The following is a 922,746-nucleotide window of genomic DNA, read 5'->3' as shown; positions in this document are numbered from 1 at the left end:
ATCAGGCTGCTCGAAACGATGTACTTTCAGATCCATCCCCTGATTCTCCAGCATCTTACGTAGTTCAGATGCTCGCTCTTCAGAAGTTGAGAGTTCGCGGAAGGACTCCTTATGCATATATGCCAGCTTGACCGCCGCTCCTGCTGCTTCTCCCTCTGCCATTCCCAGTGGGACAACTCTTGCACTACCGTGTGGGATGGTATCATAACTTGCTGCACGTCCAACGACGAGCAAACCGTCAACCTTTAGCGGTACAAGCGAGCGAAAGGGTACACCATATTGAATCGGACTCAACATAATCGTGCCGGGATTTCCAACACTCGTGCTCTGAATATCAATATCGTATGAACCGTATCCAATGGCATCCCAATGATCACGATTTTCCATGACATCAGCTAATGTTAATCGGTACTCGCCATAGATATGACGTGACTCCCTCACGTAAAGCTCGTCTGCTGTTCCAGCATATTGTAACCCTGCAAATTCATCATAATTTTTCTTCAGAAAATCAACAATTAGTGGGGCTTCTTTACGCCCGATTTCCAGACCTTTTTTCACAGATATCGGATCTAACGGATCTACCCCAAAGATCTGCATTGTATTAATCAAGATTGTATCATCATTTTGTCTTCCGATATTCAGACTGCGAATCTTAATATGTTGTGGATTGGAGGATTCATATTTTCTAGCATCACCGTACCCCCAAGCACTCATCTTATCAACCCCGGTTCCCTCTCTTTCCCTGAATTTTTGCCATACCTCATCAGTAACACCGCTTAACTTGAATACAAGCGTAGAGACCATTTTGGATTTACCATCTCCAATATCTTGTCTGCCTATGGAATATGGAACCCCTGCAGCGGCTGCAATATCCGCATCTTGCGTTGCATCAATGATGGAGCGGGTTGAGATCTGAACAGTTGTTCCATCTTCTTTAGTTATACTCATACCCGTTATTGTTGTGTGATCTCCCGTAGATTGTTCAGTAAGGGGAACTAATTCCTTAGCATTCATCAACAGGTCAATATTAGGTTCGGAACGAACCATCCGATAGAACATGTTAGCCGCTGTATTGGTATCAAATGAACTACCCTCGATCTGGTCAAACCATTCCTGGAAAATGCCTTTGTTCAAAAAGTCAGGCTGCCGCAAACTACTCAATAACTGCGGTTGTTCAGGGGAATAATTTAGATCCAGCGTATTAAGGCCTCCCTCGGTCAACAATCCTCCCAACATGTTGCGATCTCTTGCTTCCACCAGCAATACACGCATCCCATTACGAGCAGCTGATAAGGCAGCAGTAATACCTTCCGGATCCGTTCCAGCTACAATCACGTTATAGGAATCTTTCAGGTTTAGTGTAGATTGCACGTCCTCCAAAGGCTGCCATACATAATTATTATTAAATTTATAATTTTTGTTCCAGATATAGAATGCACCATATGCAGCGCCAATTAACACAATAAACACACTAGCTGTAATTGCTGTTATTTTCAATTTTCTACTAATCAAAGAAACAAACCTCCATATGTACTTTAAATTCAATAATACTAACTCGTGAACTAGTTTTCCTATGTTATACCAACAACCGACTAACCTTTTCTCCTTTCCTGCATGAGCATGCTATACATAATAAAAAACTCCCCAACACTTTAACGGTGTTAGGAAGTTTTGATAATAAGACGGAAAATTCTACTATTATGTTACCATAAATACAAACAAAATATAGGAAAGTCCCTAACTTTCCTCATTATAATGACCACTTTTTGACTCTTCGTTCATCCTGACTATAATGAATTCTCTAGCGATGGCTGACATGGCAGCACGTTCCCTGTAATATAGAGAAATAGAAATCTATCACAGGTATTAATCGATAAAGGAGCTTGTCCTATGCCATATATCATATATGATCTTGAATTCACGGTAAGCCGCAATACTCGCTATTCTTCTGAAATTATTGATATCGGTGCTGTCAAAGTTACGGAAAGTGCCGATGGATTGGTCGTAACGGATACGTTCCATACGTATGTTCGTCCTTCCAACAAGTCCGTGCTGTCCACTGACACGATTCAATTTACAGGTATCACGCAGAAAGATATTGATGCAGCCCCTCTTTTCCCGGCAGCACTGAACCAATTCATTGCCTGGATGGGAAGTGACCCCTATTACATGTGTTCCTGGGGACCCGATGACCGCAGCAAACTGATCTCTCATTGTCGTACCCATGAACTTGATGTGGCCTGGATCACCAATCATAACGATCTCCAGCAACAGTGGTCCCGCACCGTCCGCAAAGAAGGCAAATTCCGTCAACTCGGACTCGCTCAGGCTCTTGAAATCTGCGGAATCGAATTTGATGGTACCCAGCACCGTGCCTTGGATGATGCCATCAATACAGCAAAGGTATTTATGCATCAATTTGACCGATTCACGCTCGAAAACAACTGTGCAGCCGATGATGAGGGCATTACATCCAAGGTTGTCTATTCCAGCTCCACAGAAGATGAAGAGAAAGAATCACCTTTTGGCAATCTGGCAAGCCTTTTCAAAACCAAAGAGTAACTGTCCAAAGCACAGTACTTAATCGTGTTTTGCCTTAGGATGGATGGCATTCTAATCTCAACTTTTATTGTACATTTGTTGCCAATCATTCAGACGTTCTTTCATCTTGATGCGGCAGATCTCCGGTTCGAGGATTTCCGCATCAGGTCCATATTTAGATATCCATACGAGAAATTCGTCAACATCACTTAATATGGCTTCAAATAACAGGCTACCTTCCGGTTCAATGGTTAGGATCGGTCGCATAAAAAATTGCTCCTGCATCACACGCTCCACAGCATGGGGTGCAAATCGAATTTTGAACGCTGTCCACTCCGTACTTCCCTCGTATGCCCAAGGAATGCGGAAATGCGATTGTATGAGATGATCCTCTTTGCGAAACGTGCGTGGCAATATTCGTATCCTCTGCAGCCGACTTACCTGAAAGATTCGAAGTTTCTCCGACAGGTGACAATATGCTAACAGTTCAAATCTGTACTCGCGAGGGATAAGACAGTAAGGATCTATGCGTACGATCCCTTTTTTACCTTGAGACAGATATTCCCCTTCAATGGTGTTCTGTGAAATGCCAGCCTGAAGCAGGGGAATTAGAGATTGATTCTGTGGATCATTTCTCTCATTTTGCCATGCAGGCAACCCCAGTTTAAACAAACTACTAATATGCTCCGACCATTCCACTCGTTCTGTTTTGTTTTTCTGACTCGCAGCAACCACTTTCTCATAAGCGCTCTCAAAAGCAGGTTTCAGCAAAGGACGAATATTCTCCATAACTTCAGCAAGATGCATGAAAGCTTGGGCTTCTTCATCAGACCAATTTAGCGGATACATGGCAAATTGGCTGATAAACATGTACCCTTGCCCGTGTCCCATATTGGCGATCGGGATATGCATTGCACTGAGGGCCTCCATGTCGCGGTATATCGTCCTTTCCGTCGTCTCGCATCGCTCGGCAAGCTCACGTGCCAGAATACCTGGCTTGGCCTGTACCAGCGTTATAATGCGCATTAATCGGATTAGTCGGTCTGTCATTTTGCCGGACCCTCCACGATGTTGTTTCAATAAATTTGATACAACTCCATCCATTGTTTAATATGATATTGATACATACATTCGACCTTCTCCTAAACTTCACCTTCAAATATGTAGACTCACTCTAACCGTTACCATTTGAAATCAACCCTATTCCCCTAATATCTTTTTTTCACGATCATGATATCCGGTTGTAAACGTGATCTCGTAGTGATAACGTAGCTTTTCGACGATCTCGGCTTCCGCGTAATAGTCCAGATCCTGTTTCCGTGCAGCTTCAATTAACAATGCATCTGCATGACGACGCAACATATTGTTTCCCTCTTGAACCCGTCCTCTTTCGTAAGCGCGCAGGGCTTGTTTGATCAAGGGCACCGTTTCACTTAATTTGATCGTTTTCTCCACCTTGGGATCTTCGGGCTGTCGCAACATGCCCAGATGACTGGTGTACTGAATATACAACTGTTCTCTTCGTAACAATACACGTTGACTTTGTTTCAACTTCCTTGTGCTCCAATAGGCTGAACATACGGCAGCTTTTCCTGATGCACGGGGTCCCATGACGAATTCAAGCAAAATTTGCTTGCTTTCCCCCTTGTACATATCGCCAAGCCTCAGTACCCAGCCAATATCCGTTTCTTTGGAGCGACATCCATAGATACCTTTTAGCTGTACTCCATATTCCGGTTTGAGCAAAAGTTCCAAATCTCTTGATACAATTTTGGGTGCTATTTTCCTAAGTCTTTTGGCAGGGGCACCGTTACGCCACTCTACCATCATATATACGGGGTCGGCTCCCCCTGTCGGTATGGCCTCTTTATTCCACGAATAAGATACTTCAAAGACTGAGTTCACTGGTAGTCTCTCCCCCGATTTATATGTATTATCTTCTAAGTTATCAGGGTGAATGGACACTATATTGTCACGGAACACATGTTCTCATTAAATTTTTCCAATATATTAGTTTTATATCCCTAAATCCGTCTCAATACGACAATAAACGACGAAAAAGCCTGGCGCTATGCCAAGCTTTTCAATCACTTATCTATGACAAGTCCCAAATTAAACAGTAGGATGATCGATTCCCATTTTGTGTAAATACCGTGTGTTATCTGCTTCGGTTACCGGAGCATAGGTGACACTGTCAATGACCAGCTTACGGCCTACTGGCTCTCCATTAACAGTGATCATAATTGTTTTGGTTGATGTGTTCTGATCTGTTGTGTACATATCTTTCTACTCCTTCATGTTCACGATCTTATATTCAATCGGATATATTGGCATCATTCATTAAATTGCGCATTTGTGAATAGCATGCACCCGGAACTGAAGTAAAAGATCTGTAAAACGGTCCGGTGTGCTTGCCTATCGTTCTATTACCCCACAGAACTGTAAGTTAAACAGCCGTGTTCCTAAATCATTTTAAATATTTCGGGTAATAAAACGATATCATCTTGAACCCATCGTCCCGGTTTTGACGTATAATGTAAGAGCCGTATTTCAACAATAGACGACGAATTCGGCAATTGATCTATCTAACCGAAGAAAGAGGTGTTAACGATGCCAAAATCCATTCAGGGTTATTTCATTCGGGTGTTATTCACCACATGCATTCTATTTACCGTTTCGATCGCTTCGACAGTAAGTGCAGCCAGCGCCAATATTTTTACGGATATATACAGCGGATGGGAGCGAGTCTCCGAACTGCCCGGAGAAGTGAACGCTCTGCAGGAAAGTTATAAGCAAACAATGGAGCAATTAAATCAAACATCTGCTCAGTTGGGACAAGCCCAGGCCAATGTCGAAGCATTTAAGACCCAGAACGAACAACTGCTGGCTCAGAACCAGAAACTCACTGAAATGGTAAGTAAATTACAGGACGACCAGAATGCCAAAGCAGCTACCACCAAACGAATTCAGACGACGATCATCACTGTCGTTTCTCTCATATTGGGTTACTTTGTTCTGATTCGTGTGATGCGCTGGGGAATGCGTCGCCGTTCAGGCCGAGTATAAAAGAACAGGAGCAACTGCATGAACATACACCTGAACAATGCTGAAGCAGGCGGAGCAGGACAAGTCGTCACATTTTCACTGATTAAAGATGACCGCCTTCATATTTTGCATCCGCAGCAGATTGTGGCCTTTCGCGGTCCAAGTGGGAATCGCAATGATAAATTCATGAATATCACGGGCATATATCGCAAAAAAAAGCTGATTAAATCCGAAATCACCGGACCTTGCCAATTTGTGGCTGCCCTGCCTCCCGGATTCACCATGAAGGAAGTGGAGCTCACGGAGGACAGTGATCTGCTCTATGACTTCCGCCACCTGTTCTTCTACTCTGATGGTGTAACCATGCATACCAAAATTCAGAAAATCAAAAATATGCTGATCACCCGTGATGCAGTGAAAATGAAATTTTCCGGCAAAGGCAAAATCGGATTGCTCACTCAAGGTCAGGTCTGCCAACAGGAACTTCACCCAACAGCGCCGCTCTATGTGGATGCTGGCAGCATTATTGCTTATCCCGAAAATGCACATCTGGAACTCACCGTATATGGTAACAACCTTGCCAGTCAGCATATGAATTATCATTGGAAGATGACAGGACATGGATCTGTGCTCTTTCAGGCTGGACGTGAGAATCACCGCTTGGAACAGGATCTTAACGATGAGGGACTGTTCAAACGAATTCTGAAAGAAGTGATCCCTTTCGGTAATGTACTGATCAAGTAAGCTGTTATAGGATGGAACCGACCGATGAGCTGCCACTATGCTCCAGTGGGGTGGTCACCACACTGTTTCATGTTATAATGGTTCAGACAATTGAAGAAGAAAATCCATGCCTGTGGCATGGGAGAGGTTCGCGAACTCCCTCTACAAGACTTGACCATGCGATGGTCAGTATAAGTCTTGCGTACACGTTGCGGTCACCATGCAATCATGTACGTAAAAAACTAAGGACACTTACTCTTGCCTGCTTTTTTGAAGCGGTTATCGAGAAGGTGTGTTTTTTGATGGATGCCAGTTCATGAACTTCTCTGTTCTTCCGACACTCTATGCCTATGTGCATGGTTTGATCTCAAGAAGATAGAGAGGTTTTTTTATGTTGAACGAAGAAAAAGCAGTCGTTGTATTCAGCGGAGGTCAGGATAGTACCACGTGTCTGTTCTGGGCCAAACAACAGTTTGCCGAAGTCGAGGTTGTTACGTTTGATTACGGTCAACGCCACAAGCTGGAGATTGAATGTGCAGCCGAGATCGCTCGTGATCTGGGCGTACAGCAAACGGTACTTGATATGAGGCTGTTAAATCAGCTTGCACCCAACGCGCTTACTCGCACGGATGTGGAGATTACCCATGAAGAAGGCGAACTGCCGAGTACATTTGTAGATGGACGGAATCTGTTATTCCTCAGTTTTGCGGCCATTATGGCCAAGCAAAAAGGAGCTCGTCACCTGGTTACAGGTGTATGCGAGACGGATTTCAGCGGATACCCGGATTGCCGGGATTCATTTGTAAAGTCGATGAATGTGACGCTTAACCTGTCGATGGACTATCCATTTGTCATTCACACCCCGCTCATGTGGCTGGACAAAGCCCAAACGTGGAAGATGGCCGATGATCTCGGCGCCTTTGATTATGTACGCGAGCGTACCCTCACCTGTTATAACGGCGTGATCGGCGATGGCTGCGGAGAATGCCCTGCCTGCAAACTGCGCAAAGCTGGACTGGATCGCTATGTACAGCAACGTACTACTGCTGAATCGGCGGGAGTGGATGTACGATGAGAGAGCCGGGAACATTCCGTATTGTAGAGCATCTGCAACGCATCGGAGAAGATATTCTGCCCACCCAGCTGCGCTATCACCGCAAACGTGTGCTTGTAAGCAAAGAATTCACCTTTGACGCAGCACATCATCTGCATTGTTATGAAGGCAAGTGCAAGAACCTGCACGGTCATACGTATAAAGTTATTTTTGGTATCAGCGGTTATCCGGGTGAAACCGGGCTGACGGTTGATTTTGGACATATCAAAGATATATGGAAAACTCAGATTGAGGGATATCTGGATCATCAATACCTCAACGAGACACTTCCTTTAATGAATACCACGGCTGAAAATATGGTCGTTTGGCTGTTCGAACAAATGGAACATGCGCTCCAGACGGAACCATACGCCGGGCTGACCGATGGTGGGCGGACGGAGTTTGTCCGACTTTTCGAGACACCCACCAGTTACGCGGAAGCGAGACGGGAGTGGATGATCCATGAGTAGTGTGACACACCAGAAGCATACGGTGAATGAGACGGGATCTCGCAAAGAGGCTCGTATTCCCGTGATGGAGATTTTTGGACCGACGGTTCAAGGCGAAGGCATGGTCATCGGGCAAAAAACGATGTTTGTTCGCACCGCGGGCTGCGATTATCGCTGCTCCTGGTGCGACTCAGCCTTTACCTGGGACGGCAGTGGCAAGGACCAGATTCGAATGATTACGCCAGAGGACGTATGGGAAGAATTGCGCCGCGTTGGCGGCACCCGTTTCTCCCATGTCACCATCTCCGGCGGTAATCCCGCCCTGCTCGCTTCGCTGGGCGGATTGGTTGCCCTGCTGCGGGAGAACGGCATCCGCACCGCGGTGGAGACACAGGGCTCTCGCTGGCAGCCTTGGCTGGCGGACATTGACGAAGTCACCGTCTCGCCCAAGCCACCCAGCTCCGGCATGGACACCGATTGGGCCGTGCTGGATGATCTGATCGGACGGCTGGCAGCTGGTCCGGTAGAACGAAGTCACAGTCTGAAGATCGTGATCTTCGATGAGACAGACTTGGACTATGCCCGCCGTGTACATGCACGGTATCCGGGCACGGATTTATTTTTACAAACCGGGAACCCGGATGTGACTTCCGCTGAAACGCCAGATCTGGCGTCCTCACTGCTTGCTCGTTATGAGTGGCTGATCGACCAAGTCAGCGCCTCCGATGACCTGAATGATGTTCGTGTGCTTCCACAGCTTCATACGCTGGTATGGGGCAACAAACGCGGCGTGTGATGGGCAGTATGGGTGGAATGGGCGGCATGATGTAAGGATGAGGACGAAATGTCCTCAGACAAAAAAGAGAATTCAACAGGCAAAAATGCCTATTCATATATACCGCGAGGCTTCGGGCTTTGACGGAAACAAGGAGCGTTTAATAACCGATGAGACAACCTGATGAGATGCAAGATGTGACGTTGCTGGGTAACCAGAACGTAAAATATACGTTTGAATATGATCCGGGCATCCTGGAGAGCTTTGATAACAAACATCCGTACCGCGATTATTTTGTAAAATTCAACTGCCCGGAGTTCACCAGCCTGTGCCCGATTACGGGTCAGCCGGATTTTGCAACGATCTATATCAGCTACATTCCCGATGTGAAAATGGTCGAGAGTAAATCACTCAAGCTGTACCTGTTCAGCTTTCGTAACCATGGTGATTTCCACGAGGACTGTGTGAACATCATCATGAACGACCTGATCAAGCTGATGGACCCGCGTTACATCGAAGTATGGGGCAAATTCACACCGCGCGGCGGTATTTCCATTGACCCGTATACGAACTACGGTAAGCCGGGAACAAAGTACGAGCAGATGGCTGACCACCGCATGATGAATCATGATATGTATCCGGAGACGATTGATAATCGTTAAACTGGCGGGTAAATCAACTCTGCTATAACTTAAATAAATTATAGGACACAGAAAAGCCGAACTCTTCAAAACTGAAGAAGTTCGGCTTTTTCTTTGGTTAGCATACACCTGTATGAAACTTAAGTGTCTCAACGGAATGAGATCGCAGCGCATTCAAGTAGATTGATCTTCCTTTAGTGCTTTGACTTTTTTGACGTAATGTCTCAACATCAGCACACCAATTGATTGAAAAATGATAAATATGACGATGGAAGCAGATAGAGATTTCGGTGCAACATAGACAGCCAGAAACGTTATTACAGCCATATACAAAATAGTCATCACCAACTCACGTTTGGCGGATTCATAAGGTGATAAGGATTTCATATCCATCCCTCCTCTATGCTTCTTACACATAAATATGGATCTTCTTACAGTAGATGCTAAAGTAATACGTTTCTTTTGTAAATGTAATGGCTATAAAAAAACATCTATTGAATTCGTCAACGTTTTCTCTTGTTCCCCTTGTCGGTCCAATCAATCTATCCTATTATGTAACAATATGCTTACACGCATATATTACAACATCAGGCGCTGATCCCTCGTGACCGCGACCAAAGGAGAATTGTACATGTCTACACAAACCTCATTAACCAAGGACGCCACAGCACGTTCGAAAAACCCACCCGGATTGGATGCCCAAAGCACCGTATACCGGATACTCATTGCGATCAGTCTGGTTCATCTGTTCAATGATTCAATCCAGTCGGTCATTCCCGCCATTTTTCCGATTCTGAAAGACTCTATGCATCTCACGTATACTCAAATCGGATGGATCTCATTTGCTATCAACTTTACCGCTTCCATTATGCAGCCTGTCGTAGGCTGGTTTGCTGATAAAAAACCGACACCATCTATCCTGCCCATTGGCATGGGTTTTACATTTACCGGCATGTTGCTGTTGGCCTTCGCTGACAGTTATATGGCTGTCCTGATTTCCGTTATCTTTGTCGGTCTGGGTTCCGCTGCTTTCCATCCGGAAGGTTCGCGTGTATCACACATGGCTGCCGGGCAACGCCGTGGACTGGCACAGTCCATCTTCCAAGTCGGTGGTAACGCTGGGCAATCCCTTGCCCCATTGCTTACACGTTGGATCTTTATCCCGTTTGGACTGTTCGGTGCCATTGGATTTACAGGCATTGCTGCCATGGGGATTGCAGTTCAGATCTACATCGCCCGTTGGTATGGACGCATGCTGCAATCGGGAGGATACCTGCGTAGACAGGCTGCTGCTCGTCGTGCACCCAATCCTGCTTTACGCAAAAAGATTACTGCCGCCATTACGCTATTAATTTTGCTCGTCTTTGTTCGTTCCTGGTATATCGCTTCCATCGGCAGCTTCTATGCGTTTAATCTGAAAGATACCTTTGGATTGTCCACAGAGGACGCGCAGATCTATATCTTCCTGTTCCTGGCTGCCGGGGCGCTTGGTACGTTCTTCGGAGGCCCACTGGCGGATCGATTCGGCAAACGTAATCTGATCTTCCTGTCCATGGCCGGAGCTGCTCCACTTGCTCTGTTGTTACCTTATGCGAATCTGTTCTGGACAGGCGTACTGCTAACCATTATTGGTTTTATCATGTTATCCAGCTTCTCGGTTACGGTTGTATATGCACAAATGCTGATTCCGGGCAAAATCGGAACGGTTTCCGGTCTAATTACTGGTCTGGCATTTGGTATGGGCGGCCTGGGCGCACTCGTGCTGGGTAACTGGATTGACGTTTTCGGTGTATCACCGGTAATGCAGATGTGCAGCTTCCTGCCCCTGCTCGGGATCTTCACTTTCCTGCTTCCATCCGATAAATTACTGAATATCTGGGCGAAAGAAAATGGTAGTGAAGAGTAACCTACATCTGCAGTCTAAATAAATGTTTGAATCGCAAGAAAAAGGTTCCCGCCATCTCTGTATATACAGAACGGCAGGAACCTTTTTGTTATATTTGTTTTTCTCGTATTTAGCTTCAAACGTATTATTCAACGTCACACATGACAACGCTGCTACCATGAGCTGTAATCAGTTCCTTCACATCTTCTAATTCAATGAATACCGTCGCCGTATTTTCCATGGGATGAATTCCAATTTTCTGACCAACTAGATCCTTGTCAAAAACTACGGTCACGTTTTTCTGAATATTATTGAGAACCCCCATTGGATTTACATGGCCCTTTTCCAATCCGAGGAATTCCAACAAATCCTTTTCACTGGCAAAACTTAATTTGCGGCTCGGTATCTTTTCGCTTAAACTTCTCAAATCAACGGACTTCGTACCAGCAATTGTCACCAGATAATAGTTGCGCTTCTTGTCATCACGCAGAAACAGATTTTTAACGATACGTTCTGTATGTGGAATCTGACAAGAGAATATTTCCTCCATCGTGTATACTGCGGGATGTTCAAAACTTTCGTAAACGATATTATTGCGATCCAAAAGATCATAGAAACCCTGTTTGTTTAACATATCAAATTCAACTCTTTCAATATAAATGTTCTGCTCTAGTATTACTTCTTCTGTAATATTACTTTAACCGCTGAAGGATCAGCCGTTTTTTGTACAACATTTTGCCTGCTTCGGCTACATCTCGAATTGTATTTTTGTTGCTCACGGAACCAAACACCATGCCAGCAATCGGCACGAGTTGGAACAGCTTCTTCCAGCCAAAAGATTCACTGTAGGAGTTAAACACTTCCCGCCACCCCTGCATCTGCGATACTACTTCAATGGGTTTGTCGGGATCATCATAAGCGGCCAGTTCTTCAATGATCGCTTTCTTGCCTACAATATCTGCGGAAGAGAATTGCAGACATTTGACAATAAAGATGCGCTCCAGCGGTTCATCCGGATCATAACCGTAACATAGAGCCATCTCTTGCAGTACCTTCAAGGAAAGCCCCATCACCATCGGAATATCTGCTGCAATGGTTACAATGCCACCAAAGCCTGTAGCTGCTCCCTGAGCCGCGGCAAACTTCGTTCGACTGTCAGTAATGTTATCGGCCACCTGGTCCAGCACCTGAAGTGGCAGATTCTCTACACTATGAATCTTGGCTGTCCCCTCCGCTTCAGCATCCTGCTCCAGACGATAGGTCGTATCCATCATGGAATAACCGGACCTCTCGGCTTCCTCTTGCAGCAGCTTGGCTACTTTTTTCTTCTGTACGAGGAACTTGCCTCCATTCTGCACATACTGACCCACGTCGTTCAGGGAATCTCCGATTTTTTGTTTCAGCGCTTTAGGCATCACTTTATCCAACATCGCAAAGGGCAAACGCCCGAGTTTATCCCAAATAAACAAGTCTTTCTGTTGTTTCTCCCATTTCAAAATCTGTTCAAGTTCCTTGTCCAATGTCTCGCGTGAATCCATATGTGATCCTCCTAATAGGTTCTGCATCGTAATCTGTATCTTTCTCATACGCAGAAATCATCGTTGTGGTTGCTTTGTTTTTATGTCCAGACACATATGTTCAGACCGCTCTATCTTATCGTTCACATACGGAAGAGCCCTTAATCAGCATCACTCGCTAACTAAGGACTCTCGTATGAAAGGTTTCACTACCTCTTATTTTGCTTCTACTACTGCTTTTCCATCTGGAACCGGAACACCGAAATCAGGTGTGCCATCTTCACGCCAATGAATCACTTGAGCACGGGCGTGACGGTTTGGATCATACAAGGGATCACCCTCGATGTCTTTGTAATTACGCGCATGATAAATCAGAATATCGGTCTTGCCATCCGGCGACACGGTAAAGCTATTATGGCCCGGACCGTATTGGCCGTTCGCTTCACAAGTCTGGAACACCGGCTCGGGTGATTTCACCCAGCTGGCCGGATCAAGCAAGTCGGCATTTTCATCTGCGGTGAGCAGACCCATACAATAATTGTAATCGGTCGCGCTTGCCGAGTAGCCGATAAACAACCGTCCATTCCGATGCATCACGGCTGCTCCTTCATTGACTTTAAAGCCGATGATCTCCCAATCGTACTCTGGCGTAGAGATCATGACCTGTTCGCCGCGTAGCGTCCACGGGTTTTCCATTTCGGCAATGTACAGGTTCGAGTTGCCCACAATCTCAGGATCTTTCTGTGCCCAGACCAGATAGCGGATACCCTTATGTTCAAAGGTTGTTGCATCCAGCGCAAATGATTCCCACCGTGTGTGTATCTGTCCCTTTTCTACCCACTCTCCTTCGAGTGGATTCGCGGAATCGTTCTCCAGAACATACATCCGATGATCGAACAGACCTTCGTTGGTCTCACTGGTGTGAGCCGCAGCATAGTGTATGTACCATTTGCCATCGATAAAATGAATCTCCGGTGCCCAGATGTTGGCACTCATTGGCCCCGTGTCACGCTTGGTCCAAGCCGTTACCGGCTCAGCATTTCTTAACTCTTCCAACGTCTCTGCTCGCCGGATCTCAATCCGGTCAAAGGCTGGTACGGAAGCGGAGAAATAATAGTAACCGTCTGTATGGCGGTAAACCCACGGATCAGCGCGCTGCTCCAGGATGGGATTAGTAAAGGTAATGGAATCAGTCATGGGAATGCTCCCCTTTCAAATGTTGTTTGGCTCGAAGTTGGGGGATGTAACCCAATTGCGAAAAAAACGAAAACCCTTTTGGGTGGTGCACAGCGGACGTTCGGGGGTGGCAGGGCCTTGGTGCTCTCTTGTCCTCCGATTTCTTTTTCCCACCGCTCCTGGCGGTTGAAATCGGAGGACAAACTCGCTCCTGCGGCTCCTTCCTCCCCCTCACTGCTTGTGCACCATCAGAGCGGCAGCTCGCTCTTACCGCGCTCGCTGGGTTACAACCTCACTTCGAGCCTTTTTTGTTGGCTCGATCTTATGGGGTCGACCGCTTCGCAGGGTCAACTCTCCCCGTATTTAGAGCATGATTGGCCTCAGACATAGGCCAACTTTGTCATGCACAGCGGACGCTTGGGGGTGGTAGGGCCTTGGTGCTCTCTTGTCCTCCGATTTCTTTTTCCCACCGCTCCTGGCGGTTGAAATCGGATGCCAAACTCGCTCCTGCGGCTCCTTCCTCCCCTCACTGCTTGTACACCCTTGGCGCAGCAGCTCGCTCTTACCGCGCTCGCTGGGTTACAACCTCACTTCGAGCCTTTTATTGTGGCTCAGTCTTATGGGGTTGACCGCTTCGCAGGGTCAACTCTCCCCGTATTTAGAGCATGATTGGCATCAGACATAGGCCAGCACAGATGAATCTTGGGTGTCTATCTGCGTTAGCGCAGCTTAATAGGACAGCTTGGATACACAGCGGACGTTCGGGGGTGGTAGGGCCTTGGCGCTCTCTTGTCCTCCGATTTCTCTTTCAACCGCTCTTGGCGGTTGAAATCGGATGCCAAACTCGCTCCTGCGGCTCCTTCCTCCCCCTCACTAACCTTGGCGCAGCAGCTCGCTCTTTTCGCGCTCGCCGCACGCCCCTTATTCCTCCGCTGCGCTGATCTGCTTGCCCCAGACCGCGATGCCGTGGTCATTGAGGCCTGTCACCACCAGCGCGGGCTGGCTTCGCTCCCAGTCCCAGGACGGGAGCAGTCGCAACTCTTCCGTGGAAGCTCCGCCCCATGGGCTTTCTTTCCACTTCAACGTCAGTGTTTGTTTACCATCAAATGTCCAGGTTCCTGAACCCTTTTCGCTTTTAATCTTACCGTTGCTTGTTAGGGTATAAGGCACGGCTTGAATCTGCCCGTCCACGGACGGATCAAGTGCCATGCCTTCCCACTCCCCGGCAATCATGGACTTCGGAATGTCCTGTACAGTCTCACCGGCGTAACGCTCCGGTGAAACGACAGGCCAGCCGTCCTTGGTCCATAACATTTTGCGTACATGCAGATAGGGCCAGTTTTTATCCGTCTCACCCCGTGCATGATGCACGATGTAATAATCGTCTCTGTCCTTCAGAACGGAGTTATGTCCGGGCGCAACCCAGCCCTCGCCTTCTGTGAAGCGATAACCGCCGAGAATTTTGGTGCCGATCTCATATTGCGGCAGATACTCTGTATCCAGCATGTTATTGCCGTTTATGTCCGTGTACGGTCCTGTGATTGAATCAGCACGCGCAACCCGCACGTTATAGTCCTCGAATAAAGAATCATAGGAGACGAACAGATAATACTTTTTGAACTCCTGGTTATACACAATGTATGGACCTTCGACTGCACCTTCTTCGGTAGCACGATCCCGAGCAGCAATGCGAGTACCATAACCCTCGTCCTTGAATTTCCCGGTGTCGGGATCAAGTGGCGCAATGTAGATGCCGTCAAAGAATGAACCATATACCATCCACGAATTGCCCTCAGCATCCACAATAGGATTGGCATCAATGGCATTTAATTTGTCCTGTTCATTCGCAGAGGTTTTCACAACCAGTCCTTCATCTGTCCAAGGACCTTCAGGAGATGAGGATGTCTGAAGACCAATAGCCGACTGGGTGCTGCCAAAAGAAGAAGCCGAATAATACATCCGATAGGTATCACCAGCCTGAATTACATCCGGTGCCCACAGATTGACCGCACCTGTCCAGTCCAGCGCTTCTTGCGGAATCCCGGGCAGAGCTTGACCTACCCACTTCCAGTGGATCAGATCATCCGATTTGCGTACCATAACGCCGGGTTTCGCTTCTCCTGCTACACGAACGTCTGTGGAATAGACGTAGTATCCCTGATCGGTTTTGATAATGGCCGGATCATGCGCATTGTTGACCGTCCAACGGGATTCATCATCCAGTATGGAAGTGTCATACAGCTGAGTATCTTGGGGAGCTTCAGGAAAGACCGGCCGGGACACCGTTTCTTCTGCCCCTTCTCCATCACAACCCGTAGCCCCAGTAATCAACAACAGCAACATGGAAGCAACAACCCCTCTCTTCGAAAATGTCCACCCTCGGAATCTCTTCCGCTGATTCATCCCTTCACTCCCGAAATGGCAACCGATTCAATAATCTGTTTCTGGAAGATCAAGAAGATGATTAAAACCGGTAACAGAGCCACAATCGACGCTGCCATAATAAGTGGATAATCCGTCTGGATTGCATACGTGGCATTGAAGTTCGCTATAACCAGCTGCAGCGTCTGCTTCTCCGGTGAATTCAGATAGATAATCGGTGCGAGATAATCGTTCCAGATCCCCATGAACCAGAGAATTAACTGTGCAGCAACGGCAGGTTTAATCAATGGGAATGTGATACTGGAATAGAGCCGGAAATAGGAACTTCCATCAATTTTGGCTGCTTCAATAATGGCATCTGGCACACTAAGCAGATATTGCCGGAGGAAGAAGATCATAATCACATTACCGAACAACCCCGGTACAATAAGCGGCAATAATGTATCAGTCCAGCCAAGCTTAGAGAACATCATGAATTGTGGAATCATGACTGTTGGATATGGAATCATCATGGAAGCAAGCAAAGCAAGAAACAGTTTGTTTTTATGTGGAAATCTCAATTTGGCAAAAGCAAACGCAGCGATACTGGATGTAAACGTACCGACGATCGTTACACTTACCGCGATAATGAGGCTGTTTTTGATCCCGCTTAGCAACGGGCCTGCTTCCCAGATTTCCTTATACTTTCCAAATTGAAATACTTCAGGTATCCACACTGGTGGAAGCGCGAATACATCCTGCTTCTCCTTCAATGAAGTGGATAGCATCCAGATCAGTGGTGCAACCATCGCAATAGCACCGATCGCGAGTACGATAAAAATGATCGTGTTCGTTAAATTCCTTTTTTGACTGTAAGACATCTCCGATTCACTCCTTCCCTTGACAATTAATCCCCATCATAGGCTGATTTTTCGTTCATTTTGAATTGCACCAAGGTAATGACAAAAATGAAAATACCAAGAATCATAGCCATGGCTGACGCATAACCCATCTGAAGGTTACTGAAGGCTTTCTGCCAAATGTAGAAGACAATCGAAGCGGATGAATATTCAGGACCACCTGTAGGCGTCATAATGTTCATCTCGGTAAAGATCTGGGAACCGCCAATGATATTCGTAACGACGAGGAAAAAGGTAACAGGCTTCACCATCGGCCAGGTGATATTGCGGAAAATCTGGAACCCATTGGCTCCATCCAGTTCAGCCGCCTCATAATATGTACGTGATACACTTTGCAGCGCTGCCAGGTACAATAACATGGTGTACCCCAAACCTTTCCATACCGTCATAATAATCAGTGCTGGTTTGACTGTGTCTTTGTTCGCGAGCCAGTTGGGACCCTCAATGCCAAACAGGCCGAGGAACTGGTTCACCAGACCGTAATCCCCGTTATACGCCCAGTTCCACATGATGGACACCGCAGCCAGGGAGGAGATGACCGGAATATAATAAATGACACGGAAGGTCGTAGTCCCGGGAATTTTACGATTCAAACCCATAGCCAGCAACAAGGCCAGCAAAAGGCCAATCGGGATCCCGAGCATCAGGAAGAATGTATTAAACATCGCTTTGTAAAATAAGTCATCCGTTAGCAAGTCCTTGAAGTTGGCCAATCCGATAAAGTTCATCTGTCCCAGTCCATCCCAGTCGGTAAAGGAACCATAGAGGGAGTAGAGGAATGGGAACATGACAAAGATCAGCAACCCAAGAATCGGAGGTAAGATAAACAGATATCCGTACAGCATCTCTTTGCGATACAAACTCGATTTCGTAATCACGGCGTTCACCCCTGTTTCTAGTATCAGCATGTGGCATTCTTCGATTGAACCTTGCCGATCAACGAATGCCACATGCCCGTATGGAATCCAATAATACCCAATACGAATGATGCCAGCAGCATGATTGCAGGCTGCCGGCATCACCCTTTCCTATCTACTATTTCTGAGATTTCTGTTCCTGTTCAACCGCTTTGTCGAGCAGCTTCTGCATTTTGGGCTGTTGTTGCTTCACATAATCTGCGGCTGTAATCTTGCCATCCAAAACCGGCTGGATGTCTGTGAAGAAGAGGTCATACCATTCCGCATTGTACGTGTAGTTACCTGGCAAAGAACGTCCGTAATCCTCTACGATATCAATGAATTCCTGCTTGTTGGATGGTTTCGTGGATGTATCTTTGGCCCACTCGTCTGCCATATCAAGCAGATTCGGAATCTGTACCTTGGCATCTACCAGTTGCTGCATACTTTCTTTCGAAGCGGTTAGGTAGTTCACCAATGCTGCCGCTTCTTCCGGATGTTTCGATTTAGCAGATACCCCGATTCCCAGGGAACCAATCCACGTAGCCGACTTGCCAGTCGATCCCGCAGGGAAAGGTAACAAATCATACTCAAAAGGCAATTTCTCGAATGTACTCATATCCCAAGGACCTACAGGGAAGAAGGCCATTTCACCTTTCATCCAGCGTTGGTACGTATCCAATGTTTGCGCTTCCTCAATGGAAGGTGTAATGTTGTATACGTTCTGCATATCCGCGAAGAACTGCAGAGCTTCTGCGAATTTCGGATCATCAATGGTTACCTTCGTTTTGCTGTCATCCAGCCAGTCCCCGCCATTGCTCCATACAAAGGATTGCAGTGCCCACTGTACGTTAAAACCTGTACCGAATACATCCGGTTTACCGTCCCCGTTGGTATCCTTAGTCGCTTGCTGATTCACCTTAATGAACTCTTCCCATGTATATGGTTTATCCTTGTCAGGGAGTGGAATGCCTTCTTTTTCAAACAAAGTCTTGTTGTAGCCTAGTGCAAATGGCCCGAGGTCCTTCGGCATGCCGTAAAGATCACCCTGTCCTGCCATCTTGCCATCATAACGGTATAGATCCACTCCATATTTCCAGATGTTATTCAAATCAACATCCGCATTATTTTCAATGTAAGGTGTAAGATTCATGAGAACATTGCTGTTCACATAGGCCTTAATATCGCCTGGGTTAAAATAAAATACGTCAGGCAAGCTGTTGCCTGTAATTGCCGCTCTCAGCTTGGTCGCATATTGATCTGCAGCCGTTACAATAATTTTGACTTTCACACCCGGATGATCTTCTTCGAATTTCTTGACTACCGCCTGGTATGCTTTCTGCTCATCTGTGCCCCCGCGGAACATAAACGTTAACTCCTTGTCCCCACTTGCACCGTTGCTCCCTCCTCCGCAGCCCGCAAGTACCAGTGCACTTACCAGCATAAGAAGCATAAATGTGACCCAATTTTTTTTCTTTACCATCTGAACCCCTCCTGATCTGGATTTGTAACCGTATTCAATTGGATGAAATAAGATTTCTGTTGTTAATTTATCAAATCCAGATCACTTTAGTCAACACTTTTATAAAACATTTTATATTTATCTAAAACAAATCAATACTTCGGCCATCCATTAGCGTCCCACAACAAGTCATTAATCAACAATTTCGGATTGCCATTATCCTCTGCATCATAGGCGTGTCGTGCAATGACATTCCCGTTATACACGTCCTGACCACCTGGCCCTTTCCATTTCACATTGCCGGTATCGAGTACCGTTCCGCCGCCATTCAGCATATTCACTCCGTTTTTATCCACATAAGGGCCTGTAATACTGGTCGAACGTCCATAGACCATTTTGTAGGTACTGTTCACCCCTTGGCAGCAAGAATCAATGGAAGCAAACAGGTAATAATAACCACCACGATATACAATACTTGGTCCCTCAATAGCACCTCCGTTATTCGGGCGCGCAGCAATGGAAGTTATACTTCCCGTTGGTTTCATCGTATTTTTGTCCAGCTTGACAATCTTCAGACCGCTCCAGAAAGAACCAAAGGCCAGCCATGGATTACCTGAAGCATCAATGACCAGATTCGGATCAATAGCATTATAATTATTGGCGGTCGTGGTTTGAAGCACCAATCCTTCGTCCTTCCATTGCCCTGCTCCAATGCTGTTCGCAGAAGCAAGACCAATCGCAGACCGATTGGAGCCAAAGGTGGAGATCGAATAATAGAGCCATACTTTTCCGTTATACTGCTCTACATCCGGTGCCCATACATCCAATCCGCTTTGTCCCGGAACGGCAGAAGCCCACCAGGATGGCTTACTTAAGAAGATTTGTGGAACACGATACCAGGACGATCCATTATCGGATTTCAATACTTGAATGCCCGGACCCGTTGAAAAGGTGTACCACGAACTGCCCTCTTTGATAATCGACGGATCATGAACAGCGGTATCTCCGGTCAGATTCCAGAACGCCGCCAAAGCTTTTGACTGACCTGCCAGCAGTAATACCACCACAAGTAATGCCGGTAACGTCAACCGTTTCCACTTAAACCTCTTCACATTGCTTAACTTTTCCAAACCAAACTCCACCTTTCCTGATCAAATGGTTAATTAGGTTCATGAAGTAATGAATCAATTTAGGTATAATAGGATTATAAAAGCGGTTACATGACATTTCAATGGTATATTTCAAATATATGTGAACTGATTAACACTTATTTTAACCGGAATAGTGAACAAAATATAGATTATATTTTCGTATTTGCGCTATACACAAGGGTTTTGGCTTCTATTTCTCCACCCTTCCCTTCCATGAGGGAATGATTTATAATTATCTGAAATAAAACATATAAATGTGCAAATGTCTGTGTCGAAGACTTTGTTCAGAACGGGGAAAGGAAATCCACCTATGATTTATATTAAAGATCTGATGTCGGGTGTGAATATCTTCAAAGCGCTCAGTTCGGAAATCCGGATTCAGATCATCGAGCTTCTGGCCAAGAACCAAAGCCTTAATCTCAATGATCTCGCAACCAAGCTGGGATTGAGCAATGGCGCCATTACGATGCATATCAAGAAACTTGAAGAGAGCGGATTGATCGAGATCAACACCGCTGTTGGCAAACATGGAATTCAGAAGATATGTTATCTCAATGAGGAAAAATTGATGGTTGATCTGCGTTCACAGGAGATTAACAATCGTTATGAAGTGGAAATACAGGTCGGTCATTACAGCGATTATCAGGCTGCACCTACATGTGGTCTCGCTACCCGGGACAGCATTGTTGGAGAGTTCGATGATCCGCGTTACTTTGCTGATCCACTGCGAATTGATGCGGAGATGATCTGGCTGGCTGAAGGTTATCTGGAATATCGAATTCCAAACTATCTCAAACCCAATCAGTCCTTTAGCGAAATTCAATTGTCGATGGAACTGGGATCAGAGGCCCCTGGCTTTTGTGACAATTACCCTTCGGATATTTACTTCTATGTCAATGGGATTGAGATTGGCTGCTGGACAAGTCCAGGGGATTTTGGCAATACACGCGGTACCTTCAACCCGGAATGGTGGCCTCCCCACTTGAACCAGTACGGCATGCTGAAGCTGATCCGAATCACGCAGGAAGGCAGCTATATTGATGGGTGTCGTATCTCGGATGTAACGCTGGACCAGATTGGGCTGGATTACAAAAGCGATATTCACTTCCGTATTGCGGTTACCGATGGACCTCTCAACAAACGCGGTTTAACGATCTTTGGCAAAAACTTTGGTAACTATGGACAGAATCTGCTCGCTCGGGTTCTCTATAACGTGCAAGAGGAATAGAGCCTACTCTGACTAAATGCCCATAATAAAAGCTCAACAGAACTGCCAAGATACCTAAGATACCTGTTCTTCTTCACAACAATAATGTACCTTGTAAAGAGTGCGATCCAGCACTCTTTTTTGTTGCTTCATCCCAACCAATCCCTTGTTCATTCAGGCTGGGACAAAACATAGTAGATTATAATGACCCTCTGTAGTCATCCATCTTGTTCACTGTGTCGTGATATAATAATGGCCTGTAATGACAAAATGGAATAACGGGCGGGGATACCTTTTGAAATTGGAGCGCTTAATCTCAATCATATATAAACTGCTGAACCACGAAGTATTGTCTGCTTCCACCTTGGCAGAAGAGTTTCAGGTGTCCCCAAGAACGATCTATCGGGATATTGATGTGATCTGTGCCGCCGGCTTCCCGGTCGTCTCCCATCAGGGACTCAAAGGCGGCTACGGCATGATGGACGGATACAAGATGGATAAAAGCTTGCTCGGTTCTTATGATGTGAATTCCCTGATCACGGTCCTGAGCAGTCTATCCACAGTATTCGAAGATGCACGTGCACAAGGCACGATTGAACGTCTGCAAACGATTGGACCGGAGCATCAAACCTCAAGTCTGTCGGTGGATCTGGAGACTCGCCGAACAGAACCTGATGCCCTTCCTCATCTGCGTAAAGGTATTACGGATCATCAGGTTGTCCGTTTTGACTACATCAATACTAAGAATGAACATACCCCACGCCATCTGGAACCGGTAAGACTTCATTTTAAATATCGTAATTGGTATGTATATGGATTTTGCCAGACACGGCAGGATTATCGCGAGTTCCGACTGTCCCGGATGATGAATGTGCAACTGACATCGAAACACTTTCAACCCCACCTTGAGCTTCCCCAAGAGACAGTTGTGTCAGATCCGTCATGGCAAGATCAGGTAAGTGATGTGGTATTCCGGGTGAACCCGGAAGCGCTCGCGGAAGCCATGGATCATTTTCAACAGGCAGATAAGCAATTTCACGAGGATGGAAGTATGACGATGCGTATCTCGGTTCATCTGCCGTTACAAGCCAAGTGGTTATGGTCGTTTCTACTTAGTTTGGGTAGTGGCGCTGAGGTACTTGAACCGATTGAATTACGAGGCATACTGAAAGAACAACTTCGAAACGCACTTAAGCTCTATGAAGAAGTATGACACGCTGTTGTCATACTTCTTTTTTTATAATCATCTCAGTAAGTTCATCCAATCCATCGCCAAATTAAAGGAGACGATCATCAATGAATTATCCGGAACAAATGTATAACTACCACGCATGGGCCACTCAAACCATCCTGGGCAGAATCAAGGAACTTCCCTCTTCTGTCCTGAGTCATGAAGTGAACAGTTCGTTTCCAACCATCGCTCATGCACTCAGCCATATCTATGCGGTCGATAAGATGTGGTACCTGGTGTTAACCGGCACAGGTATGCCCGAGGCACTGCAAGCATGCATACCTCTCAATAGTGAAATTCACGGTTCTGTGGATGAGTACATCCAATGTTTTACCGACCTGTCGGCACAATACAGTGAGTGGTTACGAGGCCAAGCTGATCTGGAGCAAACCATTCTACTCGAGAATCCATTTGCAGGAGTTCGCGAAACCAGCTTATCGGACATGGTAATCCATGTGGTTAACCACGGAACCTATCATCGAGGCAATATTTCTACCATGCTGCGTCAATTGGGGCATGCCTCCATCATGAATGACTATTCACTCTTTTGGTATCAGGAACCGGCTCAAGTATAGTTGACAATCGAATGGAAAATGTACATTGTATCCCCGTGACGTCGAGGGATGAATTGAGAAATTGGTTGCGGACACATGGAAAAGTTGAGAAATCTTGCTGGGTCATTGTAAGCATGAAACCAACTTCTGATACCCTGCTGTACTTGGATGTGGTTGAGGAGTCGCTATGCTTCGGCTGGATCGATGGTGTCAAAAAGAAAATATCCGAGACCCAATTAGCACAGAGATTATCTCCTCGAAGCAAACGAAGCTCTTGGACTGAATTGAACAAGGAACGTGTCCGTCGTCTTGAAAAGTTGGGCCTCATGCATGACGAGGGTAGAAGGGTTCTTCCTGTGATGGACCCGACTGCTTTCATCATCGATGCCGTCATCGAACAAAGGCTGAAAGAGGACCAACAGGTGTATGCGAACTTCTTGGCCTTCCCTGCCCTGTATCAAAACGTTCGGATTGATACGATCCAAAGTGTTAAAGATCAGCCAGCATTATTCCAGAGCAGATTGGATAAATTCATAACCAACACGAAGGAAAATAAAATGTACGGTCAATGGCATGACAACGGACGCCTTCTGGATGATTAAAGTGTCCCTGAGACAGCAAACAGGACCTCCCTTTGAGGAGGCCCTGCTTTGATGTTTTCCATATTAATGAGTCTGCCTGTATGTTTTGGGAGACTCGCCAAAGGCTCTCTTAAACTGGCGGGTGAAATAATTACTGTCGTTAAACCCGCATTCATACGAAATTTCCGTAATGGACAAGTTCCCGTTTTTCAACAAATGACATGCCTTCTCCAGACGCAACTTCTGCAGATAAGAGATCGGGGTCATCTGATAATAGGATCGAAAAATCCGATTCAGATGCCTTATTGAGATATTCGACTTCCCCGCAATATCCTCCAGCGACAGTGGCTCAAGATAATGATCTTCAATAAATGAAATGGCATTTGCCAGATGCATCAGATTATTACCTTCGATTCCTTTCTCCTGTGTATCATATTGCCTCGACAAATAAACAACCATCTCCGTAAGACGTGAGATCAACATCGTCTGATACCCTTGCTGTTTACTCTGATACTCCTCAATCATGAACGATATCAGCGATTCTACATACTCCAGACTGGAAATGGATAACGCCAATTTACTCGGAAAGGAGTGAATATTACGATAAAACGGTTCCAAAACAAACAGCGCCTGGAAGCCGTTAGATTTTCTCAGATCGGGCCCAGCCGAAGCAAGCATCTCGGGACTGAACATAACGTTACAGATCCTAAAATCATGAGGGTCTTTGTACGCATGATGGGTGTCGCCATTGATCACGAACGCGTTTCCTTTTTTGATAAAAAATTCTTCGGTGTTCACCACATGAGTTGCATGACCATTCAGGACAATCACAAGTTCCGTAAAATCCATATGATTATGAAGCTCCATGTCCTCAACATGTCCACCGTACTGAATAAAAAACGGAAATTGTTGATGATCTGAAGTAAACCATCTCAAATATGCATTACTCAAAAGCATTCCCCTCCACGAACATTGTTGGGTTGAATGTCTATATCATGCTATTCCAGGACCGAAAAATCAAGGTGTAATATACTAAAAGGCGTTATAATTCGCCTTGTAGCAGGGATTTTCAATGTGTCCAGATTCATACTAAACTCTCACAATGAATAGGAGCATAACATGATAAAATATACCAATCCGGTGATTCCTGGGTTTTATCCAGATCCGAGTATCTGCCGTGTAGATGAAGACTATTATCTGGTAACCAGTACCTTTGAATATTTCCCTGGTGTGCCCATCTTCCACAGCAAAGACCTTGTGAACTGGCGACAGATCGGCCATGTCCTTACTACCCCAGAACAACTTCCTTTAGCAAATGCAGGCAGCTCTGGCGGCATTTATGCCCCAACACTCAGGTATCATGATGGTTGGTTCTATATGACAACAACCAATGTCAGTGGCGGCGGAAATTTTTATGTACGCAGCATCCAACCTGAAGGGCCATGGTCTGCTCCCATCTTCGTTGATCAAGATGGTATAGATCCCTCTTTTCTATTTGACGAAGATGGTCGTGTGTATTTCCAAACAGCCTGTATTGGAAATGAAGGCGAGGGCATCTATCAGTGTGAGATAGACATCAAGACAGGAGCCAAACTAACCAATAGCCGATTGATCTGGACCGGAACCGGAGGAGCAGCACCCGAAGCCCCCCACCTGTACAAAATAAACGACTTCTACTATTTGATGATCGCCGAAGGTGGAACCGAGTATGGTCATATGGAGACCATTGCTCGGAGTACAGATCCATACGGACCATTTGATCCGTGTCCTCATAATCCGATTCTATCCAATCGAAGCATGAAATCCAGTATCCATGCAACCGGTCATGCAGACCTTGTCCAGATCCAGGATGGAAGCTGGTGGGCCGTATGTCTGGGCCTTCGTCCAGCAGGTTACCCCATGCGGCACCATCTGGGACGCGAAACCTTCCTGGCACCTGTCACTTGGACGGAAGACGGTTGGCCAATGATCGGTGTGGACGGACATATTGAGCCGGAGATGTCCAAACCTTCGTTGCCTGAGCACCCTTGGACACCTCAGGCTATCCGGGATCATTTTGACGAACCAACATTGGACATGAACTGGATCTTCTTGCGAAACCCGGCTCCGGATAGTTGGACGCTCACAGAAAATCCCGGGCAACTCATCCTGCGGGGTAACCCGGTTTCACTTGATGATGGACAAAATCCAGCCTTTGTTGGACGTCGATTGAGCCATTTCTTATGCAATATGGCTACCGAGCTGCGTTATGAGCCAAATGCGAGCGGTGAAGAAGCCGGATTAACCTTATTTATGAATGATAAATATCATTACGATTTGGCTGTAACACAGATCGATGGGCAGAAGAAAATCGTATTGCGACGAACCGTCGGCTCTCTGCGAACCGAACAGGTGCTTGACTGTGACACGGGGCGGGTTGTATTACAAATCAAGGCTGACCGGAATAACTTCACGTTCCTCTACCAGCAAGGTTCGTCCGATGCCATCGAAGTGGGTTCAGGGGAAACACATCTGTTATCTACCGAAGTGGCAAGTGGTTTCACAGGTGTGATGATCGCCATGTACGCTTATGCTCCATCGGGGGAGTGTACGCCTGCAAGTTTCGATTTGTTTGACTATGAACCTCTGGAAGAATAATCGTTTTAACTCCTATACTCAATAATTAGAAAATATAATATATGATCAGCTCAAATATATCCCCTTAAAGTAGATACTCTTTGAAAAACCTTGTGTGGTAGCATAAGGAAATGAGTGAACTTTGAGGGGATTTTGCTATCTTTATATCTTTCTCGATAATTGCTCTGAAATTTATTAAAGTTCTCCATTGCTTTATTAGAGAAGTTCTCCTAGTATTTTTAGTAAGAACACCCCAGCAGCTCTCATCTGGCAATACCTTCACTGCCCATATGAGAGCGCTATCGCTGCAGCACGAAAGAAAACGGGAGGTTGCAGATATGAAATGGAATCACTTCAAGTCCAAGCTTCTGCTTAAGTACACACTATCCTATATCTCCATTTTCCTTATCCCTCTTGTTATTTTAACCATCATTATTTATCACAACGCTGTGAACACGCTCCGTTCAGAGATTGAACAGACCAATGTCAATCAGCTCACTCAAGCCAAAACCGTCATCGATGATCGCATGAAGGAATTACAGGACATCGCTTTTCGCATCGCGTACGATGAGCAGTTAACGCGGTATTGGACCCACCATCCGTACTATAGCCGGGAATCAATCGGTGCATTGGTCAAATACAAAGCCACCAGTTCCATTATCGATGAGTTATTCCTGTTCTTCCGCGGAGATGATAACATCTATTCTTCTCAAGGTTCTGAGAATCTGGATGTATTCACTGGCCGCTACAAATTTACTACGTGGAACAAAACAGACATGATCCGGGATTTGAATAACGTGCAGTCCCCCACGATACGTCCAGCGGAGCAGGTCGTCCAAGGAACCAGAATACCCAATTCCATGCTGGCCTATCTCGTACCGATTGCACCTAACAATACACCCGCCCATGGAACCGTCATGTACCTGATTCACGAGTCCAATCTGACAGGCTTAATTGATTCCATCCTCAGTGACTATCACGGGATGACGTATATTTTCGATAATTACGGGCAAGTACTGGCGGCCAATTACAAGGGAGAAATCATATCCGAGCAAGAAGTTAACGCTCTGTTTACTCTTGAACCCGGGACGCATAGCATCTCCTTAAATCAAGAACCACATTCGGTTGTATCTGTTAAATCGGATGCGGGTTGGACTTATGTGACCGCTATGCCCAGCAACCAATTTTTCAGCCGAATCGTTCATATTCGCACCTTTGTTGTTCTCGTTTTCTCCTTCATGGTGGTGATGGGCACGTTCCTCGCCATTATGTTGGCCCGGAGACAGTATCATCCGATTTCAGACTTAATGGAGTTCATTCGGTTGAAGAATGATCCTGATCCATCTTCCACCACCAACGAGCTGGAATGGATCAAGAAAACACTGCATGATTATAGTCAGCGTGTAGATCTTCAGGAGCCCTATGCCCGCAATCACATTTTGCTCATGTTGCTGAAGCATGGTCACACCGGAGATTTCCCCTCTGAGTTTACGGATAAGCTTGGCATACGCTTTAACCGATCCCATTATTTTGTCATGATCATGGGCTGGGAAATGCATGCTTTTCCTAACGGTGATAGCCCCGAGCAACCTACTGTCATGCAGCTGATGAACGATGTGGAGCTGCCGGAGTTGTCCGCTTATGCTTACGGCGTGGAGCAGCCACAGGCAAACCAATTGGCCCTTATCATAGGATTTGATGCCGAAATAGAGCATGAAGGTAGCCTAAATGCCCGTATGGAGCCTATCGTTGAAAAACTGCAAGGGATGGTGACGGAGCACACCGGCGTCGCGCCCGCAATCGGGATAGGTAATCGATACAGTTATCCAGAGCAACTGAATCAGTCCTACATCGAGGCATCGACCGCTCTTGAAGCATCGATGCTGCATGGACAGGGCAGCAGTACCTACTTCAACGCCCTTTCCGGCTCCAGTGCACAGGATGCTTCCTTCTGGGTCCCTAAGGATGTACTGTTGAAGCTGGTTCAGAGCTTAAAACAGGGTAGCTATGATGTGGCGGTTCAGATGGTGTCGATCGCATTAAACAACCTGAAAGCCGAAATGCCGTCCGTGCCACTGCTGCGTTGCATCTGCTTTGATATTCTGAATACCATGCTAAAAACCGCTTCGGAGCTTGGAATCCATCATGTGGTTGATCAACTTCCAAGGATCACTTCCTACGACTCGTTGGAGGACTTGGAGAAAAAGCTGACAGGCCTTGCCGCCGAAATCTGCGCCCATGTCGAGGCGAAGAGTGAGACGGAAGAAAGCTCTCTTATGGATGAAATCGTTGCTTATATCGATGCCAATTTCTCTGATTATGATCTCAGTCTGGGTACGATTTCATCAAAGTTCACGATCTCTTCATCCTATTTCAGTCGTTCTTTCAAAGAAAAGATCGGCATGAACTTTACCCAATATATCTGGCAGAAACGGATGGATGAGGTCATTCGACTACTGCTGCATACTACCGATCCGTTAAAAGATATCATCACGCGTGTCGGTTACCTGGATACACCAAACTTCATCCGCAAATTCAAAAAAGAGACGGGTTATACCCCAGGGCAATACCGTAAAATGCACCGTCCCAACGGCTCCGCCGATTCCCCTGATGATGACGACGAGGAATGTATTGGATAAAGGGAGACATCGTCTAACATGTGCCTGATTCATTAGACCGAACTAACGCAAACAAGGGGCCGTCCTATACGTCATGCTCATAACGTATAGGACGGCCCCTTCGTATGTTTTTAGTCCGTAGACATAATCTAATTCGTCGCGGCCGGCGGCCTTATCCGATTTTCCCAACCGGAAGATCCTTCAGCCCTTGATGCACTGCACCCAGCAAACGGTGAGTAGGATCACAACCGTACTCCCAGAACATGATTCCGGCCAGACCTTGTTCCTTTACGTAATCACATTTGCAATGGATCGATTCTTCATCATCATAAGATATGAGGCTGGACCCATTAAACAGAAACGGTGCACAGGCTTCCTCATCCCAATAACGGATGTATCCATTCTTGTTGATGTACTTCGCTTCCAGCTCTGCAAATGACGGACCGTAGCCGCCTGTGCTACCAGCCATTTGATGGAGCCCGTGGTTTTGGTCAGGAACCTCATTCCAGATCCGGGAATAGAACGCAGCTCCGATCACAATTTTCTCCTTCGGGACACCAGCGCGAACAAACAGGTTCACGGAAGCATCCGTACTAATTCGAAACAGATCTCCTGTTGGCGTGTACAGATTCGTATGGTGTCCGGTCAGAACCTGAAAACCGCCACGCATATCATAGGTCATCAACTGGACATAGTCCAGATACTGCTGCACGTCAGCCATCTCTGTACCGTCTACGTAGTATTGGTCAGCACCTGCCGCAATGGTGAGCAGATAATGACGGTCATCCGCTTCTCCCTTGGCACTCAGTGCCTCCCGGATTGTCTTGAGAAGTAAGGTGAAATTCCGTTTATCATCTGGGCTGGATGCGATACCAGCTTCACCGTAACAAGGATATTCCCAGTCCAGATCGATCCCATCAAAAGGATATTCCTCCAGCACCCTAACCGCTGATTCAGCCATGCTGTCCCTCCCCGCCTGGGTTGAGGCGGCTTCAGAAAAACCGCCAGCGCTCCATCCACCTACAGACAACAGCACTGTAAGATTTGGATGCTCCCGCTTGATGTTCTGGATAACGTGACCGTTTTTTAAATGCTCGGTGGTGATTGCATCATTTTTGACATGTCCGAAGGCTACGTTCAGATGTGTTAACTTCGACAGATCCTCATGTGCCATATCGGGGAGAACTGAATCAACAGCATAACCCGCAGCAATATATTTGGTCACTCTCTTCACTCCGATCCGTTCGATGATTGAGATATCGCAGCAGCAATCTGCAGGGCTTCCTTCCCGGTACCGATCTTGTACCCGGAAGCCGTATAACGGATTTGATGCTGAGTATCCAGTACAAACAAATGTGGATAACCTGCTTCGTGAGCTGTAGGCTTTGAAATGTAACCGGACAAGGAAGCATAACTGGAATCTCGTGCAAAAACCGTGCGCACAGGAAGCTTCGGATAACCAACAGGATCAAAGGAAGCGTTCCATTCTGCATCTCCGATTATGAGTACGATTGGTATACCCAGCTTATCCAGCGGCTCTGCCAGCTCGCACAGTTCACGAATCAGATGTTTGGTCGGTTCCCGCTCCGGTTCAATCCAGGCAGCAATGGCACTCTCCGATCCCAGAAGTTCCTCCAGTTCCACCTCTGAACCATCCAGACGGGTCAGAATACTTTCTGGTACCAGTTTACCCAGTACAGGAATATCAACCTCATTCTCGCGATAAGACAATACAACCTCAGTGGTATCTCCGGCGCTCACGGTAAAGTAAATAAAGCGTACTTTTGCCGTTCCATCTTTCAGACGAATGCCTGTCGTTAAGCGATAAGCGCCTGCTTCAACCTCATATGGTTCGTTATAGACATCCGTACTGCCATAAGGATAAATCAATGTCGTGTAGATGCCATCTTTCAGACGGGCAAACGAGAAGTTTTCGAAATAAGATGCTGCAGGTGTGTCCTGTGGAGCTTTTATATCCCTATGAAGTTGGAGCATTCCCCAGCTTCTGCTCTCCTGAGTTAGAGGTGAGGTGAGACTAACTACTGCATCCTCCCAGCCTCTGTCACTTAGATACTGTGGTTTCTGTGCGCTCGGATGTAATCGGGCCGGAATACCCAAACTGCGACATACAGCCACAAACAAAATATCCAGCGACTGAGAGTCTCCCTTCATTAGACTATACGTCCCTATTGGATTCCCTTTGCCTTTTAGATTGGGAAGATCTTCATAGTATTCATACTGCTGTTCCAGTATTTGGGCAATTAGCGAGGGATTCTCCCTGAAAGTTGCCGCTTCATCTGCCGAAAAGGCATTCTGGAATACACCCCGATAAGGGACCAGCATCTCATAGGAGATCCGCGGACACAGGATGTATCTCACGAACGTATCTTCCGCCCATGACCCTTGCTGCGAGAGCGCACCGATCAGATGATCGTCCAGCGTCTGACGAAAGGTATCCATTAAATCTTTTTCATTCATCGACTCCAACAACCGGAGCGGCCACTCACCATATGCATTGGAACGTTCCTCCAGAAAAGCTGCGATTTCGCGACTGTTCCCTCGTGCCTTCCGTAGAATGTCCCATACCCGTTCCGAAGGCAGTCCAGCCGAACGAGCCAAAGCAAACGCCTCTTCCTCACTCAGGAATGTACCCTCATATCCACTCCGAATCTTCGTGCCTTCCTCCAGGCGGCGGTTGTGATCCCGGATCTTCTCTTCCGGTAATGCAGTCACTACTTCTCCCTCCCCTTCCGGAGGGGGAACCATATCAAAATCCACGATCCCTGATGGCTGCTCTGACGAGTTCAACACTAGCTCAACATGATCGCTGTCCTGAGCCTTGTATAGGATTTCACTCCACTTGCCGCTGCTGACCGCACGAATCAAAAGTTCGCCATAGCCTGTCTTAAAAGCAGCTTCCCCTTGTGCGTCCGTCCTGATTTCGGCAATCGGATAGAATTCAGCGGTATTGTACAGCTCAAAACGGACACTCGCGCCGAGTACAGGCTCTCCCTGTTCATTTTTCACCTTCACATAAATGTTGCGTGTGGGCGCATAGTTCTCAAGCAAATTAATTTCCGTAAATCCCTTTTCGGAGAGCGTAATAGCCTCTGGTCCGGGATAGTCGGCATAGATCCTCGTATTAATCAGCATGGCCCTGCGGGCTGGTGGGCTGAACCACCCTTGGTTCAGACGGGCTTCAGGCTCGCATGCCCCGATGTAATACCATTGACCATCTGCCCAGGCTTCTACCCAAGCATGATTACTGTCACAGTGAGCCCAGCGCGGTGTGTAGACCTGACGGGCAGGTATACCAATGCTGCGAAGAGCGGCCACCGCCAGCGTGGACTCTTCGCCGCATCGACCGCGAGCATTCCGGATCATCGTCTGCGGCGATATCGTGCGCAGATCGCTGCCGATATAGGTCGCTTTCTCATGACACCAGTAATTGGTCTCTAGAATGGCATCCGCCATGGATAACTTCGTTGTCCGCTCGGCTAATTCGTCATATATCAAACCGCGGAAATCTTCAATATTCTCCGTATTTATGCGATAAGGCAGTACAAAATGAAGGAACAAATGATCAGGAACGCGTTCTCCCCAAGGCACACGTTTGCGGGTGTCCAAAGCCTGGCGCACATGACTCAAGAACAAGGCCCCGTTATAATCAGCCATGTCGTTTACCGGCATATAAGCATAGACATACTTCAGTGCCCATGTCTCTTCTTGCGTTAGCTCCTGCTGAAAAACATGAAACAATTCCGATTTGCGGGCCTCTGCAAAACGTACCTTCTCCTGGAACTTCTGCTCAATCCTCTCCAATGACTGTGCATCAAGGGAAAACACCAAGGTTTGGCTGGTCATTGCGTTCTCACTCCTTCCACAGCTTTCCGTCTTCCCGAATACAGATCAAGGCCGTGCCATCCGAAGACGGCGCAGTAATCTGGAACAGGCTGCGAGTCGTTTCAATTACAGGCTCACAGCTCCACGATTCCTCACCCATAAGCAGCTTCACATCCTGTGTAAATTCACCATGGGTTTCATAATAATTGCGTTCACGGTAATAGAGCTTACGAAGCTCCCATTTGATTCGTTCGTCTTCCGTCAACTCAAACGAATGATCCGTTCCGTCATCCGAGAATACAACATAACCCCACAACTCCGGGTAATGCATATTGATGATGCCCATAGGTGACCACACCCAGTTGTCCTCCGGATAAGGTTTACCCGTATCTGGATTCAACACCTTGCGGTACTCACCGTCCTGTACCTCGGTTTGCCACTCCACACGCGAGAAGTTGACACGCCAGAACTCACCCGGCGCAGGTGGACGGTTTCCTTCGGCACATTCCTTTAGACTGGCCCAGGGAATCGCAACTTCCACGCTCCATTTCCGGTTCTCTGCATCAGGTCTGTTCAGTTCCCCATCGATATATACGGCCGTCTTGAGACCGCTGATATCCCAACCGTTAACCGGAGGCCCACCATCCCGATAAGGCTTCACTAATAACAGGTCCCATACCGTATTGAGCGCATTGATCTCGAACTCATAATATTGATGGGAATCCCCGTCGGGATCGATAAAAATTTCGAAGTCATTGTCATAAAAAATAACGGAATCACGTTCAGTCAGGGTAGCCCAGATCTGATCTTCAATCAGCTCGGCAGCAAAATAGAAATAGTCGTCATCCCACAGCATTTTTACCCGTGTCTGTTTCTCTGGCTTCGGACGAAGATCCCCTTCGATATCAACGAAATCATCCGTCCAATGAGCCGCATTCCAAAATGCCTTATCCACACGACCGTCTAACACCAACGGTTCCTGCGCACGCTTGCATATATAATGTTTGGGAGCATACTCAATCCTGGGTTCTGGCACTCCACTTCTGTTCATGTCACTCTCTCCAATTCGTAAGGGAGGGCATGCATCTACCAGCACATGCCCTCCCCGTAATGGTTAGTTATGGGTGACAACAGCTCCAGAGCCGCCGTACATTTCCAGCTCCTCATCAAATTCGAGCTTAAGAACGGTCACCTGTTCATGCGTGTCCTCCGGGGTCATCTTGATCCACGTTGTCCCCGGGATATTGAACCAAGGCACGCCCCCATGAATCTCATGATTCAGCTCTTTGCCCGAATGCAGCACGGTAATTTTCTTGATCGGATTGCAGAGACCCTTGATGCACACATTCTCTTTTGGATCGTCATACACAAACAGGTACAGCGTCTTTCGATCCTCGGATACGGTGCTTCCCCCCAGATAATAGCGGGGCATAATGCCTTCGCCCGTACCAAAGACGGCCTCTTCATGGGTTCGGATCCATGCTCCCAGCCCAAGCAGAATGTCCTCCTGCCTCTGATCGATGGTGCCATCTTCACGCGGACCGATATCCAGCAACATATTACCGCCCATCGAAATGCAGTCACAGAACATTCGAATGATCTGATTTAACGATTTGTATTTATGATCGGTTGGCACATAACCCCATGATGTGTTGATCGTGGTGCAGAATTCCCAGGGTCCCTCCGGTCTTGTGATCGGAATGCCTTGCTCAGGCGTTTTGTAATCCCCATAACCCTGCAGACGGGAGTTAATGATAATATCCGGATTGAAAGATTGCAGGTAATGCTTGAACTCCGGCAGATTCCACTGCTGGGCGCTCCGTTCCCAGTCCCCATCAAACCACAGCAGATCCACCTTTCCGTAATTTGTTAAAATCTCTCCCAGTTGGTGGTTATTGAATTGCAGGAACTTCTGCCACTTTACCTGATCCTGAACGCCGTCCACAGGACTTGAATGCCGGTTGACTCTGCTGAGATCCTCGGGTACTTTTCCACCTTCATACACGCTAGGATAATCCGGGTGTGACCAATCAATCAGCGAGTAATACATCCCCAGATGAATGCCCTTTTCCCGAATCGCTTCCGCATATTCCTTCACAATGTCACGATTCGCTGGTGTCTGTTTGACAACATTGAGGTCACTATATTGCGTATCCCATAACGCAACGCCGTCATGATGCTTCGTTGTTAATACGGCATACCGGGCACCAGACTTCTCAATCAAGTCCGCCCACTTCTCCGCATTAAATTCCGATGCCGTAAAACCATCCAACTGTTTCATATATTCTTCATAGGATATCCTGCCATTATAGAAGGACCAGGATTCCGCAACCCCGTCCACCGCATAGATGCCATAGTGGATGAATATCCCCAGTTTGGCTTCTTCAAACCATTTCTGCATAGCTGTCCACACCTCTTTCGAGAGTCCTTATCTGTGAAAAATCTTTAGGTCATTCTCCAGTATTCCAGCGGTCATATGCCCCCTGATACAGTTCGATGATACGGTCACTGCCCATTTTCTTCATCTGTGCAATGTACTTATCCCAGTTCTCAAGTGGTTCCTGGCCGGTCACAAACTTCGCTTCCATCTGTTTGACGTACGTATCCAGGTCAGACAATAGAGCGGTTGCTTCGCTTTGCTCTTCATTCGTCAGATAAACGTTAGGAAATGGTGCTTTTCCGATAGGGACCAACTTCTCTTGATTTTGCTGGTCAATCCACTCATCAAATTCGGTGCGAAGACCCTTCGCTACATCCGGATCATTAATACCCGGTGTCAAGATACCAAAGTTCGGCGTGATTTTACCCCGGTATTCCTCACGATCACCGCCGCCAGGAACGGGGAGCCACTCTTTCACGTGATTTTCCTTGTCTTTGAATTTCCACAGCACACCTTCCGGACCTTGATCGAACAGGGTCGCACCTTCATAGCTGTATAAATAATCAATCCATCGCATCGTCGCCTCGGGTGACGGGTTGCTGCTTGTAATAGCAAAGGTACCGCGAGCCGACATGCCCGGATGCTTGCCGTACACCGGAGAGTCTGCAATCTCGCTTTTTACTGGCGTCATCAGCGGATGATCCGTGCTAGGTTCACCACCAAGCGTGAAGTATGGATGGTAATCGTTGAACAGTGCAAGTTTGTTGCTCTCACCTTTAGCTTTTTTCTGATCACCTGTTTGAGAGAAGGTCTCATGATCCAGCAAGTCTTCCTTCCACAAGCGGTTCATGAATGTCAGATAACCTTTGTAACCTTCTTCTTGATAAGGATAGTGAACTTTTCCGTCCTTATCGGAATAGATGCCTTCGTTGTACATTCCCCAGAAGCCGAAGAAAAACATGCGAAGATCATCCAGTTTTACAGAAGTAAGCGGTATTTCATCTTGCTGGCCATTGCCATTAGGGTCTTCTTCTTTTACACGCTTAAGATACGTATACAATTCTTCAGTAGTTTTGGGCTCTTCTACGTTAAGTGCCTTCAAGAATTCCCCGTTGTACCACATTGGGCCTCTATACCACACGGCCGCTTTATCAATGAATGGGAGTGCATACATATGCCCGTCAGGCGTTGTAAATGATTTACGAACATCCGGGTTCTCATCGAGAATCTTTTTGATATTTGGGGCGTAACCTTCGTCAATGTATTTTTCCAACGGAATCAGAATGCCCTGGCTACCATAAGTCACCTGCTCAGCTGGCTTGAGGTCCGCAGCATAGAACATATCTGGCAAGTCCCCGCTCGCGAAAACCAGATTTTTCTTCGTTTCAAAGCTGTCGATTGGTGAGAGCTGGTACTCCAGCTTGATGCCCGACAGTTTCTCCATTTCTTGCAGCACAGGCATCGTGCTCCAGTCAGCCACACCCGCATCCTGAGACATAACCTTTAACGTTAGCGTTTCGTCTACAATCGGGAAGCCTTCTTTTTTGACCCCTTCAACATTAGAGGTTGTGCTTCCGTCTTCATTGGTTGAACCACAAGCTGCAAGCAATGTTGCTAATAAGGTGAGACAGAGTGTAATGGATGAAGCCTTGCGAAGCTTTTTCATGACAACAACTCCCCTTGTTTAATGTGGTATATGGATTAAGATCATCCCTTAACGGAACCGATCATAACACCCTGCACAAAGTAACGCTGTAGGAACGGATAGACTGCAATAACCGGAAGGGTGGCAACAATAATGACGGCATATTTAACCAGCGCAGCGATCTCCGCTTTGGTATTCATCGCCGTTGCTGAAGACGTATCGATAGCGCCTCCCCCTTGAGCCGCCATTTCCTGAAGCACCAGAATCTGGCGCAGAAAGAGCTGCAGCGGGTACTTGGAGGAATCATTCAGATAGATCATGGCACTGAAGTAGCTGTTCCAGTGTCCAACTCCGTAGAAGAGTGCCATCACTGCAATGATTGGCATAGAAAGCGGAAGCACGATTTTGATGAACAACCGCGTGTTGGTACACCCATCAATATGCGCCGCTTCCTGCAGCTCCTTGGGAATGGTCGATTGGAAGAACGTCCGGCAAACGATAATATTCCAGATGGATGCAGCTCCTGGCAGTATAAGTGCCCACATGCTGTTCACCATACCAAGATCCTTAACCAGCAGGTAACTTGGGACAAGCCCTCCGCCGAAGAACATCGTTACCATAAACATCGCCATGAAGAATCCGCGTCCCACAAAGTCCGAGCGGCTGAGCGCATAGGCTGCGGGTAGTGTAACAATCAGGTTAACGATGGTGCCTACAACGGTATAGATAATCGTATTTTTGTACCCAATCCAGATGTTGGTGTTCTCAAATACCCGGGCGTAACCTTCAAACGTAATCCCTTTTGGAAGTAGCCACATCTCACCGGAGGCTACATATTTGGGATCACTGATTGAAGCACTGATGATGTATAACAGCGGATACAGCACAATGACGAGCGCTACCGTCAGATAGATGTAATTGCACAATAAGAACAATTTATCACTTCTGCTTTCTTTCACAGCGGATGACATGTGTATTCCCTCCTTTTACCACAGGCTGTTTTCACTGGTGCGGCGTGCAATCTGATTCACGGTAATAAGCAGAATCGCATTCACTACGGAGTTGAACAATCCCACCGCCGTAGAGAAACTGTACTGCGCATCGACCAGACCGGACCGATAGACAAATGTTGAGATGACATCGGACGAGCCCATGTTCAGCGGATTTTGCAGCAGCAGGATTTTCTCGAATCCGACGCCCAGAATACTGCCCATATTCAGAATTAACAAGATGGTGATCGTAGGGATGATCGCTGGAATGTTAATATGCAAAATCCGTTTAAACCGGCTCGCACCATCTACCACAGCCGCTTCATGCAGTTGCGGGTCCACACCCGATAGAGCGGCAAGGTATATAATGGTGCCCCAGCCTGCACTTTGCCAGACTCCCGACAGAACATACACTGTCTTGAACCACGCAGGGTCCGTCAGGAATTGAGGTGACTGAAATCCAAGGGCCTGTACCAAATTGACAATCATGCCTGACGATGGTGATAAAAAGGTAATGATCATCCCCGACATGACAACGACCGAAATAAAATGCGGTGCATACGTGACGGTCTGTACGGTACGTTTGAAAAAGGAGTCCTTTACTTCATTGAACGCTAACGCAAGAATGATTGGCAGCGGAAAACCTATGGCCAACTCATACAAGCTGATGCTAAGAGTATTCCATAGTAAATCCCAGAAATAATACGAATTGAAGAAACGGATGAAATGATCGAATCCGACCCATGGGCTTCCTGTGACACCAAGCGTTGGAATAAAGTTTTTGAATGCAATTTGTATGCCGTACATCGGACCGTAATGGAATATCAGAAAGTATAGAAATGCTGGCGCGATAAACAGATACAACTCCCAGTTTCGAATCATCCTTCTCCATAATTTATTTTTCTTGCTGTTCGGAATCGTGTTTACCGCTAAGTTTTGCGTCGAGGGAGACTCCCCATTTAGCTGCATCAGTTTGTTTCCTCCTTTTATAATGAAAATCCGGCCGTTTGTGAGGAAGAGCCCAGCACACCTGTTTAAATATAAGGAAGGATTTCCGAAACGTTTCCATGACGAGCAGCTCTGTTTCCCTCCCTATTTGGTAACGCTTACATACTGAGTTTATGGATCATTCTCTAATTCGTAAATATGCCATTTCCATCTTCACTCTTAAAATCACGGAATATACTGTTACAACGGGGGTTTACACTTTTGTTATCAGCTTGTCATTGTCATTTTTGGGAAGTAAAACATGTAGAATTTGACCCTTATCCCTCCTTTAGATGTCATTTGGAGTTGTATCCTACGAACTTGGAAAGATGTTGGATCTAAACGGAGGTTAGAAAACAGGCCTTAAAGTCAAAACCCACATACTTACCTGACCAGGGTGTTCATGTCTAAACGCACATACTGCAGGGAAAGCCACTTAAATGTTAAATCGAAGTGTAATATTATCTTCCATATACCTATCGCATATTACATGCCTGTAATTGCTTGCCCTTATTCTATAATTCTCCTCCCTCTTTCGTATATATGTTGTTTTTATCTTTGCCTATAGGATACATGAATGCCTGTAAACACTGGGAATATCGAGTCGTATATGTAGATTTTGCACAAGGCTTGTAAACTGGGTCCGGTGAGTTATTTGGAAAAAGACCATAATGTAAGCCGCTACGATAACACAATTTAGCTATATAACCTTAACAAATACCCATTATATATTTCATAGATTATATATTTATGTTAATAAACATAACACAAATGATTTATAAAACTTCATAAAGTGTAATTTAAATTATCATACAAAAGAAAAGTTGTCATGTAACCCGACTGAGATGTTCACTTCAACTCAAATGAAAAACCCACCTTCCATACATATATGGAAGGTGGGTTTGAGGATACATATCCGTTTAATCAGCGTTTAGTTTGTATGGTTTGCAGTGAATTTACTTACCAGAAGGTTGAGCTTCTGCCGTATATCCCGTTGGGATATCCGTTTCTGCGGTCACATTTGTGATAACCATCGGATACATCATGTCTGGATCAGGTTGAATAATGGAGTAAAGCACGATAGCGCGTCCATCCTTCTCCAATTTTACATCATCAATCTTCAATCCATAACCAGGGTGTGGCATTTCAGCACTGAGTTTAACTTTGGTTGTTTTGTCATCAACCTTCGTCGTTGTTACTTCAGGTACAATCGCTTGTTGGCCTTCACCTGGATTAGTTGGAGCTGGCTCTGCCGAGCCGCCATTGCCGTGTTTATCCACAAATTCAAGTGCATTGAAGATCATGCTTGCAGCCTCCATACGGGTAAGCGACTGATCTGGACGGAAGTTACCGTCCTTATCCAGTTCAATGATGTTCATGTTCAGCAGGTTCTGGACTGCAGATATGGCGTCCTTACCGATTTTATTTTCGTCCTTAACAAGATTATACTTCATGATGACCGGATAATTCCCGGTTGTGTTAATCCCTTCATGTAGCAAAATGACAAACAGTTCACGCGTCATCTTGCCCTGCGGGTTCACTTCAACCGGAATGGACAGTCCATTCTGAGTAGCGGCTTGAACAGCGTCAGCATACCAAGTGTCCGGACTGATTTTATTCTGAGCGGATGCTTCCGCAAATTCATTTTTCAGACCAAATGCATTCACAATCAGTTGAACACCCTGTGGCTCGGACAATGCAAGATCTGGACGGAACAGATCCGCTGTTACTCCGTTAACAATGCCTTTTGATTTCAATGAATCGACAACCGACTTCTGCCCTTCATCTTTCACATCTGAAAACGCGAGTACCGATGCACCTCCTGCTGTCAAAGAAACGCAGAGCGCAAGTGTTGCAGCCAATCCTCTTTTATGTTTCATTTCCTGGCACCTCCATATGTTTAGTAAAGCCTATTTGTTACCTCTTCATTCCTACAGACGGGGTATCCCTAGAAAATGTTTCAGTAATTTCGACATCTGGTGAATACAACACGAGAACACGGCATACAACTCTTCTCCGCTGTCACTAATCGGGGCCACCTGCTATTGCTAACTGGCTTCGTTGACATCCCATCGGATTAGCGCAAAAATAAGAATAGAGAAATCCATCGGATGACGGATAAACAACGAACTGGATCGCATACAGTAAGAGGGCACGACGCGCTAATAACAGGTGTCGGCCCTTTTCTTGACTCCACCTGCCTGAACTGACTTCACCTATAACAAAAGGAGAACAACGCTTATGTCCAAGAAAGGATTACTTCGCGGTTATGTTGTGTCGAACTGGCCTGTTTATCTGGTTGCTGTTCTTCTGATCATCGCCTCCAATGTCGGGCAAGCATCCCTGCCCCGCATACTCGGCAGCTTCACGGATCAGTTGATGCAGAACTCTCTTCAGATGCAGACGGTCGTAAGGTACAGCCTGTCCCTTCTGGCTATTGCCATCGGGTATAATCTGCTGTTCGGTACCGGGCAATTCATGATTATGAAGCTGGGTCGACGCTTCGAATTCATGACACGTGAGCGTATATTCAGTAAGTTTTCCGAACTTAGTGAGCACTATTTCTCCAAACAGGGAAACGGAAAGCTGCTCAGTTATGTCATGAATGACGTGACTTCCGTCCGTGAAGCGATATCCAATGGCGTAACGCTTATGACCAATGCTACTTTCCTGCTGTTATCCTGCATAGTCATGATGCTGCTTAGCGGGATTCCACTGACGCTCATTCTGATCAGTGTTGTGCCCTTGTTGGCGATTCCATTTCTGGTCGTGTTTTTCGGTCCGCGAATTCGCAAGCGCTCTCGTGACGTACAAGAGGCCCTTGCGACCATGACGGAGTCCGCAGAAGAACAACTGGGTGGTATTCGCGTAACCAAGACATTTGCCATCGAAGACAGTGCCCGTGAACGTTTTGGAACCACCGTCGATGCGATCAAAAGCAAACAGCTGCGGCTTGTCCGCCTGTCTTCCCTGTTTCAGGCAATGCTCCCGCTGCTGGGAGCGATCTCATTGGTTGTTTCCCTTCTTGTCGGAGGTATTATGACCATGCAGAATTCTATTACACTCGGGAGTTTTGTCGCCTTAACCTTATATCTGCGCATTATTATGGGACCGCTTCAACAGATCGGCAATGTTATTAATACCGTTCAGCGCTCAGGCGCATCACTGGAGCGGGTAAATGACCTGCTCAGCGAAGTAGCGGATGTACGTGAACTCCCTGAAGCCACAGCGCTCCAAACCGTACAAGATATCACCATGGAGAATCTAACCTTCTCCTATCCAGGCAGTTCATCTCCTGCTCTCAAAAACATTCAACTCCATATCCGTGCCGGGCGAACGGTCGGTATTGTAGGCAAGACCGGCTCAGGTAAAAGTACCCTCGTTAAGCTATTGCTGCGTACATATGAACCACCTGAAGGAACAATTCGCATCAATGGTACCGATATTCGGCAGCTGTCGCTGGAAAGTCTAAGAACGCGCATCGCCTATGTCCCTCAGGATGGATTCCTGTTTAGTACCACCATCCGGGATAACATCGCATTCAGCGACCGGGAAGTATCGCTGGATACGGTGGAACATAGTGCACGGCAAGCCATGATCTATGACAATATTGTCCGTTTTCCTGATCGCTTCGATACACTGCTTGGCGAACGTGGACTCACCTTGTCTGGTGGACAACGTCAGCGAACCAGCCTTGCAAGAGGACTGATCAAACAAGCACAGTTACTTATTCTGGATGACAGTATGAGCGCGGTTGATGCCGTCACGGAGAGTGGTATTCTGCGCAGTTTGCGCGAGATCGGCAAGGGCAAGACTACATTAATCATCTCTCACCGCATCAGCGCAGTCCGTCATGCCGACGATATTATCGTTCTGGATGAAGGGCGAGTTGCTGAACAGGGAACACATGCTCAGCTGATGGCTGCCAAGGGATTATATGCGGCCACCTACCGTTTGCAGGAGGAGGGATTACATCATGTCTAACGCTAACGCTGAACTTCACCCAGATGCAGAAGACGATCAGAGTAAACGAACTTCGTTTAAGGCGATGATGGCATACGCCAAACCGCATAAATGGGCTTTTGCCGGTATCTTCTTCTGTTCACTGCTTGGCATATCGGCAGATCTGCTGCAACCCTATCTGGTGAAGATCGCCATCGATGATCATCTGGCCGTGGGCCAGACCAGTGTGGGCTTTCTCGTTCAGCTCGCAGCCATCTTTCTCGGGCTGGCTGTCATCAGTTTTATTTTTACCTATATCCAGAATAATCTGTTGCAGCACGTAGGACAGAACATTGTATCCCGGATCAGAAAGGACCTGTTCAAGCATATCTCCAAGATGTCCATGTCCTTCTTTGACCGTTTTCATATCGGCAGTCTGGTCACAAACGTATCCAGTGATACGGAGACCATCAGCAGCTTTTTCACTCAAGTACTACTCAGTCTGATTCGAGATGGTATGATGCTGGTGCTCATTATCGTCTTTATGTTCCAACTTGATCCTGTGCTGGCGACATACTCCCTGATCGTTCTGCCTGTCATTGCGGTGGTTGCGGTATTATTCCGTAGTCGACTGCGGAAAGCTTATCAAAATGCGCGTACCCGGCTTTCCCGTCTGATCGCATTTACGGCGGAGAACTTGTCCGGCATGTTCCTGATTCAGGCTTTTCACCAGGAGGAAGAACAGAAGAAACGTTTCTCGGAACAGAATGCGCTCCATCTAAAAGCCAACATTGCGCAAGCTCGTTCCAATGTCATATTCAACCGGACGTTTGATATCCTTGGCAATGCGGCTCTGGTCATGATGGTCTGGCTTGGAGGTCGCGCCGTACTGGGTGAGTCCCTGCAAGTCGGGGTATTATATGCGTTTATCAGCTATATTCGTCAGTTCTTTCAACCGATTAACCAGATTACGATGCAATGGAATACATTCCAGTCCACGACCGTATCGATGGATCGCATCTGGAACATTCTGAATACACGGCCTGAAGTTGCCGATCCCAAACCCGGGATGGCCTCCTCGCTTGAACCACAAAATGTGATGGGCCAGATTGATTTTAATGATGTGTCGTTTGGTTATCGGGCTGACCGGCCCTTGATCCAACAGATGAACCTGCACCTCTACCCGGGTGAAATGGTAGGTATCGTGGGCACAACAGGCGCTGGCAAAAGCACACTGATCTCCCTGCTCAATCGCTTCTATGATGTAGACAAGGGCAGTATCGAGATTGATGGTACCGATATCCGGCATCTGCCGCAGGCTAAGCTTCATCGGATCGTCGGTCTGATTCAACAGGAACCCTTCCTGTTCTCCGGTTCCATTATTGATAATGTGAGGATGTTTCGTGAGGATATTACGCGAGAGCAGGCAATTGAGGCCTGCCGATTTGTCGGAGCACATGCGATGATTTCACGTTTGCCTCAAGGATATGATACGCATCTATCCGAACGCGGAAGCGGACTGTCCGCCGGGGAGCGGCAGTTGATCTCATTTGCCCGGATTGTGGTGTTCCAGCCCCGCGTGCTCATCCTGGATGAGGCAACCGCCAATCTGGACTCACACACGGAACAGCTTGTGCAGCAGGCGCTGGAATCGGTATCCCATGGACGCACCACCATTGTCATTGCTCATCGTCTGTCCACGGTGATGCATGCTGATCGAATTCTGGTGATGGAGAATGGTGAGATTGTGGAGGAAGGACCGCACCAGGAACTAATCGCAGCCAAAGGTGTATATGCAGACTTGTACACCCATGCGCGTGATGCAGGTAAAAATTCAGCTATATCAGGGTAATGAACCTGAGTTATAGTAGATAGAGAACGTTGAACATGCCGCTCTGCTTATGCAGGCGGCACGTTTGGCATATCGATCAGCATAGTTAATTAGGAGGAACATCTATGCAACAACCCGAAACACCCAAGCGTGACCATCAGCAGATTCGTTACCGACGCAGCACAGCCCTATGGAAAGGAAGTTTATGCTTCCTGTTCCTTCTCTTGTGCGTGAGCTTATTATGGATCATCGTGGACGGACAAGCCGAAAGACTGGAGACCATATACTATTCCATTGCAGCCGTGCTGGGTATGTGGTTGATCGGGCCATTGTTCTTCATGTTCCTGTCTCGACTAACCAGAACTCCCACTGTTTTGTTGTCTTGGGATGATGATGCGTTGAGCACGGGCAAACGGAAGATTCCTTGGAGCCTTATTCGTAAAGTTGAACTCGCCTCACCCGCCCGTAGTAAGTGGCTACTATCCACCTCACCCATGTTCGTCCTGTACCTGAAGGACGGCACGCGATCTCACGTTCAGACCGATCACCTGCTCAGCAAAAAAGAGCTGAATCAGGCAGTGACTTTGCTTCAGCAGGCTTTACAGGAACAGCAGCAGGATCGTTGAACATCGGGATGGATGAGGACAAGCTTCCCACACATCACTGTGATTTCTCTACACCTATGGACAGGCTGACTTTGTAATTGCCGTAAGGAAGTAATGCTTCCAGCAGTTGACCAAGCTGCTCTGTGGTGCCGGTCTGCACTCTCATCAGATAACAGCCTTCCCCGCTCACACGGTGGACTTCAACGATGTCCTCACGTTCGGCAGTAAATGCACGAAAGGCGGTATGTCTGTCGCCGGAGTTCAGAAAAACCGTGACAAAAGCCTGTAGGCCGAGGCCTATACGTGCGGGGTTCCATTTTACCGTGTACCCTTCGATTACACCCAGATCTTGCAACTTACGCACCCTTGCACCAACAGCCTGCCCTGTAAGATGCACCTCTTCACCAATTTCTTTATGAGAACGCTTGGCATCCCGGATCAGGATCTGCAGAATGCGTATATCTGTGTGATCTATCGTTTCATTCATTATTCAGCAATCCTTTCACCGTGAAATTAGTGCAACCTGTTTCCATTCATCATGTTATGTACGACGTCAAACGGGTTGTATACCATATAGGGTAATACTATTAAACAACCTGAAGGAGTGCAAATATAATGAAAATTCAATTGATTCGCCATGCTACACTGTGGCTGGAATACGGAGGGCTGAATATCCTCGTTGATCCGATGTTGATGGACGCTGAAGTCATGCCTGCATTTCCAAACACACCGAATGAGCTGCGTAACCCGAGAGTCGGTCTGCCTGAAATCGAAACGGATTATCTGAGTCCGGATCTGTTGATTGTCACACACACCCATCTGGACCACTGGGATGAAGCAGCAGCGAAGCAATTCCGCAAGGACATTCCCCTGATCTGCCAGCCTGGGGATGAGAATGTATTTCTGGGTGCCGGATTCACGGATGTAACAGCTGTAGATGAAAAACATGAGCATCACTCTGTCCGATTCGCCCGTACATCCGGGCATCATGGCACAGGTGAGATCGGTGAACGTATGGGCAAGGTGTCCGGCTTCGTACTTGAAGCAGACGGAGAACCTGTCACCTATATTGCGGGGGATACGATCTGGTGTGAAGAACCTGCTGAGGCCATCCGCCAATATACGCCTGAAGTCATTGTCGTGAATGCAGGAGGTGCACGCTTCGTGGAGGGTGATCCCATTACAATGGACGGGCCTGACGTTGTCGCCGTGAAGCGCCATGCGCCGTCTGCTCATGTCATCGCTGTGCACATGGATGCAATTAACCATTGTGTGATGTCTCGTACGGATCTTGCGACTTATCTGGCATCCGAGCAGTTGGATGGTCAGGTGCTCATCCCACGTGACGGCGAAAGTTTTGAGTTTAAAGCGTAAGTGAGACCGTAGCACGTGACGAAAAAAGCTGGATGCGATGAACTCGCACCCAGCTTTTTTGATTGAAGGAACACGCTGAACTGCTGGCTTCCTTCTCGAGCATCATGTCTCCATTGCGCTCTCACGTGTCCCGTGCCTTTATGCTATCCCTTACTGGACTTTCAAACGGATTACGTTCCATGATGCTTTTGCCAAGCTCGCCGTAATCAGGGTCTCGGATACAACTGCACCCCCGCGATTATGAGGAGCAACACGGTTTGGTTGTGCTGCCGTATTCGATGCTTTGAGATCATCACTTTCCAGCACGATGTGCTCGATCACGGTACACTTCCCGAAGCTGCGCAGGTCCACTTCGAGCGGAAGGGATTCTTCCAGATGGCGGTTGACTGCAAATACAGTCACTTCACCCTGCTCTTCGTTATGCACTGCAATAGCTTCCAGATAAGGTACATCTGTGATTTGTTTTGTATCGTATTTTGGAGACTGGATCAATGGCACCAATGCTGTTCCACGCCCGAAGAGGGACGTATGCATGAATGGATAGAAGATTGTCTGTCTCCATGAACCACCACCCGTATCTGTCATGATCGGCGCAATCACGTTAACGAGTTGTGCCAGACAGGCCATTTTAACCCGATCCGCATGTTTGAGCATACTGATCAACATACAACCAACAAGCAGTGCATCCTCATGATTGTAGATATCCTCAAGCTGTGGCGGAGCAATCTGCCATGGGTCCATCTTCGAATCATTTTCATTGGAGTGATACCATACATTCCACTCGTCAAAGGACAGATACATCGTCTTTTTGCTGCGCTTCTTCGCTTTGATATAATCACAAGTTGCCTTCACGGTATCGATAAAACGATCCATTTCAAGCGAGCGTGCCAGGAACGTTGGCGTATCTTGCTCTTGATTGCCGTAGTATTGATGCAATGACAGATACTCCACGTGATCATACGTATGATCCAGCACCGTTGCTTCCCATTCCGGGAAGGATGGCATATTCAGGTTTGAACTTCCACAGGCTACCAGTTCAATCGTCGGATCTGTCCACTTCATGACTTTTGCCGCTTCCACAGCTAACCGTCCATACTCTTCTGCCGTTTTGTGACCAATCTGCCAAGGGCCATCCATCTCGTTGCCCAGACACCATGTTTTGATCGCATGAGGCTCTTTATAACCATGCTTGATGCGAAGATCACTATAATACGAACCTTCCGGATGGTTGCTGTATTCCACAATATTACGAGCTGCATCCGTACCCCGTGTTCCCAGATTGACCGCCATCATCACTTCGGAATTGGCCTGTTTCGCCCAATCCACGAATTCGTTGAAGCCAAATTCATTGGTTTCAATCGTTCTCCAAGCCAGTTCAAGTCTGCGTTTGCGCTCAGACACAGGTCCTACTGTATCTTCCCAATTGTAACCGGATACAAAGTTACCCCCAGGATAACGTACAATCGGTACATTCAACTCCTTGACCATCTCCAGCACATCCGTGCGAAAACCCTGTTCGTTCGCAGATGGGTGTCCCGGCTCATATATTCCACCATACACGGCACGTCCCAGATGCTCAATAAATGATCCGTACAAGCGCTTATCAATTACGCCAATTGTAAAATCCTTGTCTACCGTCATTTTTGCTTTTTCCATAATGAATTTCAACTCCCTAAGATTAATATAAAAATTAATTGATATTCTATGGATCAACGTTCATATTTATATTAAAATCGATTATAGCCTTAATTTCAACCTGAATTTTGCAAAATGTTATTCTTTTCACTGAATTTATGTTTAACTTAATTCTATACAGATATAATGGAGGAACAATTGTGATCAGAGCTAATACCGATGCCGAATGGCTACCCCTATATGAAGCACTTGCCAGTGAAGTCCGTTTACAGATCATCCGCCTTGTTGCAGAGACACCCATGAATGTGAAGGACCTCGCTGCTTCACTGGGTTTGAGTAGTGCCATCGTGACCATGCATGTCCGCAAACTTCAGGATGTGGGCATTATTCAGTCCAAAATGATACGTAAAGACGGCGGCACACATAAAATGAACAGCCTTGCTGTAGACTGGATTGGCATCTCCATGCCGCAGGAAAGTGGCACAGCCCGCAAGCTGCACGAAGTTTCTGTACCTGTGGGACACTACACCCACTTTGATGTCTATCCGACATGTGGTCTGGCTACGTCCAATCATGTTATCGGACAGTATGATGATCCTCGTTATTTTCTCGACCCTGAGCGGATGCATGCCCATATTCTGTGGTTTGGCCGTGGATTTGTGGAGTACAAAATTCCAAACTATATCTTATCCGGACAGCAGATCAATGCCATTGAATTATCTCTGGAGATTGGATCAGAAGCCCCTTCGGTGAATCCGAATTGGCCCTCGGATATTACATTTATGCTTAATGGCATTCGATTGGGGGAATGGACAAGCCCTGGAGATTCAGGCAACGGACGCGGCATGTTCACCCCGGAATGGTGGAGTGACAGTATCAATCAATATGGCATGCTCAAGGTGCTGCGAATTACGAATGAAGGTACGTTTATCGATGGACAACATCTATCCGACATTACACTCGCAGATATCCCGGTCGAACGCAACCAATGGACTCTTCGTCTTTCGGTGGAGGAAGATGCTCAGCATGTAGGCGGGCTTACCTTATATGGCGAGGGATTCGGCAACTACAATCAGGATATCCTGTTCCGACTGTACTATCACGATTGAGTTCTTCAAAATAATAAACAACACCAAAACACCTCCCAGTCGCCTGTCAAAGGCAGAATGGGAGGTGTTTTGTATGCATATGAACATGCGTGGATTATTTAAGAAGGTTCTTGTTCTAACCTACAGCGCACTGCCACCAAACAGGAAGCGATACTCCCAGTGTTTGCCGGAGATATCACTAGTGGTTACACCACCGCCAGCGTTGGAATACGTATGTAATACCTTGCCATTGCCCAGATAAATCCCTGTGTGCGTAATGGTTGCGCTAGATTTATTCACGCCCGAATACGATGATGCAGAGCTGCCTTTATACGACATGAAATACATCAGATCGCCGCGTTTCAGGTTTTTCCAGTTCGTCTGAACTGTACCCTTGGCTTTTACATAGTCTCCCTGTTTGCGGGAATCCGCTGGAAGTTTGATACCAAGTGCATCGACGAATGCCTGGCGTACAAAGCTGGAACAGTCAAAAGTAGCTGTGCTGTTACGACTGGCTCCGAACTCATACGGTGTTCCCAAATATTTCATTCCCGCCGCAATCACTTTTTCCACAGATGCATTACCGGTCACCGATGTACCACTATTCGAACCTGATCCGCTTGTGCTGCCACTAATCGCTTGTGTGTATTTGGATGAAGAAGATATGTAGCCTGTCCGGTTAGCAGAATCCTTAATCTTATACCAATCCGAACCGGATTGCTGAAGCACCGTTACCGTTTCCCCTTTAGCGACCATGCGAACAATCTTCGCAGAAGAAGAAGGTGTTGTGCGTAGGTTTACGCCCCAGATTACTTTTACTTGTGAATTGTTAACAGCAGCTGCCGATACCTGTGCCGTTAGTGCTCCTGTCGTCAGACTTCCCATCAGCATCGTTGCTGTGACACTTGCCGTAACAATCGTTTTTTTCCAGTTCATGATGTCGAGTTCCCCCTGATGTTACAGAATTTTAACCTGGCTTGGTTCTCCCGGGCTTGCCCCATTGTAAACGGGCTATCCATAACGTTCATCAGTCGAAAGTCCTGTATTGATAGAGGCGAACTTGAGCACTAAGTATCAGGGTGTGTCCATGGATTGCTGGAAAAATTCACTGCTGATTCCTTCTTTTTGAAAGGTTAAATTATTGTAACTATTTGATATGCTTGATTTTTCCTCGATACAAGAGCTAGGCCGTTTCTCATTCAGTGCATATGCCATATGACCTAGATTTTAATGTTTAAAACCGCAAATATGGTAAACATTACTATGATTCATTTGCCGATTACCGTTCCCCGAATTCACATTTTTGCCTCCAACCTCAATACGGATCGATTTATCAGCAGTGTCCGTTTGATTATTTTGTATTTCATTTTTGCTTTTCCATAAAAAAAGAAAAGCCAGGGATTTCTCCCCGGCTTAACCTGTATGATGAGTAACATCACTCTACAATTGGTTGATCAACTCATTTAAGGTTCAATTCCCCATACCTTGGCGCCATCCTGATACGCTGTCACTTTAGTCCAGGCACTGAAGGCCGTATTGGTGGAATCAAAGGAATAATCGTTCGTTTGGTCAAAAGTAGTCCAGTTGTTTTTGGAGAAACGTCCCTGGATGACTCCGGTCTCGGCACCCGCAGCCAAGCTGCCAGCATCCGGTTTGAATCCAATCTCCAGATAGGTGTCTGCCGTGCCCTTGGCCGGATCTACCGAAACAAAATGTCCTTCCACATTACCGCTGCCAATCTGTGCATAATCACACCAGAAACTCAGATCAGCTGCACTATCCTTGGTGAAATAATACCGGACCTTCACTTTGCTCAAGTCCACAGCAGTTGTACCTGTATTCTTCACATTAAACTGTGGAGTAATCGCATTGACCGAAGTTCCTGAACTACCATTACGGTATTGTACTTCAAGCGTTCCCGTTGTAACTGGAGGTGCCAATGGGGTCAACACCAATACATTTGAATTCGTCTGACCACTCGTATTAATGGCTACGACTCTATAATTATACGCCGTACCATTCACCGCTGTAGCGTCGGTATACGTCAGTGCGGTCAAACCTGTTGCCAGATCAGCATATGCCCCGGTGCCTACCGAACGCTGTACCTTATAACTCGCTGCTCCAGTTGATGCGGTCCATGTCAGTACCGCCTGGGCATTGCCAGCCGTTCCAGTAAGGTTGAATACGCCGGGCACAACGGTACCTGCGAGTGGTGTTGCAGATGCCTGTGTCGACGGTGCAGACTCACCTACGGCATTCACCGCAGTGATGACATAATAATACGTTGTGCCGTTGGTCAAGCCTGTGTCCGTGAATGTTGATCCTGTGACTCCTGTCGCTACAGTCGTATAAGGGCCACCGTTCACTTCTGCACGTTTCACCGTATATGACGTTGCACCAGCGGCTGCGTTCCAGTTCAATACAACTTGCTCGCTGCCACCAGCAGCCGTTACGCCGGCAGGAGCAGCCGGGACTTCAACTTCCGGCGTATCGGTATCACCGAGCAGACGATCATACTCTCCATACGCTGTAGCCATATCCACCTGTGACCAGAACCGGTGATACGTAAAGGTAGGTGCACCGTTTTCCCACTGTTTCGTGGTTGTGTTATACGACGTTTTGTACAGGTTATCCAGGTAAGCCCATGCCGGATCTTGCTTGATGGCCGGACGCAGATCGGAGTATCCAATGTATACGCCATTGCCACCTTTCGCCGGATCGGAAGGTACACCTGCTGTACCTGGAATCGTATTGCCTTGACCAAAGGTTCCAGACCAGTTTGCCGGGATATAGATCTCTTTCGCGAAGAAGCGGAAGTAGTCTTTACGTTCTTCTTCCGTAACAATCCCCACACCATCATTGTAATCCCAAGCTGTATCCAGCAAAGCCTCAGCCAAATCCTTGGCTTCTTGGCCTTCCGCGCTAAGTGTACCATTCTCTGCCTGTGTTCCCGCTGCGAAGAAGGTCAGAGCTTTAACGTAACTTCCCAGAACTCCTGTATCCTGCACTGGATCTTTGGTCGTTACACGGAAATTCGGATTTTCCGTAAACGAACTGAATCCATTCCATTTGTCCGGTTGACCCTGCCATTCCTGACCACCCGGAATCCAGAACTCTCCCGGAGCAGGCGTTGTTGCTACCTGAACATTAGTTCCACCCAAAATGCGCTGTCCAGCCGCATTCAGATAATAGCCCTGCGCATCCGTCACCGGACGCTCACCTACAAATACATAATCCTTACTCCAGTCGATCCACTTCGTGATTACCTTCTTGGCCATCTGGAAGTTCTCAGAGGTCAAGTCCCCGCTCTCCGCAAGAATATAGTACATCTCGGCTACACGCTCCAGCGGCCATGCCTGGAATCCAAACCAGGTGTTGGAATCCGGATCACGATATACAGGTGCCTCCTGATAAGCCATGTCATAGAATGTACTTACGCCTGCCGGATAGGCTTTGTATGAACCATCCAGACTGTTGGTTGCTCCCCCGCCGATAGCTCCTTCATGGGATTGTAGCCAAGTGTAGAATTCCAACTGACGTTTCAGCGTAGCATTCCAATCTGCCTTCGCTGTTGCTGATTCCGGAATCAAGCCGCCAGCCGGATCAGACAAAGCATACGCTGCAACCGGGTTTTGATAAGCCTGATGGGTATGGCTCGCTCCAATGCGCCAAGCCCAATCCCCACCTTGACCCAAGCCACCTCCCCAAGACGTATACCAAGCCATGAGATACATGTTGGAATCCTTGCCTGTACCCGGAGTTGGTGTACCGCTCTTTGCACTCCCAATTTTCTGGAAGTATTTATCATACATACCATAGCGCAGATAGTCCCCCATCTTCTTCGCTTTATCCAGATATTCCGGATTGTTGTATCCCATCTCCTTCGCCCAATACAGCACCTGTACTGCACGTGCATCCGCATCCGTTGCGTTTGTATAACGCCATTGCGCTGACGGTACCTGAGTTTCCTTTGTGAACAAGCTCATGAAACCTTCGTTTGCCTTACCAAAAGATTTATCATCCTGGGATGGATGCGGAATGGCTTCCCACACAGACTCCTGCTCCCCACGCTGGAACGTGTTCACATAGGTAGCCGTATGTGATGGATTCAACAGGTTTCCATATCCATACCAGTCATCCACATCGACCAGCCAGTGCATGAGATAAGTCTGATTGTCACCATAGGTCGCCTTAAGTTCGGCATCAATCGGGTCTTTACCCGCTGCATATTGACCATTAAGTGGCGATGGATATTGATCAGGAAAAGGTTTTTCCGCTGCATACGTAGCAGGGCTGTTCGGATTGTACGAGCTCATCGTAGGCTGTTCTTCCTTGCCGTCACCTTCGTTGACCGGGATAATGTATTTCTCCATACTGTCCCAAGCTGCTTCCAGTTGGGACCAGTCTCCCGTGTAGTGACCATACATGGTTTCCAACCACAGCCAGTAACTGTATGCCTCTGACGTCGTCATATGACCATAATCCGGCGCCTCACTCAGCAGGGTCTCAATGGCATGATACGGTAGACCCTCTGGCGAAAAATATCCGTTCGCCGGATCTTTCAACTGATCATACAATTGCAAAAACCGGGCTTCATTAATGCCGTCTGCCTGAATCTCGATGGCCTGATCTGCGGCATGTGCCGTCTGCGGCCCTGCCCAGAGTCCGGTGTATCCGGTCAACATGACGGTTCCCGCCAGCATGGCTGTTAAACTTTTTTTCGCAGCTGATTTCAACATTAATATATACCTCCCTGGAATAGTGGAAATTGAATATAAACGCTGTTGGTCTGCCCATGCTGCTCTTCTGCTTATGATTCAGCCAGTTACGGCTCCAAGCCCCATACTTTGGTATTTCCCTGATACGCGGTTACCTTGTTCCATGCAGCAAAAGCCGTCTTGGAAGCATCATAGGAATAATCATTACTTTGATCGAAATTGCTCCAGTTATTTTTGGAAAAGCGTGCTTGAATCACGCCGGTCTCTGCTCCAGCAGCCAAACTGCCTGCTCCCGACTTGAAGCTGATCTCCAGATACGTATCTGCGGTACCCTTCGCCGGATTCGCTGCGACAAATGTACCCTCAACATTGGCCGTGCCCATCTCGGCATAATCACACCAGAAAGTCATTTGATCCGCACCATCCTTGGTGAAATAATATCGGATCTTCACGGTACTGAGATCAATCGCTTGTGTTCCGGTATTCTTCACGTTGAACTGTGGAGTCACCGCATTACTTGAATTCCCGGACCCTCCGCTGCGGTACTGCACTTCGAGTGTACCGGTCGTCACCGGAGGTGCAGAAGGAGTGAGTGTCAGGACATTGGACAGTGTCTGTCCGTTCGCATTCACGGCTGCAATCCGGTAATTGTACGTGGTGCCATTCAGCGCTGTTGTATCGGTGTAAGTCGACACGGACAATCCGGTTGCCACATCTGCATATGTCCCGCCTGCCACCGAACGTTGTACCTTATAGCTAGTCACGCCCGAGGCTGCTGTCCAAGTCAGGACTGACTGTGCATTACCAGCTGTCCCACTTAAAGTCAGTGCTCCCGGCACCGTCGAAGCTGCTTGCGGGGTAGCCGACACCTGTACAGAACCCGATGATTCCCCTGCTGAATTCACAGCAGTCACTACATAATAATAAGCTGTCCCGTTGATCAGTCCCGTGTTTGTGTAGGTCAATCCATTAACACCCGTCGCAACAGTTGTATATGGTCCTCCACTCACCTCGGAACGCTTCACCGTATACGATTCGGCCCCGGATACAGCGGCCCAAGTCAGGTTAACCCGACTGCTTCCCGCTACAGCCTGCACGCCAGCAGGTGCGCCTGGAACCGTGACTGGTGTAACACCAGGCTCCTGTCCATACACCTTCACCCCTGCATCATAGACTGGAAGGTATATACTCTTCACAGGAGTTCCTGTGGTCAGTGTCTGGAACGAATGGTCATTGCTGGCATTCCATGCACCCTGTGGGCCTGTAATGCGGAACTGTACTTCTTTACGATAATTTCCTTCCCCACCTGGATAGATCTTGGTATTACCGAAGTTTGCCGTAATGGCATAGATATGCTGGGCTGCATTCACCACAACTGGTTGGGATACCGTCGCCCCCTCCGTATAGGAGGCTGTCACTTGCACGTCCGATACCGTACGTCCGGCAGCATACACTTCACTCAAATCCAGGAAATACTTAAAGGACAGTTGATCTCCCATTCGGGCAGGCCAAGCGGAACGATTATTAAGCTGTGCTCTGATTTCCGTATAATTGGCACCTGATGATTTGATCGCAGCCTCCACATAGAACTCATCTCCCTTCACCTCAGGTGCAGGGAAGTTCGCAAGGGGCTGATGATTCTGACCAAATAGCAAATTCATCTTTGCCAGTGCGCCGGTAAAACCAGCATTGTAATCGGTTGCGACCTCATTACTCACATAATCCCCGATATCATCGGTATATCCATCCGATGCATCTGGTCCACCGACCATGGCACCATACAGAATGTGGCGATGGTTAGCCGGGATATCTTCGTTATTCAGCCATGAACCGTGAGCAGTCCGATGATGCGGATGTTGAGGTGCATTTTGCCCATATCCGACCACATAACTGCTCTGACGCGGATTTTCGCCCAGAATATAATTCATCTGTGAGACAGCAAAATCCTGATATCTTGACTTTTTCACAGGATCACTGACCCAGTCGGAGTATATAAAAGAAATAAAGGATGCATTCGCTGCATATCGGAGCGAGCCCCACTGATCCAGCCATGCCAGACCTCCTGGCGTATACTTGACTCGTGTCCCGTTGACTCCAACCGTCCAATAATCCAGATTACGCTCGGTGGACTGAATAAATCTCGTTGCCTCCGGCATGTTCAAACTGGACGTAATTCGGGCAAGCAGGATCTGGGCACCATAATGTTTACTATCCCAGCCCTGTGTCCAGGTATACGGCCAATTGGCTGAGCCGCCGCTAGAAGACCACCGGTCCGTAGCTGCAATAGCTTTGGACAAGTAAGCGCTATCATTAGTGGCTAAGTAAAGCCATGCTCCGCCCCATGCCAGCTCGTCTTCGTATCCTGTCCACGAGTTATAAAACGCTGCGGCATCCGTGATACAATCGGTGTATTCCCCCCGATATGTGTCTGCGAAGTTGTACAGCTCTTTCGCATGTTGGAGCAGTCTGGCCGAATATGCCGGATCATCATCTGCAAATACAATCGAAGACGCTGCCAGTGCTGCAGCCGTTTCTGCTGCCAGATCACTGCCCGGGCATGTAGCATCGATCTTGAACGAAGGACGGTTCATCTGCATGACTTCTGCCGGCCCCCACCAGGCATGGTCGGTATTCCCGGCTCCGACTTGTCCCCATAATTCATTAGGTTTCGTATGCGCTTTCATAAAATAGTCGGTCGCCCATCGGATATTATCCTTGATCTCCTCCAGTTGTCCGGCCTGTTCATATCCGTCCCCGTATTCCACGACAGACCAGGCGAGCATCGTTGCGGAAGCAGCCATCGGAAAGCCAAATTTCACGTGATCTCCGGCATCATACCATCCTCCGGTCAGATCAACGCCTACATCAGCCCCATCCTGCATGCCTGAATTACCACGCCATTCGACCCGATTACTCGCTGGCAACGGGCCCGAACGCTGTGCTTCATAGAAGTAAATGGCCTTTTGCAGTGCTTCAGCATAGTTCTGATCTCCAGCGGCCGCATCCGCCTTACGAATTCCTGTGCCCATCGATAAACTCCCTGCCAGTAGTCCTGCCGATAACGCGATCATAGCGACTCGTCTCCACCAGCTCCCCTTCATGTTCAACTATTCATCTCCTCTTCATCAATATTCCGTATGCATTACTCTGGACTGCAAGTTTATATCGCTCCTCCCCATGGTGTATTTCAGTGTAAGTTACACCATTAATTACCATTATAGCCGTTTGTTTCACTAGCTATATAAGCGTTGGTGACTTCTGAAATAACATTGTTGTGACCTGCTCTGCGTCATGTGACAAAAAAAGCTGTTTCTCTAACACATATGCGCGTTAGAGAAACAGCTTCTCGCCGTTGTTATCATCAACAGTACAAATCGAATGGCATTCTGACCATCAGTATGCTCCTGTACACCTTAAGAATCGGAACATCTCATTAGTTACACTTTGAACTTGTTAATTTGCTCCTGCAGTTCTTCCGCCATTTTGGATAATGAACCTGCGGATGAAGCGATCTCTTCCATGGATGCCAACTGTTGCTGAGTTGCGGCAGATACATTATGAACGCCGCCCGCTGCCTCTCCAGCAATGTTGGAGATCTGGCTTACATAGCCTACAACCTCAGTTGTACTCGCCGACATTTCTTCTGAACCTGCAGATACTTCCTGGATTTCACCCGCTACTTTGTTGACCGCATCCGAGATCTGTTCGAACGCTTGTCCTGCTGCAGTAACCATCTCGATTCCTGACTCTGTCTCACTGCTGTTCACTTTAACTGCCTGAACAGCATGATCCGTATCTTTCTGAATCAATTGAACGAGATCCGTAATTCTTTGCGCAGATGTGGAAGATTCCTCAGCGAGCTTCCGCACTTCTCCCGCAACTACGGCGAAACCACGTCCATGCTCTCCTGCTCGTGCGGCTTCAATGGCTGCATTCAGTGCAAGCAGATTGGTCTGCCGGGCAATGTTGTTGATTACCTCGGTAATGGTGCCAATCTCTGCTGAACGTTCCCCCAGCCCTGTAACCAATTCAGTCAGCGAAGCAATGGAATTTCGAACAGAACCCATCTGTTCAACCGCTTGCTGAATAATCATATTTCCTTCGGAAGACTGATTCGCCGCATCCACAGCAGATACGGATACACTCTGAGCAAGCTCGGCAATCTGCTCCGATCCAAGAGCCATCTCACTCATCGCCTGTGAAGAACGCTTCACAATATCAACTTGATCAGATGTACCTACAGCCAATTCCTCGACTGTTTGGGAGATCTGTTCCGAGGCTTGAGTATTTTGCTCTGCACTTGCAAGAAGCTCCTCCGATGAAGCGGCTACCTGTTCGGAAGTCATCGATACCGATTCAATCATGGAGCGCAAATTACCACTCATGGAATTGAAGGAAGCTGCCAGTGTTCCCAATTCGTCTTTGTTCTTAAGCACAATCGTCTCACCCGTCAGATCGCCATTGGCAATGGCCATGGCCGCTTCATTCATCTTTTTGATTGGACGTGAAATGATGCTTGCAATGAAGAAGGCAATAAATACAGCTACCAGGAATGCAAAAATCGTCACTGCCAAAATTACATTAAATGTATTTTCGGCCATCTCAACAGATTCATTCGTTGCCGCGTCCGATCCTTCATTACCCAGGGTAATTAACTTGGCGATCGAATCGTTTGCCGTGTACCACATTGGATAAGCCTCCGTGTGTAAACGACTGGACTCATCATAATTGTTGTTCAAACCAAATTCGATAAATGCTGGCATTTTCGCCACATAAGCATCATAATTCGTACTAAAATCATTGTAGAGCTTCATCGCTTCATCATTGCTCTCAATGAACGTTAGCAACTGTTTACGTTCATCTTCAATCTTCGTAAGCAGCAGCTGTAACGCTTCATTTAACTTGGCTGTTTCATCTTTGTTCTGTTCAACGATGATGGCCAGTGCCAAGCGCTCTACATCAGAAATATCACCATTCATCTGACCCAGCAGACTTACACTCGGCATCCAGGTCTGATCCACAGCGCCCGCTTTATTGGCCATATCTTGGGTCTGTACTAACGCATAGCCACTTACAATAATCAACAAAGCTACGACTATGAGAAAACCAGTCAGTAACTTGCCTCGAATCGTTAACTTCAATTTCCCCAACCTGTTTCCCCGCGTGTCTTCCATGTGTCCCACTCCTCAAATAATACATATTTATAGTATATCGTCACCTATCGTCATGAATTGTAGATGTTAGAATTCAATTTCTAGAAATTTCATGTAACTTCGTATATAACGCAAAAGAAGCCTCCCATCTTTGGCAGAACCAGAGATAAGAGACTTCTTTCATTAAACGAAACTATCACTACTTCACTAGACATCACATTCAGATGCTATCGGAAAACACGTCGGTGTATGTTAATGAAGAAGTCTGGAATCGACTTGGTATAATTGCGTGTTGTAATCAGAACCACACTAAGCAGACTTCCGAGGATGAATCCTCCCAGAATATCTCCTGGATAATGCACACCAACATATACCCGCGACACCCCTGTCAACACAGCGAGTAACAACATCCATAACCCGAAGCGACGTCCAATAAAGAATGAAGCAGCCGCTAGAGCAAATACAAAGGAAGCATGTTTACTTGGAAAAGAAGGATCAGGTACATGGGCAACCAGCTGATGCACAGTCCCTTCTACAAAAGGTCTTGGATGACCGACCGCTGGTGATATCCCCCATTTGGCCAGAACTAGCGCTACAATGGATGCCACACAGGCATAGAAAACAATTCGCTGTTTCGATGGTTCGCCGAGAAACCATACGATAACAAGCAGTGCGATCATGACCCAAACCGCATACTCGGATGATGTGATCATAAACCAGTCCAGAAACGGTATTTGGTCTGCATACTGATTAATCCAATTAAATAGTGATTGATTCATAACTAGCTTTTAATACCCCCATTACACAAAACAAGATTAGTTTTTACATAATAAATATACACTAACTATTTGTCAAACATTCCTCACATTGACCGATGTTACGAAATCAAAGAGGACTTTTTGCTTTCTTTTTGTTAAACTAGTTTGGGTTACATATCAGTTCAATCATAGAAAGGTGAAGATTATGCTTAAAAAATGGTTATGGGGTACAGCCCTGACCCTGGCACTTGCGATTACAGGTGTCGTTGTATATTACGGATATTCGATTGTTCATTTTGCCAATAGCATCTCCACGGCTTCCGGGACTTCATCCAACTCGTCCTCTTCCGGCACAGACAGCGATTCAGACACACCAACGACAACGATTCCCAGATGGGAGGGCCAGGAACGGGTGAACATTCTGCTCCTTGGTGGAGACTCAAGAGGCGACGATGCAGGACGCTCGGACTCGGTCATGGTCGCTTCCATTGATCCGGTCACCAAGAAAGCCCATCTATTCTCCGTACTGCGAGATACCTATGTCGCAATTCCCGGGCATGGCAAAAGCAGACTTAATGCAGCCTTTTCCTACGGGGGTGCGGAGTTGACCAAACAAACCGTAAGTGATCTGCTCGGTATTCCCATCCAGCATTATGTCTACACAGACTTTACAGGTTTCATGGCACTTGTTGATGCGGTAGGCGGTATTGAGATCGATGTGGAGAAAGACATGTATTACACCAGTAAAGCAGATAAACATATGTACGACATTGACTTGAAAAAAGGATTGCAGCATATGGACGGCAAGACCGCCCTGCAATATGTTCGGTTCCGGCATGATGCCACCTCGGATTTTACGCGCACCGAACGGCAGCGGATCTTCATGACCGAGCTGGCCAAGAAAATGCAGAGCACCACGTCACTTTTCAAAATCCCGGATATCCTGGAAGCGATCGCTCCCTATATTAAGACGGACCTTAGTCCAACCCAGATGTTAAAACTCGCATCACTTGGCTTCGATATCCATGTGAACGATATCGATCAGCAGCAGATTCCTCCAAATAAGCTGCTCACCAATGAACTCGTGGGCTCAGCACAGGTGCTGGGTGTCGATGTAACGAAACTCCAGTCCTACATTCAGAAACTGTTTGAAGAAGATGCCGCGTCCTCGGAGACTCCATCATCAGAGGACCTGAACTAAAAACAATCAAAAAACTGGAGCATTGATTGAACAAGATCTGCCTGAGTGATATATCGACAGAAAAGACGGCCACAGCCGTCTTTTTTAGTACCTATTTTTTCCATTTAATGCAGTCTTAATGTTTAACAGCTACCCTTATAGGATGAACTCCGGTTTCTGGAGGGAGGATTATAATGTGAAAAAACCGCGAATAGCGGAATGGACCGAACTGCGGGGCATTGCCTTTCTGGCAATCGTCATGCAGCATAGTATCGCTGAGTATATCTATCGTGCTGATATTGAACAACCGGATTCCATTATGCTGACTATGATTTATCATCTGACCCGATTTGGTACGCCAACGTTTGTATTTTTATCGGGTGTACTGTTGTTTTACCATCACCGTAACACCAAACCGGAATATCCTCGCTTCATTCGAAAGCGATTTGGCGATATCTATATGCCGTTTGTCGTATGGACACTGATCTACTGGCTTGCTGTCCGTATCTTCACTCCCGCGTTCTGGCGTGGAGGCATACCCGATTTGCGCAGTCTTGTTCGTGAACTATTTATACCACAGACGGGATATCATCTCTGGTTTGTCATTATGGTGTTTCAGTTCTATATTCTGTTCCCCCTGTTCTGGACAGGAGCAAAAGCCATTCAGAGACGTATCCAGAACACCTCACGTTTCACGCCCATGCAAGTCATTATGGGGCTAATTCTCTTTGCAGCAGCACTATATGCCCTGCTTATGCAATGGTCCTACTATAATATGGGGGGCTGGACAGAATCCATGTCTGAGCCTTGGTCAACGTTGCTGCAATATCGCTCCTATTCATGGGTGATGTACTGGTTCTACTTTTTACTGGGTGCCGTGTGTGCCTGGTCAGTGAATAGCTGGAGGAGTTGGACCACCAAGGTGCTGCCATGGACGATCTGTCTGTTCATAGGGATGTATATATGGCTTGGATACGATGTGCTGCGTGGGTCCGGGGATGTTGTTAATCTGAATATCTCGACCTATCTGAAACCAACCACATTCCTGATCATTATGGCTCAGATGTTTATGATGTATGGTTTCCTTGTAGTGATGCAGGGCAAAGATACACGGTTTCAGCGCCTGTTATCCTGGATTGGCCGCTATTCATTTGGTGGATATCTGGTTCATGCACTGGTGATCTACGCGATCGCTTATGTAACCAGACCGCTACAACTCAGTGGATGGCATCTGCCTGTAACGTTGCTATCGTTCCTTGTAACCGTTGGTATTGCTCTTGCAATCAGTTGGGCGCTATCCAAGCTTCCTGGCTCACGTTTCACCGTAGGGTTAATGTGTAAACCACGTTCTATACCTAATTCATCAGCTGCTGTGGACAAAAGAAATTCACCTGAGCGAACTCCGTCACCCGGCCCAACTCGCAGTCCGGGAACGAGTGAGCCGTTTTAAAAATAAAGAAGAGCGTCCCCTCAAGGAGACGCTCTTCTTTATTTCACTTCGCTCGAAGTTGATCGTCCAGGAACAGGTTCCTGGGGACCCGGGGCTGGATGCACGTTGCCCTTCTGATTCACAAATTTCTTCAGATCACCCGTTAATTGTTCCTTCAGCTTGTCCACCAGCTGCGTTTCACTAATGCCTTTTGCCTGAGCAATCTCAGCCAGGGACTTCCCTCCCTGAAGCTGCTCGTGCAGTTGAGCAGGCGTGACTCCAATAAACCGGGCAATTTCGCCCTTATCTACCATGGAACGTTTGCCATGGTGGGCAAATTCACGCCGCAAATCACGCAGCGGGGTATTGATGACCTTTTTCAACTTGGTATCCATGTCCGCCTTCGTGGCTGCAGCTTGTTCCTTGGTGAGACAACCTTCTTCTACGGCTTGATCCAGACGCTGTGCCAGTGTAGGCTTCAACTTCTGCAATAACTGCTCCTCACTAAGTCCCTTACGCTCTTTCGCAATCTGGGACAACGTCTTGCCAAGTTCCATCTGTTCTTTCAGATCCCGAAGTCCAATCCCAAGCAAGTCTGCTGTCTCACCAATCATAAACAGACCATGTCCTGCCTGCATGCATGGCTTCGCTGGTTTGCCGGAGGAAGAAGCTTTTGACGCATCTTCATGTTCCTCAGCCCGAACCGTTGAATCAGCGAATGCTACATGCCCTGTTGCTGCTGTTATGACTACGGCTGCCAATCCGGCTGCCATCCATGTTTTCCATTTCAAATTCATTTTTCTGCCGCCTTTCCGATGTCGAAATCCTGTGCCTTCCTAGTTTGAACCTAAAATCCACTTTTTTATGCCATAAAATACAAAAAGTCATCATTTTTCTCACAATTGATCACAAAAAATCCTATTTTTTTCAGTTTATTTCCGCTATACTATATGTAACTTCATGATCTAGTCGAACAGTCCTTAGTCATCTTATCGCAGGAAGGACGAGATGTAATAATGCGGAAAGATTGGTTAGATCCGTTTAGATCTGATCTGGAGGTCGTGTTTGCTTCAGCGGAACAACGCGTACGGGAATATCCCGAACCCTTGTCAGGACATGCATTAGAGCAGCTACGTTCGGTTAATCCGCTGTTACGAGATTCGGGACACAGCTACATCGGGTACATCATTCCACTTTGGATGCGACACTCAGATAAACTACCCCCAGAGAAAGCACACCAATTAAGTACAGCCTGTCTCATTCACATGTTATATTTTCTGAATCAGGACGACGTGATGGATGAACAACCGGAGAATGCCACATTGAAGTTATCCCTGGGTAATCTATATTACATGGATGCACTTCAATCTTACTCGGTATTATTTAATCCTTCCTCCACGTTCTGGGTCTATTTCAGACAATATGTAGTGGATTGGGCCTTGAGTGTTACGGGTGAGCATTCCATTGATTATTTCCAGCAGAATCCCTTGTTGATTGCGCAAAAGGCTGCCCCTCTCCTCATTGGAGCTACTGGTGCACTCCTTCTTCAGAATCAGTCCGACCGGATCATCCCGGTGTGTTCTGCCATCAACATCACACTCATGACTCTCCAGATGACCGATGACTTCACAGACACGCAACAAGATGCTGTGCATGGAAACTACAACAGCTACCTCTCCCACATATCCGCAGCACTGAATCACAACTATCCAGTTCATCCTCTAAGCGAACGTATACATGACAATGTATACAATACACAACTCATGAACTCTTACGTAGACATTGCTTATCACTATAATCGTATACTAACATCGTCTAACTTAGGAATATCGCATCTTGAGGCGTTTAATTCTTATTTATGCAGCACTTTAGTACAAACTGTTCAGGACATTACACAACGGAAGAAACAGCTTCTCCAAGGCGGGTTTCATCACTGGATTAGCGAGCAACAGTTGGGATTATAAACATAAGGACTAAGCTGATTCAGTTTAATTTTAAATATGAAGGGAATGTTGACGATGATGGTATCAGAGAAAACGTTGCATGAGGATATTATTGAAAAGGCTTGGACTGACGAGCACTTCAGACAACAATTGCACTCCAATCCGAAGCAGGCGCTTCGTGAAGCGTTTGGCATCGTAATTCCGGAGCACATTCAGGTACGTACTGTTGAGGAGCAGCAGAATGACTATGTGCTTGTCATACCTCCCAATCCTTCCAAAGTAAATTATGATGTGAATTGCGGACCGTGGAGAAGTTAAACCGGGTGAGTTATTGGTAATGTAAGAAATCAGGGGTAGGAACAAAAAAGCCGCTGTATCCTTCTGTGAGTTCGTCAATCGACGAACTCGGCAAAAGATACAACCGCTTCTGTTCCTACCCCTTTGGTGCTTGTAAAGCTGATCTGTCCTTGCATCGCTTCAACAATTCGGAATGTCACCATCATGCCCAGGCCTGTGCCTTTGATTTTATTGGAGAAATAAGGCTCGCCCAATCGGGAGAGTGCTTCCTCGTCCATTCCTTCTCCGTTATCCCTGACATGCACCTTAATCATTCCATCCTGCTTGTACGCCCAGATATCAATCTGGCCTTGTCCCTGCAGAGCTTCAATACTGTTCTTGATAATATTGATAAAAGCCTGCTTGAACTTCGAGGAATTGCCCCGAATATATAGATCTGGCGGAATGTCAGTGGTGATTCTACCACCTTCCAGATTAGCCATCGGTACAAGAATGCCTTCAATATGATTGAACTCATCCGAGATATTGAGCGAGATAATATGGTCAAACTCAGGTTTGGCAAAGGTAAGAAAATCCGTTATGATGCCCGAAGCCCGATCAAGTTCTTCCAGTGCAATTCGCACATACCCCTTGTTTTTGTTGTCTTCCTGTTCCGTCATAAGTTGCAGGAAGCCTCTTGTCACCTGAAGCGGATTACGTACTTCATGGGCAACGGAAGCAGCCAGTTCGCTAATAATCTCCATCTTTTCGGATCGCTGCAACTCATTGTTAAACAGCTCCAGTTCCTTGGAATACTCTAGAACTTTAGTATGTTTTTCGGCAAAACGACTTCCGAGAATGGCAATCAACGAGATCACAAATGCAACCATGGACCATTTCCACCATAACAGATGATACGTCCCACTCCGCTGATAATACCACAACAGTTCAGCCACACTGATCAAGGCAAATGTACCGAATCCCGTCGCAAGCAGCATAGCTTCCCGATTTCGTTGCAGCGCTTTGGCGATGGTACCAACCAACAGGATTGTTAGCAGAATGACCAGCACAATACCAACCACACGCTGTACGAGTAGATTGTATAGGATCTCCCATTGCCCACCTGAAGTAACATAGATAAATAAAGAGAACACAGCGATAACTGAATATATGAATAGTATTTTTCGCAGTTTGGTGAAGATTCCATGCAGTCCTGGCCCGATAATCTGTTCAAAAAAATAACATAGCGCTGGCATACCCAGCAGCATCGCCAGATCAAATACTACGGAATACAGGTCACCATATACCTGATAGAACGTATACAAAAATTGCGAGTACGTGATGATCATCGTGCCGATGGAACCCATCACGATGCATAGCGAGATCCATAATCCCTTATGGAATTTGCCAAGGAAGAACGTACAACTCAGCATCGTAATCGCTGTGAAGACAAAGGTCGCGCCCAAAATTACATCAATAAGTCCGTTATGAATATATTTCTCCTGTAAAGCGGCATAAGGTCCAACCTGAACAGTACCTTGTATCCCCAGACGGCCTTTCTCATTTTGCGACCATACATAGAGCGTGTCACCTGAATTTCCGCTGGATAAGGGCAGCAGCACAGCATTATTATCATAATTGTAATGGTAGTTCTCGTAGACCTTGCGGTCTTCCAGATAAACTACAATATGATTGCCTTTAATGTTCTCAAATCGAATGGCTGAACTTTCCTCACTCAACTCAGGAATGGTCAGGCGAGTCCATAAAGAATTCGAGCGATCCGTATTGCTATACTCTAACTTATCGCTGCCCTGCTTTTCCCATATCTCGTCTGCTCCCTTAACCTCACTGATGAACCCTTGATCGTCGACGTTCCCCCATTTTACTTCCCATCCTGTAATGGATACAGGTTGCTGAACCACTCCTGTAGTTGCAAAGACTATCCCATGTGGCATGCCTAGAATAATCAATACACTCATCCATAAGATGACGATAGCTTTGGGCACATTTTTCATTCACAGCACCTCAAAGTTCTAATTTTCCCTATCTTAGATTCTCTCATTTATCATTCGCCACCGTTTGTCACGTCACCTTCTTGAGATAAAATGAAATTTCACATTTAAGTCGATTTATAGTCTTATTTCCATTTTATTGTTAAAGTTATTCGATTATTCACGCAAGTCTTCGAACTGGTTCACGATCATTTCTCGTTCTTTCTGTTCAACTTGACTCCGAAATTCAAGCCACTGCTCTGTCTCCTCATCATCATAGATGGTCCATATGTCGGAAAAAAGGAAATCCCGTAACTGTACAACTTGCCCGGACCATATACCGCCTACCCAAAACAAACCATCCGGACGACGGATGACGGTACGGGAGAACCCGGGTGTGGACGCCTTTTGCCCGATACGAATGCGTGTGATCATATTGCCCAGTGTGAACCAGTCCACATGAAATTCCTCCCTTACATATTCAAGCTTCATCATAACATAGGCAAAACAGGAAAAGCTGTAAAAACGATGGCTGCGATTCAATCCTTTGCTCCGGGTGTAATGGTTTCTCAAAGCAAACAAACACGCTAAGGAGATGATTACAATGAATGAGCCACATCGTACGGTTGAGGTGGAACATAAGGATGTTCAGCATAAGTCGGATTCAAGTATGGTCGCTTCCACATTTATTAAATATGCCGCATATGTCATTATCTTTTTCGGATTCTTATACTTCTTGGTTAAATATGTATTCCCCAAATTCTAAGGCATTCATATCGTAGTGAACACCCGGAGATAATAACCTGTGCAAGATTACAATACTAGCGCTTTGGGTAACTACGGGGTAAGAAGCTTTGGACAACCGACAATGAAAGGAAGTGTTACTCATGTCTGACAAACCAATTAGTAACGAAGAGAGCGACCGCTATTATGACCGTTATCAGAGGTCCCGCGATATTCCCCCAGAGACGGAAGTCCCGGAAGGCGATATGGATAGCTTTGATGAAGTTTCCGGCAGACGGATTGTAACGGAAGATTCGGATCTGGCACCCGTAGCTGTAGCCGCTGTGGACGAGCCGGAATTGGATTCACGTTTGGCTGAGACACCGCTGGAATCTGTACCGGATGCAGATCTTCTGCAACCGAACAGTCCGGTTGATCCTGCTGCACCCGATCCGGATGCATTGCATGGTACCGATCTGCTTAATGGTGCTGGTGCGGACGCCAAACCCGAGAACGACATTCCACCACGCCATTAACAGCTGTTATGACATCCTGAATGAGGAGGTGCATACACGATGAAGGAAGATCGCCAAAAGCAGGTGCATGAACCGGATAATCTCGTGACCGAACGGGATATTGACCCGGACTTCGGACTGTTCACTGAGGACTCCTTCCCCGAAGCACTTGAGGATGAGGATCAACGTGATGCGGTCGAGCATGCTATTCCCAAAGAGAAGGCTTCTCGTAAGCCCTCTTCGGATGACTAACTTATATAGATCCGTAGTAGACTTAAAAAAGATGACGTCTGTAATTTCACAGCGTCATCTTTTTTGTTACCTTTCAGTCCACTTTCTGTACGCAATTCAGCGTCACCGCTTTGCAGCAACCTTACCTGTTCCAGGCAGCTTGTGATCCAATCCAGACCACTTCGCTACAATTGCAGTGATTAACAATGCAATTCCGTTAATGATAAAAATCCAGCGAATCGGCAGCCAGCCACCGAGAACACCACCAATGATCGGCCCCGCCATCGTCCCAATTTGGGCAGCGGACTGATTCAAGCTAAATGCTCTTCCCCTGAAACCCGATGCGGTAGCCTGCACAATCATGGCGTTAATCGCTGGATATACAGCTGCAAAGAATAAACCGTACACAAACCGCAATATACCGAATCCGATATACCCTGTTGTGAAGAACTGCAGAAGGTTACCTATAGCTCCGCCAACCAGTCCAATGATCAGCACTTTACCGTATCCAATCCTTGAACCAATCTTGCCCCAGCGCGGTGCCATGATGACTGTTGCTACACCTACCGCGGAGAAAATAATACCCGAGCTAAGTGAGGCACGATCAGGTTGCACACCCATCTCCATCACATAGACCGTCAATAATGGCTCCAGAATCATGACAGAGAATGTACATATGCCCATCATGCCAAGCACTGTCATAAACAGCCGATTCGCTCTCGCTTCACGAATGTCATCCATGACGTGGGAACGAGCTTTGTTCCGGTTGAAGTTCTCCTCTTTTACCCAGAAGGTTGCGATGATCGCAGAGACCAGCACTACAATGGCCGAAAACAAAAATGCATTCCGGTTACCATAATAATGACTCACTACGCCACCGATTAACGGTCCGATAATACCACCTGTTGCTCCCGCTGTAGACATAATGCCCAGTGCATACCCTGTCTTCTCTTCCGGTGTATTCGTGCCAACCAGGGCAATCGCTGCTGGAACAAACCCTGCAAGCAGACCCTGGAACAATCGAACAACAATCAGTGAATAGGGGTCCTGCACGAAGTAATTAATTAAATACAAGACGGCAAGACTATATCCCGACCGGATGAGCATGGGCTTACGCCCGTATTTGTCAGCCAGTGATCCCCAGAAAGGAGACACGAGCGCACTCGCCAGAAACGTAATACCGAAGGCCAATCCTGACCATAACTCCAGGTGATCACGAACCCCCAAGTCAGCACTTAGAAACAGGGGCAGGAATGGAATCGAGATCGAATACGCGGTGCTGCAAAAAAATACACCAATCCACAATATGACCAGATTGCGCTTCCACGAGAAGTTCATATACCCACACGCCCTTTCCGTTACTGACGCCGGGACTGCCGTGTATTGGAGCGGACGGAACAGACCCGTACGTCCCCGATGCGGAAGCATTTTCCTTATTTTACACCCATCATTCCATGAAGGCCATCCCTTGTTCACCACAAACACATGTATTACATTGCCATCCTGTCCACAAAAACGGTATGATAGTTGGGTAAATATCCAAATAGAATTTGGAGAAAATATATGATGCAGAGATGCAAGGAGGAACGTTTTCATGTCTTTAACGTGGAAAAAAAATACAGTAGTTTCGCTGGTACTCGCGATGCTGCTTATCGTCATTAGTGGTTGTGGACGCCCTTCGAGTGGCGCTACAGAAACACCAGCTCCAGTTGAACCAACGGGTCCAAATCCAGTAGCTACTATTGAAATGGCAGATGGACAGAAGATCGTCATTGAGCTATATCCCGAAATTGCACCCAATACGGTGAACAATTTTATTTCACTAGCGAATCAGGGTTTCTATGATGGCACAATCTTTCACCGTGTTATTCCAGGTTTCATGATTCAGGGCGGAGATCCAGAAGGTAATGGTCGAGGTGGCCCAGGGTATGCCATTAAGGGTGAATTTACATCCAACGGTCACAAAAACCACCTGAATCATACCCGCGGAGTCATTTCCATGGCACGCGGAGATAATTTGGATTCGGCTGGTTCTCAGTTCTTCATCATGTTAGCTGACGCGGATCATTTGGATAATGCCTATGCTTCCTTCGGTAAAGTAACCGAAGGTATGGAAGTTGTTGATAGTATTGCTGCTCAGGAAATAGGTCAAGGTGACAAACCGGTTACCGATCAAGTTATGAAAAAAGTTACGGTAGACACCCACGGTCTGGAGTATCCAGAACCGGTAAAAATGCCTTAATTAATATCCATGCCAAACGGATGATAATACTTGGGTATGACTTGTAATGAGCTCTAAACAAACAAAAGCTCTGTCCTGTGCGAATGTCGCAAGGCAGAGCTTTATTTATTGATTTTAATGATAACGGTTACATATATGACTTTATAAAAAATGACCTCTTCCGGCATCATCCTCAATACATCCATCCCATCAAACGTAACCAGCCGATAATCGCAATCCATAACGGGCAGCTGAAGGCAACGCCCCATGCAAGCCCTTTCAGTAAACCACGGTTTACTTCCACGAACAACGACTCCTTTCTCCAGGGAATAGTCGCAGTATCGGTAATAGTATATGATTTTATACCCGATTTCATTCGTCACGCAACACTCGTTTTCCTGCTTTTGTTCCGCAGATTCATGGAATGCATTACGTGAACCTGATATACTATGACTACTGTATGATAAATGGAACCTGATTCATGTTTGGAAAGGAGATTTTCCTATGGCAAAATCCAAAAAACGCACTCCTGCTCCCAAAGCAGCAGTAGCACAGGATAAACCCACAACACTGAAGGATCTGCTTAGCAGTGATGTGCTGGAGAAGCTGAAAGCTCAGGCGGATGAAGCCAAGGCTGCCGAGGCAGCAGTTAAAGAGCAGGAACGTCAGCAAGCAGAAGAAGCTCGCCAAGCGGAGCAGAAGCGCCGGGATAACGACTTCGAATATTTGCTTAATAACAGCGCTATGGACTGGAAGAAACATAAGTAAGCATCGGACATGACTTGAATGAGTTTCCCACCATTCACATGCCAAAATAAGTTAACAGCAGACAGATGATGAAGTTGATCTGTTCCAGAACAGGGCCGCGTTGCGGTCCTGTTCTTTTTGATATATACACATATGATTCATCAGTCTTGAGCCGGGTATGTAAAAGTAGAGCGTACAACGACAATCTATACCATACGGAGGGATCAGAGATGACAGAACAGCGTTTGGAAGGCAAAGTCGCAATTGTAACCGGAGGTGGATCGGGTATTGGTCAGGCTACCGCTATTCGTTTCGCCGAGCATGGAGCCAAAGTGTACATGCTGGATCGCACACCCGAAAATGCGGAGGAAACCAAGCAGACGATTGAAAAAGCTGGCGGAGAAGCGTATGTGATCGAATGTGATATCTCCAAACCGGATAATGTGCAGAAGGCGATCAATCAGGCTGCGGCTGAAGCGGGTAAACTGGATATCATATTTGCAAATGCTGGCATCAACGGAACGATGGCCCCGATCGAAACCATGGACATCGAGGACTGGGACCAAACGATGGAGATCAATATGCGCGGAACCTTCGCAACCGTCAAATATGCCATCCCCCATCTGAAAGAACATGGCGGCAGCATCATTATCACCAGTTCCATCAACGGTAACCGGGTCTTCTCAGGGATCGGTTTCTCTGCATACGCTTCCAGCAAAGCAGGACAAACTGCGTTTACGAAGATGGCCGCACTGGAGCTGGCTCGTTATAAGATCCGTGTTAACGCTGTCTGCCCAGGAGCCATCGATACCAACATTGATGATAACACCTACCCGTCGGATGATCTGAAAGAAGTGCAGATTCCTGTTGAATTCCCCGAAGGACATGAACATCCGCTCAAGGGCGAACCTGGAACGTCGAAGCAAGTGGCGAACCTCGTTCTGTTCCTCGCTTCCGATGAAGCCTCTCATGTTACAGGTACACGAATCTATGTGGATGGTGCGGAATCTCTGCTCCGTGGATAAATATAAATATAAGTTGGCCTTTTTCAGGGACAACGCCCAAACATCCCGCAAGCGATCTGATTCGTTCCATTCAGATTACTGCGGGATGTTCTATTTATATAGAGTTTATAATGCGGCGCAGGCGCAACTACAAGAATTATCCCTATACCGCGGAGCTTTTACCTTTTTTCACACGATGCTTCAACCGATCTGGAATGGCAAAGAGCAAAATGTACATCAGCGAGAACAAAACTAGCGCAAGTATCTCTTCCCCAAGGATGTACATGGGATACGGACCTAACATATCAAGCACCGAGGGTGTACTCGGCTTGTGTCTCAAAAACATATAATTCGTGTCAAGCATAATATCTACAACGTATACGATTAATGCTGCCACATTCACAAATATCATCGAACCTGCTACAGATCTCCAGCTAGGTCGCAGCTGTTCCACCCAGGTCATGTATAGTAAGGCCATAATGATACAGGCATGAGCAACGAAAAATTGAATGAATCGAAAATGAGCATAACCATAACCCAGATTAGGCGTCAGGATCGCCATAAGGGCTCCAGCAATACCTGCAAACAGCAGTGCAGAATGTAACAGTCGACTGCGTGTCAGTAGTAACAACGCCGATAATAGCAGAGACAGACTGCATAGTTCGAGCGGCAGTGACGTCTGCAGGCTCCAAATCCCTCCATACACATACCAGAGTTGCAGCACGATTTCGCAGGCAAACATGACACAGGCCAGAGCGATTCGCAGTATGCGGCGTGCCCTCTCTGACCATGATCGAAGATGGTGTCGAAGCAAAAACATTAGTACAATACATGCTGTAATTACGCTAATTGAAACGATATGTGAACGGGAGAACAGGATAAACGGCTCTGCGTCATAAGGGTCCAGCCATGGTGGATACGCCACGCATCTCTTCTCTCCTTTTCGATTATCTCACCAACATTATCTCTCTTTAATGTTAACTTTTTCATTTTGCCATTGAATGAAAATGCTGTCCAGTTGGAATTCTAAATAAGCATTGTAATTTAAATATCTTTATGTTAAGATAAATCCAGAACCAAAACAAACGAAAAGTTAGTAACTTTCTTAATAAAGAATAAATTTAAATAAACTCAAAAAATGTTCAACTGAACTTTTACACTATCCCATTTCATCTAGGAGGAATTTATTATGCAAATCAAAGGACTTCACCACGTATCAGCTCTAACAGCACATGCCGATCAGAACTATCGTTTCTACACCAACATCATGGGTTTGCGCCTCATTAAAAAAACGGTCAATCAGGACGATGTGTCCGTCTACCATCTCTTCTATGGCGATGAGAAAGGCAATCCGGGTACCGAACTTACCTTCTTCGAGATTCCGATGGCCGGACAGACTCGTGAAGGTGTGAACAGCATATCTGGCACGTCACTGCGCGTTCCAAGTGATGCGGCACTTACTTACTGGCAGCAGCGTTTTGACGAATTCGAAGTCCCACATGGAGAGATTGTTGAACGGGGTGGTCGTGCCACACTCTCGTTCACAGACTTTGAAGGACAACGTCTGATTCTGGTCTCGGATGAAAATAATACAGGTGTCGCTGGTGGTAAACCCTGGGATCAGAGCCCTGTGCCTGCCGAGTATGGCGTTGTAGGCCTTGGCCCTATCCATCTTACGGTAAAAGATGCTTCCCTTACCGCTCCGGTTCTTACCGAACTGCTCGGTTTCAGAGCTAAAGGAAGTTACCCTGCCTTTACTCCAGGTCAACCTGATGTACTCGTTTTTGAATCCGGTGAAGGTGGCAGCGGCTCCGAGGTGCATGTTGAGGAACGGAATGACCTTGCCCAAGAGCGTCCTGGACGTGGCAGCGTACACCATGTTGCGTTCCGTGTGGATAATGAGGAAGAACTGAAACAATGGGTGGAACGGGTTCGTAACTTCCAATTCCCTAACTCCGGGTTTGTAGATCGCTTCTACTTCCGCTCCCTGTATTTCCGTGAAGCAAACGGTATTCTGTTCGAACTTGCAACCGATGGTCCGGGATTTGATACAGACGAAGAATTGGAGCATCTGGGTGAATCGCTTGCTTTGCCTCCATTCCTTGAAGGTCGCCGCGCCGAGATTGAAGCCAATCTCAAACCGCTGGATACCGTCATTCGTTAAACATTAAAAACGATTATCACCATGTGTGTTATGGACTTGATCCAGCAACACCATTGTTGATAATCGTTTTTTATTACGTCTATTTTATTTAACCAAATACGATGTTGTAAGAGGTACAAATAGCGATGAACCTGGATCTTCTGAAACAATCTCAACAAACACAGCTTCAGTGCCCGATACATCCACGTCAAGGCTAACCAATCCGCTTCCCGGCGATATACTCAACTTTTTGAGAACCGTATTGTCCTGGTTGATTACCTGTATCTCCTGATTCCCTTGAAGAGCGGCCAGTTCCAGATGCAGGGAAGAATACTTTTTGCCCGTCATGATCTGGAAGTCGTCTCCTTGCTTCACGGAATCTGTATGCAGATATACATCTTTATAATCCTTGCCTTTGTAAGTAGTCTCCGCAGGATCTTTGGTATGCCATGCGGTAGATCCCAACACCGTCGTTCCCAGTGTACTTAGTGTTACTTTATCGTTGGTTACTGGCCCGGTTTCATTTTTCCCACCAATCAGGACGGATGAAGTTGCACTGTCATAAGTGATCTCTGTCCCAAGCAAGGATCCCACAGCACGTACAGGCAAATAAGTCGTTCCGTTGTAGGTGATAGGCAACACTGTTTTACCATTTGCATCTTTGGCTGTCACCGTGGCACCATTCATTTTTAGCGTAATCTTGCTGTTCAGATAGGCTTTAATCTGTTCCAGCCCTGTTGCTGCGAGTGCACCTGTTCCGATTCCAAGCGTTAATGTGCCTACCATCAAACCCAGTACAACCTTTTTCTTCATCAAAATCCCTCCTGAATGTTAAAATGATTTGTCCTTTATACATTTAAACGACTAAAGTGATAAAGTCAATTGTTTCCTGCATTTTTAGTGCACAGTGCCTATTTCCGGGCAGCACAAAACGAGGCTGTATGTCCCGATTTTTTTCAGCCTCGCCCTGTTTCCCACTGTCCGTATACGGAGTAAGGAAGATATTCTTGTCAGATGTTCACTTAACTCCACACTCGAGAACTTTCAATTCCCGTTGTATTACGATATCAACATGACACCATTAATCAAAAGTTTCATAATATTCTTCTTCATACACTTCCATACTGTACTTCAAATCTACGGCCTTCCACTCACCATCTTGATACTCATAAGTAAATGTCAGATCACCGGCATATAAAGCCGCACCGTAAGATCCTGCTGCTGATACGACAAGCTGGCCATCTTCTATACTGTAATAGGTTACTCCACCGAATCCCAACTCTTCGTTATATACGCCGCCACTCGTATCTTCCTCGATCCGTAAAGGTTCTGCTTGAACGCCATCAACGGTGACATCAACATCCACACGGTCTGATCTAACCGTAACTTTCGACTTCACATGTTGTTTCGCAATCTCATCCAGAGATTGCATCTTCATCTCTTCCAGCGTTACCGGATTAATGATACGTGCTTGTCCTAAATAAATACCTGTTCCATGACCTTCCGTGTACAGAACAATAATCTCTTTCTGGCCGTCTCCATTCAGATCCAGCTCGTGCACTTCGGGTTTGTAAGACCCACCTTCTCCCTGCCAATCCCTAAATTCTCGCGTTTTGCCGTCCACTTCCAAAATCATTCCGTTATATATATAACCTGAACCCTCAACTTTCATAGGGTATAATCTGACGTTCTTATTCTCTGGAGCTACCGAAACATATTCCTCTTTCACGGGAATGGATTCCTGTGTTGTCTTCGTTGTGTCATGCATTTTATCTATATTGGAAGCCTCGACCACTGCGGTCTGGCTGGATTGATCATCTATGTTAAGCTGTTTTTGCGATTCATTCATGGTTCTGGCAGCCGAAGTTGTACTAATCGTAGCTACCGCCAAAATAATCATCAGCAGGATACCTGTCCAAGTTTTCAATATACTGGGCTCCTTTATCTGTTGTGATAATCCTATTATATCTTCATTTATCGCTTGCAAGTTGCGAATTTGTTAATCTTTCATAAAATAATCTTTACAAATTTTCGTTTTCACGAAAGAACGTTCGGTTTTAACCAGAATAAGCAAATTCTCATGCCAAAACTGTTCTCCAAAAACAAAAAAAAATCCCGAACACAGCTTAAGGCTGCATCCGGAACGCTTTGGTTTTGTCCAATAACCGATCGGTTAATTGTCTCAGTTCTTCAGCCGAGGATGAAATCTCCTCCATGATGGCTGTCTCTTCATGTGCGGCATCCATAATTCGTCTCGCCTCATCCGAGAACGATCCGGCTTTCCCCTGGATCTTCTTCACATGACCGTGCGTTTGCTCCACGCGACCGGTCTGTTCCGCGATCTTGGAACCGATATCATGAGCACCCTTCATAAATACTTCCACTGTGCCTGTCAGCTCATGCAACGTCTGATCCACAGAGATGGTCCGCTCCGATTCATTGACCACGAGACCATGCTGCTCATGAGACAGTTGGGCTGTCTCCCTGATCCGTTGCTGCACACGACTTATCAGCTCATTAATACGATGTACCGATTCCTTACTTTCGTCTGCCAGCTTGCGGATCTGCTGCGCCACGACTGCAAAACCAGAACCCTCTTCTCCAGCTCGTGCAGCCTCAATTGAAGCATTCAGGGCAAGTAACCCTGTTTCCTCAGCAATGTTTTTGACAGAATGGGTAATTACCTCGATATCGGAGGCTTCCTTCTCCAGCAGCAGCATAATGTCACGGGAACGATTGTGCGACTCGGCCAGCTCGTCCATCCCTTTCATCAACGATGAAAAAGTCTGTTTAGTATGATCCACCGATCGTTCCATCTGACCGGAAATCTCTGTCATGTCCATGGACTGGCTATGCATACGCTGGAAATCGTTCAGCATCTCATCCGCAGTGATCAGAGATTGATGGGAAGTGACCTTCTGTTCTTCTACGCCTACCGCAATATGATCCACCGCATCCGACATCATCTCGATCTGTTCCGCGGCCTGGGTAATCGCTTCACTCAGAGACTGTGCGTTCTGTGAAGTCGTTCTTGTGCTGTCTGCAATATCATTTACAATGCTTCGAAGGTTAGAAACCATTGCGCGAAAAGCATCATATAATACGGTAAGTTCATCCTGCGTGCGTCGCTGCGGAATTTCGGTTGTCAGGTCACCCGCTGAAACCTGCTGTGCAGCCCGGGACAGGTGAACGATTGGACGAGTCAGCCAGCGTGAGGCAAACCATCCCAGAATCCCGTTCCAGCATACTCCCATGATCAGGATAATCGATATGTACACCCAATTCGGAATATCTAACGTAATCCAGTCTTTGACAAAAAATATAAAAAAGCCGCTAGTTCCGTAGGTAATAATCGAAATCAGTACCAGACCTGCGACAGTCTTTGCTCCTAAAGTCCATTTCATGTGCACACCCCGTAGTCCTTTTTTCCTATTTTACCAATCAAGTACCAAATATCATGTGATATACATCACTGAAAACGTTCTATTCCTCCCATACTTGCCGTTCATGCATGACTTCTCTACCATAAAGCGCATAATGTATAAGACAAGCTTGGCCACCCCTCCCTTTCTTAAAAATTGAATAATATTCCAATTTAATATCCCTAATTTTATTTATTATCGGCACAAGAGGACAAATGATTTAGATTGGCATCCATTTTGCTTAAATGATATACTGAGTGCGCTTCAGCAACGCTGAAGCCGAACTATTTTTATTGATGCCACTGGAGGCGAACGAGATGTCTACTATGTCCACACGGACGGAGAAAGATTTTATCGGTGAAAAAGAAATCCCGGCTTATGCTTATTACGGAATTCAGACGGTACGGGCCGTGGAAAACTTCCCGATTACCGGAGTTCCGGTACACCGGGAGCTGATCACGGCTCTGGCTGCGGTGAAGAAGGCAGCAGCGATTACCAACATGGAGTTGAAAATGCTGCCGAGCAAGATTGGCGATGTGATCGTCATGGCGGCTGAAGAAATGATGAAAGGCCATCATTTGGATCATTTTATTGTAGACTCCATTCAGGGTGGTGCAGGCACCTCCATGAATATGAATATGAACGAAATTTTGGCCAACCGCGGGCTGGAACTGTTAACGAAAAGCAAGGGAGACTACTTCCATTGCAATCCAAATAATCATGTGAACATGTCCCAGTCTACCAATGACGTGGTACCTACAGCACTGCGCATTGCGGCGTACCAACTGTCGGAGACGTTACTCGCTACCATGAGAAGACTACAGGATGCGTTCCGTAAAAAAGAACTGGAATTCAACGATGTGGTCAAGGTTGGCCGTACCCATCTTCAGGATGCCGTACCTATTCGCCTTGGACAAGAATTCGGAGCTTATGCCCGTGTAATCGGACGGGATATTGAGCGTCTTGAATTCGCCAATCGCCGCTTGCTTACCATTAACATGGGTGCAACTGCCGTAGGTACAGGACTTAATGCCAAACCCGAATACATCGTCAAGGTTACAGAGCACCTGTCTGATGTTACCGGACTTCCACTACAAACAGCTGAGGATCTCGTGGATGCAACGCAGAACACAGATGCCTATCTGGAACTTTCAGCAGCGCTGAAGGTATGTGCGGTTAGCCTTTCCAAAATCTGTAATGATATTCGCATGATGGCTTCGGGTCCGCGTGCAGGATTCAATGAATTGCGCCTGCCACCACGTCAGCCAGGTTCGTCCATTATGCCGGGCAAAGTTAACCCCGTTATGGCGGAAGTCATTAACCAGGTATCCTTCCAGGTGATGGGGAACGACCATACAATCTGTATGGCGTGTGAAGCCGGTCAATTCGAGCTGAATGTCATGGGACCAGTTATTGCGTTTAACTTGCTGCAATCGCTGAAAATTATGAATAACGGCATCGATGTTTTCACGCGTTATGCAGTTGAAGAGATGGAAGCTAACCGTGAGCGCTGTGAATTAATCATGAACCAAAGTTTCAGTGTGGTTACGGCGTTGAACCCGCATTTAGGTTATAATGTAGCAGCTTCCATCGTGAAGGAAGCGCTCAAGACTGGACTTTCCTTGCAAGAGATTATTCTGGAACGCGGATTGCTCACACCGGAAGAACTGGAAGAGATTCTTCATCCGGAACAGATGACTACACCAGGGATTGCCGGAGAACACTTCCTGCGTAATATGGAACGTTTGTAGGTAATCAAGGAAACTGGTACAGCAAACCAAACACGAATGATTAACAAGAACCCCCGCAGACCGTTCATCCGGTTTGCGGGGGTTCTTGTGTATTCAGAGATGATAAGACGCCAGTTATTCGATTAAGCCCACCGTTTACGCTCAAGGGAAGGAAGAATCTGAAGTTCCTCCCTGTACTTGGCAACCGTTCTGCGGGAGATGACAATCCCTTCCTCGGCGAGCAGTGTAGCCAAACGACTATCCGAGTATGGACGCTGAGCCTGCTCCGTGCGAATGATTTCTTTTAATCTGCGTTTTACCACTGATGCTGATGTTTTATCCCCTGACGTTGTACTGATTCCCGAGGCAAAAAAAGCCCTGAGTTCATATACCCCATGTGGGGTCTCAATGTATTTACCGTTCACCGCACGACTTACCGTTGATTCATGCATGCCAATCTTCTCTGCAATAACAGCCAGATTAAGTGGTTTTAGTGCGGATGGGCCTTTGAGCAAAAAATGCTTCTGCTCTTCCATCACTGCCGCCAGCACACGCACTAAAGTCCTGCGCCGCAAGTGTACACTCCGAATGATAGCCCTCGCCTCTGCCACGCGGGTAGACCAGATTGCGTCCGGAGCCTCTTCCCTGATCCAGTGGAAGCACGCATCATTCATCGATACACGAGGATTACCTGCTGCATGCAGGTTAAAATGGGCCTCACCGTAACGCAACCCGACAATGGCATCCGGAATAATGTAATGTGGCCGTTCTGTACATCCGATTGATCGACAGGGCTTGGGGTCCAGACGTGTAATATAGTCATAGGCAGTCTGAGCTTCCCGTGAAGTCATGCCTAATCGACTCCCTGTTCTACCTGGGTGAAAAGGAACCAGTGCTTCCAATCCGGCCTCCACCATCCGCTCCGCATTCAGCGCAGCTGATGAATCACGTCTAATCTGGAGCAACAGACATTCTTGCAGATTCCGCGCCCCTACACCAGCAGGGTCCAGCGATTGGAGAAGCTCCAGTCCAGCTGCAATCTTGCTCATCGGAAGCTCAAGTGTTGCTTGCACCTCTTCCAGTTCAACCGTCAGATAACCATCGTCATTAACGCACCCTGCCAAATATACGGCCATATTTTCCAATTCGGCTGGAATTGTCATTACTCGAATTTGCGCAATCAGCAATTGTTCCAGAGTAGGTTCGGCACCTTTGGCCTGAAGCAACGGATCATAGGAATCATACCTGCGCTGATCCATTCGCCGCGGAATCCGGGCGAGAGGCGCAGCTTGTTCTTCCAGCTCAAGTACTGGATTTTCCTCCGCCGCATCCAGCAAGTAACGGGTCAGATCCTGGCCAGACATGGTTAGCAAATGAAAGGATTGTTTCATCTCCGGCGTGATGGACAGCCGAATACGTTGTTCCTGTACCAACTGAACACCTAACATCCGTTACCCTCCTTATACGTTGCAGGGATAATAGCATACTATTCAAATGAATGTAAGAAGTTTTTAGTCGGATCATGGGTTTCTGACTAGTATTTCTCCGACACCAGCTTCGCCTGGGTAAACAACAGCAGATAGTCTCTTCCACCTGCCTTGGAATCCGTGCCTGACATGTTAAATCCGCCAAATGGATGTGTGCCCACCAGTGCTCCGGTACATTTCCGGTTGAAATACAGATTACCCGCAAAGTATTCGCGTCTTGCCTGTTCCAGATGTTCACGATTACGTGAGATCACCGCGCCGGTCAGACCATAGTCCGTATTATTAGCGATATCCAAAGCATCCTGGAAAGATTCGGCTTTGATGAACGCAAGCACAGGTCCAAAAATCTCATCCTGAGCAATTCGGGCTTTCGGGTCAACATCGGCAATGATGGTTGGTTCAATGAAATAACCTTCAACGTTCCCTGTACCGCCACCGTGCACAAGACGCCCCTCACCCTTGCCGATTTCAATATATTCCGTGATCTTCGCATAGGCCTTGTCATCGATAACGGGCCCAACCTGACTGCCAACTTCAAGTGGACTGCCCATCGTCAGTTTCTGTGTCCGTTCAATCACTTTTTGCAATACTTCATCATATACATCCTTATGAATAATGGCGCGGGAACACGCCGAACATTTCTGTCCTGAGAAACCAAATGCCGAAGCGGTAATGGACTCTGCCGCGAGTTCCAGATCACTGTCGCTGTCTACTACGATGGAATCCTTGCCGCCCATTTCTGCAATAACTCGTTTGATCCACTTCTGACCTGGAGCTGTACGTGCTGCACGTTCATTAATTCGCAGTCCTACATCTCTGGAACCGGTGAAACTGATAAACCGGGTGAGCGCATGATCCACGAGATAATCGCCCACTTCGCTGCCTGGTCCTGGTAAAAAGTTCACGACGCCATCCGGCAGGCCAACTTCTGCGAGCAGCTCCATAAACTTCGCGGCAATCACCGGAGTTGTGCTGGCCGGCTTTAATACCACCGTGTTGCCGGATACCAGTGCAGCAGAGGTCATGCCTGCCATAATTGCCAGTGGGAAGTTCCAAGGCGGAATAACAACACCCACACCCAGCGGTATATAACTCAGTTCATTATCTTCTCCTGCAATCCGCACGAGGGGCTGCGGTTCACTCAGTCGCTGCATATCCCGTGCATAGAATTCCATAAAATCAATGGCTTCCGCTGTATCCGCATCGGCTTCAGGCCAAGTCTTGCCAGCTTCATAGACCATCCATGCAGAGAACTCATGCTTGCGACGACGCATAATGGCAGCTGCTTTGTATAGATAACGAGCCCGTTCATTCGGGTCAGTATGTTTCCATGTGTGGAATGTCTCCGCCGCTGTCTGAATGGCCTTTTCGGCCAATTCCTGATCTGCCTGATGGATCGTTCCGACAACTTGATTCTTGGCTGCGGGGTTCACGGAAGTTAACGTGCGGCTGCTTGTTATTTTTTGCCCACCAATAATAATCGGGTATTCCTGCCCAAGTTCAGCTTCTACCTGACGAAGTGCGTCTTCAAATGCTTCCTGATTCGCCTGGACTGCAAAGGGTGTGAATGGTTCGTTAACAAAAGGGATATTCATCAATAATTCCTCCTTCAGGATGTGGGATTCGCTGGCTGCTCGCCTGAATTATTTTGCATGTTACTCATCACCAAATATATGTAGCAAAATCCGTGCCAACTCCGGTTGGGATTGAAATATTTTTCTCGTTAAATTTAACTAAAGAAAATTCACAAGGGTCACTCCGATGACAGAATAACCTTCCGAATTCAATTTAAATAGATAATTCTCATAAAAAATAGTAGACCATCGCTAAATCTGGCACGTTTCTTGCTTGAATTAAGGATGCACAATGCTGAAGGAGGAAACGAAAATGAGTGTGGGAACGGAAATATATCGCAAAACCTTATTAACCGTGGCAGGCAACAAAGCTGTAGAGAACCTGTCCATTAAATATGGTAAGAAGCTGGCAGGCAAGTTTATTGCAGGAAACACCTTGGAAGAAGCTCTCGCAGAGATCCGCATACTCAATAACAAAGGCATTATGGCTACGCTCGATCATCTGGGTGAAGGCATCACCCGCCTGAGCGAAGCGGCATTGTACAGGGATGAGTATGTACGCCTGGTAGAAGGCATTGCACGTGAAGGCGTAGACTCCAACGTCTCGCTAAAACCAACCCAGATGGGCCTCGCACTTGACCCGGAAGAGGGTTATCGAAATATCCGTGCCGTTGCCGCACAAGCCAAATTACATGATCTATTTGTCCGAATTGATATGGAGGATAGTCCATTTACTCAAGCAACGCTGGATATTGTGCGAAGACTGCACTCGGAAGGACTGCATAATACAGGCACAGTATTGCAGGCCTACCTGCATCGCACGGAAGAAGATACACGTGATATGATTCGGGAAGGCATTCGGCTTCGGCTGGTTAAAGGTGCTTACAAAGAACCCGGATCAGTCGCCTATCAGAGTACTTCTGAAGTCATTCATCAATTCAAAACAATGATTCGTAATCACCTCGATCAGGGTGTGTACACTGCGGTTGCCTCGCATGATGATCACATCATTAACTGGACGAAACAATACGCCAAGGATCGGGGGATCTCGCCGGATGCCTTTGAATTCCAGATGTTATATGGTCTGCGCATGAGCGAACAGGAACGTCTCGCCAAAGAAGGATATCGCATTCGCTGTTACGTCCCTTATGGCACCATGTGGTATCCGTACTATACCCGCCGTTTGGCCGAAAAACCGGCTAATCTCTGGATGGTCGTTAAGAATATGTTCCGATAGTTAGTTTCCGGCCGGATCAATATATATGAAAAAGAAAACCATGTTGTCTCTTTCTTTCTGGGCACATGGTTTTTTCTGTGCGAACACTTTACGAGAGCATCCAACTTGACGAATGGTCTAAACAAAAGTTGACAACTATATAGTTAGGTACCATACTATGTTCATGGACAATCAAAACAAATCAACAACTGATATGTACCTCATCCCTTCGTTAGTACAAACGAAGCGTCAGGTTGATCGCTATCAATTAGACGTGGATGCACAAGCCGTGCTTGTCGCATCCAGACTGATGGTAGCAGGAGCCAAACTTGGGCATGCTGCGGAAATCCATTTCTCCAGATTTGGTTTATCGACAGGGCGATATCGTCTGTTGGCAGATCTTGAAGATCACGAAGGAGAAGAACTGCCCTCCCAACTGGCGGAAAATCTGGGTGTAACCCGTGCTACCGTAACTGGTTTAATCGAGATTTTAGAACGCGACGGACTGGTTGCTCGTCGGACCAGTTCTGTTGATGGTCGTCAGAAGTCAGTCATTTTGACCGCCAAAGGTGCGAAGAAACTAACGGATATGGCTGCGGAACATTTTACCAGACTGGAAGCGATGGTCGGATTACTTACGATCGAGGAAAGGAGTGTGTTTCTCAACCTGCTGGGGCGTGTAACACAAGGTATTACTGCACTTACAGATGAGTCACACGACTTCTCCGAACCAAAATCCTAGGAGCATAACAAAGAAAGGTGAACCGGGCTAGTTCAACTAGCCCATTTTCACCCCCATATAGTTAGGCTCCTAATTATATATAGATGAAAGCAAATCAGTGATCTCTAAACAAAAAAAGGAGTAGTGATATGGTTAACCTTAATGACCCCATTCATTCTGAGGAAGCTTATCCAAACCGAGCCGCTAATCCTCCCCCAAAACCTTTTGTACTGTGGCGTGAATTAATTCCGGCCTACTTGTCTCCTGCCATCATGGCAAGCATCGGGGGAATCGTTACCGCTGATAAAGTCCTTCAGTTACGAGCTTTAACAACGATTGGAGGGGCGTCTCTGCTTATGGCTCTATGGGCCGGACTCTGGCTTCGTAACCGTAAGAACCGCACACGGTGGGTGGCGAAAGCACCCCGAATCATTGTCGTGGGCTGCTTGGCACTTGCAGGCGCAGGGTTTGGCTTTGTGGCGGCGTGGGGGATTTCTAATGTATTGCAGATCGTAAACCCGAGTTCTTCATGGGCTTGGTTGGATCATATTGGGTTCGATTTTCCATTGTCCGGTGCAATAGCTTGTACGATCATGACATGGCGCTGGCGAGCTTACATTATCAAATAAACAAGTTCATTATAAGGAGAGATTGAAACATGATTACTATTATTGGAGCAACAGGGATGATTGGAAATGCACTTTTGAGACGTTTGATGGAAAGAGGTATTCCCGTTCGGGCAGTAAGTCGAAAGCCGGATAAGCTTCGTCAACAAATGGCGGACTTGGCGTTGTCCGGGATTGAAATCTGTGCTGCCGATGCAAATGATTCCGAATCCATGCGCAGAGCTTTGGCGGGTACCAGTCAACTATTTCTAGCGTTATCCAACAACCCTAAACAAGTGGAACTAGAGACATCCATTATTCAGATGGCTGCACAAGAGGGAGTGGAGCATGTCGTCAAAATATCCAGCCCAGCATATGACGAACGTTCACCAGTAACTGTAGCAGGCTGGCATGAACAAATTGAGCAAGCTCTAGTGAAATCCGGGATGACATATACAATGCTGCGCCCCTATGCTTTTATGCAAAATCTGCTCCGACTCGCACCAACCATTACAACCCAAGATGTATTCTTCGGCTGCATTGGAGATTCCCCGTGCAACTTCATTGATTGCCGAGACATCGCAGATATTGCCACAGAAGTGCTGACTAGAGACAAACCAGTGGACCGCATCTATACGCTGACGGGTTCCGAAGCATTCACTTATGCACAGATTGCAGATAAAATGTCCACCCTGTTCAATCGACCGATCAGATTCCTCAACCTCAAACCCGAGGAGCTTCGAACGGATCTGATCGAACATGGACAGATGCCTCCTTGGCTTGCAGACCACGTGGTGGAAATTCAGACGATGTCTACCGTTGTACCAGAGAAGCCGACGGATATCGTTCAACGCTTGCTTGGCAGAGCGCCGCGCTCACTTGATGCATTCCTGAGAGAGCATCGAGATGCATTTAAACCGAGACTGTAACCAAGTTAGACAATAACGAAAAGTCATAAAGAATTATGGACAAACAACTATGAGATCTACAGGAATCATAGGCGATAATAATGTTTTTAAAGAGAACCACAATTTTAAATGTCTATTTTTCTGGACACACCCATTTATTATTCAAAAGTTAACCACTTAAATTGTAGCATTAGGATAGAGGCATTCGCATTGATCTGTGTTTCGCCTGCCAGGGTCTGCAGATCAACTGCCGATGCACTGGAATGATTCCGTAATGTCAGTACATCACTTGATGCAGCAGTGATAATGATCATTCCTGGATTGGGCAACGATGAAAAACACCGCGTAGTCCCCAGCATTACAAAAACAACATTAACCACGATTTCCGATTGCCTTATGTATGATTCATGTCAAAAAATCTATACACACTTCACTTTGAAGGCTATACTATGGATAACTATCTCACTCAAATATTTCCATCTACTCCGACCATAAGAGTTCCTTGTAACAGGTACAGTTCTGAAAGTTATGCCCAAACTGAGGTGATACCGATGAAACATTTACTTCCAGATTTAATGTCTTTATTGCGCACGGATATGGGTACTCTGGATACAGTCCCCCCCACCCCCTGTATCCCTTCATCGACATCGCTGGTAGATGCCATCTCCTTATTCGACACATCTTCTTATCTGTTCATTCAGGATGAAGGTCCTGTACTGGGATATATCGTGGTATCCGATGTCCTGCATGCCATGATGCATGCGCATCGCCTAATAGAAGCTTATTTTGAGACCACACTGGAGACAGCGGGTTCAGCTCTGACATTAATTAATGAAGATGCCAAGGTGGCCTACTGGACAACTGGCGCGGAGCATGTTTTTTCGATCAGCAAAAATGATATTATCGGACAGCCTGCGGCAGACTTTTTTCCGCCTGATCGACTTCAGTCTCTCAAGACGTTGTATACCGGCGAAACGGTCTATCGCAAACAGCATCAGCCACGGCCCGACCTGTTCGCCCTGATTAATGCTCGTCCTGTCCAACTGGATGGACATATTGTTGGTGCAGTTGCTGCCGAAGTGGATATAACAACTGAAATTCGATTACATCAGGAACTATTACATATGACATCCAAAGTCCAACATCTGGAAAAAGCCGTTGCCAGACTGCGTCCTGACACAGATCCCTTTGCTCGCATCAAAGGCAGCAGCACAGTGATTCACCAGTGTTTGGAGACCATTCGCAAGATCAGCACCACCTCAGCAACCGTACTTATTCTCGGGGAGAGTGGCACAGGCAAGGAGTTATTCGCCAAAGCCATTCATGATCTTCGTGAATTGCAGACGGCACCGTTCATCGCGATTAACTGCGGGGCAATTCCCGCTTCCTTGTTCGAAAGTGAATTATTCGGCTACGAGAAAGGCGCATTCTCCGGAGCGGATCCCAAAGGCAAAAAGGGCAAGATCGAGCTTGCCGAAGGGGGTACCCTTTTTCTGGATGAGATCGGTGAGATGCCATTGGAATTGCAAGTGAAACTGCTTCGGGTGTTGCAGGAGAAGAGTTACTTTCCTGTGGGGGGAACGCGAATGAAGCAGGCCGACTGCCGGATTATCGCAGCAACCAATCAGAATCTACGGAGTATGATTGCCCGCAATCAATTCCGAGAAGATCTCTACTATCGGCTGAATGTCATTAACCTTGTCATCCCTCCTCTGCGTGTGCGCAAGGAAGATCTATATGAATTAACCCAAACGTTCCTTCAAGAATTCTCATTGCTGTATAACCGTCATATTGAGTTGGTTCCACCCGAAGTATTCAAATTGCTATTCCAATATGATTGGCCAGGCAATGTACGTGAATTACGAAATGTGATCGAACGCCTGACCATTCTGACGACAGATGGTGAGGTGAAGCAGGAATACCTGCCTGATACCCTCACTTCCCTCACCATGCATGAACAGTCCGAAGTTCAACTGACATCCGGAATTCATTCATATGCCAACAACGAAAATCAGCAACGTCAGGATTCGGCGGGAGCAGAACCAGAACCTCGATCCATTGCAAATGTGGACGAATTAGATCCCTCGAATGATTCCGAACTTGTCTCGGGTGTTACCTACCAGCAAAAATTGGACACCTATGAGGCGCAACTTCTAATTCAATATCTGAAAGCAACAGGTGGCAACAAACGAACACTCGCCAAGCAACTTGGCATCTCCAGGGCAACACTCTATAACCGCATGAAGAGGCTTGGTCTATGACCAGCCTCTTCTTGTCGTCATTATCGGTATGATGAACGAATAGAACCCTACAAAATCCGCGCCAAGCGAGTCAGCGCTGTTCTGAGATGGCGATAGAATGTCGCCCGACTCATGGAACACGTCTGGGCTGCGGCAGTTGGATTGCCAGCATGCGTCCAGTAGGCCGCGTATAACAGCATCTGATCCTGTGGAGATAGGCCATGCACTCTGCCTTCCAACAGATCCATGACATACAGCTGTAACTGGATTCCATCCTTTACTCCTCTAACCCTGTCAGCATATTCATGCAATTCTCCCGGGGAACGAAGATCCCCCAACATCTTGCGAACATCCTGTTCAGTCCAGATAACACCATCCACTTCTGTTGTTTCCGGCTGTATACGATCTTCTGTTGATTTCGGATCAAGCAGAGACATGACCCACTCTCCGAATTGCCCGCTACGCAAATCCAAATCAAGTATGTCCGCCCGGTCCTCGAATCTGTCACAGACACGAGTGCGGATTCTTCGCATCTGGAATCCAATACTTTGCAAAAATAGTTTCAGGTGAGGATTCGTTGCAACGAGCATCGCTCTCGCACCATCACCCAGTAGAGATAGTCGATCAAGTGCCATGTATCCCACCAGTTCTTCTCGTGTATAACCAGGCACATCATCTCTTGCCGCAGCCAGCAATGCAAAGTGAGTATCACTCTGATCGGGGTCATTCTCAAGCTCCTGTAGAGTGAAGCATTCCTGCATCTCATTCGGAAAATATTTCAAAAGCAGCTCACTACTACCCCTATGTACAAGTACCGTGATAAACATGGCGATTGTCTCCCCAAGCTTGTCACGCATTAATACGATTCCTTCGGGAAAACGGTGTGCCAACTCATCCAGGAAGGGACCGTAGGACACAGCCTGCCATGGTTCCACGCTGTACTCGCACCATTGCTGTAACAAGCTGTGCAGAGCGGGCAGATCCTCTTTTCTCATCGTCTCAAGAGGGGAGAACAGGGAATCACGAGACACGTCTGCGTACTTGCGGTATTGAAGCATGGATTCCTGACAGAGCAGCAGCATCTTTCGGGCGATTTGACGACGCTCATGAGCCCCTGCGTGTTCATGTAGCGGTTTCAGCAGCTTCGCAATCTTGATACGCATTGTCTGCAACCGATGTGGCTCACGCTGTCGAAAATCCCGGAGCAGATGCACCCTGGCCATGTCATGCAGTCCAAGACCATCCGGACTGGAACGGATAAACGACATCTGTCTCAGCATGTGGTAGTCTTCTTGCGTCACAGTCATGTCCAGGACAGATGATAACAATTCCTGATTGGCTGTCTCAATCAGTGTCAGTACCTCCACCATGGGATGTAGATGGGAATTCGTCAGTTCCAATAATAATCGTGCACTGATCATGTGTGATAGCTCAGCCCATTCGGACTGTGGAAGATTCCTCCTCTGATCCGCAGCTTCTACAGCAAGGGCCAGCCCCAGCGGATGTCCATCGGTCATTCGTGTAATGGTACCTGCCATCCCCTGATCCAGAAAGCCTGCCAACGTGATATATTCCGTAATCTCATCCACTGTGAAATGTTGAAGCCTCATCTGTATAAACCTCTGATGTAATCGGGGATGTGTCCGCCAGGTGGACGCCAGTTCCGGGCGTGATGCAAGAATGACAAGTATCCCTCTTAACGGAAGTTTGGATACAAAGACTTCCATGAACCAGCTTTCTAACAGAGCAAGCTCTTCATAATTATCCACGGCCAGGACCAATCTCTTCTCGATCGATGTGTCTCTCAGCAGACTCAATGGTCGCGGGTATCCTTCACTATCCATTGTTTCCAAGCCTAATGTAGAGGACAAATAATCCATAAAAACGGAAGGAGTTGCCCCACATGATCGACCATCCATCCATATTGCCGTCGCACCTCGATCCCGAGAGACAGATAACATCTCTGAAAGCAAGGAAGATTTACCAATGCCTCCCATGCCCGTAATTGAAAATATGGTTAATGGGGCTTCCGGATGATTGAACCACCGCTCCAGTGTCGTCAGTTCCTTGGTTCGACCAATGAAACGTTTGCCATCCTCAACATATTTGTCGTATTTTGCCTCACTACTGTTTCCCATATATGTCCTCCGTACTAGATACTGGTACTTTTAATATACTTTTTTCTCTCACAAAATTGAGACTATATTGAGACGCGCAATTGCATGTGAAGTGATAGAATCTTGTTAAAAGCCAATTTAATGGAAATATTCAAAACAGCGGACATGGAAACGTATAACAAGGTATACATAAACGCCTCTGCATTATTTCTTATCATAATGGATCATTCCGCCGATCAAACTGCAATCAACATGTTACATGAGCATTTACTGATCTCGAATTCATGCTTCCCTTTCATACCCTACTACCAGCCCGATATTCCAGGAAAGGCGGATTTGTGTGAGAATAAACCTCGATATCTGTAATCTGAGCGGACAACTCGGAATCAATCCCAAACGACTTAATGAATGGCTACACCAAAGTGGCATTTCAATGGAGGACAACGACGCAGAACCGGAAGGACGCCCTGACCGGTCATCCCCCCCGTATCGGCTGGCTGCACCTTCTTCCTTATCACTGGCACCATCCTCCGGTCAAACGAAGCTATATCGGGGCCGACGCTCCACTCCTACCCTGCAACACCTTCCCGCCTCGTTACAACGGACTCGGCGGATCAGTAAAAACTGCTAGACTGTGCTCAAGGTAGTGTAAGATGGGTGCACAGTCTGTCTTACATCCCTTTCACCCCATCAAGAGGATTGCCACTGCCCATTCTCGATCATCGCGTGCGCGAGTAACGCCATCTCCAGACAGATTCTTCTCCCTTGATCCATGTAACCTGGACCCATCAGTTCTTCCAGCTTCTCCAGTCTGTTGTACAACGTTTGCCGATGAATAAATAACTGGGCAGCTGCATCCCGTTTGGAACCAAAGTTCTGCAGGTACGCATCCAACGTCTCCACCAATCGCAGGTGATGCGTTTGGTCATGTTCAATCAACATACCCAGGTGATCCTGGACAAAGGGTTGCAGGAAGGATTGGGGTAACGCTTTTAACATTTGATATATACCCATACGTTCGTAAAAGTGAACATGTTCCATCAGATCTACCGATCTTGAAACTTCGATCACCTGATAGGCCTCCTGAAGGCTCTCCGGCAGGCTGGTCAAACGGTTGCGTAACTTGCCAAATCCCACATGAATCATAACCTGTTTCAAGTTACGACTGGCAAACCGTTTCACGTCCTGGGCAATCCCCTCCAGCAATCGCAGCAGTTGATGACGTGCAGCAGCCGTTACCGCTTCCTTCGCACAGCATAGATATACCTGGTTGTTCTTCAGCATAATCAGGCTAGGCAGATTGTTCTTCTTGAGCAAGGAACGCAGCAGGACAAGAACATCCTGATGATTGGCTTCCATTCTCTCCCGGCCTATACCCTTCAATCGATGCTCAATCTCGATGACCCCTCCTGCAAACCAGTACTGTCCCTTCACCAGCAAACGAAGCCCCATTCGAGTCTGAGCCTGTTCCTCCTGATGGATGTTGCCATTCATCAGATCCTGGATCAGTTCATTCTGATTGCGGACCATCTTCTCTTCAAGAAACTGGGATCGAAGCGTGAGCGCTGCCGCCGCCTTCGCTGTATAGTCGAGCAACAACTTGAGATATTCGACTGGAGCTGCGGGATGCACAATCATGCCTACAGCCGAAAATACCTGGCCAAAACAGACGACCGGATGACACAGCAGAGCCTTCTCTTCCTCGATGTGGAACCATAATTCGGTATCTGAATCATTCAAATCCAGATGTTCTACCTCATGCTCATACCAGGTATAGATGGCCTGTTCCATCTCCGGAACAAGTTCGGGCACAAAACTGCCTGGCTCCATGGACGAAATGTACACCACCGGTTTGGTAGCATACTCATGCAGCAGGTTCAGCACAGCAGACATATCCGTACTCTGTAATGTTCGTTGCTGAAGCTGACGGGAGTATGCTTCCAGACTTTTCAGCAACTGGTGTTGATGATTAATGAGCAGAGAGTGAATATCCTGTGTAATCTCGACAAAACGGACCGGTTGTTCAAATACGATCAGCGGAAACTGGTGTCTGTTCGCCAGTTCAATCAGTTCTTCCGGGATTCCGTATATGCTGGTACCAAACTCCACACATAGCCCCGCTGCCTCACTGCCAATGAGCTGAAGCAGATACTCTTCGCGTCCTTCTTCCGATTGAAGCCACAGTCCAGTGGATAAAATAAGATCATGAGGGCTTACGAATGGAGATACATTTGTAATCTCCAATACATGAACCCAACCAACCTGACGGTTCACTCCATCCTTCCCTGCCGCTAGTCGTGCTCGGCCAAATACTGGACGTGCAAGGATATCTTTGATCGTAAACACACGGTCATTTCGCAATATCGATCCCTCTTTGTGTTATTTTTTCTTACATTATAATCTATGGACAAATGTCCTGAACAGTCTTTTTCGACAATATGTTGAGTTCGATTCCTAAAAATTAGACATGAAGTAAGGTGCAAAACGAATATTCAAGTCATAAACTTGTAGTATAATCTAACAACCAATAAATGGACGAGGTGCATGGTGATGAGAATCGGAATTCCCAAAGAAATCAAGAACAATGAGAATCGTGTAGCAATGACTCCGGCCGGGGCTGCTGATTTCATCAGAGCCGGTCACCAGGTACTGATTGAACAAGGCGCGGGGATCGGTAGTGGATTCACGGATCATGAATATCAAGCTGCGGGCGCCGAGATTCGGATTGATGCCAAGTCAGTCTGGACCGAAGCCGATATGATCATCAAGGTGAAAGAACCACTTGCCAGTGAATATGGATATTTTCGTCCGGGCCTGATTCTGTTCACATACCTGCACCTCGCAGCGGAACCGGATCTTGCCAAAGCCCTTATTAAAAGTCGGGTAACGGCTATTGCCTATGAGACGTTGGAGGTTAACAATACCCTCCCCCTGCTAACTCCTATGAGTGAAGTTGCAGGCCGCATGGCCTCCCAGATCGGAGCACAACTACTGGAGAAAACGGAAGGTGGAAAAGGCATTCTGTTGTCCGGTGTACCAGGCGTCAGTCGGGGGAAAGTGGTCATTATTGGTGGCGGTACAGTCGGAACAAATGCAGCCAAAATTGCTATTGGTCTTGGCGCCGATGTGACCATCCTTGATCTGAATCTGAATCGTCTGCGCCAGTTGGATGATATCTTCGGCAATCAGATCCACACGCTGGTATCCAGCCCATCCAACATCGCAACAGCTGTTGCGGCGGCAGATCTGTTGATCTGTGCGGTGCTGATTCCGGGCGCCAAGGCACCAACGCTTGTCAGCGAGCAAGTGGTTAAGACGATGGCACCGGGTTCGGTCATTGTGGATGTGGCGATTGATCAGGGCGGGATCGTTGAGACCATTGATCATATCACAACCCACGATGAACCGACCTATGTGAAACATGGCGTCGTGCATTACGCGGTGGCGAACATGCCAGGCGCCGTGCCGCGGACGTCCACGGTGGCGCTGACCAACGCCACCATGCCTTATGCGCTGCAGCTGGCGAACCACGGTGCAGCCGCCGCGATTCGCGGCAGTTCGTCCATTCGCAGCGCGGTTAACGTGCTGAATGGACACATCACGTATGAGGCGGTCGCCCGGGATCTCGGGCATGCCTATGTTCCTGCGGGTCAGGCGCTGGAGAATACCGCCGCTGTCCAGTGATCTTGATATGATCGTTCCATCCGGCGCCTTGTCGCCAGGCCTGTGGAACGCAATAGAAGCGCAAGTCGGGCAGATGATGTTCCCGGCTTGCGCTTCTTGATTTTTTTCACATAGGATAGCTTGTTGGTTGGTATAAGGCCTTTAGGTTGCTCCGGTTTTTGGCGCTTCAAACTGCTCGCTCACTGCACACTTCGCGGAAGTTGCAATCCCGGCAGGACCGGTGCGAAGGCATCGCTGTGAAGTAGGTGACGTCCTTGGGACGGTTATAATACTCATCCTCCACGCAGGATCGCATCTCCTCAATGTAACGACCCACGTTCTCCTCCACCTTCCGGATATCCTCTTCTGTCGCTGTAAACTCTCGGTGCTTTCCGGTTAATAAGTACTCCACTCGCAGCTCAATCTGCTCCAAGGGAACCCGGTAGTGTTCTCTCACATAGGATGCGTATAGCATTAGCTGATCCGAGAAGTCATCTTCCTTGCCCGTCTTCCAGTCCACAATGACGATATTACCGTTACTGCGCCGATACAATAAGTCCATCTTCACATACACGCGCGTATCGTGCAGCATCATGGTATCCCATTTCTCGATCTCCAAAATGTCCGTACTTGCCCGGGACAAGTCCTCCCACGTAAGCGTCTGGTACAGGTTACTGACACAGGCCGAAGCCCGTTCCTTAATCGTGGCAATCCGGTCATTCAACGTATCATCCCCGTAATAGATCTCGGACAGCATCGTGCGATTCTTGGGGTTCAGCCGCCACTGATCCGCGTCCATGGATTCCACATACGCCTGATTCAGCAGCTTGCGTACCGTCTGTTCCAGGAAGTGTTCACGCGGTTTATCTTTGCCCTCTTCCCTGCTGCGTACCGCCGACTCACACATCCGATGCGCGAGGTCCCCGAAGACAAGATACAGATTGCTGAGCTGCTTCAGACGGTACAGACGAACCTGCATCTCATCAGCAGAGTCTGTCTTCCATCCGTTATGGGCACCGTAATAATGATAATAATATTTGCGCAGGCACTCATCGAACATACTCGCCCGCGACTGCGAATAAGACCACTGCGGGTATTGTGCCATAAGTAATCTGCCTTTCTGTATGCCGGATCTGCATGAGATCCCTTAATGCTCACAGTATAAAGCCCGGGCAACCTTGTCGCAAGCGCGCTTCCGTTATTTTCTTCTGACGCAACCGTTTCCGATTCGATCCGTATCGTTTATATAGTAACATCACCAAAAGATGAAATTGCGGAGCAGAACGCTTAATATACTCTATAGAGGACAGCGAATCCGGAACCGGGAGCTAGTACGGGTCCAGCCCGGGGCCAGTGTGGGCCCGGCGCTAACGAATCTCACACACCTTATCATGTGGATCACGTGGTTTTACGGAAACTAACAAACCCCAGACACGCTAATTAGTCTTATTTCGATTGTAGAACGTGTTTATTTTATAAAAAAATTGTACAGGCATATCCTAAAAGGAGGCACTACCCATGAATCGACCGGATTGGTTCCAGGCGGAAGAAGCATTACAACAGATCCAAGTCATCGGAAGCGACCGGAATGAGCTCGTGAAGATCATCGGCGATGTAGAAGGATTGAATTGCATTGGCACAGGTACGGATGCGGCTGTATTTACGTATGACGGCTTGCCGCAGTATGCCTTCAAGATGTACTCGGATCATGCCTTGGACAAACTCGAAAATGAAAAACAGGTATACGAGCAGCTCAAAGGCCTGACATACTTCCCTACCTATTATGGCAGCGGCCGGAATGTACTCGTGATCAGTTTTGAACCTGGGGATACCTTGCTGGAATGTTTGGAAAAAGGAATCCCCGTCCCCGAGCAGGTCATGCTCGATGTGGACGCAGCGCGAGAAGCCGTTCGCAGCCGCGGGTTGAACCCTCGCGACATTCATCTGAAAAATGTAATTCTTCATAACGGACGCGGGAAAGTGATTGACGTATCCGAGTATATTCAGGACGGCAATGACAATCGCTGGGAGCATCTGGTTTGGGCTTATCACAACATCTATCCACGGATCAAAGGAACGCCCATATCCCCACGCATGCTGCAAACGATCAAATGGGGATACAATCAACTCGATCATGCCAATGTCAAAATAGACGATCTCTCCAAGAAAGCCAATCGTCTGTTCTCCAGGTTTATGAAATAAGCATGTTGTACACATAGATGATTGTCTTGATATTATTGAATCAAAACCACCCGGATAATAGCCTTGTAGAGGCCTTTATCCAGGTTATTCTTTGTATATGTGTGTATGCGTATGATTATGGTTACGGTAATCACTGCTGTGTGCTCTGCTTCTGCTTCTGCTTCTGCTTCTGCTTCTGCTTCTGCTTCTGTTTCTGTTTCTGCTCACAATTGCGACTGCGAGTTACATATTGCCACAACCTTCGTTATGGACATTTTATTCGAGACTACTGGTAAACTGGTCGTGCTCAACCTTCTTTTCTTCCACGTCCCTGCGAGGGAGTCATGCCCTTGTATTGTTTATATAACTTGGTAAAATAGTTGGCGTTGTCGCAGCCAACTCTGGCGGCGATCTCCGTAATGGTCAGACTACTGCCTTGCAGCAGCTGCTCTGCCTCACTCATCCTGCACCCGTTCACGTATTCCACAAAAGTACGTCCGGTCAGCTTTTTAAACATTTTGCAGAAGTGATACGCATTCAATCCCACATGACTTGCCGCTTCCGTAACAGACATCTTACCTGTGGGGTCCGCTTCAATCTGTGCAATCAACTGTTTGAAACGTTCGCGGTTTGGAAAATACGATCCGACCGTTTTATCCGGTAGCTGCTGCGGCATAAAGGTACGCGCAAGCAGGGTGAACAAGGCATGCAGCTTGGATTTCACCACGAGCTGATAAGCCGGGGGCTGTAACGCCATTTCCTCCACAGCTTCATTCAGCAAAGAATAATAGCCTGTGCAGGCTGTGTTTTCTTCTGTCGGTTTGACCGGAAACCTCACTCTTCCTTCCAAATACGGCGCGACATATTGCTCATGCACAGGATCATGAGTGAAATCATGGAACAGTGCACGGTTCACTACAACGGAATCATAATGCACATCCCCCTCATCCAGAGCATATCCGACATGCAGTGTACCTCCAGGAATGATGATGACCTCACCTGCTCGAACCACATAAGGTTTGCTATCAATATGAAACAGCGCACTGCCCTTGCGCATAACAATCAGTTCAAAGTGTTCATGCCAATGCAAATACAGAATACATTCTTCAGCTTTCATATCTGAACACCGATTTTGGAACAACTGAAATGGATGTGATTTATGATCAATTCGGGTATTTTCGTGAAGCGCTTTCAGATCCAGCACGACTTCTTCCCCCTCTTCACAAGATCCGACTATTATTACACAAGATTGTTTAGAGCCATCCCGTTAATCCACGGCTATAATGAGTGTGTCACGAAGTACTATAAGCCAATATTGGAGTGAAATACAACCATGAATAAATCATTACGCATCGGTACCCTTGTAGGCGGGCAGGACGCCGTCCGCGTTATCCCGCAGATCATGCAACACGGCTTCGAATCATTTAACCTGACCTTCTGGCAAACGACTGGTGATCTGGACCTGGCAGAGACAGCCAAACGTGTCCGTGAAATTGTGGACGAACAAGGCATTGTCATCTCCTCGGTGAGTGTATTTGGTAACCCGCTAACGGGAGCCGGAGACAACGCCGATACACTGGCAAGCTGGGAGCGGGTGATTGATCACGCACAGCTCTTCGGTGCAGATATCGTCTCCGGGTTCACCGGACGTCTGACCGATCAACCCATTAATGAGTCCATCCCCCGGTTCAAGGAAGTATTTGGTGAACTGGCACGCCGGGCAGCAGACCGGGGTGTACGGATTGCTTTTGAAAACTGTGATATGGGTGGAACCTGGCAGACAGGCGACTGGAACATCGCACATAACCCAACGGCCTGGGAGATGATGTTTGATGCTGTTCCGGATGAAAATGTCGGCTTGGAGTGGGAGCCTTGCCATCAAATGTCCAGCCTGATTGATCCTATTCCACAACTACGCAAATGGGCTCACAAAGTCTTCCACGTACATGGCAAAGATGCCACGATTGCCTGGGATATTGTCAAGGAATACGGTGTGCATGGCCCACGTGAATTTGTCTGGCACCGCACACCCGGCTTCGGGGATAACAACTGGGCAGACATTATCACCATTCTGCGCCAGAACGGTTATCAGGGCACGATTGATATTGAAGGCTGGCATGATCCCGTCTACAAAGACGAACTCGAAATGACCGGACAGGTGCATGCATTGCGATATTTGAAACAATGCCGCGGCGGCGATTTTGTGCCCAATCCGGTATAGGAAACCATGCGAGCTGTATAACACAATCCATGCGAAGGAGATGAGAACATGACTCATCCTTATCGGATAATTATCGCTGGCTGCGGTGCCATGGCAAACACATGGGCGGATTATGCCTTGCAAAGGTCAGATACAGAAATCGTGGGACTGGTCGATCTGTATGAACAGACAGCCCTTGCTTTTGCTACAAGACATGGCCTCACCTGCCCTACGTTCACCGATATCCGTGAAGCCATTCAAACGACTGGTGCAAATATCGTATTTGATGTCACGATTCCGGCGAGTCATTACGGCATTGCCATGACAGCGCTGAAGGAAGGATGCCATGTATTTGGCGAAAAACCACTGGCAGAGTCCTTCTCCGACTGCACAGATATTGTGCAAACCGCTCGCAGCACAGGACACATTCAAGCCGTCATGCAAAATCGCCGTTTCGATCCGCGGATTCGTGCTTACCAGCACCTCATTTCCGGCGGAGCTATAGGACAGGTAGGTTATGCCGGGGCTGACTTCTTCCTCGGGCCACACTTCGGCGGATTCCGGGATCTGATGGATAGTCCGCTGCTGCTCGATATGGCGATACATACGTTCGATCAGGCACGGTATATTCTCGGAGCCAACCCGGTATCGGTATACTGCCATGAGTTCAATCCTCCAGGTTCCTGGTATCAGGGCAATGCGATGGCGTTATGTATATTTGAGATGTCTGACGGGTCCGCATTCAACTATCGCGGGTCCTGGTGCGCAGAAGGTGTACCCACATCATGGGAAGCAAGCTGGCGCGTAATCGGTGAAAAAGGAACCGCCATCTGGGATGGTCATAACGACATCTATGCTGAGGTGGTTACTGCGCAAAGCCTGGATGCTGACGGCAAACCATCCTTTTTCCAACCAAGTGAGCGGATTGAAGCGGAACTGCCTGTCATGGACAAAACAGGTCATCACGGCTGTCTCGAAGACATGTTCGCTGCACTGGAATCCGGACGACTGCCTGAGACCGATTGCAGCGATAACCAGTTCAGCATGGCCATGGTCCTCGCATCACTTGAGAGCGCCCGCACAGGACAGAAAGTGTTCATCGCCGATCTACTGAAAAACACATAGCAAAGCGCCTGTATATTTCACCATAAGCAAAGCCCAAACTGCAAAGTTCAGCAGTTTGGGCTTTCTTGTTTTTTTACCTACTCACCTATTCTAAAAATGATATCGTTCAAAAACAGTCGCGCTCGATAGTAAAAGTAGTGCAGGGAACGAAATCGATTCTGAAGAAGCAAAGCGTTCGCCTTTATCACCGGATTTCGACTTTACAAAAGTCGATCAGGAAATCCGGGGATAACAGCGATCAAAAGAACGATTCGTAACCGGAACGGCTGCTTCGCGAGCAGTGAGTTTTTTTTGAACTTTCATCATTTTAAAGAATTCCTTTTTTCATTGCCTTGTACACCAACTGCGAGAACAGGCTGTTGGACCAAGCAAACCATGGTCTAGTGAACGTGTTGGGATCATCGGCTTGGAAACCCTCATGCATATATCCAGTACCTGCATCCGTGTTCTCCAGTAATTCAATCATCGCCAGTATTTCCTCGTCATTGTCTGCGGTCAGACCCTGCATGGATAGTGCCATGTGCCAGATGTATCCCGGAGGGGTGTGAGGGCTACCTATACCTTTGGCTACCTTCCCTTCATAGTAGAATGGATTTTCCTTACTTAAAATGAATCGCCGTGTGTTCTGATACACCCTGTCTTCAATCGAAGCATATTCCATATATGGTATAGACATCAGCCCAGGTGTGCCCGCATCATCCATCAGACAAAAGTTACCGTAACCGTCCGTCTCATAGGCATAAATCTGCCCATACTCTGGATGACGGTAAGTACCGTACAGGGCAATACCATGTCGTATTTCTTCTTCCAAACGAGCCATCCGGCTTACCAGTTGTTCATCCCTGAACACCCACTTCGCGATCTCCCCCATCTGGCGCAAGGTTACCGCAGCGAACATGTTCGCCGGAATATTATAATGAAAATCACAGGCATCATCACTCGGACGAAATCCGGACCAGATCATCCCCGTGTAATTCACAGGCATACCCAATCCTTCATTACGCAGCGTATCATGGGCTGGACAATTACGGCGCATGAACCGGTAAGGTGAACGCTCTGAGTGATGCTGTTCTGTCTCCCACAGGTGTACGATATTCTCCATCACTTTCTTGAAGCGCTCATCGAATATATCTGTAAGTTCAGTCTCCCGCCAATATGTATAAGCCAGCTTCATAGAGAAACAGAGGGAATCCAGTTCAAACTTCCGTTCCCACACCCAAGGTGACATCTCCGTCTCATCAGTGGCATCCCAATGCCATCCATTCGCCGTTTCATTGAATGCATTAGCATAGATGTCCATATCAGCATAGAACGTATGCCGTTTGATTAGGCCTCCGATAATACGCTGCAACTTCTCGTCACCCTTGGCAAGCGGAACATAATGCATGACCTGCTCTACGGAATCCCTTAACCACATCGCGGGAATATCCCCTGTAATCACAAAGGTTGTTCCATCATCCAGCAGCTTCGTGGTCGTTTCCAGTGTATTCGGAAAACAATTGCGAAACTGAGCAAGCAATCTCGGTCGATGTTGCAAACGCTCGTCCGCCTCAGTAAGAATATCCTGCACAGCTTGTGGCAATTCCAGTTGTGGCATAGGGATTTTCGGTAATCTGAACTGTTCCATGGATGTCGTCTCCTTACAACTCTATTGTTATTTTTGTTATGATAAATTATAATAACATTATTATTTGTAAGTGTACTGTGTCAGAAGATGATCGTCAAATGAAGGAGTAATGATATGTCACGCAAAGTATCCATTCAGACGCTGGCTGACCAGCTCGGATTATCCAAATATGCCGTCTCCCGCGCACTCAGTGGCAAGACGGGTGTCAGTGAAGCAACACGCGCACGAGTTCTGGAACTCGCTCGTGCTTTAGGATATCGCCAAAGTACTCCAGGTGCTAACAATATTCCTGCTGCAAACCATGCAGATCCGTCCGATCCACCGTTCGCTCTCATATGCATGAATCAGCTCAACCGCGGTGAACCCCACTACTGGCAACGTGTTCTGTCAGGCATGATCTCCGCCTGTAATGAGCGCGGTTGGCATCATGCGATTGTATCTCCCTCACTCGGAGTGACGGACGAGAACACCTCTCCCGAAAAAGCCATTGCTCCTCATTTGGACTGGGAACGATGTGCTGGGATTATTGTCATGGGGGCTTTTCCTCATACAGTTCTGCAACGGCTCTCTCAGACCGGTCGGCCTATTATTCTGGTAGATCATCAGGAACCATTGCTGAATTGTGATACAATCAGCCATGATAATCTGGAAGCTGGCATCACCGTGGCTAGATATCTAATGTCTATGAATTGCCGAAGGATCGGCCTTATCACAGATGATGGTCGTGCTGCCAGCTTCGCGCAGCGGAAGATCGGCATTGAACTGGCTCTGAACCATTTTCATGTGGACACCAGTCACACTACCAGCTTCAGGGAATGGAATATTCCTTATGAGAACGGCGAATGGGTTAACCCGTTGGCTACTACAATTCAAAATATGCCAGATGACGAGCGCCCTGATGCCTGGATCGGTGTTAATGATGATATTGCCTTGCAGTGGATGCACAAATTACAGGAGATGGGCATCTCCACGCCTAAAGATTGCCTTGTCATCGGTATCGACAATGTACATTCTGCGGTTACGTCCTCCCCGCCCCTGACCACGGTTAATCTGTGCAAAGAGGAGCTTGGGCAACGTGCGGTGGAGGCTTTACAGCGCCGGATTGAACGCCCTGGGACGCCTAAAGAGACGGTTATGTTATCGACCACGTTGATTCCAAGGGAATCGGCATAATTCGGAAAGGGTAACTGCACTTTTCTGAAGATGGATTTGTTATGTACTTGCTGTCTCCGTGAATCTGGTACATACAAAAGAGGCCCCGCATACCATTATGCAGGGCCTTTTCGTATATTAGGCTTATATCCTTATATTCCTGTACATTTACACTTAAATCTACTGATCCATCCACCCATCCTTATACATCCATTCGAAGCTTCATTTACTTTATGTCTGAGAATTGTACTACTGGTTATTTCAGCCAAGGCAGGCTATCGTACGATGGAAGATCCACTTCCCAATTCACATCACGGACCTCTCGGTTAACTGCGGTTCGTTTCAAAGTGAATTTCGTTCCATTCTCTTTTTTAAAACCATGGATAATCAACCTGAGATCATCTACGATGTATTCTTCATTGTTTTTATTAGGCTGATTCGTAGTTCCCATCACTTCAACGGGATACTCCTTTCCTTCATGATCTATAGCCACCCATTGATCTCCGTTAATATCATTTTGGAAAGTCCCTGATCCCTCCAAAACAAGAGAAGAGGTCCCTTCAAAGTTTCTTTCAGGTAGCTTTAATGATTGCTGCACTGGCCAATAATTGTATTTGGAAAATAAAACTTCATCTCCAAATTGTTCAAACTGTAGTACGTAGGTGTAGAATTCAGCATCCTTACGCATCTTTTCCAAATCCACTTCCACGGACTTCTCCTCCCACACCGGGATGGTGTAGCCATCGAGGACAAAGCGAATTTTCTTCGCATCCACCGTAACATAAGCAGGGTCCCATGTCTCAGAAAGCCTCATCTGACCATCATTATTCTCACTCAATCTACTCATATCTCGGAACCGAAATTTGGCTTGACGGGCATTGGTTCTGTTCTCGTTAAAAATTCGATACTCATTCGTTTCTGGAATTTCGATATGATACATTAAATCCATATCATCCGCCCAATTCTCTCCGACTTTGGCACGAAGTTGATCTTCCAGACTGATGTTCATGTCAAGACGGGTCCCGTTTGGCGTGCGTACAAGCTGTGTCATATCTAGTTTCAAGCCCTCAGGAGTAGTGTAGGTGTTGTTCATGGGAGCCTCAACAGCCATTAATTTGGCTTTGGTCATGTCGATGCTGAATTTAAAACTCCAATCCACCGTAACGTCTCTATCCTCATATGACTCTGTCACAAAATTATAGAACACTCCTACTTTTAAATGTCCTAATTCTCCACGCACGAACACCTGATCAGGAATATCTTTGTGAAACTGAAATACAAATTTGTCAAGAGAGCCACTGCTTATTCTGGTATCCCTTGCAAGGGTCGCAACCTCTCTTCCCGTTTCATCAGTGACATGAATTCTTCCCATTTCAGGATATAAAATTGACATTCCGGTTCCATCAGGTGCTGTTTGTTGCAGCCTCATTACAATTTGAGAACGATCCACCAGCACATCTTCAATCTTGAGCTTGTATCCTTGATCTTCAATAAGTAGATTCGGATTCACCACTAGTCCATGGGGTTTAAGACGTTTGTAATCATCAGCCAAACTGGAGTACCTCAGCGCTTCCGGCACAGGCATGTTCGGTAGCGGGGGGCGATCCACAGCGCTCACTGAGGGGGAGGGTGGCTCTGCTGTGTGATCAAAAGCATACCAGGCCCCTCCCGCAAGAATCACAACTGCCGCTGCGGCGATTCCAGTCCGGCGCATCCAATGCGTTCTCATGGATTTTTTCTCGAATGGATGCTGATCTTCTCCACTTTCCATGGACACGCCATCCAGCTTCTGCATGACCTTAAGCGTAAAATCCGCATCCGGTTCCTCACGATACAGGTGCTCCTCCCATAACCGATCTTCATCCCTTGAAATAGGCTTCATACGTAGCTAAACCTCCTTTGCGTTCCATTTGCTTCCTCAGCGTTTTTTTCCCGCGATAAAGGGCGTTGCGCACTTTGGTTGAACTCATACCCGTAATGTCTGCAATCTCTTCATAGCTCAACTCGTTTGTGTACTTCAGTAATAACACCAGGCGATACGATTCAGGTAACTGTTCGAGCTGTCGATATATTTCACGCTGCATCTCTTTATGCAGCACACGTTTTTCCGGTGTTTCATTACTGACAGGTTCGATCCCCTGATCGACCGGAGACATGACGGGTTTCTTTTCCCGTATAAAATCCCGCATCCGATTCACCGCAATGGTGTACACCCACGACGAGAAACTGCTTCCCTCCCGCCGCGACGGGAGATAGCGATAGATGCGAATAAACGTATCCTGAGCGAGATCCTGTGCATCCGGATGACTCGCGCCCATTCCGCGCATGATGCCGTAGACTTTATTTTTATATCGATCTACTAGCACAGAGAACAACTGCTTATCCCCTGCAATAATGCGCTGAATAAGCTCCTCCTCCGGTATCTGTTGAGTCATGTAATCCCCCTTCTCTACAGCTTCCATGCATGGTTCTGTACTATATAGACGGAAGTCGTTCCCGAAACCTCTCACTTTATCCAAAAAAAAGAATTCGCCCTTATCGGCGAAGCCGAATGGGTGAACTCTGAATACACATATGTTAATTCCGCAGCACGATTCACTCTATAGATGACCTTGGAGCTGCACTTGTTCTTGCCTCTTAATCTTCCCTGTTCTTCTCCCCGACAAAATCAGCAAGCTGTGAATAGATCGCCACAATCTCATCCATCGACATACGCACGAGTCCACTGGACGATGGAGCGACGAACTCCTGGATCTCCTTGACGACCGGTTCGTCCTGGAATCCCCATTGCACGTTGGCGCGCTTGCTGTACTGGGTGTATACCCCTTTCCCAACAAAACAGGCAATATCCGGTCGGTATTTCTCCAGCTTTTGCCGTAAAATCTGTCGTCCTTCTGCATACTCTTCCTTCGTAATATCCTCCATGCCTTTGGTGGGCCGGGCCACGATATTCGTAAATCCATATCCCAGCTTCAGCAGTTCGCCGTCCTCCTGTGCATCGTATAAACGCGGGGTCAATCCCGACCGTTCAAGAATGCGCCAGAAGCGATTGCCCTTGTAGGCATAGTGGTGTCCGGTTTCACCTGACGTAATGCTCGGATTAAATCCGATAAACAGAATGGATAAACCAACATCCAGATGATCTGGAATCATAATGGGAGACCCCCTTATCTTTTTAGCATTTTGATCGATATCTTGCTGATTGAAAGGCACTCTTGGGATTTATGCAAAATGCTCGTCTATAAAATGATATAATAAGCAATGTATTTTCGAAACCGGATTGAAATTTTCATGAAAAAGGAAGCTGAACTGATGATTGCAGACATCATGCTAGAAGTCGTCCTGCCTGTCTTTCTCCTGATCGCCGTCGGGTCCTGGATGCAAAAAGTGTTCAAGCTGGACTTGTACACACTCGCCAAAATCAATTTCTATTGTATTACCCCCGCAGCCGTCTTTATGAGCATGTATCACTCGGATATGTCGGGCGAACTGCTCGGGACCGTGACACTCTTTTACGCAATATATGTATTGATTCTTTATATTGTAGGTTCTGTATTTGCGCGCTCGCTTCGGATGAATAAAGGCATGAAGGCTGCCTTCAACAACAGTATCATGCTGGACAATGCAGGGAATTATGGTCTACCCATCAACGCACTGGTATTCCGCGGCGATCCACTCGCCTCATCCATTCAGGCGCTGGTCATGTCTTTACAAGCATTACTGACATTCACCTATGGCGTGTTGTCCATTCAGGGCGCGAAGCTCAAAGGTAATTACCGTGCGGTGATTATTGGATTTCTTAAAATGCCCGTTCCGTATGCACTCTTGCTGGGGATTCTGTTACACATGTGGAAGGTTCCCTTGCCTACGTTCCTGTCCATGCCGTTGACTTATGCGCAGCAAAGTATGGTTGCTGTGGCACTGTTGACACTCGGAGCACAGATTGTAAAATATCCAATTCAACTGTACCGTCTTGATGTGTATATTAGCACATTTTTGCGCCTTCTGATTGGCCCAGCCATCGGCATTTCAATTGTGCTTCTGCTTGGGTTGGAAGGTATCGCTGCACAGGCACTCATTATCGCTTCCGGTATGCCAACGGGTGTCAACGCATCCATTCTCGCGGAAGAATACGATAATGAACCCGATTTTGCAGCCCAGACGGTGCTAATCTCAACGTTGCTTAACATCATCACGATAACAGCACTGATTTCTTATGCCAAAACGTTCTGAAATGAAAAATAAGTCCATGACCCATGAGCAGGGTTGTGGACTTATTTTTGCGGTGCTGAAACTATGTTTCAAACGTCGTTCGTTCCGGGAACTTGCCGCCTTCCCTGAATAAACATCGTACCAGTCGCTGCGCAGCTCGGTTAAAGAAAAAACTCGGACTTACCCCATCCACCTGGACAGGTTCCAGTTCCTTCACACTTTCCTTGATCTTATTCATCTCAATGAGCCCCATCTTTCGCTCATTCGGTCCGAATCGATAAATAACCTTCTCATCGTCCTCCGTCTGTTTTACCAACAGAATCACGGATGCCATACAGGTTACCCCCTATCGTTACGTTATGAGATTCCATTAATTACTTGCCTACTATCATTATTACCCAGATTCTAGTGGAAGGATATAGGACTTAAGTTAGTTATACCTAAATTAAATATCCTGATATAAAGATTCTCTGGAATGAGTCGTTAGGCTCACAAACACCGTGTTTACACTATCCTAATGGATAGTCACTGTCATGAAAGTGCGTACTGCCCAAGTCGTTTTTCTCCGTTTATACTAACCTTATCTTGAATTCCCAAAGGAGAGAAATATATGTCTACAGCTCAAATATATAGCCACGGTGTCCCGTGGGAAGAGGCATTCAGTGTGGCTCAGGGATACAGTGTTAACGGTACGATCTACATTGCAGGACAATTTTCACATGATATGCAGGGGACGTTTATTGGTGTCGATGATATTGAAGCACAGGTTCGCCAGACACTCGATAACTTGGATCGTGTGCTCGCCGCATTCGATGTAACCAAGTCGAACATTGCTGAACTGGAGATTTTCTTAGTTCATCCGCAGGAGCATCTTGAGCCATGTGTTGCTGTGTACAAAGAGTATATTGGTACGCATCGTCCGGCTGTTACGATGGTTGGCACATCGGGTCTGGCCTTCCCTCATCAACTGATTGAGATTCGCGCCGTTGCTCATACCAACTGATTCGGAAAATCCCTAACGCAAGTTTATACACAAAAAAAGCAGGGTCGGATAAACAACTCCGAACCTGCTTCATCATTTATTCTTTCACTTTCACCGTCAGCGTATTACCGGATGAAGTGAGGGATACTCCAAGCCCTTCTACCAAAACTCTGAGCGGAATGTACGTCGTTCCCTTAATTTCTTTGGGTGCTGCCTGTAGGGTGACTTCTTTCCCGTTAACTTTCACCTTTTTACTGCCCAAGGTAAAGATTAGCTTGTACTTGTCTTTGGTAATGGTAATGGTTTGAGTCTTACTGTCCCAAGACGTTTTGGCTTTCAGCGCTTTGGCCATCTCACGCAGAGGTACGAGATTCGTGTTATTCATTACAATTGGAGAATCGGTAAAAATAACCTTGGAACCATTCACCTTCACCTGAATAGAAGACGTGGTATATTCTGGTTTAGGAGTGGCTTTCTTTTGGGTTGCAGTTGAAGACTTGTTACTTTTCTTGGTACTTCCTGAACTGGATGAACTTGAAGAGGAAGATTTGGAACTCGAAGAAGAACCTCCGTTGTGATAATGATATTCCCCTTGTTTCAGCCCCCATTTTGCACAGTTGGTTCGACAGGTATGTCCCCCATTTGCATCTGTTCTTCCTGGATGAGCAGACGCAACAGTAGCAAAAATCATAAAAATGGCAAGCAAACTGCTTATTACTTTGAACCGCATACGGATAACCTCCAGCAATTAGTTTTAGCCAGAGTATCATACCATAATTACCCATACAATATAGGTGAATAACAAAATTTATTTTCATATAACAGTTCACAAACGTGGGTCTACTGGCTCCGACTCCAGCGAAAGCGTCGCCAGCACACAACTTTCTTCCTCTTATTCCCCTTCGCCCCATACCTCTTGTAATGCAAAACGGAAAATCCGGTCCAATTCTTCAAATTGAATAATCTGCTCATTCTCCATCTGGCCAGCCAGTCGTTCAAAATGCTCGATCTTCTCCGCCAACAAAGCCTGTATTGCTGGCAACTGTGGCTCCAGATCCAGTTCCTCGCCCGCCTTTTTCCGGCGTAGTAACTCATGAATCTCCGTATATAGCGGTGTAGTCGCAGGTACAAGTTCTTGCACCAGCTCTTCAAATGCCATCGGTGGCATTGCATCATAACGTTCAATCCAGCCACAAGCGAGCAATGGACGAAGCACGTAGAAATACTTTTTGATCTTCACCTGCTCACCTTGTAAATAATCCCGGAAGTTCCCCTTTGCCATATTCAGATAATGATACATGCAGGACTTGGGCGAGAAGGTCAAAGGTGACAGTGCACGGATATGCTGTGCCACGTTATACTGTTCATCATACTGAATCGGGGATTGCAGCCACTCCAGTAACGGTGGATTGGATTTGCGAAACAGCTTCAAGGCCTTGCGCAGATCCCAACCATTGATGTCGAGCTGATCACTGATCGGGCGTTCGATCACATCCCTTTTATCCTCAATCGACAAGTACCATTCCAGTGGTCTTACATACAGAAAACGCACATCATAATCACTATCCTGGGAAGGAAATCCCCAAGCCCGACTGCCGGATTCACAGGCATAGATAATCCGAACTTGCTCCTCCTGTTCAATCTGCTTCAGCTGTTGTCTAATCGTATCTCTCATTTCTTCATGAACATGAGTCATGTCAGTCGCCTCCTTTTAAAAAATTACAATATGTATCATGGATTCCTATTCCCTTCTCGCATTGTTCACCAGATCGATTAAACGTGTTGCCCTTCCTCGCTCATACCCTCATTATGACCCAAGCATGATACATACGAACATGGCAGAAGTATGGCGACGAATCACTTTCATAACTCATTAAATTATCGTTTACCTTCATAAGTTTAAATGAAACCGGCCACTCTTCCTGCTACAATGAAGGGATAACAAGGAGTGAATGTTCATGGCAAGAGAGAGTTTTGACAAAGAAATTCAGTTCTTACGCATGTTATCCCTAACAAGCGGTGCATATAACCGCAAACAGTACGCCGAACGGCTTGGCATATCTGTACATACCTTTGATAAAACCAATCGCAGATTAAAAGAGATCATGCAAACCGTCGCTGACCAACGCCCAGGTGCCGAAGCAAGCCGGGAAATGGCGGATCTCGTCCGCTTCCAGTATGGAGAGTCGGCAGAGCCTATGCTGCTCTTCCTCTTCCGCGCCAAGTCGATGAAAGAGACTGAAGTTCAGCGACTTTCTGTCCTTTTGCATACCTTACAACATAAAACCCTGACCGTGATGGAACTGCTGGACGCCTGCTGTGCTGATCTGCCGGAAGATCTGGCGTTACCTGACGAGAAAACCATTCGTTCCGATCTGAAGTATCTGGAAGAGGTTGGGGTTATCCGAAAAGAGTCTGGTGGCAGACCGTATCGATATGCTTTACAACAGGATGTCCTTACCGAATTGACAGTGGAGGAACAGCTGGAGTTGTATGATTTTGTGGATATGATGGCGAATACCCAGGTTCCGTCCGTACAGGGATATTTATTGCGCGATAGTTTGAAAAAAGCCATTACGGCAAGTTTTCCGCAAGAAGAAGCTACCGAACCCTATATCTATAAGTATCACTATTATTCTCGTATCCTGGATGAAGCTCATCTCTACACACTGCTTGGTGCGATTCGTCAGCGCAAACGTGTGCATTTCCTATACTATTCACCGAAAAAACCATCCAGCTACAGTTCACAGAATACGAATCCACGCTTTGAACGGGAAGCAGATGGTCGATCCAACCGGATCGTGCCCCTTGAAGTGATCTATGACCATCAGTATGGTCGTTGGTATGTAATTGGATATCAGGGCCGCCGCGGGTTTGTGAAATTCCGCATGGAAGGCATAACCCAACTGGAGGAACAGGATTCAGTAGAAGAGCAATACATGCTTGAGTTGAAGCAGCAGTGGACCGACATTAGTCGCTACAGTTGGCTTGTGGATACGGGGAATACCGTGACGGTTCAAGCTCGCTTTTTCCACCCGGAGCGTCGTCAGCGCAACTTCATTCTGGATCGGGTTCGTCTGCAAGGTCAATGGGGCAAAATTATACCCGAAACGGATCATACCTTTCTTTACGAAATCCAGGTCAACGGTACCACAGAGATCAAACCCTGGTTACGGAGTTTTGGCTCAAGCTGTGAAGTAATCGCGCCTCAGAGACTACGCCAGGAGATGATCAAGGAATGGAAGGAGATTGGGGAATATTATGAACCTGTTCGAGAAGATGTTCAATTACCAGATGATGACGCGATTGAATGAAACCGGACTGTTCACCTGGACCTCACAGGAAAGGGCCTGGCTTCGTATGATGCTGAATCACCCTGCTGCGAGAGAAGCGCTGAGTCCTGTAACGTTGGATAAAATGCACAATATGCTTCATGATGAGCAGGACCTGAACCTTCAGGATTACCTGACCGAGAAAGCCAAAAGCGAAGAAAACAGTGTCTCTCATCCACTTCTTAGACGGTTACGATTAATCATTCTTCATCACCAGGGATTTCGACTGATCGGTCGCGTCCGCAATGGACGCACGAGTCAGGATGAATTCGGCTTCCCTTATAAACTGGAGTATTCCATGGTCAAAAAAGAATGGTATGTGCTCTGGTACGCCCCTCGCTTCGACAAACTCATGTCTACCAAGCTGCACAGCATCGTTACCGTGGAAGCCCAGCAGGTTCAGCAGGATACCGCTTCTGGCTACACTGCCCGAATTGCTGCGATAACGGAGAAGCGTAAGACGACCATCACCATCGAAGTCCTGCCCGAATTCAATCAGGAGCTGTCCCGAATCCTCTATGCCTTCTCCTGCTTCGAGAAGCAAGTCGAGTACCTGGAAGCCGAGCAGACATATCGGATCGAGCTAACCGTCCCGCGGAATGAGATGGACTATGTCTTATCCAAGATGCGTTTTCTGGGCAAACGGGTTCGAATCGCTGACCACACGGTGCTGCGGGAGCGCATGTCCGAGACAGCTGCAAAGGCACTAGCCCGTTATGCGCAAGCTGAACCTGATCAGCATTCTGAACGCACACGAGGCGTCATACCGCACCAGCATGATGAAGAACCTCTCGCGAATGCCGATGTCCATTGATTTTATGAGAGTGGGTTAAATGTCTACTTGTCAAAAGCAGCAATTTCATCTACGCAAATAAGGTCTGGATGATATTATCCAGACCTTATTCCTCTATTCCTGTAGAACTACCTAACTGCCTGTGAACCCCATGATTCTGCACTATGTTCCACCACTGCTGGCAGCCGAGTTTCGTCTTTTATTAATCGCATGTACGCCCATGACCACTGCAATTAATTCATACGTGTCCAGTTGTTCCGACTGGTTGTCTAATACAAATGCCCCGGAACTAAACCAGCCGTTGGTGCGACGGAAACTGGCCACGATCCGGCCACCACTGCCGCTTATATCATATTCCTGCGAAAATGCTGGAGCAGACACATCATACGTACCGCGTGATCCTGCGTCATATTCATACTTTTTGCTAAAGAAACTGAACCTGGCCCTAAGCACACCCAGATGTCTCCCATCTGCTGCAGTGATGTCCCAACGATTTGTTAACATGCGAAATTTGCCGCTGCAGACCAATCCCGTGTTATCCGATACATCGAGCGAAGAACCAAAGACACTTTTCAAATCCAGATGCCCTGCCTGTTCCTGATTCGGATTCATAATCTCGGTGTAACCTGCGTTAAAAAAGTTATCCCTGAAGTATAGTTCCATAACGCTTTCTCCTTTCCCTTACAGATCCTTTTGTTCTCTATAACCTAATCTCGCATCGAGCACACAATATATCTATATATACGTATAATTAATGGTAGTGGATTCAAAAAGTGGATTATTACTGGATGTAAAAAAACGAGCAACCCTGGTTGCTCGCATCACGTTCAAGTTATCCTGTTATCAGACTTCGACTTTTTTGTTGTTCAGGTAAATGGTAGCCCACACCAGGATGACCGCCACAATAACTTCAAATACAATGCTTCCCCACATGCCGTCCGACCATAATACGCCATTGGCTGTGATCGAGATCCCTGTACTTTCTTCCGTGTACCGGAACATTTCATTTGGACTAAAACGTCCTGTCGTAATGATATTTTCCAACCAGCCAAGCAGATTAACGAGGACCAAGAATGCAACGATGCCGATCCATGGCCCAGTTCTCCAACGGAAGCTGCCTGCAATCGAGATCGAAAGGAAGATGATGACGGTCATGAATACCATAACCCATGCGCTAAACAGCAACAAACTAATATAATCCGAGAGATGCAGACCCGAAAGGTCAATATTGCTAGCCATGTTCATTCTTAGCTTCATTGAGATATAGATATAGGCATGAGTCGCGAATATAATGACTAACCCCAACCCGCAAAGAGCTCCAAAGATCAAGGGAGACAACACATGTGATAGGCCCGTTATGGGTAACAGACGGCGATTATAAGAGCGTATATTGGACGTGTATGTTTTGATCATTTTCACATAAATAGCCACACCTACTCCAACATAACCCATAATGCCAAGCACAATCCCTGTGACCTCAGACACGAAAAGGGAAAGCCCCACTTGAGCGATAATCAAAATAACTAGCCCAGCCAGCAGTGTATTCCAGTTCCTTCTAAAGTCATACTTCAATAATGTCATCATTCCGCATAGACCTCCTTGAACATCTCATCCACACTTTTCCCATATTTCAGACGGAGCGTTTCCACTTCTTCCCGCATCACCAGCTCGCCCTCGCGAATAAAGACAACTTCATCAAAAATCCGTTCGATATCATTCACAAGATGCGTGGAGATGATGAGACTGCTGTCTTCATCATAGAATTTGACGATCGCATCCAGAATCTTGCCACGCGCAACCGGATCTACTCCGCCAATCGGTTCATCCAGCAAATACAGACGAGCCTTACGAGAAAGTGCCAGTGTTAGTTGTAGTCGTTCATTCATCCCTTTCGACAGATGCCGTACCCGGTCACTCTCGACGAGGTTCATGAAGTCCAGCATCTCCCGCGCCTTCTCCTCATCAAAATCAGCATAGAAATCGCGATAGTATGCAATCGCATCCCGCACTTTCATCCACTTTTCGGTTAATGGACGATCCGGCATGAACGAAACCAGTGCCTTCGTCTCCAGCCCAACAGGCTTACCTGTGACTTGAATCGTTCCGCTGCTCGGATGCAATAAACCTGCAACCAGCTTCATGAGCGTACTTTTTCCACTACCGTTGCTCCCCAGTAGACCTACGATTCGTCCCGATGCAATATCCAATGTAATATTACTTAGCGCTTTCTTATTGCCATATGTTTTATTGATCTGGTTCAGTTCAAGGATGTTACTCATGCGTTGTTCCTCCCTTTCCTTCCGCAACGGCATCGGCTACGATGGATAAGATATCCTGCTCTTCGATCCCCAGTTCCTGCATTCCGGTCAGAAAGCGTTCCAGCAATTCACCGGCCATCTCTTTTTTGATCGTCATAATCTTCCGCTCCTCACTGGTCACGTATCTGCCCAAGCCCCGTTTGGTTTCAACCACTTCTTCCCGCTCAAGCTCCTGAAATGTCCGTTGTACTGTATTGGGATTGATCTGTAGTTCGGCCGCCAATTCACGAACCGAAGGAATTTTGTCACCTGCCTGAAGTGTCCCGGTTACAATCTGTCTTTTGATGTACTGCATGATCTGCAGATAGATTGGTAAATTGTTATCAAATTCCATAGTCACAAAGCTCTCGCTCCTCTCTGTACTGGTGTGTTAGTTACATAGTACACTAGTGAAATAGTGTTGTAAAGCCCATTTGTTAAAACCTATTTTTGCTTTGGTCCTGCGGAAGCTTCGGCTATCTGTTTATTGGAGTAGGTTTGTATAGATACATGGGCACAAAAAAGAGCAGATCGGGTAGATCTGCTCCGCATGACTTATTAGTCGTATTTTCATCTATTTCACACGATATCCAAAGGTACCTTACCTTTAGGTGCAGGAAATGCCTCATCCAAACGGGCGAGTTCCTCTTGTGTCAAAACGATATTCACTGCTGCTGCATTGTCTGCCACATGATTCAGCTGTACCGCCTTGGGAATCGCCAGCACATCTCCATCGCTGATCACCCAGGCTAATGCGATCTGCGAAGTCGTAACTCCTCGATCCTGTGCAATATCCTGAATGACTGGATGCTCCAACAATTCACTTCGAAGTCTGCCACCCTGAGCCAGGGGACAATACGCCATTACAGGAACGCTACGTTCCCGCATCCAGGGAAGCAGATCATGTTCAATACCACGCGAAGCTGCATGGTAGAGCACCTGATTCACCATGCACTGAGACCCCTCCGGCAGACTCCATAACTCCTGCATATCCCTTGTATCCAGATTTGATACACCCCAGCGAAGGATTTTACCGGATTGCTTTAATTGTTCCAAAGCCTCAACCGTCTCTTCGAGCGGTACTCCCCCTCGCCAGTGAAGCAAATACAGATCCAGACGATCTGTACCAAGACGCGTGAGACTACGCTCACAGGCCGTAATCATCTGCTTGCGATCTGCATGATGGGGATATACTTTGGATACGAGAAAAACTTCATCACGATGGCCCGAGATGGCCTTTCCCGTAACAACTTCTGCCCCACCTTCTGCATACATCTCCGCCGTATCAATCACAGTCATTCCCAGTTCAATACCAGAACGCAGTGCCCGCACTTCTTCTTGCTGGCTGGATTGCTTCTCTCCCATGTTCCATGTGCCTTGTCCTATCGCAGGCAGGGCAGTTCCATCCGGAAGTAGAATCGTGCGTGTTGGATTACCATGCATCATCTATATTCCTCCATTCTGAAGACTTATGGACATTCTGACCTCTCTAACGACGATGATACGAATCATACATCATGTTATCACTCACATGTCTCCAGTGGCTCATCATCATGATATACAATTGATCCAGTGGCACTGTGAGGCTACTTTGGGCAACGCTGATGGTCGCATCGACCATATTGCTGTTGACCGTCATCAATTTGCGTTTCATCCCGTTCTGGCGATCCAGAAAGGCTTTCTCGTCCCGCAATTTTACCCCGATCATTTTCTGTCCCATTAATTCATACATAAAAATATTCTCAACGTCTTTCCAAGCCACGGCTCCTCCTGCAGTATAAGAAGATGCATCCACAAACCCATCCTCATCGATTACAAAAGAAGGTTCCTTCTTAATCATCTTTACCAGACTGTAGCAGAAACATAGCCCAAAAAACAAAATGGAAAGAAGTCCAATCACATCCGAAAGGATGGAATCATTCGTAACTGAAGAACGATCAAAAATCAAAAAAAATCCGGCTGCCACAAAGAGTGCCGCCCCTGCCGTAAGCCACGCCATTCGTTTCCGGCTTGGATATTCCACATGCTGCTCATAGGATGTGCTCAACGTGACGTTCCTCCTCCATTGTGACTGAATCATACAAGTTCTATATAAACGAATGGCTATGAACCAAATAGCTGAATGTAGAACAGGAATTGCATTGTACATTAAACCAAAATCACCAATGTTAAACATTAAAATTAGACCGTTTTTCCTCATTTCTGCGCTTATTCAACATTAGGATTCGTCATCCTTCGAGCAAATCCTTTAACACCCCTATATGAATTGAACAAAGAATATTTACACTTGCCACTCCGATGACAGAACAACCTTCCGATCACTGTTATAAATGTCTCCCCTCCCATCCTTAGTCATATTGTCCTGTCCCTAGCTTTCCGCTAATATAAATGGAAAGGTTAGGAATTAGCCAATTCTAATTCATGGTGGGAGGACAAACAATGATGAGTCAGCGCGGCATAACATCGGAAGATCTTTATCAGATTACATGGGTTAATGATCCAACTCCGTCCCCTCAAGGCGGACAACTGGTATATGTAAGCCGGAAAACGAATGAAGCACGTGACGGTTATTGTTCTCACCTGAGACTGCTGCATCTGGGGAGTGGAAAGGACAGACCCTTTACCTCTGGTGAGAAAGATCATTCCCCTGCCTGGTCGCCCGATGGGTCTCAGCTTGCCTTTTTAAGAGAGGTTGATGGGAAATCCCAAGTGTGGATTATCGCATCAGATGGCGGAGAAGCACAGCAAATCAGTCACCTGAAACATGGCGTCAGTTCCCTGCTCTGGTCACCGGATGGTCATACTTTGCTTGTGAAATCATCCGTGGATATGAGCGGAGATGAGGAATCAGAACATACAGATCCTATAGACGATGGACTTAAACTGCTGCAAGAACATGTCGTAGACCGGATTCGCATGAAATCAGATGCCAGCGGATTATGGAACGGTAGACGTTCCCACCTCTTCGCTCTCGCACCGATCGATGTGGAACCACTCCCTGTAACTACAGGTCATTATGACGTTGGAGACTACGCTTGGTCACCGGACGGAAGATCCATTGCATGGATTGCCCAGCTGCCCGAAGATGGCGAGGATCATAACGATTACACTCTAACCAATCATGTGTACCTTGCCAAGGCAGACGGATCGGATGTGCAGCAGTTGACCCCGGAAGGATATACGTTCAGCCGGCTGGCCTTTGCACCGGATGGACAATCCATTGCACTGCTCGCCAGTGACCGTTCCTATGGAAATGCCACACTTGTGAAGTTGTACACCCTTCCAATATCAGGTGGTGAACTCGTATGTCTGAGCACCGATTGGGACGTACAGTTGAATCACAGCATTGTTGGCGACATGCGATCACATCTGACAACCACGGGGCCAGTATTCAGCAGGGATGGTTCTTCAATCTTCTGTCTGGCGACTATCCATGGTAGTGTACGCATCGCCAAATTCGCTCGAGACGGCAGCAGTGCCGACTATATATGGCCTGACGAACGGGAGATTTATCAATTCGCCGAGTTGGAAAACGGGCAGATCGTTGCCGCTGTTGCCGACACACGAAATCCTGGTGATCTCTATATGTATGAACAACCGGAAGATCCCGGAGTAGACCCGATTCAACTCACCCGCAGCAATCCACAGCTTGAGGATGAGATCCATCTTAGTACACCGGAAACCTTCTGGTTTAATTCCTCGGATGGCCTGCGGCTGCAAGGATGGATCATAAAACCTCATGGCATGGTTGACGGGGTCAAAATCCCGACCATTCTGGAGATTCATGGCGGTCCACACATGATGTATGGTTTTACATTTATGCACGAGTTCCAGATTCTCGCCGCACAAGGCTACGCTGTTGTGTATATCAATCCACGCGGTGGCCTCGGATACGGGCAGCAGTTTGTAGACGCATGTCGCGGAGATTACGGCGGTGGAGATTATCGCGATCTCATGGAGAGTGTGGACTATGCCCTGTCCCAATATGAGTTTATCGATGAATCCAGATTGGGCGTAACCGGGGGCAGTTATGGTGGCTTCATGACCAACTGGATTGTTGGACACACCGATCGTTTTAAGGCCGCTGTTACCCAGCGTTCCATCTCCAACTGGCTATCCTTCTACGGTGTAAGTGACATAGGATATTTCTTCACGGAAGACCAGATTGGCGGAAATGCGTGGGATGACACGGAGAAACTGTGGAAGCACTCCCCGCTCGCTTATGTCGGCAACGTGAGTACTCCGCTGCTCATTTTGCATGGCGAACAGGATCTGCGGTGTCCAATTGAACAGGCCGAGCAATTATACATTGCGTTAAAACGGCGCAAGCAGACCACCAGGCTTGTTCGTTTCCCAGGTGCCAACCATGAGTTGTCCCGTGGAGGTCATCCTCATCTGAGGGTACGCCGTCTGGAGCATATTGCCGGATGGTTTAACGATTACCTGTAACGGACTAATGTTTAGATTATTAATTCAGAGTATATAACCAGATATGGATTCAACCCTAAAAGCCGTCCAATGAAATCTGTTATGATTTCAACGGGCGGCTTTGGCTGTTCACTTTTTTATAGAAGGAAAGATTACTCTTCGCCCCACACTACGGTGATTTCATTCAGATCCTTGTTGGTTGCAGACACCGAACCTGTGATGGTTACGGCATATTTGCCATCTTCACGACCCACGATGCTGAAGCCGTCTGCCTGGATATCCTGCGTGTTCTGGCTTAGATTTTTGGTCTGGTAGTAGTCTTTGTAGGATGTTCCAACGGTCAGCAATGATTCTTTGGTTGTGTACGTGAGCACTACTTTTTTGTTACCATCCATTATGTTCTCAATGAGACTTGTTGCCTTCGCATCCTTCGGTAATGGGAAATCTGCTGGCAGATACTTGGACTTCACGCCTGACGCCTGTGTGTTCGTGCCTGTGGATGGTGAGGTTGATCCGCTGTTGCCTGTGGATGTTGACCCACCAGAAGAGCTCGAAGAGCCGATGCTTACTTTATTGTTTTGGGAATCATACTTCACTTCGGTCTTCAACGCATCAGCAATCGAACGAACGGGGAGATATGTACTGCCTTGATATGTAATTGGCGCAAGCTTTTTGCCCTGGTCACCTGTCGGTGTAAATTTCTGTCCGTTCACTTCGATGGCGAGCCCATGGTTCAGATAAGCTTTGATTGTCTCCAGTTGTGTACCTGCATATACACCTGCCGATCCGGTTAACACCATGCCAAACACACCCGCAGCAATCAACCACTTTTTGCTTTTCATCCCTAAACGCCTCCTGAGTTCAAATGTCAGCCTTATGCATAATACGATTCAAGCGATCGCTCGATGTACGCGAAAGACTCATGTAGTTATGCTCATCATGTATGGGTACGAGCTTATTCGGATAACAGCCCGTTTTCCACCAAATGTTAGCAATATAATAGCATCTGACAAGAGGTTGTAAACGATAAATGGACAAAACAGGACCAAGGACGTACAAAAATAGTCTTTGTCGTATGCCCGTTGTTCTCTGGCTAGTTAAGTTGTTCTTATATGAATAAAGTCCCGAAATCCGGACCATACATATGAAGCTAATTATACACGCACAACAGTTGCGAAATTAACCAATGTATTAGATAATTATTTGTCGATTTGTGGTCGAAGGAACGGAACTCAAGGGGGATTAAATACGATGAATAACAATAACAGTACATTTGACCAGTCTATTAACCGGATCTCTACCGGATCAGAAAAATGGGATGCGCTTGAGGATATCTTCGGCGCTGCTGATGCGCTTCCGATGTGGGTGGCCGATATGGATTTTGCTGCTCCACCATCCGTCATTCAGGCCCTGCAAACACGGATGGAGCACGGGATTTTTGGTTATACAGTACGGACTGAGGCGTATCATGCCGCTGTTGCAGGCTGGATGGAACGGCGCCACAACTGGAAAATTAACGATGACTGGATTGTATTCACTCCAGGTATTGTGCCCGCACTCAGCATTGCTGTACAACGATTCACTCAACCGGGAGATGCAGTAGTCATCCAAACCCCGGTGTATGCGCCCTTCTATGAAGTAGTACGTGGTCAGGGCCGTGAACTGATCACCAATCCTTTGATAGAGAATAACGGTCATTACACGATGGATCTGGAACAACTGGAATCCAGCTTGCAGACCGGTCGGGTCAAAATGCTGATTCTGTGCAGTCCTCATAACCCGGTTGGGCGGGTATGGACTCGTGAGGAACTTGAAGGGATTACGTCACTGTGTCTGCAATACAACGTACTGATGGTTTCAGATGAAATCCATGCCGATCTTGTTCATCAGCGCGGAACTCACACACCACTGACCCTGATATCGGACGCCGTCTCTGATCTAAGTATCATCTGTACGGCTCCAAGCAAAACGTTCAACATTCCTGGCCTCTGCACATCCAACATCATCATCCCCAATGCCAAGTTACGAGAATCGTTTGCGCAGGGTGTAAAAACGATGGGACTTGCCAGTATCAGTACACTGGGAGCTGTGGCAACCGAAGCCGCATACAATGGGGCCGAGGAATGGCTGGATGAGTGCCTTGCCTATATCCGTGGAAATATGGAGTATGTACAACAGTATGTTACGGAACACATGCCACAGATCAAAATGCATCTCCCCGAAGCAACCTATCTGTTATGGATGGATTTCCGGGAATTGAATATTCCCCATGCACAACTATGCAACATGCTGCTTCATGAAGCAGGGCTTGCTTTCAATGACGGGAGCTTCTTTGGAACAGAGGGTACAGGGTTCATGCGTATTAATGTAGCCTGTCCACGTTCTACGGTTGAAGAGGCGATGCGCAGGTTATCTGTGTTGGTCAGCAATGTGTCGGGCAAATAAACTGTCAGTTACATCTATGTACGTTGCGAACAAAATGTGTACTGTTCGTTAAATGACGAATATTTGTCAAAAGTGAAAAGGGGTGCCCCGTAGTCAAGTCCATGACTCACATTCATGGACAATGACTTCACAAGGGGCACCCTTTTGTATTCAATCATTTTATTTATTCAAAACATAATTAAAACTACAGGGACATCGACATCGGTGTAATTCTGTCGCACAACCTGTTCAGCAAATCCCGATCATGGCTTATGATTAGTAATCCCAGATCACGCTCGCGAGTCACTTCCATCACGGTGTGCCAGATCTGTGCCTGAGTGATCGCATCCAGCATCGTTGTCATCTCATCTGCAATCACGTAACGTGTCGATGTACCGAGTGCTCGTGCCACACAGAAACGCTGCAGTTCTCCACCGGATAATTCACTCGGTCTGCGGTCCAACCAAGTCTGCTGAATCCCCAATGCTTCGAGCAACTGTTCATCCTGCACAGACGCCTCCTGAAGTACACGACGCATCCGCCAGCGTGGATTCACAGCCTTCTCCGGGTGCTGGAACACCAGCTGAACCGGACATACTCCTGTACGTGGGAGTGGTTTCCCATCCAAAAGGACTTGCCCTGCCACAGGTTCGGCATATCCTGCCAGGATGCGACCAAGGCTTGTTTTGCCACAGCCACTTGGTCCCCACAAGCCAACCACTTCTCCCTGTTGCACCTGCATGTTCATCTGTTGGAATACCCATGATTTCTGATCGTAACGATAACTTACCTCCCGTGCTTCAAGTGACATGGAAACACCTCACTTCTCCGCCCCGTACCTTACGAAGCTCTGGACGTTCATCGATACATACAGCGGTTGCTGCATTACATCGGGGAGCAAATGCACAGCCTGTGGTGATCTCTTGACCTGCCAACGGTTGGGAGCCTTGGAGTGGCTGAAATCCGTTCTGCGGCAACGCATTCCAAAGCGCTTTTGTATATGGATGACGCAGACGTTCTCCATTCCCTTTAAAATCATCCACCTGCGCCGTCTCTACATTGGCCCCCGCATAAAATACAGCGATACGATCGGCTGCCGTCAGGGCTGTCTTGACATCATGGGTAATCCACAGAATGCCTACACCTTCATTCGCAAGCTCGCGAAATTGCCTCATCGTCTCGGCCAGTACTTCGGGATGAATACCTGGTGTCGGCTCATCTGCAATGATCAGCTTGGGCTGACCTGAGGTCGCTGTCGCCATCAACACCCGCCTTGCCATACCTCCGGACAACTCAAACGGGTACTTCCCGGCTGTTCCTTGAGGAAGATGATAACGATCCGTCAGCTCCTGCTCCGTCTTTTTCAAGTGAGTTTGATTCATGAACCTACGCTTCCGTCCCAAATCCAGGGTCACCGGCTGAACTTGCCTTCCCACCTTCATCAACGGGTCCAAATAACTAACGGATTGCGGGATTAACATCAGTTCATCACCACGCAGTTGAAGCTGCCGCTCTGGAGTCAAAGGCTCGCCACTATAGCCAATACGCCCCTCCAACCTGGCATTGGCGGGCAGAATGCCCATGATGGCCTGTGCCAGCACACTTTTACCCGATCCACTCGCGCCTACAACAGCCACGATCTCGCCCTCGTTGATGGAAAGATCCAGATTCTGAATGACATACGTCTGTTCATGCCCAAACCAACCACGAGCGCGCCGAAATGACACGGACACTCCCTCAATATCAAGAAGAGCCATATTTACCTCACCTCCCTTGAACTACCCGTACCCGTTAATGTCTTCAGACTATTGCCCAATACATCAAACGCACGAACAACCAGTAACAATGCCAGTCCCGGGAAAAAGGCGAGCCACCACATGCCAGCAGATAAATATCTCATCGACTCTGACAAAATAATTCCGATGGCCGGTTGTTGCGGGGACAACCCCAGCCCCAGAAACGTAATGGCTGCCTCATGCAGAATCGCATGGGGAAAGATTAGCAGTACACCCACGAACAGCTGCGGGACCAGATGTGGCAGCATATGCTGCACCGCAATCTGTAACCGCGATTGACCCAACTTGTGTGAAATCTGAATGTATTCTGCGGATTTCAGCTGAATCATCTCCGCTCTTACAATCCGTGCCAGATTCGGCCAGTGCGTCAGCGCGATCGCTGCCGCCACTCCTGCCAGACCTCCACCGAATACAAAGGCCAGCATGACCAGCGATACCAGATGTGGCACACTCAGGAACAGGTCGATGATCCATGAGATTACCCGGTCAGCAACCTTGCTAGAAGCCGCCCCCAGACCAAGCAGTAGTGCGATCAGTCCGCCACCACAAGCTGCAAGCAAACCAACTTGAATGCTGGTTGCCAATCCTTTTAACGTGCGCATGAACATATCTCTTCCAAGCCAATCCGTGCCAAATGGATGCGCCCAGGTTGGAGCCATATTCCGATCCATTAATGAAGTCAGCGTAGAACCAGCCGGAAGAAGCCTGCCCGTCAACCACACAACAGCAATCCAGATCACCGCGAGGCTTCCCCAGATCACCGCTCTTTGGCGAGGATTTCGGAAACGTTGATTGCTGACACCCATGTACCTTCTTCTCTTTTGGCGTGTTGTTCCTGCTCCTGCTCCTGTCTCAGCTTGTAGAGACTCTCTATTAATGTTGTACCGTACCTCTTGATTCGCAGTTTTCACTTTCTGTGCTTCGGCTGTTTCTGCCGTCTGCTCGGAGGAGCGTTCTACCGTCTGCTTCATGACATCAGCTCCTCCTTCATCCGTGGATCAATCAAGCGATACAGAATGTCGGCCACCATATTACCTGTGAAAACAAAAATCGCACTGCACATCACAAGTCCAAGCAGCAGTGGAACATCTCCACGCAACCCCGCCTGTACCGTTGCCTGACCAAGGCCGGGGTATGAAAATACCTGTTCTGCAAGCACAGCCCCACCAAACAGTTCACTGAACGAAGCAAACTGCAGTGTGATGGCTGGCAAAACAACATGTCTGAACCCATGTCGACGGATCAGCTGAAATCCACGCTCACCTCGCGCTCTCGCGAACAGAATATAATCTGACTCCAGCACATCCATCAGCTTCTGCCTGGTATGCAAAGCTATCGAAGCTACCCCGGTCAAACTGAGAGTCAACGCTGGCAGAATCATATGAATAGCCCGATCTCCCCATGTGACCTGATCAGCCGACAGCCCTGCGGGTACCCCAAGACCAACTGGAAGCCATCCAAGCCACACCCCAAATACCATCAGCAGCAACAGCGCAATCCAGAATACCGGCGTGGAGGCCAGCGTATAACAATACCAGCAGATCAGGCGATCCAGCTTCGAATTCCGTCTCATGGCAGCAACTACACCAAGAGTGAAACCAATGATGCCGGATAATATCCAAGCCACAGCCATAAGTGCAACAGAATTCATGAACCGTTCCTGGATAATATCCGCTACAGGCTGTCTGTAAATCATTGATGTCCCCAGATCTCCCTGAATCAGCGCTTGTCCCCAGGTTAGTAATCGTTCCACGGGAGATTCATTCAATCCCCAACGTTCTTTGATTAAACTGCGCTGTTCGGCGCTTACCCTGATCATGTCTCCACCAATGTAGGCTTCTATCGGGTCCACAGGAGAGAATTGCATTAATATAAAAGACAACACACCGACTCCAACCAATAAAGATACAAGTCGCAACACTTTAAAACCAACAAATCTGGCCCATCCATTCCTGCCCGTCATCCAATCTCTCCCCAATTCAGGCTAAAGCTACCGGTACGTTTCCTACTTTGTACTGTTATCCCAGGACCATTCCTCCAGATTGGTTGTCACCGGCCAGCCGTGACCATGAGGATGGATCTGCTGCTCACCAATGTTCAGTCCATTCGTAACCAGATACAGATGATCTATATTTACAAGCCATGCCCATGGCGCATCCCCCTGATAACTGAAACCTGTTGTTCCATCCCATTCCGCTTTCTGCCAGAACGGCAATGCCTCTTCTTCACTTGTTGCCTGAAGGGCTTTGTCCATCCAAGAATCCACGACAGGATTACTGTACAGCCCCACATTGTAATACCCTTCTCCCTTATGAGTACTGCTATAGAGGTTATAGGTTTCCAAAGGGTCATGACTGCCCCACCCAAACAATACAGCGTTGGAGTAAGCCAGCTTTTTTGTCTCTTCACGGCTTTTGCCTTCAACATTGATTTTGATTCCCGCCTGGGCAACCATATCCGCAGTAGCTAACGCCAGAGATTGTCTTGTTAAATCACCTGCAAAATAAAGCAGATTGAATTCGGCCTTAACGCCGTTTTTCTCGACGATACCATCACCATCCTCATCTACCCAGCCACCAGCGGCCAGAATGCGCTTCGCTTCTTCGAGACTGGCATCCGTAAATACAGCTTCTGCATTGCTCCAAGGCAGATCATCACTGACGGAATACGCTGGACGACCGTACCCTTCCAGTACACCCTCAACCAAAGCCTTACGATCAATCGCGACATTCACCGCTTGGCGAATCGCCAGATCGGATGTCACATCATTCCCTGCAGGAAGACCATCGCCCGACTTGGCACCAGCAGGTTGCATGGGGAACATGATGCCCCGGTTATCTACGGTTTTCACGGCCTCTAAGCTCATGCCATTCACCTGTTGCTTGCTAAACGCTGCCGGGATAGCAGCGATATCCACCGTACCTGCCTGTGCAGCGGCGTAGGCTGCATCTTCATCCAGATAGAGGAAGGTGAGTTTGTGGAATGCAGACTTGTTACCGTAATATTCTTCATTGGCTTCAACGATAGCCTGTTGTCCTTTGTCCCACTGTACCAGCTTGTACGGTCCTGATCCGACTGGATGTTCCGCATAATCAGCGCCATAGGCGTGTTCAGGTACAATGCCAAGGGTCGTCAGCAGACTGATGAATGTAGACTGCGGCGACTTCAATGTGAATATAACCGTGCTATCGTCGGGTGCCTGCACATCAGCCATATTCGTCAAATCAATCACAGACCCACTCTGAGCAGCCGTATTAAACGTAAATTTTACATCTTCAGCCGTAAGTGGCTCCCCATCAGAGAATTTCACATCATTCCGGAGTGTAACCGTCCAGGTCAGCCCATCTTCACTAACTGAGTATGCGGTAGCCAGATCGTTAACCAGTTGTAGCTTGGCATCCCGCTTCAGCAAGGTACTCTGGAAAAGTGGTGAGCCATATTGCCCCCATCCGGTTGTTGGATCAAATCCACCTTCCGGCTCGGTGCCAACGGCCAGCACCAATTCGTCTTTGGTTAAGGCTGGAACTGACTGTCCATTCTCTGCTGATGAAGCTGTTGGCGCTGTGCTCTGTGCACAACCAGATAAACCAATGGAACATACAAGCAAAATGCCTAATCCTGTTCTACCTTTTCGTTTTCCCCATTTCCATGAAAATCTGCCCATTCTGGTCGTTCCCCCTCTAAATATGTGCTGCACTCCCTTTTTTCGTGTTACTTTTTAGAGAAATTGTAGCACAAAATACAAATCATATGTCAACAAAGTTAACTTCATAATCCATATTTTTTCATATTTCAGAATTAATAATTAAAAAGTTATATAACCGAGCATTTGTAGCGCTCTATAAAGTCAGGTATTATAACAAACAAAAAAAACAGACGTTGGCATTTAACCAATAATCTGTTTTTTTAGATTTGTTATATTTTCATAGAAATTACACTCGTATTTGTCTTACTCCGCAGATCGATGATGATGGCTGTGACCATGCTGACCCGCACTGTGATTGTGATCCAGACTTTGATCCGGATTGCCATCCTGACGACTCTGAGCATGAGCCAGTTTGTTAAGTTCATCTACATAAGTCACAGACAGCTCCGCATACAAAACACCTTTTTGTACCTGGATCTGTTGATGCAGATGACGCAATCGTCCCAGGTTACCCCGTACGGCAATAACCTCCAAGCATTGGTCATGGTTCAGGTGCACGTGCATATTGGAAATGATGTCATGATGCGCCTCATGCTGGAGCTCCATCAAACGATTAGGAAGATCACTGATATGGTGATCGTAGACCATCACAATGGTGCCAGCCACATCCTGATCAGATTGCAGTGCAGAAGGTTGCAGCAATGTTTTGCGAACAAGATCACGGAAAGCCTCAGATCGGTTTTTGTATCCCTGTTCCTCAATATAGTGGTCAAACTGCTCAATTAGAGGTGTAGGAAACGCCACCCCGAACCGGGTCAAATCTTCTTTATCTGCCATACTTCTCCTCCTGCGCCCTCATTTGCTTCGAGTGTACCACAGACTTGTCTGCTCATCGACTATACTGTTGCATGAATCGTACTGCCGAATGTATCGCATGTTGTCCAGCGTCACTCTCCAGATCAAATTGATAATCATGTCCCAGCTTCTCTGATGAGTTCGAGAAAAACAAGGTTTCCACCTCAACATCAAGGCGCTTCAATACTTGTGCCAGCTCAATCGATTGACTGGTCAACGGGTCATCATTGCCTGAGGTAATAAATGCAGGTGGATACGCTGCTGTGGCCTGAAGCACGGTCGACATTTCATGCAGACGTGGATAGTCTTCGAATGTTTTGACTCCGGTATATGACCAGAGAAATGTCCGTATAAGCGGAAATCCCGTTTCCGCTACTGTACTCAGATTGTAAGGACCACAGAATAGAAGAACTCCACGCAACTCTTCCGGCTGGGCGGCTGGTGTTATATTCATCAGTTTGGCGAGGGAAGGATTCGTCACCACTGCCGCAGTCTGACTTGCAATCTGGGCACCTGCCGAATTGCCTGCGAGAAATATTTTTTTTGGGTCACCCTGATACTCACTGACATGGTTCTTCACGTAAGTCAAAGCCTGATTCGTCTGGATCACGGAAGTGGGATATTTCGTATCCGGTGCGAGCGCATAATTCATACTGACCACAACGTAACCCTGCTTGGCTAATTGTACGGCATAATCTGCGATGTCCTCTTTGTCACCCAAGACCCATCCACCACCATGAACCCACAACACAACAGGCAAAGGTTCCGATGTTACGGAAGGATAATAGATATCCAGCGTACTGTCATTACTCCCTTCGTCTGCATAGGGTACATCCGCAACACGAGTTATCCCTTCCGAGAGCATAGTGTCCTTAGTGTCTGGATTAGCAATTTCAATCAATGATTTTAATAAAAATACTGTTATTTTGGGTGTCCATTGTGTACCAATCCCAATAAAACCTATGATCAAAATTAGTACAACGCTGGGAATCCAGTAACGTTTACGTTTATAACCTTTGGCCCCCATACGTTTCGTTTCCAACTTGGACTGCAATAGTTCCACCTCGTTCCATCATCATCGAAGCGTCTTTACACCTAAAGTTGTGTACGTTGCGGAGAGGACCGGGTTTCCTCTTATTTGGGTCTCTTGGCGATTTCCTGTCTGACTTTCACATACGTAGTGGATACTTTTTGCTCCAGTGTGTGGATATGTTGTTTTGTGCCTGCCCACTTCTCTGCTGCAGACGCCAAGGTGTTCAATGAGCTGAGTACACGTGACGGTTGGCCTTGCTTTGTGCTCTGTTTGAACTGTTGCAGGGCGTTTGCATATCGTTCTTTCGCCAGACTCGTCTGTTTTTTAGCCGTTTGAATCTGTTTCTTCGCGGAGTCGGCCCCTGCTAGCATAACTCGTAAACGTTTTATTTCAGCGCTCTTCCGTTTACGTGCTTCAGCAAGTTCCTTTTTCTTGATCCGGATATCTTCTCTGGCAAGCTTCACAACGGGTCTCAACGTCTCTGCCTGAGTACGGATTGCTGCACTCCATTCCTTATTTTTGATGGCTTTGGCTGCATCCAACTGTCGATTGACTGAACTATAGAGGGCGAATAACGGTTCATATCGGGCTTGGGTTTGCTTTACCTTTTCAGCTAAAACTGCGACCTTCGCATCATCGGTTTGTCTTATTTCTACACGTAATCGTTCCAATTCCGCGGTATTGGTGGCATGAAGTGTCTTTATTTTTTGTTCCCAAACCTGCTCTTGTGTCTTCCAGTTCCCCACTTTCTCGTACGCTTGCTTCAACGTTAACTTGGTTTGTGCATCGGCTTTGTTCAATACGGAGTCCCAGGCTTTTTGCGCGGTTACGCCAAGATCTATATCCGCTGCCTCGACTGAAGAAGCAAAGTAGATCGTGCTTGCGCTGAACAGAATCACAAGCCCTATGAGCAGGCGTGATCTGAAAATAAGATGAGCGAATGATGATAATTGACGACGCCGGACGTTACTTTGTTCCATCATGTGACTATGGCTACCTGCTATTGGAGAAGGAAATAGTATGTCACTCGTCTCCATTAAAGCTATATCTTCTGTAGCTATACCTTCGATATGCTGTCGCCCCTTCTTTTCTTCCAGCAAGCGATGATGATCTAAGAAGTCATGTTCGCTTGATCGTTCCAATAAGGAGCAACAACACTCCATTGCCTCCTGTTCATTTATCGTTTCCTTCCACGCTTCTGTTTGCATCCGTCACTACACCCTTTCTTCTAAAATATTTAGCAGAATAGCCAACGAAATCAGCGAACGACAAAAAAGCACCCGCAAGTCAGGCATTTGCCTGCTCTTACGGGTGCTTCCCTCATAAGCCGTTCCATATGAGATTCGATTGAACGAGTCACTCGAACCTCACCTTTTTCTAATATATTCCATTCGTTGTATCTGGTCAAGTAAATCTGGTTTCACTGGTTGAATAAAACTTTCGATCAACGGGAGAACCCTTCCCGCTTATAGTTAACAACTGATACAGTTCAGCTCATTGATTGACCAAAATAGCTTTCATTTCCTCGGTCAGATCCTCTTCTTTCAGCATCATATAGATGTTCTCGCCACGAGTTACATTCAACTTGATCTGATAGATGGTATCTTTCTCTGTTAGATAACCCGACCGTTGACGATTGAGTAGATCGCTAATTATTTTTTTGTTTTTGGTCGCGACCTGCTTCTTGATGCTAAGACTCCCATCGATATATTCTGACTGCGGAGTGGCCCACTGAAGCGAACCCGGACTGTTGATCTCTTGCTTCACAAACTGAGCGGAGACAATCTCGTCTGCCTGGACAAGCAACTGATCGTATAATTTGTTCTCCTTCAGCCAAGCCAACACCCGATCATAGCTAGGTTTGATCTCAAAATTCCACATCTCTTTCGGTTGAAATGGATCTTTTGAAGACGAATCCTGATTCATCTCCGCGTAGGCAAACGACTGCCACGGGGAGCGCTGTTCTTCATAGGTCTGATCCAAAATGTCCTGTTTCAACAATGCTTTGAACTCACGGACTTGCTCCGGATTGCTAATATAAACCTTCCGGTATGAACTTATGGCAGAGCGAATGCCGAAACTTAATGCATCTTCATCCAGCTTATACGTTTCAAAGGCGACTCTTTTGTAATCCTGGGACTGTTTCAGAGCCATTAATTCCTGATGGAATTCGGCTTCTGGAATGTAGTATTTACGTTTCATCACTTTGCCGTTATCCAGCTTGTAGTTAATAAATATATACTCATCATTACGCATACCTGTATTGATCGGATCATTCAGTAAAGGAAGATCGGAATCCACGATTTTTTGATGAAGAGCTATAACTGCCCCCATGTATTCCGGATCATTAGAATAGAGGTGAGCATCGCCCTTTTTCTGACTGACACCGTTACTGTAGGTATAACTCTCCCCACCAAGCTTGATGCTGTTCACCTTGCTCATTTCAGGCACTCGAGCGGCGTATCCATTCCAGTCGGCAATAGGTACGTATAGTATCAGACCAGCGATGATACCATATAGAATCAACTTGGGTAGCAGCCTGCTGCTCCAGATCAGCCATGTTTTGCGAATAATCATCTCGGCAACGATATAACCTACAATTCCTCCGAGGATATATCCGAAGATTCCCCATCCAGCTGATCCTCTTGGAGCAATCATTGTAAAGTAACCTCCGCCAATCAGAACCAATGTAAACATCAATCCAAAGCGGAATATAGGTTTTATAAGCTTAAACGTAACTGCTTGAGTAGCAGATTCAACCTGTCTCTTCGCATAAAGCACATAAGTTAGAGGAATAAACAGGATTGCAAATATCCCATAGATAATTAATTCCTGACGGATTACAGGGAGGATACTAATCGAACCCACACGCAGGACAAGTGAGAGTTTCTCCGCATTAATGCCTACTTTATCATAAGCATATCCGAGCAAATAATGTTGGAGATGAAGTGACATAATGAACCACACGACAACAGGTAACAATAGGAGCGCGTACACGGTGAGCCCCTGTAATACAGATTGCCCGATACACATACCGACCGCCACAGTTAGCATGAACATAAACAGCGAGTAGATACTCATGCTCAAGCCCCACATCCAGATCGTACTGCCATCGAACAGAAAAGCCGGTTGATCCAGTACCGCCCACACCCAGCCGGTAATCGCAGTTGTAATCCAGATTGGAATCAGGATCATGGCATATCCGGTCAACAGATTCACCGTTAACAGATGTTTACGACGTAACGGCAAACTATGGAACAGATCCGAAGGTGCACCAGACTGAATATATCGAAAAAGAAAAATACCAGCTGCTACGGGCAGTGTGATAGCGAACAGAATCTGCACTTCACCATTGGCCTGAAACAAACTTGTAATCTGCTGTGGCACATCCCTGTACTCGGTAGCGATATATAGCGGAAGTGAGAACAACAATGTGATGAGATATAAAATACCTATCCATCCATGCTGTCTGAAATTTTGGATCAGGATGCCCCGGTTACAGAACAATCGGTTGAATATCATACCCTGCGTCCTCCATTTCATAGATAAAGATTTCTTCTAGTGTAAGTGGCAAAACATCCAGCAGATACGGATCATGTATACGGAATTGATCGGTTACCTGTTGTCGGTTGCCTTTGACAATATACAGGGACACGCTTCCCCGTTTCTCTTCATGCAAAATATCAATCTGCTCCTCCATGGCTTTGGCATGGTCCGGGTGACGGAAAGCAACCTGGATTTTATGCGTATCGGCCTTCAGATCATCGAGATCCTTCTCTACAATAATTCGGCCTTTGTGCATAATCGCCACATGGTCACACAGATCTTCGATCTCACGCAAGTTGTGCGACGAGATGACAATGGTTACTTGACGCTCAGCTGCTTCCTGGAACAGCAAGTTTTTAATCTGCTGGCGCATGACGGGATCAAGGCCATCTATCGGCTCATCCATCAGCAGCACTTCAGGCATACAGCTAAGTCCCAGCCATACAGCTGCCTGACGGCGCATGCCTTTGGACATGCGATGTAACTTACGTTTTACATCCAGTTTGAACACGGTAGCCAGTTGCTTGAACCGTTCCTCATTCCAACGCGGATATACCGAACGATAAAATGCAGCCATCTGAGTTATTGAAGATTGCGGGAAAAAGTAGGGTGAATCTGCCATAAAAATTGTGCGGCCTTTGAGATCCATATTTTCATAAATCTCATTATCTTCGATACGAATAGTTCCGCTGTCCTGACGATAAATGCCAGCTATCATTTTGAGCAGCGATGTCTTGCCTGCCCCGTTGGAACCGAGCAGACCATAGATCGATCCCTTATGTATGTGCATCGTTACGCCATCCACTGCCTTCTCCTGTTCAAACGCTTTGACGACTTGATTCAGCTCAATCATGAGGCTCCTCCTTCTCTATACGGGCCATCGCTTCCTCAAACAAAAGCTTCATATCCGCTTTGGTCAAACCAGAATACGAAGCTTCTGCAATCAACTTCACCAGAGACTCTCTGATCTCATCTCTCATGGCTTCATTCGGATGTTCCACTGACGATGATACGAAGCTCCCTTTTCCCTGCAAAGAATAAATGTAACCTTCACGTTCAAGCTCACGATACGCTTTCTGAATCGTATTTGGATTCACGGTCAGCTGCGTGGATAACGCACGAACGGAAGGAAGCTGCTCGTCGGGCTTTAGAATACCGTATACGATCATTTCTTTGACTTTGTCCACAAGTTGCTCGTAGATCGCCTTACGGCTGCGTACATCTAATTCGAACATCCCGCACCTCCTTTCTGTAAATGTGTGAAATAACCCATGGGTTTTAAATGGCTGTATCTGAGGTGTATGTGCAAATATCTGGGTGTAAGAAGGCATTACCTAAGCTGTGCAGCTGTACGTATTCAAATCTTAGGTGTATTAACTGTACTACTATTATTAATACAGTTAAATCAGATTGTCAACCGTTGACTTTGACTTCTTGTTTTATTGGGAGTACGTTAATAAAGAGAGGTTATATGGTTTAAATGACATATGTATTTTTGGGAAGCAGGTTCATTCCGGCTTAGGACGCGGCATGATCAGGGTGGCGTTCACATGAAGTGAAGCAAAACGGCTATCTGAAGCGATGTGGCTAGATGTGGCTACTCGAAGTGATACGGCTACCCAAAACCTTTGCTTGACCGCTTTTGACAGAATTACATGCAAAGGTTGTTCAGGTCTTTCCCCTTCCGTTATGATGGAGATGAAATATTGTTCAATAATCACTGTATCTTGATTACTATTTTGTGCGCGTTTAATCTGATTGGTTGTTTGTTCTGTTATGCGTTAGTTGTGTTGTGTTGTGTTTGTTGTGTTATAGATCTAATGTCCCTCACAGCGATTGGACGAACATCGAGCAACTATATTAGAGTTAGCGAGACTGTCTAATTGCTTTAGTTCGGGTTTGCACAAATGAGCTACTATATAGGGATCGAGTGCAGACTCCGCCCGTTATACGTTTGGCTGGTTGGTAAAAAATCCGATGGCCCGATATATAATTAGCGTTGAATGGGTCGGGCAGACTCCAGCCTTTTCAATCGTTTATCTGTTCGTTTGGAGTGCCAACTCGTGATGTCCGTACTGAGCATACATATTGTAGATATGTCTTTCAAAGGGTGGACACAGACATGAGAAAGCACTACGAAATTGATATTCTACATATAGATAATTTTTAATTTTATATCTAAAAACATCTATATATAGTGTTTCATTTTCCTGGATGGATATAGTATCTTTTGAGAAAAAGTGTCCATTCTTTGAAAGACAAAATGAAGATAAATGTCCTTTTGTAGTGAACAAATATATCCCGAATTCCATTTATATAAGTTGAACTATACATTTACACGAAAATATAGAAGTCAGTAATAACCCGAAGAAGTTTAACTAGAAGCTTGCTGTAAGAAAAATACTATGGAGGCATATGGCACGCTTCTAATAGCTCATAAGGAGAATCCGAGATGAATGAACAAAGACAGGATGAAGATCAGAATAATAAACCAAACGCATCATTCGAAAATAGTGGACACCACGGGGATTCAACTGGGGAAATAAACACTTCAGATATAAGTCCGGTACAAGCAAATTCATCACAACGTGTGTTAATCGTAACCGCGGTTGATGCGGAAAAAGATGCGGTCCTCCGTGGTTTGGGAGATACGGCCGCGGAACGATTTGACGTCATCGCTGCGGGCGTTGGCCCAGCCTCGGCCGCAGCAGGAACAGCCACTACATTGGCATATGCCGTAGCGGCTGCAAGTACTAGGGCATTGGCGCAGGGTTCCACTACGCCAAGCCCATCCGATGTGGCACAGGCATCTGCCACATCTTCAAGGCCGGGGCCCCTTGCCGGAGCCGGATCTTCACCAGCCTACATGCTGGTGATCAGTGCCGGCATCGGCGGCGGATTCCCCGGCCGGGCAGACGTCGGCTCCCTCGTGGTAGCGGACGCCATGGTTGCCGCCGATCTGGGCTCGCAGACGCCAGACGGCTTCCTTAGTGTGGACGAGCTTGGATTCGGCTCGTCCATTGTGGCGGCGGACGCGGAGCTTGCCGCTCGCCTGCGCCATGAGCTGCAGCGGGCTGGGCTCGCTGTCAGCGGAGGCACTGCGGTCACCGTGTCCACGGCGACCGGAACAGCGGAGACGGCCGCGGAGCTATTGCGCCGCGTGCCGGATGCCGCCGCCGAAGGTATGGAAGGCTTCGGCGTGGCAACAGCTGCCCAGCAGTTCGGCGTGCCAGCACTCGAACTGCGGGCCATATCCAACGCGGTCGGTCCACGCGACCGCGACGCTTGGCGCATCAAGGATGCCCTCGATGCGCTTCAGGCTGCAAGTTCCATTTTACGGGAGGTTATTACATCATGAAAATTGCATTTTCCCCTTGTCCAAATGATACATTTATCTTTCACGCGTGGGTGCACGGTTTGATCCCGGGCGCACCTGAGCTGGATGTCCGTTATGCTGATATTGATATTACCAATGGTCTAGCGGCAAATCCCGATGGACCTGACACACCTGAAGTGATGAAAATATCTTATGCAGCACTGCCATACGTGTTGTCTGACTATGCTCTGCTTCCAGCTGGTGGTGCACTCGGCAGAGGATGTGGTCCGTTGGTTCTGACCGCAAATGGCACGACCGATCCAGCATATCTGTCTGGACGACGGGTTGCAGTGCCAAGTGAACGCTCGACAGCATATCTGTTATTCCGTCTGTGGGCAGCGCAAAATGTTCCGGGTGGTGTAGGCGAGATTGTTGTCATGCCATTCGACCAGATCATGCCTGCTGTGCGAGACGGCAAGATCGATGCCGGACTTGTCATCCATGAAGCACGCTTCACGTACCAGAATTATGACCTCAAACTAATGACGGATCTCGGGAACTGGTGGGAAAGCGACACAGGCCTTCCGATCCCGCTTGGAGCAATCATCGCACGTCGCAACATGGATGCTCACGCCCTCGCCGGATGGGCACGCGCGTCGGTTGAATATGCATGGGCTCACCCGGATGAGTCGAGAGCATACGTTATGGAACATGCCCAAGAAATGGACCCTGACGTAGCTGCACAGCACATTGGACTGTATGTTAACGAATTCAGCGCCAACCTGGGTGATGATGGTTACGGTGCAATCACTGCACTGCTTGGCCGCGCCATGAAAGAAGGACTCGTTCCTGAGTTCGACCTTGATCTGTTGCGAATCTAACATCTATATCTGTACGCTCTATAACCCAGCGCACCTTATTTAGCCGAATAACGTGGTATGAGAATTCTAAAGAATCTCAGACACCGTATTCGGCTAAAATTCGTTCATATCACCGACAAACTCGCTTCATTCCACACAATAACCCTTCTTCGATTCGTTAGAAATTGGTATGTGCGGATTTTCGGCGTATAGCGTGCGCTCGTTTCGTTAGGGTCCTGTATAGGGTGTTCATTTGATACAAACTTCTTAGTAGCCAGGGTGATGGCGATGTCCTTGCCATCTTTTATTTTTAGAGCTTAGTTACTTAGGGGTAGTAAAGGTCGTATTCAGGAGGGCACGAATCGGAGTCTGTCCTTTAACTTCCCCGTACCTGTTTTGCTGAATTCCTACTTTCCAGCAACAGTTGTATAAGCCTTACCGGGTTTCGGGTTTCGGGTTTCGGATTTGAGGTTTGCGGTTTGCGGTTCGTGGTTGCGGTTTTAGAGTCTAATCTTTAACTAGGCAAAAAACTTTCATCAAGATACTTTGCTGCAGACTAGTGACCTCACTAACCATGTTGGACTACACTACACATGACACACGAAATAGAAAGAGCTGTCCCTAACGTCAGACTTAAGACGATGGGACAGCTCTTTTTTCACTCTATGTTCAACTTCATATCTATACTCATATCCAACACTCTACTCAACCCAAGATCGAAGCAGAAAGAAACCCATGCAACTCCACGCTCTCCACTTCATCTTGAACCCTACTGTACTCCATCATCCCAACCCCCTGCTCTCCCTCTCGCAACGGCGATCTACGAATCCAACCAACCGTCACCTACGATCTGCTGCAACCGCAGCCGAAACGATCGTAACCATCCCCTAAGATTCAGCCACAACCGTACGAATCATAATCCGCAGTGCATCCAGCATCATGGGAATAGGCAGCGACGGGACGGAAGGCTGCAACACCGCCATCTCTGTGGAGGCTGGAAAGTGTACAAATCCGGTACGAATCGGAAGCTGCCCTATACGAATGTGATCCAGAACCCGGTACATCGTGTTGTTGCAGATATATGTACCTGCTGTATTGGACACGGCAGCTGGAATGCCTGCTGCGGACATGTCATCCACCATGGCACGTATGGGCAAAGTGGAGAACAAACCGTCCGGGCTGCCATCTACAATTGGCTCGTCCACAGGACGTTGTCCTTGGTTATCTGCATAGGAGCCAGGCGGAATGTCTTTGACATTAACGGCAATCCGCTCCGGTGTGATGGACGTTCTGCCCTTGGCCAGCCCACAGGCGATGACGACATCTGGCCGATAGGCTTCCATCTCTGCGATCAGCAGGTCTGCACATTCATCAAAGCGCACGGGCAACAGTACTGTTTTTAGCTCAGCACCCTCGATCACTTCGTTTGCAAGAGCATCCATTAACGCCCCCGTCGGATTCACCGCATCCCCGCCAAAAGGTTCAAACCCGGATATCAGAATCTTCACCATCACACGTCAGCTCCTGTCTGTTTACTCCGATTTGTAACGTAATCCCCACTGACCCCGAATTGTGTCCATCAGCTTCATGATTTCCAAGGATTCGTCCAGTTTAATGGTGTTGCTCTCCGTCCGACCTTCGAGGATACAACGTCCCGCTTCTTCTGCCTCAAAAGCATAACCAATACATGTTCGATCATCCGTGAACTTCTCCGGCTCGTCCTGACCATTCACATGCAGATAGGCTTCTTTACCCGCCAAGAATAAAGGAAGACGAATCTTGCCTTCCGTACCGTATATGACTGCTTCATTGCTAAGGTTCAGACGAATGGCAGCACTCAGTGATGCAGAACGTCCCTCAGAATAGGACAACAACACGGAAAACTGCTCGTCCACACCCGTCTCACCGATATTGGCCGTACTCCATACATGCTGGGGCTGTTCGCCAAAGATCATCGAAGCAAAGGAGATCGGGTACACCCCTGCATCCAGCAAAGCTCCCCCACCCAGATCCGGATTAAGCAACCTTCCTTCCGGCTCCCAGCCGACACGGAATCCAAAGTCTGCCTGAAGCAAACGTACTTCACCGATTCGTCCTTCTGCAATCCATGCTCTGGCTTGAGCGATCGGTGGCAAAAAGCGTGTCCACATCCCTTCCATCAGGAAAAGGTTACGCTCCCGTGCCGTCTCCACCAGTTGCTCCAACTGACGTGCATTCATCGTAAACGGCTTTTCACAGAGCACCGCCTTGCCTGCCTCCAGACAAGCCATTACATTCTCCTTATGCACAGGGTGAGGTGTTGCCACATAGATAATATCTACCTCAGGATCTTGCAGCATCTCATCATAAGAACCGTAAGCGCGTGCAAAACCATATTCAGCTGCAAACTTCTCCGCACTTCCCGCTGTCCGTGAACCTACTGCTGCTTTCACTGCGTTCCCCGCATGCTCCAGATCCCTTGCGAACTGGGATGCAATCCATCCCGTGCCCATAATGCCCCAGCGTACTTTGTCCCGTCCCACTACTTCTGTCATATTAAAGCCTCCCTACTGCAATTTGAGTTGAAAAGGTTCATGATTCTGATCAGGCCAACATGTTATCCCCTTTATTTTACCAAAAAGAAACACTTACGTCAGAAAACGATTTCGATTATGTGCTTTCTATAGAATTCAAGCTCATCAGGGTCTCGAACATATCTGGGTACATTTCAATTCTCCAGTAGATTTGCTAAGATTATCAGCAGACCTTGGCCAAGAATTCTTGTCCCTAAGCATACTTGCAACTAGCGACAATCTGGTTAAACTATCGATCACATAACAGGATCAGGATCATATACCCTGTGCTATTCATAAAACATCTGACTATACTGCAAACGCGCTTTTGACAAGACAGCCAGTAATGATAACATCATGCGAAACGCATCAATAGACGTTCAAGAAAGACGTTCAGGTCTGAGAAAATATAGTGCGTTCCAGATTCAATCATTACATAAACTGTTCAAAAGAAAGGAGGACGCATAACACCATGACTATCATCCCTGGTACCGCCCACAACGGCATGAAACCACACATGTTGCATCAGCAGACAAGTCCCAATGCAGAAAAAGAATCCTCAACCCGAGCAGGCCTGGATGCATTCCTGAATGATACCCTGATCGAACTTCGTCAGGCAGAACATATTATAACCCGTGGGGAATGGCGCTGGTCCACAACTGAGCTGGCTCATCATACCTTCATATACATGCACAAATTCACAGGCCAACTGATCATGAATGGGATCAAATCTCATGTGGTTCGCAAATCAGCCTGTCTGTCCCTACCAGGAACTGCAATTGAACTGATTAGTGATGATGACCATGATATTGAACTGTATATGATTCACTTTGATCTGTATCGGGCTACGGAGAAAACAAAAGCCAGACGAATCTACGAACGTGAGCTCAGTTCACCTGTTACAGGCTGGATTCAGGGCCCGTTTTACGGTATACAGCGCATTGCCGCACAGCTTACACAATTAAGCAATGAAGGTATGGAAACAGGCCTGAAGGCACAGCTCTTCCTGACGGAACTGTTACATATGCTCTGGCCCCAAGAAGACCAGACTGACGTAGGGGCTGGGCAGGATGAACCTGAACAGTGGCTCAGGTCCACCCTGCAATACATGCGCGAAAACTATATGCACGAGATCAAGCTGGAAAAGTTGGCTGAACTGGCTGACATGCACCCGTCCTATTACTCGCAGCTATTCAAGAGCCGCATGCAGAAGAATCCGATTGAATACATCACTCATCTGCGTATGAACCGGGCCAAGGAATTACTGCTCACTTCCGATCTGCGTATTCGTGATGTGGCTCGTGAAGTGGGTTACCGTGACGAATTTTATTTCAGCCGACGTTTCCGAAACCATGCCGGTTATGCGCCAACTTCCTATTCGAAGCAGGTCCACCGAAATATCGTGTCGCTCTCCTATCCATACACGGACCACCTGATGACACTTGGCATCACGCCATGCGCAGCTCAGATCCAAGGCCATCTTCCTCATATGCCCAAATCGCTGACGCTGCCCTTTCACGCCTATGAACCTTGGGAACAGGGACGTCAGGCTTTCCTGGATGTGAATCCTGAATTGGTTCTGACCAAGGACAATGCAGCTGCCAAAGCCATGGAGCATATTGGCGATGTCGCCCCCATCATCACGATTCCCTGGAACCAGACAGACGTCTTTGGTCATTTGCATCAGATTGCATCCATTGTGGATCGTACCCAAGCAGCGACAGATTGGCTGGATCGACATGAACGCAAAGCAGAGCGTGCACGTAAAAAAATCAAGGAATTGGTCGGGAACATTACCGTTGCCGTGGGCACGTTAACGCCTAAAGGTCCACGGATGTACAGCCATCGCAACTTCGGACATGTCTTTTATCGAACCTTGCAACTGGCCGCTCCTCAGCTTATTCAGACCGAACTGGCTGGCAAATCTCCCGGCGTTGGATTCAACTGGCTGCCCTTCACACCAGGAGAATGGGACGGACTGGAGGCGGATGTGCTGGTACTGGCGATTAATTCTATGCATGAAAAGGCAACACTGTTGAAAGAGATGGCTTCGAATCCACTGTGGAACAGCCATCCTGCGGTAAAAAACGGACGTGTACATCTCATCGACTGGAACTCATGGGTTGTATATGCTCCATATTCCATCAACATCCAGCTCGATGAAGCGCTCTCTATGTTGACGAACAAACCTTCACTTTTGTAATCTAAAAAATGTCCATCTCCAAAATCTTAATTTATGCCATGTACGGGCCTGAATTAAGATTTTATAATGATCACTAATTGATAATGATAATCAATAACAGTGAAATACGTTGTTGGTACCAAAGGAGTGACCCGTATTCAACATCCGGGACTGCCACATCGTCCGTCTAATTCAAGAAAATCTGCAGTGAGCGTTGGGCTGACGTTTTTGTCTGCCTTAGCCATAATGCTGCTAAGTATGTTTGTCGCGATCTCTTTAGGTGCCAAAGGGTTAACGCTGGAAACCGTATGGGCTGCCATATTTCAGTACAACCCAGCTTTGACACCACATCAGATTATCCATGAGCTGCGGTTACCTCGTGTCCTTGCCGCGGTTATTATCGGCGCTTCCTTTGCTGTTGCAGGAGCTTTAATGCAGGGCATTACACGCAATCCGCTGGCAGACACAGGCATTCTGGGCATCAATGCTGGAGCCACTTTTGTCGTAGCACTGAGCTTTGCCTTTTGGCCCGGACTGCCATACGGCTGGATTATGTTTTTATCATTCATGGGGGCTGTTCTGGGCACACTGCTTATCTTCCTGCTTGGAATGGCAGCACCTGGTGGTCTGAATTCCATTAGACTGACCGTTGCCGGAGCCGTTATTGCAGCCATGTTAACCTCGCTCAGCACAGGTGTTGCCATTTATTTTGACCTGAGTCAGGATCTGGCCTTCTGGTATGCGGGAGGTTTCGGTGGAATAGAATGGCGGCATCTCAAGCTGATTCTTCCCGTGCTGCTCGCCACACTAATACTGATTATGCCACTTGCCCGGCGTGTATCACTTATGTCACTCGGTGAAGAAGTGGCGATTAATCTCGGGATCAACCTGCGCTGGACGAGATTTCTCGCCCTTGCAGCGGTTGTTGTGCTGGCTGGTGTGTCCGTGTCGGCAGTAGGCTCCATTGGATTTGTCGGACTAGTCATCCCTCATATCTCCCGCAAACTGGTGGGTGTGGATTATCGACTCATCATTCCGATGTCTTCTCTGCTTGGAGCGATATTACTGGTGCTCGCCGATCTGGGCTCACGCATCGTGAACCCGCCCGAGGAACTCGCGGTAGGCATTATGGTCGCTTTTGTCGGTGTACCGTTCTTCCTCTATCTGGCCCGTAAAGAAAGGAGGGCCTTGTAGTGATGAATTTTAATACACCTTCACGAGGTAAACGTTCGATAGTCGTCAGTATCACGCTGCTCTGTATCGCGATTGCCGTTATTGTGATCAGCCTGAACACGGGAACCATTCGTCTCTCCCCAGCGGCTGTGTTACAGACTTTGCTTGGTAATGGCAGTTCGGATGATCAGATTGTACTGTTTGATTACCGACTGCCTCGCATCCTGGTAACTGTATTGGCTGGAGCAGGACTTGGTATTGCCGGAGCGGCCTTGCAAGGGATCACCCGCAATCCACTTGCGGACCCGGGGATTCTGGGATTACATGCGGGGGCAGCCTTTGGACTAATGGTGTTTGTTAGTCTCTCCTTTACGATGGATGGCTCTGTGGCCTTGCTGATCCCGTTGTTTGCTTTTGCAGGCAGTGTGGCCGCCGCTCTGATCATCATGCTGTTATCTTATGATCGCCATAACGGCGTATCGCCCATTAAGCTGATTCTGGTGGGAATCGCGGTAGCGGCCGGGTTCCATGCCTTGACACTCTACCTATCCCTGCGTCTGGATGAAGACACCTATTCCTTTGCCGCTCGCTGGTTGGCAGGAAGCGTCTGGGGCCGGGATTGGATTCATGTGCAAGCGTTGCTTCCTTGGGTGGTGTTATGTATCTCGTACATCTGGAGTCGATCCAAAACGCTCGATGCCTTCAATCTTGGAGATGCTGCCGCAACCAGTATCGGGACACCTGTCCGATCCCAGCGTATTATTTTGCTGCTCTGTGCCGTGGCTTTGTCTGCCGTTAGTGTATCGATGGCTGGTGGGATCGGTTTTATCGGTCTGGCAGCGCCACATCTAGCACGCAGACTTGTCGGTCCGATGCATCGGCATCTGATTCCTGCTGCCGGGCTCATCGGTATGGTTATTCTCGTGACCGCCGATACGATCGGGCGAACGATCTTTCAGCCTAATGCCATTCCGGCAGGCGTGGTGGTTGCTGCGATTGGTGCACCTTACTTTTTGTACCTGTTAGTACGAAGCAAGTGATCCTTTTTCAGAAAACAATAAAGACATCCAAGAGATGTTCAAGGAGATTGTGACTACCCATGTTAAAGAAAAATCTTATGCTTGTCATGAGTATCTGTCTGGTACTTGTGCTCGCAGCCTGTGGAACGACCAATAATTCATCATCTGCTTCTGGTGGTTCGTCTACGGATACTTCAACCAAGAATCAAGACAACAGCTCAAGTTCGGGAGAGCAACGCATTGCCTCCATGTCGATCCATCTGACCAATGATCTGCTGTCTCTCGGCATTACTCCGGTTGGTTCCGTTATTGGTGGTGAAGCTAAAGGCTTCCTGTCCCATGTTGCTGATCAACTTCAAAATACAACACCACTTGGTCCGGTTAAAGACCCGGATATGGAAGCTTTGCTTGCCCTGAAACCCGATGTGATCTATCTGGACGAAGAATTCTCCGGTGGTGACATTGCCAAATTCGAAAAAATTGCTCCGGTGCATGTATTCAATCTGGATAACGGTACATGGCGCGACCATCTGAAAGACATTGGCAAACTCGTGAATCGCGAGAAAGAAGCCGAGCAATACATTCAGGACTACGCGACCGAAACAGAAGAAGTGAAATCTCTGATTCATGACACGATTGGTGATGGTACTGTGATGGCGATCCGTGTTACTGCCAAAGAATTACGTGTATTCAGTACACGCCGTCCCATGGGTCCCATTTTATATGAGGATCTCGGTCTGACTCCTGCCAGAGGGATCACAGATATCGACTCGACTAAACCTTATCAAGTTGTCTCCCGTGAAATATTGCCAGACTACGATGCAGATGCGATCTTTGTGGTTGTGAATTCGGATGATGAAGCCCAGACCATGTTCAAGGAGCTGCAAAACAATCCGATCTGGCAAGGCCTGAAAGCAGTCAAAGCCGGCCATGTCTACCCGATTGGTGCACAACCTTGGCTGGATTACTCATCGATCGGTAATAAAATGGCCATGGATGAAGCCAAAGAAATGTTCTCCAAAAAATGATTTTCCTTACACTCCACACTTAGCGTGTCACAATACCAAAAAACCTCTCTTAGAGACCGGAACAGAGTTAGTTATCATACTCTCTTCCGTTCAAAGCAGAGGTTTTTGTTTTTTTCTTATCTATTTTACTTGTTTACTTTCCAGCCAATCGACCTGGAAATACCTTAAATCCAAAATTAACGACTTGTATTCACTTGACGATATGTCAAATCAAACTTAAGATTTATTTAGTCGACTAACTAAATGTGCGTGTTCAAAAAGTCGGGTTTTGAGTACCGAGAAGATGGAATGAAGGTAGAAATGGAGTAGATGATATGAACCCAGTCCAAAATGATCGGTTAATGGGACAGCTATCCGAACTCGTGAAACTGAAACGCTACAAGGTTCATGAGAAACTTGTGAACCACCCCGAGTTATACCCGGGGCAGCCCCCTTTGCTGTTCCAGCTTGAACGGAAAGATGGCCAATCCCAGAAAAACCTGGCCGAACAACTTCAGCGCAGTCCCGCAACGGTAACTGTCATGCTCAAGCGCATGGAATCATCCGGTTATGTGAGACGCGAAGCAGACCCGAAGGATCTGCGCAGTCTGCGGGTATACCTGACGGATCAGGGCCGATCCGCGCTACAAGAATTGAAAGAAGTGATTCAGGAGTTGGAACAGCAGGCCCAGAAAGATTTTACACCGGAAGAACTCCGGATCATGTCTGCACTTGCACAGCGTATGCTCCAAAACCTGCGTGAATCCTGAGGTGATGCAGACTCGTGACATCGTTTAAAAGAAAATAATTATGCAATGAAGATTGAGGTGATTCCCTATTGTGGACGTTAAAACGATTCTTGACCCCGTATAAGTCGGCGGCAATCGTCGCCCCGCTGCTCATGGTACTTGAGGTTACCATGGACCTGCTCCAGCCCAAGCTGATGTCCAGCATTGTGGATGATGGTGTACTTGCAGGGAACCTGCCCCATATCGTGACCACAGGTCTGATCATGTTACTTGTTGCGTTAATCGGCTGGGTTGGCGGCGCAGGCTGTACACTCTATTCAAGCAAAGCTGCCGTTGGATACGGCACAGATCTTCGCCAGGAACTGTTTGACCATATTCAAACCTTCTCCTTCCGCAATCTGGATACGTTTCAGGAAGGATCTCTGATCACTCGTCTGACCAGTGACATTACCCAGATGCAGACCTTTGTGCAGATGCTGCTGCGGATGTTTATCCGTTCGCCAATGCTGATCATCGGAAGTATCATCATGGCGTTTACGATCAGTGTGAAACTGGCTTTGATTCTTATTGCGACAGTACCGGTACTGTTTATTATTTTATTTATTCTAATAAAAGCTTCCTATCCGCTGTTCGCCAGTGTGCAGATCAAGCTTGATCAGGTCAACGCCGTGCTTCAGGAGAATCTTGCCGGCATTCGTGTCGTCAAGGCGTTTGCACGTGCACGTCTGGAGAAAAAACGGTTCAAGCAATCCAACGAAGATTACACTACAACCGCCGTCAAAGCCTGGCGTATTGTAACGCTGAACGCACCCGTACTCAGCCTGATGCTGAACGCTACCATTGTAGCGGTGCTGTGGTTTGGAGGTTCCCAGGTAGTGGGAGGCGATATTGCCGCCGGGGATCTGATTGCTTTTATCAACTATGTCACGGTTGTACTCTCTTCCCTCACGTCAATCGGCATGATGATGATGAGCTTCTCCCGTGCCAAGGTATCTGCTGCCCGGATCAACGAGGTGTTACATACAGAGCCAGATATCCAATCGGGAACCGACAACGATAACTCGGGGAATGTACAGTCATCCCCGTCTACTCGTGATCAGTCCCGAAACCAAACGTCTTCTCTTCCCTCACACACAGGCGGTCAAGTGGAGTTCAGAGACGTATCTTTTCGTTATGACGGAGACCATGCACTCACTGACATTAACCTGAGGGCTCGCCCGGGTGAGAAAGTGGCCCTGATCGGTTCAACAGGTTCAGGCAAAACCTCGCTGGTGCAGCTGATTCCCCGTCTATACGATGCTTCGCAGGGTGAAGTGCTCGTGAATGGAGTGAACGTTCGCCACTGGGATCTTCAGGATCTTCGCAGCCGTGTGTCCATTGTGCTACAGGAATCCATCCTGTTCAGCGGCAGCATCCGGGATAACATTTGTTTCGGCCGGCCAGGTGCAACAGATGCTGAATTGCGTGCTGCGGCACAAGCTGCGGCAGCGGATGATTTTATTATGAAACTGAAAGATGGGTATGACACGGAGCTGGGTCAACGCGGGGTCAATCTGTCCGGTGGACAGAAACAGCGGATATCCATTGCACGCGCCCTGCTCATGCGACCGGAAGTACTGATTCTGGATGATAGCACCAGTGCTGTGGATCTACGCACGGAAGCGAGCATTCAGAAGGCTTTGCAATCCTTGATGAAAGACAGTACCACCTTTTTGATTGCACAGCGGATCTCCTCCGTGAAGGATGCAGACTGTATATATGTCATTGATGAAGGACAGATCGTTGCCAGAGGCACACATGATGACCTTATGGCTCATTCATCACACTATCAAGCCATCTATTATTCGCAGCAACGGAAGGAGGATGTTCAATTTGGCTAAACCTGCATCTTCCTCCATACAACAAACGGTCGTGCCTCCCATCGGAAGACCCGGACCTGCGGGCAGAGGACCTGTTCCCAAAGTCAGAGCCAAAAATGCTCGCCACGCCCTAATCCGGGTATGGTCGTACATGGGACGTCATCGCAAAGGAGTTATTGCTGCATTAGTGCTGACGGCTCTTGGAACACTGCTTAACCTGGCAGGACCTTACCTTCTCGGCCGTGCCGTTAACGAACATATCGTGCCCAAAATAACAGCGGGTTTGCTGAAGGAATGTCTCCTCTTGCTGAGTGTTTATGCCCTTGGCTCACTCCTGATGTGGGCTCAATCCTATGTCATGATTGGTGTGTCCCAACTGACCGTCAAAGATCTGCGACATGCGTTGTTCTCTCGACTGCAAGAGCTGCCTATTAGCTTTTTTGATAAAAATCAAAGCGGGGACCTGATGAGCCGAGCCACTAATGATATCGATAACGTATCTACAACGCTGAATCAAAGCGTAACCCAATTGATGTCCAGTGCCATCCTGCTCGTTGGCTCCTTGTCGATCATGTTTGCACTCGATGTTCGGCTCACCCTGCTCAGTCTGGTGACTGTACCCTTGATAACCATCGCCACTCGCCTGATCGCGTCAAGAACACGCAAACACTTCACCGCCCAGCAGAAATTACTTGGTGAGCTTAATGGGTATGCTCAGGAAACCATTGCTGGACAAAAAGTCGTTGCTGCCTATAACCGTCAGGATCAGGCACATCGGCATTTTCAGAATCTGAACGAGAAACTGCGCACATCCAGCACACAGGCCCAGACCGTTTCAGGTTTAGTTGGACCCACGATGAACGTGATGAACAATATCGGGTTTGCCATACTCGCTTCTGTAGGTGGATGGATGGCTTATCATGAAATGACGTCCATTGGACTGATCGTCAGCTTTCTCGCTTACTCCCGCCAGATTGAGCGGCCACTCAACGATCTAGCCAATCAGTACAATCTCATTCAGGCTGCAATCGCAGGTGCTGAACGTGTGTTCCACATTATGGATACACCTGGCGAATACGTAGAGGAACAGAAGAAACAGCTGGATCAGATTCAAGGTAGAGTTGTATTTGAAGACGTCTCTTTTGGGTATAGCGCGGAGCGAGACATTCTCAAGAAGGTTAGTTTTACTGTAAAACCTGGTGAGATGATTGCACTTGTTGGACCTACCGGGGCAGGTAAAACGACCATTATCAACCTGTTGCCCCGTTTCTACGAGATTACAGGCGGACAGATTACCATTGATGGATGTGACATCTCGGAACTGGAGAAGGATCAACTCCGTCGGCAACTCGGCATTGTCCTTCAGGATGCCTACCTGTTCTCGGGTACCATTCGCGACAATCTTGCCTACGGCAAGTCGGACGCAACGGATGAACAGATCAGGCAAGCGGCTGAGCTGGCAAATGCACATTCGTTCATCCGCAAACTGCCACAGGGTTACGATACCCCCATCATTTCCGGGGGAAGCAACCTGAGTCAGGGACAACGACAACTGCTGACCATTGCCCGGGCAATTCTGGCTGATCCGGCCATTCTTATTCTGGATGAAGCAACCAGCAGCATTGATACGCGTACAGAGATGAAGATCCAGGAAGCGATGCGCACTTTAATGAAAGACCGCACCAGCTTTGTCATCGCCCACAGACTGAGCACGATTCGTGAAGCCGATCAGATTCTCGTCATTGATGATGGACAGATCGCTGAACAGGGCAACCATGATGAGTTGATGCAGCAACAAGGATTCTACTATCAGTTACATCAGGGACAGCTCAATAAGTCGAACTAATGATTATTTACACAGACACTACGATGACAGAATAACCTTCCAATCGCTGTTATCCCCAGATTTTATCGATTCCCTTTTCATAAGGGGAAAATCCGGGGATAAAGGCGAGGTGCATGCTTCCGAAGTAGCTTTCTTTCAGAAAGCTTTCAGCTCCGCTTTTCAGGTTTTTTCTGTCCTCTCCGTTACGTGTAAATGATTAGTTCAACCCAATATAGTCTGAAATTGAAATACTAAACGCCGCATGGGGTTCTTCAGGACCCAAGCGGCGTTTTTATATTTTTGACTAATGACTATGTTATTGCTATCTCTGGGTGGTTATACGATTTACGTCTCCATGGGCAGATGAAGCGTGAAGGTAGAGCCAACCCCCATTTCGCTATGGACGGTAATTTTACCATTGTGATCCTGAACGATTTTCTGGCAGAGTGCAAGTCCAAGCCCCGTACCTTCTTCTTTGGTTGTATAAAATGGATTAAAGATTGTGGATAGCGAATTTTCCGGAATGCCGCTTCCTGTATCTGTAATTGAAATGAGTACTGCGTCCCCGTCCTGCAACAAATCCATATGAACCTCACCAGGGTCTGTCATTGCTTCAAAAGCGTTACGAATCAGATTAATCAATACCTGCACAATTTTATCTCGATCCATGATGATCACAACTGGCTCATTAGTCATTTCAAGCGTAATTTGATGCCCTCGGGATGCCGCATCTGACTCGGTCAAAGACATCACTCGTTCAAGGCAGTGACCCAAATGTTCAGGCTTCATGTGATTGGCATGTGGTTTGGAAAACTGCAAAAATTCAGCCGTCAGATCGGTTACTCTCGTCACCTCACCCATAATCACTTCATACCATGGCGCGATATTAAACGCTTGTCCACGGGACAGCTGCAGGAATCCCCGAATTGCGGTAAGCGGGTTCCGAATTTCGTGAGCCATACCCGCAGCCAGTTCACCTACTGCCCTCAGTCTTTCGGAACGAAATACTTCTTCTTCATTTTTCAGCCATTTGCTGCGCTGTTGTTGAAGCAGCCTATCCTCGGCTACCGTCATAAAGTGCTGCAACGAATCTGACATTTCAGGGTACAGAGAGATGCTGTAGCTTACCTGGAGTCCTTGAAGCTGCACGGATAGCAGTGACGACATTCGTTCTTCCACATCCTGTATCTCTGGCAAAACGACCGCAAATCGGTCTCCTGCATACCGGGATATGCCATAGGCTTCGGTGAAATGATTGCTGATCATCTGGCCTGTACCTGTGATTACCGTACACCAAGGATCTTCTGAATCTTTTTTAAAGCCGCTAAAGTTATTGACGTTCAAAAGGACAAGCAAAAAAGACCGTTGCTCTTCTACTGTCTTATGTAACATCTCCATGTAACCTTCGTAATTCAACAGTCCGGTAAGCGGATCATGCAGGGTCAGGAACCGATTCTTTTCCCGAAGCCTGCGCTTCTCGACCTCACTGTTGATTAAGGTATGATACAAAAAAATGATAACAACCGAGGTTAACAGGTCAAATAACGAAACCAGCAAAGCATATGTATCTACAGGCACATACGAAAGCCGAATCAACGTATATTGCAGCATAAGCAGCAACGAAATCGGCAAGGTCTGTGCCAACCTTGGTTTGTCCTGGATCATTGAAATAATGAGCATATAATACAGCATGTTGCACCAGTTCAGTTCACTGAAATAGTGGAATATCCCGAGAAAAATCCACTGAAATTTTCGCAGCACAGGATATCGTCTCTCCCCATAAATACTTGCTACCAATAATGTCGCCGAAAGTGACATTATTGCCATATTAGGGGTAAGCCTGAGAACATAAGAGGACAGAATGACAAGCAGACAACCTAGCGGGAATATCACCATTTTCATCGTGTAACTAAGCAAACAGCCTCGCCCCCTTTGACATAAAACTCACATCAAACAACTTATGTACATGTATTATATCGATTATGATTAGCTGATGTTGTCGATTAGTGGAGGCTCGTCAAATTCGCACGAATGTATAAATTATGAAGGCAATAGGACATATGATGTAATTGTAATCAACAAAAGTGAAACAATTCCTCTTCGCATAAATCATTATTGTGGTACAATACATTAATGGATTAATTTAGGATAAATACTTTCTTATGGAGGATATCACATGATAACACAACGAAAACCACTGGGCCTCGGAACGCTCTCTCTACTCGTACTATTGATGGGTCTCGCCTTTAATTTCCAATGGGGCAAAACAAATTTTATGATCAGTCACTATCTTTTTAACTTAATAAACATACCGATTTATAGCAACGGAACTCAAGGACTTCATATTCCTTTTGTAGTAGCAGCCCTCTTCTGGATTCCAGCCTTCTTGCTTGCCAAAAAAAATCGTTCACATTATGGCACAAGTGTATCTTATAACGTCGCCGGATTCATGTTGCTCTTATGCATCATTGGACCAGTTATCCCCGTTATCGATTGGATGGTCAATGGTTAAACGCTTAAAGCCAGCTCTCTATATTCAGAGGGCTGGCTTCTTTGCTGCTTTTCCATATAAGATGAACAAATTGTTTACACGATAACGTAGAGGACAGAAATAACCTGAAGAAGCGGAGCGTTCGCCTAAAAGCTTTCTGAAAGAAAGCTGCATCGGAAGCATATGCTATCCCCGGATTTTCACTTCTTTTAGAAGGGAATCAAAAAAATCTGGGGATAACAGCGATCAGAAGGTTGTTCTGTCATCGGAGTGACTGGTGTAACCTCTTGAGGCTCATCTTATTTCTTCGCCATATACTTACGGATATCAAAAGCCACCGCAGCAACAATGATCAATCCTTTGATAATCAACTGCCAGTATGGGCTCACACCAATAAACGTCAGACCATAGTTAATGACCCCGAAGATCAGCACACCCGCCATAACCCCAGGAACCGTTCCAATACCTCCTGCCGTTGATACGCCGCCTACCACACATGCGGCAATCGCATCCAGCTCATACATGTTACCGTAATTGTTTGTTGCTCCACCTGTGCGTGCTGCCTCAAGTACACCGCCCAGACCATATAGTGCACCCGCAATAGCATACAGCGCAACCAGGTTGCGTGCCACATGAATCCCGGATACATGCGCTGCCTGAATGTTGCCACCAATCGCGTACATGTTTTTGCCGAGACGTGTTTTGTTAAAGACCACCCAGCAGATTAATGCCACCGCAATAGCAATCAGGACAATATACGGGATGGAATAACCTCCGCCCAGATCAATGTATCCAGAGCCAATAACGGTGAAGTCCGGTCGTAATCCTCCGATCGGCTGTGACTGGTTGGGTTCCGTATCAAAATAAATGGAGTTCAGTCCGTACACGGCAACCATCGTACCCAGCGTTGCGATAAAAGGAGGTACATGTAATTTGGCGACAATGAGTCCATTGACCAATCCCACGAATAGACCCGCGGTAATCCCGACAAGGATCGGCAGACCCACCCATAAGTGGGGCAGATCGGGGAAGAAGCGATTGGCATACTCGTCAATTTGCAGCATCGATGCCGATACAACCGCTGTCAGACCAACCACCCGTCCAGCGGACAGATCGACCCCGCCCGTGACAAGGATAAAAGCTGCACCGAGCGCAATAATGGCCCGTGTGGAGGACTGCTGCAAGATGTCCCGTAGTGTGGAGAAGGCCAGAAAATTCGGATCGGCAATCGCGATACCAATAATGAGCAGGATCAATACGATAAAGATGGCGCGTTGTGTTACATATTGTTTCACTTGATTGATCATCTGTGTGTTCATCTGTTTCCCTCCTGACTAAGCCATCCGCTGCTGCGCGGCCAGCCTCATAATATCCTGCTCTGTTGCCTCGGCTCCGTCCACGATTCCGGTGAGACGCCCTTCGCTCATCACCATAATGCGATCCGACATACCCAGCAGTTCTGGCATCTCCGAGCTAATCATGATAATGCTTTTGCCCTGACGAGCCAGTTCCGTAATAATGGTGTAAATCTCAAACTTGGCCCCTACATCAATTCCACGCGTCGGTTCATCCAGCAGGAGTATCTCCGGGTCGGTCAATAACCAACGGGCCAGCAGAACTTTCTGCTGATTACCGCCAGATAGGTTGCGAATCAGCGTGTTAACTGAAGGCGTTTTGGTTCTGAACTTCTGCGTCTGCTCACGTGCCTCTTCGCGGCCCTTTTTCTCGTCCAGCAAGCCCATTCGATTTCGGTAGCGCCCCAGACTGGCAATGATCGTGTTCTCATACACCGACAACACCGGGAAGATTCCTGTGACCCTTCGTTCTTCGGTGAGCAACGCGATGTTATGACGCTTCGCTGCTGCGGGGGAGTTAATCTTCACCTTGCGCCCATGAATCGAAATTGTACCTGAAGCGAGTCCACGCAGTCCAAACAAGGACTCAATCAGTTCTGTCCGCTGTGCTCCAACCAAGCCGCCAATGCCAAGCACTTCACCTTTTCGCAGCTCAAAGGATACATCACAAAACGATTTGGACTGGCTTGATGTCAGACCCTCGGCTTTTAATATCACTTCACCGGGTACGTTCGTCCGTTCCGGGAAACGTTCGTCCAGATCACGGCCAACCATACGCGTAATGATCAGATCTGTTGTTAAATCAGCAGCATCCCAAGTTCCTACAACGAAACCATCACGCATGATCGTCACTTCATCCGAGATCGTCAGGATCTCCTCCATCTTGTGTGAAATATAGATAATGGATACGCCGCGACTGCGCAGTTCATTAATAATGGCGAAGAGCTGATCCACTTCCTTGCCTGTCAGGGAAGAAGTTGGCTCATCCATGACGATGACTTTGGATTGAAACGAGACCGCCTTGGCGATTTCCATGGATTGAATCTTGGAGACAGACAGTGTTCCCGCCTGAGCCTTCGGATCAATATCCAGGTTCAAGTCCTTGAACAGGGCCAGCGTTTCGGTATACATCCGTTTCTCGTCCACTAGTATTCCCCTCATCGGAAAACGACCCAGCCATATATTCTCCATCACCGGACGATGCGGGACCGGATTCAGCTCCTGATGAATCATGGATATGCCTTGCTGAAGGGCCGCTTTGGAATTCGGAATATCCACATCCTTTCCTTCGATACGTATCGTTCCTTCATCCGGGTGATACATGCCGAACAGACATTTCATAAGTGTGGATTTCCCCGCTCCATTCTCTCCCATCAAGGCGTGAACCGTCCCCGGTTTCACTTTCAATGTGACCTGACTTAGTGCCTGCACACCCGGAAATGCCTTGGAAACTCCATTCATCTCCAGCAGGTAAGGTGACTCCATCTTGGTTCCTCCCTTCCATATGACCGGCAAAAAAGGGACGCTACCCGAATGTCGGACGTCCCTGTCTCGTGCTGTTATTGGGCGTCGGCGATGTTGTCTTTTGTAATCTTTTTGTATGCAATCCAGACGTATTTACCATCTGTAATGTCGTATTTGGTATTTTCCTTTGTTGGTGTCTCACCTTTGGCAAGTACGGAAGCCAGTGCCACCGTGGCTGCACCCTGATTCTTGGCATCATTAAGCACCGTGCCCAGCATTGTACCATCCTGGAGAGCCTGAATGGCTGGAGCTGTTGCATCCACACCTACAACCGGCATGGATTTGCCGTCCTTGAAGTATCCGGCTGCTTTCAATGCCTCAATGGCTCCCAAGGCCATGTCATCATTGTTTGCGAGAACGGCTTCAATCTTGTCACCATGTGAAGCCAGGAACGCCTGCATTTTCTCCTGACCTTTTACCCGATCCCACATCGCCGTGTCTTCCGCCAGCGCTTCCACTTCAATTCCGGCATCCTGGATCGCCTGAACCGAATATTTGGTCCGAAGCTCTGCATCCTGGTGACCCGGTTCCCCTTTCAGCATGACGTATTGCAGTTTGCCATCACCGTTTTTGTCCGCTTCCGGATGTGCTTTCCAGTAATCCACAATTAGCTGACCGGAGATCGTACCGGACTCCTCCGCTTTGGCTCCTACGTAGTACACTTTATCCCATTTGTTCATATCTTCCGCCACCGGCTCACGGTTGAGGAATACTACTGGAATATTCGCTGCCTTAGCCTTGTCAATGATGACACCTGCCGCCGTCCGGTCCACCGGGTTCACGGCCATTGCATTGTATTTCTTGGATACAAACAGATCCACTTTCTCATTCTGGGTCGGCTGTGCATTCTGGCTGTCCACGATATCCAGAGTCGCAACGCCTTCCGCTGCTGCGGTCATTGCATTACGTACACCCGTCATGAATGTATCATCGAATTTGTAGATGGCAACACCAATCTTTGGCGTTTCCGTCCCGGCTGCTGTCTGACCTCCTGTATCTGTTCCCGTACTTCCACCTGCACTGTCTCCGCCGCTGCTACACCCCGCCGCCACAACCATACATGCCGTAATCAACAGTGTCATCCACGTTTTCTTCATATTCTTCATATCCTAATGACCTCCCCCAAGTTCATTCGGCTTCACCGATGTCTTTATTATGAAAGGGTTTACATTAAATTCGAATACAATATCTTCACCTGTTCTATCGAAATCTTCCTCAAGTTAACAAACTCCTTAATTTCTTCATTCAGCATTCGTTCCGGCACTCTTTTATTGTACAAAAGGAAACAACAGCTTCTGGTTATCCATCCAGAACATATTGTCTGTACTAACCAGCTTGGTCTCAAGTAACACTCTCGCTTGCACCTGTTGATTGTTCAGCCGTGCAACGGCTTGATTCAATCCCAGATAACCTGCACTGTATCCATTCTGGACGATGAGATGATCAAAGACCCCTTCTTGCAATTGCTCCAGTTGCTGTTGTTCACTGCCGAATCCAACAATCCTTACTTTGCCCGCAGATTTGCGTCGATTCAGTTCATCGGCTGCTCCCAGAGAAGCAGGTTCCTGAAGAGTAATGAAGCCATCCACCTCCTGCTGGTCCAGCAATTGCTTTGCAGTCTGCCAACATCCATCCCGTGTATTACATATCGATTTGGGTTCTACTTGAATATCAGGATACTGTACCAAAGCTTCCATAACTCCCTGCTCTCTCTGAATCAGACCAGAATTAAGAGGATCGGGGCCCAATAAGGCCACAAGCCCTTTTCCTTCCAGAAGCCCCGCCATAGCCTGGCCGGCCTGTCTTCCCGCCTCAACATTATCCATCGAGATGAAACTGGTGATGCCTTTCACGGGAAATTCATCGTTAAGCACAATGACAGGAACAATGGTTCCATCAGAATTCATTGTCTGTGCCTCCTGAATGATGTCACTAAGTGCCTTCTCACTTAGGGGATCAACCAATAGAGCTGATGCCCCCTGCTTCAGAGCCGATGCGGCGGCCTCCACTTGAGCCTGCTCTCGTGCACTGCGAGACAACGTTTGGCTGTTGATATTTTCCTGTTTGACCTGCATCTGGCTTCCAGCAGAGTCCAGAATGGCAGGTGTGTACACATCACCATCGGAAGGGTATGCTTCCACGGTAATCAGTTCGGCCCCACTCTCTTTGGCAGCCGCTTCGGCGCCAAGCCGGATGGCTTCCGCAAGTTCCCCTGTCCCAGCTGGCGTAATCAGCGCAATACGTGGCGGTGCTGCCGTAGCATCGGGACTCGATAAGCCACAGGCACTGCATATGAGCAGACAGCAGCTTGCAGCTGTCTGGGTTAATAACCGACGTTTCCGGATTCCAGGGAAGCTCGCAACAACCTTTTTCCAAAATGTACGGATATTCAATCCTTTAACTCTATGAGTATCGTTCTTATTCACTTGGTTGTTTGTCATCAGGCTCACCCTCCTTCTGCTGCGATTGAATGGGAATCCGAACCCAGACCGTGGTACCTTCTTCCAACTCACTTGCAAAATCAAGGCCGAAGCCCTCCCCATAATAAAGCCGAATTCGGTCATGGACGTTGCGTACCGCTACGCCGGAGCCTGCACCGCTTTTGACCACAGGACGACCACTCAATAATCCCGACATCTGTTCTTCCGTCATGCCGACCCCATTATCTGTAATGCGAAACACCAGCTTGTTGTCCTCATGATAGACATCGACCTCAATACTTCCTTCGTCCATGTGGTACTCGATGCCATGAACAATGGCGTTCTCAATCAGGGGTTGAAGCACCAGCTTTAATGTCAGGCAATCCAGAAGCGTATCATCGGCCTTAATCGTAAAGTTGAATTTGCGCTTGAACCTCATCTGCTGAATCGTCAAATAATGCTGCGCATGCTCCAGCTCTTCCCTGACCGTGATAATCGTTTTGCCTTGACTAAGACTTATGCGGAACAGGCGCGAAAGAGATGTGATCATCGTGATCACTTCCTCATTGCGGCTCATGCCTACCATGCGCACCACAGAATTCAGCGTATTATATAGAAAATGCGGATTGATCTGAGCCTGTAAAGCCTCCAGCTCCAGACGCCGCTTCTGTTCCTGTTCATGGATGATCTCATCCATCAAGGTGCGAATTTTATTGACCATCAGGTTGAAGCGACGGGATAGTCGTTCCACCTCCAGCGGCCCTTCAATAGGCAACTCCACGTTGAAATCCCCGCGCTCCACCGCCTTCATCTTACGTTCCATTCGCCGGATCGGACGCGTCAGACTGGAGGAAAGAAACAGGGATACGAGAATGACCAGTACCAGAACAACGACCAGTACACGAATGAGATATCCATTGACCTCCTGACGCGTTGTCATAATCTCATCCAGATAAGCAACACCGACTATTTTCCACCCGATATTGGCAACGGATTTCACGGTATTCAGCCTTTTCTGTCCATCTGCTTCATCTTCGTAACTGCCGGAAGCCACCAAAGCCTGTTCAATATTCTCGCTTTTGAGCCCCATATACATCAATTGCTGCTGCGGATGGTACACGATATTGCCTGCACTTTCATCGATGATATACACGTATCCTCGTTGCCCCAGACTGACCCGACGGCTCAGTTCATCCATCTGTTTGAAATTGATATCGACCAGCAGAATAACCTGCCGATCCTGACCATTTTGCCGTATCGTTATGCCTTTGCTCATGGAAACGACCCATTTATATGGGCCTGTGTACATGTTCTGAATATGAGGCAACGAGAAACTCAGGTGATCCGGCACACGAAGCGCAGACTGAAACCACCCTTGCTGTGTCACATGGGCACTTGGTTTTAATTCAGCTGTAGGTCGGTTCTTGAGCAATTTCCCCGTGGAATCGAGCAGAGTAATTGAAATGATATCTTCACGACTGCTGAGCAGTGTGTCGAGTTGTTTGTCCACCAGTTCCCCTTCCCATGTCCCGTCACGCAGCATGTGTTCCTCAATGGCACGGTACAGATGAGACATACTGCGGACGTAATCCTCCAGGTTATAACTGACCTGATCCACAATCTGTCTCGTCGTGAGTTCCGCACTTCGCTCGGCAGCCTGCGTGAACTTGTCATGCAGAAGCATCGCCATGATGGTCAGTACCAAAACGATGAAGACGGAAAAGGACCACGTAATAATAAACCGGATACTGCTGACTCTGGACGAACGCAGACGAGAGCGTAATTGAGGTCCCGTGGACTTCACCCATCTGGACAAAAACTTCATCGGATCGAACCTTCACTTGCTGTCTGAGAAGCCTGTTTACGATATTCTTTGGGCGAGACGCCAATATGTTTTTTGAAACAAAAACTGAAGTAATTGGGTTCAGCAAAGCCAACCTGCTCTGCAATCTCAAATGACTTCAGTTCTGTCGAGCGAAGCAGTTCCCGCGCTGCCTCCATTCGGATCTGCATTAGGTATTGCAGAAAGGTAAGCTGCACTTCTTTTTTGAAAATGCCACAAAAATAACCGGAGCTGATATGCAAATGCCCACACACCTTCTGAATGGACAGGTCCGGGTCGGCATAATGCTCCTTGGTGAAGACTAACGCCTGCTCGACAATATCCTTGTATACATGCTGGCGTCCGCTGGCAATGCGATGTTGTACGAGTAGACAGACTTCCCGTACCTTCTTCTGTGCATCAGTAAGTCCCGGCAGTCGGAACAAATCCGCATACAACTGGAACCCTGCACCAAAGATGTCCTCCATTTCCTCCCCTGATGCCTGTGCTGCCTTCCATACTGTTGTTAATACTTCAATTAAATAGAGCTGAATATCACTTCGCCCGTGTTCCACTGTAATTTCCCGGAAAATGATCGCAAGTGCTTCCTCCAGCTCCGCTTGTGTACCCGCCTTCAGACAACGTGTCAGCGTCTGCTGCTTCAACTCGTCGAACCGCAGCTTTCCCGCTGTCTGTCGCTCCACGTCCGCGATGTATATAATTGAATCCGTCCCGGGCACAAGTCGATAATCCAATGCCAGCAGGGCATCTTCATAGGCATGATTCACATCCGCGAGTGTATCGACAATCTGACCAGATCCCACCGTAGCCGGGATACGTAAATAGTGGTTGATGCTGCGCATCACATTTTCCAACGCTTTCTGTTGCCGCTTCGCTCCATCTGTACCGCCCGAGCGATCCACATAGAGCAGGACAATCGTCTCCTGATGCATAAAGGCATGACCTGCCCCATGCTCCGCCCAGACTTCTGCCGCAATGTTAAGTGCAGCAAAGCGTTTCAGCTCAGCATCCTCAGATTGACGCAAGGAACCTCCGGGAACCAATATCTCAGACTGATCCGCTACCTCGGATGATGTTTTGTTATGTCGCTGTGGGGGCTCGATAAATACTCCCTCAGACTTCTCCTTCTGTACTTCTCCATCCATGTGCAGTGTCAATACGGACACCCCATAGCGCTCTCCTGTCAGGTCCAATCCGCATTGTTTGGCTTTACTATGAATATATGTCGAGGATTTCTGCCGATGGAGCAAGGTCGCCATCAGATCTGCCTGTAATAAAGGCAAACTGGTATGATAGTGCTCACGCAGCTGCTGTACATCTTCACGCTCAGCCACTTCAGCCGCCATCTGGGCGCGCAATCTTGTGAGCAGTTCGGTGAGATGCCCTGCCGAGAACGGCTTCAGCAGATATTCATCCACACTTAACGAGATGGCTTGCCTCGCATAATCAAATTCATCATATCCAGTCAAAATGACCACCTTCACGAGTGGATTACGCTTCCTCAATCTTTGTGCGAGTTCCAGACCATTCATGAATGGCATGCTGATATCCGTCACCACAATGTCCGGCTCTACCCGCTCCGCCATCTCCAATGCTTCCCGCCCATTCTCAGCCAAACCGACAATCCGCAGATCGAGCGCTTCCCAATCGACCTCTACAACAAGTCCTTCACGCACATCTTCTTCATCATCCACCAGCAGTACCCGGTACATGTTTGGATTCCTCCTTTTGATGACGGCCTTATGCCCTAGCAACGAATATATATGTAGCATTGTGAATCATTTGATTTCTTATGGCTCACCGAATTGAAGCAAAATGCAAAGGCTCATGTTGATCTGCTCCAAGGTTGCCATCATAATATACAATATTATCAGGGATATGTAATCGCTTTCTTTAATAGAGGTAAGGCAACCCTGTTGGGCAGTGCCTAAGTGAAATGTGAAGGATAGTATATGAGTGCTAAAGGCAGGTTAAAGTAATACAAACACGGGAAATTTCGAAGTACTTCTAATAAGAGGTGTTTTGATTCTAACTATAATTCAGACTTCATTCTTGTTCTTTACGATGATTTGTACTTAATGCTTTAAAATAAATCATGGTTGTATCTGGGTTGGTGTGTCCCATTATCTCGGCTAAACGGTGCAGTGGCGTATGCTCAGCCATGACGTAGCCAAAACGATGACGCAGATCGTGTGAACTCAATCCTTCCAGCCCTGCTGTTATCATTACTTTTTTAATCAGGTGCCGCAATGCTCTCTCCGTTAAACGATCGTTTGTCTTCTCTGAAGGAAAAAGGTAAGCAGGATCGGTAGCAAGATCAGATAAGTACTGATTCAACATGACAACACATTGTATATTCAAAGGGATCTTACGTTGCACGTTGCGTTTATCGGCTCTCACTGTCAGGTGACCGCTTCGTCTACCAAGTTCGATATCCTGAGGCTTGAGGTTGCATACCTCCATCGTTCGCAAGCCTGTGTGAAACATTAGGGTCAGGATTGTCTGATCACGAAGGGAATTACCGTACTCCACTGCCGCGAGGAATGCCTGCTCTTCTTCTAATGTCATTCGGCGTGGACTTACTTTGTCTTCCGGAATGAATTTTAATGGTTTGGAAGGGTCATGACTGAGCCTGGATTCCAAGACAGCCCATTTGAAAAAACGCTTCAGCGTAATCAACCTCCGGTTAATGGTGGCTGGTTTCAATAACATAACGTTGTGAGCATTTTCACGATAACTGACTAAAGTGGATGTATCCACATCTTCAATTCGCAGTGAGAACTCTTCACTAAGCATGGTGCTTTCCTTGTACCATTCGATAAAGTGTTTCAGATCACTTGTATATTCCTTCACGGTTTTGGGATGCAATTCTCCCTCATTAGCAAGCATATGTATGAATTCCTCTATCGTCGGTTCCCGCTGCACCGAAATCCCTGATGACTGATTCATTAGAAAATACCTCCAAATCTTGACTTATATTAGCGGACATGGTATTATCATATTAATCGATACATTAGCGGACATCAAGTTCGTGGTTTGAATGCACCAGGTGAGTGTCAATTTTTCAATAATACTCGTCATAATGATCGGCTAAAAACTTATTTTTTGGAGGAATCACATGCAAACAGGTACAGTGAAATGGTTCAACGCGGATAAAGGATTCGGCTTTATCGAAACTGAAGAAGGAACAGATGTATTCGTTCATTTCAGTGCAATTCAAGGTGAAGGTTACAAATCTTTGGACGAAGGTCAACGCGTTCAATTTGAAGTAACTCAAGGTAACCGTGGACCACAAGCTGAGAACGTTACTAAACTTTAATTATATGAAAGCTGCCTTATTAATAAGGCAGCTTTTTATTTACACATATGTTGCACAGTAAAGAAAAGATTTCACATCACAAGAATGAAAGCGAGGTATTCCCATGGATAAAGAACAATTGATCACAGAAGTAGCTAAGGCTGGCGGTTTCTCCAAGAAGAATGCTGAAAAAGCTGTAACCGTTGTACTGGACTCGATTCTCGAAGCTCTCAAAGAAGGTAAAGAAGTTCAACTGGTTGGATTCGGGAAATTTGAAGTGCAGAAGCGTGAGGCAAGAACAGGAAGAAGCCGGAAAACAGGCAAGGAAATTCAACTACCTGCAGGTAAAGTTCCTGTATTCACAGCAGGTTTAAGCATGAAAGAAGCTTTAAATTAAACCACGTAACAAACGTAACAACCCATTGAAAAGAGGTTTTTATTCAAACACACAATGATAATATGGATTTAAATGTCGTGTTTACTACCGTTGATGATATCATTAACTTTTATTCAGGCAAACAGACAAACTCGGATCATACAGAAGCTCATACTCATTTAAAGCCCCCATCAGTACAGTCTGATTGCAACCTACGACCACCCACCCGCTAAATTAACATTTCATCTTGGACAACAAGAGGCCCTGATCCGCTCAAAACGGTCCAGGGTCTGATTTGCTTGGAAGCCGGCTCCGTCAGGAACCAGCTATTTTGTCTTTTATGCACAATGTACAACCATCCTATTTGCTGTTCAGTAGTTCGCGCAAGATCTGGAGATCATATGTAGAGACAAGACGTTCCAAATGCGTATCCAGCCATTCCTCATCCTGATCCCACCACTTCAATTCCAGCAGCAGTCCAATCGTCTCTTCGTCAAAACGCTTTTTAATAGTCTTGGCTGGATTACCACCAACAATCGTATAGGGTTCAATGTCCTTAACAACGGTTGAATTGGAGGCAACGATTGCCCCGTCTCCAATCGTGATACCAGGCATGATCGTTACATTTTGTCCAAGCCATACATCGTTCCCCAGTACCGTGTCACCCTTATATGGAAGTTGTTCCAGTGTAGGTGTCACACGCTCCCATCCTCCACCAAAAATGTTGAACGGATAAGTGGTCATACCCTCCATCCGATGATTCGCGCCATTCATAATGAATGTCACACCTTCCGCAATTGCACAGAAATTCCCAATGACCAGGCGATCACCAATAAAGTCATAATGATGCTGTATCCGGTCATAGAATTGCTCTGGCGGATTCGTGTTATCGCTATAATAGGTATAATCACCGATGTCCACGTTGGAACGCGGCGGCAGGTTTTGAATGTAACACACCGTACGGATATTCTCGTTTGGGAAAAGTTTTGTTTTATCAGGGGCCATATTGTAGTCCCTCCTTTTCCCTATTGTAACAGATATTAAATCTTAAACGGACTAAGTGAGGTCTGGAGCTCTGTCGACACATCAGACAAAATAGCCGCAGATGCCTTGATCTGTTCTACCGACTTGAGCTGTTCATGAACAGATCTTGCAGCCTGTTGTGAATTGGTACTGGCCGTCTGCGCATGGCGAGCGATCTCATGCACAGAAGCCACGATCTGTTCCACGCCTGCGGACATCTCTTCACTCGTCGCAGCCATGTCCTCAATCTCTGTAGCAATACGCAGGTTTGTATCCCGGATCAGGCTGAAGTTTTGCTCCGTTTCCCGGGTCAAGCGCAGTCCTTCCTGTACTTCGTCCTTCACTCTCGACATGGCCGATAGCGATTGCTGCATATCTTGTTCCATGGCTTCGACCAGTTCTTCAATACGATCTGAAGAGTCTCCAGCTTGTTCAGCCAGTTTACGAACCTCGGTAGATACGACGGCAAATCCTCTGCCATGCTCCCCTGCTCTTGCCGCTTCAATGGATGCATTGAGGGCGAGTAGATTCGTTTGATTTGCAATCTCATGAATAGCGGAAACCATCTGGCTAATCTGTGCCGACTTCCCTTCCAGCATACGAATGACTTCATCCGTTGTGGTAACGGAAGATTCAATTGTAGACATCTGCTGAACGGTAAGTTGCACCGCTTCACCTCCGGTTTCTGCCTGTTTGCGTGAATACAAGGCAGAGTCCGAGATACTGGAGGCCTTGTCCGCCATACGTTGTACACCTATAGCCACTTCTTCCATGGCCTGCAGATTTTCTTCTGTACTGATCGTCTGACTATCGGCTCCGTGCGCCACTTGTTCAACGGAGGATGCAATCTGCGCCGATTCTTTGGCCGTTTGATCCGCAATCTTGAGTAGCAGTCCAGTCGAATGCTCTGCTTTCTCCGCAGCTTGAAGTCCGCCTTGAATGATGACCTGGAGATTACTTCTCATCTCATTGTATCCCGTACCCAGCATGCCAATCTCGTCTTGGATGTTGTCCACAACTGGCTGTGTGAAATCGCCCGTCCCCGCACGTTTAATCGCCACAGATACCCGCTCGATTCTTACTCTCACCCTGCGAACGTACAGCAGGATCAGGGTAATTGCGACCAACATTGCAAGCAGGAATACGATCAGGAATGTCTTGAGGAACGAGGAGATAATCACATCAATTAACGATTGAGAAGCACCCACATAGAAAATTCCAATAATGTCTCCGGATGCGTTCTTGATTGGTTCATAGGCCGTCTGATATTTCTGACCCACAACCACGGCTTCACCGAAGTATTTTTCCCCTTGCTGCAAAACGGTCTGGGCGACCTCGTCCGATACCTTCGTACCGACAGCACGCTTTCCGTCCACCATGACATTTGTTGCAACACGTTCGTCACCTCGGAAGATCGTCACCGTGTCCCCAGACGCTTGTCCAATCTCATCCACCAATTCAAAGTTGCCTTCCAGCGCGGCATCTCCCTTGAATAATTGTCCATCCTTAATGGCCCAATCTCCTGGATGCTTATATGTAATGATACTATTCGCCATCTCCAAATCTCGCTTTGCCTTCTCTGTAGCAAATGTCGTAATCCCCTGTCTCATCTCCAGGATTACACTTACCGCCACGGCTGAAGAGAAGGTGATAAATATACTGATAACGATCAAACTGATTTTGGTACCGATGCTCATGCTTCGCATGTGTGTGAGCCACCCTTTTCCCTATGTAGTTGTGGGGATATTCAAGCCAATTTCGAATCCGTTTCGAATATCACTATAGTCTTATCGGTAGGAGTGATCACAATATTTATAATATTTCAGTGACTTTTATCACAAAAACAACTTGTTGAAACCTAATATTTTACGAATTATCCGTAATCATGTAAGAATGTTCTTTAAGTGAAGCCAATCAAACACATGCCAAAAGTAAGGCCAGACATGAACGAGGCCGGATTTTGCTGGATGTTCGCTCCGTCTAACCTGACAAAGCAGAGCAAAAAGGGATTCGATCTGACCATCGAATCCCTTTTCTTATTCTCCATACAACAACGTTGCTCTTGAGAAGATATCTCTTATTTGGATGTAAGGCTTACTTGTGCAGCGGTTTGATCCCAGTCCACGGTAAGTCCCAGTCCTTCTGAGATGAAGCGTACAGGCACGAGTGTGCGACTGTTTTGAATGATCGCTGGTGCATCAATTTCGAGTGTCTCTCCATTTACGGTTGCGGTGCTGCTTCCGACCTTGAGCACAAAGGTCTGATCATTCAGAACCGCCGTTACCGTCTTAGCCGTTTTGTCCCAAGTCACTTCTGCACCCATTGCTTCGAGGATTGCGTTCACAGGTACCATTACTCGTCCATTTTGCTGCAGCGGGTCCTGATCCGGGAATGTGATCGATTTACCATCGAGTGTTACGGTAATAGTTTTGTCGGTTGTTCCGGATGAAGTATTCGAACCTGTCTCTTCCGAATTCTCAGGCAAAGGCGTTACTTCACGTCCGAGTTGCTCTTGCAGATTCGCAAGACGGTTCAGTGCAAATGTCGTCAGTGATCCGGCTGCCATGGAGCCCATGCCTCCGCCCCCGCCGCCAAAGTTACCACCAGGGCGTGTCTGCGTATTTCCTGTATTCGTTGTTGGATCTGTTGCTTCATCCGGAGGTGTCATTCCTTCGAAACCTTCAGGCGGCGTCATACCTTCCATGCCTTCAGGTGGGGTCATTCCCTCAAATCCTTCTGGTGGTGTACCGCCCATACCACCTGCCGCATCTGCATTGGCAGAATAAGCGATGTTGGATTCAAACTGTTCTGTCGTATAAAATTTCGTTGGATCTGCTTCTACATAAGGACGAATCTCATCGGCAAGGCCAGTAATACGATCTTGAATGCCTTCCATGTAGTCCGTCAGTTCGTTGACGTAACTCAAATATTTTTCCTTATACTCCGGCACAGCAAGCAGGTTATTGATCATCGGTACATTTTCCATGCTGATGCCCAATACAGGCTCGTCTACAGATACGTTCGTAGCATTGGTGTTAGTCGTGGTTGATCCGGTTGTTGTGCCACGTCCGCCTCCGCCCGAGTACCCGTTGAAGGACATGTTGAAGTCCCAAGGAACAACCGTGAACTTGCCAGCGGCATCACTGTAGAGCATGTAGTTGTGTCCTTTGTCGCCGTTATAGCTGTCATAGTTGCCAAAAACCATGTTGCCTGCAATATATTGAAGCGCCGAATCTACGTCCAGTACACTTTCAATATCACCCTTTTCTCCTTCTGGCATCTCATTTAGTGTTTGGATGAAGGTTTTGAGTTTGGTTTTGTCCTTATCCGTACCCAAGTCTTTGGTGATTGTACTGTAGTCACTGCCCTCTTCGTATTGAAGATAACTCTTCTCATCCGTATCATAGAGGTCACCTTCTTCGTAATTCTCACCGTAGTTGCGCTCCAGATAGCTATCATCCACTGCTTCAACGCCAGTATAGAAACCAACCAGCTCGCCGTTAACGTACAGATTAACATAGTTCGTCATTGGGACATCCATGCCAATACTCCGCAGTGCTTCATAGTGTAGAACTTCACGCATATACGACGGATCGGCGTAGTTATTGTTCAGCACCATTTTGTCCAGTCCAAGCAGGCTTTGTGTTTTATCGTATTTATCAAACTTCAGTCTGAAGCTGTAACGGTCCGAATCTTCCATTGAGGCTACAGCTTTCAGGGTCAGATTGCCCTTGGTGGAAAAACCGACGTTGTCCAGCTTGTTGCCGTCCACTTCCACACTCACATTCTTATAATCCTTATCCAGCGGACTTTCGAGCATGCTCTTCCAGTCTGCATCATCAATCGTTACATTCACATCTATGACGTTATCCGTCTGGAACAATGATTCATAAGCTTGCGTCACGCCTGCACTCGTGGTTGTCGCTGTACTTTCTGAAGCATATGCCGCATTCGGACTTCCGATCAGCCCAAAAGATGTCGTTACCATCGTCACGGACAATGCCGTTACTGTAACTTTTCGTAATAAAATATTCAAAATGATGAATCCTCCTTCTTGGTTTCTATTAAGCTACTGAGGCTTATGTAATCATGGTAGGGGACTAACCTTTAGTGAATCTTAAACGCGATTAAAAATGATATGTATCACTATGAAATTTTCATGGACATACAAGAAATATAATGAAAAAAAGCGCAATTATAACCTTGGAACCGGTTCATAAGTCCTATTTTATTGCAATTATCTAACATTAATATGCCTTTATAACGATATATCTGAAGAGTAGAACTTACCTGGAGTTCATATACGTGAATAGCAAAACTCTTTACAAAAAGCTTTTAGAAACAAAAGAGAATTTGAGCAGACAAGATATTTAGGGACCACATTGCATTTTTTTAAGTCAACAATTACATAGCGTGTAAACCCCCAGGATAAGTCCTTCGTCACAATCGTAGAAGGAGTGAACCATCTTGTTTAATAAGCTTCGCTGGAGTACCATGCCTTTCTTCATCAAAAATTTGGTGATTTCATTCGGCAGCATCATGTTGATCGGTGTAATCCTGATTACTGCCGCGTATCAATTGCAAAAAAATATCTTGGTTGAACAGTTGCACGACCAGGCTACCGTCATCACCCAGAAATGGTATGACGATCTCGACACTGCCAAAGTGGCAGAAGCGGCTAAGGAAAAAAGCTACTCCGGTCCTGTACAGCTGGAAATGAAAGCTTATCTCGATTCCATCCATGAATTCTATCCAAACATCGCGCAAGCGTACATTTTTGGTTCAGAACTTGAGGAAGGAAACGGAACGTCCATCATCGCGATTCCAACCAACCTGTTGGAACCATTCGAGGAGGGTAATCTGCCTGCAGGTGCCATGTACCCGCTGCCTCAGAATAACGTCGTAGTGCTGGAACAGATGAAAAAGGACGGAAAGCCTGCCTTCAGTGATTTCTACACGGATGAGTACGGAACTTGGACCACTCTGATCTATCCGATTAATAACGCAGATGGCTCCATGTACGCTGCTCTTTACTTCGATGTAGATGCAAGTGCCGTTCCAAAAGGCCTTAACAAACTGCTTACGTACGGTTTGATGTTCCTGATCGGTTTCTTGATCCTGTTCATGGTGTTGCAATTCATTTTGCTGAAAAGAACGTTGCTTCCGATCCGCAATCTGATGAAAGGTATCGAAGAAGTCAGCACGGGTAATCTGGACGTAACCATCGATACCGGGCGAGATGATCTGGGTATCATCAACGAGAAGTTTAATGCGATGATCCATCGATTCAATACAACCATCTATAAAGTACAGAATACTTCGCATCACCTCTCGGAATCTTCCAAACAACTACTGGGCATTTCCGAGAAAAATAATGTGAACATTCAATCCATTAGCACCAATATTCGGGAAATATCTACTGGACTGGTGTCACAAGACAAAGCCACTGTGGAGAACGCACGTGCCATGACTGAGATGTCAACGGTAGTGCAGACGATCGCCAGCAGCTCAGCCGATGTGGCAGATGAAGCACTCAGCATGGAGCAGCGCTCCAGCACAGGTAATGTGGTGATGCAACAAGTCATTGAGCAGATGCGCCTGATCTCCGGTGCGGTGCAAAATACGTCAAACTCGATTCAGTCTTTGGAAAATAACTCGAACCAGATTAGCAACATTGTTAACGTAATCACGGAGATTGCCGGACAAACCAACTTGCTTGCACTTAACGCTTCAATCGAGGCAGCCCGTGCAGGTGAAGAAGGAAGAGGTTTTGCGGTGGTTGCAGGTGAGGTACGTAACCTGGCAGAGCAATCGCAGGAATCAGCGAAGCAAATTCGACAGTTAATTGAAGAAATTCAACGGGATATCATGCAGTCTTCCGAAGCGATGCAGTTGGGTTCCAAGGAAGTTACCAAAGGCTTGGAAGTTACCCAAGAGACTGGTGTATTCTTCGAGAATATTCTGACTGCTACGAATAAAGTTGCAAACCAGATTCAGGATATCTCCAGTTCTACTGAAGAGATCTCGGCAAGCACACAAGAAATGTCTGCTACGGCCGATGAACTGTCTGCCAATGTCAGCAAGGCAGCAAGCAGCAGTAAACAAATTGAGCAGTCAATTGATGAGCAGGAAGCCTCCATGGCAGCCATTGTGAGTGCCTCCGATGAGCTCTCGGTTGTATCCGAACAACTGCAAGAACTGATCTCATTCTTTAAAGTACGTGCAGAATAGAATTAATAGGATATAGAGAACAAGAATACGACACAGTAAAAACCAAGGCTCATGAGTGACTACACTCAAAGCCTTGGTTTTTTTGTTGTTACCAACTTAGGTGGGTAGGTTCTATACCTTCCCGGTATCATTTAACAGACAGTGGTGTCATCAACTGATTGTTGAACCTCCAATCCACTATAATCCTGCAGCTGCTTTAATTTCTTTTCTCTGAGAAACGATTAATGATTGTATCTTTTCTGTTCCAAATGTACCTGCTGAGAAAGCATTCGCTTTCGGATAATAAACCATTCGAAAAGATGTTCCATCTTGAAGGTGCACACGTAAAAAAATCACTGTCTCATGCTTGGATTTCTTATACACCTCATCAAAGCCAACATATCGCAACAGCAAAAGCTCGTTCATGAATTCGGATGCGGCTTCCTGGGGAAAGTCACCGATTGGGCTGCCATCGTTCCCGCTTTCAAGGCTGACTTTTTCCACTTTGTCTTCAATGTCCATCAGGTCTCCCATTGTCTTAGCATTGGGATTTTCTTTTGCTTCGTAAATCTTTTTATTCGCTACTACGCGATAATGCGACTTATAACCTTTTAGTTCATATATAACAGTTCCAATTGGAAGATATGCCGCATCACCATTCTCGGTCACGTGATCCGCACACGCATGCTCGTTCAGCATGAAGCTCACTTCCCCTACCCTATCCCCAATTTGCTCTGCGGGTACCTCTTTGGTCCCCTCGTTGTTTTGAAAATATGTAATATTATTGAGCATTAGAAAATCAATCCATTCAAGGGTTCCCGGGCATCGCTTCGTTGATTCCTTTGAAACTTCTTCCGTATCCGTTTCCTGGGGTTTGGATGTTATTTCACCCTTATTCGATGTTCCACAGCCAACAATAATGACTAGAACAAAAAGTATACTCAAGCGCTGGCTCCAATATTTAAATGGTTTCATGTTCAATCACCTCAACTTATTAGACGGATTTAACTAAGACTTAGTTACGAGCTTTTTACGATCAGCTATTCAACTCAATAAACGCCTAAGAACAGGGAACAGTTATTGGGCCAATGTGCTCCTCCTTGGTGCACTTCATGCAAGCTGCATCTCTGTATCATTCAAAAAACAGGTACTCGTAGTTCTATCCGTCGTTATACAAAAAAACACAGACAGTACAACTATCTGTGTTTTTTTTACAGGTATGGGAGCTCAGTTAGATACAAAATCCATTCTCGTCCTCTTACCAAAATTTCAATCACGCACTCCATACAGAGTACGATTTAGAATACTTGTACCAGCATTATTTACTGTAATGTTACTGCTACCGCTGGTTTCAATTACCTAAACAACATTTAAAGTTGATTTGGCTTGTAATACTCGCATCCCAGCTTCTTAAAATCACTGTCCCATGTTACTACTGGCATGTTAATTGTTTTTGATTTTGCGCTAAGATAACAGTCCACAATGTCAACGTTACCCTTTTCAACAAACAGCCTTAACGCATCTTTCATGTAATCTTCCTCAAAGATAATGTTATCAATTTGCGATAGACTAAACAGGGCATTTCCTACATCAACATTAGAATGCTTGTAATGTGATCTCAGTACCCAACATGTTTCAATAATTACTGGTGATGAAACAATTATCTGAAAATCTCCGCTATCTAGCATTTCAGAAACTTTTTCAAACTGCTCCTTATCGTCTTGAGTGAACAACCGTACTAGTATGTTTGTATCAGCCAAAAAATCCATTGCTATTCCCCTTTTTTGTAACTGTTCCCCACCCAGTCAATCGCTGACTTCCTAGCTTCCTGAAGATCATGTTCTTGCCCTGTCTTTAAGATTCCTACAAGATCAGTTAACTTTTTCTGTTTCCTAACTTCTAATTTTGCTTCGCCATTTTGGATAATTACAATAATTTTGTCGCCTGTAGCTATACCTAGTTGTTTCCTTACCTCAACTGGAATTGTAACTTGTCCTTTCGAAGTTACCTTACCTGATTCATACATACTCATACACTACTACCTCCTACTCTATTACCTATATTACAATGTACTACTTTAATGTTCAAGTATTACTTTTTACATCAAGTAATATACATTCCAAGTATAGTCATTTGGAATTGAATTTCTAATGCTGAGTAATTTCAGCGTCAATATGTAAGCCCAAAGCTGTTTTACATGTTCATGTGTATTATAAACTTCAACTTCCCAGTCATAAGTAGGTATTTGCCGTTCCAATGTACTTCTTTAATGTGAGTTATTTCCCATTAACATGGTCATTAAGGACAATATTTCAATCCACGCACTCCATACGGAGTGCGACAGCGAAAAAGTACGTATTTTAACGATTTGAGCCATCCAAAACACGTTTTTTCACTATTATTCTATGACTTTCCATATCATTATTCAATCACATTATGCCTACGTGTTGCCTTAAGGTAACAATTTTGCCCATTTCGACAAATTCTGAGGTGCGAATCCCCCAGGGTTTTCATGTGAGCATCACATTCGCACCTGTCCCATCCGTTTATGACAATGATCATATCTAGCTCCCCTGTTCAAGTGCTACAGTTGTTAACGACCAACTGACCATAATAGTAAAATGGTCAATATAGGACTTACCTTACCATTATCCTTTCAACCTACAAGGAGGTGTATATGCGATGAAAACGATAGATCGAAGGCAACAGGTGATGGATTCTGCCGAGAAATCCTTTGCCCTGTTTGGCTACAAAGCCACAACGATGGAGCAGGTTGCGAGACTTGCCAATGTGGGCAAGGGAACGATCTATACTTTTTTCGAAAATAAAGAAGAACTGTTCAGCGAGATTCTGCGCTCGATCATTGCGGATATGAGACAGATTACAGAGCAGACGGTGAAAGAAGAGAATTCCTTTCTAGATAACGTGCATATGAGTATGGATTCTTTGCTGGAGTATCGTGAGGAACATGAGCTGTTGATCAAGCTCTTTCAGGAGGTTAACGAGTTCGGTACACCACAGGCCAAAGAAGGTCTGCAAAAAGTGGAGACAGCCATTCTCGAATATCTGGAGCGTCAGGTGAGCCGTGCCATGGAGTTAGAGCAGATTCGCAGGGACGATCCCAAGCTGGTTTCTTTTGTCCTGCTGAAGCTGTATGTCACCTTAACCTCAGATTGGAACAAAGCGCATCCAACGTTGCACAAAGATCAGATCAAGGATTTTGTGGGCCTCTTTCTCAAGAATGGCTTATCCCCCACCTAGAGAAAGGCATGCACTAGATTCAACACATAATAGAGATAGAACAAACGGATTAGCGTAAGGATAGGGAGAGAACATGATGAAATCATTCCACGTATTTGGGCAGGATCTGAAGTCCGCCTTTAAGAAACCAAAAGTATTTATTCCAATTCTCGTTGTACTGTTCATTCCGGTGCTGTATAGCGGCCTGTTCCTGAACGCATTCTGGGACCCCTATGGCAAAATGAATGAATTACCTGTAGCCGTGGTCAACACAGATCAGGGTGCAGTCTACAATGACAAATCCCTCGAGGTCGGTCAGAATCTGGTCGATGAATTGAAAAAAAGTGATGATTTCGACTGGCAATTCGTGACTAGTGAACAAGCAGAACAAGGTATGCAAGACAACACGTATTATATGACGATTGTGATTCCAGAGGACTTTTCCACCAAAGCAACAACCCTGATGGATGAGCACCCCGAGCCGGCCGACCTGATCTACGAACCCAATGAAGGATACAACTTCCTCGCGGGTCAGATTGGCGGCACGGCGGTCAAACAAATTCGCTCCAAAGTCGCTGCCAAAATCACAGAATCGTATACCGAAACGTTACTGGATCAGGTGGAGAAGATCTCTAGCGGTTTATCGGATGCCGGAGATGGTGCTAGCAAGATCAACGAGGGCGCAGCCAAGCTGGATAATGGTGCCTCTACTTTGAAAAAGAACCTGTCCAAACTGGCGGATGGAACCGACAAATTGGAAACAGGTATGGCACCATTAAAAGAGGGAACAGCTACCTTGGCACAAGGAATCGGTACGCTTCATGCAGGAGCCAGCTCCCTGTCGGATGGATTGTCCCAATTGGCGGCAGCAGGCACGAAACTGGGTAACGGTGCATTGCAGGCTGAAACTGGCGGCAAACAGTTACAGGCAGGTATTCAGTCCGCTCAAGAAGGCGCGGCTAAGTTGGATGCTGGACTGGAAGCTTCCGAACAAGGAAGTGCGAAGCTGGTAGCCGGATTGCAAACCTCAGTGGAAGGCAGCAGCAAAGTAAGTGAAGGTGCCAAGGCCGTTGCACAAGGGCTTGCCCAATTAGCCGAAGCAAGTCCCGATCTTGCCGCTAACCCGGCTGTTCAGCAATTACTGGCAGCAAGTCAGGCCGTTGCCGCTGGCAGCGAACAGGTCTATCAAGGTGGACAGCAATTAGTGGAAGGCAGCAAAAGCCTTCAGGCTGCGCAACAGCAACTGCATCAAGGCAGCAGTCAGCTAGTGCAGGGTGAACAGCAACTTTTACAAGGAGCAACACAATTATCAACCGGACATACGCAGCTTGCAACGGGCCTTCAACAATTTAACACCAAGTTGACCGAAGCAGCAGCCGGAGGAGCCAAACTTGCAGAAGGTTCGAGTCAGTTAAATACAGGTGCAGGCCAATTGGTTACGGGTATAAACCAGCTTTCAGACGGAATCACCACCATTACCGAAGGTTCCCGCAAGCTGGATGATGGTGCGGGAACATTAAAAGAAGGCACTACCAAATTAACCGACGGCTCTAGCGAACTTTCCACCAAGTTAAATGAAGCGGCAGCTGAAACGAGCAGTGTGAAAAAGACGGATGAACTTGTTGAAATGTATGCACAGCCCGTTCAGGTGGATGAGCATAAACATAACGAAGTGCCCAATTATGGTACTGGATTCTCGCCATACTTCCTGTCATTGGGACTTTTTGTCGGCGCATTAATTGCAACGCTAGTTGTACCCACACGCGGCAGTACGGTTACCGATGCGAGTAGCTGGAATCGTTTTGTGAGCAGAACCCTTGCTTTCACGATCATGAGTGCTGTCCAGTCCCTTCTCGCTTCCTGGCTCGTATTGTCCGTATTGGGTCTGGAGGTTCATAGCGTTCCGTTGTTCCTCTTATTCAGCTTTGTCACCAGTTTGAGCTTTATGTACATCATTCAGGCGTTGGTGACTTGGCTGGAGAACCCGGGTCGTTTCCTCGCGATTCTGATGCTGATCTTCCAGCTTACTACCAGCGCGGGCACCTTCCCGCTCGAACTAATTCCAAATTGGCTGAAAGTGTTTAGTCCGTGGCTGCCTATGACCTATTCGGTAACAGGTTATAAAGCAGTTATCTCAAGTGGACAGTTCGGTGTAACCTGGGATCAGATTGGTATTCTGTGCATCTTCGTCGTGATTGGCCTGGGAGGAACCTTAACGTATTTCCTGATGCATCGCACGTCGGAGAACGAAAACGTCAGCAGTGAAGTCGCACTTCACCTGTAAAAAGTAAAATAAAAAGCAAAGGTGTATACCTAAGCTCCATCCTCTTCTACAGGAGATGTGAGCTAAGGTACGCCTTTGCTTTTTTTAGTTTTAGATACAATCTAAGTTTGCTAACTTCATATTTCTAGTATGTAGAGTAAATTTCAGAACTTGAGATAGCGAAACTAAACAATAGCACGAGCAAAATAAGTAATACATACATCGCTGTACCGATGATTCCACAAACAAGTCCAGCAATGGCCAATCCTCTGCCTTGCTCCATGCGAACTCTGATCTCTTTGAAGGCTAAAGATGCAAATATAATTGCGACGATTCCGATTAAAATTCCCACGTAAGGAATCGTGACGGACAGAATCCCCAAAACTAGTGATACAATCGACTTACTATTGGTCTTTGGTACTACATAAGGCGGTGGTGGCAATGTGTCGTTATAATAACGATCTACATCATTTTCGCGATGTTCCAAGGTAAATCCTCCCTGTTTATTAAGTATGTTCATTATAATCGATTATTAGGAAAAACAATATCCACATTCTGTTAATTATGAATTGATATTAGATTTATTTTATTCCCATCATCCCCGGATATATACCTACATCCACAAGCTTATAAATTGTACTTCAAGGATATGAATTTAAGAACCGTTTATCCGTGTGATGATACAAATCAAGAATACCTCTAACATATAGATATTATTATGGTAGTACTTTTCTGGATTACATTGGGGGATTAACTCAGATGAAAATCGATAAAGTCATGAATATACTTATGATTTTGATGCTTGTACTTATTGCTTTTTATCAAAATAATGTAACTGTATTATGTTTTAGTATTGTTTTGTTTGGAATCATGAGTTACACCACTTATCGAATTCGAACACGTTGGAATATAGTAACTTATATCGTGTTGACCCTGGTATTGATGATCTGGAACATATACCTGTGGGCATAAGCCATTATTTCAAAAAAAGAACGCAATCCCTTATTAATCAACGGATTGCGTTCTTTCACATCATATAATTTGAGGTTTCTTCTACCTCTCCACTTCCACCCGCTGTAAAAACGTCCGGGTACGTGCGAGCTTCGGATTGCCGAAGAGCTGTTCTGGTGGACCTGCTTCTGCGATTTCCCCGTTATCCATGAAGAATACGCGATCCGCAACGTCACGGGCGAAGCCCATTTCATGCGTGACAATCATCATCGTCATGTTTTCCTGTGCAAGTTGTTTGATTACGCGTAACACTTCGCCGGTCAGCTCTGGATCAAGTGCCGACGTCGGCTCATCGAACAGGAGGATGTCCGGTTGCATCATCAGTGCCCGAGCAATGGCAACACGCTGTTTCTGTCCACCGGACAGATTGGCTGGATAGACATCAGCCTTGTCCGACAGCCCTACTTTGCCGAGTAATTCCAGACTGCGGTACCGAATGACGCTTGAGCTTTCTTTTTTCAAAGTTTTCGGTGCGAGTTCCAGATTATCTTGTACAGTCAGATGCGGGAACAAGTTGAAATGCTGGAATACCATACCCATACGATCCGTCATCTTGCGAATATCTGCGGCACCCGCGTAACGGCCCTTATCAACCAACGTCTGATCCTGAATGCGAATCGTTCCACCCGAAATATCCTCCAGATGAATCAGACTGCGCAGCATCGTACTTTTCCCCGAACCAGAAGGCCCGATCACGGCAATTACTTCGCCTGGTTCCACGTTGAAGGATACCTGTTTCAGCACATCAAGTGTGCCGAATGATTTTCTCAACTGATTTACTTCTATTATATGTGTCATATGCAGACAGTCCTTTGATTGATCAGATTTAATTTATTCAAATGAAAACCGCTTCTCAAGTGCCTTGAACAGCACGGTGAGTACAAGTGTCATGAGCAGATACATAACCGCCGCCACGAAGAAAGGTAACAGCTTTATGTCGCGATTTACCGCCGCTTGGGCGTAATACAACAGCTCAGGCACAGCCACGGCATAGAGCAGTGCCGTATCCTTGATGAGCGTAATGGACTCATTGGCCGTTGCAGGCAATACTACACGAATCATCTGAGGAATAATGACTTTGGTCATCGTCTGCCACTTCGTTAATCCAAGGACCTTGGCTGCTTCATGTTGCCCCTTATCAATGGAAAGCAGTCCGCCCCTGAAGATTTCAGCGAAGTACGCCGCATAGTTCAGGATGAACGCAATCCCCGCTGCAACAAAACGATCAAACACCAGATACTCTCCAATCACCGGAAGCAACGGTAAACCGAAGCAGAAGAATAGAATTTGGAGCAGTAGCGGTGTTCCTCGCATCACGTATACATACGTATGGGCAATCCACGCCAGCAGTTTAATCTGGCTTCTCATCGCAAGCGTGACCGCAAATCCAAGCGGTACAGATAACACGATCGCTAGCAAGAACATGAAAATGGTGGTCTGCGCACCCTCTAGCATCGGTTTTAAAATGGTCGATAAATAATCCCAACTCATTGTTTCGTCTCCTCTAATCTGTTAACCCCGCATTCCTCTGGGGCATAAATCGCTCCAGCATGGAATACGGGGTCCGTTTTGTTTCTAACTATATATCAGGTGTGTAACCTGCCTATTTCAGAACCTTATCTTCACCCAACCATTGGGCGGAGATTTTAGCCGCTGTTCCGTCTGCATTCAGCTCATCCAGCGCTTTTTGTAGCTGATTCAGAAGCTCTTCATTTCCCTTTTTGATACCAATGCCATATTGTTCCGGTGCAAGAGATTCATCCAGCAGTTTGAATGTTCCCTCTTCTTTGGACATGTAGTATCTCGCTACCACTTCATCAATGATGACCGCATCCAGACGTTTTGTCTTCAGATCCGTCAGTGCAAGCACGTTATCCTTGAATTCGGAAGCTTTCACTTTATCCTTCAGAGGACTTGCTGCCAATGCATCTGCCGCGGAGGACAGCGCCTGCAATCCCACATTTTTGCCATCGAGTTCATCCAGCTTTGTGATTGGCGAGTCTGCCAAGGTAATAGCTACTTGGCTGTTTTCCAGATACGGCTTCGTGAAGAGCACTTTCTCTTTACGCTCATCCGTAATGGTGTACCCGTTCCAGATCATATCGATCCGGCCACTGTTCAGCTCTGATTCTTTGGAAGACCAGTCGATTGGCTGGAATGTGATTTCTTTACCCATTTTCTCCGCTGCAGCTCTTGCGTAATCAATATCAAAACCAACAATTTCATTTTGCTCGTCCCGGAAGCCCATTGGAGCAAACTTGTCATCAATTCCTACAACAATCGTGTTATCGTCTTTGCTTGCGGAACTGGAACAACCAGCCACAATCAATACACATATACTAATGAATAATAGTAGAATCGCTTTTTTTCTCATCTCTCGAACCCCTCCATGTCTATAACCAAAACCCAAACGCTTTAGTTCGTTACCACGTTATCAGAGATTTATAATAACATAGCATGGGAGAAGAGTCGAGTCTCTTGCCTATTTCCTTCTATTTCATGCAGCTTAATTGTCAACAATCTGTGAAAAAGCCTTTTTCACTTGTGCCGGTTCTACCAGCTTCTCGCGTACAGTCGAATTCCATAGCTCCAGGTTCTGAAGCTCCTTTAATTCCGTACCTGTCCATTGTTGGGCAGATTCACGACGTAAGGTATGGCTGGTATTCTCAAACTGGTAGACGATCTGCTCCAGATTATCAATCATAACAAAGTTCGCAACCGCATTATATACAAGTATCCGCTCAAGTTCCTCTGCATCCATCTCACGCGTATCCAAGCTATAATTCACTTGGACCGTGAACGTCTCCGGGTACAGTTGGTAACCATTCAATCTTTCACGTAAAGGTAAAGCCTGATTCAGATGACTAAGGTTTGAATTATCACCCATGTAGGGACTGCGATATTTGGCTAAAGCGGCAAAATCATGTGTCAGCGGATTCTGCTGCTCTTCCTCGTACCGAGCCTGTTTCGCCTCGATCTTCGGATTAACGTAGCCTTCAACAATCACTAAGCCAATGATGCCCAACACAACAAGTGTTATAATCCATATGTTTCTAATTCTCATAACGCATCACTCACTTCATACTTACTAACGATCCGATACGCCCGATGCACTACCAAAGGGATAATAACGCTTAGTAACGGGATGGCAAAGGCAATGACGATCACAGCAAACTGGTAGGGTCCATCCACCTGAATGGGTCGATTAAACCAGATGTTGCTTCCGAATCGCAACGCTGCCTGCGTTCCCCATAGTACGAGTATTAATGCCGCCCACAACCACCATATCCTGCGATTCCACTGCACTAAGGCAGGGATTCGAATAACCGTGGTTTTCACGGAAGTTGCAGAATCGTTCGTCTTGTTGATCAACAGATACAATACATACATGCCACCAACAATGAGACTCACGATCATAAGCAGATTGTTTATGGCGGAGCCTTGCATCAGCACTCTCATTGGAATGGTAATGATCCAGGCTATGAGGCTATAAATCAGAGCAGACTGCAACAACGCTGTCCAGTAAGGAACACGTTGTACCCTTCGATGGTCACTCATCACTTCATCCATACCAGCGATATGCTGAATGGCGGTCTGGAACGCCTTCTCTTCACTCATACCCTGCGAGATATAATCGTCAATCCGCGCAGCGAGATTGCTGTGAATCTCTTCTTTTAATTCTCGATTGTCTAATGTATCTTGTGCGTGAGCGAACAAACGATTCACATGACGAGTGATGCGAGCTTCCAATCTCATAGGTCTTCATCTCCTTTTTCTCCAGTGACAATCATGCAATCAATCAGTGCCTTGGCTGCTTGCCAAGCATGAACCTGCTCTCTATAGGCTTCAAGGCCTTGCGTTGTAATTCGGTAATATTTGCGTCGTCCTCCCTGCGTCTCTTCCCCCCAGTAGGACTCCACATATCCACTCTTCTCCAGCCTCTTCAAACTGGAATAAAGCGTAGGTTCCTTCAATTCAAACTGCTCTCCGCTCTTACGGTAGATCTCCTTAATAATGCTGTAACCATAGTTATCTGCGGGTATAAGTACACTCAGAATGATGGGGTCAATATTGCCCCGAATCAGATCACTGTTAATCACTTGCACATCCATCTACGAGTTTCACCGACTTTCTTCCGTCCTGTGTATACTATAAGACACATTACTATGTCTGTAAAGGTAATATGTATCACATGGTAAATATGCATCGCAAGAGTAACACTAGCAACATTCCTCTCTTGCAAATAAAATTCTTCAATACGATAAGAACATTGACCACATTGTTATTTCTTTCAACTTTGCTTATATTATCCGGCTGTAATCCTACTCCAAGTCATGGTACAAACAAAACTGCCTCACCCTCAACAACCAATGCAAATCAAGCCAAAACGGAATTAAAACAAAATCAGGAACTGCCTACACCAGTGATACAGACTGAAAGTGGCACTCCTATTCCTGCTATACAGGGCAGTTATTGCTGGGAAAGTATGTGTGCAGACTATGCAGGTCATATGGAACTGCTGGAAGGTCAAGTACCTGTCTCCGTGTTGGTAGGCGAGAATATATCTATTCATCTGGGTACAAATGTACCACCTGACGAGTTAACTCTTGTCGAATATGTAAATGGAGTGGCACGTCCCATCTCTTTGCGAGAAGGTTCATTCCAGTTAGCGCAGGAAAAAGGTACTCATTATTATGGAGCCTTTGCCCGCTGGACTTCCTCTCAAAATTCGCAGGTTTCCTTGGGTGATACCTCTTTTGCCTTTGTTATCCGTGGTGTCGAAAAAAAATAGAAATAAACAGGCCCCTCCAATTTTGGAGAGGCCCTTACACATTTTTATCTAATGCTGCACTTTCTCGCGATCTTTCCCTTTATCGGATTCACCCGCGTTTTTGTTGGCAGCATCGCGATCCTGTTTCATCTCTTCCACCGTTTTCACCTTAAGACGTGCTGCACCTTCATATTCCTTTGTTGGAATAAGGTCGCCAGCAGCAAGTCTTGCTTCTGCAGCTACAATCGCATCCCCATACTGCGGCAACCACTGGGCCTGCGCAACTAGCATCTCATCGACCATCTGCCAGATCTCTTTCGGATTACACACGGCACCCACGAGCGGGTCCATCATGAACGCCTGACGAAGTAATTTGTCGTCTCCGTTCACCGCTGCTTCAACCGCAAGACGTTGCACGGAAATACTCACATTACATACCGCAGCCGGACCAAGTGGCAGATCGCCTACATGAGGCATGGAGATGCCGTTGCGGTCCACATATCCCGGTGCTTCAATAATCGCATCATCCGGCAGGTTCGAGATTACTCCATTATTAATGGTATTGAAATGTCCACGATAGACACGTCCCGTCTCCAGACCTTCGATAATATACGAACCGTGCTCCTCGCCCCGTTTTTCCGGAATGAATTGCATCGGTTCATCCTTCATCCAGTTAGGAAAATCAGTCTCAAACCAGTTGCGCCCCTCTGTACACACCCGCAGATAACCACCTGTCTCTCCGTTGATCCAATTGCCCAGGTCGATCCATTCGTTAATCTCTTCCGGACGTTTGCGGTACCACGGCACATATTCACTCAGGTGACCATTCGATTCTGTGCTGTAGTAACCGAAGCGGCGCAGCATATCGATCCGCACTTTCTCAGTGCGGCTGTACTCTGGATGTTTCTCGAAGGCTTCGAGCAGATCACCTGTAAGGTCTTTGCCCTCATGAGACGCTTGAATATACCAAGTCTGATGGTTGATGCCGGCACAGACAATATCCACTTCACTCTTTTTCAATCCAAAAGCTTCCGCAATCTGATGATGACCATGCTGTACGCCATGACACAGTCCAATCGTCCGCACACCACCATATTTGTTGCATACCCAAGTCAACATCGCCATCGGATTGGAATAGTTCAAGAGCAGCACGTCGGGTGCACTCTGTTCACGAATATCTTTACAGATGTCCAGCATCTCGGCGATTCCGCGTTGTCCATACATAATGCCGCCTGCACACAGCGTATCGCCGACACATTGATCTACCCCATACTTCAGTGGAATGTCCACATCGGTTGCAAATGCTTCCAGTCCCCCTACACGAATCGTACACAGTACATACTTCGCATCTTTTAACGCTTCTTTCCGATCTGTTGTCGGCTGAATCTGAATATTCAATCCATTCTCACGGATATCCCGCTGACACAGCTCAGTCACCATGTCCAGATTGTGTTGGTTAATATCGCAGAACGCAATTTCAATGTTGTTAAACTCTGGTACCGTGAGCAAATCCCTTAACAATCCCCGTGTAAATCCGATACTTCCTGCCCCGATAAACGCCACTTTAAACGACATCCCTATGTCCTCCCCTAATCCGAATCTTTCGCTTCGGTTAATGACTCTCTTCATGAAATCATTGTACCAACCGCAAATAGGGAAGCGTTATCAAAATCATGACCTGTTCATGATCTTGTTGTCAAAAATCCTAACTTAATCTTCTGACTCGATGAAACAGCCGTACCTCTGCTACAACTGACTGTAGCTAATGAGTTGAATACCTTGTTCTGTCACATATTCTTTCAACGCTGGATTCATCAATAAAGCAAGATCGTGCTCCCGTTCATCTACCAGAGATGAGATATTGCGTAATTCTTCATCTGCATATCCTGGATGTCCAGCAATTTCAACGATATATTCTGTATCCTTATACTGCTCCAGCACGCTGCGAAACCATGATTCCTGTAGAGAAGGCATAGCTGGATCACCACATAACCTATCTGTAGACCGAATACCTGCATCCGCCAGCTTCCCCTCAAACTGGCCAGATAAGAGGTCATCTCTTCTCATAGGAACGTTATACTCCCGAGCCAGTTCCATCACCAAATCAAGAATTTGCGTATCTTTAATACTCACCCCATGATGGGTATCCAGATGATTTAACTTCAATCCGGAAGCCAAAAACTTCTCGATTTGTGCCTTCAACTCCGTGCGCACTTCCCCAGGATCATAGGATGCAGGAATAAGCCCAGGTTTTCGATAGAAACGACCCGACTTGTCGACGATACTCTGAACTGCTGATGCTTCCAGCACCGGAGCCATGAATGTCAGATTCAAATGAACGCCCATAGCCGTGATGCCTGCTTCAAGAGCCATGACACTACTCTTCTCAAAATGTACCGAATTCACCAACGCCGAGGTATCTGTAATCAGACCCTGTTTCATCCCATGAAGGATGCCTTCGCTTACTCTCATGGTGATGCCATAATCATCTGCATTAACAATCAGCTTCATTTTGCTCCTCCCCTTCTCTGTATCCATTTATGATCGAACAGACAACAGCTCGTCTGTTGCAGCAACTGTCCCTTCTGACTGCAACGGCGTAATGACGCGGAATTGATCAGAGTTCGTTACAACAATCGGAGTCGTCAGTTTAAAGCCTTCGTTCCGGATCTGATCCAGATCAAATTCAATCAGTACCTCCCCCTTACGGATTCGGTCACCTTGCTGAACTTTCTGTGTAAAATACTTCCCTTTTAATCTCACCGTATCTATGCCGATATGCATGAGAATTTCGACGCCTTCATCCGAAGTAACCGCAATGGCATGTGCGCTTTTCATTGTTACAGAAACAACGCCGTCTACCGGGGACACCAGCTGACCTTTGGACGGAATGATCGCTACGCCTTTACCCATCGACTCTGAGGAAAACACGACATCCTCCACTTCACGAAGTGTAATAACAGTGCCTTCAAGCGGACTGGTAATCAAGCTTTCCATCGCTGCATTCGTGTGTACATCAGGAGCTTCAGTCCCCCGATCATTTTTCTTACTCTCGTAGCCAAACAGCACCACGCACAAGGCTCCGCCCGCAATGGCAGTCAATACACCAATAATGTAATACAACATCGGACTCTGAGCAGGCAGGGTGAACACATTAAGGAAGAAATTGAACACAACCAACTTCACGCCGAGATAACCCATCAGACCACCGCCAATGGCTCCAGCGGCCACCAGATAAATGAGTGTTTTGCGGTAACGCAGAATGATACCGTACAGAATTGGTTCAGTAACCCCTGACAAAATTGCAGAAAGGAAAGACGAGCCGCTTAAAGCCTTGAGATCTTTATCCTTTGTTTTCAGGAATACCCCGAGACCGATACCCATGGAAGCAGCTACCGATGTTGCCGCAAGGGGTGCAATGAGATCTCCCCCAGCGCTTAGGTTCCCCATAATAATAGGCACCGTCGCCCAGTGTAATCCAAGCAATACGAGAAAAGACCAGGTACCCCCAAGAATAGTCCCTGCGATGACAGAGTTGCTGTTAATCAGGAAATTAACAATATTTCCAATCCATTGGCCCACATATTGCCCGAATGGACCAATCAACATGGCTGTTAGTGGTACCATAATGACGAGTGACAGGAATGGAACTGCGAACAGCTGCACATTTTTGTGCATGATTTTCTTCAAAAACTTCTCCAAAACCGCATAGATGCTAACGGCGATAAACATCGGAAAGACCGACGAAGCATAGTTCATTAACGATACGGGTATCCCGAGAAAATGAGTGGTGCTTCCTGCTGCTGTCAAAGCCGTAAAATTCGGTTCCATCAATGCGGCCCCGATCGCCGCTGCCACATAAGAATTCACATTTAGAACTTTGGCAATCGTGATGCCGAGAAGAATCGGCAGGAAATAAAAGATCGAGTTCCCCGCCGCAGCCAATATAGCGTATGTTCCACTATCCACAGCGATCCAGCCTGCTCTTTCAAGAACAATTAACAGAGCCTTAACTAGCCCTGCTCCAGCAAATACCGGGATTAATGGCGTTAAACTACCCGATATCAGGCCAAAGATGGCTGAACGGATGCTCCTTTTTTCTTTCTCTGAGCTTCCATCGGACCCTGCTCCGTCGAATTCCCCTTCGGCAACGATATGTTTGTACACCTCGGAAACATCATTACCTACAACAACCTGAAATTGCCCACCGCTTTCAACAACCTTCAGGATGCCTGCTGTGTTTTCCAATATGTCTGCATCAGCCTTTCGGTTATCGTTCAAGACAAATCTTAAACGGGTAGCGCAGTGAGTCAGCGATTGAATGTTATCCTTTCCTCCAACGCGGTCTACAATGTTTTGTGCTAATTTGAGATGATCCATGTTGTTCCCCCCATACATTTGTTTAATTCCTACAGTTCACGTCTTGACTCCATCATTTCGAATAACATATTACGATGGCAAAATAAAAACCTGAACTGAAGCTCGTCTACTGACCTTAGTCAATACACAAGCCTCAATTCAGGTTTCGCCTGCCGAACAGTCACAATCCCTTAATATATAGTTGTATCAGTATTCCTTCATTCTTCCGTCAGATCCTGCTCACGGTTCGTGACCCGGTGAATGTGGATCATGAAATAAACCATTTCCTCATTCGTTGTTTTCTTCTCGTAATTAATCTCCAGGTAGTTTCTAATCTTTCTGGCGCACGCATACGATTCGGGGTACTTGTCCTTTACATGATCATACAAAGAATCTCTCTCTTCCGGAATCAACTCATCATGTAGAATTCTGTAAGCAAAATACCGCAGATGTGTGAGGAAACGGCTATAATTAATCGAGCTTTCGTCCAGTTTAATTCCAAAATGATATTTCACAATATTCGCCAAATCATTAACAATCTTTGTCATCTGATAGGTTTGTTTCATATCCTGTCCTCGCTGCTGTGCATTGACAAAATGTAGGGCAATGGAACCTGCCTCATCCTCCGGCAGTTTCACACCTGTTTTCTGTTCAATAATGTTCAGCGCATTCAGGGCAACTTCATACTCGGCTGCATAGAACTTTTTGATCTCCCACAGCAAAGCATTCTTGACAATAATGCCTTCTGGAAACCTTCTTATCGCGAAACTGATATGATCCGTCAGGGTGATGTAGATGTTATCACTGAATTTGAGGGCAAGCTGTTGTTCGGCGTATTCAATAATTTCATTCGATAACTCCAGATGTTCGGTTGGAATCTCACCAATCAGACCCATCAGTTTGTCAGATGTTGCTTTTTCAACCACAAACTTTTTCTCTACCTGCGAGAAATCAATCACATCACTGTTATGTTTGTTATACCCAATCCCTTTTCCCATCACGATCATTTCGTCCCCGTTATCATCCGTCAGTAAAATCACATTGTTATTAAAGATTTTCCTGATCTTCATCTGCATCACCCCCAACTCATCACACGCTCATCCCATTAATATTCCATTAGAACTTCAAAAAAATCTCCCATAAAAAAAACCTAAATTGAAGCAGCAACATGTACAACTCATGTCTACTACGAACAATTTAGGTATCGCCTGCCGAACAGTCACAATCCTGAATATATGAGATTAACCACTACATTATCGACGAATCTGTTACTTCTGAACAAAGGATATCATGAATACCCTTTCAGTTCAACATTTAGTTTCTACCATGCCTTGTCAGCCCCAGGTGTTGCGCCTACTCCGATTCCTCCGGGTAGCTCCACTCTATTCGCTCCATGGAACCCCTGTATTGAACAGGTGTCTTACCCGTATACTTTTTGAAAAGCATATGAAAATACTGCCGACTCCCCACACCAACATAGTCTGAAATTTCGGAGATGGGAATATTGGACTGTTGTAACAACATCTTGGCCTTTTCCATTCGAAGCATCGTCAGGTAGTCGGTAGGTGTGCGCTGCGTGTGCTGACGAAAAATACGATGTAAATAACCTGGATGCAGATTGACGGCTGCCGCGATATCCTTCATCTGAATGTTGCGATCCATATTGTGATGCATGAATTCAATGGTTCGTTTGACATACAACTCCGCCTGATCTGGCGCACTCCGGCTCATTTCTCCGCGCAGACGCGCAACACGGACCAGCAACTGGATAAACAGCGTACGCACCAGCATGCCCTGTTCCGGGGACGAGAGATTGCGCGCCTCGCGGTGATACAACCTTTCCTCTGGTGGAATGATCTTCATCGGCACAGTTGATCTTCCTTGCTCCAGTAGACCACGCTGATCGAGTTCCAACACCAGACTTTTCATAATGTGATACACCTCTTCCGGGTCAGGCAGTACCAGATATGGCGAAGCATTAGTGAGTAGAGTGTGAACTTCTTCCTCTTCCAGCGCAAGCTGGCGGATGGATAGCTGTCCGGGAGACGAGGTGGAGAAACCAAACTCCACATTGAGCATCCGGCAAGGGACACCATCTTCCACCAGCAAACGGTGCGGGACACCTGCGTCGAGCATAATGAACTGCCCTTTTTTCAAAACGGTCTGCTCCGAACTCCCATCCGACATCTGCACATCCACCCGGCACATTCCCGAAATAATATACATGATCTCTGTGGAATCATGATGGTGATAGGACATACGATAGTTGTCCCACTGCTTGTAATAGTACGCGTAGAAACGCGGCCCGCAGTCCTCTGTTCGCAATGCCTCCTGGTACAGGCTTCCTGTCCAACGCTTTCTGATGCTCATGTCCATGCCTCCATTCCTGCGACGATCGATCCTCAATTTTCTCCATTGTAACAATTCCGTAGGTTGAATATAAACTGTCTTCGTTAAAAGCTTTATTGCATTGTTAAATTAGATAAATATATAATTAGTATATCATCTAATTATCTGTGTAAATTATCTATACTTAAGGAGGTTTCCACGCATGAGTACCACCTATCATCTCGTGAGACATGGTCTCAAAGAACGACGAATCGGTGATGTCTCCCTCACTTCCGAAGGGGTCTTACAAGCCGAAGCCACGGCACTTCATTTTGCCAGAGCTACCTTTCCCGTTACTAAAATCCTTACCAGCCCACTTCGACGAGCCCAAGAAACCGCAAATATGATTGCCCGCCACACCCATTCCCATATAACCGAAGATCCTCGCCTGCGCGAACGTGCCAATTGGGGCGATTGCCCCGATCAGTCATTCGAAGAATTCATTGCAATGTGGGATCGATGTACGTCTGATCCAGATTACGTTCCAGCCGTGGGAGACTCGGCCAAACAGGCTGGTGAACGTCTGGCCTCCCTCCTAACCGCATTAGCTAATGAAGAGCCAGAGAACAGTAACATTATTGTGGTTGCACATGGTGGACTCATTACTGATTTTCTGGTGCAAACCTTTAGCGAGGGCGAGCTTAACGTCTGGCATTCCAATTTTATAGCTATGCAGAACCAATTGATCCCCGAGTGCTCCATTACCACATTGATCTATGATCAAGGAAATTACACCATTAAAGCGTTCGCTTCTACCGAGCATTTAGACTCCAACGATGTAAAAGAATGACGTAACATGGGTGGCTGGGAACTCGCCAAGGTCTGTTTCGCAGATCCTAATGTGAAGAAAGCTCTGAAACCTCCATGTGCTATACACATTGGGATTCCAGAGCTTCCAAGCTTCGATGCTAACTCTCAAAACTAACGATGCTTCCTTACGTTACAGCCTGATCTTGAACATGTGTTATGTTGCTATTGCTCATCCGGTCTGCTTACTTTCCACCCTTACCTGGCGTGTAAAACTTAGGCAGCGTTACTTTGGACCAGTCAATATCCGATGCCATGTAGAAGGACGGATAGGAAGGCTGGTTGTATCCACTGTTCTGTCCGGCAATGCCCACACGATACATCGCATCATGCATCAGCGTGTACAATTTGCGGTCCGTTTTCTCGGTACTCAGATAGATACGAATCGCTGAACTGTCCGTGGTTCTCACCAACATCTCTTCCCGCCAATCCCCGAAGATATCAGCTACGAGAGAAGGTGTACCTTTGGTGTGATTGTTGGTCAATGTGCCTGTTGCCGTCAGCAACGTGCCACGATTCCAGTCTTTGATTGTAGGTGTGACGTCGATGGCACCATCAACGATCTGTGTCGTCATATCACCAGCCCAACGGATATTCATATTCGTTCCCGGCATCTGATCACTGATTTTCTCACCCTTAGCTGTCCACAAGCCTACAGCCCATGTCTCCAGTCCACGACGAGTCGGATCAACATCCCCCACCATGCCGCGACCGGTATCTTTCCCTGTGTATCCACCGTAGATCACTTCTCCGGTCTTCGCATCACGCAGGGAATAGCCGTACGGCGCCCACGGGCCGCCCTCGTGAACCATGAAAATCTCAAGTCCCGGACGATCCGGGTCGATATCTGCCACATGAAGTGCGTCCCCATGACCCAGACGGGCAATGGTTCCCGGCGCAGCACTCTCGGCAGGCATCAGGTCTGTGGAGCTGTACAGCACGCTGCCGTCATGATCAATCGTAGCGGAGCCATAGATAATCTCCTGTTTGCCGTCTCCATCCACATCCGCCACACTGAAATAGTGCGCTCCCTGGGTTGTTATGGAGCCATACTGCGGATCTGTGCCATCCACACCATGCGGTCCGTCATTGAATGGGTTCTTCATTGGCGTCCAGCCGCTGTCCACTTTCCATTCCTTTTTCAGCTTCTTGCCGTCCCAATTGTAGGCAACCATCGTCGAACGTGTATAGTATCCGCGTGCAAAGATTGCAGACGGTTTCTTGCCGTCCAGATAGGCCACTCCTGCCAGGAAACGGTCCACTCGATTCCCCGGTTCAATCCGTGCCATGGCATAATCGCCCCACATCAGACCATCATCATGACGCTCGGGTTCATATGGAATGGTCTCCAGCTCTTTGCCTGATTTTCCTTCAAATACCGTAACATACTCCGGTCCATCCACGATAAAACCTTCAAACTTGCGCAGCTCATTTCGGTTACTGCGTTCTACCGCATACACATCAATGAAGTAGTCGGCCAGGCTCTCGGCATCTTGCTGAGATAATGGGTAGTTATACTTTTTCTCCATTCCAAAAGCCTCTTCCAATGTCGCAGGCCAGTTGCCCTTCACAACCTCATCATGTTTATGCCAGTTCTTGAACATATCCACCACGTGATCGTAGTAACCATCCGCACTTAAACGATAATCATCTTCGTTCGAGTACCCTGCCTTGCGATCCTGCTTGGGAAGTGTGATGTACTTCTCGGAGGTTACTTTTCCTTTTTTGTTATATTTAATAATCTTTGTGCCCGGAGCGGTCTTAAACATCATCTCGGCTTTGCCATCCCCGTCAAAATCGTAAACGAGCATCTGTGTATAATGAGCACCTGCACGGATATTGACCCCAAGATCGATCCGGTACAACAACTGACCGTCCAAGGTGTAAGCATCAATGTAGGTTTTACCTGTGTATCCTTTTTGCGATACGTCCTTGGCGTTGGAAGGGTCCCATTTGACGAAAAACTCATATTGACCATCCCCATCCACATCACCCACGCTCATGTCATTGGCGGAATACGTATAAGCTTCTCCCGCAGGCGTCACACCATCGGCGGGTTTTTGCAGTGGAATGTCCACATACCCGTTCGCCCAAGGTTTGACGGATGCACTGCGTTTGCTCTCCTTGCCCTTCTTGTTCACCGCTGCCACTTCATAACGGGAAGAAGATTTACCCGCGGAATCTACATAGTTGGTGCTGTCGGTGACGGTAGCGATCTTTTTGCCATCACGATAGACGTTGAAGTCAGTACCTGTCAGCCCTTTGTCGCTATACCCTGTAGCCTCATCACCAAGCAATCTCCAACTGAGAAAAACACCTTCAGATGTCGATGCAGCCACCAAACCCCGATCCAGATATTCCAGTTGAATCTCTTTCACGTGACTGCCTCCCTTATGTGATTGCAGGCTGGCCTCCGTCGATCCATTACCGTTCGAAGCTTCTGCTCCCGTAACGCCAGCCGTTCCTCCAATGAGCAAAGCTACGCTAAGTGCCGAAGAGAGCACCTTGGCTGCAAGTGGCATACGAGCCTTTCTGCGACCTGATTGTCGACCTGACACCGATCCCTTATGTACCGGCGCTGTTGTTCCTGAGTTCATCCACCTTCACGCTCCTTGAGACAGAATAGGTGACGCATATACACATTGATAATGATTGGACGTTCGATAATTCATAGAGGCCTTCTTCGAAAGAAGGTTTCAACCCGCAATGATTACGCTTACAAAATTAAAAAAGAGAAATCAGCTTGCCCGACTACCAGAGTACGGTCCCCCTTCCATTCTCTTTCCAATCCGAGCGAGGTGATCTCGCCCATCGGGTTCTATTATAGACATCCTGCCTGCCAGACCCTAGGCAAATATCCGTCCAAAACGATCAATAATCAGTGTTTATAGGAGACATTTTGGAAAAAAGTACTTGCAACTGTGAGGGATAGCCGCTCCGGTTACGAATCGTTCTTATGATCGCTGTTATCCCCGGATTTTCTTCTATCCCTTTTCCAGATGACTCTTGTAATGCATAGCAAAAAACCGCGATCCTCTAACACACAGAGGATCGCGGTTAAGACAGTTACAAATAAAGTTTAAGGCTCCATGCCCCATACCAGGTTTCCACCTTGGTGGAGTGTTACCTTGTTCCAATCCTGGTAGGATGTTTTCGTTGGATCGAAAGAGTAGTCATTCGTCTCGTCCAAGTTGGACCAGTCCGTTTTGTACAAGCGAAGCTGGATGTCTCCAGTCTGTCCACCAGCCTGAATGCTGCCAGCGGCAGATGTGAAGCTCAGCTCCACATACGAATCTGTGAAGGTCCGCTGGATATTGGCTCCGCCAACTTGAGCGTAATCGATGGCAGAATCCATCGCAGCTGAGCCTTCTTTGGAGAAGTAATACCGGATCTTCAGATCACTCAGATTCACAGCAGTACTGCCCAGGTTTTTGATGTTGAAATACGGTTTGATCTGGCTATCTTGAGCATTGGTATCTCCAGCACGATATTGCACGACAAGATCACTGGTTGGTACAACGACACTTTGAGGTGTCGCGGAAGCTACAGCGGAATCGGCACTTTGCCCTGCAGCATTCACTGCACTTACCACATAATGATACGTTGTGCCGTTCGTCAGGGCAGTGTTGGTGTAGGACGTGCCACTCACATTCGTGGCGATCGTTGTGAACGGACCTGATGCACTCAGCGCGCGTTTCACATCATAACTTGTTGCACCTGTAGAAGCGGTCCACGTCAGGCTCACCTGTGCATTGCCTGCGGTTGCTGTGAGAGCAGTCGGTGCTGCTGGCGCCGTCACACCTGCAACGGGTGTAGCTGTTGCTGTTGCAGAGTTAACACTTTCGCCTACTGCATTTGTTGCTGTTACCACATAATAATAGGTTGTACCATTGATCAGGCCGGTGTTGCTGTAAGACGTTCCACTTACATTAGCTGCAATTGTTGTGAATGGACCTGATGCACTCAGTGCCCGCTTCACACTATAACTTGTAGCCCCTGTGGAAGCAGTCCACGTCAAGGAGACCTGGGCATTACCGCCAGAAGCCGTCAATGCTGCTGGTGCTGCCGGAGCTGTTGTTCCGCCCGGAGGGTTGCCTCCACCGTTACTGGCAGGCAGTACAGGGAATGCGTTTTTCACCAGTGCCACGAATTGATCATGGAACCAGTGGCCCGATACTGGGGCATTAGGCAATGCACCTGTTAATACACCATCCCGCGTTGTGAAGGTTGGATCACACATCCGGTCGAAACCTTTGCCTTCGTTATTCGGAATTTCAGAGCTGGAGCCATCGGATTCACCAGGAGGTTTCACCCATACATAAGCATCCAGATGCGCTGGTCCTGGTGCAGCCTTAGGTGCTTCACCAATACCTGCGCCACTGGCATTACACCAGTTCCCCCGATGCTCCCGGCGATCTACACGTCCGGTATTCACATAATCGTTGATGTTGCTGCCCGTAGCAGATGCTGGACGGTCTACCCCGCCCCAGCCATTCCGGCTAGTATCAATCAGGAAACCTGTACTGCTTGGCCAGCCAGCTTGTACAAAATCGGCATACAGCGCAGCGGTGAAATCGGTTTCGTCAAAATAAGGATTCCACTCATAAAACTTGGCAGATTTAATCGGTTGTCCACCGATATTGAGATCAGGGTTAGACAGGTTCGGCTCCCCCAGCGGTGTGGTGTTCGCTGTATTCGTAATGAAGCCATCTGCACTGCTCAGACCCGCGGCTGTCCCTTGCACAACACTTGTATACAGCGCGACTGCTGCAGAACGGTTGTTATCCCATCCAAGCCAGCCGGAATGGCCGATATCCAGATAGTTGTACACATTCGGAATGGCGTGCAGCTTGTCCAATGCATACTTCACACCCGCCTCATAGATACCTGTTGAGCTGGCTTGACCACAAGCTGGTGTACTCAGGTTGGTCACAAGGTTAGGCAGACTGTCCGGTTCAATGACGGCAATAATACGAATATCCTGATACTTCGGATCTGCAAAGATATCTGCAATGACATCAATATAATCTGTTTTATATGTCTGCAGTGCTGCCTGTGTTAGTGGAAGTTCACCATTCGATGCGAGTGCATGACAATCCCGTCCAGGCAAGTTATAGATAACAAATGAAGCCGTTATAGGCGTACCCGGTTTCTTTTGAGCGAGAACGGCATCCAGATGTTGCTCTACACTTTTGCGACCAGCGTTGTCCGTCCCGCCATAGATTGCAGCAATCCGGTCAACCCATACTGCGGTTGGGTACGATTTGACTGTCTCCATCTTGGCCTTCAACGATGCATCATTGGTCATCGCAATGGATGTATCCACGAGAGCTGAATAATCCTCGTTCAGATAAGCGGTTGCCCCTACAAATGGATTATCCACATGTGCTTCAGCGGCCTGAGTCAAGCCTGGAGACAGTCCAGGGAAAATCCCCGCAGCGAGCAGCGTTGCTGCAAGCATTTGTTTTACACCTTTGCGCAGGATCTTCTTACCTCTCGATTTGGTTTTCAATTTAGTCTTCATAGTTCCACCTTTCCTTTAGTTAGATTGGGTTGTACTCATGTCTGATCCTCTGTGTCATTATGATGCTTCGCACGAAGAGAACGTTCGGATGAGTTGGTTGTATCACCTCCAAAAGAAATGGTTGTATAACTGGAATCTTGAGCAAACAAATAGTGTGTGAGGGCGAATCATGTGAATGAGTATAATATGGTGGGTGTGGTTGTACGTGTGTTAGACATGAAGAAGTGTGAAAAAAGACTTGTGGGATGTCTGATTCCTAAATTTGGTAAGCGCTTTCTTCAAGCAGTTAAAAAAAAGGTCTTCGCCTATCCATCTACAAACATGATGTTCGGTGTCACCTCCTTATGTTCTGATTATACGACATGTAAATATTACTGTAAATTGAATTATATAAATTTAATTATATTTTTTTCCATAATTCAGGCAGGAATCTGGACATCCCTTGCTCCAAAAGACACACGAGGTTCATCCTGGCAATCTGCCACAATGAACCTCGTGTTTTCCAATGCCGAATTAACCCGCTCGTCTAGCTAGTCATTACATATAATGCCTTGTTCATAGTTTCCTACGTCTACGGTAAAACGACAATGTCTCCCGGTTTCAACCCACTAACCACTTCCGTCTTGTCCCCCGTTTCCATTCCAGCCTGGATCGTCAGCGGCTCGGTCTGTCCGTTCCCTTTGTCTAACAGTACGTAAGGCTCAGTCTGATCCCGCATGATCGCGAGACTGGACACTACCGTCACTTTATCCTTCCGCATTGTCTCGATATCGCCTTCCAGACTCACGCCTCCATACATTCTGGCGTCCGGCTTCAGATCAATGACCACGTCAAACTGTGAAGCTTGCTTGAGGTCCGTATCGGTACTCTTGCGGGCGAATTTGGATACCTTACTCACCTTCCCGGTGAATTGCAGGTCTTTCTGCGCTGTCATTCGCACCTTAACCGGCATTCCCACCTTGAGCCTGAACATTTCTTCCTCACCGACGATCGTCATAAATTTCAGTTTGCTGATATTTGTAATGGATCCGATCAGCTGTCCTTCCGTCACCGCACGTGTCTTGCTATCCTCTTCATTCATCTGAAATATACCGGAAGCGGAAGCATATACAACAGACTTACTTATCACTGCCTGCTTTTTCTGTATCTCCTTCTCCTTGAGAACCAATGCTTTTTGATTCAATTCATTCGTCAGGCGTTTGCCTTCCCGGTCTGCAAATGCCTTCTTGCGCTCCTCTTCCGTCACGCCAAGCGTCTCACTCATATTCGCCTGATCCAAGCTAACCTGATTCATCTTATTTTCCAGCTGGGCTTTCTCCAGATCACTCTGCAACTGTTCAACTTCTGTTTGCAACGTGGAAGTATCGAGGGTGAACAGGATATCGCCTTTGCTCACCTGCTCACCACTTTTCACGTTCCACTGCTTGATGTTGGAAGCATACGGAGCGAAGATATCCGTCTGATCGGTGTATACGGATTTCCCCTTCACCTGTATCGTTTGCGTCATCGTTTCCTGTGTCACATCAAAGGTAATCGGGGGTGGCATCTCTATAGGTGCCTCCGGTTTTGGCTTGTACTTTTCATATAACCAGTACCCCGCACCTGCCAAAAGTACAACGGTGATGATGATTTTAATCCATTTCTTCATGTGCCCTATTTCCCTTTCGCTGATAAAATTACATCGATTTGATCACAGTTAATGCATTGGTCCGAGATGCGCTGATTGCCGGATATATACCCGATACAATGCCAACCAGAACAGCAAAAACGATGCCCAGTGGCAGAGCCGACTGCTGAATAACGACGGTCATCGGACCATTCATCTGATCTGCCATCTGACTCGCCAGCAGACTGTTCACCCCGCCGAGGGCAGCAAAGGCAATCCCCACACCAGCCACACCGCCCATTAATCCAAGCATCGCTGCTTCCGTAATAAACATCTGGCGGATTTGCCACAGATTTGCGCCCAGCACCTTCATTACACCAATCTGCTTACGCCGTTGATGCGTAGACATAATCATTGCTACAATAATGGATAATGAGGCCAGCAGCATGATAAAACCACCGATGCCCAATGCCGCTTTTTGGTACATCGCCAATTGACCTGACATCGCTTCCTCCTGGAACAGATTGCTCTGTGTGTTTAACGTTAGCTTTTGGATCTGTTCTTCCACCTGAGATACATAGCGTTTATCCTCTACCTTGACCAAGGCCGAGTTAAGATGTTTGGCCGAACTATTGTCTGTCTGTTGCAATCCAAGCTCATCCTGCAATGCACGAGCTGTATCGAGTGGCAGATATACTTTTTTGTCACCCTGAGCAGTCATATCATCCATATTGGAGGGTTTCATTAGTTCTCCAGATACACGTATGGAGCCGCTCATTCTGGTTTTGCTTGCATTCACAAAGTCTTCATATCGAAATTGAACATGCTGCTGGACGAGCTGATCCTGCTTCGATGCAATCGCCATATACTCTTCCAAAAGCGCATTGTTGTATGGATCAGCATTCAACTGCTCGAATAACTTCTGAGTTACTTTCGGGTCTACGAGTCCGAATGCGGTCCCATAACTGGTCACCGCCATACGACCATCTTCCGCACCACGCCCCTCAGCATACTTGTATCCAAACCCACCCAGGGTCTCAAGCTGTGTACCAATGACTTCAACATAGGTACTGCGACCATCTGGAAGCACCATTTCCAGCGAATCCAGCTTTAACATGGGAGCCACGGCAACCACATGGGGGAGCCTTTGGATAATCTGGATCTTTTCCAACGTCAACGCGCCCCGTTCAAACTTCGATGTCTGACCGCTCCCCTTGCCGTTCCCTGTACGAATGCCTTCATTGGGCGTAATCGTAATCTCATCCATCTTGTAATTGTCGTTCAATGTTCTCTCGCTATAGGTCTGTACGGACTGCCCCACACTAAGTGCAATGATCATGGCGGCAGAGCCGATGGACAGCCCCATCATGCACAGCAGGGTGACCATTTTTCTGCGAATGATCTGTCCCCAGGCCATACGTGCTACATCCCGTATTCTCACATTTCCTCTCCTTTTGCCTCAAACTTTCCTTACAGCTTCTTCGACCAGTATCCCATGTTGCAGGGTAAGAACGACCTGCATCTGCTCGGCGACCTCTGCTTCATGTGTCACAATCACAAAGGTTGTATTCATATCCCGGTTAAGCTGCTTCAAAATCGCAATAATCTCTTCCTCCGTCTCGGTATCCAAATTTCCTGTCGGCTCATCTGCAAAGATAACCGAGGGTTCGGTAATGAGCGAGCGTGCAATACTGACACGTTGTTGTTGACCGCCCGACAACTGGGACGGGAATAAGCTTGCCTTTTCCCCCAGTCCAACCTGCTCCAACAGCTTCAATGCTTTTGCTTTGCGTTTCGAAGGGCTTACACCCATGAACACCAAGGGTAACTCTACATTTTCCCGGATCGTAAGATTGGACAGCAGCTCATAGGATTGAAAAATAAACCCGATATGATCGCGCCTGAACTCCGCCAGGCGATTTTCACTGAAACGTACAATATCTTGTCCAGCAATTAGAATCTTGCCCTGATCCGGTTTCATCAGCCCCGCCATCAGATTAAGCAGTGTAGACTTGCCTGAACCCGAACTGCCCAGCAGGGCCACCATCTTGCCTTCTCCAATCGTCAGGTTGATATCTTGAAGAACCGGCACGGTTCCCTGGCCATTGCGGAACGAGTGGGATAATTGTTCAACTTGAAGCATTGCTACATGTCTTCCTTTCTACTTACTAAATATGTACAGAGGTTGTTACGTAAAGATTCGCGTCGCACATTCCCTTTTATTATAGGGTCGAGATGTATCCGGGCTGGCCGGAGTTGTATCCAACTTGTAAAATATCAAAACAAAAAGACCTTGTCCGCAGAGTAGCTATCGCCAGCTCCATCCAGACCCAAGGTCTAATATTCTTGTACCTTTTGCCGCTTACCAGGCTCTAAAACTAAAGCGGTACATCTCACTTTTATCCATCGTGCTGCCCACTGCAAATAGCTCATCGTCATTCCATTTCAGATTGATGAAGTTATCAATATTGCGGTAGATCACCGTATCCGACGAAAGCTTGCTGTCATTCAGGTAGGCAATATGCAACTCATTCTTCTGATTCTGATTATCCATCGGGTAAAAGTATGCGATTCGCGATTCCTCTGCATCCAGTTCGAAGTTCCAGATGGAACCTTTTAATACCAGATCATACTGCTCCTGTGCTGCACGATACCGATACAGCCCCTGTACCTTATTCATCGTTCCCTGGATGAGCATGTCACCACTTTTCAGTAACTTGAATTGTTGAATGTCTTCCATTGCAGCATATGCCTTCACTTCATGCTCGTCCTCAAGCGATACACGATAGATGGCATAATTGTCTTTTAGCATCACCAGCATATAAAACTGTTTCAGGTCTTCACTAACCTGCAAGACATCCATCACGATAAACGTATCATTCGAACCTTTCCCTTGTCTTGGTCCTGTGAACATGTCCATCAGCTCATCATATGTGTAGATGACTTGACTCGTCCCCTGGCTCAGATCTACTTGTTTGAATAAGAGATCATCCTGACCGATGTAGGATTCGTTCCCTACAAACACTCTATAATAGGAGTTGTCGTTCGGAAGCTTGCGACGCTCCCCGCTCTCAATCACATACTCATACGTCGTCTTCAGCGTCTGACCCGCCCGGTATTGGGAGTATATGATCTTCTTGTGATCCGGGCTGATCGCTACACCGTAATCTGTATTACTCGCAATACTCTTCACTTCATTATCATCCAGATGCAGGAGAGACAACTGAAGTCTGGAATAGGAAGATTCCAGTTGATTTAATATAATCGTGTTCCGGTCTACCACTTCAAAATCAAAGATCGGAAAGTCATTTGGAATCTTGGTAGCTGACTCGATCTGAATTGTGCTGCTCGGTGGCGGCGCCAGACGGCTATTGAATTGCTCACCTGGCAAAATTACGGTTCTTGGTTTGAGGTTTGCGATACTGAACAGGCTGCCAATCCCGAAGATTCCGCTGACAAATGCAATTAACAGCCCTGACAGCATCAATCTGTCGCGGTTTTTACGCCAAAATCCGGGATGTCTCATGTGTTCATTTCCCCCGGAAGACTGATATTTACTTGTGTCCCTTGACGCATGATACTCTTCATCTCCACTGTTCCTCCGTGACGTTCAACGATGTTCTTCACAATAGACAAGCCGAGCCCCGCGCTGCCTTTCTCCGCCCTATTGATCTCTTTATCCTGGTAAAAAGGTTCAAATACATGCTGAAGTGCCTCAGCACCAATACCCTCTCCCTGATCACGAATTACGATAGCTATGACATCAGCCAACCGGAAAGATTGCACCTCGATGATTGAATTCACATCACTGTACTTGATTGAGTTATCCAGAACGTTAAGGAAGACCTCCTTCAACTTATCCCGATCTCCCTGTAAATACTGATGTTCCTCCAGCTCATAATGGATGCCTATATTGTACTTGCCCGCCTTAATCGACATGTCCTCACAAGCTTCACGAATGATGTCCGATACATCTATACGTTCAAATCGGTACGCCTGAATGACCGCAGACGAGACCGACACCTCCAGAATATCAGCAACCATCGTGTTGAGACGCTGGCTTTCCTTGATAATATAATTCATGCCTTTGTCAAAAAAGTCCTGATCGGTGAATCCGTTATCTCGCAAAATCTGGGCGTATCCCAGAATCGTCGTGAGCGGTGTCTTTAATTCATGCGTCACATTGTCAAAAAAGACTTTGCTTCGCGCCTGTACTTGTTTCACTTCATCCCGCTCCCGCTCAATCACATCAATCTGCTCCCTTATCCGATCAATCATGACGGTGAAGCTTGAAGCCAGTTCACCGATCTCATCCTTGGTGGTAATCTGGATGTCTGCGTTCAGACTCCCTTGGGCCACTTCGGCAGAACGTTTTGTGAGTACACGGATGGGTTGTGTAATTTTCCGGGAAATAAAGATAGATGCGATAAATAAAAATACAAAAATAACCGCTGCGAACAGCTTGATCGTATTTTGAAAACGAAGGTTGCGTTTGAACAAATCCGTATAATCCTTCTCCATCTGTACGATTCCAATCAATTGTTGATCCATCTGGAGCGGGAAGGACAGACTGGCCGTGACCTGGCCTTTATCCACAACTGTGGTGTACGCGATTCGGGAGTGTTTGGCTTCTTCCATATCAGGATGGTCAGACTGCTTAGCCACGTTAACCTCGTTGCCCACCGATCCGTATGACGAGGCATCAGGACGAAATACTGTAATCTCCCCTCCAACGGCTGAACCAATCTGCTCCGCAAGCTCGCGGCTCCCTGCTTCGAGCGTGTCTCTGCTCATGCGTTTGTTATGAATCAGGAAGTACTGGTTCAGTGCGATGTCCAGATTTCTTTTGGATTGCACCATGTCCTCATGTACTTCCCGGTACATATTCTCCTGTGCCACCTTATTGGACAGAATCAGCAGAGCCGAGAATCCAATAAAAACGATGACCGAGAATAACACCACCATTTTGAACTGGATCGTCCACTTCATGTCTGCACCTGAATATTCAGCTTGTACCCCACACCGAATACCGTTTCAATCATCGAAATGCCTTGCACACCACTATCCAATTTCTTGCGAATCCGTTGCACATGAATGTCCACGGTTCGGGTATCCCCTGCAAAATCAAATCCCCACACCTTGTCCAGCAGTTCAGAACGTGTATGCACCTTCCGATGATAGGTCACGAGAAATAACAACAGATCATATTCCTTATTCGTAAGTCCTGCCCGTTCCCCGTCTTTCCACACTTCCCGTTCATCCTTGCGAATCTCAATATGCTTACCTAGCCTTACAACCTCATAGGACTGATTCTCCAGTGTCTCGCTGATGAGATCAATCCGGCGAAAGATCGCCCGAATGCGCGCAACCACCTCCCGGATATCAAAAGGTTTCGTGATATAATCATCCGCCCCAAGCTCCATGCCAAGTACCTTGTCCAGCATGTCCGACTTCGCAGTGATCATGATGACAGGTATCTTGGAGTTCACAGATAATTGTCTGCACACATCAAAACCGCTCATGTCTGGCAGCATCAGATCCAGCAGGATCAGATCCGGCTTCGAATCCCGAAGCAGATTCAGACCCTCTTTACCCGTAGTTGCTTCCTTGATTCCGAATCCTTCTTTACGTAACGAATAGGATAAAATATCGCGAATGGACTCCTCGTCCTCAATAATCAAAATCTCTTTTTGTCTCATGATACTTTCGTAATCTCCCTGCTCTATGAATTTCCTTCATCTGCCTATATTTTGTATCCCAAGCCGTATGCTTGGATAGAGGGAAGCACGAAATGTTACAACTCCGATACAACTCTGAACCTTTTGGAAACAACCTCCCGATATACTTGGATCATAAGAGACTCATACCAGACCGGACCCATGCCTGATCTGTATCCAAGGGGGATTCACATCATATGAACAGCACACGAATTAATGAAGCTTATATCAACTATAAATCAGAAATCACGAGGTATCTATCCCATATCGTCAAACAACCGCAAGATGCAGAAGATCTGGCTCAGGATTGTTTCATTCGATTAATGAACGTTACCGTGGATATCCCTGAAGATCGCATTCTCTATTATCTCAAACGCATTGCCCGTAACCTGGCGATGGACAGCTTCCGCAGGCGGACCCGTACACTCAGACGAGACAGCCGTCTGGAGGTACCTACCCACCACGTCGATACATCCCACCTTGAAATTAGCGAAGGTGTTCATGATCTTGTTTCCCATATTAACAACACCGAACATCGTAAAATATTAGAACTTCGCCTCATCCATGGATACTCTATTAAGGAAACGGCAGAGCTGGTGAATCGGAGTGAAGGTATGATTAAATCCTCTGTCTTCCATGCCGTCAATCGAATTCGGGCCAAAGTCATCTCATAAGAGATGGCTTTTTTAATGCCGAAATCAATATACGAAGGTAGATTGGATAAATAAAGACAGGATCGAATTACCTATGGATATGTCAAAAGACCCAATTTTACAAATATCGAGTTAATTTTTACAAATTGTTATGACTATGTGAGATTTTCATGTGGTAGAATATGGACGAACTCATGAATCAACTAATATTTGGGAGGGATTTGGTTGGATAAATTAACAGGTATGCGAGGAGTATTTTTAAAATCACTCCTGGCATTGTCCATGGCTTTGCCACTTCAGATCGGATTATGGAACGGAGATGCATCGGTTCATGCGGAAGGACCGACAGACCCGGCACCGTTCATCCAGGCAAAGATTGTGAACCAAAATGCAGGTAAGAAAGTACTATTCGACAACTCTCACGGCCAAACGGCTGGAGCTGCAGACTGGGTGATTGATGGAGGTTTCTCCGACTTCGGGAATGCACTCGCGAATGATGGTTACGATGTCAAAGAACTTCGCAAGACAACTCCATTTACCTATGATGATCTGAAAGAGTATAACGTATTCGTTATTGCAGAGCCTCAAATTCCTTTCAAAACATCCGAACAAGCAGCACTTAAACAATATGTTGAAACAGGCGGCAGCATCTTCTTTGTTGGAGATCACTATAATGCCGACCGTAACAAAAACCGCTGGGATGGCTCTGAGGTCATCAACGGCTATCGTCGGGGAGCATTCGAAGATCCAGCCAAAGGTATGAGCACTGATGAGCGTAATTCTGAAGTGATGCAAAATGTAACCGGCTCGGACTGGTTGTCCGATAACTTTGGCGTACGATTCCGCTATAACGCACTTGGCGATATCAACGCCAATATCGTCGTACCGGCAGATCAAGCCTTCGGCATCACAGAAGGGGTATCGGCTGTAGCCATGCACGCCGGTTCAACCCTTGCAATCACCGATCCGGAAAAAGCAAAAGGAATTGTGTACCTGCCAAAAACCAATGCAAAATGGAATAACGCGGTGGACCAAGGTGTCTACAACGGTGGCGGGATTGAAGAAGGTCCATACGTGGCTGTATCCAAGCTGGGCGCAGGTAAAGCTGCCTTCATCGGTGACTCCTCTCCAGTAGAAGATGCATCACCAAAATACTTGCGTGAAGAGACAGGCACACGCAAAACAACTTATGACGGTTTCAAAGAAGCCGATGATGCCGTGTTGCTCGTGAACACCGTGAACTGGCTTGCTACACAAGAGAACTACACAAGCCTGACTGAAGTGAACGGACTTGAACTGGACACAGCTACAGCGTTGTTGCCATTCGAAGAGCCGGCTGCTTCCACAGAACCACAGGCTGAACCTTGGTCCGCACCTGCTGCCGGATACAAGTGGTACGATCGTTCCACGTTCAAAGCTGGTTCTTACGGTGGCCCTGCATCCAGCGCAAATGCTGCTTACAGCTTCGTGAAACAGGATACCCTTCCGAATGCAGAAGACTTCCAGATTCGTGTCGTTGTGGAGAACATGGCTCCTAACACAACCGTATCCGGTTATAGTGCCGGTATCTATCTGACTGGCGGAACACAGGTCGCCATGATCCAGAATGAAAGTGGCACTTGGCCGACTACGTACGGCTACAGCTCCACATTCAGTGTAACTTCAGACAGCAAAGGTCGTGCGATCAAAGACCTGAACGTACGCATCAAACCAGGTACAACTGGCGCTGCCAGCTTGCGTCTGCGTCTGAATGGTAGCAACCTGATCACCAATGCCGTGACCGTTGGCAATGTGCCAGCAGAACAGCTTCCGGAAGAAGAAGGACCGATTCCAGCAGGTATCACCGTTGCTGAAGCACGCACCAAAGCTGCTGGCACTACCGTAACGATCGAAGGTGTTGTGACGACAGAGCCGGGTGCATTTGGTGGACAAGCCTTCTATCTTCAAGATGAAACTGCTGGAATATACGTGTTCCAGCATACTAGCGGCTTCCATGCTGGTGACAAGGTGAAAGTAACGGCAGCAACAACCATCTATAACAGCGAGTTTGAGCTTACCGATATCGTTGCGATTGAGAAAACAGGTACAGCCTCCGTACCTGCTCCAATCAAAGTTACAGCAATTACAGATGCGAACCAGGGTCAACTGGTTCAATTGAAGGATGTAACAATCGAGAATATCATCAGTGCTACACCAGTTGGATCATTTGAATTCGACGCGGTAGCAGCAGACGGAACAAGCACGCATATCCGTGTAGACACCCGTACAGGTGTGACAGATACTTCCTTCCCTTATGTTGCAGGGGACAAGATCAGTATCACAGGCATTTCCGCTATTTTCAAAGATGTATATCAATTGAAACCAAGAAGTTTGAATGATTTTGTACCTGCTGAAGATCAAGGTGGAGGCGAAGTGCCTTCCACTCCAGCTGCGGGGGCACCGGGTAAACCAGTGCTTTCTTCTGATAATGGATATACCACTGGCCTGTTCGAAGGTTCGTATAACGTAAACATGAACCTCTGGTGGGGCGAAAATGGTTCCGAGTACAAACTGTATGAGAACGGCGTTCTAATCGATACACAGAAGTTGACTGCGGCTTCACCATCGGCTCAGTCCTCCAAAACGGCTATTACAGGTAAAGCCAACGGTACGTATACCTACGTAGCCGAGCTGACCAATGACAAAGGCACAACACGCAGTGACGTGCTGACAGTACAAGTAACCAATGCTGCTCCAGGCAAAGCTACGTTGTCCCAAAACAACTGGGATGGTGATGGCAACTACAACGTATCCATGAACCTCTGGTGGGGTACGAACGCAACTGAATACCGTCTCTATGAGAATGATGTATTGATTGATACACAAGCGTTGAACGCAGCAACACCAGCTTCTCAAAGCGCTACAACGGACTTATCGGGTCGCGCTAACGGCACGTACACGTACCGTGCTGAACTGATCAACGCCGCAGGCGTAACAAGCACGGAGACGATTACGGTACAAGTAACCACAGCATTGCCTTTGGCTAGCTAAGTCTCAGTAAAGAAGCCTAACGTTTAACCAAACAACTAAAAAACCGAAACCAACATTGCCTGATTCACAGGGCAACCTGGTTTCGGTTTTTTTCATTCATTTCAAACGTTCAGGCTCATATCCATTTCTAACAAATAGAATGCTGTTCCATACAGCAGAATAAGCGGCCACGGCGATAACACTAATGACAAAGATCAAGTTCATCTGTGTAAACGTATAACTGCTTCCTGTGAAAATAATCAGGATTACACTGAGTCCAATATTTTCTCTGTTATGTTTTTTAAACTTCTGAAAGATCATTCTGTACAGTAATAGGAGTACCATAAACCCAATCCATATATTTTGAAATAATTCCATAGGTCACCTTCCTTATCCCTGAATTCCCTTTATATAGAAATCTATTAATTTTACATGTATTTGGAAAATAATTCAATCATTTTATACATATTCTTGGAACCCTCTTATTCCTCAACGGTTAGGTGAGCAACAAAAAACGTTGTTTATTTGCAGACACAAAAAAAGACTATCCCTGCCAATATTCCGGCACCGAATAGCCCTCTCTTCTTCCTCTATCATCAAATCTTAATTATCAACTAGTATATTCGTAACGTCACATTAACCCTTACACCAGCTTCTTACGAATATACCCCGAGATCAAGTCGATAATCGTGATCATCACTATTATACCAAGCAGAATTATACCTACTCGCGGCCAGTTCCGTGTGCTAAGTGCAAAGATCAGTGGTGTACCAATCCCCCCTGCTCCGATTACCCCCAGTATGGTCGCGGAACGTACATTGATCTCAAAACGATACAACGTATAGTTCAGGAATCCAGGCATAACCTGCGGCAGGATGGCAAACCACAACTGCTGCATACGATTGGCTCCGGAAGCAAGCAGCGCCTCAGATGGACCATAGTCGATATTTTCAACTTCATCCGCGTACAATTTTCCTAACATACCGATGGAGTGTAACCCAAGGGCGAGAACCCCTGCGAACGATCCGGGACCTACTGCCTTAATGAACAACAAGGCCATGATAATCTCAGGGAACGTGCGGATAAAGCTGAGTACCATTTTACCTGCACCCGAGATGGAACGATGCCCACTCATGTTACGGGCAGACCAGAATGCAAACGGGATACAGAGCACGGCCGAGATTACAGTACCTAGTACGGAAATTGCCAACGTGTCTAGCAGTCCGCGCAGCAAGTCTTCTCCTTCAGGCAAATATACAAACGCCCAGTCCGGTGAGAAAATTCCGGCTACAATGGCTTTCATAATCTGAGCGGCAGTTTCCTTAAACCCAGTAAACGGTACACCGGCAAGAGCCCAGACATACAAGAGGATTAACAGTAATACAATGACCCAGCGTAGCGGGTTTTTCCGTGGTTTTGGCCGGATGCGGCTTGTTTCATTTTTCATCATAGCAATTTCTCCCGCAGCTTAGTACTTACATAATCAATGACCAGAACAATGACGAGGGTAAACAGAATGATTACGCTGGTCTTGTCATACTCCAGGAACCCAAGTGTGGCCTCATAGTAGAGTCCAATTCCTCCGGCTCCCACCAGCCCCAGAATGGCAGCGGCACGTATATTAATTTCGAAGGCATACAGCACATAGGATGTGAACTGGGCAGCCAGTTGCGGCACCACGCCATATACAATGAGCTGAATCCGGTTCATACCAACAGCCGTCATCGCTTCCAGCGGCCCCTGATCAATGGTTTCCAGCGTCTCATACGTCAGCTTCGCGATCAGACCTATCGAGAACACAGCCAGTGCCAAGATTCCGGGGATTGGCCCCAAACCAAACACAGCAACGAACAAAGCAGCAAGCAACAGATCCGGCACGGTCCGAATCAGGTTCAGCAGAAAGCGCGCCGGATAGTAGATCCAGCGACTTGGCATCAGGTTACCGGCACAGATAATCGAGACCGGAATCGCAATAATTGCACCAATGGTTGTCCCAATCAGGGCCATTCGAATCGTTTCCAGCATGCCTTGCACGATATTATCAAAGTAACTCCACCGGGGCGGAAACATCTCCTTCAGCAGATCCAACATGTTGGGGAAACCTTCAAACAACTCCGTAAAACTGGCATCCGTCTGTTTGGCACTAGCCCACAAAAGGAGCAGAATGATCACTAAGGTGAGCAAATGTTTCGTACGCCCAGGCGGTTTCGGGCGATTCACAACTTGAGCCGGGCTGGAACCAGGTTCCTTCCCCACTCCGCCTGAATTCTGAAGTGGAACGTTGGACTGCCCCTTCATACCACAACTTCTCCCTGCTCATGCACAGCCTGCTTGTCCAGCAATTCGTCGGCCAGAATCGGTCTGCCGTAAATCTCTGCAAAGCGCTCATCCGTTGCCTCTTCCACCGGGCCGTCGAAGACCACCTCACCTGCTCGTAATCCGACAATACGGGTCGCATACTCTCTCGCCAGATCAATAAAGTGAAGGTTGACGATGGTCGTAATCCCAAGGTCCTGATTAATACGTTTCAGGTCATCCATAACCTGCTTCGTTGTAAGCGGGTCGAGTGAAGCAACCGGTTCGTCGGCCAGAATGATTTTTGCTTCCTGTGCCAGTACACGGGCAATAGCCACACGCTGTTGTTGTCCACCAGACAACTGATCTGCACGGGAATAAGCTTTCTCCGAGATATTCACACGATCCAGCGCAGTGAATGCCAGTTCAATATCCTCTTTTGGAAAACGACCCAGAATGGTACGCATGGTGGAATGATATCCAACCCGTCCAGCGAGTACGTTACGAAGTACACTGGACCGTTTCACCAGATTGAAACTCTGGAAGATCATGCCGATGTCACGTCTGATCATGCGTAACCGTTTGCCTTGTGCCTTCGTGATGGAGCTTCCGTTAATCAGAATCTCTCCCTCACTAATGTCGTGCAGTCGGTTAATGGAGCGTAAGAGCGTTGATTTACCCGCACCGGACAGGCCCACAACAGCAATGAATTCACCCTGCTCAAATTTCAGATTAATATTATCCAGGCCCTTGGTGCCGTTAGCGTAAGTTTTGGTAACGTTATGAAGCTCAATCATGACAATATCCTTCTTTCATTCATAATGATCAACCATACATGAGTCCTTGCTATAATGGCACAAGCCAGCGCAGCGTAGATCACGCTGAACTGGCCTGTCCATTGCTACGATTAAGCTGTTCCCATCCAAGAAAGCTACTACAAAGTGAACAGATCCCGAACTACTTTTGGATCAGAATTATTCACCTTTCACTTTTTCGCCATACTGACGAACGATCTCAAACTTGCTATCATCGGACTCTACATAACCTTCATGCGTATAGATTTCTTTGATGATCTGGTGACCTTCAGTATCTTTACCGATATCGATGAAGGCTTGTTTGATCTTCGCAGTCCAATCTGCATTCATGTCTGTACGAACGGCAATGGTATCGTTAGGAATAGGCTCAGTAAACGCCAGTACACGTGTATCTTCAAATACAGTCGGATAGTCTTTAGCTACCGTGTTGCGGGCATCTTGGAAGATAGCTGCTGCATCAACGTCACCGTTCAATACAGCGATAACTCCTTGGTCATGACCTTTCAACGTTACAGGTGTTACATCTTTTAATGGATCAATGCCTCTGTCCAACAACAGACCTGCTGGCCATACATAACCTGCGGAAGACGTTACGTTTTGGTAAGCAACTTTTTTACCTTTAAGGTCCTCGATGGATTGAATCGGCGAATCTTTTTTCACAATGAACATGGATTTATATGAATCTGCCAGTTGCTCTGTAGGAGCTCCAGTCTCATCATTTACACCGAAACGTTGTGCTTGCAAAATAACCTGCGCAGCGCCTTTTTCTTTAGCCAGTACATAAGCTGTCGGAGGCAAGAAACCTACGTCTACTTTGTTGGAAGCCATTGCTTCAATAATTGTGTTGTAGTCGGTGGATACGCTGACTTTTACCGGAATGCCCAGTTTGTCACCAAGCAGCTTCTCCAGCGGTTTCGCTTTGGCTTCAAGCGTATCTGCATTCTGGGAAGGAACAAATTGAACCGTCAATTCAGTTGGCACATAACCTTCGACAGGTTTCTCTGTCTCTGCCGTAGACGTACCGGATGCATTCGAACTCGCATTATCCCCGTTAGCCGAACCTGTTGTACTACTACTAGACCCACAAGCACTCAGAAACAGAACCAAAATCAACAATGGTAAAAATAAAGCAGACTTCTTCAAACGAACACCCTCCAAAGAGTTTCTATTTTTCAGTACTTATCTACTATAATTGCCAAACATTTGCGCGATGTGAAACGAAATTTGGAGTTTTGTAAAGTTTCCTGTCAGGCTGTCAGCGCGACTTGTATCTGTTAGAATAGGCTCATTATGGTTGAAGTTATAGGGAGAACATCGGAGATCACAGCGTATATTTCGATTCTTCATGTTAATCTGTCTTCTCCGTTTTATAGTAATTCCATATATCTGAACTTATATATTAGAGGAGATTGTAAAATGACATCCATAACCATCCATACGGCAAGCTTCGATATTCTGTATACCAGCGATCTGCACGGGGCGATCCGTCCCATTCATTACAATACCAATGCCTACCGCCCGGCTGGGCTTGCCTTGCTGGCTTCCCTGATTCGTAAGGAACGCGAACGTTCACCTGAACTGATGCTCGTGGATAATGGGGATCTGCTGCAAGGATCACCCTTGGCCTCTTATGCAGCTTCACAGGTTTCCACAAACGAAGTTCATCCATTCATAACAGTACTGAATGAACTCGGTTATGATGCTGCGGTGATGGGAAATCACGAGTTTAACTATGGTCAGCATCTGTTGCGCGGGGCGGTTGAAGCTTCCAATTTCCCTTGGCTGTCTGCCAATATTGTAAAAGATGAGCAACCAGATGTACCTGCCTTCGGTCCTCCGTATCTAATCAAAACCTTGTCTACGGGTGTCAAAGTAGCCCTCTTGGGCGCAACTACGCACTACATACCGAACTGGGAGCACCCGAAAAATATTGAGGGGTTACAGTTCCTTGATGCCTTGGAAACTATTCGTGCATGGGTTAGCTATATCCATGAGCATGAACAACCAGATGTCATGGTTGTCAGTTATCACGGCGGATTTGAGAGTGATCTGGAGACAGGCGAGCCCACCGAACGGTTAACTGGGGAAAATCAAGGCTATGCCATCTGCCGAGACATCGAAGGCATCGATGTGTTGCTTACCGGACATCAGCATCGTCAGCTTACCGCTAATATTCATGGTGTAACCGTCATTCAGCCGGGCTTCAGTGGAAATGGTGCGGGGCATGTATCCATTCAGTTGGAACAATCATCAGGTGGGAAATGGCAGATTACAGATAAGCAGGCTCGGTTGTTACTTCTGGATGAACATCATGAGGTTGAACCTGATGCAACCGTCATGAAACTGACGGAAGAGCTGGAAACTGAGGCACAATCATGGCTTGATCAACCCATTGGCGAGGTGGCTGGGGATTTATCCATCACCAATGCTACGGCTCTGCGACTCAAGGCACATCCATTCATTGCTTTTGTACATCAAGTGCAGATGGAAGCGACTGGAGCGCAGCTCTCCAATACCGCCATGCTGAGTGAAGAAGCTCGCGGTTTCGGGAGTCACATCACCGTTCGGGACGTGTTATCCAACTTCATCTATCCTAATACTCTGACGGTGCTGGAGTTGAGTGGTCAGGATATCCGGGAGGCACTGGAACAAACGGCTCGTTACTTTGAAGTGAATGCTTCTGGTGAAGTCGCCGTGAATCCTGCCTATATGGAGCCCAAACCTCAGCATTATAATTACGATATGTGGGCTGGCATAGAGTACGAGCTGGATATCTCCCAACCTGTGGGCAGTCGAGTTGTGAAGTTGGAACGTGAAGGAAAACCAATTGATATGGATGGCACATACTCTGTGGTAATGAACAGCTACCGCGCCGCTGGCGGCGGGGATTATGCAATGTATCCGGGCAAAAAGGTACTGCACGAAGGTGCCACGGACATGGCCGCACTGGTGGAGGATTATATTCGCAGACACCAACCGTTAACGGTTGAACAGCCGAATAACTGGAAAGTTATTGGAAGTTAAATGAGAAAGAGCAGATCCTGAGATCAGGATCTGCTCTTTTGTTTTCAACCTATAACTTACTTATTTGAATTATCCTATCCTGTCCGGTTATCCGATATATTGAAGAATTAGCTGATATAAGGCTATGGAAAATCCTAAGATACTCGCTTTCATTTTAGATGGATGATTTCTTTCGCTGCGAATCAAATAAAAGAAAACCACAATAAATCCTGCGGGGATCCATAGCTCAAAGATACCTTTTGTTGTACTTTGAGAATAAATTGGAGTAATGAACGTACTGATCAAAAAGTAAAAGAAAACCGTAAAACGTCTTGTTTCTAACTGCTTGCTCCACCTTACTAGAATGAAAATAATAATGATTGCGATAATCGTAATGTGTAAAGGGGGAAGAAGAAGAGCAGCATTCCCAAATTTGAATTCCATTCCGCATTGCCCTCCTCTCTTTTAATGCATCACATGACTGACTACAGGCATACGTGTAAAAATTCATGCTCATGCTTCAAAACCGCTGGCAACTTTCCAAAAACGGACTCATTCCAATATATTCTTATTTTAACATACAATCACAGTTCCATTTCCCAAGTTTATTCAATAAAATATGCAAAAAGAGCAGAAGTGAGGAGCATCGTGCCCTCATCCCTGCTCTTTTTACATACCTACAAGTTCTCTAATACATGTCACATATTATCCAAAATGACTACTGCGCCTTTTTACGCAGCTGACTGTAATACAGCTCGCTGTAGAAACCGCCTTGTTCCAGCAATGCATCATGCGAGCCTTGCTCCAGTAGTTGCCCATCCTTCAGCACTAGAATCCGGTCGGCCTGACGGATCGTGTTCAGCCTGTGGGCAATGACAAAGCTGGTACGGCCTTGCATCAGGCGTTGCAGCCCTTCCTGGATTTTAATCTCCGTAACAGTATCAATACTGCTCGTCGCTTCGTCCAATACAAGGATGGACGGATCGGCCAGAATTGCCCGGGCAATGGCGAGCAGCTGCTTCTGTCCCTGACTTATACCGCTTCCGTCGGCCTGAAGCACTTTGTCGTACCCGTCCTTCATCCGCACGATGAAGGAGTGAGCATTTGCCAGCCGGGAGGCTGCTTCCACCTCTTCATCCGTCGCGTCCAGACGGCCAAATCGAATATTTTCCCGAATCGTACCCTGAAACAAAAATGAATCCTGTAATACAAACGCCATATGTGACCGCAGATTCTCACGCCGAATGGTGGTCATATCGCGTCCATCTACCGTTAATGTGCCACCTGTCGGATCATAGAAACGGGATAACAGCTGAATTAAAGTTGTTTTCCCCGCTCCGGTCGGACCCACAAGGGCAATCATCTCACCCGGTTTGGCTTCAAAGCTGATGTCATGCAAAATGTTACGCCCTTCATCGTATCCAAAGGATACTTTGTCGAAACGAACGGCTCCCTCTACCTTGTCCAGAGATACCGCTGCCCCTTCATCCTTTGCTTCCTCATCTTCGTCCAGCACTTCGAATACACGCTCAGCCCCCGCAATCGCGGACAATAACGTATTCCACTGGTTCGCCAGATCATTCAGCGGACGGGTGAACTGACGGGCATATTCCACAAAGATAATAATCACCCCGACCGTAACGGAACCCTGAATCGCCAGAATACCACCGATGCCCGCCACAATCGCAAAGCTCAGGTTGTTCAATCCATTCATCAGTTTCGGGATAAAACCAGAGATCGTCTGTGCCCAGAAACCGGAAATCCGGATGCGGGTATTTCGTTCCTCAAAACCGCGAATCACTCGCTCCTCTTGGGAGAATGCCTTAATGATCCGCTGCCCGGATAAAGTCTCTTCGATATAACCGTTAAGTTCACCCAGATTACGTTGCCGCTCCTTGAAGAGCGGCCCCGTTCTGCGCGTTATCCAACGCATGCCGATGGCCATCAGAGGCACAACGATAAAGGTAAGCAGGGTCAGCAGCGGGCTGAGCCAGAGCATAACCCCAAACGTTCCGAGCAGCGTTAAAACACTCGAGAAAATCTGGATCGCCGAGCTGTTCAACGTACCGCTGACATTCTCGATATCATTGGTCACCCGGCTCATAATCTCCCCCTGCTGGCGTTTACCGAAGAATGGAATCGGCAGCTTGTGCAGATGGGAGAACAGATCATACCGCATGCGGAACACAGTTTCCTGTGCAATTTCGATCATCCATATATTTTGTAACCAGGACGTAAGAGAGAACAAAACGTACACTGCGGTTAATCCAATCAGAAACCGAGTCCAGCTTGCGCCGGCTTCGCCCGCGATGAAATCATCTACGGCCACCCCCACCATGTAGGGGCCAAGCAAAGCGAGTGCGGAACTGGCAAACACCATCAACAGTACCATGGACAGCTTAACCTTGCGACGTGCCAGATAGGCCCAGATACGACCTAGCGTACCTGACCAATTCTTCGCCCGTGCCTTGGGTTTGCGACCACCACCTGATCGTAACGTCTCCGGATCAATCGGTGGTGGCGGCTGACGGAAAGGCTCAATGAATGCTTTGAACATGCTGTGCACCCTCCCCGTATTGTGATTCATGGATTCGACGATACAGCTCTGACGATTCCATCAGGTCTTCATGTTTTCCTTGCCCAATGAGTTGTCCATCATCAAGCAGCAGAATCAGGTCCGCCGAAGTGGTCGAACTGATCTTCTGGGTGATGATAAACGTGGTACACGACAACTCTTCCAGCGCATCCAGCAGTCTGCCTTCTGTAGCCACATCCAGTGCACTTGTGCTATCGTCCAGAATCAGAATCCTTGGTCTACGTACCAGTGCTCGTGCAATGGAAAGTCGCTGCTTCTGTCCACCGGAGAGATTCACTCCCCGTTGACCCAGCAATGTATCATAACCGTTTGGTAAATTCTCAATCGTTTCATGGATCTGCGCGCGCTTTGCGGCTTCCACGATCTCATCCAAGGTAGCATCTTCCTGACCCCAGGCAATATTTTCCCGTATGGAACCGGTAAACAGGACAACCTCCTGAGGCACATAACCAATCGCACCACGCAACATGGACAGATCCAGCTCTGATGCATCGGCACCATCAATCCGTACCTTCCCTTGATCCTCTGTGTATAATCGTGGAATGAGCTGTACGAGCGAAGATTTGCCTGAGCCAGTTGCTCCCATAATGGCAATGCGCTCCCCCGCTTTTGCCGTGAATGTGATGTTATCCAGTACTGTAATTTCACTATTCGGATAACTGAAGCCTACACTCCGGAATTCAACCGCTCCCTGTACAGCTCGCTGTTTCTTCGCCGGGTATACAGATTGCGGAAAATGCGAAGATTTCATAGATCCAGCAGATGGTGCAGACGTTGATAACGACTTCGTCTGTTCAGTCTCCGACGTGTCCTCCGTATTAAACACTTCATTCAGTCGTTGCGCCGAAGCGCTTGCTCTGGAGAAGGTTACCAGAATCCATGACAACGCAGACATGGCACCAATTGTACGAAGCAGGTAGTTAATGACAGCGACCACTTCACCCACGGTTGCATTACCGGAGGCAATATCGACTCGTCCAAACCAAAGCACGGCGATGATACAAACGTTCATCATTAGCAGCATGAACGGCATCGTGGTCTCCGTCAGGCGCAGCGCGGAAATTGTGCCTTTCATCAGCTTGCCGCTGAATCCGGCAAAGCGTTCGATCTCATGGCCCATCCGTACGAAGACACGGATCAGCCGAATGCCTGTCAGATTCTCCTGGATGACTCCATTGACGGCATCCAGTCTGCGCTGCACATTGCGGAACAGCAGCGCTGCCTTTTTGATCATCCACACCACAACAATGAGCAGCACAGGCACCATGACAACTAGCAGCAGACCCAACCTCGGGTTCACGATCACTGCCATAATCATGCTACCAATCACCACAAGGGGCACACGCGTCATGAAGCGCAGACTCATGAAGACGGTGTCCTGAACCTGGGTCACGTCCCCCGTTAATCGGGTAATCAGAGACGACGTCGCGAACCGGTTAAAGACGGCATAAGAGAACGTTTGCACTTTCTCATACAGCTTCTCCCGCAGATCGTATCCGAACCCCAGACTTGCATGGGATGCAAAGAACGAACTCGCAATTCCGGCAGCAAAAGCCACAACCGCACTACCAACCAGCACGCCACCCCATAACCAGACGACAGATAAGTCTCCCTGCTGAATCCCGTTATCGATGATCTTGGAGATCAGATAAGGCTGAGCCAGCTCCACCGCAAGCTCAATTAACATCATGACCAGGGCTGCAATCGCGGCAACTCGGTACTTCTTCAAGTAGTACAACAGCTTGATCATAAGCATTCCTCCGGCTCGGAGCACCCTAAACCGATAACACGTTCCAGCTCAGAGCCTCCATTAGACATGTTGTTTTCTCCACAGCGTCCAATATGTAATCATTTCTATGTACACATATGGTTATTATAGCGTATTTTACAATGCCGCTTCTATTCTTATTACCCTACTTTTCCCATTACAATAAACTTCTCTTCATTTTGGCAGTAAAAAAGGAAGGTCTCCCTTCCCCACGCTAGTTAAGTGCTTACAGCTGATGTAGTTTTTCACTTAGATACTCCCGACGTTTCACCACATATTCGCGAATTCTTTCCGGTTCACCTGCAAATACATCCATGGGCCATTTCATGTAAGGGTCCTTGTTGACATCTTCACGAATCTCATTGTGCAACCGATTCACCAAGGGCATAATTCGCTTCTCTGTAAAAGCATTCATCAGATGCTGGCGCAACAGCTTTTTATATTGCTCACGAAAATGTCGGAAGGCCAACATTTTACCCGTAAGTTTATTATACCCCTGGATACGAACAAGGCTGGCATCCACCTTCGCCCCGTAACAATTTCTTCCCCAGGTACCTTCATAATCCCATGGCAGGATACCGTATTTTTTGTTTTTTGTTTTTTCATACCACGTGTAATTCTGATCAAATCCATCAAAGTTGCCGGTAAGTACAGCCCCGCATAACCAGCGCAGATAGTTGTCCGTATCGATCCTCGACTGTAAAAAGCGAAACAGCTCCAGTCTGGACTTTGTGTTCAGTTGCTGAATAAACGTACGCAGCCTGGCCTTATCCACATCCTTGCCACGAATCAAACTGTATCCTGACAACAGGTTCGTACTCGTGCTTGTTGATGATGAGTTTGAGTTGATCGTAAACCCCGCATGATCATTGATCGCATAAAAGATACTTCGCACAGGAATTTTCCTTTGGCGAAAAAAGAAGGATTTCACCCCTTCGATCCGCAGGTATACCCCTAACATCTCCCCATTAAGGTAGAGCACACAGTGCCGAGTCGCTGGGGCCGGTACACGGATCGACTCGAAAAAATGAAAAGAAAGTGCATTGCGCAACAACGAAGGATCATCATACTCCGCATTAAAATGATACGTCCGGCTGGATGTACGAATCTCAAATGATTTTTTCACATAGCCACGTGTATGGCCTCCCCGGTATCGAAGCCGGATCGGAAACGGCTTGCCGTCCATCTGCATCGTGCTGTTCACAAATGTCTCTGACCATATATTGGACGTTAACTGTTGATATTCGGTTGGAGACAAGCTGATATGGTAGACAGGTAGAGCCATTTCCATCCGCCTTTCAAGTACCTGTAAGATTCGCCCGTAGGCTCTTACATCATCCTATGCAGATGCACAGAAAGTCGTACGGGCGAATGCACAGTCCTGATACTTATCACATTCAATTCACTTGTCATAATGCGGAATAACCGAGTTATTAATCTATAATTTTACATCATTTTCATAGATTATAGCCGAAATGGTATAAATATAGTTAACTGGCTAGTCCCTCCAAGAAGCATGTCACATATGCTTAAACTACAGACAGACACGAATGACGAATGGAAGGGATCATAGTTACATCCACCATTTTTGTCCATCTGAACTTATATCATGGAAGGGGTCAAACACAATGTCTATGAATGGTCAAGGAATAAGAGGTTTGTTGGGAAGAGAGATTAAGATTAACCGGGGAGGACCTGATTCAGTACAAGGTACACTTACGGATGTACGCTGGGACTACATGGCGATGAACTGCAAAGAAGGAATTGTCTACGTTAATGAATCACATGTCAAAAGCATAACAGATACAGGCCGTTCCGGTGGTAACCGAAATGCAGCCATGGGGAACCCTATTCCTTCCAACACGTTTTTGGGCGTTATGCAAGCACTCCGCTTCCGCCGTGTTCAGATTAACCGGGGAGGACCTGAAAAAGTGGAAGGCATCCTGGCCGATGCCAACCAGAACCAATTGATCATGACTTTGAAAAATCAGGAGATTGTTCGTATTCCGATGCAACATGTGAAATCTGTATCCCTCGTACGTGGTGGTGGGAACAACAACAACTACAATAGCAGTAATAATACAAGTCAAGGGAACCAAGCAGCCCAAGGTAATCAGACGGCTCAAGGCAACCAGTCGCGTGGCAATCGTTCTCAAGGAAACCAAGCAGCTCAAGGCAACCAAGCTCAGGGTAATAAGTCCGGCGGCAACAAGTCACGCAGCAGTCAAGGCAATCGTTCTCAGGGGCAACGAGTTCAAGGCAATCAATCCCAGGGCAATAAGTCAGGTGGCAACAAGTCGCGAGGCAATCAAGGCAACCAAGGCAGTCAATCCCGCGGCAACAAATCCGGCGGTAAAAAGAAGTAAATAAAATAAACTGACAACTTAAGTTATCTACCAGCTTAAAGGGGGGAATTATCATGTTGATCTTCGTCGCATTAGTCTTGATTGGTGTGCCTTTTTACTGGATCGTTACACCCGGAAGGCCCACTCCATCCCATGAACATCTGCTTCAGGCTTCGTCAGGACTTCTCCCCCTGGGGGGTGAATCACAGTAAATGCCTGACTACCAGTTGTGGTTAACCTTCGGGGTCTTTATCATCACTGTCATTTTCCTGATGTGGCGTCCTGGCGGATTGAATGAATCTATACCCACCTCGCTTGGCGCCCTTCTTCTTATTTTAACTGGAGTGAGCAGCTATGCTCACATTGTTGGAATCTTCGGGATCGTATCTGGTGCAGCCGTAACAATCCTCTCTACCATTGTCATGTCGATTATTTTAGATAGCATCGGTTTTTTTCGCTGGATCGCTTTGAATATGATTGAGAAAGCAAGAGGTTCCGGCTTTCGATTGTTCTGGCTAATTCTATTACTTTGTTTTCTCATGACCATCTTCTTCAACAATGATGGCAGTATTCTGATCACAACTCCGATAATTATTCGAATCTGTTCTATACTTCGTCTGAAAATGCATCAACAGTTACCCTACCTGATCTCCGGTGCTCTCATCGCTACGGCTTCCAGTGCGCCAATTGGACTTAGTAATCTGGCTAATCTGATTGCTTTGCAAATGGTTGGCTTAAATCTGAATACTTATACTCAGATGATGTTTGTGCCATCCATGCTTGCGATCATGGTGATGACTGTACTGCTGTTCTATTATTTTCGTAGAAGTATTCCCAAAGTTATTCATCATTTCCCTGTATCCCTGCAGTCTTCATCAGGTTCAGGATATCATCCGCTGCAGACAACTGAATCCGAGAATAAAGTAGACTGGTGGCTGTTCCGTGGCTGTATTGGTATCGTTGTATTTATCCGTGCAGGATATTTTCTAGCTGAGCAAGTCGGTATACGTATGGAGGTAGTTGCAATTACTGGTGTTATTCTCATGCTCGCTGTGCGTTGGTATCGCACCCGGACTGGACTCAAAGATGTGATAACACAGACGCCTTGGCACATTCTACTCTTTGCCTTCAGCATTTATGTCATTGTGGATAGTCTTCACCGCGCAGGCTTGACCGCGTCAATCATTCAGTGGATGAAACCTATAATAGAAGGGGGAAATGCCAGCATCATTGCTGTGTCGGGGTTAATGCTCACTCTGCTTTCCAATCTGTTCAACAATTTGCCCTCCGTCATGATTGGGACCTTTGCTGTTACAGATCTTCCACTAAGTGAATCTCAACTGCATCTTGCGTATCTTGCGAACATTCTGGGAAGTGATATCGGAGCCTTGCTGACGCCTATTGGCACCTTGGCAACGTTAATTTGGATGTATATATTAAAGACCCATCAAATTCGAATCTCCTGGAAACAATATATGAAAGTTACCTTTATTGTGATACCAATCAGTCTAATTGTTAGCCTAATTTCACTATATATTTGGACATCTATACTCTACTGAGAGGAGGAATACTGTGGATCTTGTTACGCATTGGCTGGGTAAATCCGTCGAATTGGAGCTGTCTGGCTGTAAACTACCGATCCAGGGTGAAATCGTTGATGTAGGTCAGGATCTTATTGTAGTCTACGGAAATCAGCGATTTGTGTATATTCCACTTCATCATGTTCAATCCATGCATGTCAACACAGCAGATGATTCAAATATAGTTTTTCCAACACCTGACCCCGAGATGGATCACACCAATATCTCTTACCGCAAAATGCTGATGAACGCCCGTGGACGTTTCAGTGAAATATCCATCGGAGGGAAAACATTGCATGGTTATATTACAAATATTATGAATGACTACTTTATGTTCTACTCTCCGTTATATCATTCTATCTATGTTTCCATTAATCATCTGAAATATATTATTCCTTCCCCTACTAACAGCACACCCTATTCTCTTAGTAAGCAACATTTCCCTATGCAACCTTCGTCCATGTCACTCTCCCGTACACTCGATCAGCAACTTCATAAAATGATAGGTGAACTTGTTGTACTCAACCTCGGTTGCAAGCCTTACCGAGCAGGGTTATTGAAGAATGCAGACAACCACTTGCTTGCGTTGGTAGAAGCAGATGGGACTTCTTTAATTATGCATACCGATCATATCCAAACCATTCATCTCCCTTGAATATCAGAAGAAGAAAAAGGTTCATCTGCCTATGGCTGATGAACCTTTTTCTTCTTTACATCCTACCATCTTCTACGTCCACGATCACCCCGATAGTCATCATTCAACTCGCCCAGACGATCATATGTCTCTTTATAAATCCGAATCACGGCCTGAACTTTGATAAAATCAGCATCTTCCGGTCCAAGCCCCTCCATAAACATTCTCTGAATAATCTGTTGGAAGAATTGCACTCTGGCCTCAATCTGTTCTTGCTCAAGCTGTATTATGTCTTCGAAACTGTGGTTCCCTATGTAATCCATCAACTCATCATCAGGACTGGAATAATCTGCGTTTCTTCGATCTGCAACCCATTCATCCGGCTCATTGGACTGGAGGTTAACACTGGTGCGCAGTTGAGATAAGATGATTTTCTCTTTGGCCAACATGACATGAAAATCTTTGTTACGGAGCAGCTCCGATACAATCAGACTGCACATTTCACGGTTTTGGATCAGTATGCCGTCAAAAGGATGCAGCGTCCACTCCCCTTTTGCATAATACAGGTTAAAGTTAAAGAACTCACTGCCATATTTGTATTGAATATTAATCTTGGTCTCATCAATAATCTCAAATGAAAAGTCCAGCATGTTCAGCAAGCTCCTTTGCACAACCCCAGATTTTACCCTCATTCTATCAAATAAATGAAACAAAGAGACGCACTCAGCGTCCCTCGTAGAAAATAAAACCATGTAGCAATCTCGATACGATATGCAGCGAGTCTTACCCTAATCCAGGAAAGAACCTAATGCACTGGAATCCGGTTTGTTTTTCTCCGGAATGGCAGCAACCTTCGGCCCTTCCAGACCCAGTCGATCGCTCATTTTGGCGTTAAGTGTTGTCATCTTGTTGGTATAGTCATTACAGCTCTCGATGATCCGGCGGTTGGACTGCTCGGACAGATCCAGCGCAGACATCAGATCACCCATCGCCTGATTGACTGCCTCAAGGGACATAGCCGGTTTGGACAACAGTTCATTCGTTTTCTCTGTTGTTGTCTTCAACAATCTGGCATTCTCCTTGAATTGATCTTCAATCGTCTTATTCGTAGCTTCCACAGCAGAAATGACCTTCTCCTGATCATTGAGTGCCATCGCAATCATGGCCGAAACGGTGATCAGATTCGCTGTTTTATCAATGGCGTTATTCACTGAATCAATCAGCTTGTCATTGTTATCATTAATGATGTCGGTAGCTGCGATCGCCTGATTGTACAGCATGATCATCTCTGTCATGGATTGGGTACGTGTTACCACTTTGCGCAACCCACGCTCCAGATGTGCTTTACGATTCTCGTTCTCAGGCTTGGCGATCTCGGTTTCAAACAATGCTTTCAATTGATTACCGAAGGAAATTTTGGTCTGCAGATTGTAGATCTCCTGAATGGAAGAACGTTTCAACTGACGCATATTCACGATGCTTTCTTCCAGGTTGTCCTTGCCGTCCCGCAACCCGTTAATGATGGCATCAATGTTCGTGCGAACGGATTGATAACGGTATACGTAGTTTTTCAGTGGGCTTTTACGTAACAACTTCCCGACAAAACTCACATTTTTACTCTGCTGCAGACTCTCACATTCATCACGGAGCTTCAGGATCATGTTGGATACCTCTGCCCGATTCCCAGACATCAGTTCATTGACTGGACGATCAAGCAACTTGAGAGTCTGTCCTGCTCTCTCTTGTGTTTTCACGCCCAACTTGCCGATATCATCCATTAAGGTATCCAGGTGAGCCGGATCACTTTGGGACACTTTCTGAATAAGCTGCGTTGCTTCCTGGTTAATCCGTTGCTCATCTTCCTGCTTCAACTGAGCCCATTCCGTTGCCATGCCAATCCCTCCTATAATTCAGAGCTGTTATACCGTTGATGTATTAGTTCCGCTTTGTTCTGGAGCTCCATTAAGTCTTTATGTTCAATCGTTGATACAATATCCGATATCTTGGAATCTACATCTCGAAGACCATTCAGCAGCATACGCCGATTGTTGCGTTTGGCTTCTCCACTTAAACGTAGAAATGGATTAATAAAACCGTTCAGGTCTTTCAAAATAAGTCTGCGCACCGTATGGTTAATATCCCCGTTGTTTAACTCCTGAAGGGAAGGAATCACACGCTGCAGACGGGCAAACAACGCCAGTGATTTCTCCACGATCTCATTATCCAGTTCGTTCTTCTGACCTTCGGAGATGATCATGTCTTCCAGAACTTCCAGGTACTCAATCACCGGATCAAATACAGGATCTGGTTCAGTCCGGGAAGGCTTCGCTTGTTGTTCTGAGCCCGCGTGTTGTGCGGGAGTGGAGCTCGAATGGGACTGTGCCGGAGAAGCTTCTCTTGCCCCTGTTGGCACTGCGCTCGGCGCTTGTCCTCCATTCAAACGGGATGGTTCATTTCCGATATCTGTAATGGGTACAGGGGCTGATGACGAACCCTCGACCTGTGTACGTGGCGCGGAACGTGAAGGAATCAGTCCCCCAACCACAGTTGCCAATGCCGGAATTGCCCACGTGATGACATCCGGTAGAAAGGGACTCGAGATCGCCGCGAGACCATAACCGACCAATGCGCCTATACCTATCTTCGTTTTCCGTAACATTACTTGTCCTCCTGCCTGTAACAACACATAAAGTGCATATTCAAAAAGTCTGGTTTTCAGTACCGAGAAGATAGAATGAAGATAGAAATGGAGTAGCGGAGCGTAGGAAACCTACGTGAGCAACCACAATGTTTCCAAAGGAAACAACCTTCGTAAGCTCCCGCTTATTTCGGCTGAATTTCAACTTCAATGCTGATGATGCCGTAAGGCATTATTCGTAATCCAAAGTAGACTTTTTGAATAACCTCTTATCCGTATTGTAAGAAAACCATCCAGAAGGTGTCAATGTTGAGGGAAATTCTCAGCTAGACGTGGTGTACTCCGCTTACCTTCTGAACGTCGATTATAAATGGCTGCTCGATATGACTTCCCAGAAGACCAAACTTCGGATGAAGTGGTCCAATATCATGGCCAAGTGCAGATTTGACCGCCAGATACGGGAAGTTCACGCCCGACAGACAAGACATGTGCAACCCACCCGACATACGCGGATTGATCTCAAGCAGCTTCGGTATATCCTTGCGATATTTCATCTGTATATTAAAATTATAAGGAATCCGATATGCTTCTGCCACATTACGGGCAATTTCCAGTAATTCCTCGTTTTCTTCGAGCAAGCGTAAACGTCCTCTTTCTTTTCTACGCGGAATAGCCGTTAATAGTTTCCCATTGCGATCCGAAAGACAATCAATACTGTATTCATATCCTTCCAGCACCTCCATCACCATGACATTGGGAAAGGACGGAGCAGAAGAGAACGCACGCAGGGCATCTTCATACGAAATCGAGTTAAGCGCATACCCGAACAACTCCTCCAACGGATCACGTTCATTGTTGATCACCCGGAATCCCATGCCGCCCTCACCATTACATGGTTTGAAACATACATCGTGTCCACTTGCGCGCAGCGCCTCATAGGCTTGCTGGAATTGTGCAGCATTACTGACCGTGAAATAATCCGGAATCTCCATAATGCCTTTCTCACGCACTGATTCATAGAATCGGTCTTTCTCCATCAATTGTTCCAGCAATTCCGTATCCGAGCATACGATAACCCGTGTACCGATCTCTTCGAACAAGGAGATATGTCTGCTGATGTCCAGCATGTTCCAGCGTGGAATAAACACATCAATCTGATGACGACGGCAAAAGTCGAGGCAAAAATCAACATATTCCCGACCCGTTACACGCGGTTCAACTTCTGCAACATCACAGCCCTGTAATGCCATGTGTCCCGGATCAGGATGAGTACCGTAGATCTCAAATTCCATGCCGTCCTCATTGTCCCGAATTGCATTCATATAATGATACGTTACAGAGAACCAACGGTTGAAGTAAATCTTCATTTTTTTCATTTATACGGTCTCCCTTATCTCGGCATGGTCTAGCTGAGTCTGTTGATCGTTGTGAATACGGTGAACGTAATCGAGAATCTCATCTGCTGCAAAAGCACCGAATTGTTCCGTAAATTGATACGGCACCAGCTCAGGTGCACGCTGTCTCTCCACATGTAATTCTCCGTGGGACGGAGCAATGGCATGCTGCGCAAAGTCCAGCAAACAGCGATCCAGCAAGGAATCACCCGAAGCAATCACAGCCACATCGCCAATGCGTTGCCTAATGTGCTCCACTGCAGCTCGTTTGTTCACGGCCGAAGGCACCAGATAGAGCTTCCGACCCTGGATCGAACTCTCCCATCCCAGCGTCTCTAACACCCGAATCTTGTCCGCAATACGCTCCATTGGAAGCTTGTCACGTTCGATCAACAGTGCATAGAACAGCTCATCACACAATCGCTGATTAATCACCCATTCCGGGCTGAGTACATCGTCAAATAAATCCAGAATCTCTTCGGGAGTGGCTGCCTGCTGACGAAGTAAAGAGCGAATATGCAGGTTCCACTCATTGTCTACCTGACCATCAACAATAATGTTGCCACCATTGCTCGTCACCGCATATTTCGGAATACATTCGGTCTGAAAAATATGAATGCGTCGGTACTGCTCCACAGTACGTGTCGTCACAGGCATAAATACAATATCTTGCGGCAAAGACTGCAAACGCTCCAGTGCATATGCTGACATAAAAGCGGACAACTTGCCGTTAATCCACTCTGCGGGAACAAGTCCCGGTGTATCTTCGGGAATACGGAGCGCACGACGGGAGTACACCAACGTCTGGTCCAGATCACTTGCGTAGATCATCATTCTCCGCCACCTCCCAGGGATTGAATAATGCCGCAACAGGAATAGGTTAATCCCGGATATACCTCAACCGGCACATTTCTGTCTATGGCGAGCATCATGATATGTTGCAAATCCGGATTATCCAGACGGTCCACAAGAATCTTCCAAGGGACCCGGCGCAGTAGCACCCGGGTTGTTTCTCCGATTCCAGGTTTAATCAGATTGATGTTAGCAATGCCAAAGGATTGCTGAATGGACTCAATATCCTGCCAGCCTTTCCAGGTGATTTCCGAAGTACCGATAACATTGGCGTCCGTACGAAGTTCCGCTTGATTCATCACCTGTGGAAAATGCCGTGCAATGGTATCCACGTATTGGTTCGACACATCGTCAGAGGACCATTCACGATACCATTTAGCTCCGTGAAAATCTGTCGGCCCAATCAGATCATCCCGAAGCACTGTACGACTCACCAGTCCGGAGACGGTGGAATTCAGACAAGCGCTAGGAATGAGATAATCTTCTCTTGTCCCAAATGTGCCTGAACATTGCCCCGGATCGGCCAACACGGCAAGATCATCATCGAGGTTTACGCCATAAGTCCGTTCCATTTGGTCACAGGATTCTTTCAGCACTTTGCGAATAGCCCCTTTGCCGGTCCAACCGTCTACAAACTGAATGGCTGTTTCCAGCCCATGCTGCTGTAAAATATATAAAATTGCGTTCTCATCCATACCTTTGCCACGAATAATGGAAATGCTATAATGCGGAATCGTCACTTTGTATTTCAATTCAATATAACGCTTGATCAGGATGCCAACAGGGGTTCCCGCTCGAGCCAATGATACCAGCACAAGATTCAGGCCCCTGCGCTCTACGATCTTCTCAGCCACGATGGCGGTATGAAGTGCTATTCTTGCAGCGGATTGTTCCAACGTCTGGTGAAACAGCTCGATGTATTCGGCTGTGGGCTGATATTCCACGGGCAGCATCTCCGAATAATGAACCCCGGATTGGATCGCCTGCTCCCGTTCACCCGTTCCCTTTTCCAGATCCACATGGCTGATATCCTTCAGTAGGAAAACAACGTCCGATGCATCATAACTGCCCATCGGCTCGGGAGACGGAATCTCACGTTGTCTGATTAGCTCCAGTGTAGTTAAGTTCATTGCTCATTGTCCCCTGTCTTCTCTGGCAAGCCGCAATACACAATATGAATGTGACCGCATCCCAACTGCTCCAGTACCTTCACCATCGGTTCCATTCGCTCTTCGGACATCTGTCTCTCCAGCAGAACAAAAACCTCGTCATATTGTCCCGGGGCGATGTTGTAGATAAAGTTACGAACAGATGCGTCTTCCGGTGAGGCATATCCGGCACCACTACGAACAGCATATCCTGGAGCGGGATGTGTATGGATTGGACTGCGGGTAGTGGATTGATACCACACACCTTCTCCCATCTCGGCAGCAACACGCATTGGAATGTACATGAACTCCCCTGTTCCCATCACCAAAGTCCGTTCTCCCGTACGCTGCAACCGAAGTCGTTCTGCAATCCGGCTAACCTCCTGACGTAATACGCTATTATGACGGGATTGCACACCAAACCTGCCCGTATGCTGGACGTAGCTGGCTGTGCTACGTTTACCTTCACCATCCTCGGAAGTGGCTTGCAGCTGATGGAAGGCATCTGCAACGGTAGAAGTCTGAAGCGTTACGGCAGAATGAGATAACTGCTCATCTTGCTGTGTTGGTTCCAACTGTGGAGTACCTACCACTTCAATACGGCCCTTCAACAGGCTTAACGGTGTAATGGTAATTCCCAATTCTGCTTCCAGTTCGGCAAATCGAAGTTCGTCCGCTTCCGTACGCCAGTCTAGCAGCGAAGCAATCACATATTGCTTCCGGGGATATCTGGCCTGAATATCCCGAATGATATTCAACGTCGTTTTGCCCGTCGTAATCTCGTCGTCCACCAGAACAATCGGGCCCTCTCCTGCAAAGGCTTCATGATCCAGCGCATAACAACGATGAGCCATCGCGTGAGAATGTTCTTCTTCAAATTGAATATCTGGATTCATCGCTGGAACATATTCTCGAGTGGTGTGAATATAGGAAGCTTGATCAGCAAACATCTCGTACATGCTGTGGCCCAGCGCTGTCGCTGTCTCGGCAAAACCAACAAAACGAATCGTTTCCGGCAAACTCAAGCTTTCTTGCAACAGCATGTTGTACACTTGCCGAGCTTGCTGGGGATCAATCAATCCTTCGACCATTTCCCGTTTCCACTTGGTGATCTGATCTTTGGTCTCTTCCGTCTCCTCAGTCAGGTGCTCATATAACAGAACAGCCAATGCCGCGCCGCTCAGAAGCGAGGTATACGGGTTAACCGGGATGTGCTTGCCCAGCAGTCTGCTTACAAACAGAAATGAACGTTTCTTATTGATTCGTGCAGCCATGGAAAATAGAGATTCTAGTGGAAGTTGCAGCGGGTTATGTGTAACCTGAACGTTCAGACTGAATTGATCAAGAATTGGGAACGTAGTTGTGTTGTTGCTCATGTTTGGGCAAGAGCCCGACAAAATGCTGCTGTTCATGTAACACCCCATATATTTGTGATCGGATTAGAATTCGATTCGCCCAGCTCAAGTGTGGTTTAATCTCATTCATTTTGTTATAGTAATTACTTTTGAACACACCCAGGCTACCGTCATTACGGGCGATGATGTCTTGGGCATCAGAATATTCTTCATGTGTAACAACGTACATCGCTTGTACGGGCTTAATATGAGAAGGATGAATGATCGTTTTGCCAACAATTCCATTTTCCTTGTCCATCATGACTTCACGCATCAATCCATCCATTGTGTTCGTAATATATTTCATTCTCAGATGCAGCCCTGATTTGCCCAGGGTTTCTTCGAATGGAGTCTGTCGTAATTGAGGTTTGAACACGCGCTCCCGCTGACTGAAATATTCCCAGACAGGACCTGAGATCACATACGGCTTGTCCATTCGTCCAAACAGATTGATAATATCCGAGATGCAGTCACGGATCGTGGCGATATCGTATATGGTCAATTCAGGACTTCGGCGTAGTCCAAACAGGCTTGAGAAATCGGTCGCACCAATGCGTACATTGAGCACATATTCAACATGTTCATCGAGGATGTTTCGAAGGCCCAGTAAGGTCTCCCAACGTGTCTCCCGATATATAATTGAAGCCGTTTCCAATATGGGCATTCCATAGAGAACGGGATAATGATCCGGTTTCCGTTGATTATACTTGCGGATCTGGTCAAAATAGGCTCTTCCATTGCCCACACAAAACTTGGGCAATGCCACACCTGTCAGCATGGACACCAATTCTCCCAACGTATCAATCAGACGTTCCAACTGTTGTGGTGAACGTACACGAGCAAACAGAAGAGGCATTTGATCCTGACTCAGCATGCCTGTCTCCATATAAGTCATCAGTTGAGTTAGATGCTGTACCAGGCACTGCTCGGCAAACTCTACTTGGTCGTCACCTACAGCGTCCTCCAGATCAATAATAATGGTCGTCAGACCTTCATGCTTACCATTTATAATGTCGTCCGCGATATGTGCGCGCGTCGCGGGCATATATAAAGCAGCCCCAACAGCATATGCCAGTAGATCTTTGGAAGTCCGGTGATTGAACGAGACGGGTGAAGAGAAAAATAAAGTATCTTCTTCTTCCAGACTCAAAAAGTTAAAATATTTCAGGATTGTCTCCTCCTCGCACCTTTGGCAATAGCCAATCTGCAATAGTTGATTCCAGCTGTCGGGGCATAAAAACCAATCCCTCCTAATCTGGAGGGATTGAATGAATACATACGAATGATTACTTTCTTCCCGCAACCCACTGCATTCCCCAATCATGAGCCTCGTCCAACGCCTGATGCCCATTATAGAACTGCACAATTCGTTCAATACTGAATGTCTCATTGTTCACATTGCGTAACATCGCGATGCCACACATGCCAAGCGGGCTCCCGTATTCATTCATTCGGACAATGATATCCGGGCCGTCCTTCTGCTGGATGGTTACCACACCGTCTACTTGAGACCAGTTGGCCACACCACCATAAATATAGGTAAATACCAAGATGCGCTCAATTTCCGAGATACGTGCACCATTAATCCGCAGATTTTCTCCCGTCTTAACAGATCCCGTCCGGTCATCCCCATCCAGTGCAATATAAGGGAAACGGTTCAGTGAACCAAACCTCTGTCCCAAGGCCTGAATCACATCTCGTGTACCATCCTTCATCTCGAACAGGCAGCCCAAGTCCAGATCCACACTCTTGCTGCGACCAAATAACCCTTTGCTGCCCTGTTGATTCCAGTTCAAGTTAATCAGGATTTCACCAAGTCCCCCCGCATTTTTCTTGAGGTTAATGGTGTCGCCCTTCTTCTTCAATTCAATTTTGCTGAAATTGATCGAATTCACAGGAGCAGGCGTAGGTTCTGGTACGGATGCCGGGGGTGGTGGAATCGGTGCAGCTGTCGGGGGAACGGTTGATGTGGTTGGCGCAGCGTCTGATCCACCATCCACATCTACACCAAAGTTAGCGCAGAGTGCATTCAGACCACCTGCAAAACCCGACCCTATTGCATTGAACTTCCATTCTCCGTTATGGCGATACAATTCACCAATGACAATCGCGGTCTCCACTGTAAACCCGCTACCCAGATCATATCTCATCACTTCCTGACCTGTAGCTGCATTGGCAAACCGTAGAAAACCATGCTGAACCTGTCCAAAATGATGGCGTCGTGCTTCACCGTCATGAATCGTCAGGCTGAAGGCAATTTTCTCAATTCGGGCAGGGATTTTGACAAGATCAATGGCGAATTGTTTCTTCTCGCCACCAACCTGTCCACCATCCATATACGTGATGAACGAGGTAGAGGGCTGATTATAGAAGATAAAATCTTCATCTCCAGCCACTTTATTGTCTGAACCCAGAAGGAATGCTGATGTGTCCAGCTCCACACCCGAGGCTGCCTCCCAACCAATGCCTACTGTTAGACGGGACAAGCCCGGATTGGTTTTGGTCAGATCACTCTTCTGGCCTTTCACGACAGAAATCGCCATAGCAGAATCACCTTTCTATGCCAAGTTATTGTGCATCCAGTCCGTAATTTTTGCATAAAGCAGATAGTCCACCTGTGAAACCGCTGCCTACCGCCTGGAATTTCCAGTCCGCACCTGCACGGTAAAACTCACAGAACACCACAGCTGTTTCTGTGGAATAGTCCTCTCCGAGGTCGAAACGAAGCACTTCCCGATCACTTGCAGCATCTACAACACGAACAAAAGCGTTGGAGACTTGTCCAAAATTCTGCCCTCGTCCATCTCCATCATAGATGGTTACCGTAATACCGATCCGGTGAATGTGCGCAGGGATTTTGCTGAAGTCAACGACAACTTGCTCATCATCGCCGTCTCCCTCACCCGTACGATTGTCACCGGTATGTGTCACTGAACCCTCACCGCCGCTTGGATTGTTGTAAAAAACAAAGTCATCCGTACCTTTGGCTTTTCCATCTTCGTACAACAAAAAAGCCGAAGCGTCCAGGTCAAAATCGACTCCACCACTATATTTGTTTGTATCCCAACCTAAACCAACTACCACACGGGTAAGGCCCGGATTCGTCTTAGTCAGGTCAATACGTTGTCCTTTGGCAAGACTGATCGTCATTTGTTTTTCCACCTTTCCAAGTTATGTGATTAAATGAAAAGGAGAACCGTCCAGGAGACGGTTCTTCCCATCCTGTAAGTCGCTCTGTACGTCCTATTGCAAACCGTAATCGCGTGTTAATCCAACCAATCCATCCTGGTAACCACTACCGATGGCACTGAACTTCCACTCGCCGTTATGACGATACAATTCACCAACAACTACACCCGTTTCAATGGAGAAGTCTTCTCCCAGGTCGAAACGAATCAGTTCTTCGTTGTTTGCTTCGTTAACAATTCGCACATAAGCACGGGAGACTTGTCCGAAGTTCTGGCTACGGTCCGTAGCTTCGTAGATCGTAATGGAGAATGCAATTTTCTCTACATTTGCGGGTACGTTAGGCAGGTCGATATTGATCTGCTCATCATCACCATCGCCATCTCCTGTACGGTTGTCACCGGTGTGAACAACAGAACCATTTTCATTTTGTGGATTGTTGAAGAAAATGAAGTTTTTCTCGCCTTCTACTTTACCGTTTGCATTGGCACAGAATACCGATACGTCCAGGTCAAAGTCTTTTCCGCCATCATACTTGTTGGTATCCCAGCCCAAGCCTACTGTGATTTTTGTCAAACCTGGGTTCGTTTTAGTCAGATCGATTTTTTGACCTTTAGAGAGATTAATTGCCATCGTATGATCATCCTCGCTTATTTATAATTTATTGTAGTTATCGTTACATATGAATATCAGGATAATTGTCGAATTAGATTAAATCTTGTACTTAGGAGTACTTGCGAGCGAGTTCGTTGATATGTACCGCATGGGAACCCTCTCCAATTGCCGAGAATTTCCATTCGCCTCCATGACGATACAATTCACCACAGATCAACGCTGTTGAACCTGTGTAGTTATCGGATAGATTGAACTTCACGAGCTCACTGGAATTTTTACCATCCAGAATACGAATATAAGCCTTCTCAATCATGCCAAAATCTTGCTTGCGATTGACACAATCGTAGATATTAACAACGATTAATACTTTATGAACATCAGCAGGAATACGGGACAGATCCATTTTGATCTGTTCGTCGTCACCGTCTCCCTGTCCTGTTAGATTGTCACCTGAATGGATAACCGAACGACATGCACTTTGCTTGTTGTGGAAGCAAACCAGGTTGGAGTCCTTGACCAACTTGCCTTCCTCATTCAACATGATCGCCGATGCATCACAATCGACATCCGCTTGTTTTTTTCTTCCGAAGAAACCTTTGGCAGTTACCGGGTCCCAACCGAGACCAGCAATCACCTCAGTAAGTCCTGCATTGCCTTTGGTTAAATCAATCTTCTGTCCTTTGACCAAATTAATGCTTGCCACTGATTTTCACCTCCCTTCATATGTAAAATAGCTACTTAGAGATTGAATTCACTCGGGTTCAGTCCAAGTACGATGCATATCTCGGCAACGACTCTTTTCTCCTGATCATCAAAGTTGCCGTCAGCTGAACCAATCGCACTGCATACACCCACAATAACGCGTCCTACATCCGGCTTGGCTTTGAATTTCCCAATGGCTTTCAGCGCTTCCTGCTTCCCGATCTCTGGAGAGAACTCAAAGTTTGCAACATAATGATTAAAGCGTGTAATCACTTCAGCCATATCAAATACTTTCAATTCCTGACTCAGGTTGATATAACCGGCCATCTTGTTCTTTTCCGCTTCGTCAATGGAACCATCTGCAAAAGCAACCAGTGCACACCCTGCAACCACGGCATCCATAAAATCTTTATTTTTAAACTTTTTGACTTGCTCTTCAAGTCCTTGTTTTGTTGAATTTAACCAGCCTTTAAATGAACTCATACTCAACCTCCAATAGTTTCAACCTGGTGTTCCATACATTCTTTTCATGATTTTTCAGTAACTTTCATATCTACATCATGTTGAATATAAGTTAAATTATTCCTTAACTATACTCTGAAATACGGCAATATTCTACATTTAAAAACAATTAATACCTTATGATACGCATCGTTCTGGATATAGTTTCATGCGAAATGCGAGAACTTTCTATTCACTTCATTTTTCAGTCAAATATTCCCCTATTTGAAGCCCAAACCTAAAAAGGCTCTGATCAGGGGATCAGAGCGCTTATTTCTACCAATACCAAAATTATAAATCGTATGAATGATTTGAATCCTTGAATTCACTCTGCTTTTTCAAAATCAGCTTGTTGCTGTTCATAGATTTCATAGAAATCGTCCCAGACCAATACATTATCCTTTTCCTTGCCCCACCAGTCTTTGTACCATGCTTCAATCTCCGGGCCACCGCCTTGTTCCCACTTCTGCTGTGCTTCCGTTGCAGCCTGTTCGATCGTATATTTGCTTCCCCCAATGATGGAACGGGTAAAAATATCGTTGATCGCTGTTGTCACATTGGTCAACTTGACCTGAAGCTCCTTGGGTAGCTGCGGCATATGTTCTGAATGGGTAACGCCCTCTCCCACCGGAAGATCCGTCATGTATACCTCACGCGCTTCCTTGAATAGTCGAAGTCCTTCCTTCTGCGACGGGATCTCTTCGCTGAACAGCATTTCTGTGTACCCGCATTTGCCTTCCTCCAGACGGCTGTACAACATGGCGTAATCGCCTGCCCAGCTGATCTCCTGCTTGTATTTCTCTTGATCAGAGATGCGCGGACAGCCTTGATCGTTTAACGTATAATGCGTGTTTTCAAATCCATTTTTGAAGGTTCGGCCCGACTCTGTTTTGGTCAGAAAATCGATATATTGCATAACTGCTTCCGGATTTTTGGCTCGCGCATTCACAGCTGCAGTCATCTGAACGGGGTTATTCCACACCATCGTGTGCTGTCCTACGGACGTGGTTGGCAGAGCGATGACCTTTAATCTGGCCTCAGGAACATTCTGCATCAGTGTATCCAGTTCCTTCGCTGCAAACCCGGTATAATCCGAAGTCATGGCCGCGTACATACCGATTTTGCCGTTCAGGAAATCCTGCTTCGCCTTGGCCCCGTCCTTGTCGGTCAATAAGTCCTTATCGACCACACCTGCTTCATATAATGCACGTTTGAATGCCGTGGCTTCTTTCATGTTGTTGGGACCAACCACCATCTCCCCGTCCTCCACATTCACCCAGTTAGCGTTGTACATATAGCGGAATAGACCCGCTGTATCGCCGAACTGAAATCCACCGATGCCGTATGTATCCTTAGCTCCGTTTCCATCGGGATCATTCTCCGTGAAGGCCTTGGCTACCGCCAGCATCTCTTCTTCATTGGTCGGTACCTCCAGATTCAACTTTTCCAGCCAGTCTTCCCGAATGAAGAAGCTCGTTAGTGGAAACACCTCGTTCATACGTCCCACTTCATAGAGCTTACCATCGCTTTTGATACCGGCCTTCTTGAGCTGGGGATATTTCTCCATCAAGGCTTTGTATTCCACACTTGAGTTCTCGATCAACTCATCCAGCGGCATCAGCTGTTTCTGATTAAACAGTGTGTTACGGATGGGCGTACCGAATTCAAAAATAATATCCGGTGCACTGCCAGAAGCGAATAATACGTTAAGTTTCGACTGAGACTCCCAGCGGGGAACTGCTGTATATTTTACATTTGCCGGGCCATTCTCGTTAATCCACTTGGACCACATATTATCTTCGATCGTACCCATGCCGCTTGGGACCGCGCCCCGATCATAGATCGTTGACGTAATGTTCCCCCTGTTGCCTTCGCCTTCCGCCTGTTCGCTACCGTTACCTCCTGTACATCCCGCCAGCAAACCACCGATCAAGCCCAGAACGAGACCCGACTTCATCCATGCCTTCATCGTTAACGCCATAGATAAGACCCTCTTTCTTTCCTGTAATATGAACCCATGCGGGTTAACCCACAGCCTGCTTTAACCTTTAATTGATCCGAGCATGACCCCTTTAACGAAGTACTTCTGCAAGAACGGATACACTGCCAAAATGGGTATGACCATCACAATGACAGCTGCTGCCCGGATGCCTTCCGGGGTCAGATTCGATATCATCGTTGGATCGGTAAAATCCTGTACATTCAGATTGGACATAATCATATTTTGGACGAGCACGGTCATGTTGTATTTGGACGTATCATTGATATAAATCATCACACTCATGAACGAATTCCAGTAACCCACGCCGTAAAAGAGAGCAATAGTCGCCAGCAAAGGTTTGGATAATGGCAATACGATTCGGAACAAAAGCCCCAGTTCACCACAACCATCGATGCGCGCAGCCTCGTCCACTTCCCCCGGCAGATTTTCAAAATAAGATCGCATAATCAGCATGTTGTAAGTGCTCACCAGGCCCGGTAGCCAAAGCGCGCCGTAACTGTTCACAAGACCGAGATTTTGCACGACCAAATACGTCGGGATGAGTCCACCGTTAAAAATCATCGTGAACACCATCGCCATCGTAAAGAAGCGCCGGTGATAAAAATGTCTACGTGACAGCGGATATGCCGCCATAATCGTCACCGCCATGCTGAGCCCTGTACCGATCAATGTGATCTCCACACTGTTCCAGAATGCATTCAGAATCGGCGTTCCCGTAATTAGGCTGTGATAGGAGAACCAAGTGAAATCGACGGGCCATAACCCCACTTGACCTGAAACAACCGCTCTCGCATCACTAAATGACAAGGCAACAATGTTCAGTAAGGGCAGGATACAGCTAACGGCAACCAATGACAACAATACATAATTGATTAGATAAAAGACTTTTTCTCCTTTGGTTTTTCTCATGCTGTTCTCCCTCCTACCACAAACCTTCGTTAAATCGACGCGCGATATAATTTGCACTAAAAATGAGGATAAATGCAACCAGTGATTCGAACAATCCCATCGCCGTTGTCAGGCTGAACTGTGCTCCCTGAAGACCGGTGCGGTAGATATAGGTACTGATTACATCCGCTATCTCATTGACATTGGAATTCTGAAGCATATACACCTGGTCGAATCCGACCTCCATCACCCGCCCCATCGACAGAATCAGCAGAAGAATAATGGTGGAGCGTATACCCGGAAGGGTGACATGCCAGATCTGACGCATTTTGCTGGCCCCATCCATCTGTGCAGCCTCGTATTGGCTCGGATCAATGGTCGTTAGTGCCGCGAGAAAAATGATGGCATTGAAGCCCATGTCCTTCCAGATCCCTGAGCCGACAAATACCGCAACCCATGAACCCTTGTTGTACATGAACGGATAAGGTGCTCCCGTCCAGGCCTCGACCCAGCGGTTTACGATCCCATTTTCCAAAGAGAAAACCGTCATGATCATCATCGCAATGATGACCCAGGAAAAGAAGTGTGGCATATAGACCACCGTCTGCACCGTTCGCTTAAAGGCCATGTTTCGCACTTCATTCAGCATAATGGCCAGAATAATTGGAATGGGAAACCCGATAATGATGCTTAACAGACTGAGGAACAAGGTGTTGCGAATAATCTCCACCGTGCGCGGATCACTGAACAGCGTCTGAAAATGCTGAAAGCCCACCCATGGACTGTTCCACAGCCCATCATAGAAGTTGTAGTCCTTGAAGGCCATGACCAGCCCTCCGATGGGTGCATAACGAAAGGTAAGGTAGAACATAATCACCGGAACAAACATCAAGATTAACGGTATATTCATCTTGAATCGTCGAAGCTGCTGCTGCCGAATCCGCTGCTTCATTTCACTGTCCGGCGGTTGTAATCCAGACGGCGGACCTGCGGTCAGTTCCCCCTTCATATCCATCACTCCTCTCTGCTGTTGATGTACTATAGTTGTATTTTAGATAAAAATGTAAGCGTAAACATTTGTTATTTAACGATCCTTTTATAATTTTCTACACAAAAATAACCCCACATGGTGGGGTTGCCTTGGAAACGAACAGATATTAAGAGAATGCTTCTCTTTAATTGTGGACCCTACAGTAGTTCAAGGGGGATTGCTACCGGGCACTTCACTTGGCTACTTGCTTGCGATATTCACGGGGCGATACCCCCGTCATCTGTTTGAATACGGTTGTAAAATAACTGGAGTTATCGAACCCAGTCAGTTCCGCGATATCTGCCATGCTCTGCCGAGTGCTGTGCAGCAGCAGCTTCGCCTTATCGATTCGGCGCTTGCTGACATATTGGCTGAAGCCTTGTCCTGTTTCTTTTTTGAACAAATGGCTCAAATAGTTGGGTGTCACATGAACATGGGCAGCCACGGCCTGCAACGTGCATGTGCTGGAATAGTTCATTTCAATATACTGTATAACTCGTGTAACGACATGATCCTGCTGTTCCTGAGTTAGCCGCATCAGCATATCCACCCACTCTTCACTCTTGCAACGGGCCCAAGTGATGACTTCAGGAAGGGTATGAATCCAGAGCAGTGGATCTGGGGCAGTTGAGTCCATACCACCGGATTCCTGAGGCTGAAGCTGTTGTACCAGTATGTCCATCATGACCTTCATAAGCATATGAATCTCCGCTTTGCCTTGTGACAAGCTCATCCCGGACGCTTCTTCCAGCAATATCTCAATCCGATTCATTATCGCTCCGAATTGATGATGGAGCACCAGTGAAGTCAGTTCCTCTCGCAGTCTCTCGGTACGGTCCACCTGGCTGTATTGTTCCCTGATCCGAATGTCGGACTGTTTTCGGCGATATCGTTCATGTGCCTTTTGTAACACCTGACATGCTTCATCAAGCGAGAACGGCTTTAACAAAAATTCAATTGCCCCATACCGGATGGCACGCTGTGCATATTCGAACTCACGATAACCTGTCAAAATGATAATCATAATGTCCAGTCCACTCTCGTGTATGCGTTCGGCCAAATCTAGACCATCCATCACAGGCATGTTGATGTCTGTAATGATCAGATCAGGTGTGCAGCTGTGTACAGCCTGTATCGCTTCTTCTCCATCGGCCGCTTCCCCAACGACCTCCCAACCGAGGGGGTTATTGCGAACCAGATGAATCAGACCCTGACGAAATAATGCTTCATCATCCACTACAAGCATACGTCCATTCAACAGAACCTACTCCTCTCAGTCATTTGAATTTCCCGGCATGAGTCCTCACCGATCTGATAAGGCAAACGAAGACGTACTAGCGTACCCTCTCCCACAGTCGACTCGATCTGTACACCGTAGGGTTCACCGTGAATCAACTCAATTCTTCGAAGTACACTCCGCATGCCAATGTGCTGACGTTCCTCATCTGCATGTGCCACTGGCGTCATAATGCGTTCAATGACCGATGCGTGCATGCCGCAGCCGTTATCTGAGATTTCAATGATGAGCAGATCCGGCTCTCCCTCATGTCCGTTTTGCCGCGAGCCACGAATCTCCAGATGGCGGTTGTTCCTTTTGTCCGAGAAGGCATGAACAAAAACATTCTCCACGATGGGCTGAAGCAACAGTCGGATCACCTGACAGCGAAGCAATTCATCAGGAACGGTAATTGTAATCGACAAAGCTTCCTGATACCGAGCCTGCTGAATCTGCAGGTAATGATCCATTTGCTTCATCTCATCCTGCACGGTCGTTAGTCGCTGCACGGGCTCCAGCGTATACTGCAGCATCTCCGACAATGCAGTGACCAGGCGAGCCGATTTCTCATCGCCAAGCATATAGAACTTCCAGAAAAACATGCTGAGTGTGTTAAACAGAAAATGGGGATTCAGCTGGGCCTGAATGGCTTTGAGTTCGGCTTCTTTTTCACTGAGTTCCCGTTCATACACTTCATGGATCAGCGTATCAATCCGGGACGCCATTGCATTGAATCGTTCACCGATGAAGCCGAGCTCATCCCGGGACTCAATCCTTACCCGTGTATCGAACTGTCCATCACGGACTCTTTTCATCGCGTTGACCAGGCTCGCAAGCGGACGCAACAGTCTGCCGCTAATTACGGTAATGATAAGCCATGAGCATAATACGCTGGCTAACGCAGAGAACACGGCAACTTTTAGAATGATCTTTCCCTTGTTCTGAATCTGAGCGAGTGAGACCTTGCTGACCAACGTAAAGCCCGCTTTGTCTGACGTTTGTTTCGTATACAAGTGGGTTGTTCCCTGCTCGTCCCTGATCTCGGTCGCCCCTAGGCTTAGCTCGGTAAGCGGTGGTGGATCTGCATCCTGATTATGAAAGGCATATAGAAGCTCACCATCTGCGTCAAACAAGTAGACAGCCACTTCCTCATTCAGTCGCAGATCTTTGAGATAAGATTCGAACAACGAGGTGTTAAACAGAATTAACATGACGCCATAGGTCTCCAGATCAACAGACCGCATTAATCGTCCCGCCAGAATCCAATTGGATTGTTCCTCCTGCAAGAAGGCATCCGGTCCCAAACGATTCCAACCATATTCGCCGCCCGTTCCTTCCAGTCTATGAACCATTTCTGCAAGATAGGAAGGGTCCAACTGTTGAAACGAGCCAGCAAAGGCGCCGAGATTAAATATGTTTTCCTTCAGATCATATATGCGGAGCCCCATGATCTCCGGTGCATCCAGCCTTACCTGATACAACTGATCATCCAGTTCATCTTCCAGCTTCATCTGATCATAGGACGAGATGCCTGAGGTCTGTGCTTTGATGGCATTTTTCACGGAGGGATTCAGTGTGATATAATCGGTGACTTTATACATGTCGTGTACCCTGGAATCCAGACGTGCAAGAATCTGCTCTGCGGTAAGACTATACTGGCGACTGACCTCTTCATTAAACAGGTCGATATGGATGCGATAGGTGATCAACCCTGTGATTCCGGAGATTAAGACCGTTGCGGTAGATAAAAACAAGATTAGCTTCGTTTTAAATTTAAAGCGTTTACAAAAGTTCATCCACCACATCTTTTACACACCTCACCTATATTCCGTACATGTCTTACTCCTAAAAACATATCATACACCTATTGGAAAAAACCAGAAAAACCCTGACCCCGCTTCAATCGGTAGTCAGAGTTTGAAGGCATGTGATCCAGACATGTTACCGGGATGATCCAGATTAACTCTGAATCACGGCATTTTTATTCCCCGTAAATCTCTTTGACCCGTTCTTCCTCATTCGTAGACAACAGAACATTAAGCAACCCCATGGCATTATTGGCATCGGTTCTCGTCGTCTTATACATCTCGGCAAACGCCGCTTCATTCTGCTCCGGGTCCATTGCAGCAAGCTTGCCCCACGACGTGCGGGCTTTGTCGTATAGCGTACTCAATGTGATGTCATAAGGATGCTGTGCAACAGGTGCCATGGATTCAAATTTCGCTGTAATGCTGAAGAAATCCTTGGAATCCTGGAACGATGTACTGCTGTAATCCTTATTTTTCATCGCATCTTCAGTAATCAGCAGACCTTCACGGGCGATAAATAGCGTTTTCACCATGGCACGTTCCAGATTCGTTGCTTCTTCCCAGGTTACATAAGATTCGTCAGGTGCTTGTACAGTTGTGAAAAAAGGAAAGGCATCATCAATCAACCGCTGCGAATCGGAATGAATCGGCACCCCTGCATTCATGTCCACAACGGCATCGCTATAATTGGCGACATTAATATTTTTGGAACCTTCCTCACTAACCCGACGCACCGGATAATCATTCAGAGGGATACGGATATAACCAAGTTTATCCGCATACTGCTTCTTCAACTCTTCCAGTGTGGAGTCCTTTCCAATCTTGCCGTCATCGGCTGAAGAAGATTCTTTTGCGGCTGAACCTGTCTCCTCACTCCCATTCGAACCGGTTGCTGCGGTTTCTGTTACGGCAGCATTCGAGCTGCTTGTTTCTGATGAAGCAACTTCTGTACCGGAAGCAGACTCCGGCGATGACGTCTCTTTCGCTCCACCACCACAAGCTGTCAGAATCGCTGCCAAACCAAACATGACTGTGAACGTCTTTATCGTATAATTCCATTGCATCGTATAATCTTCCCCTTATCCTATGTATATTCCTGAGAACCATTAACCTCTGCTCCAAGACTTGAACACTTACTTACAAAAATATCCTTTCATATAACATGCTTGATTCACACAATTGGACATGGTCTACATTCTATCATAAGTTAAAAATCGGTTGTATACGACGATATACCTGTGTCTAAAGCCTTTTACTATGCCCACATTAACTACCACCGCAGCACAAAAACACTGTCGCCCGTATGGACAACAGTGTTCGTGAAACGTAATTATTTAATCCCTTTAGCCTTCTCCATATGCTCTGACCGAATCTGAGGGTCTGTCGAATTGACCGATGATAACAGAGCGTAGATCGCCTGAATATCCTTCTCTTGAAATACGGTTTCAGGAACCTCACTCTCAAGTCGTTCCGTCTTCCGCTGAATCGTTTCCACCAATTCATGATCGTAGATGATCAGTTCATCCGAATTCACATACCTCACAGCAGGATCAACACTGATGCGGCAACGGTTGGTGAAGGTCACCATGGAGACGAGACGTACTCTTTTGTAGTCTCCGAGGTGTGCATGGATGGCTTCCACATGTGCACGATGCTGCATGAGTGGATTGTACATTTTGACCCGGCTGCTGCTGACCGACCAATTGGCCTCTCTTCGTCCGCCGCGAATCTCACCTGTCGTCAGATTTCGGGTTTCGATCACAAAGATTGCCCGAGGGCCGATCACGACATGATCAATCTGCGAATAACCGGAGCGTGACTTCGGATTGGTAACGAGCAGGTCGTTCAGCACTTTATATTGACTTGGAAGACCTATCAGCTGATCTGCTGTACTAGGCTCCTCAGGCTGGCGTGTCCAATCCCCTTCCGCTTTTTTCTTGCGCTTACTACGGACCATACGCGGGGGAATGGTTGTCGTTGATGGTAACGCTGAAGCGGAGGCTGTAATCTGGTTCGCAAGCTCTGGTTGTGTCTTGAACAGAGACAGGATTTTCTTGAACATGGGCAAGCTCCGTTCTATTATAGTGTGGGTTACGGGTGACCATTACAGGAGGAATAACATCCTTTGACACATTCATTATGTAAACTTCTATTACTTATGTCGGATAAAGCGGGGTAAAAATAAAGGGAAAACGATCAAAATCTCTCCATTATGCAAAGTACATATGAACATTTAACCAATTCCGTGACTTTAGACGCATAACCAAGCCGCAAAATTGAAAAAAACAGCGCAATCTTTTCTGAATCGAAAAAGAATTACGCTGCTGTTCTCTTGGATGTTAAGCCTGAAGATAATAGGTGTAGAGTACCTGTGTACCTTTCTCATCCAGACCATTATTCGCTATTTCCTGATACAGGGATTCGGCCAGAGCCAGCCCGGGCGTTTTCATACCCATCGCTTTTGCAGACTCCAGTGCAATTCCCATGTCTTTGATAAAATGTTTCACATAGAATCCAGGCTCATAATCGCCTGCGATCATGCGCGGACCGAGATTGCTGAGCGACCAGCTTCCGGCTGCACCGGTAGCGATGCTCTTCAGCACGGTCTCCGCGTCCAGACCAGACGTCTTGGCATAGGCGAGTGCTTCGCATACGCCCATCATGCCAGAGGCAATGGCAATCTGGTTGCACATTTTGGTATGCTGCCCTGCTCCCGCCTTGCCTTGCAGCACAATGTTGGTGCCCATCTGCTCAAACAACGGACGAACAGCTTCAAAGGCCTCCGAACTACCCCCAACCATAATGGACAGTTTCGCGTTCTGCGCTCCGATATCACCGCCCGACACAGGTGCGTCCAGTGCATGCAGTCCTTTGGCTTCCGCAGCTTCAAAGATTCGTGCAGCCAGTAACGGACTTGAGGTCGTCATATCAATTAGATATGCACCCGGTTTGGCATTGGCTACGAGACCATCCTCACCGAGATAAATCTCCTCTACATCCTTCGGATACCCCACCATCGTGATGATTACATCACACGCGGCAGCCAATTTGCCTGGTGTGTCATGCCATACGGCACCTTCCTTCACCAATGCTTCCGCTTTGGCAGCAGTTCGCGTGTACACATGCAGCGGATATCCTGCTCTCTGGATGTGCCCAGCCATGCTTTTACCCATCACGCCTGTACCAATAAAGCCAACTTTTGTCTCTCCAGGTGCCTTAGTCGTTATTGTCATCGTAGGTTTCCTCCCTATTTCTCTATGCCTCGCTCAGTGCTTGTCTTCGACATTGCTATATCTGTATGTTAAAGCTTTCTGCTGAGTCCGTCCATATCGCTTGCAGCTTTCTGTGAAAAAATCTGAAAAAGGAATCAACTTCCTGTATGCTGTACAACCTAACGGAAACTTCCTTCATTGGAAAGGAGGATTCGCATGAGTCGTGAAAAAGGTCAGATTACCATCTGGTTGTCCTTTTCCATCATTTTATTAAGTGCCGGATTGGTCTGCCATGTCTTGTCCATTCCAGGAATTCTCGAAGCAGCAGGCAGGGATGGATGGTTGTCTGTCGTCGCGGCTGGCCCTTTTTTCATGTTGTTTCTATGTATGATGTACATCATTATTCGGCGTGTACGTGGACAGCGATTAACAGATTGGATTACGCGAGAATTCGGTGCTGTTCCTTCCTGGATCTTCCGGATCTCCGCTTCCATTCTACTGTTCACGCTTGGCACACATACGTTGTATGAGACAACCAACTGGACCGTGTCTACATATCTTCAATTCACACCTCCCTATGTTCTGGCCGGTGGCGGAGCACTGGTTGCCGCATGGGCGGCGGCTAAAGGTATACGCTCCATTGCGATGACTTCCAGTCTTCTACTGCCTTTTGTAGTTCTGCTCGGTTATTTTGTAATGTCCGCCAATATGAAATATAAAGACTACAGCCTATTGTTCCCGATCATGGAAAACGGCATGGGGCCCGTGTGGCGGGGTATGATCTACTCTCTTGCCGGACTTATGGAGATCTGGATCCTCATGTTGTTCCAACATGAAGTCAGAGGCAAAATTCGGTGGTGGTATATTCTGATCCTCGGCGTTTTCATGCTCAGTATGGCTATCGGACCAACCATCGGAGCCATTGTGGAATTCGGACCTGAAGAAGCAGCAAAACAACGAAACAGTCCCTATGAGCAATGGAAACTTGTGAATATCGGCAAGCTGCTGCAACACGTTGATTTTCTGTCCATCTATCAGTGGCTCAGTGGTTCCTTCGCAAGGGTCGCTATATCCATGTATCTCATTGTGGATTTGCTGAATTTCCGCAGGCCGAAGAAACGATATATCGCGATTCTCACCATCACCGTCATCATGAGCTTCATGGCGATGCAATGGTGGCGCATTGATTATGTAGATTATTATGTGGATCATATTCAGTTCCCGGTCATGCTCGCTTATGTATCCATCGTTACCGTAATATTGACCATTGCCGCATTAATCCATAAAAAGGACAAGGAGGCTCCCAAACGTGCCGATCTCAACCCAACCCAAGAATAATCCTGACGTTGAAGCGTTCCGAATGAACGAGCATAACCTGAACACCTTTTTTGCCGGATCTGATGATGTCATCATCAATAGTCATATGATCGGAGAACCTCCGATGCAACTCCTTATGACCTATTGCAGCGGTATGGTAGATAGTGAAGCGATCTACGATATTATTCTCCCGGAACTCAAACGAACATATGAAAATACACACTTTATCCGTACATCCGACATTGAAAAGTGCATCAGCCTGGATTGGACCCGAATGGATCTGCAAGATCCGGCATTTGGAACTGAACTAATGTCTCTCCGTGTTTTTGAAGGTCATATGTTAGTCTGTATACCATCCCTTCAAGCCATGTGGAGTATTGATATATCTAATATCCCTACTCGGACACCGGAGGAATCGACCACCGAAGTTTCGATCCGCGGGGCAAGAGATGGGTTCATCGAACCACTTGCCGTCAATGTTGCCTTGATACGCACCCGTCTGCGTACGAACCAACTGGCCTGTAATATCGAACTGATCGGTACACGTTCTGCAACCAAGGTGGCATTGATGTATATCAAGAATATCGCCAATCCAGAGCTGATCGAAGACGTCCAGGATCGATTGCGTAAGATTGAGATCGAACGAATCTTAACCGCCAATGAACTGGAAGAATTGCTGTCGCCTTCGAAGATTACTTTGTTTCCCGTCACCCATTATACGGGTAGGCCTGACTTTGCTGCAGAATGTCTCCTGAATGGACGTTTTATCCTCATTGTCGACGGCAATCCCAGCGCTATTATTGGGCCAGTCAATCTGTTTCTTTTGCTCAAATCACCGGAGGATGCCAGCTTTCCCTTCTTGGCTGTGAACGTAGGACGGATGCTGCGCTTTCTTGGCCTGATGATCACCGTGTTCCTGCCCGGATTCTATATTGCGCTGACATCCTTTCATATGGATCAGATCCCCTTTCCTCTAGTCGCGACGATCTCGGTTGGACGCATGGGACTTCCGATGGAATCGGGAATGGAGATGTTTCTCATTATGCTGCTGATGGAGCTGTTCCGTGAGGCAGGGGTGCGTTTGCCAAGTGCCATCGGCCAGACACTAACTGTCGTTGGAGGTCTGATTATCGGAGATTCCGCCATTCGAGCCGGCATGGTCTCTCCCCTCATGATTGTCATCATCGCAGTTACCGTCGTAGCTGGAGCAACCATTGTGAATCAGGTCATGACCAGTTCTGTGCTGATCCTGCGGTTCCTTTGTTTTGTCTTGGGAGCTTCCCTCGGTATCTATGGGTTCATCCTGTCGTTGATTCTGTTCCTCATCTACCTGACCGATCTCAAATCATTTGGCATTCCATATCTCACGCCGTTGACACCACTTCATTTCAAACAAGCGATAGCTTCATTATTCAAACTGCCAAAGGGGTTAGGTAAACGAAGACCCATCTATCTTGAGACCCAAGAACCTCGTAAGAAAGGAAACGGACGATGAAACACTTGTTACAGCGATGTTTGCTGGGCCTGTTAAGCCTATCGATGTGCATGATGACGAGTGGATGCTGGAGTGCCTTTGAGATTCAACAGGTGGACTACGCCAAAGCATTTGGGATTGATTATAAAGACGGCATGTATCACCTGTATGTACAAACGCTGGATTTTGCCAGTGTCGCCAAAAGTGAAAGTTCAACCAAAAGTGCAGATACACCGCCTGTATGGGTCGGACATGCCGAGGGGAAAACCATGAGTCTGGCGCTGAACGAGCTGTTCCGCACGGCTCAATTACACATGGCTTGGGGGCATGTGACAGCCATCGTTATGGCCGAAGGTGTGCTGACCAGCAAACACATCAAAGAAGTGTTCGACATGCTGGGACGATTTCCAGAATCCCGTTATACAACTTGGGTATATGGAACACGAGCGCCTCTGGAGAAAATCCTGAGTGCAACGTCCATCTATAATATGTCGCCACTGGACAGCATTCTTCACAATCCACTCCCCACGTACATGGAAGAATCGTTGTACCCGCCTGTGCTCAGCTTTAAGCTCATTGCAACACATAATGACCCCGCTACCACGACGTATCTGCCAAGTCTTGCATTGAACGATACCCAGTGGGCTGAGAATGAGAAGAAACATGATTTGTTTCTGGTGGAAGGGGCCTTTTTCGAAAAGACTGGCTATGACTTTGAATACTTTCCACGCAGTCAGCTTCCCGGTTATCATTGGCTAATCAAGGACATGCGGCGTGCTCCCTTGCTAGTTCAGAAGGATGGAACAATCTACGGGGCGCTCAGTGTAGGATTGCCAAAGATCAAAATTAAACCTGTCATTCAGGGTGAAGACGTTACGTTCAACATTGATGCCCACTACCTCACTGCCCTGTACGAATACCTGGTGCCTACCTCATATGAAGAGATGATCCAGATTAGTGAAGTGAAGTTGCGGGAGCAGATCATGCAGACCTATCGTCACGGCCTTGAGCGTGGTGTGGATATTTATGGTCTTCAGGAGAAGCTGTATCGCAAAAATCCAAAGCTCTGGCGTAAGTTATCAAACAACGGGAGCAAGATGATGCTCACGGAAGACTCGATTAAGGATCTGAAAATTCATCTCACCATCCCGTATACAGGGAAATATAAACGGAAAGTATAGCAAGAACGCGAAACATCCCTTGTCCGTCTGGAGCCGGATAAGGGATATTTATGTATATGGATGTCGTTCGCTTGCAGATCGGATCATGCGGATCTATGGCTGCGAAGTTTCCATTCCATCAGCCAGCCTGTCAGTATTGAGAAAGACAAGCCGAACAGCAGGATCGGCACGTTGTAAAACAGTATGTTCGTGTATTGGTTCAGCCAACCAAAACGGTATACTGCCGAATTCGGATCATTCGTAAATCCATTGAGTTGTATGCGTAAGTCATCCATGATACGTAACTCCAGAAAGACTGACAACACACACAGTAGAAGAGCACCCAAGGGTACAAAAGCATGCACCTTCCCTCCCCAGCGCTGACGCTGATCGTACAACCACCATTTGGACAAAGTTGTCTTCCAGATACATAGAATAAGAAAGGTCAGAAGAGATGGAGCTAACACCAGAAGTCCCAGGTTACCGTTACCAGACACGCCTCTACCAGGCTCATGCTGGAAGGTTAACCCCTGTACAGCACCAATCATAAGTACGTTCCAGATGAGGAAGATGAAGTATGGCTTGTTGATTCTTTTGATGCGACTCATATCTGCTTCCCCCTAATATAATCCATTACCCGCAACCGAGTAGTCAGAATTAAGGTCTGAGGAATGAGCACAAGGACAATATACATAAGTACAATTAACCATAGATGTGCCGCAAAATGTTCTGCACCGAACGATGGTTTCGGACGCTCGATGAAATACCACCAACACGGGATGGCAATAAACCATGTCAATCCTGTAGAGAGGAACATGTCTTTTACATCGCTCCATAGAAAGCAGAACACCGCGACGAACAAAATAGGACCTGTCCAAGAATCCAATATCGGTCCCCAGCTCTGGAAGACAAAGATAATGGCAGGATACAGAAGATTGATGGTCCAGCGCCATATCAAATTGTTATAGATATACATAATTCCCCCCAGTTCGGAAAATAAGGACGATTAATAAGGGTACTGAGCTTTGCGTCGATCTTCGCGGTCGGCCTCTTCCATCTTCCTTATATATTGTTTTAATTGTTCTTTGTGTGCTTCTAACTCTGCTAATTTGGATGTAGTTCCTTCAAGAAATGTCGACATTTTTGCAGACAACTGTACTGCAGACTCCCCCTTCCAATCGTGCAGTCTTCCATATATGTTTCGCATCTGCTGTTCCTGTTGAATCAAGCGTTGCTGCAACTGTTCACACTGCTGGATCGCTCTTCTCAAATCTGACAGAGAGACAGATATTCTCCCCATATGTACACCTCCTGTAGTTCATTGCAACTAAACTATTATCGATCTGCCAGAACAAAATCCTGTCTTTTTCGTTCGATATAATCTGCGATCTCTGTAATGGATTCTTGGTACCACCGATTGACCCGCTCCAACGTTGCTGTAGCATCATAGGCAATGGGTGTAAAGGACTGGCTCTCACTTGTTGATATATGCGCTTGAAACATCTGGATTGAAGAGCGCGCATCATTGGCAAAACCATGTAGACTATCCCGCATCTGTCTGGAAGCATGTCCAAGCTCCTCAGGTGTTAGCTGAATGGTGCTTCCGTGTTGGTCGCCAACATAGTACGCTGAGTTCTGTCTATTCATATCGACTGGGCTGATTCCTAGTAATGCTGCCGCAAGTTGGCCAAAACCTCCCATAGCAGAACCATGCTTCTCGACAAGCATATTCATCGCTTCCTTAAACTCTTCTCTTGCCTTCATCATCTCTGAATAATTTTCTACTCTAGGCTGACCATCCACACGTCGCCCATCTATCGTATACAATGTATTACTTATGTTCCCTTTCTCATCGAATGTAAAATGATCCATACTATGTGTTCTCTGACCCACTAGCATGGAATCCAAAAACTTAGATAGTACACTTTGTTCTCCGGATATAGACGGAACACGAATAAATTCAAACGACCACTTGTTACCAAACAATCTTTGTTCCCACCACGTCTCCCGAGGTGCCGGTAAGAACATGGGGATGGTCTCGTATCGATTAGCATCTTCAAAAGTCGAATTGATATAATAAGTAGCACCGACATGCTGCTCAGCATTCTTCACACCAGAACCCACAGAATCCCCTGGATGGACATAGGCCACATTCGTTTTCAGATAATCTCCGTTCCGAACCTTTTCTTGTAAATCATCAGGAAGTAAATGCACAATACTTGGCGGATTATAACTAGCTGACGATATTCCATTACGAATCGCCACATATTCCGCCTGAGCACCTCCCAACGAGTGTCCAGTCGTTGATATATCAGCTTCTGGGTACTCCTCCTTCACTTTATCAAAGAGGTCCATTGCCTGAACAAATTGATTATTCTGATACCTAGACTCAGCCTCAATAAAAGGCATTTGTTTATGCAGAGGTAGCGAGGCAATCTCTTCCTTATATTGCTCCATATAATTGTGAGTTTCCTCCAAATTCTTGGTTCGATTACCCACAACATCATTTAAATCAGTCTCCCAGTCTGTTAGTACACTCCATTTGGGACGATCAGGTGGTTCAGTTCCTCTATAACCAATAATAACTTGATTATTATCCTCATTGTAAAACACTGAAGCATCAAATCCCGAACCATTCGTATCGTGGAGTATTGCTCCCTTCGGTTCAACTATTGTCCAACCTGGAAGATTTTCATTTTTATATCCGGATGATGGTAATTCTCGTATGTATACCTCATCAGCAATGGTCCAATAGGTCTTATCATTTATGTATGTCATGATACCCCACCTTGTCTATTACAATAATTTGTATTAAAGTGTCTTTAGAGTTTATTTCCATAAAAGGAGAATTAACGCTTATGCAAATAAAGCCTATAGCTCTGACCGTACTTATTTTTCTATTCTTATTAGGAGGATGTTCAAGTATGTCTACCTCAGAGAAGCAAAGTATTGTAGAAACAGCTAAACCAATAAGTGTTCAGTACATAAAGAAATACTATAATGCGGACTTTATTGTAACGAGTCACGATATTGATGATCCTTCCATTCATTCACGTCTATATCTATACGGTCATATAACGGGACATGAGGATGAACGTATCACAGTTTCCTATAACTACGACTCACAGGAGGTTATCAGTGTACAAGGACCAGGCTGGTTTATCGATAGTCGAAATCCAAAAAAGGAAGTACCTTCTTCCCCAGAAAAAACAGCAAAGTAATATACCAATGTTAATGTTTCATTAGGAATGACCTGGAGGAAACGTCCAGGTCTCTTTTTTTGCAGTTGTTAGACGTAGTTTATTTGTAACAATTTACCTGTATTTATATCCATTTATTATAAATCAATATCTACACACCCGAAAACACATGCCTGCAAAAATAAGTAGAAAGTCTGTAATTTGAGTTTAAATAGCAAATAATAATGAATCCTTCTAGGCCATTTTTACCAGATAAAATCAGTGATATGCTTAATTATGGGACAGAAATGAAGAGAAGAAGCATGATTTTGGATATTATAGCTCATACTACCTTCAGGAAAATTATCGAAGGAGTGACAGCATGAGGTTAAAAAGTATCATCGCCGTTGGAGCCGTGTTAACCTGCTCATCTCTGTTATGGGGCTGTGGTAATGGCACTGCGAACAATGCTTCCCAGCAACAGAATGACACCGTTCGGTCGGAGAGTTGGAGCGATCCCAAACGACTGGAAGCTTCCCATCTTGAGGCGCTTGAACGTATGGAGAAAGACCATATTCACCGAATGGTTTCGCTTAGTGCAAGTACAGATGGAGACAAAGTAATGACCACACTTGAACGGTCGAGCCAAAAGTTGGAGGAAATGAGACCGCTCGCCGAAATGCTCCAACATGAAGGACATCCGGCATTATTACAGCGAATCCAGGACATGTCCGGTGATATCCAAGGTTCCAAATCCGTCATTGCTGAGATGAAAAATCTGCCTCAGGACGGTAAAATTAAGATTCAGTCCGAGAATTCTGATTCCTTGCATCACATTAGCAGCTTCCGCGATTACCACCAGTATATTCAAGAGAAAATTCAAACATTGAACAGGAATACTACTGATATACACTAATCAGTTATAGCACTGCTTACCCAAGGAAAGTAAAGAGTTAGGTAGGAGGATCACTTCCTATCTGACTCTTTACTTATGAGCAGATTTAGACAATTACTGTATCTTACTGCAACCTTCCATGAATCGTACGTATCTTCTGTTCCTGTTGTATCAGTCGTTGCTGATCAGCGATTACGAAATCTTCTCTCCTTCATACAAATTAAGATAGGGCAGTTCCGAAATTTCCTTATATGTTTTATCAGTTATATAGGTATCCATAAAAACTCTTCTCTGTTTACTGATCTAAAAAGTTAAAGTATATTATAATGTGTTAAGTTAACATATATAGGAGGTTAAAGATTATTTTTAAAAATATTCAATTTGTATCTTTTATACTTATAATCTTATCCCTTATATTGGGAGGATGTAACTCTATAACGAATCAAGACAAGGTTATTGAAGAAGCCACTCAAGTGGGTCATCAATACTTCATTAATCACTATAATACTAAAGTGGAATTCATTGATCATAAATTTATGCCGAAAGATCTTAGCCACAATATTAGTTTGAGTGGACATGTTAAAGATCATAAGGAAACCGAAATCACTATCCTAATTGATTAAGTATCACTGTATTTTGCGGTTGCATGTCCAACGAGCAAAAAGAAATTGTACAAAAAGCCGAAATCGCAAGCCTAGCTTATTTTAAAGAAACCTATGGAATTGATGTTGAGTTTACAGGCCACAAATTCATTCCATCTGACTTGTCTCATACGGTATCACTAACGGGTACGTAAAAGGGAATAAAACTCAAGAAATATTTGCAATGGTAGATTATGATACTTATGAAGTCAAAACAGCCTCAGCACCTGATGACATCAAACCTCTTAAGTAGATGTATGAGCGTAAGAAGAATTGATAATTAGGAGTCTCGTAAAAAACTCCATTTCCTCATTATTCCACCCACAACGACACCCAGATGAACACGCTAAATAACAATACCGGCGCAAGTGCACCTGTGGCTATTATGATCCAAAGTGTCGCGGGTTTGATCTTTTGAGAGTATGCATCAACCTTGCGCATACGATCTTTGCGCCACTTGGCAAACCTGAGCTGTCTGACCATCCGACTCAGAACTATTTGCCGCTGCTCGCCCTCTTCGAATTCATCGATCGCACGCCGCAACTCCTCGTATAATTGAGCCTCTTCCTGACCAGCCACTGTAGGTGTACTCATCTGACCCTTCCTCCCATAAGAACATTATTGAGATATAGCCACTACTTAAATAACACATTACAGACCTTCAAAGTTTGAGGATTTTTCAAAAAATGAACAACCCAAAAAGCCCGGACATAGCCCGGACTTCGTAGAATCATGCTAGAACTATTTAACTGAGTGCTATTTAGCCCGCGTTAGCGATCAATGCATTCAGACATACTGCGCCTTGTGCACGCACATTAACGACAATGATTGGCGTTTCCAGCATGTCGTGCATCCATGACATATACTCTTCTACTTTTTCGTTCGGAAGGATCGTCAGAATAACCCCTGCGAATCCACCACCATGAATACGACAAGCGCCGTCACCCAGGTTTTGCAGATAATTCTCGGTCAGTGCCAGCGCGATGCCAATCTCCTGTTCCTTCACAGCACCACTCTGATATACATTCTGCAGCCACTTCCATGACGAGTTACCAGACGCCGTAATCAGTTTCAAGAAATCAGCAAAACGTCCATCACGCAACGCCTGAACCTGACCATCGACACGATTGTTTTCCTCCAAGAAATGAAGCGCACGCAGCACTGCACGATCCCCAGCCGCTTCACGAACCTTCTTGAGGTTGGCGTAGATTGCGTCAGCTGTAATTTCCCGAACATACTCACTGCCCAGTGCCTGAGCAACCGCTCTCATCTCATATGGCACAGCAGCGTAATCTTCCGTCAGATCAGCGTGGTTACCGCCCGTATTCACAATGACCAATGAGTAGCCGTTTTGTTGGAAATCCCACTGAACAGGCTCGATAACCGGCTGTGCAGGATTTTCAAAATCAATGGCAATGAGTCCACCATACGCACAAGCCATCTGATCCAACAGACCGGAAGGTTTGTTCCAATAGTGATTCTCCGCATACTGACCGATTTTGGCCAAGGTTACAACATCCAATGCTCCATCATTATAGAAGTGATTCAAAATCGTACAGATCAGCATCTCAAATGACGCCGATGAACTGAGGCCTGATGCCGAGAATACGTTACTGGAGATGTACGCTTGGAAGCCGCCAACCTGGTGTCCAAATTCTCCGAATCCAGCAGCCATACCGCGAATCAATGCTGTTGTGCCATCGTCTTCCGTATTTGGCGTGAGGTCCGTGAGATCGATTACATATTTCTTGTCGTAGCCTTCCGAATAAAAAGTAATAACTGATTCTGCCGTTGGCGCAGCCACCGCAAGTGTATCCAGCGTAATGCTGCCCGCCAGCACTTTACCATGGTTATGATCCGTGTGGTTGCCGCCAATCTCGCTGCGTCCTGCTGCGCTGAACAACTTGCTGCCTTCTTGCGCGCCAAAGTACTCTTCAAACGTTGCGTTCAGCTTTGTATAACGTGCAGTCTGTTCTTCTACTTGTGATTGTCCATACATTTGGGCAAGCAACGCTTGGCCCTCCGTGGATTGGATCAGATTCAATGGTTGTGTCGTCATTAATAATCCTCCTATGGATATGCAGCTTTTATTTTTAGACTGTTGGTGAACATGGTTGTTGTGTCTGTTTCATGCCTTATTCCTCTCCCATTATCTCAGCTTCGTAGCGGAAAAGGTAGGGTAGAATTGAAAGTTTGTAAGCGTTTTGTGAAGTTATTTAATGTAAAAATAGCATTGAAAACTATTTTAGAATAACTTAAATTTGGTTTAAGTGAAAACACATTATTTTCCAACCTCAAAGTTGCTATGCTTAACATCTTATTGGTGGAGGGAACGATGAAAATCAAGTCGAATTATACCAAGTTATTTGGTGCATTTTCGCTTACATTCTTGGGGGATGGACTTACACTTGCTGCGGTTCCTTGGCTTATATCAACCCTTACAAGCGATACGCTGTATGCCTCCATCACCATGACGGCACTTCGTTTACCCTGGCTGCTATTCAGTCTGCCCGTGGGTGTTCTCATCGATCGATACTCACGCAAACATATGCTTGTTGGCGCAGGCTTTACTCGAATGATCCTTCTGCTTGCCCTGACGTTATGTATCTGGGGAGGATGGGTGAGCATTCCGATTCTGGCTCTGTTCATGTTTGGGATTGGATTGAGCCGAGTTATATTCGACAGTACGGTGCAGACGGTCATTCCTCAACTAGTAGATGAAAGTAAATTGGAGAAAGCGAATGGGCAGTTCACCGCCGGACAGTTAATCACAAGTGATATTCTGGGCGTTGCTCTGGGAGGGTTTATCATAACCCTACATATTGTTTTTCCTTTTGCCATAGACGCTGTAACAGCTGTTATAGCTCTGCTTTTTTAAATTAGTTTAAAGGGAAACTTCTACCCAGGGGATACGGAAACAACCAAGAAGGAAGTTCGCCCGATGAAGAATTGGAAACGTGAGATGTGGTCCGGTATTCAATATGTCTATCGTGATCGTTTTCTCCGCGGACTAGCGACTCTGTCTGTCACCATTACGCTGATGTATTCGATCATCCTGGCTACTCAGATCTTTTTTGTACGAGATGTTCTTCAGTTGGATGCTTTTGCATTTGGTATTCTCATCTCCATTGCAACGATCGGCAGCATTGTGGGGAGCCAGGCTGTTGCTTATATGCGTAAGAGATGGAGTACAAAACAATTGATTATTTCCTCCATTTTGTGCATGGGAATCATCTACGGTGTGGTGGGTCTAACTACAAATGCGTATATGGTAGGTAGTCTGTACTTCTGTGCTGCATTTTTCATCATTGTCTACAATGTTACCCGTTCCTCCATCCTGCAACGTTCCGTTCCTAATGAGATGCTTGGCAGGGTCGGAAGTGTGTTTCGCTTTTTGTCCTTTGGCATTAGTGCCATCGGTACGCTTCTTGGCGGGTTATTGGTGCGAGTTAGTGAAACGACTTTTGATCGCGTATTCTCGCTACAACTCCCTTATCTCTTGTTAAGCCTGATCTATATCCTGTCTGCTCTGATATTCGCGATGAAGATGAAGAATCATTCTGAGAGCCAGCAGCGTGACATCAACGCTTGACTGTTACGTTAGGTCATACTTGATAATGATCTCAAGCTTACATGAAGGAGAGATTAAGGATGAAGATTACCGCTTTTCGCTCAGATCAAATCTATGAGGAGATCATCCAGGCTGCACCCGATGAGAAATTGGAGTTATACCGCGATCGAATGATGAGTCCATTCATGAACAAATGGAACATTCAACAAATCCCGTTTCGCTCTCAAGAGCCTCACGGCTTCGACGTGATTATGTTGAATAACTTTATGAATATCGCTCCAGCAGATATCACACCTGAGATTAACGAATCGTTAGCAGCGATCTCGTCTGAAGCATTTTGGCAACAGTGTCATGAAGCTGTTCGTACGAGTCTATCGACCTTTACAGATCACGGGATTGAGCTATCGGTCTCCGAATATCTATATACGATTTTATTAGGCGACAAGAACAGTCCTTCACTCACCATGAACGAAGGTATTAGCGGAGACGGTGGAATCCCGGGTTATATTATTGCGAACCTGATCCCCAATGGGTATACTCTACCTCGTATGCAATCCGTGTTAGCCCATGAATGCAATCATAATGTGAGATATCAATATATCCAGTGGAGTCCACAGATTACGCTTGGGGAGATGGTGGTTAGCGAGGGGTTGGCCGAGAGTTTTGCGACATCCCTGTATGGAGAGGAGTTGCTAGGCCCATGGGTAGCCAAAACGGAACTGGAGACTTTGAATAACGTTATCAAGCCAAAAATGAAAGACCAGCTGCATGTCACCGGTTTTGACCAGATCAATCCGTATCTATACGGCGATGAACTTGCCATCATGCAAAATTTCACGCCCGTAGGTATGCCCTATGCGGCTGGCTATGCCTGCGGTTATCACTTAATTCAATATTATCTGCACAAAACAGGTACACCGATTACCAAAGCAACCATCACTCCGGCAAGTGTCATCCTTGCTGAAACAAAGGACTTTTGGAATGAAGACACCCTATTTCACCGTTAAAGATATCATTCAGATTACCGGCATCACCAAGCGCGCATTACATTATTACGATAAAACGGATCTATTGAAACCGAGCAAAGTCGAAGACAATGGCTATCGGTATTACGATCAAGAGGCACTGGGGAATCTGCAAATAATTCTTCTGTTCAAAGAAATGAATTTCTCCTTAAAAGACATTGCAGCCATGATGCAACTTTCCAAAGAAGAACAAAAAGATATTCTGAGAGAACATCGCAGTACACTCGTTCAACGCAAACAAAAGCTCGAAACCATCATCGACCAGTTGGACGAGTATGTGGATGGGAAAGATATCTCTCATCTTCATCTGTTTGACGACTCTTCCATTTTGTCTATCGAAGAGCAGTATCAATCTGAGGCAAAGTTTGTGTATGGAGACACCGAGAAATATCAGGAATTTGAAGCTAATGTGAGCGAGCTGTCTGCGGAAGAGCAAGAAAAAGCCTACCAGCAGTTCTCGATCAACATGGAGCAGGTATTTCGGGAATTGGCGAAGCATCAGGATCGGTCCCCTGCTTCTCGTGAGGTCCAAGCGTTAGTGCGTGAATGGAAGGGTTGTCTGGAACAATTTATGGTCTGTGATGATGAGATTCTGAGGTGTATTGCAGAAGCCTATACGACCGATCGCCGCTATGCGGGTTATTTTGATCAGTTTGGTGATGGGGATTTTTTGAGGTTTTTGTATCAGGCGATTATGGTCCATGTGGAGGGTGGGGTCATATCAACTGTGAAAGATGTTAGATGACCTCCGAAAGAACGCACAGAAAAAACACGGAACAATTGTAATATAAACTTAACGCCCAATTATGTAGATGATGTATCTAACAAACCCATGGCTAGAGCACCTTAGCCATGGGTTTGTTGATGAATATTTTAATTTCTAGAAATGTTTTTATCTGAATTCACCAACTAGATCAACTCCGTCAAATGTAGCCTTTGGATAATAATAAACAAACATAGGTAGGCCTGTGAATGAATCAGACTTATTTAAGGTAAGGAAATCCACTTTGCCAGACGATGTCTGGCTTACTGTATTGTTATAGATTTTACCTATTGCTCCAGTTTCAAAATTTACAATACCTACACAATCAATTTTAACTTCTGCTCGGATGTTTCTTTTTATGCCAGCTGTGTCCCATGCGTCCATATAGAAATTCCAGCTATTTTTACCGAATCCGTTATCGTATTCTACATAACCAGTTAAAGCTAATGTTTTATTGTTACCTGTGAAAAATTTCTTTGAGACCGAAAAGACTGATACGTCCCCTTTATTTTGAATATATGTTATATTATTGTTTAAAGCTGAGTTTTCTTTTAAATATTGTGTATCTTCGTCAGAAAATGGTTCGTTCACTTCATACTTATCTAGTATATTTTGTATTTTTAAGGCTGTATCTTCCTCACCTGTACTTGCGTGGGCTGAATTAGTAAAAAGAACGGAAATGGATATTGAAACCAAGAATAATGTCAATAACATACTGATCTTCTTCACTTTAAATACCTCCTAAAAATTATTATGAAAGGGGTTTCGACAATGCACATTGTGTGGAATAATATTCTTATTCTCGTTGTTAGCCTTCTTATCTTAGCTGGACTAGTTTCTGGCACAATCTACTTTTTAATAAAAAATAGGTCTAAATAGTTCACCTCCTTATGACGATACCACTTCCATATATTATATATTATTCAATAAATTATAATAAAACCCTCTTTTAATATTAATAATATCTAATCTTTTTATATTGATATATTTGTTGTTCGATCTCTCTGCAATTATTAGACAGTTTCCCTATTCGAATAATATAAGTGAACTACAAAAAGTTAATTTCAAGTAAGCAAAAAGCGTACCGCTATTCCACTGGTACGCTTTTTGTTTTTTCTTCTTGGTAAATTTTTATTTGCCAAATAAAATTTCAATTTGACTGACTGTATAAGAGCTTCTTCTCTACTTACCTTTCCCCCGCTCAAAATACGCATGCAAACGATACTGACAAATCTCCTTCGTCCAACGATACAGTAGCGCCTTTTCCTCCGCATCCTTCACCTGCACATTCAGCGAGAACACGCCTTCCTCGAATCGTGTCATGCTGCCCTTCGCCCCACTCCACATAGACATCGGCATGTCGATAATCAGTTTCTCAATCCGTGTTGCCGTTCTCTCATTCCATTCCCAGAGCGCAAGCTTGTCCTTGTCCGAAAAGTCCTTCCGTTTCCGGTACTCCTTCTCCGTCAGATACGTATGGAAGAACCTTGCCATCTCCCCCGGTGTGATCGGGTCCATCCAGTACGCTTCGCCTCGCTCCAACATGTACAGCAGCATGATCATCTTATAGCTTTTGTTCATGAGTGTCTTCTCCACATCACGCAGCCACGCCTCATGCCGAACGTACACCTCTCCCTCAGCCGGGGACAGCAGATCCGCCCAATAGAGAAACCCAACATAGGAGCCAAATTCGTTCCGGTACCCGATACTCTTCGAACGCCCCATGAGATGCAGCCCCAGATACGTCGGAATACGCCCCAGTTCTCGCTTCACATCCAGAAAATCCTGATGCAACTTCTCGCGGCGCGGCAGCCGTTTGCGGCTTAGCTCCTGAAGCAGGTTCACTACCCGGGTCTCCAGATGAATCCCGCAGTTGTCTGGAACTTCCGGCACAGCCGAATCCCGGTCTTTCGCGGTTCCCTCCAGCTCCCCGCGCACATCCAGCAGACTCAATTTCACATCCGCATTTCGGTAGTTTCCGATCAGGTCGATGATGACACAATGTGATTTGCCTTCCGCCAGCCGTAGGCCGCGCCCTACCTGCTGGGTAAACACGGTGAGTGACTCCGTTGGACGCACAAAGAGAAGCGTGTCTACACGCGGTATATCCGTTCCTTCATTGAACAGATCCACCGTCAACACAACCTCCAGTTCACCCGCATCAAGCTGGCGAATGGCTTCCTCCCGGGACATCTCCGATGTGCGCGAATGTAGACTGAGCACCTTCACCCCCTGACTGCGAAAATACGCAGCCAAATAGTCCGCCTGCCGGATCGAGGAGCAAAAGCCAATCGTTCTAGTCTGCTTGTGCCGCCGCCAGGCTTCATAAATGGTCTCCACATGCTCCTCTTGCAACTGAACAGCCATAAGCTGTTCTTCATCATACTTCGTCCCGATCCAACGAATCTGCGAGTAGTCCGTATCGTCGAATACTCCGTAATATTGAAATGGAGCCAACCAACCCCTCCGGATCGCTTCAATAAAGTGCATCTGGTACGCCACATTCCCATCACAGAGCGCATACACATCCTTGCCATCCAGTCGATCCGGGGTAGCCGTGATGCCCAACAAGAACTTAGGCTGAAAATGCTCAATCACCGACATATACGTCTTCGCCGCCGCATGATGAAATTCGTCCACCACGATCAGATCAAATGCATCGACAGCAAACACATCCCGGTGCTTCTGCATACTCAGCGTAAAGATCGAAGCATACACACAATCCGCGGTTCCATCCTTATACTGCCCGTTGTAAATCCCATGAGTACGATCCGGCATGATCCGTTGAAAGGACTTCTTCGCCTGGAACAGAATCTCTTCCCGATGCGCCACAAACAACACCCGCTGGAACCGCTGGGCTAAGAAACCCGCCAGATACGTTTTACCAAGCCCGGTCGCCATGACGACCATCGCTTTGTCGTACTGCTCCTCCATCGTGCCATGGAGTGCTTCAAGCGCATCCAACTGCGCCAAACGCGGCTGGATCGGCACAAGCGACAGCTCGGCGTCTTCTTCCTCTTTGTCCTCAGGTAGACCTGTGCCAAAATCCGCTTCTTCCATCTCCGTGATCCGCTGGATCATCTCCGGGTTCTTCTGGTGATACTTTCGGTACTCTTCTTCATACAGCGCAATCGAATCCGGGTTCACCGGCAGAGTTGTCTCGTGGTAGAAGCTCTGCATGAACTTATCCAAAGCCATCTGGAACGTATACGGCTCCGCCTCCGCATTCATCGCCAGATTCCATTCATATCCCGTCCTCAGCGCAGTGAACGAAAAGTTCGATGAACCGACGATCAGCAGCCCTTCCCCGTTGTCGTGATCGAACAGATAAGCTTTCGGGTGAAAAGAAGTGCCCATACTTCGCCACAGCCGTGTCTCGATTCGTGGATCAACCTCACACAGCGCCCGCAATCCTTCTGGCTGTGTTATGTACAGATAATCTCCTGCGAGCATCCGTACTTCTGCCCCACGCTCCGCCGCCCGCTTTAAGTGCGGGGCCAGCAGTCTCACCCCTGACTGCATAATAAAGGACGTCATAATATAAATCCCGGATGCATGCTGCATCCGGGCAATCAGTTCGTCTGCCAAGTTATCTGTAATGAGTTTAACGTTAAGCTTCGTCGACATCGATCAGATACACTCTCTCCTGGAATCCACCGCGTGCCTCAGCCTTGTCCGCCCGTAGCTTATCCAATTGCGCCGCATTCGCTCCATGCACCTCAGCCAGCGCCCGGATCACTTCGAGCATGTCGGCCAGTTCTTCTAGCGCTTCCTGATCGCTTCCTGCACTCATGTATTCTTCCGATTCTTCTTGCAGCTTTGTTCTTAGTTCTTGCTTATACTCCTCCGGGTCCAGAATGCGTGTCCGGCATTCCTTACCACTGGATGTGATAATATGCGGAATCTTGTCCCGCACCAATTTGTTGTATGTAGGCATGTGGTATAACATCCTTTCTGCTGTGAGAGCCTTCGAGCCTTGCGCAAGAATCTCCCTTTTTGCCATTATACCATTTGCTATGGGGAGGGATGGGTGATTTTGTAAAGTAGTGGATTGGATTGAGGAGATAAAAATAGCCCATGACTACTCGTATTCGAGTTGAAATGGGCTTTCTGCCATTATTAATGTCTAATTATTTTGCAACAAACTCTGGTTCAGAAGGATTCTAAGCCAACAGTTTTGAGACAATAGCATTCATATTCGTTGTTTCTTTATCAATCTCAACCAAACAAGTGTCATCATCCATAGCTGGTTCATAACCGATTCTAACTTTTTCAATTGCATACTTCTTCATAATATCAAGAATATACTCTATTAACTTCTGAGCATTTAACGTTGTCTCTGAATTTTCTCCGCTGAACAACTCCTCTTCAGGAAAATTCATAACGATATCTCCAGATTCCTCATCGAATGAAAATACAATCATCACGTCGTTAAAGGTATGACCCAGGTAAAGCTGAGACAATAATATATTCCCCGTTCCCTTAGGAGAAAGAATCTCTTCAAGGCTCTCTATTTGCTGAAATTCAATATCGTTTTCACTACGGTTATCATAAAAGTGAGAACTTTTGATATGATCCAACTGAATGTTCAAATCATTCTTAATGAATCGATCTAGATTATTTTTGTTAAAATCAATCAAAATAATTTCTAAACTTTCCATATCCAAACCTTCTTACATCATATAATTCTTTCATTTTCCCAATGTTTTCAATTCGGTATTGTAGGCGGATGTAGTTGCTTATGTTCCAACTCAAACCATTGCTCAATATGGTTACATAACAATGGGATGTCTTGAAGCGCTTGCTCACAGATTTCTTTATATGAATCTTGAAGCACTTCTTCAAGTTCCAAATTCACCTGATATGCCTCAGTTTGTTTCGCATGGTATACATCAGCAGGCTCAATGACATAATTTTTATTTTTGGTTAAAGGACTTACATAGATCGTCCACTCAAGGTTACCCTTAAAGTGCTGAATACAATGCTTTAATTCCTCGTAAAGCTGATCAGCGTTATGGAATCTAAAACAAAAACCCGCAGGTTTCTCATATATCCGATTCGGATTATACATCTCTGTTCTATTCCATTCATACGAACCTAATTTGGCCAAGGTATACGCCATAAGTTCCGGTGCAAGCACCTCTTCTTTTTTCTTCATATAAATACTTTTTGACACCATGCCACCCACTTTAGAATCCGTTTATTCATTTGTTGAAAACTATGTTTTCCTGATTACTTTCAATGATCTTATTATTAATCCTCCATTGATTGGATCGCATATTCTATGTCTTGCTCCATATCCAGATCAGGATACTTCTTTTGCAATTGAAGAAGACAATCTATAAATGCTCGACTTTGGAATTCAGAAGATAGATCTTCATATATCTCACTGAGCCAATATAAATCTTCTTCTCCGCATTGATTTAGAAATGATATGGCACTCTGCTCATTCTCTTTTAGAATGTCTACCATCTCATTCCATATCGTTTGAATAGCTGGATCGTCGGGATGTAAATCTTTTCTCTTCTTTACTAATGAGATAACTTTTTCACTGTAGTCTACCATGGTTTGTTCTCCTCACGGTTGTCTTGAGTTATCTGGAGTAATCGTTCCGATCTGTCCATCGTTCTTGATTACGCCTACTCTAACGTCATTATAGTTTCCAAACATCCATTCACCGTCACCCTTAACTCTATTCTCAGGCAGATTTGCTACATGCTCACCTGACTTTTTAATATCTTCCGATGTCCACTCCTTAGGGAACCATGCTTGGCCCTCTCCACTTCGCTTTGCTTTATTTTTGTGATTAGGTATATTACCAACCCGTACACCGTTTTCATATTCTTTAGTAATGTTAAAGGCGATCTTATTTTTAAGTAAGTAGTTAATATTATCTTGACCGTGACCACCATTGATCAATCTATTTTTAGAATTAAAATCTCCAAGTGAAGCATGGTGAATTCTTTCATTACTTACTGTAATTCTTCCACCAATCATACCTTTTGGGAATCCTAATCCTTCTTTTGGAACCTTATAACTCCTATTATACGTTCCTGTAAAAGCCAACACGAGCTTAGCAGTCTGTAAACCTCCTATAGAAACTGCTGCTTGCCAAGCCGGTATGGATTCTCCAGTTACGGGATGATGACCTTCCATAAATGCACTAATCTGTTCATCATATATATCCCCACCGCCAGACTCCGGTTGCTTCGGTCCAGCTCTCATTTCTTCATAGGTGCCACCCTGTTCCCAATACTTAACAAACTCTTTTTGCCCTGGCATCCCATCCTCTGCTTCACTTGCAGGCATGTTAACTCCAAACAAAGGATTATATACCATTCGCCTTTGTTCTTCTGTGTTACCTGTATTATGGTTCATCATTGTATGGGCAGCAATCTGTCCAGTAACGGCTCCCAAGCTCACCTGTTCCTGATCTGCTTGGTCGAATCTCTCGGCAATCGCCATTAGATCCTGAGAGGACTTCACCATACTTTCCAGTGCTCGATCCAGTACAGGACGTGAATGATGAAAATCATAGAAAAATCGTTCCTGCGTTGCTCCCGCCCACTGAGATTGGATGAATCCGATCCGTGCAGTCAGGTCATTACGTATTCCTTCCAACTGCTGCCTGCCCTGCTCAATCTGTTTAGATACATGCAGCAACTCCTCCGGTGTTACTTTAATTGTACTCATATCATTCTCCGCGTTTGAAATAGGATTTTACCATGTTAGCAGAAGCTTGATGCACATACATCCTTCCAACATTCTGATTTTTCCTTTCTCACCATAACAATATTTCCAACAACGTACTTCATAGGTCCTAATTTAAAGGAAATCTTCTTAATCTCTTTATTTAATAGAAAACAATCCATAAACACACCAGCGGGCACGCCGTCAACAAGGCCGCTGTAAAACTGATCTGTGCCGCGACTCGTCCTCCGGTAAACTCTTGCCGTGAAAAGAACATCCAGATCGAGAGGTACGTAGCGCCTAGTGGGAATGAAATTATCCCGCTAAACGTACTCGGTTCCATATACCCAGTCATCATGCTTTTACCAATTAGGATTAGAGTAACCAATTCCAATATAGATAATATGAAAAACGCGATAGCAATTACTCTTTTCAAAATGTACACCTACTTTCCAGACGCAAAGCAAAGAGCATCCTCTGTATTCTTTGCATCATACATCCTTCATTTGGATGATTTCATCTTGTAAGCGTAACACAGATAAATCAAACATTTAACCCAAATGATCAATTAAAAAAACATCTTCCCTGATGAATCATCCTTCAATCGAGTGGTTAACTCGTCCAATATCTCTTCTGTTCGTTGAAGAAGCTTTTCGACGTTGTTTAGTTGTATGGGTTGGTCATACGGGTAATCTGCTAGGGATGACATATGTTGCATCGTACCGATGAACAAAGCGATATCCAATCCGGGTTCAGTGTCTGTATGCACTAAAGGCAAGATTTCGTTCATGGTGAGTTCCTTGGGTAGATGTACTGAGTGATACTTATAGATATATAGCGCCTTGATCATGAAGGTTAAAGCCCAATCGCAGAGAATGAGGCAGGCTTTGAACTGATTGTGATTACTCATGATGGTGGCAAGTTTGAGATGATACTTAGCATGTTGGTGATAGTCCAATATTGTAGTATGTAGCATGTGATAAGCAGGAGTTTGTTTGGATCTAGGTTGTGTGGAGATATCATGGTCTTGCGAACGTGGAGTAAAATCTACTTGGTGATTACAATGTGCTTCGGTTATGGACCAATTTCTTGCCATTGTCATCCCTCCAAAGAGTTAATACCAGTATTATACAATAAATTAATACTTATAGTAATCAAATAAATTATTTGTATTCTTCGTTTGGTGTTTACCTTGAGAAAACTTGTCTACACTTTTGAACATAGAGAGGTGAATACCATGAACGAAGACAGAGAAGTTTTGAAGCTGGTCGGAGCCAGAATTCGCGCACTACGCAAAGAAAGAGGGTATTCACAGGAATCCCTCGGAGAAAAAGGTGGATTTCATTTTTCATACATAGGACAGATCGAACGTGGAGAAAAGAATGTTTCTTTGGTGAACCTGGCAAAGATCGCTGAGTCACTTGAAGTAAACTTAATACAGCTTTTCGCTTATGTAGACGAGGATTTTCATTTCACAGAGTCAGAAGTAGTTATACAGGAGATTTTAGAAATGTTAAGAGATGCCTCCCCTGACAGTATTCAACTAACCAAAAATGTGATACGAGAAATATTAAAGTGATCTTGAACATAAAAATAACAAAGGCAAGGCAGCTTACAAGCTGCTTCGCCTTTGTTTCACCGTCATTTTATTGAGGTCATTCAGATAGCTTTCGTTCTTCTACAAGTAGGGTAGCTACTACATCCCCAAAATTCCGCCCCAGCTTTATTCTTACGTTTAACCATTAAAGAACCACAACTACATTTGATATTAGATAATGTCTTAGATGACGCTTGCTCGTTCTTAATCGGTGCAATTTTCATTTTTCTATTGGATGGCACCCATTTACCCCAACTGCGAAGCTTGCTGTCTACTAAACCACCGTGCCAATAATCCACTTTGAATTGATCGGCTTCTTTTCTTGCTGGACCCGTAAGATCAGATGTGGTCACGATTAGAGACAAAATACAGTCATGATTCCTTTTCGCACCTACCAGCTCACGAACAGTCATTACTTGCACCTTATTATGATCGGCATAACATTTGGCTTGGACTGCTGTTTTTTCACCGCGCTTATCCGTAATAACCAGATCTACTCCTCCATCTTTACCCCCAACGCCAACTTCTTTTACGGTATAACCGTTGTCTCTAAAATAGAGTGTAAGTAAACGTTCGAACTCTGCTCCGGTCATTTTATCTAGTGGTAAAGTTAGAATCACTTCGTCTGATCTACACGTAGAGGAAGCACGATTAAATCTACTACTCACAGTTTTTTTAGTAGTCTGTTTCTTCCGTGGGTTGGACTTTTTTCTTTTTTTCTTTTTAGAAGGCTGTAATAGTCCAGCAACAACTGATAATGTAACAACACCAATAACGAGCCATATTATTCCATTCATTCACTTATTCTCCTTAGAACTTATAAAAATATAACCGATTTACCTTTTTAATGGCTTTCATACTTTTAGCAATACGAAGTATAGTTTTTTCGTTTTCATCAAAAAAATCTTTTGATACTTTAACGTAGTAGTTGTATTCAATTTCATCATCAGACATCCAGGATAACTAATACTGAAGCTGAAGCTGCTGTTTTGATATGTGGTCCACTCCACATTGCTTTTCTCATTTTTCAACACTCTCATATGTACTTGACTCAGTAGTTATAGTATTTTCTTTGTTAGTCAGATCGTTACTAGAATCACAGCCTGTAATAACTATGATCAACATTATGACAAATAAATGCTTCATCGTTTTATTTTCCTATTCAATTAGCTGTATAGCAGTAATTTCATTTCTTCAGAATTAAGGAAGTCTAATAAAGAAGCGTTTTCCGAAACCCAATGTAGAAGTTGTTTCTGTTCCAAGCTCCATTTTAAAAATTGAAACAAATATTAGATCTTGTTGCGTAGTAACGCCACTTACAACTGAGCTCCCAAACAAATTGATCCCTGCACTAACCCATTCATTATCTGACTCTTCTACTGAAGAGTTTACGACCCACTTAACAAAATCGTCTTTGCTTGGATTTGTCACGGCAAGCAAAATCAATATAAATCCAATTAAGATCCAAAATTTATAATTTCCACTTTTATTACTTGAGTAATGTACTTCATCACTTTCCATGTCTTTATCACCTTCCTTATTTATCTTAATTTCTACATATAAGTCTAATGGACTAGATAATTGAAAGAGAATCAGGCTTATAGAATCATTATCAAGCATTAATCCACTTATTTCCACTATTTTTCAAACAAAACACCTTATCTAACAATAAGCCCTTACTTTTGCTATTCATACAATACACTTATCAACCCCTACTAACAAAACTTGGTTAAATAAAAAACCTTGAAAGGCATTTGCCCTGCAAGGTTTAGATAATTCTACTTTTCTTTCTCGTAGAAGCGAACAATCTCATCCGGTGTTTGTGCTTCTAAGACGATCTGATTCTTTTCAAATACAATGACATGTGGATAAGTTTGGATCTCGAAAATCTCCTCGAAATTATACTGTTGCTTCTCACTAATATCAATATAGCTCACATTCGCAATAGGATTATCTGTTCTCAAGTTCTCATTGATGAATTGGAGATCCTTTTGCAAATCTATGATGTAGGAACGCTCAGATGGCTTATCTCCAAAAACGATGACAGTCACATCATTGGTTTGATTCTTCACAAGATAATCTATTGCCTTTTCTCGATCATTTGAACTGCAACCAGTAATCAATGTAACTAGCAATGCCAAAAGCAAGAGTTTCTTCATATTTCCTCCTTAGAGCTAAAGCTCGTTAAGGTAATTATTGAACTTTAGCAGTTATATCATGTGTGTAAGTATCTGTAAATGTAGTCCATTGAGCAGGCTTATTGCCAAAGGAATAAAATGCTCCGATTTTAACATATACGCCTGCTTGAATTTTCACATTCTTACCTTTACCTGTAATGCTTGTGACACCTTGTATTGTATATTTATCTAGGTCTCTACCACTTGAATTTTGAAGCGGAATGGACATACTTTTTAGATCCCATCTAGCAGGGTTTCCCTCATTACTTGTGTTACTCGAACCAATAGGGATCTGGATTTCAGTTCCTATTCCTGCATAGGATATAGCAATTGGAATGGAGCGCTGACTCGACGTCTTAACAATAGGTCTGGTGTATGCAATAGCATATGTCGAATTAACATCGTAAGATTCATAACGAGTTAAAATCGTATGGATGTCGGATTGTTTCTTAATGAGCTGACCTGTACTCCCATTCGGTGCTTTCCAAGTTGCCAGATTAGAAAACAAAGGTTGGAATTTAATTTGCATGTTATTATCGTTATTTGACATCAAATTCGTTGTATTCCACTGTACGTTCGAGAACGTATATTTACCGTATTTAGACGACTTAACAACAGGCAAATTAGCAGCAGCCATTGGTCCGATCACAGAAGGAACTTCTCTTGGCTGTTCATTAGTCTGAATTCCTTCATGCATCTCCTTTAAAGAAATCCATTCATTATTATTGAAATGAATAAAGGTCTCATCAGGAAATTCATTTCCCTCTGAAGTGGATGTAATAATAATGTCTCCGTTAGCGTTCTCCTTCTGATCGTAACCTAACTTCAATACAAAAGATTTACCATTTTGCAACATCCCACTAGCAGAAATTAAAGTTGTATTCGATTCGTTATCATAGTTCATTTCATAAGCAATATCAGTCACATTTAAAATTTCTTCTCCTGTATCCAAAACCATGGATAAGCTATTATCTGACAACAGTTCCACGTTTAAATGATCATACTGTTTAATTTTATCATACGTTTCATTGTTATATTCATATACATTCTTTATTGTAAATTGATCATCAGTTGCAGCATATGTTGACTTAGGAAACAGAGTAACAAGCAAAATCACAGCCAAAAACATTATACTTTTTCTCATTGGATAAACCTCCTGAAAAATAAAAAATACAGAAACTCTCTAATTTTGTATGCTGGCCAGCTTAAGAGAATCTTAGCCCACATTTGAAATTCGCCGTTTAATTACTCTCTTCAACTTCCAAATCATTAAACTTGTCAATCTTATAAAGACATATAGTATTGATAAAGAGTAAATATGAATTGTTAGACGAATTATTTCTAGTGAGCCATCATTCTTATAACACACATGAATATTACTAATTCCAGGTTTACTTCGCAACGGTTATCATTAAAAATGAGGAAAAAGACCCTGAATTAATGATTCTTAATATGACTTTTGAATGAATAGTCTGAATATCCTATTCCAGATAATTCGACATTTTCTTTTCAAATAATCAAGAACTTTCATATGAATAAAATTCAAACAAAAACCTGCTACCTACAGCAGGCTTTACCCTCTACTAATTCAAACAATACACTTATTCGCCACCGCTACCATCTTCGCAGGCATCTCTTCCCGGAGTCGCCATACAAAGCTCATCGGCTTATTCCCCTCGTGACTTACATAATCCGCTTCGCCCAAGAAAACAAATGGAGACGTATAGCTATGCTCCTCCTTATACTCCCGCACGAAAAGGGCAATCCGATTGCCTGTCTCGCGATGCTGAATATAACGCTGCGCCGTAGCCGTACGCTCTGACACTCGGCTCTGTGTCTGCCAGTGGAACAAACGCTCGTTAATCGCATAATCCTCATACAATGTGGATGGTGAGAAATCTTTGTCCGATTTGTTCAGTGTAATGAAGAAGATATCGGTCTGTTCATCGGCAAAATACTTCACGCCTTCACGGAAGGCGGGGGATTGCTGAGCATTCCAATAACCGAAGGCGGCAAGCACTTGGTCGATGGAGTACATACAGTGGATATCCAGTGGACAAGTGTACGGGAACGAATTGCTTTTATCCACAAATCGCAGATGAGCCCGATTATATTTGAAAATATCCACAAGCTCTGCTCGGAATGCTTCACAAGACAGCACACGTTGCACACCCTCTTCGATGCTGCTCAACCCTAGTTTCTCAGGCGCGGCCCGGTGGAAAGTGTAATAGAACATAATCAACATGCGCTGTTCATCAGCGTTGGTCGGTTCTTTCCCTTTTTCAATATAGTCGATCAGGAACGTTAGCCAGCTTCGGGAGTTAATTGTAAGCACAGATGGCAGTCTGCGGATATATTCCTCGTGTCCATCTTCAATGGGTGCTGTTAATCCAGCTTCGGCCAACATGCCACGGAAATACCTTTTGCCCGTACGTCCACCATACAATTCAACCAGTGACATCCCGTGATGCTCTACAAAATGAGCCAAGGTCAGTGGCAGTCCGGTGTCTTGCTGGAACGTTTGCAGCTGCTGGATCAACGCTCTGCGATTACGACTCATTTGCTTGAGGTTGCGCATGATGTAATCTTTCGCCTGTTTCTCCAACTGAATGAACGTGCCGCGAGGCAGGTTCGAGAACCCGTTCTCGACATAGTGCGAGATGGAATGTTTGGTGGCGCCGATCAGGGAGCGGAACTTGTCCTGGAACCTGTACTCCTGATGCGCTTGCCCGATGAAGTCGAGCACGGTCAGGCACTCTTTGCCCTCCGCCATCCGTAGTCCACGTCCCAACTGTTGCAGGAATACGGTCAGACTCTCGGTAGGACGCAGGAACAGGATGGTGTTCACCTCAGGGATATCCACGCCCTCATTGTACAGATCCACGACAAAGATCATACGCAGTTCCCCGTTTACCAGCTGTCCTTTCGCAGAATGACGCTCCTGTTCGTTCGACCCGCCATGTAGGGCCGTGGATGGAATGCCGGCTTCGTTAAATATTTTGGCCATATACATCGCATGATCCACCCCTACGCAGAAACCAAGCCCCTTCACATCGTCCAGATCGGTTACGTATTTGTTCAGACTTTGGATGATCTGGTTGGCACGGATTTTGTTATGGGTATAGAGCTTCTCTAGTTCATTCAGGTCGTAGCCTTTACGCGACCACTTCACCTGAGATAGATCGACAGTATCGGTGACGCCAAAATATTGAAAAGGACTCAGTAACTTCCGGTCAATTGCATCGGTTAGACGGATCTCGGCGGCAATCGTATGATCGAAGTAGGCGGTAATGTCTTTGCCATCCATCCGTTCCGGGGTCGCTGTGAGTCCCAGCAAGATCTTCGGTTCGTAGTGGGACAACAGCTTCTGGTACGAAGGTGCAGCGGCATGGTGGAATTCATCCACAATGATGTAATCGTAATAGTCTGGGCTGGTGATCTCCGTCAGCTTCATGGAGTTAAAACTCTGAATACTAACAAACAGGTGATCCAGCGCCTCTGCTCGGTGATTCCCGACATGCAGCTCGCCAAAGTTCATATCCTTCAGGATATACCGGAACGTGTCCCGGCTTTGCTTCAAGATTTCTTCCCGATGGGCGACAAAAAGAAGCTTGGCTCCCGCATGGCTTGCACGGAATCGTTTGTAGTCGAAGGCAGAGATGACCGTTTTGCCAACACCTGTGGCGGCGACGATCAGGTTGCGGGTTCTTCCATACAGCGTACGCTCAGCGTCCAGCTGTTCCAGCACTTCCTTTTGGTAATCGTATGGCTGGATGTCGAGGTGAAAGTGGTTGAACTGATCTTTTTTACGATTCAGAGCCGCCTTCAACTGTGCCTCATGGCTTTCATCTTCAGCTACATACCGCGTGAATTCACGGTCATTCCAGTAACTCTCGAAGGTCGCTTCAATCTTGCGCAGCACATCGAGTGAATCCTTCTCCGTCACCTTGAGGTTCCACTCCATACCGCTGGTCAGCGCCGGGTTGGATAGGTTAGAGGAGCCGACATAGGCTGTGGTGAATCCAGTATCACGGTGAAAAATGTACGTTTTGGCGTGCAGCCGAGTCACTTTGGTATCATACGAAATCTGGATCTCTGTGTTAGGTAATTTGCTAAGTTCAGTGATGGCCTTCAGGTCGGTTACTTCCATGTATGTAGTTGTGATGATCCGCAGCTTCCCGCCACCCGCCGTAAATTGCTGGAGCTGTTCCAGCAACAGGCGAAGCCCGCTGAACTTGATAAATGACACCAACCAGTCGATCCGATCGGCTGTCACGATCTCCTTTTGCAGCTCCAGTAACATACTCGGTTCGGACTTCGCACCTGTGAACAAAGAGCTTTGGGAGATCGGCGTATCTGGACGAACGATTTTGGTATCCCGGACCGCACGAATGCTGTTCAGCTTGGAATACACATGGGTCAGCACTTCCCCCTGCTCGTCCAGTTGCAATTCATTGTACTCTTCTTCCCCCAGTGTGCCTTTCAGAGTAGCAATAATCTCATTACACGTTCGAATCTGCGCCAACACTGCTGTCTTATCTTCTGTCTGCTCCCGCACAATCTTAAGCGCTCGCCGGGTCACCGCCGCCAAATACGTGGACAGCAGTTTACGTGCTTCCTCTGCATCCAACTTCTCGGTCCCAATGTTATACACATCCGGGTCCAGCGCCGAAATCTCATGTCTGGTGATTGTGTTGATAAGCTGTTCATATATACCTTGTTTCATGATGTACCTCGTGTGGGTGTAGGATGGTTGTGGATATGTACGTGACTTCATTACATGCTTGGTATTGGTAAATATGGTCTCTACTCTATTATCGTCCAGCATGGGAAAAAATTCATTAGTTGTTTGTATATAAAAAAATGAGCACTCTCTATTGCCTATGAATGGCAGGAGCACTCTTGTTTATCATTCGTATCTTGGATTCAAAGCATCTCTCCAAACGTCATCATCTACGAAGCCAACCTTTTTTTCACTAAAATAAGCTTGAGTTCCTTGCTCCAAATCATTCAAGATTTGGGGCCAGTCCTTCTCGTTAGTTTCCTTGGATTCAAAATCCCCAACAATGTTCAGCCATCGCTGGTTTAACTGCTGATACTCCTCGATCCTGGCTTTAAGTTCAGGTGTTACAGGATAACTGGTTATGTCCAGTCTCTCGAACGTCATTCGCATGCGGTGAAGTGTAGGTGGCATTACATCATCTTGACCTAGATCGTTTGTGAATAAAGATCCGGGTATTACCAGCCAGTTAGCTTCTTCACTGAAATTTAGATTCATCAAGTTATACTTATCTATAATCTGCGTCATATTTGTAAAGTTGTAATAGAGCTGGCTGGCTTGTTCTCCATCCTCAACCATCTCGTTTGTTATTTGCTCATTCTCAAGTATTCGATCAAACAAAATATCATTATTTATAATTGTACTTTTCATATCAACCATATCTTGTCGTACATTCATCGTTAGATACTGTTCATACATTCTTTTTTCTTTATAAAAGCTATAGGTTAGAACAAGTAATAATGCTAAGCCAATACAGCATCCAATCATTACGAAGCGTTTCTTTAAAATCATGGCAATTTGTTCTCCTAAGATTTTATAGTAAGAAGCACCTCTACATTTGTCTGGTAGAAGTGCCTTTATACATTATTTATCTGTAATTCAGTTGTGAGGTTTCTTAAAAATTGAATACTCAATATTTTCAAGAAGTTCTCCGTAATGCGTTTGGAGTAATTCAAGATATGTTACGTTGAACGTATACGTTCCGTTTTTATAGAAAAATATCTCTTCTCCAGATGTGTGATAGAATACTCCATCTACTTTGAGTGATCCGATAACATAAAAGGAAATTTCGTACATTGTTTTATACCATAATTCATATTGTTGATTATTCTCCAATTCAAAAGATATGGTTTGTTGATACATAAAATCCTCTTCTTGAAACATAGTTTCATAAGAAGCTGCTGGATGATCAGCCGGGAAAATATTATCATAAGCAGTTATTTTCAAACCACCGCTTAGATCAAACTCATGAATGAACAATGCATTGTGTTGTCGGTTCATATAATTCACTTCAAAACTCTTACTTTCAATTAATCTTTTCAACCATAAAGGATCTTGTTTTCCATTCAACTTCAGTGAATATTCCATAAACTTGTCTCCTCTACTTTAAGGGAATACTGATATGATCTTACCGTCCTTTTTGATTGCGATAACTTCTTCTAAACCTTGGATTTCCCATTCTTTAAATTGCTTAAGCAACGCAGAATCATCTCCAGACCACTTTGTTAAATTAATCACCACATTCTTGGTTTGTTGTTTAATCACAACCTTTTCTTGAACCTCACTCCAAATACCTCTAATACCTTTATTTTCAGTTGGTGCATAACAATCAAATATACGCCCTTCAATTCTAAAATCGGGATCTCTTTTGGAATCAATTCCATCACTATCTAAAACTTTAGGGTTCTGTTCAATCCGATATCCACTTCTCGCCAATTGATCAGCAGCATCATTTTCTAATTCTAAAGACTGTTTAGTCGCCTTATCCGCATTATTTGGAATTTTTGTTCTCGCTCCACTTGGTAAGGCCTCTGGATTAGGTGATTCACTTGGCTTTATTAGATCTCTGGGACTGTCAATTCCCTTTTGAGGCTCCTTCTTATCTCCCCCTGATCCCCCAGATCCAATGTCGTCCTTCGAACGAAAAGCTCTGCCAAACAAAACATACGCTAGGGCCTGTCCCGTCATCGCTCCACCGTAATACCCTGCACCACTCTCATCAATCTGCTTCTTCTGCTCTTCTACAAATTGCTCTATATCCGACCTCGCCGTTCCCGTACCCCAAGCGGTGTCCCATGCAAACTGAATACCACGCCCAACGTCCACAACTTTGCCCACTGTCATGGCATATGCCACACTGCTTAATGTACTGAACGGGTTCTCGAAGAAAGCTTCTGCCGTCTGGCCCATTCCTGTTAATGTTTCTCCTACTGATTTATCGAGAAGCCCTACAGCGAAATTTCGCTTTAGTTCTTCTGGAATATACAGCGCAACCTCACCTGAGCCGTCCGTTGTTCTGAAGTTCATGGCGATAAACGTAAACTCTTTCTGGATTTCGTCCAACAGCCCGAGTGTAGTCGGGAACACTTCTTTCACCTGCATAAAATCCCAGAAGAAACGCTCTCCTGTCACACCCGACCAATCGGATTGCAACATATAGATGGATTTCTCCAGTTCCCAGACCATTCGCTCCAGTTCCTGTTTCTTCTGTTGGACCAACCGGGCCTTTTCCTCCAATAGATCGGGATGTACCTCGATTCGCTGCATTTCCTTATCACCCGCCAACCTGACCTTAGTTTATGTACCTAAATTTTAACAAGTAAGAAGGAGGATTGGAATCAAACGGAAGGATCATTTCCTCAGAGGTTATCCGGTCGTTGGGCAACATCCTTGGGTAACTATTTTTGCACATTAATGCATGGATGAATGCCGTTGAGTCGACTGGGTATCTTGTACAAAAAGAACGACTTCTATCACAGATAGAAGTCGCAAAAGATAACGATACAGTAGGATTAAATCTTCTTTAAGACACTACAAATTGTACGACAATTGGAGTCCCATCATTTAATGCATCTCCACCGGGAATTGTAATTGTAGTCGTCGTAGCCGAGGATGTATCTGCTGTTTGCATAAGGCCATTAATATAAAGATTGTAGTAGTTGTAGGTGCCTGGAAATGCGGTTGCAGCTACACCAGCGTCGTTTGTAAAGGCAGTCGCAGCAATGGCAAACGTTGCTCCAGTGCCGGTCCCATCACCAATGGTTGCAACAAATCTTAAACTGTTCTGAAATGGTGTCACAAGTGGCATGTTTCTCACCTCCTACCTAACATAGTATATGTGGTAGGTTTGGGAGTAGTGAAGGCAAAGGAACCAGCAACTAAATCCAATTTTAACCATTTATAATATTGGCTGTTATTATAATTATCTCGATAGTGATAGGTGTCCCTGCAAAGATCACACCGTTTTGTGACGAAAAAAACAACCTCTCCGCACTTACACTGTATGAGTTTCCTGGTTGTACAATCCCGTTTATATAAAGATTGTTGAAACTAGTAAGTCCAACCCCAGCAAATTCGGTTATGCTGTCGCCATCGTCATTTGTGAATTCTGTGGCAGGAATTATAACTGAGGTCGACAAATCCAGATCGGTGTCCGGAAAATAGAAGTAACGGTTTGCCGTAGGAATGATTTCAATTCCGGGCACGGTGCCCGGCGGACCTTGCTCACCTGGGGGACCCGTTGGTCCTTGGACTCCGGGAACTCCCGGTTGACCTGGCTCACCTTGAGGCCCTGTAGGACCTTGCGCTCCAGGAAGCCCTTGTTGACCCGGCTCACCCTGAGGACCTGCGGGACCCTGCGCTCCAGGAAATCCCGCTTGACCCGGTTCACCCTGAGGACCTGCAGGACCCTGCGCTCCGGGAACTCCGGGTTGACCCGGTTCACCCTGAGGACCTGCAGGACCCTGCGCTCCGGGAACTCCGGGTTGACCCGGCTCACCCTGAGGACCTGCCGGACCTTGCGCCCCGGGAACTCCGGGTTGACCCGGCTCACCTTGAGGTCCTGCGGGGCCTTGCGCTCCGGGAAGCCCCGGTTGACCCAGCCCGCCGTGATGACCAACGAGACCTTGCACTCCAGGAAGCCCCGCTTGACCCGGTTCACCTTGAGGACCAGCGGGACCCTGCGCTCCGGGAAGCCCCACTTGTCCCGGCCCGCCATGAGGGCCTGCGGGGCCTTGGGCACCGGGCACACCTTTCGTTCCAGGGAAGCTCACAGTCTCCAATTCATGTTGTCTCAACGGAGCGAGCAGGGGAGTAGGCTCACAACATACCGGGTTGCTGCCTCCCCCTCTCGGTAATGCAATGACTTTTTTGTCACGGGCCATTTTCTGTGATCTTAATGGACGCTTCAGTGAGCAGCGCTTTCTCCGATAAGATCTACGGATAATATGGCATTTCTTTCGTTTTCCCAAGTGTTTTTTTCTACATTTCAACGTAGAACGACTGGGCCTTAATTTGTTGAGGGTGGCTGTCCTCTTGTTCAGATACTTCAAAATGGTCATCTCCTTAGGCCAAGGCACACAGTATATATGCCCTATACTATGTCCTTAGCACATTCGGAGAGTGTGCGAATAACTATGAGGAAAGCCCAATAAAAAAGACAAGAGTCCTGCTATAGTTGTCCTTTGTCTTACCAGCATGGCTTCATTGTTTAATTTTGAGGGAAGCGGAATACCCTTATGAAGCGGAGCTCAACTTTCTTTTTGCCGTCCAATAGCTCCAGCCTTGGAATACTACAAACAACGCTACTGCCATGATCAAACTCATCCCCATCTCCACCAATCGCTGCATATTCCCATTCAAGAAAACGCTGTACCCCTGAGTTACCGCGGAACTGAACTGTTCTGAGGCGAAAAATACATAATAGAGACTAAACATCAGCATATGAACAAAGGTATACACGATGGAGAAGGCAAAAGGACAGCGGGGGATGGGATGATCTATAATACAAATATTACCACACCACACAAGAGACAAATTCCGTGATAAACTAACGCTATGCTCCATTACAGCGACGATGCGTTGCTTGATAAGATTTTATATTGAAACTCGGAGGAATATGGATGAGAACGGCATTAACGAAATGGAACCGAATGAGTCTTATTAAACGAATTTTACTAGGAATTGTCTTGGGGATTGTCTTGGCCCTGATCGTGCCCGGTGCAACAGGAATTGCACTTTTTGGTTCCTTATTTGTCTCAGCATTAAAGGCGGTTGCTCCAATCTTAGTGTTACTTTTGGTGATGGCCGCTATATCCAACCATCGAAAAGGTGTTCAAACCAATATGAAAAGGATTATCGTCCTTTACGTTATGAGTACCTTTCTGGCTGGGCTGCTCGCGGTTGTGGCAAGTTTCTTATTTCCGGTTACATTGACTTTGGTATCGGGCGTGCAAGAGTTGACCCCACCTGATGGCATTGTTGAGGTCCTGAAGAGCTTGTTATTGAAGTTGGTTGATAATCCGGTAAGTGCACTGATGAACGCTAACTATATCGGTATTCTGGCTTGGGCCTTGCTGCTAGGTGTTGCTCTCAAAAGCTCGAGTGATAACACTAAAAACCTGATTACTCAATTCTCGGAAGCTGTATCGAAGATTGTGAAATGGGTAATCCAGTTTGCACCGTTCGGGATTATGGGTCTTATTTTTGACTCCATTACAACAAGCGGACTTTCGTCTTTGTTGGGTTACGGAAAATTACTTTCCGTTCTTGTTGGATGTATGGTGTTCACCGCGCTTGTTGTGAATCCACTAATCGTATATCTGAACATTCGTAAGAATCCATATCCCCTCGTCTTTCAGTGCTTAAGAGAAAGCGGGATTACGGCATTCTTTACACGAAGTTCTGCGGCGAACATTCCAGTCAATATGAGATTATGTGAAAAGTTAGGCTTGGACAAGGATACGTATTCGGTATCCATCCCGTTGGGCGCTACGATTAATATGGCGGGGGCAGCCGTTACCATATCGGTCTTATCCCTTGCAGCTGTTCATACGATGGGTATTCAAGTGGATTTTGGAACAGCGCTGATTCTCAGCGTGTTATCCGCTGTTGCCGCTACTGGCGCCTCGGGTGTGGCGGGTGGCTCTCTTCTTCTTATTCCTATGGCATGCAGCTTGTTCGGCATATCGAATGATATTGCGATGCAAGTCGTTGGGGTTGGCTTCATCATCGGAGTGTTGCAAGACTCATTTGAAACGTCCCTGAATTCATCCTCGGATGTCTTGTTTACCGCTACAGCAGAATACGCTAAGAAACGTAAAGAAGGTAAGAAAACAGCAGTTCAACTCTAAACCAACAGCAGTTGGCCTACCATATCCCCTCCTGGTTACAGTGAAAAAAGATCACATGATGACATGCGATCAACACCGTGGACCCGAGGGGATTTCTTCATTACAACGTAAAATGGAACAATAACTTCTGCAACATTTTTTCTCCATAGAAGAAGGCATGAGCGCTCCGTTTTCTTGCATCAGCGTTACACATTATTAAAAAATCCCCTTCAAGTAACCACATGTTCTGAACGAACACCGTTTACTTGAAGGGGATTGATCTGTACTCTACTTCTCGAATCGGAACCAGCCGAAGTCAAACTGACTGCCTGGCAGGAAGATAAAGCTTACTTTCTGTTCACCTTTCACCTGTTCAAGCTCAAACACCCGTTCTTCGTATCCACTCGACTGTGTGAACTCAACCAGCTGGTTGCTCTGTCCGTCCGCACCTGCGAAGCGAATATGAATCGTATTCTTATCAATCGGTGAATGGCCGTAGATCACGAGCTTCGACGTGCCTTCTGCCGTAAAGTCCATGTTTTCAAACTCCAACGACACGTTGTTCCCGATACCTTCAACACGGTCACCCTCAATTTTAAACGTATCTCCGTAGAGATGGTCACAGGATGCAGCCGCATTCTGCTCGAAGGCCCGACTCTGACGTTCGAAGGAGAAGCCTTTAATATGAATCTTCTGCTTCAGTACAAAACAGATCGACGTAATTCCGCTAAGACGTTTGGACAATTGGTATGTCTCTTCCTGGTACACATTCCAAATGGACTCTTTGTCATACACCACATCTGCGATCATCGTACTTCCTTCTTCATCCGGCATACCTTCCCAGATCTGAATGAAGTAGTCCTCCGTAGACAACGTAAAGATTGGAATGGTAATCGTATCGGAACCGTATGGCCCGAAGTCAATATTGCGGAAGCCTACATGCGTCTCCCCATCCCGACTTGTCGCTACCCCGCGCTCATTGCCGTTACCAACCTCACCTTTGGTGTAATCGTACAGTCCGCCCGTGATGAAACCGTATGGATCTTTGTACGCTGTGCCGAGACCTTCCGCCTTGAACTCCAGCTGGGAGATGAGTTTCGTTTTATCCGTACCGTTGGTACTGGTTGCGCGAAGGCGGAACTCTCCGTCACCTATAGCCGATACCTTCACCGCATGTTGATGCTCACCGTTGTCGCCTGCTTCTGCTTGAACAGCTTCCACTTTAGCAATGTTGGACTCGATTCCAGCATCATTCACAACGGCCCACTCAATATCACGATAGGAGGTGTTCTCCGGATACAGCTTGGCGGTTACGACCAGCTCCGGGTTGGACGGATCGAGCAACTGTCCTGCTTTACTGATGATCTCAATTTTCCGCAAAGGAATCTCCTGAGCATTCCCCGTTAGCACCGGACGTTCTTCATTGTTCATGAAGACAGCTTTCGCTAGTTTCTCATCAACCAGTTCCGCATCTACAATACGCGATTCAAACTCAGCTACAGCCCCTTCCAACCCTTCAGAAGAAACTTCAATCCGTACTGTTCCAGGTTCATTTGTCGCTCCGATGATCGCCATCAGTTTGCCGCTGAACAGTCTTCTGCTCAAACCTTTATATGGATCGTAGTCCGTGCTGTCACCGTTATCCAGACCCAGCAATCGTCCTGCACCGGTCACCTGAACTTGCACGCGGTTATTCGCATTGTGCACGGGATTTCCAGCTTCATCTTCCACATCAATTTCTACAAAAATCAGGTCTGTGCCACTGGCTTGCAGCTGCTCCCGATCCGCTTTCAGACGAATCTTCTTCGCATCCGTATAGGATCTTTGCACATCAGTTGCAATGATCTCACCGTTCTCATCGTAAGCGATCGCTTTCAGCTCGCCCTCTTCATAAGGCACTTTCCACCAGCCGGATAGTTGTGTTCCATTGGCATGATCGATATCGTACGTGCCAATCGTCTTGCCGTTGAGTTGCAGCTCAATCTTCGGCGCGTTGCTGCACACGCGTACATCAATGATCTGACCCGGGCTGAAATCCCAGTAAGGGAACAAGTGAACCATCGGACTTTTCTTATAATCCGTCCAAGCCGCTTGGTAGATGTAATAGGAGTCTTTCGGGAACGTTGCTGTATCCAGCTGTCCAAAATACGAATTCTTCGTATGATATGGTGTCGGCTCTCCGATATAATCGAATCCAGTCCACAGAAACTGACCCAGTGAATACGGCGTATCCCGCTCTGCCAAAATGCAGTATTCTGCCGACTTCGCGCCCCAACTCGTCGTACTGTTACCCAAAGCCGAGCACTGCTCGTCATCATCTGCCAGAATCGGCTGTTCGAACGGGAAGTGATAAATGCCGCGGCTCTGCACCACCGAAGACGTCTCACTACCATAGATGATCCAATCTGGATGTTCTTCATGATGTTTGTCGTAGTATTTTTCCGCGTAGTTGTAACCTGCCAGCTTCACGATATCCGCACATTTTTGTGCATTTTCCCAAGGCATGTAATTCGAACCAATCGTCACGCCTGCATTGCCTTTTGGATCAAATTCCAGCACATAATCCATCAGCATCCGGGTTACTTCCTGTCCACGCTCATCCGCATGGGTATCATAGATTTCGTTCCCGATACTCCACATGATCAGGCTGGCATGGTTACGGTCGCGCTTCACCCAACTCTTCACATCGGTATGCACCCACTCTGGGAAAAATCTCGCATAATCGTATGGCGTTTTGGCACGTTCCCACATATCGAAGGCTTCAGACACAACCAGCATACCCATCTCATCCGCAAGTTCCATGAACTCTTTGGCAGGCATATTATGCGCGGTGCGGATGGCGTTAACACCCATTTCTTTGAGCAAAACAAATCTTCTACGCAATGCCGTCAGGTTAAAAGCAGCTCCCAGCGCACCGAGATCATGGTGTTCACACACCCCGTTCAGCTTCATCTTGACTCCGTTCAGGTGGAACCCTTCATTGGCATCCAGCTTGATATCCCGGAATCCAATGCGCTGTGAGACCGATTCAACTGTCCGATGTTCCTGATCATCCGAGATCAATCGCAGCTCCGTCACCAGTTCATACAGATGCGGTGCATCCGGGCTCCATAGGTTAGGATTCACAACCATAAGCTGTTGGCTATCTACTGATGCTGCCGCATTCTCTCCCACCGAAGCTGTAACATTCGCCTTCGTCGATGCCACCACCTGACCTTCATACCGGATCGTATGCACCAGCTCTGCTTGCTGATTCTGTTCCAGGTTCAGCTCCGTATCTACTTCCACCTGCCAGCCATTCGGCTGTTGCTGAATCGATACATACGTTCCATCCGTCACGATGTGGTTGCGGTCTCTCGTTTTCAGCCACACATGGCGATAGATTCCGGCTCCGGAATACCATCTGCTGTTCGGGCTCTGATGCACCACTTTGACTACAATCTCATTGTCGCCTTCCACCAGTGCATCCGTGATCTCATGTTCAAAAGCAGAATAGCCATACTTCCACTCCCCAACCAACTGCCCGTTCACATACACCGAAGAATCCATGTACACGCCATCAAAACAGAGCAAAAGCTGCTGCTCATTCTTCGTGTAATGGAACGTCTTACGGTACCATCCAATGCTGTCTTCATACAGTTCAAGCGTATTATATATCAGCCAATCATGGGGGAGTTCCACAGGTTCATATACCAGACCCGCAGGTTCCGTAACATCCAGCTTACTTTTCGCAAATTGCCATCCATCATTAAAAAGCCTCTTCTGATTCATGGTAGATTCTCACTTTCTTGAAATAAATTATGATTACGGTTACAACACTAAATATCGCTTTTTACGAAAACCTTTTCGGAAGTATTCAAGTATGACTGTAACACATAACCCGATTATACCACCAGTCTCTTCCCTATACCTCCATTTCGCAAGATTTTTTAGCCATAATGATGAACATTTTATTCCCTTCTGGCATTCGAACTCAATAACAACAAACCAAAAAGGCAACCCGTCTAACGGGTCACCTTCTATATCAATCCTTTAGCACGCCACTTCTTCTCTCTACACTCCTACACCAACCTTACTCTACTTCTATCCCTTGTAAAAAGGGTTCCACCCTATGCCTTTGCCCGATGGCATCGCGCCAGGCACCCCATCCGCTTCAAGCAGCGGACGGACAACTAACTTCACGGGCCACTCCTTGCTCTCGAATATCGCATGAGCGAGCGCGGCCCGATCAGATTCAGGAAGCTGCACATGTTGTAGCGCTTCCTTCCAAGCCTGCTCCGTGATCTCCCATAACTTCGTTTCCGGGATGTGATACACCTCGCTCAGTGCCTCCATGATCGCAGCCAGATTCACCTGCGTCCCCAAAGACTGCACATAGAAGATCAGCTTCTGGATCGTCTCGTTATACAGGCTGTTCGAGTAGCCCGGGCGAATATGATAGGCAGGGTCTGCAATGCCATGCTTGTCCAGATAAGGCTGATGCAAACGCACCGAATCATGATCGCGGAACAATAGACCGTTTACCTGATTATCCCGTAACACCAGACAGCAGTTCTGACCGTGAATCTCAGGTACAACGCCCACCTTGAACAGACGCATCACGATATCATAGAACGTTGTAGCTATGCTGGTATAGAATTCGAGGACATCCTTGCTACTCAGGTTATCCCCCAGAATCTCCGTTAATAGATGATGCCCTTCCAGATTCACACCCAGTGCGGCCATTGGAATTACTTTATAATCATCATCCAACAACTCAGAGGGATACACACGAATCTGTGCAGCCAGGTGGCGGGGATGATCATCGAACAGTCCCATGGATTCCGGCATGAAACCCCACCAGTTCTGCTCTTCGCACATATACACCTTGTCCTTCAACGTCTCGTCACAAGCTACAGCTTGCCTTAGCATACGTTCTCCAGCAAGACCATTCAGCAGCTTCACTACCGGAAGATAGCGAGCTGCCCCCAGCGACAGCACACTAACCGGTAGCTTGAACATTAGGGTAGATTCGGTTGACGGAGCCATCGAGCGCAGAGAGGATGTGGCCTGTACGTCGCCCCCTTCTACATCCAATACGACAATGCTGCCTTCCTCGACCTCTCCAGTGAAACGGGGCAGGATCACATGTTCCAATTGCCATGGATGAACAGGCATCGGCAGATATTCGTCCAACGTGATCCCTTTGCGGGTAAACTCGGCTTCCACTACTCCACGCTGAACATCGTCTAACACGTCCAAAATGGACATCCCATCTTCGCAACCTTGCTGCACTGCATCCAACCGTATAGCCACCCAGCGCAGCGAAATCGCCTTCCCGAATTCCGCTGCATACCGTGTGACATCCTCTGCATTGAATCCCACTTTGGCTTTGGACGATGGGTGAAATGGACGATCCCGTAATGCCGCAACGCGCTCCCCCTTGATAAACCATTCGTAAGCAGAAGCTGGGACGTTGGTGGACAGATACTGGACTTGTTCCCAGCCCAGAGCATACTGCTCCACAGCAATGTCCAGACTAGCAAGAAACTCCGCCACTCCGGGCTGCGCATAGGCCTCATCCGACAAAGCCTTCTGTAACACGGCACGTCCAACCTCTACCGGAGAATCAAGGAGAACCCAGCTTCCATCTGCTTTCTCCTCGTAGATCGGTGAACCCTGGACCCACTGAATCCCCTGTCTCACCCCTTCTTCAACCAGACACAGTACACCTTGAGTGTGTAATCTGTAGCGAGAAGCTACATTCTGATTAAGCTCTTCGCTGTCATATTCCTTATACAATCGACGGAACGGTGCAGGGGCCTTAGCAAAATCATTGAACGAATAACCTTCTAATGGAAGCAATTGCTCCGACAAGAAGGCGTTCATTAGATCCGCCATAATCCGGCGTTCAGCGGCTTGCAGACTGGTACGCTTCATCAGTGTTGACATGATCATTGTCCTCCGTTAGATAATGGAATGCCGGGTGCGGATGCCCCAGAAAATCATGATGCGAGATGGTCCAGCAATAAGCGCCAGACTTTTCAAACAAAATAATATCTCCCACGCGCAGCAGTGCTACCTCCGCATCGGAATGCAGGCGATCCTTGGGTGTGCATAGCTCACCTACCACATGAACTCGACGATCTCTTACCTCTGGTCGGGCAAACGAGTGTTTCCAGCGATCTGTCGCCATAATCTGAAACGGATGGTTATGCCCCCATGAAGCAGGCAGACGATTGTGGTGCGTACCTCCCCTTAACACGGCAAAATACTGATCATGAGAAGTTTTGATATCCGTAACCTCTGCTGCGTAATATCCGTGGTCTGCCACCAGCAGTCGACCCGATTCAAAATACAGCTGGCCTCCGCGTGAAACAAGGCGCTGTCTGGCTTCACTTTGCTCCAGCAGAGAAGTGAATAATGGCCAGTCGAATCCGGGACTGCCATCATACGTGACACCGAATCCACCTCCTGCATTCACCACTTCCATAGGTAGATCATACTGCTGCTGCCACTGCTCCACCTTTTGCAAATACAGCTCGATCATCTCGGCATGCAGCCTGGCATCCATATTGTTGGACAAGGAATGGAAATGGAACCCGCTTAACCGAACCACACCCGCGCCTTCCACACGAATGAGTTCAATGGCTTCTTCCACTGCCTCTTCATCGATTCCAAAAGGACTCGGCCCACCACCCATAACAATCTTCGTCCGAGGTAACGTACTGCTTCGCAGGTTGATTCGGAGCAGTATGCGCACTTCCTGCGCTTGCTCCTGTTGTTGCTTGTGTTTTGGCTCATGTCCCGGGTTCTGCTCCCATTCTTGCTTCTGCCTGCTCTCCTGCACCTGCTCCTGCTCCATCGCCCTCTCTTTCGCAATCGCAATGATGCGCCGAAGTTCCAACAGACTCTCCACATGGATGTAGCTCACGCCATGCTCGATCGCCAGACGCAGTTCGCTCTCCTTTTTCCCCGGACCTCCAAACAGAATCGGAACCTCGCGACTTACCGCTCTAACCTTAAGTAGCTCTCCAATCGAAGCCACTTCAAAGCCCTTCACCAATGGAAGCAAAGCCTCAATGATCCGCGGATCAGAATTCGCCTTAATGGCGTAGAACAATTCTGTGTTCCCAGGCATGCTGCCCAACATCTGACGTACTTGCTCCTGAATGCCAGCCAGGTCGTAAACGTACGCACACACCGGTTCTTCCATCCCGCGTTGCAGTTCATCAATCGCATGCCATACACTAGGTTTCATATCTGCCCACCCGCATTCCTGTAGTCATTCCGTTTTTGGGCATAGGCCCGAAACGCCGTATTCCGATCATCACCAAGCACGTATATATGTACTCCCCGCTCAGCCCAAAGCGACATATCCTCCACACCTCTGGTGACCGTTGCATAAGGTACTTTGCACTGCTGGGCAGTAGCATGTAATTCATCCAGTGCACGTCTCACATCCGGGTGCTCCGTCTGCCATGGCACACCGAGGGATTGCGACAGATCCGCCGCCCCTTCCAATACAAAACTCACCTGAGGGTGAGACAGAATCTGTGCACTTTGCCGCACACCCTCCACACTTTCGATCATGGGGACAACCATCACTTGTTCGTTCGCTTCCCCAATGTATCCCGTGAGCGGATATTTCCCGAACACACCGGGACGACCACTGTTCAAGCTCCGCATGCCAACTGGATGATAGTAGGCGTGACGAACCGCTTCCTCCACCTGCTCCAATTGCTCGACATGCGGAATGACGATGCCTTGGGCGCCACAGTCCAGCACTTTCAGAATCTCTGCTCGTTCCACTTTCGAGATACGTACCAGCGGGGTTAGGCCCACCAGTTCCGCCGCACGAACCAACTCTTCCACCGATTCCATCGATGTTGCGGCATGTTCCAGATCAATAATGACAAAGTCATACTCCGCATGTCCGATCATCTCAATGATAACCGGGTGCGGGATCGATACAAAAAGGCCATAAACCGGTTGTTTACGTGCAATTTTTTCCTTCAGCGTGTTAATTCTCATTTGGCGATTCCCTTTAATTCGGGTGTTCTCTTTGATTCAAGTGCATCCTTTGATACCTTGAGCGGATTGCTCGCCTTGCGGAAATATAACTCTCCATCCCCATACAGACGGCGCTTGGTCATCTCTTCGATCAGTGCATCTTCGGCAAAAAGGTCAAATGCAGCGAAGCGCTCCTTGTACTCCGGGTGCTCTCGCTGATAATCCACAATCACACCTGCGCACAGTTGCCAGAACGCTTCCTCCGACAACCCAAACTTCTCCAAAGCCAGCGCAATATCCGTCATACAGATAAAAAAGAATGCATCATACGTATAGTCACGGACTTCCGATACATCTCCCGCATAGATGAAGGAATACCGATTGAACTTGCGATGGGTTTCCGGCTCGGGGTTCAGCTTCGGTGCCCTTTCCGGGTACATCAGTTGATCCGGTACGTAGCGGACACCATCATGCAGATCCTTGATAATGATTCGTTTCGGCAGATCGCCTTCCAGTACCAAAATAATATTCTGAGCATGAGATTCCAGCGCAATCCCGTGTGCATAGAGCAGATGAATAATCGGCAGTGTAACTGTGCGAACAAGGGCCTCGCTCCACTTTTCCACACCATGTCGTTCTACAGCATCCTGGATAAACGGAACACCATTGGGCTGCACCAACATCAACGCATTCAGCGGCCATGCCGTCTCACCTTGCTTCAGGTGAACAGAAACATTCTCCCGCCAGATGGCACCGAGTGTACCGTAGGCCCGTCCATATTGGGTTGCAGGCAACTGCTCATAACGAAATGACAGTCCCATGATTTCTTTCAAAATGCCAAACTGCACCTGTTGCAACAGCTCATCCTCACGAATGAGTTCTTCCAGCCAATCGCTGATCAGCGGTGCGTTCTGGGTTGTATGCTGTGCCAGAATGCGCGTACTCGACGTGTTGGTAATACTGAGGGCCAGCTTGATGTAAGGGGCTTCCGGATTTATCCGGTTCGAGAGTGAACGGATCGACTGCTGTGCACGATAGGGCGAAGACGATGGACCAAGATACACAATGTCCCCATCCATCCGTTGACGGGCAAATACCGATTCCAACTGATGCTCCCACTGCCATGGATGAACTGGTATGAACACATAGCGATCACCAGCGTCAGCACTTATTTTTCCATCAACCTTGCTGCCTTTGCTACCTACGCCAGAGCCTATTGAGCTATCATGAACAGCTGTTATTTCACCAACCTCGGCACTGCTCTCAAGCTGATCTGCACTCGTCGCATATGCGTTGACGTTTTCGCCCATGTCCGCACGACCTTGTTGTTGCAGGATCTGTTGAAATCGCTGCATATCCTCTACGGTCAGATGTTGCCCTACCAATTCTTCAGAGCTATACCCTGCGGATACAGCGGTCTGAGCCAATTCTTTTTTCACAGCAACCCAGACTAATGCAACCTCCGTGTTAAATTCAGGGCCATAGGCCAGATTGTCTTTCAGAGAAAATCCCAGCCTCGACTTATAACTCGGATGGTACAGATGACCGTCAGTCATATGACTTTCAAGCGCATCATAATGCCGATCCTCACTCGGAATGTTCGAAGGTAATATCGCCCGGCACTGACTATCCTTTGCCATCGTTTCGAGCAGTTCCTGGATAAAAGCCGTGACATTTGCACCTTTCAAAGCATTCAACACCATTTCTTCCAAAAACAGATCCAGATCGGTGCAAGGTACGCCTTCTCTTTGGATCGAACCCTTCTTCACCTTCACCCGGCCAAATGAAAACTTCCGTTCGGCTTCACATGTGTACGCCACAGGTTTTCCTGACGATGTAAGTCCCTCGGTTCGCCATTCGCTCCCACTTACATGACTGTCCAGAATGCCTTCGAACCACATCGCCTCCAACGTCTGCCGCATGATCCGTTCCTGTACACCCACGTAGACTGCTTCTGTCCTGCCGCCTGCTTCAGCCCTGTATCCCACGACTCCCACGTACTTCACTCCCCATTCGTTTCATTACATTGCTCACCGGCACGTAGGCCGGGGTCTGGCTGATCCCTCTTAGACAACTCACCAAGTTTTGTTTGGCCAGAAAAGCATCCGTTGTCAGCAGATGTTGCACATATGCATTGCCCGTTCGTTCCAGTTCATCTACAAGTACCTCACGTACCTGTTTCCAGAAATGCTCCTCGGATACGTTCACATCTCGCGCCATGGCATGAATTAGAGAACCCAGATGATTGACGATAAAATAGTAAGAAGTCCGCGCCCAGGCTTTCTCTCGCGAATAAAATAATAAATCGGACGCAGCACGATCCTGCTCAAGGATAAGTTCCTCATCCACACTGACCCCTTCCAGATCGCGGACGATAAAATCAACAGGCAACCCATCCTTTAAGGTCACAAGGGTATTCTGCAAATGAGCTTCAAAATGAATACCTTTCTCTCCCGCCGCCCGTACAATCGGCAGCAGAGAACATTTCAGATAACGATCCAACCAACGCTCAGCTATGTCACGTCCACCACCCAGCATCGTCATCAGTCTCGACCGCATCCTGGGAAGCGGTGCTTCTACTAGACTGGATAAGACATACGTATTCTCGACATCAAACTCAATGGGCCGATAAGCTATCGTAAACAGACTGGTTAACTCTTCATCTTCAAAAGCACAAGTCGCAACACCTGTCTCATACGCAATATACGTGTTCGGTTCGGCGCCGAAGCAGTCATGCTGCCTGACGTACTTGGAGGCATCCAGTGTTCTGCGCATCTGCTCAGCACTGTTAGTGCGAATCATGTTGGTGATCTGCATATTCAGTGACAGCTTGATATTGCAGTTCCATTCGGGAACATAAACTGTACGGACCGAAGAGGTTGGATAGACGGTAGGCCCCGCACTACCGAGTAGGATTAATTTTTCATCTCGAATATAGTGCTGTACCTCTGACAACCGTGATATGTATGCGTATTGCCATGGATGGACAGGCAGCAGCCCATACATTCCACTCTTTTCTTTTAAAATTGGCTCCACATGGCTCCGCAGGAGATCATGCAAATCCATTACCGCCTCATCATCCACCCATTCCTGCACGTAGACGTCCTGCCTCACGGCGATATAACAGAGTTGAAACGATGTCCGTAACTCCGGACTGTAGTTCTGAACATCCTGCTCGCTAAAGCCTTTGGAATTCTTCGGGAAAGGGTGAAACGGATGACCATACAACAGTGACTGTTCCGATGTGCGATAATCGTGGATGTCGAGACCGGCTGCTTGTTCGATATACAACGTAAGGTTACCGACACTGTTATCTACCTTTTGTGCAAAATCTTTGGCATACGTCGCATCTACACGATTCGTATTCTCGCCCTTTGGATGTGCAATATCCACCTCAAGTGAACGCTTCATTTCCATCACACTTTTCTTCATTCCATGTTGGTCCGAACTCGCTCCCTGTTTCCCATTCCCGCTTAGCTCAGATGTGATCCAACGAACAAGGTCACGATAATGCACCACTTCCCTGCCAGATTCCATGCTGAGGTATTCATGCTCCCCCATGGCAGAGTAATAAGACAAGCGTCCTGTCACCGTCACCCCGCTGGCTTGAAAAGCAACAGCGTACGTCAGCGTATTTGGATTGATCCGAATATCGTTTTCCTTCTCTAGTGCAAGCTCACGGATGTAACAGTTCATCAGCAGTTTGCATGAATGTTCATGGGCCTGCTGCTCAGCCTCAGACCGGAGCTTGTTTTCCATCTCGAACAATGATGCCAACCTTCTTTCGGGTTATAAGTAAGACCAGGGGAAGTGTAAGCAGTATGGCGCAGCCAAGTCCGATACAAATCTCTTTGAGCGCTCCCCATTTGGCCATCTCCATGGACGTTCCTGCCCCGGCAAGCCATTGCCAACGCATATCGTAATATAGGGTCAAGCCCATCACCGCAAACGAAGAAGCGAGCCGCTCAATTGTGGTCGATAACACCGAGCCTTCATGCATGTCTTCCTCCGGTAAAGCCTGTAAACCAATAGCAGAGATACTCATGCCTGACAGACCAACGCCAATTCCCCGGCACGCCATGAGCATACCGATGATCCAGATCGATGCTCCCATGGGTAGAACCGCAAACGACAGAATGGATATCGACACCAGCAACGTGCCCCATGCGATAAAATGTATGGACCGACCTCGGTCCAGCAAGCTGCCGCCAATCCACATGAACAGACTTGTGCAGATGGATAAGGGAATGAACAGCGCACCGGACATGGCTGGTGACAAGTGGAAGACATCCTGGAACAACAATGGCAATGCAAAGATCACGCCAAACATCACACAATCCTGAATCGTCGAGATCAGCACGGTCAGCGGAAAGACGGCATTACGCCGCAGCAACTGGTATCGGATCAATGGTTCCTTGCGACCGTTCTCTGTCTGGATAAAACGAATGAGTAATCCCACACCCAGTGCAATCAGCAGCCAAGGTACCCATACCACCACAACTGGACTCGCGTACAACTGTACCCCCAGACTAAGAGCACCTACAGCACTGATCAGCAGCATGACACTGGATGGATGCCATTTTTTCCTACGGGCAGGGATATAGGTCTGAATGACTCGACCGCACCCGATCAACGAGAATATAGCCAGTGGCACGTTAAGCCAGAACAACATTTCAAGCCGTCCATACTGAATGATGAAGCCCCCCAGTGTTGGTCCGGCAGCCGGAGCGAGCATAAGCAGCAAACCCCACGCTCCGGTAATTCGCCCTCGTACCTCCGGGCCGTATACATCAAACAACAGCACAAGGGATAACGGAATCATCAGCCCCGCGGCAACGCCATGCATGAAACGAACCAGCAACAGTACTTCAATAGAGTGATAAAACAACGCACCTGCTACCGAGAACAGTCCATAGATACTGATGCCCAACATATACGTCTGCTTACGCCCTAGTCGGTCCACAATCAGGGAAGCCAGCGGCATTGTTAACGTCATAGCCAGCATGTACAGCGCGATGATCCATCCTCCTGCTGTCGTAGAGATCTGATAATATTGCACAAAATAAGGCAGCAGCAGGTTAAATGCACTGTTGGTCAGCACCAGCGAAAAGGCACCGATCAGAATCGCGAGTAATACTGCATGCCTCTTCATCAGGGATAGCTTCAACATGCAGCCGTTGCTAAAGCAATCGCTTCAGCTACCGATTTCTCAAAGATCGCAAGGATTGCACCCGATTCTTGTTCCGTAATATTCAGCGGCGGCAGAAAACGAACAACAGCTGAATGACGCCCGCCCAGTTCTACAATTAATCCATTCTTGAAACATTCACGCTGAATAGACTCAGCCAGCGCACCATTAGGCAGATAATGACCCAGACGATCCTTGCGTCCCATTGGATCAACCACCTCAACGCCAATCATCAGTCCTCTACCTCGCACATCACCAATCTCTGCATACCGCTCTTTCATTGCATTCAGTTGATTCATGAACTGCTCACTGCGTAGATGCACGTTGTGTAAAACATCCTGTTCCCGAATATAACGAAGTGTCGCAAGTCCCGCTGCCATGGCTAGTTGATTGCCACGGAACGTGCCTGTGTGTGCACCAGGTTGCCATTGATCCAACTCTTCCTTATAGATGACGACAGACATGGGCAGACTTCCGCCAACTGCTTTGGAGCAGATGATTACATCAGGTACAATCCCGGCATGTTCGAACGAAAACATTCGCCCTGTCCGTCCGATGCCTGTCTGCACTTCGTCGATGATAAGCGGAATGCTTCGCTCTGCCGTGATTCGGCGCAGCTCCCTAAGCCATTCAATATCTGCCGGAATGGCTCCACCTTCACCCTGTACCGTCTCCACAATGACCCCACACGGTGCGGCAATACCGCTCTCGCAATCATCGAGCAGGTTCTCGATATACTGTGCGCTCAACCGGGCCGTCATGCCTTCACCAACACCAAATGGGCAGCGGTATTCATAAGGAAACGGCAGGAAATGAACATCCGGTAGCAGGCTTTGCAGATGTTGTTTCTTGCTCAGGTTGCCACTCATCGACATCGTCGCTTGGGTCGAACCGTGATAACCACCTTGAAAAGCAAGAATGGATTTACCACCTGTAGCATGTTTGACCAGCTTAATGGCAGCTTCTACCGCATCGGCCCCGGTTGGACCACAGAACTGAATCTTGGCTTTATCTCGCATCTCTTCCGGAAGAATGGAGAATAGTTCTTGCATATATGAAAGCTTCAGCGGTGTTGCCAAATCCAGTGTATGTAGCGGAATCTGCTGATCCAGCACATCGCGAATGGCGTTGATCACCGTGTCATGGTTATGTCCCAGCGCCAATGTTCCTGCACCAGCCAGGCAGTCGTAGAATACGCGGCCTTCCGTATCGGTAATCTTCACCCCATGGGCCTTGCTAATGACTAGCGGGAAATGTCTGGGGTACGATCTTGCATTGGATTCCTTCTCATTTTGCAGCTTCAGATATTCCGTCTGCACCTCTTGCACCTCTACTGACATAGCCCTCTAACGCTCCTTATAATCGATTCAGGCTGAACCTGCTGCCTGTGTTTCTTGTTCTGCATCTTTTATCCGTTGTTATAAGCTGTACATCTTATATTCAAGTTGCTCCTGACACAGGTATTCCAGATATAACCGAACCACATCACGAGTTGTTCCACCATGGGGAAAGACGTGGTGTGTCATATCTGGCAAGGCGTTCACTTCCAGGATGCCCCCTTGTTCTCTAGAGATTGGATTGCGGATATCACAACAACGAACATCGACCCCTGCTACATCGATCTGAAGAGTCTTTGCCGCCTGAGTGATCATTCGGGCATTTTCAGGATGAATAATTTCGGTACAATCCTTGTAGAATTCACTGATTTTTCCGGCGGCAGAATTGCGGAGATCGTATAGCTCGATTTCTTTTCCCGCGGCAGGAACTTCATCAAGTGTTGTCCCTTGTGCATGTAATACCTCCAGCAGTCGTTCCGCTTCTGCATTAACCTCGGGGAACGCTTCATACTCGCCAATGTGCGTCATCTCGATTCGATCCTGATTCAACTGCTCTATCAATGCCCGAACGGTTGAAGTTCCGTCTCCCTCGACATAGACAGGCCGATACTGGTTCACAGCCGCCACTTCACCGTTAATGATCAGCACTCTGTAATCGATTCCGGTTACATATTGCTGCAACATGATGCTGCTGCCGTGGACACTCGCAAGATGAATGGCTGCCTTCAGTTCATCTTCGGTACGCACATCCAGAGTCACGCCCATGCTGCTGCTCGCATCCAGCGGTTTCACCACAATGGAGCGGTATCTATTCAGAAAAGCTGCTGCATTGCTCCCCATCTCTGGGATCACGATAAACGATGGTACAGGCATCCCCTGCTCATGCAGCAACATATTGCATGCCTGCTTGTTCTTCGCGAGCAGTCCAGCGATTAACGGCAGACGATGAGATCTGGTTTTGTTAATGATGATCTGCTTGTCCCCTACAGACAGCTTCAGAAAATCTTCGCATCCCTCAAGAAGTGGCTCACAGGTGATGCCCATTTCTCTCGCTTTGCTTATAATGAGTCGGTTTTGCAGATTATGAATCCCTTTCGGAAACACTGAAAATCCTCCTCGATCGAATGAAAGTACTCGCTCCTATATAAGTTGAATAACTGCTTTTACACGAAACCACTGCGCGGTCAGAACCATCTTCCGATCGCTGTTATCCCCAGATTTTTTGAATCCCTTATACAAAGGGGAAATCCGGTGATAAAGGCGAAGCTTATGCTTACGAAGCAGCTTTCTTGCAGAAAGCTTGTAGCTCCGCTTCTTCAGATCTCTTCTGCCCCCTCCGTTAACGTGTGAAATTTGAATTAAACTTATATTGCTCATACTCTCATCAATTTTTATTGTAATATGATATTGATAATGATTATCAATATCATATAAAATCTATTTTATGGCAATTCAAGTTATATTGTAAATAATAAACTTTTAAGGAAAAATAAGATTTAATTTTATGTGAGTTTAAGTCGCCTTATGTGGTTTAGGATCGAATAACAGGCACAACAAACCAGGCAAGCCTGGGACATGGTTTTACCAAAGGCTTGCCTAATTTGTCATCTGCATGATCATACAATGGAGTTGATGTGGAGTTTTGAATAACTGTTGAACGAATCAAGAGCGGACTTTTTGATCCTCAAGCCAGCTGAGTGTAACGCTGTTCCCCATTCAGCTTCCTCCCTCTTCCATGCGGGATGCAGGTTGGTGTACCGAACAACGGATCAACTGCAATCTCACACTCCATCTGGAAGACTTTACGGACCATGTCCTGTGTAACGATATCCTCTGGTTTACCTTCCGCGTAGATCGACTTGTTGTGAACAGCCACAATGTGATGCGCATAACGACATGCCAGATTCAGATCATGAAGTACCATGACAATCGTGCGTCCTTCCCGTTCGTTCAACTCAAATAGCAGATCAAGGATATCAATCTGATGTGTCATATCCAGATAGGTTGTAGGTTCATCCAGCAGTAGCGTTTCGGTGCCCTGCGCAAGTGTCATTGCAATCCAGGCACGCTGACGCTGTCCACCGGACAGTGCATCCACAGGCCGATCCGCGAGTTCAGTCAGATGTGTGGATTCCAGTGCCAGCTTGACCATGCGCTCATCCTCTCGTGACCATTGCTTCAGCCATGTTTGATGTGGATAACGTCCTTGCTTAACCAGTTGGTTCACCGTCAGGCCCTCCGGAGCGGTCGGACCCTGTGGCAGGATGGACATGCGTCTTGAAATTTCCTTGGTCGGCAGCTTTGCAATCTCTTCACCATCCAGCAGCACCGAACCGGAGCTGGATTTCAGCAACCGGGCCATCGTACGCAGCAGCGTAGATTTACCACAGCCGTTGCTGCCAATCAGGACGGTAATCTGTCCCTTGGGAATGGTCAGGTTCAAATTTTCAATAATGGGATCTGCTCCATAGGAGATCGTAAGCTCCTTGGCTTCCAGAATACTCACAGCTCGCTCCTCCTCAAAACTGATTTCGATTCTTGAACAACAAATACAGGAAAAATGGTGCGCCTACGCCTGCAGTGAATACCCCTGCGGGAACATCTAACGGTAGAAAAGCTGTGCGGGCAATCAGATCTGCCGCAAATACAAGCAGAGCACCCACCAGTCCAGACACAATCAGCATACTGCCAAACATCCGTCCAACCAGCTTCCGTGCAATATGTGGAGCGATCAGGCCAACAAACCCAATGGTTCCGGCTACTGCAACGGCAATTCCCGCCAGCAATACACTACATAACAACAACGCCGAACGATGCCGTTGAACGGTAACACCCAATCCCGTAGCCAGATCATCTCCGAACTCCTGTGCATTCAGGCTGCGGGCGAACCAGATCGCCAGCGGTACAACGATCACGATAACCGGTAAAATCGTTTGGACATCGGTCCACGATGCTCCGTATACACTTCCTGTCAGCCAGATATAGGCTTGACCTGCCGTGTAGAACGGACTCAGGATCAGCATAAAGGTCGTCCCGGCCCCGGTAATGGCCGATACTCCAATCCCGATCAGCACCAGACGGATCGGACTGACTCCCTTTTTCCAGGCAAGCACGTAGATAATCAAAGCCGTCACAATTGCGCCAGCGATGGCGAACAATGGCAACAACTTGATACTTACCGCTCCACCCAGCAACGTAACAAAACCTACAGCTGCAACGGCCGCGCCGCCTGTGATGCCGATGACATCCGGTGAGGCCAGCGGATTACGGATAATGCCTTGCAGAAGTGCGCCTGACATACCAAGGGCTGCTCCTACGAGCAGAGATAATAACACCCGTGGCAGTCTTAAGGTCAGCACGACGAAGTCATGCTCCCCTTCATTCAGACCGAATATCGTTCGAAGCACATCCAGCGGAGAGATAAAGTCACTGCCCACACTGGTACCAACAACCCCTGCCACCAGGAACAGGAGTATACATATGCCGATGACAACCAAAGATTTTCGTTCCATTTGCACCGAGATGGTGTCTTTTTTGTTGCGGAAAGTTAACAGCTTCCTCATATCTTCGTCACCCCCTTGCGGGCAATGTACACGAAGAAGGGTCCGCCAATCAGTGCAGTCATGACACCAAGTGGAACTTCCTGCGGCATAATCACCAGCCTTGCAACCACATCCGCAGACAACAGCAGAATCGCTCCCCCTACAATAGAGTATGGAACGAGCCAGCGGTAATCATTGCCCACCAGTGCACGCATGATATGCGGGACAACCAGACCAACGAGACCGATTGAACCGGCTACGGCAACCGAACCACCCGCCAGCAATACCGTAACAATTCCCATGAGCACCTTAACCAGAATTACATTCTGTCCCATGCCTTTGGCGATATCATCACCGGTCAAGAGCAGATTGATGGCTTTGCCCATGAACAGAGAGACAATGGCTGCGGCTGTCATGTACGGCAGAACAGGATATAACATATCCAACGTCCGACCACTTACTGATCCGGCAAGCCAGAACAATACATCCTGCAATCCGGTTCCATCCAGCACCAGAATGGCCTGTGTGAACGAGGCAAACAATGCTGAGATAGCCGTACCCGCCAGTACAATTTTGATCGGTGTCAGGCCATCACGACCGAGGGAACCTAGCCCATATACAATCGCCGCGGCAACCGCAGCTCCAGCAAAACCAAACCACATCATGGTGGTGAGCGAAGATACGGACAATACCACGATGGCAATGACAATAAAAAAGATTGCACCCGCATTGATCCCGAACACACTTGGTGATGCCAGCGGGTTACGTGTCAATGCCTGCATCAGTCCGCCTGCCACAGCCAAACTTGCTCCCACAACAGCAGCAATAACCGTACGTGGCAATCGTTCCGTCAGCAGAACCACATGTTGCACAGAACTCTCGTCATAGAATTGCAGTGCTTCCCATGCCATCTGAAACGTGATATGCGTACGTCCCAGAATCATACTGGCTAGGCAAGCTAGTAGAAGTAATATGCATAAACCAACCAGTCCATAGATCTTGGAGCTTGCCTTTGTAAAAAGGGGAAACATATTCTCACTCTTTCATCTGTAAAATGACAAAAGACCTGCCTGCCCATACACTTCGTTAACGAATGTCCTGGTGCATGGCAGGTCCTGCTCCTGTTAGTTAGTTCAGGTTGAACTGCTTATATAGATCGTCCAGCATCATGTTGGCCGATGTGTATCCACCTGCCATGTTCCAGGCCACTTCATCGACCTGAACCAATTGGTTGTTTTTGACTGCATCAAGGTTTTTCCACAGTGGACTGCTGGTCCAATCATCATAATTTTTCTGAATGGCATCGGTTTCTGTACCTGAGTTGAAGTTAAAGATCATGTCTGCATTCATATCCGGAATGTTTTCTTTGGAAGTCAATTCAACTCCCCATGTGTCTGCGTCATGTCCCGCAGGTCTCGTGAACCCAAGTTCTTTCAGAATCTTACCTGCGTATCCCATGTAGAAAATACGAACCTGATCGGCTCTAAAGTTCGTGATGGTTGCTTCAATCGGCAGACGATCCCCCATTTTCTCTTTAAAATCAGCTACACGGCCATCCCAATCAGACAACAATTTATCCGATTGCTCAACCATATTCATCGCTTCCCCAACAGTTTTCACCGTTTCTTTCCAGTCAAAAAGCGTCTCCGTCACTACCGTTGGTGCGATCTGCGACAGTTGCTCATAGATTTCTTCATGTCTGATCTTCGTAGCAATAATCAAGTCGGGTTTCAATTTGTTGATCTCTTCCAGATTGGGCTGCGATTCCTGTCCTACTTGTGGAACTCCGTCCAGATCTTCTCTCAGATATTCATATACCGGCTGCTGAACCCATGATTCCACCACGCCTGTCGGTTTCACGCCAAGTGCAACAACGACATCATTTGCACCCTGGAACAGTGTCACGATCTTTTGCGGGGTTCCCTTGATTGTGGTTTCGCCCATGGCATGTTTGATCACTCGGGTCTGATCTTCAGTCGCACTGGCGGTTGTATCACTTTCTTTATTGCTCTCATTGCTGCTTGCAGCTTGGCTGGACGTATTCGTTGTCTCGGCACTTCCACCCGAAGCACAACCAGCAAGTAGTGAAATCATCAGAATAAGCGCTGCATAAATGTATAGCTTTTTCTTTACTTTATACATGAAATCCGTCTCCCCTTTTTTATCTAAATGATATTGAATCTCATTATCAATTGTATTGTAATGGAGATGAAATCATTATACAAGCATTTTATTTGGAAAAACTTCTCACTCCCTGTCGAACTCTATAACTTCATAAAACAACATTAAATAAAGATATATGAACCCAACCAATACAATATATATGAATACAATACGCCTCCACATAAACCATATATGTAATTTTTTCTCTATAACTTAACATGCACATTTCTCTTCTTACTTGTAGCTTCATCTAATACATGTCCTTTTGGATAGTGAATCATTATTCATTCATATACGTTTAACTGATGAATCAACTGTAAAACAATTCCTGTAATTTCTTGTCGTACTATGTTAGATTATCCATTGGAATAAAATCACATCTATAGATAGGGGAATTTTTAACGTGAAAAAATCTTGGATTTTATCATTTATTATGAGTTTTGTATTGCTCGGCGGGGTGTTCGCACCTGCAGGGTCCTATGCCGCTGCTGCAGATGACTCAACCACTACATATTCGGAAGACGAATACTATGAAGAAGTTGACACGTCAGAACAAGAACCGATTCCTACAGTCGAAGAAGAAGATTTCCTCAACTATCTGGATGCATTGACTGATCCTGCCGTATACGAGAAGAAAGCGTTGAATGCAGTGGGTGGTAGCACGTACATCACATCTTCCAATCGCAAATCCTTCTATCTGAAACTGAACAATACAGCTATCCCTAACTACACCAAGTATGTCTCCATGCTGAAACAGATCAAACCGGAGAACGCTGAACTAAAAAAAATCCATGCCAAACTGATCAAAGGCAGCTATGCTCAGCTTGAAGGATATCAATTGTTCAAAAAGTCTGTTGCCAAAACGAAAGTAAACAGCAAGCTGCTTAAACAAGGTAATGACAAGATTGCATTAGGAATCAAAAGCATTCAACAATACCATGCTGAAATCAGAGCCTATGGCGAAAAACTCGGCTACCAAATGTAAAACAGCCACACATGTATAACGTCAGACTGCACTATTCTGGCGTTCACGTGTGAATGGAATCATCGTTTTATCCTTTTTAAGAATTTTTGAAATTTAAGGAAAAAAAGTGTTTTCTTTTGCTGAGTTAGTTCGTATAATAGCACTATAATCAAAAGGCTATGCTGCCGAAAGGTACAACCTCGTGAACAATTGAGGTTGTGCCTTTTTTGCGTTTAATGGCCGCTTTTATCTGAATTTCATCATCTGACGAGGAGTGATTTACATGATTCTTGAAGCCATCTACCACCGCCCCAAACTCAATTGGTCTTATGCTTATGACCGCTCGACTATGCACCTCCGACTTCGGTCCAAACGTGGGGATCTGGATGCGGTGATTGCCATTACCGGTGACAAATATGCCTGGGATCGGACGATCACACATATCCCTATGCACATCTTTGCCCGGGATGAAATGTTCGATTATTGGGAAGCCGAGACTTCACCTCCCTATCGCAGATTGCGGTATGGATTCCAACTGATTCAGGGAGAGGAATCGGTCTGGATGACAGAACGCGGATTCGAGCAGGCGCTGCCTGATCATCCACTTGAATTCTTTGATTTTCCATTTATGAATCCAGTCGACATTTTTGAACCGCCTGCCTGGGTTAAGGACGCTGTGTTTTATCAGATTTTCCCTGAACGTTATGCCAATGGCGATCCATCCATCAGCCCCAAAAATGCAGAACCCTGGGGAGGAGAACCTACACCGGTGAACTTCTTCGGCGGTGATCTCCAAGGTGTGCTGGACCATCTGGATCATATAAGTCAGCTTGGCATCAATGCCATCTACTTCTGTCCGCTGTTCGAGGCCACGACGAATCACAAATACAATACAGGCGATTACATGAAAGTTGATCCTCACTTCGGAACCAATGAACAGTTCAAGGCGTTCGTGGACGCCTGTCATCAGCGCGGCATACGTGTCGTTCTGGATGCGGTATTCAATCATTCCGGCAGAGAGTTCCCTCCTTTTGTCGATGTCATGAAGAATGGAGCCACTTCTCCCTACGCAGACTGGTTCTATATCAAAGACTGGCCGCCACGTGTGGAGGATGGCATACCGACTTATGACACTTTTGCCTTTGAACCGCTTATGCCGAAGCTAAATACAGAACACCCTGAGGTGAAGGCATATCTGCTGGAGGTAGGACGTTTCTGGATTGAAGAGATGGACATTGACGGCTGGAGGCTCGATGTAGCCAACGAGGTGGATCATCAGTTCTGGCGCGAATTCCGTCAGACGGTAAAAGCCATCAAACCTGACGCCTATTTGCTTGGTGAGATCTGGCATGATTCGCTCATGTGGCTTCAGGGAGACCAGTTCGATGCCGTGATGAATTATCCGTTTACCAATTCGGTATTGGACTATACGGTGCATGGCAAGCTCGATGGACTTGGATTTGCCAATGAGATTGGCAAACTGCTTGCAGCCTATTCACAGCCTGTAACGGAAGCCGCCTTCAATCTGCTCGGAAGTCATGATACACCCAGACTGCTGTCCTTGTGTGATGGAGATGAGCGCAAGATGAAACTTGCCGTTACGTTACTACTTACGTATCCAGGTGTGCCATGTATCTATTATGGAGACGAAGTGGGACTTGATGGAGGATATGATCCGGGTTGCCGCAAGTGTATGGAGTGGGATGAGACCAAGCAGAATCGCGAACTTCTGGAATTCTTCACCCGTACGATTGCCCTTCGCAAACAGCACCCTGCCCTGCGCAGCACGGAACTGAAGATTGTATATGCAAAAGCCGGAGACCCTTGTCTTGCTATTGAACGATTGGATTCGCATACGGGAGAGCGCATGCTTCTTGTGCTGAATGCGGGTGATGAGACGTGTACCCTTGAACTCCCTTTGGCAGATCGTAACGTCTGGCGAAATCTGTTCACATCAAACACCGTGGAAGCTCGGCAAAATAAACTGACCCTCGATTTGGAAGCATACGGATTCTCCTTACTGCAAATGGAGGCCAAACAACCCGCGAAAGCCTGATAGGAATACGGCTAACAAGGTAAAAAAATCAAAGAGGCTGTCCTCCAGGTCATATTGACGACCGGGGAACAGCCTCTCCTGCATCTTATACGTCATATCCTAACGAACCCAGCACACGTTATTTGCTTCATTATACGCGGGCTAAATGCCTAACGACTCAGAGAGACCTTATTGCGTCCAATAAGTCGATTTTCGCAAGCAGAAGCCGTATTTTTGACGCAATAACGTTACTGAGATTCGTTAGGTTTTACTTTTCTTGATTATTCCCTCAATACGATGTTTGAGGTTCGTTAGCGATACCGATTCAAGCAAGGTGAAACTCTTCGAAGCAGCGACCTATTTCCCAGCCGAGGCGAAGGATATCGAAGTCATCGGTTTTCGTATTTTCTTCATTCTTGAACTTACAAGAGCTTCCTGTGTAATTACGATTTTCTGCGGAATCTTGTATGAAGGCAGCTTGTCCCGACAATATTCCCAGATGGATCGCCGCAGATCGGTGAGAGTACATTCTGTAGCCAGCCGGATCGTCACCTTCACCCTCTGACCGGTGATACCGCTGTGATCTCCCGAAACTACGGCCGCTTCAATACATTCCATCTCTTCCAGAACACCCTCGACCTCGGCAGGATACACTTTCCGTCCCCCTACGTTAATGATCTCGGAACGACGTCCCAGAATTCGAATATACCCCTCTTCCAGCACAGCTTCATCACCTGTTCGCAGCCACCCATCCTCTGTAAAGGGTGATGGAGCATTCAGATATCCAATCATCGCGGTTTCCGTATGAATCTGCAATTCTCCTTCCACCACCCGGTACTTGACCCCTTCGTCTTGAATGGAAAACAACAGCGAGCCTTGTTCTTTGGAGCGGGTTGGCAGAATGCCAAGTTCAGACATGCCATAGGCCTGTATCGTCCTTAGTTGTGGAAATCTCCGGTTCCAGGCTGCCAGTACGGATTCAGGCATCACTTCCGATCCGTATGACACAACTTCGAGACTGGATAGATCATACCCCTCATCATTTCTACCCAGCAGCAACAGATTCATGAATGTTGGAGAGACCGGAAGAGCCTGCACACGAAACTTCTCAATCGTTCGGCACACTTCTTCGGGAGATCGATCCGCAATGATACACAGACAGCCCCCACTGGACAGGGATTGCAGCATGGTATTTACACCACCGATATGATCAAACATCATGAATGGAATCGTTCGCAAAGGCCGAACTTGCCGCCGAAAACCATGTAACAGCCGATCTGCACGATGCACAGTCGCTTTACTCACTCCGGTTGATCCGGATGAAAAGAGTACCAATCCCCCTACGCCATCCTGTGCCAGCGAGGATAACAATACAGGAACCTCTCCAGATAATTCACCCGTTTGCCGAATGCACAACTGGCCATCCTCAATGCCCAAACGCCACTTCACCTGTGCCAGCTGGATATATTCCTGTCGTTTGGCTTCAACCAGGTACCGATCCATGGGAAGCACGATACACCCTTGTCCGAGCAAAGCAACCAATGCTGCCGCTGCATAGGGGGAATAGTCTTCCTCCAGCGTTACAAGTTGCCCAGTCAGCCCTTCTGCTGTAATCCACTTACTCATGATGCCAACCTGTTCCAGCAGCCACCGATAGCTGTACTCCTGATCTTTCCAGATCAGCGCAGGATGCTGTCCCTGTTCCGCGAATCGTTCAAGTAAGAATTGGTTCATCATCTTGCATCCTCCTCACGGTCAGGTGCCCATTGCTGTGCGAGATAATCCACAAGTGAACCCACGGTCTGATATGGGCTTTCCGGCATGGAAGCAGCAGCCATCTCCGCCAGTGCGGCTCCCATCCCCGTCCCCCATCGATCTTCGATTCCCTGCTCTACCACTGCAAGCAATGACACGAGTTCCAGCGAATCCAGTTGCCCACTTCGTCCATACAGTGGAGTGTTACCACCCTCACCAAGTGGAATCGTTGTATTATGGTACGCGTTTAACTCCCGACAACTATCCAATACGATACGGAGCAAATCCTCCCTGTGTTCTTGTCCAATCATCGACACAGCCTGACGTGGGAAACAATCTGCCTGAGGTATGGACTGTCGAAGTGACTCATACCAGTGCCATTCATCGGTGACCAACATTTTAATTACACCTGTTAGCTGTACTTTCCACTGCTCACGCTGTTTTATTCGACTGACCTGAAGCATATTGTAGGCCTTCTCCCAACGTACGATAATTTCGCTAAATTCTCTTGCATATCGATCAAGGGGAGAACCTAGCCACAAGGCTGACTCTTGAAGCAAATCATTTAGAAAATATCGGCTCCACCGCATATCAAACAGCAGACCGGATATCAGCATTTCATTGTCCTGCTCCCCTTCACTCGCCTCATGCAGTGCATGTAACAGTTGCAGCGATACCGCATGTCCAAAATAATAATTGCGCTCTCCTTGTGTAATCGTCCTGCCTGTCAGAAATTCTTCAATCTGTGTTGTCAGCGCCTGGGTCAACATCTCGCGATAACCCGCTGAGTCCAGTTTCACAGTCGCCCGAATGTCCATGGTGCCATACGTTCGAAGTTCTTCTTTGCGCTTGGCCTGAGCAAGCTCGGGTATGCTTTGGTTACCTTTCCAGAAGTCATGAAAGGCCCTTTGAGCAACCTTTCCATAATACTTGGAGGGCACGGGATCATAGACGTGGACATGCTCATCTTCCATACCATACACGGCAATCCAATGGTCTACCAGATGCAGTCGGGAGCCTTGCTTCACGTGTTTGCGAATGTACTCGGGATTCTGATAATCCTCACAATAAGGCAGGTGATAACTGGTTCCTGTAGCCAGAAAAAGCTCACCTTCGCCGATATACTGCCGGATCAGCGTCTTCCCCTCTTCGAAGCTTCCCAGCTCCCGCTGTCCATACATCTCCCAGATCGGCTCTACATAATCCAGTTTGTGAAAATAAGGCTTCACCAGTCCGTTATCCCCACACGAAGGAAGGCTGTACAACCGACTTGCCGCCAGCAGTGCAAGACTTGTGATGGACCCTTGTCGATGGAGCACTTCATGAATCAGAGGGAAATTGCAGGGATAATAATAGGGAATGTCCAGCACTGGAGCGAATGAAGGAATGTTCATTTTGGGCCTCCTGTTCCCGTTTTGGCTGACGTACTGCCCCAGGATTGGATTTGGTAATGCACAGACATATCATCTGTTGCTCGAAATACCCGATTGGCAATAGGTTTGCCATCCACATCGGTCTCGAAACGACGGAAACCGCGAGTAAATCGGAAGGAGAAACCACTATCTCGCGGGACTCGGTAACTACCTTCATATCGACCTTTACCAGAACGAACCAGCTTCATGCCCATGCCACCATATATCGTTTCCTCCGAATCTTCATCGGGGGCTACTTCTGCACGGATGCACACCTCTACGTGCGTAGACAATTCGGGAATGACCGTATAGATGCGTGTAGTAGACAGTTCCCCCGCAGTCAGCGTGATGGATGCACTTCCAATACCGACCGGAATTAACTCTCCACTCGCATGCACCTGAAGTATATTCGGGTCACTCGAAGTATAATTCCCATGCAGCAGACTCTGAACCAACCCACTCTCGTAGTGAATCTGTGCATTGATACACACGGTCATTCCACCCTGTAGTCCGATGACATCCCTTCCAAGCAGCTTGAGCGAAGAGGGCTTACCCACGTGGCCGAACATGTATATTAACGGGAGATGAACGCGTGCTCCCCAGTCACCTTCCTGATGACAGGCACCCTGCTGTTCCAGAAATGCCAATTCTTCACCCGGTCTGACTCCGCGTTCAAGTAATTGATGAGCTACCCTTCTGACCTGGGAAGGCAGAAACAGACCTTCCGTATCTCCAATATCCATCCACATTCGAACGGCAGGTACTTCCTCTGGCAGACGGTACATGTTTTCTTCCAACAGTCCGCTATCCGACGTTTCGTCCAGCTGCACATCCACATAGAATGGTGACATCATGATCAGTTTTCCGAAAACATCCGGATTTCGCATCCCCATGTGCAATGTACAAAGCGCCGCGGCAGATGAACCCAACAGTCCGGTATTCGACTTGTCCGGCAGCGTACGGTAACGATGATCAATGAGCGGCTTGAGCTCATGAATGATGAAATGTTCATAGGCAATGCCTGAGCACCCCACACTCACGGCCTCTCTCTCAGGAGCAATGAAGTGGTAGAATTCGTTGTGCGTGACTGGACGGACATGCGTAATGCCGACAATAATCAGTGATTCAATCTGCCCGGAGGAAATAAGACCGTCTGCTGCCTGGTCCATATTCCATGTTTCATTGCCTGGCCCAGATGGACCAAAAGCCCGCTGCCCCGCATGAACGTACAAAACCGGATAATGCCGAGCTGTCTGCTCATGGTAACCGGGCGGGAGGTACACATAAATGTTGCGGATATTGCCCAGCCGCGACGCCTGAATGCCTTCCAAACATTCGATGACAGAATGGGTACTCAACGATCATCAACCGCCTCTCTTCTCCCGATTCGACTGCATAATACAAATAACCCCGCCTCAGAAGAGACGGGGTTGTCCCAAAACACACGTAAGTGTTCCGGGATACATAGCCCTTATATTGTGAATCTGCGAATAGTTTAAATCCCCGGACATGCTTTTGTAAACATAAAAATAGAAAATAAATGCTCTCAAAAAAGTTATTGACATAAGATCCAATATTTCTTACGATAACGTTGTGATCATAACTCGAGGGCCATGCTTTTAAACCAGAGCGGTTTAGGACAACCCCGGTAACTCCTGAAGGAGATACCGGGGTTGTTGGCGTGTCAAAAGGAGGGAAGTCTCCAATCCACTGTGTAACACTCCGTTGTATTGAAAGCGCTGTTATTCAAGAGCCAGGTTGGTTGTTTATCTAAACTACTACATTCACGAGAAGGGTGGATTACTATGTTTCAAATGGCCAAACGCGTACTCCTCAGCACAACACTGACACTCAGTTTACTTGCAGGAGGCGCACTTCCCTATCTGCCTGCTTCCGCGATCTATGCCGATGCGGATACCGCGGTTACCAACAAGCAGAACTTTAGTACAGACGTCATCTATCAGATCTTTACGGACCGCTTCCTGGACGGCAATCCTTCCAACAATCCTACCGGAGCTGCCTACGATGCCACTTGTAGTAACCTGAAGCTGTATTGTGGCGGCGACTGGCAGGGTTTGATTAACAAAATCAACGATAACTATTTTAGCGATCTGGGCGTAACGGCATTGTGGATCTCCCAACCGGTTGAAAATATCTTCGCTACCATCAACTACGGCGGCGTGATTAACACAGCGTATCATGGCTACTGGGCACGTGATTTCAAGAAGACCAATCCGTATTTCGGAACAATGGCTGACTTTCAAAATCTGATTACGACTGCTCATGCCAAAGGCATCAAGATCGTAATTGACTTTGCACCAAACCACACGTCTCCTGCCATGGAAACCGATACGTCCTTTGCTGAGAATGGCAAGTTATATGATAACGGTAATCTTGTTGGCGGATACACGAATGATACGAATGGATATTTCCATCACAACGGCGGCTCCGACTTTTCCTCCCTGGAGAATGGAATCTACAAAAACCTCTACGACCTCGCTGACCTGAATCACAACAACAATACCATTGACCAATATTTCAAAGATGCAATCAAGCTCTGGCTTGATATGGGCGTGGACGGCATTCGTGTAGATGCGGTGAAACATATGCCTCTCGGCTGGCAAAAGAGTTGGATGTCCTCCATCTATGCACATAAACCTGTATTCACCTTTGGTGAATGGTTCCTGGGATCTGCTGCATCCGATGCGGATAACACAGAATTTGCCAACGAATCCGGGATGAGCCTGCTTGATTTCCGCTTTAACTCTGCCGTACGTGATGTCTTCCGGGATAACACTTCCAATATGTATGCTCTGGATTCGATGATTACAGGCACAGCGGCAGATTACAATCAGGTGAATGATCAAGTTACGTTCATCGACAACCATGATATGGATCGGTTCAAAACAAGTGCCGTGAACAATCGTCGTCTGGAACAAGCGCTGGCCTTCACGCTGACTTCACGCGGCGTACCTGCCATCTATTATGGTACCGAGCAGTATCTGACGGGTAACGGGGACCCTGATAATCGGGCCAAAATGCCTTCCTTCTCCAAAACAACCACTGCCTTCAACGTGATCAGCAAGCTGGCCCCTCTGCGCAAATCCAATCCAGCAATCGCCTATGGCTCCACTCAGCAGCGCTGGATCAATAATGATGTGTACGTCTATGAGCGCAAATTTGGCAAAAGTGTAGCTGTTGTTGCGGTGAACCGTAATCTCTCCACACCAGCAAGCATTGCGAATCTAAGCACTTCACTGCCAACAGGCAACTACACCGATGTATTGGGCGGTGCACTGAACGGTAATAACATCACTTCCACCAATGGCAACGTCTCTTCCTTCACACTGGCAGCTGGTGCAACAGCGGTATGGCAATATACAACGAGCGAGACAACACCAACGATCGGACATGTAGGTCCGGTGATGGGCAAACCGGGTAATGTCGTTACGATTAGCGGACGCGGATTCGGTTCCACCAAAGGCACGGTATACTTCGGTACATCAGCCGTTACCGGTGCAGCCATTACATCCTGGGAAGATACACAGATTAAAGTTACGATCCCAGCTGTTGCCGCAGGCAATTATGCTGTAAAAGTAGCTGCGAATGGCGTCAACAGCAATGCGTATAACAACTTCACCATCCTTACGGGTGATCAGGTCACTGTACGATTTGTCATTAACAATGCTTCCACCACACTGGGTCAGAACATCTATCTGGCAGGTAACGTGGCAGAACTGGGCAACTGGAGTACGGGTACAACAGCTATTGGCCCTGCTTTCAATCAGGTTATCCACGCCTACCCAACTTGGTACTATGATGTGAGCGTGCCTGCCGGGAAACAACTGGAGTTCAAATTCTTCAAGAAAAATGGTGCAACCATTACGTGGGAAGGTGGTTCCAACCACACGTTCACCACACCAACCAGCGGTACAGCGACTGTAAATGTAAACTGGCAATAGGATATTCAGTCCACAAGGTAACCCGGAGTTACGCTAACGCAGCGTATGCTCCGGGTTTTGCTGTACCTAGCGAGCTTGCTTAGATTGCTTCTATCCTCTCTCTGTTGAATGTGTACATGTGGGTTCAATTCATATCATTTTGATGTATCTTAGAATGTTATTGATAGGTTCGAATCGACTTCAATGTTGTAGCAGCCAGAATACCTGTCGCCAGCAGTAATATGCCCACGCCTTGCAGCACAGAAGCTGCGCCCCATTGATCTGCCAATACGGAGACTACCGTTAATCCCAGAATAGGCGCTGTACTGGTGATTGTTCCAACCACGCCATAGACCCTTCCTTGCAGCTCGTCCGGAACGGCTGTCCTCAGCATAATCTGGGTGAGCATCGTACAGCAGGCGAACATCGCACCTCCGCCCACGATGAACGGTAACGCCATGATTGGTGAGGATACATTCGCCAAAAAAATATAAAGCGGCCCTAATACAATCAGACCGATAAATACCCATCTCCCTCTTTGCTTCAATCGTTTTCCCGAAGCAATCAACAGCGCAGAGCCAATCATGTATCCCAGCGGAATACAGGTCTCAATTAATCCAAACTGTACCGGATTTGCCTCCCATACCTTAACCGCCATCACTTGAACCAGCATCATCGCAGACATGAAAAACAAAATCAGCACGGGATTGAGCAATACGATGGATCGAATCAGACGATTCCGATAGATGTAGCCAAACGAACTGCGCCACTCCTGAGCAAACGTGGTCTGTTGACTAACGGATCGCTGCACCTCTGGAAAGCGGCCCGCCATCACTACACATACTGCAGACAACAGGAAGGTTGCCCCTGTAATTAATATGGCAACGAATCCGCCAAATGCAGCAACAGCCACTCCCGCTGCGGCTAGTCCACTGATCCGGGCAAGATTATCTACCATATGAATGGTTCCGGTTGCTTGTTGAATATGCTCCCTGCCTACCATACTTGCTACAGAGGCGTGGAATGCAGGTGCCTGAAAAAGACTTGAAAACATGGATAGCGAAAGCAACAACAGCACCACCGGGAACGGCGCATGCCAACCGAACAAGCTAATCGCAATCATTATAGCCATTACGCCCCGAAATACATCCGAGGCCAGCATCAGCTTCCTGCGATCCAATCGGTCTGCAACCGTACCCGCCACCGATCCAAACAGAAAACTGACGGCCATATTGCAGATCTGTACGGCTGCCATGCTCTTTGCACTCCCCGTGGTCTGTAACACCCACAGGCTGATCGCAATCCCATTGAAGCAATCCCCGAAGACCGAGATCCCGTAGCCGTACAATATCCTCCGAAAGGTAACATTACGCCAAAGTGTTGCTGGAGCTATAGTATTATGCAATGCAGCTTGTCCATCTTGGTATCCGATAATCTCGGGCTCACTGGACGGGTTCATGCCCATATATCACGTTCCTCCCTAATCATCATTCGAGCCCATGCAGAATCAGGCACTTCCGCTGCAGTGCCAGTCGATAAAGACATGACATCACGGAAGTGCCTGGTTAAAGTGCCGCAGGGATCGCGGCTGACTATGCTGTTATGGCACGGTATTACCCCTTCGAAGCTCCTGCCGTCAGACCCTGAACAAGGAATCGTTGCAGGAAAACGAACAGCAGTGTAATTGGAATCGCGATCAGTACCGCACCCGCAGCAAACATCGTAAAGTTACTGTCCTGATAACGGTTGACCAGATCCCACATACCCACCGCAAGCGTCCAGTTCTCCTTTGTCCGCAGCACCAGCCGGGCGAAGATAAAGTCCATCCATGCACCCGTGAAACTGGTTAGTGCCACATAAGTCAGCATCGGCTTGGATAAAGGCAGGATGATGCTGGTGAATACCCGCAGGTGACTTGCACCATCCATGCGGGCCGCTTCATCCAGACTGCGGGGAATCGTATCAAAGAAACCTTTGACGATAAATCCGCCCAGTACCGCCCCTGAAGAATAGACCAGGATGAGCGCAGCGTGGGTGTCGAGCAATTTAATTTGCAGCAAAATGATATAGATGGCAATCATGCTCATGAAACTCGGGAACATGCCGAGGATTAGCATGGTGGAGAGAATCGTTTTACGTCCACGGAAGCGGAAGCGGGACAAGGCATACATCCCGAGTGTCACCATCAACGTGGAGAAGATCATTGTGAAAAAGGCAATTTTCAGCGTATTCATATACCATCTGCCGTACATAAAGGACGGGTTATTGAACAGCTCCCCGTAATGGGTCAGCGTGAAAGCTTCCGGCCATAACCGCTCACTGAACAATGCCGCACCGGGTCTCAGGGAAGAGAGAAAGATCCAGAGTACCGGATAGATGGAGACAACGGCGATGATCAGCAACAGCACATAACTCAGGGCCACACGCAGCGGATTATTACGTGTCTTCATTGAATCATGTCCTCCTCCTTGAATGATTTGGAGCGGCGGAAGTTCCAGATAGAGAATGTAGCGATAATAAGGAAGATGATAATGCCTACCGCTGAAGCCATGTTGAATTTGTTATTGTCGAGCGTGAGCTTGTAGAGCCAGGTCACCAGCAGGTCCGTTGCCCCTGCGTACTGGTAGTCTCCCCGCAGTGGATTTCCATTGGTCAGCAGGAAGATGACATTGAAGTTGTTGAAGTTTCCGGCGAATTGCATGATGAGTACCGGGGTTGTGGCAAAAAGAATGAACGGCATGGTAATGATCCGGAATTTCTGAAACGCAGATGCTCCGTCCACTTCGGCAGCCTCATAGAGGTCACGAGGGATGGCTGTCAATACACCCAGAATCAACACCATACTGACCGGAATACCGATCCACATGTTGACGACAATAACGGTGACCTTAGCCCAGAATGGATCTGTCAGCCAAGGCAATCCTTCCAGTCCAAATGCTCTCATATACGTATTGATTGGACCAAACTGACCATTGAACAGATTACGCATGAGCAGCAAGGAGATGATCTGTGGGATCGCATAAGGCAAAATAAAAATCGTCCGCCACAGCTTCTTGAAGCGTATGCCACGCTGTTCAATCAACAGTGCTACTAACACGCCGCCAAAATAGGTGGTGACTGTCGCCAAGATGGCCCAGATGACCGTCCAGGTCAGAACGCCGTAGAATGTCTGACTCCAGGATTTCAGCTGGATCAGATCACTGAACGTCTTGAAGCCTACCCAGTCCACGAGTTTTGCTGGCGGAATATGATCCGGGGCCGAATAGTTGGTAAACGCGATCGTGATCGTAAACAGGATGGGCATAACGGTGAAGAAAAGAATGCCCAGGGCCGGGATGGACAGGAACAGATACGGAAAGTTTTTGTCCATCATGTTCCGAAGCGATGCCGCTGCGCCTAGGGTCTGTTTGCCTTCCTCCCTCGCAAGCCCCGTGACGTACGCATCCCGAATATTCAAGATGTAGATTAAGATAAACACAAAAAACACCAGCAGTACGATAATGCCATCAAGCAGCAAAAAGATGGAATGGTCTCCCCTTTGAAGTACAGTGGACCCATTCACTTTGACAAAACGCTGTGTATTTTCCCCCAGTGTCCATATGCCCCATACGGCCTGTGACAGGCGAGGAAGCAGGTACGCAAGCCCTGCTCCCTCCAGTAACAGTAGACAAATCCCCTTAATCCATTGTCGATTGTACAGCTGTCCAAGACCTTGCAGTATGATGGAACATATGGCCGCTGTCATCCGATGCTGTCTTTCCGTGTTCGGTCCAACAGGCACCGGGACATGCTGCTGTTGCATTCGCTCTCTCCTCCCCGCCTATTGCTAACCTGCATACATTGAACAAAAGTGTACTTACACTGACCACTCCGATGACAGAATAAGCTTCCGATCGCTGTTATCCCCAGATTTTTTTCGATCCCTTTTCCAAAAGGGAAAATCCGGTGATAAAGGCGCACGTTTTACTTCTTCATCTTTCTTCTGTCCTCTACGTTTTTGTGTAAATATGAAGTTCAATTTATGCAGCTCTTATGCATATCTTCGCATTCGTCGTTCGTCCTTATTGGACGGTTGCAAGGCTTTCCTGGATCTGTTTCACGGCGTTATCCAGTGATGCCTTCACGTCCTTTTCGGTATCCCATATATCCGTAATGGCCGAAGTGATCGGTCCCCATACGCTGTCCATGGCAGGAAGCGAAGGCATTGGAGTTGAGTTGTTGAACTGTTCCAGGAACGCCTTGTTGATTGAGTCCTCTTGCAACTTCGGATCAGCAGCTACGTTTTTGTTCGCAGGAAGTGTACCGTTCAGGTCAAAGTTCTCCATCTGGGCCTCTTCATTGGAAAGGAACGCTGCCAATAGCTTCGACGCATTCGGATATTGCGTAAATGCATTCACATAATAGGCTTTAACGCCTGAGAAGGAGGTCATCGGTTTGCCATCAATTGCCGGAAGCGGAGCAACGCCAAAATCAATACCTGCATTGCGATAATCGGCAATGGTCCACGGACCATTAATGTCCATAGCGAGTTTTCCGCTGGAGAATAATCCTTTTTTGATATCATAGTTCACGTCACCCATCTTAAGCGGCAGCACCTCCGACTTCAGCGTCTGCAGGAACTGTCCACCCTTCTGGGCTCCTTCGTTATTCAGACCGAGATCCGCGCTGTCCATTCCGTTGTCTCCAAAAATATAACCGCCCTGTGAAGCCAGGAATGCATAGTTATAATAAAACTGCTGCAATTCCCACATCAGTGCGTACTGATTGGACTTCACATTATTGAACGTCTTGGCGAAACTGATAATCTCATCAAAGTTTTTCGGAGCTTCCGGATAGAGTGCCTTGTTATAGAAAAGGGCGTAGGTCTCCACGCTGTACGGATAGCCGTACAGGATATCCTTGAACGTCACTGCCTTCAGCGCGTTGTCGCTGGTGTTCTCTACGGTTTCTGCTTCGAATATGTCATTGGGCAGAATAAGTCCCGCCTCTGAAGCGCTACCAATCTTATCATGCGGGAAAACAACAACATCTGCCGCCAGACCCGCTGGGCCATCCGTCGTCAGCTTGGTTACCTGATCGGTTGGAGGTAATTCCTCCATTTTGACCGTTACCCCATATTTTTCTTCGAATTTTTTGACCCTTTGTTCAATAAAGCTGCTTTGATTTTTATCCTCCCAGATCACCAGGGTCGCCCCTTCTTCCGGTTGAAGGTTCTCGGCTGTCAGCTCTACAACTTCCTCCGGATTCTCACCTGCCGTTGTTGGAGATGGACTTCCGCCTCCAGCCCCGCACGCAGCCAGTGTAAAAGCCATCATGACGGACAATGTTGCCCCTTGCCATTTTCTCATGTAAAATGTCCCCTTCCCTCTGCTTGGTCCAACAAAGTTCGCGCTTTTCACCCTTTTGTCTGCGTATGTTGTCAGGTTCTGCACCCCATATCCCCTTTTGTACAAACGTTTGCTCAAATGGAAGACAAGATGACCTCTCCGTTCAATATGTAGGGGTAAACAAGTCAAGAAGTATGTAAATCCACTGATGTAAGCGCTACAATAACAATCACATCATACAATAACAAACTTTATTTGCACAAACGTTTGCACAAGCCATATTTGCTCAATTTCAACCATTTTCTTTCTTCTACCTACAGTAATTTCCTGTTTCCTTGTTCTGACTCTTTCTTCCTTAATATTACTTCATGAGTATCCCTTACTCGGCAGTTAGCAATTGATTTCTCGTATCCTTTGGATTACCATAGGAGAATATTTATACGATTGTTCAGAAGGGATTTTTTACATGATTACGATCAAGGATATTGCCAAATTGGCGGGTGTTTCCCCTTCTACAGTGTCACGGGTGATTTCCAACCATCCCAGAATCAGCACCAAGACATCTCTCAAAGTGAAGCAAATCATGAAAGAATTAAACTACCATCCCAACATCATCGCGAAGAGCCTGGTTTCCAAAACAACACATACCCTTGGGATTATGCTTCCGCGTCCTGCAGAAGAGTTGTTTCAGAATTACTTTTTCGGGGAACTGCTGCGAGGTATTATTACACATGCCACCCGTATGAATTATGAATTGCTGCTAACAACCGAAACATCATCAGACAATGAACTGCATGCAATATCACGCCTTGTTCATGGCCGTAGAGTGGATGGCATTCTACTGCTTGGGTCCAAACGAGACGATCCCATCATTTCTTTTTTGGAAGCGGAAAAGTTTCCTTTTGTGTTAATCGGTCGCAGTGAAGCTCATCCAAATGCCCCCATGGTGGATAACGATAATGTGCAGACCGCTTATGATGCGACTCATCATCTGATCGCTCAGGGCCATACCCGAATCGGATTTGTCAGCGGTCCTCCGGACATTACGTTATCGCATGATCGTATGTTAGGATACCAAAAAGCGCTTGCCCACGCCGGGCTGGATGCGGATAGTGACTGGATTGTGGAAGGTGAATTTCTGCAGGAAAGTGGATTTAGAGCGATGTCGCTGTTCATGTCCTTGCCGGACAGACCCACCGCAATTGTTGTCATCGATGACAATGTGGCCTTCGGGGTATTGAGGGCTCTTGCGGAGCTTCATTATCTGGTGCCTGAAGATATCAGTGTGGTCAGTTTTAACAATATTGCATTATCGGAACTGGCTTCTCCACCCCTAAGCTCTATCGACATCGGGACTTATCAGCTTGGTTATACAGCCGTTCAGGTACTGTTAAAAATTCTTAGTGGGGAACCACAGCTTCATAATCCGGTCATTATCCCCCATCGTCTGATCGTGCGCGAATCCTCACTCTTTTCCAAGCCAAAGCCACCCTCAGATTGACTCATTTCGAATATTCGCGTAGTAATGCAAACGTTTGTCCTACACGGAATATGATGCTGTTATCCACCGTACGTAGGTGCATAGGTGCAAAAAAGAAGCCGCATATACACATGCGGCTTCCTTAATTCACACACTATTTCCGTACTCCATGCTTGTCTGCGCTTGAATGGATTAGTAAGAGCTCCACCCAGCATCTGCTGTAACGACAGTTCCATTCACGAAGCTGGACTCGTCAGATCCAAGGAACAAAGCCACTTTGGCGATCTCTTCGCTCGTCCCGATGCGTGGGTTAATTGCCATCCCAAGCTGTTGCCGCCCTGCACCGAAATGGCTAATACCTGTCATGGAAGAGCTGATATTGGTTGCCACAGCGCCTGGAGCGATTGCATTACAGCGAATGCCTTGCTCAGCATACATATAGCCTGTATTTTTGGTGAAGCCCACAACCGCATGTTTGGACGCCGTATAGGCTGCCCCTGCACGTCCGCCGTGTAGGCCCCCTGCCGAAGCAATATTCACGATGATACCTTTTTGTTTTTCCAGGAAAATCGGCAATACTTTACGTGTTGTCCGCATCACACTGGTTGTGTTCACAGCGAACAATCTCTCCCACTTCTCATCCGTTACATCTGCTGCCGGCTCCATGCCATCCATAATTCCCGCATTGTTAACCAGAATATCTACTGTACCGTATGTGCTAACTGTCGTATCGATCAGATTTTGCACATCTTCTTCTTTGGCTACATTGGCCAGAACGACAATTGCTTCTCCGCCCCGTGCTTTAATATCATTAACTACCGCTTGTGCGGACTCTTCGTTAATATCCGATACGACGACTTTCGCGCCTTCTTGAGCATACAACGTGGCAATTGCTTTCCCCATACCTGAACCAGCACCTGTAACAACTGCAACTTTATCTTGAAGTTTCATTCCATGTATCCTCCTTTGTGTATTCGTTTACAATAAGTTAACAAACAAATGTTCATTAACTCTTATCCTTAGTATAATAAGTCATAGCGTTTTACTTCAATCAGTAAAAGCTTGCCCAGTTGTACGTTAAACAACACTATTAAGCCCGAATGTACTTTAATTAATAAAGTGAACTCGCGAGGAGGTAAATAGATGTCTGAAACTATGAATTCGATGGACCGAAGAATTAAAAAATCAAAAGCTGCACTGAAGGATGCACTCATCCATTTGATGCAAAAACATCCCTTTAAAGAAATTTCGATTACGGATATTGTGCAGCGTGCCGACCTGAATCGGGGAACTTTCTACAGGCACTATCAGTACAAAGAAGACCTGTTCAACGAAATCATCAATGATGTGATTCAGGATCTGGTGACTTCTTTTCGTAAACCCTATCAGGATGAGGAAGAGTTCCAAGTCAATCTGATGCCCTCTTCGGCGATCACTATATTTGAGCATGTGCACCAACATGCACAATTCTACACATTGGTTGTAAAATCTGAGGCCTCCTCCAACTTCCAGCGTATGATCTGTGATGTTCTTCGGGATCTGGCCTTACAGGATCTGAACCACATCTTCCCGCAGCACATCAACCATGAAATATTGGCAAGTTACCAATCTCATGCGATATTCGGCATGATCATGGAGTGGATCAGACAGGATTTCAAACACAGCCCCGCTTACATGGCCGAGGAGTTGTTCAAGATCATCCATTACAAGCCGGATAACACTTTAAGGCGTCCCCCTGTATAGAAGTCTCCTTCTTAGCCGTTGATCCATATTGCCAAAATAAAAAGAACGGTTGAATCGGCAGGTTACCCTGCGTTCAACCGTAATTTGCGGATGTATCTTCCATATATGTATTTCTAATACCCTAGTGAGTAAATTCAGCAAAGAAGCTGGTGCTCCTCAGGCTCTGGTCCGTCTAGACTGTGTGAATGTAGCAAAATGCTAATATGAATCTCTTGTAAAGTTGGTATATAAAGATTCTAGTCTCCCGTCTACCAAGTGATTACTTTGCCGCTAATCCATCCGTACTTCCCACTACTTGTCCATACTTCGTACCACGTACGACCATCCGATGGATCATAAACGGAACCGCCCCAGTGCTCCAATTGATCTCCTTTGTCCACAACGGCAACAGCAGATCCGTTGATCGAAGGTATATCTCGCATATTTGCATGGGCCACCGATACGGTCACGAACTGCGCTTTAGATGTGGAATACGCATTTCCTTCGTAATAACGACCATCCGATTGCTTCACCACTTTACTGCTCACCCATCCGATGCTTCCATCCGAAATACTTATCTGATACCAGGTACGACCGTCCGAGGGGTCAAAATTTTTGCGGTGCAAATATACAGCTTCATCGTCTTGGTATAGGATACCTACTGATCTTGCATGGATACTAGGTGCAACGCGCAGATTTATTTCTGAAGACGTTGGCTTCAGATAATCAATACTTTGTTCTGCTGACGTCTCAGACACAGCGTAGCTTGCTTCTTCCTTAAGCTTCTCTACTGCTATTTCCTGAGCCGTATCTTCTTGAACCTTGTTAACTTCCGTTTGAGCTTCACTCTTCGAGTCAACCGCTAGCTCTACCTGCTCTCCGCCTTGAACTACATCTGACTGTATAACTGGTTTGGTTGTCTCCTGTAATTCTTGGCTCTTCCCTTCTTCCTTAATGGTAATCTCAATCCCGCCACAACCGCTCAATACAATAGACGCTCCCAGCAGTATGGCAAACACCTTCTGACCCTTCATCGTATCCCTCTATTTCTGTATATAGTTAGTCCAACTCCCCGGCTACAAGCCTCTTTAATTTTAATTCAATTGGCTATAATTGTATATGGAGATTCCATCAATAGTTGGATTAAAAGACTAAGCAGCTCCCCATCAGCAATAAGTAGATCAGAATGATTCTGTTCGTCGAAATTCGGTACCCGCGAGCAATGCCATGAATTATACAAAGCTGACATCAAAAAAAGACTCCCGAGGGAGTCTTTTCCGGCAGATTATGTCCTTGGCCTTAATCTGCTCACTACAGCCCCAGCTTTTGCCCTTTCTCCAACCGCTGAATCTGTTGCTCCCCGGTATCCGCAAGTTCACGGAACTGGTTAATCGTCTCACGCATTCTTGGCAGGGCTTCCTGCTTATAAAGACTGATTGAATCGAGTGCTGACAACACATCGGTAAACGCCTGTTTCATCGTATCCACGGAGATGCTGGCTTCATACGCCTGCTTCTGGATGGCAATCCCCTGATCCTTGAGCATCTTGGATGTTCCGGCGATCAGATCATTGGTTGTCTGGTTCAGCAATTCAATTTTCTGCAATACAATCTTCTGATTATACAAAGCACTCGCTACAGTTACGGCAATTTTCAGTGCTGAGATGGTTACATTCTTCGCCCTGTCTACGCCTCGGATCAGTTCCTTGTTGTTGCGGATCACTACTTCGATCGCCATGATGCCCTGCTGGTTCACAACCAACATCTGTTGCAGGTCCATCACACGCTGACGAAGCGGGAACAGCACTTCTTCCGTAATAAAACGAACTTTCTCGGGGTCTTCATTGCGGACCTTGGCCGCTTCAATCTGTGCATCGATGGACTCATCCATAAGCACGCCAAGTTGAATCTCCTTTTGCAATCGTTTGGTGAGTTCCCGCAGGTTCTGTTGTTCAATCTCCAGGGTTGTATTGTCGTTACGCAGGGTGGATCTGCCTTTATCCAAGGAGGTTACGATGTCAGCGATGACTGCGTCAGCCTTCTGGTATTTCAGGAAATAGGCGCGAAGCGGATTGAACAATTTCCCGAGGAAACCGGTCTTGGCAAAGTCGACCACGCTTGGGTCGAGATCCTTCAGTTGCATATGCAGCTCGGTCAAACCTTTGGCGACCTGACCGCCCTCGTCTCCCGTCTTGGACAGATGTCCAACGGAGACTTGAAGCAAAGCGTTTTTCTCAGAAGAGGATCTCATCGTGTTCATGCCAAAGCCGTCAATGGATTGCAAAATCTCTTTGCGCTTCTCCAGGGATTCGAGATCCAGTGTCATGATCATCTCTACGTTGGCATTTGCCACTTGTTGAAGCTCCGCGACCTCGGCGGGCACGGGTTTCACTTCTTCTTCGATCACCTTCTGAATTTCCTTCTGGCTCGGTATTTCCATTGAAAATGACATCTACAATTCCCCCTTTAAATACGTGCTGTAAAATGATTGATATTCCACGCGAGTGACTCCGATTGCAGTACCATCCTCCGATCGCTGTTATCCCCAGATTTCTTCATCTTCCTCTTTAATCGGTTGAAATCTAGTGATAAAGGCGAACGCTATGCTTCTTCAGATCGGTTCTGCACTCTACGTCTTCGTATTAATAAATTTACATCTGTACGTTAAACAGGTTTCCGATCTTGTATACGACATCGTCGGTATCGGCATTGATGCTTGCAGCCTCGTTAATGCTGGAGATGCTCTCCAAAGCCTTGATGTCCGCATTGTATCCAATCGTATAGATCGGCACTTTGTACGTCTCGACCAGATCCCGGATATCCTTCAGGGTATGACCTTCGTTGGTCTCACCATCACTCAGGACAAAAATCAACGGCTTCACGTTTGGATTAGCAGCCATATAATCTTCCAGCATCTTCATTGCCACTACGATCCCATCAAAAGTCGCCGTACCGCCACCAGCTTGCAGACTATCGACTGTTCCGACAAACATGGACTGCTGGTTCGTATCATACTTGGCAATTGGCAGATTCACAGTTACCCCGCTAGAGTAAGAAACCAATCCAATACTGTTCTCTGTGCCCAGATACTTCTGACCTTTGCGCAAAGACTCCTTCAGTCGGTTAAGCGGCTCGCCGTCCATACTTCCGGACACGTCTGTCACGAACACGGCAGCAATAGGTTTACTGCCATTCTTCTTCTCTTTCCAGACTTTCTGCGCGGACAGCAACGTACCGCCATCCACGGTAGCCAATTCGGATTTGTAATCCTGCAAACCGTTGAAACCAAATTCTTCCGCCGATTGTTGGTACTTCGCCTGGGTTACGAATTCCGCAAACTTCTGGATAATCTCCTGTTTGTTCTGCGGCAATTGTCCCAATGCATACAACGGGCTATCATGTCTCACACCAAATGGTGTAAAGACGTATCCACTCTTCAGATCAGCGGTATTCACATACGTCTGGTATTCGAGTACAAAGGCATCCAGTCTGCCTGACTTGGCAGCTTCCCGCATCTGAATCGTTGTTGAGGCTGTAAACGGTACATTCGTCTGGAATTTTTCAAACCCTTCAATGGCCTTCTCGCCAAGCGGGTTGGCGCTGTCATACGTATTCAGTGCAGTCACCAGGAAATTAAGTCCTGTGGAGCTGGCAAATGGATCGGTATATCCCATCGCGAGTTCATTGTTGGCAATGGCTTCGGTTACGGTTTTTACATTAACGGAACCGTACGTATCAACCAGTGCATCATATTTGGCTTTGGAGATGACAATACCCGGAACATTCCCAACCAATCGCTCGGATACCATCTCCGTCTTCACCCCACTAGCCTCAACCATCTCGCCCCACAGTTCATTGGAAGGTGTGAATGCATCCGGCATATACTTACCAGACTTGATATAATCGGTGGCCGTACCAGAGGCAATGTTGCGAATTTTGACCGACACCTGTTTGCCACCAATGGTAATATTAGCTTTGTTGAACTCCTCGCCCACTTCGGTTAACCAGCCGTCTACCCCGCTGCCCGACTTCTCTGTGGAAGAAAAGATTTCGACGTAATCATTTGTTGTATTCTCTACAGCAATTGCGAATTTGGAGATATCCGGCAGTGATTCTGCCACATCGACCGGGTCGAGATCAATCTGTCCTTTGACCGGTTCCGCCGTCGCTGGCGCAATGTCCGCGTACAGTTTCCCCAGTTCCTTACCTGCATTCTCTGTGCTCACCTGTGTGGTTGACTTGCCAAAGTTCGATGTTAGTGTAATTCCTGCATAGACCAGACCAAATACGAGTACCAGCATCACGATTGATATGAAAAAAAACTTTCCCTTCTTGGCCATACGAGCAACCCCTCACTGTCTGTATAATTTGGTGTGCTTGATTAACTGATCAATCTCCTGCATACAAGGCATCTGTTCAATATCTCCGGCTTCAAAGCTGTCGAGGCGTGAAATCTCCAGTAACAACTGATCGAGCTTGAGCAAGATTTCCTCATTGGTGTGTAATGCATTTTTCACATAAGACAGATAATCGTTGTATACCTTGGTTTTTTCCTGAAAAAGCTTCTGGGGAAGTGTTGAGGATTTGGATTTCATCATGTTGGCATAGTCAGCTTCATCAAATACATTCAATCGGTTCAGCACACTGCGGATGTTCAGGTACAACAGCTTCTCCACTTCCAGTGTGACCGAAGCAAATTTCTTGTAGCTCAGTTCTCCTGGATCAAACCGTTGATGAAGCACATTCAGGAGGGTTTCTTTTTTCTTTTTCATTCGACTAAGTTGGGACAGCCCCAGCGTAATATCTTCTTCGAGAACTTTAATGCGCCTATAAAAAGATAAGGCTTCCACATAATCTTCATGCGTTTCAATATGCTTCACAGGCAGGACTACCGGTTGTCTGAACAGCAAGGTGTAACTCCCATATAGGAGTGCCATTGCACTGCCGAACAGAAGGGTAACGGATAGTGCAGTTGTGAATGCACCCTCATCGAAGTTCAGCCCGATGAAGCCGGGTGAGAATGCCAGAACATTCACAGCCACAATACAGAGGATTAATCCGAACAATTTTATGTACTTGATCATGTTCAATCATCCGACCTCCTTTCATGTTATATATTGGTGCTTGATGTCGTAATTTTCCTGTTCAACTTATTCTTATTGTACATGATGTTAACGCTCTCAGGTGGATATGATTGGATATTTGGATACTCATAATATACGTGGTTTGGGCTTATCCCATTTCATATTTTCAGGGACAACGTAGAACTTGGCAGGAAATTTGGTGGTCAATCCATTAAAAGTGAGTTTTACGAGACAGCAGATTGTGGAGAAGAAATGTTATCAGGTAATACGTGGAAAATAGCTATGCGTGTCATTTTTTATATAAGACTTGTCTGAAAAGGAGTAATGCAAAAAGGACAAATCGGAGCTCATCCGGTTTCGTCCCTTTTGCGTTGGTTCATCATTTTCGTGCTTCCACTACCTCAGTTTGAACAACGACTCCAGCGAAATGCGCAAGTCAGGACACACGACGGATTGAATCGTTTCCTGCTCTGTATATAGATGACGGGTCTGGTAACTGCCATCCTCCAGCGTGTACACATGGACGGTTTGATTGCCGGGGTCAACAATCCAATATTCGTTCACACCATATTTCTGATACAAGTTAAATTTTTCGTTGAAATCCTTTAACGCAGTAGAAGGCGATAACACCTCTATAATTAAAGAAGGTGCACCGTGGCAGCCACTTTTGGAAATCTGGTCTTTCGAGCACACCACCGATAGGTCAGGTTGTACAATTTGATCTGGTACATCATATTGTTCATTTTCGCTAAAATACACATCGAAAGGGGCTACAAACACGAAACATTTCCGATTCTGAAAAAAAGTCCGCAAGGAGAAGTACAGCTCACCCACAATAAACTGGTGCGATGAAGTAGGTACTGGCGACATATTAAAAGCTTTGCCGTTAATTAATTCCCAAGATCCTTCCCATGTTAACCAATCCTGAAAGTTATAAGTACCTTTATCGTCGGGTTTTGCCACACTTCCATCCTCCTCTTCCAACGAACCGTAATTTATCTCCATTATAACATTGTGTTTTTGCGCCTTTTCACACCATGCCTCTTATTATGAAAAGATGGATTCCGGTTTGCTCCGCGTGGTGCGTACCTCTACAACTTTCCCGGCACAGCCATTGTCACCCTTCGCTTGGAACATGACCGTAACATTCTCCTTGCCCGAAGTAACGGTCTCAGGAATATCATAGGTCACATAGAATACGTCGCCGATTTTGTTCATATGAATTCGCTGCTCTCCAATGCGTGTGCCATCCACGGTAATGGTGAATTGTCTGTTATATAACGTACCTTCCCGTTCAAATGTCGAATAATCTCCGCCCCAATAGGCCACACATAGATAATTGGATGCCGTTCGATCCACTGCCAGTTGGTAACTGAAGTAAGCCCCATTGACGCCAAAAGCTTCTCGCCACATATGCAACTTCTTACGTCCATCTGTGGTTGAACCGTTGTGATGCTCCCCACGGCAGTTGCTATCCAGTTGATGTCCGATCTCATCCTGCTGACCATCCGCCTGAACCCTGTCGATCGTGATATCGTTCAACTCTTTCTCCAGCGCATCCCCTTCATCGTTAAACGGCCAGTAAACGGTATAAAATTCATGATGCACATCATAGAAAGGAATGAGCTTCACGGCTTCGCCCGTCGAAGTGACATCCTTGCTAAGTTCAAATGTTAACGTATCTGCATCTACAACCTTAATCCACTCTCGTACATCCTCCTGCTCTGTCCAGATCACAGGTACGGGAGCAGTCTTGGGATTCAGCGCTGTTTCGTCCACAATCGTATCCTCAGGGAGCCCCTCGTTTCCTAGTGCACCAGCGAGCACTATTGGTCCGTACAGGAATGCCACTTTGTGGGCATCATCCCGTGAAGTGTGCTGGCGGAGTGACATCGGCAGTGTGATTGTGATGACATCGCCCGCTGTCCATGTGCGGTCGATGGAAAGATAGCCGGGTTCCATCCGTGTATACGGATGCTCCGTATCCCCGTTGACGGTTGCCGTCATTGGCTCTTGCAGCCATGAGGGCAACCGTAGTCTTAGATGGGCCGAGGCGCTGCCTCCGGTGATCGTCAGGGTTACCTTTTCCGAATAAGGAAAGTCGGTTTCGAGCTTCAGGGATATACCCTGAGACGTCCAATCCAGCTGGGAAGCGATATACAGGTTGACGTACAGGTCTTGCTCGTCTTCGAAATAGATGGCCTCGGCATATTTGCCCGGATTCTCCATGCCTGATCCTGTACAGCACCACCAAGCCGTATCGTGTGTACCATAGATTTTGTAGTGACCTTGCAGCGTTGAGGCAAAATACGTTTTGTTCCCCGTATCCGGGTCCTGCGTGCCCAGGATGTGATTATAGATGGCATTTTCATAATAGTCCATGTAGGCGCTATCGTGATTCCAGGCGAAAAGTTGTTTCGTCAGATGCATCATGTTGTGGGTACAGCAGCTCTCTCCTGTCTTGATCCCGAGACTCTCCATACCCTTCGCTTCATAATGCTCCGATATGCTCGTTGCACCAAATACGTAAGAACGATGATGCACCGTGGTGTTCCAGAAAAACTCTGCCGCTGTCCGATAACTCTCATGAGTATGGTCCTGATTGTAGATTTCGGCTGCACCGATCACTTTGGGAATCTGCGTATTGGCGTGTTTGCCTTGAAGATCATCCTGTTTGCGCTCCAAGGGTCTCAGGATCAATTGATGGGTGAACTTGTTAGCAATCTCAAGATATAAGGCTTTGCCGGTAATCCCATACAAATGTGCAAATACTTCATTCATGCCCCCGTGTTCACTTTGAAGCATCGTCTGCATCTGTTCTTCTGTCATCGGGAGCAAACCTTCTACTGCCCAATCTGCAAATCGAGTAACCACCTCAAGTGCCTGTCCGTTGCCAGTCAGTTTATAGGCATCAATCAGGCCGCGATAGATTTTGTGCACACTATACCAGGGAACCCAGTATTCACCGATGTTGAATCCACCGATATTCTCTGCTCGAAAAGCCATGTGGAATGCTTCTTCGGACAAACCGCCGATATATCCGCTCCCCGTAGTCTGCTGGATTCTCGCCAGTTCGGTAACTGCATAATCCAACGTTTCTTTTAATGTGATATTTCCGGTAGCTTGATACGTCACAGCCAGCGCCGACAGATAGTGGCCGAGGGAATGCCCGCTGATGGAACGTGCCTCCCACCCCGCGTAGCGTTCTTTTCGGGCCGGTAACCCATGAGCTTCGAAGCATGGAGCCAGGAATCGATCCATATCCAGCGATAACAGGTAACGCTCCCCCACTTCTTGTGATGTTTGGAACACACCATTTAACAGATCTACATGTTCCGGTCCCAGAAATCCTTTTTTCGTATCAATCATGACACTCACTCCTTCTCGGGATGTAATAGATATCCATTCATTCTTGAGGGGTAAAATCCGTGTTCTGTTCCATAAGGCTAATACTCAACAATCTACTTCAGAGCTTGAATATCCTCATATTATCAAATAAAATACAATTACATCAGACTCATAATCCAAGAAAAGGTGGATAAATCCGTCCTATGCAAATGCCACTGGAACATTACCTGTGCGGCAAGTTCATATCCGAAGGCAACTGGAGCCACATGAGACGCAGCATGCCCGTTCACGAGATCATTTTGATGCTGGAAGGTGAGATGTACATCGCGGAAGAAGAGGAACAATATGTAGTTCGTGCCAATGATCTGTTGTTTCTGCGCGCCGGTCGCACCCATTACGGCTACCAGATCAGCGACGCCCCCGTCAGCTTCTACTGGGTTCACTATGATGCCATGTTGCCTGAATTCAACCGGTTTAGGACACATGCCACCATCCAGGTCCCTTCCATGGCCAATCAGTTATTCAAGCAATTGCTGCATGTGTCATCCTTCTCACCCGAGGAAGCCAACGCTGCTTTGTTATTGTTGTTCAGAGAACTGGAGCGGAATATAGAGGCGGATTATCGCCCGCACAATGCAATTGTGGACCATATCTGCAAGTGGGTCGATATTCATCTGCATACAAACATCACGGTGAGTCAGATTGCGGAAAATTTTAATTTTAATAAAGACTATATCTCCAAAATGGTGAAACGTGAGAAAGGTACTGGACTCAAAACCTATATCCTCACAGAACGAATTCGCCGGGCGAAACAATTGCTGCTGAACACCAATGCCAGTGTAAAAGAAATCGCCGGACAATGCGGCTTCTCCGACTACAAGCTGTTCCTGCGCATGTTCAAACAATACGAAGGCAATACGCCAACCGAATATCGCAATCATCTGTATTCCACACAGCTTAATCGCTGATGTGCTCTGATCCATAGAAATGACTGAGTTAACTATAGAAAATTCGAATTAATCAGATGGAGTCAATTGTGGTAAAATGCAAGAAAACTATATTCCATACTTAACCTATAAGAGAAGAGGAATTATACGATGACAACGGCTGCCGTTACGATTCACCCTGCCACAGAAGCAGACCATCCAGAGATTGTAGATATCCTTGTTGCAAGTTATGCCGAGTATCGGGAGACTTTTGAGCAAAATGAACGATGGGAGGCCTACCTAAAAGATATTCGAGAGTCTGTGGTTAATCCGTACCTGACACAATTATGGATCGCGAAGATTGATGATCAGATTGTTGGTACAGTCCAATTATTTGAAACAGCACGCAACGCTTATCCCAACTTTGAATTGCCAATTGATTATCCGTTTATTCGGTTGCTGGGTGTTGATCCAAAATGGAGAGGTCACGGGATTGCCAGAGTATTGCTCCAGCAATGCGTAGATTCTGCCAAAGAAATGGGCAAAAATACGGTGTATTTATATACGGGCGGTCAGATGGTCAATGCCATCCGTTTATATGAGCGTTTTGGATTTACAGAGGATAAGGAATTCAGCTCCGAGAGTAGCGAGGGCAAGGCGATCTGTTACCGTTATGATTCCTAGTGATAGTGTTGGGTAACAGCAACACGGGATCAGCCAGCCGAGAATGAAATGTAAAAAAGACCGATCATTTTCATGACGGTCTTTTCTACGTTTATAAATGATCAATCAGCATCTGAAATGATGCATCGCTATTGATTTTTTTAGCCGCCAATCTCCACCAAAATCTTCGCATGGCTCTTGTCGCTCATCAACAGTTCAAGTCCTTCCTGCACGATGTCGTCTAGTTTGATTTTCTTGGTAATGACCTGTTTCACATCGAGAGATCCTTCCGCAATCAATGAAATTACTTCAGGGAAAATGTGGCGATATGCCAGCGTTGCCGTCAAATTCGCTTCTTTGACCAGAAGATCGAAGAAGTTCACTTGAAGCGGATTTGGAATCGCTGCGATGACAACAACTTCTCCGCCTTTTTTAACAACCGCAATGGCGCTATCCATCGTTGGCTGCACACCTGCTGCTTCATAAGCCACATCAATACCACCCGATTGTTGCAAGATCACCTCGGTTGCATTGACTTTGGCACTGTTCACCGGAATCGCTCCCAGCTTGGCTGCCAGGTCCAGACGTTCACCAAATACATCAACTGCATAGATTTCAGAGGCTCCTGCTGCTTTGGCAGACAGAATGGTCAATAATCCAATTGGACCTGCTCCGTATACGGCTACCTTGTTCCCCACTTTCAACTTGCTGTGACGAACCGCGTGAAAGGCTACTGCCGTAGGCTCTACGAGCGCGCCTTCTTCGAAAGATACGTTATCCGGTATGGGATGAACCATGTATGCTTCAACAACAACATACTCTGCAAAACCACCATCACCATTCAGTCCAACAAATCCAAATTGAGTACATTGGTTATAACGACCCTGGATACAGTATTCGCATTTTCCACAGTTGTACAACGGCTCTACCACAACACGATCCCCTACGCTGATACCGCTTACATTACTTCCCAATTCACTCACGGTTCCTGCAAATTCATGACCCAGTGTCAGTGGTGCTTTTTGTCCTGAGAGCGGATGATTCTCGCCTTCTTGAATCCCCACACCATGATGATAGGCATGCAAGTCACTGCCGCAGATCCCTGCATATTCCACTTTAATTTTGACCTGACCCGCTTGAGCAACCGGAACCTCCCGCTCTTCTACACGCACGTCTTTATGGGCATACCATACTGCTGCTTTCATGAAGTCCATCCCCTTTATATGATTGTCTATATAAGTTGAACTAGATATGTTACACCTGATCACGCTGATTGCAGTACCATCTTTCGATCGCTCTTATCCCCGGATTTTCTTCATTCCCTTGATCCAAGGGAAAAATTCGGTGATAAAGGCGCACGCTCTGCTTCTTCAGATTGGTTCTGCACTCTGCGTTTCTGGTGTAAAAGTTAAGGTTCTACTTATATAGTAAAGAACTATAACGCTTGTCTATATATTATATCGCTGTTCATGTATTATTCATATTTATAGATACTAATGTTAACATTAGTTGTATTAATGCTAAACGGAGATGAAATCATGAATCTGGAACAGCTCGAATATGTCGTTGAAATTGCGAAAACGCAGTCATTCTCCGCCGCCTCGGAGCATCTGCATGTCACACAATCGGCGATCAGCCAATCGGTTCATCGTCTGGAGAAAGAATTGGGTATCATCCTGTTCGAACGCTCGAGGCAGGGAACTCATCCCACTCCCGAAGGCAAACAATTCATTGCCAAGGCACTGGACATTTTGCAGCGGATTGATGAATTGAAATTCCTGAACGCCGAAGCCTCCTCTCTTAGCGGAGAGCTTCATGTGGCTACTTTTCCAAGTGTCATGCCCTATCTTGTCCAGTCTGCTGCGGATATGAAGCGTGAGCACCCGCAACTTAATATCTCCATTGAAGAGAAAGGGTCCATGGAAATCATCGAAGATATTCGCAACAACAAAACCCATCTGGGCTTTATCGCGATCTATGCGAAACAATTGCGGGAATTCGATGGACTTCACTTCAGTCCCATGTACTCGGGCAAGCTGGTCGTCGGTACTCATCACCTGTCTGAACTTGCCAAGCACAGCCGCGTTACACCGGATCAATTAAAAGAACACAAACTGGCACTGTATCGAGATGGTTTCATTGAAGACTTCATCAAGGAATTCACGTATGATCATGGATCTCTGTCCATTCTGTTCAAAACAAATAATTCAGAAGCCATCAACATGGTGTTAAGAAACGATATTGCCGCCACAATTGGTCACGACTTTTCCTTTCACCAAAATCTCTTATGGAAAGAAGGTCTGGTGAAGATGGTAGAGATCGCTGGAATTGATCAACCGAAAATGCAAATTGGCTTCGTGCAGACGGAATCCAAGGAGGTCGCCGTAGCCGCAGAACGATTCGCCCGACGCTTCAGACAGGCGATAGAGCTGGATCATTTAACAGTTTAAATCTAAAAAAGTGCTCCACCCTTTGAATGAAGTTTGGGATGAACACCAACTTCTCCAAGAGTGGAACACTTTTCTGACTACCTCTTGCGTTACTATTACTACACCTTACTCAAACTATACTTTAACTTTGCGTACGGCTTCACTCATCTCGTTCGTCTGCTGCTCCAACATGGTTGAGGTCTGCGCCACTCTGTTGAACATGGCCGACTGTTCACGCATCAAGCGATAGATTTCATCCGAATGATCCGATACCCCGGCTGATATCTGCGAGATCGTATTGACGGAGGCTGCAGCCTCTTCCGATCCTGCCGAGATTTCCTCTGCCGCAGCGGAGACTTCCTGAATGCGGCTGGTCACCAGTTGGAACGCATCAACCACATGGGCGAAAGCTTGCTCCGCTTCTGCGGTAATTGTAACCCCTTGTCCAATCTCGGTTGCAGTAACCCCCATCTGTGAGCCAATCTGTTGTGATTCTTGTTGAATACGAAGCAGCAAGTCGGAGATCCGTTCCATGGATGTGCTTGAGGCCTCTGCAAGCTTCCGAACTTCATCCGCCACAACCGCAAAACCTTTGCCGTGTTCTCCTGCATGTGCTGCCTCAATGGATGCATTAAGCGCAAGCAGCTTCGTCTGACTCGCAAAATCACGAACCATGTGCAGGGCACCACCAATTTCCTGGGAGTAGTTATTCAGCACCTGGACCATCGCTACAACTTCACTTGAGACATTTGAGATGCTCTCCATCTGTGTTTTCATCAGTGTCATGCTCTGTTTACCGGACTCCGCCGTAGCAAGTGCACTTGTTGCTGCATCTGATACAACCATCGAGGATTCGGATATATCCGTTATGCCTTTTGCGATCTCTTCCATCGCATGCGCACTATCGCTCGCACCCTGCTTCTGCGTATGTGCGCCCTGCCTAATCTGTTCGACAGACTGATCAACCGTCTTGCCCATCTCAAGCATCTCTTCGGTACTACGATTAAATTCCTTCGTTGACTCTGATAAAATATCTGTGGTTACTGCTACGCCTTCAACCATGTTACTCACAATCTTATTCAAGTTCCCGGACATATGTATCATCGCTTGGTATGTTGTTCCAATCTCATCTTGGCTGCGTAAACGATACGACGTCAGAATTCGATTAGCTTCTGCAAGCTCACCTTGTGCCATCTTTTCCACACTCGCCTTCAGCGGTTGAAGTGGTCGCAGTCCTCTTACGATAAACCACGTGACAACAGCAATGCCTATAAGTGTAATTAAAAGTAACAAAGCATAGAAAGGAATACTCGATTTCATAATATCCGATTCAATACTCCCGATCACCGATACCGCCGTATCAATACCAATTATACCTGTTACAGCGCCATTACTATCCAGCATGGGAGCGTAAGAGGAAATATAGTCTCCGTACTCCTCATTGTTAATGATCGAAGAACTGGCTGTTTGCCCCTGCAACAGCTTCTGAACAGCCTCCTGAGGGACATCCGTTACTTCATTAATCGGTGAGGCTTTATCTGCATCCTTCATGCCGTCCACCATAATAAGTGGCGTACCTTTTTCATCTATTTTGACGAAATACACATACATTGCACCAATGCTTACGCGAAAGTCATCCAATTCATCACGAATCTTAAAGAATTCGTCATTCTCCTTGGGGTCCTTGGCAAACTCGGCATAAGATGCTGTATCCAGCTGATTCACATAACTCTGAGCAATCTGGATGTTGTAACTCGAAATGGCCTCCTGTGCAGCTAGTTTCATATTGGCCACCTGTAACAGCATGCTTCCCACGGCTATAATCGTAATGACCAGTATGACTACTGCAACAATGCGCACAACCAAACGTTTTCTAAAAAAACCAATCATCCGCTCCTCTTCCTCTCCCGTGAACCCAAGCCTTTTTGACTAGGCGCTACCCAAAAAACGCATGCTTGAAGCACTATGTATGGGAAAATAGTAAACGAATATGTCGAATTAGGCAAGAAAATATTGGGTTAACGTAAAAACGCTATCATAGCCGTGATAGCTTTGTTCATTGGAACTGCATTTAGGCTTTATCTCAGTTTGTTTGCCAAACAAAATCTGCGTCATTATAACTGACCATGCAGATATTAATTACAGGTTTCTTTCATAAGGAATTTATGAGTTATGTTTATTCGGTATTAGGAGTTTTGTGTATACACTATTGAGTCATCTGTGTTGAATATAAAGTTCATTCTTTACATCCTTTACACGGAGATTGCATTTTTCAGATTGAATCAACACATGTACTATAATAATGGAAATTAAATGAGGGATGGTGTTTCTCAATTGAAAACTTTTTATTGTGATCTGGAAATTACCTTGGATGTCATTGGCGGAAAGTGGAGACCTCTTATTCTGTATTACTTATTAAAAGGTCCTAAACGGACCGGTGAATTGAAAAGGCTCATGCCAACAATTTCTCAGAAAATGTTAGTCCAGTCATTACGGGAGTTGGAGGGTGATAATCTGGTTATAAGAAAAATGTATAATCAGGTACCACCAAAAGTGGAATATTCAATATCAGAAATGGGTATGTCACTTGAACCCACTCTGCGAGCTCTTTGTGAATGGGGTAAGAATTATGCAGAGAAGACATTGAGCAAGGATGAATATCAGAGAATAAATGTAGAATAGAGTAATTTCAAAAACCAAGTTATTTTGTACTTCGTCCCAATTATCACCTTTTAGTTACTATATAACCTAAAAGTACGTACTATTTTAAAAGTAATACATGGTACATAATGAGACTTGTGACCATGAAGAAAATCAAAAAATAGTAATTCTAATATGCGTTTCAAAATTTAAACCTGGTAAGGAAGGAGTTTTCTGCGACAGTCTATGGTCATACAACTGGTGGACGATCGGAGAGTAATGATTAGATTAGTTTCTAATTGTAAGATTTACAGCAGTATATTAATAAAAGTCCAAAGGGGGTATTAATATGGGTAAAATACTTATTACTGGAGCAACAGGTAATCTCGGCAGCAGGACACTAGAGCTTCTTCTTAAAAAAGTTCCGTCAAGTCAGGTCGCTATATTGGTCCGTAATCCGGAATCTGATAAAGTGGAAAGGTTTGTTAAAGAAGGTGTGAAAGCTTACCAAGGCGACTATTTTGATTATAACTCCCTTCTGCGAGCATTTAGTGGTGTTGAAAAAGTGATGCTTATTTCCGCGCAAGCATTTACCGACCGCAATACGCAACATTTCAATGTAATCGCAGCTGCAAAGCAGGCTGGTGTTAAACAAGTCCTCTTCACGTCGATCATACGAAGAGAAAATTCAAATCTTATTGTGCCCGAAGTATCGACGTCAGACCTATTTGCTGAACAAACACTTAAAGCATCTGGATTAGCCTATACCATTCTGCGGAATCCACCGTATCTTGAAGTCATGCATTCGTATTTCGGAGATGCGCTTAAAGTTGGCGTGCGAGTACCAGAGGGTTCCGGTAAAGTAGCCGCTGCATCTCTGGATGATTTGGCGGCAGCCATCGTAGCCGTTCTCACCCAAAACGGGCACGAAAATAAGTCATATACTCTAAGTGGCAGCGAGGGAAGCTCTTTTGCAGACATCGCTGCAGCCCTCTCGGAGATTAGTGAGATAAATATCCCTTATGAGGCAATTAGCGAAAAAGAATATATAGACACTATGGTAACAAATGGCTTACCTGTTCTTATGACTGATTTCTTATTAGGTTGGGTGCGAGGAATCAACACTGGAGAATTCTCGGAGACATCTGGGGATCTTGAACGTCTGATTGGCCGAAAACCAATGACATATAAGGAATTCTTTAGAATCAAATCTCAGTTTTCTAAAGTTGAAGATTGAAAGCTGACATGTTACTAACCTGACTCTAAGAAAAGTCAGAGTTATTTCGAACGTGTTAATGTCCATTCTAGCAAGCGGTTCTGGTTATAGAACAAAATATATTCGCTCACTTGCTGCTCAACATCCGCTTTTGCTAACTGCTTCATTCAAGTAATTTTCTCAGTCTTTAAATGAGAGAAGATGACTCGATACAGGCATTGTCCAGGCAATTCTCACGCCTAGAGTGACTTCTTAGCATTCCAAGTTGTTTCAGTTTACTGTTGAAGGGCTTAGAAGTGTATAAAATAGGGACTGCTGAAAGCAGTCCCTATCTTACTTATAAAGTTTTCTCATTAATTATGACTACCTAACCATACTAAACTGTTCGTCCATTCGTCTTCCTGAATCGAATCAGGGACCAGATAATCAACAACGCGAGCACGGCAAGACAGATGCTAATACTGAACCGATTACCTTCATCAAACACAAACATCACCGCAATCACACTAAGACATAGTACCACGACTCCGGTTATGTAAGGGAATCCCCAGACTTTGAAGGTCGGTTGAACCGGATATCTCTTCCGCAGTTTCAACTGTGATGAGGCAATACAGATCCACACAAGGATTACGACAAACCCCGGAACTGCGAGCAATACGCGGAACAGTTGATCCTGCGCGAACAGGCCAAGCAAGGAACCTCCAAGCAAAACTACTGAGCACACCAGAAGTGTGTTAACAGGGCTACCGTTGCGATTGGTCTGTGACAATGCCTTCGGAGCTTCCCCGCCCACTGCCATGGAGTGCATCATCCGAGATGCACCATAAATCCCTGAATTCGCAGCAGACAGAACTGCCGTCACCAAAATAAAGTTCATTATATGTGCTGCTCCCGGCAGGCCTGTAGAGGCAAGCACCTGTACAAACGGACTGCTCTCCGGCCCAATTTCATTCCATGGGATAAGACCACAGATGATGAGAATCGGCAAGGTGAAGAACAGAATAATTCTGAGCATGAAATTGCCCACGATTTTGGGCATAACTTTTTCTGCATTTTCCGTCTCGGTCAGGGTCAGACCAATCAGCTCCGATCCCCCGTAAGAGAACATAACCACAAGCAGTGCCGAGAAGATCGATGACCATCCGTTCGGGAAGAAGCCCCCTGCTTGCGTATAATTCTGCAGATATGGCGTGTTATCACTTGGGATAATACCAAAGATCAACCCTGCACCCAGGAAGATAAAAATAATGATCATGGCAATTTTGATCCCGGCCAGCCAAAACTCAAATTCCCCGAACACACCTACACTTAACAGATTAACGAGTATAATGAACGCCGCACAAGCCAGACTCAGCATCCACAGCGGTACTTCCGCGAACCAATACTGCAAAAAACTCCCGGCAGCAATCACCTCAATGACACATACCGATAACCATAGAAAGCAATACATCCATCCCATAACAAAGGATACTCGGCTACCAAATGCCTCCTGCACGAAGTCTTTCATATTTTTGTTCTTGTACACCGTAGCCATCTCAGCCATCGCGGCCATAACAACCAGCAGCAATAATCCAGCAAAAATGTACGTGACAATCACGCCCGGACCTGCGAGTCCAATCGTCTCTGCGCTACCTTTGAAAATCCCTGTTCCAATGACACCACCCATAGCCATAAAACTGATGTGTCTTGGTTTAAGCTTCTTCTGTAATGTTCCTTCTGTCTGAGCCAATTCAAGTCCTCCTGATGTAAAAAACGTCTGTAATGCTGTCTTGTTTCATAGACATAATGTCCAGTATACCCTATTGTCCATCAATCAGCCCAGAAGTTCCTTATGGCCAATTCATCCCAAACGTATAGGGACATAACCTATGTTTTATACCCCACAATCGCATGAAGCAATCTGTGCACAATCCAGGTTAGCACCACAGCAATGATGGGACATAACATAAAGACAGCAAACAGCGGATTCATATGATCGAACAACCAATATATCATGCACGACTCCCTCCACATTCTTCGTCACAAGGCCACGTTGCTTTAATGCTGTATTATTTAGTTTATTCTACTCGTTTTCCAACTCTTAAAATGTACGATATGTTGCACAATAAAAAAAACCAGCATCCTGTAAAAAAACAGAATTCTGGTTTCTCATGCGATTCCACTTAGATTGTTTTTGTCATAAACATGCTGTTCGGGTCCAATATATAATCTGCGAATGGTTCGCAATATTCGAAACCGAAGTCTTCGTACAATTTCCGTGCCGGGATAAATGAATCCATTGAACCCGTCTCCAGACTGATTCGCTTATAACCACGGTCTGTGGCAACCTTCATAATATGAGCCAAAATTTTTCTCGCTACGCCTTTTCTCAGATGAGCCGAAGCGGTACGCATCGACTTCAACTCTGCATGGTCTGAATCAAGTTCTTTGATAGCCCCGCAGCCGAGCAAGTCGCCCCCTTCCCAAGCACACCAGAAAGTAATTTCGGGCTTCTTGAGTCCATCCAGATTCAACGCATGTATACTCTCTGGAGGCGAATCTACCGCCATCCCTTGCAAGTGCTCCGCAATTAAAGCCTTAACTTGGACTCCACTCAAATCATCCACTTTGATCTCCATAACGTACCACTCCCGCCGACATTTTTATTGTTTTTATCACTGAATGTATATCAATCATTTCATCTTACTACCGTGTTAGGTTTTATGACAAGAGGTTGCTTATATCCACTGAAATACGCTATTGTGATTCACCTATAATTTCCAGTATGATGAGGCTATCAGATGCCAAAGGGGCGAGGTCTATTGCGAATTATACATAGAGTTAAATGTGAAACCAAGGTGAAGCCATCTTAACCTATTTTAAAGGAGACCCCTATGACACTAAGTACGGACAACCTGTTTTATAGCCAACGATTAAAAATGACGCCCCCACGTCCTGAAGACGTGGAGACCATGCTGCAATGGAACGAAGACCCGGAGTACCTTCGGAATGTGGATACTGATCTGGCCATTCCCTATTCAGAGAAACAGTTGGAAGATGAGGGCGAAACGAAGAACAAGGAAGTTTACTTCAGACTGCGCACGCATGAAGAGGATACGCTGATTGGTTTTGTCGTCATTCACAGCATTGAATGGAATAACCGCTGCGGACAACTTGCTATTGGCATCGGACTTGCCAAACATCGTAACAAGGGATATGGTACGGAAGCGTTGAATCTTATTTTACGATATGCGTTCCATGAGATGAATCTGGACCGGGTTGGCCTCGACGTCATCGCCTACAATGCCAAAGCAATCCGTTCCTATGAGAAGGTTGGTTTTCAGTTGGAAGGTCGGGCACGCTCAGCTGTATATCGTGATGGTAAGCGTTACGACCGCTTGATGATGGGAATTCTAAGACCAGAATGGGAAGCACACAATCAGATCCATACGGAGGGTGAACAAGCATGACCAAGAATGCAGAAGTCACTGAGTTTATTGAACAGATTCAGATCCCCTGGCAAGTACAAATCGCTGAACAACTGCGTCAGTTGGTACATGATTCCATCCCTGACGTTCAGGAACGCGTGCAATACAAGAAACCTCATTTTCTAAAAAACGGGAAGTACGCTGCGGTCATCTCGCCATCCAAACAGGCCGTATCCCTCACCATCTTCCATGCAACCGGACTCGATCTGCCCGATGGGATATTCGAAGGCCCGGAAGAGCGCAAAACGATCAAGCTCAAGGAAAAAGATACGCCGGATTATGAATGGCTGTCGGGACTGCTGAAGCAGGCATCTGCAGAATTGTAGGAAAATCTGACGTATATTAAATAGGCATCCCATGAAGTTCAAGAACTTACGGGATGCCTCATTGCTTCCACCATCAAGATTGCTGGTACGATACGGCGGTCATCTGGCAAGGCTCACATATGAACATGTAATACATACCCTCACCATATTCCTCAACCTCGCCCCAATCCAGTTGTGCGACAGCCTTCATTCTCGTGGAACAGCGTGGACATGTTGGGTACTCCGCATCCTGAACCCATCCTGGATGGCCGCCGACCTGAGATAGCGATGGTTCCATCGCCCACTCACTGGCATGGAATACATGACGTGGTGCGTTTGCAATCCGAAACTGTCGGCCCATATCTGGTGTAAGTTTTACATCGTCCTCCGGGTCAATGTCGTCCGCTCCCACGGGCATGACATTATGTGAACTCCATAGCGGTTCCCCCGCTGCATCCATCTCCATGTAAACCACACCGTAACTGCTGCATATCACGCAAGTCTGTATCTGAAGTTGCTGGGCATGCCAAGACACGTCCTTCAGAGCGGGATGTTTAACATCCAGACTAATTAAGGTGGTTAACGCATTGCCACACCATGGACAGCAATTTTTGCTAGGGTTCAGCATCGATAGTGAATTTCCGGTTAACTCCACGTTAGCTCCTTCATTCTCTTTTACTTTATAGAGTGAATAACTTGGGGTGGTGAATAATTCCCTGCGCTGCCCGTCTTTTGTAAGCTCCCAACCAGCTTCAGTGGTGTAATGCTCTGGCGCCACGTACAATTCGCTCGCCCAAGATGGCGGAGACTCTCTCCATTGCCGGAACTGCTGCACGACAACATCATCCCCGATATGGGCCAGCATGAGCAAAATATGGTTCCGATTCTCATCATCGGTGTTCACCTGCTGCAAGAGACGATCACGAACCTCACCCGAGGCACCTTCATACAAAATGGCAGGATAATAGATCTCCTGTTCCAGCAGCTCAGGAATTTCAGCAGTCAACGATATATCATGGTAGCAGACCAGATATACCAGAATGTCTTTGCCCGTATCTTCATCACCTGTACAAATCCGTTGCATCGCGTAATCCTTCATCTGATCTTGTTGCTCTACAGACAAAGACAGATATACCTGTTCCTCGGATTGTTCATAGGGTGTATAACGAATTAGTGGATCGCGAACCTGAGGTTTGTGCATGATTTTCAAAATTTCGACCGGGTCTGTGATACCTGCATACAAGTTCACGTCACGTCGATTCGCTTCAATGTATCTCTGGCGCTCCTCACGTTCCATCTCCTGTTTGCAAGGCATGCAATAACCACCCGTTTTCGCTGCTGTTGTTGGTAAAACGGTATTTGCACACCCCTCCCGTATACACGGAATTCGTTCTGTCATATTCCAACCTCCTTCAACTATCGGCAATGGAAAACACGCCACAATGTGACGTGTTTGTCCCTTACTCCATATTTAAATGCTGTCGGTCTTATATCGCAAGACGCAATCAGTGATGTCCCAACTGGTCCTTGGTGAATTCGTAAAAGGCAAGCGCATCTTCACTGCTGGCAAAGCCTGCCTGAGCTATCTTTTCACTGCCGCCACCTTTGCCTTGGTATGCTCCAAGATTGCCTTTGAAGAAAGGTCCACAAGCCCATTCAGGCGGTTGGCCGTTCTGTGCCAGAACTACTTTGGCCTCCGAGATACTCACAAAGAGTACAAGCCCCTCATGGTCTGCGGTCAGCTTGGTGGCCAGGCTCTGCATATCCTTGAGCGATTTGTCTTCAAAGACCTGAGCAATCACCAGCCCTTGCCGAGCGGCCAGAAGTTCCTCCGCATAATAGGCATCATTGGTTGTTTTCACTGCATTCAGCTCAGTTTGCAGCTGCTTTTGCTCCAGTTCCATTTTCTCAATGCGCTCCAACAATTCGTCCTTACTGGTCTTTAATTTAACCATGATGCTGTTGAGCACATTTTGTGTAGCTGTGAATTCATTCAGCGCCCTTGTTCCACATTTGAAATAAATGCGGGTGCTGCCCTTCACTTTTTCGGTTTTCAACAGTTTGATGATGCCGATCTCACCTGTCGCCGACACATGAGTTCCACCGCAGGCGTTATACTCCACACCCTCGATCTCAACGATGCGAATGTCTTCCGTTACCGTAGGCTGCTTCACCAGTGGTAATTGTGCAACCTCTTCTGCTGTAACCCAGGACGTGTTGATGCGAGCATTACGATAGATCTGACGATTCACTTCTTGTTCAATGGCGGTTAATTGATTCGCTCCCAGTTCAGCCGCAGCCACATCAATCGTGTCATACTCCGTACCAAGATGGAAACTGAGCGTCATCGCTTCCGTCAGCTTTAGCGTGATTGCCGATAACAAATGCTGACCCGTATGCTGCTGCATATGATCGAATCTTCGCTCCCAGTCAATCTCACAATGTACTTCGTTCTGCTCAGGGGTGCGTTCCAGCTTATGCCACACCTCGCCCTCTTCGATGTTCACATCCAGAACAGCGATGCCGCCAATTTGTCCCAGATCACAAGGTTGTCCGCCCCCATGCGGGTAAAAAGCAGTCTCCGCCAGCGTGACATATACGCCGTCTTCCTTGTCCACTCTGCCTGTAATCGTTGTATGCCACTCTCTTGTATAAGCAGAGTCATAATAGATTTTTTGCGTCATTGAATCATCTCGATCCCTTCTCGTTCAAATGGGTTTTCATAATCTCCAGATTACACTATCTGGAACCCTCAAGCCAATTTATGGCATACAAAATCGCTTTCCATATCCAAAATAACGCTCTGTGAGCGAAAATACTTTTTGAATAAGAAAGAAAAATTTTGCAGGATGATGCTCGGCATTGATCAAAAAAAAGAAGAGTGAATAATCACTCTACTTTCTGAAAACCATTTTAACAAACAACTTTTTATGAAGCCCTGTAGCTAATAGATCGCTATCGGTCCATACGGACCATCGATAATTTCAATTTTCGTTTCAAAAATATCTGTTAAAATTTCGGGGTCCATCACTTCTTCTACGGTTCCAAAAGCGGCGATTTGACCATCTTTCATGGCACATATTCGATCCGAATATTTGGCGGCAAAATTGATATCATGCATAACCGTCAGAATGGTTCTCCCGAATTCATTAGCGGCATATCTCAAATGCTCCATCATCCGAACAGAACGAGCAACATCTAGATTGTTCAGAGGCTCGTCCAAAAGTACATATTCCGTCTCCTGACACAAAACCATTGCGACATAAGCTCTTTGCCTTTGACCACCAGAAAGTTCATCTAGATATCTATTTTCCAGAGCAGTTAGGTCTAGAAAATCAATATATTTAGATATAATAGCTTCATCCTCATCCGTTAATCTTCCCTTAGAATAAGGAAACCGTCCAAACCCAGCAAGTTGTCTAACGGTAAGCCTTGTGACAAAATGATTTTCTTGTCGTAAAACCGTTATAATTTTGGCCAGATCCCTTGATTTGGATGTGGAAACATCCATATTGGCAACCTTGATCTGACCTTCGTCCAAATCCAAAAGTCTTCCGATCATGAGAAGTGTCGTCGACTTCCCCGCACCGTTGGGTCCAATTAAAGAAGTAAGACCGGCTTTGGGTATATGAATATTCAAAGGGCCAATCTCTACCTCGGCTGCATAGGTTTTTTTGACATTATTGATCTGTATCATAAAGAACCCTTCCTTAAAATCACAATTAAAAATGTTAGTCCGCCAACCAATTCTATAATGATGGAAACAACACCTTGGGCATTGAAAACATGATTCATAATAAAGTATGCACCGGTTAAGATCACAAACCCTATCGCAAGAGCCATTGGGAAAACATATCTGTGATCATAGGTTTGAGCGGCCTGATAACTCAAAATCGCAACTAAAAATCCATAGAATGTAAGTGGTCCAACCAAAGCCGTCGAAATGGCCATCAATATGGAAACCAGAACCAGCGTATAAATCACACTACTTTGATGTTTAGTTCCCAAGGAAGTAGAGACATCCTTACCCAGCGACAGTACATTTAACCTCTTGGCATTAGCAAGCAGCAAAATCGCTGCAATGATGACGATAGGAATCGCAATCGGGAAATAGGCAGAATCCGCATTATTCACGGAAGCAAACATTCTTGCCTGCAAAATATCAAATTCGGACGGTGCAAGAAGTCTTCTCATAAAAGAGGATACAGACCTCAGACCGGTCCCGATAATAATACCGACTAAAAGTAGAAGTTGTAAATTGCCGTATTTTCCGGAAAGCAACCATCCATAGAGGATTAAACACATGATGACCATTGCAGCAACTTGATATAAAAAGGAATCAACACCGCTAAAATTCACAAATACCGTAGCACCAAGGAAAAATATAGTACTCGTATGAATGGTTGAATAAATAGCATCAAAACCTAAAAGGGACGGAGTTATAATTCTGTTATTCGTAATCGATTGAAAAGCAACCGTGGATAAACTTTGGCAAATTGCAGCGATCAGCATTGAAACCAGAGCAACTACTCTTCTTGTAACAACAGGTATGAAAGAAGGCGAAGACACAGGAACCGGATTGTTATAAACCAGTAGTCCAACCGATGCAAAAACGCCCAGAACAATTAATGTTATCAGCAAAATCCAATAGCGCTTTTCTTCTTTTTTGGTACGGAAGGCTTTAGCTGATCTTTTTTTAGGACGACGGCTAGAATCGATTTCGATACTCAGTGGATTTCTACTTGCTAAGTTGCTCATCTTACCCTCCTTGTTGACCGCCTTTGTCTTAACAAAATGACAATGAATACGACGGCTCCCACTGTTCCAAGGATCATCGAGACAGGTATTTCAAAAGGCATAATAATGACACGAGACAGGATATCACACACAATGATGCTGCCCATCCCTAATAAGCACACCCATGGCAAATTGCTCCTGAGATCGTCCCCCCTAAACATGGAAACAATATTGGGGACTATTAACCCTAGAAAAGGCAAGTTCCCAATGACCGCTGCAACGATTCCAACGGCTAGTGAAATAAGCGCAGTACCCAAAAGAATGATCCTGTCATAATTTACGCCAAGACTGGTAGCGACGTCTTCCCCTAGTCCGGCTAATGTCAGCCGATCAGCAAAAACAAATATAAGAATAGTCACCAATACGATGAGCCATAAATATTCATACCTGCCAATTTGCACAGATGAAAAGGAGCCTGCAAACCAGCTTTCGATATTTTGAGTCATTTGGAACACAAGCCCGACGAAAGTTGAAAATGCAGAAATGACAGCTCCAAGCATCATCCCAATAATCGGGACAACTAAAGACGAACGGAGTTTAACTTTCTTTAGAAACATAAAAAAAATCATCGTCCCTATAAAAGAAAAAATGATTGCACCAGTCATTCTTAGCGTTAAGCTCGGGGCAGGAAAGACCAGATAAATAAACATGATCCCCAGTCCTGACCATTCCATTGTTCCGGTTGTGGTAGGTTCCACCAAGCGATTCTGTGTAATAAGCTGCATGACCAGTCCTGCCATTGCCATGGCGGCACCGGTAAGCATTAATGCAACAGTTCTTGGGACACGAGTAATGAAGAACATCTCCATTCCATCCGCTTGTCCTCGTATGTCATAGACTCCAATAAGCAGTGATGTAATGCCTAAAATAATAGTGGCTATAATCGCAATGATAAAAGGTATGGTCCATAGCTTTTTGGGATTATAACGCTGGGGTTGAGAATTCTCAACCCCAGCTAATTTTGGTATTAAATTTTTCTGCACTGCAGCATACTCCTTTTTACTGTTTAGCTAAAGCTTTCGTAAGGTTGTTAATCAACTCCAAGAAAGTTTCGATGGATTCATTGGTGTACGTGTCGTTTGGAGCATAAACGATTTGTTTTTGAGTAATAGCAGTGGTGTTTTGCAGAGCAGGTGAATTATCAATAACGTCCTGAGCCGGAACGGCACCTTCTTCAGCAGATACAGCTGCATCACGATCCAGTACGAAAATCCAATCCGGATTGCTTTGTGCGATCGCTTCAACAGAAATATCATCACCTTGATGATCAGAAGAAGATTTGTCCACTTCTAGTGCCGGAACCCAGCCGAAAATGTCATACAATGGTCCCCACACGCGTCCAGTAAGAGGAGCCGAGAAACCAATGTTTCCACCAGATACGACAACACTCATAATTTTATCTTCACCGTTATAAGCGGCCTTAGCTTCTTCAATAGCTTTATCAAAATCAGCAATCAATTGAGTAGCTTCTTCTTGCTTTTCAAAAATTTTACCTAGATTGGTTGTTGCATCTTTAAGACCATTAACAAAGTTTTCTCCAGGTGCTGCTGTTTCTTCAAGCTCAATATTAAGGTCAATGACTGCTGCATTAGGCACTAATTTTTTGATGTCTTCATAAAAGCCAGCAAATCTTTGACCAACAATGACAAGGTCAGGCTGTATAGATGCCAATAATTCAAGATTTGGTTCACGATGATTTCCAATATTTTGTACCGATTCATCCGCCACATATGGTGAATCTGCTGGCATTACATCCTTCGGCGCTGCTGCTAATTTGACGCCCCAAGTGGACAGAGTCTCAAATGTTCTGTTATCCAGAGCTACGACCTTCGTTGGATTTACAGGCACAGTTACCGTTCCATGAGCATCCGTAATTTCAACTGTTGTGGCTGTAGCTGTAGTAGCAGCATCGGAAGTTGCAGCCTCTGTATTCGCAGTATCCGTCGTAGCAGGTTCATTACTTGAACAAGCTGCCAACACCAAAGTTAAAGCTGCAACCATGATAAACATTAATTTTGAAGAAATAGACTTTCTCATTTAATTTATATCCCCCTAAATTTAGAAAATTTGGATTCCCACGCAGCGTAGTGTGTTGGATAAACTCAGTATCATACCTCCTCCGACGTAAATTTAGAGAATAAACTTAACCCCTTTTCACTGTAGTGCTGAGTAACAAACAACAAATGATAGTGATTATCAATATCAATAGGTTATATTATAACAAGTTAGAAGGCATTTTCAACAACCTAATTGTTTTAATTCATGGCGAAATTATGAACCAAATATTCCATTGTAGGTATTTATATGCATAAAAATCGACATTTCAATACAAAAAAAGAAGCATCACTGTGTGATACTTCTTTTGCGGTAAGAACTCTTTATACATTTATATTTCTCATCGAAATGATCTAATTTTTCACTAACATTCTTATTTCATCGACTCAGATAATTCTGTGAAAATAACACCCAGCGCATACGCGCCAGCATCCGGGTAACCCAGACTACGATCGCCGACGGCACCTGCACGTCCCATACGTGCCACGATGTCTTCCGTTTTCTTCGCACCTTCAACGGCTGCTGCTGCACCTTTGGCAAATGCTGTTTTGAAGTCATCTCCAGACTCCGCACTTTGTGTCCAGGAATCGGCACATGGAACGAGTGCATCAATCAAGGTTTTGTCGCCAACAACGGCACCACGTCCGAAGGAACGCTCCCCAGTAGACTGAATCCCTTGCACGGCTGCATGAATCATCTCAGCAAATTCAGCAACGTTTAATTGCTGTTTATCCCCTGCTGCTTTGCCAGCCGCACGGAATGCCGAACCCCAGATTGGGCCGGATGCGCCGCCACAATATTCCATGATGACCAAGGAACATGCATCCAGGAATGATCCGATGTCTTTTTTATCTTCGTTAATAATGTGATTCCATTCGCGTTTCAACTGGCGGAAGCCTTTTGCCACACTCATACCGAAATCGCCATCACCGGCATGGGAATCCAGTTCACAGAACGGTACCTCGTTCTTGATGATGATTTCACCCATTTTATCGATCAGATAGACGATGTTGTCCAGTGAAAATTGATTGCCTTGGATGACAGCAGCTGATGCATCCGTCTCCACTTCGTAAGATACAGGAGCGTCTTCACCAACAACAGCTTCCAGCGCTTCGGAATACGCCACTTGTGCTGCTGGAGGACCGGATACTTTAAATGCAGGTGTATCACTTTCCTTGAACAACAGAGTTTTCAACTCATCATCCAGTTTCAGGATCGTAACCGACGCACCCGCCATATCGATGCTTGTCATGTAGTTGCCTACAAACGTTGTAGCGACCTTTAGACCTGCATGTCCTGCAAGTTCACGCTGCACGGAATTGTTGAGCAGATACAGTTCTTGCAGTGGCGTTGCACCAAAACCATTCACCAGCACGGCAATCTCAGCGGAAGCATCCTTATCCAGCTTCATGTCTGCGAGCAATGCTTCGACCATACGTCCTGCCAATTCATCAGCCGATACAATTTTCTCCCGGCGAATCCCTGGCTCACCATGAATCCCTACGCCGAATTCCATCTCATCTTCAGCAATTTCGAATGTAGGCGTGCCTTTGGCGGGCACCGTACAGGATGTGAATCCAAAACCAATACTGCGCACGTTCTGAGCTGCTTTCTCAGCAACGGATTTCACATCAGCCAGACTGCGGCCTTCTTCGGCTGCTGCTCCGGCGATCTTGTGAACCAGTACAGTTCCGGCAACGCCGCGACGTCCAACGGTATACAAGCTGTCTTGTACAGCGATGTCATCCTCAACACGTACATACTGTACGTCGATGCCATCTTCTTCAGCCAGATGTGCTGCATTCTTGAAATTCATCATGTCGCCGCTGTAGTTCTTGATGATCAAGAGTGTACCCTTGTTGCTGGCTGTTGCCTTGATCGCTTGATACACCTGGATTTGGGAAGGAGATGCGAATACATCTCCACACACCGCTGCATCCAGCATGCCTTTACCCACATAACCAGCGTGAGCCGGTTCATGTCCACTGCCGCCGCCACTGATCAGGCTGACTTTATCGGCCTGAATCTCTCTGCGTTTGATGACCTTATATTTTTTCAGAAATTCAAGCTCCGGGTGTGCAAGCGCAATCCCGTTGCACATTTCCATAACAACATGTTCGGCCTGGTTAATAATTTTCTTCATTATTTTACCTCCCGGCGAGCTGCTTTGTACTCACGGCCCATGCGGTCAGCCGCTGCAATGGCAGCAGCCACTTCAGGAACGGTGATCGGGAATGGCATCGCGTGAATGGATTCTTCCGGAATACAAGCGATCTCTGCCACTTTCAACAACTCTTCCTGACTAATCGTATCTACACCGATGTCCGCCAAGCTGATTGGCAGTCCCACTTCGAGACAGAAGTCCATGACTTCATGCAGCTCTTCGGTTGGTGCATTTTCGAGGACGAGTTGTGCAATTGTACCGAAGGATACTTTTTCACCGTGGAAGAAATGATGTGTGCCTTCCAGAACAGTCAAACCGTTGTGAATCGCATGTGCTGCGGCCAGACCGCCACTTTCGAATCCAAGACCTGACAACAAAATGTTGGTCTCCACGATGTTTTCCAGCGCTTGTGTCACGACGTTACTGTCACTTGCTACTTTTGCTTTTGCACCGTCAGTCAGCAGCATTTCATAACACAATTTTGCCAGTGCAAGCGCCGCATTGGTACCTACTGCAGATGGTGTGTATCCTTCGCGGGAACCCATTGGCAGACTTGCGTTTACACGGGAATAGGATTTCGCTGTTGCTCTTGCTTCGAAGTATGTAGAGAGCGCATCTCCCATACCGGATACGAGGAAACGGGTTGGTGCATTGGCAATTACGGTTGTATCAACGAGAACCACACTTGGGCTTTGTTTGAAGTAAGCATAGTCATCAAAAGAACCATCCGGTGTGTACAATACAGCGGAGTGACTTGTCGGTGCGTCTGTTGCCGCAATCGTTGGGCAGATGATCAGTGCTTCGCCTTCTGCTACACATTTGGCCGCATCAATGGCTTTACCGCCACCAAGACCGATGGTAGAGTCACATCCTTTTTCCTTTGCGATCGCTTGCAGACGCGCAACTTCTTCACGGGAACATTCCCCTTTAAAACCGCTTTCAACAAACGTAATGTTAAATTTCTCAGCTGTTGCATCCAGCTTTGCTTTGACACGCTGTACATCATCCGGATGTGCAATCAGCAAGGCTGATTCTCCGAAGGATTTAACAAAGTACCCCAGGTTCAACAATTCATCTTCGCCTTGTACATATTTGGTTGGACTGATAAATGCTTTTCTCATAATAATATATGCCTCCTAATGATATGAATTGGTGTGGTTATTACATCAAATTTTAATTTCTTACAATTGACCTTAATATAACGCATGAGCAGCTGGTTTACAGTGGACTTTGATAACAAATTATTATAATTTACAATCGTAATTTTTTGCTTTTTGGCACAATCATGGTATGTTATTGTCATGAGATGGTTCAATTTTGACCTCCCATAATACATTACCCGTCATCATTACATCTTAATATGTACAACTTGCTAACTTTTAACGGCCTAAATTATGAATCAGGTTAGCCTATGGAGGTTGCACCAATGATTAAAGAATATCTGCATATCAACAAAATTCTCGACCTTAATAAATGGAAGCGCCTACAAGATTCTCTCGCAACAGTCACCAAACTGGCGATCCTCACCGTTGATTATAAAGGCATTCCCATAACCAGCCACAGCAGCTGTCAGGCTTTCTGCCAGAATGTGCGTAAAGACCCCGAGCTTCTACCCTACTGTCAAAAATGTGATTCACGTGGCGGTCTGGAAGCCGTTCGGTTGAATGAGCCCTATGTATATCTATGCCATTTCAATATTATTGATATCGCGATTCCGATTACGATTGATGGCAAATATATTGGCGCTGTCATGGCAGGACAAGTGAAACTTGCCGATCCGGAAAAGGGTAGTGACTTGGAGCAAATTGTCACGTCCAAAAACGTACCCATGCATGCAGCCAAGCTGGAGGAATTAAAGGATGATTACGCCCAGCTGCCCGTGATGACCTATGAAGAGATCGTGAAAATCTCCAACATGTTATCCCTGCTCTGCAACTACATTGTGGAAGAAGCACTCAACAAAAATCTGTTAGTTGAAATGTTCGAGAAAGCCTCAGGTAATCAGGAGACTCTAAACCTCTCCACCATTCTGCCGGGTTACTCCATTCGTAATATCGAGTCGATCAAAAAAGAGATGACCAATGCGATAGCGGATGCCTATCTCAAAAATAGCCCAAGTGACACGAAAAGCTCCAGTCCGGTCCTTCAGCCTGCTTTTGAATACATTCATAGTCACAAAAGCGAACAAGTTTCACTCAAACAAATGGCTGATCTATGCCACCTGAGTCCGAGTTATTTCAGCAGACTGTTTGCCAAGGAAACGGGTGAGAACTTCACAACCTACCTGGCAAAACTCAAGATAAAGTGGGCCAAGCAATTGCTGGAGGTCACCGACATGCCTGTCTCACAGATCAGTGATGAGCTGGGATTTAATGAATCGGGATATTTTATCAAAATATTCAAAAAGTTCGAGGAAATTACGCCTGCTCTCTATCGCAAATACATCCAAGAGAAAATGTAGATTCACTGATACTTTTTTCGTATCAAAGATGAGGTTAAAAGATATTTCACCTATTAATCTGCCATTGTTACAATGGAGTCCAGATGACTTAGGGAGGCGACATGAATGGAATATCGCAAATTAGGAAACAGTGGATTAACCGTCAGTGAGATTTCACTCGGCAACTGGATTACACATGGAGCGCAAGTCGAGGATGGAATAGCAGAAGCTTGTGTGCGAACTGCATTGGATGCAGGTATTACCACATTTGATACCGCAGACGTGTACTCCAATACCAAGGCTGAAGCCGTACTGGGACAGGCTCTTAAGGATATACGTAGAGAAAGTATTGAAGTATGCACCAAAGTCTGTCACCCAACCGGCACAGGTCATAATGACCGAGGACTTTCACGTAAACACATCATGGAAGCCTGCAATGGTTCATTACAACGTTTACAGACGGATTATATTGATGTCTATTACGCTCACCGTTATGATTACAACACTCCGCTGGAAGAGACGTTTCTGGCATTCTCCGATCTGGTGCGCCAGGGCAAAGTTCATTACATTGGCGTAAGTGAATGGAACGCGGATCAGATTGCACGAGGAACCGCTTTGGCGAGGGAACTTCATGTACCCTTTATTGCAAGTCAGCCCCAGTATTCAATGTTATGGCGTGTGATTGAGCAAGAAGTCGTGCCTGCAAGCGACCAAGCAGGACTTGGACAGATTACATGGTCTCCTCTGGCTCAGGGTATACTATCAGGCAAATATGCGCCTAACGAAGCATTGCCCACCGGATCACGTGCAGCTGCTGAGGCAGGAGCACCCTTTTTCAATAAACTGGCTGGTCAGTGGTTACGTGAAGATGTTCTTACCGCTGTGCAAGAGCTTGTCCCAGTGGCCAAAGAGGTCGGTCTAACGCTCCCCCAACTCGCCGTTGCATGGGTTCTTCAGCACACGTATGTCAGTTCCGTTATTATAGGTGCATCCCGGCCGGAGCAGGTATTGGAAAATGTAAAAGCTTCTGGTGTGAAACTGGACCCTGCTATCATGACTCGTATTGATGAAATATTGAATCCATGGATTGAGCGTGATCCAACCAAGACGGGATAGTTTCTTTTTTTACTACTCACAACATACTAAGTTGTACTAATCATTTACACGATAACGGAGAGGATAGAAAAAACCTGAAAAAGCGGAGCTAAAAGCTTTCTGCAAGAAAGCTACTTCGGAAGCATACACTTCGCCTTTATCACCAGATTTCCCCTTGAGAAAAGGGATCGAAAAAAATCTGGGGATAACAGCGATTGGAAGGTTGTTCTGTCATCGCAGTGTAAGTGTAAATAACCTTTAGCGCAACTCATATTCCCCATCAACAAAGTTCATAAAACGTGATACCACTTCCTGATTCATATCCGTCCGCCATGCCGTGTACAAAGGTACGGAGGGCGGATTTTCTTGTAATGGAAGAAAGACTACACCCTTACGCTGGAACACATCCACCGATGACGGGACAATGGAAATGCCCATGCCCGCCGCAACGAGATTCACAATCGTATACATTTGGATCGCTTCCTGCGTAATTCGAGGATCTACGCCATGCTCCCTGCAATAATCCAGAACGAGACGATGGAACGGAGAACCCAGATGCCGTGGGAATAAAATAAAATCTTCATCCGCCAGTTCTCGAATTGAAACTTGAGTCTGAGAAGCCAACGGGTGATGATCTGGCAATACGGCAATCAACGTTTCCATCTGACAGGGGCGGAACGAGACATGACGAGTGTCTTCCTGATATCGCAAAAATCCAATATGGATCTGTCCGTCTTCCAGTGCCTGCAATTGTTGGGACGAAGTCATCTCACGCAGCGTCAATTCAATCTGCGGATACGCAGCGCGAAATTTCCTAAGAACATCCACCATAATGCTCCCCGAAGCCGAATCCACAAAGGCTATGGTTATATGCCCGATGATGCCCTGATCTGCCTTTTGCGTAAGCTGAATGGATCGTTCGAGCTGGGCCATGATCAGTCTGGCCTGTTCCAGAAATACGGCACCAGCCGGGGTGAGACGAACCATTTTTCTGGTGCGCTCCAACAACTTCACGCCAAGCTCATCCTCTAAATTCTGAATCTGCTGGCTCAGCGGTGGTTGCGTCATATTTAATTTTTCCGCTGCACGGTGGAAATGAAGTTCTTCTGCCACGGTGATAAAGTATCTTAACTTCCGAATATCCATAAGCCGATTGCGCATCCTTCCGTCTCCCTGTTAATTCATCTGTTCCTGCACCCAGATCGCAGACTCCGTAAGCATCGTCATTAAATCATTAAAATCTACCGCAATCTCTCGAATTGGCGTATCTCCTGCATCGTGGATCAACATCAGTATCTTGCCCGAGGGCTGATCCAACATAGCCATACTTCCTTCGCCAAATCCACCAATCGGGAACGGATTGAGATCATCCGACAGCTTGTACTCTTTCTTAACTTCACGGTAGATTTCCAGAAACTCAGGATATGCCCAATCCAGTTCTTTTGCTGAATACAAGGCAGGATCGCCGAAATTACATGCCCCGAATTCAAGCAAAAGTGCACGGTACGCTGCGGGCAATTGCACGTTATACTTTTGCTCAAAATTCTCAATGCTCTGTTGCGTTTCGGGCGTGCACCCTTCTCCCATTGTTGTATTGTAAGCTTTCACCAAAAGATCACGAATCGGTTCTAATTCCATCGACTTCACTTGAACTCCCCCTTTACATTAGAATCCGCTTGTTATCTCACCTGTTTACGCAACTCTTGGTCCAACCATTCCAGTGCTGCACGCAGCTTATCCTGGGGAATTTTCTCATAACGATCACCCGTAGACAATTCAAAGGCACAGCTGTTCCCACTCGTTTTGTTCAGATATGAAGTCATTCCTATGCCATACTGCTGAGCCATTTGCACCAGAATTGGTTCAACTTCGGCAGCAGCGAGCGCAAAGTGCACATGAAACATATTCGATACCGGTACCTCGGGTAACGTTTGTATCCCGTGACACGCATTCAGTAGGGAGGCGAATTCTTGAGCCTGCTCGTAATACAGTTCCATTTTGCCAATCCGCTCATTGTAATAATACTGAGAACTGAGAATGTACGGATACAGACCGATCAGATCTCCGCCGTGCCGACGTTTCCATACTTTCGATTCTTGCATCACATCCGGATCACCCGCCAATATAGCCCCCGCAATACCTCCAATGCCTTTGTAAAAGGAAACATACACCGTATCAAACAAACTGCAAATCTCCGCAGGCGTTTTCTGGTAATAGGGAGTAATCTCAAACAGGCGTGCCCCGTCCAGATGCAGCTTAATCCCGCGTTCACGACAATAGGCCGAGATCGCTTCCAACTCTTCATACGCTGGCAATTGCCCGCCAATCTCGCGTTGCGGCAGTTCCAACAGCAGACAGGCAATGTCCTCATCGAGCGCCTGTACATCTTGCAAACGAATCAAACGATCCTTGTCCGCAAGCAAAATTGATTCAATCTGATGCAGCTCTTTCAGTCCGTCTTCCTCATGGATTTCCAGATGACACAGAGGGTGGTAAGCTACTCGCTTTACTCCTTTGCGATCACACCAGATCCGTAATGCAATCTGCTGTGCCATCGTTCCACTTGGGAAAAATACCGCCGATTCCTTGCCAAGAACGTCAGCCATCTGTTGCTGAAACTCTTCAATAATGGGGCCGTTGCCGTAGTGATCACTGAACAACTCCCCATCAATCTGGCCCAATACGTTCTGAAGTACCTTCACTTGGCGACTGCCATGACCGCCCACAATAAAATCTACCTGATTAAAGGCATCAGCCAATGTTAACGTAGTATCCTCCAAAGTCATTCACTCCTTTATAGTGTTTGTTCAAAAATGGACTTTATGAACAACCTCTTATAGTTCTGGTACTGTAATAATCTCAACCAAAGCGCTGAGCGCACTAGATATATGTTCACCACGGGGATACACAAATCCTACTTCCAACCGGCAATAGGGATCGGGCAAAGACATCACCGCGATCTCTCCTCTTAATTCTGCTTTGGTAACCGAAGAACGTGGCAGCAATGATACACCGAGCCCGGCAGATACACCATTCAGAATCGTGTCCAGTGTTCCATATTCCATGATGTTAAGCGTGTGGATACCCTGATCTTTCAAAAAGGATTCCGCCTGATCGCGATGAGTGCATCCGATCTCAAAAAACAACATTGGCCTGGACAATAACGTGTACATCTCATGTACTCCAGGTTCAGCGATCAACACCAATTCCTCGTCATACATCTTCATATAGTTCAGCTCAGGATGGTCGATAGGACCATATATTAAGGCACCGTGCAATTCATGTTGAATGACCTTCTGGTTCAGTTCATGGGTCCCCCCCGTGACAAGCGAATGCTGTACTTCCGGGTAGCATGAAGTATATTCAGCCAAGAGCGGCGTCAGAAAAGTAGAATCTGCTGTCTCTATGGCACCTAGACGAAGCATCCCCGCTGGTGGGTTACCCACTTGTGTGGCCTGCTCTGCTTCATATAATAATTCCAATATTCTATCCGCATACCCAAGCAGGTTCTCTCCTGCTGGTGTAAGCGACATCCCCCGATTGGAACGATGAAATAGCGGTACTTGCAGTTGGGTCTCCAACTGTTTAATCCGTGCTGTTACATTGGACTGCACATAATTAAGTGAGAGCGCAGCTTTACTGATACTACCTTCGCGGGCAACCGCCTGAAATATTTTCAAATCACCTGCATCCATACCCTGATCACCTGCTCGTCGTTATATCGGCATTCTGCATCATCCGATTCATGCAAAGTGCCTATCTATTATTTTTAATGATACTGACAATCATTTTTGTTCATTTTACGTGAATCTGCTCCGTCTGTACAATGAGGCTCAGTAGTGAAATCTGGCTACATAGACAGGAGGAATATTGAATATGAAAGCCATTATCCATTCGGGCCAGAGTGGCCTTGCAGGTCTTCAATATACAGAGTCAATCTCTCGGGCACCAAAAGCCGGGGAAGTGCAGATTCAATTAAAATTCGCTGGAATCAACCATCGGGATCTATTCATCATGGCAGGACGCGGAACCCAGGACACCCCGCTCATTCCCGGTTCCGATGGAGCAGGTATTATCGTAGCGATTGGCGAAAGCGTAAGAGGGTTCGCGATAGGAGATGAAGTCATTATCCACCCTACGCTCGGTTGGGAACATGCATCTGAAGTGCCGACCGTACCCGATATTGTTGGTGGCCCTACGGATGGAACGCTGGCTCAATATATAACGTTGCCTGCTGCAAATGCCCTGCCTAAGCCAGCCCACCTATCCTGGGAGGAAGCTGGCGTGCTGCCCCTTTCAGCGCTGACGGCCTATCGCGCCTTATTCAATCGCGGTGTATTAAAGCAAGGTGAACATGTGCTCATTCCCGGTATTGGCGGTGGTGTTGCAACCTATGCCCTGCTCATGGCGGTAGCGGCTGGTGCCAAGGTGACCGTCACCTCCAGAAGTGACGCCAAAAGAAATGAAGCTCAGCGTTTGGGCGCTGCCCAGGCACTGGATAGTCATGCTGATTGGAGTAGGCAGAACGATCTGGAACCTGTGGACATCATCTTGGATAGCATCGGACAAGCCATGTTCCCAAAATATTTTGATATAATCAGACCAAGTGGACGTATCGTGATGTATGGTGCAAGCTCGGGGGATGATCTGACCCTACCGATTCGCTCTATCTTCTTCCCGCAGATTAGTCTAATCGGCACCTCTATGGGCAGCCGTGAGGATTTTATCCAGATGCTGCAATTCGTGGAGCACCATGATATAAACCCTGTAATTGATGGCGTATATCCATTGCAAGACGTAGCAAAAGCGTTCGAACGTATGGAAAACGGCGAGCAGTTTGGTAATCTGGCTATACGGATTGAATGACATCTATTCTCGATATGGGCCTTCATGAATTGTTGAAAATTGATTTACGATAATGGGGGAATCCGTCTGACCCGTCTAGTTAAACGTATACTAATTGTTCTTATTGCTATTATCATTGTGGCCCAAATTCCTATGTTAAAAGAAACCTTAGCCCGAGGAGTTACTACGTTATATGTGAAGATAAAGTATCCCGAACATTCCTTTCAATTCCAAGACTTCAACTACGAGTCTCATTTCGGGAACTATATCATTTCATATACTGATCAAGACGAACAACGCATTAGTCTGATGCTTGAGCCCAAATTTTTTCCGGTGCTCATTATATATGATCCATTGAATCAGCCCATGAAAGACTAGTTTGTTCACGCTATGAATCATTCAGGAGGTATCGATATGGACAATCCATTACATTTGGTAGAATTGGTTCGCAAACTGATGGACTCTGAAGGAACGGAAGCCGAGTTGGATGACATGTTGACGGAGCTACAACAGCAGGTTCCACATGCGGAGATCAGTAATCTGATTTTCTGGGATGAGCGAGACCTGACGCCTGAACAGATTGTGGAAGAAGCCTTGGCTTCCCGTCCAATCATTCTCCCGCCCAAGCCATAATATTCTTCAGGAGGTGAACGGTAGGATATGTCTGACTGTCTGATTTAAATCATAATAAAAACAATGAACACCCTGATTTTAACGAAATCAGCGGAGAAGAAAAACTACAGGCATTTCGTGATCTGATCGACCTAACCGATAATCACCTGACTCAGCAAGTTCTCGCTATTGGCATGGATACACATGAAGAGGATCTCATCCGTATCGAAGCTTGGCGGGCTTTAGGCATGGCGGGCTCCTCTGCTCTTCTGGGTGAAATCCTTCATGCTGCCGCGCAACTTGTTCGTGACTCAGAAGAAGATGAGGATATACAGAACTACGTCTTGCAAACTCTCGCTCTACTGCCCATCACAGAAGCCGAGATCCAATTGGCCCAGGAAGTTCTGGAGGGTAATGCCTACATATTAGTCAGAGGAGCGGCCTTTGTTATGCTTGTTGCACATCAACAAGTTAATGGTGCAGCATCTGCGTTAGAATCGCTTTAATCCGAACCTGATTTTGGCTCTTCTGCAATGCGGGTACTGCATTCGAATCAACGAAGTAATAATCAATAAACCAAGTTTAATCTCCCCAATTTCCATAATTTCGTTATAATGGTAAGCAAGACATCATGCTATTGGAGGAGAATTATGGAAACGGAAGCTTTACGCAACGTGGAACAACTAGCTTTGAAGAAACACAAGATATACAAACAAAGCTTAATCAGGTACCTTGCACGCTCCATGCTGGCCAGTATGTTTATCGGATTCGGCGTCATCGTGGCGTTTAAGACAGGTAACTTCTTTTATATGGAGCAGTCCCCGTTTACCTATCCGATGGCTGCAATTACGTTTGGTGCGGCCATCATTCTGATCGCCTACGGCGGGGGTGACCTGTTCACGGGCAATACGTTTTATTACACGTATGCGGCGCTGCGCAAGAAACTGCGCTGGTTTGAAGTGATCAAGCTGTGGATTGCGAGTTATAGCGGTAACCTGATGGGCGCAGCCGTGTTTGCCTTGTTAATCTATCTGACCGGGTTGTTCGACTCGTCTCAGGTGAATGGTTTTCTGTTAAGCGTGGTGGAGCATAAGATGGAAGTTCCAACCATGCAGCTCTTTTTCCGGGGCATCCTGTGTAACTGGCTTGTATGTATGGCGTTTTTTGTCCCGATGTTCATGAAGGAGAATGGAGCCAAAATGTTTGCCATGATGCTCTTTGTGTTCTGCTTCTTCATCTCGGGATATGAGCACAGCATCGCCAATATGTGTACGTTCGCGATTGCACTTGTGCTGAATCACCCAGGGACGATCTCATTTGAAGGTGTGCTTCACAACCTGGTTCCCGTGACCTTGGGTAATCTGGTGGGTGGTGTGCTGCTGATGGGCTTTATGTATTATGCGGTGAACAAACCGTTTCTGGATGAAGAGACACATTAATCTCTGGCAAAAAAAGATTCCCTTACAGCTCGGTCCTTCGACCGTGGCTGATCGGTAAGCCAAACCATAAACACCCCAGCAATCTTCCCATCTCAGGGAGAAGGTTGCCGGGGTGTTTCTTTACGGGCAGGCTCACGGATAAGCAGCCTGCCAATCCCATCCGTGGCTTAGAAGTAATCCCGCCACGGCGTATATTCAATATCGTTGTCGCCGCGCGTGACCACGATCATATTTTCCATTTTGCCCGTTTCCTTATTGGTACGGTAGATCATCGTACGTGTCTCGCCTTCTTCCGGCACAGAGAACAGGAACTTGTCCGCGACGAAGGAAGAACCCAGTCCAGTGGCATGTTCTGTAAAGGCAGAGCCTGTCTTGCTTGTGAGCAGCAGACCAATGCCGTAGGCTGTAGCCGTTTGTGCCACTTTGCCAAAGAGATGCTCGCCTTGACTGGTGGTGTGCGTTTGCTCCGAATACCTATACTTTTCCGTATCCTTGCTATAGTCCACCACATTGCCCTGTTTATCCAGACTGATGGTGGTCGTTTCGCCCTTATCGCTTTTTACCTGATACGTACCCACGATGGAATCCTCGGTGATTTTCACCGTTTTGCCCGTATTGGGGTCAGTCTGATAGATTACATCTTCATACTGAAGCCGAATGATGTTCATGCTGGCCTGAATCTGCTGCGCCAGTTCTTCGTCACCCATCTCTTTGGCTTTCTTCAGCATTTCCTCATAGTTCTGATATTTCTCGGCATCCTTCTCAGCCCATTCATCCATGTTCTTTGGTGGACCTGGCGTTTTGTCCAGATCATCGCCTTTATTTTTGCCCATGGTTGATAGCGCCCGCGCCGCAGTCAGCGCCGTCATGATTGCCTGGCTCACCGCCTCTTCATCTGTCGTGCGGAAACGCTCGGCAATCTTCTTAAGCTCCGACTGAATGGACAGAACCAGTTCCAGAACAGATTTCATCGTGCCTTGAGCCGTTGAATAATCGTTATAGAAGCGTTCCCGTTCCATGCCATCCCAGTTGCTGCGCATGACACTCATCTTGCCGTCCAATGTGGACATGAAGCCCGATAATTGCTGATGGGCCTGAGCGAACTGCCCACTGACCTTCTCCAGTTGTTCCGGTGTCACCTTGATCTGTGTCATCCTGCACACTCCTCTGCGTGTTCATTAACATCCTGTGGTCAACCAATGACGCTCTCTCTCAACCTGTTCCTATATGATCTCCAGATGCAACAGTGGAAACGGATTACCGGAACTATCCAATTCAGATCGCCCCATTTGTACAAATCCCATCTTTTCATAGAATCGGGCTGCCCCAGTATTCTGCTCATTAACATCCACCTTGAGGTGACGGCCTTTGATTTTGAAGGTATGGTTTATTAGCAGACGTCCCACACCCTGTCCGTGTTGGCTCGGATCTACAAATAACATCTCGATAAAGTTATCATCCACACCAATAAAACCCACGGGTTGTTGCTCCGTATTCAGCACTTCCCAAACCTCGACTTGCCTTTGTTGCAACACATCACTCACCACTTTTTTGTAGAACTGAATGTGATGCTCTTCCAAAAACGTATGGGTTGCCCGAACAGCACTCTCCCAGATCTCGACCAACTTGTCATGATCCTGTTCCCGATATGCAACGACTAACATGTCCAACGTATGCTCCTTTTCTAGTAAAAGTAAAAGGTTATGTAAAAGCCCGATCCTGGGATCGGACTTGTTTAACACTTCAAATTTGAAATAACTCAACGTTTATTTTATCATGTTCATCATTCAATCTGTACCCATAATTTCCAATCATGAGTCAACGTTCTCCCTCCGTTTTTGGCTTCCAACGGAAGGTTGCTGCCGATTGGGAAGGCAGTATATATCGAAACGAATCTCCATCTATGAGTACATCAAAGGAAACTTCTGCCTCACCCGTGTTAGCTGCAACCAGCACCAACGTTCCATCCGGATTGCGGAAGGTTACGTTCTCGAGCTGGCCCTGTTCTTGCGTGGAATCAACTCTCACAGCTCCCGGACGTACATAACGGCTGATGTGACCCATAGCATAATACTCGACATTTCTCGTGATTTCATCACGCTCCGGGTCAATCGTCACAACCCCGCGACAGTTCTCACAGCCACCGTTCGTGGGTCCACCTTGCGGATCGAGTGCGATGTTCCAGAGCAGCACATTTTTCGCCCAGTTGCGAGGTGCACCAATAATGAGATTGGACATCTGCCAGCTCAGATTCTCGCCAAAATCAGGACTCCACTCCCCACCACTACATTCGGTAAAATAGATATTTTTGTCCGGGAAGCGCTCATGCACTTCCGACATGACCGATGGATCACCTGCATAACAGTGGAAAGCAGATCCATCGATATAGGCAGCAGCCTGTTCATCACCAATCACCTTGCTGGTATATTCGACCGCCTGATCCCAGTTATGATCATACGCGATGATTCGCGTATCCAGTCCCGCGTCCTGTAGCGCAGGGCCAAGATAATCCCGTATGAACATCGCTTGTTCTTCGGCGCCCATACTCATACTTGGATATTTATTCGATGTGAACTCCGGTTCATTTTGCAACGTGATCCCGTAGATGGGAATGCCCTTTGTCTGATAAGCTTTGATATATTTCACAAAATATCTTGCGTACGCTTCGTATACCTGGGGGTCGTTGTAATCCAGATACCAGCCGTTTGTGGTCTTCTCCCCATACTTCATCCAGGCCGGGGCCGTCCACGGGGTGCCCAGCACTTTAAGATCCGGTTTCAAACCAGCTACACGCTCCAGCATATTCACGACTTCCTGATCCTTTTCGATCGAAAAGTGTTCCATGTCATAATCCGTGCCGGACTCGATATCATCATAGGTATAACTTGAAGCCGCGCCTGATTCATCTACCGAATAATCGGAGGCACCAATGGTGTGACGCACCATATCCATGTTCAGTCCTTCTGTGGAGAACATCTCCTTGAGTAATTGTTCTTGCTGCTCCTCTGGAAGCTGATTAATCAGATGTGCCGACGAACCCGTCATCGCTGCGCCAAATCCATCCATGGTCTGATACGTCTTGTCCGAATCAATCTGTATGGTGAACGCCAACGAAGACTTGTCTGACTCCTGCGTTGAAGAAACTGAAGAACTTATATCTGCATCATGGTGATCGGTAATTGGAATGGGCTTCTGTGGCGTAAGCAGATTTTGCTGATCTCCCGTGGTTAACCAGACTTCGGCCGTTCTCTGCTTATCCACAACCGGTGGCGGAGCGGGTTGTTCACTTCGGTTGAAGATAAGCCCGATTCCTATACCGATACAACAAATAGCTGCGATCAACAGGATCATCCATCGTTTGGGATGCTCTCGCCAGCCTATGTTCATCACGCTTCACTCTCCTTTCATTGTGGAAAAAGCCGCGGCCAATAGGCCACGACTCAATTTCCTAATCTATATAAAGTAGAACCAACTGCATTTGACGCTAATAAATTCACTGGGATAACAACCTTCCAATCTCCCAGATTGCAGTTTTATTTACCAGACTTGCTTCCGATATTCACACTGCCTGTCAGACGAATATCATCCGATGCACTGCCGACATACACTTGAACTTTACCCTTAGGCATTACCCATTCATGTGATGCTTCATCCCAATAGGACAGTGCGCTGCGATCCAGTTGAATATTGACCCGCTGCTGCTTGCCTGCTTTGAGATCAACCTTCGCCCAACCAGCAAGTTGTTTCTTCGGAGTCTCGACTTTGGTTGGCAGATTGCCAACATAGACCTGTACAACTTCTGCACCGGAAACTTTACCGGTATTACGCAGGTTAAGGGATACTTCTACGGTTTCCTTATCACCTTTGCCAATGTTTTTCACATGCAGATTACGATAATTAAAATCGGTATACGACAGCCCGTGTCCAAAGGCAAACGCCGGTGTCATGCCTTCTTTGTCATATCCTTTATACCCTACAAAGATACCCTCGGAATAGTTGCCCACCCCGTTCACACCCGGGAATTGTTCCGCAGTGGATACCGGGGTCTGGGAATCATCTGATGGGAACGTCACCGGCAACTTACCGGATGGATTCACATCACCAAACAGCACACGTGCCACTGCATTACCTTGTTCCTGACCTGCATACCAAGCCTGAACGATGGATGGCACTTCTTTTTGCCAGGAGTCCATTTCAACAGCGCGACCACTCATTTGCACCACAATCGTTTTTGGATTGGCTGCTGCTACCTTGCGGATCAGCTGCTCCTGGTTATTCGGCAGCTCCAGGTCGGAACGGTCGACGTAACCTTCACTGTCATACGTACGAGTTACCACGACGGCAACATCGGATTTTTTCGCCAGATCAACTGCTTTTTGCATTTTGATATCCACAGCGTCTTCTCGAGCTTCCCAGCCAAAACGAACCTGTGCACCCATATCATGATTAGTCTGTACCGGGAAATCCGTACGATACTCAATTCGAATATTGTGGGACTCGCCTTCTTTGAATGTGATTTCTTTCTTTGTTGTACTCAATGTTTCACCTTGATTGTCTACGAGTAACTCATCATCCACATACAGTTTCGCAGAACCCAGACTGGTCAGAGACAGTTTGTAATCACCTGTTTGAGGTGCTGTGATCGCCCCTGTCCAACGAGCAGACATCTTGGCATTGAACTTCGTTGGTGTCACTGGAAGCTTGGAAGATTGTGCGTTAAAACCTTCATAGTTGTAGAATCCAAGATTCATGTTGACCTGATGATCTGTACGGACCAGAGAAGGATTGCCTTCCATATCTTTGTTTGTCCAGTATTCGGCACGCAATCCGTTTTTCGCATTGTCTGAACCACTTTCGTTAGCACCCGCTGGAGACAAGAGCGTGGATGGTACCGCGGACGGTCCATTAAATGCATCCCCTGCGGAGATAGGATCGGTTCCGGCAGCATATTTTACATCCACACCGTTACCGGCACGGTTACGAATGCCTTGCAGCGGACTTACAGTATACGTCGGATTAACCAGACTGCTGCCTCCACCAGCAGCAGATGCGTTATCTGCATCCGGACCGATGACAGCGATGGATTTCACGTTTTTCTTGGACAGCGGCAGCACATTATCGTTGTTTTGCAAAAGAACCATGCTCTCTTCTGCAATTTCACGTGCCTGTTTGCCGTCTTTCTTGGCATTGATTTGTGTATTCGTTACAGGGTTATCAAACAGCCCTTTATCGAACATTTGAAGCAAAATGCGTCTAACCTTCTCATCAATGGTTTGCTCGCTGACTTCGCCATTGTTCACGGCTTCCAGCAATTTGTCTCCCCATTTGCCGTAAGGCTCTCCCGGTGTCTCCAGATCCAGACCCGCATTGGCGGATTTGGCTGTGCTGAAGTTTGCACCGTAGTCACTCATGACAAACCCTTCGAAGCCAAACTGATCCCGAAGGACATTGGTCAGCATCTCCTTGTTCTCACAAGCATATGTACCGTTCACCTGGTTAAATGAACACATTGCTGAACCAAGATCCGCTTTTTCGACCATCGCCTGGAACGGACGTGCATAGACTTCCTGAATGGTACGTTCGCTGGCTGTTGCATTGGTCGTGAAACGTTCCGTCTCCTGGTTGTTCAGGATATAGTGTTTCGCTGTAGCGATAACCGGATTACTTTGAATCCCATTCACATACGCTGCACCCATACCGGAAGCCAATAGCGGATCTTCACCCAGGGATTCGAAGTTCCGGGAACCCCATGGTGTACGTGCAATATCCAGTCCAGGGCCGAGCACTACATTATGTGTTGTATCATGTGCTTCCTGACCGATCAAATCGCCATATTTCTTGGCAAGATTGGTATCCCAGGAAGCAGCAAGCGCGATGGGTGCAGGCAATGCCGTGGACTTTTTGTCCTGCACATCCGGGTTAGCCACACGTACCCCTGCAGGTCCATCTGCCATCTGTAATGCCGAAATGCCGAGGCGCTCCAATCCATCATTATAGAAACCATAATAGTTATTTACTTTACCAGTTACGAATCCAACTTTCTCCTCCAGCGTCATCTCCTTGAGCAGCAGCTCGGTGCGTTCTTCCGCAGATAGAGATGTGTTCATCCATGGCCGATCAGTCCCGGATTCCGCCTCCGCGGCGAAGGCGTGTAGCGGCATAGCCGCAACCGCCACGATGATTAATAACATAAACCATCGTTTGAGGAAAATCAGATTGAGTCTTCTGTTCATGTTGTAAGCTCTCCTTCTCTCTTGATCATTTTTCTTGTGCACACATTGAATACATGTATACAAGGGAATGCAAACTGGCTTGATCCCAGTCTTTCAAGCATTCAGGTCGTCCTGCACATGGCTTCCGAAACTGCAGCCTGCAAGCAAGTCAGCAGATTTCGCTTCCTAACGATAGCCGACATGATCATGAATTACATCCCCTTAAATTTGGTAAATGATCGATAAGAACAAGCCTAGTTCTTTGGAATCACCACATTAAAAATTCAGATAACAAGATAAGAAAACGAATTATTTACATTTCCGTAACTACTTTAGAACAGATTCTTTACTTTTAAAAACAGTCGGTTCGACCCACTCCCGTTCAACCAATTAATGCAATTAATTATCAGATTAAGGAATATACCCACACACCCTGGGTCCTAAGTCTATTTGAAAACGGAACCAATCCGGTCCATTGAAATATCCAAAAATATAAAAGCAACTGAAGTCCCTTTTAACAGGTTCCTCCGTTGCCTTTATGTTTGGATTTCTCCATATTGTTCACTCCGTCCATGATTATTTGTTCTACACTCGTTATATTGAGATTCGGAGTTACATTGAAAATCGGGGTTACAAATAAAAAAACCGCCCCACGGGGCGGTTTAAATCTAGTTCGTTCATTTCTAATTCTGTAACTGTGCAAGAATCTGCGGGTCCTTGATCTTTTTGTCATCGGCGAGCAACATCACCTTGGACAGAATCTCAGCTGTTCTCGGATCTTCATCGAGGAATGGCAGGAAGATTCGCCCCCGATGCTGACTGTGCACCGGTACGATATGAAGTGCACCTGTGGCTTGTTTGAACACATTACCACTCCCCAGATGAACAGCATACTCACCCAATTCACCATCAATTCGTGCGTAATTCCCGTCCAGACGTACATTGTCGATCTTCAGCAGACGCAACGACTCGTTCACAATGACATGGCGCATCTCGATTGTTGTCAGGCTGGCTTCCGGATCTACGCCTCCTACATGTGCAACGCTGACCACCAGATCGATATCACGCATGACTTCGGAGAAGAACGTCAGCGGCACATCTTGCAGCGCTACCGGTTTGTAGCTCTTGCGATCGTAGAACTGTACCGTCTCCAAGGTAGGTGCCTCGGTATCTGCTGGTGAGAACCAATCTGCCATGGCATAGAGATTTGCGATCAGATTGTGCTCGTAGCTTACCTTCTGCAAACCCTCTTCATAACTGACTGTCCATTGGCGTCCTTTAAGCAGCGCCACTGCTTTTTTCGGTTGAATCTGATACCCGGCATATCGGCGGGACACCGTACCATTAGCCAATTCGTCCTCGTTAGGAAGATACAGCTCACGGAATACCTGCTTGAACGGCTGACGCTCCTGACGGGTGAACAGATCCCGCTGGAATTCACTCCAGCTTCCGTTCTGATACAGATGAAGCGGGTGAGCTATCAAAAGTTTATCTTGTTCCGCTAATGCATGGATCGTACCCTCCAGCCCTGGAGCAACCAAACCACTGGACGATACATCGAATCTTCCCGTCTTGTCACCTGACTGGAATACAAGTGTTCTTACCAGCGGATGTATAACCGGATTTTGCATCAGACTCGCAATTTCCTCACGTGTAAAGGATGTTCCAGCAGTCATCGAACGTTCCAATTCCTGCCTTGCCCGGCGATATTGATCCACCAGATCCGATTTTAGCTCTTTCAGTTCAGCGATATATCCATCTTTTTTGAACCGGGCAGGTATAGACTTGAGTGTCTTGCCTTTGCTAACGATGACCATCTCGGGTTGGCCTTCCTCATCAATGACCAATTGCGCTGTTGTGTCAGCATCCAATGCATGAGGTTCAAAGAAGGATTTCATCTCATCCAACTTGCGTGCTTCCATGTCCCACATCAACCGCGTAACATCGGCATAACCTGCATTACGAGCAAGGTTGCCCAGTGCAATCTGTGATGCCACACCTTCACTGGCACGGCGTTGTGCACCGAATTGTTTGCTCTGCATCAGGAACTTCTGAATGAAGTCGTATCGCTCATGCAGATCCTGTTCGCGATTTACAGCGAATGGAATCAGGCTATAGGTTAACAAATGATCCTTGTTTCGCTTATCTGACACGGACTCTCGCATGTCGTCCAGACGAAGCTTGCCAAGTGCAGCATCTGCAAACAACTGGGATCTGCGGTGGTTAGATCCCCCGGAAATGTACTTGGCGCAATCGTATAACAGATTGAACCGTTCCTCCCCGACAGCAGCATAGGCTTCTTCAAACCATGCGATATCAAACGCACCTTCATTAAAGTCCTGTGGTGAGATTGGAGAATAGTGGGCCACGATGGTTTCTTTCTCCGCAGTAAAGCGTTCATTAATATGAGCATGGAAGTACCAAGCTGCACTGCGTAGACCTTCCCATCCCAGATGTTTCGCTACAATCTCCATCCACTGCGGGGCGTACATGGCTGCTTCCAGCAATTTTTTCTCATTCACCGGATACTTCTGGAGCAACTCTCCAAGCCGCTTCTCGTCCTCTCCATCCCGCGGATGACAATTCTGAATCAGATAGCTGAACGTCTCTTTACGTGTTGTATTGTCTCCATAGCTATAGATATATCCACGGACAAATGTATCCTGATCCATCGCAGAGACCAGATGTACCCAGTGTTCCATGCCTTCAATTCGATCCAGTTTCATGGCAAGTGTGCTTACTTCTGTAGAGAGTTCTCCCCGGGTCAGCTCAATCTCCAGAATGCGATCGACCACCGCATCTCGCAATTGAACAAGCTTCGGATCACTCGCAATCATTTCTGTACGAGTGGATGTTAAGTCCCGAATAAACAACAGACGATTCCCACCGACCAGCACCTGTCGATATATCTCTTGATCATCAATCAGGTTCAACTGGTACGCACGCAGGAAATCTTCAAGTGACAGTAAAGACAGCGGTTGACTACTCTCTACAAGACTGGTGAACTGGTAAGCTGTCTGGAAGAAACGTTTGAAGCTGTTATCGTCATGGATTTTGCCCCGAACTACATAATTCCAAGGTCCAGTCAGAATATGAAGCATGCCTGACTCTTTTTCGAGTCGATCAGCAGGCATACTCGCGATGATGGAGGCCCAGGTTTTCTCAGCTATCTCAAACGTATCGATCGGATCGCTATCCAGAAATGCCGCCGATATCAGTGCCACTACCTGATCATTATACGTTAACGAATCCAGCATCTGCTGCAGCTTTTCGATGTCATCCAGAGGATAGATCTTTTCAGCAAACGACTTGCGCCAGCCTTCCAATAACGGAATCTTATGCAATTCGTCATAGTCATACTGCTCACGGAAATAACTGTAATGGTCGCTCAAATTGCCATTGAACTCCCGGAGCTGTATAGCCATGTATAGCTGCATCAGTTCCACACTGCTGAACTCGGCATGTTGAATATAGTTCTCCCATACGTCATGAAGCGGGAACTGTTCCATCTGCTTCATTTCATTCCGCTCTCCATATGGAACCTTGGAGCGAAGACTCGCTCCGACTAACAATGTGTCTTTATAGCCAGCGTAGTATTCCACTTCATACTCATAATCCCTGTGTTCATGCACTAATTCACTAAGTCCCTCCAGAAATGGTCTGGTCTTATCCAGAGAGAGTGTAAAGATATCCTTCGGATTATGGCCCTTGAGATCACGCTTCTCATCCAGTAATGGCTCACGTCGCTTCGGATCAAATAAACCAAATCCATTAGAGGCTGTGTAACGACTCCCCTGATCGGTCAGCTTATCCAGTAGTTTCTGTTCCTTGGCAGTGGGTGTCTCAATCAGCTGCGCCAATGGCTGCAATTGCTCCTGCTGATCTATCCGCTCTGGATCTGCCGCAATCTCAGTCAGTAGTTCGAGCGCGCCCAGACGCTGCAGTTCACTCTTGGCTTGCAAAAGTCGCTTCAGTGAGACCGTCAATTGGTCCACGGGTTGCAGTAACAGTACATGGATGACCTTCTGACGAAGTGAGCCCGTCTTGAGCTTCATCAACGCCTCCATCTGTTTCATCTCATCAACCGTCAACGTGAGCAGCTTCGCCTTGGCGAGTGCACTCTCCCGATTACTGATGCTTTTATCAGACAAGCTCTCAAACACAAATTGTCTTTGCACCTCATTCTCGGGATGCTGAACAAACTGGGACAGCAGTTCTCCGCGTAGTTCCGGGCTTAATCGGTCCTTGATTGCAATAACTTCACCAATCCATTCCGGGTTCATATCATAGGCGGCCAGATATAACATTTTCTTGACTACATCATCCGTATCAATCCGGTAGTGAACATACTCAAGTACACCCGATGGTCCACCTGACCCGCCTTTGGGAATGGCAGACAGCATCTGTTTGAACCGATCAAAGTCCTGACGCCGCAAGGCCTTATCTCCCAGAGCAGGCAATGGCCACACGTAGACGCTACGCTGATTCTCTCCATTCTCAAAACTCCAGTTGTACATATACATCGCATCATAGTTGGTCACAATCCAGTGGATCAACTCGGTATCCTGCGCCTCCAGATAACGACGTGCAATGTCCAAACGCAGCTCTCTGTTCTGGCTGTTAGCCAGTACGTATTGGGCAACAATCTTCTGATATAACTGACCTTGATCCATAATCTCGATTATCTTGCTCTTCAATTCCTTCTCTTCAATGACCGCTGTCGCCCACAGACTGATAAAGAGTTTGTTGGCGTTTGCTTCCTGCTGCCAGGCCTCGCGTACTTCTGGTTGCACAAGCGTCTGATATGCTTGTTCAATCAACTGTGCGGCAATACGCTGGTTGGCTGCTTCTATGCCGATCCCCGTCCATACGGCGAGTGCTCTTACCACGGAACTGAAACGAATCAGGTTGTTGTCGATAATGATTTTTAATATGTAAATATAGGCTTCCAGTGTCCCTTCATCCATCCGCTCCACAATGCTTTGGCGCAGCCCTTCCTGCAACCTTGCTGCAACGAGCAGCTCACCCACCATCTGATAGGCATCCGCCTGATCGCTCATGAATATGCCTTTGATCATTTCATGGGTTAACAGTGCAGTCTGATTGTCACCATAGATAATATCGTGCAGTGCCTGCTTCATATCCCCGCCCACATGGTCCAGTTCATATGCAATGCAATCCGGCAATACCGAACGGATCTCATGCAGATAATCCAGCTTGTACTCACGAAGTGACACATATTCTTCTAGGGAGAAATTTTTCATTTCCATTCGGAACAATCCCATCAGTTTGCGAATGACCTGTTCTACATGCTGCTCCGGATCAGATGTGCGGAAAGGCCGGCGTTCATAGTTGTTACTGTATGGGAAACGAGTCGCACGCTCTGCAATATAACGGAATCGTGCAACCAATGACTCGCTCGCCAGATGCTGGAGCACATCCAACAGTGGTTCGAATAATGGTTTCTGCGTTTCTACAGCCAGCCTTCCAAGCAGCTTATCAGTATTCAAAAACATCTTTTCGTCTCCACGCAAATACGTAGACCCGGCGATCTCCACAACATAGCCTGCCAGCTCAAGCTGTACCCCTGTCAACGACTTGGCTCTTTCCTGCAATCCATCCATGTACACCTGTACTTGCTCTTCCTGATTCATCCTGTTCTCCTCCTTCATTGCTCTCTACCAAAGACGTCCCGCAAGCATTGTAAAACGGATAAACACCACGTTATCTCCGTCTTTTACAACAAGTGACTCATCCAGTTCCTGCAATTCTTCATCGTTGAGAAACACTTTGTACAACCCATCCTCATAGGCGGTTATCGCTGTCTCCATCGCAACATTCAGATCTGGAACGCCCTCATTGTATACTGCGCCAAACCCAACTTTCCCCGCCGCTCCCTGCACCTCAATCTCATCCGGCATCAGGTAGGCGAGCAGTTCTGACTGTTTCTTCTTGTCCTGAAGCGCTTTTACTTGCAGAGCCACCATATTCTCAATGAGCTGCCTTAACGTATGAGTTGTTTCCGGAAGTTCAGCAGCTTGCTTGGCAAGTACCGGCTTGCGTTTGCCCAGACTTTTTACCGTTATCCATACGTTCACTGTCTTGCCCCCTCTGTCCTGCCCTATTTGAAGAAGCTTCCATAAGCCCCGATATCTATACCACAATGCGGAATAACCTAAACTCGAAGTGACGATCTGTCTCTAAATAAAATATAAAATACGTACATATGTACCCCTAATGAACATCATAACTAAAATTCAATCCATATTCATGAGCCAATCCTCATGTTTACGTGGAACCACGGAACTATGGCCTACTTGCGTACATATACGCAAAAAAAGCCGCACAGTCTCATATAAATATGGACTGCGCAGCCGCTAAGCTAATATTAGAACAGTTTATGTCGCCTGAGAACCTTTAATAAATTGAAACCTGTATGAATCATCTCGCCAGACGCAGCGGTCGAATGGTTACAGCAGCTGTCTTGAAGCCAGGCATCCGGCAGAACGGGTCCAGTTCCGGTCGGGTGGCCCGATTCACATTCTGAATGCCGCCCCAATGCATCGGCACGAACAAGGTATCCTCTCGAATGGAATCCTTGATGCGCGAACGAACCGTGAAGCTTCCATACGTCGATTGAATCTCTACCCACTCTCCATCGTGAATACGATAACGGGCAGCGGTAGCCGAGTGAAGTTCAACAAAGTTCTCCAATTCACGAGCTGCCAATGCCGGACTTCGATGTGTCTGCACCCCTGTAAGATAATGAGGCAGCACACGCCCATTGGTGAGAATTAGGGGGAATTTCGGCGATATATCATTCCAGCCCGGGCTGGATTCAAATGTGAATGCCGCTTTGCCGTCCGGGTGAGCGAATCGTTCACCGAACAGCAGTCCTTCTCCCTGATCCTCCAGGGCAGAACACGGCCAGTATACCCCTTTCCCGTTACGCAAACGCTCATAGGTAATGCCATAGTAATCAGCCACTCCGCCGCGGCTCGCCACCCGAAGCTCATTAAAGATATCCTCAGCATTGTCATATTCAAAGTAAGAAGCTTTACCCAATTGTGCGGCAATCCGGCATAATATATCCCAATCATCAAGCGTTTCTCCCGGCGCAGGTCGCCCCTGTTCACGGAGCAGAACACGCCCCTCCAGATTGGTCAGTGTACCTTCATTCTCCATATAAGATGTAACCGGCAGAACCAGATCAGCCATGCGCGCTGTCTCCGACAGAAACATATCTGCCACGATCAGAAAGTCCAGCTTGCGCAGACCTTCTTCCACCAAACGCACATTGGGATTGGAGACGACCGGGTTGGAGCCCATTACGAGCAACGCCCGAATCTCCTGCTCATGGACCTTCTCCATCATCTCGTAGGCGGACACCCCTTTGCCTGGCAAACTTGCAGGGTCCACACCCCAGACGGTTGCCACATAGGCACGATCAGCTTCATTTTCAATAGATCGATAGCCCGGCAGCTGGTCAGCCTTCTGCCCATGCTCCCGTCCGCCTTGCCCGTTCCCCTGACCTGTGATTGCACCATATCCACAGCCTTCTCGGCCGATTTTGCCAGTCGCGAGCACCAGGTTCAGAAAGTGCCTGACGGCCATATGTCCATCTGTCTGCTGCTCCACACCACGTGCTGTCATGATCATGCCTGTCTCTGCCTCACCGTAAGCCATCGCTGCCTGACGAATCAGCGCCAGATCAACCCCGCACGTTTGTGCCGCCAGTTCGAGTTGCAAATCAGCCAACCCTTGTATCAATTGGTCGTAACCGTGCGTTCGTTCGCCTATAAAATGAGGGTCCACCAATCCGGCATCCATAATCACCTTCAACATGCTATCTGCCAGCAGAGCATCCATGCCAGGCTTCACCTGCAAATGAAGGTCGGCAATGGCAGCGGTTGCCGTCTTGCGTGGATCAATAACAATAATGAAGGCTCCGTTCTCCTTCGCCTGATTAAAGTATGGCAGAAGAGTAGGTTGGCATTCTGCAATATTGGTACCTGCAAGTACAATGCAGCCTGCCTTGGGAATATCGGACAGACGGAACGTCAATCCACGATCCATCCCGAACACTTTACTGCCAGCTGAAGCCGCAGCTGACATGCAGAACCGTCCATTATAGTCGATATATTTTGTCCCCAATGCAACTCTGGCGAACTTGCCGAGCAGATAGGCTGTTTCATTTGTCAAAGATCCGCCTCCGTAGACTCCGACTGTATCTGCTCCGTATGAATCTTTCAAGTCCAGAAACCGCTCTGCGATGGTCTGAATGGCCTCCTCCCAGGAACAGGATTCAAGCTCGCCATTGCGACGAATGAGCGGATGCATTAATCGTTGACCACTGAGCGCATGTTGATGAGCATTCATACCCTTCACACACAACCTGCCCTGGGAGGCTTCATTCGGAACACCCTGAACCGTATACTCACCACGACGCTGGCCCGCAACAGGTGCAGCCAATTCTTCAACAGTCATCTTGCACTGCACACTACAATACGGACACTGGGTTTCCTTTACATAGAGCTTGGAGGCTGTTGGTTCTGAACTCACGGATAATCCCATCTTTCCATCCCCGCCTTTCATCTATATATCAGCTTGAAGTGTAGCTGCCAGTTCCTTCTGTAACTGGTCATCCAGCAGCGTTTCCCGAATGGACATGAATCCCAATCGTTCCGTCCATGCCCATAACGGCTCATCATACCAAGCGGTTTGGCGATACCATTGAAGGCAGGCTGATGCGAGTGCTGCCGCTTGCACCTCTGTTTCAGCCACCCCGAGCAAGCCACCTTGTTTGACCGGATGCTCTGCATGACCACCTGCATAGATCTCCCACCCAGCTGGGGAAGCCAGCAAGCCAATATCCTGCACCAGTGCGCTCACCAAGGATCCCGGTCCTGGTGCGACGCCTATATTCACGGATGACGGCATCGCTGCACCGACCCAACGCATACGAAGTTGTGCAGCCAAGCTCCCTGCATCCCTTGCATAGAATGACAAGGGGATATGATCATCCCAGCGCACCTGAACCTCTGAGTGACCTTCGATCTCATCATCCCTTGAAAGTTCAGCCTGATTTCCATTCCGTTTAACTATCCGATATTCCTTATTCATGATCTCTCTGTCATTAATCGATCGATTGGATACCTGTAAGTAATAGTCGATCACAGGACGACATACCACGCAGCCAAACTCCGAACCCCAACCCAGCTTCTGCAAGATCAAAGATTTGTCTGGTAGGTCTATCTCCATAACAACGATGTCATCCAGCATTTCCTTCAGTTCTGCATGCCCAAGCTCCGTACAACTGCACACAGGCATTGGAGCAGGTTTATCCGGTGTGGCGACCACTCCAGTACCCCCGTTATTTTTCAGATTATGCGTATGTTTCAACAGTGCAGCCACCATCGGGCGACAGCCACCACATGAACCCGACGCCTTGGTCTGCACCTTCACCTGATCTGCCGTCTCGAGACCCTGTTCCTGAATAGCTTTCATAATGGCAGCCTTGGTCACATTGTTGCAAGCACATACGGTTTCCTGAGCGAGTAATGCCGCAGCAGCCATCTCAGCCGGGTCCGGGGCCCCTTCACGCGGAGCCAATTCCGCTACATCCGCACCTCGTTGCACCAGTCCAAGCAAAGCCGTCCCTTCAGCTGTATCTCCAAATAAAATGGCGCCGCGCACTTTGCCAGCCTGCATCAGTACTTTTTTATATGTGCCTTGAATGCCATCCAGATGTTGAATTGCAGTCTGTATGCCTTCCCCACTGATCTCACCCGCCGAGAAAACATCAACCCCCGATACCTTCAACTGTGAGTAGGGAATAGATCCTTTATATTCAGGCGTTTCCTGACCACAGAGCGTACGTGCGAGCACTTTCCCCTGCTCATATAAAGGAGCCACCAGCCCATAACTGATTCCCCGATGTTCGGCACATTCCCCAACTGCGTAGATATCCGGTACACTAGTACGCATATAATCATCCACCATGATTGCCCGATTCGTAGCGATTCCGCTTCGTCTAGCCAGGTCCACATTCGGCCGAATCCCAACAGCGACAATGACAACCTGAGCTTCAAGCTTGGAACCATCTGTAAAGAGCAGCCCCTGCGCCTGCGATCGTCCGGTAATTTTCTGCGTATTTTTAGCCAAAAGAAAGGACATGCCCTGCCTTTCGAGTTCCTCCTGAAGCATCGCGGCAGCCTTCTGATCCAACTGCCGGTTCATAATGTAATGTGCGTTATGGACCACCACAGCTTCCATGCCCAGATGCAGCAACCCGCGCGCAGCCTCCAACCCAAGCAATCCACCACCAATGACTGCGGCCTTGCGATATGTTTTGGAATAATCAGACATGCGCGTACAATCATCAATCGTTCGGAAGGACATGACCCGCTCTTTATCAATTCCCGGAATCGGGGGGATAAAAGGTGAAGACCCTGTCGCCAGAATCAGGACATCATAGGTTTCTTTTAGTCCGGATTCAGTCTCTATATATTTTCCACGGGTATCAATGCGGTGTACCGTTTCACCTGTACATAGCCGGATATGATGCTCGGCATACCAGGTCCAATCATTGATAATGATATCCTGTAACGAATGCTCGCCCTGCAATACTTTTGATAACATGATCCGATTGTAGTTGGGACGGGGTTCATTACCGTAGATTACAATCTCATACGTATCAGGCTCCAGTGCAATGATCTCTTCGACACACTTCACTCCAGCCATACCATTCCCGATAATCACCAGTTTGCTTCTGCTCATGGGCTGCCCCCCTATCTCTCTCACCTGAAAATAAACAGAAAAATCCCTTCTCCATGATTCGGAAAAGGGCACCGTTGCCTCAGGAATCCACACGCCTTTGTGTAGATTCATATTAGATTCAGATTAAGGGAATCTGAATCTAATGTCAACTAAATTAACATTAAAAATGCGAATTACGATTAAAAAATGAATTATTTAAAATTACATGTAATTTTTGTTGACATACACATTTTCTCTTGATTATAATTTGAATCAAAATCACAGTGCTGTGATCAACTCAGATGCGGGAACACAATGACGTGTACCGCCTGTCGGCAACGGGGCCGCAAATCGTTCATATCTGGACGAATTGCGGCCTTTTTCTGCCTTAACAAGCACATAGACAAATCATGAAGATCTCAATTGGATGAGGAGCGATGATGGATGATGGAGAGCAAAAGTTTTTGGAAAAGCGGGCATAAGCCCACCCTCTTCGGGGCGTTTATGTATTTTGACATCAGTTTTATGATATGGGGGATGCTGGGTCCACTCGCAGTTGTCATTGCATTGGACTATCCGATGACTCCACTGGAAAAGGCCAATCTGGTCGCATTGCCTATTCTCGGCGGCTCTATCCTGCGCCTTGTGCTTGGCTTCATGTCTGATTATATAGGTCCGAAACTAACCGCACAGATCGGGATGCTCGTCACCTTAGTTCCTTTGTTACTCGGCTGGTTATGGGTCGACTCTTTAAGCCAACTGTACGTGGTGGCACTCTTGCTCGGTGTTGCAGGTGCCTCCTTTGCTGCTGCGCTACCTCTGGCAGGCCAATGGTATGGCAAAGAGCATCAGGGTCTGGCGATGGGTATTGCCGGGGCGGGTAACAGCGGAACCGTACTCGCGACGTTGTTTGCCAATCGCTTGGCTACGCATTTTGGCAGCTGGGAAGTTGTGTTCGGACTTGCTATTATACCGATCGCTATTGTATTCATCCTCTTTTCTATCTTTGCCAAGAATAGCCCTAACCGGCCTGAACCCAAGAAATTGTCCCAATACGGAAGTCTGCTTAAACAAAAAGATGCTTGGGTATTCTGTGCCTTCTATTGTGTGACCTTTGGCGGCTTCGTTGGATTATGTAACTATCTCACCATCTTCTTCAACACCCAGTATGGACTCTCTCCTGTTCGTGCCGCTGACATTACCACCTTCTGTGTAATCGCAGGCAGTTTCTTCCGACCTGTAGGGGGTTATCTGGCGGACAAAATTGGCGGAACCCGCATGCTAACTTTCCTGTACACAGGAGCCTGTATTATGCTAATTGGCGTATCCTTCATGCCACCTCTGCCTGTAGTGGTAGTCATGCTGTTCCTCGGTATGATGTGTCTGGGAGCCGGAAATGGCTCCGTGTTTCAACTGGTTCCGCAACGGTTCGGCAACGAGATTGGTCTGATGACAGGTATTGTAGGTGCCGCTGGCGGATTGGGCGGGTATGCACTGCCGCTGATTCTCGGTCAACTGTACAGCAGCTATCAATCCTATACACCAGGTTTTGTCATTCTTAGCCTGATTGCAGCAGCTTCCCTATTCCTGGTTCTCTTCATGCAATCCCGCTGGCGTGTAAGCTGGTTGAGCCGAGGCAACAAAGGCATGGCGGAATCGACGTCCCTCTCTTCGTAAGGCGTACAACCACACGGTCGTTAACCAATGGTACGGTGTATGTGGATGATCCCGAAGTCGAAGTAACCAAAGAACAGCGTAGCCTGATGGGGCTGCGCTGTTCTTTCTACTTAAGCCTGTCTTTTTGCTTAAGATGAATACTTTTGAAGAACAATAACCGCATTATGACCGCCAAAACCAAAGGAATTAGACATCCCAATCCGCAACTCTGCTCTTCTTGCCTCGTTTGGTACATAATCCAAATCACATTCGGGGTCCCTCTGCTCCTGATTGATAGTTGGAGGAATGATACCATGCCGCAGGGTTTGAATAAGCGAGATCGCTTCCGCCCCGCCTGCTGCGCCAAGCATATGTCCCGTCATGGACTTATTCGCTGTGACCGGAATATCATAGGCACCTGTCCCGAAAAGTTGTTTGATCGATCTCGTCTCGGACAGATCACCTGCCTCTGTACTGGTGGCATGAGCGTTAATCACATCAATGTCCTCAGGTCCAATCTGAGCCTCTCTCAGTGATGCTTTCATCGCCAGATATGCCCCCCGCCCTTCCGGGTGGGTAGCTACCATATGATACGCATCCGAACTGGCACCATATCCAATCACTTCGGCAAGAATGTTTGCTCCTCTTCCCAGTGCATGAGACAGTGATTCAACGATTAGAATTCCAGCGCCCTCCGCCATGACAAAACCGTCTCTCCCCGCATCAAATGGACGGCTTGCTGTTTGGAACGCTTCATTTCGTGTAGACAACGCTGTCGCATTACCAAAGCTTGCCAGTGACACCTCTGTTACAGCAGCTTCTGTTCCTCCAGCAATAATAACATCGGCTCCGCCATGACGGATTAACCGGAATGCCTCTCCTATGGCTGTATTGCCAATGGAACAAGCCGTTACGGGCGACAATGTCGGTCCCCAACAACCAAACCTCATGCTGACCATAGCTGCCGCCATATTGGATATCATCATGGGTACCAGTGTTGGGCTGACTCGCGCAGGTCCCCGATCGGACAGGACCTTGCCTTGTTCCATCAATGTCTGGATGCCGCCTATGCCTGAACCAATATATACACCTACCCGTTCACGGTCCAGTTCATCCATCACAAGACCCGATTGTGATACAGCCTGATCCGCAGCAGCAACAGCAAATTGAACGAATCGATCCATGCGCCTTGCTTCCTTGCGTCCAAAACGCTCTTCACCATCAAAATCACGGACCACGCCAGCGATTCTGGTTTTGTACGAAGCTGTATCAAAATGTTCTATCGGTGATACACCTGATCTGCCCTCAATTAATCCATTCCAGAATGTATGTACATCATTTCCCAAAGGAGAGATGACTCCCATTCCCGTAATCACGACTCGTTCCATGTCCATCCTCCTTCAGCGCTGTTGTCTACCTTAATCTTACGCTCTGCCACTAATAGTGCACTTTTGAATATCCTATTACAAGTTGTCAATTATAATAGTATAATGACTACCATGATAACGAGGATTGAAGGTGATGGATTGAACTACGATGTCAGGTTACAGGCATTGTCCACTTTTCTGAAAACACAGCGTTCCAAAATTTCTCCCGAATCGGTCGGTTTACCCACTGGAAGTCGGAGAAGAACGCCTGGGCTGAGAAGAGAAGAGGTTTCCCAACTGGCAGGAGTGAGTACAACATGGTATACCTGGCTTGAGCAAGGTCGGGATATTCAGGTATCCCATTCCGTATTGGATAACATTGCTTCAGCACTAAGGCTTACTGCGGATGAACGAAAATATCTGTTTTCGCTCGCCATGGAGCATCATTCGGAGCTGCCTACGCCGGAGGAAGAACCTGTTCAACTTCACCCTTCCTTGCGGAAAATTTTGCAGGAACTTCAATATTGCCCTACGGTGATTTCGGATCGACGTTGTTACATCGTCGGCTGGAATGACGCAGCCCGCCATGTTTTTATGGACTTTGAACAGATTGCCCCCGAACAGCGGAATATGATCAGTCTGTTATTTGATCGAAAGGAATTTCGCAGGCTTGCGGTGAACTGGGAGGACTTTGTTAGCGGATTTCTGGCGATTTTCCGTGCCTATTATGGTCAGTATGTCGATGATGAGTGGTATAATTTATTTCTGGATGACATGATGAACAGACATCCTGATTTCCATACCCTTTGGAAACAAAGCAGCGTCAGCAGTGCTCCGGATGTCTTAATCGAATTCAGACATTCCAAAGCAGGCAAAATGTTGTTTGATCTGACTTCGTTGCAGGTTCAAGGCAGCTCCGATCTGCGTTGCAGTGTCTACACGCCGGCACCAGAGACCGCTACCGAGCGTAAACTGATGCGCCTGATCGAGCGTGAAGCAGATTCACATGTTGGCAAGCTTTGACTCAGAATCTCAGGTCTTGCCCAATCATGTTAGAATCCTGACATCCTTTTGTTGCATATTTTAATTATCAGGGTATACATGATCAAGTATATTAAGCTAACCCATGGATCCTAGACCTTCTACACGAAGTCGATTCAGAAAGGAATATCATGACCAAAGTGCTTATCATTGAGGACGATAACATGTTAGGAGATACATTATCCCTGTATTTGCAAGGTGAGGGGTATGATGTTATCCGTGTCGCTAACGCAAGAGATGGTCTTCTACAACTTCAAGCGCGGCCTGATATCCTGCTACTTGACCTGTTGCTCCCTGATTCGGAAGGCAAGAATCCCTGTTCTCTCATGCGTCAGCATACAGCAATTCCCATCATCGTCATCTCTTCGTTAACCGAAGTCTCGGAGCGAATTCGATCATTAATAGATGGAGCTGATGATTATGTATGCAAGCCTTTCAGCATGCAGGAAGTGAAAGCACGTATTGAGGCTGTATTACGTCGTTACTCCATATTGAACAGCTCCATTGTCACTGTACAGGATTGCGGAATTTCTCTCGATTTGGCTCGGCGAGCCGTCCTGTTGAATAACCAGCGAGTGGAGATGACATTCTCCGAATTTGAGATCATGAAGCTATTTGTCCTCAATCCCGGCAAAGTCTACAGTCGTTATGCCTTGATTGAAGCCATTCGTGGTATTGATGCTTATATTAATGATCGCACCATCGATGTACACATTACCAAGCTTCGTAAAAAAATTGAAGAAAACCCGAAAAACCCCCAATATATTCAAACCATCTGGGGGGTCGGATATAAGTTCACACCTTAACACATCAGCTTCATTCATGTCACCAAGGCAGAGACCCGGTAATGATATCAATCTCTTTTTGTACCTTCTCCAAAACCGAACTCAGTTCCTCTTCTTCGAATAACGAACGGGACAAAAGCGATTCCAGTTGAAGAATTAGACGTAACAGCTCCACTGCATGCAGATTGGCAGCCACGCCTCGGAGAGAATGAACGCTGCGGATCGCACCAGCAATCTGCTGCTGGCGAAGTTGAGTGGTCAGTTTGTTCTGAAACGAGTCATACTCCATCCTGAATTTCGTGAGCGCATATTGCAGAATATGTGGCTTGCCGTCCATCTGCCTGATCGCCTTATCTACATCAATTCCGCTAATCTTCCGCATACCTCTCAGATCAATCCATGTTGCCAATATGTCTGCCATCTGTTGTTCATGGATGGGTTTGGTCAGGATGGCATTCATCCCAGCCTCCATACATCTCTCATGATTTATTTGTAGAGCATTTGCTGTTATAGCGATTATGGGTGTACGATCATATTCCCTCATCTTGCGAATATGTCGCGTTGCTTCCACTCCATTCATGTCAGGCATGTACAGATCCATTAGAATCAATTCCCATACTTGTTCGTCTAACTTTCTCAGAACCTCTGTGCCACTGGCTGCCAGCGTCACTTGGAACCCCTTATGTTCCAGCATCGCCCGAATTGCCAGTTGATTGATCTCATGATCCTCAGCTATCAGGATATGTCCTTTCTGATCAAGCGAATAGGGATCGTCGCCTTCAGCCAACTGACTTTTGGCCAGCGGACCTTCACCCTGAAGTGCAAGAATGACTTCGAATAATCCCAGACGTGTAATCGGTTTGACCATCATGATATCAGGGTGCACGGATCTCTTCTCAATCCACAGCGCATTTTCGCTAAATGCCCGTGTGTACCCCAACACCTGAATTTTCGTTCGATCCAATCGCTTCATGAAGTTGTCCCATAACGAACCGTTGACTGTGTCTTCTATATCCATATCCAACATGATCAACATCGCTTCGGCTTCAGGAGTATACCCACCACTCTCCATCATATGGTTCAAGGAAGTATACAGCGTCGGATTCATCCCGAATGAATAGAGCAGCTGCTTCAGGTTTTCGCCCATCCGTTCATCATCTTCAATGATAACCACATCATTCGCACCATATAGGAGAGGGTGTGTATGCAGGGAGAAACTCTCTTCTTCTTCCGAATCTGCAAGTTCAAATATCAAGTCGAATGAAAATAGACTGTACTCTCCAAGCACGCTGTCCACCCGCAAGTCTCCTCCCAATGAGGTTACCAGCAGGTAACAGATGACCAGCCCAAGTCCAGAGCCACCATATGTTCGATAAGTGGAAGGCTCCGCTTGTGTAAAAGGGACAAAAATATGCTCCAGTTGTTCAGATGAAATTCCAATCCCCGTGTCTTCGATCTCAAAACGAACCTGAACTCGCTCGGCCTCCAATGAAATTACCTCTGCCTGCAAGATAACATATCCATGTTCTGTGAATTTAATCGCGTTACTGAGCAGATTTAATAACACCTGCTCAAGTCGAAAAGGATCACCAATTACCGTTAATGGCAGATCAGGGTCGGTCTTAAAGATGACTTCGATCTCCTTGTACCCGAGGGCCACACCGATCTGATCTGCCACACGCTTGAACACATCCTCTGGTGCAAAGGGTACTTTCTCCAAAATCAGTTTACCTGCCTCCATTTTCGAGAAATCAAGAATATCATTCACCAGAGTAAGCAGGGTTTGTGAGGACGCATTGATTTTACTCAAATAATCTAATTGTTGTGAGGTTAGATCTGTCCGTTGCAGCAACAACGAAAAGCTGATAATTCCGCTCAGTGGGGTACGAATCTCATGACTCATGAATGCGAGAAACTCACTCTTTGCCTGACTGGCTTTGTCCGCCTTGACACGTCGGTACTGATCCGAGATGTCATGAATAACTGCCTTGACTTTCTCGCACGAGTTAGGGGCCTTTACAGGGTATAGGTGAACCCGAACATGCTGTTCTTTTCCCTTCCCAACAATGAGACTCAATTCCGTATCCTGAGGTACATTGTGGTGTAAAACTTTTTGAAAAGATAACACCCAGTTCGCCGACTGCTCAATGAATATCAATTCTTCAAGCTCACGGCCCATGACTTCATGCCTATCGAGATCAAGAACATCCAGAAATTTCTGATTAACTGACACCACACATCTGTTGCCATCCAAACCGACAAACCAGTCTGTCGACACTCGTTCAAGTGTCCGGTAACGCTCCTCACTCTCTTGAACCCTTCGTTTAACTGCTCTGTGTTCTGTAATATCAAGTCCATACCCTATGACATACTTCACCATACCTTCTTCTCGCAGCGGACGAAGCTTCACCAGTGAATAGTAACCTCCATGCTCAATCTCGTAAAAGAAAGACTCCCCTTTCCATGCCCGGTCGAACTGCTTCCGCAGGAACTCTATCTTCTCCTGAGGTAAAATGTTCAACGTACCCAACGTGTAATCTTGCTTCAAACTACTCATATCTAGTCCCAGTTGAGAGAGCATCTGCCCTTCAAGCAGAAGATATTCAAATTTCCCATTCTGTTTATGGATTTTGAACGTGAACCCGGGCTGCATACGAAGCATTTCGAGCATCTCCTGATCCCTCTGAATGACCAATCTCCTATATCGATGATTTTGGTTCAGATAATACAGGAATAATATAACGGACAGTAGGCAGATACATTGAAAAAAGAGAATCTGCCCCATCATCAGCAGAGAAGGGGAATTTGTCTTTAGTACAGAAAACTCATACAAAGTAATCAGCAGCAACGCTCCGGACAACCACTTCTGCATAAATCCCCTGATATACTTAAAGATCAGACATATGGCTATAACAAATAACAACTCAGTCAACGCATACTGCCAGTTCTCCAACAAGGGATTACGCCCCATATTAATCCGAAACATCCACATGAATGCAAAAGTAACGAAAGCAGAGCCACTCCCACCAAAATAAGCAGCAAGCAGATACACAATGGCCCGGAAATTCAACAATGTACCATCTTCAAGCACAATAGAGAAATAATAGAGCGCCGTGCCCAACATGCTCAGCGTAACACCAATAATGATCCGAGTCGTGATGGATGTTGAACGGGTAGCATTTGTATGATTCAGATAGTGATGAATTAGGAAAAGAAAGCTCAAAATCAGCGTAAAATTCAGTACAAGATCGCGTAGCAAATGGTCACCATCCAAATTACGAATTCAGGAATTCATGCACTCAATGAATATTGCCGGATTCACGGCCGCAGTTCCCCAGTATTCAAATCATAGTATGCCGTGCTCCCTTATTCAATTGACGATATTGACCATTTTTTAGAAAATTACTGATCCTTTCAGCTAACATACTCTTATCGCTAGATGACGTTTTTTCTCATGAAAGTTCATCATTAAATATACTGATATAAAAGAGAGAGTCATCCAAATGTACCGATGTTATGGTGACCTGAGCTTCCCATACTTCCTGATCAGCCTTCATTAGTTTGGCTACGCCGGACCAGGTCTGGTTCCCTCTCCAGTGGGTATCCATCAGCAATCGGGCAGGCTGACCTATGGTGCTTTCCCGTGAGAATCCTGTTTTGGTTACATAAACGGAATTCACATCCAGAATCACACCCTCCTCATCTGTAATCATGACCGCATCCGTTAGCAGTAAGAAGGCTTTGAGTTCCAGTTGCATGGTTGTCCACTCCCTCTAATGAAACATGATGTGATGCTGTCCCTGTGTGATACTCTCTTCTACGATCCCTTTTAATACTTAAACTGTCTAATCAGGCGCTGTAGCTCTTCAGCCAGGGTAGACAAGCCCCGAGCCGAGGAAGAAATCTGCTCCATCGCTGCCAATTGCTCCTCTGAGGAAGCAGCCACTTCTTCGGAGGCCGCGGCGTTGCCTGAAGCAATACCTGCCAGTTCATTGGACACAGCAGATACTTCCTGTACACCTGCTGTGATCTCTTGCGACGTGGCAGCAATCTCTTCAATCTGAGGTGTCGTTTCCCGCATGCTATCCAGAATGCGTTCAAACTTCCGAATGGCCTCTGTCGAGATTTCCATACCCTCTCCAACCTCTGTGGTCACTTTCTCCATCATGCGAACGGAAGCAGCCATATCTTCCTGTACTGCTGTGGTTAGCACGGTAATTTCATTGACGGATTGCCCGGATTGCTCTGCCAACTTGCGTACCTCCGCTGCTACAACGGCGAATCCATTCCCATGCGTACCTGCACGAGCTGCTTCAATGGATGCATTCAGCGCGAGCAGATTGGTCTGCTTGGCTATATTTCCGATTAACTCCGTGATCGCTGAAATTTGGTGTGATCGTTCATATAACGCGTGAATCAATTGGTTTGTCTGTTCTACCGTCTCTTGAATTGATTGCATCTGACTCACCGTCTGTTTGACGGTGTTGCCGCCTTCTTCCGCTTGTACCGTTGTATGTTTCGCCAAATCAGCGACATGTATGGAACGTTCGGCGATTCGTGTTATCCCAATTGTTATTTCATTCATGGCCTGATGGTTGTGGTCAATACCTTCAGTCTGTTTCTCGGCACCACTCGCAATTTCCTGAATGGCTCGCGCGACCTGCTCACTGGCCGCACTGGTTGATTCCGCACTCTGAGTCATCTCATCCGATGAGACGACAACCTGGCTTGTACTGTTTTCCACATTTTCAATCAGCACACGCAGATTGTGCTGCATTTTGTCAAAGGCATCACTCAGTTCACCAATCTCATCATGGCTTGTGCTAGTAATCGTTTGGGTAAGATCCCCTTCACTCACCTGGATCGCCTGATCCTTCAACTGACGAATGGGTCTAATGATGGATCGCATCACAAGCCAGATAATCACAATACCAACAACGAGGCAGGAGACAATCACCATAATCATTCGTTTTAGAATCGGTGCTGCCGCATCGTCTACCTCAGAAGAGAACATGGTGCCAGCGACCTTCCATCCCGTGGATGCATTCGTGGCGTAATACATCACTTTATCCGTTTGATCAACGGTATAGTTGAAGTTGCCCGATTCATTCGCATACACCGGTTTCCAAAAATCCTCTGTTGCATCTGTTCCGGGTTCTACCGTGGGATGGTAGATATACTTTTCGCTGGCATCCAACAGGATCAGATATCCCTGTTCTCCCACGTTAATTCCACTCACCAAGGTACTGATATTCGACAGATTCAGATCCAGCTGAACTACACCAGATTGGTCATTCAATGCCTTGGCGATGGTGATGGTGATTTCGTTTGTCTCGGCAGAAATATAAGGGTCTGTAACAATGACCTGCTCTGGAGTACTCATCGCTTCTGTGTACCATGGTCTTGTTCGCGGATCGTAATCTTCAGGCATTTCCGCATCGGAGGACATCAGGTAGACACCGGCTTCTGTTCCCACTCCTATGGTGATGATGTCTTTGTTCTGTGCAGCGTACCCCTTCAATTCGTTCACAACCCGAACCTCTGCATCTTCTTGACGTAATTCCTCTGCGAGTGCATTCGCATAATATTCAATGTGGTCGCGCTTGGCATTAATCGAAAGATCGATGGTCGCACTGGCAAGGTTCACGTTTTCCATTGCACTATGTAGAATTTGCTTCTCAACTTCATTCTTCGCACTGTTATAAGACAAAACTCCAATACTGAACGATGGAATGGCCAAGAAAGCAATAAAGGACACCACCAGTTTCGTTTTAAAGTTATTAAGGATCTTGTTGAACCAATTCGATTTGCTATTTTTGGGGGACAAATTTCTCTACCTCTTCCAGAATTAATTTAGTTTTACTTGGTCTAGCTCTCTTAGATACAGAGCCCTCCTTCCTCAAGATATTAAAAATTAGGTCCTGTCTCTCGAAAAAGACAATTTTCGCACTAGAAATATTACTTAAATCTCTTAATTTATAATCCTAAAGAACTACTTTCAAACAAATTATACGAAAAAACTATTAAATAAAGTAACCCAGCGATATGACCAAATTGTTAAATTTTTAAATACTTGTTACAGTAACCTGCCGAATTCCATAAAAAAAGATCCAAGCGTTATCGCTCAGATCTAAAGGTTATTTACATTGGACCAACGTATTCTCTATTTAAATGCCGGGATCGCGATATCTGCATATTTCTCTTCGAAGAAGGCTTTGACCTCTGGACCCGCCATGCGTTTAGCCAGCTTCTGGATCGCTTCGGAGTCCTTATTATCCTCACGAGCAACCATGGTGATGGCAAAATGGGAATCATCCTTCTCGGTTAACAGCGCATCCTTCTTCGGTGTAAGACCGAGCGGACTCGCATATGCCGGTGTCATGGCTACCAGATCAGCATCATCCATCATACGAGCCAGCATCAACAAGTCCACTTCCTCAAACTTGAAGTTCTTTGTATTCTCGGTGATATCTGCCTGTGTGGCGTTAAAACCTACGCCTTCTTTCAGCTTAATCAACCCGTTCTGCTCCAGCATCACAAGAGAGCGACCAATGTTGGAAGGATCGTTTGCAATTGCAATCGTTGCACCTTCTGGCAATTCCTCAATCGTTTTGTACTTTTTGGAGTAGCCGCCATAGATGGCATTATAAATAGGCTGTACAGCCACCAGATTGGCATTGTTCGCTTCATTATACTGGGTCATGTAAGGCACGTGTTGGAAGAAGTTTGCATCCACTTCCTTATTCGCGAGTGCCGTATTTGGTTGAACGTTATCCGACAACACAACAACTTCCAGATTGACGCCATCTTCCTTCAATAGTGGTTTAACAATATCCAGTACATCTGTCATCGGTGGAATCAACGTGGCTACTTTCAGCGTAACTTCTTGCGCAGCTTGTGTATCTTCTTTTGTTCCTTCAGCCGCAGGTGTTTCTTCTTTTTTGCCACAAGCAGCTACAACCAGCATTACTGCAAGCAACATAAGCATCATTTTTGCTTTCATTTCATGTCTACCCCTCATCGTATAATCTGTATTGGTTATTCGTAATAATGCACGGTCCAACCGTTCAGGATCTGCGATCCAGCCAGTGGGACAGTCTGCTACCTGTGAATTGGATCATCTGTACCAGGATAATCATAATGATGATCGTAAATACCATAATCTCCGTTTCGAAGCGCTGATAACCGTAGCGAATGGCAAAATCGCCAACCCCGCCGCCACCTACAATACCCATCACCGTCGAGTAGGAGATGAAGCTAATCGTAGCTGTCGTGAGTCCCAGTACAAGACCAGATCGTGCCTCCACGTACAAGAATTTCAACACAAGTTGCATCGTCGATGCCCCCATGGAAGCAGCAGCTTCAACCACTCCCCGCGGTACATCCAGCAACGCTTGTTCCACCAGTCTGGCGTAGTAGGCAATGGCAATAACCGAGAGTGGCACGGTTGCCGCCAGCGTACCTATGGACGTTCCCACGACAATCCGTGTGAATGGAATCATGAATACAACGAGCAATAAGAACGGAAACGAACGAACGATGTTGACGATACTACCGAGTACAAAGGACAGCGTTTGATTCTGATACCGTTGTCCTCTCCGGAATAAATACAGCAGTGTACCCAAAGGTAACCCGATCAGAACAGCTGCCGCAATGGACATGCCCACCATGACAAAAGTCTCTCCGATCGCCTGCCATATCTCATGCTGATATTTCAGCACAGACTCAGGTAACCTCATGACTTGTCCTCCTGTTCTGCCTGACGGAAGAAAGACGAACCTGTCATCCCGTATTCGTCACCCGCAAGCAAGGAGGTCAGCAGATCAGGCTGCGGAGCAGGGATACTGCTCACTTCCGCTTTAGACAACGTACGAACGAGTCGCCCATCCTTCATGACGGATATCCTGTGACATAGTCTGCGAGCCACTTCCATCTCATGCGTTACTACAACAATGGTCACGCCCAGCGTTTCATTGATATGTCGCAGCACATCCAGGATACCGTTCGTGGTCTGTGGATCAAGCGAAGAGGTCGGTTCATCACAGAGTAGCACATCCGGACGACTAGCCAGCGCTCGTGCAATCGCCACACGCTGCTTCTGTCCTCCGCTAAGCTGAGCAGGATATTGATCTTCCTTGTCTTCCAGTCCAACAAATCGCAGTACCTCCAGTCCACGTTCAACTCGCTGGGCACGAGATATACCCGCCAGTTCCAATGGCATGCAGACATTGCCACTCACCGTTCGGTTACTGACCAGATTGAAGTGTTGAAAGATCATGCCAATGGATCTTCGTGCCTGACGCAGACTCTGTTCATTCATCTGGGTCAGGTGCTGCCCATTCACAACAACCTCACCATCATCCGGCTTTTCCAATCCGTTGAGCATCCGCAGAAGCGTGGATTTGCCTGCACCACTCGATCCGATGATGCCATGTATTTCTCCTTGTCCCACTTCGAGGGACACCGAGCTTAATGCTTCGAATCCCTGATCTGTACGGGAACCGCGCTCGTTATAACGTTTGCTTACACCATATAATGAGATCATGGAGAGTCCTCCCGTGAATGATCATGCATGGTTCTTCAAGAACACATGAAGAAAGCCCGCACAGCCGATAACCGGAGCGCGAGCAAGCCTGTCCATTTATAATAAATCAACATCCCTTACGAGACAAGCTTTTAAGGTGAGATTGCCTCCTGAAGGCGGCTGGCTTCATATACACGAAAACGTCCGTTGGACGAACCCACATACACTTCATTACCGATCCGGTTGATCGTTCCATTCTTCGCATCCCGGTCCCGGTGCTCCGGGTTTCCTATCACAACGTCATGTACACGACCTAGCAGTGCTCCATTCTTTTTGTTAATTACGAGCAAATTCTCGTCCATGGGCAGCAGCAACTGATCATCAATGACCAGATAACTTCCCTGATTCGTCGGATGCCTTAATGTTGCAATCGTATCTTTGGTATCCCAGCTTGTCTCCCCCGTTTTATAATCCAAAGCCGCCGGGTAGCCGTTCTTAATCACATACAACTGATCCTCTTCCACCAGTCCTCGTTCAATCTTGCCCTTTAGCGTCCAGCGTGTTTTACCTGTCTTGGCATCGTACAAGGTGGTTTTAAAATCTTCATTTTCTCCGTAATGATCGCCGTTTTGGTTCTCACGGATCAACAGCATGCCATCATTCAGTACCTCAAATCTCTGTCCTGCCCGAGCAGGAAATTGTGCAAGCTTCTTTCCTGTGTTCAGATCAAGGAGCAGCCACTGATTATCCAGTGATATCCATCTTTTAGCATTCATGGTTGCAAAGGGGTCACGACGTTCGATTCCATCAAAATATGGATCATTCCCAAGTTGTTCTATGGTGGTTCGTTTTCCCTTTAAGCTCCATACGGTCCGGCCTGATTGCGGATCGGCTGCAATCAGCTTATTCTTTTCCCAAAACAACACATAGGGGTCATCTGCACTCTTGTTCAATAATTCATAACCCGTAGCCAGTTTTCGCGTCCACAATGTTTTTCCGTTTGCATTGTTGAGAACCGTTAACCAACTGTTGCTTGAGCTCTCAACAACCGGGTTATCCACAACCACAACGTTCTTCGCAACGGTGATGCCATTTAGTCTAAAATTTTGCTTAGGGGTGTACGTCCAGGTAACCTCTCCATTCTTCAAGTTCAGATGACGAATACGATCCACGTATTTTTTCTTGTCAGGGTCATAATCGGTGTAGATTGTAACGTATTGTCGTGCTGTATCCACCTCTGCCTGCTGTCTTCCAAAGCCTCCATTGATCCCCCATAATTTCTGACCCGAATGTCGGTCAAGAGCATATATGGAACCTTCGTAGTAATCCCCGCTAAATCCACCGTCATCCCCTTTCATCAGGAGTACATCATCCGTGGCTGCTTGTAAAAAAGTGTAGTTAATATCCCCCTGGTTGGTCCATACCGGTTTCCAGGGGATTGTTGTCGGCAGCGTTGTGCCATAGATTTTTGTTGTGAACCCATATTCATCCGTCCGACTGATGTTCCAATCAGAAACGGCAGCATTTCGATTATCCTGTGCTAAATTCCATCGTGTTCTGACCAGTCTGCCATTCTTGTTGAATGTGACCAATAATTGCCCATCTGCCCGCTCATATCTCCAGGTCTGTCCAATACTCATTGAATCACCCGTGTAATTTAGATTGCTTGAACTCTCCTTCCAATCCGGCTCGCCTAACCACCCAGCCACTTGTTTGGAGGTGGTTGCCTTGTCCAGCTTAATATCTGTCAGATGGCGTATAACCAAAGTTGGCAGCGATGCATCCTGTTGGAACCAACCATCCGCCACATTCATCCTCTGTTCTATAGCCTGTGCCTTGATCCAGAAGAGTCCTGGCCGATACGTGAAGGATTCTTTATTCCAGACTCGTGGGGCAATGGAGACCCCATACCATCCTTTCCACTTTGCAACAATAACAGCCTTATCTGTTAGCGCTTTCTCAAAAGACCAGGTTGTAGAACTATCCGGAGCCAGATACAGCTTACTGCCTGATTGGAGCGTGAAGCTTTGGGGAGCTGTTTCCGTCATGCTTCTGCTCTCCTTCAGTGCATACCAACTTGGCAGCCAAAAGTCTCCATGATCGGTTGACTTAAGCTGCACCCACTCGCCTCGAACCGAGGCCAACGTATACTTTTCGTTTTTTGTTGTATAGTATTCAATCCCCAGCTGGTCAGCAGCCACACTGCCATCCCTCCTGTTTTTGAACAGAGGAATGTCATTCATAAGTGTAACGGGTTCTCCTTGTTTGTAGGCCAACTGTGTTGATAAGACTTGAGAACTTGCACCCAAGGCTTGTGGCGTTGTAGCCAACGCTTGTCCTCCAAGCACGACCATTTTGGAATCCAGCAGCATCCATCCCGTCAACAGCACAGCTGATAATCCAGTCATGGTAATCCATTTGTACCCCGTTCTCTGCCAGTCAGGACCCCTCTTCACTCTCGTTCATCCCCATCCATTAGAAGTTATTTCCAATAGAGACGCAGCTATAAGGAAAAAGTTACCGTTTACCTCAATATATTTCTATCTATCTCCCAATATTACCTCACATCCACCATCGTAGCATGATAAGGAAAGGTGACCCCAATGTAATAAGCCGCTGTTAAGGTGAGCATATAATAAAATACAAACCACAGATCAGCTCGCGAATAGCCAATCTGAATGTAATACGTCCGGCTTGCGCCATCCGTGAATCCCTTCGCTTCCATCGCTACCGCCATTCGCTGTGCACGGCGAATACTCTGTGCCAGCAGCGGAATAGCGTAACGCTTAAGTGTACCATACACATTCCAGCGAGAGCCACGTTGCCGTGTTCCACGAATACGAATGGCGTAACGGAGCGTCTGGAATTCATCCAGCAAAATGGGGATCATGCGCATCGCGGCCAGAAAGCTATAGGCATATTTTGCAGGAAGCCGCCACTGCTGCATCAGTGAATAAAACAGCCTTACCGGCTTCGTTGTCAGTCCGAACAGCAAGCCAGCCGCTGCCATGCTCAACGAGCGAAAACCCAAGTGTAGACCGCGATAGAAACTCTCCTCGGTTATGTGAATCAATCCCCACTTATACCATGTGGTCTCTCCCTTACCAAACATCATCATACCTGTGGACGTGGAGATAAACACCAGAATGAATGGTGATGCGTACAGCATCAATCTATACCACGGATGACCTGTCCAGCACAGTAACAGCATCATCGCCAACGCAACGTTGGCCATTACATTCAGATTGTGAATGAGGATAATGATGACAAACATCATCGTCAGAATGATCATCTTTAATCCCGGGTTGACGTTATGAAGCCAGGTTTCACGGTGAGGAAACGACAGTTGCATCAGTTAACCTCCCCTCATCTACCGTCCAGATTCGGGTGCAATATCTTTTTACAATTTCACGATCATGGGTAACCATAACAATAGCTGTTCCTTCACGCCGCAATTGCTCCAATTGTGTTAACATGGCAAACGTATTACGGGCATCCTGTCCAAAAGTAGGTTCATCCAACAGCAGTATTCGCTGCTCTCTCACCAGTGCAGAGGCAACGCTCAAGCGTCGTTTCTGCCCCATCGATAATTGGAAGGGATGATGCTCGGAGAGGTCGATTAGTCCAAATTGATTCAACATATGATCAGTCCTGGCAAGTCTTTCTTCCGTTGTAAGCCTGCCCCCCAGCAATGAGAATTCTACTTCTTCCGCGACGGTGTTGGTCACAAATTGAAACTCCGGGTTCTGAAATACAAACGCGATTCGATCTGCAAGCTGCTCCGTTTTGCCAGAAGGCTGACCGTCCACCTCATAATGACCTGTTGTTTTCAGGATATTCATCAGAGATAACAACAATGAACTCTTGCCAGCTCCATTAGCTCCGACAATACCAATCCAATCCCCATGCCATACTTTGGCCTGTTCTACCTGAATGAAGGGTCTTTTCCCACGCCATCCGGTGAACTGCTGCAAGTCCAGTGCAGGCTGATTTGACGATGATACAGGCGATAAGGATGAGACATGAGATATGGGGGATATACCCGGTGTATCGGATAAGCCAGACGATTTCTGTACTTCCAAACTTGATATGCCGTGATCCACACACACTTGAAGCTTTCCAGAAGCACTTCCCTCTTCTTCCTTAGCTGCCTGCTCTTGCTCCTCCCATATGCCTGGATACCAGATTCCATAAGCCTTCAGCTTACCCCGTTCATCTGTAAATACCTGCTGTGCTGGCCCATCCGCCACAATCTTTCCTTCAGGTGATAACACAATGATGCGGTCGACCATATCCACAATCTCGTTTATTTTGTGTTCAACGATGATGATCGTTTTGTCACTGGCGATCCGTTTGACGGTATCCCACACCTGGGAAGTCCCCTCATCATCCAGCAGTGCAGTGGGTTCATCCAAAAACAATACCTCCGGGTCCATGGCAAGCATCGAAGCAATCGCAAGACGCTGCTTCATCCCCTGAGACATGGACTGGATCAATACACGATTCTGTTCAAAGGATAACCCCACTTGTTTCAGAACATATTCAATCAGAGCAGGCATCTCTTCACGCGGAATATTTCGGTTTTCCAGAACAAATGCGATCTCTTCATCCGTAAAGGACATACAAAACTGGGTATCCGGATCTTGAAAGACCACTCCTGCTTGGGCGGGAACCTGAATATCATCACATTTCATCGGAATCTCAACCGAACGTGGTATCAAACCGCTCAAAATTTGCAATAACGTCGATTTGCCGGAGCCACTCGGGCCAAGCAACAGCACTTTCTCCCCTTGACGAACAGAGAGAGACAAGCCCTGAAATACCAAGGCTTTCTCTCCCGGGAACTTGCATCTTAGATTTGTCACACTTACCGCTTGCGAATTCCCCTCTCCGCTCATCTAATCCAGCGCCTCATAATCCTGTTTCGATACCGGTCTGAGTGAACGTGTTACACCGGTCAGTTCCAATGCTTTGGCGAGATAATAAGCGAACACTCCTGCAATCAAGATGCTTCCAATGAAGCGGAATCCGATAAATAACGTATAATTCCAGGCCGAGAGTGAATCAATATACCCGTATTGGTAATCCAGCAAAAGCGAAGCCGCTGCGGCTCCTATGGCTGCAAGACAGGTGACAAACAGATTGGTTTTGCGATACAAAAATGCTGCGAAGAATATCTCGGCTCCCAATCCTTGCAACAGACCGTATACAAGTGTGGACATGCCCCATTCACTGCCCAGAAAGGCACTTACCGTTGAAGCCGCAACTTCAGCAAGAATAGCCACGCCTGGTTTACGAATGATGACAAAAGCAAACGTGCCCGCCATAAACCACATGCCATAGATCATCTGCTCCGCATGAACGCCAAATGGTTTCATCAAGTCATATGTAGGTCCCCATATCTTGTAAATCACCCCAAACACTACTGCGATCACGATGGTTACCAGAATATCCGTTAGTTTCAATCGCTTGTTGCCTGCTGTTGTTGCCATGTTCTCTACGTCCTTCCTTTGTTCCCTGTGGGGTTTATCATAATAAACGAAAAAGCCTCCCCGGTTCCGGGAAGGCCTTACGCAAAGTGTACAATCCTCACAATGATGTATGGGATGGATGTCGAAAAACGGAATATCAACCAGCTCCCTTCCGCCCTGGCAGATACACCACCACAGTTCAAAGAGGTCTGTTGTTCATTCACGTTCATTCCCACAATTCACCCTTACACATTGTAATTCCATGTTCTCTACGCTGGCATTACCCAGATCAGATGTACGGTCAGCGGCACAAGGCCACTCTCTCAGCCCAACTTCATTGAGCTCCCGGTTCACTTATTTCATTGCTTCTAATGTACATCAGATGGGTATTTGTGGCAATGGTCTCTACAAAAATCAAAAGTTGGCATAGGAAAAGGCATCCCCCTGGATGCCTTTTGGACATACTTCACGATGTGAAATAGCTACCTTATCCGTACACGCCTTCAATCCGTATTCCAAGGTATTCCTGTTCTTAATATTGCGTGTTCCCAGACTGGCTCGTTTTCCCTGAAGCAAACCCCTTGAACAACGTTGGTACTTTGGAATAACGAGTATTCGTAATTTTCCCTTGTGATGTGCTGCTGTCTGTACGCAAAATCGAATCTTTTACATTAGAAATGTTGGAATTATCCAGCGTCATGTTAACTGCGAAGGAAGTTCCACCATTTTGACGAACCAGCTTGCCAATATCATCTGCACGGAAATTTTTGATGTTAATTGTTCCAGCTGCATTCATCTGGAACACTTTATCATAAGCCTTATACGCTGCCCCACCGGTAATGTTAACCGTTCCGGCAGACTTCAATGTCAGTGCATCCTCGCCCACGTCTTGCCAGACCACATTCGATATATTACAGTTGCCATAACAGTGAACACCATCAGCAGCTGGTGATCCGATATTTACATTTTTGAGCGTAGCCCCTGCCTCCAGACGGAAGACTGGCTTCTGATTTTCTGCTTGAGATCCGTCGCCCAGTGTGGAAGGATTGGCTACAAATGTTTTACCTTGACCGTCATAGGTCGTACCCTTTGGAACAACAATGGTTGAATTTACAACCGTAGGCGCAGCCGCAGCCGGAACGGCACCAAATATAGAAGCAACCAAACCAGCGGACAGTAACAACGTCAACATTTTTTTCATAACTTTATTCCTCCCTTATTCTCTCGTTATTTGGTATTGTACAAGCCTGAGCTTGTACTGGAAGATCGTCAGAGGTGCACCTCTGTCCGACCCACAACCTAATCCTACCAAATAAGGAAGGTAACTAGAATAATCATTAGATCAGATATATCATGACATCGCACAATCCCTGTCATATCGGCATTTTTTGCATGCTAGGTCTCTCAAGCAATATGCTGATATCAACCTCTGGTATGCTCATTTGTAACGTATGTACCCCTCACTTAATCCCCGATCACAAAGAAAGACCACTGCATTTGTCTCCAAATGTGTGATCTTGAATGGCTTCTGGCTTGCTGATATAAGATATCAGGCTCCAAATCTCTGACGATAACCGCACTTTCGACATAACTCTTCCACAGCTTCGCGTTTGGAGAAGCCATATACCAGATTGTTCGCTCGCTCACCCTCAATAATCTCCGAGAATGACTTCTCGTGCACATTACCCAGGTTAATCACACCCTCGCCATCGAGACAGCATGGAACCACCGTTCCATCCACAAGCACAGCTGCCTGACCACGCAATGCATGGCAGAAGCCTTTGCCGTCATCTTCAGGTGCATCCAGACTTGGCCACTGGAACTCATGGTCCTGATTCAGGTATACATTCGGGGCAATTTTGACCCCGCTGCCTGGAACTACTTTTTCCTCAATGCGGAAGTCCAGATTGAACTCACGTTCCAATACTTCAAGGGTCTCGCGATTTCGATTCATCTGAGCATTTGTGAAGTTATCCTGCGTCAGATTCCACAGTCGGAATGAGATGATGACATTGTGCTTAACGGCCTCGTGTACAAAGGACAAAATATGACGCAGGTATCCGTCACGGTCTGTTGAACCTTCATGCCCATCGAAGCTGTGCAGGGAGAAATTCATCTGCCGCAGCGCCGGTTTGCCAAGCAATTTATGCTGAGTCTTGGGCAATAGTGTACCATTCGTTGTAATGTTCACCTTGAGTCCCTTCTCATGTGCGGAATCGAGCAACAGATCTATTTTGGGATGCAACAAGGGTTCGCCTTTGACATGTAGATAAATATGATTGGTGTGTGGTTTAACTTGTTCCAGTATATTGTTGAAGACTTCAGGGTCAATGAATCCTTTGGCACGTTGTGTCTGCGGACAGAAGCTGCATGCCAGATTGCAGATACTTGTGATCTCAATATATACTTTTTTGAACGTTTTCAACTCGGGTCCCCATTCTGCTTCGGAGGGAGCAATCCCACCTGCATTTGTGATCCAGCCAATATGCGCCATCCCTATTATATCGGGTTCATGAGCCAAGGTAAATTGTTCAGTTGTTCAGGTCTGACTCCAAATTCATCTCAAGAATTCCATCAAGCTGCCTCTTTACAGTTCATGTTCGAGTGATATATGCTGAACACATAACTGCATATCTTGAACTTTTGCACTAGGGGAGCCTTACGGCTGAGACGAATATGACTATTCGGACCCTTTGAACCTGATCTGGATCATACCAGCGGAGGGAAGTGGAGCGGCCTTTTAGTAAGCGGAATTTTATCATGTATATGTGAAGATAAACTGCGGATCTAACTTACAGACCCACTCATTTCTCCGGAAATGGGTGGGTCTTTTTTGTTTCTTTTGGCAGAGTGCAAGATGCGGTTGTTATTCCAGCAGTCTGACATCAAGGGGGTGAGAATCAGATGAATAACCATGTAACCATTCACAACATAAGCTTTGCTTTTCCCGATAAAAAGTATTCCCCCGTGCTCTCCAATGTGTCGCTTCAGGTTCAACAAGGAGAATTTGTCTCGCTCATCGGCTCCAGCGGATCAGGTAAAAGCACGTTCTTCAAGCTGCTCGCAGGCTTGCATGAGCCAACCGTTGGCACCATCGATATAGCTGATGTACCGCAAGGACAACGGCTCGGACGAGTCGCTTATATGCCGCAGAAAGATCTGCTGTTATCCTGGCGAACCGTCATGGAGAACTGCATGCTGCCTGCCGAGTTGGCACCAGGCCGACAGGACAAGGACAAGTTACGGGCCAACATTCTAGCTGGGTTGGCAAGGTTCGGCCTGTCGGGTTATGAACAGGCCTATCCAGATGAGTTATCCGGCGGCATGCGGCAGCGGGTGGCATTGCTTCGTACCTTGCTTACAGGCGGGCAGCTCATGTTGCTGGATGAACCCTTCGGTGCACTCGACGCCTTAACCAAACGAGAAATGCATCGCTGGTTGCTGGAGCTGTGGGAGGGCTTTGGCCAAACCGTATTGTTTATTACACATGACATTGAGGAAGCCCTGCTGTTAAGTGACCGTATCATTCTGTTAACTCCAGGAGGGCAAGGTCAGCAGTTGCGGGAGATGACGGTTCCTTTACCACGCCCAAGGCATTCGGACATGATCTACGAACCGGCTCTCGTGCAGATGAGACAACAACTGGAGGAACAATTGCATGCAAAGTGATAGAGCTGAGGTTAGCGTCTGGACGTGGTGTTTTAAGTGGCTCTCGAGGTCGTTTTCCCAATATGGTTTGTTTATTGTTCTCATGCTCTTTTCACTGGCGATCTGGGAAACGTTTGTGCGTATGGGATGGGTACCCTCCTTCATCATTCCTGCACCCACAGCCATCATAGGTTCACTGGTTGAGCATCGCCGTCTGCTGTTGACCATCCATCTGCCTGCTACCTTTATGGAGGTTATTGTTGGTTTTGGCTTGTCCATAGTGACTGGAATTACGCTAGCAACAGGCATGCATATGAACCCGTCGATTGAAAAAGCCTTGTATCCTTTCATCGTGATCAGTCAGACCATACCGCTGATTGCCTTGTCCCCCGTATTTATCTTGTGGTTTGGTTACACGTTGTGGAGCAAAGTCGCGGTGGTGTTCTTAATCGCATTCTTCCCCATTGTGGTCAGTACCTACGATGGACTCCGCCAAGGCGATCCAGAGCAGCGTGAACTGCTGCTCACCATGGGAGCCAGCAAGTGGGATATTTTTTGCAAACTCCAGATTCCACTGGCACTTCCCTCTTTTTTCTCAGGGCTAAAGATGTCTGTGGTGTACTGCGTGGTTGGTGCAACGATTGGGGAATGGCTTGGTGGCAGCAAAGGTCTCGGATACTTCAGCCGCCGCATGTCCAGCAACATGAACACGGATGCGATGTTTGCCGCTATTGTGCTGTTATCCCTGCTGGGGATCGTTTTGTTTGTACTGATTGCCTGGCTAGAGAAACGGTTTAGCATACGGCGGCATGGACATGGAGGCAAAAGAAAAGTTGGATAATACTTAGACAGGAATTAGATGTAAATACAAATCAAAACGATGAAATGAGGATCTTCAATTTATGAATAACAAAGGTATATACTCCCTGCTTCCCATCATGCTCATTAGCCTTTTGCTGATCATTAGCGGATGCAGCACCACGAATACTAGCAAAAACACGCCAACAACAGATTCTGCAACTAATGCACAGCAAACAGATCCGTCTGCAACCGAACCAACATCAAACGCCAAAGATAAACTGTCCATCATGCTCGACTGGTACCCGAATGCAGTACACTCCTTCATCTATGTGGCTCAGGAAAAAGGGTACTTCGCAGATCAGGGTCTGGATGTCGAAATTCAGATGCCTGCGGATACCAATGATTCACTCAAACTTGTTGCTGCCGGTAAAATTGATCTGGCTCTAAGCTACCAGCCCCAAATCTTACTCGCGCGTGGCGAGAACATTCCTGTACGATCCATTGCTGCTGTTGTTCGGCATCCACTTGTGCATCTGTTGACCGAAGCAAATGGCAACGTGAGTTCACCCAAAGATCTTGAAGGAAAAACTGTCGGTTATTCTTCGATTCCGCTGTATGAAGCGATGGTTCGTACGATGATCAGCCACGATGGTGGCAATCCCGACAACATGAATCTGGTTGACGTTGGGTTTGATCTGATTCCTTCGCTGGCTTCCGGACAGGCGGATGCAATTATGGGTGGTTTTATTAACCATGAGCAATTGATTCTGGAGAAAGAAGGACATGCCATGAAATCAATCAACCCTGTCGATTATGGTGTGCCTGATTATTATGAATTGGTCCTGACTGCGAGTGAGGCTGGCATTGAAGCGAAAAAAGATCAGCTTACCCGGTTCGTCAAAGCGATCCAGGAAGGACAAAAATATGTAACGGAGCATCCAGATGAAGCCTTGAATATTCTGCTCGCTCATGAGAATGAAACGTCTCCGCTTGACCCGGAGATCGAAACCAAAAGCCTGGCTATTTTAATGCCACTTATGAATGAGGAAGGTCAACCGTTTGGTCGGCAGGAAATGGAGTCGTGGGAGAATGTACGTGCATGGCTCGTTGAAAAGGATTTGATTGCTGAATCGGTGAAAGCCAAGGATGCTTTTATTAATCTGCAAGGAGAGTAAATAAAGGAGTGCAAGGTGAATGAAGGAAAAGTGACTGAACGCAAAGGGGATGAAAGCAAAGCTATATGCGCCTTAATATCTCTGGAATAGAGCATGGAGCGAGTCCTAACGAATCTGAGATACGCTATATCCGAATAAACAGCCGTTTACAGCTTTTTGGTCAAAGGATTCAGGAAAGCATACAAAACAAGGAGGAAATTATATGTCTTATCTGGAACGTGTTCGTACACAAAACCCGTTGGTACACAATATCACCAACCTTGTCGTGGCTCCCTTTACAGCCAATGGTCTGCTCGCACTTGGTGCGTCCCCTTTTATGGCCTATGCTCATGAAGAGGTCGCTGATGTCGCCAAGATGTCAGGTGCCGTGGTACTTAACATTGGTACACTCGATGACAAAGTCGTTCAGGCGATCCGATTAGCTGGTCAATCAGCTAATGCACATCACGTGCCTGTTGTGCTCGATCCCGTCGGCGCAGGCGCAACCACTTATCGCACGGAAACCGTGCAGATGCTCGTTCGTGAACTTCGTCTCACAGTACTGCGCGGCAATGTGGCAGAGGTCGCCAATGTCATCGGTGAGAGTTGGAGTATTAAAGGTGTGGACGCAGGATCAGGTGAGGGCGACCGAATCGGCATTGCGGAGCGGGCAGCGCATAAACTTGGCTGTGTCGTGGTCATTACCGGAAAAGAAGATATCATTACTGATGGACAATCCACATTCCTCACGAGTAATGGTCATGCCCTGCTCACTCAGGTCACAGGTGCTGGCTGTTTACTCAGTTCGGTGATTGGTGCTTTTACAGCCATAGCGGAATCAGGAGCCGATCTTCTAGGCAGTGTTGTTGAAGCGCTCGCGTTTTATGGTGTAGCAGCTGAACTGGCAGCAGAGCGGACAGCTCATCAGGGGCCGGGCAGCTTCCAGATTGAATTGTTGAATCAACTGGCACAAGTAACACCAGACCTCTTGGTAGGATGCGCACAAATCCGTCAGATCCGTGGAGGTGCAGTATGAGCATTGCTCAAGCGCTAACCATTGCAGGTTCTGATAACGGGGGCGGCGCAGGAATTCAGGCCGATCTGAAAACATTCCAAGAGCTTGGCGTATACGGCATGACCGTTATCACGGCTATTGCTGCCCAAAATACAACAGGTGTACAGGGCGTCTTTCCCATCCCTTACGATGGTATTGCCCAGCAATTGGACTCGACCGGCGAAGACTTTCAACCAACCGCAACAAAGACCGGCATGTTATATAGTGCCGAGATTATTCGTCTAGTGGCTGAGAAATGGCAGCAATACCGTTGGTCGAATCTGGTTATCGACCCTGTGATGGTAGCCAAAGGCGGTGCCCCCCTGCTCCAACAGGAAGCTGTACAGGCGTTGGTTACGGAGCTGTTGCCCCATGCCCTGATCACAACACCTAATATACCGGAAGCGGAACTGCTTACCGGAATGTCTATCACGAATCTGAGTCAGCGAGAAGAAGCCGCAAGACAGATTGTACAGATGGGTTCAACGTATGCTTTGGTCAAAGGTGGTCATGATGAAGGAAGTGGCATGATCGTGGATGTGCTCTACGATGGGCAGTCTTTTCATTATCTGGAGAATGTTCGTGTGGTAACACGTCATACACACGGAACAGGATGCACATACTCTGCTGCGATCACCGCAGAGTTAGCCAAGGGTTCACCTGTTCTGGCTGCCGTTACGACCGCGCGAGCATTCATTCAGGCAGCCATCGAAGATGAGCTGGGGATTGGGGCCGGACATGGGCCGACAAATCATTTTGCGTATCAGCGCAGACAGCGGGGTGAGCAGTGATGCGCCCGTGGGAAGCAGAAGCGGTGCGACGCGCGATGCAGGTGTATTTGGTGATGGGCAGCGTCAATACAACGCAAGACCCGGTGGAAGTGCTGCGCCAGTCCATTGCTGGCGGCATCACGCTGTTCCAGTTCCGTGAAAAGGGAACTGGTGCCCTGATTGGCGAAGCTCGCATTACGCTTGCGATGCGGCTTCGCGAGGTGTGCAGCCAGCACGGGGTCCCGTTCATCGTGAACGATGATGTGGAGCTGGCTGTAGCGGTGGAGGCCGACGGCATGCATGTCGGCCAAGAAGATGCGGACGCGGCGCTGGTACGCGCCCGCATTGGAGATGGGCGGATGCTTGGCGTATCCGCCCACTCTGTGGAAGAGGCGCGCCGTGCGGTGCAGGCGGGCGCCCACTACCTTGGCGTCGGGCCCATGTACCCGACGCGCTCCAAAGCGGATGCCCACGCTGTGCTGGGCCCCGCAGGGGTGGCGGAACTGCGCGCCGCAGGCATCGCAGTTCCGATTGTGGGTATCGGCGGCATTACGCCCGATACCACGGCCGCCGTGATGGCGGCTGGAGCCGACGGCGTAGCCGTCATCTCCGCCATCGCGGGCGCGGCCGATGTGCGCGCAGCGGCTGCGCAGTTCGCTGCGGCAGTGCGCGGGATGCAGGCGTAGCCCTGCTCTCCCTGCACTGCCAGCCTCGTGGGCTGCACCGCCTACATGGTGCAGCCACAACCGCTCGTTCTCCTCTCCATAACAGAGGAGCCTCCCCCCTGCGGTGCGGCAATCTATGTCTTCGACTTAGAAGCGCATCCGCTCCCCTACAGTGACTGAGTCACCAATCCATGATCAAGATGCAGCTTCCATGCTTGCATCTTGTTTTCTCATTTTCAACGGTTGACTCTCACGTAACGTGACACTGTACAATCGGTGTTGTAAGGAGGTTTTCACACATGGCCATGAAAGTTAAGGAAGTTGCAGAGCTTGCCTCGATCAGTGTGCGCACACTGCATCACTATGATGAGATCGGACTATTAACCCCGGACGAAGTGACTTCTGCCGGGTATCGATTATATTCAGATGCCAACCTGGAACGGTTGCAGCAGATATTGTTTTTCAAGGAACTCGACTTCTCTCTGAAGGAGATCAAAAACATTATAACCAACCCCTCCTTCAATCCGGAAGAAGCTCTTAATATGCATCGACTTATACTGCTGGAGAAACGCCAACGCTTGGACCAGATGATTGCTACCATTGATAGAACGGTTTTACACGTGAGAGGAGAAATTAAAATGACAGCCAAAGAACAATTCGAAGGATTTGATTTTAGCCAGAATCCGTATGAACAAGAAGCGCGGGAACGTTGGGGAGACCATGCCGTCGATCACGCAAATCAGAAGCTGCACAGTAAATCAACCACAGATCAGAAGGCTCTATCCGATCAAATGAACGAAATCTACAAACATCTGGCTGCACTTCGTCACACAGAACCAGCATCTGCGGAGGCACAGGCTGGCATCAAAGAGTGGTACACCTGCCTAAACCAGATGGGAAGCTACTCGCCTGAAGCCTTCAGAGGACTTGGTCAGATGTACGTGGAAGATGAACGCTTCACGCGTAATATTGATCAGTTTGGCGATGGTTTGGCAGTATTTATGAGAGATGCCATGGCTGTATTTGCTGACCAAAACAAATAATATAGCCCTGTCTTCAACCACATACAGTATTATTCAACTCTCATTGCCGTCCAGATGTGGACTGTAAAAGATAGTCTGGAAGTTAACCCCCTGTCCTGTAAAAGGTAAAAATATTCTCGTCATCAGCTTTATTCGCTTTAAATGACATGACCCTTCGGATATTTGAACCTACCTCCTGGAGTGACCCTATCTTTCTTGTGATTAACCTTATGAACATGTTGGATATTATACTAGGGTTATGTGGTAAGTAATTTTAATCGATTCGTGTTGTTGCAAAAGTTATGAGCCGTATCCCACCTACTAGCTGGTAAATACACAAAAGGGACGTACACCCTCAGGCGTATCGTCCCTTTTATGTATGCAAGTAACTCAGCCGCAATGTGAACAAGCCTAACTGCTGCTCACTCTGAGTACTTTATGAATATCTTTTAAAGTAGATGCTTTACTACGTTTCTTCTGCTCCCAGTCCTTCGATATAACCGTTTCACCAGATGCTTAGGATGATGAGTTAAGTTTCGTCTGTCAAACGTTCTTCATTTTGCTACCAAGCGTACACCGCTATCCGATTAAGCTCTTGGTGCGTGATCCGATGAAGATGCATCCGTAGCTAGACTGGTTCTCGCCATACGGCCAGGAATCTGCCATGCAGATACAATCGCAAGCACGATGAATAATAAATCAATCGGTTGACTGAAATAGTCCTGGAAGGTTTCCACAAACGCACTGATCATCTCGCTATCAAACACGAGTTCCATCACGCTTACATCACCAAACAGTTCGGAAGTAAAATAAACCACCGTCAGATATTTACCCAGCAAAATGCCTACGAGAGCAAACAGTACGGCAATAATCTTATGTACTGTCGCAATTCGTTTATTGGAGAACAACACAACTGCGTAGCCCGTGAGCACTCCAATCAAAATCGCAATTAATCCCACCTCATACTCGGTCATTGCAGCAATAGCTGCCCATACGATGCCTCCCAGAATAGCTCCAATTAAGCCACCAATGATCGGCATACCGATTTTAACTCCTTGTTTCTCTTCCACGTTGTCTTTCCCTCCTGAGTCATGCATATGCTTCTTTTCCAGAATTCACCTTTCCTATGAAACCACAAAATGTCCTATTATTCAACATTTTTCTACTTTTGGTGACCATGATTTATATAATAGAAAAGATATATTAAACATCCATTTCCTTATTCACTCGAATATATCCTCTTAGTTTTGTCTACATTCATCTCATCATCATTCCCTTGGCACATAAAAAAACATCCCTCCAACAGCATAATAGCCGTAGAAGGGATGTTATCCATATCTGTATCATAAATATAACCAATGTAACCCAGAAAAATACATTGTAAAACTCGCTCTATCTTACCTTTGCACTTCCTTGGAAGGCTGAATGACAGCTGCAATCTGTGCCAAAATGGCATCCACCGATGCTGGATCATGCACATCATACTCATCAATGTTCAGACGCAGCACAGGGCAAGCCGTAAACTGATCAATCCACACGGAATAGCGCTCGTGCATGTGCTCCCAGTACGAACGATCCGTCTGAATCTCCATCTCACGTCCACGTTCCGTAATACGGTTTAAAATCGAAGGCAGACTGCCTTCCAGATAGATCAGCACATCTGGATGTGGGAAATAAGGTGTCATCACCATCGCTTCAAACAAACTGCTATATGTCTCGAAATCGGTAGCAGACATGGTTCCTTGATCCGCATGCATCTGTGCAAATATGCCTGTATCTTCATAGATGGAACGATCCTGTACGAATCCTCCACCCAGTTCAAAAATCTTCTTCTGTTCCTTGAAGCGCTCTGCCAGGAAATAAATCTGCAGATGGAAGCTCCAACGCTCAAAGTCATGATAGAACTTCTCCAAATATGGATTATGATCAACTTGCTCCAGAGAGGTCTTGAAATTCAAACGCTGTGCAAGTGCAGCTGTTAACGTGGATTTACCCACTCCAACCGTACCTGCTACCGTAATTAATGCATTCGATGGAATGCCATAGTTATTCATATGATATACTCCTTTACCTGATTAACAATCTGCCTGAAGTGCTCAGGATGTTCGACAAAATCGAGTTGCTCCGCATTGACTTTAATGATTACTGGTGGATTTGAGCTATTCGCCAGATGATCCATGCCTGTTTTGTAATCGACGATCAGTTGTTCCATATATGCCGGGTCCATATCCTGCTCAAATGAGCGTCCACGCTTGTTAATGCGGTACATCAACGTATCGAGTTCAGCTTCAATATAGAGCACCAGATTGGGCTTTGGCAGATCATCTGTTAACAGATGATAGATTTGACGATATTTATCCCGTTTCGTTCCCTTTAAGGTACGATCGGCAAAAATCATATTTTTATAGATATGATAGTCTGAAATGACTGGGGTATTCTGCTCTACATAATGAGCGCCCGTGTCTTCCAGTTGTTTAAACCGATTACACAGAAAAAACATTTCCAATTGGAAACTCCACTCGTCGATATCCTGATAAAAGGAAGCCAGAAATGGATTCTCTTCTACGATTTCTTTAACTAACGGAAGATTCAATTCATGGGAAAGCATCGTTGCCAGCGTTGTTTTCCCCGCTCCGATCGGACCTTCCACAGCAATAAACGGGGCTGATTTCATCGTGTTCACTGTTCCTCCTCGTACTTATGCGTGTTTCCGTTTTCTATATAGACCTCACCTATTGTATCACAGCTTTAAGGATTGGAACGCCAGTATTTTATGTATATAACAAGTCTAATCGGAACTAAAAATTACATTCAAATAAAAAAGACACACTCGATATCATCAAGTGTGTCTTCCTATTGCTTGGCGGCGTCCTACTCTCCCAGGACCCTGCGGTCCAAGTACCATCGGCGCTAGAGGGCTTAACGGTCGTGTTCGGGATGGGTACGTGTGGAACCCCTCCGCCATCGCCACCAAACGCGTAGCTTACATTTCAGAGATCGTTCTCTGAAAACTAGATTCGAAACGAAACACGCGAATTATCACTTGCTATTGGATAAGCCCTCGACCGATTAGTACTGGTCAGCTCCATGCATTGCTGCACTTCCACCCCCAGCCTATCTACCTCGTCGTCTTCAAGGGGTCTTACATACTGGGAAATCTCATCTTGAGGGGGGCTTCACGCTTAGATGCTTTCAGCGTTTATCCCGTCCGTACATAGCTACCCAGCGGTGCTCCTGGCGGAACAACTGGTACACCAGCGGTACGTCCATCCCGGTCCTCTCGTACTAAGGACAGCTCCTCTCAAATTTCCTACGCCCACGACAGATAGGGACCGAACTGTCTCACGACGTTCTGAACCCAGCTCGCGTACCGCTTTAATGGGCGAACAGCCCAACCCTTGGGACCTACTTCAGCCCCAGGATGCGATGAGCCGACATCGAGGTGCCAAACCTCCCCGTCGATGTGGACTCTTGGGGGAGATAAGCCTGTTATCCCCAGGGTAGCTTTTATCCGTTGAGCGATGGCCCTTCCATGCGGTACCACCGGATCACTAAGCCCGACTTTCGTCCCTGCTCGACTTGTAGGTCTCGCAGTCAAGCTCCCTTATGCCTTTGCACTCTTCGAATGATTTCCAACCATTCTGAGGGAACCTTTGGGCGCCTCCGTTACTCTTTAGGAGGCGACCGCCCCAGTCAAACTGCCCACCTGACACTGTCCCCGCACCGGATTACGGTACCAGGTTAGAACCTAGATACGATCAGGGTGGTATCCCAACGTTGCCTCCACAGAAGCTGGCGCTCCTGCTTCAAAGGCTCCCACCTATCCTGTACAGATCGTACCCAAATTCAATATCAAGCTGCAGTAAAGCTCCATGGGGTCTTTCCGTCTTGTCGCGGGTAACCTGCATCTTCACAGGTATTAAAATTTCACCGGATCTCTCGTTGAGACAGCGCCCAAGTCGTTACGCCATTCGTGCGGGTCAGAATTTACCTGACAAGGAATTTCGCTACCTTAGGACCGTTATAGTTACGGCCGCCGTTTACTGGGGCTTCGGTTCACAGCTTCGGGATTGCTCCCTAACCACTCCCCTTAACCTTCCAGCACCGGGCAGGCGTCAGCCCGTATACTTCGCCTTACGGCTTCGCACAGACCTGTGTTTTTGCTAAACAGTCGCTTGGGCCTTTTCACTGCGGCCCCCTCGTGCTATTCACACTACCGGGGCACCCCTTCTCCCGAAGTTACGGGGTCATTTTGCCGAGTTCCTTAACGAGAGTTCTTCCGCGCGCCTTAGAATACTCTTCTCGCCTACCTGTGTCGGTTTGCGGTACGGGCACCATCACCTGGCTAGAGGCTTTTCTTGGCAGTGTGAGATCATGACCTTCGCTACTATAATTTTCGCTCCCCATCACAGCTCAGCCTTACAATGTGCGGATTTGCCTACACATCAGCCTCACTGCTTAGACGGACATCCATCAGTCCGCGTCACTACCCTACTGCGTCCCCCCATTGCTCATAACGGCTTACGGTGGTACAGGAATTTCGACCTGTTGTCCTTCGACTACGCCTTTCGGCCTCGCCTTAGGTCCCGACTTACCCTGAGCGGACGAGCCTTCCTCAGGAACCCTTAGGCTTTCGGCGGATCAGATTCTCACTGATCTTTTCGTTACTCATACCGGCATTCTCACTTGTATAATGTCCAGCGCTCCTTACGGTACACCTTCAACCCTTATACAACGCTCCCCTACCCCTGATGCAAAGCATCAAGCCATAGCTTCGGTGGTGTGTTTAGCCCCGTTACATTTTCGGCGCAGAGTCACTCGACCAGTGAGCTATTACGCACTCTTTCAATGATGGCTGCTTCTAAGCCAACATCCTGGTTGTCTGTGCAACTCCACATCCTTTCCCACTTAACACACACTTGGGGACCTTAGCTGATGGTCTGGGCTGTTTCCCTTTTGACAATGGATCTTAGCACTCACTGTCTGACTCCCGGAAGTAAGTCTATGGCATTCGGAGTTTGACTGAGCTTGGTAACCCTTGCGGGCCCCGCACCCAATCAGTGCTCTACCTCCACGACTCTGTTTTCCGAGGCTAGCCCTAAAGCTATTTCGGGGAGAACCAGCTATCTCCGAGTTCGATTGGAATTTCTCCGCTACCCCCACCTCATCCCCGCATTTTTCAACATGCGTGGGTTCGGGCCTCCAGTGCGTGTTACCGCACCTTCACCCTGGACAGGGGTAGATCACCCGGTTTCGGGTCTACGTCCACGTACTAAGTCGCCCTATTCAGACTCGCTTTCGCTGCGGCTCCGGCTCTTCACCTTAACCTTGCACGGGAACGTAACTCGCCGGTTCATTCTACAAAAGGCACGCCATCACCCCTAAAACGGGCTCTGACTTTTTGTAAGCACACGGTTTCAGGTTCTATTTCACTCCCCTTCCGGGGTGCTTTTCACCTTTCCCTCACGGTACTGCTTCACTATCGGTCGCTAGGAAGTATTTAGCCTTGGCAGATGGTCCTGCCGGATTCATACGGGGTTTCACGTGCCCCGCACTACTCGGGATCCGTCTCGGAGGGAACAGACTTTCAACTACAGGGCTTTTACCTTCTTTGGCGGGCCTTTCCAGACCTCTTCGCTTAACCGGTTCCTTTGTAACTCCATGTGAGACGTCCCACAACCCCAAAGAGCAAGCTCTTTGGTTTGGGCTTCTCCGCGTTCGCTCGCCGCTACTGACGGAATCACTATTGTTTTCTCTTCCTCAGGGTACTTAGATGTTTCAGTTCCCCTGGTATGCCTCTACATAACCTATGTATTCAGTTATGAGTAACTGGAAATTACCCCAGCTGGGTTTCCCCATTCGGACACCCCCGGATCAAAGCTTGCTTACAGCTCCCCGAGGCAGTTTCGTTGTTCGCCACGTCCTTCATCGGCTCCTAGCGCCTAGGCATCCTCCGTGTGCTCTTAGTAGCTTAACCATTTTGTTCCGGTTTTGACTGCTCGCTTCCCTTGTTTTGCTTGCGCAAAGCCAAAATTCACTCCCATTCAATACCATCACAAAAGCAATTTAACTACCGTTTTTATTTAAACTTGTTTAACACAAGTTCAGCTAAAAAGGAATGTTCTAATTCGCGTTTGTTTCGTTTCGATATCTAGTTTTCAAAGAACAAGCTCCATGCAAAAGCAAGCTGTTTGAGAGTTTGAGCTCTCAAAACTGAGCAACGAGTGAGTGTTTTGCAGCTAAGCTGCGTATTTGAATGTTTCCACTCGGGAAACGATTCTCCATAGAAAGGAGGTGATCCAGCCGCACCTTCCGATACGGCTACCTTGTTACGACTTCACCCCAATCATCTATCCCACCTTCGGCGGCTGGCTCCTTGCGGTTACCCCACCGACTTCGGGTGTTATAAACTCTCGTGGTGTGACGGGCGGTGTGTACAAGACCCGGGAACGTATTCACCGCGGCATGCTGATCCGCGATTACTAGCAATTCCGACTTCATGCAGGCGAGTTGCAGCCTGCAATCCGAACTGAGACCGGCTTTGTTGGGATTGGCTCCATCTCGCGATTTCGCAGCCCGTTGTACCGGCCATTGTAGTACGTGTGTAGCCCAGGTCATAAGGGGCATGATGATTTGACGTCATCCCCACCTTCCTCCGGTTTGTCACCGGCAGTCTATCTAGAGTGCCCACCCGAAGTGCTGGCAACTAAATATAAGGGTTGCGCTCGTTGCGGGACTTAACCCAACATCTCACGACACGAGCTGACGACAACCATGCACCACCTGTCTTGAATGTTCCGAAGAAAAGGTACATCTCTGCACCGGTCATTCAGATGTCAAGACCTGGTAAGGTTCTTCGCGTTGCTTCGAATTAAACCACATACTCCACTGCTTGTGCGGGTCCCCGTCAATTCCTTTGAGTTTCAGTCTTGCGACCGTACTCCCCAGGCGGAGTGCTTAATGTGTTAACTTCGGCACCAAGGGTATCGAAACCCCTAACACCTAGCACTCATCGTTTACGGCGTGGACTACCAGGGTATCTAATCCTGTTTGCTCCCCACGCTTTCGCGCCTCAGCGTCAGTTACAGCCCAGAGAGTCGCCTTCGCCACTGGTGTTCCTCCACATATCTACGCATTTCACCGCTACACGTGGAATTCCACTCTCCTCTTCTGCACTCAAGTCACCCAGTTTCCAGTGCGATCCGGGGTTGAGCCCCGGGATTAAACACCAGACTTAAATGACCGCCTGCGCGCGCTTTACGCCCAATAATTCCGGACAACGCTTGCCCCCTACGTATTACCGCGGCTGCTGGCACGTAGTTAGCCGGGGCTTTCTTCTCAGGTACCGTCACCTTGAGAGCAGTTACTCTCCCAAGCGTTCTTCCCTGGCAACAGAGCTTTACGATCCGAAAACCTTCATCACTCACGCGGCATTGCTCCGTCAGGCTTTCGCCCATTGCGGAAGATTCCCTACTGCTGCCTCCCGTAGGAGTCTGGGCCGTGTCTCAGTCCCAGTGTGGCCGATCACCCTCTCAGGTCGGCTACGCATCGTCGCCTTGGTGAGCCGTTACCTCACCAACTAGCTAATGCGCCGCAGGCCCATCCCCAAGTGACAGATTGCTCCGTCTTTCCAGTTTCCTTCAGGCGAAGAAAACAATTATTCGGTATTAGCTACCGTTTCCGGTAGTTGTCCCAAACTTGAGGGCAGGTTGCCTACGTGTTACTCACCCGTCCGCCGCTAACTATCAGAGAAGCAAGCTTCTCTTCAAGTCCGCTCGACTTGCATGTATTAGGCATGCCGCCAGCGTTCGTCCTGAGCCAGGATCAAACTCTCCAATAAAGTATTGAAAAGAGCGATAAGCTCATTTTGAATCTGACGAGATTAAAAATCTCATTTGTGCTCCAGTCGATTCAAGCCAAGGCTTGTTTCAAACTTTCGCGTTCATTCTGCAAGCAGAATGTTTACTCACTCGTTGTTCAGTTTTCAAAGATCAAACTTGTTTCGTTACCGAATGTCGTTCTCTTCAGCAACTCTTATATAATATCATGTCCGAACCAACTTTGCAAGCTCTTTTTTTAAGTTTCTTTCGAAGCTTAATTCATTCGCTTGCCGCACCAGTGTTAAACCGTGTTTTCTTGGCCTGACTAATAATATATCACGTATAGATTTTAATTACAATACTTTATTTAATAAAATTCATTTACTACAAATCAACTACCTCCACTGCGTTGCTCTCCTCTATCTCAGTGTAAAGTTTATTATAGTTTAAATGACATTCTTTCCATTCATAACATCACAATACATGTCTAATTGATTTTAAAATTATTAGCCTACATCTCCTCTGATATATTTTAGCTTCATTAATATGCTCAATTTACGTTCTCCTTTTCTCAAGGTCATGCAAGATTACTGGAGCACTGTAAGTTACCACGAGTATAAGTAGAAGTATTATAGAAGATAAACAAAAAAAGTGATGCACGCATATAACTATACCTGAACCACTTTCTTGTGTGTTATTAACATTATATATAGAAGGAAACTCTTAATGTTGTGCCTGTGCTGATGCTGGAGGCGTCATCGCCATTTGTCCATTACCTGCTTTTTGCATGCCAACTCTCAGCAACGTAATTCCCCACGTTATAATCGAGATCAACAGAAGATGAACCATGTATCCACCCACTGCTTCTCCACTATAGATCAAACGCATAAATCCCTGTACCCCATTGGAAGCGGGTAGAAAGTTTCCAATATAACGGTAGAATGGCGCCAGCATCTCGGCTGGAATGATATTTCCTGCTGTCATCAACTGGAGCGGAACCATTGCTACATTAAATAGAGGGCCTGCATTACCAAACAGGGCAAAACTCATTTGTGTAAAACAGATACAAGCCAGACTCACCAGCACATGATACAGATACAAAGCGCCGAAGGAGCTCGAAACATCCGTGAACTGAAGAGCTACTGTGTCCACAATCAGAGGAACGATCACTGCTATACATAATAACAACATTTGCCGTCCCCAGAAGATTTCCCATTTGGAATGGTTACGCTTCATGATATTCGATGTAATATTGAACTGAATATTCATGGTCATTGAAGCAATGTAGGTGATAAAACCCAGAATCATGGGCAGCATCGATGTTGCAAAATCACTTACGCTGTTCGTTTTATTAATTTCAGCCTTCACAGGCCCTTCATTCATCTTTGCCATCGCTTGTCCAATAGCTGCACTCAGTTCATCGCTGTTTATACTATCATTATTGAGTGTCACTTGAACCTTGGATTCCAGAATCCCTTGTCCCATTTGTGCAGTCATTCCAGTCGCCGCGTGTTCCACAATGGATTTGGCTACATCGGCATTTCCTTGATTAATATAGAAGGACAAACTCGTCTCTGTACCGCCTTCAATCTGGTCAGTGAATCCTTCCGGAATAACAATAACCATCGCATAGTTACCTGCATTCATCTGTTGCTCAGCTTCCTCGGCAGAACCCAGTACATTGACATGGAAAGGCGCGAGCGTTTCAATCTGCTTCTGCACCTCAGTTCCCTGTGTCCCATCTTCGTTCACCAGAGCAACTTGAAGTTGATCCACTCTCTCCGTGGCTTGATGATAACCCGTCATCCAGATCACAACAAATAACAGCGGAACAACCAATGCAAAAACCAACCCTATTTTTGTCTGTGGCACTTTAAGAAAATCTTTGAAGCTTTTCATTCGTTCACGACTCCCGTTAGTTAAAATTAAAATAATTGCACTACATATATATGCACATGCACATATTTGGCCAAAAAAATTTATTTCATTTTTTCATAGATGCGATTCATCACATTCATGAATACTTCGAGCTCTTCAGGGGAACATTCGGCGAGTGTCACTTGCTCTTGCTGTTTTGCCTTTGGTGTCAAAATGTTATTCATTTCCATTCCTTCCGCCGTCAAACAAAGCAAAACCGCTCTGCGGTCCTGTGGATCTTCTTCTCTTGTCACCAGACCTTTACGAATCAACTTGTCTATAATTTTGCCTACCGTTGTCTGGTCCCGCACTGTTAATTCGGCCAGTTTTTTCTGTGATATATGGCTTCCCGCCTTGCTCAATTCATTCAGAACTGCAAATTGTTCCGGAGTAATATCCTGTTCACTCAGATTTCTGGTTGTTGTTTTTTTATATGCCAGATACGTCCGTGAAAGAATCAGTCCAAGTGAATTTTCATCCATATTAACAGGCATGCTGATGCTCCTTTCTCTATATAGTAGCACTACCATCTAATTTGCGTAAGCTCTATATTATTACCATATTTACACTACTGTCAATTTAATTTTTTATCTTTTCAAGCAAAAAGAGACCCACCCGTTAGTCAGGCAGCTCTCTCCTCTGGCATCGTCAAGCCATACTTACTCGGGCTTGCCACTTGAATTTTCGGTATCGTCCTTCTTCTTTGTACCTTTACTTTTATAAGGCTTCGGTGCACTTTTCGCCCGGTTAGCAGCGGCTTGCCAACGGTTCCAGCCTTTTTTCCCCGTACCACGGCCGGTGCCGCCTTTTCCTTTTGCATTGCTCATGTTATCACTCCAATAATCCTGTATATGCTTAAAAATGACCGTCCTCGGTAACTTATTATGCAACCCAGCCCATCTAATTCACTTCCAGCATTTCTTATTATACCAAAAATCCACGTCTTTACGTCCATTTCCAGAAATCATTGTATTGTTATTCTGTTATGAAAGCGGTATAGTGGACATAATTGAAAGAGGAAGCTGCGTCTTCTTCGGGATTGTTACTGGTAAGCAGGCGATACCCAAACCAAGGCTGTCTATTAAGCCTTAGTTTGGGTTTTTTGTTATTATTACGACCAATTGAGGTGAAACACATATATGATCATCCGTCAGATTTTTAACAACAATGTCATCCGGGCTGAGAACCAGGTTGGTCACGAATTTGTTGTCATTGGCAACGGTCTTGGCTTCAAAAAGAAAAACGGACAGCCTGTGGATGAGGATAAAATCGAAAAAACCTTTGTGCTGAAATCGGATAAAATACCGCAAAAACTAATTGATCTGATTGGGGAAACATCGGTTGAATATTTGAAGTTGGCAGACGAAATTGTGGGCCATGCCAAACAGGAAATGGGCGATATTTTTAGTGATAATATCTATATATCATTGATCGATCATATTCAGTTTGCTATTACCCGGTACCGTAAATCCGTCGGGCTGAAGAATTCTCTTTTGTGGCAGATCAAGAAGTTTTACAAGAAGGAGTTTGGAATTGGCATGAACGCTGTGGAACTGATCCAGGAACAATTCGGCATCCAAATGGATGAACATGAGGCCAGCTTTATTGCCATGCATTTTGTAAACGCTCGTCAAGATGCTCAAGGCATGAAACAAACCGTTGAAATTACGGAAGTTATTGATGATATCTTCAACATTGTGACCAACCATTACCACATCGCCCTGGATGAAAATTCATTTAATTATTCCCGGTTTATTACCCATCTTCAATATTTTGTGCAGAGAATGTTGAGTAATGAACAGGAGCAATTTGCTTCAGGAGATAACTTTCTGTATGAGCAAGTGAAAGACAAATATAGCAAGGCTTTTCAGTGCACCCAATTAATCAATCAGTACCTTGAGGACAAGTTTGAAAGTGCCATGTCCATTGATGAAAAGGTGTATTTGACGATCCATATTCAACGGGTCACTTCTCGTAACGAGTTAGTGGACACAGAATAAATAAAGCTTGCAAACGATTTCGGCGTCATATATAGTAGGTCTCACAACTTAACGACAAGGATTGTTACTGCTCAAGCAGGCGATACCTAAATGATTGGCAACAGGTCATCTTTCCGATGATCATAGCCATTCGTTTAGGTATTTTTTTGTTTTCAGGCAATCTTAACAACAAAGGAGAATGAACATGGATCATAAAAAAATGGGGGATGACATCGTTCGTCTCGTCGGCGGAGAAGCCAATATCAATGGTCTTGTCCACTGTGCAACCCGGCTGAGATTCGACCTGAAAGATTCGAAAAAGGCCGAACGCGAAACGTTGGAAAAACACGATGGTATTATTACCGTTGTCGAAAGCGGCGGCCAGTTCCAAGTGGTCATCGGTAGTAACGTGGCTCATGTATATGCGGAGATTATGAAAAACCGGGATTTCGGAGGAGACTCCTCCTCAACGACTGAGTCCACAGGGGAAAAAACCTCGCTATTATCCAAAGTTTTTGAAATTATATCCGGAAGTTTCTCGCCGTTAATCCCGGCCATGGCAGGATCAGGTATGCTAAAAGCTTTGCTGACTGTCCTGACCATGCTTGGATGGATGTCTGATACAAGTGACACATACCTGATTTTATCCGCTGCCGGCAACGCTGTATTTTATTTCTTGCCCATCTTCCTTGGGATTACACTGGGTATGAAGCTGAAAGCAAATCCTTATGTAGCTGGCGTAATTGGTGCCGCTCTGATGGAACCGAGCTTCACCAGGCTGATGGATAAGGGCTCAGATGTATCGTTCCTGGGTATACCAGTCGTGATGATGAATTATTCAGCCAGCGTATTCCCAATCTTCATATCGATTAGTATCTACGCTGTTCTGGATAAGTTACTCAAGAAAATCATTTTGAAAGACCTGCAATTGTTCCTTGTACCAATGATTGCTTTGATGATTATGGTTCCTCTGTCCGCAATGGCCTTTGGACCATTTGGCACCACGGTAGGTGACTGGATCTCCTCCGGCGTAACTTGGCTCATTGGTGTCAGCGGTATATTATCAGGGGTTGTACTCGGTGGATTCATGACCTTCATGGTTGTCTTTGGACTCCACTGGGGCTTTACTCCAATCACGATACAGAATATCGGGGTTGGCGGCGATCCGATTGAAGCCATGGCTGCTGCAGCTGTATTTGCACAAATCGGTGTAGCCTTCGGTATTTTCCTAAAAGCCAAAAAGAACAAAACCCTGCGCACTCTTGCTGGTTCAACCAGCCTTACAGGTTTACTTGCAGGAGTCACTGAACCAATTGTATACGGTTTGATCCTGCGTTATAAACGTGTGATTCCTATCGTGGTTATCGCAGGTGCGATCGGCGGTGCCATCAATGGTCACTTTGGTGTTAAAATGACTGCTTATGTGTTCCACAATATATTTGCCATTCCTGTCTATACACCAACGGTTGTCTACGTAATTGCGATTGCCTGCTCCTTTGCGGTAGCAGCAGTACTAACGGTGATGTTTGGTTATGAAAGCAAAACGAAAGACACAGCTTCCGAGAAAAATGAATCTGTCTCCAGCACATCGGCTGAAAGTACGCCGGTAGAGCTTCCTGTCGTACCTGAGACCAAAACAACGGAGATCAAGAAAGAACAAATTTATAGCCCACTTACAGGTAAAGCCTTAGCACTGAGTACCATTAACGACCCAGCCTTTTCAACTGGTGCTATGGGCAAAGGTTTGGCGATTGTCCCTGAGATTGGTGAAGTTGTCGCTCCGGTAGATGGTGTTGTCACTTCCCTCTTCCCGACTGGACATGCCATTGGATTAACAACTAACGCAGGAACGGAAATTCTGATTCATATTGGCATCAATACAGTAGCGCTAAAGGGAAAATACTTCTCTCCTGTCGTTCAGGAAGGGGATATCGTCAGACAGGGCGATCTGTTAATCCGGTTTGACATCGATAAGATCAAGGAAGCCGGATACGAAACCGTAACCCCTGTCATTGTTACTCTTACGCAGCAAGAAGTGGATGTGTTCGAAACAACTCAAGAACATGTACAGAAAAATGATGTCCTTTTGACTCTCGTTGTCTGACACAACTTATATTATACGAATTCAACTTAGGAGGAACTAACCATGAAACATACTCAACTGAAACCATTTCCTAAAGATTTTTTCTGGGGAGGTTCAACCTCTGCCTATCAGATTGAGGGAGCCTGGAATGAAGATGGTAAAGGCCCTTCTGTTATCGACATGGGCAACCATGTGGAAGGTGTGACCGACTTCAAGGTAACCAGTGATCACTATCATATGTACAAAGAAGACGTGGCGTTGCTGGCTGAAATGGGCTTCAAAGCCTACCGTTTCTCCATCGCATGGACACGCATCTATCCGCAAGGAGCGGGTGAAGTAAATCCGAAGGGGCTCGCGTTTTACGATTCTCTCATTAATGAGTTAATTAAATACGGTATTGAACCCATAGTGACGATGTATCACTTCGATCTTCCTTATGCACTTGAAGAAAAAGGCGGCTGGTCCAACCGTGCAACGATTGATGCTTTTGAACAATATGCCAAGACCCTTTATGAGAACTACGGAGACCGGGTTAAATATTGGTTGACCATTAACGAACAAAATATGCTGATCCTGCATCCTGGCTCTCTGGGTACACTGGATACAACACTTGTTGATCCGCAAAAAACACTGTATCAGCAAAATCACCACATGCTGGTTGCTCAAGCTAAAGCGATGGTCCTGTGTCATGAAATGCTGCCTGAAGCCAAGATTGGCCCAGCTCCTAATATCGGTGTAATTTACCCGGCTAGCTCCAAACCAGAAGACACACTCGCGGCTGATAACTATGCTGCCATTCGTAACTGGCTCTATCTCGATATGGCAGTATATGGACGTTATAATCATATTGCCTGGAGTTATCTCGAAGAGAAAGGATATACGCCTGTCATTGAAGACGGAGATATGGATATCCTGGCTCAAGGGAACCCTGACTTTATTGCGTTTAATTACTACACTTCCCAGACGGTTGGTGAAAGTCTGAACGATGGCAATGACTTCTCTCATACAGGAGATCAGCATGAAATCGTAGGTGAACCGGGCGCATATAGAGGATCTGTGAATCCCAATCTGCAAAAAACAGAGTTTGGCTGGGAAATTGATCCGGTGGGCTTCCGCTCTACCCTTCGCCAGATCTACTCCCGTTATCACCTGCCATTGATTGTTACGGAAAATGGTCTGGGTGCCTTTGATAAACTGGAGGAAGGTGACGTGGTTAACGATCCGTATCGCATTGAATTCTTCAATAAACATATCGAACAGATTCAACTGGCGATTACGGACGGCGTGGATGTGTTTGGCTTCTGCCCTTGGTCTGCGATCGATCTGGTGAGTACACATCAAGGGTCAAGCAAACGTTATGGATTCATCTATGTGGATCGTGAGGAATTCGATATCAAGAAACTGAGACGTATCCGCAAACAGAGTTTCCACTGGTATCAAAAACTGATTGAAACGAATGGGCAAATCCGTTAATACACGCACTAATAAAAAAGTCGACTGCACATGAAACATGTGTAGTCGACTTTTTTGGTGTTGATGCATTGATATGGAAGCTTTATTTTCCAATTATAAAATTACATTTCAGCCTTCGGTTGTTTTACCGTTTTGACCCCTCTGAGTACCCGCAGGGATAACAGGAAACAGATTGCTAGAACGGCAGCTGCCGAAACGTAAGGATAATTAATATTCACATCAAATAGTGCTCCAGCTACGATTGGACCTGCGATATTCCCCAAACTTGTGTAGGCCGAGTTCAGTCCGGCCACAAAGCCCTGTTGTTCTTGTGCCAATTTGGACATCTGTGTACTGATCGCCGGACGTAAGATATCCATTCCCAAGAAGACGATAAAAGTTACAACAAGAATGAGCCAGTACGTATGCACAAACAAAGTCAACAGTACAAATACCGCTACGAATAACAGACAGACCGAAATGACCATCTTTTCACCAAACCGGTTGAGCAACCAACCGATCAATGATACTTGCACAACCGCACCCGCAATGGAACCAAATGTAATAATGAATGCAATATCTTTCGTCGTGAAACCAAACTTGTGATCCACAAACAGTGAAAATACTGTCTCATAGTTCGCCAGACCAAATGCCATAACAAACACAATGATCAAGCTGAAAAAGTATGGCTCACGGTACGAATTCAACAATTGGGCTACCATACCCGGAGCTTTGACTTTCACTGCGCCAGCGACAGGTTTACTTTGCTCTCCTGTGCTTCGTGCCGATTCAGGCAAGATAATCATTGTAATGATCGCTGCCAATAAACCGGCAACCCCTGCGGCGTAGAACGGAATTCGAATGCCAAAGTCCGCAATGTATCCACCAATTCCCGGACCGATGATAAATCCAGTTGTAATGGCTGCATTAATCAAGCCCATACCTTTACCGCGTTCTTCCTCTGTTGTAATATCTGCGGTATAAGCCATAACCGCCGGGAAGATCATCGCCGCACCAATACCGCCTAACATGCGGGCTGCGAAGAGCAAGACTGGTGCATTGACCGCACCAAACATAAACTCCGATACAGCAAAGATCAGCATGCCGCCGACTATAATTTTCTTACGTCCCCATGTATCCGACCAACGACCCGCAAGCGGGGAGAACAGAAACTGGGTGAAGGAAAATGCCGCTACCAGCAATCCAACCGTGAATCCGGTGATATGCAGTAGATCCATATACGCAGGCATGATCGGTACAACCAGACCAATACCCGTAAAAACGAGAAAAATATTAAACATTAACAGCAGCAGTGCGCCCCTGTTCCGTGTTAGTAATGCCATGATTCCATCCTCCGTAGTTGTCAAAATGTTGCTTAAGCTTTATCTTTTGCAATCCCGTGCAAGAATACACTAGCGGCCTGGCGGTATAACGCAAGAGCCTGATCAGGCTCCATCCCCCGTGACATCTGACTAAGGCCAATAATGGTACTTTCCAATATGAGCGCGAGATGATCTACATTGTCTGCTTTGAACTCACCGCTCTCAATGCCTTGCTCTATCATTTGTTTATTAAATTGAATATGCCGCTCAAACATTAAGGAGATCCGCTCCTCAATATCATTTTCTTTCTTTTCCCCTGTGAAGAACTCATCAGCTGCCTTCGTCAGCGGGTGATTCATATCATCCATGACGAGTTGTTCCGCCAAACCATAAATTTTCTCCGTGGAGGTGCGATAGAGATGTTCTTTGGCCGCCCAGCTCTCTTCCCACTCCCGGTCCCACTCATCGATTAGATAAAGGAACAGACCTTCCTTACTTTTAAAATGGTAATATATATTGCCTTTGCTGCTGCCCGTCGCAGCTACAATATCCTCAATGGACGTTGCTTTATAACCTTTTTGTACAAAAAGGGCTTTGGAAGCATCCGCAAGTTTCTTCTTGGTCTGCTCAGTCTGTAGTTGTTTTTTATTCATATTCATTCCATTTCACTCCGTCCCATCCATACTGAACATTCGTTCTGTATTTTAACAGATGCACCCAATATAAGCAATGAAAAAGGAGAATTGGCACGCATGCCTACTCTCCCTCCACAATCATTTCACTTTTTTACCTTTACCATGCAATATTTTCAGTTGACCATTTTCATAACCCAACTGATACTCGACCCGATATTGCGATAGTATATATTCCCCATCTTTGCGTTCATTTGCTTTAATCATTGCCTTCACTTCCATCTCGTCATCGCCTTTATTAACTGAGGATACCTCACTGATGGTCACCTCACTTGTATTCAGATATCCTTCTCTGAACTTGGCATATGTTGTAGCACTCTGCCACTCGCTTCCGAGCAGTGCATAAGCGGTGACATAATCACTCAGATTAAGACTTGCATAAAAGTCCGTTACAATTCCTTCTGCTTGCAATGTCTTAGTGGCTGAACCCAAGTGAGTATCTCCAGCCGTCCGCACCGACGTTGTGCCAGAAGGATTTTTGGACCATGCCTGAACCTGCTTGAGCACACTAGTCATAGGAATACTGAATCCTATTCCCCCCTCCTGTTCCACGACCGCCGAATTAATGCCGATCACTTCACCAGTCTCCGCACTAATGAGTGGTCCACCACTGTTGCCATGGGTTATTGGTGCCGAGATCTGATAGAGGTTACTATAGATGTAAGGCGCTATTTCAAAGCTACGCCCCAACCCACTGATGATTCCGGTTGTTACGGTGTTCTCTAGCCCAAGTGGACTACCCAATGCCAGAATCTCGTCTCCGGTCTCAGCTTTGGATTTGGCGATGATTAACGGCTTAACTTTTTTCAAATCAGGAACCCTGACCACAGCTACGTCTGTTTCATCCCCAATACCAATAACCGTCCCCTTATATTCCTCATGGTTCAAGGTCCGAATAGTTACTTCATTCGCCCCCTCCACCACATGTGCATTGGTCACGACATCTCCCTGATCATTGTAGAGAAAACCGGAGCCCAGTCCGCTGTTACTCTCGATCGTTACGACTTTCTTCTGACTTTCTTCTATAATCTGTTTGCGTGTCTTCTTCACAGGTTGCTTGGAGGCAGTCGTGGCTGCCGCATTTTCCGTTTCCTTCGCGGCAACAACTGCCAGTCTGGGCCCATCCTGCAACTGATCTGCTGAATGCTGGTGTATCCAGAACACGCCCCCTGCTCCAGCACCAATGATAATAGCACTGGATATGATCATACTCCATGTTCGTTTGGTCATTCCAACCTGTCCTCCTATTCGAGATACCACGTTGCATTCACAACAGAGATTTCCGCTTCCTCGTACACACCATAATAATAGGTTTCAAAAAAACCTTCTTCCCCCACATCCAGCCATCTTGGATACACATCTGCATAAGTTTGGCCCAGATATATACCGTCTATATTATAAATATCAATCAACACTGTAATGGAAGAGATCGGACGAGTTGCATTATTGATCAATGAACCGCTAATATAAAGATCCCCGTACATATCAAGCGTCGCATCAACGTTCACGACACTTACTGCCGCCGTTCGATTCATCAGATCTTCTTCTGCAGCCTGTTGCTCCGCCAGTTGAATCCGATCCGCTTCCGCTTTTTCAAATGCCTTTTTTTCACTGAGCACCCGTTCACGATACGAAGTCAGTTTTTCATTTTCCGGCGCATAGGACAATCCCTGGTCGACCGTTTGTAACGCAATTGTGAAATTCTTTTGCTTTACCTGCTGTTCCGCCTCTTTATAACTTATGCTTGCGAGCTTGTCGACAATTTGCTTCTCTACTGTCTCAGCTTCCTTGCCTTTCAAGTCTGATATGGTGTCCAACTTCTCGGCTAGTGCCTCAATTGTTGTCAAACTGTCGATTTCCTTTTTCACCTTCAATACGGCCAGTGTTACCTTTCTGTTGTTTAATACCGCACGCACTTTGGCAAAAACAGGTTCTTCTCGCTCCATCAACGCTTTGACTACAGCCTGAATGGCCTTGTCTCCTGCGGACAGCTTTCCTGTCTTCAGACTTGTGGACGCCTCATCCAACTGGTTCATCAAGTTGAACGCCTTCGCCGTAATTTGCCGATCCTGTATAAGTGCATCATAGTTCGGTCGTTTCGTTAGAGCGCTGTCCAGCAGTTGGAGAGCCTCTTTATATTTCCCCTCTAGTGCAGCCTGTTCCGCCTGTTGGTGCAGTGATTTAACCTCTGCATTTATACCTGTTTCCTGCTTGTAATAATACGTTAGCAAAGCTCCTACAACTACTGCCAGAAGTATGGGAATAATCCAGCTAAATGCAAGGCCTTGACCCGTATTTCCCTGTTTGGAAGCTGGTTGCTGCTGACGGGACAACGAATCAATTGCTTTTTGCGTTCCTTTATCCAAGTCAATGGCTGTTTCTGCCCAGATCTGTTCCTCTGTAGAGCTTGTTTCTTTCAATTTGGTTCTACACTTTCTGCACGTGTTATCCGCCGGACTGTTTTTGGTCCCACATACATGACAATACACCCTGATCCCTCCACTTAAGAACATATGTATACTTCGCTTTCCCGGGGTTCGCCTATCGCATCAATTGCTAAAAAACACCAACATGAATCGATAATTATCATATAGCAAAAAGGAATATTACACCATATGTTCTGTAGATATCATGTTTAAACGAGTCATACTGGATGCAAAAAAACCTTCCTATTAATCTAGGAAGGCTCTAGTTATTTTCATTTTATTACTCCGAAGGAAAAGCGCTGAGATCCATATAGGAAACTTCCCACAGGTGATCATCCAGATCCTGAAAACTCCATCCATACATGAATCCGTGATCTTGTGGTTCGTTGGATGGCTTCGCTCCTGCATCGAGGGCAGCTTGTACAATCACATCTACCTGCTCACGGCTATCTACAGACAGGGCAACGATAACTTCGGTTGTATCGGCAGCATTGGAGATTTTTTTCGAAATGAAGGATTGGAAGCGTTCCTCCACCAGAAGCATGGCATAAATATTTTCCCCGATGATCATACAAGTAGCAGACTCGTCCGTAAAATTGGCGTCAAACTCAAATCCCACCTTGGTAAAAAACTCAACGGATTTCTTCAAATCTTGAACAGGTAAATTGACAAAAATCTGCTTAGCACGAATAGCCACCATGGATCACCTCGAACTCATAGAATAGATTCCACCTCAAAATAACACCTCGCGTATACGCTGTCAATTGAATATAATTAATGATATTCCAACTTGTGAGGTGACATGGATGTTGCTCCGAATGGTTCGAAGTAATTAGTCGTCGGGCTGGGTCAAAACGCGTACCAGCTATCAAGGGATACGTCTGTCCAATTTGATCCTATTCGCCCATGCACCCATCATTCCTGATTTCGGAAAGGTAGACACTGACTTCGAGCGATTCCAGCAGTTGGTGAAAGAACATCACGACGAAAAGGGCATTCGTACCAACTCGGCACGCTTTATGATTACTGCAAGGAAATAATGGCGAACTTTATCCTAAACCTATTGGAGGAAACACAATGTCAAATCAAGTTGAAATCTCTTATCGTTTCAATGCTCCACGTGAACTTGTGTTTAAGGCATTTACCGAATCAGAACATCTGCAGAACTGGTGGGGCCCAAAAGGTTGGACATTTACTGTTGCTAACTCAGATTTTCGTTCTGGCGGTGTCTTTCATTACAACCAGAAACCTGATGATGGCGACACCATGTGGGTTAAATTTGTGTACAGTGAGATTATTTCATCAGAGAAAATCGTGTACACCAGTTTCTTTTCTGATGAGAAAGGTGACACAGTCCGTGCGCCCTTTGACGAAAGCTGGCCTATGAAAACCCTGAATACTGTGCTGTTCAGCGAGTACGAAGGTGTAACAACCATTAAAATGATTGTTGCACCTGTATCTCCAACTGAGGAAGAAAATCAAACTTTTGAGGCTTCAAAAGAGATGGTACACACCGGATTTACTGGAACATTCCATCAATTAACCGAATACCTATCAAAGATATAAACCGTTTGATATAGCCTCAGACAAAAAAACACCGTCACCGGTGTTTTTTGTTATTTACAACTTCACTTTGTTTCTTCGCACACTTTATTCGTCTGCAAAGTTTACTTTATCCGCAATCTCCAACTTTTCCAAAAAAGGCTTCAATTTATCCACGACATAGTGGCTTCCACCTCGGCCGTTCACCTCTTCAATTACAGCGGATAACAGGAAGGTCGGAGAGTCGGTATCAAATACTACGAAAAATCCATTTTCCTGCCCCTTCTCTCCCTTCTTTGCTTTCAGTTCCGCTGTTCCCGTCTTGCCCGCGAGTCCTCCAGGTATTGAATTCAAGGTATGGGCGGTGCCTCCCTGCCGGGAAACAACTTCTCCCAAAGCATCCTTAACCGTATTTGCGGCTTCCGGAGTAATGATTACCTCAGGGTCAGTGCTTTCTTTTCCCTCGATCAGAACAGGTTTCACTAGTTTCCCTTCATTAATAAAAGGTGTAAATGACGACGCCAGATGAATCGGGGACATTAACATCTCCCCTTGCCCGTAGGACGTATCCGCGAGTAACACCTCAGACGACAGATCCAGATGTGCTTCGTTGGCATATTGGCTTGGCTTCAGATACAGTTCATCCAATCCAAAGTTATCGCCAAAACCAAACTTCTGGATCCCATCAATAAACTTGGCGCTTCCCATCTCGATCGCTTCCATGGCAAAGTAAATATTGTCCGAGTATACTAGTGCATCGACCATGTTAACCGGGGATAAGCTCTTCACACGCTTGACATAATAACCGCCCCAACTATCGTCTTTCCGCCATTGCAAGCCAGAGATATCATGGGTTTTGTCCGCTGTGGTCACCTTCTCCATCAGTCCCGCTGCGGCTGTAATCGCTTTGAAAGTTGATCCTGGTGCATACCGGGTAGTGACTCTGTTGATAAAAGGAAGCTTCTCATTCGCCGAATAAGCATCCCACTCTGCCTGAGTAAGTCCTGTAACCATCTTGTTCGGGTTATAGGAAGGCGCACTGACCAACGCTAACAGGTTGCCGTCCGTCGGATTCATCAGAACCATCGCACCGGCGTCTCCACCGTTGGATAATGTCTGATATAATTTCTTTTGTTGTTTGGAGCTAATCGTCAGTTGAACATTCTGTCCATCTACAGCATCCTTGCGAATAAGCTCAGAACGGGAGTTACCGGATTCATCTGTGATTTCAATCAGACCTCCACGCTCACCACGCAGCTGCTTCTCCATGGACTGCTCCAAACCTGCTTTCCCGATCCAATCCTCGGCGCGATAATACCCTTCCGTATCCTTATCCAGATCTTCCTTGGTGGCTTTGCGCACATAACCAATCAGGTGCGCAGCCGCCTCGCCGAGTGGATAATAGCGGATTTCCTTGCTTTGCATCGTAACCCCGCTTAAAGATTCTGGTACGTCAAACTCCTCCGTTGAACCAATCGGGACAAAATACTCCGGCTTCACCCATGTCTGCGCAAGCGCCTTATGAATGGCATCTTCCGAAACCTGATAATGGTTCGCAATTCGCGCAATCATCTGGTCCGGGTTATCACCAAGTTTCTCAGGTACAATGCCCCATTCATTCATCGTGCCCTTGGTAGCGAGCGGCAAACCATCACGATCCACAATGTCTCCACGATCCGGGAACAGTGTCCTCACTCGTACCTTACTGCCCTTAACCATGTCATTCAGGATCAGCGAAGGCTGCCAGTTAATTTGCCAGTTTTTCCCTCCGTCCTCAAGCTCTTGTCGGACCAGTTTCAATGTATGCGTCTCACTGACTTCACCCAAAAAAGTTGTCAGTTGCAGGTTGTAATCCACCTCATACGTATCCGGGTTTTGTTTCTCTGTATCGGTCTTACTGCCATCGGAAGCAGTTTCGGCAACATCCACAGGTTTAACCTCCGCCTTGACGGTGGATACTTCCATACCCGAATAGATCGCATTGTATTTCTCAACAAATTGTTCCTTGTTCATGCCCGACTCTTGCAGCGAAGCAGGTGTCATCAAGGTGTACAACTGGTCAAATTCTTTTTTTTGCAGATGCTCTATGTACTGATTCACGGTAGTCTGGGGTTTGGCCTCTGCTTCTTTGTTGTTCTGCATGTATAGATACATTCCGATTCCACCTGCAAACAAGATGGGCAGCAGTCCGTACATTAATTTACGTTTGGATTTCATGGTTACATCACCTCTAATATACACTATAGATTTCCAGAGCCATTTAAACAATGAAACAAATCTGACGAATTTATCATTAAAAATAGCCGAAAGCTCACATAATATGTTTAAATAAGGAGAGTGAGATTACATACTAAAGCTTTTTTGCTATGCAAAAGGCTGAAAAGGAGCCCGATGATGGAAATCAGCTATTTTTTACTCCCCAAAGCCGAAGTGGCCTATATCAAGTCTACCGCTTCCATGAAAGATGCTATTGAGCAATTGGAATCGCAACACTACACCGCCATTCCCGTGATTGACCAGGATGGAAAATATGTTGCTACCCTGTCCGAAGGCGATTTGTTATGGAAAATGCGAAATACACCCGGATTGACTTTTGATACGATGGATCAGGTTCAGGTCCATGAGATTAACAATCGGGTATATAATGAATGTGTATTCATTGAGGCTGAAATGGAGGATATGCTGACACTTGCAGCAGACCAAAATTTTGTGCCCGTGGTGGATGTCGATCGTGTCTTCCTCGGTATTATCCGTCGTAAGGATATTATTGAATACTATACGCGTAACATTTCGGATTAGATGAAGCCAAACATCCCGTAATAATCGAAAGGGTACTCCAGTGGTGATATTTTGGCCAAACCGGGGTACCCTTTTTGTACATGGTATGGTCGGAATCACTCTACTTGCGCTTAGCCCGCTCTTCAATGTAATAACTCAACACGTCCCTCGGGCTTCCCTGAAATGCACGCTCTCTGCCGAACTCATACGCCTGATGCAAATACGAATACGCCTCGTTATGCTGTTCAAGTCTCATGCAGATCATGCCGAGATCGATCAACGGACTCGTATTTCTATCCGAACTCCGCGTACTTAACGATATCTCAGCCCACGGCTTCGCCAGTTCATACTGCTTCAGATCGATATGTGCATTCGCATGGCAGGATGCGATCCAGCTTGCAATCTCCCATTCCATCTTCGGCTCGGGCAACATGTCCCATGCCTGATCATAATAGATAAGTGCTTGTTCATGCTGCTGCGTCTCATCCAGTACATTACCGGCTTCTACCGTTTCTACAATTTGTCGCTCCAGTTCGGCATGTTCCGGTGTTAGATCTTTCATTGCACCGTCTCCTCCTCCAGGACGAAATACCACTCCAGAAAAGCATTGAAATCAGCCCACTGCGGCTCACTCTCGCCATTAAGAAACCGTTCGATCGATTCGCCCAGTTCCACCAGCACCACTTCTCCAGTCTGACGGTTGTAGAAAAATCCACCCTCACCTTCAAAACTGTCCAGTGGAATATACGCCTCGGGAAGTCCCAGTGTAAGCTGTGCTACATTCATGTCTTCCATATATACGGTGTTCTCCATAAACCAGCAGATCTGATACAACTCCTGATGCCTGCTGTAAAAAGTCGGACCATCCTCTGCATGTAAATAAAATTGTGCGAACTCCGACTGAAAGTCGATCTCCAGCTTTTGCAATGCTTCTTCGTATGCTGCTGGAACATCTTCATGCCACCAGCCTTGCTCCTGGCAATGTTCAATCACTTTATTGGATAACATCGTAGGCCTCCTAATTCAATTTTGCTCATAATACATGTTCAAAAAGAGCGGTTTTCAGTACCAAGAAGATGGGATGACGGTAGAAATGGAGTAGCGGAGCGTAGGGAAACTACGTGAGCAACGGACAGTTCGGCTGAATGCCATATTCGATGCTGATGATGCCTCCAGGCATCCTTCGTAATCAAAAGCGGACTTTTTGAACAACTACAGGTATTCAGACTTGGGGAGGTGTGCCGTGACCTCTATACACTTCAAGTTCCGGAATCCCTGCATGCTTATATGTAGTGGAAGGAAACCACTCTGCCATAATATGGTGCCACAACCGTTGTATCGCCTCTGGCTTTAATTCATCCGCTTCAAATACAACCCAATGGGACGCGGGAAGTTCGATGGACACCAAACCTTCACAGATTCTCACCATCCACACAAGATAATGTTCGTTTGATTCCCACAAAGGTAAGGGACTGTTGTTCGATCACCTTATCATTCACATTCATTAGATGGACTCCTCTCCGAGAGCGAGATGGGGCACGGTTCTCCATGACCCATTCATGAAAGAATTGCTCCATACACGATATATACCTCCGAATGTCCTACAGATACTGTATCAAAAGAGTAAGTAGATTGGAAATAGTGCCAGTACTCCTGCAAATAAAAAAAGCCCGCAGTGATTGCGAACCTCATTTCCACAAAAAAAAGGAATTACTCATAGCTTCACTCAAGAAAACACTTCTCGGCCGTGGAATATACGATATGTGGCAAGTACAGTTGAAACCGTAATGAAAGCCATCACAACTATATATAAGGTTAAATAAGACATATTCAGTCCGAATAAGGAATAGTTTGTTGGTGTTTGATAAATCCCTGTTACCCGTATCATGGTACTTATCGAAAATTTTTCGACCCACTTTAATGACCCGGAATTTAAATTTAATACGTCAAAGGCCAAGTATGGCAGACCTACTATCACAGTATTCACAATTATAGCTATAAAGGATGTAGAACTGAGGACCGATACCAGTAAAACAATAGATGCAAAAACCAAGCTACCTGCTATATGAGTAAACAATTGAACTAAATAATATTGAAAAGCAGTAAAAGTATACGGTGAGAACTCATAATCAAAGCTGTAAACATACATGCCCACGCTCTGTATGGAAGTATTCGCCCCAGCCAGATTACCAAACCTTAACCAATATAAAATCAAGTTTACACCAGTAAATAAAACGGCACACATTACAACGTACAATATGGAAGCAATGCATTTTGCTGATACAAGCTTGCTTTTGCCTCTTTTGCTGCTGCGCAGTAATGATGCTGTACCTAGTGCATATTCTTCGGTAAATATTGGAGCCAGCCCTAGGAGAATCATAATCATCATAAAAACTACACCAAATTGATCAATGTATTCCAGTAAGTAGCCCCAAGGTTTATTATAATAAATTTCGGATACATTTACTGTACGCTCCATGATGTTGCCGCGATCATCATATCGTGTGCTGTTTTTAATCGTCTCTGGGGAAAAAAACACAATATCGTAGAAAGCACCATATTGGTATCTACTTTTTGTACTATCCCAAATGGAATCATATTGATTATGTGCGACTTTTACCTTCTCTGTTGTAATAGCACCTTCATAAGGTTTGTAAAAGGCGGAACCATCCATTATCCCAGGATGCCTCCAAAATGAGTATACGACTAGAAAAACAATTAAAATAGACATTGCTATACCAATACTTTTACGCGTTATAATTTTATAAAACTCGAATTGAGTTAAACGAATCAAGACTTCGTCTCCTCTCCAAAATAGTGCATATATACATCTTCAAGCCGAGGTGATTCTGGTACAGCTTGCGGGACTGGCTGTTCTTTGGCCAGTATTCTGGCTACGATTCCATCAGACTCATAAGACAAACCACTCACTTTGAAATGAGAGGTAAGATCAGCAAGTTGCTGAGGATTTAATTTCGCTTTCCATACGTTATTTTTTATCCGGTTCATGATCTCTTCCGGAGTATTATTGGCGATGAGTTGCCCTTCATTCATCAGAATCATCTCCTTACATAAAAACTCCAAATCAGAAATGATATGCGTAGATAACATGATAATACGATCTCTTCCCAGCTCGCCGATAATGTTACGAAATCGAATGCGTTCTTTGGGGTCCAATCCAGCTGTAGGTTCGTCAAGAATCAAAATTTGTGGATCATTCAGCAAAGCTTGGGCAATTCCCAATCGCTGCTTCATTCCTTCGGAGAATGTACGGATTTTATGTTGTGCTTGATTTTCAAGACCCACCATCACCAACGTTTCCTGCACACGTGCTGAAGCTTGATTAATACTGAGCCCTTTCAAAGAGCACATATACATGAGAAATTTATAAGCACTGAATCGGTTATAAAATCCAAATCGCTGGGGCATGTAGCCCAACAAACTTCGATAACGGTCTCCCATGTTTTGGATAGACTGCCCGTTCAACAAAATTTGTCCAGACGTGGGCTTGGAAATGTCTACAATCATGCGAAGCAATGTTGTCTTCCCTGCCCCATTCGGCCCAAGAAGACCGTAAACACCACCACTGGATAGTTCCAGTGAGACTTCTTTTACCGCCAACTTGTTCCTGTATTTCTTGGATACGTTATCCATGGTCAGTATCAAAGGAGTAACCTCTTTCTGTCTGTAATGTATATTTTCTTGCCATCTCATAGATCTGACTGATTAATAGTAAAACTCCGCATAGAGCCATTGCTATAAGTACTGTGGGCTGGATCGATTGAAGTAGAGTCTTCAATTCGGGATTACTTAGTACAAGCCAAACCAGTGAGAACCATACAATTAAAAAGATACTGACGGCTGTCCCACCTCTGACACGCATCGCAAGCCATAGACTTGTACCTGCTGCGATCATAAGCTGTGTATACGAAAGGCCGATAGCACTCCATGATATGGAAACCCCTGTTTCGTTTGATATAAGTAGATTAAGCAAAAAAACAAACGCCATATTCCCAATGAGCACTACGATTAGACGGGTAAGCATCAGTTGCTGTGCCGTAATTTTGCAGGTCAGTTCGATTTCCATTAACCCTTGATCTCGACCTTTAAAAACTTCTAGCAAACCAAGTACAAATGGAACAGGGACTATAAAGAGCACACTCATGTACGGGTCTGTCGTACTGTGGGTACCTAGCCAATAGCCGAACAACAAGAGCATTGAGCAGACTAACCAGTAAGATTTGTGGAAGACAGCAACCTCACCATAAACTAACTGGAACAATTCCTTAACTGAATTCCCAGATGATTTTTGTTTCAGATGAGCATTCATGTGATCTGGCATATATGTATCCAGTATTCTAATTGTCTTGTCAATCTCCATCTCGGATGGAAATTCGACCGGATACTCATCCAGATATGAAGCAATTTCGTTGTACTCTTCTATTTCCAACTCTGCTACAGGGTTCGATTCATCTCCGTTTCCTCTGCTTTTCATCACGTTCACCTCCCACAATAATCTCCTTTAATTTCGTTATCCCCAATCGAATGCGTGACTTTACGGTCGATTCGTTGGTTCCCGTAAGTTCAGCAACTTCCCTGATCTTCAATCCATTGTAATAGTTTAGAATGACGGCATCTCGCTGGTGATCAGGCAAACTTAATACAGCCCGCCTGACTTGCTCATTCTGAAATCGCTTATGAAAAATATTCCAAACATTCTGTTGTTCACTGGCAGGGAACGCATCCTCAGTTAATTCACTCTCTCTTTGTTGCTGCTTGAACTCCCGCCCACGATAATAATCTCTACAATGGTTCACTGCAATCTTCAGTAGCCAGTGACTGAATTGTCCTGTGTTCTGATACTTGTCCAAGGAATTCATCATTTTTACAAATACCTCTTGTGTTAGATCATAAGCAGTATGGTACTCTCCGGTTTTCCGGTAAACATAAGCAAATATCGACTTATAATGCCGTTTCACCAGTACTTCCATGGCAGCACGGCTACCTTCGCGAATCTCTTGAATAAGCTCTTCATCACTCAACGCTCCCTCACCCCCTCTACAAATAATTAACGAAATTTGGATAGTAAAAGATCAAAAGCATAGAAGTTTATTTTTCTGAATATAACAAAATCTCAAAAAATTAATACATTGACTCTGGTGCAACTTTATTCTTACTTGTTCGTCTAACTACTGACCAACAACTAAGGAGATGACTATGCGAATAACTTGCAGCCCTGGTTTCCCAGGAAGCATGATTGGATCGATTGATCTACAGCCATCGAAGTATTACAGCACACCATCCATGAACAGCAAGATCACAGATCATGTTGACCCCGAACTCATTACCATTCCCTATGTAGAAGATCCGGAATTCGGATTACACTTTGACGCCATGAAGGTTATGAACGGAACTTATAAAGATGAAATGCATGTAAGCTATGATGTGGAGTTTACGATTGATGTAGATAAAAAAGGTTATATTACACAATTCGAGCATACGTTCCAGCTGGAACGTTATTTGGATCTGGTGCGAACGCAGTCCTATAAAGTGATCAAGACAAACTGGCGCGGACAAACATTTCACGTGATGACATACAGTTACCTGGAGGAAGTTATTCATCCGAAGAATGTCCTTTTTAAATGCAACCTCGCAGAAGACGTATTTGTGGTAGCTGAACTTGTCTCCAATCGCTCAGATGGAAGCGCAACTGAGCACGGTATCAGGGATCTGTATTTCCGTGCATTAATCTCGGCACGAGATGATCTGTACCCATTAGATTATATGTGTGAGCCTGATTTCGACCTGAGTCTCGACTAAAAAGTAGATACATATGTAGAAAGAGCATAAGCTGCCCCGAATCAGCGGGGTGGCCTGTGCTCTTTTTTCAACAAATGAACCACTAACTTCCTAATTCCCCCCTCCTTCATACGCTCGGCCTTATGCTCCTATGCCTGGCTCTAAGCAAAACCAGCTGTAATGTCGATGAATATACCATAATGCTGAACTTGCATATGTTCTTCGTGCGTTCAGAAATGAGAGGGGTTGGAAACATGGTTTACCGGAAAAATAAAATGCATTCACTGTTCACTCTGCCGTTGGCAGGTTTACTGTTTCTGTTATGGGGTGCTCAAGCGGCACATGCAGAACAGGTTGACAGTTTGTTACCTGAGCGAAGTCAGCAGGAGATCGTTCAAAAGTGGAATCAGTGGATGATGAATGGCAATGATACATCTCCCCTGTATACAAAGACACCTTCGACAAGTGCTCCCTACTCTGCTGGTGTGGTAAGTGATGCCTATCTGGAGCAGGGGCTGAACGCAGCCAACTTTTATCGTTTTATCACGGGGCTACAGGGCGATCTTGTTCTTGATCCTACCTTGAATCGTCAAGCTCAGCATGGGGCTGTTGTGGTCTCCACGGGTGGATACCTGTCCCATTCTCCGAAACAGCCAGGAGATATGCCAAAGGATTTCTTTGACACAGGTTCAAAATCTGCCAGCAGCTCCAATCTGTACGTTACCAGCAGTGCCAAGAATAACGTCCTGACCAAAAGCATTCAGGCTTACATGGATGATTCAGATGCCTCCAATATTGATCGACTCGGCCATCGGCGCTGGATCTTGAGCCCACAACTGCAAAGAATCGGTTTTGGACTCGCTACTCGTAGTGAAGCAGGCAAGACATATGATCAGTACTATAGTGCCATGCAGGTATTTGATAAAAGCAGAACGGGGGGAACTTCGTTTAACTACAGTCTGTTTCCGAATCAGGGAGCTTTTCCAATCGAAGCCTTTGGTAGTACACAGGCCTGGTCTGTTCAACTGAATACAGATGTATTCGCGAAACCATCACTGTCTGAGGTACAGGTCGAGATGACTCGAACTTCCGATCAACGTACATGGACCTTTAATGCCAAGAACCAGAACACTGGCTTTCCAACGGGTTATTACAACGTGGACCCTGCGGATAAACAATGGTTTAATCAAGCCTATTTCAATGTAGAGACAGGTGGATATGGATATGGCTACGCCATCATCTTCCGTCCCGACGATGTGCAATTATTAAAGAACGGCGATACGTTCAACATTCGAATTACAGGTCTGCAAAAGAAGAACGATACAGCAGCGGAAATCTCATACTCCACACGTTTCTTCCATGTGGACGGTGTTCAAGATACAACACTTACCCGTATAACGCCAGAACAACCAAACCTGAAAGTCCGAGCAGGAGAACAGATTGATCTGCCTTCGATCACTGCCGTGAATGATAACGGAACATCCTATGTTCCACAGTCTAACGTTTCGTTCACCACGACGTCAGATCGCATTGCCATCAAGGATGGAAAAATCATTGGACTTCAGGCTGGTAAAGCCGAAATTCGGGTTCGTTTTGAAGGGAAAGAAGTGGTTGTCTCTGTTACGGTAACGGGAATCCCCCAATTAACTGATATCCGCACACATTGGGCGAAAGATGCCATTCAATGGGCCGTTCAACAGGAGATGGTCAGTGGATACGAGGATGGAACGTTCAAACCCAACAATCAGGTGAGTGAAGCCGAATTCCTCTCCATGTTGTTCAAGCTGTATGCGAATTCCCATGTCATTCAGAGCATCGATGCTGCAGAGGGACAAGCTATCAAAGGAAACATCTGGAGTGATCGTTATTATACCTATGCTTCCGCGTTGAATCTGAAGCTGGATGCCAGCAATCAGAATCCGAAGATGCGCAATCATGCCTTAAATCGAACAGAAGTAGCCGTAATCGTGGCGGGGCTTGGCGGTAAAAATTATACCCAGGATGAAGATGCCATCCGGTATCTGCTGAACATGGGATACTCTTCAGGCAAAACTGCAGCTACGGTGCAAGGTTATGCGGGACAAGAATCCTTGACCCGGGCAGAGGCCGTTGTTTTTCTCCAGAACCTGAAGGAAAAAGGCTTCGAATTATGGAGCAGACCGAAGAATGCAACTGAAGCTACCGAGAATGAAAAGAACGGCGGCCTACCGGATCAGACCATGAAAGCAGTATATTCTGCCGACCACACATTGGTCCTTCAAGGTACGCTCCCGGCGTATGCCAACCAGACGATGCCAATTAAAATTCATGGTCCTTCGCCTGCTGCAGAGCACATCCAAACCCAGCAGGTTACAACAGATGCCTATGGCAATTTTAAACTAACGGTAAGTAACCTTGATGCGAAGGAACTTAACCTCTATGTGGACGTACGCGAAGATTATTCCTACTGGATCAGTGTAGAAGCGGGGCGTACTGCGATAAGTGATTATACCGAGTAACATGTAAAAACCAGCTTAGGAATTCTACATTGAATTCCCAAGCTGGTTTGTTTGTTATGAGGACTGATTCTGGTATGAGTCATGACATACGTTCAATATTAAGTGTTCAAAGTATTGGTGGATATAACTTTTTATGTGTAGACTTTAAATTGGATGATTGAATTGCTCTGCCTTTTCTGTCATCTTCCTCTCCAACCTCGCTCTTAGTCCGCTCATCCACTCTGGCTCACGTGACCACTGCTCTGCAACAGATCGAAGCATACGCACATAGCCGTACAAGTTGGCAAAACGGCGACAAGCGGGGAACATACTCTCCAGATCATAACGTTCTCCTGTCTTCGACCAATACCCGTTCAGGAACAATTGTTTCTTCACTTCCCATTGCTCAGGCTCGATTTCCTCACGTAAACTATCCAGACTCTGTTCCACGTCCATCGCGTACCAGTGATACATCGAGTCATCAAAATCAATGGCATAACAAGACTTGCTTCCTTCGTCATAGAAGACATTGTCCGGTTCAAAATCGTAGTGGATGAGTCCGAAATTTTGCTGGGTCATCGGTAAAATCGCAAAATATGTTCGGAGGAACTCCACCTCGTTCAGAGCAGCCCTTTCACCAGGAAAAACCTTCAGGATCTCCTGCATCCAATCCAAAACATCCGTATAGGTCCAGCGTTTCTCCTTTTGCTCAGGCATGAATGTACGTGATAAATGATGCAGCTCACCCAACGCCTGACCATAGCTGTACAGGATGGTGTCATTCAAATCAATACTTCCTAACTGCGATCCGGGTACTCGTTTGAATACGGAAGCATAGTACGTTCCCCATGGGGTGTGAGCCTCTACAAGTTCTGTCCCTGAATGAGAAGGTACAGCCTCCATGGCTCCATACTGATTCGTTCGAAGATAACGGAGGAACTCCAATTCCGCGCTAAGGTTGATTAGATTTTTCTCCTCTACCGGAGCAAATCGAAGTAATCTCACTTCCCCCTGATCTCTGAACGGATACACGGCATTGGAGGATATACGATAATACTGAAACATATCCAGCGACTCAGGATCATAGTTCCAATTCTTTAAAATCATCTCGGCAAGATCATTATTTTGAAATAAATATTTTAAATTTAACATGGGCATTTCTCCTTTTTGGTCGTTTCATGTGCATTGCTTGTAGGCAACGAATGCCTATTTTTGCGCGCAAAAAGCCGCAGGCTATGCCTGCGGCTTTTAAAAATTCTGAGTGTATGAGAAATTTGCACAAGCAAATAAACCTCGCATACGCCAGAAAAATTGAGCAGTTATATCCCTATATATCGGCAAATCTCAGATCGGACTGGGGAACTGGATGTGTCCCACACTGTATCTGAATGGTCTGCCGGAATTATTCAGTTCATGCTTACCTTCATTGTAGTAATAGAACATACCATCTTAGACCGTCGTTTCATGACGCTCACTCCCTTCAAAAAACCAGTTGTTACCATAATAGCCGATAAGCCAAATGTAAGCAATTACAAAATGACGATAATCCCATCATTTTTTACTGGACAACCCTCACCCGTTCCACCGTCTCGGTGTTGTCCTTATACCACACCATCACGATGTTTTCTTTTTGAAGATCAGACACTTGAATGGACGAATTCGCACGTGGGCTGGAATTGCCAGAACTCGGCGTTCCCATGCCTTCAGTGATAGTAACATCATCAGTTATATTCAATCTCATCTCCATTCCGGTATCCTTCCACTCCATGCTTGGAGATGAGGTATCCTGCACCTCAAGTAACGCCAGCGTAACTGTGTTTCCATTCACGGAGATGACTCTTCCATTAATGTCGGCATTCATCATCCCCTGCGTCATGCCCGGACTGCCTGTTCGATCATTCATGCCCGCGGTGCCCCTTCCACCTCTCGGTGTTCCACCATTCGGCATACCGCCACCGTTCATGCCTTGCACAGAACTGGTCTTAGTAATATTCTGGGCAGTTATCACATCACAGCCCGTAAGCATAACCGAACATCCCAGCAGTAGGAGTAGCGTAACCGATGTAAAATATTTATTTTTTCGCATATGATCACCTTTTTCTCAGGGAATATCTCTCCAAGGTACCTTTACGATGGAATATGAAGTCATACGTATCTTTGAAACCCATATAGGACAGCACAACCAACAACGGATATACAGGGTAGATGTATCTGGACTTAATCTCCCACAGAATATAAAATCCGATGAATCCGAGAATGACCAGGACTAAGGAGGCCTCATCATACCGTTTACGACGAATTCCACCGACCAACCGGATGAAAATAAAACAGTACATCAAGAAATTCATCACATATACAATCCAGAGCAAACCTGTCCGATAAACCGAATCCCCTTGCAACAGTTCTGTTATCGCATTGGTGTAACTGTAGGAGCCCGCGATTCCGCTTCCCCTTCCTCTTCCGGCACCCATGGAACTTTCATTGCCAATTCCGTATCGGTCCATCTGGTACGTCCCTTCGGTCCAGGTCCATACGATCTTTTTGTAATACATCTGCACCAAGTCACTTACACTTGCTTCGGACAGTTTATTGCCAATCTCTTGTTTGAATAATGTTGTGCTCTTAGCCTTACTGTAGTTGGCCTGTCTCTGATAGATCTGATAACTCTCCATATTGTCCCAGAAGCCAAAACGCTCCAGATTAATCCCCATATTCAGCCACATATAGATCGGTGCAGCATTCTCTCCGACAGGTTCGCTCACAGCACCGGAGGATTGAAGAACCGCATTCTGAGTCCAGGTTGGTACATTAAACAACATAGCTAGCACACCGATGGAAATGACAACTTTCTTCGCTCCAATACTCCGCATATTCAGCAGAATATATATGATGGCAGCGATTAGCACGATCAGGCCAATGCTTCGGAAGTAATTGCCCAACGCGAGAAAAACGGCGGCAATCACAATTGTTTTCCAAGACTTTTCACGTACAAAACGAATAACAAAGTATAAACAAGATGTCAGAAAAACTGTGGCAATCACATCGTTATAGATCAGGTTGTTCAGGAATAGGGACGGCAGGTACGTTGCTGCAAAGATCAACACACCGTAATCACGTTCCGTGGATCTGTCGTTCACTTGTTTGTAGATAAGATAAATCATGAACGTTGTTAACGTTGAAAACAAAATATTAAATAGTTTGATGACCAGATAGTTGTCTGGAAACAGGTACAGCAACGTCTTCAAGTACAAAACAATCGAGTAGTTAAACGGGAACATGTGCAGATAACCACCCGTTTCAAACGAAGAGTAGTCTTGGTCATACAGCATGTTCATAGCAAGTGAAAGAACGGTCTGTGAATCATCGGTGGGCACTCTCGGAAATACAAAAATGATGATGACCTGAATGACCAGAGAACATAACAGCACAATCGGAATGACAACCTTCGGGCTGTATTTGTTCAGTTTCAGACATAGAGCATATAACCCGACACCTGAACCAAGAAGCAAAAGAATGACCGGGAGAAAAATACTCCACATCTGCATGCCCAAAATGGGATTGTCCCCATACAAGGCGTAATTGTACTGTGCCCGAACCAACAAGGACGAAGCAATAAACACCGCAACAAACACGAGCAAAATGAGATAAAACGACTTATGCAGCACCTTAGACATGCAAAAACTCCTTTTCGAATACAGGATTCCGTGAGTATTATAAAGGCTCTGGCTGAAAAATCGCTGAATTCGAACAAACAATTCAATTCATAAATCTAACGAATTATCCCTCTAATGTCGATAATATACATCGAATACATAATATTAATATTTTTAACTAAAAGGAGATCAGAAGATGGTTATTCAAAAAAGGTACATCCGCTCGTTACTCTCTCTTCCTCTGGCAGGCCTGTTATTCCTGCTGCTCGGAACCCAGCAGATCGCTGCGGCCCCTGTCGACAGTTTGCTGCCTGAGCGAAGTGAACAGGAAATCAGTCAGAAATGGACGCAATGGATGAGTAGTAAGGACCAGACAGCCACTTTCACACAGAACCCCTCGACCAAGGCACCTTACGTTGCTGGTGTAGTAAGTGATTCCTCATTGAAACAGGCTCTAGGTGCAGCGAACTTCTATCGTTATCTATCCGGGTTAGAGGGCGATCTTGTCCTGGACGCTGCACTCAATCGTCAAGCCCAACATGGAGCAGTTGTTGTTTCTACCGGAGAATTGACCCACTTCCCGGTTCGTCCGGCAGATATGCCGAAAGACTTCTTTGATCTGGGAGCCAAGTCGACTTCAAGCTCCAACCTGTACGCTTCCTATACTGCTGCCGGCAACCTTGCAGTCAAAAGCGTTGAAGCATATATGGATGATTCCGATGCCAGCAACATTGCAGCACTCGGCCATCGCCGCTGGATTTTGAGTCCGCAACTGAAGAAGGTTGGCTTCGGGATTGCATCCCGGGACAACAAAAACTATGCAAGCCATTTCAGTACCATGCAGGTTATGGATACAAGCCGTTCAGGAAAACTCAATTACAATTACAACTTGTATCCAAACAAAGGGGCATTCCCGATTGAGGCATTCCATGTGTCTCAAGCCTGGTCTGCACAGCTGAACCCGGACGTCTTCGCAAAGCCTTCCAATTCCGAGGTACAAGTGGAGATCGTCCGTTCATCAGATCAGAAAACTTGGGTATTGGGATCTAAAACCCCGGTTAGCAGTGATCCTGCAAAGGCCTTTTTCAATGTAAATACTGATGGTTATGGGTATAACTATGCTGTCATTTTCCGCCCGGATAATTTGAAATCCTTGAAGGCAGGCGACACATTCAACGTTCGTATTACAGGTTTGAAAAGGAAAGACGGGGCCAAAGCAGAAATTTCATACCAGACTCGTTTCTTCTCAGTTAGCAATCCTTCACAAGAGCCTGTGACTGATCCACAGAATCCTGGGACAGAACCACAAGACCCTGGAACAGAGCCACAAAAACCGGATACGGGGAACGAAGATTATCTCGATAATCATCTGATGCAGTTCGAATATACAGCGGCTCGTACGCTGAAAGTACGGGGAACACTCGCGGCTTATGCGAATAAAACGTTCTCTTTCAAAATCCACGGTCCTTCTCCAGAAGAAAAACATATTCGTACGGAAACGGTGAAGCTGGATGCTAACGGTCGATTCAGTCTGACGGTTCCTAATCTGGGCGTGTCTGATCTGACCATCTATTTGCAAGTGGACCCAAGTTTCATGTACTTCATTCCTACAGCAAGTAATTCAAACGTCACCTATTCCTTTGAATAGAAGTGAAGGAAGAGAATAGGAACAGAACGAAGTACAGTGTAGTAACGACCAAAGTAAAATCTAAAAACACAAACAGTCGAATGCGTAGGCATCCGACTGTTTTTTGGTTTATGATATGAGCTTTTGAGAGATTGAACTCAAGAATTAAGTATACTGTTCCTTGAATTCATTCATGTATAGAACCTCAATACAACCTGACCAATTCAGAATCGAACCGATAAAATCCTGTATGTCTAATCCCTTCATTTCATACGTTTCTGCTGTATTTACTGTACCCGCCGCATCTTCAATCAGGGTTACTTTAAACCCCTCATGTTCAGCATTAATCGCTGTAAACAGACAACAATACTCCATGTTGAATCCAACAATGAATACATGTTGAATCTGATGATCCAGCAGCCACTTTATCAGTTCCGTATTACTGAACGCACTCGGTTTACTTTTCTCAAGAATAGGATGTTCATTGGTATCAACTACAATCTCCAAATTGGCACTTTTCTCATAATATAGAGAGGATTCTTCATTGTCCTGGTCCAGATGTTTGGTAAACACAATAGGCCAGTTCATCTTTTCAAAAATGGTAATAACAGACTGAATCTTTGCAATTGTAACAGATACATCCCTCAGACTTGTAAGCCCATGCTGCACATCAAGTACAATTAACCCTTTATTCACCCGCTATCTCCTTCCATAGACAGGCCTTTCAGCCTCCAGCGCTACCTTTTTTGCGTTTTTTTTCTGACGCGATCTCCACATTTTCTTTCACCCGATACTCCACAATCCGGCGGATCAGATCCTCCGGCAATGGCTGGTCCAGCGGAAACTGGACAGATCCCTTAGCCCCTTTGTACTTGGAGAGTTCCTCCTTGAACGCCAGAATCCCCGTGGGAGCAGGGTAAAACCCAATATGATGCTGGTATGCGGCAAAATGAACCAGATTCCCATGCTGTGCATACGTGGGCATCTTGTAACTGATCTTCTCTTCGGCGTTCGGAGCCGCTTCACGAATAATCTGTCTTAACGCCTGTAATCTCACCTGTACATCAGGTGCAAACTCCGAGATATATTCATCTACCAGCACCGAATAATGGTTACTCTCAGCCATCTTGGACTCCTTCCACCACGGATACATCAATGGATTCGTGGTACGGGCATATTTGCTTATATTGTACTTCAAATGGACAAACGGAACAGCTATTTTCCTGCAACTTGGAATGTTAAATTTGATTTTTAAGTGAACTAAGCCTTATAATACGTTTAAACAATTAAACATTATAACGGAGTGAGCCATGAACGAATCGATGGGTAACCAAAAAGTTATTGATATTTTCGAGAATCTAAGTCCTTATCTTCAAGGTTTGGGAGACCCCGTTCGCCAGCGAATCATATCGCTGCTCATTGATCAAGAGAGCATGAACGTATCGCAGATTGCAGAGCATGTCCCCATGTCACGCCCTACGGTCTCTCATCATTTGAAAATATTGCGTCAATCCGGACTGTTATCGGTTCAGAAAAAAGGTACGGAGATGTATTACAAGCTGGAATTCAACGATGCGATCGAATTGCTCAAACAGCTCGTTCATCTCGTAGAAGTGGAATGTCAGAGCTAGCGCGTACCGCGCTGGTGAACCGCATTCCTTTTCTTCACTCTATTATGTTCAATAGTTTAAACATATAAGTACATAAACATATCAACGGAGGTTTATCGAATGAACAGAAAAAGAGTTCTCATCGCTGGAGGCTATGGTGCTGTAGGCGCACAGCTTGCCCTCATTTTGCATGACAGGCATCCTGATCTGGAATTGGTATTGGGAGGTCGTTCTGCGGGTAAAGCAGCACCTTTTCCATCCAATCGTGTCCAAACGGTTGTTGTTGATACCAATGCAGACGATCCACTGATTCACGCAGGAGAGAATATATCGTTAATCATTAATGCAGTGAACGATCTGGATGATCGGCTACTGGTATCGGCAGTGCGGAGGAGAATCCCACTCATCGATATAACACGCTGGACTGAGGTGTTCAATCAAGCGATCCGTACAATAGAGCAGGAAGAGCTTCATGCTCCGGTAGTGCTGTCCTCTGGATGGATGGCAGGAACGGCGTCACTCTTTGCCATGATACTTTCTAACTCTCTGCAACATGTCGAAGTAAACATTCATGCCCTATGGTCGCTGCGGGATAAGGCCGGCCCTGATTCGGCAGCCTTCATGGACCGGATGAGTATTCCTTTTCAGATAACCGAATCCAATACACATCGACTCGTCTATCCCATGACAGATCCGATCAAAGTTCATTTCCCGAACGGGTATACGACTCCATGTTACAGATTGGATACACCCGATCACGTCACATTACCTCATACCAGTCATATTGATTCATCCAGCTTCCGCATTGCATTCGATAGTAAAGTATCTACCTATGCACTCACGGGACTGGTTAAAACTGGAGTCTGGAAGATGATCAGCGGTGAACGTTTCAAGCCATTCCGGCGAAAGTTGCTCTATAATCCAGGAACTGGAAGTGCACATCATCTGGTCATTCAATTGAAAGGGCTGGATGCAAAAGGAAACGACGTTAAACGAACGATGACAGTCTCTGACCCACTCGGTCAGACCCACATGACTGCACTCGGCGCTGCGGTGCAAGCCGAGAAGATACTGATGATGCCAACGGACAAGCCTATGGCTCCAGGCATCTATTATCCTGAGCATCTATTCGATGATCGAATGGATATGGATGCGGTTACTCATTTTTTCAAACAATACGGCGTTCAAGTAACCCACTCCTGATCCAGACATAACCAAAAATCCGCGAAGCCGCTCACTGCAAACAGTGGGACCTTCGCGGATTTCACAAATTATAATGGAGGTATCTATCGTGTCCAAGTGAAAGCTTGGGTCTGGAATTACAACGTCATGGCTCGACCATTGCGCATCAGATAATCTTCTTTTGTTTTGTAATCCGGCATGATACTGCCAATACGCCGCCAGAAAGAGCGATCATGATTCATGTGGTGAATATGGCAAAGTTCATGAATGATGACATAATCGATCACTTCCAGTGGCGCCATCGCCAGGCGATAATTGAACGTAAGTTTTTTGTCCCAGCTGCAACTGCCCCACTTGGTGGGAGAATCTACGATCTCTACTGACTTCGGTTTCACCTTCAACTCCTGCTGATAACGTCCGATGCGCTCCCCAATCATGCGTTTACACTCGGCAAAATAAAACTTCTTCAAATTCGCTCGCAGCTCTTCTTCTGTAAGCCCCTCTACAGGGATTAAGTCATGCAGTGCATGCTCCTTGCCAAAAAGCAGAAACTTCCCCTTGCCCTCATCTTGATATTCCTTGGCTTGAGGACCGTCAAGCGCCCGCTGCATCAGAGCGGATTTCTTCAGAATCACATCCCCATGTTGCTCCACAAGTTGCCGGATCATGTCTTCACTGGTACCATTGGGTGCTTTGATTGTTACCATATAAGGCAAGTCCATCGTGATGGAAACTTTCTTGCGTTTACCGTATTGGATATGACAGTTAATGTTATGGCCTTGCATCTCTATAGTTAACATAATGCGCTCCGCTTCTGGCACTCCGATGACAGAACAACCTTCCGATCGCTGTTATCCCCAGATTTTTTTGATTCCTTTTTTAAAAGGAAAAATCCGTAGATAAAGGCGAACATTCGCTTCTTCAGGTTATTTCTGTCCTCTCCGTTAATGTGTAAAAGATATATACATTCTTTCAATCAAATCAAATTGTATACCATCTCCGGCTATAATGCATACTGTTCGACGATATATCTATCCTTATTGTATTTTTATACATTATTATGTATTATTATTTAATCATAAAATCGGAGGTTGGATATGACGCATACCATAGATTCAGAACACAAAACCATTGAAGAACTATCGCTTAACCACTGGCAACCCTTGTCCACCTTATTATATGACGGCTGGGTACTGCGTTTTGCCAAAGGATACACCAAACGTGCCAACTCCGTTCAACCGATCCACTACTCCACGCTAGATGTGCATGAAAAGATAGAGGAATGTGAGCGCATCTATGCTTCCAATCAGTTAAATACCATATTTAAAATCACGCCGTTTATTCAGCCGGATCATCTCGATCAACTTTTGCAAGACAAAGGGTATGCTGTAGTGGATCTCACCCACCTCCAGACTCGGAGTCTGGAACATATCAAAGAGCCTGAGCACCATGCTGTACAGATTGACGAGCAGTTGACCGCAACGTGGCTGGATCATTTTTGCAGGCTAAATCAGGTGAATGATCTGCAACGGGAAACGACCAAATTAATGTTGGACAATATCCGGACAAAGGTAGGTTTCATTTCGCTGTTGATCGACGGGCAAGTCGTCGCTTGTGGGTTCGGTGTAATTGAACGTGGCTACATTGGATTATATGACATCATTACAGACGCTAACTTCCGAAATCGTGGGCTTGCTGAACAGATGATCCTTCATCTCCTCCATTGGGCAAAAAGACAGGGCGCTACCTCCAGTTACCTGCAAGTGGTTGCGAATAATGCACCTGCCTTGAAGCTTTACGCCAAGCTGGGTTATTCCGAGATTTATAGCTATTGGTACCGAGTCAAAGAATCGAGCGAGTCCTGATCAAGCTGAAATTAAAAACTGCCCTCCTTCTATGAAGGAAAGGCAGTTTTTAATTTGCTTCGTGGTTGTTCAAAACTCTTCACATCGTTCAGCATTACTCCTTGCGCTTTTCTACAATGGCAGCTTCACCAGCACCTCATATTTCACGCCGGCTTGTATGTTCTTGATGATATCGCCTTCAATTCGTTGACCGTCAACATGCACTTCAATCGCTTGGACAGCTGCATCCTTCTTCATGTTCACGTTCAGCTCAGCCCCGCGGAACAACCGTGTAACCGACGCCTCGCTCCAATCCTCAGGCAGTTGTGGACGCACTTGAAGTCCTTGTGCATGACCTTGCAGTCCGAACAGGCCATCGATCAGGCAACGATACACCCAAGGCACCGTGCCGGTGTTGAACAGATGACTGGAACGCCCGGCTGTACGTGGGAATTGATGATAGGCTCCACGATAATAATTTGGGATAAATACAGGTAGCTGACCCCGTTGGAGAATATCCTCGGCATCGGGCCCCGGAATCATTTTACGCAGCAGACGATACGCCTTCTCCTTCTCGCCCACCAGGTACAACGCATAAATATAGAAAGCCGCCGCGTGATTGTACACTGCACCATTCTCTGCACTTCCGGGATGTTTCTGCGTAACACGTCCTACATCCTCCCGCATGGCTGTAAAGGACGGCGCAAGCTTTTCGACACCATATGGCGTCTCCAATTGTTCCTCTACGGCACGGATTAACTTCTCCTGTTTCTCCTGATCCGCAGCACCGCTCATAAGTGCCCAGCTCTGAGGATTGATATAGATGCGTCCTTCCACGTCTTTGCTTACACCAAACACGACGTTATCATCTGTAATTCCGCGGGCATACCAGTCTCCATCCCACAGATACTCATTGGCTACCGCATTGGTCTGATTGGCTTCCTGACGGAATTCCGCTGCAACCTCGGCATGCCCTGCCTGTTCACCAATATCTGCCCACACATTGAACGCATATGCCGTCGCAATGGTCAGCCAGCCGGATACGCCTTTGCCTTTGTATCCCACCATGTTCATCGGATCACACCAGTCACCCTGATTGATATAGTTCAACCCACGCGCATCACGCTCATGGATCAACCAGCGCATTGCAAGATTCATATGCTCCAGTACGGTAACCTTCTGTTCACTGTCTGTAAAAGCAACCTGTTCCTCCAAAATGCTATAGTCATTCGTTTCATCCAAATAGGTCTTCATACAGACCGGAAGCCAGATGCAGTGATCGGTATGAGGAACCTGGTTAATATATTTCAGTTCTGCGTCCGGGTGCAAAATAATGCCATCTGGCATGGCGCCGCTTATATGCTGCTGAGAGAGAGCGGTCAAGAACGCAGCCCGCGCAATCTGCGGCTGAATGTAACTCATGCCCATGTTGTCCTGCAAATAATTCCGCGTCTGCGGATCAGTTGTCAGACGATTCGTTTTGCCATGATAATACATCTGGCGAGGCAACCAGTGATTCACGACATTATCTAACCAGCTGTCCGGTGTCTCAATCTGGATGTTCCCTTGCCCTTCTGCAATATATTCAGCATATTCCTGCTCGGCTGCGGTGAAACCATCCTGTCCTGCCTCATTCTGCTTCACAAAATAATGCTGACGAATGCCCTCAATCTCTGTCTCATCATGAGCCGGGCCAAAAATAAATCGATATGCCTGCTCCGCTCCCGCTTCCAACTCTACTCTGTATTGCAATACGGCCACTGGTGTCTCATAACGTGCATCTCCACCAGCGAGTGTCTCCGACTGAAGGGCAGAAGGATTATGAAGTCCGCCTTCGCCTTCAAAGCTCTCATGATTCACTTCCCACGCGGTCGGCTGGTGATCTGCAAGCAGATAGGTTTTGTCGCTGTAGTTTTTGATTTTGCTATAATCCTGATATTTCTGATACGGCGTAACCGCCGAGCAGACAATGCCCTGCAAATCTTCCACATATGAACCGGACTGGTTCATCCATGACATATAGCCAACCGTATAATACGGGTAGATACTAAGCTTGCGTTTTCTCGAAGACAGATTGGTTACCTTCACACGCCACAGCTCCATGACCTCTTCCTTCGGCAGACGCAGGGACATTTCGATGCAAATGTCGTCCTGAATCACTTTCCAATGAATATCGTGTTTGCCGACAGCGAACGTATAGCTATCCGCTTGCTTACGAACCGGTTCATACGGAGCGGAGAAGATTTCGCCACTTACTTCATCTTTAATGTAGACAAACCGTCCCGGATGGTGGGCATAATATGGCTGCTCCGGCTGCATAAACGTCTTCGCTTCCAGGTTGGGCGCATACGAGTATTTAGCAGGTTCGGGCTGCATGAATTGGGCCACCGCGTACCCCCGGCAATTCACATGAATCATCATCTTTTCATTCCAAAGGAATCCGGATGCCTTCGGTAAACTTGTAGGGCTTGTCAGTTCAACATATTGATTATCTTCCGTTGCTTTAATCATCACTGAACCTCACTTTCAGATAATAGTCAAAAGACAGAAAACGTTTTAGGTAACTTGTATACAACTTTGTTCATTATAACACGGGAACGCTTACAAAGAACTGAAAACTAAAAAAGAGCTGAGAAACTCAGCTCTGATTACGCTCCAATTGTTTCTCGATGCCCATCCTGTCGATCTGTATCCAATACTCTGCAATTTGTTCGTTTTCCACTCGGTATACTGCACTCGCAATTTCAATCACCGGGAGGTTGGTTGGACTGTATCCGTCCACTTCGCCAATATGGGTACCTGTTTGTCTCCAGCGCACATAGACTTTATCACCTTGCGTCAGCAACTCCAGAATTTCGAGTGAAAACTCCCCGTATGCTTCAATCATCTCTCGCACATGATCCGTATAATCGGAAGGTGTTCGGGTGACCGTGACCTCAGCTTCGGATATTACTTGATGAGCCAGTACTTGTTCCGCCATCACGCTGCTTGCATAATCAGGATTTCGGCCTGATCGGACTTCTTCAAAAAAGGTTCTGACAATCTGTTCTGCTGTCATACGCCAATCCAGCCTCCTCAATTATTCTTCTATTATATATAAATATGTAGTAACTCTTGTATTTTAACATGGTCCCCCCGCTACGGAATTACAACTGTTCTATTGTTCTACAGGACTTAAAACCTACCCTCTTACCTTGACAATGCGTCAATATGACCATAAACTAGCAAAGGATATTAGGAAATTAATAGGAGGTTTGGCCGTTAAGAGGTTCGAGTAAGGGTTTTAACCATATCTGATAATCTTTCGGTGTGTAGAAACGTAGCATTAGAGCAACTCAGAAAAACAAGAAAGTGGTGTATCATGAAACGTCTATTTTTCATTATGTTTGCACTCACCCTGTTACTGGCTGGATGCCAGAGTACTGAACAGGAGAGCAGTCCGTCCGAGAATAATCCTAAAGAAGTAGTAGAAGGTTCTACCATTTTAAGTTTGAAACAGAAATACGGCTCTGAATCGGAACAAGCGATCATGCCGATGTACAATGTAGCTCAGGATGAAGAATTTACGTTCAATTTTAAAGCAGATTTAGGAAAATCTAATTGGTCCCTGAGAGATACCATATCCGTACATACCGATATTAAAGCACTCAAAGCAAGTGAAGTACCTTTATTATCAGATATTCATGACAATAGTATTTCTATTAGACCTCTTGGATGGGGCGTTTTAAGTTCAGATTCCATGATGAACAGGGGCCAAAGTTCTTGGGGTGGTGCCCCCATTTATTACATTCGTCTGAATTATGATCCTGACGCAGAGAACATGACGTTGCTCGATGAACCCATCATTATTCCGTTTACAGTGAAGTCAGAGTTACCTGTACCTAACCTAAGATACGAAATTGACAAAGATAGACGGTTCAAGTTGGTCTGGGACAAGGTTGAAGGTGCCACAGAATATAAAATTTATAAACGTTCTGACCTAACCAACTTCGATACAAATGTACCTCTAACTGGCGCAGAGGACGCGTTCAGTAATAGTCTGCCTTTAGATATTGCGGTAACGACAGAGACGTCTTTCAATGATTTTTTGAGAGACGGAAAAGGCGGGCTAGGCACTTATAATGAAATGATAACTACCACTCAGAACCATGGTATACGAGGAGAATATTACGTCACTGCAATCGGCGGAGGCAAAGAATCCAATTTTAGCAGAGGTGTCCCTACAGCTCCGCTTGCTTCCCAGTTGCCAACATCTCTGAAAGAACAATTGTATAGGGAGAAATTAAAGAATATAGATGTACTTCCTCAGAAAGCAACAGTTGAGTACAATGACGGCTCTCTAGCTCGTGAAACCATTGTCTATGATACCAAAAGCGTAGAAATTTCAGAGTTCAATGAAACGAATATTCCTTTTCATATTAAAGGAACAGCTCTGAAAAGTTACGTGCGTGTAGAAAATGTGACCCAAGCAGACCTGGACAGACTTGCTCAGCAAACCGTAGCCGATTCCAGCAACGGACTGGTGGAACCAAAGAATGACACACCTTACGTTCCTGCACCTGATGTGCCAACGATCATCAACAATCATGATGCACCTGAGTCTGCAACGGAAACAGAGGAAGCACCGGCTTCGGAAACTTCAACTCCAGAGTCTACAACCGATACTGGAACGTCAGAAGATGCAACTGATCCTCTATCTACTGAGGCTTCCGATGATACTTCTGATAATTCTTCAGATATGGCTTCTGAAGAAGCTTCCAATGAAGCACCTGCTCCAGCTCCCGAAGCTGAAGAAGACAACCTGGTAGATGAACAGAAATCCAATACACAGCAAAATGTAGAACAAGGTAATCAGGAAACCGTGCCTCAGCCTGCTACAGGTGATGCAATGATCAATGCAGATTCCGCATTGGAAGAAGTTTTAGCCAAAAATATGATTGCGGCACAAGATAAAATTTCGTTAAAAGCTTTTCCCGAAGCTCAAAATTTCTCGACACTCTCGGATGTTGTTCTGAAAGTGATGTACCAGAATCCATTGATTCTTGGTGTGGAAGGTTTCGAATACAACTATGGTACACTTACCCTTTCCATTTATTACAATGAATCGGCTAGTGGAATCCAGAAGAAGCAAGATGAGATTATTGCCAAAGCAAACGAAGTGGTGGCTTCCATTATCAAGAATGGTATGAACGAAGACGAGAAACGGAAAGCCATCTACGATTATCTGAACGATAACGCGAAGTATGATGATGCAGCGCTGGAAAATGCGGAGCAAAACAACTTCAAAAATGTCGATCCACAGTTTAATGACTCGTTTACCACATACGGTATTCTGGTCAAAGGAGTTGGGGTATGTGCCAGCTATGCTTCCGTTTACAAATTGCTCTCCGATCTCTCGGGATTGGAAAGCATCGTTGTAACGGGCGCTTCCAGCGGCGTTCCACATGCATGGAACAAGGTCAAAATCGGGAACGAATGGTTCCATGTCGATGCCACCAACAACCTGACGAACTCCGGCATCCCGTATTTCCTGTACAATGCCAATGATGAGACTGCTGCAAGTCAGAAAACGATAGCGGATCAAGATTATTGGCTTGATTCCGAGCTCACGATGTTTAATGGCGAGAGCGATGCCAATGATTATTATGTGCAGAATGATCTCGAAGTCGCGTCCATTAATGAGTACAAAACCAAGGCTGAGAGTGAACTCAAAAAAGGAGAGAACCGGGTCATTCTCCGTTTCGCCTCACCTGTTGACTCTGATGAGCTGATGACAGCTGCCGGTGAAGCCCTCGCTGCAGTGGATGAAGCGCTTCTGAATACAGCACAATTAGCCACGCTAGGCAGTTATGCCATTCTGGACCCGAAACCAGAGCAGAAGTAACTTAGTTACACAGGAATCCCCCTTGCTTTCTAACAAGCAAAGGGGATTTTTTGTCTATTATTAGATGACTTCAAGCCATTGATTTAACCTGTTGCAATCTGGTAATAAAAGAAGAAATAAATGCTTTTTCTTTCATGAGATTCTGTTGCAGCCTCTCACTTATTTTACTAAGTGTACTTGCATCACGCGTTATATTGTATTTCAGAACTATATTTCTCAATTTAAAGTAGTCCTGTTTCAGAATAGTGCTTAATTCCATGAAGGTTGCATCTCGTTCAATGATTGATTTCTCCATTAAGTAAGATAAACGTAACTCCATTAATAGCTTATGTTCATACAAGAGATGAAAGACTCGTGAATCCAACGCTTCTCCAACTAGGGCTGCCTGCTCAATGTCGGTAAAGATACGTTGAATGGCTTTCATTCCAAAATCGTATTTCTGATCTCTCACTAAGTCATATGTCTCGCTTGAATTAAGATAGTTTTCCATCGCCGTTATCATTTGCTCCACATGAATTGCATAATTGATATTCTGGATAGGCTTAAGAAATCTCACTTCTGTCCAAAAACTGTATTCGTTAGACATGGCCCAGTAGCCTTTCTCAAGTTCATCCAGACTGCATGCGGTTTGTATGAATTTACCATCATCTAGATTATCAGCAATGTATATCAAATTTTGATCCAGGTCATACCCGTACACCAACAATTCATGCATAAGATGTTCTTTCTGATAATAGTCTGTACACGCAATGTAGTATCTATCTGCATAAATATATAGATAATATCCCATATCTATCGCTTCTGTAATCACTTGCTTAATTGATGTTCCCCATTTGCTAATCACAATTTCTTGTGGCAGGTTGTAAAAGGAAATTCCCGGACAGGTACTTAGCAGAAACTGATGAGAATCAAACGAAAAAATTCCCCATCCATGTGCATACCTGATTTGTATAAAGTTATTGAAAATCCATGGCCATAAATCTTCGTTCATAACGGATGTTAATGTCCCATACGATGTGTACGTGCTTATGACAGGGTCACCTAGTTTAAGTACATTCTTGGCCATTACAGAATTCCTCCTTCGATTCCTAGGCATAGTATATTGATCTGAACAGATTCATTGTATAAGCAACGCACTCTCAGAGCTGGGAGCGAAGAACATGTTCTTGAATATATTACCATGTACCTTTCCTATTTTATATAAGAACGCTTTCATATATAAAAATATTTTATTTCTCTCATCTTAATGACAAAAAAGAGGATACCGCCCCCCAATATGGAGACCGTATCCTCTTATACAATGATCGGATTACCTAAGATATTTAAGGACTAACCGTACCGCCATTTGCATTCAATGTCTCGCCACTCACATAGCTGGATTCCTGGCTTGCCAGGAACACAAATGCCGGAGCCATCTCGGCAGGTTGTCCTGCCCGACCTAGCGGTGTATTGGAGCCGAAATCAGCCAGCTTCTCGACTGGTTGTCCACCCACGACCTGGAGCGGTGTCCATACCGGTCCTGGTGCAACAACATTGACACGGATCCCTTTGCTACCCACCTGTTGTGCCAGCGCTTTGCTGAACGTGTTAATGGATGCCTTCGTTGTCGCATAATCCAGCAGGATTGGCGAAGGTTTGTACGCCTGAATCGATGATGTGTTGATAATGGAGCTGCCCGGCTTCATGTGTTTCACAGCTGCTTTGCAGAGCCAGAACATGGAATACACATTTGTTTTGAACGTTGCATCGAATTGCTCGGTAGTCAGATCCGCAATCTGCTCCACAAACTGCTGTTTACCTGCCACGTTAGCTAGGATATCAATCCCGCCAAGCTCTTTTACCGCAGACTCAATAAGTTCTTCACAGTATTTCTCATCCTTCAGGTCACCTGGCATCGTAATTGCTTTGCGACCGGCTTCCTCAATCAGCTTCACAACTTCCTGCGCATCCGCTTCCTCTTCCGGCAGATAAGCCAGAACAACATCTGCACCTTCACGGGCAAACGCAATTGCTGCCGCCCGACCAATTCCGCTGTCGGCTCCGGTCACAACTGCTTTGCGTCCCGTTAATCGTCCGCTGCCTTTATAACTTTTCTCACCCGCATCGGGAACAGGGGTCATCTCACGCTGGAGCCCCGGCTCATCCTGCTGCTGTTTCCACTCCGGTGTAGCCTTCGGATATTGGGTCGTTGGATCTTGCATGGTGTGCTGGTCTTGATTAGCCATGTTCAATTTCCTCCTTGGTTATTTACATTGATCACTACGATCACAGAATAACCTTCCGATCGCTGTTATCCCCAGATTTTTTTCTCTCCCTTATATAAGGTGAAAATCCGGTGATAGCGTATGCTTCCGATGTAGCTTTCTTTCAGAAAGCTTTTAGGCGAGCACTCCGTTTCTTCAGATTATTTCTGTGCTCTTCGTTATCATGTAAATATTAAATTTATTATCAGAAGTTGTTTGCGTAAAAGTTGCACTCTTTCCTTTGTAACCGAGATGGGTGGAATTTAAACTGGACCTGCTACATTTCCTTGGCAACTATTCCGGTATTGAATCTCCAGTGACTGGAGGTTGTATAATGAATCATGAGGTGATCTCGTTGAACTCAAATAAAGAACCCTATTCCATCGGTGAAGCAGCCAAACTGATCGGTTCCACGGTGAAAACGATCCGTTATTACGATGAGATTGAACTGTTACAGCCCTCCAGTCATACGGAAGGTGGGCATCGACTCTATACAACGCAAGACCTGTGGCAACTCGAACTCATTACAACACTACGTTATCTGAATTTCAGCATACCGGATATTCGAAAGCTCATGTCTGGTGAACTCGCGGTATCACAGGCATTGGATCTGCAGATTGAAGCCTTGGAAACCCAGATCGGCACGATGAATTCCATGCTCTCTGTTTTACACCAAGCGAGGCAGCATGAAGAAGAAACTTCACTGCGCTCGGAACAGTCTCTCACTTATATCTCCAGTCTGGTAGAATCTCTGACGGCGAATGCGAGTAAGCGAAAACAATTCGTTGCTGCCAAGGTGGATGAATCCCATCTGCTGGACAGCATTCCGCAGGATTGGAGAGTGTCGTTCCTGCACTTTTTCGACAAATACATGATGAAAGATACCAAACTGACGGCTCAGCAAACACTGGCCTGGAAGGAAATTCAGGAACTGATCAATGATCCGGCCTATTGGGCCGATCTGGCTCAGTTGGAGGTTCCATTCTTCATTATGGCGAATCAGCCACAAGTCGAAGCGGATGTCTGGGTGAAGAAAATGGAAGCAATTCGCATTCGCACTGCCGAAGCGCTGGACAAACGTTGGGCCATCGGTAGCCCTGCTGTGCAAAGCATGGTGTGGGACTTTGTGTTGATGTATGCAAGTGTCGAGCATGCCGAAACACCCGAAGTATTTTTCAGTAAACAGGCCCGATATATGCTGGACTCTGTGACCGATCGCATTCTGCGTTTTAACAAACTGTGCAAGGTGATGAATCCCGAATGGAGCCAGATTGTAGATGGCATTAACCTGTTGCAGGAGGGCATGCGGTTACGATTAAAACAAATGGAAGAAGACTGAACTTCAGTCTCCTTCCATTTTTACGTTTAGCCTTTTTTCAACGAATAGGATTCATGTTCTCCCACTTCCGTGTCCAAATGAAGCGATTGCCCTTTCAAGTAGTGGTTGAAGAAATCAATCGTTGTATCGTTCACCAACTGTTGCGTCGCCCGCGCATCTACACCTTGCGTCCATTCGAGCAGTGGAGAGATCAGGTAGAGATCGGAGAAACTCAGATGTTTGGTGTTGGTCAGCTCCATCCAGTAGTTCCCTCCTGCGGTTACCGGCTCATACCGAGCGTACACTTCCTCATAATATTTCTCGGCTTCCGGACGGGTCGTGCCCATCGCAGCAATTTCCTCGTCACTCATCACACTTGTACCTGCAACGGTTGAGTCTGCACTCATCATCAGGAACGGCTTGCCCACGCCTTCCGCAGGGATACGTTTCTCGCCAAACAATACACCGTCCATATTCATGCCTGCTCTCACACGCGGATCATCCATTAACATCTGTACTGTCGTTGCTCCGCCAAATGAATGCCCAAACATGCCGATGTTGTCCAGATCCATATGTCCGGTAAATCGCCCACTTGGGTCCCCCTTAGCCAACTTCTCTACCTCATCCAGTACAAACTGTGCATCCTTCACCCATGTCTCATTCAACTTGTCCATGTAACTGAATTGCAGCTGTTCAAAGCCTTCTTTCCCTTCGGATTCGAATTGCGCCACACGTCCATCCGAGAATATGGACACCAGACTGCTATACGTGTGATTAATGCCCACAACGATGTATCCTTGACTCACCAGCTGCTCGACCTGGAACGTATTCTGATTTTCATACCCATGCAGACCATGAGAGAAGAGAACAACCGGATACTTGGCTTCGGCATCAGACAACTGAGCTTCCTGTATCGCATGTGTTTTAACCTGACTCAGACTGGAAAATAAAAGCTTTGGCAGTTTCAGCACTTCATTGAAGGCTGTCCCGTAGATCTCCGGCTTATTAACATAAGGAGCTGTTGCGCCCTCTGCGTCTGGATTCGTTGGGTACCAGATCTGCACCATCAGCTCCCGTTTCTCTCCGGCGTTACTCGTCAGAAGTTCGTCACGGCTGTTATCTGTCCAATCGTAGGATACCGTTCCGATTCCATAAGGACCTGCTGGCTTGGCAAACGAAAATACCGGGAACAGTAGTGGCAAGCCAATGCTCACAATAGCGTATACCAGCACCAGAAGAGACGTTGCAATGATTCGAACACGCCCGAATTTGCCCGCCACAGGTGATGTGGAAGTGGATACCTCCGAACGTTTACTATTCAGCGAGGTTACACCTGACTGTTGCTGGCGTCTTGCCTTTGTAAATAACACAACCAGTGGAACCAACGTGAGCAGATACGCCGGAATCATCGGCCAACGAAATCCCTCGACTATACCATGGATGATCAACAGCACACCTGATATGGCGAATCCACCCCATACCATTTTCCGAAAATGTTGACTCTGTCTCCCGATCCCGATTACCCCCACGAATATAAGCAGGTTGAAAATAAGATAAATCCATTCTACTGTTTTCATAAGATGTATGCCCCCTTGTCTGCCTCCAATCTTAAAACCTCCAGTTACAGGAGATTCAAGCATGATTTTTGCGGATAAAAAAATGCACTCCCTGAATGACGCTGAATCACCCTCAGGTTCTCCAATGGTTTCAAGGAATGCATGTATGATATTACGCTATAAGTTGATTTTTGAATATTAGACTAGCGATCGTCGCCGCCGTCTACCCGTTGTCGTTTCCCTATGCCAAATGCGAAATATCGAGCCACCACGATAACCATAAACGTAGCTCCAACAACCAGAGGCAAGCGCGTATCCGGGTTAAACGGCATACCGATAATGACAAGAATCAGATACACAATAATAATGCTGATTGCTGATCGGGAACCATCCACAACCAGAATTATCCTGATTCTTAGATAAGTTGCCCGGCATCCGACATTTTCTGTGAAATCATCCGTAAGGCAGGTAAACCATCACCGTTGTCCCCACGCCCACCTGACTTTTCATTTCGACAGTTCCGTGGTGAAGCATCACGATTTTTTTGACGATGGCGAGGCCCAGACCGTTACCACTGATGCTACGATCGCGTGACAGGTCTGTTTTATAAAACCGCTCGAAAACATAACTCAGTTGCTCCGGCGTTATTCCAATGCCCGAATCGGTTATCGTGAACAAAATTCCATCCACAGACTGGCTCGTGCGTATTTCGATACGGCCGCCCATGGGAGTAAACTTAATACTGTTGCCTAGTAAATTCATCCACACTTGGTTAAGCTGGTCCTGATCTGCCCTTATTTTGATACCGTCTGCCAATTCTAAATGAACTGGAATGCCTTTGGCTGACCATTGAGGCTCGCAAGTCACCACCACTTGTCTGATTTGCTCATCAAGATTATAGGTGGTTGTCTCGAACGGATGATGATCGGAATCCAGAGACGCAAGCTCCAGCAGATTATCACTTAGTCTGGATAGTCGTCCACTCTCCGTAATAATGATATCGAGGTAATAGTTACGATCGGCCTCAGCGACCAGGCTGCTGTTTTTCAACGCCATAGCAAAACCGGAAATAGAGGTCAGCGGCGTTTGAATCTCGTGAGATACATTTGAAACAAAATCCTGTCTCATCTGTTCCAGCTGTTTAAGCTCACTCGCCATTTCATTAAAACTCTGCGTCAATGCTCCCATTTCGTCCACGCGCTTTGTTTGGATTTCCACATTAAAATCGCCCTTCGCCAGTCGTTTGGTTGCCCGCGTCAACACCTGAATCGGCTTCACCAAATACCTTGCAGCAATAAGGATACAAAAACTTCCGATCAACAGTGCAAGCAATAACACCAGCAAAATCATCCGATTAATGATATTTTCGTTCTGCGGAGAATACTGCATAAACATGGCTTGTGGTACCCCTTTGTATGGAAAAGGAAGACCGATGAACGTCTGCTCCACTTCTCCGGGAGAACGATAGACCTGACCCTGCAACACCATTTGAACCGCTTCTGGTGCAATTTCAACGGTCTCTGTATGGTCTAGGTCATAATAGGTTACGTTACCCGAAACGTCATATAGATGTATGGGGTAGGTGGACACTTTCACCATACTTTTGATGAAAGCATCCCTGTCCTCAGGTTGCATCTGCTCATATAGACCGATCAGTTCCTCCCCTACAGAAATCATATCATTCTGACCGATATGATTTACTTCTTTTTTGAAGAGGAAGATTCCCATGAAAAAAGAGGTTAGCAAGCTGAAAACAATGACAACCAGAAATGTGCAAATAATACGAACATATAAGGTTTTGATCATGTGATGACTAACCGGTAGCCCAGACTGCGAGCCGTTTCAATCTGAAAATGGTGTGCATCCCCAGCGAATTTTTCACGTAGTCGCTTAATGTGAACGTCAACTGTCCGGTCATCCCCTTCGTAGTCACTGCCCCAGATCTTGATGATTAACTGTTCCCGGGTAAAAATCTGCCCAGGCTGGTTCGCCAGCATGAACAGCAACTCAAACTCTTTTAAAGGCAAATGGATTGTTTCTTCTCCACGTATCACTTGAAAACTGCGTCGGTTAAGCATAATGCCCCCTAGTTGAATGGTCTGGGAGGAGACAATCAGGTAACGTTTTAGCAAAGCTTTTACTCGCATCACAAGCTCTAGTGGATCGAAGGGTTTTGTTAAATAATCATCTGTTCCCAGCTGAAATCCCTTCACTTTCTGGGCCGATTCCCCTTTTACCGTGACCATTAGCAATGGCATATTCAGATCCATACGCCGGATTTCCCTGCATAATTCCCAACCATCCAATCGCGGCATCATAATATCCAGGATCACCAGATCAATTTGGGATTTCTCCACAATCTCCAGTGCTTCTGCTCCGTCTTTGGCTACCACAATCTCGAATCCTTCATTGCGCAAAAACAAGGTAATCAGCTCACGAATATGCACATCGTCATCCACAACTAGGATTTTGGTCATATGAAATGTATGCCTCCGATATCCATCTGTTCTTCCTATCTGGGCGCAGGTTTTCAACCAAAATGCCACCCCAGCAGGTTCCAATGATAGAAAAATAAACTCATGATCACTGCTGCTGCCATGACGAGCGTATAGTGCACACGCTTCAGCAACGTCCAATATTGATTCTTCCAGGCCAGTACGCTCATCATGAATATGGACGCAGTCAACCCAACAAGGATAACCGGCATGAACAGATAGAGACGTAAGGATAGTGGAATATAGCTAAGCCGATCAATCAGATCCATATTCAACACCAGAAGCGTTGCGCCCAACGTCAACAATCCCCATATAGACGTCATAGCCGACAGCCGGACTGCCCATTTCTGCGCTTTTGGCATCGCTCTGATTTCGCGTCTGCGATAAACAAATCCATGCAATACAGTGATGAACAGAACAACCGAAATGCCGAGCAAGAGGAGCCAGAACTTCGATTGGTTGACTAACGGTGCAGGTTCCAGCGGCATTGGGTTTAACATATCCAGAAATAGATACGTGACCTTGCCCTCTGCATCTGTGCGGAACCCCATCTGATGTGTCCCACCAACCTCCTGGAATAAATTCACGCCAATCGGAATATATACTTGCTGATCTGCACCATTTCCAATAAACAGTCGGTTATCCGAAACCTCAATATTGATTTGAGTCAGAAAACTGAAAAACTTATCAATTTTGGTGTGATTACGACGAGTAAATTGATAGGAGCCTGCATATTTTTCCAAGGACTCCCCTAATTCGATAGAAGTCTCATTAGGCCGCTCAATTGCATGTACAGGATAATATCGGTCAAAAAAGGCTTGCACCAACCCTTCTGCTGCCGTCCCGCCTTCCCCTCCACTATAGGAAACAAAGATGCCCACTTTTTTGTCCGGTACAAGATAAAGCGCTGTATTAAACAGCTCATCGGCCCCTCCATGAGAGATCACACGCAGTCCATTCATATTCAACTCGTAAAAGCCCAGATCCATGGCAGGTAAACGTTCATCAAACTGGAATGCCGGAGAATGCATGAGCTTGGCAGTTTCCGGCTTGAGCATTTGTTTATCTTCATATCGCCCGTCTTGAAGATGAGCAATCATAAAATGTGCCATATCGTTGGCCGAGACGCTCCCTGATCCCGCAGGACGGAATCCGCCCTCATACGTTGGCCGTTTGGTTACAAACTCGCCGTTAGCTCGGGTGTATCCAAGGGCGGCATAAGGTTCCAGAGACGCTGGAACAGGCTCCTCTACCGTAGCATAATTCATGCCCAGCGGATCAAATATATTTTTCTGTATATAGTCATTGTAGGCAACACCGCTCACTTCTTCGACGATAAGTCCCGCGAGTGAGGCGCCATAATTGGAATACGACAGCATCTCGCCTGGTGGCTTAACCCTTGCAGGCATATGTTTTGCCATCGTTTCAGCAATAGAGACGGGAAGTTTCCCCGGATTGGTAGTGATCTGGTAACCTACACCGCCTTCCTCGAACCCTGCGGTATGGGTCATGAGATGGCGCAACGTAATCGGTTCCTCATAGGTTTTCGGTATTTGCACCGTTTTCAGATAAGTGTTGACGTCTGTATCAAGATCAAGCTTGCCCGCCTCAACCAATTGCATCACGGCGGTCCATGTGAACAGCTTTGTTGTTGAAGCAATTCGAAATAAGCTGGTTTGGGGATCAACGGGTTTATTTTCTTCGATGTTCGAATGTCCGTACCCTTTGGAGAGCAGGATCTTCCCATCCTTCACAATCGAAATGACTGCGCCTGGAATCTGTAAAGATCGCATTTGCACATCCATCATCCCATCCATGAATGCCGTTAACTGATCAGTATCCTCCAGATTAGCTACGACTTCTTGCTCCAATTTACCCGAATTTAATCCCGGATTGGATACTGCTGCCGATAGTGGCATGGTCCCTAATCCAGTTGCCCCTAATATCATGCCGAACAATAACACCAGTAAAATCATTTTCCCAAAAATCTTTCTTATCAACGATGACATGACTTTCCCCCACCACTCCGCATATTTTTTAATACCTGTTCCTTACGCTTTCTTTCGAGAGCATATCAAGCACGTATGAACGGAGCGTGAACCTCTTTTTCATATTTTGCCAAATCAAATGACCTTTAGTAAGATAGGAGCAGATTGAATAGGAAAAGGAGACTTTACATGCCTGACTTTTTACTGGTTTTATTTTTGTTTAACCTGTCTCTCTTTCTGCTTCACGAAATGGATGCCATCCGGCGGTCCGAGTGGAAATTGTTCATGGTGTTAAAAGATATGGAAGATGATAAGGCCTATAGGTATTTCACTTGGATTCACCTGCCAATGTATACCATCATTCTCTCTCTTCTTTTTAGCTCATATCAGACCATTACATTTTGGGTGCTGGATATTTTTTTCATCATACATACCGTATTACACTTCTTTTTCGAAAAACATCCTCGTAATGAATTTAAAAACGGGTTCTCCAGATCATTGATCTACCCTATGGGAATAATCGCTTTAATTCATTTGATATTCCTAATCATCTAATCTGTTTACACCGACGGAATGAAGGAAGCTGGAACGGTATTGTAGAATAACAGTGAATATGGAGGTGTGCCTATGCAGCAGCATCATGCAGAACGAGTTGAATTATTTGTTTCCAACACCCAGATCATCAAGAAATCGTTCAAATGGCAACATGCGATGATGCACCGTCTGGCTGCCCTGCTCTATGCAGCGGAGAATAAAACAGCGGATGGGGAAGCCATTCGTCAAAGCCATGAGTTGATTAAGCAAAACACAAAACTCTTCTCTGCTTTTAGAGGTAATTCGGCCGTTAGCATTGCTGCCATGCTCTCCCTTACAACGGATGAAGAGACGAGACTGGCAGACACCTTGCATGTCTATGACTTGATGAAAGAGATCAAATTCCGCAACTCTGATTATCTGGTTATTGCTGCCTATCAGATCGCTACTCAGACATCACCTGACCAGTTTCAACCTACGGTGGAGCGGGCCAAATCATTTTATGACGGCATGAAAGCAGAGCATCGTTTCCTCACTGGACAGGATGACTACATTTTCGCTGCCATGTTAGCCCTTTCCGATCTCGAAGTAGATACCGGTGTGGCACGTATGGAACAACTTTATGGCGAATTAAAACCGGAGTTCTCTTCCAGAAACAGTGTGCAGGCATTAACACAGGTCCTGGTTCTTGGAGAGGATATCCCGGATGCAGGTGCTCGTGTGATTGCCTTAAATGAAGCTTTTCGCAAAAGGGATCTTCGAATGGACAAAACGTATACGTTACCATCTCTCGGGATACTCTCCCTGTTGCCCTCGGACAGAGACTCTTTAGTGGATGAAGTCGCGGAAACAAATGACTGGTTACGGACTCAAAAAGGCTTCGGTGCCTGGTCAATCGACAAACAGGAGTTGCTCCTGTTCTCGTCTGCTCTGGTAGCCATTCAACATGTGGAGAATCTGCGCAACGGTGTGCTTACGACAGCAATTTCAACCAGTATCACAAACATTATTATTGCCCAGCAGGCCGCCATGGCCGCAGCTGCCACAGCATCGGCTGCTGCCGCTTCTTCATCATCATCCAACTAACAAGTGACCCTTACCTTCAATATAAGATGAAAAAGACCCTCCCGAGTTCAAGTTGACTCGGAAGGGTCTTAAAACATTCAAACCTACACCTAAAATAATGTTCATCATTTGCTAGGATATAATCCCCGTATCCCGGAACTCTTCCACGAAACTATCCAGCCAATCCGAACCATAGTCCAGCGCACCCATATCACTCTCAATAAAAGCAACATCTAATCCCATCACCCAGAATCGGCGAGCAACAATAAATAGATCAACCGCCTGCTCATCTTCGGCAGAGAAGCTTCTGACTGAACGATAACCTGCCATTAACGCATCCCATAATACTGCTTTTCGCTCATCAGACTGCCTTTTTCGAACTTTCACTTGAGCTAAATCGTAAGCACGCCAGCCTTTGGCTGCCCACTCGAAGTCATAATGGATGAACTGATGTTCCTGTTGAAACACATTGTTATTCCCATGAATATCGCCATGGCACAGACCAAAGTCCAGGTCTTGTCTGGAAGCGGCAACGATGCGTTCTTTTAACGTTGTGGCAAACGTATGGAGAAATGCTGCTGCTTCATTGTTCTCACCGATATAGTGGATAATTCGCTCAAGGGGTTCGTCAATAAGTAACTTCAGATCCAGCTCATATCGTGGCAGCTCCATGTTCACCTGATCCATAGCCTCATGCAATTCAGCGGCAGATTGACCAAAAGCGTAACAAGACTCCTCATCTTCCAGGTTGTTCTCCGTACCCTCAATATACCGAAACATTACAGCAACCCGCTTGCCTTCCGCAGCCTCCAACATCGTATATCCTGTATGATCTTTCTTCTCGATGTATTCTCCAATGTCGGTATGTTCCGCAGAACCTAGAACGTTCTTCAGTTGAGACAATAACGAAAGCTCATACTGAACATCTGCCTCCGTAATTTCAGTGCGGTAGATACGGAGAATGTACATGCCGCTGGAAGTACGAACCCGGTAGGTATCATTTAATCCTCTAAGCCAAAACAAACATTCTTCCCATGTTCCAATGTCATAGTGATTCCTCAATGCAGACTCCAGGTACCTGGGGTTAAGCACTGAACGTAAAGCAGTCGGTTGATTGGACATATGGTTGCTCCTTCGGTTTAATATGATTATTTCTCATCTGATGAACGAGGTAATCCTTTCACCTATCAACCTATAACATAGTATATTTTTCATTTATTTTCCAGAATATATATTTTAATGAGTAATACTTTTTGGACTCCTATAGTTCCTTCTCTCATCAGCAGGTTAGATAGGGCTATTTACATTGACTCGCTTTCCAGGTTTCAACAGGCTATTACACTCTGGGGCGTTGCCAGCGCTCGACAATGCAGCACATTCACGAAAGGCAAAATGTTTGCACCCCCTGCATTTCTGAACATCCAGATGTACTAATGCATAATTGATGGCTTCACCCGTGTGCTCAAACATATGATCCGAACCAATCCGTTCAATCAAACCTGTTCTCTTCAGCATCTCCAGAGGTTGCGCCTGAGTGCCTGAAAGTAAAACCCTGCCCCCGGATCTCTCCATATGTTTGACAACACGGGCCAGATTGGATTCACCTGTCGTATCCATAAAAGGCACCTTGCCCATGCGCAACAGCAGAGTACCTGGTCGACGATGAATCGAATCCATGACCGACTTCTCGAACATATCCGCTGCGCCGAAAAAAAGTGGCCCTTCAATTGTATAGAGGCTTATTTGCGGACAGTCATGTCCTTCCCGAACCATGTGGGCCATGACTTTCTCATGTTTATGATCGGGATCGGGCAGTACTTTGGCAACCTTCAACATCTCACTCATCCGTTTAACGAATAAAAGGACAGCAAGAATCAACCCAACCTCTACAGCCGTTGTTAAACTAGTAAATACGGTCAGCAAAAAGGTAATAAGCAGAACGAGCGAATCACTCGTTTTGGTTTTCATGACATGTATGAAGGATCTTCGTTCACTCATATTCCAGGCAACCAACATGAGAACGGGAGCCATACTGGCAAGAGGAATGTGGGATGCATATGGCGCAAAGAGAACAAGTACCAGCAAAACCACTACACCGTGAATCACACCAGACCATGGCGATACTGCGCCGGATTTGATATTTGTTGCTGTGCGTGCAATCGCTCCTGTTGCAGGAATACCACCAAACAACGGCGTCACCATATTAGCAATCCCCTGCCCAATCAACTCTCGATTGCTGTTATGCCGACTTCCGGTCATGCCATCAGCAACAACTGCGGATAGCAGCGATTCAATTCCACCCAGCATGGCGATGACAAAAGCGGGTTGCAGCAAGTTCACGATACGCTCCCAAGTGATCTCAGGCACATGAAACTGAGGCAAGGAGTTAGGTATAGCGCCAAAGGACGAACCAATTGTAGCCACCTGCCCTTCAAAAAAGAACGCCGCGACTACCGTCGAAAGAACCAGCCCTACCAGTGATGCAGGTACCTTTGGTGCAAACCTGGGCACAAGCAGAAGAACAGCCAGACAGATTCCAGCTGTAAGCACACTGTATATATTAATCGTCGAGATATGCATCCCGATTTCTTTCATATTGGACCAGAAATCCTCGTGTTTCTCGATGCCTCGAAGTCCCAGAAAGTTAGTAATTTGTCCGCTAAAAATAATGACGGCGATCCCTGCCGTAAAACCGATAGTCACCGGCTTTGGAATAAACTTAATTAATGCCCCGAGCTTGAATACGCCCATTAGTACAAGCATCAAACCGGCCATCATTCCGGCGATCAGCAGATTCTCATATCCATACTGCATCACAATGGCAAATAGGATCGGAATGAATGCCCCCGTTGGCCCGCCAATCTGGAACTTGGACCCACCCAGCAAGGAAATGAGAATCCCTGCGATTACTGTGGTATATAATCCATACTCCGGTTTGACCCCGGAAGCGATGGCAAACGCCATACCGAGTGGAATCGCAATGATACCTACAATCAGTCCTGATAACAGATCCTTGCGAAAAGCGGCAGCATTGTACCCTGCATATCTCCCCATCCATTTCATGTACCAAAACCTTCTTTTCTTCATATATTTGAATATTTGAATATATTTAAAAGACTACTCCCCTGCATACGTCCTGTCAATCGGATTACGCACAATCCCAGCAGGAACCTAACACAAAAAAACAAGAACCTCCGGAGATTACACCCAGTTGCTCTTGTTTATTGTGTCAGGACTCTTTACGAATATCTTCCAGCATGGAAATGGCATCAACCAGGTGATTGTCAAAAATCTGTTTGGTGACTGCCAACAGGTCCTTAATCAGCGGATCACGCAGCGAATAGGTGACGGTTGTCCCTTCTTTGATTCCGTGGACAACGTTTTTGCTGCGCAATACAGCCAGTTGCTGTGAAACGGCAGAGCCTTCCGATCCCAGAATGCTTTGCAGTTCATTCACGTTCTTGGCTCCTTCACTCAGCAGCTCCAGAATCTGAATCCGCATCGGGTGTGCCAACGCTTTGAAAAAATCCGCTTTAAACTGTTGTATGCTCTGATTCATACGCTATGCCCCTTCAATCGAACTTTTGAAGATGCAAATATCATAACATAGAACGGGTACCATGCTTTACTCTAACCATAACGGTTTGATGGAAAAATTAAGATTGACCTTGAAGTACACTTCAACCTTTATACTTTATTTATAGTCTTCACAGATTGTATATCTGATCTCCATCAGGAAGGGTGATTCCTCAATGAACATGTATATCCATAATCATAAACGTTCGGTGACGAGCTTTCTATTCGAGAAATATATCGGAACGTTAGATACCAAGAAATTTTTTTCAACACGCGAGCTTACCCGCAAACACCTGGATCATATGGGCCTGGAAAACATTAAACCTTATACCTTGGGTAAAACAAAACTGTCATCTTCCATCAAAGAGCGTTCCCATGAAGACATGCAGGTATTCATATTAAACGATCAGCATTCCCGTGAACAGAGGGTCATTCTCTACATTCATGGCGGGGCGCATACACACCAGCCGCTATCATTACACTGGAAATTCATGGACCGCATGGCTCAGGCTCTGGATGCCAAAGTTGTTGCTCCCATCTATCCAAAGGTTCCTCATTTTAATTATCAGCACACATATCCTAAACTGCTCAATCTATACCGGGATCTGCTTGCCTCCGTGGACGACCCGGCACAACTCACCATTATGGGGGATTCCGCAGGCGGGAACATATCCTTGGCCTTGGCCCATTATCTGAAGATGCATGATCTCCCGCAGCCCAAAGATATCATCTTGTTATCGCCTTGTGTGGATATGGTGCTGGACAATCCGGTCATATTTGATTACGAGACCCGCGACCCTATGCTCGCTGTCGAAGGGTATGATGTCATCCGGCGGATCTGGGCAGCTGACAAACCATTGAACGATCCGTTAATCAGTCCAATCTACGGAGATTTCGCCGGTTTGGGCAAAATCAGCATCTTTATCGGGACTCACGAGGGCTTGTTTCCTGATAATATGAAGCTCGACAAGCTGCTGACGGATCAAAGAATCGATCACCAAACGTACGTTTACCCCAAAATGAACCATGTCTTTGTCCTCTATCCGATTCCGGAAGCCAGGGATGCTCAGCGTAAAATGGTTAACATCATAAAAAACTCAGCACATGAAGCTGGACAATAAACTGTAACGCCTCCCCCATACTCCTTTGGCAAAAAGAACAAAAAAAAGCTCAATCCCTGGACTAGCGCCACCGGATTGAGCTTTCTTGCTGTTATTCTGTCATCTAAATATTATTTATATGAACCATATTCAAACCAGTCAAAGTCCGCTACCTGATCGGAAGAAGTACCGTTGCTGCTGCTAAACATTCCGATACAACAGCCAACAAAGCCGCCGGCTACTTCGGTGCTCAAGCTGCTTGTATCCACCTGTTCCGCCACCAGATGATACTGACTTCCATCTGTGCTGTAATAGAAGTTTAGTTGCTGACCTGTTGCGGCCAGTTTGATATACACCCGCGATACATCACCCTCCAGTGCGATTTGCGCAATGTGGGTATCCTGACCATCTATAACGGTCACCACACGTAGCACCTGCTGTTTATCCGCCAGAGCACGCTCAATCCGTACGTGATACAGATCGTTCTGAATGACGACAAGACCAGCCGTTTCGTTGGCATTCCCGGGCACAAATTCCATCGCTGTAGCTGCGACATAATCCATATGCCTTTGACGTAGACATACAAAGCTGGAATTTTCTTTTTCCTTCAATGTTTGCGGTTTCAGCTTCAGTCGCAAGTATCCTTTTCGTTCGGTTAATGAATAGAGATCCTCCTGAGGATTGCGCAGGAACATCCATTGCAAGCCCAGTTTATCACTGTCAAAATGGTCAAAACGCAGTTGCGGCTCTACCGGAACAGGCTTCAAATCCAACGTGCCCTGCTCCTCCAGGATTCCGCGGCCCTCATTGACAACAGGCCATCCGTCCTCCCAAACGACAGAAGCAAGGAACGTCTCCCGCCCCAGATTGCTATAACTCCCCCCATATGGACGCGAAGCAAGCATGACCATGAACCATTGACCGTTCGCAGCCTGCACCAAGTCGGCATGTCCGACATTAACAACAGGGTAACGCTTACCCAAATGGCGATGTGTAATGATTGGATTATTCGGATTCCCGACGTATCCTTCGGTCAAACTTTTGCTACGAGCAATGGTCACGGCATGGTTGGGACCTGTGCCTCCCTCTGCAATCAATAAATAGTAATATTCATCGATCTTATACAGATGCGGGCCTTCCGGCCAGATGACATCCACCATCGCTCCGCGCCACAGAACGTAACTATCTCCCACCAGCTTCATACTGCCCAGATCAAGCTCTCTCAGCCAAACTTCCCAGTTCCCATTGTAACGAACTCCCTCCGAGCAAGGACGTGTACCAAGGTAATACGCTTTGCCATCATCGAAGAAAATTGTAGGGTCTATGCCTTCTGCGCCTTCAATAAAATAAGGATCAGACCATGGCCCAGCCGGGTCGGTAGCGGTTACAACAAAATTGCCGCCATGTGATACATTAGTTGTAATCATATAGAAGGTGCCTTCATGATACCGGAGCGTTGGAGCGAATATCCCCTGTGAATGGCCTGCTCCCTGAAGATTTAATTGCGAAGGGCGGTCCAGCACATTGCCAATCTGTTTCCAATTCACTAGATCACGGCTCTGAAAGATCGGAACGCCAGGAAAATAGGCAAATGTGGATGTCACCAGATAAAAATCTTCACCCACCCGGCATACGGACGGATCTGGATAAAACCCGGGCATAATCGGATTGTTAAACGTGCATTGTTCGCTTTGATTTACATTTTTCATTCTTTTACCCCTCCAATGGTTAGTCCAGTCACAAAGTATTTTTGCAAGAACGGATACAGTAAAACGATCGGCATTGCCGTCACAACCGTGATGGCTGCCCGAATGGATACAGGCGTCACCATGTTGGTTACATTTTTGAATGAATCCACGTTGACCGTCCCCCCCTGTGAGGTCGCAGAGGACAACAATTTCATCAGCTCATACTGCAAGGTGGTCAAATTCCGATTTCCCGCTGTGTACAACATGGAGTCAAACCAGGAGTTCCACTGACCTACAGCAATAAACAGTGCGACCGTAGCCAGAACCGGCTTGGATAAGGGAAGCACGATACGCATGAAAATCCGAAAATCTCCGGCTCCATCCATCTTCGCGGATTCAATCAATCCCTCCGACAGTCCCTGAATGTAGGTACGAATGACGATCATGTTGAACACCCCGATCAAGCCGGGAATAATGTATACCCAGAAGCTGTTCAGCAGCCCCACTTGTTTGATCAGCATGTATCCCGGAATTAAGCCCCCGCTGAAATACATCGTCATGACAAACAGCGTCGTGACCAATTTGTTAAACATGTACTCTTTGCGGCTCAGTACATAGGCCAGCATGGCTGTACAGAACAGCTGTACAACCGTTCCCACCACGGTTCTGGCAACCGAAACAAATGCGGCTTGCGTCAGATTCGGATTCTGGAATACGGAGACGTAATTTTGCAGCGTCCATTCCCTCGGCCAGAGATAGATCCCCCCGCGAATCGTATCCAGCCCGTTATTGAAAGATACGGCAATGGTGTTTAAAAAAGGATATAACGTAACAACCATGACAAGCAACATAAATATGCCATTGGTGATGGAAAAAATAGAGTCTCCCAAGCTTCGTTTTCTACTAAATCGCTTCACAGCTCTGCCCCCTTATCATATCAATCGCTCTTCACCAAGAGACTTGGCAATCCCGTTGGCGATAAATATGAGCACCAGACTGACCACACTTTTGAAAATGCCTGCTGCGGTGGCAAGTGAGTAGTTGCCGAGATTAATCCCGTATTTCAAAACAAAAATGTCGATCGTCTCGGATACATCCTGCACAAGTCCGTTCCCCAACAAGTATTGAATCTCAAAACCTGCGTTCAGTACGTTACCAACGTTGATGATGAGCAGGATAATAATCGTTGGTTTGATGCTTGGAAGTGTGACATTGAACATTTTACGAAACCGTCCGGCTCCGTCGATGGAAGCTGCCTCGTACAAGCTCGGATTAATCGACGCCATGGCCGCCAGATAAATAATCGTGCCCCAGCCAATTTCCTTCCACATGCTGGACAGACCCACAATCCCCCAGAAGTATTTGGGTTCGGCAAAAAAATTGATCGGTGTATCAATCAGGCCCAATTTCGTCAACAGCACATTCACTATTCCTGTTTCCGTTGATAATACATTCGCAACGATACCTGTTACGATGATCCACGACAGGAAATGTGGAAGGTAGGAAACCGTCTGTACCACGCGTTTGAACAATACCATTCGCAGTTCATTCAATAAGAGTGCCAGACCAATTGAGCCGACAAATCCCAGAAACAGACTGATCAGGCTCATCGCCAGCGTATTGCGAATGACACGTAAAAATGTAGGGTCCGTGAATAACGTTCGAAAATGATCCACCCCCACCCAATCCTGCTCCATAAAACCAATGCCCGGTCTATAATTCTGAAACGCCATCAACCAGCCCCATAATGGTCCATACGCAAAAATAGCGATAAACGCAATAAACGGAAATGACATCCACATTAATTGTCGCTGACTTTTCATTCTGGAAAGGTTATACCCGATCCAGCTTGTTCCCGCTGGGATATGGCTGCTTTTTAACGAAGGCTGCAACTCCTTTTTGGCCATGTTTTTTCTCTCCTTGCTTACGAGTTTATCTATATCACCCAGTCTGGGTGAATCGATTCCATTCCTATCCAATCTCCCAATCTAGCGTGTAAGAAAGGCTACGGGGTTCTCCCCATAGCCTTTCTGTGTGACAGGCCTTTATCCCCACAGTTCCATGCGTCTGCGGACTTCTTCCGTCAGCGCATCTTCATACGCTTTAATATCTGCACTTTCCTTGAGCGTGGCTTGATATTCTTCCCAAGCCTTATCAAATTCGGCTGGTGAAGTCATAATCACTTTTGGCAGCCATTTGCGTTTTACATCGTCCATTTTCTGTCTGGCGATGGTCTCCGGTTTATTCGGTTCAAAATTATAGGTATAGATTGGGAACCACGGTTCATTTTCCTCCGCAGGCTCCAGGAAGTCGGTAAACTTCGTATATCCATAAGCCTTCAGCACTTTTTTGTCGATGTCATTCAATGTGGCAAGATACTCCTCCGGCTGCTCCTTAGGATCGAGAGCATTCTTCCCATCAGCGGTCATGCCTTCATGATGCGGGAAATAGACCAACGGGCTTCCCGTGTTTGCCAGCACCCAGTCCGGATCTTTGGAATTCGCACGTTGCTCTTCATTCCTGGAGAACACACCTTTGTCATCGACTTGGTAATCTACGCCTTCCTGTCCCCAAGTTCTCAATACCTCCATCTCAGGGTCCAGTAAATCATTAATATATTGAAGTGCTCCCTCGATATCCTCGCAGCTCTTTGTAATAGCCAAGCCACCATTCACATTAAGGATTGGATTGTTCTGATAGCGCCCTTTAACATCCTCGGAGAGTGTAATGGACAACGGTACATAGGTTTTGTCATACAATTTTTGCTTCACGAGTGATGCCTCGGCGTCAAGGAACTGCCATCCTTGATCCACCATGCCCAGCACACGTCCGGTTGAAATTTTGGAGATATATTGATCATAGTTTGCTGTAAATGTTTCGTTATCAACTAGGCCTTGATGATAGACCTCATTAATTTTCTTGAAATATGCCTTCGCTTCCGGAATGGTATTATAGTTTTTGGCCGTCAGTGTTTCTTTATCAACGATGGCTGCGCCTTCGTTAGGATAACCAGCCATGAAGAGCGGAGGGTTCTCCAGTGCGAAATAACGCCAGTCATAGGAGATAATTTCGAATCCAATTGTTGGCTGACCATCAACGGTCGGGTGAGCTGCTTTATACCGTTCAATCAAGTCGAAGTATTGGTCAAGCGTTTTGATTGTCGGATAATTATCCCACTCCAATACGGCCTTCTGAATCCAGAATGCTTCTCCGTCATGGGATACTTTCATCGACTTCTCTTGTATATTGCCGAATTGAGGAATGAAGTAGATATGTCCATCCGTCGTATTTTTCATCTTCTTCCAGTCTTCGCCCAGATAATTTTTGATGTTTGGATATTTATCGATGTAATCCTCAAGAGGTACTAACGCTCCTGCTGCTACCAGTTGCTGAGTACCATCACTCCCATCGATAAAATCGGGATATTCGCCGCCTGCAATGAGTACACCAATCCGCTCTTTGGCTGTTTGGCCCGTAAGCCAGTCCATCGTGACTCTGACGCCTGTTTTCTCCTCAATAGCCTTTAACACCCGATTATCGTCAGGCGCAATTTTTCCCGGTACGGCAAAAAATGCGGAAAATTGTTTCAATTCCCTTCCATCTGCTGTCTTTTCCCCTTTCGAGGACGATCCCGGCGTACATCCAGTGAGTGCGATGACCAGTATTAAAGCGAGCAGAGCACTATATTTGATTCTTTTTCTAACATCCTTTTTCATCATGACCCCTCCATCGATTATATTGACAGAAGCTTTTTGGAAAGCGCTTTCCAAAGGCTGACTTAAAATTATCATGCTTCCATGCCCCTCTCAACGGGATAAACTATAGATGGAATCCCACTAATTCCAGCATCTGCGAAAAAAAATATCCCGCCGCTCCGTCAAGGAGTGCAGGATGTTAATCAAGAGAGTACGCAGCATGGGCACTTTTACGATATTGTGCAGGAGTCTCCCCCATGAGTTTCTCGAACCGGCTAATAAAGTAATCGGAATCCCGATATCCCACCATTGTTGCGATTTCGTATACTCTTTGATCTGTTCTGCGCAACAGCCGGGCGGCTTCCTCAATACGCAATTGATTCAAATAATCACTGAAGCTGATCGAGAAATGTTTTTTGAAAATCTGACCCAGATACGCACTATTCATGTAAAACTGCTCCCCGAGCAATTTCAGGCTGATATTTTCTCTGTAATGCTCGTGAATGAAAGCCTCAATTTTGGCTAATACGCCCATTGCATTCGACTTTTGCTGCTCCTTCAGTTTCTCTGCGCACATGAGCGAAAATTCGCATAAATGTTCAATGTTTTCCTCCATGGATAACATCGCGTAGTTCACCTTCAGAAAAGTCGATTCCATCAGCGTGGAATCTGGAGTAACCGTATCGTTATTCACGAGATCCAGCAATGTGTATGCCAAATAATGCAAGTGGATGCGGACAATACCAGGCTCGATTCGCTCATCCAGAAAAAATTGAAAAATGGCCTTTGCATGACTGTATAACTCATCCGTCTGCTGTTCCTCAATAGACTTGACTAGCCCATCAAATAATTGTTTTTCGAACTGTCCCGGCCGATTAACAAATAAGGTCGTATCCATAAGTTCGAAGTAATAAATGGGCCTGCAAGTGGTGAAGAAACGTAAGCTTTTCATTATGCCGCAGGATTGATAAGACTCGTGCAGCGCCTCCAACTCATGTACTTCCTTCCCGACATAACAAGCAATAGCCGCCTCTTGACCATGGCTCAGATCGGCATGTAATCGGGTCAAATATTGCTCCAAGGTCACTGCCTCACGGTTCACCATCAGGTCCGTAACCATGAGCAGAACCGCATTTTTATCACCTGTGAACGGCTTCAAAATTTGTCCCGGCAAGGGCTTTCCCACCCATGCCTCAACCCGAGCGCACCAATCCGTTCCCTGTTCTGGACCGGCTTCCGCCTCAATCAGGATGCAACGCAGTATGCCGACATCTTGATAGTGGGGCTGCAGACTCGTAACAGCATCCTCCTCAGCCACCCCAAGCAAGATTGACTGCATATGCTGGGCCATAATAATCCGATCTTTTTTTTGCTGATATCGCTTCTCTTCCGTCCGCGCATTAAATGCGACCCTGAACTCCTCAAGCACCTGAACCAGTTCGGTCTTCACAATAGGCTTGAGAATGTAGTCATCCACCTGGTATTTAATCGCCTGCTTGGCATATCCGAACTCATAGAATCCACTTAGAAGAATCAGCTTGATGTCACCGTTATATTGCTCGTACAAGGTTTTGGCAAGCTGCATTCCGTCCATTTCCGGCATCTTAATGTCGGAAATCACCAGATCGGGCTGCATAGCGCGAATGCACTCCAATGCCTGCATTCCATTGGAAGCCTGACCGCAAATCTGAAACCCGTAAGACTCCCAATCAATTAACAATAGAAGTCCTTGGCGAATAAATGGCTCATCGTCCACAATCAGCACGTTGATCATATCCTCGCTCCTTATTCTTGAGATGCCTGCATAAGAGGAATTTGAATGTCAATCGTTGTTCCCTTCCCCTTTTCACTGAATATGTGCACCTGAACGAAATCATCAAAATACATCCGCAGCCGAATATATGCATTCATCATACCAATGCTGCTAAGCTCGCTCATCCGATCCATACTCGGGTCTTGCATCATTTGGCGGAGCGAGGCCAGCTTGTCCTGATCCATACCGACTCCGGTATCTCGAATGGAAATGTACAGCTCATTACTTCGAATTTCGAATAATACCTCCACGACCCCATCATTCGACGTCCCCTCAATACCATGGATACAAGCATTCTCCACAAAGGTGAGAACGGTTAGCTTGGGTATCATCATGGCAGCAATGGATTCGTCTGTGATCCGGATTGCAAATTGCAGCTTTTCGCCAAAGCGATACTGCTGGATACTCAGATAACTCTCCACAAAATTGATTTCCTCTGCAATTGTAATCAGATCATCGCCCCAATTGATCGTCTGACGTAACAGCAGTGCAAGTTTATGAATGACATCAGAGGTTTCAAGCTCATCCTTGATCAAACTCCTCATACGGATCGTTTCAAGCGTGTTGAACATGAAATGGGGATTCACCTGACTCTGAAGGGCTTTTAGTTCCGCCTGCTTTTTGGAGAGCTCAAGGGCTTGCCGCTCCACCTGACCCTTAAACACAATCTCAATCAAGTTCTTGATCTTGATGACCATCATGTTATAACTATGGGTCAGGCTGCCGATCTCGTCCTTGCCCACAGGTCCCGATATCACTTCAAATTTCTCATGCTTCACTTGATCCAGGTGCTTCGCTATCCGATCAACTCTGATGACCAGTGATCTGGATATCAACCAGATTAGCAGTGTCGGCACCAACAGATTAAGAATGATTAGTAAAGTCAAATTAAGCTTTGAATTAACAATCTCCGACAGAACGTCCAATTTCTCCGTGCTGACGACAATCTGCCAATCCTCGGATACGACGGGAATCGATTGCATGGATTGAACAGGGTCAATTGAACTGTTCGCAATCAGATTAAATGGCTTGCGCATCTGATTCATTTTTGAATCGTTCGAGAAAATGACCCTGCCATCCGAAACGACATAAACCTTCCCATTGGCTCCCTCATTTTTAAGCGATTTGTTGATGAAAGCGTAGTCCAGATCAACCTTTAACACCTTTTCAACCTGTTGCTCCCCAAAGTAATCCAGCTTACGAATAATGCTTACTTTGCGTCCTCCCTGACTTTGCGACATCTCCGCCTGTTGTTTGTCAAAATACGAATAGATCATGATATGGTCGCTCGTTTTCATCAGCGCTTGATACCAATCACTTTTCTTCACCTCATCATCCAGCTTAATGAAGTTTCCTCCATTGACGAAGGTATCATTGCCAACATAAAACGTAATTTGATTCACCTGCTGGTAGCTGTAGTAGTACCTGACCAGATTGTTGTTGCTAAGCATATCATAGTAGGCAGAGTAATAGTCTTCCTGATCGCGATACTTGAACTCCATGAACCGGTTCAGCGTTCCATCGGTATAGAGAAAATTGGACACATACAAGCTATTGTCTATACTGTTCCGCAGGTTGAACTTGATCCTTTGCTGCATTTCATTGAATCGGCTATGCTCCTTCTCTTCAATGTTACCTTTGATGCTTTGGTAAAACACGGTATTTGTGACCAGGACCGGGACCAGCACACAAAAAATGAACAATATGTACAACTTGGTTTTGAGACTCCAATCATCCAGAAACTGAATGCGCTTACAGTATGTCTTTCGGCTCATGTTATGTCTTTGTCTCCTCTAACCATGTCATATATCAACATTATTATAACGAGTACAGGATGGGTTGGATACTGCAATGCAGGATTTCCGGGAAGCCTTTAATCAACCTCCCGTTCAACTGGCCCAACAAGACGGACACTAACACCCCACATATTTTCGTATGCACCCGATCTGATCCTACGTCGAAACGGGTATCTCGTTATAATTTCAAGAGCATTTCGTACTGGCCCACATGATATGCAAAACCTGATTTGACCAGGAGGAAATCTTCCATCGGTTTCAGATGAGACTCCACATTGAGGACACTGATTCTAGGCGATTCTGTGCGTTGCACCATCTCTGTCAGGATGCTGCTTGCAATACCTTTGCCCCGGTAATTTTGTTTCACTGCAAGTTGTGGAATATCACCTGTTTTTTGATCTATAATGCCATAACCAACAATGCTGTGATCCTGACGTGCAACCACATAGATAAAAGCTTCCGGTACAGCGTAGATGGAATCAATTGAATTTTGCCAAGAGGGCTCCACATCCCAAAATTCCTTAAACTGCTCCACATCGATTCTCTCCACACATTCCACCATGCAGGTCGTTTGCGGTATGAATTGATCTTTTTGCAACTGGAAACATGAAAATTCCCTTTGAATTTTGAAGTTTTGTTTACTGTACAGCTGAACTGCAGATTCGTTGGATTGGATGACTTCCAGCAAATATTGCTCTACATTTTTTTCTTTTAACAGCTTTTGAATATTCAAGAGCAGATCGCTTGTAATGCCTTGCCGCCTGCAATCTTTTACAACGCCTGTACCAAGGTCATATGCAGTTGTCTTTCCATTCCAGCTTCGAAGTCCATTGATAACAAATCCGACCATTCTCTCATCTTTAAAGGCTCCCATAGATATTTCGGGGTGATACCCCCTTCGTTGGAGCATCTGTTGAAACTTCCAAAAAGGCAAATCCATTTTAACCTGGTAGTCGGAGAACGCATCCACAAACGCCTCGTGAAGTGTTGCCATGCTTATTTTGTCCAACATTTTATAACTGTACATTAGGGCACTCTCTCCTTTAAAAAGATGAAAACAATAATATATTAGGGCTCATGATCCCTATCCTTATTTAAATATTCTACTAAATAGTTTTAACACTATACAGTAAAATCCGTACGATAAAATCTGCTTCCTTCGGTGTTTTCAGACACGCCCTAATAACTAAAATAGACCGCTTCCTAGTTAAGGAATACGGTCTATTGAATCATTATTCTATGGGGATACCGATTTTGTTAAACCAATTTTGGTGATCACCGTATCGTACGGGTCCAATTCCACGGTCTGTTTTCCATGCTCTGTATTGATCGTCGTGGACTGAACCTGATCGCTATTATTGATCACAACCAATATGTTGCTCTCAGGATAGCAAGCGCACTCGGTATACAAGTTATCCGTGATGTACTTTGTTTCATGGAATTCATTGCCCGCAAATCGAATCAAATTCAGAAGTAGTCTTGTATTTTCCCAGCTGAATTCGAAGGAAGGCAGATAAATCCCTTTTCCTTTTCCAAAAGCATGTGTGGACAGTGTGATTTGACCATCCGTTTCACTGACAACAGCTGCTGATCCATCAGTCAGATAAATGTTATTTTTCGGAAATATGCTGGCCCCCTCAGGCACCAAACCATACTCATCATTAACCTCATACGACCATTTTCCATGAACAACCCTTGCACCTGTATCCTCATCTACCCCAAGCACGTGCGCCATTCTAAAATAGCTGTCGTACCCGTCCATTGCCGAAGGCTGGTTGATACCCATAAAGGTACCACCCTCGTACACCCATTGGGTCAATAAGTCCACAGACTTGTGGTCACTCCAATGCTCTCCACCGCTCCATGCTGAACCTGCAGAGCCGGCATTGATGACAACATCTATATCCTTCAATGCTCCCTGACGAATATCATCAAAATCAATAAACTGCACGTCAACAGGCAACCCGGCTAATGCCTCATTCACATGAATCAGATCATGCATATGCGTTTCATGAAAATGACCGGACAAGGTCCACGATCTTAACTTGCCCCAGCTATGCAGCACGGCTACCTTTGTTTTGATCTGATATGGTTTTCCCTCTTGATGTAGCTCTTTCATTTCCCTGAATTCATGGGCAATCTTCTCGATATAATCCACAAAGTCCGGGTAAGGCTCAACCAGATGCAAATATCCACCCAGTCCAATCCGGTCAATCGACTCACGCAGCAGCGCACGCCGGATATTAATCCAATATTTCTTCGCATCCAGGGTAGGGTCTCCGCCCTCCTTGAAGGTAGGAAGCCCGCCTAAGCCAACTGGGAACAAGTAGGGATGCAAGCGAATCTCATGGGTATCAGCCTTAACGCCTGAGCACATTCTTGCCTCATAACCGGAGAACACACATTTGATCATGCCGTCGAATCCAAACTCCTCAAAGCGGTCATTGTACGGCTCCATGCCTACCCAGCTGTCATCATAGAAGACATACGCCAGCTTGTCATGTTTGTGCACAATATCAATCAACTTTTTACCGAATTCAATGACAAAATCATTGATAAATGCCATCCAATCCAGCTTTCGCTGATCCGCAGGCATGTGAGTGACCCGATATTTACCGCCATTTACAAAGTCCTCGGCGGAGAGTGAGTACCCATACTTTTGAGCAAACAGATCCAGTGCTCTCGAACTTACCGTGAAATCGTATGAACCCCAATCCGAGAACAGATGGCGATTCCGCTCATCACTGCCCCAGATCCAGGCGAAGTTATAAAATAGGGACGTAAAACGTACAACAGTTGTTTCCGGGTGGTCTTGACACCACTTCTCCATCCAATCCAGCAGATAGGTTTGTGTGTCTGTATAGATCGGGTCAATCTGCATCAGATGCTCTTTGTCCCAATTATTCGTCGTGTGATTGTACATGGAAATCTCTTCCCAGATCCGATAAACCATGAAACTCACCGTGTATTTATGCCAAGGAGCAACCCCAGTAATGACAACATTGCCAGATTCCCTTTCATAATTCCACTGTCCTCTAGGTACCTCTTCCCCAGTCGTTCGGTCGTACACCTGCCAATATTTAAACGCTTCTTTGGAATCATTCACCCTGAATTGTTCAGCAAAGAAGTCCTCCATCAGATAGATGGATACATAATCTTGGACAGCGACCTTGGGATTGGTAATGAGAAAACATTGCTGCAGTTTATCCAGATTACGGGATGCCCACTCATTATGATCCCGAATAATGCAAATGGTTGAATAGATGCCGTATCCGGCATTGATAATCTCATCGGACAATTTTGTACCGTCACTGTCACGGATCACATCGGCACCCCAGCGGTTGGCAAGTTCAAGCGTCAGTGCTTCATAACCGGATTCTCCCGGTAGTGTAAAGGAGCCTTTGGTTAATTTGGACAATTGGGTTCCCTCCCTATCTCAACATATCGGACAGAAAAGCGAGTGCCAGGCCCTGACCCCAGCCCTGAATCCAGTCTTTTGGTATATTGCGATAGCCATCCCGATCCTTCATCACCGCCGTACCGCCAGATACACCAAGCACCCGTCCATCTTCGCTAATGTTGTTCAGGATGCCTTCCAATGCCTTTTGCACGTATTTGGTATGCAGTGGATTGCCATTATTGATCATGGCTGCTGCAATACCAGCGGAGGCTGACACCTCTTCATACGAATCTTCGTCATCCAGAACCGTACGCCACAAGCCATTCTCGGTCTGCACCAGCTTGAGAGCCGCCAATTGATCGCGAAGTGCACATTCTACATCCATACACTGCGGATACAAATACCAGTCGTTCAATTGCGGCTTCACCTGAGACATCGTATAGGCTCCCCAAGCATTCGCTCTGCCCCAGTAAAATCCGGACATGTGGTCCTTGTTGATATTGTTATAACCGTGATACCACAGACTGCTGCTCGGATCTTGCAGGTATTTGATATGCCAGTAATACTGATTCAGTGCATCCTGAATCATGGGTTCATCTTTTAATTTGCTACCTACGCGAAGCAGGAAAAATGCCGCCATAAACAAGGTGTCCGCCCAAGCCTGTTCCGGAAAATCATTGGAAACGGATACCGTATGCTGAAGCACATTGTCTCCAAAGCGAAGTGCATGATTCTGGAGATAATCAACCTTGCTGAGGACAATATCCCAATATTTCTGATCCCCGGTTTCTTCATATAAAGTGATGAGCACATGGCCCATGGCACATGTATTTACCGTCCAACTTGGCAGACCCAGCTCGATATATTCGTCTGCCCATTTCACCAGCCTGTCCAGAATCTCTTGGTTGCCTGTCGTTTGATAGGCTCTGGATACGCCATAATAAGCCACTCCACCGGGCCAATCCCATGTCAGATCCATATCCAGTGTTTTCTTGGTAACGTTCTCGATTACGTGTAGAATCTGTTCCCTGTCATATTTCACTTGAAGCATTGTTATTCCCCTCTCAGGGCGCACACGCCCCCAAGTGCGCCCTGAGAGGTGTCCGTCCATTTTTGTAAACGCTTTACTTATTCCATTGTACGCAGTAAAATAGTCTCATTCTAAGCATATTCATAACAAAACTGCGCAATTTCAATCATTTATACATAGGAGTCCTCGAAAATGCCCAAACCGAAGAAACCGGTCATTGAATATCGTCACTACAGCCTGCCCATTGATTTCCCCGTCCTGTTACTCAGTGGAGACCGCTGGAGAATATCCGATATCAAGAGTGAGCATCTTCATTTCCATAACCACATGGAGATTGGCATCTGTTATTCAGATGGAGGCATCATGGAGATTAAGGGAGAATCTGTGCCTTTTCGAGCAGGGGACATCACGTTCATTCCCCGATATCTTCCGCATACCACATACAGTTCACCTAATAACGCCAGCCTGTGGGCTTATATCTTTTTTTCACCGGAAGAACTCTTCCGTCATTCGCTCAAAACAGCACAAACTCACATTGAACCGAATCTATGGGCGATTCAGGGAACCAATTGCATTCTGAATAAGGAACAGCATCCCAAAATTCATATGCTCGCAACTTCAATCGTTGAAGAAATGAAGCAACAGTCCCCCTACTATCGGGAGAGCGCGTACGGCTTGTTGATGTCTCTATATATCGAACTGCTTCGAATTCATGCGAACAGCGAGCGCTTGTCATCTCAGGAACAGGAACGGGAACGAGACCTCCAAGGTGACTTGGTCATCTCACCGGTACTGGAGTTTATCACCAAAAACTATATGATGCCTGTGACCATCGATTACCTCGCTGATCTGTGTCATCTGAGTACAACGCATTTTCGCCGCAAGTTCCATGAAATTATGGGAACCACACCGCTCGATTTTCTGAACAGTACCCGGATTGAAGAGGCATGCAAACGATTAAAAAGCACCGAGGCCTCTATTCTGTCCATCTCTGAGCAGGTCGGCTTCCGATCCATCTCCAGCTTTAACCGCTGTTTCGCCAAACTGATGGGAGAATCGCCTAAAGTCTGGCGCAAAGGCGCTCATACGGAAGCACAGTCTGCAAAAGCGTCAATATTGGAATTTACGGGGTGGGTATGAATTTACGTACAGCATATTGAAATAACCCTGCTCATAAAAAAGATACAAAAAAGCCTGAAAGTCGCAATGACTTTCGGGCTTTTCCAGTTCAAATCAACAACTTCATGTTTACAGTAAATCCAGTTCCACAAGCAATCTGCGGACAAGAGTTGCCATCTCGGCACGAGTTACCGGAGCTTTAGGCTCAAGTGTCGTTGCCGATTTGCCTTGAATCAGACCCAGTTTCACCGCTTGTGCGGCACTGTCTTTGGCCCAATCAGACAACGTTGATGCATCGGTATAACCCTCAAGGCTATTAGCTGCACTACTCACAGCTGGCACAGTATGTCCTGCCATCTCGTATGCACGGATCAGCATGACCATCACTTGCTCACGTGTCATGGCATCCTGTGGACCGAAACGATTACCACTGTAGCCCGTCATGAGGCCATAGGCAGTTGCCGTTTGCACCACATCGTTGTACCAATCTGCTGCCTTAACGTCTGCGAATGGTGAACTTGCGGCTGTGACTGGTTTCAGGCCAAAGGCCCTCACCATCAGTGCAGCAAGCTCTGCCCGAGTCATACTACGCGAAGGCTCATAACGAGCAGACGACACGCCATTCACAACCAGACGTGATGCCAGATCATGAACTGCTTCGCTTGCCCAGTGGCCCTTCATGTCGCTAAACGCAGTGTCATATCGGATCGGCAAGTACACGCTGTTAGTCATACTGCTTGCGATGGCAACCATCCGACCTTTTCGCACTTCGAAGCGGGTTGGCACATGCCGCAAGCTGCCGTCAGACTCAAGAACGACCACGGTTGATACGGAGCGCTCGTCCTCTCCGACCGGCAGATACAGTTCTTTGATTGTCATTTTCAAAAGTTTATCAATCTCGACTGACTTGCTTCCGTCACTTGCCGTCATGTTGAAGGCAACCGGGGTTCCTCTAGGAATCGTGTGGCCTTCACTGGCAAGCTTCGCAGCAAGCCGTTCGTATGCCTGATCCGGTTTACTTACATTTAAGCTTACTTTGATATCCTCGGCCTTTTGCCCCGGGAACGCTGCTTCGAGTGCGTTCAGATCGATGGCATTCCAATCCAATCGGTAGCTGCCCCAATCGCTTTCCAGATCGATCGAAATGTCTTTGGCAGCGAGTTGTTTAATCAGATCCGCATCCAGTTCGAAGCGTAGTTGCTCCAGTTGACCTGCAACGTGCAATCGAATTCGCTGTCCTTGCTTGACTGCATCAAGCAGCGCTTCTCGCACAGGATGAGCAACCACAGTTGGACCATTAGCACCTGGCGTAACATCGACCAGCAACAATCCATCCTTCTGCACTGCATCCAGTTCCAGAGGTACCTTCATGTCGCGGCCTCCAACGGCACTATCGATGGCTACGCCACCCACCGTCAACGGACCAACAGGCACATTAGATACCGGTGGTTTACTGCCACCCGAGCTTGACGAGCTTGGCGCGCTTGGCTCCACGCTTGAAGAGATCCGCTCATTCACCTTCACCGCAGCAGAAGATGCTGTCGTGAGTTTTGGCTCACTCGTTGTTCGTTTGGCGATAACAATCCACTCGCCTGGTTTTGCTTTGATGACTTTATCGGAAGGCAGCGTGTTCCATCCGCTGATATCCTGTTCAAATGTTGGTAACATCACTTGCGATTGGTCCGTGAAAATGCGGTATGCCAGTTCACTGCCAACCATGTTGCCTTTGTGTCCGGCAGCGCTGATCGAGACACGGGTCTCTCCCTTTTTGCCCGTTCCGATCGTGGATGCTTTGATCGTATCCATGTAATCCGGTGGTGCAGCTCCCGTCTTCGGTGCAACAACGGATACGATATCCGTTGTGCTGAGCTCCGTACCTTGCCATGTATAATCGGCCTGGATTAGAGCAGCTCCAACACGTTTTCCGCCAAGAAGGCCATCATCTTGAACGGCTGCGTTCGCTTCACCCATAACCACACTATAGGTGATGCTGTCGTTGTCTGCCAATTCACGAGTCCCATCCGTATACTCCACATAAGTCTGAACCGCAGCTTGTTCTCCACCGGCAACAAGTTCTTCCGGCATAACCAATTTCAGTCTGCGCGGCAGCTTGAAGTCGCCGTTCAGCACCTCAACAATGGCAGAGTTCACATTGCCTGCCGCGTCCTCGGTTTTAATTCGGAGACGGGTCTTCATGCGGTTCACATCAATCGGCACCTCATGTTTAAAGACTCCGTTCTCGTCCGGTTTGAACTGTGCCAATTCTTGATCACTATCGGCATCCGTTACCGTCACTTGGGCATCGGTCATCGTTGTACCCTGTACGAGCGCAACGCCTCCCTCTGCCCGTTCACCTTGTGAAGGCGAATCCAGATAGATCATCGGAGCCGTCGTATCAATTGTTACGTACAGCATCGTGACTGAGGTATCACCTGTGCTGGTATTGCGAGCTTTGAGCTGGACTGCGTATACACCATCTACCTCAAAGTTGAACTTCAGCTTGTCTGTTGTTGCAAGGTTAGTGGTGCCCAGCGAACCATCGTCCGTCGAAGCCTCTACAACAACGTTCGACTGATTCGAAGCCACGTTCACAGTTACCTGATTCGAACTTGTAACAACCTCGTATTTGTTGTTGACCACTTGTTTGTTATCGAGTGAAAGCACTGGCCCTGTAGGGGCAGGAAGCAGCTTTGACCCGCTATACGTTGTTGTGGATAAACGAAGATTCGCTTGCTCATCGGAAGCCGGTTTGCGTGCGACCGTAACGCCCATACGATACGATTTGCCCGGCTCCAGTCCGGAATGGCGTACCTCTTTATCCTCCATGGCAATGGTGCCGTCTGTATTGCGCAGCACTTTGCCGTCCGCACCCAGCTTAGGCGTTCCTAGTGCATTCCATCCACCTACGGTGACATGATACTTGCCATCCTTAAGCGTGGTTTTCAAGTCGGATTCACTGTATCCTTCTTCGCCGAACGGATCATACAGATGTCCTTGCTCATCCGATGCGGTCAGGATGTAAGTGAACTCCTCCGCTTCTTCTTCGGCTGTTTTGGTGATCGCCGGGAAAGCGACCTCGAACTGCCCGTTACCGATGCTTCTCGTTTCCACTACCGGCACGGCGTTGGGAGCAAACGGATCTACGAGCGTGTACCCTTCTTGTGAAGACAAGACAGAGAATGCCATATCCGTTTTCAGTTCCGTACGCAGATAATATGTCCCTTGTTGCAGCAAACCACGAAGGTCTGCTCCGCCGAGGTACGAAATCTGTTTCACGTCAAAGGTCATCTCGCCGGATGCACGACCGTCAGCACCAATATCGGCACTTTCGATCTCTATTCCTTTGGCAATCATGATCCCTGGATCAATGGATTCGTCCGGTGTAGGTGTGGCCTGCAAACGATCCGAAGACAGATACAGATCAACCGTATCTCCAGGCGAAGCGTTGTCCACGGTCCAGGTTGCTGTGAATTGGTCCGCATCCTGTGCATCTACCGCAAGTTCCGTCGAAGACAGTTCCGGAAGTACCGGAATGTTCATCAGCTTGGACTTGACCGATTGACTGGACGTCAGGGTCCAACTTCCCGTTTTTGCGTCTTCCTGTGGAATCGCAACATAGATCCGACGGATATCGGTGCCCTGAAGCTCTTCTTTTTTGGTCACTGTTGTACCGTCGCTCTTCAGATCACCCTCTTTAGGTGCTTTGATAATCTGTTCAAACGCCGTTGCGTTCCGATCCGTTGCTTCTCCGTACACGATATCGTACGTGCTTCCGTCGTCACGCTTCAGAGTCAGGGTAGGTCTGGTTGTTGTATAATACTCCAATTCAAGGAGCGCATCCCCTGTCACTCCACTCATCGGGATCACATGTGTTTTCCCTCCATTGGACGTAAGAATGCCGCCAATGCCGAGATTTTGCGAGCTATCCTCGATCATATCGATGCCGTCCCCAACGGCGGTATATCTAATCTCGTAACGCTCAGGCTCCTCATTTTCCCATGATGTCGCAAGCGTCTCTATACCTGTTCCGATCTGTAACAGGCGCGGTCCCTGCTCCGGATCATTAATTGCCAGATGTGCGAGCGCCTCATCGTCCAATGCCGATCCATCCGTCAAGAATGAGATGCCGCCGCCCCAGTAATATTTGATGCCCAGGGTGAGGAATAACAAGGAGATTCCTGCCCACAGTTCATCGTTATTAACGCCTGCACGGGTTCCAAATCCTAAACCGCCGACAACCGGCACTGAACTTGGTATCTGTATTTTGGAGCTGATCATGCCTTCAAAATCGACTCGGCCCTTCTCCAGGTTCTCGCCAATAAACAAGCTGGCACTGCCCACAATGATATCCCAACCACCAACATCAATCTGTGCCCGCGCACGGATAAACATTGGACTGGCCCATTGGGTCTGAACCAGTGCTTCCGTCAGCATCGGTATGACTTTGCTGCCCTCGCCGAAGCCGAGTTTGCCCACCACTTTGAATCCGGTAGCTCTGAGCGTCAGGTCTACACTACCTGAGAAAACAGCCGGCTTCTGTCCCAGCTCCATGTCGATACCTGCCTCCAGCGTCAACGGCAAGCGCTCGGTACCACCCGCAATCGTCATCGCAAGTTCACGGATTGCGCCGCGAATACTTGAGATTTTGGTAGCCGGATTGATCATGATGCCCGGATCAGGAAGGTCCGATCCAAAAGCAATGACGTCTGGAATAATCCGTCCGTCGGGAACCCGTTTAAAAGCAAGTTCCGCACTAATGGAGAACAAGTTCTCCAGTTTCGCCTCAAAGTTAACGCCGTACGTATTCATGACGTCGTATTTGTTTGGGTCCTTAAAGTGCGTAACATTGATGCCTCCCTTCACACTATCCTCGGAGTCCGGTTTGAACAAACCAATTCTGTTGTCCAGTTCAAACGCCAGTGAGGAATCAATGCCCACGAAGCCCGATTGGTTGAACATGACGTTGCTTACTTCCCCATTTACAATGAACATCTTCATTGCACCGCCGAAGGAAACCCCATCCTGCCGAAGCACAAAGTCATTCAACTTCAGCCCGAAACCATCCAACGAGAAGGTCGGTGTCGAGAACAGGGTATGTTTGTTGAAATATACGTATGAGACAAGCAGATTGCGGTATGGATTGAGCGCATCGCCCAGCATACCGTTAGCCCAAGTCAGGGTTCCGTTCAGGGTAGGGTCTTCCGGATTGCGTCCTTCCTCCCATGCCTGCTCTTCATCCGTCAGCTTTGATTCCGTTCCGAGTGACTTATCGAATCCGTTGTAGAAATCAACGGTCCATTCGCCGGAATGGAATACGAAACCGCTATTCGCCACGCTTAGGGTACCGTCGCCACCCACAAAAAGGGTTTGCAAGAATGGCGTGTCCGTATTGGCCCTCAAGTCTTTGGCGAGCGGGAAATTCCCTGTTGAAATGGTCAGGTCTTTCCCGCTGTAAGCTACACTCTTGTTGAGAATCGCAGGTTCTGTATCCGATTGAACCGTGTATTGGGCGTTTGCACCCGTACCGGACTGCACGATCTTACCGCGCACTTCCAGAACAACCTCCTGCTCGGTATCATCATCAAGTCCTTTTTCGAATGTTTCGAATGCCGCTTCATTTTCGAACGTTTGGACCGCATATACCGGAGAGGCCGATGCATCGATGGCCCCAGCTACATCCAGGGCAGGGTCCAGCTTGCGTGAAGCTGCCACCATTTCCTGCTTGGCAGCAATCAGTCTCGCCCGATCCTGATCCAGCTTTGTTTTGAACTGCGCGTCCGTCAGATTACCATACGTCCATGGCAGCACGCTCGCAAACGTCGCTTTCTCACCAGCACCTGCATTCAGGTCCAGTTTAGTTTTATATACAGCGAGAATTCCGGCTTTGCGAACCCGGTTCTCTTCGTTCTCAGTTATGGCAAAAGTCTGGTCTGTCTTGAAGCTCAGCGCTTCAGCCATCTCGGGAATTGACTTATCCCGATAGTCTACCTGCACAGCATATTCTCCTAACGGCAAGATTGCGTCGTTCAGCACTTCGAGCGTTGTGCCGTCCGCATTCACCTTTTCCCCGCCACGATATACCAGCTTCAAATCTCCTGCGAACCCGTTTCCAAGCGGCTGGGATGTTACAGATCGGGTCACCGGCACTTTGTAACGATCCCCGTTCTTCACGTTCACCAGATACATGTCAAAGTTGGCAGCGGTAGACGTTGCTTCATTGCCAACATTGTAGGCAGCGATATTGGACACGTTCAGCGTGATGTACTTCTCGTCCTTGCTATACGCTTCCTCCGGTGACATGGCGTAGACCAATGTCTCTCTTAATTCGCCAACCGGTGGCAGGAAAATAAAACCTGCTCTCGACGATTCATAGATTGCGCGAATCTCCGATTCCGGAAGCCCCTCGCTCTCTTGAGCAGCTGTCTCCAGCTTTTTCTCTGTCTCCGGGCTGCTCACCGTCACCATATACTGGCGCGTTGAAGGCCAGGCTTTGCCTGTACCCTTCACTCGCCATTTGGCTGCGACGACCTCGCCCGGTTTATACGGAATGAATTCAATGCCCTGTGCAGCTTGTTCCGGCGGAACATCTTTGCGGAAGGTAAGCTTCTGGCTCGTTGCATTGAGTTCCTTCCCATTCTCATCCACAAAGCTCAGACCTTTCTCCAGTGTCAGAGTCACATCAATCTGGCTATGGTTTGTGTTGAACATCTCCAGGTTCTCGATCTCCGTGTTCACTTCGAACACGCCGTCATTCACGTAACCCGTCTCTTCCTCATTGGTCTCCAGCTTCTGCGTTGGATCCAGGAAACGAACATCAAATACCTTCTCCGGGGATACAATTTCTCCCAAACCGTACACCAGTTCATACGAGTGCTGGGCGCCAGCTTGAACCATATCAGGCTCCCAATAGAAAGCCACGGCCGTATCGGCTGTACCGTAGTCATTGGTATCCTGTGTAAAATCAAGATTCTCGTCCGGTTCATATGCCCATTTCGTTCCCGCGAGATTGGCCCAATGCCCTACCACCATTTCATCAACGATGTTAATACCGCCCTCGAACAAGTTGTTGAATCCATAGGCAATGACATTTGTAGCCAGCGGGTTGCTCAGATCAAGCTTGTCCCGCATCACCCAGTAAGGTGGCAGCTTATGCAGATTGTACGCCTGCTCGTCCGCGTTTTTGTCATAACCGAGCTTTTCTGGCTCGTGAACCAGTTTGCGCTCCACCGTAAGTGGAACGGAATAATTCTGCCCGATCTGGAAGGCCGGGCCGTCATTGCCACCGACCGACGTGTCCAGCAACACACGTGACCCAATCTCTACCTTGGCATTTGTCGTGTTTTCCACGACATATTGAACACGCGCATTACCGCCCTGATCCTTGTCTTCCTTCAACAGCAAAGTGATCACTTGGCTAATGCGAATACCTTGAACCGTCCATACGGTCACGAGACTTTGGGTACCGTCATTGCCCGTTACGACCTTCGGAGGTGTAACCTCCGAGGTCCAGTTCGGTGCCATTTTATACGGATTACCAAAGATCAGATCCGTTCCGTTAATACGGAACGTCGTGAACGACGTCTCCGGGTTATCTCCACCAAAGATCATATCCACGCCGTTATCCTTTTTGCGGATTGGCTGGCCATCTTCTGTACGAATACTAAAGCGCCCACTTGCATTGTCCACTGTTACCTTGATAAACCCGTTCTTAATGGATGTCGTTCCCGCTGAGGAAACGGCTGCTGCCGCGATGTGAATTGGCAAGACGCTGATCAGCATGACCATGGCCATCAACGTTGCGATTATCCGAATGATTTTGTTCCGTCGCATGGGTGAACCCCTTCCGTTTCTCTAATTGGCCCGATTAACAAGCAGCGTGGAGTATACGCGTTCGCGCTCCTGATTTTGCACAATGATGGTGTACCATCCTGCTTTGGGCAGTGTAACCTTGAAGTCTTTGCTGATCAGTTCTTTATAGGTCACTCGGGTGGCGATGTATTTCATCTGTCCTTCGCGCACCAGACCCGGGAAATAATAAATGTCGTACGTGCCGAGTTCGTTCTCCAGCTTGGTTCCGCCAGCGGTCTCGATCGTACGGAAGTTGTTCACATTGAACGTGACTGTACCTGTATTCACGATTGCTGTTTCGGATTCGGTATCCGACAACGGAATGCCATTGGCCGTAACAAACATGCCATCTGTCGAACGAACAAACACCGTTTGCAACGCGTAGCCTGCATTGCCGAGCTGGTCCTTCGCGGTGTAACGAATGGTGTGTTTACCCGTCACCGTCAGGTTCAGAGGTTTCTCCACGTATTGTCCGCCTTCCAGAACATATTCCGCAGCCGTCACCTGAATCTGCTCCGCAGATGTGAGATTGTCACTCACTGTGTATCCACCCAGATCGGTGACCAGATCGAAGCCTGGTTTGTTTTGCAGAACCGTTGTGGAAGCTTTGTTCAGACGGATCGTTGGTGCCGTGTTATCCAGACCCGCAATCGTAAAGTTGACCTGTTTCTTGTTACCAAGTACGTCTGAAAGTAAAATCGAATGCTCGCCATTGCTGGCGTAGTCGGCGCTAAAGTTCGCTACCGGGGTTGCCCCCGCATAGATCGTATTGCCTTCCACTACAGATGATGGCATCACAAGACCTACACGCACTTTGCCTTTGGAATAGGCTTGATCGCCGATCTGCACCAGCTTGCTGTCATCGATGGTCTGTCCGTCGTTGTCTACTCGAACCATCGTAATCTCTTCTACAGCCGGGATCGATCCAACGAGTGTTGTAATCGCATCGGACTCCAGCTTTGCATTGTTCCCTGCGGCATCTGCCAATGAGAAGCGTGCTTTACTGCCCGAAGTCATGACTAATGAAGATTGGTTCGTCCCCGAGCTATTGGACACCACCTGGTAATCCTGAACTTGTCCCTGTTTCGGCAGCACTTGCGCCACAATCAGATTAGACGCGATCACATTACCTGTTGTCGGTGCTGCGAAATGAGTAAATTCTCCGTTTGCATTGTATCCATCACCCGCGCTATCCACGACAGCAGTACCACTACCGTAACGGATCAACGCTTTGAGATCGGGATGGTTGTAGTGCATGACAATATCTGCTTCCGGCGGCGTGGTATCAATGTTGCTCACCGTTGCTGTCACACTGCCTGTAAAGCCAACCGCATCTTCGTACTCAAACGTGAATTCTCCGTTCTCGCGGAACGTTTTGGACGACGTTGGCAGATTCGTGATGCGGATCGGTTCACTCGATTGCAAACTTACTTTAACTGTGCCATTCGTTGCCGCAATCGTGGAATACTTCACATTCACCATTGGCGGCGTATCATCGAAGTTGGAGACTACGATGAACACCGTTGCTGTATTGCTGCCATCCTTCACGGTGAAGGAGTAACTTCCGTTACGGTATATTTTGAATCGTTTGTTCGCCTCCAGCGTTTCCGGCATTTCCGGGTTGCTGTTTGTTGGCTTCACAGTCTTCCCATCAACGAGGTCGAACAGGATCTCTTGTCCTTCGTTCTGCCCACCATCCTGCAACTTCTCGCCTCCGCGAACCGACATGATCTGCTCCAATGAAGCAAGCCCATATGCAGGGGCATCCTGAAGCTCGATCTCAGGTGTTACGATATCGCTGATATTGTCGTAGTAACCTTTGAATTTGACTCGAACCTGTGACTTGAGTTGTCCCGAATCATTCGTATCAACAGGAACGCCGACATAGTTCGTATACGGCAGCCAAGTGCTCCAATTGTCTCCGCCATTGGTGGAAACGGAATAGAAGTAACCTTCCTGTGCTGGCACATCAACCGTCAGTTCCATAATGGCGGTATACCCGTTATCTCCCGGACCTTCCGTCCGAATCAAACGCGCGCTGCCAACAGGTGGTTCACTGCTCAGATAAAACACGGAGAACAGACCACTTGTGTGGTAAAGCTTACTGTTACCCAAGCTATCGCTGGCATGGACGTACAGACGGTAAGTACCGTTGTCCTTTTTGTTATCTACCTGCAAAGTGATCAAACGATCCGCAGGCGACATGCTCCAGCCCTTGCCTTCCGGATCTGGTTCCTTCTCGTCTTGCCCATCAACCACCTTGACCCATTGGTAACGAATGTTCTTGGCTGCAACGCCGTTAAAGTCCACCAGCGTGTCAGACACATCAATCTGTACCGTCTGCTCTGGCATCGGATACAGGTATCCCTGCGAACCAAATTTTGTGACAGGTGGCAGATGGTCGAATTTGTACTCCTGATAATAGTAGTAAAAACGCCCGGTATCTTGCTGCTTGATGCGCACATGGGCGTACCAGGTCCCGTTCAACGTTTTGTCGGCAGGGAAGCTGTAGCGCTCAGCGGGTACATCCCCCAGCTTTGTTTCCTTCGGTGCATCCTCAAAAGCAGTCCATTTGCTGTTGCCCACAGGACGTTCAGAGCTTTCACTGTATTGATATTCAATCGTATCGATCGGAACACCGGCTACGGTGAAGTCGGGTCCGTCATTAATCGCATAGATACCCGGATAGGCTTTGAACTTGGTTGAGATGACAAGCACATCGACTGCTTTGGGATCGGCAGTAGCTGAATGGCCTGCCACATCCTCGGCTTTGGCATGCAGCTCGTATTGTCCGCCTTTGGAGATCGCCGGATCATTCAATGTTGATATCTCAGCTTCACCTTGTGCGTTCAGCTCAGCATCCTGCCACCCGGAAGCGACAGGGCTCTTGCCCGCTGCCACGAACTGGTATTGCACCTTGTTATTTTTAATAGAAGAAGTCGGATCAGCGGCCTTAACCGTAATCTTCACATTGTCGGAGTTATTGTCCACGATGTTTGCAACTTCAACGGTTGGATCGTCATTGTCAATCTTCAACAGGCCGACATGGTACGACCAATTGGAATCATCCTGTTTGAAATCGGCCAAAGGCCACTGCGTCGTATTGCCGTAATCGGACAGATTCGGCAGAATGTTTGACCGATAATATTCCTCCAACTCAGCAGGTGTGGCATCCGGATGTTGGGCAAGGTAAGCCGCACGTTCGTTGCTGCCTTTGTCGTATTGCATCCGCTGACGTGCCGAGTCCCAACTCATATCCGCAGTCCACGTATGCAAGTACCAGTTCCCGTTCAAATCTTTACCGTCATCAGGTAGTTCTACTGTCACGCCATTCTGTCCGGTAGACAATACAACATCCTGGAAACCAGATGTATACAGTTCATCGGAAGGCTGCTTCTGTGTCAGGGAATACCGTTTCACAGCGGCAAAGTTGTCGTTTTGCCCAGCGAAGGGATCATTCGGACTCTGGTTCAGCACATAATACACGAGCCCTGAACCACTGCCTGGACGGAACAATCCTTTGCTCGTCTGGCCGTTCAAGTCCGGATCGAATGCATTGATCGTGAATGATCCATTTCCTACGTATTGCCCTTCGGGAATGATTTCTCCGTCCTGATTCTCATAGACAAAATTAACTTCAGGTGCCGTGTTGTCCACAGACAATCCAGCCCAATCAATCTTCTTGACTGGCTCAGTAAGCACGTTACCGGCGTAATCCGTCAACGCCTTCCCGTCGCCAGGATTGCTGGCATGCTCCAAGGCAGCAGTCTCCAGCAATGACGTTTCGATGCTCTTGCCATCTGGAACCGTCATACGGAACGTCCATGTATTTGTGTTCTGGCCGCCAACATATGCGGCGGTCAAGCCGTTGGCAAACTTGAGTCGTGTATCCTCAGTCGGAGTAAACGCGCTGATCACCTGTTCGTTAAGGTACACGGTAAAATCAACAACGTCGCCCTTGTTCAGCACAAGTCCCGTTAGTACTTCAGGCTGTACGCCATTGCGGGATGCTGAGTACTGCGGTACGCGTGCGTCAATAATGGTACGGAACGTACCGCCCGGGTTCTCGTTATCGGCAAAAGGAACTGTTCCAATGCCATTAAAAGCTGCAACGGGATTACCCGCACCATCACTAAAGCCTGCTGCATTCATTCGTTCCAGCAATGTTGGACGGTCCTCCTCCGAGGGCGCGATCAGGCGCTTCGGATCAATAGGAATGTTGCCAGTGCTATCATTTAACGCAGCCTGATAACGAAAGTTAAAGGTGGAGCGTGCATGACTGTTCCGATCCAGTCCCCCCGCCACAAAGTCACCGTATCGGCTATCTGCACTCGTTAGATAATAAACGGACGGATCGAAACCGTCTCCACCCGGATTACTGAACAGTTCGGTACGCATGAAGCTGAATTTGCCATCAATTCGGTCAGAGGCATCCTCTGCAAAATTTGGAAACACCGGCTCGCTGAAGTTCAGCGCCAGGTTGATGTTGCTCCCTTGCTTCAGGAACAATTCGTTCTTCTGTACTGCTGGATCGGCATTGAATCGAACTGCCCCTGTATGGGTCAGTGTGTTGCCGTTGTATGTAGGAGGGGTGATATCCGCGAAATACAATTCGATGTCGCTCGCGCCTTTAAAGAAACCTCCCATTGTAATTTCGATGGTATCGTTAGGTCCGAAAGCGATCCACGAAGAGTTCACTGATCCGCCAGTAATATCGTCAAATTTGGATTTACCGTTGATAAGAACTCCAAAAACTGCGCTACTCAATAACGTATCAACCGTTCCAATTTTCAAAAGCATTCTGGCTTGACCAGGCTCAGCCAAACGTCGAAGTGTCGGATTGTCAGCCACCAAAATCTTTGCGGTTAACGCACCAAAGCCATCTGCTTGAATATGTCCCGCACTTAAAGCTTTAATATTATCTTTTTTCGTTGAAGTACCCGGCGCACCAGCAGCAAAAATACCAAAGCTGTTCGCCTCGAACTTTTTAATATTATTGTTCCAGGAAGACATGTCTTCCTGATTGATGATTTTACCACCGCCATTCGGAATAAAAATATCCGTGTACTCCGCAGCTGCGGAAACGGTCGGCAGGTGTGGCCAGCTCACAGACGTCAACGTCAGCAAGGCAGCAAGCAGGCAGATTGATAACTTTTTGAACATGCGAGATTCCCCTTTTTCCCCGTTATGTATTCGACTTTTTCATCAGCTTGCGAATATCTTCGATCGTTACACAGATATGAATGCCAGTCATTGTCCGGAACGAACCGGAGATTAATCCGATCACGCGACCCTCTTCATTTAACAAAGGACCACCCGACATGCCCGCAGACACCTGCGCGGAAGTCAGCAAGCGAATGACATCGTTCACCTCGGCGGTTGGGGCATTCACGATGCCCTCCGTAATGATCTTGCCATCCTTCAGCGGGTAACCAATTGCAAACGATCGTTGCCCATATCTTGTAGGCTGCTTGTCCCCTGAGAGGGTAAGGACCGGACGTTTTTTGCTATTCTGCACAGACAGCATAGCCACATCGGTTTCCGTGTCAGCGCTCAGAACCGTTATCTTTTCAATGGAACCATCTTCAAATACAGCTTCGAAAGAAACCCCGTCCTTCACAACATGGGCTGCTGTAAGTGCTCTACCATTACCTATCAGAAAACCTGTACCTACCGTTTTGAGCGTTCCGTCCTTGCGATACGCTTTCAAGTAAAAGACAGCTTGCGCCGCGGACTGATACACTTTTTCAGCCCCCGATACGGCCACTTGTCCGGTTCCTGCGGCTTTGGCAACGGATACACCTGTATATCCATTCAGACATGCCACAGCAATCAGTACAGCCAGCAAGCCAATCATCTGACGCCGCAAACGCCATGATGTGATGCTCCTCTTCATTTCTCTCAACTCCATCAGCCCATAGTCGCGCAAAGATAGGTCTTTTGGTGCTTTTTCTGCGTCCGTTCGACATATCTTGCTTCCGCATTATAATGGATCACAATAAACAAGCAATAAACAGAAAAAAATTTGTCGAAATGTGATTGCGCCCCCCAGAGATATTCGCTACAATGCCGATAGAATACAAGAGATTTTGTCCGAAGCTACCAAAGGATTGAACAATCTCTAAAGGAGCAGCATTTCGTGTTATTAAAAATTTCAGGCGTTGTCCTGACTGTTGTACTTGCCATTACCGTACTGCTGCTGTCAACGATCAGAGAACCACAATCTGCTGCGCTTCATGCCCGTCAAGGTGTTCTGGATCTCTCGGTCTGGAACCCTGAACAAGACGAGCGGATCAAGCTGGACGGGGAGTGGGAATTTTACTGGGAGCAATTGCTTCCTGACGAATCTGTAACATCGCATCAGGCTGGTCCAAAGAAAGCACCCGACACCTATGCAACCGTTCCCGGCTCCTGGAATCGACTTAAAGTGGATGGCGAACGACTGCCAACCCACGGCTTTGCCACGTATCGACTGGTGCTGCGTAATGCACCTGTTGAAGGAACGCTGGCGATCAAAAAAATGAACATTCGTTTTGCCAGCGAGATCTACATCAATGGCAACAAGTTGCTGGAAGATGGGCATGCCGTGGCAAAATCCGCAGGTTACCGACCAGGAAACTCCCCCCAGATTGGCTTTTTCCCCTATCATGGCGGTGACATAGAGATCTTGATCCGGGTGGCTAATTATGATTACACGGACTCTGGCATTCCGGGTCCACTCTTTTTCGGCGAACAAGCAGCCATGTTGAAAAAACATCAAGTCAACACAGCTATCGAATTCGGCACGCTAGCTGTACTGGGTACCATTTCGATCATATTCCTCATCAGTTACCTGGGGTCTGCACTCTACCGAAACAGGGACGATTCCCTGCTGCTGATTGGTCTAATCTGTCTGCTGTATGCACTCTATAACGGCATGATCAGCGAACGTGTGTTATCCATGGCGGGCACGGAAATCTCCTTTAGCACGCTCTATAAATTAAAAGATTTCTGCTCTGTGGCATGTCTGAGCTTGTTAACCTTTTACTTCTACCGATTCAAAACAGGCATCCTGTCCGGTTTGCTCACGGCGGTGATGCTGATCATCTTCGGAGCATACTTATGCATGGTCGCGTTCCTGCCTATTTCCATCTATGGGCTGGCTGCACCTTACGTCGTCGTTATGTACACGTTGATGCTGCTCTGGTTGCTGTATCAATGTGCAAAACAGTTCCTAACCAGTGAGAAGGGCGAACGGCTGTCTACTTTTCTGTGGTACGCAGCTCTCTTAAGCATCATGCTGTACTGTCTGGACATCAATCTCTTCTCGATCTCGCTCAAGGAAAACATGAATATCGGGCAGGCTTCCATTGTCCTGTTCAGCATCCTGATGCTGTTTCTGGCGGTGCTTCGGTTCTTCGAGGCCTATCGTACGGTCCGCACGCTCAAAGATCAGCTGCTCTTGCTGGACAAAGTAAAGGACGACTTCCTGTCCAATACTTCGCATGAGCTCAAAACACCGCTGAACGCGATTGTCAACATCAGTGAAAGTCTGCTTAAAGGCGCAGAAGGTCCCCTTACCGATGAGCAAGCGCACAATCTGGCGATCGTGACGGGAAGTGGCAGACGATTAACCTATCTGGTCGATGAATTGCTGGATTATTCGAAAATGAAACATGGCGACATCCCGCTCCACCGGTCTTCGACCGACCTGTACTCGTTTGTCGAATCGGTCATGCGTATGCACTCCTTCCTGCTTGGCGCGAAAAAGGTGGAGCTTATCAACCGCATCCCGGTGCATTTCCCGCCGATCCATGCAGACGGCAATCGACTGATTCAGATTTTGCATAATCTGATCGGCAATGCAGTTAAGTTCACGGAACGTGGCACGGTAAGTATCAAAGCTGCGATTGTGCAAGGCAAAGCGGAAATACGCATTGTGGATACCGGACGTGGTATCGGTACGGACAAGCTGGAGCATATCTTCCTGCCGTTCGAGCAGGAAGCAGACACGGGGCCAGTCGTTGCTGGAGGCACCGGTCTAGGACTGAGCATTACGCGCAAGCTGGTCGAGTTACATGGGGGAAGCATTCATGCGGAATCAGCACCCGGCATGGGTGCCACGTTCATCCTGACGTTCCCGCTGGCAGAGAAAAAAGGAGAGAAACGTTCCAACGTCATGCCGCTTACCATCGCTCCTACAGGTCCTGGTCATCGGCTACTCCGGTTCGAAGAACCAACGATTGTACAAGGGAATAAAGATGAATGGATCATCGTTGTGGATGACGACTCAGCTAATTTGCAGACGATTGTTAATCTCTTGAAGCTGGAAGGATACAGTTATGCGGTCACTTCAAGCTCCCCTTCCGTACTGGAGCTGCTGGACAAGCTACCTACTGTGCATCTCGTCATTGCTGATATCATGATGCCCGACATGTCAGGTTACGAATTGCTGGAACGGATCAGGGAGCGCTTCTCCCCTTCCGAGTTGCCTGTACTCATGCTGACGGCGAGCAATAAAGCTAATCAATTGAAGCTGGCCTTGGGGAAAGGCGCCAATGATTTTGTATCCAAGCCGTTCGAATCGGAGGAACTGCTGGCACGGATCGGCGGTTTGACTCGGATGAAAACATCCGTCCAAGCTGCGCGAGATGCGGAAATATCCTTTTTGCGGTCACAGATGAACCCACACTTTCTGTATAACGCCCTGAATGCCATTGCCGAATTGTGCGTGGATGCGCCGAATCGGGCAGAACAATTGATTTTGCAATTATCGAGTTACTTAAGACGCAGTGTGCACTTTAAACATCTGGACTCAAAAACCAGCTTGATGAACGAACTGGAGATGATCGAGGCATACGTAGCGATTGAGCAAGCCCGCTTTGGCTCAAGGTTGGAGGTCATTATCGACGTGGATGCGGACGTGAACCGGAACATGGACATTCCACCGCTCACGTTACAGCCCCTGATCGAAAATGCGATTCGGCATGGGCTGATGTCCAGCATTCGCGGTGGCCGGGTCATGTTATCTATCCGCAATCTGAATGATACGGAAACACGTTTCACCATCGAGGACAACGGAATCGGCATAACCAAGCAACGGATGGACGAAATTCGGCAATCCACAGACGGCAGTAAAGGTGTTGGCCTATGGAATATTTCCAGCCGGTTGAACCTGCTGTATGGCAGACACCTTCAGATGGAAAGTCTGGACGGCGAGGGAACGCGGATTACATTTGATCTTCCAAATCAACGTCTAAGCACAGATGGGAATGGGGGTTATGAATCATGATGAAAGTCATCATCGTGGATGATGAGGATTTGTCGCTGAAGCGACTGAATCGTATTTTGACAGAAAGTGGAGAAGTTGAGGTATCTCGTGCATTTCATGACCCGGAGGAAGCCTGTGAATATGCGGCAGAGAATAGCTTCGATGCGGCATTTCTGGACATTACGATGCCTCGCATCTCGGGTATGCAACTCATTGGTGAATTGCGTAAACATCACCCTTCGCTTCCCATTGTGCTAGTGACCGGTTATGAGGAATATGCAGTGCAGGCTTTCGACAAAGAAGTGATCGATTACGTCATCAAGCCGGTCACGGCTGAGCGACTGAACCGCAGCATCAAGCGATTGCAGGAAAAGCTTCACAAGTCCGTGACAACACCTGAATTAGCGGTACCTGGACCCAAACTGAACGTTCGTCTGTTCGGTGAATTCACTGTGTTTGGCGGTGCCGGAGCAGACAGTCCCATCAAGCTTAGAACGCCCAAGACGGAAGAGTTACTTGCATTCTTGCTGTATACCAAATCGACTACCCGCGATGCCTTGGCCGATACGTTATGGAAGGACCTCAGTCCGCAGAAAGCCTGGACCAACATCAATTCCACACTGTACTATGTGCGACGTGCCATCGGTGATAACAGTGACGTGCCGATCATTCTCAAGGACAGAAACGGTATCCGTATCGACCGGGAAGCGATTAACTGTGATCTGTACGAGTTCGAGGCTTTGTTCCGGCAGATGCGTCAGGCATCGGCACATCGCCCCGAGCTCTTCGAGCGGATGGATACGTTGTATACGGGTGAACTTCTGAAAGGAAGGCATTATGAGTGGGCTTTCGCGTGGTCCAGACAGCTGGAGCTGGATTTCATCATGACGATGGAAACTGCTGCCCACTATCATGCGAAGGCAGGCGAGCCGTTACGGGCGCTGTATTATTTTGAACGTATCCTCCAGATTGATTCGATTCGGGAAGATATTCATCGTGAGATCATCCTGTTGTATCTGTCACTTGGACGAAGAACCGAAGCGCAGCGCCAGTATCTGGTGCTGGAGGAATTGCTCCAAGAGGAGCTTGGCTCCAGTCCGGCAGCGGATATCAAACAACTGTTGCGGCAATCATGAAACAGCAAAAAAGCCCATGCTTGGCAAACTGAACTGCTCCCATCATAGTTTTCTATGGTCTACTATGATAGGGAGCGCTCAGTGTTGCTTTAGGCTTGGGCTTTTTGCAATAGTTGAACGTTCATTCGTCCTTGCAGGATGATTTTACATCACCATTGTCTAGAATCAATTACTCATTTATAAGTTTTTCTGTATTAAGGGTAAAGCCTTCAATCACGACATCTTCGTCCACTTCAATCATAATGCAACGTCTGCCCTGATAATTCACCTGCTTCACATATCTCAGGTCTTGCGGGCTAACCGAAATCGTAGCAACCTTGGTCTCAATCTTAATAGACTTGGACGTAAACTTCGGCATAACACTGGTTGCCTTCATCTCATAGTTCTTGTTATCAACGATGGTTTCGAAGGCACGTTCTACTTTCTCCGTTGTCAGATCCTCTATACCGCTTGCGGTCAGTACACGTTCCAGATCTTTATAATCCAGCTTTGGAGGTTCTTCCTCATGGGACTCTTCGTTAATCTCGATGACTCGGTTGATCTCCTCGTATACATGTGCAATGGTGGCTGAATCGAGCTGTTCACCGGCCACTTCCTTGACGATATCTTCGAAGATCGCCCGTTCTTCTAGTGCGGTAACGGATCTTTCTCCATTCAATACATTTTCAACAAAATGCGGATCCGGGAAATTAGATTTCCCTGTACAATACAGTACACGATTCACATCGGAGTAGTTGTCCGTTACGCTAGGGTACAAGAATCCTTGCTCTGGCGTGCTTAATTTGATAATCGGATCTACAATGATGTTGTATTTGAATTCTCTCTCCACGTAATCAAACAAGAGTGTCTTCCGCTGTTTCTCCGTAGAGTTCACGCTGCACAGAATGAACGGATGGGCGAACACCTCATTCTTCTCACTCTCTTCCGTGGCTTCGTTTCTAGCCTTGGTTGGCAGATAATACTGTCCACGCACAAACGTAGCTACCATATCCCGCTCAAACTTCGTATCCACCAACATTCGATCCACGAGCAGCAACATCAGATCCTGCCATTCATCCGGATCACCTGTAACCAGAGCCTGGTGAAGCAGTACCTGAGCCGGGTCCTCCGCCGCTTCCTGGAACTTCAATTCGAATAACTTCTGATCCAAATCACCTGTCAGCAATTTTTTGAAATTGCCCATGTACAGTTCCTGCTTCTCTCTGTCCACCAGTTCGAACGGGTGACGCTCCCAGTGATAGACCTCATTGGTTTCCTTCGTAATATACACGTTGAGAATATCGTAAATATTCAGTAGATCGTGATCGAGTTTAAACTGCTTGCGTATATGCGCGACTTCTTTTTTATTCATATTGGATTCGGCAACTCCTTAGATATGTTTCTGGCTTTATTAGTATAAAGGATCGACAGAAAATTTGTTGACTAAGTTGTAGCTTGACGGTTACTAGATTTCAGTTACCCAAGTACGTGATATTCATAAGAACACAAAAAGGGAGGCACTCTCTACATTCATACGAGCACCTCCTGCATGTGTTACATCTCCTGATGTTCAAGTCTGTTACAGTGATTCCATTAACATCTTACATATTTACGCTTGAACCCCGTCCGCCCTTTTTCCACAGCCTTTTGGATATTCTCAGAGGCATTCAGCAGCTTGCTCTTGGGCATGTCCTTGTTCACTTCGACAGGTCCCACAGCCTGAGCTGTCTCCACCGCCTGATCGTGCAACGGTTGATAGGATGTCGCAACGGTATACAGGAAGTTGTTCATCGAATATTTCGTTCGTTCCGGCGATTCGTGAATCGTCTTTTTCACCTGTTCCAGCATCTCCATCAGTTTATTCTCCGAAAACTCAGCATCCTTTCGACTGCCGAGCAACCAACAGTAACAGCTCCATCCTGCTGACATTTTCAGCTCATCTCCGCTCGCGATCCACTTATCCGAAACTGCTTGAGCAATATCCGTCTCTGCCAATGTGACGGCAACGATGAAGTCAGAGATCATGTAAAAATAAGCAACGTCAATCCAACGGTCAAAATCCGCTTCCGTCATCGCTTGAGGATCGGCAATCACACCCGCAAAGTACATCGCATCATAATTCCCCGTCGCGTATAGTTGCTCTGCCAAAGGTTGATCCTTTCTGATCCGCTTCGCCATTGGTTTCATCGCCCCGGTTGCCACCCCAAATAGCGGTTCATGCGCACCATTGGAGATATAGATTTTTTTCGTTCGTTCTTTGCCCAGCGCTTCAAGCTCCTGCATTACTTCATCTAGATTCATTTCACAACACTCCCAATCCTATAAATTATATATCTGATCATATCAAACAGACACTTATGTTTAACGAAAAACCGATGGAAAATCGCACATTATCCAATGCGTACCATTCTGCCATATGCATAATCATTCCGGCGAGATTATTACCTTTCGTATGAGGGGTTCATCATTGGGTTATTTTTCCTAAAAAAACTGAATACTATTCAAATTTCCCTGTTGCTCTGACAACCTGTTCGAGCATTATCATCGATCATAACATCTATACCACTGTTTCGCACAGCTCCCTGAAAAGATAGATATAACTTCTTCGCAGACAGGCATTTTTCCTTTCTTATGCTTCTACCAGCAACTTCTGTATACCTGCCTAGAGCCTGATTGGAAGAGCTAATTCCCGCAGCACAAGCGGAGCAACATATGTCCATGTTCAAGCAACGTTGAGCTATGGCAGGAAACGTCGCTCATCGTTTATGTTCAGTTTAGTGTTGTTAACAAAACCGAGATGAGGAAGGATGCGAGAGCATGAGCAACAATCAAGTGTTAGGCTTTGCCCCTGCCCTGGGCTGGAATTCGTGGAATACCTTTACGTGGGATATTAACGAACAATTAATTCGGGATGTCGCTGATGTGTTTGTATCGGAAGGTTATCTGGCTGCTGGCTACGAGTACATTGTCATTGATGATTGCTGGAGCCTGAAGGAACGTGATGCGAGTGGCAATCTGGTGGCTGACCCGGAGAAATTCCCGAGTGGAATGAGAGCGCTTTCTGATTATATCCATAGCAAAGGACTAAAGTTCGGCATGTATTCATGCGTGGGTACACATACATGTGCCGGGTATCCAGGCAGCTTCGAGCATGAATTCCAGGATGCTGCCCTTTTTGCCGAATGGGGTGTTGATTATTTGAAGTATGATTACTGCTTCAAGCCGCGCCATATCTCAGGAGAGCTGCTGTACAAACGGATGAGCCTTGCGCTCAAAAACTGCGGACGCGATATCCTGTTCTCCGCCTGCAACTGGGGAGCCGACGATGTATACGATTGGATTCGGGAATCGGGCGCTCATATGTACCGCTCCACCGGCGATATCCGCGACAATTGGGATTCAGTGAAGGAACTTGCCCTGTCCCAATTGGGAAAACAAAGCTACACCGGCTCCTTCTGCCATAACGACATGGATATGCTGATTGTTGGTATGTACGGTGGAAGCAATAATGATTATATTGGCAGCATCGGCGGATGCAACGACGTCGAATATAAAACCCACTTCTCACTCTGGTCCATGATGGGTTCACCGCTAATGATTGGATGTGACGTGCGTAAGGCTAACCAGGTTACAAAGGATATTCTCCTGAATCCTGACCTAATCGCTATCAATCAGGATGTAGAAGCACGCGGAGCTTACCGCATTAAACCAGAACCACAATGGTTTCATACAGACGATGTATTTATGCTGGTGAAGGTACTCACAGATGGTGACCTGGCTATTGGCTTCTTCAACCTGAGCGACAGCCAGCGGGAATTGTCTTTGCAATTTTGGGATATGGGTCTGCCTTACGCTGCCGGTTATGCGCTGTCCCTGTATGACTGCTGGGAACATCAAGAGCTTGGTGTGTTCCGTGAACGCTTCGCTCCCGTTATCGCAGCACATGATTGTTTAGTTGTGCGTGCCAAACTGGTGAAATAGATGGCTCAACATCGCCTGTGCACCTCCTGTCAGGTTCCGCTCTCTTCAGACGATGTGGGCATCTACCTCAAATTGATCTCGCGCTCTGCCCAGCAATTTCTGTGCATTGATTGTATAGGAGTGAAGCTGAACTGTGGACGTGAGCCTATTGAGAAGCTGATCCGTTATTTCCGAGAGTCCGGGAACTGCGCCCTGTTCCGTTAACGTTATGCCTTGGTCCGGTGCAGCGTCATGTACGCGGTTGGCGTGTGTGAAGTGGCTTTCTTGAATACTTTGGAAAAATATAACGGGTCATTGTAGCCGACAGAATAGGCTACCGATTGAATCGGCAGGCCCGACGTCTTCAGCAGTTCACAGGCACGTCCGATTCGGCAGGATGTAATATACTCCAAAACAGACTTGCTGGTTGCTGCCTTAAACAGACGAAACAAATAACTGCGCTCCAGATTAACTGCCTTTACGATCTCCGTGACGGTCAATGTCGGCTTCCAGTAGTTCTGCTCGATGTACTTTCTCGCCAGCCAGACATAATCCTTGGCGTCTACCTGCGGCTCCTTCGGATAATATTCCATATAGTAGGAGAGCAACAGACGCAAACGCGCATCCGCCCGCAGTAATTCATAGGACGATGCACCCGCGTTCCAGGCAAGGTGAAAAAAAGGCTGCAGCGTCTCCGGCGAGACCGTCACCACGGGTTGTACCTCTGAGAGCTGTGTCAGCCCCAGTAACCGCCCGGCATCCTCACCGCTAAACTCCACCCAGACGTACTCCCATGGATCTTGCGGGTCTGGATAATAGTAAATCTCTTTTTGCGGAAATATGATAAAGCTTTCCCCCGTAACGAGCCGAAAAACCCGGCCGCCTGTCTCCAGCGTCCCTTGGCCGCGGATAATATAGTGCAGCGCATAAACGTCACGTACACCTGGCCCCCATTGGTGAGCGTTGGCCGGCTTGTGACCACCGCTGATAAAATACAAATTACTGGCTCTACTGCTCTCATGCCAAATCGGATTCAACCTTGATTCCCCCTTTCTAATGCCACGTTGATCAGATGTTCGGTAACGCTTACACGCTAAATCCAGAGAGGAGAATGTTGTATGCTTAGAATGGTCACGGTAGAACATGGACAAGTGCAAGGACTGCCCGCGGCGGACCCGCGGATTACCAGCTTCAAGGGGATTCCTTTTGCCGCACCTCCTGTAGGTGAGAACCGCTGGCGCGCTCCCCAGCCGCAGTCGAACTGGGAAGGTGTACTGCAAGCTTTTGATTTTGCCCCCATCTCCATGCAAGCCCCAACTGTCATCGATGATAACAATATCTATACCCGCGAATGGGCCGTTGATCCCGACCTGCCCATGGACGAGGATTGTCTGTATCTGAATGTCTGGACACCAGCCAAGCGCACGGACGAGAAGCTACCTGTCTTTGTCTGGTATTTTGGCGGGGGCCTGCAAGTCGGCCATACGGCCGAAATGGAATTTGATGGCGAGCGAATCGCTCGCAGAGGTATTGTCGTTGTAACGATTAATTATCGGCTGAATGCCTTTGGCTTCCTCTGTCATCCTGAGATTAGTGCCGAATCCCCCCATGCACCCGCCAACTTTGGTCATCTCGATCAGCAAGCAGGTACCCAGTGGGTCAAACGCAACATTGCCGCCTTTGGCGGTGATCCAGACCAGATCACCATCGGCGGACAGTCGGCTGGCGGAGGAAGTGTACTCAGCCAGATGACCTCTCCGCAAAATAAAGGCTTGTTCCAGCGAGCCGTCATCATGAGCGGTATAGCTACCGAGTTGTACCCGAAGGTCCGCGTGCCATCTGTCCGTTCCACACTAAGGGATGCAGAGCAAGCAGGGGTTGAATTTTTCGGCTTCCTGGGCGTATCTTCCCTGGCTGAGGCGAGACAACTGGACGCTGAATATCTCCGTGACAAAGCACTCGAATACAAAAGCTTCTGGGGAACCGTTATCGACGAACAATTCTGCGCAGGTGATCCGTTTACTCGTTTTGTCCAGCAGGAGCGCGAGGCGATACCCGTAATGCTGGGGCATACGTCTTCCGAATTTTGGACCCGTCCCGCCGCAGCCAATCTGGAAGAACTGAAGCAGATGGCTGTGGAGTTGTTTGGCGAGGATGCTCCTGCCTTTTTGCAGCTATGTGAGGCTGATTCCGGCCAAATCGAACATGCTCTGCAACAAGCATCGGTCCGCATGATCCAACATGCCATTCTGCTCGCCATCCGCGCGAACAGCGGTCATCCGTCTGAAACACCTCTCTACTATTATAACTTCGACGCCGAGATTCCGGGCTGGGACCAACCAGGCACTTTTCACTCCGTTGATCTGTGGTTCTTCTTCGAAACACTCGCCAAATGCTGGCGGCCATTCACAGGCAAGCATTATGATCTGGCTCGTCAGATGTGTAATTATTTATCCAATTTTATTGCTACAGGTGACCCAAACGGCTCGGACTCCACCGGAAAGCTGATGCCTCATTGGACTCCTTGTACTGCGGAACAGCCGTATCTCATGGAATTTGGCGATCAGGCTCAATTACAGAAGGCTGAGCCCGGACCGATGCTTGCATTTCTAATTGAACAATATTTCAAGAAACAGAATCCACCTGTTGTTTAAAACATGAGGTTTGCCCTCTCGCGATATATGTAAGAGCCATGCTGTCGCATGGCTCTTTTTGTATAGTGTGAATGGTAGAGCGATGTTCTTTCGCCTATGCCTATCTAGCAAGCTTCTCCACTACAGCAGTCTAAGGTAACAAAATTAGACAGCAAGATGGATTCCACGAACACTCAGCATCATTTCAAGAGATCCGTTATATATGAGTCTGTGTTGGTTTGTTTATGATGACAGGTAGCATAATCTGTAGTGAAAAGATATCCTTTTCCTGCGACACCGTCAACGTCCCGTTATGCTGCTGGATCATTTTCTGACAACTAACGAGCCCGATTTCGTTGCTATCTTTCTTTTTGCCAACATGTTTAATCTTATTCTCCACCGCAAGAATGACCCATTGTTGCTTCAAAGAAACCTGGATATGAACGGGATGCCCTGGATCGGCGTATTTTCGAATATTTGAAAATATGTTATCCATTACGCGACGCATGGCGACCAGATTGATTTCCAGCAAAAACTCCTCATGATGTGCATCTGTCTGAACCTGCACATCTATATCATCCAAAACCACTAATTGCTCATCTATGAGTTGATCGATAAGTGCTCTGCCCTCATACATTTCAAATTCTACTTCCTCTTCTTCAGCGGCAGAGGATACCGTAAAATATTCGAATAGTTTGTCCGACAGCACTTTGATCTGATAGGCCTTCTCCCGGCTATTATGAATATACTGCAACAGATCCTCATGTGTCTTATATTTGTTAAGCTCTATGATATCCATATATCCTAATAGAATCGTGAGTGGCGTACGCAAATCATGGGAGATCGCCGTGATCAATTCACGGTTGGCCATCCTGACCCTCTCCTCGCTGTCCAGCCGCTCCACAAATGATTTCCTCATCTCATCAATACTCTGGGCCAGAGATGACAGTTCATCCTTTCCCGATATCGTAATCGAATAATCCAAATTTCCACCTTCGAGTATTTTGATCTCTTGTTCAAGCACGCCAATATAAGATGTTTTCTTATTAATCATCAGTAGAAAGGAAACAATAAACACAATGGCCGCTATGAAAACACCAATAATCAGAATGAGGTTGTAGTATTGATACTCATAAAAGCTAACCAAGTATATCTGGGCATCCTGATCCGCAAAATGGATAGTGGTGATGGGTATTTTTGATGGCACGAATTGAGTTAACAGTTCTTCATTAATGGCAGGATCAATCTCCGTGTTGGAGGAAAATATCAATTTGTCTTTTGCAAAAATATATAGATTTAAGTAGCGCTCATGTCTTATCCAAGCAGACAATTGCTCATGATCACGGGTTGACACGTTCTGGTTATCCACAAATGCTTCGAATCGATCCAGCGCATCTTGCTGCCTGTTCTCTACAAAAGTGGATTTGCTTAAATAACTATCCAATACAGTCTCGCCAACAACTTGTAAAATAACGAGTGCACTTATGGAAATGACCAAAGAAATGACAACCGCCAGAACCAGTTTAATCTTCAGCTTTTTTCCGATTAATAATCTATTCAATTTTGTACCCCTTCCCCCAAACGGTCTTCACATATTTAGGGTTCTGCGGGTCATCCTCCAGTTTGCCTCTCAAGTTACGAATATGAACCATCACTGTGTTATTACACGTATAAAAGTAGGGTTGCCCCCAAACACTCTCATATATATTTTCTGCCGAGAATACCTTTCGTCGCTTCTTAGCCAACAGCAGCAAAATCTGGTATTCAATTTCAGTTAGAGCAATCTCCTTCTCTCCAACAAACACGGTTTTTGAATCCTGATGGACGGTAAGATCCTTAACGATAATTTGGTCCTGTTCTTCGGTCTTCTCCTTGCCCCGATATACATAATACCTCCGCAGTAGAGCCTTCACCCTCGAAACGAGTTCTGTATAGGAAAAGGGTTTGGACAAAAAGTCATCACTGCCTGAGGAAAAGGCCAATTGTTTGTCAGAATCCTGCGTTTTCGCTGTGAGAAACAGGATCGGTGCGCTTGTTTTTTCTCGAATCTCCAGACACGCCTTCAGCCCCGATTTATTGGGCATCATCATATCCAAAATAATGAGATCCGTCTCTTCGTTCACTTGATCAATCGCATCTTGACCATCTATCGCTTCAATCACTTCATAATTCTCACTCTCTAACAAAATCCTTACGATTTCACGAATTTCACTGTTATCATCAGCAATTAGAATTTTCTTGCTCATCTGATCCCTCCGTCTAATTTCAGTATAATATGCGCTATTAGCGACTACCAGCAAATACAATCGACTTAAGAATTCTTCAGAAGTTATGTAGGTATCTCTTAATAATTTCGTCTTATACTGTAAATATGTAGAAGTTATTACACAAAGGGGTCGTCAGGAATGCCACAAACTTCGAAAAAAGTAATGATTAACATATTGTTGGGTCTGTTCATCATGTTGTCCATTGGTCTACTGGTGTATTATTCTCCTGCCCTTATTAAAATCATGTCTTCCATGGACAACTTCAGAGCGTATATTCACTCAACAGGCCATTGGGGTCCGGTCATGTTTATTTTATTCCAGATTCTTCAGATCGTGGTTGCACCCATTCCAGGAGAAGTGGTACAGATTGCAGGCGGTTATATCTATGGGGTTACACTTGGGTCCTTGTATACTACAATAGGTTTGATTATAGGCTCAGCGATTGCTTTTTATTTCACTCGTTTTATCGGTCGCGCTTATATTTCACGGCTAATGCAAAAGAAAAATAATAAGTGGATGTCGTTAATTCATGATGAGAAGAAGTTCTCCGCTTTTTTATTCATCTTTTTCGTAATTCCCGGCTTACCCAAAGACATGCTTGTATTTGTCGCCGCACTTACATCGATTAGTTCGTTTAGGTTCTTCACGATCCTTATCGTCGGTCGTCTGCCATGGATCATCGCATCTACCGTTGTAGGGTCCACAATTCATATGCAACAATACACAATCGCCATTATTATTTCTGTTATCGCTGTAATCGGGTTTGTACTCGGTTATATCTATAGGGAGAAATTGGTGGGATTGTTCTCCCGGTCAGACAGTACCAAAGCCAAAGCCAAACCCAAGGCTATACCCAGTTATAGTACGAATAGGGAGTCTCGTAAAATAAAAAGAGATACAACATGAACAAAGCCAATCTATTGATATGAAAACCGGAGGTATATCATCTTATGCAAATACTTAAAACCAATCGATTAATCCTGAGAAATTTCACCTTAACGGACGCAGCCGGACTGTTGGAATACACAGCAAATCCCAGAGTAAATTGTTTTATGGATCAACGAATTTCAACGTTGGAAGACGCTGCGGCAGAGGTCGCAAAAAGAAGCAGTGACGATTCCCACATCGCGGTTTGCCTGAAAGACAGTAACGAGTTGATCGGTGAGCTGTTTGGTATGAGGGAAGATCGGGATGCCGATACGGATAAGGATTCGAATTCAGATACGTATAGTATAGGTTGGAATTTTAATGGCAGATTTGAAGGGAAAGGGTACGCCAGTGAGAGCGCCAATGCTTTCATTGAGCACCTCTTTATGGAACAGGGAATAAGAAGACTGTACGCCTATGTCGAGGATGATAACTTCCGTTCTCAGAAACTGTGTGAGAAGCTGGGCATGCGCCGGGAAGGTCTTTTTTTGGAGTTCATTTCATTTGTCAAAAATGAGGACGGCACACCGAAATACGAGAATACGTATCAGTATGCTTTGTTGAAAAAGGAATGGCTGGCACAGCGTGAATCACAGAAATAAAGAATGACATACCTATGCCTCATCATTAGTTTAAAAAAATTATAGAAATGAGAACGTACCTATACGTATACGTACGTTCCACAACAAATACGGCGGCTTCTCCCTGGATAGATTCCAGAGGAAAAGTCGCCGTTTCATTATTGCACAGAACACTATTGATTTTATAAGGTCACAATACATTCAGCTTAAATTCTAGACGGTGCTGCCCCAATATTGCTTTGCAATCTTCTGGCCTTGATCAATCTTCGCCCATTGCTGAGCTTCGCTTAATTCGTTACCGCCATCACAAGATGCAAAGCCGCATTGGTGAGACAACAACAGCCGATCCTTATCGATGATTTTGGATGCTTCGTCCAGCAAACGAACAACGCGCGCTTCATCATCGAGTGTACTCGTTTTGGATGACAACAGACCCAGTACAATTTCCGTTTCAGGTCTGTCTTTGAACACTTCCAACGCTTCAATTGAACCCGCACGATCATCATCCCACTCCAGGAAGAAACGGTCATACTTCAATTGCTTCAGGAACAGATTCGCAATTTTGGCATACGATCCACCACCCATGTTGCGGGAATCATAATTGCCGCGGCAGTTATGTGTCCACATTTTCAAGCCCAGGCTATGTCCGAAGTCAATCACGGTATTATTAATATCAATAAATTCGGTAGCGAGACCCTTTACTTCATCTTGATTAATATTTTCCCCTGTAAACGGTGAGTTCGGGTTGTCGTCTGCAAACAGTTCCCATAAGCAATCATCGAATTGCAGAATTTTGCCGCCCACTGCAGCGAATTCCTCCACGAATTCCTTATACGCGATCACAAGACCCTCTTTGAGCTCCTGTATGTTTTGATATACAGCATCCGTTCCACCAATGTTATCCGACCAGGAAAGCTCACCGAAGATATGGGAAGGAGACGGTACGCAAAGTTTCGTTTGTTGCTCGCCAGCCGTGTCTTGCAGTTGTTGGAACAGTGGAATGAAATGATGGTTCTTTCCACTCAATTTATCAGTGATGCGCAGTCCAATATCTTTGCGTGTTTCATACTTCGAAGTTCCGTCCACATCTCTGAAAAAATAGCCGTGATCCGCGATGTAACGCTTCACTCCGCCAAATCCCCATACAAAGTCCAGATGCCACATCGATTTGGAGAATTCGCCATCGGTAACCACGGACAAGTTATGTTCGATTTCCTTTGCGACAACTTGTTTGATTGCCTCTGTCTCACACTTCTCATACCCTTCGTAGTTTTCATAGAACGGATATTGGATATCATCATTATGTTCAATTTGCGTTTTATATTTCAGCAGCTCATCCGGCCGCAATAAACTTCCTACGATCTGGAACTTATCAGTCATGTAAAAAACCCCCTCGTTGTATACAATGATCATATCACGCTGAGAGCAGTTAGAAGGGATACTTAAAAACCATAACTGGTTATAGTTAAAAGCTATATCCACTTATTAGACAGATTTCAGTGAAACCGTCACCGACACAGTGTACCTCTATCCGTGAACGTTATTCAATTTCACACCGTACGACGACGCAGTTCATAAAAATACTGAACGGCTGGATGCTTTAATTTGACCTGCTCCGACATGTTCAGAATTCGCTTTTTGCCAACTCGTCTATCCATTAAAGCCAGAATATTAAATAAGATATCCTTGCTCTCCAGATTATCCTCTATAGAAGTTGATAGGTACGTCGTAGCTGCAACCGTAAAATTTGATTTACTGAGTGCGGTCTGAGCCAGCAAAAGCTCTTTGGCATGTACGGAGATTTTTCTGCTTCTTGCCATGACTTGAAGACGATCCTCGGGAATGGGTCCTTTGGAATCTTTTCGAATAGCTTCAATCTCTTCATCGCTCACAGGAATCATGATCTCCGGGTCGCTCTTGATCTCCTGCTCTGTCTCATACCATCGGATTGGGGTTGTTGTATCGTTCATGTTGAGTACATTCTTTTTATCTACAGTAATATAACAATTGCCTGATTTATCAGGTGAATAGCGATAGCTGGTAGCACGGTACTCTACCCTTCCAACTAACGCAGGACTAAGAAAACTCTCCAGTTGTTGCTTCAATTTGCTCCAGGACATAAATCCTCCTATTATCAAAAGCCTACCGCACGAATTGCGGCGATCATTTCAAATATTTTTCAATCCGTCTCCAGTATCAACATTCATCTAAATTATAACATAGCAAACCAAATTGACGATGGAAGAAACCCAGTTATTGGTTTTAAAATCCCCTATGTGATAAAATTGCAGAAAATTATCTACTTACTATTAAATCGTCATAGCCTACCATTGGAACATACGTTGTTATTCACAAAGGAGAGGAAGAGTGTAATGGCTACGAAGAAAGCAACCTTACCTGCTCATATGGAAAAACTCGTTAAAGATAATGATATCGCTACCGTAAAAGAAATTTTCGAGCAATGCGAATGGGATGCCCGTGGGGGCTACAGCAAAGGTACGGCCCTCAGCTTTCGTCAAATATCGGATGAAGTGGTCCGCTGGCTGGTAGAGCAAGGGGCAGATATTAATGCACGCGACAAATATCAACGCACGCCTTTACATGCCCATGCCTCACACTGGTCAGGAAATGTACCCCTGTTCCTTGAATTAGGTGCGGATCTGGACGCTGTGGATTACCAAAATGAAACTCTGTTACATGCAGCGGTCAATGGGTATCGAACCAAAGTGGTTCAAGAGTTGGTAAACCAAGGCGCTACTATTAACGTAGAAAATAAACAGGGAAATACGCCATTAGCTAAGGGGTTAGCCAATTGCAGGAATAGCGATATAGTCAATCTGGCAGAGATTGCCGCAATTCTGCTGGATGCCGGAGCATCGGTCACCCCCGATATGAAAGAATCGGTGAAGCGGATCGGTAAGGATTTTGAATTCGTCCGTGAGAAGTTCAATAAGGACAAGGTCGATGAAGTTTCAGACGCGCTGATCAAACTGTACCAGTTATTTGATATCGAGCCGGTAGCGAATCGGATCATGCATGACGGGACTTCACCCATTCATGTAAAGGCAACCACTTGGACCAAACAGCACCAAGAGCTGTGGGAATATCTCATTCCGGCCCAAGGCCACGCTCAAACGGTGCAGGGAGAGGTCATCCGCATCACAGGACGTGTGTCCCATGAAGTATTGGATAATGGCGGTGGAAACTGGGATGCGGAGTATCGCAAGATGCTGGATGCACTGATTCGTCACCTGGGCACTGGTGCGCCACTCGCCCCGGCCCTGCTCCAAGAGGCAGCAGACTTAGTCAGCAGACTTCACAATGGATACGATTTTGATGCGCCTGCCAGATTATCCGAGTTGGCTGTATTATGGGTGCTTGCCAATCCTCAACCGGTCGCAATGGAGAAGCCTGCGTATACGCGTTGATTTTCCAAGCAACGCCTGGTGTGCTGAACTTCAAAAACCGAAAAACAATGTAGAAAAAGTCAGGAATGGAGCCGTTTCATCGCTCTTATTCCTGACTTTTCGTATACTTCTACTTACTGAACATGATGTTACTCGGCTACATTCAACATATTTAGAAGCATCACAACCGCTTCTGCTCTTGTCGTTTGCGTACGAGGATTGAAGATGTTCGCTCCCGTTCCTTGGACTACGCCACGTGCTTGCAGCGTTGCTACCGCATGTTTCGCCCAAGCTGGAATGGCCTCATCATCGGCAAACGAAGTAACCCCCGAACCATCCAGGGACAACTCGAATGCCTTGCCAATCATCGTTGCCATCTCTGCCCGTGTAATATTCGCATTCGGCTGGAAAGTTCCATCCGTATATCCGCTAATAATACCTGCTTGCACGGCTTGTGCTACCGCGGTCCGTGCCCACGTCCCAATCTTCGCTTGATCCGTGAACGCCAGTTCTGCGCCTGCTTCCTGAGCGTTCAATGCGTTCATCAGCATGACCGTGAATTCCGAACGGGTTATCGTATGACCCGGCTTGAACGTGCCGTCCGTATAACCGTTCACGATCCCAGCCTGGATGGCTTGCTGGATCTGTACCTCAGCCCAGTGTCCTGCGATATCGCTTACGCTAACTTCTGAGTCAGCAGGTGTTGTGCCGGGAAGTTCTGTCGCGGAGCCCACAACAAGCACTGCAAACTTCGTAAAGTGATCCACCTCGACAGCGATGGAATTCCCGCTTGTCTTGCTGCCCTGCACTTCTACCCATGCCTTATTCACTTCATCAAAATAGAAGATTCCTGCCCGTTGGCCGCTCTTCACCAGACTCGCATCGAAGGCAAAGGTTAACGTGACAGGTTTCGTGAAATTCCCCGGGATGTTCTTCAGTACTTCATAGACCCGGCTTGCAAAAACCTCTTGGTTCACGACAACATTTGTCGTATCCGACAATGTCGTCATTGTTATTTTTAATTCCTGATTCACTGCACCCGCAGGAACGGTGATCATTAACTCATCATCCAGACTAACTTCGCCCAGGGTTCCCACCGGAAGCGTGAGGTTGCCGTTTGTGGATGTTACTTTCCCTGGAGCCTGTGCTGGAGTGCTCCCGCTATTGCCGCCTCCACTCGATGGAGCCTGAGCACCTCCGCCACCACCACTCGAAGGAGGTGTATTTCCACCATTACCTCCGCCCCCCGGCGGCGTGGAAGGGGCCAACACCGTCACGGTGTACGTAACTTGCGTTACTCCATCCTCAGCGGTAACGATGATCTTATACCCGTTTGCTAATGTTGTCGCTACCGTTGTCCCGTCTGCCTCGTACGCTTCATACGTCGCACCCGTTGCTGGCGTAATCGCTGCCTTTAACGCTGACAACGTTGTACCGTTCGGAACCGTAATCGTCTCTTGCAATGTTCCGCCCTTGCTAACCGTTCCGACTGTAGAGGTTAACGTTGCATTTGTGCCGATCCATCTAGCAAATAACGTCGTACTCGCCGTAATCGTGTCCCCCGCCGAGTAGTTATCGCCCGTTCCCTCCGCCAGCGTGTTCCATCCCATGAACGTGTATCCATCCTTAACCATATCGCCCGTGTTACCGGCAACGTTAATCACTGCTCCGCGTTCAAAGGCGATTTCTTCCTTTGGCACCGATCCTTCGGTGCTTCCGTTGCCATCATAGATGACATGGAACTGAGCAAATGCTTGTAAGTAGGGATACCCATTATTTTGCGATGGGTGGATCGTCCATATATTCTCGAAATCCCAATCGGTGTAGCTGCTTTGCAGCTTCATGTCGGCGGTTGATAGCCCCGTACCTTTTCCGGTATCCACTTGTCCAGTTGTATCCATGTCGTAGAAGCTATTTGTGGGAATTCCACCAAACACACTAGAAACTGAGCCGACCAATCCGCCGACTTGATTATCGCTGCTATTCACGGTTCCCGCAGCATAGCTGTTATCTATCCCTTCTCCTTCGTTTCCTCCGACTAAGCCGCCTACATTACTATTGCCTGTCACATTGACCCTGGCATAGCTATTTTTAATTTCTCCCCCGCCTTTGGATCCGACTAAGCCGCCTACATTATTATTGCCCCTCACTGTCCCTACCGCGTAGCTAGAGTCTATTTCTCCTCCTCCGTTGAACGCGACCAAACCTCCTACGGAATTGTTGCCGGTCACACTTCCCGTCACATAACTGTTACGGATAGCTCCAGTGTTATATCCTGACAGTCCACCAACAGCACTGCCGCTGATTATATGAACGTTTTGCAGACGTACATTAGAAATGTTCTTACTTGCAGTGCCCCCAAATAGTCCCACATAGGAACCATCGGGTCTGTTTATTGTCAGGTTCGAAATTGCGTATTCATCGCCATTAAATTCTCCTCTGAAAGGTCCATATGCATCGCCTATAGGCAACCAGCCTTCATCTACCGCATAACCACTCAAATCGATATCCGCGATCAGCTTATAGCTTGCGTTTAAATCATACCTGACCTCATAGAGCATCTGTGCATTTGAGATCAGATAGGGATCTTCTATTGTCCCCGATCCACCAGCAAAGTCCAATCCACCTGCCGCAAAAACTCTACCTTCCCCTGCTGTGAACCATCCCGGCATACTGCCGATCACCATCATCATGATCAGCATAAGTGCTGTCACTTTCTTGATTCCACGAAACCTTGTACTCATATCTTCATTCTCCCCCATACTGCAATTTGATTAGGACACAAGTATAGGCTCCAAGAACCAGAAAGGAACACTAACTAAAGTTAGGGTTTCGCAAATAATGTAGAAAAAAGTCAGGAATGAAGCCGTTTCATGGCTCTATTCCTGACTTTTCGTATACTTCTACTTACTGAACGTTTTGTCCCTCGGCTACATTCAACATATTCAAAAGCATCACAACCGCTTCTGCTCTTGTCGTTTGCGTACGAGGATTGAAGGTGTTCGCTCCCGTACCTCGGACTACCCCACGTGCTTGCAGCGTTGCTACCGCATGTTTCGCCCAAGCTGGAATGGCCTCATCATCGGCAAACGTAGTAACCCCCGAACCATCCAGGGACAACTCGAATGCCTTGCCAATCATCATTGCCATCTCTGCCCGTGTAATATTCGCATTCGGCTGGAAAGTTCCATCCGTATATCCGCTAATAATACCCGCTTGCACGGCTTGTGCTACCGCGGTCTGTGCCCACGTCCCTATCTTCGCTTGATCCGTGAACGCCAGTTCTGCGCCTGCTTCCTGAGCGTTCAATGCGTTCATCAGCATGACCGTGAATTCCGAACGGGTTATCGTATGACCCGGCTTGAACGTGCCGTCCGTATAACCGTTCACGATCCCAGCCTGGATGGCTTGCTGGATCTGTACCTCAGCCCAGTGTCCTGCGATATCGCTTACGCTAACTTCTGAGTCAGCAGGTGTTGTGCCGGGAAGTTCTGTCGCGGAGCCCACAACAAGCACTGCAAACTTCGTAAAGTGATCCACCTCGACAGCGATGGAATTCCCGCTTGTCTTGCTGCCCTGCACTTCTACCCATGCCTTATTCACTTCATCAAAATAGAAGATTCCTGCCCGTTGGCCGCTCTTCACCAGACTCGCATCGAAGGCAAAGGTTAACGTGACAGGTTTCGTGAAATTGCCTGGGATGTTCTTCAATACTTCGAAGACCTCGCTTGCAAAAACCTCTTGGTTCACGACGATGTTTGTCGTATCCGACAATGTCGTCATTGTTATTTTTAATTCCTGATTCACTGCGCCTGCAGGAACGGTGATCGTTAACTTCTCTTCCAAGCTGACTTGGCCCGGGATTCCCACCGGAAGGGTGAGGCTGCCTTTTGTGGATGTTACTTTCCCTGGAGCCTGTGCTGGAGCGCTCCCGCTATTGCCGCCGCCACCACTCGAAGGAGGTGTATTTCCACCATTACCTCCGCCACCCGGCGGCGTGGAAGGGGCCATCACCGTCACGGTGTACGTAACGTGAGTTATTCCATCCTCGGCGGTAACGATGATTTTATTGCCCGTCGCTAATGTTGTCGCTAGCGTTGTTCCGTCTGCCTCGTACGCTTCATACGTCGCACCCGCTACTGGCGTGATCGCCGCCTTGAGCGCTGACAACGTTGTACCGTTCGGAACCGTAATCATTTCGCTTGATGTTCCGCCTGTACTTACCGTTCCAACGCTTGAAGCCATCGTTGCGCCGGCGCTTGCCCAGATCGCAAACAGAGTCTTGCTCGCCGTAATCGCAAACGCATCCCCGGCCGAGTAGCTGTCGCCCGTTCCGTCCGCCAGCGTATTCCATCCCATGAACGTGTAGCCTGTCTTGGCCAAATTGCCGATGTTTCCGAAAACGCTAACCGTTGCTCCACGCACATACGCGGTTTCGGCACTCGGAACGTCTCCATCGGTTTCACCATTGCCGTTATAGGCGATATGGAGCTGAGAGCCCTGCAAGTAAGGATACCCATTATTTAGCGAGGCATCGATTGTCCATGTATGCTCGAAATCCCAACCTTCATAGCTGCTTTGCAGCATCATCGCAGCTGTCGTTAGCCCCGTACCGCCACCTGTTCCCGAACTTGTTTGTCCCGTTGTATCGCTATCGAAGAAGCTATTGATGGCCCAATCATTGTTTCCAGCTAAGCCGCCTAAGCGCCCGTCGCCTGTTACGGCACCCGTTGCATAGCTGTTGACGATACGAAACCGGCTAAAACCAACCAATCCGCCAGCCAAAGTCTCCCCATTCACACTTCCATTGTAGTAGCTGTCAGAGATCAATCCTTCATTCCTTCCTACCAAACCGCCGGCTGTCTGATGTTGGCCGCTAATGCTTCCGGTAGCAAAGCTATTGTTAATCGTGCCATCGTTAAAGCCGACCATTCCGCCTGCATTTGTCGCCGCTCCGCTCAGACTTCCCGCAAAGAAGCTATTGGTAATGCTGCTTTCATTATAGCCTACCAATCCGCCTGCAGCGTACCCGCTGACGCTTCCTGTGATGACCCCGCTGTTCGTGATCGTTCCTCCGTTCATTCCAGCTAGTCCACCGACATAATCTCCATTGCCTACATCGATGTTTTCCAGAATGACATTACTGACCATCCCTGGGTATATATATCCGAATAGTCCTACAGGTTCGTCAGAATTAGTCCTACTACTCTTTAAATTCGCAATCGTATAGCCATTGCCGTCGAAATTTCCTGCAAATGCAGTATCCCAATTACCAATAGGCTGCCAGCCTTCGCCGCTCGCATACTCGCTCAAGTCGATATCCGCGATCAGCTTATAACTTGCGTTCAAATTACCCCTGACTTCATCGAGCATCTGTGCATTTGAGATCAGGTAAGGGTCTTCTTCCGCCCCCGACCCACCAGCAAATTCCAATCCACCTGCCGCAGAAACTTTGCCTTCCCCTGCCGCGAACCATCCCGGCATACTGCCAATCACCATCATCATGATCAGCATAAGTGCTGTTATTCTCTTGATTCCACGAAACCTTGTACTCATGTATTCATTCTCCTCCATACCACAATTTGATTAGGACACAAGTATAGGCTCCAAGAACCAGAAAGGAACACTAACTAAAGTTAGGGTTTCGCAAATAATGTAGAAAAAAGTCAGGTATGGAGCCGTTTCATGGCTCTACTCCTGACTTTTCACAGGTATGACCTTTATGGGTAATGGATTAATTCTAATTCCACGGCACGGGCTATTGCCTGACTTCTTCTTTTCACTCCCAGTTTCCCATATACATTGTGTATATAACTTTTGACTGTGCCTTCGGTTAATCCGAAGCGATAGGCAATCTCCTTATTCGTCAATCCATCCGTCAACGCGTACAGGATCTCTTTTTCACGATTCGTCAGCGGTTCAACCAGTGCCTTTGAAGCACTCACGACATTGTGCTGTCTCTGAGACTCCTTCAATGATTTCGCATACATCATCCGCGCAATCATTCGCTCCAATAGCTCTAACCTTTCCTTCGTGAAGACACCAGATAAGAGATTGTTCTCCAGGTAGAGCATCGATGGAGATACATCTCCAGGAAAAAGAATAAGCATACACAACACGGATTGGGACTGACTTCTAATAATAGAGGGGTCGGCCGAATAAGAGCTGCGTGCAGCATTCGCAAGTATAACGGGTTCACCTGTTTTCAACACGTAACGGACGATGGATTCTGCGTATGAAACGCCCCCTTCATTATTCACAGTGCCCGCTTCTTCCTTCACAGAGAACCTCTTACTGTCATTTTTGAGAATATACCCCTTCTCCGAACCCGAATAACGAATGGCCAATGTTAGGAATTCCAACGGTGTTTTACAATTGTCGAGTGAACTCACCCATTCCGGATATGGTTTATCTTCCCCATGTCCTATAGTATAAACAGACGGTGGTTCGCTCAGGGTATCTACTGTTATACTATCTTCCGTAACGCTTTTATCTTCTGCCCCTTCGATCTTAATCACAGCCGGTCTTCTATGTTGGTCTACTGCTCTCAGTATCCTTGCTTTTGCATGTGCTCCCCATCTTGAATACGCATCACAAGCATCGGCAATAAGAGCCTCCGCACCGTTCACACTTCCCAACTGCAGATAGAAACTGGATGCCCGTTCACAAGATATCGCTTCCATTAGCCCCTCGCCCGCATTTCGGGCTAACTGGGTCGCTTTCTCGTATCCCGGAGCAGCAGCAGCCCAATTGCCTTCTATTCGATGGAGTTCAGCCGTCAGGAGCACATAGGTTGCCGAATCCTTACCATAATAACCAGACCATCGCTTCATCGCACGCACGTGCTTGCGCAGCACGAGACGGATCCCCTTCTGCTCTTCCACGGATACTTCTGGATACATGGCAGCAAGGGTTAACGAATGGTATATCCTTTGTTTACGGATATGCACACGAGTCTGGAGGAAGGTGTTCCATTCTCCTCTCTCTACCCATTCGAGGGCTTCCCGATACCGCCCGAACAGATAAGCTGTTTCGATTTTGCAGGTGCATGTATAATACACTTCGTTGTTCAAAATTTCTCTATATTGATCTCTCTTTAAGGGTGTAACCCCTTCATCGCTCTCGACGGCCCCATCCTGCATTTGTGCAATGTACCCTCTTGTAATACGAAAAATATTAAGCGTGACGCCGTCGACAAGCTGCTGCGAAATCTCTTCATACTGTTTAATCAGAGCAGACAAGGCATTCAGATCGCCATTGTAGTTGGTGATATGCGTCATCATCGCAATGCTAACATAGTTTAGATTTGCCGATTCCATTCCATATTGAATGGATTGCTCAAATTGCTTAGCTGCTTCCTCCGGATTCATAATTCGGATTAGCCCTCTAAGATAATATAATTTACTCCGAAGATCTGCACTGTCAAAAGAAGATGCCAGATGGAATGCTCGATCTACATACTGAGCCCCCGTATAGAAACCAGACATTTTATAGACGACCATACCATAACTGGCAAGCATGTAGGAGAATGCTTCATTGTTCCCATGTTTGAGACCATAACGAACAAATCTTGAGAACAACACCGCTGACAGTTCGAGACTCTGTGCGTAGACCGAGAGCGAAATCGCCATAACCAGATCTGATAATGCTTTATAATGGAGGTCCCGATTAATGGGCAGATGCGGTACATCGTTACGCCTGTTGAACAGGGCACTCTGTGTCATCATGATTTCCTTTATAATCAACGCTTTGGAAGGTCGGTTCGGTAAATGCCAGTCTAATTCTGCTAGTGCCTGCTTCCCAATATCTACAGCTGTTTCGTCTTCTTTCAAATACGTGTACATGGCAATGCGTATCAAGTAAATATGAATACGTTCAACCACGTTAGTGGTACAAGACATTAAGTTTGCAAGCAGCTCCTCCGCACGATCTGTATGACCACACATATATTCACATTCGGACACTTCAACCATGATACGGTAGTTAAGCGAGGCTGTATCTTTCCAGTCATCACCAGACAAACGTGTAGCGATGTCAAAAAAATGCAGAGCCCCCGAATAGGCTGTTGACGCCTTAGACTTCAAACCCGCCTGATAGTTGAATTCGGCAAGTTCTTTTTTCTCTGCGTTATCCATAATCCTCTCACTGCCCAGATTCATGTGATATACCATATCAAATATCGTATATTCACTCTGGTTGGACAGATGATCGCGAATCACACGACCAATAATCAGATGTAAGCTCGTTTTGTCTGAATCAGACATGGTCTTGTAGGCTACCTGCTGAATACGGTCATGCAGGAACGCATAATAACGTTCATCCCCGTCTGCTTCATCAATATCATGTTCTCGGCACAGTAATCCCTCTTCCTCTAACACATGCAACAGTTGACGGACATACAACACAGTGTAACCACTAACTAAAGAAAGCGTTGATGAACAGAAACGATGTCCGATCGCTGCGCCAATCGTTAGTAACTCGATTTTTTCGGGGGACAGCATATGAATACGAGCTTCTATCAAATGAAGGATGTCCGGGTTCACAGGCTTCTGTGTGATGACTGATGGATCCCAGGCCCAGGATGCCTCGAACTCATTATAATAGAGCTTGTTTTCCCGATACAGGTTGTCCAGAAGACGATTCAAGTACAGCGGATTACCACCTGTTCGGTGGTATAATACCTCTGCGAGCGACCGAATTCGACTAGAGTTCTCCGCAAGTACATGCGATACGAATTGTCTTACTTCAATGTAGGACAGAGTCTCGAGTTTGATATGATAAACCGTTAATTGTGATTCACCCTGCAAGTGCAATGAGTCCTTCATCCATGCGATTGCATCCACTTGATTTTCTTCATGAATTTGCGTTCCTGTAGCGTGCTCCTCCCGGTATGCACCGATCACCAGTAAGCCCGGTCGTGCCTGATCATGTACGATGGTGCGAAGAACATCTAGAGTAGCGGGGTCTGCCCATTGAAGATCGTCCAGGAAAATGACCAGAGGATGCTGTGTATCCACAAAAACTTTTATAAAAATAGGTACCAGGCGGTTAAAGCGAATAGCGGCCTCGGCAGGGTGCAGCGGTTCTATGGCTGGAATCTCATCAAACAGTTCCGCAGCTTCTGGTAGAATCTGCACAATCACAGCTGCTCCTGTACCTAATGCCTTTGTTAATTTCTTCTTCAGCTTCGCCACACTGTCAGGGGATTCGCTCCATATCTGCCGAATTAAGCTTCGCAAGGCCTCCAGCAATGAAGAAAACGGAATATCTCGATTCAGCACATCACATTTACCACTAACGAACCGACCACCAGCCATTCTAACTACCATCTGAAGTTCTCGAACGAGCACCGTTTTACCACTGCCTGCCATTCCACTAACAAAGACAAACGAAGATGCGCCCGCTCTTGCCTGTTCGAATGCATCTTGGAGAGCCTTCTCTTCCCTCTCACGACCAAACAGAGTCTGAGGAAGCCTGAATCGACTAGCCTCATCTGCACGTGCGATCTCGAAAGAAACCACCTCTCCCGTTTCCTTCATCGATGTAGCACATCTCTTCAAGTCACTTAATAAACCATATGCGCTCTGATAACGCTCTTCCGGCTTCTTCGACAACAGCTTCATAATCATCGACTCCAGCGAGCCTGCCAGACTTGAACGCCTGTCGCTTAAAGGCTTCGGCACAACGGCAAGATGTACATGTATCCATTCTTCTGTACTTTGTGCATGGAACGGCCGATGACCGGTTAACATCTCATAAAAGATCATTCCCAGGACATACAGATCGCTGCGCTTGTCCGGCATATGATTGATTTTTCCCGTTTGTTCAGGAGATACGTAAGTGTAATCTATCAATCGTTGATCAGTAAGAATAGCTACATTCAGATCCATTTGAATTTGAATCCCGCTCGGATTCAAATGACCCATAAATGTACTTTGCTTATGAGCCCTATGTACTGATTCAGTCAAACCTATTGCTACATCTAAAAAGGAGGTGATGTTCATTTCAGTTCCGTTCATCAATTCCTTCAACATTACTAATGACATACCCATTCTCTCTCCAATCCGTACATCGTGCTTCTTCTTATTCTATCATTATTAAGCCCTTACCAAGACATAAAAAAAGAAGCTAATCCTCCATTCCATGAGAATCAGCTTCTATTAGATCGAATCGTTTGGTCATGCCGTTAATCAAGTTATTACTTTTGGAGAGACCTCTTCACGTTCCTCATCTTGATCCTTACTCCCAAATTCATTAAGTAACGTACGTACTTCACTTGTCGACTTGGCGTTCATTAAGCTGTTTCTAAGTTCACCTGCGCCTCGAAATCCACGGACATAGACTTTAAAGAAACGGGCAAGCGCGCTGAACGAACGTGGCTCCTGTCCTGAATATTGATCATGGAGATCCAGATGCAGCCGTAGCAAATCAAGCAATTCCGTGCTGCTGTGTTCCTTCGGCTCCTTCTCAAAAGCAAACGGATTCTGGAAGATACCGCGTCCAATCATAATGCCATCCACACCATATTGCTCAGCTAGTCGGAGGCCTGTCTCACGGTCAGGAATATCCCCATTAATCGTCAAAAGAGTATCTGGTGCTATCTCATCACGAAGCTTCTTAATCTCCGGAATCAGTTCCCAGTGAGCGTCTACTTTGCTCATTTCTTCTCTCGTCCGCAGATGAATGGACAGGTTCACAATGTCCTGTTGCAAAATATGGGTCAACCAGTCGCGCCATTCATCGACCTCAGTAAATCCAAGACGCGTTTTTACACTGACAGGCAGTCCCCCGGCTTTCGCCGCCTGAATAATCTCCGCAGCAAGGGCTGGCCGGCAGATCAAGCCGCTTCCTTTTCCATTCTCGGCTACATTCGCTACCGGACACCCCATATTGATATCGATGCCTTTAAATCCTTCTTTCGCCATACCGATACTCATCTCACGAAAGAATTCCGGTTTATCTCCCCAGATATGAGCCACAATCGGCTGTTCATCCGCTGTAAACGTCAGACGCCCGCGCACACTATGGTGCCCCTCCGGGTGACAATAACTCTCTGTATTCGCAAACTCCGTAAAAAACACATCCGGTCTGCCCGCCTCACCTACGACATGCCGAAACACAACATCCGTCACATCTTCCATGGGTGCCAGTATAAAAAATGGTCGTGGCAATTCAAGCCAAAAGTTTTCCTTTGTCATCTCCAAAAGCTCCTCTATACATTCCAGGACAGTCTTTGTCCTCATTAATAGTTAAAATAGTAAAACTCGTAACTCATGCATCTGCTTGCCTATCATTTACATGATCATTCGTATTTTCGTTGCAATTCACATTATGTTGTCCTAGCTTCTTCTTCACTTATACCATGCAAATGTAACTTTGTTCAAACAGCAGTATCTGTTATTACTTCCATTAGATCTTCAGATTAACGGAAGTTCGATGATCTCAAAATTGCCCTTTCCCGATTTTATCACGTCTTTATTAGATTTTCAGCCCGATCGCACTTGCCGAACTGGAAAACCTCCTCTAAAATGAAGCTCGACAGGCTTTTAACCTGCAAATCAAGATTTTAAGGAGGCCTGAATTAGATATGGAAATTTCACTGGATATGATCAAAGACAAAGTTGAATGCTTGCAGGCTTATGACTTCCGTGAACTCGAACGAGCGATCGAAGAGCGAATCGGAATGAACAAAGCATTAATGCTGCGCGTAAAGCAAGTTCAACATCAAGTAACGTTTGACCCTTTTCGCAACAAAATGTTATATAGTGCAGTCATACATTTTGCCGTAGATTGATGGACCATAGAGTAGTCTAGGGGAATAGAAAAAACGGATTGATCATGCCCAATCCGTTTTTTCTAAATTCGTTATAATATATTTTTTTCAAACTTGTGCTTAATAAATATTGACTCACTCAACTCAATGTTTATAACATATCTTCTGCAGGGTCAACCCTGTACCAATGCTCATCTGAATTTCGCTTACATTCTATTGCAGGAACTCTTTTTGTAACCTGACGCTTAATTCTGCCATCACTGTAAAGTATCTCTCTCCATTTCACTGGTCTATTATAATATTTCATCTTCCCACCACATTGAGGACATTTAGAATGTATTTTCTCTAATGTCAATCTATTACCGTGACCATTGATTGCAAAATTGAAAAATAAGGGATGCCTCGTTTCGGTTTTAGCAATTCTTCTAAGACTAAGTAGTATCACAAGTAAGATAACCAGAATTACAAATGCCATTAAATATATTGAAAATTGAAACCCTACTACTGGCTTCATTGCTCCATTGAAAATATCTAAACTATTTTTCACCATTTTAACAACAATAGGAATCAATCCACCAACTGTTATAACAAAGCTAATCCATGATAAAATAGCCATAGTAAATGGGCTTCGCCATACTGGTTCAGGCGTATAATTAGCCTCTTGATTATTGGTATTTGGTACATGGTGATTAATTATATCTCCTGCAGCAATTTGTGCCGGTCCCTGAAAGTTTACTTTACCCTTAAAATTGTTTTGATTATTATTTTTTTGGCTTCTCCCCATAATTACCTCACTTAGTTCTATTGGTTTAATCATTCCACTTATGAACCACTAGCTTTCTAATATGTAAGGTTAGAGAGACAAGAAATGATATTCTGCCCTCTTAACCCACCTCTTACATTTACATATGAATACCCAATATTTTCAGCTGTTCATTAATCGTAGCTTCAAGTTCAGCAATTTCTTTTCGATCTTGTTCTAATAGCTTATTCACTTCAGCAAGATCTATCGTTTGCTCTTCTTCAAACGTATCCACGTAACGAGGAATATTTAAGTTATACTCATTGGCTTTAATTTCTTCAAGTGACGCCACATGAGCGTATTTATCGACATCTACACGATTTCGGTAAGTTTCAACAATTTTATTAATGTTCTCATTCGTAAGTTTGTTTTGATTCTTACCCTTTTCAAACTCGTGGCTTGCATCAATAAACAAAATATCTTTTGCTTTACGATTTTTTTTAAACACCAAAATTGTGGTTGGAATTGATACGCCGTAAAATAAGTTAGCAGGCAAGCCTATAACTGTATCAAGATAGTTTTTCTCAATTAAAGTTTGACGAATCACACCTTCTGCTGCGCCACGGAACAATACACCATGCGGCAATACAATCGCCATTGTTCCCTTATCATTCAGAAGATGATACACACTGTGTAAAATGAATGCATAATCTGCCTTTGTTCTAGGAGCAAGTTTGCCATACTCTCTAAAGCGTGGATCTTTGAGTTTTGTTTCACTGTTATCCCAATGAGCAGAATAAGGAGGATTCGCAACCACGGCATCAAAAGAACGTGGATGATCGTTACCTTGGGCGTCTACTCCATCAGGCCAATCGCTTTCAAGTGTATCCGCATTAGAGAGGGTTATATTGTTAAATGAAACACCGTGCATCATCAGATTCATCCGGGCCAAGTTGTAAGTAGTTGTGTTCTTTTCTTGGCCATAAAACTTAATAGCTCCTGGTCGATCTCCACCAGGCAACTCACCTTTTACTGTTAACAGTAGTGATCCTGATCCACAAGTCGGGTCATAAACAGAGAATGTATTACCTGAAGCTTCAACACCGTCCGTTACAATTTTAGCCAACACTTTAGACACTTCATGAGGTGTGTAGAACTCTCCACCTTTTTTACCTGCACTTGCTGCAAATTGGCCGATTAGGTATTCGTAGATTGCACCAAGAATATCTTTGTTATCTTCACCTTTGTAACTGATGCCATCAACGAGCTTCACAATGCGGTTAAGTGATTTTGCACGTTCATTAGTAGAAGAACCCAGGCGCGAATCTCCAAGATTGATGTCGTTAAAGACCCCACGGAAATCTTTCGCCGCTTCTTGGTTTAATTCAGCATTCTTATTGAAGTTATCAAAAAGTGTTTGATAATCACTTGGAATCACCATACTATTCTCGATCTTATGAACCAACGATTCCCAAGTATCCAGTGGAGCAATGGCATAGCCTAAACTAGAAGAAATATCCTGCAAATAATCTTTCAAATCGTCGCCAGATGCTTGTTCTAAATAAGCTTTATTAATTGATTCCCCCTCAGCAACTTCAAGAATATTGTTCTCAACCAGATATTGTTCTTGATGCTCGGACAGATAGCGATAGAACATAAAGGCTAGAATGTAGTTCTTATATTCTGCCGCATCCATGCTTCCGCGTAGCTCGTTCGCCATCGCCCACAGTTTTGTTGTTATGCTTTGTAGATTGTTGCTCATTTTTTTTACTTCCTCCCAGATATACAATCGCTCCATTTACTGTTCCTTATGGAGATCTTCTGTCTTATACACGTAGTAACCCTCGTAATGGTAGCTCGCATCGATGCCTTTCATATAAATCTCACGGTCATTGATCTGATCCGTAAGAGCTGCTTGAAGAAGAAACTTAATCTCGACGTCTTTAATAGGACTTCTTTCCATGGCAAGCAAATAGTCTTCTTTATCAACCTTACTCCAATCGATAACTTGCCTGATTTCCTTTTTCAAGATGCAATCAAGCCATATTCTTGCACTTCTCCCGTTTCCCTCTCGAAAAGGATGAGCCACGTTCATCTCAACATACTTTTCGATGATTTCGTCAAAAGTGGATTGTGGTAGCTTTGAAATATTCTCCAGTGCAACTTCAAGGTACATCACAGGTGCGAATCGAAAACCACCCTTGGCTATATTAACATCACGTACTTTTCCAGCAAAATCATATATTTCTTCGAAAAGACATTTGTGAATATAGGATAATGCCTTAAATGTGCCAACTTCTAATGTATCCAGCAAGCCCGTCTCGAACATTTCCAGCGCTTTTTTCTTGCTGAGCTTTTCTTCAACACGAGCAAGCTCCGAAGCATCGGTAATGCCTAATTTGTTTTCCATAGCCATCACTTAAACCTCCGATCATACAAACATTTGTTGAAGCATTGCTTTCTTCTGTTCTTGCAAATGTTCTAGCTTGCGTTGATGCAGGGAGATAAGGTTGTCGAGATTACTAAAAAATGTACTAATTCGAGCTTGTTCTTCAAATGTGGGAATTAAAGCAGACAGCGCTATTAGCTTGTTCACTGCCAATCCCGGCTGTGCAGATTGACCCGAATATTGGCGGAGATTCATCTCACCTAAGAGATAGAATAAGAACCTTGTTTCATTGTCTTTGTTAGCTTTGACGGCAATAGCATGTTCCGTAAAGTAGGCTTTTCCGTATGATAAATTCATATTTCCACAAAGTGCGCCTTGTCTTCCAATTAGTGCATATATTCCATCATGATTATAAGTGTCTGTGTAGCCCCGAAGTCCATTACCACCAAACACTGGATACCTGCTTTCATCGCCTTTATCCCAAATATACTCTAAATTAATATTCTTTCCACTTTGGAATTCATCGCAAAGTTCACCTAACCTATATTGTTCCCAAGCGTCAGTGAATCCAGGAAACCGAACCTCAGGAAAATCTTCACCATTTTTCGGAAACATTTTTTGAAGCAATCCAGCCTTTAGATTTTTAACATTATTTAATTTGCGCTGATGAAGGATAATGAGGTTGTCGAGTTGTTTGAATAAGTTTCCTATTTTTTCTTGCTCAGATAAATCACTTGATATTGATACGGAAATATTCTTAACAATACTCAAACTAAGATTTGCCTGGCCACCTTCATTAGCTAAATTCCTCAGTATCTCATATTGTTTTTCAAGTTGATAGTAAAGAAAAAGGTTATTTACTATGGGACTTACAGCAATATTTGCATTTGCCTGATTTGTGGTTGCCTCTATACCCAAAATAGCTACTTTACCTCTTGTTTTGCCTTGACCGTACATGGCCAACAAAATTGTGCCTATTGAGAGTAATTTGGCAGATGAACTATTCAGACCCTCTAAAGTTATTTTCTCCTTTGTATCAGTTATTACAGAATAATTAACCTCTGCTGTAGTTGCCCAGGGAATGGTTCCATTCCAATAAGAACTTTCTTTTCTATTCGGTGTTCCTCCTGATGAAATTTGTGCTACATCAGATAAATAACGCTTTTCCCAAGCTCCGGTAGCCCCAGGAAACCTTAATTTCGGTACATTTTCTTTATGTTCACTCATTGCTGCTCTCCCTGTAGCGTCTTAATGACTCGATCAAAATCTGACACTATTTTTTGGTGTTTGTTAAATTCTCTATACTCCCCAATCGCCTTCTCTTTAGCTGAACTTTGTGAAATACGTCCGGTACCATCTAATACTTCATAGCGATTGAATGTTAGAAATTCATCAATGCTCTTGGCAAAGTCCTGCATACCCAATAAAACCTCATCTTCGAGCAATCGTTCTACATAATCAAAATAAGCGGATACGTTACGCTCCAGACTGCGAATTTGTTTTTCCGTTAAATAATTCTTCGCAACAGTTACATCGGATTGTAAGATTCGGCCATCAGGTGAATTCTTCCATGACGTAAGCCCCATATGCTCTTTATCTTTATCGGCACTGTTATACACAATTTCCGCCGCAGTTTTGCCTGTAATCGCATAATGAAACTTGTTCTGAACGGTCGCATAAAACTTCTTAGTGACGTCTGCGTTCTTGTCATAGTCATATGATATTTCCGCAAATACATCTGATATTTGTTGCCATATCCGCCGTTCACTTGCGCGGATGGAACGAACCGTTTCAATCAGCTCACGGAAGTAGTCCTTGCGAAAAACATGTTCTCCTTGTTTCATGCGCTCAACATCAATTTTAAATCCTTTAAGGATATAATCTTTCAAGATATCTGTTGCCCAGATCCGGAACTTCGTAGCCTTTTGTGAATTAACACGATAGCCAATTGAAATAATAGCATCCAGATTATAATATTTCACTGGTTTGGTTTGAGTTTTTTCGTCTATTGCTCCATGTTGAGTGGTTATTTCCAAAATGGAAACAACCACTTTCTCATCTAGTTCCCCAGTTTGAAAAATATTTTTCAGATGTTTACTGATTGCCGGGATTCCAACATCAAAAAGCTGTGAAATAATCTTTTGCGTCGCCCATATTGTTTCGTCTTGCACAAGAACTTCTACTTTCTCATCCCCATCATACATTAAAAATTGGATTTCTTTCATCAGGATCTCCCATCTATGCACATGATTAAACTACTTAGACTCTATTAACTTTCCACCAAAGTATCTGCCAATTCATAGATCGCGTCACGCAAACCATTGCGATACTTCATTTTAGACAAGGACTGTATATGTTCATCATGAGCGAGTGTTGTATAGTTAGAAGCGGCTTGAGCAATAATGTCACGTATCTGCCCTGTATCATCCAAGTCCTGCACACCGTAGCGATGTCGGCTGAACAATTCCCGCATTTGAGCGCTCGTAATGATATCCGTGATTCCCCACTTCACTCGAAAATCAAGAAACATACGATCCAAGCTGATGTTGCTCGCTTGCTGGATAATTTGTTCACTATTTCCGTTTAGATCCGCAGGATATTTGAAGTTAGCACCGGCAGGGGGGAAATATCCTTCAACAATAGCCGAAGCTGCATTCATAATCTGGGTAGCATAGTTACGGTCATCCAATCCATTGGCAAATTGATTGATTTTTTCTTGTGTCTCTTTGGCTTCTTGATCTTTACCTTCGTGAACCTGATTCAGTAGTTTTTCGACGAGTTCAGTGAGATAATCATAGTCCACTTTAACATCCTTCACATGTGTCATTCTCAACTCAATCTGATATACAGGGATTTTCTTCTCTTTTGCAATATGCGACTTGAGTTCGTTCGTTAAGACCGTTGTCAGCATGACTTCTTGCTCTGACGTCATTCCTAGCTTCTCTAATAACTGCTCGGGATCATCATAATTAAATCCAACTGTCTCACCATCAACTTCATCTGGATCATATTGTTTTAATTTGGCCATGCCTTTGTTATAATCTCGAAGCAAATCAAGCATTTCTTCCTTTTTCTTTTCTGAAGGAGGCAGCTGTTGAAAATCAAATGTTAGGTCACTCAACTCTTTAACTACTTTCTCCACTTCATTAAATACATTTTCAAATGGTTCGGCAATAATTCCATCTTGCTGATTAAATTCACGCATTTGTTCATCGGATAAAATGGCTGAGTCTTTATTAGCATAAATCGCGAGTGCTTTATTCATCAGCTTTTCATTATGAGCAGGCCAGCGATAGTTCACCACACGTCCCCATGGTTTCAATTGCATATCCGAAATCCGGTTTGTTCTTGAATAAGCTTGAATCAACCCTGCACCTTTTAGTGTTCGATCCACATATAGCGTATTCAGCTCAGGCGCATCAAAACCAGTTAACAATTGGTCAACCACAATAACAAGATCAAGATAATTCCGATCATAAGAAGATTTATTCAAGCGTGAAGCCACGTCTTGCGTATAACCAGAGATATCATCCATACCAAATGACGTACCAAATTCAGTGTTGTAAGCAGTAATCGCCCTGAACAAACCTTGATTGGAGGCAAGCATACCGTCATTATTCGTTGTATTTAGGCTGAATGTCACAGCAACTTTTAGTGTTTGTCCACTATTCTTTTTATGTTCTTCATTAACACGCTGAAACTCATCAAAATACATCATTGCCATTGGCGTACTCGCTTTACCACCACCCACATGAGTCGTAAATAAAGCATTGTACTTCCCTTCATTCGAACGATTGCGCCAGTTCTTAAAGATGTCTTCGACTACCAATCTGACATGATCCACATTCTCGTCGTAGAAACTCGGTTCAACCGCATCATCCATATCTTCCTGGGAGAGATTGTCGATTTTCTCCTGAATTCGTTCTTCACTCCACTTGGGATAACGTTCACTGTAGAATGCAGGAAGATATTTTTCCTTCATTTGTTTTTCATCAATAGTGGTCTCAAAATCTACTTTAAACCCTAGTACATTGCGATCAGCAATGGCTTCACGAATCGTATAGGCATGTAATAGGGGCCCAAAAATATCTTCTGTTCGAAGACCCGTTGTCGTTTCATCAAACATAGGCGTTCCTGTGTACCCTACCCAAGCTGACTTCTTAAATGCTTTTTGAATATTATTGAACGAGTCACCACCTGTTGAGCGATGAGCTTCATCCACAATAAACACAATATTTTTATCTGGAGCTGTAAATGTTTTGCGTTTCACCAATGTGTCCAGTTTCTGGACAGAAGTCACAATGATGTTATTGTCTTTACTTTTAAGCTTTCTGCTCAAATCAGTTGTATTGTTCGTGTTTTGAACGCTGCCAAAGGTATCTTCTGTAGCATCAGGATCATAGGCTTTGTAATTTTCATTGGTTTGCTTGGTTAACGCAATGCGGTCCACAACAAAGACCACCTTGTCCACCTTTGGCATACGACTTGCCAGCCATGCTGTTTTGAAACTTGTGATGGTCTTGCCCGCTCCAGTCGTGTGCCATATGTAGCCGATCTTATGTGTGCCAAGCTCAAAATCTGAACGTTTCAAGCCCTCAATCACATTCTGAGTAGCATACACTTGATACGGACGCATGACTTTCAACATCTGTTTATTCTTTGTTCCGTCCAAAATCATATAATTGGTGGCCATTTGGTGTGCCATTGGAATTGAAAGCATAGAATCTGCGAACTCTTTCCAGTTACGTACAATCATATTGTCACTCTTACGTTGCCAGTTAAAAGCAAAATCCTTATTAAATTTATCTGACGTTGTGTTCGCCATATACTTCACATTGCTAGGTGTTATGGCAACCAGAATTTGCAATGTTGAGAAAATATCACGATATTGATTTTCATCAGCATATTGATTCATTTGATTAAGCGCTTCATTGACATCACGTGTATCACGCTTTTCTTCAATTTGAATGATAGGCAGACCATTAATTAACAGAGTCGTGTCAAAATATCGAGTTTGTTTACCAGCAATAACAGCTGGTCGTTCAATCTGATTGACCACTTGATATATGGTATCCCCAGCTCCGATTTGTTTTTGATCAAATACAGTAAGGAATACATGACGTCCATCGTCCAAGTCAATCTCAATTTGCGAAACTCCGTTTAAACCGTATAAAAACTGTCCTGCTTCGTAAGGAGATTGAATATCAGAGATGATTTTCTTAACCTGATTAAACTCCACAACACTTAGGGGACGTTCAAGTGTATTCTGATTGTGTTGTTCCAGAATGCCTTTGAAGTTGTCCCAGAGTTGTTCGTTCGTTTTAATCTTCGATTCATATTTCCACCGTTTCGTCTTCACTATGTAATCCGTATTGGATTCCTTTACAACAAAGTCACTTATTCCTTCTAGATATTCGGGTTGTGTAATTGTTCCGCTTGTAAGGTATTGAATTAATTCAGTCTCAAACTGAGTCTCGTTCATTTATTATTTGCCTCCTCAAGTCTCTCTAATACCAGGATCGTTTCCAATTTTGAGTTACGATTTCGTAACGCTTCCAACCGTAATTGATTGAAATAAAGCTCACCAATCATTTGCTGCTTTTCTAATTTAGGAATATTGAATAATTCAAGCTCTTTCAATTGTTTTAGCGTGTATTTTAGAACTTGAGAACCTTGTAAACCCAATAGTAACTGCTTTCTTACGAATTTATCTTCATTAAGCAAGTAAGCAAGATATTTGGAGTCCACATTCTCACCCGTTACTAGCTTAACGTAGTTTTGTGTGTATAGATAACCCTCGTGTCTTGCACTAACGATTGTAGATTTTCCCGATACTAAACTAAACACAAGATCGCCCTGACATAACGTGTTCAGCTGATCAAAGGTTCGTACTTGTTTCCGATCACCAGGATTAGAATCCATACCAACAAGATCATTTTCAATCTCAGATTGCCTGTAATACGTATAAAGTGGTGCTTTATGGTCCATTGCCTCAGCAATCCTGAACTGCGGAGATCCACTTACAAACTGAGCGATACGATCCAATCTTATCATATGTATTCGTGCCTTTCCAAAATTAAGTTTTTTATTGAATGTGTACACTTTATCAAATCTAAATCAGAAAATCAATACTATATTTTCGTAATTTTTATAAATTACAATCACTAGAAAAAGGAGAAGCCTAACGGGATTTACAGAAACTTATAGAATCATCACATTAACAATCACCTATTGCGAGTCAGAAAGGGAGGTCATTATATGCCAGCATCCATAGATAAAGCCAGGGACTTTGTATATGCTAATGGTTTGCTCTGGGAGCAAGCGTTTTATCTAATTTTACTCTCAACATTTATTGACTGAAAGATTCATATCTTCAAAAGGGGGATCAGAAACTTTTGTCGAATAATATCTGGTAGAATTGTAAGTTAAATCACTGGATAATAAACTTATTGAGAGCAGAGGAGTATACCATGCAAGAATTAATATTTATGAAGAATTATAAAAACAATGAAGTACTGCGCAAGAGTTTTTTCGAGCTTGCTGTCAACACGTTTGAGATCAATTTTGAAGATTGGTATCAACAAGGATACTGGGGCGAGCGTTACATCCCTTATTCATATGTCGATGGAGACCAGGTTATTGCCAACGTTTCTGTTAACATCCTTGAGCTCATCATTCACGGTGAGAAGAAAAAAGCGATTCAAATCGGCACGGTGATGACACATCCTGATTATCGGGGGAAAGGACTCTCTACAGATTTAATGAACAAAGTTTTAGAGGAATACGAGAACAAGTACGATTACATGTACCTTTTTGCCAATGAATCGGTGCTTGATTTTTACCCCAAGTTTGGGTTCAAGCCTGTGGAAGAACATCTTTTTTCAATGAATTATACGGCAAAAAAATCATCCAAGCCTGCGAACATTCAGAAACTCGATGTTACTAACGCGGATGATTTACGTCTTATTCAAAAATTGGCATCGGAAAGATTGCCTGTTTCTCGCCATTTCGCAACCCATCATGCTCAAGGAATACTCATGTTTTATTGCCTGAATGTCTTTAGTGATGATATTTATTACTTGGAAAACGAAAACGTCATTGTTATTTATCAGAAAGAAGACAATCATATTGAGCTCTTCGACGTTGTTAGCTTAAACGAAATGAATATGAAAGATATTTTGGATAAGATTGCAGATGAGGATACGGAAAAAGTAACCTTTCATTTCACTCCAGATGCAACAGATGATATCGTTCTAAAAAGTTCGATCATCAATGAAGGTTTATTTGTAAGAACCTATGGTGAACACCTCTACCCTGTGCACGTTAAACATCCGATTACATCTATTGCTTGATGATTTATTTATTAAGATCTGCCACACAGACCATACTTAAAAAAGGTCAAAAAGGAGCAGGATTTCCCTGCTCCTTCGTTATGTGAAACTTCTTTCTCTCATCAAACGTAAATTCACAAGGTATAATGAAATCAGATGACCGTTCAGCATGATCTTATGACCATCATAATGAAGGAGGGGACATTCGTGGCGTTTATCCCGCTAAACTGCCCCAATTGCAACGGAAGAATTGAATACAAGAAAGATGAAGTTTTAAAGTGTCCCTATTGTGAAACAGAGCTTTTATTGAAGCAAAATCATGTCTATTACGTAGACCAGACTATTAATCATTACCATGGAACGCCCCCTAAAGTACCACCGAAGCAGACTGCCTCCGTAAAGGTAATGCTGATACTGATGTTAGTCCTAACTGGCGCGATCGGTACATATTTTTATTATAGCAACAGCTCCACCTATCCAAAAACAGAAGCCAATCTGCCTGTACGAAAGATGCCTGAAAGCGAGGTTCTGCTCTCATTTTTGCGAGATATCTTTGATAAAGGGTCCGCCTTGCCAACAGAGGAGGAATTGGCTCGTATTCGCTATTTAACCGTAGAGCATTCGGAGAATGATCAGTGGAAGTTTACATATAGCCTCTCCGATCCCTTCAGCGATGAACAGGCCGAGAAGATCACTTATATTACTCAGGACAAGAAACTGAATAGCCAGCGGATTGATCAGCGAGATTTTGAAGCTTTTAAGGGACTGACGGCATTGGACCTGACGAATACCTATGAAATATCCCAGACGGACCAAACCACTTTGGCCCATATGCCCGGATTAAAAAGTTATGGTGGCGCTTTTAACGAATCCTTTAGTACATTTTCGGGCTACTTTGGCGACAAGTCTAAAATTACGGAGCTTTCCACTCAGCTTCGCAGCAATCAGGAGTTGGCCCTACTACTGGAATTCCCCAATCTGAACTCTTTATCCATTACCTATGTGGATGAGTCCGTAACAGATCTTCACTTGTTAAACCAATTGCCAATCAAGTCCCTGTCGCTCACCTTTGTCAATGAACTCGGATGGTTGTCGTCCATGACCGGGCTATCATCCTTGTCTATACAGTACAGTGAAACCACAGTCCTGCAGCCGCTGTATGCCTTGACCCAGCTTCAGGAGCTTCAGTTGTCCTATTTAACGAACGTAAAGTCCATCGACTTTGTGCAAAATATGCCTGCTCTACAAACGCTAGATATTGAAAATGTAAACATCTCGAGCCTGGAGCGCTTGACCGGCAAAAACTCTATTACTACACTACGCCTGGCTTCTCTAAGTCAACTTGGTTCGGTAAAAGCCATCAATAGCCTGTCCTCTTTGCGGGAATTAACGTTGTCCGGCTACTACGAGAATGCAGAAGCGCTGACACTGCCTAAAGTAGAGCGAGTGGAAATTCCAAGCTCCTTTCTCCCCGGGCTAAAGGCCCCGGCTACAACCAGTCTGACGCTCCGTGGCGGAAGTGGGGAATTGAACTTGGCTGCGCTGGGGAAATTCCCGAAACTGGAGCAACTCTCGCTCTGGGAGATCGATGAAATAACCCGTCTTGCCGCCCTGGACGCCTTGTCCCGCCTAGAGACCTTAAACATTTACGACTCGTCACTGTTCAAAGAAAGCGATGCCTTATTTCGTTTGAAGCAGGTGAAATCTTTGGTGTGCTCCGAGTGTAGGCTGAATTTTGAACAAAAAGCGGCCGCGGAGAACAGCGTACTTGAACATTTGACCTTAGAGCAGCCATATTTCAGCATAAACAACACCTCAGTTACTGAAGTTGACCAGATGATGCCTTACTTTGCCAAAATGTCCGCTCTACGTTCCTTCACTCTACAAGACAGCAATTTGGCTTCTCTCGAATTTATGAGTAACTGGCAGGCCATAGAAGAGCTTCATCTCGAGAACAATGCCATTTCCAATATAGAGACCCTAAGCCAGCTGCCTAATCTGCAAAAGGTATATCTATCCGGCAATGCCGTACAAAACAAATCCGTGCTTGGTACGGGTGTGCACGTATATTAATTACCGGCTGGGATGATGGGGGAGTTTTAGAATACCATAGTTAATGGATGGTATTAAAACAAAGACAAGATGGGGTTCGAGAATTATGTATAAATTCTCAAACCCCTTCTGTTTATGTTTAGCTTCTAACCAACATCGCTATACTCTCCACATGGGATGCATGCTGACGGTGCAATAAACTAATACGATGTGGCTGAATCCACCTATTCAAGCAATCTTATATCAGCCGCTTTCACTCAGTCTTCCGATTGTTGAATACTTTACCCTATCCTTAGATGTCGCACCAGAAAAGGCTCTTACAAAATGATTAGGGAAGCGACCCTAGAATCAGGAATTCTGTTACAGTAAGTCCCTCATTTTCTTTCTCCTCGTCCCTTTACTTTTAATTCGAATCAGAACGCGGATTGACCGTGCCAAAAATATGATACGGTGTTATCCCCTTTGCAAATAGACTATCGATCAGCTTGACCAATTCTTCTGACGATAGATCTTTGTCGTTGCGTATCCAAAGACGAAACATAGATATTAATGTTGAAATGTAAAACTCAATGATATATGGTGCCAAGACATCATCTGTTGGTAAATCCACAATCAATCGCTCAAAGGGAATTTCTCTTTTCAAGCGTTCCACAAAATGAACAGAACCATAGTCGCCCAAGAGCGCTTTCAGAACTGAAATGTCCTCTGCATTTTCCAAGCATTGAAGTGCATCCTGGAACGTATGTGTAGAAAACTCTCTGCCTGCCATTTCCTCGTTAATGGATTTCAAAACACGCTCTTCAATGCAGTCCAACAACTCATAGATATCTGTAAAGTATTGATAAAATGTACTTCGATTATATCCTGATTGGTTAGCAATCTCTTGAATGGATATTTTTTCGATGGGTTTTTGGCTATATAAATCGCAGAATACATTTATGAATGTCTGCCTTGTTTTGTCCGTAATTTCGGGTTGCTTTTTCATTATTTGCCTCCGTTTGCTGTTCGATCAATTATCCGACAGATATTAAAAATCTGATGGTTGATGAGCGTATAGTGAATCAATACAATAACATTATACAACACGTTGTTGGATCATCAACAAGGATGAATATGGATTATTAGGAGGCTAAGATGAGAATTTTATTTTTCGGTAGAGGTGTAATATCGACCCAATACGCATGGGCTTTCGAAAAGGCAGGGCATACCGTTGAGTTTTACGTTAGAAAAGGGAGAAAAGAAACCTTCGGAAGTCATATAACGCTTGAAATGTGGGATGCGCGAAGAGGGAAACAGTTAATCCAGGAAAGCTGGAAAGTCAAGTTGCATGAGGAGGTAAGCCCAAATTACGATCTCATTATTGCGAGTGTCAACACGAAACAACTTCCCGAAGCAGCACAATTACTATCGACTACCGCTGGTAACACCCCGATCCTAATATTCAATAATATTTGGCAAAATTTAAAATCATCGATCTTGCCCTTGTCTATGAACAATGTTGTCTTTGGGTTCCCAGGAGCAGGAGGCGGCATTGAGGACAATAAGCTTAGGGGCGGCTTTTTAAAAATGATATTTCTGGAAAAACCACGGGTAGGCACGGAACAGATAAACAACAAGGTCAAAGAACTATTTGAAAGCGCCCATTTTAAAATCAATTGGATACAGGATATGCAAAGCTGGCTATGGAATCACTTTGCCATGAATGCGGCGATGGAGACCGAGGTGTTAAAACGGGGAAGTTTTCCAGCACTTATGAATCATCGTGAATCATTCGCAAATGTTGGTAAGAATATGCGTGAAATGGCACCTGTACTTAAAGCAAGAGGCGCAAAGATGGACGCTATTACTCTACTGTTGACCAAAATTCCATCAGCACTTCTCGGCACGCTGTTTAACAAGGTTATTTTTGCAAAGGGCAGCTTGCCGCGACTTTTCATTGAATACAACAATAGTAAAGCCGGCTTTGCAGTACAAGAAGTTGTGAGAGAAGCAAAAAAGTTAGGTATGCCTTCACCACGGCTTACTGCGGAATTTGCAAACACTGAGCAACAACACAAAGCTATTGAGAAATGATAAACTGAAAACTGGATATTGTTCAGACCAACATCAACTCTACTAATGGTTATAACAACTATAGCCCGAGCTTTAGAAGCTTCGGGCAAAGTAGCTATTTATTAAAAAGGTAAATGTAGCTTCAAAACACTACACTCTAACCAACATCGCTACACTCTCCACATGCACTGTATGCGGGAACATGTCCACCGGCGTTACCTCAACCGTGCGATATCCGCCATCCTCCAGCACACGCAGATCACGTGCCAGCGTACTCGGATTACAGCTCACATACACCACTCGCTCCGGCTTCATCTCCAGAATCGTTTCCAGCAAACGTGGATCACAGCCCTTCCGCGGTGGATCGACAACGATCACGTCGGCTTCGATACCTTGTTCTTTCCAGCGTGGAATAACGTCCTCGGACGCACCAACTTCGAACTTCACGTTACGCATCTCGTTCAACATCGCGTTACTACGCGCGTCCTCGATCGCTTCAGGCACAATCTCAACCCCGTACACCTGATCCGCATGTTGCGCGAGGAAAAGAGAGATCGTACCGATGCCGCAATAGGCATCAATGACTGTCTCTTTGCCACTCAGTCCTGCGTACTCTACCGTTTTCCCATACAGGACTTCCGTCTGTACCGGATTCACCTGATAGAATGAACGCGCTGAGATTGCAAACTGCACATCACCAATATAATCATAGATTACATCACGGCCCCACAGGACGCGGGTCTCATCGCCAAAGATGACGTTGGTCTGCTTCTTATTCACGTTCTGGCAGATACTCGCGACATGCGGAATCGCTTCACGGATACTTCCAATCCATTCGTCTTTGTACGGGATGTCTCGGCCATTGGTGACCAGGACAAGCATCATCTCCCCTGTACGGAACGCCTTCTTGACGACGACGTGGCGCAACAGACCGCGACCTGTCTCTTCGTTATATGTGCTGATTCCAAAATGATTGCCGATCTCCTTAACCTTCGCAACCACTTCGTCATTATGCTCATGCTGAATGAGACAAGTCTCCATATCAATGATCCGGTGGCTTCCTTTAGCGTAAAAACCACCTACTAAACCGCCTTCGGTCACGCCAATTGGCACCTGTGCCTTGTTCCGATAGCGCCATGGCTCGTCCATGCCCATCGTAGGCAGTACGCGTATGGCATGTTCCGTATCTTCTGCATCCTCCACCATCACGTTCAATTTGCCAATCCGTTGCAAATTATCGACCACCAACTGGCGTTTCCACGCAAGCTGTCCGGCATAGCTCATATGCTGGATCTGGCAGCCGCCGCACTGATCGTAGATTGGGCAAGGTGCGGACACACGATCCTGGCTTGCTTTCACGATCTCCAGTAACTTGGCGTAGCCATACTGCTTCTTGGTTTTCATTACGCGCACGCGCACGGTTTCACCTGGAAGCGCACCCTGCACGAAGAGCGTGTATCCATTCGCACGACCTACACCCTCACCGTCATGGTTCATGCCAATGATGTCGATGACGGTCTCTTCATTTTTGCTAACGGGCAGTCCTTCAATTGGTGCAGATTCACGCGCTCTCCCCTTTGCACGAACGGCAGAAAGAGATGCGCCTTGTGGCCGCACCTCTTTTCCTTGCTGACGTGTAGATGGACGAGATGATTGACTTGGCTGACGGGACGCTGAAGCGTTCCCTTGCCCCTGAGAGGCAGCCGAATTCCGGCGGTTTTTTCCACGACCGCTGCGGTTCGTATTAGACAACGTACATTCACTTCTTTCTTTTTAGTATTTAACGATACAGCATCAAATGATGACGCAAATTTGTAAACGTAGCTGGCAGCGTGCCACCCAGTTCTCCATCGAGGTTCAGCTGCACATAGCCCGGCGACGTAACTTCCATATGACTCGTCTGGAAATGAACCACTTTCTTGTCGTTCAGATGCTCCCCACGCAGCGCGAGCGTTACGAGGCGGATCATATCGGCCAGATTACATTTGCGAACACCGATCACATCGAACAGACCATCATCAATGGTTGCACCCGGAGCCAACTTCTCGAAGCCCCCGACCGAATTGGTATTGGCGATGAGGAATAACATGAATTCATCATGAATCTCTTCCTGACCGTCGGCGCGAATAATCAGCTCCTGAGGAGACAGGCTCGCCATTTTCTCAATACCCTTCATATAATAGGCCAGTTGCCCAATCATCGTTTTCAGACGACTCGGTACTTCATAGGTCAGTTCAGTCAATGATCCACCACCGGCGATGTTGATAAAATATTTATCATTCGCTTTGCCCAGATCGAGCGGACGAAGCTGCTGGTTAATGACCAGATCCACGTAATCTTCCCACTGTCTTGGAATGCCGAGTGCACGTGCAAAATCATTCGTCGTTCCCAGAGGAAACACACCCAACGGAGGACGATTCTCCCGCTCGGCCATACCGTTAATGACTTCATACAACGTGCCATCACCGCCAGCAGCAATAATCATGTCATACCCGCGCTCAATCGCGAGTTCCGCTTCCCGGGTTGCGTCACCTTCACCCGTTGTTGCGTGACATGAAGCTTCAATACCACCTTGATCCAAACGCTGCAAAATATCAGCCAGACGTTTCTTCATTTCTTCCCGGCCTGAGGTCGGATTATATATTAAGCGAGCTTTTTTCATCTCATACGCCACCTATTCCACATTATCCATGAGTCTGAACGACCTCATAATCTTACGTTGCACGAGTCCACAGAAGGGTATATTTTTTACATATAAATGATCTTCCGTTCATTCTGCTCGAATCTTTCGTCTTACCTATATCTATGCATTAGGAATTCCGTCTCATTCCAAAGCCTTTATCTCCTATCATATCATCAAATGTAAAGATGTCCTAGCCTGTAATATATAAGTATATTTTTTCATATCCGTATCCACTAAACGATTCATTACCCAATAACTTCTCGCAACGACCTTGAATCTGTCCCACTGGAATTTTTGTAAAATCATCTCATTAGTCATCCATTCTGCCCGCTTGAACAAGAATTAGTCTTCGACACTTGATATCTAGTAAGACATATATTTGATACTAATTTACAAATCTTAATATCAAAGGATAAATAAAATACATCTTTTTCCTATATAGTCTTAGTGCACGTTAACCATTTACCACACCATACCTGTGAAGGAGAACTGAAAATGAAAAAATTCGTGTTAACGCTCATGGTTTCGCTTATGGCCTGTATTCCTTGGGTCACCGTTATTGAAGCGGCAGAAATTAATCATGATCAGGTTGTCGGATTCCAAGAAGTTACGCCTCTCACCGTAACACAACAAGCAGCCAAGCGTTTTCAGCCTTTTCTAAAAGTCTATCATGGATGCGTGCCTTTCCCCGCAGTGGATCAACAGGGTAATACCAGTGCTGGCCTGAATACTTCCGGGTCATCCAATGGAAACTGTAGCTCAAGTACAGGACAGATTTATTCCCGTTCCACATGGCACAATGGGGTATGGGCCATCATGTATTCGTGGTATTTCCCCAAAGACTCTCCTTCCACTGGACTCGGCCATCGTCATGATTGGGAAGGAATCGTCGTGTGGGTCGATAATCCGGCAGCGGCCAATCCTCAAATCCTTTCCATCGCGTATTCCGGTCACGGCCAGTTCACAAAGGTCACACCGAGCAATACCAATACTCAAGGCAACAATCCGGTGATTTCCTATAATAGTACATGGCCGCTAAACCATGAGCTTGGCGTTACTAATGCTGTTGGCGGAACTCAGCCTTTAATCGGATGGGATGACCTGACTCCAGCAGCCCGTAATGCGCTCAACACCACGGACTTTGGCAGTGCCAACGTGCCTATGAACGATAACAATTTCACGAACAATTTGAATAAAGCCTGGTTTAGATAAAAAGAAAATCCCCTTCGAGTGAACAATTCACTTGAGGGGGATTTCATTATAATGCGATCGTATTCCGATCGCCATATAGGTCCAGCTAAAAGCTTACCGCCAGAAAGCTCCTCGGAACATGACTCGTCCTTATCCTTACTCGAAGAATAAGTTATTCTGTCATCGTATCGCTCTTCAGGCAACCTCAAAATCCGATTTTTCTGCCTGCCCGCAGCTGTTTATACCAGAAATAGACGGTGCAGCCTACACAATAACCCAGCAGTGCCGCGCTTGCAGCCGCGAGAAGCATGACGGAGAATACATAACCTGCGCCTACCCAACCAAGCGAGAACGAGATGAGTGCCAAAGACAGGAAGAGCACGGCCAGAATATTGTTGAATCGCTGTAGCTCCACCGCCTGCGCCTCTGTACCTTTACCAGTCAGCACGACTTTGCCAATCTGTACGAACAGATTAAATTTGCCACCGGAAGCCAGCCCCACCACCTGAATGATCCACAGCAAGCCCAGAACTACAATTGGATTGAACACAAACGAGAGCAAAACAAACAATACAATACCAACCTGATTTGCTTTCACATAGCGCATAGGTACTTCCCGCATCTGTATATCTCCTTATCCCCATTTTATTAGTTGGTTTTATTGTAGTCGGTATTGGGTTAATGAGCAACACTTCATTTAAGGGGAGTAAAATCTCTTTTCAGCACATCCCAATGGGGAGTCGGGGTGCCTGTTGTCTTTTTCCAATCGGTAAATGCATTATTTAACGCCTCAATCTCTCCAAAAGAACCCGCGACCAGCTTATGAACCGGAAGCATGCTATAGATCTTCAACAGAAGGTACAACATCCGTTGATGCTTGCGGATCATTTTAGCCTGAATCTCCGGTATAATCGTTATGCCCATAGCCTCAAGTACGCTAAAGCCTTCATCCATCGCCCCAATCATATGTTGGATTTGCTTTCTATTCCCGTCCAACTTGATCAACTCACGCTCCTCATTAAAACTCACCGCATTAAGCATCAGAATGGGGATGATATGGCTTTTCAGCCAGGCATCAATATCGCTCAGAACATTTAACTTGTATTTCACATGTTGGAAAGCTTGGTCCAGCAAAGGTTTAAAGCCTATCTCTCCGTCCAGACTGCCGATTACCATTTGTCCGCTGCCTCCACCGACCGATAACATGCGGTCCTTTTCCCGCTTCCCTGCACTCACATGAAATCCAAACGCGACCTGTTTTGCTACCCTGCTGTTTTCCTCCAAAAAGTTTTGCATGCTTCGTGCATCTGCGTTGTTTCCCACAATCACAATATTGCTGCTCTGATTGTCTGCCAGAATAGGTAACACTGAAGGAAAATCGTTATACTTCATGACAACAAAAATCAGATCATATTGGTCATCCACTTCCAACGTTCTGGCTACCCGAACCTGATCAACTGTCGTTTTGAACTGAAAAAAATGCCGGATGACGAGTCCATCCTTCTCCAGCTCCTCTGCCCGCTTCCCTCTGGCCAGAATGGTGACTTCATTGCCGCCGCGCACCAGAACATGCGTCAGTTGACTGCCCAAAACCCCCGCACCATACACTAATATCTTCATTGGTTATCCCTCAATTTCATAGTTTATAAATAATCGTTGTTTTATCAACATTTGTTGATAAAATAAGAGTAACAAAGCACCTACTGTGCTTCAATCGTTAAAATATCCGTTTTTGTTGAATAATCAACGAATGATTCCTTATTGTTGAAAACCATCATAGGAGGGGCCATGGACAGACGAGTACTCAAGACACGAAAGGCAATAATTGAAGCTTTTGTGGGGTTACTGGAGGAACAGGATTTTGAGCAAATTACGATAAACGATATTGCTGATCGGGCTAATGTAAACCGAGGAACCATCTATTTGCATTACGCTGACAAGTTCGACCTGTTGGATCAATGCATTGAGACCTATTTGCAGCGGTTGTTGGATGCCTGTATGATCGAAAGCCCTACTACAACACCCGTTACGGCCAAGGATGCGTTGCTCCGAACCTTCAGTTATCTGGAACAGCATGCCTCTACCTATACCACACTTCTAACTAAAAAAGGTATTCCAGCGTTCCGTAGTAAGTTGATGACATTGTTGGTCCAGGGAGTGGAGGAACAGATGGATGCCTGTGGCATCCAGGAAGGTATGAAAAAAGAGATCACCATACAGTTTCTTGCTTCCGCTGCTGTGGGCCTCCTGGAGTGGTGGATTATGAATTCCATGCCTTATCCGGCCGAGGAGATCGTTGACCAATTAATAAATTTACTGGAGCTACATCTGCAATTGCACGCACCCATTAATGGATAACCCAATCTCTTTCAAGTGATCTACAACAAACAAAAACCACGTCCTTCGACGTGGTTTGATTGTTTATGAAGCTATGGAGTTCAAATCAATTGATACTGCATTACTACGAGCGATGCGATCACACACCTATGCCAAAGCGATCACTTCAAGAAGAAGCTTTAACTTCATTACATCTCTCCAGCAAAATCTGGATCTGGCGCTCCAGCCACTGCCCAAGCAATGGATGTGGCAACAGTGTCTCACCGCTGTACACATAGTTCAGTTCTTGCAACCGACCCGGGATAACGTTCCTCGTGAAATAACCGGCACTCAAAAACAGCGGCGCCACAATGACTCGGTTCCCCCGCTCTTCGCTCCAATACTTCACTTTGTCGTACACACTCTCCGGATTCAGCAATGCATAATCCGTATGGGCTACATCACTAACTTCCTGCACACGCTCTGCAAGGGAAGAAATTCCGGCTTCCCAACGCTCGCGAAAACCATCATGAATACTCCCATGGCCAACCAGCAGAATCGTTTCTTCCTCCGGTTGCTGCGACAGTACTCGGACTTTGTCCCACACCATCACGGCAATATCCGGATCGTTATCCACCGGATAACCGAAGTGAACCCGAGCCTTCACATCGAACGGTTCCAGATCCGTTTCGCGATCAGGTGTTTCCTTTGCACCAATGGCATATTCAATTTCATCCACATGTGTACTGCCGGACGAAACAAATAGAGGTACGACCAGAATATCGGTTACGCCTTGTGCTTCCAGTCGGTCGATACCGTCCTGGATCAGGCGTCCTTCCACAAGTTCAAGAAAACCGGCTTCAACCGGTAATGGAACAGGCAGATTCAACCGGGAGATCGCGTCATCGACGGATTCCACCCAGGTCTGCTCCTGTGAACCGTGACTGATGATGAGTACACCCGGCTTCTTCATGTTAGCGTCCCAGGCGTTCCAGCGTCATTTTATAACCATCATTACCGTAATTCAGGCAGCGTTTCACACGTGAAATTGTAGCTGTACTCGCACCTGTCTCTGCTTCAATCTGGTTATACGTATTGCCTTTACCCAACATACGAGCCACTTCCAGCCGCTGGGACATGGATTGGATCTCGTTAACTGTGCAGAGGTCATCAAAGAAAACATAACACTCTTCAATATCTTTTAGCGTCAAAATAGCCTCGAATAGTTGTTCAATGCTTTTATCATTTAGCTTTTTCAGCTGCATTTCATCATCATCCCCTAGCGGTTACTGTGTACCTACATTGTACTCACCCTGAGTTGGTATTTCAAGCGTTACCGATTTCACGCACTACAGAATAAAAATACATGTTACCGCTTACAAAAGGTACTATTGTCCTCCCCTCGTGTACATCGGGCGAAATTTCCGCGCTTTTTCCCAGTTTTCACCTGTATATATCCGATTACTTATGTAGGATTTCAATCCTCCTAAATGTTACAATTTTGTGTCTAAACTTCATTTTACTCTTCGTGAACCTGCCATCTTACATGCGCCCAAATCCGCAAATATCCCGTTTTCCGGGATACCCGCCTACGCCGTCTCTCCGCGAATGACATACAGTATAACAAAAGGGAGTTCCACAAGGGTCTATGATGTACATCTGTCATGCAACTCATGGAACGCAATTCCGAAATCCAATAGAAGGAACGTGATTGTTCATGCCACAGCATTATTATCACCGCCAGCCAGCACCAGGGCAGCGTCCGTCTTCTCATGCTCATCGGCAGGCGCATACTTCTGCCTATATGCCGCCCGGTGTGGTTCCACGGTCTTTAAATGAAACTCAGATTCAACCGATGTATCCTGGCGTAGAACCACACTACCCGGGCTTTGGTGAAGTCGAAGCTTCTGCAGTCGTACCCTATGGGCAGGGTGTGGCTGGCGGAAACTTTTATGGAGGTGCAGCTCAGGTTCTTCCCCCAGCTCCGGTACCGGCGCCTGCTACTGGCAGTTCCGGCTTTTCATTAGCCAACATCGGTGAGTTAAAAGGAATGATCGACCGCTTCGGCGGTATTGATGGAATCATGAGTGGAATAGGCAAAATGCAAAAGGTCGTCGGTGGGATCCAGCAGATGGCTCCGATGATGAAACTCGTTATGGGCATTCTGCCTTTTGGAAAAGGAAAAACGGATAGCAGCGCGGCCGATGCAGACTATGAAGAATATAAGCCGTCCCGCAAACGCAAAAACAAACGTCGGAACAAAACAACGAATGCTACACGTCGCCGCAATCCAACTCCAGTCCGTCGCAAATCCAATTCCACAAAGCGCCGTCCCAAAAGTCGCAAAGGTTAAAAAAAATTCAGGCACCCCCTTACAGAAGGCGGGTGCCTTAACACCGTTCATCCGTATACAAATAAATTTCAGGAACTTACGTTCTTATTTCTGTAATTTGAGGTATACTGGATAGTAACTAAAGGAGGCGGACCATGGAACTTATCAAAGACAAATACACTCCCGCATTAATCGATCGGACCGGCGAACAGATGCGTCAATTCTACCCTAAGCTGGATACACAGCAATTTCATGAATTGGTTTTCGCCGAAGGCTGGGAACAGTTGGAATTCAAAGCGCGCATTCGCAGAATCACACTGGCTTTGACCCAGGTACTGCCGGACAATTATGAGGAAGCATTACATATTATCGAACAAGCCGCCCCTACGATGAGAGGCGTTGAATATCTGTTTGTACCGGATTTTATCGAAGTGAACGGACTTGACCCAGAGGATTACGAGTTATCCATGAAGTATCTGACCCTCTTCACACCTTATTCCAGCTCGGAGTTCGCGGTACGCCCGTTTATTGAACTTTATCCAATCCAAACGATGAAACATATGATGGCGTGGGCAGAGAGCAACAACGAGCATATCCGCAGACTTGCCAGTGAGGGCAGCCGGCCACGTTTGCCATGGGGTGCGAAACTCCAGAACTTTATCACTGATCCAACACCTGTACTTCCGATTCTGCATGCATTGAAACAGGACGAGTCCCTCTATGTTCGCAAAAGTGTCGCCAATCATCTAAATGACATCTCCAAGGACCACCCTGAACTGGTTATGGATCTGGCCACGACCTGGTACGGACAACATGTACACACAGACTGGATTGTCCGGCATGCCAGCAGGTCATTGCTGAAGAAAGGACATAGTAAAGCACTAAGTCTTTTTGGTTATAACGAGCAGGATTCGATTCACATTGAGCAGCTTCAGCTTGTCCAGGATACGATTAGCATTGGCGAGGATCTTCACTTTTCGTTTGATGTCGTTAATGAGAGCGGCGAGTCACAGATGCTGCGAATTGAATATGAGATGGGTTATATGAAGGCAAACGGCAAGCAGGCTCCCAAACGATTCAAATGCTCCGATAAAATGTACCCGACAGGCAGAACCAAGGTAGCCACTAAACAATCGTTCAAAATCATTATAACAAGAAAATATTATGCTGGACTACATACACTAACGATTGTTGTGAATGGTAAAGAGGCAGCAACGACTTCTTTTGTTCTTGAAGTGGAGTAACAGGAAGACATCATAAGTTATACACAGTTCGTTTCAGCAAAAACTTATTCACATGTGGATACTTTTTTTTCAAAACTTCTAATAGAAGAATCAGAAAGGCCACCTGGCAAGCATCATCTCCCGACAGTTATTTCTGCCCGAGATCATGGCCCAGTGGCCTTCTTCATATGTAGTTCAACTGCAAATCCCCTTACCCACCCTCACCGCTATCCAAAGACCTGCATATGGTCGTAACAATTAGAAAGATACACGATACATCCATGCTGCGCATTCTTGTAACAATATTGGGCTAAATGATGATGTGGGTTAGACATGGCCCAGCGTCTACCAGGTTTCCAACTTCCCGTTGGTGGGTTATGCTCGCTTCATTTGGATAGGGTTACCGACGCAGTTTTATTCCTCGATTAAGTCTATGGTCCAGTTCTTCTCCTGAATTTTAAAATCCAGTTCCCGGTAGGATTTCGAAAGACTATCCACTTTATGTTGAATATCTGCTATGTTCACGGTTCGCTCATACTTCACTTCAGAACGACTGTACCGATCCTGGCGAATGGACGCATTCTGCAAAACTTCGTTAAACGATGCTCTTTCTTGCATGATTCCATCCCGCTCTGCAAGGGCATCTGCAAGCGTAACTCCAGCTGTGAAGTCAGTCTGTGCATTGGTCTTATTAATTTTCTTAACCAATACCGTCAGGTTCCTGATCGTATTCTCCAGGTCGATCATAAGCAACTGCGGGTCCTCTGCTGGCTGTTCACCTTCCTGAACTTTAACTACGCGTTCCAGACGTTGCTTGAGTTGAGCTATCTTCTTCTGCTCATCTGCTCGCAGTACAAGAGCCTCTGCCAATCTCATCGTATCCCATCCTTCCACAATGATATGTATGGATAATTCATTCAGAATCTATTCACATATCGTTATATTTTACCTGTGGATACACGTTATTACAAGTTCATGTTACTAACATCTGATTACACTTGTTCCTACTTAAACCAGCCCCGTTTTACAAACCAGGCCACCATGCTCCCGCCAAGCACAAACATTAACAGCAGCACCGCACCATACCCAAACTTCCATTGAAGCTCAGGCATATAGGCAAAGTTCATGCCATAAATACCCGCGATCAGTGTGAGTGGCATAAATACGGTCGTAATCACCGTGAGTGTCTTCATGATCTGATTCATCCGGTTGGAGTTCAGGGAAATATAACTGTCGCGCAGGTCAGCGGTCATCTCCCGATCAGCTTCAATCATATCCGTCAGCTTCAATAAATGGTCATAGATATCGGTAAAATAAGCCGTATGTTCACCTGTTCGCTGTACATGCTGGGAATTGACCACCCGATAGAGCAGATCCCGCATCGGTACTACCGTTCGTCTCAGCTTCAGCAATCGAGTCCGCAGATCAAACACCTGGTTCATCAAGTCTTCAACTGACTCCTGTCCACCCCGGTTCTCCAGTTCAGCCAGTTCATCCTCAATCGCAAATAAAGACGGAAAATAATGATCGACCAGCTTGTCCATCACCGTATAGGCTGCTGCCACCGGACCTCGCGCCCAGATGGTTCGTTCATGTGCATGGTGCAACAAGCGCTCCCACGCTTCATCCACTTCCTCCAATACGCCATGATGAAAAGACACTAGGAAGTTTGATCCGAGAAACAAGTCAACCTCCTCGGCTTCCAGTGTGGACGGGTTCAATGCATGGAGCACAAGAAACTGCAGATTATCATAATAATCAAGCTTAGGCCGCTGCAATACATGCAGACAGTCCTCAATAGCTAAAGGGTGAAAATGAAAATATGTATCCAGCAAACGGCTTTCCTCTTCCGTTGGCTGGTTAAAATCGGCCCATACCCAGGCGTAATCGTTCAGATCCAGCTGTGTAAGTGGTACGTTAACGGAGACTTGATGTTCTCGTGTAATGGCGAGTGTACGAATCATAAATTAGACCACGTCCTTGTCCTGTATCTTTACGTCATTGTACAACTTTAACCATAGGTACGTCTCCCACGTGTCCAAAATATCCACAGACGCATTCAAACTCGACAACAAAAAAAGCCAACCCTGTTGGCTTCTCTCATTTCCCTATCCACAGTTCCCTGTATCCACAGGAATATCTTCTTTTGGTTTATCATTCCACGGATGGCTATCCACATATCCAGCCTGTCCACACGTTCATGCACAGGCGTCTCTTGATTTTGGTTGTATATTTATCCACATATCCCGATATTCACACAGTTATGAACAGATTGTCTGGTAACTCCGAATTTGTTCGGGATAACTTCTCTTTTTAGAAAATAATCCAGTACAATAATCCTGCCAGTGCCCCAGTAATCGGAATCGTAATGAACCACGTAATAATAATACGTCCAGCAAGTCCCCATTTCACCGCAGAGAAACGTTTCGCGGAGCCCACACCCAGAATAGCTGATGTGATCGCGTGCGTTGTACTAACTGGAAGGTGAAGCAACGTTGCTGTGAAAATAACGGATGCAGCTGACAGATCCGCGGCAAAACCGTTGATCGGTTCAATTTTAAAGATTTTGGTACCCATCGTTTTGATGATTTTCCAACCACCAATGGATGTACCCAGAGCCATCGCAGTTGCTGCTGAGATTTTAACCCACAGCGGAACATCCAGATTATCCTGCACACCTGCTGCAACCAGAGCAAACGTAATAATCCCCATCGCTTTCTGTGCATCATTCGTACCATGCGTGAATGCTTGCAGTGCTGCCGTGAAAATCTGTACCGTACGGAAACCTTTGTTCACGTTATGCGGACTGCGTTTGGCGAAAATATATTTGAGAATCGTCATGACCACATAACCTATCGCAAATGCGATCAGAGGTGATAATAACAAACCACCGACGATATCAATGAATCCGCTCCATTTCACTTTATCAGATCCTGCGCCAACGAGTACGGCACCTGCAAGGGCTCCAATAAGTGCATGTGAGGATGAGGACGGAATACCGAACCACCATGTAACCAGGTTCCAGATAATCGCTGATATCAAGGTGACTATGACGACCTCTATCCCGTTATCCAGCGTGGTGGGGTCGGTCACACTCCCCCCAATCGTCTTCGCAACACCTGTGAACATCATCGCACCGACAAAGTTCATCACCGCTGCCATAAGAATAGCTCGACGTGGCGTCAGCGCTCGGGTTGAGACCGAAGTCGCAATGGCATTGGCCGTGTCGTGAAAACCGTTGATGAAGTCAAACGCCAGTGCAAGGAAGACGACTATACCTAATACCCAAATCGTTGTTTCCATTATTCTCTGGCTCCTTAAGAATTACGCATAATGATGGATTCAAGCACATTCGCTACGTCTTCACAAGCATCCGTTGTTGTCTCAAGACGCTCGTAAATTTCCTTACGCTTGATCAGTTCAATCGGATCAGACACGGTAGCGAAGAGATGTTTGATACACATGCGAAGCACTTCGTCGCCCTGGTTTTCCAGATCATTCAAACGAATGGTGTACTCACGAATAGCCAGCAATTTTTTCTGGGACAGCAGATGGATCGCCTTCTGAATTTCGTAAGCCGATTGGCGCAAAATTTCAGAGAACTGAACGATAAATTCATCCGGTTCAGTCAATTGGTACATATAGAAACGGGAAGCCGTTGCTTCGAGTCCGTCCAATACGTCATCAAGTGTTGTTGTCAGCTCCATGATGTCATCGCGTTCGATCGGCGTGATAAATGTTTTGTTGAGTTCTGTAATAATCGTATGCACGAAATCATCACATTTCGACTCGTACTTCTTCATTTCATTAGCGAAAAGAGTCACATCCTGAAGGTTGGAAACATGCTGGGAGAAATAATCCGCCGCTTGAACAACCGTATCTGCCATGTTCTCCAGTGTCTCAAAAAATATATCCTTCTTCTTCTTAAGCTTCATAGCTCTATCCCCTTTACGAGAAAAATTGCTGATAACCGATGAAACATGAAATGACAACCTTTGATATCTTATCATATTTGTTTCATGGTTTGTACAAAAGGTGTGATCCTTTTTTATATTCTTATCACATTAATCTGAAATGAATCTTAATTATTTGGAATAATGGTAAATTCAAGTCAAGATTTTACACTGCGTTTACAATTCGACATCAAAATACAGAATCGACACGATTCTACTTTTCACGATAAGGTAAGTTATAATGCCTTTTTGACAACAAAATGGATACATGTTTCATTGTTTTCTTTCATTACATCCTTTTATTGGTGCACAGCCAGCTTCACGTGACTGGAAAATTCCGGTTGATTGGGAACAATGCTGATAAAGGTTTTACCCGGCACAAGAGCAACTTCATTACCACCCTGAGCAAATCGTATAATATCCCCCTGCTTCTTCACCCACTGCCCACGAATCATCTTGCCCTTCTGAAACAACATGGCTTCCCCGCCCTGTTCCAAATTAACGGACAACCGACCTACACTATCGAGCACCTTGTGATCTGCACCTGCCACAATGATGTTCGCTGCGCCAAGTTGAGTGCCATTATCCAGATCCTGATCTGCCTTGCCATTCACCATTCTCATATATCGTCCGCTAACTTCATCATAATCATACGTCACCCGGTAACTATCCAATAAATAATGGATATCGAATTGCTTCACTGCCTCTCCTGCGGATGTCGCGCCTTCTTCGTTATAGATGTATACGGGAGACTTGAAGTCATGGCTATAACCCTTGATATCTGATCCTTCTCTCAGCTTGTCCGCTGAAGTATATAGATTATGCGGAGCTTTACGATCAGAGGAACGCCAGAAATATGGTCCACCATTCGAAATTTCATCCATATGCTGTTTCTGCTGCCTTTGCAAAATGGAATACGCCTCCGGACTGCCTCCGGCGTGAACAAGTACCCCATCATAACTCTCGCCCAGCTCAATCAGATATGGACGTATACTGCGGACAGGTCCAACCGTCTCCGCACCGCCTTCACTCTGGAAGATGGCTATGAAACGGGTAATGCCTCCCTCAGCGAGGACTTCAAGAATGATATCGGCTGAACTAAGACCCGATTGGGGCCGAGCTGCTGGTGCATTATTAATCATTACGGCGAGTGGTCGACGCGTAATCGCTTCATCTACAGGCAGACCCGTCAGAGGTGCTGTATAGAGAGACGTGTTGGATTCCTCCACGTTCTGTTCTTCTTGAACAGGTGCGGGTGTCGGTTCTGGCTGAAGTGGCATATGGGTCGCCTCCTGGTTTTGGCAGGCAACAAGACTCAATGAGAGAATAAAGAGAGATGCAGCCGATGCTGCTTTGTTCCATTTAAAAAGCTTCAATATAGGACCTCCTGAACGATATGGCCTGGTTCTAAGTTGTGATATATGTCTCATGTGGGCAACCATTTCACGTATTTCTTTCCATTTAATCACACCCCATCCGATTTGTCTGCGCCTAGAAGGCCTTGATACAGCGTGTAATTCACATTTGAAACAGTGTATTGCGAGAAAAATATGTCCTAAATGTGAACTTCTCAAACCTTACTTAAAATTTGAACTAGATTGTGATTTTAATCACAAACAAAACGACTTTTGAACTATACAATAAAGACATCAAAGGTGATCACTTAGAAAAAGAAAAAAACAACACACACTAAATTCCATGAAGGAGTGGTTCATATGTTCAGCTTCAACCAATGGCTTAGAGAAAACAAAGTGGCAATGTGGATTTTGACAGTACTTCGGGTGTATATCGGTTATGATTGGATGACTCACGGATGGAGCAAATTGACCGGCGGATTCGAAGCTGGCGGGTTCTTGGCCGGTGCGGTAGAAAAAGCAACAGGTGATCACCCGGCTGTCCAAGCTTGGTGGGCAACGTTCCTTGAGAAATTCGCAGTACCAAACGCAGGACTGTTCGACTTCGTTATCCCACTGGGTGAATTCCTTGTAGGTTTGGGTCTCATCCTCGGTTGCTTCACTACACTAGCAGCACTGATGGCTATGGTCATGAACTTCGCGTTCCTCTTCTCGGGAACAGTAAGCACGAATGCTCAACTGGTTGTAATGGAAATCTTCCTTGTCGTTGCTGGTGCAAATGCAGGTAAAATTGGTCTGGATCACTGGGTACTGCCTTACCTTCGCGGATTGTTCACTCGTAACAACAAAGGAAATCTTCCTAAAGACACACCAACGATTAGCCCTACTCAAAAAACAGCTTAAGCAATCATTCATAGAATTCTCGGCCCTGCTCCCAATCCCCCTGGAGAGCAGGGCTTTTTACTTTTCAAAATCAGCCCGAATGCCTGACTGACTTGCCCATCCACAGAAAATCGTATTATGATGAAATAAAGTTGAACTTCAAAGGAGTACAGGATATGCCGACCCAGCGACGTCTCGAGACCGATGCGGACTTCCAGGAAGCCATGAATATGAAGTATAAGGTTCGAGTTTTTAAAGATAATCACCAGATTGACTCCGGTGGCATCATTATCCGTTTTGACAGCAACACCGTAGTGGTACAATCCAGTGTCAGTGAGCTCGCTTATCATTCGCGTACAGACTGTGAATTGTTCGAAATCCGCAAATAAAGATCTATTGCATGAATAAGTCCTTGTATTGAAAAAAGGTTACTGTAGCCCATCAAGGGTGTACAGTAACCTTCTTTTTTGTTTATATATTGTAATTGTATGCATTAATACACGTTATTCGTACGAAACTGGCTTCAAGCACCATAATCAGGCTGTTGTCTGTTCCAAGTTACACGCCGTCTCCAAACTGCCAGCAGTTCAAACTGAGCGTTCCATAAGGGTAAGACTGGAATAGACGCTTCGCTGATCGGGACATATCCGCTGTACCCATGGCGTAGAACAAAGGTGCAATGTGTTCTGTACCATACGACGGAACCGCCGTACGTGCATGAGGGGCTTTTTTCTCATATTGAAACAGTTCTCTTGTGTTCCACTGCTGCAAGCGCTCCCCGATCCAGTTATCAAACTCCACCGCCCACTCTTGCGGTTCATCCGTATTGCCCAGCAATCGCAAATTGTGAACCGTTCCACCGCTGCCAATGATTAACACATCATCATGCCGCAGCTGTTCCAGCATTCGGCCAATATCATACTGTTCCTGCGGCGTACGCAGTGAGTCTACAGATACAGCAATCACAGGAATGTTAGCCTCGGGATACATATGGAGCAACGGTACCCATACGCCATGATCCAGCCCTCGGCCTCGAATCGGCTGATGTGCCAGATTGCTGCGGGTGAACAAAGCACATATCTCGTTCGCTAAATCTGGCTGCCCAGATGCAGGGTATTCCATCGTATACATCGTAGAAGGAAATCCGTAAAAATCATGCAAGGTCTGATGTGTATCATCCATCGTCACGGACGGTTCAGGACAATCCCAATGCGCCGTAAATACGACAATGGCTTTCGGAGCCGGCAGCCTGTCTCCAAGCTGGTTCAAGAAGTGAGTGTAGTCATTGCTCTCCACCGCCAGAGCGGGAGAACCATGCGCAATGAAAAGTGCGGGTAATGTCATTGCTGCCAACCTCCAGACACGGATAGAATGCTTACTCCTCTATTTTACCCTTAAGAAGGCGCTTTTCCAAGCTGACATCCCAAACAGTTGTAATCCTGCCACTTATATCATCCAGTGCTGCCAATCCTGCTCGATCTTCTGACGTTCGCCAAGCCACTCTCTGGTACGCGTAATCAGCTGTTCCCGCTCTTTACCTGAAGAGAAGGTGTGATCGCCCTGGAAGATGATCTCCTTGTCACAGCGGCCCTCTTGGCGCATCCAGAATACCTTTTGATACAGGAATGCGTAGTCTACAGGAATAATCTCATCTGACGTGCCATGCACGACGAGTACATCTCCGCTAAACTTAACTGCTTCCTGGAATGGCTGTTGTTCAGCTAGGGACTCGAAGAACGTCGGTGTGAATTTGTATCCCAGATAATCAGCCGCACCCAGTTTCACGCCTTCATCGTATACTTCCCGTCCCGTAATCTTCACGATATCATTGAATGGATAACCCACGGAGGACCACATAACCAGGTTTTTGACACGTTTGTCACGTACAGCAGTTAGTAATGCAACGGCACCACCCAGACTATGACCAATCAGCGTAACACGCGTAGGATCTACATCACTGCAATTCACCGCGTAATCCAGCACCGATCGGGTCTGCAGCACCATGGACTCCAGTCCCTCCGCTCCGTACTCCCCACTGCTCTCTCCGCAACCGATATAATCGAAACGCAGGACCAGATAACCGTCTTCAGCCAGCTCCCGTGCAGTCTTTACAAACAAACGATCCACGCCGATCCGGCTACCAACAAAGCCGTGGCAGATGACCGCCAGAGGGACCCGTTGCTGGCTCTTCTCCTCCTTGATATCTTTCACAACCGGATAATGAATCGTGGCTGTTAATTCTTCCTGCCCATGACGGATACTGATCTGACGTTCCATACCGATTTCCCCTTTCACGCTTAGCCTGTTGAGCTTCATTTATTAAATATATATAATCCGATAAGTTTAGTGTGTATTAAGATGTTATTCATATATTATCATCCCGTAACCTTCAAGTCAACGTACGTAAGAATCCTTTCTACGTCGACTGTTATTCTACATTTTATCGGTTGATGACCGCAAAAAAATGAGCCACGCTGATAACAGCTGGCCCGGATATCATTTGGAATTCTAACAAGTGTTGCAGGATCGTTATTCGTAGCTTCTACGGAACATCTCGTGGGTCTCCACCCGCCCATTCCACTCATGCTCATGACCCGAATCACTATTGTCCCAGAAACTTCTTCCCTTCAAATTGCCATCTGTCAGTTCTTCTGCATACTCCGTATCCTCCAGGTTCTCTTCAAAGGATACAACTTCGTCCACGACTCCACGGGAGTTGCTGTTCAGTAGCAGCTTCCGCGTCAATTCTGTTTGTTTATCCATAACAAGCACACTCCAATCTTGGATTTCTGTTGGAAATGCTACTATTGTGATGGAATCGGCTGCTCTTTATGCATCCTTCACACAATCGTTAGATCTGGGAGGCGTGAGGGTATTTTTTTACATGAACAGGGGAAAATAAACGAACAAACATAGGCAGCATATGCCTCGGAATCCTTCTGCCGAAAGGAATGAATTCATGGAACATCTACTGGAATGGATTCAACATCACGGTAAACTGGTGCTGTTATGCACCTGTGTTATACTGGCCTGTGTATGGATATGGGTCCACCATGAGCAGCTTTTTTATAAGGAATAACTTTGCGAAACGAGAGCCCTTCCCGTATACTAAAATACCGTCAGGGTCTTCAGACCATTGGAAGATCAGAACGTGTGTAGACAGGGGGAGCAATCATTGGGGATTTCCTATAAGAAGCTTAAAGAAATACAGAATCGGCAAATAACCGAGATGAGTCGAATGACACCTGAACATGTGAAATTGTATGACCAGATCAGCACAATTGCGCGTCATGCGCCAGCGGACGAGAGAACACAGGAAGAGTGGATACTCTCCGCAGGAAAAGCAATCGTACAGGCTCAGCTGGATAACAAATCCGCTCGCGAGTTATACGGACCTGATCTGGAACAAGACATCCATGCACAGCTCGGGATTACAAATACAGCACCGGAGAAGACGGCTGCCGTTGAGGTGGGCGAATCCAGCCCAACCCGCGGTAATAGTCCAACAGCTTCATCGAAAAAGAATGCCAACGCTGTAGAACCACAGCCAACCGAGAATCCAGAGCCTGTGAAACGGACACCAAAGTGGTATGCCATGATCGCTTGGGCGGCTTTGTCTTTTGTCATGTTGATTCAAGGATGTGTGGGATTGTTCGTGGGTTGGACTGGCGGAGATACGGAGCCTTTCCAACACATCAGTCTGTTCTCTCTGATCATTGCGGCAGTTGGCGGGATCGCATTGGTGGAGATGCTTCGCCGCCTTGCTGAGCGACCCGACGATGAAGGAGCGGACAAGAACACCGTACCTAAGGTTAACCTTAAGGGAATCATCATCTACATCGTCATCGTGGTCCTTGTGCTCTTTGTAGGTTATCCACTGCGTGATAAACTGCCGGTATTTGCACTGGCTCCGTGGGTGAGTGCGGTGATTGGAGTTGTGGGGCTTGCAACGTTAAGACCTTTATTTGGACAAAAGAAAACTGCATAACACGTTATATAAGCGATTAAGGGGCCTTGAGGGTCCCTTTTTCATGTTCTGACGAATTTAAACCCTTCTGATATTAGGTACACGTGACATGGGCACGGGAACGCTCACGAATTCGTGAGGTCTTTTTCCATTTGGAGCTGGTTCCGATGTTTGATTCCTTTGCCAGGTGTCTCTCCAAACTCCCGCTTGAACATCCGAATGAAATAGTTCACTTCCATCCCCACGGTCTCTGCCGCCTCTCGCACACTTGCTCGTGGATGCTTGTCCATCCAGTCCGAAGCCTTCTGCAAACGTAATCGCTGCATATATTGATGCCCTGTCACGCCATAATGCTGGTGAAATAGTCGGTTGAGATGCTGCACCGAATAACCCACTGCGTCAGCAACATGCTTCAATAACAGGTCATCCTGGTAGTGCGTATGCATCAATGCTACTGCTCGGATGAGTGCATCCTTGCTCGGATCGGACTCCCGATTAGAGTGTTTTACAGTGCCATCCTGTGCCCTAGATGATCCAATACCTCCTATGCCGACATCAGATGGAATTTTCGATTGTGCTATATCCAAAATAAGCTGGTAGATAAGGGCTGATGTGTTCCACATCTCCGTTGCTCCTTGATCCAGCGCATGCCAGAGATTGGTCATCCGTGACCAGATGATTTCAAAACCCGAGATATGGTACGGTTCGTTCTGAAGCAAACCCGTGGATTGTAGTACCGATCCAGCCGATGTACCGCCAATACCGATATAACCAAGTTCCCCTTTGGATTTGGTATGAGGCACATACTCATGCGCAATATCGGGTTCCACGATGAATAACTGCCCTGCTCCCATCGTCCATGTCCCTTTTCCCGTTATCTTGAACTGCCCTCCCCCACCGTGTGACAAAAACAACTGATACACCGGAAATCCATTCGGTCTATTCAGAACTTTCTCTTCCTGCGTGCCCACACAATACAGGTACAGCGGCAACCGGGAATCAGGCAGGCCCGTCAAACGAAATGCAAGCATTCCATCATTCCTTTCGGCTCATAGGCTTCTACATAAGGTGAACTAAAGATATTTACACTGGCCACTCCGTTTCATGTAAATGTTAGTTCAATCTATATAGCCAACTTCCCTTTATTATCCAATAATTGGTTCAAATGCAACATTGGTCTAAGGAACCGTTCTGACGACAAATTTTTTATCAAGTGAATTGCCGCGAGGATGTTAAGCGGTGTCTACGCGGGAATATTAAAAACTCCCTTTCCGGTTGGAAAGGGAGTTAATGGCTTTAAATTCGACGGATTGTAATATGAAGTGCGACACCCTACTGAAATAAAAAAATGGCTCACAGCCTGATTCGTGTAGAATGAAAGTTACCACACCAGCATTCACACAAGGAGAATCAGTCCATGAGTTATTCACATCTTAGCATAATCGAACGCAGCAAGCTAGAAATCCTCCACAGACAAGGCAAAAGCTCAAGAGCTATTGCAAAAGAACTGGGGAGACATTCGTCCACGATTTGCCGCGAACTAGATCGTGCTAATTCATCGTATCCCTATCAGGCAGAACACGCTCAGAACGCTTATGAGAAGCGTCGTCAATCCTCTGTTTCTTCAGGTAAATGGTCAAGCACCTTAGCTGCTTCACTGGAGGAAAAACTGAAGGCAACGTGGTCTCCGGAACAGATCAATCAACGCTTCCGTACCGAAGGCTTGCAAGCAGTATCCTTCAAAACGATCTATCGCTGGATCTACGCAGGTCGACTGGTTCAAGGCACGTTACAGGTTCTTCGGCACAAAGGAAAGCGTCAGAAACCCGCAGAAACTCGCGGTAAATTTGCCATTGGCAGATCCATTTCGGATCGTCCCCAAGAGGTTCGTTCTCGTGAAACGTTTGGGCACTGGGAACTGGATACCGTCGTATCTAGTCGTGGGAAAAGTAAAGGATGCATAGCCACGCTCATTGAACGCAAAACCCGTCTATATACCGCCATTCTCATGCCTGATCGCACTGCTCTGTCTATGGAAATTGCGCTTGTGTAGCCATCTCACAGTATCCCACAGGCACTTTCCTCACAGCCACGGCTGACCGGGGAAAGGAGTTTGCATGCTATGCCAATCTGGAAACAAGCCATGACCTGCACGTTTATTTTGCTGATCCATATTCGTCTTGGCAACGCGGTTCCAATGAGAATGCGAATGGATTGCTTCGAGAGTTTTTCCCGAAAGGCACCGATCTCGCTCAAGTCGAGGATGAAGATCTTGCCAGTTCACTAGATCTAATAAACCACAGACCACGAAAATGCTTGGGTTGGAGAACCGCTCACGAATCTTTCACAGAGGAACTGTCGCACTTGGTTTGACAATCTGTCATTCCTAAAAATTAATTACCCAGTATGCGTTTCAACCGCATTTGTCTATCTGGATTCATGAACCTGGCGTAGAGGGGTCTGCAGCAGATGATTGAGTGCCATTACCACCTGAAGTTCCCGCACCCTTATTGTCAGTTCCCTGACCATTGCCAGAAGAAGCTGGCGGAATATCAAATGTTCTTTCTGCACTGACAGATGTATATTTCGTCGATTCACTCACCACTGAGACTACCAAAACTTTGTATTTGCCCGCTCCAAAAGCCATATTATTTGAATCATTGGCGGAATTTCCAATATCCACTATTGCTGTCCCTGAAGAAGTACCACCCGTATCAACAGTTTTTAAAGCTTTCCCAGCAGTTCCTGAACCGCTTCCTTCTTTAACAATGTACACATCGTAACGAATAATCCCTAATTCATTTGGCTTATCGAAACTTACATTGATTAAATTATCAGTTACTTTTGCATCTAAAGCAGTTACCGTTTGCACTGGTGTCACTGTCTGTTTCTTCGCATTAATCGTGAATGTATATGAAGCCAAACTTGATTCACGATTATTGTCGTTTGATTCAGATAAAATATACACTGTGTATGATTTGCCTGCTTCAATTTTTTGACCATTGATATCAGACAGTACACCCGGAAGTGTGGCATTTCCACCAGATGTTTCCACAGATTTTATTGTAGTGGAATTGTTTTCTTTTGCTATATTCTTCGCTACATTGAGCCCAAATGCGCTTCCTGTCGGAGCAACCATAACAACATAACGTCCAATGCCTGCTTTGGAAGCTGGTTCGGTATATCTCAAAGTCACATCCGTTACATCACCAGCTGCTTGATCTTCGTTCTTGAAATCAATTTTAGTAATGGTAACTGCTCCTACTGCACTAGTTACTGACAATTTAACATCTGCATAAGCTGTTGACAGCACATTAGATGAATTACCTGTATTACTTACCGCAAGTACAAATATGCGATAGTTCTCATCATTGCGAATAGTTGTACTATCTGTTGCCTTGGTATCGTCTAAAGTCACCGTGTAATCTCCGCTTCCTCCAGCTTTATTTACCACCTTAAAGTTGGAGTTCCGATTAGCTTCCGACAAATCAAATCCACTCAAGTTGGAAGTTTTGACTACAAATACACGGTAATGGTACACGTTCGTCTCATTCGACGATCGATTAAATGTCACACGCAAATCACGTCCATCTCCGTTATCCGCGATGTCCTTCGCAGTCACACTGGTCGGAGCGGTAACAGCCGTGTTCGCAGTCAGTGTGATCTGAGAAGAATATGAAGACAACGCATTTTGACTTGAGTTTCCGCTATTGCTTACTGACATAACGAATACACGATAGGAAACGTTATTGGAAATAAGGGAACCGCTTGTATCATATGCATTAGGAAGCGTAACGGACAAGTTACCACCCGTTTTGTTCACCTGCGTATAGTTGTTTGACGCATTAGCTGCGCTTAGTGTGAAGCTGCCCACATTAGCGGAACGGACTACATACACTCTATAGGCAGAGATTCTGGACTCATCCGCGGCTTTGTTGAAAGAAACCCGTAGATCACGCCCATCACCGTTGTCACCAATATCCGCAACAGCCAGGTTGCTAATGACTCCCGCGTTACCGGTCGTTGTCAGTCTCAGAGCTGTGGAGGAAGCTGACAGCGCATTGGTGTATCCGTTTTGCTGATTGCCCACCGCCATCACAAAGATGCGATAATCTTGCAGATTCGTTACATTATAACCACTTGTGTCCTTCATGGATGAAGGCAATGTCGTTGTAATGTTGTTACCTGTTTTATTCACCGTATAGTACAGACTGGAGGATAGGTTACTCGCCGTTGTCAGATTGAAGCTGCTGGCAACCGAGTTGCGTACCACGAAGACGCGATAATTCGCCACCTTGGACTCATCCGATGAACGGTTGAAGCTCACCTGAATATCACGACCATCTCCATAATCCGAGTTATCCTTCACCTGGGTAATTACCGGAGACGTTGCTGTGTTCACGGACAGCGTAAGTGAAGATGATGCTGCGGACAGCTTGCTGTCTGTTGTTGTATTCGTGCTTACCGACAAGATGTAGACCACATACGCTGTACCGCTTTTGATCAATTCGCCGGACGTATCCCGTGTCGAAGAAGTCAACTGGCTTTTCACTGCGGTACTGTTTCCTTTGTATATGATCGTGGAGTTGGCACTGGAAACTTTGTTCGCTGCAGCCAGATTAAATGCAGAAGAGTCCTTCGCTTTAACAACAAAAGCACGATAATACGTAATATTCGATGTTGTGCTCGGCTGCGTGAAGTTAATCTCCAGATCGCGGCCATCGCCATAGTCACTAATATCTGCGGCACGCAGACTTGTAACCGCCTGTACTGTGGATTTCACATTATTGAGCTTCAATGCTTGGGAAGACCAGTTCAATGCATTTTTATAATTATTGCTGCTGTTTCCAACAGTCAGTACATACAGGCGATACGTTTCATTGCTGTTAAGCAAATCCCCGTTTACGTCACGCGTCTGTGCATTAAGTGTCAGTTTCGGGTTGCTGCCATTTGGTGTAACCGATGTATAGTTCGCAGAAGGTACGGCAGTTGCTGAGGACTCCGTAAAGCTATTCACATCGCGTGTTTTCACCAGCATAATCCGGTAAGCAGATACCGCCTTCTCTGAAGTTGGACGTGTGAAGCTCACGGTCAGGTCACGACCATCTCCGTTACTTCCGGATACCGAACCGTAGATGTTCCATGCAGCATATTGTGTCTCATCCACTGGAGGCGTTGCCGTTGTTTTGATATCTACACGCTGATTGCGTGAGTTCCAGAACACTTTCTCTCCAAAAGCTTCACTGACAAAACGAATTGGAACCATCGTGTTACCCTTAATCGTGTTTGCAGGTACATCCAGCGAGATCGCTTCCCCGTTGATGTATGCCGTTTTGGAACCGAGTGTCAATTTAACTTCCTGATCATCGCGAGTTGCAACAATCGTTTTGGTTCTGTTGGTGTACGATACCTTCGCATCCAATCCTTCAAAAATGGACCGAAGTGGAACGAGTACCCGTCCACCTTTCATCACAGGTGCCTGAGCAGATGATAACTCTGCATCATTAATATATATACTGATCCTCGCGGCTGCATCCATGACCGATGTTGGAAGTGCGGACATCAGCATGGCCGATACAGCCAGCGCTGACATTACCTTCTTCACTTGTTTTCCTCCCGCTTTCCTCATATCCCATATCCCCATTCTCGCATTTAGTTAACATCGAAATAGATTCGCTGTTCTTTTCATTAATTCCTGTATTTTCCTATGCACAACTAAGACGTTCCGATCGGCTCAAAAGTTTCCAGTTGTACAAAAAATATTTTCGCAGAAAACTTCCTCTATCTTCCACCCTCCAAAAGTTAAAAATAACAGAAGAATTTGTCACCATTCCGCAACCACATCCTGCACCAATTGGGTTAAGGTATAGTGACTAGTGAACAACACCTATCATTTTCTCAACTACGGGAGGTTCATATCTATGACATCATTGTTCCAATCTGCCAATCGTAAAGGCATGCGCACCTTCATTACAGCCACCGCCATCCTCATGCTGCTCCAAACGGCTGTCGCTCCATTATCCGGAGTCGCTGCTGCCGCTTCTTCCAGTACAGATACCAAAGTCACAACTGCCAGTTCAACAACGATATATAAAACATTTCAGTCCATGCTCTACAAAAAGAACGGCTTGCCTGCCGCGGATACTTATCTCGAATCTCATATCAAAAAAGTAACAAAGCATCACGCCACCCTGATGGTGCTTCAATTGGAGAATGCTCGCCTGAAGGCGCTAAGCGCCATGACAGACCGCCTGCTCGTTCCTAACGTTCAGGACAAGATGATCAAGGCTTACAAGTTGAATGATAGCTTCACCAAACTCATGGAGCGTACCCAGGACTCCGATCTGCGTGCACTGTTAAAAGAAGCCCGTGACAGCGGCTACCGCCTCGTCATGCTCGAAGGCTCCCTCTATCCCATAATGAATTATGCGGCATTCGTGAAATATACCTCTGTAATTAAAGAGGACATCTCTAGCTACATCAGTATCATGACAAAGGAAACAAAAAACTTGCCTGCGGATGACGGTGCTCTGGTCATTGGCTATCAGGAAATTCTCCTTCGAGCACTGAGCCAGGAAAGATTCCTGGAGCTGCATCCAAAATCAAATCGGGCCAAGCAGGTGCAGAATCTGTTAAACAGTTATACCCTGTATACCTTTTATGGACTGAACAATACACCGCTGTTTGATTATGACACGAACAAAATGGTTGCGAACGCCCAAAGAGGCTACAACGGCGTCTTGCAGCGTCTTGCATCCGTCGATAGTGAATTCCTCACCAAGCTGGATGCCTTTATGGACGTGGTTAAGGAATCGAAGTATGAAAAAACGGCCGCTGTCGAGAAATGGCTGGAACAGAATGTGCCGGTCAGCGACTATGCGAATTATTGAGTTAATCCGTTCCTAAGTTAATATCCGGGCCAAAATTCAGGCTAAATCCCAACAGATAACCACAACAAAAACCGCCACAGGATTCGCTCCTATGGCGGTTTTCTTCATGCTTTTATCATCAAAACTGACTCAATCCGTCAGCTCACTGCACTATTGAATCGGTTTGACCATATGATTATACTCATGTCCTGTGATGACAATCACGTCATCTTTGACATATCCCTGCCGTTCGTACAGCATTAGCGCACGGCCATTGTCCCGTTCTACAATCAGGGATACCTGCGAGTGACCCAGATCTCTGCCCTGCTGCTCAAAAGCAGCCATCAGTGCCCGGCCGATGCCCTGCCCCTGATAAGCTTCACTTACCGAGAGAGTATCCAGATAATACTCCCCCGGACGGGTTTCTTTAACCAAAGCATACTTCTCTTCCCGGCTTCGTTCAGGTCGATCCAGAATCGGCTGGTCCAGACGATCTGCTTCTCCGCCATCATAGGCTACCAGAATCCCCGCAATCAGCCCATCCTGCTCCATCACTGTCACATGACGATAGCTAATCCGGTTGTTTTCCTGTACATAGAACGCCTGCAAAATCTGCATCGCCTTCTCATGATCCGCCTCACCCGCTAGCGAGTAAGCAATGTCCCCTATCGCCTGATACAGTAACGGAATGACCTGATCTACATCTTCTATCCGCGCAGGTCTGATCAGAGGAGATGTTTCTTGGTGATCTGATTGCATACTAGAATGATTCATCAGATTAACATGTTGAACAGATTTAGATTTTTGTTCAGCTCGGTATAGGCGATACCTTTGCGGTTCATGCGTTCAATAAGCGGGTGGTAATCTTCCTTATACATCAGCTCGATGCCCACCAAGGCAGGGCCATTTTCCTTATCATGCTTTTTCGTATATTCGAACCGGGTGATATCATCATTCTTCCCTAGAACTTCCTCCAGGAATTCACGTAAAGCTCCTGCACGCTGCGGGAAATTAACCATGAAATAATACTTCAGACCTTCATAGATCAGGGAACGTTCCTTGATCTCCTGCATCCGGTCGATATCGTTGTTACCGCCACTAATTACGCAGACCACCGTCTTGCCCACGATTTGCTCACGATACTGCTCAAGCGCCGCAACAGCCAAGGAACCGGCAGGCTCGACAACGATCGCATTTTCATTATATAACTCCAGAATAGTTGTGCAGGCTTTGCCTTCTGGCACTTTCACAATGTCATCAAGTATACTATTGCAGATATCAAAGGTGAGATCGCCAACACGTTTCACCGCTGCGCCATCCACGAATTTATCAATGTCATCCAACGTCACAACCTGTTTGCGGAACATCGCCTCACTCATGGAAGCTGCCCCAAGTGGCTCAACTCCAATGATGCGTGTCTCTGGACTCACGGTCTTCATGTAGGTTCCCACGCCGGCTGCCAACCCTCCGCCACCAATCGTCACGAATACATAGTCGGCATTCTCATCGAGACTTTCCATGATTTCCATCGCTACCGTACCATTACCTGCAATAATCTTCGGTTGATCAAAAGGATGGATGAACGTCATGCCCTGTTCGTCACATGCACGCATTGCTTCTGCATAAGCATCATCATACGTATCCCCGATCAGCACCACTTCAACGTTGCTACCGCCAAAACGTCTGACCTGCTTCACCTTCTGGTTCGGCGTTGTACTCGGCATGAAGATTTTGCCGTTAATTCCGAGGGCATTACAGCTAAAAGCAACACCTTGAGCATGGTTTCCTGCACTCGCACAGACAATACCCTTCTCCATCTCGGCTGGTGTCAGACTGCGAATCATATTATAGGCGCCCCGAATTTTGAACGAACGCACCACTTGAAGGTCTTCTCTTTTCAGATACACATTACAGTTATATTTGGCCGACAATACAGCATCCCGCTGTAACGGCGTTCTTACAATGACCTCACGCAGCACATGATGTGCGCGTACGATATCTTCCATGCCAACACTGGCACGACCGGGACTTGTGGTTCCCGTTGGTTCTTGTTCAACTGGTTTCATGTTGTCTCCACACTCCGCTTTTATGGTCTAGCAATGTCGCGCACTGCTTTTCTTTGTATTGTATCACTTTTGCTCTGTTCTTGCGCCTGAGCTCTCATCATTTATCATTCGTACAATTTCATCAATAATGACCTGAGGGTCTGTATACATAACCATATGTCCCGATTGATCGGCCCCAATCCATCTCGCATTGGATAGCTGGCTCACCGTCTGGTGATGCGCCGTGATAAGGGCGGGTCTGATTTTCCCCTCTCCCTTGCCCGGGTTCGTACCCGAGATCACGCTAACTTCCAGATCACCCAGAGCCGGAGGATGTTTCAGTAGCGCTGCCATGTCATCCAGAAATGTTTTGCCTTCCTCAAGCATCGTGCTGGCTGCCTGTACAGTAAAATCCTCCTTGAGGTGATCTGCTGCCACATCGTCAGGCTGAACACTTCCAGCTTTGCTGCCAAGCATCTTATATAAGCCAGTCCGCGCCATGATTGGAATAATGAAACCATTGATGGCAAAGCTCTTTTTAGTAAGCTTGGAAAAATACATTTCGCAATGCTCGTCTGATGGATCTACCAGGATAATGCCACGTAATCGAGATAGATGTGCAGCTGCCGTAGCCCGTACAATCGGACCTCCCCAGCTATGTCCAACCAGAATGAATGGGCCCGGGCCCAGAGCTGTCAGCAGTTCCCCAAGATCCCCTGCAATACGTTCAAGGCTGCGGGGAGCCAAGTCGACATCACTTCGTCCCGCCCCTGCCCGGTCATACACGACTGCACGTGCATGCTCAGCAATGGCTGGTGCAACCAGTCCCCAGTTTGATCTGGAGGCGCCCATACCGGATTCAAACACCACCGTCAGGTCTCCTGTCCCCTTGGACATATAATGTAGTTTGCGACCATCGCGGGTCTGAACAAACGCACTTGAACCAAACGTATGAGAGCTAGGGTTAGGATTCATATTCCCCTCCTGATTACGTGCATAGTCATCTATCACCGAATCTAATTGAAAATGATTATCAATTACTTCATTATAGAATAATCCATGCTTTACGACAACCATGTTACTTCAGCAAAATACAGCCGTTCTGTCACTTCTATCACGTTTCAAGGATCATTCCCCGCCCCACCGTTCTGCTAAGCCTCCTTTTTCCTTATGCAAAAAGAAAACCCGATCCATAATCGGATCGGGTAACTGTCCCTGCCACTATGCGGCTAGGCATCATATATAAAATATAAAAAAACAGCCCGATTTCAATTTCCATCAGGGCTGTTTTTAACTGCTTTAGCTTCACGATACCCAGGATTAAACATATCGCTCATTTAATAAGGAAACAACAATTTATGCCTGTGTCTTAAACCAAGTTGCCGCAGCTTCTGCTTCGGTACGAGTCAACTGATGACCTTGACGCTCCCAATGTGTGTTTACATTGGCACCTGCACCGCTCAGCAACGAAGCAAGTTCCTCCGTCTCACGTCTGGGTACAATCGGATCGTTCTCGCCCGCACCAATGAACACAGGCAGACCTTTCAGATCCGGTAGTTCCAGTCCGCGCAGCGGTACCATTGGGTGATGCAGAATTGCACCTTTGAATACATTTGCTTGATGGAAGATCAGGCTTGCTGCAATGTTGGCACCGTTAGAGTAACCCAGTGCATACACGTTGGACCGATCGAAGCCATATTCCACCGCAGCTGCATCGACAAAAGATCCCAGCTCAGCTGTACGAGCAATCAGATCCTCTTCATCAAAAACACCTTCAGCCAAGCGCCGGAAGAAACGGGGCATCCCGTTCTCCGATATATTACCCCGCACCCCAAGTATGCCAGCTCCTGGTGCGATCATCTCCGCCAGACCGATCAGATCATTCTCGGTTCCTCCTGTGCCATGAAGCAACAGGATTGTTGGAGCATCCGGCTGAGCACCTGCTTTATAGATATGTTTCATTGTATTGGTTGTGGTCATGATTTGGACTCTCCTTTCCATTCACGTACTTCAATTCGTGGCAACAATTGTTCAATCTGCTCACGCTGTGGTTCATACCATTCAGGCAACATCAGTTTCTCACCCATGCTCTCTGCTGGTTCATCCCGTGCAAATCCTGGAGGATCCGTAGCCAGTTCGAACAGTATACCACCCGGCTCCCGGAAATACACAGCGTTGAAGTATTGACGGTCAATGACTGGCGTTGGATGATATCCGGATTGTTCAAGATCCTGCTGAATTTGTTCATGTTCCACGTAATCTTTGGCACGCCATGCAATATGGTGGACCGTTCCGGCTCCACCAATCCCGCGCTGGATGCCTGTGGACTGAATATCGATGATCTGACCGATATCGCCGCTTGCCTGAAGACGAAGGAGTCCGTTCTCTTCACCGACTTGCTCCAGACCCAGTTTACTCACCAAGACGTCCATGGTTTTCTCAGGAACGTGGCTGAACAATACGGCTCCGCCAAATCCTTTGATGGCATGCTCCGGTGTCACACCGTTGAAAGTCCAGCTGCTTGGCTGACCACCTTCACGCTCTACCAGTTCAAGCAGCAGACCGCCTTTGTCGAAGAAACGAATGTATTGCTCACCGAATCTGGTTTTATTTTCATATGGAATATCGAAGGAAGAGAGACGTTCTTTCCAGAAAGGCAGGCTTCCTACCGGAACCGCATATACGGTAACTCCAGTCTGACCGGAACCAATGACACCTCTTCTTGAATTTTGCTGTGGGAAAAAGGTAATGATTGTGCCCGGTGCACCCTGCTCATTCCCGTAATACAAGTGATACACGTCTGGTGCATCAAAGTTAATTGTTTTTTTCACCAGTCTGAGCGCCAATACACCTGCATAGAAATCAACGTTTTTCTGCGCATCGTCTACAAAAGCTGTAATATGATGAATTCCTGAAGTTCTGAACATAATCTCCACTCCCTTGGTTTTAGTTGTATCATAGGTTTTTTTTGCTTCTTTTATTTATAGCTTTTCGTTATTTATCTTTAATTTAAGATTCTTTAAATTTATATTAATCCATTGGACCTCAATATGCAAGCTTTTATTTTAAAATTAAGATTTAATACAAAAAGCAGGCCCCGATCACTCCGGGAACCTGCATATCGTTATAACGATTGATTAGGTTGCTTCGTATTCCTGTATTACTTTTGTATTACTGCTTCTTAAACCAGTTTCATTCTTTTTGGTGGATTCACCAAATCTTTATGCTCGTATTCATCCTTGATATCTCCGACAATCTCTTCAAGGATATCCTCCATCGTAACCATACCTACCGTAGCACCTGCCTCGTTTTTCACGGTTGCAATGTGTACACGGCTCTGCTGCATCTGGATCAGTACATCCTTGATTGGAGAACGCTCGGAGAAACTCGGCGTATTGTGAACAAATGTCTCCATATTGAAATCTCTGCCCGCAGCTACACTCGTCAGCATTTCTTTGGTATTAATAAAGCCAACAAAATGTGCCTGATCCCCATTTGCAATAACAGGGTATCGCGTGTATTCATGTCGATTCAGCGTTTCAATGATCTGATCAAGCGGCATTTCCTTATTTAACGTAACAATTTTATCTCTTGGAATCATGATCTCCTGAAGCAAACGCTCATCAAAAGCAAAAATGTTTTTGAGATAGTCCAGCTCCGTCTGATTGATCTCGCCACTCTCATAACTCTTTGCCATAATCAGTTTCAGCTCTTCCTCCGAGTGAACGGTATCATGCCCGGCAGGTTTTACACCAAATATGCCAAGCAACAGACGAGCAGCTCCATTTAATGCATAAATGAACGGATTCATGATTTTACCGAACCAGTACAGTGGTGGTGCCAACAACAACGTCATTCTCTCTGCAAACTGGATCGCCAGGGTTTTTGGTGCCAATTCACCAATAACCACGTGCAGGAACGTAATGATCGCCAGAGCGATACCGTAGGAAAGAACGGTAGACAACGCCGCTGGAACTTCCATTCGCTCAAACAGCGGATGCAGCATTTTCTCAACGGTAGGTTCACCCAAGGCTCCCAATACCAGCGCCGTGATGGTAATCCCCAATTGACATGCCGACAGATAATAATCCAGGTTGTGCGCCACTTTTTTGGCCAGTACTGCCTTTTTGTTCCCTTCCGAGATCAATTGATCGATTCGGGACATCCGTACTTTAAGAATTGCAAATTCGGCTCCAACAAAAAAGGCTGTCAGACCTATAAATACGGCTACTAAAAATAAATTCAAGGCTATTATTCCGTCCAATGATTTCCCTCAGGTTGAGGGATTCACCTCCAAGTAAAATTTATATTAAGGTTGCACGAGTGATGTTCCGGTTACGGATCGTTCTTCCGATCGCCATTGCCTCCAAATTTTCCTGATTGTTGTTTTCAAAGGGTTAAAATTGGTTTGCAAACACGAACGCTACGCTTCTTCAGAATCGATTCCATCTCCTACACTGTTACGTTGCCAAAACGCTTTAAATTTCTGAGGGCAAGATCATGCAAGATCGCTAGTAGCTTCCTCAACCTGCGCGCCGCTCACTCGTTCCAGAAGAACTTGTTTGATGTGATAGTTTTCGGTATCAACAACGGTCCAGACATAATCGCCGTGTTCTACCGTGTCTCCTTTTTCCACACCTACACCCTTCTGGTATTGAATCCATCCCGCAACGGTATCCATCTCTTCATTTCCTTCAAAGCTAAGCCCGAACTGCCGCTCCACTTCATCCAAAAGTACCCGGCCATTAATGAGATATTGATTCTCTCCGGTTTCCTGGATATCCGCCACCTCATCGGCATCGAATTCATCACGAATCTCACCGACAAGCTCCTCTAGAATATCCTCCATCGTAATGATTCCCGAGGTGCCGCCGTATTCATCCACGACTACAGCCATGTGTACACGTTCCTGCTGCATTTTAATCATCGCATCCTGGATACTTGTAACTTCGGAAACAAATGGGATCTCACGAACGAACTCGCTTAGCTGATATGATCTTGCGGCTACCATGTCAGGCAAAATCTTTTTCACATTCACAACGCCGATAATGCGGTCTTTGTCCCCATCCTCGATGACAGGGTAACGTGAATAGTTATGTTCATCCAATATAGGAATAATATCGTCATAGGTCATATCCTGATCTAATGTCACCAGTTCCGTACGCGGTACCATGATGTCTTTGGCATCACGTTCGTCGAACACAAATACATTTTCCAGATATGAAAGCTTGGTCTTGTTGTCCTCGTCCCCTTCATAACTCTGGTTCATGATGATTTTAATCTCGTCCTCCGAGTAGGCTTGATCATGTTCGGCAGGCTTCACACCGAATCCCCGCAGAAGAACACGAGAGGCTCCATTAAGCGCCCAGATGAATGGGTACATGACTTTACCAAACCAGTATAGCGATGGGGAGAGCATCAACGTCAGTTTTTCAGAAAACTGAATCGCCAGCGTTTTGGGTGCCATCTCACCAACAACCACATGCAAGAACGTGACGAGTATAAAGGCGATCGCATAGGAAGCAATCGACGAGATTGAAGCAGGTACATCTAAATAATTGAATACCGGATATAACAATCTCTCAACCGTCGGTTTTCCGAGCGCTCCCAGTCCCAGAGCAGTGACCGTAATACCGAGCTGACAGGCTGACAGATAATAATCCAGGTCCGAGACAACTTTTTTGGCGAGTACAGCCTTTTTATTGCCCTCCGCGACCAGTTGATCCACTCTTGATGTACGAATTTTGACTACAGCAAATTCCGATGCTACGAAAAATGCAGTCAATGCAATCAAGATAATAAGTAAAGCGATATTCAATATGGTAATTATGTCCAATGATTTCCCCGGTTCTCAGGGATTCACCTCCAGAGATAGTTACAGCGTGATCCGTTAACTGTGTTAACCATTCATCAACTGTTAGTCTTTCAACACGACGTCTGCCTTATATAAAATTGATTTCAATGATATCTTTTGTATAAGTCTTACGTTTGACCTTGTAAAATTACAAAACAGGAATTCAAGATGAAGTCAATGACTTGCAGAAACTTCTTCATTCAAATCGGGTTACCCCTCATGCTGTCAATTGTTCCTCGCTTAACTCCACCTAGATTCGCCATTTGGACAATTTACAATATCGCCTACCCAATAGATATCCACCTCCCCTCGTACTCATTCCTGTTTCCGAAAAGTATACCATGTTTCCCGCTCAACCATCCAGTTGCACGTTATGGTTTGCCACAAGCTTACAGTATAATGTTCACAAATTAGTCTCTATGTATGTTACGTACTTTATATAATATGATTGATTTACCTCATAATGTGATATTGTTCACATGTTTAGTATAGTCCAATTTATAAAAATACTACCCCTTACTTTAGGGCATTAAACATGCCGGATCTCCCTGATTTAATCCCGTTTTGAATCTTCCCCATGTTCTTTCCCCATATGGACAAGTCCGGCCATTTGCACAAGATACATCTATATACGTAGTAAAGAGCCCGTAGGATGCAACAACCTTACGGCGCACATCTTTACGGGCTCTTAATATTCATTCTACACCAGTGCTTTGGCAGCAATATCCGTTCGCTGATGTTTACCATCAAAATGGATACATTCCGCCTGTGCGTAGGCTTTGTTTCTAGCTTCTGCAATATCCGCGCCAAGGCCAACTACGCCCAGGATCCGTCCACCATTCGTGACCCAGTCTCCTGCTTCACTACGCGCTGTACCTGCGTGGAATACCACGGCATCTTGCACTTGATCCAGTCCTTCAATGACTACGCCTTTGGCATAAGGACCCGGATAACCTCCTGAAGCAAGCACCACACATACTGCGGCTTCATCACTCCATTCAATCTCAATATCAGCCAGCTTGCCATGAACGGTTGCCCAGAAGATATCAAACAAGTCGCTCTTCAGACGTGGCAATACAACCTGTGTTTCCGGATCACCAAAACGTGCGTTGAACTCAATCGTTTTGGGTTTGCCATCCGGCGAGATCATCAGTCCGGCAAATAATACCCCCTGGAACGGACGTCCTTCGGACACCATTGCTTTGGCAGTTGGTTTGATGATCGTCTCCACGGCTTCTTCAATAATGGATGCAGGAATGTGTGGCAAAGGTGAATATGTACCCATACCGCCTGTGTTTGGCCCCTGATCATTATCGAATACAGGTTTGTGATCCTGTGCTGCCGCCATTGGACGAACCGTCTCCCCATCGACAAAAGCCAGAATCGACATTTCCTGCCCTGCGAGGAATTCCTCGATGATTACTTTGGCTCCCGCTTCACCAAATACCTTCTCCACCATGATGCTACGCAGAGCCTGATCAGCCTCTTCACGCGAATAAGCTACGGTCACACCTTTGCCCGCTGCCAGTCCATCTGCCTTGATGACAACCGGAATTGCTTGCTCATTCAGGTATGCTTGAGCTTGTTCGTAGTTGTCGAATTTCTCATAGGCTGCGGTTGGAATGTTGTATTTGTGCAGCAGATCCTTCATGAACGTTTTACTTCCCTCGATCTCTGCTGCATTACGACGAGGTCCGAATACCGGAATACCTGTCGAATCAAATGCATCCACGATTCCATCCGCCAACGGATCATCCGGACCAATAACCACCAGACCTACTTTAAGCTCTACAGCCAGAGCCGTTAGTTTATCGAATTCATTTACCGCAATGGCATGACACTCAGCAAGCTGAGCAATACCTGCATTTCCCGGTGCACAGTGTATCTTGTCTACCTTTGGACTCTTCGCCAGTGCCCAGATGATTGCATGTTCCCGGCCACCGCCGCCTACTACCAAAATATTCATTCGTTCTGTCCCCCTCCATGCATAACTGAATTTGTTACGCTAATGCGTGTTGAAAAACCTAAAAAAGAGGGGGTGTACCATAAGTCATTAGCATGACAGGCGACACCCCTTATTTAAACCTTTTTCGTTCTAGTGTTTGAAGTGACGAACTCCTGTGAAGACCATGGCAATTCCGTATTCATTCGCTACTTTAATGGATTCTTCATCTTTGATCGAACCACCCGGTTGAATTACCGCTGTAATTCCGGCTTTTGCTGCCAGTTCCAGCGTATCACCCATTGGGAAGAACGCATCAGATGCCAGAATAGCACCTTTTGCTTGCTCGCCCGCTTGTTCAATCGCAATTTTGGCTGCACCCACACGATTCATTTGTCCAGCGCCCACACCCACCGTCATGTCATTCGCAGCAAGTACAATCGCGTTGGATTTCACGTGTTTAACTACTTTCCAGCCAAACAACAGCTGTTTCAGTTCTTCTTCCGATGGCGCACGATCGGTTACAACATTCAACTCGCTCGCTTCGATGGAGTGTACATCGGACTGTTGCACGATCATGCCACCGTCGATAGACGTTACCACGAATTGGCTCTCCCGTTTACGAGCAGCATTCAGTTCGCCTGTTTTGAGCAAACGAATGTTTTTCTTTTTCGTCAGGATATCAAGAGCCTCTTGTGTAAAATCAGGAGCAAGTACGATTTCCAGGAAAATCTCGCTCAATTTGCCCGCTGTATCGCTGTCGATAATGCGGTTCGCTGCCACAATGCCACCAAAGATAGACGTTGGATCTGCAGCATATGCTTTGCTATAAGCTTCATAGATACTTGCGCCAATACCTACGCCGCATGGGTTCATATGTTTAACTGCGACAACGGCTGGTTCTTCAAATTCTTTGACGATCTGCAATGCTGCGTTCGCATCGTTGATGTTATTGTAAGACAACTCTTTGCCATGCAATTGCTCGGCTGTTGTCAACGTATCTTGAGCAGCCAGCGGTTTGCGGTAGAATGCCGCCTGCTGGTGTGGATTTTCGCCATAACGCAAATCCTGGAGTTTTTCGTAAGTAACCGTCAGACGCTCTGGCAGTGGATCACCATTTACGTTGGACAGGTAGTCGGAGATGAGTGCATCGTAAGCCGCCGTATGACGGAACACTTTTGCCGCAAGCCGTTTGCGAGTTTCGAGAGTGGTATCTCCATCGTTGCGCACTTCCTCCAGCACTTGGCTGTAATCAGATGCGTCTACAACGACACTGACAAAGGCATGGTTTTTGGCTGCCGAGCGAAGCATCGTTGGACCGCCAATATCGATGTTCTCGATGGCATCTTCGTATGCTACGTCCGGTTTCGCAATAGTCTCTTGGAATGGATACAGGTTCACGACAACCAGATCGATATAGCCGAGACCGAGTTCTTCCATCTGACGTGTGTGCTCTTCGTTATCACGCACAGCCAACAACCCACTATGAACTGCCGGATGCAATGTTTTGACACGTCCGTCCATGATTTCCGGAAATCCGGTCACATCCGAAATTCCGATGACAGGTACGCCTTCCTTCGACAACAGGCTGCTTGTACCTCCTGTCGAAATAATCTCCACACCCATTTGCGACAGCTCGCGGCAAAAGTCCACGATGCCCGTTTTATCCGATACGCTAACCAGCGCTCTTTTGATACTCACAATATGCTCCTCCTTTAATGTCCCATAGCTTCGCGTTTCCTGACGAAACACAGCCGATTTATTTCCCGAGAAATATCACAAAATGCGTACCAATATTCGACTTCTGTTATAGAAGTTGAACCAAGATGTTTACACGGGACACTCCGATGACAGAACAACCTTCCAATCGCTGTTATCCCCAGATTTTTTGATTCCCTTTTCTTAAAGGGAAAATCCGGTGATAAAGGCGAACGCTTCGCTTTTTCAGGTTTTTTCTGTCCTCTCCGTTAATGTGTAAAAAAATTCAACTTATATTAAACCGGTTTGTTAACAGTGACGTGACGTCCGTCTAATTGAACCAAACCTTGCGCGAACCAGGAAACAACTTCAGGGTATAACTGCTGTTCGGCTGCATGGATGGAACGGCTGATTGATTCAGGCGTATCCTCTGGCAGAATTGGAACGGGATGCTGGGCAATAATCGGTCCGGTATCCATGCCTCCGTCCACAAAATGCACGGTCACACCCGTAACTTTCACACCGTATTCCAATGCCTGTCCAATCGCATCCTTACCTGCAAATGCCGGTAGCAAGGACGGATGAATGTTAATCAACCGCCCTGCGTAACGATCCACCACAACGGAAGTCAGCAATCTCATATATCCGGCAAGAACGACCAGGTCGATCTTTTTGGATTCGAGCACTTCCACGATCTCTGACTCATAGGCTTCACGGGAAGCATAATTTTTCGGAGTAAACAGATGACATTCCACGCCTGCGTCCTGTGCCCGCTGCACAACACGTGCAGCCGGTTTATCACACACGAGCAGATCTATGGATGCATCCAGCCCACCGTTTCGTACTGCATCGACCAATGACTGAAAGTTAGACCCTTCACCCGAGGCAAATACAGCTATGCGGTAGTTTGCCATTAAACATCCGCTCCCGTGAAGGTTACTCGCGCATCTCCTTCAGTCACACGGCCAATAATGTACGCTTCTTCACCAGATGCTTTCAGTTGTTGCAGCGCTTCTGTTGCATCTGCTTCATTAACGACCAGTACAAGCCCAACACCCATGTTGAATGTGGTGAACATGTCACGGTTTGAGACAGCTCCCTTTTCTTGTAACAGGTTGAAGATCGGCAGGATCGGCCAAGAACCGTAGTCAATATCCACATTCACGTTGCTTGGCAACATACGTGGGATATTCTCGATGAAGCCACCACCTGTAATGTGTGCCATGCCTTTTACTTTTACCTTTTCCAGCAGGGACAACAGAGGTTTAACATAGATCTTTGTAGGTTCCAGCAGGGAATCACCCAGCTTACCGCCCAGTTCCGCTACTTCATCATGCAGATCAAGTCCCGCTTCTTCCAACAAAAGTCGGCGTACCAGCGAGAATCCGTTACTATGCACACCACTAGAGGCCAATCCAATCACTGTGTCGCCAGATGCGATGGTTGTACCATTGATGATCTTCGCTTTGTCCACAATACCCACCGTGAATCCTGCAATATCGTATTCGCCTTCACTGTACATGCCTGGCATCTCCGCCGTCTCGCCACCGATCAGCGCACATCCAGATTGATGACAGCCTTCAGCGATTCCCGCAACAATAGCTTCGATCTTCTCTGGAATGACTTTGTCACATGCCAGATAGTCAAGGAAGAAGAGTGGTTCTGCACCCTGTACCACAATGTCGTTCACACACATCGCTACCGCGTCGATTCCGATGGTATCGTGACGGTCCATGGCAAATGCAATTTTCAGCTTGGTACCTACGCCATCCGTACCGGATACAAGCACCGGCTCATCGTATTTATCTTTGTTCAAACCGAACAGGGCACCGAATCCACCCAGATCCGTCATCACTTCCGGACGGAAGGTACGCTTCACGTGTTTTTTCATCCGTTCAACCGCTTCATTACCTGCCGCGATATCAACGCCGGCCTTTTTATATGCTTCGGACAAGTGGAATCATCTCCTTTTTTTTCGCCCCACCTAAATCCTCCCGCCCGGGAGGACCCCATAGGACCTTGGCAGGCCCTCTGGACACCCGCCAAAAAAGCGGTGCAGAGGTGGCTGGTGTGATCTTGCTATGGTTGATTCGTGCGTGATCTCGCGGGATTGTTCGCCGATTCCGTTGGCTGCAAGCCATCGGTCGGCGAACCCCGCTCAGCTACGCTGCGGGGCAAGCCCGCTGGGCAGCTGCTTCGCTCGGCTGCCAGGCCCCTGTTGCTCCGCAAAGCGGGGCTTAAGGGCTCGGGCTTGGCCCGGGTGGCAGCTGCTTCGCCTGGCTGCCCTAGCCCCTGTTGCTCCGCAAGGCGGGGCTTAAGGGTTCGGGCTTGGCCCGGGGGCAGCTGGCTTCGCACCGCTACCTGGGCCCCTGTTGCTCCGCAAAGCGGGGCTTGGGGCTAACAGCTGCAGCCGAATTTTTCCTCGCCGCCAAAGTCGAGGCGGGTTGGGTAATCATGATCAAAACATGCGAGGCAAAGCCCGCCCTTGGGATCACCCTGATTATCTCCCTGTATCGATGCAATCAGTCCATCGGGACTGAGGAACTCCAGGGAGTCCGCATTAATTTCACGGCAAATTTCTTCCACCGACAACTGTGAAGCAATTAATTCGCGGCTGTCAGGCGTATCAATACCGTAGAAACACGGGTTTTTGAAAGGTGGTGATGTAATTCGCACATGAACCTCGGTAGCTCCTGCATCACGCAGCATGTTAACGATCCGACGGGAGGTTGTTCCCCGTACGATGGAGTCATCAATCATGACCACACGTTTGCCTTCCACAACGCGACGTACAGCGCTCAGCTTCATCTTCACGCCCTGCTCCCGCAATTCCTGGCTTGGCTGGATAAACGTACGTCCAGTGTATTTGTTCTTGATCATACCCATCTCATAAGGAATGCCTGTCTGTTCAGCGTATCCAATGGCCGCCGAGATGCTGGAATCTGGTACCCCCGTAACCAAGTCCGCATCCACAAACGACTCAATCGCCATCCGGCTTCCCATCCGTTTACGGGCAGCATGCTGGTTCGTACCATTCATATCACTATCCGGACGGGCAAAATAAATATATTCCATCGCGCATAATGCCTTGCGGTGTTTGTGATGATCAAAGCGATCCTCGTGCAGACCATCTGCATCAAGCACAAGCAGTTCACCCGGTTCAATGTCACGGATTAACTCTGCGCCGATTGTTTCCAGTGCACACGTCTCGGATGCAAACAGATACGCATCTCCCAGCTTACCCATCGTCAGCGGACGAAGTCCGTGTGGATCGGAAGCCACAAGCAGCTTGTCATTGGTCATGATCAGAAACGCATAACCACCCACAATGCGCTGGAATGCCTCTTTTGCCGCTTCCACAAGCCCTTTGGAGGATCGTGCAATCAGATGCGCAATAACCTCGGTATCACTTGTTGTTTGGAAAATGGACCCGCTCTGCTCCAGCTCACGCCGAATCGTTGGTGCATTCACAATGTTTCCGTTGGTTGCTACTGCCAGATCACCATCACGGTATTTGAATACCAATGGCTGTGCGTTCGTCAGTTTACTGTCACCACTTGTTGAATAACGGACATGTCCAATGGAAATATCCCCGGTCAACGTCTGCATCAGGTCTTTGGTGAATACTTCCTTCACCAGACCCATGCCGCGATGATAGTTAAACTGGCTGCCATCACTCACACACATGCCTGCACTTTCTTCGCCCCGATGTTGCAGCGCATGCAGTCCATAATAGGAGAGTGAAGCCGCGTCAGGGTGTCTGAACACCCCGAACACGCCACATTCTTCCTTCAATTTGTCGAGTCCTTCCTTGCCGGACCCTTCATTATAATAATCGCCTGTCCACAACGGTCCTGTCGTCAGTTCATGAGACATGGAATCGCATCCTCCCAGACCTGAGCCAAACCTCCTACAGGTTCGCTCACGGCTGATGTTCCGTTCAATTCAATCGTCAGGTTACTTCCTTCTACACGTCCAATCACAGCTACAGGTACACCGCGCTCACGTACAAATGCTTCAAGTTTACCCGCTTGCTCTGGCGTAGCCGACAACAAGATACGGGATTGGCTCTCACTGAACAGGGCGTGATCTGCACGCAGTGCAGTCTCCACATTCACCTGTGCTCCTACGTTACCGCCGATACAAGACTCTGCGAGTGCAACAGCCAAGCCGCCTTCAGACAAGTCATGTGCCGAGCGAACGAGACCGGATTGAATAGCTTCCAGCACCGTGCTGAGCAACGCTTTTTCCGTTTGCAAGTTCAGTTCTGGTGGACGACCTTCCGTCTGACCATGAACCGCATATTGCAGCTCGCTGCCACCCAGTTCAGCTTTTGTCTCACCGAGGAGGATGATAACATCACCTTCGGACTTGAATGCTTGTGTCGTGATATGATCCGTATCATGAACGAGACCTACCATACCGACAACTGGCGTTGGATAGATGGAGCCTTTGGCGTTTTCGTTATACAGACTTACGTTACCACCGATAACCGGCGTATCCAGCACACGACAAGCTTCCGCCATACCGTCTACCGCTTTCTCCATTTGCCAGAAAATATCCGGCTTCTCCGGGTTACCGAAGTTCAAGTTGTCGGTAATCGCCAGCGGCTCAGCACCGGAACATACAATGTTACGCGCTGCTTCACTTACGGCAATCCGTCCACCAACTTCAGGATCAAGATACACATAACGTCCATTACAGTCGGTTGTCATCGCGAGACCTTTGCGTGTGCCACGAATCGTAACTACAGCTGCATCCGAACCCGGACGAACGGCAGTGCTTGTACGCACCATATAGTCATATTGATCATACACCCATTTTTTACTAGCTACTGTTGGTGAAGCCAATACTTGTTTCAACGCTCCGCCGAGATCCGACACTTCGTCGTAACGAAGCGTGTCGATGGAAGCACTTTGCTCGTAGTATGCAGGTACAGAAGAAGGTTTGTCATACACTGGGCATTCGTCAACCAAAGCCGTTACCGGCATATCTCCCACAACTTCGCCGTGGTGGATCAATTTCAGACGTCCATCATCCGTTACTTTACCGACTTTGGCACAGATTACGCCCCAACGTTCAAAGATTTCCATCGCCTGCGCCTCATCCTTCGGCTCAACAACGAACAACATGCGTTCTTGGGACTCGGACAACATCATCTCGTAAGGCGTCATGCCTTCTTCACGCTGTGGCACCTGATCCAGATACAGTTCCAGACCGTTACCCGCTTTACTTGCCATCTCTGCACTTGAACATGTCAGACCCGCAGCACCCATATCCTGAATACCGAGCACGATGCCCGTGTCGATCAATTCCAGACAGGATTCCATGACGAGTTTTTCCATAAACGGGTCACCGACCTGAACCGCTGTCCGTTGGGACTCGGATTCTTCCGTCAGTTCAACCGATGCAAAGGTTGCTCCATGAATACCATCCCGGCCTGTTGGTGGGCCCACATAGTACACCGGGTTACCTACACCTTTAGCTACACCGCGCTGAATCTTGTCATGATCAATCAGACCCACACACATGGCGTTAACCAGTGGATTACCTTCGTAGCTCTCATCAAACATCACTTCGCCTGCAACCGTAGGAATACCGATACAGTTACCGTATCCAGCAATACCCGCTACAACATGTTCGAACAAATATTTAACGCGATCGCTCTCCAGCTTGCCGAAACGAAGGGAGTTCAGCAAGGCTACCGGTCTTGCGCCCATGGAGAAAATATCACGGATAATGCCGCCCACACCTGTTGCCGCACCTTGATAAGGCTCAACCGCGGAAGGATGGTTATGGCTTTCAATTTTGAATACAACGGCCTGGTTATCACCGATATCCACGATACCGGCACCTTCACCAGGTCCCATCAGGACACGTGGTCCAGTGGTTGGGAAACGGCGCAGCAATGGCTTGGAGTTTTTATAAGCACAATGCTCGGACCACATTACACTGAACACACCAATTTCCGTGTAGTTTGGCTTGCGCCCCATGAACTCACAGATCAGCTCATACTCGCTGTCAGATACGCCCATTTGTGCGTAAAGTTTATGTTCTGCGACCTGTTCTGCTGTTGGTTCCTTAGCGGATAGCTGCTGCGTCATGCCGATCCCTCCATGCTTTCAAAATAGATGTAAACATACGTTTGCCGTCTTCCGAACCAAACAGTGAGTCCACTGCACGCTCTGGATGCGGCATCATGCCGACCACGTTTCCAGCCTCGTTACAGACTCCTGCAATATCACCCAGAGAACCGTTCGGGTTGGTCCCGTACGTAAATACGATCTGGTTGTTCGCTTGCAGACTCGCGAGCGTCTCCTCGTCGCAATAATAGTTTCCTTCACCGTGAGCAATCGGGATGATAATCTCTTCGCCCGGTGCATAGTCACGTGTAAATGGTGTATCTGCGTTTGCCACTTTCAATACCGTATCGTGACAACGGAATTTCAGGGAAGTGTTACGGATCAATGCGCCTGGAAGCAATCCCGCTTCCGTCAAGATCTGGAATCCGTTGCAAATACCCAAAATATATTTACCTTGTTCAGCAGCTTTCGCTACCTCGTTCATTACCGGTGCAAAGCGGGAAATCGCTCCGCAACGCAAGTAGTCACCATAAGAGAAACCACCCGGAACTAAAATACAATCATAAGCCGATAGATCTGTAGCCGTGTGCCATACATAATCAACCTCTTGCCCAATGGCATCTTCCACTGCCTTATAACAGTCGATGTCGCAGTTGGAGCCAGGGAACACAAGAACTGCAAATTTCATGAGATTAACCCTCCAATTCGTAGCGGTAATCTTCAACAACGGTGTTGGCCAGCAGCTTTTCACACATGACTTTCAATCGTTTCTCCGCTTCCGCACGATCTGTTGTATCCAGGTTCAATTCCATGACTTTACCGATCCGTACACTTTCCACTTCGTTGAATCCCATGGAATGCAGGGCTCCTTGAACAGCTACGCCTTGCGGGTCGAGTACGCTTTGCTTAATAGTGACATATACGGTTGCTTTGATCATGATCCTTATGTTCCTCCTCAGTAATGAACGGGATAAATGCTTTACGCTGTTAAAAAAGGTGACTTGGGGCGCTTGCTCCGGGGCGGATTGTTCTTCCGGTCGCTTGTTGTCCCCAGGTTTTTTGATTGTTTTGGCCCACTGTGCGGTCAAAACCCGGGGACAAAGGCGAGCGCTATCGCTCCTTTAAGAACAATTCCGCCCCTCCGCTAGTCCATGCGACGTTTCTTAAAGGCCTAAACCTTTTACGTTGCACGGTGGGTAATGGTCTAGCCTGACCATTCCTTCAAAACAGTGAATGGTGAATGGTCTTTAAGTTACTTTAGTAACCTTATTATTTTTATATTTGTAGACTTCCTGTATGTGAAGAGAAGTCTTTGTCTTTAATTGCCTCACCCACCAGTTTTAACACTGGCGGAGGGAAAGATTTGAGCTAGAGAAACGAAGTGCTCGCCTTTGCAACCGGAATGTTTCCTTTTAAAAAAAGGATTCCAATCAAAACATTCCGGGGGCAACAGCGATCGAAAGCCAAACTTTCTCGTAGCCCGCTCAAACGTTAGTCTCCTCAAACGTTATTATTTCGTTAAACGGTTATAAATATCGACGTATCTAGCGGTTGTTGCTTCAACTACCGCTTGTGGGAGTGGATCGGGTTTGCTGTTCTTGTCCCAATCGGTTCCGGCAAGATAGGTGCGCACTGGCTCTTTATCCATGCTGTCGATCTCGATGTCGAGTTCATAATTCTCTTTGGCCCAGAAGCGAGAAGCATCTGGGGTGAAGATTTCGTCAATCAGGATGACCTTGCCATCCACGATGCCAAACTCGAATTTGCAGTCTGCCAGAATGATGCCACGTTGATCACAGTAATCGCGGGCGAATTCATACAGGCGCAAGCTTTTTTCCTGAAGCTCCACTGCGAGTGCGTCTCCCACCAGTTCTTTCATGCGATCCATTGGGATGTCCTCATCGTGACCAACATCGTTTTTGGCTGCCGGTGTGAAAATGGGAACTTCAAGCTTGGCGTTTTTGCGAAGTCCATCAGGCAGTTTAATGCCATTCACTTCACCACTCGTCTCGTATTGTCTCCATCCTCCACCAGTGATGTATCCACGCACGACACATTCAATATCAATGCGTTCTGCTTTGCGGGTTACCATGATGCGGTCTTTGAGCAATTCAGGGTCTGTGATGAGATCACCCAGTTGATTCACATCGGTATGAACGACGTGATTCTCCATCATGTCACCCGTCAGTTCGAACCAGAAGCTGCTGAGTTTATTCAATACGTTTCCTTTCTCGGGAACTGCCGGGTCCAGCACGTAATCAAATGCCGAGATTCGGTCGGTAACCACGATCAGAAAATGTTCACCCAGATCGTACAATTCACGTACTTTTCCTTTATATAACAGAGGTGCTTTAACGAGATCTGCCGCAGTGGACAGTGCCATGGGCTCACCTTCTTTCAGGAGATGTAAAGTATACGTCCAATTCCCCTCTTCACGCGGGGCCACTATGAATGCAGAACAACCTTCCGATCGCTGTTATCCCCAGATTTTTTGATTCCACTTTTGCAAAGTGAAAATCCGGGGATAAAGGCGAGCGCTTTGCTTCTTCAGGTTTTTTCTGCCTTCTCCGTTCCAGCGTGAACACATAATCAACCTATACTTTTAGGGAGTAAAACTTGTTCTAAATTTGATAAAGGCGCAGCGTATGCTTCCGAAGTAGCTTTCTTTCAGAAAGCTTTTAGCTTCGCTTCTTCAGCTTATTTTTGTCCTCTGCGTTCCCTGTAAAACCATCATTCTGCGCTATACGCTATAGCCTTATGGGAGTTATATATTAGTCGTTCAAGCCCAGCTTTTTGAAGATGGTGTCTACGTGCTTAAGGTGCCATGATGGGTTGAATGCATCTGCAATTTCTTCTTCGTTCAGCACTTCTGTGATTTCCGGTGTGGATTTCACGATATCCTGGAACTGGCGTTGTTCTTCCCATGCTTGCATCGCACGTGGTTGAACGGTATCGTACGCTTGCTCGCGGCTGAAGCCTTTGTCGATCAGTTTTGTCATGATGCGACCGGAGAACGGTACCCCGTAGGTGCGCTCCATGTTGCGTTTCATGTTCTCAGGGAAAACCGTCAGGTTCTTCACGATGTTACCAAAACGGTTCAGCATGTAGTTCAGCAGCATCGTTGCATCCGGTAGAATGATACGTTCTACGGAAGAGTGCGAGATGTCGCGTTCATGCCAGAGCGTTACGTTCTCGTATGCCGATACCATGTGTCCGCGAATAACGCGGGACAGACCTGAGATGTTTTCACTACCAATTGGGTTACGTTTGTGCGGCATTGCAGAAGATCCTTTTTGACCTTTAGCAAAAGCTTCTTCCACTTCACGGAATTCACTCTTCTGCAGTGCACGTACCTCTGTAGCAAACTTGTCCAGGGACGTTGCGATCAATGCCAGTGTAGCCATATATTCTGCGTGACGGTCACGTTGCAATGTTTGAGTCGAGATCGGCGCAGGTTTCGTGCCCAGCTTCTCACAGACAAACTCTTCGACAAACGGATCGATGTTCGCGTATGTTCCTACTGCGCCAGAGATTTTGCCGTACTGTACATTGTCTGCCGCATGACGGAAACGCTCCAGGTTCCGTTTCATCTCTTCATGCCACAATGCCATTTTCAGTCCAAATGTCGTTGGCTCCGCATGCACCCCGTGCGTACGTCCCATCATTGGTGTGTGCTGATAAGCCAGTGCTTTTTCACGAAGAATTTCAATGAAGTTCACGATATCCTTTTCCAGAATCTCATTCGCTTGACGCAGTACATAACCCAGAGCCGTATCCACGACATCTGTGGAAGTCAGTCCGTAGTGCACCCATTTCCGTTCCGCACCCAGACTTTCAGATACTGTACGTGTAAATGCGATAACGTCATGACGTGTTTCCTGTTCAATCTCATAGATCCGGTCGATGTCAAAAGATGCGTTCTGACGAAGCAATGCTGCTTCTTCCTTAGGAATTACACCCAGTTCAGCCCACGCCTCACATGCACAAATTTCAACTTCCAGCCACGATTGGAATTTGTTCTCTTCGGTCCAGATGGCTCTCATTTCGGGTCTGCTATAACGTTCAATCATGAATTTGTATTCCTCCAGAGGTTAGTTTGTTCAATCCATTGCAATCCTTCTTCAACATCCTGACAGAGCAGATTCACATGCCCCATCTTCCGTCCTGTTTTTGCTTCAGTTTTACCATATATGTGAAGCTTGGGAATCACACCGAGTTCTATCGCTTCTGCATCAGGTTGCCCTGTTCTGGCGATAATGCCTTCCAGATGTTCTCCAAGCACATTGACCATAACGACCGGACTCAATAACGAAGTGTCCCCAAGTGGTAACCCGCAGATGGCACGGATATGTTGTTCGAACTGAGAAGTCGCACAAGCTTCCATCGTATAGTGACCAGAATTATGCGGTCTTGGTGCCAGCTCATTGACGTACAGTCTTCCATCCGCCGCTACAAACAGTTCCACAGCCAGCAGCCCAACAGCCTTCATCGATTCTGCCACCGCTGCTGCCAGCTTTTGCGCTTCAATCTGGATATCTGCGGCAACTCTAGCCGGTACAATTGAAGCATGCAAAATGTTGTTCACATGAATGTTCTCCGCTGGCGGGAACGTTTTGATCTCCCCATTTGTACTACGCGCTACAACGACCGATATCTCGCATTCAAACTTGATGAATTGTTCCAACACCAGTTCCGCACCAGTAGCCGCAAGTTCTTCGTATGCCGCAACAGCCTGACTTGCTTCCCGGATGACCCGTTGACCTTTGCCATCGTAGCCTCCAGTCACCGTCTTCAGTACACACGGCACTCCAAGTTCGCTAACAGCAGCAAGCATTGTATCCGCACTTGTGATCTCACGATAAGGCGCGACTCTTACTCCAGCAGCTTCGATCGCACGTTTTTCACGCAACCGATGTTGTGTGGTGTACAGTAACGCACTTCCTTGTGGAACGTAAGACTCACGCTCGAGCAGCCCAGCGACTTCTGCATCCACATTTTCGAATTCATACGTAATGACATCGCATTGCCGAGCCAGTTCAAGTGCAGCTTTGGCATCGTCATAACCAGCTTCAATCTGACGAGCAACTTGACCACAAGGTGTATCCGCAGCCGGATCAAGAGTAACGAATCGATAACCCATTGCCGTTCCTGCGAGCGTCATCATACGTCCGAGCTGTCCGCCTCCAAGAATGCCGATGGTTGTCTTCCCCGGCAGCAGGACATTTTTCAGCTCTCCTGCTATACCGGATTGGTTCCCTGTACTATTCATAGTTCTTCACTGCTTTCGAGTACTTCTTGTTTGATGCGCTCTCGGCGAGCTTCAGAGCGACGTTGGACATCTGGGTCAAAAGCACCGATCATTTGAGCTGCCAGCAATCCTGCATTCGTTGCCCCTGCCTTGCCAATCGCCACAGTTGCGACGGGAATACCACCAGGCATCTGAACAATGGACAACAAGGAATCGAGACCGTTCAATGCTTTGGACTGAACCGGAACGCCAATGACCGGAAGCATCGTTTTGGCGGCAACCATACCGGGTAGATGTGCTGCCCCGCCTGCCCCTGCAATGATCACCTTGAATCCTCGATCAATTGCTTGCTCTGCGTATTCAAACATCAAATCCGGTGTACGATGGGCGGAGACCACCTTTTTCTCATACCCAATCTCCAGCTCATCCAGCACCTCGCACGCATGTTTCATCGTTTCCCAATCCGACTTGCTGCCCATAATTACAGCGACTTGCAGTGACATGAATACATCCAACTCCCGTCTGAGCTTTTTTGATTACATCTGACTATTAAGGAACTCTTATTACGTGTGAAATGAAAAAATCCGCTACCCGCGAAAACATCACATTTTCTCCGGACACCGGACTCCAAGAAATACGTATCCCTCATTTGGGCATGCCAAAAGGGGGCTTGCTGTCCGCATCTGGTTGCGTGCGACTCTCAGCCGTATCTCCTCGTAGTCCGGAAATTTACGGTTCCCGGGTAGATACTTCCGGGCCCTATTCCCGGCGTTATACGAGCAAATATCTATCAAACTATCATCGTTCATTTTTGTTATCTCTTATTACATATTTCGTTCCTACTCGACCTTATTCTTACCTGATCGACACATCTAACATTCTAACAATCCCCTACAGCTAATGTCAACTTAAAGACGAACATTTAACATATTGACAAATATAATGTTCGGGAATTGCTTCTTTAGATTCGCTTAGTCATCCATTTCATCCCATAAAAGAAAGCCGGCTCCTCTTCAATCTCTCGAAGACAACCGGCTTCCTGCTTTTTAGTGCGTACACACTTCATCCATTATTATTTTACGACCAGTACTGGAACCTGCGCATGCTGCACCACATTGTGACTGACACTACCCAGAACAAATTCCCGAATTCCACCCAGTCCGCGGCTACCAATAATAATGATATCAGAATCATTTTCTTTGGCAAAATCAAGCAATACTTCCGCAGCCGCTCCTTGAATCAGATCCACATTGGCCGTTACACCCGCAGCCTGAATTCGTTCTTTCGCTTCATCTGTCGTCTGTACTGCCAGATTGTAATAGTCATTATTAAGGGAAGGTGGCAGTGGAGCCAACCCCTCACCGATGAATACACGCGGGAAATCAAAAGCATGAATGACATCCAGCACTGCATTCGGGGACACTTTCGCTAGCTCAATCGCACGATCAAGTGCTTTATTTGAAGCTTTGGAACCATCATAAGCCACTAATATTTTGGAAAATAACATGTGAATCCCGTCCCTTCCTTTATATGTAGAGCACGCGAAGCAAGCTTCGGTCTGACATGTAATAAACTAACAGTTAAATAACAGAACCATGTAACTCCTTAAACGTTCCAGAGCCACAATGAACCATTTATAAGAATGAATTTACATATGAGACCACAGTATGAACGGTTACGCATGTGTTCATTGAATAAAGTAACCGTAGATTACCGCATTCAAGAATAACAACAATGGAATACCAATGGTGAAGCTGGGATGTTTAGTCTTATGCCTTTTCCGATACATTGCGATCCAGACTCCCAAAGCACCGCCTATAAAGGCTAATAAGAATAACGTCCGTTCGGGTGTACGGTCACGACGCTGTTGTGCACGCCTCTTATCATCGGACATCACCAGATAACCAACTACATTAATAAATAAAAACCACAATATAAGTCCGGTTTGCATATAATTCTAGCGATCCCCCTGTCCCGGGACATCTCCCTGTCTCCATTATAGTCCTCATTCGGGACATGTTCAACGCACCGGGTAGGGAACCGGAAATTGGTGTATAAACGCTAACTCACTCTGACCTAGGACTCCTGCTTGGGAATACCGTTCAGACTTGGTACTCTTTTGGCTGCTTTGGCTGGACGAACAGCGATGTTTTCTTCCCGAATGCTATCTTTGTTCTGCTGGTTATGGATCTTTTCGGGTTTGTTATGCGGCATATGGGTATCACCTCCTTGGCTTACGTTGCCTGAAAACGGAGGATCTTATACCGCATCACATGTATGATTAGGGATACGCGCAGCAATCCCTCTCCATAACGTCAGTTATTCGCAACTAGCATTACATGCGTGATGCGATCTGCGCTAACTCAGAGCTTGCTCTACTCTCCCTTTTTCTCCATAGCCGCCTTCAGCAGATCTCCAAGGTTTGACCCAATGGACTCCTGCTTCGCATACTGTTTCACCAGCTTTTGCTGATCGCGTTTGTTCACATGCTGTTTGTCCTTATCCAGCGTTTCTGTAATGCCGCAAGGCAGACATTGTACATATAACCCCGCCTTGCCTTCTTTAATTTCCATCTTTTTGTGGCACTGCGCACAACGACGATTGGACAATCTTTTCTCTGCCGAACGACGATACCCGCAGTCCTCGGTGGGACATACGAGAAACTTGCCGCGCTTGCCTTTCTTCTCCAACAACCGTGCGTTACAGTCCGGGCAATGGCTATTGGACACATTATGCGGCTTATACTCCGCTTTGCTGCCTTTTACCGTAGACACCAACTCTTTTGCCATGGATCGAATACTATCCAGAAACGGTCCCGGTTTCCCTTGCCCACGAGCGATCCGCTCCAGTTCAGCTTCCCAGCGAGCAGTCAGATCCGGTGTACGAAGCTGAGGAGCAGCCAGTTCAATTAACTGTTTTCCTTTGCCAGTCGGGTGCATGCTGTTGCCTTGACGATCTATTGTATCGGAACTGACAAGCTTCTCGATAATATCCGCACGTGTAGCCGGAGTGCCGAGTCCATACTTTTCCATCTGGGAAAGCAAAGCAGCTTCGGTATACCGTTTGGGCGGCATCGTCCGTCCACTTTTAATATGGCAACGCTGAACCGTCACGGACTGTCCTTGCTGTACATCTGGCAAAAGCGCACGCTCATGGTCTGCTGCATCGTCAGCCCGGTCATCGTCATCATCGCTGTAATCACCGCCGTATACTTCACGCCATCCACTTTCTTTCACCGTTGTTCCTTTGACATGGAAGGAGTCATTCCCCACCTGAACCGTGATCGCAACCGAATCGTACTTCGCTGCCGGATAGAACAGGCTGATAAAACGACGTACGATCAGATCGTACAGTTTGCGTTCCTCTGGATTCAATTGATTCAAAAGCACCGTCTGCTCCGTTGGGATAATCGCATGGTGATCCGTAACTTTGCTGTCATCCACAATACGTTTGGTGATATTCAGATTTTTGCGCAGCAAAGGACGTGCCAAAGACGCATAAGGTCCAATGGCTACACTATCCAGCCGTTCTTTCAACGTAGCTGTCATGTCCGAAGTGAGGTATCGACTGTCCGTACGCGGATACGTCACAAGCTTGTGCTGTTCATACAGACGTTGCAGGACATTCGATGTTTGCTTTGCAGAGAAACCATACTTCCGGTTGGCATCCCGTTGTAGTTCCGTCAGATCATATGCCAGTGGATGCGGCTCAACCTTCTCGCTTTTCTTCACTTGGGCAATCGTGCCCTTGCGCCCATCTACCCGTTTCTTCAATTCTTGTGTTTCTTGAGGGTTGAAAATTCGTGAATCTCCTCCAGCTGCCCGCCACACAGCCTGAAAACCTCCCATGTCTGCCGTTAACGTCTCATACTCCTGCGAGCGGAAACCATTAATTTCATTTTCCCTGTCCATAATCATGCCTAATGTCGGGGTTTGTACCCGTCCAGCTGATAACTGCGCATTGAAACGAACGGTTAGTGCACGGGTCACGTTAAGTCCAATCATCCAGTCGGCTTCCGCACGGCAACGTGCAGATTCATAGAGACGATCGAACTGACTACCTGGTTTCAGCGAAGCAAATCCGTCTTTGATCGCCTTATCTGTCTGGGATGAGATCCACAGGCGTTTAAAAGGTTTTTTCCACCCCGCCATCTGCATAATCCAACGGGCCAGCAATTCTCCCTCCCGTGCTGCATCCGTGGCAATGACCAGCTCACCCACATCCTGACGTTTCATCAGCTGCTGCACCGCTTTATATTGATGGTTGGTCTCTTTAAGTACTTTCAATTTCGTACGATCTGGCAGAATGGGCAGGTCCTCCAGATTCCATGTTGCATACTTTTTGTCGTAATCCTCCGGTTCAGCTAATCCAACCAGATGTCCAAGCGCCCAGGTAACGATATATTTTGGACCTTCCATATAACTTTTATGTTTATCACGCGCACCCATAACTCTGGCTATTTCGCGTGCTACAGATGGTTTTTCTGCGAGTACCAATGTCTTCACTTCATATCTCTTCCTCTCTGGTAGAACGTTATGTCTCTTTTATCCCTATCTTTTCATTATATCATTTCACACTAAAGGTATGCTCTGTCATCTCTACTTCCTAATCTGCTCGCATCCTGTAACCTCATGTTTAATCAACATATCAAACATATGTTATATTTCTTTACATTATAATATGTAATAGTTTTTCTGAGTACGTGTAAACAGAAGTATGAATAAGTATTAACACTGTAATGTATTGATGTATACGTTATTTTGGATAAATATAAACATTGTAAGATTATCTGACATAACTATACAATGTGTCAAAGCATAGAAACAGAATCGCTGCTACACACATCAATGAGACACAGAAGGGAGCGTGGATGCATGACTTATCATGGATCTGTATTGAAAAAAAGTGGGGCTTTGTTACTGGCGGGAGCTGTTGTTGCCACAACTTGGGGAGGAACGGTTCCTTCGGCATCAGCCGCAACGGCAACGCCTACGAGTAAAACAACAGTAGCTGCGGTATCCAAAGGAAAAGCGCCTGTTACTCCGGCCGCATTTGTTCAGGCCATGGAAGAAGCGGCTACACTTGCAGGTGTTCCTTTTACCATGGACAAACTCTCCGGCACAACCGTACAACGTAAAGATGCTGCGATCGCCTTGCAACAATGGCTCGAACTTGATTCGACTTCCGAATCATTCAAGGATGTCCCGGATGAAGCCACTTTCGCAGGTGCTGTTGGTGCATTGAATACCGCAGGGCTAATGAAAGGTTATACCGATTCCCTCTTCCTTCCAAACGCTGTACTTACCGAGAATGACCTCTCCATACTGAAAGACCGCATTTATAACTACATAAAACCGTTTGTGCTGGAGGAAGCAACCATTATGGATCTCCAGGCCGCAATGACGCAAGGAAAACTGACATCAAAAGAGCTAGTTCAGAAATATCTGGACCGCATTGAGAAATACGATGATCAAGGTGTAAGCATCAACGCCGTATTAACCCTGAACCCGGATGCACTCCAAATTGCGGAGCAATTGGACGAAGAACGTGCAGCTCAAGGTTCTCGTGGACCTCTGCATGGCGTTCCGGTTTTGGTGAAAGACAATTTCGATACCAATGACATGCCAACAACCGCAGGCTGTATCTGTCTGAAAGATTCCGTCCCTGTTCACGATGCTGAACAAGTGAAGAAACTCAAAGCAGCTGGCGCCATTATTTTGGGCAAAACAAACCTGCATGAATTCGCATTTGGCATCACGACATCCAGCTCATTGGGTGGACAAACATTGAACCCTTACGCCCTGGACCACTATCCAGGTGGATCAAGCGGTGGAACAGGTGCAGCCATTGCATCTAACTTTGCCGCAGCCGGTATGGGTACAGACACTGGCGGTTCGATCCGAATCCCTTCCAGCTTCAACAGCCTTGTGGGTATCCGTCCAACCATTGGACTGTCCAGCCGTGAAGGTATTATCCCATTGGCTTTGACACAGGATGTCGGTGGACCTATGGCTCGTACAGTAAGTGATGCTGCAATCATGCTGGATGCTACAGCCGGCTATGATAAAAAGGATGTCGCTACAGCTTATGCGGTTGGAAAAATCCCTTCCAGCTACACTGATTTCTTGGATGTAAACGGGTTGAAAGGTGCACGCATCGGTGTGGCCACAGAACTCATCCCAAGTACCAAAGCTGAAGAAAAAGCCGTTGCTGACGTGATCAACACGGCTGTGGAAGAATTGAAGTCACTGGGTGCTACCGCAGTCCCCATTTCTATCCCGAACTTGACTGAGATCAATAAATACCCAAGTCTCAGCGGATATGAATTCAAGTTCCAACTGAATGACTATCTGGACTCATTGGGCGCAGATGCTCCATATCACAGTCTGTCCGAGATCATCGCTTCCGGAGAGTTCGACAAGTCTCAGGAGCAATCCATGAAAACTCGGGATGCACGCCAAACGTTGGAGACTACAGAGTACAAGGACATCGTCCTGAAACGTACCCAAGTTACACGTGAGTCCCTGCTGAAAGTTATGGCAGATAATAATCTGGATGCCATCATCTATCCTACGTCCACACAAGCCGCTGGTGTTATTGGCGAAGGACAAAACTCTGGGGGTAACAACCGATTGAGTCCTTTCTCCGGCTTCCCGGCGATCACGGTCCCTGCTGGTTTCACAACAGAAGGTCTGCCAGTAGGCATGGAGTTCCTGGGTCGTGCCTTTGATGAGGGTACCTTGATCAAGCTTGCTTACAGCTACGAACAAGGAACTCATCACCGCCAAGCCCCTAAGCTTACGCCGTAAAATATTTATGGGATTAAGCAATTCCGGTTAACTCGTTTCAAAAAACAGATGCAATCATATCACTTTTTTGAAACGAGTTAACCCACTAAAGAGACCACCCTCTTCATGACTACATGAAGTTTGGGTGGTCTCTTTTATTTTCTCTATTTATTTTTTTGTTGCATACAGTCGTATGTTACTCATTCCTGAACCTTGTCCGGCACGCCCCATTTCAGCACCAGACCTGCGTACGTCAGACCACCGCCAAAGCCAAAGAGAGCTACGCTCTGTCCTTCTTTCAATTTCCCTTCATCCACTGCAAGCTGTAAAGCAAGCGGAATGGAAGCAGCAGATGTGTTCCCACGATACTCGACACTGGTTAAAGTACGTTCCAAAGGAACCGGACCACGTTCACAAACAGCTTCAATCATTCTCATGTTGGCACTATGCGGGACAAACCAGTCAATCTGGTCAGGGCTTAATTCAGCTTTCGTTATAAGTTTACCCAATTGCTCTGGAATCGTCCGTACAGCCCACTTATAGATCTCTCGCCCATTCTGAACTAAACAACCTTCTCCCTGTAAAGGCACACCATTCATCTCCGAAGAAAGACCGCTCTTATAGAGATGTAGACCGCCTTCTCCATGTGTACCTGATATGGCTGCCATAAAGTCACCTTCAGCACCCGATGATCTCTCCACCAAGAAGGCCCCCGCTCCATCACCAAACAGTACACAAGTCGTGCGGTCTGTGTAATCCGTAATTTTGGATAATGTCTCTGCTCCAATAACCAGTACTTTGTGGTACATTCCACTGGTCACCAGACTGTCGGCTAGCTGTAGCCCGTAAGTAAAACCTGCGCATGCAGCATTTAAATCCAGTACGCCCGTGTGTGGGATTTTAAGGTTAGCCTGTACCCGGGATGCCGTACTTGGAAAAGCATATTCAGGTGTACTTGTAGCCACAAGGATCATATCCACATCTTCCACACTTACATCATAACGACGTATCATATCTTCTACAGCCTTCGTAGCCAGGTCAGATACAAATTGATCTTCAGCTGCAATTCGCCGTTCTCTCATCCCAGTACGCTGCACAATCCATTCGTCACTTGTCTCGACTAATTTCTCCAGATCAGCATTCGTTAATATTCGATCCGGTACATACGTCCCCATTGCCGTGATGGTTGCCTTTGATTGATGATTCATACCGGTAGTCACCTCACTTGTTTTTTTCTATTATAGCACTAAGTCTTAGTACTTGGTACTAATTTTTTTATAATCTTTACTCAATTTATACTCGGAATCCGCATTACTTTTATCCGAGTGAAGAGAAGTTACTGAACCATTACCCTATTTACGAGCTTTCTATAGACACTTTGTCCTTATAAAAGGGTTACATCAATCGAATTAAAAATTACAGGTTAAGGTCAACCTCAATAAAGGGGACGGGGAATTGACATTTCTGCTAGCTACGTTTGAAGAAACGGATACAAAATCACATAAAAAAACAGGTTGTCGCAATATCGACAACCTGTTCCATAATTATAATAACGGGGTTATGAACTTCACTTCCGGGAACCGACTATTCGGTCCGTTCATTAAGATTCCGTCCTTTTCTTTCAGATACATGTCAAAGAAATCCAACATATAGGAATTAATAATGAAATTCGCTCTATCGGGCGCAATCTTCCCTGTAATGCCCAGAATTTTGAAAATTGGAGAAATGAACTGCACGTCTGCAAAATTTAAATGCTCCGCATTATCGATATATAGAACTTGTCCCCCTTCGGCAACTGTTTTACGCATCCGATCAAGCTCCAACTGTTTGTCTTTCTTTTCTTGATCCACCCACTCTCTTGTATTACCCATACGCTTAAGTTCAGCGTCCGTGTAGACTCGGTGATCGATCAACATTTTTAATTTTTCGTATCCACTTTCCGAGTTCATGAACAAAATCCGCTTCCGCAGGCCCTCTTTGTCATGCAGACCATAAAGTCCTCCATCAAGGTCTATCCCAGCTTTTATTCGTGGATCGTAAGAAGCATCATAGGCCGTCGCTCCTCCAATGGAATGACCGAACACTCCGATATGAACCAGATCCACCCTCCCTTTTAGCTGACTTGGAATTTTCCCCGATTGAATCAGTTCGAATTGGTCCAGCGCAAACACCACATCGGCGGTTAACACTTTTCCCAACTCGTCACGTTTTTCTCTTTCTGTTCTGTAATCATGTTCGGGTGAAAACAAATCGCTGGTTGTATTGGTCGTGATTTGACCGTCCGGAAACTCGGTTGCAAATGTATTATAGGTGTGGTCGATCACTGCCACGATATATCCGTGACTCGCCAAATTTTCGGCTTGTGACGTGTGAAGAAACCTGGAGGAACCAAAGCCGGGATTTGCAAGAACCAATGGGTATGAGTCCTGAGCTGAAGAGACTTCAGTCGCCAAGTAAGCATGACTGGATACATACTTCAGGTGTTGAAAAGTAAACCCAGGAAGGCCATAACTCTCCGCCATATAAGATAAAATTCGGGGATTAGGTATAAATGGAGTATACTTCCCAGTACCAGCTTCAGCCGGATACCATACCTGAACCATTAATTCTCTCTTGCCTGTCTCTGATTTCCCGAATGTCTCCTCCCGGTTTGGATCGATGAAATGAAAGACTTGTGTGCCTACTTTTAACTTGCCAGTTGGTGCTGGAGGGTCAAAAACCGGAAACACATAGTGGAAACAGACTGTTGCGATCAGCCCAATTGCAATGAAAATGGGACCAAGCACTCTAAGAATTCGGGAGACTGGCCACACGCCTTTGTGCGTTCGAACCACTTTTATAAGAGAAAACATGAACATCAGGGTCGTAAATCCGTATAAAAATAAAAGCTGAATTCTGTATCTTTCGACAAGAAGATGTATCACTAAAAAAATGGAGCCTGCTCCGCTTGTCAGGAGCACAGCAATTCTTCGTATACGTTCATTGGGAATGAACAAAAATGCCAATAAACAAACACTTGAGAAGAATAATAAAATTTCAATAAATCTCACGCCAACTCCCCCTGAAAATCAACCTCATCGATGGATAGGGTTAGTATACAGGAGCCACTAGATTGATTGTATTGATCTAACTTACAATTGCCTTACAACCGTGTAAGTTAAGTGAGAGGGCAATAATAAGAAAAAGCCCAACAAATGTGAGCTGTTCCTCTTTCATAGATCAGATTAGATAAAATAAAAAAGACACACTCGATATCCTCAAGTGTGTCTTCTATTGCTTGGCGGCGTCCTACTCTCCCAGGACCCTGCGGTCCAAGTACCATCGGCGCTAGAGGGCTTAACGGTCGTGTTCGGGATGGGTACGTGTGGAACCCCTCCGCCATCGCCACCAAACGCGTAGCTTACATTTCAGAGTGTTGTTCTCTGAAAACTAGATTCGAAACGAAACATGCAAATTATCACTTGCTATTGGATAAGCCCTCGACCGATTAGTACTGGTCAGCTCCATGCATTGCTGCACTTCCACCCCCAGCCTATCTACCTCGTCGTCTTCAAGGGGTCTTACATACTGGGAAATCTCATCTTGAGGGGGGCTTCACGCTTAGATGCTTTCAGCGTTTATCCCGTCCGTACATAGCTACCCAGCGGTGCTCCTGGCGGAACAACTGGTACACCAGCGGTACGTCCATCCCGGTCCTCTCGTACTAAGGACAGCTCCTCTCAAATTTCCTACGCCCACGACAGATAGGGACCGAACTGTCTCACGACGTTCTGAACCCAGCTCGCGTACCGCTTTAATGGGCGAACAGCCCAACCCTTGGGACCTACTTCAGCCCCAGGATGCGATGAGCCGACATCGAGGTGCCAAACCTCCCCGTCGATGTGGACTCTTGGGGGAGATAAGCCTGTTATCCCCAGGGTAGCTTTTATCCGTTGAGCGATGGCCCTTCCATGCGGTACCACCGGATCACTAAGCCCGACTTTCGTCCCTGCTCGACTTGTAGGTCTCGCAGTCAAGCTCCCTTATGCCTTTGCACTCTTCGAATGATTTCCAACCATTCTGAGGGAACCTTTGGGCGCCTCCGTTACTCTTTAGGAGGCGACCGCCCCAGTCAAACTGCCCACCTGACACTGTCCCCGCACCGGATTACGGTACCAGGTTAGAACCTAGATACGATCAGGGTGGTATCCCAACGTTGCCTCCACAGAAGCTGGCGCTCCTGCTTCAAAGGCTCCCACCTATCCTGTACAGATCGTACCCAAATTCAATATCAAGCTGCAGTAAAGCTCCATGGGGTCTTTCCGTCTTGTCGCGGGTAACCTGCATCTTCACAGGTATTAAAATTTCACCGGATCTCTCGTTGAGACAGCGCCCAAGTCGTTACGCCATTCGTGCGGGTCAGAATTTACCTGACAAGGAATTTCGCTACCTTAGGACCGTTATAGTTACGGCCGCCGTTTACTGGGGCTTCGGTTCACAGCTTCGGGATTGCTCCCTAACCACTCCCCTTAACCTTCCAGCACCGGGCAGGCGTCAGCCCGTATACTTCGCCTTACGGCTTCGCACAGACCTGTGTTTTTGCTAAACAGTCGCTTGGGCCTTTTCACTGCGGCCCCCTCGTGCTATTCACACTACCGGGGCACCCCTTCTCCCGAAGTTACGGGGTCATTTTGCCGAGTTCCTTAACGAGAGTTCTTCCGCGCGCCTTAGAATACTCTTCTCGCCTACCTGTGTCGGTTTGCGGTACGGGCACCATCACCTGGCTAGAGGCTTTTCTTGGCAGTGTGAGATCATGACCTTCGCTACTACAATTTTCGCTCCCCATCACAGCTCAGCCTTACAATGTGCGGATTTGCCTACACATCAGCCTCACTGCTTAGACGGACATCCATCAGTCCGCGTCACTACCCTACTGCGTCCCCCCATTGCTCATAACGGCTTACGGTGGTACAGGAATTTCGACCTGTTGTCCTTCGACTACGCCTTTCGGCCTCGCCTTAGGTCCCGACTTACCCTGAGCGGACGAGCCTTCCTCAGGAACCCTTAGGCTTTCGGCGGATCAGATTCTCACTGATCTTTTCGTTACTCATACCGGCATTCTCACTTGTATAATGTCCAGCGCTCCTTACGGTACACCTTCAACCCTTATACAACGCTCCCCTACCCCTGATGCAAAGCATCAAGCCATAGCTTCGGTGGTGTGTTTAGCCCCGTTACATTTTCGGCGCAGAGTCACTCGACCAGTGAGCTATTACGCACTCTTTCAATGATGGCTGCTTCTAAGCCAACATCCTGGTTGTCTGTGCAACTCCACATCCTTTCCCACTTAACACACACTTGGGGACCTTAGCTGATGGTCTGGGCTGTTTCCCTTTTGACAATGGATCTTAGCACTCACTGTCTGACTCCCGGAAGTAAGTCTATGGCATTCGGAGTTTGACTGAGCTTGGTAACCCTTGCGGGCCCCGCACCCAATCAGTGCTCTACCTCCACGACTCTGTTTTCCGAGGCTAGCCCTAAAGCTATTTCGGGGAGAACCAGCTATCTCCGAGTTCGATTGGAATTTCTCCGCTACCCCCACCTCATCCCCGCATTTTTCAACATGCGTGGGTTCGGGCCTCCAGTGCGTGTTACCGCACCTTCACCCTGGACAGGGGTAGATCACCCGGTTTCGGGTCTACGTCCACGTACTATGTCGCCCTATTCAGACTCGCTTTCGCTGCGGCTCCGGCTCTTCACCTTAACCTTGCACGGGAACGTAACTCGCCGGTTCATTCTACAAAAGGCACGCCATCACCCCTAAAACGGGCTCTGACTTTTTGTAAGCACACGGTTTCAGGTTCTATTTCACTCCCCTTCCGGGGTGCTTTTCACCTTTCCCTCACGGTACTGCTTCACTATCGGTCGCTAGGAAGTATTTAGCCTTGGCAGATGGTCCTGCCGGATTCATACGGGGTTTCACGTGCCCCGCACTACTCGGGATCCGTCTCGGAGGGAACAGACTTTCAACTACAGGGCTTTTACCTTCTTTGGCGGGCCTTTCCAGACCTCTTCGCTTAACCGGTTCCTTTGTAACTCCATGTGAGACGTCCCACAACCCCAAAGAGCAAGCTCTCTGGTTTGGGCTTCTCCGCGTTCGCTCGCCGCTACTGACGGAATCACTATTGTTTTCTCTTCCTCAGGGTACTTAGATGTTTCAGTTCCCCTGGTATGCCTCTGCATAACCTATGTATTCAGTTATGAGTAACTGGAAATTACCCCAGCTGGGTTTCCCCATTCGGACACCCCCGGATCAAAGCTTGCTTACAGCTCCCCGAGGCAGTTTCGTTGTTCGCCACGTCCTTCATCGGCTCCTAGCGCCTAGGCATCCTCCGTGTGCTCTTAGTAGCTTAACCATTTTGTTCCGGTTTTGACTGCTCGCTTCCCTTGTTTTGCTTGCGCAAAGCCAAAAGTCACTCCCATTCAATACCATCACAAAAGCAATTTAACTACCTTCATACACTTGACTTGTTTGCACAAGTTCAGCTAAAAAGGAATGTTCTAATTCGCGTTTGTTTCGTTTCGATATCTAGTTTTCAAAGAACAAGCTCCATGCAAAAGCAAGCTGTTTGAGAGTTTGAGCTCTCAAAACTGAGCAACGAGTGAGTAACTAGCCGACCTGGCTAGATTTTGTATTTGAATGTTTCCACTCGGGAAACGATTCTCCATAGAAAGGAGGTGATCCAGCCGCACCTTCCGATACGGCTACCTTGTTACGACTTCACCCCAATCATCTATCCCACCTTCGGCGGCTGGCTCCTTGCGGTTACCCCACCGACTTCGGGTGTTATAAACTCTCGTGGTGTGACGGGCGGTGTGTACAAGACCCGGGAACGTATTCACCGCGGCATGCTGATCCGCGATTACTAGCAATTCCGACTTCATGCAGGCGAGTTGCAGCCTGCAATCCGAACTGAGACCGGCTTTGTTGGGATTGGCTCCATCTCGCGATTTCGCAGCCCGTTGTACCGGCCATTGTAGTACGTGTGTAGCCCAGGTCATAAGGGGCATGATGATTTGACGTCATCCCCACCTTCCTCCGGTTTGTCACCGGCAGTCTATCTAGAGTGCCCACCCGAAGTGCTGGCAACTAAATATAAGGGTTGCGCTCGTTGCGGGACTTAACCCAACATCTCACGACACGAGCTGACGACAACCATGCACCACCTGTCTTGAATGTTCCGAAGAAAAGGTACATCTCTGCACCGGTCATTCAGATGTCAAGACCTGGTAAGGTTCTTCGCGTTGCTTCGAATTAAACCACATACTCCACTGCTTGTGCGGGTCCCCGTCAATTCCTTTGAGTTTCAGTCTTGCGACCGTACTCCCCAGGCGGAGTGCTTAATGTGTTAACTTCGGCACCAAGGGTATCGAAACCCCTAACACCTAGCACTCATCGTTTACGGCGTGGACTACCAGGGTATCTAATCCTGTTTGCTCCCCACGCTTTCGCGCCTCAGCGTCAGTTACAGCCCAGAGAGTCGCCTTCGCCACTGGTGTTCCTCCACATATCTACGCATTTCACCGCTACACGTGGAATTCCACTCTCCTCTTCTGCACTCAAGTCACCCAGTTTCCAGTGCGATCCGGGGTTGAGCCCCGGGATTAAACACCAGACTTAAATGACCGCCTGCGCGCGCTTTACGCCCAATAATTCCGGACAACGCTTGCCCCCTACGTATTACCGCGGCTGCTGGCACGTAGTTAGCCGGGGCTTTCTTCTCAGGTACCGTCACCTTGAGAGCAGTTACTCTCCCAAGCGTTCTTCCCTGGCAACAGAGCTTTACGATCCGAAAACCTTCATCACTCACGCGGCATTGCTCCGTCAGGCTTTCGCCCATTGCGGAAGATTCCCTACTGCTGCCTCCCGTAGGAGTCTGGGCCGTGTCTCAGTCCCAGTGTGGCCGATCACCCTCTCAGGTCGGCTACGCATCGTCGCCTTGGTGAGCCGTTACCCCACCAACTAGCTAATGCGCCGCAGGCCCATCCCCAAGTGACAGATTGCTCCGTCTTTCCAGTTTCCTTCAGGCGAAGAAAACAATTATTCGGTATTAGCTACCGTTTCCGGTAGTTGTCCCAAACTTGAGGGCAGGTTGCCTACGTGTTACTCACCCGTCCGCCGCTAACTATCAGAGAAGCAAGCTTCTCTTCAAGTCCGCTCGACTTGCATGTATTAGGCATGCCGCCAGCGTTCGTCCTGAGCCAGGATCAAACTCTCCAATAAAGTATTGAAAAGAGCGATAAGCTCATTTTGAATCTGACGAGATTAAAAATCTCATTTGTGCTCCAGTCAATTCAAGCCAAGACTTGTCTCAACTTTCGCGTTCATTCTGCAAGCAGAATGTTTACTCACTCGTTGTTCAGTTTTCAAAGATCAAACTTATTTTTGTTACCGAATATCGCTCTCTTCAGCAACTCTTATATAATATCATGTCCGAACCAACTTTGCAAGCTATTTTTTTAAGTTTCTTTCGAAGCTTATTTCAATCGCTTGCCGCACCGTGTATCTCGTGTTTTTTTGGCCGGAAATAGAATATACCATGTAGAGTTATGGAATGCAAGTCTTTTTTAGATAAACATTAAATTCTAATAAAATGAGTACCCTGTAGACCTTTTAACAAGTATCGCCTTATAGTCTGCTGAATGATACATCTGTGCACTACCTTTAATGAACCGGAGTAATTAACTTACATAAGCAAAAGGTTTCCCGTATGAACCCTAATCCAATTATAGAGATAGTCATGTTGTATACAGTACAGACTCAACACGCTATAGAACTTATAAACCGATGATTTCATCGGTTAAACAACCAACAGATCTTAGAACATTATACTCATTCCTTCTATATAGAAGGAAAACATTTTTGAAATTCATTTTGCTCAAGAAAGGAAAACAAAAAAAAAAAAGCGAAAGCTCCGGGTTTAGATCCCGTGGCTTCCGCTTCTTTCATATATAAGATAACCAACCTATCTCGGTACGGTATTCTTCATTAAAACTAATGTAAAGCTTACTCCCCGCCAATAAATACGTATCGGCAGACTACGATGAGCGCCAAGATCCACATGAGCCAGTGAATTTTCACTTTGCGTTCTGTAACCAAGTTACTGAATACCGCCAGAATCACATAAGATACGATACCTGCCGAGATTCCGTTCGCGATTCCACCTGTGAAAGGCATCAATACAATCGTAAGGAACGCAGGGAAAGCTTGCAGGAAATCATCCCACTCAATGCTGCGCACTTGACTCATCATAAGCACACCCACGATGATCAATGCCGGAGCCGTCGCTGCGGATGGAACAACAAGCGCAAGCGGTGCGATAAACAGGGCCAAAATGAACAACAAACCTGTCGTTACCGAAGTAAGTCCTGTACGTCCACCCGCCTCAACGCCTGAAGCACTTTCAACGTATGCTGTAATAGTACTTGTACCCAGTGCAGCACCTGCGCTGACACCAACTGCATCGACGAGCATTGCTTTACCGATCGTTTTCTCGCCTTTTTTCTTATCCTTCATAATCCCCATACGTGTTGCAGTACCTACCATCGTACCAAACGTGTCGAACAATTCAACGAAGGTAAAGATGAAGATGATCTCGAACAATCCGAGACTGATGGCACCTTTCAAATCCAGCTGTCCAACCGCCAGATCACTGAAATTAGGCAACCAGCTTGCGCCCGAAAGACCGCTCAGATTCGTAACTCCCATCGGAATACCAATCAGCGTTGTTGCTACGATCCCGATCAGCAGAGCGCCTTTGACACGCATAACCATCAGTATAGCAATAAGGAGCAAACCAATCAGAGCCAGCAATGCATCGTGATGTGTTATAAAGTTACCCAATGACAGGTTAAAACTGCTACCTGGAATCGGCTGACTCAGATCTGCGTCTGGTGCAACATTAACTGTTACAGCCACGAGATTAGCAAGTTTGAAACCAATAATGGTAATAAAGAGACCGATACCAACCGTAATGGCCATTTTGATTGACTGCGGAACTGCAACAAGCAGCATTTGCCGAATCTTCGTCACGGTCAAAATAATGAACACGATACCGGAAAGGAACACCGCTCCGAGAGCTGCTTGCCAAGTAATCGCTCCATTCGAACTTAGAACGACAGTCATGAAGTACGCATTCAATCCCATACCTGGTGCAAGTGCGATCGGAATATTCACGAACAATCCCATAATAATAGTCATTAATCCGGCGCCGACGGCTGTTGCAAAGAATACTGCATTATCCGACATACCCGCTCCGGCTTGTCCCAAGAACAACGTATTTACAAAAAGAATGTAAGCCATTGTCATAAACGTAGTGAGACCCGCAACAATCTCCGTTCTAACGTTTGTTCCGTTTTCTTTTAATTTAAAGAAACGATCCATAATTACTAACTCCCCCTTAGAGATGTTGAAGCCATATTGAAAAACGACAAATGACCCTGATGAAGATTCTTCACCCAGGGTTCAGCTGACAAGGAGTGGCATGATGCCTTTACTAAGAACAAAAAAAATTCTAATGTGCGTGATGTCCCCGCAATCATGTAGAATTCATGTGCTTAGCCTTCTCCTCTTCGTAGCCAGATCATTAGGGTGATCTCGTAGAGACTCCCGGGCCAATTCCCAGGATTATACGAATAAGTATGCGCTATTTGTTTGTTTCCCATCACTATTTTAGGAGGGCAGTATGTTTTTGTCAATGAGAAAAACGAATATTAATATCACCCTTGTATAATATCGTTCGTATTATTTAACAGATTGAACCAGTTCAGCGGTTTACAACCCAATTGAATACGCTTTTTTCGGTGTAATCTCAATGGGATATGTCCATTCTTTCAGACTGAAAGTTCCGCAGGATAACATAATAAGCTAGCCTGATCAAAGGGCGAGAAGCGCTCTAATCCGGCTAGCTTATGTTTCTGATGTGTTTTAGCAATCAGGTGAATGATGATCTAGGAATAACGATGTCTCGTATTCCGAAGGCATATACTCATTAGGTATATGGAGCAAACTTGCGACATGTTCCGGAGCATTTTTTACCGGATCAGTCCTATGTTAATTATATCTCTGTCTGCGGAGTATCCTGTATATCTTGTTGTTCCTGATTTGTGTTCGTTGTTGTGTCAGAGGATAACTCCTGGTTGCTGGTCTGATCGGAAGAAGCATCCGCTGCCTCTAAGTTCACAAATGGAAATTCTCCCGAACCGGAGGCAAGGTCTTGCATTTCTGAACCGTATCCTGCCAGCATCACCATCAGAAACGCACTTCCAATGCCCATCTTCCATTTGCTCATATAGTCGGTTTTACGCATACATTCAATCTCCTTTCAGTAGCCATATAGCTCTTAGTATATACCTATTGTACAGGCCCGACCTGAAAGGATCATGAAGTGAACTTTAAAATGGGATGAAATTCGAGAGTTTATTACTAGTGAGAACAGTCCCCTGATAAAAGTTTAATCATAATATGTGCAATAAAAAACTCCCTTCTATCTGCGATAGGCCGCAGATAAAAGAGAGCTTTTTAAAAAATATTGTTTGGGTGTATAACCTATTCCCACTCGATCGTTGCAGGTGGTTTGGATGTTACGTCATAGACGATACGGTTTACGTTATCAACTTCGTTAACAATCCGTACGGAGATTTTCTCCAGCACATCCCAAGGGATACGTGCCCAGTCAGCTGTCATACCGTCGATGGACGTTACGGCACGAATACCTACAGTGTAGGAATACGTACGCGCATCACCCATTACCTGTTTCAATATTAGGTCAATACATGTCTATTATTGTGTTATTTTATAGATCAATTGTAGCGGGTGAACATGGTAAAAACAAGCTGAAATTCGCTAAAAAACTCCTAATACACTTAAAAACAAACAAAGTGTATTAGGAGTTTAATCTAATATTCAACATCTACTTCAGTCGACAGGAACATTGCTGCTACGGAAGTAGCGTTTTGCAATATATAACGTGTTACCTTCGCAGGGTCGCCAGTTGGTCAGAATGTTATGCAAAACTGTCACTCTTACTAATTCAAATTGATATACAATGACCACTTCTTTTAAGATGTCTTACCTACACAGCATAAAGAAGTGGTTCCTGGATGTAGACCACGATTGCCACTCTCACTCAATTATCGCTGATGGTTAGAAGCCGATATATGTACGAAACATTTAACGTTGTTGACCCCATTAAATAATAGAATCGAAATTTTTTCAAGATATTCCAAGGGAGAGGACTAATTCAGCCACCATGCTATCAATAGATTCTACAACACAAATAACAAAGGTGTCTGACTTAAAGTTGGTTACTATTCAATTATTAGATTGTTTCTCTAACAATATAGCGAGTAAAACCAATTCAATCAAAAACAAAAATGAATTGGATATATTCCAACTTTATAATAAGTCATCATTGCTCGTATACGTTTATAACGTTGTCACGGCTTATACATATCCTTTAAAACCTTTATATAACTTAGCACTGCATGTATAATGTTTACAATTAGAAAAATATGAGCGAGGTGTATTTTTTCTTGGTAACTATGATAGAGATCGCTGTTAGCGAAAATACAACAACAACTGAAAAGGGAAGATTGTTAGAATCCCTAGGCAGGGAAGTACTTGAGACAATGCAATATGATGTTATAAATGAAGTTAGATTGACAGGAATAGAAGTTGACCTATTAGCGAGGCATAGGATAACTTCCGAAGTAATATATGTTGAATGTAAAGCATACAAAGATACAAATACAATTTCGGCGGATGTTATCACAAAACTGCTCGGTAATGTTCACCTAAAAAGAGTTTCCTCAGGCTGGCTATTATCCACGGGGCCACTTGGAAAAGACGCAAAAGGAATCGTCGAAGAATGGGAGCAAAACCCTGTTGAACAAAGGAAATTACTACAAATATATTCCCCAGACAAGTTAGTCGATTTAATTGTAAACTCAGGAAAATCATGTAACCCACTTTCCTTAAATTATCCAAAAAGTGGTTCATTTTCTGAAAATGTGACCCTTTTAATCACTAACCACGGGCGTTTTTGGGCAGTACCACTTATTCATGTAACTGCCGGTATCCCCTACGCAGTAATATTATTCGATGCAAGAACAGGTGTACCTATTCATGATCATCAGCTTATTGATTCAGTATCAAAGATACCCTCTTCGTTTCATGATTTGGAATGGCCCTATCCCAACGTTATTAACGAGGATGATTCCTTTAGTAACCAACTTGCCAAAGAATCAGAAAGTATTATAACAGTATCCTCAGGGGACCAATGGGCCGACTATCGCCCTTCGCGTCCACAAGATTTTGTCGGTCGAGATGGATTGTTTCAAGATGTATATAGGTTTATCGATAATGTACGAAATTCAACAATTTCAACCAGACTGTTAGCACTAAAAGCCCCATCAGGTTGGGGGAAAAGTTCCGTTTTGCTTAAGCTTGTAGAAAAATCCAAATCTTCTCGCCAAAGAAATAAAAACTATGTTTTTGCTGTCGATGTGCGCGCAGCCACAAGCCATAGATATGCAGAATTTTCATTAATTGAATGTTTCAACTCTGCAATTAACGATAATTTCGTTAGAAGACCAAGTATGCCAGTAAAAATATCAGATACGAATAACCCACTATCTGATCAATCCATCGTCGAAATTATTCAAACTCTCAAATCAGAAAATAAAGTTATTATATTAATGTTTGATCAGTTTGAAGAGATCTTCTCCAAAAAAGAGTTATTCCCTTTATTTGAAAGCATTAGAAAACTTAGTATTTCCGTTGATGCTCTCCAAGAGAACATTATTATTGGATTCGCATGGAAAACAGACGGTTCAGTTCCAACTGATCATCCAGCATATCATTTATGGCATGGACTCACGGATAGACGAAGAGAATTTTCACTAAATCCATTTATTGATAAAGATATAGTTAAAGCACTCTCTATATTTTCTAAAGAATTAGGCCAACCATTGAACCCGATATTAAAGAGGTATTTAAAGGATCATTGTCAAGGTTATCCGTGGCTCTTGAAGAAGCTATGTATTCACGTTTTTTCATTGGTACAAGGTGGGAATCATCAAGATGAGATATTAGGAAAAAGTCTCAACATTAATGAGTTATTTGAAAAAGAAACAAGTGAGTTAAATAATATAGAACTTGCTTGTGTAAGAAAAGTAGCACAAGATTCGCCTGTCGAATTCTTCCAAATGGTGGAAATTTACGGGGATTCAACAGTTCAATCTTTGATTAATAAACGCATTATATTAAGAAAGGGACAAAAGTTAATTTTGTACTGGGATATCTTCCGTGATTATATTTTAACTGGTAAAGTGCCTCATATTCCAGTTACGTATTTACCACAAACTCAATTCAGAAGGTATAGTTCAGCTTTACAGGTATTAATAGATCAGAAGTCATTGACTATCCCGGCTTTCGCTTCTAAATTGGGTATTGGACGAGATGCCGCAGAGAATATAGTCAGAGATTTCGTCATGCTCGGTAATGCCTCAAGACAAGGAGACATCCTAAATTTCTTGCATGAAAACGAGGAAGAGGCTTATTCAAAAGTTGTAGACTTTTTCACCAAACATATCATGTACGCTAAAATCATGGATGGGTATGGAAATAATACTTATATTACAGTAGAAGATTTTGAGGAGTACTTCAATGAATCATACGAATCTTACTCAGAAAAGACAAAAAAACAATATATAAATAGCATTCATGGTTGGTTGATAGGAGTAGGATTTATTGAAATCAAAGCTAACAGAATAGTAAATACTATTGATAGTACAAGAGGATATACAAAGAATATATTCCCTAAATTCGATAAAAGAAAACCTAGAAGGAAATCAAATTTCCTAGGTGAAGCCCCTCCAGAACGGGTGTTAGAATTGATTGATTTAATCAATTCTGGACAAAACGAAGAATCAATTCTATTAAGTTCGGGTTATCGCAATTCAATTTCTTTACTTAATTCAATTAGTAATTTATCAATAGAGAAAGGAATTTTATCTCTCACCCATAATCCGCATAATATAAAACAGTGGCTTGCAAAGACTGTTCTTTCAAGTTCTACATTGGAAATTGTAAAAATACACAAGGATAACTCCCCTACTCAAATAGGTAGCATTGTTGCTAAGGAGCTTAATAAAACTTGGAAAGAAACATCACAAAAACGTTATGGATCTGCACTTTTATTATGGTATAAATGGGCTTCTGAACTTTTAAAAAAGGAGATAGTGGAAATATAAATTTAGGTCAACGGATTCAGCAAATAAGCTGAATCCGTTCTCTGTGTATATGTTTATATAATATTCTCAACATTTCTCATATTAACTTCACTATTACCTTAACCACATCTCCACAGTATTATTTCAATTCACTAAATGACAAAAAATAGTATCTTCGAAAGGGAACTCGTTTCGTATGTAGATCGACTTCGATTTGCTGTGAGGATATGTTCGGGGGCTATTTCAAGATAAAGGTTAGTTTTCAACTGTAATCCCCTCCCCCTTCTACGACTCCACTTTTCCCATAATTGTGATTATGTGAAAAGACTTATAAAGCACAGCTTACATGCTTTATTCTTGAAGAATTTTAACCTGTTCAAGTGGTTTAGTACTCGATCCTATATCTTTATATTGAGGGTGTGGTTATCTCTTTCGTATCGCATATTAATTGATACCGAAGTTTTCTCGCAACAGTTCATAGGAGAAAAAAGAGATGAATAACTCTTTTCAATAATTAAACCATAGATTGTACAACTAGCTATATTCTATAAAATAGTTCTCACATCAATTATCACGCATAATACGCCTCCTTAGAAAAACTTTCTTTGCCATTAACTAAACTTATGCTTCCAATACGTGATACGCACTTCAGTATGATTCTTGTCTTGTTACCTTCACGAACATATGGATAGCTCAATGAAAAAAATGAGCAGTCTAGAAATTACAGACTGTTCCTTGCTGTTTTGACTAACGTTTTCCGTTAGCTCAGCACCTATTCTGATACGGTTCTCCGCTATGGTTAAAGCTATACGTAATAGAGAATTTCTCATCAACCGAGCTTATATCTCAAGCACGCTATAATTTTAAATTTCCCAATATACTTCAAGAATAATAAGGAACAAGCTCGCATAAATGAGCCTGTTCCTTATTTTTCAGTATCCATCTTCCTATTCTAAGGTAGAACTCTACTTTAGTGATTTAACCCAATTCATGGCGTCATCCGATGAACTGATTGACTTTATTACAAAATCACAAACAGAATATTGCCCTAGCTTTAGTAGTGCCACATTATACGAGTTGAATATTAACTCTTTTGAATTTTCAGACGGAAGCTTATTTAATTTACAAGCTTCAATAACTTCAAGTTTTTTATTACAGTATTGATACTCCCCGAAATATGGAATTTCAGGAACGCGGACATAATTCCATGAACTAGAGGTATAGCCTTTTGCCTTCATCACAGAACAGAATGCGTTTGAACTAGTTGTTGCATTAGACTTAATCAAATCTTCAGCAATGATTGCTTCCTCTGCCCACATTGTAATTGGCGGATTGCTCTCAAACGGATGGTCTCCACGAGATATTCCACAATCAAACTTCACTGCAAGAGTAAGTTTTTTATAGCAATATTGTATAACTATCTCTTGGATCATCTTAGGTAATGAAAGATTCTCATTCACTTTTAAAACATCAAAATTATCATAAAGCTTGTTTAGAATCTCCACTCTGTTTTCATTCACAAGACTTACCGTTCGTAAATAATCATTGAATTTTACTCTATCATGTCTTTGAAGTAAAAAGGCATCTACAAAAGTTGAATGTTCTTCGACAGGCGTTGCTACATTGTAGGTACTAAGTGTTGTTTTAATAAACTCAACTATTTCTTCTTGAGAATATTCAGGATTATTTAGAACCTCAACAATATCTTTTTCAGCTAGAGTATGGGGATTTTCATGTAGCATTTCTTTTAATGTTACTGATAATTGTTCATTAAACTTCTGTTCCGCAAAATTGATTTTTCTGTCATGAAAACTGCCCATTGGAATTACAGTTGCAGATGGATTAAGCACTTCAATTGATGTACTTATAATTGATCCGCTACTCAATTTTGCCAAGTCTTTTGAAAAATCGTGCATGGCTATTTGAGCATGTTGCGTCATATCCTCATAATCTGTATCATTTTCTACACTAGTTCCCATATTGTAGATAAACATTGTTGCTGAGCCAGCAAGAACAGGAATCATTTTATTTATTGAGTCAGTAAATTCACTCCCGTTGTCCGATCTCATTACAAATATGTAAACATCTGCATCACTTACATTTTGTAATCCTTCGACGTCTCCTGATACTCCAGGAGTATCTGTTACAATCAACCCTTCATCGGTATTATTCATTATGCTGATTGCGAGGTCACTTGCTTCTGTAGTAATTTCAATGAAATCTTCCTTAGGATCTAGATCCTTCTTTTCTCCGGCTTTTTCATGACTTTTTGAATAATTGTTATGATTCTTAATGTTATCAAGAAATCTAATTACCCCATCTTCATCAAAATTTTCTTGTATTCCGTTAATTGTAGAATTTGGACTAATAAATCGGATGTGATTGCCTTGATCAGAGCACTTTTTTTTCAAAACAAGTCGTACATTAACTTTTGTGAAGTCACGCCCTGGCCCTACAAAATACTTAAAAAACAATTGCTGATAACGAATTAAACGTGCGGAAACTCTGCTTTTCCCTGTTCTCGCCCTTCCACTAAGCACTATTTTTTTATACACATTCTTCTCTCCTTTAGTTTCTGGTAATTCAGAAGTAATATGACCTCTTTTATTAAGCCACAAGTCTATCTCCCATGTATTAAATATAGGGCCTGACTTTAATTCCGCTACTGCTTTAGGAAAATCTGAATACCTTTTTCTCCAATTCGTTACAGCGGCATTCGTTACATTTGCTATTTTTGCGATTTCGTACATGCCCACAAATTGGCCACTCATAATCCTCCCGTCCTCTCTTGTTAGTAACGTTACATCACTTGTTTATTTTATAAACAAGTGATGTTTTTTTATAAATCATATCCTGTTTTATTTGAGAAATCAAGTGCTTGTTTTATAGTAGTAAAAAAACCTTTCCCCGATAGTCGCATCCTAGAAGGGTTTCTTTTCATCACATTTTTATGAGTCCGAATTTAGATCAATTGTCAGCCTATATAGAATAGTTAGCTCACACTTTCCTTAACATCACTTGTGATAGGTATCCAGCGTGATTGATTTTAAATTGTAACTAATCTGCCCGATAGTTTAATGAAAAAGACAGCCGATTAACTTACCGGCTGTCTAAATTTAAAAATTATAAGTCGTTCTAATGGGGATTCACGGCACCTTTATGCTTATAATTTCGACTTATAGCAAACTTATGCTTCCAAATACATTTAAAATATCACGAACACCCCAAAATCAATTTTAACATACCTATGGGTAAATTCCTGATCCCTTTATGGGTTAAGTATCAACTTTCACTGTAGTGCTTCCTAATTATCTGTATAAGTCCTACAATGAACTCAAGAGCCTTTCATGTCCGTCTAACATATCTACGGGATGAAAAAAGATCTATGCGTTTTATGAAGAATTACTGAGAGCAATTACTCAGTTGAGTAATAGTGCACAAAATGAATTGGTTAGAATCATTGAAAAAGGTTGATCTGAAAAGTGAAAAACCTAAAAGTAAGGAATTTTGCACCCCTATTATAATAAGAGTATTTATATACTAATAATATATATTATAATTCTATTTATAAAGCGGGCAAAATTCCTTACTATTGGGTTTTCCACTTTTCAAATTTAATTTACACAGACAAAGAAAGTATCGTCAATCGATTTTAAAGCCGTTCACGTCCTCTTAAATCGACTTTCAGATCGACCCTACCAGAAAGACTACCTCAGCGTCTTAGTGCCTTCCACCCTATATCACATTGCCCCGAGAGCACCAGGCATGTCCATGACCAACTTATGGGGCAAACAGTGGTGTGAAAACTTTGAATGTATTTAGTAAAATCCCTTTGCCAAATGGATATAAATACTCAACCGAGAGTCACTATATAAAGTGAATCACCTTCAGAGATGTTTCTGAAGGTTTTATTTTTTATTGGTTATATCACAAGTTCACGAAGATAAGAAAGGGAGATGATATATATGAATAATGACAAGGATTTGCGAGAAGCATTATTTGACGTACATAAGAGATTTGGAACGCCAACAACTTTTATAGCTCATAATGTAGGAGTTTCGAGGGAGCATTTGTCTAGGTGGCTACACAATGAGTCTTATGTAATTTCAGATAAGCTAAAGACAAAACTCAAAGAGTTTACGAAGAGAATAGTTTAGAAAAACAACATATAGAAAAAGCCTAAGAGCGGTTAAACCTCTTAGGCTTTTTCTATATAGACTATGACAAGAGGGTGTGTGATTAAATGAGTAACGCTACGATTATCCAAACAAAAAATGATATATTTATCGGTTCTGATACTGCTACTTCGGCTCAAATTAATGGAGTACTCTACAGAATCGACACGAAGGCAGTAAAGCTATATCAGGTAGACAATAGGGTGATTTTTTGCAGTGGTGAATTAAATTTCTGCTACAGTGTCATGGAACAATATAAGCAGTTAATAACAAGAGACATTGAACAACTTAGAGAAATCATCCTCGATAGTTATTCTGGACAGGTCATTGAAATTTTAGTTTGTGAGCATGATGGAATACAGACTGTAGTTACTCAATTATCATCATATAATGACTTCATACCAGTAATTTATAGTAATATTCCCTTAGGTGGAACGAATGTTTTAACCGCAGGAATAAAGACCAATGAAGCGTATGAAGTGGCTTGCATACACATATTTCAGGGTCAAACTGTTAAGGAAACCTATACAAGAGTATTCGACAACATTGCTTATGAAGGCATTGGTGGGATTCTTTCTGTATTTAGAATAAATAAAGAAGGAGTACAAAACTATCTCACACATCATATTAAAGAGCCACACAACTTAAAAATGTTGGATGTAAACGTTCTGTCAAATTTCTTCACTAAGCATTTAATAGTAGGCGAACGTATTTACGGAAAAGTTTTTATGGGTACGAATCTCTCACTCGAAGATGAGGACGGTGTTCTGAAATTCCAAGGCTCCAAAGGTGAAATCTTTGATCGAAATGGCAGAGTTGTCATGAAGCTTGGTTTGGTTAATGAGAATCCAGACGTATTTGGAATGTGGTCATTTAATGATATTACAAGGGTTAAGGTTGATGATCGAGAAGGATTCGTTATTGACAGAGCCACTACAGACTTAAGTAAGTATCCTGATGGATGGAAAAAGCTCATGTGGGCTGACCCGAGTGATGGAACGCTTTACACTCACGATCTGGTCGCTAAGAATATTAAGATCGTCAATAACATTGGAGATGTCATTCTTGATTCGGAAAACAACTACTTAGACATTGGTGACTTCAAAGATATCGTAATGGACAACAAGCTGACCACTATGGAAAAGATGCAGATCATCACAGAATTGTACAAGATTGAAGCGGGATACCTTAGAATGCTTGAACAAGCAGAAAAGTATAAGCGTTCCCAAAGAGATGATGTATTCGATATTAACTCTCAGTTCTTCTCCAAGTCTTCGAGTACGATTGACCTTTACTCCACAACACCACTGACAAATGCTTATTTTTCGTTGTTGAATTACATGTCACAGTACATTGATATTGTTGGTCAAACACCTCTTAATATCAACGTAAACTCTCCTAAAACAGAACAAACAAGTGAGATTCCAGATCGTGCAGAGTTCATCTTAAAATTCAAAAATTATTATGATGAAGAGAAAAATCTGCGCAACAAAATTGAAGATGCACAATTCTATTCTGGACTGAATATGGGTCAATACTACAACAACGTTGTTATCGGGGAATATGGATTTATCGCGTTGAGAAGTGATGGTAAATATCGCTCTGTTCTGAATGCTACAAATGGATTGGCGCTTCAGAAGTGGGAAAACAACAAATGGGTCAATAAAGTTTATGCATCCATAGGAAACTCTAGCTATGAAGATGGAACATTGATTGCAGAAGATTTAGTAGCAAAACGTCTACGAATCGAGACGAAACGTGGAGATGTGTTGCTTGATGCAGATGCACTAAATTTTGACTTTACAGTGATCGATTCTATCATATTGGATGATGTTATTATGTCACCAGAAAAGATCACTTTAGCCAATCAGTATAAGAGTATCACTAAACAATATGTGACACTAAACGAGCAAATTAATTACTACGTAACCACCATTTACAATGATAGAGACTCTTCCTACTACGGTCTGGATGATGCCAGAAGTGGACTGCAAGCCGCTGGAAGTGATTTGACCTCTACTTATAATGCTCTGACTTCGTATATGAATCCTGTATTTGCAGACATGAATAAAACCACTCATATCATCGATGATCTTCATTCGACAAGATATCAATTTCATTTGGTGTGGGAGAATTTTTATAAAGCCTATGAGGGCGCTAGGGCGAAACTTGCAGACTTCCTTGAGAAGTCTTCTTTGCAGTTGGGCAGAAATTACAATAATACTGTAATCGATGCTGAGAACGGCATTGTGGTGACGAGAGGTAACATGATGAACCGAACCACATTAAATGCCACTGAAGGCATCAAGATTGAAAAGAATGTTGGTACTGCTGGAAGTCCTTTATGGGAGAAGCGGTTCTATGTTGATCTTGAAGGCAATTTGTTTGCAGATGAGTTGAGCACAAGAAGGCTAAGAATTCTCGATGCGAAACTTGGAGATGCGATTATATTTGATTGGCTGGATGGTATCACGATCAATGGTCAAAACAAAGAGCAAATTCGTTTGAATGCCAACGAAGGTATTGCTATTGAAGTTGATGGTGATCCGAGATTTTGGATTCATACAGATGGAACATTGAGAGCAAAACGTTTAATCATCTCAGAAGATGATGTTGACCCTGTAAAACTTTCTGATGGCTCCTACATCTCCCAATTGACGGTATCTTCAGTTCGTACACTAGAAAATAGTAATAAGCAGGATTATGTTTGGGTTAAAGATCAATTTATCAAGTTTATCTCGGGAAATGGCACAAGTATCGACGAAGAGAAAATGGCTCTTTATCTAAATAATCCAACAGGAAGTCTAAATGGCATACCTACAATTAAAATGGGTTTAGGTAGTAATACATTAAATGATAATGAGGTTGGTTATATTATCAAAGATAATGATGCATTCAAACTAGACTATAAAGCAACTAACGGAAACCTTCGCAGGCTTTGGTTTAATCGTGATGGTTTAGACGGAGTTATCCTTGAATCTATTGGCGATACACTAAAACTTAAATCTGACACGAAGATTATGCTTGAAGTAGATTCGAATAATTATATAGAAATTACTCCACGTGGCATAAAGATCATTGGAACGAGAATTGACTTAAATTAATTTTATACATGTACCGGAAATCCCCCTTTCGTAATAACTAAGAAAGAGGGATTTTCTCTTTTAGTGTGAGTATCTAAAAAAACATCATAAATTCATAACATACAACAAAAGCTACATAAGTCAGCAAGTTTAAGCGTAAAACAGATATAAATAATGAATCATGAACAGTAGTCGCCTAATTTAAGGCGGTTATATATTTTTTTCCACCAAAACTAGATTCTAATGAAATATGAATTGAATCAATAAGAATAAGCATCTCCTTAATTGAGTAGTTGCTTCTATATTTAACAACCAGTTGATAAAGTTTTTTATACGAAATCATATTATATTTAAGCCAAAGCAATATTTTCTCTAAATCAATTGATTCCGAACAAAACAATCGTTCAAGCACTTTCCTTTTCTCGACCAACTCATGTGCTGAGTTGTAAGCTTCTTCAAAATCATGGTAGTTAGCAAATGACTGCTTGTCCTGCATGTGCTTCTTAAATTTGTATACAAGTAGCAGACTGGTTATTACCTCCTCTTCCTCTTCGGTTTTTAGAATGAAGTTATAGAATGCGTACAATGTTTTTTCATCAACGATAATGTCGCTTAAATCGCGCAACATGCTACCTCTGAAGCCTAATTCTGATAACACTTCTCTTATTGAATAGACTTTGATTTTACTTTGTATAACGTCCATTTTTTTCCTCCTAATATTAAGATTTCGGCAATAGGAAAGTAAGGATATATACAATCCTTTATTGAGATGATATAATCGTTTTACGTATATAGTCATTAAACGAATATAATTTTATATACTCACTATATGACTATAGACGTTTAATGTCAATAGTTGAGTTGAAATACGCCTGGGGGAATAAATGTGGATAATAAGTACACCTTGATTTGTAATTTGAAAGTGATTCTCGAAGAAAAGAATATTACTGCATATAGACTCTCCAAAGATACAGGAGAGCGCATAGGAACTATTTACAAACTGGTTGATGGGAAAATCGAAGATGCACGATTTCCTGCGACCTTATTAGCTAATGTCTGTGGCTATCTAAATATTACAATGGGTGAGCTTTTCACTGTCATACAAAGTGAAAAGACTGTAGAGGAGAAATAATGATCTCAGACAAAACACTTAATGAACTTGGAGTGGTTAAAAATGAAGCGGGAGTGTACCTTCCTAAAGATTTCTGTCTAGTGTCTCTGCTCAATTGGTATCAAACGGATAGTACGCTGACTGATGATCAACACCAAGCACTTACGGACTTCCTATTCCATCTTGAGCTTGACTTGGGGATTTGTGACGGGACAAATAAGGAGTATTTAAAACAGAGGATTTTTGATGTAGATTGAAATCTGTTACTAAGTATTAAAAACACCTCCCGTTGGTCTACTGGAGGTGCTTCCTTTTATTCTTGAATTGAAGTTACAATACCATCTTTTAAATATACATATCTACTGTTACCATATACCCACTGCTCACTTACACCATATTTAGTGGTGGTTCTATTCACAGAATCTGGTTCCCCCCATAACTTTGAATTTTTTAATTCTTCTGCGGTCATTCCAATGTAAGCTTCAACGTATCCGTTCGCCTTGTTATTGTCGTTAATTGCTTGATTTGATCTAGTTTCTAGTAGACTTTTTAAATTTCCTGTCAAGGTACTCATTCTATCTAATCCAATTTCATTAGCTTCTAAAAGTTTCAGGACTTTCGAGTGAACTGATAGAAACTCATTCTGGAATGCTTCCAACTCTTCTAATGATGGTCTTTCTAAGAATAAATTTGAGTATGATCTCATTACCTCCAGAAATTTATCTCCTTTTATACCACTTGACTCAATAGTTTCAATAGCCTCATAGTACATTTGATTATCTATCATACACAGAACTTGATCTTTAAGTGATAAATCTGTATTACATAAAGCTTCTTCCTCGGTAATTCCGTACGTTTCATCAATATTATCAATTACTTGCGATGAATTCTGCGAATTACCACATGCAGTAAGAAAAACAATAAAGAATAACACAACAATTCTCTTCACTTGTAATCCCCCAAATCGTTTATATAAATCATTTCAATTAGTTCTGTTTTAAGCAGAGTAAATGCGACTCCCTTCTCATCTATGCTCATTATGAGCAGTGTGGTTTATGTCATCTGACCTTAATAAATTTGAATGTTTCCGACTCTATGAAAGGAGAAGGAATACACTCAGTAAGTATTATCGGAAAAATCAAGTTTTCACATTACATCATTTCGGATATTGAATGTGGCGGCGCACTTATCATAAATGAAAACATTGAAAAAAGTGCTTCCCACGTGGGATTCAGTTGATTTAGTACTATGAAAATTTTCAGAATGATCATTAGAGGAAATTAAGTTATTGTTCCGCATTACTAACGATGTTCTGAAGATTTAGATTTTCAATGACTATAAAACTCATACATCCACTCAAATTTGAATGGATGTATATAGTAAACTTTCTTAAGAAGTAACTGAATATCTAACTCTCAAGGCCCCTAAGCCATTAAAGACGTTCTCTAATTTAAGACTAACCAACGTGTATCACAGCTCGTTCTCCATTCACTTCTGAGAACCTCTACAACAAAGCTTCAAGTTGCTTAATATTACACTTTGTAAAGAATCCAAAATATGCATTGACATAACTCCTGTGAATACTTGGGAATGAGATCTATTACTTAGTCATCATCATCATTATCGTACATTGCTTCGATGGTAGACCTTTGGTACTCTTCACTCTCCAAATGGAAGGGTTTGATTCTACTTTGCTCATATTTCAACGTCACTAATCTATCTATTAGTTCATTACTAGATAGTAACTTCAAGAACTTCTTTTGATCTATCAGCTTCCTCTCAATCTTCCACATCAATTTTTCAATAGCAATAAGTCGTTCATTAGTAACAGAACAAGCTAAACTTATATTTTCGGATAATATTCCAACCTCTTCTTGAAGTTGCTGAATTTTTTCTTCAATAACACTCTCGTCTTTCATGCTTTCACCTCATTCATTTTCAATATTAGTAAACAATCTATCAAAGAAATTACTAAATCTTATTAATGCATCAGCTGTACTTTCTGATAAAAACAACTCATTACACATAGTACATTGGGCTTCCTGCAAGGATATTGATTTGAATACGATCCCGCTCAATTCCATATTTACTTCAATATGAACATTTGGAACATCATTATTGCCGCACATTGGACATTCAACTATATTAATACTTTCATAATCATTGCCTTCTCTGTGTTCTTGAAACTTTTCTTTTCGTTTCTCAATCCCAACTTTTCCATAGAGAATCCCCCATATTTCTTCTAACCTTTTATTTTGAAGAGGAGCAGCCTCTTGCTCATCTATATAATCATTGTATATCTCATCATATTCGTTATTCTCTGCTTCAAATAAAAAGTCATAAGCCGTTGAATGTCTTGCTTGTTTTTGATCATATTGGTCTCTAGTCATGCTTAATCCACCCCCAAGAGTAAATAAAATACTGATTTTATTTATACATGAAGCTTAGTGTATGTCATATCCAAATTGCGACTTAAACCATTCTCTCAAATCCTGTTTAACACTTTTCCGAGCTTCATCTAAAGCTAATTTTGTCACTCTCAACACTTCACTTTTTAGCTGTGTAAACAAAGGATGCTTATCATTTACATAAAATTGTGGGTCACCTTTATTCCCAGCTATATAGAAAGATACCTTGTCATTAAAGGGAGTTTGAAAGTATGAGCTATCCTCATCTTGACTATCGATTAAACCTCCGAAATCAGCCCTTAAATCAAGATTATGTTCATTACTCAGTTGCTGTTGTACTAATGAAATGTAATCAAAATAATTCTCAGCACAATACTCTTTAATTCGTTGCTCTATTGTTGAAAATGGTGAGTACTCAAATAGAGTTTCTTTATACTCCTTGTTACAATATTCTGCATATTCCTTTGATCCTCGTTCTTGTTCCGTCCAAAAATACTTTTCAAACAAAGGTTAGTATTCAGAATCATTAACTGATTCAATGCTTCTAATTTAGTTGTCTCAGTCAACTGGCTTCTACTTAACGAAATAATGACATTATCCTTCTTATTTTCATCTATATCCCAGGTTCCATCCTTATAGATGAAAATTGCTTCAAAATGTCCATTCCACAATACTTTAAGCATTTTTTTAGGATTATTAATTAGTGTCATTGATTAACCTCCTTTTTTATAAGAACCAAAGAAAGTACTAAAAAAAGCAGAGTAGCTTAGTAGCCACTCTGCTTTTCTGCTTAATAAAGCGTATGATATTATATCCAAAGTCCGATACATACAACAGATCACAGACATTCATCTCTTTTCTTAAAAGTATTATTAAGTAATTATACCGTATATAACTATTTATTGTAAATAAATGCTAAAGAAAGTACTGTTCAAAAAGGATGCTCATTTAGTTCAGCATCTTCTTCAACTGATGAATTAACATTAAGATATTTCCCACCTGTCTTTTCATATTTCGCTTGAGTCATAACTTTCCTAACAACTACTTTCCTTCTTGAATCAGTAAATTGATTGCTATCTAGAGTTTTATAGCTATTCGCGGGAATCTTTCTTTCATGTGACAAATAAGGCACAAAGGTGTTGTGTGAATTTGTAATCATATTATGCGCTTCTAAACTTACTATAACTTCGGATAGCTTAGTCTTCTTAATACCAGTGTCTACAACTAATTGTTCAATTGAGCTATTGTATTCACCTTGAAAGTAACCATTCTTACACTTGAAGAAAGAATACAAATAAAACCCCACAACTCCAATATCGCTGTGATTCATGCAGAATAAAAATGTATTTATATCTATTTCAGTTGTGTTTTCAAATTGATAGAAATAGCCTGTCACTTCATTCTTTCTTTCGGATTGCTCATCTCCAAACACACCTCTTACTGGGAAATTAATTTTCCTAGCCCTAGGTTTATCAAATATTCCTGCTAATTCATTTTGAGACGAATACATGTGCCAAATCACAAAATTATAATCAACATTCCCATAATCATCAATCCAATAGTCAAACATTATTGGATAATCGTTTTCTTTTCGCAAATAACCTAATTTGGTAAGGACACCATCTTTTTTAGTAATATAACTTTTCCCAGTACTCCCTCTGCTACAAGGTGAAGTGTTACAGATCATATACATCATCGCGTCATCAATAAAATTTTCACCGCTTTCCTTATCAAAATAAGTAAACTTTGCATATCTATACATATAGGAAGAAAGATAGAGATAAGAAAAGGCAAATGCAATGTGAGTTGCATTTGCCTTTCGTGCTTTGAATTCTTCACAATTAACCAAATCACTAAAAACTTCATTTGGCATGTAAATTCTATATTTACATTCTCTATCCGCGTCTAAAATCATTCTGAGTTTTCTTTCATCGTAGTAATTGTCACTTTTAATAGCCAAGCCAACCACCTCTTATATATTCGACAGATTGTAATATGAAGTGCGACACCCGCTGGAAATAAATAAATAATGGCCCATGGCCGGATTCGTGTAGAATGAAGTCACCACAACAACCATTCACACAAGGAGAATCCACCATGAGCTACAGACATCTTAGCATAATCGAGCGCAGCAAGCTAGAAATCCTCCATCGGCAAGGTCAAAGTTCAAGAGGCATCGCAAAAGAATTAGGAAGACATCCTTCGACGATTTGTCGTGAATTGAATCGTGCTACTTCATCGCAAGCCTATCAGGCAGAACAGGCTCAGAGCGCGTATGAGGAGCGTCGTAAGGCTTCTGTCTCACCTGGTAAATGGTCCGAAGTCTTAGCTATTTCCTTGGAGGAAAAACTGCAAGCCACGTGGTCTCCGGAACAGATCACGGAACGTTTCCGCATCCAAGGCCTGCCGTCGGTCTCCTTTAAAACCATCTATCGTTGGCTCTATGCCGGACGTCTAGTTCGAGGCGTGTTACAGGTCCTTCGACACAAAGGGAAGCGTCAGAAACCCACAGAAACTCGCGGTAAATTCGCTATCGGCAGATCCATTTCGGATCGCCCCAATGAGGTTCGTTCCCGAGAAACGTTTGGGCACTGGGAACTGGATACCGTCGTATCAGGTCGTGGGAAAAGTAAAGGATGCGTAGCCACGCTCATTGAACGCAAAACCCGGCTGTATACCGCCATTCTCATGCCGGATCGTACCGCTTTGTCCATGGAAATTGCGCTTGGTGTAGCCATCTCCCAGTACCCTAAAGGCACCTTCCTTACAGCCACGGCTGACAGAGGCAAGGAATTTGCTTGCTATGCAAACCTGGAAGACACACATGGCTTTCACGTCTATTTTGCTGACCCGTATTCTTCCTGGCAACGCGGTTCCAACGAAAATGGGAATGGACTACTGCGGGAGTTTCATCCCAAGGGTACCGACTTCGCTCAAGTAGAGGATGAAGATCTCGGCCACTCACTGGATCTGATTAACCACAGACCCCGAAAATGCTTGGGCTGGAGAACCGCTCACGAATCTTTCACAGAGGAACTGTCGCACTTGGTTTGACAATCTGTCATTCACTAATAAACTTACATTATCTATCCCTGTACTGTTTCAATGCTTTCTTTAATTCATCATCCCTCTCAAATATCCAAAAGGGTTTGAGAGTTTTATCGTGAAGAGCATAGCAAATAAAAGAAATACCCTTATCCATTTTTAGAAACTTGAACAAGAATACTGAGTAACAGTAAAAATATTCTCTTGTTAATGCGTTTCTCATAATGAACCATTCTCTTCATTACCAACCGCGCCAATCACGTATTCACGATATTGTTTTTCCTTTTCCTTGTGGAGGTTCACAATTTCGTTCTCATACATTGATAACATAGGAACTGATACTCCAATTTTTGCTGCCAACTCTTTTAATTTTATCTTCTGTTGCTTCCTCAACAATTGGTATCCCTGTCTTACACTAAACTCAAATTGCATCATGTAGCGCCCCCCTCAAAAATGTCTTCTTAAATAATTAAGTGATGGCAGTCAGATAAATTAACATAATTGGCAGGAGATATTGGTGCAAAATCAATTACGTACGATTTACGGTGTATATATAATATGTTTGTTTATTTATAATTAAATCTATATTTAATATACACCGTAAATCGGACGTTTTAGGAAATTCACTTTCACTATTATCTTTCTGTTAAGTAGATCGTGGACCATCGCACAAGTTTTTTTGTTTAAAGGCGTTTAATACACGACATCATGAGATGATTGTCCAATTTTTTACCATAGCCATATGGAGCATCAATACGTATACTGTTGTCATTTTACATCTCTCCTTTAATAAACTTATCCAACTTAGTCTTTAAGCTGTCAGAGTCTGTGTAATCCTTCTCGTAATTTCTTATCATTCATGACCATCATCTCTCTTTCATAATTTTGTGAACCTGTGATATATGATACAAAAATAAAAAAACTCCGATTTCTCGGAGTCGTTCACTTTATATAGTGTTTTGTTAGATTTCGATTCCATGCTTTTGGATCACAATACGATTTCGTAAAATAAGAAATTCTTTAAAAGAGTTTCGTAGCATTTCGTAGTGCTTCATTTTTGTAATGTTCGAAATTCTACCATACTCTTTCATAATATTTCATAGAGTACGAGATTCTATAGAAAGGTTTCGTATTGTTTTAGTTTCGTAAAGTTTAAAACACTACAAAACTCTTTCGTACTATTTCGTAGTGTTTTAAATTCTTCACTAGATTCTCGTAGTTTGGATGTTAAGAATGTCTATAAAAACATTCAACTTTAAAAGAGAAACCTCTTTACTGAGAAAAGTTCTATTCCCACTGTTTGCCCCCTTTCGTATCGCAAATTTTCATTCTAGAGAAATAGCGTGTATATGTTCTGGGCATTTATTGGGCATGTAAAGTCAATTTTGACTGTAAACCACCCCCCTAGGTTAAACCTCTATATATAGTTATATAAATGTACCTTGAAATACCACAATCTAAAAAATTTAATACATATCAAATAATACTGGACAGAAGTAGTCCCCTTTAATGTCAAAATCTCAAAAAGAGACTTTAACAGAGAAATTAAGGCTTACACTCATACGACCCATTAATTAGACTTTCATTTCTGTCGATATAAGCCCACGATAAGAAATAAAGCATCACACTGTGGTTAGGGTGCTTTTAAGGCTTTAAAATCCATCCTCGAACGTCAGGGGCCTTCTTTCAGGGTAATAACCCCTCTTCTTTTTGTACATCTTTATTGAACAAGTAATTAATATCTGTACTATCTCACAACCTTTCTCAAACACTAATAAATCTTACACTCTTAATAATAAGAAAATAGCCTATATATACTTATATGAGAGCAGAACAAAATCACACAAATGGCTAAAAAAACTTATTAAATCAAATTTCTAAATGGTTAAGTGGATTAAACTTATTGTTTTGTTCCCTAAGCCCATTCCTCCACATGGTTACTCTTATCTTGCAACTCATTTAGTTTTTTTGTCATTCAGCTTTTTCATAGTGTTACTACTTATATCCGCATTCTATTCAATGGACTATACACTTTCCCTATCTCTAATATATCGTGCTGTTCTAATCCCCTTAAATATTTAGAAGTGATCTGCGTGTCAAAATGTCCCATAAGCCTGCTTAAGCTATATACATCTATTCCATTCTTCAATTGCTTCTGAGCAAAATAATGACGACAATCATGTGGTGAACACCGTACCTCCTTTCTTACTCCTGCTTTTTTACAATGCTCTTTCAGTATCTTATTGATACGTGAACGTGATAAACGCTCAGCAGATTGGTCTAGGAAATAATAATCCTCTATCTCGTCATTTAGTCTGTGCTTAAAGCGTTCCTGCTTCGCTTCCTCATACTTCCGCATATACCTTCTCATTATCTTGCTAATGTAGATTAAACGCTCCTTGGAGCCTTTACCATGGATGAGAATGTGCGCTCTTGATACATCATCATTCTTGATGTTACACAGTTCTGAAACACGTATCCCAGTATCAAATAGCATGATAAGAATTAACTTATCCCTTAGATTAGAGTAGGTTACTTCATCGACATCATTGATGATACGCTTTACTTCTTCATCATTGAATGTGATGATTACCCGCTTCTCTTCCTTCAAGTTCTTAATTCTCCGCATAGGATTATCCTTCTCATCTATATATTCCTCATCAACAAGAGTCTGGAAAAAAACTTTGATCGTAGCGATATGACCGTTGATTGTAATATTGGCTTCTTTACCTCTACTCTGACAATGCTGAATGTATTTCTTAATATGCAATGAAGTCACGTCTTCCGCTTCCACAATATCTAGTTGCTCCTTAGTGAATTCCATCCAACGATGCAAGCGATACATACAACCAGTAATATATTCTTTTTTTCTTCCTTGGATTTCTTGATTCAGTTTAAAGTCATCAATTAATTCATTGATTTTTGACACAAAAAAACTCCCCTCTATTTGTTTGAATAACACAAATAAAAGAGAGTAATTTTTGAAGACCAATAGTTGCAGGTGAATGAAATAAGATTTTCAATCGTTGTCCAAGTACCCCTATACAGCAAGGCTTCTCAGTCGTTAATCAATTGAAAAATACCCAAATCACTCCCACTCGATTGTTGCAGGTGGTTTGGAAGTTACGTCATAGACGATACGGTTTACATTATCAACTTCGTTAACAATCCGTACGGAGATTTTCTCCAGCACATCCCAAGGGATACGTGCCCAGTCAGCTGTCATACCGTCGATGGACGTTACGGCACGAATACCTACAGTGTAGGAATACGTACGCGCATCACCCATAACACCAACACTCTTCATGTTCGGCAGGGCTGTGAAGTACTGCCAGATCTCACGATCAAGGCCGGCTTTGATAATTTCTTCACGCAGAATGTAATCCGAATCACGAACAATTTTGAGCTTGTCCTCTGTTACTTCGCCAAGCACACGAATCGCGAGACCCGGACCTGGGAAAGGCTGACGCCATACGATAGCTTCAGGCAGACCGCATTCTTCGCCGACTTTACGCACTTCGTCTTTGAACAGGGCACTCAGTGGCTCAATCAGTTTGAAGTTCATGTCCTCAGGCAGACCGCCCACGTTGTGGTGGGATTTGATGGTCTGTGCAGTTGCTGTACCACTTTCCACGATATCTGTGTACAGTGTACCTTGCGCCAGGAATTCAAAATCATCAAATTGCTTGGATTCTTCATCAAATACGTAAATAAACTCGTTACCGATGATTTTACGTTTTTGTTCGGGATCATCCACGCCTGCCAGTTTGGACAGGAAGCGCTCCTGTGCATCAATTTTGACAACCTTCATGTCGAATTTGCCGACAAACGTCTCCATTACGCTTTCTGCTTCGCCTTTGCGCAGCAGACCATGGTCGATAAACATACATGTCAGTTGGTCACCAATGGCTTTGTGTAGCAGTGCAGCAACAACAGAAGAATCCACGCCACCGCTCAGTGCACACAGGACTTTACCGTCGCCCACTTTTTCACGAATATCTTTGATCGTATCTTCAATGAATGTCTCCATGCTCCAGTTGCCTTCGCAACTACATATTTCGAACAGGAAGTTACGAATCATATCGTTACCACGAACAGAGTGACGTACTTCCGGGTGGAACTGAACAGCATACAATTTGCGCTCGTCGTTACTCATTGCAGCGATTGGCGCACTTTCCGTGCCTGCATCCAGTTTGAAACCCGGAGGAAGTGTAACCACGTGGTCACCGTGACTCATCCATACTGTGTGCTCACCATCGATACCTTGTGCGAGAGCAGCACCTGCTGCGAACTCGATGTCGGCTTTACCGTACTCACGCTTCTCGGAACGTTCTACTTTACCTTCAAGCTGCTGGGCCATAAGTTGCATCCCGTAACAGATTCCGAAGATGGGAAGTCCAAGATCATAGATAGCCGGGTCCACATGTGGTGCATTTTCTGCGTACACACTGGATGGTCCGCCAGAGAAGATGATTCCTCGGGGTGACATTTCTGCGATCTTCTCTGCCGGTGTGTTATACGGCAAAAGCTCGCTGTATACGCCGAGATCCCGAATTCTTCTGGCGATTAACTGGTTGTATTGGCCCCCAAAGTCAAGGACAACCACAATTTCATTTGGTTTATTCATTACCGTGCCTCCCTCAATTCAATGAAACTAATTATACGCAACGACAAAACATACCGTCAAGGAAAGGCGAAACTCCTTATTTTCGACATATCAAAATAGGGTTACCAATTGCCTCTAAATATGAATTTTCGATTAGAAAAGCTTGGCAGCAAGATGCTGGTTCAAGTGTATGATCGTGGAAAGACGCCTCGTTCGCAGCGAAGCGCGAAAGGCGTCTTATGTATGGCATGCAGCGATGAACCAAACGCTGCATTTAAATAACAATGCGCCAGCCAATGGCGATCTTCATCTGCCCACAAGTGGCCAAGCTCTATTGGAAAGCGATAGCGATTGTATGGCAGCTGCTTCGCATCTTTGGTGTAACGTTGTAACATCCTTGTGTTACAACGCCTGCAGCCGCCGGGCCAGACGAAGTGCCCGGCGCAGGAAGTCCAGACTGTCCGCGCGCAGCGGACGGTCTGGGCCGTACAGCAGCCGTTCCCAGTCGGCTGCAAACCGCGCGATGTCCGCGCCGTCCGCGCCTGCGGCCAAAGCCGGTGACGCTGCATATTCACGCAGCGTCATCCCCGGCGGCCGCGGGCCGTACCGGCGCGCGAGCGCGGACCAGACCGGAGCGGCGGCGCGCAGCAGCCGCTCGCGGTCTGGAAAGCTGCTGCGTGGCCACGCCAGCAGCAGCCCTAACCGCAGCGCGGGGCGTAGCCGCCGCATGCGGACCAGAGCAGCGGCGCCCAGCAGGGCCGCTGCCACAAGGGCTGCCGCGAGCCATGGCTCCGCGGCAATGGCCCGTGCGCGGGCAAGCAGCCATGCGCCCGCGTAACCCAATCCGCCGCTCATATACGGCGGAGTCTCCGCAACAGGCTGCGGCCCGGCGAGTGCTGCGGCATCTTCGCCCACGCCTTGCGCCATGGTGAAGCCTGGCGTGGCCTCAAACGGCATCCAGCCTGCACCTGGAAAATATACCTCTACCCAGGAATGTGCATCTCCTTGGGATATTAAGTACTGACCGGGTACATTTGGGTCAGCTAATCCAGGCCCAAAGCCTTTAACCCAGCGTGCGGGAATACCTTCCGAACGAAGTAACACAATCATGGCTGTGGAGAAATGATTGCAGTACCCCTGCCGGGTGACGAATAGAAAATCGTCCACAAAATCGGTTCCTCGCGGTGGCATACGGGTATCCAACGTATACTCAGCATGAGCAGCCAGATAAGTCTTGACGGCTTGCACAGCGTCATACCGGGTCTCACTGCCTTGAATGATTTCCTTGGCGAGCGTCTGCACTCGACCTGGGAGTGATGTAGGCAATTGCAGATAGTCCCTCCGAATGGCTGCCGGATCTTTCCCTTTATTCGTGTCCTCAAGAAGACGTAACTGTTCAGGTGTTGCGACAGGAACCATGACGTCTGCCGAATAATGTTTAACCATCTTATCGTTTCCGGAGCCTGCGAGCCACAATGTTGCCGAATCGCGATTAGACAGCAAAGAAAACATATTTTCCTGATTATCCTTGTTCTTATCCTGGAACGATACGTTGACCGGTATGCCCCCGGTAAAGAGTGGATTTGGTCCTTTCCACTCTCTCTGCATCGTAACGGTTTGGCGAATGCGATCCCAATAGGTTGGATTCTCCCAACCATCAGCACGCAGCATTCCGGATGGACTTGCCGTTTCGAAGCTTTGACTCGGGTCACTCCAAGTACTACCGTTATAATATGAACGGGTCTCCCCTCGCCAATACGTCACTTTCGGACTCTTTGCGACAAAAAAGATGGAATTCCCCTGCACCAACGGTGCTCCCATAGGCGCGTCCGCTGTGCTATATCCCGTGACTGCCGTTGCAGCAGGGATACTACTGTGCTGTATATAACCTGCCCAGCGAGCTATGCGTTCACCCATCTGCTCCAAAGATATGCGTTCCGGTTGAGGAATGGAAGCAAACTGGCCAGGTAACGCGGAGAGAAGCACCATACCTGCAGAAGCAGCGATAGTTACTGCACTCCAACGGCCATAGGGGCTGCCGCGATAACTCGGAGTAGTGACTCCTGCATTGAGACGTAATAGCTGGAGCAGAGCCTGAATAAGAAAAGTCCATAGGACAGACCGTATTACAGAAGCATACACATCCAGCCCCGCAAAGGATTCAAGCAAAAGCAAATAGAGCAGCGTTGCACTGCCAAACAGCATAACGCTTCGACGTAACAATACGAGAGATTGCACAGAAGCCATGAGCATACTCCAGCCGCACATCATGAACAAACCTCTCGTTTCTGTACTAATCGAGTGAAATCGCCAGTTATTTATAAAAGTGTCCATATCCGCTGAAAATATCCCCGGATAAGCGACCGCCCAACGGACAGGATCACTTCCTCCGTACATCAGACATAAAGCAGCGAGTGCAATGAATAATCGGATCAGCACTCCGGTGATCCATCCTGTACGAATTAACCCCGCGAGCAACAACGCTCCCGTTAATCCCGTCATTACGGACAAGAACCGTTCACTGCCCTGCTGACCTGATGATGTAACAGGATATATCCACTCCAGAGACAGTATAAGTAAAATGGCCGAAATAACAATTTTGTACAGGACAGGTACGCTAACATATCCCTCATCCTTTATGTCCGTCACAGAATTCTGGTTCACAGCTTTATATACAGAATGGGCCGATTCTATTCTCGTATGGTCCGTTGACTTTAAGTCGGCCACAGTGAAATTGGGTTGCTGGTTACCATTACGCTCCCACATCCGTTACCTCCACCTTTCCCAATGAAGATAACGCAACGTCTGTAACCGCGTGGATCGGCACCCCGCTGTGACGAAGCCGTTCCAAACTTAAGCTGTCATATCCCAATCCATTCATCAATCTATCTGTTGATTCTAACTGGTTCTGGTTCGCTTCAGTCAATTGCACCTCGACACGATAACCCGACCCGATTGCAGTTATGATCCATTCGGCCAGAATCGGATCCAGCTTACCTGTGAGAACCACAATTCGCGACCCGCTCGCCAGTCCATCCAGCATCTCCGTTCGGAGCGAAACAGAACCTGATTGTGCTTTGGATATTCGCGCCCCCGCTAGCTTGTCCAGTCCATGATTCTCATCATCTGCATGGAACGGCCCATGTTGCCATTGATTTCGTGTATCATAGCTCTTATCGCCACCTTCCATCCACAGATGATAAGGAATGTCATCCCGCTCAGCGGTATGAATCCAGCGGGCAGCTGCACGAACCACTCGTTCAAAAGCAGGTGCATCCAAGTTCTCCCGCTGTTTCAAGTCATACCCCGACGCGCCTTCATACACAAGGATGCCGAGCGAAGCTAAATCCGTGGTATCAGGCAGGAAGGTTTGAAGTTTTCCCGTTTTGGCTGTACTTTTCCAATGGACACGTCCCAGTGGGTCACCCTGCTGATATTCACGGAACTCAGGACTACGGTTACCCTGGCTATTTCTTCGCTCTGACAGAGTCCCTTCGATCATCGCTGTTAATTCTACCGAATCTCCCTTCCCCCAAGCCGTTGCTTGAGGAACAACAATCAGGGGTGTACCTCCTGCGGTCTCTGCGGAGAGGGTATTCCAGCCAAACATATCCCCCCAATACAATCTGCCCGTATCCCATCTGTAGACTCCTCTGCGTAACCCGGAACATTCATATTGATAGGAAAATTGTCGCCGTGTTCCCGGGAAAATCAATTTGCGATGAACACCTGCAGGTGTGTTCTCACACAGTACGATCCATAACAATGGAATACGACAATTGAATTCCAGCTCGACCAGAACCCGTACCTGCTCGCCTGCCTCAATCCGGTTCGTGTGTATTTTCCGACGGATATGAATACGCCGGGGTCCGAACCAATGGAGAAGCAGACCTCCTGTGAACATCAAGAAAGCTATAACGGATAGAAACAACGCCGCTTTGCCCCCATGCCACTGATACAAGGAAGCAAAAGCCACCACCAAGACTGCACTCACAATCCGTTGTCCCAGCGCAGTCATTGCCTCTGTCCCCTTCCCTGTGATGTCATTTGTACAGGTACCGGGACCGATGACAATGCTTCTTCAATGACTTGTACTTGCCCCCAAACCTCCGCTCTGTTCTGTGCCTTCAATTGAATACGGTGGGAAAGGACAGGTACAGCTACCTCTTTCACATCATCCGGAATGACATAACTGCGTCCTTGGAGATAGGCAAATGACTGCGCCGCAGCCATCCAGGCCAGTGTTCCACGCGGACTGATGCCCAGTCTGACCGCCGGAAGGCTGCGAGAGGCTACAGCAACGGCAACCAGATACTGTTTGACGACGGGATCAACATGTACCTGTTTGACTTCACGCTGCATGGCTACGACCTCTTCAGCAAGCAAGACAGGGCGAAGTTCATCAAGCGCTTCTCTACCTTGCATGCGGGTTAACAATTCCAATTCCTGTTCCGGATTGGGATACCCCAGTCCAATTCTCATGATAAATCGATCCAGCTGCGCTTCAGGCAGACGGTACGTTCCTTCGAACTGTAACGGATTCTGTGTCGCCAGCAGAAAGAACGGGCGTGGCAAGGCATAGGTTGTGCCATCAACCGTAATACGTCGTTCCTCCATTGCCTCCAGCAGGGCAGACTGAGTGCGGGGTGAAGCGCGATTTATTTCATCAGCTAGGACAACGTTGGACATGACGGGTCCGGGCCGAAACTTGAATTCAGCTGTATGTGGATGATAGATTGAAGTCCCCGTAACATCTGTCGGCATGACATCGGACGTGAATTGAATCCGACCCATGGAGCAGTCCAGTGCAGAAGCAACGGCACGAACCAGCATCGTTTTCCCGGTACCCGGTACATCTTCCAGAAGTACATGACCTCCACTAAGCATTGCCGTAAGGACATAACGAATCTCTGTTTTTTTGCCAATAATCACACTCTCAACACGCTTCATGACCCTGTTTAACAATTCAACAGCATGTTCATGTTCCATTCGGATATAAGACATTTCTCCTGATCTCCTTCCGTTCATCAGCATTCCTGAACCATAGTAATCTATGATTCAGTGTTGCCCGGAAGTAGAGAGAATAGTCCTGCAAGAATGACTTTCTTCAGATCATTTTATACTCAAATATACTGTTCATTGCCGAAATGGATCTGGAAGTGCCTGCCTTCACCGTCCACTCTGCTTCATTACTGGTTAAGGAATTCACCCTCAACCCCATCTGCTCCAGCAACTCACGTAACGGAACCCAGATGGTTCCCCCCTGACTCTGTACGGCTCCCGTTTCAGTTGCCCCTGTTGTTGTCAGTGTCCCGCTCACACTGTCTGCATGAATCGTTCTTTCTTTCCATACTGCTATAGCTGTCCTTGTTTCAGAGTCCCAGCGAGTGCTGCCCCCGAATTTTTTCATGAAAGTACGCAAAGGCACCATGATTCGCTGACCCTCCATGCGGAACTCACCCGGTTGCAAGGTAGCCGCAGTCAATCCCACCTCTACCTTCAGCTTCTTGCTTGCAAGCCATAACGTCGCGTTCACTTCCACATGTTCTGCGATCCAGGCCTTTCCCGGCGCCTTGCGGGCCTTATACTTACCATCTGGATGTACACGGAATTGAACTGGTTGATCTGTACTTTTTATGGTGTCAAAACGATATCCATGATCACGATAATATTTGATAATACCCGGGAGTGCCTTTACCGTTTCCGCATGTGCACCACCGTCATGCATCAGGACAATGACCGAACGTGCTCCCGCAGGTACTTTGGTCGAATTGCTGAGGATCTCTTTGGCCGGAACACCTTTACGTTTGGAATCCCCACTATCGACGTTCCAGTCCATGACGGTGTACCCGCCCAATTGCAGCAAATCAAAATAACTCTGGTCAAAATGCCCATAGGTACCACCTGGTGCTCGCACCAGATTCGGACGGAAACCGGTTATACGCTCCAGCACTTCCTCTGTCTGCTTAATCTGTTTCCAGAACACTTTAAAATCACTATACAGCTGTTCGTATTGATGATTAAAAGTATGATTGCCCAAAGCATGTCCATCCTCGACAAGTCCCCGGATTAACTCGGGATAACGCTCTGCCTGCTCACCCAGCACAAAAAATGTAGCCAAAACCTTCTCCTTACGCAAAATATCCAATACTTCACGGGTATGGTTACCCGGTCCATCGTCAAAACTCAGATAGACTACCTTGTCTTGAGTATTCTTATCTTCCGAGATTGGATCACCTGAGCCGGAAGCAGAAGATGCATAAGCCGTGCCTGCATATACAGCAAATGCACATAACAATATCGCAATACGCATGAGAATGACATACCATTGTCCAGATAAAAACATATGTATGGTTGTTGCAGAGTTTCCCCCTAATTCCTTGATTCTGAATTCTGGTCTCTGTACCATTTACGAATCGACCTCCACCGTCTCTAGTAATTTGCTGATAGACTTCAGCAGATTTGTTAGAATTATATGGAGACTACATGGAAAAAAGACGCGATTTTGTTTAATATTTTTTCACAATTTGCTATGTAGCCTGATTGATTCTTCGCTTCAGATTAGGTAGCATAATGAACAGGCAGAACACATTAAAACACCTTGGAGAGTATTCTTGCTCCCACCCCGTATTCAGGAGAGTGAAATCTATTGGAATTGCTTGAGAAGATCCAACATCTGTTTGGGTCCTACGGATACAGCGTATTGTTTTTTGGCTTGTTGCTTGAATTCATCGCACTTCCCTTTCCTGGTGAAACAACGATGGCTTACGCAGGGTTTCTCTCCTATAAGGGACATCTTGATTTCGGTATCCTCACCATACTGGCTTTTCTGGGAACGACGATTGGCATGACAATTACTTATTTTATTGGAGCCAAAGCAGGTCTGCCCTTCATAACTCGGTACGGAAAATGGTTTCTGCTGAAACAGGACAAGCTCGATAAAACACAAAAGTGGTTTGCCAAGTATGGGAATGCCTTGATATTCATCGGTTATTTCATTCCGGGGGTAAGACATTTCACCGGATATTTCGCGGGCATAGCCGCGGTTCCTTTTCGCAAATTCGCTCTCTACGCCTATTCAGGCGCGCTGTTCTGGGTTGTGCTATTTCTGGGCATTGGCAAAATATTTGGCCCCCAGTGGAATGCCGTATTCCATCTGGCTCATCAATATGCAGCATATATCGTGGGAGGAATCGGCCTGTTACTTATCGTGGCTGTGCTCTACCGTTACCGCAAAGCATGGGCAGCAAGATCCGTGTCCAAGCCTACCACTGTTCGACAAAGACAAAAGTAAATTCGAACGAACGTCTATCTATAATTTCAAGTAAGGAGCTGCGTGTCATCGCGGCTCCTTTTTTGTGTTATCCAAACGGAAGGAGAACCTTTCATTCTTTTTTGTGATAATCCGAATTCATCCAGGTCATACTAACTTGCAAATATAGGATGTATAAGGAGGATACATGATGAGTGCATCGGTACAGGACGGTCAAGGTCTGAAGAGAATCTCTCCAGATCTGAATGAAAATACAACGTACTGCAAGCAAGTCATGGGACACAGTAATGACTTGATGATTCGTCCTTTGCAATGTTTGCATAAATGGCCTGCCGTCATGCTGTACATTGATGGAATGGTCGATGTACAAATTCTAAATCACTCCATCATGGAATCCTTATTACATAAACGTGATCTTCCAGATTTTTCAGCGGATGCTGAACATCTTAGTTACCTCCAAAATGATGTTCTGATCGCAAGTGATGTCCTGCTCGTCAATGATATGGATGAAGTGCTGAATGCCCTGCTGTCGGGATCAGCCGTACTTCTGCTTGAAGGTTCTGTACGAGGGTTGAAAATCGGTGCAGCCGGTTGGGAAGACCGGTCCATCGGGGAACCAGTCTCTCAGACTGTCGTTCGGGGTCCGATGGAAGGCTTTAATGAGAATCTGCGTACCAACACTTCATTAATTCGCAAACGAATCCGAGATCCTCATCTCTGGATCGAAGAAAGAGAGATCGGTCGAGTCACCAAGACTCGCGTTGCAGTGCTCTATCTGGAACATGTCGTGGATCAGGAGATTGTGCAGGAACTAAGGCGAAGACTGGATGAGATTGATATCGATAGCATTCTTGAGGGAGGATACATCGAAGAGCTGGTTCAGGATAAGACAAGGACCATTTTCCCAACAGTATATAATAGCGAACGACCCGATACCGTGTCCGCGGCACTGCTGGAAGGCCGGGTTGCAATCATTGTCGACGGGACACCCTTTGTTTTAGTTGTTCCCGCCTTGTTTGTTCATTTCTTTCAGTCACCTGAGGATTATTATCAGCGAGCTGATATCAGTACACTGATTCGATTGATCCGATATCTGGCTTTTTTTATCGCGTTGCTCTCTCCTTCCTTTTATATTGCCATTACCACTTTCCACCAGGAGATGCTTCCTACCAACCTTCTAATCAGTTTGGCAGCTCAGCGAGAAGGCGTTCCTTTCCCCGCCTTTATTGAAGCCCTGCTGATGGAGCTAACTTATGAAATTTTGCGAGAAGCGGGCATTCGGATACCAAAGACGGTCGGTCAGGCTGTGTCCATTGTGGGTACGCTTGTTATTGGTCAAGCCGCGGTGGATGCTGGAGTTGTATCTGCTGCAATGGTCATCATCGTATCCATCACTGCGATATCCAGTTATGTCATTCCTGAAAATGGGCTCTCCATCTCGGTACGCATGTTGCGGTTCGTTCTGATGATCCTGGCCGCTGCCTTCGGATTTTATGGCATCCTGATTGTATTGTTAATTACCATAACGCATCTTTGCAGCTTGCGTTCTTTCGGGGTACCTTATATGTCTCCTTTTGCACCCTTTATTCAGAAGGATCTCAAAGACACGATCTTTCGTGTACCCTGGTCTCGTATGAAGACTCGTCCACTCTCTACCAGCACAACAAATGAAGTTAGACAATCCACCAAAAAAACGAAGCGGTAATTCGGTAAGGAGCGCACACCATGCATAGATGCTTACGCTTAATATTATCCTGTGTCATTCTGCTTCCTCTCCTTACCGGATGCTGGGATCGGCAGGAATTGAATGAACTTGGCATTATGTTGGGTCTCGGTGTGGACAAAGATGGAGATCTGATCAAAGTAAGTGCTCAGGTCGTTGTTCCAAATGAGGTATCTTCCAAAGCAGCGGGAGGGAAAGGGACACCCGTTACACAGTACGAAGCGTCGGCTACAACCTTGTTTGAAGCCATTCAAAAATTAACGGAGACAAGCCCGCGCAGAATCTTCCTTGCACATATCCGGGTTCTGGTATTTGGTGAAGAATATGCACGTAAAAACGGAATATATGATGTTATTGAGGCGTTAATGCGCGAACCTACAGCAAGACCTGATTATTACGTCTTGGTTGCTAAGAATACTACTGCTTCCCAGCTGCTTGACGTACTTACACCTTTAGATAATACTCCAGCTGAAAAAATGTATAATTCTCTCGATATATCTTCTACGACCTGGTCTCCCACTACCACGGTCACCGGGGATGAATTACTGGAGTTCATGATATCGCCTGGCATCCAGCCCGTCATTACAGGTGTAGAGATCCTCGGTCCCAAAGGTCAAAGCGGGAATAAAGAGAATATATCGACCATTCGCTCACCAGCTCGCCTCAATACGACGGGACTGAGCGTGTTCAAGAAAGACAAGCTGATTGGTTGGTTAACGGAGGATGAATCCAAAGGCTACAATTATATCCGTGACAATGTAGAATCAACGGTCAACCATATGCCTTGTCGCAAGCAAGGCAACGTGACGTTTAAGGCCCTCCGTACAACAACGAAAAGAAAGGCAGAAATCGTAAATGATAAGCCCGTAATCCACATCGATGTCAAGAATGTTTCCTCCATCGGTGCAGTTGAATGCGGGATCAAGATTGGTTCGATGAAAGTTCTCAAAGAACTTGAAGCCGATAGTGAAGAACGATTAATTGAACTGATGCAGAACTCTGTCAATGCAGTAAAACGCAAATTCCATGTCGATATATTTGGTTTTGGACAGGAAGTGTACCATGCAGATCCCAAGTTCTTCAAGAAGATAGAAAATGAGTGGGATAAACATTTTGAAGAACTGGACATCAAGTACAAAACCAATGTGCAGATTAAACGTGTCGGTACACTGGATGATTCATTCAGAAACGAATTAAAGGAGTGATTGAAGCGTGCTGATTACACTTGCGGTTATCGTCGTAGCAGCTAGTATTGGCTGGATCGATCTGCCTGGCCTCATTCACCGGAAAGAATGGCGAGAAACAGCCGTATACAGTGGAATGCTTCTCACTGCTACGGTGTTCGGCATTATTGCTTCCAATCTGTGGGAGTTTCCTAGTCCACTCTATATCATCATGTGGATCTATGACCCTGTGAACCATATATTAGCACGACTGACTGGAACTTAGGAGACAAGGGAGGGTATATCATGCTGGAAAAGGGACGGATCGGAACAAGACAATTATCCACCCTTACATTTATGTTGGTGGTTGGAGATATGATGCTGATCTACCCCTCCGTTATTACGTCCTATGCCAAGCAAGATGCCTGGATCTGTGCTCTTATTGGCATTCCACTCGGAATGGCTCTCATGGCCATGATTATGAAATTGGGAAGTATGCATCCGGGAAAGAATCTGGTACAGATTGCCCGAAGTATTTTGGGCTTTTGGCCAGGCACCTTTTTCTCCTGTTTCTACTTATTTTTTTTCATCATTGGTACATCCACATACACCAGGGAAGTCGGGGATTTCATGACTTCCCAGATCTTTCAGTACACTCCTATACGTGTCATCATTCTTATGTTTGTTATTGCTATAGGATGGGGTGTGTACCATGGCCTAGAGACGATTGCAAGAACAAGTGAACTGCTGATACCAATCGTCATTCTTTTCACAATGGTACTCGCCTTCTGTCTACTTCCACAGGTTGAAACCAGTAATCTGAAGCCAGTAACAGACACCGGTGTTGTCTCTATTGCGCAGGGTATTCTGGTGAGTATCATATATCCCGTCGGTGAAACTATCCCCATTTTAATGATCCTTCCCTATGTCGCAAACAGTGCCCACCGCATGCGTGACATTGTCATTTCAGCAGGGCTCGGCAATCTGATCCTTGCCATTCTGGTTACCATATCCATGCTCGTTCTCGGTCCTTTCCTTACCCAACATAATATATACGCTTCGTTTGTCTTGTCTCAAAAGATTAGCATCGGTGGAATCTTTGAACGAATTGAGGTGATCATGGCTTGCTCGTGGTTTATCTCTACCTACTTCAAAGCAGCGATCTACTTATATGCCTTTATTGTTGGATGCGCAGAACTGTTCAAACTTAAGCATTTCAAGATGCTCATTTTACCATCGACATTGCTCGTTTATGGCATGGCCAATCTCGTTGCACCCAGTCTGACGTTTATCATCATCACCATTGTTCCGTACTGGGTGGATTGGGATACCACGCTAGGGATCATTCTTCCCGCTATGCTGATTCTTATCGCGTCAGTGAAATCCCGCAGAAAATCCAATTCGCAATCTCAGCCAACCACAGAAGGTTAACTCTGAAGGGTGCTTTAGACGTCAAACCATGGAAAGGAGCAGAAGGGCATGTTGATGAAGGAAAAACTCACAATTCGGCAGTTCACCTTGCTCACTTTCCTGGTTATGATCGGAGATATGGTTCTGATCTACCCTTCACTTGTTACCGCAGTAGGCAAACAGGACGCATGGTTCTGTTCTCTCGTTGGTCTGCCAATCGGTCTTGGCATCATCTGGGTTCTATATAAACTGCATCGAACATATCCTCAGTTGTCCCTTTTCGAAATATGTAACAAGTTACTTGGGACTTGGGTGGGTTCCGTGCTTTCAGTTGCCTATCTATTCTATTTCGCTATAGGTGCAGCCACATGTGTTCGTGAGGTCGGTGACTTCATGACAACCCAGATCTATCTCAAGACCCCCATTCGGGTCATTATTCTGATGATCATTTGCTCTTTGGCCTGGGGACTTATCCATGGTTTTCGTACGATAGGTTTAAGCTCCGAACTGTTAGCCCCAATCGTTGTGGTCTTTATAGCTTTTCTCTTTCTGGGGCTTCTTCCTCAAGCCAAGACTGCTAATCTTCAGCCTTTCTTTGATATTCCCTGGATACATTTAGCAGACCCTGTCATCCGTGGTGCATTTACTTCCTTTGGTGAACTTATTGTTCTTTCCGTATTTCTCCCCTACGTGAACCCCGGGCCTCATCTCAAACGGGATTTCTTGCTGGCTACCTTCTTTGGGGGATTACTATTAAGCTTGTTATTGCTGCTCTCACTCATGGTGATGGGACCTACACTGACGCAGCACAGTATCTATATCTCATACGCTCTTTCACAAAAGATTAATATAGGTAATTTCTTCGAACGAATCGAAGCATTCATGGCTATCGCCTGGTTAATTTCGACCTATTTCAAAAGTCTGCTGTATCTATTTGCCTTTGTGCTGGGAACAGCACAATTATTTCGTTTAAAGACGTATAAGCCTCTCATCTTGCCTTCTTCCCTGCTGTTATTTGCCCTGGGTGTACTGCTTGCTCCAAATGTTATTTTCTATACGGATACGATCATGCCTGTATGGGTAGACTGGAATATCACCGTCAGCTTCATCATTCCATTGTTCCTCTTGCTGGTATATCGCATTCGTTCATGCAAGCATAAGCAACAGTTATAAAGGGCTGGAAATCCGCATATGCAAAAGGCTGTGTTCACGAAGAATTCCGCGAACACAGCCTTTATATTGTTAATTATATGTTGCCGGAGCAGCTTATATGGACTTCAGCGCCTCAAGTGCTGCCTCGATATGTCCTTTGACCCGAACTTTGGACCAGTCCTTGATCAATTTCCCCTCTTCATCAATCAGAAAAGTGGAGCGAACCACCCCCATGTACTCCTTGCCATACATTTTCTTCAGCTGCCATACACCGTATTGCTCGGCTACAACGTGCTCTTCATCCGATAACAAGGTAAACGGCAGTCCATATTTGGCAATAAACTTGTCATGTTGTTTCATCGGATCGGTGCTGATTCCGAGAATGACCGTGTTCAGCCCTTCAAATTCAGCATGTCGATCCCGGAAATCACAAGCCTGTTGTGTACAGGACGAGGTCATATCTTTGGGATAAAAATAAAGCAGCACCCGCTGTCCGCGGTAATCCGAAAGCTTTACCGATTCTCCCGTACTGGACGGAAGCTCAAAATCCGGTGCCAATTCGCCTACTTTTAACGTCATGTCAGTTCCTCCCTAATCTCCCCCATGAATTACTATAGGGCGTTATTATGAACCTGCTCCGCGATACCGCTTCACGCCAAAATTCCACAGAAGCAATCCCATAGAACCAAACACCAATCCCATCACAGGTGTAAGCAGCGCCATGCGATGCATCTCGGACCTTTCCAGGAACAAGGCTGCGGGATAGATCCCCACGAAGGCAAACGGAATGATCCAGGTTAACAGCACCTGAATGGCACGGTTATAGATCGTGACAGGGTAGCGTCCATATCCTTGAATGTTATACATCAACGGCAGGATACCTGTTGGCGCGTCCGAATAAAAGGATAGTGAAGTCAATGTGGTGTAGATTCCGGCATAGATCATGACTGAGCTGAGTGCCAAAATAATTAAGGCAGGGATATGCCACCACTCCAGCATCAGACCCATCTCTGCTCCACTGAAGATCATGATGATCAGGCCGATAAATGAGCCCACGAGTGCAGGCGGATCCACATTTTCAAGCAATATTTGGAACAGATTATGTGCAGGACGTGTCAGGATCCGATCCATCTCACCTTTGACGATGTACCGCTCACTGAATCCCCACAGATTGATAAAACAACTGAAGATGCCATAGGGCACCATAAAATATCCATAAACAAAGAGCACTTCACTCTCACTCCAGCCGCCCAGGTTATCCGTGTGGCGGAAGACCACAAAGATAAAGATCAGGTTGGTTGCCTGGAACAGCAGATCCGATAGGATCTCCACCCAGAAATCGGCGCGGTACGTAAGTCGTGTTTTCATGTAATTTTTCAAATATTCCCAGACCAGACCCATATAGTACATATCTGTTATCCCCCTTGCACGAACAGACGCTTGCGCGCCTTACGCCAGATCAATACCATCGGAAGCAGCAGTACGGCAAACCAGAACACCTGAATACCGAGTACACTCCAGATGGCGGTACCTTCCACTCTTCCAGTGAAGACGGAACCGGGCAGATACGTAATGGCCTGAAAAGGCAATACTTTCATCACTGCGGACATCCAGCCTGGATACAGGCTGATCGGGATGATTAGACCGGAGAACAAATCAACCACGACGCGTTTCATACGCATCATGCCTTCATTGTTTTCCACAAAGAATGCCGCCAGTCCTGTTATCACATTAATCTGGGAATTAATGAGGAAACTGAAGAACAGCATGACGAGAAAGCCAATCCACGCCGATGGCGCCGTAGGCAATTCAACCGGGAACAGCAGAATGGCAATGAGCATTCCCGGAATCATGAGAAGCAGAAAGCGGAAAATACCTTCCCCAAGACCCTGCATCATTTTGACCATAACGTAATTGATCGGTCTGATGAATTGAATTGCAATGGAGCCATCCCGTATATCTGCGGCAATCTCCCGGTCCAGGTTGTTAAAATAAAAGGCACGTGCCATCCAGGATACAGCGATGTAAGTGGTCATCTGCGCTGCCGTGAAGCCGCCGAGTTCACCACTGCTACCGTAAATGGCTTGCCAGGTAAAGTAATACACGCCGATATTCAGCGTATATATCAAAATGCCGGAGTAATAATTCACCCGGTATGCCAGCATCGTTAGAAAACGGATGCGCATAAAATCAATAAATGCACTATTCATCTCAGGATACACCCACCGCTTCTTTCCCTGCTCCCACAATCTCTGGACGCTCGGCGGAACCGGATTGGTAAATACTGCGCACAATCTCATCCGTGTTAATCTCGATAATCTGAATATCGGTAATATCAGCCTGTCCAACGACACGTCCGAGTACATCCGAGACATTCAGTTCCAGCGGAATCCATACAGATGCGGACAATTCATTCTCTACCGTCCAACGGACAGGCAACGCAGCAGTCCATTCCTGCATCTGACTGATGTTGTGAGCTGAACCAAACTTGAAGCGGATCTCGCGCTCCTTACCCCACTGGGACTTGAGATGATCCAGACCTCCATCATAGATAATGTTGCCTGCATCAAGCATGATCACCCGGGAACACAGGGCCTCAATGTCCTGCAAATCATGGGTTGTGAGCAGTATGGTTGTTCCATGCTCCTTGTTCATGTCTTTCAAGAAATCCCGAATTTCCGACTTCACCACAATATCCAAACCAATGGTTGGCTCGTCCAGGAAAACAATACTCGGATTATGCAACAAGGCTGCCACTAACTCGCAGCGCATACGCTGACCAAGACTGAGCTTCCGCACCGGACGACTTAACAAATCCTGAAGCTGCAACCGCTCAACTAGTTCATCCAGCCGTTTGCGGAAATCGACCTCTCCGACACGATATACTTTGCGCAATAAATGGAAGGATTCGATCACGCCAATATCCCACCACAATTGACTGCGCTGACCAAAAACAACACCAATATTCTGTACAAACTTCTCCCGTTCCTGATACGGAACATATCCACCAACCGATATTTGCCCTGAAGTAGGCACCAAAATGCCGGTCAACATCTTGATCGTTGTTGATTTACCGGCACCGTTCTCCCCAATATATCCGCATATTTCGCCTTGCGGAATCTGAAATGAAATATCATTTACAGCCAATACCTCTTGGTATTGACGTGCAAACAGGTCCTGAAACGCGCCCTTCAGCCCACCTCGGCTTTTCTGGACGCTAAACGACTTGCGCAAATCTTTGACATCAATCGCCAGCATGATTATACCTCACTTGGATTTTGTTGAAATTGCTTGTAGCCCAAAAAGAAATTATAATGGTATCAGTCAAAATTCAGCAAGCTTTAAAAATAGTCTGGAGCCGCGTCCTGTGCCTGATGACGATGGAGACGTGAGCGGAAAGCTTCGGCTAGATTATAACAGAAACAACTTTGGACTTATTTTATATTTTATCTCAAATACAAAGGAGAGCTAGCATGACCAGAAAGACGAAGAGAACCATCTGGATTTCTCTTGCCGCCTTCGTGTTAATTATCGGAGGAGCAGCGACATATTATTTCGGTTCTATTCTCAATCAGTTGGACGGTTTGGCAAAAGACGGTGACGAATCACCATTCGCAGGTATCGAAAATGTGGAGAAAGTAAATACTCCTGACCCACCCAAATGGGAAGGCACAGAAACGGTAAATATTCTCGTTATGGGTGTCGATGCACGTGGATTGAAAAAAGGTGAAGTTCCTCGCTCCGACAGCATGATGGTTGTATCGCTCGACCCACTCACCAAAAAAATTAATCTGTTCTCCATTCTGCGTGACACTTACGTCAATATTGACGGGTACGGTAAGGAGCGGATCAACACCGCGATCACGCATGGCCCTAACGCAGCAATGCAAGCTGCAGGCGACCTGCTCGGCATTCCTGTACAGTATTATGTGTATACGGATTTCCAAGGATTCATCAAATTGGTGGATGCCGTTGGCGGCGTGGATTTTGATGTGGAGAAAGACATGCACTATACAAGTAAAGCAGACAATAACGAATACGATATTGATCTCAAAAAAGGGTATCAGCATCTGGATGGCGAGACAGCGCTCATGTACGTTCGTTTCCGTCATGATGCGATGTCGGATTTCGCTCGTTCCGAGCGTCAGCGTGAGTTGCTGAAAGCTGTCACAGCGAAAATGCAATCCACAACAACCATTGCCAAACTTCCCTCCATTCTGGAACAGGTTAATCCTTATGTGGATACGAATCTGACACTCTCCGACATGTGGAAGCTGGGTGGACTCGGATATCAGAGCAGCATGAACGGCAGTGAGCAGATTCCGCCAATGAACCTGCTGAAAGAAGAACGTACAGCAGGCGGTGCGCAAGTATTGACGGTTACCAATGAAGAGAAATTGAAGCAGCATATTCAGGATATTATTCACCCGCCTGCTACAACGGATGATAGTACGACCAGCACCGAAGATAAAACAGCCAGTGGTGACGATCAGAAGTCAGAGCAACCGGCTCAGTAATCTAAATATGCAGAGGGCAGCCATTACGCTGCCCTCTCGTTGTGCCCGGCTATACTATTATGAGAAAATCATCATATCTTTCTGTGGCTTGTTTCTTTATCATATTTTGAATGACGAAAGGAAGTTATCTTATGAATACATCACGTTCCCGTTCCGAACTTCTATACGCAGAAGCACTTGAACATATTGTAGGAGGTGTTAACAGCCCTTCACGCTCGTTCAAAGCCGTTGGTGGCGGTTCACCTGTATTTATGAAAAAAGCCCAAGGGGCCCACTTCTGGGATGTCGATGACAACCGTTATATTGATTATCTGGCCGCTTACGGTCCGATTGTTACAGGACATGCTCACCCGCATATTACACAGGCCATTACGGAAGCAGCAGCAAATGGCGTGCTGTACGGTACCCCAACAGAGCTTGAAATCAAGCTCGCCAAAATGCTGAAGGAAGCCATTCCTTCCATGGATAAAGTTCGTTTTGTAAACTCCGGTACAGAGGCGGTCATGACTACGATTCGGGTCGCTCGTGCCTACACCAAACGCAACAAGATCGTAAAATTCGCCGGATGTTACCATGGTCACTCCGATCTAGTGCTTGTCGCTGCCGGTTCAGGCCCGTCCACGCTCGGAATTCCTGACAGTGCGGGAGTTCCAGCCAGTATTGCACAAGAAGTCATTACTGTGCCCTACAATGATCTGGAAGCCCTGAAAGATGCTTTGGAGCGCTGGGGGGATGATGTTGCCGCGGTCATGGTTGAACCGATCGTGGGTAACTTTGGTATGGTTATGCCGGAGCCTGGCTTCCTGGAAGGCCTCTGTGCCATGACACGTGCTAACGGCTCACTGGTTATCTATGACGAGGTCATTACGGCTTTCCGTTTCCATTACGGTTCTACTCAGACGTATGCCGGACTCGATAACCATGCGGAGATTGAACCCGATCTGACGGCTCTTGGTAAAATTATTGGTGGCGGCCTGCCAATCGGTGCTTACGGCGGACGCAAACATGTTATGGAGCAGGTTGCTCCGCTCGGACCGGCTTATCAGGCGGGCACGATGGCTGGTAACCCTGCATCCATCTCGGCTGGTATCGCATGTCTGGAGGTCCTGCAAGGCGAGGGTGTATACGAAGAGATGGAACGCCTTGCTATCGACCTGACGGCAGGTCTGCAAGCTTCTGCTGACCGTCACGGGATTGCACTGACAATCAACCGGATTCGTGGTGCGTTCTCCACCCATTTCTGTAATCATCCGGTGACGAACTACGATCATGCTCAAGACACAGATGGAGAGCTGTTTGCTTCCTTCTTCCGTCATATGCTTGACCGTGGCATTAACCTGGCTCCATCCAAATATGAGGCCTGGTTCCTGACCACGGCTCATACAGATGAGGATGTTCAGGCTACATTGGAAGCCGCAGAAGCTTCCTTCAAGGCGATGGCTCAGGAATAAATCGGATTATTTCCACCACACTATAGCGTACAAGCTGTAGTGTAGATGGTTAACAATTCATGGAAAAGGCGTCCAACAAGTGATTAACTTGTGTGGACGCCTTTTGTTATATACGGACAACATTCCGATTCTTCAATTTATTTCTGCCTGATCTGAAGTTTCAAAATTTCCTCCCGGATCTTCTGCATCCCTTCCTCGATTCGCTGCTTCGGCACATTGGAGATGTTCAAGCGCAGCATCTGATCCTGATGCACCTGATATGTTCCCTCCGGATAATACCGTTCAGTCGTATCAACGATCACTCCGCGCTTTTGAAGCCGGGACAACAGAACACGAAGTGGCAGATCACCCGCCAAAGGCAATACGGTATGCTCGCCTCCTGTTCGAGGAGCCTCCATAAATGGAGCAAAGTCTGGATATGTGTCCAGTTGCTCATGCACCGTGTGCATCCGGGCAGCATAGCGGTTACGAATCACTTTCCTGTGATGAGCAAACATTCCGCTGTGGACATAGATCTCCAGAGCAGCTTGAGACAGGACGGACGTGTCGATATCGAGCATTTTTTTGTAAGCACCAAAAGATTGAATTAGAGGTGAGGGCAGAACAGCTACACCAATGCGCAAGCCTGGAAACAAAATTTTGGAATAACTCTTCAGATAGATGACCCGGCCTTCGGTATCATAGGACCATAGCGGGTCCTGTTTCGTACTGTCCTCCAGATCGGCCAGATAATCGTCCTCCACCAGATAGACATCGTACCGCTGTGCAAGCCGGATCAGTCTCTTCTTGTCAGCAACAGTCAACGATATGCCAATCGGATTGTGAAAGCGCGGCATGACATAGAAAAACTTGATATCTCCTTCAGCAAACTGATGTTCAAGCGATGCCCAGTCCAGCCCATCCAGGGCACGTCTCACACCGACAATCGGCACATTCAATCCACTCAGTAGCGAGGGCATATTGTGATAGGTCGGTAGTTCAAGCAGTACTTTTCTCTTTCCATTGGGGAAAGGCATCAATGCAAGTACAGCCAGTGCCTGTTGCACACCTGACGTGATAAAGAACTGCTCTGTTCTCGCAAACACCTGATAATCTGCAAACTGCTTCTGCAACAACATGATAAGCGAAGGTAATCCCTGATCTGTGCCATACATAAATAACTCTGCTTGCTTCTTCTCCATCGCCTGATCCACACAATGACGAAAGTCTGCATAAGGGAACACCTTTGGATCGGGAGCCGCTGAAGCAAAGTCCAACGCTCCCTGCCAGTCCATGTCCTGAGCACCTGTCCCGTTCTGTACGGCATAATAACCGGATTGAGGTATGGCATACACCAAATGCCGCTGCTCCAGCCACTCATATGCACGAATTGCTGTGCTTACACTGCATTGATATTGTTCTGCTACAACTCGAACGGCTGGAAGACGGATGCCCTTATCTGCCCACTGGCGACGATCCTGCTGCAGCATCTGTTCCTGAATCCACTGCTTTAATGCTTCGGCAATCACTTCGTATTTTCTCACTGCACCATCCCTCTCCCACAATTGTACCGTTACAGTTTACCCTTTTATCTATTGTAGCACGATACACCTGGCAGTATATTGAATAAGGCCAGCACATGCCTCGAACCTGACATAATTCAGGATAATGAAAGATAAAAGCGCTATGACTACTGTATTGGAGGAGCATTCATGAACACAACACACACTCGGGGATACACTTATATCGCAGCTGTATTGTACGCAGCCATTATCGGTCTATCTTTTCTATTTGTTAAAATGACCGTCACTGTTGCACATCCCATTGATGTGCTTGCCCACCGATTCGCGCTGTCGCTGATCGTTGTCAGCATTCCTGTCATTTTTGGCTGGATCAAAATCCGACTGAGCCTTCGTGATCTGTGGCGAATCATTCCACTGGGGCTTTTATCTCCCGTCTTATTTTTTGCCTTTCAAGCCTTTGGACTTGTCTCTTCCAACTCATCGGAAGCGGGTATAATACAGGCCATGGCCCCTGTATTCACACTCGTTCTCGCTTCAGTCTTCCTGAAGGAACGCACATCCACGATGCAGAAGCTGTTCCTGCTTCTATCTGTTGCTGGAGTGGTCTTTATTTTCATCATGCAAGGAAGCGGTATGTCTATAGGTAACCTGAAGGGCATTGCATTATTGCTGTTATCCACGGTCTGCTTTGCAGGTTATGGTGTGCTTGCGAGACCACTGACCCAGAGGTATAAACCGTTGGAATTAACCTGGGTCACACTGATGGTTGGCTGTATCGTATTTAACGCCGCTTCCCTGATCCGGCATGCGTCCAGCGGTTCCATGATGGACTACATCAAACCGCTTGGAGATACATCCTATCTGGGTGCACTCGCTTATCTGGCAATCCTCTCCACGATGATCTCCACCTTGCTCGCGAGCTATGCTTTGACTCATCTGGAGGCTTCGCAAATGAGTGTATTCAGCAATCTGTCCACGCTTATTTCCATAGTTGGGGGTGCATGGATATTGCATGAACCAGTGGGATACTACCACTATATTGGTGCATTGTTGATTATCGCTGGTGTGCTTGGCACCAATATGAGCGGTCGCAAACAGAGGCTGGTCAATCGGATCAAAGCATGAAAGAGATTCTTATCGAAGGGACTCGTGAAGCCAGAAAGATCGCCCGGGAAACGATGCTAAAGATACGAGAAGCCATGGGCACTCGTTATTTCCACTGACGGTATGAAGCGCTCCATTCACGTTAACACTGCTGAGGACAGTCTATTGGAAAAAGGGGACCCCTCAGCATGAAACGAACACAACCTTCATTTTTACAAGCTATGATGTTGATCATGTTATCCGTTGGCTTGATCAGCCATGTTCTGATTATTCCTGCCCTTTTGGCTGCGGCCAAAAGGGATTCTTGGATTTCCGTCCTATTATCAACCGGACCATTTCTCGTATTTGCGCTAATGCTCGCCTATGTCTCTCGCTTCCTCCAGCATCAAACCCTGCATGAATGGTTATCATCCCGTCTCGGCAAACCCATTGGCCTGTTCTTTCGAGTTGGAAACAGTCTTTTTTTTCTGAGCGTAATTTATTTCACCCTGCACGATACAACGACTTGGGCCAAAACAAACTACCTGACAGAGACACCTGTTTTGGTAACCAGTATTGCATTGATGTCCCTCTGTGCTTACGCTGCGTATAAAGGTATTCGCTCACTTGCTTTTACAGCAGGATTGATCCTGCCACTGGTGGTGTTATTAGGGTTCTATGTCTCTATCGTGAATACTCAATACAAGAATTACAGCCGTCTGCTGCCCGTTCTTGAACACGGATGGCATCCTGTACTTAATGGCATGGTATACAGTCTTGCAGGCATGTTTGAACTGCTGTTCATCTGGTACATCCAACCCCACCTCACCAAACGTATACGTGTATGGCAGTACCTCATGCTGGCACTCATTATTGTGGGGCTGACTGTCGGCCCACTCATTGGGGCCATTGTGGAATTTGATCCTTTTGAAGCTGCCAAAATGCGATATCCCGCCTTTGAAGAATGGCGAATTGCCTCCTTGGGTAAATACATTGCCCAGACCGACTTCTTTTCCATCTACCAATGGCTCGCAGGCTCGTTCACCCGGATTAGTCTCGCCATGTATATTATAGTAGAAATATGGAATATTAAGAGCTCCACCAGAAAGCTCATCAGTTGTATCTCGTTAGGTGTGTTCTTTATTCTAACCATGTTGTATCCTCTGGATGATATGACCTTCGAAAAGCTTCTGGTCGAATACATATTTCCGTTCAATCTCGCGTATCTGAGCGGACTTGCGATTATAGCAACGGCAGTTGCCTTTATTCACTCACGTCATCAGAGGAGGAAACATCATGGAGCATCAGAAGATTGACACCACGTCCCATGAAACACTGCTGGCCTCATTACAAGATCAATTTGATCCGTGCGCCGATGTCGTTCTTCAAACTTTTCCTGCCAAAAGTGAAAACGGCCTGCAAGTGATTGCACTATATTGCGAAGGCTTAGTCGATGCAAAACAAATCAATCAGTTTATTATCCCTCGTCTTGAACAGCATTCCATGCATTTGGAAGAGACACATCCCAAAGAAATGAAACTAGCCATGAATCCGGTAGAAGATTTAAATGACACCGACAATCTGAATTTATTAATTTTTAGCGGACAACTGCTACTGATTTTCGGGAATGGAGACCACGCGTGCAGTCTGGATATCGCAAGCATTCCAGGTCGAAGCCCGGAAGAGTCTGCCTTGGAGTCATCAGTAAAAGGGCCACGCGACGGATTTACAGAAGAACTATCCGTAAATATTGCCCTTATCCGTAAACGAATGAAAACCTCTTCAATGTGTTATGAAAAGTATGTAAAAGGCGGACGTACACAGACGGCTATTGGCCTATTGTATATTAAAGATGTTATTAATCCAGATATCCTGAAAGAAGCCCGGAGTAACCTTGATCAGATTGAGATCGATGGCATTATCGGCAGCTCCGTTATGGAACGGGCTGTTATGGGTGGTGTTCGCAGTATATTTCCACTTACCGATAACACCGAACGTCCAGATTTTGTGGTTGATTCCTTGCTAAATGGACGTTTTGCTGTTTTGATTGAAGGTTCGCCGGTAGCTATCATCGCCCCAACCACCCTGTTTAATCAGTTGAAATCCCCGGAGGATGAGAGCACACCATTCTTCATCGTTACCCTTGAGCGAATTTTGCGCATTTCCGGGCTATTGATCGCCTGTTTCTTTCCCGCTTTCTATATCGGCCTGACCAGCTTCAATGTGGAACAGATTCCTCTGCCTCTTCTCGCAACTATTACCGGAACACGTATGGGCTTACCCCTGCCGGTAACATTGGAGGCATTCCTGATGATCTTCATGTTCGAACTGTTTAATGAAGCCGGCCGTAGACTCCCACGCGCCTTGGGACAGACGGTCAGCGTAGTTGGTGGACTAATTATCGGTGATGCGGCCATCCGTGCAGGAATAACGTCTCCTACCATTATTGTAACGGTAGCGATCTCTGTTATTTCCAGCTATATACTGGTGAATAATGTTCTGAGTGGTGCGACAGCTCATATCCGCATCGCAATGCTTGCCATATCCTCCATACTTGGACTATTTGGTTTTATGATTGGATTATTTGCTCTACTGGTCCACATCGTATCACTGGAGTGTTATGGTGTATCCTATCTGGCCCCGGTGTCTCCCTACATTCCCGAAGACTTCACCCAAGCCGTATCCATGCATTCCTCGATGAAACGAACCAAGCGCCCAGCCGCACTTCATACCCAGGACTCCACCCGTCGGAGAAAACGTCCTTGACAAGATGGGCATCCTTGAGCGGTCTAATTGTATGTTGCTTGATCCTGTTAACGGGGTGCTGGGACTCCAAAGAGGTACAGAGCATTAACTTTATTACGGCGGTAGGGATAGACTATAAGGATGATCGATATATTACTTACGCTCAACTGATTGATTTCTCCAGTATTGCTAAACAGGAAGCACCAACTTCTCGGGAGGCAAAGGATATCTGGATTGGGCGGGGAGAAGGCACAACACTCAGTATGGCTATTAATGATCTATATGAGACTTCACAACAGCAAACACTGTGGACCCATGTCAAAGCCATTGTTTTATCCAAAAATGTGCTGAACGGACGACTCGAAGATACTTTTAATACACTGTTGCATTCCGGTCAGTTGAGATATACACCATGGATCTACGCTACAGAGCAGGACATTCCTGAAGTGCTCTCTCCTTCGGTCTTGCTGAATCAATCCGCCCAGACGATCGAGATATTTGAGCCCATGAGGTTATACAAACAGTATTCAAGTTACGAACCTATCCGGCTCCATCAGCTTCTCGATGGACTACGGGAACCGGCTTCCGTCGTTCTTTTACCTTCGGTTTCAACAAGGAATGAGACCTGGTTCAACGGCGATAAGACGCCACCCCTTGTTAAAATGGATGGATTTTATGTCATTTCCAAAAGCAAAAGTCAGGGTAGAGTTGGGGGAGCAGAAGCAGATGGTACACGATACGTAAATTATGAGCGAGTACATCAGTACCCACTATACGTATATGGGAATGGTGGAAAAACTCCTGATTTAACCTTGTTGCTTCATCATCCCAAGACAAAAATCAAGGCGAGGAAACAAGGAGATGGCGTCACATTTGATCTGGTTACCTCGGCCAAAGGTACCATCACTGAAGATCATGGGGCTCCTCGGTCTCCAGATGCCATGGAACAAGAAGCCGAGAAACAGATCGAATCCCAAATCCGAGATACGTTCGAAAAAAACAAGTCGCGCATGATTGATTCCTATGGTCTTGTGGAACACTTATATCGCCACAACCTTCCCTTATGGAAACAGGAAGTCGATAACCGGGCGGATCCACTCAAACGTTTTAAACTTGGTAAAGTGGAGGTCCACGTGGATATCCTGAATGCGAGCACGTACAAATACGGTAAATAAAATGAAGAAAAGAAGCCCCGTACCTGCATTGAATGCAAGGTTACGGGGCTTCTTGCCATCTCCAACTATGCTGTCGATTGGGGAAGTTATCCTAATGGATACGCCATGACACTCATCAAAGCCAATTCAGGCTGGGTCGTGTCCAAACGGCTGTACTGGACGATAACGGGGATGTTGCTCGAAACCGTAATCGCATAAGGCACGCCCGGCGGAATAGACTGCTCCCCGGATCGTAGCGATGCAGTCCGAATATGCTTCGTCCTTCTTGCTGGCACTTCAGCGACCATACCTTCGAGTGGTTCTCTGTCTTCAAAATAAATCGTGATGCGCAGCTCCGCATCCGCGGCACTGGTGTTCAGTACACAGATGCTCTCATGACTCTCCAATGTGCCCTGGCTCTCCGGGGGAATGTAACCATCCGGAATAACCCAGTAGGCGTGGCCTGTAGCTGTTGAAGCATTCTTACGGGCAGATGTGCCTGATTCTATCTGGTCAGGTGTCATTGAAATACATCCTCCTTTTTTTCACGAGTGCAATATAGGTTAAAAATCCGTGGGCTCGCGGGGCAGTCGCTTCGTCGGACGGATCGGGCTGTGGGCCGCTGTTGGCTCGGGATTTCTATTCAATTCCCCCTCAGCAGGGGAAATCCCGCTCCAAAGGCGGACGCTTCGCTCCCTTTACCCGATTCCGCCCTCCTCCGCTGCTACGCTCGCCATTGGCTTTTAAAAGATTATTGCCTTCGCTCTTCGCTGGGCAACTTTTGTTGGCTCGTTACTTCGTTTAACTCGCTACAGCTTTTAAACCCTGAATAGCTCGCAGGGCAGCCGCTTTGGCGGACGGATCGGGCTGTGGGCCGCTGTTGGCTCGGGATTTCTTCTATTCCCCCTCAGCAGGGGAAATCCCGCTCCAAAGGCGGACGCTTCGCTCCCTTTACCCGATTCCGCCCTCCTCCGCTGCTACGCTCGCCATTGGCTTTTAAAAGATTATTGCCTTCGCTCTTCGCTGGGAAACTTTTGCTGGCTCGTTACTTCGTTTAACTCGCTTAATTATTAATGGCATGAACCTACCGCAGATACATCTGCAACGGTTGCAATTGCAACTCGCGTATGGCTTCTGCCACCTGCTGGGCAAGGCGGCAGGCGCCTCGTTCCTGAAAATGCGTGTTATCCTCCATGCCTGAGGGGAAGTTCACATACTCGCCTGGAAGTACCCACATAAAGTCATCCTTGGTGCCTTCAACGCCCGCCTGCTCGAACAGAAGACGGCTACGCTCAGCCAGATCGATCAGCGGAACATCTTCCTCTTCGGCAAGCTCACGCACGGCGATGATATAATCCCCGTGGGTATCGGTCAATGTGCCATCATCCGCAAAATAGCGCCGATGCACCGGGGTGATGAGCACCGGACGAGCCTTGGCTTCGCGTGCAGCGTCGATATACTTTTTCAAATATTCCTTATATGTTGTGAATGGGTCCGTCCCACGTTCAGGGTCCGGCTTCTCATCGTTATGTCCAAATTGAATAAACAGAAAAGCTTCGGGCTTGATTCGCTCCAGAATGGCGCTTAATCTGCCTTCATTAATAAAGCTGCGGGAACTGCGCCCTGACTGGGCGTGATTATCCACTGCCACATCATGTTTGAACTGTGCTGGCAATAACTGGCCCCAACCGCAATACGGATATCCGCTTTCCGGCTGATCTGTTACGGTTGAATCCCCCGCAAGAAATACGGTCATGGTCTGATTCGCAAGAGTAATCTCTAACGCATTGATTCTCGGTGCAGGACCGGAGAATGACAGACGAAGTCTGCCGCCGCGAACAACAACCGAGAATCTAACCTCTGCGTATTGTCCGGGAAGTGTGCGAATGGTTGGCAGTACAAGCCTGCCTTCACCAGCTTTCACGCGGGTCACTGTCTCAGCCAATTCATCCCCTGCAACAAGTAATACTTGGTAGGTTCCGTCGGGAACATCCACGATGAACGATGCTTTGAGCGGAATACAGAAGCCTGAACGCAATCGGGCAGACATGGTTGTCTGCCCCGGATTGATATGATGTTGTTTCGTGGGATCCGACACATCGTCATAACGAATGCGTTGTTTCTCATACACCAGAGATCCTGCCTCGAATCCGTATCCTCCGCGTTCCTCATATGCGGTGGTTGCAGTTACTTTCAGATAATCCCCTGTCTCATCTGCTCTTCCCGAGTCCGGTCCAAAGTTAAACTTCCAGCTGGTCACGGACACTGCCTGGCTCTCTGCCGCTGCCCCCATGGCAACGGCCTGACTACCTTGAGCTTTATTCAAAAGCGATAACCTCCTTGGTTAACTTTTGTAAACGTTCATTCGGGCGAAGATACGAAGATACAGTGAATCCGGCTTATCCTTTCAATCCGCTGGTGCTCATCCCTTGAACAATTTGTTTTTGGAAGATGAAGAACACAGCTACAACCGGAACCAGACTGACGATGGACATCGCAAACATTGCGCCCCAGTTGGAAGCAGATTCGCTATCGAGGAACATTTTCAGCGCCATCGACACGGTGTATTTATCAGGCGAGTTCAGGTACAATACCGGACCGAGCAGATCCTCCCATCTCCAGTAGAAGGAGAAGATGGCTGCAGTCGCCAGAGAAGACTTGATCAGCGGCATAATAATCTGGATATACAGTCTGAATTTGTTACATCCATCGATGGTTGCTGCCTCATCCAGTTCCTTCGGAATCGTTCGAATGAACTGTACCATCAGGAAGATGAAGAACGGCATTCCGAAGAATGTAGGTACAACAATTGGCAAGATAGTGTTCAGCCAGCCGAGCTTCGTGAAAATGATGTACTGAGGAACCAATACCACGTCATGTGGCAACATCAGTGTTAACATCATCAAGGAGAACCAGAATGTACGTCCCTTGAAATTAAGTCTGGCAAAACCGAAAGCGATCAGCGATGACGATATCACAGCACCGATGGTAGATATCACTACGATTACAAGTGAGTTGGTGATGTAATCCATAAATGGTCTTCCAGCTGTGCCTTTCCAGCCATCCACATAGTTGCTCCAGATCCACTCCGCAGGAAACAGGGTATCCGCTGTGACAAAGATCGTACGGCTTTCCTTGAATGAACTGAATAGCATCCATAGGACCGGATAGAGCATCAGGAGGGCAAGAGCTGCAACGAACAGGTGATAAACGGGCCACTTTACATTTCTCCAAACCATCGTTACTTCCCTCCTTCAGATTCGTAGAACACCCAGTACTTGGATGTCAGGAAGACAGCTACCGTGAGTATACCGATCATGATGAGCATGATCCAGGCCATTGCCGAAGCATAACCCATGTTGTTAAACATAAACGCCTGACGGAACAGATACAGGGAGTACAGCATCGTACCGTCCATTGGACCGCCTTCGCCTTTGGAGATAATATAGGCAGGTACAAACGTCATGAATGCTCCAATCGTCTGCATAATCATATTGAACAGGACGATCGGGCTAAGCAGTGGCAAGGTGATGCTGAAAAATTTCCGTATAGGATTCGCGCCATCCACACCTGCTGCCTCGTACATCTCAGTAGGGATATTTTTGAGACCAGCCAGGAAGATCAGCATGGACGAACCAAACTGCCATACAGACAGTGAGATGAGCATAACCAGGGACGCATTCGGGTCACCAAACCAGCTGATTGGCCCGATCCCGATTGCCGTTAGAGCACTGTTGATAACACCCTCATTACTGAAGAGGTTACGCCACATAATGGATACGGCCACACTACCACCGATAATGGATGGCAGGTAATACAGCGTCCGGTACGTTCCAATCATACGAGAGCCAGTGTTTAGGACCATCGCTACGAAGAGGGCAAAGATCAACCTTAACGGTACCCCAATGAATACATACAGAAACGTCACTTTGACCGAGTTCCAATATTTCGGGTCATCAAAAAACATTTTGGTGTAGTTATCAAGCCCAATCCACCGCGGAGAAGTGAATAAGTTATAACTCGTGAACGACATATATAAGGACACAAACATGGGGATGAGTGTGAAGCCCAGGAATCCAATAATAAACGGGCTTATGAACGCATATCCAGTTAAGTTTCTACGTAACGACGAATACTGCCTCAATGGAACGAACCTCCTTCATGGATCAGCTTGCTCCCCCATCCTTGCTTCGGGTTATCTGGACGGGGAAAGGCCCTCGCATTCGCGAGTAGCCCCATTCCCGACCATCCCTGAAGTGGGACGAGCAAGCCATCATTCAATTCAACTGTTATTTATTGTTCGCAAGTACAGATTCGGCGTTCTTGCGGAATGTTTCTGCTGCCTGTTCAGGTGTAATTTTGCCAAAGTTCAACTCTTCAGCCACATCTGCCAGAGCAGAGATTACTTCAGGTGAACCAACCGGTGGCGGAGAACTCATTGGTGAAGCCTTTGGCTCCATGGCTGCTACGAATTCAAAGACCTGTTTTGTTGCGTCACTCAGCTCAGGTGCGATGGCTTCTTTGATTGCTCCTGAAATTGGCACACCGCGCTCACCTTTGATCAGTTTGTTCGCTTCTACGTCATTCACCCAGAAATCAATGAATTTAGCCGCTTCTTCCTTCACTTTGGAGTTGGACGTTACACCCCAATACATACTTGGTTGCATATATAGTCCTTTTTCCATATCCGGTCCTGGCATTGGAGCGATTTCGAGTGGACGGTTCGCCACCTGTTGCAAGGCTACGAACTGGTTGGACCATTGCCATACGCCAATTCCTTTTTCCTTCACGAGATCTGATTCCTCAATAATGCCTTTGGTTTGGTTGGCTACATCCGGCGTAGGTGCTGCACCCTGCTCGATCATGCGGCGCATAAGTCCGAAGAACTCCACAAACAATTGGTCATCATCATAACCAAGGCCAGTTCCTTCTGCATTGTAAAGCGAATGTCCTTTGGTACGCAGGAAGTAATGGAAGAAGATATCAGGAGCTACCCCTCCATCCAAATACAGGCCTTTCTCTGCGGCTTGTTTGCCCAGTGCTTCGTATGATTCCCATGTCATATTTTCAGGCATAGCTTCTGCTCCCGCTTTTTGAAGCAAAGCAGGGTCATATTGGAAGCCCAGAACGTTAACACCGGCAGGTACGCCGTATTGTTTGCCGTTAATTACACCTGTGCTAATAACGTTCTCGGACACATCGTCCACTTTGATCTGATTGCCCAGATAAGGCGCTAGATCCTCAAGCTGACCATTCTGTGCATATTGGCTGATGTAGGAAATATCCATCTGAACGATGTCAGGCAACTGATTTGCAGCTGCTTGTGGTGCAAGCTTTTTCCAGTAATCATCAAATGAAGCATATTCCACGTCGATTTTGACATTCGGGTTTTTCGATTTGTACAGGTCAATGACCTTCTGTGTATATTCATGCCGTGCATCCGAGCCCCACCAAGCGATCCGCAGGGTAACTGAGTCATCTCCAGATGCTCCTTCAGTTCCTCCACCTGAGCTACATGCCGCTGTAAACACGAGCAAAGCAGCCATCATCAGGAATATTGCCTTTTTCACCATGCCAATCTCCCCTTTTATGTTGATATGGTTGTGTGAACGAGTTATCCTTTTGTTTCTGATAACGCTTTCACAAACTTGTTAATGTCATTTTCGCAAATGTACGACCAGAGTTGAATACACAAAACCGTCTTGTTGGTTCAAAAAACAGAGGAGGACAACAGCCTCCTCTCGGCGCTGTTCGTCCTCCCCAGACATGAATTACATGATTGGTAGTCCATTGTTATATGCCGATTCTGCGGAATTCCGTAGGTGTCATACCGGTCCACTTTTTGAACACCTGACTGAAATATTGTGAATTCCCACCGAATCCGAACAATTCAGCAAGCTCGAATACTTTCACATCCCCGCCTCTGCGAATATGGTCACATGCGCGTTCAATGCGCAGACGATTCACGTAATTGGAGAAATTCTCGCCTGTGACTTTTTTGAAAATCTTACCCAGATAATCTGGATTCATATACAACATCTGATGGGCGACTCCATTGAGCGAGAGATCTGCCTCTCCATAATGACGATCCACGATATCCATCATCTTCTCCACGGCAGAAGACTGGCGACTGATATGGTTTTTGTAATAACCGGAAGTTAATCGGGCTGCACTGCTTGCAACAAAAGACTTCAAACCAGATAACGTATCGATATGCGGCAGTTCTGCCATACGCTGGGTGAATTCCGTTGCCTCCTCAGGTGGACAGACATGAACCATCGCCGAGTATAGCTGCACTACGTAAGAGCGAGTCACTTCAATTTCCAGCTGCTGACGTGATAATAGATCAAACAGACGATCCACCTCTACCGCTGTTTCCTCGGTATTGCCCGATTTGATCAACTGACACAGTTGCTCCGCATCCTGCTCTACGTGCACGCCGTCGCATTCTCCCGCCAGTACCAGATCATTCTTCGTGATCAGCTTGCCTTCACCGATAAAAAAGCGATGGTTCAGATACTGCAATGCCTCACGAAACAACCGCCGGGACTGGATCATTCGATCTGCTTCACTCAGCGCAGCGGTCACTTCCAATTTATATAGTCTGGTGAATGCAGCCCGAACCTCTTCAATACTTTCTTTCAGTCCGGCCGGATCAGCTGAATCCGCAAGCAGGATGAGGAGTTTGCCTTCAATGGTCGTGCTTAAAAGGACATGTGGGAGCAGGTCACTGGCAATGTTTTTGATCGCAAATAAGTGACTGTAATCATGTTCATCTACAATTCGGAACAACAGTAACCGAACTGCGTTCTCTTCAAGCTCCAGATCAAACAGCTCCTGATAATACTCCAGATCAACCGGCCCATAGGTGCGGTTGGTCATGAACTCCAGCAGAAATTGCTCCTTCACATGTGGAAGAACACGCTGCAATCGCTGTTTCATCTCACCGGCAACATGCTCCTTGACCTGGGCATCCTGATGCTCCTGCAACAGTTCAATTAACGCATCATGGATCTGATTCTCGTTGCAGGGTTTGAGCAAATAATGCTTCACACCATATTGCATCGCTCTGCGGGCATATTCGAACTCCTTGTAGCCGGATAACATAATGAAACGTACTCCCGGGTATGCTTCGGATGCCTTCTCTATGAGTCCGAGACCATCCAGACCTGGCATGGAAATATCCGTAATAATAATATCGGGTCTCGATTGCCCAATTTTGTCCAATGCTTCAATCCCGTTCCTCGCTGTACCCACCAATTCCGTACCTGCCGCGGCCCAATCGACCACTTGGGAAATCCCCTCCAGAATGACACGTTCATCATCTACGAGCATCACTTTGTACATCGTCATCGTCCTCTCTGATCCAAGGTATGCTGATCGATACTACAGTTCCTGATCCGGGCTTGCTGCTCATCACCATTCCACCTTCATCGCCGAAGGTCAGTCTGATTCGTTCCTGGATGTTAGATAACCCAATGCCCTGTCCTCTTGTCTGAATACGTCCTTCGTGTAGTTGTTCGAGGAATTCCGGTGTCATCCCCGGACCGTCATCCTCGACTTCAATAATCACCTTGTCTCCATCTGCTCTCGCCCGAATACGAATCCGGCAAGGGTCAATGCTTGGTTCGAGTGCATAATGTATGGCGTTCTCCACCAAAGGCTGTAATGTTAACTTCGGTATCCGCGCCGTTCCTACCTCTGGGGCAATTTCCATGTCGAAATCCAGTCTTTCCTCAAAACGTGTGCGCTGAATTGTCACGTAACTGCGGACAATATCCAGCTCTCTTTCCAGCGTGATCCACTTCTCGGACATATTCACAGAGCTACGCAGCAGAAATCCGAGAGCCTCAACCATTTCCGAGATCTGTCGTTGCTTCTGTACTTTAGCCAGCCAGTTAATGGATTCAAGCGTGTTGTATAGAAAATGTGGATTAATCTGCGCCTGAAGCGCTTTCAACTCAGTCTCACGAATCACCAATTGCTTGGCATAATTCTCATCAATCAACTCACGTATTCGTTGAAGCATCATCTTGAATGTGCGATGCAGCAGCCCAACCTCATTCTGTGGAGATATCGGAACATTGCCAAGGGCTGCCTCCTCCAGCTTATCCAGATCACCTTTTTCGATATTACGCATCTTTTTGATCAACTGCGCAATCGGATGGGTAATACTGCGAGAGAATCTCGCTCCAATGATAAGCGCCGCCAGAAAGATCATGATGAAGATCACCGTGACCAACTGTTTGACAAACTGGATCTGTTTAAACATCTGGTCAAACGGGGTTGTATACAGATAGGTCCAATTCGTATAGGAAGAATGCGCACGAGCTACAAAGTGTCTCCCATGCTCAAACATGGCAATTCCGTAGGGCTGGGTGCGCTTCAGTTCAGACTCAATCTCGGCTTCACTGACGGCTGATTCTGTTGGATAGATCACTTCTTTTCCATCCGTAATGAGTAATTGGGAGTCCTCAGCCGGTTCTTGCATCTGGTCCTGTACAATTCGGTCCAGCCGGACGCGGATGATCAGTGTGCCGAGTTCCTCCAATGTAAATGCTCCGCCAATAAAGGATTTCACCTGTCGGACCGACAAAAGCCTGGACTGTTTATCCCCACTGGTATGCCAGGCATTGGAGCCTGAGTATTGCTGTCCCAGTGCAACCAGTTCCTTTTGCTTCGACTCCGAAATTCCCTCCCGATTGCCTGCGGCCATAACGTTATTATCATTATCGATAAATAGCATGGAATAGACGTATTTTTCGGAACCGGCATAAGCGACTAACCTGTTGGTAATTTTTTTACGTAATCCATTTTTCTCGTAACCCGTTTCGGCCTTTTTCAGTTGGAGCAGATATTGCTGAAGCGGCTCGTCCGACATTACCTTGAAGGAAAGATTAGAAATTTCACGAAGTTGATTCTCAATACCTACCGAAGACATATTGAGGACCTGCGAGGATTTCTCATAGATCTGACGGTCATAGATACTGAACACATATCGCAGTACGGACGCATAAAACGTAAAGCTGATTAACATCAAAAGTCCGATGAGAAGAATCGTTTTGTGATGAATCGGTAGTGTTGTGAAAGCGTTCTTAATTTTGTTCATCCTAAGCGCTCCTTTGGGTTGCGAAGGGTGCTGTCATACGATGCGTTAGTGGTTTTATTGTAAGTTATTTTCATATTTACACATCCATTGGTCATCTGACAAGATATATTTATGCAACATTTCAGGTCATTAGAGAAGGTATGCATCTGTGTCAGCAACGCAAAAAGAACATAAAACGGCCAGAATACCTTGAACAGATCAAGGCATTCTGGCCGTTAAATAACATCATGTTAAAGCATGAAATACAATTTACGGATTAACAAAAACAGTTTTCAGCTTCGCTACATATTGCACATCAAAGCCAAGACCTTCAGCCACCATGGCAAGTGGTACATATGTTTTGGACTCTTTGCCTACCTTGTTCAGGAATGCAGGTGTATCCACAGTAACCGATGCTCCATTTACCTTCACAGCATTGGCACCAATCTTCACAGCAACCTTTCGGTCTCCATATGTAAAGGTTGCGGTTGAAGTTTTATTATCCCACACCGTAGTAGCACCTACAGCGTTTACGATGTCTTGAATCGCCACAAAGTTTTTGCCGTTACGGATAATCGGTTTGTACGGTGTATTTAGTGTTTTGCCACTCACGATAATATTCATTGGTTCACCTGTGGCAGGTGCAGTCAGCTTGGTGTAATCTCCCCAGATCGTTTTGGCAAATACTTCGGCAATGGCCGCATATCCAAATTGATTCGGGTGGAAATCACGATCTTTGATCATATGCGTCATCGTGCCTTCACCACCAACAAACTCCTTGGCCACGTGGGCGACTTTGACATCGGTACCCTGAGCAGTGAATTGTGCTGCAATGCCATCAATGGTCTGTGTGAAACCTTGGGATGCCTCCATCAGTTTGGCATACAGTGCCTTGCCTGCTACTTCTGGCATCGGTTGATACTGGTCGGCGATGACAATTGTAGCTGTCGGATTGATTTCATGGATATCATTAATCGTTGCACTAACATTGGCTGTATAGGTTGCAAGTAATTCTTTTACCTTCGCTTGCAGTTCCTGATCACTCAGTTTGTCTGCTGTACCGAGAAGCTCCGATACATCATTTCCCCCAATGGTAATTGCAACCAGATTGGCCTGTGCTACACTCTCACGGATTGCAGCAGCATTGGCTCCGATCTGTCCCGCTCTTGGATCAGGAAGACTTGGTTGAATCGCTTCAGAAGTCAGCGTTTTGCCATCCTTAATTGCAGTAGTGAAGTTTTTCAGGCCACTGGTTTTCAAACCGGCAATCCCGTAGTTGTCCACCTGTGTACGTCCATGCAGCAAACCTTGCTCATGCAAACGTTCTACATAACCATAAGGCAATTCTTTTGTGTTGGGCTCATAACCTACCGTTATGGAATCTCCCAATGTGACGATGCGGGACTCCTTGGTTACGGCTATTGCATCTTTCTTCGCAGTCAGCGAAGCCTCGTTAGTACCTGCTGGCAATACACCGGTTTTGGTGTCAGCCGCGTGTGCAGGCAATGCAGAAGATGTGAAGAGCAGCATTCCTGCCAACATGCTTACCGTTAAACCGGCAGCTGTATTTTCCCATATACGTTTACGCTTCATTCAAGGTAACACTCCTTCTCGCGAATCTATAATTACACTAAATGTACGTGTTCAAAAAGGTCGGTTTTCAGTACCGAGAAGATGGGATGAAGCTAGAAATGGAGTAGCGGAGCGTAGGAAAACTACGTGAGCAACGGACATTTCGGCTGAATTCCATATTCGATGCTGATGATGCCGTTAGGCATCCTTCGTAATCAAAAGCGGACCTTTCGAACAACCTCACTAATATATAGTACATTGGTCATTCCAGTGACATTGGTTGGTGTTACTCTATTCTATCATTTTAAAGTAGGTGTTGTCCTCTCTACTGAGAGCACACATGAAATAACAGACTCCCTGGAGGGGAGCCTGTTACTGGTTAAGCTCAGCTATGACGTTCAGTGATTCGTTAAGATTGCGGCTTATTCGAATCTTCAGCGATCGAATGACCCTTGTCACTCTCCGGTTTGTTCCCGGTAGCTCGCTCCAGATACCGATCATAACGATCATCCACTTCGCGTGCCATCTTCCGATACTTTAACGTTTCCTCGACAATTGGATCACGTTCCGTCTGGATTCGCACTTCATACTTGGGAGGAATCAGCTGGCGTTCACGCTGATCGGTGTCGCCGGACTCTTCCATGTCCCCTCCCGTCAGCATATCACTGAGCCGTCGTTCCAGTTCTTTGGATTCATCCATTGTTCTCGCTCCTTTAATTAAAGTCATACCTGTGTTAATTATTACTATTGTACTTTCACTTCGTGTACAGAACCATCTTCCGATCGCTGTTATCCCCAGATTTCTTTGATTCCCTTTTCCAAGGTAAAAATCCGGTGATAAAGGCGAGCGCTCCGCTTCTTCAGATGCTTTCTGTCCCCTCCGTTAATGTACAATTAAAAGTAATTAAAGCATGGATGAGTTAAATAAACTCACTCCAGACCGGTAGCCTTCGCTTCCTTCAACACATCCGTCAGTGCATCATGGATTTTGCCATTGCTGGCAACGACATGATTTACAGACAGTTGGTAAGGCGTTCCGATGGTATCCGTCACCTTGCCGCCGGATTCTTCAACCAGCAGCGCACCTGCGGCAATATCCCACGGTTTCAATCCAACTTCGGTGTAAGCGCTGAGACGTCCGGCGGCAACGTAAGCCAGATGCAAGGCGGCTGATCCACCAGCACGCAAGTTACGAACTTGCGGAGCAAGCGCCTGCACAGCGGCCATATTCAGTGGCAACGCAAAGGTTGTGTCTGCCGGGAATCCCACCGCAATCAGGCTCTGAGCCAGTTCCTGTTCACTAGATACAAGCATCCGGTTTCCGTGAACATATGCTCCTTTCCCTTTTTCCGCAACAAACATCTCATCACGGGAAGGATCGTAGATCACGCCAACAATGACTTCACCATTGTGAGCCAATGCGATGGACACCGAATAAAACGGGAATCCGTGTACAAAGTTCGTCGTTCCATCCACAGGATCAACAATCCACAGAAATTCTTCTTCCTCAGCCTCTTTCAGTGCTTTTGCCGAAGCTTCCGGTCCCGGTTCGACGCCTTCTTCACCCAGAATGGCATGGTGGGGAAAATGCGTGAGAATCAGGCGGCGGATCATCTGCTCCGCTCCTTTATCCACTTCGGTCACCAGATCTTGGGGTGAATATTTGGTGCCAAGTTCAGCTACCGTCCCAAGACGGCTTTTGATCCATTCCCCAGCTTTGGAAGCTGCATTAATGGCAACGGCAGTATAGCTTTTGCTTGTCACGACATAAGGTGTCTTTTCCTTCTCATTCAAAGCGTTCACTCTACTTTCTATATCAATCTACGAAAAGTTGAAATACTTGTTAAAAGTATACGCCCCACAGGTCGTAAAGTTTCTCGTTGCCCAGGCCCCTTTTGGCACTACGGATGAATGATGACGGTAGACTCGTCCACCCACTCCACACCCTCTTCGTGATAGAATGCCAGCTTCTGCATCAGTTGTACAAGTGCCTCATCTTTGCGTTTAGCCTCGATCATCACGTCAATCCTTGGGGTATCTGCTGCGATATGACGCAAGAAGTCGAGCACCGGCTCTGCCTCTACACCATCGGCGTGACCTCGCAGATCCTTCTCACTCTTTGGACTGGAGACATGGATTTTGGGTGGCAATGGCTGATCAGCCGGTGAATCTGCCTGGGCAAGCGGTGACTGCCAGGTCTTTAGAATATCTGGCCACAGATCCCATGCCTGTTCTCCTTCGTTGTTCACCCACTGGTGATGGATATCCAGTACCATGGGCAATCCCAAGCGCTGGCACACGGCCAGTGTCTCAGGCGCATTGAACGTTTTGTCATCATTTTCGAGTGTCAGCCGCTCCTGGATGTCCCGATCCAGCTTCAAAAAGTTTTCTTCAAAACGAAGCGCCGCCGAAGGCTTGTCCCCGTATGCACCACCAATATGTATATTGTTCTTGGCAGTGGCATTCAGCCCCATGGCATCCAGCATCCGAACATGATGACGAAGGTCGCGAATCGAGTTGTGCAGAACTTGCTCGCGGGGGGTACTAAGTACGGTAAAATGATCCGGATGAAAGGACACACGCATATGATTTTCCTTCACAAAATCACCAATGGCCGCAAAGTCCTGCTTCAGTGCTGGGAACGGGTCCCAGTCATTCAGGTCCTCGTGTGTTGCCAGTGGAATCAATTTGGAAGAGAAGCGATATACATGAATATGGTTACCCTTGTTATGCCTGAGCAAACGTAATGTATTGTGCAGGTTCTCGGCTGCAATCCGTTCGAGCTTGCGGATCGCTGCTTCCCTGTCATCGATTTTGTTAAAACTCGACATGGTCATGGTCCGGGAAGGCGAGGCATTCTCTATAAGCACGGACATTGCCACGTAACCAAAGCGTACGAGCATGAATCTCTTCCTCTCTATTAGGGCGGAGAACCCGCACGGCATATTCAGCCGTCAGGATGTACCGTCACTGTATATAACCAAGTTTTACCCTAAAAGAGTGACCATAATCGTATTCTGGCAAATCCGTCCTTCCGACCTGCACTTACAGTCAACAACTACTCCTGTGCTTGCTCTCCAAAGAACATCTCATCCGCAAGGGCAGTCTGAATGCGTGATTCTTCCTCAGTCAATTTGCGGATGAGTTGCATCTCCACCTCGGTTACCTCTTGCCCCTGAAAGTTGATCTCCGCAATGGAAACCACGATCTTGACGATGGCTACAGCCACGTTATCCGGTGTGTATGCAATCACTTTCTGGCCGGTAGGAAATACCCGGAAGCCCTGTTTGACCATTTTGCCGCGTCCGTATTCAAGCAGTTCGAACAGCTCCTGCTCATTCTTGAACTTGCATACGGAATTGAATTCAGTCTGAAATCCCATGCATATCCCTCCTGATCTTGTGGTCGCAGGCTACGCCTGTACGCCGTTCTCGTAATTCAGTGCCTGCTTGCGGTTGTAACGCTCCAGTGCCAGCTCAATCATGCGATCCAGCAGCTCGGCATACGATACACCTGTCTCACGCCAAAGAAGTGGATACATGCTGTATGGTGTGAAACCAGGCATGGTGTTGACTTCATTAATAAGCAATGCGCCGTCATTTTTCCGAATGAAGAAGTCGGCACGTGAAATACCGTTACCTTCAATCGCACGGAACGCCTGCAAAGCTGCCTCGCGAATGCGATCTGCGGCCTCTGGGTCCAGTGGAGCTGGAATCAGCATCTGTGATTGACCATCAATATACTTGGCCGCATAGTCATAATACTCACCGGAGGATACAATCTCACCTGGAACGGAAGCCATGGGCTCGTCATTGCCGAGGACGCTGACCTCAACTTCGCGGGCTTCAACGAACTCCTCAATGACAACCTTCGTATCATACCGAAGTGCGAACTCGACAGCTGTCTTCAGCTCATCGCGGTTACGTGCTTTGGAGATGCCTACACTGGAGCCCAGATTTGCCGGTTTGATAAAACAAGGATACCCCAGCTGATCTTCGACCTGTACGATCATTTCGTGCTCTGTCTGCTTCCATTGTGTCGCGTTAAAATACGTAAAAGCACATTGGTCAATGCCGGCCTGTGCAAACAGCTTTTTCATGACCACTTTGTCCATGCCGCCAGCCGAAGCCAGTACACCTGCACCTACATATGGCATATCCGCCATCTCGAACATGCCCTGAATGGTGCCATCCTCTCCAAACGTACCATGCAGCAGAGGGAACATCACGTCCAGCGCTTCTGCTCCGCCATACAAACGGCCAAACAGGGCGTTCAGCGCATCCTGCGTTCCACCCGCCGATTGCTCCAGCTTCAAGTCTTCAATCTGCGCGAACGGCGCATGCATGACAGGTCCTTTTTTCCACGTCCCCTGCTTGGAGATATAAAAAGGAACCAATTCATACTTTTCATAATCAAATGCGTTTGTTACAGCAAACGCCGTTTGCAGCGACACCTCATGCTCGCCCGATTTTCCGCCGTACACGACGCCTACTTTTAATTTATCCATACTCATGTGTACCCTCCGATTATCTGTGCCTGATGCTGTCATGTTTGCATGCTCAGCATCCTTGTTATTCTGCTTGCGTTATCTGGTCTTATTTTACACGGAACTGGATGTCTGCGTCACCGCATCCCGAAAATCTTTCGTCATCAAAACTCATCTGCAATATGAAAAAGCCGGTATACCGTCCGCTCCGTCCAAGCGTAAGAATCCCGGTAATCCCAAAATCGGTGACGGCTGCTAACCGTATGTGCGTTAACAAGCGGCATGCCGCCCGCATCAAACGCGGTCACAACGGTGCTATGCTGAAATCGTCCATCTCCATCCCAATCGTAGAGAATAACATCACCGAGCATCAGCTGCTCAGGACGCTCCACTTCTGTCGCGGTCAGACCCCAGCTGCTGCCTGACAAATAACGCTCCAGACTGTTGGAAACTGCCCAACTGTAACTCCACATTTCGGAGCCGTTCACATACCCTTTATACCACCAGCCGGCTTCTCTTCTACCAGTATAGTGGATGGGTGCGCCCCCTGCAAAGAGACATTGGGACACGTAATTGGTACAATCCACATCAAATTCCTCAAATGCCGGATTCCCCGCATTCCACCACCGATCTGCATAGGCAACTGCCAGATCTCTGCGATATGACTGTTGCCGTGAGCTTCTTCCTTGACCCAGCACTTCCCGATTCAACAGCGGCCGATTCATCGCCTGTACAAAATCAGCTTGTTGAAACGGACGTCCTTCCCCAGCAGGGCGACGCTCCGGCACTTCCCGTTCGACCCGCCCAATGATCCATCCACCACTCTGCCGCAGAAAGGTTAACCGCTCTCGCTCAATCCGGTCCTCCCGGTGGGTGATCCCGCTCTTCTCGTAGAACAGTCTGCTGTACAACTGTACATCCACCACCGCTTCTTCCTGGCCATCCATAAGCGTGCGCACAAGCTTGGCGCTGGTCTCGCTGCGAAGAGGCACGGCGCGCCGCTTACGATACCATTCGTCCAGCCTTGCCATACGCTCTCCCCGTTCCACCACGAAGTCAGGATCGGTAACGATCCGTTCGCTGGTCTGTGGACGGTAGTCGATCTCACAGCGGTTGTACTGGTTCACGTAAGTATATAAGGCACTCTTCCATTCCCGTTCCAAGCCTGTGTCCCCCTTTGGCATGAGTTCTGTCTGGAATATTTCATTGCGTATATAAACTCCTACTATTCATATGAAAGGGTCTTCGGTTGTATGTACACGGCTCAGGAGGGAGATCCGAAATTCGGCAAATACAGGTACACGAGATATCTTATTCCTGCTCACTTCACGAAAACGCCTTCATCGGTCCAAAAGCTTGCTTGATCAGGCAAAAAGACCTTTACGTACGGAGGTGAAAACGGTATACTTAAAACTAAAGTTATGATTATGAAATTACGTTTCATCTGATGAAACTAACACACAAGAACACGGAACGATGAAGGCCTGTTCTTCACCTAAATGAACGTTTTCTTCATCTCACCGACACATCCCAAGGAGGTACATGTATGTCAGCAAAGAATCATTTCTCCGCCGCTCGCAGTCTTGAGGTTGGAGGCAAGTCTTACCGCTACTACAGTCTCGATGCTCTTCAGGAAAACGGCCACGGCGATCTTTCCAGGCTCCCTTTCTCCATTAAAGTGTTGCTTGAAGCAGCAATTCGTCAATTCGACGGACGTGCCATCACCGAAGAACACGTAAAACAACTGACCGGCTGGGCAGATGGCCGTGACAATAACAAGGAAATTCCATTCATCCCTGCACGTATTGTTCTGCAGGATTTCACCGGTGTACCGGTTGTCGTTGACCTCGCTGCAATGCGTGATACTGTAAAAAAAGCAGGCGGCGATCCAAAACAGATCAACCCGCTCGTACCGGTCGATCTCGTTATCGACCACTCTGTTATGGTTGATGCTTTTGGTACCAACGATGCACTTGATTACAATATCAAAGTTGAGTTTGAGCGTAATGAAGAGCGTTACCGCTTCTTGCGTTGGGCACAAACGGCGTTCAACAACTTCCGTGCAGTTCCACCATCCACAGGGATCGTTCACCAGGTTAACCTGGAGTATCTGGCTTCCGTGGCAGCAACAAAAACCGTTGACGGCGAAACTGTTGTATTCCCGGATTCCCTCGTAGGTACAGACTCCCACACCACCATGATCAACGGACTTGGCGTTGTTGGTTGGGGTGTTGGTGGAATCGAGGCCGAAGCAGGTATGCTGGGTCAACCGCTATACTTTGTAACACCAGACGTTATCGGTTTCAAACTGACAGGCAGCCTGAGTGAAGGGGCAACAGCAACGGATCTGGCACTGACCGTTACCCAATTGCTTCGTAAAAAAGGTGTTGTTGGTAAATTCGTAGAGTTCTACGGACCAGGTCTTGCCAACATCGGTCTGGCTGACCGTGCAACAGTAGCCAACATGGCACCAGAGTATGGCGCTACCATCGGTTTCTTCCCTGTTGATAGTGAAACGTTGAACTATCTGCGTAACACTGGCCGTCCTGACGAGCAGGTTGAATTGGTTGAAGCTTATTACAAAGCTCAAGGCATGTTCCGTACTTCCAGCACCGTTGATCCTGAATTCACAGATGTGATTGAACTGGATCTCGGCTCTGTTGTACCAAGTCTTGCCGGACCAAAACGTCCACAAGATCGCATCGAGCTGACACAAATGAAAGAAAGCTTCAACAGCATCATCCGCACACCTGTAGATAAAGGCGGCTACGGTCTGAGCGATGAGAAAATCGAACAATCCGTACCTGTGAAGCATCCGGACGGTTCCAACAGTGAACTGAAGGCAGGCGCTGTTGTGATCGCGGCGATCACAAGTTGTACGAACACTTCGAATCCAAGTGTTATGGTTGGAGCGGGACTACTGGCGAAAAAAGCAGTTGAACGCGGCCTGACCAAACCAGGTTATGTGAAAAGCAGTCTGACACCAGGTTCCCTTGTGGTTACCGAGTACCTGGAAAAAGCAGGTCTGATCACGTATCTCGACAAACTCGGATTCAACGTTGCCGGCTACGGTTGTGCAACATGCATTGGTAACTCCGGCCCACTGCCGGACGAAGTGAGCGAAGCTATTGCTGAGAACGATATGACCGTAGCGGCTGTATTGTCTGGTAACCGTAACTTCGAAGGCCGTGTGCATGCACAGGTTAAAGCCAACTACCTGGCATCACCACCACTCGTTGTGGCATATGCACTTGCGGGTACAGTGAATATTGACTTTGAAACCGATCCAATCGGTTATGATACGAACAATGAGCCTGTATTCCTGAAAGACCTCTGGCCTACATCCGAGGAAATCAAGGATACCATCGCAAGTTCCCTGAACGCTCAGATGTTCCGCAACAAGTACGAGAATGTATTTACAGCCAATGAGCGTTGGAATTCAATTTCTGTACCGGAAGGCGAATTGTACGAGTGGGACCCGAACTCCACGTACATTCAGAATCCTCCATTCTTCCAAGAGCTTGGCGACAAGTTGAACGATATCGCAGATATCCGTTCTGCACGTGTTATGGCATTGCTTGCAGATTCCGTAACAACGGATCACATCTCGCCAGCAGGTAATATTGCACCATCCAGCCCGGCTGGATTATACCTGAAAGAACATGGCGTAGAGCGCAAAGACTTCAACTCCTACGGTTCACGCCGTGGTAACCATGAAGTAATGATGCGTGGTACATTCGCCAACATTCGTATTCGTAACCAGGTGGCTCCGGGCACCGAGGGCGGCATCACGAAGTACCTGCCAACGGACGAAGAAATGTCCATCTACGATGCTTCCATGAAGTATCAGGATGAAGGACAGAACCTGATCGTTATCGCTGGTAAAGAGTATGGTACAGGAAGCTCCCGTGACTGGGCGGCAAAAGGAACATTCCTGCTCGGCGTCAAAGCCGTTATCGCAGAAAGCTTCGAGCGGATTCACCGTAGTAACCTGGTCGGCATGGGCGTAATGCCATTGCAATTCCAGGAAGGTCACGGCTGGTCCAGCCTTGGTCTGAACGGACGTGAAACGTATGACATTACTGGCCTCAGCAATGATGTGAAGCCAGGACAAGAGTTGAAAGTTACCGTAACTCGTGAAGACGGTACACAGTTCGACTTCCCTGTTATCGCTCGTCTGGACAGCATGGTTGACGTGGATTACTACCATAACGGCGGTATCCTGCAAACTGTATTGCGTCAAATGATGAAAAAAGCTTAATGATATAAATCATTAATGTGATAAATTTATACAGAAAAGCTCCCTGCCACGTGCACTCAGCACGTGGCAGGGAGCTTTTGAGCTTTTTATTTAACTGTCGATATGCATCATCAATTTAATTATAAGTGGGTTCTTATCACTTAAAACTCAAAATTTAATCCAACTTCTGAATCATCAGGTGGTTCAGGAATACGATATACACCTCTGCAATTTAATTTCTCCACGTTGATCCAGTCCACAAAATCATCTGCCCCGTAACTACGAATAAAGTGAGCATATTCCGTATTTCCCTCATGATCAATAGACTCGATATACAGGGTGAATGGGTGCTTATACTCTAAGCTCTGCAAAAAATCGATAAATTCTCCTCTCCACTCGCCAATTTTTCCTGCATATTGATTGGGAACGTAATAGTAGAACACATCAAAGTGATATACAACAATTTTCATTAACATTTACAAGCCTCCTAGAAATTACAGATCACAGTTTAGAGTTTTAAGATCTCCATACCTTCTCTCAGTTGTTCCGACACAGCGGTATAGTACTCAATGCTATCCGCAAGTTCGCGTTCAGTCTTATGTATAAGATAATAGGAATATTTCTGCATCAACTCATGCTCGTTTAACTCAACAGGGAGATAAATAATCTCAACATCATTCGAATCGAAATAATGACGATATCCTCTCTCCGATTGTCCCACTTTCATGACTGTTTTTATCACCAGCAACTCATCACGTGTACAAGCTCTTATCAGATCAGTTCTTTTCTGTTCGAAATCACGCACTACTTCTTCATCGTAGTGATTATTCGTAGCTTCAGCAATTTCAGTTTCAATTTGCATAATGGCTTTCATTGTTCCTGCTAGTTGTATAGCTAATGAATACAATGTATGTCCTCCTTTTTTATAAGGGATAGGTACTAACGCATCATCTCTACTTTACCTCATTTGCGATGTTACTCGCAAAGTTCACTGGTCCTATGCTAAATTCGATACCTTATGAAACAATAAAAAAAGCTCCCCGTAACGTGCAATCTGCACGTTACGAGGAGCTATGGTTTCAGTATGTGTGTATTCTCCGTTGCTTCGAGGCCAAACTGCCTTTTAATGCCCAATGTGATGTGAGGCTTGATCTAACAGTTGAATCGTACCCATGATCAGAAACAGACACGACAGAGCAATTAACGAGCCTCCAACCCATCTAGACATGATCACTCGCTCCGCAATCTGTTTTTCCGAAGCATCCGTTACCTTGTGTGGATAAACGAGAAACATTAGCCCTGCGCTAATGAACAGTACAGCCATTATAATCAAGTTGTTCCCCTCCTTACACGTGACTTTCCTTAGAATTTAACTTTTTCGTCGTCATGCGGGATTCTCCTCCCACCAACACCTTTTTCAGACCCAGAGCCATAGTGAAAACAATATATCCAATGAAGCCGCCGAGTGTATTAAGCATCAGATCATCCACATCAAATATGCCCATGCCCGTCAATAATTGTGTCACTTCATAGCCCAGACTGAGCAGTAGGGCCAGCAGGAACACCTTCACTCCAGGCGAGAATAACTTGTTGCCTGTCAACAGAGGAATGAAGATGCCCAGCGGGATAAAAGCCAGTATATTGCCTACCAGATGGATTGCGGTTCCAGGACGATGTAACGACAGACTGTTCCAGTCTCGTGAGATTTCCTGAAATGGTATCAGGTTGACGGTTCGCGTATGGATCAGATCCGGTTGTTGCAAGAACGCCATCAGTCGAACCTTCACGATGCCAAAATCGACCGGGCTTCCTTTGAACAGGATCAGCTTAGTCAGCAGATATAAATAGATAATGAAAACGGCAATCCAAAGGATATAATGTTTGCTTTTCTTCTGGTTGTTGTGCTTCATGTTGTTTCGCCTCCCTTGTGTTGCCCTGTTATTTCTTTACGGTGACGATGACGCCATCCATGTTATCACCCGATATTTCAGTTTGGCCTTGCTCAGGTATGTAAACGGTTGTGTCTCGGGTGGCTCGATAATAGCGGATGTGATACTCATCTTCCTCTACTTCCACAGTAATATTCTCTTTCTCTTTAAGCATATCGAGATACTCTTCCAGCACCAGATTATTCTTATACATGACAGCACTGTGCGGCAGCCCTACATATCGAAAGTGCCATGGTTCATACTGAATACCCGTGATGCGCACTTTATCCTTTGGGTAACGTAAAATAAATCCGTATTTCCATGCATTCTTCTCCAGCCATGCACCCTCTGGTGCTTCATTCATCGCAGCCAGACTGGAGCCAATATCCAGGGATAACCCAAGATTGTGCTCACTGTGACCCGCAGGAAGTGCATAGTCTGAACCCTTTTCCCGATATAACTCGTCCTGCTTCGTAAAATCCCGGTATCCGCTGCTGACGAGAAAATATCTGACTCCCTCTTCGCCTGCTGCTTCAACCATCCTCTGAAATTCCTGCGCCACCTGCCGTGATAACATGATTTTCTGATCCAGTATTCCATATCCACGAAGCAGATCATCCTCATGTGCCACATATACAATATCAGATTTAACCCCTTCCGGGTGAACGGGGTATTGCTTATCCACCAGTAACAAGTTGCCCTTATGTACCTGATCCTGAATGTTTCCGGTGACGGATACGGTGTAACCTGCGGGATTCTCACGCGTATTCTGAATCTCGATGGGCAACTCATCCTTCTGCTGAATCCATCCCGGTGATTGCGTAACGATATATCCGATCAAAATGATACATATCAAAAAGCCCCACTTTTTCATGCTTGCTCCTCCTTTTACCTCATACATCAAGGATAGACAACACAAGTTAAAGAAAAAGCAGGGCAATTTTAAAGTTTTTCTTAAATTTGATATCAGACCTCATTGAAATACGGGCAAACGAACTTCGAACTGCGTCCGTACCACGTCGCTCTGGGCCGAAATTGTACCGTCATGCTGCTCCACAATATTGCGAGCGATAAATAGGCCGAGGCCTGTCCCACCCTCCTGAGGAGTCCGAGCACGATCTCCGGTGTAATACATATCGAAGATATGTGGCAATTCCTCCGGACGAATATGTCCACCATAGTTAATTACCTGAATGATGACCTGTTCTGCATCCCGATATCCATTAATATCTACGTACATACCATCCTTGCCATGCCGTGCAGCGTTAATCAGCAGGTTCTCGAACACACGAGCCAGCAGCTCGCCATCACCGGAGACCGTAAGGTCAGTGTCTATTTTTAGTCGGGCGACTAGTTGGTTCTTTTCAAATACAGGATAGAGTTCTTCGTTCATCTGCTTCAGCAGTTCGCTAAGATCCAGCCGTGTCTTGTTTATAGGCAGCATGCCATAATTCATGCGGGTAATTTCGAACAAATCATCAATCAGCTTCTCCAGACGCTGTGATTTGGTGAATGCAATCGACGTAAAGTGCCGTACCTGCTCCTCCGTTAGCTGATCATCCTTCATGAGCAGATCCAAATATCCAAGCACAGACGTCAGTGGTGTTCGCAGGTCATGTGCCAGATTGACAACAAGCTGGTCCTTACTATTTTCAGCAAAATCCCCACGTTCCACCGCTTCCCTTAACTTCTCACTTGCCAGGTTCACATCCTCCGCAATCGTACCTAACTCGTCCTTCGAGGAGATCTGCACACGATGCTGAAAGTCGCCATTGGCCAAATGTCTGATCCCTGTAGAAATGTCCTTGAAATACGTCGCGTAAGGCTTGGTAAACCAGAAGAAAAACAGAATAGCCAGTGGGATAAATAAAATCAGGAAGAAATAAATATCTCCGATACTTTTCATAAAATGACGATATTCAGCGAGCTGATCTTCTGCACGGACACCCGAATAATAGGCTTGCATAAGCTTATAAATCCCATAGGTAATTGCGCCAGAGGCAAGCATGCTTAACCCTAACAACATAATCATGGTTGTACGAAAACTTCTACGTTTAGTCATTAAACGTGTACCCCACACCCCAGATCGTTTTGATAAACTTGTTCTTGTTCACATCTTCTCCCAGCTTTTTACGCAGGGTCCGAATATGGACCATCACGGTATTCCCACTCTCGTAATAGGCTTCTCCCCATACCTGTTCAAAAATGCTTTCTGCACTGAACACCTGCTTGGGGTGGCTCGCGAGCAGATACAAAATGTCGAACTCCTTCGGTGTTAGTTCCACTGGTTTGCCGTAGAGTGTAACGCGATGTTGATCTGGCGTGATGATGAGCCCACCCTTCTCCAGAATGGACCTCTGAACAGGCGCAGACTGGCTGAATTGCAGAGAACGACGCAACTGAGAGTTGACCCGGGCAACAAGTTCCATCGGATTAAACGGTTTGGTCATATAATCGTCCGCGCCCATCACGAGTCCCGTAATTTTGTCCATATCTGACGTTTTGGCACTAAGAAAAATGATCGGTAAATGATGCTGCTCCCGAATTTTACGGGTCACCTCATACCCATCCATGCCGGGCATCATAATGTCCAGAATCGCCAAATCTATCGCCTGGGTCTGAACAGCTTGAACCGCCGCCTTCCCGTCAAAGGCCTTGATAGTGTGATATCCTTCTTTTTGTAGATGTAAAGCAACCAGATCAGCGATCTCAACTTCATCGTCTGCGATCAGAATCGTAATTCGCTTCATTGCTTATTCCACTCCTATGTGTGATGCTCAACAATATAACATATTTGAATCCAACAGATAAACCAATGAAAGGAATCCATACATATGAAACTGGAGCGTTTATTAGCCATCGTAGTGCTGCTAATCAATCGTGGACGGGTACAAGCTAAAGACTTGGCAGATATGTTCGAAGTATCGATCCGGACCATCTATCGGGATATCGATACATTGGGTCAAGCAGGCATCCCGGTGGTGACGTATCAGGGGGCAAGCGGCGGGATTGGTCTGGCAGAAGGCTACCGGCTGGATCGAAACGTATTAACAGACAAGGATCTCGCCTCTATCGTCACTGCACTGCGCAGTGTATCCACTTCCCATGCTAATGCGGCGCGAGAGCTTCTGGTCGAAAAACTCAGCAGTATCGTACCTGAATCCAAAAATGACGATTTTCAGGCCAATACCAATCGATTCATCGTGGATTATTCAACCTGGACGCATCCAGAAGCGCTGAAAATCAAGCTTGAACTTATCGAACAGGGTATGGATCAATTACGACCCGTAACCTTTACCTACTGCAGTGCGGAAGGTATCCAAACTCACCGAACTGCCGACCCTCATACCATCGTACTCAAGAAACATTCCTGGTATCTGTATGCTTTTTGCCACGAGCGGAATCAATTTCGCATGTTCAAGCTTGTGCGTATGCAAGATGTCACGCTTGCTAATGAGCAATTCGAGCGTAAAGTCATCAACCCACAGGACAGACCCTGGCAACAGGAATGGAGCCGTCCGGACAATCAAGCCAGGTTAACCTTGAAATTCCATCCTCGCGTCCGTCATATTGCGGAAGAATGGTTTGGGATCGAGAACGTCATGCCTGATGGGACTGGGTATTATATTAGCCAAGTTGCTTTTCCCGAGGATGGCTGGTTATATGGGTTCATCCTGGGCTTCGGCGCGGACGTTGAAGTATTGGAACCTCAGCATATTCGAGACGAGATCTGCCGTATCGCGGAGCAAATTGTACAAAATTATATCTCCCCGACTCAAACCTGACAGACAGCTGTCCAGTTCCTCCCCTTATACTTCAGATATATTCAATCTGTACATATATGAGGAGGAACTAATCATGAACGTCACTGTATGTCAAAGCTGCGGCATGCCGCTCACAACCCCTGCCCAATTCGGAACGGAAGCAGATGGAAGCACAACCCGTGAGTACTGTATTTATTGTTACAAAGAGGGCAAGTTTGAGCAGCCCGGTATGTCACTTGAAGGCATGACCGAGATGTGCACTGCTATTCTGAAGGACGAAGGCATGGATGAGGAATCCGCTCGTTCGATGCTGCGTAACCAGCTTCCTTTTTTGAAACGTTGGCGCACGAATACAACGGATCAACATGCTCAATCTCTTGCGGAAAACTCTACTACTGCTTCTGCTAACCCTGGTCAGGTAACAACAGATCATTCGTTCTCTGCCCAGCCCGTTCGTTATGTCACGCTCCCAGGCAAACGTCTTGCTGGCGTATCCGCCCGCACAACCAACGCCATTGAGATCAGTGGCAAAGGCTGTATTCAGGGACTCTGGAACAATTATTTTGCCTCAGATCACCTCCCTGCACCTGAAGCCGCCCGCTATGGCTGTTACACGGATTACTCCGATGGCATAACCGGTGAATACACCATACTGGTAGGGCATGAGGTCAGTCCGAACGAATCATTGCCTGAAGGATTGGACGACATTTTACTCCCTCCTGCAACTTACGCCGTATTCACTTCCAGAAAAGGACCGATGGCAGAGGTTGTTGGCGAAGCTTGGGGAGCCGTGTGGGCATGGGAGAAACAAAGCGATCGTACGTTCACCGGGGATTTTGAATTGTATGATGAACGCAGCCTGAATCCCGAAAGTGTACAAGTAGATATATACATCGCTATTCGTCAAAATAGATAAAACCAACACAATGCCACCTCATACAGGATCAAAGTTTCCTCGCATCCTTCTTCATATTACGCAAGCTGCCGGGTTCGCTCGGCAGTCTTTTTGTTATATCCGGAACTACATTACCACCTAAACAACCCGACCATGGTACCAAGTTAGTTAGCATGCTTTGCATCATTTAACCAGACAATATGCCTCATAAGCGGGTACCATTGACTTCCTTAAAATTGGGACTATTCACATAACAACCGATTCGATCCTCCCATATCAAACCTCTCATATCAGGTTCTTTACTCCTGAATTTTCCTAAAACCGTTTACATCTCCTTAAAACCGGGTAAAATCACTACAATCCAATTGGATTTATATTCTAAAATCATTTATTTCGTCTAACAAGTCATATGTACCTATATGTGCAGCTGGCAACATAACCAGTCGAAATACATAATTTAAAAAAATGCATTAAAGGAGGAACCAAGATGATCCGCATGCCTATTCAGCAAATGATCCCGTACCACCACCAATATCCGCGCAACACGGCGACCACTGCTCCTAAAAAGGAGAATGAGAACACTCAAGGTCTATCCTTTCATGAAATTCTGCAGCAAAAAATGGCGAAGAAAAATGCTTCTCCTTCCCTTAGATAAAATGGACACCGGACCCTATTCGAATCCGGTTATCGACCGTCTTTTCACGGCTTGGCGGAAGGGCGGTTATTGGCGTTGAGCAATAAACAACTGTACAGTCCTCAGTCATGTTTCTATAATGGTTTAAATATCTACAAGATCCATGACATATACGAACTGTAAAAGGGGACTTAGCACATGATCACCATTGGTTGTTTTCACGCTCATTATTCCAACATCGCCTTAATTGAAGAGACGCTTGCTCCTTATGAAGTTGAATTGGTCCATTACGTCGATCCAGGTCTGGACCGTCTTAAACATGACGCTGACTTTTCCGAGATCGTCATTCACCAGAAAGTAGCCCAGACGCTCCAATGGATCGCCGAGTGTCATGCCGATGCCATTCTGGTCACATGTACCCTCTTCGCGACAGTACTGGAGCAGGAAGCCACACAGGTCCCTGTGCCTGTGATCGGCATAGATGATCCGTTATTGCAGGAGATGCGGCGAGTACCAGGAGATTACATAATAGCATTCACCAACCCGGCAACTATTGAAGGAACGATGGCACGGGTGAATCAGGCATTACAGCAAGAGGATGAGAATGGGCAACTACACGTTGCCAAGACATCTCAGACGGATGCGGTGTGCATCCCTGGGACATTTGAGTTGATTATGCGTGGAGATCAGCAAGGGTATCTCGAAGCAGTACGTGAAGGATTACAGCAGATTGCTGAGCATTATCCGGGTAAAACGGTAGTGGCAGCCCAACTGTCTATGGCTCCCGCTGCTGCACAGGTTACAATAGATCGCGGTATTCCAATCCATAGCCCGCTGGCATTGCTTGCGGCGTATTTGGAGAAGAATATAGGCGTGGCTCGATAATAGTAGCGGATTTGGAGTGAAGTAACAGGTTCTATCTGAACTATGCAACTATGAACTCACTTACTTAGTAACACCACAAATTAACGAGGTGAACTAATATGCGTTTCCTCTATATTGTTTTACTGTTTATAGTAGGTTTTTCCTGTTCCGCATTTCTATACGGAGGATCACCAAAACTCAGTGACGCTCTTTTATTCGTTATCGCAGGAATTCTGTATAAAATATGGACCACACACAGTCACAAAGCTAATTCTGATAAAGGCTGAGTACGGTTAAGAATACACACATGACATAACACTAAAAAAAGCCGTTCTTCTCTGCAATGACAGAGAGAAACGGCTTTATCTCTATTTCAGACTGCCCAGCTTGCGCTGTATCAGCGCCTAGGAACGTGTCCGATATTCCTCGGCCTTTTCCTGCATCCCGGCAGCTACAGCCTCATTCTCGGACAATCCTTTATCCGCGGCAAAGGCCCGAATGTCCTGCGTGATGCGCATGCTACAGAACTTTGGTCCGCACATCGAGCAGAAATGAGCTTCTTTGGCCCCTTCTGCCGGCAGTGTCTCATCATGGTAGGACAGCGCACGTTCAGGGTCCAGTGACAGGTTAAACTGGTCACGCCAGCGGAACTCGAAACGTGCCTTGGATAATGCGTCATCGCGGCGCTGGGCACGCGGATGTCCCTTCGCCAGATCGGCAGCGTGGGCCGCGATCTTGTAGGCGATGACCCCTTCCCGCACATCATCCTTGTTGGGCAGGCCCAAATGTTCTTTTGGCGTAACATAACAGAGCATGGACGTGCCAAACCAGCCAATCATGGCCGCACCAATGGCGGATGTGATGTGATCGTAACCCGGGGCAATGTCGGTCGTCAGCGGCCCCAGCGTATAGAACGGTGCTTCTTTACAGATCTCCATCTGCAAGTCCACATTCTCCTTGATCTTATGCATCGGCACATGCCCTGGACCTTCGATCATCACCTGCACATCATGCTTCCATGCGATCTGCGTCAGTTCCCCGAGCGTAGCCAGTTCCGCCATCTGTGCTTCATCGTTGGCATCGTAGATACTGCCTGGACGAAGCCCATCTCCCAGTGAAAATGCCACATCATACCTTTTCATAATCTCGCAGATTTCTTCAAAATGAGTGTACAAAAAATTCTCCTGATGATGCGCAAGGCACCATGCTGCCATAATGGACCCACCGCGAGACACAATGCCTGTCATCCGCTTGGCCGTCATCGGGATATATCGCAACAGTACACCTGCATGAATCGTAAAGTAGTCCACGCCCTGCTCTGCCTGCTCAATGAGTGTGTCACGGTACAACTCCCAGGTCAGCGCTTCCGCTTCGCCATTCACCTTCTCCAGCGCCTGATACAGCGGTACCGTACCAATCGGCACAGGTGAATTGCGGATAATCCATTCCCGGGTGGTATGAATGTTTTTGCCTGTGGACAGATCCATTACGGTATCCGATCCCCAGCGTACCGCCCAGGCCATCTTCTCGACCTCTTCCTCGATGGAAGAAGATACAGCAGAGTTGCCAATGTTGGCATTGATCTTCACATGAAAATGACGACCGATCAACATCGGCTCACTCTCCGGGTGATTGATGTTAGACGGCAGGATGGCCCGTCCACTCGCCAGCTCCTGCCGTACAAATTCCGGTTCCACGCCCTCACGAATGGCGGCAAACTCCATCTCTGCCGTAATGACTCCTTGCCTCGCGTAGTGCATCTGGGTCACACAGCGTCCTGGCTGTGCCCGCATTGGTTTGCCACGTAATCCGGGGTACTCTTCGCCGCCAGCTCTCTTCCCTCCGGGCTTCAGTCCGTTATCCTCCGGTTTAACCGTACGGCCCTGATAAGCTTCCACATCGCCGCGCTCTGTGATCCAACGGGTGCGCAGGGATGGCAGACCTGCACGGATATCCGCATGAAATGCGGGATCGGTCATGGGGCCGCTCGTATCGTAGACACGCAGCGGTTCGTTATGCTCCACCCCTTGGGGAGTATTCGTGTCATGAAGGGCTATCTCACGCTCCGGTACAGCAATGTCCGGCCGTGAGCCCTGAATGTAGACTTTGCGGCTGCCCGGAAAGGGCTGAACCCGTCCGGCCGCGCTTGTTTCCTTTTCCACCTGCTGACCGTTATGTTCCTGTTCCATCGCTTGTTGTCCCGTTTGATTTCCTGCACTCATGTCGCTTGTCTCCTCCTCATTGTTCGTTCGCTTGGTTTTGGGTTGGCATCATCATTAGCTCGCTTACGTACCTGTCCCAAATCATGCGCAATGCAGAGAAGAAAGAGCGATCCTACACCAGACCAGGGGAGACATTATTTATGTACAGTTCACAACAGGCCGAAGGCTGCCGCAGATCATGGATCTTTGGTGACTTCTCTCTCATCATCCAAACCCACTTTCGCAGGTTATTGAAAAAGAAGCCCATAGAATCCTCGCTATATCGCCTGTTCACTGTATATAAAAAAGCCGGTCCCCGAAGGAACCGACTTTTAATGTCCATCACCAATAATGCACCTTTATGCGGCTCCTTAACGGAGCCCTACAAGGGTCACATCATGTGGTGGTTGTGGTCATATCGCCGATTACTTCCCTACGCTGGTATGATCCAGATCAGGTGCAAAGGGTCCGGAATCTCATGCGATTCCGTCTCAGTCCGGACAGTTCGGACTCCCCCAGTAACGTTAACAAGTTGCGGCATACACATGCCGCAGTTCATATTCAATGATGCTGGCCCCGCTGGGCCGTCCATAACAGAGTAGCGCAACCGGAACATAAAAACAACCTTTATATTCCAGAACACCAACTCAATTGGAGAAAAACCTTACCTCAACATCAGGATAACATGAGCCCCATCTGCGTAGCAGCTTCCTTTAGCACAGGTGCGTATTCATGCAATGTCTCCTGTGAGAGTCGGCTGACAGGCCCTGAGACCGAGAGTGCGGCTGCAATATTGCCTCTGCGATCCATAATCGGTACCGATACCGCGGCAGCTCCCGGCTCACGTTCCTCATAACTCGTCGCATATCCGTTATCCCGAATGTCTACCATTTGCGCCAAATACACCGCTGGATCGATAAATACCGGCCATTCAGGACCATTCATCAATTCTTCACGATCCTCGTCCGTGGCAAACGCCATCAGGACTTTGCTGGAAGCGCCCACAGACAGCGGCAGTCTAACACCAACGGGAGCAACTCGGCGAATCGCCTGATCACTTTGCACAGCCTGAATCCGAATCCGTTCACTGCCATCACGCAGGTACAGACTCACGGTCTCCCCCAATCGATCCCTCAGTCGCTCCATCGCAGGCAGCAGCAGAATAGCGGGATCATCACTGCGGGACATATGAGCTGACAGCTCCCAGATTCGGATGCCAAGTCGGTACTTCTCTGTTGCTGCATCGCGAATTACGAACCCTCGATCCTCCAGCGTAGCCATCAAACGGTGAACTGTACTTTTGTGCAGGCCGATCTGGCTGGCAATTTCGGTGAGTCCCAGATCACTGCGTGTGGTAAAACATAATAATATATCCAGCGCCCGCTCCACAGCCCGGACGGTTAACTTGCGATCTTCCATGGCATAATGCCCTCCTCATGTTTCATCACATGAAACTTGGTTACATAAATTATATGAGAAACGGTCTCATCTGTAAACCAAAAAGAGCCAAAATCGAAATAGGCCAACGTGCAAATTTTTCCTTTTTATAAGACTTAATCCCCTGTAATTTACACACTAAGGTAATGTTACCCATATATCTTAAGAACTATATAACAATTGCGTAACAAATGCCCTCAATCAATTGACTTTGACTATATTGGAACATACGATAAAGATATATTACATTAAGATATCGCTCTGAAGCAGGCTCTGAAATCGACGCAATTCTCTTTACATGTCGTTGTTATCTTCAACTGAACTTCAAAGGAGGGGCATTCATGTATCCAACATCCCAGAGCGAAGCCCCGCTGCAAACAAAAGTGTCCGATCTGCCCTCTTCCCTATCACCGAGGCTGATTCGGTTCAAACATATTATCGTAGCGTTGCTGCTCTCCGTTGTATTTTTTCTACTGTTTTGTTTTATTGCACTGCATGGTTACATCGCATGGGTATTATCCAATCCAACGGTAGCGCCGGTCTTCTCCAATCCAATGCAGGCCAAGAACATGAAGTACGAAGACATCACGTTCCCGGCAGCAGATGGCAGCCGGACGATGCAGGGATGGTATATACCTGCTGACAATGCTGCAAGCAAAACGATTATTTTCAGTCACGGCTATGGTGCCAATCGTGAAGAAACATGGGTACCCATGTATGACCTGGCACACTATGCCCATCAACTTGGGTTCAACGTGGTCATGTTCGATTATGGCTTCGCCTCGCAGGTGAACAAAGCCGTAGCCACAGGTGGCAAAGCTGAGTCACAGCAATTGCTGGGTGCCATCCAGTTCGCCAAGCAGCGAGGTGCGCAGGAACTGGTTGTCTGGGGTTTCTCCATGGGTGCCGGTACGGCGCTTCAAACCGGACTGATTACCCAGGAAGTGGATGCGATGATTCTGGACAGTACGTTCCTGCTTGAGCCGGATACGCTGTACCACAACATTCATAACCAGATCGATCTCCCGCGTCAGCCTACACTCGAGATCATGAATCTGTTATTCCCTGTTCTGAATGGTACCGGATTACAACAGATTCCATACCAGGAAGTGAAAAAGGAAGATTATCCGTTCCCGATTTTCTTCATCCATGGCACAGAGGACGAGAAGGCGCCTTATCCAATTGCGGAGCAACTCGCCGCCAACCAGACCAATCCGTACTCCGATGAATGGATTGTCCAGGATGCGCATCATGAGTTGATCTTCCGGGAGCATCCAAAGGAATATCTGCGCCGTGTCTCAACTTTCCTGAGTCATGTAACGAAAACAAGCAGTGACGATGTACAGAACACGAATAGTGGAGAATAACCAAATTCCAATCATCCGATTTTTTTCCAGAGCCCTCAGGGGCTCTTTTTTTTTGCACTCATAGGACAACAAGCTCGCGGAATATACTCTTGGGACGCATGAACAGACGGTCTGCATGCAATGAATTTCATCTGAAGGAGGTTCAAAATAAAGATGAACTGGTATGGATATGGTCACCTGCTGCCTCTGCGGACATTGGAGGAAATCCGTTTCTGGAAAGAGCAGGAGAAAGAACATACACTCGTCATTCATGCCCTGGTTCCTGATCTGGAGCCCCCATACGTCAAGCTACTGGAGGAATGGGAGGTTACCTTTGCAAACAGTGAGCGAGTAGCCAATCAGCTTTTAAAACAACTATTGCCTGGAACCCATCCGCCTGCTCCCTACATGGTTCGTTGTATCGATCAACTTGTGTTGGCAGCTCGGCAGCAATCGAGAGAGTTCATCAAACAGCTATACGTTCTTCTGGAGCAAAGTGCTGCTGTGCAAGCTGTTCCGCTTGCCAAAGTACTCATTCTGCATTTTATCCGCGAGTCGGAGTATTTTCTGGGCGTATTGGATACACTTGGCCAACCTGGCATCTTGCGCGAAACGGATTCGGAGCCATCACTTTTTCTGGAAAATGCGCTGCATACGTCAGGGCCAGGAAGCATCCATCGCCAAGCTTCAGAAGCTCCAACTTCTCCGGAGGGGAATGTAAATGCACCTGCCGCATCAGCTCAGATCCAATCCGCAACCGTTCAACCGCCTTCTACCGGAACAACTCAAGCCACACCCAGCTCTACAGCACCTCCTGTAAAAGAAAAGCCGGTTCCCATTGGAGGACACACACTGCCTCCCCTTCCCTATGCGTACAATGCGCTGGAGCCACATATTGATGAGCTGACGATGCGTATCCATCATGACAAACACCATCAATCTTATGTGGACGGACTAAATGTAGCAGAGAAGAAGCTGGCGGAATCGCGAAAAAAGAATAACTTTGAACTCATCAAACATTGGGAACGTGAACTCGCCTTCAACGGGGCAGGCCACTACCTGCATACGATCTTCTGGACAATTATGAACCCTGCTGGCGGCGGTAAACCTTCCGGTATGCTGGCGGAGCAAATCAAGCGGGATTTCGGAAGTTATGAAGCGTTTAAGAATCAGTTCACGGAAGCCGCGAACAAGGTGGAAGGCAGTGGCTGGGCGATGCTTGTGTGGAGCCCGAGAGCACATCGTTTGGAGATTTTGCAGGCGGAAAAACACCAGAACCTGTCCCAGTCCGATATCGTACCGCTCCTGCCACTGGATGTGTGGGAACATGCCTACTATCTGAAACATCAGAATGAACGCAAAAAGTATATCGAGGATTGGTGGAATGTGGTCTACTGGCCCGCTGTTGCCGAGCGTTACGAAACGGCACGCAAGTTATTGTGGCCGCCTTATTAAGCTTGGGGTCAGATGGATTAGAGAAAAAAGAGATATCTCCAGCCGAATGACTGAACGATATCTCTTTTTGGTGTAAACAAAAAAGCAAGTCTCCTGTAAAAAGAGACTTGCTTATATTTTGAGAGACTTCCTATTTCTAAATGTTCACTTAAGAAGCACAGCCCTCGCACGCCACATAGTTGTCGCCAACCTGTTTGCTAATGGAGATCAGATCGCCCAGCTTGATATCAGACTCATCTGTAAACTCCAGATCGGCTATACGTGCAACGATCAGTGCAGCAGCCTCTTCCTTGCTTGTTGCCATTTGGCTGAACTCGGATTTTTCGCCTGTTGATACAACCTCATATAAATACGTATATCTCAATGTGTCCATCCTAACACTCTCCTTCCGAAATCACATCATATCATCTCTATTAACCAATTCCAAGCCCTAGTAAAAAGTGTTAATCGTAGCGCAGCTTCATCTGCTCAGCTGTCAGGCGTACTTCTTCAGAGCCAACGCTAAGCACCCTGCTGGTCTCCGCCTGTGGATAGCGATCTCGCAGTGTTCGAACCAAAGCCGCAGTATATGCCGCAGCCGAAGGTACACCTGCCAATTCTTTCAGACTTGCCATCGTGCCAGGCTGAACATCGGGATATCCTTCACTCGCCCCACCTGCTGCATGCTGATAGAATTGTCGCACATCTGCTGCCAATTGATCACCCTGACCGTCCACGATGATAAATGCAGTAATTATATACGCTTTTGCCTGCCTGCGCTGGGCAATACCACAGAATTTCAGCCCACCTACACTGACATCATAATCTCCCGGGCAAAAAGCACCCTGAACCTCGCCTGTCTGCGCCTGATTCGACCACGGCGTTAGCGACTCGGCAATAATCGAAGCCATCTTCCGGAAATCATCATGAATATTGATGGCATGTCCGGGATTAGGCAGAATCAGTGACACATTAACTACCCCTGGATTCAAGGGTACTGCCGCTCCACCGGAAGGCCGAACACAGACCGCTGTCCCTTGGCTTCTTATCCGTTCCATCGCTTCTACAGCCTGTGGCAACCTGCGGTCACGCAGACCCGCTACAAAGGCATCTGGGTGCCTCCATATATGTGCAACAGGCAGATGCCCTGCCCCAACCCGCCTGCACATAACTTCTTCCCAAGCAAAGGCTTCGAGTACACTACTACCTTGTCGCATGAGTGGTGTCTCCCAGATTTGCAGACGCAATGCAGCCTGTTGATCTGCCTGTAGTCCCTTTTCCGGCTGAACCGGTTGATCTGAATGGGAAGGTACACTCATCGTTCCATTACCTCCGGCTTAACGAATTCATATGTATTCAGTATACAGGAATGACAATGTCATATGTAAATAAGCCGGTTCCCCAGGGAACACGGCTTATTCATATCATATCCTATGGCCTAGAAACTGCTGCTTCCAAAACCAAAGGAACTTACTCATCCGGCTTGTCCAGCGAGTGGACATACCTGATCTTAATCTTTCACCAAAGACAAGAACTCCGCACGTTGTGCCGGATTCTCACGGAAAGAACCACGTACAGCAGACGTTACCGTCTTGCTTCCCGGTTTCTTCACGCCGCGGGAACACATGCACAAGTGCTCGCCTTCCACGACGACCATAACTCCATGAGGTTCAACGGCCTCTGTCAGAATGTCAGCGATCTGTGAAGTAATACGTTCCTGAACTTGAAGGCGACGTGTTACTGCTTCGACCAGCCGAGCCATTTTGCTCAGACCAACGATCTTGCCACTTGGTACATAGCCAATGTGTACCTTGCCGAAGAACGGCGCCATATGGTGCTCACACTGACTGTAGTAGACAATATCCTTGACGATAACCAGTTCTTCGTGATTCTCGTCAAACGTGACACCGAGCACATCGCGCGGGTCTACTTCATATCCACCAAAAATTTCTTCATACATCCGGGTCACACGTGCAGGCGTTTCAAGCAGCCCTTCACGTGTACTATCTTCTCCGATCAATTTCAGGATCTGCTCTACATGATACTCGATCTTTTCCCGATTGTCGGATACTTTTGAATTCAAATAATCTTTAACGCCAGCCACTGCCAAACGCCTCCTTTCGAACCACTACTGTAAGAGGTTGTTCAAAAAGTCCGCTTTTGATTACGAAGGATGCCTAGCGGCATCATCAACGTCGAATATGAAATTCAGCCGAAATGTCCGTTGCTCACGTAGTTCACTACGCTCCGCTACTCCATTTCTAGCTTCATCCCATCTTCTCGGTACTGAAAACCCAACTTTTTGAACACGCACTTTAAGCAGTTATTCCCTGCTATTATTTTCGGCGGCCCGAACTTTTACGCGCAGGATGCTGTTGCGGCTGAGGCATTTTCGCTCCTGGCTGCTGATTCTTCATCATCTGCTGGGCACGCTGCATTTGCTTGCCATTCAGGTTGTAGCCCATTTGCTTCGCCATTTTCTGAAGCATGTCCGGATTGCTTTGCATTTTCTCAAGTTGTTTACGCAAGTAGAACACCCCGATGAAAAATCCCCCGACCAGACCAACAATCAATGTAATAATCGGTATAACAATATCCATCTCTTAGACACCTCTGTATGCATTCTAAAAAGCCTGATAATCCGTGTAAACTTCATGATGTTCGACACATATGTTGCAAGCCTGACACAGACCGGATTTCCTGAAAGTATCATAGCATTTCCGCACGCCGTGAGCAAACGGATTTTCCAGTTGAACCGCACACAAGCTACGTCATGACAGCTTCAATGAAAACGGTTGTATGCTGAGCCAGATCGATTTCAACCACATCCAGAGAATAACGCGTACTTCCGCGCGCCACCCTGATTACAGGTCTGCCGGGCAATCCCCGATGTTGACGCACAATGACTCCAGTCTCTTTGGTGGACAGTCGTACCGCTGTACCATTGGGATACACGGATACACTCTTGTTGAACTCAATCAGAATGTCCCGATCCAGCTTTGTACCAGACAACGCCATCATCTCTTCACAGGCCTCATGTGGCATCAAACTGTCCTTGGATAAACCATTAATGAGATTATCATAGATATTAGCCACACTAACGATTCTCGCAAACAGATGAATGTCACTCCCCTTGATCCCTCTCGGCATGCCTGTACCATCTACATGCTCATGATGTTGCAGGGCTGTATGAGCGACCAACAGACTGAACTCCCGTTTGTTCTTAATCACTTCGAATCCACGCCATGTATGGTGCAGCGAAGAATTCGCAGCAGAGCCACTGCCCGGTGGTTCCCCCACTTTGCCTATATCATGCAATAATGCCCCCACAGCAAGGTCCTTCAGTTGATTATAATTGAGTCCCATATTCAGTCCGATGACCGAAGACAACAAACATACATTCATCGCATGAACATACTGTGCATTGTCTTTGGTACGAATATCGGTGAGCTGCACAAGCATTTCACGCCCGTTCAGTACATCATTCAGCAACTTCTCTATACTGAGGGCAACCTTTCTCGGACTCCAGTCTTTCCCGGATCGAATGGATTCGAGTGTGACACTCATTTCGTTAATTATTGCCCGTTTCGTGGTTTCATCCAGAATGTCTTCTGCATCCACATCTTTATACGCTTCATCCTGGATGTATAACATGGTCACGCCAATACGCTTCAGCGTATTGACCATGTATACGGTGAGCTGGACTCCGGCAGACAGCAGTACCGTGCCGTTACTGGAATATACCGTCTTGCCCAGAAGCTCCCCCGCTTCCACGCTCTCCACGTTTACATACTTCATGAACGTCCCCCGCTCTTACGATAGCTGCTCCAATGCGAGCAATTGCTCCTTGGTTTGCAGACCGCCTACATAACCCACCAGGGTACCGTCTTTACCACTGATACGGTGACAGGGAATAATAATCGGAATCGGATTCTTGCTAATGGCGTCCAGAACTGCACGAACAGCCTTGGGTCTGCCGATGATTTCCGCAACCTGTTGGTGTGATGAGGCCTCTCCATAAGATATATCGGACAGAACTTGCCATACTTGTAGCTGGAATGGTGTTCCAAGCCGATCAAGCTGCAAGTCGAACGTTTTTCTCTCCCCTGCAAAATACTCCTTTAACTGCTTTGCAGCTTCGCTGAGCTTCTCTTCATTCTTCTCATATCGATACTCGCCAATCCAGATGCGGGCCCATTGTTGCAGATGAGCTTCGCGCACGTGGAAGGCGCCAAAATCAATGTGACACAGTCCTTCATCCGTCGCGCATAACGTAAGAGTACCAATCGGTGTCAGTATCTCATCGTAGTATACGGGCTTGCCATGAAGACCCGTAACGGCTGAAGGTTTCCACGCTGCGGCTTCCGGTTTGGCAGGTTGTGCAGACTGCTCACTACCCGGTTCAATCCCGGCTTCCATTTTCAAATCCTGTTGTAACGCACGTAAGGCCTTGTTCTCGTTATTCTGTTCCTCTTGCTGCTTCTCACTCACTTGCCCAGCCTGTGGCTGTTTGGGTAAGGTCTCGGACGAACTCAGTCGCTCCTCGGCCTTCTGCAGCATGCTTAGTACGTTCCCATCTTGTTCGTTAGCGGCAGCTTCCCCAATTGCTCTCATGGCGTCTTCTCCTCCAATTCTGCTTAACGCCCAAGCTGCGGTTCCCCGCAACTCGGGGCGCGGATCACGTTTTAGTACTTCTGTAAGTTTGGGTACAGCACTTTTGTCTTTGAAATTGCCCAGGGCAATAACGGCGTTGCGTTGAATCGGCTTCTTGCCCCGCCAAGCGGCGGAACTCTGACCGAAACGTTCCTTGAATTCCCGGTTACCAATGTCCAGTAGCGGCAGCAGGAGTGGCTTCACAATCTCCGGATCGGGATGAAACTCAGGATGGTGATCCCAGTTCTTGCCCCGGTTCTTCGGACAGACAATCTGACACGTGTCACAACCGTACAGACGGTTGCCTATTTTCAGCATAAATTCTTCATCCACGAACCCTTTCGTCTGGGTTACAAAAGAAATACAACGCTGTGCATTCAACTGCCCAGGCCCCACCAATGCTCCTGTAGGACAGGCATCGATACATTTTGTACATTCACCGCAGTCTTCGGTCACAGGTGTGTCTGGTTGAAAAGGAATATTCGTTACCAGTTCTCCGAGAAAAATCCATGAACCGAATTTGGGTGATATAATCGCACAGTTTTTGGCGCTAAAACCAATCCCCGCACGCTGGGACACCGCACGATCCACCAGTGCTCCGGTGTCTACCATGCTTTCGATCATGGCCTCAGGTACACGTTCACGTATAAAGTTCACCAGCTTGTCCATCGCTGCACGCAGGACCTGATGATAATCCTGGCCCCAAGCCGAACGGGCAAAAATACCCCGATATGCACCAGGCTCCGATTTCGGCGGATTTACCATTTTGGATGGGTATGCCACAGCTATTGCGATCAGTGAAGCGGGTTCGCCATCTTTTAAGGCAGGGTGCACCCTTTTTTCAATATCCGGCTCTTCAAAACCTGAAGCATACCCCTTATCCCGCGACTGCTCCAGCAGCGACTTCAGGGAAACAAAGGGATCAGCCGAAGCAAATCCGATATCATCAATGCCCAGTCCGGGGCCAGCTGCCTTGATCTCCTGTTTTAACTTCTCCCATACGGAGGCATCCTGTGCTGCCCCGGTCTGTACGCTCGTCATTTCTCTTCCCTCTCTTCTTCCGACACTTATTCCGTAAATAGTGAACGCCCGCCTCACGGTAAGAGGACAGGCGCTAATTTCTATATATGCCTTACATACTTGAATTCAAACGGAACGAGTCTATATGGTTTAACGCAAAATGCAGTCTGAAGTTGTTGTCCTGTCAGCATTTTACAATTTCTTCAATTCAGAAAACGGCCAGAAAATAAATTCAGCCTTGCCTACAATCTGATCGGATGTAATACTGCCAAACACTCGGCTATCCTTACTTTTGCCTTCATGACGATTATCCCCCATCACGAAGAAATGATCCGGCTCCAGTGTGATTGGACCAAAATCCGGGTCCTGCACCTCAATATCGGTGTACGTTTCCGCTTGTTGCTCGCCGTTCACATATAGATGGTGATCCCTAACTTCAATTGTATCTCCCGGAAGTCCAACGATCCGTTTCACCAGAAAATCTTTCTTCTCTACACCTTCACTTGGATCACGAAGTACGATCACATCTGATCGGGAAGGAGTACCCAGATGGTATACAATTTTGTTGACGAAAAGGCGATCTCGCTCAACCAGTGTCGGCTGCATGGACTGTCCCTTGACCATCGACAGATTGAACACAAAGAGGTTCAGCAGCATCATAATTACAAAAGCAACAACAATCGTTTTGACCCAGTCCCACAGCTCGACAACCCAGGATTTCCCCGGTAGTTCAGGCTTTGAAGGTTCATTACGTTGCTCGGAAGTCACATGTTCCATTGAATGATTATTGGAATTCAAAGGGACACCTCATTTATTAAATAGTTAAATTAAACTTGTAACCTGGTGACCATACTCCCTTTCAGTCTACTTCATTTGGGAGAGTGAAACAATTGGTTATGAGCACCAATACCCTGGTTAGCGTGAATACAGCCGGGATAGTCGTGGTGATTTAAATAAAATTCGGAGATTTTGAAGCATGTTCATAAAATGAGGAAATCAGAGGAATATGACGCGAAGAACACTCATATAAATAGAAAGGCACATCCCTCACGTTCTTACACGTTAAAGAGATATGCCTAATATGAAATGAAAATCTTTTTTTATTTCTTTTTAAACATGCAAACTAAGCTTTGGACAAAATACTAAGAGTCTGGAAAGCGCTCATAATCTGATTGGCACCGTAACCCATTGCTTCATATAGAGGCATGGCTACTTTGTTGTGCTCATCACCCGCCACCCATACTTGGCTGACTTTACGCTGCTGGAACCGCTGTTCCATAGCCTCAACAAGTGTTTTGCCGACTCCACGGCGACGATAGTCTGGATGAACCGCAATACGGTAGATACAACCCTGGTTGTGATCAATTGTACCGATCAAAGCGCCTACGAGGTCTCCCTCTTCTTCCGCAACCATGATCAGGTCAGAATCCCATGACAATTGACGGGCAAACGGGCCCATCGTGTTCTCATAACACTCTTCCGATAGTGCAACCTGGAGAAGCTCCGTCATCTGGCTTGCATCACTCAACTGAAAGGAACGAACGTGCATGTCTTAAATCTCCCTTTTCGTTAGCTTAGATGAGGTTTTTTATAAAAAGGGAATCCCTTTTTACCAAAAACCCAATGTTCATATAATGACAAAAAACGAGAAAATACCGCTTCTTCGTCAATTAAACCATACTTTTCTCCATAAAACACGCATTTTCTTTTGAAAGCGCTTAATTGTAACCGTTTACATAATAATATTAAACTTTACATCCATTTTAACGCCCGAAAACACATAAATAGTTGCATAAAGGGTAAAATATGTTTGTTATCTCTGGCCCATCATTAGATCAACGCCTCGGGGGACTTAATAAACAAAAATGTTGCTTAATTAGCCCGAATGCGGTTTAATAATAGTGGCAAGGGTATTATTACATATGTACCTGTTTTCAAAAAAACCTAAAATCTCAGGAGGTATTTCATTATGGCTTTTCAATTACCGGCACTTCCTTACGCTAACGACGCACTGGAACCACATATCGATGCACAAACGATGGAAATCCACCACGATCGCCATCACAATACTTATGTAACCAACTTGAACGCAGCTCTGGAAAGTGCTCCTGAACTGCAAGAAAAAAGTTTGGAAGATCTGATTGCTAACCTTGACAGCGTACCTGAAGGCATCCGCACAGCGGTTCGCAACAATGGTGGTGGACATGCTAACCACAGCCTGTTCTGGGAAATCATCGGACCTAACGGCGGCGGCGCTCCTACAGGCGATATCGCAGCAGCAATCGATAGCGAACTGGGTGGCTTTGATAAATTCAAAGAAGATTTCGCTAAAGCAGCTACAACTCGCTTCGGTTCCGGCTGGGCTTGGCTCGTAGTTGGCAAAGATGGCAAGTTGTCCATCACTAGCACACCTAACCAAGACAGCCCTCTCTTCGAAGGTCTGACTCCGGTTCTGGGTCTGGATGTATGGGAGCACGCTTACTACCTGAAATATCAAAACAAACGTCCTGATTACATCGGTGCTTTCTGGAATGTAATCAACTGGGATGAAGTGAACAAACGTTACGCTTCTGCAAAATAAGACTGTTAGTATGCAACAGTTAACATAAAAGAGAGCCTGATTCGGTCGTCGTGACCGTGATCAGGCTCTCTTTTTGCTACCACTATAGTTATAGTAATGGGTGGTTTGTTTCTAACGAACCCAGGACATGCTATCGCTCCATATTTCATCGTATCGCGAAACTAACGAATCTCAGAGTAGCTATTTCCCCAAATACGGGCTTTGATGCGCAATTTTGGGTTGATTTGGTTATGATAACGTCACTCAGGTTCGTTAGCTCCCCCATTTAATCATTCACTTGATCATAAGCTCCCGCAAAATAACTGCTGATCAGCTTCAGAAATATATTCGGGAATGCCATCTTATCCATATCTTCCGGACCGATCCAGCGGTAGGTCAAGCCATCGCCTTTACCTGTCAGTGTCGTAGTACTCAGTGCTAGGTCACTAACGTCAGATGATGACATCAACATCTCTCCATCGTTAAGCGATGTTGAGATGTTCTGCGCATGAGGCGTGCCTGGCTCCGATGAATGCGTTGTGTCTGACTCAGGTGACACAGCTAATGATGAGGCTGTGCCCTCCCTTGTTGCCGCCTGTGCATCGTAGGCGGCTCTGGCTTCCGCTGCGATCAGCGGAAGCTCACTGCTCTGGTCCTGCTCGGTACACTTGTACACTTGCAGGCTCCAGACAATGTGGCTGAACACATGCTCCGCATGGGTAGCCAGCCCTTCCGGGCGGGCAGCGAAGCCTTCCGCCCACAGACTGCCGGCCAGCAATGCCATGGCCGGCTCATCCGCCAGCGGCGCCGCCTTCTTGCTGGCTGCGGCGGGCGCCGCGAGCACATGCGGCAGCTCCCACATGCGGGCCAATAGGCCCGTGTCTGGGCGCTGGCGCACAAGCACTTGGCCGCGATGAGCACCGCGGCCCTCCACAATCGCGACCAGCCGCTGCTCAGGGCGCGGCGGCTTCGCTTTGGTCTTCACCGGCAGTGTAAGCTCTCTTCCGGCAATACGGCCGGAACATTGCTCCATGACCGGGCAAGTCAGGCAGTGCGGCGCTTTGGGTGTACACACCAACGCGCCAAGCTCCATCAGCGCCTGATTGAAATCACGCGCCCGCCCTTCCGGAATGAGCTCTCCTGCGAGCTCTTCCATCAACACCCGGGTGCTGCCCTTCATAATGTCCTCATCGATGAGGAAGTATCGGGACAGTACCCGCATGACATTGCCATCTACCGCAGGCTGCGGCTGGTTGAAGGCAATGCTGAGAATGGCCCCGGCAGTATACGGGCCCACCCCTTTTAATGCAAAGACAGCCGGCTTGTCCTGAGGCATCTCTCCTCCGTGCAGCTCCATGACTTGTCTCGCGGCGGCCTGAAGATTACGTGCACGGGAGTAATAACCGAGTCCCTCCCAATTTTTCAACACATCCTCTTCGGGTGCTTCCGCCAATGCCTGCACAGTCGGGAAATTCCCGATAAAACGATTGAAATACGGAATTACCGTATCGACCCGAGTCTGCTGAAGCATAATCTCGGATACCCATGTGAAATACGGATTGTTGTGACGACGCCACGGCAAATCCCGTCGGTTGATCATATACCAGTCCAGCAAATTCACGCTGAAATGTTGTTTCTGTTCCTGTAAACCCATATTTCCGTCCTCTCCTATTGCCAAGCTAACTACTTTTCCATCTGCTCCACGATCGCAAAGGCCGCTGCCAATTCCGTCTGATGTGTAATACTCAAATGAATGTCATATTGCTTATCATATGGCAGCTGCAGACGTTCCCAGGCTTGACTGGACAGCGAGGCCACTGGACGTCCTGTCCCATCCGGGAGCACCTCAATGTCAGTGAAGCCCATGACGCCACCAATACCGCAGCCAAATGCCTTAGACACCGCTTCTTTCGCTGCAAATCGACCGGATACAAACTCCGTCATCCGCTTCCCTCGACGAACCGCAATCTCCCGCTCTGCTGGTGTTAAAATTCGTTTCAGAAAAGCTTCCGCATGGCGACCGGACAATAGCTTGCGCATACGTCCAATCTCCAGCACATCATTACCAATGCCATATATCATCAACGCTTCACCCGCTTAATCTTTTATACTGTAAGAGGTTATTCAAAAAGTCCCATCTTCTCGGTACTAAAAACCGCTCTTTTTGAACCTTCATTGTAAAAGATCTCCATTCAATCACATGATCCGTAATTCTCCGAACACGTATTCTATTGTAGCAGGAGGGGCGATCAGAAGCGAGTACCTATCCGCATTACCATATATGCTAAAATATGAATCAGGAATCGTCTGAAATTCTTAGGAGGTCTGAATCATGCCCATAACTTTTGAATTGCCCACTGACGTAGATGCGATCATTCGCGGAGACTTTTTTCCTGCACAACAATCCGCTCAAGGTGTCATCATTCTGTCTCACGGATACAAAGGCTTCAAAGACTGGGGCATGTTCCCCTATGCAGCTTCACAACTAAGCCAGACGCATCATGTGCTAACCTTTAATTTCTCTCACAACGGTATCGGCGAATATCTGGAGCAATTCTCTGAACTTGAAAAGTTCGCAGTGAATACCTACAGCCGGGAGCTTGCCGATCTGGCCCTGGTACTGGAGCATGTAGCTACACAACCTGAACTCGCTGGACTTCCTGTATATCTGGTTGGTCATAGCCGCGGTGCGGGCGTAAGTCTCGTCTATGCACTGGATCATCCCGAACAGGTGGCAGGTGTCATCTCCTGGAATGGTATAACCAACCTGGATCTTTTTACAGCGGAGCAAAAAGAAGAAATGCGTACACATGGCAGCAGCCATGTCGTAAACGGACGAACAGGCCAGCAGATGCCACTGGACGTGGCTATTCTGGAAGACCTGGACAAGCATAGCGAACGTTACGCTGTCATTGATCGCTTGGCTTCTTCCTCTGTGCGCGTAGCACTGATTCAGGGAACAGCAGATGGTCAACGTCTGAGAGACGGTTCTGCCGCACTGGTTCAAGCCCGCCCTGATATCCCATGGCACCAGATTCCTGATGGGAATCATACCTTTAATACCGTACATCCATTTAAAGAAACCACTCCGCAACTGGAGCAAGTCATCACCCTAACCCTGCAACAAATCAAAGACTGGAATAGCTAACTCATCTTTAAGATAGTAATCACCTGGATTTCTGCGGTTTCTCGTTCCACATAACAAAAAGAGTCACTGCGTGAGCAGTGACTCTTTTTGCATTCCCTAAAGGGACGTTATTTCAATGTTGGTGTTAACAGCTTATAACCAGCATGCTTTTCCACCCGTATTAGATACCAGGAATGGCATTGCGTTTGTGATGTGTGCGCTTGTAGAACGCTTCGAGGCGCTCTTGTGCAGCCGGATCGATCTGTTTGCCTTCGAGATAGTCACTGTTCGCTTCATACGAAATTCCCAGCTCATCTTCGTCCGTCTGACCTTCCCACAGTCCTGCCGATGGTGCTTTGTCCAAAATAGCCTGTGGCACATTCAGATATGCTGCCAGCTGGCGTACCTGACGTTTGTTCAGAGTGCTCAGTGGTGTGATATCCACAGCACCGTCGCCCCATTTGGTATAGAAACCCGTGATGGCTTCGGACGCATGATCCGTACCTACAACGAGCAGGTTCTCTTCAAACGAAAGCGCATATTGCATAACCATACGAGTTCTCGCCTTGACATTACCTTTGCCTTGGTGAGTCATATGGCGTGGGCTTCCCAAGGATTTGAAACCTTGCTCCACTTCCAGCGCAATCTCGTTAACTGCATCTTCGATATTGGTTTCCACGACATGCTTCAGATCGTATGCTTTGGCTACAGCGTAGCTGTGGTCGATATCGGATTGTTCACCATAAGGTTGGAACACACCAAGCGTTTTGTACTCTTGGTTGTTCTCTTGCGTAAGCTCGTCCGTCGCTTTTTTGCAAAGCGCCGTAGCCACTGCACTGTCAATACCGCCGCTGATCGCAATCAGCAAACCCTTGGCACCCGCATTTTTCACATACGTCTTCAGATAATCAACACGCTTGCGTACTTCCTCTTCTTCATTAATGCTTGGTTTAACCTTCAATTCAGCGATGATCTGTTGTTGCAAACTCATCGTTCACACACCCCGTTTCTAAATGAATGAAATTTGATGTCCAGCTTTAAAGGTCCGAATGGTTCAATAACCTTATCTATCCAAAATGAAACGCCCCGGCATCGGTGATCCGAAGGGCGGGGCGTTCTATTGGAGCGAATTAACGGCAGTAACGGTCAAATGCACTTTTGAGATCAGCCGCAATATCCTCTGCAGAACGGTCTTCCACTTGATGACGCTCGATAAAGTGAACGAGTTCGCCGTCTTTCATCAGAGCGATGGACGGTGAAGATGGAGGATACGGTGCAAAGAATTCACGTGCTTTTGCAGTTGCTTCTTTGTCCTGACCAGCAAATACAGTGTACAGGTGATCCGGTGTAATATCGTGCTGCAGTGCTTGGGACACACCTGGGCGACATTGACCTGCGGCACATCCGCATACAGAGTTAATGACTACCAGCGCTGTTCCTTTTGAATCAGGAAGACTTGCTTCCACTTCTTCAGGAGTACGCAACTCCTGGATTCCTAGACGAGTTAAATCATCCCGCATCGGTTGAACCATATCTTTCATGTATTGATCAAATGACATCGACATTCGGTTTCACTCCTTATAAATGGTTGTTCTATGATCTCGATAAAATTAAAGGCCAATAAACTCTCCAAAACAACGTTACATTCATATCGAACATTATGGATGTAATGATGTGCTATTCCTATTATACATCCATAAGCAATGAAAGCAAGATTCAGAAACCGCCTGCGGAAAGGCTTCTTCCATAATATTATGTCTCAATGTCTGGCAAAATATGCTGAATGACTAACGTTCAAATGCCACTTTGAAGGTCGTGCCCTGTCCTTCCTCCGATTCCACAGTAATGGTTCCATTATGTCGTTCCACAATACTTAGGCACATGGACAATCCAAGTCCGGTTCCCTTGGCTTTTGTGGTATAGAAAGGTTCAAACAGCTTTTCCTTCTTCACTCTGGGTAGACCAGGCCCTGTGTCACGTACACACAGTTCCACTTTGTCATCGACTATCCGCGTCTCCAGCGTAAGCACGCCCTTCTCATTCATGGCTTCCATCCCGTTACGGGCCAGATTGAGTACCACCTGTTTGATTTCCTTTGGATTGAGGTGCAACTTCGGTACATTATGGTCCAGCATGAGTTCAATACTCTGACCACGCAGATTCGCATCGGCCCACAACAATGGACTGAGTTCATGAATGATATCATGCAGCTGGGATTCCTCTTTTTCCGCAATCCGATCCTGGGCCAGCGATAGAAAATCATTAATGATACTATTCGCCCGGTCCAGCTCTTCCAGAACGATCCGGTAATAGTGATCGAGGGAATCAGGACTCTTTTCCTGCATGAGTTGAAGAAAACCACGCACAACCGCCATTGGATTACGCACTTCATGCGTAATGCTTGCAGCCATCTGCCCCACCAGACTGAGACGATCCACATTATCCAGTTCACTTCGCAACATCTCAAGCTCCGTGATATCCTGAATGATCAGCATGGCTCCTGTAACTTCACTCGCAGACTCTGTTGAAAAGGCATAAATCGGTACGGTTCGGGACTGAAATACGTGTGCACCGTAACGAACGGTCAACCCACTAATCTCACCATGAACGATGGCTCTGCGAATGCTTTTATCCATCTTGTCCGCCTGACCTTGTTCAACAAATTGACTGGCAGGCTGTCCAATGAGATCAGGCGTGGACGTACATGGTAGCTGCTCCCTTGCGGTTTGCTCCATCATCTCATTGACAAATATCACTGTGCCTTGTTTATCTACGGTGGCAATGGAGAGAGGCACTGCGTTCAGAATCTGATGAAGTTTCTCCGTTTCGGCTATGTATCGATGGTGGACTTCCGAGAGATGCTGCTCCAGCCCGCGATAGTGCTTCATCCGTTCCAGCCATAGCAGACTCAGACTACCCGCAACAATGGCTCCAGTGGTATACCCAAGTGCTGTAAGTATTATGTAGGTCGCAGAGTACGTGGATTCATTCTGGAGGGATGCGATCCATAACAAACTCGTTACAACCAGTTCCATTGTAATCAGGATGATGAGGATCGTCATTTTGCGCGAAGGTGTATTATGCTTGAATCGTTTGGCAGACAACCATACAATAGGATAGAGAAGAATACCCGTATGAAGGAGAAATCCGTACAGATCATAGGAATGCGCAAAAAGGAAATAGAAGAGAATATGTAGTATGGACAGCGTTAAGCCTATAACGGACTTACAATACAAAATAACAAGTATTACAGGTACGATGCTTAGTGATATGGGTACAGCCAATGGACTCCCGTGAAGCGCGAACAGCAAACACAATAGCATACTCGCGACACTCGTCACAGCAAAAACGGTCTGCATCATTCCGGCATGTTCCAGCTTGGCCACAGCCCGCTTGGAGAGCCCCAGATGGAATAAGGGAATCAGGTATACCGCCGACCCCGCCAGCAGTACTTGTAAAAGAATGTCCTTTAACGCAACCACAATGCCATCTCCTCCTCTGCCTGCACATTCCCTCATGTATTTCTGATTAAAACATAGGCGACAGTATATTACAATATATCCCTTGAGACTCCATAATAGAACTACTCATAACTCCATTATATTTCAGAAAAAGCCAGGAGTAGACACGGTTTATGTAAAACAGACAAAATCAATGAAAAAAGAGGGTAATAACATATGTATGATGTCATTGTAATTGGTGGTGGATCTGCGGGCCTGATGGCTTGCGTTGCTGCTGCCGAGCATGGAGCCTCCGTGCTTCTGCTGGATAAAGGGGATCAACTGGGTCGTAAACTTGGCATCTCTGGCGGAGGTCGATGCAATGTAACCAATGCCAAGGAAACGGATGAACTCATCCGACATATTCCGGGTAATGGACGCTTTTTATATAGTTCGTTTCAGAATCTGGACAACCAGGGAATCATGCGTTTCTTCGAAAATCTCGGAATTGCCCTGAAAGAAGAAGACAACGGCAGAATGTTCCCTGTAACCGATAAAGCGAAAACAGTCGTGGATGCGCTGGTAGGAAAGATTGTTTCCCTCGGCGTTGAGATTCGCACCAAAGAACCGGTCAAGGAAATTATTCAGAACGGTCAGCAGGTACAGGGTGTTAAATTGATATCAGGTAAAACCATTCTTGGGCGCTCTGTCATCATCGCTACCGGCGGCAAATCCGTACCCCAAACCGGATCAACCGGAGACGGTTATCCCTGGGCTGAGGCTGCGGGTCACACCATTACAGAGTTATATCCAACCGAAGTGCCCATTGTGTCTGGGGAGAGTTGGATTCAATCCAAAGAACTGCAAGGTTTGTCTTTGAGGGATATCGCTCTATCCGTAGTGGATGCCAAAGGAAAAACGGTCATCTCCCATCGCGGGGATATGATCTTCACGCATTTTGGAGTATCCGGACCCGTCGCACTGCGTTGCAGCCAATTTCTCCGCAAGGTTCAGATGAAGACTGGAAACCCACAGGTCATTATGAGCATTGATCTGTTCCCAGAGCTGTCCTTGGGTGCATTGGAAGCACAGGTGCAACAGGTATTGGAACAAGAATCCCGCAAGGCTGTCAAAAACATTTTAAAAACATGGGTTCCTGAACGCATGATTCCCTTAATGATGAAACGGGCAGAGATCAGCGATGACCTTACGTTCCACCATTTTCCCAAAGGTATGTTAAGCGACTTGTGTGGGCTAATGAAAGCTTTTACCTTCCGTGCAGACGGAACGAGATCGCTCAAAGAAGCCTTTGTTACTGGGGGAGGAATCCACTTAAAGGAGATATACCCAAAAACAATGGAATCCAAGCTGCTGCCTGGACTATTCTTCTGCGGCGAAGTTTTGGATATTCACGGCTACACCGGAGGGTATAATATCACTGCTGCTTTCTCCACGGGATATACGGCTGGCATGCATGCGGCTGAATATAGACACGTTACATCATAATAGAGGTTGTTCAAAAAGTCCGCTTTTGATTACGAATCATGCCTAATGGCATCATCAGCATCGAATATGAAATTCAGCCGAAATAGGTTGATGCTTACGAAGTATGATTCCTTCAGAAACATTTTATTTGCTCACGTAGTTTTCCTACGCTCCGCTACTCCATTTCTATCTTCATTCCATCTTCTCGGTACTGAAAACCGAACTTTTTGAACTCTCACTACTAGGTATTACACACTTAAACCGTATTATGAATTAGCTCAGATGCCAAAAACCCCGATATCCACTATCTGTGGACGATCGGGGTTTTTGGGCATTGTTCCATTTTAAAAAAATTGGCTCGAACTGCTCTTAGCTTGTGATACTTCTATGCTTTCACACTGCCTGAGAATCCATCAGCCGAATCATCGTATGTCGGGTCATCGCTATAGTTATGTCTGCCTTGCTCCGTCTGGCTTCCCTGGTTTCCGTTTGCATAACCCTCATTCCAGTCTTCATTCACGAGATGAGCCGGAATTGATATATTCTGAAACTGATCCAGTTCTTCCGTTTGCGCGGCAAATACGGCACTTCCTCCATGAGATTGTACAATCTCTACGGCAGACTGAGGATCTTGGCGATCTGTAGGGATGTACAATTCCAGCGGGCCGGACTGATATGGCTTATATCCCAATTCCTCCAAAGTTGCCCTGGCGGCATTCAACGCTGAACCGTCTGAAAAATGCACCTGTAGTTCGCTATTATCCATCATCGTCTCTTCCTCCTTGCTACAGCTAATCTCTCATCATCCATAGATGAGGTTCTTCTTCTATAGCATGGGCAGATATAGCGTACGATATGCTCTGACTTAGAAAGGAATTCCTTTAGGCCCGGGTCAGCCGAACCCATCCGGCAATAGATAGGACGCAGAGTCCGAAAGCCACCGCACCTGCAGCTGTCAGAATACCGACGATCCAGCCGAGCCAGGCCAATCCCAGCGTGAATCCCATAAGAATACCAATCGGGATGAACAACATCCGAACCATCATTGAACCCGCAAGATGCAGCGCATCCGAGTCATACGTTATAAGCTGAACATAGTCCGACGTTGCAAAAACATCCCATGAACGATAAAACATCACCGTCAACATGATGATTAATAACGCACACACGATGATATTGACCGGAAAAGGTGGCAATGCAACAGCTGCGATGGATAGTCCTCCAAGCTGCAGATACAATTTCATCGTGGCCGAGTTCCGGAAAAATGCCTTGAATGCAATCTCCGCTGTCCGATTCGCGATAGAACGATTGCGTAACAGTTTACGCGGTTTGCGGAAGATGATGGATCGTGTTCGTGGGGCTTTCGGCTTGCTCACCGCCCGACTTAACATTAGAGCTGTAAGTTGCAGCCTGCTCCGCAGATCCTCCCGCACATCCCCTTCAAACGTTCCCTTCATCAACAGCCTCATCTGTTCAACTGTAATTAGAAGAAGCATGATAATTACGATTCCAAAACTGATTTTCCACGTCTGTCCATGCATCCATGATGTCGCATGAATGGTCATGTAACCCATGCCAATGACGAGAGGGATCATCTGAATCCAGCGCCGCCATCCTGTATGTCGGACCTTTGTCATATGTAGTGTTATGGCTTGGAATGAAGCTACTGCACCAAACCAGACAGCCATAAGTGCAATCTGGAGATTCGACATCTCATAGACACGGGACCATAGGGGAGCAGTCAGCGCTGTAATCAGGATCATTTTGCCCAGATGTTGCAGACAGGACCGGTAGAGTCCTTGCCTCATTAACGTGCGCATCCACAACGGCCTTGATTTCAGAAACAATACATCCGCTTCCTCCACAAATATCAACACACCACCGGTAAGCATAACGACGTCAATCAGCCCAGTCAGTACGGGGAGCGGTAATCCTGTCGCCCATGCAGGCAGTGGTTTGGTCCACAGACTCGTGTACCATCCAAACAGATAGAGCAGACCCGGAACAAGCAAATATACCCATACGGTCCAATCCACGACGAGTCTGAGATTTTTCATCTGTTCCCTGAAATGTTCTTTGCGTCTTCGTCTGTATAAACGAAGTGGGGTATAACGCTGGGAAGTCTCCATTCTCTCTCACCCTCTCTCTATCTAAGACGTCAGTACATCAAAACAGTCAAACAAAGAGGCTTCCGGCAATCCTGCGGCTTCACGGATCTCATCCAATGTTCCCTCGGCAGCAGATCTGCCCGAAGCAATCAGAATAAACCGGTCGCAGATTCGTTCAGCGGTATCCAGTACATGCGTAGACATAAGCACACCCGCGCCGCGGCAACGTTCATCATCAAGTAATTTTAGAAAATCCTTGGTTGCACGAGGGTCCAGTCCGATGAACGGCTCGTCCACAATATAGATATCCGGCGAAGACAGAAATCCGATCATCAACATCATTTTCTGGCGCATGCCCTTTGAGAAACTGGCTGGAAGATCATTCCGAACATGGTCCATACCGAAACGAACCAACAGTTCCTCCGCTCGGGCAACAAAAGCTTCTTCCTCCATTTCATACGCCGCTGCGGCCAGATCAAGATGTTCCCATAGGGTCATATATTCATAAAAAACCGGTTGCTCCGGAATATAGGCATAACGACCATCTCCCCCAATCGTCACTTCATAGTTCGCATGTTCCAGCAGACCAAGCAGCGTTTTGATTGTGGTACTTTTGCCCGCACCATTTGGTCCGATAATACCTACCAGCTCTCCTCGCCCCACATTCATTCGAATATTGCGTATGGTTGATTGTCCCGGCTCGTATCCTGCCTCTGTAATATGTACGTCCAATATGGACTCCTGTACGGCTGTACTGTTATATTCCGTTCCCATATCATTCACTCCCTGTTCTGATCAGGCGTTTATTTCACTCTTTATGTTTTATTGTAATCGAGTTGTGGGCTGTTTGTTTGATCATTCTGAGCATTTCTATATAGATGGCAAATAAACAAAGCAATAAATCATAGTAATGTATGATTTATTGCTTTGCTTATTATTCTTCATTTTCAGTAACACAGTATGTACGAATAATTGAGACTAATTGTTCAAATGTGAACTTGTGGTTCACCATATCAACAGTAAAGTCCTCAGCAAAAGTTTGATCCATCTTAAGATACACATTGTTATAACGTAGAAAGATTACCAATGCGGTAAAAGCCGTTCTTTTATTAGCATTATGGAAAGGATGGTTTTGACCCAAAGATTGAAAGATCGCAGCAGATTTTTCATATATAGATGGGTAGGCTTCATTACCAAAAGCTGATGATTGTGCTCTTACAACCGCAGATTCAAGCAGACCAGAATCTTTAACTCCAATCTGCTCTCCAGGACTGTAACGCTTAATCATAGCGACGTTGATCGCAATAACCTCTTGAATACTCAAATACCGGGTCATGCTCATCTATCCTTGAGACCTTTCAGGGTTTGATCATATTCACCCATCACATCAGCCAATGTATCCATAAAATCACTACTGATTCCGTTAGGCAAATTTACTTTTGCAGACTTTTTAATAATAATCTCCCCGTTGGACTGATTTACCTCGATTTGAACCATATCGCCTTGCTCAAGACCAACTTGTTTGAATGCATCTGTCATTGTTAATCCAAGGCTATTACCGAATTTCGTTACTTTTCGTTCCATCTCACTCACCCTATTCATTCATTACTCCCCCTTAGTTATACTATTCAACTGTTATAACAATTATACTAAAACTTTTATCCATTTGCATATTATTTCTAATTGTGAAATGCAAAAAAGAAGCAGGGGTTCCGGAGTCCCTGCTTCTTCATATTACAGTGAAAATCTCATATTACCGATTTGTCTCCACCACAGATGTAGTTTCACTCTCTGCATCCGCATCCACGTTCAGATCTAGATCCAGTGCGCCACGGCTTTCGCTCGCATAGCTGCTGTTTACGTTACGCTCGCTGTCTTTAACGCTGTTATTGCGTTCGGATTGAGCCATTGTTGCACTCTCTCCTTCGGCCTTCGCGTTCAGACCCAGATCCAGTGCGCCGCGGCTTTCGCTCGCGTAGCTACTGTTCACGTTACGTTCACCGTCTTTCACGCTGTTAGTGCGTTCGGATTGAGCCATTGTTGCTCTCTCTCCTTCGGCATTCACGTTCAGACCCAGATCCAGTGCGCCACGACTTTCGCTCGCGTAGCTACTGTTCACGGTACGCTCGCTGTCTTTCACGCTGTTAGTGCGTTCAGATTGAGCCATCGTTGCACTCTCTCCTTCGGCATTCACGTTCAGACCCAGATCCAGTGCGCCACGACTTTCGCTCGCGTAGCTACTGTTCACGTTACGCTCACTGTCTTTCACGCTGTTAGTACGTTCGGATTGAGCCATTGTTGCACTCTTTCCTTCGGCTTTCGCGTTCAGACCCAGATCCAATGCGCCACGGCTTTCGTTTGCGTAGTTGCTGTTCACAGTACGCTCGCTGTCTTTCACGCTGTTGTTGCGTTCGGATTGAGCCATCGTTGCACTCTCTCCTTCGGCTTTCGCGTTCAGACCCAGATCCAATGCGCCACGGCTTTCGTTTGCGTAGTTGCTGTTCACGGTACGCTCACGATCATTAACGCTGTTAGTGCGTTCGGATTGAGCCATCGTTGCACTCTCCCCTTCGGCATTTACGTTCAGACCCAGATCCAGTGCGCCGCGGCTTTCGCTCACGTAGCTACTGTTCGTGTTACGCTCACCGTCTTTCACGCTGTTAGTGCGTTCGGATTGAGCCATCGTTGCACTCTCCCCTTCGGCATTTACGTTCAGACCGAGACCCAGCGCTCCACGACTTTCACTCTCATAGCTGCTGTTTACGTTCCGATCATCGCCGCCTCGTGAATAGTCGCTCATCGTTGTACCTTCTCCCAACACATTGGCATTCAGGCCAAGGCCCAGCTTGCCAGAATTACTACGCTCAACTGTGTGGTCGGAAGAACGATCATTGTAACGGTTCATACTCTCGGAAGATAAGCCGGCGTTAAGGCCAAGATCCAGATTCAATGCTCCAGTTGCACTGGATGAACCTCCGTAACTACCATAGTTCTCGTGACCTGTGTCACGGTGTCCTGACAGAAGAGATCCCAGCTCCAGGCGCAAACCTGCATTTAGATCCAGATTACCACTGCTGTTATTGCTATAGCTATCTGCGTAAGTTGCCTGCGAAGCCCCCAGCAATCCAGCCACCAACGTACCCGACAATACCGACAATTTTACCCAACGATTCACTTTTTTCATGATGATATACACTCCTTCTCAATTTTGGTTGAATTAACGCCATTGTTGCCTAAGAGAAAGAGGTATATTGCGGCGGCCGCCCAGGCGGTGCCTGTGACCATTGACTGAATCCATCGAGCCGCTCCATTCGGAAGGCATAATCGTAATCTGGCGTAACCAGACCCGTTGCTGCTCCCGGAAGTGCAGCGGCTGGAGCGGTTGCTCCACCTCCAGTTACACCCGACGAACCGGAGCTTGTCCCTGCGGAAGCATTAGCTGCTCCGGGAGAAGTTGCTGCAAAAGACCAACTGGTTGGTCGTTCTGTGCGAGGCTGCAATGGAGATGATGTTGCATCAGCATCATCTTGTTTCTGATCGACTTTCTGGTTACTCTGCACTTGTTCAGTGACAGCTGGTTCAGCAGATGTCTGATCTACGAGGAATAACTCGTTATCTGGCAAACCTGCATTAACATCGGAATCCTGCGTCAGATCAGTTCCTTCCACAGGCAATGCCTGCGGGACAGCAGGTTGTTCTGGACTTACTTCTGGTTCCGTGGTGACCTCCACCACTTTGCCCGTAACCTGTACTGCGTCCTGTCCTTCCTCGTTGTTCTGTGGTGAAACAGGATCTGCAAGTGCACTCGTATTGGAAGTTTCAACATTCGGTGTTTTGACAACCGTCGGCTTTTCCGGAGTGACTACAGGCGGTTCCGGCTTCACACTTGGAATATCCACCTTTTCCTGATCAGGATTGAGTTCAGCGGACACGTCTACAACTGGAACTTCTTCTCTCACAGAAGGAAGCTGGACATTTCTCTTACTCAGATCCACTCGGGATGAAGAGATATTGATGGAAGTAACCTCAGGCACATCCACCTTAACCGAAGGTAATTCAACCTTGCCCTGCCGAAGGTCTGTTTTCACAGCAGACGTCTCTGCCTTGATCACCTCGGGTACCTCTGCGGTAACACCAGGCAAGGAAGCAGTACCTTCGTTGAGGTTCACCTGACTGCTTGATACATCGGCTTTGATCACCGGTGTATCCGCCTGTACAGACGGCAGTTCGACGGTTCCCTTCTTCGCATCAATCCCAATCTCTGATGTTCCGGCCGATCCAAGCGGTGTATCTACTTTCAGCTCAGATACACTCAGCTTACCTGTCGATTCATTCGCTTTGATCGACGGAACTTCAACATTCAGTAGTGGTGTGGATACCGATACCGACGGAGTCAGGTTCAACCCGCCATCCGAATCACGTGAAAACAAATTCAGCGACAATCCGCTGGACGGTTTATCCGAAGATACCTGAGCATCATCCGCATACACTTGTGACGTTCCAAACCCCAGCATCAAAGTCCCGGCGAGTATAACCAGTGGTATGCTTCCCAGACGTACAATCGATTTTGGTAACTTTACATTCAAGTTGCTTCACCCCCTTTCCGCAAATGCGTTGGTGGGACAAGGCATATGAGTTTTCCCCTAGGAATAATTAGAATACAGGGATTTCTGCCTGTTCCTCATTAAACGTGAAGGCGTTTACTCAAACGCTTTTTAATCAAAAACTTAAAATTTGAAGTAAATTCAAACCTTCATTTCAACTGTTCTAACCTGAGCAGATCCGGCCTGTTTTTAGTCGCCTGCAATCATTGTTTTGGCTGCAATGGAACCATTCAGATCGGCTTTTTCCCCATTATGTTTCATCAAATAAATCAAACCAAGCAGGGTCATCAAAATGCCTGAACAGACAAAAGCCGGCACTACACCAAATGAGGTGACCATAAATCCGCCTACCACCGGGCCCATAATATTACTGGCAGTCATCACGCTGCCTACCGTTCCAAATACCCTGCCTGTCATCGCCTCAGGTGTCTGTTCCTGCAACAGGATCTGAAAGGGTACAATCGCAAACCCAATTCCGACACCTGCCAGGGCAAAGAGGGATACTAACAACAGATTGGCACCTAGCCCGGCGTGCGGCCAAACCCCAACAATAACTCCGGCTCCGCCGATAACCAGACCCATGAGTATGGTACCCAGACCCATTTTCAAAATATGCCCTGCATGCTTCCACTTCCGTACACTCATCGCTGCAATTAATGTACCTACACCACTTGCTGCCACGCACCATCCCAGTAGATCACTTGAAATTCCGGGAAGTTGTCTGAATAACACCACAGTCTGTGAATCGGCAAATTGCAGAAAAAGTATGGCTGAAGCAAGCAAAATCAGAGACGTTCCTACGTGAGGGAGAGATGCGAGCATGCGAATGCCCTCCTGTGTTTCCTTCCAAAAAGAGCCTTTTGAGCGGTTACGAACACCCCCAGCTGTCTCTTCCTCTACTTCTGTTACGTTATGAATTGCAGATTGGATCACCCGAGTTCCAGGAATCCACAATAAAATGATGCCGGAGATCAAAAAAGACGCTGAATCGATAACAAAACACCAGGTGATGCCAAAAGCGGCTACCAGCAGTCCACCAAGCGCTGGACCAATAATTTTGGACATCTGTTCAATGATCGAGCTGATGGATACAGCTTGCGCAAGTTGTTCGTGAGGTACAATCTCCTTCAGCTTTCCGTTTTTGGCCGGAGAGAACATGACATCGAACAGGGATTTGAGGACCAGCAGTATGTAGATGTGCCAGATCTGGTCAGCAAAAATTAACGCACCCACGATGATGATCCGTGCACCATCGGCTACAATCATCAGCCATTTTCGGTTCAGGCGATCTGCAAGCGTGCCTGCGAATGGCCCTGTTAACAGAATGGGTATTGCTGCGGAAAGTGTGACAAATGTAATCTCCCATGGCGTTGCATTCCAGCGGATACCCACGAGGGTCAGTATTGCGAGCAGATGCAGCCAATCCCCCAGATTGGAAATGGCCTGTGCCACCATCAATGTTACAAAAGATCGGTTATTCTTCAGTGGTCGTTGTCCTTCAAACGTTAAATCACTTGTCATCCTTCTTCTCCTCCATTATCTCCCAATTCATAGTATGAACTCATTATATAGAGCAGCCCTTGACTCGACCTCCTGCCAGAGGCGGAGAAAAAGCGACATCTGAAGGATGATTTTTCAGCATGATGAATGATCAAATTTTAAATGCTAAAAATGCAAATCTTGTGACATATCGCATGTTTTTCGTAGAAATAGAAGCTTACAATTAAACCATGGCGACAACCTGAATCGTCAAACATAACTAACCAACTTATATAAGTTGAAATACTCTTTTACATGAACAGCATAACGGAGAGGACCCCTCTTCATCATTTCAACTTATAAAACTAATCTGAAAAGGCGGGATCAGCATGCTGGAATTACAAGAAATCGGAACCGAACGTTCACTTCATCTGTACCGCACCTTGGCCCAGACATTCAAGAGCGTGAATGAACACGCTGTATCCGGAAGCAAAGTGCATGGCTTCAACCCCACCGCATACGGGGTGCTCGAAGTGTTATATATGAAAGGAGCTCAGCCGATTCAACAGGTTGGCGCACAACTTCTGCTGCAAAGTGGTAATGTGACCTATGTGATCGATAAGCTGGAGCAAAAAGGATTGTTACACCGCAAACATTGTCCGCAAGACAGACGTATCATCTTTGTGGAATTGACCGAAGAAGGACAGCGCACCATGGATGACATCTATCCAGGCTATGCGTTGAAGATTGATCGGGCTGTAAGTGGACTAAGTGAGGAAGACAAGGAATTGCTGTCCGAACTCTTGGGAAGGCTTGCACATTCCGCAGACCGTTTATCAGCAAGCAGCTAGATCGTATCCTCAAATCTGCCGAAAGCCATAACGTAACTGAATGTTCTGGAGCAGATATGAAGCGGGAGCGCTAACGAACCTGTGACGTCTTATTCAGGGGTTTGAAGTACTTGGAGCATTTTATGACACACGCTATCTTTGAATAAACAGCCTTTTACAACGTGTTTTCAGGTGATTTCGGGAAATAACGTGTCTCATGTTCCTTACAGGAGCAGTAGGTCAAATAAGATATCACTTGCCTGAGTTGGAAGATGCACTCTAGTCCACTGCACATGTGCCAACAAAAAAAACCGGATTTGCCTGACATCGGCGAATTCGGTTTTTCGTATACATCCACTTTTACTTTGAGCCTTGTGGCTGCGGTGGAGCATCTGCATCTTCGGGTACAATTAAACGTTTGCGTAGAGCAAGCGTCGTTACCCACGAGACCAGTGCAATGACAAACATAATGACAAACAGGGAATGCAGGCTTCCTTCCAGCACGTTACGCAGCAATGCCCATTTATCATCCGATAGCGCTGCATCCGTATGTGGTGCGAGCAGTTCATTCAGATCATTCTCCGATATTCCAGCCTCAGCCAGATTCTGTTCACTGGATAACGTGGAGATGCGGTAGTTCAACCAGGTACCAAAAGCCGCTGCACCAATCGTCTGTCCCAATGTACGCATGAACGTATGCAGTGCGGTAGAGGAGCCACGCTCCTTATACCCTACAGAAGACTGCGCAATAATGGTGAAGATCGTAAACGCAAATCCGAAGCCGAGACCATATATAAAGGTCAATATAAATAGCACAACCTGCGGAGATGTCCCGCCCACCAGAAAGAGTCCACCCGATCCAATCGCAATACCAGTTAACCCAATCAATGCGGTCATACGTGATCCAATTTTCATTAACAGACGGCCTGCCATCACACTACCAATGAGCCAACCCACCGACATCGGCGCGAGCAGCAGCCCGGATTCCGTCGCATTACCTCCCCGAACCCCCTGCACCCAGAGCGGCAAATAACTGGTCAGGCCGATCATCAAAGTACTGGTCAGCAGTCCGGCGATATTCGCCACACGGATGTCCCGAATTCGGAACAAATGTAGTGGAACCATTGGGGCCTGAGCTCTTTTTTCCACCACGAAAAATAAAATGATAAACAGAGCGGCGACCACACTCAGCACAACAATCAACGGAGAACTCCAGGCATAATACTGCCCACCCGCCGACAGGACGAACAACAACGCGGTAATACCCACCGTGAAGGTCAGTGCACCGACATAATCAATTTTGGCCGTACGCGGAGAGATATCTTCCTTCAGATAACGAAATACAAACCACATCGCAAGCAGACCAAACGGCACATTAAAACCAAAGATCCACTGCCAGCCGAGATTATCAACAAAATAACCGCCAAGCAGCGGTCCAGCCAGAGAGGAAATACCCCACACGGAGCTAATCCAACCCTGGATTTTGCCACGTTCTTCAATGGCGTAGATGTCCCCAATAATCGTAAATGTAACAGGAACTACCGCACCCGCACCGATCCCTTGAATGGCACGAAAAATAATTAATTGCTCCATGTTCTGCGACAGACAGCACAAGAGTGAACCCAGTAAAAATAAGGCACAGCCAATCAGAAATACAGGCTTTCGTCCATACAAGTCACTGATTTTGCCGAAAATGGGCGTACTCACAGCCATCGTTAACAGGTATGCGGTGAAAATCCAGCTCAGCAGCTGTACACTCCCCAGCTCACTTACAATGGTCGGTCCTGCTGGACCAATTACGGTGCCTTCAATCGCTGACAGAAATGTCGCGAGCAACAGCCCGGTTAAAATGAAACTGCGCTTCAAACCTCCAGTTGCATTCACACAAACCCTTCTCTCTTTGTTCTCTATATAATTGGTACGTTAAATTACACATCTACTACGAACCAGAACAAGCTTCCGATCGCTGTTATCCCCAGATTTTTTCTTCTCCTCTCTAAAGGAGAAATCCGGTGATAGCGTATGCTTCCGATGTAGCTTTCTTTCAGAAAGCTTTAAAGGCGATCGCTTCGCTTCTCCAGCTTTGTTCTGTTTCTTCGTTTACGTGTAAATTCAAAAGCAATTATATATTGTCTCTTTTATTTACCTTTCTTGCGAAGGAACTCATCATACAACATGGAATACATCACCATATCCTTATATCCGGTCGACGTATGTTGCACCTGTCGCAGCAGCCCTTCTCGTGTGAAGCCGCGGTTTGTCAGGAACTCGCCGGAAGCCAGATTACGCGGATCAACCAGCGCTTCAATCCGATTAAGTCCCATGGTCTCATATCCAAAAGGCAGCAATGCCGAGAAAGCCTCCGTCATATAACCGTGGCGCCAATAATCACGTCCCAGCTCATAACCGATCTCACCCCGGAATGCGCCTTCAAGCTGCCATGTATTGAAGCCACAGCTGCCGATGAGCTTGCCTGTTTCTTTGAGTTCGATCCCCCATCGGATCGCATCCTCTTCCCCTGCCATTTGGTTGAGCAGTCCAATCATGTCTGCCGCTTCGCTTGTCCCAATCATGGGTGCAAGATTCATGTAACGGGTCACCTCGCGATCTGACCAGCATGCGAACATCTGGGCCGCATCCCGGCGACGCATTTTACGCAGACGAAGCCGCGCAGTCTCCATTTCGGGAATTCTTCCTTTGCATTTATACATATAAAGACACTCCGATCCGATCTATCTCCGCAGACCATAATATTCACTAGTCATCTAATCATAACCTGCGCTGAATGGCAACTGTTCAGTCATGGACACACGTCAAAAAACCGGGCCAATGTCGCTCCCGGTCTTGTTGTACGTATGGATCCATTCAAGTTTGAGTGAATTATGGAATCATGGCTTGTCCAAATGAATTTTAAGCTTTGGACGTTTTCTTGCCCTTCCCCAGTAATTCATCGCTAACCCGGCCAAACACAGCCGTGATTTCCTTGAATTCTTCGATGCCAGTCCCGGTTAGGCTCCATTGGTCCCCGTGGGCGGTCAGGAAATTCTCCTGTGTCAGGTGTTCAAGCTCCTGCTTGATCTCCCGCTCTCCAACGCGATATCCCCGTTCTTCCAATAGGGGCAGTGCCTCGCTAACGTTCAAATCCTGATTTTGCGCGAAATATAGTAGATGAATCCGTACAAAAAGATTCTGTACCTCTGCATGCATAAGCCAAGCTCCTTCCCGGGTTATAGCCCTCCGTGGTTGCTAAGTAATTACCCCGCGCAAGAAGCTGAGAAACAGGAGGATTCTTCAGGTATTCCCTTCCCTTTCCGAAATCCTCCGCTTGACTAACCGCATCCTCTGCACTATCTTGAAAATAAGTACCATTTTGCTCGGGAGGGTGATTTACCATGTTTCAAGCTGTTTCCTATGAAGGAACACGAAGTGAGCAGCACACCGCCGTCCTGGGACAGTTAAGTGCTCTGATCCGCGATGAACCTAGTGCGATTGCCAATCTGGCGAACGCTGCTGCGCTGCTCAATGTATTTATGACCGACACCAATTGGGTCGGCTTCTATCTGTATGATGGAAAAGAACTGGTCCTCGGGCCATTCCAAGGACTGCCTGCCTGTATCCGAATTCCATTGGGACGTGGTGTATGCGGCACATCTGCTGCGGAAAAACGTACCCTGGTCGTTGATGATGTTCATGCCTTCCCAGGCCACATTGCCTGTGATGCAGCATCGAACAGTGAGATTGTCGTACCGATTATCAAAAACGGCGAACTGTACGGGGTGCTGGATATCGACAGCCCGATCAAAAATCGTTTTGACGACGAAGACCGCGTCTTCCTGGAGAAAGCCGTAAGCCTGCTCACAGAGCAGTTGGAGGCAACCATACCCCTTTAGGAAATGATGAATAAGGTGATCGGAGTCTCATCATACACAATGATGAAGAACCCGTAATAACAAAGAGCGCAGTCCTCTCAGAGGTCTGCGCTCTTTGTTATCCATTATGATTCACACCCATGTTCTTGCTCGCCCATGTTACTTTATGCATCTAGGATAAATCATGTTCCGCTTTAATCATCATCCCATCCCGCAGGAATTCAGCCAGCCTCGGGTGGTAACCATCATACATCTGACGGAAATTTTTATGCTCTACATACAGATTGGCTAAATCCCGATAGATCTCAGCGGTGGGTGTATAATAACCTTTAATCCATTCAAGATGCCTGCCAATAATCCCTTGTACTTTTGCACTACCGGGTTCCAATCCATCCTCAATGGCCTGTTGCAAGTCCAGATGAACCTGGTCAATTCTCGCCTGGGAATCCAGATAATCTTCTTTTGACTTCAACTCCTGATTTTCAGGCAATGTGGATGTATTGGAAGATTGGATGTCAGACCTCTGAGTACCGTCTGTCTGCACATGGTTCATATCATTAGTGACTACAGGGTCAGAACCCGATTCATTCAGCAACTGGTGACGTCCCTTATTTACAAAACCGATATACAGCTCATGTTCATCAAGTTCCTGTTCACCTTGCAAATGAGAGATCGTTTTGTCCAGTGTCTGAATCAATCCATGCAGACGGAGTGCCTTCTCCAGCATGTCAATCCGATGCTGCTTCATGATGCGTATGACATCCTGGGGATTATCCCGGAGCATCGGGGCAATCTCATTCTCCTTCATACCCACTTCCTTACAGAAAAGGATTTGCTGGAGTCTTAGCAATTCCTGCTTTTCATAATAGATGTCCTCATCTACATCCCCAAAGGCCGGATTCAGAAGACCTGTCTCTGCATACTGGCTCAGTTCGTTCAGACTTACGCCTGACATTCCCGATACGTCCACCATGGAATACGCCATTTGAATACACCTCCTGCCTGTCCTGCAACTCCAGAGTTCAGGCTTAATTCATACTGCATTTTATTTGAATAGTGAGAGAATATAAGACTTTCGGCAATGCTGTACCGCTTCATTCCGCTCGTGCTCTGGATGGGTACATCATGCTTCGGTGATATGAACGGCGTTTAGTCAGTTATGTTGCGGTATGTTAACTATGTTATACCCGTCTCATCAGATGTGAACCCGCAGTCAGTGAAGAATCCGCATGTATTTTTGAAACTTTTTCCATGATCTTCATATAAAAAAACCTGTGCCATTATTCTGGCACAGGAGGTGTGTGGTTATGTTTTCATTGGCATACGGTATATTGAGTAAAAGAATGGAAGAAAATCACCCTTTGTTAAACATAACAAACTTCAATTCCGTCATTTCCTCTACAGCATATTTTACACCTTCACGCCCAATCCCACTTTGTTTCACCCCGCCATAGGGCATGTGATCCACTCGGAACGTCGGAATATCGTTAATCATAACTCCGCCTGCTTCGATCTGATCGACAGCATGGAGGGCGGTATGAATATCGTTTGTAAATACGCCTGCCTGAAGCCCGTATATCGAATCGTTAACATGTTCAATACCCTCTTCAACGGAATCTACCGTATTGATCACAACGATGGGTGCAAACACTTCCTGACAGGATACCTTGGCATCACGCGGAACGTTAATCAGTACCGTTGGACGCAGAATGCCTCCTTCAGCTTGACCGCCTGCTACCACCTCAGCTCCTGCCTGTTTGGCTTCTTCAATCCAATCGAGTGTACGCTGTACATCCTTGGAAGTAATCAGCGCAGAGACCACCGTATCCGGGCTCAGCGGGTCTCCGACCACCACTTGTTTAGCCGCTTCAGCGAAACGCCGGATGAATTCTTCCGTGATATCACGATGTACGTAGATTCGCTGTAGCGAGATACATACCTGTCCCTGATAGGTGAAAGCTCCGGTCACACATCGAGGAAGCACTTTGTCCAGATCTGCGTCCTTATCCACGATCACCGCTGCATTCGACCCTAGCTCCAATGTCACGCGTTTGAGTCCTGCTTTGCTACGAATGCTCGTCCCTACCGCTGGACTGCCTGTAAACGTAATATGAGCAACACGGGGGTGCTCAACAAGAACATCACCAATCGTTTTGCCATCACCGCTCACCACGTTCAGTACACCATCCGGCAACCCGGCTTCCTGAAGCAGATTAGCGATGTAATAGGAAGACAGAGGCGTCTGCTCCGCAGGTTTGAGAACAATCGTATTGCCTGCTGCCAGCGCTGGACCTACCTTGTGGGCTACCAGGTTCATTGGAAAATTAAACGGTGTAATCGCACCGATGACACCTAGAGGTTGCCGCATCGTATATCCGATGCGCCCTTCTCCACCTTTGGCTGCATCCATCGGAACCGTCTCTCCGGTCAGCCGCTTGGCTTCTTCGGCGGCAAAACGATACGTTTCCACCGTCCGGTCAACCTCGGCCAGTGCTGCCGTAATTGGCTTTGCCGCTTCAAGCGCAATAATTCGCGCTGCTTCTTCCTTGCGTTCTTCAAGCATGGAGGACAACTTGTACAGAATATCTGCACGCTGATGTGCAGGCATCTGGCGCATTGCCTTCCCAGCTTGAACCGCAGCTGCAACGGCAGCCTCCGCTTCCTCGGCTGAAGCCGAAGAGACTTCTGCCAGCGTTTCCCCGGAGTATGGTGCTTGAAGCATTTTATAATCTACGGATTCGGTCGGTTTGCCCCCGATAAACAGATGTTGTTTTTTCATATGCTGCATCCTCCATCCTTTTCGAGCCTATTGAACTTAATCTATTTATACACTATTTCCGTGCCATCAACCCACTACGATATTCGGCAATCATAGCTTGTAACGTACCTGATGAGCCATTGTCGCGATCTTGAGCTATTGCATTATAAAGGATTTCACAACCTATTTAACCGTCAGGACGGGGCACTCTGCATGTTTTAACACGCCATGGCTGACACTGCCCACGATCATCTCTGCGAGCATGCCTTTCCCACCTGTACCCATCACAATCATTCCACAATCTCGTTCACGCGCCACACGGCAGATCTCATTAACGGGATCACCTGCGCATGATCCGAACCATCAACAGCAACCAATATATGTTTCAGCATTGCAATTCCTCCTGTGAATTAATGAGATGTAATGGCGGAATCGATATCCCGCAGATGATGACGGCGTACCAGCAGTACCACGACACCAATCAGAACCATTAATGCGCCAAAATAAAACGGCGTTTCCGGCAGGAACCACTCGGACAATTTACCTGCAAGCCATGGAGCAAGTGCACCACCCAGGAAACGAACAAAGCTGTATGCAGCAGAAGCAACAGAACGCTCCACAGGTGCAGCTTCCATAACAGCCGTTGTAATCAACGTATTGTTAATCCCAAGGAAGATCCCTGCTACAATGACGGCCACAATAACCGTAGTTGGTGAACCCATCACAGTACCGACTGCCATAACAACCAGATCAATCGCGAACAATGTAAGCATGACACTCATGGACGGCACCGAACCGAATCGGCGTTGCAGTCTTGGTGCGACGAATACCGACGTAATTGCCAGCATCAGTCCCCAGCCAAAGAATACATAACCCAAGCCGTGCTCATCCAGATTCATGACATATGGCGAATAAGCCATCAAGGTAAAGAAACCAAAGTTATACAGGAAGGCGGTAATCGCCAATGTTTTCAATGAAGGATAACTTAATGCTTTGAACGGATCGGACAAAGAGCTGCGTGTTTTCGGTTTAGCCATTTTGGGCAGCATAAATGTAACGCTTAGAAAGGCAATCGCCATCAGGACAGCCACCCCATAGAACGGGCCACGCCAAGAGATGGAACCCAGCTCACCACCAAGCAGCGGACCAACCGCAATCCCGAGACCAAGTGCTGCTTCGTACAAAATAATCGCTTTGGCTGTCCCCGATGTGGACAGTCCAACGATTGCAGATAATGCCGTTGCGATGAACAAGGCATTACCAAGTCCCCAACCGCCACGGTAACCAACCAGTGCACCTACCGTGTCTGAGGTACCGCCAAGGAACGAGAAGATAATAATCAGCAATATACCGCTAAGCAGCGTCCACTTCACACCAATCCGGCTGGATACGACCCCTGTAATCAACATCGCTACCCCGGTTACAGCGTTATAACTGGTAAATAGCAGTGACACCTGGCTTTTCGATGCATGCAGCTGATCTGCAATTGCGGGCAGAATCGGGTCAACCAGACCCAGACCCATAAAGGATATGATACATGCAAAGGCAACCGCCCATACCGCTCGCGGTTGAGACAGTAAGCCCCCACGTGATGACGGCAATTCGTCCGGTAATGATGGCTCTCTTTTCATACGTAATTCCTCCTGTGAATAATTTATGTGGTGAAACTTTTTATTTGAAAATAGCAGTGAAAACGATGAAAATATCGCGTTCATTTTCATGAATAGAGGTAACAAAACGGCACAAATGACACCGAAACATCCGGTGTTTGTACAGGATCGCCACAGGTACTATGGTGCTCACTCCATGTAGCGATTATGTGTATACAGTTTTGTTATTAAACATTAGATGTTAATTCGGTTAGCCGTCTTCATCACCCTGCGGATCATGAGCCTGTAACCTCTGAATACCGCTCCGAACGCGTTCACGCAGCTCTTCCAGTTCAGTCTGTACGGCATGTATGCTCTGAAGTTTCTGCTTAATCAGTTGCAACTGACCATCCAGCGTTGTTTCCATCGCGGTGAGTTTCTCGATCCGTTCTCTTACTTCGGTCGTCTGCTGGTAGTCAAAACGTTGTTCGTTCAAGGCATCTGCCGTTGCCACATAGGTATGTAACTCCTGAAGGGAGAATCCAAGTACCTCTTTGGCGCGAACCACCTTCTTCAGATAATCGATATCCTCCCGAGTGTACAACCGTGTACCGCCATCTGTCCGCTGAGGTGAAGGCATGACACCAATCTCTTCATAATACCGAATGGTTCGCTTGGTCAAACCGCATTCCTTGGCTACGTCGTCGATTTTATATAAACTCATTTCCCTCACCTCTTCCATATGTCTATAATGTTATGTACATAATTATATATAATATTAACGTTAACGTCAACGTTAGATTTCAGGTATGAAGCCTTAGCAAGTTAACATCCTCTTACAATTTTCTATCTCAACAAAAAAAGACCCGCTTCACACGCAGGTCTTCCTCTGTACACTATTCATTCAAATTATCTTAAACGTTCTGCTCATTCTGTTGCTGTTGAGCACGCTGCATTTGCTTCAACCGGCCTTCAACTCTGGTAAACAGTCTGAACGTATAGAACCCTGTAGCCACCAGACTCAGCACCAACGCTCGCACATCTGTAAGCCAGAAACCGATAATGCCGAATATCGTAATAATCACACCAAATTGCATCATCAGATTGGCGCTATAACTTTGCGCTTCGTCCCACAACTCGGGATTACTCATTGCACGCGGAGTCCGATACCCATATATCCCGTTAATCATTTTCGGTGGTTTTTTGAACACCATGAACCCCAGAATGAAATAACACACTCCAATGATGATCCCAACTATTGCTCCTGTCAAAACGTTCTCCCCTTCACTGTTGTCTTCCATAGACCTGCTTACACTGACACTCCGATGACAGAATAACCAGCTTCGCTTCTTCAGGTTATTTCTGTCCTCTCCGTTCTCGTGTACATGTCTGGTTAGACTTATCTACATAAAAATATAAAAACGGCTCTACGTATATACGAAGAGCCGCCTGGATCGTTTCGTAAACTTAGATATTCTTCACTCGAAGTACACGCATGGCGTTCAGTACAGCCAGCACTGTGACACCCACATCGGAGAATACCGCTTCCCACATGGTAGCTATGCCGAACACACCGAGTAGCAGGAAAATCGCTTTAACCCCCAAAGCAAACGCGATATTTTGCCATACAATCCTTCGTGTACGCTTAGCAATGCGGATTGCACTCGCTAGTTTCGACGGTTCATCGGTCATGATGACCACATCTGCCGCTTCAATCGCAGCATCTGAACCAAGTCCACCCATGGCCACGCCCACATCGGCGCGCGCCAGTACAGGTGTATCGTTGATGCCGTCACCGACAAACACCATTTTCTCCTTCGGAGATTTGGCAGCTTCTAGTTGTTCCAATCGCTCGACTTTATCCTGTGGCAACAATTCAGCGTAGACCTCATCCACACCCAGCTCGCGGCCAACCGCTTCACCTACGGCTTTGGCATCACCTGTCAGCATGACCGTTTTGCGGATGCCGAGTTTCTTCAGTGCCTGAATAGCAGCGGCTGCATCATCCTTCACTTCATCGGCAATGATCAGATGACCAACATACGTGCCAGCTTCAGCCACGTGGACAATCGTTCCAGCCGTATCTGGTGTGGTATAGGATATACCCGCCTGCTTCATTAATTTGGCGTTGCCTGCCAGCACTTCCCGACCATCCACACTCACCTTGATCCCGTGTCCGGCAACTTCGTCATAACCTTCCACACCTTGCGTGGGAATGGCCTTGGCCCAAGCTGCGCGAATGGATTCGGCAATCGGATGATTGGAATTTGCTTCGGCAATGGCTGCAAGCTCCATCAGTTCTTCTTCCGTACGTCCACCTTCGGGACGAATGGCTGTTACTTTAAATACACCTTTGGTTAGTGTACCCGTTTTATCAAAAACAACGACTTTCACATCGTTCAACGCTTCAAGGTAGTTACTGCCTTTGATGAGAATACCGTTACGGGAAGCCGCTCCGATGCCACCGAAGAACCCAAGTGGAATCGAGACGACCAGCGCACAAGGACATGAGATAACCAGGAAGACCAATGCGCGATAGATCCAGTCAGCAAATGTTGCACCACTAAGTATCAACGGCGGAACAAATGCAATCACGGCTGCAAGGATAACAACAACCGGTGTGTAATAACGGGCGAATTTACTAATAAAATGTTCTGTTTTCGCTTTTCGGCTGCTTGCGTTCTGCACCAGGTCCAAAATTTTGGATACCGTTGATTCACCAAACGTTTTGGTCACTTCAATCGTCAACATACCATTCTTGTTCACAAATCCACTCAGTACATCATTTCCGGGCTCCAGCTCACGAGGTACCGATTCACCTGTCAGAGCAGAAGTGTCCACCATGGAGCGGCCAGCTCTAACGATACCATCCAGCGGTACTCGCTCTCCTGCTTTCACGACAATACGATCACCAATCCGTACGTCTTCCGGAGATACACGTTGGGTTTCGTCACCCGAACCCGTCAGGATATTGGCGTAATCCGGGCGAATGTCCATCAGTGACTGAATCGACTTGCGTGACCGATTAACAGCCATACCCTGAAACAGCTCCCCGAGCTGATAAAAGAGCATAACCGCTACCCCTTCCGGATACTCTCCAATCGCAAAGGCACCCAAGGTAGCGACGGACATCAGGAAGTATTCATCGAACACCTGGCCGCGGATGATGTTTTTGGACGCCTGGAGCACAATATCTCCCCCGGCAATCAGATAAGCGAGTGCATAGAGAGCAAATTGCGCCCAGCCCTCCAGCGGCGACCAGATTGCGGCTGCGAGCAGCACAGAACCTGCAGCAAGACGAGCAAGTAATACTTTTGTCTGTCCTGCACCATGTTCATGCGAATGGCCTGCATGGGCATCATCATGTGTATGGCTGTGATCATGTCCAGCATGACTTCCATGCTCATGCACATGACCATGTGTGTGTTCCTCTGAATCTGAGTGATCATGAGTATGCGAGTGTTTGCCATATGAATGTGAATGTCCATGATCATGTCCGGTATGGTCATGACTGTGATTATGCGCACCAGCTGCACTCCCTGTATGGGTGTGCACATGTCCGTTCACGTGTTTTCCTTTTTCCGAAATGCGAATATGCGGCTCCAGCCGAAGCACTTTGCGCTTTGCTTCTTCCACTACCTGTTCATCCATATCGGAAGTGGTGTGTAGCGATAATGTTTTGGCAACAAAATTGACAGAGCATTCGCTAATGCCTTTAATTTTTTTAACGCCATTCTCAATCTTCAAAGCGCAGTTCGCACAATCCAGTCCCTCAAGCAGCAGTTCCCTTTTCACCTGTTCCTGTCCGGTTCCCATGTGAATTCTCCCCTTTGCAGTACAAAAACGATGTTATATTTCAATTACATTCAATATATGAGCACTCATTCATATGTTTGGTTAACCCTATTATATGCACGCCTAAACATGAGTGTCAACAATCGTTGTTGATTTTTCATACAGATTATGCTAATAGTAATCATTTCGCTTTAGGCGGGTTTTGGATATAATAGAGCTATAGTTGTTAACATAGGCGGTGATAGGAAATGGAACAACCGGTTAAAGCACCAAGCGAATGTGATGCAGCCTGCTCAGGCACTGAAGCCGACGTGCAGACGATTCGCACTTCACTCATAGATCGGGAGACGTCTTCCGAGATGGCAGATTGGTTCAAGGCATTCAGCGACCCCACACGTCTACGTATTATTGATGCGCTGTTACAGAAGGAATTATGTGTTCATGACCTGACGGTTCTGCTCGACATGGGACAGTCGGCCATTTCACACCAGCTGCGTTCACTCCGCAACATGCGGATCGTCAAGCGACGCAAGGAAGGCAAGACCGTGTACTACTCTCTGGATGATGCTCATATTGAGCAGATTTTCCTGCAAACGCTCCAACATATTAAACACAGCTAGGCAGCAGCCAAGCTTGTTCATGCAGAAGAACCCCCGCCTCTCGGCTGTATGCCGATGGACGGGGGTTCTTCTTGGTAAGGGTACCGTTTTATACAGGATACAGAGTGACTAGATCTTCTGATTAACTATCCATTGGAGCTTGCCACTTTAGTCATAAAAGATTGTTTTTGTTCGGATCATACAGGCCGGATCTGTCCTTGAACCAGTTGAAGATATGCGATACACATACTTTCAGCACCGCGTATCCTGGAACAGCGAGCAGAATACCCACGACTCCAAACAGATTACCCGAAGTCAGAATGACAAAGATAATCGTGATGGGATGAATCTTCAGCGTTTTGCCCATGATCTGTGGTGAGATGAATTTACCCTCGATTAACTGCACGATTGTCCATACGGCAACCATCTTCAGCAGCATCACCGGCGAAGTAACCAGGGCCACGATCAACGCAGGGGTAATTGCAATTGCTGGTCCCAGATAAGGAACAACACTCGTGAACGATGCGATAATCGCAAGAATCAGTGCATAATCCAGCCCAATGACCATATAACCGATATAGAGCAGAATACCGATGCAGAAGCTGACGATAATCTGTCCACGAATGAATGAACTGATCTGGTGATTGATGTCTTCCAGCACATGCATTGCGCCCGTACGGCTCTTGATCGGCAGGAAAGACAGAATTTTCGCTGGCAGCTTCTTGCCGTCTTTCAGCAGATAGAACAGAATGAACGGAACCGTTACGATAGACAGCACGGTCTCCGTGAAAGCTCCGAGGAATCCGCCCAATTTGGTCCAGGTCGAGTTCAGAATTTCAGTAGCCTTTTGGGAGATTGTTCCCCACCAGTCCTGCGAATTCAGATTCACCGTCTCCTGGAACTGACCGAACAGTTGGCTGCCCGTGAGTTCCTCAAACTGCTGTTTTACCGTCTCGCTGTATGTTGGGAAATTTTCGATCAGCCCCATAATCTGGTTCCGTACAACCGGAATGACTGCCAGCACTACAACGGTCAGAATGCCTCCAATCGCAAGATACAGGATCAGAATGGACCAGCCACGCTTGATTTTCCATCTTTCCATCACATCCACAATCGGATTCAGCAGATAATAGAGTATGCCTGACAGGATAATAGGTAGCACAATGGTTTTGATGAGTACTGCGAGCGGATGAAGAACAAAGGATACTTTGGTCAGAACCATCACGTTCAGTCCCACCAACAGCAGAATCAGCAGAAATAGGACAAACTTGTTGTTAAGAAAAAATCGCTTGAACCGCTCCGGCCAAACGCGGGGTTGCTCAGGTTGCTCCATAGGCGTGTCGTCCTCTCTTATGACCCTTAATCAAAACTTAACTATAAAGCTAGATAAATGCCCATACACACGAATAAAAAAATACCTTGTACAAGCCAACATATGTATAACACTCTGGATTTATACGTATGGTGCTGATTAACCGTTTCAAATTAAACCGGTAAAGTCATTTTACCCCAAAATGAGTCTTCTGCCCCACACGAATCATTTGCAAATTCTCCCTATCCAAAAACGGCTCGCCTCACTGGGAGACGAACCGTAAATTTGTAGCTATACCCTACCATTAAGCCAGCTTTTACGCTAAAAAATAAAGATTAAGCTTTTCCCGCCAATTGTGCAATTAACTCATAGGAATGCAGACGTGCCTTATGATCATAGATCATCGACGTAATAATCAGCTCATCTGCCTGCGTCTGCCGAATGAAGGATTCCAGCTGTCCACGTACCGTTTCTGGCGAACCGTTAACAGCTGCCTTCAGCGTCTGCTCAACACCAGCCTTCTCACGATCTGTCCATTTGCCTTCCATCTCTGCCGGGGGCTGTACCAATCCCGTTGTGCCGCGAATAATGTTCAGGAATTGCTGCTGCATCGTTGTACCCAGCCATGCTGCTTCCTCGTCTGTATCTGCAACAACAGCGTTAACACCAACAATCACATGCGGCTCCTTCAAGCTTTCAGATGGTTGGAAGTTGTTTCGATACGTCTCTAATGCAATCCGGGTGTAATCGGGCGAGAAGTGGCTGGCAAAAGCAAACGGCAATCCTAGCTGACCTGCCAGACGTGCACTGAAATCACTGGACCCCAAGAGGTAAATCGGAATATTCAATCCTTCTCCAGGAACTGCGCGAACAGGCGCATGATAAGATGTCGCCGAAGCATCAAAGTATGCTCTAAGTTCTGCCAACAACTCAGGGAAATCTTCCCCACTGTTCAGATCTTTGCGTAGTGCAAGCGATGTACGGCGGTCACTACCTGGTGCGCGACCCAGTCCCAGGTCAATTCTGCCAGGATACAAGGATTCCAGTGTGCCGAACTGCTCAGCGATGACAAGCGGTGCATGGTTGGGCAACATGATGCCTCCTGAACCCAGACGAATCGTTTTAGTTCCACCAGCCAGATATCCAATAACAACCGAAGTTGCGGATGAAGCAATACCCGGCATGTTGTGATGTTCAGCTACCCAGTAACGGTGATATCCCCACTTCTCTGCATGCTGTGCCAGATCCAGGCTGTTGCGCAGTGCATCAGCAGGTGTTGCACCCACTACAACAGGAGCCAGATCCAGGATGGAAAGCTTAACGTCATGAATATGTTCTTTATGGGATGTAGCTGTATTTTCTGTAGTCATTATCGTTTAATCTCCTCGATGATTATATTTTTGTATATCCAGATATATAGATTAATTAAATCGCAACTGGATATGGTGATGTGATGATAAACTAGCCGTTTACATCCGGACGGAATCCCTGCGTGCATGTGCATCCTAGCTTCCGTTCCGGCATCCGGCTTATAACTCGTTCTGCACGTACTCGGCAAACTGACGGATTGTCTCCTCGTTGCGCCGATAATACGTCCATTGTCCTCTTCGCTCGGAGAGCAGCAATCCTGCCTTGAGCATAGTCAGCAGATAACTGGATATAACCGACTGAGCCAGTCCAGCCTTCACTTGAATCGTGCCAACACAGATTCCGTTCTTGCCACCATCCGGATGCTGTGATAGTTCCAGCGGTGGAAAGTGTTGCTCCGGGTTTTTGAGCCACAACAAGATTTGTCTACGTGTCTCGTTCGATAATGCTTTGAATATAAGTATAGGTTCCATGGGTACGATTATACCCCCTTTCATCCATTTTGCAAACACATGAACAAACAAACCGACTCTTGATCGAGTCGGTCTGGTATCATATGGAATCCTTATAGGGAACCAACATCTATATTAGAATTTGGTCGTTACCGTCTGTTTAACCTGATCCAACATCGCTTGATATGCTGGTGCATCCAGATATCCAATACTACCAAAGAGCAGATGATCTACGGCTTCAATACCTACAAAATCGAAGATACCTACATCTGAAGTTATTTTCAGTCCAGCAGTCATGCCGATCTGATCATAAATTTCACTTGGTGTACCATGGGTGTTGATAATGAGGCCTTTTTTGCCTGTCAGCAATTTCTCGATTCCTGCTTCACCTGCTGCATACGCAAAACCATAGGCGAATACACGGTCAACGTACCCTTTCAGAATGGCAGGAAGACCTGTCCACCAGATCGGATAGATGAATGTAATGGCTTCTGCATCTGTAACAAACTGTTGCTCTGTAGCGATATCCTGCGGTGTCTGTCCTGCGCGCATGGAAGCTGTATCTGCTTCAGTCAGTACGGGTTGGAATCCAAGCTTATATAAGTCACGAACGACTACTTCATGGCCTTGAGCTTCGAGAGCTTCTACAGCAGTATTGAGGATTGCGTTATTCAAGCTGTCTGTGTGCGGGTGAGCATATACGATAAGATGTTTCATAGTGTGAATCCCTCCAGGTTTGGTTTGAGTTAGGTTGCGAAAATGGGGTTACATTGATACGTTCCACATACATAGACATCTATGCATTTGGTTAAAAAAATATTTGGGTTCCTCTGCCTCCACCCCATCCAAATCTGGAAGGGTTGCAGACAGAAGAGTTCATTCATTATAACTTTCGGACAATCATGGACAGCAAGCTCTCCAATTGCTCCGACTGTTCATCGGACAAGCCACTATAGATGATGTCATTAATCTGCTCTGATACCTGATGGAAGATCGGTTCAAGACGCTTCCCCTGATCAGTAAGGCGAATCATCGTCACCCGGCTATCTTCGGCACTCTTGCTGCGTTCAACATAGCCAAGCTTCTCCAGCTTGTTGACCAGTACTGTTACCGTTGGTTGCGTGCGTTGGACACGTTCAGCCAACATCTTGATCGACAGCGTCTCTTCCCGGTACAAGAACATTAATACATCCCCATGAGAAGGAACAATCCCTGTTACCTCATGCTGTTCCAATTCGTGTACAATCCGTTTGTTGACATGGTCCCTGATTCTTGCAATCAGTGCAATTGCGTTGTATTTAGGCATGACCTCATTATACATAGACATCTATGTATTTTCAAGTTCTTTTTTATAAAAAGAAAAACAGCCCTTTCCATGCTTCTAACAGGTGGAAAATATCGGGCTGTTTCGATTCTGCTCTGATCCTGATCTGTAATGTAAGATCTTAGATAATCATTTTTGAATTCATGCTGGATTCACGCTGAATTCAGTTAATCCATTGCGTGATTTTCTCAACGGATTGTCGGGACTTCTCACGTTGGGGCTCCTCTACCCGATAACCGAAGGCTGCCATCATAGAGACGCCCCATGCGCCATTTTCCAGCAAGCCCTCTTCTTCCATAATACGGTGGACGTCCTCACGGCTGAAACCTTCGATTGGACAAGAATCAATCTCGATCTGAGCTGCCGCCGTCATCATGTTGCCAAGTGCAATATAAGTTTGTTTAGATGCCCAGTCAAATAATGATCTTGGATTATCCAGAATTTTCTGATTACTTTGGAACTTTCCATAAGCCTCACTTGTTAGCTCAAATACGTTATTTGGCATTCCCTTTGTTTCCTTCAACATGTACTCCGCATAAGGAGAATTATAACTGGCATCTGATCGGGCCAAAATAACAACAAAATGGCTTGCTGTAGCCAATTGCTTTTGAGCGCCGGAAGAGACTTCGGACAGACGCTTACGCAGGTTCGGATTTTGTACAATCAGAAACTTCCACGGTTCAAGGCCAATGGAACTTGGAGATAATCTGCCTGTTTCCAATATAAATTGGAAATCCTCATCCGAGATTTTGCGGGTAGCATCAAATATCTTTGTTGCATGCCGGAAATGATACGCCTTTAAGATGTCTTCCTTTGTCTTTGACTTTGTTGTAACTTCCATGCAGCTCCACGTCCTTTTATATATTTTTTTATGTTGAACAATAATGTTAAAGTGATTTCATCTCAAGTATTAGTTTAGGACCTATGCGTATAAATTAAAAGTACGCACATTATTGTTTCTTGGTTTATAAAAGTAAGTATTGGATGAAGACAGCAATAATCCACTAGGCACTTACATGGCCCTAGTGGATCATCTGCGACTCTCTCCTTTTAAATCTTGAAATCTTGAACCAGCTTATTCAGATTTAATGCACTATCCTTGACTTGATCAGATTGTTTAACTACTTCCACAGATTGCGCAGCAGAGGCGACCATATGTCCTGCGATTTCCTGACTGGATGCAGCGGATTGTTCACTGGCTGATGCAATCTCGTGAATGGAGCCCACTAGTATTTTGATATTTGCAGTCACTTGTTGTGAGGTTGCATTGAGATCTTTAACTGCATTGGCATGATCAAGGGAATCGACATAATACTGTTCAGCTGTATCCTCCAATAATTTATAATCTTTGCCAACCTGATTGAACATAAAGGATAGCAATTCTTTAGCATTCGAGGACAGATTGGTTACAGACTGCATAACTTCTTCCGTGACCTGCTGAATTTGATCGGCAGCCTGTCTGGAATCATCAGCCAACTTTCGAATCTCGCTTGCTACAACCGCAAAACCCCTGCCTGCTTCTCCAGCCCTTGCAGCTTCAATGGATGCATTGAGTGCCAGCAGATTAGTCTGCGCTGTAACATCCAAAATAGACTGAGATAATATACCAATCTGATCTACAGCTGTTGCACGCTCCAGCGCTTCTGTCATCTTCTTACTCGTATGATCATACATGTCTATGGCTGCTCGGCTCGATTCGCGGGTTTCCTGCTTCAACTTTTCAGCCTTCGTGCTGGTCACATACGCGGACTCTGCTTGTTTAGATGTCCGTTCCGATATATATTCAGCTCCCTGTTGCATCTCAGCAGCCGAATGATTCATATTTTCCGTATGGGCTGAAGCCTCTTCCATTGCAGCAGAGAGCTCTTCAACTGTAGCTGATACTTCACGAATTCGTTCATTCAGACCAGCCATATTCTGGTTGGTAAGATCGCTAACCTGGTTGATATGATGAGATTCCTGAACTACACCACGAATGACATTTGTTGTGGAATCGGTCATTGTACGAATAGCTCGTGCGATGACACTTATCTCATTATTTCCCTGTGTTAGGTGCGGATCCAAGGATGCCGTTAAGTTGCCTTTTGTTATTTCTTCACAATAACGGGTAATTGCTTTCATTCGTTGACGTATACTGCGAATCATTACAAATGAAATCAGAATGAGCGCCGCAAGTGAAAGCAAAAGTACCGAACCGAGCACCAATGCTCGCTGCTGAATTACTTCCTGTGTATCCGCATAGAGCTTGGCCGACTCCTCTTCGTTATACGCACTCAAAAGGGTGATTGTCTCCACAATCGCTGTACTGCTTTTGTTAATTCTTCCTCTCTCTTCACTATCGTAGGTGCCCGACATCTTTTTGGTATCCATGATTTGCTCAATATCCTGATAATATGTATCCATCTTTGCTACCAAATCTGCAAATATCTCTTTTTCTTTGGTATCCAATGTTCTTGCTGAAAATTCATTCAAACCATCGGTAATACTCTTCTTACCTTTCTGAACCTGATCGTACTGTTTGTCGGTATACTCTGCATTATCAAGAACCTTTGTATAATTGGCGCGCATATTATAGAAATTACTTTTCAATTCAAGAACATTGGTTTGATGCTGGAAGCGGTCATTGTAGAGGATACCTTGTCCCGTTTTTGCTTCGTTCATTCCGAAAATCCCAATCAGAAAGACAGTAAACAAGCCGATTAGACTAATCACAGTCATGATGACCATCGTTGTTGTTAATTTTATATTTTTGAGTTTATTTCCTTTCTTATTTTTTGGCTTAGACTGAATTGACATGATTATTCCCCCACTTTAAATAGTAGATAGCCTTATATATCTTATATCTATATCGTATGTATCCATATTGTTTGTTATCATTTCAGGAAAATTGACTTTATTCTTTTAATGAGAAAAGTAATGGGAGACAACAGAAAAGCCGCCAGAATATAATCCAGCGGCTTTTCTGTGAATATGAAACGATATCTATGCGACCTATAGTTGCTCCATCCACTCATTTTCAGAAATGACGGTATATCCTTCTTGTCGCAGCAATGCTGAGGTGACACCTTCTCCAGTTACCTTTTGATTGGCAAAATTCCCATCATAGATCTTCTGTGTACCACAGGACGGACTAAACTCCTTCAGTACCACACACGATACATTCAATTCTCGCGCCCATTCGAGCGTCTGATAGGCTCCCGCTCTGTGACGTCCTTGCCACTTTTCTCGATCACTTTTGCAGTGCCTGCCAGCACGTCCTTGCCTGTGCCACCGATAATTTCAGCCGGTTCTCGCGGAGTGGAGAATCCACCAAGCAGCTCCGGGCATACCATCTTAGCCTGGTCCTGCTTCACAAGCTCCTGAATCTTCTCATCCAGGCTCGCTGTTCCATTGTAACGGCAAGCTACCCCCGCCAGACATGAACTCACCAAATATTTCATCGTTATCTCCTTATACTCATTCCATCTATGAAGTAAATTGTAACATATAAGATCAAGCCCTATAACTCACCTCTGGTAATCATCTTGATCCGTCCATCTTCCCTGTATTCAACCTGAAAAACATCCGTGCTCGACTCCAGTTCAAATGTGACCATGCCTGGATGGTCAGGATTACGGTGAAGTTTATACGCTTGAAGATCCATTTTAAATATTTTTTTAATTATAGGTTCTACTCCTTCTCTAAGAAGAGACTCCTGTATGTTATATAGTTCCTGATAATAAGCCTCTATTTCTTCCCAGTCTGCAAAGTCTTGCTCATAATGATTAGCATCCCCAACCGTATAACCCAAGCCCTCTTTTCCTTCGGTCATCTGGACAAAGTAGTTATCTTTAAAGGAAAAGGAGACTGTATCCTTGCCGAGTTCATCATCTTTGCTTCGGCTTGCTCTTACCAGATCAAGATTGGCTTTACCAGACAGAGCCTCAATCGCGTTTCTGGCATCCGCCAGCGCTGCCTGTGATATTTGATCAGGTCTAAGGTCGCCTGTGATCGATACAGCCTTGTCCTGCTGCCATACAATCTCCCCATAACCATGGCCAGTCTCATTCTCTAACGCTAATGTCGTATGTGATATCGGCTCCAATTCCCCTTGCTTCATACTCACAAAACGTTTGACTGATGCAGGTTTAAGCGTTGGAGTGCTGCCTATACTTTGCAAAAGCGTTGGAACTTGACGCAGATAACGGTGCTCCAACTCGCTTGGCTGCATCTCACGTCTCATCTGTACTTCACGCAGATTTCCTGTTGTCGCATCGAGCCATATCTGCGCATACTCCTTCTCGCTTTCATTTCCAGCCTCTACATATATTCTGCCGGACACAGGCAGGTCTTCCACTTTCATAATCTTCAGCTGTTTACCCAGATCATCTCGCATGGTAGTCGCAACATTTCTTTTCATTTTGTCGGTTAGCAGATTCGTGTTCAAACCATCGGATAACTGTAACGCTGCTGTCGGATAGACCTGCTCGATCACGGGTTTCACCAGCTGTCCATCATTCCAGATCCATAGGAACAATCCAGCCGCAATAACCAACACACCTGTGCCGGCAACAAGAGGTCCTTTTCTAGGGCGACGCTTGTGGGACACGTTGTTCACTTTCAGTCTAAACGGCCTGGATGGCCTGGAACTGTCCTCTGACCTATCTCCCTTGCTCCCCTCTTCCGACTTCTTCATCCACTCCACCTGTTGAAGCACCTTTCGCTTGTGATCCTCCGTAAAAGGAGACGAAGCAAACGGTCCCTTCCGGATTTCCTTCTCCCATTGCTCATCCTTGTGTCTCATTTGCTTCGCTCCTCCCATTGTTTCCGTACCTTGTCCTTACCTCGGGATAGTCTTGATTTTACTGTGCCTGAGCTGATTTTCAATATCTCAGCAATCTCACTCGTCGTAAGCTCATATTTCAGATTCAGCAAAAGGATCTCCCGGAACTTCTTCGGCAACGCCAGAACAATATCCCAGATTTCATGGATATGCTCCTTACGCATCACTTCCATCTCGGCCGAAGGATGTGCAGGCTGCTCTGCAATCATGACTCTTTGGCTTGAATCCCCACGCTCTGTCTCAATGGGTAACGTCTCTCCCCACAGGCTACTACGAAAAAATCTGGATTTTCGATATGTAAAAGTCGTGTTCCTAGTAATCGTCAACAGCCATGTTTTCAGTGAGCAATCCCCACGATAAAGAGCGATCCCCGAGTACGCCCGAATAAATACCTCCTGTGACAATTCATCTGCCTGTTCGGCACTTTTGGTCAGAAAATAAGCGTAATTCCACACGTCATTTCCGTAGTCATCCATTATGCTGCTAAGTGTGTAATTGTCTATGGTCTGAGCTTGTGCCAGTAATTGATCATCCAACTGTTGTTCACCTCACTTAATATGACTGAGTCTAATGTGATTTGGTTCCCTGTTTTGGACATTATTTCTTATTATTGTAGCAAAATAAAAAACAGCATGTTCAACATCGCTGAACACGCTGATTCCTTCAAGTTTGCTTGTTAGAAATCTCTATCAGGAAGCTTATAAGCGAACGCACCACTTCATCAGTTAATTCTGCCCTCTGGTCTAACGTATCATTTTCTTCGTTATACTTTAACCGCAGCAATCATCAGAAACATCGGTCTCCGATTCTCGTCTCGCATGCCTGGGACCTGTTCAATCATCTCCGGTAATGGTTTGGATTCAGCCACCTTTTGAATAGCAAACCCCGCCTTAATCAGTTCATTGAGATGTGTTGCCAGTGTGCGATGATATTTGACCACATCCTGATTCAAAAAGTTCGCCACACGCTTGCCTTCATCGTGGTAATCATCCACGGGCCAGTGTAGGATCTCACCTTCGGGTCCATAATGCCAATCCTGCGCAGCTCGAGCGGTGAAGATCGGATGTTCGGAAGATAGTACAAATGTGCCCCCTTCTGCGAGACAATCATTGATCTTAGCATACACCGTGTCTAACCGTTCAATATAATGCAAGGCAAGTGAACTGATCACAACGTCGAATTGTCCAGGTGCAAAATCAATATCTTCAATTGCCAGCTGCTTATACTGGATCTGTGGATCGTCCGTCATTTCACGAGCACGCTGAAGCATATTTTCGGACAGATCTACACCGATCACTGAACTCGCTTGTTGCTCTCGCGCATACCGGCAGTGCCACCCAAAACCACATCCCAAATCCAGCACACGTTTGTCCTTCAAATCAGGCAATAGAGTCTGCAGTTCATGCCACTCCCCCGCTGCATCCAGACCTTGAACGGAACGTGCCATCTTACTATAGTTATTGAAAAATTCAGATTCATCGTATTTATTTTGTTTCATCAAGAGATTCCTCCCGCCTTATAAATATCCACCTACTCTATCACATAAACGATATTTAAACGCAAAAGTTGCCAAGAGAATTCATGGCGTGTTATCATACAGAACGAACGTTCAGTATTATTAAATACAGAATGAACATTCAGTTTACTAACGGAGGTCATTATGAATACGAATTGGACGCATCCCTTGGAAGGGCAATCTGTAGGTAAAGCTTTTATAAGTTACCTCGTGCCTTCAGTATTGGGGATGCTGGTAGTTGCTTTTAATTTTATTATCGACGGCATTATGGTTGGACACAAACTGGGTTCTACCGCGATGGCCGGGATCGGCATTGCCTCACCTGTCTACACGCTTTTTGTTGCCATGTCACTGTGGATTGGTATGGGCGGGGCAACCTTGTACTCCAACGCTATGGGTAGAAAAGATATCACATCAGCCAAACAAATTTTCACCAAATCCATTATGCTGATTATGTTAGTTACGATAGCCATTGGATATGTTGCATTTACGTTCAAAGACAAGCTGGTATACTCCCTCGGTGCTAACGCCGAGACCTTCCCGTTTGCTTCGGACTATATGAATATCATGTTATTGTTCGGGTTCGTTTTCACCATTGAGAATGCACTCTCTATCTTTGTACGAAACGATGGGAACCCCAACACGTCCATGTACGCTCAGATTACGTTTGCTATAGCCAATATTATCATCAATTATATAACATTATATGTACTCGAATGGGGTGTACGCGGTGTGGCCCTCGGTACAATTGTATCGGCGTCTCTTGCGCTACTTGTCCTGTTTACTCATTTTTTCAAAAAAACAAATAATCTCACGTTCACCCGGTTCAAATGGAACAACAAACTGCTGGCTTCCCTGCTGCTCATTGGGTTCCCCAGCTTTCTGGCTGAACTTGGCATGTCGGTCTTCTCTGTCTCTCACAACATCTCTATGGACCGTATTGCGGGCACGGATGGTGTAGCATCCTTTACCGTGTTGAACTATATTCATGGTGTTGTATTGTTGGCTTTCCTGGGTCTGGCATCCGCTGCCCAACCTCTGATCAGCTATTATCACGGTGCCAATCAGATTAAACGGGTACAACAAACGATACGGTTAGCCACCAAAACGGCTCTCGCAAGCGGTTTATTGTTACTGGTTGTTGTTCAGATCGGTGCACCTTATTTCGTGCAAATCTTTGGAAACTTCAGTAGTGGCGTAACGGATAATGCCGTTTACGGATCACGTATATTTACATTTGCCTATGTGTTTATGGGTGTTAACTTTGTCATGAGCACCTATTTCCAATCTGTAGGTAATGCCAAAATGGCCATCTGGATCACAGCTGCGCGTGAAATGATCATCATGATTGCGTTGATTGCGATTCTCCCTTCATTCTTTGGTGTCACGGGTGTGTGGCTTGCCGTACCGCTGTCCGAAATGCTGGTTCTCGCAACCATAGCCGTATACTATAGAAAACGATCCCTCACGGATCGAATAAACGCGTTGCGCCCTGAATAACGTTAACAGATAATAACAGCAACAGATAGCAAATAAATGGACGTAGATGGAATGTAGGTAGACTTCATAAATAATCTAACAAACAAATAAACAAAGCCCCGCACGATCAATATAGATCGGTCAGGGCTTTTGTTTTATCCTAAATTAGATGTCATTAGATGCGTATATCCAATCGACCATTGCTGTCTGTCGTTGCGTTTGCAATCTCCTTAGGGGTAGCTACGCCCATTCCATTGGATGGTGGTTGGGCAGGTGGAGCCTCCTTCGTAGCAGTTGTACCGGCTCCTTGAGAGCTTTGCTGTGCAATCTGTGTCTCAATCTGTTTGATCTGCTGTTGAAGCTGTTTGGTCTTTGTCTCCTTAGTCTGTTCATCGTCCTTGCTGGATTGCACTTTCTCCAGTTGAACCTCTAGCTTCGTCTTTTGTTTCTCCAAGCTACTTGAATTGTCCGAACTCGAAGATGTCGATATGTAAGATGTAGTGGAGCTGGCTGTAGAAGATATATTCATTATGATTCCCCCCCTCTTTACTTAGCTTCACTATACCCTATCCCACTGAAACGTACGTTAAATTCAACTGAAAGGTTGCTGAAGGAGCTAAGAATCAGAAGTCGAACAGATGGAAGTATGTATATCAGCATTAATAGTCTGATCAATAATATTGAAAGTCTTAATATAAGTGAAGGATCTTATTTTCGTCTCATCTATAAAGCTAGTTGTTTTCCGCTGAAAAATAGTAAAACAAAAAGACACACTCGATATCATCAAGTGTGTCTTCTATTGCTTGGCGGCGTCCTACTCTCCCAGGACCCTGCGGTCCAAGTACCATCGGCGCTAGAGGGCTTAACGGTCGTGTTCGGGATGGGTACGTGTGGAACCCCTCCGCCATCGCCACCAAACGCGTAGCTTACATTTCAGAGTGTTGTTCTCTGAAAACTAGATTCGAAACGAAACATGCGAATTATCACTTGCTATTGGATAAGCCCTCGACCGATTAGTACTGGTCAGCTCCATGCATTGCTGCACTTCCACCCCCAGCCTATCTACCTCGTCGTCTTCAAGGGGTCTTACATACTGGGAAATCTCATCTTGAGGGGGGCTTCACGCTTAGATGCTTTCAGCGTTTATCCCGTCCGTACATAGCTACCCAGCGGTGCTCCTGGCGGAACAACTGGTACACCAGCGGTACGTCCATCCCGGTCCTCTCGTACTAAGGACAGCTCCTCTCAAATTTCCTACGCCCACGACAGATAGGGACCGAACTGTCTCACGACGTTCTGAACCCAGCTCGCGTACCGCTTTAATGGGCGAACAGCCCAACCCTTGGGACCTACTTCAGCCCCAGGATGCGATGAGCCGACATCGAGGTGCCAAACCTCCCCGTCGATGTGGACTCTTGGGGGAGATAAGCCTGTTATCCCCAGGGTAGCTTTTATCCGTTGAGCGATGGCCCTTCCATGCGGTACCACCGGATCACTAAGCCCGACTTTCGTCCCTGCTCGACTTGTAGGTCTCGCAGTCAAGCTCCCTTATGCCTTTGCACTCTTCGAATGATTTCCAACCATTCTGAGGGAACCTTTGGGCGCCTCCGTTACTCTTTAGGAGGCGACCGCCCCAGTCAAACTGCCCACCTGACACTGTCCCCGCACCGGATTACGGTACCAGGTTAGAACCTAGATACGATCAGGGTGGTATCCCAACGTTGCCTCCACACAAGCTGGCGCTCCTGCTTCAAAGGCTCCCACCTATCCTGTACAGATCGTACCCAAATTCAATATCAAGCTGCAGTAAAGCTCCATGGGGTCTTTCCGTCTTGTCGCGGGTAACCTGCATCTTCACAGGTATTAAAATTTCACCGGATCTCTCGTTGAGACAGCGCCCAAGTCGTTACGCCATTCGTGCGGGTCAGAATTTACCTGACAAGGAATTTCGCTACCTTAGGACCGTTATAGTTACGGCCGCCGTTTACTGGGGCTTCGGTTCACAGCTTCGGGATTACTCCCTAACCACTCCCCTTAACCTTCCAGCACCGGGCAGGCGTCAGCCCGTATACTTCGCCTTACGGCTTCGCACAGACCTGTGTTTTTGCTAAACAGTCGCTTGGGCCTTTTCACTGCGGCCCCCTCGTGCTATTCACACTACCGGGGCACCCCTTCTCCCGAAGTTACGGGGTCATTTTGCCGAGTTCCTTAACGAGAGTTCTTCCGCGCGCCTTAGAATACTCTTCTCGCCTACCTGTGTCGGTTTGCGGTACGGGCACCATCACCTGGCTAGAGGCTTTTCTTGGCAGTGTGAGATCATGACCTTCGCTACTACAATTTTCGCTCCCCATCACAGCTCAGCCTTACAATGTGCGGATTTGCCTACACATCAGCCTCACTGCTTAGACGGACATCCATCAGTCCGCGTCACTACCCTACTGCGTCCCCCCATTGCTCATAACGGCTTACGGTGGTACAGGAATTTCGACCTGTTGTCCTTCGACTACGCCTTTCGGCCTCGCCTTAGGTCCCGACTTACCCTGAGCGGACGAGCCTTCCTCAGGAACCCTTAGGCTTTCGGCGGATCAGATTCTCACTGATCTTTTCGTTACTCATACCGGCATTCTCACTTGTATAATGTCCAGCGCTCCTTACGGTACACCTTCAACCCTTATACAACGCTCCCCTACCCCTGATGCAAAGCATCAAGCCATAGCTTCGGTGGTGTGTTTAGCCCCGTTACATTTTCGGCGCAGAGTCACTCGACCAGTGAGCTATTACGCACTCTTTCAATGGTGGCTGCTTCTAAGCCAACATCCTGGTTGTCTGTGCAACTCCACATCCTTTCCCACTTAACACACACTTGGGGACCTTAGCTGATGGTCTGGGCTGTTTCCCTTTTGACAATGGATCTTAGCACTCACTGTCTGACTCCCGGAAGTAAGTCTATGGCATTCGGAGTTTGACTGAGCTTGGTAACCCTTGCGGGCCCCGCACCCAATCAGTGCTCTACCTCCACGACTCTGTTTTCCGAGGCTAGCCCTAAAGCTATTTCGGGGAGAACCAGCTATCTCCGAGTTCGATTGGAATTTCTCCGCTACCCCCACCTCATCCCCGCATTTTTCAACATGCGTGGGTTCGGGCCTCCAGTGCGTGTTACCGCACCTTCACCCTGGACAGGGGTAGATCACCCGGTTTCGGGTCTACGTCCACGTACTATGTCGCCCTATTCAGACTCGCTTTCGCTGCGGCTCCGGCTCTTCACCTTAACCTTGCACGGGAACGTAACTCGCCGGTTCATTCTACAAAAGGCACGCCATCACCCCTAAAACGGGCTCTGACTTTTTGTAAGCACACGGTTTCAGGTTCTATTTCACTCCCCTTCCGGGGTGCTTTTCACCTTTCCCTCACGGTACTGCTTCACTATCGGTCGCTAGGAAGTATTTAGCCTTGGCAGATGGTCCTGCCGGATTCATACGGGGTTTCACGTGCCCCGCACTACTCGGGATCCGTCTCGGAGGGAACCAACTTTCAACTACAGGGCTTTTACCTTCTTTGGCGGGCCTTTCCAGACCTCTTCGCTTAACCGGTTCCTTTGTAACTCCATGTGAGACGTCCCACAACCCCAAAGAGCAAGCTCTTTGGTTTGGGCTTCTCCGCGTTCGCTCGCCGCTACTGACGGAATCACTATTGTTTTCTCTTCCTCAGGGTACTTAGATGTTTCAGTTCCCCTGGTATGCCTCTACACAACCTATGTATTCAGTTATGAGTAACTGGAAATTACCCCAGCTGGGTTTCCCCATTCGGACACCCCCGGATCAAAGCTTGCTTACAGCTCCCCGAGGCAGTTTCGTTGTTCGCCACGTCCTTCATCGGCTCCTAGCGCCTAGGCATCCTCCGTGTGCTCTTAGTAGCTTAACCATTTTGTTCCGGTTTCGGTCGCTCGCTTCCCTTGGTTTGCTTGCGCAAAGCCAAAAGTCGCTCTCACCCGATACCATCACAAAAGCAATTTGACTACCGTTTTTATTGAAACTTGTTTAACACAAGTTCAGCTAAAAAGGAATGTTCTAATTCGCGTTTGTTTCGTTTCGATATCTAGTTTTCAAAGAACAAGCTCCATGCAAAAGCAAGCTGTTTGAGAGTTTGAGCTCTCAAAACTGAGCAACGAGTGAGTGTTTTGCAGCTAAGCTGCAGTTTTGAATGTTTCCGTTGCAGGAAACGATTCTCCATAGAAAGGAGGTGATCCAGCCGCACCTTCCGATACGGCTACCTTGTTACGACTTCACCCCAATCATCTATCCCACCTTCGGCGGCTGGCTCCTTGCGGTTACCCCACCGACTTCGGGTGTTATAAACTCTCGTGGTGTGACGGGCGGTGTGTACAAGACCCGGGAACGTATTCACCGCGGCATGCTGATCCGCGATTACTAGCAATTCCGACTTCATGCAGGCGAGTTGCAGCCTGCAATCCGAACTGAGACCGGCTTTGTTGGGATTGGCTCCATCTCGCGATTTCGCAGCCCGTTGTACCGGCCATTGTAGTACGTGTGTAGCCCAGGTCATAAGGGGCATGATGATTTGACGTCATCCCCACCTTCCTCCGGTTTGTCACCGGCAGTCTATCTAGAGTGCCCACCCGAAGTGCTGGCAACTAAATATAAGGGTTGCGCTCGTTGCGGGACTTAACCCAACATCTCACGACACGAGCTGACGACAACCATGCACCACCTGTCTCCTCTGTCCCGAAGGAAAGGTACATCTCTGTACCGGTCAGAGGGATGTCAAGACCTGGTAAGGTTCTTCGCGTTGCTTCGAATTAAACCACATACTCCACTGCTTGTGCGGGTCCCCGTCAATTCCTTTGAGTTTCAGTCTTGCGACCGTACTCCCCAGGCGGAGTGCTTAATGTGTTAACTTCGGCACCAAGGGTATCGAAACCCCTAACACCTAGCACTCATCGTTTACGGCGTGGACTACCAGGGTATCTAATCCTGTTTGCTCCCCACGCTTTCGCGCCTCAGCGTCAGTTACAGCCCAGAGAGTCGCCTTCGCCACTGGTGTTCCTCCACATATCTACGCATTTCACCGCTACACGTGGAATTCCACTCTCCTCTTCTGCACTCAAGTCACCCAGTTTCCAGTGCGATCCGGGGTTGAGCCCCGGGATTAAACACCAGACTTAAATGACCGCCTGCGCGCGCTTTACGCCCAATAATTCCGGACAACGCTTGCCCCCTACGTATTACCGCGGCTGCTGGCACGTAGTTAGCCGGGGCTTTCTTCTCAGGTACCGTCACCTTGAGAGCAGTTACTCTCCCAAGCGTTCTTCCCTGGCAACAGAGCTTTACGATCCGAAAACCTTCATCACTCACGCGGCATTGCTCCGTCAGGCTTTCGCCCATTGCGGAAGATTCCCTACTGCTGCCTCCCGTAGGAGTCTGGGCCGTGTCTCAGTCCCAGTGTGGCCGATCACCCTCTCAGGTCGGCTACGCATCGTCGCCTTGGTGAGCCGTTACCTCACCAACTAGCTAATGCGCCGCAGGCCCATCCCCAAGTGACAGATTGCTCCGTCTTTCCAGTTTCCTTCAGGCGAAGAAAACAACTATTCGGTATTAGCTACCGTTTCCGGTAGTTGTCCCAAACTTGAGGGCAGGTTGCCTACGTGTTACTCACCCGTCCGCCGCTAACCATCAGAGAAGCAAGCTTCTCATCAAGTCCGCTCGACTTGCATGTATTAGGCATGCCGCCAGCGTTCGTCCTGAGCCAGGATCAAACTCTCCAATAAAGTATTGAAAAGAGCGATAAGCTCATTTTGAATCTGACGAGATTAAAAATCTCATTTATGCTCCAGTCGATCCAAGCCAAGGCTTTTCTCAAACTTTCGCGTTCATTCTGCAAGCAGAATGTTTACTCACTCGTTGTTCAGTTTTCAAAGATCAAACTTGTTTTCGTTACCGAATGTCGTTCTCTTCAGCAACTCTTATATAATATCATGTCCGAACCAACTTTGCAAGCTCTTTTTTTGAGTTTCTTTCGAAACTTATTTCATTCGCTTGCCGCACCGTGTATCTCGTGTTTTTTTGGCCGGAAATAGAATATACCATGTAGATCATACACTTGTAAAGAGTTAATTTCAAAACATATCAAATCCACGATCTAACCATATTATGGACCTTCAATCTACAACGAACTCTTAGGTTCAATTGTATTATCCTACAGCTTGATCTTCTTTATTTAATCTGTCTTTCTTCTATATATAAGAAGGTAACTCTCTCAACTCTTATATTCGAGACGAAAGGGTTACCTTCTATAGTAGTCTATATTTATTTACGTTCTACTTTATATCCTTTATCCTCAAGCAGTTTCACGATGCCGTGATCACCCAAGTAGTGTGCCGCGCCAACAACAATGAAATATTCCTCACCTTTGCCGTTTTTCAAGTAACCATCGATTTTGTCCGCCATACCAATGTTACGATCAACCAGCATTGCTTTGTTATATTCCTCGTTAGTGGAGAAGCTGTTTGTCAGTTCAAGCAGTTGCTCGTCATTACCCGTTTTCCACATTTCTGCCATTTCATTCACACTGTTATCCAGCACGTCGAAGTTTTCGATTGTCGCTTTCAGTGTTTCCTCTTGTGTTTCTTTGGAAAAGTCGTTAAACATGCCAAGTTGAGATTGATAACTCTCTAACTCAATAACTGGAAGTTTGCGCTCGATCGCTTTCTGGATGAAATACAGATCCACTCCTGCTGACGCTTCGTATCCTGCCGTTGTGGACTTCAAACTTGCAAGTGTGCTCTCTACTACCCAAGGCTTAAATGCATCCAAGGCGTTAGACTCCAGACCATTTTTCTTCAACACATCACCCAGCTTAGTATACGTTTCACTGGAAATGTGGTCTTTCAGTGTTGTTCCATCCTGATACGAACCCAGACTTAGAACCAGCTTTTGCTGCTCTTCATCAGCGGCTTTGCTAATATCAATCTCTACCCCGAGATAATCAGCTTCCGCAAAGGCTTCTTCAAACTCCGGACGCAATGGATAGAAGCTTTCATCCGCAATATGCATGGACCCTACCAGATAGACCGTGTTGCCATTGCTTTCAACTTCCCACATGAAGCCACGTCCACCGGTTTGCGCAGTTTCAGTTGCTCCGCCTTTGGATACCAGCAGTACCGTACGCGTTGCAGCATCCCAGCGAACTTCATAACCCGCAGCATCACCGACGATGCGGATTGGCGCATACGTTACACCGTTGATCCGTGTAAGCTTGCTTTTGAGTGTAATCGTTTTGCCATCTACTACAGCCGTGATCATATCATCTGTCGCAGTTGTTAGCTTTACGTCCATAGCATCCAGCGTAGTCCGCAGTGGAACCAGTGTTGTACCTTTCTCCAGGATTGGTGCTCCTGTAGCATATTTTACAGCTTGGTCATTAACCTTGACGGAAGTTCCTTGTGGAGCAGCCATAGCTGGTACTGCAGATGCAAGCAAACCTACCGAGATTGTGAGAGATAAGAGCATGCGTTTCCAATTCTTCATATTATGTAATCTCCTTATTGAATATAGTTGCCCAATCCAACATTTAATAGAATGGACATACTTAGATACTACGGTTAAAGATGGGAATTGGTGCCACTCCACAAACGGAGCAGCACTTTATCCCTGCATTCCACTCATTAGATAAGAAGAAACAATACATACGAAACCGTCATATATGTTTGATGTTAGATATTCGCAAAATCCAAGCTATTCCATGATAAATAGATACTGATCAGTGCCAGGAAAAAGAACGCTACAGCAATCTTCCGATTACCCCGTAGCTTCACTCCATATGCAACGAAGAAAATAGCGATAGCTAATTTAGCGATGCTTTGGTAATAGACCTGCTCTGAAAAGGCTGAACTACTGAATACAATGGAAAGTAGCAGTGTAGTCAGGATCAATGCTTTAAACCACAGAGGTTCCCTCAAAAACTGTATATAGAACCCTTTTAACTGCTGCATGATCGTCAACCCTCTCCTGAGCTCGATTTAATATTACACCACCGACACAGCACACCACTAACCACCACATCACACACCAACCAACCTTCAAACACTCAACCTAGATCTTATAAGCCTTCATCGCTTTAAACAATTCCTTGAAGGTTGGACGTTTACCGTACATCAACACACCTGTGCGATAGATTTTGGCTGCAAGCCATCCGAAGACGATAATGGATACAATGAGAATCGCTAAGGACGTTAGAATCTCCCAAGTTGGCGCAACTCCTGCGCCGATTCGTACCAGAATCGCGGTCGGCGACGTGAATGGAATGAAGCTTGCGATTTTCAACAAGAGAATGTTCGGCGTAGAAATACTGAAGATCGCAATATAGAAGGAAACAAGCGACAACATCGTAATCGGCAGAACAGCCTGACCGAGTTCTTCAGTACGGCTTACCATTGAACCAATGGCAGCAAACAACACGGCATACAGGAAGTAACCCAGGATGTAGAATATGAGTCCGTACACAATAACTGCACTATTCACATCACTCAGACTCATATTGAAATCACCTAATACTGCACGGTTATGCGGCAGCAGGATATTTCCGGCAACCACCGCTCCGAAGATCCCGATTTGCAGCATTCCCACCATGAAAATCCCGATGATTTTACCAAACATCTGACTGAGCGGCGATACACTCGTAATCAGAATCTCCATAATACGTGAGCTCTTCTCAGCTGTGATCTCGGAGGCAATCATGTTACCTGTCATCATCGTCGAGGTAAACAGCAGGATGATCAGCAAGTACACCACAATATAGTTAATCGGGCTCATTGCACCTTCAGACACAGTACCTGCTCCGCTCTCATCTGTACTCAAACTTTGCTCAGTGAGCTTCACAGGTGTTGTAATCAGTTCCTTCTGCTCCGCTGTGAGTACATCCTTCACAACCACATCCAGCTTCACACTCTGCAACGCTGCTTCAATGGATGCAATGATCTGAGGTGATACGTCTTCCGCTGAATATAGAATCGGCTGAGGGAACTCCTGCCCAGCAACAGATTCAAACTTCAGATAACCATCGGTAAGCCCTGCTTCCACATCCGCCGCAAGAGCAGCTTCATCTTTGTCTCCACTGGCAATGAATCGATAGGCCTGATCTCCTTGAGCCGCAGAGAAGCTCTCCAGTTTCTCCGAAACTTCAGGCTGCCCTGTACTCAAAAGTCCAATATTTACAGGATTACTGCTTGAAGCTCCACCAATGGAACCCCCATTAAATAAGGTAATGAAATACGGGACATTGAGTCCGATTGAAATTAAAAGTGCAAGTACAATGGTCGTCACCATGAATGATTTCGTTTTAACTTTGTTTTTAAATGTAAAACCCGTAATCGTTCCCATTTTATTCATTCGACTCACCTACCTCACGAATAAAGATTTGGTTAAGCGTTGGTTCCTTCAGTTCAAAGTGTTCCACTGTCGTCTGAGTCATGGCTGTTCTGAGAATCTCTTGAGCCGCTTCCACCTGACTAATATGTATCAGGTAACCACGCTCATTCCGCTCGACTTTCTTCACACCAGGCAACTGTTCAAGTCCCTCCACACTACCAATCGTGCCCAGGAATACCTGTTCACGCGGATACCGGCTCTTGATTTCCTTGATCTCTCCTTGTACCACCGTGTTGGAACGATGCAGAATAGTAATCTGACGACACAACTCTTCAACATGCTCCATACGGTGTGTTGAGAACAGGATTGCTGTACCTTCGTCACGCAATTCTTTGACGGTGGACTTGAGTAATTCCACGTTTACAGGATCCAGTCCACTGAACGCTTCATCCAGAATGAGAATCTGCGGTCTATGCACTACAGCCGCGATAAAGCCCATTTTCTGCTGATTACCTTTGGATAACTCCTCAATCTTTTTATCGTAATACTCAGGTACCTCAAACCGGTTCAGCCAGTACTTGAGGCTCTGATCTGCGTCCTTACCATTCATGCCACGAAGTCGTGCCAGGTAATTAATCTGTTCGCTGACTTTCACCTTCGGGTACAATCCGCGCTCTTCCGGAAGATAACCCATAATCTGTTGCAGTTCCGTATTATAGGGCTTGCCGTTGTACAGGATATTCCCTCCGTCCGGGTGAATCAGTCCGAGCACCATGCGCATTGTTGTTGTTTTACCTGCACCATTGGCTCCGAGCAATCCGTAAATCTCCCCCTCTTTTACATTGAGCGTGACTCCATTAACGGCTGTTTTGTCTGCATATTGCTTGACGACTTGCTTCAATTCCAATCGGTTCATCATTTATCGTCTCCCTTCGGTTATTTCCACTGTACGGGTGCATACCCGGCAATCCAGAATGCCAGCACTTCATCCAATTCCAAGTTACGGATTTTCAATACTCGGTTATTCGACAGCTCCAGCCTTTCCTGCGCTTCGCTGACCCGGGTTGTAATTACGCGAACCAGACCGCCCTCTTCCAAAGAAGATTCCACAACACCAGGGATGCTCTCTGGCCTTAAGTCTCCTTCATACCAGACTTCCCTCCACTGATCGAGCACCATATCTTTCTCGGCCATTCCCAGTGACTGACCACGGTGCATCAATACGATGTAATCCGCAAGCCTCTTGACTTCGTCCGCAATATGTGTGGCAATCAGAATCGTGGTGTCTCCCCCCGCCATGAAGGTACGGAACTGCTCAACCATCACTTTCCAGGCAAAGGGGTCCAGTCCTGATGAAGGCTCATCCAAAAGCAATAGTCTTGGGCGAGCTGCAATTGCAGCTGCAATCTCAAATTTGCGCCGTTCTCCCTTGGACATCTTGTTCAGCTTCACATCAACAGGTACCTCCATATCCTGAATCAGTTGGTCGAACAACTTCATATCCCAACGCGGGTACCAGTATGCCCGGAAATGAGCTGCTTCTTGTGCTGTTATCCGGTTCTCTTCTGAACCAGCGTTATCTGCCACAAAACCAATCTGTTGTCTCAGTTCAATGGGAAGTGGCCCATCATGTTCCTGACCAAACCATATAATCTGCCCAGCATCTGGCAGTACCACTTGCTGCAACATGTTAAGAAGGGTGCTTTTGCCTGAACCGTTGTGACCGAGAATAGCCACTATATACCCTTCCGGGATGGTCAGATCAATTGGGCCAATAACTCTGCGTTTTCGCATTTTGGATACGCCATTCAACTGGATTGCTATGGGTTCCACGTATGAATCACTCCCTTACTTCACGTAAATAGCCTTCAGGACTTCCCGGAACAGGCTCTCCATCTCTTCTTCCGTACAGCCTACCGATTTCCCGGACTGCACCGCTGCCTGCATCGCTTCCTGTGCGGCCTTTAATCTATAATTTTCTCTGTCGCCAGCTTCTACCTGGGCCACAAATGTACCTGTCCCCTGCTTCGTACGAAGCAAGCCTTCATTCTCCAGATCCTGATAGACCCGTCTAACCGTAATAACACTGCAATTCAGTGCTCCGGCGAACTCACGAATGGACGGCAAATGTGTTCCCTCCCCCAACTGACCCGTAATTATTAACGATCTTAACTGATTTTCAATTTGGTGATATAAAGGTTCAGCGCTATTTTCATTAATTTGAATGGGTATTTTCACATCTTGCACCTCGCCCTCCGGTACACTCCAGTCTGTTACCTGACCGTGCCGGTTTCATCCTGTATTCGTACATAAGCTCAATTCTCATTTTAATTCAAATCCCGATGAACCAGCTTCTTCAGCGTCAAACGACTAAACAGCCATAATCCCGCTACGCCAGCCACCAGAGCAATCCACATGATCGGGGAAAGCAGCCCCCATGATTTACTTCCATCCATTACAATCCGTAATCCGTAACTGCCTGACATTCGAATCAGTATGGATATGCCAATGGCGATGGGTATAAAAAGCGTACTGAGAAGCAAGTATTTCTTGCCACTGTTCAGAAACTCTCCGTAAATATACAATCCTGTTACCAAAAGGCCATAACCTGTACAGGTAAGGCTAAAGGCCAGATACTGATCCCATCGGAATCCTTCGGCATGAAGGTTAACCACGTATAACGATCCGTAGAAAAAGATTCCATTGTACGTAAACGCCATCAGAGACTGCTGTAGCCTGGACCACATCACCACTTGTTCAGGGATGGGGATTCTGCGATAGTAGGCCAGCATCTGCGTATAAGAATCTTCGTGTATGTAACGGAAGGAGCGCCTGCAGAACATGAACCCTTGAAATGGCAACATAATCAAAAAGAAGGAATCCACAACTGGATTAAGGAAATCTGTCTGTTGTTGTCCTAAAAACATCACACCGCTCATGCTGCCAGTGTATATCATGAATAATGCAGACCATAGCCATTGGAGCTTATCCTTACTCATCTGGCTGCGGGTCAACCACCCCGCCTGCTTCCATTCGTTCATATGCATGCCTGCCTTTCACCTGTCATTCACTCATGTTGCTTACTGTGATTACTGTATATATCAATATACACAGTATACAGACCTATTTCTCATCCCGTCAACCCTTAATTTTCCTAAATCAGGAAGACGGGATGGGACACAGTACGAATTTACGTTAAAATAAATTATAGTAACAAATCAAAGAAAGGAAGGTTACAGCTATGGATTGGTTGGTAGAGATCGGATTTGTTCTCCTTTTCCTCATTGTCGTTATCTGGTTGATCCTCCGGGATGAACCTCGTCGACATTCTGCCAAAAAAGGCAGACACCGCATTCACCGTAACAACGGTTATACCGACTCTGCTTCGGGATATCCGGTCATTATGGGAGATGACTCCTACGATCGACATGCCAGACACACACCGGATCACAAACATCATGATTCGGATTCTTCAACAGGCACACATTTTCATCACAACAGCAATGGTGGCAGCAGCAACGACAGCAGTGGAGATAGCGGTGGCGGAGACAGTGGAGGTGGCGGGGATTAGACTTCATTCCGCAAACACAAAAGAAGGGCTGTACCCATTATTGTGTAAACACAATTCGGGTACAGCCCTTTGCCGTTCTCTAGCACCTGTTTACAGAAGAGGTATTACGATTAAACGAGGTTGTAGCCACTAGGCAGACTGCGATCCCTGCGGATTGCGCGAATCTGAGCCAGCGTTAACCGTTGATTGGTGGAGATCAGGGATTCCACATCATTGCCACGGATCAGATCATCCAAATCTCTCAAGTTGGTGTTGCCTCGGAAGACCCGGAATCCACCTTGGAAGTTAGGACGTGTAAACACAACGAGTGTTGCATTGGAACTTGTTGAGAAAAAGCGCAGGCTCTCCACCCCGTCCAAAATATTGTCCAGGTTACGAAGACCCGTGTTGCCACGATAGATGCGGCTTCTCCCTCTGTAGTTCTCTTCTGAATACACGGTAAGACGTGGATACGTTTGACTGACATTGACTGTTTTTTTCATTTTGTTTCCCCCTCTCGAAATCATTCTATGAATGAATGAGAGAGGGAGCGTGGACGAATCGTCTACTAGATTCGTCCATTTTCATATTTTCAGAAGGTTATAGTGACCCACACCCAAGTAACCGGAGGTTATATCTATACTTTTATACGCCGAGGATAACTTCCCATACCGGACGTGTATGACCACCAGGATATAAGAGATATAGAAGAACATACACGACAACACCCGTTAGCGCTGATCCGAACCAGATCATGGACGTGAACTTGCCCCAGCGGCGATGTGTTCCGAACTTCTTTTTGAACCCCAGCACCAGTGTGGAGATGCCGAATATCGCCGCCACGGTAGCCAGGATAATATGAAAGATCAGAAATATTCGATAAAAGATCTCCAGATCCGGGTCCCCGCCCCAAGCTGTATTGCCCACGAACACTGTACGAGACATATAGATCACAAAGAAGATTAGAGCTGCAATCGCACCTGCTACCATGGCGGACTGATGAGCCTTACGTTTACCCCGAATAATCAGTACCCATCCAATCCCCACCAGTACTGCACTAATCACAATGAAAGAAGTACTGATCGTTGGTAGCCAAAAATACATATCCATCGTGTGTTCCCCCTCTTGTCAGAACATTACTTCATTATTTGGCAGCCGGATTGAGCGGCCCCCCTGCGCCCCCTGCAGGATACGAATCATCATCATCTTCCTGCTTCTCTTTCCGATACCATTGGAAAAAGACATATGCCAGCATGGAGGCAAAGATCCCTTCCTGAATAAACTTCATTACAATGCCACCGACCTGCTGATCTTCCTTCGCGGAAGACAGAAAGTTGAAGAACGTAGGCCCACCGAAGGAGCGAAGTAACGCCGTAGAATCTCCAGACACACAATACCGCATGGCTTCAGCCCATACTGCCGGGTTGCTGTACGTCTGATACAACGGCTCGGCCGCAAAAATAATCAATCCACACGCAGGCGTGAGCAGTACCATATTCAGAAAAATAAAACCGATCTTGGATAACCCCGATGCTTGTCTGCCTTCTGGTAACGGATTCAGCAATGTCCACCACATGAGCATCGAGGTGATGAACAATGCAATATAATACAACCGGTGAACGGTAAAATTCAGCATGACGTAATCATGTACAATCGGTAGGTGATACAGCGAGAACAGCCCGTTAAAGAGCACTGCCGCAACGATTGGATGAGCCAGGAACGATAGCTGACGTGTAGGCAACCAGCGTACGACACTGCGCCATACCCATATCGGCAAACCTTTCATCATCAGCGGCGGAGCTACCAGGTAGGAGAACGCCATGCTCACCATGTGGAAGCTAAACATCACGTGACCAAGCAGATTAAATGGTCCAGCCTGAGCCAGATACAGGACAAACAGCCCTGTAATAAACATGATTTTCTGCACAGCAGTCGCAGGTACTGCATCCTTTATTTGCTCGCTTAACGGTCCCACAAGCACCAGATAAGCCGCAGCAATAATCAGAAATAAAGCCAATATAAGCGGACTCCATAAGTCGTTGAAGCTAAAATATTGCAACCCGAGCATACGGGAAACCTCCCCGTGACCTGATTTGGTTGTTGCCTTCATTTCTTTGTGAAGATTCATTCGCCAAAAAGGGGAAAAGACGGCGGCATTGCGCCGCCGCCATCTCTTTTACCACCAGACCCAATAGAGTGCCATAATGATGCACGTAAAGGCTACAAAAAAGCCAAATGCCATGAACAGAATCGGCATTAAGTGCCCTTTGTCCTTCAAGTGCATCCAATAACCCAATTGAACGAATACTTGAAGAATAGCCATGACGAGCAAAATAATAATGATAAAGGTTGTGTTGACCCCTCCGGCAGAAGCAGCCGCAAACGCAATCAGCGTAAGAATAATGGAGAAGATAAACACCACGACGTGTTTCTGTGGCCCTTCCGTCCGGTGACGGTGTTTCACAGGCTGTTGATCTGGCTTATCCTGTGCCGACATGTGCTACCCCACCTTTCCGAGCAGGTACACGACCGTAAAGATGAACACCCATACCACGTCAATAAAGTGCCAGTACATTGCGGAGACGTATACTTTAGGTGCGGTTACGACCGTCAATCCTTTTTTGAACAGCTGACCGATAATGATTCCGATCCACACAATACCAAAAGCAACGTGGGCTCCGTGGAACCCGACCAGTGTATAGAATGCTGAACTGAATGCACTCGTGGTCATGCCAAATTCTTTATGTTTCACATACTCGTAGAACTCGTAAATTTCCAGTGCGAGAAATCCCATACCCAGTACTACCGTGATGCCAAGCCACAACGCCAATGCATCTCGCTTGCCCTTATGCATGGCTTGAATTGCAAATACACTCGTCAAACTACTGACCAGGAGAATGAAAGTTGCAGCGGCCACAAGTGGCAGGTGGAACAGTTCATTCGCCGTAGGTCCATCATTGGTTTGGCCACGAAGAGCCAGGAAGGTAGCAAAGAGTGTACCGAACAGTACCGTCTCGCCGCCAAGGAACAACCAGAAGGCGATAAGCTTGTTACGGCCTTCCAGCGTTGCTTTCTCCGGTTCATGCGGCAATTTGTCGTTCACCGGTTCGGCATGTGAGGTTGTCATGTTCTAGCCCCCTTCTCATCCTGATCCTCCGGTTCAATATGCCAGCCATGATCATCATAAAGTGAACGAAGTGCCATTGCGCCAAATGTGATTACGAGACCAATAATAACTACAATATAATTGTTAAAAATGACGTTCATAAATGCATTACCAAATTCATCGTTACTGAACATCAAACCAAGTCCGGCGATAAAGATACCTACTGACATTACAAACGGCAACGGCGTTGCTGAAGGCATATGAATCGAACCTACAGGTTCTGCCGGTGTCATCTCCGTATGTCCTGCCATTTTTTCCTTCCAGTATGCATCAATTCCGCGTACCAGCGGCGTCTGCTTGAAATTATATTCCGGCGGCGGAGATGGAATAGACCATTCCAGTGTACGGCCGTCTTCCCACGGATCGTTTGGCGCGCCAACCGGTTTTCTCATTGTGATTACGATGTTCACGAGGAACATGATAACCCCAACACCCATTAGAAACGCACCGACGGAGCTGACCAGATTGAGCAGGTCAAAGTCCTGATTCGGCAAATATGTAACGATCCGGCGCTGCATCCCCATCAGACCGAGGAAATGCTGTACAAAGAACGTTAATTGGAAACCGATCATAAATGTCCAGAATGTCCATTTGCCCAGTGTTTCGCTGAGAATACGTCCGAACATCTTCGGCCACCAGTAATGTAGTCCCGAGAACAATCCAAGTACGAGTCCCCCTACAATAACGTAGTGGAAGTGGGCTACAACAAAGTACGTATCATGGAACTGGAAGTCTGCCGGAGCAGATGCCAGCATAACGCCTGTAACACCACCCATAACGAAGGTTGGGACGAATCCAACAGCAAACAGGTTTGCCGCGGTAAAGCGGATCTGTCCACCCCACATCGTAAAGAGCCAGTTAAAGATTTTGATCCCGGTAGGTACGGCAATCAACATCGTGGAGATGGAGAAAAGCGCGTTGGCTACATTACCCAGACCTGTTGTAAACATGTGATGCGCCCATACCATGAAGCCCAGGAAGGCAATCAGGATGGTAGCAAATACCATGGAGCTGTATCCGAACAACCGTTTACGCGAGAAGGTCGGGATAACCTCCGAGATAATACCAAATGCCGGCAAAATCAGAATGTATACTTCCGGGTGCCCGAAGATCCAGAAGATGTGCTGCCAGAGTACGGGGTTACCGCCACCTGCGACATCGAAGAAATTCGCTCCCAGTATACGGTCAAACGTCAAAAGTACAAGCCCTACCGTGATGGCAGGAAAAGCAAAAAGGATAATGGCAGATGTAATAAATGTCGTCCATGTAAACATCGGCATCCGCATGTAGGACATGCCTGGAGCACGCATTGTAATAATTGTTGCGAGAAAGTTAATGCCCCCGATGAGCGTTCCCAGACCCGCGATCTGAAGGCCGATGGTGTAGAAATCCACACCATGCGTTCCACTATACTCACTGCCCGAAAGCGGCGTATATGAGGTCCAGCCCGCATCCGGTGCTCCGCCCATAACCCAGCTCAGGTTCAGCAACAATCCACCAAACAGGAATGTCCAGAAACCCAGCGCGTTAAGAAACGGGAAAGCAACGTCCCGTGCCCCGATCTGCAAAGGCACGACAGCATTCATAATGGCAAAAATAAGTGGCATGACACCAAGGAAAATCATCGTAGTTCCATGCATTGTAATCAATTCGTTGAAGACCTGTGCCGATACAAAATTATTCATAGGCTTCATCAGTTGAATCCGAATCAAAATGGCTTCAATGCCGCCGATTCCAAAGAAAAATCCACCCGCAACCAAATAGAGAATGGCGATTTTTTTGTGATCGACGGTGGTGATCCAATCCATCAAGCCCCTGTACCTCTTGACGCTATGCGCATGAGCCAAGGTTGTGTACCCCCTTCTTCGTCCTTGCTGTTCTATTCATAGTCCAATTTGTAGTTGGCCAGATATTCGGCAATTCCGTCGATTTCTTCATCCGTCAACCCAAGATCTTTGGGATTCGGCATGGTATTGCCCGGCTTCACGGATTGTGGATCATGGAGCCATTCTTTCATGTTATCCAGTACCGGACTACCTTCTTCCTGTCCCTCGCGAGAATTCAGCAAAATGCCTGCGACAGATTCCTTGCCGCCGATTCCCGTCAGGTTAGGTGCAACCGGTCCACCTTGATCACCAACAGCGTGGCAAGAAAGGCAGTTTGTTTTGAACTTTTCGGCCAATTGAGTATCTTCAGGAAGGACTGCGGGTGCTTTCATCTGGTTCACCCATCTGTCAAAGGATTCCTGACTCACTGCTTTTACCTTAAACTCCATGAAAGCATGCGATCTGCCACATAATTCGGCACATTTACCGCGGTAAACGCCTTCATTCGGTGCAGAGAAACTGAACTTGTTAAGTGTTCCATCCGGGTTTGTGTCCATTTTGCCCGCAAGTGACGGCACCCAGAAGGAGTGAAGCACGTCAGCGGTTTTTAATTCGAATGCAATTTTTGTTCCGGTCGGGATGATGAGATCTTGAGCGGTGGTTACGTCATATTGAGGATAAGTGAATTCCCACCAGTACTGATGCGAGGTGACTTGGACCTTAAGTGCGTTTTTGTCATTGGACAGATCTTCGCCTTGGGCAAAAATCGTTTGGACCGTCGGTACTGCCAGAACAATAACCAGCAATAACGGAATGGCTGTCCAGATTACTTCCAGCTTGAAATTACCTTCAACCTGTTCGGGCATCTCAGTCTGCCCGGCTCGTCTACGAAACCGGATCAGAACATAGGCCGCTATGGCAAATACAATGATGAGCACCACGATCATAATCGCAATGGATAACTTCATCAGATCATATTGGCCTTGCGCTACAGGACCCTGAGGTTTCATTACCGACAAGTCTTCCCGCCCGCATGCGGATAGCAGCAAAGAGAACACCGCCAGCAAGGGGAGAATTCGCTTTGCAACCTGCCACTGTTTCATCATTGATCTACCCCACTTTTTTACGTTTTCGTAGATTACCGTTGTCGTTCGGTAGAAAGGCAACAAAAGGTACGTTTCAGCACGATACGCATAATCCTCTTCATCATACAGAACGCTTAGAAAAATAACGCTTCCAGTACTCCCGTGATTTCCTGCTCAGGGCATGTCTGCGCATTCTTCCAATTCATTCTATATGCTTCAATCACTTATTAAATATAAGTTGAGGGTATGATTTTGTCAATCTTTGGACACATGTTCACAAATTGTTCACTTTATGTAAAAAACCGCTCTACAACTTGATTTGCAAACGATTTCAGTTAAAAGTATTACACTCTACATTTGAAAATTTTTGCCAAATTTCGGTGATAAAACTCGATTTATTGGTGATTTTTCTCACATTCAAAACATGTGCTATTATGCAAAAGAAAGATCAAAATTTATGGAAAACCTCTTCCATATCCATCCAGAAGACATGCCTATCGCTCCATACCGCTATCTTCAAGCTCAAAACAGCATGGAGCATGTCGGAGAAAGTTCAACTCAAGTCCTCTTCTTCACTGATTTCATCTCACGTGCCATCGGTCAGAATCAAGGGGCCATTCCCAGTAATCGCAACCGTATGCTCATACTGGACCCCCCAGCTGCCATCTACCGTCCTTACCGTCCATCCATCTTCATCCCACACAACAGCCCCGGAGCTGCCTTTTGTAAAGATGGGTTCAATCGTAATAACCATACCCTCGGTGAGCATCGTGCCCGTTCTGCGTTTGCCATAAGGCAACACATTTGGGGGTTCATGAATATATTGACCAATCCCATGACCAATGAGAGGCTTCACAATCCCGTACCGATACAGTCTGGCTGTTCGTTCAATGGCACTTCCAATATCTCCGAGTGTATTCCCCGGAACTGCCTGAGCAATCGCCCGCTCAAGTGCTTTCTCCGTGCGTCTCATCAGCTTGCGAATGGATCTGCTTGTTTCACCAATTCCATATGTCCAGGCCGAGTCAGCAAGCCAGCCGTCTTTGTTCACCACCATATCGATGGTCACTACATCCCCGCTCGCCAGCTCCTCTGCCCCAGGAAATCCGTGGCAGACCACTTCATTAACAGAGGCACACGTCGCGTACGGATATCCTTTGTACCCTTTTTGCTCCGGTGTAGCTCCTCGTGCTGCCAGAAACTCTTCCACCCGCTCATTAATCGCTGCTGTCGTGATACCGGGGATCATCCACTGCTCAATATACTGGTGACAACTTCGCAAAATTCGTCCAGCTTCCCGCATGTAGCCAATCTCTTCTTTGGTTTTCAAAATAGGGTCCACATGCATTCATCCTTCCCGCTGTAGGTCTACTCCCATATATATGCAGCAGGAACGCAAAAAAAACCGCCTGCCGGAGCTTATCGCCCGGGAGACGGTTCTATTCATTATCGGAACAGTATAATCAGAGTTGTGTGTTGTTTCAGGACACGGAAGAATCCATCTTGACAAGCTCATGCTCAACCACAGAAGTCAATTCTTCCTCGTATCCACCCGTAATCCGGTATTTTCTCACGTACTCCTTCACGAATTTTTTTGGATCTTTAGGACGGAAAATCCGAGTCATTTCCCTCAAACTTTCTTTGACCTCATTGTGACCTTTCGTTGCCATTGTAATTCCCTCCCAAAACGTTGAAAGTGAATGCTCCGTTTAGAGAATGCCGAATAAGTCTTAAATGCCATCCATGAAGTTGTGTGCGCGGCTTAAAGCAAGCTTTAGGTCGGGAACCTCGCTAGAAAGCAAGTACCTGACACTATAAATACCCGATATGATTCGGAATGAATCATAATCTTATTGTAGCATATTCGGAAGTATCTTACGACTTGACGATTTCCTCTAATAAATATAACGGTTTTCATGCCCAAAAAGTTTAATTCCGAATCATATGTTATGAATGCCGCCATTCTATACGGAATTAATATATCCAGCATAACACTGAACTATTCGGGGGATATTATCACGGACAACCCATACAGTTAAATTACTGGTATCCAAAGGAGGCGTCGTCTCATGGACCGCAAAGAACAGGATATGCTGCCCCTTTCGCATGAAAAGGTGGAAGTAGACGGAGTTTACATTAACGAAGCCGGACGTGAGGAACATCTGCACCGGGGGCAACACTTCCCGGCTGACCCCGTTCTAGGTAAGTCGGAATGGAAACTGACCGAATATGCATTTGATAATCACCACGAAGGACGAACCGATGAACGTTTGGTTCCCAAAGAAAACGACACCGATAAAAAAGGCAAGATCGACAGCCCACGCAGACAGTTTCAGGGTGGGTAGTGATTATTTTTGTTAGAAGTACCGAGTTCTTCATCCGGACAGGGGCAGATCATGCTGTAACTCAGCTGATCCTGTCCCTGTTTCATGTTTTTTACTGTTCTTTCACTCCATCCTATTATAGGCAAATAAATCCCAGGTTCAGTTCTGTCCACCTCTCTCATAGCCTAGTTAAAAAGGTCAAAGGAGGCTGGACCGGATGTCCCCCATGAAATCGTCTAGCGGTCTGGATGAAAATATTGCCGGTATGCTTTGTTATCTGTTTACCTTTGTAGGCGGGATTGTCTTTCTCGCTGTGGAGAAGCGGAGCCGGTTCGTGTTATTTCATGCGCTACAATCTGTAACGGTCTTTGGCATCATTATGGTCGGGCATGTATTATCGGCTTTCCTTCCGTTGTTCGGACCACTGGTGGCATCGCTGTTATCCCTGCTTGGTGTAGTGGTCTGGCTTATTATGGTCGTTACCAGCTTACAGGGGAAATGGCTAAAACTGCCGTGGGTTGGCGATTTTGCAGAAAAACAGCTGCGTCATCTGTAATCCCCGCTCATCATAGTTAAACAAAACAAAAAACACCGAAGACACGACTCTGCTGAGCCTGTATCTTCGGTGTTTCGCATCTAAAAGTGTCTCTTTCATTCGTTCATGTGATTGAATATTCATAGCATAAACGATGTATGTCATAAACCATTCATGCTGTACATCACCATGATTAACCTGATTCATTATTCATCTTGTGAATCGTCTATTCATAACAGTTAACATAACAATCCTGCTGGATGATAAGCCAGGCCTAATTCGGCTAATTAAGCTGACTTGCCCGCCTCTCCAAGGATGGCATCTGCCTGTTGTTCAGCCATCTTGGCAGCTGTTTCCTTGGTACCCAGACCGTTGAACAGCAGGTTCATGAAGATCGCTGTGAAACTGCCTGCAATGATACCATTACCGAGCATAATCTGAGCCCAAGCCGGTGCACCTGCGAACAACTCAGGCACAACGGTAACCCCAAGCCCCATACCTACAGAACAAGCGATGACAAACAGATTCTCATGTCGGTTCAGATCGACCTGACTGCCGATAATTCGAATGCCTGATGATACCACCATGCCAAACAAGGCCACCATGGCTCCGCCAAGTACTGCCCCTGGAACGAGTTGTGCGAGGGCTGCAATTTTGGGTACAAATCCAATGACCACCAGGATTCCACCAGCTACTACAATGACATCACGTGTCTTCACACGTGTCATCTGTACCAGTCCTACATTTTGCGAATAGGTTGTATACGGGAATGAGTTGAAAATACCGCCTAATACAATAGCCAGACCTTCCGCACGATAACCACGGGCCAGATCCTTGGAGGACAAGTCCTTGTCCAGGATTTTGCCCAGAGCCATAAATACGCCTGTGGACTCGGCCACGCTGACAATCGCCACCAGAATCATCGTCAGAATAGGTACAATCTCAAACGTCGGTCTGCCGAAGTAAAACGGCTGAACAACATGGAACCAACTTGCATCGCGAATAGGGGCAAAGTTCACTTCACCCATGAACCCTGCTGCCACCGTACCTGCCAGCAGACCAATCAGTACCGAGATGGAACGGATAAAACCTGTAGTGAATCGAGTCATTAAAATGATAAAGAGCAGCACGCCGAAACCGAGTAACAAGTTCACTCCACTGCCGAAATCTTCTGACCCCTGACCGCCGCCCAGATCGTGGAAAGCAACCGGAATCAAGGTTAAACCGATGATTGTAACCACCGAACCCGTAACCACTGGTGGAAAGAGCCGAATAAGCTTCCCAAAGATTCCGGAGAAGATCAATACGAACAGCCCTGAGGCAATAATCGCTCCGTAAATGGCAGATACTCCACTGTTCATCCCGATTAGGATCATCGGGGACACAGCCTGGAATGCACAACCGAGCATGACAGGCAGCCCTACGCCAAAATATTTATTTCCCCATACCTGAAGCAGTGTAGCCACACCACATGCGAGCAGGTCAATGGCAATAAGATAGGTTAGTTGTTCCTGTGTAAAACCCAATGCGTTACTAACGATCAATGGGACAACGACGGCTCCTGCATACATCGCAAGCACATGCTGTAGTCCGAGGGAGAACGTTTTGATTGGATGCCGATGCCGTTGAAAGATACGTTCGCGTGCCATATTAGTTCGTGCCCTCCTCGTCCGCAAATGTAACCTGTCCATCCGACAGTGCCCCGATACGAACCAGCGATTCCACACGGTATCCTGCTTCTTTCAGCAAGCGACCTCCCGGCTGGAATGCTTTTTCAATAACAATACCGATACCCACCACTTCGGCTCCAACCTGCTCCACAATGCGAGCCAGACCAAATGCTGCTTCACCATTCGCCAGAAAATCATCAATGATCAGCACACGATCACCAGGCTTCATGAATTTCTTGGCAACGGTAATTTCATTGGTCTCCTGCTTCGTGAAGGAGTAGACCTTCTCCACCAGAATGTCTTCTGTCAGTGTGAGCGACTTCTGCTTCCGAGCAAAGATCAGCGGCACGTTAAGCTCCAACGCAGTCATGATGCCCGGTGCGATCCCTGACGACTCAATTGTCAGCACACGTGTGATATTCTCACCTTCAAAGCGGCGAATGAATTCCTTGCCCACTTCCTTCATCAAAACCGGGTCCATCTGGTGGTTCAGGAATGAATCCACTTTGAGTACTTGCTCGGACAGGACAATGCCTTCCTGTCTTACCTTGTCTTTTAACAATTGCATTGTAATTCTTCCCCCTGAATGCCCTCCGCACAGTAGCTTACAAGCTCTTCCAATCGCATGGTAAAAAAGCAAAAAGCCCGCCTTTTCACACGCTGCGGAATAACCGGAGATGGGAAAGACGGACTTGTACATATATGGACAAGCCGTATGGATGCTGCAAGTGTGCTGGATGGACAGGATGACAAGAGTTCAATCCTGTTGTGAGAAACCTCAAACAGTGTAATCGGAAACAGATAAAAACCACTTGAACCTGCTCTTCAGTCAAACTGCCTGAGAATGATCTCATGCCAACCATACAAACATTGCAACATCTTTCCCGTAGTCCGATCATTCCGGTGATCGGGTAGAGACATGCAGGCCTATTCCTGCACATATACGAGTAACGGCATATTTAATTTTGGCTCCATGATTCGTTACAATATATGATCGCGAACCTGAATATAAAAGGTTAAACATAACTGACAATGTTAGAAGTATACCGAATCGGCGGCGTGAAATAAAGAAGTATTTTCATGGAAGTTGCGGAAACTTGTCTTAATTTGCAAACAGGGGGTGATTGGAATCACTTTTTTATGTACAATATGAGAACGGAAGCGCGAATCCGAACGGAGAATAGATGGAAACGCAGCCTATATTTTGAATTGAATGATCAAAGGAGATATGTAAACATGAAAGGCGTACTTAAAGAATTCAAGGAATTTGCCGTCCGCGGCAACGTCATCGATCTGGCGGTCGGTGTCATTATTGGAGCTGCATTTGGTAAAATTGTCACATCCCTTGTGAATGATATCATCATGCCCCCGGTTGGAAAACTGCTGGGCGGGATCGACTTCAGTCAGAAAATCATCAACCTGGATGGGGATATCAAAACAGCAAACGGACAGGACATCACCACACTCGCTCAAGCCAACGAAGCTGGGGCTACCGTGATTGCTTATGGTCAGTTCATCAACGTCATGATTGATTTTCTTATCGTTGCGTTCTGTATTTTCATGCTTGTGAAGGGCATCAACTATCTCAAAAGCAAAGAACACAAAAAGCCCGAGCCGCAAAAAACGACCAAGGCTTGCAAGTATTGCCTATCGGAAATTCCAGCCGCAGCTACCCGCTGCTCGCACTGTACTTCAGAGCTTGAAGCTGAAGGCACCGGCGCTCCGGCATAATCACGATAAACGTTTTAAAGACGCGCCGAGTTGAATTACGGATATAAATCCTGATGCGAGGGACAACCTCTTACTTGCTAGGGTTTATGTATGAAAAGCTAGCCATATGGGCTTCATTAACAATGGGTTGCGTAGCTTAAAGGTTTGAAGGTTCCACCGTAAAGGTGGGGCCTTTTTTGTGCCTATCATACATGTATTACATATGCTCCCCCATGAATTTCATTCGCGGCCATGCTCATGAATTAGAAACGGCGTGGCAGCAAATGCTCCAGGATCGACTTCAGATCTTTATCTTCTTTGTAAACTTCTTCCCCAGTATCAAGCTCTGTCACACGAATATATTCAAAGTTTGCCGAAGCATCCACTGGCTTGAACAACAACTGTGCCTCATCTTCCAAACGTACATTAAATCCCATATCCTTAAACATGCTGCTTAACTGACTGTTAGCTGGTTCCTGACCTTGCCCTACAAATATAAGTCCTCTAAGACTTTTACGTTCCTGAGGTTGCGGATAAATCACCTGAAAGTGTACAATGCATTCCATACGATGGTTCCCCTTTCGTTTAAAACATACTTTGTGAAATTTTGAACTTTAAAAACTGCTATATAAGGAGATACGTTTCATGACCCCAGAACGTTTCGACATTTATGACGATCAGCAAAATTGGATCGGCACTTCACTACGCAGCGAGGTCCATGCCAAAGGATATTGGCACCGTTCATTCCACTGCTGGATCGTGCGTGACGAAGGCGAGCAACGACAGGTTCTTTTTCAGCGGCGACGTGATATTAAGGATACCTTCCCCGGATGTTACGACATTACAGCAGCAGGTCATCTCACCGCAGGTGAACAACTGCAAGACGCCAGTCGTGAGCTGGAGGAAGAACTGGGTGTCCATGTATCTTTCGATGCACTAACCTATCTACTCACAGCTACACAGCAACTCCAAGGAGAGGTGCGTGGTGTTCCATTCATAGATCGGGAATTCAGTGCCGTCTATGGACTATGTCTGAACCAGCCGCTCGAAGCCTACGTTCTGCAGCTCAGCGAGGTGGATAGCCTGTATGAAGTTCCGCTGGATGATCTACTCGCTTTGTTTCGTAATGAGATCGACGTGATTCAAGCTACCGGAGTTCAGACCCAGCCATTGACATCACCACCACATTCCATCGGTCATAAGGACCCATTAAGTGATCATGCAGCTGATGATCCGGAACGTATCGTTCGCGAGATTCGGGCAGCAGAATTCGTGCCTCATGGCACAGCTTATTATATGGATGTGCTGGAAGCTCTGTATCACGTGCCCAAAGATTGATCACGTACACTCTTGTTCAACCCGATCCAGTTCAATCGAATGTTCATAGCTTCATTTTCTCAAAAATAGCATAACTTCATACCTTTACTATCGACTTGACTGGGAACAGATGCTGTGACGAACATCACTGTCATATCTCAATCCAGCACAAACAGGCGTCTGCCTTCGGCAACGCCTGCTTTATGTACACACGTATTCGTTTCATCAAGATAGGTACCTTTGTGCTGCAATGCTCCATCAGAGGTGAATTAGTCGCCGAATCTGTCTAGCTCTGTTCACCCTCTCCTGAAGGAGAAGACCAATAACGCGCAGAGAGTTCTTCGTACCGATGCCCATAGCGGGACTCCAGTTCCTCACCCATATCCTGTTCCAATTCGTACAACACCAGCTCTTGAGCAAAATGATTCAGCAGCAGTCCGGTCATTACCGGATGCTCCGTCACCACTGCCTGTGTGGCGCATGATTCCCCGCGCATGCCCAGCATGCACCAGCGGCGGTCCACCACCAGAGAGAATTTCCGACCATTACCTGTGCCGTACAAAGGCAGGCCCAGCAAAGGAACAGGCTGATCAAGCATGCCCTCGCCACCATCACACGACCATAACAACCGCACACCGCGAGCTTCAGCCTGCTGTAAGTCATTACGTAACAGTTCCGCCTCTTCACGCCAGACGTCTACGACAATCTCATGCTGAGCCTCAGCCAACTCACGGCTCAGATTCTCAAACACATTTTTGTCCCCTTCGACGTTATAGAAGACAGGTTTCTCCGGTTCACTCTTAGGCATGCTGCTCTGGACATAATCCAGCGAGGTACGCATTTGATCGGAGATCATGCGTGTCATCTCCTCCGGCTTCAGCACACTATACTTCGCCGGTTCCCCCGGACTACACCGCAAGAATCCACGCTGTTCCAGCCGTTGCAGAGTCGCATATACATTGGAACGGGACACGCCAAGCCGCTTCGCAACCTCATAGCCTGAGGCTGATCCCTGACGGGCGAGTTCCACCATAATTTTAGATTCCATCTCGGTAAACCCGAGATGACGCAAATGATGCAGCAGTTGGTCCATATTCCCGTCCCCCCATGCTGTCAGCAACCCGCACTGCCTCAAAATGATGCGGCAGTGCTTCTACTGCATCAGATCTGTTCGGCACCACAGCGCGGGCACCACTTCGACCCTTTGGGCAGCTCGGCTGCACAAATCTGACAATTCACCATTTCGCGTGATACTTCGGTCTGTACGTCCACCGTGTTCACAATCGGGTTATTTTCTTTCCAGTAACGGATGCGTTCGTCCAGCTCCTGCTGACGCTCACGTTCCCGTTGCATCTCTTCATCTCTGCGACGTTCCCACTCCGCATCGAACGCTTCCTTTTCTTCCTGGGTAAACTCGGTACTGTTATATTCCGATTCCGTCTCCAGATCGGCTATGGACGGAATGACCGTGTGATACGGCTCATCTTCCTCCAGTTCCAATTCAGGTGGCGCATCGTAGAAGTCCGGTTCCGGACTATGGGTCTGAGTCTGAGCTACGGCTGCCTCCTGTCTCGCGGCTGTGGTGGCTCCTGCGACTCCTGCAGCTCCTACTGTAGGTGCTGGTGTCTTGAGTTCACCCAACTTGCGTCCGCATTTAGGGCAGAAGTTGGCATCCAGGGAAGCGACGTGTCCACACTCGCACAACCGTTCGTTCTTGAGTTGTGCAATCTTGTTGCGCAGACCATCAATCTCGTCCTGCAATTCGTCGCAGAGCTGCGACAGATCCACCATTTCTTTTTCCGCACGCGTCATATCCTGTGCCCGATAACCCTCATAGAAGATGCGACCCATATCTGTAAAATGGACTTCCTGTTCCTGTTGCAAGCCCACAATCTGGTTGTTCAGTTTCCCAATCTCAACGGCGTGTTGGGCACGCTCTGTTGCTTTGTTCGCTCCGTCTTTGATGCGCTGAAGCAGTTTCATGACCATTCCTCCTCTGTCCCGTCAAAACCAATATTATCATTTCAAATTTTAGAGGTTATTCAAAAAGTCCGCTTTTGATTACGAAGGATGCCAGTGGCATCCTCAGCATCGAATATGGCATTCAGCCGAATAAGCATATGCTTACGAAGTATGTTTCCTTCGGAAACATTGTAGTTGCTCACGTAGTTTCCCTACGCTCCGCTACTCCATTTCTAGCTTCATTCCATCTTCTCGGTACTGAAAACCAGACTTTTTGAACACATACTTGTGGTAAATTAGCATATTACATCCTTCATGCAAAATGCTCAGGCATATAACTTATACGAAATCATGCCAAAAAGTTGCGTAATCTCGTGCAGGTGCCCGTTTTATACCGATACTGGATGAAATCGGGGGCTTTCGTCAAGACCATATGTTCGGGTATAATGAAGCTTTGACCATACTTAACCGCCTGATTAGGCGACTAACTCTATCATACCAATTTACAATGTGATTGTGAAAAGGGCAAATGGTTTACTTTTAGCCGGGATAGTCCTATCCCTGAATGCATACAGAGGTGGATGAAACATGTTAAGTCCGAACTCAACGTTCTACCCCCGTCCGCTCGGGGTTACCCCGGCGGCGTCCCTGCCCCAGTCCCCGTCTGCTCCGCTGGAGACCAGTCGGCAACTCGTGGGCAATGATCAACAGGATGCCTTTTATTTTCGCTCGCTGGAAGAGGCAGGCATCAAGTTAAACGCACCACAAATCTCGGCAGTCCGTCACGGCAGAGGACCGATTCTGACGCTCGCCGGAGCCGGTTGTGGCAAAACAACTGTACTGGCTGCAAGAGCCGGCTACCTCATAGAGGTCAGCGGCGTACATGCAGGCAGTATCCTGCTGGTGACGTTCACCAACAAAGCCGCCACCGAGATGAAAGACCGGATCGCCGCATTGCCAGGTATACGCCCGGCAGCCGCGAGAGCCGTACAGGCTCGCACCTTCCACTCTTTTGCGCTGACATTATTGCGTCATTACGGTGTGCAGGAAGAGATATTTGGTGAGTCGCGAGCCCAGCATACGGTGCTGAAGATGCTTCTTCGCCAAAATGGCATGAGTGAAGCCTTCCAGCCCGAAAGTCTGCTGGCCATGCTGTCCGCATGGAAGATGCAAGGATCGGAAACAACCGATCTGCCTGAGAAATCACAGGAAGAACGCGATGCCAAGCGCGTTCTTCTTGGTTACGAAGCCTGGAAGCAGGATCGCGGCAAAATGGATTTTGATGATATTTTACTACGGGCAGCCGCGCTACTTCGTGACCCTGCTGTTCTGGGGCCGCTTCAGAAGCGTTTCCAGTACATTATGGTGGATGAGTTCCAGGATACCAATCATCTGCAATATGAGATTGTACAAAAACTGGCTTCCGCCCACCGCAACCTGATGGTTGTGGGAGACGATGACCAGACGATCTATACCTTTAACGGCGCACGCCAGGAATCGATTTTGGAATTCGATAAAGTATACCCAGGCGCACGCATTGTGACGCTGGATATTAATTATCGCAGTGATGCACGGATCCTGGGACTCGGAAGTGAACTGGTCGCCCGCAATAAACGTAGACGTGACAAACGGCTACGTGCCGCCGGAAACCGCGGCGATGCGCCCCGTTTCGCCACACCTTCTAACGCAGAGGAAGAAGCGGCGTGGGTTGTAAACCAGCTGTGCCAGCAGGTTGAAGAAGGGCAACACACCTATCGCGATATTGCGATTCTTCACCGGACAGCAAGCAGCAGCCGGGCTGTATTTGAGCAGCTTGTGTTGAAAGATGTGCCTTTTGTACAGCATGGTGCTTCCCCGGTGTTCTATGACCAGTCTCTCATCAGACCCCTGATGGATCATCTGCGTCTGTCCCTTGATCCACGTGCCATGGATGCTCTTCCAAGTGCGCTGGGACCACTCTATGTATCACGGGATGCAGGGCTGGAGTGGATTCAGCGCTGCGAACAACAACAGGCGAAGAAATATCCGCTCATCCATCTGGTGAAATGGGACAAGCTGAAACCGTTCCAGCAGGAACAGGTCAAGGAACGTATCAAGCTGATCAAATCACTGCACAAACTGAAGCCCATCATTGCCATTCAGGAGATGCGCAGACAGTTCTACGACAAGTATATGGAAAGTGGTGACCCCAGCATCTTCACCCATTATAAGGAAACGATGCTGGAAACCCTGGATGAATTCGAAGCTGCCGTCAAAAAATTTGAAACCGTGGAAGAGTTCATCCAATTCGCCGATGAGCTATCCCGCAGACACCGTGAGATGGAATCTCTGCGCCGTGCACAGGACAGTGACGCGGTACAGCTGATGACCATTCACCGGGCCAAAGGACTGGAGTTCCCTTGTGTGTACTGGATCGGAGCCAGTGAAGGCATTGTGCCTCACAGTACAGCCCTGCGCCAGGATATTCCCGAGGATCAGAAAGCCGCGCTTGCTATGCAGCAAACAGATGCCGAACTGGACATGGCGTTGGAGGAAGAACGAAGACTCGCCTACGTTGCCATCACACGGGCGAAGCAGTACTTGTATGTCACCTCACCGGCGAGCCATCACGGAAAACCAGCGGATGTGTCCCGTTTCCTGCTTGAAGCCTTCGGCATGGAAGTACCGGACAAACGCAAACCTCGTGAGGAGAGCCGGACGAGCAGTCAGGCTTCATATGGTAAAGGCAACGGACAGTATGCCCGCTCGTCCGGCTCAGGTGCCCGTTCAGAAGGTCGGGATGCGGCACAGCGTCGTGCCATCAGCCACAGTGACCGTCGAGACTTCGAGGTTCACAATGAACGAGATGAGGATCGCCTCGGTGAACGGCGTGGCAGTGGGGAGATTCGCAACCATAAGGCATTCAGCACCACAGGTCTGAGTCCAACAGCTGCAAGTTCCTCCAGTTCACATTCGCACACTTCAGGTTCAGGTAATGCTGAGCGTACGGAGACCGTTGCGGTCTGGAAGTGTAGTTCATCCACCTGTAAAGCTTGGCTAAGACAGAAGCCGGCTGTGCCTTCAAAAGCAACCAAGAAGGCATCCTCAGGCCCTCCCGCCTGTCCCCTGTGTTCAGGATCGATGGAGGCTGGCACCCGCCAGGTTCCCGTAACGGGGAGATTTGGGAAATAACTCAAAGGAAGAGGTCCCTTATGAAGTTAGAGATGATTATTAAAGAGCGGATTCAAGAAAGATTCGACACCCTACAGGAATTATACGATATTTGGTTTACCGAAAATCCCGCTTATATCGCTCCCAAAGAAAAACTTTTTCCACAAGCACATATTGAGCGACTTAGAACCATTACTTATCTATTGGATAAAGGGTTCATCGTCGTTAATCCCGTTAAAGATGAACCATCTCTCGTGTCAGTCAGTATTACAGTAGATGGAATTGATTTTTTTGAACAAAGTCGATTAGAAGGAAAAGGTAATGGCTGGTCATATGTGACTGAACATGCGGATGAGTAAATAACACACGAGCATAGTAGCTCGTTTCAGGGCGCTTTTTGCTGTTTATTAACAGTAGAAGCGTCTTTTTTCCATTTCAGAATGGGGGTTGGATTATGCAGGACGACAAACAACATCTGTATGTATCGGTAACTCATAATCTTATTGAGCAAACAAAGAACGAATCTACACCTTTTGAGGTGTTGGTGGATGACGAACAGTTGGGCCGATTGAAAGATCTGATGAAGGTGCTGGAGGATGACGATGCCTATACATTGCAACGGGCACCGGTACCCTACAAATCAGCAGACCATGATGAGGCAACAGAGCAATTTTCGGATGGCATGACCTTGCTGTATACCTTTCTGTATGACCATGGCACGCCGGATACCCGGCAGGCAATTGAGAGCATGAACGTGCTTCCAAGGCTGCAAGATGCGGATTATGATGACCCTGGGTACGAGAATTCACCGTTGAACAAATGACCTGATGCCAAAAAGCATGCGTAACCGCAGATCACGCGGAAGACGCATGCTTTTTAATATGATGAAGGACAACGGCCATGTAAAATGGACTCAATCCAGACGAATCTCCTGCCCTTTCTCAGCGGATTCGTAGATTCCGCACAACATGCGTGTGGAAGCCACGCCATCCGCAATTGGGCTGATCGGCTCTGTACCGTTCAGGCAGCAATCCACAAAGTGGTCAATCTGGTTCTGGAATGCACTATGAATATGGAGACCCGTATTGTCCGTCTGGGGTTCAATATTCAGGATGGTATTATTTTTCTCCGTGACGATCAGTGTCTCCGGCTCCAGTTCGAACCCACCACGCTCGCCGTATAATTTCACCGAAGATTCATCTCCGCGTGCATGCAGGGTAAAGCTCACATCCACCGCCAGCGAAGCCCCGTTTTCAAACCGAATAAGTGCATTCGCCATATCTTCCACGTCATTCACAGTTGCGCTATAGTCGGCTGCTTTGTAAAAAGAAAGATGTTCGATATGGGCACGATTGCCCAACTTCCGATACGTATTACCACTGACCGAAACAGGTTTCGGCTTGCCCATGAGGTACCAACACTGGTCAATAATATGTACGCCGAGATCAATCAGGGGGCCTCCGCCAGAACGGCTTTTATCAGCAAACCAACCGCCTGGATTGCCGTGACGCCGCAGAATGGAAGCTTTGGCATAATACAGTTCACCAAACTCCCCGGCATCAATGAATCTGCGCATCATCTGCATATTATTATCATACCGGCGCACAAATCCCACGATAAACGTACGTCCGCTCTTCTTCACCGCTTCTTCAATCCGGAGCGCATCTTCCACATTGGTTGCGACCGGTTTCTCCAGCAACACATGCTTACCTGCCTCCAGTGCAGCAATGGCAAATTCGGCATGTGTATTATTCCAGGTACAGATACTGACAGCATCCACATGCGGGTCCTCCAGCATCTCCCGATAATCGGTGTACACGGATTGAGCATCGTACTTCTGCGCAGCAGCCTTAGCCCGTTCTTCGTTCAGATCGCAGATGGCATAGATGACGGCATCCTCGTTTTTGGCATAACACCTCATATGAAGATCCGAGATTGATCCTGTACCAATCATTCCGATGTGCAACATTTGTTTCGTGCTCATCATCGTCCTCCCTTCCTTTTCCACAACTTCCAGAACATCATTATCGTCTAGTCTGCCCGCAGCATGCCTTCGTAAATACCCGGCGTTGAATTTTCAATCTTCACGGCACCCAGCGTCCGGGCATAGAAATCCACAGGTCCCGCTGATCCGATAATGGCATACCCGTAACCGTCCGCCTTCATCGCATGCATACAGGCCAGTAACAGGGCTGTGCCTACACCTTTGCCCCGTGCATCCTGGCTCACACCTGTCGGTCCGAAGAAGTTGCGACATGTCGCTTCGTAACAGGCAAATCCAATCATTTTCCCATGCTCAACCGCAATATAACAGGACACCGGCTGACGCGCAAAAGCGACCTCACATTCATCCACCCAAGCCTGACTAAAATGTGACCTTACCCAATCCAGTACAAGCTGTTTCTCTGGGGCAATGGCTCTACGAATCACAATGGAGGATTCCTCCAGCGTTCTCAGTCCACTCTCTTGCTCCGGCAAACGATAGAGCGCTACCAACATATCACTCATCTAATCCGTTCCTCCTCGTACTTGAATGTGAAATAGGACAATGGTTTGGCCACTACCTGAAATTAACCTGATCCTGCTGCGGATAACCTGCAATACAAGCGATATTTCTAATTTAAAATAACCTACCGCTTACGTTCATTGCATCAACTGCAACACTTAGACGATTTGTCCCGTCTATTAACTTGAAGCGCGGCCCTAAGGAAGATTTTACCGCGACAGTACACAGATTAGAAGGGATGAATATTGATGAACAACAACATGAAAAAAGTAAGTGCACTGATGGCCCTATCCATGGCATTGGGTGGCGGAGCCGCTTATGCAGCAACACTGGACAACACACAACCAGCCCATCAAACATCCGTTTCAGCAGATAGTAACGCAGTGAGTGTAGTAAACGTATCCGTGAATGGTGCATCCATCTCTGATGGTTATTGGAACAAGGATGGCAAAGTAGCCATGATCCCGCTGCGTGATCTTACCGACGCCCTGGGTATTGAACTGGAATGGAATAAAGAAACCAAAACTGCAGAGCTGACTCGTGGTGCTCTCTGGACACAGGTAATCACAGGCAAGGATCAATATTCTGTGAATAAAATGCTGCTCACACTGGGCACAGCGCCCGAAATCACAGGCGGCAAATTGTATGTACCGGTTTCTTTTGCTGAGAAAGCACTGCATGGACAAGTGAACACAACAGGAAATCAGGTGACGATCTCCAGTGAAGAGGACGTGAAGACGGTTACTGAACGTGGTGTAATTACCAGAATCTCGAACCAAGATAAATATAAGTCCATCCAGATTGGCGGTGCAGGTACGGATGGTATTGTGCTCAATCTGAGCGATGAGACAAAATTCATCTCAGTTGAGGGGAAAGAGATTGCACTGACTGATCTGGCCATTGGCATGAACGTGGAAGCTGAGCATTCCCTGATCACTACTCGCAGTCTGCCACCACAAACGCCAACCTATACAGTCACTGTACTGGATGCGGCTACAGCATCTGAGGCACAACCTAAAGAGCTTCTGGGCACAGCGGGTACAATTGAAAATGTAAAAACAGCTGAAGGCAGCATCTCACAGATTGAAATCACAGGTACACGGTTAACAGAAACAGCTCCTGACCATGTCGTGCTGAACATCGACAAAGACACACTGATCGTGAACCACGAAGGTGAAACGGTAAAAGCTGAAGAACTGACCAAAGGCGCTAAAGTCATTGGGTTCTACAGCCCTGTGTTGACACGCAGCCTGCCTCCAATCGGAACGGCTTGGAAAGTGGTTGTTGAAGCACCTGCAACAGAGCTGGAAGCGAAATAATATGATTGGAAAAACGTCTGGCTGAAACACATGTTATATGTTGTTGCAGACGACCGCGTGCATCGCTTAGCACGGGGGCATGAGTGTGGAGCATCATAATGACCAGCCATCCGCATGTATCTCCTAGCGCGCGGTGTCATGAGTTTGGTGCATCAAGAGCTCAGCCGTGCGGCCAGGCAGCGAAGTTAATTCAAAACAACCTTATCCGCTTGTCTTCTGACAGGCACGGGTAAGGTTGTTTTTTGGTTTGGTTTTGGTTTTTTTAGAGCGTGTCTACAAACTGCTTCAAACCGAAGCGTACCTGAAACTTGTCCAGAGCAGACACGTGCGATGTGCGCTACATACGAAATAGGTTTCATACTGAATGTGAGAGCAATTGGATTTAGCGCTAATGAATCTGAGGCGTCTTATTCAAGGATTTGAAGCACCCGCAAAAATCTAAGGAATCCGAGACACGCTATCTTAGAATAAACAGCTGTTTACAGTGTGTTTTTATCAGAGAAATTCGAGAAATAACGTGTCTGGTGTTCTTTACATTTTAAGAAGAGGACCTAAGGGCCAAATAGACGTCCTGTGTTCCTTAGAAAATCTTCAGACCGTTCTTCAGAATCAACCGGCTTGGGTTTCATCTTCAACGATCGCTTCCACTTCAATCTCAACCATCAACAAGGGATCAATGAGTGCGCTAACTTCAACCATGGTGGCTACAGGCTGGATCTGTCCAAAAAATTCACCGTGCGCCTTGCCAACTTCCTCCCATCTGGAGATATCGGTCACAAACATTCGGGTTCTCACCACATGCGACATGTCAGCCCCCAGTTCTTTCAGTGCATTCTCGATCGTCTGCAAAACGAACCTTGTCTGTGCATATGGATCACCCGCCCCAACAACTACACCATCTTGCATCGCGGTTGTACCCGCCACTTCAATTCGGTTCCCTACACGGATGGCACGGCAATATCCCACCAACGGTTCCCATGGGGAACCGGTAAAAACCTGCTGTCTGCTCATTCTCTCGTCCCTCGCTTTGGTTGTATTTATATCTAAATGGATTAAACATGAATTATATCAGTCCACCATCATCTCAGACAATGGAATGAAATTAATTCTATCTTAATTCCATTAACATTTTTGCACAGAAAAAAATCCCCTGAATGACTGCCCGTTGTATAGATCAAGGACGGTTCATTCGGGGATTTTATGAGAAATAGTATCTTTTCTTTTTCTTTAAGGATGAAACATCCAAATTACAACTTGATATTAGCCTCATCGAAGTATTCTTCCAGAGTTAACCCACTCTTCGCCACATCCGGTGCCAAATCTGTACCGATGTACCGGATATGCCAAGGCTCATAGACGTACCCTGTGGTATCTTCTTCACCTTGCAGATAACGGATGACATATCCGTATTCTGCAGCGTGTTCAGCCAGCCACTGGCCTTCCTTCGATGTGCCAAATACCTCTTCCAACACATTGCCCACACTCGGGCTGGATACATCAATGGCAAGACCCGTCTGATGTTCGCTTCGGCCTGGCACAGAACTCACACGATCTGTATATTCTTGACCTTTGGTTTTGACATTATTGTTATAGATGGATACCTGACGCTGATATGAACGATAACCGGACACCGCACGAAGCTCAATGCCATCCGCTTTTGCACCTGCAAACAACTTCTCCAGTGCCTCCGCAGCTTCCTTGCGCATATGCCGCTTCTCGTGTGGTTCGTCGAAGGAGAACGGTACATTCGGCTCTACCAGATCGTCCGGCTCGTACCCGTCAGGCAGACTCCGTTGCTTGTTCACAATGACGGTCATAGACTCCGCATTGGTCACCACGGATTGTGCATCAATCGTTGTTTGCAATGCGCTGATACTGCGTTTCTCCAGCAATGGATCTTCCGCTGTCGCACCATTCCCATTGTCCGAAGAGCCCTGCCCTTCGCCCGCTGAAGCATTCCCAGACTCGCTATCCGTGCCTTCACCGCTGTTGCCAGAAGATGATGTGTCATCCCCGCCAGCATTGTCGCCGCCCGTTCCTTTATCCTCCGTAAAATGAACCGTTGTGCCGTCCGACTCCTGTTGTGTGTTACCTGCTCCATTCGGATTCTGGCTCTCCTCTGTGCCGTTCTGGCACGCGGTAAGCAATGCTCCGCATATCATCAATGAGGACAGCATAACCACCATACGGCGCTGTCTTCCTGTAGTTGATTTCATGTAAAAGCTCCTATCGCAATAATATAAATGTTGTCTAGTTGTTGTATGCAATGTTCCCTGCGACAGTATACCTTAATTGGGAGCGAAGCTCCACTAGTAAAGACGTCCTTTAGAAGAGATCCGAATGAACATATACGGGCTGTACAGCCTGTATGATCGTTTTTTGGACTTTTAGAGCAACATGCTGCAATTAAAACAAGCAGGGGTGATCTGAGATCTCCCCCGCTCTGATGCGTGCATCATTTGGTTGCCGGGCTGTCCGTCTTCTTCTGGACAGCCTGCCACATCCGCGCGGCTACACGCTCGCGGATCAAATCCAGCCCTGCGGTGGCCGGCACGCCCGGCAGCAGCGCCGTCAGCTCCGGCAACGCCGGCGGCTTGCCCGGCCGCGTAAGGCGCACCTCAACGGCCCCAAAGCCCGGCCCCGGCTGGTGCATAGCGCCGTCCGCGGCGGCCTCGGCGATCCACTCGCCGACGGCCGCGCCGCCTTCGCCGCCCCGCACCTGCGGGCGGCCAGCCGTTTCCGCTGCCCGGCCAGGGCCGCTGGGATCATGGGCGAGTTCCTCCGCCCATGCCCCCAGCACGCCGGCGAGCAGCGCTTCGCGCGGCAGGCCGGCGTGCGCCAGCTGCAGCAGCGGCTCGGCCGCGAGGCGCGCGGCTACGGCGCGCTCAGCGGCCGCGGCATGCTCGCAGCCCGGGCGGCCGCAGGTGCATGCCACGGCCGCACTGGCCGTTGCTGCGCCTGGCGAGCCCTCGGGCGCTTGCGCAACCGGCAGCAGCCCGGCGAGCTCCTCGGACGCCGGTCCGCCGCGCAGCAGGGCGTACAGCGTCAGCGGGCGCTCGCGCAGCTGAGCCAGCACAGCCTCGCGTTGGGCTTCGCTCAGTCGCGCGGGCGTTCCTGTGACCGTGAACATGCCTGCGGCTGATCCGGTCTTGCCCTCAGCAGCGGAAGCAGAAACGGAAACTTCCTGATCCGCATCCGCTGCTGTATTTACTTCTGCTGTCCATCCACCGGGGGACATATGCAGCTCGATCTTCCATTTTTCACTCACAACAATCCCCCTTTCTCACCATCTATATTCCTCTGAATGTTCAAGGTCACAGCCACGTCTCACCCTGAAGAGAGATCAGACCACGCAGCTCATCATCCGACATCTCGGTCAGCCAATTCTCACCTGAACCAACGACCTGCTCGGACAGTGCCTTCTTGCTTTCAATCAGTTCATCAATCCGTTCCTCCAGTGTTCCCTGACAGATCAACTTATGCACCTGCACGTTGCGATTCTGCCCGATTCGGAATACACGGTCCGTTGCCTGATTCTCAACCGCAGGATTCCACCACCGATCATAGTGAACGACATGACTCGCGCGTGTCAGATTCAGACCTACACCTCCGGCACGAAGAGATAGAACAAACATGGAGGGCCCCTCTCCTTTTTGGAAAGTCTCCACCATATCATCTCTTTGCGCCTTCGACACACCACCATGCAGGAAATAAGGTTCTTCCTCATATCGCTGTTTCAACCTCGATACCAGCAGATCTCCCATAGCAACATACTGCGTGAAGATCAGGGCCGATTCCCCGTTATCACGGATGGCGTCCAGCAGTTCAAGCAAACGTTCCATCTTACCGGATGCCTCAGCCTTGCCGTGGTCTTTCCGATTACTGTCCGCCAGCACCGGATGATCACAGATCTGCTTGAGCTTGGTCAGGGAGGACAGAACAATCCCCTTCCGGGCAATGCCATTTCTGCCGTCCAAACCACCCATCAGATCATCCACTACACGCTGATACAACACCGTCTGCTCCGGCGTCAGGGAACAATAGGATTTCAGTTCAAGCTTCTCTGGCAGATCCTTGCGAATATCCGGATCACTCTTCAGCCTGCGCAGCATGAATGGAGATACCAGTCGATGAAGTTCACGCAAGGATGCTGCATTTTCTTCGGATGGCCCCAGTCCCGTATACCGCTGGCGGAACGATGAAGCTGTGCCCAGATACCCCGGATTGAGAAACTGGAAGATCGACCAAAGTTCGCTCAGCCGGTTCTCTACAGGCGTTCCCGTCATCGCAATACGGTGAAGTGTAGACAGGCGCATGACACTTTGCGCTTGTTTGGTACGGTAGTTCTTAATATATTGCGCCTCATCCAGCACAATGGTGGACCAGTGCAACGAAGCCAGATCTGGGCCATCTCTGCCTGCCAGATGATAGGTCGTCAGTACAATGTCATGCGTCTGCGCTTCTGCCTGAAAATCATTCCCGTGCAACCGTTGTCCGCCATGATGAATATATAGCGACAGATCCGGGGCAAACCGCTTCAGCTCACGCTGCCAGTTTCCAAGCAGCGAAGTAGGACACACAATAAGTGCAGGCAGATGAACAGGCTGCTCATTCGTGTGCTGATCCGCCGGGAATGAATCATCCGATCCATTCAGCAGCTCATTCTCACGTGCTTCCTCATCAGCTGCCTGGCGTTCCTCGTGTTTGCGGTCCAGCAGACAGGTAATTACCTGAATCGTCTTCCCAAGTCCCATATCGTCCGCCAGACATACGCCAAAGCCCAGCTCACGCATCGCGGATAACCATTGGTAACCTCGTTCCTGATAAGGTCTTAGTTCACCATGCAATTCTGCCGGAACCTGACGAGGCTCTATGCTGCGAAGCACCTGTCCATCGAGCAGGAAAGCAAGCATCCCATCAGATTCGGCGCCAAAGACGGAGAGGCCCTTCCATGCGGAATCCTCCCCTTCATCCGCTGCCAGATGCAGCCATTCGGAGAGAGGCATATATTGTTCTTCTTCTTTTTTCATATAACGCAGGACTTGGCGAATCTCTTTTGTATCCACTTCAATCCATTCACCGCGGAACATAACATACGGAACTGTGGATTCAGCCAGTACTGCCAGTTCCTCCGCCGTGACCGGTTTCCCATCCAGCATAGGCTCCGCCTTGAAAGCAACCAATTGTTCCATGCCCAGTGCCGATGTGGCTCCAGGCAACCGCTCTGTTCCCCGATTCAACATCTGCAGACGCAGTCCCGCACGACGTTTCCCGGCACGACTCCACCTTGAAGGCATGAGAACGGTTATCCCGACCTTCTGCAAACGTGGAACCGCATGCGTGAGAAATTCAAAGAAACCCTGCTGCTCCAGCTTAATTTCCTCCGGACGGGCGGTAAGCAGCGCCGTCTCCAGTTCAGGTGCCAGTTCTGCTGCTTGCCCGAGTGCCATCAATAATTGCTCTGCCGCCGAGGTATATAACACCTTCCCCCGGTCCAAATCTCGCTCTGGATGTGCCCAGATAGTCCGTGCAGGCAACCTCAGACTTGGTTCCTGCTCACTGTCCACCCAAAAGCTTATTCCCCAGATCGTTTCATGTTCGCCCAGTGGAGGCTCCAAGCGGAGCACCAGCTTCAATTGGCCTACCGCAGGTGCCATCTCTTCTGCTCCCACGCTTGGCATTGACGTTCCACCAACTTCTTGCAGCGTATGAATAAACGCTGTCATATCGTCCGTCGGCCCTTGCACCGTCACAGGACGGAACATCGAGATCAGACTGTTCCACCAGAGTTCGGCTACTGGCGAAGATCCGCGTCGATATGGGGTGCGGTAACGGGACAGTTCACTGTCCATGCCCTCCAGTTCACTTGTCACTACTGCATGAATCATGCCACTCATGAATGAAAATAATACCGCAGCCCCTGCTTCTTCACGCGTTTCCGGTTCCAATGAAGCATAAGCTCCAGGAGCAGCCAATCCAATCGGAGGCATCGCTTCAGCAAGATCGCGGAAGCGTTCGATGTCCTCCTCCTGCTGCAAGCGTGGCCGCCATACACCTGTTAATGTCTCTTGCCCGGTCCGTCGCCGTGCTCCGGTCTTTGCTGCGAATTCAGCCGATGGAGCAATTGCTCCCCGCAACAGCAGCTCCTGTGTGAACTGCGCTGCTTTGATCCAGTAACGCATCTCTTCTCCAACCTGAATTCCGGCTGCATTTAACAAACGGTCATCCCATTGCAGCAGCAACCTGAAAGCATCCTTAGGCGAGACTGCCAATCCTTCCAATGTGCGCCCCAACAGTTGACGCCGCTTCGTGTTCTTGGCTTCAGCCGTGTTCCTCAGCGGATTCGGCCAGCGCAACTCCGCAAGACGCAGAGCGGCAGGCTGAAACAGACGACCCCCGTCGCCAAAATTCAACCTTCTTACCACGTGGCTCCATGCATCCACACGCGGTTCCGATGTTTCACCGGAAAAACAAAAAAATACGTCACCAAGCCATACTCCATACAGCGATTGCATCATTAAAGTCTCCCGTCATCCCTTCGCATTGTTACTCTCCATCATATACGAAAATGACCGGATTTAAAAACCTTTGCCCATAAAAAGTGGTTATTTCGATGGTTTGCGGCACAAAAAAATGTCCCTTCTCCCGAAAAGCGGATGAGGAACATTTGGGTCAACCGAAGGATAATACTGAATATTGAAAGAATTACGGATCGTTATACTACTATGATCTGATCAAACTGCCCAGCAATACATCCAGGTTCAAAATGCCTGCACGATGATCTTCACAGAACCCGATTTTGTCAAAAACGCCAAGCATGAAACGGCGGTGTTCCTCAGCTGGTTCTTCGAAACGATCGTAACTTACGACAGAATCAACCATATCTACGATCAGCGGTACAAATCCACCTTTGTAAGGCACCACAATAATACGTGTAGAAGAGGTATCCTCCTGGTCCGGCATGCCTAACAATACACGAAGACTCACAACCGAAACGACCTTACCATACAACGAAGCAAAACCTCTGATCTCCGGGCTTCCAAATGGAACTGTTGTCACCTGCACCATTCTGATGATCTCATGAACTTCATCGATTCGTAGTGCAAAGATCTGGTCTCCTACCGAAAAATTAATATATTGCATTCCCTCGTCCATAGTTATCCCCATACCCTCTCATTCCGTATAATCAGACTACTTTCGTCCCATTAGATGTTACTTTGGTGTATCGGTTATTTTTGATCAAATGTTTAGGCTTCAGATCAATTTTGCCAACTTCAGCAGACGTTGCATTACGGTTGCTGTCTCCGCTCTGCTCATTTGCCCTGTTGTAGAGGGTGGTGGAAGTCAGTCGTTTAAATATTGAGCGTAAGTAACCTGACATTGGATTGAAAAATTATAATCAAAAAAAAGACCAAAGATCAGCTTTATACCGATTTTTGGTCTTTTTTATCCCCATATATTATGGATCTGTTTCTATGTTTTCAAATACTTGGAACAAAAAAGCGATATTCCTGTGGATAACTTGTTTGATTACTCCAAAACGACTGTTTTATCACATGAAAATGCGAGTTATACCTGATTTGTGGATAAGTTGTGCACATATTGCACACATGCTGTGGATATCTTTAGCGTTTCATGTGGATATTCATTAATTTAATGTGGACATGTTGTGTATTTGTTTGTAAATCTGACGTAAAATCTGAATTTCCACTTCAGTTATCCATTACTGTGGACACGTTGTGGACATGCCCAATTTCCTTCGCTGTAGTTATTCGACCAATTCACCCTGACGCATGATCAGCCTGTCATCGATGTACACGTCTGGCTTTTGTACAACTGCATCAATATGAACACCCGCGGCAATCGTTCCACCGAATGTATTATTGCTGCCAAAAGCCACATGAATCGTACCATACACTTTCTCATCTTCCAGCACTACACCCGTGATTCTCGCCTTGTTATTGGTTCCAATTCCGAATTCGCCGAGAAAGCGACCATCCCCCTCGCCAAGTGTTGCCAGTAATTGTGCCCCATCCGGGCCTTCAGCTGAAACTAAACGTCCTCCCTTGACGGTTAATATCATCGGTTCACGAAGTGCACCGATCCCAGCAACGGAGCCATCTACAACAATACGGCCTTCGCCTTTACCCTCAACCGGAGCAATATAGGCTTCTCCAGATGGCAAATTGCCTGATTCACCGGGGTTCAAGTACATGCCTGTGCTCGGTACACCGTTACGATCTTCAATGGAAAAGGACAGACCATGCCCCTGCTTCTCTATTCGTACATGACGACCTGCAGTTAATAGAGCTGTCACCTTCTCGGTTAATGCCTTTACTTGTGAGTATTCAGCCGTAATTGCTCCGTTCACAAACATATCCTCTGTCATGCCAGGCATGGTTGCCACTCGGGTCCCTGATGCAGCGGCTTGTTTGCGTGCTTGGGTATGCGTTAATGAATATCGCGTTACACACACGGCTACATCTGCCCGAATCATGGCATCCGCGATTGGCGCAGGTGGCTCTTCGCCGGATCTGCTGCGTTCCTTCATGATTAATAGGACTGATTCTGCTCCAAGTGCTTTGCCTGCCTCATAGATGGATTCGGCCAAATCCCGTTTCATATCGTCTGCGACAACCACCAGATTCTCTCCGCTACGTAGTCCTAGACACTCGATTAGTACATTTTTACTAATCTCCACACGTTGCTGACTCATACATTCATCTCTCCTGTCTTTGGTTCATCTCTTCACAACTCGACTTGACCCTTTCGACAGTTTACACGGGATTCCTGCATATCCGAACCGAATCTGAACTCATCTAACGTTATCAAACCATTCAGCGAGGATTACAGCTGTTTCCTTATACTGAAACGTCGGAAAGTAATGCCCATAGGGCACATCTATGCGTTTGATCTTCGGGTTCATATCCCGGGGATAGTGATATTCCGGATCTTCCTTGGCCCATACGACCAGCGCATTCTTGGCATAATGCTGACTTTCCATTTTCGCCCACAACGTTGATCTGGCGCCTTTCCTCTGACCCGAGTGGATCCAGCGCAACAAGTCTGCATGCGCTCCTGCAATGCGAGGGGATTGGAGACTGGAACGTATTCTCTTGCCCATGGTATCGGTCATAACACTGCCGTCGCCTACGCCGCTATAGGCACTGAACATTTGAATCCAACTTTTCTCCGATCTGCCACGCAGCAGAGAGCGCATCAGCCCTCTTGGCAAACGCGAAATCCATCTCAGCACATTCGGATTCGAATTGTTAGCCACTGGCTGAAGCAACCCCAACCGAATGTCTGTCCGCCCGCTACGCATATGTGCCGCAGCTGCAATAGCTGCACCGATCGAATGACCCACCAGCTGCACCGGACCTTCAAACTCACCGAGCGCCTGAAGCAATGCAACAACCTGACCTTCAAATGCTTCATCCCCCTGATGTACAGGGGACCGTCCAAATCCAGCGAGATCGATTAACCATACCGGGTTTCCAGTACGTTCCCTAAGCTGTTGTCCCAAAGGTAACATCTCATCCGCAGATTGAAGCAAACCATGTACAATAATCCAAGGCTCTCCCTCACCCTCCCAACCAAGCATAGCCATATTTCCGCTCCGCGACCGAATATAATCTGTCGGAAAACCCTCAGGTAGCGGCGTATAACGAAGACGATAGTCCAGATCGGCTGTAACCAGCGGAAGCTGTTCCCTTATGTCCGGCCAGGATTGCCCCATACGTGTGAACAGAGCCTCCGTCTCTTCAACCGGGAATGACCTGTTGGTAATAAAAGCAACCGACTCCGCTGGAACACCACTGATGCGTGTGCCCCCAGATTTCATGATCCATTGAATCCATGGTAATGGCACAGCCCCTTTGGGCTTGGGTACGTCCAATTGCTGTGCCAGAAGCTGCAACAGTTCCTTCATATTGGGACTGTTTTCCTTCCGCGCCAATAGTGGATAGGTTCCTCCGACTGGAGCGGTTTCCCTCGATAGAAAAACAAGCGTCTGTGCAACAATGTCATTCTCCACAAGCGGTAACCAATAGGATGAACCTCCCGGCACGACCGGCATAAGTCCTTTCTGAATCGCCTGAATGAGCAGGCCAATCCCACCCGTTTGCTCGGTTTCACCGGTGGGACGCGGTCCAACCACTGTACTCGGATTCACAACGGATAAGGGATAGTTATGCTGCTCTGCATGCTCGCGAATATGCAGATCGGCATGAAACTTCATCTCTTCATACGCACTTTCATTGTTATCCACATGCTCAACCTGTAGATAATTCCCCTGTGCATTCCGCTCTCCATAAGGACTCATATAACCAACAACGTGGATAAAGTGTCTTAATCCGTGGTTACAGTGGATTTCCCTTGCAAGCTGTGCCACTTCTCTGGCCCCGTTCATAAATATCTGCTCTGCTACTTTTCGGTCCAAGGTAACGTCCATGGTTCCACCCGCATGCATGATTACATTTGCTTCAAGAGCACGCTCCCGATCCGCTGTAGTCATTCCAAGACCCGAATGGGATAAATCACCCGTAATAAATGTAATTCGGTCGAAATCCTTCACTCCGTAAGCCTTCAGCACCGTTCTGGCTCGCTGTTCCGAACGAACCAACAAGAGCAATTGTGCGTCTCCCTGCGTGAGTTGTTTGACCGTTTCTTTGCCGATAAAACCTGTACTACCTGTCATAAAAATGGTCGTAGCTGCAATATCAGACTTGCTTATTACCTGATTCATATTTGTTGAATTTGCTGCTGCGTTTTCTTCATTGGATACACGGTTAGTATGTATAATCATTCTGTTACGGCTCCTTTTTAGTACTACATAGTACTAGTTATATTCAAAAAAAGAGCTTCGATTAACGAAGCATCTGACAAAACGTACGTGCCGATTGTTCTATAATCCCAACATCACGGGCAGTTCCCGCTAGGATTAGCGAACCTTCCAGTGCTGCAATAAACAACAACGCAGCCGGACCCGGCTCAATTTCTTTGCGAAATTCACCGCGATCTAAACCTTGTTGAAACAACTTCTCCACCATAGGTCTAAGCTCACGAAAGAATCTGGATATGCTTTCCTTCACTTGGGGTGCACTGTCCGGTGTCTGCATATATAACGTAACAAAAGGACAGCTCCCTTCGTAATTTCGGCCCTCAATGCCTGCCGACAGTAATGCCATGAATGAGTAGATACGCTCCTCCACTCCTCGCTCACGCTGACTGAGCAGCAGATACAGCTCCGACTCATACTGGGCAATCCAGTATTGTACCACGGCCTGGAGCAGTTCCTCCTTGTTTTTAAAATGATAATAAATATTCGACTTGGATACCCCACTCACTCGCACGACTTCATCCATGCTGACGTAGCTGTACCCCTGACGCAGAAATAATTGTGCCGCCACTTCAACTGCCTTGGTCCGGTTCACCGGATTGGAACTTTTGGATTTGGCGGGTCCCGTGTTCATTTTTGGATTTGTCATATTTAGAACTATACAGTACTAGTCAATTGAAAACAAGTATTTCTGTTAACAAAAGAGGACCTCCCACTCCAACTACTCCATACTTGTCCACATTTAGAGTGTTATACACACAGGATATCCACATATAGTATTAACTCTGTGTTAAATACGTCATGAGATCATTAAACTGCTTTTGGGTTATCCACATTTCAGGGATATTACCATCTATCATTTTTCCAGCGAATACTTTTTGGCTCCTCGGAAAAACAAAAACAGGCCAACCTTAATGGTTGGCCCGTTTCAATTAACTTATATCCGATAGACTAACTTTTCTATCCAAAAATTTTGAACAGTTTTCGGTAACCTGTGGATACCGTCCATGATCCAGATTATTTTTTCAGACTATCCCAGTTCTGTTGCAATGCGTCGAGCAATCCGGCTTTATCCGATTTGCCTGCAACGTAAGCCTGAATCGTGCTGCCATACTCTTGTGGAACCCCTTCAGGGAAACGGTTGAAGTTCCAGCTGAGTGTTTTATTTTCCTGGCTATACTTCATGATCTCTGTGGCGAGGTCACCCAGATCCTCTTCCGATGCCGTGATGGAACTGAACGCCGGAATGAATTTGAATTCTTTGGTCATGTATTGTTTCCCGATATCCGAAGTTACGAGCCATTCCAAAAACTCTTTTGCTTCCGGTTTCACTTGAGAGTTCTTGTTCACAACCCAATAGTTCGGCACACCGACAAACAATTTGTCATTTGGTTCATTGTTAATTGGCATTGGGAGAATACCCAGATTCAGATCTGGATCAATTCCATCGATCTGTACTTGAGTCCAGTTCCCTTGTTGCATCATCGCCGCTTCTCCACTCGCAAACAACGTAACTTGTGTATTGTAGTCGGTTGTCAGCGGGTTTTTGTTGCTGTATTTCAGCGTTAAGTCGAGCAAGTTGATCCAGTCGGCAAACACTTGGTTGCCAGGAATCTTCTCCGTACTTTCGTTGAGTCCTTGAATGAATTTCACCGGATCTGCCTGATTTGCAAATGCCACGTTTACGTTATGATTGCCCAGCACCCACCACTCCTGATATCCGTTCGAGAATGGGGTAATGCCTGCGGCTTGAAGTTTCTGTGCAGCTTGATCCAATTGTTCCAGTGTCGTTGGAATTTCGGTAATACCAGCTTTTTGGAAGAGGTCTTTGTTATAAATGAAACCATAACCCTCTAGCGCCAGCGGCTGTCCGTAGAGCTTGCCGTCTTTGGTCATTGGCTCTTTGGCTACTTCGAGTGCATCCTTGGCCCATGCTTCTCCAGACAGATCTTCCAGATATTCAAGCCATGTATCCAATTCACGATAACCACCTACGTTGAATATGTCCGGTTGTTCGCCAGCGGCAAACTTGGCTTTTAATGCAGCACCGTAGTCACTGCCGCCACCTACAGTTTGAATGTCCAGTTTGACGCCTGGATGGGAGGATTCATATTCAGCTTTGAGACGATTGAGCGCTTCCGCAATTTCGACTTTAAATTGGAATATTTTAATGGTTTTATCTCCAGCAGCAGCCTCGCCACCACCTTGAGCATCCGTGTTGACCGGACTGCCACTCTTGTCTCCATTGCCACAACCCGCGAGCATTACCGAAAAAGCAATCAGCATAAGCAACGTCAACTTTGTCATTCTTTTCATACATACACTCTCCCTATAGTAGTTTCAGTATAACAGTTCCACTAATGAATATTTACACTGGCACTCCGATGACAGAATAACCTTCCCTTGAAGCGTGTTTTCATTCTAACGAACCGAGCGCACGTTATTCGCTCCTATTTGCACAGGTTCCCATTCTAACGAATCACAGCGATGTTATTTCGTCGATTTGATCGAATTTTAAAGCTATGACGCCGTTTTGTACCCGAATAACGTTGCTGAGGTTCGTTACAATTTGTATTCCTTGATTATCCACCTATTAAGATGCGGTGGATTCGTTAGCGCTTTGAAAAAGGAGCATACCATCACTTCACTCTGCAGAAGAAGTTCCTGGCTATACAAGCCTTCTATCTTGGTCTTTTCTCATTATCGATGCTTTCTCTTCCCTAGGAGTCATGCCCAAGCTATGCGGGCATGACTCCCTTTGCCCACCTCCATGCGAGGTGGGAGCAAAGGGATCAGGATGTGATGTAGGAGCGGAGCGATCGCCTTTGATACTCGGTGGCTTCCTTGCCCCAATCCATTCAGGCCACCGAGGAGCAACAGCGACCGAAAGCGCAACTTGATCCCGCAGCGACCCTGTGCTCGCACTCACCCTTTAACTGATCCAGCCGTAATCCCCTGAATGATGTACTTCTGCATCAGCAGGAAGAAGATAATGATCGGCATGATACCGAGCACAAGTGCTGGCAAGGCCAGATCCCATTGCTTCGTATATTGTCCGAAGAGTGCAAAGGTCGCAATCGGGATCGTACGCAGGTTGGAGCTTTGCAGGATCAGGGATGGAAGCAGATAATCATTCCAAATCCAGAGTGTGTTCAAAATGATGACGGTTACATACATCGGTTTCATGAGTGGAAATACGATCCGGAAGAACACTCCGTAGACCGAGCTTCCATCCACCCGTGCTGCTTCTTCAATCTCCAGTGGGACGGATTTTACGAATCCGTGGAACAGGAAGACAGACATCGGTGCCCCGAAACCAAGATAACAGATAATGAGGCCGCCAAGGCTGTCGATCAATCCCAGATTACTGGTTACAGTAACAAGTGGAATCATGATAGACTGGAACGGAATCACCATCGCGGCAATGAACATGCCAAACAAAATACGATTGAACCGGGTATCGCTGCGGACCATTCGGTACGCGGCCATGGAACTGATCAGCACAAGCAACAGATTGCTGACCACAGTAACGATAAGCGAGTTCATCAGCGCGGACGGGAAGTTAATTTTCTCCCAAGCGTTAGCATAATTGCCCCACTGAAATACTTCCGGCCATGCAGCCGAATTGGTGAGCAGATCACCGAAGGTTTTGACCGAATTCACGAACAGGAAGTAAAACGGAACCAGGAATAAAAGTCCAAGGAGTACCATGACAATCTCGGTTACAATGGTACTGAAGCGGTAATTTTTTGTCGTCTCCATTAGGCTTCTACCTCCTTGCTCTTCGTCAGACGTACCTGAATCATGGTGATGATGGCAACGATTACGAAGAACACGAGCGCTTTGGCGGTTCCGATGCCATATCTGTTATTTACAAAGGCTTCATTGTAAATATTAAGTGCAACCGATTCTGTTGATCCGAATGGTCCACCTTTGGTCAGCGACAGATTGAGATCGAACATTTTGAACGACCAGGAGATCGCCAGGAACAGACAGATCGTTACACCCGGCATAATGAGCGGAAGAATGATGCTCCGCAGTACCTGCCAGCGACTTGCGCCATCAATCTCGGCGGCTTCCAGCAGATCAGGGGATACATTTGTCAGAGATGAGATGTAGATGACCATCAGATATCCTGCGGTCTGCCATACAAATACAATCACGATTCCCCAGAAGGCGGTTGGTTCGTCTCCCAGCCAAGGAAGGTTGAAGAAGGACCAGCCGGTTACATCGCCTACTGCTGAAAACCCTTTCACAAATATGAACTGCCAGATAAAGCCGAGCAACAACCCACCGATCACGTTAGGCATAAAAAAGATCGTACGCAGAATGTTTCTCGTCTTAAGCGGTTTGGTCAGGAAATACGCCAGGAAAAAGCCAATCACATTGGTCAGTACTACACCAACCACGGTGAAGCGCACCGTAAACCAAAACGCCGTTTGGAACTTGGGATCATTCGCAAAAACATGCACGAAGTTGTCAAACCCTACCCAATTAATGTTCTCGGATACCCCGTTCCAATCCGTGAAGGAATACACCATGCCAAGCAGGAAAGGGACCACGATGATGAGAATAAAAAACACGATGGAGGGACCCACGAACACAAGCTGCTGTAACAGCTGTGAAGATTTGCGATGCTTCATATCGTTCTCCCCTTCTATAGATGGATGAAATTGGTCTCTTTTTCTATTAAACCCCATTATCGCCGAGGGAAACACCGACCCTTGTGAACAGTTGGGGGTAAAATATTGTCCTCTCTTAACCTGCAACCAGAAGGGGTGTTCCGATGTCCAAATACTACAGTATACGCACCAAATTAATTGCCTTTATGCTCATTGCTACCACCCTTCCGCTGCTCGCATCGATCAGCATGACGTTTATCCAGACCAAGACAGCCCTGCGGGAGCAAGCTGTTGAAGAGAACAAACGTCTGATCTACCAAGCGTCCACCAATCTCAATAACTATGTGGATAACGTGGCCAGAGCGTCGCTCGCTGTGTATAACGACCCGAACTTTCTGCGTAACTTGGCAAAGATTCCTGGTGATTATCGTGCGGTTGCCGAGGTGTACACCACTTTGCAGACGATCCGCGCGGCAGTGCCGGATGTATTCCAGCTGTATTTGCACTCTTTTGCCGCCAATCAATCCACCTTGATTACGAATCCCTTTCCGAAGCGGGAGGAACGCAAACAGGCCTATTCCGGCTCGCTTCATGGAAAAACAAGTGGTGACAGCCCGGATATCTGGGTGGAATCGGCACATATGAGTCACACGTACGGATTCAAGGCTGCTTCCCCCGATGATCCTGAAAGAACGGTCATTACCCTGCATCGGGTGATCAAGGATATTCCGTCCACTGAGCGTCTGGGTGTACTCGCCATCGACTTGAATATTAATACCATTGCAGCAATCTGTGGCAGGCTGTATGATCCGGCTAAGGAACAGATCTATGTTGTGGATGGTCAGAATCAGATCATTTACCAGGGGCGTTCCGAGGTCAATCATACGGATGCACTACGAGAGGAAACGGCTAGTGAACTGAATATCGCGCGATCTAGCGCAGGTACAGCCCAGAATGTCGCAGGACATTTTGAACAGGATCGTTCCATGTATGTATACCAGCAACTTGGCAGCACGTACGCTGACTGGACCATCGTCAAACAGATTCCGAATGAGACGTTATATGCCAGAGCCACCACACTTACGTGGAATAACGCGATGATTGCCATTGCAGCACTTGTATTGGTCATCGTTGCAACCTTATTCATCTCCATCCGAATCACCGGTCCGCTCAAGCAACTTATGCGATATATGAACCAGATTCAAGCCGGGCGTCTGCATGTGGATATCCATCTATCCAGCCGAGATGAATTCGGGGTGCTCGCTCGTCATTTCCGAGATATGATGGATACGGTAAATAATCTTATTTTGCGGGAATATCGACTCGAAATCGCCAATAAAACAAATCAGCTTAAAGCGTTGCAAGCGCAGATTCATCCGCATTTTCTATATAACACACTGCAATCGATCGGTACACTTGCCCTTCAACAGCAAGGACAACGGGCGTATACACTACTCTCTAGCCTGTCCAAAATGCTGCGCTACAGCATGCGGGATCAGACCTGCGTGACCTTACGCGAAGAGGCGGAGCACGCCCGGTTTTATCTGGAACTGCAGCAGGAGCGGTTTGGTGACCGCCTTGAGGTGGATTTGGATTTTGCCGAAGATACCCTGTCTGTCGAAATGCCAAGAATGACGTTACAACCTTTAATTGAGAACTATTTCAAACATGGAGCAGATATACAGCCTGGCAAAGGTCACATATCCCTATCCAGCCGCCGGATCAACGATCATTGGATTGAAATAGAACTGAATAATAACGGCCCCTCCATACCTGATGATAAATTACTGGAGATCCGCGGATGGCTGCATCAGAGTCATACAACAACCGGGTTATCCACCCAAGAATCCGACGAGTCTGAATCCATCGGTCTACGAAATGTAATACGCCGACTTCAATTGAACTCACATCCCGGTCACTCAGCCAGGCTTGAGATCAACAATCGGGAACCCAATGGTGTGAAGATCACGGTTAAACTATACGCGGGAGAGTGAACAACATGAAGGCACTGCTTGTAGATGATGAAAAACATGTCCGCGATGCCATAAGGTTGCTTGGTCATTGGAAAGACTTTGGCATTGACACATTACTTGAAGCAGCAGACGGGGATGAAGCCATCGCCGCCATCACGGCACATCAACCTCAAATCATACTCAGTGACATGCGTATGCCGGGCAAGGACGGTATGGCATTACTTGAATGGATATCGGCTCATACCCCGCATAGCAAGGTGCTGGTTATCAGCGGATATGATGATTTTGAACTCGTGAGGCATGCCATCAGACATGGTGGCATGGACTACCTCCTGAAACCTGTGGAAGCAGATGAGCTGAATGCATCTCTATTAAAGGCCGTAACAGCTTGGGAAGAGGAGGACGCCATTCGGATACAATCCACCAGGCAATCCATTGTTGTTAATCGAATGCGCCCCCACTACCAGGATCGTCTGCTCACCGAACTTGCCGTCGGAAGAGGCAGCAGCCCTTCACACATGCAGCGATTGCAGGATGAGTTAAATCTCCCCTGTCTAATCCCTGTCTGTAGTGTCGCTGTCACCAGCCTGTCCCACCTGGATGCAGATTGTCTGGCAAAATACCGCAGTCAACCGGACCTGCTTGTGTTCTCCGTGCTCAATATCGGTGCCGAGATGTTATCCACACCAGACGAAGGCGTAATGTTTCGTCAGTTGGATCAACCGGACGAGATTATTCTGCTGCATTGGGGTCCATCCACTTCATTGGAACATATTCTGGACAAGGTCAATCAGGGATTGGAGCAGACGATTCAGCGCCGGCTTCATTTTGGCATCTCCACCTGTGAGTCTTACCCTGGCGGAATCGCAGCTGCCTATCTGGAAGCAAGTTCAAGGTTGTGGCGACGTAATGCTGTGCAAATTAAACAGCGAATCCATGCCTCAGTGGAATCATCAAATGGGAATAAAATCAGGCGTTTAACCGCCCATGAAGAACCCCTGCGTATGGCAGCCATGAGCTGCCGGGCTTCCAGTGTATCTGCTGCGGTCGCCGATTGGCTTGACCCGATTACTGATCTTGCGGTTGTCAGTGCTGAGCAGATCCAGCAATGGATCGAGGAGCTGGAATGGATGCTGAGCCGCTGGCTTGATGATACGGCAGGTTCGTCATTCCAAGAGGAAGAAGTGACAGAAGAACAGTCTATTCCCTTTGCCGAGTTACCTTTGGACGCTGAAGGACTGTTATCCTTCCCCCTGCTTCGTTCATTATTGGAACAACGACTGCTTGCCGCAGGAAAGGCGCTCACCGCTCATCACCACGCCAATCCTGATCCCATGAGTGAGATTGCACGTTATATGGACGCCCATTATCAGGAAGACCTGTCCTTACAGCAGATTGCCGCGCGTTTCTATCTGAGCCGGGAGTATATCTCCCGCAAATTCAAACAGCAATTTGGTCTGAACTGGTCGGAATATCTGGGCAAACTGCGGATCAACAACGCCAAGCTTTTACTGCAAAATCCTTCCCTGCGTGTCGCCAAAATCTCGGAGATGGTTGGATTTCAGGATGAAAAGTATTTCAGCAAAGTGTTTAAAAAGATGGAGGGCATCACGCCAGCGGAATATCGTAAAACATTATTGGAGGCGGGTACGTAACGAGTACCTGATCCGAATTAAAAAGAGTACTCCCGGCATGGCCCATCGGAAGTACTCTTTTTGATTTTACTTTTACAGAAAATAGCCTATATCATGACGACTTGTTGGCTCTTTCTTTTCTGAGATAGGATACGATCCGAGAGATTGTACCTATTAAAATTACAGCCATAAATCCATAAGCCATATTATTTCCTGTCTTATGAGCTACTACGGGGAAATAGATGAGGCTGAACAGTAATAGGACAATATCCAGGTAGAACATAATCTTTCGATAAATAGGGATTCTCACCTTCCCCTTTTATTTACCAAAAATGGTTTTATTAATTATGTTAGATCATAACATAGATACACCCTAGTACGCTCACCGATCCCGCAAAATCACCGCAGGTACAAGTCGAATGTAGATTAGCTCCCCTGCAAGCTCCACCAGCGTCTGTGTAACAATAACAGCCGCAGCAATGGTTGCCCATTCTGGTGGGAGTGCCAGCGCTAGCGGCAGAACAACCAGCGAATTCCGTGTGGCTGAACTGAAAATCAACGCCCGCCCGGCGGCTGGATTCAATCGAAACCCCTTAGCAATGATCCGAGATATCCAAGGCATAATGATCAGAAAAGAAACGTAGATCGGGATCACGTTCACGATAATCGCCATATCATTGTAGACTTTGCCAATCTGGGAAGCGACAACCACGATCAGCGCAAGTGCCATCATCGGAACCGGGAGCCATGCCGTCCCATTCATGACCCGCTCCCCGCTCACCTTACCTCTGGAGAAAACTTGTGTAACAACAGCGAGGAGCAGTGGAATAACGATCAGGAACAGAAAAGCCTCTACAAACGGCCCTACCTGCATGATCTGCGCCACCTCGGTACCCATCAATAGCCATAAATAAAACGGTAACAGTATCATTTGTATAACAAATAAAAGAGGTGTTGCGGCGAGCATCAGTTTCTCATTGCCCCTGCCCAGCTGCGTGAACACGATGACATAATCAATACAGGGCGTTAACAGTACCAGATAGACTCCGATCAGAACGCCTGGCGATTGCGGAAAGACAAGTGTGAGCACCCATACAACTACAGGTACTACGATAAAATTAGCCACCAGTAGCGCCACCATAAATCGAAGATTCGACCAGGACTCTTTTAACTGTAAAAAGGGAATCTGTACAAACATGCTGTATAACAGAACGGCAAGAACCGGGGACACGGTGTAGTGTAAAACATTCCCCCATACCGGATTACTCAGCCCTATCGCTGCCCCTACGAACAGTGCAACTACATAGAACCAGGTTTGCTGTTGCTCCATCGTTTCTCTTGTGAGCATTTCTCTTCCTCCTCTTCTAGTGGGACATCGTGGGCATGGACATATTTCTGCTTCGTTTCGCGTACATTGGGACAGAGTACCATCCAACATAGCAGCTGAGCACAAGGATCTGAAAGGACAACTTGTGAATTTTTTGCGGCTGTTATTAGAATGTGCAAGAACTGGGTATATTCATTGTAGACTGACCCGTGGTTCATTCATTCGTTAAACCAAGGAGGAAACACAATGTCACGTAACAATCCGTACAAGTGGTTAAACGCCATTGGTTTTATTGCTGTAATTATCGTGAACTACCTCTCCAACGCTCTGCCGATCGGGGGCAAGACCAATAAAGAAGTATCGGATATGTATCCTGTGCTGCTCACACCTTCTGGCTATGCATTCGCTATATGGGGTTTGATCTACTTGCTGTTGGCAGGGTTTGTGATCTATCAGTTCGTGCCCGCTTCCTGGAAAAGGGACTCGATTACCCGTCTCGGGTACTGGTTCCTGGCAAGTTGTGCCTTCAACGTAGCATGGATTTTTGCTTTTCAAAACTTGCAAACTGGTCTCGCCTTACTGATCATTGTACTGCTTCTATTGTCCTTGATCGTGCTGTATGTAAAAACACGTACTATCACCGTGCCAACCACTGCTGAGATCTGGCTTGTGAAGTTGCCATTCAGCATCTATCTCGGATGGGTTAGCGTGGCAACGATTGTCAATGCAGCTGTACTGTTATATAAAATTGGCTGGGATGGTTTTGGTCTCAGCGAACCGACCTGGACGATCATCATGCTGATTGTGGGTATGGTGCTGGCTGTACTCGTTAGTTTCCGTTATCGCGATAGCATATACCCACTTGTATTCACATGGGCGTATATCGCCATTGCACTTAAACAAAAGGATGTCACTTCCGTATATTATACGGCAATCATCATTGCGATCGTACTAGCGATCTATGCGGTATGGTTGTTCTTTGCCCGTAATCAGGATCGTGATTGAGCGACTTCCATCATATATAACGCTTAAAGGTAACGTAAAAATGCAAAAAGCCGATTCTGGTCATTCGACCTGAAATCGGCTTTTTATGTATACCGTAGTGAATGAAAGTTGTCCTATTTCAGGGCAATAACCTCAATCTCCACCAGTGCATCTTTTGGCAAACGAGCAACTTCCACTGCACTGCGTGCAGGATACGGCTCTTCAAAGAACGTGCTATAGACTTCATTCACAGGAACAAAATCGTTCATATCCTTCAGGAACACCGTCGTTTTCACGATTTTATCCATACTTGTGCCTGCTGCTTCAAGAATAGCCTTCACATTGCTCAAGGACAGACGTGTCTGCTCCTGTACATCTGCACCGAATTCTCCCGTTTGAGGATTCAGGCCAAGTTGCCCGGAAGTGTAGATGAAATCGCCTGCATCAACGGCTTGACTGTATGGACCAATGGCGCCTGGCGCCTGATCGGTAGAGATTGGTTTTTTCATGGGACGAGTTCTCCTTCGTGTTCGTTATCCTGCTGCCGCATGGAGTCAGGGTTCGAACTCATTTTTGTTGCCTATTATACCACGATCTACCTCAAGCGAGAAACGCTCCTGCCTTTACAGATGAAGCAAACAGCTCGTTCAAAGGTTTCTTAACCTCCGTCCGCGCCAAGGACATGAATGACTTCATTCGCATACACATGGTTTCCCTTGGCTTGCACCAGTGCAATATTTGTCATGGCCTGTGCAATGGTTGCGGCGTGGACCGCCCGGTATTTGTCCGCTCTGCCTTTCATCCAGCGATCCAGAAACTTCATGGCATGGGCAGCCATCTGCTCACTGAACCGCTTCTCGTTTCGATCTCCCAGAATTAAGGAAGGGCGGAAGATATGCAATGACGGTAAACCGATATCGGACAATGCATCCTCCATTTCCCCTTTGGTCCGACTGTAAAAGACCCGGGAACCTGCACTCGCTCCCATGGAGGAGATCACCAGCATCTGTGATACACCATGTCGCTTCGCAATCGTAGCTGCACGAACCGGGTAATGATAATCCACCTGACGGAAACTGTCCTGACTGCCAGCTTTTTTGATCGTTGTCCCCAAACAACAGTACAGGTCATCGATTCCATCGAATAAATGGTCTTGGCTCTCCAGCTGTTCCCAGTCCACCACATGCTGTTCCAGTTTGGGATGTTGCAGCTCAAGCGGACGTCTAACCAGAACGCGAACCATGCTGTATGCTGAGTGTTCCAGCAGATGATGAACCAGTAATTCGCCTACAAGCCCCGTGGCTCCAATTACCATGGCTTTCCGTTCGAGACGATTCAAATGCATCCCTCCACTTCGCCATCTTTTTTTGAAGTCATACCAGATATATATGATCAACCTAATCATTTACACGATAACGGAGAGGACAGAAATAACCTGAAGAAGCGAAGCGTTCGCCTTTATCCCCGGATTTTCCCTTTTCTAAAAGGAATCAAAAAAATCTGGGGATAACAGCGATCGGAAGGTTGTTCTGTCATCGAAGTGCCAGTGTAAATATTCATGAGTTGAAATTATATCGTTTCTATTTTAACAGTACACGACGTCCAAGGGTAAATGTCAGAATCAGCATCACGACACCAACCCCCACCTGAAATCCATAGGCTGAGATCCAGGCGAGCGCATCAGACCAGGTTTCCATCTTTTCATACAACCAGCCACCCAACAGCGGCCCAAGAAACGAAGTGACTCCGGTCAGAGCCGAATACACCGCGACAAACATCGGTCTTTCACTTTTGGGTGTGTCTCCAATCGTAAAGTTAAATGCCAGCTGATTGAATCCACCTACACCGATCCCAAGGAAAATATGAGATAGAAATAGTGCGATCAATACGGGCATGAACGACATTAACCCCCACGACAAACAGGAGAGTGCAATGACGGGCAATGTCCAAAATAGGAGGGTTTTGTTGCTGAATCTGGCATTCAGATTGCCCCAGACATAGAACCCGACCATCATGACCAGCGTCTGGACTACCGTGATCAGGGATACCGTCTGATAATTGATATTCAGCAGATCGAGCATAACATAGGAATAGAGCGGAACAATCAAGGTCTGGATCAATAACCAGACAGCCAGAAACAGCGTTGCTTTCAGGAAAGAACGATCCTGGAACGGCTTGATAAACATACGCCAGAAATCCTTTTCGGTAGAACGTTCAAAGGGAACATCCGGATAGAAGAAATAGATGACTGTATTGGCAATGGCACAGATCCACACCGGAATAAACAGGATCAGAAAGCCCATTTCTCCCGGGTAACGGTCCAAAACAATACCGCCTGCGAATAAGCATACGCTTCCAAGAGCATTCAGAATCGTATTTCGAATTCCAAAATAACGCCCTCTCACCTTGGCAGGTACGATATCGCCAATTAGTGAAGTCCAGATCATACCGCCGATGGTATTTGATATAAAAGCAACCGTATACACGCCAATATATACACTTACCCACCACTCTTTGGGGAATATAAACGGAATCAGTCCCGTCGCACTCCACAAGATACGATGTGTGCCCACAAACAGCAGCAGCATGCGTTTTCGGCTGCGAATACGCTGCATCCAGTAAGCTGCTCCGATCTGGGCAATGTTCACAAACGTGGTAATCGCGAGCACAAAGCCGATATGTCTCGACCCGGCCCCAAGGTACAGCAGAAATCCGGTTAAAAACGGGCCTCCCAGCAAGGTCTGTAAAATAATAGCTGGTACACCCTCCCATGTTGCAATCGATAAATTCGTGCGTTGTGTCGAACCCTTGCGCCGTGGTTTGCTTGCTGACGGGGGAGGGGCAACGTTGACCGTATTCTGTATGGGGATACACTCCTTAGACCGGGTCTCAAAAGCCGGTCGATGCTAGTTGTCATCCCAAATTCTACTCACGGCGCGAAGGTTGTCAACTCATTTTTTCACGGTCCAACGGGAGATAGAGATAGAAGGTGCTTCCTTTACCTTCAGTGCTCTCCAGTTCAATCGATCCCCCCAGTAATCTCGCTAAATCCCGACTGATCGACAGGCCTAGTCCGGTACCGCCAAATTTCCGACTAATCGACCCGTCAGCCTGCTGAAATGCTTCAAATATGGAATGATGCTTGTCCTCCGAAATGCCAATGCCTGTGTCCTGAACGGAGAAAATAAGCCATCGATTCTGAATACCTGCATTCTTAATCTGCTTGGTGCTTACGGTCAGCGTGACCTTCCCCCGGTGAGTGAACTTGATGGCATTGGACATCAGATTCCGCAAAATCTGTTGAACCCGCTGGGGATCAGACCAGAGCGTCTCGGGCAGTCCCTGTTTTTTGTCCAGAACCAACTGAATACCTTTTTTCTCGGCAACAAGCTGAAAATGGCTCATGGCATCTTCTGTAAGTTGTGCAACACTGATATCCTCCAGTACAATATCCAGCCGCCCCGCTTCTACTTTGGAAAGATCCAGAATATCGTTAATGAGCGTCAGCAGTTCCTGTCCGGAGTGGTCGATCATATTGGCAAAACGTACTATATCCTCCTGATCCATCGTGTCAGCATTCTCACTGATCATCTGGGCAAAGTTAATGACACTATTGAGCGGTGTACGCAGTTCATGGGACATATTGGCGAGAAATTCGGATTTGTACTGTGAGGCAATCATCAATTGTTTCGCTCGATCCTCCAGTACAATCTGGGCTTTCTGTAACTCTTCCTTTTGCACAGACAATAGCCGGTTTGTACTCTGGATCAGTAAAATACGATTCTGTTCATTCTGAAAATCACGTAAAATAAATGCAAAAACAAGACTTAACACAATGCCTGTAGGGAGTGTATAAGGCATAATATGTGAAAAGAAGTATGTAGCCGGGATCACACCAACGATAGCAATGTTTACACTATTGACCACATTGACGATAACTGTAACAAGGATTCCTTTAATAATCAGCCTGTAGTTGCTGCGTCTCATCCATATATTCAGACCTGCACAGATCACGCCCAAAATAGACATGTTAAGTACTGCCGCCAATGTAGCATCCGTGATGCCAAAAGTCAGCCTCGACAGCCCAATTCCAATACCTACGATGATTACGCTATAGGGTTGTCTATACGTTAGAACGGCAACAATTAAAGGAACATATCGAAGATCAAAGACCACTTCATCGGTGAGTTGAAACCCAAAAACCGTACTGATCCAACCTGCAAAAATAAGGACAAGCACGGAACTGATCTGCTTCACTCGGGAAGAGGTACGTATTACGACATATTTATAGAACACACTGGCAAGATATGCAATGGTAATAAGCATCCCCATATTCAATACGAACATTTTTGAAAATTGCATTCACTCACTCCTGTTGTACCGACTTTACTGGCCAAAGTGCCTTCGTCCGCATGTGTCTCTATCATATCATGCCCATTGAAACTTCCGCATTCCTTCTTCGTCAAAAAAATACACAAAAATACACAAATCAGGATTCAATTTGTGCGCTGGTCGTAGTAGAATATATTGTTGTTTAAATTTAAACTACTATATAGATTGAACTAAAGAATAATTACACTTGCCACTCCGATGACAGAACAACCTTCTGGTATTTCTGCCTCTGGGTTCTCGTGTAAATGAATGTATAGTGCAACTTATATAGTTATTGCTGGGATCATGTTCCTCTGGAACATGAATGAAAGGAGAAAGATGTTGTGCAATTGTTAAAAAGCAAATCCTATTGGCTGTCATTGAGTTTAATGCTGTCTTTGGCCGTCATGGGGCTGTTCTATGATATTCTTAATAGTCCAGAACGCGGGTTCGTAGTACTTGATTCCCCGCTCGACCGGATCATTCCCTACGTGCCTGGCATGTCCATTCCATATTTGGGCTGGTACCCGTTTGTATTCGGTGTGCTCGCCTACCTGTGTGCCAAGGATCGACTGACGTACTACCGCGTCTTGTTATCCATGAATATCTGTGTCTGGATCTGTTATCTGATCTACTTCAACTTTCAGACCATGGTACCGCGCCCGGAACTGACGGGTGCAGGCTTGGGAGCATCTGTTCTCGGATGGCTCTACAGCCAGGATCGTCCTTATAATTGTTTTCCAAGTATTCATTCTCTTCACTCTTATCTGGTTATGCGTGCCGTTCTCTCGGTTCCAAGCATCCGCAAACCCATCAAGATTTTGGTAGCCGCCGGGGCAGCAACCATTATAGTATCCACGCTAATGATTAAACAACATGTGATCTATGACGCCTTGGGTGCAGTCATACTCGGCGAATGTGTTCTCACTATCATAACAGGCCTCGCTCTACACCGCAGACGCAGAAAAGAATCGAAGTGGACAGAGGGGATCAACTGACCCCTCACTTCGACGGTTTCTGAAGATGCTGTTGTCGTCTCCATTCATCAATAAACAAACCTGCAAAATAGGGGTCCCATTGGGTCCCTTTTCCTTCTTCCAAAATCGTTAGCGCTTTCTCGTGACTCATCCCATTCCGATATGGTCGATCAGACGTCATGGCATCAAAGGCATCCGCTACCGCAATGATGCGGCCAAAAAGGGGAATATCGTCACCAGCCATCCCATCCGGGTATCCTTTGCCATCATATCTCTCATGGTGCGATCGTACACCTGGCAAAAAGTCGGCCATGGCATCAATAGGCTCTATCTGTAACAAAATACTCTCTCCCTGCACGGGATGTGTGCGAATAATCGCGAATTCCTCATCGCTTAGTTTTCCATCCTTCAGCAGTACCTCATCAGGAATGCCGATTTTCCCGATATCATGAAGCAGGGCTGATTTGTACAATAAATCTGCCTGTTCCTCATTCATTCCGCTAAGCTTGCCAATCATCAGCGAATACTCTGCCACACGCATGGAATGCCCTGCCGTGTACTTATCTCGGGCGTCTAAAGCAGCAGCCAGTGTAGAAAAATAACTTTGCAATAACTGTCGATTGCGCTCCTGTCTCATCTCCAGCCGATTAATCATCATATTAAAGCCGGAGATCAGTGCCGAAAACTCATCCGCATATAGATCCGGAGCTCGTCTGCCAAGATCTCCCCCCTGAATTCGGTTCATCTCATGTGTCAGTTCAGCAACTGGATCACGAACATCACGAATCAACAGCCAGCTTCCCACCAGCGCAAACCCCGCGCCCAGAACAACGATGAGAATTCCCCACAGTATGTACTCTTTCGCAAATTCACTGTCCATATACTGAAGTCGGATATATGTAGCCAGGAAAAATAGAAATAAAGGAAATAAGCCAATCAGTGCCGTACTTAGCTGAAATTTACGCTGGATCGATACGAGAATACGCCCTCCCAGTGAAGGTTCCATCCCGTATTGGACTTTGCCTCGATGACGAATCTCAAGCAACAGGGGTCTAATCGCCCGCACCGTTAGGTAATACTCAATCAGCGCATGCATGACGGCAATCAGAAAGGCACACGCAGCGGCCACGACAATATACAAGTAAGGGAATTCAAGCCACCCTGTGGATATCATCCATATTGTTAATCCGGCTGCCGGAAGTGAAAAACCAAGCATGTGCGGACCCATGATCCGATATATGGTCTGTCCCGGGAAACGATGAATTTTCTCATACATGTGGTTTAATTCGTCTCTCTCATGATGCTCGGAAGTGAAAAATTGTCTTATGGGGCCAAGCTGCACCCACAGCGTAATTAATTCTGCAACCAGCATGAACAAGATTGAAATCAGTACAATGAAGATGAGTCGAACAAATTGAATATTGGGTATCTGCAGAGTAGATACCATAACTACTGTACCGACAACAAAAACAGCTGCCAGTGAACCGATCAGATAATTGCGTATCAGGCGAAAGATAAATGAACGGTATGCTTCCAACTGAACCCCTCACTCTCTATGTGCAACCAGTTCTCCCTTGAGACACAGGGAGATTAAGGGTATTGCCTTCTATTTGTTTATCGGTTGCTCCGACTAACAATGGGTGGGCACCAGAACTGGGAAACACAAGAAGGCTACTCCACGAGGGAGCAGCCTTTGGTAATATATCCTATATTTATCCTTTAATCTTGGCAGCCAGAATCATTGTACCGCGCGGCTCATCTCCCATTGCATCCGGTTCAAGCGTGATGGCAACCGTGTCATAGTCGTTGGCCGAATCCAATGTGTAGTATACTGCTCCCGTTCCGTCACGACTAAGGAAAGTACCCGCATTCTGAGGGGTATCTCCTTTGATCAACCAGACCTGAAAAGCCTCGTTGCCTTCCAGGTTCGGCAGATTCTCAGCCTGCACAACCAGGTGAGTGCCTTTGCTGTCAATAACGATGGTTGCGAGACCCTGAGCTACAATGTCCTGCGTTGCAGGATTCAGCTTCACTGCCTCGCCAGTCTGCATGCCCTGTGCGGGCTTCAGAGCTGATGCCAGTTGCTCCTGCAGCTGTGCATTCTGTTCCTGTGCCTGCACCAGCTGCTCTTGCGTAGCCGACGAGCCCGCCGCTTGCTGCGTCAGCGAGTCGATCTGGCTCTGCAGCTGCGCCGTGTACACGCCCAGCACCAGCGCTGCTGCCGCAAGGCCAGCGCTGGCCACGCGCCAGGCGCGGCTGCTGCGCGCACGCGCGCGCGCTTGTGGCTGCCATGGCTGTGCCTCGGCAGCCTCTTCCACCCGGGCCGCACGTTCGTGCTGCGGCGCAAGATCCTCCTGAAGCACCACGGGTGCTTCAGGTTCTGCAGGAGCAGCCGCTGGCTTCGCCTCGGCGCTCTCCTGCACGTGTCCGAGCACGTTGCCCAGCACACGTGCTCGCATGCCTGGCAGCGGTGCTACAGGTTCCGCCGCAAGTGGCAGGAAGCCAGTCACTTCCTGCAATTCCCTCACCTCTTGGCGGCAAGGTTCGCAGGTTGCCATATGCGCTTCAAACGCCGCCACTTCCTCTGCTTCCAGTCCGCCCAGCACATACATCGGTGCCAGATCAGACCACTCCTCATGTCGTTCCATCATGGATGTATGCCCTCCCTTCCCGCGTCCGGATGCAATTCAGCATCGGCCAGCAACTTTTGGAGCTGTCGCATGGCAAGCCTGACACGGCTCTTTACTGTACCCAGCGGAATCCCGAATCGGCTGGATACTTCCTGCTGGGTTAATCCCGCATAATAAATCGATTCTATAACTTGTTGCTGATCACCGTTCAATTGGGACAACGCCTCTTTAATTCGGGTGCCTTCCCATTTACGCTGCACTTCTTCTTCCGTATTTGTATGCTCATCGGCATAGGCCGCCAGTATCTCGTGTTCAACTGAAGTAGCCGCTGCACCTTTTGATTTCCGCCTCAGCATGTCCACTGCAATGTTACGCGTGATCGCAAACATCCATGTGGTCAGCTTCCCCTGTGAGGCATCGTAACGTTCGGCATTATTCCAGACCCGCATAAAAAGTTCCTGAACGGTCTCTTCTGCCGTCATGGGATCACCAACGATCCGGTAGGCAAAAGAGTACACCGCTCGCTCATAACGGTCATATAAAAGCTCCAGCGCGGAGGCATCACGTTCCGCGATCTGCCGCATTAACCTGCTGTCCTCCATCGATTCAGTCATGCGAGGGCCCCTTTCTGTTTCTTCCCTCTTATTATAACCTACGCAGAATCTTTTGAAGAGGATTACCCCTATGAAGAAATAGTTTGGAAATTTTCCTGTATCTTTTCAAACTAACCTTTCACTTTCTAACATAACAGTCCGAATACATGTTGCTCTGGTCGCGCTTTCCTTTTTATTGCAGAAAATTACAACCTGTGGTATACTATAAAAGTTGTATTAAACAACCTCATATGATTTCTGTCTTCTTTAAACCCCGGAATATTTTCTTCATGCTGCGACCGCAGCGAACTTTAAGCACAATTAACCTATGAAGATTGAAGAACCTGAATCACAATAACCCGGTAGTACAGAGTTTCACAAGATGTTCCCATTCACACTGGCGCGGTCATCGGAGCCGCAAGGACAAAAGAGAGGTAGGGCTTTTGTTGTTTTGGATATCACTTATTCTTGAGAAGATTGAAAACATACACAAAGCACCCGGAATTGGGTTCCGGGTGTTTATCCATGTCTACATATCCAATTTAGCAACATCTACATACTGTCGGACACCGTTCCTTTCTTTGAGAAAAGTCTTCCTTTCACTCACCAGACGCTAACGAAGCTTACACACCTTATATTAAGGATTTCTGTGCTATGTGAAATCTAACGAATCTCAGCCACGTTAATCCATGTTACTTCATGAATATAGGCTCCAAACATGCTCAGATTCAGATAATAAGACGTCTACGATTCGTTGAACTTTTGAAATGGCAAAAATTCAGGGAATAGCGTCTGTGGAGTTCGTTAAAGAAAGTAATTCCAACGCTCCTTCACCTAATTCTAATAAAAAAGGGACACCGCAGGATGAAATCCTACGCTGTCCCTTTCTGAATCATAGGTACGTTATGCCCCAACATGGAATTCAAACTCGGAGTTTATTTGGAGCACCTACTGTAACGATCCACGATCAGCAAAGTCTTCTTGCACTCACAGATACTTAGATAAACATCGTTTTGGAGATGATGACCAGCAAGATGAACAGTACAAGGATTGTACCCATGGAACCCCAGCTTCCGCCGCCATGACCATAGGATACTCCACAACCCTGTTGATAACCGTGCATCATTGGAGCCTGATTGGCATGGTGTCCGTATCCATAGCCATATCCCATTGGCATTGTTCCACAACCATATCCATACCCATGCATTTCATGACCTGTGTATTGGTATCCTTGCATATGCTCATAACCTCCCATATGTCCGTATACGTGTCCCTGTCCGTTCGGTGAATTCGGTTTTACTTCGCTCATTGTTCATTCCTCCTTAACATTTGCCTACACCCCTAAGCTATGTATTCAGCCTACCTCTGGACCGGGCTATCGCCCTTATCTTGACAAAATGGGCGTTTAGCCATGAGGTACCTTCCCCATTTTCGAAGCATACTCCATCCTTCCATTTCTTGAATTCCACCAATTCTTCCGTTCAACCACAAGCTATCTTATCTTCCTGGCTCTCCACCATGCTTGTCCTCTAGAAAAAAAACCCCACCGGTTGCCCGGCAGAGCTCGCCATATTATACCCAGAAAGATTTAGTGATGATTACGAGCAGAATGAACAGAACGAGGATTGCTCCAGTCGATGTCCAGCCGCCGTATCCTGCGCCTCCGACTACTTCACTCATACAGAACCCTCCTTTACGAATATATTAGGGTCCAAGCGTTTATTAGATCAAGAATGCTTTAGAGATGATGACCAACAAGATAAAGAGAACCAAGATCGCGCCAGTCGATGTCCATGCGCCGCCGTATCCACCTACTACTCCACTCATGTAAACCCCTCCTTTGATTTGAGGTACAGTTCACTATATGCACCAATCACACATGGGACCGGGCTCAGGTCGAAAATGGGCTGTTTTTTTCACCGACTATTCGCTAATTGCACCTACATAAAGGGTTAGTCCTTAAGTCGGAATGTTATGTTCGAATACGTTTAAGTCATAAATAAATCTCACGGTTGTATCAACAACAAGTATGTACTATCGCTCAAAATGGATACCCATACGGTCTAGTATTAGCTTCTAACTTGTTAAATACAGATAAATTACCTTTTTAGTATTTATGAATACTGAAATCTTTATTTATGTTATTATTTTACTATTAAAGTAGAAAGGAGTTTCTATGCCCACCACCTAAACTAGATTATCCCAAACGAAATGATGACCTTAGAAAAAATCCCACCCGATGGGAACACATTAGGAGAAATTAGACATAATGAAGAAACTTATTACGATTTTGGCATTAGCCACATTGCTTAGTGCCTGTGGTAATTCAGAAACAAACACAACAACCAATAGCCAAACGTCCGAAGCATCCAAAGGCAACTGAAACTGTCTCAACAGAAGCAAAAGCTACGAAATACACTACATATCGTGGAGAAGGATTTTCTTTTGCCTATCCTGAATCCTGGAAAAGCGTAGATACAAGTCAAATGAATGCTCCATCCATTAAAGCTGCTTTTTCAAACCAATCTTCATCAGCCACATTTGCAGATAATATGAATCTGACGATTGAGGCCAGTTCAACCGGTTCAATCAATCCTGAAGAATACGCCAATAATATAGTTGATTATTACACACAGAGCGGTTCAAGCATCGGCATTTCCGATTATACAAAAACTAGCTACACGAACAAGCCTTATAAAGAATATAGCGCTGGTGTCTTGGAAGGAGCCTATAAACACACCTCGGGTACAGATGTTGTCCTTGTGCAGTATCTGATTCCGACCAATACAGAACTCTATACCATGACGTTAACCTACGCCAAGGATACTTATAATCAGGATGAGATCAAAGATATCCTTGATTCCCTGAGCATTACTGTTCCTTTGGAGCAAACAGCACCAACTGCAACGACTGGAAATTCATCTGCCACAGCATCAGTTGCCGATTTCTTTAATGAGTTAACTCCGTACATTACGGAAGATACAGCTTTCATGGAGCAGGCTTCATATGATTTCTTTGGCAAGCATAGCGATGTGTTCCCTGCCAGTACAGCAGAACTCCGTAAAAAGGCAAAGGGGCTCGTTGACTCCAATGTAACGACCCGTCATCTGAATAAAAATGTAGCCAACTATTACAATACTTTCGTACAAGTTAACGGGGAAGTCATTTCAGTTGAGGAAGATAACTCTCTCGGAGCAACTTTCTCTGTCGTTCATGTCATGGATGAGAACGGAAACGATATTATAGCGTTATATCCTGCAACGACCGGAGATTTGCTTGATGGTGATTATGCCACTGTTATCGGTGCTCCAATTACCAACTTCTCTTTTGAAAATGTTGGCGGTGGTTACACCAACGCCACTTTGATTGGAGCCTCATTGGTAGTTGCAGATTAATTAAAATGTTAAATGAGTATACAAAAAGACCAGCTTAATGAACGTTAAGCTGGTCTTTTTTGTCTTTCAGTTTATAGATGTCAGAAATTCACGTTAACTACACAATCTAAGCTTTAATTAATGACTTATAACATACTGAATAACCGAATATACGGATGTTTACACTAAACCATTAATTCGGATGCGCCTGATGTGATGTCAGTTTATCCTGAACCGATTGTAACTTCTGTATACTTGAGGCGTCCGGTTTATCACGACGGTCGTCAATTTTGACGGATGTGGAAACACGCTGAGCTCCTGACAAAAACGGCGCTTCATGTAGAGCCGCAATTGCTGTAAAGATCTCGTTAAGCGGTCCCTCAATAATGGTGCTCATGGAAGTTAACTGATATGTAATGCCCCGTTGATGTTCCAATACCTTTTGCATATCCGCCACATAACTGCTTAGACTGGTTGTACCCGTTCCAATTGGAATTACAGTCACTTCTGCTATTGCCATTTTGCTCCGCCTCCTAAGGGCCCCGTGAACAACCGCTGCCGCTAATTTTAGTCGATTTTTATTCTACCAGTTGAATGCGTTACAATTCAAACTGACGTGAAGACGTCATTCAAATTGTTAAAAATTTTTTTGATAAATCTTCAAATCTTCCAGTCCTTTTCCTTTGCGGATTCCTGGCTTAAATGGTATACTCGGAATTACGTTTTACTGGTTCTGCCCACTTTACAAACACAATATGTTGGGTTACAGTATGTTGACAGCTACAAAATGTAGTAACACTAGATTTCTCCGCTTCTATTAGTCACCTTCTGCATTCTCGCGAAAAACAGGATGAAATCACCTCCAAAGGCACGTCCCTGTAGGTGTAAATCGCTTTCTCGAAACAGAGTTGACATGGAGGTTAACGGGGCTGTTTGGACTGCATCCGGTATCCTCAAACTACAGACACATCTGCAATAGACAAAAGCTTACATAAGCACCCTTTTCTGTCGATATTCTGAACCTCTAAGACAGTAAGGAAGTCAGAGCATCCATGGGCATTTTCAGCCGCGAGGCGGGGAGAATGCTTTTTATATGAGTATGTTCTGCATTGTGCTGTTTTGTGCTCCTCAAGTTGAGCGATTTAAGACATGAACTTGTCACCGCCGTTTCAGTCTGCCAAAAGCAACCTTTACCTTTTTCTCACCGTAAGACAACACTCAATTCTTTATATAAAGAATTTCTCCAATTTATCTCTTAAACATGCGAAAGCGAGGAATATTCATGCCACAAGTTGTGACCAAGCCGAACAACCGCCAGCTTGCCTTTGATGATATGCGCATCTCGGTATATGCCGACCGTACTCTGGAAGGACTGGAAATGCTGGACAAGGAACGTCTGGTACGTGGGGTAAACAGCAAGCTCCGCCGTGATGAAGTTACCGGAGACGAAATCAGCAACGCTTTTATCATGAGCGCACTGGAACTGGTAACTAAAGAGGAGCCTAATTGGAAATTTGCAGCGGCGCGCTCCCTGCTCACTTCCCTTTACAAAAAAGCGGCTACCAACCGCAGATACAAGTCTTACCCGGACGAGCCTTATGGCGCATTCCATCCTCTTCTTGTAGATCTCGTGAAAAAAGGTATCTACCGCGAAGAATTGCTGGAATGTTACACCAAAGAACAGATCGATGAACTTGCTGAGTGCATTGACTACCGCAACGATCTGCTTTTCGATTACATCGGCTTGCTCACACTGGCAGAACGTTACCTCGCACACGATTTTGATGGAAAAGTAATGGAATTGCCGCAAGAGCGTTATATGGTTATCGCCATGTTCCTAATGCACCAAGAGCCTGCCGAGAAACGTATGGATCTCGTCAAGGAAGCATACTGGGCAATGAGCAACATGTACATGACCGCAGCTACTCCTACGATGTCCAATGCAGGTAAAAAAGTAGCCGGTCAACTTTCCAGCTGCTTCATTGATACGGTGGACGACTCACTCGAAGGTATCTTTGATTCCAACACGGATGTAGCTCGTCTGAGCAAAATGGGTGGCGGCATCGGCGTTTACCTCGGCAAAGTCAGAGCTCGTGGTTCGGATATCCGTGGTCACCAAAATACAAGTTCCGGTGTAATCCCTTGGATTCGCCAACTGAACAATACAGCGGTCAGCGTAGACCAGCTCGGTACGCGTAAAGGTGCCATTGCTGTATATCTGGACGTCTTCCACAAAGACATTCTGGCCTTCCTCGATCTGAAGCTGAACAACGGTGACGAGCGTATGCGTGCGCATGACGTATTCCACGGCATCTGTCTGCCTGACTTGTTCATGGAACGGGTATCCAGCCGCGGCGAATGGAGCTTGTTCTGTCCACACGAAACAAAGAAAGTGATGGGCTGGAAGGACGAGAATGGTCGTGCACTCGGACTGGAAGATTTCTATGATGAGTCCTTTGGTGCAGGTGCGTTCCGTGATAAATACGAAGAAGCGGTGAATCACCCACTGCTGTCCCGGATTACAGTACAGGCGATTGACATCATGAAGCGAGTACTGAAATCCCAACTGGAGACAGGTACGCCATACATGTTCTACCGGGATACGGTTAACCGCTCGAATCCTAACCGTGCACACGGTATGGTATACTCCTCCAACCTGTGTACCGAAATTATGCAGAACCAGTCTGCCACTGTAATTGAAAAGGAAGAACTCGTAACCAAAGATGGACAAACTCGCATCGTGATTTCCAAAGTGCCTGGCGACTTTGTTGTCTGCAACCTGAACTCCATCCATCTGGCACGTGCTATACCTCATAATGTATTGGAGCGTCTCGTTCCAATTCAGGTGCGAATGCTGGACAACGTTATCGACATTAACAACATTGAAGTGCTGCAAGCCCAATATACCAACAGCCAATATCGCGCAGTCGGTCTGGGAACGTTTGGACTTCACCACCTGCTTGCTCTCGAAGGCATTCATTGGGAGTCTGACGAAGCTGTAGCGTATAACGATAATCTGTATGAAAAAATTAACTACCTGCTTGTGAAATCCAGTATGGAGCTGTCCAAAGAAAAAGGACATTATCCGAAATTCAAAGGTTCCGATTGGGAAAGTGGTCATTACTTCGACCAACGCGAGTACACATCAGGTGAGCGCGTAGGTGAATTCGTGACAACCGAACAGTGGAAAGAACTACAAGCCGAAGTAAGACAAAACGGTGTACGTAATGCCTGGTTGTTCGCCATTGCACCTAACGGTTCCACGTCCATTATTGCTGGTTCAACGGCTAGTATTGATCCGCTCTATGAGCTGTTATCTTATGAAGAGAAAACAACTTACAAAATTGCCAATCCAGCTCCGGATCTGTCCGAAAAAACAAGTCCTTATTACCAAACGGCGTTCCAGGTGGATCAACATGCTTCCATTAATATGGCGGCTGCCCGTCAGCGCCACGTCGATCAGGGACAAAGTTTCAACTTCTACGTTCGACCAGATATTAAAGCAACAGAATTCCTGGAATTGCATCTGCACGCCTGGAGAGCCGGCATGAAATCAACTTATTATGTTCGTAGCCGTGCATTAACAATTGAAGAATCTTGATTTTTGCGCAATTTACGCTTTATCCATGATAGAGAAGATATACTAGATTCGAGGTGACCACCAGGGCATCCTGTTTTGATTGCAAAATGGCGTTGCCCTGGTTCTTTTTTGCCTAAAACACGATCACAGCATCGCAAGATGTTGATATAGATGCCACATTATACAACCCTAATATATAAAAGAATTAATGATTACACGATAACGAAGAGGACAGAAAGAAGCTGAAGAAGCGGAGCGCTCGCCTTTATCACCGGATTTTTCCCTTTGAAAGAGGGAATCAAAAAAATCAGGGGATAACAGCGATCGGAAGGTTGTTCTGTCATCGTAGTTATACAGTGTAAATTCATTCAAGGAGTGAACGGAACAATGCAAGTACAGAAAATTTTCAACACCGAAGCCCCTAACCAATCAACACGTATTATTGAAGGTGAATGCTCCGGTATCCTGAACTGGAACGACATTCGCATGCCTCATATGTACAAATTATACAAAGTATTGCTGCTCAATCACTGGATCGCAGACGAGATTCCAATGTCCAAAGATGCTTCCCAGTTTGCTCAACTGGACGAGGAAGAGCAACGTACGTTTAAAATCAACATCTCTCTGCTCGCGGTACTTGATTCCATGCAGACGATGTTTGTTGGTGACGTAAAACGTTACTTTACCGATTCTTCACTCGAAGCGATCTCGGCCATTATCGGACAACAGGAAGTCGTTCATAACCAATCGTATTCCTACGTCCTGTCTTCGATCGTATCTGATCGGGAGCAAAAGGAAATTTTTGAATACTGGAAACATGATCCAGTTCTGCTTGACCGTAACCGTTTCATCGCAGACATCTACCAAACATTCCGGGATGAGCCGTCTCCACAGACGTTCTTCCAGGCTATGGTAGCCGATCTGGTACTCGAAGGTATCTTCTTCTATAGTACGTTTGCCTTCTTCTACAATCTGGCCCGTGACCAGAAAATGATGGCAACCAGCCAGATGATCTCGTATATCCAGCGGGATGAAAACCAACACTGTTACTTCTTCGCTGAAGTGTACAAACAGTTGCTGGTAGACTTCCCTGAACTGAACACACCTGAGAACATGGACTATGTATACAAAACAATCCATCGTGCTGTTGAACTTGAAACCAACTGGGCACATTACACACTCAGCAACGTGCGCGGTATTGACCTGAACGAGTTGGAAGATTACATCAAGTACATCGCCAACAAACGTCTGCGTCTGATGGGGATGGAAAAAGCATATGAAGGTGTGGATGTAAACTGCATGCCTTGGATCAAACCATTCTCCGATGAAGCATTGAATGCAACCAAAACCGACTTCTTCGAAGCTAAATCCCGTAACTACGGTAAAGTTGGCGACGATAACGGATTTGACGATTTGTAATAAAGAATAGACTATAAATAAAAACAACACTCCCTGAACTGTGGCTATCATGCCTAAGTTCAGGGAGTGTTGTTTAATTCGTATGTACAAACATTATATCAGCGTTGAACTATTATAATTTAATAGAGATATTTCTTAATCTAATAAATTCAAGAATCGTATATAATTCTTGAAATTTTTCATTATTCAATCTTCTTTCATTTGCCGTATGAATATGAAACGGGTCATACATCGTGATATTAGCGGGTGTTTCATCAGGATGATAGTGAGCATGGAATTTCATAACCAACTCCTTTTGATCATCATACCAATCATACCAATATAACTCGATGAATCCCCCGTTTCGATCTATCTCCTCTACACAGTACATCTTCGATAAATCATTAAAGACAATTGTTTTACGAATAGTTCTAGTGCTGCTTGGAAGACCCTGGGCACCATCTCGAATCTCCATAATAATATCTGAAAAATCATTCTCAATAAAACGAAAATTACTTTTCGGTATCTTTAAAGCCAAGATGCTGCCTCCCCAAATGGTGTTTCCAAACTTGTGCATCGGTTTCTTCTTCAGGTGTTAAATTCAATTTAGTTCCGAGTGTCCGTTCGAATTCCCCTTTGTATTTATCTTCGTATAAGGCAATTTGCCCCGTGTGGTAATCCAGGTCACTGACTTCTATTGTGGATTGGCGTCCTGCCTCTTCCTTTTTCCACATAGTCACAATCTCTTTAATCGTCGTTCTTTTACCTGATCCATACACATATGTAGTATCGTCTGGGATGAGATTATGTTTGTTGGACCCGGCTCTTTGAATCCCCATAAAACGGCCTTGATCAATCCAGTTAAAAATCGTCGTAATACTCACTCCAAAAAATACAGATAATTCTTTAGGAGTATAAGAACGTACAGCTTCAATAGAAGGAACACCACTGTCTGTAATTCCTGTCGGTACATTCACTGCTTGACTTAACGCATGTTTGAGAAGAGTAACATACTTTTCTCTAAAGATATCAGCATCTTCAAAGATAGATTCATCCAGGCTACGAACAAATTCAGTATTATTCTTGACTGCAAGTGCCAGCACTTTGAACAGTAAAATGCTATTATCCGTATTGCTCAAGCTCTGAACTAACTCAGAAGCAATCTCATCTGTGTTCTGACTAAATATATTCTTTTCAACTCTTGTAATTCCCATTTCCATCTCACCTCACACTCCTAGTATAGGATAGTAAAGTTTAACTTTCAACACAATACTTAAACAAAGTTAAACATAACCTAAACTTTATGGATTAAACTTAAAGTATACTTACACAGTATGCTACGAAGATGCTGATTTATACATTCTCCAACCAACACGCACTTATTATATAATGAAAGAGATTCATACCCCTCCTACGGAAGTGAGGCCTATTCATGGAAAAAGAACTGCTGGAACAAATTAATTTGTGGCATGAGCAGGACCAATTCAGTCTCATTATTGAACATATTGAACGTATCCCCGTCTCAGAGCGGGATTATGATCTGATTGGTCAACTCGCCAGAGCCTATAATAATGATGCACGTTGTCACAAAGCCATTCAACAACTGTTGTCTGTCGAGGAGCAAGGAGTAAACGACCCGCTCTGGCAATACCGCTTGGGTTATGCATACTGTCATATAGCGAGTTATGAACAGGCACTACTGGCTTTTGAGAGAGCTAACGAACTTCAGCCACATGATGAATCAACCCTTGAATTTCTAAGTCAGATTCGACCTTTCGCTGAGAAGATGCGGCGGGATCGACAACGCCATGAAGAACAAGTAACAGAATGGGAGCAGCGTGGCACGTTGAACCATCTTCGTGCTGCTTCAGGAACCTACGACCCAGGGACATTCTGGAAACAGAGTGATTATGCACGGGACAACCATGTGTCGGCTCCCTTTGACGAAGCCACGATTGTTTCGATTGAACACGAATTGGGTTACAAGCTCCCTGCCTCCTATATTCAACTGATGAATACGCAAAACGGCGGTATCCCTGCGCTCACTGTATTTCCCACCCAAGAAGCGACTTCCTGGGCTGAGGATCACATTGCCATTTCAAGCATTATGGGAATCGGACACGATAAAACATACGCACTCGCTGGTGAGCTGGGAAGTCGGTTCATGATCGAGGATTGGGGATACCCCGACCTGGGGATTGTGATCTGTGATTGTCCATCCGCTGGTCATGATGTCGTTATGCTGGATTATCGCTTCTGCGGCCCTGAAGGTGAACCTTGTGTCGTTCATGTAGATCAGGAAAATGATTATGAGATTACATATCTTGCGCCGAATTTTGAAGCTTTCATCCGTGGATTGGTCGATGAGGATACGTATGACCTGTCTGACGAAGAGAATGAGGACTAATATCCAGGAGGGTCCGGCCATATGACAACCCGTATATATTTTGGTTCCAATCAACTTGGCGAAGTGGCCGCAGTTTCATTGCAGGATGCGCTGAATGAGCTTGACCTGGGAACCCTTGAAGATTATCGACGAACAGATAAAGGTGTTATGGGTCAGACACTGCTCATTCGCTCTTCCCGTGGAGAATATATTCTGAAAGGCAATCCTTTATATGCAGGACAGTTACAGGAAGAAAGGTTCTTTGTAGAACAACTGGCAAAACATACGTCCATTCCTGTCCCTGATCCATATTTATTACATGAAGATACCCATCTGCTAGGCTGGAGTTATGCCATAATGCCGCGCCTGCCCGGGAATCACCTGTATGATCCAGCATTCCAGGCTTCACTGTCACAGCAAGATCAGGAAGAGATCGCCTGTATGTTTGCCCATACTTTGGCTGAACTGCACCGCTGGAAGGTGCCCGATGCCGGGGAATATGATCCTGTAGCGCAGCAGATTGTTTCCTTTGCAGGCGATTATCTGGACTGGTTGTACGGGACCATTCGTCACTGGTTACATGATGCTGAACAGTACTCGGTGATTACGGATGAAGATGTTCAGTGGGTGGACGAGCAATTCAAAAATGCTGAACCGGCATTTCGGTCCAAAGCTGTTCCATGTTTTGTCATGGGAGACTTCAAGGTCGAGAATATTTTGATTCAAAATCCGAATGACCGTTCTTCAGGGTGGCAGATTAGTGGTTTGTTCGATTTTACAACCGCCTACTTCGGAGATGGCACAGCCGACCTAACCAAAATATCCACCAGGTATGTTCGTGAGGGTCAACCAGAACTGGCCGCACAGTTCCTTCGCTGCTACCGGGATCTGGTCTGTGCAGCAGATGAAGAGAAATGCCAACACTTCCGCACACGTCTCAGCATGCATCTGCTCTATCAACGTATCTTATGGTGGGGGGAAGCCAAAGCGACTGGACAAGTGACATGGGCAGCCGATCTGTCTTTTGCACAGTGGGCGCAGCAGTCCATTAATTCAATTGTCGCATTGCTAGATTAGTAGATTAATTAGTAGGTTTGGACAGGTCGCTCAATGGATAGCGATCTTCCAAACTAACGTATGTATCGTTCCATATATGTCGCCCAACATCCGGGCTCACGCATAAAACCGCCAGAGATCATCCTTGATCTCTGGCGGTTTTTGTCATCTAACTATATTTCAGTCAACGATGGAATCTCTCAACTTAAGCTTGTGCGACATGTGACTCCTGATGTTTCTGCAAAAACTCCAACATCCGGCGGTATACGAGAATCTCATTTGCCTTTCTGGAGAATCCGTGGCCCTCATCGTCCAGAACGATGTATTCCACATCCATTCCCTTGGACTGGAGCGCAGCCACGATCTGATCAGATTCGGCCTTCACGACCCTTGGATCATTAGCACCCTGAATGACCAGCATTGGATTCACCATCTGATCGAGATACGTAATCGGTGAATCCTTCGTTAAACGTTCGCGGTCACGGACCGGATCACCCAGCCAGTTATCCATCATCGGCTTCCAGTCTTCCGGCACGGATTCCAGGAATGTGAACAGGTTACTTGGCCCAAAAATATCGACCGCAGCCCGGAACAGCTCCGGATGGCGACCTGCCAATAACAGGGTCATATATCCCCCATAACTTCCCCCTACCACAAACAACCGTTCTGGCGAGGTGATTCCCTGATCGAACAACCAGTTGATCCCGGTAACACAGTCCAGCCTTGGACCCTCACCCCAATCACGCTCAACCATCTTGACGAATTCCGCACCATATCCGGTACTGCCCCGGAAATTCGGTGCAAAGACATGATAGCCCTGAGCGAGCATCATCTGGAACATCGGCCGAAAAAACTTCGCTTCGGATGCTTGCGGCCCACCATGAGGCCAAAATACGGTGTAGCCATTGGCCTGCTCTGGTTTTGCTTTGAACAAGAGAGCTTCGATCTCCAGTCCGTCGTAGGAGTTATACCGAATAACGTCAGGGTACACGAGATCACTTGGGTCCAGTCCGGTTACCCGATTGGCAGTCAGCGGCTCCCAGGACTCAGCACCTACTATTTTGCGATAAATGTTATGCGGTTGGATCGCTCCACGTCCAAGGATATACACATTGCCAGCCTTCGTAACGTTCACCTGCTCTATCGTATCCAGTGGCATCTCTATGCGCCGAGGCTCATCGGCATTTTTGCCCAATACGTACATACGATTCTCCGGCCCTGTGAGTGTCCAGAAATATAAGGTCTCGGAAGCCTGATGCCAGCGGATAAACTCCACATCTTCCCCTTCGATTCGGCACAATAAACGGAATTCGCGGGTATCAATACGGTACTCAGCCACATAAGCGTATGCGGAGTCATCATTGGTAATGAACAGAAGACGATTATCATCTGCAAATATCAGATCGGATACCTGACTATGACGTTCTGAAGCTGGCAGGATCTCCATTTCTTCATTGTTACGATACAGATGCGCCGTCTGATACGTATTGGAGTACATTTTTAAAATGACATAACTCTTCTCGTCAGGACTTACAGCCACCAGGCTGCTCGTAACCTCTTCTCCACTGTATAACAGTTCATCTTCACCTGTCTCCAGATCAATGCGGCGTGAATTCAGATAGTTCGGATTACCCGCACTGGTGACATAATAGAGACGCTGTCCATCCTCGGACAACTCAGCGAAATAACAGCGATCATTGGGTTCTGCCGGAACCACAGGCAGTGGGACACCACCCTCGGGCGGAAGTGCATACAGATGATAGTTCTCATCTCCATCCCGATCAAATGCAGTAAGAAGATGACGTCCTTTCGGGTCTGCTTTGATAAATTGACTGCTCTGATTCAAGTACGTTAAAGGATACGGGTATCCTCCAGGCAAATCCATCGCCCAAATATTCGGCTGACCGTTCAGATTGCTGTCCATGAACAAACGTTTCTCGTCTGCCGATACGGCAAAATGCGAAATACGGTACGTCTGAAAATATTGCTCGACATCCGGCTTAGGGAACTGAATCATGACAAACCTCCTTGGAATTGAACCAACGAATTTAACATTGGTAAATTAAGGTAACCTTTGTCCATATTATAGGTAATTCCAATGTTTAGACAATAGATATGTGAGTTATAATTGCAGATTTTCTCAATTTGCACATGAACTCACGGATAAAAGGTCATATGAGCCTTGTCTTCGCGATAATAATCCAGCCTTTGCTTCATCGTACCTGTATGCAGTTCGAACAGATGACCATCCGGATCGGTGAAATATACAGATAATGCATCCCGCGGATCTCTTGGCCTTCCGGGAAGAATGTCAGCACCCGCTGCTCGCAGCTGCTGCACAGACGCGTTGAACTCCTCTTCTGTAACGGTAAATGCAATATGGGTATAGGTTCGTTCCGTATAGTTGCGAATAACATCCTCCTGATTCAGGGCAATCCACAGACCGGCAAGCTCAAAATAAGCCAGTTTGCGTCCTTTCACCTGAATTCGGGCACCGAGAGCCTGCTCATAAAAGGTAATGGCCCGCTCCAGATTGGATACGGAAAAGCACAAATGATTAATTCCTTGAATATTCATGTGGCTCCTGACACCTCCATCGATTTAAGGATCTATCCTTATTATGGTATATTCTGTGCAATAAAAACAACCGTTCTGCTGCTTCCTCCCGCACCTTCTTCTGGGCGAATGCATAGGTTATCCGTATCAATGAACGTTCGAGGAGGATGTAAAGCGAATGAATCCTGTCTATCCTTTTTATGGTAAGAAAACGGTATGCAAGGACCAAAAACTGGCATTTCCACCCCAGCATCAGGACCAGCAACCCGGTCTGGAAACCCTGATGGTGCCTGAACCAATTAGTGAAGATCCTGCCTATATCGGCAGCTGTAAACTCCAAGGTAAAGTTGCCATTATTACGGGTGGTGACAGTGGAATCGGCCGGGCGGCCGCCATCGCTTTTGCCAAGGAAGGTGCGGATATCGTCATTGCTTATCTATATGAACGGACAGATGCCGAAAGGACTCGTGAACGGATCGAAGAAATCGGACAGCGCTGTCTCTTAATCGAGATTGATCTCCGCTTAAAGGAAAACTGTGAAGCCGTCATCCGCACAACCATGGAAACGTACGGGAAGATCGATATTCTGGTCAACAATCATGGCGTACAGTATGTGCAGCCAAGTATCGTTGATATTACAGAAGAGCAGCTGTATCACACCTTTCAGACAAATGTGTTCGCCTATTTCTTTCTGATTCAGGCCGCTCTCCCCCATCTGTGCAGAGGTGCCTCCATCATCAATACGGCTTCCATTACGGCATATAAAGGCAATACCCAACTGATCGACTACTCTTCTACCAAAGGAGCCGTCGTATCGCTGACTCGTGTACTCGCCCAATCGCTAGCTGCACAGGGAATCCGTGTGAATTCTGTCGCCCCGGGACCCATCTGGACACCACTCATCCCTGCCAGTTTCTCTGCGGAGGATGTACAGGTATTTGGAACAGATACGCCCATGGGTCGGGCTGGTCAGCCTTACGAACTGGCGGCAGCCTACGTTTATCTCGCTTCCCGCGATTCATCCTACGTCACAGGTGAATGCATTCATGTGAATGGCGGCGATATGGTAACGACATAGGCTGATGTCAGGTTGGATTTGGCAGGTGTGGCAGGATATCAGTTGTCCAGTTGCGAAGAGGGTTAGGAGTATGATCCGGTTATCCGGAGCCTGACATCTAGCGACAAGGAGCTGAACAACCTGATGAACTTCGATCCACTCTACCAACCGTACCCCTCTTACCGCGTGCCTGTGTATGCGAAACAAGGCATGGTCGCCACGTCTCAGCCACTGGCTGCACAAGCCGGTCTGGATGTATTGAAAAAAGGCGGCAATGCCATTGATGCCGCCATTGCAACTGCGGCAGCACTCACGGTGCTGGAGCCCACGTCTAATGGCATTGGAGGCGATGCTTTTGCCCTCGTATGGACCGAGGGCAAACTGCATGGCCTGAATGCCAGCGGCCCTGCGCCTCAGGGCATATCCATTGAGGCGCTTCAAGCGGCAGGCTATACGGAGATGCCGAAGCTTGGGGTTGTTCCGGTGACGGTGCCTGGCGCACCGGCGGGTTGGGCTGAGTTGAGCCGCCGTTTTGGGCGGCTCACGCTGGCGGAAGCGCTGGAACCGGCCATCCGCTATGCGGAGGAAGGTTATCCGCTTGCGCCTGGGCTGGCCCGCCATTGGGCAAGGGCAGCCGAGATCTATGCACGCCAGGGTGATGCGGAGGCAGGCCGTGCGTGGTTTGAGACATTTGCTCCAGGCGGGCGTGTTCCCGCAGCTGGAGAGATGTGGCGCTCGCCGGATCATGCGGCGACTTTGCGCCAGATTGGCGAGAGCGAAGCGCGAGACTTTTACGAAGGAGAACTGGCAGAGCGCATTCATTCCTTTATGGCAGAGCACGGTGGTTATCTGACTCGCGAAGATCTGAAGGCTTTTCAGCCGGAGTGGGTTGATCCCATCTCCGTCTCCTATCGTGGTTACGATGTATGGGAGATTCCGCCGAATGGACAAGGACTGATTGCTCTCGCGGCGCTTAATCTGCTGAAGGGATATGATTTTGACGAGAAAGAATCCGTTCTGGCGTATCATCAGCAACTTGAAGCCATGAAGCTGGCGTTTGCCGATGGGGAGAAATATATTACCGAAGAACGCAAAATGGGTGTGACCGTGGAGGAACTGCTGTCCGAGGCATACACAGAAGAACGGCGCAAACTCATTGGTGATACCGCACGCGCACCTGAGGCAGGTGATCCACGCGCAAGTGGAACCGTCTATCTGGCTACGGCCGATGGTGAAGGCAATATGGTTTCCTTTATCCAGAGTAACTATATGGGCTTCGGGTCTGGACTCGTTGTTCCGGGGACGGGCATTGCATTGCAGAATCGTGGACACAACTTCTCACTGGACCCGAATCATGCAAATGCACTGGAGCCGGGCAAACGAACGTATCACACGATTATTCCGGGGTTCCTCACCCGTGGCAGCGAAGCGGTTGGGCCATTCGGTGTCATGGGTGGTTTCATGCAGCCGCAAGGTCATGTGCAGGTGGTCATGAATACGATCGATTATCATCTGAACCCACAGGCCGCCTTGGATTCTCCGCGCTGGCAGTGGACGAAGGGCAAAACAATTCTCGTGGAACCGGGTTTCCCACAGCACATTGCACAGGCACTCGCCCGCAAGGGACATGATATTCAAGTGGCACTCGATCCATCCCAGTTTGGACGTGGTCAGATCATCTGGCGCAACCCGGACAATGGCGTATTATGCGGGGGTACGGAAACCCGAGCGGATGGCTCGATTGCGGCTTGGTAAAACTCGCGTCATTTTTATAATAGGATGATTACCTTATCATCCGTATAGGGTGCTATTCTATGGCACAAGAGAGATGATTCACGTCATCTCTCTTGTGCCTTTTTTGGACTTCTAACATCAGCAAACAACATACTGTAGATATTCAGGTACCCTTTTAACCAGAGAAATGTAAAAATAATGTGTAATTCATGAAAAATATTTATTTTTTCGTAAATTTTCACTACATATCATAAATCACAGTGCCTTTCTGACCGATATAGATAAAGGGAAATCCTCACCATACGTGTCATCATGTATACGTCATTCCCTGGAGCTAAGGAACCATGCAAAACAGAAAAATGCGACTACAGAAATGAGGGTACCACATATGAAAACAAACAAGAACAGACGCGCAGGTCTAGGTCTCACCCTAATGTTGATCCTGACGGTACTGATCCTGGGGGCATGTTCGGCCAATAATACAACAACGGCAACAGACACAAGAACGAAGGTTGGAATCGTGCTTACGGAAGTGGGTCTGGGTGACCGTTCTTTTAATGATGCTGCTTTTGATGGACTGGTTCAGGCCAGAAATGAGAAAAGCATTGTCTTTGACTATCGTGAACCAGGCGAGAATGCCGAAGTTGCATTTGAAGAGTTTGCGGAAGCCAAATTTGATCTGGTTATCGGCCTGAGTGATGTTGTCCAAGCGGATATGGAGAAAGTTGCAGCCAAATATCCTGACCAGCAGTTCCTCATGATTGACAGTCAGTCCGAACTGCCTAACATCGCCTCCATTTCATTCCGGGCGGAAGAAGGAAGTTATCTGGCAGGCGTTATTGCTGCTATGGCTTCAACGGAAGATCATGTTGGCTTCATTGGTGGAATGGAGATACCTGTCCTTCGTAATTTCGAGCAGGGTTTTAAACAAGGTGTTCTGGCTGTCAAGCCGGATGCAACCGTTGATGCCGTCTACGCAGGGGACTTCGGTGATGCTGATCTCGGTGAACAACTGGCTGCACAGATGATTCAGGAGAAGGGCGCTGACGTGATCTACGTTGCTGCCGGTCTCACAGGCGTAGGCGCACTGACGGAGATTCAGAAATTAGGGAAATACGCCATCGGTGTAGATACCGATCAATTCTTTTTGGCGGAAAAAGCCATTCTTACGTCCATGCTGAAAAATGTGGATGTCTCTATCTATAATGCCGTTAACACGTTTGTTCAAAACAATCATACCTTCCCTCAAAAGGAAATCGTGGAGGGGCTGGCGGAGAACGCCGTGGGTCTGACTGCTCTACATAATATCACGCTCAGTGATGAACAACAGCAAACCTTCGAAGATCTGAAGGCAAAGATCTCTTCCGGTCAAATCAAAATTAAGCTTGATCAATAACCCATCGGATACGAGGAGGTACGCTCATGAAACTACAGGGAAAACTGATATTTAATGCTCTAATTTCACTGCTTCTATGCCTTGTGCTAGTGGCTTATATCATCATGCAATTGCTCGGCATGAATGCCAAAAATCAAAATCTGGTACCCGCCATGCTCAAGGTGAGTGAACTGAATGCCAATCAGATTCAGACCCAGCAGGCGCTGGATGTCTACTCATTCTCCATGACAGCAGGAAACCAGGACGCCGTACTTCGCTTGCTGGATGAAGGCCAAACGATGATTCAGGAGCTTACGGACGGATTGCTCGAAACAGATCAGCAGTTACAACTTATTCAGTCCATCGAGACAAAATTAGAAGCTCTCAACCAGGGAGCCACAGAAGCGATGAGCAAGATGAACAGTGCGGAAGCAAAACGTTACAGCACTCGGGTTCGGGGCATACAGAATGATATCTATTCGTTAGATGAGATGACTCGGGATCGTTATGATCAATATACGGTTGATTTGGAACATGACATTCAGCAAACGTGGCAAGCCGCTCTGGCAGGAGCCATCGTATTGCTCGTCGCCGTAATGCTGTTTAATATGTATACTTCACGTCAGATCGCCAAACGTATTCGAACACTCAAAGACGCCGCTGGACAAATTGCGGACGGTGACCTGACCGGACAATTACCGGAAGCTCGGGGCAAAGATGAACTCGATGACCTGAGTCGCTCCTTCGGTATCATGACTCATAATATTCGTGGCATTATTCAGTCGATTGGTGAAGCGGGTCAGCGGGTCGATCTGATGGCACAAGATATTGACCGCGGTAATGATACAGCCCAAGCGATCGTACAGCAAGTATCCCGCACCACGGAGGAACTCTCGATTGGCAGTCAAAAGATTGCCGAGGATCTGAGTGAAACGGTGATGGTTGTGGACAAAATGCAGTCTACTTTCAATAGCAATCTGGAGGCCACTTCCCAATCGGTGATCGATGGTCGTGAAGTATTAACTACCGTTGAGGAAGGTAATAAGGCTGTAGCAGAGCAACTCCGCCTGGCCGAAGTGAATCGCATGGCGATGTCCGAGGTGGAACAAACGGTGCGGGAACTGGAAGAAAGCGCGGTTCGAATCACTACGATGACGGCATATGTATCGGAGATTGCCAAACAAACGACCATGCTCTCGTTAAATGCCTCCATAGAGGCTGCTCGCGCTGGAGAAGCCGGACGTGGCTTCGCTGTTGTTGCCGGCGAGGTGAACAAACTCGCCGAACAATCTGCGCAATCGGTCAAACATATCTATGCGGCTGTGGGCGAAATCACAACCTCCATGGACAAGGTGAAGAACTCTGTAGCACAGAGCATGCAGCTATTCGGCGAACAGGAACAAGCCACAAGCCAGACTCGTGAATCCTTCTCCGCCATTCGTGGAAGTGTGGAACGGATTAGTACCGGCATCCATCAGCTTGCTGAGGACATGCAACACTCCAATGAACTCAGTACACAGGTGCAACAGGCCATCGAAAATATCAGTGCCATCACCCAGCAGTCAGCTGCCAGCAGTGAAGAGATTACCGCCTCCACGTCGGAACAACAACGTTCCTTCGCTGATGCAAGTATCAAGGTGAAGTCATTGCGTGATATCAGCGCAGAGATGCATCAGGAGCTGCTGCGATTCCGGTTGTAATCAAGATGTCGGGAGAATTCGGACCGGGCGTAGTTCGGATGTCGTTTAGATGCAGGTTAGATGCAGATTATAGGCAAGTTATGGGCAGGTTATAAGCAAGCCAGGATCAGGTAGCGTGAACATACAAACATAAAAACAAATAAAGGGGAGTCTCCGTCATGGATCATGACAGGGCTCCCCTTTTCAATAGCTAATCGCTGTTTCATCTAATCATCGTTCCCATGGCACGCGCAAGACGGTAAGCAGACACGAAAGTTGATAACAAGGTATCAGCGTTTCAGATCCAAACGTTTAACAAACTGAGCAAACCTTATTGGGCCACTCATTGCAGATTCTAAAAACTAACGAATCTCAGGCATTCTATTCCCTAATTCAGCCTGGTTTTACAGGTATATTCTCTGAAATACACAGAAATAACGTGGATAAGGTTCGTTAGCTTTTGCTCCTCCATGTATACCGTGGCATAAGGTGTGTAAGATTCGTTAGAGCACTGACGAGCTTGTCCCACACCTGCCCCATCCTCACAGTGCGTCGATGATGTCTCCGGCCAGTAGAGACGACGGGTCACCGCGCAGCAGGGCTGCGCGTTCGGCGGCCTGTCCGTGGAGATATACGCCGAACGCGGCGGCTTGCTCCGCGCTGAGCCCTTGGGCAAGCAGACCGGCGATGATGCCGGTCAATACGTCTCCGGCACCGCCAGTTGCCATGCCGGCGTGCCCGGTGGTGTTGATGTACGCCTCGCCGGTTGGCGTTGCGATGACCGTTCGTGCTCCCTTGAGCACAAGGGTCACGCCCTGCTCGCGGGCGTATTTTGCAGCGTGTCCAATGCGGTCACGCTGCACTTCCTGGGTCGACATGCCCAGCAGTCGGCCCATCTCGCCAGGGTGCGGCGTCAGGATTGTCGCCGCACTTCGCTGGCCCCAGTCGCGAGGCCCCTCTGGGCCAGCGTCTGCCAGCATGTTGAGGGCGTCCGCGTCGATGATCAGCGGACGATCCGTATGTTGCCACAGACGGCGCAGCCATTCTGTGTCGCCCTGGAAGCGGCCAAGGCCGGGGCCGGTCGCGAGCACGTCGCGGCTCTCCGCGAGACGCAGCACGGCGTCGGCGGAAGCCGCGTTCCATTCGCCGCTGTCGCCATCGGCGGCGGCAGCGAGCATGAGCTCGGGTACGGTGCCGATGACATGCGGCAGCAGTGCCGCGGGCAGCGCCCATGTGGCGAGCCCGCAGCCTGCGCGCAGCGCGGCTTTGGCCGAGAGCAGGCCAGCGCCGCTCATCGGCAATCTTCCTGCGGCCAGCAACACGTGGCCGTAGGTGCCCTTGTGGCCGTCCGGTGCCCGGAGACGGCCTGTATCCACGCGCAGCGCACCGCGCAGCACCTCGTCCGTCAGCAGACGGACCGAGGGGCCATGCTCTGGCGCAAGCCGCGCGGGAATGCCGATGGCGCTCACCACGATGCGCCCCGCGGCAGAAGCACCCGGGTACTGCACCAGCCCACGCTTAAGCAGCGCGAGGCATACGGTCACCCGGGCTTGAATGCAGGGCTCGTACACCTCTCCGGTGTCGGCGTCCAGCCCGCTTGGCACATCGGCGGACACGACCGGCTTGCCGCTGTCGTTCGCCGCCTCGATCAGCGCCGCGTAAGCTCCCCGCGGCGCTCCCTTCGAGCCGGTGCCCAACAGCGCATCCACGATGCCTGTGCACCGGCTGAAGTCCACGGCTTCGCGCCCGTGGACAAGAGCAGGGATGCCAAGCTTCGCGGCGGCATCCCGTTGCATTGCGGCTTCGCCCCGCAGTGCATCAGGAGCATCGGCGTAGACCAATGTCACGCCAAGCCCCGCTTCAACCAAATGGCGCGCGGCCACCAGCCCATCGCCGCCATTATTGCCCTTGCCGATCAGCATGTACCACTGCTGATCTCCCGGGCGCTCCATCACCAGCGCCGGATCGGCGATGATGTCGCCACCATACCCTTGCCGATCACCGGGCCCGGTGTGTGCCCGCCTCGCATCTGTCTTGCTGTTATAGCCAAGCCTTACTGAATCCGCAAGCCTGCCTTCTGCCTGCCCTTCCCGGCACAGCTTGATCACTTCCTCAGCAATGGCTCGTCCTGCATTCTCCATCAGACTTGCTGCCGGAATACCGAGCTGATGAATGGTATGCTCGTCCACAGCTCTCATCTGTTCAGCGGTTACGATAAACAACGTTCATCCCTCCCCGTGACAAGCTCATCTCATACCTAAAAGCAACAACTTCACACTAAACGCTGCATCCTATATTTGTATCTCTATCTTTCCCTTAACCTCATATAGTTACCACGATGCGCTCCATGCATCATTGGAAGCTCTATTAATCCCGTGTACGAGACCTTCAGATTAAATCATCCATTCCAAAGCATGTCTACGCTTAATAACCTACCGTAAACCGAGCTTGGATAAATTGCGGATCGTCCAGTTCATCCACCAAAGCCGCTGCAAAATCACCAACCGAAATCGAGCTTTCCCCGATATCATCCGTAATCACACGGTTCATGCCAACCCGGAATTGGCCTGTCCGACGTCCTGTTGTGATTGTCGCAGCAGGGCTCATGTAGGTCCAGTGAATACCTGATGCTTCAATCAGGTCATAGGCTTCTGCATGTGCTTTTGCCAGTGGTTTGACTTCTTCCGGGAATCCCGGCGTATCCATCAGCATATCACCGGATTCGGTTAGCAAACTTCCCGCTCCACCAACCACAACCAGCCGTCCTGCTTTTGCACGGCGCACACCTTCAATTAATGAGCGTGTGATTTCCAGCATTTCTTCTTCTTCTCCAAACTTCGGTCCATACGCACTCACAACCACTTCTTGACCCGCTGCAAAATCTGCCACCTGATCCGGGTTAAGCAGATCTCCCTGTTCTACACGCAAACGCTCATGAACCATCTCAATCTTCGACGGATCACGCACCACCGCTGTCACTTCATGCCCACGATCCATCAGCTCCCACAGTATCGTCTTGCCAATCGCTCCGGTTGCTCCAAAAATGGTTACTTTCATATGAATTCCCTCTTTTCTGTAGATATCATCTCATCAACTTACCGTTATTTTAATACTTAATCCTATTGTTATATACCTTAAACGGCTCACGCCATCTTAAACCGGATGTGAACAACTTGTAAACCTATCTCTTACAGCTTATATGTAGAAAAATAATCTTTACTTCAACTAGCGGAAGAAGCACCGACACTCTTAAGTATCCCCTCTCTCCGCCAGCACTCAACACGAATCATGAAAAAAGCCGCTAAATGCGGCTATACTAAGATAATTTCATACGACCTAAGTCTATTCTTATCTTAAAATTTCAGTTTTCATTCCGCTAGGTAGTCGGTCCTTCTTCTCCCTGCCTCCACCACATACCCTCCGATTTTGGGCTGGTGTATTCAAATCCAAATTGAGCATACAGGCGATCAGCCGGAACATCCGCCAGCAGACTGACCAGACCACGGGCAGGTACTGCTTCACGCAGATAATTCATAATCTCGCTCATGATCAGTCTTCCATACCCCATTCCCTGAACATCCGGGTGTACAGCAATATCGACGACCTGAAAGAAACAACCTCCATCTCCAATCACTCGCCCCATGCCTATCAGCATATCCTCTTCACGCAGACATACGGCAAACAGGCTATTCGGTAATCCAATCTCCGCCCCTTCCCTGCTCATTGCACTAAGGCCGGCAATCTGCCGCAAGGCAAGATACTCCACCGCTGCGGGTGGTGTGTGTTCAATATTCACATGATCCATGAATTGTGCCCCTTTCTGCTTGAATTCATCTACTTCCTGTGTAATAGTGAGAGAAAGCTTACGTGAAGCGTGTTTCATGATACGTGAAGTTGGTGCAAAGGAGGAACAAGTGTGTTTCAACGTTGGATTGAAGATCTAACATCGCGCCCAGGCGCCGTGGCTATGCTGTTTGGAGTCATGGCTTTGCTTCTAGGGATATACATATGGTCTGCCACTGAAGTTCGCCGCAGCCACGAAAGGCGAATGAGAAGGATACGAGATACATTATACATAAGTACAGCCCTCTTGGGACAACTTACCATCCAGGAAAATCGGAATTATGAACGATCAGAACACGAACATAATGATCTGATAACAGCCATGTTAGCCTGCAAAGCTGCATCTTACCTGTCCCCTCAGCTACAGGACCAGATCCGTGACTGTATTAAGGATCATGACCCTGCCAGACTCGGACTGATGCACAGAGCACTGGAACGGGAATGCACCGTATTATCGGATGAACTCAGCCGGGATACACATGCAGATCATTGGGGCACAGCGGTCTGGACCATCCTTCGGCCCATAGCCGAACCAGCTGCACTGGCGGCCACAGGGTTTCTGATTACAGATCTGGTATTTCGTCAGCGGATGTTGGACGTCTCTGTAGACTCATGGGACAGCATCTTGCCATGGATTCGCGCGATTTCCCTAATGATAACCATAATATATGGTTATCTGCTCTGGGCCAGCCCACGCCGGGATAGGCCACGTACAGTAACCAAAATGCTCTCCTTACTGATCGCACTATGCTCCTTGCTCCATCTGATTGGACCTGCTGCTGCGCCCTACGCCCTTGCATTACAGCTGATTATATTCACTTCGGGTTTCGGGTTGACTGGGACACGCTCTCGAAGTGATCGCCCCTACGCAGGACATACGGATCTGGAACCAACGAAGCAAGTCTCTGCGGAACTGGAAGGAAATACACGTCGTACATCTGGTACCAACACCGACGAATAACCTACGCATCCAGCCGCTTCCTTATGATTAAACTTAGATACCCACCTCGATGATACGAGACTCGGCCCTCCCTCGGCTGGATTTTCACAGATCAGGTCGTGTCTCCTTACTCGGGATGCTATACGAGGATGGATGTCAGTGTCCCAAAATTATCGAGCTCCCGTCAGGCTGTTCCTATTGAGTAACCAGTCGATTTTCTAAGGAACACAGGACGTCTTATATTACCTCTACAGCCTCTTTCAAAATTGTAAAGAACCTCAGACACGTTATTTCCCAAAATCGCTCGATAAAAACGCTCTAAAACGCCGTACATTTCGATATAACGTGCCTCAGATTCGTTAGCGCTCAATCCCTGCTCATGCTCTGTTCCAAGCGCGACTGAGAGGACAACCCCTGCCCCTCTCGTACAAAGCGAAAATTTTCATTGGTAGAGGAAAATAGGAGAATCGCCTTTGCGACATCCTGATCGCTAGCTCGTACATTCAGTATTTAGCGCTTGCCTACTCCGGACACTTTCAGATACACTTCGGCTTTCAGGACGTATTGAAAACATCCCCTATATCCAACGTATCTGTACGCAAAAAGGGCTGAAACTACATTGTAGTTTCAGCCCTTTTCTATATTACTAATTTTGTCTTGCGAAGAATGATCGGAAGGTTATTCTGTCATCGAAGTGGCATGTGTAACATACTTTAGTCACTTTATATCATGGATAATTACTTCACTTATTTGGCTACAACATGTGCAATGACGCGGCCCTTTTCGTACGTGACAGTCACGTCATAACCATCTGCCGTTACACTGTCGAATTCACCTGTGATTCCATTAGCCGTGATTAACGTAATATCTTTGGAACCTTCAATCTTATGCTTGGACAAGTCGAGTTTGAGACTTCCTCCATCAATATAGAGCTTTCTGCCGACATTCAGCTGACTGTTGTTATCAGTCACTACCAATTCCAACGTACCGTTATCCATGGTAAAGTTTCTATTTAAGTTGAGTGCGCCGTCGACATCAACGACAACTGTTCCATTTTCTACATACAGATCACCTGTACCAAAAGCAGTTTCAGATTCGGCTACCAGCGTTCCTGCTTGCAGTAAGGTTCCGCTAGTGTAGCTATTTTTCCCTGTCAATGTAAGGGTGCCTGTTCCTTTTTTCGTAAGCATTCCACTACCGGTAATGTCATTTCTCCACCAGTCTTGTGCATTAAAGCGCTCTTTGGAAGCGTCCATATCCACAGTTACATTGTTCAAGAATGCACCGTATCCATCCGCAGCCGTGACCAGATCAATTCTACCCCAGCCCTTGGATTCATCCAGTACAGGATATCCAGAGTCAATGGATGTTGTATACAACACTTGTCTGCGTTGCTCATCTGTTAAATACGGTTGACGCGTTTCCAACAGGACTTCTGCTCCTTGCGGTACAACTGGAGCCAAACCTTTGGTTCCGGTTTGTGGTAGACCGTAAGTCATCTTTTCTCTATAGAAGGCTTTATTGGCATCATGATCTTCCCATTTGTGTTCATCATAAGCACTCTTGAACGTGTAATCCTCAGTTACGGTGTGTGCATACTCATACAGACTCATATTTTTTTCCTTGGCTGCAGCTCCAAATACTTCTCCGGCATTCTCATAACCTTTCTCTAACACATCTTTGTTCTCAGCCTGATTAAGTGCATATGCAGCCATGGCTGTGGATTGTATTCTTCCTCCTATAACATCAAGCGGCGAGTGCATCCCCGTTACGACTCGATTCTCTCCCAACTGAGCTGCTCTCGTTAACAATTCAGCAAATCGTTCTGGTGTAGCGTATGCCAAAGGAAATACGGATAAGTAAGCTGCACTGGTATGTCCGCTCGGAAATCCGCCATCTTTTCCTCTTCCATCCTCAGCGATTCGTTTGACATAACTTAAGGCAGGAATAAGCTTAACGTTGGTTTCGTATTGCTGGTAATGTTTTTCTCCTGTTGATTTGGTGCCGCCTGAAGCCAAAGGTACTTCTTTTTTCTCACCTTCGCCCATGGTTTCCCATACAGGCAATCCTTTGCTGTCAACAACTTCTTTCACTTCTCCATTGGAATTCATTCTCCACGGTCTAGGGGAAGAGTAGAAATATTTAGAGGGATTAGATGAGGCAGGAATTTTGAATCGAACCAGATCAACCAAATGAACCAAGTCTGAAAGCTCCGTTTTTTCATCCCAATCTCCAATACCTTGGCTTTCATCTTCCACTGTTTCTTCGGTCAATACCACATTCATCTCGTCCACCGTTCGTTCAACGTTTGTCTTTGGCTTGATGATATCTACATACGTGTTAGCCAACGGACCAAAGCCCTCCATCACGCTATAGATCTTATCTCTTTGGTCATCATAGTAGGCTGCCAAAGCCTCTTCACCCGTGCGGTTTTGCGTGACCTTTTCGACATATTTGATATTGGCTTCCCAAGTCGCTTTGTTTCGGATCTCTTCATTTGCATATGTTTTCTGATCAGCGACGGCTACGGTTGGGTCATTTTTAAATCCGTCATAATAAGGGGACGGTCCATCTCCATACTTTGCATTTTTTCCGTCAGCTCCAATTTTGGTTGCCGCTGTTCCATCTCGCCAATCCGCTTGGTTCATGGACCACACTTGATCAAAACCGTCCAAAATATCAATAAACGGATTGGTTTCCGCAATATTTTTCAAGGTGTCGTCTCCAGCATTGGCTCCGTGCTTCACGGCGGACAACCGAGCTTCATCTGCTGGGGGGTTAACATTCAGCACGGTTGCCGTTCCTTTTGGCTTAGCTGGTTTGGCAGCTGTAGTAGCATCTGCTTCCACAGCCTTAACGAGCGCAGACACCGCTTCCGCACGAGTAATGGAATTAAGCGGTTTGAAGCTTCCATCTGCATAACCAGCGACAATTTTCGCTGCTGCCGCTCCACCTACTGCTCCCTTGCTCCACGCCGCAATAGACGATGAATCGCTAAATACATTCGCTGCTGTTTCATTTGACTCCAAGTTCAAAATGCCAGCGATCACTTTAGCTGCTTCTTGACGGGTAATCGGATCTTGCGGCTTCATTGTGCCATCGGTGTAACCATCTATATATCCATTCGCATTTGCAATAGAAATTGCTTCGTAATACCATGCACTCTCAGACACATCGTTAAAGGTAATTTTAGCTTGTCCGGAATATCCAAAAGCACCGTTTACCAAATTCATAAATTCTGCTCTGGTAATATACGTGTTCGGTTTGAATGAATGATCCAGGTAACCTCGAATTAATCCTTCATCACCCCATGCTTGGATATTTGCTTCCGCCCAGTGTCCCTTAATATCAGAGAACTGAATCTTCTGATCGGCTGCAAAACTCTTCTCTGCAAATGTCGGACCTACCATAGACAACATTAGAAGTAATGCCAGTGACTTTTTAAGTGGTTTTCTCATGGCTTGCAAATACACGCTCCCGTTATGGTAAATTATTTTTTTGCTTCTGCATCTGCAAATGAGTAAGAAAGACTCTATACAGATGTCTGATCTGCCGTTACTGTAGCATTAGGGAGCGTTTCGCATCTATAGAACAAATTCCGTTTTATATCAAAATCGTACGTTCCGGAGCTTATATGCCAAGAAAAATGGAGTTAGATACTACATTTATCAATTAAAACACCTACTTTTGTAAACGCTTTATTAACTGAAAGTAAATTATGGAGTGGGAGTTTGTTAAATTTCGATCAACATGATTTCTAGTCCTCGGCCTGCTATATAATGATGAAGTTGTTTAGAAACGAGAAACGAAGGGGGAAAAAGAATGCATAAGCCATTTCAATCTGTGAGATCCAAAATGGTTCTTTCCTACCTTGCTGTCGTTCTTGTCATTGCGCTTCTTTTCGGCTCCATTCTATACCTCTTCTTCTCTCATCAATACAGCAAAGAGATTCGAATCAATAATCAACTTTCGCTGAAAAGCACCGTCAATACTATTGAGAGCTCCGTGATCCAGAAGGTGAATCAGGTCTATCTGTCCCTGGCACTCGGTAACGCAGCAAGTATCGATTTAGATAGCTTAAAAGGAAACCATAGCAAAATCTTGGACATCGAACAGTCCCTCAAAAATATGGTGCAAAATTATTCGGATCTCATTGAAGCTATTCATGTGTACGATACGAGGAACCACTTCATCGTCTCATCTGTATATGGGCTATTGCTCTATGAGGACACGCCTTCGAGTGTGGATCATACGACGGATTGGATTGCTGCGATGAAAGAGACTCCAGAAAGCTCCTTATGGATGAAGACTCGCATGGTGCCTCAGGATGCTTATATCGAATCACGGGAACAGGGCAATATGAGTCATCTAATTTCCTATGTCCATAGTTACCCGTTTCAATCGTCTGGACAAGACAGTAAGGCCATGATTGCGATTGATATCAAAGAATCAGCGATTAGTCAGATCATTAAAAATATGATCCCTGCTGACTATGCAAATACATTAATCATCGATCAGGACGGAACCGTCATATCTGCCGCGGACAAAACGTTGATAGGCAGCTCCACGGAGGAGAATCTAACGCAGTCGCTCCTTGCCTATCATTCTTCAGATGAGAGCTTCGCACCTGTATTTAACTATGACTCTCATGTCGTTACCCAAGATCAATTTAAAGGAAATGCATGGAGAATATACACAACCACACCTAATGAAAGCTTCTATTATAAATTGGATAGCTTAAAAGAAATTTCGGTTTTTCTTGGCTTGTTGGCTGTCGCCGTTGGGATCGTGATGTCGTCCATCTTTACCAGGGCCAACTATAGTCCTCTTAAACGAATCATGAATAACATAAAGAGCCGGATGGATAGCCCAACCAGCTTAAAGCAAGACGAATATCGGTTCATCGATACAACGTTTAACAGTCTGTCCAATAAAGTTGATAGTCTTGAAGAAACCTTACAGGCCAATCACAGAATGATTAAGCATAGTATCATGCTCAATATGTTAAATAATCGATTTACACCCGAGGAACTTTCAGAACAGCTCCAGTCTGTTCACATTTCAATGGCTTACTCTCGCTTCCGTTGCATCGTCATTGACCCCGTCAATGAGAAGTGGAAGGATCTGCAGCCACGACAGTTGCAGCATACATTGTATACGATGATCCAGCAACTGGAGCTCACAGAAATGGATGGAACTCAACTGCTGGCAGAGGAATTGCAGGATCACAAAATAGCAGTAATCATCTGTACTAACCAACCCGAAGAACCGCTCTCTGATCACATTGTGGACTTTATTCACGCTGAGGCGAGCAGCAGATTTGGCCTGGAATTTGTACTATCGTTAGGCGGATGGGTAGAACACTTCACGAAGATTCACACAAGCTATCATCAGGCGAATACCCTGATTCGCTACAGCTACTTCTTTCCCGAGCAGTCTGCCATTCAGGATCTTGATCTTCTGAACAGGGAAGCCAGTAGTTTGGAGATCCCGGAGTCATACCTCGTAAACTTTGAAAAGAAATTGCAGACTCGGGATGTGCAAGGTACGGTTGAGGCCATTCAGGAATTGGTCGCGACAATAAAGGAAGGCCCCTATTCCGCCGAATACAGCCGTATCATATTATTAAAAACGGTATCTATTTACGCGGAGTGTATTAATCAGATGCGCCTGCAACCCGCCGAGGCGAGCTCATTGAATCTGTACAAGCAATTTTCATTGTTCTACAATATCAACCGCTATTCGGAATGGATGATTCATCTCGTTACCGAATTTGTGATGCAGATGGAGAAGCGCAGCGAGGTACGAAGTGTGGATACCATCTCGGCTGTCAAAGCCTATATTCACGAGCACTTATCGGGCGATCTCACGCTGGATCATGTCTCAGAGCAAGTATTCATCAGCCCTAAATATCTCAGTAAACTTTTCAAGGAAGAAACCGGGATTGTTTATTCCGAATATGTTACGAATCAGAGAATGGAACGCGCACGGGAACTCATGACACAACGCGAAATTACAGTTGAGCAGGTCGCAAGTTCGGTCGGTTACCGTACCCCTGCTTATTTCATTAAGAAGTTCAAAGAAATTCACGGCTGTACACCAAAAAACTTCATGCGCAGTCTAATGGAACAGGGATCTATATAGGTTCAGTTTAACATTTACACAATAACGGAGAGGACAGAAAAAACCTGAAGAAGCGAAGCGTGCGCCTTTATTCCCGGATTTCCCCCTTTAGAAAGGGATCAAAAGAAATCTGGGAATAACAGCGATCGGAAGGTTGTTCTGTCATTGGAGTGTCCGTGTAAATACTCTTTAATTGAACTTATATAGAATTTAAAATTAAGAAAGGAGCTGCTATGAACCTTAACCTGTCAAGAAAGCTATGTCTATTGATTGCTACATCTATTCTTATAGGATTGATGAACGGTTGTACCTTTCTAAACAGGGAAGGATCACAAGTGCAACAGCAGGACCATTTGGAAAGTCCTGAGAAGGAGACAGTACCGCAATATACGATATCCTGGACCATGCATCAAAATATTGCTGTTCCTGAGGACGCGGAGATGATTGCATATATTGAGGATCAGTTTGATGTCGATCTGGAGGTGTGGAATCTTGAGAACAAGCGGTACGAGGAACTGCTGGACCTGGAGCTTGCTCAAGGGAAGATACCCGATCTGTTTCGAATCAGACAACCGCATGATCTGCTTAAATATCAAATGCAAGGGGTCTTAGCGGAAATCTCCCCGGAAGTCCTTGAACAATATGCGCCAAATATCGTGCAGCGAATTCGCGATTATGATTCACGTTATTTAGAGTATGGAAAAATAAACGGTGGCTTATATGGAATTCCGGCCATTAATCAGACCAATATCTATCGAACTCCTGTTGTATACCGAGAGGACTGGCTTAAGCAGCTTGGTCTGGAGGTTCCGAAGACATTAGATGAATTTGAAACGGTTATGTATGCTTTTGCCAAAGATGATCCGGACGGAAATGGTAAACAGGATACGTATGGCCTATCCAGAGAGGGCTTAAATGTCGTGTTTGGCGCTTTTGGACAGTCCGTTTTCACCGAGCAACTGTATTTTAATGAAAAAAACAACCAACTTGTGATCGGCGCTTTGGAGCCTGAGATGAAAAAAGCATTGGCTTATATGCAAAAATGGTATCGGGACGGGATTATCGACCCTGAGTTCATAACCGGTGAAAATAAAGGCGGCTATAAACATCTATCCCATGCTTTTATTAATGGAAAAATTGGGATGACCTCGATGGGCAACTATTATCATTGGAATCAAGAGGGAGACTACAGTGTCCTTAATGAACATGGCCAAGAAACTCCAGTGGGGGCCTCGTTTAATGTTAATGAGCTGTTACAGAAGAACGCAACTGCAGAGGTTGTATTTGGTTCTCCTGTTATTGGTCCTGATGGACATAGCGGTTCAAAAGGGAACAATCTGCTGATGAATTTTATTGCTATAGGTGCTGAGGCTGCGAAGGAGCCGGGAAAACTGGAGAAAATTCTGGAGATACTCGATTATGTAAGTGCCAACCCCGATCCGGAGGAGCAGATCAAAATGGAGTATGGCCTTCCAGGAAAACACTGGAATTGGAGCACTGAAGATTCAAACTCGTTCCATTTACTTTACCCATACAACAGAATGGAGAATTATATTAATAGGATCGGCTCAAGTATCGGCATGACGGTTCCAGGTACACCCTCGGATAAACGTGAACAGTGGGCTGCATCTGCAGGGTTGACGGAGAATGGTATCTATAATCGCCTGGAGGTTGCAACCCCTGCCCTGATTCAATATTCATCTGAATTGATTCGCATGAGAGACAGAGCGTACATCTCCATCATCACTGGCGATCAGCCTGTGGGGTATTTCGATACCTTTGTGGAAGAATTCATGGATGCAGGTGGACAACAGTTGCTGCTTGAAGCGAATCATTGGTATAAGGCATATGGAGACAAGTCGCGCACAATAGATAGGATGATTTGGAACATGCATTTCCCATGAGTTTCTGAAAAGTATACCTTTGTGTTCCTATGCACCCATCCTCGATTCCTGACGCCATGTCACTCGCTATCCCTTCGCACTCGCATTGGATCCGCGTAGTGAACGGGCTGAACTGCTTCGTGCCGTGCTTCCGGATTTGGAGGCGCTGCCTGAGGGAGTGTTCTCAAAACGCTTGCGTTCGGTCCGCTCCATCTGCACAATCTGACCTTCGTGCACCACGATATGCAATGAACCAAACTCCATGTCATTCAGCTGTCCGGCAATTCGGTCCAACCATACCTCATCCACTTTTAACGGCTTAGCCATAGAGCTGCCTCCTCTTCTCGGGCTATTGCCCGCCATATTCCTAAGAACGCTGTCAGCCAACGGATTTATAAATCATTCTTATCCAACCTATATACTTGGTTTATACATTAGCAGGGCTTCCAGTAGCTGTCAATCTGTATTTTCTTCTTCTCATAATCACTTTTCTGAAACGGCTTTGTGTCCAAGCCAGCTCTTGAGCAGCAACGTGGCAAGAGCCAGAATCAGGAGCAGTGAAGCTACGGCAAACGAAGCCGAGAATTGATATTCGTTATACAAAATCTCGACATGAAGTGGTAACGTATTGGTCTCTCCGCGGATATGCCCGGACACCACAGATACAGCTCCGAACTCGCCCATAGCACGGGCATTACACAGAATAATGCCGTACAGCAGTCCCCATTTAATGTTGGGCAAGGTTACACTCCAGAAGATTCGCCACCCGGAAGCCCCTAGTGTAACCGCCGCTTCCTCTTCCCGGGTTCCCTGGTCCTCCATGAGTGGAATCAGCTCCCTCGCTACGAAGGGGAAGGTAATAAACAGCGTTGCAATCACAATGCCTGGCAGCGCAAAAATGATTTTGATATCATGTTCGGACAGCCACGGCCCTAACCACCCATTCGAACCAAAGACCAATACAAAGATCAACCCGCCCACCACAGGCGAAATGGAAAAGGGAAGATCAATCAGGGTAATCATGAGTCCTTTGCCCTTGAACTGGAACTTGGTAATGACCCATGCGGCGGCCACACCAAATATCGTATTCAGCGGCACGGTAATCGCCGCAACCAATAACGTGAGTTTCAGTGCAGACATGGCATCCGGCTCGGTAAGAGCCGCGATGTACACACCCCAGCCCTGCTTCAACGCCTCCATGAGCACAATGGCCAGTGGTAAAATAAGGAGCCAGATGAGTACCAGGCTTGCCAGTCCAATCAACAACCATTTGACCCATGGAGCTTCCGTTGTTGCACGATTAGTTCCACGCCCGGTCTTTACGGGTGGAACAGGGCTCAGTGGGACGGAACCCGCCATATGCTGCACCTCCTTTGGTTTGGGTGAGTGACATCTGATTGTATCCATACTCCATCATGTTTCATCGTCATGCTCTGCCCGCCTTCCGGCTCCAGCGCTGCAAAGAATTAATGATCAACAGCAGGATAAAAGAAACAAGAAGTAGCAGCAAAGCTACAGCTGTAGCCCCTGCATAATCGAACTGCTCCAGCTTGGCCATGATCAGCAAGGGAGCAATCTCCGTTTTCATCGGCATATTGCCTGAGATAAATACAACCGAGCCATATTCGCCAATGCCCCGGGCAAATGCCAGAGCAAAACCCGTCAGCAGCGGTGGAATCAGATCCGGCAGCAGAATCGTGCGGAATATCCGCCATCTTCCTGCTCCAAGTGTGGCAGCCGCCTCTTCCACTTCTGCCTCCAGCTCCTCCAACACCGGTTGCACCGTGCGAACTACAAACGGAATTCCGATAAACATCAGCGCCAGCGTAATCCCGGCCTGTGAATAGGCGAGCTTGATGCCCAAAGGCTCTACAAACTGCCCAATCCAGCCATTGCCGGCATAGATCGCCGTAAGAGCAACCCCTGCTACCGCTGTCGGCAAGGCAAAAGGCAGATCAATGACCGCATCAAACAGCCTTTTGCCAGGGAATTCATACCGAACAAGCACCCATGCCAGGAGTAGTCCCAGTACGAGATCAATCAGTGCCGCTGCACCTGCGGTCAGGAAGCTGACCTGAAAGGAAGCCAGCACCCTGGGATTGGTCGCAACCTCAATCATGGTTGCCCACGTCAGCCCTGTGGAGTTAAACAACAGCGCAGCCAGTGGAATAAGTACAACCAGGCTCAGGTAGAACACACTGTAACCCATCGTTAATCCAAATCCCGGCAATGTGCGTCTCCGCGCCACCATCACCTTGCTCATGCACGTTCATCCTCTCTGCCTTCAGCCGGTAAGGCTGGTTGGCCGCTCACAGCGCGATTGATCGGTTGTTCATTGAACAGAGCAACCTTAGCTGCCTGGAACATAGATCTGGTCGAAGATACCACCGTCATTGAAATGTTTGGCCTGGGTATCCCGCCATGTACCGAATACATCTTTCAACGTGAACAGCTCAAGTGCCGGGAACTGATCTTTGAATTTTTCCTCCACGCTGTCCAGCGTTGGGCGGTAATAATTTTCAGCAGCAATTGTCTGTCCTTCTTCACTGTACAAATATTTCAGATAGGCATCCGCCACGTCGCGGCTTCCTTTTTTGTCTGCATTTTTGTCCACAATCGCAACCGGTGGTTCAGCCAAGATACTAACCGAAGGCACGACAATATCGAATTTGTCCGGGCCCAGCTCTTTTACGGATAAGAAAGCTTCATTCTCCCAGGCAAGCAGCACATCACCAATACCACGTTCAACAAACGTCGTCGTAGATCCGCGAGCACCCGAATCCAGTACAGGCGCATGTTTGAATAATTCTCCAACGAAAGCCTTCGCTTTCTCTTCATCATTGTTATTATGCTTAAGGGCATATCCCCATGCCGCCAGATAGTTCCAGCGCGCCCCCCCGGACGTTTTAGGATTTGGGGTGATGACTTGCGTATCCCCTTTGATCAGATCATCCCAGTCCTTGATGCCCTTTGGATTACCCTTACGTACAAGGAAGACAATCGTAGAGGTGTACGGAGAGCTGTTATGCTCGTATTTATCCTGCCAGCCTTCATTAATCAGACCTTTATCTTCAATCGCATCAATATCGTATCCCAATGCCAGTGTCACCACGTCCGCATCCAGTCCGTCAATAACAGAACGGCTCTGTTTGCCCGATCCCCCGTGGGATTGCTTGATGGTCACTTCCTGGCCTTTCTCTTTCAACCAATGCGCCGCAAACGCTTTGTTATATTGCTCATAGAGTTCCCGTGTTGGATCGTAGGAAACATTCAGCAGTTCGATGGCCTTGGCTCCTTCTGTGCCGCCTTCCGCTCCCCCTGATGTTCCTGCCGTACTGGACCCGCCGCTATCCGATCCGCATGCTGCCAGAACTCCTGTTAACACCAGTGCCAGACCAACCAGAATACCCTTGTGAATTCTCTTTTTCATTAAATACACTCCCCCGATATAGATCTGCATGACTACCTCAGGCCGGCTGAACAGGATGTAACGCCCCATATAAAAACAAGAAGACGGAGGAACCCCCGCGCACTTCTCCCCATAAAGTCATGCCAGCTTAATGCCGTGTATGCTTTCATCTGGAAAGGATGCGCTGCGGTGTTCCTCCGTCTATACGGTGAGAACGTTATTCTGTTCAGGTTGCATGGTTGCATCTGTCTGTAAAATGACCGTTTTCACAATGAAAACAGATTCATTTTTATTATTCCTACCTGTTTAGTAAGTTATATACGTATAATAAAGGCAGTCTATATACCTGTCAAACGTTTTTTCCGATTTTTACCGTATTTCTGGGCTATTGGCAAAAAAAAGAGGAACAACGAACCAGCGTCCGTTGTTCCCTTCAGTGAATCCCATACTTCGCTGGCTATTGTAATCCTAATCGGTAATGGACGGCCACACCTTGTCCATTCCTCATCTGCCCGCATACCGGATATTGGGTACCGGTGGTGTACTCATGCCTTCTCCCAGATAAAAACCAGTGTGTGGCGGTTGATTGTAGGCTACATTTTGCCAAGCGACGCCAAGTCGGTACACCGGATCATGCATCAGCGTATAGATGCGTTTGTCCGTGACTGCTGTTGTGGTATAGATCCGCAGTGCTAAGCTGTCATTCGTCCGCCATACCACTTCTTCTCTCCAGTCCCCGAACAGATCGGCCTGCAGATTCGGCGTAGACTTGGTTCCGTTATTGGAAGATACGCCGGAAGCGGTGAGCAGGTTCATCGTTGTGCTGTTAGTATAATTCCACTTGTCGATTCGGTTGCTGTCCAGCAGTTCACGAAGCAGATCCCCATCCCACCAGATCCCAAAATTCGTGGAGGACGGCAGGGTTGTCCCGAGTTTCTGCCCTTTGGCCGTATACAGACTGCCGTCTGCCCATACTTCAGCGCCTTTATATCTTGGATCAATATCGGCTGCCATGCCGCGTCCAATATCCTTCGTTGTTTTGACTCCCCAGATTAACTGGCCTGTACCTGCATCCCGGAACTCCACTCCGGCATTGGATGGCGTCTCATGAACCTGAAATACCTCAAGTCCAGGGCGGTCCGGGTCGAGGTCACTCAAATGCATGGCATCGCCATGATGAAGTCCTGTTGTGTACAATCCTTTGCCGTTGTCATCCACTGCCATGGCACCATAAACGATCTCGTCTTTCCCATCTCCATCTACGTCCGCCACACTCAGATTATGATTGCCCTGCCCGGCATAACCCGAGTTACCGGAGGTATTGGAATCAAACGTCCATTGTTTGGTCAGCTGTCCATTCCGCCAGTTATAAGCCACGAGCACTGTGCGGGTGTAGTACCCACGTGCCATGACCAGACTTGGGCGCTCTCCATCCAGATAAGCAATGGCGGCAAGGAATCGGTCCACCCGATTGCCGTAGTTATCCCCCCAACTGGATACATTGCCACGCGCCGGTTCGTAGTTCACCGTGGAGAGCGCTTTGCCAGTCTGTCCATTGAAGACCGTCAGGAATTCGGGACCAGACAACACATAACCGCTGGAATTGCGGTGATCCTTGCTTGCATCCCCGATGACCACACCAGTGCCATCCTTGGTGCCATCGGCTGTTTTCATCGCAACTTCGGCTTTGCCATCACCGTCGAGATCATAGACCATGAACTGGGTGTAGTGAGCGCCGGCACGGATATTTTTGCCCAGACTAATCCGCCAGAGGCGTGTTCCGTTTAATTTGTAGGCATCGATAAACACTTCTCCGGTATAACCGCTCTGGGAGTTATCCTTGGAGTTGGAAGGGTCCCACTTCACAATCAATTCATACTCACCATCACCATCCAGGTCACCTGCACTGGCATCGTTGGCACTGTAGGTGTAGGCTACTCCATCGGGCGTTGTCCCGCCTGCGGGTACACTGAGCGGTACAGATAGATAGTTATTGCCCCATACGCTTGCTGCCGCTGAAGCAGCCTGCTCCGTTCCACTGACGACAGCGCGAACCGTATATTTGGAACTGCTTGTCCCGCTTGCATCCTGAAGGTTGGTGCTGTTTGTTATGGGCGTAGCATTCACCTTGGTTCCATCCCGATAGACATTAAACGATACATTCGAGCCTTCCGTTCCCATAAGCCGCCAACTGACAAACACACCTGTCCCGGTCTTCACAGCCACCACACCGCGATCCAGATATTCCATCTGCCTCGGACCTGCTGCATGTGTTACCGGCGTGTTGCCAAGGCCAAGCGAAGTAATCAGTAACGCGGAACTCAGCAGGGATACTCCCGCTGTACGTAATGTGCGCTTCCACAATGATGATCGATTTCCCATAAACAATTGCCTCCCCAATTGTATTGGTAAGCCCGATGCCCTTGTAGCGCCATCTTTTTATGTAAGCGCTTTAATATATTCATTTTAAATTAAACATATAATTCCATCTATAGGTCTAATTTAGTAATTGAATGGTTGCTACATGAAAAAAGCCAACGGATTTCTCCTTCAGCTTCGTAAAGTATATTACAGTGTAATCATAATGCTAAATAGATTCAGAACTAAAGTACTTGTTATTAAGCATTAATTCGCTGCATTTCATTAATTAGTAATTTAAGCTTTTCCTTGTCTTCAAAATTTTCACTACTAAAGCTTTTTTCAAGAAAAGCCATTACATATTTAATGAAATTGAGATCATTATTTTTTTGGATAGAGAAGTTCAATCCTTCTAAAATTCGACTTATTGCAACATCGCGATTGTGGTTTAAATAGTATATCGCCAATTCCCCTAGAAGTTTTGCATAATTTTGATTCATCATTGAAGAATTGTATTGTCCAAACTCTGTCTTGTATGTACGTAAAGGAATGTAATCCGAGAAACGCTCTAAAATATCATCAATATTCCAGTTAAACTTATTCGCTGCCTGGATGATGTAACGTAATGCCAAAAATATCTCATCCGGGTATTGTGTGATGTAATTTGCATATTTTTTAACAACATTTATATCTCCAGATAACATCTGATAGAGATACTTATTAGCCGTTGCCCATTCTTCGAATTGCTTCAGCACACGTCGAGACTCATCATCGTCCTCCCGCACCCAGCTCTGTCCACTTGCATAAAGCCCCACAAGTTCTAATGCTTTGTCATAGTCTCCCTGCTCCTCAAATACCGTCGACTGAATCAACCAAGCATATAGTATATAAAAGTAAAGTGGCCTCACTGTTAGTTTCCACTCCTGATTTTGTCGTTCCGAAATGTTAATTGTATTATATTGAATTTTGGCTAACTGTAACATCTTGTCAGCAAAATTTTTAACTTCGCTCCATTTATTTACCGAGCCAAAAACATGAATTAGATCTTTGAAGGCTTCAAGTTGGTATCCCTCATCCAACCGGTCAACATAGGGCTCGAACAAGATAGCCATCCTTAGATTTTCCTCCAGGTTCTCACCTTGTCCAATTAGAAACATGCGATACTGACACATCGCAAGCCGTTCGGAATGCTGATATTTCTCAACTTCACTCACACTCTTAAATAACAACGCCGCCGCAGACCGCTGATTTTGTTCAAATAATTGTTCAGCCATCTCAAATAGTTCTGTCGCATAATCCAGGTCGTCCAGTAGCCGATAAAGAATCTGCTCAATGCAGTCCAGCCGATTCAACTCCGCACTTCGGAGAATAAACGGTCTGATCCGCCGCATGGATACGGAATAAGCAAAACATTCTTCCACATAGTCGGCAAAAAAATGATCTGCTGCCACGCCCATTCCTGATGATATCGCAATCAACTGACTCACGGATATGGGACGATTTCCATGTAAAATACGACTAATTGTGCCTGTATTCATGCCAGATACTTCCGAGAATCGGGAGAGCGTCATGCTGTTCTTATCGATATACTGGGTTAATTGCTCCCGAATTGAATTTGCAGGTATCAAGGAAAGCACCACCCTTCGTGCAACATCCAGATTTTAGGTTTTATCCCTATCTATCCTGATCATAATGAACGTTCGAACGAGGGTCAATAAAAAAATGTGATAATTGCCACTATTTTCAAGTTATTCGCATAAAAAGACTAAAAAAGCTGTAAAACCATGTGTTTCTCCATGATTTCACAGCTTATAGACCACTTTTACACCACAGGCGCAATACATACCGGACGAGGCAGTTCCAGCTTGAACCCGTTATGTGTCAGACGTCCGTCTTCTTCACTGATCTGGAATCCTACGAGGTTATTGCTGTCCTGATTCGCCACGACCAGAATTCCGCCTGGCAAAATATTAAAGTTACGTGGTGTCTGCCTAATCGTGGACGTCCACTCTACAGCTTCCAACTCACCGCTCTCCTGATCAATATGATAGAGCACGATGCTGTCATCTCCCCGATTGGATGCATACAGGAAGCGTCCACATGGAGATACACGGATGTCCGCAGCTGTCCCCTCTCCTTTATGCCCTTCTGGAAGTGTGGAAATGTGCTGTACCGTAGTGAACTCCCCTCTGCGCTCATCGTACAGGAATGCCGTAACCGTGTTGTTCAATTCGTTGATTACATACGCCCACTTCGAGTTAGGATGAAACACAAGATGCCTTGGACCTGCGCCTGGTGGCTGATCCATCTCACGATGGGTAACCAGACGTCCCTCTTCCAACCGATACACAATGATCTGATCCAGACCGAGATCACATACGACAGCATACTGCCCGGACGGATCTGGTTGAATGGAGTGTGCATGCGGCCCTTCCTGGCGGTCTTCATTGATTCCACTTCCCGTGTGCTCCACCCATGCACTCATCTCACCAAGCGTCCCCTGATCGCCAACCGGGAATACATTGACACTGCCGCTGCTATAGTTGGATGAGAACACCCACTGACCATCCGTGGAGACAGACACATAACATGGAGAAGCCCCTCTGGTCTGTTTTCGATCCATCAGGTGCAGCTCACTCGTTGCCGCATCTCTCCGATAGACCAACACCTCTCCCTCTTCCGTTTCACTCGCCACATACAGACAGTTCCCATCTGGGCTTAGCGCCAGATAAGACGGATTATCCACACCATCCATGTGATTGACGATTCGCATCTCTCCTGTATCCGCATTCAACGCACATAGGAATATTCCGGGTTCATCCGCTGACGCATACGTACCTGTATAGAAAAACGTTTCCTGAGTTGTGACTGGTTCCATAACTATATCTCTCCCTTATCCTATATATTCACTGTTCTGATTCTTCTCACTGGTATGTACTTACCCAATTCACGGGCAATTGCTTCACTTCCTGTCCTATAACGTGGCTTTCTTATTCGATAACAACCCCGGTGTGCACTCTCATATCTGTCATTGACTCCCTTATCCCCTCTCACCATAATACAAAGTATGAGACCTAACAACAGACCACCCCTACTGCGTAAATCTGATGGATTTCGTATGCAAAAACTCATTGTGCTTCCGGACGCCCTGCTGCAAGAAACCGCAGCTTATCCGGTCACGTCCGGATTATACGTAACCGATATCGGTTACTTTCACGAAGCGGAGCATCATTACCGTGATCGTCCCGATGGTTGTGAATCACACATTCTGATGTACTGTGTCCAAGGCACAGGCTGGTATACGATGGATGGCAGCAAGACATATGATGTCAACCCGGGAAACCTCGTTATATTACCTGCACATGTTCCTCATGTGTACGGAGCAAACGCAGCTGAACCATGGAGCATCTTCTGGATTCATCTGCGCGGGGAACACGCTTTATCCTACATAGAACCCTTGTTAACTCATCATATTACTACCATGCCCCCGGCCAAGGCTCAAAAATGGCTTGAGTTGTTCCAGGAATGTTACGGCGCGTTAGAGACGGGTTACTCCATGCAAACGATGACGTATGCCTCCCAGATCATCGGTTATATGCTTGGTATGCTCGCTTATGGACCGGAGACGATAGGGACAGATGTTGGGATCGTGAGCAGCAAACGGGCGGCTGAACAATCCGTTCAATATATGCTGGAGCACCTGGAGAATGGAATCACCCTCAAGGAACTGGCGGCTCACGCGCGGCTGTCTGTCCCTCATTACTCTCAATTATTCAAGCAAGCTACAGGGCATTCGCCCATCGATTATTTCCTGCGGCTGAAGATTCAGCATTCCTGCCGCTATCTGGATTTTACTGATTGGACCGTGAAGCAGATCAGTTCCGAGCTTGGATTCAAGGACCCTTACTACTTCTCCCGTCTGTTCAGCAAAATGATGGGACGTTCACCCACGGATTATCGAAATAAATCCAAAGGTTAGAGGTAGTGCCTTCACTTAGCCCTTTCTGAATCATTATGAATTCAGTTGGAAAATTGCAGCAACCTTTTAAACAGAAGGGTCGTCTATAGGGGCAAATAACTTTTATATAAAGGGATTATCCCTGGAAAAGTGAGGCACACCTATCATGAAAAAAAATATAATTGCTACATTAACTGCGGGAGCTCTGCTCACGCTGTCTCTGAGTGCAGGCCCGATCAACGCTGCGCAGGCCCAATTCACGGATATTCAAGGTATCGCAGGAGCAGACAAAATTGAATCTCTCTATCAGGATGGATTCATCAAAGGCGTGAGTGACAGCTTGTTCAAACCTGAACTGGAGTTAAATACCGCTCAGGGCATTCAACTAATTGCGGATGGACTGAATCTGAATCTGGACACGATTCGTTTTATCAAACAGCCGCTGCCAAGTGACCACTTCTCTCATGTAAAAGATGGCGTATGGTACAGTGATGCATTTATCCGTGCACAATATAATGGCATTCAGATGTCACAGGATATCGATCCGTCCAAACCGCTTACTCGTGAACAATTCACACTGTTCCTGATGCAAGGCATCGAGGCCAAAGGCGGTCTGCCGATGATTAATATCAAACCTGTGGACATTACCGACGAACAGGAACTTACGCCAGAGTATCAAGGTGCCATTCAGCGTTCACTCGTTCTCAAAATCAATCAACTGGATGCCGACGGCAACTTCAATCCCAAACAAACGATTACTCGTGCCGAAGCAGCAGTGATGATGTATAACGCAATCGAGTACATGGAATCGTTCCATGCACCACAAATCCCGGAAACACCTGAGGAGTAATATTTCCTTGGTGGAAGCAGTATGCCAAACAGCCGCACCTTCCCTCAACAGGAAAGTGCGGCCGTTTGTATTATACCGTTATTTATACCTATATCACTGATGCAATCATCAGATTTAACTTTCTAACTTAGAAAGAACCTTTAACAACAACCTCAGACAACGGTAAACGTCCTGACGGGCGAGCTGGCTGTGCAGCTTTACCTACAGTAATCAACAACGTTGGCACAAATCGTGCAGGAATGTTGAATGTTTCGATCAGTTTTTGTGGATTATATCCACCGATTGGACATGTATCGTAACCCAGGGAGCGTGCAGCAAGCATAATATTTTGGGAAGCAAAAGATGCATTGCGGATCGCTTCATCGCGAGCGATTTGCGGGCTTTGGTAAGCACCGTTGATCTGTCCAACCAATGCGTCACGAACCTCAGCAGTCAGTGCGCCTGCCTCAACAGCTTGATCGTAGATTACGGTGTTTCGGTTTGCTTCCAAATCTCCAAGAACAGCAATCGTAACCGAACTTTCCACGATCTGACTTTGACCGTAAGCAACTGGCAGCAATTTCGCTTTGTCTGCTTCAGATTCAATTACGAGGAATCTCCAGTGTTGCAGGTTCCATGAAGATGGTGCTTCCGCTGCTGCTGTCAGAATCGCATTGAGATCAGCTTCAGGCAATTCAAAACCTTTTTCGTACTTTTTGACAGCATGGCGTTCGCTAATAACGCGAAGTGTTTCATTTTTTTCAATGCCTGACATGTGTTCCACTCCCCAGAATCTAGTTTGTTTATACTTCTTTACTTTCGCAAGGTAATCTTGAAGAATACTACTCTCCCAAGGATTTGCCTTCCGAAAATAACATCAGCGCAGATAATCTCTCCCCATCTGTGTTCACGTTATGCCCGGAATCGCCTGAGAACATCAATGGATCTTTCACCGGAGCACACGCCAATGCCATAACTTGTCCACCATGCCTGACTCAACCAAGGCCATGTCATGAAGGACCATTCGTTGTGGACTCCGTCAGGACTTCTCCTTTGCAGGCAATCCATTCAGCGACAGGGTTATCGCTTCCCCATGACCTATGCGCTCTTTCACATCCTGAATGGATATACGGTCAAAATAAGCGCTGAGCGCCTCTTCGCCTCCGTTATATATGTTCCCCATCACATCCTGCATATTGGAAGATACTACGCACGATGAACCGGACTCCCCTGAGCACCAGTTGGGACCGAGTGAACCACCAGCTACCAGTCTGTACAATTCTCCCAGCTTGATCTCTTCACTTGGACGGCTAAGCAAGTACCCACCATGAGCACCTTCCTTCGTCGTCAGGTAACCATGTTTGCGCAGAACACTAAGTACCTTACGGACTCTGGCCGGGTGTGTACCCACACTCTGGGACAAATCTTCACTATTGGCCATACACTCATTTCTCATCGACAGAAAAACAAGACAATGCACCGCTATGGTAAATTCGCTGTTCATAACTTACTCCTTCCCGGCTTACAACACCGATGAACTCCAACCCAAGGTAAGTATAACTGTCATTATATGAATAACAGTTATGTTTGTCAACTTTCATCCCGAATGGAGATCAAACGTGATTTTTCCTGTTATACCAATACTTACAGCTCATCAACACAATTAAGCTAGGATGAACATCCTGTCTTCATTTTTATCCAAAAAGAACAAAAAAGTGAGCCTTTCGCTACGCGAAGGGCTCCAATAAGATAGACATATGAAAGGGCTTACGTGATTATTATAATCGGTAATCCTCAATTTGAAAACGCTTTTTTTGTAAAGTGCATCATTATTTTAAATTTTTTTTATTTGAATAAAATGAACAATAGGTATTGATAAAACTAATGTCATTAGTTATGATACTAATACCATTAGTTTTAAGGAGGGTTTAACGATGCGTATTACCCGAGAATTTGATGTCGTTCAAGTTACGTTTTTCCCAAGACTTTTCCCTGTGAACGTATACCTGATTGAAGAGGAAGATGGATTAACGCTGATTGATGCCGGAATACCGGTCAGTCTTAAGGGGATTTTGGCAACTGCCCAGTCCCTTGGAAAGCCCATTACCAAGATCATTCTGACTCACGCGCATAGCGACCATATTGGTGCATTGGATCGTCTCAAAGAGGCACTGCCCCAAGCCGAGGTCTTCATCTCCAGACGGGATGCCCGGTTATTGGCGGGTGATACTTCCCTTCTTCCCGGTGAGCCACAAACCCCGGTACGCGGCGGCGTGCCTAAGCCCAAAGCGGTGCGCACCCAGCCAAACCACTTGCTGGATGACGGTGACCAGATTGGTTCACTGGTCGCCATTGCCTCACCAGGACATACGCCGGGGCATATGTCCTTCATGGATGCGCGCAGCCGCGTGCTCATCGCTGGCGACGCGTACCAGCTGCAAGGCGGCCTTGCCGTATCCGGCCGCATGCGCCCGCTCTTCCCGTTCCCCGCGCTGGCGACGTGGAACCGCGAAGCGGCTCTGACCAGCGCGAAGCGCCTGGCGGAGCTGGAACCGTCCGTGCTGGCGGTAGGCCACGGACGGATGCTGCGCCAGCCCGCGGCCGCCATGCGCGCGGCAGCCGCTGATGCACAGCAGCGGCTCGGCCTTGCCGGGGGGCATCTGTGAGCCCCCGGCAAGGGCTGGATCGCGGCGCTCTGCTCAGCGCCGCCGCCCAGCTTGCTGACAGCGACGGCTTTCAGGCGCTGACACTCGCCGCGTTGGCACAGCGGCTGGATGTGCGCTCGCCGTCGCTCTACAACCACATCAGCGGACTTCCCGGGCTTCGCCAGGAAATGGCGCTGATGTCCGTACAACAGCTTAGCCGCACATTAACCGCGGCTACGGCTGACCGCACAGGCGACGATGCCATCCAGGCCATCGCTGCGGCATACATTGGCTTCGTCCGCAAGCACCCCGGGCTGTACGAAGCCTCATTCCATGCCCCGGATCGCGAAGAGCCACAGCTCGCCGCGGCCAGCACAGCTACGCTGGAGTTGTTGCTGCACAGCTTGCAGCCCTACCCGCTCACCGAAGCGGAAGCATTGCACGCCGTTCGTGGTTTGCGCAGCCTCTGCCATGGATTTGCCTCCATTGAGGCACAGGGCGGCTTCGGCATGAACTTTGATCCAGACGAAAGTCTGCGTCTGACCGTATCCGCCTTCCTGCACGGACTCCGGCATCTTCACCAGGACTAGTTAAGCCTCGCATTGCATCATGAAAAAAGACTGCAGAAGATCTGCAGTCCTTTTTGCATTGCGGTGTACCGGTACATCCCATAGATTTGACAGTAATAATGTAATAGTTACGCCAATTATTTTCAACACATTAACATCCACTTTGAATTCATCTTTCATCGGCTTGTGTTCATTTAACGTGTCTGTGATTCGTTACATTTACCAACATACCAAATTAGGCAAAATAGGCAAAATAAGATGTGCTGAGTTCGTTAGAACATGCAACGTACGGTGCTTCAGATCACGATGTCATAGATACTCGTCCACTCATCATAGCGGCGTACGTCCAGACACACATTGTGTTATGGACTCTAAATACGGAGCGTTCATGCTCCAACTTGCATTGATCATACGGGACACGGCTAGATAAGGATCTTACTCTGATCGTAATGCACATGGTAGTAAATGTTTTATTACTATTCATGTATAGATCACGCTATAGTTCAGTACACACATTGGGGCGATTCTCGATACGGAGCTTACCCTGATCGTGATGCACACTTTAGTGCTTGTTTTAGTACTTGTTCTAATACGAATCTTTATAGATCACACTACATGTACGCCGCAGTGGGATGATTCTTGTTGAGGATCTAGCTACAACTCCCATTGTTCATGGTGGTAAGAGTCTGAAACGTATTCGATCTCCCCAGTCCCAATCCCATTTCACTTGGCAATCTGATCCTTACTTGATTCGCCCTGTCTCTCAATTACACTTTTGCCACTCACAACGACGCACTTCTCTATTATGTACATCTCCCGTTCCTCTCGAAGGCTGGAATGGACTTTGGCTTCCCTCTTTCCATCGAAACGGTTCTCGATAGCCTATCTATGGCCATTGCTGCCGTCCATCCTGCACTTCTTTCAAAATATGCTTCATCACGGGCACGTACACCTTCCAGTAGAACATGTCCGGAATATCTTTCTGATCTGGCGTAAGTTTGGACCGGACGACCTCCCATCCCCGGATTCGACGCCAGAAGGAATAATGCTTCATTTCTCCAAAGGACCCTGCCATGTAATACGACCGATTATAGTCGTCGTAGCGGACAAGTGCAGCAAATTCCGCAGGAATTCCTGCATCCACCAGCTTCTGCTCGCCTGTCTCCGTAAGATCCGTCTTATACCAGGCCAGTATGGAATTCTTCTGTTGCGGCACAATGATATCGAACCAGCCATTGTAATGTATATCCTGGGTTATACCGCTCCAATCGCTGCCTTCCGGTGTAAATGCAATCTGTATATTGCCTGTCTTCACATCCGGACCTTTCTCCAGTACCATGACCTGTCCATCCATATGTATCAGCAGCATACCCGCTCCGCGATAATGCCATTTCTTCTTCTCCTGCTGCTCATAGTGCGCCCTAACCCAGCGGGGTACTTCTTCTATACTTTGCAGATCAGATACCGATTTCCCCTGCCATCCACTGCTGTCCACACCCAAGATCGGGTATAGCTGCTCTCTTGTCATCTTGGAAGCCGTATTTGCCAATGCACTGTATTCGGCAACAATCGTCACGCCTTTATACGCAGCCTCGCGAATCTTCTGCACATCATATATTGTTAACCCTTCATAGACTTCGTCTTGCTTCCGTTCATTCTTTTGTGCAGACAGACTACTCCGATTCGCCGTCAGATAGATCAGATCCGTGTCCGTCACCTCATCAGGCAACAATCGCTTCATCCGAGGAAGCCCGTCCTGAAGATCATAGCCGTAATAATCCTCTTCATAGGAATAGTGTTCCCCTGTTTGCTGTACGATCTTCTGCTGATTCAGCAACCAGACCAATCCCTTGTGCCCCTGATAGGACTGGTCAGGTCTGCTCTTGTCAATAATCATGATGTTAAGCGGAACCGGGGCCTGGGATTGCCACATAATCCAGGGGACAACCAGCACCACCGATACCACTGTAAAACAAGCCAGCGTCCACATCGTGGCTGGCCTGTAACTTTTTTTCATGAAGCGTCTTCCTCCTTGCTCTGTTCCAAGGTATTACCAGGATTGCCGATAGTTTACCCCAATCCATTCCTGATCTCCTTCTCCTTTTCCTTCCTCAATCCCATAGCCTGCAAAATGCCAAACATACGGAATGTATTGTTCAGCGGTCTGAACCAGAACGTCTCCGAACAAGCATACAATAACAGACGCGTCACTGCTCTGGACGTATACGCTTTGCGTGAACACCATACTTCGAACATTACCATACCTGCGGACAACAGTGAACCATAGAGCGTCAGCAGCAGAACGAGAATGATGCATAGGTTGATATCCACCAACTGTAGCCCTATGCCTGAGATGAACAGCAAAATCACTCCCAGTTCCATCACAGGGCCCAACAATTCGATCAGAATAAAATACGGGATGGATACCATCCCCATCCAGCCATAGGCCGGATTGAAGATCATGCTCCGCTGGGCCCATAGACTGCTTGCAAGCTGCATGTGCCAACCGATACGTTGTCTGCACAGCTGACGCCATGTACCGGGCACTTCTACCCTGCAGATCGGATCGGGAATGTATATAATACGACCACGTTCCCGAGTTCGCTTCATATGTTTCTGCAACCGCATGACCAGTTCCATGTGAGCGACCTGGTCATCGCGCTTGTAACCGCCAACTTCCATCACCCGGTTTTTTTTGAATACACCAAATACTTCAGACGTAAATAAAAGCACATTAATATTGTAACGAACAAGTCCCACACCACCAATCAAAAAAGCACGCACGTATTCAATGGTCTGCATTACATACAACGTACTGTCCGTAGGCCTTGTGCTGTTATCCGTTAAATCTGTATGATTCGTATTTCTGGGGGCCATGAGATCTACTCGTCCACTACAAGCAACAACCTCTTCTCCGGGGAGAGCATCCATAAAGGGTTTCATAATCTTCACCAATGCATCCCGTTCCAGAACTGTCCAGGGTCCAACAGAGGCGATATAAGGATATTGCGAGATATTCAGGCCTGCATTCAGGGAGTCCATTCGTCCTCCATACTCCTTGTCGATCACAACCAGACGATGATGTAACCTGGATTGGTAGACACATTTAATCTGAGCTGTCTCCTGGCCGAGTCCCGAATAATGAACTTTACTCCGAATGGGCATCAGATCATAGGTTTCTTTTAGACGCCGCATTGTTCCATCCTCTGATCCATCATTAATGATGATAACCTCATAGCGTGCATACTGAATATCCAGCAGACAATCAATTCGCTGTACGATCGTATTCTCACTATTACGCATCGGGACAAGCAGGGATACCGCAGGAGCCAGTTCTTCATCCAACATCTCATGATATTGCAGCGGGTCCAGATCCCTCTGGCGAATCAATGTACGAGCGGCAGCAACGACCAGAACACTGCACATCACAATCGCTAACACCAGATAGATAAATATCCCCTCGTAGCATGCCAAAACAAAACTCTGCAACATCTCAATCCATCTTTCGTCCATACTGCATCCTTTCCAGCGTTTCCTCCGCTATCTGCCTTGCATATTTATCCGGATGGTTTACAGCCGTTTCCCGGAGTTCTTCAAGTCCCTGCTCGTACCGGGCAAGAGAGTTCGCCGCTTCCTGTCGGATCTGAAAAGAAGGATCACCCATCATTACCTTCAGTCTAGGAATAAAAGCATCCGCATGAACAGTACCCATAAGCTGGGTCACTGTTAGTCTTTCAGAGCGTTGCCTCTCTTCACCAGATTCGTTCCATACCAGCAATAGCCCCTTCAGCATATCTTCGCAACCTCTGCCCACTTGAGCCAATGCCTGATACGCATGGGTACGCAGCAGCGCATCCTCTCCAAGAATGAGCTTCTCCAGTAGAACAACAGCACCCTCCGTCTGGTCATCCCGAATACGAATGGCGTGGACGATATTAGACTGGACCTGATAAGGTACCTCCTTGAAATGATCCTTCAGACGAGTCCAAGATGAATCGGTAAGCAACAGCAGAATCTGCAGATACTGCGAATCGGACCATACATATTGCTCACGCATCAATTCCTTCACGATTCTGAAATAACCGGTTCGGGCATATATGCGCAATATGATGAAGCGTTCAAGCGGCGTACAGGAAGTAACCCGTAGCATATCCTCTAACCTGGGCAGAAGCTCTATCATATGAAACTGTTCAATATATAACAACGTGTTGACTCGTTCACTCCACTTTCCCGTCTTCAGAACTGACCGGTATGAACTTCCAAAGACTTGCCAGGATAACAGACGAATTCGCAGAGTCTCGTGCTCTACCGGACCTTGAGCAAGCCGTTGCAATAACACCTGTTGCAAAACGCTCTGTTGATCTCCACTCATATTCAGTAAGTCTACTTTTATTTCTCCTTGGCCCAGGTACTGCTGTAACACCGAATCTTCGGAAAGTAATTCCTTCATCAGTGCCGTCTTAACTTTGTCCCTGCGCCCACTGCTATATTTCATCCATAAGATGTAACCGTAGATAACCAGCAAAAAAGCTAGTACACTTGCACATACAAGGCTGACCACATGTACCAACCAATCTGTATTACCTGCAAGCCACCCACTATGATGTGAGCCGATAAGCTTGATGTACATCCATTGTTGTCCAATCATTGCATGATTTCCCCTTAATCGAATAAACGGCCTTACAACGGGCACAATAATACAAAATTTTCAAATACACCCTGTGAATACATATCGGGTATATGATACACTAAGCTTTCTATCGGCTTTCTGCGTTTGTGATATAATAGGAACTGAAAATTCCGGCAATTCGTACTGAGTTCCGGATCACCGGATAACATATTATTCCAGAAAGAGGGAGTTCTACGTGGCTCAAATCAGTCCGTACTACCTGCAAATCGGAGCAACCGTGGGCATGCTCGTCATGGCACTGCTTGCCATCTTCATCCGCATGAAAGCCAGTCACAGACCGGTGACCATTCGCAAAATCCTTATTCCTCCGCTCGGCATGAGCACAGGATTTCTCATGTTTGTTGTACCGGCAACTCATGTTCCTCTACTCTGGGCATTCATTGCGTTTCTGGTGGGCTGGTTCCTTTTCTCCTATCCCCTCATTCGCAGTACACGGTTTGAACGAGTAGGTGAAGAAATTTTTGCCACACGTTCTCGCAGCTTTGCTTTTATCTTGCTTGGACTGTTGGCCGTACGCCTGATCCTGCATGAAGTCATTCAGCGATATGTAAGTATTCCGCAAACGGGCGGATTGTTCTTCCTGCTGGCTTTTGGCATGATTGTACGCTGGCGTGTATATATGTACAAACACTACAAAGAAGTGCTGGTCGCCGAACACTAGTCATCATACGCAGACCACGCACAGATTTACAGATAAAAAAGACACGTTCTGCTGCACCCTCGGTGTGCAGAACGTGTCTTTTCGTTTTCAACCTAATTTGTACATGTAAACCATTCGATATCTATTCAGGATCTGCAACCTTAACCAGTTGCTTGCCCAGATTATCTCCCGAGAAGAGACCCATGAATGCTTCCGGCGTCTGTTCGAACCCGTCCACAATGTTTTCTTCATACTGGATATGACCTTCCTTGATCCATTTCGCCAACTTGGCGCGGCCTTCCTTGAAGGATTTCGTATAGTCACCCAGCAGGAAACCTTTCATTAATGCTGTATTTGTTAACAGCAATGTCTGTGGTCGCATCCCGATATCCGGCTTCTCCAGATTATAGGACGAAATCTGACCGCATAACGGAATACGTGCATTCCGATTGATGTGGCGCAAGACTGCATCCGAGATGTCACCGCCCACATTATCAAAGTAGACATCTACACCATCCGGGCAAGCCCGTTCAATGGCCGCTGACATATCCTGCTCCTTCTTGTAATTCAACACCACGTCGAAGCCCAGCTTTTCTTTCAAATAAGCACATTTCTCATCAGAGCCTGCAATACCAACTACGCGTGCTCCCACAATTTTACCAATCTGACCTGCAATCATGCCTACCGCTCCGGCTGCTCCCGATACAACGACCGTTTCGCCGTCCTTCGGTTTGCCGATGTCCTCCATACCAAAATAAGCCGTCAGACCCGTCAGGCCCAGCGCACCCAGGTAAGCCGTGATTGGTGCTTCTTCCGTATCAATCAGCGACAGATCAGCCGTATTCACTGCGGCATATTGCTGCCAGCCCCACATACCGGATACGAGATCTCCTTTGCGCAGATTGGGTTCCGAAGATTCCACAACCTGTCCAATGGCTCCACCCTTGATCACTTCATTTAACGCGTACGGTGCAGCATAGGATTTTGTATCTTTCATGCGGCCCCGCATATACGGATCGACCGACAAATATAGTGTACGTACCAGAACTTGCCCAGCTTCCGGTTCAGGAAGAGGTGCATCAATGAAGTTGAAATTCTCTCTGGAAGGGGCACCTTCGGGACGAGACGCAAGTACGATCTGTTTATTTAAAGACACCAAAATTACCTCCTTGTTGCCAAGTGGACGCAAGGTTAACCCTTGTCAGCTGAGATCACTTACCACTGGCTCTGTGTTATCACTTCTTAATAGTTTAAACCGAAACAGGCGGATCACAAACGTGGGCCGCCTTGAAATATGCAAATATCGTCACATTGTAGCTGCTTTTGGCTATTATTGTGCTGTCAAAATCACTGGACCATCCGCCGTAATCGCAATCGTATGTTCATACTGGGCAGACAGACTTCCATCCAAAGTACGCGCAGTCCATCCATCTGAATCCAGCTTACTTCGGAATGTACCAATATTCAACATCGGTTCGATTGTAATAACCATGCCTTCCTTGAGACGCGGACCCCGATGAGGCGGACCGTAGTGAGGGACTTGTGGTTCCTCATGCATCTTCTCACCAATACCGTGTCCGATAAACTCACGCACAACCGATAGGCCTTCACCTTCTGCATACACTTGAATCGCATTGGAGATATCTCCGATCCGGTTACCCACCACGGCAAGTTCAATGCCCTTGTACAGAGAGTTTTTGGTTACATCCAGCAGATGTTGTGCTTCCGGAGTCACTTCACCTACGGCATATGACCAAGCCGAATCCGCCAGCCAGCCATTCAGATTAACGACCATGTCGATTGTAACGATATCGCCGTCTTTCAGTGCATATTTTCCCGGAAAGCCGTGACAGATCACATCATTAACCGACGCACATGTCGCATATTGGTACCCGTTATATCCCTTTTGTTCCGGCGTAGCGCCATTTTTCTTCATAAAAGCTTCTGCAAACTGGTCGATCTCCTGTGTCGTAATGCCTGGACGAATCATCTTTGCAATTTCTCTATGGCATGCGGCGAGAATTTCTCCGGCTTTTTTCATATATTCAATCTGTTCTTTGGTCTTCAATGTAATCATAATAACTACTCCTGTCCGTTAAAATCTTATCCTGTCCTCTATTGTAACGCTAAACACTCAAAATAAAAAATTCCGTGCAATCAGCAACATCCTATTATACGCCAAGCTCCTGTCCAATGAATACAATTATCCATGAAAAAATCGAAACCCCTTCTGATCTAGCCACGTATATGCTTAAAACAGTTGAAGTCGAAAGGGTGAAAGCTCATGTTCAAAAAGATTATCGGCAAACTTATCGATTCCAAATCTTCATCTCACCGCAAACGTTACAGCTCCTCGGACAGGCGCTCCTATAAACGTCACAGTAGTTCCTCAGGCAAGCGTTCCTACAAGCGCTATTCTTCTTCAGATGTGAAATACCGGGACAGCCGCAGTGGCTCCGGGTATTACAAAAGCAGAAAATACAGCTCCAGTTAAGCGGCTCTAACGATTGCTTTTAAAGTGCAATGATCACACACCAGCTTATTAGACGCTACAATAAATGAATATGTAATAAAGGGGTGTTCGCTAGCCATACACACGGCTAACAGAACACCCCTTTATTGTTTCTATATAGTAAAAAGGAAAAAGACCCCTACAGATTTCATACGAAGAGGTCACGGATAACTAGTATAGGTCCGCCTACAGAGCTTATTTCATTGTAATCTCAGCAACACTTTCTCAATCTCTGCCTGTAACTCTGTCGCCCCACCCTCATAACCTGGACGGAGTCCAAGGAGTCGCTCCAGCATCTGGTGCAATTCCGGCGTAAGCTTCAGTTCCTCCTGCCAGCTGGCGGATTCACGGCCCTTCTCTGGCTCATAAGCCGAATACAGCATAAAGAGAAGAAAGTGGCCGATATCCTGCAAATCATGATCCGGTGTAGCCCGTTCATCTTCAGGCTCAGGGACTTCACGCATACGTCGCTTCAGCTCCGGCAACAACGGCTCCCCCAAGCGTCTTGCCAGGCCAAAGTCAATCAGATGCACCTTCCCTTCACGTAAAATAACATTGGGAATCCGCACATCTCCATGAATATATCCCTGCTCATGCACATGAGCCACCGGAGCCAGCAGTTGACCTGCCAATTCCAGACATTCCCGCTCCGTATATCGAAGACCTTGCTCAAATATGCAATCTTCCAGCGTCTGTCCACGAATATACTCGGTGACGATATAACTTCGTCTCCCGGATGTGAACACATCCAACAGTTCAGGGATCGCCGGATGATGAAGACGTCTCATCACGTCTGCCTCCCGCTCCAACAGGTGCGCAGAGAGTCTGCCCTTGCTAGGCTTGGATTCCTTCAACGCCACTTCCCTGCCGTTCTGATCATCTGTACACAGGTATGTCAGCCCATAGCTCCCCATACCCAGTAATTCCTGTATTGTATAACGCTCAGCAATGGTCATGCCTTCCCGCCGAGGACGATCCATCCATAATCCGAGCACTCTTTGCCAACTTCGTCGCAGCTCCACAGATCCTCCCACGCCAGCTTCCTGATCCACTCAGTCTTTATCTTTACTGAGCAGTCGGTTACCAGTCTTCATGTTGTATGGAGCTTATTATATCAGGCCAATACTGTAAAATCACGATGGGTAAATGCCTGTTGCTCAAGCTTCCTTATGCTTCTTGGGCAGGAACCCGAACAACATACGCAGGGATACTCCTTTGGGTTTGCGTTTTCTTCCCTGGAAACTGCGCAGATTGGTCACGAGTTCACGATCCCGCTCTTCCTCCAGCTTCTCATTCATCCACAGGCGCTGTTTCTCCATCTGTTCCTGGAGCGCCATATGTGTATCAGCCAGATGCTGAAGGGTCAGCTCCAGTTCATCGACCCGCTGTTGCAGCAGCTGTACCCGATCATCCTGCTGTTGTTCTACAGCACCATAAGTCACCTCACTTACCAGTTGGCCCAGACCTTCATAGGATCTCAGATTACCCATTATTTCAGGTTCTTCAGGGAATACGGATGACATGACAGTCGCTGCACATTCCGTCTCTGACAGACCTTCAATCCCCACCACCGGTACATCTACTTCTACTGCAGATACAGGTACTTCTGGAGCCAATACAGTCACCACAGCATCAGCCAGGGGTAGATTATGCTCTCTGAGTTCAGTCATCAGACGTTCAATGCACTCGATGTCGTCGGATTTGAATAGTCTGGATTTGTTGGCTGACCGTTCGAACCGGTATCCCTGTTCTTCCAGTGCTGCCGCATATTTACGAAGAGTACTGGCACCTATGCCCAGGCTCTTGGCCGTTTCCGTCGTTGCTCCTGCTTCTTCAATCATCATTAATTCCCTCCCGGAATGAAGTCTTTTGGGAATCCATTTCATAATACCTTTAGTGAGTTATGAAATGGATTCTTGAATAAAAACATTATGGCTTCAGCGTTCCTTTTTGGAACCGTCATCGGATCGGGGCAACCTGTCTCATGGATCAAGTATGCTTATCTTTTGCTTGTCCGTATGTATTCGTCAGCTCCTCAGCAGATCCCTTTGGCGGTTTTGTTCTGTTTCTGCGGATTCCTAAGAAGTTTTGTCAGGTATATGATCCGCACAAATAACCCCCAATCCGACAACAAGCATGAATGCTGTCATGTCGATTGACACAGGTGCAAACGCCGTCAAATCATATGATTATGAATTATTCATGTCATTTTTGTTAACTCCTTTACTCCAATACGCTCCCGCGATAGCGGATATCATTGCTGCACAGCTTTTCCATGTGTTATCTTATGTAACGTAGAAGTGCATTCCAGCATAAAATAAAGGACTATACTTAACATAGGACGCATGAGTAACAGATAAATATCAATCTAAATGGGGGCTGAACGGCAGTGTTAGGCAAATCAGGCAAAGTAGCGGTGATCGGGGCGGGTCTTGTCGGTTCGAGTTGTGCGTATTCCATGATTAATCAATCGATATGCAGGGAAATTATGATGGTGGACCGGACGTATGACCGTGCTGTAGCACAGGCACTGGATTTTTCCCATTGTATGGACTTCACACATAACCGCACCAAGGTATATGCAGGCACGTACGCCGATTGTGGCAATATGGATGTTATTGTCTTAACTGCCGGGGCGAATCCCAAGCCAGGACAGACACGGCTGGATATTCTGGGGGAAGCGGAATCGATTACCAAAGACATCGTGGTTCCGATCATGAACAGTGGATTTAACGGGATTTTTGTCGTCGCTGCCAATCCGGTTGACATAGTAACTTATATGGTATGGAAATTATCTGGTCTTCCACGTGAGCATGTCATCGGCACAGGAACGTCTATTGACTCTTCAAGGCTCAAAACGCTGCTGTCTGAAGTCTTCTCCATCGACCCACGCAGTGTGCACGGTTATGCTCTCGGGGAGCATGGAGAATCCCAGTTCGTGGCCTGGTCGCATGTGACCATCGGTGGCAAACCGATTATGCACATCATGGATCAGCACAAGGAACGCTTCAAACATCTGGATCTGGACGATATTGCACGCAAAACGAAGGATGCCGGCTGGGAGATCTTTACCCGTAAAGGTTCTACCCAATTCGGAATCGGCAATGCCCTCGCGCACATCACTCGTTCCATCCTCAATGACGAACACAAGATCATCGCCGTATCGGCTATTCTGGACGGAGAGTACGAGCAACACAACGTTTGCGTCGGTGTTCCTGCAATCATCGGTGGCAATGGCATTCAAGAGATTATCGAATTGAATCTGGATGCAACGGAACGTGAGAAATTCAACAGTTCCTGTGAAATCCTATCTGGTAATATCAATCGTCTGACACTGGTATAAGCCATTCGTATACAACTCCACTTTGTATGCTTCGGCTCAACTTCAAAAGCCTACCAACGCAAACATGCCAATAAGACTCCATGCGAGGAGTCTTATTGGCATGTTTGCGTTTATTATTTTTCACAGCCAGATGAATCAATTTCATAATTGATTTGAGCTGCTGTTCAATTTGGTGCAAGTTGAGGTTCGTCCCTTGGCCCCCATTGCTGTAACACCCGCTTCAACTCACTCAGCATAACCGGTTTGCTAATAAAATCACGCATACCAATCTCCAGACAAGCTTCCTTATCTTCACGTTTGGCATTACCTGTAACTGCGATGATTGGAGGTATGCGATCTTGTGGAATTAAGCGGTGTAACAGATCTGTCGCCTTCAGTCCATCCATTACAGGCATATGAATATCCATCAGGACAATATCATAAGCATTCTGAGAGATGGCATCAATTGCCTCCACACCATTAGTACACACATCTGCCTGATATCCGAGCTTCTCCAGATATTCTCGCAAAATCTTCCGGTTTACCGGGTGATCCTCCGCCACCAGAATACGCATGGCGACCTTATCACTCTGACGTGTACGATCATGATGGAACTGACTTGCTGTCTGTTCTGCTGAAGCATCTACACTCGCCGCAGGAACAGCAAACCGGAAGGTTGAGCCTTCCCCTTCTATACTCTCGACACTGATACTGCCTCCCATGATCTCCACGAGTCGCTTGGAGATGACCAGTCCCAGTCCAGTACCACCATACTTCCGGTTAATCACCGGATGTAGTTGAGAGAAGGACTGAAACAACTGATCCAGCTTGTCAGCAGGAATGCCAATCCCCGTGTCTTGCACCGCAAAATCAAGAACGCTGTCTTCAGGTTTTCTGCCCTTGATAATATCCACGGTAACATCAATGCTTCCCTGATCCGTGAACTTAAGTGCATTACCAACCAAGTTCACCAGAATCTGCCGTATACGTATGGCGTCACCGACCATGAATTCAGGGATGCTTGGATTGAGACGATACCTGATCTCCAGATGTTTCTCATCTGCACGCGGTTTAAACAGTTCGGCAACCTGTTCCAGCATCTTGCGTAATGCAAATGGTTCATAAGCCAGTGCCATTTTCCCGGATTCCAGCTTACTGAAGTCCAAAATATCATTAAGGATGTTCAGCAGAGCATCACCGCTGTCTCGAATAATCTCGGCATATTCACGCTGTTCTTCCGATAAATCGGTACCGATCAACAATTCTGTCATCCCCACGATCCCGTTCATCGGTGTACGGATCTCATGACTAACCATCGACAGAAATTCTGACTTGGCCTGAGCTGCCAGCTCAGCTGTTTCTTTAGCACGTACAATTTCACGTTCGCCAGTCACATCATTAAACACAACCACCGCGCCCTGAATCTGTCCCTGTTCAATAATCGGCGTCACCTGATACTGCACCAGAAAGCTGCTGCCATCTTTACGCCAGAATACATCTTCCTTGATTGAACGTCTCTGTCCATCCAACACAGTCATGTGAATCGGGCACTCTTCTTTTGGGAAATGACTTCCGTCTGCACGGGTATGATGGATAATAGGATGTGAGTTTTTGCCAATGAATTCTTTCGCCTCATAACCGAACATCGAAGCTGCTGCAGGATTCATAAACATGGTGATGCCATCCGCATCCAAACCATATATTCCTTCCGTAACCGTGTTGAGAATCAACTCATGTTGCTTGCTGAGCTCCTGAATCCGTTCCGTATATTCCTTGCGCTCGGTAATATCGGACACGATCCCATAGACACCTACCATTTCCTTATCCACAATAATGGGCACATTCGTAACCGACACTTCGATCTTCCGACCACTTGAATTGACGATTCGGGTCTCATAATATTGCGGATCGCCTTGCTTAACCTTGTCAAAGTTCGTTTGACCGTGTTGAACTTCACATTTATCCAGATTGGATAAAAACGATTTGCCAATAAGCTTATTGCGTGGAACATCCAGCATTTGGACCAGCTTGCTGTTCACCGCACTATATTCGCCATCCAGATTCAATGAATACACGGCCGCCGGATTATGTTCGAACAGCGATCTGTATCGCTGACGGCTTTCCCGAAGACGTCTGTCTGCATCCTTATGCTGGGTAATATCCCTGCTGATGCTGACAATCTGGACACTCTTTCCACGCTCTCCAGCCACAGGTTTCGCCAATGTCTCCATCCAGATATAATGTCCCTTCTTGTGCAACACACGCATCTTGCAGCCATTGCCGATCTTGGAAAGATCCATAGGGTCCGGATAATCTCCCGGATAACAATAATCCTTGAAGGACCTTCCTATGACTTCCTCCGGCTTATAACCCAGTAAGGTGTACACGGAAGGGGAGACGTATAACAACTCGCCATCCTTAGCACAAGTTGTAATCAGATCTTGTGCGTGGTCAGCCAGCACCTGATATTTCTCCTGTGCCTCCTTAAGCTCACGTTGCACTTTTAGGATATCGGTAACATCTTTGGCAATACCGTATATGCCGACAACTTCATCACTCTCTGTGATAGGAACATACGTTATCTCTGCCTGTTTCAGGGAACCATCTTTATGATAAAAAGTAATGGGATTACTGACTGAACGTCCAGCCAGTACCTCTTTAATATATTCTTTGCGTGAATTTTCACTGTCCGGAGGACAGATCTCACTCTGATTCATACGAATCAAGTCATCCAGTGTATACCCTGATATCCGCTCTACCGAGGGATTAGCATCAATATAGTTTCCACGGATATCCATCACATAAATGGCATCCGGATGGTTAAAAAACAGTGATTGGTAAGAACTTCCCTCAGAAATAATGCGCTTCAGGGTTTCCGTTTTATTAACATCCAAGGCTTACCCCTCTTTTCTCAGCCGATATCTTCATCTAACAACAGGAATTTTTTTAGTTCCTTAGAAATAGGCCTACCCTCGAATAACCATGTAAGCCAACCTAGAAACAGCTTTTTTTATTTTACCAGATTCTCGTCTCATTTTGCTTACATTCTATGATTCAATTCACATGATGCGTGAGGTAATACTTGGAATTTTAATATTACTTAGGAGGTGTCTTCGAAGGCAGACAAGTTATACAAGTCAGCTGATTCTGGCGAATGGCTAAACGATTTCCTTTGGCGTCCATGCGCCCTTTGTAAATTTTAAAGAACATCAGACACGTTAATCCCCATTATCTCCTGACATAAACGCTGCAAACGGTTGTTTCATTGGATATCCCGCCTGAATCAAAGCTTCCCAAAGAAAGAGAGATCATCCGCTCTTACGATGCCTTGATATAAAATTAACGATACAATTTGTATCAAAAAGGCTATAATCGTTAAAAAACGTTTTTTGACTACGGAGAGGACGGATGAATCATGCTGCCCAACAGAGTTAAAATTGCTTACGGTAAACTAAGAGGCTTGGCCATCTTTGGTAAAATCCAGCCCTCAATGGGCCTGCTGCCACGAATCAGGGGTAAGGTTTATCTGAATAGATTGGGTGACTTGCAGGTGGGAAAGCGACTCAACATCATAGGCAAACCTTGGGGAACCCAGTTAACCGTGGTCAAAGGCGCGCGATTAACGATTGGCGATGACGTCATGATTAATGCAGGAGTCGGGATTGCCGCTAACGTTGAAGTGACCATCGGCAATAACGTTATGATTGGTCCTCGAACAAGCATATTCGACAGTGCCTACCACCGAATTGACTCGCTGGATGACGGGAGCCAAACTGCCAAGCGGATTGTAATTCAGGATAATGCCTGGATTGGTACAGGAGCGCTCATACTTCCCGGCGTCACTATCGGCAGAAATGCAGTTGTGGCTGCCGGAAGCACAGTAACCAAAGATGTCCCCGAGAATACGCTTGTAGCCGGAGCACCAGCCAAGATCATTCGAGAGCTGACTATTCATGATGGGTGGGTCAGACATTAGAAAAAATCCTCCTGAAGCATACATACAATGAGCTTGCATGTTCTGCTTAAAGAGGATTTGGACCTACGATAACCAAGTGTGTAACGAATTATTCAGATTTCTTTTTTCGCAAAATACATCATGCCGATTCCAATAAAAATAACAGCACTGCCTCCAACAACCGCCAGCATCGTCATCAGTGGCACGTTGTAGGCTCCGAAACCTCCGCCGTCCACGGGTGTCATCAGAATCATCGGTTGTGCCCATGGATAATACGGCCCATATGTCGCCGAGTTTACAATGAGAATATTCGGTATGGTCAGTGCAAAATTCAGTGCGAGCGGTGCGGCAAAGCTGCTCCACACCAATGAAACGAACATCTGCAAGGCAGCCAAGGGTACACAGGCCAGCAACCCAAGCAGTAGTTTGCCTACCAAGAATCCCCAAGGTACTGGCATCGTAATGCCGTGAATCATGCCTGCCAGCAGAATGGACATCAGCAACAATACTTGCGTACCCGCCAGAAGCATGAGTACAATCGTCAGTTTACCTGCATATACACCTGAACGTGTGAGCGGCAAAACTAGCATCTGCTTCCACCCTCCACCTGCATGTTCGAAACGGCAGACAAAGGACGTAAACACGCCAGTGAGCATCGGTAACAATAACAATCCGTGCAGGAAAACCATCGTAGTCATCAATACCTGCCAATTTCCCGATGGAGTGGACAACAGTCCGATGAGCAGCGCAATGAGTGGACTCAGCAGAATCAGGAGCCATATGGGCGATTTGCTCATTTTCAATCGTTCAGCGGACAAGATTCGGAAGTACGTTGTCGCAAAGCTCATATCAGGCCACATCCTTCCGGCTAAAATGCACCATACCCAGCAACAGGATTAATAACCCCAGACCTGCCCCCATGCCTGCATACAGGTATGGATTAGGCCCATTCCAGGCCATCTGTGCCCAAGCGAGCGGAAAGCTCGGTGAGATACTGAGTGAGAACATACCCGTTATCGCGAGAACGATGCCCAGGGTGACGGGAAGCGCCTGATTCTTGTTAACCATCGTGAGCCACAACTCCAGTGACAACACCGGAAGTGCACCAGCTAAAGGCAATAGCCCCAGCTTGATCGCATGTGTCCAAGGTATTTCGCTGGCATGGAATCCGAGGATCAGACCCAGACCCACAATTCCTGCGGTTAGCAGCAGGCAGGAGATCACCAGCAGCACACAAGCAAGCAGGAACTTGGCTAAATACACGGCTGGTCTGGGAATGGGCATCGCGAGCAACTGTTTCCACGATCCCTGTTCATGCTCAACATTAGCGATCATGGAGCTGAGAATGGTTGCTCCCAGCATCAGAGACAAGGGCACAAAGACAACCACATTGCCCAATAATCCGCCCCACAGGTTATCTGCATACTGCTCTTTCAGATAGTCCAGCCGTAAGCCAAAATTAAGCGCCTGCATCGCTGTCAATCCAAGAGGGGCCAGAAAAACAAGAAACCAGATCCCTTTCCCCCGAATCTTGAGCCAGTCTGACGATAATGCACGCCCGGTCATATGGAAGCCCCCTCGCCAATGACCCGCATGAACAGATCTTCCAGCGACTGACGTTGTTCCTCTACACGATACACATCATGATCCTGCTCAATTAATCGGCGCACAAGCAGTGCCACTGAACTGTTATCCATATAAGGGAACGTTAACGCAGAACCTTGCTGCTGACCAAATTGTCCCTGTTCTCTCGCCAGCTTCATAGCCTCTTCCGGCTCGGAAACCGTTAACCGGATAGAGCTGCCCGTCTGACTATGCAGACTTGCGATAGTATCCTGGAGCACCATCTTCCCTTCACGGATTATACCAACACGACTTGCCATCTGTTCGACTTCACTCAGCAAGTGGCTGGAAACCAGAACGGTAATGCCATGTTCCAGAGGCATGCGTTTGATCAGTTCCCGAATCTCCTGAATACCGGCAGGATCAAGTCCATTCGTTGGTTCGTCCAGAATCAGCAGCTCCGGTTCACCCAGCAAAGCGCTGGCAATACCCAAACGTTGCTTCATCCCAAGGGAATACCCCTTCACTGAACGTTTGGCATCCTTGGTCAGATCTACAATGGACAACACTTCAGCAATTCTTGATTTGGGTACATTGATGATGCGGCGCAAAGTTTCCAGATTCTCTACTGCGTTCAGATGTCCGTAATAGGATGGGTATTCGACCAAGGAACCCACACGGCGCAAAATATCCATGCGATCCTTGCGGATATCCTTGTCGAAGACACGGATCACGCCTTTGGTTGGTTTAATCAAGCCGAGAAGCATGCGAATCGTTGTTGTTTTGCCGGCGCCGTTGGGACCGAGGAAGCCGTAGATATCTCCCTTTTTAATATGCAGATCAAGTTCACGGACCGCTGCACGGTCCCGGTATGTTTTCCATAAATTCGCCGTTTGAATAATATTTTCACTCACTGTATGATCACCTCGGAACTATCGTAACCTTCCAAGGTTAAAGCCAAAGTAGTCTCTAGTTTAAGTTTAGTTTAAAAAAGCAATTTCAGCGGTTTGTTGTTTCCCGGTTTCCCTTACCACTGTAGATATATGTCTGGACACCCGTATCGGAACTGTCTACCCGCTTGCGCAGACCCATCTCACGAATCAACAGGTCTACAATGGATAAACCTAGGCCTGTGCCTTTTGTGTCGGAATTCGGTTGCATTCCCGCACCCCGATCCTGAATAACGATGGCCGTCTCACCCTGAATCTCCTGAGTTGATATACCAATATATTTCCCGCTGGCGGCATGACGGATCACGTTTTGGAACAAATTATCAAGAATACGGCGCATGCCCTGTTCATCCATTTGCCAGATCAGCGGTTCCTCTGGCAGGTCAATATCAATCTCAAATTGTTCTTTCTCCCAGACCGGGTACCAGGCAGCCGCCGTTTCCCTGACGATCCGCAGTATATCTTTCTCTTCCAGCTTCAGTGTATATTTCCCACTGGTGAGCAAATTGTAGGATAACATGTTGTCAATGAGCCCGCCGAGGTCCTCCATCTTTGCTTCCATGCGATGTAGTGAACGGTCCCCTTGCTCGCTCAGCTCTTCCTTGTGCAAAGCATGCATATGTCCACGAATCACCGTTAACGGGGTACGCAGATCGTGGGAAAGCCCCGCAATGAGACGTTTGCGCAATTGTTCTTCCTCGCGTTCACGGTGGCGGCTGTCGGATAGTTGATGAACCATCTGATTGAAGGATTCCTCCAGTTGACCGATCTCGTCTGACCGTCGGATATCTACCGGAAGCGGGAGGCCTTCCTTGCCTGTGGTCATCATGGCCGTCTGCAAACGAATAAGTCGTTTGCGAATCCGTGCGAAGAAGAGAATCGACATAATGATGAAGATCAGAAAGATGAGGGTCATTACGATACCAAGATACAAAAGTTCCATCGGCCAGTTACTCTGATTCATTTGCAGAAGTGACCGCGGCACTTCAATGATGATGAATCCCTGTCCTTTGTCCTGCTCATCTCCGCCAATATATGCAACTACGGTCAGTGGATCGCGAAAGGAAGCTTCTTTCATGAATTGCACTGTATTGTTTACATTCCATAAGGCTGGAATATGAGTCTCTGCCGTTTGCCCGGAATCCAGTGACCATCTCAATGTCGTGTCTGTCCTACCATCCGGCGACGTGGATTTCAGAAGTGTTACATCTTCACCCCCAAGAATAAAGAGGGTTTCACCACTCACATTCACACGATACATGGAAGATTTGGGATACGAGCCATGTAATTGCTCCAACCGGGCCTTGATCTCTTCATCCGAAGCACCATCCAGGTTCCTCGCTTCACGTGACCAGAGGTTACTGATCCGGGTAACATCACCGTAAGGTGCAGCTCGGTTCTTATTTGTGTCCGTGTTATTCACTACAACAATATATATAACGGATATGATCGGAAGCACAACGGGCACAAATAATACAGCCGCCAAGATCAGGAGGATGTATCTGGACATCAAGGAGCGCCCAAAGCGAAGCTTGCGCCCCCCGGATTGTTTTTGATCCATGCTTCGTTCTCCCTTCATGATCTTCCGTTTGCTGAACCAGCGGATCATGGCTTCTTCACACGATATCCCACACCGCGGACCGTCTGAATAACTACAGGATTGGCCGGATCAAGCTCCAACTTTTCGCGTAGATGTCGAATATGTACCATTAAAGTTTTGTCCCCATCCAGATAGGGCTCATTCCAGACGGCTTCATAGATCTGCTCTTTCGTTCGAATCATGCCCATATGTCGTAGCAGGTAGGCGAAGATGTGGAACTGTTTTCCCGATAAAATAATCTCATTTCCCGTCTCCTCATTCACGATCCGGTTGTCCTTCTCATAGATGGAGAGATGATCCAGCTTCAGGGCTGTATCCGATGAGACCGCAGTTCCCGCCTTCCGCAGTTGTACTTCAATACGGGCAGCCAGTTCATCGGGGTGAAATGGTTTGGTCACATAGTCATCGGCAAAATCAAGACCGTGCAACTTGTCGTCAATGGACGTTCTGGCCGAGAGCATGACAATCGGCACCGCAGGATGCTCTTTTTTCAGTCGCTGACCCACCGTAAATCCATCCAGCCCGGGCAGCATGACATCCAGAATAATGAGTGAGCAACCGATAGCAGCCTCCGCTGCACCTTCACCACTGCCGAGCCATACCACCTCATAACCGCGCTCCTCCAGATCGGCTCTGACCCAAGTCGCAATTTCCGTATCATCTTCAATATATAACAGTTTGGTTTTCATCCGAATATTCGTTTCCTTTCTGCCCTCATTGGGTTAATGATATATCTGAGCATCATCATGATAAAAGTTGTCTATAACATATGGATTCATGTCTTGTTGAAACAATGTTGAAGTCCTTTACGTTACCACACATTCTAATTATAGCGTATTCATTAATGTGGGGAATGTCATATTAATCAAGTCTACCAAGTACATACTATATCCACACCTGACGGGAGGAAATTCATTATGCTGCTGGAAGCCATCTATCATCAACCGAAACGAAACTGGGCCTATGCCTATGACCAAGATACAATCCATCTGCGTTTGCGTGCCAAAAAGAATGATCTGACCGAGGTACATGCCCTGACCGGGGATAAATATGCGTGGGATGCAACCAAAGCGCTGGTTCCCTTAACAAAGTTCACCTCTGACTCCATGTTCGATTATTACGAGGGTGAGGTGAAACCTCCCTACCACCGACTGAAATACTCTTTTCTGCTCAGAAACGGAGACGAACAGATCTGGATGACCGAGACGGGCTTCCAGGAAGAAGAACCGGACGATCCGGGTCGTATGTTCCAGTTCCCTTATATTCATGCCGGAGCTGTATTCACAACCCCTGCGTGGGTTAAGGATGCGGTGTTCTATCAGATTTTTCCCGAACGATTCGCCAACGGCAACCCGGATATTAGTCCGGAAAAGGTAGAGCCGTGGGGCGGTGAGCCAACACCTTTCAATTTCTTCGGCGGTGACCTTCAGGGCGTGATCGACCATCTGGATTACATCAGCGATCTTGGCATTAATGCGATCTACTTCACACCCATCTTCGAAGCCACCACCAATCACAAATACGATACCGAGGACTATCTGCGGGTAGACCGGCACTTTGGTGACGCAGACACCGTGAAAAGACTGGTCGAGCTGTGCCACGCACGTGGAATTCGCGTACTTCTCGATGCTGTGTTCAACCATTCCGGGAAGACATTTGCGCCGTTTGTGGATGTGCAGAAGAACGGAGAGCAATCCAAATACAAGGACTGGTTTCATGTACACGAATACCCGCTGGACGTGAAGGATGGCATTCCAACGTATGAGACCTTCGGATTCGAAGCGCATATGCCAAAGCTCAATACGGAGAATTCCGAGGTGAAGGCCTATCTGCTGGAGGTTGCCGAGTATTGGATCAAGGAAGTGGGTGCGGACGGGTGGCGGCTGGATGTGGCAGACGAAGTGGACGATGCATTCTGGCGTGATTTCCGCCGTGTAGTCAAAGCGGCTAATCCGGATGCTTACATTCTGGGCGAAGTATGGAACGAGTCTTCCTCCTGGCTGCAAGGTGACCAGTTCGATGCATCCATGAACTATCCGTTTACCGATGCCGTGAATGCTTTCTTTGTCAAAAATACAATGCACGCCGAACAATTCGCAAACTCCATCGGGCGACAGTTATCCCGTTATCCTCTCCAGGCCAGCGAAGTGGCGTTTAACTTGCTCGACAGCCATGATACCCCGCGGCTGCTCACGCTGTGTGAAGGCGACCAGCGCAAGATGAAGCTGGCTGCGTTATTCCAGTTCAGTTACATGGGTGCGCCATGCATCTATTACGGAGACGAGATTGGCATGGACGGTGAACATGATCCGGGCTGCCGTAAATGCATGGAATGGGATGAAGCGAAGCAGGACCGAGAGTTGTTCGACTTTTATCAGAAACTGATCTCCTTGCGTCATGCTCATCCTGCCCTGCGTGCAGAAGGCACCGTTCGTTTTCTGCAGGCTCGTCCCGATGGCAGCCAACTGGTATTGGAGCGGCAAAGTAAGGAGGAACGAATTCTGGTTCTGTTCAATCGATCAGAAGAGACGGCTATTGTCGAGCTGGAGGCCGGTGACGAGGAATGGACCGAGTTATTCGGCGGAAACCATCGTACCGCCAAGGAAGATGACGTACTCGCCATTGAATTGCCCGCGTATGGATATGCCGTACTGAGTACGGCTGTGAGCCAGGACTAGAGTTATAATACACATACGTCTGAGCCATATCTAAGTAGCCTATCTTCGCTTCATCTGGCAGCATAAAACAAGCGTCCTGCAGAACCCGGATTCGGGTTCGCGGACGCTTGTTTTGTAATTCTGTATTCGCCGTTATACATCATAATGTCACTGATTTATATATCGGTGGTCCCGGTTCAGCTTAAACCTGAGTATCCTTGTCCACTTGAGCATTGTCCGCCCCACTTGTAGTTGTGTCAGAATCCGCTGGCTTCGACTCCTGCTCAGGCTCGGCACGCTTTGCCTTTGGTTTAGCCAGCTTTTGCATCATTTTGCGGCCGGTTGGCGTCTGGGCCAGTCCACCTTGGGCTGTCTCCCGATGGCGGCTCGGCATCGCACTGCCTACCTCCAGCATGACATCGATGACTTCGTCTGACGGAATGGCACTACGCACTCCGGCCAGGGCCATGTCAGCCGCAGCCAGCGCCGTAACTGCACCCAGTCCATTACGGACGATGCACGGGATTTCAACAAGGCCTGCGACCGGATCGCAGATAAGGCCCAGTGTATTTTTTAACGCCAAACCAACGGCATGAACGACCTGTTCCGGTGTACCTCCACGCAGTTCAACCATGGCACCCGCAGCCATGCCGATAGCGGAACCCACCTCCGCCTGGCAGCCACCTTCGGCCCCGGAGATAAATGAATTGTTCGCGATAACATAACCAATCGCTCCCGCACAGAACAACCCGTTCACCAAATGTTCGTCCGTCCAGCCAAATCGCTCCTGTGAGCTGATAAACACACCCGGGATAATACCACAGGAACCGGCTGTTGGTGTTGCCACAATCCGGCCCATGGAGGCATTCACTTCAGATACACACAGGGCATACGCCATGGCAAGTGCGGAAGCATCTCCTGAACAAGTCTCACCCTTGCGAATGTACTCGGCCATTTTTTTACCGTCTCCACCCGTTAACCCACTGCGTGATGTTGTATCTTCCGTTAACCCTTTGCGTACCGCTTCCTTCATCACCTGATAATATTCAGACATCTGCTTCACAACATCCGCTTCCGGTGTATTGGTCTCCTGAACCTGCTCCTCGATCATCAGCTGAGCAATGGTTTTGGATTCTGCTGTACAGATCGTATTCAGTTCGTGCAAATGTTTAAACCGCATCCGAATCAACTCCTCTCTTCAAATCTATAACACGAATGTCCAGCACATGGCCCAGCTCCTTTAGACGCTTGAGCATATCAGGATTAGGCACACCATCCATTTCCATCGCGGTAAGTGCTTCGCCATCACGGGCTTTCCGGTCCACCTGCATATACCCGATGTTAACCCCGGATGAACTGATCGTGGACGTCACTGACGCGAGTACGCCCGCTTTATCCGCATGCCGCAGAACGAGTGTTGGAAACTCACCACTAATCTGAACACGAAAATCATTCATCGAATGCACGGATACGCTTCCACCACCAATGGATGCACCGATTAAGGAGCAGGCACGTTCTCCATGCCACAACTCAATTTTGACCGTATTTGGATGAGGAGCAGGCAGGCCACTTGTATAAAACTCAACCTCCATGCCCGCTTCCTCTGCGTATTGTTCTGCATCCGGGATACGCGGATCGTCTGTGACATAATCCAGCAGACCGCCGATCAGTGCCAGATCTGTTCCGTGCCCCTGATACGTATCAGCGAATGAACCGTATAACGTTAGCCGGGCACGATCTGGCGTACATCCCAGCCACTGACGAGCAATTCTTCCTAACCTTGCCGCACCAGCTGTATGTGAACTTGAAGGCCCCGTCATCGACGGACCAATAATTGAGAAAACATCTTTAAATCGCACCTTGTAACCCTCCATTATTAATCATGATTCATATTTGTAAAATGTATTCGTCATTTCGATCCAGGAGTTTCATCCACAATGTCCCTTATTTAGATATGATGACATCAAAAAAGGACAGAAGAAGGCCTTAGGCCCTCTCTCTGTCCTCGATACCTGAGAGTTTCACGATCAGCAGTGTCTCACGACAAGTTGCATTGCCTGCGATTACAGACAAGTTCACCGGTCTGACTGATCATATACCCCTTGGGTGGCGCAATTCGCGCACTCTCCAGAGTTGCGTCCAACGATGGTACATTTACCTGAGAGATTAACCACTGCGCCGGGTGCGCAGCAGCTTGCTCCTTCGGTGCCTGAACACTAGCCATTGTGCTCGGCTAACCCAGGTCTCTCCCGCTCGTTATCATCCGCTGTATTTATTTTAATTCGATTCGAATTGGTACATTTCTAAGTTTTTGATCATGATCAAGTATACCCATAGAGTAATGTACAACATCATATATGTCAACAAAAGTAACGTGTAATTATCATAAGTTCGATGTCTATTTTAACTGAAACGAATAGCATTCAGATTTCTCACTTCCGCTGAGGCACTAGTGACGCTTGTAGTGGTTGTAAATTGGATACTTATCGTGTATGCGTTAGTCGTTGTAGCCGGGGATGTATCCACGTAAGTGTTGGAGGAAAGAAACCTTAACGTTCCGGCAGCATTACCGGTTCGTGAGAGTTGCAATTGATTAATTAAAACTCCGTTACGTCTCAGGTTAATGTTATACGCGATACTCCAGTTAGACCCTACAACTATTGCTACTTGTGTACTATTATCGATTTTCACGCGTTGACCTGCCACTACAGGTACATTAAGTGTCTGAATCGTCGTTTCAGCTACTAATGAAAGACCCAACGCCGTGGTCTGGCTATCAGCAAACAAAGAAGAGTCTGCCGGAGCCGAAGCTGCAGTTGATCCCGTAGCACCCGTTGCTCCTGTTACTCCGGCAGTCCCGGTTGTTCCCGTCGCACCTGTCGCACCTGTAACCCCTGTGACTCCGGTCGCTCCCGTTGCTCCCGTTACTCCGGACGTCCGGTTTGTTCCGGTTACGCCTGTCGCACCTGTAACCCCTGTGGCTCCGGTCGTTCCCGTTGCTCCCGTTACTCCGGACGTCCCGGTTGTTCCGGTTACGCCTGTCGCACCTGTAGCCCCAGTAACTCCGGTCGTCCCCGTTACGCCTGTCGCACCTGTAACACCAGTGACTCCGGTCGTCCCCGTCACGCCTGTCGCACCTGTAATACCAGTGACTCCGGTCGTCCCTGTTACTCCCGTTGCGCCTGTATCTCCAGTGACTCCTGTTGCTCCCGTCAATCCGGTTGCACCTGTAACACCAGTATCTCCAGTCGCCCCTGTTACGCCTGTTGCACCTGTAACACCAGTATCTCCGGTCGTCCCCGTTACGCCTGTCACTCCCGTATCTCCAGTAACTCCGGTCGTCCCCGTTACGCCTGTTGCGCCTGTAACACCAGTATCTCCAGTCGCCCCTGTTACGCCTGTTGCACCTGTAACCCCGGTACCTCCAGTTGCCCCTGTTACGCCTGTAACACCAGTGACTCCCGTCGTTCCCGTTACTCCCGTTGCGCCTGTAACACCAGTATCTCCAGTCGTTCCCGTTACTCCCGTTGCGCCTGTAACACCGGTGACCCCTGTCGTTCCCGTTACTCCCGTTGCACCTGTAGACCCAGTATCTCCGGTCGTTCCTGTAACGCCTGTTGCACCCGTATCTCCAGTAACTCCGGTCTCTCCTGTTACTCCCGTTGCGCCTGTAACACCAGTGACTCCTGTCGTTCCTGCAAGTCCTGTCGCACCCGTATCTCCAGTTACTCCGGTAACTCCAGTTACGCCTGTTGCACCTGTAACACCAGTAACTCCGCTCGCCCCCGTTACTCCCGTCGCCCCTGTATCTCCAGTGACTCCGGTCGCCCCTGTCCCTCCCGTGCTCCCGGTAACTCCCGTGGCTCCAGTAGACCCTGTCTCTCCTGTGGTCCCAGTGACACCGGTCTCTCCCGTCGATCCCGTAGTTCCTCCAGGAGGACCAGTAACTCCTGTCAGTCCTGTAACGCCTGTAACCCCTGTAGGACCAGTTGTTCCCGCAACCCCTGCTGTCCCCGTGGCTCCAGTCGCACCCGTTACCCCGACTAGACCGGGGTACGCTCCTAACAATTCCTCAGACACCAAACGATGTGCCGTTACCAGTTGACCGTTCTCGTTTTTCCCCCATACCGAAATCTGTACTTCATCCTCCGTATCATCACCTGTGATAAATATAAACTCAAATGCATCCAAATCTGCATAATAGTCTTTTGTTATAACCTGGTTAGGCAAAACATTAAACAATTCCTCAACGTATAGTGTGCGAACCCCATTCAAATAATAGCCTTGAACCAGAACGGTAGAGAAACTAGTGAGACTCCAATTGTCTAATTTCACTGTAATTCTCTGTGTAGGACGCTCACCGCTTCCCACCACTATATTATTTTCAATTGGCCCTGTTGATAAAACAGCCATCCAGCGATGCCCCCTTCTCCTGCCTCCATCACCAAATCAAGATTGTCTTCTATAAATATGCATATTGAACTGTAAACGTGAAGTTGCCCTCTTGCCTTTTTGGAATGGACTGAAAGGAGATCGAATAGATATCCACCACACCAAAAGGAGAATATACAAAAAAAGCTGCCGCTTCGTTTCTGCGGCAACCTTATTATTATTCTTTAGCTCATCTAGACGGATTGGGAAGGGTCAGTTCTTCCGCCCAAGCTTGTAGCTTTGCCTTTGTCCATCCTTCGTTTTCACCCATGATGGAGTACCGCAAGCCTTTCTCACTCCATGATATGTTCCGAATGCTCTTCATATATGAACCCTCGGTGTTACGAACCTTAATCTTGGCTTCATCCGGCATTAGTGTATCGTCCACATTTTCTTCCGGCATCTTGAATACCGTCAGGCTGACTTCTACCTTGTCGTTACTTACATAATACAAGGTTACTTCATCTCTGCTCAGCTCACCGCGCGATGTAGACATTTCGATCCGTGATAGTTCGAATTCTCCACTCATGTCCTGTAGGAACGGCTGTTCCAACGCTTTTTCCGCTTCCTCTAGGGTTACTTCGGAATTCTGCATCATATCGTTCAAGTCCTTCACATCGACCTCCTTAGGGATGTCAATTACGAAAGTATCCTTTGTGAATTCAGGGTCATACTGAATCGGATCATAGACCATTTCTGATTTTCCATCCCCATACGCGCTGTTTACTTTGACAATCATCCACGTTTTGGGATCTACCCAATACTCTGAAGATATGGAGAATGCGCCTTCTTCTTTTGGTGTCAATTCAATATGAATGACGTCCTGTCCATGAAGTTTCTCCTGTCCCATCATATTCACATCATGCGTAGTACGTAACCGCTCTAGTTGATCGAGCAATATTTGCTTCTGGGTTTGATTAGGTTGTTGTGACACGGATGATGCATCCATGGAATATGCTGCCCCTGTTTCTTTTTCATATATGATAATCTTCTTTCCATCATTAACTGCGTAACTGACATTGCCATTCTCTGATGTTTCCGTGCGCTTTCGTCCGGTTTCACCATCTACCCATTCCTTAATTTGCATCGTGTTAGTCAGCTTGTCATCCGCCCATATCTTCATCACACCTTCTGCATAATACGAGGCGGGTTCTGTTTCTGCTGAGACAACCTTCTCAATCATCTCATCTCCTGACATAGCCAGCATATCCCTCTCCGCGCAACCTCCAAGCAGGGCGCCTGCCAACACAGCAGTACCCAGCATCATCCATCCTTTTTTCATCATCTTATCCACCCTCTCTGCGTTTACATTCTCCATGTTCAGGCAATCGGCATGCTGCCAGCGTTCCATATCCTTCGTATGACCACATGCGCATATCCCCTCCGTGCTTTATTGCAACCCGTTTGGCTATACTCAATCCCAATCCCGAACCACCTGCATACGTCTTCTCCTCCTGATTCTGGTGTTGAACATAGGGTTCGAAGATACGAATGAGCTGTTCCTCAGGAATAGCAGGACCTTCGTTTTGTACCATGATCAATGTTGCTCCCGCCCTGTAGTTATCCAATTCAGCTCTAAGTGAAGGAATAATCCATTCAGGAAGCTCCCAATCTGAAGCAATAACCCCTAGTCCCATTACACCGTTCGTCCTTGTGTGGCGTAGTGCATTATTTATCAGATTATCTGTCAGGCGCATCAGTTGTTCGGGATGAACTCGGTACAGTTGATCTGTGCGGACATCCATCTTCACGTCAATCTGACCACGCTCGGCAAGTCCCTCATAGCTCCCAAGCAGCATATCAAAAAACTCTTCACCTTCCACCTTAACCATGGCCATCTCCGATTCACTGGAACCCAACGCCGTATACATCTCAAGTTCACTAATCATCTGTTTCATCCGCTCCACATTCCCGAGCAGCACATCCTGATATTCCTGCCTTTCAAGGCGTTTCAGTTGACGATCACCGTTAAGTACTTCCGTATAGGCACTAATGGACATCAACGGTGTTTTCAGATCATGGGATAACGAGGCGATCATGAGCTCTTTTTCTTTTTGCTCCCTCTCCACATCGGCCTGAGTATGTCTGATCTTGTCTTGCATTGCATCAAACTGTTGGAGCAAGATGCCCATTTCATCATGACGAACAGGTACCACATCCGTAGCAGCCTCTCCCCGTGCAAAAGCATCCATTCGTTCTATAAGATATTTCATCGGCCGAAAGAGCTTTCGGGATAGTAGCCACAGCATTGTTCCGTATAACAGGATAAAGAAAGTAGCAGCGAGACCCATGACCCAGGTAGTCCGCAAGGATATGCCTTCCAGCCAATCTCCACGCAGCATAACGATTTCGTAAATGCCCACCAACTCACCTTTTTCCCATACGGGTTTCTTCAACGAGAATGTACGATGACGAATCTGTAAGTTGTACAAATTACGATACAGCTCCGCCCCCCCAACGGTGTAAGCTCCAGCAGACCATGTACTCCCCCCTGATGTGTACACCCGAATCCCTGTTGGTAAATACAGATCAAAGTTCACCCGACCATTCTCCAATTCGGAGAGTGCAGCGAAAGCATCAGGCGAGTGCAGCTGGTACAGTCCCGGGTCAGATAAAGCCAGTTCAATAGGAGCCAATTGTCTGGACAACTCTACATATTCCGTTACGGCACGCTGATCATTGTAATAGTTATACAGGGAGTACAGCGCCCACCCAGCAGCGACAGGCAGCAGCATTACAATGAGGAAGGCAAGCATTAACCAGTACTTCAACTTCATTCCTCAGGCTCCCCCACGAACCGGTAACCACTGCCCCACACCGTCAGAATCCAGCGTGGATGATGGGGCTCGTCACCAAGCTTGGCCCGAAGGCTCTTCACATGAACTGTGACTGTACTCGAGTTCCCCGCCTCTGGCTGACTCCAGACATGTTCATACAGTTCCGCCTTGGTAAACACCCGGCCCGGATGAGAAGCAAGCAGTATGAGCAAAGCCCATTCCTTGTTGGTTAGTGCCACATGTTCTCCATGAACCTGTGCGCGCTGATTCAAATAATCAATCGATAACCCATCGTTATACTGTCTATCTGTTGAATCCGGCTCTACGCCCTGATATCTGCGGTACCTATTCAGATGAGATTTAATGCGAGCTGTAAGTTCCGTTAGACTGAAGGGCTTCGTAATATAATCGTCAGCTCCCAGCCCAAGCCCCCTGACTTTGCTCTCTTCCTCGATTCGAGCACTCATCATGAGCAGCGGAACATCGCTGATCAGTCTAATGTTTTTGCATACCGTGAACCCATCCATTTCCGGCAGCATCAGATCCAACAAGACTAATTGATAGGTTCCCTCCCTAAAGTCTTCCCAGCTCTCCAAACCGCTTGATGCCCAAGTTACCCCATAACCCTCATGACGTAGATGATCTCTCAAAATACGGGCAATCTCCGGATCATCCTCCACCAGCAATATATTCTCGCTGTCTCTCATCGCTGCTTCATCCTCCCATGACTATATTGTAGCTAAGAAAAGTTGACTCTCCTCAGAGTTTATACTTTCTTCATAAATGTCCATTAAGATCGTTATCTAATGCATGCAAAAAGAGCACCCCGATTGTTCAGGACGCCCAGGTAATATTCACAATCTTAATCCTAAGTTATAGCTCCTAGAAAAGGAAACACCTCATAACTCATAGAAGATGCTCTCGTTCTGTACATAGGGTCTACAATACTTGCTGCACAGCTTCGGCATGCGATCTTTCATCCATTCGTGCCTCGACTCATTCGCCATCTGAAAGGCATAATAACCCAGTGTAAAGATCAACATGAACCCTTCCATCAATCGAATATCATGATCCGTCAGTGGTGCGATCTGTTGGGTATAACCGGATAAAAATATGTCACGTTCCTCCCGATTGAACATAAGTGCTGCCCCTCCGGCATCAAAAAGATAATAACCATAACCGTGTAGACAAAAATCAATCATGGAAATCCCCTGCTCCGTTATCAGCAGATTGTTGCGAGTAATATCCCCATGAATGATCCCCCATGTCCCTGCGTGCTGCGGGTATGTTTCTAACTGCTCATTAATGTTCTCAAACGTCTCACGAAGCAGATCAAAGTCTTCCGTTGTAAAAATCCCCAGTCGGACACCTTCCTCTAGCTGCCCTAGCATGACCAAGTTCTCATGGCTATTGCCATATGCCGGCCGTACCTTTGTTCGATCTGTCTGATTCTGCTCACGCCCATATTGATGAAGCATCTGCAGTTGTGCCCCAAGATCATAGATCTGCTCTGTTGTCAGGCGTTCTCCCTGCTGGATGTCTCTTCCCTCAATCCACTCCAGTACCGTACAGCAGATTTCTTTACCCGCTTCACTTTTCCATACCGTGACCCAGTCTCCCGATACATTCCGTACCGGATGCTGCACGCGCAATGCTGTCGTTGCATTTAACTCATGAAGCAGATTCATCTCCGCCTCCAGCGCAGGAAGCGTATGCTGAATGCCTGTCATACTTGCATATGCGGCTTGATGGATACGTAGCAGATACTTCTGCCCGCTTGCTTCATCAACGACATGATATGTCAGATTCTCATTATGACGAATATATGAAACGACAGGTTTCTCAATAGTGTAGTTCTGTATAATCTGAGCTGCCATATGGTCGTAAGACATCTGATCCGTAGTGATTATCAACATCTCCTTCGAAGTCATGTAAACGTTCTCTTCACACTAAATATCGTAGCATAATGTTTATCCCGCATACAGAAAATCCCACTGAAATTATAAATTAAAAAAGCACAACCCCCGAACAACCGTCCAGGCATTGTGCTTTCTTTTGTCTCTATTATTTCTTAATCTCTTTGTCTATTACTCTATGTTACACTCCATGATCCAATTAACCGAAACGACCCATAATGTATTCTTGCGTCAGACGATTGTCCGGGTTCGTAAAAATATGCTCCGTATCCCCGTGCTCAATCATGCTTCCCAAATAGAAATAAGCCGTATAATCCGAGATGCGTGCAGCCTGCTGCATGTTATGGGTAACAATAACGATCCGCAGCTCCTTCTTGAGCTCGGTAATCAACTCTTCAACTTTACCCGTAGATACCGGGTCAAGTGCAGATGCCGGCTCATCGAGCAGCAGAATCTGTGGTTCAACAGACAAAGCGCGAGCGATACATAGGCGCTGCTGTTGTCCGCCAGAGAGAGACAGCGCTGACTCATGCAGTCTGTCTTTCACTTCATCCCAGAGCGCAGCACGGCGCAAGCTTTTTTCCACAATTTCATCCAGTGCCTTCTTACTCTTCGTACCGCGGTAGCGGGGGCCAAACGCGATATTGTTGTAGATGGACTTATGAAAAGGGTTCGGCTTCTGCCACACCATGCCAATCTTCTGGCGAAGCTTGATTACATCGGTTCCAGGCTCATTCAGATCGTTCCCGTCCATCCAGATATGTCCCTCTGTACGGGAACCGGCAATCTCGTCGTTCATCCGGTTGAGTGACCGGAGGAACGTGGATTTACCGCAACCAGACGGCCCAATAAGAGCCGTTACGCTTGCTTCAGGAAACGTCAGGCTAATCTGCTTGACCGCCTGGAAATGTCCATAATATATGCTTAACTGTTCCGTACCAAAAGGTATGGCCATGTTGGTTCCTCCTTATTTCGAAGCTGTCATGCGGCGGAATACAACCCGACCGATCCAGCGTGCACTTAGATTGAACGCCAGCACGAGAATGACAAGCACGGCGGATGCACCTGCTGCCACTTCTTTGGAATCTGGCCCAATACCTTCACTATTTACTTTCCAGATATGGACAGCAAGTGTCTCTGCCGGACGGAAAGGATTAAGCGGTGATCTTGGACTCGTGGGATTCCAATCTGTAAAGTCCAATGGTGGACTACTCATACCTGCGGTGAACATCAGCGCGGCTGCTTCACCGAAGATCCGGCCCGATGCCAGGATCGTACCCGTAATCAAGCTCGGCAATGCCACAGGCAACAGAATCGAAGTGATAATCTTCCACTTGGACAGTCCAAGCGCCAGACCTGCTTCCTTCTGTTCCTTCGGAACGGCCCGGAATGCCTGCTCCGTTGTCCGTACCATCAGTGGCAAGTTAAAGATCGCCAGAGCCAAGGCACCCGAGATCAGGGAGAAACCAAGACCAAATTGATTTACTAACAGCAAGAGACCAAACAAACCGATAACGATGGATGGGAATGATGACAATACTTCAACGACCAGACGAATGAAGCTGGTAATCTTGCCTGGCTTGGCGTATTCCGCCATATAGATCCCGCCGCCCCATCCGAGTGGAATGGTAACAATCAAGGTCAGGACAAGCAAGAATATGGAGTTGAAGAGCTGTGGACCAATCCCGCCGCCACCCTTAAGCAACTGTGGTGCGCTTGTCAGGAAGTTCCAGCTAATATGCCCAATGCCTCTATACATGATGAAGCCAAGCAGACCGAGCAATAGAATAACAATGAACAGGGCCAATACAACGATAACGGATGTTGCAATTTTATCTACCGTCTTTGCCTTCATTTTCATACCCGGTTTCTCCTTTCAAGCAGGCGAACCAGAATGACGAAGACAAATGTCATCACCAACAGGACAAGCGCCATACTCCACAGTGCATTGTTATGAACAGAACCCATCGTGGTGTTACCCATGCTGAGTGTAATTACACTTGTTAATGTTGAAGCTGATTCAAGCAAGGATGTTGGAACATGCGGTGCATTACCGATAACCATCTGTACAGCAAGAGCCTCACCAAAGGCACGGGCCATACCCAAAACGACACCTGTCAACAAAGCAGGCAAAGTCGTTGGAATAATGACACGGTAGATGGTTTGCCAGCGAGTGGCACCCAGTGCGTAGGAAGATTCACGTAATCCTTTTGGCAACGCGGACAAGGCATCTGCCATAATACTTGTCACCGTAGGAAGAATCATTACCGCGAGAACAAGACATCCGGCTGCAATCCCGACGCCTGTTCCACCAAAGATACTGCGAAGCAAAGGTACGATGACACTCAGACCGATAAATCCGTACACAACGGATGGAATTCCGGACAAGAGCTCAATCGCAGGCTGCAAGATCTTTTTCCCTTTACCCGGAACAATCTCTGTCATGAAGAGTGCTGCACACAGGCCAAGCGGACTTGCGATCAATGCTGCAAGCAAGGTTGTAATGAAAGAACCTGTAATGAACGGCAATGCCCCGTAGAACGCAGGCTCTCCAGTTGGATTCCACGTTTTCCCACCAAGAAATTCACTTATGCTTATTCCATTTTGGAAAAATGTCGATAGTCCCTTGGACGCTACAAAATAAACAATGGAAAACATGACAACGATCAGGAAAACGACACAAATCGACGTATAGATCCGTCCCGTCCACTCTTCCCAATAATGTTTCTCTTTTAAGGGCCGGCGCGGTTTCAACTTGTTATTCATTACCGTTCCCCCTTCGGTCTGTTCCATAACAACCATCCTTCTATAGTAGAATTAATGCAAAATATGGGATTATTTTAGAGCAAACCGCGTAAAGAGGCGGGACCTAAGTCCGCCTCTTTCGCTGTATGCGCAAGTTCAAAGATTACTGAACCACATTACCTGCTGCATCGCGTTTTACTTTCATACCTGACATTGGAATGTATCCAAGTTCTGTCACGTCTTTTTGTTGAATTTCGTCACTCAAGATGTAGTCCAAGAATGCTTTTGTTGCTGCATCAGGCTCACCTTTTGTGTACATGTGCTCGTAAGCCCATACTGGATAAGTTCCTGCTTCTACGTTCTCAACTGTTGCTTCTACACCTTCGTATTTCAATACTTGCAAGCTGTCATCCAAGTAAGACAAGGCGAGGTAACCAATAGCACCTGGCGTTTCAGATACCAATTTTTTTACGTTACCAGAAGAATCTTCTTGAATCGAACCTTGGATATCACCCATTTTTGCACCCAATGCATACTTCTCGAAAGTTGCACGAGTACCGGAACTGCTCGGACGGTTTACAATAACAATTGCTTTATCCGCGCCGCCAACGTCTTTCCAGTTCGTTACTTTACCGGAGAAGATGTCGACCAGTTGTTGCTTCGTCAAATCTTCTACACCTGCATCTTTGTTGCTAACTGGCGCCATAGCTACTACTGCTACTTGATGGTCAACCAATTCTTTTACTTTGGCTTCGTCCTCCAGTTTCTCTTCTGCAAATACATCAGAGTTACCGATTGTAGCTTGTCCGTCAGATACTTGTGTCAAACCAGTACCACTACCGCCACCTTGAACTTGAACCGTTACGTTCTTATATTCATCAACTGCCATAAATTTCTGTCCAGCTTGTTCTACCAGAGGTAGCAATGCTGTCGATCCGACTGCCAGAATGTTACCGCTAAGCTCAGTAGCAGCTTCTCCTGATCCATTGCTTGCGGCACCCTCTGTACCAGCGTCATTTTTCGATCCGCATGCTGCGAGTACCAGTACGAACGTTAAGGTCATCAAAATAAACGGCAACTTTTTAAACATGTTTTGTTTTCCTCCCCCAATGTAGTGATGGCGTTTTGTGAATTTGTTTGTTCACCATCAACTCTTTACTCATTGTAGTTTCAGTATGTCATCTTAAAATCAGTGTTTTGTAAACGCAATGTTAAAAATATCGGCAGCATTTTGAAATATCTGGGATTCAATCTGGCGCTGAAGTGGTCGCTATGGGAATGGACGTTGTTTTAATCCGTATTGTGTCCAGATTTCCATGAAAAAAATTTACTTATAGATATATTAAGTAAGCTGATACCCTGAGTGGCCGTTCCGGTTACGGATCGTTCTTCTGATCGCTGTTGTCTCCAAATTTCTTTGATCAATAATCTTAATTGTTGAAATTCGGATACAAAGGCGAACGCTTCGCTTCTTCAGAATCGATTCCGTCCCCTCCACTACGATCGCGGTTTCCCTGTACTGCGCTGTGTCAGCGCTCGTTGAATCTCAGGCGTCTCAATCTCCTGCCTGGGAAGTAGGCAAAAAAGGCCAGCCCTACAATGGGCTGGCCTTCTGTAAATGCTTTGTTGATTCTTTAATAGAGCAAGAAAATCTGTTTCTTCTATAGAAGGTACAAAAGCAGGAAATAAAAAAACTGGCTCACTTCCAGTGCTTAGCACCAGCTGTGAGAGCAGCCTTTTACATTACAAAAGATTATCTTATTCATACTCAATGTAAAATCTAATTTGCTAACCCAGAATCCATAACCACAATGCCAACCCGGCCAGGGTAATTAACAATGTAGGGATCGTCAGGATGATGCCTGCTTTGAAATAATACCCCCATGTGATCTTCACACCTTTACGGGATAACACATGCAGCCACAGCAATGTGGCTAGTGATCCAATCGGGGTCATTTTGGGACCCAGGTCAGAACCAATGACATTGGCATAGATCAATGCTTCCTGAATGATACCTTCGGTATGTGCGCCCTGGATGGCTAGCAGGTTAATCAACACGGTCGGCAGGTTGTTCATCACCGATGATAATACAGCAGCGATAATTCCCATCCCGAGCGAAGCAGCCAGCAAACCATGCTCTGCTATGGCATCCAGCCAGCGGCTCAGATGATCTGTTAACCCCGCATTACGCAGTCCATATACAACGATATACATGCCCACGGAGAACACCACAATCGACCATGGCGCTTCCTTGATTACCCGTTTCAGATCAACAGCCTCGCTCTTGCGTGCCAATAAAGCGAACAACAACGCAACGGAGCCAACGATAACCGACACGGGAATCGGCAGAAACTCACTGGATGCATAGGCAACCAACAACAGCCCAAGCATGAACCAGGCGATTCGGAACATCCGTGGATCACGGATCGCTTCCTTCGGGTCACGTGCAGCGGAGATGTCGTAGCGAAGGGGGATGCTTTTGCGATAGAACAAAAACAACATCCCCGTACTCGCTACGATTGAGAACAGATTGGGTACAACCATGCGTACCGCATACTCCACAAAGGTGATACCAAAGAAATCGGCCGATACAATGTTAACCAGATTGCTGACGACCAGCGGTAACGATGTGGTATCGGCGATAAACCCACTCGCCATCACAAAAGCCAGCACCATTCGCTCATCAAACTTCAATGCACGCACCATTGCCAGCACAATTGGCGTCAGAATGAGCGCGGCACCATCATTCGCGAACAGAGCAGACACCGCGGCTCCCAGCAGAATGGAGTAGAAGAACAATCTGCGACCGTCTCCTCCAGCCAGCCTTGCCATATGAAGCGCAGCCCATTCGAAGAAACCCGTCTCGTCGAGAATGAGAGAAATCATAATAATGCCGACAAAGGCCAGCGTTGCATTCCATACAATGGATGCTACATCCGAGGCATCGTTTAAGCTGACAACCCCACACAGCAGAGCAAGCAATGCCCCACCGGAGGCAGTCCAACCGATACCCAATCCACGAGGTTGCCAGATCACCAAGGTGATCGTTACTATAAAAATCAGTATTGCTACGTATACCATAGAGCCTCCTGCTGTACCCTGTATCAATATATTATTTCGTTAATTCAATCTTATACTGTAAGATTACACCGCTCTATGCGCGGAATGACCAGACGATATATTTATACAGGGCAACAAGAATATTGTCTATCTTTATTTTCTTTTAATATAAAATGTGTGGTAAGTTATGGTGTTCCTAATTTTAGAATTTATTCTTTACCCTTATCCTTCGGTGTATCCTCCACCATCTTGAACATGCCAAGCAGTCCTTGTAATTGTTCTGCCATGCTATTCAGATGTGCCGAGGATGATGCAATCTCTTCTACCGATGCCAGTTGTTCTTGCGAAGATGCCGACACGGATTCTGTATTCGCAGCCGATTCCTGGGTCACATTCGAAATATCACTCATCGCCTTGGCAACGTGGGATGCACCGCTCTCCAGTTGCTTCGTTGTTGCGGACAAGTCATCCAATGTATGAACAGCATCTTCCACTGCCTCCCGAATCTGAGCAAAGGATTGTCCTGATGTATTCACAGCCTGAATTCCTTCTCCCACCCGAGTCTGTGCTGCATTCATGGCGATCAGAGCGGCATCCATGTCTTGACGGATATTATGAACCACCTCACCGATCTGCGCTGCCGAACTTCCGGATTCTTCTGCCAGTTTACGTACCTCACCAGCTACAACTGCAAACCCACGCCCCGCATCCCCCGCTCTTGCCGCTTCAATAGAAGCATTTAATGCGAGCAAGTTCGTTTGTTTGGAGATGGATGCAATGACATCAACCATGCTACCAATCTCAACGGAACGGGCATTCAGAGATTGAACCACCGTCCCCAGCTGCTCCACCGTTTCCTGGATACTGTTCATCTGCTCAACAGCCTGTCCTGCTGCCTCATTCCCAGATGAAGCCGCTCCGGACGTATGCCGCATATTTGCCGTAATCGATTGTACACGCTCCGACATCATTCGAACATCTTCTGCCATTCGGCTCATCTGTCCCGATCCGTCTTTCACGCTGTTTACCTGCTGCTCTGCACCTTCAGCCAGTTCCTGAATGGCCAGTGTTGAATGTTCAATCGCTTTGGTAGTTTGTTCTGCACTGGCAGACAACTCTTGAGAAGAAGCAGATACCTGCTCTGTCGTTTCCTGTACGCCCAGAATCATCATCCGCAGGTTATCGACCATACGTTCAAAATACTTCGCCAGTTCTCCGACTTCATCTTTACGCCCTGTTTCCATTTTCACGGTCAAGTCACCTTTACTCACGGCTCTGGCAGATTCCTGCAGTCGTTTAATTGGACGCAGCATGGAGCGTGTAAACCATATAATAAAGAGGAGTGTAAGGAACGTAGCTGCCAGAATAACAATAAATGTGGCCATGCGAATATCCTTACTTGCATTAGTTACTTCACTCTTGAGCATCGTGCCGGCAATTTTCCAGCCTGTTGCTTCATTTGTTGAAAAAATCATCATCTTCGGCTGATCGTTGTACACGTAATCGAATTGACCTTCTGGACCTTCATACATTTCATCCAGCAAGCCGCTCGTTTCCGGCGTACCTGCATCTGCTACAGGGGATACAACATAGTTTTTGTTTGCATCCATAATAATGACGTAGCCTTCTTTGCCCACCTTAATGGATGCCTGTTCTTGCAGGTCTGTCAGGTCGAGAGACAAACCGACAACACCGGATTGGTCCTTTAATGTTTTGGAGATAAACACAACTGCAACGCCATCGGTATTAACAGACACAGCGGATACAACAGCTGTACCTGGCTTTTCCATCGCTAGTTTGTACCACTCCCGCTCCCTAGGATCGTATGCATCTCCCCGTGTGCTGCTCGCTGTTGGTTTACCTCGAACCATGACTCCATCTGTTGTTCCTACAAAAATATTCATGGCATCGGGGTGCAAGCCCAGATATTGCTCCAGCTTCAACTGAAGCTCCGGACTATCGTTTTCCCCTTTGACCAGGCTCGGATCAAGGGCATCCGCGAAATAGTTAATGTCATGAATCTTGTAATTCACTTGGCTTTCTACAATGGTATTGGCAGTGCTCACACTTTGCATGGCACTATCCACTAATTGTCCTTGTACGCCATCTTCAGCCATCGTTAGTGTGATCAAGCCGACTGCCAAACTTGGCAGGAGTAGAACGGCCAGGAAGGAGACCAATAGTTTGTTCCTTATATTCCAGACAAAACCTTTCTTTTTCTTCTTTTTATTTTGATTATGTTTTGGTTTGGCAGGTTTTGTTGCTTTCATTGGTTTATTATCCTGAGTTTCACTCATGTCTTTCTCCCCCTCTAAATGTAAAAGGCCTCTTTCTTTGTATGTATGGATCAATCTAAAAGGCTTATCTTATATATCGGCTAAATGAGGGTTTTTATTTGAGAGAAAAATGTGCAGGCACGCCAAACAAGCCACCTCTGATCAGAAGCGACTTGTACAAGGTACAGGTTACTAATTATTACATGAATTAGATGAAGTATTGCAGTACGGACCGCCTGGCGGTTGTGCCGAGGGTTTACCAAAATAGTAGCCCTGTGCAAGCTCAATACCTATGGAACGACAGAATTCAAACTCTTCCATCCGCTCGATCCCCTCGGCAAGGACTTGCCCACCAAATCGACTCGACATCTCAACAATATGAAGAATTTGCTGTTGTTTGGTCGAATCCTGATCACAACGGTCAATAAGACTTCGATCTATTTTGACAAAATCCGGTTCTAACCGATTCATCAACTCTATTGTTGAATATCCGGCACCCACATCATCCAGTGCAACCGACATCCCACGGGAACGATATACCTCAAATATTTGCTGCAAGATGGGCATATGCTGAATCTGCTCTGTTTCCACGACTTCAAACACAAAATCTTTAGGGTCCAGCGAAAGGCGTTCAATCGCTTCAAACGTATGTGTCAGACAATATTCGGGATTGTATATGGAGGAAGGCAGGAAATTTACGAAGCGTTTGACACCATGCGGCAGAAAAAGGGCACTGGTCTCAATAGCCGTAATACGCGCCAATCGATCCAGAAAAGAATGCAGTCCAGTCTCACGCGCAACTTCAAATAATTCATAGGAACTGAAGGATTTTCCATTCTCAGCAGGACGAAGCAAAAACTCATATCCGATAATCTGCTCTGATGCATCAACGATGGGTTGCATATGACTGCTGAATTGATGCTCCAGAATAATGGAAACCAGCTCCGCATGCTTGAAACGGGACTCCTGCATGGTTAGACTGATCCAGCTTTCTTCATTAGCCTGTTCGTATATAGGCATAATCTGAACAGTTAGGGAATCACGTAATGTCGGATCCATTTCGCCGATCTTTTCTATTAAGCTCTGAACCGTCTCCAGATTCGAAAAATGCATCCACATCATGTCATCCGACGTCTCGATAAGTCTTCCCGGCGTTTGTAGCGCTTCCAGCAAAGCGGGGGAAATGGGACGCAAGTACAAGGTACCTTGGCCCTCTATAGGATAGATTGGACTGCAGCCACTGCAATTCATGTAGGACCCCCCTTGCCAATTTAGATTCCATGTCCATTAGATTTCACTTGTATATACCCAAAGTTTGTAAATATTATATCATGGGTCTTAAAATTAATCTCTACTGTTTTGATGACTTCCTGTATGACGGTTCTTGGAACAAATATATTCAAATTTGCAGAAAAAAAGACCGACAGTCTGATGACTGTCGGTCTTCTCCTCACCGCTTATTAAACTTTAAGAAGCGGGAATCACGATTTTCTGTCCAACTTTGAGGTTATGCACATCTGGAATTACGTTAAATGTAGCAATCTTGCGCCAGTCCACACCATATTTCAAACCGATGCGGTACAAGTTATCGCCTTTTTTCACCACATATACCACTTTGCCGCCCGCTGGTTTCTCAGGCTGTGGCTTGGTCGTTGGTTTGGTTGGAGTAGTCGGCTCCGTAGGTTTAGTTGGCTTTGTAGGCGTAGGAGCAGGCTCCGTACCTGGTTTCGGAGTTGTTGTTGCTTCTCCAGTCAATTTCATGCCGTATTCAGCAAAACCATCATCATTTGTACCAATGAAAGACATCGCCGGGTTTGCTTCAACCAGTTCTTTTGCATCCGGGGAAGAAGCAAACACAACTTCAAGATCGTTCAGCGCTGCTGCGGTTAACCCAGCAGATGGCTTAATTGGCGCCAGGGACCAGTTGCCGTCCGCTGCCGGATTAATCGTTTTATTCTCACGGATGTAGTCGATGATCACTTGACGGTTCTCATCCGGTGCAGCCAGAACGATACGTTTACCGTCCGGGTTAGCCAGCTTGGACGAAGAAGCACGGTAGTTATTCGTCGCTACAATGAATTTTTGCGCTGGGTCAATCGGTTTGCCATTAAAGCTCAGGTCCTTGATCCGGCTTGCGGATGCATTAACAATCGTAGCTTTGCTATCGTATTTGGCTGGTTGGGTCACATCAATCTGATACGTTACACCATCGATAACATCGAAGTTGTACGTGGGGAAGTCGTTGTTGATCAGTTGTTGTTGTCCACCTTTAGCCGGATCGATCTGGTTGAACTGGCCTGCAGACCATTCCAGCCATTCTTTCAGTTCTGCGCCGTTAACCATTACAGCATGTACCGTATTTGGATACACGTACAGGTCAGCAACGTTTTTGATCGCAATGGTGCCTTTAGGGATATTCGTGTAATACGAAGCGCCTGAACGTCCACCGGCTTTGAATGGTGCACCTGCGGACAATACAGGGATTTTCTCATATTCCGTACCTTGCATATGTTTTTCGACATACCATTTCTGTGCATTCGTTACGATCTGAATGGATGGATCATCCTGTACCAGAGCGAAGAAGCTGTTGATAGGTGCAGTCGTTTCGCCGACCGGGCCACGAACATACTCCAATGTACCTTCATGCTCTTCATGAACCGCATCAATGATGTCCTGATCCGCATCTACCAGTGGCTTTTTGTTGGCTGTGTCATAGATTGGGCGTGCTTCCGTTTTGGAATCGACCACTTTCCATTTGCCATCCACTTGTTCTAGATCCAGATCAATAATCCCCAGGTGATCCCCCCAGAATCCTGGCTCTACAGCAGGAACGCCATTGATTGTCCCTTTCTCAAGGTCTACCCCTTTTTTGCCGGCAAAATCAGCACTTGGGAATACTTTGTGAGCATGTCCAAACAGAATGGCATTAATGCCTTCTACCTGGCTCAGGTACAATACGGAGTTCTCCATCAGATCCGTTTGAGGGATATCCTCAAATCCGGAGTGAGGGATGGCTACAATAATGTCGGCACCTTCGGCTTTCATTTTGGGAATGAATTTTTTCGCGGTAGCAATAATATCCTTGGCGATTACTTTGCCTTCAAGGTTAGCGCTGTCCCACTGCATGATTTGTGGCGGTACAAATCCGATCACACCCACTTTGATCGTATGTTCTTTGCCCGTCTCATCCGTTACTTTTTTATCCAAAATCTCATACGGTGTGAAGTAATTCTTGTCATTTGTCTCATCATCATCACCATCGTCTACATAGACATTGGCATTAATGTAAGGGAAGTTTGCTCCCTCCAGCGTCATGTCCAGGAAGTCCAGACCATAGTTGAACTCATGGTTACCGATGTTACCTGCATCATAATCGAGCAGATTCATCGCTTTATATACAGGGTGAGTCTCACCCTTTTTCAGTGGATCAATCTTCGCAACATAGTCTCCCAGCGGGTTACCCTGAATCAGATCACCATTGTCAAACAGCAAGCTGTTCTTGGCTTCATCACGCGCTTTTTTGATCAGTGTGGCTGTTTTGGCGAGTCCATACTGGTCTGTCTCTTTGTCGGAATAATAGTCGTAGTTAATCAGATTGTCATGAATATCTGTTGTCTCCATGATCCGCAGTTTAACTTTGGCAGCATCTGCAGCCGATACAGGTACCGGAAACACCGCAAGCACGTTTAATGCAACCAAAGCGGCAGTCAGGCTTGATAATACTTTTTTACTCGTTTTCAAAATAACCCCTCCCGGTTATGTACATTGAATCATGCATTAATGGGCAAACGAAGAGCGCAGAAAAAAGATAGATTTCATGGGTTGTGCGTACTGACGCTCGGATGACATGCATCGGAATTTCAGGTAAGTTTATCTCACATGAACATCTATTTATGTCTGTGCTTGTCGTTTACATTCCAAATCATAACGCAATGTTCAGTCATTGAAAAGCATTATTTTTTACATTACCCGCACATACCTAGGCGAGTTTACATTATCATGCGTGATTTCGACATTTTTTTCAACATTTTAGTAGGTATATAGTGCTTATTATCTTCAAAATACGTATATTACATGTGTCTTACATGTATATCCAATTCATCGTTATTCATCCATGCCAAAAACCGTGAAACCTTAATGGCTTTCACGGTTGGATTAAACTCTGCGCGTATTTTCGCATAAGGACGCTACTTTGCAGAGGTTATGTTCATATTCGGATTATTGTTCCCACACATGATGTTCATGATCTTTCCCTGTATATTCGATACGAGTCGGGGTGATGTCCAGAATGACATAGTTCGGATCATTAGGTCCATCGAACCACGCCTTCAGTTCGTCGTTCCATACTTGTTCGCGCAAGCCTTCGTTCTTTGTCACTTCACAGGTTCCTTCAATCTCAACTACTTCCTTGGAACCACCAGCCTCATAACCAAGTAGCAGGCTAACATTCGGATTATTCTCCAGTTCCTCTACTTTGTGTGTGCGGCGGTTCGTTGCCAGATGAATGTTCAGTCCATCGTTGAAAAGCGCCATATAGCGGGATTTCGGTTTACCATTCTCCACAGTGGAGAAGCTGCAAAAAGGGTTGTTTTCCAATGCTTTTACAATGTTTTGTTCCAATTCAGTCTGGTTCATGGGAAGTGCTCCTTTCGGTTTGGGGGAATATTGGAAGGACTATGTAGAAGGCCGTTGCGGGTACGGATCGTTCTTTTGATCGCTGTTATCTCTCAATGATTGATCCTGATCTCTTCCTCGTATACATTGGATTAAAGACAATTTACACTGACACTACGATGACAGAATAACCTTCCAATCGCTGTTATCCCCAGATTTTTTTGATTCCCTTTTCTCAAGGGGAAAATCCGGTGATAAAGGCGACCGCTTCGCTTTTTCAGGTTTCTTCTGTCCTCTCCGTTATCGTGTAAATGTTTAATTCAATGGATATACAAGTGAAAATCCAGGATGCCAGCAGACACTTCGCTTCCTCAGAATCGATTCCGTCCCCTCCACTACGTCTACCGTTCTTCCAATTAAGGGTGAATAATAAAAAGTACAAGAGAAGTGTAGTTGTTACTATCTCTTTGTGTTTAATGACAGTTCATTAATCCCTTATTACTAGAGACAGCTTAATGCAAATGCTTTTGTAATATGCCTGTACTTATAGTGTACCCACCTCACCTATGGTGAATCCATGAACCGATACGCTAACGTGACAAAATTGGAAAAGTTCTTTATAAAAATGTTTACATAAAGGGGTTAGCACGATATTTCTTCTTGGCTGGTTTAATTCAGATCTCCCAGATAGATTGATGAAGCGCCTGATTTAAGAAGCAATTCGCCAATCGTTTTTGGATATAAACGAATCTGGGACAGCTCTTCAAGTGCAATCCATTCCACGGATACTTGGTGGTCGTCTGGATTGGAGCCTTCAAAAACGGTTGCCTCCGGATCTATTAGGCTGCACGCAAAATAAAATTCAACCTGGTGGATATCTGCATCCCACTCGGCGAATTCATGATTTTTACCGATATACTCCCGGATATGTAACAGCTCTCCCACGTTCACGGCCTGACCAATCTCCTCCAGACATTCGCGCGCGACCGCATCCCTGAGTTCTTCACCTTTCTCCTGTCCTCCACCTGGGAACACATAAGCGGTACCATATTGGTCTTCCAGCCGGATGACCAGCAATCGTCCATCCTGCACAATGACAGCCTTTGCCGAGTTGCGTATGGGTTTCATTCTGTTCATTCACTCCTTGTCATTCCAAAATTTCAAAGTTCAATTCGAACAACCTGATAAAACTACTGTTTTCTACTGAACAGGCATATCATCCCGTGGTATGCGGGGATAACTTAATGCCTTCCGATTCCAACACACGACGAATCTCTTGAGCAAATGCGAGAGCGTTTGCTCCGTCACCGTGGATACAGACCGTCTCTGCCTTGATGGGAACCAACGTACCATCCGTGGATACAACTACTCCATCTTTCACCATCCGAAGCACTTGAGCAATCGCTTGTCCCGATTCTTCAATGAGGGCCCCAGCTTGGCTGCGAGGGGTTAGCTTACCATCCGCCCCATAGGTTCGATCTGCAAACACCTCGCTCACACTGCGCAGACCGATGCGATCCGCGGCGTGAATCAACTCACTGCCCGCCAGACCATACAGATACAGTTCAGGCTGTACTTGAAAGATTGCCTCCACAATGGCTTCAGCAAGCTTCATATCTTCTGCGGCCATATTGTATAAAGCTCCATGCAGTTTTACGTGATGCATTCGCCCTCCACTTGCCCGGACAAAGGCATCCAGCGCACCGATCTGATACACCACCATGTCATATGCTTCCTGTGACGTAATGTCCATACGTCTTCTGCCAAACCCTTGCAAATCCGGCAACCCGGGGTGGGCTCCAATTGCCACCTGATGCTCCAATGCCCTCTCTACCGTCAGCCGCATTGTAGCCGGGTCTCCTGCATGAAATCCACAGGCAATATTGGCTGATGTAATCAAGGGTAGAATGGCCTCGTCCGATAGCGTGCGATATATACCATAACTTTCGCCCAGATCACAATTGATATCCAAGGTTTTCGAGGTATTCATTAAGCGCCCCCCATTCCTGCCATTCTTCTGCGTATCAGCTTATCTATGAGTTGCATATTGATTTCCTGTTCCATATACAACTGTCCGGCTTGATCATGCGTAATCTTTTTAAAAGAAATTTGGGTTCCTGGCCTAGCCTGAGCCAGGATTGGCATATCCACCCGAGCTACCTGTGCAATGACAGGATAACCTCCAATCGTCTGATGATCTGCCATCAAGATGATGGGCTGACCATCCGGTGGCACCTGCACCGTGCCATAGGTAACGGCTTCAGACAGCCGATCCAGGGGCTGATCCAGCTCCAGTCTGGAGCCTTGCAAGCGATAGCCCATCCGATCGGATTGTGGAGAAATCACGTATTTTTCCGCATAGAATTGTGCAAGACTCTCTTGGCTGAACAGCGAACTATCCTTGCTCTCCATCACACGAATAGCAGGTTGCCCATAATAGTCAGGTCTTTCACGTTCAGATAAAAACCACGCAGGCGCCAATATTCGGTGGCCCCGCTCACTCTGCTTTACCTGCTGCTCCATACGCTGCATCCAACCTTGCGCTTCACCAGAAGGTTCACCTAAGGATAACAGATCCCCCACGCGCAAGGCTCGGCCCTCCACACCGCCAAGACCTGTCTTGAAGTCTGTACTTCGACTGCCCATCACTTCAGGCACAGCTATTCCACCCGCAATCGCCAGATATCCACGCAAACCATGACAACATGGGCCAAATTTCAGTACACTTCCAGCCCGCACCAGCACAGGACGCCACAAAGGTACAGGCAGATGATCCACCGTTGCCATCAAATCAGCTCCACATAGTGATATAAGCTGGCTCTCCTGAAATCGAAGCTCCGGTCCCGTCATCGTCATCTCCAGCACTGCAGCATGTCGGGAGTTGCCCACAAGCATATTGGCTGCTCTGGCTGCAAAGGTGTCCATGACCCCGCCAGGATGAATACCATACCGGCGATAGCCGGTTCTGCCTTCATCCTGAACGGTAGATAACAGGCCAGGGCGAATCACTTCAATACTCATCGTTCGCCCTCCTCCCGCTTCAATGCCAGATACTCCTGCATCGTAATCTGTTCGAATCGAACCCGATCACCTGCTGCCAGCAGACTCGGTACGTTCTCTTCCGGCCGAAACAACCGGAGTGGCGTTCGTCCAATACATTGCCATCCTCCGGGTGTGTCCACCGGATAGATTCCCGTCTGTTTGCCACCAATTCCTACTGTACCCGCCTCAACCCGAAGCCTTGGCGTTGCACGTCTGGGCGTAGCAATCTGTGCAGACAACCCGCCGAGATACGGAAAACCCGGTGCGAATCCTATCATATGTACGAGATAATCCCCGGATGTATGAATCGCAATAACGTCCTCTGCGGTCAGTCCATGTTCACTGGCAACGTAGTCCAGATCAGGCCCCCACTCGCCACCATAACATACGGGAATCGTGACCGTTCTGGACTTGTCTTGTACGGATTCCTTCATTTGATTCAACTGCTGAAGCAGAATCCGGCATAACTCGGGGTACGGGGAGATGAACGGATCATAAAATACTGTAACGGACGTATATGAAGGCACCCATTCAATCATGGCTGGCAGAGTGCTTTTTTCCAGCAAAGCACATACAGACATCACTCTGCGCTGCACCGCGTCAGACAATTGATCACCGCAATGGATGATAACTGCTGCCTCACCCAGCGGAGATAAAATCTCCTCCGTCCATGCATACGTCTGTTTGGTCATGCGCCATCTCCTCCTTTTCCCCACATCCATATATCTAGTATCCCGTTACTTTTCTCTCTCCAATGCCTGCAATACCAGTGAACGAACCGCCGGAAACGGCTCATCTTCCTCTGTACGTATCGCAAGATACAGTGTCTGCAAAAATAGACGCACATTCAGGTTCCTATGACTGGTTTCCAGAAGTGATTTGTTCACCGCCTGGTCTCCTTGATGGAGGGAATCGATCCACGCCGTAATATCCTTGGGCTCCAACAGATTGCGACGCAGAATGGTAATCACAGCATGCGCTATTCGCTGATCTTCATCATGGATGTAAACCACACTTGATTCCGTTATTTTTACAGCGAGTGCATGCAGAAGTTCCAGCAGATCTGTTCGCTCCAGATATGGCGATTGTGCCAAGTCTTCAACCGCATCCGCCGCATGTGCGGGGGCATGTGCCCAGCCCTTGTTATCGGCGTAGCCGCGAACATCTTTTTCACGTTCCAGATATGTAGTCAACCGATGATGAATCCCTGCGATATCCTCTTTGTCCAGGAAAGGTCGCTGACGATCCACATTCAGAATTGGAGGCAGTAATAATACGGAGAACGTCCGCGTAAACACACTATCCGTTCCCTGCTCTCCGATCCCATAGAACAGGTGCTGATCGTCCAGCGCCAACTGTAACACATGCCTTAGCTGCTCATCCGAAAATACACCCTGTCCAATCCAGGTTGCAAACGTAACATAGATCAATTCATCCCGCAGGACAGGGTCAGTACTGCCAATATGCTTCATCATATGCAGTGACAATTCGTAAGGCTGTTTCTCGTGATCAATGGAATGATTAGACGACTGAATATGATGTAATTTTTGTTTTAACGTCAGAGCATCCATCTATTAAGACTCCTTAGGCGAATCCAAATGCACGCTGCAATTGTACAGCTCGCATTGCCACGTATCATCTTTCTTGGCAATCCGGGTAATGGATGTGTTGGACAGCTTCACGCTGATATCCAGTTCAGGCACCAGACCTCGCAGTGTATTCCGTAGAACGGCTCCGTGACTGACAACGATCACTCTTCCATCGGGGTGCTGCTGTACAATATCTTCAAGCACCGCACTGCCTCGAACAGTCCCTGCATCTGCAAGCTCACGTCCCAGATCGAGAGTACTCCAGTCCGCTCCCCACTTGGCTAACCGTTCCTCTTCCGTTGTTCCTTCGACCTGTCCTCCGCCCATCTCGCGAAGTCTAGAGTCCAGATGAATCTCCTGGATGCCCAATCGATCACCAATGATGCGAGCCGTCTCACTTGCACGTTCCAAGTCACTTGCATAGATGGCATCCCAGGATTCTTCGGCCAGTCTCGCAGCAAGTAATACCGCCTGTTCCCTGCCATCCTGATCCAGCGGATTATCCGTCTGACCCTGCGAACGTTTTTCCTTATTCCACGCTGTGCTTCCATGGCGAATCAATGCAATTTGAGTCATTGTTGTTCCTCACCTTTTTCTATATGAAGTTCATCTTCTGTAAAATGTTTGCGTGCCTTCGGTTTGGCAAATTTGCCGCCGTTATATTGATCTGACCCATTTCTCGGAATCGAGAGACTGTCCCAGGCTGTTTCTTTAAGCATTTTCGCTGCAAATACAATCTGCCCGACATGATACGGATAATGCGCCAATTGCCGAATAATGGCCTCCATGACGGTATGACCTTCATTCCGAATATATATGATATGAGACAATTGTTCCGGGGTAAATGAACGAATGGATTCGAGTAGACAATTCCAGCCTTCCTCCCATTTGGAGAGCAACTCTTCCCGGGAAGAAATATCATTCACGAATTCGGCATCCCGCTCACGCCATGGTTTCTCACCATCTGTTGTCAGTACATCCGTCCAACGGGACAGCATATTGCCCCATGGATGTTTTACGATTACCGCAATGCTGTTCGCGTCTTCATTCCAGGATTGAAACAATTGCTCGAACTCCAGTTGTGCCATGGCTTTTTCCCCGAGCTGCTTGTAATACAAGAATTGCTTCTCCGCTGTCTCCAGAAAAACTTGATTCATATCCATCCGTTAACCACCCTTCGGAAAAGCATGTTGTCCATGGATCATGTTCAAACAGAAGCGTCACATGTTATTTATTCAGGAAATGAGAATGTGCCGTCTGCATTCGGTTCAAATGGAATGGCTTTACGAACCGCATCCAGATTGAGTTCTCCATAGATATGTGGAAATAGTTCATTCAATTCATAGAGATCCTCATATACCAGTTCCGGCTTTAACGCCTTCTCATCAATACTGAGTAATAACAGATCCGTGCGGCCTGCATAATATTGTCCGGCTACCCATGGGATCTGTTCCTTGGTGGAGCAATGAATGAATCCGTCCGTCTCCAGGCTATCTGGTGCATACTCACTCCCCTTTGACACTTGCTCCCACAACGAACGGGAAATAATACTATAGATCATGGTTCCGCCTCCTTCAATTTCTGCGATGTACCCTATGTGTCATTGGAAGTATTATAGATCATCCCGGATACGGGAGTACAATTTTTGATCCGTAAATACACCTTTGATCTTCAACTGTTTGCGTAGCAAACCTTCGTACGACATGCCCAGCTTCTCCATTACGCGTGCAGAGCCTATGTTGCCTGCATTACATTTCCCTTCCAGCCGATTGCAGTCCAGTTCCCCAAAGCAATAATTCACGATGGGTTGCATCGCTTCTGCTGCGAGGCCCTTACCCCATTGACTACTGGCTATCGCGTACCCTAATTCGGCACTCTGCATGGGTTCGTTGAGATGAAAGACGCCACCCCTGCCGATCAAGGTCCCTGTTTCCTTCAAAATAAAAGCCCAGATATGTACCGTTTTCTGTTCATAATTATCCAGTACCCGCTGAATATATTGAATTGAATCCTCCAACGTCTCATGGCATTTCCACAAGCTTTGCTGACTCACTCGCGGATCAGAGGCAAATGCATAATATTCATCGAGATCATCCATCGCAAGCCGCCTCAGCTTTAACCGCTGTGTTTCGAATTCGGGCGATTCGTCAAAAAGTTTTTCTACATTCATACAGCACCCCTCCATGATTCACTTGAGTTCATGATCCAGCCATCTTATTTCTCAGGAAATAACGATCTATCACAACCATGCACAGAATACCGACCGTATATCGAATCAGATCAATTACCAGAAAACCATGTCCCAAAATAAGAGCACCTAATACGGTTGAACGTATCTCAATCAGCCAAGGCGTCTGAATCAACTGTGAGAACTCAATCATCCAGCTGAATACACAGCTCAAACACATCGCCCATACCAAGCTGCGATGAGGCCACACCATGCGTACTCCGAAATAAATCATGCCCGCCCAACATGCATCCCCGAAATGTTCATGCACCCAACCCGGCAATCGTTCACGAAAGTGTCTGGATGCGAGTCCTGCCGCCATGGTCATCATGACTGCGAAGAAATAGATCAGCCTGTCTTTGATAATTACGCTTTTCAATCAATCACACGCCTTCATCAAGCACTTGTAAAATAAATTGCGTTTTGGCAGCGGTATACGATTCCCTATCTTCCTTGTTCTCATCAGCAAGCTTTGTCTTCAGGACGGCGTAAGCTTCCACCAGATCTGGTCGTCTTCTCAGCACATCCCGAAACCGAATTTGACGATCCCAGCGTTCTTCTCCCAGGCGCATAAGATGAAGGTGTACAGCTCTCTTGCCATCCTTAACCCTGACCCAGAATCGTCTGTACTCCCGTCCATCCAATTCAGGCGGAACATAGTTCCAGCCTAACGGATTCAGCTGATCCGCAATCAGATTCATGTCGTCCCATGACTGTACCTCTGCCATCAGATCAATAATGGGTTTGGCGGGTAACCCGGGAATGGACGTGCTTCCGATATGTTCGAATGAATGGATATTATACTGCTGTAGAAGACGTTTGAGTTGCTTGATTTCTTCCTGAGCCTGTGCGTCCCAATTGGGGTTGGCCGGAGCAATCTCTACCGACTCTGTCGCCCAGGCAGGCCAGTTCTCTGGTTGCATTGAATCTTTCATTCAGGTACCTCCTCTTCACCATTACATTTTAAATGGTAACCTTCTCTGTATTTTTCATAGGTGCTTTGCTTCATGCGCTCAATCGTAGTGCTCCGTTGAAATGTAAGTGTGGAACTTAGGGATAAAAGAAGATATTTCAGGTAAGTCAGATCACTAGAGTTAGCGTCTGAGCTTATAATCGAAGCTTTCATATTCATCCAATCCCCTTATATAGTTGTTAAAGCAGAAGGCATTTCAGATACATATTTCTATATATCCAAAAAAGGAGCGTATGTCTACGCCCCTTGGTTGTCTGTTACCTTGATGATTTTAACGTGTCATGTACTGAAACTAATTTTTGATTCATGCAAGATGCTTCATTATATGAAGATTTATTTTACCGTAACAGGGATCGTCACTTTTTTGTTGCCCCACTTGGCCGTGATGGACGTTTTCCCTTTGCCTACAGCCACGATTTTGCCATTTGTTACTGTCGCTACGCCCGGCTTTGTGCTGCTCCACACCGCGCTGTTCGTCACAACAGTGGTTTTACCCGTATCATACTGGGCCATCACACTCAGCGTTGTACTTCCCTGTGGGGACAAAACCAGTTTTTTCTGGCCAGTAATCAGCTTTTTGAGCAAAGGTACAACGGTAACCTCTGCCTTTATTGTCTGATTTTGATAAGTTCCTGTCAAGGTGGCTTGTCCCTCGGTCAGCGTCTTAACGGCTCCATTTTTCACGATAGCTACATTTGTGTTGGAAGAGGTCCATATCACTTGTTTCGAAAGGTTAATGGTTTTGCCATTCGCGTAGGTGCCGATGACCTTCAACGCCTTGGACTTCTTGATGTTCAGCTGCATTGTGGCAGGAGTGACCTCAACTTTGGTAATCTCGTCCGTCACAGCAACCGGGACTTTCACAATCGTTGATCCATACTTGCCTTGCAGCAATACTCTGCCGGGCGTAACACCTTTGATTTTACCGTTTTCCAGGACAGCCGAAGAAGTGGATACGGACCACACAATCTCAGACGTCACATCCTCTTCCTTACCATTCGCACGTGTAATGCTTACTTTCGGAAGGGTGCTTTCACTGCCTTTAACAAAACTGTAGGATTTCGGTGAAGCTTTGATGCTTTTGATCTTCTCCTGCACTTGCACAACCAATTGGGCTTTAGCCCCGTCTACTTCTGCAAAAATCGTTGCTTCGCCCGCGGCCACAGCCTTGACTTTGCCTTTCACCATCGTCGCGACTGCTGCATTACTGGTGGACCAAGTCACGCCTTGGGTAACATCCTGCTTGTTATCAAAACCTTCTACCGTTGCCATCACCTGAAGCACAGCTGTTTCGGAGACACTCATTTTCTGCGGGCTGTTATTGGTTATTTCAATCGATGTCACATCTCCGGTAGCCGCCAAAGCCAACGAAGGGACCAGTACGGTCAATGCAATCATTAGAGCAAGTGTGCCTCGAAGCGCCAGTTTGATTCTATTCATTTCAATATCCATCTCCCATAATCCAATATTTTACTTCTATTATATTATATCGGATACGAATTGCATAAAGTTGAATAACATAAGTGGGAGTCTTGGAACAATTCATGATTTTCATTGTATAATATGGGAAGGTCGCGTAATACTGTTTTAATAAACCTAAAAAATGGGGTGGGATATGTATGATCGAAAAGAATTTGCTTGATATGGTTTCACCTAAAAATAACCGTAAACGTATGAAAGCTATCGTCACTTCGACATCCACCAAGATTCGTCCTGAAGACGAAATGGTTCTATTGATGAAAACAGCCCGCAATCGTTTCAAAAAAGCCCTTGAATCTGGACAAATTGAAATCATTAACGAGCGTGAATGGAAGCTGCGTTAAAGAATATAGGTGAACCATGGAACGTATTCAAACACCAGAAATGCAGGAAAGAATTAAATGGGCTAAACAAAAATTGAAGGAACTTGCAGCTGATGTGACCAAAAGTGATTTAAAAGAGTTCTATGTGATGGGTATTATTACTCCTATTCTTGATGAATTAGATGCAGATCCAGCCATTATTGTTGGAGGACATGCTGTTGAACTATACACTTCTGGAAGTTACAAGACAGCTGATGTTGATCTGGTCATGATTAGAGATGATTTGGCCCGAAGTTTATTTGATCATCTGGGTTTCGTTCACGAAGGAAGACATTATTATGTCTCCGAAATGGACATCCCTATCGAAATACCTTCTGATACACTGGAAGGTTCAAAAGACAAGATTATCAAATTATTAACACCTGAAGGCTACTGTTACGTAATTGGAATAGACGACCTTATTTTAGATCGATTGAGAGCCTCCGAGTACTGGACAGATGCCCGAAGCTTGGAGTGGGCACGTTACCTGATTTACAGTCAATTTGATACGATTGATTTAACATACATGAGAAAAGTTGCAGCCGAAGAAGATCCCAAATTGGCAGTTCGACTTGAACAAGAGTACCAATGGGTAACAGATCATATGTTTAATTAGAAGGACCCCCTGTCAAGGGGTTCCTTTGCTAATTCTTCACTTCCTAGAGCGTTACCTAACCTCTCTACTTCACTTCATCCTGCTCTGGCAAAATCAAGCTCTCGGCCCCGCCCATATAGGGCCGCAGGGCTGCCGGAATGTGAATGCTTCCATCCTCCTGCTGATGATTCTCAAGCAACGGAATCAGGATACGCGGCGATGCCACCGCCGTATTATTCAGCGTGTGACAATAGGCCAACTTGCCTTCGGCATCCATGCACCGAATATTCGAACGGCGAGCTTGAAAATCATGCAGGTTCGACGACGAATGGGTTTCTCCATATGCACCGCGACTTGGCATCCAGGTCTCGATGTCATATTGTTTATACGTTTTCTGCGACATATCTCCGGTACATACAGCGACAACACGATACGGCAGTTCCAGTAATTGCAGCAATTCTTCGGCGTGTCCTGTAATCTCTTGCAGCATGCGTTCCGATTCTTCCGCCTCAGGAGCACAGAGAATGACCTGCTCAACTTTGGCAAATTGGTGCACACGGTATAATCCGCGTACATCCCGTCCGCCGGAGCCAACTTCACTGCGGAAACACGTCGATACCGCGGCCAGCTTCACAGGCTCTTGAACATCAACAATCTCATCCGCATAATACGAGACCAGCGGCACTTCAGAAGTTCCCACCAGCCACTTGTTCTCCCCTTCAAGTTCATAGACCTGATCTCGACCGGTTGGGAAGAATCCGGTGTTCACCAGTGCATCCTCCCTGACCATCAGAGGTACCTCCATCGGTGTAAACCCATGCTTCAGCAACAGATCCAGCGCAAGTTGCTGTACTGCCCGATGTAATAACAAGCCAGCTCCTTTTAATACATAACTTCGTGTACCGCCAATCTTAACTCCACGAGGAATATCGATGAGATCATGCAACTCCCCAAGTTCCACGTGATCTTTGGTGTTATACTCGAACGTTGGCACCTCTCCCACACGTCGCAGTTCTACATTATCTGCATCCGACGAGCCATTGGGGGTATCCGGTGATACGATATTGGGTACCAGCCATTGCAGCTTGGTTACTTCCTCCTGCACAGGGGCAAGCTTCGCTTCCACCTGTTCCAACTGTTCATTGATCTGTTTCACCTGAGCCCGCAATCCTTCAGCCTGTTCCCGATTCCCGGCTTGCATTAGCTTGCCAATATCAGCAGATAACGTATTGCGCAACCTGCGACCTTCTTCAATTTCCTGCAAAAGTGCTCTACGTTCTTCATCCCGCTCTAACAATGTGCGAATGTTGATCTTGATTTTTTTTCCGTCTGCTGCGGTCTGAACCTCTTCTGCATGTGCCCGAATCCATTTCATTTCCAACATGGTCACCGTCTCCTTTGGCTGTAAAAATACAAAGAGCGCCCTCATCCCTTGGGACGAGGAGCGCTCTGCTCGCGGTGCCACCCAACTTGCTGAATCAGGATATCCTGCTTCCAGCCTCTTGGTCCGCGATAACGGGCGGTTCCGGTTAACTTGGGGAAATATCGCTCCCCTGGCGAAAACGCCTCCGAGTTGGATGCTCTTCAACGGCATGGTCCGATCTGTAATTGTTGGTCTCAGTATATACGAACGCCGGACCTAATTGCAACCTTCTGTATCGATCAGGAATTCATGGCACAACTTAACATGTCCTGTTATGATAGACTTTGTCTTCAAGATTGCGCTTTATTGTGATCCTCAATTTATGTAGATAAGTAGAAGGAGTTCTTTATGAAAAAATTACTTTGGATCGGATGTCTATCCTATTTCCTGATTGGACTTGCCCACGTTGTGCTCGGTTCCATTCTGCCGGTTGCACTTGAACATTATGGCAAAGATTATAGCCAAGGCGGAACGCTGATCTTTGCTCAATTTGCCGGATTCCTGGGTGGTGTATTGTTATCTCCATGGCTGAACAGACGCTTTGGTAAACGGGGAGGCCTGTTAATCGCCACAGCGTTGCTCTGTATTGCAGAATTATCCTATATGCTGCTGCCATCATGGGGCTGGATGTTCGTCATTGCACCCGCTGCCGGCTTTGGATTCGGAATGGTTGAAGCTGTTATTGGCACCATTATCATTGCGGCAATCAAAGACAATACAGCCGTTGCCATGAGTCGACTGGAAGTGTTATTCGGAATCGGGGCGATGGTCATGCCGCTCGTTGCCAGCGGTCTCATTGCTGCCGGATACTGGCGTCTCTCCTTTCTCGTTGTTGCGATCTGCGCAGCGCTGACCTTTGTTTTCTGGGCAAAAGGATCATTCGGTGAACTCGATAAGTTTCTGGAGCGACAGAGTTCAAATCATGCTTCCGTAAATACGCACTCTGCTGGAACATCGGGTGAGATGCATCCCGCATCTGCAAGTACATCCAGTCCAACCTATCGTGGCCGTAACAGGACTCTTCTGGTATTATTCGTCCTGTTCTTCTTCCTCTATGTTGGCACAGAAATGAGTCTTGCGAACTTCATGCCGGCGATCCTGATTGAGAAAATGAACATGAAGGAAGCCGGAGCAGCGCTTAGTGTCACCTGTTTCTGGATTGCCATGTCCGTGGGACGACTCTTCGCCGGATATATCGCAGAGAAATTCCAATACCGCGTCTATGTTCTGTACAGTTGTCTTGCATCTGTTCTTTTGTTAATGGCATTTCCATTTACAAACCAAATCTGGTCTGCGTTTCTCATCATCTTGCTGCTTGGGCTTGCGATGTCAGGCATTTTCTCCATTGCCCTTGTCTTCGCCAGTAAACTGCTGCCCGGAACAGAAGAATCCACACCCAGTATTTTGATTGCCTCAGGTGGAGTTGGCGGTGCCATTCTGCCTTTGACTACGGGATGGAGTCTTGATCATCTGGCGGTTAATCAGTCTGCATGGATGCTTGCCATCTTTGCAGTTGGCCTGCTTGTCATTAGCGTAATCACGTATCAATGGCAGAACAAACATATAGCGAATTCTGCGACTTAACAGTTCTGTGTTGATCCAGTCCTGAGGATTAGAAATACCTATTAAAAAAATCGAGATGTCTACTGTCATGACCTGACGGTGGACATTTTTTTGTAGCGTTACTCTGTTCTAACAAATCTAACACACGTTATTATAGATAATTATCTCAAATTCAAGGTCTCGTTGCAGTTTTTTAGCATAATAACGCCGCTGAGATTCGTTAGATTTTTTATTCCCTAAAAACTGGCCTAATAAGATGTTCTCGATTCGTTAGCGCTGTAATCATGGCGGCAAGTGCCCCATCTTTGCCTCTGATCACCTTAAATCAAGGGAAAGAATTCGCTCTATTCATTTGCACAAGATTGCCCAGGAAATACTTATGGCCAACCGAATCAAACACTTTTGTTAACGACAGGCACTACAGGGCCATTGCCTTTGATGAATTTACCGAATACATATCGGACGAGGGGTCCCAAAATGATCAATTGATATGGCAGCGCCAGGCTGAAGTTACGAGCAATGGTATGGAGATACGTACGGAATACGGATGACCCACTTAATTGATCAGCGAGATATGCTGAAACCATCCCATACAAGGACATGATCAGAACCATGCCAATCACCATAAAAAATGACATGGCGAGTACACCCAGAATTTTGTTGGACTTGTCAAAGGGTAAGGAAAAAGCAATCTTTCTCGCTATAGGTCCGACAATGAAGGACTCTACCACAAACGCGATGACAAAACATAATATGAATTGAAGCAGTATCTCAAGCGGGGACATCTTACCGAGTAACCCACTATGCCATAAATTGAATGTCATCATGACGACAACCATTCCTGTACACATCATTAATCCGAAAATAATTTGTTCCTTCTTGCTTGTTGGCAATTCTCTCATCCTCTCTGTTTACCTTCGTAATTATAGAGATGAGGAAACCCTCCACATAAGTGAACATTCTGTGAACAAATCTGATTTTTCCAAATTAAAATTTATGGAAGTAGCTATATCTAATAGCTGGTTCTTTCCTACAACAGAAATCTCCAGAGAAAAGACAGTTTGGATAAAGCTGTGATTGCCATTCGTTTGAAAACAGAGCCTTTCTGATTCGTAGATTCTGCTAGTTGCTCACCTTTATTCACACGTGTACTAAGTGTACGTTTGATATCCATAGCCCCTGTTAGTTCGTTGGCGAATGCAGAACCAGAAATGACCACAGCAGATTCGGTATTTAGAAAGGCGGATCTGGGATCAAGGTTATACGAACCAACCATGCTGAGGTAATCATCCATGACAAATGATTTGCCGTGTATGGAATAAGGGCCTTGGTATTCATAAATGGCCAGATTGGTATCAAGCAACCGTTTCTTAGAGCTTAAGTATCCCGCGAAAGCCAAAGGGTTAGGGGTCTGCTGGATTGAATTGGTTAACATGACCCATTCTGCTTTTGGATTCATCGACAGATGTACGGCTTTCTTCATTTTCTTGGTAGGAATGGCATATGGCGTCTGAAGGTACACTTTCGACTTTGCTTGATTGGCGAAATGAACAAATGCTCTCCACATGGTCGGGTCTTTATACAGCCTCTGGATTGGATTGTGAATGAAAGCGACGTGGTCGGAACGAAGAGCCCCTTGAGCCCATTCCTTCGGCAACACTTTAACAAAAGGATCGCTCTCAGCCTGAGCTTTTTTATATAACTCAGCCAGCTGAGCCAGCTCTTGTAACCCCTTTGTATGATGCTGACGTTTGGCATGTTTTTCTGGTTTGGTGAATGGATGTTCCCATAACCGATCTATATATTTTTTCATTTCAACAACCGTGCTGTTTTTATTATGGTTTGGATTGTAAACAAGGACATCCCGATCGAATACATAGTCTTTTTTGGGTTGCAATGCCATGTATCTATCACCAATATTTTGGCCGCCAATGATGCCATATGTGTTGTCGACAAGAAAGATCTTGTCATGCAGACGGTTATGCCATGTCCATGGCATAACTATGTTGAGTGGTTCATAATACCTTAACTCCACATTGGGGTGAGCTGCAATGGCATCTGGAATATCACGCAATTCTCCGCGCATGTTGTGAAAAATCCCGTCTAAAATGATTCGAACATGAACACCCCGATCAGCCGCATCGAATAAAGCAGCAAAAAAGAGTTGAGATGTTTTTCCTTTTTGGATGGAGTAATAAGCCAGGTCGATGCTTGTTTTCGCCTCTCGAATGGTCTGGATTCTCACCTGACCGGATTGAAAGCCGTCCTCCAAGAGCAGTACGCGATCTGTCGTACTTCCTGCTGTTAACAATTTTTGCATATCCGTATTTTCAATAGTAGATGGAGACGGAACCAAAAATAAAAGGTAAGCTGTGAAAAAAACGTAGACACAATAGGACAGAATAATTGCGAATATGGTTTTAAGGATCATTCAGTACGCCCCCATTTTTATGTAAAAAGTAATTATTTGTATAGCAGTACTATCTCCTTTTGTATCTAAATTATGTTGTTTAAATGAAGCTAGCGTCTCCGGGCAAGGTCAAACGATCAAAAGCTGATCGCTGAAATAGGGAAAGCAGCCCTGATGCGACGAGATATCAAACATCGGATTTGATCCAAGTATTTGTGGGGAGCCTTCCAGATCTTCAGCACTTAGGCTATGGCCCACTATCCGATGCTTTTGCACTCAGCCAGATTGCCTTATATGATTCGCCACGATAATTATTGAAAATAACACATCTAAACAGGCTGATATACATATGTATAACGACCTGTTTGATAAGTTCATACGTGTCCCCATCCAGTTCCTGACTGGACACGTTCCACCCGCTGGCCTATAATTACACCTAGTAATGCCCGTAACTTCATAGTTTCCCAGGGGAGTCGGAATTGGCCGGCTGAGAGTGTATCCCACCAAGATACTAACCCTTAGACCTGATCTGGATCATGCCAGCGTAGGAATCGGAGTATATCGAAATGGCACAGCCCTATGGCTGAACGCCACCTCTCTAACGCCTGCACGCGTCCCGGAATACGGGGCGCTTTTTTAATGTTCTTTTATATAGCCAGAGAGCTAAAAAAAGTGACGTTATCCAGATCTCAACTGGTATAAATCTGTCGATTTATGCAAGATGATTGGATATGAAGCCAAGGAGTACCCCGTGCCAATCGGCCGGACATACCGAAGGAGAGAACCACAAATGAAATGGCGTAAAACGATGGGATTGTTGCTCTTATGCGTGCTTATGGTGACTGTAGCCGCATGTGGTGGCAAAGAAGCTGCCCCAGCTGGGCAGAACGGCAACACAAATACGGAAAGCAGCAACGAAGGTGACACTGCCGCCCTCAAAGATATTAAAGTGGTGCTCGATTGGACACCAAATACGAATCATACCGGCCTGTATGCGGCTGTAGATCAAGGTTTTTACAAGGCCGAAGGCTTGAACGTGGAGATTGTACAACCAGGTGCCGGTGGCGCAGATACGATGGTTGCCTCCAATGAAGTGCCTTTTGGCGTAAGTTATCAGGAGAGTGTAACTCAAGCCCGCACACAGGGTGTTCCATTGGTCTCCATCGCAGCAGTTATTCAGCATAATACATCCGGGTTCGCTGCTCCGGCGGATCGGAATATCAAATCACCGAAAGATTTTGAAGGTAAAACCTATGGCGGTTGGGGTTCCCCTGTGGAAGAAGCCGTGATGCAATCCATTATGGAAGGCGACGGAGCCGATGTATCGAAAGTGAAAAACATTAACATGGGTGATGCCGACTTTTTCACCGCAGTGAAACGGGACATTGATTTCGCGTGGATTTTCTACGCTTGGACAGGTATTGAAGCCGAACTGCGCGGGGAACCGATCGACATGTTATATGTAAAGGATTATTCAGAAGCACTAGATTACTACACACCTGTCCTCGTAACGAACGAGCAGACGATCCAAAACGATCCTGAGCTGGTGAAAGCATTCTTGAAAGCCACTTCCGAAGGGTATCAATATGCGATTGATCATCCCGAAGACGCAGCCAACATTCTGATCAAGGCCGTACCGGATCTGGACAAGGAATTGGTACTGGCAAGCCAGAAGTGGCTCAGTCCGAAGTACACGGATGACGCCCCTCGCTGGGGGGAACAGAAACAGGAAGTGTGGCAGAACTACACCGACTGGATGTTTAGCAAAAAACTGCTGGATGAACAGATCGATGTGAGCAAGGCATATACAAACGAGTTTTTACCCCAATAAAATTTCTCATATAAAACGAACTTAATATTTACACGAGGACGGAGAGGACAGAAATAACGTGAAAAAGCGAAGCGGTCGCCTAAAAGCTTTCTGAAAGAAAGCTTCATCGGAAGCATACGCTATCACCGGATTTTCCCTTTAGAGAAAGGGAATCAAAAAATCTGGGGATAACAGCGATTGGAAGGTTATTCTGTCATCGAAGTGCTAAGTGTAACAGTTATTAGTTCATTTTATATATCACGAAAGGAGCCGTGATCTCTCATGGCAAGCACATTACTTAGCATTCAGGTTATTCCGAAAACGCCAAATGGCGAGAACTCTTATCCTTACGTAGATCGCGCCATTGAAGTTATTCAGCAATCCGGCCTGAAATATCAGGTGAACGCACTCGACACCACGATGGAGGGGGAACTGGAGGAACTGCTGGAGGTTGTCCGCAAGATGCACGAGGTACTCGTGGAGGCTGGCAGCCCAAGCATCATCTCCCAGATCAAAATCGCCCATAGCCCTACTGGCTTCAGCATGGATACCCTGACGGAGAAGTATCGCTAATGCATGCCTATTTCAAAAGTGTATGGCCGCCCATTGTGGCGGTTATTCTCTTTATAGCGATATGGCAGGGAGCCGTCTCCCTCTTCCATATTGAGAAATGGATGCTGCCTGCACCGTCCGATATCGCCCGCGAAGCAGCAACTCAGGCCGAACGGCTTGGCATGCACGCTTCCGCAACCATTCAGTTAACGCTTATCGGATTCGCCGCTGGAACAGCGGTTGGATTACTGATTGCGATGGTGCTGCATTTGGTCCCTTTTCTCAAGTCAGCCCTGTACCCTCTACTTATTCTTAGTCAAAATATCCCGACCATCGCGCTCGCGCCGCTCCTGTTAATCTGGTTCGGATTCGGACTGTTGCCCAAGCTGATTACCATCATCCTGGTCTGTTTCTTCCCCGTCGCAGTGGCGGCCATGGACGGCTTGACCCGTACAGATGCAGCGATGATGAACTATATGCGCATGGCTGGTGCGAAACGTCATCATATCTTCTGGAAGCTGGAGCTTCCCCATGCGCTGCCATCCGTGTTCTCCGGTGTCAAAATCGCCGCTACCTATAGTGTGATGGGAGCCATCATCGCCGAATGGATTGGCGCAGACAAGGGTATTGGTTATTATATGATGCTGCAAAAGTCAGCTTATCGCACCGATCGTTTATTCGTGGCGATTATGATTATTGTCGCGCTCAGCTTGCTGCTCTTCCTGCTCATTGCACTGCTGGAGAGGCTGCTCGTGCGCTGGCGGCCACAGAAGCGGTAGTAAAGCATGTAATCTGTATATAGGAAGTGATGACCATATGAATCGGCAACAGGATGAACAAGTCCAGCCTGGACGAGGAGCAAGTGTAATAGAGCCAACGCACGGTGAAAAGTTTAACTCGGCTACGCCTGATCGACCTGCCAACACGACTCCTGCTCCGGTTCCACCTGCACTGGACGTTGTTAATGTTCATGCATCATTCCGTGAACGGCGCAGCAAGCTACCGGTTCTGAACGGCCTGTCCCTGACTGTGGAGCAAGGCGAGTTTGTTGCTATCGTTGGACCTTCTGGCTGTGGCAAAAGCACTCTGTTCCATATCATCGGCGGTCTGCTGAAGCCACAGGAAGGCCAAGTGCTTATGAACGGTCAGAATGTAACGGGACAGCGTGGCAAGATAAGTTATATGCCCCAACAGCCCGCCCTTTTCCCTTGGCGTACCATTGAAGATAATGTACTGCTTGCTGGAGAAGTAGCTTCAAGCGCTCCCCCTCGGAACGAAGCACTTGCAGAAGCTCGTAAGTGGTTAAGCAGCGTGGGTCTTGCCGGGTTCGAGCAAGCCTATCCTCATATGCTGTCGGGCGGAATGCAGCAGCGTGCGGCATTTTTGCGCGCCCTGCTCAGTCCGCAGGAACTCATGCTGCTGGACGAACCTTTCAGCGCGCTGGATGCACTGACACGCAGCGACATGCAGCGCTGGCTGCTCGATATCTGGGAACAGAACCGCCGCTCGGTGCTGTTCATCACCCATAATATCGAAGAAGCATTGCTGCTAGCGGATCGGGTCTATGTATTATCCAACCGACCTGCAACGGTGTTGCACGAGGTACATGTTCCTTTTGATCGCCCAAGACGAGAAGAAATTACGGAGGAATCTGCTTTTCTGGAGCGTAAACGGCAGATTGCACAGTGGATGAGAGAAGAACAGCAGAAAGCCCGCCTATCATAATAGCGCGGGTTTTTAAGTTATTATTTTCCTTTAATGGGTGATCCACCACAAGAAATTCTGCGTAACATAGTTAGAATATAAATGACCACAAGGAGGAATTCCCTCGTGCATTCTCAAGCTTTTGCACCATTAATTGATGCTCATATTCACTTCGATCAGTATACCCCTGACGAACAACGCGAGATGCTGTTATCTTTCCCGTCTCAACAAGTCGAGGCAGTCATCGCCGTGTCCATGAATCTCGCTTCTGCCCAGGCCAATCTGGAGCTTGCAAAACAACATCCACGGAACATCTATCCAGCCTTCGGTTTCCATCCAGAACAGGAACTGCCGTCCGTTGCAGAAATGAATCTGTTCTTCCAATGGATCGAAGAGCATATCGGACAAGCTATAGCCATCGGAGAGATCGGTCTTCCCTATTACAACCGTCAGGAAGCGGAGCAGGCAGGGCAGCGCTTCGATCAGAGCGGGTATATCGAGTTGCTTGAACGTTTCATCCAGCTCGCCAAAAAGCACAACAAACCACTTGTCCTTCATGCGGTATACGAAGATGCGGATATCGTCTGTGATTTGCTGGAGCAAAATCAGTTCCGACGTGCTCATTTCCACTGGTTCAAAGGTTCTCGCCAAACCGTAAGGCGTATGGCGGACAACGGTTATTTCATCTCTTTCACGCCAGATATTCATTACGAAGAAGAGATTCGTGAACTCGCCCGGCAATATCCATCGGAACAAGTGATGGCTGAGACCGATGGACCTTGGCCCTTCGAAGGACCATTTCAGGGACGAATGACACACCCTGCCATGACCAGACAGGTCATTCAGGCATGGAGTGAGATCACCGGCATGGGAACCGAGCGGGCCGCCCGTCTTTTTTATCAGAACACAAAGCGTTTCTACGGCTTAACTTAAGTACAATCAGGTAACAGCAAGTACTCTCGCTTGCCCTGCCAGCACAACACATTACAGCTCAGCACAAAGAAGCCAGTCGGCTTCGCCACCGACTGACTTCTAATTCACCATATATATATCAGTTGAACTAAATTTTTACACAGGAAAGCAGAGGACAGAAATAACCTGAGGAAGCAGAGCGGTCGCCTAAAAGCTTTCTGAAAGAAAGCTACTTCGGAAGCATACGCTATCACTAGATTTTCACCTTCACAAAAATTGGATCAAAAAGTCTGGGGATAACAGCGATCGGAAGGTTGTTCTGTCATCGGAGTGGCAAGTGTAACTACCTTCAGTTCAACTTAACGCTTCAAGAATCCTTTGCCTTCCAGGAACGGTCTCACTTGCAACCTTGTCGGCTCAGTCAGGCGCTTCGCCATCAGTTCGGACCATGGGGTCGTTCGTTCACCGTTAGTCCGTTCTTTCATGTACGCCGTCGTTGTCTCATCATACAGCTCAACACCTTTGATGCTCTGCTCGGCATTATAACGATTATGATGCAGGACTGCATCCAGCGGCAGACGCGGCCGAATTCCCGTTTCCTGATCTGCAACACCAATGCACATGCCATACACCGGATAAACCCCTTCCGGCAATTCCAATAACTCAGCTACTTCCTCAATCCGGGTACGAAGCCCGCCGATATATACGATTCCGAATCCTAGTGACTCCGCTGCAAGAGCGGCATTCTGGGAAGCCAGTGCAGCATCAATTGTGGCTACCATGAAATTCTCTGTTGAATCGGCATACGATTCCTTCTCAGGAAGATGACGTTTCGCAGCATCACTCAGCCGATACAGATCAGCACACCATACGAGAAACACCGGACATTCATTGACGTAGGCCTGGTTGCCTGCCAATTCAGCCAGCTTGGATTTCTGCTCTATGTCAGTCACAGCAATCACGGTATAGGCTTGTACACTACTTGAAGAAGAAGCCATCTGACCCGCCGCTACGATGGCTGCAAGCTGCTCATCACTCACCGGGTCTGGCTTGAATTTGCGTACAGAGCGGTGCTTCATCATCAATTCAATGGTTTCATTCATGGCTGTTCACTCCCAATCCTCGAAGTACGAACTCAATTGTCTGCTCAGCGAGCTCGTCTGTATTCATATCCTGATAATCAAAGCCAAATCGTGAATTCTTGGCCCGTTTGTGTGCCAAGGCCACACCCATCACCTGAAGCATCGCATAAGTTACGGACTCAATCTGAAACAATCCCTGGTCTTTTCCTTCTTGCAGAAGTTCCTTAACTCGGGTCCAGACGGGGTCCAGAAAACGAAATACGGTAGCTGTGCGATGTGTACGAAGTGTAATTTCAAGCTGCACAATATCGCTCATCTCCCGATCCGTCATCGTGAACTTCACAACTTCACCAATAATTCGTCGGATGCCTTCCACAGGCGAGGACATGGATTCTTCCGCCAGCGAGTTCATCATATGCCCAGGGAAAAAATGCTCAAATAAGGCTTCGAATACCTTCTCTTTGCCGCCAAAATGGTATGAGACCAGTGACACGTTCGCACCCGCCTCATCACAGATTTGACGAACACTCGTCCCGTCATACCCCTGCTGTGCAAAAAGCTTCTTGGCTGCAAGCAATATCCTCGTTTTTATATCCAATTCCGGTTCAGTCATTCCGTCCCGCTCCCTCTTATCCGTTCATTTCATCTGCTTCAGCTCAAGGGCTGTAGCCAGGTACTGTATCTGTCTATTATATTACACCAAGCACCCCGATGAAAATCATCGGGGTGCTTGTCCTATCTATGAAGCAATGGTATACATCTGCTGTATTAGTTGTTCGCTTGAGCCGGGCTTGGAGCCATAGCTGGCATGCGTTGTTTTTTCAACAACGTCACGACCAATGACAACGCAACTGCAACCAACAGTACAATCACGATGGAACCTACAGCAGACTGAACTCCTGGGCCTCCCAACTGCACGCTCAGAATCCCCTGAACGGCGTATGTTGCAGGCAGGTACTGCCCAATGCCGCTATAGAAGCTGTTCAGCAATTCACGCGGTACCATTGCACCGGAGGATACCAGTTGCAAGGACAGTGAGATGATGTTGAACAGACTTCCTGCTGGTCCGAAGCAGATCAGGAAGAACTGGGAGAAGAACATGAACGTGCACAGGAAGAGCGCCTGGAACAGCCAGAATGCAACGAATCCCTGTGCAATTTGTCCGCCCAGTGCCACAATCAATGATGATCCCAGCAGGGAAACGACCAATGCAGAACCCACGTTGATGACTACTCTCGCGCCAAACAAAGTCAATCGGGAATAGGTAGATGACAACATGCCCATGGCTGTCTGGAGGTTCATCCCCATGATCATGGCACCTACATAGGAAGCCAGTACCATCATCATCGGCACCATCTGATTATTCATCCCGTTAACCGGGTTAATGGACGTTGTCGTTCCTTCCACTCGGGTAGCCAGGTTTGTCGCGGCTTCAGCAGCCTGATCGGCAGGCGCACCTGAAGCGGTTAACACCGTCTGTACCCCTTGTGCTGTAGCTTGTTTGTTAATTGTGTTTGTCACACTTTGGGATACACCTTGCATCATGCTTTTAATCGTAACCGGGTTTGCTTCATTAAGGGTGTATTTAATCTCGGCAGTTGAGCCAGCCGTCTGAAGCAATTCGTTAAATCCAGCCGGGATATCCAGCACCATGTGTACTTGGTGATGATTCAGCTGATCCAACGCTTCAGCCGCACTCAGATTGGATACGGTATGAAAAGGCAGTGTTCCTGCGAGCGAATCCGCAATTCCTTTGGACATTTCGCCGTCTTCGTTCACAATCGCAACCGTCAATTCTTTCGTACGGTCATTTACTCCAGAATATGCGGTCATCCAGATCACGCTAAAGATCACTTGGAACATAAGTGCTGTTACGATCCCTACAATCACTGGCGGTTTTTTAAACAATGTACGTAAAGCCTGTAACATAAAAGGTGTCCTCCATTACTCAAATAGTTCTAATTTGATTTAAACAGTTGTTTGAATCAAACGATCGTTTAAATTTTATGTGAATATGTCCATATTGTCAACTCATTTTTGAAAAATTCAGAAAATGAAAGCTTTATTCATGAATACAATCGATCCATTTTCACAAACGTGCATTATGCTATCCTTTCTCCGTAGAAAAGAACATCTATATCAACGATTCAGGTTACTTTCTGGCGACTCAACTGTATTTTTCTCAACAAAAAACACGGTCCGCCACAGCGAACCGCGCATTTATTCATCCTCAATTCATTGACAATGAGCCGTTGAATATATCTCCAAACAAAGTTCGGTCAGTTATTTCTCTTCAGCTTCATCCGTTGCAGACGTAGGGAATTCAGTACAACCGATACGGAGCTGAACGCCATCGCTGCCCCTGCCAGCCATGGAGCCAAGAAGCCAACTGCCGCAATAGGAATACCAATAACGTTGTAACCAAGCGCCCAGAACAGGTTTTGTTTGATGTTACCCATCGTGCGCCGGCTCATCTCAATCGCATCTGCAATGCTGTTCAGATCACCACGCATCAAGGTAATATCCGCCGCTTCCATCGCTACATCCGTTCCTGTTCCGATGGCCATCCCAATATCAGCAGTAGCGAGTGCCGGAGCATCATTAATGCCGTCACCTACCATTGCAACTTTCAGGCCGCTCTCCTGAAGTTTCTTCACTTCCGCAGCTTTACCCTCCGGCAGTACCTCAGCCAGCACTTTACCGATCCCTGCCTGTTCTGCTACAGCGCGAGCTGTTCGCTCATTGTCTCCCGTGATCATGATAACATCGATCCCCATCGCCTGAAGACGACCAATGGCTTCTCGAGAGGTATCCTTGATGGTGTCAGCCACCGCCACGATCCCTGCCCACTGACCATCCACCGCTACCAGCATCGCTGTACGCCCTTGTTCCTCCAGATGGTTCATCTGCTGAACGGTTTCCTCAGAGACATTCACCTGTGCATCTGCAAGCAAACGCCGCGTGCCGACCAGAATTTCCTGCCCTTTTGCTGAAGCTCGCACGCCGTATCCCGGTATGTTCTCGAACTTCTCTGTTGGGGTTAACTTCAGACCCTTGGCACGGATACCAGCAACAATCGCCTCTGCCAGTGGATGCTCGGAACTCTGTTCGGCCGCTCCCACTCGCTCAAGCAGATCGGATTCCGTCCAATTCGGAGCCGTGGTAACATCGGTAAGCACCGGTTTACCCTGGGTTACTGTACCTGTTTTGTCAAGCACCACGGTCTGAATCTGTTGTGCCGACTCCAGATGTTCACCGCCCTTGAACAGAATGCCATATTCAGCCGCACGTCCTGATCCAGCCATGACAGAAGTCGGCGTTGCCAGCCCCAGTGCACATGGACAGGCAATGACTAGCACGGCAATTGCTTTTTCAAGGGAACCAGCGAAGTCACCCGGACTTGCAAACAGATACCAGATCAAGAATGTCAGCGCAGCTATGCCAACAACAATCGGAACAAATATGCCTGATATGACGTCTGCAATCCGCTGGATCGGTGCTTTGGAGCCCTGAGCTTGCTCAACGACTTTGATAATCTGGGACAAAGCCGTGTCAGAGCCCACTCGGGTCGCACGAAGACGTAATACCCCATTCTTATTCAGCGTTGCCCCTGTAACAGGATCTCCAGGCTTTTTATCCACGGGGAGGCTTTCTCCGCTAAGCATGGATTCATCTACTGAGGATTGCCCTTCTTCAACGATACCATCCACCGGGATACTGTCCCCCGGCTTCACCAGGATCAGATCACCCACCGCAACATATGCGGCAGGAACCATCACTTCCTGTCCATCACGAATGACACGAGCTTCACGTGGAGCCAGTTCAATCAGGCTTTTGATTGCCTGTGAAGAGCGACCTTTCGCCACAGCTTCGAACCATTTTCCCAGTAAAATTAACGTAATTAGAATCGCACTTGTCTCATAATAGAGTTCTACCGAAGGCATGGCGGCTGTGCTCGTTCCCATTGCGCCGTGATCCATCGTCGTCGTAGAGGGTAAGTACCCACTGGATAGCGTCAGATACAGACTGTAGAAAAACGCTGCGCTGGTACCCAATGCAACGAGAACGTCCATATTAGCACTGCGGTTACGTAGGGCTTTGTACGCCCCCACATAGAATTGCCAGCCAATCACGAACTGTACTGGCGTTGCCAGAATCAGCTGGAACCAAGGGTTCATGAACAGATCTGGGACATAGATTCCGGATGTGAACGAGAAATGCCCCACCATTGCCCACAGCAAAGGAATCGATAACAACGCAGATATCATCCATTTCCACTTTTTGCGTTGCAGCTCACGTTCACGAACCGATGTGGTCTCTTCCTGCGTCAATTGCAGTTCAGCACCGTAGCCCATCTGCTTGATCTTGGCGGTAATATCCGAAGGTTTCAATGCACCAGCGGCATATTCGATATGCCCTGTTTCCAGCGCCAGATTCACATTCGCCTGAGATACCCCCGGTAGTCGGGAAAGTCCTTTTTCAATCCGGGCAGAACAGGCAGCACACGTCATACCGGTGATGTTCAGATCAACCGATTCGGACAACGTACCGTAGCCAAGCGCCTCTACTTTATCCCGCAACGCGTTCACGTTAGTTGTCTTCGGATCATAAGATACGGTTGCCTGTTCGATGGCAAGGTTCACATTGGCCTGATGCACACCTTCCATGCGGGACAATCCCTTCTCCACTCGCGTCGAACAGGCAGCACAGGTCATCCCCGTGATGTGCAGTGTTGCCTTCAGCCCTGGTGCTTCTGCCATAGGTGGTATTGGGGTGGGTTCAGATGATCCATCCATCGGTTTATTCGTTGAGTTATCCATCATGTCAGCTCCTTTCATATCGATTCAATTTATTGTATGTTGCATTCGAACATACCCCTAAGGGGTATATATCAGACAGAAAATTAGGCTTAAACCTGACTCGTGGGAAAAGGGGTTTGCCCTCTTTGTGCCCATGAGCATGTTCGGTTTAAGCCTGTGATCCCGTTAGACTACATCATATCCCTGATCTTCAATCGCAGCTTTGATCTGATCCACGTTCACTTTCTGCTCATCATATTCCACCGCTACTGTTCCCGCTGCCAGATCAACCTTACCACTCGCACCGGCATTCTTCACGGCCTCTTCAACCGACTTCACACAGTGATTGCAGGACATTCCCGTAACGTTCAACGTAACATTAGACATTGTAAATTCCTCCTTGGGGTATATTAAAATGATAAATTAAATAGTTGAATTGATTCAGCTTACTTCATTAACTTCCTTACTTCATTAACTTCCGCATCGTAACCAGCAGTTCATCCACAACCTCATGTTCACCAGCCTGAATACGCTCAACGATACAGCTCTTCATATGACCTTCAAGCAGAAGCTTGCCTACCGAGTTAAGAGCAGACTGAGCCGCCGCAATCTGCGTCAGTACATCATCACAGTACGTATCCTTTTCGATCAATCCTTTGATCCCGCGAATCTGACCTTCCACACGGTTCAAACGAGAGACCAAGTTACTCTTCATCTCCTGCGAATGGTGACTCTTGCGCACATGCTTCCCATCACTGCCCTCGGTATGACAGGATACCGCTTCTTGAACTGTAACCGAAGCTTCCGTTGAATCTGAAATGGAGGATTGCATAGGTTCCTCGGGATGGCTCTGATGTTCCATCTGAACACCCCTTTTCTTTCGTTCTTTTCTAAGAGTAACATACCCCATGGGGGTATTAAAGAGTATTCTGATATTTTGATAAAAATGGATGAATCCTTCCTAATTAAATAGAGCGGTGCATCTTACAAGGTATACTCCATCCTGCTACTGCGGACAACCAGACCCATCTGTTCATAGAAAGCCTGTGCACCAGAGTTAAACGTCGACACGGATAATTCCACGCTGTGTGCCTGAAGTTCTCTCCCTAGCCCGATGAATGCTTCTAGTAACTGTTTGCCTGTTCCTTGCCCCCGATGTTTGTTATCCACTACAAGTTCATGGATGTACAACATCCTGCGATCCACCATCAATGGGTTATCCTGAATTAAACTTAACTGAGCACTCCCGTAACCCAGAATCAAACCCGTTTCGGAAGACTCGGCAACATATAGGTAACGCTTGTCCGTTTCCAGCAGTTCGGTGAACTCCTTTTCCTCCATTCTGGTCTCTAACGCTCTGTATAGATCCGGCCGTGCCTCAACATGCATCTGGTGCAGCTCATCCATCAACAATGACACGCCAGGGTAGTCCCTCATTTCTGCCATTCTGATGTTATTCTTACCTGTAATCAACCCCATCACTCTTTCGTCTGCTGAATTTTACATTATTATATAACCAAAAAGCAGATACCATAAGGGTACCTGCTTCGCTACATTTATTTTCATTCCATCAAGCCCGTAGGATGCTCATGTTGTTTATTTTTTCGAAGAAGTATTTCCTTCATTAAAAGCAACAGGTGATGGCTTCGCGGCCCATTCATCCGCCTGCGGCTCAATGTCCACTCCGCTCAAAATCTTCTTTTTCTCCATCAAGGAATCCCCATCTTCATCCAGCTTGTTGCGAATTTCCGCCTCGTCCTGAGGTTGATTGTTCTGTGTCATCGTAGAATCCTCCCTTATGTGTTTATCTTCAATATGATGTTCCTTTATATAACTTACCCATTTTTTGCTTTATCATTCTCCGCGAGGGACATGCGATCCCCACTGGCTTAACATATTCACATAGCTCCCGAAATAAACGATCACTTTCTTGACTTAATCTTTTATATTCGACAGTTTGTCAAACCAAGTGCGACAGCTCCTCTGTGAAAGATTCGTGAGCGGTTCTCCAACCCAAGCATTTTCGCGGTCTGTGATTAATGAGATCTAGTGACCGAGCGAGATCTTCATCCTCAACTTGTACGAGACCCGTGCCTATCTCCAAAATAATTCCTCTAATACTATATTTTTTAACTCATATGCAGTACATAATCTCACCTTACTTTTGCAAAGAAAAAATAATTATCTGTATACTTCCATTGGTGAATCGGCGTACCTTTAGTGACTTCACCTGTCACTGTGTTGATCTCTAAAGGTTATACTAAAACCTTCCATCCATTTTCGCTTTTAAAAACTTTATATGGGAGTGGTGGCGACTGTTTGTACCCTTGTCCTGCATACTTTTGATCCACATAAAGTTGAACTTCATTACTGTTGATTTGTGTACTTTCTACAGTCTCATACCCAGAAGTAGGATTGGTTTTTAAATCCTTTACATATCCTTCTTCACGACTTTTCTCATCTAAATAGTTTGTATCTTTTGAATAGAACATCATTCCCTCTGCATCCTTAGCAATGTAAGCATCAAAGTACTCAGTTGCTGCCTCCATCGGAGTTTGGGCAATAACTCTTTCCGCAGTTGTAGTCGTCGCTACTATAATAGAACCAGCAACAATTCCAGCAAGTAAAAGCGGTACTAATTTTTTTCCCTTCATGGATTGAAGACTCCTTTTAATATTACATTCCTAAATAATGGAAAATTCTCTTTAGGTCTACTAAGTATAACGTGTTCGATTATCGAAAGGCTGTAAAATTTTGAGAAATTATTCCACAAGAAGGACCTAATTACTGATGGATAAATTTCGAGTTGTTGTTACAGTACTACTGGTATTAATTCACCGTCTTACTGAGTCTTATCTATTTCGATTTGAGACATAGCAACAAAGTACAAGACGGTATTCATAGAGTTTTGTATAATGCAGATTAAAACATATAATCCCAATAAATCGCCATTTTCAAATAAGCTTAGTTAACGCTAAGCTTATTTTTATCGTCCTTAAAGGTATACCTTTAGAGACGGATTTTCTTACTTAGTATGTGGAATTTGTTTCTACGGTGTGTCGTCCATATAGGCAGTTATTCTAACTTTTTTAGACTCTTTTACAAAATAATGAATAAAAAAAGTAACTATTTTCCTTTTTGGGTGTCTATATATATGTGAGGGAAATCCTCAACACTGGTTATAAGGAGCGTA

The 922,746-nt window shown here is 46.6% G+C and carries 755 protein-coding genes, 9 rRNA genes, 7 pseudogenes and 8 riboswitches (1 of these 779 running past the window's edge); of the genes and pseudogenes, 223 read left to right on the top strand and 548 right to left on the bottom strand.

Annotation, left to right across the window (positions count from 1 at the left end):
- Positions 1-1,512 carry the 5' portion of an FAD-dependent oxidoreductase gene (locus MHB43_RS06465; RefSeq protein WP_260632574.1) on the bottom strand. The gene continues 435 nt to the left of window position 1, outside the view, so the window shows 1,512 of its 1,947 coding nt (coding positions 1-1,512); its start codon is at positions 1,510-1,512; its stop codon lies beyond the left edge, outside the window.
- A 378-nt stretch (positions 1,513-1,890) separates the two neighbouring features.
- On the opposite strand from MHB43_RS06465, the gene MHB43_RS06460 reads away from it, so the two are divergent.
- Positions 1,891-2,562 (top strand): 3'-5' exonuclease, encoded by a 672-nt coding sequence (locus MHB43_RS06460; protein WP_221819067.1) that lies wholly within the window; start codon positions 1,891-1,893, stop codon positions 2,560-2,562.
- 57 nt (positions 2,563-2,619) lie between these two features.
- On the opposite strand, the gene MHB43_RS06455 is transcribed toward MHB43_RS06460, so the two are convergent.
- The 3 genes from MHB43_RS06455 to MHB43_RS06445 all read right to left on the bottom strand — a co-directional run bounded on the left by MHB43_RS06455 (position 2,620) and on the right by MHB43_RS06445 (position 4,821).
- The gene (locus MHB43_RS06455; RefSeq protein WP_076209866.1) at positions 2,620-3,591 is read right to left on the bottom strand and encodes a YafY family protein; all 972 of its coding nucleotides are present in this window, start codon (positions 3,589-3,591) and stop codon (positions 2,620-2,622) included.
- A 150-nt stretch (positions 3,592-3,741) separates the two neighbouring features.
- Complete coding sequence (locus MHB43_RS06450) at positions 3,742-4,446, bottom strand: hypothetical protein (RefSeq protein WP_221819066.1); 705 nt, start codon at positions 4,444-4,446, stop codon at positions 3,742-3,744.
- Positions 4,447-4,653: 207 nt separating this feature from the next.
- Complete coding sequence (locus MHB43_RS06445; protein ID WP_221819065.1) at positions 4,654-4,821, bottom strand: hypothetical protein; 168 nt, start codon at positions 4,819-4,821, stop codon at positions 4,654-4,656.
- Between the two features lie 330 nt (positions 4,822-5,151).
- On the opposite strand from MHB43_RS06445, the gene MHB43_RS06440 reads away from it, so the two are divergent.
- The 6 genes from MHB43_RS06440 (at position 5,152) to queF (ending at position 9,288) form a co-directional block, all read left to right on the top strand.
- Entirely contained in the window at positions 5,152-5,607 is a 456-nt protein-coding gene (locus MHB43_RS06440) for a hypothetical protein (RefSeq protein WP_036611459.1), read from the top strand.
- An 18-nt stretch (positions 5,608-5,625) separates the two neighbouring features.
- Positions 5,626-6,330, top strand: coding sequence for an AIM24 family protein (locus MHB43_RS06435; RefSeq protein ID WP_076209556.1), 705 nt, complete (start codon positions 5,626-5,628; stop codon positions 6,328-6,330).
- A 373-nt stretch (positions 6,331-6,703) separates the two neighbouring features.
- Positions 6,704-7,384 (top strand): 7-cyano-7-deazaguanine synthase QueC, encoded by a 681-nt coding sequence (gene queC, locus MHB43_RS06430; protein WP_221819320.1) that lies wholly within the window; start codon positions 6,704-6,706, stop codon positions 7,382-7,384.
- On the top strand, positions 7,381-7,872 hold the full coding sequence (gene queD, locus MHB43_RS06425) for a 6-carboxytetrahydropterin synthase QueD (RefSeq protein WP_100530025.1): 492 nt from the start codon (positions 7,381-7,383) through the stop codon (positions 7,870-7,872). Before queC ends, queD begins: the two co-directional genes overlap by 4 nt.
- A complete protein-coding gene (queE, locus tag MHB43_RS06420; protein WP_221819063.1) occupies positions 7,865-8,647 on the top strand; it encodes a 7-carboxy-7-deazaguanine synthase QueE in 783 nt (260 codons plus the stop codon). The genes queD and queE overlap by 8 nt, the downstream gene beginning before the upstream one ends.
- A gap of 149 nt (positions 8,648-8,796) precedes the next feature.
- Positions 8,797-9,288: a preQ(1) synthase gene (gene queF / locus MHB43_RS06415; RefSeq protein WP_076319044.1), complete on the top strand. Its 492-nt coding sequence runs from the start codon at positions 8,797-8,799 to the stop codon at positions 9,286-9,288.
- Between the two features lie 153 nt (positions 9,289-9,441).
- Here the strand turns inward: queF and MHB43_RS06410 are convergent, their stop codons facing one another.
- Entirely contained in the window at positions 9,442-9,654 is a 213-nt protein-coding gene (locus MHB43_RS06410) for a hypothetical protein (protein WP_221819062.1), read from the bottom strand.
- Between the two features lie 244 nt (positions 9,655-9,898).
- Between MHB43_RS06410 and MHB43_RS06405 the strand changes: the two genes are divergently transcribed.
- Positions 9,899-11,173, top strand: coding sequence for an MFS transporter (locus MHB43_RS06405; protein WP_076319042.1), 1,275 nt, complete (start codon positions 9,899-9,901; stop codon positions 11,171-11,173).
- Positions 11,174-11,297: 124 nt separating this feature from the next.
- Here the strand turns inward: MHB43_RS06405 and MHB43_RS06400 are convergent, their stop codons facing one another.
- The 8 genes from MHB43_RS06400 to MHB43_RS06365 form a co-directional block, all read right to left on the bottom strand.
- A complete protein-coding gene (locus MHB43_RS06400) occupies positions 11,298-11,786 on the bottom strand; it encodes a prolyl-tRNA synthetase associated domain-containing protein (RefSeq protein WP_405131580.1) in 489 nt (162 codons plus the stop codon).
- 58 nt (positions 11,787-11,844) lie between these two features.
- Positions 11,845-12,690: an EcsC family protein gene (locus MHB43_RS06395; RefSeq protein WP_237176646.1), complete on the bottom strand. Its 846-nt coding sequence runs from the start codon at positions 12,688-12,690 to the stop codon at positions 11,845-11,847.
- Between the two features lie 195 nt (positions 12,691-12,885).
- Complete coding sequence (locus MHB43_RS06390; RefSeq protein ID WP_405131579.1) at positions 12,886-13,866, bottom strand: family 43 glycosylhydrolase; 981 nt, start codon at positions 13,864-13,866, stop codon at positions 12,886-12,888.
- 900 nt (positions 13,867-14,766) lie between these two features.
- Entirely contained in the window at positions 14,767-16,188 is a 1,422-nt protein-coding gene (locus MHB43_RS06385; RefSeq protein ID WP_339185356.1) for an arabinan endo-1,5-alpha-L-arabinosidase, read from the bottom strand.
- Positions 16,189-16,244: 56 nt separating this feature from the next.
- A complete protein-coding gene (locus MHB43_RS06380; RefSeq protein WP_221819058.1) occupies positions 16,245-17,087 on the bottom strand; it encodes a carbohydrate ABC transporter permease in 843 nt (280 codons plus the stop codon).
- A gap of 26 nt (positions 17,088-17,113) precedes the next feature.
- Entirely contained in the window at positions 17,114-18,004 is an 891-nt protein-coding gene (locus MHB43_RS06375; protein WP_124117107.1) for a carbohydrate ABC transporter permease, read from the bottom strand.
- A gap of 157 nt (positions 18,005-18,161) precedes the next feature.
- Entirely contained in the window at positions 18,162-19,505 is a 1,344-nt protein-coding gene (locus MHB43_RS06370; RefSeq protein ID WP_221819057.1) for a sugar ABC transporter substrate-binding protein, read from the bottom strand.
- A 131-nt stretch (positions 19,506-19,636) separates the two neighbouring features.
- Entirely contained in the window at positions 19,637-20,572 is a 936-nt protein-coding gene (locus MHB43_RS06365; protein ID WP_397376241.1) for a glycoside hydrolase family 43 protein, read from the bottom strand.
- A 373-nt stretch (positions 20,573-20,945) separates the two neighbouring features.
- Here MHB43_RS06365 and MHB43_RS06360 point away from each other — a divergent pair, with 373 nt between their 5' ends.
- From MHB43_RS06360 to MHB43_RS06345, 4 genes are all read left to right on the top strand, one after another.
- Positions 20,946-21,863, top strand: a complete 918-nt coding sequence (locus tag MHB43_RS06360; RefSeq protein WP_017690213.1) for a transcriptional regulator — start codon at positions 20,946-20,948, stop codon at positions 21,861-21,863.
- Positions 21,864-22,137: 274 nt separating this feature from the next.
- Entirely contained in the window at positions 22,138-23,055 is a 918-nt protein-coding gene (locus MHB43_RS06355; RefSeq protein ID WP_405131578.1) for a helix-turn-helix transcriptional regulator, read from the top strand.
- An 83-nt stretch (positions 23,056-23,138) separates the two neighbouring features.
- Complete coding sequence (locus tag MHB43_RS06350; protein ID WP_405131577.1) at positions 23,139-23,648, top strand: DinB family protein; 510 nt, start codon at positions 23,139-23,141, stop codon at positions 23,646-23,648.
- Positions 23,649-23,659: 11 nt separating this feature from the next.
- On the top strand, positions 23,660-24,229 hold the full coding sequence (locus tag MHB43_RS06345; protein WP_405131576.1) for a YdeI family protein: 570 nt from the start codon (positions 23,660-23,662) through the stop codon (positions 24,227-24,229).
- A gap of 63 nt (positions 24,230-24,292) precedes the next feature.
- Here the strand turns inward: MHB43_RS06345 and MHB43_RS06340 are convergent, their stop codons facing one another.
- On the bottom strand, positions 24,293-25,159 hold the full coding sequence (locus tag MHB43_RS06340) for a helix-turn-helix domain-containing protein (RefSeq protein WP_405131575.1): 867 nt from the start codon (positions 25,157-25,159) through the stop codon (positions 24,293-24,295).
- Between the two features lie 171 nt (positions 25,160-25,330).
- Here MHB43_RS06340 and MHB43_RS06335 point away from each other — a divergent pair, with 171 nt between their 5' ends.
- Both MHB43_RS06335 and MHB43_RS06330 read left to right on the top strand, forming a co-directional pair.
- Positions 25,331-26,845: a glycoside hydrolase family 43 protein gene (locus MHB43_RS06335; protein ID WP_405132399.1), complete on the top strand. Its 1,515-nt coding sequence runs from the start codon at positions 25,331-25,333 to the stop codon at positions 26,843-26,845.
- 317 nt (positions 26,846-27,162) lie between these two features.
- The gene (locus MHB43_RS06330; RefSeq protein WP_405131574.1) at positions 27,163-29,463 is read left to right on the top strand and encodes a helix-turn-helix domain-containing protein; all 2,301 of its coding nucleotides are present in this window, start codon (positions 27,163-27,165) and stop codon (positions 29,461-29,463) included.
- Between the two features lie 151 nt (positions 29,464-29,614).
- Here MHB43_RS06330 and MHB43_RS06325 read toward each other — a convergent pair whose 3' ends face one another.
- From MHB43_RS06325 to MHB43_RS06290, 8 genes are all read right to left on the bottom strand, one after another.
- Positions 29,615-30,667: a glycoside hydrolase family 18 protein gene (locus tag MHB43_RS06325; RefSeq protein ID WP_405131573.1), complete on the bottom strand. Its 1,053-nt coding sequence runs from the start codon at positions 30,665-30,667 to the stop codon at positions 29,615-29,617.
- A gap of 5 nt (positions 30,668-30,672) precedes the next feature.
- Complete coding sequence (locus tag MHB43_RS06320; RefSeq protein WP_405131572.1) at positions 30,673-33,306, bottom strand: transglutaminase domain-containing protein; 2,634 nt, start codon at positions 33,304-33,306, stop codon at positions 30,673-30,675.
- Positions 33,307-33,313: 7 nt separating this feature from the next.
- Positions 33,314-34,336: a carbohydrate-binding family 9-like protein gene (locus MHB43_RS06315; protein ID WP_405131571.1), complete on the bottom strand. Its 1,023-nt coding sequence runs from the start codon at positions 34,334-34,336 to the stop codon at positions 33,314-33,316.
- A gap of 63 nt (positions 34,337-34,399) precedes the next feature.
- Positions 34,400-35,686: an alpha-L-fucosidase gene (locus tag MHB43_RS06310; RefSeq protein WP_336759226.1), complete on the bottom strand. Its 1,287-nt coding sequence runs from the start codon at positions 35,684-35,686 to the stop codon at positions 34,400-34,402.
- Positions 35,687-35,735: 49 nt separating this feature from the next.
- Positions 35,736-37,331 carry an extracellular solute-binding protein gene (locus MHB43_RS06305; RefSeq protein ID WP_405131570.1) on the bottom strand — a complete coding sequence of 532 codons (1,596 nt, stop codon included), beginning with the start codon at positions 37,329-37,331 and terminating at the stop codon, positions 35,736-35,738.
- 41 nt (positions 37,332-37,372) lie between these two features.
- Positions 37,373-38,281, bottom strand: a complete 909-nt coding sequence (locus tag MHB43_RS06300) for a carbohydrate ABC transporter permease (RefSeq protein ID WP_036668765.1) — start codon at positions 38,279-38,281, stop codon at positions 37,373-37,375.
- 15 nt (positions 38,282-38,296) lie between these two features.
- Positions 38,297-39,268 (bottom strand): ABC transporter permease subunit, encoded by a 972-nt coding sequence (locus MHB43_RS06295; RefSeq protein WP_339182578.1) that lies wholly within the window; start codon positions 39,266-39,268, stop codon positions 38,297-38,299.
- Positions 39,269-40,242: 974 nt separating this feature from the next.
- The gene (locus MHB43_RS06290; protein WP_336759222.1) at positions 40,243-41,166 is read right to left on the bottom strand and encodes an S-layer homology domain-containing protein; all 924 of its coding nucleotides are present in this window, start codon (positions 41,164-41,166) and stop codon (positions 40,243-40,245) included.
- Between the two features lie 361 nt (positions 41,167-41,527).
- Here MHB43_RS06290 and MHB43_RS06285 point away from each other — a divergent pair, with 361 nt between their 5' ends.
- The 3 genes from MHB43_RS06285 to MHB43_RS06275 all read left to right on the top strand — a co-directional run bounded on the left by MHB43_RS06285 (position 41,528) and on the right by MHB43_RS06275 (position 45,685).
- A complete protein-coding gene (locus tag MHB43_RS06285) occupies positions 41,528-43,270 on the top strand; it encodes an ABC transporter ATP-binding protein (protein WP_339182574.1) in 1,743 nt (580 codons plus the stop codon).
- A complete protein-coding gene (locus tag MHB43_RS06280) occupies positions 43,263-45,080 on the top strand; it encodes an ABC transporter ATP-binding protein (RefSeq protein WP_339182572.1) in 1,818 nt (605 codons plus the stop codon). The genes MHB43_RS06285 and MHB43_RS06280 overlap by 8 nt, the downstream gene beginning before the upstream one ends.
- A gap of 104 nt (positions 45,081-45,184) precedes the next feature.
- Entirely contained in the window at positions 45,185-45,685 is a 501-nt protein-coding gene (locus MHB43_RS06275; RefSeq protein WP_339182570.1) for a hypothetical protein, read from the top strand.
- Between the two features lie 34 nt (positions 45,686-45,719).
- Here the strand turns inward: MHB43_RS06275 and MHB43_RS06270 are convergent, their stop codons facing one another.
- On the bottom strand, positions 45,720-46,151 hold the full coding sequence (locus tag MHB43_RS06270) for an Lrp/AsnC family transcriptional regulator (protein ID WP_339182568.1): 432 nt from the start codon (positions 46,149-46,151) through the stop codon (positions 45,720-45,722).
- Between the two features lie 128 nt (positions 46,152-46,279).
- Here MHB43_RS06270 and MHB43_RS06265 point away from each other — a divergent pair, with 128 nt between their 5' ends.
- On the top strand, positions 46,280-47,038 hold the full coding sequence (locus tag MHB43_RS06265; protein WP_339182566.1) for an MBL fold metallo-hydrolase: 759 nt from the start codon (positions 46,280-46,282) through the stop codon (positions 47,036-47,038).
- Between the two features lie 150 nt (positions 47,039-47,188).
- On the opposite strand, the gene MHB43_RS06260 is transcribed toward MHB43_RS06265, so the two are convergent.
- Complete coding sequence (locus MHB43_RS06260; protein WP_221819038.1) at positions 47,189-48,694, bottom strand: alpha-N-arabinofuranosidase; 1,506 nt, start codon at positions 48,692-48,694, stop codon at positions 47,189-47,191.
- Between the two features lie 182 nt (positions 48,695-48,876).
- On the opposite strand from MHB43_RS06260, the gene MHB43_RS06255 reads away from it, so the two are divergent.
- Positions 48,877-49,782 (top strand): ArsR/SmtB family transcription factor, encoded by a 906-nt coding sequence (locus MHB43_RS06255; RefSeq protein ID WP_397376240.1) that lies wholly within the window; start codon positions 48,877-48,879, stop codon positions 49,780-49,782.
- A gap of 120 nt (positions 49,783-49,902) precedes the next feature.
- Here the strand turns inward: MHB43_RS06255 and MHB43_RS06250 are convergent, their stop codons facing one another.
- The 5 genes from MHB43_RS06250 to MHB43_RS06230 all read right to left on the bottom strand — a co-directional run bounded on the left by MHB43_RS06250 (position 49,903) and on the right by MHB43_RS06230 (position 60,411).
- The gene (locus tag MHB43_RS06250; protein ID WP_221819036.1) at positions 49,903-50,697 is read right to left on the bottom strand and encodes a C40 family peptidase; all 795 of its coding nucleotides are present in this window, start codon (positions 50,695-50,697) and stop codon (positions 49,903-49,905) included.
- A 527-nt stretch (positions 50,698-51,224) separates the two neighbouring features.
- Entirely contained in the window at positions 51,225-54,500 is a 3,276-nt protein-coding gene (locus tag MHB43_RS06245; RefSeq protein WP_339307200.1) for a glycoside hydrolase family 48 protein, read from the bottom strand.
- A gap of 86 nt (positions 54,501-54,586) precedes the next feature.
- On the bottom strand, positions 54,587-57,580 hold the full coding sequence (locus tag MHB43_RS06240; RefSeq protein ID WP_405132398.1) for a glycoside hydrolase family 9 protein: 2,994 nt from the start codon (positions 57,578-57,580) through the stop codon (positions 54,587-54,589).
- A gap of 336 nt (positions 57,581-57,916) precedes the next feature.
- Positions 57,917-59,653 (bottom strand): methyl-accepting chemotaxis protein, encoded by a 1,737-nt coding sequence (locus MHB43_RS06235; RefSeq protein WP_405131569.1) that lies wholly within the window; start codon positions 59,651-59,653, stop codon positions 57,917-57,919.
- Between the two features lie 206 nt (positions 59,654-59,859).
- The gene (locus tag MHB43_RS06230; protein ID WP_405131568.1) at positions 59,860-60,411 is read right to left on the bottom strand and encodes an undecaprenyl-diphosphatase; all 552 of its coding nucleotides are present in this window, start codon (positions 60,409-60,411) and stop codon (positions 59,860-59,862) included.
- A 184-nt stretch (positions 60,412-60,595) separates the two neighbouring features.
- Here MHB43_RS06230 and MHB43_RS06225 point away from each other — a divergent pair, with 184 nt between their 5' ends.
- On the top strand, positions 60,596-61,591 hold the full coding sequence (locus MHB43_RS06225) for an LCP family protein (protein ID WP_405131567.1): 996 nt from the start codon (positions 60,596-60,598) through the stop codon (positions 61,589-61,591).
- Between the two features lie 175 nt (positions 61,592-61,766).
- Entirely contained in the window at positions 61,767-63,020 is a 1,254-nt protein-coding gene (locus MHB43_RS06220; RefSeq protein WP_405131566.1) for an acyltransferase, read from the top strand.
- A 38-nt stretch (positions 63,021-63,058) separates the two neighbouring features.
- Here MHB43_RS06220 and MHB43_RS06215 read toward each other — a convergent pair whose 3' ends face one another.
- Positions 63,059-63,796, bottom strand: a complete 738-nt coding sequence (locus tag MHB43_RS06215; protein WP_405131565.1) for a hypothetical protein — start codon at positions 63,794-63,796, stop codon at positions 63,059-63,061.
- A 219-nt stretch (positions 63,797-64,015) separates the two neighbouring features.
- On the opposite strand from MHB43_RS06215, the gene MHB43_RS06210 reads away from it, so the two are divergent.
- Together MHB43_RS06210 and MHB43_RS06205 are read left to right on the top strand one after the other, a co-directional pair.
- Entirely contained in the window at positions 64,016-64,963 is a 948-nt protein-coding gene (locus tag MHB43_RS06210; RefSeq protein WP_405131564.1) for a hypothetical protein, read from the top strand.
- Positions 64,964-65,017: 54 nt separating this feature from the next.
- Positions 65,018-65,260 carry an NHLP leader peptide family RiPP precursor gene (locus tag MHB43_RS06205; protein WP_091015589.1) on the top strand — a complete coding sequence of 81 codons (243 nt, stop codon included), beginning with the start codon at positions 65,018-65,020 and terminating at the stop codon, positions 65,258-65,260.
- Positions 65,261-65,334: 74 nt separating this feature from the next.
- On the opposite strand, the gene MHB43_RS06200 is transcribed toward MHB43_RS06205, so the two are convergent.
- Positions 65,335-67,233, bottom strand: a complete 1,899-nt coding sequence (locus tag MHB43_RS06200; protein ID WP_405131563.1) for an ATP-binding protein — start codon at positions 67,231-67,233, stop codon at positions 65,335-65,337.
- Between the two features lie 153 nt (positions 67,234-67,386).
- Entirely contained in the window at positions 67,387-67,668 is a 282-nt protein-coding gene (locus MHB43_RS06195; protein ID WP_405131562.1) for a hypothetical protein, read from the bottom strand.
- Positions 67,669-67,813: 145 nt separating this feature from the next.
- On the opposite strand from MHB43_RS06195, the gene MHB43_RS06190 reads away from it, so the two are divergent.
- From MHB43_RS06190 to MHB43_RS06180, 3 genes are all read left to right on the top strand, one after another.
- The gene (locus MHB43_RS06190; RefSeq protein WP_221819028.1) at positions 67,814-67,975 is read left to right on the top strand and encodes a hypothetical protein; all 162 of its coding nucleotides are present in this window, start codon (positions 67,814-67,816) and stop codon (positions 67,973-67,975) included.
- Positions 67,976-68,096: 121 nt separating this feature from the next.
- Positions 68,097-68,468, top strand: a complete 372-nt coding sequence (locus tag MHB43_RS06185; protein WP_221819355.1) for a hypothetical protein — start codon at positions 68,097-68,099, stop codon at positions 68,466-68,468.
- A gap of 39 nt (positions 68,469-68,507) precedes the next feature.
- A complete protein-coding gene (locus MHB43_RS06180) occupies positions 68,508-68,699 on the top strand; it encodes a hypothetical protein (protein ID WP_221819027.1) in 192 nt (63 codons plus the stop codon).
- A gap of 102 nt (positions 68,700-68,801) precedes the next feature.
- On the opposite strand, the gene MHB43_RS06175 is transcribed toward MHB43_RS06180, so the two are convergent.
- Positions 68,802-70,016 (bottom strand): MFS transporter, encoded by a 1,215-nt coding sequence (locus MHB43_RS06175; RefSeq protein ID WP_405132397.1) that lies wholly within the window; start codon positions 70,014-70,016, stop codon positions 68,802-68,804.
- 256 nt (positions 70,017-70,272) lie between these two features.
- Here MHB43_RS06175 and MHB43_RS06170 point away from each other — a divergent pair, with 256 nt between their 5' ends.
- From MHB43_RS06170 to MHB43_RS06160, 3 genes are all read left to right on the top strand, one after another.
- On the top strand, positions 70,273-70,920 hold the full coding sequence (locus tag MHB43_RS06170) for a peptidylprolyl isomerase (protein ID WP_221819025.1): 648 nt from the start codon (positions 70,273-70,275) through the stop codon (positions 70,918-70,920).
- 483 nt (positions 70,921-71,403) lie between these two features.
- The gene (locus tag MHB43_RS06165; RefSeq protein WP_336759184.1) at positions 71,404-71,667 is read left to right on the top strand and encodes a YqkE family protein; all 264 of its coding nucleotides are present in this window, start codon (positions 71,404-71,406) and stop codon (positions 71,665-71,667) included.
- A gap of 209 nt (positions 71,668-71,876) precedes the next feature.
- Entirely contained in the window at positions 71,877-72,671 is a 795-nt protein-coding gene (locus MHB43_RS06160) for an SDR family NAD(P)-dependent oxidoreductase (protein ID WP_076214533.1), read from the top strand.
- Between the two features lie 142 nt (positions 72,672-72,813).
- On the opposite strand, the gene MHB43_RS06155 is transcribed toward MHB43_RS06160, so the two are convergent.
- Positions 72,814-73,575 (bottom strand): TIGR02206 family membrane protein, encoded by a 762-nt coding sequence (locus tag MHB43_RS06155; protein ID WP_405131561.1) that lies wholly within the window; start codon positions 73,573-73,575, stop codon positions 72,814-72,816.
- A gap of 264 nt (positions 73,576-73,839) precedes the next feature.
- Here MHB43_RS06155 and MHB43_RS06150 point away from each other — a divergent pair, with 264 nt between their 5' ends.
- Positions 73,840-74,814, top strand: coding sequence for a ring-cleaving dioxygenase (locus tag MHB43_RS06150; RefSeq protein ID WP_221819023.1), 975 nt, complete (start codon positions 73,840-73,842; stop codon positions 74,812-74,814).
- An 84-nt stretch (positions 74,815-74,898) separates the two neighbouring features.
- Here the strand turns inward: MHB43_RS06150 and MHB43_RS06145 are convergent, their stop codons facing one another.
- The 3 genes from MHB43_RS06145 to MHB43_RS06135 form a co-directional block, all read right to left on the bottom strand.
- The gene (locus MHB43_RS06145) at positions 74,899-75,606 is read right to left on the bottom strand and encodes a stalk domain-containing protein (RefSeq protein WP_221819022.1); all 708 of its coding nucleotides are present in this window, start codon (positions 75,604-75,606) and stop codon (positions 74,899-74,901) included.
- A gap of 268 nt (positions 75,607-75,874) precedes the next feature.
- Positions 75,875-76,720 carry a hypothetical protein gene (locus MHB43_RS06140; protein WP_405131560.1) on the bottom strand — a complete coding sequence of 282 codons (846 nt, stop codon included), beginning with the start codon at positions 76,718-76,720 and terminating at the stop codon, positions 75,875-75,877.
- Between the two features lie 199 nt (positions 76,721-76,919).
- The gene (locus tag MHB43_RS06135; RefSeq protein WP_405131559.1) at positions 76,920-78,197 is read right to left on the bottom strand and encodes a methyl-accepting chemotaxis protein; all 1,278 of its coding nucleotides are present in this window, start codon (positions 78,195-78,197) and stop codon (positions 76,920-76,922) included.
- Between the two features lie 335 nt (positions 78,198-78,532).
- On the opposite strand from MHB43_RS06135, the gene MHB43_RS06130 reads away from it, so the two are divergent.
- A complete protein-coding gene (locus MHB43_RS06130) occupies positions 78,533-79,966 on the top strand; it encodes an aspartate ammonia-lyase (RefSeq protein WP_076214517.1) in 1,434 nt (477 codons plus the stop codon).
- Between the two features lie 122 nt (positions 79,967-80,088).
- On the opposite strand, the gene rpoN is transcribed toward MHB43_RS06130, so the two are convergent.
- On the bottom strand, positions 80,089-81,393 hold the full coding sequence (gene rpoN / locus MHB43_RS06125) for an RNA polymerase factor sigma-54 (RefSeq protein WP_405131558.1): 1,305 nt from the start codon (positions 81,391-81,393) through the stop codon (positions 80,089-80,091).
- 86 nt (positions 81,394-81,479) lie between these two features.
- Positions 81,480-83,027 (bottom strand): L-glutamate gamma-semialdehyde dehydrogenase, encoded by a 1,548-nt coding sequence (gene pruA, locus MHB43_RS06120; RefSeq protein ID WP_076251309.1) that lies wholly within the window; start codon positions 83,025-83,027, stop codon positions 81,480-81,482.
- Between the two features lie 292 nt (positions 83,028-83,319).
- On the opposite strand from pruA, the gene MHB43_RS06115 reads away from it, so the two are divergent.
- The 5 genes from MHB43_RS06115 to MHB43_RS06095 all read left to right on the top strand — a co-directional run bounded on the left by MHB43_RS06115 (position 83,320) and on the right by MHB43_RS06095 (position 88,717).
- Positions 83,320-84,243: a proline dehydrogenase family protein gene (locus MHB43_RS06115; RefSeq protein ID WP_221819017.1), complete on the top strand. Its 924-nt coding sequence runs from the start codon at positions 83,320-83,322 to the stop codon at positions 84,241-84,243.
- A gap of 163 nt (positions 84,244-84,406) precedes the next feature.
- Positions 84,407-84,964 carry a MarR family winged helix-turn-helix transcriptional regulator gene (locus MHB43_RS06110; protein ID WP_405131557.1) on the top strand — a complete coding sequence of 186 codons (558 nt, stop codon included), beginning with the start codon at positions 84,407-84,409 and terminating at the stop codon, positions 84,962-84,964.
- A 128-nt stretch (positions 84,965-85,092) separates the two neighbouring features.
- Complete coding sequence (locus MHB43_RS06105; RefSeq protein WP_405131556.1) at positions 85,093-85,572, top strand: hypothetical protein; 480 nt, start codon at positions 85,093-85,095, stop codon at positions 85,570-85,572.
- Positions 85,573-85,601: 29 nt separating this feature from the next.
- The gene (locus MHB43_RS06100) at positions 85,602-86,477 is read left to right on the top strand and encodes an SDR family oxidoreductase (protein WP_405131555.1); all 876 of its coding nucleotides are present in this window, start codon (positions 85,602-85,604) and stop codon (positions 86,475-86,477) included.
- Between the two features lie 530 nt (positions 86,478-87,007).
- Positions 87,008-88,717: a sigma 54-interacting transcriptional regulator gene (locus tag MHB43_RS06095; RefSeq protein WP_221819013.1), complete on the top strand. Its 1,710-nt coding sequence runs from the start codon at positions 87,008-87,010 to the stop codon at positions 88,715-88,717.
- 47 nt (positions 88,718-88,764) lie between these two features.
- On the opposite strand, the gene MHB43_RS06090 is transcribed toward MHB43_RS06095, so the two are convergent.
- Positions 88,765-90,834, bottom strand: a complete 2,070-nt coding sequence (locus tag MHB43_RS06090; protein WP_221819012.1) for an ATP-binding protein — start codon at positions 90,832-90,834, stop codon at positions 88,765-88,767.
- Positions 90,835-91,153: 319 nt separating this feature from the next.
- On the opposite strand from MHB43_RS06090, the gene MHB43_RS06085 reads away from it, so the two are divergent.
- Complete coding sequence (locus MHB43_RS06085; RefSeq protein WP_221819011.1) at positions 91,154-91,444, top strand: hypothetical protein; 291 nt, start codon at positions 91,154-91,156, stop codon at positions 91,442-91,444.
- 59 nt (positions 91,445-91,503) lie between these two features.
- Here MHB43_RS06085 and MHB43_RS06080 read toward each other — a convergent pair whose 3' ends face one another.
- Entirely contained in the window at positions 91,504-93,174 is a 1,671-nt protein-coding gene (locus MHB43_RS06080) for a PucR family transcriptional regulator (RefSeq protein WP_405131554.1), read from the bottom strand.
- Between the two features lie 189 nt (positions 93,175-93,363).
- On the opposite strand from MHB43_RS06080, the gene ald reads away from it, so the two are divergent.
- A complete protein-coding gene (gene ald / locus MHB43_RS06075) occupies positions 93,364-94,497 on the top strand; it encodes an alanine dehydrogenase (protein ID WP_339182518.1) in 1,134 nt (377 codons plus the stop codon).
- Here the strand turns inward: ald and MHB43_RS06070 are convergent.
- Together MHB43_RS06070 and MHB43_RS06065 are read right to left on the bottom strand one after the other, a co-directional pair.
- Positions 94,464-94,667, bottom strand: a complete 204-nt coding sequence (locus MHB43_RS06070) for a hypothetical protein (RefSeq protein WP_339182516.1) — start codon at positions 94,665-94,667, stop codon at positions 94,464-94,466. The genes ald and MHB43_RS06070 overlap by 34 nt on opposite strands.
- Positions 94,664-95,581 (bottom strand): PD-(D/E)XK nuclease family protein, encoded by a 918-nt coding sequence (locus tag MHB43_RS06065; protein WP_339182514.1) that lies wholly within the window; start codon positions 95,579-95,581, stop codon positions 94,664-94,666. The genes MHB43_RS06070 and MHB43_RS06065 overlap by 4 nt, the downstream gene beginning before the upstream one ends.
- A gap of 413 nt (positions 95,582-95,994) precedes the next feature.
- On the opposite strand from MHB43_RS06065, the gene MHB43_RS06060 reads away from it, so the two are divergent.
- Positions 95,995-96,678 (top strand): serine/threonine protein kinase, encoded by a 684-nt coding sequence (locus MHB43_RS06060; protein ID WP_339182512.1) that lies wholly within the window; start codon positions 95,995-95,997, stop codon positions 96,676-96,678.
- A gap of 286 nt (positions 96,679-96,964) precedes the next feature.
- On the opposite strand, the gene MHB43_RS06055 is transcribed toward MHB43_RS06060, so the two are convergent.
- The gene (locus MHB43_RS06055; protein WP_339182510.1) at positions 96,965-97,861 is read right to left on the bottom strand and encodes an AraC family transcriptional regulator; all 897 of its coding nucleotides are present in this window, start codon (positions 97,859-97,861) and stop codon (positions 96,965-96,967) included.
- A 129-nt stretch (positions 97,862-97,990) separates the two neighbouring features.
- On the opposite strand from MHB43_RS06055, the gene MHB43_RS06050 reads away from it, so the two are divergent.
- Both MHB43_RS06050 and MHB43_RS06045 read left to right on the top strand, forming a co-directional pair.
- Positions 97,991-98,878, top strand: a complete 888-nt coding sequence (locus tag MHB43_RS06050) for a sugar phosphate isomerase/epimerase (protein ID WP_221819006.1) — start codon at positions 97,991-97,993, stop codon at positions 98,876-98,878.
- A gap of 48 nt (positions 98,879-98,926) precedes the next feature.
- On the top strand, positions 98,927-99,982 hold the full coding sequence (locus MHB43_RS06045; protein WP_405131553.1) for a Gfo/Idh/MocA family protein: 1,056 nt from the start codon (positions 98,927-98,929) through the stop codon (positions 99,980-99,982).
- A 307-nt stretch (positions 99,983-100,289) separates the two neighbouring features.
- On the opposite strand, the gene MHB43_RS06040 is transcribed toward MHB43_RS06045, so the two are convergent.
- Positions 100,290-101,609 (bottom strand): glycoside hydrolase family 125 protein, encoded by a 1,320-nt coding sequence (locus MHB43_RS06040; RefSeq protein ID WP_405131552.1) that lies wholly within the window; start codon positions 101,607-101,609, stop codon positions 100,290-100,292.
- A gap of 114 nt (positions 101,610-101,723) precedes the next feature.
- Between MHB43_RS06040 and MHB43_RS06035 the strand changes: the two genes are divergently transcribed.
- A complete protein-coding gene (locus MHB43_RS06035) occupies positions 101,724-102,782 on the top strand; it encodes a LacI family DNA-binding transcriptional regulator (RefSeq protein WP_339307177.1) in 1,059 nt (352 codons plus the stop codon).
- Between the two features lie 235 nt (positions 102,783-103,017).
- Here MHB43_RS06035 and MHB43_RS06030 read toward each other — a convergent pair whose 3' ends face one another.
- The 3 genes from MHB43_RS06030 to MHB43_RS06020 all read right to left on the bottom strand — a co-directional run bounded on the left by MHB43_RS06030 (position 103,018) and on the right by MHB43_RS06020 (position 105,914).
- Positions 103,018-104,643, bottom strand: coding sequence for a hypothetical protein (locus MHB43_RS06030; protein WP_405131551.1), 1,626 nt, complete (start codon positions 104,641-104,643; stop codon positions 103,018-103,020).
- On the bottom strand, positions 104,621-105,196 hold the full coding sequence (locus tag MHB43_RS06025) for a sigma-70 family RNA polymerase sigma factor (RefSeq protein WP_336759144.1): 576 nt from the start codon (positions 105,194-105,196) through the stop codon (positions 104,621-104,623). Before MHB43_RS06025 ends, MHB43_RS06030 begins: the two co-directional genes overlap by 23 nt.
- A gap of 202 nt (positions 105,197-105,398) precedes the next feature.
- Complete coding sequence (locus MHB43_RS06020; protein ID WP_336759143.1) at positions 105,399-105,914, bottom strand: mismatch-specific DNA-glycosylase; 516 nt, start codon at positions 105,912-105,914, stop codon at positions 105,399-105,401.
- 159 nt (positions 105,915-106,073) lie between these two features.
- Between MHB43_RS06020 and MHB43_RS06015 the strand changes: the two genes are divergently transcribed.
- Entirely contained in the window at positions 106,074-106,994 is a 921-nt protein-coding gene (locus tag MHB43_RS06015) for an AEC family transporter (protein ID WP_017690279.1), read from the top strand.
- A 61-nt stretch (positions 106,995-107,055) separates the two neighbouring features.
- On the opposite strand, the gene MHB43_RS06010 is transcribed toward MHB43_RS06015, so the two are convergent.
- On the bottom strand, positions 107,056-107,307 hold the full coding sequence (locus tag MHB43_RS06010; RefSeq protein ID WP_036606446.1) for a hypothetical protein: 252 nt from the start codon (positions 107,305-107,307) through the stop codon (positions 107,056-107,058).
- A 276-nt stretch (positions 107,308-107,583) separates the two neighbouring features.
- Between MHB43_RS06010 and MHB43_RS06005 the strand changes: the two genes are divergently transcribed.
- Entirely contained in the window at positions 107,584-107,976 is a 393-nt protein-coding gene (locus MHB43_RS06005) for a RidA family protein (protein WP_221819000.1), read from the top strand.
- A 76-nt stretch (positions 107,977-108,052) separates the two neighbouring features.
- Here the strand turns inward: MHB43_RS06005 and MHB43_RS06000 are convergent, their stop codons facing one another.
- Positions 108,053-108,685 (bottom strand): copper amine oxidase N-terminal domain-containing protein, encoded by a 633-nt coding sequence (locus MHB43_RS06000; RefSeq protein ID WP_405131550.1) that lies wholly within the window; start codon positions 108,683-108,685, stop codon positions 108,053-108,055.
- Between the two features lie 162 nt (positions 108,686-108,847).
- Positions 108,848-109,651: a nucleotidyltransferase domain-containing protein gene (locus MHB43_RS05995; RefSeq protein ID WP_405131549.1), complete on the bottom strand. Its 804-nt coding sequence runs from the start codon at positions 109,649-109,651 to the stop codon at positions 108,848-108,850.
- A gap of 262 nt (positions 109,652-109,913) precedes the next feature.
- Here MHB43_RS05995 and MHB43_RS05990 point away from each other — a divergent pair, with 262 nt between their 5' ends.
- Positions 109,914-111,269 carry a helix-turn-helix transcriptional regulator gene (locus MHB43_RS05990; protein ID WP_405131548.1) on the top strand — a complete coding sequence of 452 codons (1,356 nt, stop codon included), beginning with the start codon at positions 109,914-109,916 and terminating at the stop codon, positions 111,267-111,269.
- Complete coding sequence (locus MHB43_RS05985) at positions 111,217-112,101, top strand: WYL domain-containing protein (protein WP_405131547.1); 885 nt, start codon at positions 111,217-111,219, stop codon at positions 112,099-112,101. The genes MHB43_RS05990 and MHB43_RS05985 overlap by 53 nt, the downstream gene beginning before the upstream one ends.
- A gap of 141 nt (positions 112,102-112,242) precedes the next feature.
- On the opposite strand, the gene MHB43_RS05980 is transcribed toward MHB43_RS05985, so the two are convergent.
- From MHB43_RS05980 to MHB43_RS05955, 6 genes are all read right to left on the bottom strand, one after another.
- Positions 112,243-112,743, bottom strand: coding sequence for a hypothetical protein (locus MHB43_RS05980; protein ID WP_405131546.1), 501 nt, complete (start codon positions 112,741-112,743; stop codon positions 112,243-112,245).
- 180 nt (positions 112,744-112,923) lie between these two features.
- Positions 112,924-113,664, bottom strand: a complete 741-nt coding sequence (locus MHB43_RS05975) for a hypothetical protein (RefSeq protein ID WP_405131545.1) — start codon at positions 113,662-113,664, stop codon at positions 112,924-112,926.
- Positions 113,661-114,359, bottom strand: a complete 699-nt coding sequence (locus MHB43_RS05970) for an ABC transporter ATP-binding protein (RefSeq protein WP_405131544.1) — start codon at positions 114,357-114,359, stop codon at positions 113,661-113,663. Before MHB43_RS05970 ends, MHB43_RS05975 begins: the two co-directional genes overlap by 4 nt.
- A complete protein-coding gene (locus tag MHB43_RS05965; RefSeq protein ID WP_026081254.1) occupies positions 114,352-114,738 on the bottom strand; it encodes a GntR family transcriptional regulator in 387 nt (128 codons plus the stop codon). Before MHB43_RS05965 ends, MHB43_RS05970 begins: the two co-directional genes overlap by 8 nt.
- Positions 114,739-114,956: 218 nt before the next feature.
- Positions 114,957-115,823 carry an aldo/keto reductase gene (locus MHB43_RS05960; protein ID WP_339182490.1) on the bottom strand — a complete coding sequence of 289 codons (867 nt, stop codon included), beginning with the start codon at positions 115,821-115,823 and terminating at the stop codon, positions 114,957-114,959.
- Positions 115,824-115,866: 43 nt separating this feature from the next.
- Positions 115,867-116,424: an STM3941 family protein gene (locus MHB43_RS05955; protein ID WP_221818991.1), complete on the bottom strand. Its 558-nt coding sequence runs from the start codon at positions 116,422-116,424 to the stop codon at positions 115,867-115,869.
- 392 nt (positions 116,425-116,816) lie between these two features.
- Here MHB43_RS05955 and MHB43_RS05950 point away from each other — a divergent pair, with 392 nt between their 5' ends.
- On the top strand, positions 116,817-118,826 hold the full coding sequence (locus tag MHB43_RS05950) for a prolyl oligopeptidase family serine peptidase (protein ID WP_405131543.1): 2,010 nt from the start codon (positions 116,817-116,819) through the stop codon (positions 118,824-118,826).
- A gap of 131 nt (positions 118,827-118,957) precedes the next feature.
- Here the strand turns inward: MHB43_RS05950 and MHB43_RS05945 are convergent, their stop codons facing one another.
- Entirely contained in the window at positions 118,958-119,647 is a 690-nt protein-coding gene (locus tag MHB43_RS05945; protein WP_405131542.1) for a stalk domain-containing protein, read from the bottom strand.
- A gap of 409 nt (positions 119,648-120,056) precedes the next feature.
- On the opposite strand from MHB43_RS05945, the gene MHB43_RS05940 reads away from it, so the two are divergent.
- Positions 120,057-121,250 carry a MalY/PatB family protein gene (locus tag MHB43_RS05940; protein ID WP_405131541.1) on the top strand — a complete coding sequence of 398 codons (1,194 nt, stop codon included), beginning with the start codon at positions 120,057-120,059 and terminating at the stop codon, positions 121,248-121,250.
- 184 nt (positions 121,251-121,434) lie between these two features.
- On the opposite strand, the gene MHB43_RS05935 is transcribed toward MHB43_RS05940, so the two are convergent.
- The 11 genes from MHB43_RS05935 to MHB43_RS05885 form a co-directional block, all read right to left on the bottom strand.
- On the bottom strand, positions 121,435-122,040 hold the full coding sequence (locus MHB43_RS05935) for an ATP-binding cassette domain-containing protein (RefSeq protein ID WP_339182481.1): 606 nt from the start codon (positions 122,038-122,040) through the stop codon (positions 121,435-121,437).
- Positions 122,030-122,986 (bottom strand): ABC transporter ATP-binding protein, encoded by a 957-nt coding sequence (locus tag MHB43_RS05930; protein ID WP_405131540.1) that lies wholly within the window; start codon positions 122,984-122,986, stop codon positions 122,030-122,032. Before MHB43_RS05930 ends, MHB43_RS05935 begins: the two co-directional genes overlap by 11 nt.
- A 2-nt stretch (positions 122,987-122,988) precedes the next feature.
- On the bottom strand, positions 122,989-123,996 hold the full coding sequence (locus MHB43_RS05925; RefSeq protein ID WP_405131539.1) for an ABC transporter permease: 1,008 nt from the start codon (positions 123,994-123,996) through the stop codon (positions 122,989-122,991).
- Positions 123,993-124,988 (bottom strand): ABC transporter permease, encoded by a 996-nt coding sequence (locus MHB43_RS05920; protein ID WP_405131538.1) that lies wholly within the window; start codon positions 124,986-124,988, stop codon positions 123,993-123,995. Before MHB43_RS05920 ends, MHB43_RS05925 begins: the two co-directional genes overlap by 4 nt.
- A gap of 42 nt (positions 124,989-125,030) precedes the next feature.
- Complete coding sequence (locus MHB43_RS05915; protein WP_405131537.1) at positions 125,031-126,689, bottom strand: ABC transporter substrate-binding protein; 1,659 nt, start codon at positions 126,687-126,689, stop codon at positions 125,031-125,033.
- 285 nt (positions 126,690-126,974) lie between these two features.
- A complete protein-coding gene (gene nikR, locus MHB43_RS05910) occupies positions 126,975-127,508 on the bottom strand; it encodes a nickel-responsive transcriptional regulator NikR (protein WP_339182472.1) in 534 nt (177 codons plus the stop codon).
- Between the two features lie 52 nt (positions 127,509-127,560).
- Positions 127,561-128,580 (bottom strand): alpha/beta hydrolase, encoded by a 1,020-nt coding sequence (locus MHB43_RS05905; protein ID WP_405131536.1) that lies wholly within the window; start codon positions 128,578-128,580, stop codon positions 127,561-127,563.
- Between the two features lie 80 nt (positions 128,581-128,660).
- The gene (locus MHB43_RS05900) at positions 128,661-129,767 is read right to left on the bottom strand and encodes a hypothetical protein (protein WP_339182468.1); all 1,107 of its coding nucleotides are present in this window, start codon (positions 129,765-129,767) and stop codon (positions 128,661-128,663) included.
- A gap of 286 nt (positions 129,768-130,053) precedes the next feature.
- Entirely contained in the window at positions 130,054-132,081 is a 2,028-nt protein-coding gene (locus MHB43_RS05895; protein WP_339182466.1) for a hypothetical protein, read from the bottom strand.
- Complete coding sequence (locus tag MHB43_RS05890) at positions 132,056-132,958, bottom strand: ABC transporter ATP-binding protein (RefSeq protein WP_339182464.1); 903 nt, start codon at positions 132,956-132,958, stop codon at positions 132,056-132,058. The genes MHB43_RS05895 and MHB43_RS05890 overlap by 26 nt, the downstream gene beginning before the upstream one ends.
- Positions 132,951-133,340, bottom strand: a complete 390-nt coding sequence (locus tag MHB43_RS05885) for a GntR family transcriptional regulator (RefSeq protein WP_339182463.1) — start codon at positions 133,338-133,340, stop codon at positions 132,951-132,953. Before MHB43_RS05885 ends, MHB43_RS05890 begins: the two co-directional genes overlap by 8 nt.
- A gap of 1,217 nt (positions 133,341-134,557) precedes the next feature.
- Between MHB43_RS05885 and MHB43_RS05880 the strand changes: the two genes are divergently transcribed.
- Both MHB43_RS05880 and MHB43_RS05875 read left to right on the top strand, forming a co-directional pair.
- Entirely contained in the window at positions 134,558-135,463 is a 906-nt protein-coding gene (locus MHB43_RS05880; protein WP_405131535.1) for a futalosine hydrolase, read from the top strand.
- The gene (locus MHB43_RS05875; protein ID WP_036672450.1) at positions 135,460-136,302 is read left to right on the top strand and encodes a 1,4-dihydroxy-6-naphthoate synthase; all 843 of its coding nucleotides are present in this window, start codon (positions 135,460-135,462) and stop codon (positions 136,300-136,302) included. Before MHB43_RS05880 ends, MHB43_RS05875 begins: the two co-directional genes overlap by 4 nt.
- Before the next feature lie 866 nt (positions 136,303-137,168).
- Here MHB43_RS05875 and MHB43_RS05870 read toward each other — a convergent pair.
- A complete protein-coding gene (locus MHB43_RS05870; protein WP_405131534.1) occupies positions 137,169-137,792 on the bottom strand; it encodes a pyroglutamyl-peptidase I in 624 nt (207 codons plus the stop codon).
- 21 nt (positions 137,793-137,813) lie between these two features.
- Positions 137,814-138,815, bottom strand: coding sequence for a Gfo/Idh/MocA family protein (locus MHB43_RS05865; protein WP_036672452.1), 1,002 nt, complete (start codon positions 138,813-138,815; stop codon positions 137,814-137,816).
- Between the two features lie 490 nt (positions 138,816-139,305).
- Here MHB43_RS05865 and MHB43_RS05860 point away from each other — a divergent pair, with 490 nt between their 5' ends.
- The 7 genes from MHB43_RS05860 (at position 139,306) to MHB43_RS05830 (ending at position 148,668) form a co-directional block, all read left to right on the top strand.
- Positions 139,306-141,036: a helix-turn-helix domain-containing protein gene (locus MHB43_RS05860; protein WP_405131533.1), complete on the top strand. Its 1,731-nt coding sequence runs from the start codon at positions 139,306-139,308 to the stop codon at positions 141,034-141,036.
- 225 nt (positions 141,037-141,261) lie between these two features.
- The gene (locus MHB43_RS05855; RefSeq protein WP_405132396.1) at positions 141,262-142,209 is read left to right on the top strand and encodes a FecCD family ABC transporter permease; all 948 of its coding nucleotides are present in this window, start codon (positions 141,262-141,264) and stop codon (positions 142,207-142,209) included.
- A 2-nt stretch (positions 142,210-142,211) separates the two neighbouring features.
- Positions 142,212-143,228 (top strand): iron ABC transporter permease, encoded by a 1,017-nt coding sequence (locus tag MHB43_RS05850; RefSeq protein WP_076253349.1) that lies wholly within the window; start codon positions 142,212-142,214, stop codon positions 143,226-143,228.
- 59 nt (positions 143,229-143,287) lie between these two features.
- On the top strand, positions 143,288-144,235 hold the full coding sequence (locus tag MHB43_RS05845) for an iron-hydroxamate ABC transporter substrate-binding protein (RefSeq protein WP_405131532.1): 948 nt from the start codon (positions 143,288-143,290) through the stop codon (positions 144,233-144,235).
- A 314-nt stretch (positions 144,236-144,549) separates the two neighbouring features.
- Complete coding sequence (locus MHB43_RS05840; RefSeq protein WP_221818969.1) at positions 144,550-144,984, top strand: MarR family winged helix-turn-helix transcriptional regulator; 435 nt, start codon at positions 144,550-144,552, stop codon at positions 144,982-144,984.
- A 68-nt stretch (positions 144,985-145,052) separates the two neighbouring features.
- The gene (locus MHB43_RS05835) at positions 145,053-146,843 is read left to right on the top strand and encodes an ABC transporter ATP-binding protein (protein ID WP_221818968.1); all 1,791 of its coding nucleotides are present in this window, start codon (positions 145,053-145,055) and stop codon (positions 146,841-146,843) included.
- Entirely contained in the window at positions 146,836-148,668 is a 1,833-nt protein-coding gene (locus tag MHB43_RS05830; RefSeq protein WP_221818967.1) for an ABC transporter ATP-binding protein, read from the top strand. Before MHB43_RS05835 ends, MHB43_RS05830 begins: the two co-directional genes overlap by 8 nt.
- Before the next feature lie 324 nt (positions 148,669-148,992).
- Here the strand turns inward: MHB43_RS05830 and MHB43_RS05825 are convergent, their stop codons facing one another.
- Positions 148,993-150,408 carry an ATP-binding protein gene (locus MHB43_RS05825; RefSeq protein ID WP_221819310.1) on the bottom strand — a complete coding sequence of 472 codons (1,416 nt, stop codon included), beginning with the start codon at positions 150,406-150,408 and terminating at the stop codon, positions 148,993-148,995.
- 415 nt (positions 150,409-150,823) lie between these two features.
- On the opposite strand from MHB43_RS05825, the gene MHB43_RS05820 reads away from it, so the two are divergent.
- A complete protein-coding gene (locus MHB43_RS05820; protein WP_221818966.1) occupies positions 150,824-151,159 on the top strand; it encodes a hypothetical protein in 336 nt (111 codons plus the stop codon).
- 278 nt (positions 151,160-151,437) lie between these two features.
- Here the strand turns inward: MHB43_RS05820 and mglC are convergent, their stop codons facing one another.
- From mglC to MHB43_RS05785, 7 genes are all read right to left on the bottom strand, one after another.
- Positions 151,438-152,457 carry a galactose/methyl galactoside ABC transporter permease MglC gene (gene mglC / locus MHB43_RS05815; RefSeq protein ID WP_221818965.1) on the bottom strand — a complete coding sequence of 340 codons (1,020 nt, stop codon included), beginning with the start codon at positions 152,455-152,457 and terminating at the stop codon, positions 151,438-151,440.
- Between the two features lie 15 nt (positions 152,458-152,472).
- A complete protein-coding gene (locus MHB43_RS05810; protein WP_221818964.1) occupies positions 152,473-153,978 on the bottom strand; it encodes a sugar ABC transporter ATP-binding protein in 1,506 nt (501 codons plus the stop codon).
- A 74-nt stretch (positions 153,979-154,052) separates the two neighbouring features.
- Positions 154,053-155,114, bottom strand: coding sequence for a galactose ABC transporter substrate-binding protein (locus MHB43_RS05805; RefSeq protein ID WP_036606548.1), 1,062 nt, complete (start codon positions 155,112-155,114; stop codon positions 154,053-154,055).
- A 171-nt stretch (positions 155,115-155,285) separates the two neighbouring features.
- Complete coding sequence (locus MHB43_RS05800) at positions 155,286-156,458, bottom strand: substrate-binding domain-containing protein (RefSeq protein WP_405131531.1); 1,173 nt, start codon at positions 156,456-156,458, stop codon at positions 155,286-155,288.
- Positions 156,436-158,262 carry a sensor histidine kinase gene (locus MHB43_RS05795; RefSeq protein WP_221818962.1) on the bottom strand — a complete coding sequence of 609 codons (1,827 nt, stop codon included), beginning with the start codon at positions 158,260-158,262 and terminating at the stop codon, positions 156,436-156,438. The genes MHB43_RS05800 and MHB43_RS05795 overlap by 23 nt, the downstream gene beginning before the upstream one ends.
- Entirely contained in the window at positions 158,259-159,992 is a 1,734-nt protein-coding gene (locus MHB43_RS05790) for a response regulator (protein ID WP_221818961.1), read from the bottom strand. The genes MHB43_RS05795 and MHB43_RS05790 overlap by 4 nt, the downstream gene beginning before the upstream one ends.
- 334 nt (positions 159,993-160,326) lie before the next feature.
- Positions 160,327-161,229, bottom strand: coding sequence for a tyrosine-type recombinase/integrase (locus MHB43_RS05785; protein WP_221818960.1), 903 nt, complete (start codon positions 161,227-161,229; stop codon positions 160,327-160,329).
- A gap of 169 nt (positions 161,230-161,398) precedes the next feature.
- Here MHB43_RS05785 and MHB43_RS05780 point away from each other — a divergent pair, with 169 nt between their 5' ends.
- Positions 161,399-161,599: a cold-shock protein gene (locus MHB43_RS05780; RefSeq protein ID WP_017690333.1), complete on the top strand. Its 201-nt coding sequence runs from the start codon at positions 161,399-161,401 to the stop codon at positions 161,597-161,599.
- A gap of 103 nt (positions 161,600-161,702) precedes the next feature.
- Positions 161,703-161,975, top strand: coding sequence for an HU family DNA-binding protein (locus MHB43_RS05775; RefSeq protein WP_036606368.1), 273 nt, complete (start codon positions 161,703-161,705; stop codon positions 161,973-161,975).
- Positions 161,976-162,314: 339 nt separating this feature from the next.
- Here MHB43_RS05775 and MHB43_RS05770 read toward each other — a convergent pair whose 3' ends face one another.
- The 3 genes from MHB43_RS05770 to MHB43_RS05760 all read right to left on the bottom strand — a co-directional run bounded on the left by MHB43_RS05770 (position 162,315) and on the right by MHB43_RS05760 (position 167,013).
- Positions 162,315-162,959: a Vat family streptogramin A O-acetyltransferase gene (locus tag MHB43_RS05770; protein ID WP_221818959.1), complete on the bottom strand. Its 645-nt coding sequence runs from the start codon at positions 162,957-162,959 to the stop codon at positions 162,315-162,317.
- A 35-nt stretch (positions 162,960-162,994) separates the two neighbouring features.
- Positions 162,995-164,683, bottom strand: coding sequence for a methyl-accepting chemotaxis protein (locus tag MHB43_RS05765; protein WP_405131530.1), 1,689 nt, complete (start codon positions 164,681-164,683; stop codon positions 162,995-162,997).
- 371 nt (positions 164,684-165,054) lie between these two features.
- On the bottom strand, positions 165,055-167,013 hold the full coding sequence (locus MHB43_RS05760) for a CotH kinase family protein (RefSeq protein ID WP_405131529.1): 1,959 nt from the start codon (positions 167,011-167,013) through the stop codon (positions 165,055-165,057).
- Positions 167,014-167,471: 458 nt separating this feature from the next.
- Here MHB43_RS05760 and MHB43_RS05755 point away from each other — a divergent pair, with 458 nt between their 5' ends.
- Positions 167,472-169,208, top strand: a complete 1,737-nt coding sequence (locus MHB43_RS05755) for a methyl-accepting chemotaxis protein (RefSeq protein ID WP_101314730.1) — start codon at positions 167,472-167,474, stop codon at positions 169,206-169,208.
- 177 nt (positions 169,209-169,385) lie between these two features.
- On the opposite strand, the gene MHB43_RS05750 is transcribed toward MHB43_RS05755, so the two are convergent.
- From MHB43_RS05750 to MHB43_RS05740, 3 genes are all read right to left on the bottom strand, one after another.
- A complete protein-coding gene (locus tag MHB43_RS05750; protein WP_405131528.1) occupies positions 169,386-170,162 on the bottom strand; it encodes a hypothetical protein in 777 nt (258 codons plus the stop codon).
- Positions 170,163-170,557: 395 nt separating this feature from the next.
- Positions 170,558-170,956, bottom strand: a complete 399-nt coding sequence (locus tag MHB43_RS05745) for a PIN domain-containing protein (RefSeq protein ID WP_221818954.1) — start codon at positions 170,954-170,956, stop codon at positions 170,558-170,560.
- Between the two features lie 2 nt (positions 170,957-170,958).
- On the bottom strand, positions 170,959-171,219 hold the full coding sequence (locus MHB43_RS05740) for an AbrB/MazE/SpoVT family DNA-binding domain-containing protein (RefSeq protein ID WP_100528578.1): 261 nt from the start codon (positions 171,217-171,219) through the stop codon (positions 170,959-170,961).
- 650 nt (positions 171,220-171,869) lie between these two features.
- On the opposite strand from MHB43_RS05740, the gene MHB43_RS05735 reads away from it, so the two are divergent.
- The gene (locus MHB43_RS05735) at positions 171,870-172,448 is read left to right on the top strand and encodes a TetR/AcrR family transcriptional regulator (protein WP_062837398.1); all 579 of its coding nucleotides are present in this window, start codon (positions 171,870-171,872) and stop codon (positions 172,446-172,448) included.
- A 76-nt stretch (positions 172,449-172,524) separates the two neighbouring features.
- Positions 172,525-174,711: a YhgE/Pip family protein gene (locus MHB43_RS05730; RefSeq protein WP_405132395.1), complete on the top strand. Its 2,187-nt coding sequence runs from the start codon at positions 172,525-172,527 to the stop codon at positions 174,709-174,711.
- 124 nt (positions 174,712-174,835) lie between these two features.
- On the opposite strand, the gene MHB43_RS05725 is transcribed toward MHB43_RS05730, so the two are convergent.
- The 7 genes from MHB43_RS05725 to MHB43_RS05695 all read right to left on the bottom strand — a co-directional run bounded on the left by MHB43_RS05725 (position 174,836) and on the right by MHB43_RS05695 (position 179,813).
- Positions 174,836-175,177, bottom strand: a complete 342-nt coding sequence (locus MHB43_RS05725; RefSeq protein WP_221818952.1) for a DUF4190 domain-containing protein — start codon at positions 175,175-175,177, stop codon at positions 174,836-174,838.
- 566 nt (positions 175,178-175,743) lie between these two features.
- On the bottom strand, positions 175,744-176,499 hold the full coding sequence (locus tag MHB43_RS05720; protein WP_221818951.1) for an amino acid ABC transporter ATP-binding protein: 756 nt from the start codon (positions 176,497-176,499) through the stop codon (positions 175,744-175,746).
- Between the two features lie 33 nt (positions 176,500-176,532).
- Entirely contained in the window at positions 176,533-177,192 is a 660-nt protein-coding gene (locus tag MHB43_RS05715; RefSeq protein ID WP_221818950.1) for an amino acid ABC transporter permease, read from the bottom strand.
- Positions 177,193-177,304: 112 nt separating this feature from the next.
- Positions 177,305-178,075 (bottom strand): amino acid ABC transporter substrate-binding protein, encoded by a 771-nt coding sequence (locus MHB43_RS05710; RefSeq protein ID WP_237176757.1) that lies wholly within the window; start codon positions 178,073-178,075, stop codon positions 177,305-177,307.
- A 132-nt stretch (positions 178,076-178,207) separates the two neighbouring features.
- On the bottom strand, positions 178,208-178,765 hold the full coding sequence (locus MHB43_RS05705; protein ID WP_339182411.1) for a DUF4825 domain-containing protein: 558 nt from the start codon (positions 178,763-178,765) through the stop codon (positions 178,208-178,210).
- Entirely contained in the window at positions 178,762-179,457 is a 696-nt protein-coding gene (locus MHB43_RS05700) for a permease prefix domain 1-containing protein (protein ID WP_339182409.1), read from the bottom strand. Before MHB43_RS05700 ends, MHB43_RS05705 begins: the two co-directional genes overlap by 4 nt.
- Positions 179,454-179,813, bottom strand: a complete 360-nt coding sequence (locus MHB43_RS05695) for a PadR family transcriptional regulator (protein WP_047841826.1) — start codon at positions 179,811-179,813, stop codon at positions 179,454-179,456. The genes MHB43_RS05700 and MHB43_RS05695 overlap by 4 nt, the downstream gene beginning before the upstream one ends.
- Positions 179,814-179,893: 80 nt before the next feature.
- Between MHB43_RS05695 and MHB43_RS05690 the strand changes: the two genes are divergently transcribed.
- Complete coding sequence (locus MHB43_RS05690) at positions 179,894-180,493, top strand: hypothetical protein (protein ID WP_405131527.1); 600 nt, start codon at positions 179,894-179,896, stop codon at positions 180,491-180,493.
- A gap of 48 nt (positions 180,494-180,541) precedes the next feature.
- On the opposite strand, the gene MHB43_RS05685 is transcribed toward MHB43_RS05690, so the two are convergent.
- From MHB43_RS05685 to MHB43_RS05665, 5 genes are all read right to left on the bottom strand, one after another.
- Positions 180,542-182,047: an alpha-glucosidase/alpha-galactosidase gene (locus MHB43_RS05685; RefSeq protein WP_405131526.1), complete on the bottom strand. Its 1,506-nt coding sequence runs from the start codon at positions 182,045-182,047 to the stop codon at positions 180,542-180,544.
- Positions 182,048-182,218: 171 nt separating this feature from the next.
- Positions 182,219-182,983, bottom strand: a complete 765-nt coding sequence (locus tag MHB43_RS05680) for a carbohydrate deacetylase (RefSeq protein ID WP_221818943.1) — start codon at positions 182,981-182,983, stop codon at positions 182,219-182,221.
- A 27-nt stretch (positions 182,984-183,010) separates the two neighbouring features.
- On the bottom strand, positions 183,011-184,852 hold the full coding sequence (locus MHB43_RS05675; protein ID WP_221818942.1) for a beta-glucoside-specific PTS transporter subunit IIABC: 1,842 nt from the start codon (positions 184,850-184,852) through the stop codon (positions 183,011-183,013).
- Positions 184,853-185,049: 197 nt separating this feature from the next.
- A complete protein-coding gene (gene licT, locus MHB43_RS05670; RefSeq protein WP_221818941.1) occupies positions 185,050-185,901 on the bottom strand; it encodes a BglG family transcription antiterminator LicT in 852 nt (283 codons plus the stop codon).
- A gap of 283 nt (positions 185,902-186,184) precedes the next feature.
- The gene (locus MHB43_RS05665; protein WP_221818940.1) at positions 186,185-187,201 is read right to left on the bottom strand and encodes a helix-turn-helix domain-containing protein; all 1,017 of its coding nucleotides are present in this window, start codon (positions 187,199-187,201) and stop codon (positions 186,185-186,187) included.
- Positions 187,202-187,382: 181 nt separating this feature from the next.
- Here MHB43_RS05665 and MHB43_RS05660 point away from each other — a divergent pair, with 181 nt between their 5' ends.
- Positions 187,383-188,009 (top strand): histidine phosphatase family protein, encoded by a 627-nt coding sequence (locus MHB43_RS05660; protein WP_221818939.1) that lies wholly within the window; start codon positions 187,383-187,385, stop codon positions 188,007-188,009.
- 202 nt (positions 188,010-188,211) lie between these two features.
- Here MHB43_RS05660 and MHB43_RS05655 read toward each other — a convergent pair whose 3' ends face one another.
- The 8 genes from MHB43_RS05655 to MHB43_RS05620 form a co-directional block, all read right to left on the bottom strand.
- Entirely contained in the window at positions 188,212-190,548 is a 2,337-nt protein-coding gene (locus MHB43_RS05655; RefSeq protein WP_405132394.1) for a rhamnogalacturonan lyase, read from the bottom strand.
- A gap of 557 nt (positions 190,549-191,105) precedes the next feature.
- Positions 191,106-193,550 (bottom strand): glycoside hydrolase family 6 protein, encoded by a 2,445-nt coding sequence (locus tag MHB43_RS05650; protein ID WP_405131525.1) that lies wholly within the window; start codon positions 193,548-193,550, stop codon positions 191,106-191,108.
- Positions 193,551-194,121: 571 nt separating this feature from the next.
- Positions 194,122-195,198: an efflux RND transporter periplasmic adaptor subunit gene (locus MHB43_RS05645; protein WP_339182398.1), complete on the bottom strand. Its 1,077-nt coding sequence runs from the start codon at positions 195,196-195,198 to the stop codon at positions 194,122-194,124.
- 28 nt (positions 195,199-195,226) lie between these two features.
- Positions 195,227-196,597 (bottom strand): ABC transporter permease, encoded by a 1,371-nt coding sequence (locus tag MHB43_RS05640; RefSeq protein WP_221818936.1) that lies wholly within the window; start codon positions 196,595-196,597, stop codon positions 195,227-195,229.
- A gap of 18 nt (positions 196,598-196,615) precedes the next feature.
- On the bottom strand, positions 196,616-197,299 hold the full coding sequence (locus tag MHB43_RS05635; RefSeq protein WP_405131524.1) for an ABC transporter ATP-binding protein: 684 nt from the start codon (positions 197,297-197,299) through the stop codon (positions 196,616-196,618).
- Between the two features lie 219 nt (positions 197,300-197,518).
- Positions 197,519-198,682 carry a hypothetical protein gene (locus tag MHB43_RS05630; protein ID WP_221818934.1) on the bottom strand — a complete coding sequence of 388 codons (1,164 nt, stop codon included), beginning with the start codon at positions 198,680-198,682 and terminating at the stop codon, positions 197,519-197,521.
- Positions 198,679-200,145 (bottom strand): sensor histidine kinase, encoded by a 1,467-nt coding sequence (locus MHB43_RS05625; RefSeq protein WP_405131523.1) that lies wholly within the window; start codon positions 200,143-200,145, stop codon positions 198,679-198,681. The genes MHB43_RS05630 and MHB43_RS05625 overlap by 4 nt, the downstream gene beginning before the upstream one ends.
- Complete coding sequence (locus MHB43_RS05620; protein ID WP_405131522.1) at positions 200,142-200,855, bottom strand: response regulator transcription factor; 714 nt, start codon at positions 200,853-200,855, stop codon at positions 200,142-200,144. The genes MHB43_RS05625 and MHB43_RS05620 overlap by 4 nt, the downstream gene beginning before the upstream one ends.
- A gap of 215 nt (positions 200,856-201,070) precedes the next feature.
- On the opposite strand from MHB43_RS05620, the gene MHB43_RS05615 reads away from it, so the two are divergent.
- Both MHB43_RS05615 and MHB43_RS05610 read left to right on the top strand, forming a co-directional pair.
- Positions 201,071-201,547 (top strand): RNA polymerase sigma factor, encoded by a 477-nt coding sequence (locus MHB43_RS05615; RefSeq protein ID WP_076213502.1) that lies wholly within the window; start codon positions 201,071-201,073, stop codon positions 201,545-201,547.
- Between the two features lie 222 nt (positions 201,548-201,769).
- Complete coding sequence (locus MHB43_RS05610; protein WP_405132393.1) at positions 201,770-204,556, top strand: DUF5689 domain-containing protein; 2,787 nt, start codon at positions 201,770-201,772, stop codon at positions 204,554-204,556.
- A gap of 96 nt (positions 204,557-204,652) precedes the next feature.
- Here MHB43_RS05610 and MHB43_RS05605 read toward each other — a convergent pair whose 3' ends face one another.
- The 5 genes from MHB43_RS05605 to MHB43_RS05585 all read right to left on the bottom strand — a co-directional run bounded on the left by MHB43_RS05605 (position 204,653) and on the right by MHB43_RS05585 (position 208,803).
- Complete coding sequence (locus tag MHB43_RS05605) at positions 204,653-204,913, bottom strand: hypothetical protein (protein WP_405131521.1); 261 nt, start codon at positions 204,911-204,913, stop codon at positions 204,653-204,655.
- 265 nt (positions 204,914-205,178) lie between these two features.
- A complete protein-coding gene (gene phnE / locus MHB43_RS05600; protein WP_237176767.1) occupies positions 205,179-205,985 on the bottom strand; it encodes a phosphonate ABC transporter, permease protein PhnE in 807 nt (268 codons plus the stop codon).
- Entirely contained in the window at positions 205,982-206,833 is an 852-nt protein-coding gene (gene phnE / locus MHB43_RS05595) for a phosphonate ABC transporter, permease protein PhnE (protein WP_036672541.1), read from the bottom strand. Before phnE (MHB43_RS05595) ends, phnE (MHB43_RS05600) begins: the two co-directional genes overlap by 4 nt.
- Complete coding sequence (gene phnC / locus MHB43_RS05590) at positions 206,830-207,627, bottom strand: phosphonate ABC transporter ATP-binding protein (protein WP_062837418.1); 798 nt, start codon at positions 207,625-207,627, stop codon at positions 206,830-206,832. The genes phnE (MHB43_RS05595) and phnC overlap by 4 nt, the downstream gene beginning before the upstream one ends.
- 177 nt (positions 207,628-207,804) lie before the next feature.
- Positions 207,805-208,803 (bottom strand): phosphate/phosphite/phosphonate ABC transporter substrate-binding protein, encoded by a 999-nt coding sequence (locus MHB43_RS05585; protein ID WP_405131520.1) that lies wholly within the window; start codon positions 208,801-208,803, stop codon positions 207,805-207,807.
- A gap of 258 nt (positions 208,804-209,061) precedes the next feature.
- On the opposite strand from MHB43_RS05585, the gene MHB43_RS05580 reads away from it, so the two are divergent.
- Positions 209,062-210,669 (top strand): bifunctional metallophosphatase/5'-nucleotidase, encoded by a 1,608-nt coding sequence (locus tag MHB43_RS05580; protein WP_405131519.1) that lies wholly within the window; start codon positions 209,062-209,064, stop codon positions 210,667-210,669.
- Positions 210,670-210,756: 87 nt separating this feature from the next.
- On the opposite strand, the gene MHB43_RS05575 is transcribed toward MHB43_RS05580, so the two are convergent.
- From MHB43_RS05575 to MHB43_RS05560, 4 genes are all read right to left on the bottom strand, one after another.
- Positions 210,757-211,092, bottom strand: coding sequence for a hypothetical protein (locus MHB43_RS05575; RefSeq protein ID WP_405131518.1), 336 nt, complete (start codon positions 211,090-211,092; stop codon positions 210,757-210,759).
- 274 nt (positions 211,093-211,366) lie between these two features.
- Entirely contained in the window at positions 211,367-213,205 is a 1,839-nt protein-coding gene (locus tag MHB43_RS05570; protein ID WP_253505950.1) for an ABC transporter ATP-binding protein, read from the bottom strand.
- The gene (locus tag MHB43_RS05565; protein WP_405131517.1) at positions 213,186-214,994 is read right to left on the bottom strand and encodes an ABC transporter ATP-binding protein; all 1,809 of its coding nucleotides are present in this window, start codon (positions 214,992-214,994) and stop codon (positions 213,186-213,188) included. Before MHB43_RS05565 ends, MHB43_RS05570 begins: the two co-directional genes overlap by 20 nt.
- Before the next feature lie 244 nt (positions 214,995-215,238).
- Positions 215,239-216,297: a CotH kinase family protein gene (locus tag MHB43_RS05560; protein WP_405131516.1), complete on the bottom strand. Its 1,059-nt coding sequence runs from the start codon at positions 216,295-216,297 to the stop codon at positions 215,239-215,241.
- 343 nt (positions 216,298-216,640) lie between these two features.
- Here MHB43_RS05560 and MHB43_RS05555 point away from each other — a divergent pair, with 343 nt between their 5' ends.
- Genes MHB43_RS05555 through MHB43_RS05540 form a run of 4 tightly spaced genes read left to right on the top strand, consistent with a single transcriptional unit; the run spans position 216,641 to position 219,592 of the window.
- A complete protein-coding gene (locus MHB43_RS05555; RefSeq protein ID WP_405131515.1) occupies positions 216,641-217,378 on the top strand; it encodes a hypothetical protein in 738 nt (245 codons plus the stop codon).
- A gap of 53 nt (positions 217,379-217,431) precedes the next feature.
- Positions 217,432-217,569, top strand: coding sequence for a hypothetical protein (locus MHB43_RS05550; RefSeq protein WP_155985018.1), 138 nt, complete (start codon positions 217,432-217,434; stop codon positions 217,567-217,569).
- Positions 217,570-218,916 (top strand): arsenic transporter, encoded by a 1,347-nt coding sequence (locus MHB43_RS05545; protein WP_405131514.1) that lies wholly within the window; start codon positions 217,570-217,572, stop codon positions 218,914-218,916.
- 13 nt (positions 218,917-218,929) lie between these two features.
- Positions 218,930-219,592 carry a DUF2642 domain-containing protein gene (locus MHB43_RS05540; RefSeq protein ID WP_405131513.1) on the top strand — a complete coding sequence of 221 codons (663 nt, stop codon included), beginning with the start codon at positions 218,930-218,932 and terminating at the stop codon, positions 219,590-219,592.
- Positions 219,593-219,654: 62 nt separating this feature from the next.
- On the opposite strand, the gene MHB43_RS05535 is transcribed toward MHB43_RS05540, so the two are convergent.
- The 21 genes from MHB43_RS05535 to MHB43_RS05435 all read right to left on the bottom strand — a co-directional run bounded on the left by MHB43_RS05535 (position 219,655) and on the right by MHB43_RS05435 (position 242,238).
- A complete protein-coding gene (locus tag MHB43_RS05535) occupies positions 219,655-220,221 on the bottom strand; it encodes a hypothetical protein (protein WP_405131512.1) in 567 nt (188 codons plus the stop codon).
- A gap of 138 nt (positions 220,222-220,359) precedes the next feature.
- On the bottom strand, positions 220,360-221,463 hold the full coding sequence (locus MHB43_RS05530) for a toxic anion resistance protein (protein ID WP_405131511.1): 1,104 nt from the start codon (positions 221,461-221,463) through the stop codon (positions 220,360-220,362).
- A gap of 11 nt (positions 221,464-221,474) precedes the next feature.
- Entirely contained in the window at positions 221,475-222,230 is a 756-nt protein-coding gene (locus MHB43_RS05525) for a hypothetical protein (RefSeq protein ID WP_221818924.1), read from the bottom strand.
- Between the two features lie 305 nt (positions 222,231-222,535).
- On the bottom strand, positions 222,536-223,585 hold the full coding sequence (locus tag MHB43_RS05520; RefSeq protein ID WP_405131510.1) for an ATP-grasp domain-containing protein: 1,050 nt from the start codon (positions 223,583-223,585) through the stop codon (positions 222,536-222,538).
- Positions 223,586-224,434, bottom strand: a complete 849-nt coding sequence (locus MHB43_RS05515) for a hydrolase (RefSeq protein ID WP_405132392.1) — start codon at positions 224,432-224,434, stop codon at positions 223,586-223,588. It abuts the gene before it with no gap.
- Positions 224,434-225,585, bottom strand: coding sequence for a cysteine protease StiP family protein (locus tag MHB43_RS05510; protein ID WP_339182371.1), 1,152 nt, complete (start codon positions 225,583-225,585; stop codon positions 224,434-224,436). The genes MHB43_RS05515 and MHB43_RS05510 overlap by 1 nt, the downstream gene beginning before the upstream one ends.
- Positions 225,582-227,015, bottom strand: a complete 1,434-nt coding sequence (locus MHB43_RS05505) for a phosphoribosyltransferase family protein (RefSeq protein WP_405131509.1) — start codon at positions 227,013-227,015, stop codon at positions 225,582-225,584. Before MHB43_RS05505 ends, MHB43_RS05510 begins: the two co-directional genes overlap by 4 nt.
- Positions 226,945-228,165 (bottom strand): HpcH/HpaI aldolase/citrate lyase family protein, encoded by a 1,221-nt coding sequence (locus tag MHB43_RS05500; protein WP_256704287.1) that lies wholly within the window; start codon positions 228,163-228,165, stop codon positions 226,945-226,947. Before MHB43_RS05500 ends, MHB43_RS05505 begins: the two co-directional genes overlap by 71 nt.
- A 118-nt stretch (positions 228,166-228,283) precedes the next feature.
- Positions 228,284-229,540, bottom strand: a complete 1,257-nt coding sequence (locus MHB43_RS05495) for a TerD family protein (protein ID WP_339182368.1) — start codon at positions 229,538-229,540, stop codon at positions 228,284-228,286.
- 25 nt (positions 229,541-229,565) lie between these two features.
- Positions 229,566-230,147 (bottom strand): TerD family protein, encoded by a 582-nt coding sequence (locus MHB43_RS05490; protein WP_221819295.1) that lies wholly within the window; start codon positions 230,145-230,147, stop codon positions 229,566-229,568.
- 93 nt (positions 230,148-230,240) lie between these two features.
- Positions 230,241-230,816: a TerD family protein gene (locus tag MHB43_RS05485; protein WP_221818919.1), complete on the bottom strand. Its 576-nt coding sequence runs from the start codon at positions 230,814-230,816 to the stop codon at positions 230,241-230,243.
- 91 nt (positions 230,817-230,907) lie between these two features.
- On the bottom strand, positions 230,908-231,501 hold the full coding sequence (locus MHB43_RS05480; RefSeq protein ID WP_145321026.1) for a TerD family protein: 594 nt from the start codon (positions 231,499-231,501) through the stop codon (positions 230,908-230,910).
- A gap of 35 nt (positions 231,502-231,536) precedes the next feature.
- Positions 231,537-231,983, bottom strand: a complete 447-nt coding sequence (locus MHB43_RS05475; RefSeq protein WP_221818917.1) for a tellurite resistance TerB family protein — start codon at positions 231,981-231,983, stop codon at positions 231,537-231,539.
- 343 nt (positions 231,984-232,326) lie between these two features.
- Positions 232,327-233,982 (bottom strand): extracellular solute-binding protein, encoded by a 1,656-nt coding sequence (locus tag MHB43_RS05470; RefSeq protein WP_405131508.1) that lies wholly within the window; start codon positions 233,980-233,982, stop codon positions 232,327-232,329.
- Positions 233,983-234,042: 60 nt separating this feature from the next.
- Positions 234,043-234,912 (bottom strand): carbohydrate ABC transporter permease, encoded by an 870-nt coding sequence (locus tag MHB43_RS05465; RefSeq protein ID WP_036606256.1) that lies wholly within the window; start codon positions 234,910-234,912, stop codon positions 234,043-234,045.
- A gap of 13 nt (positions 234,913-234,925) precedes the next feature.
- Entirely contained in the window at positions 234,926-235,843 is a 918-nt protein-coding gene (locus MHB43_RS05460) for a sugar ABC transporter permease (protein WP_307416980.1), read from the bottom strand.
- Between the two features lie 271 nt (positions 235,844-236,114).
- Entirely contained in the window at positions 236,115-237,179 is a 1,065-nt protein-coding gene (locus tag MHB43_RS05455) for a response regulator (RefSeq protein ID WP_221818915.1), read from the bottom strand.
- The gene (locus tag MHB43_RS05450) at positions 237,176-238,951 is read right to left on the bottom strand and encodes a sensor histidine kinase (RefSeq protein WP_405131507.1); all 1,776 of its coding nucleotides are present in this window, start codon (positions 238,949-238,951) and stop codon (positions 237,176-237,178) included. Before MHB43_RS05450 ends, MHB43_RS05455 begins: the two co-directional genes overlap by 4 nt.
- A gap of 227 nt (positions 238,952-239,178) precedes the next feature.
- Positions 239,179-240,069, bottom strand: a complete 891-nt coding sequence (locus MHB43_RS05445; RefSeq protein WP_405131506.1) for a hypothetical protein — start codon at positions 240,067-240,069, stop codon at positions 239,179-239,181.
- A gap of 266 nt (positions 240,070-240,335) precedes the next feature.
- Positions 240,336-241,067: a nuclease-related domain-containing protein gene (locus MHB43_RS05440; protein WP_036606252.1), complete on the bottom strand. Its 732-nt coding sequence runs from the start codon at positions 241,065-241,067 to the stop codon at positions 240,336-240,338.
- Positions 241,068-241,344: 277 nt separating this feature from the next.
- The gene (locus MHB43_RS05435) at positions 241,345-242,238 is read right to left on the bottom strand and encodes an NAD(P)-dependent oxidoreductase (RefSeq protein WP_405131505.1); all 894 of its coding nucleotides are present in this window, start codon (positions 242,236-242,238) and stop codon (positions 241,345-241,347) included.
- 195 nt (positions 242,239-242,433) lie between these two features.
- Between MHB43_RS05435 and MHB43_RS05430 the strand changes: the two genes are divergently transcribed.
- From MHB43_RS05430 to MHB43_RS05420, 3 genes are read left to right on the top strand one after another with little or no spacing between them, the layout of a single operon-like run.
- On the top strand, positions 242,434-243,555 hold the full coding sequence (locus MHB43_RS05430; protein ID WP_405131504.1) for an endospore germination permease: 1,122 nt from the start codon (positions 242,434-242,436) through the stop codon (positions 243,553-243,555).
- Positions 243,527-245,029, top strand: coding sequence for a spore germination protein (locus tag MHB43_RS05425; protein ID WP_405131503.1), 1,503 nt, complete (start codon positions 243,527-243,529; stop codon positions 245,027-245,029). Before MHB43_RS05430 ends, MHB43_RS05425 begins: the two co-directional genes overlap by 29 nt.
- Positions 245,026-246,189 (top strand): Ger(x)C family spore germination protein, encoded by a 1,164-nt coding sequence (locus MHB43_RS05420; protein ID WP_405131502.1) that lies wholly within the window; start codon positions 245,026-245,028, stop codon positions 246,187-246,189. Before MHB43_RS05425 ends, MHB43_RS05420 begins: the two co-directional genes overlap by 4 nt.
- An 83-nt stretch (positions 246,190-246,272) precedes the next feature.
- Here the strand turns inward: MHB43_RS05420 and MHB43_RS05415 are convergent, their stop codons facing one another.
- The 4 genes from MHB43_RS05415 to MHB43_RS05400 are packed head-to-tail and all read right to left on the bottom strand — an operon-like array spanning position 246,273 to position 248,946.
- The gene (locus MHB43_RS05415) at positions 246,273-246,776 is read right to left on the bottom strand and encodes a hypothetical protein (protein ID WP_405131501.1); all 504 of its coding nucleotides are present in this window, start codon (positions 246,774-246,776) and stop codon (positions 246,273-246,275) included.
- Positions 246,773-247,144: a hypothetical protein gene (locus MHB43_RS05410; protein ID WP_405131500.1), complete on the bottom strand. Its 372-nt coding sequence runs from the start codon at positions 247,142-247,144 to the stop codon at positions 246,773-246,775. The genes MHB43_RS05415 and MHB43_RS05410 overlap by 4 nt, the downstream gene beginning before the upstream one ends.
- A gap of 30 nt (positions 247,145-247,174) precedes the next feature.
- The gene (locus MHB43_RS05405; protein ID WP_100526553.1) at positions 247,175-247,468 is read right to left on the bottom strand and encodes a hypothetical protein; all 294 of its coding nucleotides are present in this window, start codon (positions 247,466-247,468) and stop codon (positions 247,175-247,177) included.
- Between the two features lie 35 nt (positions 247,469-247,503).
- Positions 247,504-248,946, bottom strand: a complete 1,443-nt coding sequence (locus MHB43_RS05400) for a lipase family protein (RefSeq protein WP_405131499.1) — start codon at positions 248,944-248,946, stop codon at positions 247,504-247,506.
- Positions 248,947-249,092: 146 nt separating this feature from the next.
- Here MHB43_RS05400 and MHB43_RS05395 point away from each other — a divergent pair, with 146 nt between their 5' ends.
- Complete coding sequence (locus MHB43_RS05395) at positions 249,093-249,389, top strand: hypothetical protein (protein ID WP_405131498.1); 297 nt, start codon at positions 249,093-249,095, stop codon at positions 249,387-249,389.
- A gap of 340 nt (positions 249,390-249,729) precedes the next feature.
- Positions 249,730-250,263, top strand: a complete 534-nt coding sequence (locus MHB43_RS05390; protein WP_100526550.1) for a hypothetical protein — start codon at positions 249,730-249,732, stop codon at positions 250,261-250,263.
- Positions 250,264-251,195: 932 nt separating this feature from the next.
- Here MHB43_RS05390 and MHB43_RS05385 read toward each other — a convergent pair.
- Positions 251,196-251,477 carry a hypothetical protein gene (locus MHB43_RS05385; RefSeq protein WP_405131497.1) on the bottom strand — a complete coding sequence of 94 codons (282 nt, stop codon included), beginning with the start codon at positions 251,475-251,477 and terminating at the stop codon, positions 251,196-251,198.
- Between the two features lie 166 nt (positions 251,478-251,643).
- Positions 251,644-252,942, bottom strand: coding sequence for a galactokinase (locus MHB43_RS05380; RefSeq protein ID WP_405131496.1), 1,299 nt, complete (start codon positions 252,940-252,942; stop codon positions 251,644-251,646).
- A 246-nt stretch (positions 252,943-253,188) separates the two neighbouring features.
- Between MHB43_RS05380 and MHB43_RS05375 the strand changes: the two are divergent.
- The 3 genes and pseudogenes from MHB43_RS05375 to MHB43_RS05365 all read left to right on the top strand — a co-directional run bounded on the left by MHB43_RS05375 (position 253,189) and on the right by MHB43_RS05365 (position 256,224).
- Positions 253,189-254,475 (top strand): annotated as a pseudogene (locus MHB43_RS05375) (MFS transporter).
- 59 nt (positions 254,476-254,534) lie between these two features.
- Positions 254,535-255,461, top strand: a complete 927-nt coding sequence (locus MHB43_RS05370) for a DUF2268 domain-containing protein (protein ID WP_405131495.1) — start codon at positions 254,535-254,537, stop codon at positions 255,459-255,461.
- Positions 255,436-256,224 carry a MerR family transcriptional regulator gene (locus MHB43_RS05365; RefSeq protein WP_405131494.1) on the top strand — a complete coding sequence of 263 codons (789 nt, stop codon included), beginning with the start codon at positions 255,436-255,438 and terminating at the stop codon, positions 256,222-256,224. Before MHB43_RS05370 ends, MHB43_RS05365 begins: the two co-directional genes overlap by 26 nt.
- 147 nt (positions 256,225-256,371) lie before the next feature.
- Here MHB43_RS05365 and MHB43_RS05360 read toward each other — a convergent pair whose 3' ends face one another.
- From MHB43_RS05360 to MHB43_RS05325, 8 genes are all read right to left on the bottom strand, one after another.
- A complete protein-coding gene (locus MHB43_RS05360) occupies positions 256,372-256,971 on the bottom strand; it encodes a hypothetical protein (protein ID WP_221818900.1) in 600 nt (199 codons plus the stop codon).
- Positions 256,972-257,424: 453 nt separating this feature from the next.
- Entirely contained in the window at positions 257,425-259,869 is a 2,445-nt protein-coding gene (locus MHB43_RS05355) for a DEAD/DEAH box helicase family protein (protein ID WP_405131493.1), read from the bottom strand.
- A complete protein-coding gene (locus MHB43_RS05350; protein WP_105405575.1) occupies positions 259,853-260,179 on the bottom strand; it encodes a nucleoside triphosphate pyrophosphohydrolase in 327 nt (108 codons plus the stop codon). Before MHB43_RS05350 ends, MHB43_RS05355 begins: the two co-directional genes overlap by 17 nt.
- Positions 260,180-260,405: 226 nt before the next feature.
- Positions 260,406-260,903, bottom strand: a complete 498-nt coding sequence (locus MHB43_RS05345; RefSeq protein WP_221818898.1) for a hypothetical protein — start codon at positions 260,901-260,903, stop codon at positions 260,406-260,408.
- Between the two features lie 47 nt (positions 260,904-260,950).
- A complete protein-coding gene (locus tag MHB43_RS05340; RefSeq protein WP_221818897.1) occupies positions 260,951-261,400 on the bottom strand; it encodes a hypothetical protein in 450 nt (149 codons plus the stop codon).
- A gap of 95 nt (positions 261,401-261,495) precedes the next feature.
- The gene (locus tag MHB43_RS05335) at positions 261,496-261,807 is read right to left on the bottom strand and encodes a hypothetical protein (protein WP_221818896.1); all 312 of its coding nucleotides are present in this window, start codon (positions 261,805-261,807) and stop codon (positions 261,496-261,498) included.
- Between the two features lie 12 nt (positions 261,808-261,819).
- Positions 261,820-262,935, bottom strand: coding sequence for a WXG100 family type VII secretion target (locus MHB43_RS05330; protein WP_221818895.1), 1,116 nt, complete (start codon positions 262,933-262,935; stop codon positions 261,820-261,822).
- A gap of 565 nt (positions 262,936-263,500) precedes the next feature.
- Positions 263,501-264,028 (bottom strand): HEPN domain-containing protein, encoded by a 528-nt coding sequence (locus tag MHB43_RS05325; protein WP_221818894.1) that lies wholly within the window; start codon positions 264,026-264,028, stop codon positions 263,501-263,503.
- A 141-nt stretch (positions 264,029-264,169) separates the two neighbouring features.
- Here MHB43_RS05325 and MHB43_RS05320 point away from each other — a divergent pair, with 141 nt between their 5' ends.
- Positions 264,170-264,511, top strand: a complete 342-nt coding sequence (locus tag MHB43_RS05320; RefSeq protein WP_076253421.1) for a helix-turn-helix domain-containing protein — start codon at positions 264,170-264,172, stop codon at positions 264,509-264,511.
- A gap of 80 nt (positions 264,512-264,591) precedes the next feature.
- On the opposite strand, the gene MHB43_RS05315 is transcribed toward MHB43_RS05320, so the two are convergent.
- From MHB43_RS05315 to MHB43_RS05270, 10 genes are all read right to left on the bottom strand, one after another.
- Entirely contained in the window at positions 264,592-265,326 is a 735-nt protein-coding gene (locus MHB43_RS05315) for a restriction endonuclease (protein ID WP_405131492.1), read from the bottom strand.
- A 403-nt stretch (positions 265,327-265,729) separates the two neighbouring features.
- The gene (locus tag MHB43_RS05310; protein ID WP_405131491.1) at positions 265,730-266,149 is read right to left on the bottom strand and encodes a hypothetical protein; all 420 of its coding nucleotides are present in this window, start codon (positions 266,147-266,149) and stop codon (positions 265,730-265,732) included.
- A 158-nt stretch (positions 266,150-266,307) separates the two neighbouring features.
- Positions 266,308-266,688, bottom strand: a complete 381-nt coding sequence (locus MHB43_RS05305) for a hypothetical protein (protein ID WP_221818891.1) — start codon at positions 266,686-266,688, stop codon at positions 266,308-266,310.
- Positions 266,689-266,722: 34 nt separating this feature from the next.
- On the bottom strand, positions 266,723-267,850 hold the full coding sequence (locus tag MHB43_RS05300; protein ID WP_339182294.1) for a hypothetical protein: 1,128 nt from the start codon (positions 267,848-267,850) through the stop codon (positions 266,723-266,725).
- Positions 267,851-268,294: 444 nt separating this feature from the next.
- A complete protein-coding gene (locus MHB43_RS05295) occupies positions 268,295-271,432 on the bottom strand; it encodes a DUF3427 domain-containing protein (RefSeq protein ID WP_339182292.1) in 3,138 nt (1,045 codons plus the stop codon).
- 183 nt (positions 271,433-271,615) lie between these two features.
- Positions 271,616-272,278: a hypothetical protein gene (locus MHB43_RS05290; RefSeq protein ID WP_339182289.1), complete on the bottom strand. Its 663-nt coding sequence runs from the start codon at positions 272,276-272,278 to the stop codon at positions 271,616-271,618.
- An 87-nt stretch (positions 272,279-272,365) separates the two neighbouring features.
- Entirely contained in the window at positions 272,366-272,854 is a 489-nt protein-coding gene (locus MHB43_RS05285; protein ID WP_221818887.1) for a hypothetical protein, read from the bottom strand.
- An 18-nt stretch (positions 272,855-272,872) separates the two neighbouring features.
- Positions 272,873-274,033 (bottom strand): WXG100 family type VII secretion target, encoded by a 1,161-nt coding sequence (locus tag MHB43_RS05280; protein ID WP_339182283.1) that lies wholly within the window; start codon positions 274,031-274,033, stop codon positions 272,873-272,875.
- 256 nt (positions 274,034-274,289) lie between these two features.
- On the bottom strand, positions 274,290-274,574 hold the full coding sequence (locus MHB43_RS05275) for a DUF4183 domain-containing protein (protein ID WP_036606220.1): 285 nt from the start codon (positions 274,572-274,574) through the stop codon (positions 274,290-274,292).
- An 82-nt stretch (positions 274,575-274,656) separates the two neighbouring features.
- The gene (locus MHB43_RS05270; RefSeq protein WP_339182281.1) at positions 274,657-275,649 is read right to left on the bottom strand and encodes a DUF4183 domain-containing protein; all 993 of its coding nucleotides are present in this window, start codon (positions 275,647-275,649) and stop codon (positions 274,657-274,659) included.
- Between the two features lie 738 nt (positions 275,650-276,387).
- Here MHB43_RS05270 and sstT point away from each other — a divergent pair.
- Entirely contained in the window at positions 276,388-277,617 is a 1,230-nt protein-coding gene (gene sstT / locus MHB43_RS05265) for a serine/threonine transporter SstT (protein WP_339182278.1), read from the top strand.
- 267 nt (positions 277,618-277,884) lie between these two features.
- Here sstT and MHB43_RS05260 read toward each other — a convergent pair whose 3' ends face one another.
- The 13 genes from MHB43_RS05260 to MHB43_RS05200 all read right to left on the bottom strand — a co-directional run bounded on the left by MHB43_RS05260 (position 277,885) and on the right by MHB43_RS05200 (position 297,797).
- Complete coding sequence (locus MHB43_RS05260; RefSeq protein WP_339182275.1) at positions 277,885-281,367, bottom strand: glycoside hydrolase family 2 TIM barrel-domain containing protein; 3,483 nt, start codon at positions 281,365-281,367, stop codon at positions 277,885-277,887.
- Between the two features lie 312 nt (positions 281,368-281,679).
- On the bottom strand, positions 281,680-283,527 hold the full coding sequence (locus MHB43_RS05255; protein WP_221818882.1) for an IucA/IucC family protein: 1,848 nt from the start codon (positions 283,525-283,527) through the stop codon (positions 281,680-281,682).
- The gene (locus MHB43_RS05250; RefSeq protein WP_339182270.1) at positions 283,487-284,836 is read right to left on the bottom strand and encodes a type III PLP-dependent enzyme; all 1,350 of its coding nucleotides are present in this window, start codon (positions 284,834-284,836) and stop codon (positions 283,487-283,489) included. Before MHB43_RS05250 ends, MHB43_RS05255 begins: the two co-directional genes overlap by 41 nt.
- On the bottom strand, positions 284,833-285,609 hold the full coding sequence (locus MHB43_RS05245) for an HpcH/HpaI aldolase/citrate lyase family protein (RefSeq protein ID WP_221818880.1): 777 nt from the start codon (positions 285,607-285,609) through the stop codon (positions 284,833-284,835). The genes MHB43_RS05250 and MHB43_RS05245 overlap by 4 nt, the downstream gene beginning before the upstream one ends.
- The gene (locus MHB43_RS05240) at positions 285,606-287,585 is read right to left on the bottom strand and encodes an IucA/IucC family protein (RefSeq protein WP_405131490.1); all 1,980 of its coding nucleotides are present in this window, start codon (positions 287,583-287,585) and stop codon (positions 285,606-285,608) included. The genes MHB43_RS05245 and MHB43_RS05240 overlap by 4 nt, the downstream gene beginning before the upstream one ends.
- Positions 287,560-289,347: an IucA/IucC family protein gene (locus MHB43_RS05235; RefSeq protein WP_339308608.1), complete on the bottom strand. Its 1,788-nt coding sequence runs from the start codon at positions 289,345-289,347 to the stop codon at positions 287,560-287,562. The genes MHB43_RS05240 and MHB43_RS05235 overlap by 26 nt, the downstream gene beginning before the upstream one ends.
- Positions 289,325-290,740, bottom strand: coding sequence for an MFS transporter (locus MHB43_RS05230; protein WP_339182262.1), 1,416 nt, complete (start codon positions 290,738-290,740; stop codon positions 289,325-289,327). The genes MHB43_RS05235 and MHB43_RS05230 overlap by 23 nt, the downstream gene beginning before the upstream one ends.
- Before the next feature lie 11 nt (positions 290,741-290,751).
- On the bottom strand, positions 290,752-292,116 hold the full coding sequence (locus MHB43_RS05225; protein ID WP_339306997.1) for a diaminobutyrate--2-oxoglutarate transaminase: 1,365 nt from the start codon (positions 292,114-292,116) through the stop codon (positions 290,752-290,754).
- A 78-nt stretch (positions 292,117-292,194) separates the two neighbouring features.
- On the bottom strand, positions 292,195-293,217 hold the full coding sequence (locus MHB43_RS05220) for a hypothetical protein (RefSeq protein ID WP_405131489.1): 1,023 nt from the start codon (positions 293,215-293,217) through the stop codon (positions 292,195-292,197).
- Positions 293,218-293,797: 580 nt separating this feature from the next.
- Positions 293,798-294,619: an ABC transporter ATP-binding protein gene (locus tag MHB43_RS05215; protein WP_100526515.1), complete on the bottom strand. Its 822-nt coding sequence runs from the start codon at positions 294,617-294,619 to the stop codon at positions 293,798-293,800.
- Between the two features lie 13 nt (positions 294,620-294,632).
- Positions 294,633-295,676, bottom strand: coding sequence for an iron ABC transporter permease (locus tag MHB43_RS05210; protein ID WP_339182256.1), 1,044 nt, complete (start codon positions 295,674-295,676; stop codon positions 294,633-294,635).
- A complete protein-coding gene (locus MHB43_RS05205) occupies positions 295,673-296,686 on the bottom strand; it encodes an iron ABC transporter permease (protein ID WP_339182254.1) in 1,014 nt (337 codons plus the stop codon). Before MHB43_RS05205 ends, MHB43_RS05210 begins: the two co-directional genes overlap by 4 nt.
- 97 nt (positions 296,687-296,783) lie before the next feature.
- On the bottom strand, positions 296,784-297,797 hold the full coding sequence (locus tag MHB43_RS05200) for an iron-siderophore ABC transporter substrate-binding protein (protein WP_339182252.1): 1,014 nt from the start codon (positions 297,795-297,797) through the stop codon (positions 296,784-296,786).
- Positions 297,798-298,221: 424 nt separating this feature from the next.
- On the opposite strand from MHB43_RS05200, the gene MHB43_RS05195 reads away from it, so the two are divergent.
- Positions 298,222-298,803, top strand: coding sequence for a hypothetical protein (locus MHB43_RS05195; RefSeq protein WP_076213307.1), 582 nt, complete (start codon positions 298,222-298,224; stop codon positions 298,801-298,803).
- A gap of 262 nt (positions 298,804-299,065) precedes the next feature.
- Positions 299,066-300,838, top strand: coding sequence for an alpha-glycosidase (locus MHB43_RS05190; RefSeq protein WP_339182247.1), 1,773 nt, complete (start codon positions 299,066-299,068; stop codon positions 300,836-300,838).
- Positions 300,839-301,174: 336 nt separating this feature from the next.
- Here the strand turns inward: MHB43_RS05190 and MHB43_RS05185 are convergent, their stop codons facing one another.
- The 3 genes from MHB43_RS05185 to MHB43_RS05175 are packed head-to-tail and all read right to left on the bottom strand — an operon-like array spanning position 301,175 to position 305,342.
- Complete coding sequence (locus MHB43_RS05185; RefSeq protein ID WP_405131488.1) at positions 301,175-302,554, bottom strand: ANL family adenylate-forming protein; 1,380 nt, start codon at positions 302,552-302,554, stop codon at positions 301,175-301,177.
- A complete protein-coding gene (locus MHB43_RS05180; RefSeq protein WP_405131487.1) occupies positions 302,551-303,966 on the bottom strand; it encodes a hypothetical protein in 1,416 nt (471 codons plus the stop codon). The genes MHB43_RS05185 and MHB43_RS05180 overlap by 4 nt, the downstream gene beginning before the upstream one ends.
- Complete coding sequence (locus MHB43_RS05175; RefSeq protein WP_221818866.1) at positions 303,963-305,342, bottom strand: esterase family protein; 1,380 nt, start codon at positions 305,340-305,342, stop codon at positions 303,963-303,965. Before MHB43_RS05175 ends, MHB43_RS05180 begins: the two co-directional genes overlap by 4 nt.
- A 447-nt stretch (positions 305,343-305,789) precedes the next feature.
- Here MHB43_RS05175 and MHB43_RS05170 point away from each other — a divergent pair, with 447 nt between their 5' ends.
- On the top strand, positions 305,790-307,946 hold the full coding sequence (locus MHB43_RS05170; RefSeq protein WP_221818865.1) for an alpha-amylase family glycosyl hydrolase: 2,157 nt from the start codon (positions 305,790-305,792) through the stop codon (positions 307,944-307,946).
- Positions 307,947-308,103: 157 nt separating this feature from the next.
- Here MHB43_RS05170 and MHB43_RS05165 read toward each other — a convergent pair whose 3' ends face one another.
- The 4 genes from MHB43_RS05165 to MHB43_RS05150 form a co-directional block, all read right to left on the bottom strand.
- Positions 308,104-309,390, bottom strand: coding sequence for an MFS transporter (locus tag MHB43_RS05165; protein WP_221818864.1), 1,287 nt, complete (start codon positions 309,388-309,390; stop codon positions 308,104-308,106).
- Positions 309,391-309,538: 148 nt separating this feature from the next.
- A complete protein-coding gene (locus MHB43_RS05160; protein WP_221818863.1) occupies positions 309,539-310,375 on the bottom strand; it encodes a sugar ABC transporter permease in 837 nt (278 codons plus the stop codon).
- A complete protein-coding gene (locus MHB43_RS05155; RefSeq protein ID WP_221818862.1) occupies positions 310,372-311,727 on the bottom strand; it encodes a sugar ABC transporter permease in 1,356 nt (451 codons plus the stop codon). The genes MHB43_RS05160 and MHB43_RS05155 overlap by 4 nt, the downstream gene beginning before the upstream one ends.
- 259 nt (positions 311,728-311,986) lie before the next feature.
- Positions 311,987-313,273 (bottom strand): maltose ABC transporter substrate-binding protein, encoded by a 1,287-nt coding sequence (locus tag MHB43_RS05150; RefSeq protein ID WP_221818861.1) that lies wholly within the window; start codon positions 313,271-313,273, stop codon positions 311,987-311,989.
- A gap of 445 nt (positions 313,274-313,718) precedes the next feature.
- Between MHB43_RS05150 and MHB43_RS05145 the strand changes: the two genes are divergently transcribed.
- On the top strand, positions 313,719-314,753 hold the full coding sequence (locus tag MHB43_RS05145; RefSeq protein WP_339306978.1) for a LacI family DNA-binding transcriptional regulator: 1,035 nt from the start codon (positions 313,719-313,721) through the stop codon (positions 314,751-314,753).
- 171 nt (positions 314,754-314,924) lie between these two features.
- On the opposite strand, the gene MHB43_RS05140 is transcribed toward MHB43_RS05145, so the two are convergent.
- Positions 314,925-315,683, bottom strand: coding sequence for an SDR family oxidoreductase (locus MHB43_RS05140; protein ID WP_339182225.1), 759 nt, complete (start codon positions 315,681-315,683; stop codon positions 314,925-314,927).
- Positions 315,684-315,875: 192 nt separating this feature from the next.
- On the opposite strand from MHB43_RS05140, the gene MHB43_RS05135 reads away from it, so the two are divergent.
- The gene (locus MHB43_RS05135) at positions 315,876-316,475 is read left to right on the top strand and encodes a TetR/AcrR family transcriptional regulator (RefSeq protein WP_405131485.1); all 600 of its coding nucleotides are present in this window, start codon (positions 315,876-315,878) and stop codon (positions 316,473-316,475) included.
- A gap of 248 nt (positions 316,476-316,723) precedes the next feature.
- On the opposite strand, the gene MHB43_RS05130 is transcribed toward MHB43_RS05135, so the two are convergent.
- The 6 genes from MHB43_RS05130 to MHB43_RS05105 form a co-directional block, all read right to left on the bottom strand.
- Positions 316,724-317,488 (bottom strand): SH3 domain-containing protein, encoded by a 765-nt coding sequence (locus MHB43_RS05130; protein ID WP_221818858.1) that lies wholly within the window; start codon positions 317,486-317,488, stop codon positions 316,724-316,726.
- Positions 317,489-317,765: 277 nt separating this feature from the next.
- Positions 317,766-318,905 carry a toxic anion resistance protein gene (locus tag MHB43_RS05125; RefSeq protein ID WP_017690481.1) on the bottom strand — a complete coding sequence of 380 codons (1,140 nt, stop codon included), beginning with the start codon at positions 318,903-318,905 and terminating at the stop codon, positions 317,766-317,768.
- A 199-nt stretch (positions 318,906-319,104) separates the two neighbouring features.
- Positions 319,105-320,793 carry a VWA domain-containing protein gene (locus MHB43_RS05120; RefSeq protein ID WP_221818857.1) on the bottom strand — a complete coding sequence of 563 codons (1,689 nt, stop codon included), beginning with the start codon at positions 320,791-320,793 and terminating at the stop codon, positions 319,105-319,107.
- A gap of 12 nt (positions 320,794-320,805) precedes the next feature.
- Complete coding sequence (locus MHB43_RS05115; RefSeq protein WP_313771416.1) at positions 320,806-321,537, bottom strand: hypothetical protein; 732 nt, start codon at positions 321,535-321,537, stop codon at positions 320,806-320,808.
- Positions 321,538-321,933: 396 nt separating this feature from the next.
- A complete protein-coding gene (locus MHB43_RS05110) occupies positions 321,934-322,500 on the bottom strand; it encodes a Uma2 family endonuclease (protein WP_405131484.1) in 567 nt (188 codons plus the stop codon).
- 84 nt (positions 322,501-322,584) lie between these two features.
- Positions 322,585-324,906, bottom strand: coding sequence for a beta-L-arabinofuranosidase domain-containing protein (locus tag MHB43_RS05105; protein WP_221818854.1), 2,322 nt, complete (start codon positions 324,904-324,906; stop codon positions 322,585-322,587).
- A gap of 182 nt (positions 324,907-325,088) precedes the next feature.
- Here MHB43_RS05105 and MHB43_RS05100 point away from each other — a divergent pair, with 182 nt between their 5' ends.
- Positions 325,089-325,853: a helix-turn-helix domain-containing protein gene (locus MHB43_RS05100; protein ID WP_405131483.1), complete on the top strand. Its 765-nt coding sequence runs from the start codon at positions 325,089-325,091 to the stop codon at positions 325,851-325,853.
- A gap of 129 nt (positions 325,854-325,982) precedes the next feature.
- Positions 325,983-326,495 carry a GNAT family N-acetyltransferase gene (locus MHB43_RS05095; protein WP_405131482.1) on the top strand — a complete coding sequence of 171 codons (513 nt, stop codon included), beginning with the start codon at positions 325,983-325,985 and terminating at the stop codon, positions 326,493-326,495.
- A gap of 140 nt (positions 326,496-326,635) precedes the next feature.
- Here the strand turns inward: MHB43_RS05095 and MHB43_RS05090 are convergent, their stop codons facing one another.
- Positions 326,636-327,679 (bottom strand): 2,3-butanediol dehydrogenase, encoded by a 1,044-nt coding sequence (locus MHB43_RS05090; RefSeq protein WP_405131481.1) that lies wholly within the window; start codon positions 327,677-327,679, stop codon positions 326,636-326,638.
- 333 nt (positions 327,680-328,012) lie between these two features.
- Between MHB43_RS05090 and MHB43_RS05085 the strand changes: the two genes are divergently transcribed.
- Positions 328,013-328,924, top strand: coding sequence for a LysR family transcriptional regulator (locus tag MHB43_RS05085; RefSeq protein WP_405131480.1), 912 nt, complete (start codon positions 328,013-328,015; stop codon positions 328,922-328,924).
- 114 nt (positions 328,925-329,038) lie between these two features.
- On the opposite strand, the gene MHB43_RS05080 is transcribed toward MHB43_RS05085, so the two are convergent.
- Entirely contained in the window at positions 329,039-330,793 is a 1,755-nt protein-coding gene (locus MHB43_RS05080) for a HAMP domain-containing methyl-accepting chemotaxis protein (protein ID WP_339182201.1), read from the bottom strand.
- 444 nt (positions 330,794-331,237) lie between these two features.
- On the opposite strand from MHB43_RS05080, the gene MHB43_RS05075 reads away from it, so the two are divergent.
- Both MHB43_RS05075 and MHB43_RS05070 read left to right on the top strand, forming a co-directional pair.
- Complete coding sequence (locus tag MHB43_RS05075; RefSeq protein ID WP_313771415.1) at positions 331,238-331,585, top strand: helix-turn-helix domain-containing protein; 348 nt, start codon at positions 331,238-331,240, stop codon at positions 331,583-331,585.
- A gap of 307 nt (positions 331,586-331,892) precedes the next feature.
- Positions 331,893-332,780, top strand: coding sequence for an SDR family oxidoreductase (locus MHB43_RS05070; RefSeq protein ID WP_339182196.1), 888 nt, complete (start codon positions 331,893-331,895; stop codon positions 332,778-332,780).
- A gap of 355 nt (positions 332,781-333,135) precedes the next feature.
- Here the strand turns inward: MHB43_RS05070 and MHB43_RS05065 are convergent, their stop codons facing one another.
- The 3 genes from MHB43_RS05065 to MHB43_RS05055 all read right to left on the bottom strand — a co-directional run bounded on the left by MHB43_RS05065 (position 333,136) and on the right by MHB43_RS05055 (position 335,377).
- Positions 333,136-334,488, bottom strand: coding sequence for an amino acid permease (locus MHB43_RS05065; protein WP_339182194.1), 1,353 nt, complete (start codon positions 334,486-334,488; stop codon positions 333,136-333,138).
- A gap of 137 nt (positions 334,489-334,625) precedes the next feature.
- A complete protein-coding gene (locus tag MHB43_RS05060) occupies positions 334,626-334,754 on the bottom strand; it encodes a hypothetical protein (RefSeq protein ID WP_260632561.1) in 129 nt (42 codons plus the stop codon).
- Positions 334,755-334,921: 167 nt separating this feature from the next.
- On the bottom strand, positions 334,922-335,377 hold the full coding sequence (locus MHB43_RS05055) for a GNAT family N-acetyltransferase (protein WP_221818846.1): 456 nt from the start codon (positions 335,375-335,377) through the stop codon (positions 334,922-334,924).
- A 255-nt stretch (positions 335,378-335,632) separates the two neighbouring features.
- Here MHB43_RS05055 and MHB43_RS05050 point away from each other — a divergent pair, with 255 nt between their 5' ends.
- Both MHB43_RS05050 and MHB43_RS05045 read left to right on the top strand, forming a co-directional pair.
- Positions 335,633-336,208, top strand: a complete 576-nt coding sequence (locus MHB43_RS05050) for a GNAT family protein (RefSeq protein WP_339182190.1) — start codon at positions 335,633-335,635, stop codon at positions 336,206-336,208.
- On the top strand, positions 336,205-336,552 hold the full coding sequence (locus MHB43_RS05045) for a DUF1801 domain-containing protein (RefSeq protein WP_339182188.1): 348 nt from the start codon (positions 336,205-336,207) through the stop codon (positions 336,550-336,552). Before MHB43_RS05050 ends, MHB43_RS05045 begins: the two co-directional genes overlap by 4 nt.
- Positions 336,553-336,625: 73 nt before the next feature.
- Here MHB43_RS05045 and MHB43_RS05040 read toward each other — a convergent pair whose 3' ends face one another.
- From MHB43_RS05040 to MHB43_RS05005, 8 genes are all read right to left on the bottom strand, one after another.
- Positions 336,626-337,930, bottom strand: a complete 1,305-nt coding sequence (locus MHB43_RS05040; protein WP_405131479.1) for a DUF1963 domain-containing protein — start codon at positions 337,928-337,930, stop codon at positions 336,626-336,628.
- A 106-nt stretch (positions 337,931-338,036) separates the two neighbouring features.
- Positions 338,037-339,215 carry an alanyl-tRNA editing protein gene (locus MHB43_RS05035; RefSeq protein ID WP_221818842.1) on the bottom strand — a complete coding sequence of 393 codons (1,179 nt, stop codon included), beginning with the start codon at positions 339,213-339,215 and terminating at the stop codon, positions 338,037-338,039.
- 260 nt (positions 339,216-339,475) lie between these two features.
- A complete protein-coding gene (locus MHB43_RS05030; protein WP_339182181.1) occupies positions 339,476-340,228 on the bottom strand; it encodes an ATP-binding cassette domain-containing protein in 753 nt (250 codons plus the stop codon).
- Positions 340,225-341,289 (bottom strand): iron chelate uptake ABC transporter family permease subunit, encoded by a 1,065-nt coding sequence (locus tag MHB43_RS05025; RefSeq protein WP_339182178.1) that lies wholly within the window; start codon positions 341,287-341,289, stop codon positions 340,225-340,227. Before MHB43_RS05025 ends, MHB43_RS05030 begins: the two co-directional genes overlap by 4 nt.
- Positions 341,286-342,296, bottom strand: coding sequence for an ABC transporter permease (locus MHB43_RS05020; RefSeq protein WP_405132391.1), 1,011 nt, complete (start codon positions 342,294-342,296; stop codon positions 341,286-341,288). Before MHB43_RS05020 ends, MHB43_RS05025 begins: the two co-directional genes overlap by 4 nt.
- Before the next feature lie 31 nt (positions 342,297-342,327).
- On the bottom strand, positions 342,328-343,365 hold the full coding sequence (locus MHB43_RS05015; RefSeq protein ID WP_339182172.1) for a siderophore ABC transporter substrate-binding protein: 1,038 nt from the start codon (positions 343,363-343,365) through the stop codon (positions 342,328-342,330).
- Between the two features lie 391 nt (positions 343,366-343,756).
- A complete protein-coding gene (gene dhaK, locus MHB43_RS05010) occupies positions 343,757-345,526 on the bottom strand; it encodes a dihydroxyacetone kinase subunit DhaK (protein ID WP_339182170.1) in 1,770 nt (589 codons plus the stop codon).
- Positions 345,526-346,668 (bottom strand): glycerol dehydrogenase, encoded by a 1,143-nt coding sequence (locus tag MHB43_RS05005; RefSeq protein WP_017690500.1) that lies wholly within the window; start codon positions 346,666-346,668, stop codon positions 345,526-345,528. The genes dhaK and MHB43_RS05005 overlap by 1 nt, the downstream gene beginning before the upstream one ends.
- 305 nt (positions 346,669-346,973) lie before the next feature.
- Here MHB43_RS05005 and MHB43_RS05000 point away from each other — a divergent pair, with 305 nt between their 5' ends.
- A complete protein-coding gene (locus tag MHB43_RS05000) occupies positions 346,974-348,008 on the top strand; it encodes a PocR ligand-binding domain-containing protein (protein ID WP_221818836.1) in 1,035 nt (344 codons plus the stop codon).
- 105 nt (positions 348,009-348,113) lie between these two features.
- A complete protein-coding gene (locus tag MHB43_RS04995) occupies positions 348,114-349,103 on the top strand; it encodes an aldo/keto reductase family protein (protein WP_339182165.1) in 990 nt (329 codons plus the stop codon).
- Between the two features lie 237 nt (positions 349,104-349,340).
- On the opposite strand, the gene MHB43_RS04990 is transcribed toward MHB43_RS04995, so the two are convergent.
- The 4 genes from MHB43_RS04990 to MHB43_RS04975 are packed head-to-tail and all read right to left on the bottom strand — an operon-like array spanning position 349,341 to position 352,777.
- A complete protein-coding gene (locus tag MHB43_RS04990; RefSeq protein WP_076213579.1) occupies positions 349,341-350,228 on the bottom strand; it encodes a LysR family transcriptional regulator in 888 nt (295 codons plus the stop codon).
- A 30-nt stretch (positions 350,229-350,258) separates the two neighbouring features.
- The gene (locus tag MHB43_RS04985; protein ID WP_260632595.1) at positions 350,259-350,720 is read right to left on the bottom strand and encodes an SMI1/KNR4 family protein; all 462 of its coding nucleotides are present in this window, start codon (positions 350,718-350,720) and stop codon (positions 350,259-350,261) included.
- Positions 350,721-350,761: 41 nt separating this feature from the next.
- A complete protein-coding gene (locus tag MHB43_RS04980) occupies positions 350,762-351,868 on the bottom strand; it encodes a low specificity L-threonine aldolase (protein WP_221818833.1) in 1,107 nt (368 codons plus the stop codon).
- A 48-nt stretch (positions 351,869-351,916) separates the two neighbouring features.
- Positions 351,917-352,777, bottom strand: a complete 861-nt coding sequence (locus MHB43_RS04975; RefSeq protein WP_405131478.1) for a LysR family transcriptional regulator — start codon at positions 352,775-352,777, stop codon at positions 351,917-351,919.
- Positions 352,778-352,958: 181 nt separating this feature from the next.
- On the opposite strand from MHB43_RS04975, the gene MHB43_RS04970 reads away from it, so the two are divergent.
- The 4 genes from MHB43_RS04970 (at position 352,959) to MHB43_RS04955 (ending at position 355,978) form a co-directional block, all read left to right on the top strand.
- Positions 352,959-353,948 carry a zinc-binding alcohol dehydrogenase family protein gene (locus MHB43_RS04970; RefSeq protein WP_405131477.1) on the top strand — a complete coding sequence of 330 codons (990 nt, stop codon included), beginning with the start codon at positions 352,959-352,961 and terminating at the stop codon, positions 353,946-353,948.
- A gap of 393 nt (positions 353,949-354,341) precedes the next feature.
- Positions 354,342-354,560, top strand: a complete 219-nt coding sequence (locus MHB43_RS04965) for a hypothetical protein (protein WP_405131476.1) — start codon at positions 354,342-354,344, stop codon at positions 354,558-354,560.
- Positions 354,561-354,787: 227 nt separating this feature from the next.
- Positions 354,788-355,045, top strand: a complete 258-nt coding sequence (locus MHB43_RS04960) for a hypothetical protein (RefSeq protein ID WP_405131475.1) — start codon at positions 354,788-354,790, stop codon at positions 355,043-355,045.
- Positions 355,046-355,189: 144 nt separating this feature from the next.
- On the top strand, positions 355,190-355,978 hold the full coding sequence (locus MHB43_RS04955) for a formate/nitrite transporter family protein (protein WP_017690511.1): 789 nt from the start codon (positions 355,190-355,192) through the stop codon (positions 355,976-355,978).
- 167 nt (positions 355,979-356,145) lie between these two features.
- On the opposite strand, the gene MHB43_RS04950 is transcribed toward MHB43_RS04955, so the two are convergent.
- From MHB43_RS04950 to nirB, 8 genes are all read right to left on the bottom strand, one after another.
- Positions 356,146-357,132, bottom strand: coding sequence for a WXG100 family type VII secretion target (locus tag MHB43_RS04950; RefSeq protein WP_221818828.1), 987 nt, complete (start codon positions 357,130-357,132; stop codon positions 356,146-356,148).
- A gap of 69 nt (positions 357,133-357,201) precedes the next feature.
- On the bottom strand, positions 357,202-357,642 hold the full coding sequence (locus tag MHB43_RS04945; protein ID WP_405131474.1) for an acetyltransferase: 441 nt from the start codon (positions 357,640-357,642) through the stop codon (positions 357,202-357,204).
- 154 nt (positions 357,643-357,796) lie between these two features.
- The gene (locus tag MHB43_RS04940) at positions 357,797-359,365 is read right to left on the bottom strand and encodes a glycoside hydrolase family 30 protein (RefSeq protein WP_405132390.1); all 1,569 of its coding nucleotides are present in this window, start codon (positions 359,363-359,365) and stop codon (positions 357,797-357,799) included.
- A gap of 146 nt (positions 359,366-359,511) precedes the next feature.
- A complete protein-coding gene (locus MHB43_RS04935) occupies positions 359,512-362,211 on the bottom strand; it encodes a beta-glucosidase H (RefSeq protein ID WP_405131473.1) in 2,700 nt (899 codons plus the stop codon).
- A 662-nt stretch (positions 362,212-362,873) separates the two neighbouring features.
- Complete coding sequence (locus MHB43_RS04930; protein WP_405131472.1) at positions 362,874-367,844, bottom strand: DUF4132 domain-containing protein; 4,971 nt, start codon at positions 367,842-367,844, stop codon at positions 362,874-362,876.
- A 24-nt stretch (positions 367,845-367,868) separates the two neighbouring features.
- Positions 367,869-368,288: a hypothetical protein gene (locus MHB43_RS04925; RefSeq protein WP_405131471.1), complete on the bottom strand. Its 420-nt coding sequence runs from the start codon at positions 368,286-368,288 to the stop codon at positions 367,869-367,871.
- 343 nt (positions 368,289-368,631) lie between these two features.
- Positions 368,632-370,764 carry a molybdopterin oxidoreductase family protein gene (locus MHB43_RS04920; protein ID WP_405131469.1) on the bottom strand — a complete coding sequence of 711 codons (2,133 nt, stop codon included), beginning with the start codon at positions 370,762-370,764 and terminating at the stop codon, positions 368,632-368,634.
- 21 nt (positions 370,765-370,785) lie between these two features.
- Positions 370,786-372,969, bottom strand: coding sequence for a nitrite reductase large subunit NirB (nirB, locus tag MHB43_RS04915; RefSeq protein WP_221818822.1), 2,184 nt, complete (start codon positions 372,967-372,969; stop codon positions 370,786-370,788).
- A gap of 426 nt (positions 372,970-373,395) precedes the next feature.
- Between nirB and MHB43_RS04910 the strand changes: the two genes are divergently transcribed.
- Positions 373,396-374,625, top strand: coding sequence for a NarK/NasA family nitrate transporter (locus tag MHB43_RS04910; RefSeq protein ID WP_076213570.1), 1,230 nt, complete (start codon positions 373,396-373,398; stop codon positions 374,623-374,625).
- 128 nt (positions 374,626-374,753) lie between these two features.
- Here MHB43_RS04910 and fabF read toward each other — a convergent pair whose 3' ends face one another.
- The gene (gene fabF, locus MHB43_RS04905) at positions 374,754-375,992 is read right to left on the bottom strand and encodes a beta-ketoacyl-ACP synthase II (protein WP_221818821.1); all 1,239 of its coding nucleotides are present in this window, start codon (positions 375,990-375,992) and stop codon (positions 374,754-374,756) included.
- 138 nt (positions 375,993-376,130) lie between these two features.
- Between fabF and MHB43_RS04900 the strand changes: the two genes are divergently transcribed.
- Both MHB43_RS04900 and MHB43_RS04895 read left to right on the top strand, forming a co-directional pair.
- A complete protein-coding gene (locus MHB43_RS04900; protein WP_221819288.1) occupies positions 376,131-376,994 on the top strand; it encodes a helix-turn-helix transcriptional regulator in 864 nt (287 codons plus the stop codon).
- A gap of 149 nt (positions 376,995-377,143) precedes the next feature.
- Positions 377,144-377,818 (top strand): response regulator transcription factor, encoded by a 675-nt coding sequence (locus MHB43_RS04895; protein ID WP_221818820.1) that lies wholly within the window; start codon positions 377,144-377,146, stop codon positions 377,816-377,818.
- 19 nt (positions 377,819-377,837) lie between these two features.
- Here the strand turns inward: MHB43_RS04895 and MHB43_RS04890 are convergent, their stop codons facing one another.
- The 12 genes from MHB43_RS04890 to MHB43_RS04835 all read right to left on the bottom strand — a co-directional run bounded on the left by MHB43_RS04890 (position 377,838) and on the right by MHB43_RS04835 (position 394,217).
- Complete coding sequence (locus tag MHB43_RS04890; protein WP_405131468.1) at positions 377,838-381,056, bottom strand: response regulator; 3,219 nt, start codon at positions 381,054-381,056, stop codon at positions 377,838-377,840.
- A gap of 193 nt (positions 381,057-381,249) precedes the next feature.
- The gene (locus MHB43_RS04885) at positions 381,250-381,555 is read right to left on the bottom strand and encodes a PAS domain-containing protein (RefSeq protein WP_339182119.1); all 306 of its coding nucleotides are present in this window, start codon (positions 381,553-381,555) and stop codon (positions 381,250-381,252) included.
- A 71-nt stretch (positions 381,556-381,626) separates the two neighbouring features.
- Positions 381,627-383,624 (bottom strand): methyl-accepting chemotaxis protein, encoded by a 1,998-nt coding sequence (locus MHB43_RS04880; protein ID WP_339182116.1) that lies wholly within the window; start codon positions 383,622-383,624, stop codon positions 381,627-381,629.
- Between the two features lie 336 nt (positions 383,625-383,960).
- Positions 383,961-384,818 (bottom strand): MetQ/NlpA family ABC transporter substrate-binding protein, encoded by an 858-nt coding sequence (locus tag MHB43_RS04875; protein WP_221819287.1) that lies wholly within the window; start codon positions 384,816-384,818, stop codon positions 383,961-383,963.
- Positions 384,819-384,864: 46 nt separating this feature from the next.
- On the bottom strand, positions 384,865-385,536 hold the full coding sequence (locus tag MHB43_RS04870; RefSeq protein ID WP_339182113.1) for a methionine ABC transporter permease: 672 nt from the start codon (positions 385,534-385,536) through the stop codon (positions 384,865-384,867).
- The gene (locus MHB43_RS04865) at positions 385,533-386,342 is read right to left on the bottom strand and encodes a methionine ABC transporter ATP-binding protein (protein WP_339182110.1); all 810 of its coding nucleotides are present in this window, start codon (positions 386,340-386,342) and stop codon (positions 385,533-385,535) included. Before MHB43_RS04865 ends, MHB43_RS04870 begins: the two co-directional genes overlap by 4 nt.
- A 131-nt stretch (positions 386,343-386,473) precedes the next feature.
- Positions 386,474-388,777, bottom strand: a complete 2,304-nt coding sequence (locus tag MHB43_RS04860) for a PQQ-binding-like beta-propeller repeat protein (RefSeq protein WP_405131467.1) — start codon at positions 388,775-388,777, stop codon at positions 386,474-386,476.
- A 101-nt stretch (positions 388,778-388,878) separates the two neighbouring features.
- The gene (locus MHB43_RS04855; RefSeq protein WP_405131466.1) at positions 388,879-389,673 is read right to left on the bottom strand and encodes an energy-coupling factor transporter transmembrane component T family protein; all 795 of its coding nucleotides are present in this window, start codon (positions 389,671-389,673) and stop codon (positions 388,879-388,881) included.
- Positions 389,648-391,219 (bottom strand): ABC transporter ATP-binding protein, encoded by a 1,572-nt coding sequence (locus MHB43_RS04850; RefSeq protein ID WP_405131465.1) that lies wholly within the window; start codon positions 391,217-391,219, stop codon positions 389,648-389,650. Before MHB43_RS04850 ends, MHB43_RS04855 begins: the two co-directional genes overlap by 26 nt.
- Positions 391,220-391,813 (bottom strand): ECF transporter S component, encoded by a 594-nt coding sequence (locus MHB43_RS04845; protein WP_036672660.1) that lies wholly within the window; start codon positions 391,811-391,813, stop codon positions 391,220-391,222.
- Between the two features lie 228 nt (positions 391,814-392,041).
- A riboswitch (TPP riboswitch) is annotated at positions 392,042-392,152 on the bottom strand.
- Between the two features lie 172 nt (positions 392,153-392,324).
- Positions 392,325-392,993 (bottom strand): pectate lyase, encoded by a 669-nt coding sequence (locus tag MHB43_RS04840; RefSeq protein ID WP_339182096.1) that lies wholly within the window; start codon positions 392,991-392,993, stop codon positions 392,325-392,327.
- A 348-nt stretch (positions 392,994-393,341) separates the two neighbouring features.
- The gene (locus MHB43_RS04835; RefSeq protein ID WP_338591071.1) at positions 393,342-394,217 is read right to left on the bottom strand and encodes a radical SAM/SPASM domain-containing protein; all 876 of its coding nucleotides are present in this window, start codon (positions 394,215-394,217) and stop codon (positions 393,342-393,344) included.
- 215 nt (positions 394,218-394,432) lie between these two features.
- Positions 394,433-394,535, top strand: a riboswitch (TPP riboswitch).
- 161 nt (positions 394,536-394,696) lie between these two features.
- Here MHB43_RS04835 and MHB43_RS04830 point away from each other — a divergent pair.
- The 7 genes and pseudogenes from MHB43_RS04830 to MHB43_RS04800 all read left to right on the top strand — a co-directional run bounded on the left by MHB43_RS04830 (position 394,697) and on the right by MHB43_RS04800 (position 400,927).
- Positions 394,697-395,461 carry an ABC transporter ATP-binding protein gene (locus MHB43_RS04830; RefSeq protein ID WP_405131464.1) on the top strand — a complete coding sequence of 255 codons (765 nt, stop codon included), beginning with the start codon at positions 394,697-394,699 and terminating at the stop codon, positions 395,459-395,461.
- Positions 395,451-396,281 carry an ABC transporter permease gene (locus MHB43_RS04825; RefSeq protein ID WP_405131463.1) on the top strand — a complete coding sequence of 277 codons (831 nt, stop codon included), beginning with the start codon at positions 395,451-395,453 and terminating at the stop codon, positions 396,279-396,281. Before MHB43_RS04830 ends, MHB43_RS04825 begins: the two co-directional genes overlap by 11 nt.
- A 61-nt stretch (positions 396,282-396,342) precedes the next feature.
- A complete protein-coding gene (locus tag MHB43_RS04820) occupies positions 396,343-397,416 on the top strand; it encodes an ABC transporter substrate-binding protein (RefSeq protein ID WP_405131462.1) in 1,074 nt (357 codons plus the stop codon).
- A 193-nt stretch (positions 397,417-397,609) separates the two neighbouring features.
- A pseudogene (thiM, locus tag MHB43_RS04815) lies at positions 397,610-398,431 on the top strand (hydroxyethylthiazole kinase); the annotation flags it as partial.
- Complete coding sequence (gene thiD, locus MHB43_RS04810; RefSeq protein WP_221818807.1) at positions 398,428-399,240, top strand: bifunctional hydroxymethylpyrimidine kinase/phosphomethylpyrimidine kinase; 813 nt, start codon at positions 398,428-398,430, stop codon at positions 399,238-399,240. The pseudogene thiM and the gene thiD, both read left to right, overlap by 4 nt.
- Complete coding sequence (gene thiE, locus MHB43_RS04805) at positions 399,240-399,905, top strand: thiamine phosphate synthase (RefSeq protein ID WP_405131461.1); 666 nt, start codon at positions 399,240-399,242, stop codon at positions 399,903-399,905. Before thiD ends, thiE begins: the two co-directional genes overlap by 1 nt.
- 278 nt (positions 399,906-400,183) lie before the next feature.
- Complete coding sequence (locus MHB43_RS04800; protein WP_405131460.1) at positions 400,184-400,927, top strand: MerR family transcriptional regulator; 744 nt, start codon at positions 400,184-400,186, stop codon at positions 400,925-400,927.
- 566 nt (positions 400,928-401,493) lie between these two features.
- Here MHB43_RS04800 and MHB43_RS04795 read toward each other — a convergent pair.
- From MHB43_RS04795 to MHB43_RS04755, 9 genes are all read right to left on the bottom strand, one after another.
- Positions 401,494-401,976, bottom strand: coding sequence for a hypothetical protein (locus MHB43_RS04795; RefSeq protein ID WP_405131459.1), 483 nt, complete (start codon positions 401,974-401,976; stop codon positions 401,494-401,496).
- Between the two features lie 327 nt (positions 401,977-402,303).
- The gene (locus tag MHB43_RS04790) at positions 402,304-402,960 is read right to left on the bottom strand and encodes a deoxynucleoside kinase (RefSeq protein ID WP_192132572.1); all 657 of its coding nucleotides are present in this window, start codon (positions 402,958-402,960) and stop codon (positions 402,304-402,306) included.
- The gene (locus MHB43_RS04785) at positions 402,957-403,580 is read right to left on the bottom strand and encodes a deoxynucleoside kinase (RefSeq protein ID WP_339185325.1); all 624 of its coding nucleotides are present in this window, start codon (positions 403,578-403,580) and stop codon (positions 402,957-402,959) included. The genes MHB43_RS04790 and MHB43_RS04785 overlap by 4 nt, the downstream gene beginning before the upstream one ends.
- Before the next feature lie 184 nt (positions 403,581-403,764).
- A 5S ribosomal RNA gene (gene rrf / locus MHB43_RS04780) occupies positions 403,765-403,881 on the bottom strand.
- A 74-nt stretch (positions 403,882-403,955) separates the two neighbouring features.
- A 23S ribosomal RNA gene (locus MHB43_RS04775) occupies positions 403,956-406,883 on the bottom strand.
- Between the two features lie 310 nt (positions 406,884-407,193).
- Positions 407,194-408,746: ribosomal RNA gene (locus MHB43_RS04770) — 16S ribosomal RNA — on the bottom strand.
- Together the 16S, 23S and 5S rRNA genes form the textbook arrangement of a ribosomal RNA operon.
- 703 nt (positions 408,747-409,449) lie before the next feature.
- Entirely contained in the window at positions 409,450-410,625 is a 1,176-nt protein-coding gene (locus MHB43_RS04765; RefSeq protein WP_405131458.1) for a YhgE/Pip domain-containing protein, read from the bottom strand.
- An 80-nt stretch (positions 410,626-410,705) separates the two neighbouring features.
- Positions 410,706-411,137 (bottom strand): MarR family winged helix-turn-helix transcriptional regulator, encoded by a 432-nt coding sequence (locus tag MHB43_RS04760; RefSeq protein WP_405131457.1) that lies wholly within the window; start codon positions 411,135-411,137, stop codon positions 410,706-410,708.
- A 165-nt stretch (positions 411,138-411,302) separates the two neighbouring features.
- Complete coding sequence (locus MHB43_RS04755) at positions 411,303-411,470, bottom strand: DUF3934 family protein (protein WP_221818794.1); 168 nt, start codon at positions 411,468-411,470, stop codon at positions 411,303-411,305.
- Between the two features lie 312 nt (positions 411,471-411,782).
- On the opposite strand from MHB43_RS04755, the gene licT (MHB43_RS04750) reads away from it, so the two are divergent.
- The 3 genes from licT (MHB43_RS04750) (at position 411,783) to MHB43_RS04740 (ending at position 416,178) form a co-directional block, all read left to right on the top strand.
- Positions 411,783-412,643 carry a BglG family transcription antiterminator LicT gene (gene licT / locus MHB43_RS04750; RefSeq protein ID WP_405131456.1) on the top strand — a complete coding sequence of 287 codons (861 nt, stop codon included), beginning with the start codon at positions 411,783-411,785 and terminating at the stop codon, positions 412,641-412,643.
- Positions 412,644-412,827: 184 nt separating this feature from the next.
- Positions 412,828-414,726, top strand: coding sequence for a beta-glucoside-specific PTS transporter subunit IIABC (locus tag MHB43_RS04745; RefSeq protein WP_221818792.1), 1,899 nt, complete (start codon positions 412,828-412,830; stop codon positions 414,724-414,726).
- Between the two features lie 42 nt (positions 414,727-414,768).
- Positions 414,769-416,178 (top strand): glycoside hydrolase family 1 protein, encoded by a 1,410-nt coding sequence (locus MHB43_RS04740; RefSeq protein WP_405131455.1) that lies wholly within the window; start codon positions 414,769-414,771, stop codon positions 416,176-416,178.
- Between the two features lie 101 nt (positions 416,179-416,279).
- On the opposite strand, the gene MHB43_RS04735 is transcribed toward MHB43_RS04740, so the two are convergent.
- The 5 genes from MHB43_RS04735 to MHB43_RS04715 form a co-directional block, all read right to left on the bottom strand.
- On the bottom strand, positions 416,280-417,500 hold the full coding sequence (locus MHB43_RS04735; RefSeq protein ID WP_339182065.1) for an MFS transporter: 1,221 nt from the start codon (positions 417,498-417,500) through the stop codon (positions 416,280-416,282).
- 32 nt (positions 417,501-417,532) lie between these two features.
- The gene (locus MHB43_RS04730) at positions 417,533-418,132 is read right to left on the bottom strand and encodes a TetR/AcrR family transcriptional regulator (RefSeq protein ID WP_091038948.1); all 600 of its coding nucleotides are present in this window, start codon (positions 418,130-418,132) and stop codon (positions 417,533-417,535) included.
- Between the two features lie 120 nt (positions 418,133-418,252).
- Positions 418,253-419,401 (bottom strand): S1C family serine protease, encoded by a 1,149-nt coding sequence (locus tag MHB43_RS04725; RefSeq protein ID WP_405131454.1) that lies wholly within the window; start codon positions 419,399-419,401, stop codon positions 418,253-418,255.
- 14 nt (positions 419,402-419,415) lie between these two features.
- On the bottom strand, positions 419,416-420,591 hold the full coding sequence (locus MHB43_RS04720; protein ID WP_405131452.1) for an FxLYD domain-containing protein: 1,176 nt from the start codon (positions 420,589-420,591) through the stop codon (positions 419,416-419,418).
- 286 nt (positions 420,592-420,877) lie between these two features.
- Positions 420,878-421,294: a VOC family protein gene (locus MHB43_RS04715; protein ID WP_237178160.1), complete on the bottom strand. Its 417-nt coding sequence runs from the start codon at positions 421,292-421,294 to the stop codon at positions 420,878-420,880.
- 380 nt (positions 421,295-421,674) lie between these two features.
- Here MHB43_RS04715 and MHB43_RS04710 point away from each other — a divergent pair, with 380 nt between their 5' ends.
- A complete protein-coding gene (locus MHB43_RS04710; RefSeq protein ID WP_339182056.1) occupies positions 421,675-422,163 on the top strand; it encodes an SRPBCC domain-containing protein in 489 nt (162 codons plus the stop codon).
- 84 nt (positions 422,164-422,247) lie between these two features.
- Here the strand turns inward: MHB43_RS04710 and MHB43_RS04705 are convergent, their stop codons facing one another.
- Complete coding sequence (locus MHB43_RS04705; protein ID WP_405131450.1) at positions 422,248-424,356, bottom strand: penicillin-binding transpeptidase domain-containing protein; 2,109 nt, start codon at positions 424,354-424,356, stop codon at positions 422,248-422,250.
- A 177-nt stretch (positions 424,357-424,533) separates the two neighbouring features.
- Between MHB43_RS04705 and MHB43_RS04700 the strand changes: the two genes are divergently transcribed.
- Positions 424,534-424,938, top strand: a complete 405-nt coding sequence (locus MHB43_RS04700; protein WP_047840578.1) for a CBS domain-containing protein — start codon at positions 424,534-424,536, stop codon at positions 424,936-424,938.
- A 100-nt stretch (positions 424,939-425,038) separates the two neighbouring features.
- On the opposite strand, the gene MHB43_RS04695 is transcribed toward MHB43_RS04700, so the two are convergent.
- The 7 genes from MHB43_RS04695 to MHB43_RS04665 all read right to left on the bottom strand — a co-directional run bounded on the left by MHB43_RS04695 (position 425,039) and on the right by MHB43_RS04665 (position 429,959).
- Positions 425,039-425,479 carry a hypothetical protein gene (locus MHB43_RS04695; protein ID WP_221818784.1) on the bottom strand — a complete coding sequence of 147 codons (441 nt, stop codon included), beginning with the start codon at positions 425,477-425,479 and terminating at the stop codon, positions 425,039-425,041.
- A complete protein-coding gene (locus MHB43_RS04690; RefSeq protein ID WP_221818783.1) occupies positions 425,476-425,925 on the bottom strand; it encodes a hypothetical protein in 450 nt (149 codons plus the stop codon). Before MHB43_RS04690 ends, MHB43_RS04695 begins: the two co-directional genes overlap by 4 nt.
- Positions 425,926-426,139: 214 nt before the next feature.
- Positions 426,140-426,346, bottom strand: coding sequence for an effector binding domain-containing protein (locus MHB43_RS04685; protein ID WP_339182050.1), 207 nt, complete (start codon positions 426,344-426,346; stop codon positions 426,140-426,142).
- Positions 426,347-426,643: 297 nt separating this feature from the next.
- Positions 426,644-427,711, bottom strand: a complete 1,068-nt coding sequence (locus MHB43_RS04680; protein ID WP_339306890.1) for a hypothetical protein — start codon at positions 427,709-427,711, stop codon at positions 426,644-426,646.
- Positions 427,708-428,583 (bottom strand): ABC transporter ATP-binding protein, encoded by an 876-nt coding sequence (locus tag MHB43_RS04675; RefSeq protein ID WP_339306888.1) that lies wholly within the window; start codon positions 428,581-428,583, stop codon positions 427,708-427,710. The genes MHB43_RS04680 and MHB43_RS04675 overlap by 4 nt, the downstream gene beginning before the upstream one ends.
- Entirely contained in the window at positions 428,564-429,412 is an 849-nt protein-coding gene (locus MHB43_RS04670; RefSeq protein ID WP_339182042.1) for a hypothetical protein, read from the bottom strand. Before MHB43_RS04670 ends, MHB43_RS04675 begins: the two co-directional genes overlap by 20 nt.
- Positions 429,387-429,959, bottom strand: coding sequence for an RNA polymerase sigma factor (locus tag MHB43_RS04665; RefSeq protein WP_260632551.1), 573 nt, complete (start codon positions 429,957-429,959; stop codon positions 429,387-429,389). The genes MHB43_RS04670 and MHB43_RS04665 overlap by 26 nt, the downstream gene beginning before the upstream one ends.
- A gap of 175 nt (positions 429,960-430,134) precedes the next feature.
- Here MHB43_RS04665 and MHB43_RS04660 point away from each other — a divergent pair, with 175 nt between their 5' ends.
- Positions 430,135-430,737, top strand: coding sequence for a hypothetical protein (locus MHB43_RS04660; protein WP_339306886.1), 603 nt, complete (start codon positions 430,135-430,137; stop codon positions 430,735-430,737).
- 233 nt (positions 430,738-430,970) lie between these two features.
- Positions 430,971-433,214 (top strand): S-layer homology domain-containing protein, encoded by a 2,244-nt coding sequence (locus MHB43_RS04655; protein ID WP_339306884.1) that lies wholly within the window; start codon positions 430,971-430,973, stop codon positions 433,212-433,214.
- A 144-nt stretch (positions 433,215-433,358) separates the two neighbouring features.
- Here MHB43_RS04655 and MHB43_RS04650 read toward each other — a convergent pair whose 3' ends face one another.
- The 3 genes from MHB43_RS04650 to MHB43_RS04640 all read right to left on the bottom strand — a co-directional run bounded on the left by MHB43_RS04650 (position 433,359) and on the right by MHB43_RS04640 (position 436,867).
- Complete coding sequence (locus MHB43_RS04650) at positions 433,359-434,345, bottom strand: phosphotransferase enzyme family protein (protein ID WP_405131449.1); 987 nt, start codon at positions 434,343-434,345, stop codon at positions 433,359-433,361.
- Positions 434,346-434,751: 406 nt separating this feature from the next.
- On the bottom strand, positions 434,752-435,279 hold the full coding sequence (locus tag MHB43_RS04645; RefSeq protein ID WP_339306880.1) for a hypothetical protein: 528 nt from the start codon (positions 435,277-435,279) through the stop codon (positions 434,752-434,754).
- Between the two features lie 4 nt (positions 435,280-435,283).
- Positions 435,284-436,867, bottom strand: a complete 1,584-nt coding sequence (locus tag MHB43_RS04640) for a glycosyltransferase family 39 protein (protein ID WP_405131447.1) — start codon at positions 436,865-436,867, stop codon at positions 435,284-435,286.
- A gap of 175 nt (positions 436,868-437,042) precedes the next feature.
- On the opposite strand from MHB43_RS04640, the gene MHB43_RS04635 reads away from it, so the two are divergent.
- Positions 437,043-438,494: a CAP domain-containing protein gene (locus tag MHB43_RS04635; RefSeq protein WP_405131446.1), complete on the top strand. Its 1,452-nt coding sequence runs from the start codon at positions 437,043-437,045 to the stop codon at positions 438,492-438,494.
- A gap of 144 nt (positions 438,495-438,638) precedes the next feature.
- On the opposite strand, the gene MHB43_RS04630 is transcribed toward MHB43_RS04635, so the two are convergent.
- Entirely contained in the window at positions 438,639-439,169 is a 531-nt protein-coding gene (locus tag MHB43_RS04630) for a cysteine hydrolase family protein (protein WP_221818773.1), read from the bottom strand.
- 28 nt (positions 439,170-439,197) lie between these two features.
- Positions 439,198-439,599, bottom strand: a complete 402-nt coding sequence (locus MHB43_RS04625) for an iron chaperone (protein WP_221818772.1) — start codon at positions 439,597-439,599, stop codon at positions 439,198-439,200.
- Positions 439,600-439,783: 184 nt separating this feature from the next.
- Between MHB43_RS04625 and MHB43_RS04620 the strand changes: the two genes are divergently transcribed.
- Both MHB43_RS04620 and MHB43_RS04615 read left to right on the top strand, forming a co-directional pair.
- On the top strand, positions 439,784-440,104 hold the full coding sequence (locus tag MHB43_RS04620; protein WP_017690570.1) for a helix-turn-helix transcriptional regulator: 321 nt from the start codon (positions 439,784-439,786) through the stop codon (positions 440,102-440,104).
- A 99-nt stretch (positions 440,105-440,203) separates the two neighbouring features.
- The gene (locus MHB43_RS04615; RefSeq protein ID WP_405131445.1) at positions 440,204-441,286 is read left to right on the top strand and encodes a saccharopine dehydrogenase; all 1,083 of its coding nucleotides are present in this window, start codon (positions 440,204-440,206) and stop codon (positions 441,284-441,286) included.
- A 116-nt stretch (positions 441,287-441,402) separates the two neighbouring features.
- Here MHB43_RS04615 and MHB43_RS04610 read toward each other — a convergent pair whose 3' ends face one another.
- The gene (locus MHB43_RS04610) at positions 441,403-442,065 is read right to left on the bottom strand and encodes a SprT family zinc-dependent metalloprotease (RefSeq protein WP_339185323.1); all 663 of its coding nucleotides are present in this window, start codon (positions 442,063-442,065) and stop codon (positions 441,403-441,405) included.
- Between the two features lie 297 nt (positions 442,066-442,362).
- On the opposite strand from MHB43_RS04610, the gene MHB43_RS04605 reads away from it, so the two are divergent.
- Positions 442,363-443,130, top strand: a complete 768-nt coding sequence (locus tag MHB43_RS04605) for a GNAT family N-acetyltransferase (protein ID WP_221818770.1) — start codon at positions 442,363-442,365, stop codon at positions 443,128-443,130.
- A gap of 111 nt (positions 443,131-443,241) precedes the next feature.
- Here the strand turns inward: MHB43_RS04605 and MHB43_RS04600 are convergent, their stop codons facing one another.
- Both MHB43_RS04600 and MHB43_RS04595 read right to left on the bottom strand, forming a co-directional pair.
- On the bottom strand, positions 443,242-445,620 hold the full coding sequence (locus MHB43_RS04600; RefSeq protein WP_405131444.1) for a GH36-type glycosyl hydrolase domain-containing protein: 2,379 nt from the start codon (positions 445,618-445,620) through the stop codon (positions 443,242-443,244).
- A gap of 127 nt (positions 445,621-445,747) precedes the next feature.
- Entirely contained in the window at positions 445,748-446,167 is a 420-nt protein-coding gene (locus MHB43_RS04595) for an ester cyclase (RefSeq protein ID WP_405131443.1), read from the bottom strand.
- A gap of 303 nt (positions 446,168-446,470) precedes the next feature.
- Here MHB43_RS04595 and MHB43_RS04590 point away from each other — a divergent pair, with 303 nt between their 5' ends.
- Positions 446,471-448,993, top strand: a complete 2,523-nt coding sequence (locus MHB43_RS04590) for a transglutaminase domain-containing protein (protein ID WP_405131442.1) — start codon at positions 446,471-446,473, stop codon at positions 448,991-448,993.
- A 70-nt stretch (positions 448,994-449,063) separates the two neighbouring features.
- Here the strand turns inward: MHB43_RS04590 and MHB43_RS04585 are convergent, their stop codons facing one another.
- A complete protein-coding gene (locus tag MHB43_RS04585) occupies positions 449,064-450,059 on the bottom strand; it encodes a hypothetical protein (protein WP_405131441.1) in 996 nt (331 codons plus the stop codon).
- Positions 450,060-450,315: 256 nt separating this feature from the next.
- The gene (locus MHB43_RS04580) at positions 450,316-451,218 is read right to left on the bottom strand and encodes an SDR family oxidoreductase (RefSeq protein WP_017690578.1); all 903 of its coding nucleotides are present in this window, start codon (positions 451,216-451,218) and stop codon (positions 450,316-450,318) included.
- A 352-nt stretch (positions 451,219-451,570) separates the two neighbouring features.
- On the opposite strand from MHB43_RS04580, the gene MHB43_RS04575 reads away from it, so the two are divergent.
- Positions 451,571-452,575: a MerR family transcriptional regulator gene (locus MHB43_RS04575; protein ID WP_221818766.1), complete on the top strand. Its 1,005-nt coding sequence runs from the start codon at positions 451,571-451,573 to the stop codon at positions 452,573-452,575.
- 26 nt (positions 452,576-452,601) lie between these two features.
- Here MHB43_RS04575 and MHB43_RS04570 read toward each other — a convergent pair whose 3' ends face one another.
- The 5 genes and pseudogenes from MHB43_RS04570 to MHB43_RS04550 all read right to left on the bottom strand — a co-directional run bounded on the left by MHB43_RS04570 (position 452,602) and on the right by MHB43_RS04550 (position 458,614).
- Positions 452,602-454,131, bottom strand: a complete 1,530-nt coding sequence (locus tag MHB43_RS04570) for an alpha/beta hydrolase family protein (protein ID WP_405131440.1) — start codon at positions 454,129-454,131, stop codon at positions 452,602-452,604.
- Positions 454,132-454,313: 182 nt separating this feature from the next.
- A pseudogene (locus tag MHB43_RS04565) lies at positions 454,314-454,500 on the bottom strand (amino acid permease); the annotation flags it as partial.
- Between the two features lie 63 nt (positions 454,501-454,563).
- The gene (locus MHB43_RS04560; RefSeq protein WP_339182009.1) at positions 454,564-455,916 is read right to left on the bottom strand and encodes a HAMP domain-containing sensor histidine kinase; all 1,353 of its coding nucleotides are present in this window, start codon (positions 455,914-455,916) and stop codon (positions 454,564-454,566) included.
- Positions 455,913-456,587: a response regulator transcription factor gene (locus tag MHB43_RS04555; protein ID WP_339182006.1), complete on the bottom strand. Its 675-nt coding sequence runs from the start codon at positions 456,585-456,587 to the stop codon at positions 455,913-455,915. The genes MHB43_RS04560 and MHB43_RS04555 overlap by 4 nt, the downstream gene beginning before the upstream one ends.
- A 53-nt stretch (positions 456,588-456,640) precedes the next feature.
- The gene (locus MHB43_RS04550; RefSeq protein WP_339182004.1) at positions 456,641-458,614 is read right to left on the bottom strand and encodes a serine hydrolase domain-containing protein; all 1,974 of its coding nucleotides are present in this window, start codon (positions 458,612-458,614) and stop codon (positions 456,641-456,643) included.
- 168 nt (positions 458,615-458,782) lie between these two features.
- On the opposite strand from MHB43_RS04550, the gene MHB43_RS04545 reads away from it, so the two are divergent.
- Together MHB43_RS04545 and MHB43_RS04540 are read left to right on the top strand one after the other, a co-directional pair.
- Positions 458,783-459,148: a DUF6713 family protein gene (locus MHB43_RS04545; protein ID WP_017690584.1), complete on the top strand. Its 366-nt coding sequence runs from the start codon at positions 458,783-458,785 to the stop codon at positions 459,146-459,148.
- A 72-nt stretch (positions 459,149-459,220) separates the two neighbouring features.
- Positions 459,221-460,213 carry a DUF4003 family protein gene (locus MHB43_RS04540; RefSeq protein WP_339182002.1) on the top strand — a complete coding sequence of 331 codons (993 nt, stop codon included), beginning with the start codon at positions 459,221-459,223 and terminating at the stop codon, positions 460,211-460,213.
- Between the two features lie 111 nt (positions 460,214-460,324).
- Here the strand turns inward: MHB43_RS04540 and MHB43_RS04535 are convergent, their stop codons facing one another.
- The 3 genes from MHB43_RS04535 to MHB43_RS04525 all read right to left on the bottom strand — a co-directional run bounded on the left by MHB43_RS04535 (position 460,325) and on the right by MHB43_RS04525 (position 463,751).
- A complete protein-coding gene (locus MHB43_RS04535) occupies positions 460,325-461,314 on the bottom strand; it encodes a phosphotransferase (protein WP_339182000.1) in 990 nt (329 codons plus the stop codon).
- 165 nt (positions 461,315-461,479) lie between these two features.
- The gene (locus MHB43_RS04530) at positions 461,480-463,255 is read right to left on the bottom strand and encodes a SulP family inorganic anion transporter (RefSeq protein WP_405131439.1); all 1,776 of its coding nucleotides are present in this window, start codon (positions 463,253-463,255) and stop codon (positions 461,480-461,482) included.
- Positions 463,256-463,421: 166 nt separating this feature from the next.
- Positions 463,422-463,751: a metalloregulator ArsR/SmtB family transcription factor gene (locus MHB43_RS04525; protein ID WP_017690603.1), complete on the bottom strand. Its 330-nt coding sequence runs from the start codon at positions 463,749-463,751 to the stop codon at positions 463,422-463,424.
- 193 nt (positions 463,752-463,944) lie between these two features.
- On the opposite strand from MHB43_RS04525, the gene MHB43_RS04520 reads away from it, so the two are divergent.
- A complete protein-coding gene (locus tag MHB43_RS04520) occupies positions 463,945-464,889 on the top strand; it encodes an alpha/beta hydrolase fold domain-containing protein (RefSeq protein ID WP_405131438.1) in 945 nt (314 codons plus the stop codon).
- A 110-nt stretch (positions 464,890-464,999) separates the two neighbouring features.
- On the opposite strand, the gene MHB43_RS04515 is transcribed toward MHB43_RS04520, so the two are convergent.
- The 9 genes from MHB43_RS04515 to MHB43_RS04475 form a co-directional block, all read right to left on the bottom strand.
- Positions 465,000-466,577 (bottom strand): glycoside hydrolase family 43 protein, encoded by a 1,578-nt coding sequence (locus MHB43_RS04515; RefSeq protein WP_405131437.1) that lies wholly within the window; start codon positions 466,575-466,577, stop codon positions 465,000-465,002.
- On the bottom strand, positions 466,574-467,473 hold the full coding sequence (locus tag MHB43_RS04510) for a carbohydrate ABC transporter permease (RefSeq protein ID WP_017690606.1): 900 nt from the start codon (positions 467,471-467,473) through the stop codon (positions 466,574-466,576). Before MHB43_RS04510 ends, MHB43_RS04515 begins: the two co-directional genes overlap by 4 nt.
- 15 nt (positions 467,474-467,488) lie before the next feature.
- The gene (locus MHB43_RS04505; RefSeq protein WP_405131436.1) at positions 467,489-468,463 is read right to left on the bottom strand and encodes an ABC transporter permease; all 975 of its coding nucleotides are present in this window, start codon (positions 468,461-468,463) and stop codon (positions 467,489-467,491) included.
- 138 nt (positions 468,464-468,601) lie between these two features.
- On the bottom strand, positions 468,602-470,275 hold the full coding sequence (locus tag MHB43_RS04500; protein WP_206537064.1) for an extracellular solute-binding protein: 1,674 nt from the start codon (positions 470,273-470,275) through the stop codon (positions 468,602-468,604).
- A gap of 175 nt (positions 470,276-470,450) precedes the next feature.
- The gene (locus MHB43_RS04495) at positions 470,451-472,025 is read right to left on the bottom strand and encodes a response regulator (RefSeq protein ID WP_405131435.1); all 1,575 of its coding nucleotides are present in this window, start codon (positions 472,023-472,025) and stop codon (positions 470,451-470,453) included.
- Between the two features lie 11 nt (positions 472,026-472,036).
- Entirely contained in the window at positions 472,037-473,839 is a 1,803-nt protein-coding gene (locus tag MHB43_RS04490; protein WP_405131434.1) for a sensor histidine kinase, read from the bottom strand.
- Between the two features lie 199 nt (positions 473,840-474,038).
- A complete protein-coding gene (locus MHB43_RS04485; protein WP_405131433.1) occupies positions 474,039-474,887 on the bottom strand; it encodes a GNAT family N-acetyltransferase in 849 nt (282 codons plus the stop codon).
- 210 nt (positions 474,888-475,097) lie between these two features.
- Positions 475,098-477,278, bottom strand: a complete 2,181-nt coding sequence (gnpA, locus tag MHB43_RS04480; RefSeq protein WP_405131432.1) for a 1,3-beta-galactosyl-N-acetylhexosamine phosphorylase — start codon at positions 477,276-477,278, stop codon at positions 475,098-475,100.
- A 13-nt stretch (positions 477,279-477,291) separates the two neighbouring features.
- A complete protein-coding gene (locus MHB43_RS04475; protein WP_237178093.1) occupies positions 477,292-478,311 on the bottom strand; it encodes a glycoside hydrolase family 105 protein in 1,020 nt (339 codons plus the stop codon).
- Between the two features lie 171 nt (positions 478,312-478,482).
- On the opposite strand from MHB43_RS04475, the gene MHB43_RS04470 reads away from it, so the two are divergent.
- A complete protein-coding gene (locus MHB43_RS04470; RefSeq protein WP_405131431.1) occupies positions 478,483-479,430 on the top strand; it encodes a helix-turn-helix domain-containing protein in 948 nt (315 codons plus the stop codon).
- Positions 479,431-479,538: 108 nt separating this feature from the next.
- Here the strand turns inward: MHB43_RS04470 and MHB43_RS04465 are convergent, their stop codons facing one another.
- The 3 genes from MHB43_RS04465 to MHB43_RS04455 are packed head-to-tail and all read right to left on the bottom strand — an operon-like array spanning position 479,539 to position 493,153.
- A complete protein-coding gene (locus MHB43_RS04465) occupies positions 479,539-487,239 on the bottom strand; it encodes an S-layer homology domain-containing protein (RefSeq protein ID WP_405131430.1) in 7,701 nt (2,566 codons plus the stop codon).
- Between the two features lie 21 nt (positions 487,240-487,260).
- Positions 487,261-492,420: a hypothetical protein gene (locus MHB43_RS04460; protein ID WP_405131429.1), complete on the bottom strand. Its 5,160-nt coding sequence runs from the start codon at positions 492,418-492,420 to the stop codon at positions 487,261-487,263.
- Positions 492,421-492,442: 22 nt separating this feature from the next.
- On the bottom strand, positions 492,443-493,153 hold the full coding sequence (locus MHB43_RS04455; protein ID WP_405131428.1) for a serine protease: 711 nt from the start codon (positions 493,151-493,153) through the stop codon (positions 492,443-492,445).
- Between the two features lie 243 nt (positions 493,154-493,396).
- Between MHB43_RS04455 and MHB43_RS04450 the strand changes: the two genes are divergently transcribed.
- Positions 493,397-496,528: an ATP-binding protein gene (locus tag MHB43_RS04450; RefSeq protein WP_405131427.1), complete on the top strand. Its 3,132-nt coding sequence runs from the start codon at positions 493,397-493,399 to the stop codon at positions 496,526-496,528.
- A complete protein-coding gene (locus MHB43_RS04445) occupies positions 496,525-497,643 on the top strand; it encodes a response regulator (protein ID WP_405131426.1) in 1,119 nt (372 codons plus the stop codon). Before MHB43_RS04450 ends, MHB43_RS04445 begins: the two co-directional genes overlap by 4 nt.
- A gap of 169 nt (positions 497,644-497,812) precedes the next feature.
- Here MHB43_RS04445 and MHB43_RS04440 read toward each other — a convergent pair whose 3' ends face one another.
- Positions 497,813-498,994, bottom strand: coding sequence for a DUF4317 domain-containing protein (locus tag MHB43_RS04440; protein WP_036668338.1), 1,182 nt, complete (start codon positions 498,992-498,994; stop codon positions 497,813-497,815).
- 221 nt (positions 498,995-499,215) lie between these two features.
- On the bottom strand, positions 499,216-499,923 hold the full coding sequence (locus tag MHB43_RS04435; RefSeq protein ID WP_405131425.1) for a DNA alkylation repair protein: 708 nt from the start codon (positions 499,921-499,923) through the stop codon (positions 499,216-499,218).
- 516 nt (positions 499,924-500,439) lie between these two features.
- On the opposite strand from MHB43_RS04435, the gene MHB43_RS04430 reads away from it, so the two are divergent.
- Together MHB43_RS04430 and MHB43_RS04425 are read left to right on the top strand one after the other, a co-directional pair.
- Positions 500,440-501,603: a glycoside hydrolase family 27 protein gene (locus tag MHB43_RS04430; RefSeq protein ID WP_405131424.1), complete on the top strand. Its 1,164-nt coding sequence runs from the start codon at positions 500,440-500,442 to the stop codon at positions 501,601-501,603.
- A complete protein-coding gene (locus tag MHB43_RS04425) occupies positions 501,604-501,807 on the top strand; it encodes a hypothetical protein (RefSeq protein WP_074093540.1) in 204 nt (67 codons plus the stop codon).
- Positions 501,808-501,809: 2 nt separating this feature from the next.
- On the opposite strand, the gene MHB43_RS04420 is transcribed toward MHB43_RS04425, so the two are convergent.
- A complete protein-coding gene (locus MHB43_RS04420) occupies positions 501,810-502,619 on the bottom strand; it encodes an AraC family transcriptional regulator (RefSeq protein WP_405131423.1) in 810 nt (269 codons plus the stop codon).
- An 81-nt stretch (positions 502,620-502,700) separates the two neighbouring features.
- Here MHB43_RS04420 and MHB43_RS04415 point away from each other — a divergent pair, with 81 nt between their 5' ends.
- Positions 502,701-504,236 (top strand): carboxylesterase/lipase family protein, encoded by a 1,536-nt coding sequence (locus tag MHB43_RS04415; protein WP_405131422.1) that lies wholly within the window; start codon positions 502,701-502,703, stop codon positions 504,234-504,236.
- A 196-nt stretch (positions 504,237-504,432) separates the two neighbouring features.
- Here MHB43_RS04415 and MHB43_RS04410 read toward each other — a convergent pair whose 3' ends face one another.
- Together MHB43_RS04410 and MHB43_RS04405 are read right to left on the bottom strand one after the other, a co-directional pair.
- A complete protein-coding gene (locus tag MHB43_RS04410) occupies positions 504,433-505,776 on the bottom strand; it encodes a histidine kinase dimerization/phospho-acceptor domain-containing protein (protein ID WP_405131421.1) in 1,344 nt (447 codons plus the stop codon).
- Complete coding sequence (locus MHB43_RS04405) at positions 505,769-506,461, bottom strand: response regulator transcription factor (RefSeq protein ID WP_405131420.1); 693 nt, start codon at positions 506,459-506,461, stop codon at positions 505,769-505,771. Before MHB43_RS04405 ends, MHB43_RS04410 begins: the two co-directional genes overlap by 8 nt.
- Positions 506,462-506,620: 159 nt before the next feature.
- Between MHB43_RS04405 and MHB43_RS04400 the strand changes: the two genes are divergently transcribed.
- Together MHB43_RS04400 and MHB43_RS04395 are read left to right on the top strand one after the other, a co-directional pair.
- Positions 506,621-507,388: a TVP38/TMEM64 family protein gene (locus MHB43_RS04400; RefSeq protein WP_076253799.1), complete on the top strand. Its 768-nt coding sequence runs from the start codon at positions 506,621-506,623 to the stop codon at positions 507,386-507,388.
- Between the two features lie 44 nt (positions 507,389-507,432).
- Positions 507,433-508,011, top strand: coding sequence for a GNAT family N-acetyltransferase (locus tag MHB43_RS04395; RefSeq protein ID WP_339181958.1), 579 nt, complete (start codon positions 507,433-507,435; stop codon positions 508,009-508,011).
- Between the two features lie 192 nt (positions 508,012-508,203).
- On the opposite strand, the gene MHB43_RS04390 is transcribed toward MHB43_RS04395, so the two are convergent.
- Both MHB43_RS04390 and MHB43_RS04385 read right to left on the bottom strand, forming a co-directional pair.
- Entirely contained in the window at positions 508,204-509,370 is a 1,167-nt protein-coding gene (locus MHB43_RS04390) for a cobalamin-independent methionine synthase II family protein (RefSeq protein ID WP_405131419.1), read from the bottom strand.
- 170 nt (positions 509,371-509,540) lie between these two features.
- The gene (locus tag MHB43_RS04385) at positions 509,541-510,110 is read right to left on the bottom strand and encodes a hypothetical protein (protein ID WP_405131418.1); all 570 of its coding nucleotides are present in this window, start codon (positions 510,108-510,110) and stop codon (positions 509,541-509,543) included.
- Positions 510,111-510,362: 252 nt separating this feature from the next.
- Between MHB43_RS04385 and MHB43_RS04380 the strand changes: the two genes are divergently transcribed.
- Positions 510,363-511,418 (top strand): ankyrin repeat domain-containing protein, encoded by a 1,056-nt coding sequence (locus MHB43_RS04380; RefSeq protein WP_405131417.1) that lies wholly within the window; start codon positions 510,363-510,365, stop codon positions 511,416-511,418.
- A gap of 128 nt (positions 511,419-511,546) precedes the next feature.
- Here MHB43_RS04380 and MHB43_RS04375 read toward each other — a convergent pair whose 3' ends face one another.
- From MHB43_RS04375 to MHB43_RS04360, 4 genes are all read right to left on the bottom strand, one after another.
- Entirely contained in the window at positions 511,547-514,141 is a 2,595-nt protein-coding gene (locus MHB43_RS04375) for an S-layer homology domain-containing protein (protein WP_405131416.1), read from the bottom strand.
- Positions 514,142-514,304: 163 nt separating this feature from the next.
- Positions 514,305-516,953: an S-layer homology domain-containing protein gene (locus MHB43_RS04370; protein WP_405131415.1), complete on the bottom strand. Its 2,649-nt coding sequence runs from the start codon at positions 516,951-516,953 to the stop codon at positions 514,305-514,307.
- A gap of 164 nt (positions 516,954-517,117) precedes the next feature.
- Entirely contained in the window at positions 517,118-521,443 is a 4,326-nt protein-coding gene (locus MHB43_RS04365) for a BREX system ATP-binding domain-containing protein (RefSeq protein ID WP_405131414.1), read from the bottom strand.
- A gap of 144 nt (positions 521,444-521,587) precedes the next feature.
- On the bottom strand, positions 521,588-522,595 hold the full coding sequence (locus MHB43_RS04360) for a tRNA dihydrouridine synthase (protein WP_405131413.1): 1,008 nt from the start codon (positions 522,593-522,595) through the stop codon (positions 521,588-521,590).
- A 389-nt stretch (positions 522,596-522,984) separates the two neighbouring features.
- Here MHB43_RS04360 and MHB43_RS04355 point away from each other — a divergent pair, with 389 nt between their 5' ends.
- Positions 522,985-523,191 carry a DUF2536 family protein gene (locus tag MHB43_RS04355; RefSeq protein ID WP_405131412.1) on the top strand — a complete coding sequence of 69 codons (207 nt, stop codon included), beginning with the start codon at positions 522,985-522,987 and terminating at the stop codon, positions 523,189-523,191.
- Positions 523,192-523,321: 130 nt separating this feature from the next.
- Here MHB43_RS04355 and MHB43_RS04350 read toward each other — a convergent pair whose 3' ends face one another.
- From MHB43_RS04350 to MHB43_RS04320, 7 genes are all read right to left on the bottom strand, one after another.
- On the bottom strand, positions 523,322-523,987 hold the full coding sequence (locus MHB43_RS04350) for a hypothetical protein (RefSeq protein WP_405131411.1): 666 nt from the start codon (positions 523,985-523,987) through the stop codon (positions 523,322-523,324).
- 85 nt (positions 523,988-524,072) lie between these two features.
- Positions 524,073-525,674 carry a type I restriction-modification system subunit M gene (locus MHB43_RS04345; RefSeq protein ID WP_405131410.1) on the bottom strand — a complete coding sequence of 534 codons (1,602 nt, stop codon included), beginning with the start codon at positions 525,672-525,674 and terminating at the stop codon, positions 524,073-524,075.
- Between the two features lie 36 nt (positions 525,675-525,710).
- The gene (gene fic / locus MHB43_RS04340; protein ID WP_405131409.1) at positions 525,711-526,328 is read right to left on the bottom strand and encodes a protein adenylyltransferase Fic; all 618 of its coding nucleotides are present in this window, start codon (positions 526,326-526,328) and stop codon (positions 525,711-525,713) included.
- Between the two features lie 15 nt (positions 526,329-526,343).
- Positions 526,344-527,528 carry a restriction endonuclease subunit S gene (locus MHB43_RS04335; RefSeq protein WP_405131408.1) on the bottom strand — a complete coding sequence of 395 codons (1,185 nt, stop codon included), beginning with the start codon at positions 527,526-527,528 and terminating at the stop codon, positions 526,344-526,346.
- The gene (gene rhuM / locus MHB43_RS04330) at positions 527,525-528,526 is read right to left on the bottom strand and encodes a RhuM family protein (RefSeq protein WP_405131407.1); all 1,002 of its coding nucleotides are present in this window, start codon (positions 528,524-528,526) and stop codon (positions 527,525-527,527) included. Before rhuM ends, MHB43_RS04335 begins: the two co-directional genes overlap by 4 nt.
- 44 nt (positions 528,527-528,570) lie before the next feature.
- Positions 528,571-531,783: a type I restriction endonuclease subunit R gene (locus MHB43_RS04325; RefSeq protein ID WP_405131406.1), complete on the bottom strand. Its 3,213-nt coding sequence runs from the start codon at positions 531,781-531,783 to the stop codon at positions 528,571-528,573.
- Entirely contained in the window at positions 531,780-532,289 is a 510-nt protein-coding gene (locus MHB43_RS04320; protein WP_405131405.1) for a restriction endonuclease subunit M, read from the bottom strand. The genes MHB43_RS04325 and MHB43_RS04320 overlap by 4 nt, the downstream gene beginning before the upstream one ends.
- Before the next feature lie 482 nt (positions 532,290-532,771).
- Between MHB43_RS04320 and MHB43_RS04315 the strand changes: the two genes are divergently transcribed.
- Positions 532,772-533,653, top strand: coding sequence for a GNAT family N-acetyltransferase (locus tag MHB43_RS04315; protein WP_339181926.1), 882 nt, complete (start codon positions 532,772-532,774; stop codon positions 533,651-533,653).
- A gap of 396 nt (positions 533,654-534,049) precedes the next feature.
- Complete coding sequence (locus MHB43_RS04310; protein ID WP_339181923.1) at positions 534,050-535,705, top strand: leucine-rich repeat domain-containing protein; 1,656 nt, start codon at positions 534,050-534,052, stop codon at positions 535,703-535,705.
- Positions 535,706-536,087: 382 nt separating this feature from the next.
- Here the strand turns inward: MHB43_RS04310 and MHB43_RS04305 are convergent, their stop codons facing one another.
- A complete protein-coding gene (locus tag MHB43_RS04305; RefSeq protein WP_237178126.1) occupies positions 536,088-536,669 on the bottom strand; it encodes a TetR/AcrR family transcriptional regulator in 582 nt (193 codons plus the stop codon).
- Positions 536,670-536,818: 149 nt separating this feature from the next.
- On the opposite strand from MHB43_RS04305, the gene MHB43_RS04300 reads away from it, so the two are divergent.
- The gene (locus MHB43_RS04300) at positions 536,819-537,757 is read left to right on the top strand and encodes a 2-dehydropantoate 2-reductase N-terminal domain-containing protein (protein WP_339181918.1); all 939 of its coding nucleotides are present in this window, start codon (positions 536,819-536,821) and stop codon (positions 537,755-537,757) included.
- Between the two features lie 129 nt (positions 537,758-537,886).
- Here MHB43_RS04300 and rlmD read toward each other — a convergent pair whose 3' ends face one another.
- Complete coding sequence (rlmD, locus tag MHB43_RS04295; protein ID WP_405131404.1) at positions 537,887-539,488, bottom strand: 23S rRNA (uracil(1939)-C(5))-methyltransferase RlmD; 1,602 nt, start codon at positions 539,486-539,488, stop codon at positions 537,887-537,889.
- 28 nt (positions 539,489-539,516) lie between these two features.
- Complete coding sequence (locus MHB43_RS04290; RefSeq protein ID WP_017690659.1) at positions 539,517-540,398, bottom strand: diacylglycerol kinase; 882 nt, start codon at positions 540,396-540,398, stop codon at positions 539,517-539,519.
- 516 nt (positions 540,399-540,914) lie between these two features.
- Here MHB43_RS04290 and MHB43_RS04285 point away from each other — a divergent pair.
- A complete protein-coding gene (locus MHB43_RS04285) occupies positions 540,915-541,631 on the top strand; it encodes an NPP1 family protein (RefSeq protein WP_405131403.1) in 717 nt (238 codons plus the stop codon).
- A gap of 184 nt (positions 541,632-541,815) precedes the next feature.
- Here the strand turns inward: MHB43_RS04285 and MHB43_RS04280 are convergent, their stop codons facing one another.
- Together MHB43_RS04280 and MHB43_RS04275 are read right to left on the bottom strand one after the other, a co-directional pair.
- On the bottom strand, positions 541,816-542,232 hold the full coding sequence (locus tag MHB43_RS04280) for a DUF4395 domain-containing protein (RefSeq protein ID WP_036606047.1): 417 nt from the start codon (positions 542,230-542,232) through the stop codon (positions 541,816-541,818).
- A gap of 71 nt (positions 542,233-542,303) precedes the next feature.
- Entirely contained in the window at positions 542,304-543,230 is a 927-nt protein-coding gene (locus MHB43_RS04275) for a ketopantoate reductase family protein (RefSeq protein WP_405131402.1), read from the bottom strand.
- A gap of 168 nt (positions 543,231-543,398) precedes the next feature.
- Here MHB43_RS04275 and MHB43_RS04270 point away from each other — a divergent pair, with 168 nt between their 5' ends.
- Positions 543,399-543,968, top strand: a complete 570-nt coding sequence (locus MHB43_RS04270) for a TetR/AcrR family transcriptional regulator (protein WP_036606049.1) — start codon at positions 543,399-543,401, stop codon at positions 543,966-543,968.
- Positions 543,969-544,113: 145 nt separating this feature from the next.
- Here MHB43_RS04270 and MHB43_RS04265 read toward each other — a convergent pair whose 3' ends face one another.
- Together MHB43_RS04265 and MHB43_RS04260 are read right to left on the bottom strand one after the other, a co-directional pair.
- Positions 544,114-544,899, bottom strand: a complete 786-nt coding sequence (locus tag MHB43_RS04265) for a sirohydrochlorin chelatase (protein ID WP_036606050.1) — start codon at positions 544,897-544,899, stop codon at positions 544,114-544,116.
- Between the two features lies 1 nt (position 544,900).
- Positions 544,901-545,191, bottom strand: coding sequence for a YerC/YecD family TrpR-related protein (locus tag MHB43_RS04260; protein ID WP_017690665.1), 291 nt, complete (start codon positions 545,189-545,191; stop codon positions 544,901-544,903).
- 452 nt (positions 545,192-545,643) lie between these two features.
- Here MHB43_RS04260 and MHB43_RS04255 point away from each other — a divergent pair, with 452 nt between their 5' ends.
- A complete protein-coding gene (locus MHB43_RS04255; protein ID WP_339181903.1) occupies positions 545,644-546,279 on the top strand; it encodes a hypothetical protein in 636 nt (211 codons plus the stop codon).
- 134 nt (positions 546,280-546,413) lie between these two features.
- A complete protein-coding gene (locus MHB43_RS04250; RefSeq protein WP_405131401.1) occupies positions 546,414-547,502 on the top strand; it encodes a DNA alkylation repair protein in 1,089 nt (362 codons plus the stop codon).
- Between the two features lie 393 nt (positions 547,503-547,895).
- Here the strand turns inward: MHB43_RS04250 and MHB43_RS04245 are convergent, their stop codons facing one another.
- From MHB43_RS04245 to MHB43_RS04225, 5 genes are all read right to left on the bottom strand, one after another.
- Positions 547,896-548,357 carry a DIP1984 family protein gene (locus MHB43_RS04245; protein ID WP_339181898.1) on the bottom strand — a complete coding sequence of 154 codons (462 nt, stop codon included), beginning with the start codon at positions 548,355-548,357 and terminating at the stop codon, positions 547,896-547,898.
- Positions 548,358-548,485: 128 nt separating this feature from the next.
- A complete protein-coding gene (gene corA / locus MHB43_RS04240; protein ID WP_036668386.1) occupies positions 548,486-549,445 on the bottom strand; it encodes a magnesium/cobalt transporter CorA in 960 nt (319 codons plus the stop codon).
- A gap of 349 nt (positions 549,446-549,794) precedes the next feature.
- Positions 549,795-550,784, bottom strand: coding sequence for an inorganic phosphate transporter (locus tag MHB43_RS04235; RefSeq protein ID WP_036668387.1), 990 nt, complete (start codon positions 550,782-550,784; stop codon positions 549,795-549,797).
- Between the two features lie 14 nt (positions 550,785-550,798).
- Entirely contained in the window at positions 550,799-551,416 is a 618-nt protein-coding gene (locus MHB43_RS04230; RefSeq protein ID WP_221818723.1) for a DUF47 domain-containing protein, read from the bottom strand.
- A gap of 317 nt (positions 551,417-551,733) precedes the next feature.
- Complete coding sequence (locus tag MHB43_RS04225; protein ID WP_339181893.1) at positions 551,734-552,810, bottom strand: DUF3048 domain-containing protein; 1,077 nt, start codon at positions 552,808-552,810, stop codon at positions 551,734-551,736.
- Between the two features lie 339 nt (positions 552,811-553,149).
- Between MHB43_RS04225 and MHB43_RS04220 the strand changes: the two genes are divergently transcribed.
- The gene (locus MHB43_RS04220) at positions 553,150-553,692 is read left to right on the top strand and encodes a DoxX family protein (RefSeq protein WP_237178137.1); all 543 of its coding nucleotides are present in this window, start codon (positions 553,150-553,152) and stop codon (positions 553,690-553,692) included.
- Positions 553,693-553,847: 155 nt separating this feature from the next.
- Entirely contained in the window at positions 553,848-554,060 is a 213-nt protein-coding gene (locus MHB43_RS04215) for a hypothetical protein (protein WP_017690673.1), read from the top strand.
- Between the two features lie 169 nt (positions 554,061-554,229).
- On the opposite strand, the gene MHB43_RS04210 is transcribed toward MHB43_RS04215, so the two are convergent.
- The 3 genes from MHB43_RS04210 to MHB43_RS04200 form a co-directional block, all read right to left on the bottom strand.
- Positions 554,230-555,015, bottom strand: coding sequence for a class III extradiol ring-cleavage dioxygenase (locus tag MHB43_RS04210; protein WP_017690674.1), 786 nt, complete (start codon positions 555,013-555,015; stop codon positions 554,230-554,232).
- A gap of 102 nt (positions 555,016-555,117) precedes the next feature.
- Positions 555,118-555,948, bottom strand: coding sequence for an alpha/beta hydrolase (locus MHB43_RS04205; protein ID WP_036606057.1), 831 nt, complete (start codon positions 555,946-555,948; stop codon positions 555,118-555,120).
- 252 nt (positions 555,949-556,200) lie between these two features.
- Positions 556,201-556,434 carry a hypothetical protein gene (locus tag MHB43_RS04200; protein WP_047840502.1) on the bottom strand — a complete coding sequence of 78 codons (234 nt, stop codon included), beginning with the start codon at positions 556,432-556,434 and terminating at the stop codon, positions 556,201-556,203.
- Positions 556,435-556,846: 412 nt separating this feature from the next.
- On the opposite strand from MHB43_RS04200, the gene MHB43_RS04195 reads away from it, so the two are divergent.
- On the top strand, positions 556,847-557,659 hold the full coding sequence (locus tag MHB43_RS04195; protein WP_339181887.1) for a hypothetical protein: 813 nt from the start codon (positions 556,847-556,849) through the stop codon (positions 557,657-557,659).
- A gap of 104 nt (positions 557,660-557,763) precedes the next feature.
- Here the strand turns inward: MHB43_RS04195 and MHB43_RS04190 are convergent, their stop codons facing one another.
- The gene (locus MHB43_RS04190) at positions 557,764-558,669 is read right to left on the bottom strand and encodes an AraC family transcriptional regulator (protein WP_339181885.1); all 906 of its coding nucleotides are present in this window, start codon (positions 558,667-558,669) and stop codon (positions 557,764-557,766) included.
- A 386-nt stretch (positions 558,670-559,055) separates the two neighbouring features.
- Between MHB43_RS04190 and MHB43_RS04185 the strand changes: the two are divergent.
- Positions 559,056-560,011 (top strand): annotated as a pseudogene (locus MHB43_RS04185) (IS30 family transposase).
- A 64-nt stretch (positions 560,012-560,075) separates the two neighbouring features.
- On the opposite strand, the gene MHB43_RS04180 reads toward MHB43_RS04185, so the two are convergent.
- The gene (locus tag MHB43_RS04180; protein WP_405131400.1) at positions 560,076-563,243 is read right to left on the bottom strand and encodes a stalk domain-containing protein; all 3,168 of its coding nucleotides are present in this window, start codon (positions 563,241-563,243) and stop codon (positions 560,076-560,078) included.
- A gap of 316 nt (positions 563,244-563,559) precedes the next feature.
- Here MHB43_RS04180 and MHB43_RS04175 point away from each other — a divergent pair, with 316 nt between their 5' ends.
- Complete coding sequence (locus MHB43_RS04175; protein WP_405131399.1) at positions 563,560-564,528, top strand: hypothetical protein; 969 nt, start codon at positions 563,560-563,562, stop codon at positions 564,526-564,528.
- Between the two features lie 150 nt (positions 564,529-564,678).
- Here the strand turns inward: MHB43_RS04175 and MHB43_RS04170 are convergent, their stop codons facing one another.
- The 23 genes from MHB43_RS04170 to MHB43_RS04060 form a co-directional block, all read right to left on the bottom strand.
- Complete coding sequence (locus tag MHB43_RS04170) at positions 564,679-565,281, bottom strand: GNAT family N-acetyltransferase (RefSeq protein ID WP_405131398.1); 603 nt, start codon at positions 565,279-565,281, stop codon at positions 564,679-564,681.
- Positions 565,281-566,573, bottom strand: coding sequence for a threonine ammonia-lyase IlvA (gene ilvA / locus MHB43_RS04165; RefSeq protein WP_017690682.1), 1,293 nt, complete (start codon positions 566,571-566,573; stop codon positions 565,281-565,283). Before ilvA ends, MHB43_RS04170 begins: the two co-directional genes overlap by 1 nt.
- A gap of 63 nt (positions 566,574-566,636) precedes the next feature.
- Positions 566,637-567,527, bottom strand: coding sequence for an alpha/beta fold hydrolase (locus MHB43_RS04160; RefSeq protein ID WP_405131397.1), 891 nt, complete (start codon positions 567,525-567,527; stop codon positions 566,637-566,639).
- Positions 567,528-567,908: 381 nt separating this feature from the next.
- Complete coding sequence (locus MHB43_RS04155) at positions 567,909-568,514, bottom strand: alpha/beta hydrolase (protein WP_405132389.1); 606 nt, start codon at positions 568,512-568,514, stop codon at positions 567,909-567,911.
- Positions 568,515-568,528: 14 nt separating this feature from the next.
- Positions 568,529-569,479: a ring-cleaving dioxygenase gene (locus tag MHB43_RS04150; protein ID WP_405131396.1), complete on the bottom strand. Its 951-nt coding sequence runs from the start codon at positions 569,477-569,479 to the stop codon at positions 568,529-568,531.
- A gap of 254 nt (positions 569,480-569,733) precedes the next feature.
- Positions 569,734-570,816: a hemolysin family protein gene (locus MHB43_RS04145; RefSeq protein ID WP_221818713.1), complete on the bottom strand. Its 1,083-nt coding sequence runs from the start codon at positions 570,814-570,816 to the stop codon at positions 569,734-569,736.
- 234 nt (positions 570,817-571,050) lie between these two features.
- A complete protein-coding gene (locus MHB43_RS04140; RefSeq protein ID WP_405131395.1) occupies positions 571,051-572,388 on the bottom strand; it encodes a hemolysin family protein in 1,338 nt (445 codons plus the stop codon).
- Between the two features lie 718 nt (positions 572,389-573,106).
- The gene (purD, locus tag MHB43_RS04135; protein ID WP_405131394.1) at positions 573,107-574,372 is read right to left on the bottom strand and encodes a phosphoribosylamine--glycine ligase; all 1,266 of its coding nucleotides are present in this window, start codon (positions 574,370-574,372) and stop codon (positions 573,107-573,109) included.
- A gap of 129 nt (positions 574,373-574,501) precedes the next feature.
- The gene (gene purH / locus MHB43_RS04130) at positions 574,502-576,049 is read right to left on the bottom strand and encodes a bifunctional phosphoribosylaminoimidazolecarboxamide formyltransferase/IMP cyclohydrolase (protein ID WP_091019800.1); all 1,548 of its coding nucleotides are present in this window, start codon (positions 576,047-576,049) and stop codon (positions 574,502-574,504) included.
- A gap of 293 nt (positions 576,050-576,342) precedes the next feature.
- Positions 576,343-576,960: a phosphoribosylglycinamide formyltransferase gene (gene purN / locus MHB43_RS04125; RefSeq protein WP_405131393.1), complete on the bottom strand. Its 618-nt coding sequence runs from the start codon at positions 576,958-576,960 to the stop codon at positions 576,343-576,345.
- Positions 576,960-578,000, bottom strand: coding sequence for a phosphoribosylformylglycinamidine cyclo-ligase (gene purM, locus MHB43_RS04120; RefSeq protein ID WP_339181862.1), 1,041 nt, complete (start codon positions 577,998-578,000; stop codon positions 576,960-576,962). Before purM ends, purN begins: the two co-directional genes overlap by 1 nt.
- Positions 578,001-578,443: 443 nt before the next feature.
- A complete protein-coding gene (purF, locus tag MHB43_RS04115) occupies positions 578,444-579,922 on the bottom strand; it encodes an amidophosphoribosyltransferase (RefSeq protein WP_339181860.1) in 1,479 nt (492 codons plus the stop codon).
- Entirely contained in the window at positions 579,907-582,150 is a 2,244-nt protein-coding gene (gene purL, locus MHB43_RS04110) for a phosphoribosylformylglycinamidine synthase subunit PurL (RefSeq protein WP_405131392.1), read from the bottom strand. The genes purF and purL overlap by 16 nt, the downstream gene beginning before the upstream one ends.
- On the bottom strand, positions 582,128-582,817 hold the full coding sequence (gene purQ, locus MHB43_RS04105) for a phosphoribosylformylglycinamidine synthase subunit PurQ (RefSeq protein WP_036606071.1): 690 nt from the start codon (positions 582,815-582,817) through the stop codon (positions 582,128-582,130). Before purQ ends, purL begins: the two co-directional genes overlap by 23 nt.
- Before the next feature lie 4 nt (positions 582,818-582,821).
- The gene (gene purS, locus MHB43_RS04100) at positions 582,822-583,067 is read right to left on the bottom strand and encodes a phosphoribosylformylglycinamidine synthase subunit PurS (RefSeq protein ID WP_017690695.1); all 246 of its coding nucleotides are present in this window, start codon (positions 583,065-583,067) and stop codon (positions 582,822-582,824) included.
- A 572-nt stretch (positions 583,068-583,639) separates the two neighbouring features.
- Positions 583,640-584,512 (bottom strand): phosphoribosylaminoimidazolesuccinocarboxamide synthase, encoded by an 873-nt coding sequence (locus MHB43_RS04095; RefSeq protein WP_105405779.1) that lies wholly within the window; start codon positions 584,510-584,512, stop codon positions 583,640-583,642.
- Between the two features lie 388 nt (positions 584,513-584,900).
- Positions 584,901-586,199 carry an adenylosuccinate lyase gene (gene purB / locus MHB43_RS04090; protein ID WP_047840491.1) on the bottom strand — a complete coding sequence of 433 codons (1,299 nt, stop codon included), beginning with the start codon at positions 586,197-586,199 and terminating at the stop codon, positions 584,901-584,903.
- A complete protein-coding gene (gene purK / locus MHB43_RS04085; RefSeq protein ID WP_405131391.1) occupies positions 586,196-587,398 on the bottom strand; it encodes a 5-(carboxyamino)imidazole ribonucleotide synthase in 1,203 nt (400 codons plus the stop codon). The genes purB and purK overlap by 4 nt, the downstream gene beginning before the upstream one ends.
- Positions 587,395-587,880: a 5-(carboxyamino)imidazole ribonucleotide mutase gene (gene purE / locus MHB43_RS04080; RefSeq protein ID WP_017690699.1), complete on the bottom strand. Its 486-nt coding sequence runs from the start codon at positions 587,878-587,880 to the stop codon at positions 587,395-587,397. Before purE ends, purK begins: the two co-directional genes overlap by 4 nt.
- 194 nt (positions 587,881-588,074) lie before the next feature.
- A riboswitch (purine riboswitch) is annotated at positions 588,075-588,176 on the bottom strand.
- A gap of 273 nt (positions 588,177-588,449) precedes the next feature.
- The gene (locus MHB43_RS04075) at positions 588,450-588,884 is read right to left on the bottom strand and encodes a universal stress protein (RefSeq protein WP_076215141.1); all 435 of its coding nucleotides are present in this window, start codon (positions 588,882-588,884) and stop codon (positions 588,450-588,452) included.
- A gap of 180 nt (positions 588,885-589,064) precedes the next feature.
- On the bottom strand, positions 589,065-589,328 hold the full coding sequence (locus tag MHB43_RS04070; RefSeq protein ID WP_017690702.1) for a DUF1294 domain-containing protein: 264 nt from the start codon (positions 589,326-589,328) through the stop codon (positions 589,065-589,067).
- A gap of 125 nt (positions 589,329-589,453) precedes the next feature.
- On the bottom strand, positions 589,454-589,591 hold the full coding sequence (locus tag MHB43_RS04065; protein ID WP_186327993.1) for a hypothetical protein: 138 nt from the start codon (positions 589,589-589,591) through the stop codon (positions 589,454-589,456).
- A 161-nt stretch (positions 589,592-589,752) separates the two neighbouring features.
- Complete coding sequence (locus MHB43_RS04060; protein ID WP_405131390.1) at positions 589,753-591,882, bottom strand: DNA topoisomerase III; 2,130 nt, start codon at positions 591,880-591,882, stop codon at positions 589,753-589,755.
- 369 nt (positions 591,883-592,251) lie between these two features.
- On the opposite strand from MHB43_RS04060, the gene MHB43_RS04055 reads away from it, so the two are divergent.
- Positions 592,252-594,186 carry an amidase family protein gene (locus MHB43_RS04055; RefSeq protein ID WP_339181845.1) on the top strand — a complete coding sequence of 645 codons (1,935 nt, stop codon included), beginning with the start codon at positions 592,252-592,254 and terminating at the stop codon, positions 594,184-594,186.
- Positions 594,187-594,365: 179 nt separating this feature from the next.
- Here MHB43_RS04055 and MHB43_RS04050 read toward each other — a convergent pair whose 3' ends face one another.
- From MHB43_RS04050 to MHB43_RS04010, 9 genes and pseudogenes are all read right to left on the bottom strand, one after another.
- Positions 594,366-595,373: a ketoacyl-ACP synthase III gene (locus MHB43_RS04050; protein WP_339181844.1), complete on the bottom strand. Its 1,008-nt coding sequence runs from the start codon at positions 595,371-595,373 to the stop codon at positions 594,366-594,368.
- A gap of 336 nt (positions 595,374-595,709) precedes the next feature.
- A complete protein-coding gene (locus MHB43_RS04045; RefSeq protein ID WP_339181842.1) occupies positions 595,710-597,215 on the bottom strand; it encodes a dienelactone hydrolase in 1,506 nt (501 codons plus the stop codon).
- A 225-nt stretch (positions 597,216-597,440) separates the two neighbouring features.
- A 5S ribosomal RNA gene (gene rrf / locus MHB43_RS04040) occupies positions 597,441-597,557 on the bottom strand.
- A gap of 75 nt (positions 597,558-597,632) precedes the next feature.
- Positions 597,633-600,560 (bottom strand): 23S ribosomal RNA (locus MHB43_RS04035).
- Positions 600,561-600,875: 315 nt separating this feature from the next.
- A 16S ribosomal RNA gene (locus MHB43_RS04030) occupies positions 600,876-602,428 on the bottom strand.
- A 783-nt stretch (positions 602,429-603,211) separates the two neighbouring features.
- Entirely contained in the window at positions 603,212-604,588 is a 1,377-nt protein-coding gene (locus tag MHB43_RS04025) for an NCS2 family permease (RefSeq protein ID WP_076320372.1), read from the bottom strand.
- Between the two features lie 171 nt (positions 604,589-604,759).
- Positions 604,760-604,859: riboswitch (purine riboswitch) on the bottom strand.
- Positions 604,860-605,261: 402 nt separating this feature from the next.
- Complete coding sequence (locus tag MHB43_RS04020; RefSeq protein ID WP_405131389.1) at positions 605,262-605,513, bottom strand: hypothetical protein; 252 nt, start codon at positions 605,511-605,513, stop codon at positions 605,262-605,264.
- A gap of 239 nt (positions 605,514-605,752) precedes the next feature.
- Positions 605,753-605,956 (bottom strand): annotated as a pseudogene (locus MHB43_RS04015) (GMP synthase (glutamine-hydrolyzing)); the annotation flags it as partial.
- A gap of 146 nt (positions 605,957-606,102) precedes the next feature.
- Positions 606,103-606,192: pseudogene (locus tag MHB43_RS04010) on the bottom strand (molecular chaperone GroEL); the annotation flags it as partial.
- 555 nt (positions 606,193-606,747) lie between these two features.
- Between MHB43_RS04010 and MHB43_RS04005 the strand changes: the two are divergent.
- On the top strand, positions 606,748-609,459 hold the full coding sequence (locus MHB43_RS04005) for a restriction endonuclease (protein WP_405132388.1): 2,712 nt from the start codon (positions 606,748-606,750) through the stop codon (positions 609,457-609,459).
- A 944-nt stretch (positions 609,460-610,403) separates the two neighbouring features.
- On the opposite strand, the gene MHB43_RS04000 is transcribed toward MHB43_RS04005, so the two are convergent.
- A complete protein-coding gene (locus MHB43_RS04000) occupies positions 610,404-612,209 on the bottom strand; it encodes a hypothetical protein (protein ID WP_405131388.1) in 1,806 nt (601 codons plus the stop codon).
- A 1,194-nt stretch (positions 612,210-613,403) separates the two neighbouring features.
- Between MHB43_RS04000 and MHB43_RS03995 the strand changes: the two genes are divergently transcribed.
- Together MHB43_RS03995 and MHB43_RS03990 are read left to right on the top strand one after the other, a co-directional pair.
- Positions 613,404-613,595 carry a hypothetical protein gene (locus MHB43_RS03995; protein WP_405131387.1) on the top strand — a complete coding sequence of 64 codons (192 nt, stop codon included), beginning with the start codon at positions 613,404-613,406 and terminating at the stop codon, positions 613,593-613,595.
- 86 nt (positions 613,596-613,681) lie between these two features.
- Positions 613,682-616,717, top strand: a complete 3,036-nt coding sequence (locus tag MHB43_RS03990; protein WP_405131386.1) for a hypothetical protein — start codon at positions 613,682-613,684, stop codon at positions 616,715-616,717.
- A 175-nt stretch (positions 616,718-616,892) separates the two neighbouring features.
- On the opposite strand, the gene MHB43_RS03985 is transcribed toward MHB43_RS03990, so the two are convergent.
- Positions 616,893-617,399 (bottom strand): hypothetical protein, encoded by a 507-nt coding sequence (locus MHB43_RS03985; protein WP_405131385.1) that lies wholly within the window; start codon positions 617,397-617,399, stop codon positions 616,893-616,895.
- Between the two features lie 183 nt (positions 617,400-617,582).
- Here MHB43_RS03985 and MHB43_RS03980 point away from each other — a divergent pair, with 183 nt between their 5' ends.
- The gene (locus MHB43_RS03980; protein WP_405131384.1) at positions 617,583-617,828 is read left to right on the top strand and encodes a helix-turn-helix domain-containing protein; all 246 of its coding nucleotides are present in this window, start codon (positions 617,583-617,585) and stop codon (positions 617,826-617,828) included.
- Positions 617,828-618,064, top strand: a complete 237-nt coding sequence (locus tag MHB43_RS03975; protein ID WP_405131383.1) for a hypothetical protein — start codon at positions 617,828-617,830, stop codon at positions 618,062-618,064. The genes MHB43_RS03980 and MHB43_RS03975 overlap by 1 nt, the downstream gene beginning before the upstream one ends.
- Before the next feature lie 56 nt (positions 618,065-618,120).
- Here the strand turns inward: MHB43_RS03975 and MHB43_RS03970 are convergent, their stop codons facing one another.
- The 5 genes from MHB43_RS03970 to MHB43_RS03950 all read right to left on the bottom strand — a co-directional run bounded on the left by MHB43_RS03970 (position 618,121) and on the right by MHB43_RS03950 (position 622,175).
- A complete protein-coding gene (locus MHB43_RS03970; RefSeq protein ID WP_405131382.1) occupies positions 618,121-618,756 on the bottom strand; it encodes a hypothetical protein in 636 nt (211 codons plus the stop codon).
- 655 nt (positions 618,757-619,411) lie between these two features.
- Complete coding sequence (locus MHB43_RS03965) at positions 619,412-619,726, bottom strand: hypothetical protein (RefSeq protein WP_405131381.1); 315 nt, start codon at positions 619,724-619,726, stop codon at positions 619,412-619,414.
- Between the two features lie 9 nt (positions 619,727-619,735).
- Positions 619,736-620,197 (bottom strand): hypothetical protein, encoded by a 462-nt coding sequence (locus MHB43_RS03960; RefSeq protein ID WP_405131380.1) that lies wholly within the window; start codon positions 620,195-620,197, stop codon positions 619,736-619,738.
- Positions 620,198-620,251: 54 nt separating this feature from the next.
- Complete coding sequence (locus MHB43_RS03955; RefSeq protein ID WP_405131379.1) at positions 620,252-620,722, bottom strand: hypothetical protein; 471 nt, start codon at positions 620,720-620,722, stop codon at positions 620,252-620,254.
- Positions 620,723-621,146: 424 nt separating this feature from the next.
- On the bottom strand, positions 621,147-622,175 hold the full coding sequence (locus MHB43_RS03950; RefSeq protein ID WP_405131378.1) for a hypothetical protein: 1,029 nt from the start codon (positions 622,173-622,175) through the stop codon (positions 621,147-621,149).
- 137 nt (positions 622,176-622,312) lie between these two features.
- Here MHB43_RS03950 and MHB43_RS03945 point away from each other — a divergent pair, with 137 nt between their 5' ends.
- Positions 622,313-623,269 (top strand): IS30 family transposase, encoded by a 957-nt coding sequence (locus tag MHB43_RS03945; RefSeq protein ID WP_076210700.1) that lies wholly within the window; start codon positions 622,313-622,315, stop codon positions 623,267-623,269.
- 210 nt (positions 623,270-623,479) lie between these two features.
- Here the strand turns inward: MHB43_RS03945 and MHB43_RS03940 are convergent, their stop codons facing one another.
- From MHB43_RS03940 to MHB43_RS03910, 7 genes are all read right to left on the bottom strand, one after another.
- Complete coding sequence (locus MHB43_RS03940; RefSeq protein WP_405131377.1) at positions 623,480-623,695, bottom strand: helix-turn-helix domain-containing protein; 216 nt, start codon at positions 623,693-623,695, stop codon at positions 623,480-623,482.
- Between the two features lie 1,564 nt (positions 623,696-625,259).
- On the bottom strand, positions 625,260-626,189 hold the full coding sequence (locus MHB43_RS03935; RefSeq protein WP_405131376.1) for a tyrosine-type recombinase/integrase: 930 nt from the start codon (positions 626,187-626,189) through the stop codon (positions 625,260-625,262).
- A gap of 159 nt (positions 626,190-626,348) precedes the next feature.
- Positions 626,349-627,887 carry a glutamine-hydrolyzing GMP synthase gene (guaA, locus tag MHB43_RS03930; protein WP_405131375.1) on the bottom strand — a complete coding sequence of 513 codons (1,539 nt, stop codon included), beginning with the start codon at positions 627,885-627,887 and terminating at the stop codon, positions 626,349-626,351.
- A gap of 381 nt (positions 627,888-628,268) precedes the next feature.
- Entirely contained in the window at positions 628,269-630,632 is a 2,364-nt protein-coding gene (locus MHB43_RS03925) for a DUF4129 domain-containing transglutaminase family protein (protein WP_405131374.1), read from the bottom strand.
- Positions 630,619-631,884: a DUF58 domain-containing protein gene (locus MHB43_RS03920; RefSeq protein WP_405131373.1), complete on the bottom strand. Its 1,266-nt coding sequence runs from the start codon at positions 631,882-631,884 to the stop codon at positions 630,619-630,621. Before MHB43_RS03920 ends, MHB43_RS03925 begins: the two co-directional genes overlap by 14 nt.
- Entirely contained in the window at positions 631,881-632,870 is a 990-nt protein-coding gene (locus tag MHB43_RS03915) for an AAA family ATPase (protein ID WP_405131372.1), read from the bottom strand. The genes MHB43_RS03920 and MHB43_RS03915 overlap by 4 nt, the downstream gene beginning before the upstream one ends.
- A gap of 103 nt (positions 632,871-632,973) precedes the next feature.
- Complete coding sequence (locus tag MHB43_RS03910) at positions 632,974-634,275, bottom strand: polysaccharide deacetylase family protein (protein WP_405131371.1); 1,302 nt, start codon at positions 634,273-634,275, stop codon at positions 632,974-632,976.
- Between the two features lie 240 nt (positions 634,276-634,515).
- Here MHB43_RS03910 and MHB43_RS03905 point away from each other — a divergent pair, with 240 nt between their 5' ends.
- From MHB43_RS03905 to MHB43_RS03880, 6 genes are all read left to right on the top strand, one after another.
- On the top strand, positions 634,516-635,160 hold the full coding sequence (locus MHB43_RS03905; RefSeq protein WP_221825775.1) for a DedA family protein: 645 nt from the start codon (positions 634,516-634,518) through the stop codon (positions 635,158-635,160).
- Positions 635,161-635,329: 169 nt separating this feature from the next.
- Positions 635,330-636,844 (top strand): spore germination protein, encoded by a 1,515-nt coding sequence (locus tag MHB43_RS03900; protein WP_221825790.1) that lies wholly within the window; start codon positions 635,330-635,332, stop codon positions 636,842-636,844.
- 20 nt (positions 636,845-636,864) lie between these two features.
- A complete protein-coding gene (locus MHB43_RS03895) occupies positions 636,865-638,067 on the top strand; it encodes a Ger(x)C family spore germination protein (RefSeq protein WP_339181785.1) in 1,203 nt (400 codons plus the stop codon).
- 7 nt (positions 638,068-638,074) lie between these two features.
- Entirely contained in the window at positions 638,075-638,311 is a 237-nt protein-coding gene (locus MHB43_RS03890; RefSeq protein ID WP_221825770.1) for a hypothetical protein, read from the top strand.
- Between the two features lie 20 nt (positions 638,312-638,331).
- Positions 638,332-639,456 carry an endospore germination permease gene (locus MHB43_RS03885; RefSeq protein ID WP_339181782.1) on the top strand — a complete coding sequence of 375 codons (1,125 nt, stop codon included), beginning with the start codon at positions 638,332-638,334 and terminating at the stop codon, positions 639,454-639,456.
- A 48-nt stretch (positions 639,457-639,504) separates the two neighbouring features.
- Entirely contained in the window at positions 639,505-640,608 is a 1,104-nt protein-coding gene (locus MHB43_RS03880; protein ID WP_221825766.1) for an endospore germination permease, read from the top strand.
- 93 nt (positions 640,609-640,701) lie between these two features.
- On the opposite strand, the gene bcp is transcribed toward MHB43_RS03880, so the two are convergent.
- From bcp to MHB43_RS03860, 4 genes are read right to left on the bottom strand one after another with little or no spacing between them, the layout of a single operon-like run.
- Complete coding sequence (bcp, locus tag MHB43_RS03875; RefSeq protein WP_221825765.1) at positions 640,702-641,166, bottom strand: thioredoxin-dependent thiol peroxidase; 465 nt, start codon at positions 641,164-641,166, stop codon at positions 640,702-640,704.
- Between the two features lie 45 nt (positions 641,167-641,211).
- Positions 641,212-641,997: an ABC transporter permease gene (locus tag MHB43_RS03870; protein WP_221825763.1), complete on the bottom strand. Its 786-nt coding sequence runs from the start codon at positions 641,995-641,997 to the stop codon at positions 641,212-641,214.
- A 5-nt stretch (positions 641,998-642,002) separates the two neighbouring features.
- Positions 642,003-642,797 carry an ABC-2 family transporter protein gene (locus tag MHB43_RS03865; RefSeq protein WP_036614077.1) on the bottom strand — a complete coding sequence of 265 codons (795 nt, stop codon included), beginning with the start codon at positions 642,795-642,797 and terminating at the stop codon, positions 642,003-642,005.
- A gap of 1 nt (position 642,798) precedes the next feature.
- The gene (locus MHB43_RS03860) at positions 642,799-643,845 is read right to left on the bottom strand and encodes an ATP-binding cassette domain-containing protein (RefSeq protein ID WP_036614079.1); all 1,047 of its coding nucleotides are present in this window, start codon (positions 643,843-643,845) and stop codon (positions 642,799-642,801) included.
- Between the two features lie 215 nt (positions 643,846-644,060).
- Here MHB43_RS03860 and MHB43_RS03855 point away from each other — a divergent pair, with 215 nt between their 5' ends.
- A complete protein-coding gene (locus MHB43_RS03855; RefSeq protein ID WP_237178444.1) occupies positions 644,061-645,104 on the top strand; it encodes an LCP family protein in 1,044 nt (347 codons plus the stop codon).
- A 131-nt stretch (positions 645,105-645,235) separates the two neighbouring features.
- Positions 645,236-646,555 carry a glutamate-1-semialdehyde 2,1-aminomutase gene (locus MHB43_RS03850; RefSeq protein ID WP_339181769.1) on the top strand — a complete coding sequence of 440 codons (1,320 nt, stop codon included), beginning with the start codon at positions 645,236-645,238 and terminating at the stop codon, positions 646,553-646,555.
- A gap of 137 nt (positions 646,556-646,692) precedes the next feature.
- Here the strand turns inward: MHB43_RS03850 and MHB43_RS03845 are convergent, their stop codons facing one another.
- Positions 646,693-648,078 (bottom strand): PLP-dependent aminotransferase family protein, encoded by a 1,386-nt coding sequence (locus MHB43_RS03845; protein ID WP_313771533.1) that lies wholly within the window; start codon positions 648,076-648,078, stop codon positions 646,693-646,695.
- Between the two features lie 168 nt (positions 648,079-648,246).
- Between MHB43_RS03845 and MHB43_RS03840 the strand changes: the two genes are divergently transcribed.
- From MHB43_RS03840 to MHB43_RS03825, 4 genes are all read left to right on the top strand, one after another.
- Positions 648,247-649,182, top strand: coding sequence for a DMT family transporter (locus tag MHB43_RS03840; RefSeq protein WP_405131370.1), 936 nt, complete (start codon positions 648,247-648,249; stop codon positions 649,180-649,182).
- A gap of 167 nt (positions 649,183-649,349) precedes the next feature.
- Positions 649,350-650,456, top strand: coding sequence for an endospore germination permease (locus MHB43_RS03835; protein WP_221825755.1), 1,107 nt, complete (start codon positions 649,350-649,352; stop codon positions 650,454-650,456).
- Positions 650,437-651,906, top strand: coding sequence for a spore germination protein (locus MHB43_RS03830; protein WP_405131369.1), 1,470 nt, complete (start codon positions 650,437-650,439; stop codon positions 651,904-651,906). Before MHB43_RS03835 ends, MHB43_RS03830 begins: the two co-directional genes overlap by 20 nt.
- Entirely contained in the window at positions 651,903-653,060 is a 1,158-nt protein-coding gene (locus MHB43_RS03825) for a Ger(x)C family spore germination protein (protein WP_405131368.1), read from the top strand. Before MHB43_RS03830 ends, MHB43_RS03825 begins: the two co-directional genes overlap by 4 nt.
- A gap of 86 nt (positions 653,061-653,146) precedes the next feature.
- On the opposite strand, the gene MHB43_RS03820 is transcribed toward MHB43_RS03825, so the two are convergent.
- From MHB43_RS03820 to MHB43_RS03755, 14 genes are all read right to left on the bottom strand, one after another.
- Complete coding sequence (locus MHB43_RS03820) at positions 653,147-653,563, bottom strand: sensory rhodopsin transducer (RefSeq protein WP_405131367.1); 417 nt, start codon at positions 653,561-653,563, stop codon at positions 653,147-653,149.
- A 560-nt stretch (positions 653,564-654,123) separates the two neighbouring features.
- Positions 654,124-655,332: a rhamnogalacturonan acetylesterase gene (locus MHB43_RS03815; protein ID WP_405132387.1), complete on the bottom strand. Its 1,209-nt coding sequence runs from the start codon at positions 655,330-655,332 to the stop codon at positions 654,124-654,126.
- A 106-nt stretch (positions 655,333-655,438) separates the two neighbouring features.
- On the bottom strand, positions 655,439-656,278 hold the full coding sequence (locus MHB43_RS03810) for a carbohydrate ABC transporter permease (RefSeq protein ID WP_091039044.1): 840 nt from the start codon (positions 656,276-656,278) through the stop codon (positions 655,439-655,441).
- Between the two features lie 2 nt (positions 656,279-656,280).
- A complete protein-coding gene (locus MHB43_RS03805) occupies positions 656,281-657,183 on the bottom strand; it encodes a carbohydrate ABC transporter permease (RefSeq protein ID WP_047841423.1) in 903 nt (300 codons plus the stop codon).
- A gap of 145 nt (positions 657,184-657,328) precedes the next feature.
- Positions 657,329-658,612 carry a sugar ABC transporter substrate-binding protein gene (locus tag MHB43_RS03800; RefSeq protein WP_339181754.1) on the bottom strand — a complete coding sequence of 428 codons (1,284 nt, stop codon included), beginning with the start codon at positions 658,610-658,612 and terminating at the stop codon, positions 657,329-657,331.
- A gap of 220 nt (positions 658,613-658,832) precedes the next feature.
- Complete coding sequence (locus MHB43_RS03795) at positions 658,833-660,386, bottom strand: response regulator (protein WP_339181752.1); 1,554 nt, start codon at positions 660,384-660,386, stop codon at positions 658,833-658,835.
- Positions 660,361-662,148: a histidine kinase gene (locus tag MHB43_RS03790; protein ID WP_221818696.1), complete on the bottom strand. Its 1,788-nt coding sequence runs from the start codon at positions 662,146-662,148 to the stop codon at positions 660,361-660,363. The genes MHB43_RS03795 and MHB43_RS03790 overlap by 26 nt, the downstream gene beginning before the upstream one ends.
- A 249-nt stretch (positions 662,149-662,397) precedes the next feature.
- Positions 662,398-663,720 (bottom strand): stalk domain-containing protein, encoded by a 1,323-nt coding sequence (locus tag MHB43_RS03785; RefSeq protein ID WP_405131366.1) that lies wholly within the window; start codon positions 663,718-663,720, stop codon positions 662,398-662,400.
- Positions 663,721-664,108: 388 nt separating this feature from the next.
- Positions 664,109-664,399, bottom strand: coding sequence for a hypothetical protein (locus MHB43_RS03780; protein ID WP_405131365.1), 291 nt, complete (start codon positions 664,397-664,399; stop codon positions 664,109-664,111).
- A 230-nt stretch (positions 664,400-664,629) separates the two neighbouring features.
- Positions 664,630-665,493: an inositol monophosphatase family protein gene (locus MHB43_RS03775; RefSeq protein WP_405131364.1), complete on the bottom strand. Its 864-nt coding sequence runs from the start codon at positions 665,491-665,493 to the stop codon at positions 664,630-664,632.
- Between the two features lie 107 nt (positions 665,494-665,600).
- Positions 665,601-666,602, bottom strand: coding sequence for a UV DNA damage repair endonuclease UvsE (gene uvsE / locus MHB43_RS03770; RefSeq protein WP_405131363.1), 1,002 nt, complete (start codon positions 666,600-666,602; stop codon positions 665,601-665,603).
- A 155-nt stretch (positions 666,603-666,757) separates the two neighbouring features.
- Positions 666,758-667,081, bottom strand: a complete 324-nt coding sequence (locus tag MHB43_RS03765) for a hypothetical protein (protein ID WP_036614107.1) — start codon at positions 667,079-667,081, stop codon at positions 666,758-666,760.
- A 30-nt stretch (positions 667,082-667,111) separates the two neighbouring features.
- Positions 667,112-668,212, bottom strand: a complete 1,101-nt coding sequence (locus tag MHB43_RS03760) for a D-alanine--D-alanine ligase (RefSeq protein WP_036614110.1) — start codon at positions 668,210-668,212, stop codon at positions 667,112-667,114.
- Between the two features lie 137 nt (positions 668,213-668,349).
- Positions 668,350-669,369: an amidase domain-containing protein gene (locus MHB43_RS03755; protein ID WP_047841417.1), complete on the bottom strand. Its 1,020-nt coding sequence runs from the start codon at positions 669,367-669,369 to the stop codon at positions 668,350-668,352.
- Positions 669,370-669,731: 362 nt separating this feature from the next.
- On the opposite strand from MHB43_RS03755, the gene acnA reads away from it, so the two are divergent.
- Positions 669,732-672,446 (top strand): aconitate hydratase AcnA, encoded by a 2,715-nt coding sequence (acnA, locus tag MHB43_RS03750; RefSeq protein ID WP_076216727.1) that lies wholly within the window; start codon positions 669,732-669,734, stop codon positions 672,444-672,446.
- Between the two features lie 140 nt (positions 672,447-672,586).
- On the opposite strand, the gene MHB43_RS03745 is transcribed toward acnA, so the two are convergent.
- From MHB43_RS03745 to MHB43_RS03715, 7 genes are all read right to left on the bottom strand, one after another.
- Positions 672,587-672,901, bottom strand: coding sequence for a hypothetical protein (locus MHB43_RS03745; protein WP_047841416.1), 315 nt, complete (start codon positions 672,899-672,901; stop codon positions 672,587-672,589).
- A gap of 32 nt (positions 672,902-672,933) precedes the next feature.
- Positions 672,934-673,332 carry a hypothetical protein gene (locus MHB43_RS03740; protein ID WP_405131362.1) on the bottom strand — a complete coding sequence of 133 codons (399 nt, stop codon included), beginning with the start codon at positions 673,330-673,332 and terminating at the stop codon, positions 672,934-672,936.
- Positions 673,333-673,548: 216 nt separating this feature from the next.
- On the bottom strand, positions 673,549-673,758 hold the full coding sequence (locus MHB43_RS03735; protein WP_076216726.1) for a hypothetical protein: 210 nt from the start codon (positions 673,756-673,758) through the stop codon (positions 673,549-673,551).
- 13 nt (positions 673,759-673,771) lie between these two features.
- On the bottom strand, positions 673,772-674,335 hold the full coding sequence (locus MHB43_RS03730) for a VanZ family protein (RefSeq protein ID WP_405131361.1): 564 nt from the start codon (positions 674,333-674,335) through the stop codon (positions 673,772-673,774).
- Positions 674,336-674,363: 28 nt separating this feature from the next.
- Complete coding sequence (locus MHB43_RS03725) at positions 674,364-675,227, bottom strand: D-alanyl-D-alanine carboxypeptidase family protein (RefSeq protein WP_405131360.1); 864 nt, start codon at positions 675,225-675,227, stop codon at positions 674,364-674,366.
- A 99-nt stretch (positions 675,228-675,326) separates the two neighbouring features.
- Entirely contained in the window at positions 675,327-676,415 is a 1,089-nt protein-coding gene (locus tag MHB43_RS03720) for an ATP-binding protein (RefSeq protein ID WP_405131359.1), read from the bottom strand.
- Entirely contained in the window at positions 676,408-677,103 is a 696-nt protein-coding gene (locus MHB43_RS03715; RefSeq protein ID WP_036668222.1) for a response regulator transcription factor, read from the bottom strand. The genes MHB43_RS03720 and MHB43_RS03715 overlap by 8 nt, the downstream gene beginning before the upstream one ends.
- Positions 677,104-677,187: 84 nt before the next feature.
- Between MHB43_RS03715 and MHB43_RS03710 the strand changes: the two genes are divergently transcribed.
- The 4 genes from MHB43_RS03710 (at position 677,188) to MHB43_RS03695 (ending at position 680,531) form a co-directional block, all read left to right on the top strand.
- Positions 677,188-678,138 (top strand): YafY family protein, encoded by a 951-nt coding sequence (locus tag MHB43_RS03710; RefSeq protein ID WP_221818686.1) that lies wholly within the window; start codon positions 677,188-677,190, stop codon positions 678,136-678,138.
- A 73-nt stretch (positions 678,139-678,211) separates the two neighbouring features.
- A complete protein-coding gene (locus MHB43_RS03705) occupies positions 678,212-679,033 on the top strand; it encodes a zinc ribbon domain-containing protein (RefSeq protein ID WP_405131358.1) in 822 nt (273 codons plus the stop codon).
- Between the two features lie 466 nt (positions 679,034-679,499).
- Positions 679,500-679,667: a hypothetical protein gene (locus MHB43_RS03700; protein ID WP_017690769.1), complete on the top strand. Its 168-nt coding sequence runs from the start codon at positions 679,500-679,502 to the stop codon at positions 679,665-679,667.
- A gap of 177 nt (positions 679,668-679,844) precedes the next feature.
- On the top strand, positions 679,845-680,531 hold the full coding sequence (locus MHB43_RS03695) for a hypothetical protein (protein WP_405131357.1): 687 nt from the start codon (positions 679,845-679,847) through the stop codon (positions 680,529-680,531).
- Between the two features lie 383 nt (positions 680,532-680,914).
- On the opposite strand, the gene thiC is transcribed toward MHB43_RS03695, so the two are convergent.
- Entirely contained in the window at positions 680,915-682,699 is a 1,785-nt protein-coding gene (thiC, locus tag MHB43_RS03690; protein ID WP_405132386.1) for a phosphomethylpyrimidine synthase ThiC, read from the bottom strand.
- Between the two features lie 425 nt (positions 682,700-683,124).
- Positions 683,125-683,238, bottom strand: a riboswitch (TPP riboswitch).
- Positions 683,239-683,386: 148 nt separating this feature from the next.
- Positions 683,387-684,130, bottom strand: a complete 744-nt coding sequence (locus MHB43_RS03685; protein ID WP_221818682.1) for an IclR family transcriptional regulator — start codon at positions 684,128-684,130, stop codon at positions 683,387-683,389.
- A gap of 359 nt (positions 684,131-684,489) precedes the next feature.
- Between MHB43_RS03685 and MHB43_RS03680 the strand changes: the two genes are divergently transcribed.
- Both MHB43_RS03680 and MHB43_RS03675 read left to right on the top strand, forming a co-directional pair.
- On the top strand, positions 684,490-685,515 hold the full coding sequence (locus MHB43_RS03680; RefSeq protein ID WP_237178465.1) for an alpha/beta hydrolase: 1,026 nt from the start codon (positions 684,490-684,492) through the stop codon (positions 685,513-685,515).
- A gap of 153 nt (positions 685,516-685,668) precedes the next feature.
- The gene (locus tag MHB43_RS03675) at positions 685,669-686,949 is read left to right on the top strand and encodes a Fe-Mn family superoxide dismutase (RefSeq protein WP_405131356.1); all 1,281 of its coding nucleotides are present in this window, start codon (positions 685,669-685,671) and stop codon (positions 686,947-686,949) included.
- A 148-nt stretch (positions 686,950-687,097) separates the two neighbouring features.
- On the opposite strand, the gene MHB43_RS03670 is transcribed toward MHB43_RS03675, so the two are convergent.
- From MHB43_RS03670 to MHB43_RS03635, 8 genes are all read right to left on the bottom strand, one after another.
- A complete protein-coding gene (locus tag MHB43_RS03670; protein ID WP_036614132.1) occupies positions 687,098-687,322 on the bottom strand; it encodes a hypothetical protein in 225 nt (74 codons plus the stop codon).
- 70 nt (positions 687,323-687,392) lie between these two features.
- Positions 687,393-688,247 (bottom strand): biotin/lipoate A/B protein ligase family protein, encoded by an 855-nt coding sequence (locus tag MHB43_RS03665; RefSeq protein WP_405131355.1) that lies wholly within the window; start codon positions 688,245-688,247, stop codon positions 687,393-687,395.
- Positions 688,248-688,438: 191 nt separating this feature from the next.
- The gene (gene folE / locus MHB43_RS03660) at positions 688,439-689,032 is read right to left on the bottom strand and encodes a GTP cyclohydrolase I FolE (RefSeq protein ID WP_036668229.1); all 594 of its coding nucleotides are present in this window, start codon (positions 689,030-689,032) and stop codon (positions 688,439-688,441) included.
- 232 nt (positions 689,033-689,264) lie between these two features.
- Complete coding sequence (locus tag MHB43_RS03655) at positions 689,265-689,528, bottom strand: YneF family protein (protein WP_017690778.1); 264 nt, start codon at positions 689,526-689,528, stop codon at positions 689,265-689,267.
- A 166-nt stretch (positions 689,529-689,694) separates the two neighbouring features.
- Complete coding sequence (locus tag MHB43_RS03650) at positions 689,695-690,726, bottom strand: HD-GYP domain-containing protein (RefSeq protein ID WP_017690779.1); 1,032 nt, start codon at positions 690,724-690,726, stop codon at positions 689,695-689,697.
- A gap of 15 nt (positions 690,727-690,741) precedes the next feature.
- Positions 690,742-692,622: a tRNA epoxyqueuosine(34) reductase QueG gene (queG, locus tag MHB43_RS03645; protein WP_339181730.1), complete on the bottom strand. Its 1,881-nt coding sequence runs from the start codon at positions 692,620-692,622 to the stop codon at positions 690,742-690,744.
- A gap of 171 nt (positions 692,623-692,793) precedes the next feature.
- Positions 692,794-693,378: a signal peptidase I gene (lepB, locus tag MHB43_RS03640; protein ID WP_405132385.1), complete on the bottom strand. Its 585-nt coding sequence runs from the start codon at positions 693,376-693,378 to the stop codon at positions 692,794-692,796.
- 346 nt (positions 693,379-693,724) lie between these two features.
- Entirely contained in the window at positions 693,725-694,150 is a 426-nt protein-coding gene (locus MHB43_RS03635) for a GNAT family N-acetyltransferase (RefSeq protein ID WP_017690782.1), read from the bottom strand.
- A 420-nt stretch (positions 694,151-694,570) separates the two neighbouring features.
- Here MHB43_RS03635 and MHB43_RS03630 point away from each other — a divergent pair, with 420 nt between their 5' ends.
- Entirely contained in the window at positions 694,571-695,182 is a 612-nt protein-coding gene (locus tag MHB43_RS03630; protein WP_150364015.1) for a superoxide dismutase, read from the top strand.
- Between the two features lie 265 nt (positions 695,183-695,447).
- On the opposite strand, the gene mutY is transcribed toward MHB43_RS03630, so the two are convergent.
- The gene (gene mutY / locus MHB43_RS03625; RefSeq protein WP_405131354.1) at positions 695,448-696,815 is read right to left on the bottom strand and encodes an A/G-specific adenine glycosylase; all 1,368 of its coding nucleotides are present in this window, start codon (positions 696,813-696,815) and stop codon (positions 695,448-695,450) included.
- Positions 696,816-696,844: 29 nt separating this feature from the next.
- Positions 696,845-697,243, bottom strand: coding sequence for a holo-ACP synthase (gene acpS / locus MHB43_RS03620; protein ID WP_076216711.1), 399 nt, complete (start codon positions 697,241-697,243; stop codon positions 696,845-696,847).
- A gap of 250 nt (positions 697,244-697,493) precedes the next feature.
- On the opposite strand from acpS, the gene MHB43_RS03615 reads away from it, so the two are divergent.
- Entirely contained in the window at positions 697,494-698,309 is an 816-nt protein-coding gene (locus MHB43_RS03615) for an alpha/beta hydrolase family protein (RefSeq protein WP_405131353.1), read from the top strand.
- Between the two features lie 160 nt (positions 698,310-698,469).
- Here the strand turns inward: MHB43_RS03615 and nadE are convergent, their stop codons facing one another.
- From nadE to MHB43_RS03600, 3 genes are all read right to left on the bottom strand, one after another.
- Positions 698,470-699,279 carry an ammonia-dependent NAD(+) synthetase gene (gene nadE, locus MHB43_RS03610; protein WP_405131352.1) on the bottom strand — a complete coding sequence of 270 codons (810 nt, stop codon included), beginning with the start codon at positions 699,277-699,279 and terminating at the stop codon, positions 698,470-698,472.
- Positions 699,280-699,418: 139 nt separating this feature from the next.
- The gene (locus MHB43_RS03605; RefSeq protein WP_405131351.1) at positions 699,419-699,853 is read right to left on the bottom strand and encodes a BrxA/BrxB family bacilliredoxin; all 435 of its coding nucleotides are present in this window, start codon (positions 699,851-699,853) and stop codon (positions 699,419-699,421) included.
- A gap of 222 nt (positions 699,854-700,075) precedes the next feature.
- Complete coding sequence (locus MHB43_RS03600; RefSeq protein WP_405131350.1) at positions 700,076-701,770, bottom strand: nitrogen regulation protein NR(II); 1,695 nt, start codon at positions 701,768-701,770, stop codon at positions 700,076-700,078.
- A gap of 195 nt (positions 701,771-701,965) precedes the next feature.
- Between MHB43_RS03600 and MHB43_RS03595 the strand changes: the two genes are divergently transcribed.
- Positions 701,966-703,234, top strand: a complete 1,269-nt coding sequence (locus MHB43_RS03595; protein ID WP_405131349.1) for an NAD(P)/FAD-dependent oxidoreductase — start codon at positions 701,966-701,968, stop codon at positions 703,232-703,234.
- Positions 703,235-703,598: 364 nt separating this feature from the next.
- On the opposite strand, the gene MHB43_RS03590 is transcribed toward MHB43_RS03595, so the two are convergent.
- From MHB43_RS03590 to MHB43_RS03555, 8 genes are all read right to left on the bottom strand, one after another.
- Positions 703,599-703,982: a hypothetical protein gene (locus tag MHB43_RS03590; RefSeq protein ID WP_405131348.1), complete on the bottom strand. Its 384-nt coding sequence runs from the start codon at positions 703,980-703,982 to the stop codon at positions 703,599-703,601.
- A 112-nt stretch (positions 703,983-704,094) separates the two neighbouring features.
- Positions 704,095-705,342, bottom strand: a complete 1,248-nt coding sequence (locus MHB43_RS03585; protein WP_405131347.1) for an ABC transporter permease — start codon at positions 705,340-705,342, stop codon at positions 704,095-704,097.
- Positions 705,343-705,363: 21 nt separating this feature from the next.
- Positions 705,364-706,095: an ABC transporter ATP-binding protein gene (locus MHB43_RS03580; protein WP_405131346.1), complete on the bottom strand. Its 732-nt coding sequence runs from the start codon at positions 706,093-706,095 to the stop codon at positions 705,364-705,366.
- Between the two features lie 160 nt (positions 706,096-706,255).
- The gene (locus MHB43_RS03575) at positions 706,256-706,663 is read right to left on the bottom strand and encodes a type II toxin-antitoxin system death-on-curing family toxin (protein ID WP_339181704.1); all 408 of its coding nucleotides are present in this window, start codon (positions 706,661-706,663) and stop codon (positions 706,256-706,258) included.
- A complete protein-coding gene (locus MHB43_RS03570) occupies positions 706,660-706,923 on the bottom strand; it encodes an AbrB family transcriptional regulator (RefSeq protein ID WP_339181702.1) in 264 nt (87 codons plus the stop codon). The genes MHB43_RS03575 and MHB43_RS03570 overlap by 4 nt, the downstream gene beginning before the upstream one ends.
- A gap of 151 nt (positions 706,924-707,074) precedes the next feature.
- Positions 707,075-708,505 carry a hypothetical protein gene (locus MHB43_RS03565; protein ID WP_405131345.1) on the bottom strand — a complete coding sequence of 477 codons (1,431 nt, stop codon included), beginning with the start codon at positions 708,503-708,505 and terminating at the stop codon, positions 707,075-707,077.
- 49 nt (positions 708,506-708,554) lie between these two features.
- Positions 708,555-709,907 (bottom strand): hypothetical protein, encoded by a 1,353-nt coding sequence (locus tag MHB43_RS03560; protein ID WP_405131344.1) that lies wholly within the window; start codon positions 709,905-709,907, stop codon positions 708,555-708,557.
- Positions 709,908-710,114: 207 nt separating this feature from the next.
- On the bottom strand, positions 710,115-711,446 hold the full coding sequence (locus MHB43_RS03555; protein ID WP_405131343.1) for an MFS transporter: 1,332 nt from the start codon (positions 711,444-711,446) through the stop codon (positions 710,115-710,117).
- Between the two features lie 347 nt (positions 711,447-711,793).
- On the opposite strand from MHB43_RS03555, the gene MHB43_RS03550 reads away from it, so the two are divergent.
- Positions 711,794-712,255, top strand: a complete 462-nt coding sequence (locus MHB43_RS03550) for a MarR family winged helix-turn-helix transcriptional regulator (protein ID WP_017690799.1) — start codon at positions 711,794-711,796, stop codon at positions 712,253-712,255.
- A 339-nt stretch (positions 712,256-712,594) separates the two neighbouring features.
- Here the strand turns inward: MHB43_RS03550 and MHB43_RS03545 are convergent, their stop codons facing one another.
- From MHB43_RS03545 to MHB43_RS03535, 3 genes are all read right to left on the bottom strand, one after another.
- Positions 712,595-714,100 carry an MDR family MFS transporter gene (locus MHB43_RS03545; RefSeq protein WP_405132384.1) on the bottom strand — a complete coding sequence of 502 codons (1,506 nt, stop codon included), beginning with the start codon at positions 714,098-714,100 and terminating at the stop codon, positions 712,595-712,597.
- A gap of 272 nt (positions 714,101-714,372) precedes the next feature.
- On the bottom strand, positions 714,373-714,945 hold the full coding sequence (locus MHB43_RS03540) for a GNAT family N-acetyltransferase (protein ID WP_076254763.1): 573 nt from the start codon (positions 714,943-714,945) through the stop codon (positions 714,373-714,375).
- Positions 714,946-715,144: 199 nt separating this feature from the next.
- Positions 715,145-715,441: a hypothetical protein gene (locus MHB43_RS03535; protein ID WP_036614170.1), complete on the bottom strand. Its 297-nt coding sequence runs from the start codon at positions 715,439-715,441 to the stop codon at positions 715,145-715,147.
- A 185-nt stretch (positions 715,442-715,626) separates the two neighbouring features.
- Between MHB43_RS03535 and MHB43_RS03530 the strand changes: the two genes are divergently transcribed.
- Positions 715,627-716,124, top strand: a complete 498-nt coding sequence (locus MHB43_RS03530; protein ID WP_036614172.1) for a GAF domain-containing protein — start codon at positions 715,627-715,629, stop codon at positions 716,122-716,124.
- A gap of 151 nt (positions 716,125-716,275) precedes the next feature.
- Here the strand turns inward: MHB43_RS03530 and MHB43_RS03525 are convergent, their stop codons facing one another.
- The 7 genes from MHB43_RS03525 to MHB43_RS03495 all read right to left on the bottom strand — a co-directional run bounded on the left by MHB43_RS03525 (position 716,276) and on the right by MHB43_RS03495 (position 724,266).
- Positions 716,276-717,088: a TipAS antibiotic-recognition domain-containing protein gene (locus MHB43_RS03525; RefSeq protein ID WP_339181691.1), complete on the bottom strand. Its 813-nt coding sequence runs from the start codon at positions 717,086-717,088 to the stop codon at positions 716,276-716,278.
- Positions 717,089-717,457: 369 nt separating this feature from the next.
- Positions 717,458-718,882 carry an aldehyde dehydrogenase family protein gene (locus MHB43_RS03520; protein WP_405131342.1) on the bottom strand — a complete coding sequence of 475 codons (1,425 nt, stop codon included), beginning with the start codon at positions 718,880-718,882 and terminating at the stop codon, positions 717,458-717,460.
- Positions 718,883-719,044: 162 nt separating this feature from the next.
- Positions 719,045-719,155, bottom strand: coding sequence for a universal stress protein (locus MHB43_RS03515; RefSeq protein ID WP_405131341.1), 111 nt, complete (start codon positions 719,153-719,155; stop codon positions 719,045-719,047).
- 116 nt (positions 719,156-719,271) lie between these two features.
- A complete protein-coding gene (locus tag MHB43_RS03510) occupies positions 719,272-720,492 on the bottom strand; it encodes an MFS transporter (RefSeq protein ID WP_405131340.1) in 1,221 nt (406 codons plus the stop codon).
- A 229-nt stretch (positions 720,493-720,721) separates the two neighbouring features.
- Entirely contained in the window at positions 720,722-721,174 is a 453-nt protein-coding gene (locus MHB43_RS03505) for a MerR family transcriptional regulator (RefSeq protein WP_405131339.1), read from the bottom strand.
- Positions 721,175-721,364: 190 nt separating this feature from the next.
- The gene (locus tag MHB43_RS03500) at positions 721,365-721,721 is read right to left on the bottom strand and encodes an SdpI family protein (RefSeq protein ID WP_339181680.1); all 357 of its coding nucleotides are present in this window, start codon (positions 721,719-721,721) and stop codon (positions 721,365-721,367) included.
- A 196-nt stretch (positions 721,722-721,917) separates the two neighbouring features.
- Positions 721,918-724,266, bottom strand: a complete 2,349-nt coding sequence (locus MHB43_RS03495) for a heavy metal translocating P-type ATPase (protein WP_405131338.1) — start codon at positions 724,264-724,266, stop codon at positions 721,918-721,920.
- Between the two features lie 227 nt (positions 724,267-724,493).
- Between MHB43_RS03495 and MHB43_RS03490 the strand changes: the two genes are divergently transcribed.
- Entirely contained in the window at positions 724,494-724,865 is a 372-nt protein-coding gene (locus tag MHB43_RS03490) for a metalloregulator ArsR/SmtB family transcription factor (RefSeq protein ID WP_036614212.1), read from the top strand.
- A 151-nt stretch (positions 724,866-725,016) separates the two neighbouring features.
- Here MHB43_RS03490 and MHB43_RS03485 read toward each other — a convergent pair whose 3' ends face one another.
- The 11 genes and pseudogenes from MHB43_RS03485 to MHB43_RS03435 all read right to left on the bottom strand — a co-directional run bounded on the left by MHB43_RS03485 (position 725,017) and on the right by MHB43_RS03435 (position 735,620).
- On the bottom strand, positions 725,017-726,177 hold the full coding sequence (locus tag MHB43_RS03485; RefSeq protein WP_047841385.1) for an AI-2E family transporter: 1,161 nt from the start codon (positions 726,175-726,177) through the stop codon (positions 725,017-725,019).
- A gap of 314 nt (positions 726,178-726,491) precedes the next feature.
- Positions 726,492-727,526: an LLM class flavin-dependent oxidoreductase gene (locus MHB43_RS03480; protein ID WP_339181677.1), complete on the bottom strand. Its 1,035-nt coding sequence runs from the start codon at positions 727,524-727,526 to the stop codon at positions 726,492-726,494.
- 159 nt (positions 727,527-727,685) lie between these two features.
- A complete protein-coding gene (locus MHB43_RS03475; protein WP_036668255.1) occupies positions 727,686-727,997 on the bottom strand; it encodes a helix-turn-helix transcriptional regulator in 312 nt (103 codons plus the stop codon).
- A gap of 114 nt (positions 727,998-728,111) precedes the next feature.
- Complete coding sequence (locus MHB43_RS03470; protein ID WP_339181676.1) at positions 728,112-728,693, bottom strand: NAD(P)H-dependent oxidoreductase; 582 nt, start codon at positions 728,691-728,693, stop codon at positions 728,112-728,114.
- 166 nt (positions 728,694-728,859) lie between these two features.
- On the bottom strand, positions 728,860-729,303 hold the full coding sequence (locus MHB43_RS03465) for a MarR family transcriptional regulator (protein ID WP_313771532.1): 444 nt from the start codon (positions 729,301-729,303) through the stop codon (positions 728,860-728,862).
- Positions 729,304-729,463: 160 nt separating this feature from the next.
- Positions 729,464-730,141, bottom strand: coding sequence for an NAD(P)H-dependent oxidoreductase (locus MHB43_RS03460; RefSeq protein ID WP_339181672.1), 678 nt, complete (start codon positions 730,139-730,141; stop codon positions 729,464-729,466).
- Between the two features lie 209 nt (positions 730,142-730,350).
- Positions 730,351-732,096: a methyl-accepting chemotaxis protein gene (locus MHB43_RS03455; protein ID WP_405131337.1), complete on the bottom strand. Its 1,746-nt coding sequence runs from the start codon at positions 732,094-732,096 to the stop codon at positions 730,351-730,353.
- Between the two features lie 195 nt (positions 732,097-732,291).
- A pseudogene (locus tag MHB43_RS03450) lies at positions 732,292-732,740 on the bottom strand (DUF523 domain-containing protein).
- Positions 732,741-732,799: 59 nt separating this feature from the next.
- Positions 732,800-734,083, bottom strand: coding sequence for a hypothetical protein (locus MHB43_RS03445; protein ID WP_339181666.1), 1,284 nt, complete (start codon positions 734,081-734,083; stop codon positions 732,800-732,802).
- On the bottom strand, positions 734,080-734,658 hold the full coding sequence (locus MHB43_RS03440) for a sigma-70 family RNA polymerase sigma factor (protein ID WP_339181664.1): 579 nt from the start codon (positions 734,656-734,658) through the stop codon (positions 734,080-734,082). The genes MHB43_RS03445 and MHB43_RS03440 overlap by 4 nt, the downstream gene beginning before the upstream one ends.
- A gap of 227 nt (positions 734,659-734,885) precedes the next feature.
- The gene (locus tag MHB43_RS03435) at positions 734,886-735,620 is read right to left on the bottom strand and encodes a class I SAM-dependent methyltransferase (protein ID WP_405131336.1); all 735 of its coding nucleotides are present in this window, start codon (positions 735,618-735,620) and stop codon (positions 734,886-734,888) included.
- A gap of 162 nt (positions 735,621-735,782) precedes the next feature.
- Between MHB43_RS03435 and MHB43_RS03430 the strand changes: the two genes are divergently transcribed.
- The gene (locus tag MHB43_RS03430; RefSeq protein WP_405131335.1) at positions 735,783-737,138 is read left to right on the top strand and encodes an MATE family efflux transporter; all 1,356 of its coding nucleotides are present in this window, start codon (positions 735,783-735,785) and stop codon (positions 737,136-737,138) included.
- 154 nt (positions 737,139-737,292) lie between these two features.
- Here MHB43_RS03430 and MHB43_RS03425 read toward each other — a convergent pair whose 3' ends face one another.
- The 11 genes from MHB43_RS03425 to MHB43_RS03375 form a co-directional block, all read right to left on the bottom strand.
- Entirely contained in the window at positions 737,293-737,646 is a 354-nt protein-coding gene (locus MHB43_RS03425; RefSeq protein WP_405131334.1) for a FlxA-like family protein, read from the bottom strand.
- A 272-nt stretch (positions 737,647-737,918) separates the two neighbouring features.
- Positions 737,919-738,035, bottom strand: a 5S ribosomal RNA gene (gene rrf / locus MHB43_RS03420).
- A 75-nt stretch (positions 738,036-738,110) separates the two neighbouring features.
- Positions 738,111-741,038: ribosomal RNA gene (locus MHB43_RS03415) — 23S ribosomal RNA — on the bottom strand.
- A 311-nt stretch (positions 741,039-741,349) separates the two neighbouring features.
- Positions 741,350-742,902, bottom strand: a 16S ribosomal RNA gene (locus MHB43_RS03410).
- 538 nt (positions 742,903-743,440) lie between these two features.
- A complete protein-coding gene (locus MHB43_RS03405) occupies positions 743,441-744,661 on the bottom strand; it encodes a TraB/GumN family protein (RefSeq protein ID WP_405131333.1) in 1,221 nt (406 codons plus the stop codon).
- 185 nt (positions 744,662-744,846) lie between these two features.
- A complete protein-coding gene (locus MHB43_RS03400) occupies positions 744,847-745,125 on the bottom strand; it encodes a hypothetical protein (protein ID WP_405131332.1) in 279 nt (92 codons plus the stop codon).
- Between the two features lie 100 nt (positions 745,126-745,225).
- Complete coding sequence (locus MHB43_RS03395) at positions 745,226-746,521, bottom strand: ABC transporter permease (protein WP_405131331.1); 1,296 nt, start codon at positions 746,519-746,521, stop codon at positions 745,226-745,228.
- Complete coding sequence (locus tag MHB43_RS03390) at positions 746,514-747,416, bottom strand: ABC transporter ATP-binding protein (protein ID WP_036613228.1); 903 nt, start codon at positions 747,414-747,416, stop codon at positions 746,514-746,516. Before MHB43_RS03390 ends, MHB43_RS03395 begins: the two co-directional genes overlap by 8 nt.
- A gap of 20 nt (positions 747,417-747,436) precedes the next feature.
- Positions 747,437-748,333 (bottom strand): ATP-binding cassette domain-containing protein, encoded by an 897-nt coding sequence (locus MHB43_RS03385; RefSeq protein ID WP_405131330.1) that lies wholly within the window; start codon positions 748,331-748,333, stop codon positions 747,437-747,439.
- Between the two features lie 15 nt (positions 748,334-748,348).
- Complete coding sequence (locus MHB43_RS03380; RefSeq protein WP_036613231.1) at positions 748,349-748,738, bottom strand: GntR family transcriptional regulator; 390 nt, start codon at positions 748,736-748,738, stop codon at positions 748,349-748,351.
- 89 nt (positions 748,739-748,827) lie between these two features.
- On the bottom strand, positions 748,828-749,541 hold the full coding sequence (locus MHB43_RS03375) for a hypothetical protein (protein ID WP_405131329.1): 714 nt from the start codon (positions 749,539-749,541) through the stop codon (positions 748,828-748,830).
- Positions 749,542-749,741: 200 nt separating this feature from the next.
- Between MHB43_RS03375 and MHB43_RS03370 the strand changes: the two genes are divergently transcribed.
- Entirely contained in the window at positions 749,742-750,071 is a 330-nt protein-coding gene (locus MHB43_RS03370) for a hypothetical protein (RefSeq protein WP_405131328.1), read from the top strand.
- A 110-nt stretch (positions 750,072-750,181) separates the two neighbouring features.
- Here MHB43_RS03370 and MHB43_RS03365 read toward each other — a convergent pair whose 3' ends face one another.
- The 9 genes from MHB43_RS03365 to MHB43_RS03325 form a co-directional block, all read right to left on the bottom strand.
- On the bottom strand, positions 750,182-750,553 hold the full coding sequence (locus MHB43_RS03365; RefSeq protein ID WP_036613171.1) for a hypothetical protein: 372 nt from the start codon (positions 750,551-750,553) through the stop codon (positions 750,182-750,184).
- A 142-nt stretch (positions 750,554-750,695) separates the two neighbouring features.
- Positions 750,696-751,160: a DUF420 domain-containing protein gene (locus MHB43_RS03360; protein ID WP_221825738.1), complete on the bottom strand. Its 465-nt coding sequence runs from the start codon at positions 751,158-751,160 to the stop codon at positions 750,696-750,698.
- A 34-nt stretch (positions 751,161-751,194) separates the two neighbouring features.
- Complete coding sequence (gene ctaG, locus MHB43_RS03355; RefSeq protein WP_405131327.1) at positions 751,195-752,118, bottom strand: cytochrome c oxidase assembly factor CtaG; 924 nt, start codon at positions 752,116-752,118, stop codon at positions 751,195-751,197.
- Between the two features lie 108 nt (positions 752,119-752,226).
- Positions 752,227-752,547, bottom strand: a complete 321-nt coding sequence (locus tag MHB43_RS03350) for a cytochrome C oxidase subunit IV family protein (protein WP_405131326.1) — start codon at positions 752,545-752,547, stop codon at positions 752,227-752,229.
- A gap of 3 nt (positions 752,548-752,550) precedes the next feature.
- Positions 752,551-753,177 carry a cytochrome c oxidase subunit 3 gene (locus tag MHB43_RS03345; RefSeq protein WP_047840264.1) on the bottom strand — a complete coding sequence of 209 codons (627 nt, stop codon included), beginning with the start codon at positions 753,175-753,177 and terminating at the stop codon, positions 752,551-752,553.
- Positions 753,174-755,024, bottom strand: a complete 1,851-nt coding sequence (ctaD, locus tag MHB43_RS03340) for a cytochrome c oxidase subunit I (RefSeq protein ID WP_405132383.1) — start codon at positions 755,022-755,024, stop codon at positions 753,174-753,176. Before ctaD ends, MHB43_RS03345 begins: the two co-directional genes overlap by 4 nt.
- Positions 755,025-755,095: 71 nt before the next feature.
- Positions 755,096-756,148, bottom strand: coding sequence for a cytochrome c oxidase subunit II (gene coxB, locus MHB43_RS03335; RefSeq protein ID WP_047840266.1), 1,053 nt, complete (start codon positions 756,146-756,148; stop codon positions 755,096-755,098).
- A gap of 565 nt (positions 756,149-756,713) precedes the next feature.
- Positions 756,714-757,475: a type I methionyl aminopeptidase gene (map, locus tag MHB43_RS03330; RefSeq protein WP_405131325.1), complete on the bottom strand. Its 762-nt coding sequence runs from the start codon at positions 757,473-757,475 to the stop codon at positions 756,714-756,716.
- 133 nt (positions 757,476-757,608) lie between these two features.
- The gene (locus tag MHB43_RS03325) at positions 757,609-757,797 is read right to left on the bottom strand and encodes a hypothetical protein (RefSeq protein ID WP_017690840.1); all 189 of its coding nucleotides are present in this window, start codon (positions 757,795-757,797) and stop codon (positions 757,609-757,611) included.
- A gap of 399 nt (positions 757,798-758,196) precedes the next feature.
- On the opposite strand from MHB43_RS03325, the gene MHB43_RS03320 reads away from it, so the two are divergent.
- Both MHB43_RS03320 and MHB43_RS03315 read left to right on the top strand, forming a co-directional pair.
- Positions 758,197-758,472: a transposase gene (locus MHB43_RS03320; RefSeq protein ID WP_076215507.1), complete on the top strand. Its 276-nt coding sequence runs from the start codon at positions 758,197-758,199 to the stop codon at positions 758,470-758,472.
- Positions 758,473-758,668: 196 nt separating this feature from the next.
- On the top strand, positions 758,669-759,007 hold the full coding sequence (locus MHB43_RS03315) for a DUF4870 domain-containing protein (protein WP_047840268.1): 339 nt from the start codon (positions 758,669-758,671) through the stop codon (positions 759,005-759,007).
- Between the two features lie 266 nt (positions 759,008-759,273).
- On the opposite strand, the gene MHB43_RS03310 is transcribed toward MHB43_RS03315, so the two are convergent.
- Entirely contained in the window at positions 759,274-760,635 is a 1,362-nt protein-coding gene (locus MHB43_RS03310; RefSeq protein ID WP_405131324.1) for a nucleobase:cation symporter-2 family protein, read from the bottom strand.
- Between the two features lies 1 nt (position 760,636).
- Positions 760,637-761,224 carry a xanthine phosphoribosyltransferase gene (locus MHB43_RS03305; protein ID WP_036613196.1) on the bottom strand — a complete coding sequence of 196 codons (588 nt, stop codon included), beginning with the start codon at positions 761,222-761,224 and terminating at the stop codon, positions 760,637-760,639.
- A 299-nt stretch (positions 761,225-761,523) separates the two neighbouring features.
- Positions 761,524-761,623: riboswitch (purine riboswitch) on the bottom strand.
- Positions 761,624-761,892: 269 nt separating this feature from the next.
- Here MHB43_RS03305 and mscL point away from each other — a divergent pair.
- Positions 761,893-762,387, top strand: a complete 495-nt coding sequence (gene mscL / locus MHB43_RS03300) for a large conductance mechanosensitive channel protein MscL (RefSeq protein ID WP_221825723.1) — start codon at positions 761,893-761,895, stop codon at positions 762,385-762,387.
- A gap of 242 nt (positions 762,388-762,629) precedes the next feature.
- Here mscL and MHB43_RS03295 read toward each other — a convergent pair whose 3' ends face one another.
- Positions 762,630-762,932, bottom strand: coding sequence for a hypothetical protein (locus tag MHB43_RS03295; RefSeq protein WP_017690846.1), 303 nt, complete (start codon positions 762,930-762,932; stop codon positions 762,630-762,632).
- A 79-nt stretch (positions 762,933-763,011) separates the two neighbouring features.
- Here MHB43_RS03295 and MHB43_RS03290 point away from each other — a divergent pair, with 79 nt between their 5' ends.
- Entirely contained in the window at positions 763,012-763,704 is a 693-nt protein-coding gene (locus MHB43_RS03290) for an NUDIX domain-containing protein (RefSeq protein ID WP_405131323.1), read from the top strand.
- 265 nt (positions 763,705-763,969) lie between these two features.
- On the opposite strand, the gene MHB43_RS03285 is transcribed toward MHB43_RS03290, so the two are convergent.
- Complete coding sequence (locus MHB43_RS03285; protein WP_405131322.1) at positions 763,970-764,776, bottom strand: TrmB family transcriptional regulator; 807 nt, start codon at positions 764,774-764,776, stop codon at positions 763,970-763,972.
- A 68-nt stretch (positions 764,777-764,844) separates the two neighbouring features.
- The gene (locus tag MHB43_RS03280; RefSeq protein ID WP_405131321.1) at positions 764,845-765,666 is read right to left on the bottom strand and encodes a zinc ribbon domain-containing protein; all 822 of its coding nucleotides are present in this window, start codon (positions 765,664-765,666) and stop codon (positions 764,845-764,847) included.
- 567 nt (positions 765,667-766,233) lie between these two features.
- On the opposite strand from MHB43_RS03280, the gene MHB43_RS03275 reads away from it, so the two are divergent.
- From MHB43_RS03275 to MHB43_RS03265, 3 genes are all read left to right on the top strand, one after another.
- Complete coding sequence (locus MHB43_RS03275) at positions 766,234-768,816, top strand: UvrD-helicase domain-containing protein (RefSeq protein WP_405131320.1); 2,583 nt, start codon at positions 766,234-766,236, stop codon at positions 768,814-768,816.
- A gap of 20 nt (positions 768,817-768,836) precedes the next feature.
- Positions 768,837-769,154 carry a hypothetical protein gene (locus MHB43_RS03270; RefSeq protein ID WP_405131319.1) on the top strand — a complete coding sequence of 106 codons (318 nt, stop codon included), beginning with the start codon at positions 768,837-768,839 and terminating at the stop codon, positions 769,152-769,154.
- A gap of 95 nt (positions 769,155-769,249) precedes the next feature.
- The gene (locus MHB43_RS03265) at positions 769,250-769,618 is read left to right on the top strand and encodes a hypothetical protein (protein ID WP_405131318.1); all 369 of its coding nucleotides are present in this window, start codon (positions 769,250-769,252) and stop codon (positions 769,616-769,618) included.
- Positions 769,619-769,708: 90 nt separating this feature from the next.
- Here the strand turns inward: MHB43_RS03265 and MHB43_RS03260 are convergent, their stop codons facing one another.
- Positions 769,709-770,779: a Gfo/Idh/MocA family protein gene (locus MHB43_RS03260; protein ID WP_405132382.1), complete on the bottom strand. Its 1,071-nt coding sequence runs from the start codon at positions 770,777-770,779 to the stop codon at positions 769,709-769,711.
- 47 nt (positions 770,780-770,826) lie between these two features.
- Positions 770,827-771,303, bottom strand: coding sequence for a GNAT family N-acetyltransferase (locus MHB43_RS03255; protein ID WP_062837317.1), 477 nt, complete (start codon positions 771,301-771,303; stop codon positions 770,827-770,829).
- Between the two features lie 246 nt (positions 771,304-771,549).
- Between MHB43_RS03255 and MHB43_RS03250 the strand changes: the two genes are divergently transcribed.
- Entirely contained in the window at positions 771,550-772,620 is a 1,071-nt protein-coding gene (locus MHB43_RS03250) for a copper amine oxidase N-terminal domain-containing protein (protein ID WP_405131317.1), read from the top strand.
- A 609-nt stretch (positions 772,621-773,229) separates the two neighbouring features.
- Here the strand turns inward: MHB43_RS03250 and MHB43_RS03245 are convergent.
- The 11 genes from MHB43_RS03245 to MHB43_RS03195 form a co-directional block, all read right to left on the bottom strand.
- On the bottom strand, positions 773,230-773,631 hold the full coding sequence (locus tag MHB43_RS03245; protein ID WP_076332718.1) for a RidA family protein: 402 nt from the start codon (positions 773,629-773,631) through the stop codon (positions 773,230-773,232).
- Positions 773,632-773,867: 236 nt separating this feature from the next.
- Entirely contained in the window at positions 773,868-774,836 is a 969-nt protein-coding gene (locus tag MHB43_RS03240; protein WP_405131316.1) for a D-alanyl-D-alanine carboxypeptidase family protein, read from the bottom strand.
- A gap of 239 nt (positions 774,837-775,075) precedes the next feature.
- Positions 775,076-775,888, bottom strand: coding sequence for a hypothetical protein (locus MHB43_RS03235; protein WP_405131315.1), 813 nt, complete (start codon positions 775,886-775,888; stop codon positions 775,076-775,078).
- 46 nt (positions 775,889-775,934) lie between these two features.
- Positions 775,935-779,138, bottom strand: coding sequence for a DEAD/DEAH box helicase (locus MHB43_RS03230; RefSeq protein WP_405131314.1), 3,204 nt, complete (start codon positions 779,136-779,138; stop codon positions 775,935-775,937).
- A gap of 205 nt (positions 779,139-779,343) precedes the next feature.
- Positions 779,344-779,775, bottom strand: coding sequence for a chemotaxis protein CheW (locus tag MHB43_RS03225; RefSeq protein WP_017690859.1), 432 nt, complete (start codon positions 779,773-779,775; stop codon positions 779,344-779,346).
- Positions 779,776-780,388: 613 nt separating this feature from the next.
- On the bottom strand, positions 780,389-781,336 hold the full coding sequence (locus MHB43_RS03220; RefSeq protein WP_405131313.1) for an aminopeptidase: 948 nt from the start codon (positions 781,334-781,336) through the stop codon (positions 780,389-780,391).
- A 99-nt stretch (positions 781,337-781,435) separates the two neighbouring features.
- A complete protein-coding gene (locus tag MHB43_RS03215) occupies positions 781,436-783,427 on the bottom strand; it encodes an alpha/beta fold hydrolase (protein ID WP_405131312.1) in 1,992 nt (663 codons plus the stop codon).
- A gap of 61 nt (positions 783,428-783,488) precedes the next feature.
- A complete protein-coding gene (locus tag MHB43_RS03210) occupies positions 783,489-784,055 on the bottom strand; it encodes a TetR/AcrR family transcriptional regulator (protein ID WP_036607516.1) in 567 nt (188 codons plus the stop codon).
- Positions 784,056-784,477: 422 nt separating this feature from the next.
- Entirely contained in the window at positions 784,478-785,776 is a 1,299-nt protein-coding gene (locus MHB43_RS03205; protein WP_237177715.1) for an ABC transporter substrate-binding protein, read from the bottom strand.
- A 609-nt stretch (positions 785,777-786,385) separates the two neighbouring features.
- On the bottom strand, positions 786,386-787,222 hold the full coding sequence (locus tag MHB43_RS03200; RefSeq protein ID WP_036607337.1) for a carbohydrate ABC transporter permease: 837 nt from the start codon (positions 787,220-787,222) through the stop codon (positions 786,386-786,388).
- Positions 787,222-788,103 (bottom strand): carbohydrate ABC transporter permease, encoded by an 882-nt coding sequence (locus tag MHB43_RS03195; RefSeq protein WP_036607341.1) that lies wholly within the window; start codon positions 788,101-788,103, stop codon positions 787,222-787,224. The genes MHB43_RS03200 and MHB43_RS03195 overlap by 1 nt, the downstream gene beginning before the upstream one ends.
- A 143-nt stretch (positions 788,104-788,246) precedes the next feature.
- On the opposite strand from MHB43_RS03195, the gene MHB43_RS03190 reads away from it, so the two are divergent.
- The gene (locus MHB43_RS03190) at positions 788,247-790,076 is read left to right on the top strand and encodes a sensor histidine kinase (protein ID WP_405131311.1); all 1,830 of its coding nucleotides are present in this window, start codon (positions 788,247-788,249) and stop codon (positions 790,074-790,076) included.
- Positions 790,077-790,081: 5 nt separating this feature from the next.
- The gene (locus MHB43_RS03185; protein WP_405131310.1) at positions 790,082-791,710 is read left to right on the top strand and encodes a response regulator; all 1,629 of its coding nucleotides are present in this window, start codon (positions 790,082-790,084) and stop codon (positions 791,708-791,710) included.
- Between the two features lie 361 nt (positions 791,711-792,071).
- Here MHB43_RS03185 and MHB43_RS03180 read toward each other — a convergent pair whose 3' ends face one another.
- Entirely contained in the window at positions 792,072-793,037 is a 966-nt protein-coding gene (locus MHB43_RS03180) for an arsenic resistance protein (protein WP_405131309.1), read from the bottom strand.
- 225 nt (positions 793,038-793,262) lie between these two features.
- On the opposite strand from MHB43_RS03180, the gene MHB43_RS03175 reads away from it, so the two are divergent.
- Positions 793,263-794,021 carry a tryptophan-rich sensory protein gene (locus tag MHB43_RS03175; protein ID WP_237177711.1) on the top strand — a complete coding sequence of 253 codons (759 nt, stop codon included), beginning with the start codon at positions 793,263-793,265 and terminating at the stop codon, positions 794,019-794,021.
- A gap of 113 nt (positions 794,022-794,134) precedes the next feature.
- Here MHB43_RS03175 and MHB43_RS03170 read toward each other — a convergent pair whose 3' ends face one another.
- From MHB43_RS03170 to MHB43_RS03155, 4 genes are all read right to left on the bottom strand, one after another.
- Positions 794,135-794,509: a RidA family protein gene (locus tag MHB43_RS03170; protein WP_339299046.1), complete on the bottom strand. Its 375-nt coding sequence runs from the start codon at positions 794,507-794,509 to the stop codon at positions 794,135-794,137.
- 149 nt (positions 794,510-794,658) lie between these two features.
- Positions 794,659-795,345: an oxidoreductase gene (locus MHB43_RS03165; RefSeq protein WP_405131308.1), complete on the bottom strand. Its 687-nt coding sequence runs from the start codon at positions 795,343-795,345 to the stop codon at positions 794,659-794,661.
- A 235-nt stretch (positions 795,346-795,580) separates the two neighbouring features.
- A complete protein-coding gene (locus tag MHB43_RS03160; RefSeq protein ID WP_405131307.1) occupies positions 795,581-796,738 on the bottom strand; it encodes an MFS transporter in 1,158 nt (385 codons plus the stop codon).
- 208 nt (positions 796,739-796,946) lie between these two features.
- The gene (locus tag MHB43_RS03155; RefSeq protein WP_405131306.1) at positions 796,947-798,362 is read right to left on the bottom strand and encodes a sensor histidine kinase; all 1,416 of its coding nucleotides are present in this window, start codon (positions 798,360-798,362) and stop codon (positions 796,947-796,949) included.
- A 353-nt stretch (positions 798,363-798,715) separates the two neighbouring features.
- Between MHB43_RS03155 and MHB43_RS03150 the strand changes: the two genes are divergently transcribed.
- Complete coding sequence (locus MHB43_RS03150; RefSeq protein WP_405131305.1) at positions 798,716-799,369, top strand: phosphatase PAP2 family protein; 654 nt, start codon at positions 798,716-798,718, stop codon at positions 799,367-799,369.
- Positions 799,370-799,373: 4 nt separating this feature from the next.
- Here the strand turns inward: MHB43_RS03150 and MHB43_RS03145 are convergent, their stop codons facing one another.
- From MHB43_RS03145 to MHB43_RS03120, 6 genes are all read right to left on the bottom strand, one after another.
- Positions 799,374-800,885 (bottom strand): HD domain-containing phosphohydrolase, encoded by a 1,512-nt coding sequence (locus MHB43_RS03145; RefSeq protein WP_237177709.1) that lies wholly within the window; start codon positions 800,883-800,885, stop codon positions 799,374-799,376.
- A 175-nt stretch (positions 800,886-801,060) separates the two neighbouring features.
- Positions 801,061-801,999, bottom strand: coding sequence for an anti-sigma factor domain-containing protein (locus MHB43_RS03140; RefSeq protein ID WP_405131304.1), 939 nt, complete (start codon positions 801,997-801,999; stop codon positions 801,061-801,063).
- Positions 801,996-802,592: a sigma-70 family RNA polymerase sigma factor gene (locus MHB43_RS03135; RefSeq protein ID WP_339181592.1), complete on the bottom strand. Its 597-nt coding sequence runs from the start codon at positions 802,590-802,592 to the stop codon at positions 801,996-801,998. The genes MHB43_RS03140 and MHB43_RS03135 overlap by 4 nt, the downstream gene beginning before the upstream one ends.
- Before the next feature lie 976 nt (positions 802,593-803,568).
- Entirely contained in the window at positions 803,569-803,880 is a 312-nt protein-coding gene (locus MHB43_RS03130; protein WP_017690878.1) for a hypothetical protein, read from the bottom strand.
- Between the two features lie 263 nt (positions 803,881-804,143).
- On the bottom strand, positions 804,144-804,251 hold the full coding sequence (locus MHB43_RS03125; RefSeq protein WP_221825910.1) for a YjcZ family sporulation protein: 108 nt from the start codon (positions 804,249-804,251) through the stop codon (positions 804,144-804,146).
- Positions 804,252-804,293: 42 nt separating this feature from the next.
- The gene (locus MHB43_RS03120) at positions 804,294-804,398 is read right to left on the bottom strand and encodes a hypothetical protein (RefSeq protein ID WP_017690880.1); all 105 of its coding nucleotides are present in this window, start codon (positions 804,396-804,398) and stop codon (positions 804,294-804,296) included.
- A gap of 521 nt (positions 804,399-804,919) precedes the next feature.
- Here MHB43_RS03120 and MHB43_RS03115 point away from each other — a divergent pair.
- Positions 804,920-805,966, top strand: coding sequence for a hypothetical protein (locus MHB43_RS03115; protein ID WP_405132381.1), 1,047 nt, complete (start codon positions 804,920-804,922; stop codon positions 805,964-805,966).
- A 172-nt stretch (positions 805,967-806,138) separates the two neighbouring features.
- On the opposite strand, the gene MHB43_RS03110 is transcribed toward MHB43_RS03115, so the two are convergent.
- The gene (locus tag MHB43_RS03110; protein WP_339181585.1) at positions 806,139-806,465 is read right to left on the bottom strand and encodes an MTH1187 family thiamine-binding protein; all 327 of its coding nucleotides are present in this window, start codon (positions 806,463-806,465) and stop codon (positions 806,139-806,141) included.
- Positions 806,466-807,227: 762 nt separating this feature from the next.
- Between MHB43_RS03110 and MHB43_RS03105 the strand changes: the two genes are divergently transcribed.
- Both MHB43_RS03105 and MHB43_RS03100 read left to right on the top strand, forming a co-directional pair.
- A complete protein-coding gene (locus MHB43_RS03105; RefSeq protein ID WP_339181582.1) occupies positions 807,228-809,546 on the top strand; it encodes a ribonucleoside-diphosphate reductase subunit alpha in 2,319 nt (772 codons plus the stop codon).
- Between the two features lie 366 nt (positions 809,547-809,912).
- Complete coding sequence (locus MHB43_RS03100) at positions 809,913-810,944, top strand: ribonucleotide-diphosphate reductase subunit beta (RefSeq protein ID WP_091018583.1); 1,032 nt, start codon at positions 809,913-809,915, stop codon at positions 810,942-810,944.
- Positions 810,945-811,056: 112 nt separating this feature from the next.
- Here MHB43_RS03100 and MHB43_RS03095 read toward each other — a convergent pair whose 3' ends face one another.
- Together MHB43_RS03095 and MHB43_RS03090 are read right to left on the bottom strand one after the other, a co-directional pair.
- Positions 811,057-811,461 (bottom strand): DUF6516 family protein, encoded by a 405-nt coding sequence (locus tag MHB43_RS03095; RefSeq protein WP_339181579.1) that lies wholly within the window; start codon positions 811,459-811,461, stop codon positions 811,057-811,059.
- Complete coding sequence (locus MHB43_RS03090; RefSeq protein ID WP_405131303.1) at positions 811,436-812,143, bottom strand: hypothetical protein; 708 nt, start codon at positions 812,141-812,143, stop codon at positions 811,436-811,438. Before MHB43_RS03090 ends, MHB43_RS03095 begins: the two co-directional genes overlap by 26 nt.
- Positions 812,144-812,355: 212 nt before the next feature.
- On the opposite strand from MHB43_RS03090, the gene MHB43_RS03085 reads away from it, so the two are divergent.
- Positions 812,356-813,330, top strand: coding sequence for an SMI1/KNR4 family protein (locus tag MHB43_RS03085; protein ID WP_221823692.1), 975 nt, complete (start codon positions 812,356-812,358; stop codon positions 813,328-813,330).
- Between the two features lie 21 nt (positions 813,331-813,351).
- Complete coding sequence (locus MHB43_RS03080) at positions 813,352-814,386, top strand: phosphotransferase family protein (RefSeq protein ID WP_405131302.1); 1,035 nt, start codon at positions 813,352-813,354, stop codon at positions 814,384-814,386.
- Between the two features lie 184 nt (positions 814,387-814,570).
- Here the strand turns inward: MHB43_RS03080 and MHB43_RS03075 are convergent, their stop codons facing one another.
- Both MHB43_RS03075 and fosB read right to left on the bottom strand, forming a co-directional pair.
- Positions 814,571-816,382 carry a S9 family peptidase gene (locus MHB43_RS03075; protein ID WP_405131301.1) on the bottom strand — a complete coding sequence of 604 codons (1,812 nt, stop codon included), beginning with the start codon at positions 816,380-816,382 and terminating at the stop codon, positions 814,571-814,573.
- 140 nt (positions 816,383-816,522) lie between these two features.
- Entirely contained in the window at positions 816,523-816,942 is a 420-nt protein-coding gene (gene fosB / locus MHB43_RS03070) for a metallothiol transferase FosB (protein WP_339181572.1), read from the bottom strand.
- Between the two features lie 157 nt (positions 816,943-817,099).
- Between fosB and MHB43_RS03065 the strand changes: the two genes are divergently transcribed.
- From MHB43_RS03065 to MHB43_RS03050, 4 genes are all read left to right on the top strand, one after another.
- The gene (locus MHB43_RS03065; RefSeq protein ID WP_339181570.1) at positions 817,100-817,999 is read left to right on the top strand and encodes a glucose 1-dehydrogenase; all 900 of its coding nucleotides are present in this window, start codon (positions 817,100-817,102) and stop codon (positions 817,997-817,999) included.
- 123 nt (positions 818,000-818,122) lie between these two features.
- Positions 818,123-819,733, top strand: a complete 1,611-nt coding sequence (locus MHB43_RS03060; RefSeq protein ID WP_221823755.1) for a gamma-glutamyltransferase family protein — start codon at positions 818,123-818,125, stop codon at positions 819,731-819,733.
- Between the two features lie 367 nt (positions 819,734-820,100).
- The gene (locus MHB43_RS03055) at positions 820,101-821,108 is read left to right on the top strand and encodes a BMP family protein (protein WP_221823701.1); all 1,008 of its coding nucleotides are present in this window, start codon (positions 820,101-820,103) and stop codon (positions 821,106-821,108) included.
- Between the two features lie 26 nt (positions 821,109-821,134).
- Complete coding sequence (locus MHB43_RS03050; protein ID WP_221823703.1) at positions 821,135-822,787, top strand: methyl-accepting chemotaxis protein; 1,653 nt, start codon at positions 821,135-821,137, stop codon at positions 822,785-822,787.
- Between the two features lie 521 nt (positions 822,788-823,308).
- Here MHB43_RS03050 and MHB43_RS03045 read toward each other — a convergent pair.
- The 3 genes from MHB43_RS03045 to MHB43_RS03035 all read right to left on the bottom strand — a co-directional run bounded on the left by MHB43_RS03045 (position 823,309) and on the right by MHB43_RS03035 (position 826,571).
- Complete coding sequence (locus tag MHB43_RS03045; protein ID WP_221823705.1) at positions 823,309-824,988, bottom strand: NAD(P)H-hydrate dehydratase; 1,680 nt, start codon at positions 824,986-824,988, stop codon at positions 823,309-823,311.
- Between the two features lie 202 nt (positions 824,989-825,190).
- Positions 825,191-825,823: an NAD(P)H-binding protein gene (locus MHB43_RS03040; protein ID WP_339181564.1), complete on the bottom strand. Its 633-nt coding sequence runs from the start codon at positions 825,821-825,823 to the stop codon at positions 825,191-825,193.
- Positions 825,824-826,142: 319 nt separating this feature from the next.
- On the bottom strand, positions 826,143-826,571 hold the full coding sequence (locus MHB43_RS03035; RefSeq protein WP_237177682.1) for a GNAT family N-acetyltransferase: 429 nt from the start codon (positions 826,569-826,571) through the stop codon (positions 826,143-826,145).
- 111 nt (positions 826,572-826,682) lie between these two features.
- On the opposite strand from MHB43_RS03035, the gene MHB43_RS03030 reads away from it, so the two are divergent.
- Positions 826,683-827,570, top strand: a complete 888-nt coding sequence (locus MHB43_RS03030; RefSeq protein WP_405131300.1) for a hypothetical protein — start codon at positions 826,683-826,685, stop codon at positions 827,568-827,570.
- 725 nt (positions 827,571-828,295) lie between these two features.
- On the opposite strand, the gene MHB43_RS03025 is transcribed toward MHB43_RS03030, so the two are convergent.
- Positions 828,296-831,007, bottom strand: a complete 2,712-nt coding sequence (locus MHB43_RS03025) for an S-layer homology domain-containing protein (protein WP_339181560.1) — start codon at positions 831,005-831,007, stop codon at positions 828,296-828,298.
- 364 nt (positions 831,008-831,371) lie between these two features.
- On the opposite strand from MHB43_RS03025, the gene MHB43_RS03020 reads away from it, so the two are divergent.
- Positions 831,372-833,693, top strand: coding sequence for a helix-turn-helix domain-containing protein (locus MHB43_RS03020; protein WP_405131299.1), 2,322 nt, complete (start codon positions 831,372-831,374; stop codon positions 833,691-833,693).
- 314 nt (positions 833,694-834,007) lie between these two features.
- A complete protein-coding gene (locus tag MHB43_RS03015; RefSeq protein WP_405131298.1) occupies positions 834,008-835,576 on the top strand; it encodes an extracellular solute-binding protein in 1,569 nt (522 codons plus the stop codon).
- A 66-nt stretch (positions 835,577-835,642) separates the two neighbouring features.
- On the opposite strand, the gene MHB43_RS03010 is transcribed toward MHB43_RS03015, so the two are convergent.
- The 7 genes from MHB43_RS03010 to MHB43_RS02980 all read right to left on the bottom strand — a co-directional run bounded on the left by MHB43_RS03010 (position 835,643) and on the right by MHB43_RS02980 (position 844,200).
- Complete coding sequence (locus MHB43_RS03010) at positions 835,643-835,882, bottom strand: YezD family protein (RefSeq protein WP_036607453.1); 240 nt, start codon at positions 835,880-835,882, stop codon at positions 835,643-835,645.
- Positions 835,883-836,038: 156 nt separating this feature from the next.
- Positions 836,039-836,914, bottom strand: coding sequence for a sulfate ABC transporter permease subunit CysW (cysW, locus tag MHB43_RS03005; protein ID WP_036607456.1), 876 nt, complete (start codon positions 836,912-836,914; stop codon positions 836,039-836,041).
- A 67-nt stretch (positions 836,915-836,981) separates the two neighbouring features.
- Positions 836,982-837,818, bottom strand: a complete 837-nt coding sequence (cysT, locus tag MHB43_RS03000) for a sulfate ABC transporter permease subunit CysT (protein ID WP_017690928.1) — start codon at positions 837,816-837,818, stop codon at positions 836,982-836,984.
- Between the two features lie 87 nt (positions 837,819-837,905).
- The gene (locus MHB43_RS02995) at positions 837,906-838,985 is read right to left on the bottom strand and encodes a sulfate ABC transporter substrate-binding protein (protein WP_405131297.1); all 1,080 of its coding nucleotides are present in this window, start codon (positions 838,983-838,985) and stop codon (positions 837,906-837,908) included.
- 483 nt (positions 838,986-839,468) lie between these two features.
- Positions 839,469-841,346, bottom strand: coding sequence for a rhamnogalacturonan lyase (locus MHB43_RS02990; RefSeq protein WP_405131296.1), 1,878 nt, complete (start codon positions 841,344-841,346; stop codon positions 839,469-839,471).
- A 236-nt stretch (positions 841,347-841,582) separates the two neighbouring features.
- Complete coding sequence (locus tag MHB43_RS02985) at positions 841,583-842,860, bottom strand: transcriptional regulator (protein WP_405131295.1); 1,278 nt, start codon at positions 842,858-842,860, stop codon at positions 841,583-841,585.
- Positions 842,861-843,144: 284 nt separating this feature from the next.
- Positions 843,145-844,200: a lactonase family protein gene (locus MHB43_RS02980; RefSeq protein WP_405131294.1), complete on the bottom strand. Its 1,056-nt coding sequence runs from the start codon at positions 844,198-844,200 to the stop codon at positions 843,145-843,147.
- Positions 844,201-844,440: 240 nt separating this feature from the next.
- Between MHB43_RS02980 and MHB43_RS02975 the strand changes: the two genes are divergently transcribed.
- Together MHB43_RS02975 and MHB43_RS02970 are read left to right on the top strand one after the other, a co-directional pair.
- Positions 844,441-845,301, top strand: coding sequence for an AraC family transcriptional regulator (locus tag MHB43_RS02975; RefSeq protein ID WP_405131293.1), 861 nt, complete (start codon positions 844,441-844,443; stop codon positions 845,299-845,301).
- A 145-nt stretch (positions 845,302-845,446) separates the two neighbouring features.
- On the top strand, positions 845,447-846,130 hold the full coding sequence (locus MHB43_RS02970) for an S-layer homology domain-containing protein (protein ID WP_405131292.1): 684 nt from the start codon (positions 845,447-845,449) through the stop codon (positions 846,128-846,130).
- A 127-nt stretch (positions 846,131-846,257) separates the two neighbouring features.
- On the opposite strand, the gene MHB43_RS02965 is transcribed toward MHB43_RS02970, so the two are convergent.
- The 3 genes from MHB43_RS02965 to MHB43_RS02955 all read right to left on the bottom strand — a co-directional run bounded on the left by MHB43_RS02965 (position 846,258) and on the right by MHB43_RS02955 (position 847,613).
- Complete coding sequence (locus MHB43_RS02965; RefSeq protein WP_076215923.1) at positions 846,258-846,884, bottom strand: nitroreductase family protein; 627 nt, start codon at positions 846,882-846,884, stop codon at positions 846,258-846,260.
- Between the two features lie 67 nt (positions 846,885-846,951).
- Positions 846,952-847,083 (bottom strand): hypothetical protein, encoded by a 132-nt coding sequence (locus tag MHB43_RS02960; RefSeq protein WP_260632933.1) that lies wholly within the window; start codon positions 847,081-847,083, stop codon positions 846,952-846,954.
- A 65-nt stretch (positions 847,084-847,148) separates the two neighbouring features.
- A complete protein-coding gene (locus MHB43_RS02955; protein ID WP_076215926.1) occupies positions 847,149-847,613 on the bottom strand; it encodes an Rrf2 family transcriptional regulator in 465 nt (154 codons plus the stop codon).
- Between the two features lie 430 nt (positions 847,614-848,043).
- Between MHB43_RS02955 and MHB43_RS02950 the strand changes: the two genes are divergently transcribed.
- Together MHB43_RS02950 and MHB43_RS02945 are read left to right on the top strand one after the other, a co-directional pair.
- Entirely contained in the window at positions 848,044-848,775 is a 732-nt protein-coding gene (locus tag MHB43_RS02950) for an MBL fold metallo-hydrolase (protein ID WP_221823729.1), read from the top strand.
- The gene (locus tag MHB43_RS02945) at positions 848,772-849,344 is read left to right on the top strand and encodes a TetR/AcrR family transcriptional regulator (RefSeq protein ID WP_405131291.1); all 573 of its coding nucleotides are present in this window, start codon (positions 848,772-848,774) and stop codon (positions 849,342-849,344) included. The genes MHB43_RS02950 and MHB43_RS02945 overlap by 4 nt, the downstream gene beginning before the upstream one ends.
- Before the next feature lie 865 nt (positions 849,345-850,209).
- Here MHB43_RS02945 and MHB43_RS02940 read toward each other — a convergent pair.
- The 3 genes from MHB43_RS02940 to MHB43_RS02930 are packed head-to-tail and all read right to left on the bottom strand — an operon-like array spanning position 850,210 to position 853,971.
- On the bottom strand, positions 850,210-851,340 hold the full coding sequence (locus MHB43_RS02940) for a hypothetical protein (RefSeq protein ID WP_237177660.1): 1,131 nt from the start codon (positions 851,338-851,340) through the stop codon (positions 850,210-850,212).
- A gap of 53 nt (positions 851,341-851,393) precedes the next feature.
- A complete protein-coding gene (locus tag MHB43_RS02935) occupies positions 851,394-852,836 on the bottom strand; it encodes a glycosyltransferase family 2 protein (protein WP_405131290.1) in 1,443 nt (480 codons plus the stop codon).
- Positions 852,817-853,971, bottom strand: a complete 1,155-nt coding sequence (locus tag MHB43_RS02930) for a HEAT repeat domain-containing protein (RefSeq protein ID WP_405131289.1) — start codon at positions 853,969-853,971, stop codon at positions 852,817-852,819. Before MHB43_RS02930 ends, MHB43_RS02935 begins: the two co-directional genes overlap by 20 nt.
- Positions 853,972-854,188: 217 nt before the next feature.
- On the opposite strand from MHB43_RS02930, the gene MHB43_RS02925 reads away from it, so the two are divergent.
- Positions 854,189-854,674: a CcdC family protein gene (locus tag MHB43_RS02925; RefSeq protein WP_179088578.1), complete on the top strand. Its 486-nt coding sequence runs from the start codon at positions 854,189-854,191 to the stop codon at positions 854,672-854,674.
- Positions 854,675-854,795: 121 nt separating this feature from the next.
- Here MHB43_RS02925 and MHB43_RS02920 read toward each other — a convergent pair whose 3' ends face one another.
- Both MHB43_RS02920 and map (MHB43_RS02915) read right to left on the bottom strand, forming a co-directional pair.
- Complete coding sequence (locus MHB43_RS02920) at positions 854,796-855,809, bottom strand: NADP-dependent oxidoreductase (protein WP_076215938.1); 1,014 nt, start codon at positions 855,807-855,809, stop codon at positions 854,796-854,798.
- A gap of 174 nt (positions 855,810-855,983) precedes the next feature.
- Positions 855,984-856,730 carry a type I methionyl aminopeptidase gene (map, locus tag MHB43_RS02915; protein ID WP_211084250.1) on the bottom strand — a complete coding sequence of 249 codons (747 nt, stop codon included), beginning with the start codon at positions 856,728-856,730 and terminating at the stop codon, positions 855,984-855,986.
- A gap of 207 nt (positions 856,731-856,937) precedes the next feature.
- On the opposite strand from map (MHB43_RS02915), the gene MHB43_RS02910 reads away from it, so the two are divergent.
- Positions 856,938-857,147: a hypothetical protein gene (locus MHB43_RS02910; RefSeq protein WP_017690946.1), complete on the top strand. Its 210-nt coding sequence runs from the start codon at positions 856,938-856,940 to the stop codon at positions 857,145-857,147.
- 218 nt (positions 857,148-857,365) lie between these two features.
- Here the strand turns inward: MHB43_RS02910 and MHB43_RS02905 are convergent, their stop codons facing one another.
- Positions 857,366-858,187 carry a serine/threonine protein kinase gene (locus tag MHB43_RS02905; RefSeq protein ID WP_405131288.1) on the bottom strand — a complete coding sequence of 274 codons (822 nt, stop codon included), beginning with the start codon at positions 858,185-858,187 and terminating at the stop codon, positions 857,366-857,368.
- A gap of 135 nt (positions 858,188-858,322) precedes the next feature.
- Positions 858,323-859,009 (bottom strand): hypothetical protein, encoded by a 687-nt coding sequence (locus tag MHB43_RS02900; protein ID WP_237177652.1) that lies wholly within the window; start codon positions 859,007-859,009, stop codon positions 858,323-858,325.
- A gap of 545 nt (positions 859,010-859,554) precedes the next feature.
- Between MHB43_RS02900 and MHB43_RS02895 the strand changes: the two genes are divergently transcribed.
- Positions 859,555-860,508: an L-lactate dehydrogenase gene (locus MHB43_RS02895; RefSeq protein ID WP_339181518.1), complete on the top strand. Its 954-nt coding sequence runs from the start codon at positions 859,555-859,557 to the stop codon at positions 860,506-860,508.
- Between the two features lie 164 nt (positions 860,509-860,672).
- Here MHB43_RS02895 and MHB43_RS02890 read toward each other — a convergent pair whose 3' ends face one another.
- Positions 860,673-863,381: a PAS domain S-box protein gene (locus MHB43_RS02890; RefSeq protein ID WP_405131287.1), complete on the bottom strand. Its 2,709-nt coding sequence runs from the start codon at positions 863,379-863,381 to the stop codon at positions 860,673-860,675.
- A gap of 521 nt (positions 863,382-863,902) precedes the next feature.
- On the opposite strand from MHB43_RS02890, the gene MHB43_RS02885 reads away from it, so the two are divergent.
- Complete coding sequence (locus tag MHB43_RS02885) at positions 863,903-864,463, top strand: DapH/DapD/GlmU-related protein (protein WP_091038205.1); 561 nt, start codon at positions 863,903-863,905, stop codon at positions 864,461-864,463.
- Between the two features lie 92 nt (positions 864,464-864,555).
- On the opposite strand, the gene MHB43_RS02880 is transcribed toward MHB43_RS02885, so the two are convergent.
- The 5 genes from MHB43_RS02880 to MHB43_RS02860 form a co-directional block, all read right to left on the bottom strand.
- Entirely contained in the window at positions 864,556-865,290 is a 735-nt protein-coding gene (locus tag MHB43_RS02880) for an ABC transporter permease (protein ID WP_339181512.1), read from the bottom strand.
- Position 865,291: 1 nt separating this feature from the next.
- A complete protein-coding gene (locus MHB43_RS02875; protein WP_047840344.1) occupies positions 865,292-866,008 on the bottom strand; it encodes an ABC transporter permease in 717 nt (238 codons plus the stop codon).
- Positions 866,005-866,919: an ABC transporter ATP-binding protein gene (locus tag MHB43_RS02870; RefSeq protein WP_036672188.1), complete on the bottom strand. Its 915-nt coding sequence runs from the start codon at positions 866,917-866,919 to the stop codon at positions 866,005-866,007. Before MHB43_RS02870 ends, MHB43_RS02875 begins: the two co-directional genes overlap by 4 nt.
- A gap of 85 nt (positions 866,920-867,004) precedes the next feature.
- A complete protein-coding gene (locus tag MHB43_RS02865) occupies positions 867,005-868,516 on the bottom strand; it encodes a histidine kinase dimerization/phospho-acceptor domain-containing protein (RefSeq protein WP_405131286.1) in 1,512 nt (503 codons plus the stop codon).
- 44 nt (positions 868,517-868,560) lie between these two features.
- Positions 868,561-869,244: a response regulator transcription factor gene (locus tag MHB43_RS02860; protein ID WP_221823748.1), complete on the bottom strand. Its 684-nt coding sequence runs from the start codon at positions 869,242-869,244 to the stop codon at positions 868,561-868,563.
- 228 nt (positions 869,245-869,472) lie between these two features.
- On the opposite strand from MHB43_RS02860, the gene MHB43_RS02855 reads away from it, so the two are divergent.
- Positions 869,473-871,233, top strand: coding sequence for an alpha-glycosidase (locus MHB43_RS02855; RefSeq protein ID WP_405131285.1), 1,761 nt, complete (start codon positions 869,473-869,475; stop codon positions 871,231-871,233).
- Positions 871,234-871,414: 181 nt separating this feature from the next.
- Here MHB43_RS02855 and sdaAA read toward each other — a convergent pair whose 3' ends face one another.
- The 28 genes from sdaAA to MHB43_RS02715 all read right to left on the bottom strand — a co-directional run bounded on the left by sdaAA (position 871,415) and on the right by MHB43_RS02715 (position 902,302).
- A complete protein-coding gene (gene sdaAA, locus MHB43_RS02850; protein WP_076215963.1) occupies positions 871,415-872,392 on the bottom strand; it encodes an L-serine ammonia-lyase, iron-sulfur-dependent, subunit alpha in 978 nt (325 codons plus the stop codon).
- Positions 872,382-873,071, bottom strand: coding sequence for an L-serine ammonia-lyase, iron-sulfur-dependent subunit beta (gene sdaAB / locus MHB43_RS02845; RefSeq protein WP_405131284.1), 690 nt, complete (start codon positions 873,069-873,071; stop codon positions 872,382-872,384). Before sdaAB ends, sdaAA begins: the two co-directional genes overlap by 11 nt.
- 278 nt (positions 873,072-873,349) lie before the next feature.
- A riboswitch (glycine riboswitch) is annotated at positions 873,350-873,474 on the bottom strand.
- A 141-nt stretch (positions 873,475-873,615) separates the two neighbouring features.
- On the bottom strand, positions 873,616-875,625 hold the full coding sequence (locus MHB43_RS02840; RefSeq protein WP_405131283.1) for a collagen-like triple helix repeat-containing protein: 2,010 nt from the start codon (positions 875,623-875,625) through the stop codon (positions 873,616-873,618).
- Between the two features lie 208 nt (positions 875,626-875,833).
- Positions 875,834-876,928 (bottom strand): LolA family protein, encoded by a 1,095-nt coding sequence (locus MHB43_RS02835; protein WP_405131282.1) that lies wholly within the window; start codon positions 876,926-876,928, stop codon positions 875,834-875,836.
- A gap of 1 nt (position 876,929) precedes the next feature.
- The gene (locus tag MHB43_RS02830) at positions 876,930-878,420 is read right to left on the bottom strand and encodes a sensor histidine kinase (RefSeq protein ID WP_405131281.1); all 1,491 of its coding nucleotides are present in this window, start codon (positions 878,418-878,420) and stop codon (positions 876,930-876,932) included.
- The gene (locus tag MHB43_RS02825; RefSeq protein ID WP_339181492.1) at positions 878,417-879,127 is read right to left on the bottom strand and encodes a response regulator transcription factor; all 711 of its coding nucleotides are present in this window, start codon (positions 879,125-879,127) and stop codon (positions 878,417-878,419) included. The genes MHB43_RS02830 and MHB43_RS02825 overlap by 4 nt, the downstream gene beginning before the upstream one ends.
- 192 nt (positions 879,128-879,319) lie before the next feature.
- On the bottom strand, positions 879,320-880,351 hold the full coding sequence (locus MHB43_RS02820) for a phosphotransferase enzyme family protein (RefSeq protein ID WP_405131280.1): 1,032 nt from the start codon (positions 880,349-880,351) through the stop codon (positions 879,320-879,322).
- Between the two features lie 184 nt (positions 880,352-880,535).
- Positions 880,536-881,291, bottom strand: a complete 756-nt coding sequence (pstB, locus tag MHB43_RS02815) for a phosphate ABC transporter ATP-binding protein PstB (RefSeq protein ID WP_036616781.1) — start codon at positions 881,289-881,291, stop codon at positions 880,536-880,538.
- A gap of 12 nt (positions 881,292-881,303) precedes the next feature.
- Entirely contained in the window at positions 881,304-882,191 is an 888-nt protein-coding gene (gene pstA, locus MHB43_RS02810) for a phosphate ABC transporter permease PstA (RefSeq protein WP_339185299.1), read from the bottom strand.
- A 2-nt stretch (positions 882,192-882,193) separates the two neighbouring features.
- A complete protein-coding gene (pstC, locus tag MHB43_RS02805) occupies positions 882,194-883,129 on the bottom strand; it encodes a phosphate ABC transporter permease subunit PstC (RefSeq protein ID WP_017690972.1) in 936 nt (311 codons plus the stop codon).
- 115 nt (positions 883,130-883,244) lie between these two features.
- Positions 883,245-884,171, bottom strand: coding sequence for a phosphate ABC transporter substrate-binding protein PstS family protein (locus MHB43_RS02800; RefSeq protein ID WP_405131279.1), 927 nt, complete (start codon positions 884,169-884,171; stop codon positions 883,245-883,247).
- 698 nt (positions 884,172-884,869) lie between these two features.
- Complete coding sequence (locus tag MHB43_RS02795; protein ID WP_405131278.1) at positions 884,870-886,162, bottom strand: arsenic transporter; 1,293 nt, start codon at positions 886,160-886,162, stop codon at positions 884,870-884,872.
- 188 nt (positions 886,163-886,350) lie between these two features.
- Positions 886,351-888,438 (bottom strand): methyl-accepting chemotaxis protein, encoded by a 2,088-nt coding sequence (locus MHB43_RS02790; RefSeq protein ID WP_405131277.1) that lies wholly within the window; start codon positions 888,436-888,438, stop codon positions 886,351-886,353.
- Positions 888,439-888,609: 171 nt separating this feature from the next.
- Positions 888,610-889,668, bottom strand: a complete 1,059-nt coding sequence (locus MHB43_RS02785) for an EAL domain-containing protein (protein WP_076215982.1) — start codon at positions 889,666-889,668, stop codon at positions 888,610-888,612.
- Between the two features lie 216 nt (positions 889,669-889,884).
- On the bottom strand, positions 889,885-892,158 hold the full coding sequence (locus tag MHB43_RS02780; protein WP_405131276.1) for a bifunctional 2',3'-cyclic-nucleotide 2'-phosphodiesterase/3'-nucleotidase: 2,274 nt from the start codon (positions 892,156-892,158) through the stop codon (positions 889,885-889,887).
- Between the two features lie 477 nt (positions 892,159-892,635).
- The gene (locus MHB43_RS02775) at positions 892,636-893,052 is read right to left on the bottom strand and encodes a pyridoxamine 5'-phosphate oxidase family protein (protein WP_074093246.1); all 417 of its coding nucleotides are present in this window, start codon (positions 893,050-893,052) and stop codon (positions 892,636-892,638) included.
- 648 nt (positions 893,053-893,700) lie between these two features.
- Positions 893,701-894,159 (bottom strand): NUDIX domain-containing protein, encoded by a 459-nt coding sequence (locus MHB43_RS02770; protein ID WP_405131275.1) that lies wholly within the window; start codon positions 894,157-894,159, stop codon positions 893,701-893,703.
- Between the two features lie 88 nt (positions 894,160-894,247).
- Entirely contained in the window at positions 894,248-895,021 is a 774-nt protein-coding gene (locus MHB43_RS02765) for a LamB/YcsF family protein (protein ID WP_405131274.1), read from the bottom strand.
- The gene (locus MHB43_RS02760) at positions 895,021-896,052 is read right to left on the bottom strand and encodes a biotin-dependent carboxyltransferase family protein (RefSeq protein WP_405131273.1); all 1,032 of its coding nucleotides are present in this window, start codon (positions 896,050-896,052) and stop codon (positions 895,021-895,023) included. The genes MHB43_RS02765 and MHB43_RS02760 overlap by 1 nt, the downstream gene beginning before the upstream one ends.
- Entirely contained in the window at positions 896,049-896,765 is a 717-nt protein-coding gene (gene pxpB / locus MHB43_RS02755; RefSeq protein WP_405131272.1) for a 5-oxoprolinase subunit PxpB, read from the bottom strand. The genes MHB43_RS02760 and pxpB overlap by 4 nt, the downstream gene beginning before the upstream one ends.
- Positions 896,766-896,810: 45 nt before the next feature.
- Complete coding sequence (locus tag MHB43_RS02750) at positions 896,811-897,644, bottom strand: DUF2785 domain-containing protein (protein WP_405131271.1); 834 nt, start codon at positions 897,642-897,644, stop codon at positions 896,811-896,813.
- Between the two features lie 3 nt (positions 897,645-897,647).
- Complete coding sequence (locus tag MHB43_RS02745) at positions 897,648-898,238, bottom strand: histidine phosphatase family protein (protein WP_405131270.1); 591 nt, start codon at positions 898,236-898,238, stop codon at positions 897,648-897,650.
- Positions 898,235-898,825, bottom strand: a complete 591-nt coding sequence (locus MHB43_RS02740; RefSeq protein ID WP_405131269.1) for a DUF1572 family protein — start codon at positions 898,823-898,825, stop codon at positions 898,235-898,237. The genes MHB43_RS02745 and MHB43_RS02740 overlap by 4 nt, the downstream gene beginning before the upstream one ends.
- Positions 898,826-898,893: 68 nt before the next feature.
- Positions 898,894-899,223, bottom strand: a complete 330-nt coding sequence (locus MHB43_RS02735; RefSeq protein WP_221823921.1) for a DUF952 domain-containing protein — start codon at positions 899,221-899,223, stop codon at positions 898,894-898,896.
- 51 nt (positions 899,224-899,274) lie between these two features.
- A complete protein-coding gene (locus tag MHB43_RS02730; RefSeq protein ID WP_339181468.1) occupies positions 899,275-899,832 on the bottom strand; it encodes a GNAT family N-acetyltransferase in 558 nt (185 codons plus the stop codon).
- A 28-nt stretch (positions 899,833-899,860) separates the two neighbouring features.
- Complete coding sequence (locus MHB43_RS02725; RefSeq protein WP_339181465.1) at positions 899,861-900,268, bottom strand: DUF2809 domain-containing protein; 408 nt, start codon at positions 900,266-900,268, stop codon at positions 899,861-899,863.
- A gap of 4 nt (positions 900,269-900,272) precedes the next feature.
- Positions 900,273-900,824: a GrpB family protein gene (locus tag MHB43_RS02720; RefSeq protein WP_405131268.1), complete on the bottom strand. Its 552-nt coding sequence runs from the start codon at positions 900,822-900,824 to the stop codon at positions 900,273-900,275.
- Between the two features lie 371 nt (positions 900,825-901,195).
- Complete coding sequence (locus MHB43_RS02715; RefSeq protein WP_405131267.1) at positions 901,196-902,302, bottom strand: Ig-like domain-containing protein; 1,107 nt, start codon at positions 902,300-902,302, stop codon at positions 901,196-901,198.
- Positions 902,303-902,481: 179 nt separating this feature from the next.
- Here MHB43_RS02715 and MHB43_RS02710 point away from each other — a divergent pair, with 179 nt between their 5' ends.
- Together MHB43_RS02710 and MHB43_RS02705 are read left to right on the top strand one after the other, a co-directional pair.
- Positions 902,482-902,685, top strand: a complete 204-nt coding sequence (locus MHB43_RS02710; RefSeq protein ID WP_076253873.1) for a hypothetical protein — start codon at positions 902,482-902,484, stop codon at positions 902,683-902,685.
- A gap of 16 nt (positions 902,686-902,701) precedes the next feature.
- Positions 902,702-903,319 carry a hypothetical protein gene (locus MHB43_RS02705; RefSeq protein ID WP_221823911.1) on the top strand — a complete coding sequence of 206 codons (618 nt, stop codon included), beginning with the start codon at positions 902,702-902,704 and terminating at the stop codon, positions 903,317-903,319.
- Positions 903,320-903,383: 64 nt separating this feature from the next.
- Here the strand turns inward: MHB43_RS02705 and serS are convergent, their stop codons facing one another.
- Positions 903,384-904,682, bottom strand: coding sequence for a serine--tRNA ligase (gene serS, locus MHB43_RS02700; RefSeq protein ID WP_405131266.1), 1,299 nt, complete (start codon positions 904,680-904,682; stop codon positions 903,384-903,386).
- A gap of 387 nt (positions 904,683-905,069) precedes the next feature.
- On the opposite strand from serS, the gene MHB43_RS02695 reads away from it, so the two are divergent.
- Positions 905,070-906,305: an MFS transporter gene (locus MHB43_RS02695; protein ID WP_405131265.1), complete on the top strand. Its 1,236-nt coding sequence runs from the start codon at positions 905,070-905,072 to the stop codon at positions 906,303-906,305.
- A gap of 371 nt (positions 906,306-906,676) precedes the next feature.
- On the opposite strand, the gene MHB43_RS02690 is transcribed toward MHB43_RS02695, so the two are convergent.
- Both MHB43_RS02690 and MHB43_RS02685 read right to left on the bottom strand, forming a co-directional pair.
- Complete coding sequence (locus MHB43_RS02690; RefSeq protein ID WP_405131264.1) at positions 906,677-907,186, bottom strand: hypothetical protein; 510 nt, start codon at positions 907,184-907,186, stop codon at positions 906,677-906,679.
- Between the two features lie 128 nt (positions 907,187-907,314).
- Positions 907,315-908,715, bottom strand: coding sequence for a phospholipase D-like domain-containing protein (locus tag MHB43_RS02685; RefSeq protein ID WP_405131263.1), 1,401 nt, complete (start codon positions 908,713-908,715; stop codon positions 907,315-907,317).
- Between the two features lie 435 nt (positions 908,716-909,150).
- Positions 909,151-909,263: riboswitch (TPP riboswitch) on the top strand.
- Positions 909,264-909,484: 221 nt separating this feature from the next.
- Between MHB43_RS02685 and MHB43_RS02680 the strand changes: the two genes are divergently transcribed.
- From MHB43_RS02680 to MHB43_RS02660, 5 genes are all read left to right on the top strand, one after another.
- Positions 909,485-910,525 carry an ABC transporter substrate-binding protein gene (locus MHB43_RS02680; protein ID WP_339306587.1) on the top strand — a complete coding sequence of 347 codons (1,041 nt, stop codon included), beginning with the start codon at positions 909,485-909,487 and terminating at the stop codon, positions 910,523-910,525.
- Positions 910,526-910,786: 261 nt separating this feature from the next.
- On the top strand, positions 910,787-911,077 hold the full coding sequence (locus tag MHB43_RS02675; RefSeq protein WP_017690996.1) for a thiamine-binding protein: 291 nt from the start codon (positions 910,787-910,789) through the stop codon (positions 911,075-911,077).
- Positions 911,077-911,835: an ABC transporter permease gene (locus MHB43_RS02670; protein WP_405131262.1), complete on the top strand. Its 759-nt coding sequence runs from the start codon at positions 911,077-911,079 to the stop codon at positions 911,833-911,835. Before MHB43_RS02675 ends, MHB43_RS02670 begins: the two co-directional genes overlap by 1 nt.
- Before the next feature lie 37 nt (positions 911,836-911,872).
- Positions 911,873-912,781 (top strand): ABC transporter ATP-binding protein, encoded by a 909-nt coding sequence (locus tag MHB43_RS02665; protein WP_221823897.1) that lies wholly within the window; start codon positions 911,873-911,875, stop codon positions 912,779-912,781.
- Between the two features lie 81 nt (positions 912,782-912,862).
- Positions 912,863-913,693 (top strand): TatD family hydrolase, encoded by an 831-nt coding sequence (locus MHB43_RS02660; RefSeq protein WP_405131261.1) that lies wholly within the window; start codon positions 912,863-912,865, stop codon positions 913,691-913,693.
- A 338-nt stretch (positions 913,694-914,031) separates the two neighbouring features.
- Here the strand turns inward: MHB43_RS02660 and nfsA are convergent, their stop codons facing one another.
- The 9 genes from nfsA to MHB43_RS02615 all read right to left on the bottom strand — a co-directional run bounded on the left by nfsA (position 914,032) and on the right by MHB43_RS02615 (position 922,207).
- A complete protein-coding gene (gene nfsA / locus MHB43_RS02655) occupies positions 914,032-914,775 on the bottom strand; it encodes an oxygen-insensitive NADPH nitroreductase (protein ID WP_336764038.1) in 744 nt (247 codons plus the stop codon).
- Positions 914,768-915,367, bottom strand: a complete 600-nt coding sequence (locus MHB43_RS02650; protein WP_339306578.1) for a TetR family transcriptional regulator — start codon at positions 915,365-915,367, stop codon at positions 914,768-914,770. The genes nfsA and MHB43_RS02650 overlap by 8 nt, the downstream gene beginning before the upstream one ends.
- A 155-nt stretch (positions 915,368-915,522) precedes the next feature.
- On the bottom strand, positions 915,523-916,683 hold the full coding sequence (locus MHB43_RS02645; protein ID WP_237177577.1) for a YhgE/Pip domain-containing protein: 1,161 nt from the start codon (positions 916,681-916,683) through the stop codon (positions 915,523-915,525).
- A 350-nt stretch (positions 916,684-917,033) separates the two neighbouring features.
- Positions 917,034-919,514 (bottom strand): heavy metal translocating P-type ATPase, encoded by a 2,481-nt coding sequence (locus MHB43_RS02640; protein WP_405132380.1) that lies wholly within the window; start codon positions 919,512-919,514, stop codon positions 917,034-917,036.
- Between the two features lie 225 nt (positions 919,515-919,739).
- Positions 919,740-919,940 (bottom strand): copper ion binding protein, encoded by a 201-nt coding sequence (locus tag MHB43_RS02635; protein ID WP_221823889.1) that lies wholly within the window; start codon positions 919,938-919,940, stop codon positions 919,740-919,742.
- Between the two features lie 76 nt (positions 919,941-920,016).
- Complete coding sequence (locus MHB43_RS02630; RefSeq protein ID WP_405131260.1) at positions 920,017-920,415, bottom strand: metal-sensitive transcriptional regulator; 399 nt, start codon at positions 920,413-920,415, stop codon at positions 920,017-920,019.
- Between the two features lie 122 nt (positions 920,416-920,537).
- On the bottom strand, positions 920,538-921,032 hold the full coding sequence (locus MHB43_RS02625) for a GNAT family N-acetyltransferase (protein WP_405132379.1): 495 nt from the start codon (positions 921,030-921,032) through the stop codon (positions 920,538-920,540).
- A gap of 117 nt (positions 921,033-921,149) precedes the next feature.
- Complete coding sequence (locus MHB43_RS02620; RefSeq protein WP_036616704.1) at positions 921,150-921,335, bottom strand: hypothetical protein; 186 nt, start codon at positions 921,333-921,335, stop codon at positions 921,150-921,152.
- A gap of 473 nt (positions 921,336-921,808) precedes the next feature.
- A complete protein-coding gene (locus tag MHB43_RS02615) occupies positions 921,809-922,207 on the bottom strand; it encodes a hypothetical protein (RefSeq protein WP_405131259.1) in 399 nt (132 codons plus the stop codon).
- Positions 922,208-922,746: the final 539 nt, after the last annotated feature.

Source organism: Paenibacillus sp. FSL H8-0317 (assembly GCF_045040685.1).
Classification (GTDB): domain Bacteria; phylum Bacillota; class Bacilli; order Paenibacillales; family Paenibacillaceae; genus Paenibacillus.
The sequence above is the reverse complement of the archived record's forward strand: the minus strand, read 5'-3'. Positions and strand labels throughout refer to the sequence as shown.

Excerpts from the sequence above, each read along its gene's own strand:
- MHB43_RS05605 (WP_405131521.1), bottom strand. The coding sequence starts at position 204,913 with ATGGAATTATTTCAAAATATATGGATTGGGTTTATGGTACTCCTATTA.
- MHB43_RS06105 (WP_405131556.1), top strand. The coding sequence starts at position 85,093 with ATGGTTAACCTTAATGACCCCATTCATTCTGAGGAAGCTTATCCAAAC.
- MHB43_RS03100 (WP_091018583.1), top strand. The coding sequence starts at position 809,913 with ATGCAAGTACAGAAAATTTTCAACACCGAAGCCCCTAACCAATCAACA.
- MHB43_RS05285 (WP_221818887.1), bottom strand. The coding sequence starts at position 272,854 with ATGGAATATTCACTGAAGTTGAATGGAAAACAAGATCCTTTATGGTTG.
- MHB43_RS05470 (WP_405131508.1), bottom strand. The coding sequence starts at position 233,982 with ATGGCGTTAACGATGAAGGCATGGATGAAGTCGGGTCTCGTTCTGGGC.
- MHB43_RS03530 (WP_036614172.1), top strand. The coding sequence starts at position 715,627 with ATGTTTCAAGCTGTTTCCTATGAAGGAACACGAAGTGAGCAGCACACC.
- MHB43_RS03445 (WP_339181666.1), bottom strand. The coding sequence starts at position 734,083 with ATGAGACACAAGGATGAGCAATGGGAGAAGGAAATCCGGAAGGGACCG.
- MHB43_RS03255 (WP_062837317.1), bottom strand. The coding sequence starts at position 771,303 with ATGAGTGATATGTTGGTAGCGCTCTATCGTTTGCCGGAGCAAGAGAGT.
- MHB43_RS03425 (WP_405131334.1), bottom strand. The coding sequence starts at position 737,646 with ATGAATATATCTTCTACAGCCAGCTCCACTACATCTTACATATCGACA.
- MHB43_RS03505 (WP_405131339.1), bottom strand. The coding sequence starts at position 721,174 with ATGAGTTTATATAAAATCGACGACGTAGCCAAGGAATGCGGTTTGACC.
- MHB43_RS05565 (WP_405131517.1), bottom strand. The coding sequence starts at position 214,994 with ATGATCAAGCTGTTGTACTACTTGAAGAAGTACCGAGTTGCCGCGATT.
- MHB43_RS05575 (WP_405131518.1), bottom strand. The coding sequence starts at position 211,092 with ATGGAATTCAAATTTGGGAATGCTGCTCTTCTTCTTCCCCCTTTACAC.
- MHB43_RS04025 (WP_076320372.1), bottom strand. The coding sequence starts at position 604,588 with ATGGATCGTTTCTTTAAATTAAAAGAAAACGGAACAAACGTTAGAACG.
- MHB43_RS05740 (WP_100528578.1), bottom strand. The coding sequence starts at position 171,219 with ATGAGTATGTATGAATCAGGTAAGGTAACTTCGAAAGGACAAGTTACA.
- MHB43_RS03345 (WP_047840264.1), bottom strand. The coding sequence starts at position 753,177 with ATGACAACCTCACATGCCGAACCGGTGAACGACAAATTGCCGCATGAA.
- MHB43_RS06065 (WP_339182514.1), bottom strand. The coding sequence starts at position 95,581 with ATGGCACAATACCCGCAGTGGTCTTATTCGCAGTCGCGGGCGAGTATG.
- MHB43_RS06115 (WP_221819017.1), top strand. The coding sequence starts at position 83,320 with ATGAGTGTGGGAACGGAAATATATCGCAAAACCTTATTAACCGTGGCA.
- MHB43_RS04470 (WP_405131431.1), top strand. The coding sequence starts at position 478,483 with ATGCCCAAACCGAAGAAACCGGTCATTGAATATCGTCACTACAGCCTG.
- MHB43_RS06370 (WP_221819057.1), bottom strand. The coding sequence starts at position 19,505 with ATGGTAAAGAAAAAAAATTGGGTCACATTTATGCTTCTTATGCTGGTA.
- MHB43_RS04320 (WP_405131405.1), bottom strand. The coding sequence starts at position 532,289 with ATGGACCATAAAGCACCACTTTATACGTATTACAGGCAATCTGAGATT.
- MHB43_RS04290 (WP_017690659.1), bottom strand. The coding sequence starts at position 540,398 with ATGAAAAAAGCTCGCTTAATATATAATCCGACCTCAGGCCGGGAAGAA.
- MHB43_RS03670 (WP_036614132.1), bottom strand. The coding sequence starts at position 687,322 with ATGGACACATTGAGATATACGTATTTATATGAGGTTGTATCAACAGGC.
- MHB43_RS05445 (WP_405131506.1), bottom strand. The coding sequence starts at position 240,069 with ATGCAATGGAATTATACGATAAAGACGTTCACAGTCATGTTTGGTTTG.
- MHB43_RS04995 (WP_339182165.1), top strand. The coding sequence starts at position 348,114 with ATGGAATATCGCAAATTAGGAAACAGTGGATTAACCGTCAGTGAGATT.
- MHB43_RS03250 (WP_405131317.1), top strand. The coding sequence starts at position 771,550 with ATGAACAACAACATGAAAAAAGTAAGTGCACTGATGGCCCTATCCATG.
- MHB43_RS05165 (WP_221818864.1), bottom strand. The coding sequence starts at position 309,390 with ATGGGCATGAACCCGTCCAGTGAGCCCGAGATTATCGGATACCAAGAT.
- MHB43_RS04785 (WP_339185325.1), bottom strand. The coding sequence starts at position 403,580 with ATGAAATCAGCCCCGTTTATTGCTGTGGAAGGTCCGATCGGAGCGGGG.
- MHB43_RS06400 (WP_405131580.1), bottom strand. The coding sequence starts at position 11,786 with ATGTTAAACAAACAGGGTTTCTATGATCTTTTGGATCGCAATAATATC.
- MHB43_RS04845 (WP_036672660.1), bottom strand. The coding sequence starts at position 391,813 with ATGGCAACAACAGCAGGCAACAAGCGATTGAAACTAACGGATATTCTG.
- MHB43_RS05275 (WP_036606220.1), bottom strand. The coding sequence starts at position 274,574 with ATGCCACTTGTGACACCATTTCAGAACAGTTTAAGATTTGTTGCAACC.
- MHB43_RS04970 (WP_405131477.1), top strand. The coding sequence starts at position 352,959 with ATGAAAGCCATTATCCATTCGGGCCAGAGTGGCCTTGCAGGTCTTCAA.
- MHB43_RS02765 (WP_405131274.1), bottom strand. The coding sequence starts at position 895,021 with ATGAATACCTCGAAAACCTTGGATATCAATTGTGATCTGGGCGAAAGT.
- MHB43_RS05080 (WP_339182201.1), bottom strand. The coding sequence starts at position 330,793 with ATGATTGGTTTTTTTAGAAAACGTTTGGTTGTGCGCATTGTTGCAGTA.
- MHB43_RS05485 (WP_221818919.1), bottom strand. The coding sequence starts at position 230,816 with ATGGCAATTAATCTCTCTAAAGGTCAAAAAATCGATCTGACTAAAACG.
- MHB43_RS05350 (WP_105405575.1), bottom strand. The coding sequence starts at position 260,179 with ATGCCTACATACAACAAATTGGTGCGGGACAAGATTCCGCATATTATC.
- MHB43_RS05700 (WP_339182409.1), bottom strand. The coding sequence starts at position 179,457 with ATGAGATTGGAAGCTCGCATCACTCGTCATGTGAATCGTTTGTTCGCT.
- MHB43_RS05860 (WP_405131533.1), top strand. The coding sequence starts at position 139,306 with ATGACTATCATCCCTGGTACCGCCCACAACGGCATGAAACCACACATG.
- MHB43_RS03485 (WP_047841385.1), bottom strand. The coding sequence starts at position 726,177 with ATGGAGCAACCTGAGCAACCCCGCGTTTGGCCGGAGCGGTTCAAGCGA.
- MHB43_RS05685 (WP_405131526.1), bottom strand. The coding sequence starts at position 182,047 with ATGTCGTTTAAAGTGGCGTTTATCGGGGCAGGAAGTATCGGATTTACA.
- MHB43_RS03475 (WP_036668255.1), bottom strand. The coding sequence starts at position 727,997 with ATGGAACCTATACTTATATTCAAAGCATTATCGAACGAGACACGTAGA.
- MHB43_RS04765 (WP_405131458.1), bottom strand. The coding sequence starts at position 410,625 with ATGAAAAGCTTCAAAGATTTTCTTAAAGTGCCACAGACAAAAATAGGG.
- MHB43_RS03105 (WP_339181582.1), top strand. The coding sequence starts at position 807,228 with ATGCCACAAGTTGTGACCAAGCCGAACAACCGCCAGCTTGCCTTTGAT.
- MHB43_RS04690 (WP_221818783.1), bottom strand. The coding sequence starts at position 425,925 with ATGTTATCCAATAAAGTGATTGAACATTGCCAGGAGCAAGGCTGGTGG.
- MHB43_RS05895 (WP_339182466.1), bottom strand. The coding sequence starts at position 132,081 with ATGATATTCAACCGATTGTTCTGTAACCGGGGCATCCTGATCCAAAAT.
- MHB43_RS04475 (WP_237178093.1), bottom strand. The coding sequence starts at position 478,311 with ATGCTTCAAGTGAAATATGACAGGGAACAGATTCTACACGTAATCGAG.
- MHB43_RS04840 (WP_339182096.1), bottom strand. The coding sequence starts at position 392,993 with ATGAAAAAAATGTTGACGTTGTTACTGTCCGCTGGTTTGGTTGCTTCT.
- MHB43_RS03040 (WP_339181564.1), bottom strand. The coding sequence starts at position 825,823 with ATGAAAGTAACCATTTTTGGAGCAACCGGAGCGATTGGCAAGACGATA.
- MHB43_RS05185 (WP_405131488.1), bottom strand. The coding sequence starts at position 302,554 with ATGATGAACCAATTCTTACTTGAACGATTCGCGGAACAGGGACAGCAT.
- MHB43_RS03140 (WP_405131304.1), bottom strand. The coding sequence starts at position 801,999 with ATGATGGAACGACATGAGGAGTGGTCTGATCTGGCACCGATGTATGTG.
- MHB43_RS04620 (WP_017690570.1), top strand. The coding sequence starts at position 439,784 with ATGAACGAATCGATGGGTAACCAAAAAGTTATTGATATTTTCGAGAAT.
- MHB43_RS05790 (WP_221818961.1), bottom strand. The coding sequence starts at position 159,992 with ATGTACCGGGTACTGCTGGTGGATGATGAAGAAGATGTGCGTGAAGGA.
- MHB43_RS05535 (WP_405131512.1), bottom strand. The coding sequence starts at position 220,221 with ATGCTGGACTTTTCATTTGAGATTATTGATGAGACCAAGATTAATATT.
- MHB43_RS05530 (WP_405131511.1), bottom strand. The coding sequence starts at position 221,463 with ATGGCAACGGAATGGGCTCAGTTGAAGCAGGAAGATGAGCAACGGATT.
- MHB43_RS02760 (WP_405131273.1), bottom strand. The coding sequence starts at position 896,052 with ATGAGTATTGAAGTGATTCGCCCTGGCCTGTTATCTACCGTTCAGGAT.
- MHB43_RS03900 (WP_221825790.1), top strand. The coding sequence starts at position 635,330 with ATGAGTGCATCGGTACAGGACGGTCAAGGTCTGAAGAGAATCTCTCCA.
- cysT (WP_017690928.1), bottom strand. The coding sequence starts at position 837,818 with ATGAGCAAGGTGATGGTGGCGCGGAGACGCACATTGCCGGGATTTGGA.
- MHB43_RS05710 (WP_237176757.1), bottom strand. The coding sequence starts at position 178,075 with ATGAGAAAAAAAGCGATTCTACTATTATTCATTAGTATATGTGTATTG.
- MHB43_RS03365 (WP_036613171.1), bottom strand. The coding sequence starts at position 750,553 with ATGAAAAAAACAGTCAATGTCAGTCAAACGTATCCACGTCTTACCGTG.
- MHB43_RS04485 (WP_405131433.1), bottom strand. The coding sequence starts at position 474,887 with ATGTACAGTTATAAAATGTTGGACAAAATAAGCATGGCAACACTTCAC.
- MHB43_RS05310 (WP_405131491.1), bottom strand. The coding sequence starts at position 266,149 with ATGCTTGATAATGATTCTATAAGCCTGATTCTCTTTCAATTATCTAGT.
- MHB43_RS03665 (WP_405131355.1), bottom strand. The coding sequence starts at position 688,247 with ATGAGTGTACCTTCCCATTCAGATCAACCGGTTCAGCCGGAAAAGGGA.
- MHB43_RS04405 (WP_405131420.1), bottom strand. The coding sequence starts at position 506,461 with ATGAGCAAGAAAATTCTAATTGCTGATGATAACAGTGAAATTCGTGAA.
- MHB43_RS04685 (WP_339182050.1), bottom strand. The coding sequence starts at position 426,346 with ATGGTGAGAATCTGTGAAGGTTTGGTGTCCATCGAACTTCCCGCGTCC.
- MHB43_RS05280 (WP_339182283.1), bottom strand. The coding sequence starts at position 274,033 with ATGCAGCGAATCGAGGTACATCCCGATCTATTGGAGGAAAAGGCCCGG.
- MHB43_RS05300 (WP_339182294.1), bottom strand. The coding sequence starts at position 267,850 with ATGAGAAAAAGTATAATGTTTTTGGCTGTGATTTTGCTTGTTACTCTG.
- MHB43_RS03165 (WP_405131308.1), bottom strand. The coding sequence starts at position 795,345 with ATGCATTTGAATCGTCTCGAACGGAAAGCCATGGTAATTGGAGCCACG.
- guaA (WP_405131375.1), bottom strand. The coding sequence starts at position 627,887 with ATGAATAAACCAAATGAAATTGTGGTTGTCCTTGACTTTGGGGGCCAA.
- MHB43_RS03725 (WP_405131360.1), bottom strand. The coding sequence starts at position 675,227 with ATGAAAAAGTGGGGCTTTTTGATATGTATCATTTTGATCGGATATATC.
- MHB43_RS05610 (WP_405132393.1), top strand. The coding sequence starts at position 201,770 with ATGCGAGGAGTATTTTTAAAATCACTCCTGGCATTGTCCATGGCTTTG.
- MHB43_RS03800 (WP_339181754.1), bottom strand. The coding sequence starts at position 658,612 with ATGGTGAAAAAGGCAATATTCCTGATGATGGCTGCTTTGCTCGTGTTT.
- MHB43_RS03615 (WP_405131353.1), top strand. The coding sequence starts at position 697,494 with ATGCCCATAACTTTTGAATTGCCCACTGACGTAGATGCGATCATTCGC.
- MHB43_RS02615 (WP_405131259.1), bottom strand. The coding sequence starts at position 922,207 with ATGAAGGGAAAAAAATTAGTACCGCTTTTACTTGCTGGAATTGTTGCT.
- MHB43_RS06090 (WP_221819012.1), bottom strand. The coding sequence starts at position 90,834 with ATGGGAAACAGTAGTGAGGCAAAATACGACAAATATGTTGAGGATGGC.
- MHB43_RS06100 (WP_405131555.1), top strand. The coding sequence starts at position 85,602 with ATGATTACTATTATTGGAGCAACAGGGATGATTGGAAATGCACTTTTG.
- MHB43_RS04325 (WP_405131406.1), bottom strand. The coding sequence starts at position 531,783 with ATGAACGAGACTCAGTTTGAGACTGAATTAATTCAATACCTTACAAGC.
- dhaK (WP_339182170.1), bottom strand. The coding sequence starts at position 345,526 with ATGAAGAAAATTATTAACCAGGCCGAACATGTTGTTATGGAAATGTGC.
- MHB43_RS03025 (WP_339181560.1), bottom strand. The coding sequence starts at position 831,007 with ATGAGAAAACCACTTAAAAAGTCACTGGCATTACTTCTAATGTTGTCT.
- MHB43_RS04895 (WP_221818820.1), top strand. The coding sequence starts at position 377,144 with ATGACCAAAGTGCTTATCATTGAGGACGATAACATGTTAGGAGATACA.
- MHB43_RS05005 (WP_017690500.1), bottom strand. The coding sequence starts at position 346,668 with ATGAGAAAAGCATTTATCAGTCCAACCAAATATGTACAAGGCGAAGAT.
- MHB43_RS04445 (WP_405131426.1), top strand. The coding sequence starts at position 496,525 with ATGATGAAAGTCATCATCGTGGATGATGAGGATTTGTCGCTGAAGCGA.
- MHB43_RS04695 (WP_221818784.1), bottom strand. The coding sequence starts at position 425,479 with ATGAAAGATCTAACACCGGAACATGCCGAACTGGAGCGACAAATTGTA.
- MHB43_RS03225 (WP_017690859.1), bottom strand. The coding sequence starts at position 779,775 with ATGGACGAGGGAATGCAATATATTAATTTTTCGGTAGGAGACCAGATC.
- MHB43_RS06440 (WP_036611459.1), top strand. The coding sequence starts at position 5,152 with ATGCCAAAATCCATTCAGGGTTATTTCATTCGGGTGTTATTCACCACA.
- MHB43_RS06390 (WP_405131579.1), bottom strand. The coding sequence starts at position 13,866 with ATGACTGATTCCATTACCTTTACTAATCCCATCCTGGAGCAGCGCGCT.
- MHB43_RS05420 (WP_405131502.1), top strand. The coding sequence starts at position 245,026 with ATGAAACACTTGTTACAGCGATGTTTGCTGGGCCTGTTAAGCCTATCG.
- MHB43_RS04250 (WP_405131401.1), top strand. The coding sequence starts at position 546,414 with ATGGAACTTATCAAAGACAAATACACTCCCGCATTAATCGATCGGACC.
- MHB43_RS03755 (WP_047841417.1), bottom strand. The coding sequence starts at position 669,369 with ATGCCAAAGGGGGACACAGGCTTGGAACGGGAATGGAAGAGTGCCTTA.
- MHB43_RS03865 (WP_036614077.1), bottom strand. The coding sequence starts at position 642,797 with ATGAATAGTGCATTTATTGATTTTATGCGCATCCGTTTTCTAACGATG.
- MHB43_RS04050 (WP_339181844.1), bottom strand. The coding sequence starts at position 595,373 with ATGAATCATCAATCAAAGGCAACCATCACGGCAATGGGGACGTATGTA.
- MHB43_RS05885 (WP_339182463.1), bottom strand. The coding sequence starts at position 133,340 with ATGTTCGAATTAGATGTACGCAGCCGTAAGGCGATCTACGAGCAACTT.
- MHB43_RS06250 (WP_221819036.1), bottom strand. The coding sequence starts at position 50,697 with ATGAACTGGAAAAAAACGATTGTTACGGCAAGTGTCACAGCAACGATG.
- MHB43_RS04800 (WP_405131460.1), top strand. The coding sequence starts at position 400,184 with ATGGCCATGAAAGTTAAGGAAGTTGCAGAGCTTGCCTCGATCAGTGTG.
- MHB43_RS05880 (WP_405131535.1), top strand. The coding sequence starts at position 134,558 with ATGAATGAACAAAGACAGGATGAAGATCAGAATAATAAACCAAACGCA.
- MHB43_RS05635 (WP_405131524.1), bottom strand. The coding sequence starts at position 197,299 with ATGCTTCAAGTTGAACAATTATCCCACTCGTTCCGCAATGGCCAGGGA.
- MHB43_RS02885 (WP_091038205.1), top strand. The coding sequence starts at position 863,903 with ATGCTGCCCAACAGAGTTAAAATTGCTTACGGTAAACTAAGAGGCTTG.
- MHB43_RS03260 (WP_405132382.1), bottom strand. The coding sequence starts at position 770,779 with ATGAGCACGAAACAAATGTTGCACATCGGAATGATTGGTACAGGATCA.
- MHB43_RS03575 (WP_339181704.1), bottom strand. The coding sequence starts at position 706,663 with ATGAGCATGACCCGGTATTTGAGTATTCAAGAGGTTATTGCGATCAAC.
- MHB43_RS06110 (WP_405131557.1), top strand. The coding sequence starts at position 84,407 with ATGGACAATCAAAACAAATCAACAACTGATATGTACCTCATCCCTTCG.
- MHB43_RS05680 (WP_221818943.1), bottom strand. The coding sequence starts at position 182,983 with ATGAAGCTGATTGTTAATGCAGATGATTATGGCATCACCATGAGAGTA.
- MHB43_RS05405 (WP_100526553.1), bottom strand. The coding sequence starts at position 247,468 with ATGGGGAGAATATCTGTCTCTCTGTCAGATTTGAGAAGAGCGATCCAG.
- MHB43_RS03370 (WP_405131328.1), top strand. The coding sequence starts at position 749,742 with ATGGATTGGTTGGTAGAGATCGGATTTGTTCTCCTTTTCCTCATTGTC.
- MHB43_RS04350 (WP_405131411.1), bottom strand. The coding sequence starts at position 523,987 with ATGATTAAACCAATAGAACTAAGTGAGGTAATTATGGGGAGAAGCCAA.
- MHB43_RS05745 (WP_221818954.1), bottom strand. The coding sequence starts at position 170,956 with ATGGATTTTTTGGCTGATACAAACATACTAGTACGGTTGTTCACTCAA.
- MHB43_RS05465 (WP_036606256.1), bottom strand. The coding sequence starts at position 234,912 with ATGAGAAAAACCAAAGGAGAAAAAGTCTTTTATCTAATCAATTATGTA.
- MHB43_RS03895 (WP_339181785.1), top strand. The coding sequence starts at position 636,865 with ATGCATAGATGCTTACGCTTAATATTATCCTGTGTCATTCTGCTTCCT.
- MHB43_RS05000 (WP_221818836.1), top strand. The coding sequence starts at position 346,974 with ATGATTAAAGAATATCTGCATATCAACAAAATTCTCGACCTTAATAAA.
- MHB43_RS05055 (WP_221818846.1), bottom strand. The coding sequence starts at position 335,377 with ATGGAGATCAAAGTGGATGATTTGAGTGGAGTCCAAGTTAAGGCTTTA.
- MHB43_RS06150 (WP_221819023.1), top strand. The coding sequence starts at position 73,840 with ATGCAAATCAAAGGACTTCACCACGTATCAGCTCTAACAGCACATGCC.
- MHB43_RS03860 (WP_036614079.1), bottom strand. The coding sequence starts at position 643,845 with ATGCTGGCGATTGATGTCAAAGATTTGCGCAAGTCGTTTAGCGTCCAG.
- MHB43_RS03020 (WP_405131299.1), top strand. The coding sequence starts at position 831,372 with ATGCATAAGCCATTTCAATCTGTGAGATCCAAAATGGTTCTTTCCTAC.
- MHB43_RS03565 (WP_405131345.1), bottom strand. The coding sequence starts at position 708,505 with ATGAAAAAAGTGAATCGTTGGGTAAAATTGTCGGTATTGTCGGGTACG.
- MHB43_RS02675 (WP_017690996.1), top strand. The coding sequence starts at position 910,787 with ATGGCAAGCACATTACTTAGCATTCAGGTTATTCCGAAAACGCCAAAT.
- queG (WP_339181730.1), bottom strand. The coding sequence starts at position 692,622 with ATGACGAGCGTACAGACCGGGGCAGCACAGGATGCCTCCGTATGGGAG.
- MHB43_RS04965 (WP_405131476.1), top strand. The coding sequence starts at position 354,342 with ATGGACAATCCATTACATTTGGTAGAATTGGTTCGCAAACTGATGGAC.
- MHB43_RS05130 (WP_221818858.1), bottom strand. The coding sequence starts at position 317,488 with ATGAAGGGTCAGAAGGTGTTTGCCATACTGCTGGGAGCGTCTATTGTA.
- MHB43_RS06190 (WP_221819028.1), top strand. The coding sequence starts at position 67,814 with ATGAATGAGCCACATCGTACGGTTGAGGTGGAACATAAGGATGTTCAG.
- MHB43_RS02630 (WP_405131260.1), bottom strand. The coding sequence starts at position 920,415 with ATGGAACATCAGAGCCATCCCGAGGAACCTATGCAATCCTCCATTTCA.
- MHB43_RS03205 (WP_237177715.1), bottom strand. The coding sequence starts at position 785,776 with ATGAAAAGAATGACAAAGTTGACGTTGCTTATGCTGATTGCTTTTTCG.
- MHB43_RS02670 (WP_405131262.1), top strand. The coding sequence starts at position 911,077 with ATGCATGCCTATTTCAAAAGTGTATGGCCGCCCATTGTGGCGGTTATT.
- MHB43_RS02950 (WP_221823729.1), top strand. The coding sequence starts at position 848,044 with ATGCGTATTACCCGAGAATTTGATGTCGTTCAAGTTACGTTTTTCCCA.
- MHB43_RS05260 (WP_339182275.1), bottom strand. The coding sequence starts at position 281,367 with ATGAATCAGAAGAGGCTTTTTAATGATGGATGGCAATTTGCGAAAAGT.
- MHB43_RS04070 (WP_017690702.1), bottom strand. The coding sequence starts at position 589,328 with ATGCAAACCGGACTTATATTGTGGTTTTTATTTATTAATGTAGTTGGT.
- MHB43_RS04265 (WP_036606050.1), bottom strand. The coding sequence starts at position 544,899 with ATGAAGAAGCCGGGTGTACTCATCATCAGTCACGGTTCACAGGAGCAG.
- MHB43_RS06270 (WP_339182568.1), bottom strand. The coding sequence starts at position 46,151 with ATGAATGAAACGATAGATCACACAGATATACGCATTCTGCAGATCCTG.
- MHB43_RS06280 (WP_339182572.1), top strand. The coding sequence starts at position 43,263 with ATGTCTAACGCTAACGCTGAACTTCACCCAGATGCAGAAGACGATCAG.
- pstC (WP_017690972.1), bottom strand. The coding sequence starts at position 883,129 with ATGGAACAGACCGAAGGGGGAACGGTAATGAATAACAAGTTGAAACCG.
- MHB43_RS03185 (WP_405131310.1), top strand. The coding sequence starts at position 790,082 with ATGAAGGCACTGCTTGTAGATGATGAAAAACATGTCCGCGATGCCATA.
- MHB43_RS03840 (WP_405131370.1), top strand. The coding sequence starts at position 648,247 with ATGAACACAACACACACTCGGGGATACACTTATATCGCAGCTGTATTG.
- MHB43_RS05875 (WP_036672450.1), top strand. The coding sequence starts at position 135,460 with ATGAAAATTGCATTTTCCCCTTGTCCAAATGATACATTTATCTTTCAC.
- MHB43_RS02720 (WP_405131268.1), bottom strand. The coding sequence starts at position 900,824 with ATGAAAGATTCAATGCAACCAGAGAACTGGCCTGCCTGGGCGACAGAG.
- MHB43_RS02800 (WP_405131279.1), bottom strand. The coding sequence starts at position 884,171 with ATGTTTAAAAAGTTGCCGTTTATTTTGATGACCTTAACGTTCGTACTG.
- MHB43_RS06030 (WP_405131551.1), bottom strand. The coding sequence starts at position 104,643 with ATGAAGCCTATTTCAAGGGATGAAGATCGGTTATGGGAGGAGCACCTG.
- MHB43_RS06310 (WP_336759226.1), bottom strand. The coding sequence starts at position 35,686 with ATGCAGAAATGGTTTGAAGAAGCCAAACTGGGGATATTCATCCACTAT.
- MHB43_RS03080 (WP_405131302.1), top strand. The coding sequence starts at position 813,352 with ATGACAACCCGTATATATTTTGGTTCCAATCAACTTGGCGAAGTGGCC.
- MHB43_RS04575 (WP_221818766.1), top strand. The coding sequence starts at position 451,571 with ATGAATCATGAGGTGATCTCGTTGAACTCAAATAAAGAACCCTATTCC.
- MHB43_RS03190 (WP_405131311.1), top strand. The coding sequence starts at position 788,247 with ATGTCCAAATACTACAGTATACGCACCAAATTAATTGCCTTTATGCTC.
- MHB43_RS02840 (WP_405131283.1), bottom strand. The coding sequence starts at position 875,625 with ATGGCTGTTTTATCAACAGGGCCAATTGAAAATAATATAGTGGTGGGA.
- MHB43_RS02745 (WP_405131270.1), bottom strand. The coding sequence starts at position 898,238 with ATGACTCAAATTGCATTGATTCGCCATGGAAGCACAGCGTGGAATAAG.
- MHB43_RS05935 (WP_339182481.1), bottom strand. The coding sequence starts at position 122,040 with ATGTCACTTGAAGCACGGGAGGTAAGTTATCGTTACGATCAGAAATCA.
- MHB43_RS04940 (WP_405132390.1), bottom strand. The coding sequence starts at position 359,365 with ATGAACATAGGCTGGCGAGAGCATCCCAAACGATGGATGATCCTGTTG.
- MHB43_RS03515 (WP_405131341.1), bottom strand. The coding sequence starts at position 719,155 with ATGATTGTGATGGGTACAGGTGGGAAAGGCATGCTCGCAGAGATGATC.
- MHB43_RS04600 (WP_405131444.1), bottom strand. The coding sequence starts at position 445,620 with ATGATTAAAGCAACGGAAGATAATCAATATGTTGAACTGACAAGCCCT.
- MHB43_RS05970 (WP_405131544.1), bottom strand. The coding sequence starts at position 114,359 with ATGAGTAACATCCTTGAACTGAACCAGATCAATAAAACATATGGCAAT.
- MHB43_RS03815 (WP_405132387.1), bottom strand. The coding sequence starts at position 655,332 with ATGGGGGCAGCGGCAGAGAGCCAGGCAGTGTCCGTGACCAGCTGGAAG.
- MHB43_RS04150 (WP_405131396.1), bottom strand. The coding sequence starts at position 569,479 with ATGTTCAGAACTTCAGGAATTCATCATATTACAGCTTTTGTAGACGAT.
- MHB43_RS06345 (WP_405131576.1), top strand. The coding sequence starts at position 23,660 with ATGGAAAATGTACATTGTATCCCCGTGACGTCGAGGGATGAATTGAGA.
- MHB43_RS05145 (WP_339306978.1), top strand. The coding sequence starts at position 313,719 with ATGATTACGATCAAGGATATTGCCAAATTGGCGGGTGTTTCCCCTTCT.
- MHB43_RS04280 (WP_036606047.1), bottom strand. The coding sequence starts at position 542,232 with ATGCGGGAAGTACCTATGCGCTATGTGAAAGCAAATCAGGTTGGTATT.
- MHB43_RS06205 (WP_091015589.1), top strand. The coding sequence starts at position 65,018 with ATGATGGTATCAGAGAAAACGTTGCATGAGGATATTATTGAAAAGGCT.
- MHB43_RS03960 (WP_405131380.1), bottom strand. The coding sequence starts at position 620,197 with ATGACTAGAGACCAATATGATCAAAAACAAGCAAGACATTCAACGGCT.
- MHB43_RS03180 (WP_405131309.1), bottom strand. The coding sequence starts at position 793,037 with ATGCTCACAAGAGAAACGATGGAGCAACAGCAAACCTGGTTCTATGTA.
- MHB43_RS04390 (WP_405131419.1), bottom strand. The coding sequence starts at position 509,370 with ATGACTGATAAGTTCCAGATCGTAGGAAGTTTATTGCGGCCGGATGAG.
- fabF (WP_221818821.1), bottom strand. The coding sequence starts at position 375,992 with ATGGAACGAGTCGTGATTACGGGAATGGGAGTCATCTCTCCTTTGGGA.
- MHB43_RS05870 (WP_405131534.1), bottom strand. The coding sequence starts at position 137,792 with ATGGTGAAGATTCTGATATCCGGGTTTGAACCTTTTGGCGGGGATGCG.
- MHB43_RS03680 (WP_237178465.1), top strand. The coding sequence starts at position 684,490 with ATGTATCCAACATCCCAGAGCGAAGCCCCGCTGCAAACAAAAGTGTCC.
- mutY (WP_405131354.1), bottom strand. The coding sequence starts at position 696,815 with ATGGGTTTACAGGAACAGAAACAACATTTCAGCGTGAATTTGCTGGAC.
- MHB43_RS04820 (WP_405131462.1), top strand. The coding sequence starts at position 396,343 with ATGAATAACAAAGGTATATACTCCCTGCTTCCCATCATGCTCATTAGC.
- purK (WP_405131391.1), bottom strand. The coding sequence starts at position 587,398 with ATGAATAGTACAGGGAACCAATCCGGTATAGCAGGAGAGCTGAAAAAT.
- MHB43_RS06225 (WP_405131567.1), top strand. The coding sequence starts at position 60,596 with ATGCTTAAAAAATGGTTATGGGGTACAGCCCTGACCCTGGCACTTGCG.
- MHB43_RS02735 (WP_221823921.1), bottom strand. The coding sequence starts at position 899,223 with ATGATCTATAGTATTATTTCCCGTTCGTTGTGGGAGCAAGTGTCAAAG.
- MHB43_RS03595 (WP_405131349.1), top strand. The coding sequence starts at position 701,966 with ATGTATGATGTCATTGTAATTGGTGGTGGATCTGCGGGCCTGATGGCT.
- MHB43_RS03925 (WP_405131374.1), bottom strand. The coding sequence starts at position 630,632 with ATGTGGGAGCGTAATGGTAACCAGCAACCCAATTTCACTGTGGCCGAC.
- MHB43_RS05060 (WP_260632561.1), bottom strand. The coding sequence starts at position 334,754 with ATGATATATTGGTTGTTCGATCATATGAATCCGCTGTTTGCTGTCTTT.
- MHB43_RS03820 (WP_405131367.1), bottom strand. The coding sequence starts at position 653,563 with ATGACACCTGACCAGATAGAATCAGGCACATCTGCCCGTAAGAATGCT.
- MHB43_RS05070 (WP_339182196.1), top strand. The coding sequence starts at position 331,893 with ATGGGTAAAATACTTATTACTGGAGCAACAGGTAATCTCGGCAGCAGG.
- MHB43_RS05785 (WP_221818960.1), bottom strand. The coding sequence starts at position 161,229 with ATGAATCAGTCATCAGGGATTTCGGTGCAGCGGGAACCGACGATAGAG.
- nikR (WP_339182472.1), bottom strand. The coding sequence starts at position 127,508 with ATGGCAGATAAAGAAGATTTGACCCGGTTCGGGGTGGCGTTTCCTACA.
- MHB43_RS05525 (WP_221818924.1), bottom strand. The coding sequence starts at position 222,230 with ATGTTACGGAAAACGAAGATAGGTATAGGCGCATTGGTCGGTTATGGT.
- MHB43_RS03275 (WP_405131320.1), top strand. The coding sequence starts at position 766,234 with ATGTTAAGTCCGAACTCAACGTTCTACCCCCGTCCGCTCGGGGTTACC.
- MHB43_RS05045 (WP_339182188.1), top strand. The coding sequence starts at position 336,205 with ATGACCAAGAATGCAGAAGTCACTGAGTTTATTGAACAGATTCAGATC.
- MHB43_RS04640 (WP_405131447.1), bottom strand. The coding sequence starts at position 436,867 with ATGTCTAAGGTGCTGCATAAGTCGTTTTATCTCATTTTGCTCGTGTTT.
- MHB43_RS05950 (WP_405131543.1), top strand. The coding sequence starts at position 116,817 with ATGATGAGTCAGCGCGGCATAACATCGGAAGATCTTTATCAGATTACA.
- MHB43_RS03315 (WP_047840268.1), top strand. The coding sequence starts at position 758,669 with ATGTCCCCCATGAAATCGTCTAGCGGTCTGGATGAAAATATTGCCGGT.
- MHB43_RS03880 (WP_221825766.1), top strand. The coding sequence starts at position 639,505 with ATGTTGATGAAGGAAAAACTCACAATTCGGCAGTTCACCTTGCTCACT.
- MHB43_RS05365 (WP_405131494.1), top strand. The coding sequence starts at position 255,436 with ATGAAGACACCCTATTTCACCGTTAAAGATATCATTCAGATTACCGGC.
- MHB43_RS05035 (WP_221818842.1), bottom strand. The coding sequence starts at position 339,215 with ATGACGCAAAAAATCTATTATGACTCTGCTTATACAAGAGAGTGGCAT.
- thiD (WP_221818807.1), top strand. The coding sequence starts at position 398,428 with ATGAGCATTGCTCAAGCGCTAACCATTGCAGGTTCTGATAACGGGGGC.
- MHB43_RS05475 (WP_221818917.1), bottom strand. The coding sequence starts at position 231,983 with ATGAGTTCATTTAAAGGCTGGTTAAATTCAACAAAACAAGGACTTGAA.
- MHB43_RS06455 (WP_076209866.1), bottom strand. The coding sequence starts at position 3,591 with ATGACAGACCGACTAATCCGATTAATGCGCATTATAACGCTGGTACAG.
- MHB43_RS05735 (WP_062837398.1), top strand. The coding sequence starts at position 171,870 with ATGAAAACGATAGATCGAAGGCAACAGGTGATGGATTCTGCCGAGAAA.
- MHB43_RS05140 (WP_339182225.1), bottom strand. The coding sequence starts at position 315,683 with ATGAAACTTCAAGATAAAGTTGCAGTTGTTACAGGTGCTGGTTCAGGT.
- MHB43_RS04380 (WP_405131417.1), top strand. The coding sequence starts at position 510,363 with ATGGCTACGAAGAAAGCAACCTTACCTGCTCATATGGAAAAACTCGTT.
- MHB43_RS06145 (WP_221819022.1), bottom strand. The coding sequence starts at position 75,606 with ATGAAGAAAAAGGTTGTACTGGGTTTGATGGTAGGCACATTAACGCTT.
- MHB43_RS04560 (WP_339182009.1), bottom strand. The coding sequence starts at position 455,916 with ATGATCAAAACCTTATATGTTCGTATTATTTGCACATTTCTGGTTGTC.
- MHB43_RS05100 (WP_405131483.1), top strand. The coding sequence starts at position 325,089 with ATGCAAATGCCACTGGAACATTACCTGTGCGGCAAGTTCATATCCGAA.
- MHB43_RS05250 (WP_339182270.1), bottom strand. The coding sequence starts at position 284,836 with ATGAAACCTAGTGTATGGCATGCGATTGATGAACTGCAACGCGGGATG.
- MHB43_RS02730 (WP_339181468.1), bottom strand. The coding sequence starts at position 899,832 with ATGAATGTAGAAAAACTTTTTGACGAATCGCCCGAATTCGAAACACAG.
- MHB43_RS03700 (WP_017690769.1), top strand. The coding sequence starts at position 679,500 with ATGATCCGCATGCCTATTCAGCAAATGATCCCGTACCACCACCAATAT.
- MHB43_RS05115 (WP_313771416.1), bottom strand. The coding sequence starts at position 321,537 with ATGATCAAGTACATAAAATTGTTCGGATTAATCCTCTGTATTGTGGCT.
- MHB43_RS05180 (WP_405131487.1), bottom strand. The coding sequence starts at position 303,966 with ATGAACATTCCTTCATTCGCTCCAGTGCTGGACATTCCCTATTATTAT.
- MHB43_RS05820 (WP_221818966.1), top strand. The coding sequence starts at position 150,824 with ATGATAACACAACGAAAACCACTGGGCCTCGGAACGCTCTCTCTACTC.
- MHB43_RS02660 (WP_405131261.1), top strand. The coding sequence starts at position 912,863 with ATGACCACAAGGAGGAATTCCCTCGTGCATTCTCAAGCTTTTGCACCA.
- MHB43_RS02835 (WP_405131282.1), bottom strand. The coding sequence starts at position 876,928 with ATGATGAAAAAAGGATGGATGATGCTGGGTACTGCTGTGTTGGCAGGC.
- MHB43_RS02640 (WP_405132380.1), bottom strand. The coding sequence starts at position 919,514 with ATGGCAGAAGCACCAGGGCTGAAGGCAACACTGCACATCACGGGGATG.
- MHB43_RS06015 (WP_017690279.1), top strand. The coding sequence starts at position 106,074 with ATGATTGCAGACATCATGCTAGAAGTCGTCCTGCCTGTCTTTCTCCTG.
- MHB43_RS06010 (WP_036606446.1), bottom strand. The coding sequence starts at position 107,307 with ATGGCATCCGTGATTCTGTTGGTAAAACAGACGGAGGACGATGAGAAG.
- MHB43_RS05995 (WP_405131549.1), bottom strand. The coding sequence starts at position 109,651 with ATGACTCATGTTCATGAAGAAATGAGAGATACGATTAGACAACAGCTG.
- MHB43_RS05920 (WP_405131538.1), bottom strand. The coding sequence starts at position 124,988 with ATGACGGGCAGGAATGGATGGGCCAGATTTGTTGGTTTTAAAGTGTTG.
- MHB43_RS06320 (WP_405131572.1), bottom strand. The coding sequence starts at position 33,306 with ATGACCAGCCAAACCTTGGTGTTTTCCCTTGATGCACAGTCATTGGAG.
- MHB43_RS06285 (WP_339182574.1), top strand. The coding sequence starts at position 41,528 with ATGTCCAAGAAAGGATTACTTCGCGGTTATGTTGTGTCGAACTGGCCT.
- MHB43_RS02980 (WP_405131294.1), bottom strand. The coding sequence starts at position 844,200 with ATGGAACCAGTCACAACTCAGGAAACGTTTTTCTATACAGGTACGTAT.
- MHB43_RS03035 (WP_237177682.1), bottom strand. The coding sequence starts at position 826,571 with ATGGATCATGTGAATATTGAACACACACCACCCGCAGCGGTGGAGTAT.
- MHB43_RS05160 (WP_221818863.1), bottom strand. The coding sequence starts at position 310,375 with ATGAAGACACGTAATAATCCGCTGCGTGTGGCCCTGAGTTATGTGCTG.
- MHB43_RS04985 (WP_260632595.1), bottom strand. The coding sequence starts at position 350,720 with ATGGAATTAGAACCGATTCGTGATCTTTTGGTGAAAGCTTACAATACA.
- MHB43_RS04160 (WP_405131397.1), bottom strand. The coding sequence starts at position 567,527 with ATGAATCCTAACCCTAGCTCTCATACGTTTGGTTCAAGTGCGTTTGTT.
- MHB43_RS05625 (WP_405131523.1), bottom strand. The coding sequence starts at position 200,145 with ATGAAGTGGACGATCCAGTTCAAAATGGTGGTGTTATTCTCGGTCATC.
- MHB43_RS04270 (WP_036606049.1), top strand. The coding sequence starts at position 543,399 with ATGGACAGACGAGTACTCAAGACACGAAAGGCAATAATTGAAGCTTTT.
- MHB43_RS03790 (WP_221818696.1), bottom strand. The coding sequence starts at position 662,148 with ATGAACAAAATTAAGAACGCTTTCACAACACTACCGATTCATCACAAA.
- MHB43_RS06040 (WP_405131552.1), bottom strand. The coding sequence starts at position 101,609 with ATGGAACAGTTCAGATTACCGAAAATCCCTATGCCACAACTGGAATTG.
- MHB43_RS03990 (WP_405131386.1), top strand. The coding sequence starts at position 613,682 with ATGAGTAACGCTACGATTATCCAAACAAAAAATGATATATTTATCGGT.
- MHB43_RS03430 (WP_405131335.1), top strand. The coding sequence starts at position 735,783 with ATGAATACGAATTGGACGCATCCCTTGGAAGGGCAATCTGTAGGTAAA.
- MHB43_RS03270 (WP_405131319.1), top strand. The coding sequence starts at position 768,837 with ATGAAGTTAGAGATGATTATTAAAGAGCGGATTCAAGAAAGATTCGAC.
- MHB43_RS03585 (WP_405131347.1), bottom strand. The coding sequence starts at position 705,342 with ATGGAGACTTCCCAGCGTTATACCCCACTTCGTTTATACAGACGAAGA.
- MHB43_RS04590 (WP_405131442.1), top strand. The coding sequence starts at position 446,471 with ATGAAACGTCTATTTTTCATTATGTTTGCACTCACCCTGTTACTGGCT.
- MHB43_RS03910 (WP_405131371.1), bottom strand. The coding sequence starts at position 634,275 with ATGGTACAGAGACCAGAATTCAGAATCAAGGAATTAGGGGGAAACTCT.
- MHB43_RS05515 (WP_405132392.1), bottom strand. The coding sequence starts at position 224,434 with ATGATCTACGCAAGTGATCTGGACCAGACGTTGGTGTACTCCCGTCGT.
- MHB43_RS03120 (WP_017690880.1), bottom strand. The coding sequence starts at position 804,398 with ATGAGTGGAGTAGTAGGTGGATACGGCGGCGCATGGACATCGACTGGC.
- MHB43_RS03915 (WP_405131372.1), bottom strand. The coding sequence starts at position 632,870 with ATGTCTTATATCCGAATGGAACATGAACATGCTGTTGAATTGTTAAAC.
- MHB43_RS06385 (WP_339185356.1), bottom strand. The coding sequence starts at position 16,188 with ATGTTGCTGTTGTTGATTACTGGGGCTACGGGTTGTGATGGAGAAGGG.
- MHB43_RS05695 (WP_047841826.1), bottom strand. The coding sequence starts at position 179,813 with ATGGATGTGCAAGTGATTAACAGTGATCTGATTCGGGGCAATATTGAC.
- MHB43_RS04220 (WP_237178137.1), top strand. The coding sequence starts at position 553,150 with ATGTTCAGCTTCAACCAATGGCTTAGAGAAAACAAAGTGGCAATGTGG.
- MHB43_RS03855 (WP_237178444.1), top strand. The coding sequence starts at position 644,061 with ATGACCAGAAAGACGAAGAGAACCATCTGGATTTCTCTTGCCGCCTTC.
- MHB43_RS02770 (WP_405131275.1), bottom strand. The coding sequence starts at position 894,159 with ATGAAACCCATACGCAACTCGGCAAAGGCTGTCATTGTGCAGGATGGA.
- MHB43_RS04440 (WP_036668338.1), bottom strand. The coding sequence starts at position 498,994 with ATGAATAAAAAAGAAGTCGCGCATATACGCAAGCAGTTTAAACTCGAT.
- MHB43_RS05490 (WP_221819295.1), bottom strand. The coding sequence starts at position 230,147 with ATGACGATCAGTCTTGCCAAAGGACAACGTATTGACCTGACTAAGACG.
- MHB43_RS02820 (WP_405131280.1), bottom strand. The coding sequence starts at position 880,351 with ATGACTTCGAAGGAGATGTTGATAATCACTACGGATCAGATGTCTTAC.
- MHB43_RS04990 (WP_076213579.1), bottom strand. The coding sequence starts at position 350,228 with ATGGATATTCGGAAGTTAAGATACTTTATCACCGTGGCAGAAGAACTT.
- MHB43_RS03325 (WP_017690840.1), bottom strand. The coding sequence starts at position 757,797 with ATGGCAACGAAAGGTCACAATGAGGTCAAAGAAAGTTTGAGGGAAATG.
- MHB43_RS04495 (WP_405131435.1), bottom strand. The coding sequence starts at position 472,025 with ATGATCAACGTGCTGATTGTGGACGATGAGCCATTTATTCGCCAAGGA.
- MHB43_RS03465 (WP_313771532.1), bottom strand. The coding sequence starts at position 729,303 with ATGTCTATGTATAATGAGGTCATGCCTAAATACAACGCAATTGCACTG.
- MHB43_RS04170 (WP_405131398.1), bottom strand. The coding sequence starts at position 565,281 with ATGAATCATTCTAGTATGCAATCAGATCACCAAGAAACATCTCCTCTG.
- MHB43_RS03850 (WP_339181769.1), top strand. The coding sequence starts at position 645,236 with ATGAATACATCACGTTCCCGTTCCGAACTTCTATACGCAGAAGCACTT.
- rhuM (WP_405131407.1), bottom strand. The coding sequence starts at position 528,526 with ATGAAAGAAATCCAATTTTTAATGTATGATGGGGATGAGAAAGTAGAA.
- MHB43_RS03405 (WP_405131333.1), bottom strand. The coding sequence starts at position 744,661 with ATGAAGAATTGGAAACGCATGCTCTTATCTCTCACAATCTCGGTAGGT.
- MHB43_RS06305 (WP_405131570.1), bottom strand. The coding sequence starts at position 37,331 with ATGAAAAAGCTTCGCAAGGCTTCATCCATTACACTCTGTCTCACCTTA.
- MHB43_RS02750 (WP_405131271.1), bottom strand. The coding sequence starts at position 897,644 with ATGGATGCTCTGACGTTAAAACAAAAATTACATCATATTCAGTCGTCT.
- MHB43_RS03835 (WP_221825755.1), top strand. The coding sequence starts at position 649,350 with ATGAAACGAACACAACCTTCATTTTTACAAGCTATGATGTTGATCATG.
- MHB43_RS03830 (WP_405131369.1), top strand. The coding sequence starts at position 650,437 with ATGGAGCATCAGAAGATTGACACCACGTCCCATGAAACACTGCTGGCC.
- MHB43_RS04260 (WP_017690665.1), bottom strand. The coding sequence starts at position 545,191 with ATGCAGCTGAAAAAGCTAAATGATAAAAGCATTGAACAACTATTCGAG.
- MHB43_RS05015 (WP_339182172.1), bottom strand. The coding sequence starts at position 343,365 with ATGAGAAAGTCTATTTCTTCAAAATTAATGTTTATCATGGTTGCAGCT.
- MHB43_RS03795 (WP_339181752.1), bottom strand. The coding sequence starts at position 660,386 with ATGTACAAAGTGATGCTCGTAGATGATGAACGTGTCATTCTGGAGGGG.
- MHB43_RS05960 (WP_339182490.1), bottom strand. The coding sequence starts at position 115,823 with ATGATGCATGGTAATCCAACACGCACGATTCTACTTCCGGATGGAACT.
- MHB43_RS03940 (WP_405131377.1), bottom strand. The coding sequence starts at position 623,695 with ATGATGCAATTTGAGTTTAGTGTAAGACAGGGATACCAATTGTTGAGG.
- MHB43_RS03220 (WP_405131313.1), bottom strand. The coding sequence starts at position 781,336 with ATGAGTCAGCAACGTGTGGAGATTAGTAAAAATGTACTAATCGAGTGT.
- MHB43_RS03995 (WP_405131387.1), top strand. The coding sequence starts at position 613,404 with ATGAATAATGACAAGGATTTGCGAGAAGCATTATTTGACGTACATAAG.
- MHB43_RS05210 (WP_339182256.1), bottom strand. The coding sequence starts at position 295,676 with ATGAGGAAGCTGTTAACTTTCCGCAACAAAAAAGACACCATCTCGGTG.
- MHB43_RS04400 (WP_076253799.1), top strand. The coding sequence starts at position 506,621 with ATGCCACAAACTTCGAAAAAAGTAATGATTAACATATTGTTGGGTCTG.
- MHB43_RS06050 (WP_221819006.1), top strand. The coding sequence starts at position 97,991 with ATGAATAAATCATTACGCATCGGTACCCTTGTAGGCGGGCAGGACGCC.
- MHB43_RS04095 (WP_105405779.1), bottom strand. The coding sequence starts at position 584,512 with ATGGCACTGTCCACTGCGGCAGATCTCGTTAAAGCACCTCTGTTATAT.
- purN (WP_405131393.1), bottom strand. The coding sequence starts at position 576,960 with ATGGCAAACTACCGCATAGCTGTATTTGCCTCGGGTGAAGGGTCTAAC.
- MHB43_RS05570 (WP_253505950.1), bottom strand. The coding sequence starts at position 213,205 with ATGTTCAAAGCATTCATTGAGCCTTTCCGTCAGCCGCCACCACCGATT.
- MHB43_RS04385 (WP_405131418.1), bottom strand. The coding sequence starts at position 510,110 with ATGTCCTGGAGCAAATTGAAGCAACAACTGGAGAGTTTTCTTAGTCCT.
- MHB43_RS02690 (WP_405131264.1), bottom strand. The coding sequence starts at position 907,186 with ATGAGAGAATTGCCAACAAGCAAGAAGGAACAAATTATTTTCGGATTA.
- MHB43_RS03520 (WP_405131342.1), bottom strand. The coding sequence starts at position 718,882 with ATGAAAAAACAACATCTGTTTATCGGGGGCAAACCGACCGAATCCGTA.
- MHB43_RS04625 (WP_221818772.1), bottom strand. The coding sequence starts at position 439,599 with ATGGCTGAGAGTAACCATTATTCGGTGCTGGTAGATGAATATATCTCG.
- MHB43_RS03230 (WP_405131314.1), bottom strand. The coding sequence starts at position 779,138 with ATGATGCAATCGCTGTATGGAGTATGGCTTGGTGACGTATTTTTTTGT.
- MHB43_RS05775 (WP_036606368.1), top strand. The coding sequence starts at position 161,703 with ATGGATAAAGAACAATTGATCACAGAAGTAGCTAAGGCTGGCGGTTTC.
- MHB43_RS05085 (WP_405131480.1), top strand. The coding sequence starts at position 328,013 with ATGAATCTGGAACAGCTCGAATATGTCGTTGAAATTGCGAAAACGCAG.
- MHB43_RS02940 (WP_237177660.1), bottom strand. The coding sequence starts at position 851,340 with ATGAAAAAAAGTTACAGGCCAGCCACGATGTGGACGCTGGCTTGTTTT.
- MHB43_RS04580 (WP_017690578.1), bottom strand. The coding sequence starts at position 451,218 with ATGGCTAATCAAGACCAGCACACCATGCAAGATCCAACGACCCAATAT.
- MHB43_RS04935 (WP_405131473.1), bottom strand. The coding sequence starts at position 362,211 with ATGAACAGAAGACTCAATCTGATTTTCCTCAAACGATGGTTTATGTTA.
- MHB43_RS05430 (WP_405131504.1), top strand. The coding sequence starts at position 242,434 with ATGAGTCGTGAAAAAGGTCAGATTACCATCTGGTTGTCCTTTTCCATC.
- MHB43_RS02635 (WP_221823889.1), bottom strand. The coding sequence starts at position 919,940 with ATGTCTAATGTTACGTTGAACGTTACGGGAATGTCCTGCAATCACTGT.
- MHB43_RS03075 (WP_405131301.1), bottom strand. The coding sequence starts at position 816,382 with ATGATTCAGTTCCCTAAGCCGGATGTCGAGCAATATTTTCAGACGTAC.
- MHB43_RS05780 (WP_017690333.1), top strand. The coding sequence starts at position 161,399 with ATGCAAACAGGTACAGTGAAATGGTTCAACGCGGATAAAGGATTCGGC.
- MHB43_RS03290 (WP_405131323.1), top strand. The coding sequence starts at position 763,012 with ATGACCCCAGAACGTTTCGACATTTATGACGATCAGCAAAATTGGATC.
- MHB43_RS05750 (WP_405131528.1), bottom strand. The coding sequence starts at position 170,162 with ATGAAACCATTTAAATATTGGAGCCAGCGCTTGAGTATACTTTTTGTT.
- MHB43_RS04980 (WP_221818833.1), bottom strand. The coding sequence starts at position 351,868 with ATGACTTTGGAGGATACTACGTTAACATTGGCTGATGCCTTTAATCAG.
- MHB43_RS05340 (WP_221818897.1), bottom strand. The coding sequence starts at position 261,400 with ATGAAGAAAAAAGAAGAGGTGCTTGCACCGGAACTTATGGCGTATACC.
- MHB43_RS04235 (WP_036668387.1), bottom strand. The coding sequence starts at position 550,784 with ATGGAAACAACGATTTGGGTATTAGGTATAGTCGTCTTCCTTGCACTG.
- MHB43_RS03360 (WP_221825738.1), bottom strand. The coding sequence starts at position 751,160 with ATGGATATGTATTTTTGGCTACCAACGATCAGTACTTCTTTCATTGTG.
- MHB43_RS06265 (WP_339182566.1), top strand. The coding sequence starts at position 46,280 with ATGAAAATTCAATTGATTCGCCATGCTACACTGTGGCTGGAATACGGA.
- ald (WP_339182518.1), top strand. The coding sequence starts at position 93,364 with ATGAGAATCGGAATTCCCAAAGAAATCAAGAACAATGAGAATCGTGTA.
- MHB43_RS04745 (WP_221818792.1), top strand. The coding sequence starts at position 412,828 with ATGGATCATAAAAAAATGGGGGATGACATCGTTCGTCTCGTCGGCGGA.
- MHB43_RS05245 (WP_221818880.1), bottom strand. The coding sequence starts at position 285,609 with ATGAGAATTAACACGCTGAAGGAAAAAATTGCACGTAAACAACCGGTT.
- MHB43_RS06185 (WP_221819355.1), top strand. The coding sequence starts at position 68,097 with ATGTCTGACAAACCAATTAGTAACGAAGAGAGCGACCGCTATTATGAC.
- MHB43_RS02650 (WP_339306578.1), bottom strand. The coding sequence starts at position 915,367 with ATGACTGAACCGGAATTGGATATAAAAACGAGGATATTGCTTGCAGCC.
- MHB43_RS05355 (WP_405131493.1), bottom strand. The coding sequence starts at position 259,869 with ATGTCGACGAAGCTTAACGTTAAACTCATTACAGATAACTTGGCAGAC.
- MHB43_RS05630 (WP_221818934.1), bottom strand. The coding sequence starts at position 198,682 with ATGAGACATCCCGGATTTTGGCGTAAAAACCGCGACAGATTGATGCTG.
- MHB43_RS03975 (WP_405131383.1), top strand. The coding sequence starts at position 617,828 with ATGATCTCAGACAAAACACTTAATGAACTTGGAGTGGTTAAAAATGAA.
- MHB43_RS04525 (WP_017690603.1), bottom strand. The coding sequence starts at position 463,751 with ATGAATCAGAGCATACAACAGTTTAAAGCGGATTTTTTCAAAGCGTTG.
- MHB43_RS03130 (WP_017690878.1), bottom strand. The coding sequence starts at position 803,880 with ATGAGCGAAGTAAAACCGAATTCACCGAACGGACAGGGACACGTATAC.
- MHB43_RS03715 (WP_036668222.1), bottom strand. The coding sequence starts at position 677,103 with ATGAAGCGAATTACGATTCTGATCGCAGACGATGAAGTTGAGATCGCT.
- MHB43_RS06170 (WP_221819025.1), top strand. The coding sequence starts at position 70,273 with ATGTCTTTAACGTGGAAAAAAAATACAGTAGTTTCGCTGGTACTCGCG.
- MHB43_RS04830 (WP_405131464.1), top strand. The coding sequence starts at position 394,697 with ATGAATAACCATGTAACCATTCACAACATAAGCTTTGCTTTTCCCGAT.
- MHB43_RS05315 (WP_405131492.1), bottom strand. The coding sequence starts at position 265,326 with ATGAATGGAATAATATGGCTCGTTATTGGTGTTGTTACATTATCAGTT.
- MHB43_RS04310 (WP_339181923.1), top strand. The coding sequence starts at position 534,050 with ATGTTAGTCCTAACTGGCGCGATCGGTACATATTTTTATTATAGCAAC.
- MHB43_RS04610 (WP_339185323.1), bottom strand. The coding sequence starts at position 442,065 with ATGTTAACTATAGAGATGCAAGGCCATAACATTAACTGTCATATCCAA.
- MHB43_RS04395 (WP_339181958.1), top strand. The coding sequence starts at position 507,433 with ATGCAAATACTTAAAACCAATCGATTAATCCTGAGAAATTTCACCTTA.
- MHB43_RS02785 (WP_076215982.1), bottom strand. The coding sequence starts at position 889,668 with ATGAATTGCAGTGGCTGCAGTCCAATCTATCCTATAGAGGGCCAAGGT.
- MHB43_RS05305 (WP_221818891.1), bottom strand. The coding sequence starts at position 266,688 with ATGAAGAAACTCTTGCTTTTGGCATTGCTAGTTACATTGATTACTGGT.
- cysW (WP_036607456.1), bottom strand. The coding sequence starts at position 836,914 with ATGGCGGGTTCCGTCCCACTGAGCCCTGTTCCACCCGTAAAGACCGGG.
- MHB43_RS05890 (WP_339182464.1), bottom strand. The coding sequence starts at position 132,958 with ATGATTGAGCTGAATCAAGTCGTCAAAGCGTTTGAACAGGAGAAGGCA.
- MHB43_RS03065 (WP_339181570.1), top strand. The coding sequence starts at position 817,100 with ATGAATCCTGTCTATCCTTTTTATGGTAAGAAAACGGTATGCAAGGAC.
- MHB43_RS06295 (WP_339182578.1), bottom strand. The coding sequence starts at position 39,268 with ATGCAGCTAAATGGGGAGTCTCCCTCGACGCAAAACTTAGCGGTAAAC.
- MHB43_RS04535 (WP_339182000.1), bottom strand. The coding sequence starts at position 461,314 with ATGTCCAATCAACCGACTGCTTTACGTTCAGTGCTTAACCCCAGGTAC.
- MHB43_RS06160 (WP_076214533.1), top strand. The coding sequence starts at position 71,877 with ATGACAGAACAGCGTTTGGAAGGCAAAGTCGCAATTGTAACCGGAGGT.
- MHB43_RS03435 (WP_405131336.1), bottom strand. The coding sequence starts at position 735,620 with ATGAAACAAAATAAATACGATGAATCTGAATTTTTCAATAACTATAGT.
- MHB43_RS03135 (WP_339181592.1), bottom strand. The coding sequence starts at position 802,592 with ATGACTGAATCGATGGAGGACAGCAGGTTAATGCGGCAGATCGCGGAA.
- MHB43_RS02775 (WP_074093246.1), bottom strand. The coding sequence starts at position 893,052 with ATGAACCAGACTGAATTGGAACAAAACATTGTAAAAGCATTGGAAAAC.
- purL (WP_405131392.1), bottom strand. The coding sequence starts at position 582,150 with ATGACGCAGCAGCTATCCGCTAAGGAACCAACAGCAGAACAGGTCGCA.
- map (WP_211084250.1), bottom strand. The coding sequence starts at position 856,730 with ATGATTACATTGAAGACCAAAGAACAGATTGAATATATGAAAAAAGCC.
- MHB43_RS04955 (WP_017690511.1), top strand. The coding sequence starts at position 355,190 with ATGGAAACGGAAGCTTTACGCAACGTGGAACAACTAGCTTTGAAGAAA.
- MHB43_RS03490 (WP_036614212.1), top strand. The coding sequence starts at position 724,494 with ATGGAACAACCGGTTAAAGCACCAAGCGAATGTGATGCAGCCTGCTCA.
- MHB43_RS05580 (WP_405131519.1), top strand. The coding sequence starts at position 209,062 with ATGACATCCATAACCATCCATACGGCAAGCTTCGATATTCTGTATACC.
- ctaG (WP_405131327.1), bottom strand. The coding sequence starts at position 752,118 with ATGCTCGGGTTGCAATATTTTAGCTTCAACGACTTATGGAGTCCGCTT.
- MHB43_RS04360 (WP_405131413.1), bottom strand. The coding sequence starts at position 522,595 with ATGACAAAGGAAAACTTTTGGCTTGAATTGCCACGACCATTTTTTATA.
- MHB43_RS05645 (WP_339182398.1), bottom strand. The coding sequence starts at position 195,198 with ATGAAGAAATGGATTAAAATCATCATCACCGTTGTACTTTTGGCAGGT.
- MHB43_RS04275 (WP_405131402.1), bottom strand. The coding sequence starts at position 543,230 with ATGAAGATATTAGTGTATGGTGCGGGGGTTTTGGGCAGTCAACTGACG.
- MHB43_RS04650 (WP_405131449.1), bottom strand. The coding sequence starts at position 434,345 with ATGTTAAATTTAAAATATTTATTTCAAAATAATGATCTTGCCGAGATG.
- MHB43_RS05545 (WP_405131514.1), top strand. The coding sequence starts at position 217,570 with ATGCCTGACTACCAGTTGTGGTTAACCTTCGGGGTCTTTATCATCACT.
- MHB43_RS05235 (WP_339308608.1), bottom strand. The coding sequence starts at position 289,347 with ATGGAAAACAAGCTCCGGTCTGAGGCTGAGCAGCAGGCCCATGAACAT.
- MHB43_RS02930 (WP_405131289.1), bottom strand. The coding sequence starts at position 853,971 with ATGATTGGACAACAATGGATGTACATCAAGCTTATCGGCTCACATCAT.
- MHB43_RS04460 (WP_405131429.1), bottom strand. The coding sequence starts at position 492,420 with ATGTTCAAAAAGTTATCAATCTGCCTGCTTGCTGCCTTGCTGACGTTG.
- MHB43_RS03470 (WP_339181676.1), bottom strand. The coding sequence starts at position 728,693 with ATGAAACATCTTATCGTATATGCTCACCCGCACACAGACAGCTTGAAT.
- sdaAA (WP_076215963.1), bottom strand. The coding sequence starts at position 872,392 with ATGCGGTTTAAACATTTGCACGAACTGAATACGATCTGTACAGCAGAA.
- MHB43_RS04975 (WP_405131478.1), bottom strand. The coding sequence starts at position 352,777 with ATGGATGCAGGTGATTTGAAAATATTTCAGGCGGTTGCCCGCGAAGGT.
- MHB43_RS03110 (WP_339181585.1), bottom strand. The coding sequence starts at position 806,465 with ATGGCAATAGCAGAAGTGACTGTAATTCCAATTGGAACGGGTACAACC.
- MHB43_RS03460 (WP_339181672.1), bottom strand. The coding sequence starts at position 730,141 with ATGGAAGTTACAACAAAGTCAAAGACAAAGGAAGACATCTTAAAGGCG.
- MHB43_RS05620 (WP_405131522.1), bottom strand. The coding sequence starts at position 200,855 with ATGAGACAAAAAGAGATTTTGATTATTGAGGACGAGGAGTCCATTCGC.
- MHB43_RS05555 (WP_405131515.1), top strand. The coding sequence starts at position 216,641 with ATGTCTATGAATGGTCAAGGAATAAGAGGTTTGTTGGGAAGAGAGATT.
- MHB43_RS03215 (WP_405131312.1), bottom strand. The coding sequence starts at position 783,427 with ATGATTATACATACTAACCGTGTATCCAATGAAGAAAACGCAGCAGCA.
- MHB43_RS03780 (WP_405131365.1), bottom strand. The coding sequence starts at position 664,399 with ATGGATGAATCCAAAGAACTGGAACGACGGCTCAGTGATATGCTGACG.
- MHB43_RS06165 (WP_336759184.1), top strand. The coding sequence starts at position 71,404 with ATGGCAAAATCCAAAAAACGCACTCCTGCTCCCAAAGCAGCAGTAGCA.
- MHB43_RS03390 (WP_036613228.1), bottom strand. The coding sequence starts at position 747,416 with ATGAACCGATTGGAATTGAAGCAAGTCGTCAAGCAATATGCAGACAAA.
- MHB43_RS04430 (WP_405131424.1), top strand. The coding sequence starts at position 500,440 with ATGAGCAACAATCAAGTGTTAGGCTTTGCCCCTGCCCTGGGCTGGAAT.
- MHB43_RS05505 (WP_405131509.1), bottom strand. The coding sequence starts at position 227,015 with ATGAACAGCAGCATTTTGTCGGGCTCTTGCCCAAACATGAGCAACAAC.
- MHB43_RS04635 (WP_405131446.1), top strand. The coding sequence starts at position 437,043 with ATGGTTATTCAAAAAAGGTACATCCGCTCGTTACTCTCTCTTCCTCTG.
- MHB43_RS04490 (WP_405131434.1), bottom strand. The coding sequence starts at position 473,839 with ATGAGCCGAAAGACATACTGTAAGCGCATTCAGTTTCTGGATGATTGG.
- MHB43_RS05155 (WP_221818862.1), bottom strand. The coding sequence starts at position 311,727 with ATGCAACAGCAGCATGTCCCGGTGCCTGTTGGACCGAACACGGAAAGA.
- MHB43_RS06245 (WP_339307200.1), bottom strand. The coding sequence starts at position 54,500 with ATGTTGAAATCAGCTGCGAAAAAAAGTTTAACAGCCATGCTGGCGGGA.
- MHB43_RS02910 (WP_017690946.1), top strand. The coding sequence starts at position 856,938 with ATGTTCAAAAAGATTATCGGCAAACTTATCGATTCCAAATCTTCATCT.
- MHB43_RS05460 (WP_307416980.1), bottom strand. The coding sequence starts at position 235,843 with ATGAAGCAGCGGATTCGGCAGCAGCAGCTTCGACGATTCAAGATGAAT.
- MHB43_RS03310 (WP_405131324.1), bottom strand. The coding sequence starts at position 760,635 with ATGGCACGCGAACGTATCTTTCAACGGCATCGGCATCCAATCAAAACG.
- fosB (WP_339181572.1), bottom strand. The coding sequence starts at position 816,942 with ATGAATATTCAAGGAATTAATCATTTGTGCTTTTCCGTATCCAATCTG.
- MHB43_RS04435 (WP_405131425.1), bottom strand. The coding sequence starts at position 499,923 with ATGAATCTAGATGAAGTAATGCAGGAGCTTGAAGCGCTGGGCAAAGAA.
- MHB43_RS04305 (WP_237178126.1), bottom strand. The coding sequence starts at position 536,669 with ATGAAAAAGCAACCCGAAATTACGGACAAAACAAGGCAGACATTCATA.
- MHB43_RS04790 (WP_192132572.1), bottom strand. The coding sequence starts at position 402,960 with ATGAATAACTATGGCATTCCATCGAATGCATTAATTACGGTAGCAGGT.
- MHB43_RS04660 (WP_339306886.1), top strand. The coding sequence starts at position 430,135 with ATGCGAATAACTTGCAGCCCTGGTTTCCCAGGAAGCATGATTGGATCG.
- MHB43_RS04730 (WP_091038948.1), bottom strand. The coding sequence starts at position 418,132 with ATGAATAAAAAACAACTACAGACTGAGCAGACCAAGAAGAAACTTGCG.
- pxpB (WP_405131272.1), bottom strand. The coding sequence starts at position 896,765 with ATGACCAAACAGACGTATGCATGGACGGAGGAGATTTTATCTCCGCTG.
- MHB43_RS05440 (WP_036606252.1), bottom strand. The coding sequence starts at position 241,067 with ATGTTCAAGAAAATCCTGTCTCTGTTCAAGACACAACCAGAGCTTGCG.
- MHB43_RS04700 (WP_047840578.1), top strand. The coding sequence starts at position 424,534 with ATGGAAATCAGCTATTTTTTACTCCCCAAAGCCGAAGTGGCCTATATC.
- MHB43_RS05810 (WP_221818964.1), bottom strand. The coding sequence starts at position 153,978 with ATGGAGTCACCTTACCTGCTGGAGATGAATGGAGTTTCCAAGGCATTT.
- MHB43_RS05320 (WP_076253421.1), top strand. The coding sequence starts at position 264,170 with ATGAACGAAGACAGAGAAGTTTTGAAGCTGGTCGGAGCCAGAATTCGC.
- MHB43_RS04755 (WP_221818794.1), bottom strand. The coding sequence starts at position 411,470 with ATGAGCAATGCAAAAGGAAAAGGCGGCACCGGCCGTGGTACGGGGAAA.
- MHB43_RS06045 (WP_405131553.1), top strand. The coding sequence starts at position 98,927 with ATGACTCATCCTTATCGGATAATTATCGCTGGCTGCGGTGCCATGGCA.
- MHB43_RS03495 (WP_405131338.1), bottom strand. The coding sequence starts at position 724,266 with ATGGGAACCGGACAGGAACAGGTGAAAAGGGAACTGCTGCTTGAGGGA.
- MHB43_RS02710 (WP_076253873.1), top strand. The coding sequence starts at position 902,482 with ATGATCGAAAAGAATTTGCTTGATATGGTTTCACCTAAAAATAACCGT.
- MHB43_RS05090 (WP_405131481.1), bottom strand. The coding sequence starts at position 327,679 with ATGAAAGCAGCAGTATGGTATGCCCATAAAGACGTGCGTGTAGAAGAG.
- MHB43_RS05135 (WP_405131485.1), top strand. The coding sequence starts at position 315,876 with ATGTCTGAAACTATGAATTCGATGGACCGAAGAATTAAAAAATCAAAA.
- MHB43_RS03555 (WP_405131343.1), bottom strand. The coding sequence starts at position 711,446 with ATGACAAGTGATTTAACGTTTGAAGGACAACGACCACTGAAGAATAAC.
- MHB43_RS04705 (WP_405131450.1), bottom strand. The coding sequence starts at position 424,356 with ATGAAATCCAAACGTAAATTAATGTACGGACTGCTGCCCATCTTGTTT.
- MHB43_RS05550 (WP_155985018.1), top strand. The coding sequence starts at position 217,432 with ATGTTGATCTTCGTCGCATTAGTCTTGATTGGTGTGCCTTTTTACTGG.
- MHB43_RS03200 (WP_036607337.1), bottom strand. The coding sequence starts at position 787,222 with ATGGAGACGACAAAAAATTACCGCTTCAGTACCATTGTAACCGAGATT.
- MHB43_RS05495 (WP_339182368.1), bottom strand. The coding sequence starts at position 229,540 with ATGGCGATTTCTGTCGTGAAAGGCCAGAAGAGTGATCTGACCAAAACC.
- pruA (WP_076251309.1), bottom strand. The coding sequence starts at position 83,027 with ATGAATATCCCTTTTGTTAACGAACCATTCACACCCTTTGCAGTCCAG.
- MHB43_RS04455 (WP_405131428.1), bottom strand. The coding sequence starts at position 493,153 with ATGAAGAGGAGCATCACATCATGGCGTTTGCGGCGTCAGATGATTGGC.
- MHB43_RS05845 (WP_405131532.1), top strand. The coding sequence starts at position 143,288 with ATGTTAAAGAAAAATCTTATGCTTGTCATGAGTATCTGTCTGGTACTT.
- MHB43_RS03720 (WP_405131359.1), bottom strand. The coding sequence starts at position 676,415 with ATGACTAAACGTAGAAGTTTTCGTACAACCATGATTATGTTGTTAGGG.
- MHB43_RS04355 (WP_405131412.1), top strand. The coding sequence starts at position 522,985 with ATGGAAATTTCACTGGATATGATCAAAGACAAAGTTGAATGCTTGCAG.
- MHB43_RS05345 (WP_221818898.1), bottom strand. The coding sequence starts at position 260,903 with ATGGAAAGTTTAGAAATTATTTTGATTGATTTTAACAAAAATAATCTA.
- MHB43_RS03635 (WP_017690782.1), bottom strand. The coding sequence starts at position 694,150 with ATGCACGTTCGTTCCTTTCAGTTGAGTGATGCAAGCCAGATGACGGAG.
- MHB43_RS05435 (WP_405131505.1), bottom strand. The coding sequence starts at position 242,238 with ATGACAATAACGACTAAGGCACCTGGAGAGACAAAAGTTGGCTTTATT.
- MHB43_RS06290 (WP_336759222.1), bottom strand. The coding sequence starts at position 41,166 with ATGAAACATAAAAGAGGATTGGCTGCAACACTTGCGCTCTGCGTTTCT.
- thiE (WP_405131461.1), top strand. The coding sequence starts at position 399,240 with ATGCGCCCGTGGGAAGCAGAAGCGGTGCGACGCGCGATGCAGGTGTAT.
- MHB43_RS04885 (WP_339182119.1), bottom strand. The coding sequence starts at position 381,555 with ATGCAACTGGAACTCAAAGCCTTCTTACTGCTAACGGATGCGGTCATG.
- MHB43_RS03395 (WP_405131331.1), bottom strand. The coding sequence starts at position 746,521 with ATGAATAAAATGGGAACGATTACGGGTTTTACATTTAAAAACAAAGTT.
- MHB43_RS03785 (WP_405131366.1), bottom strand. The coding sequence starts at position 663,720 with ATGAAGCGTAAACGTATATGGGAAAATACAGCTGCCGGTTTAACGGTA.
- MHB43_RS02855 (WP_405131285.1), top strand. The coding sequence starts at position 869,473 with ATGCTGCTGGAAGCCATCTATCATCAACCGAAACGAAACTGGGCCTAT.
- MHB43_RS04930 (WP_405131472.1), bottom strand. The coding sequence starts at position 367,844 with ATGAATCAGGAAGAGCAAGTACAGGTGTACATGGATGGATTGCAGGAA.
- MHB43_RS04570 (WP_405131440.1), bottom strand. The coding sequence starts at position 454,131 with ATGAAAACAGTAGAATGGATTTATCTTATTTTCAACCTGCTTATATTC.
- MHB43_RS04415 (WP_405131422.1), top strand. The coding sequence starts at position 502,701 with ATGCTTAGAATGGTCACGGTAGAACATGGACAAGTGCAAGGACTGCCC.
- MHB43_RS05335 (WP_221818896.1), bottom strand. The coding sequence starts at position 261,807 with ATGGTAGACTACAGTGAAAAAGTTATCTCATTAGTAAAGAAGAGAAAA.
- MHB43_RS05255 (WP_221818882.1), bottom strand. The coding sequence starts at position 283,527 with ATGTCAACACTGATGAAGCGTACCAGTCTGCAAGCCGCTGAACGCCGG.
- MHB43_RS04670 (WP_339182042.1), bottom strand. The coding sequence starts at position 429,412 with ATGAAAAGCAGAGGAAACGGAGATGAATCGAACCCTGTAGCAGAGTTG.
- acnA (WP_076216727.1), top strand. The coding sequence starts at position 669,732 with ATGTCAGCAAAGAATCATTTCTCCGCCGCTCGCAGTCTTGAGGTTGGA.
- MHB43_RS05675 (WP_221818942.1), bottom strand. The coding sequence starts at position 184,852 with ATGGATCATCTCAAATTAGCACAAAACATTGTAGACCGCGTTGGAGGA.
- licT (WP_405131456.1), top strand. The coding sequence starts at position 411,783 with ATGATCATCCGTCAGATTTTTAACAACAATGTCATCCGGGCTGAGAAC.
- MHB43_RS05940 (WP_405131541.1), top strand. The coding sequence starts at position 120,057 with ATGAATAACAATAACAGTACATTTGACCAGTCTATTAACCGGATCTCT.
- MHB43_RS03765 (WP_036614107.1), bottom strand. The coding sequence starts at position 667,081 with ATGGGATTTCAGACTGAATTCAATTCCGTATGCAAGTTCAAGAATGAG.
- MHB43_RS03695 (WP_405131357.1), top strand. The coding sequence starts at position 679,845 with ATGATCACCATTGGTTGTTTTCACGCTCATTATTCCAACATCGCCTTA.
- MHB43_RS03655 (WP_017690778.1), bottom strand. The coding sequence starts at position 689,528 with ATGGATATTGTTATACCGATTATTACATTGATTGTTGGTCTGGTCGGG.
- MHB43_RS06060 (WP_339182512.1), top strand. The coding sequence starts at position 95,995 with ATGAATCGACCGGATTGGTTCCAGGCGGAAGAAGCATTACAACAGATC.
- MHB43_RS02625 (WP_405132379.1), bottom strand. The coding sequence starts at position 921,032 with ATGGGGTTGATTACAGGTAAGAATAACATCAGAATGGCAGAAATGAGG.
- MHB43_RS04245 (WP_339181898.1), bottom strand. The coding sequence starts at position 548,357 with ATGAGATTGGCAGAGGCTCTTGTACTGCGAGCAGATGAGCAGAAGAAG.
- MHB43_RS04740 (WP_405131455.1), top strand. The coding sequence starts at position 414,769 with ATGAAACATACTCAACTGAAACCATTTCCTAAAGATTTTTTCTGGGGA.
- MHB43_RS05230 (WP_339182262.1), bottom strand. The coding sequence starts at position 290,740 with ATGAAGAGGCATGCAGTATTACTCGCGATTCTGATCGGTGCCTTTTCG.
- pstA (WP_339185299.1), bottom strand. The coding sequence starts at position 882,191 with ATGAAGGCAAAGACGGTAGATAAAATTGCAACATCCGTTATCGTTGTA.
- MHB43_RS03350 (WP_405131326.1), bottom strand. The coding sequence starts at position 752,547 with ATGTCGGCACAGGATAAGCCAGATCAACAGCCTGTGAAACACCGTCAC.
- MHB43_RS05095 (WP_405131482.1), top strand. The coding sequence starts at position 325,983 with ATGACAACGGCTGCCGTTACGATTCACCCTGCCACAGAAGCAGACCAT.
- MHB43_RS03685 (WP_221818682.1), bottom strand. The coding sequence starts at position 684,130 with ATGGAAGATCGCAAGTTAACCGTCCGGGCTGTGGAGCGGGCGCTGGAT.
- MHB43_RS03920 (WP_405131373.1), bottom strand. The coding sequence starts at position 631,884 with ATGACTGCGCTGGGACAACGGATTGTGAGTGCAGTCTTGGTGGTGGCT.
- MHB43_RS06360 (WP_017690213.1), top strand. The coding sequence starts at position 20,946 with ATGATTTATATTAAAGATCTGATGTCGGGTGTGAATATCTTCAAAGCG.
- phnE (WP_036672541.1), bottom strand. The coding sequence starts at position 206,833 with ATGAAGGGGCAGTCCAACGTTCCACTTCAGAATTCAGGCGGAGTGGGG.
- MHB43_RS06135 (WP_405131559.1), bottom strand. The coding sequence starts at position 78,197 with ATGAAATGGACTTTAGGAGCAAAGACTGTCGCAGGTCTGGTACTGATT.
- MHB43_RS05615 (WP_076213502.1), top strand. The coding sequence starts at position 201,071 with ATGAACAGCACACGAATTAATGAAGCTTATATCAACTATAAATCAGAA.
- MHB43_RS06025 (WP_336759144.1), bottom strand. The coding sequence starts at position 105,196 with ATGACTCAACAGATACCGGAGGAGGAGCTTATTCAGCGCATTATTGCA.
- MHB43_RS04855 (WP_405131466.1), bottom strand. The coding sequence starts at position 389,673 with ATGCAACTGTCGTTTCCTCACCGTGAAACCTGGCTTCATAACGTCAAC.
- MHB43_RS06035 (WP_339307177.1), top strand. The coding sequence starts at position 101,724 with ATGTCACGCAAAGTATCCATTCAGACGCTGGCTGACCAGCTCGGATTA.
- MHB43_RS04550 (WP_339182004.1), bottom strand. The coding sequence starts at position 458,614 with ATGTCATCGTTGATAAGAAAGATTTTTGGGAAAATGATTTTACTGGTG.
- MHB43_RS04155 (WP_405132389.1), bottom strand. The coding sequence starts at position 568,514 with ATGAAACATATCTATAAAGCAGGTGCTCAGCCGGATGCTCCAACAATC.
- MHB43_RS04920 (WP_405131469.1), bottom strand. The coding sequence starts at position 370,764 with ATGGGATTATCCGTGAGTTCAGAACCAACAGCCTCCAAGCTCTATGTA.
- MHB43_RS05865 (WP_036672452.1), bottom strand. The coding sequence starts at position 138,815 with ATGACAGAAGTAGTGGGACGGGACAAAGTACGCTGGGGCATTATGGGC.
- MHB43_RS05295 (WP_339182292.1), bottom strand. The coding sequence starts at position 271,432 with ATGAAACAAGGTATATATGAACAGCTTATCAACACAATCACCAGACAT.
- MHB43_RS03050 (WP_221823703.1), top strand. The coding sequence starts at position 821,135 with ATGAAACTACAGGGAAAACTGATATTTAATGCTCTAATTTCACTGCTT.
- MHB43_RS06180 (WP_221819027.1), top strand. The coding sequence starts at position 68,508 with ATGAAGGAAGATCGCCAAAAGCAGGTGCATGAACCGGATAATCTCGTG.
- MHB43_RS05945 (WP_405131542.1), bottom strand. The coding sequence starts at position 119,647 with ATGAAAAGCAAAAAGTGGTTGATTGCTGCGGGTGTGTTTGGCATGGTG.
- MHB43_RS05415 (WP_405131501.1), bottom strand. The coding sequence starts at position 246,776 with ATGAGTCGCATCAAAAGAATCAACAAGCCATACTTCATCTTCCTCATC.
- MHB43_RS02695 (WP_405131265.1), top strand. The coding sequence starts at position 905,070 with ATGAAAAAATTACTTTGGATCGGATGTCTATCCTATTTCCTGATTGGA.
- MHB43_RS04210 (WP_017690674.1), bottom strand. The coding sequence starts at position 555,015 with ATGACATTACCCGCACTTTTCATTGCGCATGGTTCTCCCGCTCTGGCG.
- MHB43_RS04735 (WP_339182065.1), bottom strand. The coding sequence starts at position 417,500 with ATGGCATTACTAACACGGAACAGGGGCGCACTGCTGCTGTTAATGTTT.
- MHB43_RS04345 (WP_405131410.1), bottom strand. The coding sequence starts at position 525,674 with ATGAGCAACAATCTACAAAGCATAACAACAAAACTGTGGGCGATGGCG.
- MHB43_RS06175 (WP_405132397.1), bottom strand. The coding sequence starts at position 70,016 with ATGAACTTCTCGTGGAAGCGCAATCTGGTCATATTGTGGATTGGTGTA.
- MHB43_RS03605 (WP_405131351.1), bottom strand. The coding sequence starts at position 699,853 with ATGTCGATGTCATTTGATCAATACATGAAAGATATGGTTCAACCGATG.
- MHB43_RS05330 (WP_221818895.1), bottom strand. The coding sequence starts at position 262,935 with ATGAGTACAATTAAAGTAACACCGGAGGAGTTGCTGCATGTATCTAAA.
- MHB43_RS05270 (WP_339182281.1), bottom strand. The coding sequence starts at position 275,649 with ATGGCCCGTGACAAAAAAGTCATTGCATTACCGAGAGGGGGAGGCAGC.
- MHB43_RS03480 (WP_339181677.1), bottom strand. The coding sequence starts at position 727,526 with ATGACTACAGAAAATACAGCTACATCCCATAAAGAACATATTCATGAC.
- MHB43_RS03525 (WP_339181691.1), bottom strand. The coding sequence starts at position 717,088 with ATGGCGTATTCCATGGTGGACGTATCGGGAATGTCAGGCGTAAGTCTG.
- MHB43_RS06380 (WP_221819058.1), bottom strand. The coding sequence starts at position 17,087 with ATGTCTTACAGTCAAAAAAGGAATTTAACGAACACGATCATTTTTATC.
- MHB43_RS05050 (WP_339182190.1), top strand. The coding sequence starts at position 335,633 with ATGACACTAAGTACGGACAACCTGTTTTATAGCCAACGATTAAAAATG.
- MHB43_RS04500 (WP_206537064.1), bottom strand. The coding sequence starts at position 470,275 with ATGATGAAAAAGGATGTTAGAAAAAGAATCAAATATAGTGCTCTGCTC.
- MHB43_RS05800 (WP_405131531.1), bottom strand. The coding sequence starts at position 156,458 with ATGACAAACAACCAAGTGAATAAGAACGATACTCATAGAGTTAAAGGA.
- MHB43_RS05400 (WP_405131499.1), bottom strand. The coding sequence starts at position 248,946 with ATGACATACATAAATGATAAGACCTATTGGACCATTGCTGATGAGGTA.
- MHB43_RS04370 (WP_405131415.1), bottom strand. The coding sequence starts at position 516,953 with ATGAGTACAAGGTTTCGTGGAATCAAGAGAATAACAGCACTTATGCTG.
- MHB43_RS06405 (WP_076319042.1), top strand. The coding sequence starts at position 9,899 with ATGTCTACACAAACCTCATTAACCAAGGACGCCACAGCACGTTCGAAA.
- MHB43_RS02665 (WP_221823897.1), top strand. The coding sequence starts at position 911,873 with ATGAATCGGCAACAGGATGAACAAGTCCAGCCTGGACGAGGAGCAAGT.
- MHB43_RS05705 (WP_339182411.1), bottom strand. The coding sequence starts at position 178,765 with ATGAGAATTAGAAACATATGGATTATAACACTTGTTGTGTTGGGCATC.
- MHB43_RS05915 (WP_405131537.1), bottom strand. The coding sequence starts at position 126,689 with ATGGGCAGATTTTCATGGAAATGGGGAAAACGAAAAGGTAGAACAGGA.
- MHB43_RS04005 (WP_405132388.1), top strand. The coding sequence starts at position 606,748 with ATGATAGAGATCGCTGTTAGCGAAAATACAACAACAACTGAAAAGGGA.
- queE (WP_221819063.1), top strand. The coding sequence starts at position 7,865 with ATGAGTAGTGTGACACACCAGAAGCATACGGTGAATGAGACGGGATCT.
- purQ (WP_036606071.1), bottom strand. The coding sequence starts at position 582,817 with ATGAAATTTGCAGTTCTTGTGTTCCCTGGCTCCAACTGCGACATCGAC.
- MHB43_RS03240 (WP_405131316.1), bottom strand. The coding sequence starts at position 774,836 with ATGAAATCAACTACAGGAAGACAGCGCCGTATGGTGGTTATGCTGTCC.
- MHB43_RS02860 (WP_221823748.1), bottom strand. The coding sequence starts at position 869,244 with ATGAAAACCAAACTGTTATATATTGAAGATGATACGGAAATTGCGACT.
- MHB43_RS06210 (WP_405131564.1), top strand. The coding sequence starts at position 64,016 with ATGCGGAAAGATTGGTTAGATCCGTTTAGATCTGATCTGGAGGTCGTG.
- MHB43_RS05190 (WP_339182247.1), top strand. The coding sequence starts at position 299,066 with ATGATTCTTGAAGCCATCTACCACCGCCCCAAACTCAATTGGTCTTAT.
- MHB43_RS05850 (WP_076253349.1), top strand. The coding sequence starts at position 142,212 with ATGAATTTTAATACACCTTCACGAGGTAAACGTTCGATAGTCGTCAGT.
- MHB43_RS04960 (WP_405131475.1), top strand. The coding sequence starts at position 354,788 with ATGGCGGGCTCCTCTGCTCTTCTGGGTGAAATCCTTCATGCTGCCGCG.
- MHB43_RS03455 (WP_405131337.1), bottom strand. The coding sequence starts at position 732,096 with ATGTCAATTCAGTCTAAGCCAAAAAATAAGAAAGGAAATAAACTCAAA.
- MHB43_RS03630 (WP_150364015.1), top strand. The coding sequence starts at position 694,571 with ATGGCTTTTCAATTACCGGCACTTCCTTACGCTAACGACGCACTGGAA.
- MHB43_RS04760 (WP_405131457.1), bottom strand. The coding sequence starts at position 411,137 with ATGCCTGTTAATATGGATGAAAATTCACTTGGACTGATTCTTTCACGG.
- nfsA (WP_336764038.1), bottom strand. The coding sequence starts at position 914,775 with ATGAATGAAACCATTGAATTGATGATGAAGCACCGCTCTGTACGCAAA.
- MHB43_RS04710 (WP_339182056.1), top strand. The coding sequence starts at position 421,675 with ATGTCAAATCAAGTTGAAATCTCTTATCGTTTCAATGCTCCACGTGAA.
- MHB43_RS03510 (WP_405131340.1), bottom strand. The coding sequence starts at position 720,492 with ATGAAAAGAGAGCCATCATTACCGGACGAATTGCCGTCATCACGTGGG.
- MHB43_RS02875 (WP_047840344.1), bottom strand. The coding sequence starts at position 866,008 with ATGACCGGGCGTGCATTATCGTCAGACTGGCTCAAGATTCGGGGGAAA.
- MHB43_RS02685 (WP_405131263.1), bottom strand. The coding sequence starts at position 908,715 with ATGATCCTTAAAACCATATTCGCAATTATTCTGTCCTATTGTGTCTAC.
- MHB43_RS04190 (WP_339181885.1), bottom strand. The coding sequence starts at position 558,669 with ATGCTTGCATTTCGTTTGACGGGCCTGCCTGATTCCCGGTTGCCGCTG.
- MHB43_RS05650 (WP_405131525.1), bottom strand. The coding sequence starts at position 193,550 with ATGAAGACTAAATTGAAAACCAAATCGAGAGGTAAGAAGATCCTGCGC.
- rpoN (WP_405131558.1), bottom strand. The coding sequence starts at position 81,393 with ATGTTAGGTGTTCAGTTGGTACAGGAACAACGTATTCGGCTGTCCATC.
- nadE (WP_405131352.1), bottom strand. The coding sequence starts at position 699,279 with ATGAGTTTGCAACAACAGATCATCGCTGAATTGAAGGTTAAACCAAGC.
- queF (WP_076319044.1), top strand. The coding sequence starts at position 8,797 with ATGAGACAACCTGATGAGATGCAAGATGTGACGTTGCTGGGTAACCAG.
- MHB43_RS04425 (WP_074093540.1), top strand. The coding sequence starts at position 501,604 with ATGGCTCAACATCGCCTGTGCACCTCCTGTCAGGTTCCGCTCTCTTCA.
- MHB43_RS03055 (WP_221823701.1), top strand. The coding sequence starts at position 820,101 with ATGAAAACAAACAAGAACAGACGCGCAGGTCTAGGTCTCACCCTAATG.
- MHB43_RS03320 (WP_076215507.1), top strand. The coding sequence starts at position 758,197 with ATGGACCGCAAAGAACAGGATATGCTGCCCCTTTCGCATGAAAAGGTG.
- MHB43_RS04585 (WP_405131441.1), bottom strand. The coding sequence starts at position 450,059 with ATGGCCAAGAATGTACTTAAACTAGGTGACCCTGTCATAAGCACGTAC.
- MHB43_RS02935 (WP_405131290.1), bottom strand. The coding sequence starts at position 852,836 with ATGGACGAAAGATGGATTGAGATGTTGCAGAGTTTTGTTTTGGCATGC.
- MHB43_RS03590 (WP_405131348.1), bottom strand. The coding sequence starts at position 703,982 with ATGATGGATAATAGCGAACTACAGGTGCATTTTTCAGACGGTTCAGCG.
- queD (WP_100530025.1), top strand. The coding sequence starts at position 7,381 with ATGAGAGAGCCGGGAACATTCCGTATTGTAGAGCATCTGCAACGCATC.
- MHB43_RS05395 (WP_405131498.1), top strand. The coding sequence starts at position 249,093 with ATGTCTACCTCAGAGAAGCAAAGTATTGTAGAAACAGCTAAACCAATA.
- MHB43_RS03710 (WP_221818686.1), top strand. The coding sequence starts at position 677,188 with ATGAAACTGGAGCGTTTATTAGCCATCGTAGTGCTGCTAATCAATCGT.
- MHB43_RS05715 (WP_221818950.1), bottom strand. The coding sequence starts at position 177,192 with ATGAGTTGGGATTATTTATCGACCATTTTAAAACCGATGCTAGAGGGT.
- MHB43_RS03675 (WP_405131356.1), top strand. The coding sequence starts at position 685,669 with ATGAACTGGTATGGATATGGTCACCTGCTGCCTCTGCGGACATTGGAG.
- nirB (WP_221818822.1), bottom strand. The coding sequence starts at position 372,969 with ATGAGCAGAAGCAAACTGGTGATTATCGGGAATGGTATGGCTGGAGTG.
- MHB43_RS04515 (WP_405131437.1), bottom strand. The coding sequence starts at position 466,577 with ATGAAAAATGTAAATCAAAGCGAACAATGCACGTTTAACAATCCGATT.
- MHB43_RS05205 (WP_339182254.1), bottom strand. The coding sequence starts at position 296,686 with ATGTTTCCCCTTTTTACAAAGGCAAGCTCCAAGATCTATGGACTGGTT.
- MHB43_RS04335 (WP_405131408.1), bottom strand. The coding sequence starts at position 527,528 with ATGAGTGAACATAAAGAAAATGTACCGAAATTAAGGTTTCCTGGGGCT.
- MHB43_RS06240 (WP_405132398.1), bottom strand. The coding sequence starts at position 57,580 with ATGAAGGGGAGCTGGTGGAGACGAGTCGCTATGATCGCGTTATCGGCA.
- MHB43_RS03060 (WP_221823755.1), top strand. The coding sequence starts at position 818,123 with ATGAACTTCGATCCACTCTACCAACCGTACCCCTCTTACCGCGTGCCT.
- MHB43_RS04230 (WP_221818723.1), bottom strand. The coding sequence starts at position 551,416 with ATGAAGCTTAAGAAGAAGAAGGATATATTTTTTGAGACACTGGAGAAC.
- MHB43_RS04175 (WP_405131399.1), top strand. The coding sequence starts at position 563,560 with ATGACATCATTGTTCCAATCTGCCAATCGTAAAGGCATGCGCACCTTC.
- MHB43_RS05900 (WP_339182468.1), bottom strand. The coding sequence starts at position 129,767 with ATGCAAACAGAAGCGTGGAAGGAAACGATAAATGAACAGGAGGCAATG.
- MHB43_RS03705 (WP_405131358.1), top strand. The coding sequence starts at position 678,212 with ATGAACGTCACTGTATGTCAAAGCTGCGGCATGCCGCTCACAACCCCT.
- MHB43_RS04255 (WP_339181903.1), top strand. The coding sequence starts at position 545,644 with ATGCCACAGCATTATTATCACCGCCAGCCAGCACCAGGGCAGCGTCCG.
- MHB43_RS03175 (WP_237177711.1), top strand. The coding sequence starts at position 793,263 with ATGTCACGTAACAATCCGTACAAGTGGTTAAACGCCATTGGTTTTATT.
- MHB43_RS02740 (WP_405131269.1), bottom strand. The coding sequence starts at position 898,825 with ATGGATATGAATCAAGTTTTTCTGGAGACAGCGGAGAAGCAATTCTTG.
- MHB43_RS04075 (WP_076215141.1), bottom strand. The coding sequence starts at position 588,884 with ATGTTATTTTCCAAAATATTAGTGGCTTATGATGGTTCCAAAGCTTCA.
- MHB43_RS05925 (WP_405131539.1), bottom strand. The coding sequence starts at position 123,996 with ATGAAGCAGACGGTAGAACGCTCCTCCGAGCAGACGGCAGAAACAGCC.
- MHB43_RS03650 (WP_017690779.1), bottom strand. The coding sequence starts at position 690,726 with ATGAAGTATGTAAACGTGGAGAGCGTGGAAGCGGGGGAGCTTCTGGGC.
- MHB43_RS05170 (WP_221818865.1), top strand. The coding sequence starts at position 305,790 with ATGTTTCAAATGGCCAAACGCGTACTCCTCAGCACAACACTGACACTC.
- MHB43_RS04000 (WP_405131388.1), bottom strand. The coding sequence starts at position 612,209 with ATGAGTGGCCAATTTGTGGGCATGTACGAAATCGCAAAAATAGCAAAT.
- purS (WP_017690695.1), bottom strand. The coding sequence starts at position 583,067 with ATGATCAAAGCAACCGTATATGTCACTATTAAGCAAAGCGTACTCGAC.
- MHB43_RS05410 (WP_405131500.1), bottom strand. The coding sequence starts at position 247,144 with ATGTATATCTATAACAATTTGATATGGCGCTGGACCATCAATCTTCTG.
- MHB43_RS05290 (WP_339182289.1), bottom strand. The coding sequence starts at position 272,278 with ATGATTTTAAAGAAACGCTTCGTAATGATTGGATGCTGTATTGGCTTA.
- MHB43_RS02680 (WP_339306587.1), top strand. The coding sequence starts at position 909,485 with ATGAAATGGCGTAAAACGATGGGATTGTTGCTCTTATGCGTGCTTATG.
- MHB43_RS05975 (WP_405131545.1), bottom strand. The coding sequence starts at position 113,664 with ATGATGACATTATTGAAGTATGACTTTAGAAGGAACTGGAATACACTG.
- MHB43_RS06315 (WP_405131571.1), bottom strand. The coding sequence starts at position 34,336 with ATGAACAGAAGTGGAGTGCCAGAACCCAGGATTGAGTATGCTCCCAAA.
- MHB43_RS05660 (WP_221818939.1), top strand. The coding sequence starts at position 187,383 with ATGAGTACCACCTATCATCTCGTGAGACATGGTCTCAAAGAACGACGA.
- MHB43_RS03535 (WP_036614170.1), bottom strand. The coding sequence starts at position 715,441 with ATGCATGCAGAGGTACAGAATCTTTTTGTACGGATTCATCTACTATAT.
- phnC (WP_062837418.1), bottom strand. The coding sequence starts at position 207,627 with ATGATTGAGCTTCATAACGTTACCAAAACTTACGCTAACGGCACCAAG.
- MHB43_RS05765 (WP_405131530.1), bottom strand. The coding sequence starts at position 164,683 with ATGCGAAGCATGAGCATCGGTACCAAAATCAGTTTGATCGTTATCAGT.
- MHB43_RS04605 (WP_221818770.1), top strand. The coding sequence starts at position 442,363 with ATGACGCATACCATAGATTCAGAACACAAAACCATTGAAGAACTATCG.
- MHB43_RS02880 (WP_339181512.1), bottom strand. The coding sequence starts at position 865,290 with ATGAGCTTTGCGACAACGTACTTCCGAATCTTGTCCGCTGAACGATTG.
- MHB43_RS05840 (WP_221818969.1), top strand. The coding sequence starts at position 144,550 with ATGAACCCAGTCCAAAATGATCGGTTAATGGGACAGCTATCCGAACTC.
- MHB43_RS03550 (WP_017690799.1), top strand. The coding sequence starts at position 711,794 with ATGCTGGAATTACAAGAAATCGGAACCGAACGTTCACTTCATCTGTAC.
- MHB43_RS04520 (WP_405131438.1), top strand. The coding sequence starts at position 463,945 with ATGAACATGTATATCCATAATCATAAACGTTCGGTGACGAGCTTTCTA.
- MHB43_RS03280 (WP_405131321.1), bottom strand. The coding sequence starts at position 765,666 with ATGAAACTGCTTCAGCGCATCAAAGACGGAGCGAACAAAGCAACAGAG.
- serS (WP_405131266.1), bottom strand. The coding sequence starts at position 904,682 with ATGTTGGAAATGAAATGGATTCGGGCACATGCAGAAGAGGTTCAGACC.
- MHB43_RS05690 (WP_405131527.1), top strand. The coding sequence starts at position 179,894 with ATGGTAAATATGCATCGCAAGAGTAACACTAGCAACATTCCTCTCTTG.
- MHB43_RS04825 (WP_405131463.1), top strand. The coding sequence starts at position 395,451 with ATGCAAAGTGATAGAGCTGAGGTTAGCGTCTGGACGTGGTGTTTTAAG.
- MHB43_RS03305 (WP_036613196.1), bottom strand. The coding sequence starts at position 761,224 with ATGCAATTGTTAAAAGACAAGGTAAGACAGGAAGGCATTGTCCTGTCC.
- MHB43_RS03540 (WP_076254763.1), bottom strand. The coding sequence starts at position 714,945 with ATGTATAAATGCAAAGGAAGAATTCCCGAAATGGAGACTGCGCGGCTT.
- coxB (WP_047840266.1), bottom strand. The coding sequence starts at position 756,148 with ATGATGAAACAGTGGCAGGTTGCAAAGCGAATTCTCCCCTTGCTGGCG.
- MHB43_RS05855 (WP_405132396.1), top strand. The coding sequence starts at position 141,262 with ATGCTGCTAAGTATGTTTGTCGCGATCTCTTTAGGTGCCAAAGGGTTA.
- MHB43_RS04865 (WP_339182110.1), bottom strand. The coding sequence starts at position 386,342 with ATGATCTCATTATATGGTGTAAGCAAACGTTATAACGAGCGCGGTTCC.
- MHB43_RS04595 (WP_405131443.1), bottom strand. The coding sequence starts at position 446,167 with ATGACAGCAGAACAGATTGTCAGAACCTTTTTTGAAGAAGTCCGATCA.
- MHB43_RS06330 (WP_405131574.1), top strand. The coding sequence starts at position 27,163 with ATGAAATGGAATCACTTCAAGTCCAAGCTTCTGCTTAAGTACACACTA.
- MHB43_RS02970 (WP_405131292.1), top strand. The coding sequence starts at position 845,447 with ATGAAAAAAAATATAATTGCTACATTAACTGCGGGAGCTCTGCTCACG.
- MHB43_RS03870 (WP_221825763.1), bottom strand. The coding sequence starts at position 641,997 with ATGTACTATATGGGTCTGGTCTGGGAATATTTGAAAAATTACATGAAA.
- MHB43_RS04945 (WP_405131474.1), bottom strand. The coding sequence starts at position 357,642 with ATGTTAGTCGTTGCATATCGGGAACAGGATCATGACAAGTTGGTCGAG.
- MHB43_RS05930 (WP_405131540.1), bottom strand. The coding sequence starts at position 122,986 with ATGGCTCTTCTTGATATTGAGGGAGTGTCCGTGTCATTTCGGCGCGCT.
- MHB43_RS06445 (WP_221819065.1), bottom strand. The coding sequence starts at position 4,821 with ATGTACACAACAGATCAGAACACATCAACCAAAACAATTATGATCACT.
- MHB43_RS04615 (WP_405131445.1), top strand. The coding sequence starts at position 440,204 with ATGAACAGAAAAAGAGTTCTCATCGCTGGAGGCTATGGTGCTGTAGGC.
- MHB43_RS05025 (WP_339182178.1), bottom strand. The coding sequence starts at position 341,289 with ATGAGCAACTTAGCAAGTAGAAATCCACTGAGTATCGAAATCGATTCT.
- MHB43_RS05990 (WP_405131548.1), top strand. The coding sequence starts at position 109,914 with ATGGCAAGAGAGAGTTTTGACAAAGAAATTCAGTTCTTACGCATGTTA.
- corA (WP_036668386.1), bottom strand. The coding sequence starts at position 549,445 with ATGATTCGTACACTCGCCATTACACGAGAACATCAAGTCTCCGTTAAC.
- MHB43_RS06230 (WP_405131568.1), bottom strand. The coding sequence starts at position 60,411 with ATGAATCAATCACTATTTAATTGGATTAATCAGTATGCAGACCAAATA.
- MHB43_RS05770 (WP_221818959.1), bottom strand. The coding sequence starts at position 162,959 with ATGGCCCCTGATAAAACAAAACTTTTCCCAAACGAGAATATCCGTACG.
- MHB43_RS06020 (WP_336759143.1), bottom strand. The coding sequence starts at position 105,914 with ATGATTCCAGATCATCTGGATGTTGGTTTATCCATTCTGTTTATCGGA.
- MHB43_RS03810 (WP_091039044.1), bottom strand. The coding sequence starts at position 656,278 with ATGGTTTGGAGAAATGTAAAGTGGCCCGTTTATCACCTGTTCGTTGCA.
- MHB43_RS05040 (WP_405131479.1), bottom strand. The coding sequence starts at position 337,930 with ATGACAGAACGAATTCCGTGTATACGGGAGGGGTGTGCAAATACCGTT.
- MHB43_RS03580 (WP_405131346.1), bottom strand. The coding sequence starts at position 706,095 with ATGGGAACGGAATATAACAGTACAGCCGTACAGGAGTCCATATTGGAC.
- MHB43_RS02825 (WP_339181492.1), bottom strand. The coding sequence starts at position 879,127 with ATGAGAGACAGCGAGAATATATTGCTGGTGGAGGATGATCCGGAGATT.
- MHB43_RS06300 (WP_036668765.1), bottom strand. The coding sequence starts at position 38,281 with ATGTCATCCGCTGTGAAAGAAAGCAGAAGTGATAAATTGTTCTTATTG.
- licT (WP_221818941.1), bottom strand. The coding sequence starts at position 185,901 with ATGAAGATCAGGAAAATCTTTAATAACAATGTGATTTTACTGACGGAT.
- MHB43_RS06200 (WP_405131563.1), bottom strand. The coding sequence starts at position 67,233 with ATGAAAAATGTGCCCAAAGCTATCGTCATCTTATGGATGAGTGTATTG.
- MHB43_RS05655 (WP_405132394.1), bottom strand. The coding sequence starts at position 190,548 with ATGCCACTTGCAGCCAAGGTGCTCTCTTCGGCACTTAGCGTAGCTTTG.
- MHB43_RS06235 (WP_405131569.1), bottom strand. The coding sequence starts at position 59,653 with ATGGAAGACACGCGGGGAAACAGGTTGGGGAAATTGAAGTTAACGATT.
- MHB43_RS04950 (WP_221818828.1), bottom strand. The coding sequence starts at position 357,132 with ATGACACAGATCAAGGTGACACCGGAACAACTGGAGAAGGTCAGTGGG.
- MHB43_RS05125 (WP_017690481.1), bottom strand. The coding sequence starts at position 318,905 with ATGTCATTTTCAATGGAAATACCGAGCCAGAAGGAAATTCAGAAGGTG.
- MHB43_RS02795 (WP_405131278.1), bottom strand. The coding sequence starts at position 886,162 with ATGGTATACGTAGCAATACTGATTTTTATAGTAACGATCACCTTGGTG.
- MHB43_RS06215 (WP_405131565.1), bottom strand. The coding sequence starts at position 63,796 with ATGAATTTGAAATGGAAAACATGGATGGCAGCCGGATTGGCAGCCGTA.
- MHB43_RS05520 (WP_405131510.1), bottom strand. The coding sequence starts at position 223,585 with ATGAAAAAAATGAAGATTTACTTCAACCGTTGGTTCTCTGTAACGTAT.
- MHB43_RS03170 (WP_339299046.1), bottom strand. The coding sequence starts at position 794,509 with ATGAAAAAACCAATCTCTACCGATCAGGCGCCAGGCGCCATTGGTCCA.
- MHB43_RS05225 (WP_339306997.1), bottom strand. The coding sequence starts at position 292,116 with ATGTCAGTAGAGGTGCAAGAGGTGCAGACGGAATATCTGAAGCTGCAA.
- MHB43_RS06395 (WP_237176646.1), bottom strand. The coding sequence starts at position 12,690 with ATGGATTCACGCGAGACATTGGACAAGGAACTTGAACAGATTTTGAAA.
- MHB43_RS04205 (WP_036606057.1), bottom strand. The coding sequence starts at position 555,948 with ATGGAACGTCAGATCAGTATCCGTCATGGGCAGGAAGAATTAACAGCC.
- MHB43_RS02705 (WP_221823911.1), top strand. The coding sequence starts at position 902,702 with ATGGAACGTATTCAAACACCAGAAATGCAGGAAAGAATTAAATGGGCT.
- MHB43_RS03985 (WP_405131385.1), bottom strand. The coding sequence starts at position 617,399 with ATGGACGTTATACAAAGTAAAATCAAAGTCTATTCAATAAGAGAAGTG.
- MHB43_RS05755 (WP_101314730.1), top strand. The coding sequence starts at position 167,472 with ATGCCTTTCTTCATCAAAAATTTGGTGATTTCATTCGGCAGCATCATG.
- uvsE (WP_405131363.1), bottom strand. The coding sequence starts at position 666,602 with ATGCTCGTACGCTTTGGTTACGTGGCAATGTCCGTGCTTATAGAGAAT.
- MHB43_RS04200 (WP_047840502.1), bottom strand. The coding sequence starts at position 556,434 with ATGGATAAACAAACAGAATTGACGCGGAAGCTGCTACTGAACAGCAAC.
- MHB43_RS03400 (WP_405131332.1), bottom strand. The coding sequence starts at position 745,125 with ATGCAGCAGTTAAAAGGGTTCTATATACAGTTTTTGAGGGAACCTCTG.
- MHB43_RS03375 (WP_405131329.1), bottom strand. The coding sequence starts at position 749,541 with ATGAACGAATGGAAGCAGGCGGGGTGGTTGACCCGCAGCCAGATGAGT.
- MHB43_RS05200 (WP_339182252.1), bottom strand. The coding sequence starts at position 297,797 with ATGTATAAAGTAAAGAAAAAGCTATACATTTATGCAGCGCTTATTCTG.
- pstB (WP_036616781.1), bottom strand. The coding sequence starts at position 881,291 with ATGGCCATACCTTTTGGTACGGAACAGTTAAGCATATATTATGGACAT.
- phnE (WP_237176767.1), bottom strand. The coding sequence starts at position 205,985 with ATGATGAAAAATGAAACAAGCCGCATCCGGCCAAAACCACGGAAAAAC.
- purE (WP_017690699.1), bottom strand. The coding sequence starts at position 587,880 with ATGTCACTGCAAGTCGCTGTAATTATGGGCAGCAAGTCGGATTGGGAA.
- MHB43_RS05030 (WP_339182181.1), bottom strand. The coding sequence starts at position 340,228 with ATGATACAGATCAATAATGTCAAAAAAACCTATGCAGCCGAGGTAGAG.
- MHB43_RS04215 (WP_017690673.1), top strand. The coding sequence starts at position 553,848 with ATGCCGACCCAGCGACGTCTCGAGACCGATGCGGACTTCCAGGAAGCC.
- MHB43_RS05795 (WP_221818962.1), bottom strand. The coding sequence starts at position 158,262 with ATGAAGTTTTTGTCCAGATGGGTGAAGTCCACGGGACCTCAATTACGC.
- mscL (WP_221825723.1), top strand. The coding sequence starts at position 761,893 with ATGAAAGGCGTACTTAAAGAATTCAAGGAATTTGCCGTCCGCGGCAAC.
- MHB43_RS05510 (WP_339182371.1), bottom strand. The coding sequence starts at position 225,585 with ATGAACTTAACTACACTGGAGCTAATCAGACAACGTGAGATTCCGTCT.
- ctaD (WP_405132383.1), bottom strand. The coding sequence starts at position 755,024 with ATGGATTGGATCACCACCGTCGATCACAAAAAAATCGCCATTCTCTAT.
- MHB43_RS06130 (WP_076214517.1), top strand. The coding sequence starts at position 78,533 with ATGTCTACTATGTCCACACGGACGGAGAAAGATTTTATCGGTGAAAAA.
- MHB43_RS05730 (WP_405132395.1), top strand. The coding sequence starts at position 172,525 with ATGAAATCATTCCACGTATTTGGGCAGGATCTGAAGTCCGCCTTTAAG.
- MHB43_RS04725 (WP_405131454.1), bottom strand. The coding sequence starts at position 419,401 with ATGACCAAACGAACATGGAGTATGATCATATCCAGTGCTATTATCATT.
- acpS (WP_076216711.1), bottom strand. The coding sequence starts at position 697,243 with ATGATATATGGCATTGGTAATGATGTGCTGGAGATTGGACGTATGCGC.
- MHB43_RS04465 (WP_405131430.1), bottom strand. The coding sequence starts at position 487,239 with ATGCGACGGAACAAAATCATTCGGATAATCGCAACGTTGATGGCCATG.
- purD (WP_405131394.1), bottom strand. The coding sequence starts at position 574,372 with ATGAATATTTTGGTAGTAGGCGGCGGTGGCCGGGAACATGCAATCATC.
- MHB43_RS03155 (WP_405131306.1), bottom strand. The coding sequence starts at position 798,362 with ATGCAATTTTCAAAAATGTTCGTATTGAATATGGGGATGCTTATTACC.
- MHB43_RS02960 (WP_260632933.1), bottom strand. The coding sequence starts at position 847,083 with ATGGCATTGGCGTGTGCTCCGGTGAAAGATCCATTGATGTTCTCAGGC.
- MHB43_RS02990 (WP_405131296.1), bottom strand. The coding sequence starts at position 841,346 with ATGGGAAATCGATCATCATTGTGGAAGCGCACATTACGTACAGCGGGA.
- sstT (WP_339182278.1), top strand. The coding sequence starts at position 276,388 with ATGAGAACGGCATTAACGAAATGGAACCGAATGAGTCTTATTAAACGA.
- purB (WP_047840491.1), bottom strand. The coding sequence starts at position 586,199 with ATGATTGAACGTTATAGCAGACCCGAAATGAGAGCCATCTGGACCGAA.
- lepB (WP_405132385.1), bottom strand. The coding sequence starts at position 693,378 with ATGGAACATGTGACTTCCGAGCAACGTAATGAACCTTCAAAGCCTGAA.
- MHB43_RS05385 (WP_405131497.1), bottom strand. The coding sequence starts at position 251,477 with ATGAGTACACCTACAGTGGCTGGTCAGGAAGAGGCTCAATTATACGAG.
- MHB43_RS03295 (WP_017690846.1), bottom strand. The coding sequence starts at position 762,932 with ATGGAATGCATTGTACACTTTCAGGTGATTTATCCGCAACCTCAGGAA.
- MHB43_RS03090 (WP_405131303.1), bottom strand. The coding sequence starts at position 812,143 with ATGGAAATGGGAATTACAAGAGTTGAAAAGAATATATTTAGTCAGAAC.
- MHB43_RS04545 (WP_017690584.1), top strand. The coding sequence starts at position 458,783 with ATGCCTGACTTTTTACTGGTTTTATTTTTGTTTAACCTGTCTCTCTTT.
- MHB43_RS06460 (WP_221819067.1), top strand. The coding sequence starts at position 1,891 with ATGCCATATATCATATATGATCTTGAATTCACGGTAAGCCGCAATACT.
- MHB43_RS04505 (WP_405131436.1), bottom strand. The coding sequence starts at position 468,463 with ATGGCCAAAAAGGAGTTGCAGCCTTCGTTAAAAAGCAGCCATATCCCA.
- MHB43_RS04870 (WP_339182113.1), bottom strand. The coding sequence starts at position 385,536 with ATGAGGTTACCTGAGTCTGTGCTGAAATATCAGCATGAGATATGGCAG.
- MHB43_RS05665 (WP_221818940.1), bottom strand. The coding sequence starts at position 187,201 with ATGAGCATCAGAAAGCGTTGGACAGGAAGCCTGTACCAGGAGGCATTG.
- MHB43_RS03265 (WP_405131318.1), top strand. The coding sequence starts at position 769,250 with ATGCAGGACGACAAACAACATCTGTATGTATCGGTAACTCATAATCTT.
- MHB43_RS02955 (WP_076215926.1), bottom strand. The coding sequence starts at position 847,613 with ATGAACAGCGAATTTACCATAGCGGTGCATTGTCTTGTTTTTCTGTCG.
- MHB43_RS04375 (WP_405131416.1), bottom strand. The coding sequence starts at position 514,141 with ATGAGTACAAGGTTTCGTGGAATCAAGAAAGTGACAGCACTTATGCTG.
- MHB43_RS04285 (WP_405131403.1), top strand. The coding sequence starts at position 540,915 with ATGAAAAAATTCGTGTTAACGCTCATGGTTTCGCTTATGGCCTGTATT.
- thiC (WP_405132386.1), bottom strand. The coding sequence starts at position 682,699 with ATGGAACAGGAACATAACGGTCAGCAGGTGGAAAAGGAAACAAGCGCG.
- MHB43_RS03570 (WP_339181702.1), bottom strand. The coding sequence starts at position 706,923 with ATGAATAGGGTGAGTGAGATGGAACGAAAAGTAACGAAATTCGGTAAT.
- MHB43_RS03885 (WP_339181782.1), top strand. The coding sequence starts at position 638,332 with ATGCTGGAAAAGGGACGGATCGGAACAAGACAATTATCCACCCTTACA.
- MHB43_RS04530 (WP_405131439.1), bottom strand. The coding sequence starts at position 463,255 with ATGAAATGGATGGGGAGATATGCAGGGTACAATGCTGCCGCTTTTCGC.
- MHB43_RS03760 (WP_036614110.1), bottom strand. The coding sequence starts at position 668,212 with ATGAGTATGGATAAATTAAAAGTAGGCGTCGTGTACGGCGGAAAATCG.
- MHB43_RS03085 (WP_221823692.1), top strand. The coding sequence starts at position 812,356 with ATGGAAAAAGAACTGCTGGAACAAATTAATTTGTGGCATGAGCAGGAC.
- MHB43_RS03730 (WP_405131361.1), bottom strand. The coding sequence starts at position 674,335 with ATGAAGCACAACAACCAGAAGAAAAGCAAACATTATATCCTTTGGATT.
- MHB43_RS05325 (WP_221818894.1), bottom strand. The coding sequence starts at position 264,028 with ATGGCAAGAAATTGGTCCATAACCGAAGCACATTGTAATCACCAAGTA.
- MHB43_RS02995 (WP_405131297.1), bottom strand. The coding sequence starts at position 838,985 with ATGAAAAAGAGAATTCACAAGGGTATTCTGGTTGGTCTGGCACTGGTG.
- MHB43_RS06095 (WP_221819013.1), top strand. The coding sequence starts at position 87,008 with ATGAAACATTTACTTCCAGATTTAATGTCTTTATTGCGCACGGATATG.
- MHB43_RS05390 (WP_100526550.1), top strand. The coding sequence starts at position 249,730 with ATGAGGTTAAAAAGTATCATCGCCGTTGGAGCCGTGTTAACCTGCTCA.
- MHB43_RS02965 (WP_076215923.1), bottom strand. The coding sequence starts at position 846,884 with ATGTCAGGCATTGAAAAAAATGAAACACTTCGCGTTATTAGCGAACGC.
- MHB43_RS03010 (WP_036607453.1), bottom strand. The coding sequence starts at position 835,882 with ATGGCTAAGCCGTTAAAAGTGGATGAGGTATGGTTGGACCGAATTGCC.
- MHB43_RS02865 (WP_405131286.1), bottom strand. The coding sequence starts at position 868,516 with ATGGATCAAAAACAATCCGGGGGGCGCAAGCTTCGCTTTGGGCGCTCC.
- MHB43_RS02985 (WP_405131295.1), bottom strand. The coding sequence starts at position 842,860 with ATGAATACAGGCACAATTAGTCGTATTTTACATGGAAATCGTCCCATA.
- MHB43_RS04655 (WP_339306884.1), top strand. The coding sequence starts at position 430,971 with ATGGTTTACCGGAAAAATAAAATGCATTCACTGTTCACTCTGCCGTTG.
- MHB43_RS05985 (WP_405131547.1), top strand. The coding sequence starts at position 111,217 with ATGAACCTGTTCGAGAAGATGTTCAATTACCAGATGATGACGCGATTG.
- MHB43_RS06005 (WP_221819000.1), top strand. The coding sequence starts at position 107,584 with ATGTCTACAGCTCAAATATATAGCCACGGTGTCCCGTGGGAAGAGGCA.
- MHB43_RS02830 (WP_405131281.1), bottom strand. The coding sequence starts at position 878,420 with ATGAAGTTGAAGTACTGGTTAATGCTTGCCTTCCTCATTGTAATGCTG.
- MHB43_RS04875 (WP_221819287.1), bottom strand. The coding sequence starts at position 384,818 with ATGAGGGGTAGACATGAAATGAAAGCAAAAATGATGCTTATGTTGCTT.
- MHB43_RS06275 (WP_339182570.1), top strand. The coding sequence starts at position 45,185 with ATGCAACAACCCGAAACACCCAAGCGTGACCATCAGCAGATTCGTTAC.
- MHB43_RS06435 (WP_076209556.1), top strand. The coding sequence starts at position 5,626 with ATGAACATACACCTGAACAATGCTGAAGCAGGCGGAGCAGGACAAGTC.
- MHB43_RS03965 (WP_405131381.1), bottom strand. The coding sequence starts at position 619,726 with ATGAAAGACGAGAGTGTTATTGAAGAAAAAATTCAGCAACTTCAAGAA.
- fic (WP_405131409.1), bottom strand. The coding sequence starts at position 526,328 with ATGGCTATGGAAAACAAATTAGGCATTACCGATGCTTCGGAGCTTGCT.
- MHB43_RS04540 (WP_339182002.1), top strand. The coding sequence starts at position 459,221 with ATGCAGCAGCATCATGCAGAACGAGTTGAATTATTTGTTTCCAACACC.
- purF (WP_339181860.1), bottom strand. The coding sequence starts at position 579,922 with ATGTCTCATGAACTGACGACAGGACCGTTGTGGACAGGCGATTATTAT.
- MHB43_RS05150 (WP_221818861.1), bottom strand. The coding sequence starts at position 313,273 with ATGAGAAAATGGCAAGGGGCAACATTGTCCGTCATGATGGCTTTTACA.
- MHB43_RS05105 (WP_221818854.1), bottom strand. The coding sequence starts at position 324,906 with ATGATTGATACGAAAAAAGGATTTCTGGGACCGGAACATGTAGATCTG.
- MHB43_RS05720 (WP_221818951.1), bottom strand. The coding sequence starts at position 176,499 with ATGACACATATAATAGAAGTAAATCAGTTGAGAAAATCATTCGGCACA.
- MHB43_RS02620 (WP_036616704.1), bottom strand. The coding sequence starts at position 921,335 with ATGACACAGAACAATCAACCTCAGGACGAGGCGGAAATTCGCAACAAG.
- MHB43_RS04365 (WP_405131414.1), bottom strand. The coding sequence starts at position 521,443 with ATGTCATTAGTAATGTTGAAGGAATTGATGAACGGAACTGAAATGAAC.
- MHB43_RS04055 (WP_339181845.1), top strand. The coding sequence starts at position 592,252 with ATGACTTATCATGGATCTGTATTGAAAAAAAGTGGGGCTTTGTTACTG.
- MHB43_RS06000 (WP_405131550.1), bottom strand. The coding sequence starts at position 108,685 with ATGCGGTTCAAAGTAATAAGCAGTTTGCTTGCCATTTTTATGATTTTT.
- MHB43_RS03945 (WP_076210700.1), top strand. The coding sequence starts at position 622,313 with ATGAGCTACAGACATCTTAGCATAATCGAGCGCAGCAAGCTAGAAATC.
- MHB43_RS03285 (WP_405131322.1), bottom strand. The coding sequence starts at position 764,776 with ATGGACCAACTGCTGCATCATTTGCGTCATCTCGGGTTTACCGAGATG.
- MHB43_RS05120 (WP_221818857.1), bottom strand. The coding sequence starts at position 320,793 with ATGGCCAAGAAGGGAAAGTTTTTTTTCATATCAATCGTGATGCTGGTA.
- MHB43_RS05380 (WP_405131496.1), bottom strand. The coding sequence starts at position 252,942 with ATGACGACACAACCATTGAATCTGATCCAATCCACGGAGGGCCAAGCG.
- MHB43_RS06410 (WP_221819062.1), bottom strand. The coding sequence starts at position 9,654 with ATGAAATCCTTATCACCTTATGAATCCGCCAAACGTGAGTTGGTGATG.
- MHB43_RS03195 (WP_036607341.1), bottom strand. The coding sequence starts at position 788,103 with ATGAAGCATCGCAAATCTTCACAGCTGTTACAGCAGCTTGTGTTCGTG.
- MHB43_RS02900 (WP_237177652.1), bottom strand. The coding sequence starts at position 859,009 with ATGATGATTGAAGAAGCAGGAGCAACGACGGAAACGGCCAAGAGCCTG.
- MHB43_RS02975 (WP_405131293.1), top strand. The coding sequence starts at position 844,441 with ATGCAAAAACTCATTGTGCTTCCGGACGCCCTGCTGCAAGAAACCGCA.
- MHB43_RS02790 (WP_405131277.1), bottom strand. The coding sequence starts at position 888,438 with ATGAGTGAAACTCAGGATAATAAACCAATGAAAGCAACAAAACCTGCC.
- MHB43_RS03745 (WP_047841416.1), bottom strand. The coding sequence starts at position 672,901 with ATGTTAATGAAAATTGTTGTATATCACTTTGATGTGTTCTACTATTAC.
- map (WP_405131325.1), bottom strand. The coding sequence starts at position 757,475 with ATGCATGTGGACCCTATTTTGAAAACCAAAGAAGAGATTGGCTACATG.
- MHB43_RS06260 (WP_221819038.1), bottom strand. The coding sequence starts at position 48,694 with ATGGAAAAAGCAAAAATGACGGTAGACAAGGATTTTACAATTGGCGTA.
- mglC (WP_221818965.1), bottom strand. The coding sequence starts at position 152,457 with ATGAACACACAGATGATCAATCAAGTGAAACAATATGTAACACAACGC.
- MHB43_RS04020 (WP_405131389.1), bottom strand. The coding sequence starts at position 605,513 with ATGCGTAAAACCGACTATATGAGCAAATGGAAGATGGGCATTGGAAGT.
- MHB43_RS04850 (WP_405131465.1), bottom strand. The coding sequence starts at position 391,219 with ATGAGCGGAGAGGGGAATTCGCAAGCGGTAAGTGTGACAAATCTAAGA.
- MHB43_RS02645 (WP_237177577.1), bottom strand. The coding sequence starts at position 916,683 with ATGTTACAGGCTTTACGTACATTGTTTAAAAAACCGCCAGTGATTGTA.
- MHB43_RS04555 (WP_339182006.1), bottom strand. The coding sequence starts at position 456,587 with ATGACCAAAATCCTAGTTGTGGATGACGATGTGCATATTCGTGAGCTG.
- MHB43_RS03125 (WP_221825910.1), bottom strand. The coding sequence starts at position 804,251 with ATGAGTGAAGTAGTCGGAGGCGCAGGATACGGCGGCTGGACATCGACT.
- MHB43_RS05980 (WP_405131546.1), bottom strand. The coding sequence starts at position 112,743 with ATGGAACTATACTTCAGGGATAACTTTTTTAACGCAGGTTACACCGAG.
- MHB43_RS04300 (WP_339181918.1), top strand. The coding sequence starts at position 536,819 with ATGAGAATTTTATTTTTCGGTAGAGGTGTAATATCGACCCAATACGCA.
- MHB43_RS03245 (WP_076332718.1), bottom strand. The coding sequence starts at position 773,631 with ATGAGCAGACAGCAGGTTTTTACCGGTTCCCCATGGGAACCGTTGGTG.
- MHB43_RS06350 (WP_405131577.1), top strand. The coding sequence starts at position 23,139 with ATGAATTATCCGGAACAAATGTATAACTACCACGCATGGGCCACTCAA.
- MHB43_RS05805 (WP_036606548.1), bottom strand. The coding sequence starts at position 155,114 with ATGAAGAAAACGTGGATGACACTGTTGATTACGGCATGTATGGTTGTG.
- MHB43_RS04315 (WP_339181926.1), top strand. The coding sequence starts at position 532,772 with ATGCAAGAATTAATATTTATGAAGAATTATAAAAACAATGAAGTACTG.
- MHB43_RS04065 (WP_186327993.1), bottom strand. The coding sequence starts at position 589,591 with ATGCCGCATAACAAACCCGAAAAGATCCATAACCAGCAGAACAAAGAT.
- MHB43_RS05560 (WP_405131516.1), bottom strand. The coding sequence starts at position 216,297 with ATGGCTCTACCTGTCTACCATATCAGCTTGTCTCCAACCGAATATCAA.
- MHB43_RS05370 (WP_405131495.1), top strand. The coding sequence starts at position 254,535 with ATGAAGATTACCGCTTTTCGCTCAGATCAAATCTATGAGGAGATCATC.
- bcp (WP_221825765.1), bottom strand. The coding sequence starts at position 641,166 with ATGACGTTAAAAGTAGGCGAATTGGCACCGGATTTTGAGCTTCCGTCC.
- MHB43_RS04910 (WP_076213570.1), top strand. The coding sequence starts at position 373,396 with ATGGAGAGCAAAAGTTTTTGGAAAAGCGGGCATAAGCCCACCCTCTTC.
- ilvA (WP_017690682.1), bottom strand. The coding sequence starts at position 566,573 with ATGAAACCAGTTGAACAAGAACCAACGGGAACCACAAGTCCCGGTCGT.
- MHB43_RS04645 (WP_339306880.1), bottom strand. The coding sequence starts at position 435,279 with ATGCGAAAAAATAAATATTTTACATCGGTTACGCTACTCCTACTGCTG.
- MHB43_RS02715 (WP_405131267.1), bottom strand. The coding sequence starts at position 902,302 with ATGAATAGAATCAAACTGGCGCTTCGAGGCACACTTGCTCTAATGATT.